Origin of the sequence: Sphingomonas sp. PL20 (genome assembly GCF_017875905.1) — a bacterium.
Taxonomy (GTDB): domain Bacteria; phylum Pseudomonadota; class Alphaproteobacteria; order Sphingomonadales; family Sphingomonadaceae; genus Sphingomonas; species Sphingomonas echinoides.
Genome location: NZ_JAGINH010000002.1, coordinates 2191437 through 3114182 on the forward strand (window position 1 = coordinate 2191437; position 922746 = coordinate 3114182).

A 922746-nucleotide genomic window follows, 5' to 3' on the forward strand; every position below is an offset into this window, starting at 1 on the left:
GGCAAAGCGGCCAGACACGCTTACACCGCGCCACCCATGCCGGGCGGCGCGGTGCAGCATATGGCCTTTACCAGACCTTCACGCGGTCAGCCGGGGCCAGATACAGCTTCTCGCCCGCCTTCACGCCGAACGCCTTGTACCAGGCATCGACGTTGCGCACTTCGACGGTGCGGAACGGGCCCGGCGAATGCTCGTTCGAAATCACTTGCGAGCGCAAAGCGGGCTCGCGGAACTTGATCCGCCAGACCTGTGCGTAGCCCAGGAAGAAGCGCTGGTCGCCGGTCAGCCCATCAATCACCGGCGCGGGCTTGCCGCCGAGCGAACGGTGATACGCATCATAAGCCAGCGCCAACCCGGCCAGATCCGCCATGTTTTCGCCCAGCGTCAGCCCGCCCTTGATGTGCAGGCCGGGCAGCGGCTCATAGGCGTCATATTGCTTGACCAGCTTGTCGGTCATCGCGGTGAAGCGCTTGACGTCCTCAGCCGTCCACCAATCGGTCAGCTTGCCGGTCGGATCGTATTTGCGGCCCTGATCGTCGAAGTGATGGCTCAGCTCATGCCCGATCACGACGCCGATGCCGCCATAATTGACCGCAGGATCGGCCTTGGCATCAAAGAACGGCGGCTGCAGGATCGCGGCCGGGAACACGATCTCGTTCATCGGCGGATTGGCATAGGCGTTCACCGTCATCGGCGTCATGCCCCATTCGGTGCGGTCGATCGGCTGGCCGAGCTTGTGCAGATCGCGCTCATATTCGAACGCATTGGCCGCCGCGACATTGGCGACGATATCGTCGCGCTTGACCGTCAATGCCGAATAGTCCCGCCATTTCGACGGATAGCCGATCTTGGGGGTGAAGGCCGCCAGTTTGGCATGGGCCTTCACCTTGGTTTCCGGGGCCATCCAAGTGAGATTGTCGAGCCGCACGCTCATCGCCGCGATGATGTTCTTGACGAGCTGGTCCGCTGCCGCCTTGGTCGCGGGCGGGAAATATTGCTCGACATATGCCTGGCCGACCTGTTCGCCCATCGCCCCGCTGACGATCCCCACGCCGCGCTTCCACCGCACCGGCTGCTGCGGCGCACCGCTCAGCACGGTGCCGTAGAAAGCGAAATTGGCATCGTTAATCGGCTTGGCGAGAACGCCGGCGTAGCTCCGCAACAAGCGCAGGATCAGGAAATCCTGCACCACCTGGACGGGGGCATCGGCAAAGGCCTTGGCTTCGTCGGTCAGCGCGCTCGGCATCCCGACCAGATAATTGGCCTGGCCTGCGGTCCCGGCGGTCTTCATATAGACCTCCCACGGGAAGCCCGGGGCCTTGGTCGCGAAGTCAGCCGCCGACCACTTATTGTAGGTCAGATCGGAATCGCGCGACTTGATCCGGTCCCAATGCGCGGTCGCCAGCGCCTTTTCAAAGGCATAGACCGCTGCGCCGCGCGCGGCGGCATCGTCGACGCCCGCCAGGCCCAGCATCTGCACCTGATAGGCCTGATATTTTGCGCGCGTGTCGGCGAGCTTGGGGTCGTCCTTCAGATAATAATCGCGGTCCGGCAGGCCGATGCCCGACTGGCTGAGCCCGACGATATAGGTGTCGGGGGCCTTGTCGTCCTGGCCCACGCCCATCCGGAACAGGCCGCCGACGCCGGTGCGCTGCAGCTTCGCCATTTCGGCCGCCAGCGCGGTCTTGTCCCCCGCCGCGCGAATTTCGGCGATCCAGGGCTTGATCGGATCGATGCCTTTGGCGTTGATCGCGGCCTCATCCATGAAGCTCGCATAGAAATCGCCGATCTTGTCGCCAGGGCGCTTCGCCGCCGCATCCAGGATCGTGCGGGTCTGTTCCAGCGAGCGGTCAGCCAAGCGGTTGAACATGCCGTACGTCGCCTTGTCCGCCGGAATCTCGGTGGCCGCTTCCCACTTGCCGCCGGCGAACTTCACGAAATCGTCACCCGGCTGCACGCTGGTGTCCATGCCAGCAAGATCGAGCCCGAACGCGCCGATTTCAGCCCCGGTCGCCTTTGGCGCGGGCTCTGCCTTTGCCGCCACCTTGGCCTTGGGTGCCGGATTTGCGTGGGTCACCCCCACCAAGGCCGCAGAGGCAAGCAAGGAAACCATGACGAACGAACGACGCATGCAAAAATCCTCTCATCGAAAATTGAATGGAGCGTGTTGTAACCCCAAGACACATTCCGTCAAATCGCTTGTTTCGGCCCTTTTCGCGCGGCCCTTTTGCGCCATTTGCGGCCGATTCGGATCCGCCAGGCGAGCCCGGTCAGGACATAGCCCAAAACCGAAAGGATCGCGGCGATGAGGACCAGCCCGACGATCGTCGACGGCCCCCCTTGCGACACCAGCCAGTGCAACAATCCGACATTGGCCTTCACATTGCTTGCAATCGGCGCGCCGGGCACGCTGCGATCGAACCGCAAGACCCAATGCCCAAGCTGATACGCCGCCCAGAACAGCGGCACGGTGGTAATCGGATTGTGGAGCAGCGTCGTGCCCACCGCGACGGGCACGTTGGCGCGCACGGGCAAGGCTGTCACCGCCGCAAGCGGCATATGCGCGAAGGGAAACAGCACCCCGGTAAACAGCCCCAATGCCACCCCGCGCGGGACCGATCGCCGGGTGAAGCGCCACAGCGCGGGTGCGAGGATGCGGTGGGCGACGGGTCGCAGATAGCGGTTGGCCTCGACACTTTCGCGCGTCGGCACATGGCGACCGACCCAGCGGGACAGCCGCGCCATCGCGCTGAGCCGGGCCGCGGCCTCAACCACGGTCGCGCATCAGCCGCCCTTGCTCACGCTTCCAGTCGCGCTCCTTGATCGAATCGCGCTTGTCATGCGCCTTCTTGCCCTTGGCCAGCGCCAGTTCGACCTTGGCGCGGCCCTTGGAATTGAAATAGACCATCAACGGCACCAGCGTCATGCCCTCGCGCGCCACCGCGCCGTGCATCTTGTTGATCTCGCGCTCATGCAGCAGCAGTTTGCGCGCGCGCTTTGGCTCATGGTTGAAGCGGTTGCCGTGGCTGAATTCGGGCACGTTGGAATTGATCAGCCACACCTGCCCGTCTTTCACCTCGGCATAGCTCTCGGCGATCGAGCCGGTGCCGCTGCGCAAGCTCTTCACCTCGGTCCCGGTCAGCGCGATCCCCGCCTCATAGACGGTGTCGATCGCATAATCGTAGCGGGCGCGCCGGTTCTCGGCGACGATCTTGGTTTTTTCGAAAACGGGGGGCTTTGGACGGGCCATAAGAGCGGCGATGTAGGCGCTGTTGCCTCGAAACAAAAGCCACAAGCGCGGATTAGCAACGACACGGCGCAAGATCGCACATTTTGCGCCGGTCGCGCGCGTTGTTCGCTCGCTATGCGCGCACCAATCCTATAAGGTGATGATATGACCGAGTGCCTGAGCCCCAAATTCGCGACGCACAGCTTCGCCATCGCCATCGATGCCGCCGACATCGATTTCATGGGCCATGTCAACAATGCCTCCTATCTCAAATGGGTACAGGATGCGGTGGTCAGCCACTGGCAGCGCTTTGCGCCGGCCGAAGCGCTCGCGACTCACGCCTGGGTCGCGCTGAAGCACGAGATCACCTATCGCAAACCGACCTTCCTTGATGACGAAGTGATCGCCACCGTTCTGCTCGAAAAGGTGCAGGGCGCGCGCGCTTTCTACGAAACGATCATCAAGCGCGGTGAGGAGGTGCTCGCCGAAGTAAAATCCAGCTGGTGCTGCCTCGACGCCACCACCCTGCGCCCGGCGCGCCTCGCCCGCGACGTGATCGACCGCTTCTTCGCCAAGGATTGAGCGGTAGGTTGGTTGGCTGACACCTGTCGGCGGACTCAATCACGACCAGCGTTCGGCTCGTCTTAACGCCAGTAGGATCGATCACGTGCGCTTTGCCAAGATCACTTCGGTGCGGGCGAGGACGGACATACCTTGCGGTGGCTCCGCATAACGAAAGCCCATTCGCTCATACAGGCCGAGCGCAACATCGAGTGCTTTGAAAGATTGCAGATAGAGCGCGGGGCCGCCCCTCGCCGAGGAATAAGCGAGACATCGCTCCACAAGCGCGCGCCCTGCGCCATGCCCCCTCGCCTTTTCGGTGACCACCAGTTTGCAGAACTCGTAGCCGCTCGCCCCCAAGCCTTTTACGGCGACGGCCCCCACGGTCTCTCCGTCGAACGTCGCAAGAAACGCTTCGCCGCCAGTGGCCCGGTAATAGGTGCCGGGATCACGCATGATCTCAAGATCTTCGGCTTCCGGCTTTCGCCCCATACTCTCCAGCCAAGGGATCCAGATCGCGGCGAATTCGCCAGCGTCATCGTGAGAAATTGGACGAATATCCATTATGCGTGCCCCACGACCGATCCGGAACGGTTTTGCAGTATATCGCGCATCAGCAGCCTTCCAAGCTGATGCGCCGCAAAGCTGTACCGGCGCTGCCGCGCACCGAGGCCCCCTACAGCAACCCAGCCGCCGCCAGCCCCGCATCCACCGCACGCTGGCTCGCTTCGCTCGGCCAGGTCATCGGCAAGCGCAACGCCTGCGGGAAGTCGGGCCGCACCCGGCTCAGCGCATATTTGACCGGCCCCGGCGAAGCATCGGTGAACAGCGCCACGTGCAGCGCAAACAGCCGGTCGTGCAACTCCAGCGCCGCCGCATACTCCCCCGCCGCGCACGCCGCCTGGAACGCCGCGCATAGCGCCGGCGCGACATTGGCGGTCACCGAGATGCACCCCACCCCGCCCGTTACATTGAACGCCAGCGCCATGTCGTCATTGCCCGAAAGCTGCACGAACCCGTCCGGGCACGCCGCGCGCTGCGCCGAGACGCGCTGGATCACCCCCGTCGCATCCTTGATGCCGACCACGCTGGGAAAAGCATGGGCGATCCGCGCGACCGTCTCGACGGCGATGTCGGTCACGGTGCGGCCGGGCACATTGTAGAGTACGATCGGCAAATCGCACGCCTGCACCACCGCCTGGAAATGGCGGAAGATGCCTTCCTGATTGGGGCGGTTGTAGTAAGGCGGCACCATCAGCGCGGCGTCCGCGCCCGCCGCCTTGGCCGCCTTGATATTGTGGATCGCCACGCGCGTATCGTTGGAGCCCGCCCCTGCAATCACCGGAACGCGGCCCTTGGTCTGGTCGACGCAGATGCCGACGATGTGGAAATGCTCCTCCGCGCTCAGCGTGGCCGCTTCGCCGGTGGTGCCGCAGGGCACCAGCCCGGTCGAACCTTCGTCAATCTGCCATTCAACCAGGTCGCGATAGGCCGACTCATCAAACGCGCCGTCGGCGGAGAACGGCGTGACGAGCGCCGGGATCGATCCCGAAAACATGGTTAAGCTGCTCCTGAGAGACGGAATTCCGTCGCATTTTTAGATTTGTCGCGCGACAAATACGGACGAAAGGCATATTCTGTCTATATGATTGCTTCGCTCCTTAAATCAGCCCTGTTGCTGGCAGGGGTTTCCACCATCGCGGTGACGTCGAGCGACGCACAGGATCAACTCGGCTGGGGCCGTGCGACACAGGTTCTGGCGGGCACGACCGCAAATAACGCCGCGCTGGCCGCGTCGATCGCCGAATGGAAGGCGCTGCAACAACCGAGCGGATATAGCTTCGAACGCTATGCTCGTTTTCTGCTCGCCCACCCCGGCTGGCCCGGGGAGATGGGTCTGCGGCGCGCGGCGGAGCGGTCGCTCGATCTGGGCGGCTGGTCACCCTCGACCGTCGTATCGTTTTTCCACCGCTTCCCGGCGTTGACGGGGTCGGGCCGCACGCGCTTCGCCGAAGCGCTGGCCGCCACGGGCTCGCGCGATGAGGCCAATGCCGCCGCTCGCGCGGCCTGGGTCGCGGGGTCGCTCTCCACCGCCGATGAAGCGCGGATCATCACCGGCTTTGCGAATGCGCTGACCCCGTCCGACCATAATGCGCGGATGGACATGCTGCTGTGGCAGGGCGCGCTTGCGGCGGCGCAGCGGCAAATGGCGCTTGTCAGCCCTGCGTGGCAGCCGGTGTTCGCCGCCCGCCTTGCCTTCCGCACCAACGCCCCTGATGCGGCCGAGCGTGCCGCAGCGACCCAGCAATATGGCGCGGCCGATCCGGGCTGGCTGGCGGATCGCGCCAATTGGCTGCGGAGCACCGGTGCCTCGGCCAGCGCGCGCACCTTGCTGGCGCAGCGCCCCGCGCTGGCGATGACGCCCGGCAGCCCGGGACAATGGTTTGAAGTGCTGCTGACCAACGCCAAGGCAGCTGCGGCAGACGGTCAGGCGACGCTGGCCTATGACATCGCGCGCAAGGTCAGCGATGCCTATTCCGCCGGCACCGATGTCAGCACCCGCCCCTATGGCGAGCGCGACGATTATACGAGCCTCACCTGGCTGGCCGGGCAGACCGCGCTGAAGCAACTCGCCCGCCCGGCCGATGCCGTCCCGCTGTTCCTGCTCTATGCCAGCGCATCGCGCACGCCGACGACTCAGTCCAAGGGGCTATACTGGGCCGGACGTGCGGCAGAAGCCGCCGGGCACCGCGACGAGGCCAATGGCTATTATGCGCGCGCAGCGGGCTTCCGCGACCTGTTCTACGGCCAATTGGCGAGCGAACGCATCGGCCAGCCGCTCAACCCGCCGGGCGACCCGATCCTGCGCCCGGTCGCGCCGGATGTGCGCGCGGCTTTCTACGCCCGCGAGACGGTACGCGCCGCGCAATATCTTGGGACGACGGCGGCATGGGTCGACCAGACCGCCTTCGTCCGCCAGATCGCGATCGACGCCAAGACCGATAGCGACCATGTCCTGTCGACCGAATTGTCGCGCACGCTTGGCCGCCCCGATCTCGGCGTGATGGTCGGGCGCAGCGCGCTGCAAAACGGCCTGAGCGAATACTCGACCGTCGGCTTCCCCAATGTCCGCGTGCCTGTGGCCAGCCAGGACGACTGGACGATGATCCACGCCATCGCGCGCCAGGAAAGCCAGTTCGATCGCGCCGCGATCAGCCATGCCGGCGCGCGCGGGCTGATGCAGTTGATGCCGGGGACCGCGCGCGACACCGCAACCAAGCTCGGGCTCAGCTACGATCCGTCGGCGCTGACCACCGATACCGATTACAACATCATGGTCGGATCGACCTATTTCCGGCACATTTACGGGATTTACGGCAGCTATCCGCTTGCCGTCGCGGCGTACAATGCCGGACCCGGCAATGTGAACAAGTGGCTGCGCGCCAATGGCGACCCGCGCCTGCCGGGCGTGGACATGGTCGACTGGATCGAAGCGATCCCGATCTACGAGACCAAGAATTACGTGCAGCGCGTGCTCGAAAACGCCGTGGTCTATGATTTGATGAACCCGAGCCGCGCGCGGTCTTCGGGTGCGAACCGGATCAGTTGGTATCTGGGCAAGACCATACCGGGCTGAAACACCCGATCTTGGGGATGACAGCGCACCGGCACCTGTGGTGTAGCATCCACAATGGACGATCGCCCCAATTACATGACTCCGGCGGGCTATGCCGCGCTGAGTGCCGAATATCAGCAGTTGCTGGGCGAGGAGCGCCCCAAGCTGGTCGACGTCATTTCCTGGGCGGCGGGTAATGGCGACCGCTCGGAAAATGGCGACTATATCTATGGTCGCAAGCGCCTGCGCGAGATCGACCGGCGGCTGGGGTTTCTGGCGCGGCGGATGAAGGCGGCGAAGGTGATCGACCCAGCCGCGCAGCCGGACCGGGGGCGCGTATGGTTCGGGGCGACAGTTACGATCGCCGACCCTGAAGACTTTAGCGACACCGCCGAACGCACGCTGACGCTGGTCGGGGACGACGAAACGGATGCCACCGCTGGCAGGATCGGCTGGAATGCGCCGATCGCGCGGGCGCTGCGCGGGGCCGCAATCGGCGACGTGCGCCGTGTCACGCTCCCGGCAGGCGAGCGGCAATATGAGGTGATTGCGATCTCCTATCCGTGAAGAAACGCGAACACGCGACGGAAACTGCAGGATTTACGACGGAACCGGCAGGAACGACGATGACTTCGCGCACGTGATGCTACAGCACGGTGATCGCGCGCGAGACGATGCGGCGAATATAAGGTTGATGACAATGGCAGTGGTGCAGCGGGTGTTCGTCACCGGCAAGGTTCAAAATACGGGTTTTCGGGACTGGGCGGTGCGCCGCGCGCAGGAATGTGGCGTAACCGGTTGGGTGCGCAATTTGAAGGACGGGCGGATCGAAATGCTCATCGCGGGCGAGGACGACGCCGTCACCGCCATGACCGAGGCGTGCCGACAGGGCCCTCCGCTCGCACGGGTCGATCATCTGGAAGCCAATGCCGATAGCGAGCGCGTCCCCAAGGGGTTCACCAAGCGCTTCACTGCATGACCAGCGCGGGGAGCGGCGTGGCACTTCCACGCCGCCCCTCCGGACCTTATCGCGTCAGTTTCTTGTAGGCGAGCCGCGTCGGACGGTCGGCCGCATCGCCCAGTCGGCGACGCTTGTCTTCCTCATAGCTTTCGAAATTGCCTTCGAACCATTCGACATGGCTGTCGCCTTCGAACGCCAGGATGTGCGTCGCCAGGCGATCGAGGAAGAAGCGATCGTGGCTGATCACCACGGCGCAACCGGCGAAGGATTCGAGCGCCTCTTCCAGCGCGCGCAGCGTCTCGACGTCAAGATCGTTGGTCGGTTCGTCGAGCAGGAGGACGTTGCCACCCTCCTTCAGCATCTTGGCGAGGTGCACGCGGTTGCGCTCACCGCCCGAAAGCTGGCCGACCTTCTTCTGCTGGTCCTGCCCCTTAAAGTTGAACGCGCCGACATAAGCCCGCGTGCCCAGTTCCTGCTTGCCGAAGCGGAAGATCTCGAGCTTGTCCGAGATTTCCTCCCAGACATTGTTGTTCGGGTCGAGGTCATCGCGCGACTGGTCGACATAACCGAGCTTGACCGTCTGACCGACCTCGATCGTGCCTTCGTCGGGCGTTTCCTGACCGGTGATGAGCTTGAACAGCGTCGACTTACCCGCGCCGTTCGGCCCGATCACGCCGACAATGCCGCCCGGCGGCAGCGTGAAGTCGAGATTCTCGAACAGCAATTTGTCGCCATAGGATTTGGTCAGGCCCTTGGCCTCGATCACCTTGCCGCCAAGCCGTTCGGGCAATTGGATCAGGATCTGCGCCTTGCCGACGGCGCGATTTTCCTGCTTCTCCATCAGCTCGTCAAACGCGCGGATACGCGCCTTGGACTTGGTCTGGCGCGCCTTGGGGGTCTGCCGCATCCACGCCAGCTCGTCGGCGATCGCCTTGGCCTTGCCCTGCTCCTCGCGCTCTTCCTGCTCGAGCCGCTTCACCTTCTTTTCGAGATAGCCCGAATAGTTGGATTCATAGGTGTAATAGCGCCCGCGATCGAGCTCGAGCACCCAGTTCACGACATTGTCGAGAAAGTAGCGATCGTGGGTGACGAGGATGACGTTGCCGACATAATCGCGCAGGTAATTTTCGAGCCAGGCGACGCTTTCGGCGTCGAGATGGTTGGTTGGTTCGTCGAGCAGCAGGATGTTGGGCTTTTCGAGCAGCAGCTTGCACAGCGCAACACGACGCTTCTCACCACCCGACAGGTTGGTGACGGCGCTGTCGCCCGGCGGGCAGCGCAGCGCTTCCATCGCGATTTCGAGCTGGTTGTCGAGGCTCCAGCCATCGGCGGCGTCGATCTTTTCCTGCAACTCGCCCATTTCGCCGAGCAGCGCATCATAATCGCAATCCTCGGGCGGATCGCCCATGATCGCGACGATCTCATTATAGCGATCGACCATGTCGGCGATCGGCCCCGCGCCCATCTTGACGTTTTCCATCACCGTCTTGGTCGGGTCGAGCTGCGGCTCCTGGGGCAGATAGCCGACCTTGATACCCTCGGCGGCCCATGCCTCGCCGGTGAAATCGGGGTCGATCCCGCCCATGATCTTCATCAGCGTGGATTTGCCCGAACCGTTCGGCCCGATGATCGCGATCTTGGCGTCAGGCAGGAACTGCAAATGGATGTTGTTGAGCACCGGCTTGGGCGCACCGGGGAAGGTCTTGGTCAGGCCCTTCATTACATAGCTGTACTGCACGGCCATCGGCTGCGGGCTCCGGGATCGAGAAGGATGGATTTGAGTGGCGGCAGATAGCGACCGGCAGCGCGCTTGGCAACGCGCCGACGACAGGTTGCCGCGCAGCGACGGGGGCGCAATCTTCGCAGGCGGATTTCGATGGTCCGATGCGATTCCCGTTGCAACCGCCGCGCGTCTTGGTCTTACTCTGGTGTTGACCAACCTTCCACCCGCCGCACGGCAACGCCGCTCGGAGATTTCCGCATCACCCCTTTGCCAACAGACGGGAACCGCCCTTGATCAAGCTTCGCGCCTTCGCCCCTGCCACGCTGCTTCTCGCCACCACGGTGCTGGCGACACCCGCGCTCGCCCAGCGCGTCGCGCCGCCTGCGGTGGCGATCGCACCGACGGTGACCGCGCTGCGCGATGCGGCGCTGAAGGACGATGTTGCCTATGATATCGTATCGGGCATCACCACCGAGGTCGGCCCGCGCCCGGATGGCTCCCCCGCCGAAGAACGCGCGCGGCAATGGGCCGTCGCAAAACTGAACGCACTCGGCTTCAAGAACGTGCGAATCGAACCCTATGAACTCAAGAACGTATGGGTGCGCGGCGTTGAAACCGCAGAAGTTCTGGGCAGTTATGCGCAGCCGTTGCGGCTGACCGCACTCGGCAATTCGGGTGCCACGCCCGCCGCGGGGCTGACGCTGCCCGTCGCCTATTTCGCCAGCTTCAATGATTTGCTGCTCGCTCCTGCCGGCAGCCTCACTGGCAAGATCGCCTTCGTCTCCAATGCGATGCAACCAACGCAGGACGGGTCGAGCTATGGCAGCCAGGGCATGGCGCGCTTCGTCGGACCAAATATTGCGGCCAGCAAGGGCGCGAGCGCGATCGTGATCCGCTCGATCGGCACCGACCACGGCCGTGGGCCGCATGCGGGCACGACCAACTTCGCGCCCGGCGTAACGCCGATCCCTGCCGCCGCGCTGTCGGTTGCCGACGCCGAAAATCTCGAGCGGATCGTCAAACTCGACAAGCAAGTGAAGCTGCACCTCACCCTGACGCCGACGGTGGTGCCCAGCCGCATGTCGGGCAATGTCGTCGCCGAAGTGCCCGGCACCGATCCTGCGGCGGGCACGATCCTGATCGGCGGGCATCTCGACAGTTGGGATCTTGGCACCGGCGCGATCGACGATGGCGCGGGCATCGCGATCACGGCGGCCGCGGCCAAGCATCTGCTCGATTCGGGCCCGCATCGCCGCACGATCCGCGTCGTGTGGTTTGGAGATGAGGAAACGGGCGGCTTTGGCGGCGCGGCCTATGCCAAGGCTCATGCCGGGGAAACCCATGCGCTGGCCTCCGAATCCGATTTCGGGGCGGATCGCGTGTGGCGTTTCGAGACCAATTTGCCGGAAAGCGCCAAAGCGGTTGGCGATCGTCTCGTGGTCGCACTCGCCCCGCTCGGCGTCGTGCGCGGTGCGGGTGTCGGCGGCGACGGAACCGATGTCGGCCCAACGCTCAAGACCGGCGTTCCGGCGGTTGATCTTAACCAATCGGGCCTGCGCTATTTCGATTATCACCACACGCCCGAGGACACGCTCGACCGGATCGACCCGGAACAATTGCGGCAAAACGTCGCGGCCTGGACGACGATGCTCGCCATCGTGGCGGACGCACCCGAAGCGATGGGTCCTGTCACCCCGAAAAAGTAACCATAACTCAACCCGTCGCAAATGTGGCGGAAAGGTGGCATTTGCGGTAACTTATGGCGAATTTAAGATTGACGCACCGCAACAGGACGTTATGCCACCAGCCTTCGCGACGGCGTTGGGCCGCTCGTGAAACTGCTAATTTGCTTGGGAGCAATTGCATGAAGAAGATCGCCCTTGTTCTCGTTGCCGCCGGTGCCCTGTCGCTCGCTGCGTGCCACAAGAACCCTGAAGCTGCCGCCATCGAGAACAATGCCGACGTCATCGCCGACGGCATCGACAACAACGCTTCGGTCCTCGACGACGTTGCGTCGAACACCTCGAACGCTGCAGCCGCAGACGTGATCGCAAACTCGGCTGACGCACTGCACGACAAGGCGGACAACGTCCGTGACGCCGGCGCAGCGAAGGCTGACAACGTTACCAAGTAAGACTGTCGGGGCGTTTCGCCCCAGTCTGACGAATGGGGCGCTTCCTTCGCGGGGAGCGCCCTTTTTCGTTGGGTCAATAACCGCGCTGCGCAAGCGCGATATTGAGCGCGTATAGCCGCACCGCAATGTCGCGGCGATACGATATCGCAGGCGGAGATAGCGCCAGCGCCCGCGCCCAATAAGGCTGCGCGGCGCGGAAATCGCCTGCCTCGACATAGGCCAGGCCTTCGAAAAAGGGAGGCGCTGGGTGATCGGGCGCGATCTGGGTCGCGTGGTTGAAGGCGAAGCGAGCGGCAGGCGAAACCATGCCGTCATGTTGCGCCAGCGCGGTGCCGAGCCCGACCCAGAGGGTAAGGCTGCGCGGATAATGGTTCAGCCCCATCAGCACCACCTGCACGCCGCTGTCGCGGCTGCCACGCCGCATCAACGCGTCCGATGCGATCAGATACGCCCCATCCCCCGAAAATCGACCGAGCAGCGCGCCGCGCAGATCGACGATCGAGGGATCGATCGCAACCGTTGCGGCATCCGCTTGCGCGGGGCTGCCCGGGAGCATGGCCCGGCCCTGCAGGGCGTAACCGAGTATGCCCAGCCCAATGGCCGGCGCGGCGATCGCCAATACGTGCCGCGAGACGCCCGCGCGCCACAGGATCAGCGCGACCAGCGCAGCGATCAGCACCAAGGACACCCAGCCATTCATATCAGACCCATCGCGCTTGCCATCGCGCCACTTTAGGCCATTTTGTCGTCCCGTCGACGCGCAACCCCATGTCGTCCCCGCGCGTTCGCCCCTAAACGGTGCAAGGAATCGATATCGTGAAACAGTTGATCGCCTTCGACCTCGACGGGACGCTGGCCGAGAGCAAGCAGAAGATCGGGGATGAAATGGCCGGGCTGCTCGGCCAGCTGCTCGCGCGCGTGTCGGTTGCCGTCATTTCCGGCGGGGATTGGCCGCAATTCGAGAAGCAGGTGGTTGCTGCCCTGCCCGCCACCGCCGCGATCGAGCATCTGTTCATTATGCCGACCACCGGCACCAAGCTGTATCGCTTTAGCGATGGAACCTGGAGCCCGGTCTATGCCGAAATCTTCGCGCCGGCCGAGCGTGACCACATCCTCAGCGCTCTGACCGAAGCGACCAGGGAAGCAGGCTTTGCCGACGAGAAGATCTGGGGCGAGCGCGTCGAGGATCGTGGCAGCCAGATCACCTTTTCCGGCCTCGGCCAGGAAGCCCCGCTCGACGCCAAAAAAGCCTGGGACCCCGATTTCGCCAAGCGCAAGGCAATGCAGGTGCTGCTGCGCAAGGCCCTGCCCGATCTCTCCGTCAATATCGGCGGATCGACCTCGCTCGACATCACCCATGCGGGAATCGACAAGGCCTATGCGATGCGCCGTCTCGCTGAGCATTCGGGGATCGCGACCGAGGACATGCTGTTCCTCGGCGACGCGATCTACCCCGGCGGCAATGACGATGCCGTGCGCGCAGCGGGTATGGACACCATCGCGGTGCGCGACGTGGCGGAAACCGCCACCGCCGTGCGGGCGATGATCGCCTGCCTGCCGAAACGTTAGCCCCGACCGATGAGGCGGCGCGCGATGCTGTCGGCCACGTCGGCGGCAGGCGCGCCGGTGCGGTCGCTCTCATCCCACACTTCGATCAGGCGATCCGGAATCCGCGCGATGCGGGCGTTGACCTCGGCCTGGTCGCCCTGCCCGAGATATTCGAGCCCGACATTAATGATGCCGCCTGCGTTGATGACGTAATCGGGTGCGTAGAGGATCCCGCGCGCCTGCAGCGCCGCGCCCTCGGCCTTGGTCGCGAGCTGGTTGTTCGCGCCACCGGCGACAACCGTGGTTTGCAGCGCCGCAATCGATTCGGGCGTCAGGATCGCGCCCAGCGCATTGGGGCTGACGATATCGGCCTTGATGCCCAGGATCGCGTCCGCCGCGACCGTCTCTGCGCCCAGTTCGGCCGCCAGCGCCTTGGCACGATCGGCATTGACGTCGGCCAACGTCAGCCGCGCGCCATCCTTGGCGAGCAAACGCGCAAGACCGCCGCCAACACTGCCGACACCCTGGATCGCGACATGCACGCCCTTCATCACGTCCGCGCCCAGACCGCGCTTGGCGGCAGCCTTGACGCCGAGATAGACGCCCATCGCGGTATAAGGTCCAGGATCACCACCTGCGCTGCCCGCCGCGACCGGCAGGCCCGACACGTGCTTGGTCATCGTCGCGATCGTCTTCATGCTCGCTTCGGACATGCCGACGTCTTCTGCCGTAACGTAGCGCCCGCCCAGCGACTCGACCACGCGGCCAAAGGCTTCGAGTTGCGCCTGGCTGATCGAATCGCCCGGCTTTGCCGCCAGCACGACGCCCTTGCCGCCACCCATGGGCAGGCCCGCCATCGCATTCTTGAAGCTCATCCCGCGCGATAGGCGCAGCGCGTCGGTGATCGCGCCGTCGCTATCGGCATAATGCCAGAAGCGCACGCCGCCCGCTGCAGGACCCAGCTTGGTCGAGTGAATCGCAATGACCGCACGAAGCCCCGAGGCAGGATCGGTGAAGAGGTGTACGCCCTCATGATCGTCGAAATCGGGGAAGCCCCAGCCGCTGGTCACGCTAGAATTCCTGGCTGCTTGAAGAAGTGGGGCGACCGACGGGACTTGAACCCGCAACATCCGGCATCACAAGCCGACGCTCTAACCAATTGAACTACGATCGCCGCAGAGCAAGCGCCCCTAGCGGGCGGCAGGGGCCAGCGTCAAGAATACAAGCTCAAAATTTCCCCTCAACCGCGAGAAGATATCCATTGGGCATGTGCTGAAACCCGCTGCGCTCCAGCTTTTGCGTGGCCGCAACGTCGCTTGGCTTGGCCAAAAACTCGGCGCGAAAGCGTCCCGAATCCCACAACCGCACCGTCACTTGCTCGGTCCCGGCTTGGCTGACGAGCGGCAACAGCAGCGCACCCGCGTCACACCGCGCCGCGCCCGCCAGGCCCTGCCCCAGCGTGATTCCCGCAATATCGCCACCCAGCGTTGCCTTGACGCGCCCTTCGGCACGCTCGCACCGCCCGTCCACAAACCGCACGCTGACATCGTCCAGATCGATGGCGGTGATGGGCAGCGGCGCGAACGCGTCCCCGACGGGTACGCCAGCGGTCATCTGCTCGATTCCGACGCTGTGCCGCGAGACGCTGACCGCCCCGTGCAGGGCACGTCCGGTGCCCGACGGATGCCCCTCCAGCGCGAGTCGCGCCCGCCCGGCGAGCAAGGCCCATGGCGACAATGCGGCATCGACATCGCCCAAAGCGATGCTGCCCAGCTGCGCCTCACGCAACGAGCCCATCCACACGCTGCCACTAGCGGCCCGCGCGGCAAAGCCGGTGCCATCCAGATCGAACCACGCCAGCGCGAACCGCAGCGGCAACAGCAGGATCAACGCCAGCACAAAGATCGCGCCGAACAGCGCCGCCGGTCCGGTGCGCAGACGGATCATTGCCCCTGCGCCTTCAACGTCATTTGCACTGCCACCGTGCGATCGCCATTGTCGGTCGTTCCCAAGCGATCGACCAGCATACCCGACGCTTCGAGATCGGCGATCCAGCCGATCAAAGCCCCGGGCCGGGCCGAGGCGATGGTGATCTGCACCCGGTCGCCCCCCTGCGGCACGACACTGGCGAGCGCGAAACCGGCATCGTTGGCGCGCGTCCGCACCATCGCTTCGAGCGGTCCGGCCAGCGGCGCGGCGCGGTCGGCCTGCGCGGCCTTCACCGCATCGACCCGCGCTTGCGTCTCGCCCAGGCGAATCACCGCATCGGCATGGCGCGTCTTGGCCGATTCGAGCGCATCGCCGAGCGGCACGACCAGGAAATAGCATAAGGCCAGCACCGCCATCGCCCCACCGGCCAGCAGCAGATATTGTTCGCGCCGGGAGCGGGCGCGATACCAGAGGAGCAAGCGCTCGGTCATCGCGGCTTCACCATGATGTCCCCCGTCACGCGCCCGCCGACCGACTGGAACTGCCCCATCGGCGTAGCGCTGAGCCCGCTCGCTTCGATCCGGCGCTGCAAATCGAGGATCTGCCCCTCATTCTGGACGCCCACTGTCACGCGCATCGCCCCGTTCGAATCGAAGGATAGCGTGCGGATCTCGGTGCCGGGCGTCGCGCGCATCGCCGCGAAAACGGTCGCGGCGGTGCGGCTGAAGCCGAGCCCGCCGCCGCGCAACCGCTCCAGCCGCGCGCTGAGTTGGCGGTCAGCGTCGTTCACCGCCTCGCCGCGCGCGAGGCCACTGCGGGCCAGCACATCGGCACGGCGTTCGAGATCATCGGCGGCGAGCGAATAAGTCAGCAGTTGAACGCAGGTGATGAGCAAGGTCACCGCCAGCACCGCCCCGGCCAGCCAAGCAAGCCGCCGGATCAACGCCCAATCGATCGCCGTGGCCACCACCTTCGCGAACGGCCCCTGCCGCAGGTTGAGTACGGGCGCATGGGCCGCCGCGATGATCGCAGCCTCCATTTGGTCGCGCGGCAAGGTCTCGGGCCTGACCCCGCCGGTGATGAGATCGGTCAGCCCGGCCTCGTCGGCAAAGCCGCTGGTCGGCCCGCGGACCACGCCCGCCCCGCCGAAATCGGCGCGGACATAGCCCGTCTCCGGTCGCGGCAACAGCAACGGTGCGGGCAGCAGCCCATCGGGATCGATGCCATAGTCTGCAAGGGCGTTGAGCCAGTCGCGCATCTGGGTCGCCGCCACGACGGCGATCGGCCGTTCGACCAGCGCATCCTCGCGCCCCACTGCAACGTGCATTTCACCGATCGGGGTTGCGCTGGCATCGGCGGCGAGCAAGCGCGCCGCTGCCACCGCCTGCGCGAGCGAGCGATCGGGCAGCTCGGCCCAGTGCAGCGTCACCGCATCGGCGGGCACCACCGCGACCAGGCGGTCATCGCCGTCTGCGGCCAACACGGGCATCCCCTCGCCCCGCCCGGTCACCCCATCGCCCGCGATCCGCAGCCAGCGCCACGCGGTGTCATGCGTCGGAACAAAGAGGACGAGCGTGTCGGTCATGGTCGCTCACCCCATTGGCGTGATACCAGCCGCGCGGGAAGGGCCGTTGCGTCGATCAGACCAGTTTGTTCAAGCCGAGTGCTACCCAATGCGACATCGACGCGCAGCGCGAACCACGTCGTCTTGACATCGGTCTGCCCCGCACCGGTCGCGCCCGCCCCGCCAGCGAGCGCCGATTGCGACCAGAACGCCCCCGCATTGGCGAATCCTTTTGGCGGGCGCTGCAACAGCGCCTGGCGCACGGCCTCGACCGACAGGGTCTGGCCGAGCATCGCGATCAGCGGTGCCTGTTCCGGCAGCACTGTGTTGACGTTGATCTTCGACGGCGTCGCGACGGGCAGCGTGCACAGCCACGGTCGAAGCCGCTCATAATCGAGCCGCGTCACGCCGGCGACCGCGCGCAATTCGCTGGGGTCGGTCATCAGCGTGTTGGCGGTGCGATAGGCGAGCTTGCCGCCGCCATAGACGTTATCCTCGGCACCGCCCTCGAGCGGACTGTTGTCGCTGTCGATCCAGTCCGCCGCCGCAGCCGCAATCGCATCGGGCGAGCGCGCGGTGGGATCAACCAACGCGATCAAGCGCGCGAACTGCGTCCGCGCCGGGGTATACGCGGCATAGACGCCCGGCGTTACTTCAATGGCGAGGCTGTTGAGGTTGAAGCAATTCCCGCCATCGGTGACGGTCGCGGTGGCGGTGCCGTTGGGAATCGGCAGCGCGAAGGGTTGGCCGCTCCAGCCGCCCTCCAGCGTCACCTTGTCGGGGCTTTTCGACAAAAGATCGCTGATCTTGAACACCGCGAGCGTTTCCGCCGCGAACGAGAAGGCGCGGGCCTGGTCGAGCGCAACGGCATTGCCGCCCAACCGAGTCGCCAGCCGCAGTTTTTCGAGCGCGACCCCCGCCAGGACGGCAATGACGGCGACCAGCAGCAGCACCGTCAACAGCGCCGCGCCGCGTTCGGTCCTGGGCACCTCAGCGCGCATTGGTCACGCGCTTGCCATATCCGGTGCCGACGAGAACCATTTCGCGCGTCTCCACGCCCGGATCGCGCACGATGCGGAGCTCCAGTGCATCGGGCAGCGGATTCTCCGCATTGCCGATCCAGCGGTCGCTCCACGCCCCCCTGAGACGATAGCGGAGAGCGACCGTGCGGATGTGCGACAGGAGCGGCGTTGGCGGCAGCGCTTGCGCGCCATCAAGCATCGGATAGGCAATGCGGACCAGCGCGCCATCCTCGAGCCGATATTCGACCTTCTGTTCGGACGGGCGCGGCGCGCCATCGAGATTGCTCCAGCCGCCGCGCACCACGCGCAGCAGCACCGCGCCATTGCTGCCCGATTCGCCGGTAAAGGCCGGCACCATCTCGCCCCCCTCGCCGCGCGTCGTGCGCACCACAGCCTGGGCAAGGTCTGCGGTCAGGATCGCGGACAAGCGATTACGCGCCGACACCGCCTCCAACCGGGCCCCCGTCACCCCTTGCGCCCGCACCGAAAAGGACAGGAGTGCCACGCCAGCCGCCGCCAGCAGGCCAAAGATCAACAGCGAAATCATCACTTCGACCAACGTGAAGCCGCGTTCGGCGAAGCGCCTCATGGCTTGGTCGCCCCGTCACGCACCATCGTGATATGCCCGGCGCTGCGGCCCGCCTGATCGAGCACGGTCACGTCTATGCGGAGAATGCGGGCGTCGCCGGTCGGCTCAACCACGCGCGTCCAGGTCCAGTCGCGCCCGCCATTTGCTTGGGTGCCGGTGGCAGTGCCGATGGTGGGCGGTCGGGCATCGGTCATCGCCTCGATCGCGATGTTGCGCGCCACCATTTGCGCCATCAGCGTGGTGTCGAGCGTCGTCGCGCCCCGGATCGTCGCGCCTTCCAGCCGGATCAGCGCGAGCGCGGCGAGGCTGAACACGGCGAGCGCGACCATCATCTCGATCAGCGTGAAGCCGCGCGCCGCTGTCGGCGCCCTAACCACCGATTCGCACCGCGCCATCGGCGGCGACATGCACCACCACGCTCTCGCGCGACCGCGTGAGCGTCACGTCAAGCGGGCGATCCGCCATGCCGGTCGAATCGAACAGGATGCGGTCGCGCGGAGTCGCGCCACCCGGCAGCGCCCGCGTGCCGCTGCTCCAGCGCGTTACCCGCAGCGGCTTCTCCCCCATCGCCACCCACGCGCCGTCCAGGCGTTCGTCAAAGCCATAGCCGCCCTCGGACACCCACACGCTGATCGGCCGTGCGCCCACCACCGCCAGATCATGCGCCGCACGCGTCCGTGCGGCGAAACGCGCGGCCTCATCGGTCAGCCGTCCGCGCGGGTCGGGCAGCGCCAGCACCACCACCGCGCTGGCCAGGCCGATGATCGCAATCACGATCATCAGCTCGATCAGCGTGAAGCCGCGCTCGCGCGCCTTACTGCCAGCTACCGATATCGGCATTGGCCCCCTCGCCGCCTTCCTTATGGTCCGCGCCCAGCGTCCACACATCGGCCTCGCCATGCGCGCCGGGGGAGGCATAGAGATAGGGCTTGCCCCACGGGTCGAGCGGCAGTTTCTTGATATAGCCGCCGCGCTGATATTTGCTCGCATCGGCATCGGCCGGTGCCGACACCAAAGCCTGCAAGCCGTCGGTGGTCGAGGGGTACACGTCGTTCTGCAATTTGTAGAGATCGAGCGCACCCTCGATCTGCGCGATATCGGCCTTGGCCTTGGTGATCTTGCCTTTGTCGCCCAGCGGCAGGACGTTGTAGGTGACGATCGCGGCGAGCAGGCCGAGGATGACGATCACCACCATCAACTCGATCAGGGTAAAGCCCTGTTCGGACGGGCGAACACGGCGGTTGGTGTGGGAAGCAGGCATTACAAACCTCATTGTCCGGCAAGCGTGTTGAGTTGCAGGATCGGTAGCAGGATGGATAGCACGATCGTGGCGACGACGCCCCCCATCAGCACGATGATGAGCGGTTCGAGCAGCGACAGCGCGGTGGTGGTGAAGCGGTCGAATTCGCGCTCCAGATAATCCGCCGCGCGTTCCAGCATGTCGTCGAGCTGCCCCGCCGTCTCGCCAGACGCGGCGAGATAGGTCAGCAAGGGCGGGAACACGCCGGTCCGCCGCATCGCCGCCGACAGGCTGCCGCCACCGCGGATCGATTCGATGATCTCGTCCGACGCGCGTTTCAGGCGCAGATTGTGGATCGTGCCGCCGGTCAGCGTCAGCCCTTCGAGCAGCGGCAAGCGACTCGCCACCATCGTTGCCAGCGTCCGCGCCATCCGCGCGGCGTGCAGATCGCGCAACAGCCGACCAAGCAAAGGGAGCTTCAGAATCCAGGTGTCGAACGCAAGTTTCACGCGGGGGTCTTTCAGCGCACGCCACGCCCCCAGGCCAATCAGCACAGCGCCGATCAGCAGCGCCCACCAATAACCGACCAGAAAGGCCGACAGCGCCATCACCGCGCGCGTCAGGAAGGGCAGTTGCTGCCCGACCGTGTCGAACTGCTCGACCACTTGCGGCACCACGAACACCATCAGCGCCGTCACCACCGCCATCGCCACCACCGCCAGCACGGCGGGGTAAGCGAGCGTGGTGATGATCTTGCCGTTGATCTCGGCCTGCCGCTCCAGCAACAGCGAGAGGCGTTCGAGGATGACCGGCAACGCGCCCGAGCTTTCCCCAGCCGACACCATCGCGCGGTATAAAGCCGGGAAGCTCTTCGCCTCACGCGCCATCGCCTCATGCAGCCGCCGCCCCTCGACCACCCCCGCATGGACCGATTCCACGATCTCCCGGACATGCTCCTGCTCGGTCTGGCGCACGATCGTGCGCAGCGATTCCTCCAGCGGCGATACGCGGTTGAGCGTTGCGAGTTGCCGCGTGAACAGCGTCAATTGCTTGGTGCTCATGCGTCGACGCCCCAGCCGCACATCGGACAGCAGCGCCTTGCCCTTGGCCGGGCGCCCGGAGCCGGGTTCGACCTTGACCACATATAACCGCCGCCGATCGAGCAGCGTGCGCGCCTCGTCGATCGACGGCGCCGCGATATGCCCGCGCGCTTCGCGCCCCTTGGTGTCGATCGCGATGTAATCGAAGTCAGGCATGAGCCCTGCCCCACACATATCCTCCCCTCCCTGGAAGGGAGGGGTTGGGGGTGGGTCGGCCTAGGGAGAGGACAGCCCCAGCCACGGGCCAACCCACCCCCGGCCCCTCCCTTCCAGGGAGGGGAGAAGAAGACCGCTCACTCACCCGCCACCATCGGCGCTTCCGCATCGGCCATGTCGCGCCGCGACACCCGCACCGCTTCCTCGGCCGTGGTCACCCCCTCGCGCACCAACTGCCGCGCCGCGCTGCCAAGCGTCGGCGCATGGAGAAAAGCGTGGCGCGCGATCAGCGCTTCATCGCCGCCATCGTTGATCAGGCGGCGCACCGTCTCATCGACGCGGACGGCCTCATACACGCCCACACGCCCCTTAAAGCCGCTGCCCTGGCACTGCTCGCAGCCGACCGCCTCATAGACGATCGTGCCCGGATCGAAACCGAGCAACGCCGCCACTGGCCCCTCCGCCGCGACCGGGCGGCGGCACTGCTCGCACAGCCGCCGCACCAGCCGCTGCGCAATCACCGCGCGCAGCGTCGATGCCAGCAGGAACGGCTCGACCTTCATGTCGCGCATCCGCGTGATCGCGCCGACCGCGTCATTGGTGTGGACCGTGGACAGCACCAGATGCCCGGTCAGCGATGCCTGCACCGCAATTTCGGCGGTTTCGCGGTCGCGGATTTCGCCGACCATCACCACATCGGGGTCCTGCCGCAGGATCGCGCGCAATCCGGCCGCGAAAGTCAGCCCGACCTTGGGGTTGACCTGGGTCTGCCCCACCCCCTCCATCGCATATTCGACCGGGTCCTCGACCGTCAGGATGTTGCGGCTGCCATCGTTGAGCAGCCGCATCGCCGCATACAGCGTCGTCGTCTTGCCCGATCCCGTCGGCCCGGTGACCAGGATGATGCCATTGGGCTCGGTCACCGCATCCTTGAGCAACTGGTGGATGGCCGGCGTCATGCCCAGCGCATCGAGCGTGATCCCGGCATTTTCCTTGTCGAGAATGCGCAACACAACGCGCTCGCCCGCGCGGCTCGGCAAGGTCGATACGCGCACGTCGAGCAATTTGCCGCCCAGCGTCAGCCCGATGCGCCCATCCTGCGGCACGCGGCGCTCGGCAATGTCGAGCCGCGCCATCACCTTGATGCGGCTGACCACCACCGGCGCGACATGCGGCGGCATGCGCAGCGTCTCACGCAGCACGCCGTCGATCCGCATCCGCACCACCAGCCCGGTTTCATAGGGCTCGACATGGATGTCGGACACGCCGTTGCGCGCTGCATCGGCGATGATGCCGTTGATCAGCCGGATCGCGGGAGCATCGTCGGCGGTGTCGAGCAAATCGTCCGCGCTCGGCAGATGATCCGCCAGCATGTCGAGTTCGTCGCCCAGCCCCAGCGCCCCCGCCGCCATCGCCGCCGCCTGCCCGTCCATCGCATAGACTTCGGACAGCAGCCGGTCGAAGTCGCTCGGCGTGACGGGTGTTACCTGGAATGGCCGGGCCAAATGGCGGCGCAGCTCGATCAAGGCCTTAGGATCGGCCCCTTCGCGCATCGCAACGGTGAAGTGCCCGTCATGGTTCGGCGCGACCACCACGCCAAAGCGGCGCGCAAAGGCGTAAGGGATGGTGATTTGCGTCAAGGCATCAAAATCTCCCCTTCCGCTTGCGGGCGGGGTTGGAGCAGGGCTGTCGCTCGACAAGGCTGCAGCGGGGCTGCCCTCCCCTAGCCCCTCCCGCAAGCGGGAGGGGAAAGTCCCGGGATCACCGCCCGGTCCCATCACCGCCCCCGCTTGGTGTGGATCACCGTGCTCGAACTGCGCTGCACCGGCACCGCAATGCGGGGGTCCTCGATGTTGCCGGGCACGGGCGCACTCGGGATCGGCGGGGCCGCGCCCATATAATCGCGCACCAATTGGTCGATCGAAGGCTCGTCATTCGGCGCGGCCAAGCCCTGCTGCAGGCGCAAATAGCCATAACGCTGCTCGGTCAAGCGGCGGCTGTCCTCGGCGGTGCGCAAAATGGTCGGGCGGATGAAGATCATCAAATTGGTCTTGGTCCGCGATTTCGCCTTGGAGCGGAACAGATTGCCCAGCCCCGGAAGATCGCCCAGCAGCGGAATCTTCTGGATCGTGCGGCGTTCATTGTCGTCGAGCAAACCACTGATGACGGCGATGTCGCCATCGTCGACCGTGCGCACCGTCTCGACCTCGCGCTTGTTGAGGATCAGGTCGCTATTGTCGCTCGACACCGGCCCCGCGATCGAACTCACCCCCAGCCGCAGATTGAGCTTCACTGTGCCCGAGGAATTGACTTGCGGCCGCACCGTCAGCTCGATCCCGACATTTTCACGCTGGGTGGTGCGGAAGGTGTTGTTGAAATTGTTCGACAGCGCCTGCCCGGTGGTGATCGGAATTTCCTGCCCGACCAGGCTGTGCGCTTCCTGATTGTCGAGCATCACCAGATGCGGGACTTGCAACAGGTTGGAGGTGGTGTCGCTCTTCAACGCATTGATGATCGAACCGAACACCGTGTCGCCGATCTTGCCCGCCCAGCCACCGAAGCCGCCGCTCGCGCCCAAAATCGAGCTGATCGCCGATTGCGCCAGCGAATCGCTCGCGCTGCTGTTGGTGCTGGTGGTTACGGTGGTGCCGTTGACCACCGTCGTCGTGGTGCTGAGCTGCCGCGCGCCAATCGCCCCGGCGATGGTCAGCAAGCTGGGCGCGGTGTTCTGGAAACTGGAGGCCGCGAACACGCCGCCCTTGATGTTGGCGATGGCGAATTGCGCGCCAAGCTGGCTGGCGGTCTGGTCCGAAACTTCGGCGACAATCGCTTCGACCAGCACTTGTTCGCGCCGGGTGTCGAGTTGATGCACCACATCGGCCAATTGGCGCTGCACTTCCGCAGGTGCCGCGATGACGATGGCGTTCGCGCCAACGAAGCGCGTGACCACTGCCGCCGTCCGCCCGGCCGAACTGATCGCGGCTTGCCCGGTCGAGGTACCGCCACCGGCCGAGACGTCTTGCTGGACGGTCGGCGCGGTGGTCTGGCGTGCGGTCGTCTGAAACCCGCTGCCGTTGCTGCCGCTCGACTGGCCGTTATTGCTGCCAAAGGTCGATGCGGACAGTTGCTGGTTCGAAATGGGCGACGGGGCCTGCCCGACCAGTTGCTGAAGCACGGGCAAAAGCTGCTCGGCATCGGCATTCTCAAGGAAAATCACCTTGATTTCGGTGCCGTTCTTGGCGCGCCGGTCCAGATCCTCGGCCACCGCCGCCAGCCGCGCGACCGACGCCGCATCGCCGCGGATCGCCACCGAATTGGAACTGGTCACGGCCACCACGCTCGCGCTCGAGCCAGTCGACGGTCCACCGCCGCCCGCGCCCTGCCCAGTCAGCGCTTGCAACGCCGTTGCGATTTCACGGGCACCGGCATTCTTCAACGCGACAATGCGCGTTGCGGCAGTGTCGGTGTCGATCTGGCGGATCACCTCGCGCACGCGGCGGACATTGTCGGCGAAATCGACGATGACCAGGCTATTCCCACCGCGATTGGCGGTGACCGAGCCCTGCGGCGAGATCAGCCCCCGCACGGTATCGACCGCCGAGGCAGCGTCGATCGAGCGCAAGCGAACGATTTCGGTCACGTAACTGTTGCTGGCCGCACCACGCGCCCCCACGCGGCTGGGCTGCGACGCGGCATTGTCGGTCGGCTGCACCCGAAACGCGCCATTGCTGGTCGGCACCGCGACCAGGCCGTTGGCGCGCAGCGTCGACAGGAAAATCTCGAAATATTGCGATTTGCTGACCGGGTGATCGGTCACCACCGTCACCTTGCCCTGCACGCGCGCGTCGATGATGAAGGTCCGCCCCGTCACCCGCGCCGCATCGGCGATGAACGCGCGGATATCCGCGTCGCGCACATTCATCGTGGTCTGCGCAACGGCGGTGCCGGCGAGCGCAAGCGCCAGAAACGGTGCCAGAGTAAATGTCTTCATTGCCCCGCAATCGTGATGGAAAGTGGAATCGTGTCCTTGCCGCGCTCCACCGCGACAGAGAGCAGGCCGCCTTTGGCAAATTGTGCGGCGAGACGCTCGATATCGCCTGTCCCTCCGACCGGCTTGCCGGCAATCTGGGTCACGACATCGCCCTCGTGCAACCCGGCGGTGCGAAAGGCGAGCCCACTCCCCTGCGATCGCACGGTCAGCCCGGTCACTCGGCCATTGTCGATGCGCGGGATGAACCCAACGTCCGAACGCAGTTGGGCAAAGGTGATCCCCGAAGGAGCCGAAGGCATTGGACGCGTCGGACCACCGCCAACCAGCGGCGGCGCAGCGGGCGCAGGCGTGGCGACTGGCGTGATTTCCGGCTGTACCAGGAAGAGATCTTCAGACGCGCCATTGCGGTCGATCGTGACATGGTCGAACGCGACCGCCTTCAAGCGCACGCCGGGCATGATCTCCTGCCCCACCCCCACGCTTTGCTGTACCCCGTCAGGCCCAGCGATAATCGCCGAGCCGCCGCCCTGCGCTTCATCGACCCGCGTTCCGAACAAGGTCAGTTGCAAGCTGGTGACCACCGCAGGCCCCGCCGCATCGCCGCCGCTGATGCGAAAGAACGGATCGAAGCTGCTCAAGAGCGCTTGCGGAGCTCCGGCGAACCCGCTGTGTGCCGGGCGCCAGACGCCGATCGCGCCGAGCGGCGTGACCACCGTCCACACCAGCCGCGCACCTTGCACCGCGAGCAGAGCGATCAGCAGCAGCTCGAGCGCGCTATACACTTTCGTCACGGGTACGCGTCGCAAAACACTCCGCGCTCGCGCATCCAACACCAACCGCATGCGGCATTATTCCTCGATCGCGCGTCTAACCTTATCCGCGTGTTACAGACACCAGACGACGCTGTGAACCTCGCACGGTCGCAGGGGCTGGAAAAGCCACAACGGCTTTGGCAGGAATAGGCCGATGACCGCGCAGACACATTTCGGATCGGGCAACCCGGCGGACGCCATGATCGAGCATATCCTCGCCCAACCGGGCGTGCAGCGCGTACCCAGCACCAAACTGACGCTGTTTGTTCGCCGCGGCTTTCTCGATCCCGCAACGTCCACGGCCTTGTGTGCGCGAGTCGATGCGACGCGACGGCCATCGACCCTGTCCGATTTCAACGGCGACCCGACCTTTCGGACCAGCGAGACAGGCGATCTCGATCCGTTCGATCCGCTGGTGATCGATCTCAACGCGCGAATCGCCGCCTTTACCGGGCTCGACCCGGCGCATGGCGAGCCGATCCAGGGGCAGCGTTACGCAACGGGGCAGGAATTCAAAGCCCATACCGATTATTTCGAACCCGACGGAATCGACTATCAGCGGTATTGCGGCATTGCGGGAAACCGCACGTGGACGGTGATGATCTATCTCAACCAGCCCGAAGCTGGCGGTGCCACCCGCTTCAAGGCGATCGACAAGATCATCCAGCCCGAAACCGGGAAGCTGCTGGCGTGGAACAATCGCCTGCCCGACGGGCGGCTCAACCCCGCCACGTTGCACCACGGGATGAAAGTCCGCGCGGGCACCAAATATGTCATCACGAAATGGTTTCGGGAGCTGCCCTGGCGCTGACGCCGCAGCGTCGCCGGACAGCCCGATCCGTGAGAATGGTGGGCGCGGCAAGGATTGAACTTGCGACCCCACCCGTGTGAAGGGTGTGCTCTACCACTGAGCTACGCGCCCGTTGCCGTCCTGCACATGCGAGATGTGGGAGGGCTGAACGGATGAGGGCGGCGTTACCGCCGCCCTCGTCACCAATCCCTTAAAACGAGCAAGTGCCGCTTGTCCAGCGACACCTCGCATGTTTTCGGGAGATTAGATCAATTGACCGAATCCTTCAGGCCCTTGCCGGCCTTGAACTTCGGCTGCGACGACGCCTTGATCGTCATCGGTTCACCGGTGCGCGGGTTGCGGCCGGTCGAGGCCTTACGCTTGCTGACCGAGAACGTGCCGAAGCCAACCAGGCGCACTTCGTCGCCCTTTTTCAGCGCTGCCGAGACCGCATCGAACACCGCCTCAACCGCCTTGCTTGCATCACCCTTGGTCAGACCCGACGTGTCGGCCACCGTCGCGATCAATTCCTGTTTGTTCATCGCCACCAAACCCCCGATACAAAATGGAAAAAATATACCCAGGCAAAAAGCCGGTTGCGCACTAAGACGGCTAGCGCGGGGGCTGTCAAAACAAAAAGCGACAGCCCCGGTCTAAAATCGGCGGAAATGCGGCATTTCGAGTAATCGATCCGATCAATGATGCACTTCACCGCCAATTGGCGCGACGCCCGCTGGCGGCTGCGCGGCCAGGTCATCGGCCTCGGTCCAGTCGATCGCGGTGAGCGGGCCGGTCAGCGCGAGCCGCAACACTTCATCGACATGCGCCACCGGGATGATCTTCAGACCATCCAGGATATTGGCCGGAATCTCCGCCAGATCCTTCTCATTCTCCTGCGGGATGAGCACGGTGGTGATGCCGCCACGTAGCGCCGCCAGCAGTTTTTCCTTCAGGCCGCCGATCGGCAGCACGCGCCCGCGCAACGTCACCTCGCCCGTCATCGCAATGTCGCGCCGCACCGGCACGCCGGTCAGCGTCGAAACGATCGCCGTGACGATGCCGATCCCCGCCGACGGCCCATCCTTGGGCACCGCGCCTTCGGGCAGATGGATATGGATATCCTTGCGCGCGAAGATGCTCGGCTTGATCCCGTAAGAGGGCGAGCGCGCCTTGATGAAGCTGAACGCGGTCTCGATCGATTCCTTCATCACATCGCCGAGCTTGCCGGTGATCTTCGCCGCCCCGCGCCCAGGCACGGTCACGCTTTCGATCGTCAGCAATTCGCCGCCGACTTCGGTCCAGGCGAGACCGGTGACGGCACCGATCTGATTCTCTTCCTCGCCCAGGCCGTGGCGATATTTCTTCACGCCCGCAAATTCGGAGAGATTGTCCGGGGTGACGGTGACGCTCTCGGCCTTGCCTTCCAGAATCCGCCGCAACGCCTTGCGCGCGAGCTTGGCGATCTCGCGCTCCAGCGTACGCACACCGGCTTCGCGGGTGTAGAATTGGATCAGCGCGCGCAGCCCTTCGGTTGTCAGCGTGAACTCACCCTCTTTCAGGCCATGCGCTTCGATCTGCTTGGCGATCAGATGCCGCTCGGCAATCTCGACCTTCTCATCCTCGGTATAGCCTTCGAGCCGGATGATCTCCATGCGGTCGAGCAACGGCTGCGGCAGGTTGAGCGTGTTCGCGGTGGTCACGAACATGATGTCCGAGAGATCGACATCGATCTCCAGATAATGGTCGTTGAACTTCGCATTCTGTTCGGGATCGAGCACTTCGAGCAACGCCGAGGCCGGATCGCCGCGGAAATCCTGGCCGAGCTTGTCGATTTCATCGAGCAGGAACAGCGGGTTGCTGGTGCCGGCTTTCTTGAGGTTGGTCACGATCTTGCCCGGCAGCGAGCCGATATAGGTGCGGCGATGGCCGCGAATTTCTGCTTCATCGCGCACACCGCCTAAAGATTGGCGGATAAATTCGCGGCCCGTGGCCTTGGCGATCGACTTGCCGAGGCTGGTCTTGCCAACGCCGGGCGGGCCGACGAGGCACAGGATCGGCCCCTTCAGCTTGTTGGTGCGCGCTTGTACCGCGAGATATTCGATGATCCGGTCCTTGACCTTTTCGAGCGCATAGTGGTCCTCGTCGAGCACCGCTTGCGCCGCCGAAATATCCTTGCGGATCTTGGACTTCTTGCCCCACGGCAGGCCCAGCAGCACGTCGAGATAGTTGCGCACGACGGTGGCCTCGGCCGACATCGGCGCCATCGTCTTGAGCTTCTTCAGCTCCGCCGTCGCCTTGGTGCGGGCTTCCTTGGACAGTTTGAGCGTCGCGATCTTGTTGGTCAGCTCGGCGATCTCATCGCCTTCGCCCTCGTCGCCCTCATTGCCGAGCTCACGCTGGATCGCCTTCAACTGCTCGTTGAGGTAATATTCGCGCTGGGTCTTCTCCATCTGGCGCTTCACGCGGCTTTTGATCTTCTTCTCGACCTGCAGCACGCCAAGCTCGCCCTCCATGAAGGCGAACACCATCTCGAGTCGCTTGGCCGGATCGCGTTCGATCAGCAGCGCTTGCTTGTCGGACACCTTGACCTGGACGTTGGCGGCGACCGCGTCGGCGAGCTTGCTCGCATCCTCAATCTCGCCGAGCTGCACCGCGGTTTCGGCGGGCAGCTTGCGGTTGAGCTTGGCATAATTCTCGAACTGCTCGACCACCGAACGCATCAGCGCGGCCATTTCGGTATTGGCGGCGTCGAGCGCCTCTTCACCGTCGTCGCCCTCCAGCATTTCGACGTCGGCAGCGAGATAGCCGTCGGTCTGCACCAGGCCAGTCAGCGCGGCGCGGCGCTTGCCCTCGACCAGCACGCGCACCGTGCCATCGGGCAGTTTCAGCAATTGCAGAACGACGGCGGTGACGCCGATTTCGTACAGATCATCGCGATCGGGATCGTCTTCGCTCGGGTCGAGCTGCGCGACCAGGAAAATCTCCTTGTCGGCGGCCATCGCCGCCTCCAGAGCCGCGACCGACTTGTCGCGACCAACGAACAGCGGCACGATCATGTTGGGGAACACGACGATGTCGCGCAGCGGCAGCACGGGATAGGCGTGGGTGGGCGACGAGGACTTGGACGGGGTGAAAGAAGCTTTGGTCATGGATACTCCGGGGTCGCGTCAACGACGCGGGCTTAGTTCCTTATATGGGGGGAGTTGCCGTTGCATCAATCGTCGAACGATTTTGGGTGGTGCAGCGGCCCTCGCCGCGTTCCCCGCCAGCGCGCGGCACCCGGCCGACCCGATCGCGCGCGCCTTGGCGGCGGCCGGCGGGCAACCCCTTTTGTCGCGTGTACACGTGATCGCGTGGAGCGGAATCGCCCGCATGATGATCGGCCGGACGCCGGTCGACCTGATGATCGAAACCCGAATCGAACCCTTCGCGCGCGCGCGCTCCGACACCTGGCTGACCAGCGAGGGGCGCAGCGCCATGCAGACCATCATGGTGGAACGCGACAGTGCGTTTCTGGTCCATAACGGTGCACAGACCAGCCTGCCCCAGCCGCAAGCCTATTTCGAGCGGCAGAAGCTCGCGGCATACAGCTATTTGCTGCTCGCCCCGGCGTCGCTGTCACCAAGCGGACGACGCGGCATTACGGCGATCCGCGACGGGTATCCGCCGATCGCGCTGACGCTCGCCCCGGATGGGCGGATTGCCTCGGCCGACTACACCCTTGCTGGGCCGCCGCCGAACCCGCCGCTCGTGCATCAACACCTCCTGTTTGCGGGAACCGTGACAGCGCAGGGGATCCGCTTTCCCCGCACCACCTCGATCCTGCAGAACGGTCGCCCTGTCCTGCGCATGACCATCACCGATTTTTCCGTAGAGCTAGACCCTTCATGATCGCTTCCAGACTCGCTTTTGCTTGTGGCTGCCTCGCGCTGACCGGTGCCACCACCCTGCCCAAGAAAGGCGAGCCCGAGATCACGGCGCAGACCGCGCGGTCGGGCGGTGTGATCGATTCCGACCAGGCGAAATTGGGTTTCGATGCCGCCGACCTGTCTTTCGAGGTGTTGCCCGAGACCGAGACGCTGCGCGGCGTGGCGACGCTCAGCTTCACCGCCAAGGCCCCGCTCGACCGCCTCGCGATCGACCTCGACCGCAATTTGCCGGTCGATGCCATTGCCATCGATGGCGCGGCGCTCGCGCCCGCCGCGTGGAGCAACCCGGAAGGGCGGCTCGTCATCACGCTGCCGCAGCGCGTCGCCAAAGGCGGCCATGTCACCGCGCGCATCACTTATGGCGGGCAACCACATGTCGCGGTCAAGGCCCCGTGGGACAGCGGCATGGTGTGGGCGACCACGCCCGGCGGCGCGCCGTGGTTCGCCACCACTGCCGAAGGCTATGGCTGCGATCTGTTCTGGCCGTGCCTCGATTTCCCGACGGGCGAACCGGGCGTCGCCACGCTGCATATCACCGTGCCCAAGGGGTTGAAGGCCCCCTCCAATGGCAAGCTGCTCGGGGTGGATACGCTGCCCGACGGGCGGACGGTGTGGAACTGGCGGATCAAGCACCCCAATACCTATGGCATCGCGCTCAATGTCGGGCCGTATGAGGAGATTTCGGGCGTCTATAAGAGCCGCTACGGCAACAGCATCCCGATGTTCTACTGGTTCCTGCCGGGCGAGGAAGACAAGGCCCGGGCGCTGTTCGCTGAATTTGCCCCGACGCTCGATTTCTTCGAAAGCGAAGTCGGCCCTTACCCGTTCGGGGACGAGAAAGTCGGCGTGGTGGAGACACCGCATAAGGGCATGGAGCACCAGACGATCAACGCCTACGGCAATGACTATGCCAAGGCCCCCGAAGGATTTGACTGGCTGTTCCAGCACGAATTTGCCCATGAATATTTCGGCAACCAACTGACCGCCGCCAATTGGGACGATTACTGGCTGCACGAGGGCTATGGCACGTACATGCAGCCGCTTTACGGCCGCTGGCGCGAGGGTGAGGCGCGCTATGCGACCATGCTGTCCGACGAACGCAACAAGATCGCCAACCTCCGCCCGATCATCTCGGGCAAGGTGCGGACCGAGGAAGAGGTGTATGAGGTCGATAAAGGCGGACCGGGCCAGGACATCTATTACAAGGGCGCGTGGATGCTCCACACGCTGCGTACCCTGATCGGCGACCGCGCGTTTCGCGATGTCACGCGGCTGGCAGTGTACGGGCGGATCGATCCGCGGCCCGGCAATTTCACGCCGCGTTATGGGTCGAGCGCGGAGTATCAACGCTTCGTGCGGCGCGTGACCGGCAAGGATTATGGCTGGTTCTTCGACGTCTATCTGCGCGAAGCGGCGCTGCCCGATCTGATCGAGACACGCAGCACGACGCGGCTGGCCTTGCGCTGGCAGGCACCGGGCGGGCGGGTATTCCCAATGCCGGTCGAGGTGCAAATCGACGGCCGGATCGTGACGCTGCCGATGGCGGGGGGCGTGGGCAGCCTGCCCGTGCCGAAGCGCGCGCATATCGTGATCGACCCCAAGGCCAAGCTGCTGCGGCGCTCGGTCGCGATCGAGCAGTATCAGGCATGGCGCGACGCGCAGGCACGGCGGCCACGCCCCGCCAATTGACGGACGCGTGTTATTCACATAACACAGCCATGCTCTGGAGGCTGTGATGCGATTTCTGACCGATCCCGTTGGACTTCCCGGCTTGATCGCGCTCGGCGTCGGCATGGGCGTGTTTGTGGTGTCGCTGCTCCGCGCCCGCGCGCGCGGTGTCAAAAGCCCCAAAAGTCCCGACGCGCGGCGCAGCAATGCCTCGATCTGGGGGATCGTGTTGCAGGGGATAGGGATCGGCATCGTCGGATTTGGCCCGATACGGGTCGGCCTCAATCCCGCCTCCACCACAGCGCTGCTCGAGGGGTCGATCGTGCTGGTGCTGATCCTCGGGGCGGTGTGGCTGTTCGATTCGTCGTCGCGGGCGATGGGCCGCAACTGGGCCTTGGTCGCGCGCACCCGCAGCGACGGGCATCTGGTGCAATCGGGCCCGTTCGCGCATGTCCGCAACCCGATCTATGTGGCGATGGCGCTGTTCACACTCGCGATGGCGATCGCTTACGGCCACACGCTCAACCTGATCGCAGGTGCCCCCGTGTTCGCGCTCGGCACCGCCATGCGCGTGCGGCACGAGGAAAGCGTCCTGCGCGCGACCTTCGCCGATTACGACGCTTATGCCGCGCGGGTGAAGCGCTTCGTGCCCGGCCTGTTCTGACCCAGCTCAGCCGGGAATGGCGGGCACGGCCCCGCGCACGACGGGCGTCACCGGCACCAGTTCATAAATATCGAGCAGCGCCCCCTTCCCCGCGCGCGTCAGCACCAGCCGCCAGCGGAACGGCGCGACACGCTCGACCACGCCCGCCACGTCCTGCGCAGGATTGACGCTATAGGGCGGCGCGCTGTCGGCATGGGCCGGGCGGAAGGTGCCGAGGAAGACCTGTCGCTTGTCGGTATCGGGAAACAGCCAGCCGCCGGGCAAGCTGGTGCCGCTCTGCTTGGTGAAAGACAGAGCGTGCGTCGTCCCGTCAACCGTGCAGAAATCGGGCTTATAGGTATCCAGCCCATGCGCACCGCCCAGGCGGACGAGGCGGCAATAATAGGGGCCGGGCGGGAGCGCGGGCAAATCCAGCGCCGCACCCGGCTGGACCAACGGACCCTCGGCATCGAGCTTGCCCTTGAGGCGGGCCGGCACTGCGGCGCGCGCGCGCGACCATGTCGCAGGAAGCGCGTCCAACCGGCTGCGATCTTCTGCTGTAACCGAACCGGCCCAGCCGGTGGGCGTCGCGGCAATGTGGGGCGTCACGCGCGGCCGCGCCGTCCCGGCGGTGCAGCCCGAGACGGTCGCGCCGAGCGCCATCAACGACGTGAGAACAAGGGGCGTCGATACGAAACGCATGGCGGTCGTTCTCCAGAATGTCGATGCGTGATGGGCCGTGCAGCGCGTTAACAATCGGTAAACGCCAAAGGTTAACGGATCGTAAACGACGCCACGGACGCGCGGTTCCGCCCGTTCAGGCGCGCAGCATCGACCAGAACATCGGTCCGCCCTTCGGGACCTGCCACGCCTCGGTCACGACAAAGCCGAGCGTGGCGTAAAAGCCCACATTCCGTTCGTTGGCGGTTTCGAGGTAGACGGGTCGGCCGTCTTCCGCGATCCGATCGAGCCCGGCCTGGATCACCGCGCGACCTAAGCCGCGCCCCTGTGCGGCGGGGTCGCACCCGGCAACATGCAGATACCAGACATCGTTGGAGGGGAGATGCGCATCAATCGCGCTCGACACCGTCAGCGCGCGACCAATCCCCCCGCCCAGGGCACGCCACATCGGCCAGGCGTGCATCACCATATCGAGCAGCGAGGTCTTGCCCAAACCGGGCGCGCGCCACAGCGTCGTCGCCGTGCAGCCTTCCGCGACCAGCCGCAGACCGGCCCGCGCATCCGCCTCGAACAGCAATGCAAAAAGCCGCGGCAGCCGGAGCGCGCGGTCGGCAGGATCGGGTACTATATACGCCATCGCCGGATCGTCGGCGAACGCACGGGCCAGCATCGCCGCGATCCGTCCCCGATCGGCGTCGTCTGCGACACCGATCGGGGTGGAACGCGGCGCGAGGATCACGCAGCCCCGGCCCCGGCCTTTTCCTTCTTCGCATAGACGCGGATCGGTTCCTTGCGGCCGTCGATCACGTCCTTGTCGATCATCACTTCATCGACGCCGTCCATACCGGGCAGATCGAACATCGTGTCGAGCAAGATGCCCTCGAGGATCGATCGCAGCCCGCGTGCACCGGTCTTGCGGTCGATCGCCTTCTTGGCGACCTGCACCAGCGCATCGTCGGTGAAGCCGAGCTTGACCGCCTCCATGTCGAACAGCTTCTGATACTGTTTGACCAGCGCGTTCTTCGGCTCGGTCAGGATCGTGACCAGCGCGGGCACGTCGAGATCCTCGAGCGTCGCGATCACCGGCAAGCGACCGACGAATTCGGGGATCAGGCCGAACTTCAGCAGATCCTCGGGCTCGACTGACTTGAGCGTTTCACCCGTGCGGCGTTCCTCAGGGCTTGCGACATAGGCCCCGAAGCCGATCGACTTGCCCTGCAGACGGTCGCCGATGATCTTTTCAAGGCCCGAGAAGGCACCGCCGCAGATGAACAAGATGTTGGTCGTGTCGACCTGCAGGAACTCCTGCTGCGGATGCTTGCGGCCACCCTGCGGCGGAACGCTGGCGGTGGTGCCTTCCATCAGCTTGAGCAATGCCTGCTGCACGCCCTCGCCCGACACGTCGCGCGTGATCGACGGGTTCTCGGCCTTGCGGCTGATCTTGTCGATTTCGTCGATATAGACGATGCCGCGCTGTGCGCGCTCGACATTGTAGTCGGACGCCTGGAGCAGCTTGAGGATGATGTTCTCGACATCCTCGCCAACATAACCGGCCTCGGTCAAGGTCGTCGCATCGGCCATGGTGAACGGCACGTCGAGGATGCGCGCCAGCGTCTGCGCCAGCAACGTCTTGCCGCAGCCGGTCGGGCCGACGAGCAGGATGTTGGACTTGGCGAGCTCGACATCCGCGCCCTTCTGGCCGTGGTTGAGGCGCTTGTAATGGTTGTGCACCGCCACCGACAGCACGCGCTTGGCGCGCTTCTGGCCGATCACATAATCATCGAGCACGTCGCAGATTTCCTGCGGCGTGGGGACGCCACCATCCTTCTTGGAGACCAAGGCCGACTTGGTCTCCTCGCGGATGATGTCGTTGCACAATTCGACGCATTCATCGCAGATGAATACGGTTGGGCCCGCAATCAGCTTGCGCACCTCATGCTGCGACTTCCCGCAGAAGGAGCAATAAAGCGTGCTCTTCGAGTCGCCGCCGCTGAGTTTCGTCATTCAAACCATCCTTGCCGCCACCAACGGGGGCACCTATGCGGAATGTCTATCCTAGACCGCCCCCGCGCAATCCGACAATCACCAAAATTGCCGTATGAATACGGTAGCGGGGCACCTTTCGAGGCCCCGCTACCTAAAAACCACGTCAGGCCGAGGTCAAAGCAGGCGGCGTGCTCGAATCGTCGGGCAGCGCCGGACGCTTGTCGAACACCTGATCGACCAGACCGAAGTCCTTCGCCTCATGTGCCTCGAGGAACGTGTCACGGTCCATCGCGCGCTCAATCTCTTCGATCGGCTTGCCGGTGTACTGCGCATACAGCGAGTTCATCCGGTTCTTGATGCGCTGGATTTCCTTGGCCTGGATCTGGATATCCGATGCCATGCCCTGCGCGCCGCCCGAAGGCTGATGGATCATGATGCGCGCATTGGTCAGGGCAACGCGCATCCCCGGCTCACCGGCGGCAAGCAGGAAGCTGCCCATCGACGCGGCCTGGCCGATGCACACCGTGCCGACACGCGGGCGAATGTATTGCATCGTATCATGGATCGCCATGCCCGCCGTGACGACACCGCCCGGCGAGTTGATGTACATGAAGATGTCCTTCTTCGGATTTTCCGATTCGAGGAACAGCAGCTGCGCGGTGATGACCGCCGCCATATGATCCTCGACGCCGCCCGTTACGAAGATGATCCGTTCACGCAACAGACGCGAATAGATGTCGAACGAACGCTCGCCGCGGTTCGATTGCTCCACCACGATCGGCACGAGGCCGTCTTGAATGGGAGCCAGAAAGTCGCCGGTGTCGAACGGATTGCGCATGATGAGCCTTTTAGTCCTTATGCCCCGAGAAGAACGGAAATTCGAACCGCATACATCGGCGCTGGCGGAAACGAGTTCAAGCCCCGCCTGCGTTGGCACCTTGATCGGCACGGCGATCGTCGCCGCCCGGTGCGCGGTGTGACAGATACGCCAGCCGCCGTACCTCACGTCGACCGCGCACCACGGTATCGAGGATCAACCCGGTAAACACGTTGAGCGCGGCGAGAATCGTCAGCCCGGTCACCATCACCGCCGTCGGCAAACGCGGCACGAGATGCGTGTGCATATAGGTGATGACCAACGGGATACCGAACGCCAAAGCGGCGGCAAACAGCAAACCCGCGATCACGCCGAAGAACAAAAGCGGCCGCTCGATCCGGTACAGCGTCACGATCGTGCGCGCGATGCGGAAGCCATCGCGGTAAGTGCTGAGCTTCGATTCGGAGCCCTCGGGCCGCGCGAAATAGGGGGTTTCGATCTCGCCGACCGGCATCTTGAGTTCGAGCGCATGGACGCTGATCTCGGTCTCAATCTCGAAGCCCGACGACAGCACCGGAAAACTCTTCACGAAGCGCCGCGAGAACACCCGGTAGCCCGAAAAAATATCGGTGAAGCTGCGCCCGAACAATTGCGCCAGCAACCCGGTCATCGCCTTGTTGCCCAGCACGTGCCCACGACGATACGCGGCGGTGACCTCGGTCACCCGGCTGCCGACCACCATGTCGAGCTGTTCGTCGAGCAAGCGCTGCACCAAAGCGGGCGCGACGGTCGCGTCATAGGTAGCGTCGCCATCGGCCATCACATAGATATCGGCATCGACATCGGCGAACATGCGGCGGACGACATTGCCCTTCCCCTGCATCCGCTCGGTCCGCACGATCGCCCCCGCCGCGCGCGCCACCGCAACGGTGTCGTCGGAGCTGTTGTTATCGTAGACGTAAATCGTCGCATCGGGCAGCGCCGCGCGGAACCCGGCCACCGTCTGCGCGATGGCGGCGCTCTCGTTATAACAGGGCAGCAGGATGGCGATGCGCGTGGTCATGGCTCTGCCATAGGGGTGAATGGCGATCGGTTCGACCCCCTTTGTGACAGGCGACCGACGGAAGAGTTTGCGGGGCCTCCCCCACGCCCCCTGCCCGGCGACCGCCCCAAAACGACATTACCCCCGAGGCAAGCCCCAGGGGTAATGGGTAACAGGTACGAAAGAAGGTTTATTCCGCCGTGTCGGCAGCAGAAGCCTTCTTCTTGGCCGGAGCCTTCTTGGCCGGCGCAGGCGCTGCTTCGGCTGCCGCATCGGCGGCGGGTTCAGCCGCAGCGGCCTTCTTCGCGGGGGCCTTCTTGGTCGCGGCCTTCTTCACCGGCTCGGCTTCGACCAGTTCATCGCCAGGCGCTGCCGGTTCGATGTCGGCGGCTTCCAGCTCCTTGGCGTCATCCGCCGAAGCCTTGGCCTTCTTCGGCGCGGCCTTCTTGGCGGCCTTGGGCTTGTGGTTTTCGTGGTCGTGCGTGTGCGTACCGGTCGAGAAGCCCTCTTCGCTCTCGATCGCGGCTTCCAGCTCGGCGCGCGTCACTTCGCGGTCGCTGACTTCGGCCTTCTCGAACAGGAAGTCGACGACCTTGTCTTCGTACAGCGGCGCACGGAGCTGGGCTGCCGCCATCGGCTCCTGCTGGATGTATTGCAGGAAGCGCTTGCGATCCTCGGGGCCATATTGCTGCGCAGCCTGCGCGATCAGGCGGTTCATTTCCTGCTGGCTGACTTCGACACCATTGGCCTGGCCGATTTCGCTCAGCAACAGGCCCAGGCGAACGCGGCGCTCGGCGATCTTGCGGTAATCGTCCCGCTCGGATTCCATCTCGGCCAGTGCGGCTGCCGGATCTTCCTCATGCGTCGCTTCGTGCTGAAGCTGCTGCCAGATCTGCTCGAATTCGGCTTCGACCATCGACGGCGGCACTTCGAAATCATGGCCCTCGGCGAGCTGGTCGAGCAGCTTGCGCTTCATGTGCGTGCGCGTGAGGCCGTTCAGTTCCTGCTCGATCTGGCCCTTGAGCAGACCGGTGAGCTGCTCGAGGCTCTGCAGGCCGAGCGAGGTGGCGAGTTCGTCGTCGATCTTGGTCTCGCCTGCGGTCTTCACCGTCTTGACCGTCAGGTCGAAGGTCGCGGCCTTGCCGGCCAGTTCCTTGGCCTGATAATCCTCGGGGAAGGTCACGTTGATCTGGCGCTCGTCACCGGCCTTCACGCCGACGACCTGCTCCTCGAAACCGGGGATCAGACGACCCGAGCCGATTTCGACCGACATGTCCTCGCCAGTGCCGCCGTCGAACGCGACGCCATCGACCTTGCCGACGAAATCGAGCACGACGAGATCGCCGGTCTTGGCTTCATAAGCGGCATCGGCCTCTTCCCAGCGCTTCTGCTGGTCGGCGAACTTCTGCAGTTGCTCCTGCACGACAGCTTCGTCTGCGGGAACGGTCAGGCGCTCCAGCTTCAGATTGTCGATCGCGGGGGTCGGCACGTCGGGGAGCACTTCGAGCTCGACCTTCACATCGGCATCCTTGCCGAGTTCATAGCCATCATCGAGGCTGACCGAGGGCTGCAGCGCGGGGCGCAACTTGTGCTCGGCGATCAGGTCCTGGATGCCCTGCTGGATCGAAGTGTTGAGCGCGTCCTGCATCAGCGCCTCGCCGTGCATCTTGCGCACCAGGTTCGCGGGAACCTTGCCGGGGCGGAAGCCGGGCATGCGCACCGTCGGCGCGACACGCTTCAGTTCGGCGTCCACGCGCGAATCGATGTCCTTCGCGGTGATCTTCAGCGTGTAGGCGCGCTTCAGCCCCTCGTTCAACGTCTCGACAGTCTGCATACTCAAGTCGTGCCTTTTACAGGAATTTCTGATGGCTACCGCCCGTTTGCCACGAGCGGCCTGGTGCGGGCGAAGGGACTCGAACCCCCACATCTTGCGATGGCAGGACCTAAACCTGCTGCGTCTACCAGTTCCGCCACGCCCGCATGGGACACCGCCGGTGTGGGGCGCGTCTATACCAGCCCTATGGCCGGGGGCAAGCGCGCAAACAGACTGGCTTTATATTGCGCAACCGCCGACGATGCTCGCGCGTTGTTCCGGACAGAGGAGAATCATCATGGCCAGCACGCCCCCGACCGAATTGCCCCCCTTCCCGAGCCAGCCCGGCCAGCCCGACCCGGTGCCGACCGAATTGCCAAGCCCAACCCCCGACGTGGACTTTCCGGCCCCCGATGCAACGCCGGGCGACGAACCGTTCCAGCCAACCGACACCGGCCTGACGGGGGATTTCGCATGAGCGCGGACATCAACAAGGGCCCGCTCGACGATCCCCGCGACGACACCGACCCGCGCAGCGACCTCCAGCAGGAAGTCGAAGCCCGCAAAGACGCCGTCGAGCGCGGCGAAGGCGGCAAGGAGCCTGAGGCTTTCACCTCCGCCGGGATGCCCGATGGCGTCGGCGGAACGGGTGGGGTGGTGAAGAACCAAGGGGATGACGGGCAGTAACCGTCAAAAACGAGGTGCGCCTGCAACGAACGCAGGCGCACCTCGCAACACAAACGCGACCGCTCGATTTAGTTTGCAGAGGTCTTGCCGACGCATTGCTTCCAAACGCCGCCGATCGTTCCAAATTTCTTTCTGTAATCGATGCGGCTACCCGTCCCTTCGGGATAAATCGAGAAAGCCAGCGACACCCCACCATAGCCATTCTTGATGAGAACGACCCGCGAGCCATCCTCCTGCTCGAGTGCTGCAGTATTGTTCTTGTTCGCCAGACAAAACGCCACTTCCTTCATGGATTGCGGCGAGTGGAAGGTTTCCGTCACGGGCCCGCTCAGAACAGTTTGAGTCGATGCGCACCCAGCCACAAGCGCCGAAAGACAAACAACAGCCAATCGAATCTTCACAAATCCCTCCCCCAGATACAAAAAGCCAGTATCACTGGCCGTTAACATTGCCGGATCACCAGCAAAGACGCATAAATTCGAATTTTATGGACAGCGGACTCACGGTGAAGCGCCACTTACTTCGGAGCCGCTACCGTCGAGGAACCAGTCTCGGCTGCGACCGAAAAATCATACACGCGCGAACGTCCGCTCTCCCCGGAAAAAATAAAAGCATATTCCCCGGGCGGCATGTCATCCGACGCGCTGACCTTGAAAATCCCGTCCCCGACCTCGGTCGCCACAAATGCGGTCGTGTCTTTGGCGTTCACCCCTTTGCGCAAGCTTATCGAAAAGTAGGCGGAAAGCCGTCCGACCTCGATCTCCCGTGCATTTCCCTTGATTCGAAAGCGGACCAGGCTGAACTCGCTCGGCGACTGCGCGGCGACAGACCGCTCCACGCCAAAATCGCTGACATTCCTGTCAGCTGTGTCGAAGTAGAAATAGAAAGTCGGCCGCTTAGAAAGCGCATGATTCTGACTGGCAGGTTGCGGCAGGGTCAGCATCGACTTGAGCGGAAACAGGACACTCCCGTTGCCCGTCGTCCGAGTCCCGCTGCCCGTGGCTGGCCGCAGAAGCACAACGCGTTGGTCGGCCAGCCAATCTTGCGCGAGATAGATACCGGGCGCGTGTTTGACGAGCGGGTCCATCGAACCATTGTCGATCCCCTGCGCGCGCGAGGACGCGATACAACGGCTCACCATGGCCGCAATCACGGGATCCGTGACACCGGCCTTCTTCAACGAGATCAGACCATCGGTTGAGACGTCATATGCACAGGGCAAACTGTTGATCTTGGTCAGAAGCGTTGCTTCACCCAAACCGGCTTCCCGCAACGCGATGACAGCATGATTGTCGAACACCTGCGCAGTTGCAGACGCCCACGCCAAGCAACCTGCGCACAGCGCAAAGACCTTCCTGATCATCGCATCCCCCCGGAATGAGGAATACAATAAGCGGGTTATTCCGGTTGCGAAAGCGCTTTCTTCAGCACTTCATTCACCACGCCCGGATTAGCCTTGCCGCCCATCGCCTTCATCGTCTGGCCGACGAAGAAGCCGAACAATTTGTCCTTGCCGCCGCGATAATCGGCCACCTTGTCTGCGTTGGCCGCCATCACTTCGGCGATGACCCGTTCGATTTCGCCGGTGTCGCTGGTCTGCTTGAGGCCATGTTCCTCGACCACGACCGCCGCACCCTGCCCGGTTTCGAGCATGATTTCGAACACCTGCTTGGCGAGCGTGCTCGACAGCGTGCCATCGGCGATCAGGCCGAGCAGTTCGGCGGCCTGGGTCGGGCTGACCGGCGCGTTTTCGATATCCTTGCCGGTGCGGTTGAGCGCGCCGAACAGTTCCGACGTCGTCCAGTTCGCCGCCGCGACCGGGGCCGCGCCGCAATCGAGCAGCGCATCGAACCAGCGCGCCGCCTCGACCTCCGCCGTCAGCACCGCCGCCGCATAGGGCGTGATGCCGAGCGCCTCATAGCGCCGCCGCTTGGTGTCGGGCAGTTCGGGCAGCGACGCGCGACATTCGGCGAGGAATGCCTCATCGAGTTCGAGCGGCAACAGATCGGGATCGGGAAAGTAGCGGTAATCGTGCGCATCTTCCTTCGACCGCATCGAGCGCGTCTCGTTGCGATCGGGGTCATACAGCCGCGTTTCCTGGACGATGCGCCCGCCATCCTCGAGCACCTCGACCTGGCGACGCGCTTCCTGCTCGACCACGGCCATTACGAAGCGCACCGAATTGACGTTCTTGGTCTCGGTCCGCGTGCCGAGCGGTTCGCCCGCCTTGCGTACGCTGACATTGACGTCGGCGCGCATCGAGCCTTCTTCCATATTGCCATCGCACGACCCGACATAGCGCAGAATCGATCGCAGCTTACGCAGATAAGCCCCTGCTTCGGCAGGAGACGTCATATCGGGCTTCGACACGATTTCCATCAACGCCACGCCCGAGCGGTTGAGATCGACATAAGAGCGCGTCGGATGCTGATCGTGCATCAATTTGCCGGCATCCTGCTCGACATGGATACGCTCGACGCCGATGCGCTTGCCGTGCGCGTCGGGGTTCTTGTCGTCCAGGCTGATGTCGATCGCGCCCTCGCCCACCAGCGGGTGGTAAAGCTGGCTGATCTGATAGCCCTGCGGCAAATCGGCATAGAAATAATTCTTGCGGTCGAACCGCGACCATGTGTTGATCTGCGCCTCGATCGCCATGCCGGTGCGCACCGCCTGGCGGATGCATTCGCGATTGGGCACCGGCAGCATCCCCGGCATCGCGGCATCGACCAGCGACACTTGCGTGTTGGGCTCGGCGCCAAACGCCGTCGCCGCGCCAGAGAAAAGCTTGGCGTTGGTCGTAATCTGCGCATGGACTTCGAGGCCGACCACGACCTCCCAGTCGCCGGTTTCGCCGCGGATGGTGTAGGGGGATTCAGTCATGCGTCGGTCTCGGGTGTGATAAGGGTCAGGGCGGGGAAATAACGGCGATACGGGCGAGGGTCACGTGTTAACAATTGTGCGCCAAGGGCTTCGGCCTCGCCGCCAATCAGGAAATCGGCGAGGAGTTTCTCGCGCCCACCCCCCGCAGCCCGATAGGCGCGGTGCGCCTGTCCGGCGTGGTACGCTCCAGCAACGCTCAACGGCAAGAGCGGAATCCCGAACGCCGAGCACAGCTCTCGCAACTCCACCAGCGTACCCCCACGTGAGGCAAGCTCTCCAACGGTGACCGCAGTCGTCCCGACAGGCCCTGCAAGCCGCGCCAGCGCGACCGCGCGCATCGACCACGGCTCCCATGCGGGATCGCGATCCCGCAGATCGATCAACACATTGGTATCGACAAGAATCACGACAGGAAGGGATCGTCGCCACGGATGTCCTGCATGATCTCATCGGTCGACCGGTTCTCACGAAGATGCGCGAAGCGATCGGATGCCGCGCGCATCTCGGCGATCAGGCGCTGCACTTCAGCCTCGCGATCCAGCTTCGGCTTGCGAATCACCGCTTCGTCTCCACCCCGCCAATCGATCTCGACCGGTTCATTCGGCTTAAGCCCGAGCGCGTCGCGAACATCCTTGGGGATGGTGACTTGGCCTTTGACCGTGAGATTGCTCACCTTGCTCATAGGCGGGTATTACCATTTTCGCGTAATACCGTCCACCTTGCTCCGTGAATTTCGGTCAGCAGCATTCACGCTACCACCAGCGCTCCGCGCGTGCGGTGAAGCCCGCGCGTTGCTCGATCGCGAGTCCCGCGTTGAGCACGCTCTGCTCATCCAGCGCCTTGCCGATGATCTGCAAGCCCAGCGGCAGCCCCTGCCCGTCCAGCCCGCCCGGCACGCTCATCGCCGGCAAACCGGCGAGCGAGGATGGCACGGTGAACACGTCGTTCAAATACATCGCGATCGGATCGGCCGATTTCTCGCCCAGCGCGAAAGCGGCGGAAGGCGCGGTCGGGGTCAGCAGCACGTCGCACTTGGCCCAGGCCTGTTCGAAATCGCGCGCGATCAGCGTGCGGACCTTCGAAGCCTGTGTAAAGTACGCGTCGTAAAAGCCTGCCGACAAAACATAGGTACCGATCATGATGCGGCGCTTGACCTCGTCGCCGAAACCCGCGGCTCGGGTGGCGGCATACATGTCCTGCAATCCTGCCCCTTCGGGCAAATCGCGCAGGCCGTAGCGCACGCCATCATAACGCGCGAGGTTGGACGAGGCTTCGGCGGGCGCGATGATGTAATAAGCCGGCAGCGCATATTTGGTGTGCGGCAGAGAGACTTCGACGATCTCGGCCCCCGCATCCTTCAGCCACTCAATGCCCTGCTGCCACAGCGCCTCGATCTCGGGCGGCATGGCGTCGACGCGATATTCCTTGGGAATTCCAACGCGCTTGCCCTTAAGATCACTCGACAATCCGCCTTCCCAGTTGGGCACCGGCAAATCGAGCGAGGTCGCGTCCTTCGCGTCGAACCCGGCCATCGCCTCGAGCATGATCGCGCAGTCGCGCACGTCGCGCGCCATTGGTCCGGCCTGGTCGAGCGACGAGGCGAAAGCGATCGTGCCCCAGCGCGAGCAGCGGCCATAGGTCGGCTTGATGCCCGAAATGCCGGTAAAGGCAGCGGGCTGGCGGATCGATCCACCGGTATCGGTGCCGGTCGCTGCCGGGCACAACCGCGCCGCGATCGCCGAGGACGAGCCGCCCGAAGACCCACCGGGCGCGAGCGGCGCGGTATCGCCAGTGTTGCGGCGCCACGGTGAGATGACGTTGCCGAACGCGCTGGTCTCGTTCGATGATCCCATCGCGAACTGGTCGAGGTTCAGCTTGCCCAGCATCCCCGCGCCCGCCTTCCACAAATTGGCGGAGACGGTCGATTCATAAGGCGGGGTGAACCCCTCCAATATGCGGCTGGCGGCAGTGGTCGGCACGCCGTTGGTGCAGAACAGATCCTTCATGCCGATCGGCACGCCCGCCAGCGGCTTGAGCGTTTCGCCAGCGGCGCGCGCGGCATCGGCGGCGTCGGCGGCGGCCAGCGCATGATCGGGGGTTTCGACGAGGAAGGCGTTGAGCGCCGTGGCGGCGGAGACGTTGGCGATAAAGCCCTCGGCCACTTCGCGCGCGGAAAAGCTGCCGTCGCGCACGCCATCACGGATGGCGGCAACGCCAAGATCGGTAAGGTCGGTCATTATTCGATCACCTTGGGCACGGTGAAGAAACCGTGTTCGGCCTGGGGCGCATTGGCGAGTACGGCGTCGCGAATGCCGCCGCCAGTCAGCGGATCGGCATTCACGACATCGTCGCGCAGGCGCAGATGGTTGGGGATGACCGCAGTCATCGGCTGGACGCCGGTGCAATCCACCTCGCCCAATTGCTCGATCCATCCCATGATGTTGTCGAGCTCGGGGGCGATGCGCGCGGCGTCTTCCTCGGTAATGGCGATACGGGCAAGACTCGCGATCTTGCGGACGGTGGCGATGTCGACTGGCATGGATCGCGGCTAGCAGAGCGCCCAAGCCTTGCGCAACCTATTCGAACGGATCGCCGACCGGAACGCCCCCGACAAAGACGCGCCGCGCGGGCACGGAGCGGATCTCGACCTTGCCTGCCGCATCCCCGGCTTTCAGCGCGGCGCGCTCGGCGGGCGTGAGCGGGGCTTGCGCGTTTTCATCGAGACGCTCCCATGTGTTGCCCGTCCGTTGGTAGCGCGCCGCGCCGCAGCCCGGTCGCGCGTCCGAGATCACCGGAACACCCCGCACGCCTTTTTCTCTGGGATTGCGCGCGAGATTGTCGATGCACCTTTGCGACAGCGACACCGCCTCGCTGGCACCTGGCGTGTACAGTAGCATACAGCGATCCTCTCGATCCGTGCCACACCCCTGCCAATCGGTGAGCTGGGTCCGCAAGGCGAGCGGCACGGGCACCGCCACCGGCAGCACGCGCAACCGCTTCACCAGCAGATCCGCGTCGGTCTGCGTGCGGTCGATCGCCGCGACGTCCCAGCGATTGGTCTTGCTCGACACCCCCTTGGCCCGCGCCGCGATCACGGGGTTCTTCGATCCTTCCAGCCGCTTGAGTGCCGCCTTGCCGGGATCACCGAAATCGAACGCCAGCGCCGCCCAGTCGAATTTTTCCGGGCTCGTCTTGCCGGATTCGAGCCGCGCAACTTGATCGGCGGTCGACAGCGCGTTGAAACTCAGCAGCGGCGTCGCCAGCACCAGCCCGACACCCGCGACGACGAACGCCAGCCGCAAATTGCTCGGCCGCACCCACGCACCCCAGTGCATCCGCCCCCGCACCAGCGCGACGAGATAGGCGACACCATAAGCCGTGGCCAAAGCAACGAACACCACCGCCCACAAGCGGTCCGGCGTCAGACCATATTGATCGATGCGCAGGCCCGTCGCGATCGCCGCAATCACCGCCAGCGGCAGCGTCGCCAGCGCCAGCACCATCGCGCCGACACGCAACACCGGATTGCGCAACTCCTCCTGCTCGCCATTGCCGATCACCGCATTGGCCAGGATCAGCGCGCCGATGACGCAGCTCAGCAGGATCGGCGTGGTCGATTTGGTCGCCTCCCACAGCGCATTCAGCCCGGTGAACGGCAAGGCGACGAGAAACACCAGCAACCCCAGCCCCAGCACTGGTGCCAGCACCGCCAACACCGCGGTCACCACGCGCTGCAGCAGCCGCAGCACCCCGTCGCGTTCGCGCAGCAACCCGAGCGACGCCCCGAAACTCGCCCCGAACAACAGCGCATTGAACCAATTATGCTGCAACAGGTCGCGCAGGAAATGCAGTCCGATCAGATCGAACAGCGATGACAATAGCCACGCGAGCGCGAACACGACGCCGGTGAACAGCCAGCACGCGCACCACAAGACGACATTGGTCCAGGCGTGGCCGTGGACATCGGCATAGGGAAATCGCCACGCCGCCTCGTTCCGCGCGGTCTGGAACAAGGGCACCGCGATCGCGATCGACAGGAACAGGCTGGCGCTGTGCCAGTCATGCCACATCCCCCAGCCGCCACCATTCCAGTAGAAGACCAGCCCGGCGACCGCGCCGACCACCAGCCCGAACAGCACCGCCCAATGCGCCCGTTCCCGCTCCAGCGCGAAACCGAAGCTGGCCGCGCCGGTGCCGACCGCCGTTGCCAGGGCGATTCGCCAATTTTCCGGGTCGATCGCGGGGAAACGAAACGGCTCACCGCGATCGAGCAACTGCTGCACCACCAGTGCCGCCAGCGCGCCCACGATGGCCAGGATCAGCGGCCGCAACCGCCATCCCGCATCCGCTTCGAAATCGCCCGATCGGTCCATCGCCATGCTCCCCAACAGTCGCGCCGGACGGAACGCCAGCGCCAAGGCGATTGCAAGCGCCGTCGTCCTGCTGCACGGAAATCGCATGACCAGTGCATCGCTCCTCCAGAAAGGCTGACCCCGCGCGTGGCACGCAAATTCCTTTATGCCTTTGCGGTCCTGATCGTGCTCGTGATCGCGGGCGGCTTTGCCTATGCGCTCTGGGGCATCGACTTGATCCGGCTGGCGACGGTGCCGCGCGCCGCCTTCGTCGCGCTGCCGCCCGAGCCCGCCGCTGCTTATGGCCGCGCCGACATGTGGCTCGCGCGACCCGACAAGCCCGGCAATCCTGCCTTGTGGACCCCGGCTGGCTATAGGCCGGGCAAGGACAGCAAGGCGGCGGTGTTCTTCATCCACCCGACCTCCTACCTCAACCGCGCGCGCTGGAACGCGCCGCTCGATGATGCCGAGGCCAATGCTCGCGCCGAGTTGTTCCTGCGCGCGCAGGCGAGCGTGTTCAACGCGGTCGGCGGGGTCTGGGCACCGCGCTATCGCCAGGCGACCTTCGGTGCGTTCCTGACGACACAAGCCGCCGCCAACCAGGCGCTGAACCTTGCCTATGGCGACGTTGCCACCGCCTTCGACGCCTTCCTCACACAAGCGGGGACGCGCCCGATCATTCTCGCCGGGCACAGCCAGGGCGCGCTGCATCTGCTGCGGCTGTTGCGGGAGAAGGTCGCGGGCACGCCGCTCGCCCGGCGCATCGTCGCGGCCTATCTCATCGGCTGGCCGGTCTCGCGCACGGTCGATGTGCCGACGCTCGGCTTGCCCGAATGCCGCACCGCCGATCAGGCCGGGTGCCTGCTGTCGTGGCAGAGCTTCGCCGAACCCGCCGACCCCGCGCTGATCCTCGACGCTTATGCCGCCAGCAGCGGCACCGATGGCAAGTCGCGCCGCGGCACGCCGATGATCTGCACCAACCCGCTCACCGGCACGCCCGATGCCGCCGCCCCCGCCGACGCCAATCTCGGCACGCTGTTTCCCGCCCCCGATCTCGCCAGCGCGACGATCGAACCCAGGCGCGTCCCCGCGCGCTGCGATGCGCGCGGCCTGTTGCTGATCGGCGCACCGCCCGCGCTCGGCGGCTATGTCCTGCCCGGCAACAATTACCACGTCTATGACTACAGCCTGTTCTGGGCGAACGTGCGGGCGGATGTGGCACGGCGACTGGCGGCGTTCGACAAGCAATGATGCCGCCACCCCGCCCCGTTCGCCCTGAGCCTGTCGAAGGGCGCGTCTCCGCAAGCGGACCGGTTGCGTGGGGAGAGCTGTGCTTCGACACGCTCAGCACGAACGGAAGGTGCGCATGATCACCACCGACCGCACCGAATTCCGCGCCGCCCTCCCCGCCGGTGGTCGCCTGGTCGGCCTCGATGTCGGCACCAAGACGATCGGCACCGCGCTCTGCGACGCCGGGTGGAGCTTCGCCTCGCCCGCTTTGCTCATCCGCCGCACCAAGTTCCAGAAGGACAAACTCGCGCTCGCCGAGCTGATCGCGGCGCAGCAGGTGAAGGGCATCGTCATCGGCCTGCCGCTCAACCTCTCCGACGGCAGCGAAAGCCCGCGCAGCCAATCGAGCCGCGCATTTGCCCGCAACATGGCGGACCTGGGGCTGCCGATCTTTCTGCAGGACGAACGCTGGTCGACCGTCGCGGTCACGCGCACGCTGATCGAACAGGACGCCAGCCGCGCCAAGCGCGCCGAACTGGTCGACAAGATGGCAGCGGCCTACATTTTGCAGGGCGCGATCGACGCGCTGGTGGCGGTTTAGCGGCCGTCCGCCCCGGGCCAGGAGGCGCGCGGGAAAAGATCGCGCTCCTCGCGCAAAATGCGCCGCCGCACCAAGGTCATGACATCGCGGGTGGCGGCGCGAAACGCCTCCCAATCCTCCTGAATGCGCTCGATCGGCCACGCCGCGTGATATGCCGCATAGGTGGCTGCGGTCCCACCAACCTCGGTTAGCACTTGTTCCGCGAGCGAAGCCGTCACCGGGTTCGCGCGTAAAATCGGATACAGGAGTTGGTCCTCCAGCGCGAGGTGCTTGGTCAGCACGCGATTGAGCCGCCAGCGCAGCGACGACAATTCCACGCTCGGGCCATCGCCCGCAATCTCGACAAGGATTCGCTTGGCCAACGCGTCGAGTTCGCGATGCTCCTCCGACAGAACCGCACGCCCAATCAATACGATCCCCCACCCCAGCATCCCAATTGACGCTACGTCTGCGTATCTGTCCTATCCTAATGAAATCTTATCGAACATTATCATTTGAGCGAGCGACTGAAAGGCCCACCTTGCCACCGCGCGCCTGCGCGGCTACCCGGCACTCTCGATGCAGCCCTCCGATCACCGCCCCGCCTCGCTCATCCCCGGGCGTGCCGTGTTCCCGCACCGGCACTTGACCGGAATCGAGGGATTGCAACCGCACGAGATCGTGTTTCTGCTCGATGAGGCCAATGGCTGGGTCGCCGCCAACCGCACGCGCGCGATCAGCGATAAACGACTCGGCGGGCTGACCCAGATCAACGCCTTCTTCGAGAATTCGACGCGCACCTTGTTGTCGTTCGAAATCGCCGGCAAGCGCCTGGGGGCCGATGTCGTCAACATGCACGCGGCGCAAAGTTCGGTAAAGAAAGGCGAGACGCTGATCGATACCGCGATGACGCTGAACGCGATGCGCGCCGACGTGATTGTCATCCGCCACATGTCCTCGGGCGCGGTGCGGCTGATCGCGGGCAAGGTCGATTGCCCGGTGCTCAACGCCGGTGACGGACAGCATGAACATCCGACGCAAGCATTGCTCGATGCGCTGACGATCCGGCGGCGGCGCGGGTCGATCGCGGGGCAGCGCGTGGTGATTTGCGGCGACGTGCTGCACAGCCGCGTGGCGCGCTCAAACATCCTCGCGCTTACCGCGCTTGCCGCCGAAGTGCGCGTGTGCGCGCCGACCACGCTGATGCCCGCCGCGATCGAGCGGATGGGAGTCACGCCCTTCACCGATTTCGACGAAGCGCTCGAGGGGGCCGATGTCGTGATGATGCTGCGCTTGCAGAATGAGCGGATGAATGGCGGCTTCGTGCCCTCCAACCGCGAATATCATCTGCGCTATGGCCTCACCGAAAAGCGGCTTGCGCGCGCCAAGCCCGATGCGCTGGTGATGCATCCGGGTCCGATGAACCGCGGCGTCGAAATCGATTCGGTCGTGGCCGATCACGCCCGCTCGGCCATCACCGAACAGGTCGAAATGGGGGTGGCGGTGCGTATGGCCTGTCTCGACGTCTTGACGCGGCGCTCGCGCGGCGTGGCGGGCTGGGCATGAGCCGGATGCTGGCCCTGCTCAACGCGACGCTGGTCCGCCCGGTTGCAGGCGTATCGGCGGGCGGCGTGCTGATCGAGGGCGACACGATCGTCGCGACCGGCCTGATCGAAGTACCCGAAGGGATCGAGACGATCGATTGTGGTGGCCTGGTGCTGGCCCCGGCGATCGTCGATCTGGGCGTGTTCGCGATCGACCTGCCCGCTTTCCATGCCGGTGGCATCGTCCGCGTCGGTCTGATGCCCGATCAGTCGCCCGTGCTCGACGACCCCGGCATCGTGCAGCGCGCCGCGCTGATCGGGCGCCCCGGCCTGTGGATTCATCCGATCGCCGCGGCAACGCGCGGGCTGGCGGGCACCGACCTCGCCGAAATGGCGATCAACCGCGACGCGGGCGCGCGCGCAGTCGGCACCGGTGCACGCTGGATCGCCGATTCGGGCGTGATGCGCAAAGTGCTGGCTTATGCGGGCGACCTGGGCCTCGCCGTCATCACCCATGCCGAAGATGGCGGCGTGACGGCGGGCACGGTGGCGACGGCGGGCGAGACCGCGACGCGCATGGGCCTGCCCGCCGCCCCCGCCATTGCCGAGCCGCTGGCGATCGCGCGCGACCTGATGCTGGCCGAGGAAACCGGGGCTGCACTGCACATTCGCCAAGTCACGACCGCCGCCGGTTTCGATCTGGTCCGCGCCGCCAAGCGACGCGGCGTGCGGGTGACGTGCGGCATTACGCCCGCGCATTTCATGCTGTCCGACATTGCGATGAGCGATTTCCGCACCTTCGCGCATCTGTCGCCGCCACTGCGCTCGGAAAGCGACCGGCAAGCGGCGCTGGCGGCGCTGGCCGATGGCACGATCGACGTGCTGTGTTCGGGCCATGATCCGCATGGGCCAGAAGAAAAGCGCCTGCCCTTCGCCGATTCGGCCTCGGGCATGGCGGGGGCCGAGACGCTGCTCGCTTTGGGGCTGGGGCTGGTGCGCGACGAGACCATTACCATGGAGCGGCTGTTCGCCTTGCTCGCCGCCAATCCCGCACGCGTGCTGGGCGTGGCCACCGGCACGCTCGCCATCGGCGCGCCCGCCGATCTGATCGTGCTCGATCCGCAAGCGCCGTGGCAAGTCGATGGCAGCCGCCTGCACGCCAAGGCCGGCAACACGCCGTTCGACGGGTTGCCGGTTCAGGGCAAGGTGGTGCGCGTGTTCAAGGGCGGCAACGCGCTCCCCTTGCCGGCATAAGGCTTAGCGCGACGCCAGTTCGCGACCCTTGGCCCACATCGCGACCTGATCGCCCGCTCCTGCGCGCACGAAGCAGCTTCCGCCCGTCGCGCGATACCCCAGGCACAGCGCCACTGCATCGCCGCGCGCGAACCCGCCGACCGACAGGCGATAGAAGCTCTTGCCCTTGGTCGTGACGCTCATGCCCTGCGGCGTGTGTCCGGCGAAACCGGCAAAGCGGCGAGAAACGCGGCCCCAGGCATCATGCGCCACGCCCGCAGTCTGATAGGCACCAAGCTGGACATAGAAACTGCCCTTGGCGACAGCACGCGGAGTCGAGGTGACCGCAACGGCGACGGCCGCGCGCGGCGCAACCGCGCCATGCTTTGCGCGGGTGTTTGCAACCGCCACGGGCAACGCCTGCACGACTTCCTTGCGTTCAGCAAACACCACACCGGCGATGCTCGGCCCAACGACCGGCTTCGCGTCCGGCTCGACTGCGGCGACCGCGACCGGGGCTGGCGTCGGTGCAGGCGCGACTTCGGGCTTGCCGGGCATGAAGGCATCGACCGGAGCCTCTGTGGCGGCCATCGCCGTTGCGGCGGGACGGCCATTCAAGGCGAGCGCGACCGGCAGGCCGGGGTCGACCACAGGCGTCACGCCAAGCAAGGTCGCGACCTGATCCGACGCCGAAGTCGGGCGCGAGAAGGTCGACCAATCGAGGATGCGTCTGGCGACATCGGCGGGGGCGACGTCCATCGCCACCACCGTCTGCGCCTCGCGCCAGCGCCCGGCGAGCGCCAGGCTCAGCGCGAAGTTCTGGCGGATCTTGGCATCGGCCTCGGGTGCGCGCGCGGCGGGACCCAGCACTTCGACCGCCGTCGCGGGATCGCCGGCCAGCGCGATTGCGAGGCCACGATCGGCGACCGGGATCGTCGCCGCATGCGTATCGAGCGTCTTGCGCGCGCCTGCCCAATCGCCCGTCGCGATTTGCGCCAGCGCCAGGTTCAGCGCCACCTTCCCGTTGCCATCGTCGAGCGTCAGCACATCGGCGAAGACATCGCGCGCCGAGGCAAAGCGACCGCCCTTCAGATAGCTTTGGCCAAGCAGCAGGCGATAGGCCGCAACCTGCGGCTGATCGCCAACCGCCGCCTCGGCATGCCGAATCGCAACGTCGAATTTACCATGTGAGAGCGCGGCTTGCGCAGCCGCAAATTCGTCACGCCCTTGCTTTTCCGCCCGCGATTGCGCGCGCGCGCTGGCTGCGGCGATCGTCGCGGTGGTGACGGCGGCAAGCGTGCCGCCAGCGAGGCAGAGCGCAACCCCCAATGTCAGGGGACCGAAAGTGATGGCGGACCGAGTCTTCATCGTATCTCCCCCTTCAGGGTTGTCAGCGCTTTGCCCGGGTCGGGAGCTGGCGGACCAGATCGTCGACTTCGGGCAGGGATTGCAGGAAGTGGTCGAGCGCTTCGGTCACCAGCGTTTGCGCCGACGCATTGTGCAGCGCGCTGGCCAGCCGAAGCCGCAGGTGGCGGTCCTGATCGAGCCGCAGCGTGAAGGCCGATTTCGGGCGGCTCTTGCCATGCTTTTTCTTGGTTTCGCGTTCGATCCGGCTGGCGGTGGCGACCGATACCGGCTTCATCGCGATCGGGCGTGCGGTCTCGACCGGCTCGGGCGCGGCAAATTCCTCACGCAGCACTTCGCGCTGGATCAGGACCGGGGGAACCGGGGCCGGCGGGACTGCCGCCACGACCGGCGCAGGCTCCACCACCGGCGGATGATCCCCACCCATGTCGTTCCAGCCGAGATCATCCTGCGCGCCCGGCATCGTGCCGAACCCGCCAAAACCCTGCGGGCGCATCGCCGGCTTGGCCTGGCCCTTGCGCGCGAGCAGCGTCGAGGACAGCGAGGCGAGCGGTTTTTGTTGGCCGAACATGTTCATGTCAGCTCACCACCCGGCGGCCGAAACCACCCGCTGCGGGGCGCTGTGCCCCGAAACCATTGGCGACATTGGGGGCGGCGAATACGGTGCGCCGGAAATTCTTTTCAAGGCGATCAGAAATATAGGTCCACAGATCGCGGATTTCCTGCGCCGATTTGCCATTGCCATCGACTTCCATGACCGTGCGCCCGTCGATCATCGAGGCCGCGAAATCGGTGCGGTGGTGGACCGTGATCGGCGCGACCGTGCCATGTTGCGACAAGGCGACCGCCGCCTCGGAGGTGATCCGCGCCTTGGGCGTCGCGCCATTGACGACGAACAGCAGCGGCTTGCCCGCGCGTTCGCACAGATCGACCGTCGCCCCGACCGCGCGCAGATCGTGCGGGCTCGGGCGTGTGGGGATGACGATCAGCTCGGCCACCGCGATCACGCTCTGGATCGCCATGGTGATGGCGGGCGGTGTGTCGATCATGGCCAGGCGGAAGCCCTGCTGCCGCAGCACCTCCAGATCGGCCGCCAGCCGCGCGACCGTGGTCTGGGCGAAGGCCGGAAATTCGCTCTGCCGCTCGTTCCACCAATCCGACAGCGACCCTTGCGGATCGATGTCGATCAGGACGACGGGGCCAGCCCCGGAGAGCTGCGCCTGAACGGCCAGATGCCCGGACAAGGTTGTCTTGCCCGATCCGCCTTTTTGAGATGCCATCGCGAGGACGCGCATGAGCCCCTTTCACTCCCGCTAATCGAGAGCCATGCCTGCCATGCCATCCCTCAAGGAACGGTTAACGACCGGGGCTGCGCTCCCTCTTTAGGATGAGCGTGGGTAACAAAATCTTTGCCATGATGCGGCTACAGGGCATGATCGATTGAAGAAACGGAACGGGACCATTGTTATGCGCAAGGCGCTCATCCTCGGCATGGCCGGGCTCTTGCTCGCAATCGGTGCGACATCGGTGCCCGCCGTTGCGGATGTGCGCGAGGGCGTCGATGCGTGGAGCCGCGGCGAATATAAGAAGGCCGTCGATCAATGGCGTCCGGCGGCGATCGCCGGCGACGCCGATGCACAGTTCAACCTGGGGCAAGCCTATTCGCTCGGTCGCGGGGTTCCGGTCGACATTCCGATGGCCGAAAGCTGGTTCCGCAAGGCCGCGCTGCAGGGCCATGCCGAGGCAGAGGCGAAATATGGCCTGGTGCTGTTCGACCAGAAAAAACGCGCCGAGGCGCTGCCCTGGCTCGAAAAGGCGGCGAAGCGCGGCGAGCCGCGTGCCCAGCTGGTTTTGGGGACGATGCTGTTCAATGGCGACAGCGTCGCGAAGGACTGGCCGCGCGCCTATGCGCTGCTGGTGCGCTCGGCGGCCGCCAGCACGCCCGGCGCATCCGAAGTGCAGGCACAAATGGATACGCTGATCCCGACCGACCAGCGCCAGCAGGGGCTGCTGCTCGCCCGGCAATATGAAGCCGAGGCGCAACGCCCGCAGCTTCCGCCCGAAATCTCCGGGCGCGGCACCAGCACCGCGATGCGCGCGACCGACTTGCCGCCGTCGCAATATGATCCGAATGTCAGTGCCCGGCCCCAGATCGTCGCGCTCGCTCCGCCGCCCGCCGCCAAGCCGACAAAGCCGCGCGTACCGCCCCGTGCCGCCGCAGTGGCTGAAACGGCTCCCGCCCCGGCGGCTGGGCATGGCGGCTGGCACGTTCAGCTTGGCGCGTTTGGCGATCCCGGCAATGCCCGCAAATTGTGGGGTCAGGTCAGCGGACGCTTTGCCGGGGCGAGCGTCAGCTACGTCAAGAGCGGCGCGCTGACGCGCGTGCTGGTCGGGCCGTATCCTTCGCGCGCGGCAGCAGCGGCGGCATGCGGCGCGGTGCGTCCGTGCGTGCCGGTCAACTCATAGCGCGTTACGCGCCGACCCATTCCGCGCGGGGGATGCCCTGCGCGTAGAGCAAGGCGGACAGATCACCCTGATCGATCCGCGCATCCGCCGCTGCCGCGACGACAGGCTTGGCGTGGTACGCGACGCCCAGGCCAGCGGCGCGGATCATCGCCAGGTCATTGGCACCATCGCCCACCGCCAGCGTCGCCTCGGGCGGCAGGTTCAGCTCGGCCATCGCCGCCAACAGCGTCTGCAATTTGGTGTCAGAGCCGACGATCGGCTTGGTCACCGTGCCCGACAGCACACCACCCGCAATCTCGAGCCGATTGGCGATGGCGCGGTGGAAACCAATCTGCGCCGCCACCGGCTCGGCGAAGCGCGTGAAACCGCCCGAAACGAGAATGGCGGTGGCCCCGCGCGCGCGCATGGTGCCGATCAACGCGACAGCACCCGGCATGATCGTCACGCGCTCGGCGAGGCAGCGCTCGATCACCGCCTCGTCCAGCCCCGCCAGCAACGCGACGCGCGCATCGAGGGCACCTTCAAAATCAAGCTCACCGCGCATCGCCGCCTCGGTGATCGCCGCGATTTGCGGCTTGATCCCGGCATAATCGGCGAGTTCGTCGATGCACTCGACCGTGATCATCGTCGAATCCATGTCGGCGACGAGCAGCTTCTTCTCGCGGCCCTCAGCCTGCTGCACGACGACGTCGATGCCGGGAAACGCGCCCTCCAGCGCCGTGCGCGCGGCATCCAAGGCCAGGCCGAACGCAATGTCCGCCGCCTTGCCCTGCTCGATCCAGCCCTGCGCGACCGGCGAACAGCCAGCCGCCTCCAGCCGGTCCATCGCCGCCGAAATTTCACCCGCAGCCAGACTATCCGATGCTATCAGCGTCGCAATGAACACACGTCACCTCCCAAGGCTCGCGCTCATCGCAGGGCCGACCGCCAGCGGCAAGTCCGCTCTCGCGATTGCGGTTGCCGAACGGCACGACGGCGTGGTCATCAATGCGGATTCGGCACAGGTCTATCGGGATTTGCGCGTCTTGACGGCACGCCCGACTGCGGAGGAGGAAACGCGCGTGCCGCATCGGCTGTTCGGCCATGTCGATGGCGCGGACAGCTATTCGGCCGCACGCTGGGCGGCAGAGGCCGCGCGCGAGATCGACGCGGCACACGCTGCAGGCAAGCTGCCGGTGCTAGTGGGCGGCACCGGCCTCTATCTGCGCACCCTGCTCGACGGCATCGCACCGGTGCCCGAGATCGAGCCGCAGATTCGCGAGGCGGTTCGCGCGCTACCGGTGGCGGAGGCCCATGCCGCGCTTGCCGTGCTGGATCCGCCCGCCGCCGCCCGGCTCGCCCCCGCCGACACCACCCGGGTGGCGCGCGCGTTGGAGGTGGTGCGCTCGACCGGCAAGCCACTGGCGGAGTGGCAAGCGGCGCGCAGCGGCGGCATCGACGACCGCGTTTCGCTCGCCGCGCTGGTGCTGCTGCCCGATCGCGACTGGCTGATGGCGCGGTGCGATGCCCGCGCGGCGGCGATGTTTGCTGACGGTGCGCGCGCGGAAGTCGCGGCATTGCGCGACCGCGCCGACATCCCCTCCTCCGCGCCGATCCGCCGCGCGATCGGCGTGCCCGAAATGCTGGCGGTTCTGGCCAGCGAAATGACCGAAGATCAAGCACTTGACCTAACCCGCATCGCCACTCGGCAATATGCGAAACGGCAATATACCTGGTTCCGCAACCAGCCCCCACCCAGCTGGCGGCGCAGTCATATGTTAGAAACAATCGAACTAATGCATGAAATAGACATATTATTACATGATTAGTGGTTGACACGTACATTTCGTGCAACTAGCAGCGCCGCTCCAACGCTGCTAAAGGCCGCAGCGCAAAAGGAGACCGAACGTGACCGAGAAAAGCGGAGCAGACATCCTGATCGAGGCGCTGGGCGATCTCGGCGTGGAGGTCGTGTTCGGCTATCCGGGTGGCGCGGTGCTACCGATTTACGACGCGCTGTTCCGCCACAATGCCGCAGGCGGCCGCATCAAGCATATTCTGGTGCGCCACGAACAAGCCGCGACGCATGCCGCAGAGGGCTATGCCCGGTCGACCGGCAAGCCCGGCGTCGTGCTCGTCACCTCGGGCCCCGGCGCGACCAATGCCGTCACCGGCATCACCGACGCGCTGATGGATTCGATCCCGATGGTGGTCATCACCGGCCAGGTGCCGACCACGCTGATCGGCACCGACGCCTTTCAGGAGGCCGACACCGTCGGCATCACGCGCCACTGCACCAAGCATAATTATCTGGTGAAGGACCCGGCGAAGCTCGGCAACACGATCCACGAGGCGTTCCACATCGCCACCTCGGGTCGCCCCGGCCCGGTCGTGATCGACATTCCGAAGGACGTTCAGGTCGCCACCGCGCGCTACACCAAGCCCGGCCCGATCCGCCACAAGACCTATCGCCCGCAAGTGAAGGCCGACCAGAGCGCGATCGAGCAAGCGGTGGACATGCTCGCTGCGGCCGAGCGCCCGATCCTGTACACTGGCGGCGGCATCATCAATGCCGGACCGGCCGCCAGCCAATTGCTGTGCGAACTGGCGCGGATCACGGGCGCGCCCGTCACATCGACGCTGATGGGCCTGGGTGCTTATCCGGCGAGCGGCCCGCAATGGCTTGGCATGCTCGGCATGCACGGCACGTACGAAGCCAATCTGGCGATGAACAAGGCCGATCTGATCGTCTGCCTCGGCGCGCGCTTCGATGATCGCGTGACCGGGCGGCTCGATGCGTTCAGCCCCTATTCGCGCAAGATCCATGTCGATATCGATCGCTCGTCGATCAACAAGAATGTCCGCGTCGATCTGCCGATCGTGGCGGACGTCGGCCATGCGCTGGAAGACATGGTGCGCGTGTTCAAGGCCCGCCGCCATCCCAAGCCCGACCTCGCCGAATGGTGGAGGATGATCGCGGGCTGGCGCGCGGTGAAGAGCCTCGATTTCGCCGAGGCGGGCTCGGAGATCATGCCGCAACGCGCGATCCGCGCTTTGTGGGAGGCGACGCACAAGCGTTCGCCCATCATCACCACCGAAGTCGGCCAGCATCAGATGTGGGCCGCCCAGCATTTCGGCTTCGAAGGGCCGAACAAATGGCTCACCTCAGGTGGTCTCGGCACGATGGGCTATGGCCTGCCCGCCGCGATCGGCGCGCAGCTCGGCAACCCCAAGGCTTTGGTGATCGACATTGCCGGCGAAGCCTCGATCCAGATGAACATCCAGGAACTGGCAACGGCGATGCAATATCGCCTGCCGGTCAAGATCTTCATCCTCAACAACGAATATATGGGCATGGTCCGGCAGTGGCAGGAACTGACCTATTCGAGCCGCTATGCCGAAAGCTATTCGGACACGCTGCCCGATTTCGTGAAGCTGGCCGAAGCCTATGGCTGGAAAGGCATCCGCATCGAGGGCAATGATCAGCTCGACGATGGCATCGCCGCGATGCTCGATCATGACGGGCCGGTGCTGGTCGATTGCCGCGTGGCCAAGCTCACCAACTGCTTCCCGATGATCCCCTCGGGCGCAGCCCATACCGACATGCTGCTCGCATCGAGCGAAGTGTCGGGCGAAATGGACGACGAAGCGAAGGCGCTGGTGTGATGGATCTTTTTCTTCCTCCCCTCCCTGGAAGGGAGGGGATTGAGGGGTGGGTCGGCCTAGTGTCGAACGCGCCGCTCGCCCCACACCAACCCACCCCCACCCCCTCCCTTCCAGGGAGGGGCGAGGAGTAATCATGCATATCACCGAAGAAAAAACGCAGCGGCACACGCTGGCCGTGATGGTCGACAACGAGCCGGGCATTCTCGCCCGCATTGCCGGCCTGTTCACCGCGCGCGGTTACAATATCGAGAGCCTGACCGTGTCGGACGTCACCGCCGACCAGGCCGTCAGCCGCATCACCATCGTCACCTCGGCCAGCGCGCATGTGATGGAACAGATCATGGCGCAGCTCGACCGGCTGGTGCCGGTGCATTCGGTGACCGATCTCACCGCGCTCGGGCCGCATGTCGAGCGCGAACTCGCGCTGCTCAAGGTCTCCGGGCACGGCGAACACCGGATCGAGGCGCTGCGCCTCGCCGATGTGTTCCGCGCGCGCGTGGTCGACACCACGATCAACAGCTTCGTGTTCGAACTGACCGGCGGGCGCGAGAAGATCGATGGCTTCATCGCGCTGATGCGACAGGTCGGGCTGTGCGAAGTCGCGCGTACCGGCATCGTCGCCATCGCCCGCGGGGACAAAGCGATTTGAAGCGGGCGATTTGAAATGAATACCCCTCTCCCGCCGGGAGAGGGAGGGGCCCGCCGCGAAGCGGTGGGAGGGTGAGGGCGACGGTGCCCCAACCCATCACCCGCACCAACTCCGACTAGGCGGCAAAGCCGCCAAGTCTTCGTATCCTCTCCCACGGGGAGAGGGCTTTGATAGGGAACCAAAGAATGCGCGTTTATTATGATGCCGATGCCGATCTGAACCTGATCTCGACCAAGAAGATCGCCATCGTCGGCTATGGCAGCCAGGGCCATGCCCATGCCCAGAACCTGCGCGATTCGGGCGTCAAGGAGATCGCCATCGCACTGCGCGCCGGTTCCGCGACCGCCAAGAAGGCGACCGACGCCGGCTTCAAGGTGATGACCAATGCCGAAGCCGCCGCCTGGGCCGACATCACCATGATCCTCGCACCCGACGAGCATCAGGCCGCCATTTATGCCGACGATCTCCACGCGAACCTGAAGCAGGGCGCGACGATCGCCTTCGCGCACGGCCTCAACGTACATTTCGGCCTGATCGAGCCCCGCGCCGATCTCGACGTTATCATGATCGCGCCCAAGGGCCCCGGCCACACCGTGCGCAGCGAATATGTGCGCGGCGGCGGCGTCCCCTGTCTGATCGCGATCCATCAGGACAAGAGCGGCAATGCACATGACATCGGCCTCGCTTACGCATCGGGTGTCGGCGGCGGTCGCTCGGGCATCATCGAGACCAATTTCAAGGAAGAGTGCGAGACCGACCTGTTCGGTGAACAGGCCGTGCTGTGCGGCGGCATCACCCACCTCATCCAGGCCGGGTTCGAGACGCTGGTCGAGGCCGGTTACGCCCCGGAAATGGCCTATTTCGAGTGCCTGCACGAAACCAAGCTGATCGTCGATCTGCTCTATGAAGGCGGCATCGCCAACATGCGCTATTCGATCAGCAACACCGCGGAATATGGCGACATCACCACCGGCCCGCGCATCATCACCGATGAGACCAAGGCCGAGATGAAGCGCGTCCTCGCCGACATCCAGTCGGGCCGCTTCGTCAAGAATTTCGTGCTCGACAATCGCGCTGGCCAGCCCGAGCTGAAGGCCGCGCGCAAGCAGGCCGCCGCGCATCCGATCGAGAAGGTCGGCACGGAATTGCGCGCGATGATGCCGTGGATCGGCGCGAACAAGCTGGTGGACCAGACCAAGAACTGAGCCGCATTCCTAGGCTCCGGTGGAGGGCGCGTCACGCGCCCTCCACGAAACGGATCGTTGCCGAAACAGCGTTTGACGCTTCCGCCTGTTGCACCGCATTTGCGCCCCCCGTAACAGGAGACCGCAATGCGCCTTACCCATCTCTACACCGCCACCGCCGCCGTATTGCTCTTCGGTGCCCCCGTCGTCGCGCAGATGGCACCGCCCGAAATGCTGCGCGGTGCCGGCACCGTAACCGACGTCAAGGCCGGCACCTATGCGGTTGAGCCACACCACACCCAGGTGACCTTCAGCGTTAGCCATTTCGGTATTTCGCCGTATGCCGGCACCTTTTCGGATGCCAGCGGTACGCTCAAGCTCGATCCGGCCAAGCCCGCCGAGACCCAGCTTGACGTCACCTTGCCGATCGCCAGCGTGCAGACCACCAGCAGCGTGCTGACCGGCGAACTGAAAAGCGCCGACTGGTTCGACGCCGCCAAATTCCCGACCGCAACCTTCCATTCGACCAAGGTCACCCAGATCAGCGGCGACGCAGTGGCGGTTGATGGCACGCTCACGCTGCACGGCGTGACCAAGCCCGTCACCTTCCGCGCAAAGCTGTTCGGCGCGGCCACCAATCCGATGAGCAAGAAGGCCTCGATCGGCTTCCTTGGCCGGATGGTGATCCATCGTTCGGACTTCGGCGTGAGCAAATATGTGCCAGTCGTGTCGGATGAAACCGTGCTGGTCATCAACGCGGCGTTCGAGCTTCAGTGAGCGCAACGATCCCCCCGTCCGAGGACACCGAAGGCCGCCCCGGCGTGGGCCGCGTCGAGGCGTTTTCGGACGGGGTGATCGCCATTATCGTGACGATCATGGTGCTTGAGCTGCACCCGCCGGTGGCGGCGGGGCTCGGGCATTTATGGTCGCTATGGCCAATCTTCTTCGCTTACGCGCTCAGCTATCTGTACGTCGCGCTATACTGGTCCAACCATCACCGGCTGTTCAGCCATGCGAGCGTGGTCAGCAACGGGCTGATCTGGTCGAATATGGCGCTGCTGTTTGCGCTGTCGCTGGTGCCGTTCTCGACCGCCTATCTCGGCGAGCAGCATTTCAGCCGCGATGCGACCCTCGTCTATCTCGTCACCATGTTCGTTCCGTCCATCGCTTATGCCTGGCTACAGCGCGTGATCCGCGCAACCGGCGTGCAAGGCGTACGCGCCACTCGCTATCACGTGGCGACGCTGCGCAAGGGCATCGTCGCAATCCTCCTCTATCTGGCGGGCATGCCGCTCAGCTTCGTCTCGCCCTGGCTCGGCATTGCCTGCGCGATGCTGGTGGCGGTGCTGTGGTTTCTGCCCAACAGTCCGTTTGATCGACTGTTTGAATCCCGGACTGGACAGCCTACCCTGTGACTTGCTAACGCGCCGGACAATGACGCAGGCTCTGCTTCTTTCGCTGCTTCGACTTACGCGCCCTTAGGCGCGCCCCTCGCTGCGCGCCCCGGGCCGCGCGCGACCCGCCTAAGGGACAGACCGCCCCCGAACGTCGATCCGCGATATCCGAGCGAGACCAACCATGCTGCGTGACCCTTCGACCAAATACCGCCCCTTCCCGACCATCGACTTGCCCGATCGGCGCTGGCCGTCGCAGACGATCACCACCGCCCCGCGCTGGCTCTCGACCGATTTGCGCGACGGCAATCAGGCGCTGATCGACCCGATGGACGCCGAGAAGAAGACCCGGATGTTCGACCTGATCGTCAAGGTCGGCATCAAGGAAATCGAAGTCGGCTTCCCCGCCGCCGGGGCGACCGAGTTCGATTTCATCTCAGGGCTCGTCAAAAGTGGGCGCATCCCCGACGACACCATGATCCAGGTGTTGACCCAGTCGCGCCGCGATTTGATCGAAACCAGCTTCCAGTCGCTGCGCGGCGCGCGGGCGGCGATCGTTCACCTCTACAACGCCGTCAGCCCGGCGTGGCGCAAGATCGTGTTCGGCATGACTCGCGCCGAAGTGAAGCAGATCGCCATCGACGGCGCGATGATCCTGCGCGACCAGGCCGCCGCCCAGCCCGACACCGACTGGTTTTTCGAATATAGCCCGGAAACCTTCTCGACCGCAGAACTCGATTTCAGCCTTGAGGTGTGTGAGGCGGTGATGGACGTGCTGCGCCCGACGCCCGACCACAAGCTCATCCTCAACCTGCCCGCGACGGTCGAATGCGCGACGCCCAACGTCTATGCCGACCAGATCGAATGGTTTGGCCGCAACATCCGTAACCGCGATACCGTCGCGCTCAGCCTGCATCCGCACAACGATCGCGGCACCGGCGTCGCCGCTGCCGAGCTTGGCCTGATGGCGGGCGCGGACCGCGTCGAGGGCTGCCTGCTCGGCAATGGCGAGCGTACCGGCAATTGCGACCTCGTCACCGTCGCGCTCAACATGTACACGCAAGGCCTTGATCCGAAACTGGACTTTTCGGACATCGACGCGATCGTCAACACCGTTACCTATTGCACGCAGCTCCCCGTGCATCCGCGTACGCCCTATGCGGGCGATCTGGTGTTCACAGCGTTTTCGGGCAGCCATCAGGACGCGATCAAAAAGGGCTTTGCCGCGCAGGAAGCCAAGAACGATACGCTGTGGGAAGTCCCCTATCTGCCAATCGATCCGGCCGATCTCGGGCGCAGCTATGAAGCGGTGATCCGCGTCAATTCGCAGTCGGGCAAGGGCGGCGTCGCCTGGGTGATCGAGCAGGATAAGGGCCTGAAACTGCCCAAGCGCCTGCAGGCCGATTTCAGCCGCCACGTCCAGCGCCTGGCCGACGAAACCAGCCGCGAAATGAACGCGAGCGACATTTGGGGCCTGTTCGAGGCAACCTATCTTGCGCGCGGCGAAGATCGCTTCCGTCTGCTCGATTATACTGAAAGCGGCAGCGTCGGCGACCGCCTGTTCGTCGGCCATGTCGCGGTCGATGGCGAGGAGCGCTCGATCTCCGGGCGCGGCAATGGCTTGATCTCGGGCGTCATCGCGGCGCTGGGGGAGACAACCGGCCCGCAACTCGACGTGGTCGATTATAGCGAACATGCCATCGGCCACGGTGCCGATGCGCAAGCCGCGGCCTATGTCGAATGCCGCACCGGAGATGGCCGCACCGTATTTGGGGTCGGGATCGACGCCGACATCGCCACCGCCTCGGTGCGCGCGGTGCTGAGCGCAGCGAACCGGGTTTAGCCCCCCTTCCCGTTCGCCCTGAGCCTGTCGAAGGGCCCGTCTTCGCAGACTCCGGCCTCGCCAGGGGAGAGCGGGGCTTCGACAGGCTCAGCCCGAACGGGGCGCAATCGGACGAGACCGGGTGTGCGCTACCGCCCGCGCACGATCTCGCACCCGACCGCAGCATCGGGGTACACGTCCGGCTTCGACGTCCGCACCGTCACGCGCTCGACGCGCGGGTCGGCGAGGCACAGCGCCGCGATCGCCTCGCACAGCGTTTCCTGCAAATGGAAATGGCGGTCGGCGACCAGCGCCTGCACGCCTGCGCGCACGAAATCATAATCGAGCACCGCATCAATGCGGTCCTCGGCGGGCGGCGCGTCATAGACGACCTCCATCCGCACCGACACGATCACTCTTTGCCGCGCCGCCAGTTCATGCGGATGGATGCCAAGCCCCATCGTCACTTCAAGGCCCTCGAGCATGGTGGTGAACCGAACCGTCATACCCGCCCCTCGAACATCACGTCGCGCGCGCGCGGCAGGAAGCGCTGGCCGCAATCAACGAACATATTCTGCCCTTGCACGCCCCGCGCCTCCAGCAGGAAGGCGACCGCGCGGGCGATGTCGGCCGGGTCGACCGGGCGCTGCAACAGGTTCTTGCGCGCCGCTTCGGCAAATTCGGTGTCGCTTTGGTCGGCGCTGGGCAAGGACAGGCCGGGCGACACCGCATTGACGCGGATACGCGGCCCCAGCGCCTGCGCCAGCATCGTCGTCGCGCCCGCCAGCGCGAGCTTGGCGCAGGTATAAGAGAAGAAATCGGGGTTGAGATTGACGATCTTCTGGTCGAGCAGATTGACCACCGCCCCCTCCGCCAGATCGTCCTGCGCGGCCAAGGCATTGGCCAGCAGCACGGGAGCCTCAAGGTTGACCGCATAATGGTCGCGCAGCAACGCGGCGCTTACACTGGGCGGCGTGTCATAGTCGAACAGCGACGCGCTGTTCACCACCGCGGTGAGCGGCCCGCCAAATGCCGCCCGCGCCGCCTCGACCAACGCGCCCGGCACCGTCGGGTCCGACAGATCACCCGTCAGCACGGTCGAGCCCGGCAAGGCCGCCGACAGTCGATCCGCATCCTCGGCCGACTGGAGGTGGTGGATCGCAACGCGCCACCCCTCCCCGGCCAGGTGCCGCGCAATCACCGCGCCAAGGCGGCGCGCGGCACCGGTCACCAAAACGGTTCGCGGCATCGCGATCAGCATCCCATCAAGGCGAGGATTTCCTTGCGGCTGCGTTCATCGTCGCGGAACACGCCCATCATCCGGCTGGTGACCATCGCCACGCCTGGCGTCCGCACGCCGCGCGCGGTCATGCAGGCATGGCTCGCCTCGATCACCACCGCCACACCCTGCGGCTTGAGATTGTCCCAAATGCAATCCGCGACCTCCGCCGTCAGCCGCTCCTGCACTTGCAGGCGGCGGGCAAAGGCGTGGAGCACGCGCGCCAGCTTCGAAATGCCGACGACGTAATTGCCCGGAAGATACGCAATGTGCGCCTTGCCGATGATCGGGGCCATGTGATGTTCGCAATGCGACTGGAACGGAATGTCCTTCAGCAGTACGATCTCGTCATAGCCGCCGACCTCTTCGAAAATCCGCGCGAGATGGATCGCTGGATCGTCGCCATAGCCGGCGCAATATTCCTTCCACGCCCGCGCGACTCGCTGCGGCGTTTCGCGCAATCCCTCGCGCGCAGGGTCATCGCCGGCCCAGCGGATCAGCGTGCGGACCGCTTCGGCCACCTCGTGTGGCACAGGAATTTTCGCTGGCCCGGCCACCAGATCACCATTGCCGCCAGCGTCGGAACTATCGTCCATTATCTTCCCTTACCCCGATCAGTGCGATTGACGTTACGGCAAGTGGGTTTTGCCGTACTGCAACATAAATTCCGGTCGCCCGGGAGACTGTTCTATTTTGACCACAGCTGGGCAAAGCCGCAGTTCCCCTACTATTATGTCATTGACGGGCGATTCAACGACACGCTATTTCACAAACCGTACATTCGAAAACCAGCACCCGACATTAGATTGGGGCTGACCATCAAGGGGATGCCATCATGAAGAAGTTCGAATTGCTTGCCGCGTCGGCTTTGGCGATGCTTTCGGCCACGCCCGCCTTGTCGCAAACCACTCCTCCCCCGGCCCCTGCGCCCCAAACCACGGTCGATGGCGATGACATCGTCGTCACCGCGACCAAGCGCGAGCAGACCTTGCTCGACACGCCCGTTGCGGTGTCGGTAACCAGTGGCGCAACCATCGAGCAAGCGCAAATTCGCGATCTGAAGGATTTGCAAAGCGTCGTGCCGTCGCTGCGCGTGAACCAGCTGCAAAGCTCGGCCAACACCAACTTCATCATCCGCGGCTTTGGCAACGGTGCCAACAATGCCGGGATCGAGCCATCGGTCGGCGTGTTCATCGACGGCGTCTATCGCTCGCGCTCGGCCGCGCAGATTTCCGACTTGCCCAATCTGAAGCGCATCGAAGTGCTGCGCGGGCCGCAATCGACGCTGTTCGGCAAGAATGCGTCGGCCGGCATCATCAGCATCGTCACCGCCGAACCCGCTTTCAAATTCGCGGGCAATGCCGAGGCGACCTATGGCAATTACAACGCCGTCGTCCTGAAGGGCGCGGTGACCGGCCCGATCAGCGATACGCTCGCGTTCAGCATCGGCGGCAATTACAATCGGCGCGACGGGTACGCCTATGACGCCTTGCAGAAGACCAACGTCAACGATCGCAACCGCTGGGGCATTCGCGGGCAATTGCTGTTCCAGCCTAATGCAGACTTCAAGATCCGCGTGATCGGCGATTATGACAAGATCGACGAAAATTGCTGCGTGGCCGGCAATCTCATCAATGGCGCGACCGGCGCGATCGTCCAGGCGCTGGCCGGTGGCAACGGGATCGATCCGCAGAACGTGTTCTCGTACAAGGTCTACAACAACTTCCTGTCGAGCAACAAAATCGAGAATTACGGGGGATCGGTCCAGGCCGATTACAATCTCGGAAAGTTCTCCCTGACCTCGATCACGGCCTATCGTGAAGTGAAGAGCGCCACCAACCAGGATTCGGATTTCACCGGTGCCGATCTGATCGGGCGGAACTCTGCCAATGTCGGCATCGATACGTTCACGCAGGAATTGCGGCTCGCCACCGATTTCGAAGGACCGCTCAACTTCCTGCTCGGCGGCTTCTATTTCAACGAAAAGATCAACCAGAAGAACCAGATCACCTTCGGCTCGCAATTCCGCCCCTATGGCAATGCGCTGATCCAGGGCGCGACCGGGGGTGCGCTCAGCGTCGCCACGCTGGAATCGACCTTCGGCGCGCTCGAGGGCAATCCGGCGAAATATACCGGCACCTTCTTCCGCACTGGCGACGGGTTGAATGAATCCTATACGCTGAAAGACGAGTCCTTTTCGATTTTCGGCACGGCCGATTTCAAGCCGGTCGATCGCCTGACGCTGACCGCCGGGTTCAACTATACCGACGACCGCAAGCACTTCACCACCAACGTCGTCAGCACCGACGTGTTCTCCAGCATCAACTTCGATGCGCCGCAATATGCCCCCTTCCGCAACCAGTTGCTGTACCAGGGCGGCCTTGCGCAGTTGATCGGGACGCAATTGGGGCTCGGCCGGTCGGCGACCGCAGCCGAGATCGGGGCGTTTGCCGGAGCCAATCCGGCGGCGTTCAACGCGATCAACGCGGGCGCGCAGGCCAATGCCAACGCCAACCAGAATAACCCCGCCGCCAACCCGCTGGCCGCGCTGCGCCCGCTGCAATTCCTGCCGCCGTTCCAAAACGTGCCCAATGCGGTCGAACCCGGCAAGACCAATGACAGCAACTTCTCCTACACGCTGCGCGCCGCGTACAAGCTCGACAACCATTTGAACGCCTATGTCACCTATGCGACGGGCTTCAAGGCAAGTTCAGTCAACCTGTCACGCGACAGCCGCCCGACGGCGGCCGATCTGGTCGCGCTGCGTACCGCCGGTCTGGCCGTCGTCAATCTCGGCTCGGGCTCGCGTTTTGCCGGCCCTGAAAAGTCGCGCGTGATCGAAGGCGGCATCAAGGGACAATATCGCAACTTCGCCTTCAACGTGGCGGTGTTCCAGCAGCAGATTACCGGTTTCCAGAGCAACGTCTTCACCGGGACCGGCTTCTCGCTGCTCAATGCGCCGAAGCAATCGACCTTCGGCGTCGAGTTTGACGGCAGCGTGACCCCGGTTCCGCGGCTGACGCTCAACGGTGCGGTGACCTACCTTGATCCGAAATACGATTCCTTCCCGACCGGCGGTGCGATCGTGGCGGGGACGTATACGGTCGGGCCGGTCAATCTGTCCGGCACGCGTCCGGCTGGTATCCCCGAATTCGCGGCGTCGATGGGGGCCACCTATACCCAGCCGCTGTCGCACGGAATGAAGCTGTTGTTGCGCGGCGACTTTGACTATCAGACGCCGGTGCAGATCGCCGAGGGCGTCATCACCCTCGAGCGGGAGGTCAAGGAACTCAACCTTGCCGCGACGCTGCAGTTCGAGAACGGGCTCGAAGTTTCGGCCTGGGGGCGCAACGTCACCAACAACCACTATATCACGACGATCTTCTCGTCAGTGGCGCAATCGGGCAGCGTTTCGGCCTATCCCAACCAGCCGGTTACCTATGGCGGGACGATCCGCTTCAAATTCTGAGCAAAGCTTTTGGTGCTTAACGGCCCGCTCTCCGAACCGGAGAGCGGGTCTTTTTGCGTTACAACTGCGAAACTGACGCATTTCAGGGCATTGTAAGGCGTGACAAGGGCAAAAAGGCAGCGCACAAGGAGCGCAGCGCTATTCAAGGCGTGAAACCGATGTCGGTTGTAACGACACTCAGGAAGGACACATAATGGCCAAGACCCCAACCGCGAAGAGCGATGCGCCCAAGACCGGCGGCATCTTCGCGCCCATCACCCCCTCGGCCGAGCTCGGCGCGATCGTCGGCACCGACAAGCTGCCGCGTAGCGAAGTCATCAGCAAGGTGTGGGCCTATATCAAGGCGCACAATCTCCAGAACCCGGAGAACAAGCGCGAGATCGTCGCCGACGAAAAGCTGAAGAAGGTTTTCGGCAAGGACAAGGTGACGATGTTCGAAATGAACAAGCACCTGGCAGGCCACATGAAGGCCTGATCCTCCCCGGACAGGTTTGAACCGTCGAACGCCGACATCCCCCCGGATGTCGGCGTTTTGCGTGTGTGGGGGGCTTGCTCCTCCCCTTCTTCCTCCCCTCCCTGAAAGGGAGGGGCTGGGGGTGGGTAGGCTGATGGCGATTGTTACGCCCGATAACGGGCCAACCCACCCCTCAATCCCCTCCCTTCCAGGGAGGGGAGGCGCGAGAAACACCCGCCCTACGGCTTGGCCACCTCGGCGTCAGCCTCCCCCACCGACACCACGCTCGGCTCCGCCAGTTGCAGCGGTTCGCTGTCGCTATAGCGCGCCAGCGCCTCCACCGGGGCGACATCCTCCAGTTCCCGCGCGCCCGTCTCGATGTTCAGATCGCGGAACTTGCGCCCGGTCACCATCAGGCGGCCGTTGAACGAGTTGGAGAAGCTGTTGAAATTGTTGACCGCGCTGTTCAGCCCCGCGCCTACCTTGCGCAAATCGTCGGCAACCTTGGCGAGCCGGTCGTGCATTTCCTTGCCCAGCCGGCCGATTTCGGCGGCTTCCTTGGCCAGCCGCTCCTGCCGCCACACCGCCGCCACCGTGCGCGCGATCGCGATCAGATTGGTTGGCGTCGCGAGCAGCACGCGCTTGTCGAACGCAAAGTCCCACAAGGTTGGGTCCTGTTCCAGCGCTGCGGACAGGAAATGCTCGCCGGGCACGAACATGATCACATAATCGGGCGCATCGGCGAACTGGCTCCAATAGGCTTTGTTGCCAAGCCCGTTGACGTGCGCGCGCATCGCCGCCGCATGCAGCGCCAGGCCACGCGCGCGCTCGGCCTCGTCGACCGCGCCGAACGCATCCTGATAGGCATTGAGCGACACCTTGGCATCGATCACCAGGCTGCGCCCGCCGGGCACGGTGACGATCGCATCGGGGCGCAACCGCCCGCCCTCATCCCCGCCCGACACCGACACTTCGGTCTGGAAATCGGTATGTTCGGACAGGCCGCAGCTTTCGAGCACGTTCTTCAATTGCTGCTCGCCCCAGCGCCCGCGCGATTTGGGCGCGTTGCGCAGCGAATTGACCAGCTTGGCCGCCTCCGACGAGACCTTCTCCTGCCCAACCCGAAGCCCTTCCAACTGCCCCTTGAGCTGGTCGAAGGCGCTCAGCCGCTCGCTTTCGACCTTGGTCACCGCTTCCTCATATTTCAGCAAGCGGTCGCTGACCGGCTGCAGCATCGACTTGAGGTTCTGCCCGGCGGTTTCCTCGGACTGGCGGAAACGCTCATCGGCGCGCTTGAGGAAAACCTCCTGCGCCTCGTTGAGCAATTTGTTCGACACTTCGGCAAATTGCGTGGCGAGCAGGTCCTTCGCGTGGAGCAATTCGGCGATGCGGGCCTCATGCGTTTCGCGCACCATCTGGAGGCGTGCTTCGTCGGCCTCGCGCATTTCGGCAAGGCGGCTTTCAAAGGCCGAACTGTGCGTCTTCAACGCGGTGTTTTCCAGCCGCGCGACATCGCGTTCATCACGGATCGCGGCCAGCTCGGTGCGCAATTGCGTGGTTTCGCGCGCGCGCTCCTCGGCGCTGGCCAGATCGACGATCGCGCGCTTGAAATCCTCATTGCGCGCATCGCGCTCGGCGCGGGCCTGCGCCGTACCGCGGATCCCGAGCAGGAAACCGATCGCCAGGCCAACCAGCAGGGCCGCCACTCCAAACAAGGCCATCGTCACACCCGTCATACGAAATCTCTCTGGAACATTCTGTGAACCTGTAGCTACCACGACTCGCGCCGTAAATCCTCCCCGGCACGCCCCCTCCACCCTTTTGCTGAAGAAGCAAAACGGTCCCCCTCCCCGTACCGGGGAGGAGTTGCTACAGCGCGCTTATGCTGACCGACATCGCCATCTCGCGCGCCGCCACCTTGCAACCCATCGGCGCGATCGCCGCCGCCGCCGGGATCCCGCCCGAAGCGGTTGAACCTTACGGCCATCACAAGGCCAAGATCGACCTCTCCCGCCTCCCCGCCTCAACCGCGCACGGCCGCTTGATCCTGGTCACCGCCATTAGCCCGACCCCGGCCGGCGAAGGCAAGTCGACAACGTCGGTCGGCCTTGCCGATGCGCTCAACCGCACCGGGCGCAAGACGATGCTGGCGCTGCGCGAACCGTCGCTCGGTCCCTGTTTCGGTACCAAGGGCGGCGCGACTGGCGGCGGTTATGCGCAGGTGGTGCCGATGGAGGACATCAACCTCCATTTCACCGGCGATTTCCACGCCATCACCAGCGCGCACAATTTGCTGGCGGCGATGATCGACAACCATGTCCATTGGGGCAACGCACTCGACATCGATGTGCGCAGGATCGTGTGGCGGCGCGTGCTCGACATGAACGACCGCGCGTTGCGCGACATCGCCCAATCGCTCGGTGGCCCGGCCAACGGCTATCCGCGCGAAAGCGGTTTCGACATTACCGTCGCGTCCGAGGTCATGGCCATTCTGTGCCTGGCCAGTGACCTGCACGATCTCGAAGCCCGGCTCGGGCGCATCGTCGTCGCCTATACCCGCGACCGGCGGCCGGTCACCGCGCGCGACCTGAAGGCCGATGGCGCGATGGCAGTGTTGCTGGCGCAAGCGATCAAGCCCAACCTCGTCCAGACGCTGGAGGGCACCCCTGCCCTAATCCACGGCGGGCCGTTCGCCAATATCGCGCATGGCTGCAATTCGGTGATCGCCACGCGCACCGCGCTGGGTCTCGCCGATTATGTGGTGACCGAGGCCGGGTTCGGGGCCGATCTCGGCGCGGAAAAGTTCTTTGATATCAAGTGCCGCCAGGCCGGTTTGAAGCCTGCCGCCGCGGTGATCGTGGCGACGGTACGCGCGCTGAAGATGCATGGTGGCGTCGCCAAGGCTGACCTCGGCGCGCCCGATGCGGAGGCGGTGCGGCGCGGTGGCGTCAATCTCGCGCGCCACATTGAAAATGTCCGCGCCTTCGGGGTGCCGGTGGTGGTCGCGGTCAATCGCTTCGACGGCGATACGCCCGCTGAATTTGCCGTGATCGAGGACATCGCCGCCGCCCAAGGCTGCGACGCCGTGCTCTGCACGCATTGGGCCGAAGGCGGTGCCGGGGCCGAAGCGCTGGCCGAAGCGGTCGTGGCGCTGTGCGACCACAATGCCGGTCAATTCGCCCCGCTCTATTCGGACGCGCTATCGCTGTTCGACAAGATCAACACCGTCGCCACCCGCATCTACCGCGCCGAGGAAGCGATTGCCGATGCCTCGGTCCGCGCGCAACTCGCCCGCTGGGAAGCCGCGGGTTTCGGGCATTTGCCGGTGTGCATGGCGAAGACGCAGTACAGCTTCTCGACCGACCCGGCCAAGCTCGGCGCGCCGACCGGCCATGTCGTGCCGGTGCGCGAGGTTCGGCTGAGCGCGGGTGCCGGCTTCGTCGTGGCGATCTGCGGGGAGATCATGACCATGCCCGGCCTGCCGCGCGTTCCGGCGGCGGAGGGGATCCGGTTCGGGGCTGAGGGCGAGATTGAGGGGCTGTTCTAACCGCTCCCTCTCCCCTTCAGGGGAGAGGGCAAGCGAGGCGAAGCCGATGCGCGGGAGAGGGGCAGTGCAGACCGCAATGGTTGCCACTGCCCCTCTCCCCGACCCTCTCCCCTGAAGGGGAGAGGGAGAATCGGTCAAGCCGCCTTGCGCTGTTTCGCCAGCTTCTTGAGCAGCATATCGCGCTTCAGCTTGGAAATGTGGTCGATGAACAGCACGCCGTTCAGATGGTCGATCTCATGCTGCAAGGCCGTCGCCAGCAAGCCGTCGAAATCGGCCTCGTGGCGCTCGCCCTGCTCGTCGAGCCAGCTCGCGCGGCACCGGGTCGGGCGCTCCACTTCGGCATATTGCTCGGGGATCGACAGGCAGCCTTCGTTATAGAAGGAGGTTTCCTCGCTCAGCGACAGCAATTCCGGGTTGATATAAACGAGCGGCTTGCGCACCGGCTTGGCATCTTCCGCGTCGCTTTCGGGCTCCTGCAGGTCGATCACGACAATGCGCTGCTCGATCGCAACCTGCGTCGCGGCGAGACCGATCCCGCGCGCGGCGTACATCGTGTCGAACATGTCGGACACGATCTTGCGAACGCTATCGTCCACTGTCTCGACGGGCTTGGCGACGGCGCGGAGACCGGGATGCGGAACTTCAAGGATTTCTAGGACAGCCATTCCTGCGAGCTAGGAAAGCAACAGCCGTCCGTCAAGTTTCGTTCTTCTCCGCGCGTCAGCGCTCAAGAAAAAGAAAGAGTGGTTCGCGCAGAGGCGCAGAGGACGCGGAGAAGGCCATCTCTGCGTCCTCTGCGCCTCTGCGCGAACCCAACTTCTTCTTAAATCACCCAACAGGCCGCCTGGCGCGCAGTGCCTGGGCCAGCGTGCCTTCGTCGAGATAATCGAGTTCGCCGCCCACTGGCAGGCCGTGCGCCAATTGGGTGATGCGCACCGGAAAGCGTTCGATCCGCTCGATGATGTAATGCGCCGTGGTCTGCCCCTCCAACGTCGCGTTCATCGCCAGCACGACCTCGTCGATCCCGCCCTCGGCAATGCGGCGCACCAGCGAATCGATCGCGAGATCCTCGGGCCGCACGCCCTCCAGCGCCGACAGCCGCCCGCCCAGCACATGGAACCGCCCCGGAAACAGCCGCGACCGATCCAGCGCCCACAGATCGGCCACCTCCTCCACCACGCACAGCGCGCGCGCATCGCGGCGCGGATCGGCGCACACGCCACACGGATTGGTGGTGTCGATATTGCCGCAAATCGAACAGGTTGAGAGCCGTTCCTCAACCGCCATCAACGCACTCAGCAACGGCCCCAGTGCCGCCTCGCGCTTCTTCAGCAAGTGCAGCACCGCGCGTCGGGCGGAGCGCGGCCCCAGCCCCGGCAATTTGGCAAGGGCCTGTGTCAGCGCTTCGATTTCGGGAGAGGCCATGGAGAACAGATAGGGGGTTGCGTTGCGTTCGTCACCCCGGCGCAGGCCGGGGCCGTCCCGTGGCGCTGAAAACGATCGCAGCGCACCCGACCCAGCGGCCCCGGCCTGCGCCGGGGTGACGGGGCTTGTGTTTGCGGGCCCTCGATCGCAAAGCGCCGCCATGCGGATCATTTTCATGGGAACCCCGGACTTCTCGGTGCCGGTGCTGCAAGCCTTGGTCGATGCCGGGCATGAGGTCGTGGCGTCCTACAGCCAACCGCCGCGCCGCGCCGGGCGGGGCAAGGCGCTCACGCCCTCCCCGGTCCAGGCGCGTGCCGAAGCGCTGGGCATTGCCGTGCGCACCCCCGTCACGCTGCGCGATGCCGAAGCGCAGGCCGAGTTTGCCGCGTTCGTGGCGGATGTGGCGGTGATCGCCGCTTATGGTCTGATCCTGCCGCGCGCGGTGCTCGACGCGCCTGCGCGCGGCTGCCTCAACGTCCATGCCTCGCTGCTGCCGCGTTGGCGCGGCGCGGCGCCGATCCAGCGCGCGATCCTCGCCGGCGACGCGGAAACCGGCGTGTGCATCATGCAGATGGAGGCCGGGCTCGACACCGGCCCGGTGCTGCTGCGCGACACGACCGCGATCGAGGGCAAGATGGCGGGCATACTGACCGACGAATTGAGCGCGATGGGCGCACGGCTGATGGTGCAGGTGCTAAGCGACTTCGACGCTTATCCGCCCGAGGCGCAGCCCGAAGACGGCGTCACCTATGCCGCCAAGATCGACAAGGCCGAGGCGCGGATCGACTGGACGCAATCGGCCGACGCGGTCGAGCGGCAAATTCGCGCTTTCAACCCGGTGCCGGGGGCGTTCTTCGAAGTTCAGGGCGAACGCATCAAGCTGCTGGCGGCCGACCTTCTCCCTCTCCCCGCAAGCGGGGAGAGGGTGGCCGAGCGTAGCGAGGTCGGGAGAGGGGCAGTCCAGCAGAACGCCGACAATCCGCACAGCCCCTCTCCCCGCCAGCGGGGAGAGGGAGAAGTGCTCGACACGCTTCTCACCATCGCCTGCGGCAGCGGCGCGATCCGCCCGACCTTGCTACAACGCGCCGGGCGTGGCGTCATGACCACCGACGAACTCCTGCGCGGCTTCCCCATCCCCGTGGGCACGCAGCTTTGACGCGGTTCGCGCTGACGGTCGAGTTCGACGGACGCCCCTATATGGGCTGGCAGCGCCAGCGCCACGGGGCGAGCGTCCAGGCCGCCATCGAACGCGCCGCGCAATCCATCACCGGGGAAGAGATCACCGTCCACGCCGCCGGTCGCACCGATGCCGGCGTCCACGGCCTTGGCATGCGCGCGCATCTCGACCTGACCCGCACTTTCACCCCGTTCCGGCTGATGGAAGCGCTCAACGCCAAGCTGCGGCCCGACCCCATCGCGATCCTCGACTGTGAAATCGTGCCCGATGACTGGCACGCGCGCTTCTCGTGCATCGGGCGGCATTATGAGTTCCGCATCGTAACGCGCCGCGCGCCGCTGACGGTTGAGCGCGGGCTGGCGTGGCGCATCCCCGCCCCGCTCGATGTCGCGGCGATGGCGGACGGTGCCGCGCGGCTGGTCGGGCGGCATGACTTCACCACCTTCCGCTCGGCGCATTGCCAGGCCGACAGCCCGCTGCGCACGCTCGACCGGCTCGATGTGGTGGCGGAAGGAGAGCGGATCAGCGTGTTCGCTTCTGCGCGCTCCTTCCTGCATCATCAGGTGCGCTCGATGGTCGGCTGCCTCGCGTTGGTCGGCGAAGGGAAATGGACCCCTGAGAACATCACCGCCGCACTCGAAGCGCGCGACCGCACCGCATTGGGCTTCAACGCACCGCCCGACGGCCTGTATTTCCTACGCGCCGATTATCCTTGAACCCTTCTTCGCGCCTTCGCGGCTTCGCGTGAAAATGGATCACGCGAAGACGCTAAGAGGCTATCGGTTGAAACGTGCCGCCAATTCGGCATGGGTCGACCAGCGGAATTGGCCGACCGGTTGCACCCAATCGAGCGTGTAACCACCCTTGCACAAAATCTCCGCATCGCGTGCAAAGCTGCTGGGATTGCACGAAACATAGGCCACCACTGGCACTTTCGATGCCGCCAGTTGCGTCACCTGCTCGCGCGCGCCAGCCCGCGGCGGATCGAGCACGATCGCCTCAAACCGGTCGCATTCCGCGCTGGTCAGCGGACGCCGGAACAGGTCGCGATGTTCGGCGAACACCGCCCGGCCCGCTTGCGCCGCGCCTGCCTTTAACGCGAAGATCGCGCCGCGCCCCGCCTCGGCAGCATAGACCTTGCCCGGCAGCGACAGCGCCAGCGTGCCCAGCCCGGCGAACAGATCCGCGCTTACTCGCACCGCGCCCACCGCTTCGCGCACGGCGGCGACCAGGCTCGCCTCGCCCTCGCGCGTCGCCTGCAGGAAGCTGCCCGAGGGAAATGGCACCGCCACGCCACCGAGCGTGATCGTGACCGGCTCTGGCTCCCAGCGCGTTTCCGGGCCAATCCCGTCATCAACCGCCAAGCGCGCGATGCCGTGCGCGCCGCAAAACGTCGTGATCCCCTCGGCAATCGCCAGCCCCTCGGCCAGCTTGCCCTCGATCAGCAGGTCGATGCCCTGATCGACCTCGGTCACATGCAGCCGCGCCCGCCCCTTCAGCGCCCGCGCGAGCAGTTTGCGCAAGGGGGCCAGCACCGCGAAGAGCGCAGGCGTCAGGATCCAGCATTCCTGCACATCGACGATCGCATGGCTGGCGGGTTCGCTGAACCCCAACCGTACCGCGCCGCCTTTGACTTCAGCGTGCAACGCGGCCCGCCGCCGCGTGCGTTCGGGCGACAGCAACGGCGGTCGAAGCGGTGCGGTCAGCCCCTGCGCGGCCAGCGCACCCGCAATGCGATCGGTGAGGAAATCGGCGTAGCTGGCATCGTCGAGATGCTGAAGCTGACACCCCCCGCACACGGGAAAGTAACGGCATGGCGGCGTTTGGTGGTGCGGCCCCGGAATCACGACATTGTCGGGCGTCAGCGTGTCACCCGGTGCGGCAAAGGCAGCGTGCCGACCATCGGCGGTCACACCATCGCCCCGCGCGGCCACACGCACAATCACATCGCTCACAACGCCGCCCTTACTGCCGATATTTCACGCGCCAGATCGTCCGCCAGAAACGCGCCGCCCAACCGCCGCGCTGCCGCGCCGTGCATCCACACCGCTGCCGCTGCGCGCGCACGCGTCGCCAGCGGCGAATCGCTTGCTGCCAGCGCGGCGACCGCCCCCGCCAGCACGTCACCCGTGCCCGCGGTCGAAAGCCAGGACGAGCCATGCGGAGCCACCACGACGCTGCCATCGGGATCAGCGATGACCGTGTCCGCCCCCTTGAACACCACCACCGCCCCCGATGTCGCTGCGGCGGCCCGCGCCGCCTCGATCTTGCTGCCGCTCCACGCGCCGAACACCGCCACGAACTCGCCCCCATGCGGGGTCAGGATCGTCGGCGCGCGCCGATCATGGAAGGTCCGGCCCTCCAGCAAATGCAGCGCATCGCCATCGATCACCAGCGGGCGATCGCTCGCCAGCGCCACTGCGAGCTTCGATCGCGCGGCATCGTCGCGCCCAAGCCCAGGGCCGATGAGGATCGCCCCGATCCGCGCGTCCGCAAGCGCGTCCGGTGCCCAAGCCCGACGCACCAGCGCGTGCGGCGTGTTCGGCGGCAGCGTGTCCGACAGCAACAGTACATAGCCCGCTCCCGCGCGCATCGCCGCCTCGGACGCGAGCGCAGCGGCTCCGGGCATGATCCCGCCGACCACCGCCACCATGCCGCGCGTATATTTGGTGCTGTCGATGCCGGGCGCTTGCAGCGTGGGGCGATCGATCACCTCCGCGCGCGCGCCGCTGCGCGTGTCCAGGCCGATCTCCACCAACCGCACCGTTCCGCACATTTGCGCAGAGGCCGCAAGCACATGCACCGGTTTCAACGCACCCAGTGCGAGCGTGATATCGAAGTGGCTGACGGTATCGATCAACGCGTCGCCCGTATCGGTGGCAAGGCCGGTCGGCACATCGACCGTGAGCGAAAGCCGTGCCGCCTGCACCAACGCCGCAAGCGGCGTGGCAATGCCGCCATCGACCCGCCGCGACAGACCGGTCCCGAAAATCGCATCCAGCACAACGGGCGCAGGCGCGGCATCGGCTAGCGTCTCGACCGGGCCGTGCCACCCGGTGCGCGCTTGGATGGCGGCCTCGCTCATCGGAGCCCCCGTCGCCGCCAAGCGTACCGCGACGCCGTTCGCGCGCAAAATCCGCGCCGCGACATAGCCATCGCCGCCATTATTGCCGGGTCCGCACAGTACCAGCACCGGCGCATCCCCCGCCAACCGCCGCACCGCCTCGGCCACGCCCGCCCCGGCGCGCTCCATCAGCGCGGTAACGCTGGTTCCCGCATCGATCGCGCGCTGTTCCGCCGCGCGCATTTCGGCGGCGGTCAGGATCGGCTGCCCTGCAATGGGGATCATGAGGCGGCCGCGGCTTTGCCTTTGACGGTGGCGGGAAGACGGTAGCGGTCCCCGCCCAAAGCGACCTCGATCTCGCCATTGGCAATGATCGTCACCACGGCGGTCTCCGCACCATCCGCTGCGATCACGCCACGCCCGTCCTTGGTCACCAGCAAGCGGTGGAACGCCCCGTCCGGGTGGCGCACGGTCAGCACCAGCCCGGCATCGGTCTCGCTCCGGTCCACCGTACAGGTCCGCGCGAAATCCGCCGAGCCGCGCGGCGCGCAGACGATGTTCCCGCTATCGTCGCGCGCCTGGCGTTGCTCGGCCTCCACTTTGGCAAGCGTGGCGTGGTCGGTACGTTGCTCACCGCACGCGGCAAGCGAAAGGGCCAGCAAGACTAGACTAGATATCCGCGTAGACATGAGTTTCGGCGCTGGCTCCCGGGTGCGTGACCGCGCCCTTATAGGCAGGCCCGACCGTCTGGGAATAGCGCCACAGCGCACCCGCCTGGTAATCGTTAAGGCGCGGCACCCATGCCGCCTTGCGTGCAGCCAGCGTTTCCGGGTCGACATCGAGGTCGATCGTGCCCGCTTCGGCATCGATCCGGATGATGTCGCCATCCTCCACCAGGCCGATCGGCCCGCCTTCGGCTGCTTCCGGCCCGACATGGCCGATGCAGAAGCCGCGCGTGCCGCCCGAGAAGCGACCGTCGGTGATCAACGCAACCTTTTCGCCCAGCCCAAGGCCATAAAGCGCAGCCGTGGTCGAAAGCATCTCACGCATGCCGGGGCCGCCCTTCGGCCCTTCATAGCGGATGATGATGACTTCGCCCTCGTTGATCAGGCGCCCTTCCACTGCCGCGAAACACTCCTCCTCGCAATCGAACACGCGCGCCGGTCCGGTGAACTGGAGCCGGTGCATCCCCGCGACCTTCACGATCGCGCCATCGGGGGCGAGCGTACCGCGCAAGCCAACCACGCCGCCCCTCGCCGACAGCGGCGTCTTGACGTCGTAAATGACCTTCTGGTCGGGGTTCCAGGTGACCTGATCGATATTCTCGCCGAGCGTCTTACCCGTCACCGTCAGGCAGTTGCCGTCGAGGAAGCCGCCTTCCAGCATCGTCTTCATCAGCATGTAGACGCCACCGGCCTCATACATATCCTTGGCGACATACTTACCACCGGGTTTGAGATCGGCGATATAAGGCGTTGATTTGAACGCCTCTGCCACGTCGAACAAATCGAAGTCGATGCCCGCTTCATTCGCCATCGCGGGGAGATGCAAGGCGGCGTTGGTCGATCCGCCAGTGGCCGCGACGACACGCGCTGCATTGATGAAGGCTTCGCGCGTGCAGATGTCGCGCGGGCGGATGTTGCGCGCGATCAGCTCCATCACTTGCTCACCCGCCGCGATCGCGATCTCGTCGCGACCGCGATACGGGGCGGGCATCATGTTGGAATTGGGCAGCGACAGGCCGATCGCCTCGCCGACGCACGCCATGGTGTTGGCAGTGAACTGGCCGCCGCACGCGCCGTGGCCGGGGCACGCGACCTTTTCCAGCTCGATCAATTCCTGCAGTGGGCACCCGCCTGCCGCATATTGACCGACCGCCTCGAACACATCGACCACAGTGACGTCGCGATCATGGAAGCGGCCGGGCAGGATCGATCCGCCATAGACGAAGATGCTCGGCACATTGAGGCGGAGCATCGCCATCATCATGCCCGGCAGCGACTTGTCGCAGCCAGCAAATCCGACCAGCGCGTCATAGCAATGGCCGCGCACGCTGAGTTCGACCGAATCCGCGATCACTTCGCGGCTGACGAGCGAGGACTTCATCCCTTGATGTCCCATGGCGATGCCATCGGTGACGGTTATGGTATTGAAACGACGCGGCATTCCGCCGCCGGTGATGACGCCGGCCTGCGCCGCATCGGCCTGTTCGTCCAGCTTGGTGTTGCACGGCGCGGAGTTGTTGCCGGCCGAGGCGAGCGCGACGAACGGCTTGGCGATATCCGCCTCGGCGATGCCCATCGCATAATAATAGCTGCGATGCGGGGAGCGTTCGGGCCCAACCGAAACGTGACGGCTGGGGAGCTTGGCTTTGTCGAAGGTGCGAGTCATGGCGAAAGCCTATGTCGCCAAACCCCCGGTCGACGCAAGTCTGTTACGTATCTCGGCTAAAATTGGCGCGAGGATCATGGCCCAACGCGCCACACCGCCCGCATCCGCGATCAGATCGTTGCGGATTTCGATCGAAAGGCTGGCGATTCCATTGGCTTCGCCATGCCGGTCGAGCGTCGCGTTGAGCAGGCGGCCCGAATAGGGTTCATTGTCGCCGGTGACCAGACCCTGCGCCGTCAGCAATGACAGCGCGATCTCCGCTGCGCGACGGTCGTTGTTCGACAAGATGCCGATTTCCCAGGGGCGCACCGGCGCGCCGACGCTTTCGAGCTGCGGCGTGAAGCTGTGGATCGCTGCCAGCAACATCGGCCTCTGGACCGCAATCGCCGAGGCGATGGCCTCGTGATACGGAACATACAACCGCGCAATGCGGTCGGCCCGGTCGACATCCGCATTGCCGGGGATGGGATGGCCATCGCTGACGAGCGGAATGAGTCCGGCTGAATCGACCGGTCGGTTGAGATCGATCACCAGTCGCGACGCGCTAGCAAGAATGGCGGGGGCGTCCAGCGCTTCGGCCAACGCCTCGGTCAGCGCAGCGCTGCCGAGATCAATCGCGATATGCTTGTCGAGCATGTCGGGTGCGATGCCGAGGTCGATATCGGGCGGCACCGCATTGGACGCGTGATCGCAAATCAGCAGGATCGCGCCCGGCGTACCGGGGATGAAGCGGGGGGCGGTCATGCGTGCGAGGGGACGGCGAGGTTGCCCCCGCCGTCCCGCTGCAAAGATGGCGCGCGGGGGGACCGTGGACCATCAACGGGCGCTCCGCTGGGGGCGGCGGACCCGTTCGATTTGATCACAGCAAGGCCAGTGCCAAGCGCGCATTTCCGACGTTGCACGTAATCAGGCCAGGCAGATCGCCCCATAATGGCACGCAAAACTGTCACAGGAGTCGCGTTTCGAGACACCACCACCCCGGCTGCGCGGCACGAATCCGCGTCGCGGCGGCGGCACGGCTGGCCTCGTCCGCATAGAGCGCAAAGCAGGTCGCACCCGATCCCGACATGCGCGCGAGCACGGGATTACCTTCGCCAAGCGCCGCCAGCACGGCATCGATTTCGGGCGCGAGCGCGCGCGCCGGGGCCTCCAGATCATTGCGCCCTTCGAGCGCCATCGCCAGTACGTCGCCAATCTGCAGCGCGCCGCGATCGACGCAATCCCACGCCTTGAACACCGCCGCCGTCGACACCGCCACGCCGGGGTTGACCAGCAAGGCAGGCATGCCGCCCAAACCCTCCAGCGCTTCCAGCCGCTCGCCGCGCCCCTGCCCCATGGCGGTGCGGCCCAGCAGGCAAGCGGGGACATCCGAGCCAAGCGCGGCAGCGATTTCGAACAAGCGCGGATCATCGATCGCCACCTCGCGCAACCGCGCCAGCGCGCGTAAAGCCGCCGCCGCATCGGCGGAGCCGCCGCCGATGCCCGAGGCGACCGGCAAATGCTTGTCGAGCGTGAAGGCCCCGCCCACCGCCACGCCGAAGCGATCGGCAAAGGCGCGCGCGGCGCGGGTGACGAGGTTGTCGCCCTCGCCCGACAGGCCATGCGCGAACGGGCCGGTGATGGTCAGCGAGAGCGGGCCCGGCTCCAGCGTAACGGTGTCGCCATCCGCGACAAAGGCGAACAGCGTTTCCAGCTCATGATAGCCATCGGCGCGGCGCGCGCGGACGTGCAGCGCGAGGTTGATCTTTGCGGGGGCGTTTTCGGTGATCATCGGCGGCAATCAAACGGTTCCACTTCCCCGGCATGAGGCCGGGGCCCAGTCGTGGCCGGTCTATGGCGAGCGTCGCGCTCAATAACAACGCCCTTCCCGACTGGACCCCGGCCTTCGCCGGGGAAGAGTATTTCACCGGAAGGTCGCGTTACATGTTCGGATAATTCGGCCCGCCGCCGCCTTCCGGCACCACCCAGTTGATGTTCTGCGTCGGGTCCTTGATGTCGCAGGTCTTGCAGTGGACGCAATTCTGCGCGTTGATCACGAACTTCGGGTTACCCTCGTCCTGCCCGACGATTTCGTACACGCCCGCCGGGCAATAGCGCTGCGCCGGTTCGTCATACATCGGCAGATCGTATTCGACCGGGATGTTCGGGTCCTTCAGCGTCAGGTGGACGGGCTGGTCCTCCTCGTGATTGGTGTTCGAAATGAACACCGAGGAGAGACGATCGAAGGTCAGCACACCATCGGGCTTGGGATAGGCGATCGGCTTGACCTGATCCTTGCGCCACAGGCTCTTATGGTTGGCGTGGTGCTTCATCGTGAAGGGCATTTTCAGGCCGATATATTCCGCCCACATCGTCACGTTCGCCAGTGCCGAGCCGATCAGCTCGCCGAACTTTTCGACCAGCGGCACGACATTGCGGACGATCGACAGCTCCTTCTTGACCCAGCTTGCCTCGAACGCCTCCGGATACGCCGCCAGTTCATCATGCTGGCGTTGCGACAGGATCGCGTCGACCGCAGCCTCTGCCGCCATCATGCCGCTCTTCATCGCGGTGTGCGTGCCCTTGATGCGCGGCACGTTGAGGAAGCCCGCCGAACAGCCGATCAGCGCCCCGCCGGGGAAGACCAGCTTGGGGATCGACTGCAAGCCGCCATCGCTGATCGCGCGCGCGCCGTAGGACACACGCTTGGCACCCTTGAGGATCTTGGCGATCTCCGGGTGCGTCTTCCAGCGCTGCATTTCCTGGAAGGGCGAGAGATAGGGGTTGGAATAGCTGAGCCAGGTGACGAAACCGAGCGCGATCTGCCCATTGGCCTGATGATAGAGGAACCCACCGCCATTCGAGCCTTCGGTCTCGTTGAGCGGCCAGCCCTGGGTGTGGATGACGCGGCCGGGCACATGATTCTCAGGCGCGATGTCCCACAATTCCTTGATGCCGATGCCGTACACCTGCGGCTGGCTGTCCTTGGCCAGATCGAAGGTGCGGATGATCTGCTTGGACAGATGGCCGCGCACGCCTTCCCCGAAGAAAGTGTATTTGGCGTGGATTTCGAGGCCCGGCGTATAATCGGGCTTGTGCGTGCCATCGCGCGCCACACCCATGTCGCCGGTGGCGACGCCCTTTACCGAGCCATCGTCCTTGTACAGGATTTCAGCCGCAGCAAAGCCGGGGAAGATCTCGACGCCCAGTTCCTCGGCCTGTGACGCCAGCCAGCGGCACAGATTGCCGAGGCTGCCGGTATAGGTGCCCTTATTGTGCATGAAGGGCGGCGTGAGGAAATGCGGGACCGAAATCTTGCCGGTCTTGGACAGCATCCAATGCTGGTTGTCGGTGACGGGCACGTCGGCGAGCGGGCAGCCCTTTTCGCGCCAATCGGGGATCAGCTCATCAAGCGAGCGCGGATCGATCACCGCGCCCGAGAGGATGTGCGCGCCGACTTCGGAGCCTTTTTCGAGGATGCAGACCGACAGCTCCGCGCCCTTTTCGGCAGCCATTTGTTTCAGCCGGATCGCCGCCGACAGACCGGCAGGGCCAGCCCCGACGATCACGACGTCATAGGGCATGGATTCGCGGTGGTTTTCGGCCCCAGTGTCTTGGCTGCTCACATTTCATCTCCGTCGCGGACGCCGACTGCGCAGTCTCGTCGTGCGCGCGGAACGTCCTGTCCATCTCCGCGTGCCAGCGAATTGACCTTCACGTCAACATAGGAGTCTAAAGGAACGCATGGGGGCTGACCAGAATATCGATTGGCGTTTGGCGGCGGCGAGCGCGCTGGAATGGTGGCGCGATGTCGGCATCGACACGCTGGTCGACGAAGACCCGCGCGACTGGACCGCGGCACCGCCCGCCCCCGTCGAAAGCCAGCCGCAACGCCCAACCCCGCGTGCCGTAGCGGCGCCGGTCATCGTGCCACTGCCCGCGACGCTCGAGGCGTTCCTCGCATGGCGCGTCGGTCCCGATGCGCCGGAGGCGGCGTGGCGCGGCGATCCGATTGCGGCATCGGGCAATCCCGCCGCCGACATCATGATTTTGGTGGATGTGCCCGATCGCGACGATAGCGATACCGGCGTGCTACTGAGCGGCGCGGTCGGGCGGTTGTTCGACCGGATGCTGGCCGCAATCGGGCGGAGTCGCGACTCGGTCTACCTCGCGCCGATGTGCACGGTGCGCCCGATGGCGGGCCGAATCGCGCCGGAAATCGAAACCCGGCTGGTCGAGATTGCGCGCCATCATGTCGCGCTGGTCGCGCCGAAACGGGTGCTTCTGTTAGGGAATGCGCCGAGTCGTGGATTTACCGGGATGGACGTAGCGCGTGCGCGCGGTACTTTGCACCCGATTAACCCGGAAGGTGGCATGGGTAAGCTGGTCGAGGTGGTGGCCAGTTTCCATCCGCGACTCTTACTGGAACGGCCCGCCGAAAAGGCGCGCGCGTGGAAGGATTTGCAGATGCTGATCGCAGGATTGGACGCATGAGCGCTAGACTGGCGGCCCTCGCCACGCTTGCCCTTACCGTTCCCGCGACCGCTTATGCGGCCGGCGAGCCCCCCGTTTCGGTCGAGACGACCAGTGCCCGCCCCACCATCCCCGCCCAGCTCGATGTCGAACAGCGCGAAGGCTATCGCGCCGTCTTTGCCAGTATCCGCAGCCAACATTGGCAGGACGCGCAATTGCAACTCGCCGCGCTCAAGCCCGGCCCGCTTCATGCGATCGCCCAGGCCGAATTGCTGACCGCCAAGGGTTCCCCCAAGGCCGATCTCGACCCGCTGATGAAGCTGCTCGCCAGCGCGCCCGAATTGCCCCAGGCCAAGCAGATCCTGACGATGGCCGCGTCGCGCGGTGGCGTCGGCCTGCCGCCGTTGCCCGAAGCGCGCGCGCTCACCTGGATCGACGGCGCGCCGGCCCGCAAGCGCGCGAAGAGCTTCGGCAAGGGCGATCTGCTCGCGGTCGAACTCGCGCTGAAGATGCAGCCGATGATCAAGGAAGATCGCGGTGCCGACGCACAGGCGTTGCTCGAGGCGACGCCGGGGCTTTCCAGCGACCTGCAGACCGAATGGCAGCGCAAGATCGCCTGGATGTATTTCCTGGCGGGGGACGATACCAATGCCCGCGCGATGGCACAGAAGGCCGCCGCCGGATATGGCGATTTCGCGGTCGAGGGCCAGTGGGTCGGCGCGCTCGCGGCGTGGCGGCAGCATGATTGCGCCGCCGCTGCTACGCTGTTCGAGGGCGTCGCCGCCCGCGCCAGCGATGTCGATCTGCGCGCGGCGGCACTCTATTGGGCGGCCCGCGCCGACATGCAGTGCGCGCGCCCCGATCGTGTCGAAAACCGGCTGAAGAACGCCGCACAATATCGCGAGACGTTTTACGGGCTGCTCGCACGCCAAGCGCTTGGCATCCGCGAAACCGCCGCGCACCCGATGGCGGCGGTGGTCGCGAGCGACTGGCAGACGCTTGGTCGCCGTCCGAATGTGCGCGTGGCGGCGGCCTTGGTCGAGATTGGCGAGACCGCGCTCGCCGATAGCGTGATCCGGCAACAGGCGCGGATCGGCGACCCAGCCGAATATCCCGCTTTGGTCCGCCTGACCGCCGCGCTCGATTTGCCTGCCACGTTGATCTGGCTGTCGCACAATGGCCCGGTCGGCGCGACGCCGCCGGTCGAGGCGCGCTTTCCCGCGCCCAATTGGGCCCCCGATGGCGGCTGGCGCGTCGACAAGGCGTTGGTGTTTGCGCACACGCTGCAGGAATCGCGCTTCCGCACCGATGTGGTCAGCCCGGCGGGGGCTTACGGCCTGATGCAGGTGCGCCCCGGTGCCGCGACCGACATTGCGCGCAAACAGGGCCGCAATTTCGACCGCAGCGCCCTCTCCCGCCCCGGCACCAATTTCGAGGTCGGGCAAAGCTATCTCGAACAATTGCGCGATCAGCATTGCACCGACGGCCTGCTGCCCAAGGTGATTGCGGCCTATAATGCCGGGCCGGGACCGGTCGAGGCGTGGAACGCGCAAGCGCGCGACGGTGGCGATCCGTTGCTCTACATCGAATCGATCCCGTTCTGGGAGACGCGCGGTTACGTCACCACGGTGCTGCGCAATTATTGGGTCTATGAGGCGCAGACTGGCAAAACCGCCTCAGTCAGCCGTGCCGCTTTGTCGCAGGGCCTGTGGCCGCGCTTCCCCGGTTTGCCGGGGGCTGCGGCGGTTCGCCTGACATCGAGCGCGTCCTCGGGCCGCACGATGGCGAGCACCACGGCGACCAGCACTTCAGGACGAGCGATCGCCCGTGCCGATTGACGAAAGCCTGATCTTCCAGCCCGTCCGCATCGCCGTCCTCACCGTTTCCGACACACGCGGCCTCGCCGAGGATCGTTCGGGCGACACTTTGGTTGCGCGGCTGGAGGGTGCCGGGCATGTGCTGGCCGCACGCGAGATCGTGCGCGACGATGTCGACCTCATCGTCGGCACGCTGCACCGCTGGATCGATGACGAGCAGGTCGATTGCGTGATCACCACTGGCGGCACCGGCGTGACCGGGCGCGACGTGACGCCCGAGGCGATCGAGCGCGTTGCCGACAAGATGATCCCCGGTTTCGGCGAACTGTTCCGCTGGCTCAGCTTCCAGACGATCGGCACCTCGACCGTGCAATCGCGCGCCTGCGCCTGTGTGACGCGCGGCACCTATATTTTCGCGCTCCCCGGCTCGACCGGCGCGGTGAAGGACGGGTGGGATGGCATCCTGGCGAGCCAGCTCGACAGCCGCCACCGCCCCTGCAATTTCGTCGAGCTGATGCCGCGTTTGCGCGAGCGCTAAGCCCGGTAAGGGGCGCGATGATCCGCTACTTCTTCGCCGCCGCGCGCTTTTCATCGAGGAATTTGGTCAGGTCGGCATCCATCGTCTGATACCAATCGACGATGTCGGCGAAATTGGCGAAGGTGGTCTTGCCGACGGCGGAGAAATCCATCCACTCGTTAAGCGAGCCATCCTTCCCGACCGACACCTTGAGAAAGCGCTTCGACACGTTCCAGGCATTGGCCAGTTCGGGCGTGAACAGCGGCTCAGCCTTGTACCAACTTGAGAATTGGTAGGAGTTGCAGTCCTTCACCCCGGTGCAGCCGTAAAATTCGATGGTGAAGGACGATCCGTTGGCACCGCTCAGCACATAGGGTTCGCCGGCCTTGTTGGTCTTGAGTTCGGCCTTGTAGCCGGCGTCCTGCAGCGCCTGCACCACCACCGGCGGCTGGCGCAGATCGAGCAGCCGCTCCTTGTCGTCCGCCGCCTGCGCCGCGACCGGCAGCGTCGCCGCTGCAAGAACGAAGAGCGTGCTCAGTCGAATCATGGAACCTCCCCCGGCGAATATTCCCCCTCTTCTATCGATCATCATCGGCGCGGCAAGCCGGTCACGCGCTCTGCATCACCGCGATTTCATGCCCGGCGACATCGCGGAAATGAAAGCGCCGCCCACCGGGAAAGGCGAAGGTCGGGCGCGTAAGGATGCCGCCTGCGGCAAGCACCGCCGCTTGCGTCGCGTCGAGATCCTCGACGTCGATCACCGGCAAGGCGGCGGCGGTCTGTTCCGCGATATCGCCCTGCAGCCCGATATCGGTGTCGCCACTCATCGTCGAGGCATAGCTCGGGCCGAAATCGGTAAATTGGAAGCCGAAGGCCGCCGTGTAAAAGGCCTTGGCCCCGGCCAGATCACCGACCGGCAGTTCGAGATAGTTCAAGCGCGCCATTGCTCATTCCCTCTACATGTTCTTGTTACGTTCTCATCGATCTGCTATGCGCTGTCAATGGCCGACAAACGCCCCCAGCGCGGTGCCACGCTCAACGCCGAGAGCCGCCGCTTCAACCTGCCCGAACGCGAGGCGGATGGCGACTGGCTGGATGATCGCGAGGGTCTGGACGGTGCCCCGCCCCGCTTACGCACCACCGTGACGGTCGAGCGGCCGCGCACGATCATCAGCCGCAACAGCTCGCCCGACATTCCGTTCGATCGCTCGATCAACCCGTATCGCGGGTGCGAGCATGGCTGCATCTATTGCTTCGCGCGGCCGACCCATGCGTTTCACGACCTGTCGCCGGGGCTGGATTTCGAGAGCAAGCTGTTCGCCAAGCCCGATGCGCCGGCGCTGCTGCGCGCCGAACTCGCGAAGCGCGGCTATGTCGCGCAGCCGATCGCCTTTGGCACCAATACCGATCCCTATCAGCCGATCGAGCGCGAGTGGCGGATCACGCGCGGGTGCATCGCGGTGCTGGCCGAGACCAACCATCCCCTCACCATCACCACCAAATCGGACCGGGTGGTGCACGATCTCGATCTGATCGCGCCGATGGCGGCGAAGGGGCTGGCGGCGGTGGCGATTTCGATCACCTCGCTCGACCCCAAAATCGCGATGACGGTCGAACCCCGCGCGCCCACCCCCGCGCGGCGGCTGGCGGCGGTGCGCGCGCTGGTCGCGGCGGGCGTGCCGACGCATGTCTCGATCGCACCGGTCATCCCCGCAATCACCGATCACGAGATCGAGCATTTGGTGGAACGCGCCGCAGAAGCGGGCGCGCGGTCCATCTCGTTCATTCCGGTGCGGCTGCCGTGGGAAGTGGCGCCCTTGTTCAAGACGTGGCTAGACACGCATTTCCCCGACCGCGCGGGCAAGGTGATGGCAACGATCGCCTCGATCCGGCAGGGCCGCGAGAATGATCCGGGCTTCTTCTCGCGGATGCGCGGCAGTGGTCCCTGGGCGGACTTGCTGCGCACGCGCTTCCATATCGCCTGCCGCAAGCATGGGATGAACCAGGAGCGGATGGTGTTGCGCAGCGACCTGTTCCGCCCGCCGCCGGGACCGCAGGGTGATTTGTTTGGCTGAAGGCGGGTGGGCGTCGCCCGCGATCTTTGCTATGCGCGCCGGAGATGCGGGGGCTTCTGACATTTACGGTGCTGGTCGCCGCTGTGCCGGCCCACGGCCAAGTGTTACCGCGCGCGCAAGACGGTGTTGATGTCTCGGCGAACATCCGCCTGCGCTACGAAACGATCGACGGCGAAGCGCGCGCGAATGTGCCCGCAGACGAAGCCTCGACCCAGTTGCGCACCATCGTGCATGGAACGTATCGCACCGGCCCGCTGACGCTGGGCGGGACGCTCGCCGACAGCCGCGCGCTCGATGCGCCGACGCGCAGTGCGCTGTCGACCAATGAAGTCAACACGCTGGAACCGATCGAAGCCTTTGTCGGGCTGGATGTGGGCGATGCGACACGCAAGGGCCTGTTCGGCCATCTGACGCTGGGCCGCCAGACCGCCGAACTGCGCTCGCGTCGGCTGATCGCGCGCGACGATTATCGCAACACCGCAACCAGCTTCACCGGTGCGCGCTTCGACATGGCCGATGGCGAGCGCTGGAACCTGACCGTTTTCTACTTCCTGCCGCAACAGCGCTTGCCCGATGATGCGGCGGGCTTGCGCAGCGGGCGCATCGCGCTGGACCGCGAAGGGTTCGACACGCGGATCTGGGGCGCGACGGTGGCGCGGCCCGCACTGCTCGGGCGCATCGCTGGCGACCTTGGATTCTACCGCTTCGAGGAACGCGACCGGCCGGGACAGGCGACGCGCGATCGGCAATTGACGACGCTCACAGCACGCCTGGTTGCAGCCCCCGCCCCCGGCCACGGCGATGGCGAAATCGAGGTGATGCGCCAGACCGGCACGATCTCCGCCAGTCTCGCGGGCAACGCGGCGTGGCTGCCGGTGATCGCCTGGTTCGCCCATGCCAGTGTCGGCCATCAATGGAAGACCGCCTGGACGCCGCATTTCGCAGTGGAGGGCGATTATGCCTCGGGCGACCGGCGCGACGGCAGCTATCGTCGCTTCGACACGCTCTACGGCATGCGCCGCGGCGATTTCGCCCCGGCGGGCCTGTATAATGCGGTGACGCGCAGCAATGTGGTGTCGCTCGGGCCAAGGCTGGAGGTGACGCCATCGCGCCGCCTGGACGCGATGTTGACAGTCAAGAAATTGTGGCTCGCCTCGGCGCGCGATGCGTTTGCATCGACCGCGGTGGTCGATGCGACGGGGAAGTCAGGCCGCGACGCCGGGTGGCAGAGCGACGCGCGCCTGCGCTTCTGGGCGATCCCCAAGCGCCTGCAATTGGAGGCGGACGGCGTGTGGCTGGCCAAGGGCCGTTTCCTCACCGAAGCGCCCAACCGATCGAACGATCACGACACGCTGTATCTGTCGCTCAACGCCTCCGCCTTCTTCTGATGAGCCGAATCAAGAACCGCCTACCCGGGCGCGAAGCGCTGGAAGCGCTGATCGACGCGAACGGGCATTTGACGATCCGCGCCACGCCCAATGCCGGTGCCAATGAAATCCGCCTGCCCGCAGACGGCGCGCCGGGCGTGATCAACATCCGCACGACGGTGACGCCCGAGGACGGCAAGGCCAATGACGCGATCCTCGCCTTGCTCGCCAAGGCACTGTGCCGCCCGCGCTCCGCGCTGACGCTGGTGCGCGGCGCGACCGCGCGCGACAAAGTGGTGCAGGTAAGCCCCCGTTAGCCCTGAGCCTGTCGGACGGCACCGATCCCCGCGCAGGGCGCGCGTGGGGCGAGCGGGGCTTCGACAAGCTCAGCCCGAACGGATCGGGGGGTAGGCGGCATCAAAATTCCCCGTTCGCCCTGAGCTTGTCGAAGGGCTCCTCTCAAAGCGCGGGACGCGCGTGGAGCGAGCGAGGGCTTCGACAGGCTCAGCCCGAACGGAGATGGAACCGAGCTATGTAAGCGGAAGAAACCTCAAGCCGCCGCCAGCACATGATCCTTGAAACGCTCGCGCAGCGCGGTTTTCAGCAATTTTCCGGTCGCGGTGTGCGGCAGGGCATCGACGAAGACGATATCATCGGGCAGCCACCATTTCGCGACATGCTGGGCCAGATGCGCGCGGATTTCGTGCGGGGTCACCGCGCTGCCGGGCTTGCGCACCACGATCAGCAGCGGGCGCTCATCCCATTTCGGATGGGGCACGCCGATTGCCGCTGCCTCCGCCACCCCGGCGCAGCCGATCGCGGCATTTTCCAGATCGACCGATGAAATCCACTCGCCGCCCGATTTGATGACATCCTTGGCGCGGTCGGTGATCTGCATCGTGCCGTCGGTGTGGAGCACCGCGACATCACCGGTGTCGAACCAATTGTCGGCATCGACCGCGTCATCGGCTGCCTTGAAGTAGCGCTTCACCACCCACGGCCCGCGCACTTGCAATCGGCCGGAACTGGTGCCGTCGCGCGGCAGCACCGCGCCTGCGTCATCCACCACTTGCAGTTCGATCCCGAACGGCACTTGCCCCTGCTTGCCGACATGATCGAGCTGCGCATCGGCGCTCATATCGTCCCAATGCGGCGGCGGGAAACCGGCAGTGCCGATCGGCGAGGTCTCGGTCATGCCCCACAGATGCTTGACCTCGACGCCCATGCCCATGATCCGCTCGATCATCGCGCGCGGTGCGGCCGAGCCTCCGATAGTCACTTGGCTAAGGAAACGTGGCACCTCGCCCGTCGCATCGATATGGCCGAACAGCGCCAGCCAAACAGTCGGCACGCCCGCCGAATGCGTCACCTTTTCCTGGTTCATCAGGCGGCACAGCACCGCCGGATCGTTGACTGCGGCATAAACGAATTTCGCGCCCGCCAGCGCGCCGGCAAAGGGCAGGCCCCAGGAGGCGGCGTGGAACATCGGCACCACCGGCAGCACGACGGCGCTCGGCGAGAGGTTGAACACCCAGGGCGCGACTTCGGCCATGGCATGGATCACGGTCGAGCGATGCTCGTACAGCACGCCCTTGGGATTACCCGTGGTGCCGCTGGTGTAGCACAACATGCAGGGATCACGCTCCGGGCCTTCATGCCAGGCATAATCGCCATCTTCGCGCTCGATCAGCGCGTCGAAGCTGCCATCGTCGAAACAGACATAGCGTTCGATGCTAGTCCAATGCGGTTTCAGCCGATCGACCAGCGGCTGGAACTGCTTGTCATAGAGCAGCACGCGGTCTTCGGCATGGTTGGCGATATAGATGAGTTGTTCGTCGAACAGGCGCGGGTTGATCGTGTGGATCACCCCGCCCATCCCGATCGTGCCATACCAGGCGACCAGATGGTGGCTGTGGTTCATCGCCAGCGTGGCGACGCGGTCGCCCGGCTTCAGCCCGATCCGCTCCAGCGCTTGCGCGAGTTTGAGGGCATCGCGCGCGACACCGGCCCAATCGGTGCGGGTTTCGCGGCCATCGGCCCAATAGCTGACAATCTCGCGCGCGCCATGTTCGCGCGCGGCGTGGTCCAGCAGCCGCGGCACCCGCAATTCAAAATCCTGCATTCCACCGAGCATAGACATCCCTCCGCCTGCGGGAGGGGTGGCGGAGGCATCATGGTGCCCGGTCGCGTGCCCTCCCCTAACCCCTCCCGCAGGCGGGAGGGGGATTATCCGACGAGTGCCAGCCGCGCCTCTGCGGTTCTCAGCACTACGTTCGAAACATCCTGCAAGGCTTCGATCCGCGCGGCAAGCTCCCCGTCGAGCAGAAAGTCGCGCCCGAGCAGCACGCGCGTCGTCTCGCCCGGCGAAACCGTCACCGTCGCCCACACTTCGCCGCGCGCGCCGCGCGCCTCCGACAACATCCCCGCCAACGCCGCCATCGCGCCCGGCGTATCGACCGACAGTTCCAGGCAGAAGCGCGCGTTGGAGGCGAGCGATTCGAACGATTGCAGCCGCTTGACCGATACGCGCGGGGTTTCCTCGCCAGGGCGGCGATCGAGCTCGACCGTCGCCAATCCGCAGCCGCCGGTGCGCGCGCATTCCTCCAGCTCAGCCGCCACCGCATCATCGAAGCAGGTCGCCATGAACTGACCCGACGGGTCCGACAGCGTCGCCATCATATAGCGCTTGCCGCGCGCCGAAGTGCGCCAGCGCGCATCCTCGACCAGTACCGCCATGGTCGCACCGGCGCGGGTGCCGTCATCGGGAATGTTGAGTTCGCCGAGCGTGACGAAGCTGCGCGCGCCGTGCAGCTTGGCCAAATGGCTGTGCCGGTCGACCGGATGCGCCGAGAAATAGAAGCCGAACGCCTCGCGCTCCTGGTCCATCCGCTCGGCCATCGTCCAGCGCGCGGAGAGCGGCAGCTTGATCGGCGGCTCGGAGGCTTCGGCGGTGCCGAACAGCCCGCCCTGCCCGCTGATCTTCTGATCGTGGATGCGCGCGGCGGTGGCGAGGATGGTTTCGGCGCTCGCCACGATGCCCGCACGATTGTCGTTCAACGCATCGAACGCGCCCGCCGCCGCCAGCGTTTCCAACTGGCGTTTGTTGAGGATGCGCGGATCGATGCGGCGTGCGAGATCGTCGATCGACTCGAACGGCCCGCCCGCCTCGCGTTCGGCGACGAGTTTCTCCATCGCGCCTTCCCCGACCGATTTGAGCGCGGCAAGGGCGTAGCGCACCGCCAAGCCATCACCACTATCCTCTACCGAAAATTCGGCTTCGCTGCGGTTGATGTCAGGCGGCAGGATGGCGACGCCGAGGCGGCGCATATCGTCGATGAACACGCTCAATTTGTCGGTCTGCGCCTGATCGAAGCACATTGAGGCGGCGAAGAATTCGTGCGGATGGTGCGCCTTCAGCCATGCCGTCTGATAGGACAGCAAGGCGTAAGCGGCGGCGTGCGATTTGTTGAAGCCGTAGCCCGCGAATTTGTCGATCAAGTCGAACAGTTCGTTGGCCTTGGCAGCATCAATGCCGTTGATGGTCTTGCAGCCCTCGGCGAAATGCGCGCGCTGGGCGTCCATCTCGGCCTGGTTCTTCTTGCCCATGGCGCGGCGCAGCATGTCGGCCTGCCCCAGCGAATAGCCGGCCAGGATCTGCGCGGCCTGCATGACCTGTTCCTGATAGACGAAAATGCCGTAGGTTTCGGACAAGATGCCTTCGAGCAGCGGGTGCGGATAGGCGATCTCTTCCTGCCCGTTCTTGCGCCTGCCGAACATCGGAATGTTGTCCATCGGGCCCGGACGGTAAAGCGAGACGAGCGCGATGATGTCGCCGAAATTGGATGGGCGCACGGCGGAAAGCGTGCGGCGCATGCCTTCGGATTCCAACTGGAACACGCCGACCGTGTCGCCCTTTTGCAGCAATTTATAGACGCCCTCGTCATCCCATTCGAGCGCATCGAGATCGACCCTCACGCCGCGCGCAGCCAGCAGGTCGATCGCCTTCTTGAGCACCGACAGCGTCTTGAGGCCGAGAAAGTCGAACTTCACCAGCCCTGCGCCCTCGACATATTTCATGTCGAACTGGGTGACGGGCATGTCCGAGCGCGGATCGCGGTAGAGCGGCACGAGATCGGCAAGCGGACGGTCGCCAATCACCACGCCCGCCGCGTGGGTCGAGCTGTGGCGCGGCAGACCTTCCAGCTTCATCGCCAGATCGAGCAAATGCCGCACGCTGCGATCGTTCTTATATTCGCTGTGCAGCTCCGACACGCCGTCGATCGCGCGCTTCAGGTCCCATGGGTCGGCGGGGAGGTTGGGGATGAGCTTGGCGAGCCGGTCGATCTGGCCATAGCCCATTTGCAGCACGCGCCCGGTGTCCTTGAGCACCGCGCGCGCCTTCAGCTTTCCGAAGGTGATGATCTGCGCGACCTGGTCGCGGCCATATTTCTCCTGGACGTAGCGGATCACTTCACCACGCCGCGTTTCGCAAAAATCGATGTCGAAGTCGGGCATCGACACGCGTTCCGGGTTGAGGAAGCGTTCGAACAGCAGGCCGAGTTTCATCGGATCGAGATCGGTGATGGTCAGCGCCCAGGCGACGACCGAACCCGCGCCCGAACCACGCCCCGGCCCCACCGGGATGTCATGATCCTTCGCCCATTTGATGAAGTCGCCGACGATCAGGAAGTAGCCGGGGAACCCCATCTGGATGATGACGTCGAGCTCGAAATCGAGCCGCTTGCGATACGGCTCACGCCAGTCCGAATCTCCCCTCCCGCTCGCGGGAGGGGTTGGGGGAGGGCCTGAACCAGCCGCAGAAGACTCCCCTCCCCCAGCCCCTCCCGTAACCGGGAGGGGAGCAGAGACCGCGAGTTGCTCGATCCGGTCGAGCCGCCGCTCGAGCCCGGCATGGGCGTCCTCGCGCAGCTTGGCGGCTTCGGCCGTGGGGTCACCCGCGAGGCTCGGCAGGATCGGCTTGCGCTTGGGCGCGCCGACGCCGCAGCGCTGCGCCACCACCAGCGTGTTGGCGATCGCCTCGGGCAAGTCGGCGAACAGCTCGCGCATGTCCTTGGCGGGCTTCATCCACGCATCGGGCGAGGTGCGCGGCCGGTCTTCGCTGGCGACATAGGTCGAATTGGCGATGCACAGCAACGCATCGTGCGCCTCGCTGAAATCCTGCGTGGCGAAGCAGCACGGGTTGGTCGCGACCAGCGGCAGATTGCGGTCATAGGCGAGATCGAGCAGCGCCGGTTCGGCCTTGCCTTCGATCTCGTCGAGCCGCCGGGTCAGCTCGATATAGAGCCGGTCGGGGAACAGCGCCTGCAAGCGATCGGCATAAGCCAGCGCGCGCTCCGGCTGATCCTCGGCGAACAGCCGCGCCAGGCCGCCTTCGCGCCCGGCGGTGAGCGCGAGCAGGCCGTCGGTATGCCCCTCCAGCGCCGCGAAATCGACATGCGGCGCGAGTTCCAGCGGCCGATCAAGATGCGCGCGCGACACCAATATGCACAGGTTGCGATAGCCATCCTCATCCTGCGCATAGAGCGCGAGCCAGTCGATCACCGGTGTGGCGGCGTCAGGCATGTCGGGGCGGCACACGCCCAGCATCGTGCCGATCACCGGCTGCACCCCCGCCGCGCGCGCGGCATCGCCAAACGCCATCGCTGCGTACAGGCCATTGCGGTCGGTCAGGGCGGCGGCGGGAAAGCCCAATTCCTGCGCGCGCTTGGCAATCGCCTTGGGCTCGATCGCGCCGTCGAGCATGGTGTAGGAAGAGAAGATCCGAAGGGGTACGAACGCGGAATGGGCCATTCCGGTTGGTAGCGCCCAATGCGCCGATTCGTAAAGCGGTGAACCCCACCGCCCCGCCTGCGTTGCACCGTAAACTTACGTATAGTGCCATGGCGCGATCGGGGTTCTTAGGTAAAATCAAATTCTTCCACCGCCGAACCGGCACTTTACCCTGGAGACAGATATGAACGACACGACTTTCGGTTCGTCCACCACCTCCGCTCGCGTCGGGACGGGTTGGCTGCTGGCTTACGGCCTGCTCAGCATCGCCGTCGGCATCACCGCCTTCCTGTGGCCCGTCACCGCGACGCTGACCGCCGCGTTGCTCGCGGGCTCGTTCCTGATCGCGACCGGCGCGGTCGCCGCGGTTGCCAGCTTCGGGCTGCGCGGCCACCACTTCTCCGCTTATACGCTGTTGAGCGGCATCCTGTCGCTGGTGATCGGCGCGTGGATCATCGTCGAACCCGCCACCGGTGCCGTCTCGCTGACGTTGATGATCGCGATCTGGCTGACCGCGCGCGGCGTGATGGAAATCGCGATCGGTGCACGCTTTCGGCGGTTCGGGATCAGCTTGATCCTGCTCGGCATTCTCAACATCGTGCTGGCAGTGTGGATCATCTGGGGCATTCCCTTCACCGCGCTGACGCTGCCCGGTTATGTGCTGGGGATCAGCTTCCTGTTCAGCGGCATCACCGCAACGCTCCAGGCGATCGGCGTCCCGGGGCGCTGATCACTCGCCGATCGAGAAGGCCCCATCGGCGTGCAGCACCAGGGTCATGCCCGATAGCAGATCGAACCCCAACACACCCGTCGGACGCCCCTCGACCACCGCCGCCTCTGGCAAGGGTCGCGGGGCGTTCCCGACTTTGAGGGTGACGGGGCCGACGATGTCCATAGTCACCATCTTCCCCCCTACCCCGCGGCTTTGCGCGGTCCGCAGGCGGGGGAGCTGGGTGGCGGCGGCGGGCGGGATCGCGCTGCGCCATGCGCCGCTATCGACCAGAAACGGCGAGGTATTCGCACCATCCCCCACGCCGACCGGCACATGCGGCCGGTCGTCTCCGCGCCAGCCCGGTGCCGCGACATTGGCTCCCTTGGTCAGCGGACGGCACGCCGCCGCATCCGCTCCGGCCACCGTCGCCACGCCCCCGCGAAAATCGACGCGCACGCACCCGGTAGCGGCCAGCGCCTGCGGCCCGATCACCCCCGCCAGCCCCAGCGCCTCAAGCGGGCCCAGCGGCATCGCCAGCACGCGGTCGAAATGGCGGAGCGGCGCGCCGTCTGCCGTCGCGAGATCAACGCCCGTGACATAGTGTCCGGCAACAGCGACGCCGCCGCTATCGGCCCCGGTCTGCATCGCCGTGCCGCGCAGCCCAAGCTGTGCCGCAGTCTGCTCGCTCAGCACGACCTCGGACGCCCCCGTATCGAACAGGAAGCGCAGCGACACCGCGCCGATCCGCAAGGTCACGATCGGCAACTGTCCCCCGACCGGGTGACCACTCAGCTGCTGCGGTCGTTCGATCGCGATGGTGCGCTCGGGGGAAGCCGCCGCCATGCCGGGCGACGCCAACAGCAGCCTCAGCGCCGCTCCCAACACCACCGCGTGCCGCGCCCGAACCATGCCGCCCACAGAGTCCCTCTTAAAGCAGCTTTTCGATGTCCGCCGCGATGTCGGCGGGCTTGGTCGTTGGCGCATAGCGTTCGACCACCTGCCCGTCCTTGCCGATCAGAAATTTGGTGAAGTTCCACTTGATCCCTTCGGTGCCGAGGAAGCCCGGTGCCTGCTTCTTGAGCGCGACGAACAGCGGATCGGCATTGGCGCCGTTGACGTCGATCTTGGCGAAGACCGGGAAGGTCACGTCATAGGTGAGCGAGCAGAAATTGGCGATTTCCGCGGCATCGCCCGGCTCCTGCGCGCCGAACTGGTTGCACGGGAAGCCCAGCACTTCAAACCCGCGGTCGCCGAATTGGCGGTGCAGCGCCTCCAGCCCTTCATATTGCGGTGTAAAGCCGCATTTGGAGGCGGTGTTGACGATCAGCAGCACCTTGCCGGCATAAGCCGACAGGTCGACCGGGGTCCCATCGGCGGCTTTGACGGTGAGATCGGTGATGGCAGGCATGAACGCACTCCTCAAGCGTGGCGCGCGAGCAGGAAGCGCAGATTCTGCCGCACCCCGGCCCATTCGCTGGCGATGATCGAATAGACCACAAGATCACGCACGCGGCCATCCATCACTTGATGGTTGCGCAGCACGCCATCGCGCTTGGCCCCCAGCCGCTCGATCGCCGCTTGCGAGCGTTTGTTGAACCAGTCGGTGCGGATCTGCACCGCGTTGCAGCCCATCACCTCGAAGGCGTGGGTGAGCAGCAGCAACTTCGCCTCGGTGTTGACGCCGGTGCGCTGCACCGACTTGGCGTAGAAGGTGCCGCCAATTTCCAGCCGCTTATGGCCTGCGTTCATCCGCATATAGCGCGTGAGGCCCACCACGCGGCCGTCGGGGGTACAGACGGTAAACGGCATCGCCCGCCCGAAATCGCGCTCCTTGAACAGCGCCGCCATGAAGGCGTCGGGGTCGGTCAGCGTCGAGGCGTTGGTGAAGAACAGTTCGCTGATCTTCCCATCCGCCCCCGCCGCGACGATGGCGTCGCGGTCATCGAGCACGGTCGGGCGCAGCGTGACGTGCTGGCCGGTGAGTGTAGGAGGTGTGGTCCAGGCGCTCACGCCAGCCGCCCCTCGTGCAGGCGCACCACGCGGTCCATCTTCAGCGCCATCCGCTCATTATGGGTCGCGACCAGCGCCGCCGAGCCCTCGCCACGTACCAGCCGGAGGAACTCCGCCAGCACCACGTCCGCCGTCGCCTCGTCGAGGTTGCCGGTCGGCTCGTCCGCCAGCACCAAAGCGGGCTGGTTGGCGAGCGCGCGGGCGACGGCGACGCGTTGCTGCTCGCCGCCCGACAATTGGCTTGGGCGGTGCGTCAGGCGGTGGCCGAGGCCGAGTGCGCCGAGCAAGGCGGTCGCGCGCTCGTTGGCTTGGGCGTGGGTGCGATCGCGGATCAACTGCGGCAGCACGACATTCTCGGTCGCGTTGAAATCGGGCAGCAAGTGATGGAATTGATAGACGAAACCGAGCGAATCGCGGCGCACGCGGGTGCGCCCGTCCGAATCGAGTTTGGCGACTTGCTCGCCCGCGATGCGGATCGATCCGCCGAAACCGCCTTCGAGCAGCCCGACCGCCTGCAGCAGCGTGGATTTGCCCGAGCCTGAGGGCCCCAGCAGCGCGACGATCTCGCCCGCGCCGACATGCAAATCGACCCCGCGCAGCACTTCGATGGTTTCGCCGCCCTGGCTGAACGCGCGCGTCAGGCCGGCAACGCTGAGGACGGGTTCACTCATAGCGCAACACCTGCACGGGATCGGTGCTCGCCGCCTTCAGCGCGGGGTAGAGCGTGGCGAGGAAGCTGAACAGCAGCGCCATCAGCGAAATGACCGTCACTTCGAGCGGATCGGTCTTGGAGGGCAATGTGGTGAGGAACCGAATTGACGGATCCCACAGGTTTTGACCCGTCACCAATTGCACGAAATCAACGATATTTTGCCGGAAATGCAGGAAGATGAAGCCAAGGATCAGCCCCGCGACCACGCCCAGCGCGCCGATCGTGGTGCCGACGGTCATGAAGATACGGATCATCGCCCCCCGGCTCGCCCCCATCGTCCGCAGGATCGCGATGTCGCGCGTCTTGGCGCGCACCAGCATAATCAGCGAGGACAGGATATTGAACACCGCGACCAGGATGATGATCGACAGCACGGTAAACATCGCAACGCGTTCGACCGAGAGCGCCTCGAACAATTGTGCGTTCATCTGCCGCCAGTCCTGGATCACCGCGCGCTGCCCGACTTGCTTGGCAAGCGGGGCGAGGATCGTGCCGACGCGGTCGGCATCGTTGGTCTGCAGCTCGATCATGCCGACCGAATCGCCCATCATCAGCAGCGTCTGCGCATCCTCCATCGGCATGATGACATAGGCCTTGTCATAATCGTACACGCCGATCGTGAAGATCGCGCCGACTGTGTAGCTGACGATACGCGGCACAGTACCGAACGGCGTCGTTTGGCCTTGCGGACTGATGAGCGAAATCTGGCTGCCGACCACCGCGCCCAATTGGTCGGCCAGACCCGATCCGATCGCGATCACGCCGCTACCCGGCTTCAGCGAGGCGAGCGAGCCCATCACCACCTTGCTGCCAATCGTCTTGTTGCTCCGAATGTCGGACACTTGCATCCCGCGCAGCAAGATGCCTTCGACGCGGCCGTTATAGGTGGTCATCAGCGGCTGCTCGATCATCGGCGTGGCGCTGGTCACGCCCGGCGTTTTGTCGGCCTGCGCGACGATGTCGCGCCAATCGCGCAATTGCCCGGCATACCCCTGCACCACGGCATGGCCGTTGAGCCCGACGATCTTGTCGAACAATTCTGCGCGGAAGCCGTTCATCACGCTCATCACGATGACGAGCGCGGCGACGCCGAGCATCACCGCGACCAGACTGATGCCAGCGACGAGGAAGATGAACCCCTCGCCTTTGCCGGGCAGCAGATACCGCCGGGCGATCATGCGTTCATAGCGGGAGAGGATCATGGAGCCCGCTCTACGGCGCACATGCAGCGCTGGCAACTGTTGCCCCCTGTTGCGCAAGCGCCACAGCAGCGCCGCAATCGCTACGGATCGGCCATATTCCCCATGACAAGCCGCTCACTCACACTTAACGCTTCTGTCACTGACACACAGGCAACGGCCGTGGTTCGGGGAATGCTTTCAGCGCCGCCGCAAGGCGTGCAGCGAGAGCGAGATGGGGGCTGACGAGCGATCGTCACGCAGGCGTCCGGGTCGGAAACGGCTCGGACGTTTGCATTTGGGCGAAGGTGGCCATGCGGGCCACCGGTCCGCGCAGCGGATCGCCCAAATCGGACGGCGGGTCGCCCCTGTGGCGAGCCCGACCGACGGCGGCTTTGCCGTCGGCGCTCCTCCCGTCACACCTCCCCGCCCCCGTCACCCCGGCCCTGTGCCGGGGTCCACCGTGCAGCACCCGCGTCGCTCGACTCCGCACGTTCTCCAAGCGGCGGAGTGGACCCCGGCACAAGGCCGGGGTGACGGCTACGCCTCAAAACGATGCCGAAATCGTCGCGCCAAAGGTGCGGGGGTCGCCCGGCTGCCCGACGATCAGCCCGGTGCTGCCCGATTGCGTCGACAACAATTCGAAATAATCCTGGTCGAACGCATTATGCACCCAGGCAAAGACGTTGAAGTCCTTCTTGCGATAGCCAAGCCGGAAGTTGGACAGCGAATACCCCTCGATCCAGGTGTAAGCCGAAGGCGACGGATTGGACGAAAAGCGCGAGCGCGCGCTGCCATCATACCCCAGATACACCTGCCCGTCCCCGCCGCCGACCGGCACATTATATTCGCCACCGTAGGAGAAGGACCATTTCGAGATGCCGGGCAGACGCTGCCCGGAAATATCGCACACCACCGGGCTCAATGATCCCGGCACCCCTGCCGGACCAGGCGTGCCCGTCGTCACCGTGCCGCCGGAGAGCTCGGGCGGGCATGGCGCGTTGGTGAATTTCTTGTAGATCGCGTCAGTATAGGCACCATTGAGATACAGGTTGAAGCGCTTGCTCGGGCGGAAGCTGGCGTCGAACTCCACCCCGCGCGAGCGCACCTTGCCCGCATTGGCGAGATAGCCACGGATCACGGTCAACTGGCCGTTATTCACCGTCGCCTGATAATCGCCGATCTCGGTCCAGAACCCGGCGACGTTCAGTGTCACGCGGCGATCGAAAAATTGCGTCTTCAGGCCCAGCTCGAACGCATCGACCTTTTCGGGCTTCACCGTCTGCGTGGTCAGATCGACCGCCGTCCCCGCCGCATTGAGCGGCAAGCCCGACAAATTGATGCCGCCCGATTTGAAGCTCTTCGCATAGGTCGCATAGCCATGCACATCCGCCGCAAAATCATAGGACAGCGTGACATCGCCCGACACGTTCCATGCGCTGAAGCGCGGCGCATAGCTTTGCGGGGCGAGCGTGGCGGACTGGTCAGAGTTCAGCGTGGTGCTGCCGCTGCCAGTGGTGACGACCGAGACATAGGAGCCGCTCTTCTTGTCATAATTGACGCGGATGCCCGGCTGGACGTGGAAATGGTTGAACGCTTCCCAGTTCAGCTTGCCGAACACGGCGAAGCTGGTGTTCTTGAAATTGATCGTATTGGTCGAGGTCAACCCGTTCAGCACCGCCGGGTTGCAGGCATTGGCGGTCGGGGACGCGCACCCGCGTGATCCCACCGGCACGTTGCCGGGGTTGAGCAGATACCGGCTCGCCGCCGATCCCTGCACCTGCGAGCCTTGGGTGTTGATCGTCTGGTGGAACAGGAATGCGCCAACCGTGTAATCGAGCTTGTGGGTTCCGTTCGACGCGAGCCGGATTTCCTGTGACACCTGTTCCTGCTGCGACGGGTTTTGCGACACGGTGGTGATCGGCAGGCCGACGAAATCGCGGTCATTGGCCGGCTTCCAGTCCCAATAGCGCCATGCCGACACCGAGGTGAGCGTAGCCCCCCCCAAATCCCAATTGGTGACGAGCGACGCCCCGCCCACTTCCTGCCGTGAATTGATCGTGGCATCGAGATCGGTGACGCGATCGAACGGGTTGGTGCTGGGCGGCGCATAGCCGAACGCCGCCGCCAGCGCCGCATATTGCCGGTTCGCCGCGCGCTGCGTGGTGCCGACGCGCGCATAATATTGCGCGCAGCACAAAGGGTTCTGCACGTTGAGATCGCCCGCCAGCGTCAGGCTGAGCGTGTCGCTCGGCTTGTACAGCACTTGCCCGCGAAACCCGATATTGCGCTGGCGGTGGAGATCGGTGTTGCTGGCCACATCGTAAATCGTGCCGTGCCGCGTCGTCGCCGAGGTCGACAGGCGGATCGCCAGCGTGTCGGTAATCGGCCCCGAAATCGAAGTCTTGCCCTGCACGAAATCATAATTGCCGACGCTGAGTTCGGCGCGCGCCTCGGGCGTGAAGCTCGGCGCACGGGTGGTGATGTTGAGCGCGCCCGCCGTCGTATTCTTGCCGTAGAGAGTCCCCTGCGGCCCGCGCAGCACCTCGACCCGGTCGACATCGACGAAATCGAAGGTCGCGGCCCCGACGCGCCCGATATACACGCCATCGATATAGAAACCGACGCCCTGCTCGATCCCGTCATTGGTCAGGCCGAACGGCGCGCCCAGCCCGCGAATGTTGATCGCCGAATTGCGCGGGTTGCTCGAATAGAATTGCAGCGAGGGAACTTGCTGCTGCAGCCGGTTGACGTTGAACGCGCCACTGTCCGCCAGCGTGCGCCCGCTCAGCACCGACAGCGCGATCGGCACGGTCTGTTCGGTTTCTGCGCGGCGGCGTGCGGTGACCACGATATCGCCCGTATTTGCCTGTGCATCGCCATCGGTCACCTCCGGCGCAGCGGGCTCCGGCGGCGTCGAGGGTGGCGCGAGCGTCGCATGGGCAAGCAGAATGAGCGGCAAGTGCGCGAGCATGAACGTCCCCTTGTTCCGGAGCTTTGCCCCGAGTCGGGACATAATGCCCATCGTTTGAGGGGATATTCACGCCCTCTCCTTCTTTGCGCCACCAAAGCTAGTCTTTACCGCCGCGAAATTCTGTACCGGCAGGTCTTGAACTGACGCCGAAGCGAACCAGATTCTGCGCGTGCGGTGCCCGTGGGGCCGCACCGGGCGGGGTCGCGCAGGTGGCGGGCCCGGCTCGACGTACAGACACTCGCTTGTAAAGGAGTTCACCATGCGTCAGTTCGATTTGACCCCCTATCGCCGCTCGACCGTCGGCTTCGACCGGCTGTTCGACATGCTCGAAGCCAATGCCCGGCAGCAGAGCGCCGACAATTATCCGCCCTTCAACCTCGAACGCCTCGACGGCGACCGGTACCGCATCACGCTGGCCGTGGCGGGCTTTGGCCGCGACGAGATCGAGATCACCGCGCAGCAGAACCTGTTGCAGGTGAAGGGGCGCAAGGACGAGAAAGAGGCCGCATCCTCCTCGTTCCTCCACATCGGCATCGCCAATCGCAGCTTTGAGCGTCGCTTCGAACTCGCCGATTTCGTGCGGGTCGAGGATGCCCGGCTGAACGATGGCCTGCTCACCATCGACCTGGTCCGCGAAGTGCCCGAGGCGATGAAGCCCAAGACGATCGCGATCAAGACCGGCACCCCGCTGGTCGCGGTCGAGGATGCCAGCACCGTCCAGGCGGCGTAACGCCAAGCGGGAGATGGCCGCGCTTCGGCACGGCCATCTCCCCTTCTTGTTATTTACCGCGCCTTGATTCCATAGCGCGCATAATGCCGGTCGACGCTCGGGGTGATCCGCCGGGCGATCTTCAACTCGCTTGCCGCCTCGGCATCGCGGTGGAGCTGTTGCAGCACGATCGCCCGCAGGAAGCGGCTGCTGGCCTGTCCCGGCTCGGCGGCGAGAACCGCATCGAGATCGGCCAGCGCGTCGTCAAACCGCCCCAGCCGGAACCACACCATAGCCCGGCTATCCAGCGCGGCAGTGCTGTCCTCGCTCAATTCGATGGCCCTGGTGCAGTCCTTTACCGCGGTATCGAGCATTACGCTGCGCGTGCCCTTGGCCCAGCATCGCGCATTCATCAGGCTGGGAGAGCCGGGCTTGTCAGCAATCAAGGCGTCGAACTGCGCGATGGCCTCGGTCGGATCGCCATATTCCCCGATCAGGCTGGCCTTGACGGTGCGGAATGTCCTTCGCATCTCCCCGCCCAGCGCGATCCGCTGATCGAGCAGCGCGAGCGCGCCCGCCAGATCGCCGTTTTCCGCCTTCAGCATCGTCACACGGCCGATCGCAGCTTCCGATGACGGATCGAGCGCCCGCGCCGCCTCGGCATCCGCCAGCGCGGCTTTGACATCGCCCATTTCGTAGCGCGACGCTGCGCGCTTCAAATACAGGTCGATCGACGGTTCAATCGCGATCGCCTTCGTCCAATCGGCAACCGCCCCCACGCGATCCCCCGTATTCGCCCGGAAGGAACCGCGCGTGGCATAGGCGCTGCTGTCGTCGGCGGTGGTGGCAACGATCGCCTTGGCCAGAACCGCGTTGATCGCGGTGATCTGCGACGCGCCAGCGGGATCGCTTGCGCCAATGTCCCATTTGCGCGCCGTCGCCACCGGGGCGACCAGACGCGGTGCCCGCGCCTTCGCGGTCGCCACGGCATCGCGCTCGATCGGGATGCGCGCGACCGGCACTTCGCGGCCGACGGTGTCGATCCGCTCGTCAACCGTAACGACCCCGCCATCGAGCTTGGTCGTGCGTGAAATTTCGTAACCCGCGACTAGTTCTTTCATGTCGGGCTCGCCCTCGATCGCGAAGCCGCGCCCCCGGTCGGGCAGACGCAGCCGCAACCGATACCGCATCCCAAACGGATCGCCCGTCGCCACCGGAATCGTCGTCCAGGCTACCTTGCTGCGGTCGGGCGCGAAGGTGACGTTGTCGAGCGCCCGCGCCAGCGCGCGCTTGCGCCGACGATCGTCGGTCGTCCAGGCCGAATTGACGATGCCATGCGCCTTCAGCGTGACGTCGCCCGTCAGCGGATCGGGAACCATCGCAGTATCGGAAAACTGCCCTTCGCCAAGGTAAGTGGTGAAAAACCCGCTGACCGAGTCGCGTTCTTCTTTCTCCCCCATCTGCGTCTTGGCCAAGGTCAAGGCCGCCGCATAACCGCCATGGACCACCGCCACCGCATCCACCGCGCTCGGCAAATCGACGCTGGCGCTCTCATCGACATCGACCGTCAGATCCACCATCGGCCGGGCGTTGGCGTGGGTCTCGATCTTCAGCAAATCGGCACCCGCCGCGCGCATCGGCAAGACATAACCGAGCGGTGGTGTGTCGTGGATATCGATCAGGCGCGCTCCACTGCCGGTGCCGTCCAGCCACAGCGTTTGTCCATCGATCGTCGCGCGCACCAGCACGTGGTTGAACGCCATCGGGCTGGGCAAACGGTCGGGCACGATGTCGCCGAGCCCGATATTGGCGGACACGGGCTCAGCCTCAATCTTCATCGCCCGCAACAAGGTCAGCAACAGCAGCGTCTTGGCCTTGCAGTCGCCATACCGCACCGCCCAGGTCCGCTCCGGCTTTTGCGGGACATAATTGCCGCCGTTCATGCCCACCGCCAGATAGCGGATTTTCTGCTGGACCAGTTCGAGCGCCCGTTCCGCGCGGCCGATCGGCGTCGGGTCGGCCTTCATGATCGCGGCGGCTTCCGCCAGGATCGGGTCATTCGGATTGGTCGATTCGGGCGTCGCGTATAGCGGGGCCATCACACGCGAAACGTCGGCCCAATCCTTGAACGTCGCCAGTTCGATCAAGGGCGGATGCCGGAAGCGGACCGGCGCGTCCGCGGGCATTTCGGGTTGCTTCGGGGCCGGCAGGGGGATGGTGACTTCGCTATAGGTGCCGTTGCGCACCGGGGTCAGCGTAACGCCCTCGGCGAGCAGCTTCCATTTGGGCGGCGTCGCGGTCGGCCAGGAGAAGCGCATTTTGGCATAACCAAGCCGCGTTGGTGCGGCGAACACCGGCATCACGGTCTGCACCCGTCCGGCCAGCGCCGCATCGGTCGTCGTGGTCGACATCCGCAGCCGCAGCACGTCGCCGACCTGCAACCCCTCCACCGCCATCGTCGCGGTCAGGATGCCAGTCAGTTCGCGTTGCTCAAGCGTTTGCTCGCGCCGCAGCACCGTGAATTTCTCGCCCTTGGCGAGCAGGTCGATGTGCTCGGCCCCGCGCTGGATGGAGAGTTCGTGGATGATCAGATCGCCCTGGTCGGGCACCCACGGCAAGGCGAGCGACGTTGCCTGCGCCAGCATCTCGGGCGATGCGATCCGCGTCGCGCTATCGACATAGGCCCATAGCCGCCCGTTCTCGATGCGTTGCTGGACGTCGAAAATCAGGTTCGGCGGCGCGCCCGCGTCGAGCTTGGCGAGGTCGGGCATCGGCGCGGTGACGATCCAGCCCGGCGCGGGCTGATAGAGCGGGGTTTCATTTGCGAAAGCGATGGAAGGCAGCCCGGCAGCAATAACCGCCAGGCTCACCGAGTGAATACGTCGCAAATGATCCCCCTTACGTCTTCAAGTCCGGAGACAAGACTATGGGCGGACGCGGCGCGAAGCCAGTGCGATCTTTAAGGATTTTTGGTGCGGGCCGACGATTTCAGTCGCGCCCGCTCCTTTTTCGGACTGCAGTGGGCATTCCGCCAGACCGCATAAGCGCGATCAGACCAATCGCGACTGTTTCACCGCTGCGGCGACGAAGCTGGCGAACAAGGGATGCGGGTCGAACGGCTTGCTCTTCAATTCCGGGTGGAATTGCACGCCGACGAACCAGGGATGGTCGGGCCGTTCGACGATTTCGGGCAGCATCCCGTCGGGCGACATGCCGCTGAACACCAGGCCGCCCTTTTCGAGCACTTCGCGATAGGCGGTGTTGACCTCATAGCGGTGGCGGTGACGCTCGGAAATGTCGGTGTCGCCATAGATGGTCGACACCACGCTGTTGCCGTCGAGCTTGGCGGCATAGGCCCCGAGCCGCATCGTGCCGCCCAGATCGCCGCCGGCCTCGCGCTTTTGCACGCCCTCGGCGGTCATCCATTCGGTGATCATGCCGACCACCGGCTCGTCGGTCGGGCCAAATTCGGTGGAGCTGGCATCGGCAATACCGGCGAGATCGCGTGCGCCTTCGACGCACGCCATCTGCATCCCGAAGCAAATGCCGAAATAGGGAATTTCGCGTTCGCGCGCGAAGCGCACGCTGGCGATCTTGCCCTCGGCCCCACGTTCACCAAAGGCACCGGGCACCAGGATCGCGTGCATCGGCTCCAGCCGCGCGGCAATGTCGCTATCAGGCCCTTCGAACAGCTCGGCGTCGATCCATTCGACATTGACCTTCACCTTGTTGGCGATGCCACCATGGACCAGCGCTTCGTTGAGCGACTTGTATGCGTCCTGCAGGCCGACATATTTGCCGACCACGCCGATGGTGACTTCGCCCTCGGGGTTGGTCAGCCGGTCCATGATATCGGTCCAGCGTGACAGGTCGGGCGCGCTGCCGGGCAGGATGCCGAAGGCGTTGAGCACCGCATCGTCCAGGCCCTCATGGTGATATTGCACCGGCACCGCATAGATGCTCTTCGCATCCAGCGCCGGGATCACCGCAGTCTTGGGTACGTTGCAGAACAAAGCAATCTTCGCCCGTTCGCTTTCGGGCAAAGGCTGTTCGCAGCGGCACACCAGCACGTCTGGCTGCACGCCGAGCGCCGCCAGTTCGCGCACCGAATGCTGCGTCGGCTTGGTCTTCAACTCACCCGCCGCCGCGATATACGGCACCAGCGTCACGTGGATGCTGACCGAATTGCCGCGTCCGAGATCGTTGCGGAGTTGCCGGATCGCCTCGATGAACGGCAGCGATTCGATATCGCCGACCGTCCCGCCGATTTCGCACAACACGAAATCGAGATCGTCGGTCTCGGCTTGCGCGAATTCCTTGATCGCATCGGTGACGTGCGGGATGACCTGCACCGTGGCGCCCAGATAATCGCCGCGCCGCTCGCGCGTGATGATCTGCTGATAGATTCGGCCCGAGGTGATATTGTCCGACTGGCGCGACGCGACGCCGGTGAAGCGTTCGTAATGGCCCAGGTCGAGATCGGTCTCGGCCCCGTCATCCGTCACATAGACTTCGCCATGCTGATAGGGCGACATCGTCCCCGGATCGACGTTAAGATACGGATCGAACTTGCGAATCCGGACGCGATAGCCGCGCGCTTGCAAGAGGGCGGCGAGCGATGCCGCCATCAGACCCTTGCCAAGCGAGGAGACCACGCCGCCGGTAATGAAAATGAACCGCGCCATGGGAGAAAAGACCTAGCGTGAAGAGGGGTGGCGCGACAAGCACGCGACTCCGATATTTTTGGAAAAGTGCGCGGACCGGAAGACGGCCCGCGCGCGACTTATTGGGCGAGCGGAACCGTGCCGTTATCGGCCCGCGCGGCGGTGTTGCCCGTCGGCGCGAGCGCGCTGCGCGCACCGCTGGCGAAGGGAACGCTCGGGTCGGTCTGCGCCGGTGCCTGGATCGGCGCGGTGGCGGCAGCGGGCGGCGGCGTGGTCGGAGCCACCACCTTGGCCACGCGCCCCTGCGCTGCGAGCACCGCGAGCAGGATGCTGAGCGCGATGAACAGGCCGCCCAGAATCGACGTCGCCCGCGTCAGGAAATCGGCCGCGCCGCGCGCCGACATCAGGCCGCCCGGGCTGCCGCCCATGCCCAGCCCGCCGCCTTCGGAACGCTGCATCAGGACGACCGTCACCAGCGCCAGCGCAATGACGAAATGGACGACGAGGAGAAACTGGAAGAGCAGCATGAAGCGGGTTGAATCCTTGGGTGCGCCAGTGGCGAAGCCGGGCACATAGGCGAGGTGCGCCACGCGATCAACCGCGTGCCGCATCCAAGGGTTGTAAACATTCCGCAATCGAACTGAAACCTGATGCGGCGCGGCGCGTTAGGTTCTCAGGAATATCCCCAATTGTGGGGCTTTATTGCGTCATTTGCGGACACTTGCCGTGGCTTCACACACCAATCATGCACTCACCGAATGGATGGAGACCCTGATCGATTATGTTCGGTCGGGCGAGCCCGATTTGACCAATCGGCAAATGGCCCTGCTGCTGCTGGTATACCTCCAGCCGGGGCCGCATACCGTGCGCGGACTGGCGACCATGCTCAACGTTTCGAAGCCCGTTATAACGCGCGCCTTGAACAGGCTCGGCACCCTGGGCTATCTGCGCCGTCAACGCGACGATAACGACAAGCGTAATATCTTTGTCGCACGTACCTCCGAGGGGGCAGAGTTTCTTGACGATTTCGGGCAGTTCATCGGCGACAGCACGCCACAACACGCTCCCCAGCGAAGCCTTCGACGCGCCAGCACGTAGGAGCTTTGCGCTCCAGGGCGCATCCGTAACGCTCGATCCGCGGCGACACGCCGTGCGCCGCGATCTCGCCGATATTCGCCTGGCCGACCGCGTTTTTGCGCCGCATTATGCCTGCGCCGTCCCCCGCGTGGTGATCGCAGCGGCTGCCTTGCGTGAGGAACCCGCCCCCGATTCGGCGGTGTTGGTCGAATTGGAGATTGGCGACGTGTTCGAAGTGCTGGAATTCGTCCGCGGCCGCGCCTGGGGCCGCGCACCGGGCAAGGATCTGGTCGGCTATGTCGACGCCGACGCTTTGTCATGGCCCGCACCATGAGCATTTCGGTCTTCATCGACGGTGCGCACGGCACCACGGGCCTGGAAATCCGCGAGCGGCTTGCCGGACGCAGCGAAATCACGCTGATCTCGCTCGACGAGGCGCGGCGCAAGGACACCGTCGCGCGGGGCGAAGCGCTCAATGACAGCGACTTTGTCATTCTGTGCCTGCCCGACGATGCCGCCCGCGAAGCCGTCTCGCTGATCGACAATGATCGCACGCGCGTGATCGATGCGTCGACCGCGTTCCGCACCGCCGAGGGCTGGACCTATGGCTTCCCGGAGCTGGAGCCGGGCCAGGCCGCCGCGATCGCCGATGCGAAGCGTGTCAGCAATCCCGGCTGCTATCCGACCGGCTTCCTCGCGCTCGTGCGCCCGCTGGTGCGCGCCGGGCTGGTGCCGGTCGATTGGGCGATCAGCGTCAATGCCGTGTCGGGCTATTCGGGCGGCGGCAAGGCGATGATCGCCGAATTTGAGGGCGTCAATCCACCGCCCGCCGCGCGTGCCTATGGGCTGGGTCTGGCGCACAAGCATGTGCCCGAAATGCAGAAGCATGCGCGGCTGGAACATCCACCGATCTTCATGCCGTCGGTCGCCAACACCTATCGCGGGATGATCGTCGAGGTGCCGCTGGCGCTGCATATGTTCACCCGCCGCCCGACATTGGCGGTGTGCGAATCGACGCTGCGCGAGGCTTATGCCGACAGCGCGCTGATCACCGTCGGCAACGGTGATAGCGACGTGGTGTGCATCGAGGACGATGCCGGCACAGATCGGCTGACCGTCCGCGTGTGCGGCAATGCCGCCACCGGCCAGGCGCGCCTGATCGCGACGCTGGACAATCTTGGCAAGGGCGCTGCCGGTGCCGCCGTGCAGAGCCTCAACATCATGGCCGGGTTCGATCCTTTGGCAGGGCTGACGCTGTAACTTTTTGGTGCCCCGTGATACGTATTCACCTTGGCGGCGCGCTTGCGCCTCTTTAGGTGACCCCTTCCCCAGGAGGTCGATTTAGCATGCCCGTCCGCACGCCCGTCGCCAAATTGATGTTGTTCGGCGCGACCGGAGATCTCGCGCAGCGGATGCTGCTCCCCTCGCTTTATGGCCTGCATGCCGACGGTTTGCTGCCCGAGGGGTTGACGATCACCGGCACAGCCCGCTCCGATCATACCGATGCGACGTTCCGCAAGTTCGCCAAGCACGCGCTGGACCAGTTCCTGCCCGAGGATCGCAAGGACGAGAAAGCCGCCAAGACCTTCCTCGACCGCCTGCAATATCAGGCGCTCGATGCGACCGATCTCGACCATTACAAGCAATTGGCGGAGAAGGTCGGCGACATTTCCGGCGGGCTCGCCATTTTCCTGTCGACCGCGCCGTCGCTGTTCGAGCCGGTCATTCGCGGCCTCGAATCGGCAGGCCTCGCCGGGGAAACCGTGCGGATCGGCCTAGAAAAGCCGCTCGGCTACGATCTCGCCTCCAGCCAGGAAATCAACGACACCGTCGCCACCGCCTTCCCCGAGGAGCGGACCTTCCGCATCGACCATTATCTGGGCAAGGAAACCGTCCAGAACATCCTCGCCTTGCGCTTCGGCAACAGCTTCTTCGAGCCGGTGTGGAATGCGCGCGGCATCGACAATGTCCAGATCACCATTTCCGAAACGGTCGGCCTGGAAGAGCGTGCGGCCTATTATGACGGCGCGGGCGCTTTGCGCGACATGGTCGCCAACCACATGCTGCAATTGCTGGCGCTGATCGCGATGGAGCCGCCCGCCCGCTTCGATGGCTCGGCGATCCGCGATGAGAAGGCCAAGGTGTTCCGCTCGCTGCGGCAAGTCGCCCCGGTCGATGTGCCGCAAATGTCGGTGACCGGCCAATATGCGGCGGGTGCCAGCGGCGGCGCGATCGTGCGCGGCTATAGCGACGAACTCGGCAAGCCTTCGACCACCGAGACCTTCGTCGCGCTCAAGGCGCATGTCGACAATTGGCGCTGGCAGGGCGTGCCCTTCTACCTGCGCACCGGCAAGCGCATGACGACGCGGCGTTCCGAAATCGTCATCCAGTTCAAGCCCGTGCCGCACTCGATGTTCTCCAATCGCGGCGGCTTGTTGCAGCCCAATGCGCTGATCATCCGCTTGCAGCCCGAGGAATATGTGCAGTTGCTGGTGATGGCGAAGGAGCCCGGCCTCGACCGCGAGGGCATTCGCCTGCGCGAAGTGCCGCTGAACCTCAGCCTCGATTCGGAATTTGCCGGCACCCGCCGCCGCATCGCCTATGAACGGCTGCTGCTCGACCTGATCGAGGGCGACCAGACGCTGTTCGTGCGCCGCGACGAGGTGGAGGCGCAATGGACCTGGATCGACGCGATCCGCGCCGGTTGGGTCGCCAATGACATGAAGCCCAAAAGCTATGCCTCGGGCAGCTGGGGGCCGAGCGCAGCGGTCGCGCTAACCGAGCGCGACGGGGTGACCTGGCAGGACGATTGAAACCTCCCTCTCCCCGCCGGGGAGGGTGAGAAAACAAAGCGCGGGGGCGGCGTAGGAACGCAGACATATGTCTGACGCACTGCGTCCCCCTCTCCCCTACCCTCTCCCCGCCAGCGGGGAGAGGGAGATAAGGACAAAGATCATGAGCGAAGAAATCGAATGGTGGGATTATGACGATGCCGAGGAGATGGCGGATGCCGTCGCCGGCGACATCGGCTTCATCATCGAAGCCGCGATCGATGCGCGCGGTGCAGCCGTCATCGCCTTGTCGGGCGGCAAGACGCCGATCCCGATCTACGAACGCCTCGCCAAGGCCAAGATCGACTGGAAGCGCGTCACCATCGTGCCAACCGACGAGCGTATCGTGCCGCTGGGCGATCCGCTGTCCAACGTGACGATGATCGCCAAGACCTTCCTGCCCAAGGGCGCACGCGTGATGCCGATCGTCCCCGCCGCGACCGCCGATTACAAGGCCGCCGGGCGCTCCGCCGACGCGCTGATGCAGGATCTGCACTGGCCGCTCGATCTGTGCCTGCTCGGCGTTGGCGCGGATGGCCACACCGCCTCGATCTTCCCCGGCCCCGATTTCGACGAAGCGCTGTCGGGCCCGAATGAGCGCCGCGCGCTGGGCGTGATGCCAGAGCCGCTGCCCAAGGAAGCGCCGGTCGCGCGCGTCACCTTGAGCCGCGCCGCGATCGTTTCGGCACGCGCGTTGATCATCGCGGTCACCGGCGACGCCAAGAAGAAGGTGATCGAACAAGCGATCAAGCAAGGGCCCTCCTCGGCTTACCCGATCGGCCGCGTGCTGGCCGATGCCGAATTGCCCGTCGACATTCACTGGGCGGCTGCGTGATGCCGCTCTCCGTTCGCCCTGAGCCTGTCGAAGGGCGGTCGGCACACGCGCAGACCGTCCTGATGGCAGGCGGTGCTTCGACAAGCTCAGCACGAACGGAACAAGGAGCGATCGCATGACCCTGCACCCGGAAATCGCCGCCGTCACCGACCGCGTGATCGAGCGGTCCAAGGCCAGCCGCGCCGCCTATCTCGACCTGATCGGCCGCGCGCGCGCTTCGCATATCGAGCGCCCCGCGATGGGCTGCGCCAATGCCGCGCACGCTTATGCCGGCACCGAGGAGGATCGCCCTGCCCTCACTTCGGGCAAGACGATGAACATCGGAATCGTCACCTCGTATAACGACATGCTCTCGGCGCACGCGCCTTACTATCGCTATCCCGAGCAGATGAAGGTGTGGGCGCGCGAAGCCGGGGCCACCGCGCAGGTCGCAGGCGGCGTGCCCGCCATGTGCGACGGCGTGACGCAGGGCTATCCCGGCATGGAACTGTCGCTGTTCAGCCGCGACACCATCGCCCTCTCCACCGCGATCGCGCTTAGCCACGGCGTGTTCGAGGGCGCGGCGCTGCTCGGCATTTGCGACAAGATCGTGCCGGGCTTGCTGATGGGGGCCTTGCGCTTCGGCCATTTGCCGATGGTGCTGATCCCGTCGGGCCCGATGCCCTCCGGCCTGCCCAATAAGGAAAAGGCCGCCGTGCGCGAGGCGTTTGCCGAGGGCAAGGTCGGCCGCGAGGCGCTGCTCGAGGCCGAAATCGGTGCCTATCACTCCAAGGGCACCTGCACTTTTTACGGCACCGCCAATTCCAACCAGATGATGATGGAAGTTATGGGCTTGCACATGCCCGGCGCCGCCTTCGTCAACCCCGGCACCAAGCTGCGCCAGGAACTCACCCGCGCCGCCGTCCACCGCCTCGCCGCCAATGGCTGGCACGGCGACAGCTATCGCCCGCTGGGCCTGTGCGTCGATGAGAAAGCGATCGTCAACGCGGCGATCGGCCTGCTCGCCACTGGCGGCTCGACCAACCATTTGCTGCATTTGCCCGCGATCGCGGCGTGCGCCGGGATCGTGCTCGACTGGGAGGATTTCGATCGCCTGTCCAAGGCGGTCCCGCTCATCACGCGCGTCTACCCCAACGGTTCGGCCGACGTGAACGGGTTCGAGGCGGCGGGCGGCATGCCCTTCGTCATCCGCGAACTGGTGACGGCCGGGTTGCTCCACGGCGATTTGCTGACGGTCGCGGGCGGCAGCCTGGCCGATTATGGGCGCAAGCCGGTGATCGAGGGCGACGCGCTGGCTTGGGTCGATCCCGGCCCGAGCGGCGACGAGAGCATCCTGCGCGCGGCGTCCGCGCCGTTCGCGCCCGAGGGCGGCTTCCGCATCCTCACCGGCAATCTCGGCCGGGCTTGCATCAAGGTGTCGGCGGTCGAGCAGGACCGCTGGACGATCGAGGCCCCCGCGCGGGTGTTCCACGATCAGGCGTCGGTCCAGGCCGCGTTCCAGGCGGGCGAGCTCGACCGCGACGTGGTGGTGGTCGTGCGCTTCCAGGGGCCGCGCGCCAATGGCATGCCCGAACTCCACAAGCTCACGCCGCCGCTCGGCGTGCTGCAGAATCGCGGCTTCCGCGTTGCGCTCGTCACCGATGGCCGCATGTCGGGTGCGAGCGGCAAGGTGCCCTGCGCGATCCATTGCTCGCCCGAGGCCCTGGGCGATGGTCCGCTGTCGCGCGTGCGCGATGGCGACGTGATCCGGCTCGATGCGGTGACCGGCGAACTGTTCGCGCGGGTCGATCCGGCGGAATGGGCGGCACGCACGCCCGTGTCGATGCCGAGCGAGATTGACGGCATGGGCCGCGAACTGTTCGGCCTGTTCCGCCAGAACGCCAATGAAGCCGAGCGCGGCGCCTCACCGCTGCTGACCGGCATGGGATGGTAAGCATGGAAATCGTTTCGGTCGATATTGGCGGCACCCATGCGCGCTTCGCGCTGGCGGAGGTGGCCGCGGGCCGTGTCGTCTCGCTGGGTGAGCCAGTCACGCTCAAGACCGCCGAATATGCCGGTTTCCAGACCGCGTGGGAAGCGTTCGGCACGCAATTGGGCCGCGCGCTGCCGCGTGCCGCCGCCATCGCGGTCGCCTCGCCGATCAGCGGTGACGTGATCAAGCTGACCAACAATCCCTGGGTGATCCGGCCGCCGCTGATCAAGGAGCGGCTGCACGTCGATAATTACGTGCTGATCAACGATTTCGGCGCGGTCGGCCAGGCGGTGGCGCAAGTCGATCAGGGCGATTTCCTGCATCTGTGCGGGCCGGACGTGCCCTTCCCCGATCACGGCGTGCTTACCGTCTGCGGCCCGGGCACGGGCCTCGGCGTTGCGCAAGTTCTGCGCACGGCCGATCGCTACCACGTGATCGAAACCGAGGGCGGCCATGTCGATTTCGCGCCGCTGGACGGGCTGGAGGACCAGTTGGTCAAGCGCTTGCGCAAGGCCTATACCCGCGTCTCTGCCGAGCGCGTCGTCTCCGGCCCCGGCATCGTCGCCATTTATGAAACGCTCGCCGATATCGAACATCGCGTCATCCCGCGCATCGACGACAAGGCGATCTGGGCCGCTGCGCTCGATGGCGAAGACAGTCTGGCCGTCGCCGCGATGGACCGTTTCTGTTTAAGCCTCGGTGCGGTCGCGGGCGATCTTGCCCTGGCGCACGGCGCGAACGGTGTGGTCATTGCCGGCGGGCTTGGCTTGCGGCTGAAGGACCATATCCGCAATTCAGGCTTTGCCGAGCGCTTCGCCGCCAAGGGCCGGTTCCAGAACCGCATGGCCGCGATTCCGGTCAAACTCATCACCCATCCGCAGCCCGGCCTGTTTGGCGCAGCGGCGGCTTATGCCCAGGAGTACACCTTATGAGCGCTGCCCCGACCATCACCGACATCATGCAGACCAGCGCGGTCATTCCGGTGCTGGTGATCGAGGACGCCGCCACTGCCCGCCCACTGGCCGAGGCGCTGGTCGCAGGTGGCCTCAAGGTGCTCGAAGTCACCCTGCGCACCCCCGCCGCGCTCGACGCGATCCGCGAGATGAAGAAGGTGCCGGGCGCAATCGTCGGCGCGGGGACCGTCGTGAACCCTGACCAGTTCGGGCAGGCCGTGGATGCTGGCGCGGAATTCATCGTCTCCCCCGGCCTGACCCAGCACCTCGCGCGCCCGATCATCGATGCTGGCGTGCCGTTCCTGCCCGGTATCGCCAATGCGGCGGACATCATGACCGGGCTCGACCTTGGCCTCACCCATTTCAAATTCTTTCCGGCCGAGGCCAATGGCGGTCTGAAGGCGCTGAAGGCGCTCGCCGCCCCCTTCTACCAGTGCAAATTCTGCCCGACCGGCGGCATCACCGAAGCGAGCGCGCCCGAATGGCTCGCCTTCGCGCCGGTGCTGTGCGTCGGAGGCAGCTGGGTGACGCCCAAGGGGGCTTCGATGGCCGAGGTGGAAGCCCTCGCGCGCGCGGCGAGCGGTTTGCGGGGGTAACTACCGCACGGGTCGTCACCCCGGCCTCGTGCCGGGGTCCACCGGCCCGCCAAGACAACTGCCCGCAGAACGCGCGGCCCGGTGGATGCCGGGACAAGCCCGGCATGACGGGAGGGGAGCGACCAGGACATTGTCCGACGCGCGCCACCCTCACTCCCCGTCAGGATCAACTGCCTTCTTGGCCAGATGCATCAGCAGCGTGAGCGGATCGCGGCCATTGCCATAGCCGTAAGCAGCCGCTTCGCGTTTGCCGCACCGCCGCTCCCCGGCAAAGATTCCGCAGCGACCCGATGGGGTGATGGCGCTCAGGCCACTCGCCTCCGCGCCGCCCGCAGCATCCGCATCTGGCGCGGGCCCCTCGCGCAGCGGCAGCCGGTATTGATCCCGCCTTCGCCCGCACACGACAATTTCGTCAGCGGAGAGTGTATCGTCGCACTTGGGAAGCGCATTTAGCCGGATGGGCTTGGTGGTCCCGGCCAAATCGAAGGGCTTCGCGACCGGGGCAGCCTCTGCTGCCTGAAGGGCGATGCTCAGCCACAAGGACATCCACGCTCCCCCAACCGACTGTTCCGCCGGAGGTACAGCACGTTGGCCGCGCTGAAAAGCCCATCACACCGTCACCCCGGCCTCGTGCCGGGGTCCACCGTCATCCCAAGCCAACCGCCCGCAGAACGTGCGGCCCGGTGGATGCCGGAACAAGCCCGACATGAACGGGGTCGACGTCCCATCCGTTCGTTTCGAGCGTAATCGAGAAACCACAGCGCAGCGCCCGCGACAGGTTTCTCGACGACGCTCGAAACGAACGGAAAGGGCTATTCCAGGAGATGTAATCCGTCTCTAAATCCCGTGCGCCGCGCGGTACGCCCGCCATTTGGCGACATTGGCGTTATGCTGTTCGAGCGTGTCGGCGAAGACATGCCCGCCCGATCCGTCGGCCACGAAATACAGCGCATTCGATGATGCCGGGTTCAGCACCGCATCGATCGAGGCGCGCCCCGGATTGCAGATCGGCCCGGCCGGCAAGCCCACCATCGCATAGGTGTTGTACGCGTTCACCGCATGCACCTCGGACAGCAAAATTCGCCGCCCAAGCGGCCGCCCTTTGGTGATCGGGTAGATGATCGTCGGGTCGGCCTGCAGCATCATGCCGCGCTTCAGCCGGTTGGAATAGACTGCCGCGACCATCGCGCGTTCGCTCGGCTTGCCGGTTTCCTTTTCCACGATCGAGGCGAGGATCAGCGCCTGTTCTGGCGTTGTCACCGCCAACCCAGGCTTGCGCTCCGCCCACGCATTGGCGAGGTAGCGGCGCATCACGCTCTGCATACGCTTGACGATGAAGTCGCGACTGTCGCCGCGCTGGAAGGCGTAGCTGTCGGGCAGGACGCTGCCTTCCTCGGGCACGGCGATCGTGCCGGTCAGCCCCGGCGTCTTGTCGAGCGCATCCTTGACCAGCACCGAGGGCCAGCCTTCGGGAATCGTCACGAAGCGCTGGATCGTCTTGGTGCCTTGCAGCACTTTGAGGATATCGGCCTGGCTGAGATGCGCCGGGATGCGATATTCGCCCGCCTTGATCGGCGCGTCCGCCCCGAACACCTTGGCAAACAGGCGGAAGCGCGACGCCGACGCAATCGCCCCGGCCTTCTCCAGTTGCACCGAAGCGGTTGCCAGGCTGCTGCCCGGCGCGATCTGCACCGTGATCGGGTGGGCGAGCGACCCGCGCCCGCCCCACATCTGCGCGACGCCGAACAACGCGGCGATCGCGGCAAGCCCGAGCAGCAGACCAAAGCAACCGAGCTTGCGCATTTATCGCGTCCTTGCTTCCCCGGCGCAGGCCGGGGCCCAGTTGCACGGCCCCAGATAGGTGCGCACAACGCCCGCCATCGACGCCCTACTCCTGGGCCCCGGCCTGCGCCGGGGAAGTGCAGGAGCGTAGCGCAAGATCAAATCGCCCGCATCACCAGGCTGGCATTTGTCCCGCCAAAGCCGAACGAATTGTTCAGCACCGCTTTGACCGAGCGCTTCTTGGCTACATGCGGCACCAGATCGACGCCCGCGCAATTGTCGCTCGGATTGTCGAGATTGAGCGTCGGCGGCACGATCTGGTCGCGCAAAGCGAGGATGCAGAAGATGCTCTCCACCGCGCCCGCGCCGCCGAGCAGATGCCCGATCGCCGACTTGGTCGAGCTCATCGACAGCGTGTCGATATTGCTGCCGAACAGGCGGCGCACCGCGTTCAGTTCCAGCTCGTCGCCGAGCGGGGTCGAGGTGCCGTGCGCGTTGATGTAATCGATGTCGGACAGGTCGAGGCCCGACTTTTTCATCGCCATCTGCATCGAGCGGAACGCGCCCGAGCCTTCGGGGTGCGGCGCGGTGACGTGATAAGCATCGCCCGACAGGCCATAGCCGATCACCTCGGCATAGATTTTCGCGCCGCGCGCCTTGGCGTGTTCATATTCCTCGAGGCAGACCACGCCTGCGCCCTCGCCCATGACGAAGCCGTCGCGATCCTTGTCATAGGGGCGGCTGGCGCGTTCGGGCGTCGCGTTGAAGCCCGTCGACAGCGCGCGCGCCTGGGCGAAGCCGGCAATGCCGAGCGGGCAGATCGCGCCCTCGGCGCCGCCCGCCAGCATCACATCGGCATCGTCCATCGCGATCATCCGCGCGGCGTCGCCGATCGAATGCGCGCCGGTCGAGCAAGCGGTGACGACGGCATGGTTGGGGCCCATCAGACCGTATTTGATCTGCACCTGGCCGGTGATCAGGTTGATCAAGCGACCATGCACGAAATGCGGGGAGACGCGGCGCGGGCCGCGTTCGTGCAGCACGATCGATTCGCTGGCGATGCCCGGCAAGCCGCCAATGCCCGATCCGATCGAGCAGCCCGCGCGGAACTTCTGTTCCTCGGTCATGTCGAGCAAGCCGGCATCTTCCAGCGCCTGTCCGGCGGCATCGATGCCATAGATGATGAACGGATCGACCTGGCGCTGCACCTTATGGTCGACGCGCTTGCCGGGGTCGAAACCGTACGCATGGTCGGCCGGCTTCACCTCGCACGCGATAGTGCAGGCATAGTCGGTCGCGTCGAAACGCGTGATCGTGCCGGCACCCGATTTCGACGCCAGGATATTCGCCCAGGCGGTTTCGACATCGGCGCCCAAAGGCGTCACCAGCCCCAGTCCGGTTACGACAACACGGCGCATGGCCATCTCCGTTTATTCAAATGCTCGTAAATGGGAAACGGCCCCACGCCCCCGGTCAGTACCCTGGGACGGGGAGCCGTTCCTGTCTTCAGCCGTGCGGCCGCGCCACGAGGCGTGGCGCTCAGCCCTTATGCTCTTCGATGAACGCGATCGCGTCCTTCACGGTCGTGATCTTCTCGGCGGCATCGTCGGGGATCTCGACTTCGAATTCTTCTTCAAACGCCATCACCAATTCGACGATGTCGAGGCTGTCTGCGCCCAGATCGTCGATGAAGCTCGCGTCTTCGGTCACCTTGTCGGCTTCGACGCCGAGGTGCTCGACGACGATTTTCTTAACGCGCTCTGCGATCTCGCTCATTGTAATGTCCCTCTATCGGTGGGGGTTTGGGTGTTTCCTGAACGCACGTAGAACGCGCATCCGAACCGCGCAAGAGGGCGGCGCGGCCTGTACGGCTATTTGCCCGCATAGGCCTTTTCGGCATCGTGTTCGCCAATGCTCGAATAGACCGCCATATTGAGAGCCTGGCCCAGCGCCTGCACGTCGGCTGCGGCCAACCCGTCGATCTTCACCCCTGCGCTCTCCAAATGGGCGAATGCAGCCCGATTGAGCTCAGGAGTCACGCCGCCTTTCGCATAGATCGCGCGACCGTCCGGTGTGAGGCCATCGACATAACGGGCGACGATCTCCTCGTTCAGGCCGAACCGGCGACCGCGTTCGATCGCATCCTCGCGCAGGACGCGCATCGAAAAGAACTGCACTGCCGCATTCTCGCGCGGCTTGCCCCAGCCATAGGCCCTGCGGCAGTTCTGGACGACCTTGCTCACTACAGTCATCGCAACCTTGCCGCCCTTGCTGGTCGGCTGGAAATGCGCGTTGACCAGATCGACCAGATCGGCATTGGGCAACCGATCTGTATGCGTCACGATGCAGCCGACCGGTGGCAAATCCACGTTGGACGCCATCGCAGGCACTGGCGCAAAGCCAAGCGCAAGAAAGCTCCCGATAAAGACGATACGCATCCCTTATCCCCTATATTTGGCCATGCCGACGCAGCGCCGCTGGTCAGATCATCGCCATCCCACCGTTAACGTGCAAGGTCTGCCCGGTGACATACCCCGCCTCGCGGCTTGCCAGATAGACGACAGCGCTGCCGATGTCTGCGCCCTCCCCCATCTTACCCATCGGAATCCGTGCGTTAAGCGCCTCTTTTTGCGCATCGGGCAGAATGTCGGTCATCGGTGAGGCGATGAAACCGGGCGCCACGCAATTCACGGTGATTCCGCGCGATGCCAATTCCTGCGCCAGCGCCTTGGACATGGCGGTCAGCGCGCCCTTGGAGGCGGCGTAATTGGCCTGCCCCGGGTTGCCGGTGGTGCCGACGACCGAGGTGATCGACACGATCCGCCCGAAGCGTGCCTTCATCATCGGCCGCGCCGCCGCGCGCGCGAGCCGGAAGGCGGCTTCCAGATTGACGCGGATCACCTGATCCCATTCGTCATCCTTCATCCGCATGACGAGATTGTCGCGCGTGATGCCGCCATTGTTGACAAGAATATCGAGCTTGCCGCCCAGCGCCTCGACCGCGGCGGGCACCAGCGCATCGACCGCGGCACCATCCGACAGATCGCACGGCAAAGCGACATGCTCGCCGCCGAGGCTATCCCGAAACGCCTCCAATTTGGCGACATTGGACCCGGAAACCGCCAACCGCGCCCCCTGCCCGGCCAAGGCCTGCGCAATCGCCGACCCAATCCCCCCCGAAGCGCCGGTCACCAGCGCGGTCATGCCTGTAAGGTCGAACATTGTCTTAATCTCCAGGGTTGTTTGGTTCGCGCAGAGGCGCAGAGGACGCAGAGACGTGGTTATTCACCAGCCTGCGGACGCCCTCTTTCAGCGTGTCGCCACCAAAGTTGATCAGCAGCCCGACGGGCTGCCTGGTTAATCTCAGATAGGTCAGCAATTGCTTTGCATGGACCGGAAGGAGCCGCTCGATCGATTTGATTTCGACGACAAGCCGCTGGTCCACCAGCAAGTCGATCTTGAACGCGCCTTCGAAGTGCATCCCATCGAAATCGATGGAAACCGGCCGCTGCCGCTCGACAGCGTAGCCCATTTTCATCAACCGGCCTGCCAGCAAGGCTTCGCAGACGCTTTCCATGAGCCCCGGCCCGAGATCTCGGTGCAAACGCAACGCGACATCCAGCACGTCCCCGCTGACCTGGTCGATATCTTTCACTTCTTCTCCGCGTCCTCCGCGCCTCTGCGCGAACAAACCTTCTACAGCACCTTCGCCAAAGCCTCGATATCGCCCATGGTCACCACGCTGACCGCATCCACATCTGCCGCGATGCGTTTGACCATCGGGGTCAGCACCTTGCCGCCGAATTCGATGAAGCGCTCCACGCCGGTTTCCGCCAGCGCCAGCACCGATTCGCGCCAGCGCACCATGCCGGTCACTTGCTCGACCAGCAGGCGGCGGATCGTGTCCGGGTCTCCCACCGGCGACGCCGTCACATTGGCGAACACCGGCACCAGCGGCGCATCGATCCGCGCCTCGGCCAGCGCCTTTTCCATCGCGTCGGCGGCGGGCTGCATCAGCGGGCAGTGGAACGGTGCCGACACCGGCAGCAGCACCGCACGCTTCGCGCCCATATCCTTGGCCAGCGCCACTGCGCGCTCGATCGCGCCGCGATGGCCCGAAATCACCACTTGCGAAGGATCATTGTCATTGGCGACGGTGCAAACCTCTCCTTCGGCTGCAGCCTCGGCAATGGCGCGCGCCTTGTCGACATCGGCCCCGAGCAGTGCCGCCATCGCGCCCACGCCAACCGGCACCGCCGCCTGCATCGCCAGCCCGCGATGCTTCAGCAGCAACGCCGTCGTCGCCAGGTCAATCGCGCCCGCTGCGCACAAGGCGCTATATTCGCCCAGCGAATGCCCCGCGACATAATCGGCCTTGTCGGCCAGCCGAATGCCGCCCTCTTTCTCCAGCACGCGCAGCGTCGCAATGGCATTGGCCATGATCGCGGGCTGCGCATTCTCGGTCAGCTGCAACTGATCCTCCGGCCCCTCGCTCATCAGCCGGAACAGATGCTGGCCCAGCGCCTCATCGACTTCCTGGAACACCGCGCGCGCCTCCGCGCTCGCCTCGGCCAGCGCCTTGCCCATGCCAACGCTCTGGCTGCCCTGCCCCGGAAAAATAAAAGCCCGCATCGTGATACTCCTTTGGCGCGGCGGTTAGGCGCTCCGCCAAAGCCGCGTCAAGAACGGGGCACCCCGCGCGCAACCTGAACAGGGCCGAAGCGGACGGGACACTTTGCGACCATTTCGGGTTCTATCCGCCACGGGTGTGCGACAACCGCACCCCAGATACCTGTTCGACGCCGGGAGTAAGGCGCCGTTTCAAAAAGGAGCCCAATCATGAAGAAACTCATTCTGGCCGTTCTGGCCGCCACCACCGTGCTCAGCCCGCTCGCCGCCAGTGGCGCGAGCGCACAGCAGCGCGACGAGCGGCGCAGCACCACCGTCGTGCGCCAGCAGCCCAATGGCCGCACCGTCGTCACCAAGCGCACTGTCGTGCGCCCCGAGCCCGGCCGTCGCTGGGCGCGCGGGCAGCGCTTCGACCGCCGCTATGCCAGCAATTACCGCGAAATCAGCGATTGGCGGCAGTATCGCGGGCGTCGCCTCTACGCTCCACCGCGCGGCTATCACTGGGTCCGCTCGGGCAATGATGCCGTACTCGTCGCGCTCAGCGGCGGCGTGATCGGCGCGGTGCTGGCCGGCGCGTTCAACTAAGACGCGTCTCCTTCGTCATGACGGGCATGGCCCGGGGTGACGGAGGTCCGTGCCGGGCTTGCCTTCCTCGCGAATTTCGCTATGGGACGCCGATCGGGGTGGAGAGCGCACGCTTTCCGCCCCGGTTGTTATGCAAGACGATAGCCGGAGGGGCGTTTCGCATGGTGCGGGCGTCAGCGATCGGCCAAGAAGAGAGACGAGACACATGGCTCTATACGAGCACGTGTTCCTTGCGCGCCAGGATCTGGCACAGGCGCAAGTGGACGCTCTGGCGGAAATCGCCACCAAGATCGTGAACGATAATGAAGGCCGGGTCGTCAAGACCGAGAATTGGGGCCTGCGCAGCCTCGCCTACAAGATCGCCAAGAACCGCAAGGCGCATTACGTCATGCTCGAAATCGATGCCCCGGGCAGCGTGATCGTCGAGCTGGAGCGTCAGGTTCAGATCAACGAAGACATTATTCGCTACATGACCGTCAAGATCGACGCGTCCGAAGAGGGCCCGAGCGTGATGATGCGCAAGTCCGATCGTGACCGTGAGCGTCGCAGCGATCGTGAAGGCGGCCGCGAAGGCCGTGGCGATCGTCCCGACCGCGGCGACCGCGAGGATCGCCCCCGCCGCAGCTTTGACGGCGAATAAGGAGCTATAGATATGGCACGCCCATTTTTCCGCCGCCGCAAGAGCTGCCCCTTCTCCGCGAAGGACGCCCCCCGGATCGATTATAAGGACGTCCGTCTGCTGCAGGGCTTCGTGTCCGAGCGTGGCAAGATCGTCCCGTCGCGCATCACCTCGGTGAGCGCCAAGAAGCAGCGCGAGCTCGCCCAGGCGATCAAGCGTTCGCGCCATCTGGGCCTGCTGCCCTACATCGTTAAGTAAGGGGCCCAACAGATGGACATCATCCTGCTGGAACGCGTCGAAAAGCTCGGCAACATCGGCGACGTCGTCAAGGTCAAGGACGGCTTCGCCCGTAATTACCTGCTGCCGAACAAGAAGGCGCTCCGTTCCAACGAAGCCAACCGCAAGGTCTTCGAAAAGAACCGCGAAAAGATCGTGGCCGACAACGCTGCCAAGCGTTCGGAAGCCGAGGTCGAAGCCAAGACGATCGACGGCATCACGCTGACGCTGATCCGCCAGTCGTCGAACACCGGCCAGCTTTACGGTTCGGTCGCCGTGCGCGATCTGATCGAAGCGCTCGATGCCGCTGGCCACAAGGTCTCCAAGTCGGCGATCGTGCTCAACAAGCCGATCAAGGCGATTGGCCTCTATGAGGTCAAGGTTTCGCTGCACCCGGAAGTGTCGGTGACGATCAAGGTCAACATTGCCCGCTCGCCCGAAGAGGCCGAGATGCAGGCCAAGGGCGTCAACGTCATGGAAGCCATGTTCGAAAAGGACGAGGCTGGTTTCGTCGAAGCGTACGATCCCAATGCCGAGCCCGGCGCAACGGCGGAAGTCGGCGCGGACGATGCCGAGGCACCGACCGCAGCCTGAGCCTTTCGCTCAAGCGCACAGAAAAAGGGCCGTCCGGAGCAATCCGGGCGGCCCTTTTTCTGTGCCACTATCCTCCCCGTACCGGGGAGGATAGTTTATCCTGTAACCGCGCAAGCGCCAACAAGCGCCGCAAACGGGATGAGGGCAAGGAATACGGGAAGAATCTTGTTCATGAAACGGATCGCTTTGCGGTGATGGGGATATGGCCTGACAACGTCGCGCTTGAGATGCGTATGCACCCCACCCAATTCAATACGGCGAACCGTTCTTTATTGTAGACGAAATGAACCGAACAGAGTTTCGCCGTTCATCCGTGCGCAAGCCACTCCCCCCACGCGCCGCTCATTGCGAAGGGAGCGTCCCCGGCCGAACGTAGGCGAACATGTGCGCGACATAATCGGCCTTGCCCAGCGCGACGCCCTCGGCCCGCAGGATCCCGTAGGCGGTCATCACATGGAAGAAGAATTGCGGCAGTGCCCAGTCGCGGACGTAGTGTGCGGTCGAAAAGTCGAACACGATTCCCTGCGGCAACGTATGGGCGATCGGCGTCGCCGGATCGACGACCAGGGCGTCTGCCACGGCCTGCTCCACGATCGCCAGCGTCTCGGCAATGCGCGCTTGCGCCTCTGCGATCGTGCCCGGGCGTTCGCCCGCATTGCGCCCTTCGCTCAGCAGCACCGCGAGCGACTCCGGAAACGCTTCGCCGCGCAACCGATAGACGCCCTCCTGCGCCTGCACACAGGCAAAGCGCACTTGCGTGGCCAGCGGGAACATGTCCGGTGCGAGCCGCGCCGCCATCAGTGCATCCGCCGCGCCGCCTGGCATCTGCCCCTCGGCCTTGGTCAGCCATCCCGACAGCGCGTTCAACATCTGGGTGTAGGTGGGAAACAGCATATCGGGGAGGGTCATGACCATCTCTCTATAAGGTGCGCAGGCATTCTTGCCGACATCGCCCTGTACGCCTGGCGGAACGAGCCCGCCACTGCGGTCAGCGCGTCATCCCGCTGCTATTTCCGCCCGAACAGCTTTTCGATGTCGCCGTGCGCCAGCTTGACCCAAGTCGGGCGGCCGTGATTGCATTGGCCCGAATGCGGGGTGATTTCCATTTCGCGGAGCAGCGCGTTCATCTCGGCGACCGACAGCACCCGCCCGGCGCGGACCGAGCCGTGGCACGCCATCGTCGCGGCGACATGGTCGAGCCGCTCGCGCAAGCTGAGCGCCTCGTCGAACGCGGCGAGTTCATCGGCCAGATCGGTGACGAGGCCCGTCACATCGCCTTGCCCGAGCAGCGCGGGCACGCCGCGCACCAACATCGCGCGCGGGCCGAAGCGGTCGAGGTCGAGACCAAATTCGCTCAGTTCCGCCGCGCGCGCCTCGAGCCGGTCGCAGGCGCTCTCGTCGAGTTCGATCACCTCGGGCAGCAGCAGCGCCTGGCTCGCCACCCCGCCGCTCGCCATCGCCTTGCGCATGCGTTCGAGCACGAGCCGTTCATGCGCGGCATGCTGGTCGACCAGGATCAGCCCGTCGCGGCTTTCGGCGACGATATAGGTCTTGGCCACCTGCCCGCGCGCCACGCCGAGCGGATAATCGGCGGTTTCGGGCGGCGGCGCATAAGCGGGTTCGGCGCGGGCTTGTGGGGGTGGGGTGAAGCTGGGGCGGCGGTCGTTGAGGGTGTAGTTGTTGGTGGAGCGCGGCGCTTCCCACTGCCCCTCTCCCCTGCCCGCGTCGTCGCCCTTGGGTTCTTCCGGGGGAAGAACCTGCGACGACGCGCCCCACAAGTGGGGAGAGAGAGATTGAGGCTCGACTGGCTCGCTTTGCCACGCCGCCATCGCCGTTTCCGGTGCCCGCTGGCTGCGGTGGCCGGCTTCATCCAGCGCGCGGCGCAGGCCGCTGACGATCAGCCCGCGCACCAGCGCCGGGTCACGGAAGCGCACCTCGGTCTTGGCCGGATGCACGTTCACGTCGACCGCGTCGGGCGGCACGTCGAGGAACAGCGCCACCACCGCATGGCGGTCGCGCGGCATCATCTCGGCATAGGCCCCGCGAATCGCCCCGATCAGCAGCCGGTCCTTCACCGGGCGCCCGTTGACGAACAGATATTGGTGGTCGGCAATGCCGCGGTTGAAGGTGGGCAACCCGGCGATCCCGCCAAGCCCGATCCCTTCGCGCACGAAATCGACGCCGACGCCATTGTCGACCAGCCCGCGATCGGTGAGCGCGGCGACGCGGTCGGGCAAGCTCTCGCCCGCGCTCACCCCAAACGAACGCCGCCCGTCATGCTCGACCGAAAAGCCGATATCGGGCCGCGCCATGGCGAGCCGCTTGACCACATCGATGCAGGCGGCGAATTCGCTGCGCGCCGAGCGCAGGAACTTGCGCCGTGCCGGTACCCGCTCGAACAGCGCCTCCACCCGCACCCGCGTGCCCGGTGGAATCGCGGCGGGGCCTTCGGACAGCAGCACGCCATTGTCGACCACGCGCGCCCACCCTTCCGCCCCGCGCGGGCGGCTTTCCAGCGTGAGCCGCGCCACGCTCGCGATCGAGGGCAACGCCTCGCCGCGAAAACCGAGCGTGCTGACCGCTTCGATCGCTTCGTCCGGCAGCTTGGAGGTGGCATGGCGTTCCAGCGCCAGCGCCATGTCGGGCGGGGTCATGCCGCACCCGTCATCGGTCACCTCGACCAGATCGGTGCCCCCGCCGGCCAGGCGCACGGCGATGCGCGTCGCCCCGGCGTCGATCGCATTCTCGACCAATTCCTTCAACGCGCTGGCGGGTCGTTCCACCACTTCACCGGCAGCAATGCGATTGACGAGATGTTCTGGCAGGCGGCGTATTGACATGGCCTAGCCTCTAGCCCAATCGACGGCATCCCGCGACCCGCATTCAACCGAGCATCAGAGCGTGGAGACACCGCTCTGAACGCCCCGGTTGCAAGCGCAAGCGCGACCCTTTGTGCGACCTGTCGGCAGATCCGTAAGTCCGGCGTGAAACGGAACGATCCATGGGCTTTTTCTCGAATCTCTTCCGCTTTTCTTCTCATGACATGGCCATCGATCTCGGCACCGCCAACACGGTCGTCTATCTGCGCGGCAAGGGCATCGTGCTCAACGAGCCGTCGGTGGTGGCGGTTGAAACGCTCAATGGCGTCAAGCGCGTCAAGGCCGTGGGCGATGACGCCAAGCTGATGATGGGCAAGACTCCCGACAGCATCCAGGCGATCCGCCCGCTTCGCGATGGCGTCATCGCCGACATCGATGTTGCCGAGCAAATGATCAAGCACTTCATCCACAAGGTGCACGGTGGCCAACGCCGCTTCATGCGCTGGCCGCAAATCGTGATCTGTGTGCCGTCGGGTTCGACCTCGGTCGAACGCCGCGCGATCCGCGACGCCGCCTCGAACGCGGGTGCCAGCCAGGTGTGGCTGATCGAGGAGCCGATGGCCGCCGCGATCGGTGCCGACATGCCCGTCACCGAGCCGATCGGTTCGATGGTCGTCGATATCGGCGGCGGCACCACCGAAGTCGCCGTGCTGTCGCTGCGCGGCCTCGCCTACACCACCTCGGTGCGCGTCGGCGGCGACAAGATGGACGAAGCGATCGTCTCCTATGTTCGCCGCAACCATAACCTGCTGATCGGCGATGCCACCGCCGAGCGGATCAAGCAGGAAGTCGGCGTCGCCAAGCCGCCGCTCGACGGCATCGGCCTGACGATCCACGTCAAGGGCCGCGATCTCGTCAACGGCGTGCCGAAGGAAATCCAGATCAACCAGGGCCAGATCGCCGAGGCGCTGAGCGAGCCCGTCGGCCAGATCGTCGAGGGCGTGCGCATCGCACTCGAAAACACCGCGCCCGAACTCGCCGCCGACATCGTCGACCAGGGCATCGTGCTCACCGGTGGTGGTGCCTTGCTCAAGGGCATCGACGAAGTGCTGCGCGATGAGACCGGCCTGCCCGTCACCATCGCCGACGACCCGCTGACGTGCGTCGCGCTGGGCACTGGTCGCGCGCTGGAGGATCCGGTGTTCCGGGGCGTCCTCCACTCGGCGTGACGCACTGAAATGACACGTCCTTGTGCCTGAGCAGCTAGGGTAGCCCCTACTCAGGCACAGCGACATCGCGTAAGGCGAAGACCGGTTTCTATAGGCGGCCCTCGGGCTTTTGGATGGGGTTAGCATGGCGCCGCCACACAATCGGCGCCCGGGTTTTTCGCGGCGGGCGCAATACGGTTTCTTCCTGGCATATGTCGTCGCGTTGGCGGGTGCGATCGTCAGCGCGGTGCTGCTTGCCTTGTCCTCGCTCGATCCGCCCGCCTTCGCCTCGCTCCGCGCCAGCCTGGCGGAGGTCACCACACCGGTGTCGTCGGGGATCTCCGGGGTGGGCAACTGGCTGGGCTCGATCCCGGGCGGGATTGGCGACTATATCGCGGTGCGTGGCCAGAATGCCGCCTTGCGCAAACAACTGGCCGACCAGCACGCGCTGTTCATGCGCGCGCGCTCGCTCTCCTATGACAACCGCCGCTTGCTGGCATTGCTCCAGGTGCGCGAGCGCATTGCCGAGCCGGTGGTGGCGGCGCGTCTCGTCAGTTCCACAGGCTCCAGCACGCGGCGCTTTGCCGTGCTCAACGCGGGATCCTGGCAGGGCGTCGCCACCGGCCAACCGGTGCGCGGGCCCGAAGGCCTGATCGGCCGCGTCCTCGAGACTGGCCCCAACAGCGCCCGCGTGCTGCTGCTGATCGATCCGGAAAGCGTGGTGCCGGTGCGGCGCACACGCGACGGCATGCCAGCGCTCGCCGCCGGGCGCGGCGACGGGTTGATCGACGTGAAGTCGGTTGCGCTTTCCACCACCGATTTCGGGCCGGGCGACGTGTTCGTGACCTCGGGCACCGGCGGCATCTACCCGCCCAACATTCCTGTCGCGCGCGTCCTCCGGCGCGGCCGTGACGCGTCGATCGCGCGCAGTTTCGCCCAGGCCGACACGCTCGATTACGCGCTGGTGCAGCGCGCCTTCATGCCCGAGCCGCCGCCCATTCCCGTGCCGATCCCAACGCCCAAACCCGCCAAGCCCAAGAAGAAGAAATGAGCCAGGTTCGCGGCCCGTTCGACGAGGCACCGGTAACCGGTTTTCAGCGCTTCGTGCCGGCGCTGTCGGTCGTGGTCGGCTCGGCGGTGACGCTGTGGCCGTTCATCGCGACCTTTCCGATCCTGCCGCCCTTCGGGCTGTTGATGCTGCTCGGCTGGCGGCTGACCAAACCCGATTCGCTCCGCATCTGGGCCCCGCTTCCGCTGGGGTTGTTCGATGATCTGATCAGCGGGCAACCGCTCGGCACCGCTATGCTGTTCTGGACGCTGTGCTTCTTCATGATCGACCTGATCGATCAGCGGATCGTCTATCGTGATTTCTGGCAGGACTGGTTGATTGCTGCCGGGTCGGTTGCCTTCTGCCTGATCCTGGGGCGCCTCGTCGCCGCGCCGCTCGGCGCGCATGTCGACACCGTTCTGCTGCTGCAGATCGTGATCGCAACGCTGCTCTTCCCGCTCGCCGCCCGCATTTGCGCCATGCTGGCGGGCGATGAGGAGCCGGAATGAAGCGCGCGACCTTCGCGCAATCGCCGCGCATGGTGACCGAGGCGTCGCAAAGCTACAGCTTTTCGCGCCGCGCGATCCTGCTGGGAGGCTTGCAGGGCGCGGTTGGCGTCGCGCTCGCCGGACGCATGGCCTGGCTCGCCATCGCTGAAAACGCACGGTACAGCTCGCTCAGCGAAAGCAACCGCGTCAACATGACGCTGGTCCCGCCCCGGCGTGGCTGGATCGTCGATCGCCACGGCGCGCCGATCGCCAACAACCGCACCGACTTTCGCGTCGACATCATCCCCGACCGGCTCGAAAATAAGGGCCATGTGCTGGGGTTGCTGCGCGATATCCTGAAGCTGCCGCCCGAGGAGATGGACCGGCTGGTCGCCGATCTGGAGCACGCCGCCGGTTTCCAGCCGGTACAGGTGGCGGAGAATCTCGATTGGGAACGCTTCGCCGCCGTCAGCGTGCGCCTGCCCGAGCTTCCCGGCGTCGCCCCCACACGCGGCTTTTCGCGGAGTTATCCGGCGGGGGCGGCGGTCGCCCATCTCACCGGCTATGTCGGTGCCGCCTCCGCCGAACAATATAAACAGACGCGCGACCCGTTGATGGTCACCCCGGGTTTCAAGCTGGGCAAGGATGGCTTGGAGAAGACGCTCGAATCGACGCTGCGCGGGGTCGCTGGCCAAAAACGCGTCGAGGTCACCGCACGCGGCAAGCTCGTCGCCGAACTGGCGACCAAGCCCGATCAGCCGGGCACCAACGCCCGCCTGACGATCGATGCGGGCCTGCAGGAATATGCCGCGCGGCGGCTCGGCACGCAGTCGGGCTCAGTCGTGGTGATCGACGTGGCGACCGGCGAGATGCTCGCGATGGTATCGATGCCCGCTTATGATCCCAACACTTTTTCCGACGGGATCAGCCATCTCGAATGGAAGATGCTGTCGGACAACGACCATGTGCCGTTGATGAACAAGGTGCTCCAGGGGCTGTATCCACCGGGCTCGACGGTGAAGCCGATGAACGGTCTCGCCCTGCTCGGCGCGGGCGTTCCCGCATCCGATCGCGTCGTCTGTACGGGGGCGTTGCGCGTCGGCACCGGCATCTTCCACTGCCACAAGAAGAGCGGGCACGGCGCGCTCGACCTCAAGAACGCGATCATGCAGAGCTGCGACATCTATTTTTACGAGATGATCCGCCGGCTCGGCTACGATCATGTCGCGCCGGTCGCGCGCAGGCTTGGGCTCGGGCAGAAATTCGACCTGCCCTTCAACAGCCAGCGTTACGGCACCGTCCCCGACACCGCCTGGAAGCTGCGCCGCTACAAACAGCCGTGGACCGTTCCCGATTCGCTCAACGCGTCGATCGGCCAGGGCTATGTGCTGACCAACCCGCTCCAGCTCGCGGTGATGGCCTCGCGCCTCGCCTCGGGGCGTGCGCTCCAGCCAAGCATCCTTGCCGACCATGTCCACGCCGACGCCCCTCCCCTGCCGATCCAGCCGGACCACCTCCGGACGATCCACGAGGCGATGTGGGGGGTGGTCAATGGCGGCGGCACCGGTGGCGCGGCACGGATGCTGATCCCGGGCGTTCAGCTCGCCGGCAAGACCGGCACCGCGCAGGTCCGCCGCATCACCATGGCCGAACGCGCCGGCGGCGTGCTGAAGAATGGCGCGCTCCCGTTCAAGATGCGCGATCACGCGCTGTTCCAGGGTTTCGCACCGCACGACAAGCCGCGCTATGCGATCGCCGTGGTGCTCGAACATGGCGGCCACACCGTCCGCAATCTCGATACGCCCGCTATCGCGCGCGACATCATGACCTATCTCTTCGACCGTGACCGCGCGCTGGCGGCGCTGGCCGAGGCCGAGCCGACCTGGGGCGGCGATATCAAGACCCGCATGGCCGCAGAGACCGCCGCCTATCGTGCGGCGGCGGGAGCGCCGCCGCTGGCGGTCGGCGCGCAGACCGAGCTGAACGCCACGGCGCCCACCGATGCCCCCGCCGTCCGCGCCGCCTCCGCCGCCGATGTCGCAGCGGCGGAAGACCTCGCCAATAGCGCCGCCCCCGGCAACACCGTCGCCGAAGACGGGACGACCGAGCGGGACGTGCCATGAGCGGCCTCAACTTCGTCCCGGCCCCCCTGGCGCAATTGCCGTGGCGGATCCTGCTGCTGGTCATCGCGATCGGCGGCTTCGACCTGTTCGTGCTCTATTCGGCGGCGGGCGGCAGCATCCGGCCATGGGCGCTTTCGCAGGGCATTCGCTTCGTCGTGTTTCTGGCGGGGGCGATCGCGCTGTCGCGGGTGCGCGAGACCACGTGGAGCAGCCTCGCTTTGCCGGCGTATGGCGTGCTGTGCGTGCTGCTGGTGCTGGTGGAGCTGATCGGCGCGGTGCGCGGCGGCGGGCAGCGTTGGCTCGATCTCGGCATCGGCTTCCGGTTGCAGCCATCGGAACTGATGAAGCCGTGCATCGTGCTGGCCTGCGCGAAATTCTACGACATGCTGCCACCCAATGAGACGCGGCGTTTCGGCGCGATCTGGCCCGCCGCCTTGCTGATCCTGGTGCCCGCCGCCTTGGTGATGAAACAGCCCGATCTCGGCACCGCGCTGATGATCACCATTGGCGGGGTGACGGTGATGTTCCTGGCGGGCGTGCCGCTGCGTCTGTTCATTGGGGGCGCGCTGGCCTTGGGCGCGGCGGTGCCGCTCACCGTGAATTTCGTGCTGCGCGGTTATCAGCGCAACCGCATCATGGTGTTCCTCGATCCCGAAAGCGATCCGCTCGGCATCGGCTATCACATCAGCCAGTCGAAGATTGCGATCGGATCGGGCGGCATCTTCGGCAAGGGCTTTCTCAACGGCACCCAGAGCCACCTCGACTACCTGCCCGAAGGCCATACCGATTTCGCGCTGGCGACGATGATGGAGGAATGGGGTCTGGTTGGCGGCGTGTTGCTGATCATCGCCTTTGTCGGCATCGTGCAATGGGGCTTGGCAGCATCGCTTCAGGCACAATCGCGCTTCGCCCGCCTGACCGCCGCCGGGCTCGCCGCGACGATCTTTTATTATGTGGCGATCAACATGGCGATGGTGATGGGCCTCGCCCCGGTGGTCGGCGTGCCGCTGCCGCTGATCAGCAATGGCGGGTCGTCGCAAATGACCTTCATGCTGTGTCTGGGCATCCTGATGTCGATCGACCGCACCAATCGCCAGACCACGCGCTGGTAATTTTTATGGGCTTTGCGCAAAAAAGGGTTTGCAACCCGCGGCGACACTGCTAACCGGCCACCTCCCGCAGCGGTCGCGCCACCAAGCGCCTCGCCAGATCGCCGGAAATGGACGCATAGCTCAGTTGGTAGAGCAGCTGACTCTTAATCAGCGGGTCCTTGGTTCGAGCCCAAGTGCGTCCACCATATTTCAATGACTTACTTCCCATAGCTGCGAAATTCGTGCGATCGGCTATTCCCCGGTAATCACCGAGCATTCAGTCCTGCATCCCAGGTTGCAAATCTCCGCTCGTGCCCGTCATTTACGACAAGCGCCGATATCGACGTCGCAGCCCCATCGAGATCATTTTCGGCCGCCAGAAGAACTGGTGCCGCGTCGCCACCCGCTACGACCGGTGTCCAACAGCTTCTTCTCTGCCATCGCACTCGCCGCCACCGTCATCTTCTGGCTTTGATCAATGAGTCCTGACCCTAGCACTACTTTGGCAGAAGCGTAATTTTTGGGATTCCCTGTGAGGAAGATGCGTGATTCATAGGGAGCCAGCTTTGATGGAGGCTGGCGATGGAAGAGGATTGGCAGCGCGATCTCGAACACTGGCTTGAGCCGTATCTGCAGGATCTGGGCAACAAAACGCGACGCCGGATGTGCCCAGCCTATATCGCGGGCTTGATCGGCCCGGGCGATCGCAAGAGCATCCAACCGATGGCCGCCCGCGCCGAGGCGCTCAGCTATGATCGACTACACCATTTCATCGGCGCAGGGATTTGGGACAGCGCACCGCTGGAAGCGACGTTGTGGCGACAGGCGGATGCCCTGGTCGGCGGTGACAAGGCCTGGCTGATCATCGACGACACGGCGCTCCCCAAGAAGGGTAAGGCCTCGGTCGGTGTCGCGCCACAATATGCCACGGTGCTGGGCAAGAACGCGAACTGCCAGACGCTGGTATCGGTGACGCTGGCCTCAGGAGAAGTTCCAGTCATGCTCGGTTTGCGGCTGTTCCTGCCGGAAAGCTGGACCAGCGATACGGCCCGGATGGCCAGGGCTGGCGTACCTGAGCCTTTCCAGACGTATCGAACCAAGCCTGACATCGCCATTGAGGAGATCGACCGCATCATCGCTGCTGGCGTGCGCTTTGGCTGCGTGTTGGCCGATGCCGGCTATGGCCTGTCGGCGCCGTTCCGGCAGGCGCTCAGCGCGCGAGGCCTGTGCTGGGCCGTCGGCATTCCCCGCCATCAGAAGGTCTATCCCGCCGACGTGCAGTTGACCTTCCCGGTGGCGGGGCGTGGACGACCACGCGTTCGGCATGTGCCCGACGTCACATCCCGGGCTGCCCATGCCATGCTCGAAGAGGCGCGGTGGCGGCAGGTCAGTTGGCGTCGAGGAACCAAGGGCCGCTTGACGGCCCGCTTCGCAGCAATCCGCGTGCGGATCGCCGATGGCGCGCCACAGCGGATCGGCGCTGCTGGTGCACAACATATGCCCGGCGAAGAGGCCTGGCTGGTGGGCGAGCATCGTTCCAACGGCGACCGGAAATACTATCTCTCCAATCTTCCCGCCGACACGCCAATCAAGGACGTCGCCGGCGCCATCAAGGCGCGTTGGGTCTGCGAACAGGCGCATCAGCAACTCAAGGAGGAACTCGGCCTTGACCATTTCGAGGGCCGATCCTGGACCGGGCTGCACCGCCATGCGCTCATGACAATGATCGCTTACGCCTTCCTCCAGACACGAAGGCTCGCGCAGGCGGGACGGAAAAAAAAAGAGTCTCCGGGCCACCACCGCAACCGAGCCCCCCGGCTGTACGCCAGGCGATCATTGACCGCCTAGCTCGACCGCCCACCCTCTATTGCCCGCATTGCGGTGCGAAACTATCAGTCACGTGCACCTAACTTCTGCCAAAGTAGCGCTAAGCTGTTGTTCAGTGAATGGGTGCTCCCCGTCGACAAACCTCCGGATTGGGATTGTCGTACAGACCTTCAAAGCCACGGGGTTTGCTGCGAAGCGGATAGACCGCGACGCGGCTGCGAAAGACATTCGTCACCGCACCGAAATCATGTGCTTGGCGTCGGGTCTCGAGCAGAGCTGTCGCCCAATCTCGGACCTTCGACGCGAACTTCAAAAAATCTATGGGCGCTCGCCCGCCAGCATCGGTAACAGCCTCGCGGCGGTCGATCTGCGGCGGGTTGAGATCGGCAAACCGGACGAGGCGACGGGACCAAGAGATTGAGCAGGATCGCCCTGTTCGATAAGGTCTGGGAGTGCTTTGCGGAAGACCGCGAACGGTTACGGTGCGAGAAATGCAAGCTTCGAGGAGCGCGGCAATGCCCATAGAGGTTCCAATAGCAGGACACTGGTCGCGACGCAGCGTCTTGACCGGCGGCTTGGCGATCATGGCGATGCCTTCTCCCATCGCCGCGGCAGACGATCAACCTCTCTCACTTCCGATCGCGGTCACGCCCATGCGGGTCGAGGTCGGGGTGCTGGTCAACGGACATGGCCCGTACCTCTTCGTGCTAGACAGCGGCGGTCAACCGGGATTGATCGACGCCGCGCTGGCACGCGAGCTGCGTCTTGTATCGCAGGGGACCATGACCTTCACCCTCGCGCGGGAGGCGCGACGCGTGCCGGTCTATGATGTCGATCTGGCGGTCGGGGGCGTGTTTCGCCAGGCGCATGCGTCGCTGGTTGGCACCGACGTGATCACTTTCGGCGCGGGCGCGCGAGGCTCGCTCTCCGCCGGCTTCCTGACCCATGGCGCGAGTGCGCTGCTGTTCAGCGAATCGCGCTGGTTGCTCTGGCCGGGGGCTTTGCCGGAGATGCCCGGCTATGTGCGATTGCGCCACGCGATCCTCAGGTCCTCGTTGCGCGGCGCGTCAGACCAGTTGCTTGCGCCGGTTTCGATCAACGGGGTTCAGATCGACCTCGCCTACGACACCGGTGCGCCATCCCAAGTGACGCTATCGCCCGCAGCGGCGAAGCGCGTCGGCCTGCTCGATGGGCGGCCCGATTGTCCGATTGGCAAGGATGCCCGGCTTTATCGGTCGGGGTCGGTGCGCATCGCTGGCATCGACCTGTATCAGCCCTTGGTCTCGGTTCATCCCGTGAATTATGGATCGGACCGCTTTGCTAATGGCCTCGTCGGCTTGGGGGTGCTTCGGCTGATGGATTTGGCGACCGATCCGTCTGCAGGTGATCTTCTGGTGCGTCGGAACCAGCTAAGCCCGCTTCCCGAACGCTATTCGTTGTCCGGCATCTGGTTCGATCGACACGGGAGCGGCGCTGTGGTCGCCGCAGTTGGGGGTGGCAGCCCAGCGCAGGCCGCCGGGCTCGCCCCCGGCGATATTGTCCTGAATATGCCGTTTGAAGAAGCGGTAAGCCGCTTTAGAGGGCCGGAAGGCAGCACGGTCACGGCAACGGTCGAGCGAGAGGGTGTCCGGCGAGATGTTCAGATCCAACTTCGATCCTACTTAGTCGATCACCCGGTGGCATGATCATCACGACACTGACCCCGCTCTGCGAGCGTGTTTGCGGTACGTGCCAACCTTCTATTTTAAGCTTGAGCCGCCGACTGCCCGCGATCCAATTTTTGCTGTTCCTCGGTCGGGTGGCGAGAACCACGATTTTCGCCCCTTGCACCCGACAGCCAGGAGACGGCCCGGTTTGAGCCGCTTTCGGGGATCAGAGGCCGGATAGCGGCCCGTCGCGGGGGGTGGGTTTTAGCCGCCGACTGACCCACGGTACCGAGCCAAGCGGTCGCGGTGCGGGCACGACTCGGCGTTCAGCGATCCAGCATCAACCTGCAACTACCGCACTTCCGCCCCGTGGCAGCAACACCAAGTCGGCCGCCTCATCGGCGTCTGTGAGCAGCGTCTTACGCGGCGTGCCCAGCTGTGCCCGCATCGTCAGACCTCGCGCGAGGTCGGTCACTTGGCTCGCGCGTGCGGCGACGGGAAAGTCGGACGGGAGCTCTCCCGCGCTGATTGCATCGCGAAAACGGCGTTCCACCAGCGCCGCACCGGCGGTGGTCGCGTCCTTCAGGAACTGCCTGACCTCGGCGTCGTCCACGAGCGGCGCGACGCACACCATCAGACATCCTGCTGCCGATCCCGCCTCAGTCGCACTCTCGACGGCGTGTCTCAGAAAGCCGACGATCGCGTCGCGAAGCGTTGGCGGGGAGAAAAGCGCCTTCGCGGCGCGAGCGCCCTTTGCGTCCGCATATGCCCGCAGCGCGCGCAGAAATAGCATCCGCTTGTCCCCAAAGACGGAATACAGGCTTTGCCGCCCCACACCCATGCCGGCGATAAGATCGTCGATCGTCACCCCATCATAGCTTTTCGACCAGAAAAGCTGCGTCGCTTTTTCCAGCGCTTCCGCCTCGTCGAAGCTTCGCGGCCGTCCCCGCGTCCGAGTGGAATTTGTTAGCATTTAGTCCAAAAGTCCTTGACCGTGCCGAACCGTCGTTTATGTGCGGTTTCAGTCCAGAAATAGCAAGTCGGCGCTCGGTTCATAGCCCGCCCGACCAACCCTTTTACAGCGGAGCCGCCCATGGAACTTTCGATTGCGCTCATCACCGGGGCGACGTCTGGCTTGGGGCAGGCGGCAGCCCGCTCGCTTGCCACGGGCGACTGGCGGGAAATCATCATCACCGGACGCACGGCGGCGCAGATTGGGGAGACGGCCGCACAACTCGCGGCGGAGACCAACAAGAAGGTTTTCACGCCGTTGGAACTGGATTTGGACAAGCCGGCCAGCGTCAAATCCGCGCTCGCCGAACTCATCAAGCGAGGTCGGCCTGTCGACTTCCTGCTGCTCAACGCCGGGATGGTCCCGGGCAAGGAGCGCGTCCTCACTGCGGCAGGGATCGAGGCGTCTCAGGCCGCGCTGATCGGCCATCATCAACTGACCGTCGGCTTGCTTCGCGCCAACCTGCTCAGCCCCGACGCGCGGATCGTTATCGCCAGTGCGGAGCCTGCCCGCGGCGGCGTGCCGATGTTCAAATATACCGACGCACCCGCTTTCGCAGCCAGATACTTCCGCGACGACCAAACCGCCGCTGTCGAAGCCCTGATCCGCAGCGGGCCGCACGTGCAGTACGCGCCCAACACCGCCTATGCCGACGCGAAGCTCATTGTCGCATGGTGGGCGGCGGCGCTGGCACGGCGGTTGCCCTCCGGCATGGCTGTCTATGCGGTCTCGCCAGGTGCGTCGAACGCCACCAACGTCGCGCGCAACGCTGGCCCGCTGCTGAAGTATCTGATGATTCCGATCGTGAACCTCATCCCCGGGATGAATCAGACGCCGGAGGTCGCGGCCAGCCGCTACCTTCAGGCGTCGGCGTTCGGAACCGACCTCTCAGGGCAATTCTTCGCCTCGGCGCAGGGGAAGTTCTCAGGCCCAATGGAGGTGCAGCGCCACCCCCACCTCCTCGATGGTGCCAACCAGGAAGCGGCGTGGCAGGCCGTCGTCAACGTCTCCGGAGTTGACGTGATTTGATCTGTAGTCGCGACAGCGGGCGCGCGCCGGGCACCACTACCCTGCTGCCGGCGTCCGTCGCGGCGATGTCAGCCCGCCTTTAATCAGACCATATCATCCATAATTAGGGGGCAACCATCGCCCCCCACAGAACGGACATAGGCAACGACATGAAGATACGAAGCGATGCAGCCCCCGCTCCGGTGCGCGATCCTCAGAAGGGTTGATTGCGGTAGATCACATAAATGGCCACCAACAGGACCAGGCCGCTAAAGATGCGATTCAGGAGGTTCTTGTGCGACGACAGCTTTGTCGCGAGCACCATGCCAAGGATACCGCCTCCAAGGCCACCCGCGATGAACTCAATGGCGACCTCCCAGTCGACCAGGTCGGCCCGAGCATAGTTGAGCGCCGTTGCAAGGCCGAAGGTCCCGACGGCGAGCAATGAGGTGCCGATCGCGCTGATCATGGGCATGCCCGTGGACAGCATAAGCGCCGGCACGATGAGGAACCCGCCGCCGATGCCGAAGAAGCCCGAGGCCGCGCCGGTAAGGAGCGCCGCGAGCCCCGTGTCCAAGCACATACGAAGATCGACCGGGCGCTGCCGGTCAACTCGATCACGCCCCTTACGCAGCATCAGCAAAGCCACCACGATCATCAGCAGTCCGAACAGGAACAGCAGCCGCTTGCCGTCGATCAACATGCCGAGGCTCGACCCCAGCGCCGCGCCGAGCGAGCCCACAAGCGCGAACACCACCGCACAGCGCCACCAAACATGCCCCTTGCGCGCATGACCGATGAAGTTGGCATAGGCATTGGCCGAGACGGCCAGCGCCCCCGTGCCGATGGCGACATGCGGATTGGCGACGCCCACCGCATAGAGAAGGAGCGGCGTTGCCAGGATCGACCCACCGCCGCCGATCAGCCCCAGCGTGAAGCCGACAAGCCCGCCTGAAGCTATGGCGGCCAGATCATGCCAAGAGATCATGGCAAAACCTTCTGAAGAGCACGGTCCTGCAGGATCATGCCCGCTGCCATGGCGCAAACGAACAGCGCGACGGGAGCAAGGCCGGTCGTTAATGCGGAGAGTGCAGGCCCGGGGCAAAATCCAGCCAGCCCCCATCCAATACCGAAAATCGCCGAGCCGATGACCAAGCGCGCATCAATCCCCGTTTTCTCGGGCAGATGAAACCGGTCATCGAGGACGGGCTTTGCCATCTTCCGCTGAAGCAGGACCCCCGGCACCGCGACGATCACCGCGCCGCCGAGCACGAACATCAGGCTCGGATCCCATCGGCCGCTGGCGACGTCGAGAAAACCGGCGATGCGCGCCGGGTTCATCATGCCGGACAGGGCGAGACCGAAGCCGAAGATCGTGCCGGCCAGCAGCGCGACCAGAAGACGAAGGGCGGCGTGACGGTTCATCTGAGCAAACCCATTATTGTCGCAGCAACGATGCCGCTGGTGAGGAACGTCGCCGTCGCGGCCAGCGAGCGCTTCGAGAAGCGGGCGATGCCGAGAATGCCGTGGCCCGAGGTGCAGCCCGACCCCATGCGCGCGCCGACGCCAACAAGGAGACCGGAGACGAGAATAAGCGGTGTTGAAGCGATGATCGTCACCACAGGCGGCCGACCGAACGCTGTGGTGTAGAGCATCGGGCCTGCGAGAAGGCCAACAACAAAGGCGATGTTCGGTGCAATCTGCTGCCCGCCGAGCAGACGGCCAACGATGCCGCTGATGCCGGCAATCCGGCCATTGACGACAAGCAGAAGCGCCGCCGACAGGCCTAAGATCATGCCGCCAACCAGCGAAGCCAGGTACGGTGTCACAGCGGTTGCTCGGGGGCGCAGAAGATGGCGTAGAGCGCGTGGATCAGTTGCGCGGCCTTCGCTTCGCTGAGCCTATAGAAGATCTGCTTGGCGTCGCGCCGGGTTTCGACCGCACCGGCCTCGCGCAGCACGCCGAGCTGCTGCGAGAGGGTGGGCTGATGGATGCCAAGGTGCTGTTCCAGTGCGCCGACCGAATATTCACCCTCGGCCAGCGTGCAGGCGAGCATCAGCCGAACCGGATGGGACAGCGTCTTCAGCAGTGCCGCCGCCTCGCCAGCGTGCTTCTCCATCTGGGCGAGGCCTGCGGCGGATTGGCCGATGGTGTCGTCAGGGGTCACCATGGCGTCACCCCGAGCGCATCCAGCGGAAATTTCAGATAGCGCGTGCCATTGGCTTCGGGCTCGGGCAAGCGGCCGCCGCGCATATTGACCTGAATCGCGTGCAGGAGGAGCTTGGGCATGCCCAAGGTCCGGTCGCGGGCCTCGCGCTGCGCAACGAAGCGGGTCTCGTCGCTGCCCGAGACATGCAGATTGCGCTTTTGCTCGCGCACGGTGCTTTCCCAGCGCGGATGACGGCCGCCCGGCTGATAGTCATGGCCGGTGAACAGGCGTGTGTCGTCCGGCAAAGCGAGGATCTGCTGGATCGAACTCCACAATACGGTCGCGCTACCCCCCGGAAAATCGGCGCGCGCGGAGCCCCCGTCCGGCATGAACAGCGTATCGTGGATGAAAGCCGCATCGCCGATCACATAGGTGATCGACGAGAGCGTATGGCCCGGCGAAAACAGGACATGCCCCTCGATCGAGCCAACATGGAACGTCTCGCCGTCAGAAAAGAGCCGATCCCATTGCGAGCCGTCGGTTGCGAGGTCCGGCGCATTGTAGATGCGGTTCCACAGCGTTTGCACGTCGGTGACATGGGCACCCGTCGCGGTCGGCGCGCCCGTCTTCCCCTTGAGATACTGTGCGGCCGAAAAGTGATCGGCATGGGGATGGGTGTCGAGAATCCAATCGACCGTCAGCCCCTCCCTCGCCACATAGGCGAGGATGGCGTCGGCGTTCATCGTGCCGGTGGCACCCGATTTCTCATCGAAGTCGAGCACCGGATCGATGATGACGCAATGGTTCGTTGCTGGATCGGTGACGATATATTGGACGCTCGATGTCCGCGGATCGAACCAGGCCTTGACCTTGGGCACCCGCGCGTCTTCGGCATCAAGCCAGCGGACTGCGGCGGTCAGGTCGAAGCCATGCTTCTCGCCGAACGCTTCGATCTCCTCGCGCTGCATGCGGCCCTCGCGGACTTCGCCAAGGACATAGAGCATCAGCGCCCGTGCACCGCTTTTGCAATGGGCCAGCACCGGCCCCTTCGCGCTGCCAACGCCAAGCTGGAAGGCCGTAATATCGGCCTCGGTTATCCCGGCTGCACCCGTAACCGGTATAAAGCTGTAAGACAGCCCGGCAGCGTGGGCTGCGGCCTTCTCGGCGGCATTGCCGGGCTGGTCGGGCTGCTCGCCATCGGGGCGGACGTTGATGAGGGCGCTGTAACCGTGCGCCGCGAAGGTCGCGAAATCCGACAGCTCGGGTTGTGCGCTCACTGACAGCCGGTCATTGATCCTGATGGTATCCATGCGCTTGTTCCTTGTTTCGCTATACATAATATAATAATATATATTGATTAGATTTCAAGGCCCCTCCCGCCAACTCTCGGCAATGGTTTTCGGGGGGGCGATGCGGGGGGCGATGAAGGACACCCGAAGATAGATGCCGCCCCCCCCTGCCCCACGATCTGGGGCACACGACCGTGAGAGCCCCGGCTCTCCTAGGCAGCCGGCTTAGGTGATGGTGGCAGAACCAAGCCTACCGCGTCTTCGGCGTCTTTAAGCAGCGTCTTGCGCGGGGTGCCCATTTGCGCACGCATCACCAGGCCGCGGGCAAGATCCATGACTTGAATGGCGCGGGCGGCCGCGGGAAAGTCGGGCGGTACTTCGCCCGTGACCATGCCGTCTTGAAAGCGGCGTTCCACCTGTGCCGCGCTCGCCGCCGCGACGTCCTGCACGAACTGGCGGACCTCTGCGTCATCCACCAGCGGTGCGACGCACGCGAACAGACATCCGGGAGCCGTTCCCTCCGCAGTCGCGCTCTCCACGGCGTGCCGCAGGAAGCCGACGAGCGACGCGCGCACCGTTGGTGGCGAGAAGAGCGCCTTTGCGGCAAGCGCGCCGTACGCCTCGGCATAGGTTTTCAACGCGCGTAGGAAGATCGTCCGCTTGTCCCCGAAGACGGCATAGAGGCTCGGCCGTCCTACGCCCATCCCGGCGACGAGATCGTCGATCGTCACGCCGTCATAGCCCTTCGCGCGGAACACCAGGATTGCCTTTTCCAGCGCCTGCTTCTCATCGAAGCTACGCGGTCGCCCGCGCGATCTGGTGGCATTCTGCAACATCAGGTTTTCGACTCCTAAGCCATCTCACTTCCATGAATATATAACCATATAGTTTTCATTTCACAAGCCATCCCTGAGACAGGCGCGCCCCGAGTCGATCACCCCCTCGCATCCTCCTGGAGCGCACAAGACGTCGAGCGCGCTCGCCACCACGGCTTTGATGAGGGGCTTTCCGGGTCAGAACGCTCGATACATCCCCCGAAAGCTGCACGAAATCGCGGCCAATGTGCACAGGGTGCCTGACCCTCCAAGCGACGATGGCCCAACGAGTCCCCCCAGGGCCCTTCGATAAATTAAAATCACATAGTTCAAAAATACCTTGACCGGTGCGCTCTGCCTAATTACGTACGGAATAGTTCAAAACAAACGCGGCACTTCTGCCACCAACAGGGACAAAGCACATGAATCGCTACGACGGTAAAAAGGTTGTCGTCATCGGTGGCACAAGCGGCATCGGCCTCACGACGGCGAAGATGCTGCTTGCCGGCGGTGCGCGCGTTCTGGTGACGGGGCGCTCGCAAGTTGGCCTCGAATCCGCGCAGAAAGAGCTTGGCGAAGACGCTCTGGTCGTTGCGAGCGACGCCGGTTCCCTGACCGATATCGACGCCCTCGCCACGCACGTGAAGGACGCGTTCGGCAGTTTCGACCTTCTTTTCGTCAATGCCGGCGTCGGGGTCTTCGCGCCGTTCGAACATACCACCGAGGCCATGTATGACGACGTGTTCAACGTGAATACGAAGGGGGCCTTCTTCGCGGTCCAAAAGCTCGCGCCCTTGATCCACCGGGGCGGTTCGGTCGTCCTCACGACCGCAATCTCCAACGTCAAGGGAATGCCGATGCTGGCCGCGTCCGGAGCGACCAAGGCGGCGCTGCGATCCTTTGCGCGGACGTTCGCGGTCGAACTGGCTCCCCGCGGCATCCGCGTCAACGCGGTGTCGCCCGGCCCGATCGACACGCCGACCTGGGACAAGTCGTTTCCCGACAAGGCGACAGTTGCCCATATCACCGGGCAAATGCGCGAAGCCAATCCGATGCAGCGGGTGGGAACAAGGGAAGAAGTCGCCAATGCGGTGCTCTTCCTCGCGTTCGACGCCACCTACACCACCGGTGCCGAGCTTCCGGTCGATGGCGGGCAGTCGCAACTCTGACGCAGATTTTTCCAGCCCAACGCTTCCCGAATTGAAAGGACCTGATCGTCATGAACGCCGAGATCGCCATGTATATGGCGCAGATTTTCAACACCCTCGCCTTTACCGCTCTGGGGGTGTGGTATGTCGTTCCGCGACTACAGAAGCTCAGCCGCGCAGCAGCGCTGATGGCATTGACGGCCGTCCATTTGGGCCGAACGCTGTGCCTGGAGCTTTATTCCTCGCAAGACGCCGGCCTGAAAATGGCCAATGCTGTTCGTGATCATATCGTCATCGGGGACATTGCCGGGTGGGCCCTGGCGTTGGTGATTCTCTTCAGCCTCCGCTCACGGCTCAATGTGTCGATCGCCCTGATATGGCTGCTCGTCACGGAGACGGTTCTCGATTTCGGGTCGACCTTTGTCACGATTGTCCGTGCCGGCACAATCGGCGACATAAACGGAACCTCATGGATGATCATCGCCTTTTATCTGCCAATCGTCTACGTGGCCCTCGGCCTCACGATTTGGCAGCTTATTACACGGCGTCATGAACCCCTGTTTCAAGACGAAGGTCGATAGTGGCCGCCATCAAGTAAAGCTAAAGGCCGCCTTTTCTTTATCGATATGCTTGGTTTCCCGCCGGACTGAAGAGGCGCAGGTCCTTCCACCCCGCTCCTGCTCCGTCATCCGATTTGGGCCGTAGGGCGACTATGGCCGGGTTTCGGATGACGGACTTCAAAGGCTGCCTTTCGCCCAGCACGTTCGGCGATCAGGACGCCCAAGCACGGACGCTCAAAGCCTCTTCGCGGCTCCCAACTTCCGCCATTTGCTCGGCTTCGCGATCGTGCCCGTTCGACACCCGCTGTCGCGCCATCCACAAGCGATACCGCACCGAAATTCTAGGGAGGGTCGCGGGGCTGCCCTATTACGGCCGCGATGACCCACAAAGGAACCGTTATGGCCCGCATCCTTGTCATCGAAGACGATCCAGCCACGGCAGACCACATCGTCGCGTCGCTGCAGGCGCATGGCCATGTGACGACCCACGTCGCGGATGGTGCGCTGGGATTGGAGCGTGCGACGCGGGAGCCGTTCGATGCGGCGACGCTCGATCGCATGCTGCCGGGGTGTGATGGTTTGTCGGTGGTGGAGGCCTTGCGCGCACGCCGCATCTCCCTCCCCGTCTTGATGATCAGCGCGCTCGGCGATGTCGACGAGCGGATTGCGGGCTTGCGCGCGGGCGGTGACGACTATCTGGTGAAACCGTTCGCGCCCGAGGAAATGGCGATGCGGATCGAGGTGCTGCTGCGCCGTCGCGAAGACCCGGCCAACACCGCTACGCTGCAGGTTGGCGATCTCGTGATCGATCTCCTCCGGCGCGAGGTGACCGTCGCCGGGCAGCCGGTGCGCTTGCTGCACATGGAGTTCCGCTTGCTCGAATTTCTCGTGCGCCACGCGGGCGAAACGCTGAGCCGCCGGATCATCTTCGAACAGGTCTGGGGCTATTATTTCGATCCTGGGGCCAATCTCATCAACGTCCATATCGCGCGGCTGCGCAAGAAACTCGACCGGCCCGATCGGCCGTCGGCGATCGTCACCGTCAAGGGCGAAGGCTATCGCTTCGATGCCGATTGAACGGCTGCATCTCGGGCAGATCCGCCGGACCAGCACATTTCGTCTGACGGCCCTCTTCGGGCTGGTGTTTGCTGTGGGCGTCATCGCGCTGCTTGGATTGATCTACGGCCTGTCGGCGCGCGAGCTGACGCTGCGCACCGATCGCATCCTGCGGGTCGAAGCGCGCCGGCTGCGCGCGAGTTCGCCCGAGACACTGCCCGAACGGATCACCAGCGCTCTCGCCCACAGTACCAGCGGCCTCAACTATTTTGCGCTGCAATCGCGGAGCGGCGAACCGATCGTGGGCAATCTCACCCTCGTTCGCAGCTTCCGCTTCGACCATCCTGTCAACATCGCCGCGCAACCCGGCGCGCATGGGCCGCTGCGCGTGCTGGCGATCGAAGCCCCGACCGGTGAGACGATCCTGATCGCGCGCGACATCGCGCCGATCGTCGACCTGCGCCGCCGCATTCTCGAAATCCTCATCGGCAGCGGCATGGCGATCGTGGTGCTCGTGCTCGGGGCCGGCGTGCTGCTGAGCCTCGCGCCGCTGCGCCGCGTGCGCGACCTGCAGGCGACCAGCCGCGCGATCGCAGCAGGGCGTTTCGACTTGCGGATGCCGGTCAGCACACGCGGCGACGAACTCGACCTGTTCGCAGGCACGGTCAACACGATGATCGAGGAGGTCGAGCGTGTGGTGGCGCAGGTCAAGGGTGTGACCGATGCCGTCGCGCATGATCTGCGCACGCCGCTGGCGCATGTCCGCGGACAGCTCGAACGCGCGATCGCGCTGCCCGATGCCGACCCGCGCGCGGTCGCGCTCAACCGGGCCGCGATGGTCGATCTCGATCTCGTGCTCGAGCGGTTCGGCGCTTTGCTGCGCATCTCGCAGCTTGAGGCGAGTGGCCGCCAGGCGGGCTTTACCATCGTCCCGCTCGCGCCGCTGCTGGACAGCCTGTGCGAGCTCTACGAGCCGCTGGCCGAAGATGCGGGCGTCGCGCTGCGGCTCGGGCCGATCCCCGAGGCGACGATCCGCTGCGATCCGCACTTGTTGTTCGAGGCGATCAGCAACCTGCTCGACAATGCGATCAAGTTCAGCCCTTCGGGCGGCGAGGTCTTGCTGGGGGCGGCGCTCGATCCCGAGGGGGTGACCCTTACCGTGCGCGACAATGGGCGCGGTCTTGCCCCGCATGAACGCGCAGCGGCGCTGCGGCGCTTCTATCGCGGGGTCGATGCGGCGGGAATCCCCGGCAGCGGGCTAGGCCTCAGCATCGTCGCGGCGATCGTCCATCTCCACGGCTTTACGCTCGAACTGGGCGACGCCGCCCCCGGCCTGATCGTCCGGATTCGAGCCCCCGCCGCCGCCTGAGGTGAAATTCATTTAATTAGCGCTGCACCGCAACACGCATAAATGGAGCCCCGTCTTTCCTCTGGAAACATCGGGTCCACCGTGCTGCAGATCGTCAAACTTGCCCTCAGCAAGCCCTATACCTTCGTCGTTCTGGCGATCCTGATCGTGTTGGGAGGATCGATCGCCTGGCTCGAAACCGCCACCGATATCTTCCCCGACATCAAGATCCCGGTGATCGCGGCGGTGTGGACCTATCGCGGCCTGCCGCCCAAGGACATGTCGGGCCGCGTCGTTTACTATTACGAGCGCTCGCTCTCCAGCACGGTCAACGATATCGACCATATCGAAAGCCAGTCGCTCAACGGCGTCGGCATCGTGAAGATCTTCTTCCAGCCCGGCGTCGACATCCGCACCGCCTCGGCGCAGGTCACCGCAGCCTCGCAGACGGTGCTCAAGCAAATGCCGCCGGGCATCACCCCGCCGCAGATCCTCAATTACAACGCCTCGACCGTCCCGATTTTGCAGCTCGCGCTGTCGTCGAAGGATCTGAGCGAGCAGAAGATCTACGACCTCGGCCAGAACTTCATCCGCCCAGCGCTCGCCTCGGTCCAGGGTGCCGCAATCCCCTCGCCTTATGGCGGCAAGGAACGCCAGATCCAGATCGATCTCGATCCCGCAGCGCTCCAGGCGCGGCACCTCTCGGCGGGCGATGTCGGCGCAGCACTTGCCGCGCAAAACCAGATTGTGCCCGCGGGCACCGCCAAGATCGGCCAGTACGAATATAACGTCCGGCTCAACAATTCGCCCGAACTGGTCGATCAGCTCAACGACCTGCCGATCAAGACCGTCGACGGGACGACGGTGTTCATGCGCGACGTCGCGCACGTCCGCGATGGCTCACCACCGCAGCGCAACGTCGTGCGCGTCGATGGCGGCCGCGCGGTGCTGATGACAATCCTCAAATCGGGTGCGGCTTCGACCATCGCGATCGTCGACCAGGCCAAGGCGCTGCTGCCGGGGCTCAAGGCGACGCTGCCGCCCTCTCTCAAGGTCCAGCCGCTCTCGGACCAGTCGCTGTTCGTCAAGGCGGCGGTGTCGGGCGTGATCAAGGAAGGGGCGATCGCGGCGGCGCTGACCAGCATGATGATCCTGCTGTTCCTCGGCTCGTGGCGCTCGACCGTAATCATCGCCGCCTCGATCCCGCTCGCCATTCTCGCGGCAGTCGCCGGGCTGGCGGTGGTCGGGCAGACGCTCAACATCATGACGCTCGGCGGGCTCGCGCTCGCGGTCGGCATCCTGGTCGACGATGCGACGGTGACGATCGAGAACATCAACTGGCACCTCGAGCAGGGCAAATCGGTGCGCGATGCGATCCTCGATGGCGCGCAGCAGATCGTCCAGCCCGCTTTTGTTTCGCTCTTGTGCATCTGCATCGCCTTCCTGCCGATGTTCTTCCTCCCCGGAATTGCGGGCTTCCTGTTCGCGCCAATGGCCATGGCCGTGGTGTTCGCGATGATCGCGTCGTTCATCCTGTCGCGCACCTTGGTGCCGACGATGGGCAACTTCCTACTGCGCGAACATGCCACGCCGCACACCGCCGAGATCATGGTGTCGCACGATGCCCGGACCGGCCGGGCGGAAACGCGCAACGTCTTCATCCGCTTCCAGAGCGGGTTCGAGCATCGTTTCGAAGCGGTACGCGCTTATTATGTCGCGATCCTTGCCTTCGCCTTGGCGCGGCGGCGTGTCTTCGTGCCCGCCTTCATGGTCGTGGTGCTGCTGTCTTTCGCGCTGGTGCCGATGCTCGGCCGCAATTTCTTCCCGACGATCGACGCCGGGCAGATCAACCTCCACGTCCGCGCGCCGATCGGCACGCGGATCGAGGAGACCGCAGCGCTGTTCGACCATGTCGAGGACCGCATCCGCGCGACCATTCCCGCCGACGAACTGGTGTCGATCGTCGACAATATCGGGATGCCGGTATCCGGCATTAACCGCGCTTACTCGAACACCGGCGGCGTCGGTTCACAGGACGGCGACATCCTGGTCACGCTCGCCGAGAATCACGCACCGACTGCTGACTATGTCCGGCGGCTGCGCGCAGCCTTGCCCGACGCCTTTCCCGGTTCGGTGTTCTCGTTCCTGCCCGCCGACATCATCAGCCAGATCCTCAACTTCGGCGCGCCCGCCCCAATAGACGTGATGGTGACTGGCAGCGACAGCAAGCATGGCGAAGCCTATGCGCATCTGCTCGCCGAGCGGATGCGCCACATCCCCGGCATCGCCGACGTCCGCGTGCAGCAGACCGAGGCCGCCCCCGAACTCGGCTTCGACGTCGACCGCGCGCAGGCCGATCGCCTCGGGATCACCGAGAATGACGTGACGCGCAGCCTCGCCGTCAACCTCGCGGGCAGCTCGCAGATCGCGCCCGCTTTCTGGCTCAACCCCAAAAACGGGGTGTCCTACCCAATTGTCGTGCAGACGCCGCAATATCGCACGGGCTCGCTGTCGGACCTCCAAAACCTCCCAATCACCGGATCGGGCACCGGTGCCTATCAAATCCTCGGCGGACTCGGCACGCTCCACCGTGAGCCATCGCCCGCAGTCGTCACGCACTATGCGCTGCAACAGTCGTTCGACGTCTATGCGACGACCCAAGGGCGTGACCTCGGCGCGGTGGCAGGCGACATCCAAAAGGTGATCGATGGCACCAAGGCGGCGTTGCCCACCGGGTCGGCGGTGACCTTGCGCGGCCAGGTGCGGACGATGAACGCAGCTTTCTCGGGGCTCATCTTCGGCCTCATCGGGGCGATCGCGCTGATCTACCTGCTGATCGTCGTGAATTTCCAAAGCTGGGTCGATCCTGCCGTTATCGTCTCGGCGCTGCCCGCCGCGCTCGCCGGGATCGTCTGGATGCTGTTCGCGACGCAGACCCCGTTATCGGTGCCCGCGCTGACCGGTGCCATCATGTGCATGGGCGTCGCCACCGCCAATTCGGTGCTCGTCGTCAGCTTCGCGCGCGAGCGCCTGGCCGAGACCGGCGACGCGCTCCGCGCTGCCGCCGAAGCCGGTGCCACCCGCTTCCGCCCGGTGCTGATGACCGCGCTCGCGATGATCATCGGCATGGCGCCGATGGCACTCGGCCTCGGCGAAGGCGGCGAGCAGAATGCGCCGCTTGGCCGCGCGGTGATCGGCGGGTTGATTTGCGCAACGCTCGCCACGCTCGTCTTCGTGCCCGTCGTCTTCGCGCTCGCGCACCGCCGCGAGCGCCGCCCTGCCCCAACCCCTTCGACAATCGGACAGCTCGCTCATGGATGAAGCCCTCGCCGCCACCCCGCCAAAGGGGCTCAAAACCGCCGGGATCGTCGCGCTCGTCGCCGCCGCCGGCGTGGTCGCCACCGGTACAGTCCTCCGCTTTCACGAAACCCGCGAAGCGCAGATCTGGTCCGACGCGCGGTCGGTGCCGACGGTCCATCTCGTCGCGATCACATCCTCGGCGGCGAGTGACACGCTCGCTTTGCCCGGTACGATGCAGGCCTGGAACATGGCCAAGCTCTATGCCCGCGTCGGCGGCTATGTCAGCGGCTGGTACAAGGATATCGGCGCACCGGTCGCGGCGGGAATGCCGCTCGGCCGGATCGACACGCCCGAGCTCGACCAGCAGATCATCGCGGCGCGCGCTGCTTTGGTCAGCGCGCAGGCTCATGCCGGCCTCGCGCGCAGCACGGCCGCGCGCTGGAACGACTTGCTCACCGACAATTCGGTGTCGAAACAGGAAGCCGACGAAAAGAATGGCGATCTCGCGGTGCGCAACGCCGCCGTCCTATCGGCGCGCGCCGATCTCGGGCGGCTGCTCGCGCTGAAGACCTTCGCGACGGTGCGCGCCCCCTTTGCCGGGACAGTGACACTCCGCTCTGCCGATATCGGCGATCTGGTCGGGCCGGGCGCTACGGCGCAGCAACCGATGTTCGTCGTCGCCGACACCCGGCGAATCCGCATTTATGTCAACGTGCCGCAAAGCTATTCGGCGACGATGACGCCGGGGCTGCCCGCGACGCTGAGCGTTCCCGATTATCCCGGTCGCAGCTTCACGGCGCACGTCGTCGGCAATTCGGGCGCGATCGCGCCGCAAAGCGGCACCTTCCAGGTCCAGCTCACCGCCGACAATCCCGACGGCGCGCTGCGCCCCGGCGGCTTTGCACAAGTCAGCTTCAACGTGCGCGGGCAAACGCGCACGGTGCAAATCCCCTCGACCACGCTGCTGTTCCGCGCGCAGGGCACGCAAGTCGCAACCGTCGATGCCGCGCACCACGTCCACCTCCAGCGCGTCACGCTCGGGCGCGATCTCGGCCCGACGGTCGAAGTGCTGTCGGGGCTCTCGCCCACGCAGAAAATCGTCGACAATCCACCCGATTCGCTCACCGACGGACAATTGGTGCGCGTGGACGGAGGCGCGCGTGGCTGACCGATTGCGCGCGGCGATTGCGGCGATCGCGCTGGCGAGCCTTGCTGGCTGTTCGTTCGCGCCGCCCTACCATCCGGCGGCCACCCCGACGCCGCCCGCTTTCAAGGAAGCCGGGCCCTGGCAGCCCGCAGTCGCGACCGGCCCGATCGTGCCTGACGCGTGGTGGAGCGTATTCGCCGATCCAACGCTCGACCGTCTCGAACAGAAGGTCGCGACCGACAATCCGACGCTCGCCGGTGCGCTGGCCCGCTACGACGCTGCCCGCGCCTATCTCGGCCAGGCCCGCGCAGGCTTGCTCCCGCAGCTTGGTGCCGATGCCAGCGTTACGCGCAACCGCCAGTCTGACAATCGTCCGCTGCGCGGCAGCAATCAGCCCGACGTTTACGGAGCCAACACGATCGAGGCGGGCTTCGGCTACGAACTCGACCTGTGGGGTCGCGTGCGCAACAGCGTCGCTGCGGGCAAGGCCGAAGTGCAGGCCTCGGGCGACGATCTCGCCGCGATCCGGCTCAGCCTGCAGGCCGAGCTCGCCTCGGACTATATGGCGCTGCGTGGGCTTGACCGGCAGTCCGAGCTGCTCGTCCAGACTGTGGATGCCTTCGCGAAGGCCGATCATCTGATCGCGCGGCGCTTCCAGGCCGGGATCGTCAGCGGGATCGAGACCAGCCGCTCGGGCGCACAACTGGCCGAGGCGCGCGCGCAGCTCGCCGACGTCGCGGCCGCGCGCGCCTTGACCGAGCATGCGATCGCGAGCCTGGTCGGAACGTCCGCCTCGGCCTTCACCATCACCCCGGCAACAACGCCATTCGCGATACCTGCAGTGCCGCTCGGCGTACCGGCAACCTTGGTCGAGCGCCGTCCCGACATCGCCGCCGCCGAACGCCGCATGGCCGCGGCCAATGCCGGGATTGGCATCGCCAAGGCCGCCTTCTTCCCCGCGATCCGGCTTGGCGGAAGCGCGGGTTTCCAAGATACCGGGCTGCCGGGTCTGCTGTCCGCGTCGAACACGATCTGGTCGATCGGGCCGAGCGCGGTGTTGAACCTGTTCGACGGGGGCCGCCGTCGCGCAGAACTCGCAGTCGCGCGCGCGCGCTGGGCGAGCGCCGCAGCCGACTATCGCGCGACCGTGCTGACCGCATTCCAGCAGGTCGAGGACAATCTCGCGCAGCTTCACCGTCTCGGCGACGAAGCGGACGCCGAGAATGAGGCGGTGCGCCAGGCGGCGGCGACCGAACGCCTTTCACTCAACCGCTACGACAAGGGTGCCGTCACCTATCTCGAGGTGTTCACCGCGCAAACCACGGCGCTTCGCACGCGCCGCGCCGCGCTCGACCTCGAGACACGCCGACTGCAAGCGAGCGTCCGCCTGATCCGCGCGCTGGGGGGCGGATGGTCGGCGCAACACGGTGGGGGCGCGGCATCGAGTTGACGCCTTATCCAGGCCGCGCCGGTTCGGCCGCGTGAAACGGTGAACAGCGCGTGGCGTCCCTGTCCGCAGAGTGAGAATCCAAGCCGTCCAGAAATTCAGCGGCTCCGCAATTTCGGCGAAAACTCTGACTCAGAACGCCCCGGTTTTCCGGGATCAGTTCACCGTCTGCTAATGCTCACATTTCATCTCGCGCGGAGCGCGTGACGACTATTTCCGTGTCGGTGCGGTGGGAAGCTACGGGCGCGGTCCGGGGCGGCCGGTGGGTGCCCTGGCGGTCAGGTCCCGCCCTCCAAAATGGTCCCGCGCGGCCTCGATGAACGCGCGTACGTTCACCGATCCACGGCGGTTCGCCTGATAGACGAGATGAACCGGGACAGGAGGCGGTGCCGCATCGTCATGCAAGGATACCAGCGTGCCGGCAGCGATCGCATCGATCGCCTGATAGGACAGCACCCGCGCGATGCCCATGCCGTCGACCGCGGCGGCGATGGCGGCGTCGGCGGTGTTGACGATCAGGCGCGGCTCAATCCGGATCGCCGGCTTGCCGACCGGCCCGAACCGCCATTCCGGCGCACGGTCGATCTCGGCGAACGAGATCAGGTCGTGGTCGTGCAGCGCGGGGAGGTTCGCCGGCATGCCGCGTGCGGCGAGATAGGCTGGACTGGCCACCAGGATACGACGCACCTCGGCGACCTTGAGCGCATGCAGCGAACTGTCGGACAAGTCGCCAATCCGCACCGCCACGTCGATGCCCTCGTCGACCAGCCGAACCACCCGGTCGATCAGCGTCAGCGAGACCCTAAGGGCGGGATGTGCGCGCAGCACATGATTCACCAACGGCAGGATGTGCAGCCGCCCGAAGGTGACCGGGGCGGTGATGACCAGCGTCCCGCCGGGCGTGGCACCGTCCCCCCGCAACGACAATGCGGCATCGTCGAGTTCGACCAACGCGGCGCGGCAGCGTTCCAGATAGGCGGCCCCGTCCTCGGTCAACCGCACCGACCGCGTCGTCCGGCGCAGCAGTGCCGTGCCCAGCGACGCCTCGAGCGATGCCACCGCGCGGCTCGCGGCGGTCGGCGATATCCGCATGTGGCGCGCAGCCTCGGCGAAGCTCGCCAGATCGGCGACCGCGACGAAGGTGCGCAGTTCTTCCAATCGGTCCATGATTATCCCGATATCCGCACGAGTGAAATGTATGATGAACGGATTATCACAATCCCTCAGAAATGACATCTTTACTGGGCAGGCGGCATCCAGCCGCCAGCATCGGAGAAGATCCCATGTCCCGCCTCGCCATCCCCGCCCGTGAAGATGCCCCCGCCGCAGCACAGCCGCTGCTTGCCGCCGTCGAGAAACAACTCGGCGTCGTCCCCAATCTGTTCCGCCTCGTGGCCACCAGCCCTGCCGCGCTCGAAGGCTATCTCGGCCTCAACGCCGCGCTCGGCCGCACGCTTGATGTCAAGACGCGCGAACGGATCGCCATTACCGTCGCCCAGGCCAATGGCTGCGACTATTGCCTGTCGGCGCACAGCTATCTCGGGCTGAACCTCGCCAAGATCGACGACGCCGAGATCACGCTGAACCGCGCCGGCCATTCGGGCGATGCCAAGGCCGATGCCGCGATCGTATTCGCCCGTCAGGTCCTCGCCGCGCGCGGCAAGGTCAGCGACGCCGACATCGCGGCTGTCCGCCTCGCCGGCTTCAGCGAAGCGCAGGTGATCGAGATCGTCGCCTCGGTCGCGCTCAACGTGCTGACCAACTATATCAATAACGTCGCGGAGACAGACATCGACTTCCCCGTCGTCCTCACAGCGCAAGCTGCCTGACCCCTTGCCGTCGGCGGGCTCCCCAACGCCCCTCCCCGCCGACGGCATCCTATGCTGCGGAGCCGCTCATGCCGTATGGCTTTCTCGACATCGCGACCACGCCGAGCGTCCATGCCGCGCAAGTCGCCCATGGTAGCGCCGGACTGTACGAAAAGGTCGGAGCGAACCGCACGTTCGATCGCTTCGGCCCGGCTGAAGAAGCCTTCATCGCCGCGCGCGACAGCTTCTATCTGGCGAGCGTGTCGGAAACGGGCTGGCCCTATGTCCAGCATCGCGGTGGCCCGCCGGGCTTCGTCAAAATCCTCGACGACAGGACGCTCGGTTTCGCGGATTTCCGGGGTAACCGGCAATATATCAGCCTGGGCAATACCACCGTGAACGACCGTGTCGCGCTGATCTTGATGGACTATCCAGCGCGCAGGCGGCTGAAGCTCTACGCCCGGATCGAGGCGCGCGATCTTGCCGCCGACGCCGCCCTCGCCGAAAAGCTCACTTTGCCCGGCTATCGCGGCATATCCGAGCGTGCTTTCCTGCTTCATCTCGAAGCGTTCGACTGGAACTGCCCGCAACATATCACACCGCGCTTCACCGAGAGCGAGGTCGCCGCCGCAGTCGCCCCGTTGCGCGCGCGCTTCGCCGAACTCGAAACCGAAAACCAGGCGCTGCGCGACGCGCTCGCCGCCCGTGGAGACTCGCTATGACCGTAGAACTTCCCCGCGCCCCGCTGCCACCCTTTACCCGCGAGACCGCGCTGCTCAAGGTTCGCGCCGCAGAAGATGCCTGGAACAGCCGCGATCCTGAACGCGTCGCGCTCGCTTATACCGTGGACAGCGAGTGGCGGAACCGCGACCGGATGCTCAGGGGGCGAGCCGAGATCATCGACCTGCTCACCGCCAAATGGGCGCGCGAGGAGGAGTATCGCCTGGTCAAGGACCTCTGGGCCTTCACCGACAACCGCATCGCGGTCCGTTTCCAATATGAATGCCGGACCGAAGGCCAATGGTATCGCTACTACGGCAACGAACAATGGGAGTTTGCCGAAAACGGCCAGATGCGCCGCCGCGAGGCCTCCGTGAACGACCTGCCGATCGCAGCAAGCGAGCGCCGCTTCCTGTGGATCGCACCGGCCCCACGGCCCCAGGAGCATCCCGGCCTGGTCGGTGTGGACTGATGCCCTGAGCGTCGCTCCACCAGCCAACACCGGAACAGGACAATGCCCATGATTCGCGCACTCAAGCTGCTCACCCCGTTGCTGCTGATCGCCAGCGCGAACGCAAGCGACGCGCCGCGCTATAACGGCGCTGGCGAACTCATGGTCCCGGCCGACTATCGCGACTGGATCTTTCTGACCTCGGGGCTGAACATGAACTATGGCGATGAGCCGATCGCCGGGCACGATACGTTCGACAATGTCTTTGTCGATCCGGCCTCCTGGCGTGTCTTCAAGGCGACGGGGCGCTGGCCGCAGGGTACCATCTTCGTGAAGGAAGGCCGCCGGGGCGCAACCAACGGCTCGATCAACCGCACAGGGCAGTTCCAGACCGAACAGCGCGCCTATCTTGAATTTCACATCCGCGACGCGAAGCGCTTTCCGAACGGCTGGGGGTTCTTCGAAGCCACCGACGACATGCCGGCGAAAGTGCTCCCGACCTCAGCGAGCTGCTACACCTGTCACCAACAGCACGCAGCCGTTGAGACGACGTTCGCCCAGTTCTACCCGACCGCCAAACCGATCGCGGTAAAAGCGGGCACGTTCGATGCCAGCAAATAGCCCGCCGCCAGTCTGAGTACCCCCCTGACGCCCCGCCGCGCCCGATCCTCCTGCTCTAGCTCGGGCCGCCGCTACGTGCCCTTGCGCAGGGTCTTCAACATTGCGGCGCTATGGTCATTGTTCGGGTTCAGCGTCAGGGCGCGCTCATATTCCGCGATTGCGCCGGTCTTGTCCCCAATCTCGGTCAGAGCATCGGCATAGCTGTCATGCGCGTTCGCGCTGTTCGGGTTCGCGGCGACGTTATAGGCAAAGATCGCGGCGGCTGCCCGCGCACGCTTGCCGAAGAGCAGGCGATAGCCCCATTCGTTCACCCGATCCTCGTTCAGGTGCAATTCGGGATGCTGGCGCTGCACGGCTGCCACGCTGCCCGGCACATCGACATAGTCAGTCGCTTCCAGCGTGCGCTGCAGCAACGCCAACCCAGCGGGTGGGCCGAGTAAGGCACCACGGATCGCGCCGGCCAGTTGTTCCAGCCGATACTGTACGTCGCCATTGCCGCGATTGGTCAGCAGGACGATCCCGTAGCGCGAGGCTGGATAAAAATCGCAATAGCTGGAGCAGCCGAAACTGCCGCCGCTATGTCGATAATAAAGCTGGCTGTCGGCAGCCTTGGCGATGATCCAGTGAAAGCCGATCGCCTGATGCTCCGGCGTTCCCCACAGCGGCTGCTGCGTCTGAGCAACGGCGGGATCGCGCGCGGCGATCTGCGCCTCAAGATAGCGGGCCATGTCGGCCGTGCCATAGCGCAAACCACCCGCCGGCAGGATGATCGGCAACGACAGCGCCGGCATTGCCGTCCCATCATAACCAATTGCGAGCCGCGCGGGTGAGATTGCCCCGGTGCCGCCGCGCATCCCGAACGGCTTTTCGATATAGCGGGCGACCAAGGTCGGATAAGACTGGCCGTAGATTCGCGACAACAAGATGCCGAGCAGTTGCGAGGCCGTGTTGGAATGGCGCGTTTCCTTGCCAGACGTATCGACCAGCTTGGCCTTGGCGAGATCGCGAAGGAAGTCAGACGGCGTGTAATCCTTGTAAAACTGCGTGACGCGCAGCGGCAGTTCGGCGGGCGTCGGATTGCCCAGCGCGCTATGCCAATCGGGGATATTGTCGGGCAGGGCCGATGTGGTGGTGACAATATCGGCGAAGGTGACCGCGCGCCCCTCTTTCGCCAGATTATCGAAGCCGGACGGCAGATAGCGGCGGATATCGTCGGCGAGCGCGACGCGCTTCTCCTGGATCGCGTGCGCCAAGATCAGCCCGGTGAAAGTCTTGGTGATCGACCCGATCTCATAAGCGGTATCTCTGCTGGCGCGCGCGCCGTCGCGTACCGCGAAACCGGCATCATGATAGTGCGTCACCCCGTTACGCACGATCGCGACGGAGATGCCGTCGGCCTTCGCCTCTTTCAGAAAGGTGGCGAGCAGCGGCGCGATCGGACCGTCCGACACCGCGGCGCGAAGTCCCATAGGCGTCGCAGAGAAGGCCAATGCGGGTGCCGCTTTCAACAGATCACGCCGCAGCCACTCTCGCTTCATCGCTCGCCTCCCTTTAATACGAGATCAGTATCGAGACTTCGCTGCGGCGTCGATATCTCGGGCTCTATGCATTGTGGTTCAAGATCAAGCCGGCGGCCCCCGCACCCAACGGCAACGGTCTTCCGGTTGCTGCCGTCTGAATATCGGCCTTGCCGTGATGGAGGTACGTTCGGCGCTCGATCACCCGGGCAACGATGTGGGGCTCCTATGCGGCGAGGTTTTCGACGCTGGGGATACCGACGTCCACACGCTCCTCCCTGCCCGCATTGCGCGGCTCGAGAAGCGGCTGGACATGCTCGAGCGCCCCCGCCCGTGCCCTAAACTCAGGCTTCGCGCGCGCGGCGGGTGGATTCGCGCACGATCAGCGTCGAGGGCAATACCACCGGCTCGGTCGAGGCCGTGGCGCGCCCCGCGCACGCATCGATGATCCGCTCGACCGCTTTGGCGGTGATGTCGGCGATCGGTTGCGACACGGCGGTCAGTGCCGGGCTGGCAAAGCGCACGATTGGCGTATCGTCAAAGCTGATCAGCGACACGTCCTCAGGCACGCTCAACCCTCGGCCGCGCACCGCCGCCAGCGTTGCCAGCGCGGCCTGGTCATTGGCCGCGATGATCGCGGTCACACCGGCGCGGTCAAGTAACGCCCGTGCCGACACCAGACCGGTCCCGTAGGAAAAGTCGCCCGTCTCCAGCAGCCCCTCGGACGAAAGCCCCGCCGCCGCCATCGCGGCCTGCCAGCCCTCGACGCGCCAAGCGCTCAGTTCATATTCGCCGGGCCCAGCGATGAAGCCGATGCGGCGGTGGCCGAGCGCCAGTAGATGTTCGGTCGCCAGGCGCGCGCTGCCGCGATCGTCCTGCACCAGCATATGGCCGGGACCTTCCGCCACCGATCCGATGCGTGCAATCTCGATCCCCTTCTCTGCCAGCAGGCGCAGGATCACCGGGTTTTGCGAATGCGGCGGGGTGAGGATCGCGCCATCGGGCTGCAGCGCGGCGATCGCGGCACCCAGTTCGCGTTCGATCTGGTCGCTCTGGGTGTCGACCAACTCGACAATCATGCGATAGCCGTGCGCGGCGCAAGCGAGCATGCCGCCGAGCAGCATCTGATCCACCCAGTCCCGTCCTTCGCGTGCACGCCAATCGGCAATCGTGCGCTCACGATCGTTGAGCGCGAGGATCAGGTAGGAGCGCGACCCGCTCATCCGCTGCGCCGCCAGCGAGGGGACATAACCGAGCTTGGCGATCGAGGCCTGCACGCGGTGTAGCATCTCGGGCCGCACGCCCGATTCCTTGTTGATCACCCGGCTGACCGTTTGCAGCGAAACGCCGGCATCGGCCGCGACATGGCGGATCGTCACGGACTGGCGCCTACGAGACATGCAACTTCCTCTCCTGTATCGTCTTCGCTTAGCGGCTGAGCTGCCGCAAGAGATACGCGCGCAACTGCCCCGCCGTTTCCGGTGTGAGCGGATCGAGGATCCCGCGCGCCCCTTCCGGGATGTGCGCGGTCACCGCCTCGCCGGGGTCGAATACATAATGATCCAGCACATGCCGCCAATGCGCCCGCTCGGCTGCCGACAGATCGCGAAGCGCGAGGATCGCCATCAGCAATGCGTCGTGCGGATCGGCCAGCCAGGACGGCCTGGTCGGCCACCAATAGTTGATCATCACGTTGAAACGGTCGAGCGCCTCGACATGGTGCCACCACTGGCTGGGGATGCGCAGCGCATCACCCGGTGCCAGCACCGCCGTGCGCGCGTGGTGCAGCGCCTCGCGGAACTTCGGGAAGCGGGCGAAATCGGGCGCGTGGAAATCCACCATGCTGATCGCCCTCCCGCCGGGCGTATTGTCGAGCGGGCCGGGATAAAGGTTGGCGAACTGGTCCGGCGGAAACAGCGTGAAACGGCGATGGCCGACCGCTGTGCAAACGAGATTGTCCGGCGCGTCGCAATGCGCCGCCACCCGTGTCGCGGTGCCGATCCAGATCGTCGCGGCCATGCCGTCCCTGGCCCCGAGCGGCGCCGGGTTGGCCTCCGCAAGGTCCGGAAAGAAGCGCGGCACGTCGGTTGAGGCGATGTAGCGCAGCGGCGCGTCGGGGGCGCCTTCGTCCGCCGCCATCGCGGCGAAGATCTCCGCGACGCGGGCGCGGCGGCTCTGATGGTTCATCGCCATCGTCGCATCGTAGAAGATCCGCTCGCCCGCCCCGCGCCGCCCCTCGGCATAGGTGAAATCGGTATCGCGGGCAAAGCGCGCGAGATAGCCGCGCGTCTCCGCCGCCCCCACCCGCCCCGCCGCGACCAGCGGCCAGTTCGTCACCAGCCCGCGCACCACGAACGGCTCATTGCTGGCCGCAAGCGCGCGATCGAGCGCAGCCGCATCCGCCGCCGCCACCTCCGCCACCGGCCGCAGCCCGTCGAACAGCTCGGCGGGGTCAGCCATGGGCACGCCGCTGGTGGCGCGCGATCAGCGGCGCGATATTGGCGAGCGAGGCCAGCGCCATGGTGATCGGCAGCAGGTGGCCCTCGCGATGCAGCTCGCCCAGCGCGCTGCCGTCGAGCGCGGCGAACCGCTCCTCGTCGATGCCGTGAAAGTCGACGATCTGGCGGGCATTGCCCTCGGCATCGTCGAAGCGGATCGAGACGGGCTCGAGCAGGTCATGCCGTTCGAGCGCCAGGAAGAAATCGGGCGCGGCGCGGTAGCCGCGGTCGAGCCGACCAAGCCCCTCCAGCACCGCCGCCAGATAGGCGCTCGGCGCACCGACATCGTCGAACAGCGGCGATGCCGCGTCATAGCCTGCATTCCCCGGTGCGAGCACGCGCGGGCTCGCGCCATCGAGATGCAATTGCGGCACGTCCCCACCCTGCGGCGGCGGACCGATCAGAAAGGGCCGGGTCGCCATCGCCAGCGGGAGATAGGGCGCATCCCAGCGGTCCCCCTCCAGATACAGATTCTCCTCCGGCGCAAAGCCGAACAGCGCCACCGCCTGAAAGCCATCGCGCGCGGCGGTGCGCTGAAACAGGATCGGATAGGCATTCTGCACCGACCGGAACTCGTCGGGCACGATCAGGCACAGCTGCACGGCATCGCCCAGCCCCGCGCTGCGGCCCCGGTCGATCCGTGTGGCGCGGTGATCGTCGATGGTCACGAGCACATGGTCGGTCATAGTCGTTTCCCAAATCCCCGCCGCAGGCGTTGGCACGCCGCGCGGCGGGGTGGAAGGGCCTTGCGGTCGCGAAACCGCAAGGCCCGATGGTCGTCAGAAGCGGTAGCGCACGCCCGCCGTATAGCGGGCATAGCCCGGCGCAGTGACGGTGACATATTGGTCCGTGCGCTGATGCGAACGGCGGCCCTGGCCGGTCAGGTTGATCCCTTCGACGAACAGGGTGACGCGCGGCCGCACTTCCCAGCTCGCGCTGGCATCGAGCTGGCCATAGGCTTCGGTATAGCTCGGGTTCGACCCCGCGCCCGACAGGAACTCGGCGCGCCAGTTATACGCGACGCGCGCCTGGATGCCGTTCTTGTCGTAATACCCGATCACATTCGCCGTATCGCTCAGGCCGACCAGCGCGAACTGGTTCACCGTTGCGGGCATGTTGTTCTTATAGTGCACGTCGCCATCGACGATCGTGTAGTTGAGGATCATGCCGAGCCCAGTGTCCCAGAAGGCGTGCTGGAGCGCGAATTCCCAGCCATGGACGTTGGCGGTCTGATTGTTGTTCACCGGCGTGTTGACCGTGAACTGCACCGGATTGTCCTCGGGCAGGCCGAGAATGTCGCCGGTGTAATTGCCCGGCGTACCGCCGGTGATCACCACCGAATTGGGGTAGTTCTTGAAGATATACTGGCGGATGTCGTTCGACGTCGCCCCCGCGCCGAGCGCCGCGATCGCCGCCTTGTAACGGGGGCCGTCCGCCGGGTTGGTCAGACCGAACACAGGCTTCTTCACCTGGCCGGTGCCAATGAAGTTCACCACCGATTTATGGAAATAGCCGACCGAAATGTAGCTATCGGGCCGGTAATACCATTCCGCCGAGAAATCGAGATTCTTGGACTTGTACGGCAGCAGGCCCGGATTGCCCTGGCTGCCGGTGCCGCCATCGACACGGAACAGCGAATCGATCGTCTGGCCGCCCTGCAGGCTGCCATAATCCGCCCGCGCGATGGTATGGCCGTACGAGGCACGCAGCTTCACGTTTTTCAGCGGCGAGATGTCGAAGTCGAACGACGGCAGCCAGTTCTCATACGATCCGCTGAGCGTCGTATAGTCGCTCTTGCCCGAATAGACGACGTTGAGCTCGTTCGCCGAGACCCATTTGGTTCCCGTCGCCACCGGCACGAGCGCGGAGGAGTCGATCCAGGTCTTTTCGTAACGGACGCCGGCATAGAAATGCGCGGGGCGGCCGAACGCGTCGAACTTCACATTCGCCTGAAGGTACGGCGCGAGCGTCTTTTCCTCAATGTGACGATCGACGGTATATTGCGCCAGGCAGGTGTCGGGCCCGAGCGGCGTACCGCTCTGCGGCTTGGAGCACACCTTATACAGACTCTCGAGATTGCCCACGAGGCTCTCGAAATTCTTGGTGAAGATCTTCTGGATCAGCAGGCTGCCATCGGTCTTCAGGCCCGGATATTTGTCCGGAATGGTTGCGAGCGAGAACAGGCTGTCGGGCAAATCCGAGGCCGGGCCAGCACCGCCCCAGGTGTTGTTCTGCAGATAGCCATAGGCCGAGCGGACCTTGTTATCGACATAGGAGATGCCGAAGTCGACGCTGTCGAGCAGACCGCCATGCTCCCAGCGGCCCTTGAACTGGGCCTGGTTGATCTCGTCGCGGAACATGCCGTTGCGGAACGAGTTCCCGGTCGCCTGAATACGCGACGCGTCGAGCAGGTCGATCCCCGGCTGCATCGTGATCGACAGCACGGGCATATAGTGGGTGAAGTCGATCGTTTGGCTGGCCGCGCCGAAGATCGCGGTGCTGACCGATGTGCTGGTGCCGTATTTGTTGGTCGGGCCAGAACTGGCGATCGAGTGATGGCCGTCGAACTCGAACGAGAAGTCCCCTCCCGGCTTCCACTGCAGGTTCGCGCCGATCGAGTTGTTCTCGCTCTGGTTGGCGCTGAGGTTGCTGACGTAGGAAACGTCCTTGCCTTCGCTCGCCTTGAACCGCTCGGTGTAGAAGACCGGGCTCGCCACCGCGCCGCTGGTCCACTGGCTGACGGTGTCGTTATTGTTGAAATAGACGCCGATGCTGTTGCTGCGCACCGTCACGCGGTTGCGCGAATAGGTATAGTCGATCGTGCCGGTCAGCGTGTCGGTCGGCTTGAATTGCAGCACAGCCTGCCCGTTGATCCGCTCGCGCTCGATATCGTTGATGCCGATGCCGGCATTTTGCGGCACGGTGTAGACTTGGTCGCCGGTCGGGCGGTTGGTGATGTTGGCGTAGCGCGGATCGCCCGGCTGGGCGAGCTCGCCGCTCGTGTCCGATCCGGTGCGGCCGTTCTTCCAGCCGACATAGGCTTCGTTATTGCCCGCCTTGCGCTTTTGATAGGTGCCGGTGAGCAGGATGCCGACGCGATTGTCGAGGAAGCTGTCGCTGACGATGCCCGAAACTTCGGGCGTGATGGGCGTGTTTTTCGCGTTGCTCGACGTATCATACATGCCCGACACGGCGAAGCTGCCGTGCAGACCCGGCTTGTCGAGCGGGCGCGGCGTGCGGATGTTGATCGTCGAGCCGATGCCGCCCGATTCGATGTCGGCGCGACCGGTCTTGTGAACCTCGACCGCAGCGATGCCGTCGGACGAAAGATTGGCGAAGTCGAACAGGCGCGAGGTCGGCGCGGTGGCACCGCCGTCCAGCGTCGAGGTCGGCATCTGGCGGCCGTTGAGCGTTACCAGGTTATAGTTGGGGCCAAAGCCGCGCACCGTCACGGTCGAACCTTCACCGATCGAGCGATCGATCGACACGCCGGTGATGCGCTGGAGCGATTCGGCGAGGTTGGTGTCCGGGAACTTGCCCATATCTTCGGCGGTGATGCCGTCGACGACGCCCTGCGCATCGCGCTTCAGCGCGAGCGATTCGCGCAAGCTCGCGCGGATGCCGGTGACGACGATATCGCCATCGTCCTTGGCGGCCGGCGAATCGCTGGGGCTGGTATTTTGCGCTGCAGCAACGCTGGGCATCGCCAGCAATGCCAGCGAGGAGATCCCCGCCAGCCAAATCGTCGATTTCCTTGAGTGTTCACGTGTCATATGGGCTCCCCGCTATCGCTTAATCATGGTCCCTCCATGATGTGAACGTTCTCATACAAACATTCTTTAGGGGGTCAACAAGTCACATTTTCGTAGCATTTTACCTAGAGATCGTTCTCATAACTGTCATATTTCGGCAATCATTCGGCACGGGCGAAGCGAAATCGCTCCCGCAAAAAGGAAGTCTCGAAACGGCGTTGGCACGGCAGGACGCACGCTCTATTCGCGACCGGGCATGACAGTCCCGCGTCCCTTTACCCCCGCCGATACCAGCGCGCGGCATTGGCGTTTTTTGCTTCTTTTCGCACTTGCGAACGCAGGCGGGACGATCGGATACCTGCCCTTATTCACCGTCTTCCTGCCAATGAAAGTGGAGGCGGTCGCCGGTGTCGACCGGCTGAACCTGTTCACTCTGGTCGCGCTGATCGGAACGCTGGCGGCGATCGGTGCGAATCTCGGCTTCGGCTGGCTGAGCGACCGATCGGTCGCGCGCGGTGATGGGCGGCGGCGCTGGCTGCTGCTCGGCATCGTCGGGCTGGCGCTGTCTTATGCGCTGTTCGCCCGCGTCACATCGCCACTCGGCGTGCTGCTGGCGGTGGTGGCGGTGCAATGCGCCGCCAATGCCGTGCTGGCACCACTGCTGGCGCTGATGGCCGACGAGATCCCCGACGCACAGAAAGGCTTTACCGGCGGGCTGCTCGCGCTCGCCAATCCGATCGGTGCCGCCACCGCCTGGGCGCTGGTGAAGCTGCCCGGCCTCACCGAGACCGGACGCCTTTGCCTGCTGTCGCTGGCGATTGCGCTGCTGATCGTTCCGCTCGCCTTCTCGACTGCCCGCCGACTGCCGACCCACGCGCCCTCCATCCCGCGCGTCGTGGCCCGCCGCAATCTGGCGGTCGCCTGGATCGCACGCCTGTTGCTGCAATCAGCCGGTAACGGGCTGACGCTCTATCTCTATTATTACTTTGCCGATCTGCCGCCACGGCAGGCCGCCATCGACGCCGCCGATTTTGTAAGTCGCACGCTGGTGCTCGCGTATTTGCTGCCCCTCCCCTGCACGCTGCTGCTCGGGCGGCTGTCGGATCGGATCGGGCGACGCAAACCCTTCCTGCTGGGGGCCGCTGCGGTGACCGCCGGCGGACTGGCCGTGATGGCGCTCGCGGCCACCCGCCCGGTCGCGGTGGCGGGGTTCCTGGTCTATGGCGTCGGCGCACAAGTGTTCATGGCGCTCCACGGTGCCTTCTGGATGCAGGAACTGCCCAGCGAGCGGCATCGCGGCCGCGATCTCGGCATCCTGAACCTCACCAACACGCTGCCGGCGCTGATCGGCACCGCTGTCGCCTGGCTGGCCGCGATGCCGGGCAGCTTCGCGCCGTTGCTCTTCCTGCTGTCAGGACTGACCTTTGCGGGCGGGCTGGTGATGCTCATGGTTCGCGAACCCACACCAGGGGTCAGGGGTAAGCAATAAGCCGCTGCTGCGGGGCACCGAGCCGGGCAGCAGCACCGGTATCGTTCACGAGGTGCGCGATCGTGCCCACCCCGCCCCCCAGCGACATGGTCGTGACGTCGCGGAAGCGCACCCCTGGCCGCCCCGGTGCCTCGATGGCGCTTTCCAGCACGACATCGGGGTTTGTGCGGAAGTAGACATAGATGCCCAGCGCCACCGCCTCGTGTTCGCGCACCCCGTCGTCCACTTTATAGGCGGCCCAGCCGCGCGTGCCCCCCGCCATCCATGCCGCCTGGGTCGGCGGGTCGTAGGGCAGTTCGTTCTGATAGAAATAGGTGCGGCCGCGCTCACCGCGCCACCAAGTCTGATACCGCTGGAAATGTTCGACGAACAGCGCGTGGATCGTCACCTCGTCGCCATTCACCACCAGCCCGTGATCGCCGGTGCTCTCGTCCCAGCCGACATGCACCCGCCTACCATCGACATCGCCATGGTCGGCCCGCCAGATCCACACATGATCGGCAAGGACGTTATGACTGTTGATCTCCAAACAGGTCTCCACCTTGCCCACCTCGACCCCGCCAACGCGGAAGAACAGGTCGGCCAGCAGGACCGGGTTGTGCCGATGATCGCCGTCGCTGCCAGGCGGGCCAACCCGCACCAGCACGGTTGACCGCTCGGCCCCGGCATCGATCATCAGGCCCGCCACGGTGACGCCGGGGACATCGTCAATCTCCAGCACCGCCGTGCCGGCCACCGCCTGCAACGTCGCGAGCCCAAGCCCGAGCAGCACGCGATTGGCACCCTTCACCCGGATCGGCGCAGCGAGCCGATAGACGCCGGGCGTGAACAGCAAATGCTGTCCCCGCTCCAGCGCTGCATTGAGTGTCGCGGCGTCCATGCCAGGATGGGCAAGGAAGAAATGCGCGATCGGCAGGGCGCTTCCCGGCGCATGGCCCTCCGCCCAACTCGGCCCGACCGCGTCACGGCGCAGCGCGGGCACAAACACCGACCAGCGGCCAGCCTCGTCCACTTGAAGAAACGGCTTTTCGCGTAGCAGCGGAACGCGCAGCAGCGTCGTCACCGCCGGGTCGGGAAAGCTCGTGGCGGGCGCGCCCTGGACGCCTTGGAACATCATGTTCCAGTTCACGCCCTGCCATCCGCCGATCCGGCTGCTGCGGCTATACCATTGCTGCTGACTGCCGGCGTGAACCGTCCCTTCGATCCGGCAATCGGCAAGGAAGCCGCCGCTCGACGAACCGCCGTCGTCGAGCAGCAAATCGCCCAGCATATGGATGCGCCGATAGGGTGCCGCCTGCGATACCGCCCAGCGATCCCAGCCCTTGGGCGGGCGAACCGTCAGATTTTCGGCACCGCGCCAGAAATTGGCAAGGGCGTCCCCCTTTAGCCAATCGGCATTGACGCGAACCTGGCCGTCAATCGTCACCGCACCGGGCAGCGCCCCGACGCCAAGGATCTGGGTGAAAAACCCCACCTTTACATCGGCGCGATAGCGGCCCGGCCGGAACAGGATGGCGAAGCGCCGATCGGTGAAATGCGCGGCTTCCTGCAGCGCGAAGATCGCATCGATCGCCGCCTGTATCTCGCCGTCGGGCATGGACGGATCCAGCACCACCACATTCGGGCCAAAATCAGGCATCATTTCCCGCTGCATCTTCGCCCCTGCGCTTGCCGACAGCGGCGCACCTGCCGCGACGACCGCCGCCGCCAGCCCGACCTCGCCGACGCGACGGATCGCCGCGCGCCGCCGTGTGTCGGGCAGGCAGTCCCCTTCATCCTTATGCAATCAGCGTCCCCGTCAGGCGAAATCGAGCTGGGGACGGCCATGCGGCACGATCGCGGTGCGCGCCGTTTTCACCGGCGCGTTGGGTTCGGTAACCTGGTCGACCGTGCGGAACTGCGCCTGCCACTGGTCGCTGGTCACGTCGCACAGCAGATAACCGCGCCGGTCGTTCATGTATTTGAGGTACGGATTGCGGCCGAGGATCTTGTCGCTGCCCCACCGCACATCGGCACCGTCGCCCCCCGAGCTGATCGAGGTGGAGACGAATTCGACCGCCACCGCTTCGCCCTGCCCGGCGTGGGTGCGCAGTTCACCCGCGTAATTCTGATGCTCGTCGCCGGTCAGCACCACGACATTGCCATGCCCGGCGAAGCTGGAGAGCAACCGCTCACGCGGGCGATCATAGCCGCCCCAACTGTCCATGTTGCGGATCGGCTCGGGCTCGTCGCCCATGCGGCGGTCGAGCGGCATCACCATCACCTGCTGCGCGATCGCGTTCCAGCGTGCCTTGCCCTCGGCGAGGTTGCGGCCAAGCCAGGCCTCTTGCGGGCTGCCCAGCACCTGCGCATCGGCCGCATCCCAGCCGGCGCAGCGCGCCTTGAAGCCGTCGTCACAGGGCTGATCGGTGCGGAACTGGCGGGTGTCGAGCAAATGCAGATCGAGCAGATCGCCGAACCGTGCGCGACGATAGGCCTGGATCGCGCCGCCATGCGGGATCGACGCACTACGGACCGGCATGTGCTCATACCAGGCCTGGAAGGCGGCGGCGCGGCGCAGCAGGAAGGCCTCAGGCGGCGTGCCGTTCTGGTCGCGGTCGCTGACCCAGTTGTTCTGCACCTCATGATCGTCGAACGTGGCGTACCAGCCGGTCGCCGCGTGGGCGGCCTGGAGATCCGGGTCGGTCTTATACTGTGCGTAGCGGCGGCGATAATCGTCGAGGCTGTACGGCTCCTCGCCGACATGCGCGCGGATGAATTTGCGCGGCGCACCGCCATAATCGAAATTGATCGGCGAGGTGCGGCCTTCGTAAATGTAATCGCCATAATGGAACGCGAAATCCGCCTCCTCGCGCGCGGCATGGCCATAAGCGGTGTAGAGGCCCTGCTCGTAATGCTGGCAGCCGACCACGACGAACCGGGCCCTGGCAACCGAGGCACCGGCGGCCGGCAGCGTCTTCACCCGCCCGCGCATCGAACGCTCGCGACCGCAGGTGAAGCGATACCAATAGGGCCGATCGGCCTGCAGCCCCACCACCTCGACATGCACCGAATGGCCCAGTTCGGGCCGCGCGAGCGCCTCACCCTTGGCCGCGATTGTCTTGAAAGCCGGATCGGCAGCGACTTCCCACTGCACCGCAATCGGCGCCATCGGCATACCGCCATGCGGCTCCAGCGGCTCGGGCGCGAGGCGCGTCCACAGCACGAAGCCGTCCGCCGCCGCGTCTCCGGCCGCCACGCCGAGCGTAAAGGGATAGGCGCGAAAGACTTGCTGCGCGCGTACGATCCCTGGCGCACCCAGCAGCAACGTAGAGCCCGCTGCTCCCACCAGAAGCGCGCGTCGTGTGATAGGCATGTCCCGTTTCCCTCGCTCGGTATGGCTGGCCCCTGGCCCCGCCGCAGCGGGGAGATGCAAACCTCATCCGCCTGAAATGACGGCTGATAATGACAGAAATGTGAACGTTCACATTTTAAAGACAAGAAGGGTTCTGCGGGCGTAGCTATCGGCGCTCATTGGCACGTACCGTCAGAGCGAACGGCGTGTCCGGCTTCGACAGGAAGCAGCGGTAGCAGGCGGGCAACCGACTCGCGCTCGATGATGCGGGATTCAACCAGCAAGGACTGGATGGCATCGTCCCGCCCCTTGATTCGAGCGACCAGCGTTTGCAAGGCGCGTCCGGCGAGGTGTTCGATCGGGATTTCGCAGGTGGAAAGCTGGGGCTGGGTCAGGCTGGCGAGATCGATATCGTCAAACCCCAGCACAGACAGATCGGCAGGCACCGCCAGACCCTGGGTCTGTGCGAAGCGAATGACGCCAATCGCGATGATGTCCGCCCCCGCGAAGACAGCGGTCGGGCGGTCCTCGATCAAGCGCGCTTTGACGATCGGTTCGAGGTCGAGCGAAAAGCTGTTCTCCAGGTTGAAGACGATCTCCCCGCCCTTGCGAAAGGCCTCGACCACCCCCGCGCAGCGGTCCCGCATGCTGACGATGTCGAGCGGGCCGGACACGATCCCGATCCGGCGATGGCCGCGCTCCAGAAGATACTGCCCGGCAAGACGCCCCGCCTCCAGATAGTTCACGCTCACCGTGTCATATCCAGGGACCGTGCGATCGAGCACGACCGTCGGGGTATTGGACAGGATGCCGTCCGAGGTGTCCTTGTCTCGTATCGAAAACCAGATGAGGCCATCGACCCGCAACCCGACCGCCATCGCCAGCGCTTCCGCCTCGATCTCTTCAGATCCTTCGGTGTTGGTCATATAGATTTGATACCCCGCCGCGCGTGCTTCGCGGAACACTGCCTGGACCAGCGCCGCGAAGAACGGATTGCCGAGATCGGGAATGATGAGCGCCAACATGCCCGAGCGGCCCGACTTCATCGATTTCGCGCTCAGATTGAGGCGAAAGCCGATGCGCTTTGCGACATCAAGGATATGCGCGCGGGTCTTCGGGCCGACGGAGCCGGTCCCGTTAATGGCGTAAGACGCGCTGGTGAGCGAGACACCGGCTTCGCGCGCGAGATCCTTCAGCGTCGGTGGTCGTGCCCGCTTCGCGTCTCCCATTGCGGTTCTTATTCCCTCCCACCTGGCACAGCCTTGCCTACGTTTATCAAAATCCATCCACAAGTCGCCGAGGATCGCGCGCAGGCAGATGGGCGGGCAGATCGAGGAGAATGAACCCGGCATGGTCCAGCCCCGAAATGTCCCCGACATGCCCGTCAACCCGCACCTGCGAGCACAGGGGCGCTCGCGACGATCCGCGCTCCTCCTGCCGACCGAGCATGACAGGTGTCAGCCTCGGTCGGCACGAGAGGGTATCGCGACTGAGCGCCCGCTCAGCGCCCTTAGAACCTGACCCGGAAGGACGCGGTCACGGTGCGCGGCGCACCGATGAAGTAGCGGCCCAGCGAACGCCCCGGCAACCCGGTTTCGGTCGCCGTCGCGGTCGCGCTGGTGACCGAGGCGATATAGCCGACGTCGAACACGTTATCGACGTTAAGCTGGATCGAGGCATTCTTCAGCACGCCGATCTGCGGCAGGTCATAGCGGGCCATCGCGCCGACCAGCGTGTACCCCGGGATGCGGTCGATCGCGACTTCCTGGAAGGTGGTCGGCGCGATGATGTCGCCCCCCACCCGGCTGCTGATATATTTGATATTGCCCTGCAGCCGCAGCCCCGCAACGGGCTTCAGCGTCAGTTCGCCATAGGCGCTGTTGCGCGGGATATCCCGGACATCGCTCCCCGCGATGATCCCGACCGAGGCAAGATTGAGCCGATCGCGCGAGCCGATGGCGGCGTCATCGTATTTGGCCTGCTGATAGGAATAGGTCGCATAGGCGTCGATCCAGGGGAAAGTCGCCAGCGCCGCGACCTCAACGCCGTTGCTGGTCTGCCCCAGGATGCTCGCGGCGCGCGTGGCCAGGTTTCCGCGCTGAATGTCGATCGGATCGGTGACCGTCGGATCGTTGGGCACGATTCCCACGCCGTTTTTCAGGTGGACATGAAACGCCTGCGCGGACAGCGCCAGGTGCTTTGCGGTATAGCGGACGCCACCGTCGATGTTGCTCGACTGCAAGGGCTTGAGGTCGCCGGGCTGGATGATGGCGGTCGAGCCGAGGAAAGCATCCTCCGGGATGCCCGAGAAATTGCGCGCGAAACCGCCGAAAATTTCAAGGTGTGCAAGCGGTGTGAGGCTGAACGCGACCTTTGGCTGAACTGGCGAATTCTGCGAAAAATCGAGCTTTGCCGAATATTCCAGCGGCGACTGCGCTTTGTATCGGATGTGGTACCACGTCACGCCGGCATCGAGGCGAAATATGCCCGGTACAAGCTGGAAAGAATCCTGCCCGTAAAATTCGAGCGTCGTGATCGAGGTCGACCGATTGTAAAGCACATAGGACGGCAACCCGCCCTTCCACGCGAGCTCCGTGGTAGAGGGAAGGATCGGATAGAAGTCGCGTTCCTCGGACGACGTGCCGCCATCGAACCAGCCGCCGATGCGGACGGTATTGCGCGGCACCAGATCCGCGATCGTGAGCTCCGCTGTGCTGCCATAGCGCTCGCGCTTGCGCGGCGTGACGCGCATGTCGGCCGGGCCACCAACCACGTTCGGATTGGACGTCGTCGCCAGCGCCGGGCGCACAGCGCCGCCGGTCGCGGTATAGCCGAGCACCGCATACGGGTCCGCGCCAGCAAGCTGACGGTGACGGTTCTGATAGCTTAGCGAATAGCCGTCGAGCGTCTGGTAATAAGGGTTGATGGCGAGGGTCACATGGTCGGCAAGGACAAACTTGCCGTTGAGATAGGCAAGGAAATCGCGACGCGCCCCGCCGAAGGTGCCGCCATAGTTCAAATCCTGATTGGGAATGCCGGTCAGCGTATCGTTGAGGAAATCGCTCTTCGGATTGGCCCTGAACTGCGCCAGCGTGACAATATTGAAGTCGTTGTCGAACTGACTGTTATACGACACCCGAGCCTTCAGGAACGATCCGTTGTCGAACGTCTTGACCGCCTTGAACTCGCCATGGTCGCGATTGGAATGCCGTGCGTTCGGCCCCGCCCACACAGCATTCCGCTGGTGCGAGAAGCTGCCATACATGGCGACACCGCCTGGGAGATCGCCGGTGTCGATCCGCAGCGAGGCACGATTATAGTCGAAACTGCCGACGCCCCCTTCCGCCGTGACGGCGAAATCACGGGCCGGCTCCTCGGTGCGGAAATCGATGAACCCGCCGAGCGCAAAGCGTGATGGCGCGCCGATGTCGCCCGCACTCTGCGACACGACGATAGTGCCGATGTTGCTCGAATCGATGAAGCGCTGCGGCGGAGACCCGCCGTTGAAGCGCGCATCGCCGGTCGGAATACCGTCCAGCGTCAGCCCGATCTGCTCCTTGTTCAGGCCGCGCAAGAACAGCTCGAACGAGAAGGAGCCGCCGCGTGCGTCACCGGTCGAAACCTTGACGCCCGGTACTTTGGCCAGGCTCTGGGTGATATCTGCCCCGAGCGGGCGGTCAGCGATGTCGGTGCGGTCCAGCTCGAACGTCGCGCGTGCCTTGCCCGCGCCGAGCTTCTGCCCGGTCACGACGATATCGCCTCCCTCTGCCGCAGCGACCTCGGCCGGTGCCGCGTCCGGTGTTTCCGCGCGCTGCGCATGCGCCTGTTGCGCGCACAGGATGGCAATGAGCGCGCCGCTGGCCACCCGAGCCCCCAAGGCTCCGGATAATTTCGTGAAAGCCATGTTTGTCCCCCTTTTTTCCGATTCGGTACTGCGCTGTCGCACCGCAGTATGACGCCTTTGTGAAACGTTTCACTTTTTAGGGGTCTTTTGTCCGAGGCAGGGCTCATGGGTTCACCCGCACACGGCAATTCTGACGGTCGCATCGACCGCAGTCACGCGCTGCCGCTGGCCGCGCAGGCGCAGATCGAGCAGATCGGCAATTGGCCCAGCCTCACCCGCTCGGATAAGAGGCATAAGCGTCATTGGCCCAGCGGAAGTTGGTGAAGGTGATCGTCACGCTGAAATCCAGCGCTTTCACCTGGTGCCACCAGCCAAGCGGCATGAACAGGATTTCGCCGGGCTGCAGCAACACATCATAGAGAGTCGCCTCGGCCAGGCGTGGGTATCGCGCTGGATCCAGATCAGGATCCTCCAGATCGGCGATCTCGCTGAAAACATGCTGCGTATTATAGAGCCGACCGACTTGGGCTGCGGGGGCGATCGTCAAGCGTTTCCGCCCGACGACCTGCGCGATGAAGTTGTTGGTCAAATCGTGGTGCAGCGAAGTCACCGTGCCGGCGGGGCCGATCCACGGCATGCCGTTGGGCAGCGCGGCATCGCGCGTCAGGAACGTGTCGAGAAACCCCATATCGGCGATCATCGGGGCAAGCGCTTGCTGATTTGCCGCCGAATTATAGGCCGTCAGATAGGCGTCATTGCCGGTGTCCGCTCCGGTGATGCTGTCGATGAAGGTGTCGAACGGCGCGGTGCGGCGATGGCGATCCTTGTCGCGCTCGAACCGCGCATTTTCACGGCGCCCGCCCTGATATTCAACCGGAGCCGATCCGATCAGCGCCTTGAGATAGGCCGGGGACCAGCGGGCCAGCGCAGGCCAGTTGTCCATCGCGCCAGCCAGGATGACGGGCCGGGCCGGGGCATAATAGTCCTTCAGAAACTCGTCGGTGCCCATGCCGCTGCGCCGCTCGATCGCGCCGCCGTCCGGCGCAAGCGCGCGCTGGCGCTCGAGCGCTTCGAGCAGCCATTCGCGCTTGTCGAGCGCGCGTTGGATCTCGACGGTATCGGCTTTGTCCAACGCTACAGGCGGAACCGCGGTCGGGACACTCCCCTCCTCCGCCGGGGCGACCGGCACATGCGGCGCGGCGGAGCGATCAAAGGCGCGCAGTTTCAGCTTTGTGCGGTGATCGGCCACCAGTTTTTCACCGGCCACATCCTCGCCGCGATAATAATGTTTCTGCCAACGGTCGGCGGGGGCTGTTGGCGGATTGCGTTGCGACTCCAAATGAAACGCATCGCGCGCAGCACTCCACGCGTGGAAGCGCGCGGCGGTGGCAGGGTCAGCATCAAGCGGCGCAAAGGCGGGCGCGAACGCCTCGATCGCCGCGCGTTGCAGCGGGAACAGGAAGCAGAAGGGCTCCATCGGCTCGAAGCGCACGGTCGCGCCGGGGCGGGTAAAACGCCAGTTCATGGTGAAGGTGAAGGGCGACCAGTCGGTCTCGACGATGCCGGTCAACGGCGCGATCGCATCCTTCGCCCGATTGGGTGACCCGCCGACCCACAAATTCCAGCCCGGCGGCGTGCGGAAGATCGCTTCGATATGAAAGGTGATGATACCTTGCCCAAATAACGACACTGGCGCGCGCGCCGGATCGGCACCGTCATCAAGCGTGATCGTCACGCCCGATGGATCGGTCCCACCGTCCCAGCTGGCGGTGAAACCGCACGGGCTTAGCACTTCCCAGCCCTGCGCATTGGCGATGTTGAGCGGCAGGCAGCGATAGGCGAAGCTTTCCGGGGTCAAGTCCATCCACGCGCGCGTGGCAGGTGCCGGGCGGATCAGCGGGGCCCAGCCCGGATGGAGATAGGCAGTCAATTCCATGCTCAACGCGCTCCAGGCGCGGGTGCAGGCGGCGGTGCCCATGTCTGAAGCGGGCGGAAGACCTCCTCCAGCGTGCGTTGTTCCGGCAGGATATAGACGATCCCGTGCGTCCCGGTGAACGCCGCGAGCACCACACCGTTGTAGAACGCGACCGGCACGTTGATGCAGCCATAAGAGATCCGCTTGTCGGCGAGTGCAGTGCTCTTCAGCCGCGCGAGCCGGTGATCCCCCGGATTACCGGTGACGACCCGGTGCAGCGACAGCGCGGCGTCATAGTCGATCCACAAAATGTCCTGATGAAAATCGCGCCCCAGCGCGGCCACGAAGCGGCCCGCAGGCGTCGTTCGTTCCTCCGGGCGGATCGTCGCCAGCTTTCGCGAGCCGATGCCGGGCACGCTATCGTCACCATGGGCCAAGCCGAGCAGCGCGGTGCTGGCACCGCGAAGCCGCCCGCTCCCTTCGAACACGAACAGCCGCGCGCGGCGTTTGTCGATGATCACGAACGGCAAGCCTGCGCTATCGCCCGACGCGACCGCCCAATCCGCCACCCGCCGCGCATCGGCAGAGGGAGCCTCGCCGCCAAAGTTTGCGTGCGTTGGCGGAAGCGGGGGTACCGCTTGGGCCAGCGGTGCCGCCTGTGTGGCGGATGGGGCGGTCACCAGCCTGCCCGCATCGACCGTAGCGGGCCCCGCAGCCGGTGCCACCGCCCCTGGCAGCGGCACCATCGCGAGCGCCAGCCAGAGCGCGCTCCGCCAACGCACGATGGGCAAGATCTTGGAGACACGCAGATGCGGCATAGGCCTAGAAACGATCCTGCTTGGGCACCCGCTTCAGGGGCGGCGGTGGCGGCGGCGTAACAACGGGCGGGGGCGGCGGCACCTCAACGACCGGCGGCGGCACTTCGATCACGGGCGGTGGCATCGTCACCACCGGCGGCGGCGTCACGATGACCGGGGGCGGCATGTTGGACGTCGGCGGGAACCATGGCGGTGACGGCGGCAAGATCGGGGGCAGGCGTGGCGGTGTTGGGGTTGGGGTTGGGGTTGGCGTTGGTGTTGGTGTGGGCGTCGGTGTTGGTGTCGGCGTCGGCGTCGGTGTTGGTGTTGGCGTTGGCGTTGGAGTCGGTGTCGGCGTCGGTGTCGGCGTCGGCGTCGGCGTTGGGGTCGGCGTTGGTGTCGGCGTCGGTGTCGGTGTCGGCGTCGGTGTCGGCGTTGGTGTCGGCGTCGGTGTCGGCGTCGGCGTCGGCGTTGGGGTCGGCGTTGGTGTCGGCGTCGGTGTCGGCGTCGGTGTCGGCGTCGGTGTCGGCGTTGGTGTTGGTGTTGGCGTGGGCGTGGGCGTGGGCGTGGGCGTCGGTGTTGGCGTGGGCGTCGGTGTCGGTGTCGGTGTCGGTGTCGGTGTGGGTGTTGGCGTAACAGCGACGATCGTTCCGACGGTCTTGAACCCTGTCGTACAACAGGCGGCCGCCAGCGCATATTGGCCGGCGTTCGCACCGGTCAGGCTGTAGCCAGTGTAGGTTACACCAATGCCGGTGCCGGCACCCGCGCTGTCATAAACGGCGGAGGCCCCTGGCCCGGCCACCAGCGTCACCCCGGTCGGAGCACCGCTGGCGGTGGTGGTGTTGAACCCGGACAGGATTGCGGCGGTCGTGCCATCGGCCGTCTTCGTCGCGGAGGGATAGAGCAGCATGAACTGGCTCAGCGTCGCGCCCGAGGTCAGCGTGAAATTGGGCAAATAGTTGCTCGGCGTCGCATAGGAGATCGGGTTATAATAGATCGCCACCGGCGCATTCGGCCCGGTGACGGCGACGAGCGGGGTTCCGGGAGCGAAGATCACCGTGCCCCCGGCGATGCCCGGACCGGTCCCGGCATTGCCGGCCAGCAGCACCAATCCCGGTGCCAGACCCAGGCTTTGCGCGGGAACATTCGTCCCGCGCGTCAGCGTGATCGCGCCGGCGATGGTGATGTCCAGCCCGGCGCATAGCGTGATGTTGCCGTCGGTCGCGGTCAACACGCCGGTGTTGGTCAGCGAGAAATTGCGTCCGGCGTTCAGCAACATGCTGCCGTTGGTGGTGGTGATCGCGGCACGCACGGTTATGTCGCGCCCACAGCAGATCACGAAATTGCCGTTGGTCGCGGTGATCGCGAAGTTCACATTCACGTCGCGATCGGCGAGCAATTTCAGCGTCGTGGTGCTGGGCGACGCGGTCCAACTGATCGCGTCGTTGACGGTGATGTCACCATTGCCGGTCGTCCCGGAATTGATGCTGGTAACCGGAGGCGCCCCCGCCACCGTCGTGGTGGAGCCGGTCGCGGTGCTGATCGTCACGCTGTTGGTGACCAGCAGCGCCGACAGCGTCGCGCCGGAAATGTCGCCGCCAATCGGCGCGATGGTGAAATCATAGGGATCGATGGTGAAGAGACCGGTCTTGCCGAACGCAGCAGCGGTCGTCACCAGAGCCCCATCCGCGATCGTCACCTTGGCGGCCGATGCCTCGATCGAACCGCCGTCGCCGCCGCTTGGCGCGCTCGCGTCAAGCGTACCGCCGACCGCGACCGAACCGCTCGTCATGTCGCCCAGCAGGCTGATCACGCCGCTCTTGTTCTGCACGGTGCGCGCCTGGATCACGCCTTTATTGTTGACCGCTGCGTGCAGCAGCGCCCCCGCCGAGATCGCGGTCAGCAGCACATGGCCGCCATCGGCGACGATCATCCCGCCATTGTTCGCCAGCGCGTTCAGCGCACCTTTGTCGACGGTGACGTTGAGCAAGCCATTGCCCGCCACATCGAGCGTCACGGCATTGCCCGCGGCGAGCGCGACCGTGCCAAGCCGCGCCGAGATCAGCCCGCTATTGCCGACGCTCGCGCCGAGCAGCGCGACATAGCCACCATCGGCGCTGAGCGTGCCTTTGTTGAGCACCGCAGCGCTGCTATCGCCGGAAAATGTGTAGCGCCCGGCCATGAAGTCCTTGTCCGACAGGCCGAGTGTCGAGGCGACCAGCCCGCCGACATTCACTTGCGCGCCCTTGCCGAACAGGATGCCATTGGGGTTGATCAGGAACACCTGCCCATTGGCGTTCAGCGTACCGAGGATCGACGAAGGATCGGGCCCGGTCACGCGGTTGAGCGCGACCGACGTGCTGCTCGGCTGAACGAAGGTCACCGTTTCCGCCGGGGCGATGTTGAAGCTCGACCAGTTGATCGCGACGTTGGCCGAGGATTGCGTCACCGTCACCGCATTGGGGTTGGTCACGATCGTGGCACTGCCCGCGCTGACGACACCGCCCGTCGGCTCCGCATAAGCGGCGGGGATCAGGCCCAGCCCCAGCGATCCGGCCAGCGCGCTGGCGCACCACGCGCTGGGCGGGCGCCATTTGCGCGCCGGAACCGTGCCGGTGAGGCGGGAAGAACGCGGGGTGGAGGTTTTGCGTGTCATGAAAGATGCTCCCGAAGGATGATCGTTAAGCGCTGGTCGCGTGTCTTCGCGATCATCCGAAGAATTTGATGACTTCGAACCGGAACTGGCCGGTCGCGTTGGGCGCATAAGAGGTCGCGCGGTCGCCCAACTGGAAGGCGTAGGAGGCCCGCGCGAGGAAGCTGCCGTTGCGCAGCCAGGTGAGCGATGCGCCGACACCCTGGCGCGTGAAGCGATTGTCGCCACCCTGCCACGGCGTGTGGTTCAGCCAGACCTGGCCATAATCGTAGAACCCCGCGACCTGCAGCCGACCGGGCAGCCCCTTGATCGGATCCAGCATCACGCGTGCCTCGGCGGTGGCGATATAGCCTTCGTCGCCATACACCTCGCCTTCGGGATAAGCGCGCACGCCATAAGCGCCGCCCAGCTCCATCTTCTCGGTCACGTCGAGATTGTTGAACGCGACTTGCCCGCGTACGCCGCCATAAAAGGACAAAGGTCCGGCGACGGTCTGCAAGCGATCCGCACTGAAGCGCAGCTTGCCGAAATGGCCGTTGGTGCGCGCGGTCGCCGCGTCGGTGGCACGGACGAGCGGCGTGCGGATGTCGAGATTGCCGCCGCTGACATACAGCGAATAGCTGTCCCAGCCGCCACCGCCGAAGCGATCATGATGATCGCCAGTCAGCCCGATCGACACCACTTCGGCGCGGCGTTGGCTGACCGTCGCGAACGCATCGACATTGTCGCGCAGCACGCGGTAATCGAATTGGCCGCGCAGTTGCAGATTGTTGTCGTAACTGCGGACCAGCGGATAGGCGGCATAGAAGCTGCCGATATGCTCGCTGCCGTTCGCGTCGAGCACGTCGAATTGCTTGCCGAGCCGGTAGTGGAAATAGGCGTAAGCCGCGCCAAGCGTCAGATTGCCCGCCTGCGCCTGGTAGGACACACGCCCATATTGCAGCCCGCCGCCCGAGGTCAGCACGCGCAGGCTCACCACATCGCCAATTCCAAGCGGCTCGTTGAGATTGATCGTGCCGCCGCCCTGATACAGGCCGGTATAGGGGTTGCCCGCGTTGCTTGCCTCCACGTCGCCGGTGATCCGGTGCCCTGGCGTGACATCGACCAGCAGATCGGACGTGCCGACGTCCGCACCCGGACTGAGCGTCGAACGCACGCGCACGCCCGGCAGATCGGACAGCAACAGCAGCCGGCGCTCGAGCGGCGCGGCGGCGACCAGATCGCCACGCTTCAGCCCGCGGATCGTGTCCGCCGCGGTGCCATCGCGCAGGTGCGAGTCATTCTTGAGCGTGATCGCGCCATAATGGCCCTCGATCACCGCGATCGTCACCGCCCCATCGGTGATCTTCTGTGCCGGCACATAGGCCTGCGCGACGATATAGCCGCGCACATTGTAAAAGCGCGTGATGCGCGCCGCCATTTGCCGAAGATCGGACAGGGTCAGCATGCGGTCGGGCGTGAAACCGGCGGCAGCGACCAAGTCCGCTTCGCTAAAGCGCGTCTGCCCGCTGACATGGAGCGCGTGCAGCGAAAAGGGCACGCCCTTCGGCCCCTGGTCGGACGCGACCTCGGGCGTGGTGACGCGAAGATCGGGAACCGACGTGGGCGGGATCGGCGCCGACGGCAATTGCGAAACCTGCCCGGGGACTGGCCCGGAGACTTGCGCCATCGCAGCGCCTGCGGTGCCCGCTCCCGCCACGGCCGATGCGATGCAGAAAATCCTGAAAGACGCGTCCATACATACAATCCTCAATCGTCGAAGGCGCCACGGACGCTGGGCGTTTGCGTATCCCGGATCTGCATCCAGAATGTCGGTGGGGTCGGCACGGACGGTCGGCGCACAAGGATCTGGCGAGCAATGCCAGCCGGTATATCTCTGTCGCCGAGAGGCTCAGCTCTCATTTTATGAGTAACGGGTATTTCACGATCTTATAATTACGGTACTCCGTAAAATTTCTCTGCCACCGATTGATCCAGCAACAAAGTATCGGAATATACGTAGGCACCGATTTATAATAATTTTTCCAGATTTTTCGGCCAAAGTATATTCAATCTAGACCGGATTTATTCGCCATGGTGGGGATAAAGCCACTTGGCCGTGCACATTATTTATCGAATGTGCTGAGGAAGGATCTGCACGGCGACGATTACCGATCGGCTGCGCGTAGGTATTTCCCGACGCTGACGCCCGCCTGCGATCACCCGTAGCAACGGGCTCGCATCGGCAGACAGTCCTTGCCCATCTGGAGATTCCCGTGAAAAAATTATATTCGGCACTCGCCGTATTTGCCACGGCCGGCATGGTTGCAGCGACCGTTGCGATCGCGGCTCCCCCTCAGGATCGCCCGAATGCCACCGCGGTTTTTTCGACCGAAACGGTTGCTGTCGGGGTTCGCTACACCTGGGGCCGCGGCGTTCTGAAGTTCAAAGGGCATAGCTATCCCTTCAAGATCGACGGTCTCGGAGCGGTTGGTGTCGGGGTCGATAAGGTCCACGGGGTCGCGGAAGTCTATCATTTGAAATCTCCAGCCGATTTTGCCGGAACCTATGGCAGGGCTGCAATTGGTGCATCGCTTGGCAAGGCTGGTGGCGAGAGTTCGACCATGTCCAACGAACATGGTGTCGTCATGAATGTTCATGCGCGCGAACGCGGCATCCAGATCAACCTCGGCGTCGGCGGTGTTCACATAAAATTGTCCAAACGCTGACCGGTTGACCCTGCTCCGTCTAAGCTAGCGGGAGCACGCTCCAGCAGTGGCGAGCAAACAGGCTCGTCCGTGCAGGCGTGCTCCCGGATTTACAGCTTCGCGACTGGCGCGCCGCTATGCCGCGCCAGTCCCCCCCTGCCGCCCACACGCTTATGGCAGGCCAGAAGCTATTCTTGGCCGCGCTAAGGGTTTGGCCACATTGTAATCCCGGTCAGTACAGAGGAATTTCAGTGCAATGCCGCTTCGGGGGCCGCACGGACATTTTATCTGCATGAAGCATCACGTCGTTCGATCGTTCACCCCTGTCGCAGCCGGACGTTTTCCCAAAATCCAGCGCTGGATTTTGCTGCCGCCCTAAGGGCGCGCCCGCGCCTGCTGCGCCAGGCCTCGGCTGTTCCGGCCACCAACGACAAAAACGTGATTTCGCAAAGGGACCTTACCATGACCAACCTCCGCCCGACCCTCGCCGTCGCTGTCTCCGCGCTGGCGCTGAGCTACGCGGCAGCCGCCAGCGCGCAAGGCGTTCCCGCCAATGCGCCCGAAGCGACCGCCCCGGACGCGGCCGCGAACCAGGACATCGTCGTCACCGGCACGCGCACCACCGGCCGGTCGCGGTTGAACAGCATCGCGCCGATCGACGTGCTGAGCGCCGCCAACCTGCAGCATCAGGGCACGACCGAACTCGCCGCCTCGCTCGCCGCGATCGTTCCGTCGATCGATTTTCCGCGCTCCTCTGCGGTGGATGGCACCGATTCGATCCGCCCCGCCACGCTGCGCGGCCTGTCGCCGGACCAGACGCTCGTTCTCATCAACGGCGTGCGGGCGCATACTTCGGCGCTGCTCAACACCAACGGTTCGGTCGGGCGCGGCTCCGCGTCTGTCGATTTGAACACGATCCCCTCGGTGGCGCTCGACCGGATCGAAGTGCTGCGCGACGGGGCGGCCGCGCAATATGGGTCGGACGCGATCGCGGGCGTCGTCAATTTGCGGCTGCGCGAAGCGCGCACGGGCGGCGGGGCTTCGGTGACCTACGGCCAATATATCACCGACGTGACCACCGCGCGCGGCACGCGCAGCGAGCATGACGGCAAGACCGTGACCGCGTCGGGATGGCAGGGCATTGCCCTCGGCGAGGACGGTTTCCTCACCATTTCCGGCGAATATCTCAACCGCGGCGCGACCAGCCGGGGCGATTTCGATCCGCGCAAGACGCCGCTGACGGTACGCTCGCGCTTCGGGGATCCTGCGGTCGAGCAATATACCGGCTATGTGAATGCCGCGGCCCCGCTCGGCGACACGGGTTGGACGCTGTATGGCTTTGGTGGCTACCAGCATCGCAACAGCACCAGCGCGGCGACCCCGCGCATCAACGGCGGCACCGACAACAACGCCAATGCCGCCGCACTGGCCAGCCTCTATCCCGATGGCTTCACCCCGCTGATCGCGGTCGAATCGAACGATCTGACCGAGACGGCGGGCATTCGCGGGGAATTGTCGGGCTGGAAGGTCGATTTCAACGTGTCGTACGGGCGCAACCAGCTCAACTTCAACACGCGCAATTCGGGCAACGCCACTTATGGCGCAGCTTCACAGAAGAATTTTTACGACGGCAAACTGACCTATGATCAGCTGGTCGGCGGGATCGACGTCTCGCGCGAGCAGCCGCTCGGCGAAGGCACGATCAACATTGCCTGGGGCGTGGAATATCGCCGCGAGAGCTTCCAGATCGGCGCTGGCGAGCCGACATCTTACAATCGCGCGCCCGGTGCGGCGTCCGCGCTCGGCGGCGGTGCGCAGGGCTTTCCCGGCTTCCAGCCGTCCAACGTGATCGACAAGCATCGCGACAACGTCTCGGGCTATCTCGACCTCGAAGCCAAGCCGACCGACAAATTGACACTCGGCGCGGCGGTGCGCGGGGAGAGTTATTCGGACTTTGGCGAAACCGCGACGGGCAAGCTGAGCGCGCGCTATGACTTCGCGCCCTGGTTCGCCATTCGCGGCACCGCCTCGACCGGATTCCGCGCGCCGTCGCTGCAGCAACAATATTTCACCTCGACCGCCTCGGTGCTGGGCACCGGTGGCGCGGTGGTGGAAACCGGCCTGTTCCCCTCGACCAGCGCGGTCGGCGTCGCACTTGGCGGACAACCGCTGCGCGCCGAGAAATCGCGCAACCTGTCGGCGGGGTTCGTGCTGCGTTCGGGCGGGTTTGATCTCTCGGTCGACGCCTATCAGATCAAGCAGCGCGACCAGATTGCGCTGTCGGAAAATCTGAGCGGCACGGTCGTTGCGGCCTTGCTTGCGCCGTTTAACGTCTCGGCCGGGCGCTTCCTGCTCAATGGCATTCGTTCGACGACCAAGGGCATCGACATCGTCGCGCATTATCGCAAGGCGACGCCTGCGGCGGGCACCTTCGATCTGACCGCCGCCGCCAATTTCAACGACATCAAGGTGACCAGCTTCCCCGGCAACACCACCATCACCGCGCTCGTCAACGGCGTTTCGACCAGTTCGACGCAGGCGCTGTTCACGCGCCAGCGCATCATCTCGTTCGAACAGGGCACGCCGCGCGAAAAGGTGGTCGGCACGGTCGATTGGTCGCTCGACAAGATCGGCGTGACCGGGCGCGCGTCTTATTATGGCGACGTGACCCAGCCGAGCAGCGGCAACGGATTGGCGGCGAATGACATTCACAGCGGGCGTCACACGATCTTCGATCTCGAGGCGCGCTATCAACTGGTGAAGAACGTCAACGTCGCGGTCGGGGCGAACAACCTGCTCGACACCTATCCCGATTATGTGAAGCTCACCTCATCGGTCGGGACCACGCTCAACAGCACCGGGCTGGTGGCATTCCCATATTACTCGCCGTTCGGCTTCAACGGCCGCTATGTCTATGCGCGGATCGGCCTGAGCTGGTAACGCGTGCGGTGCCGGGGCGGCGGTCGCTTGGGCGGCGCGTCCCCCGGTCCCGGTCCAGCCCCCTGGCCGTCAGCCGTCGCTGATGTCGAGGAACGCCACCACATCATTATCGGTCGCCAGCCACAGACCCGCCTGCACCTCTTCGGGCTGTTGGCTGGCGAGCAGCATCGCCTCCGATAGCGGGCCGTAGAACAAGGTCTGCGCAACCGCGTCGTTTTCGTCGAGATAATAGAGCCGCACGGTGGCGGTGGAGGACGTGGTGCGCATTGCGCTGTCCTGCGACGGCGCGGCGCGGTACGCAATATCAACTGGGCGATACGGTCGCCTCAGCCGACGCGAGCACCGCGACCAGATGCTGTACGCTCGCGCGCAATTCGATCAGTTCATCAGGCGACAAAGAAAGGCCGCTCGCCAGGGTTTGCGGCACGTCGCGCGCTTGCTGGCGCAGCGCCATGCCTTGCTCGGTCAGGGCAATCAGAACGCGCCGTTCATCGGCCGCGTCGCGCTGCCGGGTCACCAGCCCCGCCCCCTCCATCCGCTTGAGCAAGGGCGTCAACGTCCCGCTGTCGAGATGCAGCCGCTCGCCCAGCGCGCCGACGCTTTGCGGAGCCTGCTCCCACAAGACCAGCATCACCAGATATTGCGGATAGGTCAGCCCGAGCTTGGCCAGCACCGGACGATAAAGTCGGCTGAACAGGTTGGAGGCGGCATAGAGCGGGAAGCACACCTGCAGGTCTAACCGCAGGAAATCATCGTCTTCGCCCATTGCCGCCTCCGCCTCCGTCACTTGGTGGTAACGGTGATCTTGACGTCGATATTCCCCTTTACCGCGTTCGAATAGGGGCAGACGGCGTGGGCCGCCGCGACGATCGCCTCGGCGCTGGCCTGGTCGAGCCCGGTGATCGTCACATCAAGCGCGACCGACAGCACGAACCCGCCCGATGCGTTGGGCGACAAGCCAACCTCGGCAATCACGACGATGTCGTCATCCTTGACCTTTTCGGCCTTGCCACGCGTGACGTGGATCACGGCATTTTCGAAACAGGCGGCATAGCCTGCCGCAAACAATTGCTCGGGGTTGGTCGCGCCACCCTTGCCACCGAGCGAGGTCGGGAGGGCGAGTTGCAGGTCAAGCAGGCCGTCTTCGCTGCGGATGGTGCCGCTCCGGCCGCCAATGGCAGTTACCTTCGTGCTGTAAAGCGTGCTCATGGTCGTCTCCTCAAAAAAAGGGTTCGTGTGGGCTTTTTATATTGTGCGCAATATAATTGATAACAAGGGGTGTGCCCGGTGTATTTTCGAAGGGCGCACCCCACATCGCATCCTCACAACACTCCAGCTGCAGAGGGTGCCGCATGTCCAAGCCGATGAAGATCGATTTCGTTTCCGACGTTTCCTGCCCGTGGTGCATCATCGGCCTGCGCGGGCTGGAGGAAGCGCTCGCGCGGACGGGCGATCTGATCGATGCCGACATCACTTTCCAGCCGTTCGAGCTCAACCCGCAAATGGGCAAAGAGGGCCAGAATATCGGCGAGCATATCGGTGAAAAATATGGCGCGACGCCCGAACAATCGGCCGCCAACCGCGCGATGATCCGGCAGCGTGCCGCCGATCTCGGCTTTACGATGCAGATGAGCGACACCAGCCGGATCTATAACACGTTCGACGCGCATCGGCTGCTCCACTGGGCAGACCTTGAGGGCAAACAAGCCGCGTTGAAACGCGCGCTCTTCCAGGCCTATTTCACCGATCAGCAGGATCCGTCCGATCCGGCGGTGCTGGCCGCCGTGGCCGAGAAGGTTGGGCTGGATCCCGCGCGCGCGGCGGAAATCCTTGCAAGCGATCTGTATGCACAGGAAGTGCGCGCCGCCGAGCAACTCTGGCTCTCGCGCGGAATCCATTCGGTCCCCGCGATCGTCATCAACGATCAGTACCTCATTTCGGGCGGACAGCCTCCCGAAGCGTTCGAGCAGGCGTTGCGCGAGATCGCCGCCGCCTGAACGGGTGCGTCTCGTCGCCCTTTCGGCTTTGAAGGGAAAAACACGCGGCAGCTAATTGTCTGAGTTGTTCTTTGATGTATGGTCCGGCCAACACGCAAGTCGGTAGCGATGCCCGAGCATCGCCCGCCTAAGCCGGGAGAGTCGAGTGAAGCAGCGATCGTCCATGCGGTGCCAAGGACCGATCGCTGCGCTGCTGCTCGCATGGGCCGGTGCCGCCAATGCCGACCCCGCGCGATTCCAAGATTTTAGCTATCAGGGACGGTCAGAGGAGCGAGTCGCGCACAGGGCAGACACCTATAGCAACCCGATCCTGTCGGGATACTATCCCGATCCGTCCGTAACGCGCGTCGGCGACGAGTATTTTCTGGTCAACTCGTCCTTCTCGCACTTCCCGGGGCTGCCGATCTTCCGATCGAAAGATCTGGTCAGCTGGACGCAGATCGGCAATGCGATCGATCGGCCCGAGCAACTCGATTTTACCGGGCGCACGGTTTCGCAAAGCGTGTTCGCGCCCGACATCTCCTACCACGATGGCATCTTCTACATCGTCAATACATGTGTGCAATGTGGCGGCAATTTCGTCATCACCGCGAAAAACCCGGCGGGTCCGTGGTCGAACCCGGTGTGGCTGCCCTTCGAAGGGATCGATCCGTCGATCTTCTGGGACGGTGACACGGCGTATATCGTCAATAACGGCCCTCCCAACGAACCGCCGCGCTACGAGGGCCATCGCGCGATCTGGATGCAGGCGTTCGACTGGCGGACACTGAAGCTCGTCGGGCCGCGAACACAGATCGTCAATGGCGGGGTCGACCTGTCCAAAATGCCCATTTGGATCGAAGGCCCACACCTGCTGAAACGCGACGGTCGCTACTACCTGATCGCCGCCGAGGGCGGGACGAGCGACAACCATTCTGAGGTCGTATTCCGCGCCGATTCGGTTGACGGTCCCTATGTGCCCTATCCGGGCAATCCGATTCTCACCCAGCGCACACTCGACCCCAACCGCGCCAATCCGGTAACATCGGCGGGCCATGCAAAGTTTGTCCAGACGCAGAATGGAGACTGGTGGGCGACCTTCCTCGCGACGCGTCCCTATAAAGACGGGCTCTACAATATCGGGCGCGAGACCTTTCTGCTCCCTGTCACCTGGCGCGACGGCTGGCCACAGATCTTGCCCGCCGGAACGGCGATCCCGTTCGTCGCGCAGCGCCCCAAGCTGCCCAGGCAACCGGCACCGGCGCTGCCGCTCAGCGGCGACTTTGGCTATGTAGAGACGTTCAAGGGACCGCGCCTCGGCCCGCAATGGGTCGGCATACGCACGCCCAAACATCCGGTCTATCGACTGGACCGCAGCGCACTGGTCCTCGAGCGCGGTGCCGCGCTGGGCGATATTTCGGGCGCACCCGCCTTTATCGGGCGACGGCAGCAGCATCCTATTGCAACCGTGTCGACCACGCTGCGCTATTCCCCGGGCAGCGATGGCGAAGGGGCCGGGCTTGCAGCGGTGCAAAATGATCGCTCGTATCTGGTATTCGGCATCACCCGCATCGCGGGCAAGGCGATGATCGCGCTCTACACGCGCGACAATGCGGATGCCGACACGCTCGTCGCCGCCGCCCCCATAACGACAGCAGGGCCCGTGACGCTGACCATCCGCGCAAACGGCGGCACGATGGCGTTCGACTATCGCGTGGGGGGCAAGCAGCAAACGCTGAAGGCCGGGCTCGACGACAGCTTCCTCAGCACCAAGCGCGCCGGGGGCTTTGTGGGCACGATCATCGGGCCTTACGCTTGGAACCGCTGATCGTGTGGCGGGAAATACGTCGCGCTGCGTGCCACGAAACTTCAGGAGACGGGCAATGATTCGAACGGTCACGCACGCATGACCCGGCCCCTCACCCGCCGTGAAACACTCGCGCTCGCCGGGCTCGGTCTTGCCGGACTGGCGCTACCCGCCTCCGCCTCTGCCACACGAACGGTGGCCCCCGGATCCCTCGCGGCAGCGGCGGCGCGCACGGGGCGGCGTTTCGGATCGGCCTTCGCCTGGGGGCCGCCCGGACACGATGGCGGCACGTTCGCCAACCCGTCTTATGCCGCACTGCTCGAAGCCGAATGCGCCATTCTCGTTGCCGAAAATGAAATGAAATGGCAGGCGCTGCGCCCGACGCCAGACCGCTTCGACTTCGATCGGTTCGACGCGATGATGGCCTATGCGCAGACCAAGGGCTTTGCCGTACGCGGCCACAATCTCCTGTGGCATCAACCGAAATGGATGCCGCGTTGGGAAGAAAGCTATAATTTCGGCACCCGCCCCGCGTCGGAGGCCGCGCGCCTGCTCTCGCAGCACATCGATACGGTCTGCACGCGATACGGCACTCGCATCGAGAGCTATGATGTGGTCAACGAAGCGGTGAACCCGGCAGACGGCACCCTGTACGAAACGGCTTTGTCACGTGCGATGGGCGGTGCGACCGCGACGCTCGACCACGCCTTCCACACCGCGCGCGCCAGCGCGCCCCATGCCCAATTGGTCTACAATGACTATATGAGCTGGGAGCCGGGCAATGCGGCCCATCGCGCGGGCGTTTTGCGGCTGCTCGAAGGGTTCCGGGCGCGCGGCGTGCCGGTCGATGCGCTGGGGGTACAATCCCATATCATAACGCAGGGACCGGACACGGCGCGCATCGTTGGCCAGTTGCAGCCCGATTGGTCGCGCTTCCTCGATGCGGTGACCGCAATGGGCTATCGCCTCGTCATCACCGAACTCGACGTGCGGGACAACGCCCTGCCCGCCGACCCGTCGCCGCGCGACCGCGCTGTGGCCGATTTCACGCGCGCCTATCTCGACGTGATGCTGGACTATCCGCAACTGGGCGATATTCTGGTGTGGGGCATGACCGACCGGTACAGCTGGATCGAGGGGTTCGAGCCTCGTCCGGACAAGGCCCTCCGCCGACCCTGCCCGTATGACCGCGCCTTTACCGCCAAGCCGATGCGGACGGCGATCGTCGATGCGCTGTCAGGGGCCCCTGCGCGAACGCACGTCGATCGCCGGTCCGGGAGTAACGCCCGGCTATAGCCGCTGCGCCGCCAGAATACGGCCGCCCTTGCCCGCTTGAACAAGGATCGCCTCTCGCAGGTCGGCCGGGGCAGGCTGCGCAATGCGATAGGATTGTGCCCGCCCGGTCCAGGTGCCGATCGCGACGAGCGAGCGCACGACGTTGCGATGGGGCAAGGTGCGCCCGCCATTTTCGCCAGCGCGGATCGGCACCAAGTGCGTGCGCGGGTCGTAGCGTACCAGCCAGACGGTCGCTGGGGTCGCCACGCTGCCTGCCGCCACCGTCACGCCGCCTGCGCTGCGCGCAATGGCAGGGGCCGATGCGGCGCGGTGGCTGGCCCGGATGGCCGCTGCCAGCTGCTGTGCATCATTGCCGACGACGGTGTCGTGCCCATCGATAATCACTTGCGGCGTCGCCACTTGGCCGCGCCCGGCGGCATGCGCATAATCCCATTGCCGCGCCGTGAACGCGGGTTGCGCGAACGTATCCTTCCAGCCCAGTTGATCCCAATAGGTCACCGCGAAATTGAGCGCGAGGATGTCCGGGCGATCGGCAATCGCATTGACGTTGGCATTGGCCGGGGGGCAGCTCGAACAGCCTTGGCTTTCGAACAGCTCAACCACGGTTGGGCCGGCGGGGTTGGCAGCGGTCGCGCTTGCGGGAAGAAGCGTCCCCCAAGACGCCAGCGTGGCAGCGAGCGCACTCGCCAGCCCGACCTTAAGAACAAGCCGAGTAGAACCGCGATTCATGATCGATCTCCTGCGTTGGAATAGGATGGAAAGGGAGCCACCGCCGCACTCATCCGGCGAAAGCTGCTGGGATCGGCTCCATAAGCGGCCGAAAACGCCCGACTGAAATGACTGCGACTGGCAAAACCGATATTGGACGCGATCATCTTGACCGGCAGCCGCGTGCCGTTGAGCAAGTCGGCCCCCTGTTGCAGCCGGGCGCGGGCGACAAACGCCATCGGCGTCATTGCCAGCTTCGCGGCAAATTCGCGCGCGAAGGCCGAGCGACTCATCGAGGCGGCAGATGCCAGGCTGGACACGGTATGCGGGGCCGCCGGATTTTCGATCACCGCCACGATCGCCTTGCCGAGACGCGGGTCGCGCAGCGCGCCGAACAGGCCGGCATCGCCCTCAGCCCGCCCAACCGCGTCGCGCAGCGCCATGACGATGCACACTTTCATCAGCGCATCGACCAAAGCGCGGGATCCCTGCCCCGGTGCCGCCGCCTCACCAATCATCAGGCCACACATTTGCTGGATCAACAGCGGTTCGGGGAGGACCGAAACGATGGGATCGCTCACCGAGCCCAGCAAATCGAAGGTGCCACTAACGCGCGCGGTCAGCACCCCCATTGCAGTCCGAAGCTCCGGACCAAGGCGATCACCGTCCGCGCCTTCGGCCGGGGTAATCACGCGCTCCAGACCCGGCGGCAGCAACAGCAGCGTCCCCTGCCCGCACAACCGATCGGCCTGACGCGGGATCGTCAGCCGCAGTGTCCCGGCAAGAACGTACTGCACTTCGATGCCATCGCTGCGATGGCCCGCCAGCGCATGGCCATGCCGCAACGTCACGTCACGAAAGCTCTGCACCGCGACGCTGAGTGTCGTCAGCATTGTATGAAATTCGGGTTCGTTCATCAGATCCTCCGAACCGCTATTTCGTGGCCCCGTCGGAAATGGTTACAGAAGCGGTTCGATTGGCGTCGCTCCTTCAAAGCGGCGAACCCGCCACGACAAGAAACCGCTCGCCATTCGGTGGGTTGGCTGTAACCCATCACCGGAACGGCGCGAATGACCCTTGGGAGCCCACGTGCGAGCGAGTGAAGACCAGCTGCGGGCGATGATGATCGGCGGCCTTATGGGGGACGCGCGGGCGTATCGGGACTTGCTCGATATCCTGGCCCCGCTGCTCCGCGCTTTTTTTGGCCGCCGCCTTCGCGACGCTGCGGAAGATGTCGAGGATCTGGTGCAGGAAACATTGATGGCCATCCACACGCGGCGCGCAACCTACGACACCAGCCGCCCCTTCACCGCCTGGGCCTATGCGGTCGCGCGCTACAAGATGGTCGACCACTTCCGACGGCGACGCGTTACCGTGCCGATAGAGGGATTGGAGGATATTCTTGTCGCCGAGGGCTTTGAAGAGGCCGTGTCGGCGCGGATGGACATCGACTCCTTGCTCAACACGCTTCCGTCAAAACAGGCCCGCGCGATCCGCGAGACCAAGGTCGACGGGCTCAGCGTGGCCGAAGCGGCCGACCGGCACGCCATGAGCGACTCCGACGTAAAGATTTCGGTGCACCGCGGGCTGAAATCGCTCGCCGCCCGGCTGGGACTTTCGTGATGAACACTGACGAGTTGATCGATTCGCTCTCCGCCAACATTACACCGGTTGCGCCGCATGCGGTCGAACGCCGCTTGTCCGTTGCGGTGGCGGCGGGTGCTGCGGCTACGGCGATGCTGGTCGTGTTCGGGCTTGGGGTGCGCCACGATTTGGCGAGCGCGATGCACGGCTACGCGGTCTGGATGAAATGGGCCTACACGCTGTCGTGCGGGGTGATCGCTTTGTTCGCGACCTACCATCTCGCCCGACCGGAGGCGACGCGCAGCCGCTCGCTATGGTTGCTCCTGATACCCGTTGGCTTGCTCGGCCTGGTTGCGGTGGTCGAGTTCGCTGCGGCTCCCCCGTCGCACTGGCTGGCAATGTGGCTGGGGGATAGCTGGCGGCGATGTTCGATGCGGGTGCTGGTGCTCGCGATGCCGATCCTGGTCGCGCTCATCTGGGCATTCCGCCGCTTTGCGCCGACGCAGCTACGCCTGACCGGCGCGGCGGCGGGCTTCGCCGCGGGCGGGTTTGCCGCGCTGCTTTACAGCTTTCGCTGCGATGAAACGGGTGCCGCGTTCGTGCTGACCTGGTACACGCTCGGCATGGTCGCCGCTGCGGCTTTTGGTGCGCTCATCGGCCCGCGTTTGTTGCGCTGGTAGCAGCGCTACGCCGGTGGTGGAGGCTGCCGTCGGGTGCCGAGGAGAACAAACCCGCGCTTGCTGTGCCAGAAGCATTTCTATGATTTCCGATTGGATCGATAGGATATCCTCTTCGCAAAGGATGCCCTGTGACCGATTACGCGCTCGACACCCCTCGCGACCATGACGTGTCGGCCCTCCCGCCGCGCACCGTCGGCGATGCGATCGCCGATTTGCGCGCCGCGCGGGAGGAATGGCGCTCACGCCAGGACGAGTCGCGCGATGTGGAAAGTTTCCCGTCGCGCACCGCGCTGGAGCGCGTCGTGTCGCTGCTTGCGGCCGCGCTGTATCCGCGACGGCTCGGCCATTTTCGCGGGGTCGCGGCGGAGGAGGACACCTTCGTCGTCGCCAAACTGCTCGCCGCGCTGACCGATCTCGAGCGTGAGATCGGCCATGAACTCGGTTATTGGCAGCGCGAAGCCGGTGCGTTTGAGGCCGACCATGCCGCCACCATCGTGCGGCTGTTCACCGCGACGCTGGGCGACATTCGGCGGTTGATCGACAGCGATGTCGAAGCCGCCTTCCTTGGCGATCCGGCGGCGCGCAGCGTGGACGAAATCCTCGTCTGCTATCCCGGTGCGATCGCCAGCCTGCACCACCGCATCGCGCACGAGCTCAACAATCTGGGTGCCCCGATTGTCGCGCGCCTGATCTCGGAAATCGCCAACGAACGCACCGGCATCGATATCCATCCCGGCGCGCAGATCGGCGCGCGCTTTTTCATCGATCACGGCACCGGTGTGGTGATCGGCGAAACCGCGATCATCGGGGCGCGGGTGCGGCTGTATCAGCATGTCACGCTCGGCGCGCGCAGCCCGGTCGGGGCGACGCGCGACGACGTGCGCCACCGCCATGCGCGGCACCCGATCATCGGCGACGATGTCGTCGTCTATGCCGGTGCCACCATTTTGGGCCGGGTGACGATCGGTGCGCGATCGACCATCGGCGGCAATGTCTGGTTGCTGTCGGATGTGCCGGAGGACAGCGTGCTGGTGCAGCCCGAGGCGGTGCGGCTGGAGCGCAAGGCGGGGCTGGACCTGCGCGACACGCTGCTCGGGCAATCGGCATGACGGTGGCGAAACGGCCCGTCATCGGCGTGCTGTGCTGCAACGAAACACTGGGGCGGCCGGTGCAGACCGTCGCCACCCGCTTTGTCGCGCCGCTCGCGCGCTTTTCGGATAGCACGGTAATGCTGGTGCCCGCCGTGCGCGATGCCGTCGATATTGCCGTGCTCACCACCCTGCTCGACGGCGTATTGTTGACGGGATCGCGCTCCAACGTCGCGCCTGAGCGCTATGGCGGCGGCCCACTCCCCGCAGGCCAACAGATCGACCCTGAACGCGACGAGGTCGCGCTCGCTCTGGCTGGACGGATGATCGAGGCGGGCAAACCCGTGTTCGGCATTTGTCGGGGTTTGCAGGAGATCAACGTGCTGTTCGGCGGCACGCTGTCGACCGATTCCTGCCGGGGACGGCATCATCGCGGATCCTGGGACGGGTGCTTCGACACGCTGTTCGGCCATCGCCATGATGTCGAGCTGAACGATGGCGGCCTGCTCGCCTGCGCGACCGGGCGTCAGCGCATGTCGGTCAACTCGGTCCACGAACAGGGCATCGACCGGCTCGGCGGAGGACTGTCGGTGGAGGCGGTCGCCGCCGACGATGGCTTGATCGAGGCGATCCGCGCCCAGCCGTGCGGGGCCGAAGTGCTGGCGGTGCAATGGCATCCCGAATGGGATGTCGATCGCTCCCCGGAAAGCCGCGCCTTCTTTACCGTGGTCGGCTCTTCGCTGCGCGCCGCCGCCGACGCGCGATAGTCGCCCCCACCGCTACAGCCCTTCCGCCACCCAATGCGCATTGGAGAGGCGGCGGGCCCGACCGCGACTGTCGGGCACCGCAAAGCAACAAAGCGGCTTGAGCGGAAGTAGCCGAGCTTAGCGCCCCGATAGATTTCCCTGCGTCCAATTGCCCGGACTTCAGGACAGACTATCGATCTGGCGCAACCGGCATACGGTCTGGCGCAGCTCTATTGCCTAGTGCCGTAGTAGGAATAGCTTTGATGCGTGGAAGCGAAATCCGACTCGATCTCTGACGAGTCGCAAGCGACCACCAAAGTTGATGGGAGAGCAGTCATGGTCTTTGTTACCGACGTGCTGACCGACACTCCGCTGCCGATCCTGGTATCGGTACGCGGGGATTCGCCGCCCTCGAGCCTCGTCGCCCGGGTCGAGCTAGACCTGTCGAAATTCCACAATGGCCGCTGGGCGGTGCAGCTCGACGCGACCTTTTCGCGCGGTGATGCGCCTGTCGTCATCCTCGCGCGCGGGGTCGCATGTCTGGCCATCGCGTGGTGGGCACAGCTTTCGCCGCGCAGCTATCTGCGGTCGGTGCGCGGTGCCGTGTTCGATTCGCCGCTCGCAGCGGATATGAGCCAAGTGGCCGTGGCTGCAGCAATCCGCAGCGGGCCCGCCTATCGCTTGCCCTTCCCCTCGATTGTGGTGAACGACGCGTCGTTTCGGATCGAGGACGTTCTGCATCTTGCCGACAAATGGGGCAGCCGGTTCGTCGAAAAAGGCGGGGCGTCGGCTGGCCAACCCAGCAATCGCAATGGCCGCTTTACCGAGGCCGAAGACGGCCTGCTGGCCTATCTGGACGTGCTCGACCGAAACGTGCTTGCGCCGCAATCGCACGCTGCGCAGCACGCCGAAGTGCCGGTCCTCGCCCCGCAAGATTAACCGTCATTGCCCATGCGCACGATCGTGCGCCTGTTCCGGCCCCCGGGAAGTCCGAGGACCGGATACTTAAGGCAGGCGTCAGCCTCCCTTGCGGCCGGATGCGCCGACGATCGGGGGTTGCGGCGTAGTGGGGGCGGTCCATGTGTTCATCCACCCGAGCACCTGCTTATACCATTGGCGGCTCTCGCGCGGCTTCAGCACCCAGTGGCTTCCGCCCGGGAACACCACCAGCCGCGAGGGAATGTCGCGCCGCTGGAGCGCGGTGAAGGCAGCGATGCCCTGCGTATAGGGAATGCGGTAATCGCCTTCGCTGGTGATGACGAGCTGCGGCGTCTTCCACGCGGTCACATGGTTGACCGGATTCCACTTCTCGAACGCGGTAGGGTCCTCATAATATGGATGGCCGCCATGTTCCCATTCGTCGAACCAAAGTTCTTCGGTTTCGTACGCCATGGCGCGGGCATCGAACACGCCGTCATGCTGCACGATGCACTTGAAGCGATCGGGCCAATTGCCCTCGATCCAGTTCATCATATAGCCGCCATAAGAGGCCCCCAGCGCGCACGCATTGTCCGCGTCGAGCCAGGCAAACTTGTCGGTCGCGGCCTTGAGCCCGGCTTTCAGATCCTCCAGCGGCCAGCCGCCCCAATTGTTGCGGATCGCATCGGTGAAGCCTTGCCCATATCCGGTCGAGCCGTGGAAATCGACCGCGACCAGGCCATAGCCCGCGCCTGCGAACACCGCCGGATTCCAGCGATACGACCAGCTATTGTTGCTCGACCCCTGCGGCCCGCCATGCACCATGAACGCGATCGGCACCTTGCCCGTGCTGCCCGCGGGCTTCACCGCATAGCCCCACACCGTATCGTTATTGGCCCCGGTGAAGCTGAACCTGGTGACGCTGGGCATTTCGACATCGGCCAGCTTGGCCGCGTTGACCGAGGTCAGCCGCACCGCGCTCTTGCCGCTCAGGCGGTAAAAATCGTCGGGCGCGGTCAGCGAATTCATCGCATACACCACCCCGGTCGGCGTCGGTACGACCGCCGACACGCTCCCCGCCCCGGTCAGCCGCGCGACCGTGCCGGTCACCGGCGACACCGACCAGATCGGCGTTTCCTGCGTATCCTCGGCGGTGACGAAGATCGTCGTGCTGTCGGGGCTCCACGCGATCGACGCGACCGAGCGGTCCCAGCCTTCGGTCAGCGCGCGCACCGCGCCGCTCTTCAGGTCGCGCAGCATCAGCACTTGCCGATCGGCCTCATAGCCCGCCCGCTTCATCGCGAACCAGGCGAGATATTTGCCGTCGGGCGACGCGGTCGGGAGATTGTCCGTGCCGTGATTGGCCTCGGTCAGATTGACCGGCGCTGCCGATCCGTCGGCAGGCGCTGCGAAAATATCGAGATTGGTCGATAGCGGCTCGATCCGGCCCGCCTCGCGCAGCGCGAAATACACCGTCTTGCCATCGGCGCTCCACGACACTTCCTCGCCCCCACCAAACGGCTTGGACGGGGCATCCCCAACCAGTTTGCCTTCGATCGGCACGCCATTGCCGGTCGCGCCCGCTGCGGTCAGCGGCAGGACGAACAGTTGCGAGCGCGTGCCATCGGCCCAGCTCGCCCAATGCCGCACGAACATCTGATCATAAACGCGGCCATTGCCGGCATTGGCATCCTTCTTGACCATCGCCGGTTCGAGACTCGGCGCCCCCGGCAAGCGATCCGCCCAGACCAGCAACTTGTCGTCCTGCGGCGAGACCTTGAAGCCGCCCATCCCGCCCTTGAAATGCGTCAGTTGCAGCGGCGCGCCGCCAGCAATGCCGATCGACCAGACCGCATCCTCGCCGCCTTTGTCGGACTGGAAATACACGGTCTTGCCGTCATGCGAGAATTGCGGCGCAGTCTCGTTGACATCGGCCTCGGCGATCAGCTTTTCCGGGGCGGCCCCTTTGCGCGTCAGGTCGAGCCGCCACAGATCGAAGCGACCACCATCGATGGTCAGGTCGGTCTCGCGTTGCTGCCACACCAGCCAATGCCCATCGGGCGAAACAGCCGGAGCGGAGACACGCGACAGCGTGGACACATCGTCGATCGTGAGTTGGCGGGCGACCGCAGGCGCGGCAATGAAAGCGGCCGTCAAAGCGGTCGCAGCAAGCAGTGTTTTCATGAACGCAGGTTACAGCAGAACCATGCGGTCGCTGCAATCACCAGCGGGCGGCTTATTTGCCGGTGATGCGGTCGATTTCCTTGGCCACCATCGTCTCGACGATCGCGGGCAGATTGGCATCGAGCCAGTCGCGCAACATCGGGCGCAGCATCTCGCGGACCATGCCTTCCAGCGTGTCCGATCCGCTAACCTCGGGCTTCACCACCAGCCGCGACAGAACATCCAGCGGCCCGCGCGATGCCTCGGCGGTACGCGGCGAAACAATCGACTCGGGCGCGGGCGTCTCGGGCGCTGCTTTCGCGGCGACAGGCGGAGCTGCGCGAACGGGTTCAGGGGCTGGCTCCGGCACGAGATCCTCCCTTGCCACGGCCCGGGCAATCCGCGCCGATTGCGGGTTATTCTCGGGCTGGGGACGGCGTTCAAGCTCGGGCGCAGGCTGGCTCAGCTCGAGAATTTCATCGTCACTAAAAGGGGTTGGCTCGGATCGCGCGGGCAAAGCACGCGCCGGTCGCTTGGCACGCGCGGGGGCCGCGTCATTCTCTTCCGCGATGATCCGCTTGATCGATGAGAGGATGTCCTCCATCGATGGCTCCGCGCTCAAATCCCCCATCGACAACCCCTGAAAAGTGCGTCGATCCGCCGGTTAGCGGTTCTTCGTTGCTTCACCTGCGGTAATTGGGGCACTTCTGTCAACTGGCGCGTCCAGAATCGGATCGAGCGGGCGGGTGACCTTGGCGTCTTGCGGGCGAGTCGCGTTGGTCCGCGTGCCCGTAACCGCAGGATCGGGATCCGACGAAAAGTCCCAGATCCGTCCGCGCACGCTCTTATAATGCGCCACCGGATCGTAAAGCGGCCCGCCATCAAGCCCAAGATTGCGCGCCTCGGCCCGCCCCATCGCCGCCAGCAGCGCAAAGCCCGCCACATAGGCATCGCGCCGCGCCGTCACCAAGGTCACCTGCGAGTTCAGCAATTCCTGTTCGGCATTCAGAATATCGAGAATGGTACGGTTACCGACGCTGTTTTCGGCGCGCACGCCTTCCAGCGACAATTTGTTGGCGTTGACCGCCACTTCGCTCGACGTGATCACCTCGAGCGAGGACTTCCAGACGGCATAAGCCGACCGCGCTTGCGAGATGACGCCACGCTCGGTCTCGGTAACGCGCTCGATCGCCTGCAAGCGCGCATCCTGAGCCTGCCGGATCTGCGCCGATGGACGCCCGCCCTGATAGAGCGGCATCGTCAGCCCGAGACCAACCGTCGAGGACGTGCCCGTCTGGCCAATTGCGACGCCAGTTCCCGAACCAAGCGATCCGAGATAATTGTAATAATTGCCGCCGATGTTGACGCTGACCTTGGGCAAACGATTCGCGCGCGCCACGCCTATGTCATATCCCGCCGCCTGACTGGCCTTGGCGGCCGCCAACAGCGTAGGATTGTCCTTCAACGCGACGTCCACCGCAGCATCGGGATCCGCAGGAAGATTGGGGAGCGCCGGTGGCGGCTCGAGCGCGTCGGGCGCGCTGCCGACATAGCGGATATAGCTTTCCCGGCTGGAAATCAGCCGAGCCTGCGCCGTTTCGAGCTGCCCGCGGGCGATGGCAAGGCGCGCTTCGGACTGGGCGACGTCGGTACGTGTCAGATCCCCGACCTGGAACCGATCGCGGCTGGCCTGCAAATTGACCTCAAGCACCTTCACATTCTGGGTATTGAGGCCGACGATCGCTTCATCGCGGATCACGTCCATATAAGCCCCCACAACCGTGGTGAACAAATCGGACTCGGTCCCGCGCAAGCTCAACTGGCCGCCTTCGACCCTGGTTTGCGCAGCCCGCACGCTGTTGCGCACCGCGCCACCGGCATAAAGCGGGACCGACAAGGTCGCGCTCGCCGTGCCGCTGCGGTCCGGCGAGACGAAACTGTTCGAGGATTTGACGACGTTTTCGGTATAGGCGCTTTGCAAGGTGACGGCAGGAAGCGCCTGCGACCGCGCGATCGGCACGTTTTCGTCGTTTGCGCGCACATTTGCACGCTGCGCGGCGAGCGTCGGGTTGGTGTTATACGCCTTGACCAGCGCCTCGCGCAGCGTTTCCGCAGAAAGCGGGGTTGCCGCGAGCCCGAGTAGCGCAACGCCAGTCAGAAGGTGTATCGATCGCATGGGTCGCGGGTCTTTTCTGCTTAGAACGTGAAAGTGCGCGGCTGCGCAAAGCCGGGAAGCGGCACGCATTCGATGTCGGCAAAGGCGAGCAGGCCGAAGCCGCCCGCGCTGCGCCGACCTGCGGCGAGGCGCGTTACGCCGCGATCGACGATCCCGCCCACCGCACGCCCGCCAATCGCGACTTGCTCGACCAGGGCATCGGACACACCCTCGACCGCACCGTCGATGACCAGCACATCATAGGGCGCGCCAGCGGCATGGCCGTTTTCCAGCGGCCCCTCGACCAGCGTGACATTCGCCGTCCCAGCCAGCGCGGCCCGGGCATGGTCGGCAAGCGCCGCATCGCATTCGACCGCCACCACCGACGCCACCAATTCGGCCAGGACCGCAGCGGTATAGCCGCCCGCCGCGCCAATCAGCAGCACGCGGTCGGTGGGGAGCAGTTCGGCCTGGGTCAGCAAGCGCCCCGTTGCGATCGGCACGTTCTGCGCGCGCCCATGCCCCAGCGGTACGGCGGTATCGCGATACGCGAGCGCTGCCACCGCGCTCGGCAGGAACGCCTCGCGCGGGACCGAGTCCATTGCCGCGACGACGCGCGGATCGCTGACGGCATTGGTGCGAAGCTGGCTTGCCACCATGGCATGGCGCATCGCGAGCATATCCGAATCGTGCGTATTCAAGTTCATCGTGCCACCCTTGTCGGACACCCGGTTTTGCACAACTGTTGTAGTTGTACAATACACTAGTTGAGAGTGCCCACCTCTATCGTGGCGAACCGGGTTCGCCAAGCGACGTGTATCGGCATTTTTGCATGCGCGTGGTTGACAGCGGGCGCGGACGCTTGCATCTGCGCCGCTCTTCGGCCCGATGGCGGAGTGGTGACGCAGAGGACTGCAAATCCTTGCACCCGGGTTCGATTCCCGGTCGGGCCTCCACAACAGCTTCCAGAGAGTTTTCACGCACTCTGCAGATCGCTGTTTTTCCGATGACCTTGCTTCGTGCCAGATGAAGCAAAATCGACGCCGGGCGAGACATTTTGCCCTCGTGACATCGTGCGCCGCTCCCCATAAAGCACCCGCCGTGCACAGGTTCCGCGATCATATCCTGCAACACCGCGTTCTGGCGGCATGGCTGCTGGCGTTTGCGTTGCTGCTGAAAGTCGTCGTGCCCAGCGGGTATATGCTGGACACATCGGATGGCGTGATTCGCATCGCCATCTGTTCGGGCATGGGCCCGGTGAAGACGATGGCAATGGCGATGCCCGGCATGGCCGACTCCGCATCGCAAAAGCATCACAAGGACGGCGAAAAGGCCGACCAGCCGTGCGCCTTTGCCGTACTGAACGCACATTCGGTCGCGGCGACCGACCCGATCCTGCTTGCGCTCGCCATCGCCTTTGTGATGGCGCTCGGCTCACGGCGGATCGCACCGCCGCTGATCGGGCTGCGGCTCCATCTCCGCCCGCCCTTACGTGGACCACCTGCCACCCTGTGACGATCGTTAGAGCCGCGACGCGCTGAAGCAGCGGCGTCGCGACGGACGCGCATGGCCCAACGCCGCGCGTCCGCTACCAGCGTTTACAGGGGATTTTTCGTGCGCCTTCCATCTTTGTTTCTCGCGGCGTCGATCGCCGCGCTTGCCGCCGCGTCGGCTTCCGCCCAGACCAACGCCGACACGCGACGCCAGGACTTGCTGCGCCAACGCGCCGCGATCGATGCCGAACTGCAGCGCCTCGACGCCCCTGCCCCCACCCCTGCACCGGAAAGCCAGCCGAGCCGAGCGAGCGTCGCGGCGACATCCCCCGACGACATCATCGTCACTGGGCGGGCGCTGACGCTCACGACCAAGGTCGCGGGACAGACCGACACCACCATCACCAACGCCGCGTTCCGCAACACGCCCGCGACGACCATCGCCGACATCGTCAAACTCTCCCCCGGCGTCACCGTCATCGGCGGCAATGGCCCGCGCGACGTCGGCGTCTCGATCCGCGGGTCCAACGCGCGCAACAGCTTCGGCGCGCGCAACATCCAGGTGTTCGAGGATGATTTTCCCGTCACCCAGCCCGATGGCCTTGCCCGGTTCGATCTGACCGACCCGCATGCTTATGGCGCGGTCGATGTCGTGCGTGGCCCGTCCTCGGCGCGCTACGGCAATTATGCGGTCGAGGGCGCGATCAACTTCCGCACGCGGCGCGGGCGCGACCTGCAAGGCGTCGAGGCCGGGATCGATGGCGGCAGCTATGGCTATCTCAACGCTTATGCCACGCTCGGCCATGCCGGGCCCGGCTATGAATATGCGGTGTTCGGCAGCTTCGCCCGCGCCGATGGGGCAACGGGCCATACCGGCTATCAGACCGGCACGATCAACGCGCTGGCGACCTTTGCCCTGTCGGACCGCGACCGCGTCACCGGCAAGGTGATCTACAATGAAGGCGAATTCCGCCTGTCCACGCGGTTGTCGTTCAACCAATATCTCGCCAATCCGTACCAGCAAGGATGCGATCAGGCGGCGAGCGCCGCGGCGGGCTGCGGCACGATCTCGGTGTTGGCGAACGGGATCAACGGCACCCGCATCGCCCAGACCGCCGCCGAGGGCGATCTTGCGCGCAACGACCGCCGGACCATCATCGGTGCACGCTATGAGCATGATTTTTCCGCTGGCACGACCTGGCGCACGCAAGCGACCTTCGACAGCCGCGTGGTGTTCCAGCCGACCAGCGCGACGCCGTTTCGCGGTACGCTCAACAGTTACAATCTGAGCTCCGACGTCACCGCGCACAGCCAGATATTGGGCATGGATGCGCTGAGCTTTATCGGGATCTTCTACAACTATCTCGACGGGCAGAATTACTCCTTCAACAAGACGCCTGCAGGCCGCAACGGCATTGGCGCAACCACGCAAACAGTGTTCGGCGGCGTGCGCAATATGGGGGTTCGCGCCCGCGAGGAATTGGCGCTGACCAGGGATCTGCAGCTCATTCTTGGCATTGGCTATGAGCATTCGAAGATCGACATGCGCCAGACCAACTACACCTATCCCGTCGGTGCCAATCCGACGCTCAACAACATCCCCGCGATCCGCGATTTCGACAATGTCGCGCCTGAGGCGTCGCTGGTTTGGCAGGCACTTCCCGCCCTGCGGCTCCACACCCGTGTCGGCACGGCCTACGGCATTCCGCAATCGGGCCAGTTGTTCGTCACAACGGCAGGCGTCCCCGGCAATAATATCGACCTCAAGACGCAAACCAGCACCGGCGTGGACGTTGGCGCGGAGCTGACGCTCGGCGATACTCTCAAGGCCGAAGTGACCGGCTATTATGAGTGGTTCCGCAACGAACAGGTCAGCCAGTCGGCGGGGGTCAATCTGCTGTCCTACACCACCAACGTCCCGCGTTCGATCCATCGCGGGGTCGAGGTCGGCGTCAACTGGAAGCCCCTGCCCGCGCTCCTGCCCGGCGGCTATGTCCAGGCGACGTACAGTTATAACGACCAACGCTACACCCGTTATGTCGAGCGGCTGACCTCGGGGGCGGTGTCGGCCGCCTTCGACCGCGCCGACAACCGCATTCCGGGGGTGATCCCGACCTTCGCCAACGGGCGATTGGGCTATGACCAGCCGCACGGTGCGTTCGCCGGGCTGGGCGGCTTTGCCGAGGTGACCTACCGCTCGCGCTATTTCATCGACAATGCCAATCTGTTGCGCATTCCGGGCTACACGCTGATCAATCTCAACCTGCATTACGATCCTCCCGCAGCAACGGGCTGGTGGTCGCGTCTGTCCTTCTACGCATCGGTGCAAAATCTGGCCGACAAGACCTATGTCGGATCGGCGTCGATCATCTCGGACAGCCTGAGCGCTACGGGCGCACAAAACCCCGCCTCGGTGCTGATGGGCACCACCGGATCGGTGTATGCGGGCCAGCCGCGCACCGTCTATCTCGGCCTGAAGGGCCGGTTCTGAGGAGGATGTGATGGCCACTCCCGCCCGCCCGCAGCTCAGCTATAACGCAGTCTGGCGCTGGCATTTCTATGCCGGCGTGTTCTGCGTGCCCTTCGTGATCTGGCTGGCGCTGACCGGCACGATCTATTTGTGGAAACCGCAGATCGAGGCGTGGCTGGACCAGCCCTACACGCATTTGGCGACGACCGGCCCAACGGCGTCGCCCGATGCGCAGGTCGCTGCGGCGCTGCGGGCCGTTCCCGGAGCAACGCTGCACAAATATGTGCTGCCCGAGCGCCCGGACGAGGCCGTGCGCATCCTCGTCACCAAGGACCATCAGGATCAACGCGTCTATGTCGATCCGCGTTCGCTCGCTGTCCTCAGCGTCGTCAGCGAGGAGCAGCGGCCGATGCGGCTGATCTTCCATCTGCACGGCGAATTGCTGGCGGGGGCGTTTGGCAGCTATCTGGTGGAGATCGCCGCCTGCTGGACGATCGTGATGCTGCTGACCGGCCTGTATCTGTGGTGGCCGCGCGGGCGTTCCGGACTGGCGGGGGTGGTGTATCCGCGCCTACGGGGCGGACGTCGGGTGTTCTGGCGTGATCTTCACGCCGTTTCGGGCATTTGGGTGTCGCTGTTCGCTCTCGCGCTGATCGTGACCGGGCTTCCCTGGGCCAAGGGATGGGGCAGCTATCTCACCGAAATCCGCCAGCTTACCGGCACGTCGCGTGGGCCGGTCGACTGGACGATCGGCGGCAAGCCACCGCAGGCGGAGGCGATGTCGGGAGAACATGCCGGACATGGCGGCATGGCGATGCCGCGCGCGCAAATCGTGTCGGGCGAGCTCGCGCGCGTCATCGCGGTGGTGCGACCGCTCGCGGTGGCGCCACCGGTGTTGATCGCGCCGCCGATGCGACCCGGCGCGCCCTGGACGGCGACGTCGGACGCCGCGAACCGCCCATTGCGCAGCACGGTGAAAATCGACGGTCGCACGGGCACCGTCATTAGTCGCGAAGGGTTTGCGCAGCGCCACTGGATCGACCAAACGATCGGATACGGCGTCGCGGGGCATGAGGGCGCGCTGTTCGGCCTCGCCAATCAGCTCCTGGGCACCGTTACCGCGCTGTTGCTGGTGGTTCTGGCGGTGTCGGGCGTGGTGATGTGGTGGCGGCGGCGGCATATCGGCCTGGGCGCGCCGATCGCGCTGTCCCGCCCGCGCCTGGGGGCGGGGCTGGCCATCGCCATCCTAGCGCTCGCGCTATACCTGCCCCTGTTTGGCCTGACGCTTGTCGCAATCCTGGTCGCCGAAGCGGCCGTGCGGCGATGGATGCCCGGCCCCGCCCTCTGGCTTGGGCTCCGGGCAAGCCTAGCCTCGGGCTAACGCGGTCTCCAGCGCCGGGATGAACGGCAAATCGGCCGGGGGCATCTCCAGCCCCCGCAGTGCAGCGGGGGCGTGCCACGCCAACGCCGTCGCATCGAGCGCTTGCGGCTCGCCTGCCCACACCCGACACAAATAGAGCAGGAGCAGCAAATGCCGGTCGGCGAGCGGCTCGCTGGCGAAGGTCAGTGGTGTGAGCGCGGTCGGCGCGACGACCACGCCCAATTCCTCCTCCAACTCGCGCACCAACGCCGCCTCGGGCGTTTCGCCGGGTTCCACTTTGCCGCCGGGAAACTCCCACAGGCCCGCCAATGCTTTTCCAGGGGGGCGGCGCTGCACCAGCACCCGCCCCGCCCGGTCCACCAACGCGGCCGCCACGACCAGCATCACGGCTGTAAATCCGACGTACGGAATCCATTAAGCATATCGTAACGCACCTGTTTTAGAGATCGGCAACCAGCAGCTGTTTCGGTGGCCTCGAACCCATATGATCATCGACACGCTGAAACGACTCTGGGGCGATCGCAAGGGTGCCACTGCGGTTGAATATGGCCTGATCGTCGCGCTGGTCGTGATTGCGATGGTTGCTGCGCTGACTCAGCTCGCCAATTCGACCACCACGATGTGGGGCAATGTCAGCACCAAGGTCGCCGCTGCGACGGCAGGCGTCTAGATTCGGCGTCGCGGACAAAAGTTCCGTCGGGCTTAAACCTTTTTCAACTCTGCCTCCCTAGACTCGTCAGCGTTGGTCCGGTTTTTCCGGCCCGACCGGGTACTGAAGCTTTCACCAACGGAGACCGGAATCATGAAGACCATCCGCAATTTCATCAAGAATTCCAAGGGCGCGACCGCCATCGAATACGGCCTGATCGCAGCACTCATCGCCGTCGCCGCGATCGCCGCGATGCAGGGTCTGGGCACGCAACTGAACAAGACCTTCACCAACGTCACGACCAACATGAAGGCTTCGTAAGACTCTTACGAACTCCTCTAATGCAAAGGGCGGCGGAACCTTGGTTCCGTCGCCCTTTTCTTTGGTCAGCACGCCAGCATCGGGAACAACCGCTCCGTGTGCGCCTTAGATCCGCCCCATCGCCAGAAACTTCGCGCGCCGAGACCGACGCAGGTCGGCGGCGCTCTGGCCATCAAGGTTCGACAGCGCCGCGTCGATCGCATCGCCCAGCGCCGCGATCGCCGTCGCCGGATCGCGCTGCGCACCGCCCAGTGGCTCTGGCACGATCGTATCGATCACGCCGAGCCCCTTGAGATCCTGCGCGGTCACCTTCATCGCCTCGGCCATCTCGGCGGCTTTGTCGGACGTCCGCCACAGGATCGACGCGCCCGCCTCGGGCGAGATGACCGAATAGATGGCGTGTTCGAACATCAGAACGCGGTTTGCCGCCGCCAGCGCGATCGCGCCGCCCGAGCCACCTTCGCCGACGATCGCGGCCACCATCGGCACGCCCAGTGCCAGGCACATTTCGGTCGACCGCGCGATCGCTTCAGCCTGGCCGCGCTCCTCGGCCTGCACGCCCGGGAACGCGCCTGAGGTATCGACCAGCGTCACAACGGGCAGACCAAAGCGGTCGGCCAATTGCATCAGGCGAATCGCCTTGCGATAGCCCTCGGGCTTGCCCATGCCGAAATTGTGGCGCAGCCGACTGGCGGTATCGTCGCCTTTCTCATGGCCGATCACCAGCACGCGGCGGCCGCGAAAGGTCGCGAAGCCGCCCAGAATCGCCTGATCGTCGCCAAAGGCGCGGTCGCCCGCCAGCGGCAGGAAATCCTCGAACAGCCCGGCGACATAATGTTTGAAGTGCGGACGCTCGCCGTGGCGCGCGACCTGAGTCTTCTGCCACGGCGTCAGCCTGGCATAGGTGTCGCGCAACAATTTGTCGGATTTGGCCTGCAGCCGCCCGACCTCTGCGTCGATGTCGACCGTGCCTTCGGCTGCGGTCTCACGCAATTCATCGATCCGCGCTTGCAGTTCGGCGATCGGTTTTTCAAAATCGAGGAAAGTTGCCATAGGTCGGGCCGGTTAAGCCCCGCGCTTCCTTGCGTCAACGCGTGCCGTGGCTTCGGCGAGCGGATGACGTGCATTGACCAGCTCCACCAAGCGGCTGGCATCGACATGCGTATAGATTTCCGTGGTCGCAATATCGGAGTGGCCAAGCATCGCCTGCAGCGCGCGCAGATCGGCACCGCCCGCCAGCAGATGCGTGGCAAAGGCATGACGCAGCACGTGCGGGCTGACGCGATCGGGCGGAATCCCCGCTTCGGCCGCCAGCGCCTTCAGGATCTGGTAAAGGCGGATGCGGCTCAAATGCCCCTTGCCGGAAGGAAACAGCCACGCAGAGTCCTCGGGCACATGCAACCGCCAGACCGCAACCGCCGCGCGCGCGCGATCGGACAGCGGCACGAGCCGCTCCTTGTCGCCCTTGCCGCGCAGAATGAGATAGGGCCGGTCGGGCGCAATCGCGCGGCGCGGCAGCGACACCAATTCGGTCGCGCGCAGGCCCGATCCGTACAGCAGCTCGACCAAGGCGGCCATGCGCAGATCGTTAGGGTCAGCGGGCACGCGCGCGATGCGCTCGGCAATCGTCGCGAACAGCCGGTCGATATCGCTGTGGTCGAGCACCTTGGGCAACCCCCGCGCTGCGCCGGGGCGTGGCAAGGCAGCGCCGGGATCGTCGCCGCGCAATCCTTCATCCGCCAGAAACGCGAAGAACCGCCGCAGCGCCGCCGATTTACGCGCCACGCTCGCCTTGGACAGGCCGAGCCATTCCGCGCCTAGCCGGGCAAGGTCGCCAGGCGAGGCGCTGCTCAACCGTCCGCCGAGCACCGCCGATGCCAGCGCCAGATCGCTGCGATAGGCGGCGATGGTGTTCTTCGCCGCCCCGGCCTCCGCCGCCAGCATCTCCAGAAAGCGCTCGATCAGCGCGCGATCTTCACGCGGCGGCTCAGGTGCACTGGGGCGCTCGGTCAAAGCCGCGAGATCGCCTCGACGGCGATCATCCGCGCCTCGCCCGACATGCCGACCGCGTGCAGCGCCGCCGTGATGCGATACACCGCCTCGGGCGAAACGCCGTGCCACTGCCGCGTCTGCATGCCGATCGCGGCGAGCAGCACGACCGTGCCGGGCTCATGCTCGCGCGCTGCCTTGGCGATCGACCGAGTCCAGCTATTCTCCTGCGCGAACCGCAGCCCCAGCGCCTGCGCGCCGCGTTCGACTTCGGCACCCGACATCCGCCCCAGCCCCGCAATGGCGGCGAAGAACATGCGGCGTTTCAGGCCCTCAGCGTCGTTCGTGCCCGAATAGGCGCTGACATCGCCATAGCTCAGCGATGGCATTGCCGGATCAATCAGCGTCAGCATCGCCCAGGCATCGCTGCCCCGCGCCACCTTGTCGCGCCAGCGCAGCGCCGGAATATCCAGCCCCGCGCTCAGCATCGCGGCGACCAGCCGATCGCTATCGGGCTGTTCCAGAGTCGTCGGAATGCGCGCGGCGGCCCCGGCGGTCAGCACCAGCCGGGCGTAGCGGCCTTCGGCGCTCTTGGGTTCATCCCACAACCGCACCAGCGCATCCGCACGCGCCTTGGCATCTGGCCCCTCATAGGCCGCGCGCAAATCCCGCGCGATCCCGACCTGCGCCCCGCTCTGGTCGTCCCCGGCATCGATCGCGCTGTAGAGATCGACCAGCGCGGCGCTCGACAAAATCCCGCGCGCGGCGGCCAGTTCGGCAACGGCAGCGCGCACCCGCAGGTCGAGCGTCGGCGACAGCGCCCGCCAGCCCTGCACCGCAGGCGATGCCGTCGCCAGCAGCGAGTCGGGGATTTCCACCCCGGTCGCGGTGGCCATGCCGTACCGCCACGCGGTCAAATGATCGACGCTGTCCCACTCAATCGTCACCGCTTGCCGTCCGCTTTGCCCGGCACCCGCGACCTTTTGCGCCAGCAAAAAGTCGACGCCGCCAGCAATGCCGGACTTGCGCGCTTGCGTCAGCAGCGGTTGCGCGCGTGCGGGCGTTCCCGACAAGCCTGCGCAGATCGCCCGCGCCATGATCCAGCCGCGTTCCTGGCCCAGCTCGGCTCCGGCCTGGGCCGCCGGGCACAACGCTGCCGCGTCCCCCGTCGCCAGCGCCGCCTGCATCGCCGCCTCGAACATCTTCGGCGTATAATCCTCGGTGTCGACGGCTTGCGCCATGGCGCGTGCGGCGACCGATTCGCCCATGCGCGTCAGCAACCATGATCGTTCCGCCGCGAAATCGGCACCGTTCACGCCGCGCGGGGTATCGACCCGCGCCATCAGCGCACGGCGCAGCGCGATCGACACCCAGCGCGAGGCGACCGGAGTGTTCAGCCGCTGCATCAACACTTCAAGAAAGCGCCCGTCGGCCTGGCCAAAGGCGTTCGGGCCCATCGCTCCCTCCGCAGGGCCCGCAACCCCGACCCGCGCCAGCGATCGGCGCGCGAACGACGGCATGTCGGCGCGCACAAAGGCGGCAAAGTCGGTCGGAGCCGGGGGCGTGGCACCGGGGCTCGGCGCAGCTATCGGCGTCGCATCGGGCGCGGGCAGCAAGGCCGGTGCCGTCGCTGGAACCGACGCGGCAGGCGGCGGCACGGCTTGGCTCGGCTGCGCGGGGGCCTGCGGAACGGGCTTGGGCCGCACCGCCGCTGGCGACGGGGTCGGCGTCGGATCGCCAAAGCCGGGCGGCAGGATCGATTCGGGGCGTTGCTGCCCCACCGCCGGAATCGCCAGCACCACCGCCAGTGCGGTGCCGAAGCGCAGGCCGATGGTCAGCTTGCGCGCGGCCGCGCCGGACACACCGCTACTTCTGGAGGTTCGCAAGCGGGACGGCCTTTTCGACATGCTTCAGCGGCTTTTCGCGCGCGATCGACGAGAGTCCGAACAGGACACCCACCACGACGACCACGATGACGAGGAGGATTACGAGCGAGCGGGACATGGGCCAGGACCTGTAACAGAACAATTTGGGCTGCGCCCGCAAGGCCTTTTGCCCGAGACGCCCGTGCGCTGTATAGCCCTCGCTTCGATGTTGCAAAGCCCAGCCCCCACCCCACCCCAATCGCCGAAATGGACCGGCCAGCCCATCGTGCTGGTTGGCCTCATGGGCGCTGGCAAATCCACCGTTGGCCGCCGCCTGGCGATTCGGCTTGGCCTGCCCTTTGTCGATGCCGATACCGAGATCGAAACGGCAGCGGGGATGTCGATCCCCGATATTTTCGATCGCTTCGGCGAAGCCTATTTTCGCGACGGCGAACGCCGCGTGATCGCGCGGCTGATGGAAGGCCAAAAGCGCGTGATCGCCACCGGCGGCGGCGCGTTCGTCGACCCGCAGACGCGTGCGGCGATCCTGGATCGCGGTTATGCCATTTGGCTCGATGCCAAGCCGTCGGTGCTGGTCGAGCGCGTTTCGCGTCGCGATACGCGGCCCTTGCTGCGCGGGCGCGATCCGCTGGCCGTGCTCGAAGAACTGGCGCGCGTCCGCAACCCGTTCTACGCGACCGCGCATCTCCGCGTCTCCAGCCACCGCGCGCCGCACGACGCGACCGTCAACGCCATTCTGAAGGCCCTCAACCAACCATGACGACCATTCCCGTTTCGCTGGGCGCGCGCAGTTACGATGTGGTGATCGAGGCTGGGCTGCTCGCCCGCGCCGCCGACTGGCTCGCGCCGCTGTCGCGCGGGCGGCGGATGGCGATCGTCACCGACGAGAACGTCCTGCCGCACCTGGCAACCGTGCAGGCCGCGCTGACCGCAGCGGGTGTCGCCAGCGAGGCGATCGTGCTGCCACCGGGCGAATCGACAAAGAGCTGGGCTATGCTGGAGCATTTGACCGATCGTTTGCTCGAACTCGGCGTCGAGCGCGGCGACCATGTCGTGGCGCTGGGCGGCGGTGTGATCGGCGATCTTGTCGGCTTCGCGTGCAGCATCCTGAAGCGTGGTTGCGGCTTCGTGCAGATCCCGACGACGTTGCTCGCGCAAGTCGATTCGTCGGTCGGTGGCAAGACCGCGATCAATTCCAAGGCCGGCAAGAATCTGATTGGGGCGTTTCACCAGCCCGCGCTGGTGCTGATCGACCCCAATGTGCTCGACACACTGCCCGAGCGCCATGTTCGCGCGGGCTATGCCGAGGTCGTGAAATACGGGCTGATCGATGACCCCGATTTCTTCGCCTGGTGCGAGGAGAATGCCGCCGCACTGATCGCGGGTGATGCTGACGCCCGGCTCTATGCGATTGCGCATTCGGTTGCTGCCAAGGCGCGGATCGTGGCCGAGGACGAACGCGAGACGACCGGTGCGCGGGCGTTGCTCAACCTTGGCCATACTTTCGGCCATGCGCTGGAGGCGGAAGCGGGCTTTTCCGACCGGCTGCTGCACGGCGAAGGCGTCGCGGCCGGAATGGCGCTGGCCTATGGCTATTCGGCCGCGCGTGGGCTTGCGCCCCAGGCCGATGCCAATCGCGTTGCCGCGCACCTCCGCGCGATCGGCCTGCCCGATGGCACGGCGGCGGCGGGCATCACCGCCAATGGCGAAACGCTGGTCGCGCACATGCTGCACGACAAGAAGATGGATGCGGGGACTCTGCCCTTTCTGCTGGCGCGCGGGATTGGCGGCACCTTCCTCGATAAATCGGTCGATCTGGCGGACGTGCGCGCGTTTCTGGATCAAGCGGCCGCCTGAATGCCAAACGGCGTCGCCAAGACCAACTTGCCCGAAAAGACCTGCCCGGTCTGTCAGCGGCCGTTTGCATGGCGCAAGAAATGGGCGCGCGACTGGGACAGCGTCGTTTATTGCTCCGAACGCTGCAAGCGCGCGCGAATCAGCGTCGTTTGAGTAAGGCCAGGCCGCCGAGGCTCAGCACCCCCGCCGCGACCAGATAGGCCCCGACCAGGCCCAGCCCACCGCGCGCGGCCAGCGCTTGCGCCGCGATCGGGGCCAGCGCGCCGCCGAGGATTCCGCCAAGATTGAAGGTGATCGAGACGCCGGTATAGCGCACCCCGGCGTCGAACAGTGACGGCAGCCAGCCGCCGAGCGGGCCGTAAGCAAAGCCCATCGCGAACAGCGACAGCGCCAGCCATGCGAACACCACCCACAAGGACGCAGACCCCAGCATCGTCCCCATCAGCACGCCCGATGCCACGCAGCCGACGAACCCCCAGCGCAGCATGGCCGTCGCGCCGAACCGGTCGGCCAGCGTGCAGGACACCATGACGCCTGCGGCCAGGAACAGGATCGCGCCGATCTCCCGCCCCAGAAACGCCTGCCGCCCATGGCCGAGCGTGGTTGTGCCGTAACTGAGCGCAAACGCCGTCGTTAGATAGAAGAGCGCAAAACACGCGACCACGCCGACCGTGCCCGCCACCGTCGCGCGCAAATGCAGGCGGAACAGTTCGGCAATCGGGACTTTGGGCAAGGCATCATGTGCAGCGGCTTCGCGGAAGGCGGGCGTCTCGGTCAGCTTCAGCCGCACCCACAAGCCAAGCAGCACCAGCACCGCGCTCGCCAAGAACGGCACGCGCCAGCCCCAATCGCGAAACTGCTGGTCGGTGAGCGTCGCTCCCAGCAGCAGGAAGAAGCCGTTGGCGGCGATAAACCCGACCGGCGCGCCGAGTGGCGGAAACATGCCCCAGCGATTTTCCTGCCCCCTGGGCGCATTCTCGACCGCAAGCAGCGACGCCCCGCCCCATTCGCCGCCCAGCCCGAGCCCCTGCCCGAAGCGCAACAGACACAGCAGCGCCGGGGCGACCCAGCCGATCTGCGCATAGGTCGGCAGAAAGGCGATCGCGACGGTCGACCCGCCCATCAGCATCAGCGAGGCGACCAGCGTCGACTTGCGCCCGAGCCGGTCACCGAAATGCCCGAACACTGCCGCCCCCAGCGGTCGGGCGAAAAAGGCGAGACCGAAGCTGGCATAAGAAGCGAGCAGCCGAACCGCCGGATCCTGCGCTGGGAAGAAAAGCGGACCGAACACCAAGGCGGCGGCGGTCGCGTAAATATAGAAATCGTAGAATTCGACCGAGGTGCCGATCAGGCTGGCAAGGAGGATGCGGCGGGTCGAGGCGCTGGTCATCCGCCGTCCCTATCGTGCTTGTCGTTTCGTGTCGAAGGGGCGGATGAAGAGCGCACCGTCACCCCGGCCTCGTGCCGGGGTCCACCCACGATACGAGAGGATCGATCGCAAAAAACGCCGCACAGCGGATGCCGGGACAAGCCTGTCCCGAGCTACGTCGAGGGGCCCGGCATGACGGGGGGAGAGGTGACGCGCTCCGCCAAAGCGTCCGTCACACCGCTGGACGCGACACGCGCTTGCCCTTGGTCCGGCTGGTCAAATGAAACGCACCGCAGCGATCGCAACGGTAGGGGCGCAGTACGAGACCGCTGGCCTGTGCCTGGGATAGCGCCGCCTGTTCACTCCCGAATCGCATTTTTCTGGCGCAGATACTCAGCTTAGTGCGCATCTGTACCCAAAAACTATCGTTTTAACACAGGCTGATAATCGCGCCCAGCATAACGATACGGTGCCTCGACCAGCGCCCGCTCGCCGATGAAGTCAGCCCACACCCCGCCCGGTCGCCACACCGTGTCGAGCAACGCGCGGGCCGCGCTGGCGTCGCCGCCCACGCGGTCGCGCTGATAGCGGTACAGGAACGCCGTCACGCGCGCGTTGACGATGCAATGGACGTGGACGGGCGTGTCGGGCAGGTCGTCGAGCACAGCGCAGAACCGATCGAAATCGGCCTCTGTCGGGTGATCGAAATCGACCGGAATGTGGATGTAGTGCATGCCGAGGTCACTGACCGTCGTCGCCTCGTCGGGCAGTGCGCGTGGATGGCTGTGCAGTCCGAGATTGATGATGTGGGTGACGCCGATCGCTTCGATTTCCGCCAGTTGGGCGGCGCTCGGTTGCCCCGAGGTGGTGATGCGCGCGTCGAAGCGGCGCCAATTGAGGATCGTATCCGGGTCCGTCATGATGCCCCCCTCGTTGCTTATCCCCGCGCCGCCACCCAAGCCAGCCAGAGCCACCCGGCGATCAGCAACGCGCCGCCGATCGGCGTTATCGCGCCGAGCCAGCGCGGGGCACCCAGCGCCATCAGATAGAGCGTGGCGGCGAACAGCGCGCCGCCGCTGAGGAACAGCCAGGCCGATCCGCGCGCGTCCATGCGCAGCGCGAGCAGGGCCACCACTGCGTGGATTAATTGATAATGTGCGCCGGTTTTGAGCCACTCTGCGCTTTGTCCACTGGCCCCGTGCGCCCCAAACGCCCCCGCGCCCACGGCGATTGCGCCCGAAAGCGCCGCGAACAGCCCGATCCAGTTCATCCCGCTTGCTCCTCGCTCAGCCCGGCGCGCTGATCCTGCGTGATCATGATACCGCGCGCCGCGCGAATGTCGCCCGTCTCGGACTGCACGCGCAGCCGCTCCTTGTCGTTGCGGCGATAGGTTTCCTCGGTACGGTCGATCTCGGCCTGATCGACCCCGATGCTTTCCAGCGCCATGCGGCCCATCTTCACCGCCGATTCGAGCACTTCGCGCACCACCCCATCGACCGGGGAGCCCTTCAGCTTGATCACCGCGCGGCGATCGAAGGCGCGCACATAGATCGACGCGTTGGGAAAGGCGTTGTGAACGCCGGTCACGAGATCGGGCGAAAGCTGGTCACCATCCATGCAGAACAGGATCAACTCCGCCTCGCCCGCGCCCGCCTGACGCAGCAAGTCGAGCCGCGTGCCGTCACCATAATAGACCTTGGCCCCGAAATCGCTGGCGACATCGATCATCTCGATATCGGTGTCGATCAGCGTCACCGGTACGCCCTGCGCGATCAGCATTTGCGCCACCGTCTGGCCGAAGCGGCCATAGCCGACGATCAGCGCATTGGCACCATCGGCCTTAGGACCATCGCGCTCGCCCGCGACGATCGGCTCTTCGCGGATGCGCTGGGTGATCATCATCAGGAACGGCGTCGTCGCCATCGACAGCGTGACGATCGCGCCGAACAGGCTCGCCGCCTCGGGTGCGATCAGGAAGGCGCGCTGGGCTTGCGCGAACAGCACGAAACCGAACTCGCCGCCCTGGCTGAGCAACAGGCCGAGCGCGAGTGCTGCACGCCACTTCATCTTGAACGCCATGCCGATGCCGAAGATGATCACTGCCTTGGTCGCGATCAGCGCCAGCGCCATGCCGATCACGAAGAAGGGCCGCTCGGCAATGGCGTGCAGATCGAGCATCATGCCGACCGCGAGGAAGAACAGGCCGAGCAGGATCGAGCGGAACGGCTCGACATCGGCCTCCAACTCATGGCGGTACGGGCTGTCCGCGAGCATCACGCCCGCGACGAACGCGCCGAGCGCGGTCGACAGGCCCAGTGCTTCCATGATCGCGGCCGCGCCGATGACCGTGAACAAGGCGGCGAACACGAACATTTCGCGCTCGCCCAGATTGCCGATGATGCGGAACAGCGGGCGCAGCAGGAAGCGCCCGGCCAGCACCAGCCCGGCCACCGCCAGCACCGTCGACAGGAACAATTGCCAGCCCGGCGGTCCATGCGCATCCGCAGGATTGCGCGACAACACCGTCACCAGCGTGATCAAGGGCACGATCGACAGATCCTGGAACAACAGGATCGAAAAGGCGCGTTCGCCAAAGGGCGTGCGCAGGCGGCCCGCCGATTGCAGCATCGGCAGCACCTGCGCGGTCGAGGACAGCGCCAGCGGAAGGCCGAGCACCAGCGCCGCCGACCAGGAGAAATGCACCGCTGCGACAAGGCCGGTGACCGCCAGCCCGCACAACACCACCTGCAGCAGCCCGAGTCCAAAGATTTCCTTCTTGAGCGCCCACAGCCGCGACGGATTGAGCTCAAGACCGACGATGAACAGCAGCAACGTAATGCCGAGTTCGGCGACGCCGATCTTGGATTCGGCATTGCCGACCAGATGCAGCATTTGCGGCCCGACGACCGCGCCCGCGACAAGATAACCGAGCGTCGCACCCAGGCCGAAACGGCGGAAGATCAGGACGAAAACGAGCGCAAAGCCGCCGAGGATGACGCCATCAAGCAGCAGCGACTGGCTCATGCCGGGGCCTTTGCGGCGGCAGCGGCGCTCGCTTCGGCAGCCGCTTCAAAAGCGAGCCGGATCGAGGCGTGGCGTGCGCTGTGCGGCAGCGCGGGCGTGAACAGTTCAAAGCCGGGCCAATCGGGCAAAGCCCCCTGCCCCGCCAGCCACGCGGCCAACGCATCGCGCGCCGCCGCAATCTCCGCGGCGGACTTGCCGATGACCGCCGCGCCCATCAGCGACGACGAGGCTTGACCGAGCGCACAGGCGCGCACCAGCAGGCCGAGGTCGGACACGCGCCCCTCGGCGTCGACATTGATATCGACCGTCACGCGGCTGCCGCAGATCGGCGAGCGTTTTTCCGAGGTGGCCATCGGATCGGGCAAGCGGTGATGATGCGGAATGGTGGCGGCGAGCCGCAGGATTTCGGTATTGTAGAGCGGCGCGTTCATGCAGCGGATGTAGGGCATGCCGGGGGATTCGTCACCCCGCCGAAGGTATGTTCTCCTCGTGCCCGTTCGACGTCGGGCGGAAAAAAGCGCTTACTCGGCCGTATGATCCGGCTCGGCGACGTTCGCGCCATGCCCGAACACCGGCTCGCCCTTGCGACGGCGATCGACGAAATCGGCGATGCTGGCGCTGGTGCTGTTGAGCAAGGGATAGACCTTGGCCGAGGTCAGCCATTCCGGGCGATGCGCCGGGCCGCCGCTGACGGTATCGGTCATCAGCACCACCAGCAGGAAAGCGAGGCTGGCGAGGATCAGGCCCTTCAGCGCGCCAAAGCCGAAGCCAAGCGCGCGATCGACCGGCCCCAGCACCGAATCGCGCGTGCGCGCGCCGATCGCCCGCGCGACCATGCGCCCGCCATAATAGGTGCCCCCGGCCAGAATCGCGAAGGCCAGCACCGCCGCCCCGGTGGTGGTGCCGACCATGCCGGTCAACGCATGCGTAAGCGGGACATGGAACAGCTTGATCGCAAACACGATTCCGACCCAGGCAAACAGCGACAGCACTTCGGTGACGAAGCCCCGCGTGATGCCAAGCGTGGCGGCCCCGCCAACGGCGAGCAGAACCAGGATATCGAGAGCGGTAAGATGCATGGCGCGCGTCTTACAGGCGTGGGACGGTGGAAGTCGAGTGGGTGCGGGGATGCGGTGGGGTTTGTGGGGGGTTGGAGAGTGCTTTCCCGTAACCCGTTCGTTTCGAGCGTAGTCGAGAAACAGCCGCAAGCGCTGTGCCAGGTTTCTCAACTACTCTCGAAACGAACGGACAGGGCGTTACGGACAGGGAGACGATGGGACCAAGAGTCATCACGCTCCACGAGTGGAAGGTTTGTGGGAGGGTGCAACGCCCCCTCACCGCCCCAGCATATGCTCCACGAAGCTCGCCAGCGTGCCAAAGCCGCTCAGCTTCAACCCACTCTTGTCGTCGGTCACCGCCGCAGGCAGCAGCGCCCTTTCGAACCCAAGCTTGCCCGCCTCCTTCAAGCGCAACGGGCCGTGGGCCACCGGGCGGATTTCGCCGGACAAGGCCAGTTCGCCGAACACCACCGCATCGGCGGGCACCGGGCGTTCCGACAGCGCGGAGATGAGCGCCGCCGCGACTGCAAGATCGGCGGCCGGGTCCTGCACGCGGTATCCGCCTGCAATGTTGAGATAGACTTCGCTCGAGGAGAAACTGAGCCCGCAGCGTGCCTCCAGCACCGCCAGCACCATGGCAAGGCGCCCGCTGTCCCAACCGACCACCGCGCGCCTCGGCGTCGCGCCGCTCGCCAAGCGCACGACCAGCGCCTGGATTTCGACCAGCACGGGTCGTGTGCCCTCCAGCGCGGGGAACACCGTGGTTCCGGTCATGCCTTCCTCGCGCTGCGTCAGGAACAAGGCACTGGGGTTGGAGACTTCGGCCAAGCCTTCCGCCACCATTGCGAACACGCCGATCTCGTCGGTGCCGCCAAAGCGGTTCTTGATCGCGCGCAGGATGCGATATTGGTGGCTGCGCTCGCCTTCAAAGCTCAGCACGGTATCGACCATATGTTCGAGCACGCGCGGGCCTGCGATGCTGCCATCCTTGGTGACATGGCCGACCAGTACCACGGCGGTGCCGCGTTCCTTGGCGAAGCGGATCAATTCCTGCGCCGAGGCGCGCACCTGGCTGACGGTGCCCGGCGCGCCTTCGATCAAATCGCTGTGCATCGTCTGGATCGAATCGATCACCAGCAAGGCGGGGGGCGTTGCCTGGCCGAGCGTGGTGAGAATGTCGCGCGTCGAGGACGCCGCCGCCAGCATCACCGGCGCATGGCCGAGGCCCAGCCGCCGCGCGCGCAAGCGCACCTGATCGGCGGCTTCCTCACCCGAGACATACGCCACCGGCAGCCCGGCCAGCGCCATCTTCGCCGCCGCCTGCAGCAGCAGCGTCGATTTGCCAATGCCGGGATCGCCGCCGATCAGCGTCGCCGATCCTTCGACGAAGCCGCCGCCGAGCGCGCGGTCGAGCTCGGCAATGCCGGTGGCGAGCCGGTCGGGCAGCGTGATCTCGGCATCGAGGCTGACGAGCTGAAAGGCGCGCCCGCCGCCCTGCAGATTATGCTTTGCCTGGAACGGGGTGACGGTCGTGGGCGCTTCCTCGACCAGCGTGTTCCATTCCCCGCAATCGGCGCATTGCCCCTGCCAGCGGTGCGACACCGATCCACAGGACTGACAGACATAGCGCTTCTGGGGTTTTGCCATGCGCTGCGATGTAGCAACAACGGAACGAGAGGGGAACAAATTTCAGTGGAGCCGTGACGTGTGCGCGCCCGACGCACGCACTTTTCACGCAATTGGGACGCCGCCTTGTTAGCGGGCGAGTCGCGCGGGCTGACCGTCGAGTACGACCCGCGCGGGGACCAGGGGGAAGCACCATGGATTCAGCAACGGCGATTACACGCGCACGCAGCGGGCTTGGCAAGAAGACCGAATATAAGAGCCCAGGGGTGATGCCGTCCTTTGCGGCCGCGACAATTCCTCCCAATGGCAAGCTCGATTGCAGTGGCTTTGTCTACTGGAGCATCCGCTTCCCATCGGTTCCACCGCAATCGCGCATCGTCAACCACCCTCTCTACAAGAAGATCAATGGCGGCTGGTTCGAGACCACCGCGATCCACGCCGATGGCCTATCCCCAACGGGGTATTTTCATGCCTTGGCCGAACCGGTGGTCGGCAGCTTTTTGGTCTATCCCGATTATACCGGCACCGATGGCCGGACGCATGATGGCCATATCGGCATCGTGACCGCGCTGGACATGGCACAGCATGGCACCGCGCGGGTGAAGGCAATCATTCACTGCTCGCTCGGCGGGTGGCACCAGCACGGGGACGCGGTCCAGGAGACCGCGCCCGCGCCGTGGCTTGCCCACAGCAACTCCATTGCCGTGTGGTATGAAGGCTTTTCGGACGCGCCGCCGGCCTGACTACCCCCGCGCCGGGATCGCCAGACCGCGCTGCACCGCTGGCCGTGCGAGGCCGCGTTCGAGCCATGCCTTTACGTGCGTGAACTGGTCGAAACCGACCAACTCGCCCGCGCCGTAAAAGCCGACCAGACCGTTCACCCAGCCAAGCATCGAGATATCGGCGATGGTGTAATCCTCGCCCAGGAACCAGCTCTTGCCCGCGAGCACGCCGTCCATCACGCCGAGGATGCGCTTGGCTTCGGCGACATAGCGGTCGCGTGGGCGCTTATCCTCAAAGTCCTTGCCAGCAAACTTCACGAAGAAGCCGACCTGGCCGAACATCGGGCCGACGCCGCCCATCTGGAACATCACCCATTGGATCGCCTGCCAGCGCGCGGCGGGATCGCTGGGCAGGAACTTGCCGGTCTTTTCGGCGAGATACAGCAGGATCGCGCCCGATTCGAACAAAGCGAGCGGCTTGCCGCCGGGCCCATCGGGATCGAGGATCGCGGGGATCTTGCCATTGGGGTTGAGCGATTCGAAGGCGGGGCTGTGCTGATCGTCCGTGGCGAAATCGACCAGATGCGGCTCGTACGCGAGCCCGGTCTCTTCCAGCATGATCGACACTTTCACGCCATTGGGCGTCGGCAGCGAATAGAGTTGCAGCCGGTCAGGATGGGCGGCGGGCCAGCGTTGTGTGATCGGAAAGGCGGAAAGGTCGGTCATCGGCGCAAAAACTCCTTTGACGCGAGAGATAGTCATCCGGCGATAGCTTCGCTATGGCCCGGCACGATGGAAGCGTCCGATCTCCGCGTAGCCCTGTTCAGCGGCAATTATAACTATACCCGTGATGGTGCCAACCAGACCCTCAACCTCTTGGTCGGCTATCTGCTTAGTCGCGGCGTGAAGGTGCGAATCTATGCACCGACAAGCCGCACCCCAGCATTCCCGCCGACCGGCGACCTGGTCAGCGCGCCATCGATCAAGATCCCGCTGCGCGGCGAATACAAGCTGACGCGCGGCATGGGCAATCGCGTGCGGCGCGATCTCGATGCGTTCGCCCCCAACATGATCCACGTTTCGGCTCCGGACCGCCTGGGGCACAAAGCGCTTAATTATGCCGAAAAGCATAACATCGCCCGGGTCGCTTCGTACCATACGCGGTTCGAGACCTATATGAGCTATTACGGCTTGGGGTTTCTGGTGCCGCCGATGATCGGCATTCAAAAGCGCTTCTACAGCCGCGTCGATGAAGTGCTCGCACCCAGCCAGGTGATGGGCGAGATTTTGCGCGAATGGGGGGTGCCCACCTCGGTGACGCGCTGGTCGCGCGGGGTGAACCACGATCGCTTCAACCCCGCGCAGCGCGACCTCGCCTGGCGGCGCGGCCTCGGCATCGGCGATGACGAGGTTGCGGTCGGCTTTCTGGGGCGCTTGGTCAAAGAAAAGGGGCTGGACGTCTTCGCCGCAGCGCTCCGCACGCTCAAGGCGCGCGGCGTCAAGCACAAGACGCTGGTGATTGGCGAAGGCCCGGCACGCGACTGGTTCGCGCAGGAAGTGCCCGATGCGGTGTTCGCGGGCTATCTGACCGGCGATGATCTGGGCAAGGCGGTCGCGTCGATGGACGTGTTTTTCAATCCCAGCGTGACCGAGACCTTCGGCAATGTGACGCTTGAGGCCATGGCTGCGGGCGTGCCCGTCGTCGCCGCGCGCGCCAGTGGTGCCGTCGGCCTGATCGCCGACGGCGTGACCGGGTTGATCGTGCCGCCGACCGACATCGAAGGCTATGCCGACGCCTTACAGCGCTTCTGCGAAGACCATGGCTTTCGCAGCACCGCCGGAGCCGCCGGTCATGCCGAAGCCGCGACCTATCAGTGGGAACGCATCAACCAGACGGTGCTCGACACCTATTTGAAGGTGCTCGCCCGCCGCGCCGCATGACGCGCGCGTTCAGCGCCACTCATAAGCGAGCGGTGCCTCGCGAAAGGCGAAGCGATCGACATGGCGCGCGACCGCGCCTTGCAACGCTTCGAGCTGTTCGACGGCGCTAGCGTCGATCCGAACCAATAGAGCATCGGGTTCGGCATCGAAGGTGACGGTGGCATCGCCCGGGAAATTGGCCCCGCGCGCATCCTTTGGGAACACGATCGTGCCGTGCTCCGGGGTGAAGACCACCGCCAGAGTGTGCTCCCAATGCTTGCAGGTCTGCTGAAGGTACTTGCTCGCATGCGCGGTCGGCACGCGTGCGGTTGTGCTCAGGGTCATATCACGTCTCCGAAGGGGAGGTTCAGCCCCTGCCGCAGCCGCGGCATTTGCGAGGCGACGGCGGAGGAGCTGAAGCCGGCTCATGCTTACAGCCGCTCGATCTTCTGCGCGGCTTCGTCGATCAGCGCGACGACTTCGTGCAGGGTTTCCTGCGCCACGTCTTCGCCGCGCAGCTTGTGGATCAACACCTCGCGCAAATTGCCCATCGCGCGGCGCACCGAGGCGCTGTCGGTCCGCGCGCGTTCAGCGCCGACCTCGGCAAGACGCGCAAACAGCGCCTCGACCTGTTCCGCATTCTCCGCGAGATGCGCGGTGCCGGTTTCGGTGACCGCGAACAGCTTCTTGGCCCCTTCGGCCTGCCGCGCCTCGATCAGGTCCATGTCGTCGAGCAACGTGAGCGTGGGATAGACGACCCCCGGGCTCGGCGCATAGGCACCGCCGGTCAACTCCTCGATCGAGCGGATCAGGTCATAGCCGTGGCGCGGCTCATCGGCGATCAGCTTGAGCAGCACCAGCCGCAATTCGCCGCCGTCGAACATACGCCGACCGCGCGGGCCACCACGCCCCTCACCGTCGCCCCGGCCGTGCCCGTGACCATGGCCACGCCCGAACCCGCCGCCAAAGCCGCCACCAAAGCGCCCGCCCATCGCCATGCCTTTACGGCCTGGATGACAGCCACGGTCTCCGCGACCGCCGCGTTCTACAAATACAAACATATCGTTCCTTTCTATAACACGATGGCACTAAGATATATCTTGATTGCATCAGTGCAAGGGGTCCGTGCATTTTTTTGGGGAAACCCTATCTTGGCGGCACCCGCCCGAGGAAAATGATGCCCGATCTGTTCGCGACCTTCGATCCGCCCGCCGCCGACCAGCCGAGCGCCACCGCGCCGCTCGCCGACCGGCTGCGCCCGACGACGCTCGCCGAGGTGGTGGGGCAGGATCACATCACCGGTCCCGAGGGCGCAATCGGGCGGATGGTCGCGGCGGGGCGGCTGTCGTCGATGATCTTGTGGGGGCCGCCCGGCACCGGCAAGACCACGATCGCGCGGCTGCTCGCCGATGCGGTGGGCTTGCGCTTCATGGCGATTTCAGCGGTGTTCTCGGGCGTCGCCGACCTCAAGAAAGCCTTTGCCGAGGCGCGCGACCATGCCCGCATGGGCAAGCGCACCTTGCTCTTCGTGGACGAAATCCACCGTTTCAACCGCGCGCAGCAGGACGGTTTCCTGCCCTATGTCGAGGACGGCACGGTCACGCTGGTCGGCGCGACCACCGAGAACCCGTCCTTCGAATTGAACGCCGCCGTGCTCAGCCGCGCGCAGGTGCTGATCCTGCACCGGCTCGACCACGCCGCGCTCGGCAAATTGCTCGACCGCGCCGAGCAGGTTGAGGAACGTCCGCTGCCGCTCACGCCAGCGGCGCGCGATGCGATGATCGCCAGCGCCGATGGCGACGGGCGCTTCCTGCTCAACCAGGCCGAGACGCTGTTCGCGGTCCACCTGCCCGAGCCGCTCGACCCCGCCGGACTCTCCGCGTTCCTGCAGCGTCGCGTCGCGGTGTACGACAAGGACCGCGAGGGGCATTACAACCTCATCTCCGCGCTGCACAAAGCGGTGCGCGGATCGGACCCGCAAGCCGCGCTTTATTATCTCGCGCGGATGCTCACCGCAGGCGAGGAACCGCTGTATCTGCTGCGCCGCATGGTGCGCATGGCGGTGGAGGATATCGGCCTTGCCGATTCCAATGCGCTGACGCAGTGCCTCGCCGCCAAAGATGCCTATGATTTCCTCGGCAGCCCCGAGGGCGAACTGGCGATCGCGCAGGCGTGCCTGTATCTCGCCACCGCGCCCAAATCGAACGCGGCGTACAAGGCGCAAAAGGCCGCCTGGAAATCCGCGCGCGAGACGGGATCGCTGATGCCGCCCGAGAATATCCTCAACGCGCCGACCAAGCTGATGAAGGACATCGGCTATGGCAAGGGCTATGCCTATGATCATGACACGGCGGAGGGCTTTTCGGGCGCGAATTACTGGCCGGCCGAAATGGCACCGCAGACCTTCTATGTGCCGACCGAGCGCGGGATGGAAAAGCGCATCGCCGAACGCATGGCGTGGTGGGCCAGCCTGAAGGGGGACGAATGAAGGACTGGGAGTCACTCGCCGCCTTTGCGCTGACGCTGCCCGACACCGTGGCCGGGACGCATTATGGCGGCGCGGCGATCAAGGTCGCCTCGAACGGGCGGGCGTTCGTCTCGATAGGCCGCGAGGCCGATTCGTTCGTGCTCTCGATCGACTCGGATACCAAGGAAGTCCTGCTCGAAACCGACCCTGCCACCTTCTGGCAGACGCCGCATTATGAAGGCTGGCCCGCGGTGCTGGTCCGCTATGACACTAGCGATCCGGATCGGGTGCAGGACATGGTCACCCGTGCCCGCGACCAGGCGGCCGCGCGCAAGGCCAGCAAGCCCCGCAAGAAAGCGTGAGCCCGACGCATTTCACGCGCTTCGCCGCGATCGACTGGTCGGGGGCCAAAGGCGCGCGCCACCCCGGCATCGCGCTGGCGCTGTGTGAAACCGGCACCGCCGCCCCTACCCTCGTCTCCCCGCCGCGTGGGATCTGGTCGCGCGCCGACATCCTGCACTGGTTGCACGATCAGGCGGAGACACCCTTGCTGGTCGGCTTCGACTTCAGTTTCGCACCACCTTATGTGCTGCGCGGGGTGTATCTGCCGGGCGAGGACACGCCGACCACGGCCCGCGCCTTCTGGTCCTATGTCGACGCGCACGCGCCCGACGCCGATCTCGGGGCAGCCTCCTTCCTCGAAGCGCGGCGCGGCACGCATTTCTATCTCGGCGCGCGCGACGGGACCAAGGCCGATTTCCTCCACTTCCGCCGCTGCGAAGCGCACCACAATGCCGCCGGCTTCGGCAAGCCCTCGACCGTTTACGATGCAATCGGCGCGGCGCAGGTCGCCAAAGCGAGCTTTGCGGGCATGCGGCTGCTCCACCATCTGGGGACCGACGTGCCGGTGTGGCCGTTCGATCCGGCACCGCAGACGGGCGCGTGCGTGGTCGAAATCTACACCACCATCGCCGCCCGCGCGGCTGGGGTACGCAAGGGCCTTAGCAAATTGCGCGACCCGGCCGCGCTCGACACCGCGCTGGCCACCCTTGGCAGCGCGGCGCACACCCCCCTCACCCGCTATACCGATCACGCCACCGACGCGATCTTGACTGCGGCCTGGCTGCGCACCAACGCTCTACGCCAAGAATTTTGGCATCCACAAGCGCTGACACCGCAAATCGCACGCACGGAGGGCTGGACCTTCGGCATATCCTGACGCATTTAGCGTCGCACGTGCCGGCTTAGCTCAGTTGGTAGAGCGCCAGTTTTGTAAACTGGATGTCGCGGGTTCGATTCCTGCAGCCGGCACCATTTTCAACCCTTGAACTGGCAGCGACCGGGCGCGCAGCGCGGTCAATCCACCGCCACCACATGCGTGCTCGGTGCCGGACGCCGCGTCATCCAAATCACGCCGATCATCACCAGCGCCATCCAACCGCAGATCCAGAACAATTCCAGCGACGAAAGCAGATACGATTGATTGACGATCTGGCGCATCACCGCGCCAGCCGCCTGCTGCTGGGTCATGCCCGCGGCTTGCAGTTGCTCGGTCGCGTGCCGGTAGATTGGCGAATAGTCGGTGCCGACCTCGCTCAGGCGAGTCTGGTGCAGCGCTTCGCGGCGATCCCAATAGGTCGTGATGATCGACGCCGCGAAACTGCCCGCGGTGATGCGCGCAAAGTTGGAAATCCCGCTCGCCGAGGGCACGCGCTCGCCCGGGATCCCGTCGAACGACAGCGTAATCAACGGCACGAAGAACATGCTCATCGCCAGCCCCTGCAACAGCAAGGGGAACATCAACGTCCAGAAGCTCGCATCGGGGGTGTATTGCGCACGCAGGAAGTATGATCCCGCGAAGGACAGGAACGCCATCGTCGCGAGCCAGCGCGTATCGATCTTCAGCCGCCCGATGAACGGCGTCGCGACTACTGCGACGATCCCGCTCGGGGCGGCGACAAACCCGGCCCAGGTCGCGGTATAGCCCAGCTGCTCCTGCAGCCACAGCGGCAGCAGCAGGTTGTTGGCGAAGAACAGCGCATAGCCAAGGCACAGCGCCAGCGTTCCAAACGCGAAGTTGCGCCGCCGGAACAGGCTGAGATCGACCGCCGGGTTCCCATCGGTGATTTCCCAGATGACCCAGGCAACAAACCCGACCAGCGCGCACACCGTGAGCACGACGATCAGCGGATTGTTGAACCAGTCGCGATCCTTGCCGAGATCGAGCATCGTCTGCAGGCTGAACACCCAGAAAGCGAGCAGGATCAGCCCGACCGTGTCGATCGGCAATTTGCGCGTCGGCGTCTCGCGCGTCGACAGCGAGCGCCAGGAAATCATCGCGCAGGCGATGCCGACGGGAACGTTGATCAGGAAGATCCAGCCCCAGTGATAATTGTCCGAAATGTACCCGCCCAATACCGGCCCGAGCACCGGGGCGGTGAGCGTCGTCATCGACCAGATACTGAGTGCCGTGCCGCGCTTATGGGCGGGGAAGATCGCGATCAGCAGCGCCTGGCTGCCCGGGATCATCGGACCCGACACAGCGCCCTGCAGAATGCGAAACCCGATCAGCGAAGACAGATCCCACGCCAGCCCGCACAAGAGCGAGGCAATCGTGAACAAGACGACCGACGCGGTAAAGGTGCGGACCACGCCGAAGCGCTGCATCAGCCAGCCGGTAAGCGGGACGGTGACGCCGTTGGCGACCGCGAACGAGGTGATCACCCACGTCCCGTTATCGGTCGAGACACCGAGATTGCCCGCGATCGTCGGCAGCGAAACGTTGGCGATCGTCCCGTCGAGCACTTGCATGAAGGTGCCGAGCGCCAGCGCGATCGAGGTGATCGCCAGCGCCCCGCCGCGGAGCGGAGCCGCCCCCGCCCCGGCAGAGGCGCTCACCGGTCGCGGCCCAGATTCTGCGCGATGATCCGGCGCACTTGCGCGTCGACTTCGGGGCCGCCGTCAAGGCTTTGCTGCACGCCGCCGGCCGGGGCCGCGCTGCCCGCGACCATCGGGCCCGACAGGTTGCTCGTCGCGACCACGGCATTGACCGACAGGCCGATCCGCAGCGGATGCGCGCGCAGCTCAGCCGGGTCGAGCGCAATGCGCACCGGCACGCGCTGCACGATCTTGATCCAGTTGCCCGACGCGTTTTGCGGCGGCAGCAGCGAGAAGGCGTTGCCGCTGCCCGCGCCAAGCCCGAGCACCTTGCCGTGGAAGACGACGCCCTTGCCATAGACATCGGCGGTGACCGTCACCGGCTGGCCCACGCGCAAATGCTGGAGCTGTGTCTCGCGGAAGTTAGCGTCCACCCACACGCTGTCGAGCGGCACCACCGCCATCAGCGGCGTGCCCGCTGCAACGCGCTGGCCAAGCTGGACGGTGCGCTGCGCGACGATGCCGGTGACGGGGGCGACGATCTTCATATGGCTGGCGTCGATCGCAGCGCGGCGAACATCGGCGATCGCGGCGAGCACTTGCGGATTGCTGGACACGTCGGTGCCGGAAACCGTGCTCGCGGCTTGCGCTTTCTTGGCCTGGGCCAAAGCGAGCGCCGCGCGGGCGGTGGTCACGGCGTCGGACGCGTGCGACAGTTCCTCGCCCGAGATCGCACCATCGCGTGCCGCGCCCTGGCGGCGGGCATAGTCGTTTTGCGCGCGCGACAAATCGGCTTGCGCCTGGGCGATTTCCGCCCCGGCTTCATCGACTTGCGCATAGGTCGACCGGACCGCGCGAACCGCGCGCCCCAGGGCCGCCTCAGCCGCGTCCATCTGCACGCCGGTCGATGCTGGGTCGAGGTCGATCAACGGCTGGCCGCGCTTGACCGATTGCGTATTGTCGGCGTGCAGCGCCAGCACGGTGCCGCCGTCCCGCGCGGTGACCGCCACGACGTTGCCCGCGACATAGGCATCATCGGTCGCCTCGGTCGCCGGTGCGGTGAAGATGCGGATGGCATACAGTACCAGCCCGATCAGCACGACGAGCGCGAGCGCGGTAAAGCCGATCCGTCGCGTGCGTGCGCGGCGCGCGATCGCGGGATCGATTGGGGTTGGCGCAGGTTCGGCGGCCATCGGCGCAGGGCTGACGACGGGATCGACGCGTTCGGCCGTTTCCGCCTGGCGCTTCCAGTCGGCAGGGGTCTGATCGTTCATGAAGGCATGTCCGCATGGGCCGCTGCAGGCGGCGGGGAGGATTGGAAACCGCCGCCAAGCGCGGCGATAAGCTGGATACGGTGCGTAAAGGCGTCCGACTGGAGCGAAACCAAGGCCTGCTCCGCCTCAAGCAAGCGGAAGCCCGCATCGATCGTGTCGAGCTGCGACCCGAGGCCCGTCGAGACGCGGACCTGGTTGAGCCGTACCGTCTCGCGCAGGCCGGCCACAACGCGCCGCTGTTCGGCGGTGTCCTGGTCGGACGCGCGCACATGCGTCAGGGCGTCGGCCGAATCGCGCACCGCGCCGAGCACGGCGTCGTCATAAGCGGCTACCGCTTCGTCGAGCGCTGCAGTGGCACCACGATATTGCGCCTTGAGCTTGCCGCCCTCGAAAATCGGCACGTGGATCGCCGGGCCCGCGCCATAGGTCCGCGCGCCCGCATCGAAGAAACTGCCAAGACCCAGCGCCGCGAACCCCGCCAGCGCCTGGATGCTGACGTTGGGCAGGAAATCCGCGCGCGCGACCCGCCGCCCAGCTGCGGCGGAATCGATCCGCGCTTGCCCGGCGAGCAAGTCCGGACGCCGCCCGAGCAGATCGGCCGGGAGCGTCTCGGGAACCAGCGGTGGCGTATCAAAGGCGAGCTTGGGGCTGGCGATCTTCGGATAGAAATCGGCACCGCGCCCGACCAGCGCCGCCAGTGCGTGAACGAGCAATTCGCGCTGTGCGACCGCCCGCGTTCGTGCCTGCTCGGCCTCGGCCAGCAGCGTTTCCGCCTGCCGCAGTTCGAACTGACTCGCGAGCTTGTTGCGGATGCGGGACGTGACGAAGCCCATCGCCTCGCGCCGCGTTGCGACGAAACTGTCGGCGACACCGATCAGCCGTTCCGCCCGCGCCAGCCCGACATAGGCCTGTGCGATCGACGTCGACACCATCAACCGCGCGGCAGCGGCATCCAGTGCGGCTGCGGCAACATCGGCGCGGGCACCGGTAACCAGTGCCCGCTGGCGGCCGAAAAGATCGAGATTCCAGCTCAGGTTCGCCTGCACCGACGAGATCGGATAGGCGTTTCCGGCATAAGGCGGCGGATAGAGCGACCGTTCCGGGAAGCGCTGGTAGAGCGACTGCCCGTCGGCCGTCACTTGCGGCAACTGGTCGCTGCGACGAACGCCGAGCGTCGCCTCCGCGATCCGCGCCCGCGCCAGCGCGCGGTCGAGCGTCGGATTGGCGGCGAGCCCCATCGTCACCAGCGTATCGAGTTGGGGATCATGAAACACGGTCCACCAATCGGGCGCAATCGTCGCGCCTTGCGCCGAAAGGCCGACCGCTGCGGGCTGGAGCTGCGCGACCTGGGGTGGATCGTGGGGAACCGCCGCGCACGACGCGAGCAACAGTGCGCCAAGCGACGCCACACCGACAGCGCGCTTCATGCTTCGCGCTCCACCGGCGGCAAATCACCCGCGACGCGCTCCGCCGCGGCGAGCAGCTTGACCAGCACCGCGACCATCTCCGCCGCTTCCTGCTGCGAATACTCGGCGACGACCTCGTTCCATGCATTAACAACGAGCGGCTGCAACGCGAACACCATGTCCCGGCCCGCAGGCGTTACCGCCAGCCGCACAACGCGGCGGTCGGCGTCGCCACGGTCGCGCTCAAGCAGACCACGCGTCTCGAGCACATCGATCAGCCGCGTCGCCGCGCCGGTCGTGATGCCCAGTTCGCGCGCCAACTGCCCGGGATTCCCGACAATGCCTTCGGTCACCGTCCGCAACGCAATCCATTGCTGATAGCTCAGATCATGGTCGCCGAGCTTGGATTCGACGAACGCCGACATCACCTTGTCGAGCCGCCGCAGCATGCGCCCCGGCGCCCGGCTCGCGGCGCAATCCTCGACACTGAAAACCGCCATTGCTTCACCTTCATTATCTGCACGTGCAGATATATAGCAGGCAGCGGATTACAAGAGACAAATTGGAGGGTTTCGGACACCAACGGGGCATTCGCCGTTCCTCCGAACCTCGAACCTCAAGCCGCCCCTTAGGAGCGCCCCGCGATCGGCAACTGTCATAGATTTGAAATTTTTGTCAGGATGCGGTCTAGAGGGCGTATGGAGAGCGCAATCCGATATGTCGCCCGGCGGCGGCCCGAACCCGATCTTGTCGATCGATGGGGCCTGTTCGCGCTTGCCACAGGATGCTGGCTCGATGTGCATTTTGCGACCGAAGCCGAGGCCGCGAGTGCGATCGCGATCCTTCAGAACACCACGCCCTCGCCCGACAGGCCCCGCCGCCCATCTTATTGAACCGGCGCGCGCGACCCGATCAGCGAGCGCTCACTGCTCGCTGAAGCCAGCCGCCACAAATCGTTCCGGCAAGGGAGCCTTGGCGATGATCGGCTCCTTGCCGGCACGCGGCACGGTCAATTCGGCGGCATGGAGCAAGGTTGCCCCCTCACCCTTGCCATAGATCGGGTCACCGACAACCGCAGCCCCCAACGCTTCGGCGGCATGGACGCGAATCTGGTGCGTCCGGCCGGTTTCGGGAAGGAACTCGACGAAGCTGCGCCCGTCCTTAATCTCCAGCACCCGCCACGCGGTGCGCGAGGGTTTGCTGCCCTTGGCCCCAAGCGGATCGCCGACCATACGCCAGCCCGTCTCGATCGTGCTGACCTTGGCCAAGGCCAGGTCGATCAACCCGCTTTCGCCTTCGACCACGCCATCGAGCACTGCGAGGTAGCGCTTGCGCACCAGCCCCTGTTCAAACGCCTGTTGGAGCTTGGCGTGCGCCTTAGGGTTGCGCGACAGCAACAGGCAGCCTGACGTATCGCGGTCGAGCCGATGCACCGGCACCGGCCAGCGCTTGAACCCGAAGGTCAGCCCGTCGAGATGGTTTTCGAGGCTGAGCGAGCCATCGCGCGGGCGGTCGACCGGAAGGCCGGCGGGCTTGTCGATGACGAGCGCCTCGCCATCGAGAAAAAGAACATGGTTTGCGAGCATGTCGGCCTCTTGCCACCGCTAGCGCCGACATGCCAGAGATTGTGCCCGTGAGCAGGCGCGGAAGATCAGTAACGCAAGTCGTTTTTGGGGCGATGGGCTTGGTTCTCACGCTCACCGCCGCCGCGCCGCAGGGCGATCTTCCCCCACCCATGCCCGACGGGCGCATGCTCGGCCATCTGCCCTATGCCGAGGCGCTGCGCAGCGACCTTGTCGAAGCGCCAGCGGGATTCGGGGTTGGGCAGCCGTGCTTTATCCACCGCGACGCCGCACCGGACCTGGCCCGATTGCTGACGGCAGCAGCGCTGACGCCGGGTGTCGGCCGGACACTCCATGCCGTGTCGTGCTTCCGCGCGATCGCGCATCAGCGCGCGGTCTTTTGCCGCAATGCACGGCCGGGTGTTTGCCCCGATCCGTTCACCCGCGCGCGGTTCGTCGGGCCACCCGGTTACAGCGAACATGCCACGGGTTATGCGATCGATTTCGCGGTGCGCCCCGCCATCGACTGCCGCGACGTCGATGCCTGTATCGCCGCCACCAACGCCGGGCGCTGGCTGCTCGCCCATGCGCCGGACTATGGCTTCGAACTGTCCTTTCCCAACGGCAACCCGCAGGGGGTGACGTGGGAACCGTGGCACTGGCGCTGGGTCGGCACGAACGTCAATGTGGCGGGCGCGGCACGCGCGCGGCTCACCTTCGCCCGCGCGCGCGCGACCTATCCCGGCAAGCCGCGTATTACTGGCGACAGCGACGCTTGGCTGATCGCCACCGCGCCGCAACCACCGCTGTTGCTGGTCACCAAAACAGCAACGGCGCTGCCACCGCCCCTCTTGGGAACGATGGCAGCGCCCTGGAGCCAGGACGTCAGGCGCTGAGCTTGGCCGCCGTCTCGGCGATGCGCTTGCCCTGATAGCGCGCACCGGCCAGTTCTTCCGCTTCGGGCTGGCGGCTGCCGTCGCCGCCTGCGATCGTCGTCGCGCCATAAGGCGATCCGCCGCGCAGCTTGTCGACGCCCATCTGGTCCTGGAAGCCGTAATCGAGGCCAACGATCGTCATGCCATGATGCAGCAGGTTGGTGATGATCGAGAACAGCGTGGTTTCCTGGCCGCCATGCTGGCTGGCGGTCGAGGTGAACGCACCGCCAACCTTGCCGACGAGCTTGCCCTGGAACCACACGCCACCGGTGGTATCCCAGAACGATGCCATCTGGCTTGGCATCCGACCGAAGCGCGTCGGCGCGCCGACGATGATCGCGTCATAATCGGCAAGGGCGTCGGGGCCCTCGATCACAGGATGCGCGGTGTCGGTCTTGAAATGCGCCGCTTCGATGACCGCCTGCGGGGCGGTTTCCGGAACGCGGCGGATGTCGACCTCGGCACCGGCCGAGCGTGCGCCTTCGGCGACCGCATCGGCCATTTGCTCGATATGGCCGTAGGACGAATAATAAAGAACGAGAACCTTGGTCATTGTGCAGTCCTTCTGTTGCTCCCCTCCCAACCGCAGGAGGGGCTTGGGGTAGGAAATCGGATTATTCCGAATCGACGAGCACCAGTTCCGCATCTTCCAGCGCGGTGATCGTCACGGTCTGGCCGCCATCCATCGCGGCACCGTCGCGCGCCTTGAACCTCTCGCCGTTGATCTCGATCGATCCGGTCGCGGGCACGAGATACGCGTGGCGTCCGGGCAGGACGTCATGCGTGATGCTCTCGCCCGCCCGCACCATTGCCGCCAGCACCCGCGCATCGGCGCGGATCGGCAGAGCTTCGGCGTCTTCCGGGAAGCCGCTGGCGAGCGTCACGAACTTGCCCGAGCGATCGTCCTTCGGGAACGGCTTGGCACCCCAACTGGGTGACCCGCCCGTCCGCGTCGGCTCGATCCAGATCTGGAACAGCGTCGTCGGCTCGGCCTCAAGATTATATTCGGCGTGGCGCACGCCGGTGCCGGCACTCATCACCTGCACGTCGCCCGCCCCGGTGCGACCCTGATTCCCCATCGAATCCTGATGGGTAATCGCGCCCTTGCGGACATAGGTGATGATTTCCATGTCGCGGTGCGGATGCGGCGGAAAACCGCTGTTCGCGGCAATCTCATCGTCATTCCACACCCGGATCGCGCCCCATCCCATCCGGGCGGGGTCATAATAATCGGCAAAGGAAAAATGATGGCGGGCGTTGAGCCAGCCGTGATCGGCATGGCCCAGGCTCTCAAACGTGCGTTTCTCGATCACGATGTTTCTCCAGCGGAGGAAGTCTTGTTGCCACCAAGATAAGGCCTTGGATCACACGGTAAATGGAAACGCTGGAAACCTATCGTTTCCCCATATAAAAGTGCCGACACGCCCTTTTTGAGGATCCTTGCATGCGCCTGCCCGATCTCGAAGCCTGGGCGATCTTCGCCAGCGTGGTCGAGCATCGCTCCTTCAGCGGCGCGGCGGATGCGATCGGCGTCTCCAAAGCCACCGTTTCAAAGGCGGTGACGCGGCTCGAGACGCATCTGGGACAATCGCTGTTCCACCGAACCTCGCGCCGCCTCTCGCTCACCGAAAATGGCAAAGCCCTGGCCGAGCATGCCGCGCGCATCCTCGCCGAAGCCAACGCCGCCGAAGAGGCCGCCCACGCCGCCGCGACCGCGCCGACCGGCCTGGTGCGCGTCGCCGCGCCCATGTCGCTCGGGCTGATCGCGATTGCGCCCGTCATCGCAGATTTTCTCAAGCTGCATCCCGGCATCGCGATCGACCTGCATCTGTCCGATGCACGGGTCGATATCGTCGCGGAAGGGTTCGACATTGCGCTGCGCATCGCTTCGCTGCCCGACAGTTCGCTGCGCGCGCGCAAGCTCGCCGATATCCGCATCAATCTTGTGGCATCGCCCGACTATCTCGCGCGCTACGGTCGGCCGACTCATCCGGGCCAGCTCGGCGAGCATCGGTGCTTTGCGTATACCAACATCACCGCACCGTGGCGCTTCGTCGGGCCGGATGGGACCGAGGTGTCGGTGCGGCTGCAAGGGCCACTCGCGACCAATAGCGGCGAGGCGATGCTCCCGGCGCTGCGACAGGGCCTGGGCATCGCGATGCTGCCGGACTTTATTATCGGCGAGGATCTCGCCACCGGCCGGCTGGAAACCATCCTCGAAAATTGGACACCCTATGGCGGTGCCTTGCACCTGATGACCCCGCCCGGCACGCTGCGACCGGCGCGGGTCGAGGTGCTGATTGCCTATCTGAGCGAGCACCTGCGAACGCTGTGTTCCGTAAAAACCCCTAAGTGAATGCCCGCGACTCGTGGATTCAGGCCGCTTAATGTGAAATTAACCTTTTGCCTTCATCACTGATGAGGTTAATGGAGTGTGAGGCAAGTCGGACCGCAGGGGGCCCGGAACGCCTGACGAGAAACGGGGAACGCCCAGATGCGCGTATTGCTGATCGAGGACGAGCCGACGACCGCCATGGCGATCGAGCTCATGCTGACCACCGAAGGGTTCAACGTCTACAAAACCGATCTTGGCGAAGAAGGCCTCGATCTCGGTAAGCTGTATGATTACGATATCATTCTGCTCGACCTCAACTTGCCCGACATGCACGGCTATGACGTGCTCAAGCGGTTGCGTGTTGCGCGCGTGCAGACGCCCGTGCTGATCCTGTCGGGCATCAACGAGATGGACTCGAAGGTTCGCAGCTTCGGCTTCGGTGCCGACGATTACGTCACCAAGCCGTTCCACCGCGAGGAACTGACCGCACGCATCCACGCCGTCGTCCGCCGCTCGAAGGGCCACAGCCAGTCGGTCATCCGTACCGGCAAGCTCGCGGTCAATCTCGATGCCAAGACCGTCGAAGTCGATGGTGCGCGCGTGCACTTGACCGGCAAGGAATATGCGATGCTCGAGCTGCTCAGCTTGCGCAAGGGCACCACGCTGACCAAGGAAATGTTCCTGAACCACCTGTATGGCGGCATGGACGAGCCCGAACTCAAGATCATCGACGTGTTTATCTGCAAGCTGCGCAAGAAGCTGTCGATGGCCTGCGACGGCGAAAATTACATCGAGACGGTGTGGGGTCGTGGTTACGTCCTGCGCGAGCCCGAAGAGATGCTGGCGACGAGCGAAGTCGCCTGATCGCGTCACTCCAACAAACCGAACAGCTTTCCGCTCCGGCGGATTCGGGCCGCGCCATCTGGGGGGATGTCGCGGCCTTTCTTTTGCGCGGCATCGCCCATTAGCGGACACTAGCGCAGGTCGGCCGGATACTCGTCCCGAGCTATTATCACCCGCTCCGCCATTCCGCCCACATCGAGGAAGTGATGACCGGCTCGACTGACTAGCGGCGCGGTCAGGTCCGCTGCCAGATCGATCGTCTCACGCGAACATCGCCAACATAGAGCGCCCCCATCGCTGGTCAGCGTTGAGCTTTCCCCTTGCTTGATAGTGACGGTGCCTGCTGGGCCGTCGATCGCAAACCCGGTGCTATTGCCGAAACGAAGCGCGTCGAGGCTGCTGCGCAGTGAGACCATGCCTTCCGCATCGCCCCACAGTAGGAGCGTGGTAGCGCCCTTGAAGTCGTCAAAAACGCCAGCCTTCAGCATAGCTCGAACTAAAGCACGAATTTCCGTTTTCCACCAAACCCAGCCGTTCGAGAGCCGAAGCCACAATCACCCCACCGGCAACCCAGCCTGTCCTACATCCGCGCGCTCTGCCACGCTCGCGGCATGCCACGCACCGTCCGTTACCCGCGCCACAGCGCCGCCGTACCCGGCGAACCCTTGCGCGGGGCGCAAAAGAGCGGGGACGTAGTGTGGACTTTGTGGACTTCCGCGCCCGACTCGCCTGCGGCCGATCCTGTTCGGCGCGATGCTGGCACGTGGGAAGCCGTGTGCACGCTCACCCTGGCCGGTCGGCTTCGTACCCTACGCCCCACCCGTCACCCCGGCCTTGTGCGGGGGTCCACCGGTGTCCGCTACGATCGCCAGCGAGAGCGCGGCGCGGTGGATGCCGGGAGAGGCCCGGCATGACGGTGGCGGTGGCGGTGGCGGTGGCGGGGACGGCGCGACAGGCAGGTCGCGCTGCGTTACGGTCGCACCCAGACCTTGCGCCCCCCGACCCAGGTCTGTTCGACCCGGGTCGCGCGGAGTTCGCTCGGCGAGGCGAGCAGCGGGTCACGGTCGACGATGATGAAATCGGCCCCCTGCCCGACGCCCAGCCGCCCGAATTTGTCCTCGGCAAAACCGGCATAGGCCGCCGCGCCAGTAAAGGCCCACCACGCTTGCTCGCGCGTCACGCGCTCTTCCGGCCGCCAGCCGCCATAGGGTTGCCCATCGGCATCCTGGCGGGTGAAGGCTGCGGCCCAGCCCGCAAACGGATCGGGCTTCTCGACCGGATAATCCGACCCGAAAGCGAGCGTCGCGCCATTTTTGAGCATCGAGCCCCAGGCATAGGCACCGCTCAACCGATCCGGCCCGAGCCGCGCCTCCGCCATATTGCGATCACTGGTCTGGTGCGTCGGCTGCATCGAGGCGACGATGCCGTTCTTGCCGAAACGCGGCAGATCGGCTGGGTCGACGATTTGCGCATGTTCGATCCGCCAGCGCCGATCGCCCTTATAAGTGTCGACCATGTCGTCGATCGCATCGAGCACCTCGGCATTGGCACGATCGCCAATGGCGTGGACCGCGACCTGATAATGGTCGAGCGCGGCGCGACTCATGTAATTGCGCAGCACGTCGTCCGAGAGGAAGCCAGCGCCCGATTGGCCGGGGGCATCGCTATACGGTTTTTTCAGCCATGCCCCGCGCGACCCGAGCGCGCCATCGGCATAGAGCTTCACGCCGCCCATGCGCAGCTTGTCGCCATAGAGCCACGGCGTCGGCCCCGCCCCGCCGATGCGGATGGCGGTGTCCACGCCCATGGCGTAGCTCATGATGCGCACGCGCAAATTGCCGGCATCGCCCACACGACGATAGGCGAGCCAGTCGTCCATGCCGGTCCCCATGTCGGCGGTCGCGGTAATGCCGTAGCTCAGCAAAATGTTCTGCGCCTTCAGGAAGGCGAAGTCGCGATCCTTGGGCAGCGGCTGCGGCACGACCTTTTCGACCAGCGCCTGCGCCGCATCGACGAACACGCCGTTGGGCTGCAGCCCAGTCTTTTCGATGCGGCCGCCGGGGGGCGACACCGATTTGGCGGAAATGCCGGCCGCCTTCAGCGCCGCGCTATTGCCCCAACTGGCATGACCATCGGCGCGCGACAGCCAGACCGGGCGATCGCTGACCACGGCATCCAGATCGGCCGCAGTCGGGAAACGACCGAGACCCCACACCTCCTGATTCCACCCACCGCCAATGATCCACTTTTTGTCGGGATTGGCCGCGGCATAGGCGGCGATGCGCGCCTTTGCCTCCTCAAGCGACTTGGTCGCCGACAGGTCCAGCTCGAGCGCGCGGAAGCCCAGCTCCATCACATGGCCGTGCGCGTCGATGAAACCGGGCAGCAGGACCTTGCCATGTTCGTCGGCGCGCCAGTCCAGTTTGACCGGGCGCTTCTCATTATCGGCGAGCAGCTTCACCACCTTGCCATCGGGCGAAATCAAAACGCCGGTAAAGCGCACCACCTTGCCATTTTGGTCGAGCGTGATGCCGTTGACATTGTCGACCAACGCGTCGGCAAACGCCGTCGTCGGCAGCGAAAGTGCGGCGAGAAGAAGCGCTGCACGGCGGGCGAAGGATGAGCTTTGCATGGGTAAGGCGATAAGCAATGTTCCTTCGCCGCGCCAGATGGTCTAGGCGCGCTGCCAACTCCGTTGATGCCGCGCTCATCGCGGCTCCGTCATTCGCGTGACGCGGAGCCAAGCAGATCAGCCCTTGGATGCGTCCAGGGAAAACGGAAGATAGAATGGCCACGCACACCCGCCCCGCGCCCGAAACCCTCCCCGTCACTCTGGCCGATGTCCAGGCTGCCCATGCGCGCATTGCCGACCAGATCGTGCGCACCCCGACCTTCATCAGCAAGACCTTGTCGGACCTGACCGGCGCGACGGTGTATCTGAAGTTCGAAAACCTCCAGTTCACCGCCGCCTATAAGGAGCGCGGCGCGCTCAACACGCTGCTGCAATTGCCGGCGGGAACCAGCGGCGTGATCGCCGCATCGGCTGGCAATCACGCGCAGGGCCTGGCCTATCATGCCAACCGGCTCGGCATTCCCGCTACCATCGTGATGCCAACCAACACGCCGACGGTGAAGGTGACGCAGACCGAAGGGCACGGTGCCACTGTCGTGCTGTTCGGCGACACCTTCGACGCCGCTTATGCCCATGCGCGCGAATTGGAGGTGGAGCGCGGGCTCACCTTCGTCCACCCGTTCGACGATGCGCGCGTCATCGCAGGCCAAGGCACCGTCGCGATCGAAATGCTGAAGGATGTGCCCGCCATCGATACCTTCCTCACCCCGATTGGCGGCGGCGGGCTTATCTCGGGCATGGCGGTCGTGGCGGCGGCGGCCGACCATCCGATCGAAGTCATCGGCGTCGAGGCCGAATTGTTCCCGTCCATGTACAACCGTATCAACGGCACCGACATGCCGTGCGCGGGCGACACGCTCGCCGAAGGCATTGCCGTCAAGGAACCGGGCGCGATCACGTCGCGCATGGTCGGCGCTTTGGTCGACGACATCGTGTTGGTCAGCGAGCGGAGTCTCGAACAGGCGGTCAGCCTGCTCCTGCAAATCGAAAAGACCGTGGTCGAGGGTGCCGGGGCTGCCGGCCTTGCCGCCTTGCTGCAGCATCCCGAGCGGTTCGCGGGCAAGACCGTCGGCGTCGTTCTGTGCGGCGGCAACATCGACACGCGCTTGCTGGCAAATGTGCTGCTGCGCGATCTGGCGCGGTCGGGCCGCCTGGCGCGGTTGCGCATCCGTCTGCAGGACCAGCCCGGTGCGCTGTTCAACGTCGCCCGCATTTTCGATGCCGAGCGCGTCAACATTATCGAAATCTACCACCAGCGCGTGTTCACCACGCTGCCCGCCAAGGGCCTGATCACCGATGTCGAGTGCGAAACCCGTGACCGTGCGCATCTCGACCGGCTGATCGCGGCGCTCCGCGTCGGCGGCTATGAAGTGAGCACCGTCGAACTGGCGTGACGAATGGAATCGGGCGTGCGACCAACCGCACGCCCCGGTCTTCCGCAAAGGACCGCAACGCTGCATTATAGGCGGATCGCGAACGGTCCGTCGTTTTCGGCGTCGCGTTAACCACCAATGTTGGTAAAGCCGCTTTTCATCACGTTCCATCCGATTCATAACGGGGTCACGAGCCGCCACAGCGACGGCGCGCTCCATGGTTCAAGGAACGATACGCGGTGACAGCGCCATTTCGCTTTCCAAGATTTTTCGTCACCAGCCCTTCGCCGTGCCCGTATCTGCCCGACCGGCAGGAACGGAAGGTGTTTACGGAACTGCGCGGCGAACAGGCGAGCGACTTGAACGATGCGCTCAGCCGGATCGGTTTTCGCCGCAGTCAGTCGGTTGCGTATCGGCCAAGCTGCGCGGGATGTTCCGCGTGCGTATCGGTTCGAGTGGTGGCCGCCGGTTTCGTCCCCAACGCAACACAACGCAAGCATCTGCGCCGAAACGCCGATCTCGAGGTCGCGGCGTGCCGTCCATGGGCCACCGACGAACAGTTTCAGTTGCTCCGCCGCTATCTCGCCGCACGCCATCCCGGTGGCGGCATGGCGGATATGGACGAGGGCGACTATGCCGATATGGTCGAGCATTCGCCGGTCAACAGCTTCATCGTCGAATATCGCGAGCCGTCACTGCACGGCGAGCGCGGCAAGCTGATCGGGGCGTGCCTGACCGACCAGCAAGCCGACGGGCTTTCGATGATCTACAGCTTTTTCGATCCCGACCATGGCGAACGCCCTGGGCTCGGCACCATCATCATCATGGATCACATTCTGCGCGCCCGCGCGGCTGGCCTGCCTTATGTCTATCTTGGCTATTGGGTTAAGGGCTCGCAGCGCATGGCGTACAAAGTCCGCTATCGCCCGATCGAAGCGCTGGGCCCGACGGGATGGTCGCTGCTGATCGACGAAGATGCCGACTACACCCCACCGGCGGAACGGTATGCGGGGGCAGAGCAACTCGCGGGCGCGCGCTGATCCTGGCGGCCGCCGACTCGATCCTATTGGCCGCTGCGATCGACGTGGAGATCGACGTCTAGCATCTCCTCGCCCTCGCCCAGCCGCGAACCGGCGACGGGAGCCGCTCCGGCAGAATCGAGCCCCACCGCCACCCGCGCATAGGCTTCGTCCGCGCTGAGGCCGGTACAGGGGTCGAACGCGACCCAGCCCAATCCCGCGACATACGCCTCGGCCCAGCCATGGGGAGCCGGACGCCCCGCCCCCACCGCGCACACCGGGCTATAGCCCGAGACGTAGCGCGCCGGCACAGCGAGAACGCGCGCCGCTGTGATGAACACCTGCGCCATATCGCGGGGGCTGGCCGCGCCTTGCGAAAAGGCGGCGATCGCACTCCGACCGGCCACCGCGCGCCCGCGATCGAGCGCGAAGCGGCGATGGACCGCCAGGTTCAGGGCGTGAAGCCGCATGATCGGATCGCCGTCCGGGATTACCGACGCAAACGCCGCGATATCGGCATCGGGGGTCGTCAGCGGGGTAGCGCGCAGGAACACCGCAGGCGGTAACGGCTCATGCGCGCCATGAACGACCCCGTTGGAGGAATGGGTCAGCACCTCGCCCGACACGGCGATCTCGATGCTTTCGATCGGCCCTTCGACATAGAGCATCGTCGTGCGATTGCCGAAGCCATCGCGGCCATGCCGCAAGCGCGCATCGCAATCGACGTGCAGGTTCCAGCTCGCCACCGACTGATCGTGCGTGCCATCGGGGATGAGGCGGAGCAGCTGCGTCAGCCGCGCCTGTGGGCTGGAAAAACGATAGGTCGTGCGATGGTCCACCGACAGCCGCATCAGGTGAACTTGAACTGGCGGCCAACCGCCATGTGCAATTGATCGTTTTCGGCGATAAAGCCTTGCAGGAACTGATGCAGCCCCTGCGCGATCACGTCGCCCGAGCGCAGCCGCTGCAAGCGTTGCTGCCGCGCCCGCGCCATGCGATCAGCCTCGCCGTGGAGGCCAGTGCGCTTGGCCAGCAGATTGAGGATTTCGACCGCTTCTTCGACCGACGCGGCGAGACTGCGCGGCAGCTCGGTCCGTGCGATCAACAAATCGATGACGTTGGCGGGGCGCAGGCCCTCGGAATACAACCAGCGATACGCCGTGACCGCCGATACCGTTTGCAGAATCGTGGTCCATTGGTCGCGATCGACCACGCCGCCGACGCGTTCGCCCTCGGGCAGCAGGATGTGGTATTTCACGTCGAGCAAGCGCGCGGTGTTGTCGGCGCGCTCGATCGCCTGGCCAAGGCGGATGAACCACGTTGTCTGGTTGCGCAGCATGCGATGCACCGCGCCTTCAAACCCGCGCGTTTCCGCCTTGACCGCCTCGACCAGATTGAGCGTCGCCATCGCCCCCTGCGCACCCGGGCTGGCGCGATGATCGAAGATCAACCAGGCCCGGTTGATCCCGGTCCAGGCTTCCTTGGTGAGGGCGGTGCGGACCGCCCGCGCATTGTTGCGCGCCATGTCGATCGATCGCACCATAGATCCCGGGTGCGTCGTATCGAGCGTGAGAAACCGCGCAACATGCGCTTGCGTAATCGACCGCCCCGTTTCGGCGAAGGCAGTGTCCGTTTCGGTCACCGCCAGCGCGGACGCCCAGGCAGCCTCTCCCGCCGGACGCGGCGACAAGACGTCCAGACGAACCGTCGCCTCGACCAGTCGCGCGATGAAATCGGTCCGCTCGACATAGCGACCGAGCCAATATAGCGAGGATGCGGTGCGGCTCAGCATTGGCCACCCGCCTTCGCTGCCGCCGCCGAGGGCGTCCGCGCCCGGCTCATGCGGTCTGTTCCTGCGATTGCGATTGCGTTTGCGCTTCCACCGGTTGCGCGCCGTCATCCATCAACACGAAACTGTCTTTCGTCCCCCCACCCTGCGAGGAATTGACCACCAGCGAGCCTTCCTTCAGCGCAACCCGCGTCAGCCCCCCGGGCACCACCTGAACGCCCTTCGATCCGGTCAATACGAACGGCCGGAAATCGACATGGCGCGGCGCAAGGCCGGCGTCGGTCATCGTCGGCACCGTCGACAGCGCCAGCGTCGGCTGCGCGATATACCGGTGCGGTTCGGCGATCAGCGCCGCGCGAAACGCCTCGATCTCGGCCTTGGTCGCGGTCGGCCCGACGAGCATGCCATAGCCGCCCGAGCCATCGACCAGCTTCACCACGACATCGGCGAGGTTATCGAGCACGTATTTGAGCGCTTGCGGTTCGCGACATCGCCACGTTTCGACATTGGGGAGCTTTGGCTCCCCTCCCGAATAGAATTTCACGATCTCGGGCATGTAGGAATAGATCGCCTTGTCATCGGCAATGCCATTGCCCGGCGCGTTCAAGATCGCGACGTTGCCCGCCGCATAGGCCGCGATCAGCCCAGGTACCCCCAGCATCGAATCGGGCCGGAACACCAGCGGGTCGAGATAGTCGTCGTCGATGCGGCGATAGATGACATCGACCTTCACGCGCCCCGCAATCGTCCGCATCCACACGATATCGTCATCGACGACCAGATCGGCCGCTTCGACCAGTTCAACGCCCATCGAATCCGCGAGGAAACTGTGTTCGTAATAGGCCGAGTTATAATGGCCGGGGGTCAGCACTACACAGACCGGCGCGGCGACGCCTTGTGGTGCCACCGACTTCATCGTCTCGAGCAGGCGATCCGGATAGGAATCGACGGCAGCCACGCGGAAATCGCGGAACAATTCGGGGCATAAGCGCAGCATCGCTTCCCGATTTTCGAGCATGTAACTGACGCCCGACGGCGTGCGGGCGTTGTCCTCGAGTACGAAGAAATCATCCGGGCCCGTGCGCACCAGATCGATGCCGCAAATATGCGCCCACACATCGTGCGGCGGGCGAATACCCGCAATTTCCGGCCGAAATTGCGGATTGCCGAAGATCAGATCGGGCGGCAATACCCCATCGCTCAGGATCCGCCGTTCGCCATAAATGTCATGCAGGAACGCGTTGATCGCCTCGACGCGTTGTACCAACCCCTCCGAAAGTCGCGCCCATTCGCTGGCCAGAAAGATCCGCGGCACGATGTCGAACGGGATGATGCGTTCGCTGGCATCGCTATCGCCATAGACGGCAAAGGTAATACCCAGTTGTCGAAAGGTTGCCTCGGCGGACTGTTGCCGCCTGCGCAATTCCGCGTCGGGCGTCGTCTCGATCCAATTTCCAAGCGCGGCCAATTCTGCACGGGGCGTGGTTGACCCAGCCTGCCCCATAATTTCGTCAAACGCCGACCGCATTCCCATCTATCGGTAAAGCCCCCAAAACGCCGCAGGTTCCATGCTGCGACGGATTGCTGCGCCGCACAAGGGGGCAAAGCGCAAGTAATATCGATCGGTTTCGAGCCACCGCACGTTCGTTCAAATTGAGTATAATGGCGCTAATGCCAAATGCGGTTTTTCGTGGTAATCGCTTGCCAACGACATGGCGCGGCGAGCCTGATCTTTGGCGTTTACGATAACGGTGTCAGAATTCATGTTGCTCCATGAACACAACGGAACCTGCAACCCGTGCAATATTGTGGATTATACCGCCATTAAAACCGTGCGCTCTTCCCGCGACAGCAGACTTGATGACATCGTATACATGGCGGTGTCGCTCCTTGACTGCAGTTTGGCGATGATTACCGACGCAAGCGAAGATAAGCACGTCCTTGCCTACGCCGCGCGCGGCGATAGCGATCAATCCTTTTCGATGAATGATACACCGCTGCAGTGGCTTGATCCGGTTGACGCCGAGCGGGTGGGGCTTCTGTTCTACTGCGGCTTCCCGTTACGCACTGCGGCGGGGGATAATATTGGTCATCTTGGCGTCTATGATTCAGCACACCGCAAGATCGGGCAGATGGAGCTCGATATGATGCTGCGACTGTCTCGTATTGCCGCGGCACTTTTAGAAGGCGTTGGCGGCACCCTAACAGCTGACCTTGTCGATTAGACCCAGCAAGTGTTGCCCCCGCCGCGTAATCAACGCCCCGATCACGCGCGGCTCGGGATCTGCACCGAGCACCATGGCGTCGTAAGAGATAAAGCCGTGGTCGTTCAGATACTGGATCGTATGCACGAAATCGCGATCCGTCGCGCTGCCCGCTAAAAAGGGCAGCGCGCCCGGCAGCAGCATCGCGGAATCCGGCCACCGGTCGGTCAGCGCACTCAGCACCTCTCGCGCCAGCGGCGCAGCATCATGAATCGATGTCAGGCCTTCGGTCATACCACGAACCCTAAGCGGCGTTCGTCCGCATTAACGAACGTTAAGGTTCCGTGAAAATGCTCGGTAAAGGTTAAAAAAGAGTTAACTGGGCGGGACACTTGCTAACCTACATCTACAAACCGATAAATACGGTATAGTAATGCAAATCGAAGTTCTGAATGATAGGCAAAAAACGACCATGTTTGCTGCGGCTTATGCCGCACTACTTTGCTGGTAGACTGGCAAGCAGAGCAGGAGACAAAACTTGCGGAAGCACCGTCGGCTGGTCGATTTCCGGCCTGTAATAAAGGTATAACGGCACGCCCGCCCGGTTGTGCGCTTCGATAAAGCGCCCCATCACCGGATCGCCGTTGGTCCAATCGCCAATGAGCACCGCGACATTGTGCGCAGCGAAAGCGGCGCGGGTAGTGTCGGTTTCGATTGCCGCTTTCTCATTGACCTTGCACGTGAGGCACCAGTCGGCGGTGAAATAAACGAAAACAGGCCGCCCGGCCTTGCGCAAACTCTCCAGTCGGGCCTCGCTAAACGGCTCGGCACCCCCCGGCTGCGCCGCAGTATTGGCGGCCCGGTCTGGATGGCGTCCGCTGACCGACCAGGCCCCGACGATAGCGACGCCAAGCAGGAGCAGTGTCATCACGACACCAAAGCCCAGCCCCGCGCGCTGGCGCTGCCCCGCCACCCACAACACGATCGCGAGGGCAAGCGTCACGACAAGCCCCAGCGCAAGGGCATCGACCCCCGCCTCTTTGCCCAAGACCCAGGCCAGCGCGATGGCGGTAAGCCACATCGGCACCGACAGAATACGCCGGAAGGTCTCCATCCACATCCCCGGCTTGGGCAAGCGCTTGCGCAGCGTCGGCACAAAGCCAAGCGCGAGAAACGGCAAGGCAAGCCCGAGCCCAAGCCCGGCGAACACCGCCAAAGCGGCCGGCCATGGCAGAACCAGCGCCGCGCCCAATGCTGCGCCCATAAAGGGTCCCGTGCACGGCGTCGCAATGAAGGCAGCCAGCGCGCCAGTGGCGAAGGCACCGCCTGCCCCACCGCTGCGGTTGACGAACGCTGGCGTGGGAATTTCGAACAAACCGCCCAAGTTGAGCGACAACGCCACGGTCAGCAGCAACAGCAGCACAATCGCTCGCGGATCCTGCAGCTGGAACGCCCAGCCCACCGCCGTACCGCCTGCGCGCAAGGCCAGGATCGCCGCGCCCAAACCAACGCAGACCGCAACCACGCCGCCGGTATAGGCCAAGGCCTCATGCCGCGCCGCGCGCTCGTCGAGATGGCCCCGCGCCAGGCTCAGCGCCTTGAGGCTCAGGATCGGAAAGACGCACGGCATGATGTTGAGGATCAAGCCGCCCAACATTGCCCCGGCAAAGGCAATCGCCGTCGCCAGCCACACGTTATTCGCCGCAGCGGAGGCGGTGGAGGCAACCGACGCAACGCTGCCCGCCGCTGCCGTGACCAACAGCCCCTGTTGCGCATCGATTTGCAACACGCCCTTCAGCGATGTGCCACCCGCTGCGGCGGCCGCACTTGTTTCCACCACCAGCCGGTCCCCGTCGCGCACCACGCTCTGCGGCTTGGCATAGTCGATCATCCCCGGCGTAATCGGGTAAAAATAGGCGTCCTTCGCGACAGCCGCTCCCGCCGGATATGGGATGGCGATGCGTATGCTGCCCCCGGCAATCTGAAAAGCACTCTTCGCATTGAGCGGCCGCGGGACGGCGCGGTGCCACGCATCGAACTGCGCCTGCGCTTGCGCGGAGATCACCCCGTCGCCCACCGTCAGGGTGATTGCCAAATCCGCCGTCTCGGGGACGCAGACCGTGGCCGAGCACACCAGATAATTGACGTGCAGCTTGACCGGCAGGGCCGTCCCCTGAGCCAGTCCGGCGGGCACGCTCAGCGTGACCAGCGGTGCATAGGGTTTGTCGAACACATAGTTCATCAAATCGGCGACCACGAGCCGTCCGGGCACGGGATAGCTTGGGTCGCTGACGGTCACTCCCTTAGGCAACGTCCACTCAAATTTGGCGGGAAAGCCTGCGTCGCCGGGATTTTCCCAATAGCCGTGCCACCCTGGTTGCGGGACCGTGGCCAGCGCGAGCGTCACGCTCGACCCAGCAGCCGGATGCTTGGTCTCGGCCACCAGCGTCATTGTGAGATGCCGACCCACCACGCCGGAATCGGGGGCGGCAGGCTCGGCCTGCGCCGCGCCCATCCCAAACACCGCTACCACCGTCACCATCGCGTAATGAAACCAGCGCATCGACCATCCTTGAAGCCCGCGCCTACCAACGCCATAGCGGCGCGCGCGGTCAAGCTGTCGATAGCGGAGATTATCATGAAACGGTTCGTATCAAGTCTTGCCCTGTCGATAGCGCTGCTTAGCGCACCAGTCGTGGCCAAGGAGGCACCCCCTGCCCCGACCGCTGCAGCCACACCGCCCAAATTGATCGTCGTGATCTCGGTCGACCAATTTTCGGCCGATCTGTTCGGAGAATATCGCAAATCCTTCACCGGCGGCTTCGCCCGGCTGCAACAAGGCGGCGTTTTCCCGAGCGGCTATCAAAGCCATGCCGCAACCGAGACGTGTCCGGGCCATTCGACGATCCTCACCGGTTTCCGCCCCGAACATACCGGCATCATCGCCAATAACTGGATCGACCTGTCGGTCGCCCGGCCCGACAAGCAAGTCTATTGCGCCGAAGACGAGACCGTGCCCGGTTCGACCTCGGCCAATTACACCGTGTCCGACAAGCACCTTCTCGTGCCCACGCTGGGCGAACGCATGAAGGCGGCGAACCCTGCCGTGCGCGTCGTGTCGGTCGCGGGCAAGGATCGCGCGGCGGTGATGATGGGCGGCCACAATGTCGATGAGCTCTGGTGGTGGAACGGCAAGGCCTTTGTCAGCTATGCCGGTCGCGCCACGCCCGCCGTCGTGGCGCGCGCCAATACCGCCACCGCCGCCAATATCGCCCAGCCACAAGCCGCGCTGGAGGTTCCCGAAGTGTGCAAGGCGCATGACCGCGCCATCCCGCTCGGTGCGGGCAAGACCGTCGGGGCGGGGCATTTCGAGCGCGCCGCCGGCAGCGCCAGCGCTTTCCGCGCCTCGCCTGCCTTTGATGGCGCAATCGTCGCGCTCGCTGCGGGCCTGGTGCAGGACATGAAGCTCGGCCAGGGCCCGACCACCGACATCATCGACGTCGGCGCCTCCGCCACCGATTATATCGGCCACACCTATGGCACCGAAGGTGCCGAGATGTGCATCCAGCTCCAGCAGCTTGACGCGACCCTTGGCTCTTTCTTCAGCGTGCTCGATGCAACCGGCGTCGATTATGAAGTCGTGCTGACCGCAGACCATGGCGGCAACGACATCCCCGAGCGCGAAGTTGATGCCGGTCTGCCCAACGCTGGCCGCGCCACCGTCGCGCTTGCCCCGGCTGTGGTCGGCAAGGAAATCGGCGCGAAGCTCGGCATCGCCAAGCCCGTGCTGTTCGGCGACATCCCCAATGGCGATGTCTATATCGCCCAGGACATCACACCGTCCCAGCGCAAAGCCGTGCAGGCCGCCGCAATCACCTATTACAAGGCCAACCCTCAGGTCGCCGAGGTCTTCACGCAGGCACAGATCCTCGCCACGCCCAGCCCCAAGGGACCGCCCGAAAAATGGACGCTGCTGGAACGTGCCCGCGCATCATACAAGGTCGGCCGCTCCGGCGAATTGCTCGTCTTCCTCAAACCGCGTATCACCCCGATCCCCGATCCGACCAAAGGCTATGTCGCGACCCATGGCAGCCCCTATGATTACGATCGCCGCGTGCCGATCCTGTTCTGGCGCAAGGGCATGAGCGGCTTTGAGCAGCCGACGGGAATCGAGACGGTCGACATCATGCCGACGCTTGCACACCAGATCGGCCTCAAGCTGACGGGTCCGAAAATCGACGGCAAATGCCTCAATCTGGCGGCAGGCGGGGTGCCCTGCCGCTGATGGAGACGCGCACGGCCGAGCTGGCGAGGATCCGCGACCTGGATCGCTATTGGGCGGAAGCAACCTTTCGTGCGCCCAAGCGCCTTCCCTGGCTGCAAACGCGGATCTTGCTCGACTCCCTCGGCCTCGGCCTCGAACAGACCGTCAGCTATCTTGGCCGTCAGCCCGATTACGAAACCTTTCTAGCGTGGGTCCTGGCGACGGCGGGACCACCCGCTGCCGATCGGATCGCGCGCTATCATGCCTGGCTCGACACCGCTCCGTCGCCCCCCGCGACGGCAGAGCGGCTGGCCGCAATCGCGGCCGCGCCCGATGTGCTGGACGCGGACGATCTCGCACAGTGGGATGCGCTCGGCTTCGTGATCCTGCGCGGCGCGCTGTCCCCGGACGAGGCCAAGGCGTGCGAAGACCTGTTATGGCAACAAGTCGGCGGAACGCCCGATGACCCGGCCACCTGGTACACGCGCCGCCCCAACGGCATCATGGTGCAATATTTCCAGCATCCCGCGCTCGACGTCGCGCGCACCGCGCCGCGCGTCCACAAGGCTTTCGCCCAGCTCTGGGGGACGGCCGATTTGTGGATGACGGTCGACCGGATGAGCTTCAACCCGCCCGAGCGGCCCGGTTATGCCTTTCCCGGCCCGCATCTGCACTGGGACGTCAGCCTCGCCCAGCCGATCCCGTTTGCGACGCAGGGCATTCTCTATTTGACCGACACAAGCGCCGACCAGGGGGCTTTGCAGCTCGTCCCCGGCTTCCACCATCGCTTCCCCGACTGGCTCGATGCGCTGGGCGACGCCGATCCGCGCCGGGTCGATCTTAGCGCGGAAACGATCACCATCCCCGCCGCTGCGGGCGATTTGATCATCTGGCGACAGGATTTGCCGCACGGCGCGAGCCCCAATGCCAGCGATCGCCCGCGCATGGCGCATTATGTCAATATGTACGCGCCAACCCTCACGTCGCACCCGGTCTGGCGTTAGCGCACCTCGTACAGGCGGATCCCCGCCCCCAGCCGGTTCGCCCCCACCGCCAGTTGCTCGCCGCTCATATTGGCGACGAAAGCGGGGTTGGTCGGGGCGTTGGGCGCAAGGCTCGCATCATTGCCCTCCACGCGCAGCCCTGCGGACGGGTAGGTCTTGGCCTCGGCCGACACCACGATCAGGCCCGAATGGTTTTCCTTATTCGGTCCCTGCACGAAGGTGTTGCGGGTGATCAGCCCGGTCGCGCCCTCGGGCAGGTCGATCATGTAATTGGTCTTGCGCCCCTGCGTATCGTCGAAGCTGTTGTCGGCGATGGTCACCTTGGGCACGCGCAATTTGACGTAATGCCCGCCCGTGCCGCGTTCAAAGCGCGAATTGGTCACCACCACCGATCCGCGATTGGCGAGATAGATGCTGTGCGAACAGCTCGGGCTCTCATCACACTGACCAAGCCCGGCAAAGGTCGAATGGTCGATCGAGATCTTCTGCGCGACCGGCTCTCCGCCGAGAATCCCCTCCTGGCTGTCGAGGAACATCGCGTTGCGCACCACCAGATCGCCCATTTCGGTGCGGATTCCCGCGCCATTGCCGTCAGCGACGCGCATCTTGCGGAACACGATGCCATCGACGGTCGAGCCCTGCCCGCGCAGCACGAACGCCGCCTTGCCCTCGCAGGTCGTGCCCTCGAAGATCGCAGTCCCCGGCGTCACCGCTTTGAAGGTGATATGCCCGCCCGCCTGCACGGTGCATTGGTGATAGACGCCCGGCGCGATCAGGATCGTCGCCGTCCCCATCCGCACCGATTGCACCGCTTCGTCGATCGTCTGGAAGGCCTGCCCCGTCTCGGCAATGGTAAACGGCGCGCGCGCCTGCTGCGCGGCGGCGGGGGCCGCAAGGGCGATGGCGACGAGCGGAAGAATGCGGCGCATGAGGCAAGGCTCCTTTGCGCCAAGCGATGCCCGCCCACCCGCCGCAGGGGAAGGTATATTGAGGGTTAACCAGCGAGCAGGACGCGCTTTTCAAAGCCCACCTGGACGCCTATGGAGACTGCGATTCGGGGGAAACAGCATGCTGACCGAGACCACCCAAGCGTTGCCACCACGCTACGTCTCCCCCGCCGGTCCGCCCTCGGCTTATGCGATGCTCACGCGGGCGCTGTCCGATCCGGCCTCGGTCATCTCCGACGCGATCTATTCCGACTGGTCGCTGAAGCTGCCGGGGCCGCGCTCGCCCGTCGTGGTGTCGCACCCCGATGCGGTGCGACAGGTCTTGCTCGACAAGGACGGCGCGTTCGGGCGCAACCGGCAGTTGCGGATGCTGATGCGCCGCGCCTGGGGAGAGGGTCTTGCCGCCGCCGAGGGCGAATCCTGGTCGCGCCAGCGCCAGGCCGCAGCGCCCGCGTTCAAACCGGCGGCGGTGCAGTCCGCCGTCCCGGCAATGGCGGCAGCGGCCGAGCGGGCCGCAGGCTCCTGGTCGACCGACGCGCCGATCGACTTGTCGGTCGCGTTGGCGCGGATCGTCACCGAGATCGTGATGACCACCTTGCTGACCGGGCTGGACGATGCCGATCTCGACGCGATCGCCGCGGATGTCCCGCCCTTTATCCGTGCCGCCGCGCATTTCGGATTGCTCGACACACTGCCGATTCCGGATGCGTGGCTCGACCGGCTGCGCGGCATGGGACGCGGCGCGCCCGAGCAGCGCCTGCGCGCGGTGGCTGCGCGTCTTGCGGCGGCGCGCGCCACGCCGCCCGATCGCGTGCAGGATATCGCGGCGCTGATGCGCGGTGCCGGGCCGCTCGCCGACAATCTGCTCGGCTTCCTGCCCGCCGGGCTGGAGACGACCGCGCAGGCGGCGGCCTGGGGCCTGTATCTGCTGGCGCTCTATCCCGACTGGCAGGAAGCACTGTATCGGGAAGCGCTCGCGGCCGACGCGCTCGACCCGGTCCTGCCGATCGGCCGCCAAGTCGTGCAGGAAACGCTGCGTCTCTATCCGCCAGCCCCCTTGCTGGTGCGCGCGGCTCTACGGCACGGCGACCTGCAGGGCCACCGGCTCTACCCCGGGCAAGTCGTGATCCTGCCGGTGTTCGCGATCCATCGCCATCGCGAACTGTGGGATCGTCCCGATGCGTTCGATCCCGACCGCTTCGCGCCCGGTGCCGCTTATGATCGCGGCGCGTTCCTGCCCTTCGGGGCCGGGCCACGCCTGTGCATCGCGGCCGCCTTCGCGCAAACCGAGATCGCCGTGATGATGGCGGTGCTGCTGCGCCATTTCCGCTTCACGCTCGCCGCGCCCGAGCCCGTCATCAGCCTGAAGACGACCACCCATTCGCTGACGGGCCTGCACGTGACCGCAACGCCACGGCGCGACTAGATCAGTCTAGATTGGGCCGCAGCCAGCGCGTCGCGGTCGCCAGATCGACCCCGCGCCGCTCGGCATAGTCTTCCAACTGGTCCGGCCCGACGCGCGCCACACCGAAATATTCGGCTTGCGGGTGCCCGAAATAGAAGCCCGACACCGCCGCAGTCGGCAGCATGGCGAAGCTGTCGGTCAGCGTGATCCCGGTCGCTGGCGTTGCGCCGAGCAGGTCGAACAGCATCGGCTTTTCGCTATGGTCGGGGCAGGCCGGATAGCCGGGTGCCGGGCGGATGCCGCGATAGTGCTCGCGTATCAGCGCTTCATTGGTCAGTTGCTCGCCCTCGGCATAGCCCCACAAGGTCGTGCGGACATGCTGGTGCATCCGCTCGGCAAAGGCTTCGGCCAGACGGTCGGCCAGTGCCTTCAGCAGAATGTCCGAATAATCGTCATTGTCGGCCTTGAAGCGCGCGAGATGCGTCTCGATGCCGTGCCCGGCGGTAACCGCAAAGCCGCCGATCCAATCGCCTGCGGGATCGATGAAATCGGCCAGGCACATATTGGCACGCCCCTCGCGCTTGGCGATCTGCTGGCGGAGGAAGGGCATTCTGACTTCTCCCTCTCCCCCTCCGGGGGAGAGGGTCGGGGAGAGGGGCTGAGCTGGATCATTAGACGGCACGCCCGTTGCAGACGCCCCCTCTCCCCGGAGGGGAGAGGGAGAAGAAATCACCACATCATCGCCCTCGCGCCGGCACGGCCACAACCCCGCCACGCCCTTCGCCGTCAGCCATTTCTCCGCGATGATCTGGTCGAGCATCTTCTGCGCATCCTCGAACAGGTTGCGCGCGCTTTCCCCGACGATTTCGTCATCGAGGATCGCCGGATAATTGCCCGCCAATTCCCAGGCCCGGAAGAACGGCGTCCAGTCGATCAGCTCGCGCAGGTCGGCGAGGTCCCAATCCTCGAACACATGCACGCCCGGCTGCTTGGGTGCCCCCGGCTTCAACGCCATGTCGGCGACAAAGCCATTGGCCCGCGCGGCCTCGATCGGAATCAGCTCGCTCTGCCCCTTATTGGCGCGCGCGATGCGAACGGCTTCATATTCGTCCGAGGTCTTCTGCACGAATTCGTCGCGGATCGTGTCGCTGACCAGCGTCGAAGCCACGCCAACCGCACGGCTGGCGTCGAGCACATGCACCACCGGCCCTTTATAGGCAGGCGCGATGCGCAGCGCCGTATGCACCTTGGAGGTGGTTGCCCCGCCGATCAGCAGCGGCATCGTCATACCAGCCCGCTGCATTTCCTCGGCCACCGTCACCATTTCGTCGAGCGACGGCGTGATCAGCCCCGACAGGCCGATCATATCGGCATCGTTCTCGTTCGCGGCCTTGAGGATGTCCGACCAGGGCACCATCACCCCCATGTCGACCACGTCGAAGCCGTTGCACTGCAGCACCACGCCGACGATGTTCTTGCCGATATCATGCACATCGCCCTTCACGGTCGCCATGATGATCTTGCCCTTACCGCGCGCGCCAGGCTCCTTCGCCGCCTCGATGAAGGGCAGCAAATGCGCCACCGCCTTCTTCATCACGCGGGCCGATTTCACCACTTGCGGCAGGAACATCTTGCCCGATCCGAACAGGTCGCCGACGACGTTCATGCCGTCCATCAGCGGGCCTTCGATCACCTCGATCGGGCGCGCGAAGCCTTGCCGGGCTTCCTCGGTATCCTCGACCACATGCAGGTCGATGCCCTTGACCAGAGCATATTCGAGCCGCTTGTTCACCGGCAGGCCGCGCCACTCCGCCGCCGCTTTCTCAGCCACCGCATCGGTGCCCTTGAAGCTCTCGGCAAGCGCGATCAGCCGCTCGGTCGCGCCCTCGTCGCGGTTGAGGATGACATCCTCGCACGCCTCGCGCAGCTTCGGGTCGATCGCGTCGTAAATGTCGAGTTGGCCGGCATTGACGATCGCCATGTCCAGCCCGGCGGGGATGGCGTAATAGAGGAACACCGAGTGCATCGCGCGGCGCACCGGCTCATTGCCGCGGAAGCTGAACGACAGGTTGGAGAGGCCGCCCGAGATATGCGCGTGCGGGCAGCGCGCCTTGATGTCGCGGCACGCCTCGATGAAGTCGACCGCATAATTGTTATGCTCCTCAATCCCCGTTGCCACCGCGAAGATGTTGGGATCGAAGATGATGTCTTCCGGCGGGAAGCCGATGCCCATCAGCAAATCATAGGCCCGCGCGCAAATCTCGAGCTTGCGCGCGCGCGTGTCGGCCTGGCCGACGGTGTCGAACGCCATCACGACGACGGCGGCACCGTATTGCATGACCTTCTTGGCCTGGGCGAGGAACTGCTCTTCCCCCTCCTTCATGCTGATCGAATTGACGATCGGCTTGCCGCTGACGCACTTCAGCCCGGCCTCGATCACCGACCATTTCGAGCTGTCGACCATGAACGGGATGCGCGCAATGTCGGGCTCGGCGGCGATCAGCTTGAGGAAGGTGACCATCGCATATTCGGCGTCGAGCAGGCCCTCATCCATGTTGATGTCGAGCACCTGCGCGCCCGATTCCACCTGTTGCCGCGCAACCTCGACTGCCGCCGGGTAATCCCCCGCCATGATGAGCTTCTTGAAGCGCGCCGAGCCGGTAACGTTGGTGCGCTCGCCGATGTTGACGAACTGGGCGGTGGAGGTGGTGGTCATTGTGCTTCTTTTCCCCCCTCCCGCTTGCGGGAGGGGTTGGGGGAGGGACTGTTCAACAAACCGGGCGGGCGCGGGAGGAAAACCCCTCCCCCAGCCCCTCCCGCAAGCGGGAGGGGAGTTACGCCGCCATCGTCATCGGCTCCAGCCCGGCCAGCCGCGTCACCACCGGCGGCACCGGCAGCACGCGTGGCGCCAACCCACGCACACCCTCGGCAATCGCCTTGATGTGCGCCGGGGTCGATCCGCAGCAGCCGCCGAGGATGTTGACTTGCCCCGCGCTCGCCCATTCGCCGACCAGCCCCGCCGTCGTCTCCGGCATCTCGTCATATTCACCCAATTCATTGGGCAGCCCGGCATTAGGATAGACCATGATGAGGGTATCGGCGATGCCCGCCAGCGTGCGCACATGCGGGCGCAACTGCTCCGCGCCGAACGAGCAATTGAGCCCGATCGTCACCGGCTTGGCATGGCGCACGGCGTGCCAGAACGCCTCGACCGTATGCCCCGACAAATTGCGGCCTGACAGATCGGTCAGCGTCATCGACAGCATGATCGGCACGTCGCGCCCCAGCGCCTCGCCCGCTTCCAGCGCCGCCATGATCGCGGCCTTGGCGTTCAAGGTGTCGAACACCGTCTCGACCAGGATAAAGTCCGCCCCGCCCTCGATCAGCGCGTCGGTCTGTTCGCGGTACACGCCTTTGAGATAATCGAAGTCGATCTCGCGAAAGCCCGGATCGTTGACATCGGGGCTGAGCGACAGCGTCTTGTTGGTCGGCCCGACGGCCCCTGCAACAAAGCGCGGGCGGCCATCCTTGGCCTGATATTCATCCGCCAGCCGCCGCGCGAGCCGCGCGCTCTCGACATTGATCTCGCGCACCAGATGCTCGGCGGCATAATCCGCCTGGCTGATGCGGTTGGCCGAGAAGGTGTTGGTCTCGGCAATGTCCGCCCCCGCCTCGAAATAGGCGCGGTGGATCGCCTCGGGCACCGCCGGCTTGGTCAGCGCGAGGATGTCGTTATTGCCCTTCTGGTCCTTGGTCAGGCCCAGGTCGCCAGCATAATCCGCCTCGGATAGCTTCCAATTCTGGATTTCGGTGCCGAACGCGCCATCGGTGATCAGGATGCGCTTGGCCGCTTCGGCCAACAGGGTTTCTCGTGCGGTCATCTGCTAATCCTTCTCCCCTCCCGCTTGCGGGAGGGGTAGGGGGAGGGAATGTCTCGGGAGGGCCCTAACAGGCCCTCCCCTAACCCCTCCCGCAAGCGGGAGGGGAATGGATTACGCCGCCTCTGCCGTCGCCACGGCCTTCGCGCGCAGGCCCAATAGATGACATATAGCAAAGCTGAGCTCGGCGCGGTTGAGCGTGTAGAAATGGAAATTGCGCACATCGCCTGCATACAGCTTGCGGCACAGTTCGGCGGCAAGCGTCGCGGCGATCAACTGGCGGCTGGCGGGATGGTCGTCCAGCCCCTCGAACAGCCGTCCCATCCACGGCGGCACCACCGTACCGCACAGTGCCGACATGCGCACGATGCTCTGGAAATTGGTGACGGGCATGATGCCGGGCACCATCTCCGCCGAAATCCCGGCCGCCGCCGCGCGATCGCGGAAGCGGAAGAAGGTTTCGGGCTCGAAGAAGAATTGCGTGATCCCGCGCGTTGCGCCCGCATCCAGCTTGCGCTTGAGATTGTCGAGGTCATCGGCCTGATCGCGCGAATCCGGGTGGCATTCGGGGTAAGCCGCGACCGAAATCTCGAACGGGTGGAGGCGCTTCAGGCCAGCCACCAGATCGGCGGCATTGGTATAGCCCTCGGGATGCGGGACAAAGCCCCCTGCCCCCGGCGCATCACCGCGCAGCGCGACGATATGGCGCACGCCTGCCGCCCAATACTGCTCGGCAATCTCGTCAATTTCGGCGCGCGAGGCTTCGACGCAGGTCAAATGCGCCGCCGCGCCCAGGCTCGTCTCGCGCTGGATGCGGGCGACGGTCGCATGCGTGCGGTCGCGCGTGGTGCCGCCTGCGCCATAGGTGACCGAGACGAAGCTGGGCGCGAACGGCTCAAGCGTGCGCACCGTTTCCCACAAAGCCTCTTCCATCTTCTCGGTCTTGGGCGGGAAGAATTCGAACGACACCGCCGCATCGCCCGCCAGATCCGCGAACAGCGGGGCCTCGAGCGCGCGCCGCGCCTCCTCGAGCTGGTTCACCGAAATCGTCATGCCGCCATCGCCTTGTGTATCCCGGAACGCTGGGCATCGCGTTTGCGCGCGAGCCATAATTTCACCGTCAGTTCGCCGCCTTCGAGCCGCTCGGTCCTCTCGGGCGCGAGATCGGCAGCGGCGAACCATGTCGCCATTTGTTCATCGGCAAAGCCCAGGCGGGTATGCCCGTCCTTCGTCCGCAACTCCTCGCGGTCGTGCGCCGCGAAATCCGCGATCAGCAGCCGCCCGCCCGCCTTCAGCACCCGCGCCGCCTCGGCGATCGCGGCCCCCGGCTGCTGTGCGAAATGCAGCACATGATGCACGATCGCCACGTCCGCCGCACCGTCCGCCAAAGGAAGCGCATAGAGATCGGCCTGCCGCAATTCCGTATTGTCCAACCCCCGCTCGGACAATTTCGCGCGCGCCAGCCGCAGCATTTCGGACGAGCGATCGATCCCGAGCGCCTGCTCGGCCCGTCCCGCAAACAATTCCAGCATCCGCCCGGTGCCGGTGCCGATGTCGATCAACTGGCCAATCGGTGCCTCGCCCAGTACCGCCGAAATCGCTGCCTCGACTTCGCTTTCGGCAATGTGAAGCGAGCGGATCGCGTCCCACTGTCCCGCATTGGCCTCGAACCACAAAGCCGCCGAGGCAGCGCGATCGGCACGCACCGCCGCCAGCCGCGCGGAATCGGCCACCGCCCAATGGTCGGGCTGAAGCGCCGCCCACGAATCCAGCGCCTCCAGCACCGGGCCGACCGTGGTGCCGCCGCCCAACGCCACGAACACCCAACTGCCCTCCTTGCGGCGCTCGGCCAGACCGGCATCGCACAGGATCTTGACGTGCCGGCTGACGCGCGGCTGGCTTTGCCCGAGGACCTGCGCCAATTCGCCAACCGACAGCTCCATCGAGCGCAGCAGGGCGACGATGCGCAGGCGGGTCGCGTCGGCAAGCGCGCGAAAGATTTCGAGAGCGATGGTCATTGGCGACAACATATAAAGATATCTTTATATGAGGTCAACGCGCTTCGGCCCCTTCCGCTTTTCCGTCAGCCCCGCGCCCCTACAGCGCTCCGCCCTCTTGGAACGGTTTGCGTGCAACAAGATCGGCCGGATGGAGTTGAAGGGGCACCGCCCATCCTTTACCGTCGCCGTATATCTTCCGAAAGCCAAGGGTACCCATAATGACCAAGTCGCTCGCCATTCTGCCACTGGCTGCTCTCCTTGCATTCGGCGTATCCGGCTGCAGCCCGAAGGCACAGAATGAGGTCTCCGAAGCGGCAAACGCCGTTGCTGCCGACGCCAATGCGACCGCAGCGCAGGCTGTCGACGATACCGACGCCGCACTCGGTGCCGCCGAATCGCGGATCGACAATGCGGGCGCGGTGCTCGGCAACAAGGCCGACCGGGTCGCCGACAAGACCGGTGCCGCGCTGAAGGACGTCGGCAACGAGATCCAGGACTGATGCGGACGCCCTTGCTTTTCGCGCTGCTGTTGCTGGCGGCTTGCTCGGGCAAATCTTCCTCCGGCGCGACCGCAGCGGAGGACAAGGCGCTCGACACTGCCGCCGCCTCGCTCGAGGCCAACAGCGCCGATGCCAATGCCGCGATCATCGTCGATGACGACGAAGGCGGCAACGAAACCGATTCCGAGGACCATTGATCATGACGACCTTACGCCGCCTTGGCGCGACCGAGCTCCATATCGCGCCGCTCATATTGGGCGGAAACGTGTTCGGCTGGACCGCCGACCGAGACACCAGCTTTGCCGTGCTCGACGCGTTCGTGGCCGGTGGCGGCACGATGATCGATACCGCCGACGTCTATTCGGCCTGGGCACCCGGCCATAAAGGCGGGGAATCGGAAAGCGTGATCGGTGCCTGGCTCAAGGCCAGCGGCAAGCGCGATCAGGTGCAGATCGCCACCAAGGTCGGCATGCTGCCGGGCGAAGGCGGCGAGAAACTCGCCCCTGCGCGGATCGCTGCAGCATGCGACGCCTCGCTCCAGCGGCTGGGGGTGGACACGATCGATCTCTATTTCGCGCATCAGGATGACGATGCCGTCGCGCAGGAAGATGCCCTCGCGGCCTTCGCCAAGCTGATCGACGCGGGCAAGGTGCGCGCGCTGGGCGCTTCCAACTTCCACGCGGCGCGGCTGAAATCGGCCAATGACGCTGCCACCGCCCACGGCCTGCCGCATTATCATGTGCTGCAACCCGAATATAATCTGGTCAGCCGCCACAAGTTTGAAGGGCAGCTCCAGGATTATTGCGTCGAGTACAATATCGGCGTGGTGCCCTATTATGGCCTCGCCTCGGGCTATCTCACCGGCAAATATCGCAGCGCCGCTGATTTTGGTAAAAGCGTGCGCGGCGGGCGGATGCAGGCGTTCATGGACGGCACCGGCCCCGCCGTCCTCGCTGCGATGGATGCGACTGCAGAGGAAACCGGTGCCTCGCTCGCGCAGATCGCGCTGGCGTGGCTCGCCGCACAGCCCGGCGTCACTGCACCGATCGCGAGTGCCACCAGCGTAGCCCAGGTCGAGGAATTGCTGGGCGCGATGGATTTGACGCTCAGCACCGACCAGATCGACCGGCTGACCAACGCCGGCGCCTGACCTTACCCATCGCCGTCACCCCGGCCTTGTGCCGGGGTCCACCGCTGCGCACGGATAACGATTTCAGAAATCCGTGGCAGGGTGGATGCCGGGATGAGCCCGGCATGACGGAAGGGTAGAAGCCCGCCGCGGCAAAGCCACGTCGTCGGACGGGGCTGCAAGCCCCGCCGGCCGGGCCTGCCGCGGGCGCGGCGGAGCTTTGCTCCGCCTGCTGCGTCAGGCCGCGAACTGGTTCATCGTATTGTGCGCCCCACCGGCCTTCAACGCCGCCTCACCCGCGAAATACTCCTTGTGGTCGTCGCCAATGTCGCTGCCCGACATGTTCTGGTGCTTCACACACGCAATCCCCTCGCGGATTTCCTTGCGCTGCACGCCCTTCACATACCCCAGCATCCCCGCCTCGCCGAAATACTCCTTGGCGAGATTGTCGGTCGACAGCGCCGCCGTGTGATAGGTCGGCAGCGTGATCAGGTGATGGAAGATCCCGGCGCGCGCCGCTGCATCCTTCTGGAAGGTGCGGATGCGCTCATCGGCTTCCTCGGCAAGCGGCGTGGCGTCATAATCGACCGACATCAGCTTCGCGCGATCATAGGCGGAGACATCCTTGCCCTCGCCCGCCCAGGCATCGAACACTTGCTGGCGGAAGTTGAGCGTCCAGTTGAACGACGGTGAGTTGTTGTACACCAGCTTGGCATTGGGCACGACTTCGCGGATGCGGTCGACCATCCCCGCAATCTGCGCGATGTGCGGCTTCTCGGTCTCGATCCAAAGCAGGTCGGCACCGTGCTGGAGCGAGGTGATGCAGTCGAGCACGCAGCGGTCCTCGCCGGTTCCGGCGCGGAACTGGAACAGGTTGGACGGCAGACGCTTGGGCCGCAGCAATTTGCCATCGCGGTTGAGGATGACATCGCCATTGCGCGCGGTGGCGGGGTCGATCTCCTCGCAATCGAGGAAGCTGTTATACTGGTCGCCGAGGTCGCCCGGCTCCTTCGACACCGCGATCTGCTTGGTCAGCCCAGCGCCGAGCGAGTCCGTGCGCGTAACGATGATGCCGTCCTCGACGCCGAGTTCGAGGAAGGCGTACCGGCAAGCACGAACCTTGGCGAGGAAGTCCTCATGCGGCACGGTCACCTTGCCGTCCTGATGGCCGCATTGCTTTTCGTCACTGACCTGGTTTTCGATCTGCAAGGCGCACGCGCCCGCTTCGATCATTTTCTTGGCGAGCAGGTACGTCGCCTCGGCATTGCCGAAGCCCGCATCGATATCGGCGATGATCGGCACGACATGCGTCTGATAGCCGTCAATCGCGTTGAGCAAACGCTGCTCCTCGATCGCATTGCCGGACGCCCGCGCGGCATCAAGCTCCCGGAACATCATGCCGAGCTCGCGCGCATCGGCCTGGCGCAGGAAGGTGTAGAGCTCCTCGATCAGCGCCGGAACGCTGGTCTTTTCATGCATCGACTGGTCGGGCAGCGGCCCAAATTCGCTGCGCAACGCGGCAACCATCCAGCCCGAGAGATAGAGATAGCGGCGCTCGGTCGAGCCGAAATGCTTTTTGATGCTGATCATCTTCTGCTGGCCGATGAAGCCGTGCCAGCAACCGAGCGACTGCGTGTACTTGGCCGGATCGGCATCATAAGCCGCCATGTCGCGGCGCATGATCGCGGCGGTGTAGCGCGCAATGTCAAGGCCGGTCTGGAAACGGTTCTGCACCCGCATCCGCGCAACGCTTTCGGCGTCGATGCCGTCCCAGGTGCCGTTCTGGCTCTGGATCAGTTTGGCGGTTTGGGCGATGGCGGTCTGGTAAGTCACGGCGAACATCCTCATCGGCTGCGATGGCAAGGATGTAGGCAAGTTTACAGAACTTTGTGACGCAAAATCGCCGATAATTGGCGTATCTCTGTCAATCGATGCGGTATATTTTTGTTAATATGAAATATATTCACAAACCGTAAGTCAGGGGCGCTCGTGAATCACGCTCGGCGCAGGCCGTCCTCGCAAATAGGCTTGCTCGGGGCTGGCGATCGGGAAACCCGCCGCCGTCGCTGCCGCCAAAATGCGCCGGATATTTTGATAGCTGATGGTACTCACCGTGACGCTGGTCGGCAGATTGAGCCATTCTTCCGAAACCCGCAAACCGCCGCGCACCTTTTCCACGCGGCCATCCGCCACCAGCTTTTCCGCACGGCGTTGCACCGTGGCGTAGGGAAGCCGCAGTGTTCGCGCGAGCGCGCTCACCCGCAGCGGGCGTCGCAACGAGTCGGGCGGCACGGCGAATTGGTCAGCATAACGCCGCGCCAAGACGGGATCGTAGGTGTAGCTGCGCGTGTTCGCACACAGGATGGTCGAATAGAGCACCAGGTTGATCCATTCCTGGTGCAACCCGCGATTGTTGTCGGCCACGGCGAGCATGATGTCGGCCGCGGCGCGGACACCGACCGCCGGATGATAGGCGCTCGTGTTCCGCTGCGGCGGCATCGGCAAATCGAACCGCTGCAAATCCTCGACCAGCCGCACGAAGGCGTCGTGCGCCGTCATCGACATCTCGATCATTTCCGGGCGCTGCAAGCCACTGGCAAGCGCGACCACGCCGCTGGGCGTGCGCGCCACCACCTCCTGCGCGATCAATGCATTGACGTGGCGGCGCACGGTCTCGAACGGACGGGACAGCGATGCAGCCAAGGAATTGATCGAGATCGCGCGGGATTCGGGCGGGTCGGCAGCGACGTCCATGCCATCGATCGGCGTTGATGAACTTTGCCGCGCGATCAAGGTAAAGACCACGAACCGGTCGAGATCACCGTCGAACGCGCGAAGCCCGGCCAGGACAATCGTTGTCTGCATTTCGGCTAAAAAACGGGTCACCATCCGTATCGGCGCGACGGCCCCGAAATCGCTTTCCGCCTTCCCCATGATCGCGCCTTAATCCCCCCCAAAAGTGAACGCGCTTACCCCGCGCTCACGCTCGTTGATCGCCAGCGCGCGACCGACGGGCGGCAGCGACCGCTGCGGACAGCCGCTCCGCCCACACGCTCGGCAGCCCAGCCCGATCGGCGTCGCCTCGCCCTTCAAGTCCAGGCCGCGCGCGACCACCAGCGTTCCGGCATGTTCCGCCGCCACGCCCAGCCCGACCGCGAATTCCGCCGGCACCGCGCCATAGCGCCTCCCCTGCGGGGTTACGGTTCGCGCCATGGTCAACCAGCGTGCACCGCCTTCCAACTCGATCAATTGCACCGCCAGCACTCCCGGTCGATCGAACGCGGCATGCAACCGCCACAACGGACAGCGCCCCTCCGACTCCGCCAACGGCGAGCCGCTCGCGCCGGAGAAGCGCTTTGACACCTGCCCGGCGCGATCAATCCGCACCAGAAAAAACGGCAGTCCGCGTGCGCCGATGCGTTGCAAAGTGGTCAGCCGATGCGCGACCTGTTCAAAGCCCGCGCCAAAGCGGCGTTGCAGAAGCTCGATATCGTATCCGGTTGCCTCGCACGCGCGCAGAAAGCGGGCATAGGGCATCATCAACGCGGCCGCGAAATAGCTGGCGAGGTGGCGGCGATACAGGCGCTCCGCGTCGCGATCGGTAAAGCCTGCCCCCTTGGCCAACCCATCGATTTCACCCCGCGCCTCGATCTGGGCGAGTTGATAGGCCGCACCGAAGACCCGCGACGCCGGATCGAGCATTTCGGAAAGCTGCAACTGCCGCGCGTGGAGATCGGTGCGGCGGAGCAGATCGGGCATGACATCCACCGGCAGCACACGAATCGTGAGTTGGTGCTTCACCCGCAACCGCTCGGCAATGGCACCATAGAGATCGCCTGCGCCCAGCCGCAATTCATCGGCGAGCCCTTCCGCCAGCGCGTCCAAATCGGCGAAATGGCCGCGCCATCGCTCGATTTCGCGGCGCACCTCGGCAATCGGATCGGACGCCCCTGCCTCGGCCGAGCCCGCCGCCCCGATCCGGTCGAACGCGCGCGCAAACGCTTCCGCTCCGCCCGGCGCGCCCGCCAGCCATTCCTCGATTTCGTTGCGGTCGATTTCCAGGTCGGCGAACATCGGGTCGGCGAGCCGTCGCCGCAGCGCAGCCTCGCCCCCGCCGGGTTCCCCCGCCGCCAGCGCCCGCGGATCGAAATCGAAACTCTCTGCCAGCTTGACGATCAACGACGCCGATAGCGGTCGTTGATTCTTCTCGACGAGATTGAGGTAGCTCGGGCTGATCGTCAGCGTTTCGGCCATGGCCGCCTGCGTCAATCCCGCCTGTCGCCGCAACCGACGAATGGCGTGCCCAGCGAACAGTTTGCGATCGGCCATGCTCTCTACGCCCCTGACGATGCGGCGTATGAAGCGCCACCACCCATAGTGCCGCAACTTGTCATATATTTACAAGAAAACTTCAAGTTCGCGCAGATAAGTAACGCCTTTACCGAATGGTGCCCTCATACCCCCTGTTCGGCGTGATCCTTTCCTCTCTATTGCGCCCTCAACGGATCGGCAGCTTGTCAAAAGCTCGACCGTTCGCAGAGGCTTGAGAGTTTCCTGGGGAGGAAAGGATGCCCGCCACGCACAAGCGTGGCGGGCATTTCCTGTTCAGGCACCAAGGCGGGCGCTGCGCCAAAGCCGCAAAAGGGTAACGATCCCGATCGCTGCCCATGCCACGTTGAGCGTGGTTGAGGGCCACGCGCCATGCCAGCCGCTGTTCAAAACAAATCCGGCCGCACCGACGACGTTCATCCACTGAAACGTCGCCGACTGGCCGGACAGTTTGCCGGTCGAAACCAGCAGATAGGAAGCGAGGATGAGCAGCGCCGCTGCCCATCCAATCCCTTCGATCGCCGTCGTCACGACAGCATCGGCATTACGCAGCCAGCTTGCGCAGCACGTACTGCAGAATGCCGCCATTGAGGAAATATTCCAGCTCGTTGACTGTATCGATCCGGCAACGCGTCAGGAAGGTTTCGACCGTGCCATCGGCGCGGGTCAGCGTGACCTCGACGTCCTGGCGCGGACGGATGTCTGCGACCTTCAGGATCGTGAAGCTTTCCGAACCGTCGAGCTTCAAGGTCTTGCGGTCAACGCCTTCGGCGAATTGCAGCGGCAGCACGCCCATGCCAACCAGGTTCGAGCGGTGAATGCGCTCGAAGCTCTCGGTGATGACGACGCGCACGCCGAGCAGATTGGTGCCTTTCGCCGCCCAGTCACGCGACGAGCCGGTGCCATATTCCTTGCCCGCGATGACGATCAGCGGAACGCCGTCCGCCTTGAAGCGCATGGCCGCATCATAGATCGGCATCGTCTCGCCCTTATACGAGGACATGCCGCCCTCGACGCCCGGCACCATCTCATTCTTGATGCGGATGTTGGCAAAGGTGCCGCGCACCATGACATTGTCGTTGCCGCGACGTGCGCCATAGGAGTTGAAGTCGGCGCGCGCGACCTGGCGCTCCATCAGCCATGCACCAGCGGGGCTGTCAGCCTTGATCGAGCCGGCCGGCGAAATGTGGTCGGTGGTGATCGAATCGCCCAGGATGGCGAGCGGACGCGCCTCGACAATGTCCTGCACCGGTGCCGGGGTCATTGACATGCCTTCAAAATAAGGCGGGTTGGCGATGTAGGTCGATGCGGGCGGCCACGCATAGGTGTCGGAGCCGACCACGTCGATCGCCTGCCACTTCTTGTCGCCGAGGAAGACGCTGGCGTAGCGCGACTGGAACATGCCGCGGTCGATGTTGGCGTCCATCACTTCGCGGACTTCGGCGTTGGTCGGCCAGATGTCCTTGAGGTACACGTCGGTGCCGTCGGTCGCCTGGCCGATCGGGGTGGTGGTGAAGTCCTCGGTCACCGTGCCCTTGAGCGCGTACGCCACGACCAGCGGCGGCGAAGCCAGGAAGTTGGCGCGCACGTCGGGGCTGACGCGGCCCTCGAAGTTGCGATTGCCCGACAGCACCGAGGCAGCGACGATGTCATTGCCGTTGATCGCCGCCGAAATCGGCGCAGCGAGCGGACCCGAATTGCCAATGCAGGTGGTGCAGCCATAGCCGACCAGGTTGAAGCCGACCGCGTTGAGGTCTTCGGTCAGGCCAGCCTTGTCGAGATAATCGGTCACGACCTGCGAGCCAGGTGCCAGCGAGGTCTTGACCCACGGCTTGGGCTTCAGGCCATACGCATTGGCCTTGCGCGCGACCAAGCCAGCGGCGACCAGCACCGACGGGTTCGAGGTGTTGGTGCAGCTCGTAATGGCGGCGATCACCACGTCGCCATCGCCGATATCGTGATCACGGCCTTCGACCGGAACGCGCTTGGCGCTGGCGTGGCTGTAGACCTTGGCGAGATCGGCGTTGAAGGTGTCGTCGACCTCGGTGAGGATGACCTTGTCCTGCGGGCGCTTGGGGCCAGCGAGCGACGGCACGACGCTCGACATATCCAGTTCGAGCGTGTCGGTGAACACGGGGTCCGGCGCATCCGCCAGACGCCACATGCCCTGCGCCTTGGCATAGGCCTCGACCAGCGCGATCTGCTCATCGCTGCGGCCGGTCAGGCGCAGATAGGTGAGCGTCGCATCATCGATCGGGAAGAAACCGCAGGTCGCGCCATATTCGGGTGCCATGTTGGCGATCGTTGCGCGATCGGCGAGGCTCAGCGCATCAAGGCCCGGGCCATAGAACTCGACAAAGCGGCCAACCACGCCCTTGGCGCGCAGCATCTGCGTGACGGTCAGCACCAGGTCGGTCGCGGTGATGCCCTCGGCAAGCGTGCCGGTCAGCTTGAAGCCGACGACTTCGGGGATCAGCATCGACACGGGCTGGCCGAGCATCGCGGCTTCCGCCTCGATCCCGCCGACGCCCCAGCCGAGCACGCCCAGACCGTTGACCATCGTGGTGTGGCTGTCGGTGCCGACGCAGGTGTCGGGATACGCGATCGTCTTGCCGTCCGGCGAAACCGACGACCACACCGCCTGCGCGATGTTCTCGAGGTTCACCTGGTGGCAGATGCCGGTGCCAGGGGGCACGACCTTGAAATTGTCGAGCGCCTTGGAGCCCCATTTCAGGAACTCGTAGCGCTCATTGTTGCGCTGATATTCGAGCTCGACGTTATCTTCGAACGCCTTGGGCGTGCCGAATTCGTCGACCATCACCGAGTGATCGATCACGAGATGCACCGGCACGAGCGGGTTGATCTTGGCGGCATCGCCACCAAGCTTGGTGATCGCATCGCGCATCGCCGCGAGATCGACCACGCAGGGAACGCCGGTAAAATCCTGCATCAGCACGCGCGCGGGGCGATACTGGACTTCGCGGTCGGACTTGCGCTCCTGCTGCCAGTCGATGATCGCCTGCAGGTCCTCGGTGGTGACGGTCACGCCATCCTCAAAGCGCAGCAGATTCTCGAGCAGCACCTTCATCGAGAACGGCAGACGGCTGATATCGCCGAGCTTTTCCGCGGCGGCAGCGAGGCTGAAATAATCATATTGCGCGCCGTTCACGTCGAGCGTGGTGCGAGTGCCGAGGGTATCCTGGCCAATGGCGGTCATATGCAGCGGGTCCTTCCCTATGGGGCCTAGACGGGGCGCGGCGGGGAGGCGGCGAAAAGCCGCGCGGGCGCGCCCAGTGTGGGCGAATGCAAGAGTCGGGAGCGGCGATAGCAGCGAGGGCAAGCTTGGGGAAGGGCACGAGGCCCCGCCCAGCGCCTAAAAGCTTGCGCGCTGATCGGTCCAACGCCCATTCGTCCGCCATCCTTAACGCTGCATTGCCTTATGATAGATCATGGCGGGGCGTTCGCTTTGCTGGTAGGAGCGCCGGGCGACGCAAGCGCGCAGGCGCGCTTCGGTGTGAAGTGGGGTAAAAGCGTGACAGAGGAAGCACTCGTCCTGGACGATCGCGTAGTTGCAGCCGAAACCCCTCTTGAACTTGCGAAACCGGTGGCGCTGTCAGGCGCTTCGATGGCCGCACTGGCGACAACGCTGGCGCTTGCTGGGTGTGGCGACGGCGGTAGTGGTGGCGGCGCGACCGGCGGATCCCCTACCCCTACGCCATCCACCCCGACGCCCACCCCGATCGGAGCGGCGGCCGCCAGCCGCTTCCTTGGCCAGGCGACATTAGGGGCGACCAAGGCAGAGATCGCGAATGTGCAGTCGGCCAGCTACGATGGCTGGCTGACCGCGCAATTCGCCCTGGCGCGCGCGACCAGCCATTGGGACTGGCTCGTCGCCAACGGTTATTCGGCCGCAACCTTCATCAATTCGCTCTCGGGGTTCGACCAGACGATCTGGCGGCAGATGATCGTCGAGCCCGATCAGTTGCGCCAACGCGTCGGCATCGCGCTGTCCGAAATGTTGGTGATTGGCGTCGATGCGCTCAACCTCAACTGGAAACAGTTTGCCGGCGCGGCCTATTTCGACGTGCTGCTCGACAATGCCTTTGGCAATTTCCGCACGCTGATGGGGGCGATTACCACCAATGCGGCAATGGCGACCTTCCTGACCTTCCTCGGCAACCGGAAGGCCAACCCCAGCACGGGCTCCCAGCCTGACGAAAATTATGCGCGGGAACTGATGCAGTTGTTCACGCTCGGCCTGTATCAGCTCAATCCCGACGGCTCGGTCAAAACCAACGCCGGGACACCGCTCGAAACCTATGGCCCAGCCGACGTATCGGGGTTGGCGCGCGTGTTCACCGGGCTCAATTTGGCATCGTCCGACAGCACGAAGCCGGACCGCTACCGCGTGCCGCTGGTCATGACGGCAGCGCAGCACGAAACCGGCGCATCGACTTTTCTCGGCACGACCATCCCGGCGGGGACCGAGGGGATGGCCGCCGTCAACCTCGCGCTCGACGCGATCTTCGCGCATCCCAACGTACCCCCTTTCGTCTCCAAGCAACTGATACAGCGCCTCGTCACGTCCAACCCCTCCCCTGCCTATATCGGGCGCGTGTCGGCGGTGTTCGCCGATAACGGAAAGGGCGTTCGCGGTGACTTGAAGGCCGTGATCCGCGCGATCCTGCTCGATACCGAGGCCCGCGATGCCGCTGCCTTGACCAGCACGACCGCCAGCAAGCTCCGCGAACCCGTGTTGCGGCTGGTTGGTTGGGCACGGGCCTATTCGGCAACGTCGCCGTCAAACGCCTGGGCGATTGGCGACACGTCCAACCCCAATTCGCGGCTGGGCCAATCGATCGGACACAGCGCGACGGTCTTCAATTTCTTCCGTCCCGGCTATGCCCCGCCCAATACCGCCATCGCCAGCGCTGGCCTGGTCGCGCCGGAATTCCAGATCACCAATGAACTGAGCGTCGTCGCCTATATCAATTACATGCAGGCGCTGATCGCCAACGGCACGGGCGACTTCAAGGCCGATTACACCACGATCCTGACGCTCGCGGCGGACAGCCAGGCGTTGATCGACGAGGTCAACCTCGTGCTCGCCAATGGCCAATTGAGCAGCGCGACCGTGACTGCGATCAAAACGGCGGTCGACAGCATCGCCAATACCGGCGCAACCGGGCCCAGCAACCGCGTGATGACCGCGATCCTGCTGACCATGGCTTCGCCCGATTACCTGACCTTCAAGTGAGGATCGCGTCATGACGAGCGACCAATCCCGCCGCGCCTTCCTCAAACGCTCTGCGGCCCTCGGGCTGGCGGGCAGCGCGATGCCGTTCGTCACCAGCCTCGCCGCGATCGGAGAGGCGGCAGCGGCGGTCACCAGCGATTACAAGGCGCTGGTCTGCGTGTTCCTGTATGGCGGCAACGATTACGCCAACACGCTGCCGCCCTATGACCAGGCGAGCTACGCGCTCTATCAGGCGGCGCGCAGCAACATCGCGCTGGACCGCGCCGCGCTCGCAGCAACGGTGTTGAACCCGGTAACGGCGCTGGCCGGCGGGCGCCAATATGCCTTGGCCCCAACGCTTTCGCCTCTGCTGCCGCTGTTCAATGCCGGGAAGATGGCGGTGGCGCTCAATGTCGGCACGCTGGTGCAGCCAACCACCAAGGCGCAATATAGCGCGAACTCCGTGCCGCTGCCGCCCAAGCTGTTCAGCCACAACGATCAGCAAAGCTATTGGCAAGCCTCCAATCCGGAGGGGGCGACCTCCGGCTGGGGCGGTCGCCTCGGTGATCTGCTGCAAAGCGGCAATGGCTCGGCGACGCTGACCTGCATCAATGCTACCGGCAACGCGGTATTCCTGACCGGCAAGACCGCGATCCAATATGCGGTCGGTACGGGCGGGCCGATCGCGTTGTTGAACAATGCGTCCACCGTGTTCGGCTCAACCACAGCGGCCAGCACGTTACGCACGTTGATGTCTGCATCGCAGACCAACGTCCTGCAGAACGAGCATGCCAAGATCAGCAAGCGCGCGCTCGACACCTACACGCAGGTCAATACTGCGCTTGGCAGTGCGCCTGCCGCCAATTTCCCGCTCTTTCCCACGCCCAACAGCCTCGCCGATCAGCTCAAGATCGTCGCGCGGCTGATCTCGGTGTCGTCACAACTGGGCGCGCGGCGGCAAGTGTTCTTCGTGTCGCTCGGCGGGTGGGACATGCACGACGCGCTGGTCGCCAACCACCCGACCCAGACCGGCCTGCTCGCCAATGCGATGCGGGCGTTTTACGACACGACCGTCGCGATGGGTGTGGCCGACAAGGTCACCACCTTCACCGCCTCCGATTTCGGACGAACGCTGGTGTCCAACAGCGATGGCTCCGATCATGGCTGGGGCAGCATGCATTTCGTGATGGGCGACGCGGTGCGGGGGCAGCGCTTTTACGGAACGCCACCGGCGATCGGGAATGGCACGGTCGATGATGTCGGCCAGGGCCGCCTGCTGCCGACCATGGCGGTCGACCAATATGCCTCGACGCTCGCCAGCTGGTTCGGCGTTTCCGCAACCGATATGCGCACCGTGCTGCCCAATATCGGCAATTATAACAGCTCGACGTGGAATCTGGGGTTCGTTTGACAAACACCGTCGACGCACCGAACGAAGGCAGTGGTTGCGCGTTGGACGATTAACGCCCAGCACCGCTCACGGCGGCAACAGGAGATTCGCATGCGTACATTCGTAATCGCAGCAACCGCATTGGCGGCGATCGGCCTTACCGGATGCGATAAGCAAGATGCTGTCGCCGTCGGCCAGCCTGTGGCGCAGGGCGCGCACGCGACCGCGCAAATTCGCACCCCGGATGGGGCCGATGTCGGCCGCGCGACCGCAACCGAAGTGGCCGGTGGCCTGCGCCTGACGCTCGACGTGCACGATCTTACGCCGGGCACGCACGGCGCGCATGTCCACACCGTCGGACGCTGCGATGCGCCGGATTTCGCAAGTGCGGGTGGCCATTGGAACCCGGCCGGCACCAAGCACGGGTCGATGAACCCGCAAGGCCCGCATGAAGGCGATTTGCCGAACCTGATCGTCGGCACCGGTGGGCGCGGAACGATCGGCATCCTGCTGCCCGGCGCGACGATGGCGGGGCTGCTCGACACCGACGGTTCGGCGATCGTCGTCCACGCCAAGCCCGACGATTTGATGACCGACCCATCGGGCAATAGCGGCGCGCGGATCGCCTGCGGCGTGTTCACCGCAGGCTGAGCGCCAGGCGCTCAGGCGATCGCTTCTCCCGCAGCGCGCGCCCGCGCCTCGCGATTGGCCTCTGCCCGCGGCACCAGGCGATAGGCGGCGATAGCCGCGCCGATCGTGATCGGCGCGGTTAGCAGCAGCGACAGGACGCCAGTGGTCAGGCTGCCCGACACCGTCGAAACTCGCCCCGCAATATAGGGGCCCATTGCCAGGCCAAGCAGGGTCGTGCCGATGAAGAATGCGCCCGTCGCGGTGCCGCGCATACGCGGCAGGACGAGATCCTGCATCGTCGCCCCCGCAGCGCCGAGCGCGGTGCTGGAACATGTCGCCGCCACCAGCAACGCCGAGACGAAGGTTGAAACATCCCCGCTGCGAAACGCGATCACGATGAAGGGCAGCGGCACGATCGCGCCAAACAGGATGACCATGATCCGCCCCGCCGGAAAGCGCCGCCGAAGCCGGTCCGCAACGATGCCGCCCAGCGTGACGCCGACAAAACCGCCAAAGGCCAGCGTACCGCCAATCCACCCGCCCGCTTGTTGGATCGTCACCCCCAAGGTGCGCATCGCATAGGGTGCCGCCCAAAGGCTAACGCCGTAGCTGACAAAGGCATTCAGGCCGTACGCCACTACGACGCACAGAAACGCCGGATTGCCGATCACCAGCGTATAGGTTGGCAAATCCCGGCGTTTCAGCGCACTGGCCCAAGAAAAGACCGCATAGGCCCCTAGCCCGACGGCGGTCCATTGCGGCCACGGCTCGCCAAAATGGCGCAACACCGCGATCGCCCCCGCCACCACGCCAAGCGCGAGGAGATTGATCGCGAGCGGCCGAACCCCGCCGCGCGCCGCGCCAATCAGCGTAAAGGGCGGCACGATCGTCAGCAGATCGGCCAGCAAGGCGCGGAACGGGGCCGGATGCCGCTCGGGCGGCGGCAGCCCTTCCACCGCGCCGCGCACGGGCTCGCGCAACGTCGCCACCAGCAGCGCGAGCAGCAGACCCGGCAGCCCCACGGCGATGAAGGCGGCCTGCCACCCGTGCAGCCCCAGCGGCCCGCCAGCCGGATACAGCGTGTTCCAGCGATGCACGACGAGCCCCGCGATGCTGAGGGAAACCCCGCCGCCAACGTACAGTCCAGACGAGTAGACCGCGAGCGCCGTGGCCCGCAACCTCTTGGGAAAATAGTCGGAAATCAGCGAATAAGCCGACGGACTTGCCGTGGCTTCCCCAATCCCCACGCCAATACGCGCGCCCACCAGCATTCCGCCGGAACGGGCAAAGCCGGACAGCGCGGTCATGCTCGACCACAGGACCAGCCCCGCCGTCATTAGCCGAACGCGGTGCCAGTTATCAGCGAGCCGGCCGAGCGGGATGCCGAACAGCGAATAGAACACCCCGAACGCGGTGCCGTACAGGAAACCAAGATCCTCATCTTTCAAATGCAGGTCGCGCTTGATGTCCTCAGCCAGGATCGAGATGATCTGCCGATCGACAAAATTGAGCACGTACACCAGAAAAAGAATGCCGAGAACGTAATAGGCATAGGCCGATGCGCGCGGCGGCGCGGTGCCCGTTGGGGTCGCCATTCGATCAATCCTCTCGGCAGTTTCTGCTCTGGGCACCAACCTAGCAGAGCATACCGATCTTACGAAAGCGGTTTTACCACGCGCCGTCGGGTACCCGGATTCGATGCTTCGCAGGCTCGTGCTGCGCGCTGCGCGAGCCTGCGGGATTGGCTTGAAAAGCGCGCGGTAAAGGCCGATATTGGCATGAGCTGACATATGGTCGGCGTTTAGGAGCTTCTCGCAATGGCAAACTGGTCTGATCCCCGTCCGAATGCTTCGGCGTTCCCGGCGGCTGGGACCGTCGGCACGGCGGCCTTCGATGCCGGCCTGCGCAGCTATATGCTGTCGGTGTACAACTATATGCTGTCGGGCATTCTGTTGACCGGGCTGGTAGCGATGTTCTTCTCCTGGGGCGGCCTCGATTCGCCTGCGGCGCACATCCTGATCGGCGGCGGACCGCTCGCCTGGATCATCATGCTGGCCCCCTTGGGCTTCGTCTTCGGCATGAGCTACGGTGCCGCGCGCATGGCACCGAGCACGTTGCAGGCGATGTTCTGGGGCTTTGCGGTGGCGATGGGCCTGTCGCTATCGACGGTATTCCTGCGCTACACCGGCACATCGGTTGCACAGGCGTTCTTCGCAACGTCGGCGGCGTTTGCCGGGCTTAGCCTCTACGGCTACACCACCAAGCGGGATCTTTCGGCCTTCGGCACCTTCCTGGTGATGGGTCTGGTCGGCCTGATCGTCGCGAGCCTGCTCAACCTGTTCTTCCAGTCGGGCCCGCTCGCGCTGGTCATCAGCATCGTCGGCGTCCTGCTGTTCGCGGGCTTGACGGCATATGACACGCAGCGCGCGAAGAGCATCTACGCCCATGTCGCCGGGACCCAGGACGAACCGCGCATGGTCATCATGTCGGCGCTGAACCTGTATCTCGACTTCATCAACATGTTCCTGTTCATCCTGCGGATGTTCGGCAACCGCAACTAAGCGACACGCAACGCAACGCGCCGGATCCGTCCGGTCTGGGCTCGATAGAACCTCTATCGGGCCCATTCTTTTGCCCAAGGGTCCGTGATGCGCCTCTCGATCGATGTGACGCTCAATTATGCGATCGATGGCGCAGCCGATGTGCTGTTGCTGATCGAGGCTGCCAAAGGTCCGGATCAGCGGCTTTTGCTGCAGGACCTGAAAGTGTGGAGCGACACGCCCTTGCGCGCCGTGCCCGGCGAAGACGGCATCGGGCAGCGCTGCTGGCTTCACGGGGAAGGATCGTTCCATGCCGAGTATCGCGCAACGGTGGAAATCCTGCGCCAACCCCGCGACTTGGCAACGCTGGGCAATACCCCCATCCGCCTGATGCCCCCCGAGACGATCCCCTATCTTCTGCCGAGCCGCTACTGCGAATCGGATCGGCTGGAAGGCTTTGTCGAGCAGGAATTTTGCGGGTTGTCGGCCGGGCCTTTGGCCTGTGCGCTGGTCGATTGGGTGGCTGGCCACCTCACATATGCAAGCGGTGCCTCCAGCGGCACGACAACCGCGCTGATGACCTTCGCCGAGCGGCGGGGCGTCTGCCGCGACTATGCGCATTTGCTGGTGGCGCTGGCGCGCGCTGGCGGCATCCCGGCGCGGTGCGTTTCGGCCTATGCGCCGGGCGTCGACCCACCCGACTTTCACGCCGTTGCCGAATTGTGGATCGATGGCGATTGGCATCTGGTCGACGCCACACGCATGGCCTCAAGCGCGGAACTGGCGCGCGTGGCGGTGGGTCGCGATGCGACCGACATCGCTTTCATGACGGTGTTTGGCCGCGCCACGCTCAATCAGCAGCGGGTGACCGTCACCCGCCTGCCCTGACGGAACACTGTACGCGCTCCGCTCGTTTTAGAGCCGTTCCATTCAGGAGAGCGACAATGCCGCAAGATACCAAGCTGATCGACGAGAAAGCGCTCGACAGCCTGTCGATAGCCCCCGGGAGCCCCGAGGAGAACGAACAGATTCACCATCCCCGTCAAAATGCGGGCCAGGACGAATCCATTGCCAAGCGACTCGAGCGCGACCCGACCAGCCCGGACGCGGTGCTGGACAGCGCGCTCGATGAATCGATGGACGCTTCGGATCCTCCCGCAACCACCAAGCCGGGCGATAACGGCCAGCCCCCGAAATCCTCCGGCTATGACCAGGACGCCGAGGCCGCGATCATCGCCGATCGCCGATAACATTGCGCGGCGGTGGCGCTAACCTCCGATTGTTGCGCCGCCGCCGCACTCGCCAGAATTTTCCATTAGTGAGAACCCTTCATCGCGTCTCTTGTTGCACCGCAGCAGAATCTATGGTCGCTTACTACTATTGGACGATCGGGCGTTAACCATGGGGTAAGCCACGAAGCGCATGATCGCCCAACTGCACTTTGAGCGCGGGGTGATGTAATGGGTTCTCGAATGAAACCGGCAAATGGTGCCATGACGTTGGCGGAAATGAAGGAGTTTGCTGGCTTTACGTCAGCAACGCAGCGTTATGTACGCCGCTCGCTCGACATTGGCCTTGACCGCGATGACGCCATGGCGCGCTGGTCGCGCGACGTGGTCGAGGCTGCGAGCATCCGCGCCCAGGTCCGCGTCTACACGCGCTTGCCCGATATTCGCGCAATGATCCCCGATGACAGTGGCCTCGATTCGGTCGAGCCGCTCTTCGCGCCGCTGTTGACGATTACCGCTTTCGATCTGGGCCAGGGGCGGTTGACGACCTTCTCTGCCTACCGCTTCCTGTACGAACGTCTGGTCGGTGCCGAGATTCGCCCATGGCTGCCTGCAGCATTCTGCGCCGCCGCCGCGCTGCCGCATCTGCACCCTGACCTGCGCCGCAAGTTGTTGCAGTCGATCAGTGAGGCGGCGGCGACCGCATCGGGCTGGTCGAACCGTCAGCCGGCCTTTTTCCCGAAATGGGTGGAAAAGGTCGATATCACCGCCCTGCCCAATTAATCCTGCCCAATTGACCGTTGGCGCGGTCCAACCGGACCGCGCCGCGCCTCATTTATACGCGGTGACCCGGCCCTTTTGATCGAGCACGTACAGCGTGTTGTTGGATACAACCGGCGGCAGCGTGAACGGGGCCTTGGACGCGATCACCGAGCCGACCTTGCCATTCTCGACCGAGGCCGAGACGATCTGACCAAGCGAGTTGGTCAGCACCAGCCGCCCGCCCGCCAGCACCGGACCGAACCAGGTAACCGGATTGGCCTTCTTGCTGTCCTTGATCGTGCCGTCCTTCTTGCGCTTCTCGCTCTTGAAGTGCTGCAACTGGCTGATCCAGCGGACCTTGCCGGTCGCGCGCGCCAGACACACCAGACGGGCATCGTCGGTCACCAGGAACACCCATTCGCCCGCCACCCACGGCGTGGAGATGCCGGCGAAATTCTGTTCCCACATACGCTGACCCGAAACGATTTCGAGCGCGACCATCCGCCCGCCCTGCCCGACCGCGAACACGACACCGCGATCGATCACAGGATCGGCGTCGATGTCCGCCAGCGACGACACCGAAGTCGAGATGGTCGAACGCGACAGCGCGTCCTGCCAGAGCGTGCGGCCATTCTCATAGCGATAGGCGTTGAGCTCGCCCGACGAGAAGCCAGCAACGACGGTACCCTGGCTGACGGCCGGAGCAGCCACGCCGAACACGCCTTGCGTCTCGATCGATCCCGACTGCGTCCATACGACAGCGCCGTCAGCCTGCGACAAGGCGTACAGCTGGTTGTCCTGGCTCAAAATATAGACCTGTCCATTGGCCACGGTCGGCGCGCCGCGCAGCGGGGCACCCGGCTTGACGCGCCACAGCACCTTGCCGGTCGCGGCTTCGAGCGCGACGACATCACCCAGGCCATCGGTCGCAAAGACCTTGCCATCATCGAAGCTCACGCCGCCGCCAAAGCGCGCGCCGCGCGTCTTCTTGTCGATCTTGCCCTTATGCGTTTCGGCAATGTTGGTGGACCAAGCGGCGGCCCCGGTCGTCGACGAAAAGGCGTGAATCGTCGCGTCAACGTCGATTGCGTAGAGGCGACCATCGGCGACGACCGGTGCCGCGCCGAGCCGCTGACGATTGCTGCCGCCGTCGATCGAGGCGCTCCACGCCCGCGACAAGGACGAGCCGAGGCTCAACTGGCCAAGCGACTTGGACGCGCTGCCACCGGGCTGCGCCCAGCTGTCATTGGGGGCTGCGGGCGGCACCAGCACGTCGACACCGGCAATGGTCTTGTCGGCGAGAACGTCATGCTCGCCGGCCAAGATCGCGATGCGCTGCCCCAGCACCGGCGTCTTCTTCTTGCCCTTCATCGAGGCGCAGCCGCTGAGCGCGACAGCAGTCACGGCCACGACGAGAAAGCGGTTGGTCATCTTCATTGCGATTTCTGTTCCTTAGCCTCGGTGACGGCATCCACACCCAATACGCCCGCCATCTGAACCCCGCGTTGCCGCAGCGTCTCCTCCGTAGTCGGATCGCGCGCGATCTGACCGTACAGCACGCCCGCGAGATCCCGCCGATTCTGGCGGAGATAGGAAATCGCGACAAGCTCTCCGGCATTGCCGAACCAGGGATTGCCCTTGACCGCGATCCCGCGCAGCCGCGCGATGACGACGTCGGGCTTGAGCGAGTCAAATTCGGCAGTGGTCTGGCGGATCAACGCGACGTCGCGGAGCGGCTGGCCGATCGAGGTATCGCCCGCGACCTGCGCAAACTTCGCAGCGGCCCCGCGCAAATCCTGCTTCTGCAGCAGCAAATCGGCCTGGCTCATCAACGCCAGCGCGCGGTAGCCGCCGATATTCGAGGTCGCCAGCGTGGTCAGCTTGGCATTGGCCGAATCGATGCGGTTGCTGCCCATGTCTTCATAGGCCTTGGACAGCGCTTCGCCCTGATCGCCCGCCACCGATTGCTCATGCGATTGCCACAGCAACCACCCGCCAAAGCCAAGAAGCGCGAGCAATATGACGGCAATGGCGGCGATGCCGTAGCGCCGCGCGGCCTTGGCCAGTTGATCGCGACGCAGTTCCTCGTCGACTTCACGCAGGAATGCGGCATCGGTATTCGGCGGCACAGCCAAGGGGGAAACTCCATCGGATCAGGGCGGGGAGGCGCGGACCTTAGCCGCGCCGGAAGACAAACAAAAGCGCTCAAAAAATCGGGCGGAACTCCTAAGCGGCGTCAGTCCTTCGGGGCATAGATCTGCTCGGCACCGGGGAAGGCGCGCGACCGGACATCCGCCGCATAGGTTTCAACCGCGGCGGAAATACGGCCTGCAAGGTCATCGAATTTCTTGACGAAGCGGGCTGTGCGATCAAACAGGCCGAGCATATCCTCCGCCACCAGCACTTGCCCGTCGCACTGCGCCGAGGCACCGATGCCGATCGTGGGACAGGCCACCGCATGGGTGATGGCGATCGCGATTGGCTCGACCACCCCCTCGATCACGATCGCAAACGCCCCGGCCGCCGCGACGGCTCCGGCGTCGGCGACGATCTTGTCGGCCTCGGCCTTGCTGCGCCCGCGCGCGCCATAACCGCCAAGCGTATTGACCGCCTGCGGCGTGAGCCCGACATGCCCCATAACGGGAATACCGCGTTCGGAGAGGAATTTGACGGTGGGGGCCATCGCCTGCCCGCCTTCGAGCTTCACCGCCGCCGCGCCGGTCTGCTTGAGCAGATACGCAGCACTTTCAAATGCCTTTTCGGGCGAGGCTTCGTAACTGCCGAACGGCATGTCGACCACCACCACCGCATGATAGCTGCCGCGTACCACCGCCGCGCCATGCGCCGCCATCATCTCGAGCGTGACCGGCACGGTGGACGGCAGCCCATAGACCACCTGCCCCAGACTATCCCCCACCAGCAGCATGTCGCAATGCGGATCGAGCAATTGCGCGGTGCGCACGGTGTAGGCGGTCAGCATCACCAGCGGCTCGGTGCCCTTGCGCGCGCGGATCGACGGCACCGTCAGGCGCTTCATCGGTGCGGGCGTGGGGTTGGCGCGACTGGTCGCGGTGTCGATGGTGAAGGTCGTGGACATGGACGCAACGACTAGCGCCTCCCGCAGCCGGACGCCAGCGTAGCAATGGTCAGATGCAAATTTACATTGACTCAATGTTATATATTTCTAACATTAAGTCTCCTTATTAGAACACGGAGATCGAGATGCCCTTCAGAGAGAAGATCGCCTGGCTTTCCGCAGGCGGCATCCTCGTCGCCTTCGGGCCGTATTTTGCGCTGGTGGCGATGCGCCAATCGACCACCGCGCTCGGCCCAGCGACGGCAACGGGCTTTCTGGCGGCGATAGTGACGCTCGTGGCGGTGATGACGGTCGCGAGCATTATCGTCGCATTGACCAACCTGCGCGACGCGCAGCAGCCGAGCGACGAACGCGACCGCGCGATTTCCAGGCGCGCGCTGGCGTTCGCTTATCCCGTGTTGCTGACGGCCTTGTTCGCTGCGCTGGCAACGCTGTTCCTGGGTGCAGGCGAATCGGTGCTGGTCAACGCGGTGCTCGGCGCAATCGTGCTCGGAGAGCTCACCCGCTGCGGTGTCGAGATTCTCGGCTATCGGGCGCGGGCCTGAACATCGTGTCCGCCCGCATTACCAATCACATTCGCTTGCTGCGCTTCATGGCCGGGGAAATGACGCAGGCCGAACTGGGCGAAAAGATCGGCCTGACCCGGCAGACCGTCGCCGCGATCGAGGCCGGCAAATACTCGCCGACGCTCGAAGCTGCATTCCGCATTGCGCAGGTGTTCGGGAAGCCTCTGGACGAGGTGTTCCAATGGGAGGGGTGACGGCCCCTATTCGACCGTGACGCCCTTCCAGAAAGCGAAGCGGTCCTTGATCTCGGCGGCCTTGGGCTTGGGGTCGGGATAGAACCACGCCGCATCGGCATTGCGCTTGCCATCGACGACCAGCGACTTGTAGCTCGCCTCACCTTTCCACGGACAGATGGAGTGCGTCGCGCTGGCTTCGAAATAGTCGGCAACGATGCTGTCGGGGGGGAAATAATGGTTGCCCTCGACCACAACGGTATCCTCGGACTGGGCGATCACGGCCCCGTTCCAGCGTGCAGTCGGCATGGCGGTCTCTCCTTAAGGCTTCAGAACCGCTAGATAGGTATCGGGCTTGAACCCTGCCAGCAGCACCCCGTCCTTTTCGGCGCCCGATTCGAGAATCGGGCGTTTGATCGCCGAGGGCTTGGCGAGCATGATCGCGATCGCCTTCTCGGCATCGAGATCGGTCTTGTCGCCCTCGGGCAGCGCGCGAAAAGTCTGGCCGGCTCGGTTGAGCACCACCTCCCACCCGAGCCGATCGACCCAGCGCCGCAGCGCCGCCTCATCGACGCCCTGCTTCTTATAATCGTGAAACGCATAGTCGACGCCATGCTCGGCAAGCCAGGTGCGCGCCTTCTTGACCGTGTCGCAATTGGGGATTCCGTAGACGGTGGCGGGCATGATGGTCTCGTGGCTTGTTGCGAGGAATGCTGTGCTCTTAACGGGGGATGGCGCGGAGTGCAGCCGGTTTTGGTGCAGACGTCGGTCTGCAGGACGGTTCGCTACGGCGGGGCACCCCTCACTCCCCGCCCGCATCCGCCAGAAACCGCCCCAGCACCACGACATCCTGCCGTACGAGCCCGAGCGCTTCGTAAAAGCCGAGCGCGGCGGTGTTGTCGCCGCGGACCATCAGTTGCAGCTTGGGCGCGCCACACTCCCGCAGCCAGCGTTCCGCCGCCGCCATCAGCGCGCGACCGAGGCCGGAGCCGCGCGCTGCGGGCGCGACCGCAAGATAATAGACCCAGCCGCGATGGCCGTCGAAGCCGACCATCACGCTGCCGGTGACTCCGCCCTCCCCGCGCGCGACCAGCACCGTCGACGCAGCACCGCCAAGCGCGAGCGCGAAGTCGGTGGCGGGGTCGTTCCACGGGCGGGTGAGACCGCAAGCGTGCCACAAGGCGATCACGGCGGCGGCATCGGCAGCGGTGGCGGGTTCGATTTCGGGTGTCATGGGGCCTGTCATGCGCGGCGGTGGCGCTGCGTCAAGCATTCCTCTCCCCTCCCCTTCAGGGGAGGGGCTGGGGGTGGGGCCGTGCCGCGAATGCGGGACCAGAATGCGTGGATAGGCCCCACCCCAACCCCTCCCCTAAAGGGGAGGGGCTTAGCCCCCCTCACCCCGCCCTCCGCACCACATCGATGATCGGCCCTTGCGCCCCCGCCAGCACGCGCGCTTCGATCCCGTAAGCCGCGCGCAGCACGGCAGGCGTCAGCGCGTCGACGGGCGCGCCGTCGGCGAGCACCGCGCCCGCCGCCAGCACTACCACGCGGTCGGCGAGGCGCAGCGCCATCGTCAGATCGTGGAGCGTCACCACCACCCCCGCCCCGGCCAGCGCCATCACGCGGAACAAGCCCGCCACATCGAGCTGATGCGCCGGATCGAGCCCCGACAGCGGCTCATCGGCCAGCAGCCATTCGGGCTCGCCGGCGAGAGCGCGGGCGATGAGGACGCGGGCGCGTTCGCCGCCCGACAGGCTCGTCACCACGCGGCCCGCAAATTCGCTGACCCCGGCCAGTTCCATCGCCTGCGTCACCGCCGCCGCATCGGCACTGCCGCCGCCGCGCGCGCCGAGGAACGGAATGCGCCCGAGGCCAACCAACGTCCGCGCATCGACCGCCCAGGCGATTTCCGGCGTCTGCGGCAGAAAGGCGAGCCGCTGGGCGAGCGCGCGCGGCGGCATGGCGGTGACCGGCTGGCCGTCGAGATGCGCCGCCCCGCTATCGGGCGTGCGCAGCGCGGCGAGGCAGGCAAGCAAGGTCGATTTGCCCGCGCCATTCGGCCCGACGATCGCGGTCACCTGTCCGGCCGCGAGCGTCAGGTCGATGCCTGCCAGCACGCTGCGCCCGCCCAGCGACACGCGCACATCCTGGCACGACAGCACGCTCATGCGATCCTCCGCCGGAGCGTGAGCAACAGCGCCAGGAAGAACGGCCCGCCCAGCGCCGCCATCGCCACGCCCAGCTTCACCTCGCCTGCCGCAGGCGTCACCCGCACGAGGATGTCCGCCGCCAGCACCAGCACCGCGCCGCCGAGCGCGCTGGGGGCGAGCAAGGCGCCGGGCCGCGCGCCGACCAGCGGGCGCAGCACATGCGGCACCACCAGCCCGACAAAGCCGATCACCCCGCTCACCGCCACCGCCGCGCCCGTCGCCAAGCCCACACCCATCGCCAGCGTCCAGCGCGTCCGCCGGAGCGAAATGCCAAGCGACCGTGCCCCCGCCTCGCCCAGCGTCAGCGCATCCAGCGCGCGCCCCGTGGTCAAGAGCAGCGCAGCGCCTGCCAGGATGAAGGGGGCTGCCAGCCGCACTTCATCGACGCTGCGATCCTGCAGCGAACCCATCAGCCAGTCGACGATCTCGCCCACCGCCCAGGGGCTCGGCGCGAGGCTCAAAGCGAGCGAGATGCCCGCGCTCGCGACGATATTGAGAATCGCGCCCGCCAGCACGAACGTGACGAGGCTCGACCGGCTGCCCGAGAGCAGCAGCAGCAGCGCCACGCCGATCAGCGCGCCCAGCATCGCCGCACCGGGCAGCACCCAGATGCTGGCGAGCGTCGCGCCGTAATAGAGCGTCAGCACCGCACCCAGCGCCGCCATCGCCGACACGCCGAGCACGCCGGGATCGGCCAGCGGATTGCGCGTATAGCCCTGCAACGCCGCGCCGGAGAGGCCAAGCGCCGCACCGATCAGGATGCCAAGGATGGTACGCGGCACGCGCAGATCGGCGATGATCGCCCAGCGCGGGTCGCTGCTGGCGACATCCCACGCCGGTAGCGGCACCCACACTCGCCCCGCGATCAGGCTGAGCGCGACCAGCACAGCCAGCAGCACCAGCAGCCCGACATAGAGCGCGATCCGCCGCAGGATCATGCGCCCACCACGCTTTGGCGCGCGCGGACGAGCGTGGCGAGCGTCTGGATCATCACCGGCCCGCCGCAATTGAGCAGGCGCTGCGGGAACACCGCGCGCTGCATTCGGCTGGCGACATGCGCGAGTGCTGGATGCTGCGTCACGCGCTGTGCCCAGCCGGGCGCGCCCGCGCTGGTTTCGCCCGACAGCAAAAGTTGCGGCGGATCGGCGACCAGCAGTTCGAGCGGCACGTTGCGCGACTGGGTGAAGCCGTAGCGCGTGATCGCGTTGCTGAGCCCGGCGCGGCGCATCAGTTCGTCCATCAGCGTCCCCGGCCCCGAGGCGAAGCCCCCGGCCATGAACACCAGCGCCGAGACGGAGGGCATGCCCGGCGGCGGGGCGGCTGCGCGAAGCGAAGCCTCGATCCGCGCGACGATGCGCTCGCCGCGCGCGCTTTCCCCCACCGCGCGCGCGACGTCGCGGACTTGCGCGATGCTGGTGGCGATGGTTTCGGGTACATCGAACAAGGCGGTGGGGAGGCCGCTGCGCGCCAGCGCCTGCCGCGTCGCCAGCGGCATCAGCTTCGCGCCCAGCACCAGATCGGGCGCGAGCGCGATCACTTCCTCGGCGCTTTCATAGGTTTTGGGCAGCGTGCGCGCGAGCGAGGCGATGGTCGAGCCGCTGGCCTCGCTCGCCCAATGGCTGAGGGCCGCGATACGGCGGCGGTCGACCAGTTGCACAAGGATCACGTCGAGGCAGGGGTTGAGCGAGACGATGCGCTGCGGGCGTGCGGGCGTGGGCACTGCGGCGCACAAGGTTGCGGCACACAGGCCGGTGACGACCGCGCGGCGTGATGGGGCGATCGGCAGGGACCCTGGCCACGCCTTCAAACCGCCCTTCGTCATCAATCGCCTCGCCCCCCGTTCCACACGCCAGCGCCTCCACCAAGCGCTTCCCCGGCGAAGGCCGGGGCCCAGTCGCGCCCGGTCCGAAAGCGGGCACAGCGCGCGCCATCTCCACCTTCCCAACTGGGCCCCGGCCTCCGCCGGGGAAGTGCCTCAGTGAGGGTTCGCTCTAACGCACACGCCGTTTCACGCAAGCGAGCGAGGCACCGCTCAATACGGCGGTGCCACCTCGGCGCGTTGCCGTGCCGCCGCGTCCGCCCACCAGCTCAGATCATCAGCGAAGCGGTCGAAGGCGCTCTCCAACGCCTCTCCACCGCCCCCGATCGGCTGCGCGTCGGCGTCTAGCGTCGCGCCGATCGGGCCGACCGCAATCGTGCTCGACACCACCACCATGCCCATTTCGGCAAGCGTCGGATGCCACGCCTGTGCCGCGCGCACCCCGGACAAACGCCCGGCCGAATAACTGGCGATCGCGGCGGGCCGCCAGAACCATTCCTCCAGGAAATGGTCGGTCAAGTTCTTGAGGCCCGGCTGCATGCCCCAATTATATTCTCCGGTGACGAACAGAAAGGCGTCGGCAGCGCGGATCTTGCCCGCCAGCGTTTCCATCGCGGGCGGCGCTTCGCCGGGCGCATATTCCTTATACATGCGATCGAGCATCGGCAGGTCGACCGCCTTGGCATCGATCAACTCCGTATCAACGCCGCGCGCCTGAAAGCGCCGGACGAGATAGTCGGCAAGGCGAATCCCCATCCGGTCGGACCGGTAGGAACCGTAAAAAACGAGCAGCTTCTGCATCGCCCCGCTCAATCGAAGCGCGGCACGGCGGGCGGATCGCTGGCGGGAAAGCTTTCCTCCAGCCCTTCGTCGATCAGGTCTTCCTCATGATCCTCAGCAGGCACATCGGGCGTCGAATCGGGTGTGGGGTCAGGGTCGGACATCGAAGTTCCTTTCGCGGCAACCATAGCCGCACAACGCCGTGCGATCTTGCATAGATGCAACATCGGCACACGAAAAAGCCGGACGGGATACCCCGTCCGGCTTTTGCAGCTTGGGTAGAACCGTGGTTCAACGACGAGCGTCGAGGCTCCAGGCACCGCCGCCGAGCGCAATGACGTTGAGCAAGCCACCGGCAATGGCGATGTTCTTGAAGAAGTGGATGAACTGGTTCTGGTCGCCAAGCGCGCTGTGGAAGGCAAGCGCGGTCGCAATCGAAAACACCGCCAGCACCGCCGCCACCAGGCGGGTGCGATACCCGAGGATCAGCGCGACGCCGCCGAGCAATTCGACGATCAGCGCGATCGCGAAGCCCACTTGCGGCAAGGGCAGGCCGACCGACTGGATATAGCCGATCGTCGCGGCGGGGGCGGCAAGTTTGGACACGCCGCTGAGCACGAAAATCGCGGCGATCGCGATGCGGCCGATGAGGGGAAGCGCGGCGGCGCTGGTCGAGGTACGAGCGGTTGCGGTGAGCGGTAGGGTAGCCATGAGAAGTCTCCTGTTGGGCGGACCAATCCCGCCGTCCCAGCAAAGATGGCACCGCCCCGCCCTCTGAAACAGTGGAATAAAATCGCACGCGTCGTTCGAATATTTCGAAATGGTGGAAGACTCCCCCAACAGCTTTCGCAAATCGGTGCCGGTCGCATCACGCCGATCCAAGACGGCTCACCCCCATGCGGGTATAACGACTCCATGAGAACGCTATTCAACAATTTGGAACGTTCCGACCGATTTTATGCAGCTACCTTCGACATGCCGAATTCGTCATCTCTTGCCGGGTCGCAACAGGAGGTTCCGATGTCATCCCAATTTCCACCGCCCGTCCTCAACGCTCGTGAATGGTCCGCCGTCGCCAATGCGCTGCGCGAGGCCGATGCCTGCGGGTGTGCGCCGCACTTCTTCCGCAAGCGCGACGCCGAGATCGCACCCGATCCGCGCCGCGAGGCGGTCCGCCGCTTCGTCTGCACGACACGCCGCCGCCGCGCCCCCGCGCGCGATTTGGCCGATGGCCTGACCTCGCATGGCTTCAATCCGGCGCAGATCGACGCGATCGCGCTGCTGTCGCTCTGAAAGGATCGCAGCATGGCCAAAGCCACCGCCCGGATCGGCACCGAATTCTATCGCACCGAAATCACCACCGGCCATCACACGCTGATTGCCGATGAACCCGCCAGCCGTGGCGGCGCGGACGCTGGCCCCGCACCATATGATCTGCTGCTGTCGGCCTTGGGGGCGTGCACCGCGATCACGTTGCGCCTGTATGCCGACCGCAAGGGCTGGTCGATCGAGACGCTCGACGTCGCACTCCGCCTGGTCGGCAGCGCCGATGGCAACCGGATCGAACGGGTGCTGACCATCGTCGGCCCCGATGCCGCCGCTCAAGCCCGCCTGGCCGAGATTGCCGAGCGCACCCCCGTCACGCTGACGCTGAAAAGCGGCATCGCCATCCACACCACGCTTTCCACCCCAGCATTGTAAGAAAGGCACCGCCCCATGACGATCACCGCCACCGCCACTCCCGGAAAATCGCTGATTTCGCCGACCGACCACACGCTCGTGCTGATCGACTTCCAGTCGCAAATGGCCTTCGCCACCAAATCGATTGCGGCGGAAGTGCTGCGCAACAATGCCGCGCTGATCAGCCAGGCGGCCAAAGCGTTCGACGTGTCGACCATCCTCACCACGGTTGCCGAGAAGAGCTTCTCCGGCCCGATGTTCGACGAGATCAAGGAAGCGTTCCCCGGCCAGACGATGCTCGATCGCACCAGCATGAACAGCTGGGAAGACGCCGCCGTGATCGACGAAGTCAACCGCATCGGAAAGACGCGGATCGTGTTCGCGGGGCTGTGGACCAGCGTTTGCATCGTCGGCCCCGTCGCCTCGGCGATCGACCAGGGGTTTGACGCCTATTTCATCGCCGATGCGTGCGGCGACATTTCGCCCGAAGCGCATGAGCGCGCGGTGCAGCGGATGCTCCAGCTGGGTGCCACGCCGATGACGGCGCTGCAATATCTGCTCGAACTGCAGCGCGATTGGGCACGCGGCGAAACCTATGAATCGACCACTGGCATCGCCCGCAAATGGGGCGGCGCCTATGGCCTCGGCGTCACCTACGCCAAAACCATGTTCGGGGCTTCCGAAGGCCAGCACGGCTGAGGAGGGCGCGTCGGGGCGGGCGTTCCCAGCCCCCCGCCCGCCCCGGTGCTGCACGCTCTACCGCTCCAGCAGGAAGTGACCCAAATGAAGCCATATCTCATCTCGCTCGCCGTCGGCTTGCTGGTTGGGCTGATCTACAGCCTGCTCGGGGTGCGCTCGCCCGCACCGCCCGCCATCGCGTTGGTCGGGCTGCTTGGCATCCTTGTCGGCGAACAAATGATCCCGCTCGTCAAGCGCGTCAGTTCGGGCGAAGCGGTTGCCTTCCTGCGCGCCGAAGCGGCCGAACATGTCTTTGGCCGCCTGCCCGGCGACCACCCCGACAAGGACGCATGAGCGGCATTACCCGCCGCCAGACGATCGCCGGGGCGGCGATCGGCACCTTGGCCGCCCCGCTTTTCGCAAGGATTTTGCCCATGCCCGCCACCGATCTCATTATCGTCAACGCCAAGGTGACGACGCTCGACCGCGCCAACCCGCAAGCGCAGGCGATCGCGATCCGCGACGGGCGCTTTCTCGCGGTCGGCAGCGAAGCGGAGGCGCGCGCCGCCGCCCCGCAGGCGAGCGTGATCGATGCCAAGGGCCGCCGCATCATCCCCGGCCTGATCGACAGCCACATGCACATCATCCGGGGCGGGCTGAACTATAATATGGAGCTGCGCTGGGATGGCGTGCCGAGCCTTGCCGATGCGCTCGCCATGCTCAAGCGCCAGGTCGACATCACCCCCGCCCCGCAATGGGTACGCGTGGTCGGTGGCTTTACCGAGCATCAATTCGCCGAAAAGCGCTTGCCGACGATCGCCGAACTGAACGCGATCGCGCCCGATACGCCGGTGTTCATCCTGCATCTGTACGACCGCGCGCTGCTCAACGCCGCAGCCTTGCGCGTCGTCGGCTATACCAAGGACACGCCCAACCCGCCGGGCGGAGAGATCGTGCGCGATGCGGCGGGCAACCCGACCGGCCTGTTGCTGGCGCAGCCCAATGCGACGATCCTCTATTCGACGCTCGCCAAGGGCCCCAAGCTGCCGCCCGACTATCAGCTCAATTCGACGCGCCACTTCATGCGCGAGATGAACAGCCTCGGCGTCACCGGCGTGATCGACGCGGGCGGCGGCTTCCAGAACTATCCCGATGATTATGCGATCATCGAGCAATTGCACGCCCAAGACCAACTAACCGTGCGCATCAGCTACAATCTGTTCACGCAGAAGCCCAGGGAAGAACTGGCCGATTTCAGCGGCTGGGTAAAGCAGGTGACGCCCGGCCAGGGCGACGACACGTATCGCCACAATGGCGCGGGCGAGATGCTGGTCTATTCCGCCGCCGATTTCGAGGATTTCCGCGTCGAACGCCCCGACATGCCGCCCAGCATGGAAAGCGACCTCGAACCCGTCATCCGCTTGCTCGCCGAGCACAAATGGCCGTGGCGGCTGCACGCCACCTATGACCAGACGATCGGCCGGGCGCTCGATGTGTATGAGAAGGTCGCGCGCGATATTCCCTTTACCGGGATCAACTGGTTCTTCGACCATTGCGAAACGATCAGCGACCGCAATATCGACCGCATCGCGGCGCTCGGCGGCGGCATCGCGATCCAGCATCGCATGGCCTATCAGGGCGAATATTTCGTCGAACGCTATGGCGCAAAGGCCGCGGAGCGCACCCCGCCGATCGCCAAGATGATGGCGGCGGGCTTGCCAGTCGGCGCGGGCACCGATGCAACGCGCGTCGCCAGCTACAACCCCTGGGTGTCGCTCAACTGGCTGGTGACGGGCAAGACCGTCGGCGGCCTCGGCCTCTATCCCGGCGTCAACCGCCTGAGCCGCGAAAAGGCGCTGCGGCTGTGGACGCATGAAAACACCTGGTTCTCGAACGAAGTCGGCAAAAAGGGGCAGATCAAGGTCGGCCAGCTCGCCGATCTCGCGGTGCTGTCCGCCGATTATTTCAGCGTGGCCGAAAGCGAGATCCCGCATTTGCGATCGGTGCTGACGGTGCTGGGCGGCGCGGTGGTCTATGGCGAGGGCGATTATGCGCCGCTCGCGCCGGCCTTGCCCAAGCCGATGCCCGATTGGTCCCCGGTCGCGACCTTTGGCGGCTATCACCGCACCCCCGAGACCGCCGCCAAGCTGGCGAGCGCCTGTGGCTGCGCGAGCGACTGCGCGGTCCACGGCCACGACCATGCCGCAGCCCTCGCCACCAGCGCCCCCGCCGCCGACGTCCAGACCTTCTGGGGCGCGTTCGGCTGCGGCTGCTGGGCCGTCTGATGCTTTCCCCACGGAGACACGCTATGAAACGCCTGCCGCTCTTCCTCGCCGCGCTGATGCTCGGCGCCGCCCCGATCGCCCCTGCGCTCGCGCGCGAAGCGGTTACCGCCGATTATGCCGTCGGCCCGCAATATGACACCACGCACGTCTATGTCGCGCCCGAGGATTTCGACCGCTTCGTCACCAGCCTGATCGCGACCTTCGGCGGCACCACGACCAAGAAGGGCGCGTTTCAGGTCACCCCGACGACGAGCAAGACCTGGTCGCAACTGGTGCTGACCCAGGCGGGTTCGGTGTCGGTGTTCGGCTTCACGACCCCCATCCCCTACCCGTTCGGGGTCGAGCGCAACGGCTATCTGGTCAGCGACATGGATGCGGCGGTCGACGCGGCGGTGGCAGCGGGCGCGGCGCGGCTGATCACCACCTTCCCCGATCCGATCGGGCGCGATGTCGTCGTGCAATGGCCGGGCGGGGTGAACATGCAGCTCTATTGGCACACCACCAAGCCCACTTATCCCGCGCTCGCGACCGTGCCCGAAAACCGCGTCTATCTGACCGCCGACCGCGCCGATGCCTTCGTCAAAAGCTGGACCCGCTTCGCCCACGCAAAAACGCTGTCGGATGACAAGGCCGCACCCGGCGTCGAGATCGGCCAGCCGGGCACGGCCTATCGCCGCATTCGCCTGACCTCGGGCTATGGTGCCATGACGGTGATGGTCTCCAACGGCCAATTGCCCTGGCCCTATGGCCGCGACCTGACCGGCTATGCCGTAACCGACCTTCCCGCCACGCTTGCTAAGGCGCAGGCGGCGGGCGTCGAGACGCTGGTCCCGGCGCACACCGAAGCCGATCGCCAATCGGCAATCGTGCGCTTCCCCGGCGGCTATATCGCCGAGATTCACAGCCCGGTCGCGCCGTGACCGGGCACGAAACCCCGCGCTTCGTCGCCGCGATCCTCGATTGGCCGCCGACCTGGTTCGTCGTGCGGCTGGCGTTGCTCAGCGCCTATCTCATCGGCGGGGTGACCAAGCTCGGCAACTGGCCCTCGGCGGTGGCGGAGCAAGTGCATTTCGGGGTGCATCCACCCGAACTGACCGCGGCGCTGACGCTGCTGGTCGAACTGGTCGGATCGGTGCTGATCCTGTGGGGGCGCTACGTCTGGCTGGCGGCGGGCGCGCTGGGCGTGTTCACCTTGCTCACCGCGTTCATCGCCAGCCCGTTCTGGGCGCTGCAGGGGCAAGCGCGCTTCATCGCGACCAACGACTTTTTCGAACATCTGGGTCTCGTCGCCGCGTTCGTGATGGTGGCAATGGTCGCGGCGCGGCGGCGCTGAGGTGCGCCGCGCGGTTCTTCTGGCAACGCTCGTCACCGCCAGCCCAGCCATGGCGCAATCGAGCGACGCCTGGAAACCGCCGACGCTGACGACGACGCGCTATGACGAAGATTGGTCGACGCTCGCCGACCCCACCCAGCGCACCGGCCACTGGACCGAGCCGTTCACCTACATCCCGATCGGCACCGACAGCTATCTCTCGACCGGCCTGGAACTGCGGCTGCGCAACGAGAAGTATCACAACGGTCTGTGGGGCGGCGGCGCGGCGCCCAATGACGGTTATCTGTGGCTGCGCGCCATGCCTTATGCCGATCTGCATGTCGGCCGCGTCCGCGCCTTTGTCGAGCCGATCGCGGCCTATGCAATCGGTGTGCGCCCGAGCAACTCGCCGATCGACCAGACCCGCGTTGATCTGCTGCAGGGCTTTGTCGATGTGCGGCTGGGCGACGCGCATACCGGCGAGCAGGATGCGACCGGCCTCACGCTGCGCGCCGGGCGGCAGATGCTGTCGCTCGGCACCGAGCGGCTGGTCGGCACGCGCTATGGCCCCAATGTGCCGCTCGCCTTTGATGGGGTTCGCGCGCTCGCCTCACTCGGCGGCGCGACCCTCAGCCTGATCGCAGCGCGCCCGGTCGAGCCGGGTCTCGGCAGCTTCGACGATCGCCGTTCGCGCACCCGCACGCTGTGGGGGGCTTACGGCGCGGTCAAGCGCGCGCGCAGCGGGGTCGACCTTTATTATCTCGGCTATCGCAACACACAGGCAAGCTTCGGCGGCGTGAAGGCGCGCGAACTGCGCCACAGCGTCGGCGCGCGCTGGTTCGGGGACGTCAGCACCTGGCATTGGAATATCGAAGGCGTCGCGCAATTCGGCCGCTTCGCGGGCGGGTCGATCGGCGCGTGGACGCTCGGCAGCGAAGTCGGGCGGCACTTCCCCAAGGCCCGCTTCGCCCCCGATCTGCAACTGCGCCTCGACTACGCCAGTGGTGACGGCAAAGCGGGCGACCACCACCTCGGCACCTTCAACGCGCTCTTCCCCAAGGGCAAATATTTCGGCGAGCTGTCGCCGGTCGGCCCCTACAATCTCATCAATCTCAACCCGCAAGTGTCCGGCACATTTGGCAACGGTGTCACGGCGAGCCTAGCCGGCATGGCCTATTGGCGCGCGTCGCTGGCGGATGGGGTCTATGACATCCCCGGCCATTTGCTCCGCGCCTCCGGTGCATCGCGCGCGCGCTTCATCGGCAAGGAGATCGAAGCGACGGTTGCATGGCAGGCGACGCGCGAACTCAGCTTTTCGGCCTCGCTCTCCGCCTTCGCGCCGGGCAATTTCATCCGCGAGACCGGCCCTGCCCGCACGATCACGATGCTCGGCCTCGAAAGCGACTTCCGTTTCTGAAAGGACCCCGACCATGGCCGCCCCCACCCCGCCTCAACCTGCATTGTTGCCGCCGCTTTTGCTTCTGCTCTCGGTCACCACCGGGCTGGTCGATGCGACCAGCGTGCTTGGCCTGGGCAAGGTGTTCACCGCCAACATGACCGGGAACATCGTATTTCTCGGCTTTGCGGCGGTTGGGACGCCGGGCTTCACCATCGCGCCTTATGTCATTGCGATCGCCACCTTCATGCTCGGCGCGTTCGTCGCCGGGCGAACGGGGCGTTTCCATACCAACCGCCCGCTGCGCCACTGGCTGCTGTGGTCGGCGTTGATCGAGGCGGTGTTATTGTGGGCCGCAGCGGTGGTCGCCATTGGCTTCGATCCGGCGAGCCTGATGCCCGAATGGAAGCTGTTCATGATCATCGCGCTGACGGCGGTGGCAATGGGCTATCGCAACGCCACGATCCGCCAGTTGAAGGTGCCCGACCTGACGACCACCGTGCTGACGCTGACGATCACCGGCCTCGCCGCCGATTCGACCCTGGCAGGCGGCAGCAACCCCAATTGGGCGCGGCGGATCGCGGCGGTGGTGGCGATCTTGCTGGGCGCGGCGCTCGGAGCGGTGTTGGTGCGCTATGGTCTGGCGGTGCCGCTGGCGGTGGCAGGGGCGCTGATCCTGGGCGGCACGATTGCCTGCACGCTGCACGAAGACGCGGGCAAGCCTCTCGGCGCGTAAGCCGCGCTCACACGTCGGGAACGCCTGGAACCTCCGCATCCTCGCGGCCCTGCGCGACGAACTGGTCCAGCAGCCAGGACGCCGCCGGGCCGGGCGGCACGTCGCGCCGCCAGATGCCGGAGAAGCGATAAATCCCCCCCGGCTGTTCGGGCATGGCCAGTCGCACCAGCGTGCCCGCCACCAGATCGCCCGCGATCAGCGGCAGCGGCATATTGCCCCAGCCAATCCCCTCGCGCAGCAATTCGTGCTTGGCCCCCAGATCGGCCAGCCGCCAGGTGCGCGGGCTCATCACCGCAAAGTCGCGCCCGTCGGTCAAAGGCGAGCGATCGGTCAGCACCAATTGCACGAAATCGCGCCCGGCACCGGGCGGGATCGGCGTCATCCGCGCGAGCGGATGGTCAGGCGCGGCGACCGGCACCATCTGCACCGATCCCGCCGTCACCGATTCGATCCCCACGCGCCCCGTCGCCAGCGGCCCGGAGATGCCGACCACCGCTTCCCCGTCCTGCACCAAAGCGACCACTGCCCCCAATGCCTCGACATGCAAGCGCAGCGTGACCGTGGGGTAAGCGGCAGCGAAGGCGCGCAACACCTTTCCCAGCCGCTGCGCGGGCAGCATCACGTCGACCGCGAGATGCACCTCCGCTTCCAGCCCGTCGAGCAGCCCCTTCACCTTGGCGCGCAACCCATCGATGCCCTGCGCCACGCTGCGCACCTCGGCCAGCACCGCCCGCCCCGCCTCGGTCAACTTGGGCTTGCGCGTGCCTTCGCGGTCGAACAGCGACACGCCGAGCTGCGCCTCAAGATTGGCGATCCCGTAGCTGATCACGGACACCGCGCGGTTGAGCTTGCGCCCGGCGGCAGCAAAGCTGCCGGTATCGACCACCGCCAGGAAGACGCGGAGCTGGTCCAGGGTTGGCGTGCCGGGATTGTGCATTTCAACTTTCTCGAACGTTTGGATATGTTTTATCTGACTGAACACCGAAGTCGAGACGCTCTATCTCCCGCTCATCGACGGACGGACCGGCACCCTGCCAGTCCCCCGCAGCACAGGAGTTTGCACCATGATCGACCTTCGCCCTTATGCCAGCCTCGGCGGTGCCAATCACGGTTGGCTCGACGCCAAGCACCATTTCTCCTTCGCCAATTATTATGACCCTGCGCGCACCAATTGGGGCAATTTGCGGGTGTGGAATGACGACACGATCGCACCGCAAACGGGCTTCCCGCCGCATCCGCACCGCGACATGGAGATCATCACCTATGTCCGCGAAGGCGCGATCACGCATCAGGACAATCTCGGCAATCTCGGCCGCACCGAGGCGGGCGATGTGCAGGTGATGAGTGCCGGCACCGGTATCACCCATTCCGAATATAATAAGGAGGATATCACCACCAGGATCTTCCAGATCTGGATTCAGCCGACGCGCGGTGGCGAGAAGCCAAGCTGGGGTGCCCGCCCCTTCCCCAAGGGCGATCGCGCCGGACAGTTCGTGGTGCTGGCCAGCGGCTTTGCCGAGGATGGCGATGCGCTGCCGATCCGCACCGATGCCCGCGTCGTCGGCGCATCGTTGAAGGCCGGCGAAACCGCTGAATATCCGCTCGGCATGGATCGGCGCGGCTATCTCGTCCCCGCCACCGGTGCGATCGAAATCAACGGCCTGCGCGTCAATGCTCGCGACGGTGCCGCGATCCGCGATGAAGCCGTGCTGCGGGTGACGGCGATCGAGGATAGCGAGATCGTGCTGGTCGACGCCGCCTGAGGAAAAAGGACCGCCGGGGTTGCTGCCCCGGCGGCCATAATCCATCGTCAGAAGGCGGCGGAAACGCTGAACACCACCTTGCTGCCCGCGATCGACGATCCGTTCTTGGTCGAAGAGAAGTTGGGCAGCAAATAGGCCGATTTGGCGCGGCTGATGTCGGTGTCGACATAAGCGACGCCGAGCGTCACTGGCCCCACCACATAATCGACCCCCAGCAGCCAATCCCAATAACTCCCCGTCGGCGCGACGCTGGTGCCATTCGGCCCCAGCCCCGGATTGCCCTTGGAATAGCCGAGATGCGCCTTGGCGGTGACGGGCGTGCCCGGAATGCCCGCGCTGCCATCGCCCCACAGATAGAGATTGTCCTGGGATTGCCCGCGGCTTTCCGCGGTGTTGGAGAAATTGCCCAGCGCCTTTTGCTTGGGCGCATAGGCGACACCCGCCAGCAAGGTTGCAGGACCAAGCGTGCCGCTCATTTTGACATAGGGTTCGGCAAAATCGGTCAGATCGGCGCCGCCCGGATACATATACCAGGTCAGCCCGACATCGACCGTGCCGCCAGCGAGCGCATGTTTATATCCGCCAACCAGATCGAGCTCGAGATTGGCACCGCCAAAGGTGCCCCAGCCGGCCAGGTTGGAGGCCCAGGTGCTGGCATAAAGCCCGCTTTCGTGGGTGACGGTAATGCCGCCCTGCAGCGCGAACTGCTTGTCCGATTGGGAGACGCCCCGGAACCGATAGTCCGAGACGAGCGCGACACTCCCCGACACCTTGAATGGTGGCGGTGGCGCGGTGTCGCCGCCACTCTCCTGCGCAAAAGCGGGCAGCGGCGTAAGGCACAAGAGCGTGGCGAGCACGTAACGTTTCATGGGACCCCCTTCATGATAAAGATCATGCGTTGACTGGGTTCCCGCCTGCGCCCCGGTCCGCCGCTCCTCTCATCGCGATTGGGGGTGCGACGGGGAGCGGTCGGTTCGGGGAAGTCATTGTGTATCCGGGCGGCACTGCACGCCCCTTGCCGCTTTGTAACAAAGCGTTGCTGGCGGCGGATCAGGCCGCCATCGCCGCCAGCTCGCCAGAGGCACCGGTCAGCTCGACCGGGTGGCCCGCCGCGCGACGGCGCGCCAGCCATTCCTTGATCAGCTCGGCGCAGGTGTGGTCGACCTTGGTCAGCCGCGACACATCGAGGCGCGTCGGCCCATCCATCGGCAGCGCATCCAGCGTGTCCGACAATTTGGGCAAGGTCACGAAGGTCGCGCTGCCCGCCAGCGCCATGTCGCGCCCTTGCGCCGCATCGGGCATTTCGACCTTCAGGCGCAGGCGGCGCACATGCGGTGCCAGTTCCAGCAGCGAGAGCGCAATGCCGACCAGCACGCCGGTCAACAGGTCCTCGACCACCACCACGACCAGCGTCACCGCCCAGATCAGCGCCGGCAACACGCCATAACTGTGGAACAAGTGACGGACATGCGCGACGCTGACGAGCCGCACCCCGGTCACCACCAGGATCGCACCCAGGGCGGCCATCGGAATTTCGCGCAGCAGCCACGGCAGCAACGCGACGAAGCCGAGGATCCACACGCCATGCAGCATCGCCGAAAGCCGCGTGGTCGCGCCCGCCTGCACATTGGCCGAACTGCGCACGATCACGCCGGTCATCGGCAAGGCACCCGCCACGCCGCACAGCAAATTGCCGATGCCCTGCGCGCGCAATTCCTTATTGTAATCGGTGCGCACGCCATCGTGCATCCGGTCGACCGCCGCTGCCGACAGCAGCGTTTCCGCGCTGGCGATAAAGGCGATGGCGAGGGCTGCGACGATGATCGACGGGTCGATCCACTTGGCCAGGAAATCCGGCCCAGGCAGCGCGACCGCCGCGACGATCGATTGCGGCACATCGACGCGGTCGATGGTGAGGCCCAGGCTGAACGCGACGAGCGTGCCGACCATCACGCCAACCAGAGCGGCGGGCACCTGGCGCAAGGCCGCCGGGCGGAAGCGTTCCCACCCCAGCATCGCCGCGATCGTCAACAGGCCGATCATGAACGCCTGTTCGACGCCCGAGACATTGGTCGCGGACAGGCCGAACAAGCGACCGGGAATGGCGAGCAGATTCTGGATGCCGCTCGGCAAGGGCCGCGCATCGAACAGCACGTGGAACTGACCGACGACGATCAGCACGCCGATACCCGCGAGCATCCCGTGGACGACAGCGGGCGAGATCGCGCGGAACCAGCCGCCGACCTTCAAAATCCCGGCGATGAGCTGGATCAGCCCGGCCAGAATCAGGATCGGCCCCAGCGCCGACAGGCCCTTGTCACGGACCAATTCGAACACGACGACCGCCAGGCCAGCGGCGGGGCCGCTGACCTGCAAGGGAGAACCGGCCAGCGCACCGACGACGATGCCGCCGATAATCCCGGTGATCAGCCCCTTTTCGGGCGGCACGCCCGACGCGATCGCGATGCCCATGCACAAGGGCATCGCCACCAGGAACACGACGATCGATGCGGTGAAATCCCGCGAAGCCACTGCCAGCGTCGGCAATTTGAAACCAGCGAAGCTCACTCGGCCGCCTCCAGATAGGAAACGCCCGAGGCAAGGCGCTGCTGCGCGGGCAAGGCGACCGGCATCGGGCGATCGTCGCGGATCTGCTCGAACCGCCCGGTGCCACCGTCGAGCGCGAACACCGCGCCCTGATGAATGTCGAAGAACCAGCCGTGCAGCGCCAACTCACCGCGCGCAATGCCCGAGGCGACCGCCGGATGCGTGCGCAGATGCGCGATCTGCACCACAACGTTTTCCAACGCGGCAGCACGCACCTGATCATGCCCGTCAAGGTCGGGATAAGCGTCGCTCACCACCGAATGCGCGGCATGGCTATGGCGCAACCACGCCGCGACATTGGGCATGGTTTCCAGCGACGACGGGTTCATCAGCGCCTTCATCGCGCCGCAATCGGAATGGCCGCAAACGATGATGTCGCGCACCCCCAGCGCCATCACCGCATATTCGACCGTCGAGGTGACGCCGCCATTGGCGTTGCTGAACGGGGGGACGATGTTGCCGGCATTGCGGCAGACGAACAGGTCGCCGGGGGCGGCCTGGAGGATTTCTTCGGGCACGACGCGCGAATCCGCGCACGACACGATCAGCGCCTTGGGACGCTGCCCGTTGACGGCGAGGTTGGCGTAGAGCGCGCTTTGATTGGGGAAGACCGACTTTTGAAAGTCGAAGACGCGACCGATCAGCTCGTTCATGAACCTGGCTCCTGCTTGCACCGCGCGGGGGCTGCGCGGGCTTCACAGGATCAGATACGAACTGCGTTTTGCTGCAACGCGGCACTTTTGTAAGGAAGCGTTTCCGATCAACGTGGCAGGCGGATTTCCGCACGCAGGCCGCCTTCGGGCAGATTGGTGAGGCGTAGCGCGCCGCCTTCCAGGTCGACCAGTCGCACCACGATCGCCAGCCCCAGCCCCAGCCCCAGCGTATCGCGCCGACGCGCGGTATCGAGCCGGACGAACGGCTCCAGCACGCTCTGCAAGGCGTCTTCCGGAATACCCGGCCCGTCATCCTCGACCCGCAGCACGACCTCGCCCGGGGTGCTCGACAGCACGATCGTCACGACCGAGCCATGATGCAGCCCATTGTCGATCAGATTGATCAGCGCGCGCTTCATCCCCATCGGGCGAAAGCGGTGCTCGAAATGCGAGGGACCGACATAATGGACCTCGCGGCCATGATCGGCGGCATCGTCGGCCAGCGTCGCGCAGACCACCGCCAGATCGGCCAGCACGGGTTTTTCGGGGTCATCCTCGCCACCGAGAAACGCCAGCAGCGAGGCAACCATCGCGTCCATCTCGGCGACGTCTTCCAGGATCTCGTCGCGCAGCGGCGTCGGCCCCACGCCCTCGGCGCGCAAGCGCAACCGCGCCAGCGGGGTGCGGATGTCATGCCCCACCGCCGCCAGCGCCTGCGTGCGATCCTCGATCAATTGCTGGATGCGGGCCTGCATCCGATTGAAGGCGGTGATGACGCGGCGCACCTCGCCCGGCCCTTCCTCGACCAGCGGGCGCGGCTCGGCGGTGCCGAAGCGGTCCGCCGCATCCGCCAATTGCCGCATCGGGCGCAGCGTCCGCCCGATCAGTGCGCCGCCCAGCACCATCACGCCCCCCGCCACCACAAAGGCGATCAGGATGCGGCTGTACGACTCATCCAGGCTGTCGATCGGCTCGACCGTGCGGAAATGCAGCCAGCTGCCATCGGGCAGCGCACTCGCGCCTGCGACATACGAATCTTCGCCGATCGTATCGAGATGCAGCCGCAAATCGCCCGAGCGCAGCACCGGCTCCCAGCTGAGCACGCGCGCGCGCATCTGCGTGAGCGCGGGGTCGGTCGGCGCGGGCGCAGTGGCGCTCCACGCCATGGTGTAATGCGGGGTCGACAACCGCCGCGCCATCGCCGGGCGGTCGGGCACCGTCGTGTCCATCGTCAGCCGCCGCGCGATCACCAGATGTTCGGCCAGCCGGCGCCCGACATCGTCGCGCACCGAAAACTGGCTGGCGCGCTCATACAGCACCGCGTTCATCGTGAATTCGACCAGCATCGCCAGCAGCAGGATCGCCACAACTCGCCCGATCAGCCCGAGCGAGGGATGCACCAGACGCTTCAAGAACGCTCGACCGTGGTGTTGAACATATAGCCGACGCCGCGCACCGTCACGATCGGCGGGGCGCTGCCCTCGGTCGTGAGCTTGCGGCGCAAGCGGCTGACCAGCACGTCGACGCTGCGATCGGTGCTGTCGCCCATGCGCGTGCGCGACAGTTCGATCAGCCGTTCGCGCGCAATCACACGACCGGAATGGTCGAGCAAGCTGACCAGCAGATCGAACTCCGCCCCGGTCAAATCGACCACCGCGCCGCTCGGTGCCTGTAACTGGCGGCGCGGCAAGCTGACCGTCCAGCCATCGAAACGGCGCACGCCTTCTTCGCGATCCTGCGCGTCGCGCGGCGTCTCGGTCCGGCGCAGCACGGCGCGGATGCGCGCGGTCAGCTCGCGCGTGCCGAACGGCTTGGCGAGATAATCGTCCGCCCCCAGCTCCAGCCCGACCACACGATCGGTCTCGCTCGCGCGCGCGCTGATGAAGATGATCGGGACATTGCTCTTCTGCCGCAGCCGCCGGCACAGCTCGATGCCGTCAGTGCCCGGCAGCATGATATCCAGCAGCACCAGATCGACCGGCCCCGCCTCCATCGCCAGCCACATTTCCGGGGCCGAGCCCGCAGGGCGCACGGTATAGCCATGTTCCTGCAGCGCGCGCGTGGTCAGCGTGCGCAGCGCGGGGTCATCCTCGACCAATACGATGGTGGGGGCAGTCGTCATCGGTAGGGGATCGGCAGAGGGGCGTGGCGGACGGTCATGGGTCCGTTGCGGTAAGGACGTGCTTGCGCAGCGTCAACGGACACGGCGGCCGTAGCGACCCCACCGCGATCCCCAGCAACATTTCGTCACGAAGCAGCCACGTCTTTCCACGATCACGAGCGCGACCGCGAGCCACGCCGCCCGCAATGCGCCGTCCCCCGGTTGCGCCGGGGGACGGCGGGTAGCGTCAGGCGGTCGCGTGGACGTGCGCGACGCTCGGCACCAGCGTCAGGCCGATCGGACCTTCACCGGCATACATCATCGTGCCGGTCAGGCCATTGCCTTCGCCCTTGGCGCTGATCGCGACGACGCCCTGCTTGCCACGGCAGCCGAGCACCCATTCACCGCCCGGATGCCAGGGAGCGTCATTGCCGCCCCATTGGTTCACCACGCTATAGGTGTTGGCCATCGTGCGCGTGCCGCGGAAGCCGATCGGGCCTTCGCCCTTATAGATCATCGTGCCCGTCAGCGTCTTGCCATTGTCATGGCTGGAGACTTCGAGACCGACCACGGGCTGGTCCGGGCGGCAACCCAGCACCCACTGGCCACCCTGATGCCACGGCGCACCGCTGCCACCCCATTGATTGGTGGCGTCGAAAGCGACACCGGGGGATTTCGTCCCCTTCACCCCGATCGGGCCTTCGCCGGCATAGGTCATCGTGCCGGTCACGGTCTGCCCGTCATGCGAGGTCAGATCGAAGGCGACGGCATTCTGGCCATCGCGCGCACCGAGCAGGAACAGGCCCGCATCATGCCAGGGGGCGTCTTTGCCGCCCCATTGGTTTTCGGCATGGTAACAATTTTCGGTGACGCGCGTGGCGCGCAGCCCAATTGGCCCCTCGCCCTGATACGTCATCGTACCGGTGAAGCTCAGTCCGCCATCGCCGGATTGAATATGGAGTGCGATCGGCAGTTGGTCTGCCCGGTTGCCGATGTTGAGTACTCCACCGTCGTGCCACGGCGCGGACGAGCCGCCCCATTGATTTTGGATATTGTAGACGGTCATAGTCGACGTCCTTTCCTAGCGTTACAGTTTTAAAAACGATGTTTACCGTTTTATTTCTATACTACACGCAACATCGCCACGGCCATTTCCATAGCCATGGTATATCAAATATACGATATTTGAAGCGGACTGGCTTGATGACAGATCGAGTCGCTCAAGCCCGGTTTTATTACACCTTTTTTGTCTTTCACTCAAGTTTGTTGTCGGACCTATTGTTGGCCCTATTACGCTATGAACGACCGGTGACAGGGCCAGTCAGCGATCAAGAGCGTCATCGTCGTGATCGATTGAAGGCGCGAGCGGTGGGATCGACCGAACCGCCACTAAGGTGGATTGCCGGCAGCATTTCCTTCTACCCATTGGCGCTGAAACCCAAAGATCGGTGGGATGAACGGTGCATCGCCACCGCACCTTGGCCCGATTATCGCAGATTTAGGTGTATTATTTACATGGCACACTTCTCGCATGGCAGGCGGTGGGGTCGGGGACAAATCCCCGCCCGACCGTCTGGAGACTTGCCATGAGCCTGACCGCCCACCTGATCGCACTCGCCGCCGTGGCCGCATCGCCGCAAGCCGCAGCAGACCGGCGCACCATCACCGAAACCTACCGCGTTACCTACAAAGCGGACCGCGATGTTTATTGCATCCGCGTCTTCGCCGATCCGGCACCCGCCGATCCGCATCCGGGCACCCCGCCCGACCCGTGCCGCTCCCGCGCGGACTGGGCGAAGGACGACATTCACATCAGCGATCCACAGCGTGGGATCGCGCCGTCTTAAACCGGCGCATGGACGATGGTGCGCCCGGTTTGCCATGCGCGGGTCAGGCCGGCGCACCATGCCCAATGGCTCCGCGCCGCGCCAGGCGCAGCGCCGCGAGCCCCCCGAAGCACGCCAGTTGCGCCACCAGCACGATCAACGCCCCGCGCACTTCGCCAAGCGACGCGCCCATCTGGTTGAGCGGCACGAACAGATGCGTCGCGGGCGTCACCGGGATCGTCCACGCCGCCATCTGCACCCACCAGGGCATCGCCACCAGCGGCCAGGCGAAGCCCGACAGGAACACGAACGGGATTGAGGTCGGGATCAGCAGCTTGAGCGCATCGTCGCCACTGCGCACCAGGCTGCCGGCCAGCATCCCGAGTGCCGAGACGGTCGCGGCGAACAGCGGCACCACCAGCGCGAGCGCAGCCAGATTGCCGCCATGCGGAATATCCTGCACCCAGAACACCAGCCCGAAATACAGGCCTCCCGCCAGCGTCCCAATCGTCGCACACGCGGCCCACACCCCGGCAAACGCCCGCCCGCCGCGTACCCAAAGCCGTTTGCGCCGCCGCTCGGCAATCAGCCGCGCCACCGCGAACAGCAGCGTCTGTTCAAGGATGACATTGGCGACCGCCGGGAAGACATAGTCGCGATAGCCCTCGGTCGTGTTGAACAGCGGCCGCGGGATCACCGAAATCTGCGGCACGCCTTGCCCAAGCGACAGCCCCGCCAGCCGCTGCTGCACGACCGTGCTGATCGCGCTCGCAATGCTCTTGCCGACGCCTTCCGCGCGCAGCAGATAGGCCCCGTTCAGCCACAAGGCGATCCCCGCCCCCGGCCGCGCCGACGCGACCCCGCTGGCAAGACCCTGCGGCAGCAGCAAAATACCCTCCACCTTGCGCGTGCGCGCCAATACGGTCGCCGCCGCCATATCCGGCACCTCTGCGGCAATCGTCACTTCAGGCGCGGCGGCGAGTTGCTGGAGGATGCCGCGCGACAGCGCGCTATGGTCGGCATCGACCACCGCGATCGGCAAGCGCTCGACCACCTGATGCGCATAAGGCGCGGGATAGTAAAACGCGTAGAACAGCACCGAAATCACCGCCACCGCGACCAGATCGCGCGTGCGCAGGATTTCGAGCAACGCGCCCTCAAAGGCCCGGCGGAAGCTCATGCCGCGCGACGCGCCTGGCGGCGGATCACCAGCAGTGCCGCCCCGCCCGCCAGCAGCGGCACCAGCGCCAGTACCGCTGCCTGCTGCGCCCAGGTCGCCAGCGTCACGCCAATCGCCTGGTCCATTTCCAGCGCAACGAAATGCGTCAGCGGCAGCACGCTGCTCCACACCCGCGCAAACAAAAGGCCGCCGGTCAGCGGCAAGGATGCGCCCGAATAGGCCAGCGCCGACCCGGCATAGATCACGCTCGCCGACAAGCTCGTCGCGATTTCCCCAGTCAGCGCGATCAACAGTGCCGAGACCGCCGCCGTGCCGACGAACAGCAACGCCCCGCCCACCGCCACCAGCGCGATCGCCCCGTCGAAGCGGTAGCCCTGCGCCAGCGTCAGCCACAGCAGCCACAGGCATAGCCACAATATCCCGAGCGCGACATGCGGCAGGAACCGCCCGACCAGCGCCGCCGCGGGATTGCCAACCCGGCGCGCCCAAGCGGCCAGCGACCCGTCCTGCAATTCCCGCCCCAAAGATGCCGCCGTGGTCACCGCGATCAGCAAATGCAGCACCGCCGGGCCGATCAGCAGCCCGAGATACCATTCCAAACTCGCGCCCGGATTGCCGAGCAAGGTCACCTCCACACCGGGCAGCGGCGCGCGCAGCAAGCGCACCCCGCCCCGCCCCGCTTGCGCGGGGGCCTGCGCCGCCAGTTCGGCGGCAACCGCAAGCTGCAACCGCGTCGATGCCAGCACGCCCGTTGACAGGAACGCGGTCTGATAGAAAATCTCGACCGCCCGCGGCACGGCACGCGCACGGCCATCGCCCAGCCCGCTCGGCAACACCACCACCGCGACTGCGCGCTCCTGCCGCACCGCCGCGAAGGCCTCGGCCAGATCGCTGCCCACGCCGATCACCCGTACCGCGTCCGACGCCGCGATCGCACGGATCACCCCGCGCGACGCGGCACTATGATCCTGATCGACGATCATAACGCCCAGCCCCGTCGGCGATCCCCCCGACAGCATCCCGCCCATCACCACCAGACACAGTAACGGCAGCAGCGTCAGCAACGCCAGGTCGAACCGGTCGCGCGCCAGGTGCGCCAGCTCGGCCCAGAGCGCGCGGCGCAGCCCGCTCATCGCGGCCAGTCGAACAGCACGCTCATCCCCGGCCGCAGCCCCGGCACGCGCTCGGCCGGGCGCAGCTTTACCGAAAAGGAACGCACGTCATAGCCGCTCGACTGGCGCGTCGCGCGGATCGTGGCGAATTCGGCCTCGGGCGCGATATAGGCGACGCGGAAACGCACATCGCGGTTGAGCGCGGGGACGTGCCCCGTCAGCACCCGCCCCACGGCCAGCCCACCATATTGGCTCTCACGCACCGTGATCGCGACCCAGGGATGATCGATATCGGTGACCTGATAGGCGGGCAGGATCGGGCTGACGATCTCGCCCGGTTGCAGCAGCTTGCGCGCCACTTCGCCCGCGATCGGCGAGACCAGCTTCGTCTCCGCCACCAGCGTCTGCGCGGTCGAAAGGCCCGCCTCGGCGATGCGCACCTGCGCGGCGGCGGCTTGCTTGTCTTCGCTGCGGGTGCCCGCCAGCGCTTTCTCATATTGCAGCCGCGCCGCCTCGGCCGAACGCATACTGCTGTCGCGCGCGGCATGCGCCTCGTCGCGGCGCTGCGCGGCGATCACGCCCTCAGCATAGAGCGTATCGGCGCGCTTGCTCGATGTGGCGGCGAGGGTCGCGGCAGCCTGCGCCGATTGCCAGATCGCGCGCAGCGACCCGACATCCTCGCTGCGCGCGCCCGCTTGCGCCACCGCCTGCAGCGCCCGCGCCGTATCGAGCGCGCCTTGCGCCTGGCGTTCGGCATTGCCGAGTTCGGGGCTGGACAGCGTCGCCAGCACTTGCCCCGCCGCAACGCGCGCGCCCTCATCGACCAGCAACCGATCGACCCGCGCCAGTGTCTTGGTCGCGACATTGACGCTGTCCGCCTCGACCATGCCCTGAATCTGCTCCGGCGCCGGGCGGCTGGCGAGGAACAGCCCGACCGCGACGATCACCGCGACCACCGCCAGCCCGACATACAGCAGGATGCGCGCGCGGCGGCTGGGGGCGGGGGTTTCGGATGCGGTATCGGTCATTGCCCGGCTCCATAGACAAGGCGCTGGTCGGCGCGCGCGAGATAGCCGCTAAATTCATCCAGCCGCCCGGACGATGCCAGCAGCCCGGCGAGCGCCAGATCATATTCATAGGCGACCGAAATGCGCTGCGCCTCGGCCGCATCCAGCGCCGCCTGCGCCGCGATCACTGGCGTCGCCGTCCCCTCGCCTTCACGAAACGCAACCGTCTGCACCCGCAGATTCTCGCGCGCGGCGGTAATGCTGCTGTCGAGCAGCACGAACGACCGCCGCGCCGCCTCGACCAGAGTGTAGGCGCGCATCGTCGCGCCGGTCGCGGTCTTGCGCGCTTCGGCGGCGGTGTCGGCAGCGGCGGCGGCGGTGGCGCGGGCGGCGTCCTCGCTATGCTTGCGCCCGATATTGGAGAAGATCGTGTAGCGCACGCCAACCCCGACCGTCCAATCGGGCTCGATCGGCAAGGCGTTGGATTGGTTGAAATTATATTCGCCAAAGGCATAAGCCTGCGGCAGCCGCTGCGAGCGCGCCAGCGCGACCCCCGCATCGGCGACTTGCCGCCCGCCATCGGCGGTGCGCGCCTCCGGCACATTGCCTTCATTGCCGAGGAACGCCTGTGCGGGCGCAAGCGGGCGCGTCTGCACGAACAGCGCCGTGGTCGGGGCGACACCCGTCTCCAGATCGAGCAGCCGCGCCAGATCGTCGCGCGCGCTGGCATACGACAAATCGGCGCGCTGATAGACGCGCTCGGCGGTGTCGCGCGCCACCTCCACTTCCAGCGTGCGCGCATGCGGGATGACCCCGGCCGCCTCCAGCTTGCGCGAATCCGACAGCACCGCGTCGAGCGCATTACGGCTGCGCCGCGCGGACTCGAGCAAGCCCGCCGCTGCCTGTTGTCCGAAATAGGCGCGAATCAGGTCGATCCGCGCGAGATTGAGCGCCTGCGCGCGCCGCCCCTCGGCCATCGCCACCCCGCCTTGCGCCGCGCGCTGGATCGCCGGGATCGCGCCGCCGCTATACAGCGGCAGCGCGCCCTGCACCGTCGGGCGCAGCACATCGTCGCGGAAGCGATAGCTGAGCTGGTCGGGGATCGCCTCGAACAGCCCCGGCAGCGCCTGCGACAGCCGCCCGGTGATGTCCGCGGCGATTTGCTGATAGGCGGGCGGCACGGTCGCGGGCAGCGACGCCAGGAAATCCTGCGTATTGCCGAGCGTGGTCGCCTTGGGGCCGCTCAGATCGACCGACAGCGTCTTTTGATATTCGAGATATTGCACCGAAGCGGTGACGATCGGCCGGTGCAGCGTGCGCACCGCATCCGCCGCCGCGCGCGCCGCCTCAACGCTATGATCGGCGGCGCTGACAGTGTGCGAGCTGCGATCATAGCGCGCCTGCGCCGCATCGAAACTGAGCGCGGTCTGCGCGAACGCGCTCGCCGGGCTGCACGACACCAGCGCAACCGCGATCGGCCATCGCCCGATTCCTGCCATGCGCCCTTACCCCGCGAAACCCTTGTCGAAGACGGCGCATACCAAGCTCGCAAAAGCGATGTCACGTACAAACGCGCATCGGGATCAGCGCCGGGTGCGCGCCGCCCGCTGCGCGCGGATCGCCCCGACCAAGGTACGGTGACGGCTGCGCTCGACCCGCACGGCCGCAGCGACCCGCTTGCCCTGCACGATCAGCACCAGCCCGATCAGCGCCAACCCGAAGGCGGGCAAAGCGAGCAGGCTGCCGCCATCCAACCGATCGGCCAGCCCGACGCCCGCGGCGAACAGGAACGCAACCGCCCCGACCCCGCGCCACGCGCGATCGCGCGGCGTCATGCCGCCACCGCCGGTTCGGCGATCAGCGTGCGCCCGGCGCATTCGACCGCGTGCACGGCATCGCAGTTGCAGCCCGCCGCGCCGTGCCACAGCACGATGTCGGCGGGAAAATCGGCCTCGTCGCCCAGCGCGCTTGCGAGATCGCGCGTCTCGAAGGTCAGGCCGATCGCCGGATCGCGCACCCCGCTCGCCGCCACGCGGGCGCGCCCGACCAGCCCCGGCGCATCATCGATCCCCAGAGCTTCGATCGCGGTGAAGCCCAGCGCACGGGCATGCCGCGCCGCGCACAGCAGCAGCGTTCCCGCGCCGCAATCGGTATCGATGATGCGCACGCTGCACCGTCTCGTCGCGCGCAAGGCGGACAATGCCGCAGCGACCGCGGGCCAGCGCGCATCGCGACACCGCAAGCGGGGGGCGATGGCGGCTCGACGCGGCTGCGTCCGCAAACGCCGCCGGGGACCGCCAATGCTATGTTCGGAAAGATGGGTCATGATGGCAGCGGAATGCGCCCCCACGCCGTAAAAAGTCCCGGTCAATCCCGCCCTATTCCCGTGAAGAATCCATAAAGCGCGCGGATCGAAAAACACCGCTCCGCCCGCAATTGACAATGCTGCAGCGCGGGAGCAATCGCCCGGCGTCGGTCGAATCGCCGACACTCAGGATCAAACAAGCAAATGCCAAGCGACAGTAGTCGACAATATGCGCCGTCGGGGGCGCCCGGTCGAGCCTGATCCGATCAGTCTCGCCCCGGGTGGCCGTCGACGGCCGCCCGTGTGAGGTGAGACAATGCGTGAGATGCCCCAGATTGCCCGGGGTGTGCGGCCCTTTTCGCGCTACTGGCGCGTCACGACGCCGAGCTGGGCCGACGCCATCGCTTTCCTGCTGCTCGCCGGGCTCGGCGTGCTCATCGTGCGCGGGGCGGAGGGCGTCGCGCAGCCGCTGTCTCAGCTCCGGCTCGATCCGGTCGCGCTCGATCCGTGGAATTTGCCGGCTTACGCTCTCCGCACCACGCTGCGCATGTTTGCGGCGCTCGCCGCATCGCTCGTCTTCACCTTCGTCGTCGCGACGCTCGCCGCCAAGAGCAAGCGCGCCGAGATGGTCATCGTGCCCGCGCTCGACATCCTGCAATCGGTGCCGATCCTCGGCTTCCTCACCTTCACCGTCACCTTCTTCATGGGGCTCTTCCCTGGCCAGCAACTGGGCGTCGAACTGGCCGCGATCTTCGCCATCTTCACCAGCCAGGCGTGGAACATGGCGTTCAGCTTCTACCAGTCGCTGCGCTCGGTGCCGAGCGACCTGGAGGAAGTTTCGCGCGGCTTCGCGCTGTCGCCGTGGCGGCGCTTCATCCGCCTCGAACTGCCCTTCGCCACGCCGTCGCTGGTGTGGAATGCGATGATGTCGATGTCGGGCGGCTGGTTCTTCGTCGTTGCGTCCGAGGCGATCAGCGTCGGCAACACCCGGATCATGCTGCCCGGCATCGGATCGTGGCTGGCGCTCGCAATCGACCGGCAGGATTTCCGCGCGGTTGGCTGGGCCGTCGCCGCGATGGCGGTGGTGATCCTGCTCTACGACCAGCTCGTCTTCCGCCCCGTCGTCGCCTGGGCCGATCGCTTCCGCTTCGAACAGACCGCCTCGCAGGACGGCCCGCAAAGCTGGGCCTATGACCTGTTCCGCCGCACGAAGCTGCTGCCGGTGCTGTTCGCCCCGTTTACCGCGCTCGGCCGCTTGCTGATGGCGATCGACCGCCGCCCGGCCCGGGGCCAACGATCCGAACGCCGCGAGACGCGCAGCCCGCTCGGCCAGATCCTGTGGCTGGCGCTGGTCGCCGCCGCTTTGCTCGCCGCCGCCTGGCTGGTGATCGGCTATGTCGCACATCATCTGATGTGGCACGATGCCTTCACCGCCTTTGCCCTCGGCCTTATCACCATGGCGCGCGTGCTGGTGCTGATCGCGCTCGCCAGCCTCGTCTGGGTGCCGATCGGCGTGTGGATCGGCCTGCGTCCGCGCTGGGCGGAACGGTTGCAGCCGGTCGCACAGTTCCTCGCCGCCTTCCCGGCCAACGTGCTGTTTCCCTTCGCCGTCATCGCGATCGTCCACTGGCACCTCAATATCGACATCTGGCTGTCGCCGCTGATGGTGCTCGGCACGCAGTGGTACATCCTGTTCAACGTCATTGCGGGCGCGAGCGCCATCCCCAACGATCTGCGCGAGGCGGCGGGCATGTTCCGCGTGCGCAGCTGGCAATGGTGGCGCACGCTCGCCATCCCCGGCATCTTCCCATATTATGTCACCGGCGCGCTCACCGCATCGGGCGGATCGTGGAACGCCAGCATCGTCGCCGAAGCGGTGTCCTGGGGCAGCGAGCGGCTCGAGGCGCACGGCCTTGGCACCTATATCGCCAAAGCCACCACCGCCGGGGATTTCCCGCGCGTGACGCTCGGCATCGCGGTGATGTCGATCTTCGTGATCGGCTTCAACCGCTTCCTGTGGCGCCCGCTTTATGCCTATGCCGACCGCCGCCTGCGCCTCGCCTGACCTTCGACCTTCAAGAGACTGGACCCGGACCATGGCCACCCTCGCCCGCACCGCCACCGCCAACACGCTGCTCAAAGTCGAACACCTCACCCACCGCTACGGCAAGGCCGGCAGCGGCGGGCTGCTCGTGCTCGACGATGTTGATCTGACGCTGCGCGAAAATGAAGTGGTCGGGCTGCTCGGCCGCTCGGGCTCGGGCAAATCGACGCTGCTGCGCTCGATCGCCGGGCTGATCCGCCCCGATGAAGGCGCGATCGATTTCGTGCCCGATGAAAACGGTGCCGCGCCCAGCGTCAGCATGGTGTTCCAGACCTTCGCGCTCTTCCCCTGGCTGACGGTGCTGCAAAATGTGGAACTGGGGCTGGAGGCGCAGCGCGTCCCCGCCGAGGAACGCCGCACCCGCGCGCTCGCCGCGATCGATTTGATCGGGCTGGACGGCTTCGAAAACGCCTATCCCAAGGAACTGTCGGGCGGCATGCGCCAGCGCGTCGGCCTGGCGCGCGCGATCGTCGTCAACCCCTCGCTGCTGCTGATGGACGAGCCGTTTTCCGCGCTCGACGTGCTCACCGCGGAGACGCTGCGCACCGATCTGCTCGATCTGTGGGCGGAAGGGCGGATGCCGATCAAATCGATCCTGATCGTGACGCACAATATCGAGGAAGCGGTGCTGATGTGCGACCGCATCCTCGTCTTCTCGTCCAACCCCGGCCGCGTCGCCGCCGAGATCAAGGTCGATCTGCCGCAGCCGCGCGACCGGCTCGACCCGCCGTTCCGCGCGCTGGTCGATGACATTTATGCGCGCATGACCGCGCGCGCCGCGCCCGAACCGGCGCGCGACGGCGTGTTCCCCGGCACCGGCATCCAGATGGTGCTGCCGCGCGTCTCGACCAACTCGCTCGCGGGGTTGATCGAGGAAGTCGATGCCAGCCCGTTCAACGGCCGCGCGGCGATGGCCGATCTCGCCGACCAGCTCCAGCTCGAAATCGACGAACTGTTCCCGATGGCGGAAACGCTGCAATTGCTGCGCTTTGCCGAATTGCAGGGCGCGAACATCCAGCTCACCCCCTCGGCCCGCCGCTATGCCGAGGCCGATGTCGACACGCGCAAGGCGCTGTTCGCGCAAGCCCTGCTCGCACATGTGCCGCTCGCGCAGCACATCAAGCGCGTGCTCGACGAACGCGCCGGCCACGCCGCCCCCGCGCGCCGCTTCCGCGACGAACTCGAAGACCATATGTCGCCCGATTATGCCGAGGAAACGCTGCGCACGGTCACCCTGTGGGGCCGCTACGGCGAAGTCTTCGCCTATGACGAGGATGACGACCGCTTCTCGCTGGATGACGCGGTGTGAGGGTGCGGGGAAGGGTGCGGGTTGGCTCGCCGAGCGGGTCCCCACCTGCGCCTCCACCTCCTGAGTGCGATGACGTTACGTGATCCGGCAAGCCCCTCCCCTTCAGGGGAGGGGTTGGGGTGGGGCCTGTCCCCGCGTGCGTCGGTCTCGGTGGGACGGATACGCCCCACCCCCAGCCCCTCCCCTGAAGGGGGGGAGTCCCTCAAACGTGATCACACTCTAAGAGGTGGGACTCCGGCGAGGAGTGACGGGTATAGCTGCCCCCATAAAGGTGTAAACGTCAGCGCTGATTGGCACGGTCCGTCAGCGATGCATGTCACCCGGCAAGCCGCATTCCCAAGGAGGATCGAATTTCGGAAACGTCTGGAAGGGTTGCAAAGTCGATTGTCGGTTTCTCGGGCCCGGTCTGATTGAGACAGAACGCAAATCCCGCTAGCGTATCGGGCGTGTGACAATCGGGGGGGCGGGATATGCGGCGATTGATAGCGGTTTTGTGCGTCGTTATGGTTAGCGCCGCCCCTCCGGCTGAACAGGTCGTAAGCGGTGATGCAACCATTCCGGTCACGATTGCCGGACGCGCGCTGCGACTTCGGATCGAGCCGGCGGCACCCGGCCTACCGCTGCTGCCCCGGGCGCTAACCGCCGATCTGGGATTGAAGGGTGGCGGCATGTTTGCCTTCGCCGTCGGCTACCGGATCGGGAGTGAAAACTTCTACGGCCGGACGGCAAGCGTTAAGTTCACCTGGCCCGGCCACAAGCCAGCTAGCCGAAGAGTCGGCTGGCTGTCGCGCGACTACAAACCCTTCGCCGACGGCACGATTGGCCCGGGCGGTGTGCCCGAGCCGGTGATACGGTTTCAGTTGCACGCCGCACGCCCGGGGGAAGTACCGCTGACCGTGCCGCTCGACGTTGAAGGAGGGCTGGGTGGCGCGCTGTTTGGAGACTGGTTCTTCCTCGACGGTCTGGTGATGATCGGCGGCGTGCCGGTCAAGCTTAGGTTCGATCCGCATAGCCCGACGACATTGGTCACTGCGCCCGCAGCCCTGGCGCTTGCTCAGGCGCAGGGTGGCACCATGACGTATGCGGCCGGGCAGCAGGAGATTGCCTATGGAATCGTCCGACCGTACCGCGTGATGCAACTCGCGCGACCACTGATGCTAGGAGGTATTGCGTTATCGCGGGTTGGTGTGCGCGTCGCCGACGCGGATCTCGCTGGGCGCATTCCCGAGGAGGGTGCCGCAGCTCCCGCGCAAGACCCCGATGAAATTATCGTTGTCGCAAAGGCAAAGCGACCGCACAAAGGTATCATAATACTCGGTGCCGATGCATTGGCCGGGTGTTCGACGCTCGTGTTTGACAAGCCGGCCAAGCAAGCGCGACTGTCCTGCGCAACGGGCGGATGACTACGGAGGCAGCGTGGCGGCACGTGGCTATATGTGCGCGAATGGAGCTAGTGATTCGGCAGGATCAAAGCGGAATCAAAACGAGCGGCCTTGAGAACCAGCGATGACATCCTGAATGGTGCCTTTGGGCGCTTGCGGAATGGCCGCTCAGGGAGGCTAGCTGCGGTTCTTTATCCAAAGCCAAGGGACGGATACCCCATCTATCTCAGCGTCAAGCCGTCGGGTTTATATATGCCGCACGCCAATCCGAACGGACGGGATTCAACACCGGCGGCTTAGCTACCGCGCTGCAAGCCGCCGCCTCCCATCCGCCAGCGTACGGACGCGCTACGCCCCACCCACCCCACCAACAAAATCCCACACCCCGCTCGTGCGTCAGCCCGCAGCTTCGCTATAGCGCGCGCCATGACTCTCCTCGAAACGCATCTGAACGACCTGAAGGCGCTCGACTCCGCCGCTCGGCTCCGCCGCCTGCAACCGCGCACCGGGCTGGATTTTTCCTCCAACGACTATCTCGGCCTTGCCCGCGCGCAGCGCCTCCGCGACGCGGTGGCGGCGGCGCTGGCGCGCGGGGTGGCGATCGGGTCGGGCGGGTCGCGGCTGCTGCGCGGCAATGATCCCGAACATGAAGCGCTCGAAGCCGAAGCCGCCGCCTTTTTCCGCAGTGAATCCGCGCTGTTCTTCTCCAGCGGCTATGCCGCCAATGCCGCCTTGCTATCCACGCTGCCGCAGCGCGGCGATCTGATCGTGTACGATGCGCTGATCCACGCCAGCGCGCATGAAGGCATGCGCCTCGCCCGCGCCGAAAGCGTGGCGACACCGCATAATGACGCGGGCGCCCTCGATCAGGCGATTGCCGACTGGCGGCGGCGCGGCGGCACTGGCCGCGCGTGGATCGCGGTCGAAAGCCTGTACAGCATGGATGGTGACCGCGCCCCGCTCGCCGATCTGGCAACGGTCGCGGCGCGACACGAAGCGATGCTGCTGATCGATGAGGCGCACGCAACCGGCGTGTTCGGACCGGGCGGACGCGGGTTCGCCGCCGATCTGGAAGGGGCGGAAAACGTCATCACCTTGCGCACGTGCGGCAAGGCCTTGGGCTGCGAGGGCGCCTTGCTCTGCGGCCCGCGCACGATGCGCGATTTTCTGGTCAATCGCGGGCGCGCCTTCATCTTCTCGACCGCACCCTCGCCGCTGATGGCCAGCGCGGTGCGCGAAAGCCTGCGCCTTCTCGCCGATGAACCCGAGCGCCGCGAGCGGCTAACCGCGCTCATCGCCTTTGCCGAGCGCACGCTAGGCCCCTGCGGCGTCACCCCGACCGGATCGCAGATCCTGCCGCTGGTGATTGGCGAGGACGCCCCCACCATGCGCCTGGCGGCGGCGCTGCAGGCCGCCGGTTTCGATATTCGCGGCATCCGCCCGCCGACGGTGCCGCCCGGCACCGCGCGGCTGCGCGTGTCGCTCACCCTCAATGTCGGCGAAGCGGAGATTGCCGCGCTGGCGGAGACGCTGTTGGAGTTGGCTTGAATGGACCCCGAAACAATCGTCATCACCGGCACCGACACCGATGTCGGCAAGACCGTGTTCGCCGCCGCGCTCACGGGCGCGCTGAACGCGCACTATTGGAAGCCGGTGCAGGCCGGGCTGGACCCCAGCGCCGACCGCGACAGCGTCGCCACGCTTTCGGGCGTGCCCGCGTCGCACATCCTGCCCGAGGCCTATCGCCTCGCCACCCCGTGCTCGCCGCACCGCGCCGCCGAAATTGACGGCGTGACGATCGACCCGCTGCGGCTGACCCCGCCCGAGGTGAATGGCCCGCTGGTGGTGGAGGGTGCCGGCGGCGTGCTGGTGCCGGTGACGCGCGAGCTTGTGTTTGCCGATCTGTTCGCGCGCTGGGGCTGCCCGGTGGTGCTGGTCGCGCGCACCGCGCTCGGCACGATCAACCACAGCCTGTTGTCGATCGAGGCGCTGCGCCAGCGCGGCGTGCCCGTTCTCGGCATCGCCTTTGTCGGCGACGAAAATGCCGACACCGAAGCGACGATCGCGCATCTGGGGCGCGTGAAGCGGCTGGGCCGCTTGCCCCGGCTCGATCCGCTCAATGCCGACACGCTGGCGGCGGCGTTTGCCGCCCATTTCAACGTGGGCGACTTCCAATGAGCACCTCCCCGATCTGGCACCCCTTCACCCAGCACGGCCTTTGCGAGCCGATCCCGCTCGTCACCCACGGCGAAGGCGCGGCCCTGTTCACCGAGGACGGTCGCCGCATCATCGATGGCATCTCCTCCTGGTGGGTGACGACGCACGGCCATTGCCACCCGCGCATCATGGCCGCGATTGCCGAGCAAGCGGGCAAGCTCGACCAGATCATCTTTGCCGGCTGGACCCACGAACCCGCCGAAACGCTCGCACGCGGGTTGCTGGAGATCATGCCGCCCGCGCTCACCCGTATCTTCTTCTCGGATTCGGGCTCGACCAGTGTCGAGGTGGCGCTGAAGATGGCGCTCGGCTTCTGGGCCAATCGCGGCGCGCCGCGCCACCGCATTCTGGTGATGGAGCATAGCTATCATGGCGACACGATCGGGGCGATGTCGGTCGGCGCGCGCGGCGTGTTCAACGCGCCTTATACGCCTTTGCTGTTCGACGTCGGCACCATCCCCTACCCCGCCCCGGGCCGCGAGCAAGCCACGCTCGATGCGCTGGAGGCCGCCTGCCGCGCCGCCCCCGCCGCCTTCATCGTCGAACCCTTGGTGCTCGGCGCAGGCGGAATGCTGTTCTACCCCGCCTGGGTGCTGGCCGAGATGCGCGCGATCTGCGCGCGCCACGACGTGCTGTTCATTGCGGATGAAGTGATGACCGGCTGGGGCCGCACCGGCACGCTGCTGGCGTGCGAGCAAGCTGGTGTCGCGCCCGACATCCTCTGCCTGTCCAAGGGCCTGACCGGCGGTGCCGTGCCGCTCGCGGTGACGATGGCGAGCGAGGCCATCTACGACGCGCATCTCTCGACCGACCGCGCGCGGATGTTCTTCCATTCGTCGAGCTACACCGCCAACCCGATCGCCTGCGCCGCCGCCAATGCCAATTTGGCGATCTGGCGCGAGGAACCCGTGCGCGACCGCATCGCCGCGCTCGCCGCGCGGCAGCGAGTTCGGCTCGACCGCCTTGCGGCCTTGCCCGGCTTCACCAACCCGCGCGCGCTCGGCACCATCGCCGCGATCGATCTCGCGGATGAGCCGGGTGCGGGCTATCTCTCGCAGCGCGCACCCGCCCTGCTTGCGCATTTCCGGGAAAACGACCTGCTGCTGCGCCCGCTCGGCACCACCGTGTACGTGATGCCGCCATATTGCATCGACGACGCCGATCTCGACCAACTCTACGCCGGGATCGCAGAAGCGGCGGCGGCAACGGCACCCCGCAGATAAGCGCCCCGACCCGATCGGGCACGAAGCGGCAAATGATGTTGGGAATCGCCAATATGCGCGCGGACTTTGCGCGCATGAGGCGCGGACCGTTTTCGTCAGGAGTCCGCGCCATGACCGCCACTGCCCCGCAAAGCCCGACTGTCGTCCTCGTTCACGGCGCGTGGGCCGATGGATCGAGTTGGCAGCGTGTTATCCCGCTGCTGACGCGCAAGGGCATTCCCGTCGTCGCGGTACAGAACCCGACGACCTCGCTGGCCGACGACGTGGCGGCAACGCGCCGCGCGCTGAACGCGATCGACGGGCCGGTCGTGCTGGTCGGCCATAGCTGGGGCGGTGCCGTTATCACCGAAGCGGGCAACGATCCCAAGGTTAAGGCGCTGGTCTATGTCGCGGCGTTCGCGCCCAAGGCCGGGCAGACCGTTGGCGAACAGGTCCAGGCGCACCCGAATCCCCCGGCGCTGGCGCATATCACCGATGACGGCACCGGCTTCCTGAAGCTTAGCGCAGAAGGCTGGGTGAACGATGTCGGGCAGGATTTGCCGGAGGAGGAAGCGCGCACGCTCGCGATCCTGCAACCGCCGCTCGCCGCCAGCACCTTTGGCGACAAGATCACGCAGGCGGCATGGGAAACGCGCCCCAATTGGTACATCGTCTCGACCGAGGACCGTGTCGTCAGCATCGATCTGGAGCGGGAGACTGCCGCGGCTCTGAACGCAAAGACCACCGAAGTGAAGGCCAGCCATCTCTCGCTGCTGTCGATGCCCGATGCCGTCGCCGCCGTGATCCTGGATGCCGTCGCGGCAACCGCTGCGGCACGCTGATCCATCCCGGGATGCGCGTCTTGAGGATGGGCATACCGACGCCGATCTTATAATCTGAGTCGGTGATCCAAAGGCCGGATCAAGCAAGTCGGATGAAACGCCATGACCGTTCGCTTTTTAAAATCTGCCGCAGTGATCGCCAGTCTGGCCGTCGCGCCAGTCGCTTATGCGCAGAACGCCGCCCCCACCGCGGCCGCTGCTCCAGCGGATTTCTACAAGATGAAGCTCGGCAGCTTCACGATCGTCGCACTGTCGGACGGCATCTTCTCGCTGCCGACCGACCAATTGCTGGTCGAGCGGACGCCCGGCGAAGTGAAGGCAATCCTGGCGGCGGCGAATGCGCCCACCCTCGAACCTACCTCGGTCAACGCCTATCTGATCGACACGGGGTCGCGCCGCATTCTCGTCGATAGCGGCAGTGGCAGCTATTTCGGCCCGACGCTCGGGCGCGCGATCACCGCGTTGAAGGCAGCGGGCTACAAGCCCGAGGATATTGACGAGGTGCTGATCACGCATCTGCATCCCGACCATGTCGGTGGGCTCTCGGTCGGCGGCGCGCGCGTGTTTCCCAACGCGACGATCCGCATGGCGCAACCGGAACACGACTTCTGGCTAGACAAGGCCAACCTCACCAAGGTCGATGCCTCGGTCCAATCATCCTTCGACGCGGCGGCCGCCTCGCTCGCACCCTATAGCGCGGCAGGCCGGGTCAAGCCGTTCAAGCCAGGCGAGACGATTGCGCCCGGCGTAACGGCGGTGTCGCTGCCCGGGCACACGGCGGGCCATACCGGCTACCGTGTCGAGAGCGCCGGCAAGACGCTGCTCATCTGGGGCGACGTGATGCACGTGGCGGTGGTGCAGTTGAAGGACCCTGCGGTGACGATCAAGTTCGACCTGTCGCAGGCCGAAGCCTCCCGATCGCGCGCCACGATCATGGCCGATGCGGCGAAGCGCCACTATCTGGTCGCCGGGGCGCATCTGCACTTCCCGGGCATCGGTACGCTCAGCAAGGCCGCGCAGGAGTGGCAATGGACCCCCGTCCCCACCACCCCAGCCAGCGCGCAATAGACCGCGCGTAGCGGCACCGGCCGATCGCTTTTCCCCGGCGCAGCATGGTGGCAACCTCCCGAACCGCCACCGTCTCGCCTAACCAACGGAGACTATCATGGCCTATGTAACGAGCGCAGACGGCATCCAGATCTATTATAAGGACTGGGGCCCCAAGGATGCTCAGCCGATCGTGTTCCACCACGGCTGGCCGCTGTCGTCGGATGATTGGGACGCGCAGATGCTGTTCTTCCTGGCCAATGGCTACCGTGTCGTCGCGCACGATCGTCGCGGCCATGGCCGGTCGGAGCAAGCGGTCGGCAACCACGACATGGACCATTATGCCGCCGACGCCTCTGCCGTCGCCGAGCATCTCGACCTCAAAAATGCGGTGCATATCGGCCATTCAACCGGCGGCGGTGAAGTGGCGCGCTATGTCGCGAAGTTCGGCGAGCCGCAGGGCCGTGTGGCCAAGGCGGTGCTGGTCGCCGCCATCCCGCCCCTGATGCTGAAGACCGAAGCCAATCCCGGTGGCACGCCGATCGAGGTGTTCGACAGCTTCCGCGGCGCGCTCGCGGCGAACCGCGCGGCATTCTTCCGCGATGTTGCGGCCGGCCCCTTCTATGGCTTCAACCGCGACCACGAGACGACGATCCCCGCCGTCATCGACAATTGGTGGCGCCAGGGCATGATGGGCAGCGCACAGGCGCACTATGACGGCATCAAGGCCTTCTCCGAAACCGATCAGACCGAAGATCTGAAGGCGATCTCCGTGCCCACACTGGTGCTGCAGGGCGATGACGACCAAATCGTGCCCTACACCGATGCCGCGCTGCTGCAGGTCAAGCTGCTGCAGAACGGCACGCTGAAAATCTATGAGGGCTATCCGCACGGGATGCTGACCACGCATGCCGATGTCATCAACCCCGATCTGCTCGCCTTCGTGCGCGCCTGAACGCGGCGGTTTGATCGCACGGGGAGACGATCGACGATCGCCTCCCCGTGTTCCCGCCCGCGCATATTGCGAGCGTGCGGCGGATCGGGCATCGCACGCTTCGTGACAGACATTGCGGCCCGAACAGCACCCCCGTGCGCATGAGCGGTTGCGCCCGCGCCCTTCTGCTCGGGGCGCTTTTCGCTCTTCTGCTCTCCTTGCCCCGACCGGTCTGCGCGCAGGGGTCAAGCCGTGCGCCCGAACAATTCCATCACAGCAACTGGACGATCGAGGACGGCGCGCCACCCGATATCTGGGCGATCGCCCAGACGACAGACGGCTTCCTGTGGTTAGGCACTGGCGGCGGACTCTATCGCTTCGACGGGATCCGCTTCGAGGAAATTCGTCCCCGCATCGGCAAGCTGCCGAGCCGCAACATCACCGCCTTGCTGGCAACCGACGATGGCGATCTCTGGCTTGGCTCCTATGACGGCCATATCGCGCGCTTGCGCAACGGGACGCTGACCGGCTTCGGTGCTGCCAATGATTCGGTCGATCGCTTTACCCGTGGCCCCGATGGAACCGTGTGGGCAGGCTTTTGGCGCGGTCCACGGCATCTTGCGCGCTTCGACGGCGCGCATTGGCGCTGGATTCCCAATGACAGCCGGGTCGTTCCGGGCAAGCTTGGCAGCCTGATCGCGGCGCGCGACGGCACGGTCTGGGCCAGCACCGAACGGCAGATCCTGCGCCTGCGCCCCGGAGACACCGCGCTAACGCCCGTCGCATGGGCGCAACCGGGGGATCGTCTGGTCGGAACGCGGAGCGGCGGCATCGCCATCCTCCACACCGGCGTGCCACGCGCGGGCCAGACAGTCTACCAAGAGACGTCGCTAGGGCTGCCCGCCTTCTGGCTGCCGGGCGGCACGCCCGAGATCAAACGCGCGCTGATCGATCGCCAGGGGACGCTCTGGTGGACAGGCGGCAAAGGCGGTGTCAGCCGTCTGCTGCCTCCGGCCGATGGCACCACCGCCCGTGTCGAGCAGTGGGAAGACCGGCAGGGCCTGAGCGCCAACGCCGCCGTCCCGGTGTTCGAGGATCGCGAGGGGGCGATCTGGGTCGGCACCAATTTGGGGCTGGACCGCTTTCGACGCGCGCGCGTGGTCCGGGCCGACGCCTTTGGCCCCTCCCCTTACAAGGCCTATCTGCAGACGGTGCTGGCGGATGGCACGATCTATGTCGTGACCCGGACGCAGACGCTGACACGCGCCGCCCGCGATGGCTCGCTATCTGCGGTGCTGCACCTCGCCTCCCCTCCGGCCGCGATCGCCGCCGACGGCAATCGGTTGATTGTCGAACAACGCGGCCATCTCTTCGTTTTGCAACGCGACCGGCTGGTCCCGCTCGGTCTGCCCGCGCTGCCCGGCAGGATGGCGACATGGTCGCGGGATAAGGACGGCACCCCGACCATCGCCGTGCGCGGGCAAGGCGTGCTGCAACCCGTCCATGGGGGATGGCGGATGCTCCGCATCACGGGTGTGCCGACACTCGACCGCAAGCTCGAAATTCCCTTCACCGGAGCGGTCGGTCGGTGGTTCTACGCCGATGATCGTTTGATCGGGTGCGCGCGCGGCGTGTGCACACCGATTTCGCGCGGGGTCGATGTCGGCAGGATCAACATCGTCGTGCCAGGCGAAACGGAGCAGGGCGCGGTGCTGGTCGGTGGCGATAGCGGCCTCGCCATCGGTCGTGGCGATCGGTTTGAAAGCCTGACCTCGGATCGCTTTCCCGTCCTGGTCGGCATCACCGGCATCGCCCGTGGCGCGGGGGATATCGTGTGGCTCAGCGGACTGCGCGGCGTCGTGCAGACCACGCAAGCGGCGCTCGCCCGCACGCTTTCCAGCGGTCGCCCGCTCGCCTACCGCCTGTTTACGATGGCAGACGGCGTGCCCGGCGCGGCGCAGCAGGATGCGAGCTATTCGACCGCCCTCCGCGGCGGCGACGGGCGGATCTGGCTTGCCGCCAGCCACGGTATCGCCTGGATCGACCCCAACCGCCTGAAACCCAACCCAGCCGCGCCGCCCGTGCTGATCCGCTCCGTCTCCGCCGATGGACGGGAGGTCGCACTCGCACCCAATCTTGCCATCGCCGCTGGCACGCGGCGTATCCAGATCGATTATGCCGCGCTCAGCCTGCTCGATCCGGATCGCGTGCAATTCCGCTATCGCTTGTCGGGCGTCGATGAGGCCTGGGTCGACCCAGGCCAGCGCCGACAAGCGACCTATACCAATGTCGCGCCGGGGCGTTGGACGTTTCAAGTGATCGCCGCCAACGCCGACGGGGTCTGGAACACACGCGGGGCCTCGATCGAGCTTACGGTAGCGCCGACCTTTTACCAGACATGGCTGTTCCGCGTGGCGGTCGCGGCCATCGTAGGGATGATGTTGGCCGGGCTGTACCGCATTCGCAAACGTGCGATCGAGGAGCGCACGCGCCGCCTGATCGCAGCGCAGGTTGCTGAGCGCGAACGGATCGCACGGGAACTGCACGATACGCTGCTACAGGGGATGCAAGCGATGATGCTGCGCTTCCAGGCGGTCGGCAACATTCTGGCACCGGACAGCCGCGCGCACGACATGCTCGAATCCGCGCTTGAGCGGGGCGACGACGTCCTGCTGGAAGGGCGCGACCGCGTGCGCAACTTGCGACCGGAGAACCGCACGACATTGCAATCGGCGCTGCACGCCATTGCCGGTCAGATTGGCGACGGCCTTACGATCGAGATTGTCGAGCAGGGCCTGCCCCGCACGCTGTGCGATCCGGTGATCGATGAATTGGCCGCGATTGCGCGCGAAGCCCTCACCAACACGCTGTGGCATGCGCAAGCGACCCACGCGACCGTTGCGCTCGATTTCACGCGGTGGAGCGTGCGGATGTCGGTTCGCGACAACGGACGCGGCTTTAGCGCCAGGATCCTTGAGCAAGGCGCGAAACCGGGTCATTTTGGCCTGCCCGGCATGCGCGAGCGCGCGGCAAAGCTCGCCGCTGTGCTGACGCTGTCCAATCGTGACGGGGGCGGTGCCGAAGTCGGGATTACCGTTCCCGCGCGAATCGCCTATGCGCGGCCGCGCTCGGTTCTCCAAAGGGCGACCGACACCGCAGCAGCATGGCTCGCGCGCCTACAGGGGCGCTCGGGCGGCAACCCGCTTTCGTAAAGCGCAGCCGCCTGTCGCCTTGCCATCATCACGCAGAAGAAACCGAATATTTTCCTTTGCTTTGCGCAGCGGCACCGCGCGCGAAAACGCCAAAACACCGCATTTTTGTACAAGCTATTCGACCGTCGCGCACCCATTCTCCGCCGCACCGGCCCCGTCGCTTACCGGTAGCCCCACCCCTGCACATCGCCCCCTGATCGCGTGAGTTTCCTATATGGAAGAACCGACCTCCTCGAACGACGCGATGCCGATCGGCGAATGGGCGGGGGTTGGCATCGCCGTGGCACCGAACGACGCCGTTACCGCAGCGGTCGATTTGGCGGCGGCGGGTGTGTTCACGCACGAGCTGTCGCCCGACGGCGCGGTGGGCGGGCTGCGCCATCTCGACCAGGCGGTTGGCGGCGCGGTGATGCGGTTACGCGGCGATGGCGTGTTCAACGCAGCACCGGGCGAGATCCTCGCGCTTTCGACGCCGCGTTTGCCGGTGGCGGCCTCCACCATTCTGCTCGTGGGCATGGGCGATCCCGAAAGCTGGTCGCCCGCCATGCTGGAAACGGTGATGAGCGCGGCGACCAACGAAGCGCTGCGGCGCGGTGTGGTCTCTGCCTCGTTCGCACCGAGCTTGCTCGACAGCGGGATTGCTGTGATCGACGCCGCCGGAGTGGCGATGGCGATGCTGAGAGGGTTGCTTTCAGCGCTCGACGCGTATCCGCGCCGGTTCGATCTCAAGCTGTGGATCTTCTGCACCGGGGCCGCGCACCTCACCGCGACCCATGCCGCCTTCGCTCGCGCTTATGCCGATCTGGCGCGCGAGATGCCGCCGGGGCGAGCCTCTTGAACAAAGAGACGAGAGCGCCGATCATACCCGCGCTTTTTCACACCGGAACCGTTTGTCTGTCGCCCTCCTCGCCGATCCGCATCCTCGTCGTCGACGACCATCCGTTCCTGCGCGAGGGCGTGCGTGCGGTGGTCGAGACGCAAGCCGACATGCAGGTGGTGGGCGAGGCCGATAGCGGGACCGATGCGATTATCCGGTACCGCGAATTGCTGCCGGACATCGTGTTGATGGACCTGCAAATGCCCGATCTGAGCGGCGACCAGGCAATCGCCGCGATCCGCGAACGCTCGCCCAAGGCCCGCATCATCGTGCTGACCACCTATGCGGGGGACGCCCATGCGCTGCGCGCGTTGCGTGCGGGAGCGGCCGGCTATTTGCTGAAGACCAGCTTGCGCAAGGAACTGCTTCAGGCAATCCGGTCGGTGCACGCCGGCGGCAAACACCTCGACGCCGATGTCGCCACCGACATCGCGCTGCATCTTGTGGCCGATGCGCCGAGCGAACGCGAAATCAGCGTGCTGTCGCTTGCCGCGCACGGCAATTCCAACAAGCAGATCGCGGCCAAACTCGGCGTATCCGAAGACACCATCAAGGCCCATATGAAAGCGATCTTCGCCAAACTGGGCGCATCGGACCGTACCCACGCGGTGACGATCGCTGCCAAACGCGGCCTGATCGACCTGTAGCGGCAGGCCCCGGGCACCCGCCACCCGAAAGGGGGGCAATCGACATACCCCTTAGGGATTACCACCCCCGCAGCAGCGCCGTACGCTGCCCCCATGCTGCTCCGCGATCCTAGAAGCCTTGATCCTTCCGGCGTTTGCGCGGACGGCCTGTGGTCGTCGAATCCCGCCGAACTGATCGACCATGCACGCCGCACGATCGAGCATGATCCCTGCGCCGCGCGCCGCTATCTCGACCGGTTGGCGCTGGTGTTTGGCAATGGCAACCACCGGCCAATCGAGAAACTGTTGGTTCCAGCCCTTCCCGACGAAACCAACGTCGGCACCATGACGCGGGGCGGTCTGGCCCCCTGGCAGTTGCAGCGGGTGAGCGATTATGTCGAGGAACGCCTGGGCGATACGATCGTGCTGGACGGCCTGGCCGGGGTCGTGCGGCTGAGCACCGGCCATTTTTGCCGTGCGTTCAAGGTTACCGTGGGGGAGACCCCGCACGCATTCCTGATCCGCCGCCGCATTCGGCGTGCGCAAACCCTGATGCTGACGACCAAGGACTCGTTGAGCCACATCGCCTGCACCTGCGGGCTCACCGACCAGGCGCATCTCACCCGCCTGTTCCGGCGCATGGTCGGCGACACGCCGCTTTCGTGGCGGCGTACGTGGTCCCACATGTTTGAACGCGGGGAGCTTGGCAGCGCTGCCGCCTGAGGTAGCAAACGATATAACCCCTCCCCCAGAGATCGTCGCGGAAGCGCGATCGGCCCCGGCACGGGGCCACCCCGCGCCCCCCAACGCGCGGCACCGGCACGCACGTGCTTGCAAAGTCCGCGATTGCATTCCACCCCTGCCCGGCGATAACCGGCATGGGGCAGCCACGACCGCTGTATTCCTTCAGACGCAGGGTATGACGTTGGAGCGCGCGGACGAGCAAAAACCTGTGGAGGACGCCATCGACACTGCCGCGGCCCGTATTGCTGCGGTAGATTGGGATACGCATCCGCTCGGCCCGCGCGCGCAATGGCCGATCACGCTCAACGCCTGGCTCGCTTATCTGCTGGGCTCGCCGGAATCGATGTATATGGTGTGGGGGCCGCATCAGACGTTTTTCTTCAACGATGCCTATGCCCCAATCCTCGGCCCGCGCCTCGACACGGCGATGGGCGCGCGGTTCGACCAGCTCTGGGCCGACGCCTACCCCTCAATCGAGCCGATGTTCGAGGCCGCGCTGGCCGGCCGATCGAGCAAGATGATCGACATGCCCGTGCCCATGGCGCGTTGGGGCACCCCGGAAGAAACGTGGTGGACCTTCTCCTACGCGCCCGTTTTCGGGGATGACGGATCGGTTGCCGGGGTCTTGTGCCTGACCAACGAAACCACCGCGACGGTGCTGCAAACCGAAGCGAAGCGCCAGGCCGACATGGCGCTGGAGGAATCCCAGCGCAGCTTGCAGCGCGCGCAAGAGGCGGGACAAGTCGGCCTGTTCGCCATCGACCTCGGCACGGGCACGCTGACGGGAACCGCAGAATTTTTCAAACTCTTCGGCTTGCAGCCGCTGCCCAGTATTCCGGCGGCGATGATCGACGATCTGGTCGTGCCCGAAGACGCCGCGATCATCGCCAAGGCCACGACGCGACCATCGGAGCGGGCAGACCTCAACGTCGAATATCGCGTCCGCCGGGCCGATACGGGCGAGCTTCGCTGGCTCGAGCGCCGGGCGGAGCTTGAATGCGACGATAGCGGCGCGGCGCTCCGCATGGTCGGCATCGTGCAGGACATTACCGAGCGCCGCCGCGACCGCGATGCGCTGGCGCGGCTCAACGCCACGCTTGAAGCGACGGTGGTGGAGCGCACGCAGGCACTGCTCCTGCACGAAAACATCATCCAATCCGATGCAACCTCCATCTGCGCTTTCGACCAGGACTATCGGCTGATCGCCTTCAACAAGGCGCACAATGACGAGTTCTTCCGCGTCAACGGGTTCTACACCAAGCTTGGCGATGTCTTTTACGAACTGTTCGTTCCCGAACAGCGCGCGAAAATGAAGGACCAAATGACGCGCGCGCTGACGGGCGAATGCTTCACCGTCGAAGAAGCGTTTGGCGACCCCAAGATCGACGCGCCGCGCTGGGAAATCCTCTATTCGCCGCTCCGCGACCCCGAGGGCCGGGTAATCGGCGCGTTCCACCACGCGCGCGACATCAGCGCCCGCCTGCGCGCTAAGGCCGAGCTGGAGGCCGCGCAGGAAGCGCTCCGCCAGTCGCAGAAAATGGAGGCGATGGGCCAGTTGACGGGCGGCGTCGCGCACGACTTCAACAATCTGCTGACGCCGATCATGGGCAGCCTCGACCTCATCCACCGCAAGGCATCGCTAACCGATCGCGAAACGCGGCTGGTCGAGGGGGCTCTGCAATCGGCCGAACGCGCCAAGACGTTGGTGCAACGCTTGCTCGCCTTTGCGCGGCGGCAACCGTTGCAATCCGGCGCAGTCGATCTCGGCGAACTCGTGCGGGGCATGTCGGATTTGGTGGACAGCACGTCGGGGCCGCATATCCGGGTTCGGCTCGATCTGGCCGAGGGCCTTCCGCCCGCGCTGGCCGATGCCAACCAGTTGGAAATGGCGATCCTCAATCTCTGCGTCAACGCCCGCGACGCCATGCCCGACGGCGGAACGATTACGATCGCGGCCAGCGCCGGAATCGCATCGCCCGACGAGACCTCGATCGATCCCGGCTTCGTAACACTGTCGGTGATCGATACGGGCACCGGCATGGACGAGGAGACGCTGCGCCGCGCGGTCGAACCGTTTTATTCGACCAAGGGGATCGGCAAGGGCACGGGCCTTGGCCTGTCGATGGTGCATGGCCTCGCCTCACAGCTTGGCGGATCGATGCACATCTCCAGTGAGGTTGGGCTCGGTACGCGGATCGATCTCGTCCTCCCGATCAGCGCCGCGCCCGACCTCGCCGCATCCCCCATCGAAATCGCGCAGGGCAGCGCCATGCCCGTGATGCGGGGCCGGGCGCTGCTGGTCGATGACGAGCCGGTGGTGCGCATGGCAACCGCCGACATGCTGGAAAATCTCGGCTATGAGACGGTTGAGGTCAGCGCCGCGGCAGAGGCAGAACAGCGGCTGGCGGGCGGTGAGCCGTTCGATCTGGTCGTCACCGATCACTTGATGCCAGGCATGTCGGGGGCCGATCTGGCGTTCGTCATCCGCGAACGCTGGCCGCATATCCCGGTACTGATCGTGTCCGGTTACGCCGAGGTTGAAGGGATTTCGGCCGATCTTCCGCGGCTGACCAAACCGTTTCGCGAGGCAGAGCTGGCCGAGGCGATCCGCCAGGCCCGGCGACCCTGACGCGCAAAATAAGGACGATGGGCGCTACGCTATGGAGCGCTCAGCGCGCTTCGCGGCGACGGCCGCGATCACGGGTGCCGGGTCGAAGTAAAACGGCTTGATCTCGCAACATTTGCCGTCGCGAAAGCGGAAGACTTCACAGATTTCCGCCGGTGCCAGCGCAGGGTCGGCGAAGCGCAGCGACAGGATCGTGACGGCATGGTCGCGGCCTGCGGTCGTCTCCACGCGCTCCATCGCGACCACGTCCATCATGTCCATCACCTTGAGGAACAGCTCTTTCAAACCATTGCGCCCCTCATAGCGCCCCGCCATCGGCAATCCGTCCGCCTCGATCGCGACGAAATCGTCGCTCAGCCGCGCGGCGGCGGCCTCCCATTCACCGGCACCGGTCAGCGCATACAGCTCTTCGACAAAGGCGATCATCTGGTCGGGGGTCATCGCGATATCCTCGATCGATCGTGGTCCGGTGACACCATCCACCCTCCCGGCCCCGCAGCGCACCTAGCGAAAAGGCCAGAATGTCCCCGCTGGCGCGAACGACTAGACCGGCTGTCGAAGAGAGCCTCGCCCAACGACGATGCCGGAAAATGAGAGGGAATGCCCGCAATGCCCGAGCCATCGGCCCCGCCGCTCGCGTCCCACGCGCGCCAGATCGTGCTGTTGCGCCGCCCGACCGGTGTGCCCGAGCAAAGCTGCTTCGGCTATCGCGAGGTGCCAATGCCGACCCCGGCGGACGGACAGATGCTGGTGCGGATGCGCGTCGCCTCGCTCGATCCGGCGATCCGCGGTTTTCTCGACGATCGCCCCAGCTATTTGCCACCGGTCGCAATCGGTGCGCCGGTCGCGGGCATGTCGCTGGGCGAAATTGTCGTGTCGCGCCATGCCGACTGGCCGGTCGGAACGCTGGTCCGCGTGCTCGGCACCTGGTCGGATCATTTCCTTATCACCCCCGATGCGCTGGGGCTGGAACCTGTCGTGCCCGCCGACACGGTGCCGCTGCGCGCCTATATGGGCGCACTCGGCCCGGTCGGGCTCACCGCCTGGGTCGGATTGTTCGCGGTGGCCGAAGCAAAGGCTGGCGACACCGTCCTGGTCAGCGCCGCCGCCGGGGCAACCGGCAGTACCGTGGTCCAGCTTGCCAAGGCCGCCGGATGCCGGGTCGTCGGCATTGCTGGCGGCGCGGATAAGGTCGCGCTCGTCCGCGCGCTCGGTGCGGATGCCGTGATCGATCACCGCGCCTGCGCGGATCTTGGCGCGGCGCTCGATACCGCAGCGCCGCAGGGATTCCACGTCTATTTCGACAATATCGGCGGCCCCACGCTCGATGCGGTGTTGCCGCGCATGCGCGAACAGGGCCGCATCGCGGTGTGCGGCATGATCGCCCAATATAATGATGCGGACCATCCCCACGGCGTCACCACGCTATGGCAATTGGTGGCGAAACGCCTGAAGATGCAGGGCTTCCTGACCTATGATTATGCTGATCGCCTGGGCGAGGCGCAGGCCATGCTCGACCGGCTGCATGCCGAGGGCCAGTTGCGGCTGATCGAAACCGTGCAGCACGGCTTCGACAGCCTGCCCAGCGCTTTCATCGCCTTGATGCAGGGGCAGACCATGGGCAAGACGCTGGTCGATCTCGATTGCGCGGCAGAACGCGAGCGCACAAACCGACGATCGAGCGACGTGGGAAAGGAAGACACAGCGTGACCGAGACGAGCTGGCACCAACTGGGCACGGCGGACGATATCGAAGACGGTGCCATCCGCGTCCATGTCGTGGGCGGCTGGCACATTCTGCTGGCGCGCTCGGACGGCGAGTTGGTGGCGGTCAACGATCGCTGCACCCACGCGGCGGCGCGCTTGTCGGCCGGGCGCATCCGGCGCGGCGCGCTGATGTGCCCGCTGCACGGCGCGCGCTTCGATCTGGCCGATGGCCGCTGCATCGGCGGTGCCTACCCAGCCTTGCGCCGGTTCGAACTGCGCGTGGTCGACGGCATGGTGGAGGTCGCGGTGCCACAGACCCCACCCGCAATGGACGAAACCCCGGTCGGCCCCTGACCCCCACGCCTGTCCAATCGGCTAGGCGTTGGCGGGCCGCGATGGCGCTATGCTCCCCAAAACACCATAATCTGGGAGAGCGACGATGCCCTTTACCGGCCCTGCCGAAGATCGCCTGGCGCTGCGCGAATTGCTCGAAACCTATGCCGATGCGGTCACGCGCTGCGACGCGGAGGCATGGGGCGCGACCTGGGCTGAGGATGGCGAATGGTCGCTGCCCGATTATCCCGACATCGGCACCACGCGCGGGCGCGATGCGATCGTCGCGATGTGGAGCGCGGCGATGAAGCACTATCCCGGCATCATGTTCGAAGCCTGGCCCGGCAGCATTGAGGTGACCGGCAATACGGCGGTGCTGCGCTCCTACACGGCGGAAGTCTATGATTGGCCGGACGGCGTCCACCGTGACCGGGGCCGCTATGACGACGCATGCGTCAAGATCGACGGCCAATGGTTTTTCCAACGCCGCACCTTCCGCAATATCCACCGCCAGATCGGCGAGAAGGGCCTGTGACCATCGCGCGCCGACACGCGCCGAACCTGCGGAGCGGGCGCTGATGCCGGTCATCCACTATCACGCACCGTTGCGCGCGCTGGTCGCGGTGCGCGGCCACCCGTTCGATCGCAGCGCGTTCGACGCGATGTTCCAGGCGATGCCGGGCATCTCCGCGACGATGGTCGATCAACCGGCCGCGGCCCTGCTGATGAACCCGGAGGGCATGCGCGAGTTCGACGTGCTGGTGCTGTACGATATGCCGGGGCTGGATTTCGAGGCCGCCCCCCGCCCCGGCATAATCACCCCCTCGCCTGCGCTTCAGGCCGGATTCCGCGCGCTGCTGGAGCAGGGGAAGGGCGTGGTCGCGCTGCACCACGCGCTGGCCGGCTGGCCCGACTGGAGCGAGTATCATGACTGGCTGGGCGGGCAGTTCCTCTATCGTCCGGCGACGCTGCGCGGACGCGCCTGCCGCGACAGCGGCTATCGCCACGACGTTTCCTATACCGCAACGACCTGCACCCATCCGGTCACCGAAGGCGTCGCCCACCGCTTCCCGCTCACTGACGAACTCTACCTCGCCGAAGTGTTCGAGGACGAGGTTGAGCCGCTGCTGTCCAGCGACGCCAGCACGCACCGCGACGACTATTGGTCCGCCGCGCAGGCGATGGACGGGCGGATGTTCGCCAATGATGGCTGGGATCACCCACCCGGATCGCATCTGATCGGCTGGACCAAGATGGCAATCAACAGCCGCCTGGTTTACCTTCAGCCGGGCGATGGCCCCTCGGCCTATGACAATCCGGATTATCGTCGGCTGGTCGAAAATGCGTTGCGCTGGGTCGCCACGCCCGCCGGGTAAGGCGGCGGGCGGATCAGCGCGCGGTCATGCCGCCATCGACCACGAATTCCGCGCCCGTAATGTAGCGCGATTCATCCGATGCCAGAAACAGGTTCATGTTGGCGATATCCTCGGGCTCGCCCATGCGAACCATCGGGATCAACGCCATCACCGCATCGAAGTTCGCGGCATTGTCCTCCAGCGCGACGCCCTGAATGTTGGTGGCGATCATGCCCGGATGCACGCTGTTACAGCGCACGCCATCGGCGGCCCCCTCCAGCGCGACCACCTTGGAAAACAGGCGGACTCCGCCTTTGGAGGCAGCATAGGATCCGCATCCCGGAACGCCGATCAGCCCGGCGACCGACGAGATGTTGATGATCGATCCACCGCGTGCCGTGTCGCCGTCCCCGGGCCTCCGCATCATGACCAGGGCGCGCTTCGACCCGTGGAAGACGCTGTTGAGATTGACATCGTTCTGGCGGAGAAAATCCGCAGCGGTCACGTCCTCCAACGGCCCCAGCACCGCGATGCCGGCATTGTTGACCAGAATGTCCAGCCGCCCCTCCGCCGCATCGATCGCGGCCAGCACGCGGTCCCAATCGGCTTCGCTGGTGACATCATGCTCCAGCGCAGTCGCCCGGCCGCCCGCCGCTGTGATCCGCGCCGCCACCGCCTGCGCACCGGCGAGATCGCGATCGGTGAGATAGACGGTCGCCCCTTCCTGGGCGAAACGGATTGCCGTTGCACTGCCAAGCCCCGGAACCGAAGCGCCCCCGGTGACCAACGCTACCTTGCCTGCCAGACGTGCCATAGATCGCCTCCGTTTCCGTAAAAAAGCGGGGTGGCGGGCGTAATGCCCGCCACCCCGAACGCACTTGGGGTTAGAATTTGACGCCGACCGTCACGCCATAAGTGCGTGGCTCCAGGGCCGACGCGAACGACCACAGACCCGCGACGGTAAAGGCCGCCGTGGTGGTGCGAATATCGGCCAGGTTGCGGGCGAACACACGCACATAAGCGTCGGTCTTTTGCAGCTTGAAGTTGAGCGTCATGCTGGCGTCGAGCAGATCCTGCGTCGCCGTGCGGACCCGCGCATCGTTGCCATTGACGATCACCGACGTCACCGTGCTGCCGGTCTTGACCGCCGTCAGCGTGCCAAGCGAGATCTGTTCGTCATACGGCGCGATGTGGCGCAGCCCGAGCGTGGTGACGACACTGCCGAAGCGCGTTGGCACCTTATATTCGGCGTCGATCGACCCCGAGAAATCCGGGGCGTAGATCAGATTGTTCGCCGAATAATCAAACGGCACGATCGCGCCATTATAGACGTTGCCCACCACGAAATTGCGGAAATGCGATCCCATGATCGAGGCGGTCGCGGTGATCCGCAGGCCCTTCAGCGGGCGCAGCGTCGCGTCCATCTCGATGCCCCGGATCGTGGCACCGCCGACATTGCTGGTGATCGTCTGGTTGCCGGTCGGGCCGCCCGGGATCGTCGTATTCTGCTGCATGTTCTTATAGTCGGAGATGAAGCCCGCGACGTTGATCTGCAGCTTGCGCTGCAACAGATCGAGCTTGGCCCCGATTTCGTAGGAATCGACGGTCTCCGGGCCGAACGGCGTCCCCGCCGTCGCGGCCGTCGCCGCACGCGGGCTGAAGCCGCCCGAACGATAGCCCCGCGACCAGCTGCCATACAGCATCAGGTCGGAGTTGGGCCGCCAGTCGACCCCGACCTTGGGCGTGAATTTCGAGAAATTGACATTGCCCGAGCCGACCAGCCCGGTGGTGGCAAAGCTGTTGCGCAGTTGCTTGTTATCATGGCTCCAGCGCCCGCCGAAGGACAAGCGCCACTTGCTCGCAAATGCCCAGTTGAAGTCGCCAAAGCCGGCATAGCTTTCGGTCTTGCCATAGACGCTTTGCGCATTCGTATCGAACGTGCAGGGCGGCGTGGTCGGGCTGAAGCCGAACACGCGCGAGCATTGCGTCAGGTCATAGTTGGACGTGAAGTAATAGACCCCTACGACATAATCCAAGCTGCTCAGGATCTTGCCAGCGGCGCGGAACTCCTGGCTGACCTGCGTGTAGCGCTGCCGCCGGTCGACATAATAGAGATCGGTTGAGGAGCCGTCGAAGTCCTGCGTCTGGCTCTCGCGCGCATGCCGCCAGCCGGTGATCGACGTCAGCATCGTGCCGCCAAGATTGTAGTTCATTTCGAGTGTCGCGGCGGGGGCGTTGTAATGGCTCTCGGCGGGCTGGCCGAACGTGGTGTACAGATCGCCCCTGGTATTGCGATTGCACTCGCGCGCCGGTTCGAAACCGCAAAACACGTCGCTCGAATTCGCGATGTTGGCGACGACGGGGTCAAATTTCTGGCTGACCTTTTCCAGCGTCAGGATCGCGTCGAAGCCCGATCCGACCGGCTGGAAGCGCAGCGCCGCACCGTAATTGTCGCCCTTGCTCCAGCCGTTCGACGCGTTGGTGGTCGCATTGTGATAGAAACCGTCGGTTTCATTGTGGAAATACCAGAATTTGGCACCGAGCGATCCGCCATTGCCGACATTGACCACCGCCTTGGTGTTCCAGCTGTTCCAGCGGCCATAGGTCGCCTCGAACTTGGCGCTGTTGCTCATCGTCGGCTTGGTGCGCCGGATGTTGATGACGCCGCCGATGGTGTTCGCACCGAACAGCGTGCCCTGCGGGCCGCGCAGCACTTCGATCTGCTCGATATCGAAGGCGTCCTGCAACTGCCCGGTGCTGGTGCCGATCGTCACGCCGTCCACCACGACCCCCACCGTCGGCGTCTGCGATTTCTCGACATCGGCATAGGTCAGCCCGCGAATCGACAGGTTTGCCGCCTGCGCGCCCGAATTCTGTTGCGTGATCAACAAGCCCGGTGCCGCGCCCGACAGATCGGCGATGCTCACCGATGCCTTGTTTTCCAGCATCGCCGCGCTGACGGCGGTGATCGCCACCGGCGTGGTCTGCAAGGTTTCGGAGCGGCGGCGCGCCGTCACGATGATTTCGTTGCCATCGCCAACCGTTTTGGTCGCGGGATCCTCCTGCCCGGCGATCGGCTGTGGCGCGGTCTGTGCCATCGCCATGGTCGGAAAGAATTGCATCCCCGTTCCTGCAAGCAGAACGAGAATCGCGCGTTTCGAAGCGCCACCCTTCATCGGAAAACCTCCCCTACTAGCGAGAGGGATTGCTTCCCTCTTCTTGCATACAACCTATGCCCGTGGGGCCCAAAGAACCTACTGCAACAAATCATAGGTGCAGGATCGGCCGATTGTGCCACCCTTTGGGCCAAGGGAGAGCACCACGTGAACCAACCAGAAAACCGCAGATTTCTGCTGATCCGACGCCCGGACGGGACGCCCAAGCCGGAGGATTTTCGGCTTGAGACCAAAGCGATACCAACTACGCCCGAAGGCGGCATGGTGATCCGCAACCATTTCATTTCGCTGGATCCCGCACAGCGCGGCTGGATGGACGACGCGCCCAGCTACATGCCGCCGATCGCGCTGGGCGAGCCGGTCCGCGCGACCACCGTTGGCATCGTCCACGAATCGCGCATCCCCGGTTTCGTCCCCGGCCAATGGGTGCTGGGGCTGAACGCGATCGAGGACTATTCGGTCGTTCTGCCCGGCGGCTTCACCAGCGCGATCGACATCGCGATCGTGGATCGACCGTCGCGCTATCTTTCCGCCGTGGGTGCCGTGGGCATGACCGCGTATTTCGGTCTGCTCGAAGCCGGACAAGCGCGGGCGGGCGAAACGCTGGTCGTCACCGGGGCGGCAGGTGCCGTCGGATCGATGGTCGGCCAGATCGGCAAGATCGAGGGCATGCGCGTGATCGGCATCGCCGGCGGCCCCGAGAAATGCCGCCGCCTGATCGAGGATTACGGCTTCGACGCAGCGATCGATTATAAGGGCAAGTCGGTGGCCGCGCTCTCCGCCGAGATCGCGACGGCCGCCCCCGGCGGCGTCGATGTCCTGTTCGAAAATGTCGGCGGCGACGTGATGGATGCGGTGCTGCTCAACCTGGCGCTGCACGCGCGTATCGTGCTGTGCGGCTTGATCAGCGAATATAACGCTCCCGACAAGGTCGGCATCCGCAATCTGTGGCAGATCATCGTCAAGCAGGCGACGATCCACGGCTTCCTGATCGCAGGCTATGTCGATCGCTTTGCCGAGGGCGGCGCGCAGGTGGCGCAATGGATCGGCGAAGGGCGGCTGCGCGTCGATGAAGACATCCAGCACGGCATCGAGCACAGCTATGACGCCTTCATGCGCCTGTTCAGCGGCGCCAACACCGGCAAGCTCGTGTTGCAAATCGCATGACGACGCCGCGTCTGTACGGACGGCGCGGCATCGTCACCGGGGCCGCGTCCGGCATCGGCGCGGCCACCACCCGCCGCCTGCGCGCCGATGGCGCCGAGGTGCTGACCGCCGATCTTACCGGCGACGTCGACCTGCTGCTCGACGTGACCGACCCGGACTCGGCGGCGCGGCTGGTCGAGCAGGCAGTCGCGCGCTGGGGCGGGCTCGATTTCGTCGTGCCGTGCGCCGGGATCAGCGCCTTCTGCCCGATCGAAGGGCATGACGAGGCCTATTTCGAGCGCGTCCTTGCGGTCAACGTGACTGCGGTGTTCCGGCTGCTGCGCGAAGCGATCGGCCCGCTCAAGCGCAGCCCGGCCGGGCGGATCGTCACGATCGGATCGATCGCCTCGGCCTTTGGCGATGCCGGGCTGGTCGCCTATGCGACATCCAAACACGCCGTGCTCGGCATGACTCGCGCACTGGCGGGCGAACTCGGGGCGGCGGGCATCACCGCCAATTGCGTCATGCCGGGCGCGATCGACACGCCGATGACCGCCCCCGCCTTCACCACCATGCCCGAGTACCGCGTCCACTGGGAAAACAAGGCCGCGCTCGGCCGCCTCGGTCAGCCCGAGGACATTGCCGACCTCATCGCCTTCCTGATCAGCGACGATGCCCGATTCATCACCGGTCAGGGCCTGTTGGTCGATGGCGGCGCGATGACCCGCATGTAGGTCGTCGCCCCGCCATCCGCTGCGCTAGAATTGCACGCGCTTGGTGTACCCGCCATCGATCACGACATTGGTGCCGGTGGTGAAGGACGATGCCGGGCTCGCCAGAAACACCACGGTCGGTGCCACTTCCTCGGGGCCACCCCAGCGGCCCAAAGCGAACTGCGCCTCGGTGCTGTCATGCAATTCGGGCATCGCGCCCTGGATCGCCTCCCAATTGCCGCCGGGAAATTTGATCGGGCCGGGCGACACGCAATTCACGCGAATGCCCTTGGGGCCAAGCGCCTGGCTGAGCTGCCCGGCATAGACGATCAGTGCCCCTTTCAACGCATTATAGCCTTGCGGCACGATGAAGGTCTCCAGCCCCGCCGTGCTCGCCAACAGGACGATGCTGCCGCTGCCCGATGCGGCAAGCGCGTCTTCCAGCACCTCCACCCCGATCACCGCGCCCAGAATGTCGTAATCGAGGCTCTTGTGCCAATCGCCCGTGGCCCCGGCACCGCTGGTCGAAATCATCGGCACGAATATGTCGCACCCGCCAAGCTGTTCGGCCGCCGTGCGCAGCCATGCGCGATACGCATCGTGGCCGCTTTCCATGTCAAAGGCGCTCCCGACCACCTTGCCGCCGTGGCGCGCGATCGCGGCGGCGGTTTCCGCCACCTGATCGGCATTGCGCGAGCAAAAGGCGATATCCGCGCCTTCGGCTGCGAACAGCTCTACCGTCGCCCGGCCAATGCCCCGGCTGCCGCCGGTCAGAATCACCTTCTTGCCCTTGAGCCCCAGGTCCATGCTTGCATCCTCTTCCCGCTGATCGTGTCTTTGGTTTGCCGTAGAGCGATGCTTGCGCGCAGACCACCATGCCGACCACTCGCCTTTTGGAGAGGAATGGCCCAAGCGCGGCTGTGATAGCAAAAGACAGGCGCAAGCAGGAAACGGAGCGACCATGGGCAGGCTGACAGGCAAGAGCGCGGTGATTCTCGGCGCGAGCAGCGCCGGCAATATGGGCCAGCACATCGCCCGGCGCTTCCTCGACGAAGGCGCTCAGGTGCTGGTGGCGGGCCGCAAGGCGGATGTCCTAGCCGCCTTTGCGCAGGACACCAGCGCGCAGTGGGCTGCCTGCGACATCACCAGCGAAACCAGCCTCGCCACCCTCGCCGACACCGCCGTCGCACAGATGGGCGGCATCGATATTGCCGTCAACGCCACCGGTTGGGGCCTGCTGAAGCCGTTCCTCGACAACAGCCGCGAAGAGCTCGATGCGATCACCGCGCTGCAGTTCATCGGGCCGTTCCAATTCTACCAGGCGATGCTGCGCAAAATGGCCAAGAGCCATGGCGGCCGCGGCGGCAGCATCATCCAGATCAGCAGCGCCACCGCCAAGATCATGCTCAACGATCATGCCGCCTATATGGGCACCAAGGCGGGCACGGATCATATCCTGCGCTGCGTCGCCAATGAATTCGGGGCCGAGGGCATTCGCGCCAATTCGATCGCGCCCGGCCTGACCGATACGCCGATGACGGCGGACGCCAAGACCGTGCCCGGCCTGTTCGAATGCTTCGTGGCGGGCTACCCGCTCGGCCGCATCGGGACCAGCGACGATGTGGCCGCCGCTGCGGTGTTTCTGGCGAGCGACGAATGCTTCATGACCGGCGAGACGCTGCAGGTGAATGGCGGGCTGACGCTGCGCCGCAACCCGACCAATGCCGAACTCGGCGCGGCGATTGCCGCCGCCGGTTGACCGCGCTTACGTAGCCTCGCTGCGGATCCGCTCGGCAATTTCGCTGCGCAGCACGTCCTTGCGGATCTTGCCGGAGGGCGTGCGCGGCAGCGCGTCGGCGGTGACGAAGCGCTCCGGGATCTTCTGCTTTGCCAGCCCCGCCGCCGCGACATGCGCGCCCAGCGCCGCCGGGTCCACCGCATCGCGCAGCACGACATAGGCGCACACCCCTTCGCCTAGACGCGGGTGCGGCATCGCGACGACCGCGCAATCGGCCACCAGCGGATGCGTCAGCAGCACCGCTTCAATCTCCCCCGCCGAGATATTCTCACCGCCCCGGATGATGAGGTCCTTCTTGCGCCCCGTCACCGTAATCGCCCCGTCGGCGCTGACCACCCCCAGATCGCCAGTGCGGAAATAGCCCTGCGCGTCGATCGCCTCGGCGGTCTGCGCCGGATCGGCATAGCCGATCATCATCGCCGGTCCCCGCGCCAGAATCTCGCCCTCGCTGCCGGGTGGAAGGTCGCGCCCATCGCCATCGACGATGCGGACCGCATAATCGACGATCCGCCCGTCGGTGGTCGCCGCGCGCGCGGCATCGTCGGGCCAGCCAAAGCTCACCAGCGGCACCTCGGAACTGCCGAACACGCGGAACGGCGCGCACTGCGCAAAGGCACCGCGCGCAGTGACGATCACCTCGGGCGCGACCGCCGCGCCGCCACAGGCGAAGAAACGCAGCGACGGCAGCCGGTCGCCCGCCGCACGCGCGGCCTCGGCCAATTCGACGAGAAACGGCGTCGCCGCCACGGTGCCGACCACGCCATGCCGGTTGATCAGCGCAATCGCCTCCCCCGCATCCCAGCTTTCCATCAACACGCTGCAGGTGCCCGAAAAGAACGGCATTTCCAGCCCATTGGCATAGCCAGAAACATGGGTGACGGGGGACGGCATCAGCACCGCTTCGCCGAAAACCACGCCCCAATAGGCCGCACTTTGGACGATCACGCGACCAAGCGTGGCATGGCTGTGCAGCACGCCCTTGGCCCGCCCGGTCGTGCCGGAGGTGTAGAGCGCCAGCTTCACCGCCGTCGGGTCGACCTGGCTGCGCGCGTCAGGCAGGTGCGCGCCCTGCGCGAGAAGCGCGGCATAATCGTCCACCCCGGCCCCGCGCACGGTGAAGATATGGTCGAGCGCGGGCAGATCGGCGGCCACCCGACGCGCCATGGCGGGATAATCGACCGTGCGGAATGCGGCTGGCACGAACAGCGCCCGTGCCCCGCAATCCCCCAGCATCGCGCGCAATTCGGCATCGCGATAGATCGGCACGATCGGGTTGACGACCAGACCGGACAGCGCCGCCGCAATGTTCAGCACCGCCGCCTCGCGCCAATTGGGCAATTGGAAGGCGACCACGTCGCCCGGCTTCAGCCCGCGCCCGCGCAAACCCGCGGCCAGCGCCCCCGCATCGCGCCACACCTCCGCAAAGGTCAGCGTGCCAACGCCGTCGATCAGGCACAGGTCACCGCCCCGCTCCTGCGCCAGTGCCTCGGCATGATCGGCGACAGTGCGCTGCGGCCACAGCCCGGCCTCGTGAAACGCGCGGTGATGGGGCGCGATACCCGTGGGCCAGCTGCGCGACGATGTTTCGCCCATAATCCTCTCCCGTAGCGGACGTGTCTTGGTCGTCGCGCCCCCGCCTGTCCACTTGGCGAAAAGGCGAGGCACCTGTCACCAGTCCCAGCTTGGCAGCCCCGTCCGCCTGCGGCAGGTTGCCGCCCATAAAAACAAGATCGTCGTGGAGAGAGAATAATGACGAGCCAGACGCCCAGCCGTCGCGACCGCATCGGCGATGTGGCGGAAATCCTGCTCGATTATGTCGAGCACAAGACCACGCACCAGGCCCCCTCCACCACGCAGGTGCGCACCGCGACCTATACCGATCCCGATCAGTGGAAGGCCGAGATGGAACTGGTCTTCCGCCAGTTGCCGCTGATGCTCGCTTTTACCGCCGAAATCCCCAATCCCGGCGATTACAAGGCGATGGAGGTGGTCGGCCTGCCGATCCTCATCAACCGCGACAAAGCCGGCACGGTGCGTGCCTTCCTCAACGTCTGTTCGCATCGCGGGGCGCCGGTGGCGGCGACCGGGCACGGCCATTGCGCCCGCTTCACCTGCAAATATCATGGCTGGACCTATGGGCAGGATGGCAAGCTGATCGGCGTTTCCGAAAGCGCGCTGTTCGGCGAGGTCGACCGTGCCAGCATGGGCCTGCGCGCCCTGCCCTGCGAGGAACGCGCCGGGATGATCTTCGTCTGCCTAACGCCCAACGGCGTGATGGATCTGGACGGCTATTTTCGCGGCTTCCTTGAGGATTTCGACGCCGTTGGCCTCGACACGTGGACTTATCTCGGCAGCCGCGAGATCGAAGGCGCGAATTGGAAGATCGCCTTTGACGGCTATCTTGAGGGGTATCATTTCGCCTCGCTGCACCCCGAAACGATCGAGCCGCGCACGCCCTCCAACCGCACCTCTTATGAAGGGTTCGGGCCGTCACTGCGGATCGGCTTTCCGCAGCATCGCATTGCCGAGGCGTTGAAAGGGGTGCCGCGCGCCGATTGGGGCGACCAGGAGAATAACGGGTTCGATTTCGTGCGAATCCTCTTCCCCAACGTGTCCGCCTTCCTCGCCCCCGAAATCACCCAGATCGCGCAGCTCTTCCCCGGGCCGACGCCCGACAAGAACCGCACCGTGCTGAATTATCTGCGCCGCGATCCGATTCGCGATGAGGAAGACCGCGCCAATGTCGAGACGATGATCACCTTCTTCCGCGATGTTACCTATCAGGAAGACTATGTCATCGGCATGGAAATCCAGAAGGGCCTGGAAAGTGGCGCGCACGACCATCTGACCTTCGGCCGCAACGAGCGCGGCAACCAGTACTTCCATGAATGGCTGACCTGGTATCTCGAGGACGATCGCAGTCGGCCCGAACCGACCCTCTGATAGCCCCACCCCCCGATCCAGCGCAGGATACCCGCCCGCATGACCGCCATGGACAACAAATCGCGCTATTCCCCCGAATTCGACATGGCCGTGCGCGGCGATACGATCACTGCCGATCGCTACATCTCGCGCGAGTGGATGGACGCCGAACACCGCAACCTCTGGCCCAAGGTGTGGCACCTGGGCGGCGTGCTCGCCGAGCTGGAGGAGGAAGGCGACTTCATCCGCCACGATTTCGGCAAGGAATCGGTGATCATGATCCGTCAGGAGGACGGGTCGATCCGCGCCTTCTACAATAGCTGCCCACATCGCGGAAACCGGCTGGTGCTCGGCGATGCCGGACACATGCCGCGCATCACCTGCGGCTATCATGGCTGGCAATTCACCACCGATGGGGTGCTGGCGCACGTCCAGGACCCCGATGATTTCGAAGGCGGCAATCCGTGCGGGCGGGTGCATCTGTCCGAGCTGCGCTGTGAAAGCTGGGGGCCGTTCGTGTTCTGGTGCATGGATGACGATGTGCCGCCACTGCTCGACTGGCTGGCCCCCCTGCCCGAACGCTTCGCCAATTACGGCGTCGAAAACTGGGTGCGCGTGCTCAAACTGTCGTGCGACGCCGATTTCAACTGGAAGATCATCCGCGACAATTTCAACGAAAGCTATCACCTCCCGACGATCCACCCGGAACTCGCGACCTTCATCAATGACGGCCTGCCGACCACAGTGTTCGAAATGTACCCGACCGGGCACAATGCGATGTGGATGATCGGGCATCAGGCAACCACCCGCGCCGACTATCACAGCGCCGAGGTCCCCGCTCCGCTCGATGACATCGCGCGGTCCTGGGGAATCGACCCGGCCGACTATAACGGCCACACTGGCGACATCCGCGCCGCCGTGATCCGCGCCAAGCGCGCGCTGGGGCCGGAGCGCGGCTACACCATGTATGCGGACATGACCGACCAGCAACTGGTCGATTATTTCCACTGCACGCTCTTCCCCAATCTCACGCTGACCATGTCGCCCGAGCAATTGCAGGTGCTGCGCACCGAGCCGCATCCGACCGATCCCGAAAAATGCGTGTTCCAGCATTGGTGCCTGTTCCCGCCGGTGCCCGGCATGAAGGAGGTCGTCACTCCGGTCGGCCCGGTGCCGCTGCGGCATGACGCGGTTGCCCGCCACAGCCGCTATGGCGACGGTGTGTCGCTGGGCTTCGTGGCCGATCAGGATCTTTCGATCGGCACCACGCAGCAGCAGGGGTTGAACTCGCGCGGGTTCAAGGGCTGCATTCTTCCGGGCCAGGAAAAGCGCGTTCAGCGCTTCCACGAATTGCTCAACGATTATGTGAAGGGGCAACCATGACGGCCGCGCCCTACCCGCCCCCTGCCTGCCCGACCGAGGACCGCATAGCGCTTGCCGATCTGGTGGTCGCTTATGCCAGCGCGGTCGACGATATCGGCAATGTCGATGGCATTGGCGGCCTGTTCAGCGACGATGCGGTCTATGATCTGTCGGCGCTCGGGATGGGCGAAATCGTCGGCCAAACCGCGATCCGCGCCTTCTTTCGCGATGCCTTTGCCGGGATGGCGCACAACGCCCATTTCATCAGCAACATCGCGCTGCTGGCCTATACCCCATCCACCGCCGCGCGCGTCCAGGCTTATGGCCACGCCTTCAGCCTGGGCAAGGACGGCACCCTGCTCGAGGTCAAGGCGCGCTACACCTTCGCGATGGTCCGCGCGGACGGGTCCTGGCGCATCGCCCGGCTCGGCATGGACATGCTGCTCCCGCCGATCAGCTCATACAATACCCCCCATCCATCATGAACTCGCTGCACGTCACGAAGCTCGCCGCGTCCGAACACAGATAGACCACGCCCCCGGCCATCTCCTCCGGGCGCCCCAGTCGCCCGATCGGATGTGCGGCAACCACCCCTTGCATCGATGCCTCCAGGGACGGTGCAGCCCCCAGATCGACATAACGCTGCATAATCGCCTGCAGCATCGGCGTCTCGATTCCGCCGGGATGCACGCTGTTGACGCGGATCTTGTATCCGAGCGCGGCAAACTCCGCCCCCATGCATTTGGACAGCATCGCGACCGCGGCCTTGCTCGTGCAATAGGTCGCGTTGAACGGCGCGCCGCGAATGCCCCCGACGCTCGAGAAATTGACGATCGATGCGCCCCCGGCGCGGGCCTTGCCGCCCAGCTTCAACAGCGGCAGTAGCGTCTGCACGCCGATCAGCACGCTCTCGACATTCACGCGCTGGACGCGCTGCCACTCCTCGATCGTGGTTTCCTCGATACTGGCGACCACACTGATCGCGGCGACATTCACCAGCGCGTCGAGCCGACCATAATCGCGCGCGACCAGATCGGCGACGCGCTGCCAGTCGGCCAATTGGGTCACGTCCTGCGCCAGCACCGCGTCGCCATCGGTGATCCCATCGATCGACATATCGGTTGCGACCACGATCGCCCCCGCCGCCTTCATCGCGCCCACCACTTCGCGCCCGATCCCGCCACCCGCGCCGGTCACCACCGCCACGACATCCTTGAGCGTCATTGCCATCTCCATCGTCTTATTGCGCGGTCCAGCCGCCATCGATGACCAGTTCGGCCCCCGTCATGTAGCTGGCATCGGCGCTCGCCAGGAACACCGCCGGCCCGGCCAGTTCGTCGGGCTCGGCCAGCCGACCGATCGGCGTGGCGGCTTCCATCGCGCCGATCAGATCCTCGGGCTTTTCGGCAAACCCCTTGTCCACCCAGCGCTGGAACCCGGCGCTCAGCAGCGGCGTCTTGACGAAGCCCGGATGCAGCGAATTGGCGCGGATCGGCATCTTCTTCTGCGCGAATTCGATCGCGATGCCCTTAGTGAACAACCGCACCGCACCCTTGCTCGCGTTATAGGCGGAGACTTCGGAATAGCCGACAATCCCCATGATCGAGCTGACATTGATGATGCTCGCTCCACCCGCCACCGCGCCGCCGCTTTCCGCCAGCAGCGGCACCAGCGCGCGCGTGCCGAGGAACACCCCATCGACGTTGATCGCCATGATCCGCCGCCACGCCTCAAGCGAAAGCGTCTCGACCGCCCCGGTCAGGTCGATGCCAGCATTGTTGACCAGGATATGACAGCCCCCATGCGCCGATTGCAGATCGGCCGCGATCCTCGCCCAATCGTCCTCGCTGGTGACGTTGCCCGCCACATAGCGCGCCTGCCCGCCCAGCGCAGCGAGCGCTGCCGCCACCGCGTCGCTATCGGGCGCATCCAGGTCGCTGATCACCACCGTCGCCCCTTCGGCGCAGAAGCGCGCGGCGATCGCCTGCCCGATCCCGCGCAAGCCGCCCGTAACCAAGGCGACGCGTCCGTCCAGTCGTGCCATGCTCAAACTCCCATCATGCCGGCAGTGGTGGCGCCGTCGATCGTGATCTCGGCCCCCGAAAGGAACGCCGCCTCGTCGCTCGCGAGATAGGCGACCAGGCCGGCCACCTCGTCGACCTGCGCCATGCGGTTGAGCGGTGCCATCCCTTCATAAATCGCGCGCACCGCGACCGGATCCTCCTGGCTCTGCATGATGTGCCGGATCATGTCGGTTTCGACGACGCCCGGCAGGATGGCGTTCACGCGAATGCGGTATTTCGCCTGGCCACAATAGACCGCGGCCGATTTCGCCAGCGCGACCACCGCCGCCTTGGTGGTGGAATAGGTGACGTAATTGCCGAGCGGGCGGGCCGCGTTCATCGAGGAATTGATGATGATCGAACCGGTCGCCCCGGCATTGCGCGCCATTGCCCGGATCGCATGCTGCACCGTCAGCATCACGCCGGTCTGGTTGATCGCGATCAGCCGGTCCCACGTCTCGATGCTGACCTGCTCGATATTGGCATCGCCCTGTTCGGTCCCGGCATTGGCAAAGGCGATGTCGAGCCGCCCGAACTCGCCCAGCACTGTGTCGATCAGTGCGGGCCAGCCCGCCGCATCCTCCACCCGGTGGCTGACGAAACGCCCCCCAATCTCGCGCGCCAGCGCTTCACCGATTTCGGCCTTGGAGCCGGTGAACACCACCCGCGCGCCCTCGGCTGCAAGCCGCCGCGCCGCGCCAGCGCCAATCCCGCTGGTGCCGCCGGTAACAAGCGCCACCTTCCCATCAAGCCTGCCCGCCACACCACTCTCCCATTTGTGTTTGTGCCATCATGCACCAGCGGGGGAGCCCAGGAAAACTATGCTTTCAGTAAGGTGACTTCTGCCCCGTTCAGCCTTTACACCACGTCGTGGAGACCGGGGGCGCGACTCCCGGCCAGGAGAGGAAGAGAGCGGCCATGGCGGACAGCAACCCCATCACCCAGACGCGTGCGGCACCCGACAAGGACGGTCTGCCGATCAGTGACGGCATTAGCTGGCTCGAACTGATGGCGGTGGATTCGCGCCCTGCCCCCGATATCCTGACCACGCCCAGCTATCACAGCCGCGGCACCGCGCCGATTGCCGCCGCGCGCTACACCAGCGAAGCCTTTGCCAAGCTCGAACGCGAACGGATGTGGCCGCGCGTCTGGCAATTCGCTGCGCGCGAAGAGGATCTGCCCGATCCCGGCGATTTTGTGGTGTATGAAAATGCCGGGCGCTCCTTCCTGATCTCGCGTCAGGACGATGGCTCGATCAAGGCCATGCACAATGTCTGCCTGCATCGCGGGCGCAAGCTGCGCACTGAAGACGGCAGTGCCGATCGCTTCACCTGCCCGTTCCACGGCTTCACCTGGAACAAGGATGGCAGCTTCGACCATATGCCCTGCCAGTGGGATTTCACCCATCTCGACCGCGCCGATCTCACGCTGCCGCCGGTCGAGGTCGGCCAGTGGGGCGGCTATATCTTCCTGCGCGAAGAACCGGGCGGGCCGACCCTGGACGAGTATCTGGCCCCCTTGCCCGAACATTTCACGCGCTGGCGGCATGAGGACTGCACCACCGTCATGTGGGTCGGCAAGGAAGTTCCCGCCAATTGGAAGGTCACTGCCGAAGCCTTTATGGAAGCGTGGCATACCGTGGTGACGCATCCGCAATTGCTGCCGTTCACCGGGGACGCCAACAGCGCCTATTGGACCTGGGGCGATCATGTGAACGTGAATCTCGTGCCCTTCGGCACGATGTCGCCGCACCTCGACCCCGATGGACGCAGCCAGCAATGGATCGTCGACGAGTTCGTCAAATATAACGGCCGCAGCGGCGAAAATTACGAAGCCGATAAGGACCCCTACGCCGTCAGCGTGCCCGACGGCGTCACCGCGCGCGCCGCGCTCGGGGCCAAGATGCGCACCGCTTATGCCGAACAGAGTGGCTATGATCTCGACGACGCAACCGATGCCGAACTGCTCGACGCGTTGGTCTACAATGTCTTCCCCAATTTCGCGCCGTGGGGCGGCTATATGCCCAACATCGTCTATCGCTGGCGCCCCGGCAAAACGCCCGACACCTGCCTGATGGAAGTCCGCATTCTGATGCGCGTCAAGAAAGGCGATCCGCACCCGCGCGGCGTCCCGATGAAATATCTGCGGCTTGACCAGAAATGGACCGAAGCCCCCGAGCTTGGCATTCTCGGCGACGTGTTCGAACAGGACATGGATAATCTGCCTTATGTGCAGGAAGGCCTGCACGCCTCCAAGACCGGCGTCGTGCAACTGGGCGATTATCAGGAAATCCGCATCCGCCAGTTCCAGCAGACGCTCGACCGCTATCTCGGGATCGCCGAGGGCAGCGACGGCGCCGAGGCACAAGCGTGAGCGAGGGTGCCGCGCAGCCGCGTCGCCTCAACTGCGTCCTGATTTGCGGTGGGGTGTGGCACGATATCGATTTCGCCCGGCTCGAATTGCTCAAGCTGCTGGGTGAAACCCCGGCGATCCGCACCCGCGTGTTCGAGGATTATGAAGCGATCGCCGCGATCGAGGCGGCCGATATCCTGATTACCTATACCTGCGACGTCACCCCCTCGCTCGCCGCGCAGGAGGCGCTGCGCGCGTGGTTGGCGGCGGGCGGGCGCTGGTATGCGCTGCACGGCACCAATTCGGTGCTGCGCCTGCTGTCCGATGGCCCCAATGCCGGCCTGTGGGAGGCTCCGCGCTGGGCACCGTTGTTCATGGATCTGCTCGGCAGCCAGTTCCTAAGCCACCCGCCGATCGCGCCCTATCGGGTGGACATTGCCGATCCCGACCATCCGCTGGTCGCAGGCATCGCCCCGTTCGACACCAGCGATGAGCTCTATCATCTGGAAACGCATGGCGACCTGCACGTCCTGCTCGACACGTGCTGCACCGTTGCCGGAACCGGCTTTGTCGAAGGCGATGCCGCCCCCGGTCGGCACCCGGTGTTTTACATCAAACAGCACGGTGCGGGCGCGGTGCTGTACCTGACGCTCGGCCACTGTCGCGGCCATTATGATCTGCAACCGATGCTCGACTGGTGGCCCACGGTCGATCGCTGCGCCTGGGATCTGCCGGTGTTTTACGATCTGCTCCGGCGCGGCATCGCCTGGACGCGCGAAACGCTCGCCGAGCAGGACACGCCGCCGCATCAGGCCGCATCGGCATAACGGTCGAGCTTCGCCAGTGGGTCTTCCGGCCAGCGCGACAGGAACACCAGCCGCTTATGCCCATGCCCGATCGCCAGTTCATCGGTCACGCCCATGCCGCCGTGGAACTGGATCATGTCATGGCCAAGCGCGATCGACGCCTCGCTGATGAACGCGCGCGCGCCCGCCACCGCGCGGACGAACCCCGCTTCCCCCTCCAGCACCAGCGCAAAATTGATCAGAGCCTTGCTCTGCTCGAGCGCGGCATAATGCGCGACCATACGATGCTGGATCGCCTGGAAGCGCCCTAGCACGGTGTTGAACTGGCTGCGCGTGCGCAGATAGTCGAGCGTCTCGTCAAAGATCCGCTGCATCACGCCGACCGCCTCGGCTGCACGGCATAGCTCGACCAACGGCAGCGTGGCATCGAGCAGATCGCGCCCGCCCGCCAGGCGATTCCCAGCAGCGACGGCAACGCGGTCGAGCCGCAGAAAGACGGCGGCACCCCCATCGATCAGCCGCCATGGCGTCACCGAAAGCCCCGGCGCATCTGCCGGGACGACGAAGAAGTCGGGCGAATCCTGTCCGGCCAGAACCGCGCTGACGATATAGGCATCCACCCCGACCCCGGCTGGGACGCAGTGCTTTTCACCCGACAGCACATAGCCGTCTTCCAGCCGGTCGGCTCGCGTCTCTACCCAGTCGGGATTGCCGCGGCTGGCGCGCTCGGCATGGGCCAGGACGACGCGGCTTTCGCCCGCAGCCAGGCGGTCGCGCCAGGCCGACGCCACAGCCTCGCCACCGCCCAGCACCAGGCGCGCGCCCAGCACCACGCTGTCGATCAGCGGTTCGACCACCAACCCCTTGCCGAGCGCAGTGAACAGCGTGACCAGCGCGCTGGCATTGAGGCCAAGCCCGCCATCTTCCGGGCGCAACGCGGCCGCGACCAGACCATAGTCGGCCAGCAGCGCCCAATTCTCGCGACTAAACCCGCACGGCTCCGCCTGATAAGCGCGGCGACGATCCAGATCGTAGCGATCCGCCACGAATCGTTCGGCCAGATCCTGCAACATCCGTTCGTCTTCGCTGAGATCAAAGTTCACGCGGGCGCTCCTTTGTTACGCAACGTAGCGGGAGCGGAAATCCAAAAACGCTGGGCAAAAGGCTAGGATGGCCTAAAACGACGGCGCAGGAGATAAGGACGCGTGGAGAAGGACGCCCCAAGGCTGGATTGGGTGAACGCGGTCAGAATCGCGGCACCCGAGGAAGTGCGATCGGCAGCGGAGGCGCTGCACGACATCGCCATGCGCTGTGGCATGCGCGCGGCACCGGCGCACAATATTGCCGACAAGCGAACCCCGACCGACCTTGCCGGAAATGTGCTGGCGAGCGAGGTGTTCGGCTGGACGGGGGAGCAGGCGTGGTGGCGCAATCCCCATATCGCGCTCGATTCGCCGCTCACCTCCGCCTGCCGCTTCGAGAGCGAACCTTTCTGGGTGAACGCGCAAGGGTTCCACACACGCCAGGCCAATCGCTATCTGTCGGCGATCGACCTCACCAATTTCGAAGTGCGCGCGCGCACCCGCGCGGCGATCGTCGTGCCTGTGCATCTGCCGTTCGGACAGATCGGGGCGGTCTCCTTCAACCCGCTGGATGCGTCGCTGACCGATCTTTCCAGCGAATTTGAGCGCTATGGCGACATTTTCGGGCTGCTCGGGCGCACCTTCATCGCTGGCTATGTCAACACAATGGGCTCGGCCCAGGCGCTGCCCGCGCATTTGCGCCTGTCGAAGCGCGAGGTGGAGTGTCTGCGCTGGGCGGCGATCGGCAAGACCGATTTCGAGATCAGCATGATCATCGGCCGCAGCCGCGCGACCGTGCGCTTCCACATCCACAATGCGTCGACCAAATTGTCGGCGGTCAATCGCAGCCAGACGGTCTTCAAGGCGGCACAGCTCGGCTATATCACGCTGGCGCGCTGAGCCGCCCTTCGCCCGGCACATCGGCGGCACAGCCCCACCCTATTCCTTTTACCCGGCCTATCCCTTTTAAGAGTCGCGCTTGGCGGCGGGTTGGCGCTTTATCGTGGCGAGGTTGAACACAACACGCCCATGGGAGGGGAGAATTTTGACGCCCGACGTGTCTCTATTCGCGACTGACGCGCCGCTGCGCCTGCTCGCTGCGCGCGATCGCACGACCGGGCGAATCGTCTTCCCGCACCGCGATGGCGATGGGTTGGAAACCATCACGCTCGGTCGTCGCGGGACGCTATGGTCCTACACCGTGCAGCGCTTCCGCCCGAAGACGCCCCCTTATGCCGGGCCGGAAGCGTTCGAGCCATGGGCACTCGGCTATGTCGAATTGCCGGGCGAAATCATCATCGAGGCCCGCCTCACCGACGTTGCGTTCGACGCGATCAGGATCGGCATGGCGCTGGAGCTGACCGAAGTGCCGCTCGACCCCGCCGTCGCCGGTTCGTTGCGCCTGCCCGCTTTCCGCCCGGCAGTGGAGGCCGCCCCATGAGCGACGCCACCAACGTCTGCATCATCGGCATCGGCATCCACCCCTTTGGCCGCACCGATGCGCTGTCGGGCATCGACCAGGGTGTGTTTGCGGTGCGCGCCGCGCTGGCCGACGCGGGGATCGACTGGGCCGACATCCAGTTCGCTTATGGCGGGTCGGACGCCGCGGGCAATCCCGACACCATGGTCGACCGGCTCGGCCTCACCGGCGTGCAGTTCATCAACGTCAAAAATGGCTGCGCGACCGGCGGCTCGGCCTTGTTCTCGGCACAGACCGCGATCCGCTCGGGCCAGTTCGACCTGGGGCTGGCGGTCGGTTTCGACAAGCATCCGCGCGGGGCGTTCAACGCGCTGCCCGCCGAATATGGCCTGCCCGATTGGTATGGCGCGGCGGGCTATATGGTCACCACGCAATTCTTCGCCGCCAAGATCATGCGCTACATGCACTTGCATGGCATCAGCCGCCGTTCGCTTGGGCTGGTCGCGCAGAAGGCGTTCGCCAATGGCGTCCACGCCCCCCATGCGTGGCGGCGCTCGGAAGTCGCGCTGGAGACGATCCTGGAGGCCCCGATGGTCTCCGATCCGTTCAGCAAATTCATGTTCTGCTCGCCCGGCGAAGGCGGCGTCGCGCTGATCCTGGCGAGCGAGCGCAAGGCACGCGAGCTGGGCGCAACGCCGATCCGGCTCGCCGCCGCGACCATGCGCACGCGCCCGCCCGGCAGTTTCGAGGTGTTCGCGCCCAGCATCGATCTTGGCGGCGGCACCGCCACCGCCACCCGCCTTGCCGCCGCCGCCGCCTTCGGCCTCGCCGGGATCGGCCCGGACGAGATCGACGTGGCGCAATTGCAGGATACCGAGGCCGGTGCCGAAATCATGCACATGGCCGAAAACGGCTTTTGCGCGGATGGCGAGCAGGAACAATGGCTGGCCGAAGGGCGCACGCGCATCGACGGCACGCTGCCGGTCAATACCGATGGCGGATGCCTTGCCTGTGGCGAGCCGATCGGTGCCTCGGGACTGCGGCAGGTCTATGAGAATGTCGTCCAGTTGCGCGGCCAGGGCGGCGGGCGTCAGGTGCCGGGCGCGCCGCGCACCGCTTATAGCCACGTCTATGGTGCCCCCGGCGTTTCCGCCGTTACGATCCTGCACAGATAGGCGCGCGATGGACCTTGATCTTACCCCCGAAGACCGCGCCTTCCGCGCCGAAGTCCGCGCCTTTCTCGCCGAGCATCTGAGCGAGGAGATCCGCGCCGGCTCGGCGGCCACCCCCTCGGTGTTCGTCGAACCCGATATCGGCCAGGCGTGGAATGCGATCCTGCACCGCAAGGGCTGGCTCGCCTATCAATGGCCGCGCGAACATGGCGGCCCCGGCTGGACACCGGTGCAGCGCTACCTCTTCGAAAAGGAATGCGCCGAGGCCGGTGCCCCCAATTTGACCGTACTCGGCCTCAAGCTCGTCGCCCCCGTGCTCTACACCTTCGGCACGGCGGCGCAGAAAGCGCACTATCTGCCGCGCATCCTGTCGGGCGAGGATTATTGGTGCCAGGGCTTCTCCGAACCCGGCAGCGGATCCGATCTCGCCAGCCTGCAATGCCGCGCAGAGCGCGTCACCGACGCGGCGGGCGACCGCTATATCCTCAACGGCTCCAAGATCTGGACCACGCACGCACATTGGGCGAACCGCATGTTCTGCCTGGTGCGCACCGATTCCAGCGGCCACAAGAATGCCGGCATCTCCTTCCTGCTGGTCGACATGCAGCAAAAGGGCATCAGCGTCCGCCCGATCCACACCCTAGCAGGCGATCACGAAGTCAATCAGGTGTTCCTCGAAGACGTCGAAGTCCCCGTCAGCGACCGCGTCGGCGAGGAGGGCGATGGCTGGAAACTCGCCAAATTCCTGCTCGAAAACGAACGCGGCGGTTCCTGCCACGCGCCCAAGCTCGCTTATGATCTGCGCCTGATCGCCACCGCCGCCGCCGAACAAAGCGACGGTCACGGCGGGCGCTTGGCGAACTCGGTGGATTGGCGCCGCCGCGTCGCCCGCGCCCGACTGGATGTCGAGGCGCTGGAAATGATCGAACTCAAGATCCTGTCCGAAATCGCGCACGGCCAAGCCCCGGGACCGCAAACCTCGCTGGTAAAGCTGCTGGCGTCCAATCTCCGCCAGGAGGTCGATCTGCTGGCGATGGATTTACTCGGCCCCGCCGGGCTGGAGCTCGACACGCGCCGCCCGCTTTATGGCCCCAATGCGCCACCGCCGGTGCACAGCCGGGCGACGCAGGTCGCCGCCGCACGCTATTTGAACAGCCGCGCCTGGACCATCTTTGGTGGAACCAATGAGGTTCAGGCCGGCATCATCGCGAGAACCGTCCTCCATCTCTAGCCAGCATCACACGGCCATGCGGAAAACCGCAGGCAGATCACCAATTGGGAGCCAGGAATGCAATTTAGCCGAGATGCCCTGAAGGCCGCTTATGCCCGGATGAAGGTGATCCGCGAATTTGAAGAACGGCTGCATGTCGAAATCCAGACCGGTGAAATCGCCGGCTTCACCCATCTCTATTGCGGCCAGGAAGCGGTCGCAGTGGGTGTGTGCGAGCATCTCGGCGCGCAGGACCGGATCGTTTCCACCCATCGCGGCCATGGTCATTGCCTCGCCAAGGGCTGCGACGTCGATGCGATGATGAAGGAAATCTGGGGCAGCCGCGAAGGGCTGTGCAAGGGCAAAGGCGGCTCGATGCACATTGCCGATGCGACCAAGGGGATGCTGGGAGCCAATGGCATTGTCGGGGCGGGCGCGCCGATCGCGGTCGGGGCGGCGCTGGCCAGCCGCGTCGATGGCCCCGGCCCCGATGGCCTGAACATTGCGATCGCCTTTTCCGGCGATGGCGCGTGCAATCAGGGGACGACCTTCGAAGCGATGAACCTCGCGGTCGTCACGCACGCGCCGTGTATCTTCGTGTTCGAAAACAACCATTATTCGGAACATACCGGCTTCCAATATGCGGTCGGCACCGCGCGCGACATTGCCAGCCGCGCCGAAGCCTTCGGGATGAAGGCGTGGCGCGCCGACGGCACCGATTTCTTCGCGGTCTATGAAACGATGCGCGAGGTGCTGGCGCATGTCCGTGGCGGCGGCGGGCCAGCGGCGGTCGAATTCGACACCGAACGCTTCTTCGGCCATTTCGAGGGCGATCCGCAGCGCTATCGTGCCCCCGATGAACTGAGCCGCATCCGCGCCACGCGCGACTGCCTCACCAAATTCCGCGCCTCGGTCACCAGTGCCGGGCTGCTGTCCGACAGCGATCTCGACGCGCTCGACACCGAGGCGCTCGACACGATCGAGCGGGCCGTCACGGCAGCGCGAGCGGCCCCGCGCCCCACGCCCGAAGACGTCCTGTCCGATGTCTACATTTCCTATTGAGCGCGGGAGCAACACGATGAGCACCATGATGTACCGCGACGCCGTTCTTTCCACGATCATGGAGGAAATGGAGCGCGACAGCGATGTGGTCGTGCTGGGTGAAGATATCGTCGGCGGCATGGGCACGCCCGGCGGCCCGGAGGCGATCGGCGGGATCTGGTCGACCTCGACCGGCCTGTTCGGCAAATTCGGGGCCGAGCGGGTGATCGATACGCCCATTTCGGAAAGCGCCATCATCGGCGCGGCGTCCGGCCTCGCTTTATCAGGCAAGCGCCCGGTGGCGGAGCTGATGTTCGCCGATTTCATCGGCGTCTCGCTAGACCAGATCTGGAACCAGATGGCCAAGTTCCGCTATATGTTCGGCGGCAAGACGCGCTGCCCGGCGGTGATCCGCATGGCCTATGGCGCGGGCTATAACGCCGCTGCACAACACAGCCAGTCGGTCCACCAGATCCTCACCGGTATGCCGGGCTTGAAGGTGGTGATGCCCTCCACCCCCGCCGACGTGAAGGGCCTGTTGCGCACCGCGATCCGTGATGACGATCCGGTGATCTTCCTCGAACACAAGGCGCTCTACGCGATGAGCGGCGAAGTGCCCGACGACCGCGACTTCATGATCCCGTTTGGCCATGCCCGCCTCACCCGCGCGGGCGGCGACGTGACCTTGGTGTCCTCGGGACTGCTGCTCGGCCTGTGCGAGGCCGTGGCGGATACGCTCGCGGCACAGGGCATTGGCTGCGATGTCATCGATTTGCGCACCACCAGCCCGCTCGATGAGGAAACCATCCTCGACAGCGTCGAAACGACGGGCCGGTTCGTGGTGGTGGATGAGGCCCCGCCGCGCTGCGGGCTGGGTGCCGACCTGTGCGCGCTGGTTGCCGAAAAGGCGTTTTCCAGCCTGAAAGCCCCGCCGCAGCAAGTCACCCCGCCGCACACCCCGATCCCCTTCGCGCGCGAGCTTGAAAGCGCCTACCTGCCCTCGGTCGAAAAGATCGAAGCGGCAGTGCGTCGCGTGCTGAACTGGCGCTGAGGACGATGGCCATGCCCGCAATTCGCCCGTTCTGTATGCCCAAATGGGGCATCGAGATGACCGAAGGCGTGATCGCCGAATGGAAAGTCACCGAAGGGGAAGCCTTTCGCCGTGGCGATCTGCTGTGCCTGATCGAAACCGCGAAAATCACCAATGAGGTCGAGGCGGAGCTTGATGCCGTGCTCGCGCGCATCCTGGTGCCATCGGGCGGCGATGCCCATCCGGTCGGCACCCTGCTGGCGGTCATCGCCGAAGCGGGGACGCCCGCCGCCGACATTGATGCCTTTATCGCGGGCTTCCGCCCGGCCGAAGCCAGCGCCGCCGCAAGGTCAACCCCGGCAGAGGCTCCATCCGCTGCATCGCCCGCCCCGCCGCGCTTGCTCACCAACCGCGCGATCAGCCCGGAAGCGCTCAAACTGGCCGAGGCAAGCGCGCTCGATCTTGATCCGATCGTCGGTTCGGGGCGCGACGGACGCATCACGCTGCAGGATGTCCAGCAGGCGCTGCGCCCGGCCATCGCTTTGGCTCCGGCGGGCACGCTGCCGCTCGCGCCGGAGACGGCGGCGGTCTTCGCCTCCCCCCTCGCCCGCCGCATCGCCGCGTCGCATGGCATCGACCTTGGCACCGTCACCGGCACCGGGCCGCGCGGTCGCATTTCCAAGGCGGACGTGTTGCGCCTGGTGCAACCGGCACCCTCTGCGTCGAGCGCGACGGCCACCTTCACCCCGGTCGCCAACGCACCGACGGTGGTGCCGTTCGACAGCATCCGAAAGGTCGTCGCGCAACGCCTCACCCGCGCAAAGCAGGAGATTCCGCACTTCTACCTGCGTACCAGCGCCAGGCTCGACGATCTGCTAGCGTTGCGCAAGACCGCCAATCTCGTGCTCGGCAGCAAGGCGTCGATCAATGACTATCTGGTGCGCGCCTGCGGCGTCGCGCTGGCGCAGCATCCCGATGTCAACGTCCAGGTGCGCGATACTACGCTCCACCGCTTCGCCCATGCCGATATCGCGATCGCCGTCGCCAGCCCCAACGGCTTGGTCACCCCGATCGTCCGGCAAGCCGATCGCCAGAGCGTCGCGCAGATCGCCGACGCCACCCGCACGCTAATCGACAAGGCCACCGCCGGTCGCCTGGCGCATGACGATATTGAGGGCGGCACCTTCTCGATCTCGAACCTGGGCATGTTCGGCGTCGAGGAGTTCGCCGCGATCATCAACCCGCCGCAAGGCGCGATCCTGGCGGTGGGCGCGGCGCGGCGCGTGGCTTACGAACGCTCGGACGGCACGGCGGGATTCGAAACACGCCTCAACCTGACGCTGTCGGTCGATCACCGCGCGATTGACGGGGCCGCCGCCGCGCACTTCCTCAAGGCGCTGGTCGGCTTGCTCGAAGCGCCCGAAACTCTGTTCCGCTGACCTAACCGGAGACACCCCATGGCCAAACGCGGCCCGCTCACGCACCTCGGCCCGATCATGCAACTGGCCTATCTGCCGTCCGATTTCGATGCGGCGATCCGACACTGGACCGAAGTGGTCGGCGTTGGCCCGTTCTTCCTGCTCGAAAACATCCAGTTGGGCGACATGACCTATCTCGGCCAACCAACCGACGCGGTAATTTCGGTGGCGATCGGCTATTGGGGGGATCTGCAGATCGAACTGATCCGTCCCGAAAATGACAGCCCGTCCATCTATACCGGCGCTTATGCGGTGAAGGATCAACTGCATCATGTGTGCATCCTGGTCGATGACATCGCAAACGCGCGTAGCGCATTGCTCGACGCCGGGGCGACCGTGCTCATCGAGGGCAAGGTCGGCGATAGCGGCGCAGTGATCTATGCCGATCCCGGTGCCGGTCCCGGCCATATCGTCGAATATGTCAAACCGATGGACGGCGGTCTCGCGCTGTTCGCCATGATGCGCGACGCCGCGCGCGACTGGGACGGCAGCGATCCGTTGCGCAAGATCGGATAAGGGGATGCCAACCGAGCGTGCCCAGGCAATCGCCGCCCGCGTCGAAGCCTTTGTGCGCGACCGCATCATTCCCTATGAAGCCGATCCGCGCCGCGACCATCACGGCGCGCCGACCGATGCGCTGGTGGACGAAATGCGCGCACACGCCCGCGCGGCAGGCGTGCTGACCCCGCATATCCTGCCCGATGGCAGCCATCTCACCCAATGCGAGACCGCGACCGTGCTCATCGCGTCCGGCCTCTCCCCGCTCGGGCCGCTCGCGTGCAACACCATGGCGCCCGACGAGGGCAATATGTATCTGATCGGCCATGTCGCCTCGCCCGAACTGCGCGCGCGCTTCCTGACGCCACTCGTCGAAGGCCGCGCCCGCTCGGCCTTCTTCATGACCGAACCTGCCGAGCTGCAAGGGGCCGGGTCCGATCCGTCGATGATGCGGACGACCTGCCGCCGCGACGGCAACCATTGGGTGATCGAGGGCAAGAAGTGCTTCATCACCGGCGCGGTCGGCGCGCAGGTCGGGATCATCATGGCGAAATCGACCGAGGCGGATAGTGCGGGCGGCGCGTGCCTGTTCCTCGTCGACCTGCCCGACCCAGCGATCCGCATCGATGAGGTTCCCAACACGATCGACACGTCAATGCCCGGCGGCCACGCTACCGTCACCATCGATCACTTGCGCGTGCCTGCCGACCAGTTGCTCGGCGCGGCGGGGGATGGTTTCACATATGCGCAGATCCGCCTCAGTCCCGCGCGGCTGTCCCACTGTATGCGCTGGCTCGGCTGCTGCATCCGCGCGCACGAGATCGCGGTCGATTATGCCAACCGCCGCATCGCCTTTGGAAAGCCACTGATTGACCATGAAGGAGTCGGCTTCATGCTCGCCGAAAACCGGATCGACCTGCAACAGGCCGAACTGATGATCGACTGGGCCGCCGGCGTGCTCGACAGCGGCAGCCTCGGCACGGTCGAAAGCAGCATGGCCAAGGTCGCGGTATCGGAAGCGCTGATGCGCATCGCCGATCGCTGCGTCCAGGTGATGGGCGGCACCGGCGTCACCGATCGCACGATCGTCGAACAGGTGTTCCGCGAAGTCCGCGCCTTCCGCATCTATGACGGCCCGACCGAAGTCCACAAATGGAGCCTCGCCAAGAAAATCAAGCGCGACTGGAAAGCCGCCCATGCCGAGTGATGCGCGGTCCGCCTCGGCGATCGCTGCGGCCAATAGCGGCACGGGCGCGATGCGCACGCGCTTCGATACCGCCGCGCTCGAACGGTGGATGGCATCGCACATCGCGGGTTTTGCCGGGCCGCTGCGCGTCGATCAGTTCAATGGCGGCCAGTCCAACCCGACCTATCGCCTCATCACGTCCTCGGCGCGCTATGTGCTGAGGCGCAAACCGGCGGGACCGGTTCTAAAAGGTGCCCATGACGTGCTGCGCGAGGCGCAAGTGCAACAAGCGCTGGCGCAAACGGGTGTCCCCGTGGCGCGAATCCTGGCCATTTGCGCCGATGAGACGATCATCGGCAGCGCCTTTTACGTGATGGAACTGGTCGAAGGCCGCATCTTCTGGGACGCCAGCCTCGCCGACCTGCCACGCGCCGCCCGCGCGCCGTTTTATGACGAAATGAACCGCGTCATCGCCGCCCTGCACCGGCTCGATCCGGTCGCTGTCGGGCTCGGCACTTTCGGGCGTCCCGGCAGCTATTTCGCGCGGCAGATCGGGCGCTGGAGCCAGCAATATCAAGCAGATACGCTGGCCGGGCGCGACGCCGCGATGGACGCACTCGTGGCGTGGTTGCCCGGTGCCATCCCCGCCGATGACGAGACCCGCATCGTCCATGGCGACTTTCGCATCGACAATCTGATCTTCCATCCAACCGAGCCGCGCATCCTCGCCGTGCTCGACTGGGAATTGTCGACGCTCGGCCATCCGCTGGCCGATTTCGCGTATCACGCAATGCTTTACACCATGCCGCCCGACATCGTCGCCGGGCTGGGCGGCGCCGATCCGGTCGCGCTCGGCCTGCCCAGCCAGGACGCCTATATCGCGGCCTATTGCGCCCGCACCGGCCGCAACGGCATCCCCGATTGGAACTTTTACCTGGCCTTCAACTACTTCCGCCTGGCCGCGATCTTCCACGGCATCAAGGGCCGGGTGCTGCGCGGCACCGCCAGCAACGCTGACGCCGCCGAACGGGTCAAAGCCTTTCCGCGCCTGGCAAGGCTGGCGCACGCTTTGATTTAACACAGACTTTCCAGAACCCGGCGCAGACCGGGAGCCGCAGGAGCTGAAGGATGTCGAACGTAATCCCCGCCCATGTGCCGCCCGAGCTTGTCGTCGATTTCGACATTTTCAACCCGCCGGGTGCCGAGACCGACTATTTCGCCGCGTGGCAAACCCTGCACCGCGCGGATGGCGACGGCTTGGTGTGGACCACCGCCAATGGCGGACACTGGATCGCCACGCGCGGCGCAGTGGTCCGCGCCTTATGGGCCGACGCCGCCCGCCTCTCGAGCGAAGTGCTCGCGGTCACCCCAGGCCTAGGCGAGACCATGCGCCTCATCCCGCTGCAGCAGGACGGGGCCGAGCATAAGAGCTTCCGCGCCGCCGTGATGAAGGGCTTTGGCGGCCGCCACATCGTCGCGCTGGAAGCCTCGGTCACCGCGCTGGCGGAAGAGTTGATTTCTGACCTAATCGGGCGTGGCACGTGCGATTTCATGCCCGATTTCGCAGAGATTCTGCCCGTCCATGTGTTCCTGTCGATGATCGATGTGCCGGTTGCAGATCGCGCCATTCTCCGGCCGCTGGGTGCGCAACTCACGCGTCCGGATGGCACGATGGGGGTGGTCGAACTGCGCGATGCGGTCGATGCCTATCTGCGCCCGTACATCGCGGCGCGCCTCGCTCAACCGGGAGAGGATCTGCTCAGCCGCATCATTGCCGAACCGATCGAGGGACGCGCCTGGACGCTCGACGAAGCGATGCGGATGGCGCGCAACATCCTGTTTGCCGGGCTCGACACGGTCGCCGCGATGCTCGGCATGATCGCAATGCACCTCGCGCGATATCCTGAGGACCAGCAGCTGCTGCGCGAAAACCCGACCTTGATCCCCGCCGCCGCCGATGAACTGATGCGGCGCTACCCATCCGCGTCGGTCTCGCGCAATGCCGTGGTCGATGTGCCAGTCGGATCGCTCACCATCCAGGCTGGCGACATCGTGTATTTGCCCGGCGTGTTGCACAATCTCGATCCCGCATGTTTCGACACGCCGGAGCGGGTCGATTTCGAGCGAAAGCTCAACCCGCTACACCACACCACCTTTGGCGCGGGCGCGCATCGCTGTGTCGGCGTGGGGCTGGCGCGGATGGAAGTGATCGCCTTCCTCCGCGCCTGGTTGGCCGCGATGCCGCCCTTCGCGATCGATCCGGCCCGCCCCACCACGATGCGGGCCGGCAATGTTGGTATTCTTACCAGCCTGCCGCTGGTGTGGCAGGTCTGATCGGCGGGCCTAAGCTCATTCCCACTCGATTGTTCAAACAGCATATAACCAATTGAAATCACTCGCAAATTTATTCTCGCGCCACGCAAACTCCGACGCCGGGCCCGTCAAAAAATTACGGTGCTGATTTTAAAGGGAAAATCCCGCCTAATTTTTTTTTGAGGTCTCGCCAACTATCGCTGCCAGTTGGGCGAATTTTTCAATTCGTGACCCCGACCGGCTCACTCGACTCGCCGCGAAAAGGACCGTCAACCGAGGCATATCACGCAGACCGGACTGATGCCATCGGGCCGCGGGCGAGCCGAGCACTCAACCGACCGGACCTTGCTAAAACGCGACCGTCTGGCTATATTACTGGAAATATGCTGGAGGTCACCGTGGGCAGCTCGCAGAAACGCGCCATACAGAATTATCGATCTCGCCTCAGCGAGCGCGGCCTCTCGCGCTTCGAAGTGCTTGGTCGCGATGCCGATCGCGACCTCATCCGTTCGCTGGCGCGTCGTCTGGCAGAAGACGGCCCAGAGGCTTCGCGCCTCCGCGCAGCCGTCAGTCAGACTATAACCGGTGAGCCACCAAAGAAGGGCGGCATTCTGGCTGCGCTCCGACGATCTCCCCTTGTGGGCGCGGATCTCGATCTGACCCGTCCCCGCGAGGAAGGACGTAAAGTTCAGATTTGATGCGCTACTTGCTCGATACGAACATCATCAGCGACATCGCGAAGCCGGCTCCCTCGGAATCCCTGCTCACGTGGATGAGTGAACAAAACGACGAGGATCTCTTCATTGCCTCGCTGACGGTAGCTGAAATCCGCCGAGGGGTCCTTGAGAAGCCGGCCGGCAAGCGCCGCGATAAACTTGAGACTTGGTTCTCCGGGCCAGAGGGCCCACAGGCGCTCTTCGCGGGCCGTGTGCTGGCCTTCGACGAGAACGCCGGCCTGATCTGGGCGCGGCTCATGGCGGACGGCAAAGCACGGGGCCGCCCGCGCAGCGCGCTCGACACGATCATCGCCGCCGTCGCCGAGGCTCACGGCTGCACAGTCGTCACTGACAATGAGAAGGATTTCTCCGACATTCCAGTGATCAATCCGCTACGTGGGGAAGTGCGATGACCAGCATTCGCAGCTTAAATCGCACTCGACCCCAGGCCTCAGCGCTCCTGCGATCGACCGACGCCGATCGAGGTATTCATGGGGCTGCTTGAAGATTGGTGCGACAAAGAGGGCACGAAGGACGACCGCAAGCGCTATCTAACGTTCGTCGAAAAGGAAGACGGCCGGGAAGCTATTCGGGACACCTTAGCGGAGACGATGCGGTCGCACTACGATCGTCTCGATCGCATCGCTGATGACGTCGCGCGCTTGGGCTACGACGGTGCCGCCGAGATCCTGCGGACCGTCTTGCCCACTTCCGCAAAGGCGCGTTCGGGTGAACTCGGTGAGATCATCGCGACGGAGCTGGTCGAGGAAGAAATCGGCTTCCGTGTTCCGGTCCGTCGCCTACGCTACAAAGACGGGCGGGAGATGGCTCTACGCGGCGACGATTTCATCGGTGTCGGGTACGACCCTGACGAAAAGCTCTGGCTTTTGAAAGGCGAGGCGAAAAGCAATAAAGTCCTCGGAAAGACCACGATTACGAAAGCACGGGAAGCGCTCTGTCGGCACGACGGTCGGTGCACACCAGATTCGCTCCTTTTCGTCGCCAACCGTCTCCTCGAAAGCGACGATGAGAACGATGTCGAATTAGGCCGGACCATAAGGGACGGCATCGGGACAAAGGCCATTCGCAAGTCCCGCGTCGACCACATGCTTTTCACAATGTCAGGAAACGTGCCACCGGCGGCGCTGAAGGCCGACCTCGACGCCGCGAGCAACGATCGAAATCACCACGTTGTAAATCTGCATATCGAGGACCACCAGGAGTTCATCGCCCAGATGTACAAGGAGGTCCAAAAACTTGGAGACGCCTGACGAACTTCGCGCCTTTCTCACTGTTGCGACGGCGGACGGAGTTTGGAACCGGCTCCTTTATCGCGGAGCCGCGTGGGCTCTGATGCGTGAGGACGGCGTCCTCCCTGACGGCGCACCGCCTCTTGGCGCAACTATCGACACCGACCTGGCGGAACACGGTTTCTCGGTCCTGCGGGCGGCACTTTCGTTGCGCGACGCAACCGGCGCCTCCGATCTAACAAGTCGCGGATTCGAACGCGCTGCCAATGCGTTTGAATCGCTCGTTCGCAACGGTGATCCAGATGCCGCCGACCGAGGCTTCCGAAGAACGATCGCAGCCGCCGCATATCATCTCGCAGGGTTTTCTGCAGTCGCGTACTCGCTGTTCAACGAGCAGGAGGAGAATCGTAACGCGGCACCTGCCGAGACGGCAATCATGCTCTTGGTCCTGCGCGACCTCGATCGTCTACGCGCATTTGTGCGCGAATGGCTGATCGACGATGACCATTCCGATGCCACGGTGTCGTTCTCGCTCGACCTCGAACTCTTCGATCAAGACGAAGCGATCGTGGTTATCCTGAACACCACCGTTTGCCGCGCTCTCGCCTTTTTCGACTTCGCGCTCCAGACCGGCGAGGCTAGCCTGTTGGAGTCCGCTCGCGATCTTCTCAATGGCGCTGTCAGTCTGGCAAACAACGCAGAGAATGTGCCGCTGTGGTGGATTAGCAAGCTCTGCCTGAGCCTCATCGACGATCTGTGGGCCCATTCTCTCCATGTGAATCTTCCGCTGACACCTCCGGACGGTGGAGCAGAGAAGTATCCGCAGCTGCGGCAAATGTTCATTGGGTCGCTCTATGCGCGCAAGAACGCCGAGGTCGAATTATGGCCATCGCAGCGCCAAGCGGCCAAGCGCTCGGCCGACGTCTCCGACGACCTTGTCGTGTCGTTACCGACAAGTGCCGGCAAAACGCGGGTCGCGGAGATCGCCGCCCTGATGGCGCTGTCCAGCGGCCAGCGGGTCCTGATTGTCACTCCCCTTCGCGCCCTTTCGGCGCAGACCGAGAGATCCTTTCGGAAGACCTTTGCGCCGCTGGGATTCAGCGTCTCGTCGCTTTACGGCGCCAGCGGAATTTCCGCCGGCGACGAGGACGCGCTGCGCACACGTGACATCGTCATCGCGACGCCGGAGAAGCTCGACTTTGCTCTCCGGAACGACCCAGGCATTATCGACGACGTCGGCCTAATCGTGTTGGACGAAGGCCACATGATCGGTCCAAGCGAGCGCGAGATCCGCTATGAAACGCTCGTCCAGAGACTTCTCAGGAGATCCGACGCCGACAACAGGCGTATTGTCTGCCTGTCGGCGATCCTTCCTGGCGGGGAGGAGCTCGATGATCTGACAGCGTGGATTCGGAGTGACGAACCTGGCGATCCGGTTCGGTCGGAATGGCGGCCGACCCGTCAACGTTATGGTGCGCTGCGCTGGCAGTCGCGGGCTGCTCGGCTCACGTTCGACCTCGATCAAAATGGGCCGTTCATAGACCGCTTCGTCGAAGCAGTGCCCGCCAAGGGACGCGAAAAGCTTCCATACCCGCGGTTAAACAGTCAGTTGACCTTGTTCGCCGCGTGGAAATTTGCATCGCAGGGGAAGAAGGTTCTTATCTTCTCGACTCAGGCCAACTGGGTCGAGGGTTACGGCAAGAAAGTCGTCGATCTCTGCAAACGGGGCTATCTCACGTCGCTGCTTGACGACGAAGCGTCGATCGCACCGGCTCTCGAGGTTGGTTGCGAATGGCTCGGCGATGCTCATCCCGCCGTCGTTTGCCTCAAGGCAGGCGTTGCCGTTCATCACGGGCGGCTGCCCAACCCATTCCTGCGCGAACTTGAGACCCTCCTGTCCCAGAACGTGTTGAAAGTAATTATTGCCTCGCCCACCCTCTCGCAGGGCCTCAATCTGAACGCGGCAGTCCTTCTGGTCCCTGTGCTCTATCGATCGGGCACGCTCGTCACCGGCGAAGAGTTCGCCAACGTCGCCGGCCGCGCCGGGCGAGCGTTCGTGGACGTAGAAGGTCTCATCGTCCATTCGATGTTCGACAAGCTCGACTGGCGGCATCGCATGTGGCGCAAGCTTGTCGAGTCGATCAAAGCACGCACTTTGAAAAGTGGCCTCATCCAGATTGTCGCCGAGATCATCAGCCGCCTTGCCAGCGAAGGGGTATTGGAGCGTGAGGACGCTTTTGAATATCTCGCCAACGCGCGGGCGGCTTGGACATCGGCCGCTGAAGAAGCCGCTATAGCGGCGGCGGTCGTTATCGAAGACCCGGACGAGCCAGAGGATGACGACGCGGACGACGAGGAAGCCGCCGATGATGACGATGATGAAGAGAAGATCGAGGAAGAACCACTTTCGCAGCTTATCGAGCGCCTCGACGCAACCGTGTTTGGCTTGATCGAAGCGCTTGATGCCGACCAGGCCGATCTCCCACGCCTTCTCGACGAAGCTTTGAAAGGGTCACTTTGGGCCCGCCAGATCGAGCGCGAAGGCGAGGGCAAGAAGGCGCTCCACCAATTGATCCTCCAGGCGCGCGCCAACCTGATCTGGAAGTCGACGACTGAGCGCGCACGGAGGGGACATTTCGCGATGGGCGTCGGCCTTGAGGCCGGCCTCGCCATCGATACGATGGCACGCGACCTAAATGCACTGATTGACCGCGCCGATGCAGCAGCTCTTCCCGGCGAGATCGACGAGCTCGCAGAGAGCTTGACCGGCCTTGCCGAACGGCTCCTTACCATCCGGCCCTTCATCCCCGACACCAAAAATCCTCTTCCCGCCAATTGGCGGACGCTTCTCAAACAGTGGATCAGCGGCACCGACGTGACCGTCATCGGCGCTCACAACATGCGCGTTGTGGAAGACGCCTTCACCTATCGGCTGGTCTGGGCGTTAGAGGCTGTTCGCACCCGTCGCGTCAGCCGGGGCTGGTCGCCGGACATTGTTGCCGGAGGTGGCGCGGCCACGCTGGAAACAGGTGTTCCACAGCTCATGATGGCGATGCTGATACGGGCCGGCCTGCCCTCGCGGCGCGCGGCAATGGCAGCCGTCCGCGATGGTGCGGCCGAATTCGTCTCCCCCGCCGAGATGCGGGAATGGCTGGCCAGCGACGAAATCGCCGCGTTTACCGATCTCGGCGAGTGGCCGACCGCAGAGACAGCAGCGCTCTGGCAACGATTCCGCATCGAAATTCTAAGCGGCGGAGCCCAAAAGTGGACCGTCGGATCATTCACACGCCGGTTCGACGTGCCTGCCGGATCGCGGCATCCCAAACCTGGCCTCTATAGAGTCGAAACCGATCCTGGCGACGAAGGCAAGACCTGGCTCACTACGCCCGATTATCGCCGCCTCGTCCCCTTTAGGAAATCGCTCAGCGATCCAAAGCCGAGCCTTATCGTGGCTGAAGTCTCAAAGACCGACGAGCTTGCCGTGGCCTCGCGGATCGGCCGAGGGAAAGCCATCTGGCCACCGGCAAATGCATCATGATGGAGGTTCGATGGCAACTACGGCTTACTCACGACACTATGCCCGCGAAATCGACGTAGAACAGCTCGCCGGGTTGCTGAGGGGAACCCAACCAATTTCGGCCGAGCAGGCCTCTGACATCGACCCCAAATTCAGCGAATGGATACGGTCAGATATCCAATGTTCGTCCTGCGGCAGGCTCGGTGCTCAAGTTGTGCGTTCGGCCCGGGCGCGCGGAACGCAAAAACTGATCCGACAATCTCACTTCCGGTTCGTGGGACAGGATGGTCATGACGCCCATCATCCATTTTGCGAATTTTATGGCAACGACGACGGCGCGGTCACTCAGCCGGACGGTCTCCTGAATCTAGGATCGGAGAAGTCTGCCGAGACACGCCTCATCCGGCAGCTCGTTTGCAAGGGCATAGACCAGAAGCTTTTCGATCAATCCTCTATTCGCGCCATGCGGCAGTGGTTCTTTGAGCTAAAAGCTGCCAGCCGCTTCCACGTCGTTGTGGCGGCAGAGCAGATCGAGTGGGTTCGCTGTCTTCGCCGTCATCCACATCACTACCGGTGGGCCTTTCATCCAGCCCAAGCCGAGATGCCGGGTTTCGATTGGGCGGTTGCAGCGAAGTATCAGTTTACCGAAGAATACTTCGCGTTCTTCGATCTTCTAAGAGAGACGCCTGTTGAGCCGCAACATTGGCGCCGGGCTCAGGAACTGGCCACCAGATACAAAAACCAGGAGGTCTTCAACGTAAGCACGTTGCGCCCCTATTACGATGCGGCCCTGGCCCTCTGCGGATTCGTTGCTAAAAACGCAGGCATTAAGTTCAGCCCGATCCACCCAGAATCCTTTAGGTGGAAGGGTCCGCCGGTTCCCCTTCTCGCCCTATGCGCACTTATGCTGTTCATCTCAGGGTGGGAAATCAATACGGCCATCGCGAAGTTCGCGAAACTGTTGGCAGCTCCCCCGCCCAGCGACCTTTCGCTAGGCAACGTGATGGGACTAAATCCATTTCACGAATATACCCCTTGGCATCTCGTCCAGCTGTCAGCAGATGTTGCAGCGCAGAGCTTCACTGGCCTCGATTATCCTGGCCAACTCGTCTCAATAGAAGCACGGTTGCGCGAACAGCATCGCTTGTGGAGGCTTCAGAATCCTTAGAATTGTGAGTGGAGAGCACAGCCTGCCGGGAGGCGGATTTCCTCTGGGTATGCCTGGCGGTCATGGTCGCACCAAGGCGCCTTTGGACCCAATCCATCCAACGCGCGGCCCGGGACGGCCTCAGGTACGATTCCTACGGACCAGCCAATCAGATCAAAGAGAGGTCGCGGGATTATCGCTGAACGCACCCTACATCCCGTCTACGGTGCAATCGCGGTGACAACCGCCTGGCCGAACCACCTGTCTACAGTTGCCAACGCGTCTGGGCTGAGTTGTTGCGTAAAAAGGACCGCGAGCCTCTTTTTCGGCCGCGAACAAGCGACATAGAAGAGATTGCGATTGCGCTCGTAGGCCTCTAATCGACCGGCGATCCTGGCAGGGTTTGCGACCAACTGGAGTAATTCGTCGAAATTATAATCACCCCAGCCTCGGCCAACGACAACCAATACGTTTTCGAACTCCGCTCCTTTGACGCCGTGTTTCGTCTCAAACGGCGAATGACCTTGCAGATAGCCCGCAAGGTTGATGATCTCCTGATATTTTACGGCGTGAAGCTTCTCTAGCTCGGAGAGGCGCCGTGACTTCTCCTCCGGGCCGTTCAGATCGAAGGCCGCGAGCATCTCTTCCAGACGAACAACGTCATCCGGTAGCCGCGGGCGTTCGGTCGCGCGAAGATGTTTGATCACGTCGGCAACGGTGCCGCTCTTCCGTAGCTCTGCCAGCCGCGCCATCGACTCTGACCATGCAGACTTTTCGCCGCCTCCTGTGATCTGCGGGATCTTGGTATCGAGGGCCGCGAACATTTCTCCGTACCGGCGTTTCTCGTATGCCTTGAATGCTGGCTCGAGTCGGTCGACGAAGAACGCTATGTGCTTGTCACTCTTTTTTGAGAAGGAGTCGTTATACTGAAAGACGGTGGGCAGGCTCGCGTATCCCATATTGGACGCAAGCGCCCGGTGCGTTAGCATCAAGACCTTCGTGACATCGGGTGAGAAATCCCACCCGTCATCTGCCAGCTTCGCTTGCACAACGGCCAACGCCGACTGCGCCAGCTCGGCCGGAAGATCGCCCGCCCAGTGCTGTCCGGTCCGCCTCTTCCCAACCCATCCGTTGGTATGAAAGAACCGAGCTTTGCCCGCTGCGGCCGGGTCCTTTACGACCTGCTTCAGTTCCGGCCTCATTTCGTTCAAGACGTCGACTATGACTTTAACAGAGCGAAAATTCGCCTGCTTGCCAATGCGAACAAGGGACTCGTGTACGATACTGCCGCAGCCGTCACCGTAGATCTTTTGCCAATGGTCCCCAAAAAATCCAAACTGAGGAGAATGCTTGGCTCCCAGATAGTGCTTTTTGATCGCCTCTATCCAGTCAGCGTTCGTATCTTGATATTCATCGATTAAGATGAACGGGAATTTGTCCGAGAGCAGGTCTCTGAATTTCTTACCTTCCAGCAGTTTGATCGTAAGAGGCAGAATATCATCGTGATGGAGCGTCAACACTCCATCCTCGATGGACCGATAACCGAGTGAATATTCGATCTTCAATCCATCTACGTTGCCAGCCGCGTCCAGCCGCTCTGTCCATGCCGGCATGAGGCGGATCCCGTCACGGAGCGCCTTCTGGAATCCGCTTATCAGTGCCCAGGAAAAGGCGTGCGTCGTCTCGCAGAAGATTAGTGGAGACCCATCGGTACGCGCGACAATCTCGTCCTTGGCGACGTTGGTGAAAGTGATGCACGCGATCCGCTGATGTCGCCGGGCAAGCTCGCGGCCATCGCGATCGACAAGAAAGCGCAGCGCTTCGACAAGAGAGTACGTCTTACCAGCGCCAGCACCGGCCTCCAGGACGAAACTCGCGCCAGACTTCAGGCAGTCGAGCATCTTCTCTTTCGCGCGCTCAGCCGCCTCGACGGCCGGATTCGGCGCGTCCCCCGTCACAGGCTTGCCACCTTCTGGCCGTCAGGGTCGTCTGCGGGCGGCTCTGGCTGCACAACCTCCGCCTCTACGAAGATATCCGCCAGCGCCGCCCACTCCTCAGGGCTGAGAGTCGCCGCTCCCGCCAATTTCAGACGCTCGTCGTCACTTTCCTCCGGCGGGTTATCCGCTAACCATCGGAGACCTTCCGTCATATAGGTGGGAGCAGCCCAGGTCGGGTCCTTAATGGCAAAGCGTAGCGCGAATGCGGCCTTCTTCTCCTCACCAGCATCAGCGCGGGCGTTGACTTCCAGCTCTGCGACATCGACACCCTGAAGATCGAAGATCGCCCGATTGGCGAGCATAAAGGCATCTTCGAATGACCTGCCGCATGGCCCGTCTGCGGCCTCAGGTATCTGGTACGCGATCCTCCCGATGCCTTTGATCTTGTCCGGGGACGCCTTCTTGATCAACGCCTGTGGCGTGATCTCCTTGTCCCCGAACCACGCCTTCAAACAAGCGTTGCTCGTGCGCAGCCCTTTGTGGGCCTCGCACCCCACCCATTTCCCACCGGGGCTCTTCTCCACCGCGTCGAGATCGGTGATGACGAGGAAATGCAGCTCGAGGAAAGCTAGCAACGGGAAAAACAAGTGCGCATACGCGCCACCGACTTCCATGACCGACACATACTGGCTGGACAGTTTTGGCGCCGCGGGCTGCGCCGTGTTCATTTTCTCGATCACCGCGGGAAGTATCAAGCGTTCGCTCGTTCCCTCGATCAGCACCGCCTTGTCCGCGAAGAACAAATCGCAGCGAGTCAGCGTCATGTACTGATGGAGAAAATCCAGATCCTGGGGTTTTGCACCCTTCAGACCGTCCCTCAAATCCTTGATCTTGGCTTGCCTTACCCCGCCCGGCGTCTCCTGCCTCGTCGCCACAAAATACCGGATGGCATCGAACTTTGCCTCATTCGCGATGTGCGACGAATGTGTCGACACGACAAATTGGACAGGCCATGCCGGCGAACCTTCGTGCTCCTTGTCAAATTCTTTTGCGATGGTGTTGAGCTGCCGAATGAAGACCTCTTGCATCTGCGGATGCAAATGGGCCTCGGGCTCCTCGATAAAGATGAGATGGATACCTGGCGCGTTTGGTTCGGCTCGGTAGCTGCGGTAGAAACCAACGATCTGAAGCAGGATGAAAATCAGGTTCCGTGAACCAAGGCCGTTATACGCCTCCGGCAACGAGACGCCGCTATAGCCCTCGTAGTGCACCCGGGTATGATTACTCAAAAGCTTTTTGACGTCGAGCGTCGTCTCTGTCGTCAAAACCTGCCCGTCCAGCCCCGGATAACCGAACCCTTTGAGCGTCGGCATGAGAAGCTTCAATTGATCTTTGAAACCGGTGTCGATCCCACTCTGAACTCCAGCGACGGCTTCTTTTAGCTTCTCCGCAATGACGCGCTGCTCCTCGTCAGCGGTCGGGAGCGCCGCATTCGTAAACAGTCGCTCTAAAACGCCCGCCAGAACGTCGGTTTCCTTGGCTGCGGCGCCGTCGAGACCGCGTTGAGCATTTACGAAGCCGCTTGAGATAACCGCCGCGAGGGCATTGTGGCCGACGGCCTTCTGATTTGTCGGATCGTTCGGATCTACGGCCCAATAACTCGGCGCGTAGTGGACCGGGATGCGCTCTCGCATTTCCCTGAAAAACGCGACGCGCGATTCGGGCGAGTCTTCCGGGTTGGGCACGGAATCGAATAGCGCCGGGATCTGTCCGTCCTTGATCTCGTAGCGCGCGACAATCAGTGCCTCTTCGCAGGCGTCGTCAACGTCAATGATGAACTCGGACAGAGGCCCAAACGCCGGCGCCTTGGGATCGTAGCTGACATGAATACGAATCTCGATTCTGGGAATTAGCGGCCGAACAATATCGTCCGTCTTCCCGGCCTGCTTTGCCGCATGCGCTGCACAGAATCCGTCATAGGAAGCGCTCGAAAAGTCTTCGAGCTGGAAACTGGGTTTTTCACCAAGAAACCGCCGGAGAACCTCGCCGAGAGAGGTCTTCCCGGTATTATTTCTACCAACAACAACCGTGGTAACTTCTTCGAGCAACAGCGTGGCCGAAGAAAGCAGACGAAAGTTTTCGATACAAATTTTCTTGATAAACAATCCGCCCCACCATTTTCTTCTACTTAATAGCCCCGGGCGGAGCCTACCAGCTCCCGATGCACCGCAACAGTGGAAACGTCGTACTCTGCATGCCTCGGCGAGCAACGACGTCAATCGCTTCCCTCGCGCACGGTTTGAGCGTGCAGCGATCCCTTCGGCTGTGGACGCAACAGCTCTGTTTCCGGCTTCGTGAGATAAATCCAGTTGGCCCACTCCACCACTCCACCGGCGGCAACACGACGATCTGCCGGTCGTGATAGGCCTCGATATCGGTGCCTGGCTCTGTCGTCAGCATGGTGAAGGCTGGAGCAGCGCCACCCTTGAAGGTGCAGCCGGATCGCGTAGGGATATCTTTCGCTCCAGGCCGAACTTTCCAAACTCGGCGAGAAGATTGAATGGCTTTTTCATTCCCGGCTTCCCACTATGCCACCCCCCAATATCGATTGTGATGACAGTATTTGAAACAAAACGAATGATAAAAACAATCAGCGGCTGGTTTAAGCCGCTGAAGCAAATAGATTTAGACGGTGCCAAGCGAGCTTTTCGTGGTGGCCAATTGCCACTTGACGAAGGACCAGACGGCTATTGATATTCATGGCCCGCCGATCGCTTTCGGTTAAATTATCTGAGATCAGTATCTCTCCGCTTTCTTCGAACGCTATCAAACCTGCGTCAAAGGCTGCATCCAAGTGGGCGGCGAGCAGCAGCCCATTGTAGACGTCCAACCGCTCCCCGTCCGTCTCGCATTGCGCCCACGGCTTTATGTGACTGGCACGAAGGAGGCGTGGCTCGGATACGCCCGTCACAGCGCAGACACCGCCCCAATATGCAAACAGTGCATCACGAAAGATATTCTGGCCGACACGTTGAATTACGAGACGTTCAATCTCGGTCGTCCGAGGTAGACTGCGAGTCTCCGCCTCGAACACGCGCAACGGCTCAATGGGGAGTGCGCGTGCCAATTGCCACATCTCGCGTACCAAGCGATGCAGTGGCATCGTGTCTGAGACACTGAAGGCTGCGAAACCTAACGGCGGAGAACGGAGTCTCGACCACCTTTCCCATCGCGTATCTAAGTCGGTGGCAACACCGGCGTGGTTGACCGCAACCACATATTCTCCGTCCGCACAGGTCAGGCGTATCGAAGCTGGGGCGCCCAGGCTATCATAGCAGACCCAATCGCCCTCATCGGCCCGTCGGAGGCCGAAGCCCTCATCTACGGCGGCCTTGTCGAGGCGGATGCGTTCGATTTGAGATAGCGACATGAACTCACCCCTCACAAATCACGACGTAAAAGGCGTTCTGTGCCGGGCGATCCCCGAAGCGTCATGCGAAGCCAAGGTTCAACAGCCAAATCCTCGGGTGGCCGCGTGGTCGTCGTTACAATGTACTGAAACTGGGGTGCCTCGCCGAATGCTTCTATCTCCGTCACCAGCCGAAACAGCCGATGGTAGATGCTTAGCCCCAAGTCGGCTTCGCGCGGGCTGTCGTGAACAAGAAACGCGGGAACACGCGTTGCGCCCTCGATGCTCAGGCACAATATGGCTAGATCGAAGGCCAATACCTTCAGTGAGTCGATTGCCGCGGTCGATCGATCTCCACCCATATTCACATTGGGCTCGAGCCCATTGCCGCTCAGCGTAACGTGCCCCTTGGCGTCGGCTCCCACTAGGCGCCGAACAATAGGATCAAATTTCTCGCTGATCCGACCAAAAACGCGAGCCTGTTTGTCGCGGAAAACGCCAAGCAGACTTCTTTCTGTCTCGAGCTTCGAAACGACCTCTCGTAACGCCTTCGTCGCGCTTTCCTGTGCGCCAAACAACTCCGCAAAACGCTCGACATCATCGGCAAGCCGCTGCGCGGCATACCAAGCTCCTTCACGGGTGTCGCGGGCCTGCTCAAGAGCTGCGACGCGGTCGCCCAATTGATCCGCGTGCTGTTTGGCCAGAGCAAGCTTCTGTAATGTTTGCGTTTGCTCAGATCTCAACCCGACAAGCTTCTCAGTCTCGTCATCGAAACTCTTCTTGCGCTGCTCCCAACGCTGCACACATGCCTCTAGATCGGGAAGCTTATGGGAAAGCCCACACCCTTCTGCCAACGTGCGGTCGATAGGCACCTCGCAAATCGGACAAATTGGACTCTCCGCCTCGCTCCTAGAGAAAGAAATTCCGGGCAACTCGCCCTGGAGCTGACTCTGAAGCTTCTCTACCAGCGGTATTGTCGCCTGGATACGAATGCGCTCCCCATCCAGGCGCGTCCATTCTGCCTGAGCTTTTTCATGTTCCTGTCGAGCGATTTCGACACCGGCTCCGGACTGACCCAGGGGCAGTTTTGCCGCCGTCGCGAGAAGGTCTTGAGCTTTCTTTCGCATTTGCTCGATGGCAAAAGACCCTGCGGTCACTTCCTCAGCGGTTAAGCCGAGAGCGACAGTCAACCGATTTTGGCTTCTCTCAATTTCCCAGCGCCGGTGGCCGATCTCCTGTTCCATTGTTCGACGTCGATCGTCGAGGCTGGCCACTTCAGAGCGTTTGGCGTGTTCCTCCGGCGTAATCGCAACAACAAAGGCGCGAAGCGCATCAAGTTTCTCCGTTTGCGTCATTCCTCGCACTGGAGAATCTGAGTCCGACACTGTGGAGCGCCAATCCAGCACATCGTCAAATCGGCACTCTTGATCTCGCGTGAGCCAAGCCAATGCAATCGGCCAGCTTCGACGATCAGAATGCTGCCCCGAGATAAGTGCCGCCAGCCCCATGGTCAGGACGTCACGCTCGACCGCGTCGAGAAAAGGTTCAAGACCGGTCGACGTCCCTTCGCCTGCAGCGATTTCGTCGAGGTTGCCACCAGCCACTGCCATGTGACGGCGGCGGGCTCCCAGCGGTCGGACAATGGCCCAGCATACCCCGTCCAGCATGATTTCTGCGCCCACAATTCCGTTCAGGAATGCGACGCCAACTCGTTCACGCTGGTTTTCGGATGCATAGCGATCCTCACCGAGACAGTACCGTAAGAGCCGGCAGAACAGTGTCTTCCCACTGCCATGCCCAATCGCGCCGGCCGGCGACTCCGAAGAGAGCGCATCGCCGCTGTCGGGGGACCAAATGATGTTGAGCCCCGGACGAAACGTAATGTCTCGAATTTTTTCTCCCCCAGGCTCATCCCATATCGCCAGACGTTTGACCCAGAGGCGAGGACCACTGTGCCCTCGCGGGGGCTGCACTGAAAGTGATGGAGGTCCAAGAAGATCAGGCTGCCGCGGCATCAACCCACCCCCTGATCTCCTCTGGCATGGCCGAGACGACGGTGTCCGTCGAGAATTGCGCGAGAACGCCCATCACCATTCCAGCGCGTCCGTCAGGCCAGCCCGCTGTATCGATAGAGTCGAGGCTCAGGCCAGGTGCCCATGTTCCGACAGTTAGGTTTTCGATCAACCGACCGTTGCCGCGATGAGCTATCACGGCCGCCCCCCAATTCCGATCTACACGCGGTACAAAAGACGTGGCGTTGCCTGTAAGAGGAACTGCTTCTGCGCCGATGAGCCGCTGCCACTCCATTGCTTCGCCGGCGGACAAGTGCGGCAGAAGCAGTCTGGGCTCGAGAGCCAATATCGCGGCAAGGCGCACTTGGCGCGGCGGTAGCGGCCCGTTCATCACTTTCAGGATCGCCGCAAGCATCGCGCCCGCGTCGCCCGAACTTCCGGGCAATGGGCGCGCCCAGGCGCCGTCGCGAAGCATCGACGGTGGGACAGATCGAGTCCGCACCTCGACAGGCGTCGTGCTAACGTCGGCAGCCACAAGCCGGTCCCAAGCGTCGAGGACCAGCCGGCCCGTTCGGTATTCGTGGTAGCGCCCCTCCTCTTTGTTCTTCAGCACGCGGAACGTCTCAGAGGGATAGGATTCCCCCTTTGCGTCCGCAGGGTCGAGGATGTAGCGCAACTCGTCGCGGTTCAAACCGTATTTCCTGGCAAAAAAAGCGTCCAATTCGGCCCGAAGGACCGCACGACGCTCTTCATCCCATGCGAAGGGTGCACCGAAGTGGCCGAGATCTTCTGCCCAAAGCCGCATTGAATGGCTGGTGTAGGTCAGTTCCAAGACGCGTGAGTTTAGAAATTCTCGGTCTGCAGGGGTGAAGGCCGAAGGTGGGGGCACAGGAAACTGCTGGAGATACCCCACAGACATATGGGTTCCACCGATCTTTTGACGAGCCACGAAGTCGAGCGTCATACTACTCAAGGCAGCGATCAATCCAGCAGCGCAACCGTTTTCCTTTGTGGTGAACATGAGCGGCGCTGTATTTCCCATAGGAAATTTAGGAAAAACGCTCGCGATAATTGTCCGCTCATTCGTTGCGTTGGTGATGTCTCGCCAGCCCATCAACCAGCGTGGCTGTTTGAGCTCGATGAGTGAAGTTGCAAGCTCCAACGGGTCAGACGGTCCTTGGGCGAGAAATACCACATCTGTTGCTGTCAGAGGGGTTTCCAATTGCGCCTTCACGCCGTTTGCCACTGTTCTCGGCTCTCGCATGAAGCGTTCTGGCGAAGCTCCTAGCGTTTGCCGCCAGTCGTAAGACCGGCCGAGGACACGTGTAAGATCTTCTTCTCGAGCATACCGCCCCTCAACGCTCAGTATGTAGCCTGTCAGCCATTCCGCTAGAATTCTAAGACAGCGCAGCGAATCGGCTTCCCGCACCGCGCGTTTTAGGGTGGAAGGAACACGAGCTATCCGAATCGTGGCTTCGCGTTCAGGAAACCAATATCGAGGAAATGCTTCAAACGCAGGATCTCGCTTTTCAAGAAGGGTGGTGTCGCGTGCACCTTCCTCGTCATCGGTCGCTCCACCAGCGAAGGTGGCCCAGCGATGGTCAAAGTGATGAATCATTTTTGATTCAAGCAGCGGCAGCATTCTCTCCGCCTTCTCAGGATGGTCGCTTGTTGAACGCGCCCAGCATATACCTTCGCGTTCCCAGCCCTGACCTTCCAGCACGCTGGCCGTTTGAAACCAATCGGCGTCTTCGGTCATATGCCACAAGCGGGTTTGGAACGTTATTCCCCACGGATTTACGTTCTCGTCGGCCCCTTCGCGCTCCTCGACTAAAACCGGTGCGTTCGCGTAGAGCTTCGCTGTTAATTCCGCGTCGGCTCGTGAACGGAAAACAGGCGCAGTCTTCGTGTTGGGGTTGATGCGCTCGATCTCTGCCGCTGAGAGCATAAAGCGTCGCTCGGCTTCATCAAATTGCTGCGTATTAGTCAGGAAAAAAGCAAAACTTGCCCGTTCGGATGCTCCGATGGCCAGTATGCAAAACTTCATCCGGCTATCGACTGCGGGGAAAAGCCGCTCTCTATTTTCGAAGTCAATTAGTTGGACCAGTCGCTTTTTCTCAATGAGATGTCCGAAGAAAGCTGCTGTCGAGCCATCGGTTGCTATCCCAGTGGGCACAATGACGCCGGAACGTCCATTGGCTCTGGCAAGATTAGCGAAAAGTTCAGCGAAAAGGCCATAGGTGTTGACATCCCCGCGCGCCGTTAAGGGATACCGCCCAGAACTGCGGGCAAATTCACCCGTTGCCTCGGCCGTCCGTTTGGCAAACTGAAAATCGGCCCAAAGCCGACCATCCGGAGTTTCCGGATCCGACTGCTTCAGCGCCGAAATCAGCTTTTCGCGCGCAGGCTTGTTCGGAGCGCTTGCAATCTCCGGCGAACGTGTAGCGAAGAATTCCTGCTCCTGGAGTTTGATCCGCTCCCAGGGCGGATTGCCGATAACAACGTCAAAGCCGCCGACCTCGAAGATGCGCGGAAATTCAATATGCCAGTGGAAGGCCCCAACCAAGTCTGATGTTTTCCGAGCTTCGTCGATCAGATGGCTCGGAACGCTGTTCCCACCCGCCGCCTTCCAGACATGTTCCGTCAGAGGCATCATCAGGTCGTTAGCACTGAAGGTCGAGAGAGGTGCTGGCTTCGGTGAAAAGAATGCTGCCGTGTATAGATAGGCCGACACATAAAGGTCGCTGGCTGACTTCAGACGTACCCATTCGTCTTGGCGACGCAAATGATCAAAGCTACGGGTTTTCTCACCGACTTGCTCAAGCGTCTCCTGAGGCATCTCTGCTAGCAGGCGATCTGCGCGCGTGAGACTTTCAGGTGGCCGTAATTCAGAAAGAAAACCGGTCGCGCCTTTTCCGTCGCGCTGCTGCTTGTTGTAGCGGGCGTATGTCTTGGCCATCTCCTTATCGTCACCGGTGAGCGGCTTGTAGGCCTCATCGGGAATGCCGCGTTCCAGCATCGAACGGTCGAAGACTCCGATCAGGCTGTCCCCGCAACGGATTTGAGCATCAAGGAAGGTCAGTGGCTTTCCAGGTTCGAGCGCCTCAATCCATAGCGCGACCTTGCAGAGCTCCACCGCCATTGGATTGCGGTCGACGCCGTAGATACAATGCGACACGACTTCGCGCAGGGCATGCTGGAACTCGGTTTGGCTCGGAGCGCCTGGGCTTCGTAGCTTGGCGATCCGTGCAGCAGCACGACGTGCGGCGCCAAGCAAGAAATGACCAGAGCCGCATGCAGGATCAATGATCGAGAGCTTCAGAATTTCGCCTACCGGATCATCGGCTCCACGCGCCTCTGCTGCGTCCAGAACTGGATCTAACGTTGAGTCTAGGAGCAACTTCACCAAGGCATCTGGCGTGTAGTAGCTGCCTGTAGTTTTGCGAGCGTTGCCTTTGGTCTCATCACCTTCGGCAAATTCAAAGGTTCGCGTATCCGCGCTGGCGAGAGGCGTTAATTCCAGAAGACTCTCGTAGACAGAGCCGAGTTCCTCGGTCTCCATGTCGCGCCAATTGACCCGGGTTAATGGTTGCCCATCGGGGCGTAGCCAAGCCAGGCGCCAGATCGCCGCTAGAAAACGGCGGTTCTCGATCTGAGCGCCATCGAGATTTGCAAGGACGCCGCGCGCGAACAATCCGCCGAGCGCAGGTAAGCCAAGCCGCACCTCGCCACGCGAAAGCGCGACAAATGTCACCTTTAGACCTTCCCAGGAATCGCCGTGGCGATCCCAGGCAACCCGCCGCATGGAGCGTTCACGGAGCCGACCGAGTGAATAACCTTCAAGATAGGCCTGCCTTGCTTCTGGAGTGGCGTCCGGCGCATGCAGCAGTTCCCGATCTTCAGCCGCGAAGAGAAAGATCAGACGATAGACAAGGCGCAGCAGCTCCTCAAAGAAGCTCTGCCGTGTGAGCGATCCATCCCGCAGCGCCTGCCTAAGCAAGTCATTCTTTGGATGCTCGATGAAGCCTTGGCCAAGCTCGCGCAGAGCCGCCTCGACCCCCTGCCGAAGTTTTTCTCGGGCGGCGACACCCTCGGTACGACCCCGATCGCGCCAGCGCTCCAACGAGCAATCCGCAATCGCCGCGTGGTCGCTTCCAAATCGGCTCTGATGGATTAACATCCAAAGAGCTGAAAAATCTGGGAATAGCCCCTCTGAGAAAATCTTCGCGAGGTTCGCTTCGATCCAAGCCGGACGCGTGAGGCTGATATTGTCGCGGAGAAGGCGGAGGCTGACCCCATCGCTCGTCAGACCCCAGCAGGCACTTTCCATAGAGTTGAGATATTCTTGAAGGAGCAGCGTAGCGGATCGCCGCCGCGATCCGTCGCCGAGCTGGACGAGACTTTCTTCCAGCCCGGAACGCCGAGCCCCATCGACAGGGGCAGGCGCTATCACGATCGGCACACGGCCATTCAGCGCGCTATGCCGAACCGGAAACTCACGTTCACCGACCAAAGTCGTCGCTTGCGGCTTGATCGCATCGAATCCGAAGCACTGGCGAAGCAATTCAAGGACAAACCGCTCCGACGCCCCGACGCTGTGACTTCGAACTGCGGCAAAGCGAGACCAAAGCGCCTCGCCAATACGATAATAACGAGCAATCTCGTCGCGAAGCTTAAGTCCCGCTGGAATTCCGTAGCCATCTTCGGACTGATCGTTCGCATCGAAAGCAGCAATGCGACCCAACATATCAGGCGTCAGCAGTGCGCCGACGACTTCTATTCCCGCGAACTCATGGCGTGCGGCACGACGGGACTGGTGAGTGCGGGTGATTTTGCGAGCCATCATCCGTCCTCAAATCCGGGGCATCAAAACATAGAGGCCGATGATGTCGACCGGCGTCACCGCCTCGACCCGGACACCCGCCCTTGAGCCCAACGCCTGCCGAACGCGACTATGGTCGGCCGCAAGCGCCATGGCGCGTTCTGATGCATACGCCTTGAGTGCAGGTTCGAGCGATGTCAGTTGGAGCTTAGCTCGCTGAAGCGTACCCCTCCGGTGTGGACCGCCTTGCCGGGAACGGGTGATCGGCTGACGTAGCACTGGTGCAAGCGACGGTGTTTGCACCGGTGTTAGCGATGGTGCGATGAGTCAGATCACGATTATTTCGGGCGCGGAGCGGCGCCGGGTTTGGACGGACGATCAGAAGCGGGCGCTGGTGGCGGCGGCCTGCGAGCCGGGAGCGAGCGTGGCGGAGATCGCGCGGCGTGCCGACCTGCGGCCGAGCCAGCTTTATCGGTGGCGACGCGATCTTGCCGAGCCGGTGTCGCCGGGCTTCGCGGCGGTGACGGTCGGCGCCGAGCCTGAGCCCGCGGCAGGATGCGCGATAGTGCTGGAGGTCGGCGGGGCGGTGCTGCGGATCGCAAGCGATGCGCCGCCCGCATTGGTGGCGGCTGTGGTGCGGTCGCTCAGGCGATGATCCCGGTCCGAAGCGACGTCCGGATCTGGCTCGCGACCGGGTGCACAGACATGCGCCGTGGGATGTTCGGTTTGGCGTTGCTGGTGCAGCAAGGGCTCAAGCGCGACCCGCATGCCGGCGATCTCTACATCTTCCGTGGACGACGCGGCGATCTGATCAAGGTGCTGTGGCATGACGGTGTGGGTATGTCGCTCTATGCCAAGCGGCTCGACCGTGGACGGTTCATATGGCCTGCGGCGACTGATGGCGTCGTAGCGATCACCGCGTCGCAGATGGCGTGTCTGCTCGAAGCGATCGACTGGCGTAATCCGCGCATGACATGGCGTCCGCAGGCCGCTGGATGATGCTAAAAAGCTAGGTTTTCCGGGGCTTTTTCGCTATCCTCAAGCCATGGCAGCGGCACCCATCAGCGATGTCACGGCGCTTCGCGCGGCACTTCTGGATGCCGAGGCCGAAGCTGCCCGCGCGAAGGCGATCAACGCCGATCTGGTGGCCCGGGTGGCTCTGCTCGAGTTGCAGAACGAGAAGATGCGTCGGGCACTTTACGGGCAGCGTTCCGAGCGCGGCCAGTTGTTGATCGGCCAGCTCGAGCTTGGTCTGGAGGAGCTGGAGGCGAGCGCCGGCGAGGATGAGGCTCTGGGCCAGCGTGCCGCGGCCGGCACCCCTGTCGAGGCGTTCACCCGGACGCGACCTTCGCGCAAGCCGTTGCCGGCGCATCTGCCGCGCGAGCGCGTCGTCGTTGCCGCGCCCACCAGTTGCGCCTGCTGCGGGTCGGACCGGCTGTCGAAGCTGGGCGAGGACGTGACCGAGACGCTGGAGGTGATCCCGCGGCAGTGGAAGGTCGTGCAGACCGTTCGTGAGCGGTTCGCCTGCCGCGTGTGCGAGGGTATCACCCAGCCACCTGCTCCGTTCCATGCGACGCCGCGCGGGCTGTTCGGACCAAGCTTTCTGGCGATGGTCATGTTCGAGAAGTTCGGGACGCATCAGCCGCTCAACCGTCAGCGCGACCGCTATGCTCGGGAGGGCGTGGAGATCAGTCTGTCGACGCTCGCCGACCAGGTCGGGGCGTGCGCGGCCGCACTCGCGCCGCTCCACCGGCTGATCGAGGCGCACGTTCTAGCCGCCGAGCGGCTCCACGGCGACGACACGACCGTGCCGGTGCTGGCGAAGACCACGGCCCATGTCGGACGCCTATGGACCTACGTGCGCGATGACCGACCGTTCGCAGGGCCTGCGCCGCCAGCTGCCCTGTTCCGCTATTCGCGGACCCGTCGCGCCGAACATCCGGTCGCACATCTCACCGGCTATGGCGGTATCCTGCAAGGCGACGCCTATGCCGGCTACAACACCCTGTTCCGCTCCGATCGGTCGCCGTCACCAGTCACCCGTGCACTCTGCTGGGCACATGCCAGGCGCAAGTTCTTCGAGCTGGGCGACGTCGCCGCGCAGCTGAAGCGGCGTAAGGGTGCATCGGTCATCTCGCCGATCGCGGCCGAAGCGGTCAGGCGGATCGACGTGATCTTCGACGCCGAACGCGCGGTCAACGGCAACACCATCGCGGAGCGGCTTGCCATGCGCCAGGAGATCGCGATCCCGCTCGTCACAGACCTGGAGCAGTGGCTGCGATCCCAGCGTGCCGCGCTCGCACGCCACAACCCGGTCGCGGGTGCGATCGACTACATGCTCAAGGACTGGGCTGCGTTCGCCCGGTTCCTCGACGACGGCCGTATCTGCCTGACCAACAACGCCGCAGAACGCGCGCTGCGTGGCGTGGCCCTCGGTAGGAAGTCGTGGCTGTTCGCAGGCTCCGACCGCGGCGGCGAGCGCGCCGCGTTCATGTATACGCTGATCGGCACCGCCAAGCTCAACGACATCGATCCGCAAGCCTGGCTCGCCGACGTCCTCGCTCGCATCGCCGATATCCAGCAGAGCCAGCTTTGCGAACTGCTACCTTGGAACTGGCGACGACCAGCAGAACTGCTCAAGGCCGCGTAAACGCGGTCCTTACCGGATGCTTACGCTGAAGCTGCGCGTCACGCACGCGATCTGGCACGTTCGCGCTTGCTGCCTCAAGAAGCGCGAATGCCTCCTCTCCAGCACTGACGCGCTTGCCCGTCAGTGCATCGAACGCGACGGAAGCGGCTTCCTCAGCCATCGCGAATTGCGGCCCCAGTCGCCCGCGAGAATCGATGCGATGCCGAATGCGAAGGAGCAACAACGTGACAACGCTTTCGACGGCTTCAGATTCCCAGGCCCCGCAACGGGGCAGAGTTGATGGGTCGTCCTGTAGGCCGCGGCTGTCTAGCGCCTTCTCAAGGAAGCTCTCCGCAAGCACACCAGGCAAAGGATGCGCGCGGTGAACAGACAGGAACCCCGATCGGGGACGAGCTTCAAAGGCAACCCTTAACGGCTTTGGTGAGGTCGACTCGTCGAGCAGCCCTTCCGTTTGGAACCGCTCTTTCAGTGCGTCGGGCGCCAAATGCAGGGGCGCAGAGAATCCACCGCGGGGCTGTGACACCAAGGGAGCTCCGAGACGCATCATTGCTCGCGACACGAAACGCTCAGCGTCCGCGAAGCCGCCCAGCGCGCGTTGAGTTGCCTCCCATTCAGACGCGACTTCTTCCGGCTTAAGGCTGTTCTGCGCAAAAATGGTGCGGGATTTTCTCTCCCTCTCCGACGCATTCGACCAAGCAAGATCGATATCTTGCGCCTCCTGAGTGTTGGTCATGTCAAAATCGAACGATAACTGGTTGCGTTCGCGCGCGCGCAACAGCACCGCAGACATCAGTGCCTTGGTGAGACTCCCGCCCTCATCCGGCATGGGAACCTGGACACCTGTCTGCTTCTCGATAGCGCGCGCCTTCCGGAGGATCACGTCGAGGACGGCTCCGTCGACAGGATTGTTTTCGCCATAGATCAAGATCGTCCTGACGGTCTCGCGCTTCTGACCAAACCGGTCAACGCGGCCCTCGCGTTGTTGGTGACGCGTGGGATTCCAGGAAAGATCGTAATGGACGACAGCGTCGAAATGCCCTTGGAGATTGATGCCCTCCGAGAGGCAGTCGGTGGCGACAAGTAGGCGCTTCTCGAACTCGCCAAGAGCTCCGACACGGTCTTCACGCTCTTCAGGCGGGAGGGAACCCGTCACGACCTCGACCGTGTGATCCTTGAAGGCGGTTGCCAAAGCCATCCCGACCGCTTCTGCAGTCGCGATAAAGCGGCAAAATACGACCGGCGAAAATCCATCTTTCACGAGGCTCTGGATCGCCGATTTTAAGATCAAGAACTTCGGGTCTCGCAGCGGGTTCGCCGCCAGCGTGTCCGCCTGAGAAATAAGATCGACAAGGCGATTGTCCCCGATGGCCGCACCGGGTTCCAAATCATCTTCGCTTACGTCCTCGTCGTCGATGGCCCGCGCCGTTATCAAATCGGCTTCTGCCTCGTCGGCATCAAGAACAGCACGCGTTCGAAGCGCTCGGGCCGCTGCCGATGGGCTTGATCCCACGCAACGCATCAACGCAAGCGTTCCCCAGAAAGCGAGCCGCTGGCGCAGTTCGCCTTCTTCGGCCGCTACCGCTTCAGCGCAATAGTCGAGGATGGCGCCATAGAAGCGCTCGTAGTCGCCAGACAGACGGTACTTGAGCTCCGTAACCTCGCGCTGCGGGAAAAGGCCTGGCTCGCGCCACGCGTCGATGTCTCGACGCCGCCGCTGGATGAAGTATCCCGCCAGGCGCTCACGGAGCGTTCGGGCCTCGTCACCCGTCACATCGCGCAATCGCGCGAAATCGGCGTCGAGCAGTCCGAGAAGGTTATGAAATGCGTCTTCGTCGCCAGAATGAGGTGTGGCGGTCAGCAGCAAGAGGTGCCGGGAATTGTCGGCGGCCAGCTTCTGGAGGAGTTCAAATCGCTGGTGGTGAGCTTTAGTCCCGGTCACCGCGGCATGCGCTTCATCGACGACGACCATTTCGGGACAGGCCCGCAGAAAGTCATTGAAGCGGCGCTGGCTCTTGATGAAATCCAAGCTGACTACCGTAAACGGGTAAGCTTCAAAGACGCTGATCGTGTTAGGCAAGTCACGTTCGAGACGAGCCGCCGACGACGCGGTCACTGCCGTCACCGTAATGGCGAACTTCGTCTCAAGCTCTGTAGCCCACTGATCGACAAGGTGTGGAGGGCAGAGAATTGAGAAGCGGTCGATCTCGCCCCGATCAATATATTCGCGAAGGATAAGGCCAGCCTCGATGGTCTTGCCGACACCAACATCATCGGCGATCAAGAGGCGCGCCGTCTCCTGTCGCAGCGCCATCATCAACGGCGCTAGCTGATAGGCCCGCGGTTCGAAGTTTATCCGGCCAGCGCCGCGAAACGGCCCTGCCCCACGACGCAGCGAAAGTCTGAGAGCGTCCCGCATGAGCTGCGCTGCTTCGCGTCCGCCCACATGCCCAATTTCGGGGGCGTCGAAAGATGCGTACCGGATCGGCTCCGCCTCGAGCTCCGGGATTACCGTTTCAGCCTCATGTTCCGATCCCGTCAAGGGACGGATCCGCAACGAGTCACCGCTGCTCAGGACGATCCATTCTCTGCCCCGCGCATGGACCAGTTCCCCTGGCGCAAAATTCGTCGCGGTACTCATGACGACTTGGCTCCGAGTGCAATGGCAAGCTTGGAAATCGATTCCTGGCGAGCGGCGATGTCGGCCGGCAAAAGGAAAAGTTCGATCCCTTTTTCGGCAAGATTGTCGCTTAGCGTGGCCGGAGCGCTCCCCTGCTCGGCAGCGGCAACCCTCGCCACACGCCAGATCATTGTGAGCTGGTAACCGCCAATCTCAATGGGTTCTGCGTCAGGCGGAGGGCAACCTTCCAGAGGCGTTTGCAACTGTGAGGTGGGGGCGGAATAGCGCATCTCAGCGAAAGAAAGCCGGATGAGCATCTGCAGCACGGGTTCACGCCGACGATCGATCAATTCATGATCGGGCTGATTGAAGTAGGACAACAAACAGCGATAGCAGCCCGCTACGCAGTGAGAGTCCTCAACATTCTCGAGTGCCTTCGGTCCATTGTCCGCGGCCGCTGAGAGGCTCCCGGAAGCATAGTGCATTATCTCGAGCGCCTTCTTCGCGACGGCGCGAAAGGCACTGCCATCCTCAACCAACCTGGACAAGACCCCGGCGCCGCCCTCTGCAGCCTCGTAAAATAACAGCGCTCGGCGATCCTTTCTTGATGGGGTCGGCTCCCCCTGGATTTCGCCTTCTTCCAGCTGGTAGATGGCCTCGATACCACGGGCAAAAGCATGCTGAATCGTAGCAATTATTGCCTCCGCTTGGTCGCTAGCATCGGCTAACCAAGGAGCAGGAAACCGAATGAGCAACGCGTTCTTCCGGTCCTCAACAACCGGGGTGATGGGTTGCCGACTATTGATTGGCGATCCTTCTTCCGCGTCCTTCGCTCGGTTGTCACTTGCCCAATAGCCGCTCTTCGGATCGATCAAAAAGCCGATCTTACTGATGTCCTTGCGGCGGCGGAGTCCCCGGTTGATACGACGGACCTGTGCGGCAGGTGCAAATTCCGCCGAGAATATATGCCCCTCTGAATCTTCAAACACTCGGGATCTGACGTCGCTCGCGTCTCGAAACGAGAAGGTGGTCTGAAGTTCATAGCCTTGGCGACGACGCTCCTCGTCGTTGGCAGTTATCCGCTCTACCTGGCGCGTACCGACATTCTCGATTCGATGAAGCTGCTTCGTTATGTTCGATGTACTTAGACCGCTGTTACATACGTGGCAGCGTTCTGGCGGTTCTCCGTCATGGGCGGCACCGCAAGCCGCGCAAATTGCCGTGCTGAATGTCGGGAGCAACCCATCTTGCCCGCCACCAACCTCCTTCAACAGGGCGCGATCGACCCGATAGGCACGACCCTCGTGATAGACAAGGCTGCCTGGTCCGAACTCAGCAATCGCCAGAAAGCGCGCACGCTGAATATACCGCTGACCTTTTCCGCCCTGATCACCTGGCACGAATGCCATAATGGGGAGGCGCGGGAAATTATAGCCAGGCAAGAAGCCTTCCGTTGCCAGATATCGGTAGACGTAGAAATCGGAGCCTTGGCCCTCCGCTCCTCGTAGCAAAAGCTTGATCTGGGTATTTCCAGCCGCTTGTCGTGTCTCTGCGGCACGGCGTTCCTGCGGTGAGATCGAATAATCCTTTAAAGTCCGCGCCGCGTCCTCTACCTGCCGTTCGGCCGCAGCCAACAAATCCCTCCACCGGTTAAAGGTATCTGCAAGGCGTTGAGGCGCGGCAGCAACGACGCTATTTGTATTGGCATCAACACCAACAAACCAATCCGGCGGCGTGGAACCATAATCATCAGCGACAGCTGAGAGAACAGCCGCCACGCGCTTTGCACCGGCACTCCTTGCCTCGTCAGCCGACACTCGGTTCCAATGATGCGGCAACAGAGGCTTGCCGGAAACCGTCATGTCGAGATTATCGGCGATCGAAGCCGACAATGCCGCTCCGCTGGCGGCCAGCCACTCTGCGTGGAGATGGCTTTCGACAAGTTCGGGATTTTTCAGATCGATAGATGGCGGGAGCACCACGCCATCGACCATCGCGCTTGGGCGCTGGAAGAAATATTGGTCATGCGGACTTTGTGCCGCGCAATACGTGACAATCAAGGCTGCCTGACCGCTGCGGCCCGCACGCCCACCGCGCTGAGCGTAGTTCGCTGGCGTCGGGGGTACATTCCGCATGTAAACGACGTTCATTGAGGAGATATCGACACCGAGCTCCATGGTCGGCGAGCAAAACAGGGTTGGCAGGAAACGGCTATCCTCTCGAAGCTCCTTCAGTCGTTCGGCTTGGTCGATCAGAAGTTTCCGGTCGTCTACGCCATAACGAAAGCGAGCCTCGCGGATCTCTCGTAGATCGCCCTCAACCTGAGCCGTATGCTCTCGGCCTTCGAAGCCAAAGATTGCCTCGCCGCCGTCGGCCAGAAGCGTTGCGATATGTCCGTACAGACCGCGGAAAAATGGATTGTCTCGATCCGGAGTTTGATTTGCAGATAGCGCAAAGGCGATCGATGACGGCACAAGACGCCAACCATCTCCGCCAACAGGAGAGACGACCTGTGTCGCCAGCCCGTAACGACCTGCCGCTTTCAACAATCCTTCCACGATTTCCGTGATCTGCTTGCCGGTTGGCCGTCTGCCACCGAAGGTCATCGACCGAAATTGCCGGCCGACCGTACTGGTCGGGCTGCCTCGAAGAATCAACTCTTCGTCCTTTGGGGACATCTCACGTCGGGTGGGCGGCTTCGGCATGAACACCGGGGCGGCCAGGAAGCGCTCCTCGTCCAATATCCATGGGGCTTTGATTACGCTACGCATTCGACCGGCGAGACTTTCGATCTTCAGTCGGTCCAGCGCGTCACATTCGACCGCCAAACCCTTGCGCATCACGTCCAGCAGCACCCGAAGCGCCGCCTGACGCTCGAGAGCTGAAGCCGCTCGCAACAACGGGTAGTTTTCAAATTCCTTGTCGTCATGTGCGAGGTCATCAAGGGAAATGTAGCGCGCCTCGATCAACCCAAGCTGCTCGAGGTTGGGATTCGTGTAACGCCACCCCCGCCGTTGATCGATCCAGAATCGATGCGTAAGCGACTCACGGATCACCTTTTCGGCGGCCAGCAGATTGGCCCCCTTAAGATCTGGCTCCACCAACCACTCGGTTCGCCGAGAGACATTGGATGCCACGAAGCCCAACATGCGCTGGATCGCCTTCCCGACCTCGTCCTCTTGCAACCCTTCGTCACCGGCTTCCGAAACCGCGGCCAGGACGGCGCCTCGAAGCAGCGTGACGAACAGAAAGTCGTTGAAATGCCCGGCCTGAAGGGCAGCATCCTGTCGGTTGTCAGTGAAGGCCAAGAGCTTGCGGGTCGTCGCCGAGATGGAGTTTTCCGTATCGCTCATCCAACGCAGGATGGCCGCAATAATAATCGTTGTCGCCGAACTGCGCCCCTCAGCGCTCAAAGCGGCGAGCCGGTTGATGTCGCGGGTTGAATCGCTGTGGTGCTCACCGCATGCCGGGCAAAATTTGAACTTACCCGGCATGAACCAGGCTCGTTGGCCACCAATGCCGCAGGTGCCGTCCGGAAGCACCGATACAAGCTCAGCCCTCGTCTTGCGGTATGTCGCTTTTAACCGCAATTCCCCCGATTTTGTTTCTTCAAGCCAAGCCTCGGGATAGTCCTCGTCCCGCCCCTGGAACGTGAACTCACCATCGACGGGCTCGGGCATGAGGAAGCCCCAACGCTCAATGATGCCCTCAGGCTCTTCGTCGTCGTTGAGGGGGACATCATCGATCTCACGCTTCTCAAATGACTTTACGCCATTGTCGTCGACCAGCGTGACGGGGTGGTTTTCCTGCCCACACCGTCGGCAGAAATGAGCACTATATAGCCTTTTTTCCGGATTTTCCGGATCGAAGATTTGTCCATCAAATGTGACGGTGCGCGAACCCGAGGGATCGAGGGTTGTGTACAGACGACCTGCGCCCGAAATAAATTGATGTAGCTTAAACGCGAAAAGGGGCTCGTCACCGCCGCCGCTATAGCCTCGGAGTTTTTCCGGTAAGCTAAACGCCAGTAGCGCGTTTTTTAATGCCAGCTCGCACGTCTCGACTGCTTCGCTGGATTCACCAGATAGTAGGACCGCCGCTGTCTTTAGCGACAGCGAGCGCGCCCGCCGCGGCTTCTGATCTACATCGCGAAGGCCGAGCCTGGTCTCTACCCAGATGGCGAGATCATCGCGAGCGATCTCACCATTTGATTTACCTTCATAAGGCGTAGCTGAAGCCGCACTGACTACAGCGTCGCTCAGTCGAGATAGTCCTCTGTCAGCGGATCGATCCGGATCCGTCGCGCGGCGCAAGGTCTCTGTAACGATCGCATCTCGGCCGATGTTCGTCCCAAATAAGCGGGACGCGACATCAGCAACAACCTGATTGCGATCTTCTTCGCCGCCTTCGCTCGCCATTGTTGCCGAGGTGCCAATGCAAATCGGCGGATGTTGGGGATCGCCCACACGCGCCCGCAGACGGCGCATCAGCATCGCAACATCTGCCCCTTGGCGCCCTCGGTACGTATGTAGTTCATCAAGAACAATGAACCGAAGGCCGCTACAATTTTCCACGACACGTCGGTCAAGATCTGACTGCCGCGTCATCAGAAGCTCAAGCATCATAAAATTGGTGAGCAAAATATCCGGCGGATTGTTCTTTATCCGCTCGCGTTCTTCGGAATTCTCTTGGCCGGTGTATCGAGCGAAGGTCACGGGCACTGGATGGTTCTGATCTGCGAGAAATTTCTTCAGTTCCTCAAGCTGGCTATTGGCCAAGGCGTTCATCGGATAGATAACTACCGCTCGGGTCCGAGCAGCCTCGCCAGCCCGCTTCGCTTTAACAACGGCATCAACAATCGGAATAAAGAAGCAAAGAGACTTACCCGAACCGGTGCCGGTCGTGACGACGAAGCTCTTTCCGTCCAGAGCAAGGCCGATTGCCTGCTCCTGGTGGCGGCGCAACTTCAGAGTCTTGTCGGAGGCGTCGGCAGCGGCGCGTGAGTCCCGGAATATCTCAGCGCAATCATCGATCAGTCCTTTTGGGCCAACAAGGCTTAGGACCGAGCCGCCACCTTCATAGTGCGGATTCAGCTGAAGCATGGGTTCAGGCCAGAAACGGCGCCCGGCGTATAGATCGGTCACCTTCTCCAAAATTTCCGACGAACGTATCCGCGTAAAGGAACGGGCAAATCCAGTATATTGCGCCAATAGGCTGTTATTCAGCGAAAATACGTCCACGGGCTTATTGCCTCCCCCAAATCTTAGGCCTGTATTCACAGAGCATTTTTTTATTATTTAAACTGCGGCGCGCTTGGCAGCCAGCTCTGCTCATCATTTGATTGTGAAAATATCTTTCCACAGCGACTGGCTCGTCCGCCCTCCACAGCTCAACCGTTGAAAAGATGCCACTCATTGGTGTGGCCTCGCTGCGGTGGCATGGGGCATCACGAATACGGCTATGTCTCGTATGACGTTAGCGAGATCGCCCGGATCGTGGGCAACGTCTTTAACGAAGGCGCGCCATTGCCGCTGCTTCTGCTCGTCGGCAGCGAAAGCCGGTGTCAACGCATCGGGCAGATCTTCAGGAATCTGCGTCTCGCGGCGCGCGAAGGTGGCAGCGATCGCCCGCGCCAGCCTGTCGTCTCCGAAGGTGAATGAGCGGCTAAGAATCCAGATGTCGTAGAAGTCTTTCATGCGGCTATTCGCGCGTCCTAGCGCCACCATCGCCTGGAATTTCTCGGCAATGACGGTTTCCCGGGCGTAGCCACGCAGCCGGGGCATGGGAAAGTCCAGCATGGAAGGATAGTCGAGCTCTTCGGCGCCAGGCTCCACCGCATCGCCAAAGCCGATGTCGATCGTCAGACTGATCCGGGCGCCGCCGATCGACGCTGTTGTCCGCAGTCGCAGGCCACCATACTCCAGTTCCTCGCGGATTCGATCGACACGAAGCGCATCGACGTCGAACTCCACACCGTCGGCAGCACCCTGCGCCAAGATCTCCCGAAACGTCGCCAGCATCGGCTCCGCGGTCGGATCGCCGAAGCCCAGCAGATCAAGGTCGCGCGTGCCGCGATGTGGGTCATCGAACCAACTCATCATCAGCATCGCGCCCTTCAGCACGAAGCGGTCGGCGTGGGGTGACTGGCTGAGCCGGAACAGCAGCCGCTCCAGGGCGAAGCGGGTCAGGACAAGATCGAAGGTCTGGCCGCTCGCCTTGGAGACCTGCAGCAGGCGGGCGCGAACCGAGGCGCCGATATTCTTGATCTCCTTAGCCATTGGCGGTCAGCGCCTCGAGATACGGCCGAATGACCGTGGCGACCGTTCCTCGCTCAGCCTGCCTGGCAATCTCGCCCGGCGTCGTCTTGCGCTGGCGCAGCGCTTCCTGAAGGCCTTCGATCGCCACGGACAGGCCAATCTTGTTCCGATATCGGAAGCAATCGGCGATCGTCCTTGCAACGCCGAAGATCTTCACAGCCACCCCCTCAACAGCGTGGGTTTCAACACCCTCTGTTAGGAGGCGATCCGTGAAACGTACCAGCCGAATGGGCGTGCCTTCGGCTTTCGGGGACCAGTCCTTCTGACCCACGGCGAGCCAAACCTGCCTTGGGAGTTGATCGGTCAGACCATGAAAAGCCAGGGCCGAAACGAGGCAAACCACGCCTTTGGGAACCCGTTTGGCGGCCTCTGCGAGACTGTGGTGGACGTCGAGGGGCGCATTGGAAAGTTGATAAAGTCCTCGCGCGAGCCGAAGCACCTCGCCGTCGCGTTCCATCCGGCTCATAGTGGCGGCTGTTACGCCCGCCTCGCGCAGCTCCGCCAGGCGCGAAATTCCGCGCGCGGTCAGCACGGTATGGGCAATCTGGCGTTGGGACATGGATGTTGGCACGATACGGAAACTCGGAACATAGGAGCTATTATCCGAGGATTTGTATCATTCTTCGTATGGCGAGGAAAGGTGTCAGATCAAAGAGGCTATCGCTCTAGTTCGCGGCAGGAAGCGATGACACGTTATGTCAGCTTCGTGCTACATTAAAGATGATAACGTCGCACGAAGATATCAGATGCCTACACCACACTACCCGTCTATCGGGGTCAGACGGGCTTTGCGCAAGCTCGGGGCCGACCTACGGGATGCCCGCCGGCGACGTCACTTGCCGATGGCGGTCGTGGCGGAGCGCGCATTCACATCCCGATCCACACTCCAACGTGTCGAAGCTGGCGATACTGGCGTGAGTATCGGCATCTATGCCGCAGTCATGCATGCTCTTGGCTTTCTTGCCCATCTGCAGGAAATCGCTGACATCAGCCGTGATCCTGTGGGGCAAGTTTTGGCCAGCGGCGATCTGCCGAAACGCGTTCGGATCAAACGGACACCTGGACCAAAGAGCAACGACTGATCTTCGGATCGCCTTCTACGTCCGCACCGGGAGGGGAAAGCCTTCCCCTGCGTCCGAGCCCTGCGGTCTCGACCGACCCCTTCTGCGGGGAGACCCCGCAACGCCCCCGGAGAGTGAGAGTGCGGACCGGTTTCCGTGACGGGTGAGTAGGTGGGAGAGAGGCTCCCGCGCCCGTCGTGGAGATTGGTCCCATGAACATGCAAGTTCTCGATGCGCGCCGTGACACGAGCGGCGGTTACAAAGTGGATGTCGGCCGCGGCGAGCGGGTCGGCCGCGTCTCGTCCGAGTGGTTCTCGCGTCCGGCCGACGAACGCTACCTCTCGCTCTCCGAACTGGCGCGATCGGTGCGTGACCGCGCCGACCGCAGCCGGACCCGCGTGGTGGAAAGCGCGCTGATCCATGTTGAGGCGAACCGCAGCGACCCGGAGCGCTTGGCGCTGATCCTGCCGGGCACCGACACGGCCATCACGCCGACGCACTGGTCCTTCGGACAGCTCGCCAGCATGGTCGGCGCGCCGGCCGCCTATCTGCGCCAGCTCCCCGCTACACTCGCCGCCATCAACCTGCAATACGGCCTGACCTCCAACCGGGCCGAGCAGATCAAGACGCTGGAAACCGACGACGGCCGCATGGAACTGCGCGCCGTCACCGGCCCAGATTATGGGAGAATATTCGACGCAGAACTCGTGGAAGCCGTGAAACGCATTGCCGGCAACGGCACGGGCGACACCCGCTGGAAGGTTCCCGGCGTGCTCGACTGGTCGACCGGCATCTACAATCCCCGCGTCGATATCACCAAGGACACGACAACGCTCTATGCGTCCGATCGCGACGTCTTCCTGTTTCTGGTCGACGACCTGAATCCGATTGAGGCCGGCCGCCTGCCGGATGGCTCGCCCGACCTCTATTTCCGGGGCTTCTATTGCTGGAATTCCGAGGTCGGCGCCAAGACACTCGGCATGGCGAGCTTCTATCTCCGCGCGGTTTGCCAGAACCGGAATCTGTGGGGCGTGGAGGATTTCGAGGAGATCACCATCCGCCATTCCAAATATGCCGCCAACCGCTTCGCTCATGAGGCGGCGCCGGCGCTGGCGAATTTCGCCAATTCCTCGCCGCTGCCTTTCGTCAACGGCATCAAGGCGGCCCGCGAACGGATCGTGGGGCGCAGCGCCGAGGATCGCACCGACTTCCTGCGCCGGCACGGCTTCTCCAAGGCCGAGACCGGCAAGATCATCGACACGGTGCTGGCCGAGGAAGGACGTCCGCCCGAAAGTATCTTCGATTTCGTGCAGGGCATCACCGCCGTCGCGCGCGACAAGCCCCATCAGGACGCCCGCCTCGACATGGAGGCCAAGGCGAAGAAGCTGCTCGATCGAGCGGTCTGATTTCCGTGAAGCCGGGATGCGGTTTTCCGTGTCTCCGGCTTTGTGCTTCCGTGTCTTTCCGGTTTGCCGGTCCGTGGCGCTGCCCCCTTTAGAGGAAGAGGGCGGCGCTTCGCTTCGTGACGGGTTGGAGGTTGAGAGAGAGTCTCTCGGCCGCCCGTCATGGAGTATCCCGACATGGCAACCGCCGTTCAGAAGATCGCGTCCCTTGGCGAGCGTCGCGACATCCCCTTCAACAAGCTCATCCTGAGCCAGGCCAACGTCCGCAAGACCAAGGCGGGCGTCTCGATCCCGGAACTGGCCGAGGATATCGGCCACCGCGGCCTTCTTCAGAACCTCAACGTCCGCCCTGTGCTGGACGGCGACGGCGTGGAAACCGGCATCTTCGAGGTCCCGGCCGGAGGTCGCCGGTTCCGGGCGCTCGAACTGCTGGTCAAGGCCAAGCGTCTCGCCAAGACCGCACCAGTCCCCTGCAACGTCCGCGACGCGGCCTCCGCGATCCCGGCTGAAGAAGACAGCCTGGCCGAGAACGTCCACCGCGAGGCGCTTCATCCGCTCGACCAGTTCAAGGCCTTCCAGGCGTTGATCGGGCGCGGCATCGGCGAGGAGGATATCGCCGCCCGCTTCTACGTCACCCCGGCCGTGGTCCGTCAGCGCCTGCGGCTCGCCTCGGTCGCCCCGGCGCTGCTCGAGGTCTATGCCGAGGACGGCATCGCGCTTGACCAGCTCATGGCCTTCACGGTGTCGCACGACCATGCGCGGCAGATGGAGGTGTGGGAAACCATCCAGCGATCCTACAGCCGCCAGCCCTATGAGATCCGCCGCATGCTGACGGAGGGCGCTGTCCGCGCTTCCGATCGCCGGGCGCAGTTCGTCGGGGTCCAAGCCTATGAGGCGGCCGGCGGCGCAACGCTGCGCGACCTGTTCCAGGCCGACGACGGCGGGTGGCTGCAGGATCCGGCGTTGCTCGACGCCCTCGCCACCGCGAAGCTCGGCGCAGCGGCCGAGGAGATCGCGGCCGAGGGCTGGCTCTGGATCGATGCCGCGCTGGACTTCCCCTACGGCCACACCTCGGGCCTGCGTCGGATCGCGGGCGAACGCTCCGAACTTTCCGCCGACGAGCAGGCCGCATACGAGGCCCTGACCGAGGAGCTGGATCGGCTCTATGCCGAGCATGACGATGGCGAGGACCTTCCGGAGGCGGTCGATCTGCGGCTCGAGGAAATCGAAACCGCGATCGCCGGCTTCCAGAACCGGCCGACCCTTTACGATCCGGCCGAGATCGCGCGCGCCGGCGCCTTCGTCAGCATCGACAGCTCGGGCCGACTGACCATCGAGCGCGGCTATGTCTGTCCTGAGGACGAGGCGCCCATCGAGCGTGAGACCAACGCCGACGGCGAAACTGAAGGCGACGCGCCGAACGCGCAGCCGATGCGGGCGGTCATCACCATCGGCGGCAAATCCGAACCGGAGGATGAGGAGGAGGATGTCATCAAGCCGCTGCCCGAACGCCTGGTCAGCGAGCTGACGGCCCACCGGACTCTCGCTCTGCGGGATGCGCTGGCGGGCAACCCGCGCGTCGCCATCACCGCGCTGCTGCACAAGCTGGTGCTCGACACTTTCCACCGCACCTCGTCTTCCGGCGGGTGCCTGGAGGTGTCGGTCCGCCACGTCTTCTTCTCCGCCCAGGCCGCCGACCTGAAGGACAGCACGTCCGCCAAGTCGATGGCGGAACGGCAGGAAGGCTGGGAGGCCGACATCCCGCAGGACGAGGATGCCCTGTGGGACTGGTTGGTCGATCTCGACGACGCCAGTCGGAGCGCCCTGCTAGCGCATTGCGTCTCCTACGGCGTCAATGCGCTCTCCGAGAAGGTCGACCGTTATGGCGGCTCCGGCATCTCCCAGCACGGTCTTGAACGTCGGCTGAAGCAGGCCGATCGGATCGCCCGCGCCGTCGGCCTCGACATGGCGGAAGCGGGATGGCGCCCGACCGTCGACAACTATCTCAGCCGGGTTACCAAGCCCCGCATCCTCGAGGCGGTACGGGAAGCCAAGGGCGAAGCGTCGGCGCAGCTCATCGACCACCTGAAGAAGGGTGACATGGCCAAGGAAGCCGAGCGTCTGCTGGCCGACACCGGCTGGCTTCCCGAGCCGCTTCGACTTGCTGACCTCGCAGGCGATCCTGCACCGGACGCCGTCGCCGGGACGGACGACGGCAACGAGTTGCCGGACTTCCTCAGCGCCGACGACGAAGCGCCCCCTGCAGACGGCGAGGACGACGAACGTCACCTCATTGCCGCCGAATGATGGGCTTGCGGGGCGGTTTCGGCCGCCCCGCACCTTCCTTTATGCCCGCGCCAGAGTGAGAGAACGGCCGGGACGGGTTCGAGCCGGTTCGGTCGAGAGAGAGCGCCGCCGGTTCATCCCGATCCGCTCTCCGAGGTTCTTCCCATGACAATGATCCCTGCATCCGCGGCAGCTCCGCTGGCCGCGCCGCTTCCCCACGTCCCCGATCCTTCTGCCGCGATTTTCCAGGCCGCGCGGCTACTGCTTCCCCATCTCGAACACGGTCAGCGCATCGATGCGCCGATCCTGCGCGCCGCCATGGAAGCGGCGTTTGGCGCCTCCGACACGACGGGCGCCTGGGACTGGAAGTCCGCCCACGACGCCTGCGAAGTCGCGACGGTCCTCTTCCTCCGCAAATACGGAAACGCGCTTTCCCGCAAAGCCGGGTCTCCGGCTGCGGCCCTGCCGATGCTGTCGAAGGTCGCCAACCTTCTCCCCACGCACACACGGCGATCGGAGGAAAGCCAGTCCTTCCAGCAGTTCTCGACGCCGCTTCCGCTCGGCGTCGCCGCGCTGACCGCTGCGGCTATCACGCCTGCCGATCGTGTGCTGGAGCCGTCCGCCGGCACTGGCCTTCTCGCTGTCCTGGCGGAGATCGCCGGCGGCGCGCTCATGCTGAACGAGCTGGCCGGCACCCGGGCCGATCTTCTGTCCCACCTCTTTCCGGCCATTCCCGTCACCCGCTTCGACGCGGCCCAGATCGACGATCATCTCGACGCGCGCATCGTGCCGAGCGTCATCCTGATGAACCCGCCGTTCTCCGTGATGGCGAACGTCAGGGGCCGGATGGCTGACGCCGCCCATCGCCATGTCGCCTCGGCGCTGGCGCGCCTGGCCGACGGCGGGCGCCTGGTGACGATCACCGGGGCCAGCTTCGCGCCTGATGCGCCGGCATGGCGCGATGCCTTCGTTCGCCTGCAGGAGCACGGCCGGGTCGTCTTCACCGCCGCGATCGACGGCGCGGTCTATGCCAAGCACGGCACGACCATCGACACCCGCCTGACCGTCATCGACAAGGCGCCGGCCGATGATGCGGCGGCATTCCCGGCTTCGGCTGGCGTCGCGCCAGATGTCGCGACGCTCATCGCCTGGATCGGCGAACACGTCCCAGCGCGGCAGCCCATCGATCCCGCCGTGACCGTCGCCATGGCTTCGCCCGCGCCGCCGCCCCGGACCGTTCGCGGCTATGTCGCCCGCGCCGCCTCATCGCCGACCCGTGCCGTCCCCGAGCCCGAGGGCGTCGAACTCGCCTACGACGCCGTGGACTGGACGCCAGCCGAAGACGGCCGGATCACCGACGCCATCTATGAAGAGTACGAATTGCAGGCGATCCGTATTCCCGGCGCTCAGGCTCACCCGACCAAACTCGTACAGTCGGTGGCGATGGCCTCGGTCGCACCGCCCAAGCCGAGCTATCGGCCCCGGCTGCCCGCCAACATCGTCACCGACGGGCTTCTCTCCGACGCCCAGCTCGAAACTGTCATCTACGCCGGCGAGGCGCATTCCGACTTCCTCGCCGGATCATGGACGCTCGACGACACCTTCAACGTCGTCTCGGCTGCGCCGGACGATGCGCCGAACGCCGTGCGCTTCCGCCGGGGCTTCATGCTTGGCGACGGCACTGGCGCCGGCAAGGGTCGCCAGTCGGCCGGCATCATCCTCGACAATTGGATGCAGGGCCGTCGCAAGGCGGTGTGGATCTCCAAATCCGACAAGCTGCTGGAGGACGCCCAGCGTGACTGGTCGGCGCTCGGCATGGAGCGGCTGCTGGTCACACCGCTGTCGCGCTTCCCGCAGGGCAAGGAGATCACACTCTCGCAAGCCATCCTATTCACCACCTATGCCACGCTACGGTCCGACGACCGAGGTGAGAGGCTTTCCCGCGTCAAGCAGATCGTCGAATGGTTGGGCTCCGACTTCGATGGAGTGATCATCTTCGACGAAAGCCACGCCATGCAAAACGCCGCTGGCGGCAAGGGCGAACGCGGCGACGTCGCCGCCTCGCAGCAGGGCCGTGCGGGCCTCCGGCTCCAGCATGCCCTGCCGAACGCGCGCGTCGTCTATGTGTCAGCGACCGGCGCGACCACCGTTCACAACCTCGCCTACGCCCAACGGCTCGGCCTCTGGGGCGGCGAGGACTTCCCGTTCTCGACCCGCGCCGAATTCGTCGAGGCGATCGAGGACGGCGGCGTCGCAGCGATGGAAGTGCTGGCCCGCGACCTGCGCTCGCTCGGCCTCTACACGGCCCGGTCGCTTTCTTATGACGGCGTCGAATACGAACTGGTCGAGCATCAGCTCACGCCCGAGCAGATCGGCATCTACGACGCCTATGCCGGGGCCTTCGCCGTCATCCATAACAATCTCGACGCCGCGATGCAGGCCGCCAACATCACCGGCGACGGCGGCACGTTGAACCGCCAGGCCAAGTCCGCCGCCCGTTCGGCCTTCGAATCCGCCAAGCAGCGGTTCTTCGGCCATCTGCTGACCTCGATGAAGACGCCGACCTTGATCCGCTCGATCGAGCAGGCCCTGGTCGATGGCCACGCTGCCGTAATCCAGATCGTGTCGACCGGCGAAGCCTTGATGGAACGCCGGCTCGCGGAGATCCCGACGGAGGAATGGAACGACGTCCGGGTGGACATCACCCCGCGTGAGTACGTTCTGGATTATCTCGCCCATTCCTTCCCGGTCCAGCTTTATGAGCCGTTCACCGACAGCGAGGGCAACCTGTCGTCGCGGCCCGTGTTTCGCGACGGCCAACCGGTCGAGAGTCGCGACGCCGTTGTCCGTCGTGACCGTCTGATCGAGAGGCTTGCATCATTGCCGCCGGTCCCCGGCGCGCTCGACCAGATCGTCCAGCGCTTCGGAACCGATGTCGTGGCCGAGGTGACGGGACGTTCGCGCCGCATCGTCCGCAAGACCAGCCCCGGCGACATCGATCGCCTCGCCGTGGAGAACCGCGCCGGGTCGGCCAATCTGGCCGAAACGCAAGCCTTCATGGATGATCAGAAGCGCATTTTGATCTTCTCTGACGCGGGCGGCACCGGGCGCAGCTACCATGCCGACCTGTCGGCGCGGAACCAGCGGCTCCGCGTCCACTATCTGCTGGAGCCGGGCTGGAAGGCCGACGCCGCCATTCAGGGCCTGGGCCGCACGAACCGGACCAACCAGGCGCAGCCGCCGCTGTTCCGGCCGATCTCGACCGACGTGAAGGCCGAGAAGCGGTTCTTGTCGACGATCGCCCGCAGGCTCGACACGCTGGGCGCGATCACACGCGGCCAGCGCCAGACCGGAGGCCAGGGCCTGTTCCGGCCAGAAGACAATCTGGAGAGCCACTACGCCCGCGATGCCCTGCGGCAGCTCTACCTGATGCTGGTGCGCGGCAAGGTCGACGGCTGCTCGCTCCAGATGTTCGAGGACGCCACCGGCCTCTCACTGACGGATTCCACCGGCATCAAGGACGAGCTGCCGCCGATCACCACCTTCCTCAACCGGTTGCTGGCGCTGACCATCGAGCTCCAGGGCGTCCTGTTCACGGCGTTCGAGCGGCTGCTGAACGCCAAGATCGAAGGCGCTATCGCTTCCGGCAGCTACGACGTCGGGCTGGAGACGCTGCAGGCCGAGAGCTTCATCGTTACCGATCGCCGGACGATCCATGTCCATCCGGGCACCGGGGCCGAAGCCCGGCTGCTGACCATTACCCAGCGCCAGCGCAACCGTCCCGTGACGCTGGCCGAGGCGCTGGACCATCTCGATGACCCGGGCGCGAGGCTGCTGATCAACGAGCGCTCGGGCCGCGCCGCCGTGCAGATACCGACCACCAGCATCATGCTGGACGATGGCGAGATCGAACGGCGCTTGCGGCTGATCCGGCCGATGGAGGCGCACAACATCCCCATCAAGATGTTGGACGAGACCCATTGGGTGCAGGCGGAGCGGGTCGCCTTCACAGCGGCGTGGGATGCCGAGGCCGCCGAGGTGCCGGAGTATGCCGACAGCACCATCCATGTCGTCAGCGGGCTCTTGCTGCCGATCTGGAAGCGGCTGCCGAACGAGTCGACGCGGGTCTATCGACTCCAGACCGACGACGGCGAGCGCATCGTTGGCCGTCGCGTCTCCCCCGCATGGGTGGCCGGCGCACTCGCCAACAGCACATCGACCCTGACGCCCGACGACGCCTTCATGGCGCTGATGGACGGCAAGACCATCCTCGATCTGAGCGATGGCCTTCAGCTTCGCCGCGTCCGGGTCATGGGCGCCAACCGCATCGAGCTGTCGGGCTTTACCGACGCCATGCGCGACCGCCTGCGCGCCTATGGCCTGTTTCACGAGATCATCTCATGGAAGCTGCGGATGTTTGTGCCGACAGATGCGACCGGCGCTGCGATCCTGGCCAAGGTGCTGGAACGCTATCCGGTCGAGCGCATCGGCGAGCGGGAGGCGGCGTGATGGCGCGTCAGGACGCTTCCGATCTGGCGATCCGTCTCGGCCGACAGGCCGAGGTGGTGTGCCGTCATTATCTCAAGGCCGGTCATCGCGAGGGTCGCTACTGGCTGGTCGGCGATGTGCGCAATACGCCGGGCCGCTCGATGTTCGTGCGGCTGAAGGGCGGCGAAACCGGCAAGGGCGCGGCTGGCAAATGGACGGACGCTGCCACCGGCGAGCATGGCGATCTGCTCGACGTCATCCGCGAAAGCTGCGGCCTCGTCGACTTCAAGGACGTCGTCGATGAGGCGCGGACCTTCCTGTCGATGCCACATCCCGAACCGGACCGTCCGCATGATGGCGAGCGCAAGTCACCGGCGCCGACCGGATCACCGGAAGCGGCACGGCGGCTCTTCGCCATGGCGCAGCCGATCTCTGGCACGCTCGTAAAGACGTATCTCCGCACACGCGGCATTACGGATTTCCACGGAACCGGAAGCCTGCGCTTTCATCCGCGCTGCTACTATCGGCCTGACGAGCACTCCCCGACCGAAACCTGGCCGGCGATGATCGCATCGGTCACCGATCTCGACGGGCATCAGACCGGCGCGCACCGCACCTGGCTCGCTCCCGACGGCTCGGACAAGGCACCGATCGACACGCCGAGACGAGCGATAGGCGACCTCCTGGGACATGCCGTTCGCTTTGGCATAGCTGGCGACGTGATGGCGGCGGGCGAAGGCATCGAGACGATGCTGTCGCTCAGGATGGCGTTGCCCACCATGCCCATGGCGGCGGCGCTCTCGGCGGCGCATCTCTCGGCCATCCTGTTCCCCGACACGCTGCGCCGGCTCTACATCGCCCGCGACAATGATCCGGCCGGCGACGGTGCGATGACAACCTTGATCGAACGGGCGAACGCGGCCGGGATCGAGGCGGTCGTGGTGTCTCCGAACCTGGGCGACTTCAACGAGGATCTCCGCCTGGCAGGTCTGGACAGCCTCCGGGCAGCGGCACGGGTGCAGATCGCGCCCCAGGACGTCGCACGCTTCATGGCGCTGGCGGCATAGGCCGCGAGGAGAAAGCAGACGGCGGGAGCGCCGTCGTCGGCATCGCTCGGATGACCCCGAGGTCGGAGAGAACCGCGCCCCGGCCTTCGAGAGGGCGATCGGCCAGCAAACGGGCCGGACCCACAATGCCTGCGGCGGACTATTTTCCGGCGCGGCCGAGGGCCGCTTTCCATCGCGAAGCAAAATAGCCCGCCTTCGCCATCCTCCGCTGCGCTCCGGCCCTCCGCTTCGCTGCGGATGCAGGTCCGGCCCGCCCGCCGGCTTTCGTCGCCATGAAGGCCGCGAGGGTCGCGGTCGAACCGACGGAGCATCCCATGAGCGAACACGACGACCACGAACCGCATCACGCCTCTTCCCCCACCGACCATGTCCTCAGCGAACTCCAGCTTTACGGCTATCGTCCCTTCACGGATGAACCCGATCCCCGGCCACTTCCGGAGGGCGACCACGTCGCCGGCGCCATCGCCGACATCTTCGGCGCCCTGATCGTCACCTTGGAGGACACCCGCCTCGAGCCCGACCTCGACGATCTCCTCTGGTCGACCGTCAACCTCTTCCACCGGGCCACCGACCGGATCGAGCGCGAGCTGGACGACAATGAGCAGGCGCAGCGCCGCGGCCAGCGTGAACAGGACGGCAGCGAGGTGAAGGCCGTCGAGCTGGAACGCCTGACGGCCGAGGGCCAGACCATGATCGAGCGTCGCAACGCCTTCGAGCTGATGCGGGACCAGGCCGCCGAACACTATGAGCGCCACACCGGCTCGAACTGGCGACCGCGCAGCGGATCGATGGTCAACCATCGCAACCTGACCTCGGCGATGATCGACAGCCGCGACTTCCTCGCCGCCAAGAAGCGGGCGGACAATCAGGTGCTGCTACCCGCCGGTCCGAAGATCGCCTTTACCGGCGGGCTCGATTTCAACGATCACCGCCTGATCTGGGCCAAGCTCGATCAGGTCCACGCCAAGCACCCCGACATGGTGCTGCTGCACGGCAAGTCGCCGAAGGGCGCCGAGAAGATCGCGGCCAAATGGGCCGACACCCGCAAGGTGCCGCAGGTCGGCTTCGCTCCCGACTGGACGAAACACGCCAAGGCCGCACCGTTCAAGCGCAACGATCAGATGCTGGACGTCCTGCCGATCGGCGTCATCGTCTTCCCCGGCACCGGCATTCAGGACAACCTCGCCGACAAGGCGAGGAAGCTCGGCATCCCGCTGTACGATTTCCGCCAGAAAGGAGGCGGCGCGTGAGCGCTGCCTTCACAGCATCTCAGGTCGAAACAGCGATCTGCGGCTGATGATCTTGCCGGACACCACGAACACGCCTTCGCCGGTATAGTGCAACGTCTCGGGATGTTTTGGCGACGTGGCGACATGCGCTTTCACCACCTCGAAGATGAAGAAATTGTACTTGTCGACCAGTGCATCGTCATGAAGGCGGCATTCGAAGCTGGCATGGCATTCGCCGATCAACGGCGCATCGACCTTGCTCGCGTCTTGCGCCGTGAGATTGAATTTAGCGAACTTGTCGATTTCGGCTCCTGACGTGTTGCCGATCCCGACCACGGTATCGGTCAGCGCCGTCGTTGGCAGGTTGATCACGCATTCCCGGCTCTTGCGGATCATGCTGTGGCTGTGATTGCCGCCGGAGATCATCAGGCCGACAAGCGACGGCGAGAATTCCAGGATCGTGTGCCAGCCCAGCGTCATGATGTTGGTCGCGCCCTGCCACTTCGACGACACCAGGACGATCGGGCCGGGCTCGAGATAGCGCCGCAACTGGCTGACGAGGAAATCGGTCCTCTCGGGAAGCTTCGGCATGGGCGTTCTCTTCGACTGTTGCGCCTTGCATGACCATACTCGGCCATGGCGGCAGCATCACGACCGGCAGCACGGCGACGATGCTTTGGCGCGAAAGCATTGAATGGGCGTTCCATCGTGGCTCCGGTCATGGCGGAAAACCATCTCCCGCTTCCATTGCGCTAATCCTTGGTCCAGCCGCTGGCCTGACGCCATCAACCCGTAAAGGGTCGGCTATGCGAGCATGCCGCCGCTCCAGCTTCGCCTGCGCGGTGATTGCGGCCCTCGGCCGGACACATCGGGCGCCTGTCGCGCGGGAGATGGTCTCCCGCCTCCAAGACAGGAGCCGGTCCGATGTCCCTCAAGCAAGCTCACGCCTTCGCCTTCAGCCTCGCCACCACCCTCATGGTCTCGATCGTTATCTTCCAGGCCGGCGATGGCACCATGGGCGTCATGCCCGCCGGCGAATATGACGGCGAAGCCGCCGCCATCGTTCACGAAGTCGATCCCTTTGCCCGCTAATCGCGGGCAAGGCGTCTCGGCCGCATGCGGAAATCCTACGGATTTCCGCTGCCGTCCCGCCTTCTCTTCGGCTATACTAGCGACGCGCCGTGGTGGTGGTGGTGGAGGCGCAACCGTCAGACCTTTATCTCGCGGAGAACACCACCATGATCTTCATCGGCATCCTCGTCAGCATCGCCGCCATTGGCGGACTATGCTGGCTCTTGTTCACCCTGGCTGTCTTCGCGTTGCCGTTCTTCGCGGGCGTTAGCGCCGGGACATGGGCCTATCAGACCGGTGCCGGCTGGCTCGGCGCGATCATCGTCGGCCTCGTCGCCGCCGCACTGACCCTGGGGCTCGGGCAGTTCCTGCTAGCCTTCATCCGTCCGCTCTGGATGCGCCTTGCGATCGCACTCGCCTTCGTCGCGCCCGCAGCGCTCGCCGGCTACCACGCGACGCATGGCATCGTGAAACACACCATGCCGTCCGCCACTTGGCAGATCATCTTCTCCGTCGTCGGCGCAGTCGCCGTTGGCATCACGGCGTTGGTCCGGGTAACAGCGATGGCCGCGCCCGGGCCAACCGGGCAGAACGTCGCGCGCGCCTGACATCGTTGCCCGGCGGCGGCAGGACGGTGGGTTGATGTCTTACGTGTCGCGCTCCTCATCGACAGGGTCGTTTGCAATCGCGTTGATCGGATCGACGGCTGACCCAACCGATGCGCCATCCGCGATGAAGGTGCTGGGGCTGTGCCTTGACAGTGTTCCCGACGGTGCGAGTGCCGAGAGGGGGCGATCTCGCGAGCGGTAGGCACGAGACGGCGGGACGTAACGTCTGACGGAGCAGGTTGAAACGCGGTGTCGTCGTCGTCACGGTCACGTCGGTCCGGGGTGGTCGCCACGTTCTCCTGTGATGCGTCTCTGTCAGGTCGACCGCTCCAAAACGGCCTCTTCAATGGGCTGATCTGGCCGAAGGTCGGCTACGCCTCGATCGCCTATGCCGCAACAGCGCCGTCGAAACTTTCTTCCCCTGCCGGCTGCGCCGTCATTCCTCGCGAGTCAAGAAAGCCCCTCCTTTGCTGTCAGGCCCCTGCGGGGTGCGCCGTCAATCGCCTCCGACCTCTCGATCGCCATCGAGGCCGCAATGGTGCGGGCTCGGATCAGAGTTCAAGGAGAAATACCATGGCGACCATCGGCACCTTCAAGAAGACCGGCAACAACGACTTCACCGGCGAAATCGTCACCCTCAGCGTCCAGACCAAGAACGTGCGCATCGTCCCCGAGGCCCGCGCCACCGGCGAGAACGCCCCCAGCCACCGCGTCTTCGTCGGCCGCGCCGAGATCGGCGCCGCCTGGTCCAAGACCTCCAACGAGGGGCGCGCCTATCTGGGCCTGAAGCTCGACGATCCCAGCTTCAACTCTCCGATCTACGCCAACCTCTTCGACGACGAGGAAGGCGAAGGCTTCAGCCTCATCTGGTCCCGCCCGAACCGCCGCAACGGCGACTGAGGTCGGCGCGACGCCCCGTCCGGACAATCCGGGCGGGGCCAAACGCCCGGGGCGACCGAATCAGTTGCCGCCAAAAGGCGTGGGTTTCGGATTTCAAAGGCAGTAATGGGTAGCGTCAGCCACCTAGAACGACTATTATAGTCGTAGTTCTGGCGTGCGCGTTCGTGTCGGTGGGAGGTGATCAATGCATGATCACCGCCCAACAATCGCGGGCTGCACGCGCGTTGCTCGGATGGAACCAGGAGACGCTCGCTGACAAGGCCCAGGTATCGCTGACCGCGCTGAAACGCCTCGAATCCTTAAGCGGTCTCGAGGTGTATGAGACCACGCGCGATCAGGTCCGGCGGGCGCTTGAAAGCCACGGCATCCTCCTCCTGACCACCGACCAGGGTGAAGGAGTAATGGTGGTCCGTGGAAAAACCAACAAGCGATAGAGCCCCTTCGACCATTGGCTCGCCCTGGCGTTGTCACTGGCGGCGCTGGTTGGGCTGCGGTGCAACCGGCGAATGGTTAACAAATCCCTCCGGAATGGATAAGAATGATTCTTGGGGACGGTTGTGACCAAGACAGACTTTTTAGATGAACCACCAGAGAGCGCGGTGCTCACGACCTATGATCGCGAGCACATGAAGCTCTATCTGCGCCTGCTCGACGCGGCGACGGACGGCGCGGACTGGCGCGAAGCCGTCCATATTCTCTTCGGTCTCGATCCCGAATGCGACCCTGACCGGGCCCGGCGCGTCCACGATACCCATCTCGCCCGCGCCCGCTGGATGACAACCCACGGCTACCGCGAACTCGTGCGTGAAGGCCATCGCCACTGAGGCGGTGATGCCGTGGCGGCAACACCCGTTGCCGGTCCAGGGACTTCCTTTCAGTCACTCAACTCGGAATCGTATCCAGCTCAAAGCGCACGATTAACGCGAGCGAGGAGGATTTCGATGTCGCCCGACACATCCCGGTGGCGATCGTCATCAGGTTACGATTACGTCGACCAGCTCACTGCCCCCGATATCGGTTGGGAATGGTTGCGTCGGAACGAGGATTATCAGCGCGATTACGCCGAACTTCTCGAGTCACCATCGCCGATCGAACGCGTCGGTACACGGTGGGGGCTGCGATTTCCCTGTCGCCCCAGCTCTCAAGTCCACCGAGGCGCAGGTGTTCTGGCTTCCGGAGGAAGATACCGGATCGGTTATACTGACGCCGGCGCCAGCATCCATCGCTGCGGATAGCACGCCCCTCCGACAGATATCGCCCGAACACGGCCCTCATGTCCTGCATGAATTGGGAAACGGCCAGCGCCTGCACCTGGCGCTTCCCGCTGACGGATCTGCAGAGCCGCCGCTCGTAGCGGTGATCCCGCTTGGCATGGAGGGGTTCGATCGCATGGAAGCCGTCGCTCGGCTGCTCGCCTCCCTTCACGGCCGCGCCATTCCACCCGATACGCGCCTCACGCGTCAGCAACTGGCCCGCGCGCGGCGCATGCTGCAAGCGGTCGATGGACATCGCGCCGGAGCAACCCAGCAGGAGATCGCCGAGGTGATCCTGCGCATCGGCAAACTCACCCGTGACGAATGGCAGGCCGCCTCCGCCCGCCACGTCGTGGCCGACCTCCTCGCGGATGCCCGCGCCATGATCGCGGGCGGCTATCGCAAACTGCTTCGTCATCGCCGCCGATCCTAGCCGGATCGCATGCTGCTGACGGTGTGGGAATTTAATACCCCCCAAAAACCCGCTGCAACTCGCCGGTTTCCCTTCGCCATCGTGGCCTTCGTCAGCCGCTGAACGCCAGCGGCCCCCACGGACACCACGGAGGCCCGATCATGACACCCAATCTCAGCGCATTGCCGCCGCGTTTTCTACGCACCAAGGAAGCCGCGCACTTCGTGGGCCTGTCGGCCCGCACGCTGGAGAAGCACCGCACCTACGGGACCGGCCCCTCCTATCGCAAGCTCGGCGGCCGTGTCGTCTACGCGGTCGATGATCTGCAGGCCTGGACGGAACGCGGTGCGGTCACCTCGACCTCCGATCCGCGCGGCACTGTGCTGCCTGCAAAACGCCAAGAGACCGCGCCGTCCGCGCACGCCGGCCGCTTCGCGCGCTGACCGCTCGGGCTTCCCTTCAATGACGGCGCGACATCGCCCGATCTCGGAGCGCGGACAGCTCGATCTGTTCCACGCGCTCCCCGGCGACTTCGCGCCGCGCGACGCGCAGGATCTCATGGCCTATCCGTTCTTCTCCCTCTCCAAATCCCATCGAACGGCGCCGATCGACTTCGTCGCCGGCGACGTGTCGATCCGTGTCGAGGCAGTGCCCGATCATGGCATGGCCACGATCTGGGACGCCGACATCCTGATATGGGCGGCAAGTCAGATCGTCGAGGCACGCGACGCCGGCTTGCGCACCTCACGCCTGATGGCCGCGACGCCCTACGAGATCTTGAACTTCATCGGCCGCGGCGTCGGCCTGCGCGACTACCAGCGGCTGAAGGCCGCCCTCGATCGGCTCCAGTCGACGACTATCGCCACCTCGATCCGCCAGCCGACCGAGGGTCGCCGGCATCGCTTCTCCTGGATCAACGAATGGCAGGAGCGCACCGATCGCAACGGCAGACCGGCTGGTATCGAGCTGATCGTTCCTGACTGGTTCTATCGCGCCGTCCTCGACGATGCGCTCGTGCTTACCATCGATCGGGCCTATTTCGATCTTACCGGTGGCCTTGACCGCTGGCTCTACCGTCTGGTGCGCAAACACGGCGGCAAGCAGCGCAACGGTTGGCGCTTCGATTTCCGGCATCTCTACCAGAAATCCGGCAGCCTTTCCCCGTTCAAGCGCTTCGCCTTCGAGCTGCGCGACATCATCCGCCGCCAGCCGCTGCCTGGCTACACGCTGTTCATCGAGGTCGAAATCGGCGGCCGCGTGCTGCTGGCCTTCGAACCATCAGTGTCCTGTGGACAAGCTGTGGATAGCCTCGTGCTATCGGGAACCCGGACTATCGTGCCATCGGGAACCACAGGCTCGTGCTATCAGGAACCCAAACAGGGGTTAAATCCTGGAAAACAAAGCCGGAATCGCGCCCTTAACTTAGAGTCTAACCCAGAATCTAACTTTAGAAGACACGCGCGCGATGTGGAAAACATCGCCGCCCGTCCCGAAAAGACAACCGGGACGCCGCCGAAAGGCACCCGCACCGATACTTCTAGCACGTCGCGACTCCCTCTCGATCGAGCATCGGGAGAGTCGGAATGATCGTCGCGCTCCTCAATCAGAAAGGCGGCGTCGGCAAGACGACGCTGGCCCTGCATCTCGCCGGCGAATGGGCCGCCAGGGGGAAGCGCGTCACGCTGATCGACGCGGATCCACAAGGCTCCGCGCTGGATTGGTCGCAGCAGCGGGCTCGCGAACCGCTTCCGAGGCTATTCGGCGTCGTCGGTCTGGCCCGCGACACGCTGCATCGCGAGGCGCCGGAGTTGGCGCGCGACGCAGATCACATCGTCATCGACGGTCCGCCGCGTGTCGCCGGGCTGATGCGCTCGGCGCTGCTCGCCGCCGACGTGGTGCTAATCCCCGTGCAGCCCTCGCCGTTCGACGGCTGGGCCTCGGCCGAGATGCTATCGCTGCTCGGCGAGGCGCGCATCTATCGCCCGCAGCTCATCGCCCGCTTCGTGTTGAATCGCTGTGGCGCGCGCACGGTGATCGCCCGCGCGACGGCCGAGACCCTTGCCGATTACGACCCGCCGGTGCTCGCCGCCACCGTCGGCCAGCGCGTTGCCTTCGCGGACGCCGCGCAAACTGGCCGCCTCGTTTCCGAAGTGGATGAGGACAGCCCCGCCGCCCGTGAGATCGCCGCGTTCTGCACCGAGGTCGGGAGGATCGCGCCATGAACGAGCGGTCCCCGAAGCGCAGTTTCGCCGCACGCCCCACCGATCCCGAGAGCTGGATCAAGGCATCCGACACGCCCTCAGCGCGCGGATCGGCTGAGGGCGGTTACAGCGCCCGGCTGACCATCGACGTCACATCGGACCTACGCGGCCGCATCAAGATCGCCGCGTTTCAGCGCGGCGTCACCGTCGCCGACATGTTGCGCGAGTTGCTCGCGCGCGAATTTCCCACCATCGAGGGAGACCCGTCATGACCGGCATCGCGGCCCCCCGCGTGCGCGGCAGCGCTGCGCCGACCACTCCCCCTCCGTCCACAACGCTGGTCGAGCTGACCTGGATCGAGAAGACGATCGAGAACTGGATCCGCTTCGGCCGCGACATCTCCGAGCAGATCCTCGATCGCCGTCGCCGTGTCATGGGCTTTGCGCCGAACAGCACTTTCGCCTTCGTCCGCTGGGCGGCGAACGACTTCGGAACGGTTATCTCGCGCATCGACATCGTGCGCGCGGTCGGCGCCGGCGAGCCGTTCCAGACGCTGCCCTTCGTCCGACCCGGCGGCGACCTCCTGCTGAAGATCGAAGGCTGGCCAAAGGTCGAGCGCGTGCTGCAGGCAATCGATGCCATCGAGGCGATCGGCGTCGATCCGGTCGATGTTTCGCCCAATCACTGGCGGCACCTCCACAATCGCCTGACCGCCGGCGAGGAGCCGCGCGCCTACAGCCTCAACCAGCATCGTGCCTTCCTCCTGCGTCGGAGGGCCGAGCCATGAGCCGCTTCGGCTACGTCATGGCGACGTATTTCGCAACGATGAGCGTCGTCATGGCAGCCGTTCTGCCACTGCCGCTCAAGCTCATCTGGAACGCCTCAGCGAGCGCGCCGATCGGCCTCTACGCGATCGATTCCGATGATCTGCCCGAGGTCACCGATCTTGTCGCCGTCGATGCGCCCGAGCCGCTCGCGACCTTCCTGGCCGATCGCGGTTATCTGCCGCGCGGCGTACCGCTGATGAAGCGCGTTGCCGGTGTCGCCGGGCAACGCGTCTGCCGCACCGGCCGCATCATTTCGGTCGACGGCATCGGCATGGCCGAGGCGCTCGATAGCGATCGATCGGGCCGCGCCTTGCCGAGTTGGCAAGGCTGCCGGCTGCTGGGAGCAGGCGAGATCTTCCTGATGAACTGGCAGGTCCGCGACAGCCTCGACGGCCGCTACTTCGGCCCTGTCTCGACCGACACGGTCATCGGCCGGGCGACGCCTCTCTACACCGATGAAGACGGCAACGGCCGCTTCGAATGGCGCGCACCGACGCGGTGAAGCGCGCGTCCATCCCGTCCTCCACCGCACAACAAAGGAGCCTTCCCATGCCTCAGATCGGAGAATTCACGCGCACGAAGTCGGGCTATTCCGGCCGTATCCGCACCCTCTTGCTTGACGTCGAACTGACGGTCGTACCGGCCGAACCGTCCGACGCCGAGAACGCACCCGACTATCGCATCCACCTTCGCGATGAGGACGGACCGGAGGTCGGCGCCGGTTGGAAACGCACCGGCGAACGGGCGGGTGACTACGTCTCGTTGCAGCTCGACGATCCTGTCTTCGCGCAGCCGATCCGCGCCAACCTGTTCCAATCGGGCGACGACAAGACCGCCTGGGGCCTGCACTGGAACCGTCCGCCGAAGCGCGGCGACCGGGATTGAGCCGATGTATTGGCCATCCCCATCACGCCGCGGAGTGACCGCTGCCGGGCGTCATCGTGCCGCTCGGCATGCAGGCTTCCTTCTCCTTTCCGGCCTGCTTTTTGTCGGCGCACCACCGGCCGTCACGCTGGCGCAGAGCACGCCGGTCGAACGCCCGGCTCCAGTCGATCCCTATGCCGCTCACATCGCGGAGGCCGCACGGCGTTTCGGCATTCCGGCAGCCTGGATCCGGGCGGTGATGCGTGTCGAGAGCGCCAACGACGTGCGCGCCGTCTCACCAAAAGGCGCGATCGGTTTGATGCAGATCATGCCCGAAACATGGACGGCTTTGCGTGCCCGTTACACCCTCGGCACGGACCCGTTCAACGCGCGCGACAACATCCTGGCCGGCGCGGCGTACCTACGCGAAATGCACGATCGATACGGCTCTCCCGGTTTTCTCGCCGCCTACAATGCGGGACCCGGTCGATATGAGGACTATCTCGCCGGACGTCCCCTGCCGGCGGAGACCCGCGCCTATGTGGCCGCGCTCCGCCCTATCTTCGGCGGCGGTGAAATGACCGCTCCGGCAACCGTTGTTGCCGCCGCCGATTCGCAAGCCTGGACCAGAGCGCCGCTGTTCGTCGCGCAACCCGAGCGCACAACGGCTGTCGATCCTGCGCAGCGTAACGACACTCCGGACACGGCCGTGAGAGCAACGCCTATGCGCGATGTCGCGGCCATCGTCCCACAATCGGCCGCCCTATTCGTCGCTCGAAATCAGGTGGGAGAGCGGCAATGACAGCATTCGCATTCTGGCGCGACGTAGCGGGCCTCCGGTCAGGTTGGGCGGGAGGATGGGACTGGCAGAGAAACACGACCAACAGACGGCGAGATAAAAGCGCATGCCCGAAACGCTGTAAGCCTCTGAAGAGGCTTGCGTTTTGGCGTGCATGGCGGTCGGTCGCGGGCATGAAGCCCGGTTTTGTTGAGGAATTTCAAGGCTTCTGTATGCACGGGTCTGGATGGCCGCTGTCCGGAGGCTCGCTATGAGCGAGGGAGACAGCGATTTTCAGGTTCGGCCTGGCCGCATCAAAACCACACGCGCCCCGAAGGCGAAGAGCTTCCTCAACCAGGTGCTGCGGGCCGCGAAGAAGGCAGGCCATACCGGCGCGCCGGCTTCAGGCAGGCGCGCGTCCAGTTATGGCCGCTCGACCTTTGGCCGGGGGCGCGGCAGTTTCAGCCGCAGCCGCCTGTTCTCATCGACGCGCCGCGTCGTCATCAAGGCGCGCGTCGTGCGTCATCAGGGCCGGTCCTTTCGTTCCGCGCCGCTGTCGGCTCATCTGTCCTACCTGAAACGCGACGGCGTCAACCGGGACGGAGAGAAGGGCGTCATGTTCGACGCCGGCTTCGATCGCACCGAGGACCTCGCCTTTGCCGACCGGTGCAAGGACGACCGCCACCACTTCCGCTTCATCGTCTCGCCAGAGGACGCCGGCGAGATGACCGACCTCAAGGCCTTCACACGCGATCTGGCGAGCCAGATGGAAGCCGATCTGGGGACACGGCTCGATTGGGTCGCCGTCGATCACTGGAACACCGACAATCCGCACGTCCACCTGCTCGTACGCGGTGTGGATGAGACCGGCGCCGATCTCGTGATCTCGCGCGACTATATCAGCCGCGGGCTTCGGTCCCGCGCCGAGGATTTGGTGGCGATCGAGCTTGGCCCAAAACCCGAGCACGAAATCCGTAGCGCCCTGGAGAACGAAGTCACCGCGGAACGGTGGACCCGTCTCGATGTCGAGATCCGGGGCCATGCCGACGACGTCGGCGCCATCGACTTGCGCCCCGACCCCAGCGGTGCGGCCAACCCGGAGATCCGCCGCCTGATGATCGGCCGTCTTCAGCATCTGGAGAAGATGGGGCTCGCCACCTCGACTGGCTCCGGGGAGTGGATGGTCGGCATGGAAGCCGAACGCCATCTTCGCGACCTCGGCATGCGCGGTGACGTCATCAAGACCATGCACCGCGCCTTCACCGAGCGCGGCCAGGATCGGAGCGTCGCCGACTATGTCATCGACGGCGGGGCCGGCTCGCCCATCATCGGGCGTCTGGTCGACAAAGGTCTCCACGACGAGCTCACCGGCGAAGCCTATGCCGTGATCGACGGCGCCGACGGCCGCGCCCACCATGTCCGCTTTCACGGCATCGAAGCCTTTGAGCATGCGCCGCCTGCGGGTGGCATTGTCGAGGTCCGGCGGTTTGGAGGGGCGGAGGACCAGCGGCCAACGCTCGTGCTCGCCACCCGGTCTGATCTCGATCTGCGCAGCCAGATCACCGCGCCCGGCGCCACCTGGCTCGACCATCGTCTCGTGGAGCGTGAGCAGATGCCCCTCTCGATGGGTGGATTCGGACGCGAGGCGCGCGACGCCATGCAGGCCCGCGCCGAACATCTCGCTGACGAAGGGCTCGGTCGCCGCCAGGGCCAGCGCATCATGCTCCAGCGCGACCTCCTCAACACGCTGCGCCGCCGCGAGCTGGACGCCGTGGGCGAGAAGCTGTCGGCCGAGACGGGCCTGCCGCATGTGAAGGCCGCGGCCGGCGAGCATGTCTCAGGCACCTATCGCCAGCGCCTGACGCTCTCCTCGGGTCGCTTCGCCATGATCGACAACGGGCTCGGATTCCAGCTCGTGCCCTGGGCGCGCGAGATCGAACGCAAGCTCGGCCAGCACATCGCCGGCGTCGCCCGCGATGGCGGCGGCATCGAGTGGAGCCTTGGGCGCAAGCGCGACCTCGGCCTTTAGCCACGAACAAGAAGAAAAGGAGCAACGCCTATGTCCGCGACCAAAATCCTCTGGGGCCAGATCATCATTGTGTTCCTGATCGTCCTGATCACGACGTGGGGGGCGACGCAGTATGTCGCCTGGCAGCTCGGATTCCAGGCCCAGCTCGGAGCGCCCTGGTTCAGGCTTGCCGGCATTCCGGTCTATTTCCCGCCGGCCTTCTTCGCCTGGTGGTTCTCCTATGACGCCTATGCTCCGGAGATCTTCACGCACGGCGCCTTCATCGCCGCGTCAGGCGGCTTCATCTCGATCGCGGTCGCGATCGGGATGTCGGTGTGGCGGGCGCGGGAGGCCAAGAATGTCGAGACCTACGGTTCGGCGCGCTGGGCTGCGAAGGAAGAGGTGAAGGCGGCCGGGCTGCTCGGCCCGGATGGCGTGGTGCTTGGCAAACTGGAACGCGACTATCTCCGACATGATGGGCCCGAACATGTGCTGTGCTTCGCGCCGACGCGCTCCGGCAAGGGCGTCGGCCTGGTCGTGCCCACTCTGCTGACCTGGCCGGGCTCAGCCATCGTCCATGACATCAAGGGAGAGAACTGGCAGCTCACCGCCGGCTTCCGGGCCAAGCATGGCCGCGTGTTGCTGTTCGATCCGACCAACCCAAAATCCGCCGCGTACAATCCGCTGCTCGAGGTCCGCCGTGGCGACTGGGAGGTCCGCGACGTCCAGAACGTCGCCGACGTGCTGGTCGACCCGGAGGGCTCGCTCGACAAGCGCAATCACTGGGAGAAGACCAGCCATTCGCTGCTGGTCGGCGCGATCCTGCATGTCCTCTACGCCGAGACCGACAAGACGCTCGCCGGCGTCGCCGGCTTTCTCTCGGATCCGAAGCGGCCGATCGAGACGACATTGAAGGCGATGATGACGACGCCGCATCTCGGCGAAGCCGGGCCGCATCCTGTGGTCGCGTCCACCGCGCGCGAGCTGCTGAACAAATCCGACAACGAGCGCTCCGGTGTACTCTCCACCGCCATGTCGTTTCTCGGGCTCTATCGCGATCCCGTCGTCGCCCAGGTGACGCGGCGCTGCGATTGGCGCATCGCCGACCTGATCGCCGATCCACGTCCGGCGACGCTCTACCTCGTGGTGCCGCCATCCGACATCTCCCGCACCAAGCCGCTCATCCGTCTTGTGCTGAACCAGATCGGCCGCCGTCTGACCGAGGATCTGCACGCCAAGGAGCGCAAGCATCGCGTGCTGATGATGCTCGACGAGTTTCCTGCACTCGGTCGCCTCGACTTCTTCGAGTCCGCACTCGCCTTCATGGCAGGTTATGGCATCAAGAGCTTTTTGATCGCGCAGTCGCTGAACCAGATCGAGAAGGCTTACGGGGCGAACAACTCGATCCTCGACAACTGCCATGTCCGAGTCAGCTTCGCGACCAACGACGAGCGGACGGCGAAGCGCGTCTCCGATGCGCTCGGCACGGCTACCGAGATGAAGGCGATGAAGAACTATGCCGGGCACCGGCTTTCACCTTGGCTCGGCCATCTCATGGTTTCGCGCTCCGAAACTGCTCGCCCGCTGATGACCCCAGGCGAGGTGATGCAGCTTCCGCCGACCGAAGAAATTGTCATGATCGCTGGAACCGCGCCGATCCGCGCGCAAAAGGCTCGCTATTATGAGGACGCCCGCTTCAAGGAGCGCGTGCTGTCGCCGCCCGATCCGGAGAAGTCCGGGCGAACGTCCCGCGCGGACGGATGGTCGGCTCTTGTCCCCCAGAAGCCAGATGCAGTGCTATTGGCCGAGATGGAAAAGTCGGAGGGCGACCCGGCCAATAGCGGCCTGCGCCGCGAACCCGAGCTTCCCGACCATGTCGCTATCGTCAAGGAGACGACCGACCAAGCTCCAGCGGAGGAATTCGCGGCTCTGCTCGACGAGGAGCCGGAAGATGTTGCGCGCCAGCGTCAGGCGTTGCGTCGCCAGATGACTGGAGTGGCGCGCCAGGTCTCCCTCGACCCCAATGACGGCATGGACCTGTAGGAGTCGCCATGAAAGACCGCCTGAACCTCACCTTGCCCGTCGAGATGATATCCCGGATCAACGAGCTTTCGGAGCGCAAGAAGATACCGCGATCGGCCATCGTCGAGGCGGCCGTGGCGTCGTTCCTGTCTCCCGACGCCGCCGATCGACGCGAAGCCGCATTCACCCGCCGGATGGATCGGCTCTCGCGCCAGGCACAACGCATCGAGCGCGATCTCGGTGTGACGGCCGAAACGCTGGCACTGTTCGTGCGCTTCTGGCTGACGATCACCCCGCCATTGCCGGGAGATGCGCAAGCAACTGCGCAGATCAAGGGGCGCGAGCGATTTGAGGGTTTCGTCGAGACGCTCGGCAAAAGGCTCCAGAAGGGGCAGAGCTTTCTGCGCGAAATACCGGACGATGTTGCCGGAAGGTCTCGCGACGAGGATTCGCCACCAGAGGACCGATAATCCCTGTCAGCAGCCAATAAGGTCGGAGCTGATTCCGCCGTTCTCCTGTATTTGCACGCTAGACTACTACGACTATCTAATCTTGTTGAACGGGCCTGATTTCTGGCTCTTTTAATCATCCCCGATGAGGGTCGCTTGCGTAGCGCGCCCGCGAAAGAACGGGGACGACGTGGCGACAACTCAACAGAAATCCGAAGCGATCATACGGAGTGCGCGCATGTTGCGCACAGCTCTTGGCCCCGCCATCGCTCGGTTCCTGGAAGACCCCGCGATCGTCGAGGTGATGCTCAACCCTGACGGGCGGCTCTGGATCGACCGCCTTTCCGAAGGACTTTCCGATACGGGCGAGCGGCTCTCCGCCGCCGACGGCGAACGGATCGTGCGCTTGGTCGCGCACCATGTCGGCGCCGAAGTGCATTCCGGCGCACCGCGTGTGTCCGCCGAACTGCCCGAGACGGGTGAGCGGTTCGAAGGGCTTCTCCCGCCTGTTGTTGCATCCCCTGCGTTCGCGATCCGAAAACCTGCGGTCGCCGTCTTCACTCTCGACGACTACGTCGCCGCTGGCATCATGACGGCCGCGCAAGCCGAGGCGCTGCGCGAGGCCGTGGCCTCCCGGCAGAACATTCTCGTGGCCGGTGGCACCTCGACTGGCAAGACAACGCTCACCAATGCGCTCTTGGCCGAAGTCGCGAAAACGGACGATCGCGTCGTCCTGATCGAGGATACGCGCGAGCTGCAATGCGCAGCACCCAATCTCGTTGCGCTGCGTACCAAAGACGGCGTCGTCTCGCTGTCCGATCTGGTGCGCTCCAGCTTACGCCTTCGCCCCGATCGCATCCCAATCGGCGAGGTCCGCGGCGCTGAAGCCCTCGACCTTCTGAAAGCCTGGGGCACCGGGCATCCGGGCGGCATCGGCACCATCCACGCCGGCACCGCGATCGGCGCGGTGCGCCGCCTCGAACAACTCATCCAGGAAGCCGTCGTCACCGTCCCACGCGCGCTGATCGCCGAGACCATCGACCTCGTCGCCGTGCTGTCCGGTCGCGGAGCTCAACGACGTCTTGCCGAACTCGCCCGGGTCCATGGGCTCGGCCCAACCGGCGACTACGCCATTACCCACGCAGCATCCAAATCATCGGGAGACCCAACATGATCCGTCAATCACTCCGCATACGCCGTCATATCGCAACAGTGGCATCCGTCACCTTGCTGTCGATTGCGCTGGCACCGGCCGCCTACGCGTCAGGCTCGTCCATGCCGTGGGAGCAGCCGCTCCAGCAGATCCTTCAGTCAATCGAAGGTCCAGTCGCCAAGATAATCGCGGTGATCGTCATCATCGTCACCGGCCTGACCTTGGCCTTCGGTGACAGTTCTGGCGGCTTCCGTCGCCTGATCCAGATCGTCTTCGGCCTGTCGATCGCGTTTGCGGCTAGCTCGTTCTTTCTCTCGTTCTTCTCGTTCGGCGGCGGAGCGCTCGTCTGATGGCGGGCGTGGCCGACCATGCCCGCGAGGTGCCGGGCTACAGCGTGCCCGTCCACCGGGCGCTGACCGAGCACATCCTGCTCGGCGGCGCCCCGCGCTCGATCGCCATCCTCAACGGCACGCTGGCGGCGGCGCTTGGCCTCGGCCTTCGCCTCTGGCTGGTCGGCCTCGGCCTTTGGGCCATTGGCCACTTCGCCGCCGTGTGGGCCGCCAAGCGCGATCCACAATTCGTCGATGTGGTGCGCCGCCATCTGCGCATCCCCGGCCATCTGTCAGTCTGAGGAGCAGCATCGATGTTGAACCTCGCCGAATATCGCAATCGCAACACCCGGCTGGCCGACTTCCTGCCTTGGGTCGCTCTGGTGGGCGAAGCCGTCGTCCTTAACAAGGACGGCTCGTTCCAGCGCACGGCCCGCTTCCGCGGCCCCGATATGGATTCCGCCGTGCCGGCTGAGTTGGTCGCCGTCGCCGGCCGCCTCAACAACGCCTTCCGGCGTCTCGGCTCCGGCTGGTCGATCTTCGTCGAGGCGCAGCGGCATGCCGCCGCGACCTATCCTTCCAGCACTTTCCCCGATTCAGCGTCGGGTCTGCTTGATGCCGAGCGAAAAGCCGATTTCGAGGAGGCGGGCACGCATTTCGAGTCCAGCTACTTCCTCACCTTCTTCTATCTTCCGCCGGCCGAGGACGCCGCACGCACCGAAGCGTGGCTCTATGAGGGCCGAGAACAATCCGGCGTCGATGCCCATGAGATCCTGCGCGCCTTCATCGACCGCACCGATCGCGTGCTGCAGCTCGTCGAAGGTTTCATGCCCGAATGCGTCTGGCTCGATGACGGCGAGACGCTGACCTTCCTGCATTCCTGCGTCTCGACCAAACGCCACCGCGTCCGAGTGCCCGAGACGCCGATGTATCTTGATGCCCTGCTCGCCGACCAGGCGCTCACGGGCGGGCTGGAGCCAAGACTGGGAACGGCGCATCTGCGCATCCTCACCATCGTGGGCTTTCCAACGGCAACCACGCCTGGATTGCTCGACGATCTGAACCGGCTTGCCTTTCCCTATCGGTGGTCGACGCGCGCGATCCTGCTCGACAAGACCGATGCGACCAAGCTGCTGACGAAGATCCGGCGGCAATGGTTCGCCAAGCGCAAATCGATCGCCGCCATCCTGAAGGAGGTGATGACCAACGAAGCCTCGGCGCTCGTCGACACCGATGCCGCCAACAAGGCAGCCGACGCCGATCTGGCGCTTCAGGAACTCGGCGCCGATTATGCCGGCCAGGCCTATGTGACGGCGACGGTCACGGTCTGGGACGAGGATCCGCGCATCGCCGCCGAGAAGCTGCGGCTGGTCGAGAAAATCGTCCAGGGTCGCGACTTCACGGCGATGCCCGAGACCATCAACGCCGTCGATGCCTGGCTCGGCTCGCTGCCAGGCCACGTCTACGCCAATGTCCGGCAACCTCCGATCTCCACGCTCAATCTCGCCCACATGATCCCGCTCTCGGCGGTGTGGGCGGGGCCGGAACGGGATGTGCACTTCGGGTCGCCCCCCTTGCTCTACGGCAAGACCGAGGGAAGCACCCCGTTCCGGTTTTCCCTCCACGTCGGAGATGTCGGCCACACGCTCGTCGTCGGGCCGACCGGCGCTGGCAAGTCGGTGTTGCTGGCGCTGATGGCGTTGCAGTTCCGCCGTTATGCCGGCAGTCAGGTCTTCGCCTTCGACTTCGGCGGTTCGATCCGCGCCGCGGCGCTGGCGATGCGCGGCGACTGGCACGATCTCGGCGGCGGCCTGACCGAAGGATCAGACACCTCCGTCTCGCTCCAACCGCTGGCCGGGATCCACGAGGTTCAGGAGCGCGCCTGGGCCGCCGACTGGATCGTCGCGATCCTGATGCGCGAGGGCGTACCGATCACGCCCGACATCAAGGAGCATCTCTGGTCGGCGCTGACCTCATTGGCCTCCGCGCCCGTCGTTGAGCGCACCATCACCGGGCTCGCCGTCCTGCTGCAGTCGAACGACCTGAAACAGGCGCTGCGGCCCTATTGCGTCGGCGGCCCCTACGGCCGGCTGCTCGACGCCGAGGCCGAGTATCTGGGTGATGCATCAGTCCAGGCCTTCGAGACCGAGGGCCTGATCGGCACAGGCGCCGCCCCCGCCGTCCTCTCCTATCTGTTCCATCGCATCGAGGACCGGCTCGACGGCCGACCGACGCTGCTGATCGTCGATGAAGGCTGGCTCGCGCTCGACGACGAAGGCTTCGCCGGCCAGCTCCGCGAGTGGCTGAAGACGCTGCGCAAGAAGAACGCCAGCGTCATCTTCGCCACGCAGTCGCTGTCGGACATCGACAATTCCGCCATCGCGCCGGCGATCATCGAAAGTTGCCCGACCCGTCTGCTGCTGCCGAACGAACGGGCGATCGAGCCACAGATCACCGCGATCTATCGCCGCTTCGGCCTCAACGATCGCCAGATCGAGATTCTCGCCCGGGCCACGCCCAAGCGCGACTATTACTGCCAATCACGGCGCGGCAACCGACTGTTCGAACTCGGCCTTTCGGACGTCGCACTGGCACTCTGCGCCGCGTCCTCGAAGCAGCACCAGGCTCTGATCGCCGACGTGTTCGCCCGGTCCGGCCGTGACGGCTTCCTGCACGAGTGGCTCGCCGAATGCTCGCTCGGCTGGGCGTCGGATCTGATCGCCGATCTCACCAACGTCATTCCCCAGACCGCCATCCCCACCAGCCCGGAGGTATCGTCATGACCCGTTATCGCTCCCGCACGCGCGCCGCTCGGCTCGCCCTCTCTATCCTGGCGGCACCGTTGATGCTGTCGCCGCTGCTCACTTCGCCGGCGCACGCCATCATCGTCTACGATCCCACCAATTACGCGCAGAACGTTCTTCAGGCCGCCCGCGCGCTCGAGCAGATCAACAACCAGATCACCTCGTTGCAAAATCAGGCGACGATGTTGATCAACCAGGCCCGCAACCTCGCAAGTCTGCCGTTCTCCTCGCTTCAGCAGCTTCAGCAGTCTGTGCAGCGGACGCAACAGCTCCTCACCCAAGCGCAGAACATCGCCTACAGCGTCCAGGATATCGACAAGGCATTCCAGACCAAATACGGCAATATCTCGCTATCGACATCCGACCAGCAGCTTGTCGCTGACGCGCGCTCGCGCTGGCAGAACACGGTCGGCGGCCTGCAAGACTCCATGCGCGTCCAGGCCGGCGTCGTCGGCAACATCGACACCAACCGGACGCAGATGTCGGCGCTGGTCGGTCAAAGCCAGGGCGCGACCGGCGCCCTTCAGGCGACGCAGGCCGGCAACCAGCTCCTGGCGCTGCAGGCGCAGCAACTCGCCGACCTCACGGCCGTCGTCGCCGCCAATGGCCGGGCGCAGGCACTCCAGTCCGCCGAGCAAGCTACAGCGGCCGAACAAGGGCGCGAGCAGCGCCGTCGGTTCCTCACCCCCGGTTCGGGCTATCAGGCCGGCAACGCCCGGATGTTTCAGAGCGGCAACTGAGAGGCGCGATCATGGACGGAAAGATGTTCGCCCGCCTCAGCGCCATCGTCTTCATCGCCGTGGCCGTTACCGCCACGGCGATGAAGATGAACCGGAAAGAAAGCGCGCCAATTGACCAGAGTGTCGATCAGGCGGGTGCTGAGACCGCCGATCCTTTGCGGGCCGAACTCATCCGTTGCGCAGGGATCGGCGAGGCTGGTCCGCGCGACCCGTCCTGTCTGCGCGCCTGGGCCGAGAACCGACGCCGCTTCCTGGCTCCCGGATCTCGCCCCGCCGAGCGGTTGCCTGACCCGCCGCAGTCGCCCCACCCGACGGCGACCATCCCGGCGCCTGCCGTTCAGCTCCAACCCGAAGAAGTCAGGTAACATCATGGGCGGCACCGGCGTTATCGACCACTTCCTGGAGGTCTTCACCCGCTACATCGATACAGGCTTCGGACTGCTCAGCGGCGAAGTCGCGTTCATCGCCACGACGCTGATCGTCATCGACGTCACGCTAGCAGCGCTGTTCTGGAGCTGGGGCGCCGACGACGACATTCTGGCGCGTCTGGTGAAGAAAACCCTCTTCGTCGGCGTGTTCGCCTACATCATCGGCAACTGGAACAACCTCGCGCGCATCGTCTTCGAGAGCTTCGCGGGTTTGGGCCTGAAGGCCAGCGGCACAGGCTTCACGACCGCCGATCTGCTGCGTCCCGGCAAGGTCGCGCAAACCGGGCTGGACGCCGGCCGGCCGCTCCTCGATTCCATCTCTGGCCTGATGGGCTACTGGTCGTTCTTCGAGAATTTCATCCAGATCGCCTGCATGTTCTTCGCTTGGGCACTGGTGCTACTCGCCTTCTTCATCCTCGCCATCCAGCTCTTCGTGACGCTCATAGAGTTCAAGCTGACGACGCTCGCGGGCTTTGTTCTCATTCCCTTTGGCCTCTTCGGCAAGTCCGCCTTCATGGCCGAACGTGTCCTCGGCAACGTCATCTCGTCCGGCATCAAGGTGCTGGTGCTCGCCGTCATCATCGGCATCGGCTCGACGCTGTTTTCCGAATTCACCGCCGGCTTCGGTGGTGCGACACCGACGATCGACCAGGCCATGGCGATCGTGCTCGCAGCGCTTTCGCTGCTAGGCCTCGGCATCTTCGGTCCCGGCATCGCCAACGGCCTCGTCTCCGGCGGACCGCAGCTCGGCGCGGGAGCGGCGATTGGAACCGGCGTTGCCGCGGGGGGCATGGTCGCGGCCGGCGCCGCCACCGTGGGAGCCGTTGCTTCCGGAGGTGCGGCGGCGATCGGTGGCGCGGCCGCCGCCGCGCGCGGTGGAGCCGCTCTCGCGGGCGGAGCATCCACAGCCTACAGCCTTGGTTCCGCTGGCCAGTCCGGTGCGGCGAGCGTCGCTTCCGGCCTCGGCGGTGTCGCACGCGCCGGCGCGTCCGCCGCGGCCTCTCCGCTGAAACGCGCCGCCTCGCGTGCGGCGGACAGCATGAAGTCGAGCATCACCGCAGGCGCCAAATCCGCCTTCGAGGCAACCGGCGGCTCTTCGTCCGAAGGCACGATCGGCGGCGATACCGAGGCCGCCAACGACACCGCCACTGGCCAGCGCGCGTCTTCCCGTCAGGGACCGCCCGACTGGGCCAAGCGCATGAAGCGCTCCCAAAGCATCACGCACGGCGTCCAGGCCGCCGCACATGCCGTCCGCTCCGGCGACAGCCACGGCGGCGGCTCTTCCATCAACCTATCCGAAAGCGACCGCTGATGAGCCTCTTCAAACGACCGGCAACCCACTATGGCAAATCACCCGAGCCCGAGACGCCCTACCAACGCGCCGGCCAGATCTGGGACGAACGCATCGGCTCGGCCCGTGTGCAGGCGAAGAACTGGCGTTGGATGGCGTTCGGCTCGCTGATCCTCTCGGCCGGGTTCGCTTCGGCGCTGGTCTGGCAGTCGGCACGCGGAACGATCGTGCCCTGGGTGGTGCAGATCGATCGCCTTGGGCAGGCGCAGGCCGTCGCGCCCGCCACCGCTGACTATCAACCGACCGATCCGCAGATGGCCTGGCATCTCGCCCGCTTCATCGAGCAGGTTCGCTCGATCCCGGCCGACGCCATCATCGTCCGTCAGAACTGGCTGCGAGCCTATGAGTTCACGACCTCGGCCGGCGCGATGGCACTCAACGACTATGCCCGCGCCAACGACCCCTTCACCAAGGTCGGCAAGCAGCAGATCTCGGTCGATGTCTCGTCGGTCATCCGCGCGTCGCCCACGAGTTTCCGCGTCGCCTGGATCGAGCGCCGCTATCAGGACGGCGCGCTTGCCGAGACATCGCGTTGGACCGCCATCCTCACCATCGTCGTGCAGCCGCCGCGCGACGTCGAAAAACTCCGGGCCAATCCGCTCGGAATCTACGTCAACGCTATCAATTGGTCACGGGAGCTGGGACAATGAAGTCGTCTTTCCGTAAAGCCGGAAACCCGGCTTCACACACATCCGCATCGTCGGTTTTACGCAGATCCGCGTTCCCGCTCATCCTGCTCGCGACAACTGCGCTGGCCGGCTGCGCCACGACGCAGAAGCCACCCGAGATCAGCTATGACGACGCAGCGCCGGCCGTGCAGACGGTCGATCCGCCGGCGCCGGTCACCGTGGTCGAACTTCCCCGGCCACTGCCACTCCCCGGCCAGATGAAGCCGGTCGAGGCGACGCGAAGCGCGCCGGAGGCATCCGACCCGACAGCGCGGGTCAACCAGGCCAACGCGGCGGCTCGGATCCAGCCGGTACGCAACGGGTTCATCAACTCGATGCAGGTCTATCCCTTCACACAAGGCGCGCTGTATCAGGTCTACGCCGCCGTCGGGCAGATCACCGACATCGCGCTCCAGCCCGGTGAGCAACTCGTCGGCTCCGGTCCCGTCGCCGCCGGCGACACCGTTCGCTGGATCATCGGTGACACCGAAAGCGGAACGGGCGCGACGCGACAAATCCATATTCTGGTGAAACCGACCCGGGCCGAGCTGATGACCAACCTCGTCATCAACACCAACCTGCGCACATATCACATGGAGCTGCGCTCGACCGAACGGACATATATGGCGTCCGTCTCCTGGCAGTATCCGCAGGATCAGCTCATCGCCCTACGCCGTCAAAACACCGAGGCCCAGGCAGTCCAGCCAGTCGCCACCGGCATCGACATTTCCCGCGTCAATTTCCGCTACGAGATCGACGGCGACCGCGCGCCGTGGCGGCCGCTCCGCGCCTTCGACGACGGCCGCCAGGTGTTCATCGAGTTTCCGCGCGGAGTTGCTCAGGGCGAGATGCCACCGCTCTTCGTCGTCGGCCCTGAAGGCAACACCTCCGAGCTGGTTAACTATCGGGTCCGCGGCAACCACATGATTGTCGATCGCCTGTTCGCCGCCGCCGAGCTGCGCTTCGGCGCGGGCGACCGCCAGAAGCGCGTGCGCATCACCCGCACCGACGGGAGGCCGGCATCGTGAGCGACATCGATCCCCGGAAAGAGGAAGGGCGTGGGTCGGAAAACGTCGAGCAGCCCCTGACCGGCGAACCGGCGCCGCCAATGCGGCTGCGCGCCGAGTCGCCGCGTGTCACGCGCTTGTCGCGGAAGGTGTTGGCCGGGCTCGGTCTCGCCGCCAGCGTTGGGATTGGCGGCGCGATGATCTACGCGCTCCAGACCCGGCACAGTGGCCGGCCGAATGAAGAGCTGTATTCGACTGACAATCGCGCCACCGCGGACGGCCTTGCCGGCCTGCCCCGGGACTATACGGGGCCGGTGCTTGGTCCTCCGCTGCCCGGCGACCTTGGACGTCCGATCCTCGATGCTCAAAACCGGGGGCAACAGGTTCCGGTCCCTGGCATGGCGACACCTAACCCCGGCCTCAGCGCCGAGGAACAGCGCCGGCTGCAGGAACTGGAGTCCGCGCGCACGGCGCGCCTGTTCGCCTCGACAGAAACCAGGACAAGCGCGCCCCCGGCGGCTTTACCTGGGGCGACACCAGCCGCCAATCCCCAACCGCCTCTGCCCGACCTGACAAGCCTCGGCCTAGCACCGCAGCCGGTCACGCCTTCGGCGCAGGATCGCCAACTCGCTTTCCTGAACGCTGCCGCCGATCGGCGGACCGTCTCCCCGGACCGGGTCGCGACTCCGGCCTCACCGAATATCCTCCAGGCCGGCGCGGTGATCTCGGCAGCTTTGATCACCGGCATTCGCTCCGATCTTCCCGGCCAGATCACCGCCCAGGTGACGGAGAACGTCTACGACAGCCCGACCGGCCGCATCTTGCTTGTGCCTCAAGGCACCCGCTTGATCGGCCAGTACGATAACGGCGTGGGCTTCGGCCAGCGCCGTGTGCTGTTGGTCTGGAACCGGCTCATCATGCCGAACGGCCGCTCGATCGTGCTCGAGCGCCAGCCAGGCGCTGACTCGGAGGGCTACGCTGGGCTCGAAGACGGTGTCGACTATCACTGGTGGGATCTTGCGAAGGCCGCCGCGCTGTCGACGCTTCTGGGGGTGGGCGCCGAGCTCGCCACCGATGACAATGACCGCCTAGTTCGCGCTATCCGCGATGGTGGGCAGGACACGATCAATGACGCCGGCCAGCAGATCGTCCGCCGTCAGCTCAACATCGCGCCGACGCTCACCATTCGACCTGGATTCCCAGTCCGCGTGATCGTCACCCGCGATCTGGTGCTCGAACCATACGGAGGCTCATGATGGCGAAGCTGAAACTCGGCCCGATCGCCGACGACAAACCGGTCAAGGTCACTGTGGAACTCCCCGCAATGCTTCATCGAGATTTAGCGGCCTACGCCGAGGCTCTCGGCCGCGAGCAGGGCCAGCCGATTGCCGATCCCGTCAAGCTCATCGTGCCGATGCTAGCGCGGTTCATCGCGACGGATCGGGGCTTTGCCAGCTCGCGCAAGACGACAGGGCCAAGTCACCAGCAACGACGCGCCAATGATCAGATTGGCAATTCGTAGGTCGGCAGACCGCTTATAAACGGCAAGCCGGGCAGCATTGTCTGCGACATCACTTTCGCAAGGCTTAGTAACTTTCGAAACGCTGGATTGTCGTTACTTGGCGACCATATCGCATAGAAGGGCAGGATCGCCCCGGCGATCGGCCGGAAACTTACCCCGGAAAACTGCGCGGCGATGATACCATCGCAAACCAGCGTCAAACCGCGACCGCTCGCCACTACCTGCATGAGCGTGTCGCGATAGACGGCCTGCCGCTGAATGCTAGGCGTATGTCCTGGCTCCGCTACGTGCTTGACAATATAGTCGTGAATGGCAGGACCAGGTGAGGCTTCGCTTACGACGAAGTGCCGGTCCGACAAATCACTCCACCGAATCTCTTCGTTATCGGCTAAATCGTCGTTTTCCGGCATCGCGACGTGGATGCGCTCGTTCCAGAGATGAGCGACTTCGCAATCCTTAGGCGCGTGCGAACTTGGCAGAAAGGCGATATCGAGGCGGTGTTGACGTATCGACGCAATGTAGTCCGAAGGTTCGCCCTCGACGAACTCCAGGTGAACAGCGGCGTGCTCATTATCGTAGGCATGGAACAACCGGGCTAGGAAACCAGAGGCGATCGAGGAAAATAAACCGATCCTGACTGCGCCGTCTTCGCCTCGGCCAATCGTACCCACCTCCTTCTGCGCATACTCGATTTGCTCGATGGCGCGTCGCGCCCTCCGGACAAATCTCTCTCCTGCGAATGTTAGATGCACTCCGCCACTATGACGGATGAGCATAGCTGCGCCAGTTTCGTCTTCAAGATCGCGAATTCTTCGACTGATCGCAGACTCACGAACACCAAGCGCGGCAGCGGCGCGTCGGATACTTCCGAGGTCCGCTGCCGCGATCAAATATCGAAGATGACGAAGCTCAATCGACACTCGCACTACCAGGGATTCTACGAGTTACATCGATTATGGTTTTGAAAATAGACGTCACGCGCCTACTCCGCCATCCACGGCAATCAGGGAGCCCGTTATGTAGCTCGCCGCCGGGGAGGCAAGGAACGCGACCACCGCAGCAATCTCCTCGGGTTGTGCATAGCGGCCGAGCGCAGTGACCGACTTCAGCCAATCAGCGAACGGGCCACTGTCCGGATTCATCTCGGTTTCGACCGGACCGATCGCAAGGGCGTTGACAGTGATCCGCTTCGGCCCAAGGTCGCGCGCAGCCCCTTTTACGTAACCCGCGATTGCAGCTTTGGTGGACGAATAGTCGGCTAGGCCCGGAGCGCCGACGCGTACTGCCGAGGTGGACGACATCGTGATAATGCGCCCGCCTTCGCCTATGACCTGAGAAGCCGCTCGGATTGCCGTGATGACGCCGGTGACATTCACGGCATGCATGCGGTCAAGTGCGGCGGTGTCGTTGATGTCGATCGCACCCGCTTCGAACACACCCGCGTTTGCAACGAGAATATCAAGCCGACCGAATTCTCGGTAGACGTCGGCGACAAGCGTCGCCACCTGCGCCGAATCTGCCTGATCGGCCTTGAACGCCTTTGCGCGAACGGTCTTCCGCTCCATATCGGACACAACGGACATGGCCCTGTCTTCACTCGCGGAGTAGCTGATTGCTACGTCCGCGCCTAGATCGGCGAGAGCCAGCGCCGAAGCCGCCCCGATGCCGCGCGAACCGCCCGTCACGAGCGCGACCTTGCCGGAAAGTAATTTGGTCATTGTCAATCTCCTTTGTTATGTTTGTCGTTAGGATTTCGCATTCACGTCCGTCACCGCGCGGGAAGCAGTCGGTCTCTATGCCTCTGAGAAGGACAACAGGACTCCGTAGGCCGAAGCCTTCTTACTAGGCAGCGAATTCGCGGGTCATACGTTTGATGGCCGCCGCGCAAGTCTCGATTAGAGAACTCAGACTATCCGCCCCGAGGCCTCTCCGGTTTATTGCAATTGGTTCGCTGCGAGCGCGCGGTCCTTTTCATTCTGGTCCTGCTGTTGTGTACGATCACGAACGCGCCAAATAAAAAAGAGCGCGAACATCGGGAAGAGCGCCTGCACAGTTCCTAAAACGTAGGCACTTGTGGTGGTCAGCAATATTCCAGCCGCTCCCAAGGCGAACAAACATGCAAACTTGATCAGAGTCAGGCCTGGCTCGACCTTCCCACGCGTAACGAGCATCAGCCCCGCGATTCCCGCAAGTCCGAGCATAAGGTTGTAGACGCCCTGATTAACAAACAAGGTTCTCAGTATTCGCGCCTGTTCTTTGGCCGGATAATCGAGTCCCCAATTGAGCTGAGGTAGGAGGAAATTGTGGACTGGTGGCCACATCCAGAGCACCGTCTCGACTAGGAAGAACGCGAAGTAAGTTGCAGTTGTTACGCTAACGAACAGCGTTGTGGATTTTCTCATCCTCACCTCCCCGATGCATCACTGTTATTTCGCAGCATTCTACTTCGCCTCAGGAAAGCTATTTCCAAACATTGGTAAACCACTCCGTGATGACTTTGCCGTGGCCTCGTCCTGGATGACGTCCCAATGCTCAACGAGCTGGCCCTCGTTCATTCGAACGATATCAACGACAATCCAGTCCGCCTCCTGTCCAATCCCTGAGAATCTTCCATGCAACATCAGCAAATCCCCTTCAGCCATAATCAATCGGTTCTCGTATTTCAGCGTTGCCGGAAGGCTTCGAACCAAATCGAAAAGCCCATGGCGCCCTGGTGCAATGTGAGCACTGTGCTGTATGTAGTTCGGCGACCAAAACTTTTCCGCCTCACGCAAGTCTCGCCTGTTAAACAAGGCATCAAACGCATCAAGCACGATGGTTTTATTTATCTGTTCAGATGTTTTCTTCATTTTGTCTCCAGACACTCAATGCCATCTCGGTAAAACGCATCTCACCGATCTTTGAAATTGCTCTTCGGCGTGTTTGTCAGTCATAGTTTTTCGCGGGACGGCCTATCGATTGACCGCAATAGCTCGACGATCGACAGCCTGTGGCGGCCACCATGAGACCTACTGTGTTCCGCCGAAACTGCGGTCAACGAAGCCGTAGTCTGCTCTGCCGTGGCCGCAGCCAGGCCGGACAATTCGCTACGAGCGATAGTCACTTTGCTGTCCTTGTCTCGATGCGCCTTCGGGCGCGGTTATTTAAGCTGCGTGTTTGCGATTGGCAGGATGGCTGCAACGCGCCATCCGTCTGCACTACGAATGAGAATCTGACTGATCAGGAACGTGTTGTTCTGCGCGGGTTTTCCAGCAAGGCCTCGGGTGAAGGTGATTGGAACCAAGATCTGCACAACGTCGGTGGTTATTGCGGTTGATTTGAAATGGCTCATATCCGGATCGAGATGCCAGGTGCCTGCGTAATAGTCCGTCAGTGTTTCGGTAATTGCCTTCTTGCCCCTTACTTCGACACCGCGCGTGAGCCACAGCATGTCCGGGGATTCCCACAGCAGCGCTGCCACCGCCGTCGGATCGTGAGCGTTCTGGGCTGCCACAAAGCGCACAAAGAAGGTGCGAGCCTCGTCATCTCGGGAGGTTGCCGATGCTGACTCGGCAACCGCCGCCGTCATCGCGAGAAAAACGAAAGCGGCGCGCAGCATGGACAAGCGGACGCGTGTGAGAGAACTCCAGACGGTCGGAGTATTCGACAAATGTTCCAATGCGTTCACCTTCCTTTCTATTCCGGACTCGGGGAATTTTGCTATCTGCCCAAGGTGCTGAACTAGTGTGTCGATTACAGCGAGGGATCGGTCAGATCTGGTGCCAGGGTGTGTCAAACGGCCACCAACGTCCTGCCGCGAATCTGTCCACGGATGATGGCTGCCGCTCGCGCGGGAAGCGCATCAAGCCCGATTTCCTCGATAACGCTGGCCGGCAAACCGTCAGGGATGACCTCGGCCAACCGTTTCCAAGCGGCGATCCGGGTCTTGTTCGGGCACTTCTCGGAATCAACCCCTAAGAGCGCCACGCCGCGCTTGATGAAGGGAAGAACCGTCGTCTGAACGTTCGTGCCTCCAACCAAGCCGAGTGCCGCAACGGCGCCGCCGTAGGCAGTACTGGCGAGCACGTTCGCAAGCGTGGCGCCGCCCACATTATCGATCGCGCCAGCCCAACGCTCAGGGAGCAGTGGCTGCGCAGGTATGTCGCCGATATCCTTCGCCAATACGATCTCATCTGCCCCGAGCGCGCGGAGATAGGGTTCCTCCTCGGCACGCGAGGTCGCCCCAAAAACACGATAGCCAAGCCGGTGCAGCAGCATGACCGCGACGCTGCCGACCCCGCCGGTAGCACCCGTCACGAGGATGTCGCTGCCCGCAGCGACGCCGTACCGCTCCAATGCGTTGATGCACAGCATGGCCGACAGGCCAGCGCTGCCGTGCGTCATCGCTTGGCGCATTGTCATGCCCGTTGGCACTGGAACCAACCATTCGGCTTTGACGCGGGCTTTTTCGGCGTAGCCGCCCCAATGCCGTTCGCCGATGCCCCACCCGGTGGCGATGACCTTGTCGCCTGGCTTGAAGCTGTCCGAATTGGACTCCTCCACGATGCCGACGAAATCGACCCCGGGCACGAAGGGAAAGCTCTCAACGATTTGGCGATGTCCGGCGCCGGTGATCGCAAGACCGTCCTTGTAGCCCATGTCGGAATAATGGACGCGGACGAGCACGTCGCCCTCCGGCAGGTTGTCATCCGTTAGGGTTTCGATCGCGGCCTCGATCGTCTCAAAGGGCCGGCGGAGTACCAATGCTTTGAAGCTGTCGCTGGGCATGAAGGTTGCTTCCGATCTGGGTTCGAGTTGGTCCGCCGAATGATGAGTGCGCCATTATCGGCCTTTGAACGAAAAAGCTGGCCGGGGTCTGCCTTCTCGGAACGCTTCAACAGAAGTTTGGAGAGCGAGTGTCACGTCGTCGGTGTCGAAGAGCGGCATGGCGATGTCGAAGATTGCCTCGTCGGCGACGACGACCCCTCCAGTCGCCCAGATGCGCAGCAGCGCCTTATGTGCGGCATGGGCACGCGTTGGCCCGCTCGCCACCTTGCGCGCGAAGGCCGTCGCCTCGCTCAGGACGTCAGTGTCGGCCACCACCCGATTCACGACGCCATGATCCCGCATCACCGTCGCCGGCACTTGCTCGGATGTGAGAGCCCATTCCATCGCGCGTGCCCGCCCGACGCGCTCGGCGATGCGGTAGATACCGCCCAGCAGCGTCACGATCCCAATCGATTGTTCCGGATGGCCGAAACGCGCCGTTTCTCCGGCAAAGATGACGTCGGCACGCACGGCGAGTTCGAGGCCGCCGCCGAAGCACAAGCCCTGCACGGCCACGACGGTCGGAATGGGAAGTCGTTCAAAGCTATTAAATGTTGCCATGTAGGATTCGAATACGGTGCGTAGTTCCCGACCGGTCATATTCGGCCAGGCCACGATGTCGCCGCCGAAGCTGAAGTCCGGTCCCTCGGCGTGCACCAGCAGCGCGCGAGCCTTGCCGCGAGCAATCTCGTCGAGGGCTGCGGCCAACTCGTCTACCATTTGCACATCGATCCGGTTCTGCGGAGGATTTGCGATGATCAGCGTCGCGAGTTCGTCGACAATAGTCAGGCGGATATGGGACATGGCTGGCCTCCGGGCGATCGAACAAGATATTCGCGGAACCAACCGACGGCTGCGGCGCTCGCCACAGAGAACTGGGACAAATAGGGGTCGAAATGACCGCCTTGCACCGTCACCAGCTTCTTCGGTTGAAGGGCGCGTTCATAGGCGGCGAGCGCGAGATCTGTCAGGGTGATGGTGTCTTCCATCGCAACGACAAGCATCAGCGGTGTTGGTGACACGCGGGCGATCCAGGTGCCGGGCTCATACATTCGCGCCGCACGACCCGAGCGCAGTGTCACCTCGTTGCGCCATACACCTTCGGGCAACTCCTGAAGATAGAAATCGATGGCGTCTTGCGAACGATAGGCTGCGGGCTGCTCGTGATCGCTGCCAACAACAGCAATCCGCTGTCCAGGCTCGCCACGGAACCGGCGTCGGTCATCCTCGATGAAGGCCGCCTCCAGGCCGGGGACCGCACCCGGCTCGACGCGGCGCAGGCCCTGTTCGTAGCCGCTGATTGTCGGCACTTGCGCGACCACCGCCTTGAGCCGCCTGTCGGTGGCGCCGAGAAAGATCGCATGGCCTCCGGCATAGCTCGTGCCCCATAGGCCGATCCGGGCGGCGTCAACCTCCGGCCTGCTCTCCAAAAACGAGATTGCCGAACGCCAGTCTGCGATTTGTCGCCAAGGGTCGATGTCGCCCGGTTCGGGAGCGTCGCTGCTGCCGAAATTGCGGTGATCGTACAATAGGACGACGAAGCCGGCCTCAGCGAAGGCACGGGCGAAAGGAAAGAGCCCGTGATGAGCGGTCCCCGCGTAGCCATGCGCCATGGTGATCGCCGGTAGAGGAGTGGCGGCACCGGCTGGACGAAGGAGCCAGCCACGAAGCACGACACCCGGCTCGGCGTCGAACGCGACATCGTGCTGTTCGATCGTCGGTCGGAGCGGCGCGGAGTCCGAACTAACCATGTTCAGGTCTCCCGATTTGGTGCGGGAACGTCGAAGCCGTTCAGCGTCGTCGCGACGAAGGCATAGACGCCGACGAGGAAGACGAGTTGGGCCGCGCCAAGTTCGCCGAAGGTTTCGACCGCCAGCCGCCAAGTCGGCTCTGGAACCGGGCCGCCGCGGCAAAGCGCCAGCGCCATATCGAAAGCTGCGCTTTCATCGGTGGCAAGATCGTCCGGCTTGATGTTCGAGACCAGTGCCGAAATCCGGGCCAAGGGCATGCCGACCCGCTCCGCGACCGCAACATGCGCGTAGATTTCGTAAGCGGCCCGGTGGTGGCCGCCAACGACGAGGATCACGACCTCTTTCACGCTGGCCGAAAGCACTCCGATCGCATTGACCGCCTTGGTGAGGTCCCACGATCCCTTGCCGACGGCCGGATGGTGGAGCGACACGTTCCAGGGTCCGATCATCTTGCCGTCGGGCTGTTGGGTCTTGAATGCGTTGAAGCCGGTAGCGATGCCCGCGCGCATGTCGTCGTAAAGCGCCTTCTGGAGCGGATCGAAATCGGCCGGATCGATGAGAGGAAGCCGCATCGTCATTGCCCCGGGAAGGGCAGCGGGATGAGCTTGCCTTCGAGGCGCCGCGCCAGTTCTGCCGAGAACGCAACCACCTGCTCATAGGGGCTATGGAAAAGCTGGATTGCATCGATCAGGCCTTTGTCATTATGACAAAGGATCGTTACGCCGGCCACGTCACGTCCCTGAAACTTGCCCCGCCATTCCAGGCATGTGCGGCAGCCCGCGTTCGTTTCATGGACAAAGCCGATCGCGTCGTACATCGCGCGGGTCGCATCGAAGAAATGCCGCACATCAACAGGCCCTACGATCGGAGTGCTCGCGACCGACGTAACGAGCGCTACGTTAGCGGTGAACGCTGCCGCGAAGGCCTCCTGCGTCGGGCGCCGGATGATCTCAAGCCATTCCTGGCCTACTACAGCGGTTGGGTTCTCGGTCATGCCGACGCTGCCTCTGCTTTGACGGACAAGATGGGATAGTCGGTATACCCATGCGCATCGCCGCCATAGGCAGTCGAGCGGTCGAAGGTGTTGAGCAGAGCGCCTGTGCGGATGCGCTCGGGGAGGTCCGGATTGGCGATGAACATGCGGCCGAACGCGACCGCATCGGCGAGGCCAGACGCAACCGCATCGACGCCCATCTGCGTCGTATAGCCGCCGGCCGTGATCACCGGCCCAGCGAACAGGTGCCTGAACAAGGCGGCATTGTTTGCGCTGTCTATACTGGCGTCGTCAGCCAGGCCGATCGACGAGGCGCGCGGTTCGATCAGGTGGAGATAGGCAAGATTGCGCTTGCTGAGTTCACCGATGACGTAGCTGAAGTGCGAAACAGTATCGCTGTCGCTCAGCCCACCGAGATTGCCGTGCGGAGACAGGCGAACCGCGGTTCGATCGGCACCAATGTCGGAGCTGATGCCATCGACGACTTCGAGCAGCAGTCGCGCCCGGTTTTCGATCGTGCCGCCATAGGCGTCCGTGCGCTGATTGCTGCCATCTTGGAGGAATTGATCGAGGAGGAAGCCGTTGGCGCCGTGGATCTCGACACCATCGAACCCAGCTTCGCGGGCGTTTTGCGCGGCTTGTCGGAAGGACGCGACGATCGCCGGCAGCTCATCGGTTTCGAGCGCGCGTGGCACCTCATAGGGAAGCTGGGTAAAGCTCGGCGTATAGGCATTGCCCGGCGGGGCTATCGCCGATGGCGCCACCGGCAGGCTGCCATCGGGATTGTAACTTGAGTGCGACCAGCGGCCGTGATGCACGATTTGCAGCACGACGCGTCCACCTTGAGCATGCACGGCGTCTGTCACCGCACGCCAACCGGCGATCTGTTCTGCCGTGTGGATGCCCGGCATCTGCGGATAGCCGTGCCCTTGGACGCTGATCGCCGTGGCTTCGGTGATAACGAGACCAGCAGATGCACGCTGCCCATAATACTCGGCACTGATCGGTTGGGGTACGCCGCCCGGACCGGCCCGCATGCGCGTCAGCGCGGGCATGACGATGCGATGGGGAAGAGCGAGCGCACCAAGTTGGAGTGGTGCAAAGAGGATATCGGTCGACATTGTCCGCCTTTCGAGAGGTTTTAAGCGCGGGGCGTAGTGCCCCGCGCCAGTGTCAGCTGAACGTCAGCGCGCCGAAATCGAGCGTCACCAGCAGCGGCTCGGGAACCTTCTGGAAGGCGCCGTCATAGGCGTAGATGCGGCGCGTGGTCGGCATCTTGATGCCCTGAAACTCGCGGTAATTGCTTGTGTAATTCGCACCGCTGTTTCCGTTCAAAATATCAACGGTGTAGTCATGACGCCGCATCAGCCCATCAGGGCCGAAATGCGTGATCTGCGTTTTTGTGTGGCTGACGATGTGATCCGGGAAAGTGACCTTCAGCCGCCGCCATTCCTCGCCATTCTCGTGCCACGGCTCGATCTCTTCCGTCTCGAAGCCGGGATAGGTGTAGAGGAAGGGCGACGTCAGGTAGGTCCACAGTGCTTCGCTGCTGAAGAAAGCCGCCTGCAATGGATCCCACGGATCGGCAAACTCCTGACCGACAAATTTGGCCTCTGGATCATCGCGGGTTTCGACAATCTCGCCAACCAATGTTTCGATGGTCAGCCGGCCGGGCACGAATACGCTGCGCTGACCGGGCTTCAAGAAGGGTGTGATTGTCAGACGCTCGGTGTGCGTCTCGATCTCGAAGACCTTGTCGAGCAGCAATCCTGGCTGCTGCTTGAAGTCCCAGATCGCACCGGCGATCGAAACCTCGGCCCGAAGCTTGGTGAAGGCGTTCCAGCGGTCGAGGCCACCATGCGCCTCGACCGCGAATGAGAGGAGATCGCCCATCATGATTTCAGGAACGCCAAGAGGTCAGCGTTCAGCCGATCGGCATGAGTCACTGCGAGCCCATGGGGCGCGCCCGGATATTCCTTCAGCGTGGCATGCGGTACGACCTTCACCTGACGACGAGACGCCAAGTCGATCGGGACGATCTGATCATCGTCACCCTGAATGAGCAGCGTCGGGATCGTCATCTTCTTCAAGTCTTCGCGGAAGTCGGTCTCCGAGAATGCCTTGATGCAGTCGTACTCACCCTTGACGCTGCCAGTCATGCCCTGCCGCCAGAAGGAGTCAATCTGACCCTGCGAGACTTTAGCGCCGGCGCGATTGTAGCCGAAGAACGGCATCGCCAATTCTTTGAAAAACTGCGCGCGGTCGGCAACGAGGCTTGCCCGCAGTCCGTCGAAGACGCTCATCGGCGCGCCTTCGGGATTGCTGGCGCTTTGCGCGAAATAGGGAGGCACTGCGGAAATCAGCACTGCCTTTGCGACGCGATGGGTGCCGTGGCGGCCGATGTAGCGGGCAACCTCTCCGCCGCCCGTCGAATGCCCGACCATCGTCGCGCCGCGCACGTCGAGTGTTTCGAGAAGTGTCGCGAGATCGTCGGCGTAGGTATCCATGTCGTTGCCGGTCCAAGTCTGGTCCGACCGGCCATGCCCACGGCGGTCATGCGCGATAACCCGATAACCGTGATCGGCTAGGAACAGCATCTGGGCGTCCCACGCGTCGGCGCTGAGAGGCCAGCCATGGGAGAAAGTTACGACCGGACCGGTTCCCCAGTCCTTGTAGTAGATCTTTGTGCCATCTTTGGTTGTTACTGTCGTCATCGGATGAAGTCCTTTGTGAGGGGTTTTGGATGATGGTGTGTCGCTGGCCTTCGCCGTCTCGGCGAACGCAATCGTCGGGACGCTAAGCGCCGCGGCTAGGCTGCCGCCCGTTGCGAGCAGACCGCGTCGTGAGGTCAAGAACTTGTTCTTAGGGTCATCAGCGGTCATTTGAATTCTTTCCATCTATTGGCGTTCATGGTTGGACGAGGCGATGTCGTACCGGTATCGCCCCGAATGAAGTTGCCCATCCGTCAAGCGATTCCGAAGCGCGGAGCTGCAAACGCGCGTGACAGGTTGGGCGCGAGCGCGCGCCGCGCCGCTTCATAGGCCGCCCAATCGCTGGGGTTGGGTAAGGAGGGGATTGTTATCAGTTCGCCTTGATCGAGGCCGGCAAGCGCGGCATCGACGAGATCATCGGCCGACATGACAGTCCCCTCAGGAAGATTCTCTACCGAAGTGCCCGTGATCCCCCAGAACTCGGTCGCGACTGCACCCGGCAGAACAGCCTGAATGCGCATTCCTTTGCCGGCGAACTCATGGTGCAACGACCGGGAAAACGTCAGCACAAACGCCTTGCTCGCGCCGTAAGCGCCGTTCAGGAGCTCGGGCGCGAGCGCCAAAATCGACGCGATGTTAATGATCGTCCCAGTGCCACGTGCGACGAACCCCGGCACTGCCGCGCAGACGAGTCGAGTGACAGCAACGATGTTCAACGCGATCATCGCCTGAATCTTGTCGCTATCGGCAGCAAGGAGAGTCGGTGCGACGCCAACACCGGCGCTGTTCAAGAGCAAAGTGATGCTCGCATCGGCTCGGACCACTTTTTCGATCCGGGCCAGGTCGCTTTGCTCAGTAAGGTCAGCAGAGAGGATTTCGATGGATTGGCCCGTTTCGTCGGTCAATCGGGTAGCCAATTTATGAAGTCTACCTGAGTTACGTGCGACAAGAATTAGGTTATATCCACGACTAGCAAGTCTATCCGCGTATACTGCTCCAATTCCTGAAGAAGCTCCGGTAATGAGTGCCGTTCCTTTATTGACTATGCTCATGACCAACCCCCTGCAGACGTCAGAATATTTTCAGGCTGCTGATCAGAACCTACACAGGACGGTTGACTTCTCGAATGTCGGAAACCCCTCGTTTTCGGACATCAGCGCATTCCGATTGTCATTGGACGTCGGTCCAGCGCCTCCGACGAGCATTTGGCGTCTCGCTCAAGACCAAAGATGGTCCGTCATAGGGAGCGGCTCCACCGTCGAAACTGATCGCCCATAGGGCACTTTAGGCACCCTGCTTCTTGGAGAGGCTGTTAGATTACTGGGCTGAAGGGCGCGGCGTGATTCGCAGCTTTGATGTGGACCGCATCGACGCGCGGCCGGATGGCCGAGATTTCCAAGCCGACCAAGCGCTACCCAACGGATCTGACCGTCGAGGAGTGGGTACGTATCGAGTCCGTTGCTGCCCATGGCGACCAAGAACGGACGACCGGTCGCGGCAGGTCTACGCGAGGTGCTGAACACCAGGCAACATGCGACGCCCTCCGCAAAGGGACATTCACACCATCAGTCCACTAAGCCCTTCTCGTTCAGCAGCAAGGCAAGCGGCTTGATCGGGCCGAGCGGGATGAATTGAAATTCCATCATGCCGGCTTGGCCCAAAGGAAGCTTCTCCAGAAGCGCACGCGCTTCCTCAGGGTCAGTGACGTTCATCACGAGCACGATCCCGCTTTCGTCCGTTTTGAAGTACCACTGGTCGACTTTGCCAGCGAGATAGAGGCGGACGGTTTCGCGTATCTCGATCGGTAAAACCGGGGCTCTCGCGTCGGGAGCGCCCTCGGCCGTCCACTGTCCGATTGCGAGGATCTTCGTCGTCGGGACGGCAAAAGGGGCTTGCATCGACGGGTGTACGTCAGTGTCGCTGAGGGGGACCGTCTTGTCAGGCATTTCATTTCCTTTGCGAGCGCCGACGATGTCTCGGTCTTGTGATCGGAACAGCGGGTGCAGCCTTTGCGGATTCGCGCCCGTGTCGGCGCGAGAGAGCGAGGCGATTGGACCCGTCGTGGCGACGATACCTGGCGTGCCGGCCGTCTTGATTAAACCAGCAGCGCGAGGGGGGCCGCGTTGCTCCTTACGCGTTTCCAAGCATGATCTTGGCAACCGGCTCGGGCGCATCGATTTGCACCCAGTGCCCCGCTCGCAGCAAATGGAGAGAAGGATGCTTTAGATGCGACCGGAAATCCTCAGCCACGCCTATATTGAGATAAGGATCGGTCTCACCCCAGATCAGCTTGACCGGGATTTCAAGCGCCTCCATCTCGTGAAGTCGCTTGGTGTTTCTGGCGACCTCCCCGAAAAGCTCCGCGGTCATCTGTGCAAAGGCAGGGGCGGAACTGGGTTGCTTGCTGAAATTCTTGTCGATGATCGGGCCAAGGAACGAAGCATAATACGCCTTCTGATTTTCCGGCAGAGCCTGCTGAAACTGCGCTCGCTGAAAGTTGAGCACCCAGGCAAATTGCTCGGGGCTTTGCAGAATAGCGCGCGTGAGCGCCGTGAGGTTGGTGGTGGCGAAGAGTTCGATGAACTCCGGAAACCGGACGGTGGGCGCCGCAGCGTAGACCGAATTGAGAATGCAGAGCGAGTCGACGTGTTCCGGGTGTTCAATCGCGAAATTGACTGCGGCAGGACCGGATGAGTCGTGCGCTACGGGAACAATCTTACCAAGGGTCAGCGCCTCGACGACCGAATGAAGGTCGCCCAGTTGTTGCTTGAAACTGTATTTGGCGCCTGCGGGTTTGTCGGAAGCGCCGAAACCGAGGAAGTCGAACGCGACGACCCGGCGCCCCCCGGCGACCAAATATGGTATCAGATCGTCATAGATATGCAGGTTGTCGGGGAAGCCGTGCATGACTACGAAAGCAGGACCGGCGCCTTCGTAGTCACGAGCATAGATGTTACCCTGTTCACGCGGAATTCGATGCTCAGAGAAGGGTGGCTTGCCGCCGATCGCGCGATCTAAACTTCTCAAGGTGTCGGTCATATCTCATCCTTCTAACGGCGCTGGTTGGATAGATTCGCTGGCGCCGAAATAGCGTCGGAACTGCGGACCGCCCAAACCGTGAGGCAAACAGAGCTCCAGGTTGAGCACCGTGTCCCCTACGTTTTCGAGGCATCTCCGATGAATCGGAAAGCGCGCGACAGGTGCGACTAACCGGAAAAGTCGCGGTTGCGGGTCAGAGCCTACATGGGACGGACGGCCTCTCGAATGTCGGAAACACCTCCTTTTCGGACATTCGGTCGTTGAAAGTTGATGCAAACCTTGCGAATGATGAAGCAGGATCTCATCTCAGGTCTGGGCGGAGTGCGTCAGCAGGGACCATCTACTTTAGACACTAACTCCGCACATCAAGACCGAGGAAAGCAATTGATCGATATCACAAAACGACAGGGCGTGAAGATAGCTCCACTTCCAGACGAAACATCGAAGTTGAGAGCAGTCGCATCGAATACGTACCAACGCGACAGCGCCAGTTGTTCTGCGGATGGAAATTGAAATGCTACGCATCGGCTTCGTCATATTCCCTGGCTTTGGTGTTATGAGCTTTTCCGCGATGTCGGTCTTTGAGACTGCGAACACGGAATTTGGTGAACAATACTATGATGTTCGCCTTCTTTCGGAGATCGGCGGCTCGGTACGCAGTTCGATTGGCGTCGTTGTCGAAACAGAGGCCTTTGGGGATAGCGAATTCGACACGGTTATTATTGGCGGTGGAGGCCATATGCCGTTCACCCAAGGGCTTCTTGCCTATCTGCGGCAAGCCGCTAGCGAGTCACGACGTCTTGCCGCAACCTGCACAGGGGCCTTCTTTCTAGCAGAAGCGGGGCTGCTCGACGACTCCCGCGCCACCACCCACTGGTTTTATGCTGACGACTTCCGCAAGCGATACCCGAAGGTCAAGCTGGAAGACGAACGACTGTTCATTATTGATGGTTCGATATGGACGTCGGCGGGGATGACGGCGGGCATCGACCAGGCTCTGGCGATGGTCGAAAAGGACCTCGGCCCCGAGATCGCCCGCGCGGTTTCGAAGAGCTTCGTTCTTCACAATCGGCGGACCGGTGGACAGCCCCAATCGTCGGTGTTGCTCGATATGGGCCCAAAGTCCGACCGGATTCAGGCCGCACTCGCCTACGCGCGAAAAAACCTGCATACACCGCTAACCGTTGAGCAACTAGCTGACGCCGTGCACCTGAGTCCGCGGCAGTTCAGTCGAGCCTTTCGAGCGGAAACCGGCATCCCTCCTTCAAAGGCAATCGAGAAACTTAGGATCGAGGCTGCTCGTTTGCTCGTTCAAGACGGAAGGCATCCAATCGAGGTCATCGCCCGGCAGACTGGTTTCGGCGACGACGAAAGGATGCGGCGTGCGTTTCTGCGCGCATTCGGGAAGCCTCCGCAAGCACTCCGCCGAAGCGCGCGCGGTGAGATTGAAATTGCCGAGGATGCTGAAACAAGCCTGTCATAAGAGGTGGTGCAGGTGGTCGGAATCTAACCGGCACTCCTCCCGGAACAATAAGCGGCACCGTTGCTGCAAATCCCGATTTCCGTGAATCCACGCACCTGTGCGGCACCTTCAACGACAACGTCACCGTCCTATGTGCACGCCAGAGCCCGCTAACTCCCGATTGATCCACGTGAGGGCTTCCACCGTTCGCTATCTATTGTTTTCTATCTCCTCACCCACCCATCAAGAGGAGATGCAACATGCACGCGACGGCGAATACCCCCATCGGAAGAACGATCAGACGACAGCAATTACGTGAGATGGTTCCGTTAGCTGACAGCACGATCTACGAAATGGAACAGCGGGGGGAATTTCCACGACGCTTCGCTTTGACCCCGCGATGCGTGGTTTGGGATCTGGGCGAGGTTCAGGCATGGCTCGCGGCCCGTCGCTCAAAACCAATTCTCCGTGCGCCCGGTCCCGACGTGAAACAACGCCGAGCCCGTCCGGTCAAAGAGCCGGATGGGGCTCCAGGATCGGCATCGACGGCGGGATGAGTGTCGGCACGTACTTTCTACCATCGACCCAAGCATCCAAGATATCCGACCACTCCTGCATCATGTGCCGACGCTGTACCTCATACTCGGCTTTGTTATAGACGCCACGCGACGAGCGCCCGTCCTCATGCGCTAAGCACTTTTCGATCCAGTCGCTGTTGAAGCCGAGTTCGTTCAGCAGAGTCGAACCTGTCCGCCGCATGTCGTGAACCGTAAACGGCTCCAGGGGCAAACCTTCCGCCTTCGCGCGCTCAACGACTGCATAGGTAACCCGATTGAAGGTGGCGCGCGACATAGGAGCATCGGCGTCGTACCGCGACGGCAGAAGGTATCTTGAATTTCCTGCACAGGTCTTCAGGGCGATCATGATGTCGAGCACCTGACGCGACAGGTAGACGTTGTGCGCTTTCGAGCGCTTCATCCGCTCCTTCGGGATCGTCCAGACCGCATTCTCGAAGTCAACCTCGTCCCACACTGCGTCCTGTAGCTCGCTTTTGCGCACCATCGTGAGCAGGTAGAGCCGCATTCCCAGCCGGATTGTGGGAAGTGTGGCGATGTGCTCGATCTGCTTCAGCATCACCCGAATTTCGGAAGGCGAAAGCGAGCGGTCCTTCGGCACGAAGGTGGCGATCGAAGCCGGCCCTACCTCATCGGCCGGGTTGGCGACCTTTTCGCCGTGCAAGATCGCAAATCCGTAGATCTGCTTCAGGATGTCTCGGACATGGATAGCCGTCGCTGGGGCACCGCGTTCAACGATTTTGCCACAGTGGTTTCTGAGATCGTCGGGTGTGATTTCCGTGAGCAGGCGATTACGCCAAACCGGTAGAAGCTCTCGCTCGAAGATGGAACGCCGCATGGCGCGCGTGCTGTCGGCCATCGGCGCGGCGGTGAGCCACTTCTCCCCGAACTCGCCAAAACTCTTTGCTTCTTTCAGGCGCCGCTTATCGCGCTGCTTCTCTATCGCCGGCGACCGTCCTTCACCAATGGCCCGCCTCGCGTCGATGCACTTCTCTCGGGCCCGGGCGAGCGAGATTCCGTCGCGTCCGTACCTGCCCAGATAGACGGTCTCCCGACGGCCGTTGAGCCTGTAGTCCAAGCGAAACGAGATCGCGCCACTGGGCATGACGCGCACATACATCCCGTCACGGTCCGCAATCTTGTAAATTTTGTCTTTTGGTTTCAATGCCTTGAGGGCGACATCCGTCAGCATCCTTACTGCCTCCTGAAAAGTACCGTCAGCACAAATTTGAGGCTCCGCGACAGATATTATCCATTATTTCCAATGGCTTAATACAAAAAAAGTACCGTCACGAGCCTCATTGCCCATGACGGTACTTTCAAAAATACAGCTAAGCAATATGCCCGAGGTCCGTCAGACGGACCGCCATTGCCAAACTCTACCCATCGATAGCTGTCGATCGACACCGGCAAGAATTATTTTTATTTACAGTGGCTTACGTCGTACAATAGCGTAAATTCGGCGGCGTTCGAGTGGGCCTGAATCATTCCCACTCGATCGTGCCGGGCGGCTTGCTGGTATAGTCGTAGGTCACGCGGTTGATGCCCTTCACCTCATTGACGATCCGCGTGGCCACGCGGGGCAGGAAGTCGCCGGGGAATTGGAATGCCTCGGCGGTCATGCCGTCGGTCGAGGTGACCGCGCGCAGCGCCAGCACATTGTCATAGGTGCGCCCGTCGCCCATCACGCCGACGCTGCGCACGGGCAGCAGCACCGCGAACGCCTGCCAGATCGTGTCGTACAGCCCCGCCGCGCGGATTTCCTCGAGATAAATCGCATCGGCCTTGCGCAGGATGTCGCAGCGTTCCTTGGTCACTTCGCCCGGAATGCGAATCGCGAGGCCAGGTCCGGGGAACGGGTGGCGCCCGACAAACGCCTCGGTCAGCCCGAGTTCGCGGCCCAGCGCGCGGACTTCGTCCTTGAACAGCTCGCGCAGCGGCTCGACCAACTGCATGTTCATCCGCGCGGGCAGGCCGCCGACATTGTGGTGGCTCTTGATCGTCACCGACGGGCCGCCGGTGAAGCTGACGCTTTCGATCACGTCGGGGTAGAGCGTGCCCTGTGCGAGGAAATCCGCCCCGCCCACCTTCTTGGCCTCGGCCTCGAAGATGTCGATGAACGCCGCGCCGATGAACTTGCGCTTGGCCTCGGGATCGGTGACGCCCGCCAGCCCTTCGAGGAAGGTCGCTTCGGCATCCACATGCACCAGCGGGATGTTGTAATGGTTGCGGAACAGCGAGACGACCTGCTCGGCCTCGCCGCTTCGCATCAGGCCGTGGTCGACGAACACGCAGGTGAGCTGATCGCCAATCGCCTCATGGATCAACACCGCGGCGACCGCACTGTCGACACCGCCGGACAGGCCGCAAATCACGCGCCCCTTGCCGACTTGCGCGCGGATCTCGGCGATCTTGGCGGCGCGGAACTCGGCCATCGTCCAGTCGCCGGTCAAACCGCAGACGTGCCGCGCGAAATTGGCGATCAGCTTGGCACCGTCGGGGGTGTGCGCCACTTCCATGTGGAATTGCGTGGCGTAATAGTGGCGCGCTTCGTCGGCGACCACCGCAATCGGCGAACCGGGGCTGACCGCGACCGGGCGGAAGCCGGGGGCAAGCGCGGTCACCTTGTCGCCATGGCTCATCCACACCGTATGTTTTTCGCCCGGCTGCCACACGCCGTCGAACAGCGCGCAATGGTCGGTCACCTCGATCACCGCATGGCCGAATTCGCCACTTTCGCCGAGCGTTACGGTACCGCCCAATTGGTGCATCAGCACTTGCTGACCATAGCAAATGCCCATGATCGGTATGCCGCTATCGAGAATCGCCTGCGGGATGCGCGGCGATCCGTCCTCCAGAACCGAGGCCGGGCTGCCCGACAGGATCACGCCCTTGGGGTTCATCCGGGCAAAGGCCGCATCGGCGGTGGTGAACGGGGCGATCTCGCTGTAGACGCCAGCCTCCCGCACGCGCCGTGCGATCAATTGCGTTACCTGGCTGCCGAAATCGACGATGAGGATGGAGTCGGTCTGATGGGTCATGCGGCCAGATAGCAGATACGCGCTGTGGGGGAAGAGCTTTGGGGGCCATATGAACGACAAGCGGGATATGAAAGCGGTCGCGCGCGCTGGCTTCGAGCCCATGGTGGAGGCGGCGGGGAGAGATGGCCGCAAACTGGCGGGGCTCGCCGGGCTCGCATCGAAGATCGGACTGCGCGGCCGGGTCTATCCGCTGGCGACCGAAGCGCGCGCGCTGGCCCCCGATGACGGCGAGGTCGCGGCACGCACCCAACAATTGATCGGGCAAAGCGTGCCGCGCTGGCATTTCAATATGCTGCGCGACGAACCGCGCAACGCCGCATTCGACGCCGCGATCCGGCGCGCGGTGACGCCGGGCACGCATGTGCTCGACATTGGCGCGGGCAGCGGCCTGCTGTCGATGATGGCGGCGCGCGCCGGGGCGGGCCGCGTGGTCGCATGCGAGGAAAACCCGGCGATCGCCGATTCCGCGAGGCGCATCGTCGCCGCCAATGGCTATGCCGACCGCATCCGCGTCGTCACCGGCAATTCGACCGAGCTCGAACTCGAATCGGATCTCGAAGGCCATGCCGATGTGATCGTATCCGAAATCGTCTCGAACAATTTGCTGGCCGAGGGCGTGCTGACCACGCTGGCCGACGCGGCATCACGGCTGCTGGCACCCGGCGGGCAGATGATCCCGATGGGGGGCGCGGTGATGGTTGCGCTGGCCAATTGGGGTGCCGCTACGAGGACGCACATGGCAGAGGTCGCCGGGTTCGATCTCGACGGCTTCAACGCGCTGGCGCAGGTGCCGCGCAATGTCGCGGTCAGCGACGCGACGCTCACGCTGCACAGCACGCCTGCGGCGTTGCTGTCGTTCGACTTCACCGGCAAGGCCGCGCGCGAACCGCATCGCGGGGCGGCGACGCTCGTCAGCGACGGCACGCCCGTCAGCGGGATCGTGCAGTGGATCCGGCTCGATCTGGATGCCGAAGCCAGCTATGAAAACCGCCCCGGCCCCGACGCCAAGTCGCATTGGGGCGCGCAATTCTATCCGTTCGACGCGCCGCTTGATCTTGCAGCCGGGACCGAGTTGCGCGTCGTCGGGGTGCATGACGGGCACCAATTATTGGTATGGCGCGAGGATATGGTGCCCGAGGTCTGAGCTGCCGTCGTCGTAACGCTTCCTCTCGCTGCTGGGCCCCGGCCTCCGCCGGGGAAGCAAGGAGATAGCGCCGCTTCACTCCACCGGCTTGACCGTGAGCCCCGTCCACTTCGCCGCAAACGCCCAGGCGTCGGCGGTTTCGGCGATCACCTTGTCGGTCGGCTTGCCCGACCCATGGCCCGCGCGCGTTTCGATCCGCACGAGGCGCGGCTTGGGGCCCAGGTCGAGCGACTGCAGCATCGCGGTATATTTGAAGGTATGCCCCGGCACGACGCGATCGTCGGTGTCGGCGGTCTCGGCCAGGATCGCCGGGTACACCTTGCCCGCGCGGATATTGTGATAGGGCGAATAGGCGTAGAGCGTCTTGAAATCGGCTTCCTTCGAGGGATAGCCATAGTCATCGACCCAATAGCGCCCAGCGGTGAAGCGGTCGAAGCGCAGCATGTCCATCACGCCCACTGCGGGCAGCGCCGCCGCGAACAGGTCCGGCCGCTGATTGGTCACCGCGCCCACCAGCAACCCGCCATTCGACCCGCCCTGAATAACGAGCTGGTCCTTGCCGGTCACCCCTTGTGCCTTCAGATATTCCCCTGCGGCGATGAAATCGTCGAACACATTCTGCTTGTTGGCCAACCGGCCGCCATCGTGCCACGCCTTGCCATATTCGCCGCCGCCACGAATGTTGGCGACCGCCAGCACCCCGCCCTGCTCCAGCCACGCCAACCGCGTTGCCGAGAAGGCCGGCGTCACCGAGATGTTGAAACCGCCATAGGCATAAAGCAGCGTCGGTGCCGGGCCGGAGACATCCTTGCGACGAACGATGAACATCGGCACCTGCGTGCCGTCCTTGGAGGCGTAGAAACGCTGCTCGACGGTGTAGCGCGCAGGATCGAACGCCACCTTCGGCGCGGCCCAGGGCGTCGCCTGCCCGGTCTTCACGTCATAGCGATAGATCGTCGTCGGCGTGGCGAAGCTGGTGAAGGCGAAGAAGGTCTCAGGATCGCCCTCCTCGCCGCCAAAGCCCCCGGCCGCGCCGATGCCGGGCAGCGGCACCACGCCATCGGGCTTGCCGTCCAGCGTATAGCGGCGGATCTCGCTCTTCACATCGGCGAGGTACGAGACCAAGAGCTTGCCGCCGACCAGCGAGGCCCCGTCGAGCACATCCTTGCCCTGCGCGACCAGTTCCTGCTCGGGCACCTCAGCCGAGCGCGCATAGAGATTGGTCGCGACGATCCGGCCGCGCGGCGCATTCTTGTTGGTCACCCAATAGAAATTCCCGCCGACATTGCCCGCCAGACTCCACTCATAGTCCAGCCCCTTGAAGATCGTGCGCGGGACGGGCTTGGGCGCGGTCAGGTCGATCACGGTGATCTGATAGCGGTTGTCGGTGCCTTCATGCGTGGTGATGACCAGCCATTTGCCATCGTCGGTCACTTGCGCGGTGTGGCCGAGCTTGGGGCTCTCGGGCGTGGCGTAGATCAGCGGGTCTGCCGCCTGCGCGGTGCCGAGCTTGTGGAAATAGATTTGCTGGTTCTCGTTCAGCGCCTGGAACTTGGCCCCGGCGGCGGGCGCTGCAAAGCGCGAATAATAGAAGCCCGAGCCATCCTTAGCCCAGGCCAGGCCAGAGAATTTCACCCACTCGATCGTGTCCGACACCGCACCCGTCGCCACGTCGAGCACCTTGACCGTGCGCCAGTCGGTGCCGCCGTCCTGCACCGCATAAGCGAGCTTCTTGCCGTCCTCCGACGGGCTCCATTCGGCAAGCGCGGTCGCGCCGTCCTTGGACCAGCCATTGGGGTCGATCAGCACCCGCCCCGCGCCGTCGGCGCTGTCGCGCACATATAGCACCGCCTGGTTCTGCAGGCCGCTATTGTGCGTGTAGAAATAATGGCCGCCCTTCTTCACCGGCACGCCGAAACGCTCATAATCGAGCAACGTCTTCAACCGCGCTGCAAAGATGTCGCGGCCGGGCAGTGTCGCCAGATAGGCGTTGGTGAGCGCATTCTCGTCCGCCACCCATTTGGCGACCTCGGCATCGGTGCGCACATCGTTTTCGAGCCAACGATACGGATCGGCGACCTTTACGCCGAACTGTTCGTCGACCTGGGTCACGCGGCGGGTTTCGGGATAGTGCATGCTTTGGGCCTGTAGTTGCGCGGGAGCCGCGAGAACGAGAGCAATCAGCGGCAGGGTCAAGCGCATGTAGGGCTCCAAAACGAAAAAAGGAGCCACACTCTACCGAGTGCGGCTCCTTTCTCAATGTCTTGATCGCTTTACCGCCACATCCGCGTCGTGGCAAAGCCACGCCGTCGAACGGCGCTTTATGCGCCGTCGGCCGGACGAGGCGGAAAGCGGTACTTAGCTACGCTAAGCTCACGCCGCCTCGTCATACTCACCGTCATTCAGCACCGGGCCCGAATCCTGGCCCTTGGCGCTGACGTCGCGGTCGACGAATTCGATGATCGCCATCGGCGATGCGTCCGACAGGCGGATGCCGGCCTTGATGATGCGGGTGTAGCCGCCGTTACGATCGGCATAGCGCGTCGCCAGAACGTCGAACAGCTTGACCAACTGCGCATCGTCGAGCAGCCGCGCGTGCGCCAGGCGACGGTTGGACAGGCCACCCTTCTTCGCCAGCGTGATCAGCTTCTCGACGTAAGGACGCAGTTCCTTCGCCTTGGCGACGGTGGTGGTGATCTGCTCGTGCTTGATGAGGGCAGCGGACATGTTGCGGAACAACGCGATGCGATGTGCCGAGGTACGCTGCAGTTTACGACCGCCTACGCGATGACGCATGGTATTTTCCTTCGTTCGTTATGGGGCCGTGTGAGGTACCCCAGACCTGGTGGCGACGGTCGACCACCCAATGTTTCCGTCGCCCCGGCGGAGGCCGGGGCCGTTAGCTATGGGGCACTTGCTCCGCAAAATTGCGGAGCAGCCCCGGCTTTCGCCGGGGCGACGTGCCTTAGCCCATAATCTCTTGTTCAAGCTTCTTGGCCATCTCTTCGATGTTCTCAGGCGGCCAGCCGGGGATTTCCATGCCCAGTCGCAGCCCCATCGAGGAGAGCACTTCCTTGATCTCGTTGAGCGACTTGCGGCCGAAGTTCGGCGTGCGCAGCATCTCGGCTTCGGTCTTCTGGACCAGATCGCCGATATAGATGATGTTGTCGTTCTTGAGGCAATTGGCCGAGCGCACCGACAGTTCGAGCTCGTCGACCTTCTTGAGCAGGTACCGGTTGATCTGCTGCGTGTCGCCAGCGACTTCGCCACCGGTTGCCGCCGGAGCAGCATGACCGATCGGCGCAGCGCGCGTGACCGACGAATCGTCGAAATGCACGAACAAAGCGAGCTGGTCCTGCAGAATGCGACCGGCATAGCCGACGGCGTCCTCAGGGCTGATCGTGCCGTCGGTCTCAACCGTCAGCGTCAGCTTGTCATAATCGAGTTCCTGCCCAACGCGGGTGTTCTCGACCTTGTAGCTGACCTGCTTGACCGGCGAATACAGCGCATCGACCGGGATCAGGCCGATCGGCGCATCGGCCGGACGGTTGGCCACGGCCGCGACATAGCCCTTACCGACATCGGCGGTCAGTTCCATGTTCAGCGTCGCGCCATCGTCGAGGTGGCACAGCACCAGCGCCGGGTTCATCACTTCGATGTCGCCCGAAACCGCAATGTCGCCGGCCTTGACCGGGCCAGGGCCGGTTGCCGAAAGCTGGAGACGCTTCGGCCCTTCTCCCTGCATGCGCAGCGCGATTTGCTTCACGTTCAGCACGATGTCGGTCACGTCCTCGCGAACGCCCGCGAGCGAGGAGAATTCATGCAGAACGTTCTCGATCTTGATCGAGGTCACGGCGGCACCCTGCAGCGAGGACAGCAGCACGCGACGCAGCGCGTTGCCCAGCGTCAGGCCAAAGCCACGCTCCAGCGGTTCGGCGATGAAGGTCGCCTTGCGCTTGCCGTCTCCGCCGGGCTTCTTTTCGAGGCCGGACGGCTTCTTCAATTCCTGCCAGTTCTTTGCATTGACGGACATAGGCTATCCCTTGGTTTTGGGCCGGAATGGGGCAATCCCGGCCATATATGAATCGAACCGTGCAGCGCGATCAACCGCGCACGGTCGAGACGAAGTCAGACGCGACGACGCTTGGACGGGCGAACGCCGTTGTGCGGGATCGAGGTCACGTCACGGATCGAAGTGATCTGGAAGCCGACCGCTTGCAGCGCGCGCAGCGCCGACTCACGGCCCGAACCGGGGCCCTTCACTTCGACTTCGAGCGTGCGGACGCCATGTTCGGCGGCCTTCTTGCCGGCGTCTTCCGCTGCGACCTGCGCGGCGTACGGAGTCGACTTGCGCGAGCCCTTAAAGCCCATTGCGCCAGCCGACGACCACGAGATCGCGTTGCCCTGGGCATCGGTGATCGTGATCATGGTGTTGTTGAAACTTGCGTTCACATGGGCGACGCCCGAGGTGATGTTCTTGCGTTCGCGGCGCTTAATGCGCTGTGGTTCACGTGCCATTGTCTGTCCCTAATCCTTCGTCGAGGAGCGAGCCGCGGTCACCCGCGGCTCAAGCTCACTTCTTCTTACCGGCGATCGGCTTGGCCTTGCCCTTGCGAGTGCGCGCATTGGTATGCGTGCGCTGGCCACGAACCGGCAGCCCCTTGCGATGACGCAGGCCGCGATAGCAGGCCAGATCCATCAGGCGCTTGATGTTCATCGCAACCTGGCGACGAAGATCACCCTCGACGGTATAGTCGGCGTCGATGGTTTCGCGAATGTGGAGGACTTCCTGGTCGGTCAGGTCCTGCACGCGCGCGGTCATCGGGATGCCGAGCTTGTTGACGATTTCCTTGGCCTTGGTGTCGCCAATGCCGTGAATGTAGGTGAGCGCAATAACAACGCGCTTGTTGGTCGGGATGTTGACCCCGGCGATACGTGCCATGAACTTGTTCTCCTGCTCCACAGGGTGCGCATGGCTGCGGACCCCATCTCATCGCGTTGCCTACCGTAACGCACGACACCGGCGAGCGCAAACATGCGCCGCCGGAGACCGGTGTTTCGGAATAGCGGTGCGTTAAGACCCGACTCACCCGCTGTCAAGCGCCCGATCGCGATCACGCCGTCAGCGGGATGACGATCGCCACGATCAGGCCGGGCGCATGATCCCCCAGCTCCAGACGCCCGCCATGCAGCCGGGCGACCGCTTCGACCAGCGCCATGCCGAGCCCCGCCCCCGGCACACTGCGCGCGACATCCAGCCGCCCGAACCGACGCAGCGCCTGCGCACGGTCAGCCTCGGCAATGCCCGGGCCGCGATCGGCAACCTGAAAGCGCGCTTCGTCCGGACCGATCACCAGCCCGAGCCGGATCTCCCCACCCTGTGCCGCATGGCGCAGTGCATTGTCGATCAGATTGGCGATCGCCTGCGTCATCAACTCGCGGTGCAGCACGACGTGCGGCGGGTACGCGTCGATCGCAATCTCGAACCGCATCCCGGAATCCTCGATCACCGGTCCGTAAAGCTCGGCAATCTCCTCCATCAACGCCGCCGGGTCGATCGGTGCCAGACGGTCGCGCGGGACCGATTCGGCGCGCGTGATTTCGATCATCGTCGACAGCATCCGCATCACCAGATCGGTCTCGATCAGCAGCCCGCCCATCGCCGCCTCGCGCTGCGCCGGGTCGGCCTGCAGCACCGCCACCTCGGCCTTGGCGCGCAGCCGGGCAAGCGGAGAGCGCAAATCGTGCGCCAAACCGTCTGTAACGATCCGCAATTCCGTCATCAGCCGCTCGGTCTTGTCGAGCATGGCGTTGAGCCGCGACGCCAGTCGGTCAAACGCGTCGCCACCCCCCGGATGCCCGGCCGCCGGATTGACCACGCGGCGCGACAGGTCACCGCTCGCAACCCCTTCGATCACATCGGCAACCCGGTCGAGCCGCCGCCCGACATAGCGCGTCACAATCAACCCGCCCCCAATGCCCAGCGCCAGCGACAGCAGCATCGCCGCAGCAAGCGCGCGTTCGATCCCCTGTTGCTCCTGCTCCCAATCGTCGAGCAAGCGCCCGCTGACCAATCGGTACGGGCCGACCTCGCGCACCGCATACCCCGCCTCGCGCTCCAGCCACGGGCTCGAATCCCCCATGCGTCCGATGCGGAAGATGGTGGGTGCAGGTGCCCCGCTGCCGACGATCGCCGGGCCGATGCCAGCAACGCGTCGCCCATCGGCAGCGATGACCGCGACGATGCGCGAACGATCCCCGTTTGCGCGTCCCTCGTCGATCGTCCGCGCTAGCGCAGGGAGCCCGCCAGCGCGATAAATTGCCACCAGCCCCTCCGATTCCTCGACGGTATCGCGGCGCAACTCGTCGATCGCCTGATCGCGCACAAGCTTCCACACGAACGCGACCAGCGCGACATTGGAGGTGAGCCCCAGCAGAATTGCCAGCAGCGCGATCCGCGCGGTTACCGACAGGCGGGACGAGAAGGAAATGGCTATGGCTCGACCGACAACCGATACCCGGCCCCACGCACCGTGTGCAGGATCGGCGCGGCGAAGCCCTCCTCAAGTTTGCGGCGCAACCGCCCGATATGGACGTCGACCACGTTCGATCCCGGATCGAAATGATAATTCCAGATCTTCTCCAGCATCATCGTGCGCGTGACGACTTGTCCGGCATGGCGTGCGAGATATTCGAGCAGGTTGAATTCGCGCGCGCCGAGTTGAATGGGCCGCCCCGCCCGGGCGACCGTGCGCCCGAGCAAATCGATTTCCAGATCCCCGACCGACAAGCGCGTCGCCTGCCCCTCCCCCACGCCACGATCGACGCGGCGGAAGATCGCATCGATGCGTGCGGTCAGCTCGGCGAAGGAAAACGGCTTCACCAGATAATCATCGGCACCGGCATTCAATCCGTCGATCCGGTCGTCGACTGTGCCCAGCGCCGAGAGGATCAAGGTCGGCGTGCGTACCCCGGCCGCGCGAATCGCGCCGAGCATTGCAATGCCGTTCAGCCCCGGCAGCATGCGGTCGGCGATGATGAGATCGAAAATGCCCTCGCTCGCCAGAAACAAGCCGTCGCGCCCATCCAAGCAGGATTCTACCGCAAAGCCCGCCTCGCTCAAGCCCTTGGCGAGATAGGCGGAAGTGGAGCTATCGTCCTCGACGATCAGGATCTTGCGGGTCACAGGCGGCATTCCGGGCGGTTTCCTCGTGCCTAGAATGAAATGAGGCCGACGGAAAGCATGCCTTCCGCCGGCCAACGACACTCCCGGGAGTGCGAGTGTCGATCTCGTGAATACATTTCCGGCCAGCGTGCATGGCCTGGTCCCTTCATGCGCCGATCGCGCATCCAACGGGATGACACTGAGGTGACGAAAATGTCATTCGGCCGAGAAACGCCTCACACACCGCCGGCGTGCGCCCGCATTGTCTTTTGTGCCAAACGGTCAGCGCGCGTCGAGGATCGCCTCGATCGCACGCGTCACGTCGCCAATGTCGCCCATGCCATCCACCCGCGCGAGCAGCCCGCGCGCCTGGTAGATAGGGATGATCGGCTCGGTCTTGGCGCGATATTCGGCCATGCGCGTGCGCACGGTTTCCTCATTGTCGTCGGGACGGCGCTTGAACTCATGCCCGCCGCACACGTCGCAGGTCCCGGCGACCTTGGGCTGCTTGAAGCTGTCATGATAGCCCGCGCCACAGCTGGCACAGGTATAGCGACCGACGATGCGCGCGACGAGCGCATCCTCATTCACGTCGAGTTCGATCACGGTGTCGAGCTTGCGGCCGTGCCGGGCAAGGATCGCATCGAGCGATTCGACCTGGGCCGCAGTCCGCGGATATCCGTCGAAAATCGTACCTTGCTCGGGCGAGAGCGTGCCCAGCTTGTCATCGATCAACGCGGAGACGATCTCGTCGGAGACGAGCGCGCCCGAATCCATAACCGCCGCAACTTGATGGCCGAGTGGCGTGTCCGCCTTGCGGGCGGCGCGCAGCATGTCGCCGGTCGAAAGCTGGATCATACCGCGATCCGCTTCCAAATGGCTCGCCTGCGTGCCCTTACCGGCTCCGGGCGGCCCCAACAGGATGATGTTCAATACGCTCTCCCCAATCGCCGTGGCGACTCGCGTTCCGCTTTTAGCGGAGACGCCCGCCCTTCAGCTTCGCCTTCTTGATCAGATCGCCATATTGATGCGCAAGCAAATGGCTCTGAATCTGCGTCACCGTATCCATTGTTACGTTGACCACGATCAGCAAGCTAGTGCCACCAAGGTAGAACGGGATCGACAGCGCCGACACCAGATATTCCGGCAACAGGCAGATGATCGCCAGATACCCGGCACCGATGACGGTGATGCGGGTCAGCACATAATCGAAATAGGCCTCGGTGTTCTTGCCCGGGCGGATGCCGGGGATGAAGCCGCCATAGCGCTTGAGATTGTCGGCGGTCTCTTCCGGGTTGAACACCACGGCGGTGTAGAAGAACGAGAAGAACACGATGCCAGCACCGTAGAGCAGCATGTACACCAGCGACCCGTGCTGCAGATATTGGTTGAGCGTGATGACGACGTCACCCCACCAGGTTTCCTTGCCGCCCGCAGGCTGCTTGCCGGCAAGCTGCATCACGGTCAGCGGCATCAGCAACAGCGACGACGCGAAAATCGGCGGGATGACGCCGGCGGTGTTGATCTTCAGCGGCAAATGGCTGCGATCGGCCTGCATGCCGCGCTGCGTCTGGCGCTTGGGATATTGGATCAGGATGCGGCGCTGCGCGCGTTCCATGAAGCAGATGAACAGGATCAGGCCCGCCACCGCGACAATGATGCCGAGGATCTTGAACCCGTCGAGGTTGCCCGCGCGGCCACCCTCAGCCAGCGTGTAGAGCGTCGTCGGCAAGTTCGCGACGATACCCGCCATGATGATCAGCGACATGCCGTTGCCGATGCCGCGGCTGGTGATCTGCTCACCGATCCACATCAGGAACATCGTGCCGCCAACCAGGCTGACGATCGACCCGGCGATGAACATCGGCCCCGGATTCACAACGACACCCTGGCTCTCAAAGCCAAGCGTCAGGAAATAGCCCTGGATGATCGTCAGCGCGACGGTGCCGTAGCGCGTATATTGGTTGAGCCGCTTGCGCCCGCTCTCGCCTTCCTTCTTGATGGCGGCGAGCGTCGGCGACAGCGAGGTCGCGAGCTGCACCACGATCGAGGCCGTGATGTAGGGCGTAACACCCAGAGCGATCAGACTGGCGCGCTTGAGCGAGCCGCCCGAGAAAGCGTTGAAGAAATCGAGCACGCCACCGCTGGTGCGGCTGGCCAGTTCGGTCAGCGCGGTCGGATCGATCCCCGGCAGCGGCACGTAGCTGAGCAGGCGGAACACGATCAGCGCGCCGATGGTAAACCACAGCCGCTTCTTGAGGTCGGTCGCCTGTGCGAATTTCGACAGGCTGATGCTGGAAGCCATCTGGTCGGCTGCGGATGCCATGTGCGTCTATCGTCCTGGATGCAGTAGCGGCGGAAACAAAAGCGGCGGGAAACGTGTTACCGCCCCGCCGCTCATATAGGGGCCCAAGCGGGCTTGTCTAATGGGTTGCGCGAAGAGATCGCGCCGACCTGCCCCTATCCGTTCGTTTCGAGCGTAGTCGAGAAACCCCGCGCAGCGCTTGATACCTGTTTCTCGACTTCGCTCGAAACGAACGGAGCGAGCGACAGAGCGCGTCTAGAAGCCGGGATCGCTTAAACGATTTGTCCCGAACAGCGGGGTCGCCGTTCGGGACAAAGAGTATCAGATCGTCCGGCTTACGCCTTGAACGATTCCTTGTGCGCCTTGCGCTCGCGATACTTGACGCCCTTCTTGGCGGCAGCCTTTTCCGCGGCAGGAACGACGTGAATGACGTCGACCGAACCACCGGCCTTTTCGACCGCTTCGATCGCGCCCTTGGATGCGCCGGCAACGGTGAACGACAGCTTGGTGGTCAGTTCGCCCTTGCCGAGCAGACGGACGCCGTCCTTGCCACCGCGCGCGAGGCCAGCAGCCTTCAGCGCGTCATGGTCGAGCGTCGCGCCGGCTTCAATCTTGCCTGCGTCAACCGCGACCTGAATCGCGCCGAGGTTCACTTCGGCATAATCCTTGGCGAAGATGTTGTTGAAGCCACGCTTCGGCAGACGCATGTGGAGCGGCATCTGGCCGCCTTCGAAGCCGGCGATGGAAACGCCCTCGCGGCTCTTCTGGCCCTTTTGGCCACGGCCTGCGGTCTTGCCCTTGCCGGAACCGATACCACGGCCGACGCGCATTTTCGACTTACGCGCACCGGCGTTGTCACGGATATCATTGAGTTTCATGTGTGCACTCGCTTTCGCTTTTGACGCGCTGGATAAATGAGGAAGGGGGCCGTTAGCCCCCTACCCCGGATTTGTCTACTTCTTCTCCCTCTCCCCTGTGGGGAGAGGGCCGGGGAGAGGGGCTGTAACGGGCGACACGCTTTGTGTTGCCCTGCCCTCTCCCGACCTCCCCCGGCATTCGCCGGGGTCGGCCACCCTCTCCCGCACGCGGGAGAGGGAGATTAGCTTACGCCTCGATCTTCACCATGTGCGCGACCTTGCGGATCATGCCACGAACTTCGGGCGTGTCCTGCAGCTCGCGCGTGCGGTGCATCTTGTTGAGGCCGAGACCGATCAGCGTTGCGCGCTGGTCCTTCTCGCGGCGGATCGGCGAACCGGTCTGCGTGATCTTGATGGTTGCCATGGGTCTTTACTCCACGATCGCTTCGGCTTCAGCCTGGGGTGCTTCCGCACCACCACGGCCGAGCAGATCGGCGATCTTCTTGCCACGACGCTGCGCAACCGACTTCGGGCTCACCTGGCTGGTCAGCGCCTCGAAGGTCGCACGGATCATGTTGTACGGGTTGGACGTACCGACCGACTTGGTCACCACGTCGGCAACGCCGAGCGATTCGAACACGGCGCGCATCGGGCCACCGGCGATGATGCCCGTTCCCTGCGGAGCCGAGCGCAGCGTGACGAGACCGGCACCGAAGTGACCGTTACCGTCATGATGCAGCGTGCGGCCTTCCTTCAGCGGAACGCGGACCATTGCCTTCTTGGCAGCAGCCGTCGCCTTGGAAATGGCTTCCGGCACTTCGCGTGCCTTGCCATGACCGAAGCCGACACGGCCCTTGCCGTCGCCCACGACGACCAAAGCCGCGAAGCCGAAGCGCTTACCGCCCTTGACCGTCTTCGAGACGCGGTTGATGTGAACCAGCTTCTCGATCAGCTCTTCGCCGCCATCATCGGCACCGGGGCCGCCACGACCGCGATTGTCGCGACCGCCACGGTTGTCACGGCCGCCACGATTCTGGCCACCGCCGCCAGGGCCACCGCGACCACGACCGCCACGGGGACCGCGGGCGTCGGGAGCGGCTGCGCCTTCGGGAGCTGCCGTAGCTTCGGTTGGAATGTTGTCGTCAGCCATAATTAGAACTCCAATCCGGCTTCACGCGCGGCAGTCGCCAACGCCTTGACGCGACCGTGGAACAGGAAGCCACCGCGATCGAACACGACCTGCGTGACGCCAGCAGCCTTGCAAGCCTCGGCGATGCGGGTGCCGACAGCCGTCGCTGCGTCGATGTTGGCGCCGGACGTGTCGCGCACGTCCTTTTCCAGCGTCGAAGCAGCTGCGATCGTCACGCCCTGCGCGTCGTCGATGATCTGCGCATAGATGTGGCGGCCCGAGCGATGGATCGACAGCCGCGGACGGCCCGATCCACGCGCGCGGAGCGCGGTGCGGTTGCGGCGGCGCCGCTTCTCGAAGAGAGACATACCCTTGGTCGACATTACTTCTTCTTCCCTTCCTTGCGGAAGATGAACTCGCCGTCGTACTTGATGCCCTTGCCCTTATACGGCTCGGGCTTGCGCCAGCGACGGATTTCAGCGGCCAGCTGGCCGACCTTCTGCTTGTCGGAACCCGAAATCTCGACCGTCGTGTTGTCCGGGGTCTTGACTTCGATCCCTTCCGGCACGTCAATGTTGACGTCGTGGCTGTAGCCGAGCTTGAGGTTCAGCGTCTTGCCCTGAACCGCAGCGCGGTAGCCCACGCCGTTGATCAGCAGCTTCTTGGTGAAGCCGTCCGACACGCCGGTGATGAGGTTCTGCACCAGCGTACGCTGCATGCCCCAGAACGCGCGAGCACGCTTGGTCTCATTCGCCGGGTTGACGGCGATGCCGCCATCTTCAAGCACATAGCTGATCTCTTCGCGCAGCGGCATGGCGAGGGTGCCCTTGGGGCCCTTCACGCTGAGCTGCTGGCCTTCGATCGTCGCGGTCACGCCGCTCGGGATCGTGACCGGCTTTTTACCGATGCGGCTCATCAGAACACCTCCGCGAGGACTTCGCCGCCGACATTCTGTTCGCGCGCTTCGGCGTCGGACAGAACGCCGCGAGGCGTGGAGACGATCGTGATGCCAAGGCCATTCATGACCCGCGGCAGTTCGGTCGAAGCCGAATAGACGCGACGGCCAGGCTTGGACACGCGCGCGACGTGCTTGATAGCGGGCTGGCCCTCGAAATACTTCAGCTCGATGCGGATGCCGGCCGCAGGGCCCATCTGCTCTTCGGTGTAGCCACGGATATAGCCCTCGCGCTGGAGCACGTCGAGCACGCGGGCCCGCAGCTTGGAGCCCGGCGTCAGGACGGAGTCCTTGCGCGCGCGCTGGCCGTTGCGGATGCGGGTGAGCATATCACCCAGGGGATCGGTCAATGCCATCTGTTGATCCTTACCAGCTCGACTTCGTAACGCCCGGGATCAGGCCCTTGTTGGCCAGATCGCGCAGCTGAATACGGCAGAGGCGGAACTTGCGATAATATGCGCGCGGACGACCGGTCAGCTCGCAGCGGTTGCGGATGCGCGTCGGGTTGCCGTTGCGGGGGATCTCGGCCATCTTGAGACGGGCCTCGATCCGCTCGCCGTCGCTGAGCGACGTGTCGGCAGCGATCGCCTTCAGCGCCGCGTACTTGGGCGCATACTTCTTGACCAGCATCTTGCGACGCTCGTTCTTGTTGACAGAACTTACCTTCGCCATCTTATGCCGCCTTCTTTTCGGTGTCAGCGTCTTCGATCGGGAACGGGAAACCGAACAAACGGAGCAGCTCGCGCGCTTCCTCGTCGGTCTTCGCCGTGGTTGCCACGATCACGTCCAGGCCGCGGATCTTGTCGATCCGGTCATAGCTGATTTCCGGGAACACCAGCTGCTCCTTCAGGCCGCAGGCATAGTTGCCGCGTCCGTCGAACGACTTGGGGTTGAGCCCACGGAAATCGCGAACGCGGGGAAGCGCGATCGTGATGAAACGGTCCAGGAATTCGTACATGCGCTCACGGCGAAGGGTAACCTTCACGCCGATCGGCATGCCTTCGCGCAGCTTGAACTGTGCGATCGACTTCTTCGCCTTGGTCACGACGGGCTTCTGCCCTGCGATCAATTCCATTTCGCCAAAGGCCTGGTCGACCTTCTTCTTGTCCTGCGTGGCTTCGCCAACGCCCATGTTCAGCACGATCTTGTCGATGCGCGGAACTTCCATGGCGTTCTTGTAGCCGAACTTCTCGGTCATCGCCTTGACGATCTTGTCGTCATAGATGCCCTTCATCCGGGGCTTGTAAGCTGCATCAGCCATCGATCTTGTCTCCGGTCTTGACCGCAACACGGACTTTCTTGCCGTCCTGGGTCTCGAAACGAACGCGCGTGGGCTTGCCGTCGGCGGTCACGTGAGCGACCTTGGAGACGTGCAGCGGCGCTTCGGCGCGCTTCAGGCCACCCTGCGGGTCACCCTGGCTCGGCTTTACGTGGCGAACGGCGACGTTGACGCCCGCAACGACGACCTTGCCGTCTTTGGGGAGTGCCATCGTGACTTCACCGGTCTTGCCCTTGTCCTTGCCGGACAGAACGATGACGCGGTCGCCCTTCTTGATCTTTGCGGTCGCCATTACAGCACCTCCGGCGCGAGACTGATGATCTTCATGTGCTTCTTGCCGCGCAGTTCGCGAACCACTGGGCCAAAGATACGGGTGCCGATCGGCTCCTCATTCTTGTTGACCAGCACAGCCGCGTTCGAATCGAAGCGGATCACCGACCCGTCGGCGCGGCGAATGTCCTTCGCCGTACGCACGATGACGGCACGGTGCACGTCGCCCTTCTTCACGCGGCCGCGCGGTGCGGCCTCCTTCACGCTGACGACGATGATGTCGCCAACGCCTGCAACACGACGCTTGGACCCGCCAAGCACCTTGATGCACATAACCCGCTTCGCGCCGCTATTGTCAGCGACCTCGAGATTGGATTGCATCTGGATCATAGATCCGCTTCCTTCTCATCTGGGGCCGATACCGACCGGACCCCGCCTCTAACTATCAAGCCAACCCGTTCGGGCTGAGCCTGTCGAAGCCCCTTCCCCGCTTGCGACCCGGTCGCTTGCGGAAACCACCCTTCGACAAGCTCAGGGTGAACGGGGAAATTTCCGACGCTCTTATGCGTCGACGTCGACCCGGTCCGGCGTCGCGTGGGTGTTAACCCGATCGATCACCTTCCAGGTCTTCAGCTTGGAAATCGGCGCGGTCTCTTCGATCCGCACGGTCTCGCCCTGCTTGAACTCATTGCCCTCGTCATGGGCATGATACTTCTTCGTACGGCGAATGATCTTGCCATAGAGCGCGTGCTTGACCTTACGCTCCACGTTCACGACCACCGTCTTGTCGCCCTTGTCGGAGACGATCAGCCCCGTCAGCACGCGCTTTGGCATGTCTAAATCCTTACTTTGCCGCAGTGTCGCGCGAACGCGCGGACTGCAGGGTCTTGATGCGAGCGATGTCGCGGCGGACTTCCTTGACCCGGCTCGGCTTTTCGAGCTGGTTGGTCGCGGCCTGGAAACGGAGGTTGAACGCCTCGCGCTTCAGGTTGCCGAGCTCTTCGCCCAGCTGGTCCTCGGTCTTCGCCTTGAGGTCGGAGCGACGCGTGTCGATCTTCGCCATGTTATGCAACTCCCAGATGCGAGGTGTCGCCGAGACGGGCAACGACCTTCACCTTGATCGGCAGCTTCATCGCTGCACGGCTGAACGCCATCGCCGCGATGTCGCCCGGAACGCCGTCCAGTTCGAACAGGATACGGCCGGGCTTGACGCGGGCTGCCCAATATTCCGGCGAACCCTTGCCCTTACCCATGCGGACTTCGGCGGGCTTGCCCGAGACGGGAACGTCCGGGAAAACGCGGATCCACAAACGGCCCTGGCGCTTGATGTGACGCGTGATCGCGCGGCGAGCCGCCTCGATCTGGCGTGCGGTGAGACGATCCGGCTCCATCGCCTTCAGGCCGTACGACCCGAAGTTGAGCGTGGTGCCACCCTTGGCGTCGCCATGGATGCGGCCCTTGAAGGCCTTGCGGAACTTGGTCTTTTTCGGTTGCAGCATGATCTATTCCTTAGCGGCGCGGATCAGGCCGGACGCCGGAAGTCTGCGCTTCCATCATCAGCCGGTCGGTCGCCATCGGGTCATGACCCAGGATTTCGCCCTTGAAGATCCAGACCTTCACGCCGCACACGCCGTATGCCGTGTGTGCAGTCGCTTCAGCGTAATCAACGTTGGCGCGCAGCGTGTGGAGCGGCACGCGACCTTCGCGATACCATTCCGAACGTGCGATCTCGGCGCCGCCAAGACGGCCACCGCAGTTGATCCGGATGCCCTCGGCGCCCAGACGCATCGCCGACTGCACCGCACGCTTCATGGCGCGGCGGAAGGCGATACGACGCTCGAGCTGATCGGCGATGCCCTGTGCAACCAGCTTGCTGTCGACTTCCGGCTTGCGGATTTCGACGATGTTCAGGCTGACGTCGGACGTCGTCATCTTGCCGAGCGTGCGGCGCAGCTTTTCGATGTCCGCACCCTTCTTGCCGATGATGACACCGGGACGGGCAGCGAAGATCGAAACGCGGCACAGCTTGGCCGGACGATCGATGACCACCTTGGAGATCGCAGCCTGCGGCAGCGTCTTCAGGATGTACGCACGCATCTTGAGATCTTCGAGCAGAAGACGGCCGTAATCGGCCCCTTCCGCATACCAGCGGCTATCCCAGGTGCGGTTGATCTGCAGGCGCAGACCGATCGGGTTCGATTTCTGACCCATTATGCTTCTTCCTGCTCGCGCACGACGATGCGCAGACGGCTGAACGGCTTGAGGATGCGCGTCGACTTGCCACGACCGCGGGTCGCGAAGCGCTTCATCACGATCGACTTGCCAACCGAAGCCTCTGCGACGACGAGCGAGTCGACGTCGAGATTGTGGTTGTTCTCGGCATTGGCGATGGCCGATGCCAGCACCTTGCGCGCGTCAACCGCCATGCCCTTGGTCGAGAACTGCAGGATGTTCATCGCATCGCCGACCTTCTTGCCGCGGATCAATGCCGCAACGAGGCCGAGCTTCTGCGCGGAACCACGGATCTGCGTGCCGACCGACAGCGCCTCGTTATCCGCCACGCGGCGGGGAGCTTTTGCCTTAGCCATTAGCGCTTGCCCTTCTTGTCCGCGGCATGGCCGGGGAAATAGCGCGTCGGCGCGAACTCGCCGAGCTTCATGCCCACCATGTCCTCGTTGACAGAAACCGGCACGAACTTGCGGCCGTTATAGACGCTGAAGGTCAGTCCAACGAACTGCGGCAGGATCGTCGAGCGGCGCGACCAGGTCTTGATCGCACCACGCGCGTTGGTTTCCTGCGCGGTTTCTGCCTTCTTCAGCAGGTGAAGGTCCACGAACGGACCCTTCCAGACGGAACGAGCCATCGTTTAGCCCTTCTTCTTGGCGTGACGGCTGCGGATAATCATCTTGTCCGTCGCCTTGTTATGACGGGTGCGCGCACCCTTGGTCGGCTTGCCCCACGGGGTAACCGGATGACGGCCGCCCGAGGTCCGGCCTTCACCGCCGCCGTGCGGATGGTCGACCGGGTTCTTGGCGACGCCGCGCGTCAGCGGGCGAATGCCCAACCAGCGATTGCGACCCGCCTTGGCGAGGTTGGTGTTGCCGTTGTCGGGGTTCGAAACCGCGCCAACCGTCGCCATGCAATTGGCGTGGATGTAACGTTGCTCGCCCGAGTTGAGGCGGACCATGACCATGCCCTTGTCGCGACCGACGACCTGCACATAGGTGCCGGCCGACCGTGCGAGCTGACCGCCCTTGCCCGGCTTCATCTCGACGTTGTGGACGATCGTGCCAACCGGCATCTGGCCCAGTTCCATCGCGTTGCCCGGCTTCACGTCGGTCTTCTTGTCCGCAATCACCTTGTCGCCAACGGCGAGGCGCTGCGGCGCAATGATGTACGCAACGTTTTCCTTGCCATCGGCGGTCTGACCATAATTGATCAGCGCGATGAAGGCGGTGCGGTTGGGATCATATTCGATCCGCTCGACCACGCCATCGACGCCCCAGTTACGGCGCTTGAAGTCGATGATGCGGTAGCGCTGCTTGTGGCCGCCGGCGATGCCGCGCGAGGTCACATGGCCCTTGTTGTTGCGCCCACCGGTCTTGCGCTTGCCTTCGGTCAGCGCCTTGACGGGGCCACCCTTGTGCAGGCCGGAACGGTCGACGAGGATGAGTCCGCGTCGTGCCGGGCTGGTCGGATTATAATGCTTCAATGCCATCGGATCAGATCCCCGTCGTCACGTCGATGGACTGGCCGTCCTTCAACGTCACGATCGCCTTCTTGATGTCGGAGCGGGTGTAGGGCGCGCCCTTCCACTTCTTGGTCTTGCCCTTCTGGACAATCGTGTTCACGCCCAGGACGGTCACGTCGAACAGCGCCTCGACTGCAGCCTTGATCTGCGGCTTGGTCGCGTCGTTGGTGACCTTGAAGACGACCGCGTTATGCTCGCTGAGCAAAGTGGCCTTTTCGGTGATGTGCGGTGCGACGATCACGTCATAATGACGCGCGTCGATCGCGGCTTTCTGCTTAGCCATTGAAGCGCGCCTCCAGCATTTCGACGGCAGCGCGGGTCAGGACCAGCGTGTCGTGCTTAAGGATGTCATAGACGTTGGCACCGGCGGCCGGCATCACGTTGATCGTGTGCAGGTTGCCCGCTGCCAGCGCGAAGCTGGTCTCGACCGCTGCGCCGTCAATGACGAGCGCGGTCTTGCCCGTGCCGAGCTTTGCCCAGTCCGCGATCAGCGTCTTGGTCTTGCTCTCGGCGACCGTCAGGCTGTCCATGACAACCAGCGTGCCCGCCTGAGCGTGGCTCGACAGCGCCATCTTCAGACCGAGCGCGCGAACCTTCTTGTTCAGGCCGGGATTGAAGTCGCGGGTCCGCTGACCGTGCGCCTTACCACCGCCGACGAAGATCGGAGCGCGGCGATCGCCGTGACGTGCCGTACCGCCGCCCTTCTGGCGACCGAACTTCTTGCCCGTACGAGCAACGTCAGCGCGCTCACGCGTGCCGCTTGCGGTCGCGCGACGCTTTTCGAGCTGCCAGGTGACAACGCGGTGCAGGATGTCGGCGCGCGGATCGAGGCCGAAGACCTCGTCGTTGAGCTCGATGTCCGCGCCTGCGGTGTCGGCGAAGGATTGAACCTTGACCTTCATGTTCAGCCCTCCTGGCCGTCGGCCGCGTCCACGGTCGCGACGTCAGCAGGCGTCTCGGCGGGAGCGGTGTCGTTGTTGTTGGCGACCTGCTTCAGGCCGGCGGGATATGGCGCATCGGCGTGACGCGCGACCTTCACCGAATCCTTGACGAGCAGCCAGCCACCCTTCGAGCCAGGGACCGAACCCTTGACGAAGATGAGGCCACGCTCGACGTCGGTCGAAACGATTTCGAGATTTTGCTGGGTGCGGTTCTTGTCGCCCATGTGCCCGGCCATCTTCTTGTTCTTGAAGACCTTGCCCGGATCCTGGCGCTGACCGGTCGAACCCAGCGAGCGGTGCGAGACCGAAACGCCGTGCGTTGCGCGCAGACCGCCGAAGCCCCAACGCTTCATACCGCCCTGGAAGCCCTTACCCTGGGTCACGCCCTGGATATCGACGATCTGGCCAGCGACATAATGGTCGGCCGAGATGGTCGCGCCGACTTCGAGCAGCGCATCTTCGCTCACGCGGAATTCGGCGAGCTTCGCCTTGGGCTCAACTTCGGCCTTGCCGAAATGGCCACGCTGCGGCTTGGCAACGTTCTTTGCTTTTGCGGTACCCGCGCCCAGCTGGACTGCGACATACCCATCACGATCGGCCTCGCGAACGGCCACAACTTGCAGATTTTCCAGCGCCAGAACGGTCACGGGCACATGGCGCCCATCGTCCTGGAACCAGCGGGTCATCCCCATCTTTTTCGCGATCACGCCAGTGCGCATGATCAATGCTCCATTCAATGCAGAGGCACCCCTCGGACCATTCCGAAGGGTGCGTACGTGGGCCCCGCCAAAGTATTACTTTGGCGGGAACCCGGTCAGCCCAAACTTATTTTATACTGCGGCCCCGACCCGGGCTGGTGCTCCCCGCGTCGGCGGTGGAGCGTGTCGGGGGACGCAGACCCGGATAAATCCGGCGGTATCCCATCTATCGGGCGACACCGAAGTGTCACCGAATCTCTTGGAGGCGCGCTATTACGCGAGCTTGATCTCGACGTCAACGCCCGCGGCTAGGTCGAGCTTCATAAGCGCGTCGACCGTCTGCGGGGTCGGCTGCACGATGTCGAGCATGCGCTTGTAGGTTCGGACTTCGAACTGCTCGCGCGACTTCTTGTCGATGTGCGGACCGCGGTTCACGGTGAACTTCTCGATGCGCGTCGGCAACGGAATGGGACCACGGATGAGAGCGCCGGTGCGGCGCGCGGTGTCGGCGATGTCACCGGTCGCCTGATCGAGCACGCGATGATCGAACGCCTTGAGGCGGATGCGGATATTGCTGTCCATAGTCCCTACCGATGCGAAAGAGCGGGCCCCGTAGCGGGGCTCTTGCTGTTCAAAACCAAAACTGGAGGCGGGCCACTACAGGGGCCTCCACAAAAAAGCAACCGCCCACGCCTCGTTTGAGGCGCGGGCGGCAACTTTTCTTTTAGCAGCTTACTTCGAGATGCCGCTGACGATGCCCGAACCAACGGTACGGCCGCCTTCGCGGATCGTGAAGCGCTGACCAACGTCCATAGCGATCGGTGCGATCAGCTTGACGCCGAGCGCGATGTTGTCGCCAGGCATGACCATTTCGGTGCCCTCAGGCAGCTCGACGGTGCCGGTGACGTCCGTGGTGCGGAAGTAGAACTGCGGACGATAGTTGGCGAAGAACGGCGTGTGACGGCCACCTTCGTCCTTCGACAGCACGTACACTTCCGACTGGAAGTCGGTGTGCGGCTTGATCGAGCCGGGCTTGCAGAGCACCTGGCCACGCTCAACTTCTTCACGGCCAACGCCGCGGATCAGCGCGCCGATGTTGTCGCCTGCCTGGCCCTGGTCGAGCAGCTTGCGGAACATTTCGACGCCCGTGACGGTCGTCTTGCGGGTGTCGTTGATGCCGACGATCTCGACTTCTTCGCCAACCTTGACGATGCCGGTCTCGACGCGGCCGGTGACAACCGTACCACGACCCGAGATCGAGAACACGTCTTCGATCGGCATCATGAACGGCTTGTCGAGCGGACGCTCGGGCTGCGGCAGGTACGTGTCGACAGCCTGCATCAGCTTGAGGACGGCGTCATGGCCGATCTCGGGCTGCTTGTCTTCGAGCGCGCAAACGGCCGAACCCTGGATGACGGGGATGTTGTCGCCGTCGAAATCGTAGGACGAGAGCAGTTCGCGGATTTCCAGCTCGACGAGCTCGAGGATCTCGGCGTCGTCGACCAGATCGACCTTGTTCATGAACACGACCATCGTCGGCACGCCGACCTGACGGGCGAGCAGGATGTGCTCGCGGGTCTGCGGCATCGGGCCGTCGGTCGCCGAAACGACGAGGATCGCGCCGTCCATCTGCGCCGCACCGGTGATCATGTTCTTCACATAGTCAGCGTGGCCCGGGCAATCGACGTGCGCATAGTGACGCTCGGTCGTCTCATACTCGACGTGTGCGGTCGAGATGGTGATGCCGCGCTCGCGCTCTTCGGGCGCCTTGTCGATGTTGGCATAGCTGGTGAAGGTCGCGCCGCCGGTTTCCGCGAGCACCTTGGTGATCGCAGCCGTGAGCGAGGTCTTGCCGTGATCGACGTGGCCGATCGTGCCGATGTTGAGGTGCGGCTTGGTCCGCTCGAACTTTGCTTTTGCCATTTTTCCTACCTTATTGATCGTTTTCGGTTCGCCACAGCGCCACGCGAAGGGGGCCCCATAGCGGGAGTTTTCAGGTTACGCCAGCCCTAGCGCCGATCACCGGCGCCAGGTTTAGCGTCTTAGGCCAGCTTCGCCTTCACTTCGTCGGCAACGTTGGCAGGCACTTCTTCGTAATGCGAGAACTGCATCGAGTAGTTCGCACGACCCTGGGTGAACGAGCGCAGCGCGTTCACATAGCCGAACATGTTCGCCAGCGGGACCATTGCGTCCACCGACTGCGCGTTGCCGCGCGTGTCGGTGCCCTGGATCTGGCCACGACGGCTGTTCATGTCGCCGATCACGTCGCCCAGATAATCCTCTGGCGTAATGACTTCGACCTTCATGATCGGCTCGAGCAGCTTGATGCCGGACTTCTGCGCCGCTTCGCGCATCGCTGCACGGGCGGTGATTTCGAACGCCAGCGCCGACGAGTCGACGTCATGGTACGCACCGTCATACAGCAGCACTTCGAAGTCGATGATCGGGAAGCCGACCAGCGAGCCCGTAGCCGCCGTCTCACGGAAGCCCTTTTCGATCGCGGGGATATATTCCTTCGGAATGTTACCGCCCTTGACCTCGTCCTTGAAGACGAAGCCCGAACCACGCTCGCCCGGCGTCAGCTTGACCTTGACGCGGCCGAACTGACCGGTGCCGCCCGACTGCTTCTTGTGCGTGTAGTCGATGTCGACCGGCTTCGCGAGATATTCGCGATACGCCACCTGCGGCGCGCCGACGTTTGCCTCGACCTTGAACTCGCGCTTCATGCGGTCGACCAGGATTTCGAGATGGAGCTCGCCCATGCCCTTGATGATGGTCTGGCCGCTTTCCGAATCGGACGAGACGCGGAACGATGGATCTTCGCGGGCAAGACGATTGAGCGCGACGCCCATCTTTTCCTGGTCCGCCTTGGTCTTGGGTTCCACCGACAGCTCGATCACGGGCTCGGGGAATTCCATCCGCTCGAGGATGATCGGAGCGTTCATCGCGCACAGCGTGTCGCCGGTCGTGGTGTCCTTGAGGCCTGCGAGCGCGACGATGTCGCCTGCATATGCCACCTGGATGTCCTCGCGCTCGTTCGCATGCATCAGCAGCATGCGACCGACCTTTTCCTTCTTGTCCTTGACCGAGTTCGTGACCTGCGACGCGGTTTCGAGCTTGCCCGAATAGATGCGCGCGAAGGTCAGCGTGCCGACGAACGGATCGTTCATGATCTTGAACGCCAGCGCCGAGAACGGTGCCTCGTCCGACGAAGGACGCTCATCCGGGGTCACGCCGTCGATCTTGAGGCCCTGAATGGCGGGAACGTCGAGCGGCGACGGCAGATAGTCGACAACGGCGTCGAGCAGCGGCTGCACGCCCTTGTTCTTGAACGCCGAACCACACACCACCGGCACGAACGAGAAGTTCAGAGTACCCTTGCGGATCAGCTTCTTGAGGTCAGCCGTGCTCGGCTCGTTGCCCTCGAGATACGCCTCCATCAGGGCGTCGTCCTGCTCGACCGCCATTTCGATCAGGTCGCTGCGATACTTAGCGGCCTTCTCGGCGAGGTCCGCCGGGATGTCGGTATAGGTGAACTTCGCGCCCAGGCTCTCTTCGAGCCAGATGATCGCGCGGTTCTCGACCAGGTCGACCAGACCCTTGAAGTCGCCTTCCATGCCGATCGGCAAATACAGCACGGCCGGACGCGCACCCAGACGATCGATGATCGACTGAACGCAGAAATAGAAATCGGCACCGGTGCGATCGAGCTTGTTGACGAAGCACATCCGCGGCACCTTGTACTTTTCAGCCTGGCGCCACACGGTTTCCGACTGCGGCTCAACGCCGGCAACGCCGTCGAAGCACGCAACCGCGCCATCGAGCACGCGCAGCGAACGCTCGACTTCGATCGTGAAGTCGACGTGCCCGGGGGTGTCGATGATGTTGATCAGGTGCTCTTCGCCCTTGCCTTCGCTGGCGCGCCACTTGCACGTCGTAGCAGCCGACGTGATCGTGATCCCGCGCTCCTGCTCCTGCTCCATCCAGTCCATCGTCGCGGTGCCTTCATGCACTTCGCCGATCTTGTAGGACTTGCCGGTGTAATAAAGAATACGCTCGGTCGTCGTCGTCTTGCCGGCGTCGATGTGCGCCATGATACCGATGTTGCGATAGCGTTCGAGCGGATGGCTGCGGGCCATGTCAGTGCTTCCTTAGCGATGTGGGGAGCCGGATGGTCCGGCTCCCCACGATATAGGTTACGATTGCAGCGAGCGCCAGCTTACCAGCGGTAGTGCGAGAAGGCGCGGTTGGCCTCGGCCATACGGTGCGTATCTTCGCGCTTCTTGACGGCATTGCCACGGTTATTGGCGGCATCCATCAGCTCGCCCGACAGGCGTGCCGACATGGTGTTCTCGCTGCGCGCACGCGCAGCGGCGATCAGCCAGCGGATTGCCAGGGCCTGGGCGCGCTCGGGGCGCACTTCGACCGGGACCTGATAGGTCGCACCGCCGACGCGGCGGCTGCGGACTTCGATGCCGGGCTTCACATTGGTGAGCGCGTCATGGAACACCGCGACGGGATCCTTCTTCGCACGAGCTTCGACGGTTTCCATCGCGCCGTACACGATCAGTTCCGCGACGGACTTCTTGCCGTCAAGCATCACCGAATTCATGAACTTCGAGAGGACCTCATCACCGTACTTAGGATCGGGGAGGATGATACGCTTTTCTGGGCGACGACGACGTGCCATTTCAATTCTTCCTTCTAAACTTCAGCCATCTGGGATCGGCTAATAGGCCGACCGGCTTACTTCGGACGCTTAGCGCCGTACTTGGAACGCGACTGGCGACGATCCTTCACACCCTGTGTATCGAGCACGCCGCGCAGAACGTGGTAGCGCACACCGGGAAGATCGCGAACGCGACCGCCGCGGATCAGCACGACCGAGTGCTCCTGCAGGTTGTGGCCCTCACCGGGGATGTAGCTGATGACTTCGCGGCTGTTGGTCAGGCGGACCTTGGCCACCTTGCGCAGTGCGGAGTTCGGCTTCTTCGGGGTCGTCGTATAGACGCGGGTGCAAACGCCACGCTTTTGCGGGTTCTGCTCCATGGCAGGGACCTTGGACTTGGCCTTCTGCGGATCGCGGCCCTTGCGGACCAACTGGTTGATCGTCGGCATTGAATCTCTTCACCTTGACTGTTGGTTACTTTGCTGGAGCCATCACGCCCCCCCGAACAAAATGGGGAATACAAAAAGGGCCATTGGGCGTGAAACCACCCCCTGGGCCCTGGAATGCATCCAGCAATGTTCAAGCACTGGCCCGGAGCAAGCCCCGGTCAAGCGGAGGTGCGCATACAGCGGGTTCGAGGCGGGGTCAACTGAGTCGCGCGGTGGGGGTGGTGGCTCATGGTTACACCGCTTGGCTTCCTATGCTTAGCGACCAGAGGTACTTCTTACTCGCACAACGAATTCCGAATCACGCGCGATGATGAAATTCCGGCACGCAAACGAATCTCCGCGCAGATTTCTGTTGGCTCAAACGATGCGACTCGCCCACGATGGAGCGTAAACGATGTCAGTAAATAACGATCCAGTTAGTATAGAAAATTTAAAAGGGGCCATTGATCTCGCAAAAGAAGCTATTCGCGCACTTCATTTAGCGAATGGCGGAGCGGTAGTAGGACTACTAACATTTTACGGAAACATTGCCGCACAAGGAAAATTTGCTAGAATTTCCGTCAACGGAATAGCTCTTTCCTTGGAGTTTTTTGCTTTTGGTCTAGTTTTTGGAATAGCAACTTCCATGCTAGCCTACCTTTCACAAATTATGGTTGCCACTTTTGATGAAACCCCCTGGGAGTTGCGGTTCAGGTTTTCCGCGATGACGACTGCCGGAATCAGTTTATGCCTATTCGTTGCGGGTGTATGCGAGGCAGGATTATCATTTAGACCTACAGAAATTTCACCAGCCCGCGTTGCTTCAAGAGCGGCACGCGCAGCCCCCCTCGGCTCGAGACCGCTCAGCTCGAAGCCAATGATCGGGTCGCAAGCCAATCCTTAAGCGCGAGCCAGTGGTTTGCTCCAGCTTCGACAAGCAGGGTTTGGCCGGGCTGCGCGTGCGCCTCGATCAGGCTCGCAAGGTTGAGGTTTCGGCGATAGCTGAGATCCTTTACCACCCGACCGCCGATGCCCTTTCCGCACGGCGTGCCATTCGCCGGATCGTATTGCTCGCCATAGGCCTGGCGGTACCACGCCGCATAATCGAAACTGCCAACCGGCGCGACCGTCGCCGCGTAGCGCATTTGCCGCTCCACCGTGCTTGCGGCGCTCTCGCGGCCAAAAGGGTTTACCTTCGAGCGTAACAAATGCGCGCCGAGCGCATCGGCGATGGCAAACTTATCTTCGACGAGGACCTTATAGTCCTGATCCGGGCTGAAATCCCAGCCGGAGAAGGGCGCACCGCTGTCCGACGCCAGTTTCACGGCGTACAGATTCTCCGACGCGGCCCCTCCGTCCGTTCGCTGCCGTGCAAGGTTGGCGATATCTTTCAGATACCAGTCGAAGGCGCTCTTGGCCGAAGACACGCCCTCCACCAGGACGAACGCTGGCTTATAATGCTCGACCGCAGCCTTGATCTGCCGGTGCGTCTCGTCCGTTACGTCGTCGGTGTGCTCCACCCCGACAAAGACGAGTGTCGCACCATTTCGCAAATGATAGACGTGGGTGAACGGCTTTGCCCATCCCGCAGGCGTCGTACACATATCCTGCGATACCGGTGCCGTCGCTGCTGCGCTTGAGGCGATCTTGGCGCTTACCGCAACCGGGCTTAGCGCGGCGAGCCACATAAACGAAAGAGACACTACTCGCATCGTCGGGCCCTTCGAAGAGCTGGAACGTTACCACAGAATTAGACCTGCAATTGTGTCAGCATCGCGGCTCCCCCAAACCGCAGTCGCATCCGCCGCGCGAGTGGGATACAGGACAGCGGTGACATACGATCTCCTCATCGTCGGCGGCGGTATCAACGGCTGTGCGATCGCGCGCGAGGCCAGCTTGCTTGGCCTGAAGGTCCTCCTGGTCGAGCGCGACGATCTCGCCGCGCACACCTCCTCGGCCTCGACCAAGCTGATCCATGGCGGCCTGCGCTATCTCGAATATTATGAGTTCAAGCTCGTCGCCGAGGCGCTGCGCGAGCGCGAGCGGCTGGTGAAGGCAGCGCCGCACATCATTCATCCGCTGCGCTTCGTCCTGCCGCACGAAAACACGTTGCGGCCGTGGTGGATGGTGCGGCTCGGCCTCTATCTCTATGATTTTCTGGGCGGCAAGATGACGCTGGCGCGCTCGCGCGGGCTACGGCGGAGCGACACCGCCTTCACCGCGCCGCTCAAGGGTGCGGGCAAGGGCTTCGTCTATTCCGACGCGTTCGTCGACGATTCGCGGCTGACCGTGCTCAACGCGGTCGATGCCGCCGCCAACGGGGCCGAAATTGCGGTTGGCACCGCGCTCGAGTCGGCGCGGCGCGAGGGCGATGTCTGGCGTGCGACGCTGTCCGATGGGCGCACCGTCACGGCCCGCGCGCTGGTCAATGCCGCCGGGCCATGGGTGCATCAGTTGCTCGGGCGACTCGGCGTCAACGCCGCCTCGGGCGTGCGGCTGGTCAAGGGCAGCCACATCGTCGTGCCTCGCCTGTATGAGGGCGACCACGCTTATATCCTGCAGCAGCCCGACGGCCGCATCGTCTTCGCCATCCCCTATCAGGGGGCCTTTACCGAGATCGGCACCACCGACATTCCGGTCGATGCCCCCGAAGATGCGCAGATCGACGCCGGTGAAATCGCTTATCTCTGCGAGGCAGTGAACCGCCATTTCGTCCGGCAGATCAGCCCCGCCGACGTCACCTCGACGTGGTCGGGCGTGCGCCCGCTCTATGACGATGGTGCGAGCGAACCCAAGGCGGTGACGCGCGATTACGTGCTGGAGCTCGATACCAACGGCCCGACCTTGCTCTCCATCTTCGGCGGCAAGATCACGACGGCACGGCATCTCGCCGAAGAGGCGTTGGGCAAACTGTCTGGCCCGATGGGCTTCACCGCGCATCCGGTGACGCGGGCGCGAGTGTTTCCCGGCGGCGCGATTCCCGACTTTGCGCAGTTCCTGGCCCAAGTGCGCGCGCGATGGCCGTTTCTGGGCGACGCGCAGTCGGAGCGGATGGCGCACGCTTATGGAGCACGCCTCGCCGAAATGCTCGACGGCATCGATAGCGCAGCCGCGATCGGAACCGATCTTGGCGGCGGTCTCACCGAAGTCGAGGCGCGCTGGCTGCACGATCGCGAATGGGCGCGCAGCACCGACGACGTCCTGTTCCGCCGCACCAAATTGGGGCTGCATCTGAGCGAGGCCGAGCGCGGGCAGGTCGAGCGCTGGTGGACGGCAACTTTCCCGACTGCGGGCGGGAACGATGTGGATCACGGGCGAGTTACCGCAGCCTAGGCACACCACCATCCCAGTACAGCCACCCGCGCTTACGCGTAGCGGTGGCAAAAGGATTTTGCATGACCACCACCACCCACGCCTTTGCCGCACATGCCGCCGACGCGCCGCTCGCCCCCTTCACCTTCGAGCGTCGCGATCCCCAACCCGATGACGTGGCGATCGACATCCTGTTCTGCGGCGTCTGCCATTCCGACCTGCACACCGTGCGCGGCGAATGGGGTGGGACACTGTATCCGTGCGTGCCGGGGCATGAAATCGTCGGTCGCGTTACCGCGGTCGGCAGCAACGTCACCAAATTCGCGGTCGGTGACATTGCCGGCGTCGGCTGCATGGTCGACAGCTGCGGCCACTGCCCGTCCTGCAACCACGGTGAGGAGCAATATTGCGAAACCACCGGCTTTGTCGGCACCTATAACGGGCCCGATCCGGTGATGGGCGGCCACACCATGGGCGGCTATTCCGACCATATCGTGGTGAAGCAGGATTTCGTGCTGAAGGTCACGCATGACGAGGCCGATCTCGCCGCCGTCGCGCCGTTGCTGTGCGCCGGGATCACCACCTATTCGCCGCTGCACCATTGGAAGGTGGGGCCAGGGCAGAAGGTCGGCGTCGTCGGCTTGGGCGGGCTCGGCCATATGGGCGTCAAGATCGCCGCCGCGATGGGGGCCGAAGTCTATGTGTTCAGCACCTCCCCCAACAAGCGCGATGATGCCAAGCGGCTGGGCGCGACCGACCTGATCGTGTCCAAGGACCCGGACGCGATGGCCGCCCATGCCAACAGCTTCGACTTCATCCTCAACACCGTCGCCGCCGCGCATGATCTCAACCCGTTCCTCGCGCTGCTCAAGCGCGACGGGACGATGACGCTGGTCGGCGTGCCCGAATCGCCGCATCCCGCGCCTGATGTCGGCCATCTCGTGTTCAAGCGCCGCGCGCTGGCAGGATCGTTGATCGGCGGGATCAAGGAGACGCAGGAGATGCTCGATTTCTGCCGTGAGCACGGCCTGACCGCCGATATCGAGATGATCCGCATCCAGGATATCGACGCCGCTTATGATCGGATGGTGAAGAGCGACGTGAAGTACCGTTTCGTCATCGACATGCAGTCGCTCAAGACGGCGTAAAACGTCCCCCACTCCCGTTCGGGCTGAGCCTGTCGAAGCCGTCCTCTCTGCTCGCGCTCAGGCGCTTGTGACGAGGGCCCTTCGACCGGCTCAGCGTGAACGGAGGGGCGGTTCCCCTCATTGATGAAACCTTTTAGAGGGTCGGCGTCATGACAAATGCCCCCTCCCCCATCACCGTCGCTGCGCTCTACCGCTTCGCCCGCTTCCCCGACCCCGCCGTCATCCGCACGCCGCTGCTCGCTTTGTGCGACGCAGAAGGGATCAAGGGCACGCTGCTGCTCGCACGCGAAGGCATTAACGGCACCATCGCCGGGTCGGAGGCAGGCATCGCCGCCGTCATTGCGCACATCCGCACGCTGCCCGACTGTGCCGAGATCGTGGTCAAATACAGCCATGCCACGGCGATGCCGTTCCACCGCCTGAAGGTTCGCCTCAAGCGCGAGATCGTGACGATGGGCGAACCCGCTATCGATCCGCTGGCGGGCGTCGGCCATTATGTGAAACCCGCCGACTGGAATGCGTTGATCGATGATCCCGACACGATCGTGATCGACACGCGCAATGCCTATGAGGTGAAGGTCGGCACCTTCGCCCGCGCGATCGACCCGGCGACCGAGAGCTTCCGCGACTTTCCCGCCTGGGTGCGCGAACACCGTGCCGAGCTGGAGGGCAAAAAGGTCGCGATGTTCTGCACTGGCGGCATCCGCTGTGAGAAGTCGACCGCCTTTCTCAAGGCCGAAGGGCTAAGCGAAGTCTTCCACCTCGAGGGCGGCATCCTGAAATATCTCGAAGAGGTGCCGCAAGCTGAAAGCCGCTGGCGCGGCGAATGCTTCGTGTTCGACGAGCGTGTCGCGGTCGGCCATGGCCTGGCGCTTGGCACGCACGAGCTGTGCCGCGCCTGCCGTATGCCGGTCAGCCCCGCCGACCGGGCCTCACCCGTGTACGAGGAAGGCGTCGCCTGCCCCGCCTGCTATGCGACGCGCGATGCGCAGGCCCGCGCCAGCTATGCCGAGCGCCACCGCCAGGTAAAACTCGCCGAGGCACGCGGCGAAGCCCATGTCGGCGCGCGCTTTGCGCCCGATCTTACGAAAAGCTGAAATTCACCGGCTTGGTGCTGTCGGCATTGCCGTCGAACGCAAAGCTGGCATAGGGGCCGTCGCGCTCAACCCAGTGCAGGAAGAGATGCGCCGACCAGCCATTGGCATTGGGCGTCATCCGCCCGTGCCGATGCTCGACGCCGCGATAGAGCACCGCATCGCCCGGCTCCATCGTCAGCGAGACATAGGGCTGGCCGCCAAAATCGGGTCCAACCGCCGCGCTCGGGCCATCAAGCCGGTCGGTCCCGACCTCCAGATCCCACGGAACACCGTCGCTATAATCGAGCGTCAGCGACAGGCTGTGCTCGCACGCCTGCCGATCACTATGCACGCGCAGGATGTCGCCTTCGCGGTAGATGCGGAAATAATCATAGGTCGGCAGCACGTCGCGACCAGTCAGCGCGCGGACCGTCGGCGTGAGCCCCCACAGCATCCCCAGCATGGGCGGGTAATGATAGCCATAAACCTCGACCGCATCGCCTTTCAGCAGCGGCGACGCGCGGGTGTGGCGCTCGATCGGAGCCCCACCCTGCGCAAGATCCGCCTTCATTTGCCGCAGGAACGCCGTCGCGACGTCGCGCGGCAGCAGCCCTTTGATCAGTGCATAGCCATCGCGCGCATAGCTGCCGTGAACGTCCATCATGCCCCCGCTCAATAAGCGCGCCCGATCAGCACCCGTTCAACCGCAGGGGCACCTGTGAACACGCAGGCCCCCTCTGGAGCGGCCTGTTCCATCGGTGCGTTGCGGATGGTGAGCTTCAACGCCTTGAGCCGCTCGACCACCGCGTCCAGTGCCGCTCCGGTCGGCCGTGACCATTGGACTTCGAGCCAGCCCGGGTTCTTCACGCCTTCGGCAAAGTGCGCTTCGATCGCCGCGAAATCGGCGGCGGCAGCAATATTGCCCGCGAGCCGGGCACGCGCTTCGGCATGGAGCGCTGCCTGGATTTCCTCCAGCACGCCCCCCGCATCCCGGACGAAATCGGCACGGGCGACGACGGCGCTGTCGAGCTTGCCGTCCTCGCGGTACAACCGGTCGCGCTGTATGACCGAGACATTGCCGCCCGCAACATCGCGTCCGCCCACTTCGATCACGATCGGCGCGCCCTTCTTGACCCAGCCCCAGCGCTTGGACGCGGCCTTGCCGAATTTGAGATCGAGCAATGCGCGCACCGGCTCGCCCAGCGCCGATTGATTGGCCAGTTCGGCCTGCAACGCCTTGCAATAATCGACGATTGCCGCATCCTCGGGCTGGTCGCGCAACATCGGGACGATCACGATCTGCCACGGCGCGATGCGCGGCGGCACGCGCAAGCCGTCGTCATCGCCGTGAACCATGATGACGCCGCCGATCATCCGCGTCGACACGCCCCAGCTCGTCGTGTTGGCGAGGACGAATTCGCCCTGGTCGTTCTGGAAGCGGATATTCTGCGCGCTCGCGAAATTGGTGCCCAGGAAGTGGCTGGTGCCGGCCTGCAGCGCCTTGCCGTCCTGCATCATCGCTTCGATGCTGTAGGTCGCGACCGCGCCGGGGAAACGTTCGTTCTCCGGCTTCTCGCCCGCGACCACCGGCAGCGCGAGGCAATCCTCGGCGAACGAGCGATAGACCTCGAGCATCTTGAGCGTTTCCTCGCGTGCTTCCTCGGCTGAAGCGTGCGCGGTATGCCCTTCCTGCCACAGGAATTCGCTGGTGCGCAGGAACATGCGGGTGCGCATTTCCCAGCGGACGACATTGGCCCATTGGTTGATCAGCACCGGCAAATCGCGCCACGACTGCACCCAGCGGGCGAAGGCAGCCCCAATCACCATCTCAGAGGTCGGGCGGACGACCAGCGGCTCCTCCAGCTTGGCCTCGGGATCGGGGATCAGCCCGCCTTTGCCGTCGGCCTTCAGCCGATGATGCGTGACGACCGCCATTTCCTTGGCGAAGCCTTCGACATGCTCGGCCTCTTTCTCGAAATACGAGAGCGGGATGAACAGCGGGAAATAGCAATTCTCATGCCCCGTCGCCTTGATCCGGTCATCGAGCAGGCGCTGGATCCGCTCCCAAATCCCGTACCCCCACGGCCGGATCACCATGCAGCCGCGCACGCCCGATTCTTCGGCAAGGTCGGCTTCTGCAATGACGGATTGATACCAGGCCGAGAAATCGGCCTCACGAGTGACGGGGAGTGCGCGTTTGATCATGCCGGTGCGGATAGCGACTGGCAACGCGCCCGTCACCCCCGCGCTTGTGTCGCGCGCCGCGCGGCGTCATGGACCAACGCATACTCTGGAGACACTCGATCGAAGCCCCCGCTTTACCCTCCGTCGAAACGGCACCGCACTATACCCCCGACCGCGTCCTGCTGGGGCTGGCCTTGCGCCTGCTCGCCGTCGCTGGCCTGGCGACGATGAGCGCGCTGATCAAACTCGCGGAAAATCGTGGGGCGAACCTCGCCGAAACGATGTTCTTCCGTCAGGCCTTCGCGGCGATGCTGATTTTGGGAATCGTAGTGACCGGCCCCGGCCTGTCTTCGCTGCGGACCCAGCGATTCGGCGCGCATGTGCGGCGCACCGCCGTCGGATTGGTCGGCATGATCACCACCTTCGGCGCGGTGTTGCTGTTGCCGTTGGCAGACGCGACCACGTTGCAGTTTACCGTGCCCATCTTCGGCACGCTGCTGGGGGCGCTCATCCTCGGCGAACAGGTCGGCATCCACCGCTGGGCCGCGGTCGTCGTCGGCTTTATCGGCGTGTTGATCGTCACCCAACCGGGGACAGGCGCGTTGCCACTAGGCGGCGCGGCGGTTGGCCTTGTCGCCGCCATGTTCGTGGCATTGGTCGCGATCCTGCTGCGCCAGATCGGGCGGACCGAAAGCGCGCTGACGACGGTGTTCTGGTTCTCGGCGCTCTCCATTCCGCCGCTCGGCATCGCTTATGCGCTCAACCTTCAGCAGCATGACGCCTTGACCTGGGCGATTCTGGTGGGCGTCGGCCTGATTGGCGGACTGGCGCAACTGGCGTTGACCGCAGCCGTGCGCCACGCGCCGGTCTCGACCGTGATCCCGATGGATTATTCGAGCCTGTTCTGGGGCACGCTCTATGGCTGGCTACTGTTCGGCACGTTGCCCGGCTGGGGCACTGTCCTCGGCGCGCCGATCATCGTGGCGAGCGGGCTCTACATTGTCTGGCGGGAACAGGTGCGGCGACGCCCCGTGACCGAAGCCGTGAGCCCCTAATTGCGACGAAACACCAGCAGCAGGTTGTTGGCAGGCATTGCGAGGCATTGGTCGAGCGAGAAGGATGTCGCCGCAGCCGTTACCGCCTCAACGGAACGCAACCCCCAGCGCGAATCGCGCGCGCGCAGCGATTCGTCGAACGCGAGGTTGCTCGGTGCGGTCGGGACGCCCGCTTGCAGAAACGGGCCATATAGGATCAACGGTGCGTCCTGCGGCAGGAGCTTCGCCGCCCCCGCGAGCAAACCGAGCGTCGCGTCCCACGGGCTGATATGGACCATGTTGACGCAGAGCACCGCGTCGACGCGGGCGATCGGCCAAGTGCCCGCGGCCGCATCGAGATCGAGCGGTGGCAGAACATTGGCGATCCCCTCGCACCACGCGCCGATCGAGCGGCGCGCATCCGGGTCCGGGTCGCTCGGTTGCCAGTCCAGCGCCGGAAATTCCTGGGCGAAATAGGCGGCGTGTTCGCCCGACCCGCTGGCAACCTCCAGCACGACGCCGCTGCGCGGCAGCACGTCGCGCAGCACATCGGCAATTGCCATGCGGTTTCGCAGCGTCGCCGGGGCATGCCGCCGCGCTGCTTCACCCGCCTCCCCCGGAATCCAGGGTGCGGGTGCCGTCACGCGCGGGCTTCGGCGAGCAGGCGATTCGCGCGCAGATACATTTCCAGCCGCTGCGCCGCGAACACGCCGAGCGTGAACGCCGCCAGCGTATCGATCAGCACCGCCACGTTGAAGTGCAACGCCGCCCCTTCGGCCTGCGCGACCGATTTGATCGCGATCAGCACCACGATGAAGGCAAGCGCCCAAAGCGAGGCACGCTGGCGCAGTTCGTGGGTTTCGGGGTCGACATGGATTTGCATGGTCTTGCCGCGCTGCCAGCCGAGGCCCGCCCCAACCAGCAACGCCGCCGCCGCAATCCCCCACCCCGCCAGCGTGGGCGGGCTGCGATAGAAGATCACGGCGACGACGGCGGTATAAAGTGCCGGCACGATCCACAATTGCTCGACCTTGAGCGGCCTGAGCCTGGTCAACCGCCGCGCGCGCAGCGCGAACACCGCAAGGAAGATCGCGATCGGGATTGCATATTGCAAAATCCCCGGCGGCGCAGCGTGGACCGGCATGAATTTCCCCCTTGTTATTCGGCCGCTTGGGCCAGACCCGGGTCCTTCCATACCAGCACTGGCTTGCGTGCCGCCAGTGTTTCATCGAGGCGGCTGCGCGGCGCGAAATGCGGGGCACTCTTGAGGCTGATATCGCCCGCCTTGGCGCGCTCTGCGACCGAGCGCAAAGCGGCGATGAACTGGTCGAGCGCGGCCTTCGATTCGGTCTCGGTCGGTTCGATCAGCATCGCACCGTGGACGACGAGCGGGAAGTACATCGTCATCGGGTGGAAGCCCTCGTCGATCAGCCCCTTGGCGACGTCGATCGTCGAGAAGCCGTCGGCCAGGCCATTATCCGAGAACAGCGCCTCGTGCATGCACGGGCCCGACCCGGCGAAGGGCGCGTCGAGCGTCTTTTCCAGGCTGCGCAGGATGTAATTGGCGTTGAGCACGGCGTCTTCCGACACCTGGCGCAGGCCATCCGCGCCATGGCTGAGGATATAGGTGAGCGCGCGGGTGAACATGCCCATCTGCCCGTGGAAGGCGGTCATGCGACCGAAGGTGTGCGGGTGTTCGTCGCCCGCCGTTTCTTCCTCGATCAGCGCGAGATGGCCATCTTCGTAGCGCGCGGTGAAGGGCAAGGGACCGAACGGCGCCAGCGCTTCCGACAGCACGACCGGACCCGAGCCGGGGCCGCCGCCGCCGTGCGGGGTAGAGAAGGTCTTGTGCAAATTGATGTGCATCGCATCGATGCCGAGGTCGCCCGGGCGCACGCGACCGACGATCGCGTTGAAATTGGCGCCGTCGCAATAGACATAGGCGCCGACCGCATGGACCGCGTCCGAGATCGCCTTCATGTCGCGCTCGAACAGGCCGCAGGTGTTGGGGTTGGTGATCATCACCGCCGCCACGTCCGGCCCGAGCCGGGCCTTGAGCGCTGCGGTATCGACGCGGCCTTCGGCGGTGGCGGGAATATCCTCGACGGTGAAGCCCGCAAACGCGGCGGTCGCGGGGTTGGTGCCATGCGCGCTCTCGGGCACGAGCACGACCTTGCGGTGGCCCTCGCCGCGCGCTTCCAGCGCGGCCTTGATGCACAGAATGCCGCACAATTCGCCATGCGCGCCCGCTTTGGGGCTCATCGCGACGCAGTACATGCCGGTCAGCTTGATCAGCCACACCGCCAGTTCGTTGATGACGCCGAGCGCGCCCTGCACGGTATCGACCGGCTGGAGCGGATGGATGTCGGCGAAACCGGGCAGCCGCGCCATCTTCTCGTTGAGGCGCGGATTGTGCTTCATCGTGCACGATCCGAGCGGGAAGAAGCCGAGGTCGATGCCGTAATTCTGGCGGCTGAGGCGCGTGTAATGGCGGACCGTCTCGGGTTCCGACAGGCCGGGAAGGCCGATCGGCGCGGTGCGGGCGAGGCTGCCGAGGCTGGTGCCGGACGGCCCCTCTCCCCGGCCCGCTCCCCGGAGGGGAGAGGGAGAAGATGCGAAATCGACGCCCGTCGTCTCGCTATCGCCGATCTCGAAGATCAGCGCTTCTTCCAGCATCAGGCCCTTATTGCCGGTTACCGTCGGGGACGCCTTGCCCCCGGCGACGGGCGCTTCCGGGCGCCATCCGCTTGCATTGATGCTCATGCCAGAATCTCCTCAAGCGCGGCGGCCAGCGTTTCCACATCCTCTGCCGAGGTCGTCTCGGTCACCGCGACGACCAGGCCGTTGGCGAGGCTCGCCTCACCCGGATAGAGCCGCCCGAGCGACACGCCGGCGAGAATGCCGCGCTCGGCCAGGCTGCGCACAACGGGCCGTGCTTCCTGCGGCAGTTTCAGCGTGAATTCGTTGAAGAAGGTGGGCGTCACCAGCTCGACGCCGGGGACTTGCGACAGCCGCGCCGCCGCCGCCACCGCGCCGTGATGGTTGATCTCTGCCAGCGTGCGCAGGCCCTTCTCGCCCAGCAGCGTCATATGGATCGAGAAAGCGAGCGCGCACAGGCCGCTATTGGTGCAGATGTTCGACGTCGCCTTTTCGCGGCGGATATGCTGCTCGCGGGTCGACAGCGTCAGCACGAAGCCGCGACGGCCATCGGCATCCAGCGTCTCGCCGCACAAGCGACCCGGCATCTGGCGGACGTATTTTTCCTTGCAGCCGAACAGGCCGACATAGGGGCCGCCAAATTGCAGGCCGACGCCGAGCGACTGGCCTTCGCCAACCACGATGTCTGCGTCCATCTCACCGGGTGCCTTTATCGCGCCGAGCGCGACGGGTTCGGTCACCACCGCGATCAGCAGCGCCTTGTTGGCGTGGCAGGCATTGGCGAGCGGCGTCAGATCGGCAATGCGACCAAGAATGTCGGGATATTGCAGGACGACGCACGACGTATCCTTGTCGATCGCCGCGATCAGCGTTTCGAGATCGGTGTCTGCGCTCAGGCTCGGCGTCGCGGTTTCGAGCGCGTCACCGGTGTACTTTGCCATCGTCTTGGCGACCGAAACATAATGCGGGTGCAGGCCCGACGACAGGATCGCCTTGCCGCGCTTGGTGATGCGGCGTGCCATGCCGATCGCTTCCCAGCAGGCGGTCGAGCCGTCATACATCGAAGCGTTGGCGACATCGGTGCCGAGCAGCCGCGCGACTTGCGTCTGAAACTCGAACAGCATCTGCAGCGTGCCCTGCGCGATTTCGGGCTGATACGGCGTGTAGGCCGTCAGGAATTCGCCGCGCTGGATCAGGTGATCGACCGAGGCCGGCACATGGTGGCGATAGGCGCCGCAGCCGAGGAAAAAGGGCGCTTCCCCCGCCGTCAGATTCTTGCGCGCCAGCGCGCTCATGTGGCGCTCGACCGCCATTTCGCTGGCGTGCATCGGCAAATCGTGGATTGGGCCGTCGAGCCGGGCGGCTTCGGGCACATCGACGAACAGATCGTCGATTGAGGCAGCGCCGATCACGCCGAGCATCGCCTCGCGATCGGACTGGGTCAGGGGTAAGTAACGCATCATTTATCCTTGGTGGCAGGACGCAACGGGGTGAGGGAAATAGGCGTAATGTCGGGGCCCCGATCGGTGCATCGGACGCCGCTCGATCTGCACTGCGAACTAAGCACCCCGCGGAGAATGACCTCTTTCCCTTGGTTGGCGCTAAGGGCCGGCTCGACGAGTGTTTCAGAGGCAACCGATAGATAAGGCCCGTTGGGCCAGTCCTGATTGGCCTTCGACGGCGTCGGGAAGATTGCGCAACTCAAGCCGCCACAGGGGTTAGAAAGCCATCCCCGAACGGTCACCGTGCGCCCATTAAATGACTCGATGCCAGCCTCCGCTTCCGCGACCGATATTGGCGCGTACGGGTCAGGACTCGGTTTTGCGCACGCGACCAGGAGAAGCGCTGAGATCAAAGGCGCCCCTCCCTTCGCCATCACAGCTTCGCGACGAACGCCTGATAGGCGACTTCATCCATCAGCTCGTTCAGCTCATCGGCGTCGCTCAGCGTCAGCTTGAAGAACCAGCCATCGCCTTCGGGATCCTCATTGACGAGGCCGGGCGTGTCGGCGAGCGCGGCGTTGCCGTCGATCACCGTGCCGGACACCGGCGAATAGACGTCCGACGCGGCCTTGACCGATTCGACGACGGCGGCTTCGTCGCCCTTGGCGAGTTCCTTGCCCTCTTCGGGAACGTCGACGAACACGATGTCGCCGAGCTGGCTCTGCGCATATTCGGTAATACCGACAATGCCGACGTCACCATCGACATCAACCCATTCATGATCTTCAGTAAAATAACGGCTCATCACTTGCCTCCTGCGCGGACGTAGCGGTGGGGAATAAAGGGCATTGTCGTCACGGTCGCTTGATGGACCTTGCCGCGCTGCGCCAATTGAATTGTCGTACCGGGAACCGCAAGCGCGGTCGGCACATAGGCCATGGCGATCGGCGCGCCGACGCTGGGGGCAAAGCCGCCCGAGGTGACGCGGCCGACTTCGGAACCTTGCGCATCGAGCACGGCCGCACCTTCGCGCACGGGCTGGCGCCCGGCGACGAGCAAGCCGACGCGCTTGACGATCGCGCCGGTCTCGCGCTCGGCCAGAATGCGCGCCGCGCCCATGAAATCCCCCGCCTCGCGGCGGCGCTTGGACAAAGCAAAGCCGAGATCGGCCTGGATCGGCGTGGTCTCAGGATCGAGGTCATGCCCGTACAGCGGCAGGCCAGCCTCGAGCCGCAGCGAATCGCGCGCGCCAAGGCCGATCGGCTTGACTTCGGGCTCGGCGGCAAGCGCGGTCGCGAGCGCCTCGACATTCTCGGCGGGCACCGAAATCTCGAAACCATCCTCGCCGGTATAGCCCGAACGGCTGATCCACAGCGGCACGCCGTTCCACTCGAACGCGCCCGCGGTCATGAACACCAGCGCCTCGACACCCGGCACCAGCCGCGCCAGCGCATCGACCGCCTTGGGCCCCTGCAGCGCCAGCAGCGCCTGATCTTCCATACGGTTGAGCGCAATGTCGTCGGGCAGATATTCGAGCAGATGCGCGATATCGTCGATCTTGGTCGCGCCGTTGACGACCATGTAGAAGCCCTGAATGTCGAACGGATTGGCGTCGGGCAAGCGCGTGACCATCAGATCGTCGAGGATGCCGCCATCTTCGGCCAACAACAGCGAATAGCGCTGCTTGCCCTCGCCGAGGCCAGCAATGTCGGCGGGCAGCACGGCTTCGAGCGCTGCGACCAGATCGGCGCCTTCGTCGGAGCGGAACAGCAACTGCCCCATATGGCTGACGTCGAACAGGCCAGCCGATTCGCGCACCCACAGATGCTCGGCCATGATGCCTTCATATTGCACCGGCATCTCATAACCGGCGAAGGGCACCATCCGCCCACCGCGGGCGCGATGCCAAGCGTCGAGCGGCAAGGTCTCGATCGCAATCTCGTCGGGAATTTCAGCGTCGGTCATATCGGTCTTCCGTGCGAGGTCTACGGCGTAGCATGACGCCGAAGCGTCCATGATCTGCCGCCCCCTCTGTCACGGATACCTGAGAGCTTTGACTTGCCGCAGATGCCGCAAGCTTACCCCTTCGGTGGCACCTCGCCTGAAGCGGGTGCGCTTTCCAGAGTGTCGACAAGCCCGCGCGGTCCGGTTGCCTGAGAGATTCCGGGGCGGTTGCTCCTTCGGCGGTCCAGAATGCCGCAAACGGCATTCGAGACGCTCTCCCGCGCGTGCCTATCCCGGTTGCCCGTGATCGACGCTGTCGGTTTGACGCGGCGCAGCAAGCGAGTCAACGACCCATTGCCCCGACCGCGTCAACAATCAGCGTGTCGCGTTATATTTCAGCTGGTCGTTGGTCAGCTGGAAGCCAACCAAAGCCTCGAAGGTGGCGCGCAGCACCGCCTGACGCACTTCCGGGCGCGTCAGCGGATCGACCGCAGCGTCCTCGCCACCCGCCTTGCGCTTCTCGAGCAACTTCTTGCGGACGTCGTTGGGCAGCGTGGCGGCGGCGCGCGACACCGTCGCGGTGGCCGTGCCCTGCACCGATGCGCGCGGCTGGCCCGGCTCGAAATGCAGCGTGGCATGGCCCAGGCGCTTGGCAACGACGGCGCTGCCGCCCTGCACCACGGTGATGAAATACGGCAAGGTCACGTCGCGCGCGCCATCGGTGCGCAGCCGCCGCCCTTCGACCGAGAAGGTCACCGTGGTCAGAATGTCGTCGCCTGCATCGGTGCAGGTCGAGCGCACATTGGTCAGCACCGCCGTGAGGTCGAGCGCCGTCGCATCGTGGCTGGTTGCGGGATCGAACAGCGTGATGTCGCCAGTCCCGGCGGGGACCGCCACGCTGGGGCAGGCGGTGCGGACGGCGGTGATACCGCCCGTTTCGTCAAGGTCGCCCGTGTGCCGACATCCGCCGAGCAAGACCGCCGCGAACACGGGAAGCGAGAGAGCGGCGATGGCTGATTTCCGGAATGTCACGGGGTCACGCACCTTATCATGCAAAAGGGATCGCCTGCGTTAGGATTTATCGCGCAGACGCGGCGGCACCATAGGAACCGGCTATCGCCCGCGCAAGCAATCGCGTAGGCTTCCTGCGAGATGTTCACCGCTTCAAAGCCAAAACTCGAGCTCATTATCGCCGCCCCGCGCGGCTTCTGCGCGGGAGTCGACCGTGCCATCCAGATCGTGGAACTGGCGATCGCCAAATATGGCGCACCGGTCTATGTCCGGCACGAAATCGTCCACAACCGCTTCGTTGTCGACATGCTGCGCGACAAAGGCGCGGTGTTCGTGGAGGAACTGGATGAGGTTCCCGACGGCGTTCCCGTGGTCTTCTCCGCGCATGGCGTGCCCAAGGCGGTGCCGAACAAGGCGGCGGAACGCGGCCTCGCCTTTTTCGACGCGACCTGCCCCTTGGTGTCCAAGGTCCACCGCCAGGCCGAACGCATGGTCCAGCTCGGGCGGCACATCGTGTTCATCGGCCATGCCGGCCATCCCGAAGTGGTCGGCACGTTCGGACAGGTGCCCGAAGGCGCGATGTCGCTGGTCGAAACCGTAGCGGATGCCGAAAGCTATACGCCCGCTGACCCCGACAATCTCGCGTTCCTGACGCAGACGACCTTGTCGATGGATGACACCGCCGATGTGGTCGCCACGCTGCAACGGCGTTTCCCCTCCATCCAGGGGCCGCGCGGCGAGGACATTTGCTACGCCACCGCCAACCGCCAGGGCGCAGTCAAGGCGATTGCCCATGCCTGCGACGCGATGCTGGTGATTGGCGCGCCCAACTCCTCAAACTCGGTGCGCCTGGTCGAAGTTGCCGAGCGCGAAGGCACGCCTGCCCGTCTGATCCAGCGCGCGGCAGAGCTCGACTGGAGCTTCGTCGAGGGCATTACGAGACTCGGCATTACCGCTGGAGCATCGGCACCCGAGGTGCTGGTGCGTGAACTGGTCGATCGTCTGAGCGAGCGGTTTACGGTCACCGAGCGGGAAGTGGAAACGAAGCGCGAGACGATTTCGTTCAAGCTGCCCCGCGGGCTTGAAGCCACGGCCTGAACGATGGCCGTGTACACGCCGGTATCGGCCGAAGTTCTGGCCGAATTCCTCGCGCGCTATGACGTTGGCGAGTTGGTGTCCGCCAAGGGCATCGCCGAGGGTGTCGAGAACACCAATTACCTGGTCGATACCACCACCGGTCGCTTCATCCTGACGCTGTACGAAAAGCGCGTCGAGGGCGGCGACTTGCCCTATTTCATGGCGCTGCTCGATCATCTCGCCGCGCGCGGGAACCCGGTACCCCCGGCGATCAAGGACCGCAGCGGCGCCGCGATTCAAACGCTGGAGGGTCGTCCGGCCTGCCTCATCAAATTTCTGTCCGGCGTGTCGGTATCGCACCCCACCGCAGCGCAGGCGCGCGCGGCGGGTGTGGCGATGGCGGATATGCATGCCGCCTTGGCCGACTTTCCCGAAACCCGCGCCAATTCGATGGGGGTCGAGACCTGGGCACCCTTGTTCGAGCGCTGCGGGCGCAGTCTCGATGCCATCGCGCCCGGCCTGTATGATGATCTCGGCTTCGCGATCGATCGGGTCGTCGGGGCATGGCCGCAGGCGACGCTCGACACGGTGACCATCCACGCCGATCTCTTCCCCGACAATGTGCTGATGCGCGGCGACGCCGTATCCGGGCTGATCGATTTCTATTTCGCCTGCACCGATCTGCGCGTCTACGATCTGGCGATCATGCACAGCGCCTGGGCCTTTGATGCCACGGGGGCGCACTATGACGCCGCCATCGGTGATGCGTTGACGGCAGGGTATGAGCAGCGCTTTCCGCTATCGTCGGTCGAACAGGCGGCGTTCCCGACGCTGGCCAGCGGGGCCTGCATCCGCTTCGCGCTGTCGCGGGCGTGGGACTGGCTCAACACCCCCGCCGACGCGCTCGTCACGCGCAAGGACCCGCTCGCTTATGTCCGGCGACTCTCGCATTATGCGCCGGAGCTGGTTAAGCGGACGCGATGACCGCGACCGTAAAAGAGCTTACCAAAGTCGAAATCGCCACCGATGGCGCCTGCAAGGGCAATCCCGGCCCGGGTGGCTGGGGCGCGCTGATTCGCGCAGGCGGCACCGAAAAGGAATTGTCGGGCGGCGCAGCGCTGACCACCAACAACCGCATGGAATTGATGGCCGCGATTGAGGGGCTGAACGCGCTGAAACGCCCCTGCCATGTGATGCTATCGACCGACAGCCGCTACGTGATGGACGGGCTGACCAAGTGGATCAAAGGCTGGCAGAAAAACGGCTGGAAGACAGCCGCGCGCCAGCCGGTGAAGAATGCCGATCTGTGGCAGGCACTGCTGGACGCGGCGAAACCGCACCGCGTCGAATGGACCTGGGTCAAAGGCCATGCCGGCCACCCCGACAACGAACGCGCAGACCGGCTGGCGAGCGATGCCGCGGTGGCCGCTGGCAGACGCGCTTAAGCCTCTTCGACCGGCGCGCCCGGGCCGTTCTTCAGCACCGATTCGATCGCATTCTTGGCCCCGGCCTTGCTCGAATAGCCCTCGGTCCACCAAATCAGTTCGCTGTTATATTTGAACTTGGCGACATACTCGCCCGCCTTGTTCTGCTCGATCACGAATTTGTGTGCCATGCGAACCTCCCCGGTTTGTCGGTTTGGGAAGGATAGCGACGGCGATATCGTTACGCCAGCACCGCGAAGCGGCCCGGTGCATAGCGGGTAGGATCGATCGCAGCGACGCTGGCATCGGGCGCGCGGCCCAAAAGGAGCGCTGCGGCCAGCGCGGCCGCTGCCGGTGCCGTCTGGATGCCGAAACCGCCCTGCCCCGCGCACCAGAAGAAACCGGGCGAATCGGGGGCGAAGCCATAGACCGGCAAGCGATCGGGCGCGAAGCTGCGCAGGCCCGCCCAACGCCGTTCAACGCGGGTGATCTGCCAATCGACAACGTGTTCGAACCGGTCGATCGCGATGGCGACGTCGATCTCCTCGGGCTGGACATCGCCGGGCGTGGCCGGAGTCTCATCATGCGGGCTGAGCCACAGCCGCCCCCCAGCCTCGGGCTTGAAATAGAATTGCCCCGAAATGTCCGCGATATGCGGCAGCGCGTCGGGGGCCGCCGGGCTGGTCGCCAATTGCACGACGGTGCGGCGATAGGCGGCGATGCCGATCGGCGCGACCCCCGCCATTTCTGCAACCGCATCGGCCCAGGCACCGGCGGCGTTGACGAGGATCGTCGCCGACACCGGCCCCGCACCCGTCTCCATTTGCCAGCGGCCACCGGTGTGGAGCGCCCGCTGCAGCGGCGCGGACAGCAACAGCGTCACCCCGCCCTGTCGCGCCTGCGCCAGATAATGCGCGTGCAGCGCCGCGACATCGATATAGGTGCTGCTCGCCTCCAGCACGCCGAGCGTCCAGTCGGCGCGCAAACCCGGAATGTAGGCGCGCGGATCAACCCGCTGCAGCGCCACGCTGCTGCCCGCAAATTCCTCCAGAAAGCCGTCGATCCGGTCCGCATCCGACGCGCGCCCGATATGGAGCGAGCCGAGATCGGCCAGGAAGCCCCCGCCCCGTAACGCAGCGCCCGATGCGGTGGTGAGCGGCTGCACATCGGGGCCGCCATAGGTTTCCGACCAGAAGGCCGCCGAGCGTCCGGTCGCATGGTAGCCGGGCAGATCCTCCGCCTCGAGCATCACCACCGAAGCGTAAGGCGCAATCGCGGCGGCAAGGCTTGCGCCCGCAATCCCGGCACCAACAATGGCCACGTCATAATGCGTCACGGTGTTACCTCTGCGCCCGCGAGGACAGGAAGATGTCGATCTCGCCAATCGCACGATTGCGCACCGGATCCGCCTCGCGCAGGATCTCATGCGCCGATTCCTTGCCGAAGCGCACCACCCGCGCATCCGGCACCTTTGCCGCGATCTTCAGCGCGGCCTTGGGATCGACCAGTTTATCGTCATCGGCAATGACGAACAGCAGCGGCACGCCGAGCGTCTTCAAACGCGGATCGACGCTCAGCCGCCGGGTCGAGGCAAACGCCTCGATCACCCAGCGCCAGCTCGGCGGCCCCAGCAGCAATTCGGGCTTGCTCGATTGCCAGAAGATTTCGTCTTCATAGCGATCGGTGTCCTTGGTGAGCAGGGCCTGGCGCGTTTCGGTGGTGGCGGGCCGCTCATTCCCGCGCCAGGCCGGCCGGGCCGTATTGCCCACACCGCCAAGCATCCGTGCGAGCCGTTCGCCAAGCGTCGCGCCAACCGGGCTGTGCAGCCCCAGCATCGGGGCGATCAGAACGGCGGCATCGGGCTGCGCCGCGCCCTCGGCCAGCGCGCGCAACAGCAAATGCCCGCCCATCGAATGGCCCAGCGCAACATGCGGTCCGCCGTCGCGCCCGGCATCCTCTGCGACCCAATCCGCCCAGAAGGTGCGGAAATCATCGATATACTGCTGAAAATCGTCGACATGGCCAACATGCGGATCGGGCGACAGCCGCCCCGACCCACCCTGCCCGCGCCAATCGAACGAAGTGATCGACCAGCCGAGCGCGTGCCAGTGCGCAAACGCCTCGAGATACTTTTCGAAGATATCGCCGCGCCCGCCCTGGAACAGCATGCGCCCGCGCGGGCGTCCCTCTACGCCCCAGTCAAAGCGCCGCAGCGCCCAGCCATCGGGAGCGGACCATTGAGTGATCCGCGCAGCCGCAGGAATCGCGCGACGATAAAGCTGAGGGGAAACCATGGACGATGGTTACGGTTTTGAAAGGCCCGCCGTCTACACCTTTCCTCATGGGTGGGATCAATCTGTCAACGATGTTGCTGCTGGTGCTGGCGGCGCTCCTGGTTTCGGCCGGGATTCAGGACGCACGCACGCGCGAGATCGCCAATTGGAAAAACGCCGCGATCGCGCTGCTCGCCCCGTTATGGTGGTGGGCGAACGCCCTGGGCTGGATGGCGATTGCCGAACAAGTGGGCGTCGCGCTGCTGGTGTTCGCGGCCTTCGTTGCCGCTTTTCATTTCGGCTGGATGGGCGGCGGCGATGTCAAGATGATCGGCGCGCTGGCGCTGTGGCTGCTCGACCCGGTCACCTTGACCTGGATGTTGATCGTCATGTCGCTGCTCGGCGGCGCGCTGACCGTGATCCTGCTGATCGAGCGCGCGCTGCGCCATCGCACGGCGCAAATCGAGGTTCCCTACGGCGTAGCCATCGCAATTGCCGCGCTGATTACACTGCGTGAACCGCTTTTTAACCACTTTGGTGTGAATGCTTAACGCGGGCTCAATTGCCCGCGTCCGAAAGGTCTAAGATGGATAGTCGCAAGGTCATTTTGCTGGTGGGTGCGCTGATCGTTGCCGCGATCACGGCGTTCATGGCACGATCGCTGATCATTGGCAGCCCGGCACCGCAAGCCAATGCGGTGGCGATGGCTCCGGTCGCAAACGGCCCGGAAGTGCTGGTCGCAACCAAGGCGCTGCCTGTCGGCACTATCCTCGACGCGACCTCGCTGAAATATCAGCCATGGCCGAAGGAGCTGGTTGAGAACGCCTATTACATCAAGAAGGGCGGCTTCGATCCGCGCTCGCTGATGGGCACGGTCGTGCGCAACGCGATCACCGCCGGTCAGCCGGTGACCCAGGGCGCGCTGGTCAAGCCGGGCGATCGTGGTTTCCTCGCCGCCGCCCTCGGCCCGGGCATGCGCGCCGTAACCGTACCGGTACAGACGCAGACCAGCGTGGCCGGTTTCGTGTTCCCGGGCGACCGTATCGACTTGATCCTGACGCAGACCGTCCCCGGCGGCGGCGATGGCCCGCCGCTCAAGGCGGCCGAGACGATCATGCGCAACCTGCGCGTGCTCGCCACCGACCAGCGCACCGACAATGGTGTCGGCGAAGACGGCAAAGCCGTCGTGCGCACCTTTTCCAACGTGACGATCGAAGCGACGCCGAAGATCGCCGAGCAAATCGCGGTCGCACAGACGCTCGGCTCGCTGTCGCTGTCGCTGCGCTCGATCGCCGACAATAGCAGCGAACTCGAACAGGCGATCGCCAGCGGCGATGTCTCCATGCCCGACGACCCCAAAGCGGAAAAGGCGATGCTGACCCGCATCGCCAGCACCCCCGCGACCGGTGGCGGGACGATGGTGACCGGAGCCGACGTCTCGCGTTTTCAACGCAGCACGGTTCCGGGCAAGCCTGCTGATACCTCGGCACCCGGTGGTGCGCCGGGTACCGGAACGTTTCCGGGGGCTGCTACCGGCCCCGTGATCCGCGTCGCACGCGGCAATGCGGTGACCGATGTCGCCCTTGGGGGGAAGAAATAATGCGTAGCGCAACCGCTCTGCACCGCATCCTGTCGGCGACGGTCATCACCGCGCTGGTCGGCAGTGCGCCGGTCACCGCCCTGGCGGCGGGTGCCAAACTTCAGGCAAAGCCCGCGCCTGCGCGCAGCGGGCAACGTCCGGTCACCCATGTCGGTGCGGCCCCAACGGGCACGGTGCGTCCGACGACCGAGGTCGTGCTGTCGACCGGGCAAGGCGAACTGATCAACTTGCCCGCCAACGTCAGCGACGTGTGGGTTTCGAACCCCGGCGTGGCCGACGTCTATGTGAACAACCCGCATCAGATCCACCTGTTCGGCAAGGATTCCGGCGAATCGACGATCTTCGCCACCTCGGCGAGCGGCACGGTGATTTACGCCGCCAACATCCGCGTCAGCCAGAACCTGTCCTCGATCGACCGGATGGTGAAGCTCGCCATGCCCGACAGCGACATCAAGGTGACGACCGTCGGGCAGATCGCAGTGCTGACCGGCACGGTGTCCTCTCCCGAGGACAGCGCGGCCGCGCAGCGCCTCGTCACCGCGCTGCTCAACCCTGGCGTCGCTATCGGCCCCGATGCGGCGCTGAAGGTCGGCGTGATCAACCGCTTGCGCGCGGCAACCCCCTTGCAGGTCAATTTGCAGGTGCGCATCGCCGAGGTCAGCCGCAGCTTCGTCAAGAATATCGGCGTAAACCTCACCAGCCGTGGCTCCGGCAGCACGCTCTTCGGCATCACCCAAGGGCGCCAAGGCACGATTGCGACGGCACCGGGAACGATCGGCAGCGGCATCATCAACGCCGACGGTTCGCTTCCGGGACAAACCGTCTTCACCCAGCCTGCCGCGACCGGCATGGGCACGACGCTTGGCCTCGCCGGCCATGCATTGGGGATGGACCTGCTGTCCTCGCTCGATCTGGGGGAGCGCGACGGCCAGGTCTCGACGCTCGCCAATCCGAACATCACGGTCATTTCCGGCGAAACCGGTTCGTTCCTCGCGGGCGGCGAGTTCCCGATCCCGATCTCGCAGGGGCTGGGCGCGGTCTCGGTCGATTACAAGCAATATGGCGTGAGCCTGTCCTATACTCCGACGGTGCTGGCCGATGGGCGCATTTCGCTCCATGTCCGTCCCGAAGTGTCGCAGCTGTCGTCGCAGGGTTCGGTGACGCTTTCCGGCGTCAGCATTCCGGCGCTGACGACACGGAGGGCCGAAACGACCGTCGAGCTCGGCTCGGGTCAGAGCATGATGATCGCAGGCCTGCTGCAAAACAATCACAACAACTCGATCGACAAGGCACCCGCGCTTGGCGACATGCCCATCGTCGGCGCGTTGTTCCGCTCCAACGCGTTCCAGCGCAATGAAACCGAGCTGGTGATCGTGATCACGCCGTATCTCGTGAAGCCGGTCAACGCCAACGACATCGTCTTGCCAACCGATGGCTATAAGGCCCCGACCGACCTTGGTCGTGTCTTCATGGGTCAGCTTGGCGGCGGCACCACCGGCGGCGACCGCCCGAAGCCAACCATGGCTCCTGCTCCCACTGCGCAGCCTTCGCTCGGGGCGGCGGCTCCGGCACCGGTCTCGCCCGACCCCATACCCGGGTCGCCGGTCGATCGCCGTCGCGATGCGCCCGCCGCCATCACGCCACCATCCAGCCAAACCAAAAAGGGCGCGAGTGCCGCACCCGGTTTCGACATCAATTAAGGGCCGAGGGACATGATCATGAACAAATATGTGCGTGCGATCACGACCGGCCTGCTTCCGGCGTTGGCGCTGTCTGCGTGCGTCGGCACGGAAAATCGCGGACTCGAATCGGTGCATCAGCCGGTCGTCAGCCGCGCCGATTATGCCATTGACGTCGCAACGAGCGGCGACGGCCTCGCCCCGGGCGAAGCGCAGCGCCTCGCCGGGTGGATGGCATCGTTGCGGGTCGGCTATGGCGACAAGGTCGCGGTCGAGAATTCCACACCTTCGAGTGGCGGCGTAAAGGACGACATCGCCCGCGAAGCGTCGCGTTATGGCCTGCTGGTATCCGACGAGGCCCCGCTGGTCGGTGCGGCCGTTACGCCCGGCATGGCGCGCGTCATCGTCAGCCGCACAAAGGCGACGGTGCCGGGCTGCCCCGACTACAGCCGGGACACCTCGACCGAATATGAGGCCAATACCTCCTCCAACCACGGCTGCGCGATGAACGCCAACCTCGCCGCGATGGTCGCCAATCCGGCGGACCTTGTGCGCGGCCAGGGCGGCAGCGCGGTCGCCGACCAATTGGCCTCGGCCAAGGCAATCGAAAGCTACCGCAAGGCGGCACCGACCGGTGCTGGCGGCACGACGGTCAAGACGGAAAGCACCGGAGGCAAGTAATGAATGCGCCCTTCAACCCAGCGCGTATCGGCTTGCGCGATCCCTTTGCCGCCTATGTCTGCGACGAAACCGCCGCCGAGACGCTGCGTCCGATCGCAGTGGAAATGGGCTGGGCACCCGAGAAGGTGAACAAAGGCGGCCTGCGCAACGCGGTACAGTCGCTGTCGGTTTCCGCGAGCCCGCAAATCCTGTTTGTCGATCTCTCCGAAAGCGGTGATCCGCTCAACGACATCAATGCGCTGGCCGAAGTGTGCGAGCCGGGCACGGTCGTGATTGCGGCAGGCCAGGTCAACGACGTCAGGCTGTACCGCGATCTCATCGTGAGCGGCATCCAGGACTATCTGCTCAAACCGCTCAATCCCGACATGCTGCGGGATGCGTTCACCCATGCCCAGACGGTGCTGAATGCGCCCAAGGTTTCGGACACGGGCACCGAACGTCCGCACATCTCCACCGCATTCATCGGTGCGCGCGGCGGCGTCGGCGCTTCCAGCCTCGCCACGGGTGTGGCGTGGGTGTTGAGCGAAAAGGGCGCGCGGACGACGGCCTTGCTCGATCTGGACGTGCATTTCGGCACGGGCGCATTGTCACTTGACCTAGAGCCGGGCCGCGGCCTGACCGACGCGATCGAAAATCCCAGCCGCATCGATGGCTTGTTCATCGAACGCGCAATGGTCAAGTCGAGCGAAATGCTCTCCGTGCTGTCGGCCGAGGCACCGATCAACTCGCCGATCATGACCGACGGCGGCGCGTTCTATCAATTGCAGGAGGAAATGCGCTCCGCGTTCGAATGCACCGTGGTCGATTTGCCGCGCAACATGCTGGTGCAGCATCCGCATTTGATAACCGACATTCAGGTGGCGGTGATCGTGACCGAGCTGACGCTCGCTGCGGCGCGCGACACGATCCGCATCCTGTCATGGATGAAATCCAACGCGCCGCAGACGCAAGTCGTGGTGGTCGCCAATCGCGTCCAGCCGACCGCGCAGCTCGAAATCAGCCGCAAAGATTTCGAAGGATCGATCGAACGCAAAATCGACTTCCTGGTCCCCTTCGACCAGAAACTCGCGGCGCAATCGGCAAAGCTCGGCAAGCCGATGACCGAGGCCGGCAAGGGCTCGAAGACGATCGTACCGATCGTCGATCTGGCGACGAAGTTGATGGCGGTGGGCGACTCGGCCGAACCGATCGACAGCGCAACCAAGAAGAAGGGCGCGGCCAAAGGCACGTCTTTGATGGGGAAATTCGATTTCAAATCGCTGATTTCGCGCCCCGCCAAGAAGAAGTGATCTCGCAAAAAATCATGGCAAAACCTTGCGGCGTAAACGCCGTCGTAACGAAGCGGAGCGCTTGATAGGCCTCATGGAACTGATGCCGGTCCTTTCGCTGGGTGCAGGTGCGCTGGTCGTGCTCGCGCTGATGGCGTTCGCCTTTGCGGGCCCCAATGCCGAGCGCGCCCGCACGCGCCGGATGGCGGCCCTGCGCGCACGCCATAGCGATGCCGCCAACGTGCTGGTGGATGCGCAAATGCGCCGCATCGCAACCGCACGGAACAACCGCATGGATGCAGCGGCGATGCGCTTCATCCCGCGCCCCGCGCTCCTCAAACAGCGCCTGGCGATGACGGGCAAGACCTGGACCGTTGGGCAATATGGCATCGCGACCTTGGGCATTGTCCTGGGCGTCGCGTTGGTGCTGATCGTTTTGCGCCTGCCGATCCTGCTCGCGTTGCTGCTCGGTCTGGTGGTCGGTGCCGGACTGCCGCATATGGTGGTCGGCTTTTTCATCAAGCGGCGGATCACCAAATTCACCGCTAAGTTTCCCGACGCCATCGAGCTGCTGGTGCGCGGTCTGCGCTCGGGCCTGCCGATTACGGAGACGATCGCAGTCGTCGCGCAGGAGGTCGATGGCCCGGTCGGCGTCGAGTTCAAGAACATCACCGACAAGATGAAAATCGGGCGGACGATGGACGCAGCGCTTCAGGATACGGCTGACCGGCTGGGCACGCCCGAATTCCAGTTCTTCTGCATCACCATCGCGATCCAGCGCGAGACCGGCGGCAATCTGGCCGAAACGCTGTCCAACCTGGCGACCGTGCTGCGTATGCGCGGCCAGATGAAGCTCAAGATCAAGGCGATGTCGTCCGAATCCAAGGCCTCCGCTTACATCGTCGGCTCGCTGCCCTTCATCGTGTTCGGCCTGATCTGGATGATCAACGCCAGCTACATGCAGAACTTCTTCGTCGACCAACGCCTGATGGTGGCAGGCGGCGGCGGGCTGATCTGGATGGGGATCGGCGCGTTCATCATGAGCCGCATGGTCAATTTCGAGATCTGATGCGATGAACCCCACCGCCCCCGCTGGTCCCGTCATCCTTGGCGTCGACGTCTATACCGTCGCCACGCTGTTGGCCGGCGTTGCTGCGTTCATGGTGCTGCTGGCGATCTATGCGGTCACCACGTCGCGCGACCCGATGACCAAGCGCGTCAAGGCGCTCAACGACCGTCGCGAACAGTTGAAGGCGGGCATTACCGCCTCGACCAAGCGCCGCGCCAAGCTCGTCACCAAGAATGAGACGACCGACCGCATCAAGGCGCTGCTCTCCTCGCTGAAAGTGCTGCAGGACAGCCAGGTCAAGGCGGCGCAAATCAAGCTGATGCAAGCCGGCATCCGCTCCAAGGAATATGCGGTGGCGGTGATTTTCGGCCGCCTCGTCCTGCCGCTGACCTGGGGCGTGTTTGGCCTGTACGTGGTCTACGGCACCGAGATGTTCGCGAATTGGACGCCGATCAAAGCCTATGGCCTGGTCGCCGCCAACTTCATCCTGTCGTACAAAGCGCCCGACCTTTATCTGAACAACAAGATCAGCAAGCGGTCGCTGGCAATCCAGAAGGGCTTGCCCGACGCGCTCGATCTGCTGGTGATCTGTGCCGAAGCGGGACTGACCGTCGACGCCGCGTTCAACCGCGTCGCCCGCGAACTGGGCAAAGCCTATCCCGAGCTGGGCGATGAATTCACCCTCACCGCAATCGAGCTGGGCTTCCTCGCGGAACGCCGTCAGGCCTTCGAAAACCTGGCGCAGCGCGTGAAGCTCGATGCCGTAAAGGGCGTCGTCACGACGATGGTGCAGACCGAAAAGTACGGCACGCCGCTTGCCTCGGCGCTCCGCGTGCTCTCCGCCGAGTTCCGCAACGAACGCATGATGCGCGCCGAAGAGAAGGCCGCGCGCCTGCCCGCGATCATGACGATCCCGCTGATCCTGTTCATCCTGCCGACGTTGTTCGTGGTGATTCTGGGCCCCGCCGCCTGCTCGATCTCGGACGCGTTCAAGCACTAAGGCCCGCCGGTCAGCACGCTTGCCCCCAGCCGTGGTTAACGGCAGGATCGTTGCGGAAACGAATCTCGGGCGGGGGATGCAAAGGTCATGCTGTTCACGACACCGGAACAGTTCATCGTACTTGCGGCTGTGCTCCTCGGCGGGTGGTTGCTGGGGTATGTCAGCGCGCCGAGCCCCAAAAAGTGGAAGCGCCGGGTGCGGGAGCAATCGGAAAGCTTCACCGCTTATCATGAGCAGGCGCAGGACCAGTTGCGGGCATCGCATAGCCGCGCCGCGAACCTGACCGCCGATCTCGAAGCGCTACGCGCCGACCATGCCGAGGCGGAACGGACGATCGTCGGGCTCCGCAGTGCCGCTGCGGCGGCCACACCGCCCGCCGCCGCTCCGGTGATCGCTGTCCCGCTGCCCGTGACACCGCCCGCTGCGGCACCGCTCCCCTCACCCGAACCAGTCACCGCGCCCGCCGTGCCGGAGGAACCGGCAGCGGTAAGCGACCACGCCGACACGCCGCCGGTGGCAGCGCCCCCCGCCAACGTTACGGAAGCCCCCGCCGCGATCGCCGTCGAGCCGCCACCGGTTCATCAGCCAGAGCTGGAGGTCGAGCCGACCGAAATCGCCACGGCAGCCCCGGACCCCGCCTCTACCGACCGTTTCGTCCCCACCCCGCGCGACGCGCTGACGAGAATCCGCGGCATTGATGACGCGCTACAAGCGCGCTTGTCCGATCTGGGAATCGTCCGCTTCGAGGATCTGGAAAAGCTGTCCGCGCAGGACGAAATGGCGCTGGAGCAACGGCTCTCCTTGCCCGTTGGCTATGTCGCGCGCGAACAATGGCGGCCGCAGGCGGCCTTGCTGCGCGCGGGGCAAAATGCCGATCACGCGGCGCATTTCGCCGCAACAGCGCCAGCGTCGCTTTAACGCAGCTCGCACACCGTCGCGCGGCGCGCGGCATCGAGTCTGGGGAAGGCGGCGCGGTCGGCGACCAGAATCCGGATCAACGCGATCCCGCGGTCCCCGGCGACATCGACGCGTTGATAGCCTGTCGGCACCGAACGCCCAGGATGGGTGATGGCAACCGCAAACGGCTTCCCCCCCGCCTGCCCACCATTGCGCACGAACACCGCATTGGTGCGCGAATCGAAGATTGACAGCGACCAATAGGGTGCCGCCACCGGCACTGCATGGATCAGCAAAGACCCTCGCGAGATGTCATAGGGACAGGCCGAATAGGCGAGATCGGGGCTGGGCCGCACGATCTGGCGGCTTGTCGCGGTGGCGAGCGGGCTGTGCGCGAAGCGGTTGAAGCCGCCCGCCGCGACACGCCGGATCGCCGCCGCCATCAGCAGATCGGGCGCATAGGCGATCGCGCCATAGCCGGTGAGCGCCGCGACGAGTGCCCCGGCGACAAGGGGGCCGGTCCAGCGCGCCATCAGCACGCCTCCCGCGTGATCCTGGGCAGGATGTCGGCCCCTGGATTCCCCCGGCCCCCGTCGCTCGGCAAATAGGTGCGCAGGGTCAGTTCGACGCGCGCAATCCCGCCGCTGGGCAACCATTTCGCGGTTTCCGTCGGCGGCGGCGCGGTCGGGGCGAGCAGGATCGTCCAGCCCGCTTTGCCGCCATCGGGAAACGTCGCCCCCGCCACCGAATACCGCCCGGCGGCATTGGGGACGAGATAGCCGTCCGGGTCGTACGCCGTCAGGCTCCACCACGCCGCCGGCAGCGCCGCACCGGTGATGCGGTAGCGGCAGCGCCCCTCCAGCGGCGCGCCCGCGCTGTCGCGCGCGGCGGTGTAATAGCGCGCCTCCTGCGCGGGCAAAGCAAGCAGGCCCTTCACCGCGACCACCGCGCGAGTATAGGGGTCGGCGGCGACCGAACCGAAGGTCTGCCCGGTCACCCATGGCCCGATCACCACATTGTTGCCGAGCGCCGCGCTGCGCAGGGCGTAGACCGCACCGCCGAGCCCGAGCGCGACCCCGGCCACCGTGCCGATCAGATAGCGCGCCCAAGCCCTCATGCGATGCCCCTCACCTCATGCCGCTGGCTTTGCTGCGAGCGCGGCCTGTGCCGCTGCCAGTCGTGCGATCGGCACACGATAAGGCGAGGCGCTGACATAATCGAGCCCCACCGTCTCGCAGAAGGCGATCGACGCCGGATCGCCACCATGTTCGCCGCAAATGCCGAGCTTGATGTCGGGCCGCGTCGCGCGACCGCGCTCCGCCGCCATGCGGATCAACTGCCCGACGCCCTCGACATCAAGGCTGACGAACGGATCGCGCGCATAGATGCCGCGCTCGACATAGGTGGTGAGGAACCGCGCGGCGTCATCGCGGCTGACGCCCAAGGTGGTCTGCGTCAGGTCGTTGGTGCCGAACGAGAAGAACTCGCCCACTTCGGCAATCTCGCCCGCCATCAGGCAGGCGCGCGGCAGTTCGATCATCGTGCCGACATGATAAGTGATCGTCGTGCCGGTATCGGCGAACACCGCTTGCGCCGCCTTGTCGACCACCGTCTTCATCAGTTCCAGCTCGCGGCGCGTGCCGACCAGCGGGATCATCACTTCGGGGATCGGCGCCGCGCCCGATTTCTGCGCGACCAGCACCGCCGCCTCGAAAATGGCGCGCGCCTGCATCTCGTAGATTTCGGGATAGGTGACGCCGAGGCGGCACCCGCGATGCCCCAGCATCGGGTTGAATTCGTGCAGGTCCGCCGCGCGCCGCTTGAGCACGTCGACTGCGACGCCTGCCGCCGCCGCGACATCGGCGAATTCGCTTTCCTCATGTGGCAGGAATTCGTGCAGCGGCGGATCGAGCAGGCGGATCGTCACCGGCAGGCCCGCCATCACCTCGAACAATTGCACGAAGTCGCTGCGCTGTTCGGGCAGCAATTTGTCGAGCGCGGCGCGGCGACCCGCTTCATCCTCGGCCAGAATCATCTGGCGGACATTGGTGATGCGCTCGGCATCGAAGAACATATGTTCGGTGCGGCACAGGCCGATGCCCTCGGCGCCGAAATCACGCGCGACCTTGGCGTCGAGCGGAGTCTCGGCATTGGCGCGCACGCGCAGGCGGCGCACGCCATCGGCCCACACCATCAGCGTCGCGAAATCGCCGGACAGTTCGGGCTGCACCGTCGGTACTTCGCCCGCCATCACTTCGCCGGTGGTGCCGTCGATGGTGATGATGTCGCCGGCGTTGACGGTACGCGCCTCGGCCCCGAGACCAACGCGCATCACGCCTGCCTTGGCATCGATCGCAATGCCGCCTGCGCCCGACACGCACGGACGGCCCATGCCGCGCGCTACCACCGCAGCGTGGCTGGTCATGCCGCCGCGCGCGGTGAGGATGCCCTTGGCGGCGTGCATGCCGTGAATGTCTTCCGGGCTGGTTTCGGTGCGGATCAGGATCACCGCCTCGCCCGCTGCCGCGCGCTTCTCGGCGGTGTCGCTGTCGAACACGGCAAAGCCCGAGGCCGCGCCGGGCGAGGCCGGCAAGCCCTTAGTCAACACGTCGCGCGCCGCCTTGGGATCGAGCGTCGGGTGCAGCAATTGATCGAGCGCCGCCGGATCGACGCGGGCGACGGCTTCCTCGCGGGTGATCAGGCCTTCTTCGGCCATGTCGACCGCGATCTTCAAAGCGGCCTTGGCGGTGCGCTTGCCGCTCCGCGTCTGCAGCATCCACAGCTTGCCCTGCTGCACGGTGAATTCGATGTCCTGCATGTCGCGGTAATGCGTTTCGAGCAGGTCGAACACCTTGGCCAGTTCGGCGAACACCACCGGCATCGCCTCTTCCATCGACAGCGGCTTGGCCCCTGCCGCTGCGCGTGCGGCGGTGGTGAGATATTGCGGGGTGCGGATGCCGGCGACGACGTCCTCGCCCTGCGCATTGATCAGGAATTCGCCATAATAGGCCTTGGTGCCGATCGCCGGATCGCGCGTGAACGCCACGCCCGTCGCCGAGGTGTCGCCCATATTGCCGAACACCATCGCCTGCACGTTGACGGCGGTGCCCCAGCTTGCCGGAATGTCGTTGAGGCGGCGATAGACCTTGGCGCGTTCCGACTGCCACGATCCGAACACCGCGCCGACCGCGCCCCACAATTGGTCATGCACGTCCTGCGGGAAGGGCTTGCCCCACAATTGCTCGACCAGGCCCTTATATTCGGCGACAAGGCCGCGCAGGTCATCGGCGGTGAGATCGGTGTCGAGGAAATAGCCGCGATCTTCCTTGGCGATTTCCAGCGCTTCCTCGAACGCATCATGATCGAGTTCGAGCACCACGTCCGAATACATCTGGATGAAGCGGCGATAGCTGTCCCACGCGAAGCGCGCATCGCCGCTGGTGGCGGCGAGGCCTTCGACCGTCTGGTCGTTGAGGCCGAGATTGAGCACCGTGTCCATCATGCCGGGCATCGACGCGCGCGCGCCGGAGCGGACCGAGACGAGCAGCGGGTCGGCCGGGTTGCCGAAGCGCTTGCCGGTCACGCCTTCGATATGGGCGATGCCAGTCGCGACTTCGTCGCGCAGGCTCTGCGGGAATTGGCCGCCTTCATCATAATAGACCGCGCAAAATTCGGTCGAGATGGTGAAGCCGGGCGGCACCGGCAGGCCGATCGCAGCCATCTCGGCAAGGTTCGCGCCTTTGCCGCCCAGGAGATTGCGGTCTCCCTTGCCCCCGTCCGAAACGCCGCCGCCGAACCGATACACGTATTGCGTCATGGGTCTTCCCTCTAAGTACCTGTATTCGCTGGGGAGGCGTTTGGAAGGTGAGGCTAAAATTAGGGCAAAGTGCGCGTCCGTTCAGCCCTCGATCTTGGAGAAGTCTGCGACATTGTGCACCGCAGCACGGACCCGATCAAGCAAAGCGAGCCGGGCGGCGCGCTTTTCCTGCACGGGATCATTGACGATCACGCCTTCGAAAAACGCATCGATCGGCGCGCGCAGCGTAGCGAGCGCTGCCATCGCCGCTTCGAAATCCTCGCGCGCGACGGCGGCGGCGGCGGCAGGCTCGGCCGAATCGAGCGCCAGCGCGAGCGCAGCCTCTGCCGGTTCGGGCGTGTAGGACAGCGCAATCTTCTCCCTCTCCCCTTCAGGGGAGAGGGTCGGGGAGAGGGGCGGTACTGAAATATCAAGCGAACCGCCTGTTGCAGCGTCCCCCTCTCCCCGACCCTCTCCCCGGAGGGGAGAGGGAGAAACGCCCTCTTTCTTCAAAATATTCGCCGCGCGCTTATAGCCCGCGAGCAAATTCACCCCATCCTCGGTCCCGATAAACGCCTGCAACGCATGAACGCGCGCGAGCAAGCGGACGAGATCATCCTCCCCCCCGAGCGCGAACACCGCGTCGATCAAATCGTGGCGGACACCGGCTTCGCGTTGCTGGACTTTGAGGCGGTCGGCGAAGAAGTCGATCACCGAGGCAGGTGCTTTACTAAACCCCGTCACGAGCTCTTGAAGCAATTCGCGGGCATCGACGACAAGCACCCTGCCATTTCTCATTAGCCAGCTTGCATCACCCTCGCGAACACTTCCAATCTCAGACTCGTTAACATACTTGAAGAAAAAATCCTCATTTTCCATGCGAGAAAGGACGTTCTCCAACGTCACTTTCAAAAGCTGGGCGCAAAAATCAAAAATCGATGTGAGCTCAACCCTTAGATCGTTCGTGATTATAATTTGGATCACGCCTAACGCGGCCCGCCGCAGAGCGAAGGGATCTTTGCTTCCGGTAGGCGGCATATTGAATGCGAAAAAGGCAAACAACGTATCCAGCTTATCCGCCAGCGACACCGCCACCGTCACCGGATCGGTCGGCACGGCATCGCCCTGCCCGACCGGCTTGTAATGATCGCGGATCGCGGCGGCGACGCGGGGGTCTTCGCCTTGGGCGGCGGCGTAATAGCCGCCCATCAGGCCCTGCAATTCGGGAAACTCGCCGACCATGCCGGTGACGAGATCGGCCTTGCAGAGGAGGGCTGCGCGATAGGCGAGCGCGGCCAAAGTCTCCCTCTCCCCTTCAGGGGAGAGGGTGGCCGAGCGCAGCGAGGTCGGGAGAGGGGCAGGATCGGAAGACGGCGCTTGTGACTCCCCCTCTCCCCGACCCTCTCCCCGCGAGCGGGGAGAGGGAGAAGAAACAATGCCCTCTTCCACCAACCACCGCGCCAGCTTCGCAACGCGCGCGACCTTGTCCGCGACGGTGCCCAATTTCTCGTGGAACACGATCCGGTCGAGCTTCGCCGCTTGCTCTTCCAGCGGCACCTTCAAATCGGTTTCGTAGAAGAATTTCGCGTCGGACAGGCGCGCCGCCAGCACCTTGCGGTTGCCCTCGACGATCTTCGCGCCGCCATCGGCCGCATCGATATTGGCGGTGCAGACGAAGGCATTCGCCAGATTCCCCTCCCGCTTGCGGGAGGGGTTAGGGGAGGGCAAGCCTTCAGCCGATGGGGATACAGCCAGTTCGGCCCCTCCCCCAGCCCCTCCCGCAAGCGGGAGGGGAGCACGGCACACGAAATACTTCTGGTTCACGCGCGCGGTGAGCTGGATCACTTCGGGGGGCACGCTGAGGAACGCTTCGTCGAAGCGGCCGAGCAGCGGCACTGGCCATTCGGTGAGACCGGCATTTTCGGTCAACAGGCCCTCGTCCTGCACCAGCTCGAGCCCCGCCTTGCGTGCCGCCATCGTCGCGCCGAGCGCGATGATCTGGCGGCGTTCGGCCTGGTCGACGATGACATGGCAGGCGCGCAGTTTCTCGACATAATCGTCGGCCGAGCCGATCGTGATGATGCCGGGATGGTGGAAGCGATGGCCGACGGTAGCCGCGCCTGCCTGCACGCCGACAATCTCGACCGGCACCACCGTATCGCCGAACAACGCAACGATGCCTTGCAGCGGGCGCACCCAGCGCAGCGATTCCATCGTGGTCGAACTGGCACCCCAGCGCATCGCCTTGGGCCAAGGGAAGGCGCGGATGATCGCCGGGATCGCCTCGGCCAGCACCGCCGTGGTCGCACGGCCCGGCTTATCGACCACCGCGAACAGCACGCCATCGCGCTCGACCAGTTGCTCGCGCGTGAGGCCGGTCTTGCGCAGGAACCCTTCAAGCGCTTGCGGCGGGGCGGAGGCCTTGGGGCCCTTGGTCTCTTCCGAGACCGTCGCTGTTTCGACCGGCAAGCCGCGCGCGATCAGCGTCAGGCGGCGCGGGGTGGCGTAGGTGACGATCTCGCTGGCGGTAAGGCCGCTCTTGGCGATCTCAGCGGTGAACAGCTTGGCGAGATCCTCGCGCGCACGATCCTGCATCCGCGCAGGAATTTCCTCGGAGCGCAGCTCAAGCAAAAAGTCGGTCATGCGCGTACCAGCCGATCACAAGCGCAACCGCTTTGTGCCTTTGTGTCTTTGTGCGAGAAAAAGTCTTTGATCGCACAAAGGCGCGAAGACACGAAGAGAGCCATCTCTGCGTCCTCTGCGCCTCTGCGCGCAAAAAGAAGATTGGTTCGCGCGGAGGCGCGGAGGACGCGGAGGAGAAGAAGGGCAGTTTTGCCTGCGGCGCTGCTCATGCGGCCCACCCCGGGAAGCGCGCTTCCCATTTGGCGGTGTTGTGCGCGATCCACGCGCCGCACGCGCCCTTCGCCAGATCGCGGACGCGGCCCATATAGGCCTGGCGCTCCGCCACCGAGATGACGCCGCGCGCCTGCAACAGGTTGAAGATGTGGCTGGCCTTGATCGCCTGCTCATAGGCCGGGATCGGAAGCTGCTTGCCGAGGCAATTCTCGCATTCGGCGACATGCTTCTTGAACTGGTCGAACAGGCTGTCGGTATCGGCCACTTCGAAATTCCAGGTCGACATCTCGACCTCATTCTCATGGAACACGTCGCCATAGCTGACGCCAGCGTCGTTAAACGCCAGATCGTACACGCTGTCCTTGTTCTGGATGTACATAGCGAGGCGTTCGAGCCCGTAGGTCAGCTCGCCCGCAACCGGCTTCATGTCGTATCCGCCCATTTGCTGGAAATAGGTGAACTGCGTCACTTCCATCCCGTCGCACCACACTTCCCAGCCCAGCCCCCAGGCACCGAGCGTCGGGCTCTCCCAATCATCCTCGACGAAGCGGATGTCATGGACCAGCGGATCGATGCCGATCGCGGCGAGGCTGCCGAGGTACAGCGCCTGCAAATCGGGCGGGCTCGGCTTCAGGATCACCTGATATTGGTAATAATGCTGCAGCCGGTTGGGGTTCTCGCCATAGCGACCATCGGTCGGGCGGCGGCACGGCTGGACGAAGGCGGCGTTCCACGTCTCGGGGCCGAGCGCGCGGAGCGTCGTCGCCGGGTGAAAGGTCCCCGCCCCCATCTCCATGTCATAAGGCTGCAGGATCAGGCAGCCGTGCTGGCTCCAATACTCATGGAGCGTGAGGATCATGCGTTGGAAGCTGAGCGGTTGGGTCACGCCGCGGGCTTTGGCGCAGCGCGGCGGGAAATTCAACCAAGCGTTGCGACGCGCAAACGCCATGCCACGCTCACATGACTTTTTGTCAGGTGTTGTTGACAATCACTGTGCGCCATGCCTATAAAGTAAGGGTCACCTGACTTTTAGTAAGGGGATAATGACCATGCAAAGGGCATTTGCGAAGGATATCATGAAGAATCGCCTGAAAGTGCTGCGCGCCGAACGCGACTGGAGCCAGGCGGAGCTTGCCGGGCGGCTCGATGTGTCGCGCCAGGCGGTCAACGCCATCGAAACGGGCAAATATGATCCCTCGCTCCCCCTCGCATTCCGCATCGGGCGACTGTTCAACATGGCAATCGAGGAGATTTTCGATGATGGGGAAAACAATGTCGGCTGAACCGGAAACGCCATCGGGCGAGGCCCGGCTCAAGGCGTACCACCGCCGTTATACCGGGATTATCGTCCGGCTCATGATCGCCGGCGGGCTGATTGGTGGCGTCGTCGGCGCGGTGACCGCGGCGGGGGAAGGCACCACCTTGGCGCAGGCTGCGGCGATCATCGGCGTGGCGCTGTTCGTGATTGCGGCGGGGCTTGGCTCCTATCACTATTTTCGCGCCGTCGATGAGCTGGAGCTGGAGGCGAACAAATGGGCCGGGCTGGCGGGCATCAACGCCTATCTCCTGCTGTATGTCGGCTGGCGGTTTCTGGCTTGGTCCGGGGTCACGGCCAACGCCAATGGCGACGTGATCTTCGGGATCACGATGCTGGTGGCGTGTGCGGCATTTCTCTATCGCCGGTTTCGCTAAGGCGCTTGCACAAGGATATTGATGATGAAAATGCGCTATCTGCTGAGCACCGTCGCGCTGTTGCTGTCACCACCGCTGGCCGCCCAGACGACGCCCCCCGCTGCCGCCACCATCCCCGCCGACCCGGCTTTATGGGTGGTGAAGGACAAGGACACGACGATCTATCTGTTCGGCACGATCCATGCCTTGAAGCCGCAGCTCAGTTGGTTCGATTCGGCGGTGCGCAAGGCGTTCGATGCGAGCGGGCAATTGGTGCTCGAAATTCCGCTGCCGACCCAGGAACAAGCCAAAGCGGTGATCGTGCCGCTGGCGATGGACGCGACCGGCAAACCGCTGACCCAGAAACTGAGCGCGGAGGACCGCAAGGTCTATGCCGCAGCCATGGCCAAGCTCGGCATTCCTGAAACCGCCTTCGACACGTTCGAGCCGTGGTTCGCCGGGGTCACGCTGGCGCAGATCGAGTTGCAAAAGGCCGGGTTCAACGCGGCGGAGGGCGTGGAAGTCGCGCTGAATGCTGCGGCCACGGCATCGGGCAAGCCGGTCTCGGGGCTCGAGACGCTGGAGCAGCAGCTCGGCTATTTCCACACTCTGCCGCAAGCCGACCAGATCGCCTTCCTCATCTCGAGCGCGAAGGAAATCGACAAATTCGATGCGACGATCAACGCCATGCTCGATCGCTGGAAAGCGGGCGATGCCGAGGGCCTGAGCGCGCTGATGAACGAGGATTTGAGCAGCCAGCCCAATCTCTACAAAGTGCTGCTGGCGGATCGCAACGCGCGCTGGGCCGACTGGATCGACAACCGGCTGAAGACGCCGGGCACCGTGTTCATCGCGGTCGGCGCGGGGCATTTGGCGGGCAAGGACAGCGTGCAGGCCTATCTCGCCAAGCATCATCTGGTCGCCGAGCGAGTCCGCTATTGAGGCGGCGATGGCTTGGTCTCGGGCTGGCGCTGGGGCTGTGCGCCTGTGCGCGAGCGCCCGAGACCAAGGCGCATCCGGCGCTATGGCGGGTGGCGGATGGGGATACCACGATCTGGCTGTTCGGGACGATCCACGCGCTGCCGCCCGGCGTCGACTGGCAAACCCCCGCCGTCGCGCGCGCGGTCGATGCGGCGGATACGCTGATCCTGGAAGTGCCGCCCGCCGACCCCGCAGCGGCGCGCGCGGAGTTCGTGGCGCTGGCCGAGCAGCCGGGCTTGCCGCCTATCGCGGCGCGGGTTCCCGTGGCCGACCGTGCGACGCTGGCGCGCGGCATGGCGGTGGCGGGGCAATCGGCAGCGGATCTCGACCGACTTAAGACCTGGGCGGCGGCGCTGACGATCACGGCGGGTGCCGGCCATGCCGAGCAAGCCAGCGCGGCGGAGGGGGTCGAGCCGGTGCTCACCCGGCGCTTCACCGGCAAGGCGATCGGCGCGCTGGAGACGCGCGACGGGCAATTGCGGCTGTTCGATCGTCTGCCCGTCGCGGCGCAGCGCGTGCTGCTAGTACAGGCGGCGATCGATGCGCAGGACGCTGCGCGCGGCTATGCGCATTTGTTCAAGGCGTGGTCGGCGGGCGATGACGCCGCGCTCGCCACGACAGTCGCCCCGCTGCGGCGCGATCCGGCGATCGGCAAGGCGCTGCTCGCCGACCGCAATGCGCGCTGGGCCAGCGTGATCGTGCGGCGGATGGCGCGGCCGGGGCGTGTGTTCGTGGCGGTCGGTGCCGGGCATCTGGTCGGGCCGGGATCGGTGGTGGACTTGCTGCGCAAGCGCGGGCTGAAGGTCGAGCGGGTAGAATAAGAGACACCGCAGCGCCGCAGGCAACGCCTTCTCCTTCTCTTCGTGCCTTTGTGGCTTCGTGCGATCAAAAGACTTTTTCTCGCACAAAGGCGCAAAGGCACGAAGTGGTCGCGCGTGTGATCGAGTACCCCTACCCACCGCAGCCTTTTTTATCGCTTGCGCGATGGCAGCGGCTTCCGCCGGACGTGGGACAGCGCATATTGCGCTTTGCCCCGCCTTTCCCTATAGCGCCGCGCTTCGGTCAGGGTCATCCCTGGAGGCCTGGCCGAAAGACCACACACACGCATATCGGAGTAATGCAATGAGCGACCAATTGGAGCTCGCAGCCGAGACGCGCGAACAGGTTGGCAAGGGAGCCTCCCGTTTGCTTCGTCGCGAAGGCCGCGTCCCCGCCGTAATCTACGGCAACAAGCAAGATCCCCAGTCGATCCACGTCGAGGAAAAGGCGCTGATGCGCCTCCTGATGACGGGTCACTTCATGAATTCGGTCGTGATGATCGAAGTCGATGGCCAGCAGGTTCGCACCCTGCCGAAGGACGTGTCGTTCGACGCCGTCACCGAGCGTCCGGTCCATGCCGACTTCCTGCGCATCGGCGCGCACACCACCGTCCACGTCAGCGTCCCCGTCGTGTTCACCGATGAGGAAGAAGCCCCCGGCATCAAGACCGGCAAGGGCGTGCTCAACATCATCCAGCACGAGCTGGAACTGGTGTGCGACGCAGCCGAGATCCCCGACGACATCACCATCTCGCTGGCTGGCCGCGAGATCGGCGATTCGATCCACATCTCGAACGTGACGCTGCCCAAGGGCGTGACCCCGGCGATCACCGACCGCGACTTCACCATCGCGACGATCGTCCCGCCGACGGTGCCGACCGCGACCGAAGAGGCAGAAGACGCCGCTGCGGCTGACACGGCGGCGTAATTGGAGGACAAAGCCCTCTCCCCTCCGGGGAGAGGGTTGGGAGAGGGGCTGAACCGGGCGCAAGCGCGGAGGACAGCCCCTCTCCCCTACCCTCTCCCCGGAGGGGAGAGGGAGTCTTGAATGCAAATCTGGGTCGGCCTGGGTAACCCCGGCGCGCAATATGCGCTCAACCGCCACAATGTCGGCTTCATGGCGGTGGATATCATCGCCGAGCTGCACGATTTCGGCCCCGTCAAAAAGGCGTTTCAGGGCTGGACGCAGGAGGGCCGGATCGGCTCCGAGAAGATCCTGCTGCTCAAACCCGCGACCTTTATGAACGAGAGCGGTCGCAGCGTCGGCGAAGCGATGCGCTTCTACAAGCTCGATACTGGCGACGTCACTGTCTTCCATGACGAGCTCGACCTCGATCCGTTTCGCGTCAAGGTGAAGACCGGCGGCGGCACCGCCGGGCATAACGGCCTGCGCTCGACCGAGGCGCATATCGGCAACGCCTTTCGCCGCGTGCGCATCGGCATCGGCCACCCCGGCCACAAAGACAAAGTCAGCCCCTATGTGCTCGGCAATTACGCCAAGGCCGAGATGGAGCCGCTGGCCGATCTGCTCGGCGCGATCGGGGCCGAGGCACCGTGGCTGGCCAAGGGCGATGATGGCCGTTTCATGAGCGATGTCGCGCTGCGACTGGGAGAGACGAAATGACCGTGCGCACGCTGTTCGCGACGCCGTTCTACGAAGGCAAGTTGAAGAACGCCGCTCTGGTCGCCGATCTCGACCGCTCGTGCCAGGCGCTGGCCGAGGATGACCGCGCCGGGCGCGCCTGGTCCAAGGCGCATGGCTATCGCGGTTACACCTCCTATGCCTCGCTCAACGATTTGCCGATGCGCGACCCGGCCTTTGCCGATCTGGTCAAGCTGCTCAACAAGCATGTCGCCAAGTTCGCCGAAGACTGCGCGTTCGACCTGAACGACCGCAAATTGAAACTCGACAGCCTGTGGGTGAACGTCCTCAAGCCCGGCGGGATGCATTCGGGCCATGTCCACCCGCACAGCGTGATTTCGGGCACGGTCTATATCGTCGTGCCGGAGGGCGCGGGTGCGCTCAAGCTGGAAGACCCGCGCCTGCCGATGATGATGGCGGCCCCAACGCGGCGCGACGATGCGCCCGAAATGCTGAAACCCTTCGTCTATGTCGAGCCGCAGGCGGGCAGCGTGTTCCTGTGGGAAAGCTGGCTGCGCCACGAAGTCGCGCCCGGCACCGCCAAGAGCGAGCGGGTGAGCGTCAGCTTCAACTATCGCTGGTAGGCCCTCCCTTCCGTCCAATGCCGCGCCGTCTCTGGCATTCCGGCGCCGGAAGCCGTATCGGCGGCGCATCACACATATCGTGCTTCAAGGATCATCATGGGTTTTCGCTGTGGAATCGTCGGGCTGCCCAATGTCGGCAAGTCCACCCTGTTCAATGCGCTGACGCAGACCGCGGCGGCGCAGGCGGCGAACTATCCGTTCTGCACGATCGAGCCGAACGTCGGCAACGTCGCGGTGCCCGACCCCCGGCTCGACAAACTCGCCGCGGTCGCGGGATCGCAGAAGATCATCGAGACGCAATTGGGCTTTGTCGACATTGCCGGGCTGGTGCGCGGCGCGTCCAAGGGCGAAGGCCTCGGCAACCAGTTCCTCGGCAATATCCGCGAAGTCGACGCGATCGTGCATGTGCTGCGCTGCTTCGAGGATGACGACGTCACCCATGTCGAAGGCAAGGTCGATCCGATCGCCGATGCCGAGACGGTCGAGACCGAATTGATGCTGTCCGACCTCGAAAGCCTCGAAAAGCGCGTCCCCAATTTGCTGAAGAAGGCGACGCAGGGCGACAAAGACGCCAAGGTCGCCGCTTCGGTGCTGGGCCAGGCGCTCGAGCTGCTGCGCGAAGGCAAGCCCGCGCGGCTGACCGTCCCCAAGGATGAGGACGAAGCCCGCGCCTTCAAGCAGGCGCAATTGCTGACCGCCAAGCCGGTGCTCTATGTCTGCAATGTCGAGGAAACGAGCGCTGCTAACGGCAATGCGCAGTCGGCGCGCGTGTTCGAGAAAGCCAAGGCCGAGGGGGCAGAAGCCGTCGTCGTCTCCGCCGCGATCGAGGCCGAGATCGCCACGATGGAGCCCGAAGAGCGCGGAGACTTCCTCGCCGAACTCGGGCTGACCGAAACCGGCCTGTCGCGCGTGATCGTCGCGGGGTACCGGCTGCTCAAGCTGCTGACCTTCTTCACCGTCGGCCCCAAGGAAGCGCGCGCCTGGACCGTCCATGCCGGGGCCAAGGCCCCGCAGGCCGCGGGCGAGATCCACACCGATTTCGAGCGCGGCTTCATCCGCGCCGAGACGATCGCCTATGACGATTATGTCACGCTCGGCGGCGAAACCGGTGCGCGCGATGCCGGCAAGCTGCGCCAGGAGGGCAAAGAATATGTCGTCCATGACGGCGACGTGCTGAATTTCCGCTTCAACGTGTGATCTTGTCGGCGGGCGACGCGCGGCCTAGGCTGGTCGCGATGTTCGCCCGCCTGATCCTTGCGCTGCTGCTGGCAACCTTTGCCATCCCGGCGATGGCGCATGGGCAGTCGTGCCATGAGATGCCCATGGCCGCGCCGATGGCGCAGGGCATGCACCACATGCCGCGCCAGGACGATCCCGCAACCGTGCCGCATATCTGCATTGGCTGCATTCCTCCGGCCAGCCTTGCCGCGCGCGGGGTGGATGCGCCGGGCGTGACGGTGGCCGTGCCGCGTCGCATCGTCGCGATGGCGTTTGATCCGGCCACGGCCACACCACCGATCGTCCCTCCGCCGCGCTGGACTGCGTGATCCCGCGGGCCATCGCGCCCGCCCGCATGCTTTCCCCGTTGAGGATTTTCCGATGACCCGATCGATGTTGATCGCGGGCTGCGCGCTGTCTGCGCTGCTGCCCGCGCCTGCCTTTGCGCAGATGATGCCCGGCATGAAGATGGACATGCCAATGCCCGCCGAGCCCAAGCCCAAGGCGAAACCCAAGCCGGTGGTGAAACACGCGCACCCGGCGGTGCATCCGCCTGCCGCACAACCTTCCCCGCCATCTCCCCCGCTGCCTTCCCCGGCGCAGGCCGGGGCCCAGGTGCGGCCGGTGGAGGCGGAAGCGCCGCCCCCGCCTATGACCACCTCCGCACCTGGGCCCCGGCCTTCGCCGGAGAAGGAGAAAGAAGACGCCACCCCCGCGATGCCCGACATGCCCGGCATGGCGATGGGCCCAGCCGACCATGCCTATGGCGACGGGTCCGGCACCTCGCGCAATCCCGGCAATGACGGCGCGATGAAGGGTCTGCATCTCGCGACGGGCGACTGGATGGTAATGCTCCACGGCTATGCGACCAGCGTCTATACCAACCAGGGGGGCCCGCGCGACGATCAGGAGGCGTTCGTCGAATCGATGGCGATGCTCACCGGCACGCGCGATTTCGGGGGTGTGCGGCTGCAACTACGGTCGATGATGAGCCTGGAGCCCGCGATGGGGGCGAAGGGCTATCCCAATTTGTTCGCCACCGGCGAGACCGCCAACGGCACCACGCAATTGACCGATCGCCAGCACCCGCACGATCTGTTCATGGAACTGGCGGCGCGGCTCGACGTCGACACCGCGCACGGCAGCCTGTTCCTCTATGGCGGCCCCGTGGCCGAGCCGGCGCTCGGGCCATCGGCCTTCATGCACCGCGCCTCCGCGCAATATCAGCCGCTCAGCCCGATCACGCACCATTGGTTCGACAGCACGCATATCAGCTACGGCGTGGTGACGGCGGGCTATGGCACGGCGCGCTGGCAAATCGAGGCATCAGCCTTTCGCGGCCGCGAGCCCGACCAATATCGCTGGAATATCGAGCAGCCGGGCCTCGATTCGTGGAGCGTGCGCGCGACCTGGACGCCCTCCCCTGCCTGGGCGGTGCAAGTCAGCCATGGCTGGCTGAAGAGCCCCGAACAGCTTGAAGCCTTTCGCAACGAAGCGCGCACCACCGCGAGCGTGCAATATGCCGCGCACGGCGTCTCCGCGCTGCTCGCTTTCTCCAACAAGCACAAATTGCCCGGGCGCGTGCTGACGGCATGGCTGGCCGAGGCCAATTGGGACATTGACCGCCACCACACGCTGTTCGCCCGCGCGGAGAATGTGGCGAATGACGAGCTGTTCCCGAACCCGCTCGATCCGCTGCACGACCGCAAGGTGCGGGTGAGCAAGCTGGAGAGCGGCTATGCCTATCGCCTGCGCTTTGTGGGGCCGTTCGAGTTGGCGCTGGGCGGCGCGGTCGGCATCTATGACAAGCCCGCCCTTCTGGATGCGGCTTATGGGCGCTTCCCGCTGAGCTTCAGCCTGTTCGCCAAGGTCTCGCTCGGGCATTGATACGAAGACGGCACCGGAGAGCCCTGCTCCCCGGTGCCGCCCTTGCGCCTGTGCTGCAGGCAATCGGGTCAGTCGACCGCCTTGCTCTGGTCACGGCGGTCGGCGCTGGCGATCACCTGGACGCAACCTTCAGCGGCGGGTGCGGGAGCCAATTGCGTCTTACCCGAGAGATGGATCGGGGCGGTGCGCTGCTCGCAGCCGCGCTTGATCGCGTGATAGGTCACCGCGGGGATTTTGCCCACGGGCGCCCAGCGCATTTCATGCGTATCGGACAGCGATTGTGCGCTCAGCGGCGCGGCAACGATGGCGAACGAAAGTGCGGCATATTTCAACAAAGACATGGCGGGCTCCTCCTATGATCCGGCTATTGCGGACCGATATGGCGGAGCGACCTTGCGCGCCCCTCTCTCTATTGTGACAAAACATGTCCCGTTGCCGTCGCCGGGAACGCTGCGACCGTCGATAATGGAATAGCGGCCTTCGATTACGGAGCGTATGCCGGCATTCATGTTCAAAATCGGATCGCAAATCGATGGCGTGTGGTCGGAGCATTCACACCCGCCAGTGTTCAAGATTGAGGCCCGCGCCGGTGCCGCAGGAAAAGTTACGGCGACCGCGCCAGGAAGCGACTCATTGGTATTTCGTAAGCTGTCCGAGTGCTTAGAGCCGCCAGTCTTTGTGCTTTACGTTCTGCACACACCGCGAGGAGAAGCGGATCCAGGCCGATATCAAAGTCCAGGACTGACGCGCGGCGAATTGACTGGGTTTCTGGAGGAATTCGACAATTTTCTCTGCAGGGACGCTCGCTTCGACCTGTGGGTTCATTCCCCCTCCGACCAAGCGACCATCGTCTGGGATCGGCACAATCTTATTCACGCATATGGTCGGACCGATTGTGTCGTTCAGGCCTTGCGCTCGATCGGCTTTCATGAGGGCGAACCGATGATCCCCAGTTCGCACGAACATCATTACCATCAAGCGCTGGATGCCGATGCAAGCGCGGTCATCTCGCATTTCGCCTGGGTCCGATCAGCCTTGCAACCTGCTGATGTCCAGTAGGCCGAGTGTGTGCTCCCCACTGTCATAGCCGTGCCGCATTTCCGCCGCACAGGGACGCACATGCGCTGGACAACCCGGATCTTCGCCGCCGCCTTGTGCGCCGCCCTGCAGGCATGCGTCACGGCCCCCATCTCAGGCCCCAAGCCAGCAGCCATTGCTCAGACGGAAACGCGTGCTCCCGTCACCATTCTCATCTCGATCGACGGCTTTCGCCCCGATTACCGCACGCGCGGGGTGACGCCCACTCTCGATGCGCTGGCCGCCAGTGGCATCAGCGCGGCGATGCGGCCGTCCTTCCCGTCCAAGACCTTCCCCAACCATTGGACGCTCGTCACCGGCCTGCGCCCCGACCGCAACGGCATCGTGTCCAATTCCATGGAAGACGCGGGTCGGCCAGGCGTGACCTTCACGATGGAAAATTCCAGGGATCCGTTCTGGTGGAACGAAGCCGAACCTGTGTGGGTCACCGCCGAGCGCAGCGGCGTGCGCAGTGCGACGATGTTCTGGCCGGGCTCGAACGTCGCCTGGGGCGGCGCGATGAAGGGCGGGCACGGCGAGCCGACCAGTGGCGTACGGCCTGAAGATTGGTGGCCGTTCGATATGGCGGTGCCTGGCGAACAGCGCGTCGCAGGCGTGCTCGACTGGCTCCGTCGCCCGGCGGCGATGCGCCCGCGCTTCCTCACGCTCTATTTCGATGCGGTCGACAGCGCCGGGCACACCTATGGCCCAGATGCCGCCGAAACGACGGCGGCGGTCGCGAAGGTCGATGCCCAGATCGGCGCGCTGGTTGCGGGGCTGAAGGCGCTTGGCCAACCGGCCAACCTCGTTATCGTTGCGGACCACGGCATGGCCGGGACCGGCGCAAGCCGCACCATCGCGATGGATAGCGTCGCCAACTCAGCCGACTATCGCCAGTTCGAGGCCGGACCCTTTGCGAGCTTCTACCCGGTGCCCGGCCATGAAGCCGCGCTGGAAAAGGCGTTGCTCGGCCATCATGCGCATTATGATTGCTGGCGCAAAAGCGAGATCCCGGCGCGGCTGCACTACGGCACCAACCCGCGCATCCCGCCGTATTTCTGCCTCGCCGAGACCGGCTGGCTGCTCAACAAGACCGCGTCGACCAAGGATATCCCCGATGGCGGTGCGCATGGTTATGACAATGCCGCCCCCGAAATGGCGGCGCTGTTCGTGGCGAGCGGCCCGGCGATCACGGCGCTCGGGCCGCTGCCCGCGTTCGACAATGTCGATGTCGCCCCGCTGGTGCGCGATCTGCTCGGCCTTCCAGCGGGAACGGGCCTCGACGGCGATGACGCGCCGTTTCGGGCTGCGGTGAAAGGTCCGGCCCGAAACTAGGGGTTGCCTTCATCGCTGGCGCGCGAGACACTGGCGGCATGCAATATTTCGAAGACATAGTGGTCGGCACCAAGGCGTCGTTCGGCCGGTACGCGGTTACGCGGGACGAGGTGACGGCCTTTGCCAAGGCCTATGACCCGCAACCCTTTCATTTGTCCGACCAGGCTGCCGCCGAGACCCATTTCGGTCGGCTGTCGGCGAGTGGGTGGCACACCTGCGCGATGACCATGGCGATGGTCGTCGAAAATTTCAAAGCCAATGATCAGGCCAGCCTCGGGTCGCCCGGCATCGACGAATTGCGCTGGCTGAAACCGGTCTATCCCGGTGACACGCTGCGCTGCGAGACCGAGATCGTCGACAAGCGCGCCTCGCAAAGCCGCCCGGAAATGGGCAGCTTTCGCAGCAAGATGACCGTGTTCAACCAACATGACGTGGCGGTGATGACCTTCACTTCGATCGGGCTGATCCGCACGCGGCCGATTGCATAGCGCTTATCTGGCCGGTGACCGCGCGTCAGCGATGGCCGCGACCGCCACGTCCGCCGCCATGTCCGCCGCCGCCGGGGCGGCCGGGCACACCATAATCACGCCACATCGGGCGGATTTCGCGGTGGTCATTATGCCAGCGCTGATTGCGACCCTGCCAATAGCCGCGTTGTTCGGCACTCCAGCGGTGCCGCACGTTCTGGCGATCGTAGACGTAATAGCCTGACCCCGGATAATAATAGTCGCCGTTCCAGCCCCAATAAGGATCGGCGCTATATCCGCCATAATAGGGGTCCCACGCGCTCGCCCCATAACCGACCGACACGCCCGAATAGCCATAATCATCGGCACAGGCGGACAGCCCGCCGACCGCGACGAGTGCGGCGGCAGCAAGCGAAAGTTTGATGACGGACATAGGATTGGCCTCTGGTGCCGCTGTCCCCCGGCGGAGTGCGGGGCGCGGGCGTTACCCGATCAACCCGACCGCTCGCTATTGGTTCCTTGGACGAGGTCTAGTGGCCGGGAAAGCCCATCAGCGAATCCACCGCAAGGCCATCGGCGCGCAACGCGTCGGCTCCGCCCAGATCCGGCAGGTCGACCAGGAACTGGGCTTGCTCCACCAGGCCCCCCGCCTTGCGCAGCAGCCGCACCGCCGCGCGCGCGGTGCCACCCGTCGCGATCAAGTCATCGACCAGCAGCACGCGCTGCCCCGGCACCAGCGCATCCTCATGCACCGCGATGCGATCGGTGCCATATTCGAGTGCGTAATCCTCGGCGATGGTCGCGCCGGGCAGCTTGCCGTCCTTGCGGATCAGCAGCACGCCCGCATTGAGCGGAGCGGCAAGGGCCGCCGCAAAGATGAAACCGCGCGCTTCGATGCCGGCCACCAGATCGACCGGCCCGCGCGTGGCTGCCGCCATCCGCGCGATCGCGCTGGCGAAACCCTGCGCATCAAGCAGCAAAGTGGTGATGTCGCGAAACTGGATGCCGGGCTTGGGGAAATCCGGGATGGTGCGGATCAGCGCCTTCAGATCGTCATTCTCGGCCATAAAATCCTCGTCGCCCCCGCGCAGGCCGGGGCCGGTCGGCGATAAGGGGAGCCCTTCGCCTCGCACTCGGCCAGACGGGGCCCCGGCCTGCGCCGGGGCGTCGTCCATGGCTCAGTGCTTGATGTCGCGCCAGATGTTTTGATACGCGCCGTAAGCCAGGATGCAGAAGAATAGCAGGAAGCCGAGCACCGCCAGGCCATACGCGTGCCGTGTCGGCAAGTTCGGTTCCGCCGCCCAGGTCAGGAAGGCGGCCACGTCCTTGGCGTTTTGCTGCACGGTGGACTTGGTCCCGTCGAGATAGGTGACTTGCCCATCCTGCGACAGCGGCGGCGGCATCGCGATGTTGAGGTTCGCGAAATACGGGTTGTAATACAGCCCGTCCGGCACCTTCGCGTCGGGGAATTTCTTCAGCAACGCCGCAGGCTGATCGGTATAACCGGTCAGCAGCGAATAGACGTACGCCGGGCCTTCATGCCGCGCCTTGGTGATCAGCGACAGGTCTGGCGGGTTGCCGGTGCCGGGATAATATACGGTCGGGAAATAATCCGACGGCGTGTTGGGCCGCTCGGTCGTGTCGCCCGATTTCGGATCGAACTGCTTGGCCTTGACCGACCAGTCCGCCGCGAACTTCTTCACTTGCGCAGGCGTGTAGCCGAGCTGGGTCAGGTCGCGGAAGGCGACATGCTTGAGCGAATGGCAGTTGGCGCAGACTTCCTTATACACCTGCAGGCCGCGCTGAAGCTGGCGCTGGTCATAGGTGCCGAAGAAGCCATTCGACGCGAGCTCGACCTCCTTGGGGTGGAGATGGAATTCGTCGACCGCCGTCGGGGCCGGGGGATCGGTGATGACCCCCTGGATCGACCAGAACAGCGCCCAGGACAGTACGGCAACGAAGCCGGCACCGATGAGAATTGCGATTGCGCGAACCATTGCTCGTAATGCCCCTTATTCGGCCGGGACCGCGCTACCGCTGAGTGCGGTATGCGCCGGTGACGTGCCACCCTTCTTCGCCAGCACCGCCTCGGTGATCGAGTTTGGCAGCGGCGTCGGGCGTTCTGCCCGCGAGATGATCGGGATGATGATCAGGAAGTGCGCGAAATAATAGGCCGCGCTGATCTGGCTGATGATGACATAAAGCGGGGTCGCAGGCGAACCACCACACCAGCCGAGCACCAGCACATCGGCGACCAGCACCCAGAAGAAGATGCGATAAAGCGGACGGTAATTGGCCGAGCGCACCGGCGACGAGTCGAGCCAGGGCAGGAAGAACAACAGCAGGATCGACCCGAACATCGCCAGCACGCCGAGCAGCTTGGCCGGGATGCCGATGAAATCGACCGTGAAGGCGCGCAGGATCGCGTAGAACGGCCAGAAATACCATTCGGGCACGATGTGCGCGGGCGTCTGCAGCGCGTTGGCCGGGATATAATTGTCCGGGTGGCCAAGGCTGTTGGGCGCGAAGAACAAGAGGGCCGCGAAGATGAACAGGAACACGCCGAGGCCGAAGCCGTCCTTGGCGGTGTAATAAGGATGGAACGGGACGGTGTCCTGTTCGCCCTTCACGTCGACGCCGGTCGGGTTGTTCGAACCCGGAATGTGCAGCGCCCAGATGTGCAGGATGATGACGCCCGCGATGACGAACGGCAGCAGATAATGCAGCGAGAAGAAGCGGTTGAGCGCGGCATCATCAGGCGCATATCCGCCCAGCAGCCAAATCCGGATCGTATCGCCGACCACCGGGATCGCGGAGAAGAAGCCGGTGATCACCTGCGCACCCCAGAAGCTCATTTGCCCCCAGGGGAGCACATAACCCATGAATGCCGTCGCCATCATCAGCAGGAAGATGGTGACACCCAGCAGCCAGATCATCTCGCGCGGGGCCTTGTACGATCCGTAGAAGAGGCCGCGGAAGATGTGGATATAGACCACCACGAAGAACATCGAGGCACCGTTGGCGTGCGCATAGCGCAGGAACCAGCCGCCGTTGACGTCACGCATGATATGCTCGACCGAGTCGAACGCCACGCCGCCATTGGCCGCATAGTGCATCGCCAGCACGATCCCGGTGACGATCTGGATCGCCAGCGCAGCCCCTGCGAGCACGCCGAAGTTCCAGAAATAATTGAGGTTGCGCGGGACGGGATAGCCCGCGCCGACCGCGCCATAGACCAATCGCGGCAAGGGCAGCCGCTCATCGATCCACTTGGTGAAGCCCGATTTCGGCTCGTAATGCTTGGCCCAGGGGAAGCTCATATCTCTATCCTCAACCCACCGTAACCGTCGTTGGCGACGTGAATTTATACTCCGGCACGAACAGGTTCTTCGGTGCCGGGCCTTTGCGGATGCGCGCCGCCGTATCGTATTGCGAGCCGTGGCACGGGCAGAAATAGCCGCCGAACTGGCCGCGATCCTCGCCGCTGGTGATGCCCTGCGGAATGCAGCCGAGATGGGTGCACACGCCCAGCGTGATCAGCCAGTTCTTCTGGCCGCGCGTGCGTTGTGCGAGCGTTTCGGGGTCGCGCAGTGTCTTGACGTCAACCTTGTCGGCGGCGGCGATTTCGGCCGGGGTCAGGTTGCGGACGAACAACGGCTGCTTGCGGAAGGAGGTGACGATGCCCTGCCCCGCTTCGATCTTAGACAGGTCGACGTCGGTGGTCGATTGCGCCAGCACGTCGGCCGAGGGGTTCATCTGGTTGATCAGCGGCACCACGATCGCGATCCCGCCGACACCGGCGGCAGCGACGGCCGCAATGTTCAGAAAGTCACGGCGGCGTGGTTCGCCGTCATGATGGGGTTCATCCTGCCGGGGAACTTCCAGGGTGTTTCCGCTTGCCATTCACTTGCCCTTGTACTTCGCACGCCGTGTTGAAACACGCCGCGACGAAAAATCCGACAACGTCACCCTCACAAGAACGACGTGTGGGTCACGCCTGAACGCCTTCCCTCTGCCGGAGAAGCTTGAGCGTTCTGTTAGACGGCGCGACGGTGTTTTGCCAACTGCATTTTAGGAGTAGGGGCGCTGGTTATGCGTATTGCTCTCTACCAGCCCGAAATCGCCGGAAATGTCGGTGCCATTCTGCGCCTTGGCGCATGCCTGGGAACGCCGGTCGACGTCATCGAGCCAACCGGCTTCACCTGGAGCGAGAAGGCCCTCGCCCGTTCGGGCATGGATTATGCCGGGGTCGTGGACGTCCACCGCCACCTCGACTGGGCGACGTTCGAACGCCAGGTGCCCGGGCGAATCGTGCTGCTGACGACGCGCGGCGGGGTGCGGCTCGACACCGCCGTTTTTCAGCCGAACGACGTGTTACTGATGGGGTCCGAAGGCAGCGGCGTGCCGGATGCGGTGCATACGCGCGCTGACATGGCGGTACGCATCCCGTTGGCCGAGGGGATGCGCTCGCTCAACATCGCCGTCGCAACCGGCATCGCGCTGGCCGAGGCCTTGCGCCAGACCAACGGCTGGCCCGCCTGATCCTACCCGCCACGGGGGATGGATCGCATCTCGACTTAGACGCGCGACCCCGGCAAAACGGCCCCATGGACCTGGACCAAGAACAAACCGCCGCCCGCCACTGGTTCGAGCATCTGCGCGACCTCATCTGTGCGGAATTCGTCGCGATCGAACGGGAAGCCGGATCGGAGGCGAGCTTCGACTACACCCAGTGGGACCGCGCCGACCCCAATGGCGGCGATGGCGGCGGCGGCGTACGCGGGGTGATGAAGGGCAAGGTGTTCGAGAAGGTCGGCGTCAACGTCTCGACCGTGGGCGGCGCGTTCGAGGGCGAGTTCGCCAAATCGATCCACGGTGCCGCCGAAGACCCGAGCTTCTTTGCCACTGGTATCAGCCTGGTCGCGCACATGGCCAATCCGCATGTGCCCGCCGTCCACATGAACACGCGCTTCCTGGTCACGACCAAGCGCTGGTTTGGCGGCGGGGCCGATCTCAACCCGCCGATTCCCTATGCCGAGGACACTGCCGAATTCCACGCGGCAATGCGCGCGGCCTGCGATGCGCATGGCGACGATTATTATGCGCGCTATTCGAAATGGGCCGAGGACTATTTCTATATCCCGCATCGCCAGGTGCACCGCGGCGTTGGCGGCATTTTCTGCGACCATCTGGAAGGGGATTTCGCCGAGAACTTCGCCTTCATCCAGGACATTGGCCGCGCCTTTCTGGACGTGTACCCGAAAATCGTGCGGCGGCGGATGAACACGCCGTTCAACGCCGCCGACACCGCGCAGATGCTGGAATGGCGCGGGCGTTACGCCGAGTTCAACCTGGTCTATGATCGCGGCACGCTGTTCGGGCTCAAGACCGGCGGCAATATCGATGCGATCCTGATGAGCTTGCCGCCGCTGGCAACCTGGTCCTGATGTCGGGGCATTAAGATGGGGTTGATCGCGGTTCGCGACGATGAGGTGGCGACGATCGTCACCACACTCGAAATGCGGCAGCGCCCGCCGCTGCGCCCGCTGCCCGCCTCCCCGATGCGGCTGGTCGCGTGGGACGCGCCGAGCATCGACGCCTATCGCACGCTGTTCCGCCGCGTCGGGGCACCGTGGCTGTGGTTTTCCCGGCTGGTGATGGACGAGCGCGCGCTCGGCGCGATTCTCGCCGATCCCAATGTCGCGATCCACGCCGTGGTCGACCGCGCAGGGATCGAAGTCGGGATGCTCGAGCTCGATTTTCGCGAATCGGGCCAATGCGAGATTTCCTATTTCGCGCTGGTGCCCGAACTGGCGGGCAAAGGGCTTGGCCGCTGGCTGATGGCGGAGGCGCTCGCGCGCGGCTGGCGCAAGGGGATCGAGCGGGTGTGGGTCCACACCTGCACGCTCGATCATCCGTCGGCGCTCAACTTCTACCGCGCGCAGGGGTTCGTCGCGATCAAGCGGACGATCGAGACCTTTCCCGATCCGCGCGTCACCGGGCATTTGCCGCCCGACAGCGCACCTCAGATTCCGCTGCTCAGCCGCCGATAAAGCGCGATCTCGATCAGCACCGCCGCGACGGTGCCGAGCGTATGCCCGCCGGCAATTCCAGCATCGAGCACCGCCGCCACCACCGGATTGGCCATCGGCGCGCCGTCGAGCGCGGTGCCGAGCAGCTCGAACGGCAACGCGATCAAGCGCCCCCCGAGCAAGGGGACAAACGCCAGGCCCATCAGCACCAGGCCGTTGCCCCGCGTCAGCGCAAAGCTGCGCCGCCATGCCGCGAACACGCCGATCGGTCGCTCCGCCACAAAGACGGGCGAAACCGGCAGCAACCGGCCCTTGAGATACAGCCCTGGAAAGATCAATATCGAGCCGATGCTGACCGGCACGCCGACAACCAGCGCCAGCAGCAGATAATGCGGCAGAAACGCACCGGCCTGACCAAGCGCACCGCTCACGGTCGGACGCGCGCGGTCGGCATACACCACGAACAGCGCCAGCACCCCGAACAGCGACAGCAAACCGAGCACAATGACCAACAGTTCGTATTGCTGGCCCCATAGGCCAATCTGCCTGAGCCAAAGGTCTGCCGAAGCCTCATTCATGACCGTCGGCTGCGGGGGCATGGGCGCGATATAGATCGTCCCCGCCAGATCGGGCAGGAACAAGAACAGTCCCGCGATACCGAGCAGCAGCTCGGAATCGCGCTTTGCCATCTCCCAGGCGTCGCGAAGGACGCCTGCTACATCCAGTTTCATGAAACCTCGACGATCGCCTCACGCGCATCGCGCGTTGCAAGATAGAGTTTGGCGACGAACGCAACCGCCAAGAGCGAGAAGATCGTCGATACGGCGGCAACGGTAATTTGGGTCAACACGGTCGCAACGCTCAACTGCCCCTCCCCGCCGATCAGCAGCCCGAAGACCGTGCCGAACACCAGTTTGGCCGCAGCCGAGGCGACCCACGATACGCCGCCATATAGCAAGATCACCCCCATGACCTTCCAGGTGATACCGCGCGTAAGCACAAACGCGCGCGCATAAACACCGAGCCCGCGCCGCTCCATCACCATGATCGGCGTGGCCAGCACGACGAAGCGTGCATAGCCCCAGAACAGGACCGGGCCGAGCAACAGGGTGTAGAGCGAGCCGAAGGTCAGCGCGCCCTGATTGACCGCGCCCGAAGGCGGTTTTCCTGCTGCCAAGGCGGCCATGTCGACCCCGCTCAGCGCAAACGCGATGAAAATCGGCGCGGCGAGCAGCAGCACGACGAGCAAGGTGACAAGACCAACCCCAATCACCGGCAACAACCGTCGATTGGCCACCTGCACCGCCGCCGCGCGCCCCGCCGCCGGATCGAAAGCGAGTGCGGTGATCGCGATCCCGGCCCAGCTCGACACCAGCGACAGCGCCAACACCACCAGGCCAAGCGCCACATCGGCCGGCTGGCCACCCGTCCCCATCAGCGGCATCAAGCTGCCGATCAGCGTGAGCGGCACGAAAATGCCGAACAGAACGAGCGGCATGAGCGCGGCCAGATTGTCGCTGACAAATTCGGCCGTACGATCCCACACGGTGCTCATCGTCGTGATCACGTATCTGTCTCCCCGCATCTAACCCAATGATAGTGCCGCGATCAGGCGGTAGCGCAATGTCTTGCCGCCCGCCACTGTGTCGCAAACCGTCCCTTGCGCGAGCGGACCGCCTACGCCATTTCTCGGGGCGTGACTTGCAAGACTGACGACATCGAATGGCGCATAGCGCCAGCCCCCGTCCCCTATGAAGCGGCGGTCGCCGAAATGGAAGCGCGCGCCGCAGCCATCGCTGCGGGCACCGCGCGCGAGATGGTGTGGCTGCTCGAACATCCCCCAATCTACACCGGCGGCACCAGCGCCGACCCGGCCGAGCTGCGCGATCCGCACTTTCCCGTGGTGCAGACCGGGCGCGGCGGACGCTATACCTATCACGGGCCCGGCCAACGCATCGGCTATGTTATGCTCGACCTCAACCGGCGCGGTCGCGACGTTCGGCAGTTTGTCCACGCGCTGGAAGGATGGGTGATCGCGGCGCTCGGAGATCTGGGGGTCACGGCATTTCGGGCACCCGGACGCGTTGGCATTTGGACCAACATCCCCGATTTGGCCAAGGATGGTGGTGTGGCCGAGGCCAAGATCGGTGCGATCGGCGTGCGCGTGCGGCGCTGGGTGACGCTGCACGGTTTTTCGGTCAACCTGTCGCCAAACCTTTCTCATTTCAGCGGAATTGTGCCGTGCGGCCTCGCTGATTATGCGGTGACGAGCATGGAAATGCTGGGACGCCCGACCGATTTTGCAACTTTTGACGCGGCGCTGGCGTTGCGATTCGCAGCGTTTCTGCAAACTCATTCTTCTACGGCAGAAAACTGGGCTTGAGGGGCGCGCCGATCCGGACTAATGTCCACCACGGTTTGGGTATTAAAGGTCTCGAGGCCAACCAAATCCATTATCTAGGGAGCTTTCCAATGCGTGCATTCATTTCCAAGGTCGCTGCTGGTTCGATGATCGCTGTTGCTGCGATCGCCATTTCGGCATGCACCCCGAAGACCGAAACGACGACGACCGACAACACGATGGTCACCGATCTGAACTCGACCGACACGATGACCACCAACGACACGATGACGTCGACCGACGGCGCGATGGCAAACGACGGTGCGATGGTTTCGAACGACACCATGACCACCAACACCACGTCGACCACGACCACGAACAAGATGTAATCTTCCCTTTCGGGAAAGATTGTATCGAAGGCCGTCCGGGCGACCGGGCGGCCTTTTCGATTCCACCGTTCGGTACACCGCATTTGCGGGTAGCCTCGCGCTGCAGGATGCGCGATTAGGGTTGGGGCGCGCGAAAAAACGCCGTAATTGCAAAGTGTGTGAACGAGAGGCTTCGAATGACTGTGTTGCGTACCCTTGCCGTGCTGGCCGCTGTCGCGAGTGCCGCACTTGCTGGCCCCGCCTCGGCCCAATTCTTCTTCCAGTCACATGACATGAGCGGCCCACCCGCCCGCGGCGACGAGCCCGGCCTGCCATCCCTGCCCGGCGCGACCGAAGACGAAGTCCGCGCCAATCTGGTATGGAACCTGCGCTCGGCGCTCAACGTCGCGGCGCTGCAGTGCAAATTCGAACCGTCGCTGCTGACGCTCCAAAATTACAATATCATCCTTGAAAATCATAAGGATGAGCTGAAAAAAGCGTATGATACGATAAACAAGTATTTCGTTCGCACGAACAAGGGCGCGAAGGTCGGCATATCGGCGATGGACCGTTACGGCACGCGCACCTATTCCGCCTTTACCACGGTCGCCGCGCAATATGGCTTTTGCCAGACCGCCAGCACGATTGCCACGCACGCTGCCTACGCCCCGCGCGGCACGCTGTACAAAGTCGCGATCGCCGAGATGAACGCGTTGCGCAACGCGTTGGTGCCGTGGGGCGAGGAGCGCTTCTCCCGCCGCGTGCGCGTCGACACCCGCCTTGCCGTGCCGCGGCTGGACTCGATCTGCTGGTCGAAGCGCAACGAGTGGGTGGCCAAGAAGTGTGGCCCGTTCGAGCTGACCTACCGCTGACACCCGCGGCGGCGTTGGGTCAGCGCAGGCCCAACGCCTTGTGCGCCTGCAGCGTCAGCCGCCATTTTGGCCGTGCCATGACCAGATCGATCGCGGCGGCATGGTTCGCCACCGCATCGCGGCTGTCGAGCGGTTGGACGAGATGATGCGCGAACGCCCACTGCTCCAACGCGGCGACGTCGGTGCCGGGCTGGGGCCAGACCAGCTTCAACTCGTCGCCGGTCCGCTGCACCACGACGCTGTCGGCTTTTGGGCTGATGCACACCCAGTCGATGCCCGGATGGACCGGGAGTGTGCCGTTGCTTTCGATCGCGATCTCGAACCCCGCGCCGTGCAACGCCTCGACCAGCGCATCGTCGATCTGAAGCATCGGCTCGCCGCCGGTCAGCACGACGAAGCGACTGTCGGCACCGTCCCCCCAAAAGCCCGTTACCGCCTCCGCCAGGGCGACTGCATCGGCAAACTTGCCGCCGCCTGCGCCATCGGTGCCGACGAAATCGGTATCGCAGAAGCGGCAGATCGCGCTGGCGCGATCCTGCTCGCGCCCCGACCATAAATTGCACCCGGCAAAACGGACGAAGACGGCGCGACGCCCGGCCTGCACGCCCTCCCCCTGGAGCGTCAGGAACATTTCCTTGACGGCATAGGACATCGCGTCAGACCGCGTAGCCGGTCGGATCCGGCAAGCCCGCTTCCTCAAAGCCCTTTTTGCGCAGTCGGCAACTGTCGCACGTGCCGCAGTGCAGGCCACCGGGGGCTGGATCATAGCAGGACCAGCTCATCGCTGCGTCCAAACCAAGCCGCGCCGCCTCGCGCGCAATGTCGGCCTTGGTCATGTGCTGCAACGGCGCGTGGATGCGGAACGGGCTCCCCTCCACCCCGGCCTTGGTCGCCAGTTCGGCCAGGCTTTCGAACGCCGCGATGAACTCCGGACGGCAATCGGGATAGCCCGAATAATCCAGCGCATTGACCCCGATGAACAGGTCGCGCGCGCCCGCTGCCTCTGCCCAGCCAAGCGCGAGGCTGAGGAAGATCGTGTTGCGGGCCGGCACATAGGTGATCGGGATGCCGGGCTGCACACCATCCTTCGGGACCGCGATATCGTCGGTCAGCGCCGACCCGCCAAACGCCGCGAGATCGAGCGGCAGCACGACATGGCGTACTGCGCCCAGCGCACTGGCGATGCGCCGCGCCGATGCCAGCTCCATGCGGTGGCGCTGGTTATAATCCACCGAGAGCGCGAGCAAACGATAGCCCTGCTCGCGCGCGATCGCTGCCGCTACCATCGAATCGAGGCCACCCGACACCAGCACGACTGCCAGCGGGGCGACCGAAGAGGTCTGTTCCAATGTCATGATGCCAGGGAGGTAATCACCATCCCCGCCTTACGCAAGCAGCGCATAAAAATCGGGCCGCCCGAAAGCGACCCAGGGGTTCCCCTAACGGGGCGAATTGGGAGAAACGCGTGCCATACAGCACGCGGGATGTATATCGGGAGACTCTAAAGACCGGCTTAACGCGCCGTGCTGGCACCGGGCGGGCACGCCCCGATCCGGCGTGCCTCGTAATGATAGTCGAATGGCGCGCCGCTGACGATCCCTTGCGTGTCCAAATTGAAGGCGCGCGGCGTCGAAACCTTGAACGTGGTGCGCCCATGGCCATTGCCCGGGCAAGTATAATGCACGGTGGCCACATCCGGCTCGTTATCAATGACGAAACGCTGGCACTGCGCGCTACCATGTCCGTATTGGATCAGAATTGCGGGATCCGCGATGCACAGCGTCCGCCCGGGCGAGTCGGAGCCAAGCTCCTTGATCTGCCATTGGCCAGGCTCGATCCGGGCAACCGCCGCCAGAGTCGGCCCGGTGTTCGGTGCTGCGGTCGGGGCTGCCGCAACCAACCCGCCGACCATCACCGCCGCAACCAGCGCGCGCGCGACCTTCGATATCCGCATTCGTTCAAACCCCGTTCGGCCCCGGGCAGAGCCCACCCGGGTTCACCGCCATCGTCTCCTAATTGGGGTGGCGCGCGGAACTTTCAATGCGGCTACGGAACGATTTCGGTTGCCGCCTGAATCGGGAACTTGCGGGCGCAAAAGGCACAATCGACAAAGATCGTGCCGGTTTCGTCCGCCATTGCGCGCTGTTCCTCGGGCGGGAATTTGCCCAGCACCTGCGCGATATAGTCGGGTGAGCAGCGGCAACCCCGGACGATGGCGGTATCGCCGTAGAGCCGCACCTCATCCTCTTCATTGAACAGCCGCCAGACCAGGGTCTCGAGCGGGATTGCCGGGTCGGACAGTTCCTCCGCCTGAAGGGTCTGCCCGAGGATCGCGACATGCTCCCATTCGGGATGATCGAGTCGGGTGTGCAGCCGGTCCCGACCAACCTCGCCCTCCGGGAGATGCTGGAGCAACAGGCCGCCGGCGAATCGCTTGCCGCCCTTCTCCTTGCCTCCACAATCGACGCCCACGCGGACGAGCGTGGGGATCTGTTCGGACTGCAGGAAATAATGCTCGGCGGCCGCACTCAGCGAATCGCCATCGAGCGGGACGATGCCTTGATAGCGCTCGCCCGTCGTCGCCTGGTCGAAGGTGATGGCGAGGTAGCCCGCACCGAACAGCGCAAACAGGCTTGGGTTCTCCGGGGCCGACGCCAGCCGCTCGGCATCATATTGGACATAGCCGCGCAGCTCGCCGCCTTTGTAATCGCACACCAGCAGCGTCACGATTCCCGACTGGGTTTGCGCCTGCATGGTGAGCTGGCCTTGTGCATCCTTGAGCGTCGACCCGATCAACGCGGCCAGCGTCAGCGCTTCCGCCAGCAGCGCCTCGATCGGCGCGGGATAGGCGTGGGCGTCGAGAATCGTATCGAGCACCGGGCCCAGTCGCACAATCCGCCCGCGCGCGTGGCGGGAAGGGATGGTGAAGCCGAGCGCGCGGTCGGAGTCGGTGTCGGTGGTCGAGGATGTCATACGTAAACCGTTCGGGCTGAGCCTGTCGAAGCCCTGCCCTTCCTTCCAGCCGCGAAAGAAAGGACAGCCCTTCGACAAGCTCAGGGCGAACGGGTTCTTGTTAATCCCTAAATAGGGGTGGGCGCGTCGCGATCAACCGATCTGGCCGAAGCACCAGCGCAGCACCGATTTCTGCGCATGCAGCCGGTTTTCCGCCTCGGGCCAGATCAGCGATTGCGGCCCATCGATTACCTCCGCCGTCACTTCCTCGCCGCGGTGCGCGGGCAGACAGTGCAGGAACTTCGCATCGGGCTTGGCGGTCGCCATCAGCGCGGCATCGACCTGATAGGGCAGCATCGCCTGCAACTTGGTCTCGGCATGCGCCTGGCCCATCGAAATCCAGGTATCGGTGACGATGATATCGGCCCCCGCCACCGCTTCGCGCGCGGTGCCGACCACGCGCGCGCGGCCCTTGCCCAATGCGACATCGCTCTCGGGCGGCATGAAGCCTTGCGGGCACGCCGCGACGACATCGAACTGCATCAGCCCGGCGGCTTCCATGATCGAGGCAAGCACATTGTTGCCGTCGCCCAGCCACGCCACCTTCAGCCCCGGCAGCGGCTTGCCCGCTTCGATGATCGTGAGCAGGTCGGCCATGATCTGGCAGGGATGCGAATGGTCGGTCAGGCCGTTGATAACGGGCACGGTCGCATAATGCGCCATCTCCTCGACCTTGGCATGGTCGTCGGTGCGCAGCATGATCGCATCGCAATAGCCCGACAGAACGCGCGCGGTGTCGGCGACGGTCTCGCCCCGCCCAAGCTGGGTCGTGCCCGAGTCGAGCACGACGCTGGACCCGCCGAGCTGGCGAATCGCCATGTCGAACGACACGCGCGTGCGAGTCGAGTTCTTTTCAAACACCATTGCCAGCGTGTGCCCGGCGAGCGGCGCATCGGCATCCGCCTTGCCTTTGGGCCAGCCGACGCGGGCGGCCTTGCGATCGAGCGCATCGGCCAGCATCGCGGCGATACCATCCGGCCCGGCATCGGAGAGCGAAAGGAAGTGGCGGCTCATTTCCCCTCTCCCATTGGGAGAGGGAAGGAGGCGCGAAGCGACGGAAGGGTGAGGGTGAGCGGGCAAGAAGCGCCCTCACCCTTCCCACTCGGCTGCGCCGAGCAGGCCCCTTCCCTCTCCCAAAGGGAGAGGGAGTTTGCGCTCGCCCCGCTCATACCGTCGCCACCGCATAGTCGCGTGCGCCGTCGCTCAGCTTCTGCACGAATTCGGCGATGTGGCTCTCTTCGATCACCAGCGGCGGCAACACGCGCACGACGTTCTCGCCCGCCGCCACCGTCAACAAACCGTGATGATCGCGCAGGTGCGCCACGAAATCGCGGGCAACCGCCGCGTCCTTCATCTTGATGCCGAGCATCAGGCCCATGCCGCGGATGCTGTCGAACAGATGGTCGTGATTGGGGATCATCTGCTCGATCGCGCCGCGCAGCCGGTCCCCCATTGCGGTGACATGATCGAGGAAGCCGGGCTCGAGCATCACGTCGAGGATCGCCTCGCCCGCTGCCATCGCCAGCGGATTGCCGCCATAGGTCGATCCGTGCGTGCCGAACACCATGCCCTTGGCCGCTTCGGCCGTCGCAAGGCATGCACCCAGCGGGAAGCCGCCGCCAATGCCCTTGGCCGACGACAGAATGTCCGGGGTGATGCCGTAATGCTCATAGGCCCACATCTTGCCGGTCCGGCCATAGCCGCACTGGACCTCGTCCAGCACCAGCAGCAGGCCATGCTCGTCACATGCCTTGCGCAGCCCCTGGATGAACTCTTGTGTGCCAGCCGAAACGCCGCCCTCACCCTGGACCGTTTCGACCATGAAACCGGCAGTCGTGTCGTCGATCAGCGCAAGCGCGGCCTCAAGATCATTGAACGGCGCATATTTGAAACCGGGCAAAAGCGGCTCAAACCCGTCGCGCATCTTGGGCTGGTTGGTCGCCGAGATCGCACCCATCGTGCGCCCGTGAAAGGCGTTGTTGAAGGTGATCAGCGTCGTGCGCTGCGGATTGCCATTGGCATAATGATAGCGCCGCGCGGTCTTGATCGCGCATTCCACCGCTTCGGTGCCCGAATTGGTGAAGAACACGGTGTCGGCAAACGAGCTGTCGACGATGCGCTGCGCCAGATGCTCGCCCTGCGGGCTGCCATACAGGTTCGAGACGTGCATCAGCGTCGCGGCCTGATCGGCAATTGCCTGCACCAATTTGGGATGGCCGTGACCAAGCGCATTGACGGCAATGCCCGCTGCGAAATCGAGATAGCGTTCGCCCTGCTCGCCAATCAGGTAGCAGCCCTCGCCGCGCACCGGGCGCACGCCGCAACGCGGGTACACGGGCATCAAAGCGGGGGTCGACACGGGCTGTCTCCTCAAAAGCAAAGGGCGACCCACACGGTCGCCCGAAACGCGTTTTAGGGTGCGCCGCGCGCGAGTGCAACACCGTGCGACTCGGCGGTGCGATGCCGGGCCTGTGCTATTGCGGGCCGATCGGCGCGATCTTCATGCCGTCCTTGAGCTGCTCTGCCCGCGACAGCGCGACCCATTCGCCGAGCGAAAGCCCCCTGGCGACCGCGATTCCCGCAGGCGTCTCCTCGCCGAGCGTGATGCGGCGCAGATGCACGCGCGACGTGGCAAGATCGACGACATAGACCTGCGCCATCGTCCCCTGCCGTGCGAACACGGCGCTGGGCGGCACGGCGAGCAAGCGCGTCCCCGCCCCGCTCGCAACAATGCTGGCGACGCCGGTCTGCCCCACCTTCAGCCGCGCATCATTGGGCAGCGTGACCTCCGCCAAGACCGATCCCGCCGAACCGGTCTGCGGCGCGAGCGCGATCAGGCGACCGACGACGATATCGTTGTTGAACGCCGCGAAGCGGACCTTCGCGGTCGCCCCCAAGGGAACTCGCGCGGCATCGGCGGCAGGCAAGGCAAGGCGCAGAGAGTAACTTGGTGCCCCGGTCTGCGCCCGCGCACCGGGCGCAATCGCCTGGCGTTCCCGCAGCGCGACCGTGCCCGTGCCAACCACTGTCGGCACCACGATCGTGCTTCCCGCCTGCGCGATGCGGATGGAGGGTTCCTGCGGTGCCTGGCGGGCGGCCACGGGTTGCGATGCGGGCTTGTTGCAAGCCGTGAGCGCCAGTCCCAGCGCCAGCACGGCCGACCAGCGGGTCAATTCTTGATCTTCCAGCCCGAACGTAGCAGCGCGTAACACGCCACCGCCAGCACCACATCGATCACCAGCACCACGATGCTGCCAATCAGGATCGGCGAATCGGCGGTGCCGAGAAAGCCGTAACGGAAGCCCGAGATGATATAGAAGAACGGGTTGGCATGGCTGACCGCGCGGAACGCCGGGGCAAGCTTGTCGACCGAATAGAAGGTGCCCGACAGCAGGCCGAGCGGGGTCACGATGAAATTGGACACCGCCGCTGCATTGTCGAACTTGTCGGCCCAGATCGACGTCAACACGCCGAGCAACGCCAGGAACATGGTGCCGAGCAGCCCGAACCAGGCAACCGCCCAGAAATGCACCGGAATCAGGTGAATGCCGTAGAGCAGCATCGCCAGCCACACCCCGACCCCGACCAGCAGCCCGCGCGTCATCGCGCCCGCTACCAGCCCGGTCAGCAATTCCAGCGTCGACAGCGGCGGCTGCAGATAATCGACGATCGTACCCTGAATCTTGCCGACCATCAGCGAAAAGCTCGCATTGGCGAAGGCCGGGCCCATCATGCCCTGGCTAATGATCAGCCCCGGCGCGATAAAATCACCGAAGGGAATATCGATACCGCCGACCGCAACCGGCCGTTTCGCCCCCGTCGCAACCGTGAAAACCACCAGAAACAGCAAGGTCTGGATCGCCGGTGCCCAGATCGTCTGAAGCTGCACCTTGAAGAAACGGCGCACCTCCTTGATATAGAGCGTTCGAAGGCCGCCCCAATTGACGTTCCGGAAGACCGGAACGCCCGGAGCGTTCATCATTGTGGAAATTTCGCCGATTGGGGGCTGGCTGCTCATGGTGCTGTCGCTAAAGACTGCCGCCGCCGCCCGCAACCCGTTATGGAAACGGTCGGCATGACAATTGGGAAGATTGAATGAGCTGGACCGACGAACGCATCGATACGTTGCGCAAGATGTGGGAAGCGGGGCAGACCGCGAGCCAGATCGCCGAGGAACTGGGCGGTGTCAGCCGCAACGCCGTGATCGGCAAGGCGCATCGCCTGGGGCTGCAATCGCGCCCGTCGCCGGTCAAGCCCAACGAGCCCGCCACTGCGGCCGCACCCAAGGCGGCTGCGCCCAAGCCGACCCCGCCTGCGCCGCGTCCGCCGGTCGAGCGAGTCGCACCCCCGGTCGTCGCTGCGCCGGTCGCCAAGCCCGAGCCTGAAGTCGTCGAAGACATCGAACTCGAAGCCGATGCAGAAGACGAGATCGAGGCACCCGTTGCGGTCGCCCGCCCTGCCCCGCCAATCCTGCGCTCGGTCGGCCCCGGTGGCTTTCTGCGTCAGGCGCCTGGCGAACAGCAGGCACCGATCACGCCCGCGCCGCCGCGCCGCCTCGTTCCCGCCAAGCCCTCGCCCGAAATGGCGGGCAAGACCACGTTGCTCGATCTCAGCGACAAGATCTGCAAATGGCCGATCGGCCACCCGGGCGAGCCCGACTTCCATTTCTGCGGCGAGAAGGTGAACCCCGGCTTCCCGTATTGCGTCGGCCATTGCGGCCACGCTTATCAGGCACAGCTGCCGCGCCGCGATCGTCGCCCGGCCCCGCCGCTCCCGTTCGGCGGCCCCCGCGCCCGCTGATCTGCGCGACAGGACAAAGAAAAGGGGTCGCCGACACACCGTTGGCGGCCCCTTTTGTTTGGGCTCTTCGATCACCGCGTCGCAGTTCGGCGATGGTGCTTGGCAGTATCCCCGCCCGCGCCGTATAGCCGCCTCATGCCAGAAGACCTGTTCGCCGCCACACCCAAGCCGATGACCGATTACGATGCCTCGTCGATCGAGGTGCTGGAGGGGCTGGAGCCCGTCCGGCGGCGGCCGGGCATGTATATCGGCGGCACCGACGAGCGCGCCTATCACCACCTCGCCGCCGAAGTGCTCGACAATGCGATGGACGAGGCAGTCGCGGGCCATGCCACGCGCATCGAGATCGAGCTGCACCCCGGCAACCGGCTGGTGATCATCGACAATGGCCGCGGCATCCCGGTCGATCCGCATCCGAAATTCCCCGGCAAGTCAGCGCTGGAAGTGATCCTCTCGACTTTGCATTCGGGCGGCAAGTTCGACGGCAAGGCTTATGCGACCTCGGGTGGCTTGCACGGGGTCGGCGTCAGCGTGGTCAACGCTTTGTCGTCCGACACGATCATCGAGGTGGCACGCAACCGCGAGCTTTATCGCCAGCGCTTCGCGCGCGGCGAAACGCTCGGGCCGCTGGAACATGTCGGTGCTGCCCCCAACCGCCGCGGCACCTCGGTCAGCTTCGTGCCCGATGCCGAGATTTTCGGCGCGGACATGCACTTCAAGCCCGCGCGGCTGTACAAGCTTGCCCGTTCCAAGGCGTATCTGTTCGCGGGCGTCGAAATCCGCTGGAAATGCGCGCCGGGCATCATCACCGACGACACGCCGCCCGAGGCGGTGTTCCAATTCCCTGGCGGCCTGGCCGACCATCTGCGCGAACAGATTGCGGCACGCGAATGCGCGACCACCGATTTCTTCGTCACCCGCCAGGATTTCCCCGGCGAAGCCGGCCGGGTCGAATGCGCCGTCGCCTGGCCGCTGTGGAGCGACGGATCGTATAGCTGGTATTGCAACACCATCCCCACCCCCGATGGCGGCACGCATGAAGCGGGGCTGCGCGCAGCGCTGGTGAAGGGCATCCGCGCCTTTGGCGATCTGGTCGGCCAGAAAAAGGCCAAGGACATTTCGGCCGAGGACATCATGACCGGCAGCGAACTGATGCTCTCGGTGTTCATCCGCGATCCGCAATTCCAGAGCCAGACCAAGGACCGCCTGACCTCCCCCGAAGCCGCCACGCTGGTCGAGCGCGCGGTGCGCGACCATTTCGACCATTTCCTCAGCGACAATATGGAGCGCGGCAAGGCGCTGCTGTCTTATGTCATCGAGCGCATGGACGAACGCCTTGCGCGGAAAGCCGAGCGCGAGGTAAAGCGCAAGACCGCGACCAGCGCGCGCAAGCTGCGCCTGCCCGGCAAGTTGACCGATTGTTCGTCCAACGGCCCCGAGGGCACCGAGATCTTCATCGTCGAAGGCGATTCGGCCGGCGGCTCGGCCAAGCAAGCGCGCGACCGCAAGACGCAGGCGATCCTGCCGATTCGCGGCAAGATCCTCAACGTCGCTTCGGCCACCTCGGCCAAGATCCACGCCAACCAGGAAATCGCCGACCTGATCCAGGCGCTCGGCTGCGGCACGCGCAAGGACTGTGTGGCGGACAATCTGCGCTATGAACGCGTCGTCATCATGACCGACGCAGACGTGGACGGCGCGCATATCGCCACGCTGCTGATGACCTTCTTCTTCCAGGAAATGCCCGAGATCGTGCGCGCGGGTCACGTCTATCTCGCGCAGCCACCGCTCTACCGCCTGACCGCCGGCACCAAGAGCCTGTACGCGATGGACGACGCCCACCGCGCACATCTGGAGGCGACCGAGTTCAAGGGCAAGAAGGTCGAGATCGGGCGCTTCAAAGGTCTCGGCGAGATGAACCCGATGCAGTTGCGCGAAACGACAATGGACCCGAAGTCGCGGGCGATGCTGCGCATCACCCTGCCGCAGGAATATGAAGAACGCGCGGTGGTAAAGGATTTGGTCGACCGGCTAATGGGCACCAATCCCGCGCATCGCTTTGCCTTCATTCAGGAAAATGCCGCGCGGATGGACGAAGACGCGATCGACGCTTGAGGGTTGCGGGACGGCTGCACACGAGAAGTGGACGATCTAGATCCGCTGTCTGGCACCGGAAGCGATGTTACCTTAGGATGGAAATCGAAAAAGTTGCTTTCAGTATGACGCCCGCGGGAAGCGAAAGTTGCGTCGGCCTACCACCCGATCTACGTTTCGAGCGATTAAGCATGGGGACATTGGATTCTGACATTTTATGGGCAAGCTAATGACGTCATCCACTGGATATGTGCTGGTCATATTGCTTTTGTCGTGCGCGCAGACCGCCCACGCGCTCCCAAATCGTTTCGACATTATTTGCACACCAGCGGCAAGCGCTCCACCAAATACGACCGATATTCTGCTAAAGATCGACACCGACGCTGGTATTTGGTGCTCTGAAAAGTGCCTTTCGAAAAATCATCTCGTACTTGCCGACGAATCCGAGTTGATACTGGAAGATGATCCGCTTTCGCCTGGAGATATATTTACGAAGCGCGTCGCATATTTTCCAAAAACCCACATTTTGCACAACGAAACCAAATATTCATTCAAAGAAAAAACATTAATAGAATATGACTGCGCCGAAAAGCAATTCTCTGGATTTTTTCCCGACAGATCACACGAGCCGAGTGTGTTGCAAGCTTATCCGGGTCCTGAAGATTACCCGCCAGAAGCCAAGCGTCGTGGCGTAAGCGGCCGTGTTACGGCCCAATTAAAAATTGATGCGACTGGAAAACTCATTTCTTGCAACATCGTTGCATCGAGTGGTTCATCAGACTTAGATGAGGGTACTTGTCAGTTTTTACGCAAGCGGGGCCGCTTCCTCGCAGGAAGGGACGCTGACGGCACTCCCGTTGCTGGCGAGATACGAAAGACGTTTAACTGGCATATGTAACCCGTTAACCTACCGCCCGCTTTCGCTGCCGTGTGATTAGACAGCCAATATCCGCAACGGGCGCTACTCCCCCATCCGCACGCGGTGGTATTTCATCCGAACCGCCACCCCCGCCACCACATGCAGCACCGCCATGCCGATCAGGAACAGCGGCAGGATCATCGGCAGTTGCGGCCAGTACCGCGCGCGCAGGCCCGCCAGCACCGCGCCGGCAATCGCCAGCGCGACGCCCATCCAGCGGATCGGTCGCGTGACCATGCGCAGTTCCTTTTGATAGGCGGCGCGCTCGGCGGGGTCGTTGAGGTTGGGGGGTGGCAATGCGGGGGTCATCGCGCGATCCAATCGCTGGCGAGCAAGCCCCACAAAAAGGTGTCGCGCACGCCGAGATGCGTTTCCCACTCTTCGCGCAGCCGCCCTTCCAGCGTGAAGCCAAGCGCCTTCAGCAGACCGTTCGAGGCGGTATTTTCGGGGTCGGTGTCGGCAATGACGCGGCGTTGCCCTTCGACGCGCAACACCTGATCGAGCACCGCACTCACCGCTTCGCGCGCTATCCCGCTGCCCCAGTGCTGGCGCGCGACCAAATAGCCGATCTCGGAGACGCCGGGCCGCTTCTCGCGCAGCGTGACGAAGCCGATGGCAGTGTCATCGCCCGCGAGCGTGATCGCCCACCCGCGAAACACCCGTTGAATGTCAGGCGATTTGGTGAGTTTGGCGCGAGTCTCCTCGATCGACTGATGCGGCCCGCTCGACCAGTAGGTCATCAACGCGGCATCGGCGAAAATCGGAAACAGCGCCTCGGCATCGTCCGGCGTCCGCTCCCGCAGACGCAGCCGTGCCGTTTCCAGTGTCGGAATCGGCTTCATGCCGTCAGCGCGTCGACCAGCGCCTTGACCTTTTTCTGCCGCCACTGCGGCAATGGCGCGACCAGCCAATAGCCCAGCCGATACGGCCGCGCCTCGCCCACCGCGACCACGCGCCCGGCCGCCAGATCGGTCGCCGCGAGCAGTTCGGGGATCGACGCGCGTCCTAGTCCCTGTGCTGCGGCATCCAGCGCCAGCCCGGCATCGGCCACGCGGACCAGCGACTCGGACGCGTCATCAACACAGCCAGGCCAGGAAATTCGGGTATCGGCCCCGCCGCCGGGCCGCTCGACCGTGACCATCCCGGCCGAGGCAATCGGCTCGCCCTCATGCTCGCCCGGGCCATCGCCCCAGCGAATCGCCAAATCGAGATTGGCCTCGGTGAAATCGATCGCGCCGCTGGTGCCGAAGGTATCGGACGAGATCAGCACGAAGCGCATTTCGCCGTCGGTCCGCGCGATGTCGGCCAGGCGCGGCATCAGCCATTTCTGGGTAAGGTCGCGCGGCGCGGCGATGGTCAGCGACTTGCTCGTCTGCCCGGCCTGCATCGCCCGCACGGCTTCCTCAAACTGCAGGAAACCCTCGCGCAGCGCGGCGAGCCCGCCTTCGCCTTCTGGGGTCAGTTCGAGCCCCTTGGTGGTGCGGCGGAACAGCACCACGCCCAGCGTATCCTCGAGCGCGCGGATCTGCTGGCCCACGGCAGCCGGCGTCACCGCCAGTTCGTCGGCGGCGCGCGTAAAGCTCAGATGGCGTGCCGCGGCATCGAGCACACGCATGCCATTGAGCGGGAGGTGCGTCCGCTTCATGCCCCCACCGCTGGCGCGATCAGCGCGAATCGCGGGATTTCCACGTCAAAGCCGGAGCCGTCCTCGCCCATCATGTGATAGCTCCCCAGCATCGACCCGGTCGAGGTCGAGAGCGGGCAGCCCGAAACGTAATCGAAGCTTTCGCCGGGGGCGAGCAAGGGCTGTTCGCCGATCACGCCCTCGCCCTCGACCGAATGGCGCGCACCGCGGCCATCGGTGATGACCCAGTGCCGCGTCAGCAATTGCACCGCTTGCGGCCCCGCATTTTCCAGCCGGATATGATAGGCCCAGAACCACCGGCCACGTTCGGGCTCGGACTGTTCGGGCAGGAAGCTAACCGCGACACGCACGATCACCCCGCGCGTCTCCGCGACGTACGGGAACAGCGCCTTCACGACCGCCGCCCGCTCATAAGCCGACCGCCGTCAGCGCGCGATCAAGGTCCTCGATCACGTCGTCAGCGTCTTCGAGACCAACGTTCAGCCGCAGCAGTCCCTCGGTCACGCCCATTTCCAGCCTTTTTTCTTCGGCCACACCCGAATGCGTGGTGGAGGACGGGTGTGTCATCAACGAGCGCGAATCGCCGATATTGTTGGAAATATCGACCAGTTGCAGCGCATCGAGCAGGCCGTGCGCCTGCTGGCGCCCTTCGACCTCAAACGCAAAAATCGGCCCGCACGCATCCATCTGGCGCATCGCCAGATTGTGCTGCGGGTGGCTCGGCAAGCCCGGATGCAGGATACGCGGCACGCGCGGCTCCAGGAAACGGCCGACCTTCAGCGCATTCTCCGACTGGCGACGAATGCGCAGGTCGAGCGTCTCCAGCCCCTTCAACACCACCCAGGCGTTGAACGCGCTGAGCGTCGGCCCCGTGTTGCGGGTGAAGGGCAGCAGCGTGTTGGTGATGAAATCCTCGGTGCCGCACACCGCGCCCGCCAGCACGCGCCCCTGCCCGTCCATCATCTTGGTCGCGCTATACGCGGTGACGTCGGCGCCAAACTCCATCGGCCGCTGCAGCGCCGGCGTGGCAAAGGCATTATCGACCACGCTGGTGATGCCGCGCGCGCGCGCGATGCCGCAGATCGCGCTCAGATCGGCAATGTCCATCGTCGGGTTGGCGGGGGTTTCGAAGAAGAACACCTTGGTGTTGGCCTTGGCCGCATCCTCGAATGCCTGCGGGTCGCGCGCATCCACCACGGTCGTCTCGATGCCGAATTTGGGCAGCAGCGTGTCGACCAGCCAGCGGCACGATCCGAACGCGGCACGCCCCGCCACGACATGGTCGCCGGTCTGGAGCTGGCACAGCAACACCGCAGTCATCGCCGCCATGCCCGTCGCCATCGTGCGGCACGCCTCGGCCCCTTCGAGCAAGGCGATACGTGCCTCGAGCATCTCGACCGTCGGGTTCTGCAGCCGCGAATAGGTCATGCCGATCTGATCACCGGCAAAGCGCGCCGCCGCATCGGCCGCGCAATCATAGGCGTAGCCCGAGGTGAGGAACAGCGCCTCGGAGGTTTCCCCCCATTCGCTGCGCGCGGTGCCGCCACGCACGGCTTGCGTTGCGGGGCGCCACTGGCGCGTGATGCTTTGGTCCTGGCCGGTACGACGTTTCATGCCCGCTGCTTTGCCGGGCGCGGGGGGCGCGCGTCAATGGGCGATGCGTTTGCAGCCGCTGCGGCTACCATCCGCCGCGCCTTGAAAGCGCCGAAGGGAAGACGGATAGAGACGCGCGTGACCCCTGCCCCATCCAATCCGTATCGCGCCGCCGCGCTGCTCGCGATGCTGTCGCAAGCGCTGTTCTGCTTTCGCCTGAGCGTGCCGACCAAGCTGATGTTCGACGAGGTGCATTATGTGCCCGCCGCGCGGCACCTGATCGCACTGAGCGGGCCGGTCAATATCGAACACCCCTTGCTCGCCAAGGAGATCATCGCGGGCGGGATCCTGTTGCTCGGCGACAATAGCCTGGGGTGGCGGTTCTTCTCGACGCTGGCGGGCACGGCGACCGTGCTCGGCGTGTTCGCGATTCTGTGGCTGATGCTCGGGCGGCTGCGCCCGGCGGTGTTCGGGGCTTTGTTCGCATTGTTCAACGGCACGGTTTTCATTCAGGCTCGGATCGCGATGCTCGATGGCTATATGGCTGCGTTCACAGTGCTCGGCATCGCCGCCTTGCTGTGGGCGATGCGCGCCGAGTCGAGCGGGACGGCCTGGTCGCGCTGGGTCTTGGGCAGCGTCCTGCTGGGTCTCGCCGTTGCCGCGAAATGGATCGCCGCGCCGTTCGTCGCTTATGCCGCGATCGCTTTTGTCGCGGTGCGGCTGAACGATGCGCGGCGTGACGGGCGATCGATCTATGCCGCGCTCAACGCCCGCCCGATCGGCGGCATCCATCGACACTGGCCGGGCATGGCGGCGATCCCGGCGATTCTGGTGCTGGGGACGGTCAGCATCGCCACCTATTTCGCGACCTTCGCCCCCGCCTTTTTCTACACGGTGCAGCCGATGACGCTGGCCAAGCTGCTGCCGTTTCAAATGCAGATGTATGGCCAGCAAACGCAAGTCCTGCCGCATCACCCCTATCAATCGGCTTGGTGGACCTGGCCGGTGATGGTCCGGCCGATCTGGTATCTGTACGAACGCGTCGATGGCGCGCAGCGGGGGGTGTTGCTGGTCGGCAATCCGGCGGTACTGTGGGGCGGATTGGTCGCGGTCGCGGCGTGCCTGTACGGCTGGTGGCGAACGCGCGCGCCTGCGTTGCTGACGGCGGTGGGGCTGTGGCTCGGCAGTTACGTGATCTGGGCGATCATCCCGAAATCGCTTGGCTTTTTCTATTATTATTATCTGCCAAGCATCTTCCTGTGCGTCGCACTGGCGGTATCGCTCGACCATTTCGCGCGCGGCACGCGCTGGGATACGCGCTTCCTGCTCCTGGTCCTCGCACTGTTCGCGCTCTTCTATCCGGTGCTGTCGGCCATGCCGTTATGGGGGCCCAACGCCTTCCATTTCTGGACCTGGTTTCCGAGCTGGGTTTAGACCCCCCGTTCGCCCTGAGCCTGTCGAAGGGTCCCTCCGCAGGGAAGCCGCTCGCTTGGGGGCGGGGCTTCGACAAGCTCAGCCCGAACGGGACTTGGATGATCGCGTTTGGGCGAAAGCGACTCTAATACCGCCCCCACACGAAGCGCGACGACAGCGCGTAATTCCACACCGCCGCCACCACGATTCCCGCCAGCGCCGGGGCCGCCCACGCTCCGTGCTGCACGCTGAACAGGAACGCCGCGACCCCCACATTGGCGGCAGCGCCCACGGCGCAGACGAGACAGAACGACACCCAGCCATCGAGCAATTGCCGCGCGCCCTTCAGCCGCCGCTCGCGATAGGTCAGTGCGTTGTTGAGGAAGAAGTTGAAGGTCATCGCCACGCCCGTCGCGACGATCGTCGCGGCTAGGAAATTGAGCCCCTCCGCGCGGAACAGCGTCCATAACACCGCCAGGTGGACCAGCGCGCCCAGCGCGCCGATGGCCGAGAACATCACGAACCGCACCGGCACGATCCGCCCGAACAGCCGGTCGTACAAAGCGATCAGAAACTCCATCGCCACGACATGGTCGAGCTTGCTCTCGCCTTCGCTGCGCAGGCGGAATGTGTAAGGCAGTTCCAGAAATGTGAGCGGTCGCGGGCTAGCGGTCATGATGTCGAGCAGGATCTTGAAGCCGATCGCCGACAGGCCCGGCACCAGCGCGCGCGCCACGGCGGTGCGGATCATGAAGAAGCCGCTCATCGGGTCGCTGAGATCGGCCTTCAGCACATAGCGGGACAGCCGCGTCGCCAGCGCCGATTTCGCCACGCGGTCCTGATCCCAATCCCCCGTGCCCCCGCCCGCCACGAAGCGCGATCCGATCACCAGATCGAGCGCGCCATCCGCCTGCAAGGCATCGAGCATCTGCGGCAGCAACGTCTCGTCATGCTGTAAATCGCCATCGATCACCGCGACCGCCGGTGCCGCAGTCGCGCAGATCCCCTCAATGCACGCCGAGGACAGGCCGCGCCGCCCGATCCGCTGGATCACGCGCACCCGCGAATCGCGCAGGGCAAGATCGCGCGCTGCCTGCGCGGTGCCGTCGGGGCTGTCGTCATCGACGAAGATCGCTTCCCAGCGTCGACCGGCCAGCGCCGCATCGAGCTTGGCGATCAACACTGGAACATTGCGCAGTTCGTTGAAGGTCGGGATGACCACTGCGAGTTCCAGTGTCTCGCTCATTGCAAAGCAGCCAGTACCGCGTCGCCCATCGCCGCTGTCGAATGCGTTCCGCCCAGATCCGGCGTGCGCGCGCCGTCCGCAATCGCCGCGATCACCGCCGCCTCGATCCGCTGCGCCGAGGCTTCATCCGCCAGCGAGTGCCGCAGCAGCATCGCCGCCGACAGGATCGCCGCGCACGGATTCGCCTTGCCCTGCCCTGCAATGTCCGGCGCCGAGCCGTGGATCGGCTCGTACAGCCCGCACGTCCCCTGCCATTCATTGAGCGAGGCCGAGGGCAGCATCCCGATTGAGCCGACGCACATGCTCGCCTGATCGGACAGGATGTCGCCGAACAGATTGCCCGTCACGATCACGTCGAACGCGCCGGGGTTGCGCACCAACTGCATCGCGGCATTGTCGACATACATGTGCGTCAGCTTCACCTCGGGGTAATCGAGCGCGATCTCGTTGACCACTTCACGCCACAATTGCGAGGTTTCCAGGACATTGGCCTTGTCGACCGAGGTGAGGATACGCTTGCGCCGCTGCGCCATTTCAAACCCGACGCGGACGATGCGGGCGACCTCGACCTCGTCATAGCGCATCAGGTCATGCCCTTCGCGCAGGCCGGTATGCGTGATGCTGCGGCCCTTATCGCCGAAATAGACGTCGCCGGTGAGTTCGCGCACGATCACCATGTCGATCGCACGCGCTACTTCCGGGCGGAGCGCGGAGGCATCCTCCAGCCCGGGAAACATCTTGGCCGGGCGCAAATTGGCAAACAGGCCGAGCGCCTTGCGCAAGCCGAGGATTGCCTGTTCGGGACGAAGTGCGCGCTCCAGCCCGTCCATCTCGGGATCGCCGACCGCGCCGAACAGGATCGCATCGGCACGCTTGGCCAGCGCGAGCGTCTCGGGCGGCAGCGGGTGGCTGGTCTGGCGATAGGCGGCCCCACCGACCGGTGCGCTCTCGAACGTGTGGCCAAGGTCGAGCGCTTCGAGCACACGGCGCGCCTCGTGCGTGACCTCGGGGCCAATGCCGTCTCCGGCGAGAAGTGCGATCAATGCCACGGGGCGACCTCCATTATGTTGCGCAGGGCAATGCCGAGGCGAAGCGTCTCACGCAACCGCCCTTTTCAACCGATCGACCAGCCGCGCCCGCGCATCGAGCGGCGCGGCGCGGCGATCGACCAGGATTTGCCGCTCCAGCGCGTCGCCGGTGAGCGCGAGCGCGGCGAGAATATCGTCCCAATCGGGCGCGACGCCCGTGGTCAGCGCGCTCGGCAGCGTGTCCCGCTCCAGCCCGTACCCAAGCTCCGCCAGCAGCAGCAGTTCATAGCGCGCCAGCGCCAGCGCCCAGCCGCGCGCAGCGGGCGCGGATTCGACCGCCGTGATCGTCCCGTCGAGCGCAGCATACAGCCGCGGATAGGGTTGCGCCTCGGGCAAGGCAGCAGCGGTCAGCGTCGTCACCCAATCGAGCGCGGCGGCGGGCAGCGGCTCGGCATAAAGCGGCGCGCGGCTGGTGACGAGTTCCACGCTCAGGCTGGCAAGCTGATCATCGGTGCGCGCACGCCATTCGCCGATCACACGGTTGGCCGGTTGCAGGATCGGCCGGATGCGACTGGAACGCCCACCCCGCACATAACCGGCCTGCAAGCCATGCTCGGCGGTGAGCGCCCGCACGATCGCGCCATGCTCGCCATGATGGCGGATCGCGAGGATCAGGGCTTCGACACGGACATGCATGGCGGCGGTGTAACGCGGGGGTGGGTTTTCGCCAGCCCTTGGCGTGGGCGATAGGGGATTTGGTGATTTGGCTTAGATTGGTGTGAACCCACCGTTGATTAATCGGGACCGTTGCATTCCATGCTGTCAAAGCGGTCAGTAGCGGGATCATAAATCGCGTTGATGATCCCGCAGCCGCCATCGCTCGCTTCAAGCATCGATCGAACATCAATCCATTGCCGGTCACCGGCCTTTGGCGTCGAAGTCATGTCAACGTAATCGGTAAAGAAAATTGCGATCTTGCCGTCGTAGCGGCGGGCATAATACCGGGCATAGTCACGTAGCGGATGGGCCTTCGGAGGCATCACAATCCTAAGGTCGATAGCGTCCATCAAGGCGATACGCTCACCTTCCGAAGGTTGCGAACAGGCCGACGCCATGGCTAGCAAAAACGCGGATAAAAGCTTCATGGTCGAGCCATTTTCGCGTGCACCCTTTGCCTGTAACTGGTGGTTAGCTGCTGTTCAAGAACGCGGTATCTCGGACACCGAAGGCGGTGACCTCACGGCCGTCATCGCCAGCAGTTGTCGCATAATCGAGTAGACCAACGGCATCGCAAGCGAGCGGTCTTCCATCAGCCCAAGTAATTCGCAACCGATCTAAATTGAGAAGCTCGCGCCCCTCCAAAACTGTGGCGTGCTCGCTTGGAATGTAATCCCCGTTCGGACGAAATATCCCAAACGCAACTGCCATCCCATAATCCCAACCGGTGAAGGCCACTGCTCCAATGACAGTGGTTCCGACCTCAACGATGAATGGCTTTGGCGGCGGCATGCATGGAATATAGCGGTTTCACGAATGACCACAATTGGGCGAAACCAGAAATACCGCAGTCCGGCATCGCCCCTACATGCCATATTTGTCGGCTCATCCCGTCCGTCAATCGCTGCCAACCAATCCCTACCGCCGCACCCGCTTCGCCAGCGCCTCCAGCCCCAGCCGCGCGACCGCGCGCTTGCCCCACGCCGCGCTGCGGTCGAACACATCGAGCGCCACCATCGTCGCGCGATTGGCGAGTGAGGGGCGCAGCAGCAGCAAATCGAGACAGGCGACCCCATGCGTGGCGAAGCTGCGCTTGTGCTGGCCGTCGCCCTCGGTGAAATCGAACTGCGTGAGGCCCGGCTCGGTATAAAGATCGCGCATCGCCTCCAGCATCAGCACCGCGCCCGGCGACAGATCGTTGAACGCCGGATCATGCCCGACATGGTCATAGCGCACGATCCCTCCCGCGACCGGGCAATACAGATAGGCGGCAGGTTCCCCGGCGATACAGAGCAGCCACGCGCGCACCAAACCCGCCGCCGCCAGCGCGTGCAGGCTTTGCAGAAACGCCGCATCCTCCGGCAGACCGCCGCCGAGCAAGCGCTCCTGATACGTGCGCCGCGATATGCCGCGCGCGATGTCGTGGAAGCGCTGCATCTCCTCGGGCGTGCGGAACCGCCGTACGTCGAGCAGGCCGCCTGACACCTCCATCACCCGCCGTGTCTTGCGCTTCAGGCCGGAGCGCGTGTTGCCCGACAGCGCGGCCTGATAGGCGTCGAACCCGATGCCGAGATCGGCATAATGCCGCGTATAGCGTTGCCGCACCTGCGCGATCATGCCCGGTGCCGCCGCCACCACGGCCTCGAGCTGCACGGCAGGCAAGGAGGTGACGAGATAGCCATGCGCCCGCGCGGAAAGCGGCGGCAATGTGGGCGCTTCCCCGTCCAGCACCTGCCCCAGCGACAAGGGCACGCGCACCAACTGCCGTTCCACGGCGGCCAAGGTCCGCGCGCCGATCTGGAACCGCAAGGGCAGCGGCTCCGCCCTGTTCATGCGGCCCGTTCCGCGACCATGTTGGACCATAATTGCTCGGCCTGACGCCAGCGCGTGCGCAGCGGATCGGGGCCGAGCGGAACGTCATATTGCCCGAGCCGCAACGCCGGACGGTCGGCGAAATGCACCGTCGGCATTTCGGTGGCGCGTTCGGCGAGCAGCGCGCACAACGCCTCGAAGCGGCGGACATGCACGGCATTGGGCCGCGTGCCCGCGCGGTTGGCGAGTTCGAAACCGTGGCTGACGATCGTCACCGCCGCATGGCGCTGGTCGCGCGCATGGTCGAGCGCGGCGCGCATCTCGCCCGCCGACAGCGCGCAGATCTGGAAATTGCGGAAGGCTCCCGCCCGCTCCTCGATCAGCGTCACCGGCACCTCGATCATCCCGCGATGCGCGAGCGGCGCGATTTGCGCGCTCGGCAGGTCGATCGCGCTCGGCCAGGGGTGTTCGCTGCCATTGTGGCTCGAATCATAGACGAAGCCGAGTTCGGCGAGCGCGGTCAGCGTATCGGCATTGGCGCTATACGATCCGCCGCGAAACGCGATCGGGTGCGGCGCGCCCGTCGCGACGAGCAACTCGGTTGCGCCGCGAATCAAGTCGCGTTGTTCGGCAAGACTATATTCGACCAGCTCGAATCGCGCCGCCCGCGCGCCCTTGTCGCCCGCCACCGCAGCGGTCCAATTCGGATGCAGATGCAGTTGCACCTCCTGCCCGGCCGCGAGGATCGTTTCCACGATCGCCCGGACGGGCGCGAGCCCAAAGGTCAGTGCCGGCATTGGATCGACGAAGAAGCACGCCTTCAATCCGTACCGCGCAAGCACGTCCAGTTGATACGACACCCCGACGCCCGCCGGTTCCAGCGACCGCGCGAAAATCTCGGCCCCGACCAGCCCGTCGGCGTGGTGGCGCCACATCAATTCCGTGTCGACGGTCAGGAAAACAGGAGAGGTCATCCCGTCGGCACGTAAAGCGACGGGATGAAGATTTCACCAACCCAACAAACATTGCGCCAGCGCTAAGACATCAGTCTCCGGTCAGGATCCGATCGACCAATTGCTTCACCGTCGGCACAAACCCGTTGGAATAAAACGGATCGCGCTTGAACTGATACGCACCGTGGCCGGCAAACATCAGATTCTGTTCGACATCGCCGCCATGCGCAATGTCCTGCAGCGTCTTCTGGATGCAGAAGCTGCGCGGATCGGCCAGGCGTCCGGTCGAATTGGTCTCGGTGTCCGACCAGGACGAGAACGCGCACTGGCTGAGGCAGCCCATGCAATCCGCCTGATCCTTGCGGATCACGCCCTTGTCCTCGGGCGTGACGAAGACCAGCGTGTTGTCAGGCGTCTTCAGCGCATCGGTAAAGCCCTCGCCGAACCACTGGCGCGCGCGCAGCAGGTCGTTGCGCGTCACCCAGAAGTTCTTGCCCTTCACGCCCACGTCGAGCTGGAAGACATGGTCGCCGGCACTTTGCGTCGAAAAGGCGATCTGCCGTTCCGAGCGCGCCTGCAAATGCCGCAGGAACGGGTTGAGCACCGCACTCGAATAAAAACCGGTCGGGGAGAAGCGGTGCAGCAGCACTTCGCCTTCCTCGATATGGGTCAACCGCGCCTTCCACGCATCGGGAATCGGGCTCTCTTGAGTCAGCAGCGGCCGCGTACCGAATTGGAAGGCGATCGTGCCGAGCTCGGGATTGTCGATCCAGTCGGACCAGTCGCGTAAGTACCACACGCCGCCCGCCATCACGATCGGCACGCTGTCGGCAATGCCACCCTCACGCATCGTCTCGCGCAGCGCCTTGACGCGCGGATACGGGTCCTGCGGGACGAGCGGGTCTTCCGCATTGGATAGGCCGTTATGGCCGCCCGCCAGCCACGGATCCTCATACACCACCGCCGACAGCCATTCCGCCGCCTTGGAATAAGCGCGCTTCCACAGCGCGCGGAAGGCGCGGCCCGAGCTGACGATCGGCAGATAACTGACTTCGTAAGACGCCGCGATCTCGCTCAATTTATAGGGCATGCCGGCACCACAGGTGACCCCGGCAACCATCCCGCGCGTGCGTTCCAGCACGCCGTGCAGGATGCGCTGCGCCCCGCCCATTTCCCACAGCACATTGATGTTGATCGCGCCCTTGCCACCGGCAATGTCGAACGCGCGGCGCACTTGCTGCACCGCCCCCTCGATCGCATATTCGATCAACTCCTCATGCCGGTCGCGGCGGGTGAGCGCCTTATAGACTTGCGGGATGATCTTGCCGTCGGGATCATAACTGTCGGCATTGACGGCCGAAACCGTGCCGATACCGCCCGCCGCCGCCCAGGCCCCCGCGCTCGCGTGGTTGGTCGCAGCGACGCCCTTGCCACCCTCGACCAGGGGCCAGACCTCGCGGCCGCCATAGACGATGGGCTTCAAACCTTTGAACAACGTGACGGCCTCCGACTTAAACTACGTTCGATATACGCTTTGGATGCACTGACGGGCAAATCGTCAATTAGACGAAGGCCTCCGGCCGCCCGATCACCGCGCCATATAAGGCGGCGTACCGGGCGATCATGGTGGCCTCGTCATACTCGGCCACCGCCTTGCGTCGGTTGAGCTCGCCGAGCCATCGCCGCCCTTCCGGGTCCGATTTGGCCAGCGCCTCCAGGGCATCGCGGATCAACACCTCATGCCCGCGCTTCTCGATGAAGCTGGCATTGTCGGGCACGACCATGCGCAGCACGTCGCCGACCGGAGTGGAGACGATCGGCAGCCCCGCCGCCATTCCCTCGATCACGCAGATCGGGAATTGCTCGGATTTGGACGACAGCGCGAGAATGTCGAAATGCCCGATATATTCATGCGGGCGCGGCAGGAAACCGGGCAGCACCAACTGGTCCTGCATCCCCATCCGCTCGGCGGTATCGAGAATCGCCTGCCGCTCAGGGCCTTCCCCCACGATCACCAGCCGCACGCGCGACGACATACCGCCGACCGCGCGCACCAGCATCGGCAAGTCCTTGACCTCGCGCAGCCCGGCGACGGTGCCGATCACGATCTCGCCCGGCTTGCGCTTGAAGCCGGGGATCGCATTGGGCTTGGGCTTTTGCGCATAGAGCGCGGTGTTGATGCCATTGGCGATCCGGTGGACACGCTCGCGCGGCTGTTTCCACGTTTTCAGCGCAATGTCTTCCAGCGTTTCGGAGGGCACCACCAGCGCCGCCGCCTTGGTCAGCGCGAAGCGGCGATAAAGGTTGCGCGTCGGCTTCAACCCCTCGGCTTCGTCGGCGTTGAAGCCGTCCTCATGATGCACCAGCGGCGGCACCCCGACCGACGACACGCGCCGCGCCATCGCCCCGTCGATCGCACCCCAATTATAGGTCAGCACCAAATCGAAGCGGCGCATATAGGCCGCGATCGCTTCATAGCGCTTGACCGAGGGACCGCCGGTCAGCGGCGGCGGGTTCTGCGCGATCTCATAGTCGATGCCCGTAGCGATCGCGTCGCGGGCACCATACTGGCCGTCCATGCTCGACACGATCGTGTGGCGCGCACGGTCGCCAAGGGCGTTCATCAGGCGCACCGCGCGCGCCTCCTTCCCGCCCAGCGAAAAGGTGGAGTGCAGATGCAGAATGTTGACCGGACGCGCCATTTGGCCGCGCGTTAGCGACAAATGACGCCCGCGTCATCTCCCCCTCTTGAAAGCCCGCACAACGATCCATATTGTTGGGGTGCGGACCGGGCCCCTCTGGCGAGGGCTGAATAAGCCCTCGTGATGTCGGACCGCATCGAGCTCGCTCGGTGCAGGACGGCCCATGACACCGTCCCCGCCCCGAAACAGCCCGATCGATTTCACCATCGACGAAGAGGCTGCTGCCATGACCAAAATGATCGACCGCCTGACCGCCCTCCACCGCGCGATCGACGCCGCCGTTGCGCGCGAGCGTGCGCGTTTGGCCCCCGACCCCTTGCACATCGCCGCGCTGAAAAAGCGCCGTCTCGCGATCAAGGACCACCTTCATCGCGCGCGCACCCGGCGCGCGCCAGCTACCGCATAAAGGACCCTCGACCGTGCAACCCAATGTCTATCGCACCATCCCCAATACCGTCGCCGCGCGCGACGAGGGGCTTCGCCGCTACATGCTCGGCATTTATCGCAACATGGGGATCGGCCTGGCGCTGACCGGGCTGGTCGCGATGGGCGTTGCCTCGACGCCCGCGCTGGTGGCGCTGATCTTCGGCACCCCGCTCAAATGGGTGGCGATGTTCGCGCCGCTCGCCTTCGTGATGTTCTTCTCGTTCCGCATCGACCGGATGACCACCTCGGGTGCCCGCACCACCTTCTTTGCCTTCGCCGCCGTAATGGGCGTGTCGATGGCGAGCATCTTTTTGGTGTTCACCGGCACCAGCATCGCGCAGGCGTTCTTTACCGCCGCCGCGCTGTTCGCCGGCATGAGCCTGTGGGGCTACACCACCCAGCGCGACCTGACCCGGATGTCGACCTTCCTGATGGTCGGCCTGATCGGCGTGATCGGCGCGAGCCTGGTCAATCTGTTCATCGGCTCGTCGGTGTTGCAGACGGTCGTTTCGGTCGCCGGCGTCGTCGTCTTCACTGGCCTCACCGCCTGGGACACGCAGCGCCTGAAGAGCGAATATTTCGCATATGCCGGGACCCAAGCCGCCGAAATGCTGGCGATCATGGGGGCGCTGTCGCTGTACCTGAACGTCATCAACCTGTTCCAGCTGTTGCTGGGCCTGATGGGCCAGCGCGAGGAATAAGCCCTTACCCCCTCCCGCTACTGCGGGAGGGGCTCGCTCAGGCGAAGGCCGATTTCGGGATATGCGTGATGCGGCACGCGAGATCGGCCTCGCCGCTGGCGACGACATAATGGTCGCCCGCATCGACGATGCCCGTCGTGAACACGACATTGTCGATATACATCAGCTCTTTGATGGGGTCGGTCAGCGCCGGATTGGCTTCGATCAGCGGATCGTGGCTGGTGCGAAGCACCACGCTTGGGTCATCCCCGTCCAGCAGCGACCAATACGTGCGGTAAATGCCGACCACGCCCGACGGCTCGACCCCGTGCCACAAAGTGAGCCAGCCCTCGGGCGTCGCGATCGGCGGGGCACCGCCGCCCATCCGCGCCGTCGCCATCGTCGCGGCGTGGGGGCGGATGCCGGGCTTGTCATACGGCTTCCAATGCAGCGCATCGGGCGAACTGGCGAGGTTGATCGACGGTCCCGCACGCCATTCGCTGCCCGGCGGATAGGCGAAATACAAATCGCCCAAAGGCCGCGTCTGCGCCCAATACTTACCGTCGATCTGCCCCTCGAAGATCAGCATGTCCTTATTCTGGTGATCGAGCACGATCCCCTCGAGCGTCCAGTCGAGCGCATTGTCGGAGGTGTAGAGCGTGGTCGAATGCCGCTCCGGGCTGACCGAGCAGGTCGTCATGAAATAACGATCACCAACCTTGCTGATCCGCGCATCCTCGACGCCATAGCATTGATAGGACGCGCGCGGCGTCACCGCCTTGTCGTAATGCACAGCCTCGACGCGGGTGCCGTCGGGATTGAGTTCGACTGGCAGCAACCAAGATAGCGAGGTCAGCGCCATCACCTTCCACCCGCCGCCGCGCATCATGAATTTGCGCGGGTCGGAGGTATCAACGAAATCGAGCGGCCAGGCATCGAGGCAATAGCCGCCATCGAACCAGCGCAAGGCGTTGATATGCTGCTCTGCCATCGGCGTGCGCAGCGCCTCCGCCACGCGCACCATCAGCAACAGATTGCCATTGGGTAGGCGCGTCATGCCGGGATTGAACGCGCCGAGCACATAAGTCTCGGCATCGACCTTGCCCGCGAGCGGCGATCGCGCGAGGTCGACATCGGCGGGTCCGAAGATCAGCGCATCATGGGAAAAGGTCATCGAAAATCCTGCCTTGGCTGCGTCATGGCCATGCGACCGCCACAGCACGCAGACGCCTCACGTCGCTGCCGGTTCCGCTGCGATGCGGGCGAGCAGCCGGTCGACCCCGGCGACAGCGGCAGGCTCGTTCAGCGTCGGCGCGTGGCCGATATCCGGCAGCGTCACCAGTTCGGCCTGGTCGAGCGCCGCTTTCATCCGCTCCGCCGTCGCCGCCGCGAGGATATCCGACTTGCCGCCGCGCACGATCAGCGTCGGCACAGTCTTGAGGCGATCAAGCGCACGCCACATATCGGGGCCTGCTTCATTGCCTGGGACCCGAAACGGCTCGGCAATCTTCATGTCGTAATCGAGCACGATCCGCCCGGCACTGTTGAGCCGGTACAGCCGCTTGGCCATCGCCAGCCAGTCCTCCAACTGGTAGGTCGGAAACACGTCGCCATTGGCCTCGGCAACCGCGCGCGCAGCGTGGACCCAGGTCGGCCAGGTGTTGGATTTGCCGACATAGCTGCGAATCCGCGACAGGCCTTCAGGGCTGATTTCCGGGCCGACATCATTCAACACGGCCCCCGCCAGCGTCTCGCGCGCCGTGCCCGCCAGCAACATCGTCACGATCCCGCCAAGCGACGTTCCGATCGCGATATAGCGCGGGACGGCCAGTTCGCCGAGCAGTCCCTCTATATCCTGCACATAAGTGAGCGGGACATAGCTCATCGGATCCTTGGCATAGCCGCTCTCGCCGCGTCCGCGCAGGTCGACCGCGATCACCCGCCACTGCGGCGACAGCCGCCGCGCGAGCTCGTCATAATCGCGCGCATTGCGCGTCAGGCCGGGCAAACACAGGATCGGCGGGCGATCGGCCGACCCCGGATAATCGCGATAATGCAGCCGCACCCCGTCATTCGACCACCAATATCGATTTTCATAAGGCGACATGGTCAGATCCTGGGGTTGCGTCCTGCGGTCGGCACCCTCCATATCCACGCATGAGCATCACCCCGCAAGCATATGCGCCGCAAAGCGCGATCCTCGAACTGGGGGATGCCTTTTACGATCCCGTCGCCGCCGCCGACTTCCCCGAAACGCGACTGCGCTTCCGCAACCATCGCGCGGCGCAGGACGTCGGGCTTGATGCGATGGGGGACGACGAATGGCTGCGGCATTTCGGGCGTTTCGCACCCCTGCCGGGCAACCTCGCCGAGCCGCTGGCCCTGCGCTATCACGGCCACCAATTCCGCGTGTATAATCCCGAGATTGGTGACGGCCGCGGCTTTCTGTTCGCGCAGATGCGCGACAGGCGCGGGCGGCTGATGGATCTTGCCACCAAGGGATCGGGCACGACGCCGTGGAGCCGCTTCGGCGACGGGCGGCTGACGCTTAAGGGCGGCGTGCGCGAAGTGCTCGCCACCGAAATGCTGGAAGCGCTGGGCGTCGAAACCTCGCGCAGCTTCTCGCTGATCGAAACCGGCGAGGCGCTGGAACGCGGTGACGAGCCCTCGCCCACGCGTTCGGCGGTGCTGGTGCGGCTGAGCCACGGGCACATCCGCATCGGCACCTTCCAGCGCATCGCCTATCTGCGCGATGCCGAGAACATGACGCGGCTGGTCGAATATGTCCTGCGCAACCTCTATGACGAGGCACCCGGCGAGAACGCCGCCGAGCGGTTGCTCGATCTCGTGGTCGGTCGCGCCGCCACTTTGGCCGCGAGCTATATGGCGGCAGGGTTCGTCCACGGCGTGCTCAATTCGGACAACATCAATGTCACCGGCGAAAGCTTCGATTACGGCCCGTGGCGATTCGCGCCGACGTGGGACCCGAGCTTCACCGCCGCCTATTTTGACCATGCCGGGCTTTATGCCTTTGGTCGCCAGCCCGAAGCGATCCATTGGGACGTGATGCAGCTCGCGGTCAGCCTGCGCACGATCAGCGCGGCCGAGCCGCTGATCGCGGTGCTGGAAAGTTTCCCTGAGCGCTATCAGCTGGCTGTATCCCGCGCGATTTTGTGGCGGCTGGGCGTCACGCCACGCGACCCGCAGCAGGACCGCGCACTGGTGCAGACGATCGAACGCGCGCTGCGCACCAGCGAGCGCGGTATCGACCGCTTCTTCTTCGAAACATTCGGCGGCATAGCGCCCGAAGGCGAGACCTTTGCCGAAGTGCGCGCTGCGCTTGCGCCGTATGGTGCCCGCAAGCCGCGCGACCATCGTTATTGGCAGGGCGAACCCTGTTCGATGCTGATCGACGAGGTCGAGGCGATCTGGGCGGCGATCGATCAGCAGGACGATTGGCAGCCTTTCCACGCCAAGATCGCGCGCATCCGCGAGATGGGCGACGCGTTGGCGTAACCCATTGTGAGCGAACCGCCGCAAGCGGTGTGGATTCGCGTACGATTCTGGGGCAGAGAAGCTGATAAATGTCTTCTGAACTTCTTTCCTTCGAACCCGCGACCGGTGCCACTTTGTGGCGTGGCGCGATTGGCGATGTCGATGCCGAGGTTGCTACCGCCCGGGCGAGCTGGGCAAGCTGGGCGGCACAGCCCCTCGCCTATCGCATCGAGGCGTTGCGCCGTGTCGCCAATGTCGTGCGCGCGCGCGCCGATGCCTTTGCCGATCTGATCGCACGCGAAACCGGCAAACCGCTGTGGGAAGCGCGCACCGAAGTCGAAACCGTGATCGCCAAGGTCGACATTTCCGTGACCGCCTATGCCGAGCGCACGCCCCAGCGGCGGCTCGATTCGCAAATGGGCGGGCGCATGGCGTTGCGGCACAAGCCACATGGCGTGCTCGCGGTGCTCGGGCCCTATAATTTCCCGGCGCATTTGCCCAACGGCCACATCGTGCCCGCCTTGCTCGCCGGTAATGCGGTGGTGTTCAAGCCGTCCGAAAAAACCCCGGCCTCGGGCGCATTTCTGGTCGACTGTTTCCATGCCGGCGGCGTGCCCGAGGGGTGCATCCGCTTGCTGATCGGGGGTGCCAACGAAGGCAAGGCGCTTGCCGCGCATGATGGCATTGATGGTCTGCTGTTCACCGGATCGGCGCATACCGGGATCGCGCTCAACCGCGCGTTCGCGACGCGGCCTGAAAAGATCCTCGCGCTCGAAATGGGTGGCAACAACCCGATCGTGGTGTGGGATTCGCCCGATTTGCCTTCTGCGGCGATCATCATCGTCCAGTCGGCCTTCACCAGCGCAGGCCAGCGTTGCACCGCCGCGCGCCGCCTGATCGTCGACGAAAAGCTGTACGAACCGCTGATGGCGGAAGTGACCAAGCTGGTCAGCCGCATCATCGTCGACGAGCCCCACGCTACGCCCTCCCCCTTCATGGGGCCGGTGATCGACAATGAGAGCGCGGATTTGCTCAGCGAGAGTTTTCTCGAGCTGATGATGCGCGGCGGTCGACCGATCCGACATCTGGAGCGCCCGATCGCGGATCGCCCGTTCCTGCGCCCGGCCTTGATCGACACGACCGAGATGAACGATCGCCCCGACATCGAGTTGTTCGGCCCGATCCTGCAAGTCATCCGCAAATCGAGCTTCGAGGATGCCATCGCCGAAGCGAACAATACGCGCTATGGCTTGTCCGCGTCGCTGCTCAGCCAGAATCCGGCATTGTACGATCAATTCTGGGCCAATGCCCGGGCTGGGATCGTCAATTGGAACAAGCCGACCAACGGGGCTTCTTCCGCCGCGCCGTTCGGGGGCATCGGTTGGTCGGGCAACCACCGCCCGAGTGCCTATTACGCAGCGGACTATTGCGCCTATCCCGTCGTCTCGAGCGAGGCCGACCAGGCGCGCGCATCGATCGGCGTCGGATTGCGCGACGCATAGCGCAGCCAGCGGTCGCGCCATCGCGAGTTGAGCCCAACCGTTGATCGCAAAATCAGGAACTTACGCGCGGGCTGGGCTTTTGCCTGTTCGTGAAAAACGCTGACTCTGCCGACTGCAACTCGCCCCGCGCCCGCAAGCTGAAAACCGAATCGGACAATTGCCTCGCCATCGCGATCCGTGAACGCGACAGCGAGGTGGCCGCCTTGCTGATTGACGAAGCCGCCAAATTGGCGCGTCGATCGAAGGAACTGGCGACAAAGGGATGATCGCCTAGCGCGATAGTGGGGAAAAGCTCTCCTACCCCGCCCCCAAGCAACCTTGAATTGCCCAAGCGTTCGGTGCAGCCCATCTGACAACGATGGCAACGCTTCTCGATCCCACTGCGCGCGGGCGCGTCATTCTCGTCGGCGCGGGCCCGGGCGACCCGGGATTGCTGACGGTCCGCGCGGTCGCCGCGCTCGAAAGCGCGGATGTCGTCGTGCATGACGGGTTGATCGACGCCCGCGTGCTCGACCTCGCTCCGGCGACTGCGCAGCGTATCTCCGTGGCGAAGCGGCGGGCGCGGCACACTTTGCCGCAGGACGCGATCAATGCCCTGATCGTCGCGCATGTGAAGACGGGTGCGATCGTGGTTCGGTTGAAAGGCGGCGATCCGTTCATTTTTGGGCGTGGCGGCGAAGAGGTCGAGGCGGTGCGTGCCGCCGGCCTTCCCGTCGAGGTCATCCCCGGCGTATCGGCAGCGCTTGGCTGCGCGGCCGAGGCGATGTTGCCGCTCACCCACCGCGACCATTCGAGTGCGGTCAGCTTCGTCGCCGGGCAGTGCAAGGGGCTAGCCGATCAGGATTGGTCGGGGCTGGCGGGCAAGGGCCGTACGCTCGTCATCTATATGGGCGTGGCCACCGCCGCCGACATCGCGGACAAATTGATGCGCGATGGCGTCGCGCCGGAAATGCCGGTCGCGGTGCTCGAACGCGGCACGCTTGACGGCCACCGCGCGATCCGCACGCTGCTCGCCGATCTGGGATCGATGGTCGAGCGCGAGAACGTCGCCTCCCCCGCGATCATCGTGGTGGGCGAGGTTGTCGATCTGTCCGATGCCGAAGACAAATTGGGCCGCTGGGCCCGCATTGCGGAGTCTGTTGCTTGAAACTGCTGACCGGAAACGATTTGCCCACGGGGGATGTGCTGTGGTGGACGGGTTCTGCCTGGTCGCGCCATGTCGAGGACGCGGGCGATGTCGGCGACCAGGGCGAGAGCATCGCCCGCGCCGAGGAAGGCGCGCGCCGTGTCAACGGAGCCTATGTCATCGATGCGACCGCCACGCCCGAAGGCCCCCGCCCCGCCCATATCAAAGACCGCGTCCGCGCTTTGGGGCCGACCGTGCGGCCTGACCTGACCTTGAAGCCTGCCGACCCTGCCGCAGGAAGCTGGGTCATATGATCTTTTGGCACGCGAAGGCGCGAAGGCGCGAAGATGGTTTGGTTCGCGCGGAGACGCGGAGACGCGGAGCGGCAACGGTCGCTGCACACTCCCGCGTCAGCGGGCAGCGTCGCGTCTGCCGCGCGCAATTTATAGAGCCGCTGCGCAGCACGCGGCCTCTCTCCGCGTCTCCGCGCCTCCGCGCGAACCAAACGTCTTCTTTCTTCGCGCCTTCGCGTCTTCGCGTGAATCCGTCCTTCTCCCCGCGTCTCCGCGAGAATCACAATGTATAAATACGACCAATACGACCAGCAGATCGTCGATGCGCGCGTCGAGGAGTTTCGCGACCAAGTGAAGCGCCGCCTCGCGGGGCAGATCACCGAAGACCAGTTCAAGCCGCTGCGGCTGATGAACGGTCTGTATCTGCAACTCCACGCTTATATGCTGCGCGTCGCCATTCCCTATGGCACGCTCGACAGCCGCCAGATGCGGATGCTGGCGACGATCGCGCGCAAATATGATCGCGGCTACGGCCATTTTACCACGCGGCAGAACATCCAGTATAATTGGATCAAGCTGTCCGACGCGCCCGACATTCTCGCCGATCTGGCGACGGTCGAGATGCACGCGATCCAGACCAGCGGCAATTGCATCCGCAATATCTCGTCCGACCAATATGCTGGCGCCGCCGCCGACGAAGTCGCCGATCCGCGCATCTGGGCGGAATTACTGCGCCAGTGGAGCACCTTCCACCCCGAATTCAGCTATTTGCCGCGCAAGTTTAAGATCGCGGTGATCGGGGCCGAGGAAGACCGCGCGGCGATGCGGCTGCACGACATCGGCATTCAGTTGGTGAAGCGTGACGGCGTGCTCGGCGGGCGCATCTATGTCGGCGGCGGCATGGGCCGCACCCCGATGATCGCGCCTGAGATCAAGGACTTCGTCACCGCCGACGATTTGCTGAGCTATGTCGAGGCGTGCCTGCGCGTCTACAATCGCTATGGCCGCCGCGACAATATCTACAAGGCGCGGATCAAGATCCTGATCCATGAAATCGGTGCCGACGACTATCGCCGCCAGGTCGAGGAAGAGTTCACGCACGTAAAATCGCTCGGGCTCGATCCGCCCAAGGCGGAGTTGGACCGCATCACCGCGATGTTTGCACCGCCCGCCTTCGTCGCCGCCGACACCCCGGCCACCCCGTTCGTGTCGAGCGAAGTCGAGACATCTGCGTCCGCGGCCGGCGTCTCGACTGCGCTCGAAGCGAACGGGGATTTCCAAGCATGGCGCGCGCAAAACACCGCCGCGCACAAGCAACCCGGCTATGCGATCGTCACGATCAGCCTGAAGCCCACCGGCGGCATCCCCGGCGACGCCACTGCCGAGCAGATCGACCTGATGGCCGATCTCGCCGAACGCTACAGCTTCGACGAACTGCGCGTGACGCACGCGCAGAACATCGTCCTGCCGCACGTGCGCAAGGCGGACCTGTATGCGGTGTGGCAAGCGCTCGACGCGGCGGGTCTGGCACCTGCCAATCTCGACCTGATCAGCGACATCATCGCCTGCCCCGGTTTGGATTATTGCAGCCTTGCCAATGCGCGCTCGATCCCGGTCGCGCAAAAGATCGCGACGCGCTTCGCCGATCAGAATCGCCAGCGTGATCTGGGCGAACTGAAGCTGAAGATCAGCGGCTGCATCAATGCCTGCGGGCATCACCATGCCGGGCACATCGGCATCCTCGGCGTCGACAAGAAGGGCACCGAAAATTACCAATTGCTGCTCGGCGGATCGGGCGCGGAGGATACCAGCCTCGCCAAGATCACCGGCCCCGGCTTTGACGAAGACGGCATTGTCGATGCGGTCGAAACCGTGACCAACGTCTATCTCGCCAAACGCGCGGAGGGCGAGCGCTTCCTCGACACCTATCGCCGCGTCGGCATGGAACCCTTTAAGGAGGCGCTTTATGGATAAGTCCAATACTCCCCTCCCGCTTGCGGGAGGGGCTGGGGGAGGGCCGGTCGCGGGCGCTCCTGCAAATCCAGCCGATAGCCCCTCCCCTAACCCCTCCCGCAAGCGGGAGGGGGACAGGACCGAAGGAGACGAGCCCGCCGTCACGCTCGACGCGTTCCTCGATTCGCAGACCAACGCCACCGCCGTCCGCCTCGAAGCGGGCGACGATGCGCGCGCGCTGCTGCCCTATCTCGACCGGATCGCGCTGGTCGAAGTGAGCTTCCCGACTTTCCGCGACGGCCGTGGCTATTCTGCCGCGCGCGTGTTGCGCGAGGCGGGCTATACCGGCGAATTGCGCGCACAGGGCGATGTGCTGGTTGACCAGATGCCGTTGATGAAGCGCTGCGGATTCGACAGCTTCGCGCCCCAAGCCGAGATCGATCCCGCCACGCTCGAGGCCGCGCTCACGCGCTACGAGAATGTCTATCAAAAGGCCGCTGACGGGCGCGTGCCGGTCTGGGCACTGCGGCATGGCTAGCACCGCGCGCAAGCTCGACCTGATCGACGTCACGCCCTTCTCCGCCGCCGACGCAGCGGCAATGGAGGCGCGTTTTGCCGGGGTTGGCACCAGCGAGATGCTGGGCGAACTGTTGACCGGCGAGCTCAAGGGCCGCGTCGCAGCGGTCTCGTCGTTCGGCGCGGAAAGCGCGGTGCTGCTCCACCTGATCGCGCAAATCGACCGCGACATTCCGGTGATCTTCCTCAACACGCAGAAGATCTTCGGGGAAACGCTCGCCTATCGCGATCAGTTATCGGAGCAGCTCGGCTTCACCGACCTGCGCGTGTTCCGGCCCGATCCCCGCTTGCTCGCAGCCAAGGATGGCACGGGGCTGCGCTGGAATTACGATCCCGACGGGTGCTGCGACCTCCGCAAGGTCGAACCGCTGCGCCGCGCGCTCAGCCCGTTCGACGCCTGGATTTCCGGTCGCAAGGGCTTCCAGGCGGGCACGCGCAAGGCGATGCCGCGCTTCGAGGAAGACGAAGGCCGCTTGAAGCTCAACCCGCTGGCGGATTGGGACAAAACGCGGCTCGACGCCTATTTCGCCGAACACCAATTGCCGCGCCACCCGCTGGAGGCGGAAGGCTATCCCTCGATCGGCTGCGCGCCCTGCACGAGCAAGGTGCTCCCCGGCGAAGACCCCCGCGCCGGGCGTTGGCGCGGCTGGGAAAAGGTGGAATGCGGCATCCACGTGCCCGAAAAGCCGGGCGAGGAGCCGGTGTTTTAGGGCTGGACTGTTTTAGCGGTCGGTCGGCAAGCGCCCAATAGCAGATCTAAGGTGTCCGGCTTATGATAGCGCGAACGGCACGGAGAAATCTTATGGCGGACCCGCGATCATTCGCCGATTTAGTAGCCGCGACAGCACGGCAAAAACTTGCAGCCGCGAACGCACGGCAAAATCCAGATGTCGCGGCGGAGAAGCCGCGTGAGGCGATTTTTGACGCCCTACAGATGGTGGGAGAAGCTATCGGCGAGCAGGGCTTTGCGTTCACTCCATCTAGACCAAAGTTTTCTCGAAGGGATGGTGATTTTATCTTTGAGATCAGCATACAGTCCGATCGCAATAACGTGGCAGGGCAAAGAGCTGCGATCTGGGTGCATGTCTGGGTGTATTCTAAGTCTCTAACCGCTTGGCGAAAGAAGCATTCGAGCGATTGGATACGACCGAAGGCACCTTTCCCTATACCTGTCTTTGCAAATCAGCTCGGGTATTTGTGCGATCCATCTGGTTGGCTAGAATGGGATTTTGCGGATAAAGCCAAGCGACATTCGATCGCGGACGACCTCATTGCTTCCATACGAAAGGGCGCATTTCCGCTCTTTGCGATATTTGAAGGCTCGCCCGAAGATATAGCAGCAATTTCTGATCAAGATTGGCCGCCGCCAGAGGGAATTTTAAGCTATCTGTTGTCAATCGGGCGCGCGGCTTTAGCGAACGAAACGCTGCAAACTTATTTGAATAAGCGGCCCCAGTTTCGGCGCGACTTCGAGCAGCTTTACCGCCAGTTTTCGGAACAGGGGCTTCCGTCCTACCGAACCGCCATACCGCATGACCTTGCCGCCTTTGCGGTAGCCACCGGTTTGACGTCGAACGGCAGCTAACCACCGGATCATCCCGTTCAGCGCTTTCGTTCTAGCCCTCGCCCCGAACCGACCTTAACCCCCACCCGATCCCTCAAGCCGCAACCACCGCCCTCGGCAGCACCGCCGCAGCATAGTCGCTCTCTGCCAGTGCGATCAACGCGCGATCATCATGCTTCCATGGATGGAAGCCAGGCAGGAAGAAAGCGAGCCACGCCCCAAGGATTTTCCGCGCCATGCCCGGCTGCCCGAGCGCATACCACAGGATCCCGAAATGCGCCCGGGCACCGGTAATCCCGTCCTGCCGCAGCAGGTCTAGCATACCCTTGTAGCGCCCAGCGAAAAACTTCTGCGTCGTGCCGATCATGACCAGCGCCTTGATTTTCCAGCGCTGCCACCGCGACCAATCGCGCGTCGCGTGGAGCCAGGTGTCATAAGCGACACCCTTATGTTCGATCTCTTCTGCCGCATGCCAGCGCCACAAAGCCGCCGCCTGCTCGTCTCCGCCCGACAGATGACGCGGATCGGCGATCAATTGATGCGCGAGCATCGCGGTGAAATGTTCCAAGGCCATCGTCGCGGCCAGGCTAGCGATCGGCGGACGCCCCTTGGTCAGCGCCAGGGCCTGGTCGATATGCCGCTCAAGCAATGTCACGTCATACCCCTGATCGGTGACATGGCGGTTGAAGGCGACATGTTCGCGCGTGTGGATCACTTCCTGCTTGATGAATGCCTGAATTTCGGCGTGCAGGCGCGGCGGCGTGCCTTCGCGGAAAGCGCGCACGCTTTCGATGAAAAAGCCCTCGCCCTTGGGGAAGGTCACCGACAGCGCATTGTAGAAGGCGGTCGCAAAGGGATCATTGTTGAGCCACCACCGCCGCATCGCCGTGCCGCGCCCGAAGCGCAGATCGCGCGGTGTGATCGACAGATCTGCAGGACTTGTTGCTTTCGCCACGGGAAACTCCGTACAGCAGGGAAGAACAGGTCTGAAACTATGAGTTACTTACACTCGTGTCAATAGTGCGCAAACGGCTTACCCCGGAAGAATCACGGGATGCCGCGATCGACGCGGCCCGTGCGCTGCTGGTCGAACAGGGTCCGCAAGCGGTTACGCTCAAAGCAGTGGCGGCGCGGATCGGGCGGACGCATGCCAATTTGCTGCATCATTTCGGCTCGGCAGCGGACCTGCAAAAGGCGCTGATCACGCATCTCGCGGATTCGATCACCGCGCAGATTGGCGCTGCGGCCAAGCGCGCGCGCGTCGGCGATGCCGATCCGCGCGAAGTGGTGGACCTCACGTTCGATGCCTTCGCCCATGGCGCAGGCGCGATGGCGACCTGGATGATCCTGTCAGGTAATCACGATGCGCTCGACCCCGTGCTCAACGCGATCCACCGGCTGGTCGACGAACTGGCCGAGGACGCGGATTCGGGGAAGCTGATCTATGAGGACACGCTCCAACTCGTGCTGATGGCGATGGGCGATGCCTTGCTCGGCAAGGCGATGGCGAGCGCTTTGGGCTTGCCGCCGGAGGCCGCGCGGACCATCGCGACGCGCGCTTTGATCGCCTCGCGCAGCGTGCTGCCAGCCTGACTGGCTAAAATCGCAATTTCCGCTAAAGAGCGGTCATGCATTTTCTTGACCAAGCAAAGATCTTCGTCCGATCGGGCGCGGGCGGCCCCGGTGCCGTCAGTTTCCGGCGTGAGAAGTTCATCGAATATGGCGGCCCTGACGGCGGCAATGGCGGCAAGGGTGGCGACATCGTGTTCGAGGCCGTCGCTGGCCTCAATACGCTGATCGACTTCCGCTACACCCAGCATTTCCGTGCCCCGCGCGGACATGGCGGGTCGGGCTCGAACCGCACCGGCGCAGGCGGCGACGACCTGATCATCCGCGTCCCCGTCGGCACCCAGGTGCTGAGCGAGGACAAGGAAGAAGTGCTGGCGGATTTCACCGTGCCCGGCGAGCGCATCGTGTTTCTGCGCGGCGGCGATGGCGGTCGCGGCAATGCCACCTACAAGACCTCGACCAACCGCGCCCCGCGCCAGCACGGCACCGGCTGGCCCTATCAGGAAATGTGGGTGTGGCTGCGGCTGAAGCTGCTCGCCGATGCCGGGCTGGTCGGCTTGCCCAATGCCGGCAAATCGACCTTCATCAATGCGGTGACCAATGCGCAAGCCAAGGTCGGCGCTTATCCCTTCACCACGGTGCGCCCGCAATTGGGCGTGGTCAGCCGCCACAACCGCGAATTCGTCGTCGCCGATATCCCCGGCCTGATCGAAGGTGCTGCGGACGGTGCCGGGATCGGCGATCGCTTCCTCGGCCATATCGAACGCTGCAAGGTGTTGCTGCACCTGGTCGATGCGACTGAGGATAACCCTGTGGATAACTACCGGATCGTCCGCGCAGAACTCGATGCTTACGGCGCGGGGCTTGTGGATAAGCCGCAGGTGATCGGCCTCAACAAGATCGACGCGCTCGATCCCGCCGACGTGAAGAAGCTCGTCACCAAGCTCAAGCGCGCGAGCAAGGCCGATGTGCTGCCGATGTCGGGCGCTGGCGGCGCGGGGATCGACGCAGTGGTCGACCGGCTTATCGAAGTGATCGGCCCGGCTGAAGGTGCCCCCGCGCGCGACGACGATACGCCGCCGGGCGAATGGTCGCCTGTTTGAGGATCGTCCTTGGTGGGTTGCCGCTGAGGTGATATTATCGGGCGATGCGACACGATCCCGTTTATCGTCCGATCACGGCCGACGAATTCCTCGAAATGGATTTCGGCACCGACAAGCGGTTCGAACTGCATCGCGGCGTAATTTACATGATGGCGGGCGGCAGCGAACCGCACGCCTGGGTGCAGGGCAACATCTTCTCCTGGCTTCGTACCCGATTACGCGGCACGGGATGCCGCCCCTATGGCCCGGACATGGCGATGCGGATCAGCGATATCGACATCCGCTATCCCGATATCAGCATCTATTGCGACCAGCCGCCACGAGATGCGCTGACACAAGCCAAGTTGCTCGATAAACCGACCGTCGTGATCGAAATCCTCTCGCCGACCACCGCGATGTTCGACCAAGGCACTAAGCTCGAAGAATATCAGGCGTTACCGAGCATTCGGACGATCGCCTTCGTCGATACATCGAACGAAATGTGCCGCACGATCGAGCGCACCGACAAAGGCTGGTTCGATCAGACGTTTTCAGGCGAGCGGGGCATTCCGGTGCCGTCGCTCGACCTCACCATCCCGCACGACGAGATTTTCGCGCGCGACTGAAGCCACGCGACGGTTGGCGTGGGCGTTTACGCGCGCTAACGCGGTCACAATGTCCGCCTTCTCCCCCGCCTCCACGCCACGGCTGATCGTCAAGGTCGGTTCGTCGCTGCTCGTCGCGCCCGATGGGACGGTGCGGCGGGCATGGCTGGCGAGCCTGGTGGCCGACATTGCCGCGCGTACGCGGTTGGGGCAGGAAATTGCGGTGGTGTCGTCTGGCGCGATTGCGCTCGGCGCGCGGCGGTTGAAGCTGCCCAAGGGCGGCCGCGCCAGCCTCGAAGACGCACAGGCCGCCGCTGCGACCGGGCAGATCGCGCTGTCGGGCGTCTGGGCCGAACTGCTCGCCGCCGAGGGGCTGACTGCGGCGCAAATGCTGGTCACGCTCGACGACCTCGAAGATCGCCGCCGCTATCTCAACGCCGCGGCGACGCTCGGGCGCCTGCTGTCGCTGGGCGTAGTGCCGGTGATCAACGAGAATGACAGCGTTGCGACCGAAGAAATCCGCTTCGGCGATAACGACCGGCTCGCCGCGCGGGTCGCGCAGGCGGCGGGCGCGCAAGGCGTGATCCTGCTCTCGGACGTGGCCGGACTGTACGATGCCAACCCCAACACCAACCCTGAGGCCACGCTAATCCCGCGCGTCGAGCGGATCGATACGCGGATCGAGGCGATGGCCGATGGCGGATCGGGATCGGGGATGGGATCGGGCGGGATGGTGTCGAAGATCGCCGCTGCGCGCATCGCCACGGCGGCCGGGGCGCAGCTCGCGATCGTGTCGGGCCATGCCGAACATCCGCTCGCCACGTTCGACGCAACCGCACGCGGCACGGTGTTCGCTGCCGAACGCACCGCGCCTGCGCGCAAAGCATGGCTCGCGGGCGGATTGACCGCCAAGGGCGAGATCGTGATCGACGCAGGTGCCGCGCGCGCGCTGGCCGATGGCAAGAGCTTGCTCGCCGCCGGGGCGACGCAGGTTTCAGGCAGTTTCGCGCGGGGCGATCTGCTGGCGGTGGTCGGCCCCGACGGGCGCACGTTGGCGCGGGGCCTCAGCGAATATGATGCCGCCGATGCCGCCGCAATCACCGGCAAGCGCAGCGACGAACATGCCGCGATCCTGGGCTATGCGCCGCGTGCCGCGCTGATCCACCGCAACCATATGGCGCTGGTGTGAACCACGCAGAGGAAACACGACCATGAGCGTACTCGCCATCACCGGTGGCACCGGCTTTGTCGGATCGCGGCTGATCGATCTCGCGCTCGCGGCCGGGCATGACGTGCGTGCGCTTACCCGTCGTCCGCAACCCGCGCGGGCTGGCGTCGTGTGGATCGAGGGCGCACTCGACACGCCCGAAGCGCTCGGTCGTCTGATGACCGGCGCGGACGCGGTTATCCATGTCGCCGGTGTCGTCAGCGCGCCCGATCGCGCCGGATTTGTGGCTGGGAATATCACGGGTACGCAAGCGGTCGTCGACGCCGCCGAGCGCGCGGGTGCCCGCCGCTTCGTCCATGTTTCGTCGCTGGCGGCGCGCGAACCTGACCTGTCCCTCTATGGCTGGTCCAAAGATGAAGCCGAGCAGGTGGTCACCAAGTCCAGCCTCAATTGGGCGATGGTGCGGCCTCCCGCCATCTATGGCCCAGGCGACATGGAAATGCGCGACCTGTTCCGCATGGCCAGGATGGGGATCGCGCTGCTTCCTCCGGCGGGCCGCGTATCGATGATCGAGGTTGGCGATGTCGCGGCGCTGTTGCTCGCGCTTGCCGGGGCAGGCCCGTCCCACGAAATCTACGAACCGGACGATGGCCAACCGGGCGGCTGGAGTTACACCGAATTGGCCCGCGCGGTTGGTGTCGCGGTCGGCCACAAGGTGCTGCCGGTGGCGCTGCCCAAGGCTATCCTGTCGCTTGCCGCCCATATCGACCAGATGTTCCGCGGGAAGGGCGCAAAGCTGACCGCCGACCGCGTCGGCTATCTCTGCCATCCGGACTGGACCGCCTCCCCAGGCAAGCGCCCCGATCCGGCGATGTGGGTGCCGCAGGTACCGACACCCCAAGGGCTTGCCGCAACGGCAGCATGGTATCGCGCGAACGGCTTGTTATAGGCGTGCTATAAAGCCGCCGCATTTTGACGGCACAGCGCTACAACACTTCAAGGACCGACCATGAGCGACCGCCAGGCCATTTACGATACCGTCACCGCGCAGATCGCACCTTTCAACAAAAAGGGCGTCACGCTGAGTGATGCGACGACCTTTCAGGGCGATCTCGAATGGGACAGCCTGACCGTGATGGATTTCGTGGCGGCGATCGAGGATGAGTTCGACATCATCATCACGATGAACATGCAGGCGGAAATCGAAACCGTCGGCCAATTGGTCGATGCCGTCGCGAAGCTGAAGGGCTGATCCGATGACCGATGCCGGCCTTGTGACCGAAAGCCTCCCCGCCGATCCGGCGACGATCGCGCCCGAGCGCGACCTGATGTCGAAGTTCGACGCGCTGATCGCCGAACGCCAGGCGCTGATCGACACCGGCGTGACCGATCCCTTCGCGATCGTGATGGAGCAGGTGAAATCCCCGACCGAGGCCGTCATCGCAGGGCGCGACACCATCCTGCTCGGCACCTACAATTATATGGGGATGACCTTCGACCCCGACGTGATCGCCGCCGGTCACGCAGCACTCGACCAGTTCGGATCTGGCACCAATGGCAGCCGCATGCTCAACGGCACCTTCCGCGACCATATCGAGGTCGAGGATGCGCTGCGCGACTTTTACGGCGTATCGGGCGCGATCGTGTTTTCGACCGGATACATGGCCAATCTCGGCATGATCTCGACGCTCGCGGGCAAGGGCGAATATGTCATCCTCGATGCCGACAGCCATGCCTCGATCTATGATGGCTGCCAGCAGGGCAATGCCGAGATCGTCCGCTTCCGCCACAACAGCGTCGAGGATCTCGACAAGCGGCTCGGTCGCCTGCCCAAGGAGCCGGGCAAGTTGGTCGTGCTGGAGGGCGTCTATTCGATGCTCGGCGACATCGCGCCGCTGAGGGAAATGGTCGCCGTCGCCAAGAAGCACGGTGCGATGGTGCTGAGTGACGAAGCGCATTCGATGGGCTTTTACGGCCCCAATGGCCGCGGCGTGTATGAGGAACAAGGCTGCGAGGGCGATGTCGATTTCGTCGTCGGCACCTTCTCCAAATCGGTCGGCACCGTTGGCGGCTTCTGCATTTCCAACCATCCGAAGTTCGAGGCGATCCGCCTCGCCTGCCGCCCCTATATCTTCACCGCCTCGCTGCCGCCGTCGGTCGTCGCCACCGCTGCCGCCTCGATCCGCAAGCTCAAGCACTCCCACAAGAAGCGCCAGCAATTGTGGGAGAATGCGCGATCGCTGCATGGTGGGCTGAAGGCATTGGGCTTCAAGCTCGGCACCGAAAACCCCGACAGCGCGATCATCGCGATCATCCTCAACGACCAGGAACAGGCCGTGGCGATGTGGCAGGCGCTGCTCGACGGCGGGCTGTACGTCAACATGGCGCGCCCACCGGCGACACCGGCCGGCACCTATCTGCTGCGCTGCTCGCTCTGCGCCGAGCATACGCCCGCGCAGATCGCCACGGTGCTGACGATGTTCGCCGCTGCAGGCCGTGCCACCGGTGCGATCGGCTGACCTGCCTCCACCGCCTGTTCAATAATGTTCCCTTGGGCTAAATAGCTGACATGAGCGGGACAGTGGCCGAGGCAACCGAAGTGGATGCGCCTGGCGCAGCCTGGCGCACCGTCACCTTGGTCGTGGTGGCGGTGCTGGGGGCGCTGGTGCTGGTTGCGCTCAACCTGACGCTTGCAGAAGCGAATCGGCAGCGCGACCGCGCGCTGAAATTGCAGACGCACAGTTACGAGGTGATGATCCTCTCGGCCAATCTGGCCGGGACGATGGCGCATGCCGAGGCTGCGCTGGGCCGTTATGTCATCAGCGCCGATACCACGCTGGGCCAGGCCTATTCGGCTGACTGGCAGTTGGCCGGGCAGCAATTGGCGCGGCTCGACCAGATCACGCACGACAATCGCGAACAGCAGGTGCTGCTGAAGCAGTTGCGCCAGGCCTTCGAAGCGCGGCGCGAGGAATTGTCGCTCACCGCGCGCAGCACGCTTTATGGCAAGAACGCCCAGGCGCTCGCACTGTTCTACAAGACCCGCGAATCGCCGTCGCTGACCAAAATCGACACCCTGCTCGACCAGATCGGAACGCAGGAACGCACCCTGCTGGCCAGTCGCACGGGCGACGCGATGAGTTCGGTCGCGCGCTCGAGCGCCATTGCCAGCGCCTTGTCGGTGTTCGGCGTCTTGCTCGTGCTCGGGGCGATTGCGCTTGGCTGGCTGACGGTCACCGCACTTGGCCAACGCGCGTCCGCCCGCGCCGAAGCCGAGGCCGAGCGCGACCGCGCGGTCGAGCTGGAAGCGGCGGTCGCCCGCGCATCCGCCGTGCTGCTCGCGCAGGAAAGCAAGTTGCGCCAGGTCCAGAAGATGGAGGCGGTCGGCCAGTTGACCGGGGGCATCGCGCACGATTTCAATAACATGCTGGCGGTCGTTCTGGGCGGCCTCGAACTCGCCAAGCGGCAGATCGATGGCGATCCCGCCGCCGCGCGCCGCCATATCGACAATGCCGCCGATGGCGCCAACCGCGCCGCCGCGCTCACCCGGCAATTGCTCGCCTTTTCGCGCGAAGAGGCGCTGCGATCGGAGCCGATCGAACCGGTCGCGCTGGTCAAGGGCATGTCCGATTTGCTCGACCGCACGCTCGGCGACGGCATCAAGGTTACGGTTAACGCCGCCAATGACGCGGCATGGCTGGTGCGATCGGATCGGCACCAGCTTGAAAACGCCGTCCTGAACCTCGCCGTCAATGCCCGCGATGCGATGAACGGGCGCGGCCAGTTGACCATTACCGCTGCCGCCGAAACGCTGGCCGAAGGTGCGGTCGGCACGTGCCGCGCCGGGGAATATGTCGCGCTGAGTGTTGCCGACACCGGCTGCGGCATGACGCCGGAGCTGCTGGAGCGCGTATTCGAACCCTTTTTCACCACCAAGCCCGCCGGCAAGGGCACTGGCCTCGGCCTCAGCCAGGTCTTCGCCTTTGTCCGCCAGGCCGAGGGCGAGGTTGGACTTCGCTCGGAGGTCGGGCGGGGCACCACGGTTACGATCTATCTTCCGCGCTATGCGGACGGCACCGTTGCTGAGCCGCATTCCGAAAATGCGGCGATCGACCTGCCCCATACCCCGACGCTCGACATCCTTGTCGTGGAGGATGATCCGCGCGTTCTGACCGCGACGATCGGTGCCCTGCGCGAACTCGGGCATCGCCCCGTTGCCTGCAGCGATCCGCTTGCGGCTCCGGCGGCGCTCGATCAGCTCGCGCATGTCGACCTGCTGATGTCCGACGTGCTGATGCCGGGGCAAACCGGCCCCGAAATGGTCGCGGCGCTCCAGCATCGCCACACCGATATGGCGGTGCTGTTCGTCACCGGTTATGCTGGCGAAGCCGGTGGTGAGGTCGAATTTGGCGGCCATCATGTTCTGCGCAAACCCTTTACCCTGGCCGGGCTCGAACGGGCGATTGCCGCAGCGCTGGACGCGCGATCGGCACGCGCCGCGCCCACCGCAGTCGCCGCCGAATGATTTCGTAGCTGACGGACGGCACACACACCGATATAGCCGCATCATGCGGGTTCCCCCTCCCCTCCGGCCAGAGGCCAGCTTCCTCCCATCATGAAGTCCATCGACCGCTACATGGCCCGACTGATCGCGGTGCCGCTGTTCTCGACACTGGTCATCTTCGCGATGTTGCTGGTGCTCGACCGCATGTTGCGCCTGTTCGACTTCGTGGCGACCGAGGGCGGCCCGGTCAGCGTGGTATGGCGGATGCTCGCCAATCTGCTGCCCGAATATGTCGGGCTCGGCATTCCGGTCGGGCTGCTGCTCGGCACGCTGCTCGCCTTCCGCAAGCTGGCGACGTCCTCCGAGCTCGACGTGATGCGCGCCGTTGGCATGAGCTATCCGCGGATGCTGCGCGTGCCGTATATGTATGCGATCACGCTCGGCTTGCTCAACTTTGCGATCGTCGGCTTTGTGCAGCCCGATGCGCGCTACAATTACGAAAAGTTGCGCTTCGAATTGCGCACCGGCGCGCTGGGCGCGTCGATCAAAGTCGGCGAATTCACCCATTTCGGCAACAACATGACGCTCCGGATCGAGCAGAGCCATGACAATGGCCGCAAGCTCTCGGGCATCTTCCTGCGGCGCGACGACGGCAAGGGCGGCTCGATTGCCGTGACTGCCGCCAGCGGACAATTTTTCGCGATCGACAATCCCGACGAGATCATTTTCCGCCTGAACGATGGTACGCTGATCCGCACCGAAGCGGGCGTTGCGTCGCCGCGTGTGCTGCGCTTTACCGCGTTCAGCTTGCCGATCTCCCTACCCAAGACCGAGAACTTCCGCATCCGCGGGGGCCAAAATCTGGAGCGGACCTTGCCCGAACTGGTCCGCGTCGGCACCGATCATGGGGCGACCAAGGAGGAACGCGACACCAGCCGCGCCGCCTTCAACTTCCGCACCGCCGAAGTGCTCTCGATCCTGGTGCTGCCGCTGCTTGCGCTCGCGCTCGGCATCCCTCCCAAACGTTCGACATCGGCGCTGGGCGTATTCCTCGCGATCATCATGATCGTGGCGTATCACAAGGTGAACGAATATGCGCAGGCGGTGGGCGGCCTCGGCAAGATCGATCCAGTGCTGGCGATCTGGATTCCGTTCACTGTCTTTACCGGGCTGACGCTCTGGATGTTCTACACCATCGCCTTCGTCCCCGGCGGGCAACCGATCGGCGCGCTGGAGCGGGTTTTCTCGAAGCTCGGCAAGGCGATTGGCAAATTGATGCCCGGTCGGCGCGACGCCAACCGATCCAAGGAAGCGGCGGCATGACCGCACTCGACCTTTTCCCCTCGCGCACCGTCGCGCTCTACATGGGCAAGATGTTCCTCACGCGCACCTTCGCTGTGCTGATGATGCTGGTGCTGGTGTTGCAGGCGCTCGACCTGCTGACCGAATCGGGCCACATTCTGGCGCATGCTGGCAATGGCCAGCCCGAGATCCTGCGCTATCTGTCGCTGCGCATCCCCGAAATCATTGCGCAATTCCTGCCCTTCTCGGTGTTGCTGGGCACGATCATCACGCTGTCCACGCTCAACCAGAATAGCGAAGTGATCGCGCTGAAGGCATCGGGCATGTCGGCGCATCAAGTGCTCGCCCCGCTGTTGATCGCCAGCCTGGGCGTCGCCTTCATTTCCTTCACCTTCAACGACCGTATCGTCAGCCGCGCGACCGCCACGCTCGATCAATGGCAGAAGGTCGAATATGGCCCGGTGCCGGTGGACCGGGGCGACCGCACCAACGTATGGGTGCGCGACGGCGACGATCTGCTGCAAGTCGATCAGGTGCGGGGACGCGGCGATGCGACCCGGCTGTCGGGCATTACACTGTTTGATCGCACCGGCGGCAATCTGGTCGGCATCATTACCGCCAAGACCGGCGTGCGGGTCGCGGGCGGCTGGAAAGTCAGCCCGGCAACACATTTTGACGTTGCCAGCGGAAAGTTGGCGAAGGTCGGAACCGTGGTGATTGGCCGCGATGTGCGGCCCGATCAATTTGCGCTGTCGAACATCGATGCCAATGGACTGTCGTTCGGCGCGCTGCGCGATACGATTGCCGATCTGAAGGCCGGTGGTCGCCCGACCAAGGCGCTGGAGGGCGCGATGTGGCATAAGCTGGCGGGGCCTCTGTCCTCGGTGCTGATGCCCCTGCTGGGCGCGGTCGCTGCCTTTGGCCTGGCGCGATCGGGCAAGCTGTTCGTCCGCGCGGTGATCGGGATGATGCTCGGCTTCCTCTATTTCGTCGCCGACAATTTCGCGTTGGCGATGGGCAATCTTGGGGCCTACCCCCCGTTTCTCGCGGCCTGGGCCCCCTTCCTGCTGTTCTTCATGATCGGCGAAGCGGTGCTGATCCGCACCGAGGAATAGCCTCGATAAAACGAGCGATCGTCGTATTTAATTCACGCTCGCCGAAACCCGTTGCGCTTTCAGGCCGTTAGATCCCCGCACAAGGCGAGGATGATCATGACCAAGGACACTGCCCTGAACGCCGGCACTGGCGGCGAAACCCATCAGGTGGCGGATGACGAACATCCGGTACTGACCACCAACCACGGCATCCCGATCAGCGACAATCAGAATCAGTTGAAGGCGGGTGCACGCGGCCCGGTGCTTTTGGAAGACGAGATTTTCCGCGAGAAAATCAACCATTTCGACCATGAGCGCATCCCCGAACGCATCGTCCACGCCCGCGGCAGTGCTGCGCATGGCTATTTCGAATGCACCGACAGCCTGGCCGACATCACCTGCGCCGACCTGTTCCAGAAAAAGGGCCAGCGCACCGAAGTGTTCGCGCGCTTTTCCACGGTCGCCGGGGGCGCGGGATCGGTCGACACCCCGCGCGACGTGCGCGGCTTCGCCGTCAAATTCTATACCCGCGAGGGCAATTGGGATCTGGTCGGCAACAACATTCCGGTCTTCTTCATCCAGGACGCGATCAAGTTTCCCGACCTGATCCATTCCGTGAAGATGGAGGCCGATCGTGGTTTCCCGCAGGCGGCGTCCGCGCATGACACCTTCTGGGACTTCATCTCGCTGATGCCCGAGGCGACGCATATGGCGCTGTGGGCGATGTCGGACCGCACGCTGCCGCGCACCCTTGCCAATATGGAGGGGTTCGGCATCCACACCTTCCGCTTCATCTCGGCCGAGGGGAAGAGCACTTTCGTCAAATTCCACTGGAAGCCCAAAGCCGGGCTTGCCTCGACGATCTGGGATGAGACCGTCAAGATCGCCGGTGCAGACCCCGATTTCCACCGTCGCGACCTGTTCGAGCGGATCGGCCGGGGCGATTATCCCGAATGGGAATTGGGCGTGCAATTGTTCGACGAGGATTTTGCCAACAGCCAGCCGTACGACGTGCTCGACGCGACCAAGATCATCCCCGAGGAAGTGCTGCCGGTGCGCATCGTCGGCAAGATGGTGCTCGACCGCTATCCCGACAATTTCTTCGCCGAAACCGAGCAAGTCGCCTTCGTGCCGAGCCATGTCGTCCCGGGCATCGGCTTCTCCAACGATCCGCTGCTGCAGGGGCGCCTGTTCAGCTATACCGACACGCAATTGTCGCGTCTCGGCTCGGTCAATTTCCACCAATTGCCAATCAACACGGCCAAGGGGCGCGAAGGCTGCCCGTTCCTGAACCAGCAGCGCGATGGACACATGCAAATGCAAGTGCCCAAGGGACGGGCCAATTATGAGCCCAACAGCCTAGCCAAAGCGGGCGAGCCGGGCGGCGCGCGCGAGGACCCGGAAAACGGGTATAAGACCTTCCCGGCGGACGAAGACGGGCAGAAACTGCGGATCCGGCCGGAAAGCTTTGCCGACCATTACAGCCAGGCGCGGCTGTTCTTCCGGTCGATGGACCCGGCCGAGCAAGCCCATATCGCCTCGGCCTTCGTGTTCGAGCTGTCAAAGGTGTCGATCGAGCATATCCGCATCGCGATGATGGCGAATCTGCGCAACGTTGATGAGGATCTCGCGCAGCGAGTCGCCGACGGCCTGGGCATGAAACTGCCCAAGGCGTCCGCCACGGCGGCACCGGTGCTCGACATGGATCCCTCGCCTGCGCTCCGCATCATTCGCGGGCCGCTGGAGAAGGCGACGCTCGAAGGGCGGACGGTCGGCATTTTGTTCGCCGATGGCAGCGATGCGGGCGAACTCGCCAATGTCACCAAGGCGGTGAAGGCCGCAGGCGGTCACCCGCTGACCATCGCGCCCAAGGTCGGCGCGGTAAAACTGTCGGACGGCAGCACGGTGAAGGCCGATGCGCAATTGGCCGGACAGCCATCCGTGACGGTCGATGCCTGCGCGGTGGTGCTGTCCAAGGAGGGTTGCGCGATGCTGCTGAAGGAAGCGGCGGCGGTGCAATGGGTGATGGACGCCTTTGGCCATCTCAAGGCGATCGGCGCAAGTGCGGCGGCGCAACCGTTGCTCGACAAGGCCGGTGTCGAACCGGATGAAGGTGTGACCGATCTCGGCGGATTCGTCGAGGCAGCCAAGCGCCGCTATTGGGACCGCGAACCCAAGGTGCGCACGCTCGCCTAATCAATGGGAAAACGAAAAACGGCTGCGGCAAGGGTCTCCTCGCCGCAGCCGTTTCGTTATCCGGCGCAGCGTGCGCGCCGTGAATGTCCGGGGCGGGTTAAGCGCGCCGCCCCATCGTGCTGCGCACCAGTCGCGCAACCAGACCGGGCAGCCCCGCATAATTCGCCTTATGATACGGCGAATCAGCACCCAGCGCGACCACCAGCCGACGATGCGCCTCCAACAGGTGATGATACGGCACACCCGGCAGCAAATGGTGCAGCGCGTGGAAGCGCAAGCCGACCGGTGCCCACAAGAGCGGCAGGGTGGCGGGCGGCGGCACGTTGACCGAATCGAGATATTGCGCAGTGACGGTCATCACTTCCCCGTCATTATCCCACAGATGCGCGACCAGCGTGCGGATCTGGTTGAGCACATAGACGCCCGAAGTGATCGCCAGCAGGATCGCGAATTTGCCGAGCGGAAACACCCCAGTAGCGACCAGCGCGACCAGCGTGATCGCCCAGACGCTGCATCCAGCCTCCAGCCAGCGCCACTGCACGGCCGCCGCGCCCTCGGGCATGCGGCGCCGGAAGGCAGGATTGATCGACAAGGAAGAATAGCGCTCGATCAGCACGCGGCGCATGCCGGGTATCACCAGCGACAGCGGGGTCAGCACCGCATAGCGCACCAGCAACGCAACCGGTGCCAGCATCGAGGTCAGGATGAACACGGGCAGTGTCCACGGCTTCATCGATGCGAGCGGCAGATATTCCGGGTCGTCGATCGTGCCATAGCGCGTGCGCGCGTGATGCAGATTGTGGACGCCTTCATACATGAACGAGGGCACCAGCAACGGAACGCCCGCAATGATGTTCCAGCCGAGGCGGAAGCCGGGCAGCGCGGTATGCCGGATGTGCGTTACTTCGTGAATGAAGCTGCCCGCGCGATACAGCGCCAGCACCGCAACCACACCCGCCACGATCGCCCATCCGATCGATCCGACGCTCAGCGCGACCGCAAGCGCGCCATAGCCGATCACGGACGAGACCAGCAGGTCGGTCCAATAGATCGCCGGGCTGGGCGCGTTCAAATCGCGGGTCAGTTCCGCCGCAGTACGCAGCATCGCCTTGTCATCGGCAATCGTCGACAATCGCACGCGCGGTGCGATGTCAGCGGGCACCGCAGCGTCGCGCTGCAGGGAAAGCGAAGTGTTCATGGAGTGCGCCATTGCAGGAAGATAGTGGCTAGATGGTGGCAGCAACAGGGGGTTAGTGGCACGCTTGACACCAGCCGCTGCACGCGAGACTGCTCGCTCGCTTTCCTTGAGGTGACCTGCCCGTGGCCAACGCTCCGCTTTCCATTCGCCCGATCGACAGCAAAGCCGATCGCAAGCGCTTCGTCGACCTGCCCTTCCGCTTATACGCCAACGATCCCAACTGGGTGCCGCCCCTGAAGGGCGAAGCGCTCGGGCTGATCACCCCCGCCAAGAATGGCTGGTTCAGCCATGCCAAGGCGCAACTGTTCCTGGCCGAGCGCGACGGCAAGGTTGTCGGCCGCATTTCCGCGCATATCGACACGCTGGCGCTGGAGATGGACCCGGCCAAGGGCTTCGGCCCCGGTTGCGGCCAGTTCGGCCTGCTCGACGCCGAGGATGGCGATATCGCAAAGGCGCTGATCGCCACTGCCGAAGGATGGCTGCGCGACCAGGGGATGACGCGCGTGCTGGGCCCGATCAGCATGTCGATCTGGGAAGAGCCCGGTCTGCTGGTCGAGGGGTTCGATCACCCGCCGACGATCATGATGGGCCATGCCAAGCCCGAATATCGCGGCTGGATCGAGGCGGCAGGCTATACCCAGGTCAAGGAATTGCTGACCTATGAGCTTGATATCACCAAGCCGTTTTCGCCGCTGCTGCAGCGAATCATCGCCTCGGGTGAGAAAAACCCGCGCATCCGTATCCGCAACGTCGACAAGACCAAGTTCGACGAAGAAGCCGCCATCATCCTGACGATCCTGAACGATGCCTGGTCGGACAATTGGGGCTTCGTGCCGTTGACGCCGCCCGAGATCAAGGATGTCGGTGTCAAGCTGAAGCCGATCGTATTCAACGACTTGATCCGCATTGCGGAAGTCGACGGCAAGCCGGTCGCTTTCATGATCACACTGCCCGATCTCAACGAGGCGATCATGCCCTTGCGCGGCAATTTGCTGCCCTTCGGCTGGGCAAAGCTGCTGCTGTGGCTGCGTCGGCCGCGCGTAAAAACGATGCGCGTGCCGCTGATGGGGGTGCTGAAAGAGCTGCAATCCTCGCGCCTGGCAAGCCAGCTCGCCTTCATGATGATCGAATATATCAAGCGGGCGTCGGTCGCCAATTATGGTGCCACGCGCGGCGAGATCGGCTGGATCCTGGAAGACAATCAAGGCATGCGCTCGATCGCCGAAGCGATCGAATGCACGATCAACAAACGGTACTGGATCTACGGCAAGACGCTGTAGCGCCCGTGTCTGCCGCCGGGTTGCGGTGCCGCGCAGGATCGCGGCACCGCCCTCCCGTTGCGCTCACTGCTTGGCGAGCGGATCGAAACCGTCTTGGCTGATCCAGTCCTGCCGCGTCTTGCAAATTTTATGCGACAGGTGCGATCCGGTGACGGTATCGACCACGCAGTATTTCTGCGCGGTCTTTTCGCTCGGCGCACGCTGGGTCGATCCCACTGGCTGGCTTTCGGCAGCAACGGGCTTGGCATCGCGTGCAACGACGGGCGATGCGGTGACGCTCAGCAAGGCGCTCGAGGCAATCAGGAAAAGGTTGGTCATGGTCGGTCCTCCGCTAGATCGGCGGGTTCCGGTGGTCGGCCCGCAACCGTGTTAGTGCATTACTCATGCCAAACACTGAAAGGGCCTATTTTCAGAGACTTATCGATATTCTTGAACCGGAAATGAATAGCAATGCCCGCCAATTTTCGGGAACTTGTCCGATTTGATGGGATGGGCCTGGGTCAGAAGCGCCGCGAAATCCCGACATAAAGTTCCATGTCCGGTGCCGCGCGATTGAGCCCGGCGACCGCGCCCACGTCGAATTGCAGATCCTTCCGCGCCTTCCACGCAAGCGACGCCGATCCCAGCATTTGTGTGGTCTTCGCCTCGGGATCCTCGTCGCGTAGCACCTGACTATCCAGCGTGACGGTCAGGTGATGCGCCAGTTTCACGCCGACGCCGACGACCTCCGAATACGCGATATGGCGACCATGACCGCTGAGATTGACGGCGGCATCCAGCTCGCTGGTGGTAACCAGATTGACGGTTTTGCTGAGATCCAAGGTCGCGGGAACGATAACACCGGCACCCCAGTCACCCGCCCCCACCGGCGCGCGGCCAACCGGCATGCTGAAGAAGGGCTGCACCGCAATCGAGGCCCCATTGCCGTCCGGATGCAGCAGGTTCGCCTTGAACCCCAGCGTCGCGTCGCCAACCCGCCCGGCGTTTTCGACAGTCTGCGTCGCCTTGTCGCGGGTGCGGACATGGCCATAGGGCGTCCAGCCGAATTGCGCCTCGATCGTATCGGTGACGCCGACGCGCACGAACGTGTCCCCCAGCAGCACCGTATCGGTGCGCCGATCAGGCTGATTGTCGAGCGTCCAGTCGGTGATCGCGGTTTCGACCGAGACGTGCTTCGGCGCGATCGTGCATGCGGTCGTTCCCAGGCTTGGCCGGGTCGGGCAATAGCTTCGGTCCTCGGCATGTGCCACGCCCGGCACCAGCATCGCGATGGCCGCCAATCCCCCGTAGCGTAGCGTCATGCAGCATCCTCCGCACGACCTCCCTGCGGGCCGTTGCGGGTCTAACGCAGTTCTACCCAAGTGGGTGCATGGTCGCTTGCTTTTTCGCGCCCGCGATAGGCCTTGTCGACGCTAGCATCGATCAGACGGTCGGCCGCGACCGGGCTCAGCAGCAGGTGATCGATGCGGAAACCCGCATCGCGCTGCCACGCGCCCGCCTGATAGTCCCAGAAGGTCCATACGCCCCCACCGGGATGCCGCGTGCGCAATGCATCGGTCCAGCCCTGCGCGAGCAATGCCCGGAAGCCCGCCCGGCTTTCAGGCTGCATCAACGCATCGTCCTGCATCGCCCGCACCGAATAGGTGTCGTCATCATTGGGAATGACGTTGTAGTCGCCCGCCAGCACGACCGGCGTTTCCTCCGCCAGCAAGTCGCGCGCGCGCGCCGCCAGCCGATCGATCCAGCGCAGTTTATAGTCGAATTTGGGCCCTGGCTGGGGATTGCCATTGGGCAGATACAGCGACGCAATCGTCACGCCATTCACCTCGGTTTCGAGATAGCGGCTGTGATCGTCCTCGGTCTCGCCCGCCAGGCCGCGCTGCCGCTCGATCGGGTCCTGCCCCTTGGCGAGCACCGCCACGCCGTTCCAGCTCTTCTGCCCGTGCCACACCGCGCCATATCCGGCGGCGCGGATATCGGCCTCGGGGAAGGTCTCGTCGCTGGTCTTGAGCTCCTGCAGGCACACCACATCGGGCTGCTGTTCGGCGAGATACTCCAGCAGGCGCGGCAGGCGCGCCTTGATGCCATTGATATTGTAAGTAACGATCTTCACGCAGCAGCGCCCCTTTGTCCGGGGCGGACGTTACACCGAGAAGCTGGAACCGCAACCGCAACCCGACGCGGCATTGGGGTTGGTCACCTTGAAAGCGGCACCGCCGAGTTCCTCGACATAGTCCACCGCCGATCCGCGCACGAGATCAAGGCTGATCGAATCGACCACCAGGCGGACGCCGTCCTGCTCGGCAATCGCATCATCGGCGTCGACCGATTCGGCAAAACCGAATTTATACTGGAAGCCCGAGCAGCCGCCGCCATCAACCGACAGGCGCAAGATAGCGGGCTTGCCCTGTTTCGCCGCAATCGTCGCAACGCGTGCGGCGGCGGATGGGGTCAAGATGATGTCGGGGGCGAGGATAGCATCCATGCGCAAGAGATAGGCGCTCGTGCCGGGATCGGCAACCGCGCGCCGCCCAACGTTTTGCGCGATCAGTCCGCCGCAGCCGGGCCGCCCACCGCCACCGGGATCGTGTGGATCGAGCGATCCTGCGCCGCGAGCAGATAATCGGCGGTTTGCAGGAACGGCACCGGGTTCACCGCATGGCCATCGATCCGCACTTCATAATGCAGATGCGGCCCGGTCGAACGCCCGGTCGAGCCCATCAACGCGATCAACTGCCCACGATGCACGCGCGTGCCTGCCTCGACCAGGATCTTGGACAGATGGCCGTAGCGGGTCTGGATCCCCTTGCCATGGTCGAGCTCGACCAAATTGCCATAGCCGCCCGAACGCTCGGCGCGATCCACCATACCATCGGCAGTCGCGTAGACCGGCGTGCCGACCGGCCCTGGGATATCGACACCGGCATGCATTGCGGCGGTCCCGCGGAACGGATCGGACCGGATGCCGTAATTGCTGGTGAAGGCCAGATGCTCGACCGGCTGCGCCGACGGAATCGCGATGACGCCATGCTCCAGCGTATCCAGCTTCTTCCAGGTCATGAACAGCGAGCGGAACTGGGTGTCGGCGCGCAAATCGGCCTCTGCCGCTGCACTATCGGCCGCTTCGAACGGGCCGCCCATGGCGGGCTGGCGCGGCATCAGGCGTTCCGGTGCCAGACCAAGGCTGCGGACATGCGCGACGGCGCGGACAAAACGCTGCTCGGCAACACGTTGCGCGCGCGCGGCGACCGCAACTTGCTGCTGCTCGACCTTCTTGAGCGGTGCGACCACATCAGCGGCCAACGCGTCGGCCTTGGGATCGATCGTCGGCGTTGGCTGCGACAGCGCGGCGACATCCCCCTTGCCGGAAACGACCGCAACCAGCAGCGCCTGGCGCTGTTCGACGCGCTTGGCATGCGCCTGCGCGGCGGCTTTGATCGAGGCGACATCGGCCTGCATCTTGCGAACGCGGACCTGCATCTGGGCGACCTTGGCTTCGGGCGACAGCGGCGCACCGACGATGCCCGTCATCGCGACCGCGCCAACGGCGGCCTGCGCCACGCCATAGGCCGAGAAGCACAGCGTAACGCCGGCAACGCCCGCCATCGTGGCCTGCGCGCGCGCGCCGAGGCTGAAGCGCTTCAGGTCGCGTCCATCATGAAAGATAAAGTCGCGGGTCTTGAAATAGGCCTTGAGGCGCGACACCAGCCGCACGCCAGACGCAATCGAAATTGAGTTCATGTGACCCCGGCGACCTATTTTTATGCGAATGCCGGAAAACGCCAGCGCCCGCCCCTCTATCGCCCGCATACAGCCCCCCTGCATCCGGACGGCCAGTGTGTGACGGAGTTTGTGACACTCGGGCAAGGCCTTCCGCGACAGGTCACGTTGAAGCGGCTGATCGTTGCGCCGAGTCGTTGGGCAAATCGTTAAGGCTATCCGTAAAGCCCGCGAATCGAATCGGTCACCCGAGCGCGCGAACCGCCTCGAGCACGTCGACGACATGCCCGGGCACCTTCACCTTGCGCCAATCGCGGACCAGAATGCCCGCCGCATCGAACAGGAAGGTCGAGCGATCGATGCCCATATAGGTCTTGCCGTACAGCTTCTTTTCGACCCACACGCCGAACGCCTGCATCGCTGCATCGGTATCGTCGGTGGCAAGCGGCACCGTCAGATCATATTTGTCGATGAACTTCTGGTGCTTGGCCGGCGTGTCGCGCGAAACGCCGAGAACGGCGGCTCCCAGCGCCTGGAACTCCGCATAATGGCTGCTGAAATCCTGCGCTTCGCGCGTGCAGCCGGAGGTGTCGTCCTTGGGGTAAAAATACAGGACGAAAATCTTTCCGACATAGTCGCGCAGGTTGAGGCGATCCCCGGTCGGGGTAGCAAGGTCAATCGCAGGAAGCGCCCCGCCTTCTTCGATGATCTTCATGGTCGCACACCCTCCACATCCGCCAGCCAGGTTGCAACCTCCTGCCGAGTCCGATCGAGCGATGCAAGAACGTCGGCCCAGTCCGCCAGCCCCAGCGCCCGCGCGACCAGAGTCTGTGTCGCTGGCCGCGGCGGCTGGGCATCGGGCGCAACCAGCCGCAACGTGACGAGCAGCCGCGTCAGGAAATCCTGCGCGGCGAGCATCTCCGGCGGGGCCCGTCCTGCAGCGACCAACGCCGCGATCGCGCTGCGCAAATTGGGATCGAGGCCAAGGCCGCTCTCAAGTTGCACCATATGGACGGCAAATTCGAGGTCGACCAAACCGCCCGGCAGCAGCTTTGCATCAAGCGGGCCGAGCGGCGGCTTGTGCGCCGCCATTTCGGCGCGCATCGCGATCGCGTCGGCCACGACGTTGCGCACCGGACGATCGCCGCGCAGCACGTCCCCCATCACCGTGTCGACGGCGGCGCGCGCGGCGGGCGATCCGAACACCGGCCGTGCCCGGGCCAGCGCCATATGCTCCCACGTCCACGCGCTTTCGCGCTGATAGCGTGCAAAACCTTCCAACGAGACGCTGAGCGGACCCTGCGTGCCCGATGGCCGCAAGCGGGTGTCGATCTCATACAGTGGTCCCGAAGCGGTCGGCACCGAGAGCGCGGCGCTGATACGCTGCGCCAGCCGGTTGTAATAGAGCACCGCCCCGAGCGGCTTGGGTCCGTCGGATTCGGCCAGATGATCGCCGGTGAAGAGATAGATGAGGTCAAGGTCAGAGGCATGGGTCAGTGCGCCCCCGCCCATCCGCCCAAGCGCCAGAATGATCAGCTCGCTGCCGGGCACAGTGCCATGGCTGCCCGAAAACTCGGTGATCGTCGCCTCGGCCAGCACCTCGATCGCCGCCTCCGCCACACGCGCATAGCCCGCCGAAACCGCGAGTGGATCCGACGCACCCGACACGATTTGCGTGCCCAGGGCGAAGCGCTTCTCGCCGACGACGCGTCGCACATGATCGAGCCGTGCCTGATAATCCGCCCCCGCCGCCATTTCGCGAGCGAGCGTCGCCGTATCGGCCACCGGATCGAGTGCGGTTGCGTCGATCAGTCCGTCGAACAGTTCCGGCCGCCGTGCCAATTCTTCGGCCAGCGTCTCGGCATGGCTGAGAATCAACCCCAGCAACCGCGCCAGTGCAGGCCGCGCCTCCAGCAGGCGGAAGAAATTGACCGCGCTCGACAGCCGCGCCAGCATCCTGTCCAGCCGAACGATCGCGCCTTGCGGGTCGGGTGCCTTGCCCAGCGCGGCAACCAGGCCGGGCAAAACCGCCTCGAGCGCCGACCGCGCCGCCGGGCTGCGCAAAGCCGGATAGGTGCCGCTCCGCCACTGCTCGATGCGTTGCGTTGCCACGTCCGCATCGCCAAAACCGGCCAGGCTTAGCTGGGACGCAAGATGGTCGCGGTCGAAAGACAGCGAATCGCTGTCTTCCGGGTCCAGCGCATCATAGCTTGCCGCCGTCGCCCGGACATGTGGCCGCAACAGATCCAGCAGCGCGTCGGCATTTTCCAATCCGTGCAGCTTCGCAACACCGTCGAGCGCGTCGCCCGTCGGCAGATGGTGCGTCTGGCGGTCATCGACCATTTGCACGCGGTGCTCGATCGTCCGGAACAGTGTGTAGGCGCGCACCAGCGCCGCTGCTTCTTCCTCATCAACCCAGCCCGCCGTCGCCAGCGCCTCCAGCGCATCCCGCGTGGCCGGTACGCGCAGCGCGGGGTCGCGCCCGCCATGGATCAACTGGTGAATTTGCGCGAAAAATTCGACCTCGCGAATACCGCCACGGCCGCGTTTCAGGTCAAATCCCGGGCCGAACGCTTGCCCCCGCGCGTGATGATCGCGGATTCGGCGCGAGATGCCGCGAATTTCGCCGATCGCCCCAAAATCGAGCGCGCGCCGCCACACGAACGGTTTCACCGCCTCGAGAAAGCGCGTGCCGAGCGCGATATCGCCAGCCGCCGCGCGGGCGCGGATGAACGCTGCGCGTTCCCACGGCAGGGCCAGGGATTCATAATAAGACAGCGCCGCATCGACCGACAAGGCAATCGGCGTCACCTCGGGCGACGGGCGCAAGCGCAAATCCACGCGCAGCACGTAGCCATCACCATCGCGCGCCTGCAGGATTTCCACCACGCGCTTGCCGATGCGAACGGCCGCTTCTTCCGGTGCTTCGCGCGGGCGGCACGGGAGGGTTACGGGGTCGAACAGGAAGATCGGGTCGATGTCCGACGAATAGTTGAGCTCGCGGCTGCCCTGCTTGCCCAGCGCGATTGCGACAAAACCTTGCGGGGCGGCATCGGGGGTCCGTTCCGCGATGGCGGTGGCAATCGCGGCATCGAGCGCGCGATCGGCGAAATCGGACAGGGCATGCGTCACTGCCGTCAGATCGTCCAGTCCGGCCAGATCGCCAATCGCAACCCGAAGCGCCAGCCGCCGCCGCTCGAGCCTGAGGCGTCGCGGCATCGCCATATCCGTCAGATCGTGCGCCAGCGTCTCAAGCGCCGGGAGCGCCCCCTTTTCCAACATCGCAGCCATCTCGGGCTCGCGCTGCAACACGACACTCAGGAACGGCGACCATCGGCGCGCACGCGTCACGGCATCGATGATAGGCGAGTCGAAAACCATGTCTTTCCTGTATCGCCATGATTTCAGGCCGATATGGCACAATAGACAAGCAACAAAAGGAGGCATCATCCGTTATTGACTTATGTCAATGTTCGATAGCCCTTATCAGCAGCACCAGAGTGATCGGCTCTATGTGGTCACTGCTCCGTCACGCTCGGACGTGTTGAGGGTCACGCTTCATGCTGCCTACGCCACGCCGGACGCAGATGCGGGTTTCTCGGACCTGCTGCAAGCGCTCGACCGCGTTTCGATCGCACCGAAAATCGTGAAATAGTGGTTCTCAGCCGCGATCGCGGCTGAGTTCGTCCACTTCCCCCATGATGGTATCCAGCGCGGTCATGCCCGGCTCGTTGGTATGCGTGCGACGCGACGCGAGCGTATTGTCGCTCATCACCGCCTCCAGTGCGACGCGTCCGCGTGCGACACGGCTCTTGATTGTACCGACGGCAACACCGCAAATCTCTGCGGCCTCCTCATAGGCAAAGCCGCCGGCACCCACCAAGATCAGCGCTTCACGCTGTGGCTGCGGCAAATGCAGCAAGGCACGCTGCATATCACCCAGTTCGACGTGCTTATCCTGGCTGGCTGGCGCGGCAAGGATACGGTCCGCCACCAGATCGTCCCACTCGCCTTTGAAACGCGCGCGACGCATCTGGCTGAGATAGAGGTTGCGCAGGATGATAAAGGTCCATGCCCGCATGTTGGTCCCGGCCTGGAAGCGCAGCCGCGCCGCCCACGCCTTCATCAGCGTTTCCTGCACCAGATCGTCGGCAAGGTCGCGATTTCCCGAAAGCGAGCGCCCAAAGGCGCGCAAATGCGGAATGACCTGGGCCAATTGCGTCTTGAACTCGGCGTCGGAAAGCGAAACGTGCTCGACGACCTCGGGCACGGTTTCGTCTTCGTCCTGGTCGATCGCGTCGGTCATGAAATATAGTCTCGCGTAGCGGAACACAGATGGGCCCGACAGACAGCGAAGTCCATCACGCCAGCGGCATCGAAAAATTCAGCGGTAAAAAATCAGCAGTGCGGCAAGCGCGACCACAGTGAGCGTCAGCGAGATGGCGAGGACGTAGCGTGTAACATGCGGAGTCGCGCCAGCGCGGGCGTCTTGCGCACTTACTTCTATCTTTTCGTCGTCGGCCATGCGCGCCCCCGTGTCGTTGTGGCTCCGTATCGTATGGAACCCAACCCACGGGGGCACGAATCGGTTCCCTTAAGCGGCGGGAACCGTCGCTTGGTCGAAGAACAAAGCCTGCGCGATCGCCGCTTTCACGGTCGAGCGCTGGAACGGCTTGGTAATCAAGAAGGTCGGCTCAGGGCGTTCGCCCGTCAACAACCGCTCGGGGAAAGCAGTGATGAAAATAACCGGCACTTCGAACTCGGCAAGGATATCCTTCACCGCGTCGATCCCCGAGCTGTCGTCGGCCAATTGAATATCGGCGAGCACCAGGCCGGGGCGATCCTCCATCGCCAGCGCGACCGCTTCGTCGCGCGTGACGGCGACACCAGTCACTTCATGGCCAAGGTCACGAACGATCGTCTCGATGTCCATCGCGATGATCGGTTCGTCCTCGATGATCAGCACGCGCGCACGCGTCTGCTTTTCGATTTCGCTCAGCGCTTCGGCGACCAGTGCCTCGACTTCACTGGTGTCGACATCGATGAGATAAGCGGCGTCTTCGGGGGTGAACCCTTCCATCGCGGTGAGCAACAAGGCCTGGCGCGACAACGGCGTCATCCGCGCGAGGCGTGCGCGAGCGATCGCTTCCTGGCTGTCACCGTCACCCGCGCTCATATTTTCCGGGCTCTCATCGTAATTGGTCGAGTTCCAGATGGCGTGGAACATCCGATACAGGCCCAGGCGTGGATCGACCTCGCGCGGGAATTCCTCGGGCGCAGCGACGATCGCTTCCAGCGTGGCGCGCACATAACGATCGCCATGCGATTGGCTGCCCGTCAGGGCGCGCGCATAGCGGCGCAGGAACGGAAGATGGGGGGCAAGTTGCTGTCCTAGCGACATGACTGTCGGAGTCTCCCTGAGATAATCTCGAAGGGCCTTGTGGAAGCGGCCCCCCGCATATGCAACGCGTTTTGTTGCTCCGACGGCATCGGAGTTAATTCGCATTGGGCATGGAACCATCGACGCGCAATTTGGTTTCATGCTGGAACTCGGACCGATGCAATCTGTTTTTCCGGGTTTAGCGTATCATATGGTTCATGCCGGATTGTTACGGCAGCATTTTAACTCTATCCGGCACATCCGGGTTTTCAGGGGGACGGCATTGCGTTCGGGCGACGAATCTTCAAAAAAGCCGGGTGCGGCACGCGCGGCCGATTCTGGCGCGAAGGTTCAAAGCAAGGACCGCGACATGGGCGCGGCTTTGCGCACCGTATATCAACGCACGGTGGAGGAAGCGATTCCGCCGGAGATGTTGGACCTTCTCGGAAAATTGGACTGATTTACCGATGACGGATATCGCCGGGGATACCGCCCCTGCGCGTCCGGGAGGCGGTCTGGTCGATCGCATCCCGACAGGTGCGAAAATTTTCCTGATTCTCAGTGCCGCGCTACTGCCGCTCGCTATCATTGCCTTCTTTGCGACGTTGCGCACCGCCGAACTGGCCGACGAAGCCACCCAGGCGCAGCTCCGCGTCACCACCACCGAAAGTGCCCGCAAGCTCGCGATCGAGCTGGTCGGCGACATGACAGCGCTGCGCGTATCGCTCAACGCGCTTGAGGCAGACCCCGGCGATGCGCCGAGCTGCGCGCGTGCGCAGGGCGTGTTCGCCCCGCAAATCGCCGCTGGCACGCGTTTCATGATCATGGATGCGCGCGGTCACGTCATTTGCGGCGAGCAACTGCCGGTGGCGCCTTGGTCTGCGCCAACCCGTCCTGACAAGACGGTTGTGGCCCGGGTCTATCCCGGGCGCGGGCTGACCCTCGCTACCACCAGCGCCTCCGGGCGAACGCGCGCCGCCGCCTTCTTTCCCGTCGACGTTCTGGCCGCTACCGCCGCGCCGAGCGGCTATGCCATGCCCTATGAAGCGCGGCTGGTGCTGGGCGACGACGCGCTGGTCTTGTCCGATCTGCCGCCGCAAGCCCCGCTGGAACGGCGCGCAGGCTTGAGCATGGCAGTCGGGCTTGGGGAGATCGCGCTGACCACGCGCATGCGCAGCGCGCCGATCACCTCTCCTGTTCTGGTGTCGCTGATCCTGCCGATCATCATGTGGGCGGCGGCGGCAGGTATTGGGTGGTTTGTGGTGGATCGCCTGCTGATCCGGGCCTTGCGGCAATTGCGGTCGCGCGTCGCCAATTTCGTGCCCGGCGAAGAAATCGATCCCGGCGCGATGCACGCACTTCCTGCCCAGGAAATCCGCGAATTGGGGGAGACCTTCCGCGCGATCAGCCGAACCGTCGCCGAGCATGAAGCCGGGCTGGCCGAGGGCCTGGTCCGCCAGACGAAGCTCACGCGCGAAGTCCATCACCGCGTCAAAAACAATCTTCAGGTCATTTCCAGCCTGATCAATTTCCACGCCCGCGCCGCGCGGAGCGCAGAGGCAACGCAAGCCTATGCCTCGATCCAGCGGCGCGTGGATGCGCTCGCCGTCGTCCACCGCAACCATTTTGCCGAACTCGAGGAAAATCGCGGGCTGTCGCTCCGCTCGGTTATCGGCGAACTGGCCTCCAACCTCCGCGCCACCGCGCCGGACGATTCCCCGATCGGCGTTACGCTCGATATCGCGCCCTATCTGGCCAATCAGGATGTCGCGATCGCGATTGCGTTCCTGCTGACCGAGATCGTCGAATTGGCGATGACGGTCAGCCCAACGGCGCAAGTGCGGATCTCGATCAGTGCCGGCCCCACCGAGGATCGCGCCATATTGAGAGTCAATTCGCCCGCTCTGGTCGATGATGACACCATGCGAGCGCTGGTGGCCGAACGCTATGGTCGGGTGATCGAAGGGCTGGCGCGGCAATTGCGGTCGAAGCTGCACTACGATCCGCTGGTCGGCGCTTATGAGATCGCGGTTGCGGTGACCGGGCGCGATTGACTTTCGCGCCATAAAAAAACGCATGCCTCGATTTTTTTCGGAACCGAAGCGCGAGACGCCCGTTTTTAGGTTCGGATAGTGATTTTATGCCCCCCCGCTCTCGCTATCCAAGACACGGGCCTGGCCGCGCTTCCCTCCCCCCCCGGTAGCGCGTCCAGGCCCTAGCTTTTTTATCGCTTGCTCCTGACCGCACGGCTTAGCGCGACCGTGTGGAACCAAGCGTAGCCCCAAACATTGGGAGCGAGGCATCCGGGCTACCCCGGACAGTCTTCAGGAGAGTATCATGCGCAAGATCACCACGATCGCTATCGCCGCCACTGCGTTGCTGCTTGGCGCGTGCAACACTGTCGAAGGTGTGGGCAAGGATGTGAAATCGGCAGGCGACACCGTCGCCAAAACGGCTGACAGCGCCAAATAAGCCCATCACTGGGATGTCGAAGGCCGCCCCCGATGATGCGGGGCGGCCTTTTGCCGATCAACTTTCGACCAGCTCGGTCGCAGCGTTTTTCACCCGTCGACGCTCGGTGAACCAGATCGCAATCAGCGCGAGTTCGTAGAGCCCGACCAGGGGCACGGCGAGCATGATCATCGACCCGGCATCGGGCGGTGCCAATACCAGCGCCACGGCAAAGCAACCGACGATCGCATAGCGCCGTCCGCTCACCAATTGTTTGCGGGTCACCAGACCCGCGCGCTCAACCAGCATCAGCAGGATCGGCAACAGGAAGGCGAGCCCGAAGGCGAACAGGAATTGCATCACGAAATCGAGATAGGAGGCGACCGAGGTCATCGCCTCCTGCTGTACCCCGCCGAGATTGCCCTGGAAGCTGTAGAAAAACCGCAGCGCCGAGGGGATGGCGATGAAATACGCCATCGTCGCGCCCGTGATGAACAGCACTGGGGTCGCCCACAGGAAGGGAAGCAAAGCCCGCTTCTCTTTCATGTACAGGCCCGGCGACACGAACGCCCAGAGCTGCATCGCGATCACCGGAAAGGCGATCATCAACGCCGCGAACAGCGCCACTTTCAACTGAACGAAAAAGCCGTCGAAAACCCCGACCGTGACGAGCTTGGTCTGCCCCGCCAGCAGCAGCGGATGCACCAGCACCGTGAAAATTTCGCGCGAAAAAATGTAGGTGCCGATGAAGACGAGCAGCACCGACACGAGGCAGAAGAACAGCCGTTTGCGCAATTCCACCAGATGATCGAGCAGCGGGGCCCGGCTCGCTTCGAGGTCGTCAATCGGAGCGTTCACGGATGCGCCTTGGGCTCGGGGTCGTTCGGCGAGGTCATCGGCGATGCGATGGCGGCGGCGGCGCTATGCACCACGGGCGGCTCGACCATTACCGGCGGCGTCTCGCCGTCATGCTGCTCATCTGCCGCCACCGCAGGTGTGTCCGCCATCGGCAACATCTGGATGGGCTCGGGGGGATGTTCGCGCATGATCCGCGCGTTTTCCGCCGCCCACTTCTTTTCCATTTCCGCCAATTCGGCCTCGCGCACCATAGTGTCGAAGCCCGAGCGGAACTGATTGGCGACGCCGCGCACGCGCCCGACCCATTGCCCCGCGATCCGCATCGCCTTGGGCAAATCCTTGGGCGGGATGACGAGCAGGGCCACGACCCCGAGCAGGATCACCTCGGAGGATGCGACATCGAACATGGCAACGCGGCGCTAAATCAGATTTCGGTTTCGCGGATGCGATTGCCATCGCGGTCGAACACCGGCTCTGCTGCCTTCTTGGCTTCGATCCGGCTCGGCTCGCGCGCGGGTTCGTCGTCTTCGGCCATGCCCTTTTTGAACGACTTGATGCCCTTGGCCACGTCGCCCATCATGTTCGAGAACCGGCCGCCGCCCAGGACGAGGATCGCGATCCCGCCGAAGATCAGCCAGTGTACAAAACTCAAACCACCCATGATCGATCTCCTGAATTCCCTCCTATCTAGTCCTCCTCGTCCGAAACTTCCACCTCTCCAGTGGTATCGGCGCGTTCGAAGGCGAGATCGACCGGATCGAGCAAGCCTGCGGCGCGCAAATCGTCGATCCCGGGCAAGTCCCGCCTGCTGGCGAGACCAAAATGCGCAAGGAAGCCCGGCGTCGTCGCGTACAGCAACGGTCGCCCCGGTACCTCGCGCCGCCCGGCGGGGCGAATCCAGCCCGCCTCCATCAGCACGTCGAGCGTGCCCTTGGAGATGGCGACGCCGCGAATGGCCTCGATTTCGGCGCGAGTCGTGGGTTCGTGATAGGCGATGATCGCCAGCGTCTCGATCCCCGCGCGGCTGAGCTTGCGCGGTTCCTCGTGCGTGCGGCGCAGCAAATGCGCCATGTCGGCGGCGGTCTGGAAATGCCAGCGCTCGCCGCGCTGCACCAGTTCGATCCCGCGCTCGGCATAATCGGCCTGGAGCGTGCGGAGTGCGGCGCGCACCTCCGCGCCCTCCAACTGCGCGCGGATCGCATCGACGGTCATCGGTTCGGTCGCGGCGAACAGTACCGCCTCCACCGCGCGGACCAGCGGATCGGGCGCGCTCATGCCAGCGCCCGGATATAGAGCGGCGCGAAGGGCGATTGCTGGCGCAGTTCGATCTTGCCTTGCTTGGCCAGTTCGAGCGCCGCCAGGAAGCTGGAGGCGAGCGCCGATTTACGAAAGGCCCCACGTGCTTGCTCGGGCAGGAAGCTTTCGATCGTCGCCCAATCAATGCGCGTGCCGACCAGCGCCGACACCCGCTCCAGCGCGGTCTCCAGCGTCATCACCGCACGGTGCGCCACGACATGCAACACTGGACGGGTGCGTGCACTGATGACGCCGTAAGCCGCGATCAGATCGTAGATTTCGGCCTGCCACAGCGCCTTGCGCTGCGTCCGCAACCCCTCGGGTGCCCCGCGCAGAAACACATCGCGCCCGACCCGGTCGCGCGCCACCAGCCGCGCGCCGGCCTCGCGCATCGCGCTCAGCCGTTCGAGCCGCAGTTGCAGGCGTAGCGCCAATTCCTCGGGCGACGGCTCGATTTCCGGGTCGCGCGGCAGCAGCAGGCCCGATTTGAGATAGGCAAGCCACGCCGCCATCACCAGATAATCGGCGGCCAGTTCCAGCTTGATCGCGCGCGCCTCCTCGACGAAGCGCAGATATTGATCGACCAGCGCCAGAATCGAAATGGCTTTCAGATCCACCTTCTGGTTGCGCGCAAGCGCCAGCAGCACGTCGAGCGGGCCTTCCCACCCTTCCAAATCAAGCGTGAGAGTTGCGGAATCTTCGGTCATTACCCGAAGCCTAGCAAATCCTCCCCGGGCCGGGGAGGATTTTACGTCAGCGCTAATAGGGCATCGCGCTTGGCAATCAACGCTGCCATGTCACCCGCAGGCCGGACGCCCGCAACCGTCGCCATCGCGCGATCGAGCCGCGCGCGCGACACCGCCGACATTGGGTCGAGCCGGTCGATAATGGCCTCCATCTCGTCCATCCGCCCCCAACAATCGAGCACCAGGTCGCACCCGGCGGCGATGGCTCCCGCCGCTTTGTCGGACGCCGTGCCCGACAGCGCCTTCATGTCGATGTCATCGGTCATCAACAGGCCGTCAAACCCGATCCGCTGCCGGATGATCTGTTCGACCACCACGGGCGAAAGCGTCGCCGGGCGTTCGGCGTCCCACGCTTCGAACACAATATGCGAGGTCATCCCCATCGGCGCGTCGTTCAACCGGGCGAACGGCTCCAGATCGACCGCCAATTCGGCATCGGAAGCGGTGACAGTCGGCAGATGGTAATGCGTGTCGAGCTTCGCGCGGCCATGCCCCGGCATATGCTTGACCACGCCGACCACGCCGCCACGCTGCAACCCCTGCAGGATCGCGCGCCCCAAAGCGGCGACGCGCATCGGCTCCGACCCCAGCGCGCGGATCGTGATCGCCTCGGTCGTGTCGGGCTGCATCACGTCGAGCAAGGGCATACAATCGACGTTGATGCCAACCTCGGCCAGCATCAGCGCAATCGCCTCGGCATTGGCGCTGGCCGCCTCGATCGCGGAAATGGGCGCAATGTCGTACAAAGCGTCAAACGCTGGCCCGGCGGGAAAGCTCGGCCATTCGGGCGGCCCCATCCGCGCGACGCGCCCGCCTTCCTGGTCGATCAGGATCGGAACATCGTCGCGCCCAGAAATCTCGCGCAGGCTATCGGTCAGCGCACGCACTTGCGCGCGCGTCTCGATGTTGCGCTTGAACAGAATATAGCCGACCGGGTCAGCGCGCGTGAAAAAGGCGCGCTCGGCGGGGGTCAGGGCAAGGCCGGAAAGGCCGAAGATGACGGGCTTCATTCCCGTTGCCTACAAGCCCGGTGCCAGCCTGAGTAGCCCCTACCGGCGCAACCGGTCAAAAAGCGGAACAGCGGGGTGCCTCAATCGTGGGGTACGAAGCACGCCTGTCCCGCCGCCGCCAGCTTGCCGCACAGGCTGCTCGCCTGCCCCGCGCTGCCCGCATTCACGCGCAAACGATACACCGTATTGCCGTTGACCTGCGCCGCCTGCACCGATTTCCCCAGTGGCGCGAGATAGGCGTAGCTCTTCGAAATCTTGCCCCAGGCGGCATTCGCCTCGGCTTCATCGGGGAAGGAGCCGAGCTGGACCAATGCCCCGCCCGACGACGCGCCCTTGGCCGACGGGATTGCGGTGACGGCCTTGTCCGATCCGGTGACAACCGGGGTTGGCGCGACCTTTTTACCCTCGACCGGTTTCTCCGGCAGTGCCTTCATGTCGATCGACGCATTGGCGGTTCCGGCACCATTGCTGGTGGCGATCGCGGTATCCCCCTCGCCTTCGACCTTGAGCCCACCGGGATCATCCGGCTTGACCTTATAGTCGCCCGCCTGGGCGGTGATCAGCGCGCCATTGCCGTCAACGCTCTGGTGCTTCTTATAATATTGGTAGCCGAGGATCGCCGCCGCAACGATCGCCAGCGCGATCACGACCAGAACGATGATCCGCACGATCGACGGACCATCGTCATAATCGTCTTCGACCGTCTCCAGCCAGGGGAGCCGATCCTCATCGCGGACATCGAATTCGCCGGTCGCCATCAGTTCATCTCCTGGACCGCCTGGACCCCCATGATCCCCAACCCGTTGCGGATAATCTGCCCGATCGCGTCGGCCAAGAAAAGCCGTGCGCATGTCATGGCAGGATTGTCCGGCAGCAGGAAGCGGCGGTCCGGCCGGTCGTTTCCGACGTTCCACAAAGCGTGGAGCGAGGCTGCCAAGTCATAGAGATAAAAGGCAATCCGGTGCGGTTCGCGTGCCGCCGCTGCCGTATCGACGATGCGCGGGAACTGCGCGGCGAACTTCACCAGCGCCAGGTCTTCCGTATCAAGTTGGGACAGGTCGACCGAATCGCACACAATCCCCGCCTCCGCCGCGCGCCGGTGCAGCGATGCGACGCGTGCATGGGCGTAATTGACGTAGAAAACCGGATTGTCCTTCGAGGCTTCCACCACCTTGGCGAAATCGAAGTCCATCTGCGCATCGGCCTTGCGCGTCAGCATGGTGAAGCGGACGACATCCTTGCCGACTTCGCGCACGACATCCGCCAGCGTGACGAAATTGCCCGCGCGCTTGGACATTTTGATCGGCTCGCCACCCCGCATCAGCCGCACCATCTGGACGAGCTTGACGTCGAAGCGCGTCTTGCCGCCGGTCAGCGCCTGCACCGCCGCGACGATGCGCTTGACCGTACCGGCATGGTCGGCACCCCAAATGTCGATCAGCGCGTCCGCCGTCTGCGCTTTTTGATAATGGTAAGCGAGGTCGGCACCGAAATAGGTCCATTGCCCGTTCGACTTCTTGATCGGGCGATCCTGATCATCGCCAAATTGCGTCGAGCGGAACAGCGGCAGCACGACCGGCTCCCAATCGTCCAGTTCCTGGCCCTTCGGCGCTTCGAGCAGACCATCGTAGATCAGCCCCCGCGCGCGCAGGTCATGCTCGGCGGCTTCGGGTTTGCCCGCCGCCTGCAATTCCGCCTCGGACGAGAACAGGTCGTGATGGATGCCGAGCAAGGCGAGATCGGCCTTGATCAGTTCCAGCATCGCCGCGACGGCGCGCGTGCGGAACAGCACCAGCCAGTCGCCCTCGGGCTTGCCGACATAGGCATCGCCAAATTCGGCGGCGAGCGCCTGGCCGACCGGAATCAGATAATCGCCCGGATACAGGCCCTCGGGAATTTCGATCGCCGCGCCCAGTGCTTCCAGATACCGCATGTGGACCGAGCGCGCGAGCACATCGACCTGCCCACCGGCATCGTTGACATAATATTCGCGGATCACCTTGTGCCCGGAAAATTCGAGCAGGCTGGCCAGCGCATCGCCCACCACCGCGCCGCGGCAATGCCCCATGTGCATTGGGCCGGTCGGATTGGCCGAGACATATTCGACGTTCACCGTAAGGCCCGCGCCGCGCGACGAGCGCCCGTAATCGTCGCCCGCATCGCGGATCGCGGACAATTCGGCGCGCCAGGTGTCGTCGGTCAGCGTCATGTTGATGAAGCCCGGGCCCGCCACGGCGACGCTCGCCACCTCGTCCAGCTCGCCCAGCTTCGCCGCGATCTTGTCGGCCAGCGCGCGCGGATTGGTGGCGGCGGGCTTGGCCAGCACCATCGCGGCATTGGTCGCCAGATCGCCATGCGTGGTATCGCGCGGCGGCTCGACCGTGACATTGGCGCGGCTGAGCCCGCTCGGCAAATCGCCGCTGGCTTCAAGGGCATCGAGCACCGCATCGATATGCGCGGCGAAACGGGTGTAGAGGGTCATGGCAAGTCCGGTCATGTAAGCGAGCGCGGGCCTTAGCCGAGTTCGCCCCGCTGGGCAAAACATGGCTGGCGGGCAACCCGCCTTTACCCGGCGTAACGATGCCCTCGTGATTTCGATTTCCTGAGGCGACACACCGCGTTATGCTGATTTTCGTCTTGGAATGGCGTTGTGTTTTTCTTTCCAATCCCCCGCGATGATAAGCGTCCCCGCGTTCCGCCCGAGGCCTGCCATGCGACTGTTGCGATTGCTTCTGCCAGCGATGGCGGTGTTGGCTCCGGTTCCCGCCATGGCGGCCTGCGAGGCCAGCAAGATCGTCGATTTCCCCGTCACCATGGCGGGACCGGAGCCGATGGTGGAGGCCAAGTTCGGCAATAAAGCGGCACGCTTCATTCTCGACAGCGGCGCGTTCTACAGCACCCTTTCTGCCGCCAGCGCAGCGGAGTTCGGCCTGCGCGTCACCCCCGCCCCAATCTGGTTTCGGCCAAAGGGCATTGGTGGCGACACCTCAGCAGGGGTTGCCGTCGCCACGAACTTTTCGCTTGCGGGCGTCACCATCCCGAAAATCGATTTCGTGGTCGGCGGCAGCGATACTGGCACGGCCGGTTTTATCGGGCAGAACATTCTGGGCCTGGCCGATGTCGAATATGATCTGCCGCACGGCGTCGTCCGCTTGATCAAGACGCAAGGCTGCCGCGCCAGCAATCTCGCTTATTGGGCGGGCACCAAGCCGGTGACGATCGTTTCGCTTGAAACCGAACCCGACAGCCGGTTCAAGCCGCACACGATTGGCACGGTCCTGCTCAATGGCGTGAAAGTGCGCGCAGTGTTCGACAGCGGCGCGCAAAGCTCAATGCTGTCGCTGGCGATGGCGAAGCGTCTCGGCGTCACTCCCGAAACGCCCGGTGTGGTTGCGATCGGGTCAAGCCACGGCGTGGGCCAGCGCTCGGTGCCGGCCTGGCGGGCGACGTTCGACACGATCGACATTGGCGGCGAGGCGATCCGCCACCCCAAAATTCGGATCGCGCAAGTGGATCTGGGCCATGCCGATATGCTGATCGGGGTCGATTTCTTCCTCACCCATCGCATGTTTGTTTCGAACACACTGCGCCGACTTTTCATTACCTATGAAGGCGGCCCTGTTTTCGGCCTGTCGCCCAAGACCGTGTTTTCTGCCGACGGCACCGCGCTCGACTTGACCAACAAGGCCGCCGAGCCGACCACTGCAGACGAATATAGTCGGCGCGGTGCGGTCTACGCGTCCAATCGACACTTCCCCGAGGCGTTGGCGGACTTCGACAAGGCCTGCGCACTGGCACCGACCGAGGCGCGCTATTTCTATCAGCGCGCGTTGGCGCATCTCGCCAGTCTGCAATTCGACAAGGGCGTGGCTGATCTCGACAAGACCATCACCCTTGATCCAACCTTGGTGGACGCACGCCTGACGCGCGCCTCGATGCGGATGCGGCGTGGCAATCAAGCCGGTGCCAATGACGACGTCCAGGCGGCCGATGCCGCGCTTGCGCCGTCGTCGGAGAAGCGCCTGACCGTGGCGAGCTTCTTCAACGATCTCGATCGCCCTGAGGACGCGCTGCGCAACTACGACCTGTGGCTCAAGAGTCATCCTGAGGACAGTGCGCGCGGCAGCGCCTTCAACGGCCGCTGCTGGGCCCGGGGACTGCTCAATCGCGACCTCGACAAGGCGCTGGCGGACTGCAACGCCGCGATCAGGGCCGATCCCAAGCGCTCCACCTTTCTCGACAGCCGCGCTCTGGTGCGGCTGCGGCGTGGCGAGCTGCAACAGGCACTGGCGGATTATGATGCCGCGCTGGCGCTCGCGCCGCGCACCGCCTGGTCGCTCTATATGCGCGGGGTGACCCATAAGCGGATGGGCAACGCCGCCCAGGCAGCGGCCGATCGCACGGCGGCGCTCAGCATCAATCCCAAGGTCGCAGAGCGGGCGCGCAAGATCGGCTTCGACGATTAAGCGAAGCGCCCGCGCTACGCCTTCATCATCGCGCCTGCCATGCGTAGAAAGGCTTGCTGCATCTGGGTGCCAAGCGCCTTTTCGACGCGCGCGTCGGCCAGTGCCCGACTCATCGCTTCCACCCACTGGGCTGCTGTCTCGGGGGTAATTCCCATCGCGCGGTGCATCGACATGATGCAGGTGCCCGGCCGCGCCTCGAACCAATCGCGCGGCCCACCGAGCCAGGCGGAGAGAAACTGCGTCAGCGACACGCGCATCGGGAACAGATCCTCCTCGTGCATTTTCCGCAAGGGGGCGTAGCGCGGATCGTCCTGCATCAGATCGTAGAAACGTTCGACCACCGTTCGCACGCCCTCGGTGCCGCCAATCCGCTCGAACAAGGAGGGTGCGGTCGCTTCGGCAGTGGCAGTCATGTCTGAGGCTCCGGTCGGCAGTGGGGTGTCATTGCTGCATCAGCCGCCGCGTGATCGCCGCCCGCACCATCGGCAGGCGCGCGGCCGCACGCAGCGCAAGCGGACGCGCCACCCGCGCGACCGGCCCGTCATCCGTATAGAGCCGTACCAGCAGGTTGGTAGAGGCATAGAGCGGCGCGCTCGCCAGCCGATGCGCCGCCTGATAGCGGCGCAGCAGCATGTTTGCAGCGATGTCCTGCCCGTTCTGCGCTGCCTGGGCGATCAACTCCGCGAGTTTCGCAGCCCCCTGCAACCCCAGATTGAAGCCATGCGCCGTCACTGGATGCATCCCGACCGCCGCGTCGCCAATCAAGGCTGCGCGCCGGGTGACGAAGCGGTGGGCATAGGTCGTCGTGAGTGGATAGACGTGCGGCCCTTCAAGCACCTGCATCGGCCCGAAACGCGCCCGGAAACGGCGCGTCACTTCGTTCCCCAGCGCGGTACGATCCAGCGCCGCCAGCGCGTCGATCGCGGCTGACGGCAAGGTCAGCACCGCCGAGGATATGCGACCGTCCGCAAGCGGCAGCATCGCGATCGTCTGGCCATGGCCGAACCATTCAGTGGCGACGCCGCGATGCGCCGCGGCGTGGGCGACCCGCGCAACCAGCATCGACCGGCCCAACGGGTTGATCTGCGCGCCGATTTCCAATTGCTGCCGCACGAAGGAAAAGCGCGAATCCGCGCCGACCAGCAACCGCGCCGACAGCGACCGTCCGCCGTCCAGCGTCACCGTCGCGCAGTCCACGTCGGTCCGCACGCCCCGGATCGACGCGCCCGCCAGCACGGTCAGACCGGCCTGCCCTTCGATCGCCTCGAACAGCGCGCGCCGGATCTGCTGGTTGGACACGAGCGAGCCGAGCCGGTCGCCTGCATTCGGCCCGGCAAAGGACAAGGCGAAGGATTGCCCACCATTCAGCACACGCGCTTCGCGGAGCGGCGCGATCTCGGCCGAGTCGAGACGTTGCCAGGCACCCAGCCGCTGCAGGGTCGCGATCGAGCGGTGGGTCAGCGCAATCTCGCGACCGTCGCACGGCGGGGCCGCCAGTGTCTCCGCCGGGGCCCGATCGATGATGCCGATCCGCAGGCGCGTACCGGCCAGCGCGCGCGCCAGCGCAAGCCCGGCGGGGCCCGCACCCGCAATGAGGACGTCATAAGGTTGCGACACGGTCATCGCGTGGCTTTCGCCCGGCATCGCCCGGCGCGCTTTGCGCGAGATCAAGCGCCCCGCAAAATCACACCAGCCCGCGCACCGCCGCGACACGCTTCGATTCCGGGAACAGCGCGGCCATCGTCCGCGCCGGGTTGACCCCGAAATGCCCGGCGACCGCGCCACCGATAAAGGCGTCGAGCTGCAGCGTCGGCTTCAGATCGCGCGCTTCGAACAAGGCCGCCGGGCTCAACCCCGGCCAGTCCGCCAGCACCCGACCGCCGCGCACGCCGCCGCCGATGAGCATCGCTGCGGTGCCCGTTCCGTGATCGGTGCCGCCAGTGCCGTTGACCGCCACCGTCCGGCCAAATTCGGTCGCCACCAGCACCATCGTGTCGTTCCACAGCGGCCCCAGCCCGGTTTGCAAGGCGGCGATCATCGCATCCAGCCCCTTGAGCTGCCCCGCCAGGCGCTGGCGCTGCTGGGTGTGGGTGTCCCACCCGCCGGTTTCGATCATCGCGATGCGCGCGCCATCGGCGGGGGCGAGCAAGCGCGCGGCGAGCGCGCCCGTCGCGGCGGCATTGGCCCCGCCGCCACCCGCCAGATCGCTGGTCAATTGCCGTGTGTTCATCGCTTCGCTCCACAAAGCGTGAAGCTGGCTATCGCCCTGGTACAGCATCGTCACGCGCTGCATCAGATCGTCGGACGCCTGTGGCAGACCCGACGGCGCATAAGAGGACACATCATGCGGTCCGCGCAGCGCCAGCGGCACTGTCGCCGACACCGCAATCGCCTTCGCTTCGGTCGGCGGCAACACGCCGAGCAGCCGGTTGAGCCAGCCATCCTTGACTTGATACGCGCTGGTTCCGCCGCTCTCGAGCACGTTTTGCCCATCGAAATGCGACCGGTCGCGATAGGGCGATGCAACTGCGTGCGCGAACAGCGCCTGCTTCTTGGTATAAAGCCCACCCAGCACCGACAATTCCGGATGCAGCGCAAACATCGAATCGAGCTTGGCGGCGGTCGCGAAATCTGCGGCGAGATCGCCGCGCGCGCCGACAAAGGCCGGGTCGCCGACAGGCGCGACGATCCCGAGACCATCGGCGGCACCACGCTGGATGATGAAGACAAAGCGCTTGTCGGTCTCGGCCTTGGCAAACGCCATGCGCGGCGACAAGGCGAGCGCAAGGGCTCCTGCGGCACTCGCGCCGATGAACGAACGACGATCGTACATGCTCTTATCTCCGCATGAATTCGGGGGCGACGAGCAGCAAGGCCACCGCCTGTGCCGGACTTTCGCAATTGGCGAGCGCTGTCTGCGTGGCCGGGCTGACCGACCCCGGCAACAGCTTCGGTGCCAGCGCGCGGGCATCGATATTGCCGGCCCGCGCGGCGAAACGCTCGGCGGCCTCCACTCGGCGCAACACCGCATCGGGCCCGGCCCAGCTTCCCGCAATGTCATCAAAGCCGATCGGCTGTCCCGGCTTCCACGTCGGCTGGCCAAGCTGGTTGAGCAACCCGACGATGACCTGGGGGTCCGCGACCTTGACGTTCAACGCGCGCATCGAGGAAATCGTCCATTCCCACGGCGTCTTGAACTTCACCGGCTGTTCAACCCACGCCTCTGGCGAAGCGATCAGTGCGCGGTACAGCGTTGGCAAATCGCCGCCCGAGGTGAGGAAAGCCGTTTGCAAACGCTCGACCATCGCGGGCGGCGGTGTATCGCCCGCGAAATGCCGCGCCAGCTTGGTCGCAATATGCGTGGCGGTCGCCGGGGCAATGGCGACGTCGAACAACACCGCGCGCGCTTGCTCGACCCCGCCCGCCGGATAGCGTTTGCCCATGATCATGCGATCGCCGGGTTCGTGCAAGGGCGCGGCAAACACGAAATCGCCCGGCAATCCGTCGGTGCCAGCGGCGGCCGACCCTGGCCCGCGCCCGATGCCGGCAACCGTCCACCCCGTCATCGCGCGGGCAAATTCGGTGACGTCGGCCTGCGTATAGCCAGTGCGCACGCCGAGCGTGTGGAGTTCCAGAATTTCGCGCGCGAGATTTTCATTGAGGCCAACCTTGCGGTTGCCGCGCGCGGCAATCTTCAGCCCGAGCGGGGATGCCGGGCCGACCGACACCGCCTGGTCGAGATAGAGCAACATCGCCGGATGCTGCTCCACAGCGAGCAGCATATCGCGGAAGCTCCCCAGCACATGCGGCCGGATCGCCTCAAACTCCAATGTGCCCGACAGGCCGATCACTTCGAGCTTATCGGCAGAAACGGCAAAGTGATTCGCCCAGAAATGCACCAGCCGTTCGACAAAGGGCGTTTCCGTCACCAACGCGTTGGTCGCACGCGCGCCAACCGCGCCGGCGTAATCGCCGCGACCGGTGCGCTGCGCAAATTGCCGGGCCTGGCGCATCGCATCGTCTTTTCCGGGCGGCGGCACAGTTCCCGGCACTGGGGTTCGTGGCTGCACCGGCTGCGCGCCCATCTGAAGACCGGCGGGAGCGGCACCCGGCATCGCGACGGCAGCGGCGGCGGGCGGCGCGGCCGGTTTGGCCCCTTGCTGCGCGCGCAATGCACGTTGCTGACGGAAATAGTCTGCCAGCTCGGCGGAGACGCCTGCGCTCGTCGGCGCGCTGGCGATCACATCCGGCACAGGATCATATTTCGCAAACTGACCGGTCAGCCAACCGAGCGGATCAGTCGGTACGGGTTGGTCTCCTCGGGCACCCAAACCGAAGCGGTTGAGGGCTATACTCGCCTTGGTCATCAACTGTCGTCCTTACGAATCGGCACGCTGTCTATGGACCGTAGATGTCGCAGAATTGTGCCCGAAACGGCCTATGCGTTCGTTTGTTGCAACTGCGTGCGCGTCGTTTGCGCTTGGGCACTTTGCTGCACTGCAATATAAATCAGCGCGACAGCAGGACATCCACCCGGAGGGGATGCGCGATCGGCCTTAACTCCCCAGGAAAGGAACGATCATGTTCAAGACTCTCTTTGCCGCCACGGCTCTGCTCGCCGCCGCTTCGCCTGCCTTTGCCGATGATGCCGCGCAGCGCACCTTCACGCGCGATGGTGACACCTACACCTACACCACCGTGAACAAGGGCAAATATGTCGTTATCAGCGGCCGCGCTGCCTCGGGCGGCACGTTCCAGCTGCAGGTGCGTGGCGACCATATCACCGGCTTCTCGCGCGGCGTGCCGGTTTCCTTCACCGTTCCCAACGCCCAGGCGAAGCTGACCAAGACCGACATCGCGCTCCGCTAAGCGGTGGATCGCATTGCGAGGCGCGTCGCCGGTATCCGCCGGGGGCGCGCTTCGCTTGTCGGCGGGCGCTAAAAGCCTTCCGGCAAGTCGATCGGCCCCACTGCCGCACGATAGCGGGCAACCGCGTAGCGGTCGGTCATGCCGGCAATAAAATCGGCGATGTGCCGACTGCGCCCCGGTTCGTCCTGCGGCATCCGCGCATTCCAATCCCCCGGCATCTGCGTCGGGGCGGCGCGATAGGCGGCGAACAGCCCCGTCACGATCCCCTCCGCCGCCCGTGCCGCCTCCAACTGGCGCGGATGGTGGTAGAGATTGGCGTACATGAAGCGCTTTAGCGCGCGCTCATCCTCGCGCATTTCGGCTGAGAAGCCGACCAGACACCGCCCCGCCGCGCGCACATCGGCAAGGTCGCCAATCCCGGTCAGCCGCGAACGGGTTTCCGCGATCAGATCATTGACCATCGCGCCGATCTGCGAGCGGATCAATTCCCCGACCAGCCGCCCCGGCGCGATGCCGGGGAAGCGGGCGCAGACATCGGCCCAGCCACGCGCCACCACCGGCACCTCCAGCAATTGGTCGAGCGTCAGCAACCCGGCGCGCAAGCCGTCATCGATATCGTGATTGTCATAGGCGATATCGTCGGCGATCGCGGCGACCTGCGCCTCCAGGCTCGGCCAGCGCATCAGTTCCAGCGGAAAGGCGGCATCGCACTCGGCCAGCGCCCAGCCGGGATGGGCGATCGGCCCATTATGTTTGGCCAGCCCCTCCAGCGTTTCCCACGTCAGGTTGAGCCCGTTCCAGCGCGGATAGGGGCTGTCGATCATCATCAACGCGCGCAACGTGTTGCCATTGTGGTCAAACCCGCCCTGCCCCGCCAGCGCGGCTTGCAGCGCATCCTCCCCGGCATGCCCAAAGGGCGGGTGCCCGATATCATGCGCAAGCGCGAGCGCTTCGGTCAAATCCTCGTTCAGGCCGAGCGCCCGCGCGATCGTCCGCGCGATCTGCGCAACCTCCAGGCTGTGGGTCAGGCGGACGCGGAAATGGTCGCCATCAGGGGCCAGAAACACCTGCGTCTTGTGTCGCAAGCGCCGAAAGCTGATCGAATGGATGATCCGGTCGCGATCGCGCTGGAACGCGTCGCGCGGGCCGCGCGCACTACGGCCCTCGCCGCTCGGCTCGGGGTGGAGCCGACCGCGACTGCGCTCGGGGTGCGAGGCCCATGGCGCAAGCGTCGTCATGCTACCCAAAACCTTCTCATTTCGCGGGGAGTTTGGAGATCTTCTGGCCCGCTTCGCTCACAAAGACGAATCCCGATATGTCGTCCTTGGCCAGATCGTTGACGAAGCGCTGCGCCTCGTCCTCCGATTTGAAGGGCCCTGTCAGCAATCGGTTGGTCGCGCGCAGCGGCGTGGTCCAGGCACTTTTGCCGCCAAACGCCTTGGCCGCCTTGGCCCGGATCTTGGTCCATTGCTTGGGCAAATCCCCGACATTGGCACCCCCTGCCACCTGCACCCAGACGCGCGCCGGTTCGAGGAATTTGGGGTCCTTCTTCTTTTTCTCTTCCGCTGCCTTTTTGTCGGCGGCGGCCTTCTTTGCATCGGCGATCTTTTTGTCCGCAGCGGCTTTCTTGTCGGCAAGTGCCTTCTTCTCCGCCGCCGCTTTCTTGTCGGCGGCACGCCTGTCTGCGGCCTGCTTTTCGGCGGCTTGCTTATCCGCAGCCATCTGTCGTTCGCGGTCGGCTGCGGGCTGGGGCTCGACCACCGGCTGCGCAACCGGCACTTGGCGAGCGGGGGCTGGCGCGGCAGCGGGTGCAGGTACCTCGTTCTGAGTCTCCGCCCCGGGCACCTTGATCTCCGAAATGATCGCCGCGAGGATCGATTCCTCGCTGCGCACCGGGGTTGGTGCCGGACGGGGGGGCGTCGGCGTGATAGTCTGCGTGGGTGCCTGCGCCGCGACTGGCGCGATTGCCGCATGGGCGGATTGCTGGGGTACTGCGGCCGGAGGCGCGGCGAAACGTGCCCCATCAGCCTGCGATGCTGTCGGCATAGCCGCTCTATTCGCCTGAGCGACCGGATTGATCGCCACGGCGGGGACCGTCCCCGTTTTCAACACCGGCGATTGCGGCTGCGGCGGCGCGGTTCTGACCGGCACACCGCCTTGCGCTGCCGTCACGGACGGCGCGCTGACCGTTGAATGCGGCAGCGTGGTCGCGGGCGGGGTGACGGGTAGGCGCACCGTGTTTGAGGCCAGAACCGCGGTAGAGGATGCGGGCGGGGCAGCATAAGCCGGGGGCACCAGCTGTGCTGGGGGTGTCGGCGCGGCTATCGCCGCCACGGCGACCTCGCTCCGCCCCTGATCCTTATGGGCCTTGCGCGCCTTGCGCCGCTCTTCCCGGGCGTCGGCCGCGACGACCGGCTTCGCCACCGCCGCGACCGCCACAGGCGCGGTCGGATCGGGGCCAAGCGCCGCCAACGGTGGCACCATGCGGGCATCGGCCAACCGCTCAGGGCTGGGGCGGACTTCGCCGAAATGCACCGCGAACGCACGATCCGCCGGGCGCAATCCCGGCAAAATTTCAAAGAACGGCTGCAGCCCCTGCGCCATGCCGGTCGGCATCATGCTGGTTGCGATCTTCTCCGCACCGGCCTTGTCGCCCGCCATTGCGAGGATGAAGGCGCGCGCGCGCCACGCGCCACGATCGCTCTTGCGCAGCAGCGGCTCGATTTGCGCCAGCGCAAGCTCACGCTTGCCGGAAATCCCCAGCGACAGGGCATAGCGTCGCTGGGTTTCCTCATTAGCCCCCGCCTTCAGCGCCAGTCGATATTCGCGTTGGGCGCGCTCCTGCTCGCCGACCAGATCATAGGCCAGGCCTCGATCGGCGGCAAAGGTCCGCGCGTCTCCGCCAAGCGCTTCCGCCTCCGCAAAGTGGCGCAAGGCATCGCCCGGACGCTCGGCCGCGACGAGCAGCGCCCCCTCACCGGCTTTGACGCGCGCGTTACGAGGATCGATCCGCTCGGCGCGTGCAAAGAAAGCGGCGGCGGCGGTATCGTCGCCGAGCTTCAGCGCCAGTTCCCCGGCGCGGACCAACGCTTGCAGATTGTTAGGGTCGGCGGCCAGCGCGCGGATTTCGCTCGCAAGCAAATCGGCATCGGATAGCGGTTGGACGGTGGTGGGATAGGGGGCGGTTGGATAGGGCGACGCCGGGGCGGTTTGCGCGTGCGCCGCCGTTCCGCACGCGGCCAGCGCGATCATCGAACTGGCAAGACGAATGCGCATCCCGTTTCCTAGATCACAAGGGCTTTCCTCCACCCGCGTTTTGTGGGCGAAGAAAGGAACCCATAAGAGCGCCGCCTGGTGTTACGCGGAGGCCCGGCCGGTCGGCGTCGAAAGAATCTCCCCCCCACCGTACCGCGCTCTAGACCCGTTCACGCTGCAACCGGCAATGTCGCACACCACTGGCTGCGACAGACCGACACGCACGGTCGGCAAGCGGCACCCGCGAACGGGTGCCGCGCGGACGCTGCTTATTGGTTGTTCTGGCGATGCAGGAAGCGCGGAATGTCCAGCGCGTCCTTGTCGGGCGACGGCTCTTCGTCGCGGGCGACGCCGCGCGACACGCTCGACATCCGCTCGAACAAGGTGCCGCCCAGCTTTACGCGCGGTGCAGGCGCAACGGGTTCTGGCGCGACGAGCGGCGCTTCCTCGGCGGCGGCAGCACCCGGCGACAACCACCGGCGGCGAGTCGGGGCTTCGGTCGGCGTATCGTCCGCCGCAGCGGCGGCGGGCGCATCAAAGTCGTCCCCAAAGGTTCGCACCGGTGCCGCAACCGGCTCAGGCGCGACGGCAGCTTCGCTGCCAAGCACCAGCTCGTCATCGTGCGACGCCACCGGTTCGGGGGCCGCGACCGTCGGGGCGGCCGGGGCGATTTCCGCCTCGGGTGCCGCCAAAGGTGCCGGCTCTTCGGCCTTTTTCGGGGCGGCAAAGCTGAACGCGCGCGAGGCAGGAGCCGGAGCGGCGACCGGGCGCGCTTCCGCCTCAATCCCGGTCGCGACGACCGAGACGCGGATCTTGCCCTCGAGTTCGGGATTGAACGCCGAACCCCAGATGATGTTCGCGTCTTCATCGACCAGTTCGCGAATGTGGTTCGCGGCTTCATCGACTTCGAGCAGGCGCATGTCGTCGCCACCGGTGATCGAGACGATGACGCCCTTGGCCCCCTTCATCGACACGCCGTCGAGCAGCGGGTTGGCGATCGCCTTCGACGCCGCCTCGATCGCGCGATTGTCGCCCGAGGCTTCGCCCGTGCCCATCATCGCCTTGCCCATTTCCTGCATCACCGAACGCACGTCGGCGAAATCGAGGTTGATGAGGCCGGGCATGACCATCAGATCGGTTATGCCGCGCACGCCCTGCTGGAGGACTTCGTCCGCCATCTGGAACGCTTCCTTGAAGGTCGTGTTCGCGTTCGCCACCAGGAACAGGTTCTGGTTGGGGATGACGATCAGCGTATCGACATACTTCTGCAGTTCCTCGATGCCCGCTTCGGCGCTCTTCGCGCGGCGCGTGCCTTCGAAAGCGAACGGCTTGGTCACGACGCCAACGGTGAGAATGCCCATATCGCGCGCCGCCTTGGCGATGACCGGGGCCGCACCGGTGCCGGTGCCGCCGCCCATACCGGCCGCGATGAAGCACATATGCGCGCCTTCGAGCATCTTGGTGACTTGCTCGATGGTTTCTTCCGCCGCCGCGCGACCGATTTCGGGGCGGCTGCCGGCGCCCAGGCCTTGCGTAATCTTCGCGCCAAGCTGGATCTTGTGGCTGGCGGTCGATTGCTTCAGCGCCTGCGAGTCCGTGTTCGCGACAAGGAAGTCGACGCCCTGCACATCGGCGCGCATCATGTTGGCGATGGCGTTGCCGCCAGCGCCGCCGACGCCGATTACGGCGATGCGGGGGCTCAGTTCGTCAACTTCGGGTGGCAAAAATTCGATGCTCATAGTTCGTCTCCACCGTGCGCCCACACCCCGGCGCGAAAAATCTGCTTAAACCTGTTCTGCACCATCGCTTGCGGTCGTTCCAGCGCGAACAGCTAAATCCTGTCGTAATTCTTTAATAATTTGCCCGGGCCGCCGCCAGCAAACGGCGGAACAGCGCGAATCCCTTCGGGCGATGCACCAACTGCTGCTTGCTCGACAAGGCGCGCAGGTCGACCGGGTCCGCTGCCGCATAGAAAGCCAGCCCCGCAAGCGTGGTAAACGCCGGCGTCGCGTGCGCTTCCGGCAGGCCGGTAAGGCCACGTGGCCGCCCGATCCTGACCGAACGCCCCAGCGCCTGCTGCGCGTAATCGGCGATGCCCTTCAACTCGGCACCGCCGCCGGTGAGCACGACTTGCCGCCCGACCGGCCCTTCGAATTTCAGCTCGGCCAGCGCTTTGCCGACTTCACCGATCAAATGGTCGAGCCGCTGGCGAATGACCGCGATCAGTTGCGCCTTGGTGATGCGCGTGCCGTCGCTGGCATCCTCCTCGGCCGAAATCGGCGCGACGTCGATCATCTCGTGATTGTCGCGTGGGCTTGCATTGGCCGAGCCGTGGACGCACTTCATCCGCTCGGCCTGCGCGCGGCGCGTGCCGAAAGCAGAGGCGATGTCGTCGGTAATGTCCTGCGCGCCGATCGGGATCGACAGTAGCCCGACCAGCATTCCGCCCGCGAACAGGGAAACGTTGGTAATCCCCGCCCCCAGTTCGACCAGCGCCACGCCCAGTTCGCGCTCTTCATCGCTGAGACACGCCATGCCCGTCGCCACTGGCGACGCGATGATCGACTTTACCTCCAGATGCGCGTTTGCCACGCACAGCCCGAGATTGCGCACGGGAGATCCATCGGCAGCGACCACATGGATGTGCACGCCCAACCGATCGGCATGGAGCCCGAGCGGCCGCTTCACGCCGGTCAGCCCGTCGAGCGTATAGAGTGCGGGCTGCGCGTGCAGCACCATGCGACCGGCGGGATCGATCGAATCGCGCCCGGCTTGCAACAGCGCATCGATATCGGATTGCTCGACACGGTGGCCGCCCAGCTCGAACTCGATCGATGCGACATCGGACACCAGCCCACCCGCCGAAAAGCTGACCCAGACATTCTCGATATTGGTGCCGGCAATGCGTTCGGCCTGCTCGACCGCCTCGCGCACCGCGACTTCGGTCGCGGCGGCGTCGGCGATATAGCCGCGCTTGACGCCCTTGCTCTCGCGCTGGCCGGTGCCGAGCACGATCAGTTCCCCGCCATCGCCCTTCTGCGCGATCATCGCCGACACCTTGGAGGAGCCGATGTCGAGTGCGGTGATCAAACCTTCCGGTGCTGTCTTCGCCATTACGCCATACCCCTATTGCCGGGCCTCGATACCCTATCCCTCACCGGCTGGCCCCGATTGTTTCGCTTCGATTCGCACTGGCTGCGTTGCCGCCCCGGTTGCCCCCGCAAGCGGCGCTGCGGGATCGGTGATCGCGCGGTTCGTTACCGTCCCCGGCTTGCGCGCGACCAGCCGTGTCGGATCGCGCATGTCGAAGCCGAGCCAGCCCTTGCCGAGCAGCGGTTTGACGCCGTCAAGCTCGGCAAATTTAACCAAAGCCTTGCCCGCCGCGACATCGCCCTCGGGCAGCGCCAGCGTCTCGCCGGTCTCAAAGGTCAGCGTCCAGCGCCGGTTGCCGACCCAGGTCGCCGCCTTCACTTGCCCGCGCAGCGCCGGTGCCACGTCGAGCAACTGGCGATAGGCCGCTTCCTGTTCATTGGCATGCGCGCCGATGACGAGCGGCAAATCCGGCATCGCCTGTGGGTCGACCGGCTCCAGCCAGGTGCCGTTCGCCGCAATCAGCGCCAATTGCCCGTCTTCCTGCCAGATCGCGCTCGGTTCACGCTCGACGACATGCACGATCAGCGTATCGGGCAAGCGCCGCGAGACGTGCGCATCCTCGATCCAGCCGCTATGCGCGACCAGATCCTGCCGGATCTTCTCCAGACTGACCAGCGGCATCGCCATTGACGGCTGGTTGGCCGCAATCTTGTAGATGACATTATGGTCCATCCGGTTGAGCCCGGTGATCTGGATATTGGTAACGCGGAAGCCCGCTTCGCCAATCGCCTCGCCCAGCGCCGAGCCGACCGCGCCCGGCACCCCGAAATAGGAGGCCGTCGCCAGCCCGACCGCACCGACCACGCCCATGATCGTCCAGGTCGCGATGCGGCGCAGCGTCGCCTCGCTCACCGGCAGCATCGCGATCACCCGGTCGATCGTCGAGACCTTGGGCGGGGGACGCCGCTTGGGCTGCACCGGGCGGCGCGCGGTGCCGCGCTTGATCGTGGCGCTCATGCCGCCACCGCCTTCACCGCTTCGTCGAGCAGCGTCTGCACCAGCGCCGGATAGGAAATGCCGCAATGCCGCGCCTGTTCGGGCAGCAAGCTGAGCGGCGTCATGCCCGGCTGGGTATTGACTTCGAGCAGGAACAGCCCGTCGACACCTTGTTCGTCGTCCCAGCGGAAGTCCGACCGCGATGCGCCTTTGCAGCCGAGCAGGCGATGCGCATCGAGCGCAATCCGCTTACACGCCGCCGCAATCTCATCGGGCACGTCGGCCGGGAACACATGTTCGGTCAGGCCATCGGTATATTTGGCGTCGTAATCGTACCAGCCGTTCTTGGGCTTGAGCTCGGTGACGCCGAGCGCTTCGCCGCCGAGCACCGCCGTGGTCAGTTCACGCCCGCGAATATAGGGCTCGGCGAGCAGTTCCTCGAATTCCAACCACGGCCCCGGCGTGCTGCGGGAGATCGGATTGCCGTAATTGCCTTCATTGGTGACGATCGCGACGCCGACCGACGAGCCTTCATTGACGGGTTTCAGCACATAAGGCCGCGGCAGCGGGTCGCCCGCATACAGCGTCTCGCTTTTCACGATGCGCCCGCCCGGCATCGGAATGCCGCCGGGGACCAGCAGTAGCTTGGTCAATTGCTTGTCGATCGCGATGACCGAGGTAGCGAGGCCGGAATGGGTGTAGGGCAACCCCATCAGATCGAGCATGCCCTGCACCGAACCGTCTTCGCCCGGCGTTCCGTGCAGCGCGTTGAACACGATGTCGGGTTTGGCTTCGGCGAGCTTGATCGCGACATCGCGCGCCATATCGATCGCGGTGACGCGGTGCCCGAGCGACTCCAGCGCCTTGACGACGTCCGCGCCGGTCATCAGCGACACGTCGCGCTCGGCCGACCAGCCGCCCATCAGGACTGCGACGTGGAGACGCACGAAAGCCCTCTCCCCTTCAGGGGAGAGGGTTGGGAGAGGGGCTGTATCGGGAAAAACGCTCATGACTGCCCCTCTCCCCGGCCCTCTCCCCTGAAGGGGAGAGGGAGGTTCTCGCCTACTCGCTGAATTTCCCACTCCAGCGTCACGCCCGACTGCGCCTTGACGCGCGCGCGGACGTCTTCGCCCAGTGCCTCGATCTCGGCGCTGGTGGCCGAACCGAGGTTCAGCAGGAAATTGCAATGCTTCTCGCTGACCTGTGCGTCGCCGATGCGCAGGCCACGGCACCCGGCTGCATCGATCAGCGCCCACGCCTTTTCACCCGGCGGGTTCTTGAAGGTGGAACCGCCCGTGCGGCTGCGCAGCGGCTGCGATTCCTCGCGCGCGGCGGCGATGCGGTCCATTTCGGCCTGGATGACAGCGGGGTCCTCGGCATGGCCACGGAAGGTGGCGCTGACGACGACACACCCCTCCGGCAAGGTCGAATGGCGATAGGTATAGCCTAGCTGCTCTACCGCCAGCACCTGCCGCGCACCCGAGCGCAGCACCACCTCGCACTCGACCAATATATCCTTGGTCTCGCGGCCATAAGCCCCGCCATTCATGCGCACGAAGCCGCCGACCGTGCCAGGGATCGACCGCAGGAATTCCACCCCGCCAATCCCCGCATCGCGCGCGGTGGAGGAGACGAGGATCCCACTCGCCCCACCGCCGCAGCGCAGCGTGGTGGCATCGAGCCGTTCGACCGTGGCGAACGGCTTGCCCAGACGGATGACGACGCCAGGAACGCCGCCGTCGCGCACAATCATGTTGGAGCCGAGGCCGAGCGCCATCACCGGCGTTGCCGGGTCGAGCGCGGCGAGGAAGGCGCTGAGGTCGGCGACATCCTTCGGCTCGAACAGCCACTGTGCGGCGCCGCCCGATTTGAACCAGACGAGCGGTGCCAGCGGGGCATTTTGGGTCAGACGGCCTTCTATTCCCCTCCCGCTTGCGGGAGAGGTTAGGGGAGGGAATGACCTGGACGCCTGCGGAACGCCTTCGACAGGCCCTCCCCCAGCCCCTCCCGCAAGCGGGAGGGGAGAAGAAACCGTCGCACTCACTTAACCGCCTCGATGCCAGCCGCCAGCCCAGCGGCCCACTTGGTAATATCGCCCGCGCCGAGGCACACCACCATGTCGCCGGGCTGCACCACCTTGCCGAGCGCCTGCGCCAACGCACCCGCATCGGCAATCGTCGCCGCCGAGCGATGTCCGCGCCGCTTCAGCCCCTCGACCAGCGCCTCGGCGTCGACGCCCTCGACCGGGGCTTCGCCTGCGGCATAAACCGGCGCCACGAACACCATATCGGCGTCGTTGAACGCGCCCTGGAATTCCTCCATCAGATCGCCGAGCCGCGAATAGCGATGCGGCTGGACCACCGCGATCACGCGGTTCTGCACGCCCTCGCGTGCCGCCGACAGCACCGCGCGAATTTCGACCGGGTGATGGCCGTAATCGTCGATGATGGTGACGCCCCCAGTCTCGCCCACCTTGGTGAAACGCCGCTTCACCCCACCAAACTTGGCGAACCCCTGCTGGATCGTCGCATCCTCGATACCGAGTTCCAGCGCCACGCCGATCGCCGCCAGCGCGTTCTGCACATTGTGGCGGCCCGGCATCGGCAAATCGATGCCTTCGATCGAGCGCGTCGTGCCGTCGCGGTGGCGGATGATCACCTCGAAGCGGTTGCCGCCGGGCGTGGGCGTCACGTTGACGCCGCGCACGTCCGACTGCGCCGAGAAACCATAGGTCACCACACGCCGGTCGCGCACGCGCGGGATGATGTTCTGCACTTCGGGGTGATCGAGGCACAGCAAAGCCGCGCCGTAAAAAGGCACGTTTTCGACGAACTCGACGAACGCATCCTTCACCGCATCGAACGAGCCATAATGGTCGAGATGTTCGGGATCGATATTGGTGACGACCGCGATCGTGCCGTCGAGCCGGAGGAAGCTGCCGTCGCTCTCATCAGCCTCGACCACCATCCAATCGCTCGCGCCCAGGCGCGCGTTGGAGCCGTAGCTGTTGATGATGCCGCCGTTGATGACGGTGGGATCGACCCCGCCGGCATCGAGCAACGCCGCGACCATCGAGGTGGTCGTCGTCTTGCCATGCGTACCCGCGACCGCGACGGTCGATTTCAGGCGCATCAGTTCGGCGAGCATTTCCGCGCGGCGCACGACAGGAATGCGCCGCTCCAGCGCCGCTTCGACTTCCGGGTTGCCGCGCTTGATTGCGGTCGAGGTGACGATCACCGCCGCGTCGCCCAGATTTTCGGCGCGGTGGCCGATCGCGACCGGAATGCCCTTGGCGCGCAGCCCTTCCACGACATAGCCCTCGGCCACGTCAGACCCCTGCACGGCATAACCGAGATTCTTCATCACTTCGGCAATGCCCGACATGCCGATGCCGCCAATGCCAACAAAGTGGATCGTCCCGATGTCGGTTGCGACACCCCTCACGCAAAAGCCTCCCGTTTCCCGAGTTTGACCGCGCGCGGCGCGCCAATCGGCATGTCGCCCGGCGTATCGCCCAGGCTCTCGACCAGATCGGCCAGATCGCGCACCGCATCCGGCCGACCGCACGACCGCGCCCGCCCCGCCGCATTCTGCAACGCTTCGGGATCAAGCCCGAGCCGCTGCATCTGCTTGGCCAGCTCAATGGGCGTGAAATTGCGCTGGTCGATCGTGCGCGCGCCGCCCGCTTGCGTCATTTCGCGCGCATTGGCGGTCTGGTGATCGTCAGTGGCCGTCGGCAGCGGTACCAGGATGGCCGGGCGGCCCGCACAGGTCAGTTCCGCCAGCGTCGACGCCCCCGCGCGCGCAATCACCACATGCGCCCAGGCAAGCTGCTCGGGCAGATCAGGCAAATAGGTCGCGAGATCCGCCGCAATCGACAGTTCGGCATATTTCGCGCGGCAGGCATCGATATCCTCGATCCGCGCCTGATGCGTCACTTGCAAGCGACGACGAAACGCGACGGGCAGCAGCGACAGCCCATCGGGCACCACCTGGCTCAGCACACTCGCGCCCTGGCTGCCGCCGGTGACGAGCACGCGAAAAATGCCGTCTTCCTCCAGCAACGGATAGGGCTTGGAACGCAGCGCCAGCACCGCATCGCGCACCGGGTTGCCGACCAGATGCGTCTTCGCGCGCAACTTGGGGGCCAATCGCGCGACGTCTTCGTAAGAGGTGGCGATCGCATCCACCTTGTTCGCGACCAGCCGGTTGACGCGACCGAGCACGGCATTCTGCTCATGCACCGCCGTCGGGATGCCCTGATTGAACGCCGCCAGGAGCGCAGGCAACGCCGGATAGCCACCAAAACCGATCACTGCATCCGGCCGGAAGCTCTTGTAGAGCTCGATCGCCATCGCGCGGCCCTTCAGCATTGCCGACGCCGCCTTGATATAGCCGATCGGCCCGCCGCTCAGCCGCCCGGCGGGCAGGATATGCGTCTGAATGCCCTCGAACAGGCCGGGAAAGCGCACCCCGCGCTCATCGCTGATCAATGCGACATAATGCCCGCGCTTGATCAGTTCCGCCGCCAGTGCTGCCGCCGGGACCATATGCCCGCCAGTGCCGCCCGCCGCCAAAACGAAATGCCGTGCCGTGCTCATACCCCGCTCCGATGCCCGCTGCCCCGCTGGGCGATGTATTTTGATCGCGTGACGAAGGGATTGCGCCGAGTGAACGCCAGCAGCAAGCCCATCCCGATCGACAAAGCGATCAGCGAGGATCCGCCATAACTGATAAACGGTAGGGTCATGCCCTTGGATGGCGCAAGGCCAGTATTGACCGCCATCGAAATCAGCGACTGAACACCAAATTGCGTAGCAAGCCCGGCGGCCGCGAACAGCCGGAATTCGTCTTCCTCGTCGAGCAGCTTCACGAACACGCGCACCACGATCGCCAGAAACAACAAGGCGATCACCATGCACGCGAGCAATCCGAACTCCTCCCCGATCACCGAGAAGATGTAATCGGTATGCCCCTCGGGCAACCGGAATTTCATCGATCCGCCGCCCGGCCCGGTGCCGCGCCAGCCGCCTGCGGTGATCGTGTCATGCGCGGCATTGGTCTGGAAATGGTCGGCGGCCCCCACCCCTTCTGTCCCCGGGAACAGGAAGGCGTTGATGCGCGCGCGCGCCGTACCGTAGAACAGATAAGCGGCAACCAGCCCGGCGGGTACCGCCGCGATCAACCCAACGATCACTTTGGGCGATGTGCCCGAAATCATCAGCAGCGCCATCCACACCACGCAGAACACCACGGTCTGCCCGAAATCGGGCTGCAGCATCAGCAGCACCGCGACCAACGCGGTCATCGCGCCGGTGATGAACACGACGGGTAACGCCTCATCCTGCGCGCGCATCGACAGAATCCACGCGACCGTCACGATGAAGAACGGCTTCAGAAACTCGGATGGCTGTAGCAGCGACACGCCAAAATTCAGCCAGCGCGTCGCGCCGTTCTTCTCGACCCCGACCACCGGCACCAGCATCAGCAGCACCAGACAGGCGATCGTCCCGATCAACGCCATCCGCCGCGCAATCGCCACCGGCAGCATCGAAACGACCAGCAGCACCGGCAACGACACGCCGACCCACGCCAGCTGCCACCACAGATAGTAAAGCGGCGGCACATGGTGCTTGTCGTCCGAATAGCGCGTTGCCGCAGCAGGCGACGCCGCACCGACGGCGACCAGCCCGACCGCGATCAGCAGCAGCGTCAGCAACAGCAGCATCCGGTCGATATCCCAGAACCACATGCCCAGCGCCGAGCGGTCGCCACGTCCGCCGCGCCCCTTCATGCTCCGCCATAATTTCGGGGTCGGCCCGCGCGCCTCGCTCATGCCAGCGCCTCGACCAGGCGGCGGAACTGCTCGCCACGATCCTCAAAATCGCGAAACTGGTCGAAGGAGGCGCAGGCGGGCGACAGCAACACGGTGTCACCGGGCTGTGCGTTGCGCGCGGCGGCGGCGACGGCGGCGGCAAGATCGCCGCTTTGCTCGACCGGTACCGTGCCCTGCAGGATCTCGGCGAAACGCGGACCCGATTGCCCAATGGTGTACGCGCGCACGACATGCCCGAATTGGGGGGCGCAGGCGTCGAGATCGTCGGCCTTGGCCTTGCCGCCCAGAATCCAGTGAATCCGCCCGAACGCGGCCAGCGCGGGCGCGGTCGATTCCGGGTTGGTCGCCTTGCTGTCGTTGACATAGGTCACGCCGCGCAGGACGCGGACGCGTTCCATACGGTGCGCCAGACCGACAAAGCTTTGCAAAGCAGCATCGATCACCGCTTCGGGCACGCCCAGCGCCTGCGCCACCGCAATCGCGGCCAGCGCATTCTGCGCGTTGTGCGGCCCCTGCAACGATGGCCAGCGCGACTGGTCCATGCACACGCCGGGCGCGATCTTGGTGAGATGCTCAGCCCGCGCCGACAGGCTGCGCGCGATTTGCGCCGAGGGGGTATCGCCAATGCCGATGATCGCCGCGTGCGTGGCCGACTGCATCGCGAACAGGCGGGCCTTGGAGGCGGCATAGGCGTCGAAGCCATCATACCGGTCGAGATGGTCGGGCGTGATGTTGAGCAGCACCGCGACATCGCAATCGAGTGTTTGCGTCAGGTCGATCTGATAGCTGGACAGTTCCAGCACATAGACGCCGCCTGCGGGCAGCGGCTCCTGCTCCAGGATCGGCAAGCCGATATTGCCGCCCAGGCGCGACGGCACGCCTGCGGTTTGCAGGATGTGGTCGATCAGCGAAACCGTGGTCGATTTGCCGTTGGTGCCGGTGACGCCCACCACCTTATGCGGCGGCAGCGCAGGCCGCGCCTGCGCGAACAGTTCGATATCGCCGATGATCGGCACCCCCGCCGCGCGCGCCTTGGCCGCGACCGGGTGACGGTTGAGCGGCACGCCGGGCGAAACGACGAGCGCGTCGAAGGGGGAGAGATCGATCGTTTCGGGGTCGGCAAACGCCAAAGTCTCCCTCTCCCCTTCAGGGGAGAGGGTCGGGGAGAGGGGAACGCCAGCATTAGAGGTGCCGCCCGCTGCAGACTCCCCCTCTCCCCGACCCTCTCCCCGCGAGCGGGGAGAGGGAGACGAAAGCGCTTCACGCTTAGCCGCATCCGAATCCCATGCCGTCACCGCCGCGCCGCTGGCCAGCAGCGCGCGCACGGTCGCCGCGCCAGAGCGCGCAAGCCCCAGCACAGCGTAGCTCTTGCCGCGCCAGAGGGGCGATACGATCACCGGAGCTTCAACGTCGACAACCCTGCCAGCGCGAGCACGAGCGCGATGATCCAAAACCGGATCACCACGGTCGGCTCGCTCCAGCCGAGTTGCTCGAAATGGTGGTGGATCGGGGCCATCTTGAACACGCGGCGACCGGTGCGCTTGTAGAAGAACACCTGGATGATGACGCTCATCGCCTCGATCACGAACAGCCCGCCGATGATGCCCAGCACGATCTCGTGATGCGCCACCACCGCGATCGCGCCGAGCGCGCCGCCCAGCGCGAGACTGCCGGTATCGCCCATGAACACCGCCGCTGGCGGCGCGTTGAACCACAGGAACGCCAGCCCCGCCCCGACGATCGCGCCGCAGAAGATGGCCAGGTCGCCAGCGTGCGGCACATGCGGAATGCCGAGATAGGCCGCGAACTTGGCGTTGCCCGCCAGATATACGATGAGCATGAAGGCGACCGCCGCGATGATCACTGGCATCGTCGCCAGACCGTCCAGTCCATCGGTCAAATTCACCGCATTGCCGAACGCCACGATCGTGAAGGCGGCAAAGACGATGTAGAAATAGCCGAGCTCGATCACCGGCCCGCTATAGAATGGCAAATACAGATGCGTGCCGTTTTCATGCACGATCATCGTCGCGGCGATCCCGGCGATGGCGAATTCGCACACCAGCCGCAGCCGCCCGGAAACGCCAGCCGTGCTCGCCTTACGCACCTTGTCATAATCATCGAGGAAACCGATCGCGCCAAAGCCCAGCGTCACGAAGGTGCACGCCCAGACAAACGGGTTGGACAAGTCCATCCACAACAGGATCGAAAAGACCATCGAAGTCAGGATCATCAGCCCGCCCATCGTCGGCGTGCCGCGCTTGGCGAGGTGCGATTGCGGGCCGTCGCTACGGATCGGCTGCCCCTTGCCCTGGCGCACGCGCAACCAGCCGATAAAGCGCGGGCCGATCAACAGCCCCAGGAACAGCGACGTCGCCACCGCGCCGCCAGTCCTGAACGACAGATAGCGAAACAGGTTCAGCACGCTCGGGAAGCCGAGATAGGCGGCGATGAAATAGAGCATTAGTGTTCCCCGCTCCGCAGGCCAGCGACAACCGCCGCCAGCCCCACGCCGTTCGATCCCTTGATGAGCACCGCATCGCCCGGTGCCAGCATGGTGGACAGGCTGGCGCGCGCCGCAGCGGCGTCGGCGACATGGACGAAATCGCCCTTGCCCTCAAGCGCGTTCAGCAGCGGGCGGGCCCGTTCACCGACGAGAATGCCCGCTTCGACGCCAGCGGCCAGAACGGGTTCGGCCAGCCCGGCATGATAGGCATCGCTGCCGTCGCCAAGCTCGCGCATTTCGCCCAGCACCACGATTTTCCGCTTGGCGGGTTCCGCCGCGAGCACGGCGAGCGTCGCGCGCATCGACGAGGGATTGGCATTGTAGCTCTCGTCAATCACCAGCGCTTGCCCGGCCCCGACCGGAACCGTGAAGCGTGCGCCGCGCCCGGCGAGGCCGCCCAGTTCGGCCAGCGCCAGCCCCGCCAATGCGAGATCGCCACCGACCGCATCGACCGCCGCCAGCACCGCCAGGCTGTTGGACACCCAATGCTGCCCCGGCTGGCTGATCGTGAAGCTCAGTTCGCGCGCGCCGACGACGGCGGTGACGAAGGTGCCGCCGCTTTCGGTGCGCATCGTTTCGATCGCGCGAACGTCTGCGCCCTTGTCGAGGCCAAAGGTCACAATCCGCGCCGCATAAGGCGTGGCGGCGGCGATCAGGCGGTCGCGATGCGGGCTGTCATAAGGGACGATCGCCACGCCGCCCGGCTCCAGCCCCTGGAAAATCTCACCCTTGGCATCGGCGATGGCGGATTCGTCGCGGAAGAATTCGGTATGCGCCGGGGCGATGGTGGTGATGATCGCGACATGCGGGCGCACCAAAGTGGTCAAATGCGCCAGTTCGCCCGCGTGGTTCATGCCCATTTCGAACACGCCGAAGCGCGTTTCGGCGGGCATCCGCGCCAGGCTGAGCGGTACGCCGGTATGGTTGTTATAGCTTTTGACCGAACGGTGCGTCCGCGCCCGCGCGCCGCGTTCGAGCGCGGCGTAGAGCGCTTCCTTGGTGCCGGTCTTGCCGACCGACCCGGTAACACCGATGATCTTTGCCGCCGTCCGCGCGCGGGCGGCGCGGGCAAGGTTCTCCAGCGCGGCCATCGTGTCGGGCACGAGAACATGCGGGTGCGCGCTCGGCTGCGACACCAACGCCCCCGCCGCGCCGCGCGCAAACGCCTGGTCGAGGAAGCGATGGCCATCGGTCGCAGCGCCGGTCATCGCGACGAACAGGTCGCCGGGGCCGACTTCGCGCGAATCAAAGGTCACGCCGGTGGCGGTGAAGTCGCTTGACGCTGTGCCGCCGGTGGCAGCGGCGATCGCAGCGGAAGTCCACAGGCTCATGCCGCCATCTCCCGCGCGACGCTGACATCGTCGAACGGCAGCACCAGATCGCCGACGATCTGCCCCTGCTCATGCCCCTTGCCTGCGATCAGCACGATATCCTGCGGCCCCGCCATGGCGATCGCCGCGCCGATCGCGTCGCGGCGCGACCCGATCTCGGTCGCCTCGGGCGCGCCTGCCAGCACCATTGCGCGGATCGAGGCGGGGTCTTCCGAACGGGGATTGTCATCGGTAACGATGACATGGTCGGCCATCGCCGCCGCGATCCGCCCCATTTCGATGCGCTTGCCCCGGTCACGATCGCCGCCCGCGCCGATCACCACGATCAGCCGCCCCGCCGCATGGGGCTTGAGCGCAGAAATCGCCGCCTCCAGCGCATCGGGGGTATGCGCATAATCAACATAGACCGGCGCACCCTGCGCCGCGATCACTGCGCGCTCCAGCCGCCCGCGCACCGGCTGCAACCGGCCGAGCGCGGCGATCGTCGTGGCGACATCGCCACCGCACGCAATCACCAAGCCAGCCGAAGTCAGTGCGTTGGCGGCCTGATAGGCACCGATCAGTGGCAGCGTGACCTTATAGGTCTTGCCCTCCGCCTCGATCACCAGCCCCTGCCCGAGCAAGGTCGGATCGCGCCCGACCAGCTTGAGCGTTTCCCCCGTGGTGCCAACCGAAAGCACGTGAAGGCCTCGCGCACGCGCCACCTCGGCGACGCGAGCCGAGGCGGGATCGTCCGCCCACACCACCGCCGTGCCGTCATCAGCCAGGACCTCGCTGAACAGGCGCAGCTTGGCGTCGAGATACGCCGCCATCGTGCCGTGATAATCGAGATGATCACGGCTGAGATTGGTGAAGGCAGCGGCCTGCACCGTCAGACCTTCCGTGCGATATTGCGACAGGCCGTGGCTCGACGCCTCGAACGCGACATGGCTGACGCCTTCGCGCTTCAACCCCGCGACATTGGACAGGAAGGTGACGATGTCGGGCGTGGTCAGCCCGGTCGAGACGCGGTCATCGGCGGTGGTGACGCCAAGCGTGCCGATCGAGGCTGCATGGAACCCCGCCATCCGCCACAATTGCCGCACCATCTCAACCGTTGAGGTCTTGCCGTTGGTGCCGGTGACCGCGACCGCAACCTCCGGGAAAGGCGCGAAGAACTGCGCGGCGAGTTGGGCGAAACGGCGGCGCGGGTTGGCATCCGCGATGTGGAGAGCGCCGACCACTTCCGCCTCCGGGCGCGCCACCACCGCAATCGCGCCACCCGCGACGGCGGCTGCGATATAGTCCTCGCCATTGACGACCGCGCCCTGAAACGCGCCGAACACGACGCCCGGTGCCACCTTGCGATGGTCGATCGCAAACCCCGTGACCGTCGCATCCGGCGCACCGCCGACCAGCGTTGAAAGCTTCACTGTTCCTCCGCGCCGCTCGGCGGCGTTGCCCCGGCGACGAGAGTCAGCATCGGCCGGAGATCGCTAATATCCACATCGCGCCTCGCATCGGGCATCACACCCAGGATCGCCCCGGTCCGCGCGATCACTCGCCCCACCACCGGCGCAGCGTTCCATGCCGCCGTCTTCCAGCCGGCCGTTTCCCTGGTGCCTTCGGGCGAGTCGAGCATGGCCAGCACCACATAGCGCGGCGCGTCCATCGGGAAAGCGGCAACGAACGTGGCGACGTTGCGGTGATGATCATAGCCGCCGTTCGACGCCGCCTCAGCGGTGCCGGTCTTGCCGCCAACGCGGTAGCCCGGCGCATCGCCCTTGCGCCCGGTGCCATAGAGGCAGACGAGCCGGAGCAACTGGCGCATCCGCGCGCTGGTCGCCTCGCTCAGCACGCGCCGCCCCGCCGGTGCCTGTCCGGGCGTTACCTTGAGCAAGGTGGTCGGCCGCCAAATCCCGCCATTAACCATCGTCGCATACGCATTCGCCAGGTGCAGCGGGGTCACCGCGATGCCATGGCCATACGCCGTCGTCATCACCGTGGTGCGGCCCCAATAACGCGGCCAGATCGGGCCGGCGCGCTCGCGCAGTTCGATCGAGGGGCGCTCGCCAAAGCCCATGCCGGTGAACATCGCGGACAGCTTGTCCTTGCCCAGCTCATCCGCGATCCGCGCCGTCGCCACGTTGGACGAATAGATCAGCGTTTCGGGAATGTTGAGCCAGCGCTTCGGATCGCCGCGTTCATCGTGAATGGTGAAGCCACCGACCTTGAGCGGCGCGGTCGCATCGAAGCGGCGCGCCATCGAGGTGATCGTGCCGCTCTGGATCGCGGTCGCCATGGTGATCGGCTTGAAGGTCGAGCCGAGTTCATAGACCGATTGCGTCACGTTATTGCGCAGCGCGTCGCTGGTCGTGCCGGTCAGCTTGTTGGGATTGTAGACCGGCAGCGAGACCATCGCGAGCACTTCGCCGGTGTGCACGTCCAGCACCAGCCCGGTCGCCGCCTTGGCCTGAAAGGTGACCATCGCCCGGCCGAGTTCACTCTCCATCGCCGTCTGCACGCGCGCATCGATCGACAGGGCAATCGGCTCCCCGCGGTGGCGCGGGTCGGTCAGCCGCGCATCGAAGGCGCGCTCGATCCCGGCGCGGCCCATGATGTTGGGGTCGGTCGCGGTCGGCCCGATATAGCCGAGTGCATGCGCCGCCATCGTCGATTGCGGATAGAGCCGCTCGGGCTCGCGCGCAAAGACGATGCCGGGTTCGCCGAGCGCGTGGATCTCGTTCACCATCGCGGGCGAGGCATGTTTGTCGAGATAGGTAAACTTGGCCTTCATTGTCAGGCGTTGCAGATACCAGGCCGAGTCATGCTCGGGCATTGCCGCCGCCAAGCGATCCGCCAGGCCTTGGCGATCGCCCAGCAATTCCGCCGGGCGCACGCCGATCGTCCACGCCTCGATCGTGCGCGCCAGCGGCTGGCCGTTGCGATCCAGAATGTCGGCGCGCACCACCGGATTGACCGTCAGCGTCGCCGCCCCGGCAGGGGAGCCCAGCAGCCCCAGCAGCGCGATCCGCACGATCACCAGCAGGAAGCCCGCGCCGATCAGCAGCATCAGCATCATCAACCGCACATGTGCAACCGCGACCAGCGCATGGCGCTGATCGCTCGATCGCCTGGCTGGGAGGGGGCGCGCGACGAGGGTGCTCATCGCGCCGACCGGCTTTCCGCTCGAGCGCCGCTGCGCAAATCCCCGATCATGCTATCGTCGAGCAAGGCCCGGTCGAGCATCGCGACCGCAGCACGCGGCCTGGGCGGCGCGGCCGCGGCCATCGCCGTGCGCGGAGGCGGTGCGGAACGCTGGACCGCTGGCCCTTCGACTCGCGCAGCAGGTGTCGTGGCAGTGGCCGCGTGCAGGACAGGTTGCGTCGCCGGAGACCGCTCGGTGGTCATCGCGGTAACGGGCGCTGCGGGCACGAACGAGGCCATCTGCACAGCGGGCGTGCCGGGCGCGGGGGCGCTGCCCGGTTCGATCGACGCGAGCGCTGCTTCGTCCTGCACGAACTGCCCCTCGGCCGGGGCGACCAGCCCGAGCGTCTCGGCATTCCATTTGTCGAGCTGTGCGAGATTGGCGCGGGTGTCGAATTCGGTTTCCAGCGCGCGGATATCGCGCCGCGCGCGTTCGATCTCGCTCGCGGTACGGTCGAGCTTCTTGCGCTCCGCCGCGACCTGTAGCGGCACGAGCAGGAAGCCGAGCGCCACTGCGACGCCGGCCAGAAACCATCCGAGACTCTTCCACGCCAGCCCCAGCATTATAACAATCCCTCTGTCCCAGGTGTTTCCGGCCACGCCGCCGCACCGGTACGCCGTGCGGTGCGCAAGGTGGCCGACCGCGCACGCGGGTTGCGCGCGATCTCGTCTTCGCTGGCGCGAACCCCGCGCCCGACCTGCTCGAAGCTCGGCGCATGTTTCGCCGCCACTTCGGGCAAATGCCGTGATCCCGATGGCAAGCCGCCCGAGCGCTCGCGCAGGAAGCGCTTGACCATGCGGTCTTCGAGGCTGTGGAAGGTCACCACCGCCAGCCGCCCGCCAGGCGCGAGCACGCGCTCTGCCGCCGCGAGACCGTCGGCCAGTTCGCCCAATTCGCGGTTGATGTGGATGCGGATCGCCTGAAAGGTCCGCGTCGCCGGATCCTTCTTATCATGCGGTTTGTAGCCAAGCGCACGGCGAACAACGTGGGCCAACTCGCTGGTCCGCGTGATCGGGCGCGCAGCGACGATCGCGCGCGCCACCCGCTTGGCGCGCGGCTCTTCGCCATAGATCTTGAGCACGTCGGCGATCCGGCCTTCATCGGCTTCGTTGACGAAATCGGCGGCGCTTTCGCCCTCCTGGCTCATCCGCATGTCGAGCGGCCCGTCCGACTGGAAGCTGAAGCCGCGCTCGGCCTGGTCGAGCTGCATCGACGACACGCCGATATCCATCGTCACGCCCTGCACCGGCACGACGTCCCGCGCCGTCAATTCGGCGTCCAACGCGGAGAAGGTGGCAGGGACAAGCGTCAGCGCGCCATCGGCGTCGCGCACCAACGGCTCGCCCGCCGCGATAGCATCGGGGTCGCGATCGAAGGCGAAGACGCGCGCGCCCCGCGCCAGCATCGCGCGGGTATAGCCGCCCGCGCCGAACGTCGCATCGACATGCACCGCGCCCGCTTCGACGGCGAGCGCATCGACCACTTCGTCGAGCAGCACCGGAATGTGCGGGGCGTCGCTCACAGCGCGATCCCCTTCACCTTGCAGTGATAGCGGCATGCCGCCTGCATCGCCGGATCGACATCGACCGCGTCGATCAGCGTCTTTGGATCCCAAATCTCGATCCAGTCGAACGTGCCCCAGAAGAAGGCGTTTTCCCCGATATTGGCGTAATCGCGCGGGAAGCCGGGCATGATGAAGCGGCCCGATCCATCGAACGGCACGGGCTCGCCGCTCGCGCCGCGGCGCTTCAGATTGTAATTGGGCTCGCCCAGTTCATTGAGCTGACGCGCCTGGATCGCCTCGATCTCGGCCTTCAGGATTTTGACATAGGCAGGGTCGTAAGCGCGCAGGCACTTTTGCTGCGGGTGGACACCGACGATGACGGTGCCGCCATCCTTGCCATCGGCGCGCGGACTGTTCGCCGCCAGCGCCTGTCTGAGCGATGCAGGAATCGCAACCCGGCCCTTGTCATCGACAAGACCGAGGCCGTCTCCCTGATATTCGCTCCGGTCGTCCACGCTTACCCCGCACTCGGTGGGCAAGCCTCTCCCCTGCCCAGAATCGCGGGTTCGCGACGCTAGGTGCCCGCATGGTCAGCGCATGGTGCGCAGGCGAGATGAGTCTGCCCCTGATGAAGCAGAAGTTACACGGGGCCAGCTGGGGATACAAGGGGAAACGCGGGGATTTGACGGGACAAAGCCTCAATCGCTTCGATTCTCCACGGATTTTTTGCGCGTCATATCAACTCGTTCTTGATGCGTTCGCATCGGGATGGGGGATTTTCGGGGACGTGGTGGGCAAAACCGGTGGCAGCGGGGCGCTTTCCCCACAAATCCCCGGAAACGAGGTAATCACCGAACCGGCGCTGCAGCAGCCTTTGGCGGCAGCGTGTCGCTCTGGTTGCTGGCAGGGGCAACCGCACTCGGCGCAACGCCGAGCTCCGCCAACGGCTCCTTCGCAGAATCGGTGGAATTTCCGGAGACCATGGTGGCGACAACATCAGGACGCGCACTGCCAATCGCCGAGACTTGCCGGTCGCGACTGACCGTCGCGAAGATCGCGGCAGCAAGCCCGATCAGCAGCAGGACCGCCGCGAGGCCGATCATCCCGACTTTCGCACGCTGCATCGTCTGCGTTGGATCTTGAGCGAGAATTTTCATAGGCTGTGGCATAAATGTAACGCGTTAACGCGCGCTTGTCGATGCCGACAATTGTCAGCCCTTAAGCCAGGGCGGAACCGCCAGCCCTTTCTGTTCCAACCAAGCGCGATTGTAGAGCGTTGAGAGATAGCGAAAACCGGTATCACACAGGATCGTCGCCACGCGGCTGCCCGGCCCGAGTTGGCGCGCGAGGCGCACCGCCCCTGCGACGTTGATGCCCGAGGACAGGCCCAGACACAGCCCCTCTTCGGCCAGCAGCCGCGTGACCCATTCCATCCCCTCCGCATCCGAAATGCGGAATTGCGTATCGATCGGCGCGCCTTCCAGATTGGCGGTGATACGCCCCTGCCCGATCCCTTCGGCGACCGACGAGCCTTCGGCCTTCAACTCGCCATGGGCATAATATTCATACAGCGCCGCGCCATGCGGGTCGCTGAGCGCGATGCAGACTGCCTCGTCCTTGGCTTTCAGCCCCATCCCCACGCCCGCAATCGTACCGCCGGTGCCAGCCGCACAGGTGAAGCCATCGATTCGCCCGTCCATCTGCGCCCAGATCTCTTCGGCCGTGCCCACAATATGCGCGCGGCGGTTGGCGATATTGTCGAACTGATTGGCCCAGACCGCGTTCGCTGTTTCCTCGGCGATGCGGCGCGAGGTGTGCACAAAATGCGCCGGGTTCGAATAGGGTGCCGCCGGCACCAGCACGAGCTCAGCCCCAAGCGCGCGCAGCGTGTCCATTTTCTCGCGACTTTGCGTCTCGGGCATCACAATGATGGTGCGGTAGCCCTTGGCATTGGCGACCAGCGCCAGCCCGATGCCGGTATTGCCCGCCGTCCCCTCGACAAAGCACCCGCCGGGCTCGATCAGCCCGCGCGCCTCCGCATCCTCCACGATACCCAGCGCCGCACGGTCTTTTACCGAGGCACCGGGATTGGCAAATTCGCATTTGCCGTAAATCTCGCCCCCGGCCGCCTCGCTTGGCCCCTTGAGCAGGACGAGCGGGGTATTGCCAATGAGCGCGAGCGTATTTGGGGTGGTATGCATGCCCCCGAAATGCCGCGTGTTGGCAGCGGGGGCAAGCGAGCGTTGCTTGGGCGCACACAAGCCTGGTCGTTTAGCGGAACGGAATGCGAGGCCCTTTACCCCAATCGGCACCAAATCTCGGCCGAAAACCGGCGAAAATGTGGAGCTTGCGTTACACAATTATTGCAGCGCAAAAATCATGTTCCTTACGGGAAACACCACTCTTGACGCCCCGTGCTGCGTGCGCGAAGAAAAATGCCATGACCAAGCGCATCCTCCCCGCCGCCGCCCTTTTCCTGATGCTGTCGGCTTGTGAAAACAAGCCGACCGAAGTGTCGACCGTAGCGCCCGACCCGATGGCGGCCGTGCTGGCCAACAAGGCCCCGGTGGAACTGCCGCCGGCGATCAAGAAGGAAGTGACGTTCCGCTGCAAAGATAACAGCCTGGTCTACGTCACCTTCTTCCAGGGCGACAAGCAGGCGCTGGTGAAAGCGACCGAGAAGGGCACGCCGACCAAGCTCACCGCCGAAAAGGCGGGCGATCCGCTCAAAGCGGATGGCTATGAGATGACAGGCAATGAAAAGGCGGTCACGCTGACGCAGCCCGGCAAGCCCAAGCAGCTTTGCGATATCTGATCCTCGGCACCGGTTGCACGTATCGTCGGCATTCGCCACGATAGGCCGTTCCTGAGCGAGGGGCTTAAAACAGTGTCGACGATTGCGATCTACAGTTTGAAGGGCGGCGTGGGCAAAACCACGCTCGCCGTCAACCTTTCCTGGGCATCGGCGACGCTGTCCTCGCGTCGCACGTTGTTGTGGGATCTCGATCCGCAAGCGGCCAGCACCTTTTTGCTGTCGCAACGCGCCGAGAACGGCAAGCTCAAAGATCAGGCTCAATCGGTCTTCGCCAAGGATGTCGAACCCGACAAACTGATTGAAAAGACCGCGACGCCACGGCTCGACCTGATCGGGGCCGATGCCTCGTTGCGCGGGCTCGATCTGCTGTTTCACGAACTCGACAAGAAGAAGCGCCTGCAAAAACTGCTGGTCGGGTTGCGCAAGGATTATGACCGCATCCTGCTCGACTGTCCGCCCGGCCTGACCGAGACCAGCGACCAGGTCATGCGCGCGGCCGATCTGATCGTCGTTCCGGTCATCCCCTCGCCGCTATCCGAGCGCGCACTGGCCGAGGTCATCAAACACCTTGGTACCAAGGCGCAGATCATGCCGGTGCATTCGATGGTCGATCGTCGCCGCAAGCTCCATGCCGAGGCACTTGCGCGCCATCCCGATTGGCCCGTGGTCCCGATGGCGAGCCTGATCGAACAGGTCACCGCCAGGCGCGCCCCAGTCGGCAGCTTTGCCGCGCGCTCTGCGGGGGCACAGGCATTCGCGCATTTGTGGCAGGCGATCGAGCGCCGCCTGGCTGCGTGACCCGCGCCACGGACGACGCACCCTCGCCTCGCCAAACGCTCGACCCGCAACTGGTGCTGAGGGCCTATTCGGTCGGTGTCTTTCCGATGGCCGACAGCCGTGACGCCGAAGAGGTCTATTGGGTCGAACCGCAAGAGCGGGCGATCCTGCCGCTCGATGGCTTTCATCTCTCGCATTCGTTGCGCAAGACCGTCGCCGCGGATCGCTATCGCGTCACTGCGGACACCGCCTTTGCGCAAACGCTGCGGTTGTGCGCCGAATCGGTTCCGAACCGCCCGGACACCTGGATCAACCCCGGGATCGAACGCGTGTTCGTCCAGCTTCACGCGATGGGCTATGCGCATTCGGTCGAGGTCTGGGACGGGACGACGCTGGTTGGCGGGCTCTACGGATTGGCGCTGGGGCGTGCCTTTTTTGGCGAAAGCATGGTCAGTCGCGCGCGTGATGCGTCGAAAGTGGCGATCGCCTGGCTGGTGGCGCGGCTACGCGTCGGTGGCTTCACGCTGCTGGATTGCCAGTTCATGACCGATCACCTCGCCTCGTTGGGCGCGATCGAGATCAGCCGTAGCGATTATCTGGTCGCATTGTCCGCAGCGATTGCAGGGGCCGTGGGCTCTGACGCGTCCGCGTCCGGAGTGGGCGATTTCTTTGCGCTGGATCGCACGACCTCGCCGGTGTTGGACAAACCGGTTCCGGCCACGGAATTGGGCCCACCCTCCGGGAAGGTCATCGCGCAGCTTTTGACCCACACGTCATAAATCGGGTGCTGCACGACATTGAGCGCGGGCCGCTCCTTGAACAGCCAGCCGGAAAAAACCCGCCGCCAGTTCTTGTCGCTGCCGGCGACGTCAACCTGGACGAACGCGCCGGTATAATGTTCCTGCTCCCACGGCGCAGTCTGCTCGCAGGCACGCAGCCGCACGACGACATCGCCGACCCGCGCCGCTTTGCCGGGTTTCAGCACGATATCGCGCGACACGCCGTTACGCTTGTTGAGCAGTCCCAGGGTCGCCACGCGTTCCGCCATCGGGGTCGCCCCATACCCCGGATCGACGCCACCCCCGACATCGACCGTCACGATGTTACTGGCGCTGGTATCGGCGTCGAGCGCGGTTTCGGGGGTTTCCTTGGGTACCGGCGCAACCGTTTTCGACGGGCCGCACCCGGCCAGCACGACGGCAAGCACCAGCGCCACGCCGCCCGGCGCGGGACGAATCACGCGTCGGGCGTCCACGCTTCGTAATCGCCGGTCGCGGGGGCACGCACACCGCCCTTTTCCAGCGCGCCGCTTGGGCGATAGGCGGCTACGGTGCCGGTCAAATTGGGCTCGGCCGGCTTTTGCCAGGCGCGCGGCGCAGGCAGCGCGCGGGTGGGCACGTCATCGACTTGATGGTGGAGCCAACTGAACCACTCCGGCGCGACTCGGCTCGAATCATTGGGGCCGTTGTAGATCACCCAGCGGCGCGGGTTGCCCGCGGTATCGCGCCCGCCCTCATAATAGACGTTGCCAAGCGCGTCTTCGCCTACGCGCGCCTTGCCGCGCAGACCAAAGGCAGTGCCCCAGCTCGCGCCGGTCCACCAGGTGAAAGGATTGAGATTGATGCCCATGAAATGCGCTTAGCGCGACGCCGTGCTGCCTTCAACTGCGATCACGGGCTCTTCCGCCCCGCCCAGGCAACATGATCGCCTTCGGCGATGCCAAGGTCGAGCGCGCGGCCCCCGCGAAGTTCCAGCACCGCGCTGACCGGTTCGCCCGAGGGGATCTGCGTTTCTGATTGCGGCGCGGTATTTTCGGCGATCCGCGCGATGGTGCCGTCTGCACGGATGAAGATAATGTCGAGCGGGCTCGGCGTGTTCTTCATCCAGAAATTCGCCTCGCGCGGGGGGCCACCCTCAGGCGGATAGGGCGCGAACAGCATTCCGCCATTTTGCGGGATGTCGGTGCGGAACATCAGCCCGCGCTCCTGCTGATCCTTGGTGCGGGCCGTCTCGACGAGGAAGGCATGGCGGCCGTTTGCGCTGGTGATGGTCACCGAGACCATCTGCGGCGATGCCTCGACCGGATCGGACGCCGCAGTCGTGCCGTTACACCCACTTGCCACACCCGCCGCGACAAGGGCCAACAGCGTTACCAATCGAACGCGCATGATTCGGGATTCAGCCTTCCTGTTGCACGACCACTGCAAGCGGGCCTTTATCCCCTGCAATCATCCGCGCAAGCAAGAGTTGCCCCGGCTCGACCTCGACCAGTCCCGACCGGCGCAAGGTTTCGACATGCACAAAAACATCCGCAGAGTCCTCGTTGCGCACCAGGAACCCATAGCCTTTCAGTCGATTGAACCACTTGACCGTAACCGGCTCGAACGGGCCCGCTTTATCAAGTCCGTCCTCGCGATCCTGCGGGACCGTGGCGGAGAGCCGCAGGCGATCGAGCGGTTCGGTGGCTTCGCTCAAATCAATCGAAAGAATTTCAATCGCCTGCAAGCCGCGATCCCGTAGCGTCGCGATACATTCCAGGCGCGCGCCCTCGGGAAGGCTGCGCCGACCGTGCGGGCGCAACACCGAAAAGTGAATGAGAATATCGCCAACGCTCGGATCGTCGGCGACCAGAAAGCCGAACCCGCGCGTGATGTCGAACCATTTGAGAACCCCCGAATAGACCCGGGAAAGCGCACCGGACGAGGTCTGTTCTGTCTTAGCCTGTTCTGCGCACTTCGACCTATCGGGCAACAAAATCGTTTCGTTCAGCATGCCGATACCCCCACTCGCTGGCGTAGCACCGACCGCAGGCTAGAGAAAAATCAGACAAGTTCTGTGCGAAACTCCACAGACAGGAAAGGGAATCTACCTGTTTTCGAATAATCGATCGAGGTTTTCATCCGGTGCCATCATCGCGATACAGCGCGCGAGCGTGAAATCATGACCGCCCCGGATCATCGCCGCAATGTGCTTTTCGCGCACCGTGCGATCCGCCGCCACGCGCGCGAAGGGCCCGATTCGACGACGGCGGGCGAAGGCCAGCGCGGTCTCTACCGCGCGCGTGGCAACGTCCGGCACGATTGCGGCGCGGTCCTCCTCGGCAAGGCCAGCCGCGCGCAGCGCGCCCGTCACGCGGCGCATGCCCAGGCCGCGCCGCCCCATCGCCGCCGCCCGCGCCTCGCCAAAGGCACGGTCGTCAATATAACCGAGGTCCGCCAGTTTTTGGGCAAGTGCGGCGGGATCGCCCTCCTCGCCCGCCCATCCCCGTTCCCGGATCTTGCGCGAAAGGTAGGCGACCAATCGTCCCCGTGTCGTCGCGAAGCGTTCGACATAGCGCAGCGCAAGCCGCTCCAGGGCCGCTGCATCCAAAGCTGGCGCAACGCGTATCTCTTTGGGATTTGACCGGTTACGGATGGGATCGCGCATGACGCCATCATTGTGCCACAGTCGAACCGGATTTTGAACGCTTGGCATAAGCAGGGGTGCATGCCGAAGGAATTAGAGGCGCAGCGGCCGGGGGTCGCTGCGATCAAGGGCACAGAGACACATGACTATCGATGTTTCGGACGATCTTTTGGGCGATGCAGACGTGCGAACCGCCGCGGTGGCAACACCCAAGGCGATCGCGACACCGACCGAGGACACTCTGGCGCGCCGGTTCGCCGATTTCGACACGCTGGGTGCCGCGCTCGATTATGCGGCAAGCGGGCAACGCGGGCTGAACTTCCATGACGCGCGCGGTGCGCTGACACGGCCCTATCGCTTTGCCGAGCTGCGCGACGATGCGCTGGCGATGGCGCGCCGGCTGGTCGCGGCTGGGATCAAGCCCGCCGATCGGATCGCGATCGTCGCCGAAACCAGCCCCGAATTCGCCGCCCTGTTCTTCGGCGTTATCTATGCAGGGGCGTGGCCCGTCCCCTTGCCGCTGCCGACCTCGTTTGGCGGGCGCGATTCGTACATCGAGCAGCTTCGCGTGCAATTGACGAGTTGCGACCCGGTAATGCTCATCTATCCCCCGGAACTGTCCCAAATGGCGGGCGATGCGGCGGGATTGGCCGGGGTCGCAGGCATGGACTGGTCCAGCTTTGCCACCCGCAGCGCGCCGGATGTAGCGCTGCCGCAGGCACGCGGCGACGACATCGCCTATCTGCAATATTCGAGCGGGTCGACACGCTTCCCGCATGGCGTGGCGATCACGCACCACGCCTTGCTCAACAACCTTGCGGCGCATTCCCATGGCATGCAGCTGATCGAGAGTGACCGCTGCGTGTCGTGGCTGCCCTGGTATCACGACATGGGGCTGGTCGGCTGCTTCCTGTCGCCCGTCGCCAACCAGGTTTCGACCGATTATCTGAAGACCGAGGATTTCGCGCGCCGGCCGCTGGCATGGCTCGACATGATCAGCCGCAATGCCGGTACATCGGTCAGCTATTCGCCGACCTTTGGCTACGACATTTGCGCCCGTCGGATGTCGAGCCAGACCAAGGCGTCCGACCGCTTCGACCTGTCGCGCTGGCGCATTGCGGGCAATGGTGCCGACATGATCCGGCCCGACGTGATGCAGAGCTTCGTCGATTCGTTCAGCGATGCCGGGTTCAAGGCCAGCGCCTTCCTGCCAAGCTATGGTCTGGCCGAGGCGACGCTGGCGGTGTCGATCATGCCACCGACCGAGGGCATTCGCGTCGAACTGGTCGAGGAAACCCAATTGTCGGGCGTGCCCGTCGGGCAGGACCGGCCACAGCGCTTCCGCGCGATCGTCAATTGCGGCAAGCCGGTGCGCGACATGAAGGTCGAGATTCGCGAAGAAGACGGCACCCCGCTGCCCGAACGCGCGATCGGCAAGGTGTGGTGCTCGGGCCCGTCGGTGATGGTCGGCTATTTCCGCGACGAAGCGTCGACCAATGCGTGTCTGGTCGATGGATGGCTCGACACCGGCGATATGGGCTATCTCAGCGACGGCTATGTCTACATCGTCGGCCGCGCCAAGGACATGATCATCATCAACGGTCGCAACCACTGGCCGCAGGACATTGAATGGGCGGTCGAGCAACTGCCCGGCTTCAAAGCGGGCGATATCGCGGCCTTTGCGATCACCACGCCCGGCGGCGAAGAAACCCCCGCGGTGCTCGTCCAGTGCCGCAGCTCGGATGATGCCGAACGCCTGCGCCTGCGCGATGAGATCCGCGAACGGGTGCGGTCGGTTACCGGCATGAACTGCGTGATCGAGCTGATCCCGCCGCGCACGTTGCCGCGCACCAGCTCGGGCAAGCTCAGCCGGGCCAAGGCGCGCAACCTGTATCTGAACGGCGACATCAAGCCCTACGATCTGGCAGCGTAACCCCGCGCAAAAAATTCGCGAGGCTATAACGATCCGCTAACGCTGCGTGCGGTAGTGTCGCCGTCGTGAGCACCGACAGCACCTCCCAGTTCGCAACGCCGCGGATCGACGGCCGGGCGTTGCTCGGCCTCTACGACCCTGCGGATACGACCGATTGGGGGCCGATTCGCGCGGCGCAGCTTCATGCGGGCGGGCAACTGGCGCTGTTCCTGCTGGGTGCCAATGTTATCGGCGCCGCACTCGTCACGCTGATTCTCGCCCATATTGCGCCGTCATGGGCGCTGGCGAGCTGGGCGACGATCGTGGCCGCTGTTTCGGTGGCGATCACCTTCCGGCGGCTTGCGGCGCGCCAACGGGCCGGCAATGCGGCGGGTTTGCGCGCCGTGCGCGATACTGTGCTGGAAGGCGTGGCGCTGGCAGCGGTGTGGTCGGTGCCGCCGCTCGCGCTCGGCATGCGGGCCGATGCCGGGACGGCGCTTGGGCTGTGGATCGTGCTCTCGCTGCTGATGACCGCGTCCGCCACCGCGATGGCCGCGCTGCCGCTGGCGACGCTCAGCTTTCTTGGCATTTTGGGTTCGGCGATTGCCGCGATGCTGTTCTTTGTCGGCGGCCCGGTCTTTGCCGCGGCGGTGCTGCTGTTTACCGCGTTGTTGATGATCTGCTGCTTCAGCCGCGCGCGCGCGCTGGTGCTGATCCGCGCCGGCGAAATTTCGTTGGCGGAGCGCGACGAGACCGTCAGCCTGTTGCTGCGCGAAGCGGAAGACCATGGCGCGGACTGGCTGTGGGAAACCGATGCCGGTCGCCGCGTGGTCCGCGCATCCGCGCGCTTTGCGCATTCGGTCGGGCTCGACCCGGTCTCGATCAACGGCAAGTCGCTGCTGCAGGTGCTCGCCGGGCCAAGCTGGGAAGCCGGAAATGTCTCGGCAGGGCTGCGTCAGCTTGCCGAAAACCTGAAGGGGCGCGAGCCGTTTCGCGGTGTGTTGCTGCCGGTGCAGGTTGGCGACACCGAACGCTGGTTCGAGATCGCCGCCAACCCGCGCCATGACGAACGCGGCGCGTTTATCGGGTTTCGCGGCGTGGGATCGGACGTAACCGAAGAACGCGCATCGGCCGACAAGATCAATCGCATGGCACGGCTCGACACACTGACCGGCCTCCCCAATCGGCTGCTCATCAACGAAGCGCTGGTGCGCGCCATGGCCGATGCGGATAAGTGGGGCAGCCGCTGCGCCTTCATGATGATCGATCTCGATCGCTTCAAAGCCGTCAACGACACGCTCGGTCACCCGATTGGGGATCGGCTGCTCAGTCGCGTTTCGGAACGGCTCGCAAGTTTGATGACCGACAATGAAATCATCGGGCGTTTGGGCGGCGACGAATTCGCGGTCGTCGTCCGTGACGCCAGCGACACGTTACGCCTCGAACACCTTGCCCAGGCAATCGTGGACACGCTGTCGCGCCCGTATGAAATCGACCACCATACGCTCTACACCGGGGCCAGCGTCGGCCTGGCGACCGGACCACGCGACGGGCGGACCGCGGAAATGCTGATCCGCTCCGCCGATCTGGCGCTCTATCGCTCCAAGGACGCCGGTGGCGGCAAGTTCACCAGCTACGAACCGCAATTGCACGTCGCGGCCGAAGAGCGCCGCTTGCTCGAACAGGCGCTGCGCAAGGCACTGAGCAATGACGAGCTCCATCTCAACTACCAGCCGGTGGTAAACGCCGACACCGGCCACCTGACCGGCTTCGAGGCGCTGGTGCGCTGGACCCACCCCGAACTGGGCGTGATTTCGCCCGCAAAATTCATCCCGCTCGCAGAAGACGCGCGGCTAATCGCGCCGATTGGCGAATGGGTCTTGCGCACGGCCTGTGCCGAAGCGGCCGGCTGGCCGGGTGAGACGCGAGTCGCGGTCAACGTGTCGCCTGAGCAATTGCACAATCCCGGCTTCGTCTCGATCGTCGCCTCGGCCTTGGCCAATAGCGGCTTGCCTGCGCACCGCCTTGAACTCGAAGTCACCGAAAGCGTGTTCATGCGCGACGACACCGGTGCCGTGAAGGTGCTGGAGCGGATTCTGGGACTCGGCGTGCGGCTCAGCCTCGACGATTTCGGGACGGGCTATTCGTCGCTTGGCTACCTCAGCCGCACGCGCTTCTCGACCATCAAGATCGACCGGAGCTTCGTCATCGGGGCCGCCAAGGGCGTGGCCGAGCCGATCGCGATTATCCGCGCGGTGGTGGTGCTCGCGCAGAGCCTGGGCATGACGACCACCGCAGAGGGCGTCGAAACCGCCGACCAGCACCGCATGATCCAGGATCTCGGCTGCACCAAGGTGCAAGGCTATTATTTCAGCCGCCCCCTGCCCGTGGCCGAAGCGCGCGCGCTGGCCCATCGCGAGGGTCGCGAACGCGCCGTTGCATGAGGCGTCTTGCGGACCTCGCAAGCTCTCGCTAAACGGCCCGTCTGATAGGGGTGTAGCTCAGTTGGTTAGAGCGTCGGTCTCCAAAACCGAAGGCCCTCGGTTCGAGTCCGAGCTCCCCTGCCACCATCCATGCCATCGCGGCTTTGGACAATTCCCGACATCCCTGGAAATTTCGGCGCGGTAAGCGACTGATATCGCGATTCGGCTTTACAGTAGAATCGTGTTATACCTCCCACAACTTCGGGGGAGGTTCTTATGGCATCGGGCATCCGGACTTTCGGAATTGATGTTTCCCACTGGAACGGCAAGGTTTCGTGGGATGTGGTACTGAAACCGGACGCGCCGGTCACGGTCCATTTCGCCTATGTAAAGGCCAGCCAACTGTATCTGGGTGGATCGGGTCACGCTGTCCATCAGAAAGACAGCGAATTTGATGAAAATTGGGCGGCGCTGAAACACCATGGGCTGAAACGCGGAGCCTATCATTATTGCATGCCCGATTTCACCGCGCAGGAAATGGCCGATCTGTTTCTGAGCGTCTATCACCCCAGCAAGGGGGATCTTCTGCCTACGCTGGATGTGGAAGATGAATATGTCCACGCCATTCAATCGGGCACCAAAACGCGCGCGCAACTGGTTGCGCAGATCGTCGAATTCGGCAAAATCCTGGTGACGGCGACGGGTCATCAGCCGTTTCTGTATATCCGCAAGGACATTGCCGATTTCCTGGGCAACCCGCCCGAATTTGCTGCGTTTCCGCTGTGGCTCGCCAATTATAACCATCCGCCAACGCCGCCGGTGCCGAAACCGTGGACCGGCTACACCCTGTGGCAATATTCCGAGCAGGGTCACCTCGCGGGGGTCCCCGGCAATTGCGATCTCGATTATCTGAACGGGCCGCCCGCGCTCCTCGACTCGCTCTTGATTTAACGCGAATCCTGCGGCGATGGCGGTTCCGATCCTTTGGCCATCGCCGCCCCATTGTGAGGCGAGTTGATTTCACCCGCCGCCCGCGCTAATGCCTGTCTATTCCGAAATCGGGAATTCTCGTCATCGGGCCTTGGCAGGCCCGGACGGCGGGCCCATGTCCTGATCTTGGCCAAGAAAACATGAGTGCACAGCCCGTGGCGAAGACGACCCCCCTCGAATTCATCCGACAGGTTCAGGCCGAGACCAAGAAGGTCGTGTGGCCGACCCGGCGCGAGACGATCATGACCGGTGTGATGGTCGTCATCATGACGACGCTGCTCGGCCTGTTCTTCTTCGTGGTCGACACCGGCTTCGAGGCGATCGTCAAGCTGCTGCTCAGCCTCGCCAAATAATCTAGGTAAAACGACACATGGCACGCTGGTACATCATCCACGCTTATTCGGGTTTCGAGGGCAAGGTCCGCGATTCGATCATGGCCGAAGCGACCCGCATGGGCCTCGATCAACTGGTCGAACAAATCGAGGTGCCGACCGAAACGGTGACCGAGGCGCGCCGCGGCAAGAAGATCCTGGTCGAGCGCAAATTCATGCCGGGCTATGTGCTCGCCAAGCTCAACATGAATGACGACGTCTATCACCTCGTCAAGAACACGCCGAAGGTGACCGGCTTCCTCGGCCCGAACGGCAAGCCGCAGGCGATTCCGGAATCGGAAGCCGCGCGGATGCTCAGCACCAAGGACGAAGCCGCCGCGGCAGCGCCCAAGCAGAAGATCAAGGTCGATTTCGAAATCGGCGATTCGGTCAAGGTGCTCGACGGCCCGTTCGCGAGCTTCAACGGCATCGTCGAAGAGCTCGATTTCGACCGCAGCCGCGTCAAGGTGTCGGTGTCGATCTTCGGTCGCGCCACCCCGGTCGAGCTGGAATTCGAACAGGTCGAACGCAGCAAATAACCCCTTCTACCCGGACGCGGCGCAAGAGCCGCCGCGTCCGGGATACAAAATGCTGGCGCGTCATGCGCCACGCTTTAGGACCGTCCTTCACGCCCGCCGATCACGGTGGCTGACCGAGAGGGACCATGTCGATCCACCCCGCCCCCACGCCCGCGCACGGCCCCACCCCCTTTATGGATGGCTCGCCCCTTATCCGAATCGTTGTCATCCTACGACAGCAGGTCGTTTGAGGAAGGAGCGAAGGTCATGGACGTATCGGTTCTGGGAATTGATCTAGGCAAGAACAGCTGCAGCGTGGTTGGGCTGGATGCGACCGGCAAGGTCGTCGTCCGCCGACGGATGCGCCGCGACACGGTCATCACATACGCCGCAGGTCTGCCGGCTTGCGTCGTGGCGATGGAGGCCTGCTGCGGAGCTCATCACATGGGACGGGCGCTGGCACGACAAGGCCATGCCGTTCGGCTGATGTCGCCGGAATATGTCCGTCCATACGTTAAGGCGCAGAAGAACGACGACCGCGACGCTGAGGCGATCGCGGAAGCGGCAACACGGCCGACCATGCGGTTCGTCGAGTTGAAAACCGAGGAACAACTCGACATGCAAACGCTGCATCGCATCCGTGACCAGCTTGTCGGTGATCGCACCTCGTTGATGAACCAGATCAGAAGTCTTCTTCTGGAGCGCGGCTACATAGTCCCGCAAGGACGCGCAAAGCTTGCCGTCCGGCTGGGTGAGATGCTCGATGGTGACGAGCCAGTGCTGGGCTCTCGTATCCACCGGCTCGTCAGTGATATGCGTCTGCGCTGGATTGCCCTTGATGACCGGATCGCAGATCTCAATGCCGAGTTTACCGAGGCTGCCCGCTCGGATGAGCGAACGCGGCGCCTCCTGACTATTCCTGGTATCGGCGCGCTGAACGCGACGGCGCTGGTAGCTGCAGTTGGCGACGCTCGAACATTCGGACGGGGCAGGGATCTTGCCGCGTGGCTTGGGCTCGTGCCGCGTCAAGCAACGACCGGGGGTAAACCGCGATTGCTCGGCATTACCAAGCGCGGAAGCCGCTATCTGCGGAAAAACCTGATCCAGGGTGCCCGGGCATCACTACCGACGATGAGCAAGAGCGACACACGACTTGGCGCCTGGCTACGCGGCCTTTTGTCGCGTTCCCATCACAACACCGTCGTGGTGGCGCTAGCGGCCAAGATGGCGCGCATCGTCTGGGCGCTGCTGCGTCATGAGCGTACTTACGATCCAGCCGCACAAGCGGCGTGAACGAGATCAGCCGATGCACCTTGCACCGGCTGGATGATGTCTGCGGGAGGTAAGTGAAAGATGGCCTGACAGTCGACCGGTGACCTGGAACCCTATGGCTTAAAATGGCACTCGATGCCGGCCCCTTTATGAGGACCAGGACGCGCGGATCTCCATCTTGGCCAACGACCTCGCGTCGAAAGGCCGGATACGTTTTCGCAGACTGCTCAGAACATCAGACACAAACCGCTTGCCGACGGGGCGAGCCATACGTTTACCGCCACCTGTATTTTCAAGTGCTCACCGCGATCGTGCTGGGCGCGCTGATCGGGCATTTCTGGCCGACGACGGGCGAAGCGCTGAAGCCGCTGGGCGACGGCTTTATCAAGCTGGTGAAAATGATCATCGCGCCGGTGATCTTCCTCAGCCTGGTCAGCGGCATTGCCGGCATGCGCGAATTGAAGTCGGTCGGGCGCGTCGCGCTGAAAGCGTTCGGCTATTTCCTGTTTTTCTCGACGCTGGCGCTGATCCTAGGGCTGGTGGTTGCCAATGTCGTGCATCCGGGCACGGGGATGAACATCAATCCGGCAACGCTCGATGCTGGGTCGGTCGCCGATTATGCCAAGCAGGCGCACGAAACGACCTTTGTCGGCTTCCTAATGTCGATCATCCCCAACACGATGGTGTCGGCGCTGACCGAAGGGTCGATCCTGCAGACGCTGTTCGTTGCGGTATTGTTCGGCATCGCGGTGACGCTGGTCGGCGAACCGGCCGAGCCAGTGCTCGATCTGATCGAGCGGGTCGCGCTGATCGTGTTCCGCATCGTCGGCATCCTGATGCGCGCGGCACCGGTCGGCGCGTTCGGCGCGATCGCCTTTACCGTCGGCAAATATGGCGCGAGCAGCCTGATCAATCTCGGCGGGCTGGTCGCGACTTTCTATTTCACCTCGATCGTCTTCGTTCTGGTCATCCTCGGCGCAGTGGCGCGCCTGCACGGTTTCTCGATCCTGCGCCTGCTCGCCTATCTCAAGGCAGAATTGCTGCTGGTGCTGGGCACGTCCTCGTCCGAAGCGGCCTTGCCCAACCTGATCACCAAGCTGGAGGCGGCAGGGTGCGACAAGGGTGTGGTCGGGCTGGTGGTGCCGACCGGCTATTCGTTCAATCTCGATGGCACCAATATCTATATGACGCTGGCCGCCTTGTTCATCGCGCAGGCGTGCAACGTGCATCTGCCGATTGGCGACCAGTTGCTGCTGGTCGGCGTCGCCATGCTGAGTTCGAAGGGCGCGGCCGGGGTCACCGGCGCGGGCTTCATCACGCTGGCCGCCACGCTGTCGATCGTGCCGTCAGTGCCGGTCGCGGGCATGGCGCTGATCCTGGGGGTCGACCGCTTCATGAGCGAATGCCGCAGCCTGACCAACTTCATCGGCAATGCGGTCGCGGCGATCGTCGTCGCGCGCTGGGAGGGTAAGCTCGACCGGGCCAAATTGGAAGAGACGCTGCGGGGGAACGCACCGCTCCGGCTTAAATAGACCGCACCCCTTCCCGTTCGGGCGCGAACGGGAGGTGTGGTCACGCGCTCGACACACGCCCGGCCCGCCCCCGCTTGCGCCAATTCCCGCAAACGCTACGCTCGCACTTTCCCCGCCCCCCGAGGACCTTCCCGCATGCGCATCTTCGCCCTTCTGCTCGCCGGCACCCTTCTGACCAATGCCGCGCACGCGGCCACTCCAGCGGCGGACGAAGCACTCGATCTGGCGAAACAGGCGATCGCGCTGCGCTCGGTCAAAGGCCCCGGCAACCAGACCCCGCAAGTCGCGGCGCTCTACAAGGCCGCGCTGGTCGCGGGCGGCTTTGCCGATACGGATGTCGAGATCGTGCCGGTCGATGACACCTCCTATCTCATCGGCACCTGGCCCGGCAGCGACCCGAAGCTCAAGCCGCTGGTCATTTCCGGGCATATGGACGTGGTCGAGGCAAAGCCCGCCGATTGGCAGCGCGACCCGTTCACGCCCGTGGTCGAAAATGGCTATCTCTACGGGCGCGGCGCGACCGACATGAAGCTCGACGGCACGATCGCCATCGCCGCGCTGAATGACCTGCGCCGCACCGGCTACACGCCCAAGCGAACGATCATCATCGAATTTTCGGGCGACGAGGAAACCGCGATGAAGACCTCGGCGCTGATCGCCGAGCGGTTGAAGAACGCCGAACTCGTGCTCAACATCGATGGCGGCGGCGGCGTGCTCGACGAGACGACCGGCAAGCCCAAATATTGGACCTGGAACGGCGCTGAAAAAACCTATGCCGATTTCCGCCTGACCGTCACCAACCCCGGCGGCCATTCGTCGATGCCGCGCCCGGTCAACGCAATCGTCGAACTGTCCAAGGCGCTGGAAAAAGTCGGGGCCTATCACTTCACGCCCGAACTGAGCCCACTGACGCGCGAGGCGCTGGCCAAGGCCGCGCCGTTCGAGGAACCCGAAATCGGTGCCGCGCTGAAGGCGTTCGTCGCCGACCCGACCGACAAGGCCGCGATCGCGACGCTGACCGCCAACCCGGCGACGGTCGGCAAGATCGGCACGACCTGCGTGCCGACGTTGGTCAGCGGCGGCCATGCCGAAAACGCGCTGCCCCAGCGCGCCACCGCCAATATCAACTGCCGCATCTTCCCCGGCCACAAGCCCGCCGACATCATGGCCGAGCTGGGCCGCGTGATCGATGATCCGGGCGTCAAGCTGGAGGATGTCAGCGAAGGCTCGGTCCCCAACGACGCCTCGCCGATGCGCCCCGATTTCATCGCCGCGATCGATCGCGCAATGGGCAAGGTCTATCCGGGCGTGCCGGTCTTCCCGGCCATGGCATCGGGCGCGAGCGACAGCATGTGGTTTCGCTATCACCACGTGCCGAGCTATGGCGCGAGCCCGACCTTCATCAAGCCGTCCGAGGATTTCAGCCACGGCCTGAACGAACGCACCCCGATTTCGACGATCGAACCGGGGATCCGGTATTATCGCCTGCTCTTTGCTGATCTGTCGAAATAGCTTTCCAACTGCCGCTCGGCGAGGACACGCGCCTCGCCGGGGGTGAAATTGCCCGGCGACAGGCACAGTTCGAGCCATAAACCGTCGACCAACGCGGTGATCGCGATCGCCGCCAGCCGACGATCGGCTGCAGGCAGCCCGCACGCCGCGAGCAACGCTTCGAGATCGTCGCGATACGACTGATACAGCGCGTCATGCCGCGCGGCGATGATCGGCTTGGCCGACAGGCTCCAGAACGCGATCCAGGTCGCGAACAGCGCGCGATCGGCGATCGGCGGGGCGAAGCTCGCGGTAACATAAGCCACCACCCGCGCACGCGGGTCATCGCCCGCCGCCGCGACCGCTGCGGCCAGCGCGACATGCACCTGCTGCCCGACCGCCGCATAGGTTTCGGCGACAAGGCCATCGATCCCGGCGAAATAATGCCCGACCAGCCCCGGCGACACCCCCGCCTCCAGCGCGATCGCACGCACCGATGCGCCCGTAGCACCGTCGCGCGCCAGCACGCGCGCGGTCGCTTCGATCAGCGACTGGCGCCGTGCATCGGGTTCGGCGCGGGAGAAAGCGGGTTTGCTCATGATCCATTCCTGTTGCAGCCGGCGAATTCCTATTATACGATCGTACAACAAGCAACCGGAGCCACGCATGCCCCCCTCGGCCGATCACGATCCCGACGCCGACTGGAGCTTGCCCGGCTGGCTCTACACCGACCCCGAATATTATGCGGTCGAGATGGCGCGGGTGATCCGCCCGTCCTGGCAAATCGTCTGCCACCAGAACGATCTCGCCGAACCCGGCGCGTTCCACACGCTCGACTATCTGGGCGAGAGCGTCATCGCGGTGCGCGGCGACGATGGCGTGATCCGCGCCTTCGCCAATGTCTGCCGCCACCGCGCGATGCGGCTGGTCGAGGGGCCGAGCGGCTGCGCGAAAAAGCTCGTCTGCCCCTATCACGCCTGGACCTATGAAACCGATGGGCGGCTGACCGGCGTGCCGATGCGGCGCGATTACCCCGCGCTCGATTTGGCCGAAAACGGCCTCGCGCGCGTCGATCTGGAGATCTGGCGCGGCTTCGTGTTCGTCCGGCTGGTGGGCGACGGCCCCTCGGTCGCCGAGATGATGGCCCCCTATGACGCGCAGATCGCGCCCTATCGCTTCGAGGAGATGCAGACGCTCAGCCCGGTCCGGCTGCGTGATCGTGCGGTCAATTGGAAGAATGTCGGCGACAATTATTCGGACAATCTCCACATCCCGGTGGCGCATGACGGCCTCACCCGCCTGTTCGGCAAAAGCTATGCGATCGAGGCCGAACCCTGGGTCGACAAGATGTCAGGCCGCCTGGTCGACCGCGCGTCCGACAACCCGTGGGAGCGCTTCTACCAGACGCATCTGCCGCCCGTCCCGCATCTGCCCGAGGCGAACCAGCGGCTGTGGCTCTATTTCAAGCTGTGGCCCAACATGGCGTTCGATCTCTATGCCGACCAGATCGATTTCATGCAGTGGCTGCCGACCTCACCGACGACCTGCGTGCTGCGCGAAATGGCGTTCGCCTTGCCCGATGACCGGCGCGAAATGAAGCTGGTGCGCTACGCCAATTGGCGCATCAACCGCGTCGTCAATGCCGAGGACACCTGGCTGATCGAGCGCGTCCAGCGCGGCATGGCCTCGCACAGCTACACCGCCGGCCCGATCGGCCAGAGCGAGGTATGCCTGCGCAGCTTCGCGCGGAAAATTCGCGAGCGGATTCCCGAAGCAAGGCTGCACCGCGCGCCTGCGGCGGGGTGGTCGCGCCGCGAACGGGGCTAGGGCGATATATCCACCGCCCGTTCGCCCTGAGCCTGTCGAAGGGCCGTCCTACCCTCGCCAACGGTGCGAAAGACGTGGGCTGGGCTTCGACAAGCTCAGCCCGAACGGGGGTAGGAACGACCGACAACCGAGGTGATCGAGGGGAGATTTTATGACGAAACGCTACGACGCGCTCATCATCGGCGGTGGCCATAACGGCCTGGTCTGCGCCTTTTACCTCGCCCGCGCTGGCCTGAAAGTGCGCGTGCTCGAACGCCGCCATGTCGTCGGCGGCGCGGCGGTGACCGAGGAATTCCACCCCGGCTTCCGCAATTCGACCGCCAGCTACACCGTCAGCCTGCTGCGCCCCAAGGTGATCGCCGACATGAAGCTGCACGATCGCGGCTTTCGCATCATCGAGCGGACGATCAGCAATTTCTTCCCCTTCCCCGATACCTATCTCACCCTCGGCGGCGGCACAGCAAGAACCCAACAGCAGTTCGCCCGCTTCAGCCAGAAGGATGCCGACGCCTATCCCGCCTATGACGCCGCGCTGGAGAAGGTCGCGCAGGTGCTGCGCGATCTGGCGCTCAAGACCCCGCCCAATGTCGGCGGCGGCCTCCGCGCCCTGCTCTCAGGTGCGACGCAAGGCTGGCCGATCGCCAAAATGGAGATCGAAGCCCAGCGCGATCTGCTCGACGTCTTCACCAAATCCGCGCGCGATTTCCTCGATGGCTGGTTCGAGGACGATCACGTCAAATCGGCCTTCGCCTTCGATGCCGTGGTCGGCAATTATGCGGGCGTATCGACGCCGGGCAGCGCCTATGTCCTGCTCCACCATGTCTTTGGCGAAGTGAACGGCAAATATGGCGCCTGGGGCCATTCGGTCGGCGGCATGGGTGCGATCACCCAGGCGATGGCGCGCGCCTGCGAGGATGCCGGGGTCGAGATCAGCCTGGAAGCGCCCGTCGCCAAGCTGCTGACCGAGGGCGATAAGGTCGCAGGCGTGCGGCTCGAATCGGGCGAGGAAATCGCCGCCGCCATTGTCGCCGCCAATGTCGGCCCGGCGTTGCTGTATCGCCAGATGGTCGACTCCGCCGACATGCCCGCCGATTTCAAGCGCAGGATCCAAAGCTTCAAAACCGGCAGCGGCACCTTCCGCATGAACGTCGCTTTGTCCGAACTGCCTGACTTCACCGTCTTCCCCGGCAAGGACAAGGCCGAGCACCACACCGCCGGGATCATCATCGCGCCCGGCATGGACTATATGGACCAGGCGTTCATCGACGCGCAGCAACATGGCTGGTCGAAAAAGCCGATCGTCGAGATGAAGCTGCCGACCACCGTCGACGACAGCCTCGCCCCGCCCGGGCAGCACATTGCCAGCCTGTTCTGCCAGCAATTCGACCCCAAGGTCGATTGGGACACGCACCGCGAGGAGGTGGCTGACCTGATCATCGACACCGTGACCGACCATGCGCCCAATTTCAAAGCCTCGGTGATCGCACGGCAAATCCACTCCCCGCTCGATCTCGAACGTAAATTCGGGCTGATCGGCGGCGACATTTTCCACGGCACGATGGGCCTCGACCAATTATGGGCGGCACGCCCGATGCTCGGCCACGGCGATTATCGCGGGCCGATCAAGGGGTTGTACATGTGCGGATCGGGCACCCACCCCGGCGGCGGCGTCACCGGCGCGCCGGGGCACAATGCGGCGCACGAGATTTTGCGGGATCGCAGCGTGGTGGGGCGTTTGTTCGGGTAGGACGCCCCCCGTCACCCCGGGCTTGTCCCGGGGTCCACCGGGATTTGCATTCTACGGCCTCAGGAAGTGCGGCACCGTGGACCCCGGGACAAGCCCGGGGTGACGTTTGCGGTCAGATCACCGCCCCCCAAACCGCAACCAATAGAGCGGCAGCGCCGTCAGCATCAGCACAACGCTCGCCCCCGCCGCCTCCAGCCCAGCCCCCCACAGCGCCCAGCCGGCGAACCCCAGCCCCGCCACCGCCGCAACCGGCGCGATGCGCTTGGCCAAGGCGGTCAGGCACGCCCCGACATACAGCCAGATCGACGCCGCCGCCGTCAGCCGCAGCATGAAATCGAGCAAGCCGCCGAGCGAGCGCGTCGCATTGGACAGCACCAGCACGCTCGCCAGCGTAGTCGCCAGCAACAGCATCGGGATCGGCACATCGCGCGCGCTGGTGCGCCCGACCCAGCGCGGCAGCAGCCCGGCGCGCGCCATCCCCAGCGGCACCTCGCCTTGCAGCAGCGTCCAGCCATTGAGCGCGCCGATCGCCGCAATCGCGGCAAAGGCGGCGGTGGCAAGCCCCGCCTGATGCCCCCAAAAGCGTTCGACGAACACAGCGAAGGGGGCCTGCGCGTTGGCGACCTCGGCCGTCGGCAGTGCGAAGATGATCCCGCTGCACACCACTATGTACAGCAGCCCCGTCAGCCCCAGCCCGAACAGCGTCGCGCGCACGACATTGCGCGCCGGATCGCGCACGCGCTCGGCGGCGACGCTCGCCGCCTCGAACCCGACGATCGCGAAGAACGCCAAGGTCAGCGCCGGGGTCAGTTGCGACCAGGCGAAGGGCGGGTGCGCCTCGGCATGAAACGCACCGCCACCGCTCAGCACCACGCCCGCGAGGATCAGCACGATCGCAGCAAGCGGCAGCAATTTGAGCAAGGTCGTCGTCACCTGAAACGCCCCCGCCAATCGCGCGCCGCCCAGATTGAGCAAGGTCAGCAGCCACAACAGCACCGTCGCCGACAGCGCCTGCGCCAGCGACGTCGCGCCGAGCACGGGCACGAATTGCGCGAGATAACGGATCGCGGTCAGCGCGATCACCGCATTGGCCGACCACACACTGACCCAATAGCTCCAGCCGACCAGCACCCCCGGCAACGGCCCCAGCCCCGCGCCGCACATCGCGACCACGCCGGTCGCCGCGGGCATCGCCGCGGTCAAGCGCGCGAGCACCCAGGCGATCAGCAACGCGCCCCCTACCCCCACGATCCACGCGACGATGCTCGTCCAGCCATAGGGTGCCAGTTGCGCGGGCAGCACGAAGATGCCCGATCCGATCATTCCGCCCATCACCAAGGCGGTCGCGGTCCAGAAGCCAAAGGGTCGCGGTGCCGACTCCATGCGCGTCTCCCGGGATCGGGCCGACCCCGATGCCGAATGCAGCACGCCACGCGCGCCAACGCCATAGTTCCTTTTCGGCGCGCGTGCGCTACCACCGTCCCATGACACAGACGGCAAGCACGACGGACATGGACTGGATGGCGGCGAGCGGTCGCTATCCCCCGCGCCTGATCGCGGCGGCGCTGGCGCTGCACGACAATCGCCTGGGCGAGGCCGAGCCCTTGCTCAAGGCGCATCTGAAGGACGATCCGTTCGATGTCGCGGCGATCCGCATGCTGGCCGAACTCGCCGGGCGGATCGGGCGCTACCGTGATTCCGAAACGCTGCTGCGCCGCGCGGTCGAATTGTCCCCCGCCTTCACCGCCGCGCGCGCCAATCTGGCGCTGGTGCTGTACCGCCTCAATCGCCCGGCCGAGGCGATCGCCGAGCTGAACGTGGTCGCCGCCGAAGACCCCGACAATCCCGGCCACGCCAACCTTCAGGCCGCCGCCTTCGGGCGTATCGGCCAGTTCGACGAAGCGATCGCGCTGTATGAGCGCGTGCTGGCCGACGCGCCGGAGCAACCGCGCGTGTGGATGAGCTATGGCCATATGCTCAAGACCGTCGGTCGCCAGGCCGATGGCGTCGCCGCCTATCGCCGCGCGATCACGCTGCTGCCGACGCTGGGCGAAGCGTGGTGGAGCCTCGCCAATTTGAAGACGGTGACCTTTGCCGAGGACGACATCGCCGCGATGCAAGGCGCGCTGGAGCAGCCCGGTATTTCCGACGAAGACCGCTTCCATCTCGATTTCGCGCTGGGCAAGGCGTTCGAGGATCGCCGCCAGGCCGAGCGCGCCTTCGCGCATTATGCGGCGGGCAACACACTGCGCCGCAAGCACATCAGCTACAGCGCCGATGAGACCCAAGCCTTTGTCGACCGCAGCATTGCGCTGTTCACGCAGGACTTCCTAGCCGAACGCGCCGGCCAGGGCTTTGCCGCGCCCGACCCGATCTTCATCCTCGGGATGCCGCGCGCCGGATCGACGCTGATCGAGCAGATCCTCTCCAGCCACAGCCAGGTCGAGGGGACCAGCGAACTGCCCGACATCCCCGCACTCGCCAGGCGCGATGCGGCCTATCCCGAGGGGTTGGCGAGCTGGCCCGCCGAGCGGCTGCGCGAGATGGGCGAGGAGTATCTCCAACGCACCCGCATCCAGCGCCGCACCGACCGCCCCTTCTTCATCGACAAATTGCCCAACAACTGGGCGCATGTCCCCTTCATCCACCTGATTCTGCCGAAGGCGCGGATCATCGATGCACGGCGGCATCCGCTCGGCTGCTGCTTCTCCAACTTCAAACAGCATTTCGCGCGCGGCCAAGGCTTCAGCTACGCGCTCGATGACATGGGTCGCTACTATCGCGATTATGTGCGACTGATGGACCATGTCGATGCCGTCCTGCCCGGCCGCGTCCACCGCGTGCTGTATGAGGATATGGTCGAGAATACCGAGGCGACCGTGCGCGCCCTGCTCGCCGCCTGTGGCCTGCCGTTCGAGCCTGCGTGCCTCGCCTTTCACGAAACCGCGCGCGCCGTGCGCACCGCCAGTTCGGAACAGGTCCGCCAACCGATCTTCCGCGAGGGCACCGAAGCGTGGAAGCCGTTCGAACCGTGGCTGAATCCGCTGAAGCACGTTTTGGGCGATGTGCTGGAGCGCTATCCCGTCGCGCCTGTCACAACGTTGTAATTTCGCAACGCCTGCGTACGATTGTTACGTAGCCGTGGCAGTCCGCTTGACGGATGCTGCGGGCGCGAACACCCTGTTGAAACAATATAGGGGGAATCTGATGTCGTCGTTCGGGTATCGTGCCGCAATCCTCGCATTGTTGTCGTCGACGGCGTTTGGAGCCCCGGCGTTCGCGCAGAGCGCCCCGCCCGAACCGGCCCCGGCCACCGCGCCGACCGATGGCGGCGACATTATCGTCACCGCGACCAAGCGTTCGGAAACATTGCAGAATGTGCCGATCAGCGTGCAGGCGCTGACCACCAAGAAGCTCGACGAGCTCAACATTTCGAACTTCTCGCAATATGCGCAGCAATTGCCGTCCGTGTCGTTCCAGGCGCTGGGCGGCACGCCCGGCACCAACGTCATCTATATGCGCGGCGTCGCCTCGGGCGGCGATGGCAACCATTCCGGCTCGCTCCCCTCGGTCGGCGTTTATCTCGATGAGCAGCCCGTCACCACGATCGGCGGCAATCTCGACGTCCATATCTACGACATTGCGCGAATCGAGAGCCTGTCGGGGCCGCAGGGCACGCTGTACGGCGCTTCGTCCGAAGCCGGCACGATCCGCATCATCACCAATCAGCCTGATCTCTCGCATTTCTACGGTCGCGCCGATATCGAAGGCAATAAGGTCAGCAAGGGCGGCTTTGGCGGCAAGGCCGAGGGGATGGTCAACATCCCGCTGTCGCCTTCGATGGCGCTGCGCGTCGTCGGTTTCTACCAGCGCGATGCGGGCTATATCGACAATGTGCCGGGCACGCTGCGCTTCTGCAGCGGCACCACTTTCGATGCCAATGGCAATTGCGTGAAAGACGGCCTCACCGTCAACAACAACGCCTTCGTCAAGAAAGACTATAACGATACCGAAATCGCAGGCGGACGCGCGGCGCTGAAGGTCGATCTCGACAGCAATTGGACGGTCACGCCGACCGTGATGTATCAGGATACGCGCAGCCACGGCGCCTATGGCTATGATCCCAAGGTCGGCGATCTGCAGGTGCAGCATTTCTACCCCGAATATCGCCGCGACCGCTTCATCCAGGCGGGGCTGACGATCGCGGGCAAGATCGGCAATTGGGACGTGACCTATGCCGGTGCCTATCTCGACCGTAAGGATTTCTCGTCGAGCGACTATACCGATTACGCCGAGGCGTATGACAATCTCTATTCCTCGGTTGGCGGCATTGCCGGCTATTTTTACTTCAAGGACAATGCCGGAAAGCCAATCGACGCGCGCCAACGCGTGATCGGCAGCGACCATTTCAAGAAAATGAGCCAGGAATTTCGGGTCGCCAGCCCGTCAAGCGAGCGGTTCCGTGTTGTCGCGGGGGCCTTCTATCAGCGCCAGAGCAACGACATCCATCAGGATTATCAGGTGCCCGGCCTGGCCACCACCCTCTCGGTCAATGGCCACCCCGGCACCTTGTGGCTGACGCAACAGCATCGCGTCGACAAGGATTATGCGATGTTCGGCGAGGCGAGCTACGACATCACCCCGCGCCTGACCGCCACCGTCGGCGGCCGCGCCTTCATCTATGACAATTCGCTGATCGGCTTTTTCGGCTTCGGCCGCGATCCGGCCAATGGCTATAATACCACGCCGTATAATGCGGCGGGCAGTTCACGCACCGGCGTCGCGGGGTGTTTCACCACCAACGGCACCCGCTTGCGCGACGCGGTCGCGGCGGGCGGGTCGACCACATTGCTCCCGGCGGCGGTGGCGGGCAGCCCCTGTACCAACCTCGGCGTCTATCGCGCCGGAGAGGGCGTGGTTCCGGTGCAGGCGTCCGGGCAAGGCGTGACCTATCGCTTCAACCTGAGCTGGAAACCGGTCGATGGCGTGTTGCTTTATGGCACCGCCTCACGCGGCTTCCGCCCGGGCGGAATCAACCGCCGCGCCGACGTTGCCGCTTATGCCGCCGACTACCTTACCAACTATGAATTCGGGGCCAAGACCACGCTGCTCGGCGGCAAATTGCGGCTGAATGGGGCTATCTACCAACAGGATTGGGACAAATTCCAATTCTCCTTCCTCGGCGCGAACAGCTTCACCGAAATTCACAACGGCCCCAATGCGCGCATTCGCGGTGCGGAAATCATCAGCAACCTCTCGCTCGGTGCGCTCGCGCTAAGTGCCTCTGGCTCCTATACCGACGCCAAGACGCGCAAGAATCTGTGCCTTATCGATGACCCGACCTTCACTTGCACGGGTGCAGGGAATTTGCTGTCGGCCAAAGCGGGCACGCGGCTGCCGATCACGCCCAAGTTCAAGGCAAGCGGATCGGCGCGCTACACCGTGCCGGTCGGCGCGGCCAAAGCCTACGGCCAGGCTGTGGTGTCCTATCAGGGCTCGGCCGCGTCCGATATCCGATCGGCGACCTTTGCACCGGGGGGTATTGTCATCAATCCGGCCGCACAGCTCGGGCAGCTCTCTGCCTTCACCACCGCCGATTTCGCAGCGGGGGTGCAGTTCCAGCGCTACAGCATCGAACTGTTCATCGAGAATGCGTTCGACACGCGCGGGCAACTCTCTCGCTTCCAGGAATGCGGCAGTTGCGGACAGCGGCCCTATATCGTGCCGACAACGCCGCAGACGATCGGCGTGCGCTTGCATGGCGACTTTTAGCGCGAACCGCGCCGCCTGATCGATTGGTCAGGCGGCGCAGGCCGTCGCCGCGCGCATCGCGCTTCGCCGCTGACGAAACCACCGCTCGAAATCAGCCTGCTCGAGCGGGCGCGCATAATGATAGCCTTGCGCCTCGTCACACCCCAACCCGTTCAAAATCTGCGCAGTGTCGGCCGTCTCCACGCCCTCGGCGACCACGCGATGCCCCAGCCCGTGCGACAATTGGATCATGGTGCGCACCAGGATGCGGGCCTGTTCGGCATCGTGATCGAGCGATTGGACGAAGGACCGGTCGATCTTGACGACGCTGATCGGCAGGCGCTGCAGATACGCCAGGCTGCTATGGCCGGTCCCGAAATCATCGAGCGCGATCCGGATGCCCAGATCCGCCAGCGCTCGCAATCTGGCGAGCGCGATCACCGGGTCGCACATCATGGCGCTCTCGGTCACCTCGAGTTCCAGAAATTCCGGGCGAACGCGGTGCTTTAACAGGTACAGTTGCACGCGTTCGACGAAATCCACCTCTTCCAGGTTCGCCGCCGAGACATTGATCGATAGCTGAAGATCGATCCCGCTCGCATGCCAGGCGGCAAGCTGCTCCAGGGCATGGTCCAGCACCCAGGTGGTCACAGGCCGCATGAGCGCGGTTTGCTCGACGATCGGGATAAATTCGGTTGGCGAAACATCCCCCAGCTTCGGATGCGTCCAGCGCAACAGCGCCTCCGCCCCACAGCACCCACCCCCGGCAAGATCGATGCGTGGCTGATAGACGAGGCGCAATTCGCCGGGCAGATCGAACGCGTCGCAAAAGTCCTTCAACAGGCTGAAACGACGCACTTGTTTCCCGTCGCTGGCCGACGAGTACAGGCTGATCTGTCCACCCGCCAGCCGGGCGTCCTGTGCCGCGCTATAGGCCATTCGCAGGACATCGCTGCCCGGCGTCTGGCCCGCCAGAAACGGGGCAACGCCAATGGTACTGGTCAGCACGAACCGTTCGTGCGCGCCGCGCAAGCGGGCATCGTTCAACGCGACCTTCAGGCGCGCAAGGAACGTGGCATCGTCGGTCTCCGCCAAGCCCAGAAAGGCGAACTGCGTCGCCGCGACATGATACGCGGTGCGGCCCGGCCCAAGCCCCGCGCGCAGGCCCGACGCGGCAGCCTGGACGATCTGGTCGATGAAGGTTGGCCCCATCACGCTCATCCCCTGCGTGAGCTGCTCGCTGGGTGCCAAATCCACCAACGCCAGCAAGCGGCGCTGCCCCGGCGTGTTGCGGCCCAGATCCTCAAGATCTTCCAGCAATTGGTTTCTGTTGAGCAAGCCAGACACCGGATCGACACGACCGATCGCGTGTTGCAACTCGATTTGCGACATCACCATGTCAGCCAGATCGGTCAGCGCCGCAATTTCTGGCGCGGATGCGCCGCGCGGCTCAAGGCCAAGCACACACAGCGCGCCCAGGCCACAGCCGCTCCTGGTGGTGAGCGGCACCCCCGCATAGAAACGGACACCATCGCGCGCGAGCGGGCTGTCGACGTAATCGGGGTCCGCCAACAGATCCGAGATGACCACACATTGCGTCGATTCAGCGACTTGCGCGCACGGTGCCTGCGCCCGCGGAATGGAGCTATGCTCGACCCCGACGCGCGACTTGAACCATTGGCGGTCGCGATCGGTCAGCGAGATTGCGGCGATCGGCAGCCCGAAAACCATCGCGGCCATCCGCGTAATCCGGTCGAAGCTGTCGCTCGGCGGCGTGTCGAGCAGATTGAGCTGGCGCAATGCGTCGAGACGGGTCTGCTCGGGACACATTGACCAACTCCTCCGTAACGACGCAGCGCCGCGCCACTTTACAATATATGAATCTTTTCAGGCCGATCGGGGGATCCCGCGCGAAATTGTCGACGGCCGCAAGGGCGATTGCACCGCCACGGACTTTGCGCTATGCGCGCCAGCTTCCTACACAAAGCTGTCGGAATATGCGGGAGGGTGCCTTGGCATCCGCTTGAACCGCTAAACTTGAACCGGGCGTCGTGGGTTCCCCTCGCCGCCCCTTACAGAGTGAGTACACATGGCAAAAAAGATTACAGGCTATATCAAGCTGCAGGTGCCGGCCGGCAAGGCCAACCCGTCGCCCCCGATCGGTCCGGCGCTGGGTCAGCGCGGCGTCAACATCATGGAATTCTGCAAGGCGTTCAACGCCTCGACCGGTGACCAGGAAGTCGGCACGCCGCTCCCCACCGTGATCACCGTCTATGCCGACCGTTCGTTCTCGTTCGAAACGAAGACGCCGCCGGCATCGTATCTGATCAAGAAGGCCGCCAATCTGAAGTCGGGCTCGAAGGAGCCGGGCAAGGTGTCCGCCGGAAAGATCAAGCGTTCGCAGCTCGCCGACATCGCGACCGCGAAGATGAAGGATCTCAACGCCAACGACCTCGAGTCGGCAACGCGCATCATCGAGGGTTCTGCCCGCGCGATGGGCCTCGAAGTGGTGGAGGGCTAAGATCATGGCATTTGTCAGCAAGAAGCAAAAAGCCGTCACCATCGACCGTCAGAAGCTGCACGGCGTGGACGAAGCCATCGCGCTCGCCAAGGCCGGCGCAACCTCGAAGTTCGACGAGACGATCGAAGTCGCTCTGAACCTCGGCGTCGATCCGCGTCACGCCGACCAGATGGTCCGCGGCGTCGTCACGCTGCCCAAGGGCACCGGCAAGACCGTGCGCGTCGGGGTGTTCGCCAAGGGTGCGAAGGCCGACGAAGCCCGCGCCGCTGGTGCGGACGTGGTCGGTGCGGAAGACCTGATGGAAATCATCCAGGGTGGCACGATCGATTTCGATCGCTGCATCGCGACCCCGGACATGATGGGCATCGTCGGTCGCCTCGGTAAGGTGCTGGGTCCCAAGGGCCTGATGCCGAACCCGAAGCTCGGCACCGTCACCATGAACGTTGCGGAAGCGGTCAAGGCAGCCAAGGGCGGCCAGATCGAATATCGCGTCGAAAAGGCCGGCATCATCCACTCAGGCATCGGCAAGGCGTCGTTCCCGGCAGAAGACCTGCGCGCGAACTTCGACGCGCTGGTCGACGCCGTGGTCAAGGCCAAGCCGTCGGGCGCCAAGGGTAAGTATGTCCGCAAGGTCGCGGTCAGCTCGACCATGGGCGTCGGCATCAAGGTCGACGTGGCCGAGGTCTCGGCGGCGTAAGCCTCCGCGATTTGCTACGGAATGGAGGGCCGGGGGAAACCCCGGCCCTTTTTTTATGCGCGCGCCGCCCCGTCACCCCGGGCTTGTCCCGGGGTCCGCCGTGCCGCGCACTCCCGGACGATAGGACTGGCGAGCAGTAGACCCCGGGACAAGCCCGGGGTGACGATAAACACCCGCCATTTGCTATTCCCCGCAAATGCGCCTAGGCGGGTGCTTGCTACAGTCGCAAATCGACGGTCTCTGGTGCTTTGCGGCCCCATCTTCCTTCTTTCACTGCTGATCTAGGCACGGGTTGGCGCGACTCTCGCGTCACCCAACAAGAAGGACGACCATCATGACCATCGGCACCGTAAAATTCTTCAACGCAGACAAGGGCTATGGCTTCATCGCGCCGGAAGGTGGCGGCGAAGACGCGTTCGTGCACATCACGGCCGTTGAGCGCGCCGGCATGGGCACGCTCGATAAGGACCAGCGCGTTCAGTACGAGCTCGAGCAGGACAAGCGCGGCAAGATGAGCGCCGTGAACCTGCAGCAGGCCTAATCGCCCGCGCAAGCGAACGACCAAGGGCCCGGCGAGCAATCGCCGGGCCCTTTTTCTATGTCCTCAGCGCAACGCCGCCGCCACCGCCGACTCGCAATCGAAATGGGCGGGCGGTGGAATGACGACGGCAGGCGGCGTCTTTTCGAGCCCGAGTGCCCGGCCGAGCGAGCGCCCGAACACCTTCAGCAAATTGCCTTCACTCGGTTTGTCGGTGGTGCCCAGACCCGCCACGGTCACCGTCGGTTTGCTCAGCGTGCCGCCAATCTGGATCGGATCGGCGATCTTCAGCAGCGCGCGGCTCTTGCTCGTCCCCGCCAGCGTGAGGGCGATCCGTTCGCCATCCATCACGATCCGGCCCGCCCCTCGCCCCACCGAACTGCCGGTATCGATGCCGAGCGGACGCGGCACCAGCACGCCATCGGTCGCGCGGAAATCCGCGACGAGGCAGCGCAGCGGCACCATGCGGCTCGGCGAACCGATCGCATGCACCACCGCGCCGCTCAAATTCTGGCCGAGCACGTCGGCGACCATGCGGCGCACCTCGCCCTGGGTCGCAACCATCGCCGCCTTGCCATTCGCCCGCGACAGCGCCTCGCGCACCGTATCGCCCTGCCCGGTCAGCAGGATGTGCCCGCGCACCTGCCCCGATACCATGTCGGGTTTGCCGATCAGCGCATCGAGCGTCACCCCGGCAAGGCGCAAGTCGATCGACAACTTCGGCCGGCCACTGCGATGATCGACCTTGAGCGTCCCCGCCATGCGCCCGGTGGCGAGCGTCGCCACCGCATTATTGACGGTCAGCAGACGATGGTCGAGCGTCAGTGTGCCCGAAAGTGTGCGGAACACGGTGCCGTTGCCCGCCAAAATGCGGTCAACGCGGAACGCAATCGTGCCATCGGTCTTGCCGAGTTTGCTGAGGTTGATCCGCGTCGGTGGAATCACGCGCGGACCAATCGCTGCCGACCGCGCCGCCGAGTCGGCATGGCCGCGCGCATCGGCCAGATCGTCGAAATCGAATTGCGAGGCGTGCAGCCTGGCATCGATCTTGGTGCGGCCGTCAATCTTGTGGATCGTGGCCAGCCCGGTGAAGCGCGACCGCCCGACGCTGCCGCCGATGCGATCGACATACCAATCCCGCCCGTCATGGCGGATCGCACCAGTCAGGTTGATCGGCTGCGTACCGAACAGCCCGGCCTCGATCACCCGGTCGAGATTTTTCAGCGTCGGGGCCTGGGCGGTGATGGCGGCGCTAAAGTGGCGGGTGTCGAGCACCCCCGCCATTTGCCCCTTGGCGGCCATGTGCAAAGCGGGCGAGGCGAGCGTGGCGCTGAACGGATAGGGCGCGGCTGGGTCAATCCCGGTGATCCGCCCGCCCGTCGCATCGAGCCGCACGGGCGTTTCGAGAAACGTGCCGGTGGCGGACAGGCGCAGGCCGTTCTTGGCATCGACCGAAAGCGGCCCCGCCACGATCAGTTGGCGCTTCGCATCCCGCAACACCACTTGCGTGTTGGTGATGGTGAGGTCGGACAGGGTCGGGCGACTGCCCTTCCCGTCGCTTGGCTTGCCTTCGCGCTTCCAATTGGCGCGGCCCGTGGCATCGCGCACCAGCGCAATGCGCCCGCCGTCGACCGTCACACGGTCGGGCTGGAACTGCCCCAACAGCAGCGCAAAAACCGGCACGCGCACGCTGGCTGAGGACAGGCGGACGAAATCACCCGGCCCCACCCAATCGGGCTGCGCCACCCTGACGTCACGGACCGAGATGACCGGCGCATAGGAAAAGACGCTATCGCGCGTCACCGAGCCGACGCGCACCGGTGTGCCCAGCACCGCCGACAACCGGTTCTCGACCAGCCCGCGCATCATGCCCACCGGAAACGCGCCGAGCGCGAGCAGCAACAGCGCCAGCACCCCGAGGATAGCGAGCACGATCGCGAGCAAGGTCTTGCGCCAGCGCGGAGCGCGCGCGGCGGGAGCGGCGGTTTCGGAAGCAATCACCGCACTACAACCCGAGCGCCCCCCGATTGTTGCACCCGCGCCGCGATTCCCAGCGCGTTAGCGACCACTACCGCTCGAACCCGCTCGGTGCGGGCGAGATCGTCACCGTGATGCCGCCACGAATTTCCTGCACTTCCAGCGCGCGTTCAGCGACATTGTCGCGCCCGAAGCGGAACGCGCCATCGATCCCGGCAAAACCGCCGCGATCCTTCAGGCGATCCTCGGGGAAGGCAGCGCCCATCGGCCAATCGCGCATGATGCGGATCGTCAGCAGCACCGAATCATAGCCAAGGCTCGACAAGCGGAACGGTGCCGCGCCGAAGCGTGCGCGATAGCGGGCGGCATATTGGCGGTACAGACCGTCCGATACGCTGGCGAACCATGCGCCTTCCAGCGCGGGCTTGCTCGCGATCGAACTTTCCGAATTCCACAATTCGGTGCCAAGAACACGCGCGCCGCCCATGCCGTTCTTGCGCAACACCGGCACCGCCGCCGAGGCCGCATTGCCACCATCGGCGATCAGGATCGCCTGATAGGGCGCGCTCTTGCTCATGCGGACGATCGCGCTGGTGATCGATCCGGGGACGCGGTCATAGGTCTGCAGCGAGGCGACCTGTCCACCCGCCGATTCGACCGCGCGCAGGAAGGCGGTAGATGCCCGCTGGCCATAGGTGCCGTTCGGCACCAGGCCCCCGAAGGTGGTGACGCCCTGTTCCCGCGCATAATCGACCACCCGGCCAATCGACTGGGCGGGCACATAGCCCATCAGATAGGCCCCGTTCCCGGCAGCGGTCGCGTCATTGGAAAAGCTGACCACCGGCACCCCCGCGCGATGCGCGATCGGTGCCACCGCGCGCACGTCGTCCGCCAGCAACGGCCCGAGGATCAACTGATTGCCATCCGCCAGCGCCTTTTGTGCGGCCAGCGTAGCACCGGTGGCAGTGTCATAGCTGGTGATGCGGATACGTTCGTTCTTGGAATCGAGCAGCGCCATCTGCGTGGCATTGGCAAGGCTCTGGCCGACCCCGGCATTGGGGCCGCTGAGCGGCACCAGCAAGGCAACGCGGTGGCGTTGCGTGTCGGTCGGGATGCCCTGTTCAACCACAGGCTGTTGCGGCTGCACCGGGCGGGTGACCGGGGGACGCTTCACCGGCGCGGGGCCGCGCGGGACGACCGTCTGACACCCAGCCAGCGCCACCGCCCCCGCAATCGCCGCCATGCGCAAAAGTCGTTTAAAGCCGATGGGCCGTTGCCCTGTCGTATCCCGCTCTGCCATGACCGCTCCTGATGAACCCTGATCTTTCGCCCGGCCTCTATATCGTTGCCACCCCGATCGGCAATCTCGGCGACCTTTCGCCGCGCGCCGCACACATTCTGTCGCATGCCGCAATAATTGCAGTCGAAGACAGCCGCGTGACGGCCAAGCTCCTGCATCATATCGGCGTGAAGCGGCAAATGGTTCCCTATCATGACCATAATGCCGAAGAGGTCCGCCCCGGCCTGATCGCGCGCATGGGGATGGAAGCGGTCGCCTTGGTGTCCGATGCGGGCACGCCGCTCATCTCCGATCCCGGCTACAAATTGGTGCGCGATGCGCGCGCCGCCGGGCATACCGTGTGGACCATCCCCGGCCCTTGCGCTGCGGTGGCGGCGCTGACGCTCGCCGGGCTGCCGACCGACCGCTTCCTGTTCCTCGGCTTCCTGCCCTCCAAGGCGCAGGCCCGCGCCGCCGCCATCGCCGAAGTCGCGGGCGTCCGCGCAACGCTGGTGCTGTACGAATCGGGCCCACGCCTCGCCGCGCTGCTCGCCGCGCTGGCCGAAGGTCTGGGCGACCGTGAGGCAGCGGTCACGCGCGAAATCACCAAGCATTTCGAGGAAGCGGTGAGCGGCACGCTGTCCGAACTTGCCGCGCGCTATGCCGATGCCCCGCCCAAAGGCGAGATCGTCGTCGTCATCGCCCCGCCCGGTGCCCCCGAAGCGGCCAGCGCCGACGATGCCGACGCCGCGCTCACCGAAGCGCTGACGCGCCTCTCGACCGGACAGGCGGCAAGCGAAGTCGCCAAGAAATTGGGGCTGGATCGGAAAGCGCTCTATGCACGGGCGCTGGAGTTGAAAGCGTAAAACTCCCCTCCCGCTTGCGGGAGGGGCTGGGGGAGGGCATGTTTCGTGGCGTGCCGCATCGTGCCAGCCCTTCCCCTAGCCCCTCCCGCAAGCGGGAGGGGAATGAAAAGCGCCGCCACGCCGAAGCCTCCGGCCGTCGCGGCGAACGCATCGCCGGCTGGTGGCTCCGCCTTAAAGGCTGGCGCATCCTCGCGCGGCGCGTGCGCACGCCCGCAGGTGAGGTCGATCTGATCGCCAAACGCGGCACGCTCATCGCCTTCGTCGAAGTGAAACTGCGCAAGACCGCCGCCGAGCTCGATTTCGCGATCGACGAGCGCCGCCTCGCCCGCGTCGCGGCGGCGGCGGAATATTTGATGCCAAGCTATGCCGATCCCGGTGACGACATTCGCGTCGATGTCATCCTGCTCGCGCCGGGCACCAAGCCCCGCCATATCGAGAATGCCTGGCTGCCATAATCCATCCCGTTCGTTTCGAGCGTAGTCGATAAACCAGCGCCTTGAACGCGTTTCTCGACGATGCTCGAAACGAACGGGGCAAGGATGACAGGCCCCCGACCACCCTCTACATGCGCCTGAACCTCTCGGAGAACCCCATGTCGCTCACCGTTGCCGTCCAGATGGACCCGATCGCGCATATCAACATCGCCGGGGATTCGACCTTCGCGTTGATGCTCACCGCCCAGCAGCGCGGGCACAAACTGTTCCATTACAATGCCGAAGACCTGAATTATGCCGATGGCCGGGTGTGGACCAAGGCCGATCCGGTCACCGTGCAACGCGTCGTCGGCAATCATTACAGCTTCGGCGATCCCATCAGCCTCGATCTGGGCGAAGAGGCCGATGTCGTGCTGATGCGCCAGGACCCGCCCTTCGACCTCGGCTATATCACCGCGACGCATCTGCTTGAGCGCATCGCCCACAAGACGCTGGTGGTGAATGATCCGGCCAGCGTGCGCAACGCGCCCGAAAAGGTGTTCGTGCTCGACTTCCCTCAATTCATGCCGCCGACGCTGGTCACGCGCAGCCTCGACGAAGCCCGCGCCTTTCTCGCGCAGCACGGCGAAATCGTCATCAAGCCGCTGCACGGCAATGGCGGCAAGGCGATCTTCAAAGTCGGGCAGGATGGCGCGAACCTCTCGGCGCTGATCGAGGTGTTCAACACCATGTGGCGCGAGCCGCACATGATCCAGGCGTTCCTCCCCGCCGTTGCCAAAGGCGACAAGCGCATCGTGCTGGTTGATGGCGACGTGGCGGGCGCGATCAACCGCTTGCCCGGCGAAGGCGAAATCCGCTCCAACCTCGCGGTCGGCGGATCGGCGGTAAAGACCCAACTGACCGAGAAGGAACGCGAGATTTGCGCGGTGCTCGGGCCAGAACTCAAGCGGCGCGGGCTGCTGTTCGTCGGCATCGACGTCATCGGCGGCGAATGGCTGACCGAGATCAACGTCACCTCCCCCACCGGCATCGTCGCGATCGAACGCTTCGACGGCACCGATGTCGCCGCCCTGATCTGGGATGCGATCGAGCGCAAAGTTACGGCATAGCCATCGTCACCCCGGGCTTGTCCCGGGGTCCACCATGGTATCAGCCACCGGCCGGAAGCGCGTGGCACGGTGGATGCCGGGACGAGCCCGGCATGACGGAGTGATGCGTGACCGAATTCATCATCAACCTCACCGCGTGGGGCGGCTATTTCGGCATCTTCCTGCTGATGGTCCTCGAAAACGTGTTCCCGCCCATCCCCTCCGAAGTCATCATGGGGCTGGGCGGCATCGCGGTCGCGCGCGGGCAGATGGAAATCGTGCCGCTGATCGTCGCGGGCACGGCGGGCACGGTCGTCGGCAATTATTTCTGGTACTGGATCGGCTGGCACCTCGGCTATCAGCGGCTGCGCCCGTTCGTCGATCGTTATGGCCGCTGGCTGACACTCGATTGGGAGCATGTCCTCCAGCTCGAACGCTTCTTCCGTCGGCATGGGCAATGGGTGGTGTTCGTGTTCCGCTTCATGCCGGCCTTCCGCACGATGGTCTCGCTGCCGGCCGGCATGACGCGGATGCCGCAGGCCCGCTTCCTGATCTGGACGGCGGGGGGCGCTGCGATCTGGGACACCTTTCTAGCCGGGGCGGGCTATTATCTCGGCACCAATTTCCGCGAGCTGGACGCCTTTATCGGCCCGGCGACGATGGTGACGATGGCGGGTGTCGGCATGTTCTACGTCTGGCGCCTGCTGCGCTGGCAACCGCGCGGCTGAGGCAAATTCCGCCACGGCGGTGGCAATCGGGCATCGCCCTCCCCATCTGGCATCCACCACATGCGGATGCCCGCTGGAGCAAAATTGATGAAAATTCTGATCGTTCTCACCTCACACGACCAACTTGGCGACACCGGTGCCAAGACCGGCTTCTGGCTCGAAGAGCTGGCCGCACCCTATTATGTGCTGAAGGAGGCCGGTGCCGAACTGACGCTGGCCTCGCCCAAGGGCGGCCAGCCACCGCTCGACCCGAAAAGCGCGGACGAAAGCGCCAAGACCGACGATACCCGCCGCTTCGAGGCGGATAGCGACGCCAAGGCCGCGCTTGCCAACACCGTTCGGCTCGATTCGGTCAATGCGGCGGACTTTGACGCGGTTTTCTATCCCGGTGGCCATGGCCCACTCTGGGATCTCGCCGAGGATGCGACGTCGCGCGCGATCATCGAACAGACGATCGCGGCGGGCAAGCCGGTTGCGCTGGTCTGCCACGCGCCCGGCGTGCTGCGCCACGTCAAGGCCGCCGACGGCACCCCGCTGGTCTCGGGCAAGGCCGTCACCGGCTTCACCAATAGCGAGGAAGCCGCCGTCGGGCTGACCGACGTCGTGCCCTTCCTGGTCGAAGATATGCTGACCGAAAATGGTGGGGTCTATTCAAAGACCGCCGATTGGGGCGTACACGTCGTCCGCGACGGATGGCTGATCACCGGGCAGAATCCCGCCTCTTCCGGCCCCGCCGCGATCGAGTTGGTCAAGGCACTGGCATAAGGCCGTTTGGCACCTCGGGGCGCAGCCCCGGGGTGCCGCACCGTCACGCGCGTGGATGCGCGTTGCGATACACATCCAGCAAATGCGCCGCATCGACCTGGGTATAGATTTGCGTGGAGCTGAGGCTCGCATGGCCGAGCAGTTCCTGAAGCGCGCGCAAATCCGCCCCGCGCCCCAGCAAATGCGTGGCGAAGCTGTGGCGCAGCGCGTGCGGCGTGGTGCGATCGGGCAAGCCGAGCCGCACGCGCGCGCGCTGCACCGCCAGCCGCACGAGGCGCGGCGATAACGGCCCGCCCTTTGCGCCCCGAAACAGCGGCGCGTCGCGCGCGGTGCCATAGGGGCTGAGCGCGACATAGGCTTCGATCGCGGCGCGCACTTGCGGCAACAATGGCACGATCCGCGTCTTGTCGCGCTTGCCCGTCACGCTCAGCGTCGCCCCCAGCGGCAGGATCGCGCCGGTCAGCCCCAGCGCTTCGCCCACCCGCAGCCCCGCGCCATAGAGCAGCAGCAGCACCGCCAGATCGCGCGCGCCAATCCATGGCTCGGCGGCGTCCTCCGCGACATCCTCGGCCAAGGCGACCGCTTCGTCGGGAGAGACCGGGCGCGGCACGCCCTTTTTTACGCGCGGTCCCTTCAGGCGCGGCGTCGTCCCCTCACCCACCGCAAACGCCAGAAACCCGCGCACCGCCGACAATTCCCGCGCTGCCGAGGCATTGCCAATGCCTTCGTCGCCCCGCCGCGCGGCGAGGAACGCGCGCAGATCCGCCGCGCTCACCTTGGCCAGCGTGGCGCGTTCGATCGGCTCCCCCCAATGCGCCTGCAGAAAGGCGCACAACCGCACCGCCGTCGCCTCATAGGCCCGCACGGTATGCGCCGAGCGCCGCCGGTCTCGCGCGAGATGGGCGGCATAGAGGCCGGGGAGTTCGGTCATCGCTGCGGTGTAGCGCATCGAATGGGGCAGGTAAGCCCCTCCCCATCTGGCAAGCCGCGAACGCCACCCCTTTGCCGCACGCCTGCAACCCGCCATATGCTCCCCATGTCCCGCGCCCGCGTCCTCGTCATGAATTCCGCGCTCGGCCCGCTCGATTACCGCGTGCCGCACGGAATGCAGGTCGAGCCAGGCTCGATCGTCGTCGCCCCGCTCGGCCCGCGCCAGTTGATCGGCGTGGTGTGGGAGCCCGAACGGATGCCGTCCGATGCCGAGGTCGGCGACAATCGCTTGCGCAACCTCGTCGGCGTGTTGCCGGCCGCGCCGCTAGCCGCGCCATTGCGACGGCTGATCGAGTGGACCGCCGATTATTATCTCGCGCCCCCCGCCGCCGTGGCGCGGATGGCGCTCGCCTCCAGTTCGGCGCTGGAGGGCGCGAAGACCGTCACCGAATATCGCGCGACCGGGCTGGTGCCCGACCGCATGACCCCACAGCGCGAACAGGCGCTCGAACAGATCGGCAACCACCAGGGTCTGATCCGCGAACTGGCCGCGATCGGCAATGTCTCCGACGCGGTCATTCGCGGGCTCGCCAAGGTCGGCGCGCTGGAGGCGGTCGAGGTCGATATCGACAGCCCGTTCGCGCTGCCCGATCCCGATTTCGCCGCGCCCGCTTTGTCGCCCGACCAGCGCGCCGCTGCGGCGACCCTGGTCGACAGCGTCACCGCCCGCGCGTTCGCGCCGACTTTGCTCGATGGCGTCACGGGCTCGGGCAAAACCGAAGTCTATTTCGAAGCGGTGGCCGCCGCCGTGCGCGAACGGCGCCAAACGCTCGTTTTGCTGCCCGAAATCGCACTAACCGAGCCTTTTTTGACCCGTTTTGCGGCCCGTTTTGGCTCAAAACCGGTCGCGTGGCACTCGGGATTGCGCCAATCGCAGCGCCGCCGCGCCTGGCGCGCCATCTCCAGCGGGCAAGCGCTGGTCACCGTCGGCGCGCGCTCCTCGCTCTTCCTGCCTTATGCCAATCTCGGCCTGATCGTGATCGACGAAGCGCATGAAACCAGCTTCAAACAGGAAGAAGGCGTGCATTATCACGCCCGCGATGTCGCGGTCATGCGGGCAAAATTTGAACAGATCCCGGTCATCCTCGCATCCGCCACCCCCGCGATCGAAACGCGCCAGCAAGTCGCGCTCGGCCGCTATGCCGAGGTGAAACTGCCCGGCCGCTGGGGCGCCGCCGAAATGCCCGCCATCGAAGCGATCGACCTCATCGCCGAACCGCCCGAACGCGGCCACTGGATCGCCCCCCGCTTGGTCGTGGCGATGCGTAAGGCACTGGAACGCCATGAACAATCCTTGCTGTTCCTCAACCGCCGCGGCTATGCCCCGCTGACCTTGTGCCGCACCTGCGGCCACCGCTTCCAATGCCCCAATTGCACCGCCTGGATGGTCGAGCATCGTCTCGTCCATCGCTTGGCCTGCCACCATTGCGGCCATACCGAGCCGGTTCCGACCGTCTGCCCCGAATGCCAGAGCGAGGACAGCCTCGTCCCCGTCGGCCCCGGCGTCGAACGCATCGCCGATGAAGTGAAGGCGCTGTTCCCCGAGGCGCGCACCGCCGTCATCACCTCCGACACGATCTGGTCGCCCGCCAAGGCCGCCGAATTCGTCGCGCGGATGGAGGCGCATGACATCGACATTATCGTTGGTACACAATTGGTTACCAAGGGCTATCACTTCCCCAATCTGACGCTGGTCGGCGTGATCGACGCCGATCTCGGCCTCGACGGCGGCGATTTGCGCGCGAGCGAACGCACCTTCCAACAAATCTGCCAGGTCGCCGGGCGCGCGGGGCGCGGGGCCAAGCCCGGCCATGTCTACATCCAGACGCACAGCCCCAAAGCGAGCGTGATGCAGGCACTGGTATCGGGCGACGCCGAGGCCTTTTATGCCGCCGAGACCGAGCATCGCCGCGAGGCGGGCGCGCCTCCCTTTGGCCGCTTCGCCGGGATCATCGTGTCGAGCGAGGACCAGAAGGCCGCGCTCGAAACCGCGCGGCTGATCGGCCGCAGCGCGCCGCATCATGAGGCGATGGAAGTGTACGGCCCCGCCCCCGCCCCGCTGGCGATGCTGCGCGGCCGGCACCGTTTCCGTCTGCTCGTCCACGCCAAGCGCGCGCTCGACGTGCAGGACATCATCCGCGACTGGCTCGGCGCGCTCGATTGGCCGAGCAAGGTGCGTGTCGTGGTCGATGTGGACCCGTACAGCTTCGTCTGAAGCATCCGCACGATTTGGCTACCGTGCTCAATTGGGCGGATTTTTGCCGAATCCACCGCAACATGGCTTGACTTGCCCCGCCGCGCTTCTATGCCACGACGCGCTGCCAGCCTTCCGTTTACGTAAATGTTACCCAGACGGAATGATACCAGGTCAGACGCCTGGACGTGCAGCCAACGACCGTAAGCATACGGCGCTAAAGACACATTTCGCCTGGTCGCGGGCGTTGGAGAGTGAAGCATGTCGCTGTTGATTATCGGTGCGCTGTTAGCCGGTGCCCCCGTCGCCACCGATACCGTCCTCGGACGGTGGAAGACCGAAACCCACAATGCCATCGTCGAGATCACACGCTGCGGCGACTCGATCTGCGGCAAGATCCTCACCTCCGACATGATCCGCAGCAATCCCGCGTTGAAGGACGCGAAGAACGCCAACGAAAAGTTGCGGTCGCGCCCCATTCAGGGCCTGTTGATGCTGAGCGGTTTCAAGCCCGAGGCAGGCGGCGTGTGGAGCGATGGCCAAGTGTACAATGCCGAAGACGGCAAGACCTATAGCGGCAAGATCACCCCCGTCGGCCCGGACCAGCTGAAGCTGCGCGGCTGCGTCTTCTTCCCGCTGTGCAAAACCCAGACCTGGACTCGCGCACGCTAAAGCTGCGCCTTCTTTTTACCCCCCACCATTCTCAGGAATTTTCAATGTCGTTTCGTATCAAAGCCCCGCTGCTGGGCGCGACCGCGCTCGTCTCCGCTTTTGGGTTCCAAGGCATCGCGCATGCCGATGCCTTTTATCTGGAGGCGCAGTCCGCCATTGGCGCGGGTCGCGCCTTTTCGGGGGAAGCGGCCGATCGTGGCCCGGCCTCCTTGTGGTGGAACCCGGCGGCGATCGCCGGCATCACCGACCCAAGCGCCGCGATCAGCGCCACCGCGATCCTGCCCAAGGGCGATGTGATCGACAATGGCACGCTGATTCGCCGTCCGGGCCAGTCATTCGTGCCGGTGGGCGGCAACGGCGTGTCGCGCGACCCGATCAGCAATGGCGTGCTGCCAAGCGGCGCGTTCGCTTATCCGATCACCGATCGCATCGCGGTTGGCGTGGCGGTGACCTCGCCGTTCAGCTTCACCACCGATTACGATGCCAATAGCTGGGCGCGCTACAGCGCGGACAAGACCCGCCTGCGCACGATCGACATCCAGCCCTCGATCGGCGTGAAGGTGACCGACTGGCTGAACGTCGGCGGCGCGCTCAATGTCGAATATACCGATGCCTATCTCAGCAACGCACTGCCCAACGTGCTCGCCTCGCTGCCCGATGGCAGCCAGACGCTGAAGGGCCATGGCTGGGATTTCGGCTGGACCGCAGGCGTGCAGTTGCACAACGACATCGCCACCGTCGGCATCAGCTACAAGTCGAGCATCAAGCACACCTTGACCGGCAATCTGAGCATTGCCGGGCTGGTCGGTCCGCTCGCCGGGTCGAACACCTCGCTTTCGGGTGTCCAGGCGCAGTTCAACACCCCGGGTCAAGTGATCGTCGCTGGCCGTTTCCGCGCCACCAACGCGCTGACGCTCAACGCTCAAGCCGTTGCCTATAATTGGAGCAAGTTCGACGCGATCCGGCTCGGTGCGCCGCTCAACGTCGCGCTGCCCGAAAACTATCGCGACAGCTTCAGCGTCGCGGGCGGCTTTGATTATGCGGTCAGCCCCAAGGCGACGCTGCGCGCAGGCCTTCAGCGCACGATTACGCCGACGCAGGACGGTCTGCGCGATGCCCGCGTGCCCGATTCGGACCGTTGGACCTATGCGGCGGGTGGCAGCTATCAATTGACCCGCCACATGACGATCGACGCCGGTGCCAATTACGTGAAGTTCGACAACGCCTCGATCGATCGCGTGACCGCAGCCTATGCCGGCACCGCCGCGCAGACGCCGATCCTCACCAACGGCCTGCTGCGCAATGCCCATGCGATCGTTCTGTCGCTGGGTGGACGCGTGACCTTCTAGTCCAACCGCACGCCCCGGTCCCTTCCGCCGACGCCAGATCGGGGAAGAGGACCGGGATCGGCGTCACTTTCCCCCTGTCTTATCGGCACCGCGGCTGGCACATAGCGCAGCAATGGTCGCACTCTCCCTTTTCCGCCTGCCCAGCGCGTGTGCGCTGACGCTCCGCCGCGTCTCCGGTGCGCTGTTCGCGGCGGCGGCGCTGCTGTTCTCGCTGGTCGGGCCGGCACGCGCCGACGATATCTCCGCGACCGGGCGCGGAGTCGTGCGCGTCGTCACCATCGCGATCGTCGAGGACGAGGTGGTTGGCTTTGGCCATGGCAGCGGCTTCGCGGTCGCGCCCAACCGCATCGTTACCAACGCGCATGTGGTCGAACTGCTGACGCGCTATCCCGGCAATGTCGTGATCGGCATCGTGCCCTCGGAAGGCAGCAAGAGCTATCAGGGCAAGGTGATCGCGATCGACGCGGTGCATGATCTCGCGCTGATCGAATTTTCCGGCGCGCCGCTGCCGCCCGTCGCGCTTTATACCGGGCCGATCTCCGAGGGCGGCATGGTTACGGCGCTGGGCTATCCCGGCAATGTCGATCTCGCGACGGCGCGTTCGGCGGTCGACTACATCCATCCGCTCTCGCCGATCCGCACCGAAGGGGTGTTCTCCGGACGCCGCCAGATGTCGGGGACCGACGTGTTGCTTCACACTGCGGGGATTGCGCGCGGCAATTCGGGCGGGCCGTTGCTCGACCCGTGCGGGCGCGTGATCGGCGTCAACTCGGCGATCACGCGGGGGGAAGAGGGCGATTCGAGCTTCGGCTTCGCCATCGCCGACAGCGAACTCGCCGCCTTCCTCACCAAGGCCAAGCAACCGTTCCAGGCGGTTGGCACGCCCTGCACCAGCATCGCAGAGATCGACAAGGCCGATCGCGAAGCCGACGCGCAAGCCTCCGCCGCCGCCGACGCGGCCAAACGCGATGCGGCTGGCAAAGCCGTGCTGGCGCGCGAGGCGGCGCTCACCGCCGCCCGCGACGCAGCCGACCGGCAGCGCGAGAACGTGATGGGGATCGCCACCCTGATGCTGGTTTTGGGGGCGATGGCGATTGGTGCGGGGGGCCTGCTCGATGCGCAAGCGATGCGGCGCAAGGCGATCTGGGCGTGGGCGATCGGTGGTCTGGTGATGGTTGGCGCGGTGGTCGTGTTCGTGCTGCGCCCGACCGGTGCCACCTTGCTTCCTGCCGCAACCCCAGCGGCGGTCGTGCCGCTTGCTCCGACCGTGTCCTCCACCGCGCCGCTCGGCAAATTGCAGTGCCGTTTCGTGCCCGAGCGGAGCCGCGTCGTCTCGTCGTCCACCACCGATCTGACGCTCGACTGGGGCAAGGCAGGCTGCATGAACGGGCGCGTCCAATATGCCGAGAATGGCAGCAAGTGGGACCGCATCCTCGTTCCGGCCGAGGAGCAAACCGTGTCGGTGCTGCAATTCGACCCGGCGACGCTCAGCTATGTCACCACTCGCTATTTTCTCGGTGCGGCCGAGATGGACAGCGTGCGCAAGATTCGCAGCCAGGTGACGCTCAAGGCCTGCTCCGCCGATGAAGCGGGCCGCGCCAATCTGGCGACGCAACAATCCGCGATTCGCACCGCCCTGCCCGCCCAGCCCAATGAGAAGATCGTCTACCGCTGCACCCCAGCATCGGGTGCGGCGACCTCAGGCGGCTGACACGCGATCCACCAGGGCGGCAAAGCAGCCGGGTTTGGCATTGTGGACGTGGAGATACGCGACGCGCGGATCCGAGAAGAACCCATCGATCGCGGTGGCGAGCCCGCTGCCGTCGATCACATCCGCGCCCAGCATCATCCCAGCCACATCGAACGCACGCACCGACAACAGGCGAATCGCCAGTTGCTCGGGAATGCTGTTGACGAACACCGCCGCAGTCTCGGCCCCTTCGCGAACGAAAATCGCGTGGCACGAGCGATAGGGCGTAGCGACCGGCAGATGCTCGTAATTGAGCAACAGCACGGTCTCGCCCACCGCCGCATCCGCCAGCGTCACGCGACACGGCGACCCGGGAGCGGCCTCCACCACCATGCGGATTGCTCCCTCCGCGGCCAGGGTCGCATCGCTCTGTCCGTAAAGGTGCCGAAAGGGCGCGGGGTCGATGCCCGCAATCACGAAGCCGCTCATTTCACCCGCTCCCGCGTCCGCAGCGCGACCTTGCGGTCAATCCCATAAGCATAGCCGCCGAGCGTCCCGTCGGTACGCTGCGCGCGGTGGCACGGCACGATGATCGACACCGGATTGGCTCCGCACGCCGTGCCTGCCGCACGCACCGCTTTGGGGTTACCGACCGCCGCCGCCAGTTCGGCGTAGCTGCGCGTCTCGCCCAGCGGGATCGCGCGCAGCGCCTGCCAGATCGCTTCCTGAAAGGCGGTTCCCTGCACGTCGAGCGGCAAGTCGCGGTCGCGATCGGGCGATTCGACGCTTGCCACCACCTGCGCCGCCAGATCGGCCAGCGCCGCCCCACCCGGCACGATTTCGGCGTGGGGAAAGCGCGCGCGTAACGCCGCCTCGCCCTCGTCAAACGAGACGCGGCACAACCCCTTGTCGGTCGCGGCCACCAGCATCGCGCCGAGACTGGTATCGGCCACGGTCCAGCGGATCGTCACTCCCGCCCCGCCGCGTTTCCACGCGCTCGGTGTCATGCCCAGCCGCTTGGCCCCGCCATCATAAAAGCGGCTCGGCGCGGAATAGCCGGCCTCGTAAATCGCCTCGGTCACGCTGGCGGCATGCGCCAGCGCGCGCGCCGCGCGCTGCGCCATCAGGCCGCGCGCATAGGCCGCCGGGGTCACCCCGGTCGCACGCTTGAACAGGCGATGGAAATGATGCGGCGCATAGCCAACCTGCGCCGCGAGATCCTCGAGCGGCACCACTTCCTCGGCCCCCTCGATCAGCGCAACCGCCCGCGCCACCGCGATCCGGTCGCGCCCGACCGCGTCGGGGACACAACGCAGGCACGCCCGGAACCCCGCCGCGCGGGCCTCCTCGGGCGTGCGGTAGAAAACGACGTTCTCGCGCTTCGGGTGCCGCGCCGGGCAGCTTGGCTTGCAATAAATGCCGGTGGTTTTCACCGCGCCGACAAAGCGCCCATCGGAATGGCGGTCGCGCGCTTCGAACGCTTTCCAGGCGGCGTCGGGGTCAAGGGGAAGGGTTTGGGTCATGCGACGATATACGCATGGTCCCGATGCGCCCACATCCCGTGGCTTGCGATCAAAACCGTGCGATCACCCGCCATTCGCCTCGAACAATTCCAGCGTGCGTTCCTTGGCAAGATCGGCGCTTGGCTCGTGATAATCCTTGCGGCGATCCGAATTGAAGCCGTGGCCTGCCTCATACACATAGACCGTCGCCTTGGACCACGCCTTGGCGATGACCTTTTCGACTCCGTCCATCGCGATATGGTCGTCGTGGCGGCCGAAATGCAGGATGACCGGGACCTTGGGTTCCTCGTCCGCCGCATCGGGGATCAGGCTGCCATAATAAGCCGAGGCGGCGGCCACATTATGCAAGCGTGTCGCCGCGAACCACGCGACCGATCCACCATAGCAATAGCCGACCACGAATACCGGCCCGCGCTCGGCCAGCGCATCGACGCAGGTCTGCACGTCGGCAAGCGTCAGGTCGAACGGGTGCAGCTCACGCGCGAGTTGCACGCTGCGGGCAAACCCCTCGCCGGTATAGTCCGCTTCGAACCCGGGATGTTCGCGGTCGAACAGCGCGGGGGCCAGCACTTCATAGCCGTCGGCGGCATATTCCTCGCACAGGTCGCGGATATGGTCGGTGACGCCGAAAATCTCCTGGACCAGCACGAGCCCGCCCTTGCGTCGCCCGGTCGGCTCGGCGTGATAGACGCCGACCTCCGCACCATCCGACATGATCCTCTTTTGCATCTGGCCGGTCATAGAATCGCTCCGCCTCACACCCCTGCGGCGCAATCGCTACCAACATTGCGAGGGGCGCGAAAGCGGCGCGTCAGGCCGCGCGCACATCCGCGATCAAGCGGTTGATTTGCGTGCGGAGCCGTTCGACGCCGCCCGCCACATCCTCGGCGGTGCGGGTGACATGGTCGGCAGTGTGGCGCGAGCGTTGCGCACGGTCGCGCAGCGTCTGCATGTTGGCGGCGGCGTCCGCCGTGCCATCCTCGACCTCGGCAATGGCGAGCGCGATCGCCTGCGTCATGCCGCGCTGCTGGTCGACCGCCGCCGCAACATTGGCCGAGGATTGATCCAGATCCGCCACGAGCGAATCCACCGATTCGATCGTAGCTAGGACAGTGTCGCTGGCGGTGCGGACCGCGGCGAGGCGTGCCTCGATCCGGCCGGCGGCGGACTGGGTCTGGCGCGCAAGCCCCTTCACCTCATCGGCGACGACGGCAAAGCCCCGCCCCGCCTCGCCCGCCCGCGCCGCCTCGATCGTGGCGTTGAGCGCGAGCAGATTGGTCTGCCCGGCCACCGCCGTGATCATGTCGAGCACGGTGGCGATTTCCACCACCAATGCGCCCAGCGATTCGGCGCGATCCCGCCCCTCGAGCGTGCGCGCCCGCACCGTTGCCACGCTTGCGCGCGATTCGTTGGCCGCGCGGCTGATGCGGTCGATCGCGCCGGCCAGCGCCGTCGCCGAATGGGCGATGGTGCGCGCGTTGGTCGCGCTTTGCTCGGTCAGCGCGGCGGTCGCCATCGCTTGTTCTTCGGTGGTTCCCGCCTCGCCCGCCATCGCCGCTGCCGTCTCGCGGAGCGCGGGACCAGCCGACACCAACTGACTGACCGAAGCGCCCGCTTCCCCTTCGAACACGCGGAACAGCGCATCCAGATGCGCCGCGCGACGCGCCCGGGCGGCATCCTCGCGCCGTTCGTTCGCGCTCAACGCGTCGGCGGTGCGGCGCGCCTCTTCGCTCAGCCGCCGCGCATCGGCGGAGCGTTGCCGCGCAAACGCCAGCGCGCGCGCGATTTCGCCAATCTCGTCGCTGCGATCGAGCGCCGGGATAGCCACGTCGGCGCGGTCAAGGGTGATGCTGCGAGTCGCCTCGGCAATCAGGGCGAGCGGCTGCTCGACCTGGCGGGCGAGCATCCGCATCCCCCAGAAAGCGACGAGGATCGCAGCCACCGTCACCAGCGCGACCAGAATATAGACTTGGCCGAACCCCGTTTCGAGGGCGCTGCGTTCGCGCAGAGCATCGGCACGGAGATCGGCGATCAGCGTCGCGCTCGTCCCGGTCAACGGATCGATCGCCGCGTACAGCGCGCCACTGACGAAAAAGTCGAGCTGATCGGTGCGCCCCGCGCGGAGCAGGACCAGCAGCTTGTCGAGCGCCGCGTCCGCGTCATGCCGCGCCGACTCGACCTGCGCCACTTCCGCCGCGCGGCGCGCATCGAGGTTGTGATGGACGAAGGCGTCCCAGCTCGAAGCGATCTCGGCGCGATTGGCCTCGATCGTCGCCACTGCGCCCGAAGCCGACAGATTGCCGCTGCGCACCTTGTGCGCCGTCAGCAAGGCCGTGGCATAATCGGCATTGACGCGTTGCAACTCGCCGATCGGATAGAGACGGTCCGTGATCAGCGTGCGGACCCCGTGGCTGGTCGCCAGCGTCGTCCCGATCAAGGCGAGCGCAAGCAAGGCCTGCATGCCCAGCAACACCCAGACGATCCGGCGCAACTGAACGCGGATGTTGCCGCGCCCGGTTTGCCAGCGCAAAAACAACAGGCTTAGTCGGCCCCGAAGGACGGTTAGCGAGCGGGGCAGCGCGATGCGGTTCATGAATCACGCTATGGCCGCCAAGGCGCGAACAGATGGTTAAGCCAATGTTACACTTGTGTGAAATACGAACAAAAGCGCTGGCTTGGGGATCGGGGTTCCACACCCGCGCTTTCGACGTCTGCCGCACGACTTGCATCGCGCCCTACCCAATGCTAACCGCCCGCCAACCCATCTGAAGGCGCATTCCCCAACGCCCTCTATTTGCATGGGGCCACCATTCGTGCCCAAGAGGACCCCAATCGCGTGGAGACATCCGGCGGTATTCAAGCAAGCTTAAGCGGACGCTATGCGACCGCGCTCTTTGAGCTTGCCCGTGACAGCAAAGCCATTGACGCGGTCGAGGCGAGCCTTGGCCGCGTTCGCGCCGCGATCGCGCAGTCGAGCGAGTTCGCGCAGTTGATCGGCAGCCCGATCGTTTCGCGCGCCGACGCCGCGCGCGCGGTCGCAGCCGCGGCCGAGATGATCGACGTGGACGACACCACCGCCAAGTTCCTCGGCGTTCTCGCCGAGAACCGGCGCTTGTCGCAATTGCCCGCGATCATCCGCGCCTTCCGCGACCTCGCCGCGCGCCATCGTGGCGAAACGACGGCTGAGGCGACCTCCGCGCATCCGCTGACTGAAGAGCAGGTCGACGCGCTGAAGCAGCAGCTGCGCACCCGCATCGGCACCGATGTCTCGGTCGAGCTCGCGGTCGACCCCACCCTCCTCGGCGGTCTGGTTGTCCAGATCGGTTCGCAACGGATTGACTCGTCGATCCGCACCCGTCTCAATGCTCTCGCGCACGCGATGAAAGGTTAAGTCATGGATATCCGCGCCGCAGAAATCTCGAAGGTCATCAAGGACCAGATCGCCAATTTCGGCACCGAAGCGCAGGTTTCGGAAACCGGCCAGGTTCTCAGCGTCGGTGACGGCATCGCCCGCATCTTCGGGCTCGACAACGTCCAGGCGGGCGAAATGGTCGAGTTCTCGAACGGCGTGCAGGGCATGGCGCTTAACCTCGAAGCCGACAATGTCGGCGTCGTGATCTTCGGCTCGGACAGCCAGATCAAGGAAGGCGATGTCGTCAAGCGCACCGGCACGATCGTCGACGTTCCCGTCGGCAAGGGTCTGTTGGGCCGCGTTGTCGACGGTCTCGGCAACCCGATCGACGGCAAGGGCCCGATCGTTTCCGACCAGCGCAGCCGCGTCGAAGTCAAGGCACCGGGCATCATCCCGCGCCAGGGCGTCAACGAGCCGGTGCAGACCGGCCTCAAGGCAATCGACGCGCTCGTCCCCGTCGGCCGTGGCCAGCGCGAGCTGATCATCGGCGATCGCCAGACCGGCAAGTCGGCCGTCGCAATCGACACCTTCATCAACCAGAAGGCAGCGCATCAGGGCGATGACGAGAGCAAGAAGCTCTATTGCATCTATGTCGCCGTCGGCCAAAAGCGCTCGACCGTGGCGCAGCTCGTCCGCACGCTGACCGAAAACGGCGCGATGGACTATTCGATCGTCGTCGCCGCAACCGCGTCGGACCCGGCCCCGCTGCAGTTCCTCGCGCCCTATACCGGCTGCGCGATGGGCGAGTATTTCCGCGACAACGGCATGCATGCCGTCATCGTCTATGACGATTTGTCGAAGCAGGCCGTTGCGTACCGCCAGATGTCGCTGCTGCTGCGCCGCCCGCCGGGCCGCGAAGCCTATCCCGGCGACGTGTTCTATCTCCACTCGCGTCTGCTCGAGCGTGCAGCGAAGATGAACGATGCCAATGGCGGCGGCTCGCTCACCGCACTGCCGATCATCGAAACCCAGGCAGGCGACGTGTCGGCCTATATCCCGACCAACGTGATCTCGATCACCGATGGCCAGATCTTCCTCGAAACCGACCTGTTCTTCGCGGGCGTCCGCCCGGCGATCAACGTCGGTCTGTCGGTCAGCCGCGTCGGCTCGGCTGCACAGACGAAGGCGATGAAGAAGGTGTCGGGCTCGATCAAGCTCGAGCTCGCCCAGTATCGCGAAATGGCCGCGTTCGCGCAGTTCGGGTCTGATCTCGATGCTTCCACGCAGAAGCTGCTCAACCGCGGCGCACGTCTGACCGAGCTGCTGAAGCAGGCGCAGTTCTCGCCCATGCCGTTCGAAGAGCAGACCGTGTCGATCTTCGCAGGGACCCAGGGCTTCCTCGACACCGTTCCGGTCAACGCCGTCGTCCGCTATGAGCAAGCGATGCTGGCGGCGATGCGCAGCGATCACGCCGATCTGCTGAAGGACATTCGCGACAAGCGCGATCTTTCGAAGGAGACGACCGAAGCGCTGAAGACCGCGCTGGGTGCGTTCTCGAAGACGTTTGCGTAATTAACTTTCCCTCTCCCCTTCAGGGGAGAGGGCAGACGAGCGAAGCGAAGTCGGGAGAGGGGCAGTAATCAGGGGCTAGCACCCGGTACTACCCCTCTCCCCGGCCCTCTCCCCGCCAGCGGGGAGAGGGAGAAGAAGGGAAGCAATGGCAAGCCTCAAGGCCCTCAAGATCCGCATCGGCTCGGTGAAGTCGACGCAGAAGATCACCAAGGCGATGAAGATGGTCGCCGCCGCGAAACTGCGCCGGGCGCAGGAGGCGGCGGTCGCTGGCCGTCCCTATGCCGAGCAGCTCGAAAAGGTGATGGCGAGCCTTGCCGCCAAGGTTTCGGTCAGCGAATCGAGCCCCAAGCTGCTGGCGGGCACCGGCAAAGATCAGGTCCACCTGCTGATCGTCGCCACCTCCGAGCGGGGTCTGGCTGGTGCGTTCAACTCGAACATCGTCCGCGCCGCGCGCCGCAAGGCCGAAGAGCTGGAAGCCGCTGGCAAGACCGTGAAATTCTATGTGGCAGGCAAGAAGGGTCGCGTGATCAAGCGCTTCTTCCCGACGCAGATCGCCGCCGACCATGAGATGAGCCACATCAAGACCGTCGCCTTCGCCGATGCGCGCGCGATTGCCGACGATGTCATCGCGCGGTTCGAGGCGGGCGAGTTCGACATCGCGCACCTGTTCTACGCCAAGTTCCAGTCGGCACTGGTGCAGGAGCCGGTTGGCCGCCAGATCATCCCGGTCGCGATCGACACCACTGCCGCTCCGGTGGCGGATGGCGGTGCCGCGGTCGAGTATGAGCCCGACGAGGAAACCATCCTCGCCGATCTGCTGCCGCGCAACGTCGCGATCCAGATCTTCCGTGCGCTGCTCGAAAACGCAGCGTCGGAGCAAGGCAGCCGCATGACCGCGATGGACAATGCGACGCGCAACGCCGGCGACATGATCAATCGCCTGACGATCCAGTATAACCGCAGCCGCCAGGCCGCGATCACCACCGAGTTGGTGGAAATCATCTCCGGCGCCGAAGCGCTCAAGTAGTCGATACGAGGAAAGAACCATGGCAACCGCCCCCGACACACTCGCTCCGACGACCAACAGCGTCGGCCGCATCAGCCAGGTCATCGGCGCCGTCGTCGACGTGACCTTTGAGCAGGACCGCCTGCCCGCGATTTTGAACGCGCTCGAAACCTCGAACAACGGCAACCGCCTGGTGCTCGAAGTCGCGCAGCATCTCGGTGAGAACACCGTTCGCACGATCGCGATGGACTCGACCGAGGGCCTGACGCGCGGCCAGGAAGTGACCGACACCGGCTCGCAGATCCGCGTTCCCGTTGGCCCGCAGACGCTGGGACGCATCCTCAACGTCATCGGCGAGCCGATCGACGAGCGCGGCCCCGTTGGCCACACCGACACGATGCCGATCCACGCACCGGCTCCCCTCTTCGTCGACCAGTCGACCGAGAGCGCTATTCTCGTCACCGGCATCAAGGTCATCGATCTGCTCGCACCCTATGCGAAGGGCGGCAAGATCGGCCTGTTCGGCGGTGCCGGCGTCGGCAAGACCGTGCTCATTCAGGAATTGATCAACAACATCGCCAAGGGCCATGGCGGCACCTCGGTGTTCGCCGGCGTCGGCGAGCGCACCCGCGAAGGCAACGATCTCTATCACGAATTCCTCGACGCGGGCGTCATCGCCAAGGATGCCGACGGCAACCCGACGCCCGAGGGTTCGAAGGTCGCGCTCGTGTTCGGCCAGATGAATGAGCCGCCGGGCGCACGCGCGCGCGTCGCGCTCTCGGGCCTGACGATCGCCGAATATTTCCGCGACGTCGAAGGCCAGGACGTGCTGTTCTTCGTCGACAACATCTTCCGCTTCACCCAGGCGGGTTCGGAAGTGTCGGCATTGCTCGGCCGCATCCCGTCGGCCGTGGGCTATCAACCGACGCTGTCGACCGACATGGGCGCGCTGCAGGAGCGCATCACCTCGACCAACAAGGGCTCGATCACCTCGGTCCAGGCGATCTACGTCCCGGCGGACGATTTGACCGATCCGGCACCGGCCACCTCGTTCGCGCATTTGGACGCGACGACCAACCTCAACCGCGCGATTTCGGAGCTGGGCATTTACCCGGCGGTCGATCCGCTCGACTCGACCAGCCGCGTGCTGACCCCGGCGATCGTCGGCCAGGAGCATTACGACACCGCCCGCCGCGTCCAGGAGACGCTGCAGCGCTACAAGTCGCTGCAGGACATCATCGCCATTCTGGGCATGGACGAGCTGTCGGAAGAAGATAAGTCGATCGTCAGCCGTGCGCGCAAGATCCAGCGCTTCCTCAGCCAGCCATTCCACGTCGCCGAGGTATTCACCGGCATTCCGGGCAAGTTCGTCCAGGTTGAAGACACCGTGAAGTCGTTCAAGGCGGTCGTCGACGGTGAGTATGATCACCTGCCCGAGAGCGCTTTCTACATGGTCGGCGGCATCGACGAAGCGATCGCCAAGGCCGAAAAGATGGCGCAGGAAGCGTAAATAAAACTCCCTCTCCCCGCTTGCGGGGAGAGGACTACTCACTCCCCTCCCGCTTGCGGGAGGGGCTGGGGGAGGGCCTGAAAGCAGGCGCTTCTCCAACCATAACGCCCCTCCCCCGACCCCTCCCGCATGCGGGAGGGGGGAAGGAAGAAGACAATGCTCCACTTCGAACTCGTCACGCCTGAAAAGCTCGTCCGCTCGGAGGACGTGTACATGGTCGTCGTCCCCGGATCGGAAGGCGATTTCGGCGTGCTGGAGGGCCATGCCCCGGTCATGTCGACGATCCGCGACGGCGCGCTGTCGGTCTATCGCACCGAAAAGGGCGAACCCGAATTGATCGCGATCGAGGGCGGTTTCGCTGAAGTGAATGCCAACGGCCTGACCGTGCTGGCCGAACGCGCTGCCTGAGCCGAGCGGCCCCGCCCTTTACCGGGCATTAACTACACCCTGCGACACAGCGGGCCATGGATATGCTCCTTGGCCAACTCTCCCGTCCCCTGCCCCACCGTGCGAGCGCGGTGTCGGTCCGTGCGGCCTGGGTCGCGCTAGCGGCAACGATTGTCGCTGCGGTGCTGCTCCGCTTCGGTCTGTTCGGCAATCCGATCGCGGGGCTGGATGAGCAGCTCTATCTGCTGATCGGTGACCGGATGTGGCATGGGGAACTGCCCTATGTCGACATTTGGGACCGCAAGCCGCTCGGTCTCTTCGTCCTGTTTGCCGCGATCCGGCTCTTGCCGGGGGACGGATTCCTGGCCGCGCAAATGGTCGCCACGGCCTTTGCCGCCGCCACCGCCTTCCTGATCGCGCTGTTCATGCGCCGACGCGTTGGCTGGGTGCCCGCGACGATGGCCGGGATGTTCTATCTGGCGCAACTCAACATTCTGTGGGGCGACACCACCCAGACGCCGGTATTTTATGACCTGCTGGTGATGGCAGCGGCCATGCTGACCCTGCGCGCCAGCGACGCAGCCAATGAGCGTGTGCGCACGGGCTGCGGCATTGCGGCGATGGCGCTGATCGGCCTCGCCATCCAAATCAAGACCAACGCCATCTTTCAAGGCGGGTTCTTCGGGGCCTGGCTGATCTGGTCAGTGTGGCGCGAAACCGGCGATCCCGTCCGCATTGCGCGCCTGGCCGTACCGATGGTGCTCGCCGCCGCGGTGCCTACGCTGGCGGCAATGCTGTCCTATGCGGCGCTCGGCCATTTCGATGCCTGGTGGCAAGCCAATGTGCTGTCAGTAATCGCCAAGGGCAGGCCGACCGACCCTGCGGCGATCGACAATCTCGCGACCTCTGTCATCCTCACTTTGCCCGCCTTGGTGGTTGCGCTGCTGGGCCTGTGGGCCCGCACCGAGCGCTTCCAGATGTGGGGGCAAGAGACGCTCTTCATCCTCGGCTGGATCGCGTTCGGACTGGTCGATTTCGGCGCGATTGGCGGATATTTCCCGCATTATGCGATTCCGCTGGTGCTGGCGTGCTGCCCGTTGATCGCGCATGCCTTCGCCATTCCCCGGTTCGGCAAGGCACTCTTCGCCACCGTGATGGCGTGGCCGCTATTTTACGCGGTCGTCGTCGCGCCCAAAATCGGCGCGATCGAGCGCGTTTATGCTGCGAATGTCGTCGCCGCACTGCCACGCGATGTGACGACGCGCTGCCTGTTCATCTACGAGGGGCCGGTTGCTTATTATCAGCTCAGCAACGCGTGCCGGGTGACGCGCTTCGCCTTCACCGCGCATCTCAGTTCGACGCGCGAGGCGAATGCGCTGGGCGTCGACCAGGCGCAGGCACTGCGCGACGCACTCGCGCGGCGGCCTGGCACGATCATCACCATCGCCCACTCGATCTGGACCGACCGCAACCCGGCGATGGAACGACTCCTGGGTGCCACGCTGGCCCGCGACTACCATCCGACAACTGGCCTGCCCCACCGGGTCTATACCGGCGGGCGCGACCAACTGGTCATCTGGCGGCGCAACGTCGGACGTTAAAGTCGGCACACCGCGCGACCGTGGTTAGGCAATTGTAAAAGCTTGGGCGCTAGCGTCCGGGCGAACGACAAGGAACTGAGTGGCATGAGTGCATTTGGGCGTAGACCTGGATCAGCCGGACCGGGCACCCGGCCAGCCTTCGGCGTCGCGCGGCCGATGCACGGCGCGGGCGTCCGCCCCGCGACTGAGGCGGAGACCGCCAGCGATCAGTTCCCGCCGCTCCCCCTGCCGCCGCTTCCGGGCGAAACCGAACCGGGCGGCAACATGCCCGGCCTGCAAATGGACGCGATGCAGCGCCTTGCCGACCGGCAAGCGTCTTCGGGCGATGCCGGCAATTCCAAGGTCGAGGGCTTCGAAAGCTCGATCCACAAGATCAAGGAACAGGTCCTCCCCCGCCTGCTCGAACGCGTCGATCCCGAGGCGGCCGCAACGCTCGACAAGGATGAGCTTGCCGAGGAATTCCGCCCGATCATCGGCGAAGTGCTCGCCGAGCTGAAGCTCACGCTCAACCGCCGCGAGCAGTTCGCGCTCGAAAAGGTGCTGGTCGACGAACTGCTCGGCCTCGGGCCGTTGGAAGAATTGCTCGCCGATCCGAACATCACCGACATCATGGTCAATGGCCCCGAGCAGACCTATGTCGAGCGCAAGGGCAAGCTCGAGCTCGCGCAGATCCAGTTCCGCGACGAGGAGCATCTGTTCCAGATCGCGCAGCGCATCTGCAACTCGGTCGGCCGTCGCGTCGACCAGACCACGCCGCTCGCCGACGCCCGCTTGAAGGACGGCAGCCGCGTCAACGTCATCGTCCCGCCGCTGTCGCTGCGCGGCACCGCGATCTCGATTCGTAAATTCTCGGCCAAGCCGATCACGCTCGACATGATGGCGGGCTTCGGCTCGATGTCGCCGAAGATGGCGACCGCGCTGAAGATCGCCGGGGCATGCCGCTTCAACGTCGTCATCTCCGGCGGTACCGGCTCGGGCAAGACGACGATGCTCAACGCTTTGTCGAAGATGATCGACCCGGGCGAGCGCGTGCTGACGATCGAGGACGCCGCGGAACTTCGCTTGCAGCAGCCGCACTGGCTCCCACTGGAAACGCGCCCGGCCAATCTCGAGGGCCAGGGCGAAATCAGCATTCGCGATCTCGTCAAGAACGCGCTGCGTATGCGCCCGGATCGCATCATCCTCGGCGAAATTCGTGGGGCCGAGTGTTTCGACATGTTGGCGGCCATGAACACCGGTCACGACGGCTCGATGTGTACGCTCCACGCCAACTCCCCGCGCGAGGCGCTCGCGCGTATGGAGAACATGGTGATGATGTCCGACATCAAGGTGCCGAAGGAAGCGATCAGCCGCCAGATCGCCGATTCGGTCGAGATGATCATCCAGGTCAAGCGCCTGCGCGATGGGTCGCGCCGCGTCACCAACGTGACCGAGGTGATCGGCATGGAAGGCCCGGTGATCGTCACGCAGGAACTGTTCAAGTTCGAATATCTCGACGAAAGCGCCGATGGCAAGATCATCGGCGAATATCGCTCGATGGGCCTGCGCCCCTACACGCTGGAAAAGGCGCGCACCTTCGGCTTCGACCAGGCGTATCTTGAGGCGTGCCTCTGACCGCTAAATCGGGTATCGATGGCAACCGATGCGTTGCTTCGTGTTTCTGTTTTTTTTGCTTTGCGCCGCCGCCCCCGATGCGCCGCCCATACCGCATGCAAGCGCGACCCGTGCCCGTGAGGCAGAAGCCCCCTGGGTTGCCTTCACGCTGACCCCCGCCGAGCAGATTTGCTTCCAGGCGGTGGTCGATGGCCACCCCGTGGCGGCGATCCTCGATACGGGGGTGAGCACCTCGCTCCTGTCGCGCCGGTTCGTCGATGCGGCACGGATGCGCGTGCGCGGCGGTCATGCCGCGCTTGCGATCGGCGGCACTGTGGCAAGCGGCTGGGTGGATCCGTCGAGCGTCACCGTCGCCGCGCATACCGTGCACAATCCCCGCCTGATGACGGCACCCCTGCCGCCCGCAACGACGGGCCAAGCGGCGATCGACCTGTTGGTCGGCAGCGACATGATCGCGCATTATGCGCTCGACATCGATTATGCCGCACAGCGCTTCCGCTTGCTCCCATCGGGCAGTCTCCCCTTCGCCGGGAGCATCGTGCCGCTGCGGATTGGCGGGGAATGGTCGAGCTATGTGACCGATCTTCTTGTCGGCACCCACCACCTGTCGCGCATGGCAATCGACACCGGGGATGGCAGCGCCATCACCGTGACCCGGGGAGCGTGGTCCGCACTGGCCGAGCAGCACCGTCCGACCAGTTCGACCATCAGCTATGGCGTCGGCGGTGCGGCGATTGTCGATCTTGCGATTGTGCCGGGCGTGCGCAGCGGCACGGCACCGGCACGTACCGTCGAAATGCGGATCGAGCCATCGGGAGGCTACACCGCCACGATCGGCATGAACGGACGGATCGGATCGGGCTTCCTGCGCCACTATCGCGTCTTGCTTGATCCCCATGCCGGGCGAATGGTGTTGCTCCCGGATTCATCCGTGGACACGCCGCCGCTGCGTTCAACCAGCGGCCTTATTCTGCGCCGCGACGACGATCGATTGACGGTGCTGCATGTCATGCGCGGCGGCCCGGCCGAGGCTGACGGCTGGCAAGCCGGCGAACAGATTTGTGCAGTGGACGGGCTTCCGGTCAGCGCCGAGGGCACCTTGCATTGGCCGGTCGATACCGCCGGGCGCAGCGTGCGGCTGGCGACCTGCACTGGCGTGACCCGAACCTTGACCTTGCGCGCCTTTTATTGAGTCCGGTCGCGCCCGATCCTCATCGATGCGCCGCCATGATCGCGCACACGACCGCCGCGATGACCGCCGCCATTTGCACGCTCGGCCAATTGATCCATCCAACCTTGTCGAGGTCGCGCCGCGTCCGGTGTCGCCAGTCGCCCAACCCGGCCAGCGCCGCGACAACCATCGCGCCCGCTGCCGCCACCCACCAAAGCACCGCGTCGCTCAGTCGCCGAGCTTTTCGATCTTTTCGTGCAGGCGGCCAAGCTCGGCCTTCAGCGCGGCGATCTCGTCATCCTTGCTCGCGGCACTGGCGGCCGGAGCCAGACCAGCGGCCACGCCGGGCTTGAACGCCGCCGTCGCCGCCTCGAACATCGCCATATTCTGCTTGGCCAATTCCGCGAAAGGCGAATTGGCGAACGCACCCTCGACCGCCGATTTGAACTGCTGCTGATTGCGGCGGAAACTGTCCATCGACGCTTCGAGATAGCCCGGCACCATCGCCTGCATGGAATCGCCATACATCGCGATCAATTGGCGCAGAAACGGCACTGGCAGCATCGTTTGCCCGCGCTGTTCCTCTTCCATGATGATCTGGGTCAGAATGTTGTGCGTAATGTCCTCTTCGGACTTTGCATCCACCACCTTGAAATCCCGCCCGTCGCGCGTCATCGCTGCAAGGTGCTCGAGCGTGATGTAAGAGGATGTCTCGGTATTATAGAGACGGCGGTTCGCGTATTTTTTAATGATCACCGGGCCATCGCCCGGAACGGTCTTCTTCATGAAGAGAGGCTCCCCGCCTGTGGTTGCGCAAGTCCTACCATCATTTATTGCCGCACCGCAACACGGCCCGCGTCCACTGCCTTTGTTCCTCGATATCTTGCGCGATCAGACGGCGGAATCGCCGGAGCGAACCGCAGCGGCGCTAGCGGGACTGCGCGCCTATCAGGATGCGCCGCGCGCAAAACCGCGCAAACCGATGCCCGCCCGTTTCCGCAAAGGCAAAGCGCGGCTGCGGGACTATGGGGCAAAGGGTGCCACCGGGCGGGCGGTGATCGTCATCCCATCGCTCATCAACCCGCCGCACATCCTCGATCTGCGCCCCGAAAGTTCGCTGTTGCGCTGGCTCGCCAGCCAGGGCCATCGCCCGTTCCTGCTCGATTGGGGAACGCCGGAGCCCAAAGCGCGCAATATGGACGTGGACGCCCATATCCGCCGCGTGCTGCTCCCGCTGATCGCCAAATTTGCGGTGCCGCCGGTCTTGGTTGGATATTGCCTTGGCGGAACGATGGCGCTGGCCGCGGCCTGTCTGGCCGAGGTGGCGGGCGTGGCGCTGATCGCATCGCCCTGGCACTTTACGGGGTACGGTGCCCCCGCGCGTGCGGAAATGGCAGCCTTGTGGGCCTCGGCCAAGCCTGCCTGCGACACGCTCGGGCTCGTGCCGATAGAGGTCTTGCAAGCGGGTTTCTGGCGGCTGGACCCGGCGCGCACGATCGCGAAATATGAAGCCTTTGCCGCTTTGGAACCGGATAGCGACGCCGCGCTCAACTTCATCGCGCTGGAAGATTGGGCCAATGGCGGTGCCCCCCTGCCCTTTGCGACCGGGGCCCAAATTTTCGAAGACTTGATCGCAGCAGACAGGCCCGGCACCGGTGCGTGGCGCATCGACGGGGTGACGCTCGCCCCGTCGGCGCTGTCCTGCCCGGCGATCGAGTTCGTGTCGCTCAACGACCGCATCGTTCCGGCGGCAAGCGCCGCAGACTTGCCCGACCGCCGCGATTTGGGGGCGGGCCATGTCGGGATGATCGTCGGGCGCGGCGCGCGGGCCCAACTGTGGGAACCACTCTTGGACTGGTTAAAGGCGCTTCCGCCCCCTAGATAGGCCGCGACACAGATTTCCGGAGAGACCCCATGCAGGACATCGTCATCACCGCCGCCAAGCGTACCCCGGTCGGCAGCTTCCTTGGTGCGTTTGCCGCAACGCCCGCGCACGAACTCGGACGGATCGCGATCGAGGCAGCACTCGCGCAGGCAGGCGTTGCGGGTGCGGACGTGTCCGAAGTCATTCTGGGCCAGGTGCTGACCGCCGCACAGGGCCAGAACCCGGCGCGGCAAGCGTCGATGGCGGCAGGCGTGCCCAAGGAAATCCCGGCCTGGGGCGTCAATCAGGTGTGCGGCTCGGGGCTGCGCGCGGTCGCGCTGGCGGCACAGGCGATCGCCACGGGGGATTCGACCATCGTCGTTGCCGGTGGACAGGAATCGATGTCGATGAGCGCCCATGCCCAATTGCTGCGCGCCGGACAGAAAATGGGCGACCTCAGCTTGATCGACACGATGGTCAAGGATGGGCTGACCGATGCCTTCAACAGCTATCACATGGGCATCACCGCCGAGAATCTGGCCGAGCAATATCAGATCACGCGCGCCGCGCAGGACAACTTTGCCGTGCGATCGCAAAACCTTGCCGACGCGGCGCGGTCGTCCGGGCGCTTCCGCGATGAGATCGTGCCGGTCACCATCAAGGGCCGCAAGGGCGAGACGATCGTCGCCGACGACGAATATATCCGCGCCGGTGTGACGGTGGAAAGCGTGTCGGGCCTGCGGCCTGCCTTCAAAAAGGATGGCTCGGTTACTGCAGCCAACGCCTCTGGTCTCAACGACGGAGCGGCGGCGCTGGTGCTGATGAGCCGCGCCGAAGCCGAACGCCGCGGATCGCCGATCCTGGCGCGCATCGCGAGCTGGGCATCGGCCGGGGTCGATCCGTCGATCATGGGGATCGGCCCGGTCCCCGCGACTCGGCGCGCCCTGCAAAAAGCCGGGTGGAGCATCGCGGATCTCGACTTGATCGAGGCCAACGAGGCATTTGCGGCGCAGGCGCTGTCGGTCGGCAAGGAGCTCGAATGGGATGCCGACCGGGTCAACGTGAATGGCGGCGCGATCGCTATCGGCCACCCGATCGGTGCCTCGGGCGCGCGCATTCTGACGACGTTGCTGTACGAGATGGCCAAGCGCGATGTGACCAAGGGCTTGGCAACACTGTGTATTGGCGGCGGCATGGGGATTGCGCTGTGTGTGGAGCGGTGAGGTAGCGGAGATCGCCTGTTTAACGGCGTCGCGTGACGAGGCGTCGCGGACTCCTGCCCCCGGCTGTACACGGCCGAGCGCAGGACGTCCGCGACGCAGTTTGGGCATCGTACCACAAAAGTCTGTTCGCAGGGCTTACAAAACGATTGGTTCGCGCCGGATCCAGCGCGACGCCACTAGCTTTTCGCCCGCAGAAACACGAACGCCCTCGTGCAAAGTCAACGGGTCGGGTTGACCATCGTCGCGAACGTTAACGAAGAGCAAGGCATCCCCCTTGCGAGCGGACACTTTCAGATCCAGCTTCGGAAAATAGGTCTCACCTCCGCTATACCCATCATTCAGATAGATCAGCATTGTTGCGACGCGCTGGTTACGCTCCCCCGGCAGTGTATCAAGATGGGGCCGATATTGCTGACCCGGACGATAGCGGAGGATGGTAAGCGGTTCCCCCGCGCGCACGTTCGTGCCGGTCGCAGAAGCGATTCGTAAATTGATGGCGTGGATCGCGGGCTGTTCCAAGGCGAGCGGAAAGGCGGCAATATCCGAAGTGCGGATCGGGTCAGGCACCTGCAGTCGAGTGACGGGATGTACAACGAGCGCGGGCTGAAAGCGTGGCGCAGCACGCCCAGCAAGAAACTCAGCCTCCGCATCGGTCACGAAATTACGAAACGAGACGATACGCGGCGCATTGTTCAGTTCCCCTCCCACGGGAACAGCGATCGGATAGCCGCGCTCGTCCAGATGCATCGCGGAGATCAAGCTGAGTTGCTCCACAGCATCAAGGTCATCGTTGTCCTCCTCCAGCAGGCGTACGGCCTTCAACCAGTCTGGCGTGCCGCCCGTACCGTTAGCGACAAAGGCGCGGTTGACCTCGATCGCAGCACGATTGCCAAGCGACGCTGCGCTGGCAAAATGAGAACGAGATCGCGGCAAATCGCGAGGCATGTCCCGCCCGGCCAGGAAAATACGCCCCATTTGCAAGTGGGCGTTGCCATCGCCCCGATTAGCGGCCCGCTCGAGATCGGCCATCCAGCCGGGGAAAGAAGGCGTGTCACGGTCTATCATGAAAAGATCATGGAATGCTCTGACGAAAAGAAAAAGGAGCCGACACCTGCGTGCCGACCCCTTTTTTTGTCTTTTTGACCTTCAGATCAGAAGCTGGCGGTCACGCCGGCATAAAAACGACGACCGATATTTTCGAAAATCGCGGTTCCACCGCCGATACCGGTCGAACCATAAGGAGGCAATTTGTCGAATGCGTTGTCGACGCCGATGTAGAAATTCGACTTTGGCGTGAGGTTCACCCCGGCACGGAAGTCATGATAGCTGACCGCCGGATAGTAATTATCCGGATATTGATTGGGGTTGGTCGCCGGACGTCCCTGCACAACGTTGACGGTTTGATAATCGCCGATCAACTGCTTGGAGATGAAGCGTACTTGATACCCAACAAAGAACTTGTCGTAGGTGAACGCGAAATTGCCATTCACGCGATCCTTCGGAATTCCGACCGTGGTGTTGAACCGCGTCACATAATTTGGATCGGTTGGATCCGTGTAGGAGTCGTTCAGAATGGAGTGGCTCCAGATCAAATGAACGCTGGCACCCAACCCGCCGAAGGTGTGACGATAGGTAAGGTCGGTGTTGATACCCCGGGCATGCAATTTCGCATAATTGAGCGACGAAGCAAGCAGGCTGCCTTCCAGAATACGGAACGGATCTTCACCCTTCGGACCGCCACCAGCCCCGGCACGCTGGAATTGGCCGCAGAACTGATTGTTCAGAGACGGCAAATCATAACATTGGTTAACGATCGTCTGCGCATCGACCGACTGGATAACGTTGCTGACCTGGATGTCGTAGAAGTCGGAAGAGATCAGAAGATCAGGAACCGGTTGCAGAGTTACGCCTGCTGTGAAGGACCGGGACTCTTCAGCCTTCAGATTGGGGTTGCCGCCGCTGCGAATGACGAGCGATTGCTGATAGGCATAGTTGTACCCCGTCGGACGACCGGCCGCAGTACAATTTGCGGCACGGGTCGCCGACCCCTCGCCAAGGTGATCAGCCGCACACGGATCGATAAACCCAGGAGCGAAGTTCTGCGATTGGGCAGAATAAAGCTCGGTCAAGTTCGGCGCGCGAACCGCAATATTGTAGGATCCGCGGAAGCCGAGCTGCGCGATCGGCTTATAGATACCTCTTGCGTTGTAGGTCCAAATCGAACCCGCCCCACCCTTATAGTCCGAGATACGAGCCGCAGCACCAACCGTCAGTTCCTTGATGAAGGGAACATCTTTGAACAAAGGCAACTGAACTTCCGCGAAGCCTTCTTTCACTTCAAAGGATGGAGGTGCCAACGTGGCAATCGCGTTGTAGAAATAGTATCCGTTCGCAACACCCGGATCCTCGTTATAACGCGCCGTTTCACGACGATATTCGCCGCCGAAGGAGAAACCGACTGGGCCGCCAGGCAAATTGAAGAAGCCGCCGGTATCGCCGTTAACCGTCGCGGTAAGGTCGAGCTGCGTGATCTTACCGTAGGAAGTCGTGGTGTTCAGCAGGTAGTTTTTTGCCGCCTGTGAAATATTGCCGTTACCGAAAAGGTTGATCGGTACGCAGGCAGCGATATCGCGAGCGAGATTTGCGGCATCACCGTTCAGGTCCGTGCCGGCGCGGGTTGCATCGATTTGCGATCCGCAAACGATTTGGCCCGCAGCGTTACGCTGAGCGTCCATACCCAACAGGAAGCGCTGGGTATTTATGATACCGTCGAGCTTGGTACGCTCTACGAACTGACCGTAGTTCGCAGACACTTCATAACCCAGATGAGGATTGAGTTGACCGCGGACCCCGCCAACGATGCGGAAAGTCTCACGCTGCGCCGACTCCGTGCGCGTCCCGAGGTCGGTCAGGTTGCGACGGAGCGTGAACCGCGTTGCACCGGTAATCTTGGTCGGATCTGAGCCGCCTGCGACCAATGCGGCGATAATCTGATTGCGCGCCTGGTCGGAGAGGAACGGGTTGTCCAGCCGCGGGCGTTCGTAGGTCGCCAGCGGTGCGCCATAGCCAAACGCGCTACCGATCGTCGATCCGGTGATGAAGGCGGGACCCGAACTGCCCTGGCCAACCGAATTGGTTCGCACATAGCTGGCCTCGATGAAGGGAACGATTGCCGGCGAGACCTCAAAGTGACCGATCAGGTTGGCCGAGTACCGATCGAGCTGCGGATACAGCTGAACCAGTGTGCCCTGCCGCCCGGTGTCGCCATTGCCGCCAAGGAAAGAGCTACCCGAAGGGCTGCTGGCGCTGGGCGCGAGGCCGACGCGGGTGCCGGTTTGCGGCACCAATGTGCCATCGCGCTGAAACAGATAATCGCAGGCAAAGGTGCGCCCCAGAGAATCACGTCCGCAAGCTCCAGTCGGGCTGGCAAATGCAACAGTACCGCCCTCAGAAATAGTGGCACTACGCCGGTCGATGAAGAACTGATTGTTCGCCGGCCCGGAGGTGTTTGCACCACCTGCCGGATTCACCAGGACGAAGCCGTCGCTGCTCGCATAGTTGGCGCGGTCCGAGGCATACAGGCTGTTTTGCCGCGCATATTCCAGATCGATCGCAACGTTACCGCGACCGTCAGCGAAGTTCTTTCCTGTCAAAACGCTGGCATAATACGATCCTGCGTCGCCATGCGACGAGATGTTGCCCTGGCCGTGCAGTTGCAGGCCTTCATAATGATCCTTCAGGATGAAGTTGACAACGCCGGCGACGGCGTCGGAGCCATAAACCGCCGAGCTGCCGCCTGTGACGAGGTCGACTCGGTCGATCAAATCCGTCGGCAGCGTGTTGATGTCGGTCGACACAGCGTTGTTCAGGATGTCTGACGCGACGTGTCGGCGCCCGTTGACCAACACGAGCGTACGCTGCGTACCCAATCCATACAGATCGATAAGGTTCAGGCCACCCGTACCAAGAAAACGCGTCGAATTCGCTTGGCTGAAGGTGTTCACCGTTCCCGGCAGCCGATTGATAACTTCACCGATATTCGTAACGCCGGTCTGGAGCAGTTCGGCGGAGGTAATCGATGTGATCGGCACTGGCGAGTTGCCGTTAGGATTACGGATGCGCGAGCCCGTTACGACGATCTCCGCCGAATCTTCGCTCGATTGGGCAGCAGCAGCGGGTGACGCGCTGGCCGACGCAGGCACGTCCTGAGCGAACGCAGGAAAAGCGATGGATGAAGCAATACCGATCACGAACGCAGACCGCAAAGCGGTCCCGTGGAGGAGATGAGAGCGCATTTGTATACCCCTGTACCCTGATTAACCTGACTTGAACGTCCGGTGATTGACTCAAGCTAATTGGGGCGCTCCACCTTGTACAAGCGCGAGCATGTAAATCATGACAGTTTATGACGATACGTGACATATTCGTCACATAACCCTGCCTCGGGGTTAGCGCGCATCCGGGGCAAAGGGGTCAGTAACGCAGGCTAGCCATCCGCTTTGACAGAAACCGCTCGATCTTCAGAGGGCCCACACCCGATCAAACCGCGCGCCAAGTCCGGTCAGCAGCTCATATTGCGACATGCCCGAAGCCGCTGCGGCCACAGGCAGGGCATATTCCAGAGCCACCCAGTCGCCCTCTGCGAGCGCGGGTGCCGCGTCGACGCAAATCGCGGTCAGATCCATCGACACGCGCCCCATCACTGGCAACCGAGCATCCCCGGCCAACGCCACCCCGGCATTGCTGAAGCCGCGCCAATAGCCGTCGGCATAGCCGATATTGAGGATCGCCACCTCCATCGGTGCGGCCGGGGTATAGAGCGCATTATATCCGATCGAATCCCCCGCAGCGACGGTGCGGCGTTGCAGGATCTGGGCTTCCGGCGTCACCACCTGCCGCACGACTGCGGCCAGTTCTCCCCGTGCAACGCCCCCGTACAGCGCGAGCCCCGGGCGCGTGAGGTCGAACGCATAGTCCGGCCCCAGCGCGATCCCCGCCGAATTGGCAAGGCTCATCCGGCGCGCGGTGGTGCGGTCCTGCAGCGCGCGGAACGCGGTCACCTGTCGCAGGTTCATCGCGCTATCCTCGTCCGCGCACGCCAGATGGCTGAGCACCGTATCGATCTGAAGGCCGTCGAGCAGCCCGCCCAGCACCTCGTGCGGCGCGACCCCAAGCCGGTTGATGCCGGTGTCGACCATAACGTCGCAGCGCCCGCCCCCGGCCTCCCGCCAGCGCGCCACCTGTTCCGCGCTGTTGAGCACCGGCCGCGCGATGCCACTCAGCGCCAGCGGCATATCGTCGGCGCGCACGCCGTGCAGAACCGCCACGTCGAGCCCCAGATCGCCAAGCGCCGCCGCCTCGCTCCAACTCGCGACAAAGAAATCGCGCGTCCCCGCAGCGGCCAGCCGTGTCGCGACGCTACGGGCACCCAAACCATAGCCGTCGGCCTTGATTGCCGCGCCGCACGCAGCCGCCCCGCTCAGGCGATCGAGCGCGCGCCAATTGGCAACCAGGGCATCGGAATCAAGGCGGAGGCGAAGCGGTGCGGTCATCCCAGCCGGTTAGCGCTCCGCGCTACGCGGCGCTAGTCCGCGCTCGCCGTCCCCGGCTTGCCCTCCTCGAGGCCGAACAGCGTCACGATCAGCGCCATCGCCACCACAATCACGGTGTACCACAAGCCCGAATAGGGATTGCCGGTATGCACGACGATCATCTGGCTGATCAGCGGCAGGAACCCGCCAAAATAGCCGGTGCCGACATGATAGGGGATCGACATGGAACTATACCGAATGCGCGGCGGAAACAACTCGGTAAGCAACGCCGCGACCGGGCCGTAGGTGATGCCCGACAAGGCACTAAGCGCTAGGATCGCGAGCAGAATCAGCGCGATGTTGCCCGGCTTTGGAATGACCGGCGACAGATCATAGCCGGCCCGCGTCAGCGCTGCCTCCAGCCCCGCATTGCTCATATCATCGACGCCGACGCCGCCGACGATCACCAGCGTCACCGGCGTATGCGCCTTGGCGTAGGGGATGCCCTTTTTGGCGAGATAGTCGACCAAGCGACGACACTCATCCGACTGCTTCGTCGGGAACAGCATCGGCAGCATCTCGGGCAGCACTTCGTGCGAACAGGCCGGGCCCGACACCACCACGGGGGCGTGTTTGGCGGCGCGCGATAGCTCCGGATTGGCGGCACTGCCCATCACCCAGAAGATCGGGAAGATCAGCACGAGCGTGAGGCCATAGCCAAGGACGATCGGCGTTTTGCGCCCGACCCGGTCCGATAGCCATCCGAACAGCACGAAAAAGCCAAGCCCGAACAGCGCGCCCACCCCGACGATCACTTGCGCGACGGTTTCCTGTACGCGCATCGTCCCTTGCAGGAACGACAACACGGTAAACATCGCCGTGTACCAGATCACCGTCAGGCCCGCCGCAATGCCGAACAAGGCGACGAACAGCCGTTTGAGATTGCCCTGATAGGTGAAGCTCTCCACGAACGGGTTTCCCGCACATTGGCCCGCCGCCTTCATCTGCTGGAATACCGGGCTTTCGGACAGTTTAAGCCGCATCCAGAGCGATCCGATCAGGAGCACGATCGAAAACAGGAAGGGGACGCGCCAGCCCCAGCCATTCCATACGTCCGCCGACATGACGCCCTTGGTCAGCAGCACGACTGCCAGGCTGAGGATGAACCCACCCGCGACGCTTGCCTGAATAAAGCTGGTATAGAAGCCGCGCTTCCCCGGCGGGGAGTGCTCCGCGACATAAATGGCCGCGCCGCCATATTCACCACCCAGCGCCAGACCTTGCAGGATGCGCAAGCCAAGCACGATAAACGGTGCCCCAAGGCCGATCATCGCAGCCGAGGGAACCAGCCCGACGCCCGCCGTCGCAAGGCCCATCACCGTAATCGTGACGAGGAAGGTATATTTGCGGCCCAGCGTATCGCCGAGATAGCCAAACAGGACCGCCCCAAGCGGGCGAAATCCGAACCCGACCGCAAAGCCGCCCCACGCGTACAGCGTCTGCAGCAACTCGCTCTGCGCCGGGAAAAAGGTCCGCCCGATGATGCCCGAGGCCGCGAGCGTCCCGTAGATAAAAAAATCATACCACTCAAAAATCGTACCCAGCGACGAGGCCGCAATGATCAATTGCATGTCCTTACGGCTCGGCGGCGCGGCGGACCCTGGATCTGCAGCCCCATCCAAGGTCGTCCCCATCCTTTTTCCCCCTTTAGCCGTATGTCTGTCGACGAGCGGGGAGATTAGGCGGATTTATCGGTGCGGCAACCCAGCGCGAGCGCGATCTGGCCGACGATCCTCAAGGATCATACGACATAAATGCAGCTGCGGCGGAATTGAGTGTTACCAAAGTTTTAATTTGTGCGTTGCAACACGTATTTTGCCAAATAATTATCATCCATATTGACGAAATCGTGATCTGCTCCTGTTATTTTGCAAAAATGGCCTATATTTTATCAATAGAATGAATCTGTATTGGACCATGAACATGAAAGTCCGTTCCTTCGACCGGTTTGCGTCCTCCGCCACTAATGACAACCGCCAGGCACCACCGGGAACGGGGTTTTTGATTGGCGGCATCCTGTCCCTGGGTCTTTGGGCCGCGATCGCGGCGGTCGCCTTCGCGCTATAGCAAAGCTGCCGAGCGATCTGCGTGATCACTCGGCAAATGCCATCATCATCCGCGCGTTGACGATAAGATTACCCGCGACGATCGGTGATCGCGCCGGCGGATCGAACGCCTTCACAACATGGAATACGCCCGGCGGGTACGTGCCCACGACCTCCGAACGTCTGCGGGGCGATCGCTGTAGCTGTCGGCGCACTGCGTGGTAACTGCGGCGCACAAGACCTTCCTCGACGGCGGGGCTCTTGTCAGGAACAACAGCCGTGGGCTCCTGGTCGCGCGAAAATTGTATGGGCGTCAGAATAAGCCCGGGCGTTTCGGCTTCAGGCTTTGCAACCGTTGCTGGCACCTGGCCGAGAGTCTCGGCTGACATTGCCTCCGCCGCGACAAGGACGGGCGCAATCGCCACATCGCGCAACGGCTGCAATATATAGGGTGCGACCGCCACCGCCGCCGGGTCCGGAACCGGAATCCCGCCAGCGATAATCCCGACCCGGATCCGCCCGGTGAGTTCAGCATCGAGGACGGCACCCCATAGCACCTCGGTGTCGTCCGGCAGATTGGCCCGCAAACAGCTGATGGCCTCCTCCACTTCGAAAAGCGTAAGCTCGTCGCCGCCCGCGACGGTGACCAGCAGACGGCGCGCTGTTCCCGGCAGCCCCTCCAGCAAGGGATTGCTTAAGGCGGATCGCGCGGCATTGGCGGCGCGATCCCCGCCAGTGCAGCGCTCGCCAAAGCCGATCACGGCGTCCCCGGTCGATGCCAGCAACGACCGCAGGTCCGCCACGTCCACCCGGCGCAGCGCGGGCTCCTCCAGAAGCAACGCGAAATCTGTGGCGGTCTCCCCGATGATCGAATCCGACAATCGCAGCGCGTCACTCAAAGTGGTGTCGCGACCAGCAAGACCCAAGAGCTTCTCGTTGGACACCGTCACCATCACATCGACTTGGGCGCGAAAGTCGATCGCCCCCAGGTCGGCGGTGCGGCCACGCCGTTTGCCTTCAAAGGCGAACGGCTTCGTCGCCACTCCAATGGTCAGGATGTCAAGGTCACGCGCCGCCTTGGCAATGACGGGAGCTGCACCGGTTCCGGTACCGCCGCCCAGCCCGGTGGCGATAAAGCACAACGATGCCCCCTGCAGCGCCTCGATAATCTCGGGCAAGGCCTCCTCCGCCGCCGCGCGCCCAATCTCCGGCCGACCGCCAGCCCCCAGCCCTGCGGTAATCTGCCGACCAAGCTGCAAGCGATTGGCTGTCGGCACCGCGCGCATGGCCTGCACATCGGTGTTCGCGCACAGGATCTTCATCCCGCATTCTGGCCGCTGCAACAGCGCCCGAACGGCGTTGCCGCCTGCGCCTCCGACACCAAAGACGATCACACCGCCGTGCGTGCTCCCCGCGTTTTGACCGAACGTCATATCGATACTCCCGAGAATCGCATTTCATAATGCTGCTGTCGCGGGACCTTTGCTCCGAACGGTTATAGTTAACGATATAGTATCATTACCCCGATCTAAAGTTGTATTGATGGGTATATTGGCTTGTTACGACAAGGCAACGATCGATCATTCTTTAGTATGTATGGAAATGATCTCCGCCCTCCGCAACAATACGGGTAGGGCGAATACCATAAAGTATATCTACTCAATTCCCCGAATCGTTTTTCGGCCGTTAACCATATGCTCACAATGAGGGGCATGGGACATGGACGAACTTTTTATCGGCAGCGCATTGTGTGAAGTGACCGAATGGGGCGACATCCTGTTGCCGCGTCGTTTTCACCAAACCTTGCGACTGCGCTCGGCCGACCATTCGGTCTTCATCGGGCTGCATGAGGAATCGCCCTGCCTGATCGCCTTCGACCGGCTCCACGCGATGCAGCGGCAATTCGAAGTCGCCGAGAAGTTGGCGGCGTCTCCTGGCGGCTTTCACGATTACCATCGCTTGCGGCGGACATATGGCTTCGTCGATGAGGCACCGATCGCTCCCGACGGGATGATGACGCTGCCGCGGATCATGCGCGAACGGGGCGCGATCGGCAGCTTTGCCTTGCTCGTCGCCACCGGCGCGCGCTTCGAAATTTGGGACATGGCCTATGTGCTCGACCACGGCCCGTCCGATCTCGTCACGCTCGCCACGCTTTTGCAGGCCAGTCAAATTGTACAAGAGGTAAACGATGCCGCTGTTGTGTCGCGTACTCGGGCATCGGGCCCGACCTTCCACCCAGCTCAATCAAGGGTTTGCGTTCAGCGTCTGCCAGCGGTGCAACCGCGACATGATCCGGTCGGCGGGCGCGCCGAGCACCAGTAAATGGAAGCAAGTTCCTGCGGGTTTTCGCGTGTCCCGTAAACCATCCCTCCACCGGTCGGTTAGGATGGCCCGGCCAGCGATGCCACGGCCCCGCTCTACCATGCCCGATATGGTGCAGATCGGCATGGCCGCGCTCTTCTGGCATGTGCAGGACATCCTCGGCACGCCACCGTCGCGACGGACCAAGGTGCTGCGGATCCCTTTGCTCTAGGCAGCACCGCCGAGCGCGTGCGCGATCGCTTCGGCGGCGGCGTTTGCGCCGTCTTCGTCGGCCATGCGCCGCGCAATTTCGGCCGCAACCGCGCTATAAGCGGGATCGTGTAACAGACGCCCGATACGCCGTGTCGCCCGCGCGACCGAGAAGCGGTCCGCCCGCAGCCGCAAACCGGCACCCAGCCGCGCAATGCGGTGACCGTGATCGTTCTGATCGCCCATATGCGGCACCACCAATTGCGGCTTGCCCGCGCGCAAAGCCTGGCCCGTCGTCCCGACGCCGCCATGCTGGATGATCGCTGCGGCGCTTCGGAACAGCAGCGAATGCGGCGCATAGCCGCAGCGCAATACATCGCCTTCGATCGACGGCGCGGCATCGCCCCCCACCAGCAGCACCGCGCGCATCCCCAGCCGACGAGAGACTTGGGCGGCGGTATCGTAAAAGCCGCCGGCGCTGTTCACCGCAAAGGAACCGAGCGTAAAGACGAGGGGCGCTGGCCCCGCCGCCAGGAAATCCGCCAACATCGGGTCCAGCGTTTCCTCGCTCCCGCTGCCGCTATCGAAAACAGGAAAACCGACAATCTTGGTCGAAGGGGGAGCGTCTGGCGGCAGCGGAGCGAGGTGCGGCGAGTAGCAGCCCAGTTGCAAAATGGAGCGAGAATCGGGCTCCAGCGCGCGCCGCGCACCCTTGGGCGGGAGGCCATGCTCTGCCCGCACGCGATCGAACCGTCGACCGTAAAGCCCGTGCAGCACCCGCCGCAGGACGGTGTAAGCCGTCCGATTCCACACACGTCCGACGCGCCCGACGGGCTGATCGCGCATCATCCAGAAATCGGGCGTGCGCGGTGGATCATAAGCCGACAACATCGCCATCGGCTGCAAGATCACCGAAATCAGCGGCAAATTGCGCTTCTCGGCGATCATCGGTGCCGCGAAGACAAAAATCGAGGCGATGATCGCCTCGGCATCCGCCGCCACCGCGTCGAGCGCGCGCGTGCTGTCCGAAAGTCCCGGCAGCAGAACCTGTTCGAGCATGACGCGCTGGTTGGCGATGATCCGCCGCACCGCCTCTTCATGGCTCAGCCCCATGCGTTTCTGGACCGCATCGAAGCCGGGCAAGATCGCGACCGCCTCCAGGCCGGCGCGGCGGCATTTCAGCACCTGGTCCTCGGGCACCGCCAGCACCGGGGTGAAGCCCCGCTTGCGCAGCGCCAGCCCGATTGCGATAAACGGGTGCAGATCGCCCAACGTCCCGATGGTGGTGAGAACGACTTTACGCATTGCGATCCCACTGGTCGCGTCAGCGCATCGCGTCCAGCCCTTCCTGCTCGGTACTGTAGCATTTTTCGGATAAAGCCCGTGTTCGCCACCGGTTGGGCAAATCGTGCGCCGCCGCCAAATTGCCGTGGATGGGGGGAGCGGTGGAGCCCCGCCTCTACCGCCCTCCGCGCAAGACCAGCCTTGCAGAAACCCGGTGCAACCCCTATTATGTCTGAGTTATTTTTGAAAGGCCTTCCCGTGATCGATGGTTCTATTTTGATCGGTGCCGACGCTCGTCAGGCAACAACACGATTCACCACGGTAAACCCGGCCACCGGCGAATCGCTGACCCCAAGTTTTTCGTCTGCGGACCGCGACGCGGTCAGCGCTGCCACGGCGTTGGCGCAGGCCGCCTTTCCGGCTTATGCCGCGACCGACCTGCCGACTCGCGCTGCCTTTCTGGAAGCGATCGCCGACAATATCGTTGCGATTGGCGATGATCTGATCGTGCGCGCGATGGCCGAAAGCGGCCTGCCGCGTGCACGCCTGGAGGGCGAGCGTGGCCGCACCGTTGGGCAGCTCAAGCTGTTTGCGCAAGTGGTGCGTCAGGGCGACTGGCTCGATGCCACGATCGACCCTGCGCTGCCCGATCGCGCGCCTTTGCCCCGCCCCGACTTGCGCCGAATCAACGTGCCGGTCGGCCCGGTTGCGGTGTTCGGTGCCTCCAACTTCCCGCTCGCTTTCTCGGTTGCAGGCGGTGACACCGCATCGGCGCTTGCCGCTGGATGCCCGGTGATTGTGAAGGGCCATCCGGCGCATCCCGGCACCGGTGAATTGGTGGCACGCGCAATTGCCGCTGCGGTCGCATCGAGCGGCCTGCCCGCAGGTGTCTTCTCCTATCTCCCCGGCGACACCAACGACCTGGGCGGCGCACTGGTCGCCGATCCGCGCGTACAGGCGGTCGGCTTCACCGGCTCGCGCGGCGGTGGCCTCGCGCTGATGCGCATCGCGGCCGAGCGTGCGCAGCCGATCCCGGTCTATGCCGAGATGTCGAGCATCAACCCAGTGATCGTGTTCCCCGCCGCACTGGCCGCGCGCGGGTCCGAGATCGCCGCCGGTTTTGTCCAATCGCTGACGATGGGCGCGGGCCAGTTCTGCACCAATCCCGGTCTGATCCTGGCGCTCGACAGCCCCGAGCTGGACGCGTTCGTCGCCGAGGCGGGACGCTTGCTTTCGGGCACGCAGCCGCTGACGATGCTCACCCCCGGCATCCACGCCAGCTTCGACAAGGGCGTCGAAGCGCTCGCCACGCATGACGCAGTGCGCACGATCGCGCGCGGCTGCCCCAGCGCCGGGCCAAATCAGGCGGTTGGCGCGCTGTTCGAAACCGACGCCAGCCATTTCCTCGCCGACCGCGCGCTCGGCCATGAAGTGTTCGGTTCGTCGTCGATCATCGTGCGCTGCCGCGACCTGGACGAGCTCGCGCAGGTCATCGCCGGGCTCGAAGGGCAATTGACCGCGACGTTGCAACTGGATGCAGCCGACGAGCCCGCCGCCGCGACATTGATCCCGGTCCTCGCCCAGCGTGTCGGTCGCATTCTGGCCAATGGCTGGCCAACCGGTGTCGAAGTGTGCCACGCGATGGTGCATGGTGGCCCCTACCCCGCCACCAGCGATGGCCGTACGACCTCGGTCGGGACGCTCGCCATTGATCGCTTCTTGCGCCCAGTAGCCTTCCAGAACCTGGCCCCGACGCTGCTCCCGGTTGCGGTCCGCGACGGCAATCCGTGGGACATCGCCCGTCGGGTTGATGGGGTGCGCGAAGCCTCCGCGCGATGATCGGACGCGCCCGTCAGGGTGTGCGGTGGGATATCCCCGTGCCTTCCTGCCGGGCGCGTGATCCGCTAGGCTGGGTCTCCATGACCCAGCCACCGCCTCGATAATGGACGACGACCGCGTCTTCTCGCCGCGTATTCACGGCACCATCGCGCACGATATCGGCGTAGAAATCGTCAGCGGAGTGCGAAAACCCGGCGACGTGTTCGGCGGAGAAATCGAAGCGAGCGAAGCACTCGGCGTCTCGCGCACCGCCTATCGCGAAGCGATCCGCATCCTCGCTGCCAAGGGGCTGGTCGAAAGCCGCCCCAAAGCCGGCACGCGCGTGACCCCGCGCAGCCGCTGGAACATGCTCGACGTCGACGTGCTCGCCTGGACGTTCGAGGGTGAACCCGACACCGACTTCATCATCGACCTGTTCGAATTGCGCGGCGTGATCGAGCCTGCCGCCGCCGCCTTTGCCGCCGCGCGCCGCACCGATGCCGACCTGGCCGAGATGCGATCGGCGCTCGATGCGATGAAGCATTATGGGCTGGCGGATGCGCGCGGCCAGAGCGCCGACCAGCAGTTCCACCGTGCGATCCTGGCGGCCGCGCGCAACACCCCGCTGGCCACGCTCGCCAATTCGGTTGGTGCAGCGGTGCGCTGGACCACCAAATTCAAGCAGCGCAAGCGCGCTTTGCCGCGCGACCCGCTGCCCGACCATGTGCGGGTGCTCGACGCGATCGCCGCCAGCGATGCAGACGCCGCGCGCGAGGCAATGGTGACGCTGCTGAAGCTCGCGCTCCGCGACATGGGGCTCGCGCAGCGCGGCTAACCCCGGCGCTCGCCGATCAGCGGCGAGCGCCGGGATTTCCCATCAATGGTTGTCGCGCGGCAGGCCGCGCGTCTGCGCGATCCGCTGATAGGCCTCTGCCCCTTCCAGGATTGCGCCCGAACCGAGCTGACCGACCACGGCACGCTGGATCTCCTGCCACGGCGTCTGCGAGGCGGGGTAGCGATAGCCGCCTGCCGCCGTGAACGCCGCACGGCGCTCCTCCAGTTCGGCGTCATCGATCAGCAGATCGGCAGTGCCGCGCATCAAGTCGATCCGCACGCGGTCGCCATCGCGCAGCAGCGCGAGCGTGCCGCCAACCGCCGCTTCGGGCGAGGCGTTGAGGATCGAGGGGCTGCCGCTGGTGCCCGACTGGCGCCCGTCGCCAATGCACGGCAGCGAGTGGATGCCATCGAGGATCAGATGCGCAGGCGGACGCATGTTCACCACTTCCGCGGCCCCCGGATACCCGACCGGTCCCGCGCCGCGCATCACCAGCAACGTCGCAGGGGTGATGCCGGTCGAAATCTCGTCGATGCGCGCGTGATAGTCTTCGGGGCCATCGAACACCACCACCGGCCCTTCGAACGCCTCGGGATCATCGGGGTTGGAAAGATAGCGTTCGCGGAATTCGGGCGAGATCACGCTGGTCTTCATGATCGCGCTGTCAAACAGATTGCCCGACAGCACGACAAAGCCCGCCGACGCCAATAACGGCGTGTCAAAGGGCCGGATCACATCCTCATTCTCGATCACCGCGCTGCGGCAATTGTCGCCGATCGTCTTGCCGTTCGCTGTCATCGCGCCCTCGGCGATCAGGCCGTGCTGGATCAACTGCGCGACCACGGCGGGAACGCCACCGGCACGATAATAATCCTCGCCCAGATATTCGCCTGCTGGCTGCAAATTGACCAATAGCGGCACGTTGAGGCCATGCTCTTCCCAGGTCTTGAGCGGCACGTCGACGCCGATATGCCGCGCGATCGCGGTGAGATGGATCGGCGCGTTGGTCGATCCGCCGATCGCCGAATTGACCGCGATCGCATTGAGGAAGGCGTCCTTGGTCAGGATGTCGGAGGGCTTCAGATCCTCCGCCACCATCTCGACGATGCGCTTGCCGGTGTAATAGGCACATTCCTGACGGTCACGATAGGGCGCGGGGATCGCCGCTGATCCGGGCAGCGACATGCCCAGCGCCTCGGCCAGGCTGTTCATCGTCGTCGCGGTGCCCATCGTGTTGCAATAGCCGGTCGATGGCGCGGACGAGGCGACGAGGCGGATGAATTCGGCATCGTCAATCTCGCCCGCCGCGAGCAGCTCGCGCGCCTTCCACACGATCGTGCCCGAGCCCGTGCGCTCGCCCTTGTGCCAGCCATTGAGCATCGGCCCGACGGACAGTGCGATCGCCGGAATGTTCACCGTCGCCGCTGCCATCAGGCAAGCAGGCGTGGTCTTGTCGCAGCCGATCGTCAGCACGACGCCGTCGAGCGGATAGCCGTAGATCGTCTCGACCAGGCTGAGATAGGCGAGATTACGGTCGAGCCCGGCGGTCGGCCGCTTGCCGGTTTCCTGGATCGGGTGGACCGGGAATTCGAGCACGATGCCGCCAGCCTCACGAATGCCCTCGCGCACGCGCTCGGCGAGCACCAGATGATGGCGGTTGCACGGGCTGAGATCGGAGCCCGTCTGCGCGATGCCGATGATCGGCTTGCCCGAGCGCAATTCCCCCAGGCTGAGGCCGAAATTGAGATAGCGCTCCAGATACAGCGCGGTCATGTCGATATTGTCGGGGTTATCGAACCATGCGCGACTGCGGAGCTTGAAGGGAGGGGAACCGGTCATTGAGATACTCCGCGTCGGGACGACTTTGCTCCCGGATATACTCAGACAATTATAAGATCAATGTGCACGCGACGGAAGTCGCACCGCAGAGAATTCCACTGTCGGCATGAAAGGGCGGGTTAGAGGGTATCCAACACCGGACAGCCCGCCAACGCGTCGCGCTGGCGGGCTGTCTGGGTTGCCTGGGCAAGAAACAAGGTGTCCCGCCGGTGTTACGCGCGCACTAACTCGAACGGAAGGGTCTCTCCCCGCCGACTTTCGAAGCGGCGATCGGGCGGTTGGGGGTCCAACCGCCCGACACGTCACTGCGCGAACAGCACGCCCCACATCAAGTCATAGCCAGTATAGCCTGCGGGCGGCGCGTGGGGGCCGACCGGCTCTCCGACGGGCCCGGGCCCGGAGGCGTTGAACGACGCGCCAGCATGGCACGAAATGCACGACGATTTCGCCATCGGGACATTGGCGTTAAGCGGCTCGATGATCGGGCTGCCCAGCAAGGTCGGCTTGGCCGCCGTCCCAAAGCTGCTCTGCGACCCTGTCATACAGTAATTGGCGAAGACCGGGGCTACATTCGCTTGGGTCATCATCGTGGTAACTGCCTGAGATTTGGGGCAGGCACCATATTGTCCCCACGCCTTGGCATTGGCCGGCACCGTCTGGGTCACAGCACCAAAGCTGTCGTTACAGCCGGTCTGGTCGCAACGGCCCGGCGTATAGGCATTCTCGAAATCCGCCCATATCCAGTTGGGGAAGCCGGGGGTCTTTACCGAGATGTGCATGCTGGTCATCGCGTAGGTCGTCGCCGGCCCGGTGCCAACGCTCGCAGACGAGGTGTAGAAATTGGCGGTGACGAAGCTCGCCGGCTGACCCAGCCAGGTCGCAAGCGTGCTCACCGGAATCCAGTCTGCTTTCACTTCCAGCGCATTCCACGGCACGGAAACCGGCTGCTTGGTGGCGTAATATTTGGTCAGCCCCGCCGAGGACCATAGGCCATTCGCCACGAGATAATCGAACGTAGCCCGATCGCGCCGCACCTCTTCGCCGACGCACCCCGCCGACGGAAAGCCCGAACCCGCCGCAGCCCCATTCAGCCCGGGCGGCGTACCGCAACCCTGCGCCGGTCCGATCACCTGAACCGTGAAACGCCCGGCCCCGCGCGTCGCCATCGCGGCGCGCATATGGGCTCTTCCGAGCAGGCTGCGCTGCAGCAGCTTACTGCCTTGACTCGAAGTTGCGCTCGGCCAGGTCGGCACGTTGCAGCCCTTTGTGGGCGGGGTCGTACATGGGTTCGAAACGTAAATGTCTTGATCCGACGCGAAGGTCTCATAAGTAACCTTCCCGGTCACTCCAGACGGGGTGACGGCAAGGATAAATTGCTGCCATGAAACCGCATCCGTCGAACCAAAAGGCGGCGGAACGATTTGCGCAGGTTTCGCATTGATTTGCGAACCGCTCACGGTAATGGCACCAACCGAAATCGCGGCCACTGCAATTGCAGCAAAGAGACGATTTTTTCGAAAAGCGAAGATAGACATGGGAAAGTCTCCTCAGAATCCAGTCTGACGGATACGCTTTTACTCTATCGACACGATATTTTAGAAAATAGACGATATCAATCAACAGGGTTTCGGTCAACGATTGAAAAGAACCGAATAGGATATTGTTAATATACTTTTGTGATATTTTTCACAGATATTACGATTTGCACGTCAGTGCCTGATCGTGCGCGACTGCTGCATGTACTCGAACAGATCTCGGGAAACGGCTGCGTCGATCTCGACAACAACGCCATCAACCGCAACGCTCGTACGGAACGGCGATCGAGCAAACCGCGCAGGTGAGAGCATCGCTCCCCGAACGGCATCCAAAAAGCCCGTCTGCCCGTAAACGGCAGGCAGTCCGACGAGCGATCGCCGCTGCGACGCTGTTGGGGTGCCTCGCTCGTGACAGGACATGGGAAGGTTGGACGGAATGAATTTTCCCAGCGAAGCACCGTCGCGTAGTGGCTCGGTGGCCGCCCCTTCCCTGGGGAGCGACGCGCCGCTGGCGGTGCGGCAAGATTTGCTGCCCGGGTCCGACGGCGAGCATGCGCTTCAAATCAAATATGGCTCCCGGGATCGCGCATTGAGCTTCTACGCGCATCAGGTCCTGAACTTCCTGTCGCCCCTGATGCGTACTTTCATATCGCAGCAGGAATGCATGTTTGTCGCGACCGCGAACCGCCATGGCGACTGCGACTGCAGTTCGCGATTTGGCGAACCGGGCTTCATCACTGTTCTAGGCGACCGGCATGTCCTCTATCCGGAATATAGAGGCAATGGGGTCTTCGCCAGCCTGGGCAATATCAGCGAAAACCCCCATATCGGCTTGTTAATACTGGATTTATACCGCGAATCCCTTGGCCTGCATATCAATGGCAAGGCGCGCATTATCGAAAGCGATGCGCTTTTGCCCCTCGCCGACAAACTTCCGAAGAGTGTGTTGGTCGAGTTGGGTAAGACGGGCAATCGGCGGCCTAGCCGATGGGTGATGGTTGAGGTTGAGGAGGCCTTTATTCAATGCTCGAAGAATATTCCGCTGGTGAGAAAGCTCGATCGGACCGTCGACCCAGGCACAGACAGCGTGCAAGTAAAGAAGTCTGACTACTTTCAGCTCCACCAATTATCTTGGTACGAACGCATCGGAGGCGACGCGACGATCACCGCGATCGTCGATGTCTATTATCGCAATATCTTGGCGGACAGCTTCGTTGCCAGCCTATTCCAGGCCCCCGATACGGAAGCCCAACGCCTAAGGCTGAAGTCGTTTGTGTCGATGGCCTTTGGTGGGCCTCATCGGTCCACACGTCAGGATCTACTCCAGGCCGGTGATCGGTTGGCCAGCGGGATGGTCTTCACGGAGCCTCACTTCGATCGGGTGGTCGAGATCCTGAAGCAAACCCTCGAATCGTTGCTCGTCCACGAAGAGGCAATCCGCCAAGCGATGGCCGCAGTCGAGGCTACCCGCCACGACATCCTGGCACACGGCATATGACCGCCCAAGCCGATACCAAACGTCCGACACCTGGCACCGTGGATCAGACCTTTTGGACCGAGATTTTCGCGGGCTTGTCAAATCCGGAGTCTGAGTCATTTGGCGGCACAGATCGCGCGGTGCCCCCCACCAGACGCAGCCAGGACACGTGGATCGATCGGTTGTTTGCAGATGGCGAGGTCAACGCTGTCGCACCACCGCCACCCGCAAGCCCCATCCTTGCCGGTCTCGTAGATGACCACGCCGCGATTCCGCTCTGGTCCGGGGGCGTCACAACGTTGAAGGTGGCGGACATCATCGAAGAGACCCACGACGTTAAAACCTTCCGGCTGGTCGGCGAGACTCCGGTGCTGTTTTCGTATCGACCGGGCCAATTCGTGACCTTGCTGCTCGACCTTGACGGTGAAGCGGTGCAGCGGTCCTTCAGTATCTCCTCGAGCCCATCCCGGCCGCATGTCCTGGAAATCACCGTGAAGCGCGTCCCCGGCGGCCGGGTGTCGAATTGGTTGTGCGATCATGTGGCGGTAGGGCAATCGCTAACCTTGAAGGGGCCAGCGGGGCGATTCACCTGCTTTGACTCCCCAGCTTCGAAGATGCTGTTCATCGCGGCAGGCAGCGGGATCTCGCCGATCATGTCGATGATCCGCTGGATCGCCGACACCATGGCCGATGTCGATGTGGCGCTGCTCGCATCGTTCAGATCGCCGGCAGACATCATCTTCCGCAAGGAACTCGACCTCATCTCCGCGCGGCATCCGCGCTTCAGGATCGCGCTAACCCTAACCTCGGCATCGGGCGAGCAAACCGACGCTTGGACCGGTCTGACAGGGCGGATCGGCAAATCGCGCCTTGCGGAGATGGCGTCTGACCTGGACCAGCGGCCCGTATTCCTCTGTGGGCCGGAGCCTTTTGCCGCCGCTGTCAGGGACAGCCTGGACGAGCTCGGCTTCGATCAATCCGAGCTGTACAGCGAGAGTTTCGGCAGCGGTCGCGTCGCCACTGGCGGCAAGGACTCCGACAAGCCATTGTCGCGTTCCGGTCACCGCCACACCGTCCACTTCAGCAAAAGCGGGAAGACGGTCGAGACAGATGGGGCCTCCACCATCCTGGAGCTGGCGGAGGCGCATGCCATTGAGCTCGACCATGCTTGCCGCGTCGGCAGTTGCGGCGAGTGCGAGGTGCGCTTTACCGGCCTGCTTTGCGAAAAGCTCGAGTTCGAGACGGTGGGGCGCGCGAAAGCGACTGGATTGGCGCTCGCCTGTTGCAGCGTCGCTTTGTCTGATCTTGTCGTGGCCGCCTGACGCAAGTCTGCGTCATTCAGATCGGCTCGCTTTGGGAGATGGGGCGATCGACGGCCGCGGCCCAGCGCCGTTCGAACGAACCGCCTCACTCTGAGCAAGGGGCTCTCCGCTGAAGCGGTGCCCGTCCGCACCTCGTTCACGTCCGTGCGGTTCACGCGACAGGCTACAAAAAAGCCCGCCAAGCCTTTAGCTTAGCGGGCTTTTAATGGTGGGCGTGGCAAGGATTGAACTTGCGACCCCTGCGATGTCAACACAGTGCTCTACCACTGAGCTACACGCCCACTTCGCCGCAGCAAGTGCCTGGCGAGGGGCGGCCTTTAACGAAGCCTTGGCCGTCGCGCAAGCGTCTGCTGCACGATTTAAATATTGTCGCTCGCGCGCTCGTGCTCGAACAGGCGATCGACCTCCAGAACGAGATCGCGCAGGTGAAACGGCTTGGACAGTACGCGCGCTTGCGGCATCGTCTTGCCTGCCTTCAGCGTCACGGCGGCAAAGCCGGTGATGAACATCACGCGCAGGTCCGGCAGCATGTCCCCTGCCTTCTGCGCGAGTTCAATGCCGTCCATTTCGGGCATGACGATATCGGTGAGCAGCAAGTCGAAATGCTCGGTTTCCAACAGCGGAATCGCTGCCGTCCCGCGATCGACCGCCGCCACTGCATAGCCGGACCGTTCAAGCGCGCGAGTCAGATATTCGCGCATCACGCGATCATCCTCGGCCAGCAATATGCGTATCATTCCAAAATCCCGCTTCGCAGCCCACAGCTGCGGTTTACCATTCTTTCCTATGCGCAAAGCCCTTAATATTTTCCAGCCGGATCGCGCCGTACCTTGTGCTACAAAGGGGTGAGATGACCGCTCCGGAATGCGCCTTCGACCGTCATGGTGATGATCCGCCGACCAGCCCGATCGTGCTGTCGGTGCCGCATGCCGGGCGCGACTATCCGCTCGCGCTGAGGGCCGCGCTGCGGGTTCCGCTGGCGGCCGCGACGGTGCTGGAGGATCGCTATATCGATGCCGTCGCCCTTGCCGCGCACCGCGATGAAACGCTGTTCGTGCAACGCCGCGCGCGCGCCTGGATTGACCTCAACCGTTCCGAGCAGGAACGCGATCCGGCGATCGATGAGGGTGCAGCCTGGACCGCCCTGCCACTCGCCTCCGCCAAGTTGCGCGGCGGATTGGGGCTTGTGCCGCGACGAGTCGCCGGGGCGGGCGAATTGTGGCGGCGGCGGCTGGATGCGCAGGACGTCGCCGCCCGCATCCGTGACGACCACCGCCCCTATCACGCCGCGCTCGCCCTCGCGCTGGCTGCGGCGCGGGCGCGCTTTGGCACCGCCGTGCTGCTCGATATCCACTCGATGCCGTCGCTTGGGCCGGATCAGCCAAGACTTGTCATTGGGGATCGCTTTGGGCGCAGTGCCGGCACGCGCTTCATCGCCGCGATCGAGGCGGTGGCGGCACGCCACGGGGTCATGGCGGCGCTCAACACGCCTTATGCCGGTGGCCACATCCTCGACACGCATGCGCGGCCCGCCAGCGGCGTGCATGCCATTCAAATCGAATTCGATCGCAGCCTCTATCTCGACCCTGCGGGCGACCGCCCGGGCGATACCCTGCCCGCCGTCGCGCGGTTGCTGCGCGACATGATCGATGCGCTGGCCGACGAAGCGGCGACCACCCTTTCGATTGCGGCGGAATAAAAAAACCACCGCGTGCAATGCAGCACGCGGTGGCCAAGGTTCAGGGAGGAGGCACCCTGAAAGGGTGCCGCGCGGCCCCGCGAAAGGGGGGAACACGAAGCCGCGTGCGACTGATATAGGTAAGAGGTTTTCGCGCTTCAAGGCCCAAATTTCGGCCCGATCGATCGGAATTATTCGGGCCGCGTCAGCGCGGGGATCATCCGGGTGAGCGTACCGTCGCGCAACACAAAATGGTGACGCAGCGCGGCACAGACGTGCAGCACAATCAACCCTGCCATCACATAGCCGAGCGGGCCATGCGCCGTATGGGCAAGGCCGCTGACGGCGCGACGAATGGGCAGAACCGGCACGTCGAACAGGCCAAACCAAGAAAACGCGGCACCGACCGGCTTGCGCGACGCTAGCATCCAGCCCGTGACCGGTAACGCCAACAGCAACAGGTAAAACGCGCCGTGGGTGAGCCCGGCGACGGCGCGTTCCCAAGCTGCCGATTTCGCGGGCGGTGGTGGCGGGCGATGCAGCAACCGCCACGCCACGCGCGCGACCGTCAGCACCAGCACACACAGCCCGATCGCCATGTGAAAGGGGATCGCCCCTTTCACGCCGTCGAGCAGCGAGTCATGCAACAGCCCGATCACCAGATTGACCAAGACCAACGCGGCGACGATCCAGTGCAACCAGATCGCCCCGCGCGTATAATGGTCGAGCACGATGATCGCGCTGCGCGCCATCTTAGTCGATCAGTTGCGGAACAGGAGCCTTGCCGAGCTTGACCTGACGATCGAACACCTGCGGCAGCGTCGAGAGCGAGAACAGGTGCGCATAGAGCAACGGCAGCAAGCCCGACTTTTGAATCTTGCGCAACTGGTCGCCGCGCAGGTCGTTGAGCTTTTCCTCGTTCACCATCTGGAAGCCGCGATAGATGAAGGGCTTGTCATTGCCTTCGATCTGCAGCGTGACTTCGCCCTCCATCAGCAAGTCCAGTTCGCGAAGCTCGGTCATGAAGTTCGCGGTGCGGGCACCCGCCTGCTCGAACTGTTCGTTGAAGGCGAGGATGTTCTGCACGATCTCGGTCGGCTTGCCGTCGGCGAACAGCGGCTCGCCATCGTCAAACGCACCAATCGCCTCGCCTGTGGGGTCGAAGCATAGCGACAATTCTTCGGCATCGGGACGCAACCGCGCCAGCATGAAGGGATAGCGGCGCACATAGGCCGGCACATAGACTTGATCTTCGGTCAGCTTGCCATCGTCGCCGATGAAAACGTTAACGCCTTCGTTCAAGCCCATCAGCGCGATCGGAATCGCATCGTCACCGCTGGTGAAGACGATCGGGAGCGAGCGCTGCGCGGCAACGAATTCATCCACCGTGATCGGAATGGCATGCTGACCCACCAGGAAAGACGCCCGGTCCAGCGCGCGGAAACGGAAAGCCGCATGCACGTCGCTCGAAAGAGGCTCGAGCGCGTTGTAGAACAGCGGAAGGGATTGCGGCGCGCTGGCCATCAGAAATTCTCCATCGACTAAGATAAAGCACGCGGCTTGCTATGCCTGATGGCCGCTGGCTCTATGGTGCGCGCGGCGTTTCTGCAAGGCCGAGCAATTTGCCGGGATTCATCAGTCCTTGCGGATCGAGCGCGGCCTTGATCGCGCGAAGCGAAGCAAGGCGCGCGGGCGAGGACAAACGCTCCAGCTCCGCCCGCTTCATTTGCCCGATGCCATGTTCGGCGGAAATCGAACCGCCCGCCGCGACCACCAGATCATGCACGAATCGCGTCACGCCCGGCGCATCCTCGCCATACCAGCGCGTCGCATCGACCCCTGCGGGCGCGCGGACGTGGAAGTGGACATTGCCATCGCCCAGATGACCGAACGCGGTGGCATGGGTGCCGGGAAAGCGCGCCCCGGCGGCGGCGGCGGCCTCGATCATGAAGCGCGGCATCGTCGCGACCGGGACCGAGATGTCATGCTGCACGGCCGGTCCGCTGGCGCGCTCCGCTGCGGACAAAGAGTCGCGAATGCGCCAGAACGCTTCGGCCTGCGCTTCCGATGCGGCGATCGTCGCATCCGCGACCAGGCCATCGGTAATGGCGGCACCGAGCACGCGCTCCAGCAACACAGCAGGTGCCTCGGCGGCGGCATTGGCGGTTGTCGCCTCGATCAGCACATGCCACGCATGCGGCCCGGCGAGCGGCGCGCGCGTGCCCGGAATATGCTCCAGCACCAGTGCCAGCGAATCGCCCGGGATGATCTCGAAACTTTCGACCGAATCACTCGCGCGCTCGAGCCGCCGCAACAGAACCAGCGCCGTTTCAGGGTCGGGCACTCCGGCCCATGCCACCGCGCGCTGCACCACTGCGGGATACAGGCGGACGGTTACCGCCGTGATGATGCCGAGCGTTCCTTCCGCACCGATCAACAGATGGTCGAGATCATAGCCACGATTGTCCTTCTTGAGCGCCGCCAACCCATCTAAAACCTCCCCGCTGGGCAACACCGCCTCCACGCCTGCGACCAGCCCGCGCATCGTGCCGAACCGCAGCACCTGCGTCCCGCCGGCATTGGTCGATGCCAGTCCGCCCATCGTGGCACTACCGCGCGCGCCAAGCGTGAGCGGAAAGCGCATGCCGTGCGCCGCCGCTGCGGCATGGAGATCGGCGAGAATCACCCCCGCCTCCACCACCGCCAACCCGGCCGCAGGATCGATCGAGCGGATGCGATTCATCCGCCGCAACGACAGGATCAGCGCCGAGCCGTCGGAAGGCGGTGTGGCACCGCCGACCATCGACGTGTTGCCGCCTTGTGGCACCAGCGGGACGCCATGTTCCGCAGCGAGGCGCATCACCTGCGCAACGCCCTCAACGCTATCTGGCGATAGAATCGCGGCGGTGCGGCCGTGAAAACGGCCGCGCCAGTCGGTCAGCCACGGGGCGATGTCCTGTGCATCGGTCATGACCGCCTTCGGCCCCAGCGCCGCCTCGACGGCGCGGATGACCTGCTGCTGGGCAAGGGTGCTATTGTCGGTTGAAGAGCGGGCATGCATCATCCTTTTGCCCTACCATCCGTATCGACCAACGCCAATTCATCCGGCATTCAACCATTCACGGTAACGCTGATCGCTATATCTATGCCCAACCGCGCCCTTCCCGCTTCGTTGCTCCTTGCGCTCGCGTCGACCAGTTCGGCCGCGACGGCGCATAGCGACGGCGTTGCGCTGGCCCAGTTGACCATCCACCAGCGCATCGTGATCCGCATTCCGCGGGTTCTGGGCGGGCGCACGCCCCAGCGATCCGAACCCGCCCCGCCCCGTTTCACCGAGAAAAAAGGCCCGAAATGCGTGGCCATGGCGGCGGTTGAGGGTGCGCTGATCTCCGGCGACGACAGCGTGGACTTGATCCTGATCGACGATACGCGCTTGCGCGCGCGGTTCGACAACAAATGCCCCGCGCTCGATTTCTATTCGGGCCTTTACCTGAAGAGCACGCCGGACGGCATGGTCTGCGCCGGGCGCGACTCGATCCGCGCGCGATCGGGTAGTGCCTGCCGAATCGATGGTTTCAAGCGGCTGGTAGCCAAAGGCAAGTAGAACGCACCCGTTTACCTTGACATTTCGCCCCTGATCGGCAAGCGCTTTTCAACCGTTCGCGGGCGCTTCGCCCGGGCGCTTTTTCCGGATACCGCATGACTTTTGCCGATCTCGGCCTTTCCGACGAACTCCAGCGTGCCGTCAACGAGTCCGGCTATACCGAGCCGACTCCGATCCAGGCGAGCGCGATCCCTTCCGTGCTGATGGGCAAGGACCTTGTCGCCATCGCGCAGACGGGCACGGGCAAGACCGCCGCCTTCGTGCTGCCGATGATCGATATCCTCGGCGAGGGGCGGTCGCGCGCGCGGATGCCACGCTCGTTGATCCTCGAACCGACGCGCGAACTGGCCGCCCAGGTCGCCGAGAATTTCGAGAAATACGGCAAATATCACAAGCTTTCGATGGCGCTGCTGATCGGCGGCGTGTCGATGGGTGACCAGACCGCCGCGCTCGAAAAGGGCGTGGATGTCCTCATCGCAACCCCGGGTCGCTTGATGGACCTGTTCGGGCGCGGGAAAATCCTGCTCACCGGCTGTTCGATGCTGGTGATCGACGAGGCCGACCGGATGCTCGACATGGGGTTCATCCCCGATATCGAGGAAATCTGCACCAAATTGCCCAAGACGCGGCAGACGCTGCTGTTTTCGGCGACGATGCCGCCGCCGATCAAGAAGCTGGCCGACAAGTTTCTCGACAATCCCAAGACGATCGAGGTCGCGCGACCGGCAACCGCCAACGTCAACATCAAGCAGTGGCTGGTCAACGTTTCCGCCGCCAAGAAGCGCGATACGCTGATTTCGCTGCTGCGCTCGGAAGACGTCCAGACCGGCATCATCTTCTCCAACCGCAAGACCACGGTGCGCGACCTCAACAAGGCGCTGCAGCGTGCCGGGTTCGCGTCGGGGGAAATCCATGGCGACATGGAGCAGGCGCAACGCATTGCCGAGCTCGATCGCTTCAAGAAGGGCGAGATCAAGATCCTCGTCGCGTCCGACGTCGCCGCACGCGGCATCGACATCAAGGGCGTGAGCCACGTCTTCAACTATGATGCGCCGTGGCACCCCGACGATTACGTTCACCGCATCGGCCGTACCGGGCGCGCGGGCGCGACCGGCATCGCTTTCACCTTCGCGACGCCCGACGATGCCGAAAACATCCAGAACATTGAAAAGCTGACCGGTCTGAAGATCGAACGCTACGAGACTGGTGCGCCCGTCGCCGATGACGACACGCCGGAAGCGCCGCGCGAAGCTGCCCCGAAAACGCGGCGACGTCCCAAGGCCGCCGCCAAGGTCGCGGCGCCCGTCGTTGACGCCGAGGACGCTCCATCCGACGTCGAGCGCCCTGCCCGCACGCCCCGTCCGCCGCGTACCGAACGCCCCGCGCGCGAGGCCCGCGCACCGCGCGAGGAGCGCCCCGCCCGTGCCAGCCGCCCGCCGCGCGGAGCGCCGACCGAGCGCGCCGAACCGCTGGAGCCGATCGACGCGGTCGACGATGGCGGCTGGAATGGCCCAATGCCCAACTTCCTGCTGGCCAAACTAACGCTGACCGACTGAGCGTGCCACCGCCGCAAGGCGGTGGAGCACGCTGCCCGGCGCTGGAGTGCTGCCGTTACGCTGCTGGCGCGGGTTCCGGCATCAGCGCGTTATCGATCTCGTTCGCGCGCTGATACGCAGGTCGCTCCTGCACGCGTGCAAGATAGTCCTCAAAGGCAGCGCGCTTGGGCAGCGACCCGAATTGCACACCCCAGGCGACTTGCGACCCGGCATAGACGTCCGCCGCCGTAAAGGTGTCGCCCGCAAAATAGCGATGCGCCGACACCGCCTTTTCCAGCGTATCGACGGCACGATCGTACGAACCATAGCCTGCCATGCGCTGCTGCGAATCGGTCGGCGTTACGCCCAGCGAGCGATTGGTGATCGCATGTTCGAGTGGCCCCGCCGCAAAGAACAGCCAGCGATAATAGTCTGCCCGCGCGCTGTTCGGCGGAGCGAGGCCAGCCTCGGGAAACGCGTCGGCGAGATAGGCGCAAATCGCGGCGCATTCGGTGACGACATGTCCGTGATGGACGATCGCGGGCACCTTCCCCATTGGGTTGACCGACAGATACGGCTCCTGCTTCATCGTCGTCGCATAATCGAGCAGCACCGTTTCATAAGGTGCCCCGACTTCCTCGAGCATCCAGCGCGCGATGCGGCCGCGCGACATCGGGTTGGTGTAAAAGGTCAGGTCCGCCACGGTCATTCTCCCCCAAAATCGTCCTGCGATTCTTTGGAACATTAGTGGAACGAAATAGCCTTATCCGTCAAGATGCTGATGCAGGAAAGCGATCGTCCGCTCCCATGCCAAATCGGCGGCTGGCTTGTTATAGCGTTCGGCCGAGGTGTCGTTGTTAAAGGCGTGGTCGACGCCGTCATAGGTATAAGCGGTCACGTCCTTGCCCGCCGCCTTCAACGCGGCGACCCAGGGCACGCCGGTTGCGGCAACGCGCGCATCCTTGCCCGCATAGTGCAGCAGCAACGGGGCCGCGACCGCCCCGGCCTCGGCCGGATCGGGGGCTGGGCCATAATAAGCGACGCCTGCCGCCAGCGCATTGCCCGCCGCCACGGCAACGCGATTGACCAGCGCCCCGCCCCAGCAAAAGCCGATAATCCCAACCTTGCCGTTCGCGCCCGGCTGCGCCGACATCGCGCCGATCGTGGCGACGGCTTCCCCGGTGATTGCGGTAAGATCGGCCTTGCCGATCATGTCGCGGGCGACATTCTCGTCGGCGGGGGTGCCGCCCTGGTCGCTCAGGAAATCGGGCGCAACCGCCTGGAAACCCGCCAGCGCCACGCGCCTTGCGACATCTTCGATATGCGGGGTCAGCCCACGATTTTCATGCACGACAAGGACGACGCCCGCGTGCTTCGCATCCTTGGGTGCCGCGAAATAACCGGTCAGTTGTTTGCCCGGACCGATCGCATAGGGACCTTTACGCGTCACCAGCGCCGGGTCGTCGGGCTGGGTGATCGAAGCGGCGGCGGGCGAGGCCGCGATCCCCGCGATTAACACCTCGGCAGCGGCGACCGATCCGACCAGGCCGACCATTTCGCGCAACAAGGTGCGGCGGTCGCGATGCTCATGCGTGAAAGCGTCGTAAATCTGGATGGCGCGATCGCGGATATCGGACATGAGCATTCCTCAAACGATTCGCCCCCCGGCGCGGCCGCACGCTAGCCCGTCACACCGCGCGATACCACCACACACCGTCCTCGATCGTCTTCACCGCGCGCCCTTCGACCTCCAGCCGCCGGACATGCGCCAGCGCTTCGCCCGTAGCCATGCCGAGCATGTCGGGCCCGATCGCGCGCCGGAACAGCCGCCCGAAACAGTCGATCGCACGACGCGGTTCGGCCAGGAACACTTCCAGTTCGTCGAGCCGTTCGCGATGTTCGCGGTCCATCGCATCGAGCCGCGCGTGCAGGCCGGTGAACGGATCGCCATGCCCGGGCAGCACCAGCACATCGTCGGGCAAAGCCTTCAACCGCGCGATCGAATCGAACCATTCGCCCAGCGGATCGGCGGCGGGCTCGGTTACGCCGAGCGAGACGTTCGGGCTGATCCGGGGGAGCACCTGGTCGCCCGAGATCAGCACCTTGCCGATGGGATCGTACAGACAGGCATGTTCGGGACTATGCCCCGAGCCAACCACCACCTGCCACGCGACCGCACCGATCCGCAGCGTGTCGCCATGCTGGATCCTGGTATAGCCGAGCGGCAGCGGCGTAACGATCCGGCGGAACCCGGCCCAGCCGCGTTCGCTGGCCTGCGCGATCTGCGCTTCGTCCCAGCCCGCACCGCGCCAGAACGCGACCATCTCGCCCGGCACCGCATCCCGCGCATCGGCGACCAGCATCCGCGCGGTCAGCCATTCGCCGCGCGTCATCACCAGGGGGCAACCATGCGTGTCGCACATCCAGCCGGCGAGCCCGATATGATCGGGGTGGAAATGCGTGCCGATCATTTGCGTTACCCGCACGCCCGCCAAAGGCCCCTGCGCCAAAGCCTCCCACGCCGCGCGCGCCTCGGGCGTGTTCATGCCGGTATCGACCAGCGCCATGCCGCCCGCATCGTCGAGCAGCCAGCAATTGACGTGCTTGAGCGGCCCCGGGACATGCAGCCGCACCCAGCCGATGCCGGGGGCCACGGGCATCACCGTGCCGGGCGCTGGCTCGGCCCCGCCATACGGATAGGTCAGCCCCTTGTGGCTGGTCGGGACGAAGCTCTGCTCGACCGGAACGGCCGCCTCTGCAATGGACATGTGATCGGTTAGCGCGGGGTGCCGTACCAAGTCACGCATTTCCTCAAGCAAGCAGCGTCGCCTGCTCGCCCAGCAACAGCCGCAACACCTCGTCAGGCGATTCGAACAGGACGTCTGGGTTAAGCCGCGTCAGCCCATCGCGATTGGCATAGCCCCACAGCACCGCGCCCGAACAGATGCCGACCTTCTTTGCCGCCACCACATCGCGCGTCTCATCACCGATCGAGATGACCTGCTCGATCGCGATCTTGCTCTTGCGCAAGACCCGACGATAGCGCGGTGCCTTGCCAAACAAGGACGCGCCGCATTCGAACCATTCGATCAGCGCCGCATTATCGGGGCCGAGAATGGCGCGCGCATTATCTTCGGCATTGGAAGTGACCAGCGCCATGCGCACGCCATTGTCCGCCAATTGCCGCAACAACGGCGTAACGCCTTCGAACAAGGCGATCCGGTCGGTCTGCTCGGCCAACAAGCGATGGAGATAGCGCCCGATCTTGGGCAATTTCCAACGCGGAATCCCGAGATGGCGGATCACCTCCCCCGTGGTGCGCCCGCGCAGCGACGCGACCTCCTCGGGAGCGACCTTGCGGAACTTGAACCGCTCGGCAAGATGATCGGCAACCGACAGGAACCAGTCCCCGCTATCGGCCAGCGTTCCGTCGAAATCGAAAATCACCAAACGATAGCGCGGATCGGGCATGGTCACCTCAGCGCGATTGCGACGGGCGGCGGTGGCCGCGCTTGCCGTCATCCCCCTGGGGAACCGGCGCGCTGCGAATGGTCACCAATTCCGCTCGTGTCGCCGCGCCGTCCTTGTTGGTGTCGAAGCGGTCGAACAGACTGGAAAACTGCGCCTGCAATTCGGCCAGCGTGATGCGATTGTCGCCATCGCTGTCGATCGCGAAGGGGCTGGGCAGCGCGTTGCGATCCCCCAGCCATTTGAGCGCCCAGTCGCTATAGTCGATATAGCCGAGCGAGCCCTTATGCGCGGTATCGGCATCGGCGAAGCTCCGCGCGATACAGGCGCTGAGCTCGGCGCGAGTGGTGCGCCCGTCGCCATCGCTGTCACATGCGGCAATGAGCATTGCGGCCGGCTCGACCACGATCGTCGCGGCTGGCTGACGGGCTGGCGGGGGAGTGACGACGGGTACGGTTTGCGCCGATAGCGGGGCAGCAAGCGCAAGCAGCAAGACCGAACCGGCGCGCATCACGTCTCCTTCGTCGGCAGCAACAGACTGGCATCGCCATAGCTGTAGAATCGGTAGCCGTCTCGCACCGCATGGGCATAGGCCGCTTGCATTCGCTCGGTGCCCATCAGCGCGCTGACCAGCATGAACAGCGTCGATCGCGGCAAATGGAAGTTGGTGACGAGGCCGTCGATGCCGTTGAAGCGATAGCCCGGCGTGATGAAGATCGCGGTGTCGCCCTCGAACGGGCGAATCACCCCGTCCGCACCAGTGGCACTTTCGATCAGGCGCAGGCTGGTGGTGCCGACCGCGATCACGCGCCCGCCGCGCGCGCGCACCGCGTTGAGCCGGTCGGCGGTCGCCGCATCGATGCGCCCCCATTCGGCATGCATCTTGTGGTCGAGCGTATCGTCGGCCTTGACCGGAAGGAAGGTGCCCGCCCCGACGTGCAGCGTCAGCGTGGCGTGCTCGATGCCTGCCTCGGCGAACTTTGCCATCAGCTCGGGCGTGAAGTGCAGCGCCGCAGTCGGTGCCGCGACCGCGCCCTTCTCGGCGGCGAACATCGTCTGATAATCGTCGGCATCCTGCGCGTCGGCGGGGCGGCGCGCGGCGATATAGGGCGGTAGCGGCATCCGCCCGGCACGCTCCAGCAGCACTTCGACGGGCTCGTCACCCGCGAAATCGAGCGCGAAGCTGCCATCCTCGCCGCGATCCCGGGCATAAGCGGTCACGCCATTGCCGAAATCGATTTCGTCGCCATCGCGCAGCCGCCGCGCATTGCGGATGAAGGCACGCCAGCGCCGTGGCCCCTCGCGCTTATGCAAAGTCGCGCCGATCCGCGAATCGCCGCGCGTCCCCTCCAATTGCGCCGGGATCACGCGCGTATCGTTGAACACGAGCAAATCGCCCGCGCGCAATGCCGCTGGCAAATCGCCGACATGCCGATCAAGCGTTGCCGCGCCATCCAGCACAAGCAAACGCGCGCTGTCGCGCGGCGACGCCGGGCGCAAGGCGATGCGCTCCGGCGGCAAGACGAAGTCGAAAAGATCGACCTTCATGACGGTACTCCCCCCGTCGTCGCAACAATCAGCGGCTCAGGCGGCCTTTTTCTTCGGCGCGGCCTTGGGTGCAGGCTTCAGCACCGGCTGGCTCGGCGCGAGCGTGGCCGGGGCAGCAACCGGAGCAGGCGGCGGCGGTGGTGCATAGGCCGGGGGATTGTCCGCCGCGATATAGGCGTGGAGGATCCGCGACGGGTGGACCGGCGGCTCCCCGCGGGCAATCGCATCGACATAGTCCATGCCGGAGATCACGCGCCCGAAGACGGTGTATTTCTTGTCGAGCTTCATCGTCGGGTTGAACACGATGAAGAACTGGCTGTTGGCGCTATTTTCCGCCTTGGTCACTTCCTCGACGGTCGCACCCTCGGCCGATCCCTCGCGCGCCGCCGACACGGCACCGCGCACATGCGGCAGCCAGTTGAACTCGGCGGGCACGTTGGGCAGCGTCGATCCACCCGTGCCGTCGCCCTTAGGGTCGCCGGTCTGCGCCATGAAGCCTTCGATCACGCGGTGGAACAGCAGCCCATCATAGAAATGCTGGCGCGTCAGCGTCTTGACCCGCTCGACCATTTTCGGCGCGGCGTCGGGACGCAGCCAGATGACGACGCGACCGCCGGTCGACAGGTCGAGATACAGCAAATTCTCGGGGTCCGTCGCCGAGGGAATCGGCGGACGCCCGACCGTGGTAACGACGGCGCTCTTTGGATCCACCTTCTTTTTGGCAGCAAAAGCGGGCCCGGCGACGAACGCGAGGAGGAAGACCAGAAGGGTGGTAACGAAACGCATCATTTCCCCGCGAAAAACTCGGTGTGGACCCGCGCTTAGACCAAGTCGCCGCTTGCGCCAATCTGAACGTGGCGCGCGAAAGCGACCATATTAGGGCTGCGTGCCCTTGCGACCAATCTTATCGACCCGCGCCGCGACTTCCGCCGCCACGGCCGGGCTCACGAAACGATCGATCGGCCCGCCATAAAGCGCGATTTCCTTGACCAACCGGCTGGCGATCGGCTGCAACGAAACATCCGCCATCAGGAACACCGTCTCGACGCGCGGATTGATCTGCTGGTTCATCCCGGCCATCTGATATTCATATTCGAAATCAGCGACGGCACGTAGGCCGCGCACGATGACCTTCGCGCCCTCGCGCTCGGCGAAATCCATCAGCAGCGAATCGAAGCTGACGACGTGGATTTCGCCCGCCACCCCTTCGATCTCGCGCTGGACCATCGCCATGCGCTCCTCGATCGTGAACATCGGCGATTTGGACGGGTTGGTGGTGACGCCAATGACCAAGCGGTCGACCAGCTTCGCCCCGCGCCGGATGATGTCCATATGCCCAAGCGTCAGCGGATCGAAGCTGCCGGGATAGACCCCGGTGCGGATCGTCACCGGTCACGCTCGAGCGTGAAGCGGGCGATATCGCGCAGCAGATCGGCCTCGGGGCCAAAGGCGTGGAGGTGCTCGATCGCCTGATCGACCAGCATTCGCGCCTGTTCGCGGGCACGATCAAGACCGAGCAGCGACAGGAAGGTTTCCTTGCCAGCCCCTTCATCCTTGCCCAGCTTCTTGCCGACCGCAGCCTCATCCCCTTCGACGTCGAGGATGTCGTCGGCGATCTGGAAAGCGAGGCCGACATCCCGTGCATAGCCGCGCAAACCCGTGCGTCCTTCGGGCGGCACCTTGCCAAGGATCGCGCCCGCCTCGACCGAACAGGCTATCAGCGCGCCGGTCTTCAGCGCCTGAAGCCGCGTCACGGTCGGCAAGTCGAAGGTGGACTTCTCGGCCTCGAGGTCCATCGCCTGACCGCCGGCCATACCCGCCGGGCCCGCCGCGCGCGCCAGATCCAGCACCAGTTCGCTGCGCACGAACGGATCGGGATGCGTGTTCGGATCCGCCAGAATTTCAAAGGCGAGCGCATGCAGCGAATCACCCGCCAGAATCGCGGTTGCCTCGTCAAACGCCTTATGGACGGTCGGCTTGCCGCGCCGCATGTCGTCATCATCCATTGCGGGAAGATCGTCGTGGATCAACGAATAGACATGGATGCACTCGATCGCGGCACCCGCCCGACCGACCGCATCGCGATCGACGTTGAACAAACGCCCGGTCGCGAACACAAGCAGCGGGCGCAGGCGTTTGCCGCCACCAATCGCGGCATGGCGCATCGCGCGGTACAGATCCGCGCGCGGATCTTCCGGGATCGCCAGAAACTGATCGAGACGCCGATCGATATCGGCACCGACTTCGGACAAGGCCGCGGCAAGCGACAGGGACGCAGCGGTCATGCCCTCAACCCGCTGCAAAGGGCTGCGTGCCAACGGCACGCCCCTCGCTATCGGTGCGGATCGCTTCGATCCGGGCCTGGGCTGCGTTGAGCCGGTCATCGCACCGACGCCGGAGCTTGTCGCCGCGCTCATACAGCGCGATCGCCTGGTCGAGCGGCGCGTCGCCGCTCTCGAGCCTCGCCACGATCCCCTCCAATTCCTTCAACGCCGCTTCGAACGACAGCTCTTCGATCGCTATATCCATTTGTCAGCTATGCGGCAGGCGGGTGTTTGGGGTCAAGGATACGCTAGCGCTGCGGTGCGTTTGTCGTGCGATTCGCAATAAGGAACTTCCCTCATGTTCACCAGCATCGATCCGGCAACCGGCGCACCCGGCCAATCCTACCGGGAACTGACCGGCGACGAGATCGAAACCAGGCTCGCCCGGGCAAGCGCCGCTTTTCGCGATTGGCGGGTGACGGATTACGCCACGCGCACGGCCCTGCTCGAGCGAATCGCCGAGCAATTCGACGCCAACACGCACCGTCTTGCCGAGATCGCGACGCGCGAAATGGGCAAGACGCTGAAATCCGCCATCGCCGAAGTCGAAAAATGCGCGGCGGGTTTTCGTCATTACGCGCAGGAAGGCCCGGCGATGCTGGAGCCGCGCCAGTTCCAGGGCGCGACCGCAACCTGGCACCCGATGGGGCCGGTGCTGGCGGTGATGCCGTGGAATTTCCCGTATTGGCAAGTGGTGCGCTTCCTCGCGCCGACGATCATGGCGGGCAATGTCGGTTTGTTGAAGCACGCCTCCAACGTGCAGGGCGTCGCCGCCGCAATCGAGGAAATGGTGATCGCCGCCGGAGCCCCCGCCGGTCTGTTCCAGAACTTGCCGATCAAATCCGACAAGGTTGCCGCACTCATCGCCGACGACCGCATCGTTGCGGTCACGCTGACCGGCAGCGAGGGCGCGGGCATGAAGGTAGCCGAGGCGGCGGGCCGCGCGCTGAAGAAGGTCGTGCTCGAACTGGGTGGGTCGGACCCGTTCATTGTCATGCCCTCGGCCGATCTCGATCTCGCCGCCAAAACTGCAGTGACCGCGCGCATCCAGAATACCGGCCAGTCGTGCATTTGCGCCAAGCGCATGATCGTCCATGCCGATGTCTATGACGCGTTCCTGGAGAAATTCTCGGCCGGGATGCGGGCGGTGGTCGCTGGCGACCCGATGGACGCGGCAACCGACATGGGCCCCTTGTCGAGCGAGGCGCAGCTCCAAACCGTGCTGGACCAATTGCAGATGTTCCGCGAGGCGGGTGCCAAATTGCTGTTCGGCGGCGAACCCATGCCCGGCAAGGGGGCCTATCTGTCGGCGGGCATCCTGGTCGACGTGCCAGCCGATCATGCCGTTGCCCACGAGGAAGTGTTCGGCCCGGTGGCGATGCTGTTTAAGGCGGACGACATCGACGCCGCCATTGGGCTTGCCAATGCCGTGCCGTTCGGCCTCGGCTCCTCGGTGTGGACCAACGATCCGGCCGAGCGTGCCCGCTTTGAACGCGATATCGAGGCGGGGATGATCGCGGTCAACGCGATGCTCGCTTCCAAGCCCGATGCCCCCTTCGGCGGGATCAAGCGCTCGGGCCATGGGCGGGAACTCGGCCCCTATGGGCTGCACGAGTTCATGAATTTGAAGACGGTGATCGGCTAAGCGCCGCCGTCCACCTCCCCTCCCTGGAAGGGAGGGGAGCCTCCCTGGTCAGTCCAGCGTCAGCACGATCTTCCCGACATGGTCCCCCGCCTCCATCCGCGCGTGCGCGGCGGGAGCTTCCTCCAGGGAGAAGGTGCGGTCGATCACGGGCTTCAACCGGCCCGCTTCGACATGCGGCCACACGGTGCTGTGCAGTTCGTCCGCGACCAGGCTCTTGAACGCGGTATCGCGGGGACGCAGCGTCGATCCGGTCAGCGTTAGGCGGCGGCGCATGATGTCGAAGATCGGGATCGTCGCCATCAGCCCGCCCTGCACCGCGATCGACACATGGCGACCGTCCTCGGCCAGGCATTTGAGGTTGCGCGGCACATAATCGCCGCCCACCATATCGAGCACCGCCGCGCAGCCCTTGCCCCCAGTGATCTCGGCGACACGCTCGACGAAGTCCTCGGTCTTGTAATTGATCGCATGCGCCGCGCCGAGCGCGACCGCCGCCGCGCATTTGTCGTCCGAGCCAGCGGTGACGATCACCTCCAGCCCGAAGATCGCGCCCAAGGCGATCGCCATCGTGCCGATACCGCTGGTGCCGCCATGGACCAGCACGGTATCGCCCTCGGTCGCATATGCGCGCTCAAACAAATTGGTCCACACGGTGAACAATGTCTCCGGCAAGGCCGCCGCCTCAACCATCGACAGCGCGTTGGGCACCGGCAGCACTTGCCCCGCCGCGACCGCGACATATTCGGCATAGCCGCCGCCTGCCAGCAAAGCACACACCGGCTGACCGGTCATGTCGATCGCAACATCCGCCCCTTGCGCGACGATCGTGCCCGACACTTCCAGCCCCGGGATCGAGGGAGCGCCCGGCGGTGGCGCGTAACCGCCCTTGCGCTGCAGCACATCCGGCCGATTCACACCCGCCGCGACGACGCGGATCAACACTTCATCGGCCCGCGGCACCGGCACCGGGCGCTGCACCACGCGCAGCACCTCGGGCCCGCCCGGCACGTCCGGGTCGATCGCTCGCATCGTTGTCGGAATGCCGTCCATCGCTCGTGCGCCCTGTTTTGCTTTGCGCGCCTTATTGACATGGCGCGCCGCCGGGTCAACGATCCTGCCTATGGACCTCGACGAGATTCTCCCGAAACGCGCGGGCGATCCGCTCGCCGCGCTGATCGTACAGGACCTTGACCCGCTATCGGTCAAGGAACTGGAAGCGCGCATCGTGGCGCTGGAGACCGAAATCGCACGCACCCGAACAAAAATTCAACGCGCCGTTGACCACCGGACATCCGCGAACGACCTATTTAAGTCATAAGGGGTGTTGCCACGGAACCAAGGAAATGCCGTGGCGAGTTTCAAGTGCTTGATGCGGGCGTCCTGCCTTCCGACATAGCAGGAAAGGGCCGCCCGTCTTTCGTGGCCCGCATGGAGTAAGTACAGATGCCATCCTTCGCCTCCGCGCTGGAAACCACGCTGCACAAGGCCCTAGAGGCTGCGTCGTCGCGCCGGCACGAATATGCCACGCTCGAGCATTTGCTGCTCGCCCTGATCGACGACGAACATGCGTCGAAGGTGATGCAGTCCTGCGGCGTGGACACCGCTGAGCTGACTGCGACCGTCAAACATTATCTCGATACCGAACTTGAGGCGCTGAAGGTCGATGCCGCCACCGACCCCTCGCCCACCTCGGGCTTCCAGCGCGTCGTCCAGCGCGCGATCCTGCATGTGCAGTCCTCCGGCCGCGATGAAGTGACCGGCGCGAATGTGCTGGTCGCCTTGTTCAGCGAGCGCGAAAGCTACGCCGTCTATTTCCTGCAACAGCAGGATATGAGCCGTCTCGATGCGGTCAGCTTCATCAGCCACGGCGTCGGCAAGGGCACACCTGCACCGGAAGCCACCACGCCAAAGGGCGTCGATGAGGAAAAACCGCCAAAGCAGGGCGAAAAGGGCAAGAGCGAAAGCGCGCTCAAGCAATTCTGCGTCGATCTCAACGAGAAGGCCAAGAAGGGCAAGGTCGATCCGCTGATCGGGCGCGGGCCCGAGGTCGATCGCACCGTGCAGATCCTGTGCCGCCGTTCCAAGAACAACCCGCTTTATGTGGGCGATCCCGGCGTGGGCAAGACCGCGATTGCCGAGGGGCTGGCGCGCAAGATCGTCGAGGGCGAAGTGCCCGAGGTGCTGTTGCCCGCGGTCATCTATTCGCTCGACATGGGCGCGCTGCTCGCCGGCACGCGCTATCGCGGTGATTTTGAGGAGCGGCTGAAGGCCGTCGTCAACGAGCTTGAAAAGCTGCCGGACGCGATCCTGTTTATCGATGAGATCCACACCGTGATCGGCGCTGGTGCCACCAGCGGCGGCGCGATGGATGCGTCCAACCTGCTCAAGCCTGCTCTGTCGGGCGGGACGATCCGCTGCATCGGTTCGACGACGTATAAGGAGTTCCGCAACCATTTCGAGAAGGACCGCGCGTTGCTGCGGCGCTTCCAGAAGATCGACGTCAACGAGCCGACGATCGAGGATACCGTCAAGATCCTGACCGGGTTGCGTTCGGCGTTCGAGGAGCATCACAAGGTCAAATACACCCCCGACGCGATCAAGTCGGCGGTGGAATTGTCCGCGCGTTACATCAACGACCGGAAGCTGCCCGATAAGGCGATCGACGTGATCGACGAAGTCGGCGCGATGCAGATGCTGGTGCCGCTCGCCAAGCGCAAGAAGACCATCACCTCGCGTGAAATCGAGGCCGTGATCGCGACGATGGCGCGCATCCCGCCGAAATCGGTCTCGACCGACGATACGAAGGCGCTCGAATCGCTCGAGACCGATCTCAAGCGCGTGGTGTTCGGGCAGAATGCCGCGATCGAGAAGCTCGCCTCGGCGATCAAGCTCAGCCGGGCTGGCCTGCGCGATCCGGAAAAACCGATCGGCAACTATCTGTTCACCGGCCCAACCGGCGTCGGGAAGACCGAAGTCGCCAAGCAGCTCGCGCAGATCATGGGCATCCCGCTTCAGCGTTTCGACATGTCGGAATATATGGAACGCCACTCGGTCAGCCGACTGATCGGTGCGCCTCCCGGCTATGTCGGGTTCGACCAGGGCGGCCTGTTGACCGACGCAATCGACCAGCAGCCGCATTCGGTGTTGCTGCTCGACGAGATCGAGAAGGCGCATCCCGATCTGTTCAACATCCTGCTGCAGGTGATGGACAACGGACGCCTGACCGACCAGCACGGCAAGACGGTCGATTTCCGCAACGTCATCTTGATCATGACAACCAATGCGGGTGCCAGCGACATGGCGCGCGAAACGCTCGGCTTCGGCAACCTCACCCGTGAGGGCGAGGATGAGCAGGCGGTGCAGAAGATGTTCACGCCCGAGTTCCGCAACCGCTTGGATGCGATCGTGCCGTTCGGCTATCTGCCGACCGAAGTCGTGGCGCGCGTGGTGGACAAGTTCATCCTCCAGCTCGAACTGCAGTTGGCCGACCGCAACGTCCACATCAACCTCGACGACGAGGCCAAGACGTGGCTCACCGCCAAGGGCTATGACAAGCTCTACGGTGCCCGCCCGATGGGCCGCCTGATCCAGGAAAAGATCAAGCAACCGCTCGCCGAGGAACTGCTGTTCGGCAAGCTGGTGCACGGCGGCGAGGTGACGGTGAAGATGAAGGACGGCGCGCTGTCGTTCGAGATCACCGCCGCCCCGCCCAAGAAGCCGAAGAAAAAGGCCGCCGCCAAGATCGACAAGGACACGACCACGGCCAAATAAGCAAAACAGGCGGGTCGGCAGCGATGCCGGCCCGTTTTTCATGCGGATGCAACGCGCGCCGGATGCATCGTGCCAGCTCCAAAAGGCGGCATGGCAGCGCGATCGAATCGTCATCGCAACAATTTTTTGTCCTTTACGCTCTGTTTGGTTTCGCTGGCGTAGGAGGCGGGCATGTACCGCGTTCTTTTCGCCAGTGTCCTTGCAGTGATGGTGACGCTCTTCGCGTCGGCCGCGCATGCCGAACGACAGGGCGATGCGCTGCCGGTGTGCGTCACGCGCGCGCAACCCGGCATGACGCCGCATCGCCTCCTTGCCGGACCAGCCGTCTTCGATTGTGCGTCCTCGCAAGGCGCTCTGCCCGGCGGCGACTATTGGGCGATCTCGCCGCTGGTCCGCCGCACTGGGCCGCTCGCACTCCAGGTTGCCAGCCTTTGGCAAGACCGCATCACCTTTTACGCGCTCTATGCCGATGGAAAGATCGTATCGTCTTCGCTCGACCAGCATGGCGCGGCACGGCACCTGCAGCTCGGTGCCATCATCGAGCAGCGCTTGCCCGAGCGCGCCGCGCCGCTGGTGCGGTTGCTGTGGCACATTGAGGGGACGGGCAATCTGCGCGGGATCTTGCGCAATGCGCGCATCGTTACCCCGCAAGAAAGCATCAGCGCGAATTTGAAGATGGCAGCGCTCTACGGCGGCTTTGCCGGTCTCTGCATCGCGCTGTTGACCTACAATCTGGCGCTGTGGGTGGCGCTTCGTTACCGATTTCAGCTCGTTTATTGCGTGATGGTGGCGGCGTTGCTGCTATATGCCCTGTCCTCCTCGGGGGCGCTGGCATGGGCGTGGCCCGACCTCGCCAATAACGACCGGATCCGCATAAACTATGTGACGCTGGGGATCGCGGCGGTTGCTGCGTTCGCTTTTGCGCGCGCGTTTTTCGAGCCGTCCGTGTTTGAGAGACATCTCGGGCGGTTGGCGACGGTCGCATCTGGCGTAATGCTGCTTGCGACACTGGCCTTCGCCGTGTTTTCGCCGATCGCCCCACATCTGGCGGACCGCGCGTATATGTATGCGTTTCTGGTCCAAATGTCGGTTGCCGGACCGCTTTTGTGGCGAGCCTGGCGCGTGCGCAGCGACTATCTTGGAATGTTCGTCATGGCGTGGGGCGCACCGATCGCCCTGGCCTGCCTGCGGGCGTTCAGTTCGCTCGGGCTGATCGGCTGGAGCTTCTGGCTCGACAATTCGACGCTTGCTTCGATGACGGTGGAGGCGCTTCTGTCGAGCATTGCCGTTGCCTATCGCATCCGCGTGCTCAGCCGCGAACGCGACCTCGCGCGCGAACGCGAAATCGCCGCGCTTCTGCTCGCCGATACGGATTCGCTGACGGGATTGCTGAACCGCCGTGCCTTCCTGAAGGAAGTGATCGGACGGTCGGGCGAACAGACCTTGCTGATCGCCGATCTCGACCATTTCAAACGCGTCAACGAAACGATCGGCCATGATGGCGGCGATGAAGTATTGCGGGTCTTCGCCCGGACGCTGCGCGAATCCGTCCCACCGGAGGCGCTGGTCGCGCGGATCGGCGGCGAGGAGTTTGCGATCGTTGCCCCCGCAGACATCGCGATCGAACCGCGCGCGATATTGGAGAAACTGCGCGCCGGGCGCATGCCCTATGATGTTACCGTGACCGCAAGTATCGGCACCTGCACCGGGCCGCTTTTGCGCGAAGTCGACTGGAAGGCGCTCTATGCCTGTGCCGATCGCGCACTGTTCGAGGCAAAGTCCGCCGGGCGGGACCGCGTGCGCGGACGCGACTTGCCTGATCGCTGGGCGGCCTGAGTCGTCAGGCCAACATTCTTGCTCCGAATCGGAATTACGGATAGAATTGCGCGGCAACAGGGGCTCAGCATGCGCAATCGCCGCATCACGATCGGAATCGTCGCAGCCCTCGCGCTGATCGCGATCGTGCGCCATCCGAGCGCCGACATTCAGATTTTAACGCATGACGCTACGGATCATGCGCCGCATCAGGTAAAGGCGGCCCTGGACCTTGGGCTAGTGGCCATATCGGTGCTCGTGACCTGGACAGGAACGCATATTTCCTGACGCTTGCGGCGCACGAAAAGGCTGCTTACACCCCTGTCAATGATCTCCGCTGAAGCCGCCTGGCACCAATCCTACCGTCATCCAACCCCTTGGGAGAGCACCTTTCCTGCGCTCTCGATGGTGGAATTGTTCGAGCGCTCGGCGCAGGCGGCGGGCAAGGCTCCGCTGATCGATTTCCTCGGCCGGCACTTCAGTTATGCCGAGACGCTGGACGGGGCCAACCGCGTTGCGGCGGGCCTGCAAGCCTTGGGATATGGTCCGGGGGACCGGATCGGCCTGTTCCTGCCCAACGTGCCGCACTATCTCGCCGCCTATTACGGCATTCTCAAGATCGGGGCGACCGTCGTCAATTTCTCGCCGCTTTATACGGTGGCGGAGTTGGAGCATCAGGTCGCGGATTCGGGAACGCGCGTGCTGTTCACGCTTTCGGCCAGCGCGCTGCTGCCGACCGCGCTCAAGGTGCTCGACGGAAGCGGTCTGGAGCGCTTGATCGTCGGATCGATCGCCGGGGCGCTGCCGAGCGCGAAATCGATTCTGTATCGCCTGTTCAAGCGCGCCGAAGTCACGCCGCGCCCGCACGACCCGCGCGTCATCGCCTTTTCGCAGCTCATCGCCAATGATGGGCGGCACACACCTGCGACGATCGACCCCGAACGCGACGTTGCGCTGATCCAATATACCGGCGGCACCACCGGCGTGCCCAAGGGTGCCGCGCTGACGCACCAAAATCTGTCGGCCAATGCCCGGCAAGTGATGGGGATCGACCCGCACCCCGGCCCGCCCGACCGCATCCTCGGCGTGTTGCCGCTGTTCCACGTCTTCGCCAATACCTGCGTGCTCAACCGCACCGTGCTCAACGGCGGCTGCATCGTGATGCTGCCCCGCTTCGAGGCGGGGGCGGTGCTGGCCGCAATCGGCCGTACCAAGGCGACCGCCCTGCCCGGCGTGCCGACCATGTATCAGGCGCTGCTCGACCATCCCAAGATCACCAGCACCGATTTCTCGTCGCTGCGCATCTGCATTTCCGGTGGCGCGCCGCTCGCCGCCGAATTGAAGGCCAAGTTCGAGAAGGTCACCGGGGCCGCCGTGGTTGAAGGCTATGGGCTGTCGGAAAGCTCGGGCGTGCTGTCGGCCAACCCGTATGAGGGCGAAGGCAAGACCGGGACGATCGGCCAACCCATTCCCGGCACGCGCCTGCGGCTGGTCGACAAGGCCGATCCGACGCAGGACCCGCCTGCGGGCGAGCCTGGCGAAATCGTCGCGATGGGCCCGCAAATCATGCAGGGCTATTGGCACCGCCCGGATGCCGATGCCGAGGTGTTCCTGACGACCGACGAAGGCCGCTGGCTGCGCACCGGCGATGTCGGCACGATCGATGCCGACGGGTTCGTGCGGATCGTCGATCGGCTGAAGGACATGATCGCGGTGTCGGGGTTCAAGGTCTTCCCCAGCCAGATCGAGGCGGTGCTGCATCATCACCCGGCGGTGAAGGAAGCGATGGTGATCGGCCTGCCCGATCCCTATCGCGGCGAGCAGCCGCGCGCCTATGTCACGCTGAACGATGGGGCCGATGTTACGCCGGAGGCGCTGCGCGACTGGCTCAATCCGCAGCTTGGCCGCCATGAGCGCGTCGACGCCGTCGTGATCCGCCTGACCATGCCAAAGACGATGATCGGCAAGCTCAGCCGCAAGGATTTGATTGCCGAGGTGAAGGCGGAGAGCGGCACCGCTCCTCCCGCATAAAGCGAACTGGCCCGAATGGATCGGAACCCCTAAAGACCGTTGGAGACGATCCAAGGGGCACGCGGGCAATGGCCAATCTGATCCTCCACGAAGATCCCGTTTCGGGGAATTGCTACAAAATCCGCCTGACGGCGGCGCATGTCGGCATTCCGCTCGAACGGCGCAGTTACGACATTCAAAAGGGCGAAACGCGCACCGCCGCTTTTCTTGACGGCGTAAACCCCAATGGCCGCATTCCGGTGCTGCAGATTGGCGACGATTTTCTGCCGGAAAGCGGGGCCGCCTGTCTGTATCTCGCCGATGGATCGGCGTTGATCCCGCACGACCGTTTCGACCGCGCCGACATGCTGCACTGGATGTTTTGGGAACAATATAATCACGAGCCCAATGTCGCGACACTGCGCTTCTGGCGCGCTTTTATCGGCGAAGACCGGCTGACCGATTTCCAGCGCACGCTCATCCCCGGCAAACAGGCGGCGGGCGAAGCCGCGCTGGCGCTGATGGACGCGCACCTTGCGCAAACGCCCTTCCTCGCGGCCGGGCGCTTCACCGTCGCCGACATTGCACTCTACGCTTATACGCATGTGGCCGAGGACGGGGGCTTCGTTCTAAACCGCTATCCAGCGGTCACCGCATGGCTCGCCCGCGTTGCGGAACAACCCGGGCACGTGCCCATGTGACAGTTGCGTGAAGGTCCACGATTCCGATTGTAACATTCCGTCGCCATAGCTGGAGATCAGCCAAAGGTTTCGCGAAGGTTTCGACGCTATGGACGCTGTGACCAAGATTGCCATGGACGGTCTTTCGGGCGGGACGATTGCCGATTTTGCGGACTTCGCCAACTCGCACCCCGCCATTCCCGAACGCGCAACGAGCGAACGCCGCCGTTATCGCACGATCTGGATTTCCGACATCCACCTCGGCACGCGCGGCTGCAACGCCGATATGCTCATCGATTTTCTCGACCATGTCGACAGCGAGCGGATGTATCTGGTTGGCGACATTATCGATGGCTGGCGGCTGAAGAAGCGGTTCTACTGGCCCGCCGCGCATAACGATGTGGTGTGGCGGCTGCTGAAGCGCGCCAAGCGCGGCACCGAAGTGATCTACATCCCCGGCAACCATGACGAGGTGATGCGCCAGTTCACCGGGCTCGATTTCGGCGGCGTCGCGATCCGCCGCAAGGCGATCCATGAAACCGCCGACGGTCGCCGTTTGTTGGTGCTGCATGGCGACGAATTCGACGCAATCACGCTGGCGCATCGCTGGCTGGCGCATGTCGGCGATGTGGCGTATGAATTCATGATGGCTCTCAACCGCTGGGTGAATGCGTATCGTCGCTTCTTCAACTTGCCGTATTGGTCGCTGTCCAAGCACGCCAAGGCCAAGGTGAAGAACGCCGTGCAGTTCATCTCCAACTTCGAAGAGATCGTCGCGCAGGCCGCCGGTTCGCGCGGCGTTGATGGCGTGGTCTGCGGCCACATTCACACCGCCGAATTCCGCGATATCAACGGAATTGAATATTATAACGACGGTGACTGGGTGGAGGGTTGCACCGCCTTGGTCGAACATTTCGACGGACGGATGGAGCTGCTCCACTGGGCCGACGAAATCGCCGCGCGGGCAAAAGCCCGGTCCGTGGCGAAGATCGAGATGATGGCGGCCTGACCGGCGTGCGCATCGCGATCGCCACTGATGCGTGGAGCCCCCAGGTCAATGGAGTCGTGCGCACGCTGCAGGCCGTGCGCAGGGAATTGGAACGCCAGGGGCATGAAGTCCTGATCGTCTCGCCCGATCTGTTTTATTCACTGCCCTGCCCGACCTATCCCGAGATTCGCCTGGCCTTTGCCAGCACCGCCACGGTCGGCAAGATGCTTGCCGACTTTGCACCCAATGCAATCCATCTGGCGACCGAGGGGCCAGTCTGCCTGGCGGCGCGGCGCTGGTGCCTGACGCGCGGCTTTCCCTTCACCACCGCCTATCACACGCAATTCCCCGATTACGTTTCGGCGCGCACCGGCGTGAACCCGGAATGGGTGTGGCGCTATATTCGCTGGTTCCATTGGCCCGCCCAATCGATCCTCGCCTCGACCCCGTCGATCGCGGCGACGCTGAAGTCGCACGACCTCACCAAGATCCGGCATTGGGGGCGCGGCGTCGATCTGTCGATCTTCGGGCCGCACCTGGCCCCCTTGCCCGCGATCAAGGCGCTGAAGGATGCGGGCAAGGGACCGATCCAGCTTTATGTCGGTCGCGTCGCGATCGAGAAGAATATCGAGGCGTTTTTGACCTCGAGCCATCCCGGCACCAAGGTGGTGGTGGGCGACGGCCCGGCGCGCGCCGCGCTGACCGCCCGCTTCCCCGATGCGCATTTCCTGGGGCCGTTGTTCGGCGGCGATCTGGCCGCCGCTTATGCGTCGGCCGACGTCTTCGTCTTCCCCAGCCGCACCGACACGTTCGGGCTGGTGATGATTGAGGCGCTGGCGTGCGGCACGCCCGTCGCCGCATTCCCGGTGACGGGGCCGGTCGATGTGCTCAACCCTGCAGTCGGCGTCATGGATGAAAATCTCGATACCGCGATCGCCACCGCACTGACGCTCGATCGCACTGCCTGTGCAGCCTATGGCCAGACCTTTACCTGGGAAGCGAGCGCCCGGCAATTTCTCGGGGCCTTGGTGCCGGTCGATCATCCCGAGGCGATTGCAGCTTAAGGAGGAAAGCGACACGCTTGCCCTCCCCTCACAACCGCTCTACACTGGCGGGCAGAATAAGTGGCCGCTCCGAAAGGGGCGGCCCTTTCCGTTTTTAAGGAGTTCCCCGTGGCCCAGCCGCTCATGCCGCACGCGACCGCGTCCTGGCTCGTCGACAATACATCGCTCAGCTTTGAGCAAATCGCCGAATTTTGCGGCCTGCATATCCTGGAAATCCAGGCGATCGCCGATGATACCGCCGCGACCAAGCTGACCGGGCGCGACCCGATCCGCGCGCACGAACTGACCCAGGTCGAAATCGACAAGGGGCAAGCGAACCCCGATTATCGCCTGCAGATCTTGAAGGGGCCCGAGCAGGTCCGCCGCACCAAGGGGCCGCGCTACACGCCGGTGTCGAAGCGGTCGGACAAGCCCGACGGCATTGCCTGGGTGATCCGCAACCACCCCGAAATCAGCGACGGCGCGATCAGCAATCTGATCGGCACGACGCGCACCACCATCGCCGCGATCCGCGACCGCAGCCACTGGAACATCGCCAACATTACGCCGAAGGACCCGGTGACGCTCGGCCTGACCACGCAGCGCGAGCTCGACGCGGCTGTGTCCAAGGCGGCCAAGGCGGCTGGGCTCGAAGCCCCGGTCGATACCCGACTGGAAGGCGACCGCGAGGCCCTGATCACCGAGCTTCGCGCGCAGCGCGACCAGCTTTCGCGCGACGCCGAAGCGGCTGAGCATGGCGAAACCGCCAAGCCCGCCGAGCCCACTGCCGAGACGCTGTTCAAGCGCTGAACAAGGACTGACGCCCTCCCCTCCCTGCAAGGGAGGGGTTGGGGGTGGGTTGGTATGAGGCGGGTGCCGCGTTCGACAACGAACCGACCCACCCCCAGCCCCTCCCTTCCAGGGAGGGGAGCACGACATGACTGACCGACCCCGTTTCGCCTTCACCATCCACGCCACCGACGGCAAAGCCCGCACCGGTGAAATCGCGATGCGCCGGGGCACGATCCGCACCCCCGCCTTCATGCCGGTCGGCACCGCCGCCACCGTGAAGGGCGTAAAGCCCGCCGACGTGCGCGCGGCGGGTGCCGACATCATCCTTGGCAACACCTATCATCTGATGCTCCGCCCCGGTGCCGAACGCGTCGCGCGGCTCGGTGGGCTGCACGGCTTTATGGGCTGGGATCGACCGATCCTGACCGACAGCGGCGGCTATCAGGTGATGAGCCTCAGCGACCTGACCAAGCGCGACGAGAATGGCGTGACCTTCAAGTCGCATCTCGACGGCACGCGCCACACGCTCAGCCCCGAACGCTCGATCGAGATTCAGCGCCTGCTCGGCTCGGACATCGTAATGGCGTTTGACGAACTGGTGCCGACCACCTCGCCCCCCGAAGTGCAATCCGCCGCAATGGCGCGCTCGATGCGCTGGGCCAAGCGCAGCCGCGATGCCTTCGACAGCGGCGGTGCGCATGCCGAAAACGCCGCGATCTTCGGCATCCAGCAGGGCGCACTCGACCAGACGCTGCGCGGCGACAGCGCCGCCGCGCTGATCGACATCGGCTTTGATGGCTATGCCGTCGGTGGGCTTGCCGTCGGCGAAGGCCAGGAGGCGATGTTCGGCTGCCTCGATTTCGCGCCCGGCCAATTGCCCGTCGACAAGCCGCGCTATCTGATGGGCGTGGGCAAGCCGACCGATATTGTCGGCGCGGTCGAACGCGGGATCGACATGTTCGATTGCGTGCTGCCGACGCGCTCGGGCCGCACCGGCCAGGCCTTTACGCGCAGCGGCCCGCTCAACATCCGCAACGCGAAGTTTGCCGAAGACACCGGCCCGCTCGACCCGACCTGCGCCTGCCCGGTGTGCGCGACCTGGAGCCGCGCCTATCTGCATCATCTGGTGCGATCGGGTGAGATGCTCGGCGCGATGTTGATGACAGAGCACAACCTTTGGTTCTATCAAGCGCTGATGGCCGATCTGCGCCGAGCGATTGCCGAAGGACGGCTCAAATCCTTCGCCGATACGTTCCGACACGAGTATCGAAGCCAAAGCGAGAGGGACCAATGAGCGAAATCAACGAAATCGAAGCCGCCGCCCGCGACCATAAGCGCGTGCGCGATGCGGCTGAAGCCAAGTCGGAAAAAGGCGGCAATTGGCCCCTCACCCCGATTGCGATCGGCGTTGGTGTCGGGTCCGCGGCATTGGCGGCGGTGTTGCTCTACGTGAACCGCGATCGCAAGAAGTAAAGGGGCGGTCTCGCGCCCGCGCCGAGAGCGCGGGAATACGAGCAAAGTGTGCCATCCGATTGACACAGCGCCGGGTCGCGCGACACAGTGGCGGCACCCGGCATCCTCTTGTCTCTCGGAGTTTCCCAAATGCGCTTGTTCCGTGCCGCCCTCTTAGTGGGTGCCGCCCTGCTGCCGCTGACATCCGTCGCCGCCAAGCCTACGCCCCCCGCATCCGCCCCCGCGATCAAGCCGATCGCCTTTACCGAACGCACGCTCGCCAATGGCCTGCGCGTCTATGCCATCCGCGATACCTCGACGCCGAATGTCTCGGTGCAAGTCTGGTACGATGTCGGCTCGAAGGATGATCCGGCCGGTCGCTCGGGCTTTGCGCACATGTTCGAACATCTCATGTTCAAGGCGACGCGCAATCTGGTGTCGGAACAGATGGACCGACTGACCGAGGATGTCGGCGGCAACAACAACGCCTCGACCAATGACGATTACACCGAATATCACGAGACGATCCCGGCCAACCACCTGCAGCGCCTGCTGTTCGCCGAGGCCGACCGCATGGCCGCACTCGTCGTCGAGCCGAAGAGCTTCGCCTCCGAACGCGACGTGGTGAAGGAGGAATTGCGTCAGAACACCAATGCGCGGCCTTACGGCAAGCTGTTCTCGCTCTATTTCCCGGCGATTTCGTACACCCGCCACCCTTATGCGCGCGGCACGATCGGCAGCCTCGACAACCTCCAAAGCGCGCAGATCGATGACGTGCGCGCGTTCCACGCGACCTATTACCGGCCCGACAATGCCGTGCTGGCGGTATCGGGCAATTTCGATCCCCAGCAGCTCGACGCGTGGGTCGACCAGTATTTCGCCGGGATCAAGCGCCCGACCACGCCGATCCCGCGTGTGACCGTGACCGAGCCCGAGCGCACCACGGCCACGCATTATGTCGTGCGGGAGGCCAATACCCCACTGCCCGCCGTGATGATCAGCTACCCGATCCCCGCCGACAACGATCCCGACAATGCCGCGCTGACGGTGCTCAACGCGGTCCTGTCGCAAGGTGAAAGCTCGCGGCTGTACGAGACTTTGGTCTATCGCGACCAGCTCGCGCAGAGCGCCGAAAGCGTGCTCGATTCCAAGCAGGGTCCGGGCAATCTCGCCGTGTTCGCGATCCTGGCCGGAGGCAAGAAGGCGGAGGACGGCGAAACGGCATTGCGCCGCGAAGTCGCCCGTTTGCGCGATACGCCGGTCAGCGCGGCTGAGCTGGCCGAGGCCAAGAACGAGATCCTCACCGCCGCGCTTGAATCGCGCGAGACCGCCGAGGGCAAGGGGCGCACGATCGCCTCCTCGGTGATCATCGATCGCGACCCGCACGCCGCCGATCGCCAACTCGCCGCGATCAGCAAGGTGACCGCTGCCGATATCCAGCGCGTCGCCGCCAAATATCTGCGCGACGAGCGCTCGGCGACGATCCAGTATCTGCCCGAAGACAAGACCATCGCTGCGCCGCAGAACGACCGGATCGAAGTGGCTGACAGCGTCGTGGTCAAACCGCTGGTCGTGCCCGGCACGGTCGCGGTCGTAACACCCGCGAGCGCGGCCGAGCGGATCGCCCCGCCGCCCGCAGGCCCCGCCATCCCGGCGAGCGCGCCCGCCCCGCAGGAGTTCAAGCTCGCCAACGGGCTGCGCGTCGTGCTGGTCGAGAAGCACGACCTGCCGCTGCTAAGCGCCGTGCTGATCGCACAAGGCGGCGGTGCGCTGGACCCCGCCGACCGGGCGGGATTGGGCAGCCTCACCGCTGACCTGTTGACCAAGGGCACCAAGACGCGCTCGGCCACCGAAATCGCGCGGCAAATCGAATCGCTCGGCGGGTCGATTTCGAGCGATGCGAGCTTCGACGGATCGAGCGTGACAGTAACCGTGAAATCCGATCAGGCCGTCCCCGCGCTCGCCATCCTGGCCGATGTTACACGCAATCCGGTTTTCGCATCCGAGGAAATCGAACGGGCACGGGCGCAGGCGATTGACGGTGTGCAGGTCGCGATCAAGAATCCGAGCCAGCTGGCCGGACTCGTCGCCGCGCGCGCGGCGCTGGGCGATACCGAATATGGCCATCCACTGTCGGGCACGCCAAGCTCGCTCAAGGCGATCAGCCAGGCCGACATCCGCCGCGCCTATGCTGCGGCCTGGACGCCGGGGCAAAGCACGCTGGTGCTGGTCGGGGACGTAACCCCGGCGCAGGCGAAGACCCTGGCGGAGAGCAATTTCGCCAATTGGACCGCGCCCGCCGCGCAGCCAAAAGCGACCACGGCGGTCGCCACCTACCCCAAACCGCGCGTGATCGTGGTCGACATGCCGGGTTCGGGCCAAGCAGGCGTCGTGGTCTCCCGCCCCGGCATCGCGCGCAGCGATGCGGCGTATTACCCGGCGGCGGTCGCCAATACGGTGCTGGGTGGCGGGTTCTCGTCACGGCTCAACCAGGAAATCCGCATCAAGCGCGGGCTGGCCTATGGCGCGGGCAGCAGCTTGCAAGTCGGCCGCGCCCCCGGCGCGATTACCGCGCGCACCTCGACCAAGAACCCCAGCGCGCCGGAGACGGTGTCGATCATTTTCGCCGAAATGAAGCGGCTGGGTGCCGAACCCGTCACCGCTGCCGAACTTGAAACCCGCAAGGCGGTGCTCGTCGGCAATTTCGGGCGCGCGACCGAGACCACTGGCGGGATTGCCGGGACGATCGGCAGCTATACCGTGCAGGGCGTGCCGCTGAGCGAGCTGGGACACTATACCCAGCGCGTCGCGGCGGTTGATCCGGCAGCGGTGCAGGCCGCAGCGGCAAAGCTGCTCGACCCGAGCGTGGCGAGCGTCGTCGTGGTGGGCGATGCCAAGCTGTTCCTGCCCGAATTGCGCAAGACCTATCCCGACGCTGAGGTAATCCCGGCGGATGCGCTGAAGCTCGACAGCGCTTCGCTCAAATAAGGCCGACGCGGCGAAACCCTTGCATTAACCAACAAGTGTTTCGCCGCGGGACGCCGTAAAATCGGTGGCATCGCCGGACCGCGAGATCGGATATGGGCGACGCGTGCGCGTGTGGACGATCCTCGGTTGGTTGCAGACTCGGCGGCTGAGCAAGCTCGGTCTCGTCGGCCTGTGCGCGCTGTTGCTGGCGGGCGTATCGGCGCACGCCGCCTTGCGCGCGATCGTCGACCAGCACGCCAAGGCCGCCCGCAACGCCGCGCCGCCGACCGGATATGAAGCCGAGGACCATTTCCCCGGTGCCGCCTATTTCTACACCGCTGACGAAGCGCCCATCCCGGCGCGCGGTGCGACGGGCACGATCGCGCTGCCCGATCTGCCCTTACCGCCGGGCGCAGCCACACTGGCCCCCGATGGCTCCATCCATCCTGCGGCCCCCTTCTCGCTCGCACATGCCAACGCGACCGATCGCGGGCGGGCGCTGCAATGCCTGACCACCGCCATTTACTATGAAGCCGCGACCGAGCCCGATGCCGGGCAGCAAGCGGTCGCGCAGGTGATCCTCAACCGCGTCCGCCATCCCGCCTTTCCGGCGACGGTGTGCGGGGTGGTGTTCCAGGGGTCGGATCATGCCGGATGCCAGTTCAGCTTCGCCTGTGACGGGTCGCTGCAACGCGGCACACCCGGCAAGGCGGCATGGCTGCGCGCGCTGAACGTCGCCGCCGCTGCGCTCAGCGGCCATGTCATGGCGCAGGTCGGGATGGCGACGCATTACCACACCTATGCCGTCACCCCGGCCTGGAACCGCAGCCTGGTGATGACGGCGGCGATCGGCGCGCATTTCTTCCACCGCTGGCAAGGCTGGTGGGGCACGCCCGCCGCCTTCCGCCAAAGCTATGCCGGGGGCGAACCGGTGCCGGGGCCGCTGGCGCGGATCACCCCGACGCCCGTCATCGCCGCTGCGCCTCCGTCCCCAGCCGCCCCGAAGACGGCGAGCGCCGCGATCCAGCCCGCCTATGCGCAAGCGAGCCTGCCGGTCGCGCCGCGCCCTGCCGCCGATACGCTGCCCGGCGACTCGCAGATCCTCGACCGGTGGAAGGATTCGGGCAAGCCGCTGCGCTAGCTCCGCGTCACCCCGGCCTTGTGCCGGGGTCTACCATGGTCTCCTCCAACACCTGCAGGATTTGCCGCCCGGGGTGACGAAATGGGCGCGGTCCCTTCGCCTTACTTCCCTGCACCCAGATATTTGTCGAACCACGCGAGCGTGCGCCGCCGCACGTCGGCGGCGTTGACCGGATTGCGAATGCCGTGGCCTTCTTCGGGGTAGATCACCAGGCTGGTCGGTACGCCCATGTCGTGCAGGCCATGCCAATATTCGACCGACTGGGTCGGCGGCACCTCAATGTCGCGTTCGCCGACATAGATGAAGGTCGGGGTCTTGGCCTGCTTGATGAAATTGACCGCAGAGACATCCTCATAGGCCTTGCGGTCGTCGTACATCGTCTTGCCGAAGAACGGCAGCATCCACTGGTCGATGCCGTTGGTACCATAATAGCTGACCCAATTGCTCAGCCCCGCACCTGCGACGATCGCCTTGAAGCGGTTGGTCTGGGTATTGGCCCACATCGACATGAAGCCGCCATAGCTGCCGCCCGTCAGGCCCAGCCGTGCATCATCGACCGGCGCGACCTTCTCGACTGCGTCGATCCCGGTCAGGATGTCGCGCAAATCGCCGCCGCCGAAGTCGCGCTTGTTGGCGGCGGTGAACGCCTCGCCCTGACCATAGCTGCCGCGCGGATTGGGCAGGAAGATGTAGTAGCCCGCCGCCAGCAGATCCCCAAAGCCCCCGCCAAAATTGGGGACGTTCGCGGAGGATGGGCCGCCATGCACGATCGTGACCATCGGGGCCTTCTTGGCGGGGTCGGCCCCAAGCGGCGCGAGCAGCCAACCCTGGACGGTGAAGCCATCATTTTTCCAAGTGATGCTGCGCGCGGTCATCGCGGCGGGGATCGCATCATTGTCATGCGTGATCTGCACCGGTGCCGTGACCGGCCCGGCGAAGATCGCGGGGGCATGGGTGAAGTCCTGCGCGACGGTGGCGACGGTCAGCCCGTCCGCGCTGAAGGCGGCCTTGGCATCGCCCGCCGCGAGGCTGGCCGGGCGGCTCCAGCCGAGACCGTCGGCGCGTTCGCCGGCAAAGGTGAACAGCCCCATCCGATCACCGCTGAGCGCGGTGCCGCGGATGAACCGATCCTTCCACACCAGCGACGTCACCGTCAGCGTGCTGTGCGGCATCCTGTTCTGCGGTTCGCCCCCGGCGAACGGCACGGTCCACACATCGCCGCCGACCGCGCCGAAATCGCTCATCAGCCCGCCAATATAGGCGACCGTCTTGCCGTCGGGGGAAACGCGGGGGAAATTGAGCTGCGTCGTCGGCTTGGCGATCGTGCGGACCGCGCCCGTTTGCGCATCCACCGCATCGAGCGTCGCCACCCACCAATTGTTATCGCCATTGCCCAGCGCAGAGGTGACCACGAACCCCTTGCTGTCCGGCGTCCAGTCATATTCGTAAATATAACGATCCGCCGGTGACACGGGCTTCACCGCTTCCGCCGCAACCGGCGCGCCGGCCAGGTCGAACACGGCCAACCGCTGCTCATCGCTTTTCTCGCCGATTTCGCCGATCTGACGCACGCCTGCTTGTGCAGCGCCCGATTCCTTGGCCGCGCCGATCGTCACCAATACGGCCAGTCGCGTCCCATCGGGCGCGAAGCGCGGGGTCTGCGCGATGCCGTTGATCGTGGCCACGGTACGCGCCTTGCCGTCATGATCGAGCGCCAGCGTGACCGTGCCCGCCTTGCGATCGCGCGCGAGCCAGGCAAGGCTGCCATCGGGCGCGAAGGCCAAGCCCGACAGGCCGCAAGCGCTGGCGCATGGATCGAAGCTGCGCAGGATCTTGCCGGTCTTGACGCTGCGCAACGTGATCTTGCTTTTGCCCGCCGCATCGCTTTCGACCGTCGCGATCGTGTCGCCCTTTGCCGACAAAGCAAGGCTGCCATAGCCGTGGACCGGTGCCGCGAGCGCTGGCGTGGCGACGGCGGAAAGCAAGAGGGCGAACACGGGGATGCGCATGAAGGTGAGGCTCCGTCGAGGTGATGGAGCGATGTAGCACAGTCGGGCGGCGGGGCAACTGCTCGCGCTTCGTCTTCCGCACCCATGCAGGCGCACCCGATATTCAAACGCCTCCCCCCTTCCAGAGAGGGGAGGCGCAACACAAGCGCCCCCTATTTTTCCAGCCCCTTGGCCTTCCCCCACGATCGCGCCGCCGTATAGCCCAGATAGCCCGTACCGAAGAGCGCATAGAGCGGCTCCGGGATGCCATTCAGATACGCATTCATCCCCGCCGCAATGTCCTTGGCCATTTGCGGCTGGGCCGCCGCGATCAACCCCATCGGGATCGCCCACAGCAGCAGCGCGTACATCACATAGAGGAAGCTCGGTCGCGCGCGGCTGGTCCATGGGTCGGCGCTTTGCGCTTCGGCCAGGATCGCGGAAATCTGCGTCTTGACCTGTTCCATGTCCTGCGTGCCCTGCAGCGTCAGCAATTTCAGCTTGGCCTCGTCGCGCGCCTTGGGGTCGGGGATGATCTTGTCGATGATGCTGGTGATGGGGCCGAGCAGGCCGTCGAGCAGTCCCATAATCACACTCCTGTTGAAGGTCGGAAGTCCACAAAGTCCACGCTACGCCCCCCCCAATTCGGGGTCGCGCGGGTTAACCGATGCGGTTGGCGAGCCACCCGTAGAGAAAGGCTTCATTGGCCGGGCGGCTCTCGGCCAGCGCGACATAGCGTTCGCCTTGCAACGCCTCGATTGCCTTGAGCAGCACCGCCTCGCCCCCTGCCCCGCGCCGTTTGAGAAACGCCGCCAGTGCGGCGAGCGTCACCGCGCCGATGCACCCGTCGACGGACATGTCGGGATAATCGGTGGTGCCGCGATTGAGCGCGTTGAGCGCGCGTTGCAGAAAGGCGGCGGCGACAGCCGGCCCCATATTGACGCCGCTATCGAACAGTTCGGCGGCCAGATGGGGAGCGAGGTCGGCGATGGCGTCGAAGCGCGGTGCCTCCCAATAGAGCCGCCGATACAGCGCCCGCGCCTGCTCGACCGGAAAGCTGCGCATCGGCCCGTCATAGCCGTTCGCGCGCGCCACGGCGGCGGTAATCCCAAAGCGCGTCTCGCCGCCGCGATCGGCGGGATGGTTCACGTATCCCCCTTCGCGATCCAGCACGGCGTCGATCAAGCTGTCGATGGTCATGGCTACCTCCTGATCGCAGGAAATAACCTATTTGGTTTTTGTAGGACAGCCGCCGCTCCTCCCCTCCCTGGAAGGGAGGGGTCGGGGGTGGGTCGGCCGATGGCGGAAGTCACGCCCGAACTACGGGCCTACCCACCCCCAGCCCCTCCCTTCCAGGGAGGGGAGAAGATGATGCCTCGCTTACGGCTTCCCCGCCCCCACTTGCGCCAGCAGCACATCCACCGCCGCGCGCAATTGCGCATCCTGCCCAGTGGCCGTTTCGCCCAAAGGCCGTTCCACCGCCAGGTCAACCGGGCGCGGGTGCATTTCCATATCCTGCCCGCGCCCATCCTGGATGCGCGTGCTGGGCGTGCGCACTGACGAGCCGTCGATCAGCGGTTCGCCGCCAGTGAAGATGATCCACCCCGCCGTCGGTTGCCCGACCACCTTGCCGAGCCCGAGCGCGCGATAACCCTCGGTGAAATCCTCCGCATCGGACAGCGAGGATTCATTGGTGACGAGCACGGTCGGCTTGCCGAGCGCGCGCTGGCCCAGCGCCTGTCGACCCGGCAGCGAAAACAGATCGCGCGGCGTCATCGTCAGATAGTTACGCCGTGCGAACACGTCGATCGCATAGCCGTTGATGAAGCCGCCATTGTTGTTGCGGATATCGACCACCACGCCCTGCTTGCCCTGATTTTCGGCATCAAGGTCGAGGTAAAGCTGGTCGAGCGATTCCGACGACATGTCGGCGAGGTGGACATAGCCGAGCGTGCCGCCCGACATCCGCTCAACCAGAGCGCGGCGATCATCGACCCATTGGCGGTAAGCGAGCCCGGCCGCGCTGCCCGCCGAAACCGGGCGCACCACCACCTCGCGACGACCATTGGCACCCTCGACACCCAGCCGCACGCGGCGGCCGACGGTGTTTTCCAGCAGCGCATCGAGATTGTCGCGCGCGCCGACCGCGACACCGCCGACGCTGACGATGCGGTCGCCCGGCACGATCTTCTCGATCGCGGCGGGGCTGAGCGTCACCACTTCGCGCACGACGAGACCGCGCCCGGCTTCATAGGCGGCGCGATCAAACCGCAGGCCGAGATCGCCGACACGGCCCGATGGCAGCGTCCCCGGCCCCATAAAGGGCCGGTTGATGCCGGTGTGCGAGGCGTTGAGTTCGCCGATCATCAAGCTGATGATCCGGCGCAGTTCATCGGGCGTGCGCGCGCCTGCGACATAAGGCTGGAAGTGCGCCCGCAGCGCCGTCCAGTCATGGCCGTTAAACCCGGCATCGAAGAATTTGCGGTTGAGGATGCTCCATGCCTCATCAAACACAACCTGCTTTTCGCTTGCGAAGTCGATGTCCATATCGGCGACGATGGTGATCGGCTTGGGCTTGGGAGACTCGATCGGCGTCGAAATCACGCGCCCACCGTCGAGATAGAACAGCGTCTTGCCGTCCCCCGATAGCGCGAAATCGCCCTTGGGACGATCGCTCTGCGTCAGTTGCTGCGCGACCGGCGGCTCGTCGGCGAGTTCGTCGAGAGTGTAGCTGTAGAGATTGGCGCGCCCTTCTTCCGAGGCGCGGAAGACCAGAGTCTTGCCATCGGCGCTGATGACGGGCGTGTCCGCGCTGAGCCCCAGCGGCAGAATCGTCGCGCGGCCGCGCAGGCCCTGCCACACGATGCTGACGGGTGGGACCTTGGGTGCGGGCGGCGGTGCGGCACCCTTCTTCGCCGCGACCGGCAGCGGCTTTGGCGTAGCGGGCGCTGGGGCATCAGCGGGGGTTTCGGGTGTGCCGGGCTGTTTGCCCGGCTTGAACAGGTCGCTGAACTTGTCCTCGCGGAATTTCGGCACGTGCGGCAGCAGATCCACGCGGACGATGCGCGAGTCTTCGCTGCGCTGCGCGGTGTCAAACAGGATGTACTTGCCGTCGGACGACCAGGCGATGCCGCCCATTTCGCCATTGCCGAGGAAGCTGACCGGCCGCGCCGCACCGCCCGCCGCCGGAACGACATGGACGTTCACGAAGGACCGCGCATCGCGCAACGGGAAGGCGACATATTGGCCATCGGGCGACCAGGTCGGGCGCGGCCCCTCACGACCGTCGGTGGCGATTGCGCCTGTGAACAGCGTGCGATCGGTGCCACCTGCCCCAAGCGTGACCAGGTGCAATTCGCGGTCGTTGAGCACATAGGCCACCGACTTTCCGTCGGGGGCGTAGGACGGCACCGACGCGATGCCGTGCGCAGTCAGCATCGTCTCGCGACCGCTGGCGACATCATATTCGACCAGCGCATGGTCGAGCCCGCGTTCGGAGATGACCAAAGCCCGGCGGCTGTCGGGCGACCACACCACTTCGCGCTCGGCCCCCGGCGTGTTGGTGATGCGCTGCGCCGGGCCGCCATCCTTGGCCGGTGCCGCAAAGACTTCGCCGTGGCCGATCACCGCGACCTTCTGCCCGTCGCCCGAGACCGCCAGGCGGCTGAAGCTCTGCAACTGCTCGTGGCGACGCGGTGTCGCGCTGGCGGCCCCGCGCAGCGTGATCGGCACCGCGTTCGTCTGGCCGGTCGCGGGATCATAGCGCCACACGCCGAAATCGCGCTCGAATACGATCGCCGATCCGTTCGCTGCCATTGACGGATAGAGCAAACGACCATCGCCGAAGTGCGTCAGTTGTTCGGGCGCTGCGCCCTCACCCAGCCCGACGCGCCACAGATTTTCGGTGCCGCCGCGCGCGCTCATATAGACGATGCTGCGGCCATCGCGGCTCCACATCGGCCAGGCGTGCTTCTCGCCGCCGGGCAGCAGACGGCGATAGGTGCCGCCTTCGGCGACGGGCTTCAGCCACAGCTCGGTCTCATCGATATGCGACGTGCCGTTGCGCCACCATTGGCTGCCGCTCAGGCCGCGCGCGTTGATCGCCAGCGTGGTGCCGTCGGGCGAGGGCGCGGCCTGGAACTCGGCGAGATATTTCTCACGGCTGACCTGCATCGGCGTGCCGCCTGCGGCCGCGACCCGGTAGATATCCGCTTGCCGCCCGACATCGGCAACGCCTGAGGCGAAATAGAGATATTGGCCATCGGGCGACCAGGCATCGAGTTCTTCGGCGGATTCCGCATAGGTCAGCCGCGTCACCGCGCCGCTGGCGAGATCGAGCACGTACAGATTCTGGCTGCCGCCACGGGTCGATGTGAAGGCCAGCCGGGTGCCATCCGGCGAATAAAGCGGGCGTCCCTCGGTCGCGGCATCGGTGACAAGCGGACGCGCGGTGCCCCCGGTCGCCGCCACTTCCCAGATGTCGCCGCCCGAGGCGAAGGCGATGAGACTGCCATCGGGCGACAGGCTCGGTTCGGCAAAGGCCGCTTTGGCCGCAACCGCTTGCGCCGCCGCAGGCAGCGACGCGAGCGTGGTCGACGCGAGCAACGTCGCCGTGGCGAGTGCAAGGCCCCGGAAGATCATAGAAGCATGCCTCAAAATTATAGGAATTTGCTTGTCGCTATTTCCCAGCAACAAAGCGTAAAACAGTGTTCATCACAAGCGCCGTCTGGCATGTTAGTCTCGGCTTAACCGAAGAGGTTCAACAGGGCCGCAATGGACCCTATCACTCTCCCGGCATATTCTCCGATGGTGCCCGTCCGCCGACCCCATAATGCTGCGCTGGCGCTGTTTGCTGGGCTCATCCTATTATTGGCATGGGGTGGCGTCGCGATATCGCGCGGTAACGGCTACATCGCGCCCTTGTGGTTGGCCAACGCCGTCCTTGCCGCGACCATCCTGAAGTCGGGCTGGCGCAACGCCTCGTATTGGGTCACCACAGCCTTCGCAGCCTTGTGCCTTGCCGCCATCTTGAACGGGGACCCGCCGTTATTTTCGCCCGTGCTCGCCGCAGTCAATTGTGCCGAGGCGATCGGCGGCAGTTGGCTGCTGCTGCGGTGGCAGAAGCACGTGCCCGATATGGCCGACTTCCGCGACCTGCTGCGCTTCGCGCTGTGTTGCTGCGGTATCGCCCCGGCTTTGTCGGGGGTGGTGGCAACATTCTGGCTGGATCCGCACGACTTGCTGCTTGGCCTGTCGATCTGGCGATATTGGTTTTTCGCCGATAGCCTGGGCATGTTGATCGGCGGACCGATCGCGCTGGTCGCGATCGACACCTGGAGCCAACGCCGCAGCCTTAAGCGAGAGCGCGCGTGGGAGATCGCGGCCATCCTCTCCGCAAATGCCGTGGTGGCGGCGTTCGTCTTTTTTCAGCCCGCTTATCCGATGTTCTTCGTTTCCCTGCCCTTGATCATTCTGGCCTCGTTCCGGCTGGGAGTTCCCGGGGCTGCCGCCGCGATCACGGTCGTGGGCATCATCGGGACGGTGGGGACGCTGTTGGGGCTCGGCCCGGCGTACATGATCGGCGGGACGCTGGCGACGCGCGTCCATCTGCTGCAACTGTTCCTCGCCGCGTGTTTCGGGATCAGCCTGCCCTTCGCGGCGGCGATCGCGGGACGCGAGCGCATACGCCTGGAACTGAAGCGCAGTCGCGACTTTTCGGAAACGCTCGTTTCCTCGATGCAGGAAATCGTGTTTCGGACCGATGCCGAGCGGCGCTGGATCTTTCTCAACCCTGCCTGGGAAACGATCACCGGCTACAGCGTCGCCCAAAGCCTCGGGCGATCGACAACCGAATATCTTTTGCCTGAAGACCGCGCCCAAGGTGACGTCCGTTTCAGCAAGATCATCAGCGGCGAGGTGACCGAGGCAACCCTGCGGCAACGCTTCTTCAACGCAGCGGGTGAGTGCCGCCATATCGAGACGATGCTGCGTCGCCTTGCCGAGCCTGACGGCAGCTTTGCCGGGACGATCGGCACCATCCGCGATATCACCGAGACGGTCGCCACACAGTATGCGCTGACCGAGAGCGAAGCCCGCTTCCGGCGCCTCGCCGAAACCGCGCCGGTCGGCATTTTCCGAGCAGGGGCCACCGGCGGGCTGACCTATGTCAACCGCGCCTGGGCCGACAAGGTCGGGCTCAGTATGGAGGACGCGCTCGGCAATGGCTGGATGCGCGCCCTGGTCGACCCAACCCCCTTCATGGAACAGCCTGCCTGGCAAGACTTCAAACCCGGCGACGTGCGCATTCGCGACAATGCCTTTCACGGAGCGGACGGGCGGGAATTGTGGTTCCAGACCGTCAACAGCCCCGAATTTGACGAAAACGGGGTGCTGACCGGCTTTATCGGCGCGATCATCGACATCACCGAACAACGCCAGTCGCGGATTGCGCTCGCCGAGAGCAAACGCTTGTTCGAAACCCTCGCCGACCTTTCCCCGGCTGGCATTTTCCGCACCGATACCGAGGGGCGCATCACCTATGTCAATCGCGCCTGGATGGAATTTGCCGGCCTGAGCTACGAACAGTCGATGGGATATGGCTGGAGCAAGGCGATCCATCCGGACGATTTGCCGCGCGTTTCCAAGACGTGGAACGAGGCCGTGCAAGGTGCCCAAAAAGTGCGCATGGATTTCCGTTTTCTGCGCGACGGGGTCGAGCGCTGGGTCGAGGTCCTCGCCGTCAACGAATATGATTCGGACGGCAAGCGGATCGGCTTTCTGGGCGTCGACATCGATATCACCGAGCGCAAGGCCGCCGAAGCCGCCCTCGCCGCGAGTGAGGAGCAGCTCCGCCTGCTTGCCGAAAACGCCACCGACGCAGTGTTCCGCCTGTCGTTGGACGGGGTGTGCCTCTATGCGTCGCCATCGTTCCGGCACATGCTCGGGATCGATCCACAAAGGCTGATCGGGCAAAATATCCTCGTCCGTTTTCATGCCGAGGATGCCGATGCCGTCATGGCAACGCACCGGGCCCTCGCGGCGGGAGAAATGGAGCGATCGGTCACGACCTTTCGGTGGGAATCGCTCGAGCACAAAGGAAAATGGTTCTGGCTGGAGGCCAATAGCGGGTTGGTGCGCGACCCCGAGACGCACCAGCCGCTCGAAATCATCAGCTCGATCCGCGACATTACCGTGCGCAAGCAGCTCGAGTTCGACCTCGATTCGGCCAGGCGTCATGCCGAGGTGGCGGCCCAGGCGAAATCGAGCTTCCTCGCCAATATGAGCCACGAAATTCGCACGCCGATGAACGGCGTGCTTGGCTTTACCGATTTGCTGCTCGCGGAAGACCCCCGCCCCGACCAGCAACAAAAGCTGCAGATGATCGCCGAATCGGGGGCGGCGATGATGCGCTTGCTCAACGACATTCTTGACCTGTCGAAGATCGAGGCGGGGCATGTCACGCTGGCGCACGATCGGGTCGACCTGCGCCATCTCGCGCGCAGCTGCGCCAAGCTGATCCTGCCGATCGCGATGCGCAGCGGGCTGGACCTGCGGACGGAAATCGCCGACGACGTTCCCAATATGGTGATCGGCGACGGGCTGCGGCTGCGCCAGATTATCCTCAATCTGCTGGGTAACGCCGCGAAATTCACCGAGCACGGCGCAATCACGCTCAGTGTCGCGATGGTCGATGGCGATGTCGCCATTTCGGTCGGCGATACCGGCATCGGCATCGCGCCCGACCGCCAGGCCGCGATCTTCGGCGAGTTCGTCCAGGAAGACAGCTCGACCGAGCGCCGATATGGCGGAACCGGGCTTGGCCTGTCGATTTCGTCCAAATTGGCCAAATTGATGCAAGGCTCGCTGTCGTTGTTCAGCGCGGTCGGGATTGGAACGACGATCACCTTGCGCGTGCCCTTGCCGGCGGCACCCCACACAGCCCCCGCGATCAAGCCCACACCCGCTGCGACCTTGCCGCCCGTGCCCGGCGCGCGCGTGCTGGTGGCGGAAGATCATGAGGTCAACCAGCTCCTCATAAAGGCAATGTTGACACGTCTGGGCTATGATCCCGTCATTGCGCGTGGCGGTATCGAGGCCGTCGCAATGGTGCAGGATGCCGCGACACACGGGAATCCGTTTGGATTGGTACTGATGGACATGCAGATGCCGGATATTGACGGATTGGTCGCCACCCAGCGCATTCGCCAAGGCGGCATTGCCCCCGCCACGCTGCCCATCATCGCACTGACGGCCAATGCCTATGCCAGCGACATCGAGGCCTGTCGCGCGGCCGGCATGCAAGACCATCTGGCCAAACCCGTTCGCCTTGCAGCATTGGACCATGCCGTGCGGCGCTGGGCCATCCCGCCTGCAAAAGCGCCGACAGAAACCCCGCTTCCCGCAAGCGCAGACCCCGACCTGATCGCGCAATTCGAAGCGCGTGTGCAGCGCACCTTCGCCGCCATCGACATGGCGCTGGGGGAGAGCGACGGGCCGACGCTCGATCCGAAACAGGCGATCGACGCGGTGCAGGAGGCCTTGCACCTGCTCGCGGGGACGGCAGCGTTCTTTGGGAAAGCGGAACTGGGTACGATCGCGGCCGATCTCGACGATCAGCTCGGTGCCGGGCACCATGTCGGGACCGCGGCCTTCCTGCAGGCGGCGCGCGCGCACTTACGGGCTGCTGCAGCAGAAAGGGTGTAAGATGGCAACGATCGTCATGGTCGACGATGACGAACTGCTCTGCGCCATCGTTGCCCGAACGCTGGCACCGCTTGGCCACACGGTCGTCGCGGTGCGCGACGGGGATGATGCGGTCGACGTGCTGTGGGAATGCGGCCCTGATCTGGCGATTCTGGATTGCGCCCTGCCGGGCAAGACCGGCCTCGCCATTTTGCGCGAGATTCGCCAATCGGCCATGTTTCAGACGCTGCCGGTGCTGATCCTGACGGCACGGCGCAGCGAATGGCACGCGAAGCTCGCCATGGAAGCCGGGGCCAATGACTATGTCCGCAAACCCTTTAATCCGGGCGCGTTGATCGACAAGATCGAACACTTACTGGCAACCACACCCCCACTCGAAGATGATGGATCGCTGATCGACAAGGCGCGCCTGGCGGATTTACGGGCTGCGGTGGGGTATGCGCAGGCCGACACGCTGCTCGCAATGATGGCGACCGACATTGTCGAGCGCACCAACCGCATCGCCGCACTGCTGGCCGAGCAGGATTTCCCCCGTGCGGTTACTCAGGCCCATGCGCTCCGCGGCGCGGCGGACGGGATCGGCGCGCTCGACCTCGCCCAGCAATGTCGCGAGATCGAACGACAGGCCGAACGATCCGCCGGGCCGATTACCGCCTGCGCGACCGCGACTGTCGCGGCGATCGAGCAGGTCCGCCGTCAGGCCGCTACATCAAGCGCCTGAAGCGCCAGGATCGCCTGTGTCCGGTTGGTGACGTGTAATTTCTTGAAGATCTGCGCGAAATGCGTCTTCACCGTCGTTTCCGCAATGCCGAGTTCATAGGCGATTTGCTTGTTCTGACTGCCATCGGCCGCAGCGCGCAGCACACGGAACTGCGCCGGAGACAATTCCCCGATCAGCGACGGCGTTTCGACCGGATCGGCACCCTCCAGCATCTCCGGCGGAAACGACGTTTCGCCCGACAGCAAAGTCGCGATCGCCTTGACCATCGCCGACATCGGTTCGCTTTTGGGGATGAAGCCGCTGGCCCCTTCCTGCGCCGCGCGCCGCATGAGCGCGGGCTGATCGCTGCTGGTGACGATCGCGATTTTCGCCTGCGGCTGCAACCGCCGCAACATCAGCAAGCCCGCCAGACCCTGCACATCCGGCAAGCCAAGGTCGAGCAGGATCAGATCGAATTTGCGCTCCTGCGCCAGGGCGGTCGCATCGGAAATGGTGCCGACCTGGTCGATCGCGATCCCGGGTTCCACCTGCTGGGCGGCCATTCCCAAGGCGGTGGCGCACATCGGATGATCATCCGCAATCAAAATCGTTCGAGCCAAGCCGTGTCTCCCCTGCTTCTCCGCCGTTGGCGGTGCCCCCTCAACCAGTGCCCCCCACCGGCAGACGGCCTCTACGAGAAAATTACTACCGAACTTCAAGACATTCAAACGATGTTAGCGCAAATTTTTATGGTGCGTCAGGTCAAATATTACGGATTGACGCGGGATGAAATATATTTGCCGACATGATAGCGGTTCCGGGTGAGCAGCCTTTCCTCAAAATGGCGCACCGGTAACGGACCGTCGATCGGCATGGTGCTAGCGCTCCTGCTCGTCCTTGTGGTGCATGGCGCAATATTCTGGCCCGGGATCCTCACCTGGGACGCCATTCGCCAATATGGTCAGGCGCTTAGCGGCCACTATGACGATTGGCACCCGCCCGCGATGAACTGGCTGTGGCGACAGCTGCGCGCGTTCGGAGCCGGGCCCGCGCCGATGCTCGTGCTCCAGCTCGCGCTGTATTGGTGTGGCACGCTGCTATGGCTGCGCGCGGCGGGGCGCGGCCGCCCGCGCGCCGCGCTGGCGATTGCGGTGCTGGCGGTGTCACCGGTCGCCCTGGTGCTGATGGGCACGGTGTTGAAAGACAGCCTGTTTGCGGGCGCGCTGCTGCTGGCAAGCGGCCTGATCGCGACGGCGCGCGCCGGGGAACGCTGGCGCAGGATCATCGCCGCGATCGTGCTGGTGGCAGCCGCCACCTTGCGCTTCAACGCCGTGCCCGCCTGCCTGCCGCTGCTCGTGCTGGCGGCCCCGGCGGCGTGGCGGCGGTCCCTGCCACGACTGGCGATGACCAGCGTGCTGGCGGCGATCCCCTTGGCGCTCGCCCTGCCGCTCGCCAACGCCGCGCTGCACTCGACCCGTAGCGGGGTCGAGCTGTCGCTGGTCATTTACGATCTCGGCGGGATCGGGCGGTTCAGCGGGACAAACGTGTTTCCCGCGACCGGTGTCGCCGATCCCGTGGCGGTCAATGCCGACTGCTACACGCCGGTGTCATGGGATCGCTACGCGTGGTGGGGGGCGGAGCCGTGCGCGATCGGCTTCACCAACCTGCACGCACCGCTCAAGGCCGGGCGCGGGCCTTATGCCTGGTGGGGCGCGGCCGTGCTGGCGCATCCGCTGGCTTATGCCGAGCATCGCCTCGCGCATTTCAACAGCAACACGCGGTTCCTGGTACACGATGCCGATTTGCCGAGGCTGTCGCTTGCCTCCGATCCCAATCCCTGGGGCTTCACGCTCGCGCCCAATGTCGCGCGCTATGCGGTGGCGGCGGCGGCGCAGACGCTGCTGCAAACGCCGTTCGGCTGGCCGGTGTGCTGGCTGGCGCTCGGGCTCGGGCTGTTGGTGCTGCGGCCAGCGGTGCGAACGCTCGACCCGGCGGCGGCGATGGCGTGGTCGGCGGTGCTGTACGGCTTCAGCTATCTGCCGCTGAGCGTGGCGTCCGAAGTGCGCTATCATCTGTGGACGATCACCGCCGTCGGCATCGCCGCCGCGCTGACGCTCCCGCGCGCCGACGTCCGCGCGCTGCCGCGCTGGCGGTGGGCGCTGGCGGGGGTGCCGCTGGCGGTGGTGGTGCTGGGTGGGGTGGTGGCGCGGGATTTGTAACGGGTCGATTAAGGTGTGTCAGGAGTGAGCCGACGCGCCGAGCGCGGGGTCACCGTTGCGCCTGCGGCTGGCATTGAGGTGCTGGTCCGCGTCGGATTTAAGTGGCGCAAGATCGCACAGGGCTGACATGGCATCGCCGCGCGCACTCCTTGGCCGTGTAGCCAAGCTGGAACAAGCAAAGGTGCCGGTTGTGCTGCGCCTGATTGGCTCGATTGAACAATTCGAGTCTGACGTGATGATAGGTGTGGCGAACGGAACGCTTGACCGCCGCGACATGAACGCGGTTGTCGCTTCGGTTCGAAGGTGGGTAAAGTAGCCAGTCTTCTATTGATCCACCCCAGGAAGGCGATGTTGATGGTTGCTCGTTAAGCTAGGAGCGCTTGTAACAGGTGATAGCTTGCCAATAGAGGCTGGATTCACGACTAGTTTCCAAATTGAAACAAGCAACCCTAATACATCAGTAAAAAGCGCCCCCATCGCGACCATGACGGTATTTTCATTGTATGATTTGGGGTTGGAAATTACATAACAACAAAAAATTGCTATGAGCGGCAGCAATACTACCGCTGCATAACCCATTATTATCCTCAGCTTAAACCAGCGCTCTTGATGCTCAAATCCCTGATCAAAGGTTTGCCGCTCTTGGCGAAGCTGTTCCATCGCAGCCTGTAGCTTAATCGCATCGGCGGTGAGATCACTCATGGATATCCCCCCGCTTTTTTCTCGCCAAGAAATCTATAAAGAAGTATGTTGCTTGTTGAACTAGACCGAAGGCAGCTGCCCCTATTGCTGCGCTTCCTAGACTATCGGAGTCTATCGCGAAGCCGGACCGAAAAGGAAAAAATATAGCAATGTTAATGCCAATCGATGCTAATAGACCTGTGCCAATTACTCGCGCTATAGTTTCTGAATAGCGCATTTCACGAACGGCCTTTTCTAGTTCGAGGCGCCCTAATTGCTGGCGTTCGGCCATAAGCAGAATGCGTTCAGCTGCACCGGGCACTACGTTCTCGTATTTTGCCAAATGAGCTTCCGACGGGATTGGCCCTCGCTTCTGATCTTCCGCGGCCTTGCAAACCGCGTCCACTGCTTTGATCAAGCCCTCACTTGAAGTCGCTTCGACCGCAGCAAATCGATCCAAGAAAGGTATGAAGGAGGCTTTCTTGTCGATACGAACAGGAATTATTCTAGGAATCCCTGCAATCTCTTGCGAGGCTAGCGCACTCGCAAACTCGCTAGCGCTATGTGGACTCTGGGTCGAAGCCTCGGAAACCAAGAACACGAATATGTTCGTGGCTCGAATGGCTTCCAACTGTGATGTGAGTAAATAGTCGCCCGGACGTAGCGACTCTACGTCAAACCAAACTGACACGCCTTTTTCCTGAAGTCGGCGTGCGAATTCAGACGCTACTGCGCGGTCGGCCCGTGCGTAGCTTAAAAAGACGTCATTTCTGTGAGATTGAGGCATTATCCATACCTTGCCACGCCAACATCTTCGTTTCCAGTCCTGTTGGCTAGAAATACGCTAGACAACGCTGCGAATACGAAAACGGGCAGCTTTCGCTGCCCGCACGACCCATTGCAAATATTCAATAATCTGGTCGGGGCGACAGGATTCGAACCTGCGACCCCCACACCCCCAGTGTGATGCGCTACCAGGCTGCGCTACGCCCCGACCGAGGGAGGCGCGTCTAGGCTGGCGCGCGCCGCGATGCAAGCCACTTCCGCGCGAACACCCGTTATTGCTTGATCTGGCCGAGCGGCAGCAGGCGTTTGGCCAGCGCCTGGATCAGCTTGGCGTCGCCGCCCTGTACCACCGCCGCCAGTTGCACGGCATGGCGCTGCAGGATTCGGTCGAGCGGCGTCGGCGTGCTGCCCTTCGCGGCGCGCGCGAGCAAGGCGGCGGCCCCGGCATCGGTGCCGTCGATGGCGAGTCGCAGCATCCCTTCCAGCGCGGGGAACAGCGCCCGCTCCCCGCCGAGCGCGATTGCGCGGTCGAGCGACTCGAGGCCGTCGGCCTTGCGCGCGCCCAGCGCGCCGCGCGCCATCAGCGTGCCGAGCGACACCACGGCATTGAGGTGCCACGCCCCCAGCGCCGCCTGCGCCTCGGCATCGCGCGGGTTGCGGCGGGCGATCGCCTCGAACTGGTCGCGCGCGGACAGCGCGTCGGCGCGGCTGCGGGTGAGCTTGGCGCGGTAGCTCGTCGCCATCGCCCGCGTCATCAGCGCATCGGCATCGGCCGGGGAGCGCGCGAGCGTCGCCACCGCCGCCGCTTCGACGCTGGCAATCTGCGCCAGCGCCGAGGCTTTGTCGCGCGCGAAGAACGCGGTCTGGGTGAGCGCCTCACGCCCGTTCGGCACCTCTGCCGACACCGGGGCAGCCACCGATGCCGCTATCACAACCGTCGCAGCCAGCCGCATGCTCATCGCGATTTCCCTCCCGTCGCGGGGTGCGCTATTCGCCGCGCAGCGTCCGCAAGAATGTGGCGTCCCACGCCTTCACGCTGAAATCAACAATGGCGAAATCGCCAAGCGCGCGGCCGAACGCAATTTGGTGCGCCGCCTCACCATGCGCCGCCAACGCCTCGACCGAAGCCCAGCGTTCGGAAATATGCAGCAAGTCCGGATCGGCGACGTCGACCGCAAAGGCATAGAGCTCGCATCCCTCCTCGGCGCGGACCTTTTCGACATGCGCCGCCAGCAAGTCGGTCATCTTGGCCAGATCGCCGGGTGTCGTCTTGATATGCCCCATTACGATGATCGTCATGTATCTGTCTCCAACCGGCATGTTGCGTGAACGCACATGAGATGATAGCGCCCGCCCCTTGTAACGAGGTCGCAAGATCTCGCCATCCCCGCGTGCCACGATGCGCAGGCGGGTCCAGCTTTACCAAGGTAGCCCATGTTCGCCACCCCCGCCTTCGCTCAGACCGCCGGTGCCGCTGCGCAGCCCGATGGCATCCTTCCGATGATCGTCAGCTTCGCGCCGTTGCTGCTCGTCTTCGTCGTGTTCTACTTCCTCATCCTGCGTCCGCAGCAAGCTCGCGCCAAGGCGCAGGCCGCCGCGATCAACGCGGTGAAGAAGGGGGATTCGGTCATCACGGCGGGCGGCGTGCTCGGCAAGGTGACCAAGGTCGAGGACAAGATCGTCGAAGTCGAGATCGCGCCCACGCTGAAGATCAAGGTGGTCAAGGCGACGCTCGCCGAAGTCACCCCGCTTGGCACCGCCAAGCCCGCGAACGACTGATCCGATGCAGGATTTCCCGCGCTGGAAGGTCATTTCGATCCTGGGGTTCCTCGCCTGCCTGATGGCACTGGCGATCCCCAGCTTCCTGCCCGATTCGGTGACCGATCGCTGGGGCGGCTTTCCGCACCCCAAGGTCAATCTCGGGCTCGATCTGGCCGGCGGCAGCTATTTGCTGCTCGAGGCCGACACCAACGAGCTGGTCAAGAACCGGCTTGAGGCCAAGCGCGAGGAAATCCTTAACGATCTGAGCACCGCGACCCCACCGATCCAGATCGGGGACATCTCCACGGATGGCGGCAAATTGAGCTTCCTGGTGCGCGATGTGCGCCAGCTCGATGCCGCGCGCGAATTGCTCAACAAACATATCGGCGGTGCGGGGATGACCGGCCAGCGCGATTGGGATCTGAGCGTCGTCGATTCCTCACGCATCGTGATGACGCCGACCCAGGCGGGCATTACCCAGGCGGTCAACACCGCCATGTCCACCGCCACCGACGTGGTCCGCACCCGCATCGACAAACTCGGCACCAAGGAGCCGACGATCGTCCGCCAGGGCACCGACCGCATCGTGGTACAGGTGCCGGGGTTGAAAGACCCCAAGGCGCTGAAGGATCTGCTCGGCAAGACCGCCAAGCTCGAATTCAAGATGGTCGATGACACGCCCTATGTGGCGGGCGGCATCGTCCCCGCAGGCAGCCAGGTCCTGCCCTATCCCGAAGGCGGGCCGCAGGCGAAGATCCTGGTCAAGCGTCAGGCGATCCTGACCGGGGACCAATTGGTCAGCGCCAGCCAGGGCTTCAAACCCGATTCGACCGAAGCGATCGTCAACTTCGCCTTCAATGCCGAGGGCGGCCGCAAATTCGCGCGGATCACGCAGGATTATACCGGCAAGGCCTTCGCCGTCATCGTCGATGGCCAGGTGATTTCCGCGCCGCGCATCAACACGCCGATCCTGGGCGGCTCGGGCTATATTGAGGGCCGCTTCACCGTCCAATCCGCCAACAACCTCGCCATCGCGCTCAGCTCGGGCAAATTGCCGATCACGCTGAAGGTGATCGAGGAACACAGCGTCGGCTCGGATCTTGGTAACGATTCGATTCACGCCGGCATCCTCGCCTCGTGCATCGCGGTCGCCTTGGTCGTGCTGTTCATGATCGTCACTTACGGCCGCTTCGGTTTCTACGCGGACTATGCCGTGGTCATCAACGTGGTGGTCATCATGGGCGTGCTGGCGCTGCTCAACGGCACGCTGACGCTGCCGGGCATCGCCGGTTTCGTGCTGACGATCGGCACCGCGGTCGACGCGAACGTGCTGATCAACGAGCGTATTCGCGAAGAGCGCCGCCGTGGCCGCAGCGTGATCCAGTCGGTCGAGCTCGGCTATAAGGAAGCGAGCCGCACGATCTTCGAAGCGAACGCGACCCATGCGATCTCAGGCCTGATCATGCTGTTGCTTGGCTCGGGCCCGGTCAAGGGCTTCGCGGTCGTGCTGCTGATCGGCATCGTCACCTCGGTGTTCACCGCCGTCACCTTCACGCGGATGCTGGTCGTGTTGTGGATTCGCAAGAATCGCCCGACCGAAATCAATATTTGATCGGCCAGACATATGCGCCTGCTGAAACTCGTTCCCGATAACACCAACCTGCCGTTCGTCTCGCTGCGCAAATGGGCGTTCGGGCTGACGCTTTTGCTGTCGATCGCTGCCGTGGGCATCGTGCTTGCCCGCGGCCTCAATCTTGGCGTCGATTTCCGTGGCGGCCTGATGATCGAGGAAAAGTTCGACACGCCGCCGTCGCTCGACACGCTGCGCAGCACGGTCGACCGGCTCAATCTGGGCGAAGTGCGCCTGCAAGCGGTCGGCACGGACGGCAAGACCATCTCGATCAAGCTGCCGCCGCCCAAGGACACCGATGACGGTGCCGCCAACCGCGTCGTCGCGCAAGTGCAGGCGGCGGTGACCAAGGCGTTTCCCGATGCCAAATTCTCCAAGCAGGACGTGGTCGGCGGGAAGGTCTCGAACGAGCTGATCGGCAAGGGCGTGCTCGCGGTCGTGCTCGCGGTGATCGGCATCGGCCTGTTCGCGGTGCTGCGCTTTGAATGGCAGTTCGGCGTCTCGACCGTCGTCGCCATCGTCCACGACGTGCTGATGACGCTCGGCTTCTTCGCGCTGACGCGCTTCGAATTCGATCTCAACATCGTCGCCGCCGTGCTCACCATCATCGGCTATTCGATCAACGACAAGATCGTGATCGACGACCGCATTCGTGAAAACATGCGCCGTTATCGCAAGATGGACATGGCTGGCATCGTCGATCTCTCGGTCAACGAAACGCTGCCGCGCACGGTCATGACCTCGGTCACGATCCTGCTGGCGTTGTTCGCGCTTCTCATCTTCGGCGGCTATGTGCTGCGCGGCTTCACTGCAGCGATGATCCTCGGCATTTTCGTCGGCACCTATTCGTCGATCTACGTGTCGTCCTCGCTACTCATCTCGCTCGGCCTGCGTCCCGATCCCAAGGTTGACGACGCCCCCGTCGCCGGAACGCCCAAGGTCGGCTGATGCGGATCGAACGCGAGCGCGGAGTCGGCCCGATCATCACCGGCTTCTCGCAAGGCGGGTTCAAGGTCGAGGCGAATGATTTTCGCGGCGTCTATCAGGCGCTGCTGATCTGGCCCGACGGGTCGGACGAATGGACCCCGCCCGCGCTCGACGCGCTGACCGCCGAAGCCGTCGCGCCGTTGCTGGCGATCGACCCACGGCCGGAATTCCTGCTGCTCGGCACAGGGGCCACCATGCAACGCCCCCCGCCCGCCTTTGTCCGCGCGCTGGAGGCGCAAGGCGTCGGCGTCGAGGCGATGGACAGCCGCGCCGCCGCGCGCGCCTGGGCCGTGCTGCGGGGTGAAGGCCGCTGGGTGGTGGGCGCGCTCTATCCGCTTTGACGCGCGCGCAGGCGGCGTTATCCTTTGCACAAAATGCCCGGGGGAGAGTCGCGTCATGACGAAGAGAGTATATCTGGCCGCCGCTATGGCTCTGGCCGCTATCCCCGCTTTTGCCAGCGCGCAAACCGCCGACACGCCGCCCGCCCCCGCTGCCGCGCCCGATTATGGCAAGCCCGAAAGCTGGCTGTGCCGCCCCGGCAAGGTCGATCCATGCGACGCCAACCAGGACGCGACGATCATCAAGGCCGATGGATCACGCAGCACCGAGAAATTCTCGGCGACCACCGATCCGAAATTCGATTGTTTCTACGTCTATCCCACCGTCTCGAACGATCCGACGCCCAATAGCGACATGGTCGCAGGGCCCGAAGAGGAGTCGGTCGCCGCTTTCCAGGCCGGGCGCTTCGCCAAATATTGCCGCGTGTTCGCGCCGCTCTATCGCCAGGTGACGATCGCGGCACTCCGCGCGAAGCTGATCGGCAAGCCCGACACGTCGGACCGGGCGATGGCCTATCACGACGTCAAGGCGGCGTGGGAGGAGTATCTCGCTTACGACAATCACGGGCGCGGCGTCGTGCTGATCGGCCATAGCCAGGGTGCCGGGATCCTGAAGAGCCTGGTCGCCAAGGCGATTGAGGGCACGCCGGCGCAGCAGCAGATCATCTCGGTGCTGATCCCGGGCACCACGATCGCGGTGCCGGAGGGCAAGGACGTCGGCGGCGATCTGCAATCGACCCCGCTCTGCCACACCGCCAAGGATATTGGCTGCGTCGTCAGTTACGTCACCTTCCGCGCCGATGCGCCGCCGCCCGCCAACAGCCATTTCGGCATTGTCAGTGAACCCGCCATGGTCGCCGCCTGCGTCGATCCGGCGGCGCTCACCGGCGGTGCCACGACCGATGCCTATCTCGGCGCGAAGGGGGCTGGCATGAGCAGCCTGCCAATGGGGCCGTGGACGACCGATGGCGCGCCCGTTACCACGCCGTTCGTCAAGGTGCCGGGCCTGCTCAGCACCGCCTGCGCCAGCGCGGGCAAGGCCCATTATCTGGCGCTGACGATCCACGCCCAGCCGACCGACAAGCGCACCGGCACGATCGTCGGCGACATCGTCTATGGCGGGATGACGCTCCGGGACTGGGGCCTGCACTTGATCGATATGCCGGTGGTGATGGGCAATCTGGTCGAGCTCAGCAACCTCCAGGCCAAAGCGTGGTTGGCCAAGCACCCGGCGTCACCGGCGGGCTGACACCAGCCCGGCAAGGTGGTCGTAGAGCGCGGCGGTATTGGCCGCCCAGGTAAAACGTTCCGCGCCACGGCGGACATTTTGCGCGCTCGGCGGATTGGCGAGCACAGCGCCAATCGCTTCCGCAAAAGCGGACGTGCTGCGATCGACGATGCGCCCGAAGGCGGGCTCGGTCACCACCTCCGCCGCCCCGCCTGCGCTGGTAATGACAATGGGCGTACCGCACGCCAGGGCCTCGACCCAGGCATTGGCGAGCCCCTCCGATGCTGACGCCAGCGCCATCACATCCGCCGCGCCGAGCAAGGCGGGGAGATCGCCATGCGGGACGCTGCCCAACAGCCGCACACGATCCGCGAGGCCAAGCGTCGCAATCTGCGTGGTGAGAGCGGCGCGCGCGGGGCCTTCGCCCGCGATCAGCAGTGTTGCGCCGGGCAGCGAGGCCATCGCTTCCACCACCACATCATGGCCCTTGCGCGGGATCAGCGCGCCGAGCGAGACGATCAGCGGCCCCGTAACTCCATAAGCCGCTTTGGCGGCGGCGCGGTCGCGGGGCCCGAAGCGATCGAGATCGACCCCGGTATGGTGCACCCGAATGCGCGACTCTGTCAGGCCAAGCGCCGCCATGTCGCTGCGCATCGCCTGCGACACCGCGAGCAGCCCGTCCGCCGCCTGCCCCGCCGCAATCACCTGCGCGGCCGTCGCGGACACGTGCCCCCAATGATGGATGTCCGCGCCGCGCGCCTTGATCGACACCGGCACGCCGAAATGGTGCCCGAGCGCAACCGCTGCAGGACCATCGGGAAAGAAGAACTCGGCATCGATCACGTCGAACCGAAAGTCGCGGCGCAGCGCGGTGAGCATGGGGGTCAAGCGCCGCACCGTCGCGCCCGCATGAAACCGCCCGCCGGTGCCGGGCAGCGCGAGAAAGCGCGGGCGGCGGATGTCGAGGCCCTTCCACGTCTCGCGCTCGGGCAAGGCCGCAAGTGGTGCGTAATGCCCGTGCCGCGCAAGCGGCCAGGGCGGCATCCCAAGCGGTGCCACCACGCGCAGATCGACGTCCGGGTGCGCCGCCAGCCCAAGCGTCTGCCGTTCGACAAACACCCCAAAATTGGGCCGCGACGCATCGGGAAACAGCGTCGAAAGGGTCAGCACGCGCAGCATAAGCGCGCTGTAGCGCGAAAGGCTTACCGTTTCCCTCCCCGCCAGGGGGAGGGAAAGACGTCAGATGCGCGTGTCGCCCGGATAGGCCAGCAACAGGTCGCTGCCGACCTCCGCTGCAATTTCGCAGCGGCCGGTCAGCGTCAGGCATTCGCCCGCTTGCCACGCAACACCGTCGACCACACCCGCGCCCGCCACGGGCACGAGCCACGCCGTCACCCCATCGGGCAATGCGATGACGCGGTGGCCGCCGGCAAAGCGCTCGACCACGAATTTCGGCCCTTCGGCCAGCACCTGATGATCGCCGCCATCGGGAGCAGGCGTGGGCAGCGGCACGAACGGCACCGGGTTCGACACCGCGACACCCGCATCGAGATGGAGCTCCCGGTCGCTGCCATAATCATACAGGCGATAGGTCAGATCGACATTCTGCTGCACTTCGATCACGGTGATGCCAGCCCCGATCGCGTGAATCGTCCCGGCTTGCGAATAATAGAATTCGCCCGCCTTTACCGGCTTCCAGTCGAGCAGATGCGCGATCGAGCCATCAAGTGATGCCGCGCGCAGCGCCTCATGCGTCATCGGCTCCAGCGTGCCGAGTGCGATCGTCGAATCGGGTTCGGCGGCCAGGATCAGCCACGCCTCGTCCTTGCCGCGCGGATAGCCCGCAGCTTGCGCGGCCGCATCGTCGGGGTGAACCTGCACCGACAATTTTTCGCTGGTGAACAGATATTTGATCAGCAGCTCGGGCTCGCCCGCATGCGGCGTTTGGAACCACACTTCGCCGACCTTTTCCCCACCCGGAGCGGGATTGGCAAAGCCGGGCCACAATTGCGTGCGACCCCAGGGTTTCTCGACGCGTTTGGTGGCAAGCAAGGTGGCGGTCACGGGGGTACTCCAATCGAATCCGGAAGTGGCAACGCTCCGATAGCGCGAAGCGATCCGTATTGAAAACGCGCCGTCGCAAGCACCCCGACGAAAAGGATTGTTCGCGCCTCGGGGGTTAGGCTAAGGCTTACGGCGATGCGTACCCCCCTTACCCGCTCGCCCCTTTTCCGCAGCCTCGCGGTCGGCCTGATTGCCGCGACTGTGCTCACCTCAACGGGGTGCGCGCGCAACCGGACCAAGGGCGATATTCCCTATGTCGCGCGCGACGTCGGCACGCTGTATACGGCGGCGAAGAAGCGGCTCGACAATAAGGAATATAAGCTGGCGGCGGCATTGTTCGACGAAGTCGAACGGCAGCACCCTTATTCGGTATGGGCGCGCCGCGCGCAGTTGATGAGCGCGTTCAGTTATTATCTGGCGCATGATTACACCGCCTCGATCCAATCGGCACAGCGTTTCATCTCGGTCCACCCCGGCAACCGCGATGCCGCATACGCTTATTATCTCGTCGCGCTCGGTTATTATGAACAGATTAGCGACGTCACGCGCGACCAGAAAATCACGCAGCAGGCGTTGGATGCGCTGGGCGAGCTGACGCGCCGCTATCCCAACACGCGTTATGCCGCCGATGCGCGCTTGAAGATCGATCTCGTGCGCGACCATCTGGCCGGCAAGGAAATGGAAATCGGTCGCTTTTACGAAACGCGCGGCCAATGGCTCGCCGCGACGATGCGCTTCCGCAAGGTGGTCGATGACTATCAGACAACCACGCACGCGCCCGAAGCCCTCATGCGCCTGACCGAGACCTATCTCGCGCTCGGCGTGCCCGATGAGGCGCGCAAGGCCGCCGCCGTGCTGGGGGCCAATTATCCCGGTACGCAATGGTATAGCCGCGCGTACAAATTGTCGGAGGAACACCCCCCCGTCGCGGTCGCGGCGATCGCGCCGGGCCAGTTGATCGTGCTACCGGCCGACAAAGCGCTTCCCGACAAGCCGATCAAGACTCGCGAGCCGAAGCGCGACGCGCGCGCTTTGCCGCCCACGGGCGGATCGTCGACCAACCCTGGCAACCCCAATCCGGGCAGCTGAGGCTCGACCAAAAAGAACGATACCGGAACATCGATTGTTCGGGTAAAGCGGGCGGCAGACCCATGCTGATCTCTCTCGCCATCCGTGACGTCGTGCTGATCGAGGCGCTGGACCTGCACTTCGGGCAGGGCCTGGGCGTGCTGACCGGCGAGACCGGCGCGGGCAAATCGATCCTGCTCGATGCGCTCGGCCTCGCGCTCGGCGCGCGCGGCGATGCCGGGCTGGTGCGGCAGGGGGCGACGCAGGCCGTCGTCACCGCCACCTTCGATACGCCGCATGCGACCGGGCCGATCGCCACCTTGCTCGGCGAGAACGGCTTTGACGTCGATCCCGGCGAACCGCTGATGATCCGGCGAATCGTCAAGGCCGATGGCGGCAGCCGCGCCTTCGTCAACGATCAGCCGGCCTCCGCTGGCCTGTTGCGCGAACTGGCGACCTATCTCGTCGAAATCCACGGCCAGCATGATGATCGCGGGCTGCTCAACGCGCGCGGGCATCGTGCGCTGCTCGATGCGTTCGGGCGGATCGACGCGGGCGCGACCGCCACTGCCTACAAGGCCTGGCGCGATGCCGAGACGGCGCTCGCCACGGCGCACGCCACGATCGACACCGCCGCGCGCGACCGCGAATGGCTGGAACATGCCGTCGCCGAATTGCGCGCGCTCGCCCCCGAACCGGGCGAAGAGGAGACGCTGGCCGAACGCCGCCGCATCATGCAACGCTCGGAAAAGATCGCCGCCGATCTCGCCGCAATCGAAGGCTGGCTGGAGGGATCGGACGGCGGCCTGTCGCAGCTCCGCCAGGCGGCGCGCGTGCTGGAGCGGATCGCCGGAGACCATGAGGCGCTCGCCGAAGCGCTGGCGGCGGTCGACCGCGCGGTGATCGAGGGCGCGGTCGCCGAGGAAAAACTGCGCGAGGCCAAGGCCGATCTGTGGTTCGATCCCGCTGCGTTGGAGGAGGATGAGGCGCGGCTGTTCGAACTGCGCGGCATGGCGCGCAAGCACCGCGTCCAGCCCGATGCGCTGGCCGACTTGGCGGCCGAACTCGCCGCCAGACTGGAGGCGCTCGACGCCGGGGAAGAAGGCCTCGCCGCGCTCGAAGCGAAACTGGCCGCCGCCCGCACCGCGTATGACCAGGCCGCCGCTACGCTCAGCGCCGCGCGCACCGCCGCCGCGCTACGGCTCGACGCTGCGGTCAAAGGCGAGCTGGTCCCGCTGAAACTCGACGCCGCGCGCTTCCGCACCGTCGTGGCCCCGGCGGCGGAAGAGCAGTGGTCGGCGGCGGGCAAGGACCGCGTCGAATTCGAGATTTCGACCAACCCCGGCGCGCCGTTCGCGCCCTTGGTCAAGATCGCCTCGGGCGGCGAATTGTCGCGCTTCATCCTCGCGCTGAAGGTTGCGCTGGCCGAGCAAGGCGGGGCCGCGACGATGATCTTCGACGAAATCGACCGCGGCGTCGGCGGGGCGGTCGCCAGCGCGATCGGCGAACGGCTCGCGCGGCTGGCCGAGGCCACGCAATTGCTCGTCGTCACGCACAGCCCGCAAGTCGCCGCGCGCGGGCAGCATCATCTGCTCATCGCCAAGAGCCATGACGGCACCGTCACCCGCACCGGCGTGACCCGGCTCGACGACGCCACCCGCCGCGAGGAAATCGCGCGCATGCTCTCGGGCGCGACGATCACCCCGGAGGCACGCGCCCAAGCCGATCGGTTGCTGGAAACCGCGTAACGCTGTCCCTATCGGGAACCCGCAAACTCAGCGCCACCCCCGTCACCCCGGGTTTATCCCGGGGTCCACCGTGCCGCATCACCACCATCTGCAGAACGTGCATCCCGGTGGCCCCCGGGACAGGCCCGGGGTGACGGAAGGATGGCGGATCGATTGTTAAAACGGCATTGTCACCGTGAACATGATGCGATTTGCGACCTTGCCATCGACGGTCCCGCCCCGCTCGGCGTGGAGATTGCCGCGCGCGCCTTTGCCCAGATCGACCCCGATCCCCGGCCCACCGACTTCGGCATATTTCTTAGGCAGCGGACGCGCGCGGAATTTCTCGGCTGCGTCACGGCTGCCGCACACCACGATGTCGCTTCCTGAGTCTGCCGGTGGACACGAGGCCGGATGCCAGGCGGCGGGCAAATCGACGCTCGCGCGACGTTGCGGTGGAGCGTCGGGCGGCCCGATTTGTACCATTGCCAACATCGTCAGGATCATGATCGGCCCCTCTGCCGCAATGTTTCGCCAAGGCTAACCGGCTTCGTGCAGCGACACAATCCGCCCCTAGCGCAATCCCCACGACATGCCCCCAACAACCTGCTATGGTGGATCTATCGCGCGAGTCCGCTCCCAAGCATCGCGCGGCTGAGAGACCCACCGCGCTCCCGCTTGCCTGGCATCGGATGCGCGCTCGTGTCTCTCCCTTTCTTCTCTTTCGCCCAGCCTGCCCGCAGCGGAATTTCCGCGCGCGGCTGACGCCCGTGATCGGATGCGTCGGCCGGGGCCGGACGTCGCATCCGTCTTCGATCTCGGCCCCATCCGGTACCGACGCTGCGGCGCGGCACCGGCACGTAAGGAATTAGGTATGGCTATCGGCACCGTTAAGTTCTTCAACGCCGACAAGGGTTATGGTTTCATCGCGCCTGAGGGCGGCGGTGGCGATGCCTTCGTCCACATCAGCGCGGTGGAAGCCGCCGGCATGGTCACGCTCGACCGCGACCAGCGCGTTTCGTACGAGCTGGAAGAAGACCGTCGCGGCAAGGTTTCGGCCGTCCGGCTGGCGCAAGCCTGAGCCAATACGGGGTGTCGCCAAGCGGCGGCACCCCGCTTTCTCGATCCGTTTCCCTCCTATTTGCGGAGATATCCCACGAACACCACCGCCCTGTTCTATCGCGACCGCGCCCGTCAGGCCGAGTCCGACGCGGCTACGGCCACCCTCGACAATGTTCGCGGCCGCTGGCTGCGCGCCGCCAAAGCCTGGGACGAAATGGCCAGCCGCGCGGAAAAGACCGCCGAGCGCCGTTCGACCAACGAAGAGGCCAAGCATCTCGCCGAGATGGACGCCAGCGAAGACGATTAGCGGACTCTTCTTGGCCGTTCGCCCTGAGCTTGTCGAAGGGCCGTACGCCGCCGTACCGACGCCTGCGCGGCCCGGTGCTTCGACAGGCTCAGCACGAACGGTTCTGTGTGGGCCACCCAATCGCGCTTGATCCGGGTTGGCGCAGTCCGCTACCCCGCCTGCCATGACCGCGCCCCTCCCCACGACCGATGATACCGCCGCAACCGAGCTGGCCCGGCTGGCAGAGCTGATCGCGCACCACAACCGCCTGTATCACACCGACGACGCGCCCGAAATTTCCGACGCGGATTATGATGCGCTGGTGCGCCGCAATGCCGCGATCGAGGCGGCCTTTCCGCATCTGGTGCGCAGCGATTCGCCGAGCGTTCAGGTCGGGGCCGCCCCCGCCGCCCACCTCGCCAAGGTCGCGCATGCGCGGCCGATGACCAGCCTCGACAATGCGTTTACCGATGAGGACGTCGCCGATTTCGTTGGGCGCGTGCGCCGCTTCCTGGCACTGCCCGAGGACGCGCCGGTGGAACTCACCGCCGAGCCCAAGATCGACGGCCTTTCCTGTTCGCTGCGCTACGAAAACGGGCACCTCGTCCAGGCGCTCACCCGCGGCGATGGGCAGGTGGGCGAGGATGTCACCGCCAATGTCCGCCACATCGCCGACATTCCGCAGAGCCTCCCCGCCGACGCGCCCGCGATCTTCGAGGTGCGCGGCGAAGTGTATATGGCCAAGGCCGATTTCGCCGGCCTCAACGCGCGCCTGCTCGCCGAGGCCGAGGGCACCGGCAAGGACGCGCGCCAGTTCGCCAACCCGCGCAACGCCGCCGCCGGATCGCTGCGCCAGAAAGACGCCGCGGTCACCGCGACGCGGCCCTTGCGCTTCTTCGCCTGGGGTTGGGGTGAGGCGAGCGCGCTGCCCGGCGACACGCAAAGCGCGGTGATCGCGGCGATCAAGGCCTGGGGCTTCCCCGTGGCGCAGGGGTTCGCCCATGCCGCCACCGCCGCCGATGCGCTCGCCGTGTATCGCGGCATCGAACATCAGCGCGCCGACTTGCCGTTCGATATTGACGGCGTGGTCTACAAGCTCGACCGTCTCGACTGGCAAGCGCGGCTCGGCACCGTCGGCCGCACCCCGCGCTGGGCGATTGCGCACAAATTCCCCGCCGAACGCGCCGAGACGACCCTGCTCGCGATCGATATCCAGGTCGGCCGCACCGGTGCGCTCACCCCCGTCGCGCGGCTGGAACCCGTCACCGTCGGCGGCGTCGTCGTCGCCAACGCCACGCTGCACAATGCCGACGAGATCGAACGGCTCGGCGCGCGCGTGGGCGACCGCGTCGTGCTGCAGCGCGCAGGCGACGTCATCCCGCAAATCGTCGAAGTGCTGACCCGCGCCGAGGACCGCCCCGCCTTCGCTTTCCCGACCACTTGCCCCGAATGCGGCTCGCTCGCCGAACGCGGCGAGGGCGAAGTGGTGGTGCGCTGCACCGGCGGGCTGATTTGCCCGGCGCAGCGTGTCGAGCGGCTGATCCATTTCGTCTCACGCCACGCCTTTGACATTAGCGGGCTGGGGCTGGTGCGGATCGAGGAGTTTTTCCGCGACGGCCTGATCGCCTCCCCCGCCGACATCTTCCGCCTGCACGAACATCGCGAGGCGCTGGTCACCCGCGACCGCATGTCGGAACTGGTCGTCGACAAATTGCTCGCCGCGATCGACCTGCGTCGCAAGATCGGGCTCGACCGCTTCCTGTTCGCGCTCGGCATCCGCCATGTCGGCGAGATTACCGCACGTGACCTGGCGCGACGCTATGTGAGCATGGCAGCGTTTTCCGAGATGATCGAGCGCGTGCTGGCAGTGCGCACCGAGCTTGTCCCCGCATTGGGCGAGACCGACCTGAAATTCGTCGTCCGCCGTGGCAAGGCGCTCGCCGCCGCGATCGAAACGGCGGGGATCGGCCCCGAAGTCGCCGATGCCCTGATCGAATTCTTTGCAGAACCGCACAATCGGGAGGTGGTGGCGGCGCTGCTGCGCGAGGTGGAGCCGCTCGATATCGTCCACGAAACCCGCGAATCCCCTGTCAGCGGCAAGACGGTCGTGTTCACCGGCAGCCTGGAGACGATGAGTCGCGACGAAGCCAAGGCCCAAGCGGAGGCGCTTGGCGCGCGCGTGTCGGGCTCGGTGTCGGCCAAGACCGATTTGGTCGTGGCTGGGCCGGGTGCGGGCTCGAAGCTGAAAAAGGCCGCAGAATTAGGCATTTCCGTCATCGACGAAGCGGGCTGGGCGGAGATTGTTGCGGCTGCGGGGTAAAAGGGATCGCGACGCCGAAGTCTGCCAGTGATGCCATTTTGCAACGCATCATTACTGAATGCTTCATGTACCTTGCGGAATCGTGATTGTCATCTAACCGAAATATTTAAGTCGCATGGGGGCGCCAGGCGACGAGACAGTCGCGTTTTCCGCGATCAGGAACACAGGGGCAACATCATGCGACATAATCTTCTTCTTGGCGTGGCCGTGGCCGCGCTCGCCATTCCGGCTGCGGCAAGCGCGCAGGAAACCAGCTCGACGATCCAGGGCAAAGTTACCAACAACGGTGCGCCGGTTGTCGGCGCGACCGTCACCGCAATCCACGTGCCATCGGGCACTCGCGCCAGCGCAGTCACCGCCGCTGACGGTGCCTTCTCGCTGCCAGGTCTGCGCACCGGCGGGCCCTACACCATCACGGTCGATAAGGGCGGGTCGCAGGTCACCGACATTTACACGGTCGCAGGCCAGACCTTCACGCTCCCGATTGAAACCGCAGCCGACAATGGCAAGGACATCATAGTCACCGCTTCGCGCGTGAAGGGTGCCCGCGCGGTCGGCTACGGCCCCGCCACGATCCTCAACGCCAACGACATTTCGAAGGTCGCATCGGTCAACCGCGACATTCGCGACCTTATCCGTCGCGATCCGTTCGCCACGCTCGACACGTCGCAATCGACCGGACGCCAGATCACCTTCGCCGGCACCAACCCCCGCTTCAACCGCTTCACCGTTGACGGTGTGCCGATCGGCGACAGCTTCGGCCTCAACCCCGACGCGCTGCCCTCGCGCCGCGGCCCGGTTCCGATCGACGCGATCGGCGAATTCCAGACCAAGGTTGCCCCGTACGACATCCGCGAAGGCTTCTTCCAGGGCGGTGTCGTCAACGCCATTCTCAAGTCGGGCACCAACGAGTTCCACGGCAGCGCTATCTTTACCGAGACCACCGATGGGCTGACGGGTTCGCAACTCAAGCCGTACGTCTCGAACCCCACCGGAATTGTGACCCAGCCGAAGTTCACGAGCAAGGATTACGGTGCGACGCTGTCGGGTCCGATCATCAAGGACCGACTGTTCTTCATGGTTTCGGCGGAACGCGTGCGGGCGAATAACCCGTTCAACATTGCCGCCAGCTCGATCACCCAGGATCAGTTCGACCAGATCGTCAGCATCGCCAAGACCAAGTACAATGTTGATGCAGGCGGTAAGATCACCAGCCAGGACGATAAGGACGACCGCATCGTCGGTCGTATCGACGCCAACGTGACCGATGGGCAGCGTTTGTCGTTGACCGGCATCTACACCAAGGACTCGATCAACACGCTGGGCTTCAACTCCTCGACCGCCCAGTCGACCACGTCGAACGATTACGTCAAGCCTAACCGCCTCTGGGCCGTCGTCGGGCAGTTGAACTCGACTTGGTCGCCAACGATTTCGACCGAAACCCGCGTGCTTTATAAGGATTATAAGAGCGGCCAGAACCCAATTCTGGCGAAGACGGGTTACGCGCTGATCTGTACCGATGCTGGCACGGCGGCTGCCATTACCGTCGGTAACGCGACGCAGTGTTCGTCGAACGTAAGCACCCTAGCCGTTGGTCCGCTCGGCTCGGCACAGACCAACATCCTGCGCACCAAGACCTTCGACGCACAGGAAGTGATCCGTATCTCGCTCGGCGAGCACAATTTGCGGCTGCTGTACGACTATCAGCACGTCAACAACTACAATTTGTTCATCGGGCAGACGGCCAATCCGGGCAGCACCGGCATCTCGTCGGGTGCCTATGGTGCCTATTACTTCGACTCGATCGCCGCCTTCCAGGCCGGCATCGCGCAAGAGTTCGGCTACGCCAACGCGACCACAGGCAACCCGAACGACGCCGCTGCCCGCTTCAGCTACGCGACCCACACATTCGGCATCCAGGACGACTGGCGCGTTTCGCCGACCTTGGCCGTGACGGCAGGCGTGCGCTACGACCTGTTCGCTGGCCATGATCGTCCGTTGCTCAATCAGGCATTCGTGGTGCGCGAAGGCTTCGCCAACACGTCCTTCGTCAGCGGCCGCGGGCTGTTCCAGCCGCGCGTCGGTTTCGATTGGAAGCCGACGCGGACCTTCAGCCTGCACGGCGGCGTCGGCATCTTTGGCGGCGGCACGCCCGACGTCTATATCGGCAACAGCTTCTCCTCGAGCGGCGTCCAGCCGGTGCTCACCAGCACCGCCACCAACCCCGCTTTCCTCAACAACGTGAACCTCAACCAGGTCCCCGCCGGCGCAACGGCGGCTCTGGCAGGCACGCAGAATGCTCCGGTTGCGGCACTGGACCCCAACTTCAAAATCCCGTCGCAGTGGCGCGGGTCGCTGACCGCGACCAACGACTTCAACCTTGGGCCGCTCGGCGATCACTGGGTGCTGTCGGCCAGCGCGTTGATCTCGAAGACCAAGCAAGCCATTCTGTATCGTGACGGTCGCGTCGCTCCGATCGTCGGACCGAATGCGCTGACGCCCGACGGCCGCCAGCGGTATTTCGACACGACACCGCTCAGCCAGGGCGGCGTGTCGGGCAACGCCGACACCATCCTCGGCAACACTACGCGCGGTCACGGCTATGTCGGCGTCGTCAGCCTGGCCAAGAAGTGGGACTTCGGTCTCGACGCTTATGGCAGCTTCACCTATCAGGACGTGTGGGATCAGGCTGCTGTGACGTCGTCGGTCGCGTCGTCGAACTTCGGCAACACCGCCTATTTCGACGCCAACAGCGGTGCCTTCGGTCATTCGAATGACGAAATTCGGTACTCGTTCCACTACAATGTGACGTATCAGCACGCCTTCTTCCGCGACTATAAGACGACGATCAGCCTGTTCGGCGAAACCCGCATCGGTTCGCCGTACAGCTACACCATGCAGGACGCGGCGACCGTCGCGGGCCGCAGCGCGGTGTTCGGGTCGTCCGGCAACACTAGCCGCTTCCTGTTCTACGTGCCGACCGGCATCGACGATCCGAAGGTCAGCTATGCGGACGCGGCCACGGCAACCCGGATCGACCAAATCATTAACTCGACCGGGCTCAGCAAATATCGTGGCAAGATCGCGCCGCGTAACGCGTTCAACTCGAAGTGGTTCTCGAAGATCGATCTCCATCTCGAGCAGGAAATTCCGACCTTCGTCGGGAAGTCACGCATTTCGGTGTTTGCAGACATCGAAAACCTGCCGAACCTGATCAATCACAAATGGGGTGAGCAGCTGCGCAACTTCTTCCCGTTCACCGACGTGGTCACCAAGGTCGCCTGCAAGTCGGCCAATGGGAATGCGTGCGGACAATATGTCTACTCCGCGCCCAGCACCGACTCGTTCCTGGCCGATCAGTTGATCACCGTGAACGGTTCGTCGCTCTACTCGATCCGTCTCGGCGCGCGCGTTAGCTTCTAAGCGACGCTCGCCCGCAAAGAATTGGCCGCCGTCCCCTGGGACGGCGGCCTTTTTTTTTAACTCTGCGCCCCGTCCGGCGTGAACGTCAGCTCGCCCCCGCTTCCGCCACCTTCGCATAAATCGAAGTGATCGGCCGCGCGAACACCCGGCCCACCATCGGCTCGAAGAAGGACAGCGGCGCGCTGTCGTAATTCGGATCAAACGCGGCCTGATCGTACTTCTCGCAAAACTCGGCGCACGCCTCGAAATGCGGATGGCCGCGGTACGATTCGCGCATGTCGCGGTCGCCGCCAATGTAATGGAAGAAATAATAGCCCTGGAACACGCCGTGCGTGTTGGCGATCCAGTGCAGTTGGTCCGACACGAACGGACGCAACATCGCCGCGCCGATCTCGGGATGGTTGAAGGTCCCAAGCGTGTCGCCAATGTCGTGCAACAGCGCCATCACCACATAGGCTTCATCGCGACCATCACGGTGCGCGCGCGTTGCGGTCTGCAGCGAATGTTCGAGCCGATCAACCGGGAAGCCACCATAATCGCCGTCGAGCAACTGCAAATGCGTCAGCACCCGCGCAGGCAAGCCCTTGGCGAAATCGGCGAAATGGCCGGAGATGATGGTCCAGTCGGCCTGGGTGCCATGCTCCATCGCGCTGAAGCGCGCGCGGTCGGGCTGATGGTTCATGCGGCTCTCTCCTCTCGTCTTCCTCCCCTTGTGACGAAGCGGGAGGGCCCGCGTTATCGCGGTGGCACGGACGATAGCGTACTTTGCGCATCGCTCCCAGCCGGGCTAAGACGGCCGCATGTCGCTTCCCCCCCAACCCGCGATCCTGTCGCGGCCGTTCTTCGAAGACAAGAACCGCGCCTTCTGGACGCTGCAGGCGGCCGGGTGGACCGGCTATCTGATCCTGCGCAGCGTTTCGAGCATTTCCAACGCCAGCGACATGACCAGCATGGTGCCGGTCGTGATCGAATCGATCGTCGGCTACAGCATCACGCTCTTGCTCTCGACGCTGTATCATTATTACCGCCGCCAGCCGCGCTTTGCGATGGCGATCCTGACGGTGCTGACACTCGCCGCCGCGACGTTGGTCTATGCGGTGCTCGACGCCTTTTCGTTTTCCTTCATCAACGCGCGCAATCCGGGGCTCAACATCGGGCTGGTATTGGGCACGATCTTCCTCAACTTCACCGTGCTCGCCGGGTGGACCGCGCTCTATTTCGGCATCAATTTCTATCTGATCGTTGAGGATCAGATCGATCAGCTCGCAGCGCTTGAGAATACCGCGTCGTCCGCCCAGCTAGCGATGCTGCGCTATCAGCTCAACCCGCATTTCCTGTTCAACACGCTCAACTCCATCTCAACGCTGGTGCTGCTGAAAGAGACCGAGCGCGCCAATGCGATGCTCGGGCGGCTGTCCTCGTTCCTGCGCTATACGCTCGCCAATGAGCCCACCGCCAACGTGACGGTGGTGCAGGAGTTCGAGACGCTGAAACTCTATCTCGAAATCGAGAAGATGCGCTTCGAGGACCGGCTGCGCCCGAGCTTCGAGCTCGACCCGCGCGTCGCCAAGGCGCGGCTGCCCTCGCTGCTGCTGCAGCCCCTGGTCGAGAATGCAATCAAATATGCGGTGACGCCGCAGGAAGACGGGGCCGAAATCGCGGTGACCGCGCGGCTTGCCGGAGATCGGGTGCAGATCGTCGTATCCGACACCGGCCCCGGCTTGAACGAAAGCCGCGGACGGCCGAGCGTTTCTGCGAGCCAGCCCCTTTCAACCGGGGTCGGGCTTGCCAATATCAGGGAGAGACTGGCCCAGGCTTATGGGCCGGACCATAGATTCGAGACGCGATCGATCCCGGGGGGCGGTTTCGGGGTCGAGATCGAAATCCCGTTCCAGCTCGAGGAACCGAAGAAAGAGGCCGCATGACGATCCGCACCATCCTCGTCGACGACGAAAAACTGGCAACCCAGGGCCTCGCCCTGCGGCTGGCCGCCCATGAAGATGTGGAGATCATCGATACCTGCCAGAATGGCCGCGAGGCCATCCGCTCGATCAAGACCAACAAACCCGACCTCGTTTTTCTCGACATTCAAATGCCCGGTTTCGACGGGTTCTCGGTCGTCCAGGGGCTGATGGAGGTCGAACCCCCGCTGTTCGTGTTCGTAACCGCTTATTCCGACCATGCGCTGAAGGCGTTCGAAACCGATGCGGTGGATTATCTGATGAAGCCCGTTGAGGAATCGCGCCTCGCCGACACGCTCGACCGCGTGCGTCAGCGCCTGACCGAAAAGCGCGGAATCGAGGAGGTCGACCGGCTGAAGGAAGTGATCGCCGAAATCGCACCGGATTCGGTCGAGACGCTCACCGACGGCGGCGAGCAGGTCTCGTCCAACCGTTTCGAAAAGCTCATCAACATCAAGGATCGCGGGCAGATCTTCCGCGTCGATGTCGACACGATCGAACTGATCGAGGCGGCCGGCGATTATATGGTGATCAAGACCGGCGACAATTCGCTGGTGCTGCGCGAGACGATGAAGGATCTCGAACGCCGCCTCGACCCGCGCCGCTTCCAGCGAGTCCACCGCTCCACTATCGTCAACCTCGACCTGGTCAAAGAGGTAAAGCCGCACACCAATGGCGAATGCTTCCTGGTGCTGCAGTCGAACGCGCAAGTGAAGGTGTCGCGCAGTTATCGCGACGTGGTGGCGCGCTTCGTACACTAAATCGCATTACCGTCACCCCGGGCTTGTCCCGGGGTCCACCCCTGCCAACAACAATCGCGCGCAGGACACGCGGCACGGTGGATGCCGGGACAAGCCCGGTATGACGGTTACTTTGCGTTACGCGTCGCTCGCTTCGTCCGCGCCGTCGGCCGGCCGCTCGAACCACGCCTCGACCTCACCCGACAGCTTCAGCGTCAGCGGCTGGCCGTGGCGGTCGACCTTCTTGCCCAGGGCAACGCGGATCCAGCCTTCGGAACGGCTATATTCCTCGACATCGTGACGCTGCGCGCCCTTGAAGCGGATGCCGATGCCGCGCGACAGCGCCGCCTCGTCATAATGCGGGCTGCGCGGGTTGGAGGACAGGCGGTCGGGGGGAAGATCGGTATCGGTCATAATCCCGGCTCATGGCGCAAAATCCGCGTCCACGCCAGATGCGAAAACGGCGCGGAACCGAAGTTCCGCGCCGTCTCGATCGTCCCGCAGCGATCAATCGCAGACGCGGACGCGAACCCAATCGTCATAATAACGGTCATAGCGCCGCTCGACCCAGCACCGATCATAGCCGCGGCTGTAACGATAAGCGTAATAGCCATCATTGGGATAGTAGCCGTGGCTGCGATAGTAACGGTCGTCATAATAGGCGTCATAGCCACGGTCGCGGTAATATGCGTCGCGATAGCGGTCGTTATTGTGCGACGCGATCGCCGCGCCGACCGCGAGACCGGCAATGCCCGCCACGATCGCGGTGCCGGTGCCGTCATTATGGCCGTAATAGCGATGGCCCCAGCCACCGCCGTGCCAGCCACCACCCCAGCGCTGCGCCTCCGCCGGAGCCGCCGCCGTCAACGCGGTCGCGCCGAGCGCCGCCGCGAGACCGATCTTCTTCAACAGGCTGTTCATCTCGAATCTCCTCACTCCAGCGGCCCTGCATGCATCGCCCAATAACGCATTGGTGGACTAGCTTGTTGCAACCCATAAGCGAGTCGCCCTGAATATGGGCGGAATGGCGTGTTTACCCGGTGTTCAGCGAAGGAATATGGCAATGGCCCATTGGCTGCTCAAGTCCGAACCCGAGAGTTACAGCTGGCAAAATCTGCTGGCCGAAGGCAGCACCGAATGGACCGGTGTGCGCAACGCCGCTGCCGCTTTGCACCTGAAAGCGATGCAGGTCGGCGAGCGCGCCTTTTTCTACCATAGCGGCGGCCCCAAGGCGATTGTCGGCACGGTCGAGATCACGCGCACCGCCCGGCCCGATGGCGACGATCCGCGCTGGGTGTCGGTCGCGGTCAAGCCGCTCGCCGCTTTGCCACGGCCCGTCCCGCTGGCGACGATCAAGGCGACGCCGGGGCTTGCCGATCTGGCGATGCTGCGCCAGTCGCGGCTGTCGGTGTCGCCGGTGGGCGATACGGAATGGGCGACGCTGCTGGCGCTGGGTGAAGGGTAAGGGTTTGATGCGGGTTAGCGCGTTGCTGTTGTTTGGGGCGTTTGCACTCGCCACCGCTGCCAAGGCACCCCCTGCCCCAACTCTTGCGCGTGAGCCCGCGATCGTGCGCGTGCGGCTGGTGACGGGCGCGGGGCCGATCGTGATCGCGCTCGACGCGCGCCATGCCCCGGCGACGGTCGCCAATTTCCTGGCCTATGTCGACGATGGCCGGTTCGAAGGCACCAGCTTTTACCGCGCGACGCGCCGCAAGACCGCGCCCAAGACCGGCTTCGTGCAAGGCGGGATCGGCACCGATGCGCACCGCATGCTCGGGCTGGTGCCGCTCGAGCCGACCAGCCAGACCGGGATCAAGCATCTCGACGGCGTGCTGTCGATGGCGCGCTATGACCGCACCGATTCGGCGACGGGCAATTTCTCGATCATGGTCGGCCCCAATCCCTCGCTCGACGCGCGACCCGGCTTTGTCGGCTATGCCGCGTTCGGGCGCGTGATTGCGGGGATGGACGTGGTCAAGCGGATGCTGGCCGAGCCAACCTCCCCCGGCGGTGAGGGGGCGTTCAAGGGCCAGTTGATGGTCAAGCCGATCCCGATCCTGCGCGCCGAGCGGCTCGACGGGGTGGCGAAGCCGACGGGCGCGCCCAAGGTGTGGCAAATGCTCAAGGGCGTTAAGCGCTAGAGTCTTATGTTGAGGGAGAATCCACCTCCGTTCGCCCTGAGCCTGTCGAAGGGCCCTCTCCGCAAGATAAGCGCTCGCCTATGACGGGGGGCGGGGCTTCGACAGGCTCAGCCCGAACGGAAACAGGCCCAGCCTGAACGGAATTTGAGCGATCCTGCTTCTGAGGAAGCCAGGCCCCCCCCCCCGCACGCAAAAAGGGCGGGGAATGTCGCCATTCCCCGCCCCTTCCGACACGCTAAGCCGTAAGACTTAGAAGTGCGTGATCAGGCCCATCATCGGGCGGAAGCTGTGGAAATCACCATAGGTGTTCACTTCGGCACGGATGCGGACGCCGGCATTGCCGGTGACGCCCTTCAGGCCGATGTCCTTCGGGCCGAACTCGGTGCCGATCCCGTAGGTGATGTCGCCATACTGCTTCTTTCCGGTATTGCCGGTCGACAGAGCCGAATAATGGTCGAACTCGACCCACTGATAGCCGACCTTGCCGTAGAACATGCCGCTGTCACCAGCGCGCACGCCGAACCGGCCAGCCGCGCCATATTCCCAGTTGATGTTGCCGGACACGCCCTTGGCAAGATTGCCTTCCGCGCCAACGAACACCGGCCCCAAAGGCACGTTGATGCCCGCCACGCCCTGCACCAGTGCGCCCGCGAGGCGATAGCCGCGGCGCAGCGAGCCATCGGCGTTCAGCGCCTGCGGAATGCCGTGGTTGCGCTCATTATCGAACTGTTCCCAGCCACCCATCACGCCAATGTAAGGCTCGATGCCGAAGGCGCGCGAGCCGTCGGGTGCGGTCGGCGTGGTGTCTGCCGGTGCGGCCGGTGCGGCGTCCTGCGCGAAAGCGGGAACGCTGGCGAAAGCCGCCAGGGCAACGGCGGCGAGTTTGAAAGTACGCATAATAAGGACCTTTGTTCGACTGTTAGGGGTGCCGACGATCGCGTCGGTGTCCCGCAGCCGACCCAACAAGGGTCACCGCGCTAAGTTGCACTGCAGCAAGGATAAAGTCTCGAACGCCCGTTTCGTCACATATCTGCAACAGTTTCTTGCTGCAGGATGAACGAAACGGGCGCTTTCCAAGCGCGCTTGGTCGGTGCGGTCAGGCTTTATGCGCGTAAAGCGAGCACCAGCCCGATGGCGCGATATCGCCTGCGACCAGCTTGCACCCCTTGGGAGCCTGCCATTGCAGGCACGTATCGCACCGCGCCTTGCCCTTGGGTAGCGGCTGATAATGCACGGCCTTTTGCGGCAGCTTGGTCGCAGCAGCCGCCGGCGCAGTGGCGACAGCCCCCACCAGCAACGCCCCGCCCCCGGCCGCGGCAAGCGACAGGAGCCGACGGCGCGACAGATCGACGGATTTCGGATCGGTGGACATAACTGCTCCTGTGGTGCTGGTTGCTTGGCGGCGAGAACCGCCGCCGTCGCGAGTGCAGCGCGACGGCGACGCGCCCCCGCACGCGCTATGCGCCCGGCTGCGAACGGAGCGAAAGCTGCGGAAGTTACTTAGTTGAACCCGGCGCGCCAGATGCTGCCTCAAGAAACCGGTATTGCCCCCTCCGCACCGCGTCCGGCAATGGCACCGGCTGGCAAGCAAGCCTTTACAACAAAACGCTTTGCCACGGATTTCGTGCTGCTACGGTTGGCGTGTAAACGGGCGGATTGGTGGGGGCATCATGCGGAAATACGAAACGGTTGCTCTGTTTTGCGGCGTAACCGCGGTGTGGCTCTCGCCAGCACTCGCTCAGCAAGCAGTGCAGACGCCGCAAGCGCTCTTCAACGCAGCGCAGGCCGCCTCCGAGAAAGGCGACTGGCCTAATGCGGTCAAAGGATTCCGCGCAGCGCTGGCGGCGGTCAAGCCAACCGCGCGATCGGCCCCCGTCATCCATTCCCGCCTCGCCAATGCGCTGCAGCAGACCGGCAATTTGGCGGCGGCCGAACAGGAAGCGACGCTTTCGGTCCGGGGCTTTGCCGCGCAAAATGTGGTGAAGGACGACGATCTGTCCTTTGCGTATTTTCTGTTAGGAAACATCCATCGCGGTGGCCCCGACAACGAGCATGCGATCGCCGAATATCAGCAAGCGCTGGCCTCCGCAGTCGAGACCACCTCCGCCGCCTTGATGCCGCTGCGCTACGGCTTGGCGCTGGCCACCATCACGGCAAAGCCCGATCTTACCGCCAGTGCAATCGACGCGATTCTGGCGGACCAAACCTATCTGAAGACGCTGCCGAAAACCGATCAAGCCGATCTTTACAGCTTGCGCAGCTTGGCGGATCTCAATCGCGGGCAGGCCAAGGCGGCGGCAGGCTATATCGAAAAGGCGCTCGACCTTACGGGGCGCACGACGACCAAGGTGACGCTCCGGCAAGTTCGCGTTCGTGGCAACGCGGCGTTGGTTTATTCGCGGCTGGGCAATCAGGAGAACGTCCGACAATATCTGACCTATTCCGGTGCGGGGCATGTCCCGGATTCTGACTGGCTGTTGGCGGCCGAAAAGAAGCTACCCGTATGCGACGATCAGGTTGGCCCCACGGATTTTGCCGTCGTCGAATTTTCGATCGGGGATGACGGGCACGCCATCGGGGCAAATGCGGTGTACGCAAGCCGCCCCGGACCCGTTGGTGCCGTGTTCGCCACCGCCGTTAAGGGCTGGCGATGGCAGCCGGAGGTTCTGGCCAAACTCAATGCATTTTGGCGCAGCTCGATCCGCGTCGAGGTGCGCTGCGTCAAGCAGCCCCCATTGCTTGATCTCAGCGATTCCTTCCGCGATGCGACCGCTGCCTGGCTGACCAAAGCCGGCTATGATCCGAGCTTGTCGAAGTCGGCCTTCAACCCGACTGCTGCTGCCGCCGGAACATTGCCCGCCATGCTGGCGGCGTTCTGGAAAGCGAATGGCGATCGCGCGGCAGCGGCGAGCAAGCTCGATGCCGCCTTGGTCTCGGCGAAAGCACCGATCGAGGTGCGCGGATTTTTTCTCTTCGTGGCCGCCGCCCCGCAACACGGGGAGTCCAGGCGCGCCTACGAGCTCGCCCATGCCCGCAATTTGACCGCCGCGCTGCAGACGCTCGACCATCAGGTTGGTGCCGAGCGGGTGCAGGCGTGGCTGCAAACCGAAATTGCTCTCGCTCTCGAAACCGGGAACGCCCTGCCGGCCGCGCGAACGACGCTGCAAAGGGTTGTGGCGACACCGACAACGGCGCTTGGCGGGGACGATCCGATCCGCAGCATCGCCGTTCTACATCTGGCGCTGATCGACAAGCGCTCGGGCAACGCCGCCCTTGCCGACCAGCGGATCAAGGACGCCGGGATCGATGCCGAACAATGTTCGCTGCTCGATGTGCGCCCGGTGCCGCGCAACACCGACATTTCCAGTTCCGCTTTTCCGACTGAAGCGATGCGGTGGCATTTCGAGGGCAATGTGCGCGAGGCGTTCGACATCGGCCCTGACGGGCGGGTCGAGAACGTCCGCACGGTTTTGTCCTATCCGCCCTTCGTGTTCGGCTCGGCGACCGAAAAAGCCGTCGCCCAATTCCGCTACCTGCCGCCGACGCTCGACAACAAGGTGCTGGGTTGCGTGGGGAAGACGGTCAACGTGAACTACCGTTTGCCGGAGTAGGGGATCGACTTATACGTTTCATCCGGTCGCTAACGACCAGAAGCAGGCATGACCAAGCATTTCAGCCGCCCCAATTGCTGCCGCTCTCGGCTCGTGCAAGATTGCATCATGGCCGAGCGATACCTCCCAGCGTCCGAGTTCCTGAATTACGTTCTCGCTGATGAGATCACGTTGGACGCGTCAGTTTTGGGGCGGGCGAACCTTAGCACGTTGCTTCAAATGGTCGATGACCCCGACCGCTCCAACCGTGATTGGGCCACGTTTCTTATCTCGGGCCTGCCATTCGACAGTCCTGAAATACGGCTAGCGTTGCTTCGTGCCGCTGATGATGCAGACGTCGATACGCGCGACGAGGCTATAGTCGGCTTGGCGCGGCGTGATCGCGCGGCTGCAATCGAGCGTTTGAAACCGCTCCTAAAAGAGGAAATCGGTGAGGTGCTGTTGGAGGCGGCAACAATCCTAGGAGACCCGAGCCTCGTTCCGGCTCTCAAGGAAATCGAGGGATGGGACGGCGATGGCGATGCCGTCCGCGACCAATTGCGGTGCGCGTTGGCAGCTTGCGAAGCCGGTATTGGGAAGGACGCCACCGGTGATGAACTTGTGTCGCTCCACCGTCTATCTGACTAACCGCTATTAAAGGCGGTCGGGCGGCAAGCGCCCACCTACCGCCGTTCGCGGGCCGCGAGCGCGGTCATGACCCCCGGAGGCCAACCGGCAGCTATCGGGCGGAAAAGCGGACCGGCGAAAATCGACCATAACCGGCCATGTCGCGATCAGGCCTTTAGCGTGCGGGATTAACGAGTATCAGAGAAAAGAGTGCGGAACCGAATAATACGGCCACGATCAGACCTAAGATCATCTGCTGACGAACGGCGCGCAGATGAACATCAACGGCCTTGTATGACGAGATGAGCGCCACCAAGACGATAACAGCGTCGGGTAACGCGAAAATCATAAGCTCGCCGCGAGAGGCGGGGCGGTCCACAATCGGTGTAAAAAACAGTAAGATGTTGGCGAGTAGAGAAACGAAAAACGCGGTGCAGGGCCATCTTTCGCGGGGATAATCCTTTGCCAGCTTGAGGATGAATGCAAGGCACGCGACAGCGCACGCAATGCGGTATGTCGTTTCGAAGGGTATCCCGACGTCGTTCTCCAGTGCGATGCCGATCAGAACGGCCCCAAGAACCCCGCCGAGCGCTAAACCCACACGATTAAAGTAATTGCGCAACGTCAGGCCCCCTACACAGTCGCATCCGTACGCAGGACAGATGCCGCCTGCAAGGAACGGCCGCTAACCACCACACCCCGTCGTTTCCTTTATGCCGTCACTTTCCAAGGCCCGGTAGCGACGCGAACAAGGCGTCGATCTCCCCCGGCTTGAAAGCGCCGCCCTTGACCAGAACCAAACGGCCTTGTGCGTCGATGACGAACGTCGTCGGCACCGCGTTGTTGCGTGGTCGATAGCCGCCGGAAACAGCCGTCGCGACGGGAATGCGCATCGCGGTGGCCTGTCGCGCCAGCACGTGCGGATCTGCGGGATGCTCCGCATTGATGGCGAACACCGCGACATGCTCGGGACCGTAGCGCAAAGCGGCAGCCTCAAGCTCCGCCAATTCCCGCTTGCACGGCGCGCACCAGCTCGCCCAGAAATTCAGCACCACCACCTTGCCGCGCAGCGTGGCCGAACCCACCTGAGCGCCCGTCAGCAGCGTCAGCGTGAAGTCGGGTGCCAGGGCCGGCTCGCCCGCACTCGCCGTCGGCAAAGCGGCAAGCGCTGCCGAGACCAGAATAATCCCAAGGGCACGGACGGATAGAGCACGCTTGGCCATCTTCATGCCGACCTGAAGCCCCCCAACAAAAAGGCCGGACGCTCGCGCGCCCGGCCCCTTCGGTATCATGCTCTCGCGTCGCTTACGACTGCTTCGCCCGGCTCGCCCGCTTGCGCTCGTTCGCGTCGAGGAAGCGCTTGCGCAACCGGATCGACTTTGGCGTCACTTCGACCATCTCGTCATCGTCGATATAGGCGATCGCCTGCTCGAGCGTCGCGCGCTTCGGGGGCGACAGGCGGACCTGATCGTCCTTGCCGCCGCTCGCGCGGAAGTTGGTCAGCGCCTTGGTCTTCATCGGGTTGACTTCGAGATCGTCGGGCTTGGCGTTCTCGCCGACGATCATGCCCTCATAGAGCGCCTCGCCGTGGCCGACGAACAGGATGCCACGCTCTTCGAGCGGGCCCAAAGCGTAATTATTGGCTTCGCCAGCACCGTTCGAGATCAGCACGCCGTTCTTGCGGCCTTCGATGTTGCCCTTGTGCGGGCCATATTTTTCGAACAGCCGGTTCATGATGCCGGTGCCGCGCGTGTCCGACAGGAACTCGCCATGATAGCCGATCATCCCGCGCGATGGCGCGGAGAAGGTGATGCGCGTCTTGCCGCCGACCGATGGCCGCATGTCGGTCATCTCGGCCTTGCGGATGTTCATCTTCTCGACGACCGTGCCCGAATATTCATCGTCGACGTCGATGATGACGGTCTCATACGGCTCGGTCTTGTTGCCATGCTCGTCTTCGCCGAACAGCACGCGCGGACGGCTGATGCCGAGCTCGAAGCCTTCGCGGCGCATCGTCTCGATCAACACGCCGAGCTGAAGCTCGCCACGGCCAGCGACTTCGAAGCTGTCCTTGTCGGCCGCTTCGGTCACCTTCACGGCGACGTTCGATTCGGCTTCGCGGAACAGGCGCTCGCGGATCATGCGGCTGGTCACCTTGGTGCCCTCGCGGCCCGCCATCGGCGAATCGTTGACGGCAAAGCGCATCGACAGCGTCGGCGGATCGATCGGCTGGGCGTGGAGCGGCTCGGTCACGCTGGTGTCGGCAATCGTGTCGGCGACGGTCGCGATGGAGAGGCCGGCCAGGCTGATGATGTCACCGGCCTTGGCTTCGTCGACCGGTACGCGATCGAGGCCGCGGAACGACATGATCTTCGATGCGCGGCCGGTCTCGACGATCTTGCCGTCGTTATTGAGCGCGTGGATCGGCTGGTTGAGCTTGACCACGCCCGAATTGACGCGGCCGGTGAGGATACGGCCCAGGAACGGATCGCGATCGAGTAGCGTGACGAGGAAGGTGAACGGCACGCCAGCGACTTCCACCTTGGGGGCGGGAACGTGGCTGACGATCGTCTCGAACATCGGGATCAGCGTGCCTTCGCGCGCGTTCATATCGGTCGAGGCATAGCCGTTGCGGCCCGAGGCGTAGAGCACGGGGAAATCGAGCTGCTCGTCATTGGCGTCCAGCGACACGAACAGATCGAACACTTCGTCGAGCACTTCCTGGATACGCGCGTCGTTGCGGTCGACCTTGTTGACGACGACGATCGGCTTCAGGCCCAGCGCCAGCGCCTTGCCGGTGACGAACTTGGTCTGCGGCATCGCGCCTTCCGACGAATCGACCAGCAGGACGACGCCGTCGACCATCGACAGGATGCGCTCGACCTCACCGCCGAAATCGGCGTGGCCTGGCGTGTCGACGATGTTGATGCGAATGCTCTCGCTCTCCCCCGGCGGGGTCCAGTCGACCGAGGTCGGCTTGGCGAGAATGGTGATGCCACGCTCTTTTTCGAGATCGTTCGAATCCATCGCGCGCTCTTCGACGCGCTGGTTGTCGCGGAAAGTGCCGGACTGGCGGAAGAGCTGATCGACCAGAGTTGTCTTACCATGATCGACGTGTGCGATGATGGCCACGTTGCGGAGGCTCATGTCTGTCTCGTTACAAAATCGGGAAAAGGATCGCGTGCCCCTAGCCGAAACGGTGCGGTGCAACAAGGCCGGGCAGCACACAGTGCTACCCGGCCCTTCACGATCAAGGTTGAACGCGTGGCGGCGATCAGAACTTGCCGCTGACTTCCACGCCGTAAACGCGCGGTTCGCCACGGATATAGGTCGGAATACCGAAGCCGCCACCGGTGTTGCCGGCGTCGATCAGATATTTGCGGTCGAGCGCATTGCGCGCGAAACCGCCGATCTGGTAGCGCCCGCCCGCCAGTTCGACGCCCGCCCGGACGTTGACCAGCGCATAAGCGCCCTGGCTGATCGGCTCGGAATTGGGCAGCTCGAAATATTCCTTGCTCTGATAGGTCGCCGATGGCGTGGCGTAGAAGGTCATGTTTCCGGCCGGAACGCGCAAGGTTGCGCCGCCCGAAGCGCTATATTTCGGCTGCAGGCGGAATTGCGCGCCCGAATAGACGCCATAAGCCGGGTTGTTGGCGATCTTGCCATCGACATAGGCAAAGTTGCCGAACAGCTGCAGCAGCGAGTTTACCCGCCAATTGCCCTCCAGCTCGACGCCGGGGTTCTGCGCCTTGCCCGCGCTTTGCGTGGTGGTCTTGCCCGAGCCGTCGGTGACGGTCACCTGGAAGCCGTTATAATCCTGGTAGAACACGCCGAGCGACCCGCTGAACGCGCCGAGCTTGGCCTTGATACCGCCCTCGTAATTCCACACGACTTCATCGGGCACGACCTGCAGGCTGGGCACCGCCACGCCGCCCGAAGTCGCCGCCGACAACTGCACCACCGGCGAGCGGCGGCCTTTGCTGATCGTGGCATAGAGGTTGATGCCATCGGTCAAGCGATATAGCGCGTTGAAGCGCGGCAGGATCGCCGAGAAGCTGCGCTGCGCGGTGAACTTGACGCCGCCCGTGCTGACCGTGGGCAATAACGGCACGCCGGCAAGCACCGAATTGGGCTGCACCGAGCTGTAGCCCGACTTGCGCTTCTCGATCAGAATGCGCGCACCGGCGGTCAGTTCGAGCCGCGGCGTCGGCAGCCAGGTGCCGTCGGCAAAGACCGAATATGTATCGTTGGTGCCGTAATTGGTGAAGACCGAGGAATAGGGAATCGCGGTCGCGGCACCGCGCGTCAGCAGCGCGGTCGCCCCCGCTGCGGCAACGGTGCCGTTCGGGAGGACGCAGCCCGGGCCGCTCGGGATACCGGCCGTGAGCAAGGCAGCGCGGGTCGCGGCGGGCAAGGCACCGGCGCAGGTCAGATAGGTGCCTTCTTCGGTGGAGAAGGGCACGCGCTGAAGATTGTTTTCGAAGAAAGCGTTCCAGCCGAACGACGCCCGGTAGGTGGTGCCGGTGAAGTTGAAGCGGCCTTCATGGCTATATTGGTCGCCGCGCGCGTCCTCGGCAAACTCCAGATACCAGGCCGGACCGCCATCGGCGTCGAACACTTCGTTGCTGTTGAACTTGCGATAGCCGTTGACGGTGGTGAAGCTGACCCCGGGGGCCAGTTCCGCCGTCAGCGTGAAGTTGGCGTCATAGACGTCGCGCTTCAGGCCGAGCTTGGAGCCACCCAGCACTTGCGCGCTATAGGGCGAGCCCGACAGTTCGGCATAGCTATAGTCGCCGCCATTGCCGCCCGTCGGCGCTTGCGCGCGCGAGCGGAAGGCCGTGCCGGGGTTGCGCTGGCCGTCATAGGTCAACACCAGCGTGGCGGTGAGCGCATCGGTCGGTGCCCAGCGCAACGAACCGCGCAGGCCGCGCTGATCCTGGCCGTTGAGATCGTCCTGCTTGGTCTTGCCCTGATTCTGGTTGGGCACATTGGGATCGCCGGCGATGTTGCGGACGAAGCCGTCATGATATTTGTAGGCGAAGGCGAGGCGCGCCGCGAGCGTGTCGTTGCCGACATTGACGAAGCCCGACACCTGCCCGCGATTGTAATTGCCGTAGGATGCGATGATCCCGGCGGACGTTCCGGCCTTGGGCCGGGCCGAGATGATGTTCACCGCGCCAACTGCGGATGCGGTGCCGAACAGCGTCGCCTGCGGCCCCTTCACGACTTCAATGCGCTCAAGATCGAACAGATCCTGATATGCGCCACGCGTGCGAGAGATGTCGACGCCGTTATAGTACAGCGAAACGCGCGCGCCCTGCTGCGCCGAGCCGCTATCCGAGGTGATGCCACGGATCACGAAGCCAGGGTTGTTGTCGCTTTGCTCCTGAATGCGCAGACCGGGAACGTACATCGCCACTTCGGCGAGCGAGTTGACCCCCAGCGTTTGCATCTGTGCGCCGGTCAGCGCCGACACCGTGATCGGCACGTCCTGCAGCTTCTGTTCACGCTTCTGCGCGGTGACGATGATGTCGCCGCCCTGCGCCTCGGGCGTCTCTGCTGCGGTGGCCGACTGGGCGAGCGCCGCCGTCGACGAGCAACCGAGGAGGACGCCCGCAAAAGCGAGCGAGAAGGAACGACGCATCGATAACCCCTTTTGTTTTACGAAATTTGTTGCGGTGCGGTATCGAGCCTGAGCGTCGGATTCGGGTCTTTTCCGTGACGCTTCCGTGACAATAGTGTATTATAAAAACGATACACTTGAACCGCGCGGCGATCCGTTTCATTTAAGGGTATCCCCGGCTGGAGTGACGACATGGCGACCGCTGCCGATAGCGAAACGACCCCCCTGGTACTGACCCCGCCTGACCCCGTGGCGGTGCTTGCGCCCGAAAAGGCGGTGGGGCTGGTCCCGGTCGAAGATGGCGTGCGCACCAAGCTGCAGGCGAAGGTTGCCGATTTCGTCGATGATCTCGTCGCGCAGGATGTGAACTCGCCCGAATTCGGCAAGCGCGTCGATGCCATTTCGGCGATGGGGCAAAAAGAAATCCGCGCCGCCGCCGATCAGTCGAACCGCTTTCTCGATCGTCCGGTCAAGGCAATGGACGGCGAAACCGGGATCGGCGCGGACCTCACCGAACTGCGCCGCACCATCGAAAAGCTCGATCCCTCGGTCAACGGCAAGCTGATCTCAGGGCGCGGCTTGCTGAGCAAGGTCTTTGGTGGCGGCATCAACACCTATTTCGACAAATACCGCTCTTCGCAGTCGCACATCTCGGCGATCCTCAAGACGCTCGCGCGCGGCAAGGATGAGCTGTTGATGGACAATGCCGCGATCGACACCGAACGCGCCAATCTGTGGACCGCGATGGGGCGGCTCGAACAGATGATCGTGCTGTCCAAGGAAATGGACGCGCGCCTGGAAGAGAAAGCGGGCGACCTCGACCATAGCGATCCGGCCAAGGCCAAGGCGATCCGCGAAAGCGCGCTCTTCTATGTCCGCCAGCGCACGCAGGATTTGCTCACGCAAATGGCGGTGACGGTGCAGGGCTATCTCGCGCTCGATCTGGTCAAGAAGAACAATGTCGAGTTGGTGAAGGGCGTCGATCGCGCCTCCACCACCACCGTCTCGGCGCTCCGCACGGCAGTCACGGTGGCGCAGGCGCTCGCCAACCAGAAACTGGTGCTCGACCAGATCACCGCGCTCAACACCACCACCGCCAACATCATCGATGCGACCGGCAAGCTGCTAAAGTCGCAGACCGCGACCATCCACGAACAGGCCGCCGCCTCGACCATCCCGGTCGAAACGCTGCAGCGCGCTTTCCAGAACATCTATGACACGATGGACGCGATCGACAGCTTCAAGCTGAAAGCGCTGGATTCGATGAAGGCGACGGTCGGCACGCTCTCGAACGAAGTCGAAAAGTCGAAGGGCTATATCGCCCGCGCCGAGGGTGCCGCGCAGAACCGCCTGTCCGGCCCCGACGCCACCTTCAAGCTGGAAGCGGAGTAACCCCCGTGACCGATGTCGATCGCCAGATCGCGCGCGCCGGCGAATTGCTCGAGCGTACCCGCGCTGGCCGCGAGGCGCTGGTCAAGCGGCGGCGGCAAGGCACCGCCATCGCTAGGCGTCTCACCCTGGTGGCGGGCGCGGATCTCGCGATCGTGGTGGCGGCGATTGCGGTCGGCTGGTTCGTGCCGCTCGGCATGGGCGGCGCGCTGCTGGTCGGCGCGTTGCTGGCGGCGGTTACGCTGTTCCTGCTGTTCGCCACGCTGACACCCCCGGTGCGCGCCGAGCAATTGACGCAAGTCCCGCTGAAAGCACTGCCGCTGATGACCGAGCAATGGCTCGATACCCAGCGCAAGCTCCTGCCAGCCCCGGCGCAGACCTTGGTCGACGGCATCGGCGTGAAGCTGGAAACGCTGTCACCACAACTCGCCACGCTCGACGAGCGCGAACCCGTCGCCGCCGAAGTGCGCAAGCTGATCGGCGAGCAATTGCCCGAACTGCTCAAAGGCTATGCCAAGGTCCCCCCGCCCCTGCGCGGCGTCGCGCGCAACGGCAAAAGCCCCGACGCGCAACTGGCAGACGCGCTGAAGCTGATCGATGACGAGATTGGCGAAATGTCGGCACAGATCGCGCAGGGGGATTTGGACTCGCTCGAAACGCGCGGGCGCTTCCTGGAGATCAAATATCGCGATGACGGCGCGGTATAGCCGCCTTCAGATGCGGCGCTCCGCTTAAGGCGCGCTCCAGATAATCTGGCTTTCGAAATTGGGTGCCGCGCCGCGCTGGCTTTGCGTGCCGCCGCCCGCGCCGTGCCAGGCCGGCAAACCGAAGGGAAGGTCGCGCCGCGGTATGTCGAGGTGCGGCATCGCCCCGCTCGTGCTGTAGGGCGTCGTATCGACATGCCCGTCGCTGTCGGGCGCGATCACATTTTGCGCCGCCGCAAGATGGCTGTTCCAGTTCGCCGCAACCCCGCTCGGCGCGGTTGGGTGGGTCAAATGGATGATCGGCAAACTCCCCCGTCCCGGCCAATTGAGCGCGCAGTTATTGGCATGCGAGCCGAAGGCGATAATCGCGGTCAACGGGTTGGTCGCCTTGGCGTGATCGAACAGGCTGTTGCGATACGCCATGATCGTCGCCTCGGTCTCGCTAACGGTCCCGGCGGAGAGCGACGTACTTTGAACGCCGAACAAAAAGCTGTTGAACATCAGATAGGATCGCGTGAGCCCCAGCTTGCCGAGGAAATGCTGCGCAATTTGCCCGGCCTGACCGACAAAGATGCGTTGCGCCAAAATCTCGTCCGTCGAGGGATCTTGTCCAATCACCAGAACACGCGCCGTCCCATCCAATCGGCCGCGATAAAAGACCGGACCGAAGCGCGTGTGAAATGGTGCCTGAGGAAAGGTAACATAATGATCGACCGGTGCAGCTTGAAACAAGCGCTCCCAGCTACAGTTGGGGCCCGGATCATATTGTGGATAAAATAGCGCACAGATGATACGATCGATTGCGACAGGGTTGAGCTTTTCAATAGCTCCCGGCTGGAATATTGCGTGGAGATCCTTCACGGCAAATCCTCCTCAATCGTTATCGTCGATCGAGTCGGATCTATAACAAAAATATACTTTTGCAGCAATCGGCAACGCGATACTGATAGCATGCTATATTTTGAATGTAGCGAATTTTACAGGGCGGATTCTGTCGTCCGCGACGGCGCGTTAGACGGAAAGCACCCGCGCGCGCTCGCTCAGCCGCTCGACTGCCGCCGCATGGATGCCGGGCGTCGTCGCCAGCACACCAAAAGCCTGCGCGCGCGGCGTGTTGAAGGCGAGCGGCGCGCCAAAGGCATCGGTGACGGTCGCGCCCGCTTCGGCGGCGATCAGCGCGGCGGCGGCGATGTCCCATTCATAGCCCCAGCGCAGCGTCGCCACGAGATCGGCCTCGTCCGCTGCCACCATTGCAATGCGCAAGGCGATCGAATTGGGCTTGGCCACCGCGACCAGATCGCGGTCGGCCTTGGGCAGGCCGTCGCTCGGTACGCGCGATCCGCTGAACACCGCACGGTCGCCGACCTGGATCGCGGCACCGTTGCGCGTCGCCCCCTGCCCGTGCGCGGCGCGCCACATGTCGCCGCGAGCGGGCGCATCCAACACGCCGATCGTCACCCGGCCCTGCTCGACCAGCGCCACCGACACCGCCCAGCCATCGCGTCCGCGAATGTAATCGCGCGTGCCGTCGATCGGGTCGACCACCCACACCCGCCCGCAGGCGAGCCGATCGGCATTGTCGGCGGTCTCCTCCGACAGCCATCCGGCATCAGGCAGCAACGCCCTCAGCCGGGCGTGCAGCAGCATGTTGACGTCGAGATCGACCTGGCTGACTGGGTCGTTCGGCCCCTTCTCCCAGCGGTGGAAGTCGGTGCGCCAATGCCGCAGCGCCAGCGCCCCCGCCTCCTGGGCGATCACCGCCACCGCATCCGCAAGACCGGAATCAGCCACTCGCCACCGTCATCCCTTCGATCCTGAGCGTCGGCACATTGGTGCCATAGCGGAATTCTAGGTCGTTCGCGGGCGTCAGGTTGAGGAACATGTCCTTTAAATTGCCCGCGATGGTGAATTCGGCGACTGGCCCAGTGATCTCACCGCGCTCGATGCGGAAGCCCGCCGCGCCGCGGCTGTAATCGCCGGTGACGCCGTTGACGCCCATGCCGATCAGCTCGGTGACGAACACGCCGTCGGTGATGTCGGCGATCAGCGTTTCCGGCGGGACATGCCCTGCTGCCATATGCAAATTGCTGGTCGACACCCCCGGCGCGCCGCTCACGCCGCGCGCGGCATGGCCGGTCGGCTCCAGCCCCAATTGCCGCGCAGAAGCGCTGTCGAGCAGCCAGCGTTCGAGCATCCCCGCCTCGATGATCGCGGTCGGCGACACCGGCAGCCCCTCGCCATCGAACGGGCGCGAGCGCAGGCCATGCGGGCGGTGCGGATCGTCGAGCACGGTCACGCCGCTCGCGAACACCTGCGTGCCCAGCGCCTCCAGCAGGAAGCTGGTCTTGCGCGTGATCGCCTGGCCCGAAATCGCGCCGGTCAAATGGCCGAGCAAGCTCGAACCGACGCGCGGATCGAACACCACCGGCATCGGCCCGCTGGCGAGCCGCCCGGGATTGACGCGGGCGACCGCACGCTCGCCCGCGCGGGTGCCGATCAGCTCGGGCGCTTCCAGCGCTCGGCGGTGGCGTGCCGAGCTATAGGCATAATCGCGCACCATCGCGCCGCCCTCGCCCGCCAGCACGCTGGCCGACAGGCCATAGCCGGTCGCGGCATAAGCGGCGGCAAAACCGTGGCTGGTCGCCAGCGCCCAGATCGAGCGCGAGGCGCTGGCAGAGCCACCCTCGCTATTGGTGACGCCCGCCACTGCGCGCGCGGCATCCTCCGCCGCCCGCGCCGCATCGCGCAGCGCTTCGGGGCTGGGCTCGCTGCCGCCCTTCGCCAGATCGTCGAGGTCGAGCAGTGGGGGCGCGCCGTGCATCAGCCGCTCGGCGGGCGCGAGGCCGGCCCAGGCATCTTCGGGCGCCTCACGCGCCATCGCGATCGCGCGATCGACCAAGGCGGTGAGCGCGTCGTCGGACAGATCGGAGGTGGACACGCTCGCCGAGCGCTTGCCCACGAACACGCGCAGGCCAAGCTCGGCGCTTTCCGAACGACCGACATCCTCCAGCGCGCCCAAGCGCACCGAAATGTCGAGCGAGGTATCGGCGGCATAGACGGCGTCGGCGGCATCGGCCCCGGCAGCGCGGGCGCAGGAGACGATAGCGGCGGCGCGGTCGCGCCCTTGGTCTGGGGTCAACATGCCTTTGGACTTAGGAGCGGCAGCACCACCGCGCAACCGCCCGCGCCGCTGTGCAATACCGGCGTTCAATATGGCCAGGGCGTGCCCACCACCACACAGGCGAGAAACATCAGCAGCCCGGCAAAGCGGTTGGAGCGGAAGCGGTGCAGTGCGCCCGCCCCATCATCGGGCGACAAGGTCGCAACTTGCCACAGGAAATGCCCCGCCACCGGCAGCAATGCGGCCAGCGCCAGCCAATCGGGCCGCAACGCCCAGATCGCCCCGGCCCACAGCACCAGCGCCGCCAGATAGAACAGGCCGACGCCCAACCGCACCCGCGCGCCCATGCGCAGCGCCGAGGACCGCACCCCGATGAGCGCATCATCCTCACGGTCCTGCAACGCATAGATCGTGTCATAGCCGACCACCCAGCAAATCGACCCGGCATAGAGCAGCAGGCCTGGCGCGCTGAAGACTAAGACGCCAACGGTAGTCACACCCCACGACTGTATAGCGCTGGTGACTTCAAACCACCCGACCAGCGCGGCCCAGGAGAAGACCAGCCCCAGCCAGATTTGCGGCCACCAGGTGATCCTTTTCATGAACGGATACGCGGCAACAGGTGCAAGGCTGAGCACGGCCACGATTGCAGCGTAGATGTGCAGTTGCAGCAGCACGACCAACCCTATCAAGCACAGCACAAGCAGCCACACCCACGCCGCCTTCAGCGACACCGCACCGCTCGCCAAAGGTCGTGCGGCGGTGCGCGCCACTTGCCGGTCAAGATCGCGGTCGACAATGTCGTTATACACGCAGCCCGCGCCGCGCATGGCGATGCTGCCGAGCAACAGCCACAGGATCAAATCCCAGCGCGACACCGCCCCGCCTGCCAGTGCGACACCCCACGCCCCCGGCCAGAACAACAGCCACCACCCGATCGGCCGATCGAATCGCGCCAGCAGCGCAAACGGGCGCACCGCAGCGGGCAACAGGCCGACAAGGCCACGATGTTCGGTATCGGGGGTAAGATCGGCAGCGGTCATAGGCGCTCCATGCACCAGCCAGCGGCCGCGCAACAGCCCCGGCGCGCATCGCCTCGACTTCGCCACGCTCTGCGTCGATAGCGGTGCCAAGACCCGAATAAGGGCGCGGTTTTCCAAAGGGCGGGCAGCGTGATTCATCTCTCCGTCGCGATTGGACGGTTCTTCGAGGCGTTGCTGTGGGCGGTGGCGCGCGGCGTCGGCGTGATGGCGGGATGGGCGCTGCTGGCGGTGGTCGGGCTGGGGCTGCTCGCCGTCGTGCTGCGGGCGCTGTGGCAGGGACGCAAGTGAACGCCGCCGATTTGCCACACCGCACGCCCCTGCTCTAAGGCGCAGCGATGCCCGCCACCCCCGCCTGGCCCCCGCAATCGACCCCGCGTCTGTTCGTCGAGACGCCGCTCGGCCTTGGCCCGCTGCGCGTCGATGGCCCGCAAGCGCATTATCTGGTCAGCGTGATGCGGATGAAGGCGGGCGATCCGGTTAAGCTGTTCGACGGCGCGTCCGGCGAGTGGCTGGGGATCGCCGCCAGTGTCGGCAAGCGCGATCTCGTGCTCGACGTGACCCAGAAGCTGCGCGAGGCCGAGACGGTGCCCGATCTGTGGCTGTGCGCCGCCCCGATCAAGAAGGGGCGAATCGACTGGGTCGCGGAAAAAGCCTGCGAACTTGGCGTTGCGCGGCTCGTGCCCGTGCTGACGCGCCGCACGATCGTCGACCGGTTGAATGGCGAGCGGCTGCGCGCGCACATGATCGAGGCGGCCGAACAATGCGGGCGCACGGCGGTGCCCGCGCTGGCCGAGCCAGTAAAGCTGTCCGCCCTGCTACGCGACTGGCCAGCGGATCGCGCGCTGTTCTTCGCCGACGAAACCGGCGGGGCTCCCGCTTTGGCGGCCATGCGCGCGGCAAGCGGTGCGGCGGCGATCCTGATCGGTCCTGAAGGCGGCTTCGATGACGAGGAGCGCGCGGCGATCCGTGCCGTGCCAAGTGCCGTTGCCATGGGCCTGGGCCCGCGCATTCTGCGAGCCGACACGGCGGCAGCGGCAGCAGTCGCGCTGTGGATGGCCGCGCGCGGCGATTGGTGAGGCGCATCGGTAGCTAAACGAAACGCGCTGGCGGGCGGCTTCAGGCGGCGCTAAGGCGCGATCATGACGACGCGCCCCGACAGCAAGAAAACATCCCCCATCATCGAGTCGCGCGACCAGCTCGTCGCGAGTTTCGCGCGCGGCGAAAAGCCCGCCGAGCGCTGGCGGATCGGCACCGAACATGAAAAGTTCGTCTATGCCGACAGCGATCATCATGCGCCGAGCTACACCGAAAAGGGCGGCATTCGCGATCTGCTCGATGCGCTGACCGAATTCGGCTGGGAACCGGTGATGGAGGGCGACAACGTCATCGCGCTCAACGGGGTCGACGGGTCGATAAGCCTCGAACCGGCCGGACAGTTCGAACTGTCGGGTGCGCCGCTCGAAAATTTGCACCAGACCTGCGCCGAGACCGGGCGGCATCTGCAGCAGATCAAGACGATCGGCGACCGCTTCGGGATCGGTTTCCTCGGCCTTGGCATGTGGCCCGACAAGACCCGCGCCGAGCTGCCGATCATGCCCAAGGGCCGTTATGCGATCATGCTGCGCCACATGCCGCGCGTCGGCAGCATGGGCCTCGACATGATGCTGCGCACCTGCACGATTCAGGTGAACCTCGATTACAGTTCCGAAGCCGATATGGTGCAGAAGTTCCGCGTCGGGCTGGCGCTGCAACCGCTGGCGACCGCCCTGTTCGCCAATTCGCCCTTCACCGAGGGCAAGCCCAACGGCATGCTGTCATACCGTAGCCATATCTGGTCCGACACCGACCCCGCGCGCACCGGCATGTTGCCGTTCGTGTTCGAGGATGGCTTCGGCTATGAACGCTATGCCGACTATGCGCTCGATGTGCCGATGTACTTCGTCTATCGCGATGGCACATATATCGACGCTGCGGGCCTCTCCTTCCGCGATTTCCTGAAGGGCGAACTGTCGGTGCTGCCTGGCGAGAAGCCGACGCTCGACGATTGGAACGACCACCTCTCCACCGCCTTCCCCGAGGTGCGGCTGAAGACCTTCCTAGAAATGCGCGGGGCCGATGGCGGGCCATGGGGGCGGATTTGCGCGCTCCCTGCTTTGTGGGTCGGCCTGCTTTATGACCAGGGCGCGCTCGATGCGGCGTGGGATGTGGTCAAGCACTGGACGATCGAGGAACGCCAGGCGCTGCGCGATGCGGTGCCCAAGCTCGGCCTGGATGCGCCGATCGCAGGCGGGCGCACCTTGCGCGCGATTGCAGGCGAGGTGATCGACATCGCCAGCGCGGGCCTCACCGCACGGGGCCGCACCGATTCGAGCGGCAGCAACGAAACCGGCTTCCTCGATCCGCTGCGCGAGATCGTCCGCAGCGGCAAGGTGCCCGCCGAACTGCTGCTGGAGAAATATCACGGCGTCTGGAATGGCGACGTGTCGAAAGTGTATGACGAGCTGCGGTTCTAGCCGCGCTCTGCTTCGCTCCCCGCCTGCGCGGCGTGGGCGAGGGACTCGACGAAACGCGCATTCAAGCGGCCAAGGTCGGCCAAGTCGTCCTCACTCCAAGCGGCGAGCGCGCGCGCCAGCAAGCGCTGCCGCGCGGCCGCAACCGAGCGCGCCAGACCCTCGCCCGCAGGCGAGAGCGTAACCATCCGGATTCGCCGGTCGCTTTCTCCAGCACCTTTCGCGACCAGGCCCAGTTGCGCGAGCTTGGCAAGCTGGCGGCTGACCGTCGTCGAGTCTCGCCCGACCTGATCGGCCAGCGCCGCCACGCTCAGCGTGCCGCGCGTCGCGATCGCCACCAGCAGCGGCACCAGCGCGCGATCGAGCACCACATCCGCCTCTTTCAGCAACAGGTCCACGCGCTGCGGGCTGCTGAAAAAGCCCAGCAGATCAACGAGCGCGCGAGCGACGGTATCGATACTACCTGTATTATACACTCTTTACCCCAAGCCCCCAAAGTGGCATAAAGGCTGCATGATACACACATCTCCCACGCTCGTCATAGCCGGCAGCGTAAGACCGCGCCGGATCTCCCCGCACATTGCGCAATGGGTAGCGACGCTGGGCCGCGCGCAAAGCGATGACGCCTACGAAGTCGTCGATCTGCGCGACTGGCCGTTGCCGATGGATGATGAGGCGGAGATGCCGCAACGCGCCAGCTATGCCTCGGCATTGACCCTCGAATGGAGCCGGAAGATCGCCAGCGCGGCGGCGTTTGTCTTCGTCACCCCTCAATATAATTGGGGTTATCCGGCCGCGCTGAAAAACGCGATCGACCACCTCTATCGCGAATGGGCCGACAAGCCGGTGATGATCGTGTCCTATGGCGGGCATGGCGGCGGCAAGGCGGCCGCGCAATTGCAGGAGGTGTGCGAAGGGATCGGGCTTAGGCCGATCGCTACGCGGCCAGCGCTGCGGCTGTCACGGACGCAGATCGAAGCCAATTCGGGCGAAATCGATCCTGCCGAGGCGTTTGCCGGACATATTGAGGAAGTGCGCGCGGCACTGACCGAACTGTCCCAATCGCGCAATGCGACCATCCAGCCGACGACCGCATAAAGAGGGCCGATCCCCGGTCGTGGCACGTCACGAAATAGCCGTAAGCAACGATGATTCTTTCTGCCAGAACGTCATATCGAAGTGGTATGATCCTCTGTGGTTCCAACCATTCAACCACTGGGGGAAATGAACATGGTCGATCATCCGGAACGGATTACCGAGCACTTTGAAGCCGCCTGGAACGCGCATGACATGGTCGCGTTTGGCGCGCTCTTCCATCCGGATGCCACCTTTGTGAACCGCTTCGCCATGTATTGGCGCGGGATCGACCAAATCGTCGCCGGGCATCGCTTCATCCATGAGACGATCTACAGCGACTCGGTGTTACGGGTTGATCCGGCGGATATCGATTGGGTCGGCGAGGAAGCGGCAATTCTGCATTTCTGGACTCGGCTCACCGCAGGTGCCGCGCATCCCGCTGGCCCCCATGTCGCCGACACGCTGATCCTCGCGATCGCTACGCGCCGCGATGGCGATTGGCGCGTCCAGGCGGCCGAAAATGTCACGCTCGCTGATCCGACGACCGGCAAGGACATTTTGCGGGCGAGCTGACGCCCCGGAATTTTTATCATTTTTGAATGCCTTAGCCCGGTTTTCCGGCGGGAAAAGTCGTGCCTTTTTCTCATCCAAAAATACCACTTCACAAAAGTGCCTCATAAGTGTCATCATTCTGTAACCGAATGACTCGGTGAGAGGATGAACCCCATGACCAAAATGATCGCTTTGAGCTTGCTTGTCCTGGCGCCGCTGTCGGCACCGGCAGTGGCGAACCCCACGGCAGCAACGCCGTCAGCCAGTGCGGCCGCGCAGAATGCGGACGCCATTACGACGCTGGAAACGCGGGTTCGGCTCAACCCGGATGATGGCGGACGCCATATCGAACTGGCCGCTGCGTATTTGCGAAGCGGGCGCACGGCCGAGGCACTGGTCGCCTTCCGTCGCGCCCGCGCGCTTGACAATGAAATGCTGGAGACGCCGACGGGCGACGCGATCTGGTCGCATCAGATTGCCGACCGCGTGCTTGCCCGCGCCGCCGCGCGCCCGGTCCAGCTGTCTTCGCGCTGACAATCTGCGGAGAGCGGACCCTCGGGGCATCTTCGGATGCCCCGACACCGCGCGGCTAGGCCCGCACCGCCCGCTTGCCCGCGACCCACCCAAAGAAGCGTGGCACCAGTCCGTTGCGCGCCATCCATTCCGAATAGTCGCGATAGGCCGGGTCCAGGCCGAGATGCCGCTCCTCGGTCTTGGCGCGCCAGTAATAAACGCCGCTGACCACCCCCATCAGGATCGTGGCGCGCACCGCATCCAGCCACGACCCCGTCGTCAGCACCGGCACGGTTGAAATCCACCAGAACAGGTTCTTCGACAGATAGGCGGGGTGGCGCGAAAAGGCATACGGCCCGTGCGTCAAAATGCCGCGATGCGTCAGGTTGGAAAACCGGAACCCAAAGGCAACCGTCGCCCAGGCATAGATTGCGGTTAGACCGACCAGCACCGCGCCGATCGCTGCCAGCACCGCCGGATGCCCGGCAAACCAGACCGACCAGCCATCCGAGCCATAAGTGCCGGGATGATAATCGAGCGGCCCGTTGTCGGCCATCAGCGTGAAGGGCGGATAGCAGATCAGCGCCGCCAGCCACGCCGCCGCAAACGGGTTGGCGCTGCGAATGTGCGAATCGAGCGGCCGGAAGGTGAGGATATACCCGGCGGTGGCAAAGGCGCAGTCGATCACGAACATGAAACCGATCAGCCAATTGGCCAGCGCGACCGGATTGTGCAGCACCTCCGCGACATTGCCGTGGATGAAACCGGCAAAGCCCGGCGGCACCACCGCCAGCATGAAAGCCAGGAAGAACGCCTTCACGCCCCAACTGCGCAAATGGTTATACAGCGCCTCGTGGTCGATCGGCTCGTCAAGCCCCATCAGCCATGCGCCCAGCGCCCATGCGCCGTCCTTGGGCGCGACCAGCCGCCGATCGATCCACAGCACATAGGGGATCGAACCGACAAAGAGCAGCGGTGCAGCGACGCCGAAGCATTGCATCGCAAAGGGAAAGCCGCCCCATTGGTTGCTCCAATAGAAGCGCCCGGTGCCATAGATCAGCGCGATGCCGGCCCAGGTCGCCCACAGCCCGGCAAGCTTGGTCAACGACACATCGAGCGTTTCGCGCCACGGCTTCGCGGCGCTCCAGTCGATCCCGGTCGAGGCCCGCCGGTGAACCTTGTCGACCAGCACCGCCCACAGCACCATCGGCAGCGCGCACGCCGCGATGTTGACCAGCGCGGCATACGGCCCGTCCATGCCAAAATAGCGCGCGATCGCCACCCATATGAACAGACCGCCGAGACCCGCGAGGCCACAGCCAGTGCTGACCGCGGAGGCCGGGCGGGGATCGGCTGCCTTGGCAGCGCGCGCGAGGGCGGTGTCATGAAACATCTGGCGCTAGGTAGCGCGAAAATGGTTAGCGATGGATGAAGGCGCGCGACGCCCCGCGCACCCGCATCTTGCGTCGGCGCGTCGGCCACGCTAACCGGGCGCATCGCCGCACGAGCGCGCGCAGCCGGCGAGCGGGTATAGTACAATGGTAGTACAGCAGCCTTCCAAGCTGAATACACGGGTTCGATTCCCGTTACCCGCTCCAGCCCGCACGCGATGACGGTGCTTTCCTTTGATCAGGCGCAGGACGCCATCGTTGCCGTCGGTCGCTGGCTCGACGGCAAAGGCTGGGCACCGGCCACGTCCGGCAATTATTCGGCGCGGCTCGATGATGGCAGTTTTGCCGTCACCGTATCGGGCCGCCACAAAGGGCGACTGACGCGCGAGGATGTGATGCGCGTGGATGGCGATGGCCGATCGCTCGATGGCAAGAAGCCCTCGGCGGAAACCGCGTTGCACATGGCGCTGTACCGCTTGTTTCCAGGCTGCGGCGCGGTATTGCACAGCCACTCGCCCACCGCGGTCGGCTTCAGCCGCGCGACCTTGGGCGATGGCTATCGCTTTACCGGGCATGAGATGCTGAAGGCGCTGCCCGGAATCGCGACGCACGACACCGCCGTCACGCTGCCGATCGTGCCCAACAGCCAGGACATGGCGGAGCTTGATGCCGCGATCACCCCGCAGTTGCTGGCCCCCGGCGCGATCCCCGCCTATCTTATCCGCAGCCACGGCCTGTATGGCTGGGGTCAGGACATGGCCGAGGCCGAGCGCGTGATCGAAGCGGTCGAATGGATGATCGCCGCCGAACTGGCCGAAAGGAGCTTTCGATGAGCCGTTTGCAGATCTTCGCCGAAGACGATGCCGCCACCCCGTTGCTCGACACCAGCGATGCGGCGGACATTGCGCGCGCGCTGGCGGCAGCAGGCGTGCGGTTCGAACGCTGGCCGCTCAAGCCGCTTGCCGCCGATGGCGACGTACTGGCGCTCTATGCCGATGAGGTTGCGCGGCTGACGGCAGAGGGCGGCTATCAGTCAATCGATGTCGCGCGGATCACGCCCGACCATCCCGATCGCGCCACGCTGCGCGAAAAATTTCTGTCCGAACACACCCATGCCGAGGACGAAGTCCGCTTCTTCCTCGACGGCGAAGGGCTGTTCACGCTCCACCACGATTTCCGCGTGTTCGCCATGCTGTGTTGCGCGGGCGATTTGATCTCGGTGCCAGCCGGAATGCGCCACTGGTTCGACATGGGGGCCGCCCCGCGCTTTACCGCGATCCGTCTGTTCCTCAATCCCGATGGGTGGATCGCGCAGTTTACCGGCAGCGATATCGCCGATCGCTTCCCCCGGCTCGAGCCTGCACTGGCGTGAAGGCGATTCTCACCGATATCGAGGGCACGACGTCGAGCATCGCCTTCGTCGCGGACGTGCTGTTTCCCTATGCCCGCGCGCGCCTGGCCGACTATGTCGCCGCCCACCCCGCCGAGACCGCACAAATCCTGGCCGAAGTCGCCGCAAGCGAACCCGGCGATCCCGTCGCGACCTTGTTGCGCTGGATCGACGAGGACCGCAAGGCGACCCCGCTCAAGGCGCTGCAGGGCATGATCTGGTCCGATGGCTATGCCAGCGGCGCCTTTCGCGGGCACATCTACCCCGATGCGGTGGCCGGGTTGCAGCGCTGGCACGCGGCGGGAATCGCGCTGTACGTCTTTTCCTCGGGCTCTGTCCCCGCGCAGAAATTGCTGTTCGGGCATAGCGAAGCGGGGGATCTGACCCCGCTCTTCTCGGGCTATTTCGACACGACAACCGGGCCAAAGCGCGAGGCGGCGTCCTATGCCAAGATCGCCGAAGCGATCGGGATCGCGCCCGCCGATGTGCTGTTCCTGTCCGACACACCCGAGGAAGTCGCCGCCGCGCGCGGCGCGGGGATGGCGGCGCGCTTGATCGACCGCGCCGGGCGCGCGCGCGATATCGCGAGCTTCGATGAGATTACCCCTTCCCCGATAGAGGCGTGAGATTGTGATCCTCGAAGGCATTCATCAGCGCTCGATCACCCGCACCGCCGATGGCGCAGGCGCGCGCATCCTCGACCAGCGCGAACTCCCCTGGACGGTGAAATGGGTCGAACTCCGCTCCGCCCGCGCCGCCGAGCAGGCGATCCGCGAAATGTGGACGCGCGGCGCGCCGCTGATCGGTGCGACCGCCGCTTATGGTCTGGCGATGGCGCTGGCTGAGGACGGATCGGACTCGGCGCTCGATGCGGCCTATGCGCTGCTGCTCGAATCGCGGCCAACGGCGGTGAACCTGAAATGGGCGCTCGACAAAGTGATGGAGTCCGTCCGCCCCCTCCCCGCCGCCGAGCGCGCGCAGGCCGCCTTCGCGCGCGCCGATGCGATTTGCGACGAGGACGTTACCCTCAATCAGGCGATCGGCCAACACGGCCTCGCGCTGTTCCGCGCCCTCCATGCAAAGAACCCGCACCGTCCGCTCAACATCCTGACGCATTGCAATGCCGGGTGGCTGGCAACGGTCGATTACGGCACCGCCACCGCGCCGATCTATCTCGCGCATGATGCGGGGATTCCGGTCCATGTCTGGGTCGACGAGACGCGCCCGCGCAACCAGGGCGCGCTGCTCACCGCCTTCGAACTGGCCGGGCACGGCGTGCCGCACACCGTCATCGCCGACAATGCCGGGGGCCATTTGATGATGACGGGCCAGGTCGATGCGGTGATCGTCGGCACCGACCGTGTGACGGCCAATGGCGATGTCTGCAACAAGATCGGCACCTATCTGAAGGCGCTGGCGGCCAAGGACACTGGCGTGCCTTTCTATGTCGCTTTGCCCTACACCACCTTCGACGCGAGCACCGCGACCGGGGCCGACATCCCGATCGAGGAGCGCTCGGGCGACGAGGTGACCTATGTCGCAGGCGAAGGCGGGCGCATTCGCGTCACGGCCTCTAACGCCGCTAACCCCGCCTTCGACGTGACGCCAGCGCGGCTGGTGACCGGCTATCTGACCGAGCGCGGGCTGCTGGACACGATTTGACGCGCGCGCTTCACGGCCGTCGCGTCATCCGCTCCAGCGCCGCATCCAGCGTCGCATCCTGCTTGGCGAAGCACAGCCGCACGACGCTGCGAACGGCGTTCTCGGCATAGAAAGCGGACACGGGAATCGTCGCCACGCCCGCTTCCTCCAGTAGCCAGCGCGCGAACGCGACGTCGTCCATGTCTACACCGGAGGCGGCCAGGTCGATATTGAGGAAATAGGTCGCCGCACTGGGCAGCACCGTATAGCCGAGCCCGGTCAACCCCGCCGCCAGGCGATCACGCGAGCGCTGATAGCCCGCGCGCATCTCTTCGAAATACCCGATATCCTTGCCCAGCCCAAACGCCGCTGCCGCCTGCAAATTGGGCGGCGTGGTGAAGGTCAGGAACTGATGCGCCTTGGCCAGCACCGAGGAAATCGCAGGGGCGGCGCACAGCCAGCCGACCTTCCACCCGGTCAGCGAAAAGATCTTGCCGGCCGAGCCGATCTTGACCGTGCGCTCCCGCATCCCGGGCTGCGCCATCAGCGAGCGGTGCTGGCGGCCATCGAACACGACATGCTCCCACACCTCGTCGCAAATCGCGATCGCACCGTGCGCAACGCAGAAATCGGCAAGCAGCGCCAGCTCGTCCGGCCCGATCATCGTGCCCGTGGGGTTGAGCGGTGAGTTGAGCAGCACCAGCCGCGTGCGATCGCTCGCCACCGCCGCCAGCGCCTCGGCGGTGATGCGCCACTCGGGCGGTTCGAGCCGCACCAGCTTCGCCACGCCCCCGGCGCGCTGCACCAGCGGCAGATAGGCATCATAGAGCGGCTGGAACATCACCACTTCGTCGCCGGGCGACACCAACGCGAAGATCGCCGCCGCCAGCGCCTCAGTCGCGCCTGACGTAACGATCACTTCGCTCGCATCGAGGTCAAGGCCCTGATGCACGCGGTAATGCTCCGCCACCGCCTGGCGTAGCGCGGGCGTGCCCGCCATTGGCGGATATTGATTCGACTCCTCGATCAGCGCGCGCGCCGCCTCGGCGAGCACATCCTCGGGGCCGCGCCCGTCGGGAAAGCCCTGGCCAAGGTTGATCGCCCCCGTCGCCCGCGCGCGCGCGGACATCGCTTCGAAAATCGTCGTTCCGAGCGCGGTGTAAACCGGGTTCATCGCTTGATTCCTTCTGACAAGAAGGTTGGTGGACAGGGCTGGATTCGAACCAGCGTACGCTTGCACGGGCAGATTTACAGTCTGCTGCCTTTAACCACTCGGCCACCTGTCCCCAGGCGCGCATCCTTTGGGAAAGGATGGTCGCTTCAAAAAAGCGAGGCGTGCCAATGCCGACGACATGCGCCCCTGTCAACGGCTAAGGTCACGACATCAGTGCCAAGACCGACCTTGCGCCCGCGCCGCGCCGCGCATACCCACGCGGATACAGCTATTTTTCGTTGGGGGTCTCATCATGCGTCGTGTCTTGCTTCTCGCCACCTGCGCGGCGCTCGTGACCGCGCCTGCGCTTGGCCAGTCGGTCGATCGCACGCAAACCGCGCGAATCATCGACGAGGGCATTGCGCATAGCGAAGTGATGCTGACCGCCGAACATCTCGCCGACGCGATCGGCCCGCGCATGACCAACTCCCCCGCGATGCGCAGGGCGGAGGCCTGGACCCAGGCCAAGTTCACCGAATGGGGACTGAAGAACGTCCATAAGGAAGGGTTCGATTTCGGTCGCGGCTGGTCCATCGTCAGCTCCAGCGTGAAGATGCTGACGCCGCGCCCGATCCAGCTCACCGCGATCCCCATCGCCTGGACGCCCGCCACCAACGGGCCGATTTCGGCGCCAGTGATCGTCGCGCCGATTGCACGCGTGCGCGATTTCGACAAATGGCGCGGCAAATTGTCGGGCAAGATCGTCATGGTCACGCTGCCCAACACTGGCTCCGAACCGGGCGAGGCTCCCTTCCAGCGTTATACCGGCGAAGAACTGAGCAAGCTCGATCAATATCAGCAGCCCACCTACAATCCCGAAGCCGCCGACCGCCGCCTGAAGCGGCTCGATTTTGCGAAGAAGCTCGATGCCTTCCTCAAGAGCGAGGGCGCGGTCGCGATGGCGACGATGGCCTATCGCGACGGCAAATTGGTCAGCGGTGAGGGCTATACTTTCGGCGTCGGCGACACGCCCGCGCTGCCCGCCGTACAGATCGCCGCCGAGGATTATCGCCGCCTTGCCCGCCTCGCCAAGATCGGCCCTGCGCCGACGGTCGAGATCAACAGCGACGTGCGCTTCGACGATAGCGACACGCGCGCCTACAACATCATCGCCGAAATCCCCGGAACGGACCCCAAGGCCGGGTATGTGATGGCGGGCGGGCATCTCGATTCGTGGGTTGCGGGCGATGGCGCGGCCGACAATGGCGCTGGCTCCGCGATGGTGATGGAAGCCGCGCGCATCATCGCCAAGACCGGCATCCGCCCCAAGCGCACGATTCGCTTCGCTTTGTGGGCGGGCGAGGAGCAGGGGCTGCTCGGCTCGCTATCCTATGTCGAAAGCCACCTCGCCACGCGTGGCAACCCGAGCGACCCGAAGCAGACCGGGCTTGCGCTGTATATGGGCTGGTCGAACCGCTGGCCGATCACGCCCAAGCCCGGCTGGGGCGATCTCGCCGCCTATTTCAACCTCGACAATGGTTCGGGCAAGGTGCGCGGCATCTATGCCGAGAACAATCCGGCGGTGGTGCCGATCTTCCGCGAATGGCTCGCGCCGTTCGGGACGATGGGGGCGAAGGACGTGGTGATTCGCACCACGGGCGGCACCGACCATGTCTTCATGCAAGCGGTCGGCGCGCCCGGCTTCCAGTTCATCCAGGATCCGCTCGACTATGACAGCCGAGTCCACCATTCCAGCATCGATACCTTCGACCATTTGAAGGGCAATGATATGCGCCAGGCCGCGACCATTCTTGCGTCGTTCCTGGTCAATGCCGCCAATGCCGAAAAGGCCCTGCCCCGCCCGCCTTTGCCGACCAAACCGGCGGTGACCGAGCCTTTCGCTTATTCCGACGAGGATGAATAAACCCGTGTCCGTATCGCTTTCCCCTACCCCTGTGCTGACCCGCCTTTCGATCGTGGAGACCAACTGATGGCGCGCCGTGGACATCGCCCGTCACAGGCCCCCGCCGGTCGCCCGCGCTTCTGGGGACGCCATGCCGTCACCGCAGCGCTCGCCAACCCCGAACGCGTGGTGCGCAAGCTCTGGGTGACGCGCGAGGCCGCCGCCAGCCTCGACATCCCGCCGGTGATCCCGATCGTCTATGCCGATGTCACCGATCTCGCGCGGCTGGTGCCGGGCGACGCACCGCATCAGGGGCTGGTCGCCGAAGTCGATCCGCTGGAGGATATGTGGCTCGGCGATTTGCTGCAGCAGGGCGAAGGCGATCAGCGCCCGCTGCTGATCCTCGACCAGGTGACCGACCCGCACAATGTCGGCGCGATCATGCGCTCGGCCGCCGCCTTCGATGCGCTCGGCATCGTCACCCCCGATCGGCACGCGCCGCCCGAATCGGGCACGATCGCGCGGGCAGCCTCGGGTGCGCTCGAAATCGTGCCGTGGGTGCGCGTGGTCAACCTCGCGCGCGCGCTCGAGGAGATCGCCGAAGCCGGTTTCTGGCGCGTCGGGCTGACCGGCGAGGCCACGCAGACCTTGACCCAGGCGATGGGCACGCAGCGCGTCGCGCTGGTGCTGGGCGCAGAGGGCGAAGGGATGCGGCAGAATACGGCATCGCATTGCGACGAGCTTGCGCGTTTGCCGATCTCGCATAAGGTCGAGAGCCTGAACGTGTCGAACGCAGCGGCCATCGCGCTGTACGCGGTGGCATCACGCTGAACGGGAGGTTCGACATGGCGGCACGTCTCGCGCGGCGGCTGACACCAAAGCTGCTCGGCGTGCTGCTGTTGCCGTTCGCGCTAGCAAGCTGCGTGCTGACCCCCGGCACCTTCGTGTCGACCTTGCGGATCGACGCCGACCGCCACTTCACCTTCACCTATGTCGGGGAGGTGATCGCGGTCGATCTGGGCGGCGAGTTCGCCAAGGGCATGAAGGATGGCGGCGACGGCGATGCCAAGGATACCGACCCCGCCGCCACCGACGATGAAGCACCCACGCTCCAGAAAATCGCCAAGCGTAAACCCGTCCCGAAGGACACCAAGCCCGCCGAGCCCGACGGCAAAGCCGCAACCGACGCCAAGAACCGCGCGATCGCGACGGCGCTCGCCAAGGAAGTGGGCTATCGCAAGGTGACCTATCTTGGCGACGGCAAGTTCAGCATCGACTATGCCATTTCCGGCACGCTCGATCGCGGCTTCCTGTGGCCGTACAATCTCGACGCCGAGGTGCTGTTCCCATTCATCGCGCTGGAAGTGCGGACGAACAATACGGTGCGGATCAAGGCACCGGGCTATGCCAATCAAAGCGACGCCAGCAAGGGGCTGGCAGGCGGGATGACCGATAAGACACCGACGAGCCAACTCGATGGCACCTTCACGCTCGACACCGATGCCGAGATCGTCAGCCAGAACCAGGAAGACGGCGCAGTGACGACGGGGACGCGCAAGACCGTGACGTGGAAGGCGACGCCAACCACCAAGGATGCGCCGACGGCGGTGTTGCGCTTCAAATAGCGGCGCGGGCGGCGGCAGCGCCGCCCGCTTGCCGGCTCAATCCTCGGCGGCGATGCGGACCTTCAGCCCGTCCAGCGCATCGGTCAGTTCGATCTGGCACGACAGGCGCGAGGTCGCGTCGCGGTCGGCCGAGGAATCGAGCAGATCGTTCTCGTCTTCGCTCATCTTGGGCAGTTTGGCCGCAAATTCCGGGTCGACATGAACGTGGCAGGTCGCGCACGAACAGCAGCCGCCGCACAGCGCCAGAATTTCATCGATCCCCGCATCCCGAATGACTTCCATCACCGAAAGGCCGGCATCGCCTTCGATTTCCCGTTCTTCCCCTTCGCGGGTCACGACGATAAGCTTGGGCATGAACGATCCTTTGCGATAGCGACTGTCTCCACCGCCATGCCGCCAGTTGCGGCCCCGATCAAGGTATCACCGCATGGGCCTCAGCGCCGATCAGTTGAAAACCGCGCTGGACGCGCTGGCGGAGCGCGAACCCGCCTTTGCGGCGGCACTCGCCCGGGTCGGCTATCCCGAACCGCGCCTGCGCGAACGCGGTTATGCCACGCTGCTGCGCACGATCATCGGGCAACAGGTCAGCACCAAGGCCGCGCAAAGCGTGTGGAACAAGCTGGAGGGGCTGGTCGGGTCGCTCGATAACCCGGCTAACATCACCAGCGCGACCGACGAGACGCTGCGCGAGGCCGGCCTGTCGCGCCAGAAAGCCGGCTATGCGCGCAGCCTTGCCGCGCTGGTGGCGAGCGGCGAGCTCGACCTGCACCATCTGCCTGCCGATGACGAGGAGGCGATCGCCAAGCTGGTCGCGGTCAAGGGTATCGGGCGCTGGTCGGCCGAAATCTATCTGCTGTTCGCAGAGGGCCGCACCGACATCTGGCCGGCGGGCGATCTGGCGGTGCAGATCGAAATTGGCCGCATTCTCGGCCACGAGGCACGCCCGGGCGAGAAGCTGGTGCGCGACCTGGCCGAGGCGTGGCGTCCGCATCGCGGGGCCGCCGCGATCTTCGCCTGGCATCATTATCAAAGCGACATGACGGTCGTCTGAGCCATGGCAAAAGCAGACCGCCTCGCCCGGCTCGACGACCGTCGCGCCGAAATCGAAACCGAATATCGCACGCTGCTGCTCGCCGCATTGAAACGCGCGGCGGCAGGCCAATGGGGCTTGTTCGGCCACACGAAGGACCGCGCCCACGCCGCCAAATTTGCCCCCATTGTGCTGGAGTTGACCGAATTGGGCGAGGCCGCCGATCACGTGCGCGCACAATTGTCCCTGCCGCCCTTTGCACTCCATGCGGATTTTGTTGCATCGCGCGGTCCCGTGCCCGCACACGCCGTCGGCGAACCCAAACAGGCGCAGGCGTGGCTTACACGGTTGGAAACACAGGAAGGGAATGCCGCATGAGCGGAAAGTGGAAACTGGGCGTCATCGGCGGATCGGGCTTGTACGCGATCGATGCCTTGCACAATCCGCGCTGGCACCGCGTCGATACGCCATGGGGACAGCCGTCGGACGAATTGCTGTTCGGGTCGATCGGCGATGTCGAACTCGTCTTCCTGCCGCGCCATGGCCGCGGGCATCGCATCAGCCCGTCCGAGCTGAACTTCCGCGCCAATATCGATGCGCTGAAGCGTAGCGGCTGCACCGACATCATCGCCATTTCGTCGATCGGCTCGCTGCGCGAGGAACTGCCGCCGGGGCATTTCGTGGTGGTGGACCAATTCATCGATCGCACCGTCGCGCGCACATCGAGCTTCTTCGGCACCGGCATGGTCGCGCATGTGTCGATGGCCGAGCCGGTCTGCCCGCGCCTGTCGGGTTATGCGGCGGAGGCGGTGGCAGCGGCAGGCGGCGCGATGACCAAGGGCGCCACCTATCTGGCGATGGAAGGCCCGCAATTCTCCAGCCGCGCGGAAAGCCTGCTCTACCGCCAATGGGGTGCCGACGTCATCGGCATGACCGCGATGCCCGAAGCCAAGCTCGCCCGCGAAGCGGAGATGCCCTATGCGCTGATCGGCATGGTCACCGACTATGATTGCTGGCGTGAGGAAGCCGCCTTTGTCGAGGTGGCCGAAGTCATCAAGCAAATGGGCGCGAACGGCGAAATCGCGCGCAAGGCGCTAGCGCAGCTCGTTGCCGCCCTGCCGAGCGAACGCACGCCCTCCCCGCTCGACACCGTGCTCGACCACGCGCTGATCACCGCGCCCGCCTCGCGCGATCCTGCGGTGCTGGCGATGCTGGATGCGGTGGCCGGGCGCGTGCTGGGCAAATAACGCTTCTATCTTCGTGTCTTTGTGGCTTCGTGCGAGCATTTTCTCGCACAAAGGCACGAAGCCACGAAGAAGGGAAAAAGGCGGCTACGCCGGGGCCGCTCAGCGCACGAGCGTTACGATCCGCTCGGCTTCGCTCAGGTGCAGCCGTTCGACCATTTCGCCGTTAACGCGGATCGCGCCTTTTTCGCCATTCTCGGGCTGCGCAAAGGCCGCGATCACGGCTTGCGCCCACGCAACCCGCTCGGCGGACGGCGCAAAGGCACGGTTGGCGAGCGCGATTTGCGCCGGGTGGATCAGCGTCTTGCCGTCGAAACCGAAGGCTGCCCCCTGCGCGCATTCCGCCGCCAGTTCGGGCGTCTCGGCCAGCACGTTCGACACCCCGTCAAGCGCAATCAGACCGTGCGCGCGCGCCGCGGTGACGATTGCGGACAGATGCGGTAGCAGCGGCAGGCGGTCCGCGCCGGGCGTGCAGCGCATGTCCTTCGCCAGATCATTGGTGCCCGCGATCAGGCACTCCAGCCCGCGCGTCGCGGCGATCGCCGACAAAGCCAGCATCGCCGCGCACGTCTCGATCATCGCCCACAGCGGAATATCGCCCAGCAACGCGCGCGCCGCAGACAGGTCATCTGGATTGGAAACCTTGGGCAGGACGATCGCGTCAAAGCCCGCGTCCCGCGCCGCCTCGCAATCGGCAATGCCCCATTCGCTGTCGAGCGCGTTGACTCGCAGCGCCAGCGTCCGCCCGCCAAACCCACCGTCAGCCGCCGCTTGCAACGCCTGGGCGCGGGCGCTCGCCTTGGCCTCGGGCGCGACGGCATCCTCCAGATCGAGGATCACCGCATCGCACGCCAGGCCCCGCGTCTTCTCGATCGCGCGGGCGTTCGACGCGGGCATGAACAAGGCGCTGCGGATGGTGTGCATTATGGAGCTGGGGCCTCGCGCCGCGTTGGCGCGGGCGCGTCCTCCCAGCCACCGCCCAGCGCCTTGAACAGGCTGATCTGTGCATCGGCCACCGCCGCATCCGATTGCGCCAAAGCGGCGCGCGCATCGGCACGGTCCCGCTCGGCCTCGATCAGCAGCAGAAAACTGTCCGCTCCATAGGTGAACCGGACTTGCGACAGCTTGGCGGCCGACGTGCTTGCCGCTTCGGCACGGCGCAGCGCGGCGTTGCGCTCCAGCGCCCCGGCATAGCGCGCGAGCGCTTGCTCCACTTCGCTCAGCGCGCCGAGCACCTTGCCATCGAACGTGGCAAGGCTGGCATCGGCACCGGCGCGCGCCTCGCGGATGCGTGCGCGCGCGACGGTCTGGTTGGGGAAGCTCCACGAAATGAGCGGCCCGAACGAATAATTGGCCGCGCTGCTCTTGAACAACTGGCTGCCGCGCGTGGCGTTGAGGCCAATGCTGCCGAGCAACGAGATCTTGGGATAGAGATCGGCCACCGCAACCCCGACCCGCGCCGTATCCGCCGCGAGCGTACGCTCGGCGGCGCGCACATCGGGGCGCCGCGCGATCAGCGCAGCACCGTCGCCGACCGGTACAACGGTGCGCATCGTCGGGGGTGCCTTGCACGCATCGGCGGCGGCATCGATTTGCTCGGGCGGCAGACCGGTCAACACCGCGAGCGCATAAAGCGACGCGCGCCGTTCGGCCTCAAAGCCCGGAATGCTCGCCTGCGTCTGCGCGAGCAGCACATCGGCGCGCTCCACATCGCGCCGCGTGCCGCGCCCTGCGGTGAACAGCGTGTTGGTCAGCCCCAGCGTGCGCTGTTGCAACGCCACCGTCTCGATCGCGACTGCGCGTTGCGCGGCATTGCTGCACGCGCTGGCATAGGCCCGTGCGGTTTCGGCGGCGACCGACACGCGCGCCGCATCGAGTTGCGCCTGGGCCGCCTGCGCATCGCCGCGCGCCGCTTCGATTGCGCGCGTCACACCGCCAAACAGGTCGACCTCATAGGACGCATCGAAGCCCAGCTTGAAGCTGTCGAAGCGAAAGGTCTGCGGCGCGGCGGCAGCGCCGCCAAAGGCCGCCGCGCTCGCGCTATTGGCCTGTTGGCGGCTATATTGCGCACTCGGGCTGGTGGTCGGTAGCCGCGCGCCCGTCTGTTCGGACAAGACCGCGCGCGCGCGCTCAAGATTGGCGGCAGCCACGCGGATGTCGGTATTGTGCGCCAGCGCCTCGGTGACCAGCCGGTCGACCGACGGGTCGTCATAGAGCCGCCACCAATGGTCGGGCAGTGGCGTTGCCGCAATCGCGGCGCTGTGGCTTGCTTCCACAAAGCCGCCGCCCTTGGCCGGTACAGGCGTGGTGGGAGGGCTGTAATGGGGGCCGACGACGCAGGCCGACAAGGCCAGCGCCGGCAGCGTCAAGCCGAGGATACGCACCATGCGGGTCATGCCGGATTACCCTCGATATGGTCGACCGTCGCCACCGCGCGCGGCTTGCGGCGGAGCTTGCTGGCAATCCAGTCCCCACCCTTGCGGCTGATGACGTAGAAGCTCGGGGTGAACAGCAGACCAAAGGTCGTCACGCCGATCATCCCGAAGAAGACGGCGACGCCCAAAGCCTTGCGCATTTCCGACCCAGGCCCCGAGCTGATCACCAGCGGCAACACCCCGAGGATGAACGCGATCGACGTCATCACGATCGGGCGCAGGCGCTGCTCGGCGGCGTGTTCGGCCGCTGCGTGCAATTCCATCCCCTGGTCTTCGTTCGCGCGGGCAAATTCGACGATCAGAATGGCGTTCTTTGCCGCAAGCCCGATCAGCACGACCAGGCCGATCTGCGTCAGGATATTGTTGTCCATCCCCATGATGTTCACCCCCACGATCGCCGCCAGCAGGCACATCGGGACGATCAGGATAACGGCGAAGGGCAGCACCAGGCTTTCATAATTGGCTGCCAGCAACAGGAACACAAACAACACCGCCAGACCGAACACCAACGAGCCGGTATTGCCCGCCTGCGTTTGCTGGAAGGCGATTTCGGTCCATTCGTAGCTCATGCCCTTGGGCAGGATCTGGTCGGCCAGCCGTGCCATGGTCAGCAAGCTCTGCCCCGAAGAATAGCCGGGCACGGTATCGCCCTGCAGCTCGGCCGCCGGATAGAGGTTGTAGCGGACCACGCGGTACGGCCCGCTATCGTTACGGAGCGTCATCACCGCGTCGAGCGGCACCATATTGCCCGCCGCCGATCGCGTCCGCAAATGCCCGACGTCAGACACTTGGTCGCGATACGGTGCATCCGCCTGCGCGGTCACGCGGTAAGTGCGGCCAAGATAGTTGAAGTCATTGATGTACGCCGACCCGAGATAGGTACCGAGCGTCGAAAAGACGTTCGACACCGGCACGCCCATCTGCTCGGCGCGCTCCCGGTCGATATCGGCGAACAGACGCGGCGTGCGGGTGTTGAAGGTGGTGAAGGCAGACGTAATGCCCGGCGTCTGGTTGGCCTTCATCATCATGCCAAAGGCGGCCCCTTCCAGCGCCTTATAGCCGAGGTTGGAGCGATCCTCGATCAGCATCTTCCAACCGCCACCGGTGCCGATGCCCGCCACTGGGGGCGGCGGAATCACCAGCAGCAAACCGCCCGAAAGCGGGGCGAAGGCTTGCCGCATCTGGTTGGCGATGACGTTTGCATCGGCGCGATCGGCGCGGGGCTTGAGCGTGATAAACATCGCGCCGCCATTCGAGGCGGTCGAGAACGTCGCCCCGTCGAGGCCGGAAAAGGCAACGGTGTCGCGCGTCGCCGGATTCTTGTGCGCGATTTCGCTCGCACGCTGAATCAATTCGGTCGTTCTTTGCAGCGAAGAGCCCGGCGGCAATTGCGCCGCGACGATCAGATAGCCCTGATCCTGCGCCGGGATGAACCCGGTCGCGGTTGCGGTGAAGCGCCACCCGGCAAGGCCGATCAGGATGATATAGGCAATTCCGATGATCGCGAGGCTGCGGACCGCGCGCGCGGTAAACTTGCCGAAGGTGCGACCGAGCCAGTCAAAGCCACGGTTGAAGCCGCGCGCAAAGCGTGTGCCCAGCCCACGCCACCCAGGCTTCGGTTCCCCATCATGCTTTGGCTTGAGCACCATCGCCGCGAGGGCGGGTGACAGCGTCAACGACACAAACGCCGAGATTGCCGTCGCCGACACGATCGTCAGGGCGAACTGCTGATAGAATTGGCCGGAAATGCCGGGAATGAAGCTGGTCGGAATGAACACGCCGCACAGCACCAGCGCGATCGCGATCAACGCGCCCGACACCTCATCCATCGTCTTGTGCGCCGCTTCGCGGGGCGAGAGCCCCTCCTCCTCCATCAGGCGTTCGATATTTTCGACCACCACGATCGCGTCATCGACCACGATGCCGATCGCCAGCACCATCCCGAACAGCGACAGGTTGTTGAGGCTGAACCCGAAACCACCAAGCACGGCCAGGCTGCCGATCAGCGACACCGGGATCGCCACGATCGGGATAATTGCCGCGCGCCAGCTTTGCAGGAACAGCAAAACCACCAACGCCACCAACACCAGCGCCTCGACCAGCGTATGCTCGACCGCCTCGATCGACGCCTGGATATATTCCGTGGGATTATACGGGATCGAATAGCTCAGGCCAGGCGGGAAGCTCTTCGCGGCACGGGCGACCTCGGCCTTCACCGCTTCGGCGGTGCTCAGCGCATTCGATCCGGGCAATTGCGTGATGCCCAGCGCGGTCATGTGCTTGCCGTTGAGCGCGGCGTTGATCGTGTAGTCCTGAGCGCCCAGCTCGATCCGCGCGACATCGCGCAGCCGCGTCAACTGCCCCTGCGTGTCGCGCTTGATGATGATTTCGCCGAACTGATCGGGCGTGGTCAGTCGCCCCGTCGCCTGGATGCCAAGCTGGAAGGCGGTGCCGCCCTGGTTGAACGGCGGAGCCCCCACGGCACCGGCCGCAACCTGCACGTTCTGTGCGCTGACGGCAGCGACGATTTCATCGACCGTCAGATTGCGCGCGGCGGCGCGATCGGGATCGATCCACAGCCGCATATTGTAATCGCGCCCGCCGAAGCTGCGCACACCACCGACGCCGGGAATACGCGAAATCCGGTCGATGATTTGCGTGGTCGCATAATTCGACACGTAGGATTCGTTCAACGACCCGTCGGGTGATGTCAGCGCGACCACCAACAGGATGTCGGGCGAATTTTTGCGCACCGTCACGCCGATCTGGCGGACTTCGTTGGGCAGGCGCGGTTCCGCTGTGGAAACGCGGTTCTGCACCAGCACCTGTGCCTGATCGACATTGGTGCCTTGCTTGAACGTCACCGTAATCGCCAGCGACCCGTCCCCGGTGGCCGAGGAGGACATGTAGATCATGTTCTCGACGCCGTTGATCGATTCCTCGAGCGGCGCGGCGACGGTTTCGGCAAGCGTCTCCGCATTCGCGCCGGGGAAGGTCGCGCTCACCACCACGGTTGGGGGCGCAATCTGGGGATATTGCGCGACCGGCAGCGACGGATACACGACCACGCCGAACACGACGATCAGGATCGACAGCACCGCCGCGAAGATCGGTCGATCTATGAAGAAATGGGGAAATTTCACGAGCGCGGGGCCTTAATTGGCGGTTGCGTCAGAAGCGGGCGGGGCTGTTTCCTGGGTGGATTGCGGCGCTGTATCGGCCGCCTTTGGCCGCATCTTCACCAAATTCTGCTTCACCGCCATGCCCGGTTGCAACGTCGTAATGCCGTCGATCACGACATGCTCGGTCGGTGCGAGGCCGGATTTGACGACGCGCAACCCCTCCACTTGCGGGCCGGTTTCAACCGGACGCGCGACGACTTTGCCATCCTGTCCGACGACATAAACCAGCTTGCGGGTCTGGTCGGTGAGAATCGCCTCATCGGGCACCAGCATCGCATGATAATGGCCCGAGCCGAGCAGCCGCGCCCGGCCAAACAGCCCCGGCGTCAAGAAACCATCGGGATTAGCGATGACGGCATGCGCGCGGATCGTGCCCGAATTGGGGTCGACCGCATTGTCGACGAATTCCATGCGCCCATGCCAGCGATACCCCTTCTCGTCGCCGAGCTGGACCTCGACCGGGTTGGGGGTATTGCGGGAGGAACCACGCTCGCCCGTTTTGGCCTGGCGCAGATATTTCAGGTAAAAGCTCTCCGCGCCTTCGAAGGAGAACCAGATCGGATCGGTCGACACCACGCGCGTCAGCACCGTCGTCGCCGCCGTCGCGTAATTGCCCTTGCTCACGCGGCGATCCGAAACGACCCCGGTGATCGGCGAACGAACCGTGGTGAACCCAAGATTGAGCTCAGCCGTCGTCACATTGGCGCGGCCAGCGCCCAAATCGGCCTGCGCGGTGCGCACCGCGGCAAGCTTGGTCTCATATTCTTCCTTGCTGATCGCTTCGGCGGCCAGCAGCTTGTCCGCGCGCGCCAATTCGGATTGCGCGTTGGTCAGCGCCGCCTGCGCCTTGGCAACCTGGGCGCGCGCTTGCGCCAGTGCGGCGGCATAAGGGCGTGGGTCGATCGTGAACAGCGCCTCACCAGCCCGCACGCGCTGACCGTTGGCAAAAAAGATCCGGTCGATGGTGCCGGACACGCGTGGGAGCAGCTGAACGTCCTGAATCGCCTCGAACCGACCGACATATTCATCCCAGTCGACGACATCGCGTTGCAGCGGCAACGCTACGCTGACCTGCGGCATCGGTGGCGGCGGCGGGGCTTTTGACGAACAGGCGGCCAGAGCCACAATCGCGGTCGCTAACGGGATCAAGCCCATACGGCCAGGCATTACGGTCATCGGCGCTTTGATCCCTACGAGCATCATGGTCTGAATGCACCCCCGCCACGCAGCCCGCTTCTCCGGCAGGCCTGCTCGTAATTGTGTGTAGAAATGAGAATGACGGTGCGCCAATGCAATAGAGCATCCGTAAAATACCGAATTGATTTGGCTATATGCCTGATAAAGGTCATTATTATTACAAGCGCCTCCCACGCGAGCGCCAGGCCAAAGGGGTCTGTCGTCAGCGGCGCGGGCCGCGTCCCGAGCCGGGCGCGAGATTGGACCACAGATTTGAAGCATCGCGCGCCAGACGGTGATTGTCGTCGCGCATAATGCCCGATAGCCTCCCCCGCATGAGCACCGTCCGATCCGCCCGCGCGCTGCTGGCAGCCACCGCTTTCCTGGTCACCGCTGCGGCACCCGCGCAGAGCGACCAGGCGCATTGGCAGGAGCAAGCCGCGCGCGTCACGATCACCCGAGACACATGGGGCATCGCCCATGTCGTCGGCCAAAGCGACGCCGATGCCGTGTTCGGCGCGACCTATGCGCAAGCGGAGGACGATTTCAGCCGGATCGAAGCCAATTACCTGACCGCGCTTGGCCGCACTGCCGAGGCCGAAGGCGAAGGCGCGATCTGGGCCGATTTGCGCCAGCGGCTCTATGTCGATCCGGTCGATCTGCAGGCGCAATACCGCGCCAGCCCCGATTGGCTGCAACGGCTGATGACCGCCTGGGCCGATGGGCTGAACTATTATCTGGCAACCCATCCGCAAGTGCATCCCAAGGTGCTGACGCACTTTGAACCGTGGATGGCGCTGTCCTTCACCGAGGGCAGCATCGGTGGCGATATCGAACGCATTTCGCTGGCCGAACTCGCCGCTTTCTATGGCGGACAGAAGATCGCCGTTGCGGCGGAAGATGCCGGCCCGGTGCCGCGCGAGCCGCGCGGATCGAACGGCATCGCCATCGCTCCCAAAAACACCGTGGACGGCCACGCGCTGCTGCTGATCAATCCGCACACCAGCTTCTATTTCCGGTCCGAATTGCAAATGACCAGCGGTGAGGGTCTGAACGCTTATGGTGCCTCCACCTGGGGGCAGTTCTTTATCTATCAGGGCTTTAACGAACAAGCCGGGTGGATGCACACCTCATCCGGCGTCGATAATGTCGATGAATTTGCCGAGCAAACCGCACTGACCCGGTACGGGCGGTTCTACGTCTATGGCAAGGACGTCCGCCCTTATCGCACCAATCCGATCACCCTTGCCTATCGCTTGCCCGACGGGACGCTCGCATCGCGCAGCTTCACCACCTATGCCTCACACCACGGCCCGATCGTCGCCGAACGCGGGGGCAAATGGATTGCCGAGGCGTTGATGTGGAAGCCGGTCGCCGCACTCGAACAAAGCTGGCTGCGCACCAAGGCGCACGATCTCGCCAGCTATAGGAAGGTTGCCGAGCGCCAGGCCAATTCGTCGAACGACACGCTGTTCGCCGATGCCAAGGGCGAAATCGCCTATCTCCACCCGCAATTCGTGCCCGTGCGCGACGACCGCTTCGACTATACCAAGGCGGTCGACGGGGCCGACCCGGCGACCGACTGGAAAGGCCTGCACACGGTCGCCTCGCTTCCCAATGTAATCAATCCCGGCACCGGCTGGGTGCGCAACACCAATGACTGGCCGTGGAGCGCCGCCGGGCCGGACAGCCCCAAGGCGAAGGACTATCCGCGCTATATGGATCAATTCGGCCCGAACCAGCGCGGCATCCATGCCGACCTGCTGCTGACCGGGCATCGCGACTTTACGCCGCAGCGGCTGATCGCCGCCGCCTATGACAGCTATCTGCCCGCCTTTGCCGAGCTGATTCCGCCGCTGGTAAAGGCCTATGATGCGCTGCCGAGCAAAGACCCGCGCCGCACCAAACTCGCCGAGCCGGTCGCAACGCTGAAGGCATGGGATTACCGCTGGGGCGCGGATTCGGTGGCGACGACGCTTGGCGTCTTATGGGGTGGCCGGATGTGGCGCGACGTGGGCAGCTTCATCCAGTCCGAGCAGATCAACGTGCCCGCCGCGATCGCCACGCAGGTGTCCGTCGATCGCAAGCTCGCCGCACTTGGCGAGGTGGTGGACCAGTTGCAGCGCGACTTTGGCGACTGGCGCGTCGGCTGGGGCAAGATCAACCGGTTCCAGCGGCTCGACAATGCCATTGCCCCCCACTTTGACGATGCCAAGCCCAGCATTTCCGTGCCGTTCGCGTCCGCGCAATGGGGCAGCCTCGCGTCCTTCGGTGCCAAGCCCTATCCCAATACCAAAAAACTCTATGGGTCGAGCGGCAACAGCTTTGTCGCGGTGGTTGAATTCGGTCCGAAGCTGCGCGCCTGGGCGGTGACCGCCGGCGGGGAGAGCGGCGATCCCGCCTCGCCGCATTTCAACGATCAAGCCGCGCGCTATGCGGCAGGCGCTCTGCGCCCGGTCTATTTCTACCCGGCCGATTTGGCGAACCACATCGAGCAACGCTACCGCCCCGGCAACATCCCGGTCTCCACGCGGCCGCAATAAGGTCTGCGACGATTGCGAACGGCCCATTAGGTTACCAGGCGATCGACACCCCCAAGCGAACATTGCGCGGGCGCAGCGGCGTCGTTTGCTGCCGCGTGGCGAGAATGGTCGGGTTGCCAAGCGCAAAGCGATTGGCCGTCGCATTGGCAAGATTATCGCCGCTCAGCGACACATCGAGATTGCGCCAGTGCCAGCCGATTTGCGCATCCAGCACGCTATATTTGCCTTGGCTAACGTCCAGAAAGTCCCCGGTGCCGAGCAGAGACCGCCCGACATAGCGACCCGACACCCCCGCGCTGAAGCTCGATTCGCGACCGCGCATCCAGTGGTAGCTTAGCCCCGCATTGCCAGCAAAAGCGGGGGTCTCCGGCAATCGCCGATTGGCGCGGACTGACAATTGCGCAAGCGGGCCATCGACGACGTTATAGGTGTAGAGAAAGGCGAAATTGGCGTGCAGCCCGCGCACGATCGCCCAATCTCCCGCAGCCTCCAGCCCGACAATGTCGGCATCGCCGATATTGGCCGTATAGGGCTGGCCTCGGGTGTTGTAGAGATCGGCCTGAATGTTGCGCCACCGGGCATAGGACACGGCGGTGGTCAATTCCAAGCCCGTCGGACCCGTGCGTTGCTTGCGGATGCCGACCTCGCCGACCAAAATCGAGTCGGAGCGGAAATCGAGAACCCGCCCGACCCCCGTCGCCACCGCAAGCCCCCCCGTGCGATACCCCGACTGCACCCGCGCAAACACCGCCGTGCGCTTGTCGATCAGCCAGGACAGCCCGAGGGTCGGATCGACGCGTCGCGTCGCGCGCCCTTTGATGAAACTGTTGTTGCGCGGGCGCACCGACGGCTCACCGTCGGTGCGAGCGGTGGTAAAACGCGTTCCCGCCGTGAGCGTGAGGCGCGAGGACACCGGCCAGCTCGCCTCGCCAAAGGCCGAGAGGCTGTCCGTCATATTGGTGACACCGATGATATCAAGCGGCTGGTCCGGCGGGCCGAGCGCGCGCGCCTGAATATCGCGATCATGCAAAAACGCGAGGCCAACCAACCAGCCGATATGATCCGGCACCGCGCGCGACAGGCGCGCCTCCTGCACGAACAAGGCATTCGACTGATCGTTGGTATAGATCGTCGGCCCCTTGCTGCCGATCGCGCGGGTCGCATCGAAGGTGTCCGACGTCTGCAATTCGACATAACCGGTCGCCGAAATCAGATCGAGCCCGCTGTCCCAATGTTTGCGCAGGACGCCCCGCAGCAGTTTGATCTCGCTACTATAAGGCTGCGCCAGGGAGCGCCGCGCGAGTGGGCCGACGGTTTGCTCGGCATATTGCGCATCGGCAGCCTCAATTCGCTGGGCCAGTCCGCCAAGTTCGACGCCCCATCCATCGCCCGGATCGATCGCAAGCGTCGCACGCCCGCCAACCGTATCGGTGCGGTTGATATTCGAGAGTTTTCTTGTGCGATCGGTGATAAAACCGCCGTCGCGATCGCGATAGCCAACGACGCGCAGGCCCACCCGCTCCTCGACCAGCGGCAAATTGGCCATTCCGGCCACATCGAAACCGCCTGCACCGCCTTGGGTTGCGGTCACGCCGCTGCTCAGCGACGCCGAAGCCCTGCGCAAATCAACCGGATTGGGCGTCAGCCGTATGATCCCGCCGATCGCCCCCGATCCGTATAAGGTGCCCTGTGGCCCCTCCAGCACCTCCACACCCTTCATGTCGTACAGGTTGAGGCTTGGCTCCGGGCCCGAATATCCCAGCGGCACCTCGTCGAAATAAATGCTGGCGGTCGATTGCGTGGCACCGTTGAAGCTGCTGTCAGCAACGCCGCGAATAAAAATCTTGTTGCGGCCGACGCCCAACTCGGTGTTTTGCAGCACCGGGGTACCCCGGGCGACCTCGTCCATATCGATGGACCGTCCCGCCAATGCGCCCGGCGAAAAGCCGCCGACCATCAGCACACTGCCGGGGAACCGCAGCAAGCTGGATTTCTGCTTACCCGCAGTGACGATGATGTCATCGCCCGATGCAGGTTCGGCCGTCCTGCGCGCCAAAAGGCGCGGATGAACGACCAGCCGCGGGGCCCGCACAATCCGATAGCTGCGATCGTCAACTGCGACCGCGCGGTAGCCCGTCCCCTCCAGCAGCCGCCGCAGCGCCTCGCGCGGCGGCATCTGGCCGGTGACGCCCTTGGTCCGAACATGGGCCAGGCCGGGTTCGGTGCTGATAATGTCAAAACCGATTTGACGCGCCAGCGCCGTCAGCGCCTGGTCGAGGGGTTCAGCCGGGACCGCAATGCGCGGCGAATCGGCAAGCGCCGCAACAGGCATTGCCGCCACAACCAGCAAGGCAGCGATGCGCGGCCCAAGCCCGGTTCGTTTTCTGCTTAGACACAGCACATTACGGTTATTTCGGCGAGATGGTCCATCGCTCGCCATCGTGATGCCACTCAGCCCCAACCAGCGCGGCAATGTGCGGAACATCCCGCGCCGCTTCACCCGTGAAGCGGACCATGCCGGTAAAGGGCTGCTGCGACAAGCTCCGCTCAATCGAAAGGATGACCCCGTCGATCCGTCTAACCGAAGTGATGACACGCCCGAACGGTTCCCCGCCAAAGGCAACCACCCCATTTCGCCAGCTGCCGACCTTGGCGGCGTCGATCTTCAACACCGTCACGCTGCCAAGATCCTCCCGCGCGGAGACCGCAGCGCCCGAGCGCAGCGTCACTGCTTGCTGGCGCGGCTGAAACAAAACCGACCCTTCAGCGACCTGCACATCAAACCGCGCGCCATCGCGGTCGACATTGAAGACGGTGCCCAAGTCCTGGACCGTCATCGTGCCGGATCGCACCGTAAACGGATCGCGCGGATCATGGCGGACATGGAAAGTCGCCTCGCCCGCCTGGAGCGTGGCAATTCTCGGATTGTTGCGGTCCAGCACCAACCGGCTCGCGCCGTTCAGCTCGATCCGCGTGCCGTCGCTCAGCGCGATATCCTGCCGCTGACCTGGCTTGGTTTCGACAGCATAGGCGGCGCTCGCACTGCCTGAACCGATCGGTGCCACCATCAGCGTAACACTGGCCGCAGCTGCAACCGCCACGCCCCCGCCAACCCACGCCCAAAGGCGTCGAGTCGGTGTCGGCGCTACGACCGGTGCCACCACCATCGGTTGCGCGGGGAAAAGATCAGCGCGTTCGGACAACAGCGCCATGTCGAGCGCGACCGTGTCAAAGGCCTGCGCGTGCGCGGGGTCTTCCTCCAACCAGGCGACGAAAGCGCGCCAGTCAGCCTCGCCCATATCGCCCTGGCGCAAATGCCAGTCGATGGCGCGGTCGACGATAGTCGCGTCTTCAACGGCCACGATGAGAGTCCCCTTCATCGGATAGACGATACACATCGCCCGATTCCGCCTCGCCCGCCAGTTTATATGCGTGAATTTCTTTAACAGCCCGTCTCAACAGCTTTTCGACACCGCTAACCGTCATGCCAAGCCGCTCGGCGATCTGCTTTTGGGGCAAGTTTTCGACGCGATAGAGGCGCAAAGCCTGGCTCATCCGCTCGGGCATTGCGGCGAGCGCGGCTTCGAGTCGCGCAAGCCGCTCGCGCGCCAGCAAAGTGTGCTCGATCGAGGGATGCTCCTCTGCCGCAGGCTGCACCTCCAGCCATGCGGTGTCCCGCGCGCCCGCGCGCGCCGCCGCAATCCGCCGATCCGCCGCCAGATTCGTGGCCATGCGATACAGATAGGCGGCCGGCTGGGCGACTGGCGGTACGCCGTGCTGGTCGAGCTTGAGCCAAATATCCTGCAGCGCATCCTCTGCATCGGCGGGATTGCCGAGACGTGCCGCGAGCAAGCGCAACAACATCGGTCGTTCCGCCAGGAACACCGCCTTGAGACCAGCCTCGGTCATCGATGAAGAAGCAGCCACGGCATTCTGCCGTCTAGAGCGCGCCGCGCGTTACTTCGCAAGCGCGCACATACATTTACCGACGATCAGGCGGGCGTGGCGGAACGGTTGGCAAAATCCGGCTGCGCGTAAAACTGACGTTCACGGATCCGGTCGCTCGTCAATTTGCGCGCGGCAAGCCGACGACCGAGGAAATCATAGAAGAACCAGTCTCGGGCGGGCTTCGGCGTCACATGATACAGAACGCGTTCCAGCAACGTCCAGCGGATCGATTCCCGATCGCGTTCGCGGGGAGAAGGCGCGCACCACAGAGCACCGCCATAAGCCAGCCGACCAAGCTTCGCCATGCGGTGCATGATCTCGTGATCCTCGAGCACATAACCCCAGCGACTGGCATCAAATTGCCCTGCGCGGCGCAGCGCATCGGTACGGAACACTTGCCCCGCCCCGCCGGTATGGCACTGCGCTGGCAGCAGCTTGGCCGCACGCGCCATGCGTTGGGCCGCCTGGGCGTGATCCTCTGCGGTCGCGGTCGGCGTGACGAAATAGGCCCCGCCCGCCACGGCACCGGACGTTTCGAGCAGATGCTGCGCCTTGCGCAAATAGTCGGTCGGGTACAGCGTATCGGCATCGCACGTCGCGACGAACGGCGTCTTCGTGCACTCAATGCCGCTTTGCAGCGCGTTCACCTTGCCCGGACGGCGATCGACCCGCAGCGTGTACGAAAGGCCAAGCCGCTGGCAAATCGCCGCCGCAACATCACCGCTGCCATCGGTTGAGCCATTATCGATCAGGATCAGCTCGAACGGCACATCCTGCGCGGCAAGGCTGGCCAGGGTCCCGTCCAGGAAATTCCGCTCGTTGAAAAAGGGAATCAGCACGGTCCACGCGCAAGGGCCACGACCGACGCTGGTCGCGTTGGGCTCCCACGGCGAATTCCAGCCTTGATAGTCCTGCGATTCGAGTAACATGTGTCGTTCCTGCGCTGGTCCGCGTGATCAATATGTCGAGGAGAGAGCGGCGATCGCCGGGACGGCGCGCGCTCGGTTCGCCATTGCGCAGATGCCCCCCGACAGCCTGCGCCAACCGCCCGGCCGCGCAAAACGGGTGTCGACTCCCGTAAAGTGTTTCGCGGTCGGCATCGGCAAACGAGATCTCCTCGTTAACAAAACGATACCGACGCGCGAAAACCGGACAGGATATTCGACGTCGTGGAACTTTTTTTGCGGTCGCGCGTAGGGTCGGCGGTAGTCCGGTCAGAGTAACCGTGATTTCAAATGGTTAGCTCAAGCCAGCCTCATGCGTCGCATGCCCGCGCGCGGCGAAATGCGCGATAAGCCAGCTGCGCACCATGCTGATTGTCGGGTCCGCCAAATCATCGGCGCGCAGCTTCAGATAGTAACCAAACCCATCGTTGATGACCGCGTCATAGGGAATGACGAGCTGGCCTGCCGCGATTTCGGGCGCGAACATGTCGATATCGGCGAGCGCCACGCCATCCGACTGCATCGCATAGCTGACCGCCAGCGCATTGGCGTCGAAGGCAAGGCCACGGTCGGAATCGAGCGCGATGCGGCATTGATTGGCATAAGCGCTCCACAACAGGCCGCGTGGCTGCCCCTCCAGCTTGACGTGCAGCAACGGCGCATCGGCCAGGAACTGCTCCAGCGTCTTACCCTTGTGCCGCTCGGCGGTCTGCGGCGCGCACACCGGCGCGACGCGCACCATCCACAACAAATCGGTCACGCGATCGTCGATATTGGGGCGGTCGAACACGATCGCCATATCGGTCTCGGTGCTCGGCAAGCCGACCGCGTGCGAGCTGGAAATGTCGATACGGACGTCGGGATGTTCGGCGTGGAAGGCCTGGATCATCGGCATCACCACTTGCTGCAACAGCGTCGGCGGAATGTGGATGCGGATCGGGCGGCTGGCGGCGGGGTTGGCGCAGATCGCGTTCATCGTCTGCTCCAGCCGGTCAAACGCCTTGCCGACTTCGGGCAGCAGCACCTTGCCCGCTTCCGTCAGCACCAGCGCCTGGCCCGAACGATCGAACAATTTGTGCCCGAGCAATTCCTCCAGGCTGATGACATGGCGGCTGACCGCGCTTTGCGAGACGTTGAGCGCCTGCGCGCCGGCGGTGAAGCTCAGCCGCTGGCCGACCGCATCGAACGCGCGCAAGGCGTTGAGCGGTAACCAGCGCCGATTGACGGGAGTGGTGCGTGCGATGGAAATCCCCCTGCTGGCTGGTGACACCTGACGAGCCTTAGGCTCGGTTATGCCGTTTTTCGATACCAAGCGTGTTTTTTCGGGCGGCGCAACGGTGCGGCGCGGCGGCGCAGGGACCCCGCAGCTTTTGGCATATCGCCATGCGCAAATGCGATTTCAGCATCGCCTCCTCGCCATGTCACTCTTCTATGATGGGCAGGTGGGAGGATTTCGGTTGAACCTCGGGACTATTTCGACGCTGCTGCAGGCGCGCCCGGTCGGCCATTCCCTGCCCCAGGCGCTCTACACCGGTCAGGAAGCGTTCGAATTCGATCTGGCGGCGATATTCGGCCAGTCATGGCTGTTCGTCGGGTTCGAAGCCGAACTCCGCCAGCCGGGCGACTATCTGTCCTTCATGATCGGGTCGTGGCCGGTTCTGGTGGTCCACGGACGCGATGGAGACCTGCGCGCCTTCCACAATAGCTGCCGCCATCGCGGGTCGATCCTGTGCAAGCCCGGCGAAGGCCGTGTCGCGCGCTTGGTCTGCCCTTATCATAGCTGGACCTATGGCCTGGACGGGCGGCTGCTCGCGGCGGGGCGGATGCCCGAAATCTTCGACAAGGGCGAACACAGCCTGAAGCCGATCCATCTCGAACGGGTTGCCGGTGCCGTGTTCATCTGCCTCGCCGAAACGCCGCCCGACATCGCCACCATGCGCCGCGACCTGACGCCGCTACTCGCGCCGCACAACCTCGCCCATGCCAAGCTCGCCCACCAGGCCACGCTGGTCGAATATGCCAATTGGAAGCTGGTCATGGAAAATGGCCGCGAATGCTATCATTGCGCGAGCGGCCACCCCGAACTCTCGCGCTCCTTCCCGATCAACGCCTCGGCCTATTTCGATTTTGCCGATGACACAGCGACGCGCTTCGAACGGCGCATGGCCGATCTGGCGATGCCGATGGGGCCGGTCGGCGAGGATTGGTGGCAAGCGGTGCGCTTTCCGCTGAATGACGGCACGGTGGCGATGAGCACCGACGGGCAATTCACCGTCAAGAAGCTGATGTGCGACATTGGCGGCGGCGATACCGGATCGTTGCGCTGGGCGATCGAGCCCAACAATTTCTGCCATTCGACCAGCGAATATACCTTCGCCTTCAGCGCCTATCCGGTGTCGCCAACCGAAACGCATGTCGTGTCCAAATGGCTGGTGCATGAAGACGCTGTGGAGGGCGTGGATTATGACATCGCCGCGCTCACCGACCTGTGGACGCGCACCAATTTGCAGGACAAGGAACTGGCCGAAAACAACCAGCTTGGCGTCAATTCGCCGGGCTATACGCCGGGCCCATACAGCCCCGATGCGGAATCGCTGACGCTGCGCTTCGTCGACTGGTATTGCGCCAAGGCCAATGCCTATCTTGATCGCGCGGCGCGATGAGCGACGACACTCCTCCCGCCTGGCGTCCCGAAACGCTCGCCGTGCGCGCGGGCTATGATCCGGCGAGCGCCGCCAATGCCGCCAAGCCGCCAATCTACATGACCTCGACCTTCGCTTATGCCTCGGCGCGGCAAGCGAAGGACATTCACGAGGCGTATTTCGACGGCACCGGCCCCGAAGTCGGGCGTCCCGGCCATATCTATGCGCGGCTGAGCCACCCCGGGCTCGACATGGTCGAGGCGCGGCTGGCGGCGCTCGACGGGGCCGAGGCCGCCGCCGTGTTCAACAGCGGCATGGCGACGCATTCGGCGATCGCGCTTGCGCATCTGCGCCCCGGCGACAGCGTGGTGTTCAGCCGCCCGATCTATGGCGGCACCAACGGGCTCTATACCGGCCTGATGCCGGCCTTCGGCGTCGCCCATGCCGAATTCACCGACGGATGTGACCGTGCCAGTATCGAGGCGGCGGTCGAGGAAGCGCTCTCGCACGGGCCGCTCAAGCTGATCGTGATCGAGACCCCGGCCAACCCGACCGCCGCGATCGTCGACATCGCCTTGGTCGTGGACATTGCCGACGCGGTTGGCGCGCGCACCGGGCTGCGCCCGCTGGTGGTGGTCGACAACACCTTGCTCGGGCCACTGATGCAGCGCCCGATCGCGTTTGGGGTCGATCTGTGCATGACCAGCCTGACCAAATATTGTGGCGGCCACAGCGATTTGCTGGCGGGCGGTGTGAGCGGCAGCGCGGCGCTGATCGCGCCGCTCCGGTTGTTGCGCACCACACTGGGCAGTCATCTCGACCCTTATACCAGTTGGCTGCTGCTGCGATCGATGGAAACGGTGCATGTGCGGGTCGAGCGCGCGATGGACAATGCGCGCCGCATCGCCGAATTGCTGCGCGATCATCCCAACGTGGCAAGCATCACCTATCTCGCCTTCCTGGCCGAAGGCAGTGCGGCGCGCGCGGTCTATGATCGCCAATGCAAGGCAGCGGGATCGACCTTTTCCTTCGCGGTGGTCGGTGGCGAGGCGGAGGCGTTCCGCTTTCTCGACCAGCTGACGTTGTTGCGCTTTGCCGTCAGCCTGGGCGGATCGGAAACGCTCATCACCCATCCGGCGACCACGACGCATTATGCGCTGACGCCCGAAGAACGCGCGGCGGGCGGGATTACCGATGCCACGCTGCGGCTGTCGGTCGGGATCGAGCATGTCGAGGATTTGCTGGCCGATCTCAGCCAAGCGCTCGACGCGATATGACCGTGCGCGATGTCCACGCGATCGACGGCAAGCTGCCCGCGCCCGATGCGCGCTTCGATGTGGTGGTCGTCGGCGCAGGGTCGGCAGGCACGGCGGCGGCCATCGCGGCGGCGGAAGACGGCGCGTCGGTATTGCTGATCGACGAAAATCCGGTGCCGGGCGCGCTGATCGGCAGCGACGCCCCCTATTTCTACGGCGGTCGCATGACGGCGGCGTTGCAACAGCCCGCACGGATGCTGGAACAGGTGTTCACGAGCAATCCGGCGCTCGAAACCGCTTTCGCGGCCGGGGTCGATGTCCGGCTCGGCACCTGTGCCTGGGGGTTGTACGTCAACGGCCCCGCACTGCGCGCCTTGCCCGAGCCGATGCTGGGGCTTGCCGATGCCGAAGCCGCGACGATGGTCGGGTTCGGGCGGCTGGTGCTGGCGACCGGCGCGCGCGATCTGGTGCTGGGTTTTGCCGGGTGGAACCAGCCGGGGGTAATGGGCGCGCAGGGCTTTGCCGCGCTGCTGACGCGCTATGATGCGCTGGCGAGCCGTCGGGTGGTGATTTTGGGGTCGGGCGCACTTGCGCTGGAAACGGCGCTGCTCGCGCTCGCGCGCGGGATCGCGGTTGCCGCCTTGGTCGAAGTTGCGGAGACGGTGCAGGGCCCCGCAGCGCTGGCGGAGCAAGTCGCGGCGGCGGGCGTGTCGATCTTGCTCGGTCACACGGTTGCGGCGACCCGCGGCGGGATCGACGGCGTCGCGGGCGTTACCCTAACCCGTCTTCCTTCCCCGGCGCAGGCCGGGGCCCAGTCGGGAAACGGCGATTGGGATGCGCTACGCTCCCTCACCGAAACCTCCGTGACTGGGCCCCGGCCTGCGCCGGGGAAGGACAACGAGCTGGAAATCGCCTGCGATACGATCGTGCTCGCACTCGGCCTCACCCCGGCGACCGAATTGCTTGATGCGGCAGGCACCCTTCCCGGCGAAACCATCCACCTGATCGGCGACGCCGCCGCAGTCACGCGGCCCGACCCCGCCTATCTCCAGGCGTGGGCAACAGCGCTCGGCGCGCACGCCACACCCGACACCATCGTCTGCCAGTGCGAGGAGGTGACCCGCGCCGATCTGCTCGCCGTGCAGCCGCCCCGTTACCTCGACAGGCCGCACGCCATGGCCGCGCGCTCGCTTGCTTCGCTGCTCAATGACGGACCGGCCAACCCCGACCAGATCAAGCGCCTGACCCGCGCCGGGATGGGCGCGTGCCAGGGGCGGCGCTGCCGCGATCAGGTGGCGTGCCTGCTCGCCGAACAGCAAGGCGTGCCACTCGCCACGGTGCCGGTCGCCAGCTTCCGCGCGCCGGTGCGCCCCGTGCCGCTCGGCATCCTCGCCGACTGGCAGGAAAGCACCGCGATGACGGCGGGGTGGGACGTATGGTTCGGCATCCCGACGCAATGGACGCCCTATGCCGTGATCGGCACGCCGGAAGAGGCGGATCATGTCGCGGGGCTCGGCGGCACTATGCATGTCTGAGGCAGATCTGCCCAAGGGCGCAGCGGTCGTCGTGATTGGCGCGGGCGTCACCGGCCTCAGCGCGGCCTGGTGGCTGGCGCGCGACGGGTTCGACGTGGTCGTGCTCGACAAGGGCATCGTCGGCTGGGAAGCATCGGGCCGCAATGGCGGCGGGGCCTCGCATTATCAGAGCCCGCTCTTCGCGGAAGAACAGCGGCTATGGCCGCAGATGGACGATCTGCTCGGCTACCCGACCGAATATCAGCGCGAACGCATCATCATCCAGCGTGATCCGGACCTGCTCGACCATTACCGCGCGGTCGGGCGGATGTGCAGCGCGATGGGCTACCGCGTCGATGATCTGGACAGCCAGCAGGCGCAGGACATGGTGCCGCTGACCGACCAGAGCTGCCTTGGCGGCATTCATTTGCGCTTTGGCGGCCATGCCAATCCGCAGCGCACCGTGCAGGCCTATGCCTGGGCGCTGCAGGATTTGGGCGGGCGCATCCTGCAACATTGCCCGGCTTTGTCGATCGAGACCAACGGGGGCAAGGTCGTCGCGGTCGATACGCCGCGCGGGCGGATCGCCTGCGACGCGCTGGTCGTGGCGGCGGGCCCGCAATCGGGGATGCTGCTTGCCCCGCTTGGCGTGGACTTCCCGCTCGCCTCGGCCCGCGCGGAGATGATCGTGACCGAACCCGCCCCGCTGATGCGGATCGGCGGCGTCGATGGCAATGGCCTGTACGGGCGGCAGACGCTGCGCGGCAATCTCGCTTTTGGCGGTGGTCCGCATGAGTGGATCGACATGGACGAAGCCGGGCCAAAGGCGCGCCCGACTTCGCCGCTGATCCGCAACTTAGCCCGCCGCGTCGCGGAGATGTTTCCCAAGGCCGCACACCTGAACGTCATCCGATCCTGGGCGGGGGTGATCGAGAATACGCCCGATGGCCGCCCGATTCTCGACCGGCTTGACCATCCCAGCAACGTTACCGTCGCGACCATGTCGGGCGTCGGCTTCGGCCTGTCGCCCGCCAGCGGCCATGCCGTGCGCGATCTCGTCATCGATGGCACCTGCTCCTTCGCCGACATCACCAAGCTCGGCCTCGCCCGCTTCAAAAATCTGGAGCCCGATTGGCGCGAACAGCGCGGGTGGGCGGCATGAAGCGCTATTCGGCACTGGCGCTGCTCAAGGCCGGGCTCACCGGGCAGCGTGGCTGGGAGCAAGCGTGGCGCGACCCGGAGCCGAAGAAATCGTATGACATCGTCATCATCGGTGGCGGCGGGCACGGTCTGGCCACGGCCTATTATCTCGCCAAGGTGCACGGCCTGCGCAACATCGCGGTGCTCGAAAAGGGGTGGATCGGCGGCGGCAATACCGGGCGCAACACGACGATCGTGCGCTCCAACTACCGCCAGAAACCGCTGCACGATTTGTTCGATTTCGCGCTCGATTTGTGGGAGGGGATGAGCGACGCGCTCAATTTCAACGTGATGTTTTCGCCGCGTGGCGCGCTGTTCCTCGGCCATTCCGACGGCGACATGACGGCGCTGGCGCAGCGCGGCGACGCGCTGCGCTGCGACGGGATCGATGCCGAATTGCTCACACGCGCGCAGGTGCAAAAGCTGGTGCCGCTGCTCGATATGGCCCCCGATGCGCGCTTCCCAATCCACGGCGGGCTGATCCAGCGCCGGGGCGGCACCGCGCGGCACGATGCGGTCGCCTGGGGCTATGCCCGCGCCGCCGATGCGCTGGGCGTCGATGTGATCCAGAAGTGCGAAGTCACCGGCTTCGCCATGACCGGCGGGCGGGTGAGCGGCGTCGCGACGACGCGGGGCCCCATCGCCGCCGGTCGCGTCGGCATTTGCGTGGCGGGCAATAGCGGGCCGGTCGCCGCATTTGCGGGCCTCCAGCTTCCGATCGAAGCGCAGACATTGCAGGCCTTCGTCACCGAGCCGGTCAAGCCGATGATCGACACCGTCATCATGTCGCAGTCGCTGCATTGCTATATCAGCCAGTCCGACAAAGGCGGGATCGTGCTAGGCGGCGACCCCGACCAGTTCCCGAGCTACGCCCAGCGCGGCCTGCCGCCAAGGATCGAGAAGGCCGCCGCGGAAGCGATCGCGCTCGTGCCCGCGCTGTCGCGGCTCCGGATGGTGCGGTGCTGGGCGGGCACGACCGATATGAGCTTCGACGGATCGCCGATCCTGTCGGCCTTGCCGGTCGACGGGCTCTATCTCAATGGCGGCTGGTGTTATGGCGGCTTCAAGGCGACGCCTGCCTCGGGCTGGTGCTACGCGCATTTGCTGGCGACGGGCGACAATCACCCGCTCGCAGCACCCTTTGCGTTCGACCGCTTCGCGCGCGGCGCGACCATCGATGAAGCAGGCGTCGGCGTCCTGCCGCAGTTGCGCTGATGCTGCAGATCGATTGCCCCTTTTGCGGAGCGCGCGCGCAAAGCGAGTTCAGCTATGAACGCACGCTCGATTCGATCGTGACGCTGGAGATGCCTGCGGACGAAGCGGTCCGGCGGCTCTATGCGCGCGCCAATCCGCGCGGCTTTGATGACGAACTGTGGCGGCACGCCTTTGGCTGTCGGCAGTGGCTGGTGTTGCGCCGCCATCGCCAGACGCACGAAATCACATCGGTCGCGGCCTTTGATCCGGCGTTGCACCGATGAGCGGCCCGTCGCGCTTGCCCGGTGGCCCGGAGCCGACGCTGCGTTTCACCTTCGATGGCGTACCGCTGCGCGCGTGCCCCGGCGATACACTGGCGGCAGCGCTGCTGGCGAACGGCATCGGCCTGGTCGCGCGCAGTTTCAAATATCACCGCCCACGCGGGATCCTGAGCGCAGGCGTCGAGGAACCCAATGCGCTGGTCACGGTCGGCGAAGGCGGACGGCGCGAACCCAATACGCGCGCGACCGATGTGTATGTCTATGATGGCTTGGTCGCGCGCAGCCAGAATCGCTGGCCGAGCCTTGCTTTCGATCTGGGCGCGGTCAACGGGCTCGCCGCGCGCTTCCTAACGGCGGGCTTCTATTACAAGACCTTCTTTGGCCCGCCGTCACGCTGGCTGCTGTACGAGCGCTTCATCCGTCGCGCCGCCGGTCTGGGCAAGGCACCGACCGAACCCGACCCCGACCCTTACGAACACCGTTCGGCCTTTTGCGATGTGCTGGTGGTGGGCGGCGGCCCAGCCGGGATCGCCGCCGCGCGTGCCGCAGTGCAAGCAGGCGAGCGCGTGCTGTTGGTCGAGCAAGACCGCGCAGTGTGCGAGGCGATCGACGGCGCGCGCGTGCTGACGCGTACCACCGCGTCGGGCGTGTGGGATCATGGCTTTGTCACGCTGGTCCAACGCCTGGTCGAGCCAGGCCAGCCCCCTGCCCCCGGCCAGCCCGCACAACGGCTTTGGCATGTCCGCGCGCGCCGCGTTGTGCTCGCGACCGGCGCGATCGAGCGCCCGCTGACCTTTGCCGGGAATGACCGCCCCGGCGTGATGCTGTCGCAAGCGGTGCGCCGCTATATCGAGCGGTTCAAGGTGCTGCCGGGCCAGCGCGTCGTCATCGCCACCAACAATGACGCTGCCTATGCCACGGCCGATGCGATTGCGGCGGCGGGTAGCAGCGTCGTCGCCATTCTGGACTCCCGCGCCGAAAAGAGCGCCGTTGCCAGCGCCGCCGCGCACCCGGTCCACACCAATGCCTTCCCGATCTCAACATTGGGCAAACGCCATCATTTGCACTCGGTCGAGGCCGATATTGGGGGCGAACGCACGCGCTTCGAGGCCGATTTACTCGCGATTTCCGGAGGTTTCACCCCCGTCGTGCATCTGCACAGTCAGGACGGTGGCGCGCTCGATTGGGACGAGGCGATCCAAGCCTTCGTGCCCGGCACATCGCTGCAAGCGGTGTCGAGCGTCGGTGCGGCAGCGGGCGACCTGCCGCCAGTGGGCATTGCGGTTGCCGATCTGCCCGATCCCAAAACCAGCTTCATCGATTTCCAGAATGACGTGACCGCCGCCGATATCGATCTCGCCTGGGCCGAAGGCTATCGCTCGGTCGAACACCTCAAACGCTACACCACGCTCGGCATGGCGACCGACCAGGGCAAGACCAGCAATATGGCCGCGCTCGCACGACTGGCAAGCGTCGCCGGGGTCACCATCCCGCAAGCCGGCCTCACCACCTTCCGCGCGCCGTTCACGCCGGTGACGCTGGGCGCGCTGGCTGGGGCCGATGGTGGCGGCCATGCCGCGCCGAGCCGTCGGCTGGCGCTCTATGATCGCCACCAGCGCCTCGCCCCGATCTGGCAACCGCTCGGGCTGTGGCACCGGCCGCGCGCCTATCCGGTAGCTGGGGAAACGCTGCATCAGGCGGCACTGCGCGAGGCGCGCGCGGTGCGCACCGCCGCAGGGATCGTAGATGTCTCGACGCTGGCCAAATTCGCGGTGGTCGGGCCGGATGCGGCGGCGTTGCTCGAAAGCGTGTGCGCGACCGGCATCGCCAAGCTCGCGGTCGGGCGCGGACGCTATACCTTCCTGCTGCGCGAAGACGGCATGGTGATGGATGACGGCACCGTCTGGCGGCTGGAGGAAAACCGCTATCTGCTGACCAGTTCGACCGGCGGGGCCGACCGGATGGAGGCGCATCTCAGCTATGCCCACCGCGTGCTCGCCCCGCATCTGCGGGTGTCGGTGGTGGCGCAACAAGAGCATTTCGCCGGGATCGCGCTGGCCGGGCCATGCGCCAAGGCCATTCTGGCAGAGCTGACCGGCATCGCCCCGCCCGCGCATATGGGGCTGGCCCAGGCCGAAATCGCCGGGGTAGCCGTGCTGATCCTCGCCGCCAGCTATAGCGGAGAGCGCGCCTTCGAACTTTATGCCGTGGCCAGCGATGCGGCTGCGGTATGGGATGCCGTGGAAGCGGCCACGCGCGCGCGCGGCGGTGCGCCTTATGGGCTGGAGGCGCTCGAATTTCTGCGGATCGAAAAGGGCCACATCGTGATCGGGGCGGAGGCCGATGGCCGCACCACCCCACATGACCTCCAGCTTGAGCGGATGCTGCGCAAGAGCGGTGGCTTCATCGGTGCCGCGGGGTTGACCCGCCCGGCTTTGTCAGCGCCCGATCGCTTGCAGCTCGTCGGCCTGACCAGCGAAACGCCGATCCCCGAAGGCGCAATGCTGGTCACGGACGCCGGAAATCCGGTGCTGGGCCATGTCACCTCCGCCACCGAGCGTGTGCTGGGCGAGGGCGCGGTTGCGCTGAGCTTGCTCGCCGGGGGAAGACTGCGGATCGGCGAACGCTTGCTCGCCACCTCCCCCACCCGCAATCAGTCCGCCCACGTGACCGTTACAGCCCCGCTTTTCTACGATCCCGAAGGGACACGCTATCGTGACGGAGACTAAGGTCACCCTGGCGATGGCCCCGGCGGGCGATGTCGTCGCGCTCGACCTGTGGGACGAGGGCGTGCCGCCGGATCTTCCAACCGGGCGGATAGTGCAGGTCGAACCGCGACGCTGGTGGTTGATCGACGCGGCGCAGCACACGCCCGCCATCACCGCGCACATCGCCGATCGTGGCGCACTTTCGCCCATCGGCGGCGGCCTGATCCGCGCCACGCTCACCGGCCCCGGCTGGCGTGCGCTGCTGAGCGTGAGCGGGTGGTTCGATTCCGAAAATCCCGTTTTCGGCCCCGGCCAGATCGCCGCGACGACGATCCACCATGTGCCGGTGTGGATCGCGCCGATCAGCGACACCGCGTGTGAGGTCTATCTGCCAAGCAGTTACGCCGCTAGTCTGGCCGATCTGTGGACGCGCGCGATCGGGGTGACCGAACCGCCGCCTGCACCGCGCAACAGACCCGGCGGCAGCTGACGGCGGGGAACGAAGACAATGGGGGCCAGCATGATGACATCGACGACACCGCGCCTGGAATCGGCGCGCTGGTATATCGTGCTGGTGCTGGGGCTGGTCTATGCGGTCAACATCGCCGATCGCTATGTCGTCGCGACCGTGCTCGAACCGATCCGCAAGGAATTTGGCCTCAGCGATTCGGGCGTTGCCTGGCTGACCGGCGTTTCGCTCGCCTTCTTCTACATCTTTGTCGGGCTGCCGATCGCGCGCTATGCCGATCGTGCCAATCGCCGCAACATCGTCGCCGGCGCGATGATCCTGTGGTCGGCGGCGACCGCATTGCTTGGCCTGACGCAAAACTATCTGCAGTTTCTGCTCGCGCGCATCGCGGTCGGCATTGGCGAGGCGGGCGGCACCCCGCCCTCAACCTCGATCATCGCCGACAATTTCCCGCGCGGACGGCGCGCTTATGCGCTGACCATCTATGCGCTGGGCCTGCCGCTTGGCGCGTGGATGGGATCGAGCCTGGCGGGCGCGATCGTCGAGCATTTCCATAGCTGGCGCGCCGCCTTCATCGCGTTGGGCGTGCCCGGCGTGATCTTCGGCCTGCTGATCCTGCTGACCGTGCGCGAGCCGGTGCGGGGCCGCTTCGAACTCGTCACCGAAGACAGCGCCCCCGCCGCGAGCTTTGTCGAGACGTGCCGCTTCCTGTGGACGCAGCGGTCGGCATGGCACATCAACGCGGCGGGCACGGTCATCTGCCTGTGGGGCTGGGGCCTGTTATTCTGGACGCAGACCTATTTCGAGCGCGCTTACAGCCTGTCGACCGCAGAGGCGGGCGCGCGCCTCGGCACCATCTATTTCTGGGCGGGTACGGTCGCGACGATCGCCACCAGCGCCATCCTCGCGCTGCCGCAAATGCAGGATCCGAAATGGATCGCCCGGCTGCTCGCCGTCATCGTCGCGGCATCGACGATCCCGTCTTTCCTGATTTACTGGACGCATTCGCTCACCGTGGCGACGGCGATGCTGTGGATCGTGGTGCCCGCCATTTATCTCTATGTCGGACCGACCATGGCGCTGCTGCTCAATTTCATGCCAGCGCCGATGCGCGCGCAAGGCATGGCGATAAGTTTGCTCACCGCCAATGTCGCCAACCTCATCATCGCGCCCACCGCAGTCGGCTGGATCAGCGACATGCTGACTGGGCCGCTCGGCGGCAATGCCGCATCGCTGCGCTATGCCTTGCTGGCGCTGTCGCTCACCGGCTTCTGGGCTGCCTATCATTATTGGACGAGCGTGCGCAGCTACGCCGTCGACGATCTGCGCGTGCGCACCTTCGGCATGGACGCCGCGCCCCTTCCTGCGGAGGCATGATGTCCGTGCAGCCCTTCATCCTCACTTTGTCGTGCCAGGACCGGCCCGGCATTGTCGCCGCCGTCTCTGGCCACATTCTCGCCTGCGGCGGCAACATCACCGATTCCAGCCAGTATAATGACGCGGATTCGGGCGGTTTCTTCATGCGCACCGCCTTTTCCATCCCCGGCGGGGGGGATGCGGCGGCGGTGCAGCGCGGGTTCGATGCGCTTGCCAAAGACTATGGCATGACGCTCACGCTCCGCCCGGCCGATGCCCGGCAAAGGGTGCTGATCCTGGTGTCGAAGTTCGACCATTGCCTGGTCGACTTGCTCTACCGCCGCCGCATCGGGGAGCTCGACATGGAGGTGGTCGGGATCATCTCCAACCATCCGGCCGAGGCCTTTTCGTCGCTCGATCTGGCGGGCATTCCCTTCCACCATCTGCCAATCACCCCCGCGACCAAGGCTGAACAGGAAGCCAAGATCTGGGCGATTCATCAGGCCACGCGCACCGATCTGGTGGTGCTGGCGCGCTACATGCAAATTCTGTCGGACGATCTCGCAGCCAAATTCGCCAGCCGGTGCATCAACATCCATCACAGCTTCCTGCCTGGCTTCAAAGGGGCCAAGCCCTATCATCAGGCGCATGCGCGCGGGGTGAAGGTGATTGGGGCGACCGCGCATTACGTGACCGGCGATCTCGACGAAGGGCCGATCATCGAACAGGATGTCGAACGGATCAGCCATGCTGACACCGCCGAAGACCTGGTGCGCAAGGGCCGCGATATCGAACGCCGCGTGCTGTCGCGCGCGGTTGGCCTGCATCTGAGCGGGCGCGTGCTCGCCAATGGCGCGCGGACGATCGTATTCCGCGACTGAGGGCGATGGGGAGAGCGGCACGCCGCCCTCCCCGGTCCGGTCAGAATTTCACCTTCGCCCGCACACCGATCGTGCGCGGGCGCGCATAGGTCACGCGCGACCCCGCCTGATAGATCGCGTAATAGGTCGCGCGCTGGATATCGATCACCTTGACGCCGTCGAACAGATTGTTGCCGAAGACGCCGAATTCGAACTGGCCCACGTCATAGGTGATCGACGCGCTCGCATTATGGCTTTCGGGGATCACGGCGAAGGTCTGGCTGGCCCCACCATTGCTGGTTTTGTCGACGATCAGCTGCTTGGTCTTCGGGTCAAGCGTGGTGGAGTAATTGTTGAACGTCGTCTGCTGCGACGAGATGTATTTGTACGTCGCCTGCAAATGCAGCGAGCCGCTGCCGAGATCGGTATCGTAGAACGCCCCGGCCGACGCGGTCACTTGCGGCGAATACGGCGTGCGGTCGCCGTCGAACGCGCCGACCGTCGGGATGTCGCCGCGCGCATTCGAATCGTTGAACGAGAAACTGCCGTTGAGCGTGATGTTCCGCGTCGCCTTGACCGCCGCCTCCAGCTCGACGCCCTTGCTGGCGATCTTGCCCTTATTGTCGGTGAAGAAATACGAGCAGTTGAGCCGCAACCGCGTCTGCACGTCGGACCAGTCGATATAATAAGCGCTGGCGTTGAGCGTTACGCGGCCGCCCGCCAGCTTGGCCTTTTCGCCGATCGTGTAGTTCCACAATTTGTCGGGCCCGAACGTCCCCGGCGCGGCGGTATAGCCATAGGCATTGAGCTGCGTCGTGCAGCGCCCGGCCAGACCCGCCGTGCCCAGCGGCACCGGCTGATTGGCACCGCCATAACGGAAGCCCTTGGCGGCTTCGGCATAGATCAGCACATTGTCGTCGAGCTTGTACGAGATGTTGGCACGCGGGTTGACGCCGTTCGACTTAAGCGTCGAGGTGATCGACTGGGTGATGCCTGTCGTCCGCCCCTGCGCATCCTTGCCGAGCAGCACGCCGAACGCGCCGCCTTCGTACAGATAATAGCTTTCCTTGAAATTGAAGTAACGCAGGCCAGCGGTCAGATCGAGCCGATCGGTGACATGCCACGTGCCATCCGCATAAGCGGCGAACTGATGCTCGTGAACGTCCTGCAGGCCTGAGAAAATGTCGTTCGAGTTGAACGCGCCATCGACGGTTTTCGAGTCATACAGGCCGCTCGGCGTCGCGAACGGGCCAAACGCAGCGTTCTGGTAGGACAGCGTATCGAACCCGGCGACCGGAATGTCCTGAACGAGGTGCCGGTTCTGCTTTTCATAATAGGCACCGACGGTCCATTTGATCGGGCCATCGTTCTTCGACACCAGCCGGGCTTCGGCCATAAAGTCGTTGAGCTTCTGGTTGATCGTGTAGTTTTCGGCCGGGATCAGGCTGGTGACGGCGTGGTTGTAGCTGGCTGGCGGGTTGTACAGCGGATATTTGCCGGCCCCGGTATACGGCGCGTAATAACTGGCGAAATAATAGCCGATCTGCGGATCCGGGCTCGCATTGAAGCCGATCTTGCGGTCGGTATACGCGCCGGTGACGATCAGATTGGCAAAGCCCGCATCATAATCGAAACCGCCAGTATAGAGCTTGAACAGGTCGCGCGTGCCTTCCGCGCCGTTGCTCTCATAGGTGTAGGGCGCAAGGCCGTTGAGCCCAGTGTTGAGCCCCTTGGCGCGGCTATCCTCATAGGTGAAACTGCCATCGACGATCAGTTTGTCGGTCGGCGTCCAGCGCACCGCGACCCGGCCCTGGGTGGAGCGGTTGCTATTGGCGTTGTCGACCTTGTGCTGGCCGATATTGTCGATGAAGCCGCCATCATTGCCGACAAAGATATTGCCGCGCACGGCAAGCTGATCCTTGATCAGCGGAATGTTGACCATGCCGCGGACGTTGTAGCTGCCGGCCCCATGCTCGGTGGTCGATCCGCTCGCTTCGGCGGTGCCGAAGAAGCTCTTGGCATCGGGCTTTGCCGTCACAAAGCGCACCGTCCCCGCCATCGAGCCCGCACCGAACAGCGTGCCCTGCGGCCCGCGCAGCACTTCGACGCGGTCGAGATCATAGACCTTCAGATCGGGCGTCTGCCCCTGCACCGAGATCGGCGTGTCGTCGAGATAGACCGCGACCAGCGGACGATCCGAGGTGTCCGACGTGACATAGCCGCCGGTCGCAAGCCCGCGCAGGTTGAACTTGTTGAAGCCCGGTGCGCCTTCGGTGATGACCAGCGAGGGCGTGAATTTGGCGAGATCGGACAGATTGCCCTGCCCCGATTTGGTGACCTGGTCGACATTCACCACCGACACCGCGATCGGCACCTTCTGCAGCGATTCCGCGCCCGAGCGCGTTGCGGTGACGACGATGTCGGTCAGTTCGCCATCCTTGGGGGGCGTTTGTGTCGGCGAAGCACCTGCGGCCGCTGCATCGGTATCGGCAAGGGGAGTGGCATGGTCTGGCGCAGCAAAGGCAGCCTGTGGTGCCAGCAACGCCAAACTTGCTGCAGATGCCAGCAAAGTAGCAAGCAAAGGCGTGCGACGGCCCAACGGGCCGGATTGAGCATGAAACTTCATCATAGTCCCCCCTTGTCGTAAACGCCCCGTCAGATCCTCGCGCTGCCGCATCAGGCTTCACGCCTTTTGCTTGCGGAGAATTTGGATCTGATCCCCGATTGAAGAAGCTCACCCGATTCCCGAAAAGCGAGAAGGATAATAATCAGATAGGGGCATTCCAAATTGCGATTATGGCCGATCGGTGACGGGTCTGGCAAGGGGGCCGAGCGTTTCGATCAACGCGCCCAGCCACGGCTCGAAGCCACGCCACTGGTCCAGCGCATCGCGGAAGATCGGGCGGCGGACCTGTTCGGAACTGGGCGTGCGTACATTCCGTCCAGTCTCGAAAAAGCGCAGGCAGTGCGGATCGAAAGCAAGCCCACAATAGTCGAGCAGACGGCGGATTTCGTTCTCAGCGTCATCCACTAGGTCTTCATAGACAATGCGGTGCACCCTGCCCGGCAAGACCGCATCGAAATGCGCCATCAGCGCAACATAGTCACGATAGTAATAGGCCAAGTCTTCCAGGTCGTAACTATATGCCTGCCCGCGCGCGAACGCCTGCTTGAAGATCGAGAAGCAACACGCCACCGGATCCCGCCTGACATCAATGATGCGCGCATTGGGCAGCATCAGATGAATCAAGCCGCTGTGCAGGAAATTGCCCGGAAATTTGTCGACGCACAGGGGCCGGTCGCCGCTGCGATACACCTCGGTCTGCTTTAGATAGACGCGGCCAAGCCGGGCGAACGCCTCACGCGGCACTTGCGAGATGGAAGCAGGATAGCCGGGATTGGCGGTCGCCAAGTCCCGCGCCAGCGCGGTCAGCGTCGGCAGCTCCGATGCGCCTTCGACCTGGCTATGGCTGGCGAGAATCTGTTCGACCAGCGTCGAGCCCGATCGCGGCATGCCGACGACGAAAATAGGGCCGATCGCATCGCACCCCGCGCCCGCCGCGCGGGCGAAGAGCGCAGCGTCGAACGCCGCGATCGATTGCGTGACGAAGCGATGATGCGCGGCGGCATCGTGCGGCTCGAGGCGCTTTCGCGCTGCATTGCCGCGCGCATAATGATCGAACGCCTCGGCATAGCGGCGCTCGTCCTCCAGCGCCTTGCCCAGCGCGAAATCCAGATAGGCGCGGTCGACCGAATTGGTGCTGGCCGCGTCCGGCACGGCCTGCATCCGCGCGATATCCGCAGCGTCGAAGCGCACCGTCTTGAGATTGGCGAGGCTCCACCATGCCTCGCCACAACCGGGCGCAATGGCGATGGCGCGGCGATATGCGGCGACCGCGTCGCTCTGCCGCCCGATCGCGCGCAGCGCATGGCCGTAAGCGTGCCACAGGTCGCTATCCTCGGGGGCGGCGGGCAGCACACTTTCATAGGCGGCGACCGCCTGCGCGACATTGCCGAGCTGCATATGGATCGCGGCGTGCAGCCCGACCACCATCGCTACGTCCGGATAGGCATCCGCCACCGGACCGATCGCGCCAAGCGCCTCGGCTCCGCGCTCCAGCCGGTGCAGTGCGAGCGCAAGACTGAAACGCGCGGGCGCGAACGCGGGGGCAGAAGCGACCGTCTTTGCCAGCAAAGGCTCGACCCCCGCGAAATGCCCGAGCCGCATCCCGACATCGGCCAACAGCCGAACGGCGGCCACGTCGTTCAAATCGAGGCCGAAGCGCGTCCACAAGGCCGCGCGGGCGCGCGGATCGCCGCGCGTAAAAAACGCGCCAGCCACATCGGCGAGTGCCGCATCGCCGACATAGCCCGGCACCACGCGCATCTGCGCGGCGAGCGCAGCCTCGGCGTGGTTGCGCAGCGCGAGCTGGTCCCCCAGCGCGTGCCAGGCCAGCGACGATTGTGCGTTGGCGCTGGTCGCGCGCTCCAGCGCGGCGATGGCGGCGTCGGTCTGGCCGAGCGTCGCCAGCGCCACCCCGTGTTCATAGTGCAAACCCCATAACGCCGGTCGTGCCGCCGCGAGCGGCGCCAGCACCGCGCATGCAGCAGACGGATCTCCGCTCCGCCGCAGCGCCGCCCCAAGCAGGAAATGTGCTTCCAGCGATCCGGGTTCCGCGGCCACGGCGCGCCGCGCCTGCGCCACGGCGGCAAACGGATCGACGCTCAGCAACCGCCGCGCCTCGCGCAATTCGGGAGAGGGGCCGGGGTTGGACAGCGTCATGATCCCGCAAGGCTGGAGGGCAAAGGCTGAGCCTATCCGCCACCGACCTTAAAATCTACAAAGCCACCGCTTGATCGCTGTCAAAGCCGCTGCCGGGGCACTCACTCAGGATTGGCAAGCGGCTCCAAAGCGGCGCGGTCCGTGATGAGGATCGACCGCCCCCCGCGCGCCAGCGTGATCGCGCCGAGCACCTTCAATCGCGTCAATTGACGACTGACCGTTTCGATGGTGAGGCCAAGAAAATCCGCCATATCGCCACGGCTGACGGGTACATCGATGCTGATCGATCCGTCCGCCATCCGGACCGCCGTGCGGTCGACCAGATCGAGCAGGAAGCCCGCCACACGCTCCTGCGCGCCGCGCTTGCCCAGCGTCAGCATCCGCTCACGCGCATCGTTCAGCGAGGCGAGCGTGCGCCGCAACAACATCCGTTCAATCGACGCCGCCTCTGCCATCACGCGCTCGAAACGCTCGCGCGGATAGACGCACAGGTCGCTGTCGACCAGCGCGGTGACGGTCAAGGACGACGTCTCTTCGAACAATTGCCCGACGAAATCGCCGGCAAACACCAGGCCGACAATCTGTTCGCGCCCGTTTGCGGTCGAAGCGGTGACTTTGAGGATGCCCGACACGACATTGGCGCACAGCACATTATCGTCGCCCGCCCAGGTGAGCACCTGCCCCGCCGCCAGCGCGCGTCGCCGCCCGATCGAACTCAGTGCGGAAAGGTCGTCCCTATCGGCGGCACCGCACAGGCCCATATCCCGTACGTCGCATTCCGCGCACCTGTTGCTTTGCGTCCCCATGCCGCCGCTATCACAGGAACAGCGCGCCACGCCTGTACGTAATTATCCTGATGCCGTGCTCAATCCCCCTCGCCATCGTCGAGGAGATCGGCGGCGGTCCTGCGGCTGCACATCGCGTGACATCCGGTCGGACAGTCGCGTCGCTGCCCGGGCGGCTCGCCGGGACGCCCGAGCGGGATCGTCACCGTGCCGTGCCCACCGCAGATCGCCGCGGTGATACTGTCCCCCGGCGGCCCCGCCTGCGCCACCGTGGCGCTGGCCAGCCCCAGCACCGCGACCAACGCCAAGCCCGCACCGCCCCGCGAAGACCGCGCAGAATGGCAGGGGTTGGGACACCACATGTGCGATTCTATACGCGCATCCGCCGCGCCGGGTGTTTGACCCCGATCAAGCATGGGGCGTTACCGGGTCGATCGGCTTGGCGAGCGCGGGCTGATCGTCCTCCTCGATCAGGATGCGCAGCGCGGCCCCATCGAGATCCTCAAACTGCCCGGCGCGCGCCGCCCAGAAGAACGCCGCCAACCCCGCCAGGCCCAGCGCCAGCGCCACCGGAATCAGCACCACCAGCCCGGTCATCGCGCCACGCCCCGCAAACGCAGCGCATTGGCAACGACGATCAGCGAGGATCCCGACATGGCGAGCGCCGCGATCAACGGGGTCACTTGCCCGGCAATCGCCAGCGGCACCGCCAGCACGTTATAGCCGATCGCCAGCGCGAAATTCTGCCGCACGACGCGCATGGTCCGGCGCGCGGCCGCCACCGCGATCGGCACGGGCATCAGCTTGTCGCCAAAGAAGACGAGGTCGGCAACCAACTGGCTGACATCGGTGCCCGAAGAGGGGGCCATCGCAACAAACGCGCGCTTCATCGCCGGGCCATCATTGAGGCCGTCGCCGACCATCAGCACCTTGCGCCCGCGCGCGGCAAACTCATCGACGATGCGGCATTTGTCGGCAGGGTCCATCCGCGCGCTGCCATCGATGCCCAGCGTATCGCCAATCGTCTCGACCACCGCCGCCGCATCACCCGATAACAAGCGCGGGGTAAACCCCTCCGCCCGCAAGCGCGCGATCGCCGCCGTGGCGTCGGGCCGCAAGGCATCGCCAAAGGTCATCACATGCGCCGGCGCATCGCTGATCCCGAAAGCCGCCGCCGCATGTGCCTGCGTCGCGCCCTCGGCTGCGCCAACCCAATCAAGACGCCCCAACCGCACCAGCGCGTTGCCAAACCGCCCTTCGACCCCGAGCCCCGGATGCTCGACGATATCGGTCACCACAGCGGCGACAACGCCAGCGCGCCCTAGCGTATCGGCGAGCGCCATCGACAGGGGATGACGACTGGCTTGCGCCAGCGCGAGCAGGACCCCTCGCTCCACCGGGGCGGACGGCAACCCGTCCAACGGCGTGAGATGCCCGAGCGTCACCGTGCCGGTCTTGTCGAGCAACACGGTATCGGCGGCCGCCAGCCGCTCCAGTGCCGAACCGTCCTTGAGCAAAATCCCCGCGCGCATCAAAGCGCCCGCCGCGACAACTTGTGCGATCGGCACCGCCAGCCCCAGCGCGCACGGGCAAGTGATGATCAGCACCGCGACCGCAATCGTCAGCGCCTGGTGCAGCCCTGCGCCCGCGATCAGCCAGCCGACCAGGCTCAGCGCCGCCAGCGTGTGCACCGCCGGCGCATAGAGCCGCGATGCGCGATCGGCGATGCGGACATAACGCGACTTGCCCTGTGTCGCGGTCTCCATCAGCCGCGCGATGTCGGCGACGATCGTCGCCTCGCCCGCCGCCGTTACGCGCACCGTCAATGGCCCGCTGAGGTTGATCGTGCCCGCCAGCACGGTGTCGCCAACGGTAACCGCCTCCGCCAAGCTCTCGCCCGTGACAAGCGAACGATCGACACTGCTGCGCCCGGTCTCCACCACGCCATCGGCCCCGATCCGCTCCCCCGCCGCGATCAGCAGCCGCATTCCCGGTGCCAGTTCGGCGGCAAGGCGCTGCTCGGTGCTGCCATCGGGTCGCCGCACCAGCACTTCAGCCGGAACGCGCCGCATCAGCGCCGCGACCCCGTCCGCTGCCCGCACGCGCATCGCGCTGTCGAGAAAGCGCCCGGCGAGGAGGAAGAACAGCAGCATCGTCACGCCGTCGAAATAGGCATGCGCGCCGCCGATCGCGGTTTCGTACAGGCTCATCGACAGCGTCAGGATGACGCCGATCGAAATCGGCACGTCCATATTGGTGCGGCCATGCCGCAGCGCACCCCACGCGCTCTTGAAGAAAGGCCGCCCGGCATAAGCGACCGCCGGCAAAGCGATCGCCGCCGACAGCCAGTGGAACAGCGTCCGCGTCGCGCCATCCGCGCCCGACCAGATCGACACCGAGAGCAGCATGACATTCATTGCTGCAAAGCCCGCAACCGCCAGCGCGGTCATCAACATGCGGCTTTCGCGATTGGCCGAGGCTTCGCTTTCCCCGACAAACGGCTGCGCCGAAAAACCCAGCCGCCCGATCGCGGCTTGCAGATCGTCATCGGCAACGTTGGCGGCGTGCTCGATCCGCACGCGCTTGCTGGTGAAATTGACGCGGGCCGACGTTACGCCCGAAACCTCTGGCAGGCCCTTTTCCAGCTTGGCAATACACGCGGCGCAGCGCAGCCCGTCGACCGTGAAGATCGAGGTTTCGAGCGGCGCTGCCGTGCTCATGCGGGAATCTCGTCGTCGAAGCGCGCATCCTCATGCCCGTGGCGGACATCGACGCGGAGCAGCCAGCGTCCGGCCGGGAGCGCCGTTGTCGAGACAAACCGCCCCTTGCCGACCGAGCGGAACACCAGATCCCGCTCCGGCAGTCGACCAAGCGGATGCGTCGCGCGCACCGTAACCACCGCATCCGACAGCGGACCCTGCGGGGCAAGCGCAGTGACGATCACGACGCGGTCACCATCGACAGTCGCATCGACATTCCAGTTGAGCCCACGCTGCGTGCGCGCCTCGGCCAGCCAGTCGTTGAAGCGCTGGCTGGCGACATAGCTGTTATCGACCACCGTCCCGCCAAAGGTGCCGATCGCGTAGCTTGCCATCAGCACGTTGACCGCGATCACCAGCCCGAACATCGCGACGATGATGCCAGTCATGTGCCAGCCGGTGAAAGGTCGTGTCATGGCGTGGGCTCCGGGCGTTCGAAGAAGCTGGTGTCGCGGGCCGACCCGCCCTCTTTGTCGAGCGCGCGAACGGTGAAGGCAAGATCGGCGCGCGTCGGCCCAGCGCCAGGCGCGCTGACGAACAGCGGGACTTGCGCGACCTGGTCGGGCGCGACGTCCACGCGAACACTCCGCGCGGCCTGGTTACGTCCTGCCTCTTCGGTCCACAGCACCGCGCCGGGAACCCCCGAGATCGCAATTTCGACCGAGCGCGGACGCTCCTCCATGTTGCGGACCTTGACGGTATAGCCGTTGCGAATGCTGCCGTCCGACAAGCGCACCCATTGCGGATTGCGCGTCTGCAAGACGCCGATGCCGATCCGTTCGCGATTGCCCAGCGCGAACAACATCGCCAGGCCGATCCCCGCCCAGGCACCGAAATAGAGGAGGGTGCGCGGCCGGAACAGGCGCTTGAGCGCGGGTACCGGTGCCTCACCCGCTTGTGCGAGCCGCGCGTCGAGATCGGTCGTATAGCCGATCAAGCGACTGGGCCGACCGATCTTGGCCATGATCCCGTCGCACGCATCGATGCACAGGCCACAGGTGATGCAGCCGATTTGCGATCCTTCGCGAATGTCGATTCCGGTCGGGCACACCGCGACACAGGCGTTGCAATCGATACAGTCGCCGATCCGCGATGCCAGCTCGGGCTGCTCGATCAACGCGACCAGCGAGGGCGTCCCCAACACCACCTGTGCCAGCGGCTCAGCGCGCTTCAACCCATGCGAGCGCGGCTCGCCCCGCCATGCCTTGTAGGTGACGGTCAGCGATTTCTCGTCGAGCATCGCGCTCTGGATGCGCGGCCACGGGCACATATAGATGCACACCTGTTCGCGCATCAGCCCGCCGAAGATATAGGTGGTGGCGGTCAGCACGCCGACCGTCGCATAAGCGACGAATGGCGCACTGCCTTGCACGAACGCCCGACCCAGCGTCGGTGCGTCGGCGAAGTAGAAGATCCAGGCCCCGCCGGTGAGCGCACCGATCACCAGCCAGATCGAATGTTTGGCAATCCGCCGCGCAATTTTGGACGGCCCCCAGGGCGCGCGCTGCAGCTTGATCTGGGCGTTGCGGTCGCCGTCGATGGCGCGTTCGACATGCACGAACAGGTCGGTCCACACGGTCTGCGGGCAGGCATAGCCGCACCACGCCCGCCCCACCGCCGATGTCACCAGGAACAGCCCGATTCCGGCCATGATCAGCAGGCCCGCGACATAATAAAATTCGTGCGGCCAGATCTCGATCGAGAACATGTAGAAGCGCCGATGCGCCAGATCGACCAACACGGCCTGATCCGGCGCATAGGGCCCGCGGTTCCAGCGCAGCCACGGCGTGACGTAGTAGATTGCGAGCGCGACCAGCATGATCGCCCATTTCAAGCGCCGGAACGGGCCGTCCACCGCCTTCGGGAACACCTTGCGGCGCGCCTCGAAAAACTGTTGCCCCTCACCGGTCAAGTCTTGGGGATGGGCCATCAGCGCGCCGCGACCGCCGCCGGTGCAGGAGTCTCCGCCGGTGCCGGCACCGGGTCGACCGGCGTCTTTTCGCCGCCGCCCAGCGAGTGGACATAGATTGCCAGCATCTTGACCGTCACCGGATCAAGCCGCGCACCCCAGGCGGGCATGATGCCGTAGCGCGCATTGGTCACCGTCTCGGTGATGGTGTCGCGGTCCCCGCCATACAGCCAGATGCCGTCGGTCAGATTGGGCGCGCCGACGGCGCGGTTCCCCTTGCCAGCATCGCCATGGCACACCGCGCAATTGGCGGTGAACACGGCGGCACCGCGCCTGGACGAAGCGGTCACCCCCTCTTGCTTGGACAGGAAGCGGACATAGGATACCACATCCTGCACTTCCGCAGGCTTCAGGATGCCATCGCGCCCAAAGGCCGGCATTTGCGACATGCGGGTTTCGTCGTCGCCGGGCTGGCGCACGCCGTGCAGCAAGGTTTGCTGAATCGTCTTCAGATCGCCGCCCCACAACCAATCGTCATCGTTGAGGTTGGGATAGCCTTTGGCCCCCGCCGCGCCTGCGCCGTGACACTGTGTGCAATAGACCTTGAAGGCCGAATGCCCGCCCTCCTGCGCCGCGCGCAGCAATTTGGGATCGGACGGAATCTGCTCGATCGGCGTTTGTTCGAGCGCGTGCATCACCGGCGCGCGCCGCGCATGGTCCGCCGCCATTTCCTTGGCGAGATCGCCATGGCTCGACCAGCCGAGCACGCCCGTGCTCGCGCTGTGCAACATCGGGATGGCGGGATAGAGCACCACCATCACCGCCGCAAACGCGATGCAGGCGTAGAAGGTGTACAGCCACCAGCGTGGCATCGGGGTATCGAGTTCCTCGATCCCATCCCATTCATGCCCGACGAAACTGGTGCCGGTGGGCTCGTCGATGCGCTTTTCGTCAGCCATCCACTTCGTCCTCTTGCTCGAAGATGCTCATTGCCGCCCGCTCGTGTCCGGCAGAAACCGAGCGCAGGAAGGTCCAGCCGGTGAAGGTCAGGAACGCCACCCCCATCAGGATCAGCCCCCAACTGTCGGCAAATTCCCGCAGCACATCATACGTGGTCATCGTGCCTGCTCCCGCGGTGCGGCCGATTTGAAATCGACCTGGGTGCCAAGGCCCTGCAGATAGGCGACCAGCGCATCCATCTCGGTCACTTGCCCAGGCTTGCCGTCGAAATCGCGCGCCACTGCCTTGGGATAGCGCTTCAGCAGGCCTGCCGTGTCGCCCTCGCCCGTCGCCTGGGTGGTGACGTCCTCGGCCGCCTTGGCGATCTCCTCATTGGTATAGGGCACGCCGACGCGGCGCAGCGCGACCAGATGATCGCCAATGTGGCTGACGTCGAGATCGCGGTCCGCCAGGAAGGCGTAGGGCGGCATGATCGATTCGGGCACCACTGCACGCGGGTCCTTCAAATGCTGGACATGCCAGCCATCCGAATAGCGCCCGCCGACCCGTGCCAGATCCGGCCCGGTGCGCTTCGATCCCCATTGGAACGGGTGATCGTACATGCTTTCGGCGGCGAGGCTGTAATGGCCGTAGCGTTCGGTCTCGTCGCGGAACGGGCGGATCATCTGGCTGTGGCAGCCATAGCATCCCTCGCGAATGTAGATGTCGCGCCCGGCGAGTTCGAGCGGGGTGTAGGGCCGCACGCCCTCCACCTTGGTCACGGTCGAGTCGATCCAGAACAAGGGCGCGATCTCGACGATGCCGCCGATGGCGACGGTGAGGAAGGCAAGCACCGCGAGCAACGTGACGTTGCGCTCGATCACTTTGTGGCGGTTGAGGAGGTTTGCCATGGTCGCGCCCTTATTCTGCTGGGACGTGCTGGAGCGGACGGTCGCGCGCCGGATCGAAGGCCGGGGACGACATCGGGGCTTCGTCGCGGAGCTTGCCCGCAATCGTCATCCAGATGTTCCAGGCCATGATCAGCGCACCGGTGAGGTAAAGCAGCCCACCCGTCGTGCGGATCAGATAATAAGGGTGCATCGCCTGGACGACTTCGGCGAAGGAATAGACGAGATACCCGTCGCTTCCATATTCGCGCCACATCAGCCCCTGCATGATGCCCGCCACCCACATCGACGAAGCGTAGAGGACGATGCCGAGCGTGGCGCACCAGAAGTGCCAGTTGACCATCCGCAGCGAATAGAGCCGGGTGCGGCCCCACAAACGCGGCGTCATATAGTACAGCGCACCGAAGGTGATCATCCCGTTCCAGCCAAGCGCGGCGGAATGGACATGGCCGATCGTCCAGTCGGTATAATGGCTGAGCGAATTGACCTCCTTGATCGACATCATCGGCCCCTCGAAGGTGGCCATGCCGTAGAAGGCGAGCGCGAACACCATCATGCGGATGATCGGATCGGTGCGGATCTTGTCCCAGGCACCGTTGAGCGTCATCAGGCCGTTGATCATGCCGCCCCAGCTCGGCATCCACAGCATCACCGAGAACACTTCGCCCAGCGTCTGCGCCCAGTCGGGCAGCGCGGTGTAATGGAGGTGATGTGGCCCCGCCCAGATGTACAGGAAGATCAGCGACCAGAAGTGGATGATCGACAGGCGGTAGCTATAGATCGGCCGTTCGGCCTGCTTGGGCACGAAATAATACATCATGCCGAGGAAGCCCGCCGTCAGGAAGAAGCCGACCGCGTTATGGCCATACCACCACTGCGTCAGCGCGTCCTGCACGCCGGCAAAGGCCGAATAGGATTTGGAGCCGAAGAACGACACCGGCATCGTCACATTGTTGACGAGGTGGAGCATCGCGACGGTGATGATGAAGCCGAGATAGAACCAGTTGGCGACATAGATATGCGGCTCGGAGCGGCGCACGATCGTGCCGACATAGACCGCGAGGTACGAGACCCAGACGATCGTCAGCCAGATGTCGACATACCATTCGGGCTCGGCATATTCGCGCCCCTCGGTAATGCCGAGCACATAGCCCGACGCCGCCAGCACGATGAACAATTGATAGCCCCAGAACACGAAGCGCGCGAGCCAGGGAAACGCCAGGCGCGCGCGGCAGGTGCGCTGCACCACATAATAACTCGTCGCGATCAGCGCGTTGCCGCCAAAGGCGAAGATCACCGCCGAGGTGTGCAGCGGCCGCAAGCGCCCGAAGGTGGTATATTCGGAATGGAGATTGAGCAGCGGGAAGGCGAGCTGCGAGGCGATGACCACGCCGACCAGCAAGCCGACAATCGCCCAGAACACCGTGGCGATCACGCCCCAGCGGATCACTTCGTCATCATAGCGATCGCGTGGGGCAGGCAAAGAGCCGTCCGCCGCGATCGCCGGATTGCCGACGCGCCGCATCGCGTAAAACGCGGCGACAAACGCCGCCAGCGCGACGATTCCCATCTGGATGGCAAAGCCCTGGTCGATCGCGCAGGCGGACATCCCGACTGCCGCGAACGCCACCACGAGCCACGCCACGGCCCTCATCACGATTCCGTCCATTCGCGCCTCCGCAACCAGTAGAGCTTGTCCATGGCCACATCGGCCGACGCGGCCCTTGACCTTCGTCAAACCGCTACCGAGGATTCTGAACGCGGGCTGTACGTAGATGTACGCGCCTGTGGGCCTTTGGCGGGTGCGACCGCCCTGCCCCCGAATCAAACGAGGCCGGGCACACGCCCGGCCTCGCTCGCGATCTTCGCGTTGCGCGACGTTTAGGTGGCGGGTGCCAACGCGGCGACCGCCGCCGCATCCGCCGTTGGCGGCGCATTCTCGAAATCGATCACCACGCGACCTTCGATCTCACCACGATGCATCCGCCCGAACACATCGTTGATGTTCTCCAGCGTATCGGTCGTCACCGTCGCGCGCACCTTGCCCGCGGCGGCGAAATCGAGCGATTCCTGAAGATCGAGCCGCGTCCCCACGATCGAGCCGCGGACGGTGATGCCATTGAGCACCGTGTCGAAAATCGACATCGGGAATTCGCCCGGCGGCAAGCCGTTGAGCGACACCGTGCCGCCGCGCCGCACCATGCCCATCGCCTGTTTGAACGCGATCGGGCTGACGGCGGTGACCAGCACGCCCTGCGCGCCGCCAATCTCTTTCTTGATGAAGGCCGCCGGATCGGCGTTACGGGCATTGACCGTCAGGCTCGCCCCCAATTCCTCGGCCAGCTTCAGCTTGGCGTCGTCAATATCGACCGCGACGACGTTCAGCCCCATCGCCTTGGCATATTGCACCGCCATATGGCCAAGCCCGCCAATGCCCGAAATCGCCACCCAGTCGCCCGGCTTGGTATCGGTGACCTTCAGGCCCTTATAAACGGTGACGCCGGCGCACAGGATGGGCGAGATTTCGACGAAGCCGATGTTGTCGGGCAAGTGGCCGACATAATTGGGATCGGCCAGCACATATTCGGCAAAGCTGCCATTGACCGAATAGCCGGTGTTCTGCTGCGTCTCGCACAGCGTTTCCCAGCCGCCCAGGCAATGCACGCAATGCCCGCACGCACTGTACAACCACGGCACGCCGACGCGGTCGCCTTCCTTGACATGGGTGACGCCACTGCCGACCGCGACGACATGGCCGACGCCCTCATGCCCGGGAATGAAGGGCGGGTTGGGCTTGACCGGCCAGTCGCCCTCGGCGGCATGAAGATCGGTATGGCACACACCCGTCGCCGCGATCTTGACGAGGATCTGGCCCGGCCCCGGCATCGGCACCGTGACCTCTTCGATTACCAACGGCTTGCCGAACTCGCGGACAACGGCGGCTTTCATGGTCTTTTGCATGATCTGCTTCCTTTCGGGGGGACTCTAGGGGGGCGTCAGAACGGGGCGTCGATATCGACGACGTCGATCAGCTTGTGATTGACGAATTCCTTGAGGCCGAGGCCAAGCAGCTCGCGCCCATAGCCTGAGCGCCGCACGCCACCGAAGGGCAGATCGGCCTTGACCATCGTCGGATGGTTGACGAACACCATGCCGGTCGAGATCTTTTTCGCGACCTCGGCACCATGCGCCGGGTCGCCAGTGAAGACCGAACCGCCCAGACCGAAGGGCGAATCGTTGGCGATGCGGATCGCATCCGCCTCGTCCTTGGCGCGGAACAGCATTGATACTGGGCCGAAGAACTCCCAATAGCGCGCCGGATTGTCCTCACCGATGTCGGTCAGGATCGTCGGGCGCACGAACGCGCCGTGATTGGGCGCTTCCGGCCCGACTTCGGTTGCGGTCGCGCCATGTTCGACCGCCTTGCGGATCATTGCTTTCAGGTCATCCGCCGCGCTTTGCGACGACAAAGGCGCAAGCGTGGTTTCGGGATCGAACGGATCGCCCATGCGGAGCGCGGCCACACCCTTGGTGTAGCCCTCCAGAAACGCATCATAGACCGGATCGACGATAATCATGCGCTTGGATGAGACGCAGACCTGCCCGCCATTCCAGTGGCGACCGAACACCGCCCATTTCGTGGTCTTTTCCAGATCGGCATCGGCCAGCACGACAAAGGCATCGGCACCGCCCAATTCCATCGTGGATTTCTTCAGCGCCTTGCCCGCCGCTGCGGCGACACTTGCGCCAGCCGCTTCCGAGCCCGTCAGCGCCACGCCCTGCACACGCGGATCGTTGAGGATCAGCTCGATCTGGCTGTGGCCGGCGTACAGATTGATGAACGCGCCCTTGGGCAGCCCCGCCTCCAGCATCACCGCTTCAAAGGCGGCGGCGCTCTGCGGCACGTTGGAGGCGTGCTTCAGCAGCATCGTGTTGCCCGCCGAAAGCTGCGGCGCGATGATCCGCGCGATCTGATAATATGGGAAATTCCACGGCTCGACGCACAGCAACACGCCCAGGGGCTCGCACACCAGCATCGCCTCGCCCTCGGCCGGATCGGCAACGGGGAGCCGCTCGGGCTGCAACAGCGCCTCGGCATGGTGCGCATAATAGTCGAAAATCGCGGCGGACAATTCGACCTCTGCCTTCGCCTCGCTCAGCAACTTGCCCATTTCCAGCGTCAGCAGCGCGGCCAGCGACGCGCTGTCGCGCCGCAGGATCGTTGCCGCATTGGTCATGATCTGCGCGCGTTCGGCAAAACCCGTTTCGCGCCACGACAGGAACGCCGCATGCGCCGCGCCGATCGCTTCGACGATCTGTGCATCGGTCGCAGTCGGGAAGGTCTTGAGGGTTTCGCCGGTAAACGGATTGGTCGTTGCAAATGGCATGGGATGTCCTCTGATCGCTTGATCGCTGGAAGCGTCGGCCCGCGAGGGCGCACAGATCGGCCAGCCAACACATTTCGAATATTGGGATTTTTACCTAGAAGCGGCGCTCCGCCGCGATTTGATAGCGGTCAAACGCCCGTGCCTGCCCCACCGCTATCGCTCGAATGCAATCGGAATGATCGGGTGAGACATCGAGTGAACACCGCACGCACGGGCCACAACGGCACCTTCTGGACACGGTCGCATTATCTGGACCGGATGACCTTCCGCGAATTGGTGGTCGCCTATTTTCAGCATTATACGATTATCGCCTATCTGGCGCTGACCGCGCTTTCGATCGGCGTGTTCGTGTGGAACCCCGCCGCCGCGTTACCCACGGTCGCGACGGTCGCGCTGATTCTGTTTGCCTATCCGTTGATCTGGTACGTGCTGCACCGCTGGGTGTTGCATTGCCACTGGATGTTCAAAGTGCCGTTTCTGGCCTCGACCTGGAAGCGGATCCATTACGACCATCATGTCGACCCCAATCATCTGGAGGTGCTGTTCGGCGCGCTTTACACCACGTTGCCGACGCTGCTCGTCGTCGCCGCCTTGCCGGGCTATCTGATCGGCGGGATCGGCGGCGCGGCGGCGGGGTTCGCGACCGGGCTGCTGTGCACCTGTTTCTACGAGTTTTTCCATTGCATCCAGCACCTCGCCTACAAGCCGCGGATCAAATGGCTGGCGACGATGAAGGTGCGTCACGTCGAACATCATTTCCACGATGAGGACGGTAATTTCGGTATCACCAACTTTCTGTGGGATCGCCTGTTCGGCACGCTCTATTCCCGCGCCGACCGTCCCGCGAAGAGCCCGACCGTGTTCAACCTCGGCTATACCGAGGAGGTTGCCCGGCGCTATCCGTGGGTCGCGCGTCTGTCGCGCGGCGTCGCGGTTGGCCATCCGCGCCGCCGCACACCCAATAAGCAGGTATAGCGCGCAGCCCCGTCGTCAGGCCGACCCCACCAAGGCCCGCACGGCGCGCGCGACGGTTTCCAGCGCGCCGTCCGCCGCAACGTGGTGCCAGTCGCCGAGCGGGCCGACCGCATCCGCCGCCTGATTGCGCACAACGGCGGCATTGGCGTCCGACGCGTCATCGCGCCGCCCCGCGACCCGCGCCAGGCGGTGATCGATCTCAGCCTCCAGCCAGATGCCGGTAAACACAACCCGGCCACGCCGGGCGACAATCTCGATCGCATCGCGCTGGTCACGCGATGCGAAGGTTGCATCGACGATGACAGCACTCCCCTGCGCCAGCGCGGCGGCCGCCAGCCGATCGAGCGAACGATAGACCTGCTCCGTCACGTCGGGCGCATAATAGGCTGGCGGCAGCGCTTGTTCGGGCATGGCACCGACGCTGCGTTTTCGCAGAACATCCGTGCGCAGGATGCGGGCGCCGGGCGGCTGCCCCACATCCCCGCCCAGATTGCGCGCGACACTCGACTTTCCGGTCCCCGAGAGCCCGCCAATCGCGACCAGCCGAGGCGGCATCGGCGTGATCAGATCGGCGGCCAGGGCGCAATATTCCTTCGCCTCGCGCTCCAGCGCGCCATCCCCCGCCGCCTGCGCGCTGCGAGTCGCGGCGACGTGCGCCCGAATCACCGCGCGCGTGGCCAGGAAAAGCGGCAAGAGCGCGAGCCCGCCCTCATCTTCCGGCGAAAGATCGAGATAGCGGTTGAACACGATGTTCGCCGCGCGCCGCAGCCCCCGCCGCCACAAATCCATCACCAGAAAGGCGAGATCGTAGAGGACGTCTGTGGTGGCGAGTTCGGTATCAAATTCGAGGCAGTCGAACAACGTCGGCTCGCCATCGATCACCGCAATATTGGCGAGGTGCAAATCGCCATGCCCATGCCGCACCCGCCCCGCCGCTGCGCGCGCATCGAGCAAGGGCGCGAGCGCCGTCACCCGCCCCCGCAAATCGCGGTCTAGCTGGGCGAACTGCGCACCGTCGAGAACCGTCGGGAATTGCCCCAGCCGATCGAGCGCGGCTTCGACGACGGTGCGGAAATCGTCTGCGGCGGTACCCGTTCGAACGATCGGCTCGGTCGCGTGGAAGCGCTGAACGCGATCCGCCAGCCGCAGCAGCAGCGCATCGTCGATCTGCCCGCCCGCCGCCATCTCATCGAGCAGCGCGCCATCGGGAAAGCGAGTCATTTCAAGCAGCCAGTCGACCGTCTCGCCCGCCCCGTCGATCGATAACCGCCCCGTCTTGCCGCGACGGATCGGGTGGACCGCGCGATAGAGCGTTGGCGCGGTGCGGCGGTTTAGCGAAAGCTCCGCCTCCAGCGCGATGCCGCGCAGGGCTGGCGTCGAAAAATCGAGATAGGGCAAGCGCACCGCGCGCTTCAGCTTCCACGCCCGATCGGGGCACAGGAACACCACGGCAGCATGGGTGTCGATCCGGCGAGGCGGGCTTTTGAGACCGAAAGCCGCGCCGGATTCAAGAAACGCGAGGATCTCCGTCTGCGCGCCCAGCGCGGGCTCTGAAAAGGGCAAGGACGTCATCATCGCCGAAAGGGTAGCAGCGACGCCGGCTCACTCTATCGGGAAGATTACGTGGATCGATACCCAGAATGAGAACAACTCAAAATGCTTTCGAGATTGCGGCGTCGCGCCCGTAAACATCGTCAAGATACGCCACGCCGCCCACCGCTGCCGGATCGGCCACTGCGGTGAAATAGACGATGTAGACCGGCACCGGCCGATCGAGCGCAAAGGTGTGATTGGTGCGCTCCGCCAGATAGTGATCGAAGCTGCGTGCGGTCGCCGGTGCGAGCAGCGTGCGCGCCAGCACATCGGGATGTTCGGTGCGCACGCAGCCATGCGAGAAGGCGCGCCGCTCCTGTTCGAACAGGCCCCGGGACGGCGTGTCATGCAGGAAGATGCTATAGGCGTTGGGCATCTCGATCTTGACTTGGCCGAGCGCGTTGAGCGGCCCCGGTCGCTGCCGCACCTGCAACCGCCCTCCCGCCGCGCGCGTCGCGACATAGCCAAGCCGTGCGGCCTGAGCCGGGCGATTGCGCACCATCGCGCCGACGCTTTCGGACACGATGCTGCTCGGCACAGTCCACCACGGATTGGCGGTGACCCCGGTCACCAGCGCGGCAAACACCGGCGTTGGCGTGGTCGGCTTGCCAACGATGATGCGGTGGCTTTGCAGGATGTGATCGCCCTCGATCAGGTCGAGCCGATAGGCCGCCGGATTGACCCAGAGATAATGGGCCCCAAGCGCGCGCGGCAACCAGCGCCAGCGTTCGAGGTTGACCTTCAACGTCGTGCAATGCGCGGGGGTATCGCACGTCGGCAGCGCGGCACGCAGAGCGGCATAGCCCGACGACCGCGGCAACAGCGCTTGCAACGCGCCCGCGACATCATGCCGCACCAGCGCCTCGCGCAACCACAGGTCGAGATCGATCGGATCACGCGCGATCTCCCATCCTGTGCGCGCGTCAGCCGGTGCCGCGCCTTCGGCATAATCATGCGCGAGCAGCAGCGCGGCGCGACTGGCCTGCGCCTCCAGGTCCGGCGCGCGCTGGTCGATCGCGCGTTGCAACGCCGCCCCGCTATAGCGCTCTGGGGTAAGCCCTTCCTGCGCCGACCGGCCGATTTCCTGGACGAGCGCGGCAAGATCGCTGGCGGACCAGCGCGGTGCCTGGGCCGCGACCTGAGGCACCACCGGCTGTTGGGGCGCAGCCGCAGCAACCGAGGCGCTCGCCGCGACCGAAAGGGCCGCAGCGAGGCGGACGAACACGGACATGTCCAAGATCGTTCAGTGCGCCAGGAAGATCGGCACGGGGCTTTTGGTCAACATCATCCTGGTAACTCCACCAAACAGGGCCTCGGCAACGCGCGCATGACCGAAGCCGCCCATCACCACATAGCCGAAATGCCCGCTCGACACGCGTGCAAACAACGCGTCGCCAACCTTCTCCCCGGCAAGGGCGACATGGTCGATCTCTGCATGAATATCGTAGCGCGAGAGATAGGCCGCAGCCGCTTCGGCGGGGAGGCGATCGGATTCGTCGCCGATCGCGATGATCGTGACTTGCTGGGCATGGCGCAGCAGCGGCACCGCCGCCCGTACGGCCGCCCCGGACGAGGCCGAGCCGTCCCAGGCGATCAGCGCCCGGTCAAGATCAAGCCGAACCAGATCCTCCGGCACGGCGAGCACGGGCGTGCGCCCCTTGACCACCAGATCGCCCGCCAGCGCCCGCATGTCGGGCACCGGGCACGCCTCCAACTGGCGATTGACGACGATAAGGTCGGCAAGTGCCGATTCATCGCGCAGGCACGGTGCCACTTCGCCGCACGCATCGCGCCAATCCCAGCTCACATCCTCATGAACCAGCCGCGCCTCCAATTTAGCGCGGTTGGTGGTTTCGCGCTGCTTTTCCTCTTGCAGCAACATCCCGAAACCGGCGTCGCCCAGAGCGTCCGAGACCACCATGGCCGGCATGATCGTCACGTCAAGGCACACCAAATGCCCTTCCAACGTGCGCGTCAGGTCGAGCGCGGCCTGAAACCGCGCTTCCTGGCCGCCATCATCATGCACCAGCAGCAATATCGTCTTCATGCCCGCCTCCGAAGGTCTCTTGGTCTGCGGGCACGGTAACGGGCGCAGCCAGCACGCGGCATTGGGACTAATACGCAGACGGTGCCATTCCATCGCGCATGGCGGGCTTGAAGGGTGGGATCAGCCGCCGTGCAGCAAGTCGCGGAAGCGACGGGGTTGCGAGCGCAGATACTGGTTCGGTGCCCGCACCTGCGCGCCCAGTTCCGCCGCCGCATGCCACGGCCAGCGCGGATCGTACAAGATCGCACGCGCCAGCGCGACCATATCGGCGTCGCCCGTGCCGACAATCGCTTCTGCCTGTTCCGGCTCGGTAATCAGCCCGACCGCGACGACCGGCAGTCCCGTCGCCTGTTTCACCGCGCGCGCCAGCGGCACCTGATAGCCCGGGCCGACCGGAATATCCTGGCGCGGATCGAGCCCGCCGCTCGAGACATGGATCGCCGAACAGCCACGCTGTTCCAGCGCCTGCGCAAAGGCGATGGTCTGGTCGATATCCCAGCCGCCTTCCACCCAATCGGTGCCCGAAACGCGCATCGTCACCGGCTTTTCCGCAGCAAAGGCACTGCGCACCGCATCGAACACCTCGAGCGGAAAGCGCATCCGGTTTTCGAGGCTGCCGCCATACTCGTCGTCGCGCCGGTTCGACAGCGGGGAGAGGAACTGATGGAGCAAATAGCCGTGCGCGCCGTGCAACTGCACCGCATCGATACCCAGCCGATCGGCCCGGCGCGCGGCCGCCGCAAACGCCGCGCGCACCCGATCGAGTCCGCTGCGGTCGAGCGCGACCGGCGGAATGTCGCTTTCAGCAAACCCCAGCGCCGACGGTGCTACCGTCTGCCACCCATTGTGGTCCGAAACCGGAAGTTGCGCCCCACCCCGCCACGGCAGGTTCGTCGAGGCCTTGCGCCCGGCATGGCCGAGCTGGATCGCGATCGGCATGTCCGAATGTCGCCGGAGGCTTTCCAATACCCGCGCCATCGCCGCCTCGGTCGCATCGTCATACAGGCCAACATCGCCGTAGGTGATCCGCCCCTCGGGCTCGACCGCGCTTGCCTCGATCGTCAGCAAGCCAGCACCCGACAGCGCCAGATGGCCGAGATGAATCACATGCCAGTCGGTCATGCAGCCATCGACCGCCGAATATTGGCACATCGGCGCGATTACGATGCGGTTGGCCAGTGTCAGATGCCCCAGCGACAGCGGCTCGAAAAGTTTGGGACCAGTCATCAGACGTCTTCCTGTGTTCGGCTCAATAATAACGCGGGATCGGGCCCCATTGCGGCGTCTGATCGGGCAAGTCGATTTCCTCTTCGTCGACATAGCACCAGCCCCAACCCTCGGGCGGGTCATAGCCTTCGATGATCGGATGCTGGGTCGCGTGGAAATGCGCGGTCGCGTGGCGATGCGGCGACTGGTCGCAACAACCGACATGCCCGCACGCCCTACACAGACGCAAATGCAGCCAGACGCTGCCGATTTTGAGACACTCCTCGCACCCGCGCGCGCTCGGCGTAACCTCGTTGATCGTAATGCTATGGCGACAGGTGGTCATACAGTCTCCTTGGCCGATCGTTCGGCGAGCAGGGCATGGATTTGGGCGACGACGGCAGCGCCCTCGCCAACGGCAGCCGCGACGCGCTTGGTCGATCCACCGCGCACGTCGCCAATCGCGAACACGCCCGGCAAGCTCGTTTCCAGCGAGCGAGCGCCTTGCCCCGTGATGACGAAGCCTTTGTCGTCCAAATCGACGCAGCCCTGCAGCCAGCCGGTATTGGGATCGGCACCGATGAACAGAAACAGGTGCCGCAGCGCGAGCCGGCAGGTTGCACCGTCCGCGCGGTTGCGGAACTCGGCCGAGGCCAAGCCTGTGACCGGATCGCCGTCCAGCGCGACCACTTCGCTGCCGACGTGGATATCGACATTGGGCAACGCCGCGATCCGGTCGATCAGATATTGCGACATAGTTTCGCTCAAGGCGCGGCGGACGAACAGATGCAGGCGCTGCACCTGCGGCGCGAGGAAGACGATCGCCTGTCCCGCCGAATTGCCGCCCCCGACCAGCGCCACCTCTTCCCCGGCACACAGCCGCGCCTCGATCGGGGATGCCCAGTAAGAGATGCCGCGCCCTTCAAACTCGGCGAGATTGGCGATGTCGGGCCGACGATAGCGCGCGCCCGATGCCACCACGATCGTGCGGGCCAACAGCCGCTGCCCCCCCGCCAGTTCCAGCGCCATCCGGTCGGCGGTGCAATCGAGCGTTGTCACCTCCAGCGGCACCGCAATCTCCGCGCCGAACTTGAGCGCCTGATTATAGGCCCGCCCGGCCAGCGCCTGCCCGGAAATACCGGTCGGGAAACCCAGATAATTCTCGATCCGCGACGACGCTCCCGCTTGTCCGCCCATCGCACGTTCATCGAGCACGATCACCGACAGGCCTTCGGACGCGGCATAGACCGATGCCGCCAGCCCGGCGGGCCCTGCCCCCACGATCACCACATCATACATCCGCGCAGGGTCGAGCGTCGGCGTCATCCCCAGGCACGTCGCCAATTGCAACTGGCTCGGTCGACGCAGCACTTCGCCGCTTGGACAGACGACCAACGGCAATTCCTCAGGCGACACGCCGATCCGCTCGACCAGCGCCTTGCCCTCGGCGTCCGCCGCTGCATCCAGCACCTGGTTGGGATAACCGCTGCGCGTCAGGAAACCCTGCAGCCGCACGACCTCCGCGCTGTTCGGCACGCCAATCAGGATGGTTCCGGCCCCGCCTTCCTCGATCAGCGCGACGCGCCGGAGGATCAGCGCACGCATCACGATCTCGCCGACGTCGGCCGACCCGACCATCAACGCGCGCAGGTGCGGCGGATCGAACGGCAATGCAGTACAGCCCTCCGGCCCGGCATGACCCGCCGCGATCGACCCGCGCCCGGCCAGTTGATTGACCTCGCCGGTAAACTGGCCGGCCAGATGCGTCGTGACGGGTGCCTCATGGCTCAGGCCGTCGCGCCGCACGATCTCGATCGACCCTTCCAGCACGAGCCAGGCCGGAGCATCCTGCTGCCCGATGGCGTAGACGGTTTCGCCGGGCGCGAAGTGCCGTTCCGCGCCACTGGCAAAGCGCTTCGCCGTCGCGATCTGGGCCGCGTTCAGCACCGGAAACATCTGGTGGCCGCGTGTATCGGGGGTACTCATCGCTTCCGCTCTCCAACCGTCGAGACGACAATAACGCGTGAAACCAGCGGAGGAGACGATATTCGTCGCCAACTATACCAAGATATAAGCTCGGCAACCAATGTGGACGGAGGTGCGTACGACCGATAGTACAGGGCTGATATAGAAAGGCTGTTCCGTGCCGATTTTCCCCGACGACGTGTTTACCGAGCCGACCGACGTCGATCCCGACACGCTCGCCAATCTCGGACCGCTGCGGCGACTGGCGGGGACTTGGGAAGCCCGCAAGGGTGTGGATCTCAACCCCAAAGCGGAGGGCCCCGAACGGCGCGTCTATATCGAGCGGATCGTGCTCGATCCAATCGACCCGCAGGCCAATGGTCCGCAGCTTTTCTATGGCCTGCGCTATCACATCCACATCACCACCGAAGAGGAAGACATCACCTTCCACGATCAGGTCGGTTACTGGCTATGGGAGCCCACGACCGGGCTGGTGCTGCAGACCGTCGCCATTCCGCGTGGCCAGGTTGCGATTGCCTCCGGCCAGGCTGCCCCGGACGCTGACCGCATCGTGCTGAAGGCCGAGCGCGGGCAGACCGAATATGGCATCTGCTCGACCGCGTTCCTGGAATATGCGTTTCGCACCGACAGCTATCAGATCGAGGTCGTGTTCAATCCTGACGGATCCTGGAGTTATACGACGGATACGGTGTTGACCGTCCACGGTCGGGCGGAACCGTTCGCCCATCGCGACCAGAACACGCTGCTCAAGATCCGCGACGCCGAACCCAATCCGCTGGCGCGGATCCTCGCCGCGCGCGCGGCCGCTGAAACGGCGAGCCCAGCGGCCTAGCGCGCGGCGGCAACCGCTCCCCTCACCCGCGCAGCCACGACAGCACGAACGGTCGCAGCCCCGGCGTGGTGCCATTGGGGGTCTTGATGTCGATGTCCTGCCGGTTGAACTGGCGGTACAGCACCACGCTCAGCACGGCGGCGTAGAAGCACCAGACCGAGGCGAAAGCATAGCCCTTCACCAGATGCACGATCGTCAGCCCGATCACGTTAAGCGCGCCATAGCTGCGCACCACGCGGTGCGACGACAGCAGCAACGCCCCGCACGTCGCCAGAATGTAGAGCAACGACACCCACAATTGGCTGGTGATCGGGTTGGTATAGCGGATCGAATGCTGCTCGATCACGGCGCACGTCGGCGCAACCACGAGCCCGGTCATGTCCCACGCAAACACCAGCGCACCGATTGCCACCATGCCGAGAATGGCGATGCGCCGCCACCCCGGCGGCTCCAGCAGCAGCACCGCAAGCGGCATCAACAGCGGCAGGATGCCGATCGCATAGAGCGTGAACAGGAACACCGTGTGATCCAACGCATAAGGCCCCAGCCGCCCCTCCAGCGCGAGCCACACCATGCCCTCGGAAAACTGATGCGCGGCGAAGAGCAGCGGCACGCAGGCGAACAGCAGCGCGCGGGGTTCACGCACATGGCGCAGCGTCGCTACCCCGACCGTCGCCAGCACGGCCGAGGCGGTGAAGCTGGCGGTCGCGGAAAAGCACATGCGCGGGTCTTTCAAAAACAGCGATATCCCCGGTGTGCCGGGGATGACCACCTATGACCAGCGCCAAGTTGCGGGGGAGCACCAGAGCGCTCCCCCCTGAACCTTACGCCCGCGCGCCCTCGACCACCACGCTCGAATTGTGCCGCAGCGCCTTCAACACCGTCTCGACGATGGCATCGGCGTCGAGCCCAGCCTGGGCATATTGCACCTCGGGCTTGTCCTGGTCCTGGAACAGGTCGGGCAAGCGCATCGTGCGCAGCTTGAGGCCCGCGTCGATCAGGCCCGCGTCGCTGGCAAAGGTCAGCACATGCGCGCCGAGCCCGCCGACCGAGGCTTCCTCGATCGTCACCGCCACTTCGTGCGTGGTCAGCAGCTTGCGGATCAGCTCCTCGTCGAGCGGCTTGGCGAAGCGCAGATCGGCGACGGTGGTCGACAGGCCCTTGGCCTCCAGCGCCTCGGCGGCGCGCAGCGCCTCGCCCAGCCGCGTGCCGAGCGACAGGATCGCGACCTTGTGGCCCTGCCGCACGATGCGGCCCTTGCCGATCTCGAGCTGCTGGGCGACCTCGGGCAGTGCCACGCCGGTGCCGTTGCCACGCGGATAACGCACCGCGATCGGGCCGCTGTCGTGCAGCACGGCGGTGTGCGTCATATGCACCAGTTCGGCTTCGTCGGCCGGGGCCATCACCACCATATTGGGCAGCGAGGCCATATAGGTCACGTCGAACGACCCGGCATGCGTCGCGCCATCGGCCCCGACCAGCCCGGCACGATCGATCGCGAAGCGCACCGGCAAATTCTGGATGCACACGTCATGCACGACCTGGTCATAGGCGCGCTGCAGGAAGGTCGAATAGATCGCGCAGAACGGCCGCATCCCCTGCGCAGCAAGGCCGGCGGCGAAGGTGACGGCGTGCTGCTCGGCAATGCCGACGTCGAAGAAGCGTTCCGGGTGCGCCTTGGAGAAGCCGTCAAGCCCGGTGCCCGAGGGCATGGCTGCGGTGATCGCGCAGATCAGCGGATCGGTCTCGGCTTCCTTGCTCAGCTGGGCGCCGAACACATTCTGATATTGCGGCGGTCCCGGCGGGGCCTTGGCCTGCGCACCGGTGATGACGTCGAACTTCTGGACGCCGTGATATTTGTCGGCTGCGGCCTCGGCCGGCGCATAGCCCTTGCCCTTCTTGGTCACGACATGGACGAGGATCGGCCCTTCCTCGGCATCGCGCACATTTTCGAGCACGGGGATGAGCTGGTCGAGGTTGTGGCCGTCGATCGGGCCGACATAATAAAAGCCCAGTTCCTCGAACAGCGTGCCGCCCATCGCCATGCCGCGCGCGAATTCCTCGGTCTTGCGCATGCCGGTGGCGATCGGCTTGGGTAGCCGCTTGGCGAGCTTGCGCGCCAGGTCGCGGAAGCCGAGAAACTCGCGGCTCGACACGATGCGGCTGAGATAGGCCGACAGCCCGCCGACCGGCGGCGCAATCGACATGTCATTGTCGTTGAGGATGACGACCAGCCGGTTGCCCGCCTGGGCGGCATTGTTCATCGCCTCATAGGCCATGCCCGCCGACATCGCGCCGTCGCCGATGACCGCAATGCCCTTGCCGGGCTTGCCCGCAATCTTGTTGGCGACCGCAAAGCCGAGCGAGGCCGAGATCGAGGTCGAGCTGTGCGCCGCGCCGAACGGATCGTACTCGCTCTCGCTGCGCTTGGTGAAGCCCGACAGGCCACCACCCATGCGCAGCGTACGGATGCGGTCGCGGCGACCGGTCAGGATCTTGTGCGGGTAGCATTGGTGGCCAACGTCCCACACGAGTCGGTCATTGGGCGTGTCGAAAACATAGTGAATCGCAACCGTCAGCTCGACCACGCCGAGCCCGGAACCAAGGTGGCCACCAGTCACCCCGACCGCCGCAATCGTCTCCTGGCGGAGTTCGTCGGCAAGCTGGCGGAGCTGGGTGGGAGCAAGCGCCCGGAGATCGGCAGGATAATGGACCGTATCGAGCAACGGCGTTTGGAGAGCGTCAACCATCCCCCCAACTTAGCGCCATGGCGGGTTCCTGTCGATTGCCTGGATCGCGCTGCTCCGATTCTTGACGAGCGATGCATCCGCGCATCACAGTGCGCCATGTCCGAGCTGACGCCCCGCCTCGCCACCGAGGCCGATATTCCCGCGATCCGCGCTGTGATGGAGCGTGCGATCGACTCGCTGCAGGCCCCCTTCCTGACCCCGGACCAAATCGCCGCGAGCCGCCGGAGCATGGGGCTCGACACGCAATTGATCGCCGATCGCACCTATTTCGTGGTGACCGATGGGGAGGCGCTCGCCGGGTGCGGCGGCTGGAGCTACCGCGCGACGCTTTATGGTGGTGATGCCAGTGCGATCCGCCGCGATGCGCGCGTGCTTGATCCCACCGCAGACGCCGCGCGGATCAGGGCGATGTACACCGACCCTGCCTTTGTCCGGTGCGGGGTGGGCCGGATGGTGCTGGCGTTATGTGAAGACGCCGCCCGGACTGCGGGATTTCGCCGTCTGGAAATGATGGCGACGCTGGGCGGGGAACCGTTGTACCGTGCGTGCGGCTACCGCGAAATCGAACGCGTGCCCGCTATGGCGGACACCGATCCGCCGGTGCCGGGGCTCAGGATGGGCAAGGATCTGGCCTGACCGCGCTCAGCAGCAATCCGCGCATTTTCCGCGCACTTCGATCACCGGGCGCACCGGCGAAAAACCGGCGGCCTCGGCCGCCGAGCGCACGCCATTGGTGATCCGATCATCATCCAGATGCACCGTCTGCCCGCATGTATCGCACACCAGGAAGATGCAGTCGTGCAGGCAGCCGGGATGCGCATTGGCGATATAGGCGTTGGAGCTTTCCACCCGCCGCGCGAGATTCTTGCCAACGAACAAATCGAGGATGCGGTACACGCTGTTGGCAGCGACGCGGCGCCCTTCGGCCTTGGAGACTGCCTCGGCGATGTCATAGGCCGACGCCGGCTTGTCGAACCCGGCCAGCGCGCGAAAGATGTTGGCGCGCATCGCGGTCCATTGCTCGCCCGAGCGTTCGAGCGTCGCCTGCGCCGCGACGGCAAGATCCGCGCCCTGCGGTTCGGTATGGTGATGCGTTGCCATGCGGGTCAGATAAGCGTTGTCGACCCAAGCCGCAACGGCGCGACTCAACTGGTCAGTTCGCCGCGCGCCGGTTCAGATCATGACCGAGCGCGAGAATGGCGACGCCGATCAGCGTCCACACCGTCTCCATGCCCGACCCGTCATGCGGCAGCGAAATCGCCCCCGCCATCGTGCCAAGCCCAGCCGAACCGACCACTGCCGGGATCATATAGCCATGCGTAAAGATGCCGCGCCCCAGCGCCAGCACGCCAAAGCCGATCGCGATCGTCAGGCCCGCCTCATGGAATAACGGGTTGAGCAGCAGCCCGCCCGCCGTCGAGGCGAGCGCGATGAACACCGAACTCGCGATGCAATGCACCACGCACAGCCCCGACAGGCCGATCGCCATATTGTCGAAGCGCTGTTCGATCCACCGGACGGCGGGAGAAAGGGTCAGAGTCGTCATCTTGCTGCGCTATGTGGCACGCCGCCCGTCAAGTTACAACATATCATGCCCGGGAAATTTTTAGCGGGGATTTTTTGGAAGGAGCGTTATTCCGCAATCGACGCGCGGATGACGGGCGCGTAAGGCAGACGCATGCTTCAAGCGTCCTCGCTCCCGCAACAGGTCCGCCCGCGCACCCTGTCCAACTGGCTCTTCGGCGTCGCCGCGCTCGTCGTCGCGATGGTGGTGATCGGCGGCATTACCCGCCTCACCGAATCCGGCCTGTCGATTACGCAGTGGAAACCGATCAGCGGCATCATCCCGCCGCTCAATGCCGCGCAGTGGCAGGCGGAGTTCGATAACTACAAGAAAATCCCCGAATATCAGCAGCTCCATCGCGGCATGTCGATGGCCGGGTTCCAGGCGATCTTCTTCTGGGAATATCTGCATCGCTTGCTCGGGCGCGTGGTCGGTGCGGCCTATTTGCTGCCCTTGCTGTGGTTCTGGGCGCGCGGTCGCGTGCCGCGCGGCTATGTGCCGCGCTTGTTTGCGCTGGTCGCCCTGGTCGCTTTCCAGGGGGCGATTGGCTGGTGGATGGTTTCGTCCGGCCTCGTCAAGCGCACCGACGTCAGCCATGTCCGCCTGGCGGTTCATCTCGTCACCGCGCTCACCTTGCTCGCCGGCACCGTCTGGACCGCGCTCGATCTGCGCGCTTTGGCGCAGGACGGTCGCGCACGCCCGGCGCGCTTGCGGCCCGTCGCGGTGATCGCGCTGAGCCTGCTGTTCGGGCAGATCCTGTTCGGCGCGTTCACCGCCGGGCTCGATGCCGGGTATGCCTTTTCGAGCTGGCCCTTGATGGGCGATGAAATCTTCCCCGCCGCGACCCCGCTGACCGATCCGTTGTGGCGCAATGCCGTGGACAATCCGGTCGTGGTGCAGTTCATCCACCGCTGGTTCGCCTTCGTGGCGGCGGCAGGGCTCGTCATGCTCGCGCTTCGGGCGATGCGGGCGGGGGCACCGCGCACCGCCACGGTATTGATCGGCTTGGTCGCATGTCAGATCGCGCTTGGAATTGCCACGTTGCTGAGCGGCGTCGAGATTGTCGTCGCGGTCGCGCATCAGGCCAATGCCGCGCTCACCTTGATCGCGGCGACCGCCGCCGCCCATGCCGTAGGCCGACGTTTCGCGTGATACGCTGGCTGGGATTGCTGCCGGTCGCGCTTCTGGCAAGTGCGGCCCAGGCGGCGTTCCAGCCGATCCAGGATCGCCCCTACCGCTACGACTCGGTCGAAACGCGCACCGTTGACGGCGTTGAGCGGCGGTTTCAGTCAACCCGCACGGTCGTATTTCACCAGACCGAGCGCGGCTTCAGCGCGATCGTCACGCTGGTGATGGTCGATCAGCAAAACGCCGCAGGTGTTGCGCGCATGTTTGCAACCGCGACCGCGAGCCTGCTCAACCGCCCGCTGCACTTCACACTCGGCCCCGATGGAGCGATCAAAGGAGTCGAGGATGCCGACGCCACCATCGCGCACATCGCGGCCGCGATCGAACGGATGGCGGTAGGCACGCGCCGCCCCGGTATGTCGAGCGCGCTCGCGGCCCCGCTGCGCGCCATGCCGCCCGAGCGAAAGGTCGCCATGCTGACATCGATCCTGTCCCCGCTGCTCGCTGGGCCCCTGACCGACCGCCTACCGGGCAAAGTCGCGGTGACGCTGCCCAGTCGCCCACCGCTGGCTCCCGGCATGGCCCTGTCGGGCACCGAGACCGTGCGCCGGGCCGCAAATGGTGAAGTCACCATCGAGACCGAAGCGGCCGGCCGGGTCGACGCAACGCCACTTGCCAACAACCCCGGCCAATTTGCGGCGGGACCGGTGGCGGCCCCCTCCGTAACGACGCACGCCACCCGGACATTCGACTCCACATCGGGCCTGCTGGTCGCAAGCAGCGAAGCCAACGACGTGATCGCATCGGACGGCCGCGCATTTCACCGCACGCGCACCGCCACCGTCATAACGGTCACAGCGCCCGGCTGACTTTAAGGTGGTATTCCGATACCCGTCAGCAAACCCGCCTGTTGCTTGACTTTTGCCCACCTTCGCCGCAATAGGCCGCTCATCGGTGCCGTCCTTCGGGGCGGCACCTGTCGTTTTACACCCGTTCATACATAAAGGTCACAAGCCCCATGAAGGCGCTGATGAAGACCACCAAGCCGGCGCTGCCGCATGAGGTGGAAAAAAAGTGGCTGATCATCGATGCCGATGGTCTGGTCGTCGGCCGCATGGCCTCGATCGTCGCCAATATCCTGCGCGGCAAGCACAAGCCGAGCTTCACCCCGCACGTCGATTGCGGTGACAATGTCATCATCATCAACGCGGACAAGGTCAAGTTCACCGGCAACAAGCTGAAGGACAAGGTCTATTACAAGCACACCGGTTATGCCGGCGGCATCAAGGGTATTACCGCGGGCAAGGTGCTCGAAGGTCGTTTCCCCGAGCGCGTGATTGAAAAGGCGATCGAGCGGATGATCCCGCGCGGCCCGCTTGGCCGTCAGCAGCTGCGCAACCTGCGCGTCTTCGCCGGCACCGAGCATCCGCACGAAGCGCAGAACCCCGAAGTCCTCGACATCGGCGCCATGAACCGCAAGAACAAGGTGGGCAACTAATGTCCGACAACCGCCAGTCCCTCGCCGATCTCGCCGGCCTGACCAACACCCCTGCCCCCGTCGTTCCGGCCGAATCGGCTGCGTCCGACCGCAAGGCCGAAGAGTATATGGCCGGCCACATTGCCGAGCCCGCTGCTCCGACGATGCCGCTGCGCGAGCAGATCCTCGACAAGCAGGGCCGCGCTTATGCAACCGGCCGCCGCAAGGACGCCGTCGCCCGCGTGTGGATCAAGCCCGGCTCGGGCAAGATCACCATCAACGGCCGTGACCAGGAAGTGTATTTCGCCCGTCCGACGCTGCGTCTCGTCATCAACCAGCCGTTCGGCGTAGCCGAGCGCGAAGGTGCCTATGACGTCGTTTGCACCGTCAAGGGCGGTGGCCTTTCGGGCCAGGCCGGCGCGGTCAAGCATGGCATCAGCCAGGCGCTGACCAAGTTCGAGCCGATCCTGCGCGCGCCGGTTAAGGCAGCAGGCTTCCTGACCCGCGACAGCCGCACGGTCGAGCGCAAGAAGTACGGTCGCGCCAAGGCACGCCGCAGCTTCCAGTTCTCGAAGCGCTAAGTCCTTTTCACACCCAGTCGCGAAGGGGCGGTCCGGCAACGGGCCGCCCTTTTTCGTTCCGCAAAGACGCGTTTCGGCCCTGGCAGGCCTATTCCGCGCGTTCGCGCAGCAAGGGGGTTGCCGGGGCCAGGTCCATCGTGCGCTGCACGACGTCGAACCCTCCATCGCCGATGCGGATCTCGTTGAACGAGGGGGGCGTGATGCGGACTCGTTCGGACAAGGTGCCCGCCCCAATCATCCGCACCGTCCGGCCCTCAATCTCGTGGGCGATGTCGAAGGGATCGTGGACATGGCCCGTCAGCACGGCATCGACACCCGCTCGCGCGAGCGCAACCAATGCCTGCGCACCATTATGGGTGCGCGCCGACATGCGCGTTTCGGGTTCCGCGAGCGGGTGGTGACACGCGATAAAGATCCGTCGCCCCTCGGGCACCGCCGCCACCAGCGCCAGCGCTCGCTCCAGCGCGCCCTGACTGACTTTGCCCTTTGACCAGTTGAGCCGCCACTGCGCCCGCGCCGTCGTCACCAGCGGGATGATCGCAATGCCCGGCAAATCGAGCGGCTGCTCGACGACCCGCTCCACCGCCGTCATCCGGCGATACGGTCGGAAGAAGCGATCGATCGGGTTGAAATAGGGCAAATCATGATTGCCGACTTCAACCGTCACCGGCACGCCAAGCCCCTGCAACCAGGCGAGCCCCGCCGCGAACTCGCGCCGCCGCGCGCGCATGGTCAAGTCGCCGGTCATCACCACCGCATCGGGCTTTTCGGCCTTTACCAGCGCATCGAACCACGCCACCGCAGCGGCGTCTTCGCGCCCGAAATGGACATCGCTGACGTGGAACAGCCGCGTCATGCAGCGGCCTTGGTCGTCAGGAAGATCTCGCGCATCATGCCCACCTGCACCACGCTGCCGGGATCGAGCATGATCGGCTCCCCGTCAACCAGCGCCAGCGCGGGCTTATCACCGCGCGTGCGGAACTCCCGGACATGGCATTGCGTGACCTCGGCCGACGCGACCCAATCGCCGGTCACCCATTCCCAACCGAGCCGTGCGATCGCCCGAAAATCGCGCGCGTCGATCGCAGCGACGTCGAGATGGTCGGCTTCCGGCCGGACGAACACCGCCTGCGCACCATGCTTCAAGGCGGGCACGCCCTCCAGGCGGATGCCACGACCGAAGGTGCGCTGCCAGGCATGTTTCATCGCCCGGCCAAGGCCGCGCAGCCGCCCCGCGCGAACCATCTCGCGGGCGCGCACCCAAGTGGCGGCAGGGCCAAGGATTAAGCCGACAAGCGCGCGCTCTCCCGCGACATCGACATAGGGCAGGCACGTCCTACGTTCCCGCGCGATCGCCTCAGCGACGATCCCCGCCGGGTCGGTGCTACCGTGCAGCAGTTTGGCGAGCATGTTCATCGTGCCGCCGGGCAGGATCAGGATTGCGCCGTTCCAGTCCGCCAACGCCGATACGGCGGCGTTGATCGTGCCGTCGCCGGCGAACAGCACCGCTGTATCGACCCCCGCCGCGTCCAGCGATTGCGGTGTCGGCAGCGGATCGTCGGGAAAGGCCGTGCGACCGGCGAGGACAAGACCGCGCTCGGCGAACAAAGCCGCCAGCGCGTCGGCCTTAGCCGGGGTTGCGGTGCCCGATTTCGGATTGGTGATGAACCAGAGCGTCTTCATGCCCTGGCCAACGCACGACGCGACCAAAGGTGGCGCGCCGCGCGCATCTGCTCACTCCACCGCCACATGCACGGGCTCATCGCCAGCCTTTGGCGGAGCCGGGCGTTGCAGCAGCAACACCAACGGGATCGACGCCAGCGTTAGGATCATCATCAGCTTGAAGTCGTCGAGATAGGCGACCATCGCCGCCTGTTTGTTGACGATGCCGTCCGCCATCGCCAGCACCGTATCGGTCGCGCCGCCCGTGATCGAGCTCACCACCGGATCTTTCGCCACCAGGCCCGGATCGGGAATGTGCTGGCCGATCTCCGAATGCGCCGTCTGGATATTGCGCGCGAGCAATGCGGTGACCACCGAAATCCCCGCCGAACCGCCGATATTGCGCGCCAGGTTCATCAAGCTCGATGCCTCGGTGCGATAGCGCGGGTCGAGCGTGCCGAAGGCGATGATGTTGAGCGGGATGAACACCAGCCCCAACCCGATCCCCTGCACCAAACCCGTGACGATGAACGGCTGCTGCCCCATTTCGAGCGTCCAGCTGGTCATGTCATAAAGCGACCAGCCCGCGATCAACAGCCCGGTGCCAACCATCAGTCGCGGATCGACCTGGCGCTTCATCAACTGCCCGGCGACATACATTGAGGCGACGATGCCGATGCCGCGTGGCATCAGCAGAATGCCAGCGGTCAGCACCGGATAGCCGTAGAGCGACTGCAGCATCGGCGGCAGCAAGGCGAGTGTCGCGGTCATCAGCACGCCGATCACCAGCATGAAGCCCACGCCGGTCAGCAAATTGCGGTTGAGGAACAGCGCCCGGTCGAACATCGGGCCCTTGGCGGTGAACAATTGCACGAAGAACATCCACGCCGCCCCGAGCGCCACCATCCCCTCGGTCCACACTTCCCACGAGCTGAACCAGTCCTGCGTCTGCCCGCGATCGAGCATCAGCTGGAACGCGCTGATCGCCACCGCCAGCATCGAGAAGCCGAAGATATCGAACCCGCGTTTCTTGATCTCGCGCGATGGCAGCAGCGCCCACAGGATGAGGAAGCAGGCAATGCCGATCGGCACGTTGACGTAAAAGCACCAGCGCCAGTCATAATTGTCGGTCAGCCAACCGCCGATAACGGGGCCCAGGATCGGCCCGACCATGATGCCCATGCCCCAGATCGACATTGCCGCCGCTTGTTTGGAGCGCGGGTTGATGTCCATCATCACCGTCTGGCTGAGCGGGTTCATGAACGCCGCCGCCACGCCTTGCAGCACGCGGAAGATGACCATCTCGGGCAGGCTGCTGGCAAGACCGCACAGCATTGAGGCAATGACGAAGCCAACCACCGCACCCAGGAACAGATTGCGCGACCCGATCCGGTCGGCCAGCCACCCGGTCAACGGAATCGCGACCGCCGAGGCGACGATATAGCTGGTCAACACCCAGGTGACCGTGTCGGACGTGGCGCTGAGCGAGGCCTGCATGTGCGGCAAGGCAACGTTGGCGATGGTGGAATCGAGGATCTGCATGATCGTCGCCGCCATCACACCGATCGTCAGCAGCGGGCGGTTGCTGGTGTGGAGCGCGGCGCGCTCCTCCAGCGGCACCGCCTCCTCGGTCGAGGGGACACGGGCGAGGCGGTCGGCCTCGCCCGCATCGGGATTAGCAGTGGCCACTGCGCACATCCACGGTGACATTGGCGCTGAGCCCTGCGATCAGCGGCCGCTTGCTCGGCTGGTCGATCGCGATGCGGACCGGCACGCGCTGCGTCACCTTCACCCAATTGCCCGTCGCATTCTGCGCCGGCAGCACCGAGAATTCGGACCCGGTCCCCGCGCCGATCGACTGCACATGGCCCTTCAGTTTCAGGCCGTTATAGGCATCGAACTCGACCTCGGCGGGTTGCCCCACGCACATCTTGTTGAGCTCGGTTTCCTTGAAATTGGCCTCGATCCACGCCGGATGGTTCGAGACGATGCTGACGGCGGGCAGACCGACGATCATCATCTGGCCGACCTGGAGCCGATCCGACTGGCTGATCGTGCCCGATACCGGCGCGTAAACCGAGGTGCGCCGCAGATCGAGCGCGGCCTTGTCACGCTGGACCATCGCCGCCTGCACCGCCGCCGGCACGCCCGAACCATCGGTTCCGCTGCCGACTTGCGTGCGCGCCTTGGCCGCGCTGGCATTGGCCGTCGCCAGCCGCGCCTTGGCCGCCGCGACTTGCTGCGCCGCCGCATCGAAGCTGGCGCGCGTGGTGAAGCCCTGCTTCATCAACGCGGCTTGCCGGTCATAGGTCGCCTGGGCGAGCGCGATATCGGCCTTGGCGCTGGATATATCGGCCGCCGCGCCGCCACTGTCGGTCGCCAGCGTGCTCACTTGCACGCGCGCCGTGGCGATCGCCGCATTGGCTTGCGCCAAAGCGATGCGATAGGGATCGGGATCGATCTGGAACAACAGGTCGCCCGCCTTGACCGGCTGGTTCTCGCGCGCGTTGATCTGGACGATGCGCCCCCCGACGTCGGACGAGACCGACACCTTGTCCTGCTGAATATAGGCATTGTCGGTCGACACGAAGCGTCCCGCCGTCAGCCAGAAATAGCCCGCGATCGCAATCAGCAGCAACGGCACGCTGACCATCAGCAAGGGCCGCAACCAGGCCCGCCGCTTGATCGGCGTTTCAATCATCGTGCCGGGCGGGGGCGATATCACCACGGTGTCGGCCGCTGCGCCACGGTCGATCTTGGGGTCTGCGTCAGCCATTGGCGGCCTCACTGGTTTTATCTGGGGAAGAAAGGTTGCTGTGGATACGCTGGAGCGTGGCCATCACGGCATCGTGTTCGGCCGGAGAAACGCCCTCGAGCGCGCTGCCCAGCATCACCTCGGCAATATGCCCCAATTCTTCGAGCAAAGGGCGGGCGCGCTCGGTCAGGAAGATTTGCCACGCGCGCCGATCGGACGGGTCGCGCCGCCGCTCGACCAGACCAGCCTCCTCCAGCCGATCGATCATGCGGCACAAGGTAATCGGTTCGACCTCCAGCAAATCGGCCAAACCGCCCTGATTGATGCCCTCACCACGCTGGAGAAACTTGAGCACGCGCCACTGCGTACGCGTCACGCCGATCAGCCGCGCCCGCTCATCAAAGCGCCGCCGCATCAGGCGCGAGACGTCACTGATCAAAAATCCAATCGAATCCTGCATAACTCCCATATAATAAGTATGCTTAGATTATCCATAGTCTTCTTTGCTGCATCGCAATAAGTTTGCGCAACGGGATTGGTTCCGTTGCAAAATTCCCTGTTGCGGAGGCCCGGCGCTGTGCCAGATAGGCGCATGACCAGCACACGCCCCGCCCCGATCGCCGAACTGACCCTGCGGGGCGTGTTGCTTGGCGGCCTGATCACGCTGCTGTTCACCGCCGCCAATGTCTATCTCGGGCTCAAGGTCGGGCTGACCTTCGCCACCTCGATCCCGGCCGCCGTCATCTCCATGGCGGTGCTGCGAATGTTCAAGGGCGCGACGATCCTCGAAAACAACATCGTGCAGACGGTGGCGAGCGCGGCGGGCACGCTGGCGGCGATCATCTTCGTGCTGCCCGGGCTGGTGATGATCGGCTGGTGGCAGGGCTTCCCCTATGTCCAGACCGCGATGATCACCGCGACCGGCGGCATATTGGGGGTGATGTTCTCGGTCCCGCTGCGCCGGGCCCTCGTCGTCGATACCGATCTGCCCTATCCCGAGGGCGTCGCCGCCGCCGAAGTGCTGCAAATCGGCGCGGGCTCGCGCGAGGGCGCGGCCGAGGCACGCACCGGGCTGTTCGTGCTGATCTGGAACAGCATTGCGTCCGCCGGCTTCGCGATCTTCACCCAGACCAAGATCATCACCGATACCGCCGCCACCACCTTCCGCGTCGGCGCAGGCGCGACCGGCATCTCCGGCAGCCTGTCCTTCGCCTTGCTCGGCGTCGGCCACCTCGTCGGTATTTCGGTCGGCGCAGCGATGGGTCTGGGGCTGGTGATCGGCTGGTTCGTGCTGGTGCCGCTGCTCACCGCCGCCCACCCCATACCGGGTGACATGGCCGCCTGGGTCAACACGATCTGGAAGGGCGACGTGCGCTTCTTCGGCGCGGGGTTGATCGGCATTTCGGCGATCTGGACGCTGGTGAAGATCGCTGGCCCGGTCATTGGCGGGGTGCGCTCGGCACTGGCGGCGAGCGCGGCGCGCGGCAAGGGCGAGACGCTGGCGCTGGAAGAACAGGATTTGCCGATCGCCTGGGTCGCAGGTGTCGCGCTGCTCACGCTGCTACCGATCGCGTGGCTGTTGTGGGATGTGATCGCGGGCGGCGCGCTGGTCGGGTCGGCGGCGCTGCTGATCGCAGGCGCTTTGGTGTTCGTGCTCGTCGCCGGGCTGATGATCGCGGCGGTGTGCGGCTATATGGCCGGGCTGATCGGCGCGTCCAATTCGCCCGTTTCGGGCATCGGCATCCTCGCGGTGATCGGGTCGTCGCTGATGCTGGTCGGCCTGTTTGGGCAGCATCCGGGCGCTGACACCACGCGCGCGCTGATCGCTTATGCGCTGATCGTCACCGGCATCGTGTTCGGCGTCGCCACCATTTCCAACGACAATCTGCAGGACCTCAAGACCGGCCAATTGGTCGGCGCGACGCCGTGGAAGCAGCAGGTTGCCTTGGTGATCGGCGTGGTGTTCGGCTCGCTGATCATCCCGCCGGTGCTCAACGTCCTCAACAGCGGGATGGGCTTTGTCGGCGTGCCGGGCGCGGGGCCGAATGCGCTCGCCGCGCCGCAAGCCGGGCTGATCTCGGCACTGGCCAAGGGTGTGCTGTCGGGCGACGCCAATTGGCGGATGCTGGGCTATGGTGCGCTGGCGGGCGTCGTACTGATCGCGCTGGACGAAGCGCTCGGGCGGTTGAAGTTGCTGCGCCTGCCCCCGCTCGGCGTGGCTCTCGGCATCTATCTGCCGATGTCGGTGATCCTGCCGACGGTGCTGGGCTCGGTGATCGGCTGGTTCTACGACCGCTGGGCACGCACCACCGCCAACCCCGAAGTCGCCGAGCGCATGGGCACGCTGACCGCGACCGGCCTGATCGTCGGCGAAAGCCTGTGGGGCGTGCTGTTCGCGCTGATCGTATGGGCGAGCGGCAGCGATGCGCCGCTGGCGCTGATCGGCAAAGGCCATGAGACCGCGGCGCTGATCGGCGGGACGGTGTTGTTCCTGGCGATTGCGGCGGTGCTGTACCGCCGGACCATCACCGTTTCGCGGTAAACTCCCTCTCCCACCGGGAGAGGGAAGGGGCCCGCGCCAAAGGCGTGGGAAGGGTGCGGGCGACGCCATGCCTGGCGAGGTCACCCTCACCCTTCCGTCGCTTCGCTCCTCCCTCCCTCTCCCATTGGGAGAGGGAAAAGCGGCTTACATCGCGGCGAGCAGCGTGCTGATCTTGATGAACGCAAACGCCACCGAGCTATCCGCCACGCCGTACGGCACGAACAGCGTGTCGCCATGCCGGATCGCGCCGCAGGTATAGACGACGTTGGGCACATAGCCCTCGCGGTCCTGGTCCGCCGCCGCCAGGATCGGCTCGGGCGTGCGCCCCAGCACCTTGGACGGATCGCGTTTGTCGAGCAGCACCGCGCCGATCGCATATTTGCGCATCGCGCCGACGCCGTGCGTCAGCAGCAACCAGCCTTCGTCGAGTTCGATCGGCGGGCCGCAATTGCCGATTTGCACGAGTTCCCACGGGAACACCGGCACGAGCAGCTTCTGCCCCTCGTCCCAATGCGTCAGCGTGTCGGATTTGAGCAGGAACAGATTCTCGCCGTCCTGCCGCCCGATCATCATATACTGTCCGGCGACCTTGCGCGGGAACAGCGCCATGCCCTTGTTGCGCGCGGCGGGGCCCGTCATTGGGACCAGATCGAACGCACGGAAATCGCGCGTGCGCAGCAATTCGGACTGGATCGTCGAACCGTTATAGGCGGTGTAGGTGCCGAGCCATTCGACATCGCCATTGTCATGATGGAACTGGACCAGCCGCAGATCCTCGAGCCCCTTGGACTGCGCCGCCGTGATCGGGAAGATCACCGTGCCCGAGAGCGTCGAGTCGCGGTGGCGATAGACGGTGATCGGCCCCTCGGGCAGCGTTTCCTCATCCAGCCCGACCGCATCGGTCGCGGTGGCGAAGGGCGGCTCGGGCGCGAGCTTCAATTGATTGTCGTCGGTGATGATGCCTTCGCGGAAGGCGACCGAGGAGATGTGCCCCTCCCCCACCGCGCGCAAGCTCATCAGAATGCGCTGCGATCCGGCGGGCATCCCCGACTGGTCGAAATGCGGCACCGCGCTCGGGTTCATCAGCGCGGCGGCGGCATAGCTATATTCGTGGCAGAAATAGGCACCGATCAACTGGCGCTTTTCATCGCCAATTTCGCTGCCATCGATGCCGAGCATGTCCTCGATCTCGTCATAGCGCGTCATGAACACGCGGCGCGTCTGCCAGTGGCGCGCCTCGAAATCCTTGAGCACCAGTTCGAGCTGGGCGCGGGTCTCGGCACTGTCGAGCGCCATCACCGCGCTGACGATGCGCTCCGTGCGATTGCCGCCATTGCCGCCCCAGGCGAGGTGGAACGGCCGCACCACGACCCGCGATGGGTCGGCATGGAGCCGCAGAGCATGCTGAAACAAATCGATCACGGTTTAAGCCTCGCGTAACGCCTTGGCGGCGTCGCGAGCGAGGCTACGCGACGGCGCTCTGCGGTCCTGCCATGCTTTCCGCCCGCTTTGCCAGCCCTGAAATCGTGCAACCGGACAATTGCAGCGCCAAAATCGACTCTGCGCCCTGATTTCGGTTCAAACCGGTGGGCATCAGGCCGTCGAAACAGCCGCCATCCTGCGCGGTGGCGAGGGGTAAATCGAGATCGTTCTGGCCCAAATACCAGCGATAGGCACGATAGGCCTCCTCGACCCAGCGCATATTATGCGAGGCATCGAACGCAGCGCCGCACGCGTCGATCGTAGCCTGGGCCTCGAGCGGCTGCTGGTCGAACTGTAATGGCTCGGCATAAACGCGCCCGAAACTCTCGCTGCCGACTGCCCGAAAGCGACCGTCGGGGGACGTCTGCTTACCAACGATCCAATCGAGCGTGCTCAAGCCACAGGCGACCATGTCCTCGCGCCCAAGCGCATGGCCGGCGCGGATCAGCGCTTCGGGCAAGCGGGCATTGTCATAGGCCAGCACGATTTCGAACCATTCCCATTGCGGGCGACGCGCTTCCTCCAGGAGGCCGCACAGTTCCTCGCCGAATCGGGCGAGGATCGTGCGCGCCAGCGCGTGCCCGGGGAATGCGTCCAAGATCGCAGCAGCCCCCAGCATCGCAAAGGCGTGGGCGCGCGGCGACCCCAGTTCGAGCGACAACGACGCCGTCATGTCGAACATCGACACCGCCCAATCCCGGTGCTTGGCGAGTTGCGCGTCGCGCGCGGTGACGCCGAGCGCCCACAGCGTGCGGCCGTTCGAGTCCTCAGACCCGAAATCCTCGCACCAGGTGCGATCGAAATTCATGAAGTTGCGGAAACGCCGCGCCTCGGGATTCCACGCATATTGCAGGAAAGACGCATAGATCGTCATCCACTTGTCGCGCTCGCCTTCGTCCATCGTCGGCATCTGGCTGACCAACATCAGCGCGCGGGCGTTGTCGTCGATACAATAGCCATGGCGGCGGTCGGGCACCGAATAGATCGAATGCTGTAACATGCCGGTCGAATCGCTCATCCGTTCGACTGCCGAGAAATCCGGAGCAAGCGGGGCGAGCGACATGGCACTGCTGAGCAGACGCTGCGGCTTGGCCGCGACCATCTGGGTGATCTCCCGCATCGCCAGTTCCGCCAAACGCGGCCAGATCATCGTGCGGCCGCGCGCATAGGCCCGCTCCGACAGCTTGAGGCGGTTGCGGTCGCTGCCCAGCAACGCATTGATCTCGCGCGCGAAGGCAGCGGAATCACCGAAATCGACCAGCACGCCGTGCCCGTCCGCGAGGATTTCGGTTGCATGCACATAGGGCGTGGAGACCACCGCCTTGCCAACACCGACCGCGTAACTCAGCGTACCCGACGTGATCTGGGCCGGGTTAAGATAGGGCGTCGCGTAAATGTCGGCGGCCTGGAGATAATCGATCAGTTCGTCATGCTCGAGAAACGCATCGATAAACGCGATGTTTTCGCTAACGCCCAATTTCGCAGCCAGCGCCTTCAGCCCATCGCGATATTTTTCGCCCTCATGCGCGACAAGATTGGGGTGTGTCGCGCCAAGCACGGTGTAGAGCACATTCGGATGTTCGGCGACGATCGTCGGCAACGCCTCGATCATCACTTCGATGCCCTTGCCCGGGGCGAGCAAGCCGAAGGTCAGCACCACATTCCGCCCGGACCAGCCGAACCGATCCTTCAGCGAATCGGGATCGACGAAATCGCGATCGGGCACACCGTGCGGGATCATTACGATGTTGCGACCGCTGGCACCGTAGACGCGCTCGAGAATTTCACGACCGCGCTCGGCCATCACGATGACGCGCGCCGCGCGGCGGAGCAGCCCTTCCATCACCCGCCGCTGATCGGCATCGGGCTTTTCCAGAATCGTGTGCAGCGTGACGATCACCGGGATCGACACGCGATCGAGCAGCGCGAGGATATGTTCGCCCGCCGCGCCACCGAAAATGCCATATTCGTGCTGCAGCCACAGCGCCTGCGCGCCGCTCTCCTCAATCTCCCGCGCCGCATCGAGATACGCCATGCGATCCTGATCCGGAATGCTGCGTGTTACCTCGGGGGGATAGTCATAGCGTCCGGGATGATCATCCATAGCATAGACATCGATCCGCAAATCCGGAAAGCGGCCCTTCAACGCGGTAAACGTGTCGGTAGTATAGGTCGCAAGGCCGCATTTCCGCGGCAAGAAATTGCCCACCAGCGCGAGGTGATCAATTGGGGTCACGCCATCCGCCTGTTGCATCATGCTCGCAATCCTCAAAACACCAGGGCCAAAGCCCTTTGAATACCTCCAACGAACGGCCAAGTTTCAATATGGTTGCACTGATGTTGCATTGCAACGCGAGGAATCGCGCTGATCGAAATCAACCTTGCGGTGAGATGAACGAATCGCCCGCTCAGCCGCGTCCACGATATCCCGGCACATCCTGCGACGGCAGCCACAAATCCGCCGGTGGCGGCCCCGATTGCCAGAACACGTCGATCGGAATGCCGCCACGCGGATACCAATAGCCGCCAATGCGCAGCCATAGTGGCTGCATTTCGCCAAACAGGCGCTCGCCAATGCCGACCGTGCAATCCTCGTGAAAGGCCTGATGGTTCCGGAAGGAGCCCAGGAAGAGCTTCAGCGATTTCGATTCCACGATCGTTGCTGCAGGTGCGTAATCAATCACCAGATGCGCGAAATCCGGCTGCGCCGTGACGGGGCAAAGCGAGGTGAATTCGGGAACCGCAAACCGCACCAGATAGGTGCGCCCGGGGCGCGGATTGGGGACGTAATCGAGCACGGCGTCTTCGGGAGAGGCGGGGAGCGCGCTGGTTTGGCCAAGATGTTTCGGAGTCATGGAGTCGATATAGTGCGTCACGGCGCTTGCGTCATCCCGATGGCTCGACGGCGTGCCCGCAGCGGGCTAGGGACAGTAAAAACAAGGAGACGATTCATGGACTCGCTGGTGACGACGGAATGGCTCGCAAACGAGCTCGGCGCGAACGATCTGCGCATTGTCGACGCGACCTATTTCGCCGGTTTCGGCGATCGTGATGCCGCTGCCGAATATGAAGCGACGCATATTCCCGGCGCGGTGTTCATGGATCTGGCCGAAATCGCTGATACCTCCAGCGATCTGCCCTCGATGCTGCCGAGTGCCGAAAAGTTTGCCAGCCGGATGCAGTCGCTGGGCCTGGGCGATGGCAGCCGCATCGTGCTCTACGACAATTCGCCCTATCACACGGCCGCGCGCGCGTGGTTCATGCTGCGCACCTTTGGCGCACACGATGTCGCGATTCTCGATGGCGGCCTCGCCAAATGGCAGGCCGAGGGTCGCGAAACCGCATCGGGCAAGGAGCAACTCCGCCACCGCCACTTCACCGTCTGGGCCGATGACAAGGGCGTGCGCACGCTCGAGCAGATGAAGGCCAATGTCGAAAGCGGTGCCGAGCAAGTGCTCGACGCCCGCTCGGTCGCGCGCTTCACCGGCGAGGAAGCCGATCCGCGCCCGGCGACGCATCCGGGCCATATTCCGGGCTCGAAGAACCTGCCGGTTGGCCAGATCTTCAACGAAGACGGCACGTGGAAAACCGGCGACGCGCTGAAGGCCGCGTTCGAAGGGGCCGGGATCGATCTCGACAAGCCGCTCGTCACCACCTGCGGATCGGGCATTACCGCGTCGGCGCTGGCGTTCGGCGCGCACCTGCTCGGCAACGAAGCCGCGGTCTATGACGGCAGCTGGTCCGAATGGGGTGCCGACCGCACCACGCCGAAGGCGACGGGCGCGGCGTGAACGACAAGACCGGCCGCCCCAAGGGCGATGCAACCCGCGTCGTAGCGGCGGGGCGGCGCAAGGAATGGACTCAGGGGATCGTCAGCGCACCGGTGTGGCGCGCCTCGACGATCCTCTATGACAGCGTGGCCGATCTGCGGGCGGCGGGTGGCCGCGATACGCACCACCGGCTGTTTTACGGGCGCAAGGGCACACCGACGCAGTGGAGCCTCGCCGATGCGCTGACCGAGCTGGAACCCGGCGCGGAGGGCACCTTCCTGTACCCCTCGGGCGTCGCGGCGATCGCGGCGGCGTTGCTGTCGGTGCTCTCGCCCGGCGACGAACTGCTGCTGCCCGATTCGGCTTATGATCCGACGCGGTCGCTGGGCACCGGCCTGCTCAAGCGGATGGGCATCGCAACGCGCTTCTACGATCCGATGATCGGGGCAGGCATTGCCGACCTGATCAGCGACAAGACGCGCGCCATCCTGCTGGAAAGCCCCGGCAGCCTGACCTTCGAGGTGCAGGACGTGCCCGCCATCGTCGCAGCGGCCAAGGCGCGCGGCGTGACGACCTTGCTCGACAACACTTGGGCGACGCCGCTGTTCTTCCCCGCCATCAGCCACGGCATCGATCTCTCGATCCTCGCCTGCACCAAATATGTCGTGGGCCACAGCGACGTAATGCTCGGCTCGGTCACCGCCGCGCCAGGGCATTTCGCGCGACTGCGCGACACCAGTTTCCAACTCGGCCAGATCGCCAGCCCCGACGATTCGTGGCTTGCGTCGCGCGGCCTGCGCACCATGGCGGTGCGGCTGAAACAACATCAGGCCAGCGCGCTGGAAATCGCGCATTGGTTGAAGGGACGGCCCGAGGTCGCGGCGGTGCTGCACCCGGCCCTCCCCGATTGCCCCGGTCACGAAACCTTCCTGCGCGACTTTAAAGGTTCGTCCGGGCTGTTTTCGTTCGTGCTGAACGGCGGCACCGAGGCGGCACGCGCCGCGTTGATCGACGGGCTGGAGCATTTCGGCATCGGCTATAGCTGGGGCGGGTTCGAAAGCCTGGCCTTGCCGGTCGATCCTGCGCGCTATCGCAGCGTCACCAACCGGCCCTATGCCGGTCCGATCGTCAGGCTTCAGATCGGGCTGGAAGATCCGGCTGATTTGATCGCGGACTTGGCGGCCGGGCTGGAGCGGTTTTCGGCGGCACGCTAAGCGTTTTTATGTTGCTGAAGCGTTGTTCGACTGTTGCTGCGTTACAACAACTGGTGCCGAACCGGACGTAGCACCTCAAATTTGAGTTGTGCAGCGCGGCATCAATGGTCAATTCTCCTACATTACCGGTTAGCGGCGCGGGGATCTGTATGGCTCCCGACAGACGCATGCCCCGGTGAAGCAGGCGGGGACAGTCGCATTTTCGAAAGGGAAACGATGCGCTTCTCCACAACCACGCTCGGCGCGCTCTTGCTCGCCGCTTCCGCCACCCCTGCCTTTGCGCAGGAAACCGCGCCACCACCGCCGATCACGATCAATGCGACGGCGGCCGTTGTTACCGATTACCGGTTCCGCGGCATTTCGCAGACCGACAACAACGCGGCGATTCAGGGTTCGATCACCGTCACCCACAAATCGGGCTTCTATGCTTCGGTCTGGGGGTCTTCGATCGATGACTATGTCACCGTCGCCGGCACCGGCCACCAGGAAATCGACCTGATCGCAGGCTACAGCCACACGATCGGCGGCATCAAGCTGGATGGCGGGATCCTGTACTATTTCTATCCCAAGACCAAGCTCGCGGGCGACAAGAGCAGCTCCGACTTTGTCGAGCCGTATTTCGACATTTCGACGACGATTGGGCCGGTGACCGCCAAGACCACCGTCAACTATGCCCCGAAGCAAAAGGCGCTGGCGCTCGATCAGGGTGCAAGCGGCAAACTCCAGTCGCGCGACAACGTCTATCTCGCCGACGATTTCACCGTCGCCATCCCCAAGACGCCGCTCGGTCTGACCGCGCATCTCGGGCATAGCTTCGGTCCGAGCTGGCTTGCCACCGACTCCAACGGCAAGAAGGGCTATACCGACTGGGCACTGGGGGCCACGGCCACCTACAAGATGCTGACGCTCGGCGTTTCCTATGTCGATACCGACGCCAAGTTCCTGTCGGCGACCAAGAACGTCAGCAAGAGCGGCGTGGTCGCGTCGTTGACGGCCAGCTTCTAAACTCCACGACCCTAACCAAAAAGGCCGCGTACCGGGCATCCGGTACGCGGCCTTTTTGTTGGGTTGTCCGCCGGTTTATTTCGGGGTCGCGGCCTTGGCCGATTGGCCATCGCCTTCCGGAGCAGCGACCACGTCGCGCGTCGTCGCGCCCTTGTCGACCACCGTCGTCGCCGGATCGCCGACCGACGAACGGATGCCGGGATCGTCGCTATCGGCACCGGCGGCGACCACCGTCGCCGCTTCGCCAGCGCTGCGCTGTGCGGTGCCGCCGAACAGCGCGTCGAGCGCTTGCGCATTGGCGCTGACATCGTTGGCGCGCGCCGCACCCGGCTTGGGCGGGGTCAGCGAGAAATCGGGCGGAATCACGAGCGGTGCCTGACGCGCCACGGCGAACTCATCAGGGCCGCCGCGCCCGCCACGGCCATGGGCACAGCCCGAGGCGAGCGCCACGATCGCCAGGCTGGCCGCGGAGAGAAGAAACGACTTACGCATGGATATTCTCCGTTGGGCCATGTTCCGCCCCAGAATTTTTGCCCGAATCCCCGGTCGGCTTATCCCGTACCAGAAGCGCGCGCGCGAACAAGATCACGACGCCGATCGTAATCGCGGCATCGGCGACATTGAAGACCAAAAACGGCTGCCACGCCCCAATATGGAAATCCGCCCAATCGACGACATAGCCCAGGCGGATGCGGTCAACGATATTGCCCGCAGCGCCCCCCAGCACCAGGCCCAGCGCCATCTGGTCGGCGCGGTTCTTCTCCCGCAGCAACCACACCAGCACACCGAGCGCAATCGCCCCCGTCATCGCCACCAGCAGCCAGCGCATCGTCGCGGTGTCGGCGTGTAGCAGCCCCAGCGACACGCCCTGATTGGCGACGAAGCGCAGGTTGAAGAAGGAGGTGACGTGATAGGCATCGCTCAGAAAATTGAGCTTCAACACATCGGTGATGCCATATTTCGCGGCCTGATCGACCACGAACAGGGCGGCGGCGGTGGCAAAACCAGCGACAGGCAGCTTCATGCGACGACTCCCGCGCAACGGTCACAGAGGTCGCCGTCTTCCACGACCTCGGGCAAATGCCGCCAGCAACGACCGCATTTGTGGAAATCGGTGCGGGCGACGGAGATCGCCTCACCCGTCGTCACCTTGGCGACGATGAACAGTTCGGTGAGATCGGCTTCGGTGAACATCTCAGTATCGAGCATATGTCGTGGAACCACGACCTCAGCCTCGAGGCTCGAGCGAATGATCTTTTCGCGACGGAGCGGCTCAATGGCTTCCGTAACGTCCGTACGGAGCCTGCGAACAGATGACCATGCAGCAAGCAGCACTTCGCCGAACGGCAAATCAGGCATCTGTGGCCATTCAAGCAAATGCACCGAGCCGTCCTCGCTCGGAAAGCGATCCTGCCACACTTCCTCGGCGGTGAAGCACAGCACCGGCGCGGCATAGCGCACCAGCGCGTGGAACAGCGTGTCGAACACGGTGCGGCAGCCGCGCCGTTTGGGATCATCAACCCCGTCGCAATACAGCGAATCCTTGCGGATATCGAAGTAGAAGGCCGACAGATCTTCCTGCGCGAATTCGGTCAGCAGCCGGACATAGCTGTTGAAATCGTACACTGCGACCGCCGCGCGCAGCTTCGCATCCAGCTCGGCGAGCAGATGGAGCATGTAGCGCTCCAGCTCAGGCATTTCCGTCACCGGCAGCCGCTCGGCCTCGTCAAACCCTTCCAGCGCGCCGAGCAGATAGCGGAAGGTGTTGCGCAGCTTGCGATACTGGTCCGACACCCCGGCGAGGATTTCCTTGCCGATGCGGTGGTCCTCGGTGAAATCGACCGACAGCGCCCACAGCCGCAAGATATCCGCGCCCGATTCCTTCATCAGGTCGAGCGGGTTGATCGTGTTGCCGAGCGACTTGGACATTTTCATGCCCTTGGCGTCCATGGTGAAGCCATGCGTCAGCACCGCATCATAAGGCGCGCGCCCGCGCGTGCCGCACGCCTCCATCAGCGAGGACTGGAACCAGCCGCGATGCTGGTCGGAGCCTTCGAGATAGAGATTGGCCGGCCATTGCAGATCGGGCCAGCGCCCGCTTTCGAGCACAAAGGCATGGGTGCAGCCGCTGTCGAACCACACGTCGAGAATGTCGGTGACGCGCTCATAATCGGCGGCGTCGTAATCGGCCCCAAGCAGATCCTGCGCCGCCTCTTCGGACCACGCATCGACGCCCTGCTCACGCACCGCGGCGACGATCCGGCGATTGACCTCCGGGTCGACCAGATAGTGGCCGGTCGCACGGTTGACGAACAGCGTGATCGGCACGCCCCAGGCGCGCTGACGGCTGATCACCCAATCGGGCCGCCCGGCGACCATCGCGGTGATGCGGTTCTGCCCCTTGGGGGGGTACCAAGTGGTCGCTTCGATGGCGCGGAGGGCGGTGGAGCGCAGTGTCGCCCCTTCTGCTCCCCTCCCGCCTGCGGGAGGGGTTGGGGGAGGGAACTCAGCAGCGAGCGCAGCATTCGCGGCACCGCCCTCCCCCAGCCCCTCCCGCAAGCGGGAGGGGAGTTTTTGGTCCATCGGAATGAACCATTGCGGCGTCGCGCGGAAAATGACCTTCGCCTTCGACCGCCACGAATGCGGATAGGAGTGCGCGAAATCATCGCTCGCAGCTAACAACGCGCCCACCGCGCGCAGGTCCGAACAGATCGGCCCCTCGGCGGAGACGAACTTCTTGTTGATCACCGATCCCTGCCCGCCGAGCCACGCCCAATCGGCGCGATACATCCCCGCACCATCGACCGCGAACACCGGATCGATGCCATATTGCTTGCACAGCAGGAAATCGTCCTCGCCATGATCGGGCGCCATATGGACGAGCCCGGTGCCGGCATCGGTCGTAACGAAATCGCCCGGCAGGAACGGGCGGGGCTTGGCGAAGAACCCGCCGAGTTCGTGCATTGGATGGCGGGCTATTGTGCCAGCCAACTCGCTGCCCTTCCCGCGCCATAAGATGGCATCAAGACCGAGCACTTCCAGCTCGTCCTCGCTCAAATCGGGAAAGCGCTCACCGTGACGGCGATCAAACGCGCCAAGTAGAGCCTCTGCGATAAGCAGATAGCCGGACCGACCGGTTTCGATCAGCACGTATTCCATGTCCGGTCCATAGGCGAGCGCCTGATTGACCGGAATCGTCCAAGGCGTCGTCGTCCAAATTACCGCTCGCGCACCGACAAGGTCGGGGATCGGGCTTTCGACAATCTCGAACGCCACGTCGATCTGCGTCGACACGACGTCCTCATATTCGACCTCGGCCTCGGCGAGCGCGGTCTTTTCGACCGGCGACCACATCACCGGCTTGGCACCGCGATAGAGCTGGCCGCTTTCCGCGAACTTCAACAGCTCGGTGACGATCGTCGCCTCGGCCTGGAAATCCATCGTCAGATAGGGATGGTCCCAGTCGCCATTGATGCCGAGCCGCTTCAACTGCTCGCGCTGCACATCGACCCAATGCTGCGCATAAGCGCGGCACTCGGCGCGAAATTCGTTCGCCGGAACTTCGTCCTTATTGCGCTTCTTGGCGCGATATTGCTCCTCGACCTTCCACTCGATCGGCAGGCCGTGGCAGTCCCAACCGGGCACATAGGGCGCATCCTTGCCGAGCAAGGTCTGCGTGCGGCACACCGTGTCCTTCAGGATATGGTTAAGCGCATGGCCGATATGCATGTCGCCATTCGCATAAGGCGGGCCGTCATGGAGGATGAACTTCTCCCGGCCACGGCGAGCCTCGCGCGTTTTCTCATACAAACCCATCGCCTGCCACCGCGCGAGAATGCCCGGCTCCTTGGCGGGCAGGCCGGCTTTCATCGGAAAGTCGGTCTTCGGCAGGAAGACGGTGTCGCGCCAATCTCGTTGGGCGTCGCGGGCGGCGGTGTCTGAAGTGTCGGTCATTGGATGCGGCCTTAGCGTGAAGCAGCCCCCGTCGAAAGCCCCCTGCAAAGGTCGCCTCCCGTCACCCCGGCCCTGTGCCGGGGTCCACCGTGGACTCTTCCAACCATCTGTAGAAAGCGCGGCACGGTGGATGCCGGGACAAGCCCGGCATGACGATCAAGCTTAGCCCGTCACCAATTCCACACCATGCCGGTCTCGCTGAACGGCTTGGGCTCCAGCGGCGGCAAGGTGGCGTCGTTGAGTTCGCATTGCCACAGGCCGACATCGATCCAGCGGCCTTCCTTATAGCCAACCTCGCGCAGCACCCCGGCGCGGCGGAAGCCGACCGATTCATGCAGCCGGATCGAATGCTCGTTGGGCAGCGAAATCACGCTGAGCGCCTGGGTGAAACCCTGCGCGCGCAAGGTGTCGATCAGGGCGTCGTAGAGATGTCGCCCATTGCCGCGCCCCTGCGTGCCGGTCTCGAGATAAACCGAGGTTTCCACGGTGTAGCGATAGGCCGGGCGATCGCGGAAGGCCGAGGCATAGGCGTAGCCGCGTACCGGGCCCTCCGGCCCCTCGGTCACCACCAGCCACGGATACAGGCCGCCCGAGGCCGCCATGCGCGTCCCGATCGTGGCGGTATCGGGCGCGGTCAGCTCAAACGAGACGGTGCCGCCTTCGACATAGGGTCGATAGATCTCCGCAATCGCTGCGGCATCTGCGGGCGTCGCCGGGCGAACCGCGATCGGGCGCGGGGCTGGATCGACGCTCACAGGCCGAACCGCGCGAGCACGAGGGTGAGCAAGGTGGCGTCGCCTGGTTGCGGCTGCGCACCGCCCAGCCCGTCGCATTCCAGGCACCTTGCCTGGATCGCCGCCCCGGTGCCGATCCGCTTCACATCGCCCAGCGCACGCGCGAACACCGCGCGCCGCTCGGTCGCCATCCGCGTGAAGGCATCGCCGGCCGAGGCATCGTCATCCTTGTTCGAATCGAGGATCTGCGAAATCAGGCGCATGAACGCGCTCGGCTTTTTTTCCAGATATTCGGCATGGACGTCCTCGGGCTTCAACCCGGCGCGCTTGGCCGCTTCGACGATCGCATCCTGCAACCCGCCAAAGCGATCGACCAGCCCGACCTGATGCGCGGTGCCGCCATCCCAGACGCGCCCCTGCCCGATCTCATCGACACGCGCCGGTGTCAGCTTGCGCGCATTCGCCACGCGCGTGATGAATTGCTGATAGCCATTCTCGATCCCCGCCTGGAAGATCGCATCGGTCTCGGCATTGGTGCCGCCATAAATGTCCGGCTGCCCGGACAGCGGGGTGGTGCGCACACCATCGGTGGTGAGGCCGATCTTCTTCAGCGTATTCTCAAAGGTCGGGATAATGCCGAAGATGCCGATCGAGCCGGTGATGGTGGTCGGCTCGGCGAAGATTACGTCACCCGCCGTCGACACCCAATAGCCGCCCGACGCCGCCAGCGAACCCATCGAGACGACGATCGGCAGCTTCTGCGCCTTGGCCTCGAGGATCGCGCGCCGCATGTCTTCGGACGCCAGCGCCGAGCCGCCGGGCGAATCGACGCGCACGACCAGTGCCTTCAGGTCCTTCTTGGCAAGCGCATCGAGCAATGCCTTGGACACCGTATCGGAGCCGACACTGCCGCTCTTCGATTTGCCATCGATAATGTCGCCGGCGATCGTCAGCACGCCGATCTTGGCACCGCCGGTCGGCAGCGGGTTGGCGGCGACATAGGCGTCATATTTGATCGTCTTGAAGGTGCCCGGTGCCTTGTCCGACTCCGCGCCCGCCAGTTCGGCGACGCGCTTGCCGAAATCGAGGTGACTGCCGAGTTTGTCAACGATGCCCGCATCAAGATTGGCCTGCGCGATATTGCCCTTGGCGGCGGTGATGACCGCGCCCGGCGTCGTCAGGAACGGGGTCACCTTCGCCTTGGGGCGTGCCTTGGCCACGGCTTCCTGCCAATTGGCGAACAGCACCTGATACAGCTTGACCACTTCTTCCTTGGCCTCGGGCGAGGCTTCGGTGCGGGTATAGGGCTCGACGAACGACTTGTATTTGCCAACGCGGTAGACGTGCGCGTTGATGCCGAGCTTGTCGATCAGCCCCTTATAATAAAGCTGGCTGCCGCCCGGCCCCATGAACAGCGTGCCGCCCATCGGGCTCATCCACACTTCGCTGGCATTGGCGGCGAGGCGGTAACCGCTATCGGTATACGCGGTGGCATAAGCGAGCACCGGCTTGCCGCCGTCGCGCACGCGGCGGATGGCGTCGGCGACTTCGTTGAGCGCGGCGGGATAGCCGCCGCCGAACGCGTCGAGATCGAGCACCACCGCCTTGACGCGGCTGTCCTTGCCCGCCGCATCCAGGCTGCGCACGACATCGCGCAGGCGGAATTGATGCGGCGTGCGGCCACCGCCCAGGCTGGCAAACGGATCGGCCTCGGCCGGCTGCTCGACGATCGCGCCGTCAAGTTTGAGCAGCAGCGCGCCGTCCCCGATCGTGGTCTTGCCCGGCCGCGCCGCCAGCGCACCGAACAGCAAGCCAAAGAACAGCAGCATCGCGATCAGAACGAGACCGTCCTTGATCCCGACGAGAATCTTCCACGCGCCCCGTACGAGTTTCACTTGGCCGCTCCCTATTTGGCGGAAATACCGCCCTTGGCTAGGGCAAGGCGTCCGTCGAGTAAATGCGTGTTGCACGACCAACACGCATATTTTTGTAGGCCAATCCCGATGGCGACCGGTTGACGATGCCAGGTCGCGACATCATATGCGCCGTGCTGGCACTCACTCCGTGCGAGTGCTAACAGCTGTTCAATATATAAGGGACTTCACGCATGACCTTTCGTCCATTGCATGACCGCGTCCTCGTCCGCCGGGTAGAGGCAGAAGAGAAGACGGCAGGCGGGATCATCATCCCGGAAACCGCCAAGGAAAAGCCGCAGGAAGGCGAAGTCGTTTCGGTCGGCACCGGTGCCCGCAACGAAGCCGGTGAAATCCACCCGCTCGAAGTCAAGGCTGGCGACAAGATCCTGTTCGGCAAGTGGTCGGGCACCGAAGTCAAGATCAACGGTGAAGACCTGTTGATCATGAAGGAAAGCGACATCCTCGGGATCGTCGGCTGATCCTGCCGATTTCGGCCTGATCGACCTTTGATTTTTTCCAACGTTCCATCATTTTTGAAAGGGTAGCCACCATGGCAGCCAAGGACGTAAAATTTTCGCGTGACGCACGCGAGCGCATTCTGCGCGGCGTGGACATCCTCGCCGACGCCGTGAAGGTCACGCTGGGGCCAAAGGGCCGCAACGTCGTGATCGACAAGAGCTATGGCGCACCGCGCATCACCAAGGACGGCGTCACCGTCGCCAAGGAAATCGAACTCAAGGACAAGTTCGAGAACATGGGCGCGCAGATGCTGCGCGAAGTCGCCTCCAAGACCAACGACGTCGCTGGCGACGGCACGACCACCGCGACCGTTCTGGCGCAGGCGATCGTCCGCGAAGGCATGAAGTCGGTTGCGGCCGGCATGAACCCGATGGACCTCAAGCGCGGCATCGACCTCGCGGTGATCGAAGTGGTCAAGGATCTCCAGGCGCGCTCCAAGCCCGTCTCGGGTTCGCATGAAGTCGCCCAGGTCGGCATCATCTCCGCAAACGGCGACCGTGAAGTCGGCGAGAAGATCGCGGAAGCGATGGAGAAGGTCGGCAAGGAAGGCGTCATCACCGTCGAGGAAGCCAAGGGTCTCGAATTCGAGCTCGACGTCGTCGAAGGCATGCAGTTCGACCGCGGCTACCTCTCGCCTTACTTCATCACCAACCCCGAGAAGATGTCGGTCGAACTCAGCGATCCGTACATCCTGATCCACGAAAAGAAGCTGTCGAACCTGCAGGCGATGCTCCCGATCCTGGAAGCCGTCGTTCAGTCGGGCCGTCCGCTGCTGATCATCGCGGAAGACATTGAGGGCGAGGCTCTCGCCACGCTCGTCGTCAACAAGCTGCGCGGCGGCCTCAAGGTTGCAGCGGTCAAGGCACCGGGCTTCGGCGATCGTCGCAAGGCGATGCTCGAAGACATCGCGATCCTGACCAAGGGCGAGATGATCTCGGAAGACCTCGGCATCAAGCTCGAGAGCGTCACGATCGGCATGCTAGGCACCGCCAAGCGCGTCACGATCGACAAGGACAACACCGTCATCGTCGATGGCGCTGGTGACCATGACGCGATCAAGGGCCGCACCGATGCAATCCGTCAGCAGATCGAGCACACCACGTCGGATTACGACAAGGAAAAGCTGCAGGAGCGTCTCGCCAAGCTTGCTGGCGGCGTTGCTGTCATCAAGGTCGGCGGTTCGTCGGAAGTCGAAGTCAAGGAGCGCAAGGACCGCGTCGACGACGCGCTGCACGCAACCCGCGCAGCCGTTGAAGAAGGCATCGTCCCCGGCGGCGGCACGGCTCTGCTGTACGCGACCAAGGCGATCGAAGGCCTCACCGGCGCGAACGAAGACCAGACCCGCGGCATCGACATCGTCCGCAAGTCGCTGACCGCTCTGGTGCGCCAGATCGCCAGCAATGCCGGCCATGACGGCGCCGTCGTCTCGGGCAAGCTGCTCGACGGCAACGACGTGACGATGGGCTTCAACGCGGCCACCGACACCTATGAGAACCTGGTTGCGGCCGGCGTGATTGACCCGACCAAGGTCGTGCGCACCGCGCTGCAGAATGCGGCCTCGGTCGCTGGCCTGCTCATCACGACGGAAGCCGCCGTGTCCGAGCTGCCGGAAGACAAGCCCGCCATGCCGATGGGCGGCGGCGGCGGCATGGGCGGCATGGGCGGTATGGACTTCTGATCCGAAGGGCGGCCGTGGTCCTGCTGGCCACGGACTCGCCCGAGGACAGACGGCCACGGCTTTGCCGGGGCCGATCCAAACCTCCCAGCCCAGGCTGGAGCAAAAGAAAGGGCCGGGGTGCGAACCCCGGCCCTTTTTTGTGCCTTGCTCTGTCAGTCTGCGGGAAACATCACTGCAGCTCCGGCCGATCCGCGACTGCGGCAGCGGTCGGCGCGGCGGGTGCCTTGCAGCCGCGCGCCAGGCCGATGCCTTTGAGATAGGCGCGCCGCGTCGATCCGGCATAGACCGCCGCTTCCACCCGGCGCTGTTGTTTGTCCGCCCCGGTGATGACACGCACGATACCCAAGCCTGGGATCAGCGTGTTGACGGCGGTGCGCGCCGCAACGGCGGCAAGCGCCGACCCTTCGCCCTTGGGCTGACCCGGCGCATCGACGTCGGTGCCCAAAGCGGCGTTGAGTCTGCGCACTTCGCCTGCAATCGCTGCACAGGAGCGCGTATTGACCGAGGAATAGGGTGCGGACGCCGCCAATTGCAGGATGGGCGGAATTTTCTTGTCGGTGATGCGCACGTCGCGCAGCGGCTGCGTGACGGCCTTGCCGACGCTGTCATCCTGCGGCCCGGCGGCCTGCAGCGCCATCGGCGTCAGCACCATCGCGATCGAAGCGATGATGATAGGGGTATGGATCCGGCGCATTCTCAAAAATCCCTGCCTGTTGTATCAGCGCCACGACTCCCGTGCGCATCCTTTTGTTCCCGCGCTGCACGGCGCGGACACCGGCGAGATCGCGGCGGTCGTCACGAACCCGTCATGAAAGCAGCGTAGCGGTCCCGAAACTTCGAGGTTGGGGAATCCCAACCTATAGCCGTTGGGGGAAATCATCATGTTCGGACGCGTCCGGGCGCAATCTTTTGCGTCCAAGGCAGCCTTGTGCGCCGCATTGCTCACTTCCACCGCACTGCCCGCCTTTGCAGCGGATATTGCGGGCCGCGTGGTCGACCCGACGAGCGGCGCCTCGCTGCCCGGCGCAACCGTCACCGCTGGCGGGCGCACCGCCGTCGCCGATTCCGATGGCATGTTCGTTCTGCGCGATGTGCCTGCAGGCACGGTCCAGCTGAGCTTCACCTATGTCGGCTATCCCACCACCACGCGCAGCGCGCAGTCGAGCGACAGCCCGCAAGTCGTGGTGTTCAAGCTCGACGCGCCAGTCAGCGAAACCAGCGGCGGCGAAATCGTGGTGACCGGCCAGCGCGCGGCAGAGCGTCGCGCGTTGCAGGCAAAGCGGTCCTCCAACTTCATTCAGGACACGCTCAACGCCAACGATGTCGGCAAACTGCCCGACCAGAACGTGGCGGAAGCGGTGCGCCGTCTGCCCGGTATCTCGGTCGCCAACGACCAGGGCGAAGGCCGCTACGTCATCATCCGCGGCGCCAACCCCAACCTCGCCAACGTCACCATCAACGGCCAGACGGCACCCGCCCCCGAACCCGAAGGCCGTCAGGTCAAGCTCGACGATATCCCGTCCTCGCTGATCGGCTCGGTCACGGTGGTGAAGTCGCTCACCGCCGATCGCGACGCCAACGCCATTGCCGGCCAGGTCGACATCGACACGCTCACTGCCTTTGATCGCAAGGGAGCCTTCGCCAACGCACGCATCGCCAATGGCTATAGCAACCTCAATGGTCGCAGCCCCTATGAAGGGGATCTGACCGTCGGCACGCGCTTGGGCGCGGACAAGACCTTCGGCGTTGTGCTGTCGGGCAATTATTCGAAGCGCCCGATCGAGTCCGAAAACCTGCAAGGCTCCTCCAACTGGCGCAGCGATTATCCAGGATCGAGCAAGGCGCTCCCCGACGACTTCCGCCTGCGCGATTATAACCTGACGCGCGAGCGCTATGGCCTGGTCGGCAATTTCGACTGGCGGCCAAACTCGGATGTCAGCCTGTACCTGCGCACGCTGTATTCGACCTTCAAGGACCATGAAACGCGCGACCAGTCGCGGATCGAAATCCCCGTAGTCGCACCGCCGACGCCACCTTCGGCGACCGCCACCCCGGCGCAAATCGCGGCGTATAATACCGCCGTCACCAACGCCACCAACGCCAATGCCAACATCGCCAATGGCGGCACCTTCAGCGGACGCGGCACGCGCTTCCTGCGCCTGCGCAATGAGGACGATTCGACCTTCACCGGCGAACTTGGCGGCAACTTCCACTTCGGCACCGCCGAATTGCAGGTCGAGGGGACGTACAGCAAGGCGCTGAAGAAAGATCCGCTGCGTTCCGAATTCTCGTTCCGCACCGGCAGCACGGGGCTAACGGGTCTATCGCTCGACCTCAGCGACACGCTGTTCAAGGTCAACACCGCCAATGGCACACCGTATAATGCGGCGCTTTATTCGGGCTACCGCGTCAATTACGATCGCCGCCGCGCTGCCGAAAACCTCTACCAGGGCCGCGTCGATCTGACGGTACCGCTCGGAACGGGCGACGCTTTCACGCTCAAGGTCGGTGGCAAATATCAGCAGACCGACAAGACCAACAATCGCGATTTCCAGCAATATAATCTGTCGGGAAGCACGCTCGCCAGCACTGGTGCCGCCTATGATGACGGCAGCTCGGTCTATAATGGTCGCTACCTGTTCGGTCCGCGCATCAACTACGATCTTGCACAGACCTATTATACCGTGACCAACCCCGGTGCCCGCACGCTGGACGCCGCCGCCAGCCTCGCCAACTCGCTGATCAACGATTACGATCTCAGCGAAAAGGTCTATGCCGGCTATGTGATGGCCACCGCCAAGCTCGGGGCCTTTACGCTTATTCCGGGCGTCCGCGTCGAACATACCGATGGGCGCTACAGTGGCAAGTCCTTCACTGCCGCCTCGACCGCGACGCAGGGGTTCAATGTCACCAACACCAAGAAATATACCGATGTCTTCCCCGATCTGAACGTCCGCTTCGACGCAACCGACCGACTGGTTCTGCGCGCCGCCGCAACGACCGCGATCGGTCGCCCGAACTATGCCGACCTCGCGCCGTATCAAAACCTCGACCCGGTCGGAAACACGGTGACGCTAGGCAACCCCAATTTGAAGCCATACAAGGCGGTGGCGGGTGATTTTTCGGCCGAATATTATCTGAAAGGCCAGGGCATCCTGTCGGTCGCCGCTTTCTATAAGCATCTCGACGATCCGATTTTCACGGCCGGCCAGACACAATCGGGCACCTTTGGCGGCACCGTCCTGACCAATGCGCTGGTCACCCAACCGATCAATGCGCGCAGCGCCAAGCTTTACGGCGTCGAAGCGAACCTGCAGGCGCAATTGCTGTTCCTGCCGGGCCCGCTGTCGGGGTTCGGGGTGTCGGGCAACTTCACCTATACCGACGGCTCGGCCACCGGCGTGCCCAATCGCGCGGGCAATGTGCCGAACTTCCTGCAATCGAAATACACCGGCACCGCGCAGCTGTTCTACGAGAAATATGGCCTCACCGGCCGTTTGGCCTACACCTACCGGTCGGCCTATCTCGACACGCTGGGCGGATCGGCGGCGACCGACCAATATACCGCCGAGAACAATTCGCTCGACGCCCGGATCGCCTATTCGCCGGTCAAGCAATACACGCTGTTCGCCGAAGTCAGCAATCTGCTCGACTCGCCCTGGCGGCGGTATCAGGCGGTTAAGACTCAGCTGATCGAGAACGAGCATTACCGCCAGACCTTCCGCATCGGCGTGCAACTGGCGTTCTGAACGCCCCTTCCCTTGGCAGGCGCGGTGCGACAGGATGGCACCAACACGCCTGCCAGGGGAACAACCGCCATGACCGACCTCACCCGCCGCGACGCTCTCGCCGCGACCGCCTTCGCCACGCTCGCAACGGCTTTGCCCGCATGGGCGCAGGATCGGTCTGCCCCGGCCGACGCGGCGCAATGGGACATCTCGGAAATCTATCCCGACGATGCCGCATGGGACGCGGCGCGCAAGGGCGTACTCGCCAAGATCCCAGGTCTGGCCAGCTATAAGGGGAAGCTCGGCACCAGCGCGGAGGTGCTCGCCGCCGCTTTGGTGGCGCAGTCGGAGCTCGCGCGGGAGGCGGCGCGCGTCTATACCTATGCCGGGCTGAAGAGCGATGCTGATCTGCGCATTTCCGCCAATCAGGAAAAGCTCGCTTTGGTCGGCGATCTGTTCACCGCCTTTGGCGAAGCGACTTCGTGGATGGCACCCGAGATCCTGACGCTCGGCAAAGCCAAAATCGACGGTTTCATCGCGGAAAACCGGACTCTCGCGACGCGGTTCGATTTCTTTCTAGCCGACACGCTGCGGCAGGCCCCGCACACGCTGTCCCCCGAGGGGGAAATCCTGCTTGCAGGCGCGGGGGCACCGCTTTCCGGACCGGGCACGATCCGCGAGCAGCTCGTCGGATCGGACATTCCCTGGCCGACGATCACACTGTCGACCGGCAAAAAGGTTCGCCTCGACGACCAGGCCTATACCTTGAACCGCGACGCGCCGGCGCGCGCCGATCGCAAGGCGGTGTTCGACACCTTTTGGGGCGAATATGGGCATTTCCAGAGTTCACTCGGGGCCGCCTATCTCAGCCATGTCAAAGCCGACATCTACCGCGCCAAGGCGCGCAAATACCCAACCGCGCTCGCGGCATCGTTATCGGGCAACAACATCCCCGAAGGTGTGTATCGCACGCTGGTGACCGAGGCGAACGCTGGCTTGCCGCAACTGCATCGCTATTTCGAACTGCGGCGGAAGCTGCTCGGCCTGCCCGACATGGCCTATTACGATATCTACCCGCCGTTGGTGTCGCTCGACCGCAAGGTCACCATCCCCGAAATGCGCACGACCGTGCTGGAGGCGGTCCAGCCGCTCGGGCCCGATTATGTCGCGCTCCTCGGCACCGCCTCCGCGAAGAAATGGATGGATCCCCTGCCCCGCCCGGGCAAGAAATCGGGGGCGTATATGAACCCCGGTGCCTATGACGTGCACCCCTATCTGCTGCTCAACCTGGGCGAAAACTATGAGGGCATGACCACCTTCGCGCACGAATGGGGCCATGCGATGCACTCGCTGCTGTCGAACAAGACGCAAGTCTATGAGAAATCGGATTACCCGATTTTCCTCGCGGAGATCGCCTCGACCTGCAACGAAATGCTGCTCGCTGCCTATATGGTGGCGAAGGCCAAGACCAAGCAGGAGAAACTGTTCTACCTCGGCCAGCAATTGGAGAGCATCCGCGGCACCTTCTTCCGCCAGACGATGTTCGCCGAATTCGAACTCGCCGTGCATGACAAGGCAGAAGCCGGCGAAGGCCTATCGGGCGAGCGCTTCACGGCGCTCTATCTCGATCTGCTCAAGCGCTATCACGGGCCGAAGGTGACCATCGACCCGGCTTATGCCGTCGAATGGGCCTATATCCCGCATTTCTACAACAGCTTCTACGTTTACCAATATGCCACTTGCATCTCGGCGGCCTCCTATTTCGCGCACGCCATCCTGACCGGTGGGGCAAAGGAGCGCGACACCTATCTGACCGTGCTGAAGGCGGGCGGGTCGGCCTATCCGACCGAGATTCTTCAACGCGCCGGTCTCGATATGGCCAGCCCCGCCCCCTATCGCGCAGTCATCGCGACCTTCAAGGAAACGCTCGATCAGGCCGAGGCTTTGATCGGCTAATCCAGCGGGTACAGCATCGCGACGTTGCATCGTTCGTAGCGCGCGCCGAATTCGTCCATGATCCCCGTATCATGGACGAACCCGAGCTTTTCGTAGAGGTGGATGGCAGCGGCACTCTTGCTGTTGCTCAGCAAATAGAGTCGCTCCGCCCCCAGCGCACGGGCGCGCGCGATGACGGCGTGCAGCAGAAACTCCCCTGCCTTGCGACCGCGCGCGGATTCGAGCACGCCCATCTTGGTGAGCTCGAACTGCCCCTCACCAGTCTTCTGCAGCGCGCAGGCCCCGACAATGCCCAGCCCGGCCGCTTCGACGAACAGAATGTCCCCGCCGCGGTCAATGATCCGCGCCCGCGGGTTCTCCAGCACGTCACGGTCGGTCGGCTCGAGCCGGTACATGGCGGAAATCCACTGCGCGTTGATGTCGTGGAAGGCCTGCGCCAGATCGTCGCGATAACCGTGAACTGTCAAACCATCCATCCCATGCCCCCCGGCCGGCTCAGCGCTTCATCGCCTCTATCAGCGCTTTGACTTCCTGGCTGCGGCCACGCGGCAGAATCAGGATATCCTTGCCGCTGGCGACGACGATCAAATCCTGCACCCCGACCATCGCGATGCGGGCACCATCGCTGCGCACCAGGCAATTTGCCGTGTCGATCGCGATCACTTCGCCACCTTCGCGGCTGGCGTGGACGTTGCCATCCTGATCGCGATCACTGATCTCGTGCAGCGCATCCCAACTGCCAAGGTCGCTCCAGCCCATCGACACGGGTACAACCGCGACCCGGTCGGCCTTTTCCATCACAGCATAGTCGATCGAGTCCGACGGGGCTGCCGCGAAGGAAGCGGAGTCCGGATAAAGGCGGCTACCCTCCACGCGCGCGCCATCCATCGCCCGCTGCGAGGCCGCGAGAATTTCCGGGGCGTGAACGGCGAGACCCGCGAGATAGGCATCCGCCCGAAACAGAAAGATGCCGCCGTTCCAGGCATGATTGCCTGCCGCGAGCATCGCTTCGGCAACATCGAGCGGTGGCTTTTCGACGAATTTGGCGACGCGGTGGACTCCCCCGGAAATTTCCTCGCCAAGACGAATCCATCCATATCCGGTTTCTGGGGCAGTCGGATCGATTCCGAACGTGACGAGCCACCCGTCTTCGACCAACGGCAACGCCGTGTAGATTGCGGCGTGAAAGGCCGCGACATCCGCAATGACATGATCGGATGGCATCACCAGAAGCGGGGCAGCCCCGCTGCCCGCAGCAATCGCCGCAAGCGCGATGGCCGGCGCAGTGTTGCGGCCGACGGGCTCCAGAATCAAAGCCTTCGCCGTCGCATCGACAGCATCAAGCTGTGCTTCGACCATATCGGCGTGACGCTCATTGGCGACGACAATCGGCGCAGTGAAACGCGCGCCCTGCGCACGCCGCGCCGTCAGTTGCAGCATGGTCGCATCGTCGGTCAACGAAAGCATCTGTTTGGGCATGCCAGGCGTAGACATAGGCCAAAGTCGCGTTCCCGATCCGCCGGAGAGTATGACGGGCACGATCGGTATGGTCTGCGGCATATTGGGTCCTCCTGATGGAATCGCCCTAGCGGGCTTTCCAGCGGTTGGTAACTGCCTTGGATCAGCCTCGATCCATTCTGTTCAACCTTTCTTTGCCAATTTCTGCGACAGCAGCTTGCCCCTGTCGGATTTGTTTACACCGCTATCGGGAAGGCGGACGAGGTACGGCATCAATGATCAGGCTGTTCAAACATTATATTCCCAACGCGGTGCTCTTGCTGGGGCTGTTCGATCTCGTCCTGCTGGTCGTGGCGGGGGAGCTCGGATATTCGATGCGGATGCGCCAGGTCGCGCTGCCGCTGACGCCGATGCATATGCGGATTCCGCAATTGCTGACCTTCGCCGGATCGCTGGAAATGGCGATGATCGCGGTGGGCGTATATGGAGCGGGGGCGCTGCAATCACTGCGCTATGCAACGGCGCGGCTGCTGGTCGCCATTTCGCTCGGCGTCATCTTCCTCAGCGTTATCTATTTCATCGTGCCCGCCGCCACCTTTTGGCGGTCTAACCTGCTCTACGGCATGGGTGTGGCGGCGATCCTTTTGATCGCGTTACGCATATTGCTGGGCAAGACGCTGGGTGGACAGGTTTTTAAGCGGCGCGTGGTCGTGCTCGGCGCGGGCGCGCGGGCGGCACGGCTGAAGGCTTTGGCACAAGCCCCCGGCGCTGGCTTCGCGGTGGTCGGCTATGTTTCGATGAGCGAGCCTGCGCGGGTCATCCCCGAGGCGATCGCACGCGATGCGATCTATAACCTTGCCGACCATGTCGTGCTGCTCAACGCGAGTGAAGTGGTGCTGGCGCTCGAGGAGCGCCGCAACGCCCTGCCGCTGAAGGATCTGCTGCGGATCAAGACGACGGGCGTGCACGTCAACGAAATCTCGACCTTCCTGGAACGCGAAACCGGCAGGGTCGACTTGCAAAGCGTCAATCCGAGCTGGCTGATCTTTTCGGACGGTTTTTCGTCGGGGCGGATGCTCTCCAGCATGTTCAAGCGGATCTTTGATATCGTCGCCAGCCTGCTGTTGCTGACGTTGACGCTCCCGCTGATTCTCATCACCGCGATCGCGATCAAGATCGAGAGCAAGGGCCCCGCTTTCTATCGTCAACGCCGCGTCGGCCTGTACAGCGTCGGGTTCGACTGCGTGAAATTGCGCTCGATGCGACAGGATGCCGAGGTCGCGGGCCAAGCGGTGTGGGCCGAGAAAGACGATCCCCGGATCACGCGCATTGGCCGTATCATCCGCAAGCTCCGCATCGATGAGCTGCCACAGACCTGGTCGGTGCTGAAAGGCGAGATGAGTTTTGTCGGGCCGCGCCCCGAACGACCGCAATTTGTCGAGGATCTCGAACAGCAAATCCCGTATTATGCCGAGCGGCACATGGTGAAGCCGGGCATCACCGGCTGGGCGCAAATCAACTATCCTTACGGCGCGTCGATCGAGGATTCGCGGCAGAAGCTCGAATATGATCTCTATTATGCCAAGAACTATTCACCGTTTCTCGACCTGTTGATCCTGCTGCAAACGGTGCGCGTGGTCTTGTGGCCGGAAGGCGCGCGCTGATCCCGTGAGCGCGCTCGCCACCCTGATCCTGTGGAGCCACGCCCTGGCCGCCTTGCTGTTTGCGGGCGTCGCCCTCACACGGCTGCACGATGCCGGCACCGCCCTGCCCCGGTTGACCTTCGTCATCGCGCTGGGCAGCACCGCCTTATGGGCATTGGCGGTCGCCGGGATTGACACCACCGACGTCGTAACGCGGCTGACCGAGGCGGCGCGTAACCTCGCGTGGCTCGGCTTTATGTATGCGCTGGTCCGGCGCGGCGGCACGGGCCCCGAACACACCGCGATTTCGATTATCTATGGTCTGGTCGCCGTGCTTGTTCTGGCGGGGGCCACGCTGACGGTGATCGAGCCGACCATCGCCACGGAGACGGGTTCGCAAGTGGCGGCAGTGCGAGCCGTGTGGCGGATGATGATTGCGATCGGGGCCTTGCTGCTGCTGCATCATCTCTATTCGGCGGTAACGCCGCGCGCACGCGGCGGCATCCGCCTCGCCGTTCTTGCACTGACCGCGATGTGGAGCATCGATCTGCTGCTTTCCGCCGCTGCTTATGCGTTCAGCACCTGGTACAGCGGCCTAGTCGCCGCGCGTGGCATTGTTATGGTGCTGGCAGCCCCCCTGTTTGCGATCGCGGTGCAGCGCAACGGCGACTGGACGCTGCAACTGTCCCGCACCGTCGCCTGGCAGACGCTGACCTTTGCCGTCATGCTGCTCTACACAGCGGCGATGCTGCTGGCGACCAGCGCCATCGCCAGCATCAGCGGCGACAATGCGCGCCTTTGGCAAACCGCCTTCGTGTTCGGATCGACCGCAGCAGGGCTGACCATCCTTTCCTCCCCCTGGGTGCGCGCCTGGGCCAAGGTAAAGGTGTCCAAACATTTCTTCCGCCACCGCTATGATTACCGGGCGGAATGGACGCGCTTTACCGATACCCTCGGCAAACCCGACGGGGCCGCCCCGCTCGACCAGCGTATCGTAAAGGCCATCGCCGACCTTACCGATTCGCCCGCCGGATTGCTGCTCGTGCCCGACGGCGAAGGGCTTGGCGTCGGCACCGGATGGCGCTGGGATGCCCCCACCGGCGGTGCCGATGCGCGGCTGGTCACGCATCTGTCCAAAAGCGGCCGGATCGTCGAACTCGACACCGTCCGCGCTGACAAAGCCGATCCGGTCGAGGCCGTCAGTATCCCCATCTGGATGCTCGACGGCGATGCCTGGGCGGTGGTGCCGCTAACGCATCTCGATCGTTTACAGGGCGCGATCGTGCTGGCGCGCCCGCCACTCGACCGCCCGCTCGACTGGGAAGATTTCGACCTGCTGCGCATCGCCGGGCGGCACGTTGCGAGCTATCTCGCCGAAGCCAGGGCACAGGACGCGCTGGCCGAGGCCGAGCGCTTCGATGAATTCAACCGCCGCTTTGCCTTCATTCTGCACGACATCAAGAATCTGGTCAGCCAGCTGACGCTCGTCGCCCGCAATGCCGAGCGTCATGCCGACAATCCCGACTTTCGCGCCGACATGATCGCGACATTGCAGGACTCGGCGGCACGTATGAACGACTTGCTCGCCCGGCTATCGCAGCAACACCGCGCCCGTGCCGAGGTTCTGCGCCCGGTCGACCTGCTGCCGCTGGCCGAGACGGTCGCACGCGGGAAACGCGTACAGCATCCCGTCGTCGTGATCGGCCCCAAGGCCCTGTTCGCCCAGGCGGACCCCGCGCGCGTCGAACAAGTGCTTGGCCATCTCGTGCAGAACGCAATCGACGCCAGTCCGCCTGCGGAACCGGTCACGATCGCAGCGTCGTCGACGGATGCTACGGTGTCGCTCACGGTGATCGACCAGGGCTGCGGGATGAGCCCGGCCTTTGTGCGCGACCAATTGTTCAAGCCGTTCGTCTCGACCAAGCCCGGCGGCTTCGGCATCGGCGCGTTCGAGGCGAAGCAACTTGCCGAGGCGATGGGCGGCAGCGTCGCCGTCGACAGCCGCGAAGGCGTCGGCACCAGCTTTTGCCTTACCTTGCCGACCGCGCACGCGCGCACCCTGGAACAAGCCGCATGACCGACAAACCCAAGCTGCTGATCGTCGAGGATGATTTGGGCCTCCAGCGCCAGCTCCGCTGGGCGTATGAAGGGTATGAGGTGCTGACCGCGATCGACCGAGCGACCGCGCTCGATGCGGTGCGCGCGGCGGAGCCCGCCGTGGTGACGCTCGACCTCGGCCTGCCGCCCGACGCGGACGGCACCAGCGAAGGGTTCGCCACGCTCGCCGAAATCCTGCGCTTGAAACCCGATACCAAGGTGATCGTCGCCTCGGGCCACGGCGCGCGAGAGAGCGCGTTGCAGGCGATTGCCGATGGCGCATGGGATTTTTACGCCAAGCCGATCGACATTGATGCGCTTGGCCTGATCGTCGCGCGTGCGTTCCACGTCCATGCGCTGGAAGCGGAGAATCGCCGCCTCGCCACGCGCGCGACGGGCACCGCGCTGGGCGGAATGATCACCGCCAGCCCGGAAATGCTGAAGGTCACCCGCACGATCGAACGCGTGGCGGGGGCCGATGTTTCGGTCATGCTGCTCGGTGCCAGCGGGACCGGCAAAGAAGTGCTCGCGCGCGGGCTGCATGACAGCAGCCCGCGCTGCGGCGGTGCCTTTGTCGCGATCAATTGCGCCGCAATCCCCGAAACGCTGCTCGAAAGCGAATTGTTCGGGCACGAAAAAGGCGCGTTCACCGGCGCGATCAAGACCACCGAAGGCAAGATCGAACAAGCGCAGGGCGGCACACTGTTCCTCGACGAAATCGGCGATGTCCCGCTGCCGCTGCAAGTGAAATTGCTGCGTTTCCTGCAGGAGCGCACGATCGAGCGGATCGGCGGGCGCAAGGCGATTGCCGTCGATACCCGGATCGTCTGCGCCACCCATCAGGATGTCGATGCGATGGTTGCCTCCGGCAGCTTTCGCGAGGATCTCTATTACCGTCTGGCCGAAATCGTCGTCCGCATCCCCTCGCTGGCGGAACGCAGTGGCGACGCGGTGTTGCTGGCGCAGCATTTCCTGAAGAGTTACGCCAAATCGATGCACGCCGCCGTGACCGGCCTGTCGCCCGATGCGCGTGCCGCGATTGCCGCCTGGGGTTGGCCGGGCAATGTCCGCGAGCTGGAAAACCGCATGAAGCGGGCGGTCATCATGGCCGAGGGCAAACTCGTCACCGCCGCCGATCTCGATCTGGCGGAAGGCGCGGCCGAATTGCCGCTCAACCTGCGCGCCGCGCGCGAAAGCGCCGATCGCTCGGCCATCGCGCAAGCACTCGCCCGCGCCGAGGGTAACATTTCGAATACCGCCAAGCTGCTAGGGGTCAGCCGACCGACCCTGTACGATTTGCTGAAGAGCTACGATCTCCATGCGTAAATCCCTTTCGATCGCCATCGGCACGCTCGCCGCGATGACCAGCGCCGCCTTGATCGCGGCTGCAGCAACCGGCCCCGCTCACGCCGATGCGGCGACCGCGCGCACCGAACTTGCGCTGAGCGCGCGCTTGCTCAAGGCCGGCAATTACAGCGCCGCACGCAGCCACGCCCAGGCCGCGATCAAGGCTGATCCAAGCTGGGGCCTGGCCCATGCGATGCTCGCGCGCAGCTTCTTGGCGATTGGCGACGGGGTCGCAGCGGAGGGCGAGCTTGGCCGCGCGCGCGACAACGGTTTCGACCCGGCCCGGGCACACCAGCTCTACGCCCATGCCTGGTTGCTGCAGGGCGACGCCAACCGCGCGCTGGCCGAAGCCGCCAAAGCGGGGGCACCTTATGCCGGCTATGCCATCCGCATCGGCGCGCGCGCGCTGGCGGCGCAAGGCGACGTCGCCGGCGCACAAGCCGCGCTCGGCACCGTGCTCGCCGATGCGCCCAAAGACAGTTTTGCGTGGTCCGACCTCGGGCGCATCAAATATCAGGCGGGGGATATTGCGGGCGCGATCGAAGCGGCGCAGCGCGCGGTCGATCTCGATGCCAACAATGTCGAGGCGATCACGCTGCGCGGCGAGCTGGTGCGCGGCCAATATGGCCTGGTCGCCGCGCTGCCATGGTTCGAAAAGGCGCTGGGGCATGACGCATATTACCATCCCGCATTGATCGAATATGCTGCCACGCTTGGCGATGTCGGGCGCTATACCGATATGCTGGCGGCGACGCGCAAGGCCCTGGCCGCGCGGCCGGACAGCCCGCAGGCGCTGTACCTTCAGGCCGTGCTGGCAGCGCGCGCGGGCAAGGACGACCTCGCCCGCACCCTGCTCGCGCGCACCGGCGGACACTTGGACGCTATGCCCGGCGCGCGGCTGTTGTCGGGGACTTTGGCCTATAAAGCGGGGGCGTATCAGCAGGCGATCGACGATTGGCGTGTGCTGGTGGGGCAGCAGCCGACCAACATCACCGCGCGCCGCCTGCTGGGGACGGCTTTGCTGCGCTCGGGCGATCCGCAGGGTGCGCTCGAGGTGTTGCGCCCGGTCGCGCTGCGCGCCGATGCCGACAGCTATACGCTGGCATTGGTGGCGCGCGCCTTTGAACAAACCGGGGAGCGTGATTGGGCTGCGAAATATCTCGATCGCTCGGCCATGCCCAGCGCGGTCGGCTCGGCGCCGTTCGGCATCGATGACGGGTTGTCGGCGCTGAGCGACGCTGCCAGCACAGCCCCTGCGGAACCGGTCGCGCAGCTCGCATTGATCCGCGGGCTGATCGAGGCGGGCGATGGTGGCGCGGCGCTGGCCAAGGCGCAGGCGCTGGTGCGGCTGACGCCGGGTGCGCCGCCTGCCTATCTCGCGCTCGGCGATACGTTGATGGCGGTGAACCGTTATGGCGACGCCGCGGACGCCTATCGCCACGCCGCCGACCTGCGCTTTGACGAACCGACCCTGCTGCGCGTGGTCGATGCGCTCGAGCATGCCAACCGGCGCGCCGAGGCGGGCAAGGTGTTGGCGCTGTTCGCCTCGCAAAACCCGCAAAACATCACCGCGCGGCGCTTGATCGGCCATTGGCAGATCGCAGCTCAGGATTGGGATGCCGCGATCGACACGCTGGAGGATCTGCGCGGGCGCATCGGTGACCGCGACGCCGCGCTGCTCGCCGAACTGTCCTATGCTTATACCGGAGCTGGGGATGCCGATACCGGCATGGTCTATGGCAAGGCGGCCTATGCGCTCGCACCGATGAACCCGGCGACGAGCGATGCCTATGGCTGGGCGCTATACCAACAGGGCAAGAGCGTACCGGCGCTGCAATTGCTGGAAAAAGCGGCGTCGATCGCGCCCGGCCGCGCCGATCTGCGCTGGCATTTGGGGCAGGCCTATGCCGATCTCGACCGCACCGCCGAAGCCGCGACGCAAATGCGCGCGGCGCTCGCCGACCCGCATTTCACCGACCGCATAGCGGCGACCGCAGCGCTTAAGGCGTTGGGATAGGTTTGCCCTCCTTCCTCCCCTCCCTGAAAAGGGAGGGGCGGAGCCAAGCGGCCACGAGCCCCGCGTTTGCCAGCGCAGGCCACGTGCGGCTAAACACGCGGCGCATGACCGATCCTCTCGCCCGCATCGCCGCCGCGCTCGAACGGCTGGCCCCGCCGCCGCCCGCCAGCGCCGATCCGCTGGCGCACCCGGCCTATGTCTGGCGCGGCGCGGTGTTGGAACCGGTGCGCGATTTCCGCCCCTTGCCGCTCGACCGTCTGCACGGCATCGACGCGCAAAGGGCCGCGATGCACGCCAATGCCCGCCATCTGGCAGATGGAGCGGCGGCGCATGACGTGCTGCTGTGGGGCGCGCGCGGCACCGGCAAATCGGCACTGGTCAAGGCCGTGACGGGCGCGGTGCAGGCGGAGGGCGGCGCGCTGGCGCTGATCGAGGTCGTCACCACCCAGCTCGAGACCCTGCCCGCTTTGTTCGCGCAGATTGCCGCTGTGCCGCGTGCCTTCCTGCTGTTCCTCGACGATCTCGGCTTCGATGCCGCCGCCGATGGGCGCGCTTTGCGCTCGATGCTCGATGGCGGGGCGGAGGCACGGCCCGCCAATGCCCGCCTCGTCGTCACCTCGAACCGCCGCCATCTGGTGCCGCGCGAGATGATCGACCAGCCGACCGCCGTAAACCCGCGCGACGCCGCCGACGATGCGCTGGCGCTGGCCGATCGCTTCGGGCTCAGCCTCGGTTTCCACGTCGTCGACCAGGACGGCTATCTCGCGATCGTCGCGGGATATGCGCAGGCTTATGATTTGCCGTTCGATCCGGTCGATGCGGTCGGCTGGGCAACACGGCGCGGTGCCCGTTCGGGCCGCGTGGCGTGGCATTACATCGTAGATCTCGCCGGGCGAAATGGGCGAGCGCTAAAGTGATCCTCCCCGTTCCGGGGGGGGATTTAGGCGAGGCTCTCCACCATCTCGGCCAGCTCCAGCCAGCGCAATTCCGCCGCGTTCTTGTCTTCCTGCGCCTGGCCGATCCCTTCCATCAGCCGCTCGAACAAAGCCGGGTCGCGCGTGTAGAGATCGGGGTCTTCCAGCAACGCCTGGTCGCGCGCGATCGCCGCGTCGAGCGCCTCGATCCGCTTGGGCAGCAATTCGAAATCGCGCTGATCCTTGTACGTCAGCTTCGCCTTGCTGCCCGGGGCCGCCGCCGGGGCCGCCGAGGTCGCATTCTTGGCGATCGCGCCGCGCTTGGTCGGCGCATTGGCCTTGCGGCGGCGCTCCCAATCCTCATAGCCGCCCGCCACGACATCGACCGTGCCCGAACCATCCAGCCCGAGCGTGATCGTCACCGTGCGATCGAGAAAGTCGCGGTCATGGCTGACGATCAGCACCGTGCCATCATAATCGCCGATCACATCCTGCAACAGGTCGAGCGTTTCGAGGTCGAGATCGTTGGTCGGCTCGTCCAGCACCAGCAGATTGGACGGCTTGGCGAATTCGCGCGCCAGCAACAGGCGTGAGCGCTCGCCGCCCGACAGCGTGCCGATCTTGGCGTCGAGCACGCCTGGCTCGAACAGGAATTCCTTCAAATAGCCAACGACATGCTTGCGAATGCCCTGCACCTCGATCCAGTCGCCGCCATCGGCGAGCACGTCGCGGATCGTCTTGTCGGGCGCCATCTTGCTGCGCTGCTGGTCGATCACGATGCGTTCGATCGTCTTGGCGAAGCGGATCGTGCCGCTATCGGGTTCCAATTCGCCGGTCAGCAGCTTGAGCAGGGTCGATTTGCCTGCACCGTTCGCGCCGACGATGCCGATGCGGTCCTTGCGCGTCACGCGCAGCGACAAATCGCGGATGATGGTGCGGTCGCCAAACGCCTTGGAGATATGCTTGGCGTCGATCACCACCTTGGAGCGCGCATCGTCGCTGCCAATGGTGAGGTTGGCCGACCCCTGCGGCCCGACCATCGCCGCGCGTTCGGCGCGCATCTCGACCAGCTTGGTCAGCCGCCCCTGGTTGCGCTTGCGCCGCCCGGTGACGCCGCGCAGCAGCCAATGCTCCTCCAGTTTCAGCTTGGCGTCGAGCTTTTCGGCATTGCGCTGTTCGTCGGCATAGACTTGCTCGGTCCAAGCATCGAAGCCGCCAAAGCCGATTTCGGCGCGCCGCAAATTGCCGCGGTCCATCCACAAGGTCTGCTTGGTCAGCTTGGTCAGGAAGGTGCGGTCATGGCTGATGACGACAAAGGCACCGCGAAAGCGCTGGAGCCATTCCTCGATCCATTCGATCGCGCCAATGTCGAGGTGGTTGGTCGGCTCGTCGAGCAGCAGCACATCGGGATTCTGCGCGAAGGCGCGCACGATCGCCGCCCGGCGGCGCTCGCCGCCCGAGGCCTTGGCCGCTTCGCGCGAGAGATCAATGCCGAGCTGGTCGGCAATCGCCTCGGCTTCATAGCGCTGCGGCGCATCGTCGCCCGCCAGCACATAATCGGCGAGCGTCGCAAAGCCCGTCATCGCCGGTTCCTGCTCGAGCTGGATCACGCGCGTGCCCGGCACGATCGTGCGCCGCCCCTCGTCGGAATCGATCTTGCCGCCGAGCAGCTTGAGCAAGGTCGTCTTGCCCGCGCCGTTGCGCCCGATCAGCGCCAACCGGTCGCGCGGCCCGATATGAATATCGAGCCCACGGAACAACCAGCCCGAGCCTTGAATGACGCCGAGATTTTCATATGCGAGAATTGGTGCAGCCATGAGGGGGGCGTTACGGGGATAGGCGCTTGCGAGCAAGCCGGGATACCCCGCTCCCATCGGGAGAGGGAGGGGCCCGCCGCGAGGCGGTGGGAGGGTGAGGATGATCCGCTATGCGGCGTGCACCCAGATCACCCTCATCCGGCGCTTCGCGCCACCTTCTCCCACAGGGAGAAGGACTGAAACCGGCCCCAGGCGAGTCCGTCGGGCGAAGCCGACTGCCGCCTTTCGCCATTCACAGGCTGTTCAACGCTGCCTGCCTATGCCAATCCCATGACAATGCTCCTGCCCATCCTGCTCGGACTGGCGACCGCGACGGCACCGCTGCCGGCCGACGGCGTGCAACTCCAGCGCGCGGATCAGCGTGAGGCGTGGCGCGCGCGCCAGGAAGGCCGCATCCTCCCGCTCAAGGAAATCGAAGGGCGCGTGTTGCCATCGATGCGCGGCAGCCAGTATCTCGGCTTTGATTTCGAACCCGATCGCGGGATTTACACGCTCAAGTTCCTGCGCGATGGAACCGTCATCTGGGTCGAGGTGGACGGGCGTTCCGGCCAGATCCTCGGCCGCACCAGCAACTGAGCGCGGCCAGCGCCGTCCTAAGGGGAACTTTCATGCGTGTTCTGATCGTCGAGGATGAACCCAATCTCGGCCAGCAATTGAAGGCGACGCTGGAAGGTGCCGGCTATGCGATCGACCTCGCCACCGATGGCGAGGAAGGCCATTTCATGGGCTCGACCGAGAATTATGACGCGATCATCCTCGATCTCGGCCTCCCCGAAATCGACGGGCTGACGGTGCTCGATCGCTGGCGCAAGGAAGGCCGCACCGCCCCCGTGCTGGTGCTGACCGCGCGCGACAGCTGGTCCGACAAGGTCGCCGGGCTCGACGCCGGGGCGGACGATTATGTCGCCAAGCCGTTCCAGTCGGAGGAATTGATCGCCCGCCTGCGCGCGCTCATCCGCCGCGCCTCGGGCAATGCCTCGTCGGAACTGACGGCGGGCGACGTGCGGCTCGATACGCGCAGCGGCAAGGTCACGCTGGCGGGCGAACCGGTCAAGATGACCGCGCAGGAATATAAATTGCTCAGCTATCTGCTCCACCACAAGGGCAAGGTGGTCAGCCGCACCGAGCTGATCGAGCATATTTACGATCAGGATTTCGACCGCGATTCGAACACGATCGAAGTGTTCGTCACCCGCATCCGCAAGAAGCTCGGGCAGGACGTCATCACCACGATCCGCGGGCTTGGCTACAGCCTTGAAGATCCGGATGCATAATGGCTGACGCGCCGGGCACGGAGATCGTCGTCGCCCCGGCGAGCGAAGGCGCGGTGGCGCACGAGCCTGTGCCCCCGCCCTTGCCGCCGCTCGACACCGAGCCGCGCGCGACGATCGCGACGCGCACCACCGGATCGCTCAGCCGCCGCATGATCCTGATCGCGGCGGGCTGGATTCTGTTGCTGCTGACCGGCGGCGGTTTTGCGCTGGACCGCGTACTGACCACCGCGATCACCCAGAATTTCGACGATCAGCTCGAATATGTGCTGACCGCTTTGATCGTCTCGGCGGAAATCGGCCCGCAAGGCGAAGTGTTCAACAATCGCGAACTGGCCGACCAGCGCTTCCTCGAACCCAATTCGGGGCTGTATTACCAGATCAGCGCGCCGGGGCAGGAGCCCTATCCGTCACGCTCTTTATGGGATCGCCGCCTCGCTTATGGCAGCGCGCATAATGATCTGGGCATCCATGCCTATGACAGCGACCAGTTCGTCGATCCCACGACCGACAACCCCGAGCGGCTGCGCATCGTCGAACGTGACGCAACGCTGCCCGGTTCCAAGGTGCGCTGGCGCTTCCAGGTGGCGCAAAATCGCGAAGGGCTCGACGCGCAGATCAAGGTGTTGCGTAAGACGCTGGTGCGCAGCTTCGCGCTGCTCGGCTTTGGCTTGATCGTGATGGCGGCGCTGCAAACCTTTTACGGGCTGTGGCCGCTGCGCAAGGTGCGCGAGGAAATCGCCCGGATGCGCGCGGGCAAATCGCGCCAGATCGAACGCCCCATGCCGATCGAAGTCGCGCCGATGGTCGAGGAATTGAACGGGCTGATCGCGCATAACGAACGCCAGGCCGAGGAAGCGCGCCGCCACGCCGGCAACCTCGCCCACGCGCTCAAAACGCCGCTGACCGTCATTATGAACGCCGCCACCGCTAACGCCGACGATCTGGGCGAAACCGTGGTGCGCGAAGCGCGGACGATGCGCCGCCAGGTCGACCACCACCTCGCCCGCGCGCGCGCAGTCGGCAGGCGTGGGTCGGCGCATAGCCGGGCGGACGTTTGGCCCAGCCTCGAATCGGTCGAGCGCGCGGTCGGCGTGCTCTACCGCCACGTCCGCATCGACACCGATGGCCCCAAGGATCTGCAAGTCCATGTCGAGCGGCAGGATCTCGACGAAATGCTCGGCAATCTTATCGAGAATGCCGCGAAATATGGCGGCGGCAGCGTGTTCGTCACCGTGTCCAAGCATTCGGGCTTCGTCGAATTTTTGATCGAGGATGACGGCGTCGGCATCCCCGAGGAACAACGCATCCGCATCTTCGATCGCGGCGTGCGGCTCGATTCCGGCAAGCCCGGCACCGGCCTCGGCATGGCGATCGTCCGCGACGTGGCGGAGATTTACGAGGGGACGGTGTCGCTGGAGGAGAGCGAGGATCTGGGCGGGTTGCTGGTGCGGCTGCGGTTGCCGGCGGCGAATTGAAGATGACGAATCGCGTACGATTCGCTATATAGGGCGCATGTCAAAGGCCGCCTCCAACACGCCCATCACGACGGTGCGGGATTCCCGGTCTGGTCGGTTCGTGACCGTCAAGGGTGCTGGTGCGCTCAAGGGCAAAATGACGATCAGCAAAAAGGTCGATCTCACAAAACCTATTTCCGTTCCAACTTCGGGCGCGAAATGGTCTCCCACCCGCCCTGCGACTGATCGAACCGAAGCCAAGCGCTGATCTTGTCGGGGATACTCCTCGACACACATGCGCTGTTTTGGCTTGTCAGTGGTGAAGAGGCACTGACCGAACAGGCGTTGGTCGCCATTGGTGAAAATCAGGAGGCGGGAACGCTGTTCGTTTCGCCCATCACGTCGTGGGAACTGTCGATCGCCACGCAGAAGAATCGTATAGCAGGTCGACCGCATTTGGGGGACGACACTCCGGCGCGGTGGTTTCGGGACGCGGTAACCGCCACGGAAGCGAAGGTCATACCGATCAAACAGCGTATTTCATGCGAAGCGGCACAGGTGGTCATCGCTACGGGGCACCGAGACCCTGGCGACTGCCCGGGTGCGCAAACTCTCCCTGGTGACCCGTGACGGCATCATCCAGCAAATCGCCGCCGCTGATCCGAACTATCTCAGCATCATAGTGTGTTAACGTTCAATCACTCATTCCCCAACAACCCGCCGAGCAATCCCCCGACCACCGCGCCCGCCGCGCCGCCGCCGACCAGCCGCCCGACGCCCGCCCCCACGCCGACATCGCGGGCTTCGTTACCGGGCAAATGCCGCGCGATTTCCTCGGCCAGATTGAGGATCGGCATCGACTGCAGCCAGATCTTGCCCGGCCCGGTCAGCGTCGCGAGGAACAGCCCCTCCCCGCCGAACAATATGTTGCGGAAACCCCGCACCATCTGGATGTCGGTGGAAACGGTCGGCTCCTGCATCCCGATATGCCCGGCATGGACGCGCAGCCGTTCGCCGGGGCTGAGCGTCTTTTCGATCACCTCGCCCGACAGATCGAGGAACACCGTGCCCGGCCCGGTCACACGCTGCAGGATGAAGCCTTCGCCCGCAAACACCCCCGCGCCCAGGCGCTGCTGAAAGGCGATTTCGAGCGAGACCGAATATTCGGCGCACAGGAAGGTTTCCTTGCGGCAAATCAGCGATTCCCCGGCGCGCAGTTCGCGCGCGATGATGGTGCCGGGGAAGCGCGGCGCAAAGGCGACATGGCCGGGGCGCTCCGCCCCATATTCGGTGATAAAGATGCTCCCGCCCGACAGCGCGCGCTTCAGCCCCGCGAACAGCCCGCCGCCGGTGTGCGTATCCATCGTGATGCCATCGCTCATCCACGCCATGGCGTGCGTCTGGCTGACGATCCGTTCGCCCGGCGACAGATCGATCGAGACAGTCTGCATGACGGTGCCGGAAATCTCGTAGCGCATCGGGCCATCCTTCGACAGTGATGCACTTACCTAACACAGCTTGAAGGCCGATGAAATGCCAACAACCTCCGTCACCCCGGGCTTGTCCCGGGGTCCACCGTGCCGAGCATTCTACGGTGGCGGCATACACGTCGCGGTGGCCCCCGGCACAAGGCCGGGGTGACGACAGCGCGTCAGGCGGCGACGGCGACGTCCTGCATCGCGTGCGCCGTAATCTCCAAACTCCGCTTGCGCGCTTCGTGGTCATAGATCGCGCTCGCGATCATCAGTTCGTCCACCCCGGTGCGCGCGACGAAGGCGGCGATGTCGCGTGCGACCTTGGCCGGGCCGCCGACGGCAGAGCAGGACAGCACATGATCGAGGATCGCCGCGCCCTGCGCGCCCAGGCTCGCGCGGTAGCCCGCGACCGGCGGCGGCAATTGCCGGGGATGGCCGGTCCGCAAGGCAACGAACGCCTGTTGCTGCGAACTCGCCAGCAATTCCGCTTCCTCATCGCTGTCGGCGGCAAACACGTTGAAGCCCGCCATTACATAAGGCTTGGCCAGCACCGCCGACGGCCGGAAGGTGCGGCGATAAATGTCGATCGCCGCCATCAGCGCATCGGGCGCGAAGTGCGAGGCGAAGGCATACGGCAAGCCCAGCATCGCAGCGAGTTGCGCGCCGAACGTGCTCGATCCCAGGATCCACAAGGACACATCCGCCCCTGCCCCCGGCGTGGCGCGGATGCCGGTCTGGCCATCGTCGGCGAAATAGCTTTGCAGCTCGACCACATCCTGCGGAAAGGCATTGGCGTCGCTGTCGAGATTGCGGCGCATCGCGCGCGCGACGATCTGGTCCGAGCCCGGAGCGCGGCCGAGCCCCAGGTCGATCCGCCCGGGAAACAGCGCGTCGAGCGTGCCGAACTGTTCGGCAATGGCGAGCGGCGCATGGTTGGGCAGCATGATCCCGCCCGCGCCGATGCGGATGGTGGAGGTCGCATTGCCGATATGCGCCAGCACCACCGATGTCGCCGCGCTGGCGATGCCGGTCATGCCGTGATGCTCGGCGGTCCAATAGCGCGTAAAGCCGAGCCGTTCGACATGCGCTGCAATGTCGGCGGCATTGGCCAAGGCTTGCGCCACACTGCCGCCTTCAATGACGGGGACGAGATCGAGCAGGGAATAGTGGGTCATAAGAGGGATGTGGGGAGGCCAGCGCGTTCGCGCCACCCCTTCCCGTTCGCACTTTCTTCCCCGGCGAAGGCCGGGGCCCAGGAGTGGAGCGGGATACGTGATGCGCACCGCTCGACAACATACCGGTCGCGACTGGGCCCCGGCCTTCGCCGGGGAAGTAAGGATAGGAAGACCGGAAGCGTCGCACGCCTTGCCCCCCCCGCGCTCCCCGCTTAGAGCCTGCGCGACATGGACCCGCGCCTCGCCCATATCCGCACCTGGATCTTCGATCTGGACAATACGCTCTATCCGGCGAGCGCGCGGCTGTTCGACCAGATCGACGCCAAGATGGGGGCCTATATCGCCGCCAAGTTCGAGGTCGATCTGGTCGAGGCGCGCCGCATCCAGAAGGGCTATTTCCACGGCCACGGCACCACGCTCGCCGGGCTGATGGCCGAGCATGACGTCGATCCGCACGCGTTCCTCGATTTCGTCCACGACATCGAAATGGACGTGCTCGAAGAGAATGCCCCGCTCGCCGCCGCAATCGCGCGGCTCCCCGGGCGCAAGATCGTCTTCACCAATGCCGACACGCCGTATGCCACGCGCGTGCTCGGGCGGCTGGGCCTGGGCGAGAGCTTCGAGGCGATCCACGACATTCATGCGATGGACTTGCTGCCCAAGCCGCAAGCCTCGGCCTATGCCGGGCTGTGCGCGGCGTTCGACATCGTGCCCGCCGAGGCGATCTTCTTCGAGGACATGGCCCGCAACCTCGCGCCCGCCAAGGCGATCGGCATGACGACGGTGTGGGTCGACAATGGCTCCGAACAGGGGCCGGGCGAAGACCGCAGCCATATCGATTTTACCTGCGCCGATGTGACGGCGTGGCTCCACGACCATATGGGGGAAGCATGAGCGATCTACAGCACACCATCGAAGCCGCGTGGGACGCGCGCGACACGATCGGCTTTGGCACCACCGGCGCGGTGCGCGACGCGGTTGACAGCGTGCTCGACCAATTGGGTGCGGGCACCGTCCGCGTCGCCGAGCCCGCTGGCGACGGCTGGACGGTCAATCAGTGGCTCAAAAAGGCGGTGCTGCTCTCCTTCCGCCTCAACGACAACAGCCTGGTCGAGGGTGGCGCGGGCGGCGCGCCTGCCTTCGACAAGGTGCCCTCGAAATTCGCCGGCTGGGGCGAGGCCGAGTTCCGCGCGGGCGGCTTCCGCGTCGTGCCGGGTGCGGTCGCGCGGCGCGGCAGCTTCATCGGCAAGGGTGCGATCCTGATGCCGAGCTTCGTCAATATCGGCGCTTATGTCGGTGAAGGCACGATGGTCGACACCTGGGCGACGGTCGGCTCCTGCGCGCAGATCGGCAAGAACGTGCACATCTCGGGCGGGGCCGGGATCGGCGGCGTGCTCGAACCGCTCCAGGCCGATCCGGTGATCATCGGCGACGGCGCCTTCATCGGCGCGCGCAGCGAAGTGGCCGAAGGCGTTCGCGTCGGCGAGGGCGCGGTGCTGTCGATGGGCGTCTATCTCGGGGCCTCGACCAAGATCGTCGACCGCGCGACCGGCGCGGTGTTTCGCGGCGAAGTCCCGCCTTATGCGGTGGTCGTGCCCGGCAGCATAAGCGGCGGCGACGGCAAACCCGCGCTCTATTGCGCGGTGATCGTCAAGCGCGTCGACGCGCAGACGCGCAGCAAGACCAGCATCAACGAACTGCTGCGGGACTAATTCTCCCCTCCCGCTCGCGGGAGGGGCCGGGGGAGGGCAGTCTACGGCAAGCGCAACGCCGCCCCTCCCCTAACCCCTCCCGCAAGCGGGAGGGGAAATCCGGCTCGACACACGCAAAGGCTCTGCTAACCGGCACGCAAACGATAAGAGGATTCCTGATGAACACCACCCGCTCCAAAACGCTCGACCGAGTCCTCGTGCTGGAAATGGTGCGCGTCACCGAGGCGGCGGCGATTGCCGCGTCGAAGCTCACCGGGCGCGGGGATGAAAAGGCAGCGGATGCAGCGGCAGTGGAGGCGATGCGCGCCGCGCTCAACAACCTCTATATGGACGGCACCGTGGTGATCGGCGAGGGCGAGCGCGACGAAGCGCCGATGCTGTTCATCGGCGAGAAAGTCGGCTCGGCGATCGGCAAGGGCCCCAAGATCGACATCGCGCTCGATCCGCTGGAAGGCACCACGATCTGCGCCACCGCCGGTCCCAACAGCCTCGCCGTGCTGGCCATTGCCGAGGAAGGCGGGCTGCTCAACGCCCCCGACGTCTATATGGACAAGATCGCCTGCGGCCCCGGCTATCCCGAAGGCATTATCGATCTCGACAAATCGCCGACCGAGAATGTCCGCGCGCTGGCGGCCGCCAAGGGCGTAGAACCGCACGAAATCATCGCCTGCGTGCTGGATCGCCCGCGCCACCAGAAATTGATCGCCGAGCTGCGCGAAGTCGGCTGCGGCATCATGCTGATCGGCGATGGCGATGTGGCCGGCGTGATCGCCACCACCAACCCCGACACGACGATCGACATCTATATGGGCGCGGGCGGGGCGCCCGAGGGCGTGCTGGCGGCAGCGGCCCTGCGCTGCGTCGGCGGCCAGTTCAAAGGGCGCTTGCTGTTCCGCAACGATGACGAGCGCGCCCGCGCCGCCAAATGGGGCGTGACCGATCTCGACAAGCAATATGATCTGACCGAGCTCGCGCGCGGCGACTGCATCTTCGCGGCAACCGGCGTCACCGATGGATCGCTGCTCGCCGGCGTCAAGCGCAAGGGGCATGTCATGACCACCGAAAGCGTGGTGATGCGCGCCAGCTCGGGCACCGTGCGCTGGGTCAAGGGCGAACACCGCATCTGAGGCAAAGCGGCCCACCCGAAATCCGTCATGCCGGGCTTGTCCCGGCATCCACCGTGCCGCACACTCCCAACGTCAAGAGTCGCGGCACGGTAGACCCCAGCACAAGGCCGGGGTGACGGGCTTGTATTGGGGGCGTTATGCGAACACTGAAACTTCTTCTCGCGGCCAGCGCCGCGCTGCTCCCGGTCGCGCTCGTCGCCCGCCCGCAAGCCGCCCCCGCCCCGACTGCGCAGGCGCAATCCCCCTACAGTTATGAAGAAGTGATGGTCCCGGTGCGCGATGGCGCGCGGCTGCAAACCGTCATCCTGCGCCCGCGCGGCAAGACCGGCCCGCTGCCGATCCTGTTTCAGCGCACGCCTTATGGCGTCCCCGATGCGCCCCCGGCCAAGGTCCCCGGCAACCAGGTCTCGCTCGACAAAGACGGCTATATCTACGTCTATCAATCGATGCGCGGGCGCTTCAAATCGGACGGCGTGTTCACGCTGTCGACCGCGGTCCATCCCGGCCAGCCCAAGATCACCGATGAATCGACCGATGCCTATGACAGCATCGACTGGCTGGTGAAGCATGTGAACGGCAATAATGGCAAGGTCGGCATGTGGGGTGTGTCCTATCCGGGCTTCGCCGCCGCCGTCGCGCTGATCGGCCCGCACCCCGCGCTGAAGGCGGTCAGCCCGCAAGCCGCCTGGATCGATTATTGGAAATCGGACGATCTCCACCGCAATGGCGCGCTGCGCCTCAGCTACGCGACCGACTGGCTGTCGATGCTCCAGCTCGACAAGACCAAGGACACCGATTTTCAGTATGACCGCTACGACACCTATGACTGGTTCCTGAGCAAAGGCCCGGTCGCAGAAATCGACCGGCAAGTGTTCAAGGGCCGGGTGCCGATGTTCACCGCCCTGCTCGATCATCCCAATCACGATCGTTTCTACACCGATCAGCGCTGGAGCGACAAACTCGGCAAGACGACCGTGCCGACGCTCAACGTCGCGGGCTATTGGGATCAGGAAGACCCGTGGGGCTCCTGGCAAATCTATTTCAAGCAAGCGCAGAACGACCCCGATCATCTGGCGACGATGGTCGCGGGGCCATGGGCGCATGGCTGGTGGCAAGGCCCGACTGCGGCGTTGGGGCCAATCCCGTATGGCGTCCCCAGCGGCCCGCAATTCCAGGAACAGATCCAGGCCCCGTTCTTTGCGTATTGGCTGCACGGCATCGGCCCGCGCCCGACCTCGGGCGTAAAGAGCTTCCAGAGCGGGAGCTGGACGTGGAAAAGCTATCCCGGCTGGCCCGTGCCCGGTGCGAAAGCGACCGACCTGTATCTCCACGCCGATGGCTCGCTCTCCTTCACAGCGCCCGCCGCCAGCGAAGGCTGCCGCGACTATGTGTCGGATCCGGCCAATCCCGTCCCCTTCCGCCCGCGCCCGATGTCGGGCACCTATCTCTCGCCCGATTGGTCATGGTGGGAAGCCGCCGACCAGCGCTTCCTGCAAGGCCGCCCAGATGTGCTGAGCTACACCAGCGCGCCCCTTGATGCCGATCTGACAGTCACCGGCAGCGTGCTCGCCGATCTCGCCGCCGCGACCAGCGGCACCGACAGCGATTTCGTCGTCAAGCTGATCGACGTTTATCCCGAGGATGCCGCAAAGGCTCCCGAACATCCCAAGCCCGGCAATTATGCCAAGTCGCTGAACGGCTACCAATTGCCGATCGCGATGGACGTCCGCCGCGGCCGCTTCCTCGCCAGCGACACCACACCGCAAGCGCTGGTGCCGAACAAGGTGACGCACTGGGACGTGCCCTTGCGCGAACACGACCATGTCTTCCTGAAAGGCCACCGCATCATGGTGCAAGTGCAGTCGAGCTGGTTCCCGGTGATCGACCGCAACCCGCAAAGCTTCGTCCCCAACATCGCCCGCGCCGCTCCCGCCGATTTCGTCAAGGCAACGCAGCAGGTGTGTGCGGGGTCGAAGATCGTGCTGCCGGTGGTGCGGTAGAGTCGCCCGCGCAGGGCCGCGCGGCTCAGGGCTTGGCGGCGGGACCGGGCATAACCCGGATCGTGACCGGCTGCGTGCCAAAGACTTCGGCGGCGCGGGCTTTCAATTGATCGACCGACAGCGCAGCCAGCGCGCTTTGATAGCCGCGCGCGCGCGCCAACGCATCGGGCTGCGTCTGTGCCCAGTCGAGCGCGTTGAGCCACCAGCCGTTGCTCCGCGCATCCAGCGCGGCGCGGGCTTTCATCGGGGCGGTCACGCGCGCGAGTTCCTCGGCGGTCGGCCCCAATTCGCTGAGCGAACTCGCAATCGTGCGCAGCGTGCGCTCGGCGAGCGGAACGTCGCTGGTGGCGACTTCGACGATTGCGCCAACATAGCCAAAGCCGCGCACACTGGTCGACGCCGCAAAGAGCGGTGCGGGGGAATAGGTAGCCCCCGATGTCTGGCGCAAATCGTTAAACAACCGGTTGCGCAGAATCTCATCGAGCACCCCCTGCGCGATGCCGTCATTGGGATCGAACCCGTCGCGCGCGCGCCAGGCCGACACCACCAGCGCACGCCCGGCATCGCCGTGATGCGTCCACACCAGCGGCTCGCCTCCCGTCGGGAACTTCGGATCGGGCCCGGTGTCGCGCAACGGCTGGCTGCGGCGCGGGGGCAGCGCGCCGAGCGTTTCCGCAGTCGCTGCAATCGCCTTCTCGACATCGATATCGCCGACGATCGTCACCTCGATCGGCGCATCGGCGAGAATGGGCCCGAAACGGCGTCGACTCTGGGCGAAACTCAATCCGGAGACATCGGCCACATCCAACGGTGCGAAGCGCGAATCGCTATTGCTGAACGCCGGCCAGCGCCGCGAAAACGCCGCGACGGCGGTCGCGTCGGCCTTTTCCAGCGCCGCCTCTACCCGCGCTTGCACCAAACCGTCGGCCCGCGGATCAAAGTCGGGCTTGCCGACAAGGTTCGCCCACAGCCGAAGCTGATCGGACAGCGATGCCGGGTTATTCTGTCCTCGATACTGGACGACGTTGGTTCCCAGCGCGACCGAATCGATCGACACCTGGGTCGCGCGCAACCCGGCGAGCAGTTGCTCGACGTTCAGTCCGGCGACGCCGCCAAGATACAGCATCGCCAGCGGCGGCGCGACCGGGCGTTCGCCATGCGGCAGCGCCAGCACCCCGCCGCCCACCCGCATCGTGGTGAGCACTTCATTCGCGCGGAAATCGGTATGTTTGATGTTGAGCCGCACGCCGTTCGCAAAGCGCACCTGATCGACGCCGAGATCGTCGACATGGTGCCGCTCGACAACTTTGCCTGCAGGCCCGGGCAAGGGCAATTGCTTGGCAACGGCGAGGGTCAAATCGCGCGCCGGGAGCGGCCCCCGATGCGCCACGGCATAGGCATCCCGCACCACGGTCGGCGATGCGGGCAACGCCTCCGCGCCCGCGAGCGCGATCGCCGGGGGTGTTTCGCGCCACACCGCGCTATAGGCCGCCGCAATATCCGCCGGAGAGGCGGCGTTGAGCACTTCCGAAATGCGTTGGAAATTGCGTTCCGGAAGCACAAAGACCTGACGATCGGTATAGGCACCGACAATGCCATTGGCCAGTTCGGCCGAGGTCCGCGCGGCCGCCCGCAGCGATGCGCTCCGCGCCCCCTTCAAGGTGTTGGTGACGGCGCGATCCACTTCGGGAACGGTGAAACCCGTCACCAAGGGGCGGCGCGTTTCCTCTTCGAGCAACGCCAGCGCCTCCTGCCATTTGCCGGCCCGGAAATTTGCGGAGAGAGAATAGAATTCGGCAAGCTCCGGCCAGCGCGAGGTTTGCAACGACACCGAGGCGATGGGCAATTGCGGGGTCGTCAGCACGAGCCGTTCAAGCCGGTCGCGCACGATCGCCATGCCGAGCGTCGCCAAGATCGTGTCGTGGCGTGTCGCCGGGGTCAGCACGGCATCAGGCTGCGGTTTGGCCACGCTGAGCGTCAGCGAGTCGGTCAGTCCGGCTTCCTGCACCACCGAAGCGGAAGGTGTGCGCGGTTGAAACGGCACGGGCTTCAGCGCAGGCAGTGGCCCCGACGGTCGTTTCCAGCTCGCAAACGCGGCCTCCAGCGCCTTGCCGGTTTCGGCCGGATCGACATCGCCGACCACGACAAGAAAGGCGGTGTCGGGGCGATACCAGCGGTCATGAAACGCGCGCAGCTGGTCCGCCGTAATCGTATGAAGCGAGGCCAGCCGTTGCGCAGGCGTCTCCCACAGATAGGGCAATTCAGGATAGAGTTGCTGCCGCAGCGCGCGAGCGGCGCGCGTTGCCTGCGTCTCGCCGCCCGCAATCTCCGCCCCCACCACACCCTTTTGCCGCTCGACCTCATTGGCGTCGAACAGCGCGCCATCGCTAAACCCGCGCAGAAACCGCAAGGCCAGCGCCAGCTTCTCGCTGGTCACTTGGGGAATCGAAAGACTGTAGACGGTGCCGCGCGCCGTCGTCGTGCCGTTGACATCCGCCCCCAATTGCAAACCCGCAGACTGCAATTGCGCAATCGCATCGCCCTGCGGGAAAGGGGTGGTCGCGCCGAACGCCATATGCTCGACGAGATGGGCAAACTCCTTTTCGTTCGCCGCCTGCTGCGCGGTGCCGACCGCGATGCGATACTCGACGACCGCGACGCCTTTGGGCTCGGCGCTGCGCATGACGGCGTAGCGAAGCCCGTTGGCGAGTTCGCCATAATGGATCGCGGGATCCGGGGTTTCGCCGCGCTCCTCGGCAACCCAGCTCGGCGTTTGCGCCACGGCGTACGGCACACTTGTCACGGCAAAGGCCACAGCGACTACCCAAAGCCTTCGCATCCACCGGTCCTTATCCCCGCATCGACCCGGCGACGGAGAGGTACGCCACCCCGCCACGCTGCTCGACCCATGTCACTATCTTGTTATTTTTGGGACATTAAAGACGATTCGTAAACAGCCAATCGATCGTGCCGCAACAAACCACTTGCTCCCCAACGCGGCCAACACTGCGACGGTGCTGCGCCTATTCATAGCGGAGCGCGCGCGCCGGTTCGGCACGTGCGACGCGCCACGCCTGGCCAAACACCGTGGCCGCAGCGATCAGCACCGCCACCAGCGTCGCGCCAAGAAAGAACAGCGGCGACAGCGCGATGCGGTCATCGAAGCCGCCGAGCCAGCGCTGCATCGCGACAAAGGCCAGCGGCCAGGCGACAAGGTTGGCCAGCAGCACCGGCCGCAGGAACTGGCCGATCAGCAACCGCAACACTTCCGCGGTGGAGGCGCCGAGCGTCTTGCGGATGCCAATCTCCTTGACGCGTCGCGCGGTATCGAACGCCGCGAGCCCGTACAGGCCGATACACCCGATCAGGACCGCCAGCACCGCGCCGATCGTGAACAGTCGCGAGCGCTGCGCGTCTTCCTTGTAATAGCGCTCGAACAGATTGTCCTCGACCGAACGCGCCTTGAACGGGATGCCCGGCGCGACGCGCTTCCACGCCGCTTCCAGTCGCGCCGTCAGCGTCTTGGGGTCGATGCCGGTGTAGCGCACGACAGCGAACGGCTCGTCGATATCAACCGTATTGTACGTATAGGCGGTCGGGTCGACCGGGTCGCGCGGGCTTTTGAAGCGCACGTCGTCGATCACGCCGATGATCGTCGCGGCGCGATTGCCGTCGCTGATCGTCTGCCCCACCGCCGCCCCCGGCGCGGCGAAGCCGAGCGCTTTCACCGCCGTCCGGTTGAGCACGACATTGGGCCC

Annotated in this window: 872 protein-coding genes, 11 tRNA genes, 4 pseudogenes and 2 riboswitches (1 of these 889 cut by a window edge); of the genes and pseudogenes, 421 read left to right on the top strand and 466 right to left on the bottom strand. The window is 64.6% G+C overall.

From position 1 onward, the window contains the following. Nucleotides 1-67 precede the first annotated feature (67 nt). From H4W01_RS10155 to smpB, 3 genes are read right to left on the bottom strand one after another with little or no spacing between them, the layout of a single operon-like run. A complete protein-coding gene (locus H4W01_RS10155) occupies nt 68-2131 on the bottom strand; it encodes a M13 family metallopeptidase (RefSeq protein ID WP_010403157.1) in 2064 nt (687 codons plus the stop codon). Nucleotides 2132-2190: 59 nt separating this feature from the next. Then, a complete protein-coding gene (locus H4W01_RS10160) occupies nt 2191-2775 on the bottom strand; it encodes a DUF2062 domain-containing protein (protein WP_334685227.1) in 585 nt (194 codons plus the stop codon). Then, on the bottom strand, nt 2768-3250 hold the full coding sequence (smpB, locus tag H4W01_RS10165) for an SsrA-binding protein SmpB (RefSeq protein ID WP_033964621.1): 483 nt from the start codon (nt 3248-3250) through the stop codon (nt 2768-2770). The genes H4W01_RS10160 and smpB overlap by 8 nt, the downstream gene beginning before the upstream one ends. 144 nt (nt 3251-3394) lie before the next feature. Between smpB and H4W01_RS10170 the strand changes: the two genes are divergently transcribed. After that, nucleotides 3395-3811, top strand: a complete 417-nt coding sequence (locus H4W01_RS10170) for an acyl-CoA thioesterase (protein ID WP_209610893.1) — start codon at nt 3395-3397, stop codon at nt 3809-3811. Between the two features lie 81 nt (nt 3812-3892). Here H4W01_RS10170 and H4W01_RS10175 read toward each other — a convergent pair whose 3' ends face one another. Both H4W01_RS10175 and dapA read right to left on the bottom strand, forming a co-directional pair. Further along, a complete protein-coding gene (locus H4W01_RS10175) occupies nt 3893-4354 on the bottom strand; it encodes a GNAT family N-acetyltransferase (RefSeq protein ID WP_209610894.1) in 462 nt (153 codons plus the stop codon). A gap of 112 nt (nt 4355-4466) precedes the next feature. Further along, nucleotides 4467-5348, bottom strand: a complete 882-nt coding sequence (gene dapA / locus H4W01_RS10180) for a 4-hydroxy-tetrahydrodipicolinate synthase (RefSeq protein ID WP_209610895.1) — start codon at nt 5346-5348, stop codon at nt 4467-4469. A gap of 87 nt (nt 5349-5435) precedes the next feature. Between dapA and H4W01_RS10185 the strand changes: the two genes are divergently transcribed. The 3 genes from H4W01_RS10185 (at nt 5436) to H4W01_RS10195 (ending at nt 8385) form a co-directional block, all read left to right on the top strand. Beyond that, nucleotides 5436-7427: a lytic transglycosylase domain-containing protein gene (locus H4W01_RS10185; RefSeq protein ID WP_209610896.1), complete on the top strand. Its 1992-nt coding sequence runs from the start codon at nt 5436-5438 to the stop codon at nt 7425-7427. A 54-nt stretch (nt 7428-7481) separates the two neighbouring features. Beyond that, a complete protein-coding gene (locus tag H4W01_RS10190; RefSeq protein WP_209610897.1) occupies nt 7482-7973 on the top strand; it encodes a GreA/GreB family elongation factor in 492 nt (163 codons plus the stop codon). 133 nt (nt 7974-8106) lie between these two features. Further along, nucleotides 8107-8385: an acylphosphatase gene (locus tag H4W01_RS10195; protein ID WP_010403168.1), complete on the top strand. Its 279-nt coding sequence runs from the start codon at nt 8107-8109 to the stop codon at nt 8383-8385. Nucleotides 8386-8431: 46 nt separating this feature from the next. On the opposite strand, the gene ettA is transcribed toward H4W01_RS10195, so the two are convergent. Continuing rightward, on the bottom strand, nt 8432-10111 hold the full coding sequence (ettA, locus tag H4W01_RS10200; RefSeq protein ID WP_209610898.1) for an energy-dependent translational throttle protein EttA: 1680 nt from the start codon (nt 10109-10111) through the stop codon (nt 8432-8434). Nucleotides 10112-10380: 269 nt separating this feature from the next. Between ettA and H4W01_RS10205 the strand changes: the two genes are divergently transcribed. Together H4W01_RS10205 and H4W01_RS10210 are read left to right on the top strand one after the other, a co-directional pair. Further along, nucleotides 10381-11796, top strand: coding sequence for a M20/M25/M40 family metallo-hydrolase (locus H4W01_RS10205; RefSeq protein ID WP_435804117.1), 1416 nt, complete (start codon nt 10381-10383; stop codon nt 11794-11796). Nucleotides 11797-11954: 158 nt separating this feature from the next. Then, complete coding sequence (locus H4W01_RS10210; RefSeq protein ID WP_010403172.1) at nt 11955-12224, top strand: hypothetical protein; 270 nt, start codon at nt 11955-11957, stop codon at nt 12222-12224. Nucleotides 12225-12297: 73 nt separating this feature from the next. Here the strand turns inward: H4W01_RS10210 and H4W01_RS10215 are convergent, their stop codons facing one another. Next, nucleotides 12298-12924, bottom strand: a complete 627-nt coding sequence (locus H4W01_RS10215) for a tetratricopeptide repeat protein (RefSeq protein WP_209610899.1) — start codon at nt 12922-12924, stop codon at nt 12298-12300. Nucleotides 12925-13040: 116 nt separating this feature from the next. Here H4W01_RS10215 and H4W01_RS10220 point away from each other — a divergent pair, with 116 nt between their 5' ends. Continuing rightward, nucleotides 13041-13793: an HAD-IIB family hydrolase gene (locus tag H4W01_RS10220; RefSeq protein ID WP_209610900.1), complete on the top strand. Its 753-nt coding sequence runs from the start codon at nt 13041-13043 to the stop codon at nt 13791-13793. Here the strand turns inward: H4W01_RS10220 and H4W01_RS10225 are convergent. The 14 genes from H4W01_RS10225 to H4W01_RS10290 all read right to left on the bottom strand — a co-directional run bounded on the left by H4W01_RS10225 (nt 13790) and on the right by H4W01_RS10290 (nt 26205). After that, a complete protein-coding gene (locus H4W01_RS10225) occupies nt 13790-14842 on the bottom strand; it encodes a Leu/Phe/Val dehydrogenase (protein ID WP_010403175.1) in 1053 nt (350 codons plus the stop codon). The genes H4W01_RS10220 and H4W01_RS10225 overlap by 4 nt on opposite strands. 27 nt (nt 14843-14869) lie before the next feature. Then, nucleotides 14870-14946, bottom strand: a tRNA-His gene (locus H4W01_RS10230). A gap of 53 nt (nt 14947-14999) precedes the next feature. Beyond that, nucleotides 15000-15719, bottom strand: coding sequence for a type II secretion system protein N (gene gspN, locus H4W01_RS10235; RefSeq protein ID WP_209610901.1), 720 nt, complete (start codon nt 15717-15719; stop codon nt 15000-15002). After that, the gene (gspM, locus tag H4W01_RS10240; protein ID WP_209610902.1) at nt 15716-16192 is read right to left on the bottom strand and encodes a type II secretion system protein GspM; all 477 of its coding nucleotides are present in this window, start codon (nt 16190-16192) and stop codon (nt 15716-15718) included. The genes gspN and gspM overlap by 4 nt, the downstream gene beginning before the upstream one ends. After that, complete coding sequence (gene gspL, locus H4W01_RS10245) at nt 16189-17286, bottom strand: type II secretion system protein GspL (RefSeq protein WP_209610903.1); 1098 nt, start codon at nt 17284-17286, stop codon at nt 16189-16191. The genes gspM and gspL overlap by 4 nt, the downstream gene beginning before the upstream one ends. Further along, nucleotides 17283-18266: a type II secretion system minor pseudopilin GspK gene (gspK, locus tag H4W01_RS10250; RefSeq protein WP_209610904.1), complete on the bottom strand. Its 984-nt coding sequence runs from the start codon at nt 18264-18266 to the stop codon at nt 17283-17285. Before gspK ends, gspL begins: the two co-directional genes overlap by 4 nt. Next, a complete protein-coding gene (gspJ, locus tag H4W01_RS10255) occupies nt 18256-18876 on the bottom strand; it encodes a type II secretion system minor pseudopilin GspJ (RefSeq protein WP_209610905.1) in 621 nt (206 codons plus the stop codon). The genes gspK and gspJ overlap by 11 nt, the downstream gene beginning before the upstream one ends. Then, complete coding sequence (gene gspI, locus H4W01_RS10260) at nt 18873-19283, bottom strand: type II secretion system minor pseudopilin GspI (RefSeq protein ID WP_209610906.1); 411 nt, start codon at nt 19281-19283, stop codon at nt 18873-18875. Before gspI ends, gspJ begins: the two co-directional genes overlap by 4 nt. Beyond that, nucleotides 19246-19716: a GspH/FimT family pseudopilin gene (locus H4W01_RS10265; RefSeq protein ID WP_209610907.1), complete on the bottom strand. Its 471-nt coding sequence runs from the start codon at nt 19714-19716 to the stop codon at nt 19246-19248. The genes gspI and H4W01_RS10265 overlap by 38 nt, the downstream gene beginning before the upstream one ends. Continuing rightward, nucleotides 19691-20137, bottom strand: a complete 447-nt coding sequence (gene gspG / locus H4W01_RS10270; RefSeq protein WP_209610908.1) for a type II secretion system major pseudopilin GspG — start codon at nt 20135-20137, stop codon at nt 19691-19693. The genes H4W01_RS10265 and gspG overlap by 26 nt, the downstream gene beginning before the upstream one ends. A gap of 8 nt (nt 20138-20145) precedes the next feature. Beyond that, nucleotides 20146-21372, bottom strand: coding sequence for a type II secretion system inner membrane protein GspF (gene gspF / locus H4W01_RS10275; RefSeq protein ID WP_209610909.1), 1227 nt, complete (start codon nt 21370-21372; stop codon nt 20146-20148). A 137-nt stretch (nt 21373-21509) separates the two neighbouring features. After that, a complete protein-coding gene (gene gspE / locus H4W01_RS10280) occupies nt 21510-23012 on the bottom strand; it encodes a type II secretion system ATPase GspE (RefSeq protein ID WP_209610910.1) in 1503 nt (500 codons plus the stop codon). A 137-nt stretch (nt 23013-23149) separates the two neighbouring features. Beyond that, entirely contained in the window at nt 23150-25363 is a 2214-nt protein-coding gene (gspD, locus tag H4W01_RS10285; RefSeq protein WP_209610911.1) for a type II secretion system secretin GspD, read from the bottom strand. Continuing rightward, entirely contained in the window at nt 25360-26205 is an 846-nt protein-coding gene (locus tag H4W01_RS10290; protein WP_209610912.1) for a type II secretion system protein N, read from the bottom strand. The genes gspD and H4W01_RS10290 overlap by 4 nt, the downstream gene beginning before the upstream one ends. 124 nt (nt 26206-26329) lie before the next feature. Here H4W01_RS10290 and H4W01_RS10295 point away from each other — a divergent pair, with 124 nt between their 5' ends. Then, nucleotides 26330-26986 carry a prolyl hydroxylase family protein gene (locus tag H4W01_RS10295; protein WP_209610913.1) on the top strand — a complete coding sequence of 219 codons (657 nt, stop codon included), beginning with the start codon at nt 26330-26332 and terminating at the stop codon, nt 26984-26986. A gap of 36 nt (nt 26987-27022) precedes the next feature. Here the strand turns inward: H4W01_RS10295 and H4W01_RS10300 are convergent. From H4W01_RS10300 to lon, 3 genes are all read right to left on the bottom strand, one after another. Next, nucleotides 27023-27097 (bottom strand) — tRNA-Val (locus H4W01_RS10300). A 137-nt stretch (nt 27098-27234) separates the two neighbouring features. Then, nucleotides 27235-27507 carry an HU family DNA-binding protein gene (locus H4W01_RS10305; protein WP_010186832.1) on the bottom strand — a complete coding sequence of 91 codons (273 nt, stop codon included), beginning with the start codon at nt 27505-27507 and terminating at the stop codon, nt 27235-27237. A 153-nt stretch (nt 27508-27660) separates the two neighbouring features. Continuing rightward, nucleotides 27661-30114, bottom strand: a complete 2454-nt coding sequence (lon, locus tag H4W01_RS10310) for an endopeptidase La (protein ID WP_010403202.1) — start codon at nt 30112-30114, stop codon at nt 27661-27663. A 154-nt stretch (nt 30115-30268) separates the two neighbouring features. Here lon and H4W01_RS10315 point away from each other — a divergent pair, with 154 nt between their 5' ends. From H4W01_RS10315 to H4W01_RS10325, 3 genes are read left to right on the top strand one after another with little or no spacing between them, the layout of a single operon-like run. Continuing rightward, nucleotides 30269-30856, top strand: a complete 588-nt coding sequence (locus H4W01_RS10315) for a hypothetical protein (RefSeq protein WP_334685228.1) — start codon at nt 30269-30271, stop codon at nt 30854-30856. Next, complete coding sequence (locus H4W01_RS10320; protein WP_209610914.1) at nt 30853-32583, top strand: M1 family metallopeptidase; 1731 nt, start codon at nt 30853-30855, stop codon at nt 32581-32583. The genes H4W01_RS10315 and H4W01_RS10320 overlap by 4 nt, the downstream gene beginning before the upstream one ends. Before the next feature lie 46 nt (nt 32584-32629). After that, on the top strand, nt 32630-33226 hold the full coding sequence (locus H4W01_RS10325) for a methyltransferase family protein (RefSeq protein ID WP_209610915.1): 597 nt from the start codon (nt 32630-32632) through the stop codon (nt 33224-33226). A gap of 6 nt (nt 33227-33232) precedes the next feature. Here the strand turns inward: H4W01_RS10325 and H4W01_RS10330 are convergent, their stop codons facing one another. The 7 genes from H4W01_RS10330 to H4W01_RS10360 all read right to left on the bottom strand — a co-directional run bounded on the left by H4W01_RS10330 (nt 33233) and on the right by H4W01_RS10360 (nt 39711). Beyond that, the gene (locus H4W01_RS10330; RefSeq protein WP_209610916.1) at nt 33233-33907 is read right to left on the bottom strand and encodes a DUF4893 domain-containing protein; all 675 of its coding nucleotides are present in this window, start codon (nt 33905-33907) and stop codon (nt 33233-33235) included. Nucleotides 33908-34022: 115 nt separating this feature from the next. After that, nucleotides 34023-34625, bottom strand: coding sequence for a GNAT family N-acetyltransferase (locus H4W01_RS10335; protein ID WP_209610917.1), 603 nt, complete (start codon nt 34623-34625; stop codon nt 34023-34025). Then, entirely contained in the window at nt 34622-35890 is a 1269-nt protein-coding gene (gene clpX / locus H4W01_RS10340) for an ATP-dependent Clp protease ATP-binding subunit ClpX (protein ID WP_010403209.1), read from the bottom strand. The genes H4W01_RS10335 and clpX overlap by 4 nt, the downstream gene beginning before the upstream one ends. A 145-nt stretch (nt 35891-36035) precedes the next feature. After that, on the bottom strand, nt 36036-36710 hold the full coding sequence (locus H4W01_RS10345) for an ATP-dependent Clp protease proteolytic subunit (protein ID WP_010403211.1): 675 nt from the start codon (nt 36708-36710) through the stop codon (nt 36036-36038). Between the two features lie 76 nt (nt 36711-36786). Beyond that, nucleotides 36787-37752 (bottom strand): glycosyltransferase family 2 protein, encoded by a 966-nt coding sequence (locus H4W01_RS10350; RefSeq protein ID WP_209610918.1) that lies wholly within the window; start codon nt 37750-37752, stop codon nt 36787-36789. Nucleotides 37753-37921: 169 nt separating this feature from the next. Continuing rightward, on the bottom strand, nt 37922-39565 hold the full coding sequence (gene tig / locus H4W01_RS10355) for a trigger factor (protein ID WP_209613324.1): 1644 nt from the start codon (nt 39563-39565) through the stop codon (nt 37922-37924). A gap of 61 nt (nt 39566-39626) precedes the next feature. Continuing rightward, nucleotides 39627-39711, bottom strand: a tRNA-Leu gene (locus H4W01_RS10360). A gap of 131 nt (nt 39712-39842) precedes the next feature. On the opposite strand from H4W01_RS10360, the gene H4W01_RS10365 reads away from it, so the two are divergent. Continuing rightward, entirely contained in the window at nt 39843-40022 is a 180-nt protein-coding gene (locus H4W01_RS10365) for a hypothetical protein (protein WP_010403216.1), read from the top strand. Continuing rightward, a complete protein-coding gene (locus tag H4W01_RS10370; RefSeq protein ID WP_209610919.1) occupies nt 40019-40231 on the top strand; it encodes a hypothetical protein in 213 nt (70 codons plus the stop codon). Before H4W01_RS10365 ends, H4W01_RS10370 begins: the two co-directional genes overlap by 4 nt. A 68-nt stretch (nt 40232-40299) precedes the next feature. Here H4W01_RS10370 and H4W01_RS10375 read toward each other — a convergent pair whose 3' ends face one another. From H4W01_RS10375 to H4W01_RS10410, 8 genes are all read right to left on the bottom strand, one after another. Beyond that, on the bottom strand, nt 40300-40632 hold the full coding sequence (locus H4W01_RS10375) for a hypothetical protein (protein ID WP_334685229.1): 333 nt from the start codon (nt 40630-40632) through the stop codon (nt 40300-40302). Nucleotides 40633-40748: 116 nt separating this feature from the next. Then, on the bottom strand, nt 40749-41594 hold the full coding sequence (locus H4W01_RS10380; protein ID WP_209610920.1) for a hypothetical protein: 846 nt from the start codon (nt 41592-41594) through the stop codon (nt 40749-40751). Nucleotides 41595-41629: 35 nt separating this feature from the next. Continuing rightward, complete coding sequence (gene gatB / locus H4W01_RS10385) at nt 41630-43111, bottom strand: Asp-tRNA(Asn)/Glu-tRNA(Gln) amidotransferase subunit GatB (RefSeq protein WP_209610921.1); 1482 nt, start codon at nt 43109-43111, stop codon at nt 41630-41632. After that, the gene (locus tag H4W01_RS10390) at nt 43108-43518 is read right to left on the bottom strand and encodes a type II toxin-antitoxin system VapC family toxin (protein WP_209610922.1); all 411 of its coding nucleotides are present in this window, start codon (nt 43516-43518) and stop codon (nt 43108-43110) included. Before H4W01_RS10390 ends, gatB begins: the two co-directional genes overlap by 4 nt. Continuing rightward, nucleotides 43515-43793 (bottom strand): AbrB/MazE/SpoVT family DNA-binding domain-containing protein, encoded by a 279-nt coding sequence (locus H4W01_RS10395; protein ID WP_010403223.1) that lies wholly within the window; start codon nt 43791-43793, stop codon nt 43515-43517. Before H4W01_RS10395 ends, H4W01_RS10390 begins: the two co-directional genes overlap by 4 nt. A 70-nt stretch (nt 43794-43863) precedes the next feature. Beyond that, on the bottom strand, nt 43864-45348 hold the full coding sequence (gene gatA, locus H4W01_RS10400; RefSeq protein WP_209610923.1) for an Asp-tRNA(Asn)/Glu-tRNA(Gln) amidotransferase subunit GatA: 1485 nt from the start codon (nt 45346-45348) through the stop codon (nt 43864-43866). Then, complete coding sequence (gene gatC / locus H4W01_RS10405) at nt 45348-45650, bottom strand: Asp-tRNA(Asn)/Glu-tRNA(Gln) amidotransferase subunit GatC (RefSeq protein WP_010403225.1); 303 nt, start codon at nt 45648-45650, stop codon at nt 45348-45350. Before gatC ends, gatA begins: the two co-directional genes overlap by 1 nt. A 37-nt stretch (nt 45651-45687) precedes the next feature. Then, on the bottom strand, nt 45688-47571 hold the full coding sequence (locus H4W01_RS10410; protein WP_209610924.1) for a DUF4153 domain-containing protein: 1884 nt from the start codon (nt 47569-47571) through the stop codon (nt 45688-45690). A 39-nt stretch (nt 47572-47610) separates the two neighbouring features. Between H4W01_RS10410 and H4W01_RS10415 the strand changes: the two genes are divergently transcribed. Further along, on the top strand, nt 47611-48714 hold the full coding sequence (locus H4W01_RS10415; RefSeq protein ID WP_209610925.1) for a DUF3089 domain-containing protein: 1104 nt from the start codon (nt 47611-47613) through the stop codon (nt 48712-48714). Between the two features lie 115 nt (nt 48715-48829). Next, complete coding sequence (gene ruvX / locus H4W01_RS10420; RefSeq protein WP_209610926.1) at nt 48830-49294, top strand: Holliday junction resolvase RuvX; 465 nt, start codon at nt 48830-48832, stop codon at nt 49292-49294. On the opposite strand, the gene H4W01_RS10425 is transcribed toward ruvX, so the two are convergent. After that, entirely contained in the window at nt 49291-49704 is a 414-nt protein-coding gene (locus tag H4W01_RS10425) for a hemerythrin domain-containing protein (RefSeq protein WP_209610927.1), read from the bottom strand. The genes ruvX and H4W01_RS10425 overlap by 4 nt on opposite strands. 148 nt (nt 49705-49852) lie before the next feature. Here H4W01_RS10425 and H4W01_RS10430 point away from each other — a divergent pair, with 148 nt between their 5' ends. Both H4W01_RS10430 and H4W01_RS10435 read left to right on the top strand, forming a co-directional pair. Further along, nucleotides 49853-50839 carry an aspartate carbamoyltransferase catalytic subunit gene (locus tag H4W01_RS10430; protein WP_209610928.1) on the top strand — a complete coding sequence of 329 codons (987 nt, stop codon included), beginning with the start codon at nt 49853-49855 and terminating at the stop codon, nt 50837-50839. Then, entirely contained in the window at nt 50836-52071 is a 1236-nt protein-coding gene (locus H4W01_RS10435) for a dihydroorotase (RefSeq protein WP_209610929.1), read from the top strand. The genes H4W01_RS10430 and H4W01_RS10435 overlap by 4 nt, the downstream gene beginning before the upstream one ends. Before the next feature lie 3 nt (nt 52072-52074). On the opposite strand, the gene H4W01_RS10440 is transcribed toward H4W01_RS10435, so the two are convergent. From H4W01_RS10440 to H4W01_RS10450, 3 genes are read right to left on the bottom strand one after another with little or no spacing between them, the layout of a single operon-like run. Continuing rightward, nucleotides 52075-53418, bottom strand: a complete 1344-nt coding sequence (locus H4W01_RS10440; protein ID WP_209610930.1) for an SPOR domain-containing protein — start codon at nt 53416-53418, stop codon at nt 52075-52077. Nucleotides 53419-53440: 22 nt separating this feature from the next. Further along, nucleotides 53441-53992 carry a hypothetical protein gene (locus H4W01_RS10445; RefSeq protein WP_209610931.1) on the bottom strand — a complete coding sequence of 184 codons (552 nt, stop codon included), beginning with the start codon at nt 53990-53992 and terminating at the stop codon, nt 53441-53443. A 1-nt stretch (nt 53993) separates the two neighbouring features. Beyond that, nucleotides 53994-54710 carry a ParA family protein gene (locus H4W01_RS10450; RefSeq protein ID WP_010403240.1) on the bottom strand — a complete coding sequence of 239 codons (717 nt, stop codon included), beginning with the start codon at nt 54708-54710 and terminating at the stop codon, nt 53994-53996. A 172-nt stretch (nt 54711-54882) separates the two neighbouring features. Between H4W01_RS10450 and H4W01_RS10455 the strand changes: the two genes are divergently transcribed. Beyond that, on the top strand, nt 54883-55881 hold the full coding sequence (locus tag H4W01_RS10455; RefSeq protein ID WP_209610932.1) for an SPOR domain-containing protein: 999 nt from the start codon (nt 54883-54885) through the stop codon (nt 55879-55881). Nucleotides 55882-55885: 4 nt separating this feature from the next. On the opposite strand, the gene serB is transcribed toward H4W01_RS10455, so the two are convergent. Next, nucleotides 55886-56767 carry a phosphoserine phosphatase SerB gene (serB, locus tag H4W01_RS10460; protein ID WP_209610933.1) on the bottom strand — a complete coding sequence of 294 codons (882 nt, stop codon included), beginning with the start codon at nt 56765-56767 and terminating at the stop codon, nt 55886-55888. On the opposite strand from serB, the gene miaA reads away from it, so the two are divergent. The 7 genes from miaA (at nt 56760) to leuA (ending at nt 64596) form a co-directional block, all read left to right on the top strand. Further along, nucleotides 56760-57689, top strand: a complete 930-nt coding sequence (miaA, locus tag H4W01_RS10465) for a tRNA (adenosine(37)-N6)-dimethylallyltransferase MiaA (RefSeq protein ID WP_209610934.1) — start codon at nt 56760-56762, stop codon at nt 57687-57689. The genes serB and miaA overlap by 8 nt on opposite strands. Before the next feature lie 79 nt (nt 57690-57768). Continuing rightward, nucleotides 57769-59526: an acetolactate synthase 3 large subunit gene (locus tag H4W01_RS10470; RefSeq protein WP_209610935.1), complete on the top strand. Its 1758-nt coding sequence runs from the start codon at nt 57769-57771 to the stop codon at nt 59524-59526. Between the two features lie 133 nt (nt 59527-59659). Continuing rightward, on the top strand, nt 59660-60175 hold the full coding sequence (gene ilvN, locus H4W01_RS10475; RefSeq protein WP_010403246.1) for an acetolactate synthase small subunit: 516 nt from the start codon (nt 59660-59662) through the stop codon (nt 60173-60175). Between the two features lie 185 nt (nt 60176-60360). Further along, entirely contained in the window at nt 60361-61380 is a 1020-nt protein-coding gene (ilvC, locus tag H4W01_RS10480) for a ketol-acid reductoisomerase (RefSeq protein WP_209610936.1), read from the top strand. Between the two features lie 126 nt (nt 61381-61506). Next, entirely contained in the window at nt 61507-62136 is a 630-nt protein-coding gene (locus H4W01_RS10485) for a YceI family protein (RefSeq protein ID WP_010403248.1), read from the top strand. After that, complete coding sequence (locus tag H4W01_RS10490) at nt 62133-62774, top strand: TMEM175 family protein (RefSeq protein ID WP_334685230.1); 642 nt, start codon at nt 62133-62135, stop codon at nt 62772-62774. Before H4W01_RS10485 ends, H4W01_RS10490 begins: the two co-directional genes overlap by 4 nt. 163 nt (nt 62775-62937) lie before the next feature. Continuing rightward, complete coding sequence (gene leuA, locus H4W01_RS10495; RefSeq protein ID WP_209610937.1) at nt 62938-64596, top strand: 2-isopropylmalate synthase; 1659 nt, start codon at nt 62938-62940, stop codon at nt 64594-64596. 128 nt (nt 64597-64724) lie between these two features. Here leuA and H4W01_RS10500 read toward each other — a convergent pair whose 3' ends face one another. The 3 genes from H4W01_RS10500 to folE are packed head-to-tail and all read right to left on the bottom strand — an operon-like array spanning nt 64725 to nt 66450. Next, on the bottom strand, nt 64725-65081 hold the full coding sequence (locus tag H4W01_RS10500) for a dihydroneopterin aldolase (protein ID WP_209610938.1): 357 nt from the start codon (nt 65079-65081) through the stop codon (nt 64725-64727). Beyond that, the gene (locus tag H4W01_RS10505; RefSeq protein WP_334685231.1) at nt 65078-65824 is read right to left on the bottom strand and encodes an SDR family oxidoreductase; all 747 of its coding nucleotides are present in this window, start codon (nt 65822-65824) and stop codon (nt 65078-65080) included. Before H4W01_RS10505 ends, H4W01_RS10500 begins: the two co-directional genes overlap by 4 nt. A gap of 5 nt (nt 65825-65829) precedes the next feature. Continuing rightward, a complete protein-coding gene (gene folE, locus H4W01_RS10510; RefSeq protein ID WP_010403254.1) occupies nt 65830-66450 on the bottom strand; it encodes a GTP cyclohydrolase I FolE in 621 nt (206 codons plus the stop codon). A 239-nt stretch (nt 66451-66689) separates the two neighbouring features. Here folE and H4W01_RS10515 point away from each other — a divergent pair, with 239 nt between their 5' ends. Beyond that, the gene (locus H4W01_RS10515; RefSeq protein ID WP_209610940.1) at nt 66690-69323 is read left to right on the top strand and encodes a TonB-dependent receptor; all 2634 of its coding nucleotides are present in this window, start codon (nt 66690-66692) and stop codon (nt 69321-69323) included. Between the two features lie 193 nt (nt 69324-69516). After that, a complete protein-coding gene (locus tag H4W01_RS10520; protein WP_010403256.1) occupies nt 69517-69798 on the top strand; it encodes an SWIB/MDM2 domain-containing protein in 282 nt (93 codons plus the stop codon). A 218-nt stretch (nt 69799-70016) separates the two neighbouring features. On the opposite strand, the gene rmuC is transcribed toward H4W01_RS10520, so the two are convergent. After that, the gene (gene rmuC, locus H4W01_RS10525) at nt 70017-71513 is read right to left on the bottom strand and encodes a DNA recombination protein RmuC (protein WP_209610941.1); all 1497 of its coding nucleotides are present in this window, start codon (nt 71511-71513) and stop codon (nt 70017-70019) included. Nucleotides 71514-71659: 146 nt separating this feature from the next. On the opposite strand from rmuC, the gene H4W01_RS10530 reads away from it, so the two are divergent. Further along, nucleotides 71660-73324: a formate--tetrahydrofolate ligase gene (locus tag H4W01_RS10530; RefSeq protein ID WP_209610942.1), complete on the top strand. Its 1665-nt coding sequence runs from the start codon at nt 71660-71662 to the stop codon at nt 73322-73324. A gap of 134 nt (nt 73325-73458) precedes the next feature. Here H4W01_RS10530 and def read toward each other — a convergent pair whose 3' ends face one another. Together def and recR are read right to left on the bottom strand one after the other, a co-directional pair. After that, nucleotides 73459-73989: a peptide deformylase gene (def, locus tag H4W01_RS10535; protein WP_209610943.1), complete on the bottom strand. Its 531-nt coding sequence runs from the start codon at nt 73987-73989 to the stop codon at nt 73459-73461. A gap of 163 nt (nt 73990-74152) precedes the next feature. Next, the gene (recR, locus tag H4W01_RS10540) at nt 74153-74749 is read right to left on the bottom strand and encodes a recombination mediator RecR (RefSeq protein ID WP_010403262.1); all 597 of its coding nucleotides are present in this window, start codon (nt 74747-74749) and stop codon (nt 74153-74155) included. A gap of 160 nt (nt 74750-74909) precedes the next feature. Between recR and fmt the strand changes: the two genes are divergently transcribed. Together fmt and truA are read left to right on the top strand one after the other, a co-directional pair. Beyond that, nucleotides 74910-75905: a methionyl-tRNA formyltransferase gene (fmt, locus tag H4W01_RS10545; RefSeq protein WP_209610944.1), complete on the top strand. Its 996-nt coding sequence runs from the start codon at nt 74910-74912 to the stop codon at nt 75903-75905. After that, entirely contained in the window at nt 75902-76642 is a 741-nt protein-coding gene (gene truA, locus H4W01_RS10550; RefSeq protein ID WP_209610945.1) for a tRNA pseudouridine(38-40) synthase TruA, read from the top strand. Before fmt ends, truA begins: the two co-directional genes overlap by 4 nt. A 60-nt stretch (nt 76643-76702) precedes the next feature. Here truA and H4W01_RS10555 read toward each other — a convergent pair whose 3' ends face one another. The 7 genes from H4W01_RS10555 to H4W01_RS10585 form a co-directional block, all read right to left on the bottom strand. Next, entirely contained in the window at nt 76703-77881 is a 1179-nt protein-coding gene (locus H4W01_RS10555) for a class I SAM-dependent RNA methyltransferase (protein ID WP_209610946.1), read from the bottom strand. Then, a complete protein-coding gene (locus H4W01_RS10560) occupies nt 77878-79275 on the bottom strand; it encodes an NAD(P)H-hydrate dehydratase (protein ID WP_209610947.1) in 1398 nt (465 codons plus the stop codon). The genes H4W01_RS10555 and H4W01_RS10560 overlap by 4 nt, the downstream gene beginning before the upstream one ends. Continuing rightward, nucleotides 79272-79652 (bottom strand): hypothetical protein, encoded by a 381-nt coding sequence (locus H4W01_RS10565; RefSeq protein ID WP_029622414.1) that lies wholly within the window; start codon nt 79650-79652, stop codon nt 79272-79274. The genes H4W01_RS10560 and H4W01_RS10565 overlap by 4 nt, the downstream gene beginning before the upstream one ends. Nucleotides 79653-79659: 7 nt before the next feature. Then, complete coding sequence (ilvD, locus tag H4W01_RS10570; protein WP_209610948.1) at nt 79660-81381, bottom strand: dihydroxy-acid dehydratase; 1722 nt, start codon at nt 81379-81381, stop codon at nt 79660-79662. Nucleotides 81382-81390: 9 nt separating this feature from the next. Then, on the bottom strand, nt 81391-82125 hold the full coding sequence (locus tag H4W01_RS10575; protein WP_209610949.1) for an N-formylglutamate amidohydrolase: 735 nt from the start codon (nt 82123-82125) through the stop codon (nt 81391-81393). Between the two features lie 202 nt (nt 82126-82327). Beyond that, nucleotides 82328-83152 carry a 4-(cytidine 5'-diphospho)-2-C-methyl-D-erythritol kinase gene (locus H4W01_RS10580; protein ID WP_209610950.1) on the bottom strand — a complete coding sequence of 275 codons (825 nt, stop codon included), beginning with the start codon at nt 83150-83152 and terminating at the stop codon, nt 82328-82330. A gap of 148 nt (nt 83153-83300) precedes the next feature. Then, on the bottom strand, nt 83301-84944 hold the full coding sequence (locus H4W01_RS10585; protein ID WP_209613326.1) for an electron transfer flavoprotein-ubiquinone oxidoreductase: 1644 nt from the start codon (nt 84942-84944) through the stop codon (nt 83301-83303). Nucleotides 84945-85104: 160 nt separating this feature from the next. Here H4W01_RS10585 and H4W01_RS10590 point away from each other — a divergent pair, with 160 nt between their 5' ends. From H4W01_RS10590 to moaB, 3 genes are read left to right on the top strand one after another with little or no spacing between them, the layout of a single operon-like run. Further along, nucleotides 85105-85854, top strand: coding sequence for a uracil-DNA glycosylase (locus H4W01_RS10590; RefSeq protein WP_209610951.1), 750 nt, complete (start codon nt 85105-85107; stop codon nt 85852-85854). Beyond that, nucleotides 85851-87671, top strand: a complete 1821-nt coding sequence (locus tag H4W01_RS10595) for a lytic transglycosylase domain-containing protein (protein WP_209610952.1) — start codon at nt 85851-85853, stop codon at nt 87669-87671. The genes H4W01_RS10590 and H4W01_RS10595 overlap by 4 nt, the downstream gene beginning before the upstream one ends. After that, a complete protein-coding gene (gene moaB / locus H4W01_RS10600; protein ID WP_209610953.1) occupies nt 87661-88188 on the top strand; it encodes a molybdenum cofactor biosynthesis protein B in 528 nt (175 codons plus the stop codon). The genes H4W01_RS10595 and moaB overlap by 11 nt, the downstream gene beginning before the upstream one ends. A gap of 25 nt (nt 88189-88213) precedes the next feature. On the opposite strand, the gene H4W01_RS10605 is transcribed toward moaB, so the two are convergent. Further along, entirely contained in the window at nt 88214-88714 is a 501-nt protein-coding gene (locus tag H4W01_RS10605; protein WP_209610954.1) for a YbjN domain-containing protein, read from the bottom strand. A gap of 61 nt (nt 88715-88775) precedes the next feature. Beyond that, nucleotides 88776-89111, bottom strand: coding sequence for a VOC family protein (locus tag H4W01_RS10610; RefSeq protein WP_209610955.1), 336 nt, complete (start codon nt 89109-89111; stop codon nt 88776-88778). Between the two features lie 57 nt (nt 89112-89168). Here H4W01_RS10610 and H4W01_RS10615 point away from each other — a divergent pair, with 57 nt between their 5' ends. Genes H4W01_RS10615 through H4W01_RS10625 form a run of 3 tightly spaced genes read left to right on the top strand, consistent with a single transcriptional unit; the run spans nt 89169 to nt 91926 of the window. Then, the gene (locus H4W01_RS10615; RefSeq protein ID WP_209610956.1) at nt 89169-90242 is read left to right on the top strand and encodes a PA0069 family radical SAM protein; all 1074 of its coding nucleotides are present in this window, start codon (nt 89169-89171) and stop codon (nt 90240-90242) included. 44 nt (nt 90243-90286) lie between these two features. After that, entirely contained in the window at nt 90287-91630 is a 1344-nt protein-coding gene (locus H4W01_RS10620) for an alginate export family protein (RefSeq protein ID WP_209610957.1), read from the top strand. Further along, nucleotides 91630-91926, top strand: a complete 297-nt coding sequence (locus H4W01_RS10625; protein ID WP_209610958.1) for a DUF167 domain-containing protein — start codon at nt 91630-91632, stop codon at nt 91924-91926. The genes H4W01_RS10620 and H4W01_RS10625 overlap by 1 nt, the downstream gene beginning before the upstream one ends. 233 nt (nt 91927-92159) lie before the next feature. Here H4W01_RS10625 and H4W01_RS10630 read toward each other — a convergent pair whose 3' ends face one another. Both H4W01_RS10630 and dnaE read right to left on the bottom strand, forming a co-directional pair. Continuing rightward, complete coding sequence (locus H4W01_RS10630; protein WP_209613327.1) at nt 92160-93743, bottom strand: long-chain fatty acid--CoA ligase; 1584 nt, start codon at nt 93741-93743, stop codon at nt 92160-92162. A 92-nt stretch (nt 93744-93835) separates the two neighbouring features. After that, nucleotides 93836-97420: a DNA polymerase III subunit alpha gene (gene dnaE / locus H4W01_RS10635; protein WP_209610959.1), complete on the bottom strand. Its 3585-nt coding sequence runs from the start codon at nt 97418-97420 to the stop codon at nt 93836-93838. A 163-nt stretch (nt 97421-97583) separates the two neighbouring features. Here dnaE and H4W01_RS10640 point away from each other — a divergent pair, with 163 nt between their 5' ends. Beyond that, nucleotides 97584-98129 (top strand): HdeD family acid-resistance protein, encoded by a 546-nt coding sequence (locus H4W01_RS10640; protein WP_209610960.1) that lies wholly within the window; start codon nt 97584-97586, stop codon nt 98127-98129. Here the strand turns inward: H4W01_RS10640 and H4W01_RS10645 are convergent, their stop codons facing one another. The 6 genes from H4W01_RS10645 to H4W01_RS10670 all read right to left on the bottom strand — a co-directional run bounded on the left by H4W01_RS10645 (nt 98130) and on the right by H4W01_RS10670 (nt 104985). After that, nucleotides 98130-99020 carry an aspartyl protease family protein gene (locus H4W01_RS10645; protein WP_334685426.1) on the bottom strand — a complete coding sequence of 297 codons (891 nt, stop codon included), beginning with the start codon at nt 99018-99020 and terminating at the stop codon, nt 98130-98132. Nucleotides 99021-99039: 19 nt separating this feature from the next. After that, entirely contained in the window at nt 99040-99519 is a 480-nt protein-coding gene (locus H4W01_RS10650) for a glutathione peroxidase (protein ID WP_334685232.1), read from the bottom strand. 11 nt (nt 99520-99530) lie between these two features. Further along, entirely contained in the window at nt 99531-100121 is a 591-nt protein-coding gene (locus H4W01_RS10655) for a GNAT family N-acetyltransferase (RefSeq protein ID WP_209610962.1), read from the bottom strand. Further along, the gene (locus tag H4W01_RS10660) at nt 100118-100792 is read right to left on the bottom strand and encodes an ABC transporter ATP-binding protein (protein WP_209610963.1); all 675 of its coding nucleotides are present in this window, start codon (nt 100790-100792) and stop codon (nt 100118-100120) included. Before H4W01_RS10660 ends, H4W01_RS10655 begins: the two co-directional genes overlap by 4 nt. Then, nucleotides 100785-102035: a lipoprotein-releasing ABC transporter permease subunit gene (locus H4W01_RS10665; RefSeq protein ID WP_209610964.1), complete on the bottom strand. Its 1251-nt coding sequence runs from the start codon at nt 102033-102035 to the stop codon at nt 100785-100787. The genes H4W01_RS10660 and H4W01_RS10665 overlap by 8 nt, the downstream gene beginning before the upstream one ends. A gap of 523 nt (nt 102036-102558) precedes the next feature. Next, entirely contained in the window at nt 102559-104985 is a 2427-nt protein-coding gene (locus H4W01_RS10670) for a TonB-dependent receptor (RefSeq protein WP_209610965.1), read from the bottom strand. 259 nt (nt 104986-105244) lie between these two features. Here H4W01_RS10670 and H4W01_RS10675 point away from each other — a divergent pair, with 259 nt between their 5' ends. Then, the gene (locus H4W01_RS10675; protein ID WP_010403315.1) at nt 105245-105715 is read left to right on the top strand and encodes an Hsp20 family protein; all 471 of its coding nucleotides are present in this window, start codon (nt 105245-105247) and stop codon (nt 105713-105715) included. A 53-nt stretch (nt 105716-105768) separates the two neighbouring features. Here the strand turns inward: H4W01_RS10675 and H4W01_RS10680 are convergent, their stop codons facing one another. The 3 genes from H4W01_RS10680 to secG all read right to left on the bottom strand — a co-directional run bounded on the left by H4W01_RS10680 (nt 105769) and on the right by secG (nt 110885). After that, nucleotides 105769-108582, bottom strand: a complete 2814-nt coding sequence (locus H4W01_RS10680; RefSeq protein ID WP_334685233.1) for a DUF3857 domain-containing protein — start codon at nt 108580-108582, stop codon at nt 105769-105771. A 162-nt stretch (nt 108583-108744) separates the two neighbouring features. Beyond that, the gene (locus tag H4W01_RS10685; protein WP_010403321.1) at nt 108745-110379 is read right to left on the bottom strand and encodes a CTP synthase; all 1635 of its coding nucleotides are present in this window, start codon (nt 110377-110379) and stop codon (nt 108745-108747) included. A 98-nt stretch (nt 110380-110477) separates the two neighbouring features. Further along, a complete protein-coding gene (gene secG, locus H4W01_RS10690) occupies nt 110478-110885 on the bottom strand; it encodes a preprotein translocase subunit SecG (RefSeq protein ID WP_029622418.1) in 408 nt (135 codons plus the stop codon). A gap of 235 nt (nt 110886-111120) precedes the next feature. Between secG and H4W01_RS10695 the strand changes: the two genes are divergently transcribed. The 8 genes from H4W01_RS10695 (at nt 111121) to eda (ending at nt 118622) form a co-directional block, all read left to right on the top strand. Beyond that, nucleotides 111121-111456 (top strand): MarR family transcriptional regulator, encoded by a 336-nt coding sequence (locus tag H4W01_RS10695; protein WP_029622419.1) that lies wholly within the window; start codon nt 111121-111123, stop codon nt 111454-111456. Nucleotides 111457-111508: 52 nt separating this feature from the next. Then, nucleotides 111509-111769, top strand: a complete 261-nt coding sequence (locus H4W01_RS10700; protein ID WP_010403327.1) for an SH3 domain-containing protein — start codon at nt 111509-111511, stop codon at nt 111767-111769. Further along, the gene (gene argC / locus H4W01_RS10705) at nt 111766-112695 is read left to right on the top strand and encodes an N-acetyl-gamma-glutamyl-phosphate reductase (RefSeq protein WP_209610966.1); all 930 of its coding nucleotides are present in this window, start codon (nt 111766-111768) and stop codon (nt 112693-112695) included. Before H4W01_RS10700 ends, argC begins: the two co-directional genes overlap by 4 nt. Before the next feature lie 86 nt (nt 112696-112781). Beyond that, entirely contained in the window at nt 112782-114248 is a 1467-nt protein-coding gene (gene zwf, locus H4W01_RS10710) for a glucose-6-phosphate dehydrogenase (RefSeq protein ID WP_209610967.1), read from the top strand. Nucleotides 114249-114390: 142 nt separating this feature from the next. After that, nucleotides 114391-115101, top strand: a complete 711-nt coding sequence (pgl, locus tag H4W01_RS10715; RefSeq protein ID WP_010403330.1) for a 6-phosphogluconolactonase — start codon at nt 114391-114393, stop codon at nt 115099-115101. A gap of 115 nt (nt 115102-115216) precedes the next feature. Next, nucleotides 115217-117034: a phosphogluconate dehydratase gene (gene edd / locus H4W01_RS10720; protein ID WP_209610968.1), complete on the top strand. Its 1818-nt coding sequence runs from the start codon at nt 115217-115219 to the stop codon at nt 117032-117034. Nucleotides 117035-117036: 2 nt separating this feature from the next. Next, nucleotides 117037-118005: a glucokinase gene (gene glk, locus H4W01_RS10725; RefSeq protein WP_209610969.1), complete on the top strand. Its 969-nt coding sequence runs from the start codon at nt 117037-117039 to the stop codon at nt 118003-118005. Further along, the gene (gene eda, locus H4W01_RS10730) at nt 118002-118622 is read left to right on the top strand and encodes a bifunctional 4-hydroxy-2-oxoglutarate aldolase/2-dehydro-3-deoxy-phosphogluconate aldolase (RefSeq protein WP_209610970.1); all 621 of its coding nucleotides are present in this window, start codon (nt 118002-118004) and stop codon (nt 118620-118622) included. Before glk ends, eda begins: the two co-directional genes overlap by 4 nt. A 150-nt stretch (nt 118623-118772) precedes the next feature. Here eda and H4W01_RS10735 read toward each other — a convergent pair whose 3' ends face one another. The 8 genes from H4W01_RS10735 to fabD form a co-directional block, all read right to left on the bottom strand. Next, entirely contained in the window at nt 118773-119168 is a 396-nt protein-coding gene (locus tag H4W01_RS10735; RefSeq protein ID WP_209610971.1) for a hypothetical protein, read from the bottom strand. A 291-nt stretch (nt 119169-119459) separates the two neighbouring features. Next, entirely contained in the window at nt 119460-120425 is a 966-nt protein-coding gene (gene mltG, locus H4W01_RS10740; RefSeq protein ID WP_209610972.1) for an endolytic transglycosylase MltG, read from the bottom strand. Between the two features lie 137 nt (nt 120426-120562). Beyond that, on the bottom strand, nt 120563-121822 hold the full coding sequence (gene fabF, locus H4W01_RS10745; protein ID WP_209610973.1) for a beta-ketoacyl-ACP synthase II: 1260 nt from the start codon (nt 121820-121822) through the stop codon (nt 120563-120565). 121 nt (nt 121823-121943) lie between these two features. Then, on the bottom strand, nt 121944-122180 hold the full coding sequence (locus H4W01_RS10750) for an acyl carrier protein (protein ID WP_010403338.1): 237 nt from the start codon (nt 122178-122180) through the stop codon (nt 121944-121946). A gap of 95 nt (nt 122181-122275) precedes the next feature. Further along, entirely contained in the window at nt 122276-122842 is a 567-nt protein-coding gene (locus H4W01_RS10755) for a hypothetical protein (protein ID WP_209610974.1), read from the bottom strand. A 43-nt stretch (nt 122843-122885) separates the two neighbouring features. Further along, nucleotides 122886-123626 carry a 3-oxoacyl-[acyl-carrier-protein] reductase gene (gene fabG, locus H4W01_RS10760; RefSeq protein WP_209610975.1) on the bottom strand — a complete coding sequence of 247 codons (741 nt, stop codon included), beginning with the start codon at nt 123624-123626 and terminating at the stop codon, nt 122886-122888. Between the two features lie 4 nt (nt 123627-123630). Further along, nucleotides 123631-124059, bottom strand: coding sequence for a GxxExxY protein (locus tag H4W01_RS10765; protein WP_209610976.1), 429 nt, complete (start codon nt 124057-124059; stop codon nt 123631-123633). Nucleotides 124060-124100: 41 nt separating this feature from the next. Beyond that, nucleotides 124101-125036, bottom strand: coding sequence for an ACP S-malonyltransferase (gene fabD, locus H4W01_RS10770; protein ID WP_209610977.1), 936 nt, complete (start codon nt 125034-125036; stop codon nt 124101-124103). A gap of 207 nt (nt 125037-125243) precedes the next feature. Between fabD and H4W01_RS10775 the strand changes: the two genes are divergently transcribed. The 4 genes from H4W01_RS10775 to rplI all read left to right on the top strand — a co-directional run bounded on the left by H4W01_RS10775 (nt 125244) and on the right by rplI (nt 127107). Beyond that, nucleotides 125244-125618: an RcnB family protein gene (locus H4W01_RS10775; protein WP_209610978.1), complete on the top strand. Its 375-nt coding sequence runs from the start codon at nt 125244-125246 to the stop codon at nt 125616-125618. A gap of 205 nt (nt 125619-125823) precedes the next feature. Further along, entirely contained in the window at nt 125824-126258 is a 435-nt protein-coding gene (rpsF, locus tag H4W01_RS10780; RefSeq protein ID WP_010403344.1) for a 30S ribosomal protein S6, read from the top strand. 12 nt (nt 126259-126270) lie between these two features. Beyond that, on the top strand, nt 126271-126495 hold the full coding sequence (gene rpsR, locus H4W01_RS10785; protein ID WP_010163758.1) for a 30S ribosomal protein S18: 225 nt from the start codon (nt 126271-126273) through the stop codon (nt 126493-126495). A 12-nt stretch (nt 126496-126507) separates the two neighbouring features. Then, nucleotides 126508-127107, top strand: coding sequence for a 50S ribosomal protein L9 (gene rplI / locus H4W01_RS10790; protein ID WP_209610979.1), 600 nt, complete (start codon nt 126508-126510; stop codon nt 127105-127107). A gap of 342 nt (nt 127108-127449) precedes the next feature. On the opposite strand, the gene H4W01_RS10795 is transcribed toward rplI, so the two are convergent. Together H4W01_RS10795 and mutL are read right to left on the bottom strand one after the other, a co-directional pair. Then, nucleotides 127450-128016 carry a DUF1993 domain-containing protein gene (locus H4W01_RS10795; protein ID WP_209610980.1) on the bottom strand — a complete coding sequence of 189 codons (567 nt, stop codon included), beginning with the start codon at nt 128014-128016 and terminating at the stop codon, nt 127450-127452. A 98-nt stretch (nt 128017-128114) separates the two neighbouring features. After that, a complete protein-coding gene (gene mutL, locus H4W01_RS10800) occupies nt 128115-129947 on the bottom strand; it encodes a DNA mismatch repair endonuclease MutL (protein ID WP_209610981.1) in 1833 nt (610 codons plus the stop codon). 161 nt (nt 129948-130108) lie between these two features. Here mutL and H4W01_RS10805 point away from each other — a divergent pair, with 161 nt between their 5' ends. From H4W01_RS10805 to H4W01_RS10840, 8 genes and pseudogenes are all read left to right on the top strand, one after another. Further along, a complete protein-coding gene (locus H4W01_RS10805; RefSeq protein WP_010403353.1) occupies nt 130109-131155 on the top strand; it encodes a rod shape-determining protein in 1047 nt (348 codons plus the stop codon). A 124-nt stretch (nt 131156-131279) separates the two neighbouring features. Continuing rightward, nucleotides 131280-132185 carry a rod shape-determining protein MreC gene (gene mreC, locus H4W01_RS10810; protein WP_126845765.1) on the top strand — a complete coding sequence of 302 codons (906 nt, stop codon included), beginning with the start codon at nt 131280-131282 and terminating at the stop codon, nt 132183-132185. Continuing rightward, the gene (gene mreD / locus H4W01_RS10815) at nt 132182-132691 is read left to right on the top strand and encodes a rod shape-determining protein MreD (protein WP_209610982.1); all 510 of its coding nucleotides are present in this window, start codon (nt 132182-132184) and stop codon (nt 132689-132691) included. Before mreC ends, mreD begins: the two co-directional genes overlap by 4 nt. Then, nucleotides 132688-134793 (top strand): penicillin-binding protein 2, encoded by a 2106-nt coding sequence (gene mrdA / locus H4W01_RS10820; protein ID WP_209610983.1) that lies wholly within the window; start codon nt 132688-132690, stop codon nt 134791-134793. Before mreD ends, mrdA begins: the two co-directional genes overlap by 4 nt. Further along, on the top strand, nt 134790-135905 hold the full coding sequence (gene rodA, locus H4W01_RS10825) for a rod shape-determining protein RodA (protein ID WP_010403359.1): 1116 nt from the start codon (nt 134790-134792) through the stop codon (nt 135903-135905). The genes mrdA and rodA overlap by 4 nt, the downstream gene beginning before the upstream one ends. A 109-nt stretch (nt 135906-136014) precedes the next feature. Further along, nucleotides 136015-136090: transfer RNA gene (locus H4W01_RS10830), tRNA-Lys, on the top strand. 69 nt (nt 136091-136159) lie between these two features. Continuing rightward, a pseudogene (locus H4W01_RS10835) lies at nt 136160-136359 on the top strand (IS5 family transposase); the annotation flags it as partial. Nucleotides 136360-136466: 107 nt separating this feature from the next. Next, nucleotides 136467-137724 (top strand): annotated as a pseudogene (locus tag H4W01_RS10840) (IS701 family transposase). A gap of 99 nt (nt 137725-137823) precedes the next feature. On the opposite strand, the gene H4W01_RS10845 reads toward H4W01_RS10840, so the two are convergent. Next, nucleotides 137824-138297: a hypothetical protein gene (locus tag H4W01_RS10845; RefSeq protein WP_209610984.1), complete on the bottom strand. Its 474-nt coding sequence runs from the start codon at nt 138295-138297 to the stop codon at nt 137824-137826. A gap of 4 nt (nt 138298-138301) precedes the next feature. Here H4W01_RS10845 and H4W01_RS10850 point away from each other — a divergent pair, with 4 nt between their 5' ends. Further along, nucleotides 138302-139396: a hypothetical protein gene (locus tag H4W01_RS10850; RefSeq protein ID WP_209610985.1), complete on the top strand. Its 1095-nt coding sequence runs from the start codon at nt 138302-138304 to the stop codon at nt 139394-139396. A gap of 301 nt (nt 139397-139697) precedes the next feature. On the opposite strand, the gene H4W01_RS10855 is transcribed toward H4W01_RS10850, so the two are convergent. Continuing rightward, nucleotides 139698-140330, bottom strand: coding sequence for a TetR/AcrR family transcriptional regulator (locus tag H4W01_RS10855; protein ID WP_209610986.1), 633 nt, complete (start codon nt 140328-140330; stop codon nt 139698-139700). Between the two features lie 120 nt (nt 140331-140450). Here H4W01_RS10855 and H4W01_RS10860 point away from each other — a divergent pair, with 120 nt between their 5' ends. Continuing rightward, complete coding sequence (locus H4W01_RS10860) at nt 140451-141398, top strand: SDR family NAD(P)-dependent oxidoreductase (RefSeq protein WP_209610987.1); 948 nt, start codon at nt 140451-140453, stop codon at nt 141396-141398. 193 nt (nt 141399-141591) lie between these two features. Here H4W01_RS10860 and H4W01_RS10865 read toward each other — a convergent pair whose 3' ends face one another. The 6 genes from H4W01_RS10865 to H4W01_RS10890 all read right to left on the bottom strand — a co-directional run bounded on the left by H4W01_RS10865 (nt 141592) and on the right by H4W01_RS10890 (nt 145651). Further along, on the bottom strand, nt 141592-142365 hold the full coding sequence (locus H4W01_RS10865; protein WP_209610988.1) for a sulfite exporter TauE/SafE family protein: 774 nt from the start codon (nt 142363-142365) through the stop codon (nt 141592-141594). Further along, entirely contained in the window at nt 142362-142802 is a 441-nt protein-coding gene (locus H4W01_RS10870) for a DUF6691 family protein (protein ID WP_209610989.1), read from the bottom strand. Before H4W01_RS10870 ends, H4W01_RS10865 begins: the two co-directional genes overlap by 4 nt. After that, nucleotides 142799-143206, bottom strand: coding sequence for a YeeE/YedE family protein (locus H4W01_RS10875; RefSeq protein WP_334685234.1), 408 nt, complete (start codon nt 143204-143206; stop codon nt 142799-142801). The genes H4W01_RS10870 and H4W01_RS10875 overlap by 4 nt, the downstream gene beginning before the upstream one ends. Then, the gene (gene bigR, locus H4W01_RS10880; RefSeq protein ID WP_209610990.1) at nt 143203-143547 is read right to left on the bottom strand and encodes a sulfite-sensing transcriptional repressor BigR; all 345 of its coding nucleotides are present in this window, start codon (nt 143545-143547) and stop codon (nt 143203-143205) included. Before bigR ends, H4W01_RS10875 begins: the two co-directional genes overlap by 4 nt. Beyond that, nucleotides 143541-144836, bottom strand: a complete 1296-nt coding sequence (blh, locus tag H4W01_RS10885; RefSeq protein WP_209610991.1) for a bifunctional sulfur transferase/dioxygenase Blh — start codon at nt 144834-144836, stop codon at nt 143541-143543. The genes bigR and blh overlap by 7 nt, the downstream gene beginning before the upstream one ends. Nucleotides 144837-145027: 191 nt before the next feature. Then, nucleotides 145028-145651 carry a TetR/AcrR family transcriptional regulator gene (locus H4W01_RS10890; protein ID WP_209610992.1) on the bottom strand — a complete coding sequence of 208 codons (624 nt, stop codon included), beginning with the start codon at nt 145649-145651 and terminating at the stop codon, nt 145028-145030. Between the two features lie 401 nt (nt 145652-146052). Here H4W01_RS10890 and H4W01_RS10895 point away from each other — a divergent pair, with 401 nt between their 5' ends. The 7 genes from H4W01_RS10895 (at nt 146053) to H4W01_RS10925 (ending at nt 155639) form a co-directional block, all read left to right on the top strand. Then, nucleotides 146053-146799 carry an SDR family oxidoreductase gene (locus tag H4W01_RS10895; protein WP_209610993.1) on the top strand — a complete coding sequence of 249 codons (747 nt, stop codon included), beginning with the start codon at nt 146053-146055 and terminating at the stop codon, nt 146797-146799. A gap of 50 nt (nt 146800-146849) precedes the next feature. Further along, nucleotides 146850-147359: a hypothetical protein gene (locus tag H4W01_RS10900; RefSeq protein WP_209610994.1), complete on the top strand. Its 510-nt coding sequence runs from the start codon at nt 146850-146852 to the stop codon at nt 147357-147359. A 378-nt stretch (nt 147360-147737) separates the two neighbouring features. After that, nucleotides 147738-148415: a response regulator transcription factor gene (locus tag H4W01_RS10905; RefSeq protein WP_010403373.1), complete on the top strand. Its 678-nt coding sequence runs from the start codon at nt 147738-147740 to the stop codon at nt 148413-148415. Further along, nucleotides 148405-149763: a sensor histidine kinase gene (locus tag H4W01_RS10910; protein WP_209610995.1), complete on the top strand. Its 1359-nt coding sequence runs from the start codon at nt 148405-148407 to the stop codon at nt 149761-149763. Before H4W01_RS10905 ends, H4W01_RS10910 begins: the two co-directional genes overlap by 11 nt. 81 nt (nt 149764-149844) lie before the next feature. Further along, the gene (locus H4W01_RS10915) at nt 149845-153063 is read left to right on the top strand and encodes an efflux RND transporter permease subunit (RefSeq protein ID WP_209610996.1); all 3219 of its coding nucleotides are present in this window, start codon (nt 149845-149847) and stop codon (nt 153061-153063) included. Further along, nucleotides 153056-154210, top strand: coding sequence for an efflux RND transporter periplasmic adaptor subunit (locus H4W01_RS10920; RefSeq protein ID WP_209610997.1), 1155 nt, complete (start codon nt 153056-153058; stop codon nt 154208-154210). Before H4W01_RS10915 ends, H4W01_RS10920 begins: the two co-directional genes overlap by 8 nt. Continuing rightward, nucleotides 154203-155639, top strand: coding sequence for an efflux transporter outer membrane subunit (locus tag H4W01_RS10925; RefSeq protein WP_209610998.1), 1437 nt, complete (start codon nt 154203-154205; stop codon nt 155637-155639). The genes H4W01_RS10920 and H4W01_RS10925 overlap by 8 nt, the downstream gene beginning before the upstream one ends. 234 nt (nt 155640-155873) lie before the next feature. Here H4W01_RS10925 and H4W01_RS10930 read toward each other — a convergent pair whose 3' ends face one another. Further along, nucleotides 155874-156803 (bottom strand): LysR family transcriptional regulator, encoded by a 930-nt coding sequence (locus H4W01_RS10930; protein WP_209610999.1) that lies wholly within the window; start codon nt 156801-156803, stop codon nt 155874-155876. A gap of 116 nt (nt 156804-156919) precedes the next feature. Between H4W01_RS10930 and H4W01_RS10935 the strand changes: the two genes are divergently transcribed. From H4W01_RS10935 to H4W01_RS10950, 4 genes are all read left to right on the top strand, one after another. Further along, nucleotides 156920-157465 (top strand): carboxymuconolactone decarboxylase family protein, encoded by a 546-nt coding sequence (locus tag H4W01_RS10935; RefSeq protein WP_209611000.1) that lies wholly within the window; start codon nt 156920-156922, stop codon nt 157463-157465. Between the two features lie 68 nt (nt 157466-157533). Then, nucleotides 157534-158166 carry a pyridoxamine 5'-phosphate oxidase family protein gene (locus H4W01_RS10940; RefSeq protein ID WP_209611001.1) on the top strand — a complete coding sequence of 211 codons (633 nt, stop codon included), beginning with the start codon at nt 157534-157536 and terminating at the stop codon, nt 158164-158166. Continuing rightward, nucleotides 158163-158636 (top strand): nuclear transport factor 2 family protein, encoded by a 474-nt coding sequence (locus H4W01_RS10945; RefSeq protein ID WP_209611002.1) that lies wholly within the window; start codon nt 158163-158165, stop codon nt 158634-158636. The genes H4W01_RS10940 and H4W01_RS10945 overlap by 4 nt, the downstream gene beginning before the upstream one ends. A 48-nt stretch (nt 158637-158684) precedes the next feature. Continuing rightward, nucleotides 158685-159236, top strand: a complete 552-nt coding sequence (locus tag H4W01_RS10950; protein ID WP_209611003.1) for a cytochrome P460 family protein — start codon at nt 158685-158687, stop codon at nt 159234-159236. Nucleotides 159237-159307: 71 nt separating this feature from the next. On the opposite strand, the gene H4W01_RS10955 is transcribed toward H4W01_RS10950, so the two are convergent. From H4W01_RS10955 to H4W01_RS10975, 5 genes are all read right to left on the bottom strand, one after another. Next, complete coding sequence (locus H4W01_RS10955; protein ID WP_209611004.1) at nt 159308-160774, bottom strand: serine hydrolase domain-containing protein; 1467 nt, start codon at nt 160772-160774, stop codon at nt 159308-159310. Between the two features lie 323 nt (nt 160775-161097). After that, nucleotides 161098-162153, bottom strand: coding sequence for a LacI family DNA-binding transcriptional regulator (locus H4W01_RS10960; protein ID WP_209611005.1), 1056 nt, complete (start codon nt 162151-162153; stop codon nt 161098-161100). 28 nt (nt 162154-162181) lie between these two features. Continuing rightward, nucleotides 162182-163213, bottom strand: coding sequence for a cupin-like domain-containing protein (locus tag H4W01_RS10965; protein ID WP_209611006.1), 1032 nt, complete (start codon nt 163211-163213; stop codon nt 162182-162184). After that, entirely contained in the window at nt 163206-163937 is a 732-nt protein-coding gene (locus H4W01_RS10970; RefSeq protein WP_209611007.1) for a SapC family protein, read from the bottom strand. The genes H4W01_RS10965 and H4W01_RS10970 overlap by 8 nt, the downstream gene beginning before the upstream one ends. 93 nt (nt 163938-164030) lie before the next feature. Beyond that, nucleotides 164031-167024, bottom strand: coding sequence for a TonB-dependent receptor (locus H4W01_RS10975; RefSeq protein ID WP_209611008.1), 2994 nt, complete (start codon nt 167022-167024; stop codon nt 164031-164033). Nucleotides 167025-167259: 235 nt separating this feature from the next. On the opposite strand from H4W01_RS10975, the gene H4W01_RS10980 reads away from it, so the two are divergent. Next, a complete protein-coding gene (locus H4W01_RS10980; protein ID WP_209611009.1) occupies nt 167260-168492 on the top strand; it encodes an MFS transporter in 1233 nt (410 codons plus the stop codon). Here H4W01_RS10980 and H4W01_RS10985 read toward each other — a convergent pair. The 8 genes from H4W01_RS10985 to H4W01_RS11020 all read right to left on the bottom strand — a co-directional run bounded on the left by H4W01_RS10985 (nt 168476) and on the right by H4W01_RS11020 (nt 182773). Then, nucleotides 168476-170278, bottom strand: coding sequence for an adenylyl cyclase (locus tag H4W01_RS10985; protein ID WP_209611010.1), 1803 nt, complete (start codon nt 170276-170278; stop codon nt 168476-168478). The genes H4W01_RS10980 and H4W01_RS10985 overlap by 17 nt on opposite strands. A 12-nt stretch (nt 170279-170290) precedes the next feature. Beyond that, on the bottom strand, nt 170291-171847 hold the full coding sequence (locus H4W01_RS10990; protein WP_209611011.1) for an alkaline phosphatase D family protein: 1557 nt from the start codon (nt 171845-171847) through the stop codon (nt 170291-170293). A gap of 155 nt (nt 171848-172002) precedes the next feature. Beyond that, a complete protein-coding gene (locus H4W01_RS10995; RefSeq protein WP_209611012.1) occupies nt 172003-173055 on the bottom strand; it encodes a LacI family DNA-binding transcriptional regulator in 1053 nt (350 codons plus the stop codon). A 281-nt stretch (nt 173056-173336) separates the two neighbouring features. Next, nucleotides 173337-175730 (bottom strand): TonB-dependent receptor, encoded by a 2394-nt coding sequence (locus tag H4W01_RS11000; protein WP_334685235.1) that lies wholly within the window; start codon nt 175728-175730, stop codon nt 173337-173339. 211 nt (nt 175731-175941) lie between these two features. Continuing rightward, the gene (locus H4W01_RS11005) at nt 175942-177606 is read right to left on the bottom strand and encodes a DUF6065 family protein (protein WP_209611013.1); all 1665 of its coding nucleotides are present in this window, start codon (nt 177604-177606) and stop codon (nt 175942-175944) included. A gap of 2 nt (nt 177607-177608) precedes the next feature. Further along, the gene (locus tag H4W01_RS11010; protein WP_334685236.1) at nt 177609-178367 is read right to left on the bottom strand and encodes a L,D-transpeptidase; all 759 of its coding nucleotides are present in this window, start codon (nt 178365-178367) and stop codon (nt 177609-177611) included. Between the two features lie 40 nt (nt 178368-178407). Further along, entirely contained in the window at nt 178408-181038 is a 2631-nt protein-coding gene (locus H4W01_RS11015; RefSeq protein ID WP_334685237.1) for a two-partner secretion domain-containing protein, read from the bottom strand. Nucleotides 181039-181090: 52 nt separating this feature from the next. Further along, nucleotides 181091-182773, bottom strand: coding sequence for a ShlB/FhaC/HecB family hemolysin secretion/activation protein (locus tag H4W01_RS11020; protein WP_209611014.1), 1683 nt, complete (start codon nt 182771-182773; stop codon nt 181091-181093). Nucleotides 182774-183290: 517 nt separating this feature from the next. On the opposite strand from H4W01_RS11020, the gene H4W01_RS11025 reads away from it, so the two are divergent. Beyond that, nucleotides 183291-183743, top strand: a complete 453-nt coding sequence (locus H4W01_RS11025; RefSeq protein WP_209611015.1) for a hypothetical protein — start codon at nt 183291-183293, stop codon at nt 183741-183743. 441 nt (nt 183744-184184) lie between these two features. Continuing rightward, nucleotides 184185-186662 (top strand): TonB-dependent receptor plug domain-containing protein, encoded by a 2478-nt coding sequence (locus tag H4W01_RS11030; RefSeq protein ID WP_209611016.1) that lies wholly within the window; start codon nt 184185-184187, stop codon nt 186660-186662. Nucleotides 186663-186731: 69 nt separating this feature from the next. Here the strand turns inward: H4W01_RS11030 and H4W01_RS11035 are convergent, their stop codons facing one another. The 3 genes from H4W01_RS11035 to H4W01_RS11045 are packed head-to-tail and all read right to left on the bottom strand — an operon-like array spanning nt 186732 to nt 187871. Next, entirely contained in the window at nt 186732-186929 is a 198-nt protein-coding gene (locus H4W01_RS11035) for a hypothetical protein (RefSeq protein WP_010403404.1), read from the bottom strand. 37 nt (nt 186930-186966) lie between these two features. Beyond that, nucleotides 186967-187428 (bottom strand): MarR family winged helix-turn-helix transcriptional regulator, encoded by a 462-nt coding sequence (locus H4W01_RS11040; RefSeq protein WP_209611017.1) that lies wholly within the window; start codon nt 187426-187428, stop codon nt 186967-186969. Between the two features lie 17 nt (nt 187429-187445). Continuing rightward, entirely contained in the window at nt 187446-187871 is a 426-nt protein-coding gene (locus H4W01_RS11045) for an organic hydroperoxide resistance protein (protein WP_010403408.1), read from the bottom strand. A gap of 143 nt (nt 187872-188014) precedes the next feature. Here H4W01_RS11045 and H4W01_RS11050 point away from each other — a divergent pair, with 143 nt between their 5' ends. From H4W01_RS11050 to H4W01_RS11060, 3 genes are all read left to right on the top strand, one after another. Then, on the top strand, nt 188015-188659 hold the full coding sequence (locus H4W01_RS11050; RefSeq protein WP_209611018.1) for a DsbA family oxidoreductase: 645 nt from the start codon (nt 188015-188017) through the stop codon (nt 188657-188659). 163 nt (nt 188660-188822) lie between these two features. Next, nucleotides 188823-190466 carry a glycoside hydrolase family 43 protein gene (locus tag H4W01_RS11055; protein WP_209611019.1) on the top strand — a complete coding sequence of 548 codons (1644 nt, stop codon included), beginning with the start codon at nt 188823-188825 and terminating at the stop codon, nt 190464-190466. Between the two features lie 78 nt (nt 190467-190544). Then, the gene (locus H4W01_RS11060; protein ID WP_209611020.1) at nt 190545-191741 is read left to right on the top strand and encodes an endo-1,4-beta-xylanase; all 1197 of its coding nucleotides are present in this window, start codon (nt 190545-190547) and stop codon (nt 191739-191741) included. Here the strand turns inward: H4W01_RS11060 and H4W01_RS11065 are convergent. Both H4W01_RS11065 and H4W01_RS11070 read right to left on the bottom strand, forming a co-directional pair. After that, nucleotides 191736-192470, bottom strand: a complete 735-nt coding sequence (locus tag H4W01_RS11065; protein WP_209611021.1) for a DUF1223 domain-containing protein — start codon at nt 192468-192470, stop codon at nt 191736-191738. The genes H4W01_RS11060 and H4W01_RS11065 overlap by 6 nt on opposite strands. Continuing rightward, entirely contained in the window at nt 192467-193366 is a 900-nt protein-coding gene (locus tag H4W01_RS11070; protein WP_209611022.1) for a helix-turn-helix domain-containing protein, read from the bottom strand. The genes H4W01_RS11065 and H4W01_RS11070 overlap by 4 nt, the downstream gene beginning before the upstream one ends. A 172-nt stretch (nt 193367-193538) precedes the next feature. Here H4W01_RS11070 and H4W01_RS11075 point away from each other — a divergent pair, with 172 nt between their 5' ends. The 5 genes from H4W01_RS11075 to H4W01_RS11095 all read left to right on the top strand — a co-directional run bounded on the left by H4W01_RS11075 (nt 193539) and on the right by H4W01_RS11095 (nt 197486). Continuing rightward, the gene (locus tag H4W01_RS11075) at nt 193539-194072 is read left to right on the top strand and encodes a sigma-70 family RNA polymerase sigma factor (protein WP_209611023.1); all 534 of its coding nucleotides are present in this window, start codon (nt 193539-193541) and stop codon (nt 194070-194072) included. Beyond that, nucleotides 194072-194713, top strand: coding sequence for a DUF1109 domain-containing protein (locus tag H4W01_RS11080; protein ID WP_209611024.1), 642 nt, complete (start codon nt 194072-194074; stop codon nt 194711-194713). The genes H4W01_RS11075 and H4W01_RS11080 overlap by 1 nt, the downstream gene beginning before the upstream one ends. 128 nt (nt 194714-194841) lie before the next feature. Next, nucleotides 194842-195822, top strand: a complete 981-nt coding sequence (epsC, locus tag H4W01_RS11085; protein WP_443024796.1) for a serine O-acetyltransferase EpsC — start codon at nt 194842-194844, stop codon at nt 195820-195822. Next, nucleotides 195819-196568: a gamma-glutamyl-gamma-aminobutyrate hydrolase family protein gene (locus tag H4W01_RS11090; protein ID WP_209611025.1), complete on the top strand. Its 750-nt coding sequence runs from the start codon at nt 195819-195821 to the stop codon at nt 196566-196568. Before epsC ends, H4W01_RS11090 begins: the two co-directional genes overlap by 4 nt. A gap of 315 nt (nt 196569-196883) precedes the next feature. Beyond that, on the top strand, nt 196884-197486 hold the full coding sequence (locus tag H4W01_RS11095) for an alpha/beta hydrolase (protein WP_209611026.1): 603 nt from the start codon (nt 196884-196886) through the stop codon (nt 197484-197486). 78 nt (nt 197487-197564) lie between these two features. Here the strand turns inward: H4W01_RS11095 and H4W01_RS11100 are convergent, their stop codons facing one another. Genes H4W01_RS11100 through H4W01_RS11115 form a run of 4 tightly spaced genes read right to left on the bottom strand, consistent with a single transcriptional unit; the run spans nt 197565 to nt 202490 of the window. Continuing rightward, nucleotides 197565-199649, bottom strand: a complete 2085-nt coding sequence (locus H4W01_RS11100; protein WP_209611027.1) for a S9 family peptidase — start codon at nt 199647-199649, stop codon at nt 197565-197567. A gap of 52 nt (nt 199650-199701) precedes the next feature. Next, entirely contained in the window at nt 199702-200259 is a 558-nt protein-coding gene (locus H4W01_RS11105) for a DUF2497 domain-containing protein (RefSeq protein WP_334685238.1), read from the bottom strand. 33 nt (nt 200260-200292) lie between these two features. Continuing rightward, complete coding sequence (locus H4W01_RS11110; RefSeq protein ID WP_010403430.1) at nt 200293-201804, bottom strand: TolC family outer membrane protein; 1512 nt, start codon at nt 201802-201804, stop codon at nt 200293-200295. A 20-nt stretch (nt 201805-201824) separates the two neighbouring features. After that, nucleotides 201825-202490: a protein-L-isoaspartate O-methyltransferase family protein gene (locus tag H4W01_RS11115; protein ID WP_334685239.1), complete on the bottom strand. Its 666-nt coding sequence runs from the start codon at nt 202488-202490 to the stop codon at nt 201825-201827. Between the two features lie 175 nt (nt 202491-202665). On the opposite strand from H4W01_RS11115, the gene H4W01_RS11120 reads away from it, so the two are divergent. The 4 genes from H4W01_RS11120 (at nt 202666) to H4W01_RS11135 (ending at nt 207127) form a co-directional block, all read left to right on the top strand. Then, nucleotides 202666-202739 (top strand) — tRNA-Cys (locus tag H4W01_RS11120). A 145-nt stretch (nt 202740-202884) separates the two neighbouring features. After that, on the top strand, nt 202885-203298 hold the full coding sequence (locus H4W01_RS11125) for a DUF2946 family protein (protein WP_209611029.1): 414 nt from the start codon (nt 202885-202887) through the stop codon (nt 203296-203298). Nucleotides 203299-203397: 99 nt separating this feature from the next. Continuing rightward, nucleotides 203398-205767, top strand: coding sequence for a TonB-dependent receptor family protein (locus H4W01_RS11130; protein ID WP_334685240.1), 2370 nt, complete (start codon nt 203398-203400; stop codon nt 205765-205767). A 10-nt stretch (nt 205768-205777) separates the two neighbouring features. Then, nucleotides 205778-207127, top strand: a complete 1350-nt coding sequence (locus H4W01_RS11135) for a PepSY-associated TM helix domain-containing protein (protein WP_209611030.1) — start codon at nt 205778-205780, stop codon at nt 207125-207127. On the opposite strand, the gene H4W01_RS11140 is transcribed toward H4W01_RS11135, so the two are convergent. Then, nucleotides 207113-207511 carry a (deoxy)nucleoside triphosphate pyrophosphohydrolase gene (locus H4W01_RS11140; protein ID WP_010403441.1) on the bottom strand — a complete coding sequence of 133 codons (399 nt, stop codon included), beginning with the start codon at nt 207509-207511 and terminating at the stop codon, nt 207113-207115. The genes H4W01_RS11135 and H4W01_RS11140 overlap by 15 nt on opposite strands. Nucleotides 207512-207611: 100 nt before the next feature. Between H4W01_RS11140 and H4W01_RS11145 the strand changes: the two genes are divergently transcribed. Then, nucleotides 207612-207797: a Flp family type IVb pilin gene (locus H4W01_RS11145; protein WP_209611031.1), complete on the top strand. Its 186-nt coding sequence runs from the start codon at nt 207612-207614 to the stop codon at nt 207795-207797. A gap of 132 nt (nt 207798-207929) precedes the next feature. Further along, nucleotides 207930-208097: a Flp family type IVb pilin gene (locus H4W01_RS11150; RefSeq protein ID WP_010403444.1), complete on the top strand. Its 168-nt coding sequence runs from the start codon at nt 207930-207932 to the stop codon at nt 208095-208097. A gap of 105 nt (nt 208098-208202) precedes the next feature. On the opposite strand, the gene H4W01_RS11155 is transcribed toward H4W01_RS11150, so the two are convergent. Genes H4W01_RS11155 through H4W01_RS11170 form a run of 4 tightly spaced genes read right to left on the bottom strand, consistent with a single transcriptional unit; the run spans nt 208203 to nt 212090 of the window. Beyond that, a complete protein-coding gene (locus tag H4W01_RS11155) occupies nt 208203-209150 on the bottom strand; it encodes an acetyl-CoA carboxylase carboxyltransferase subunit alpha (RefSeq protein WP_209611032.1) in 948 nt (315 codons plus the stop codon). A gap of 12 nt (nt 209151-209162) precedes the next feature. Next, a complete protein-coding gene (locus H4W01_RS11160; RefSeq protein ID WP_209611033.1) occupies nt 209163-210110 on the bottom strand; it encodes a tyrosine-type recombinase/integrase in 948 nt (315 codons plus the stop codon). Next, nucleotides 210107-211948 carry a hypothetical protein gene (locus tag H4W01_RS11165; RefSeq protein WP_209611034.1) on the bottom strand — a complete coding sequence of 614 codons (1842 nt, stop codon included), beginning with the start codon at nt 211946-211948 and terminating at the stop codon, nt 210107-210109. The genes H4W01_RS11160 and H4W01_RS11165 overlap by 4 nt, the downstream gene beginning before the upstream one ends. 4 nt (nt 211949-211952) lie before the next feature. Then, a complete protein-coding gene (locus H4W01_RS11170) occupies nt 211953-212090 on the bottom strand; it encodes a hypothetical protein (RefSeq protein ID WP_169313315.1) in 138 nt (45 codons plus the stop codon). Between the two features lie 87 nt (nt 212091-212177). On the opposite strand from H4W01_RS11170, the gene H4W01_RS11175 reads away from it, so the two are divergent. The 3 genes from H4W01_RS11175 to H4W01_RS11185 are packed head-to-tail and all read left to right on the top strand — an operon-like array spanning nt 212178 to nt 213982. Beyond that, on the top strand, nt 212178-212732 hold the full coding sequence (locus tag H4W01_RS11175; protein ID WP_050810895.1) for a shikimate kinase: 555 nt from the start codon (nt 212178-212180) through the stop codon (nt 212730-212732). Next, nucleotides 212729-213829, top strand: coding sequence for a 3-dehydroquinate synthase (gene aroB, locus H4W01_RS11180; RefSeq protein WP_209611035.1), 1101 nt, complete (start codon nt 212729-212731; stop codon nt 213827-213829). The genes H4W01_RS11175 and aroB overlap by 4 nt, the downstream gene beginning before the upstream one ends. After that, a complete protein-coding gene (locus tag H4W01_RS11185) occupies nt 213830-213982 on the top strand; it encodes a DUF2256 domain-containing protein (RefSeq protein ID WP_209611036.1) in 153 nt (50 codons plus the stop codon). Here H4W01_RS11185 and H4W01_RS11190 read toward each other — a convergent pair. The 7 genes from H4W01_RS11190 to radA form a co-directional block, all read right to left on the bottom strand. Beyond that, nucleotides 213969-215219 carry an MFS transporter gene (locus H4W01_RS11190; RefSeq protein ID WP_209611037.1) on the bottom strand — a complete coding sequence of 417 codons (1251 nt, stop codon included), beginning with the start codon at nt 215217-215219 and terminating at the stop codon, nt 213969-213971. The genes H4W01_RS11185 and H4W01_RS11190 overlap by 14 nt on opposite strands. A gap of 401 nt (nt 215220-215620) precedes the next feature. Next, nucleotides 215621-216118 carry a protein tyrosine phosphatase family protein gene (locus tag H4W01_RS11195; protein WP_334685241.1) on the bottom strand — a complete coding sequence of 166 codons (498 nt, stop codon included), beginning with the start codon at nt 216116-216118 and terminating at the stop codon, nt 215621-215623. 17 nt (nt 216119-216135) lie between these two features. After that, nucleotides 216136-216468, bottom strand: coding sequence for a DUF423 domain-containing protein (locus tag H4W01_RS11200; protein WP_209611038.1), 333 nt, complete (start codon nt 216466-216468; stop codon nt 216136-216138). After that, the gene (locus tag H4W01_RS11205; protein ID WP_209611039.1) at nt 216465-218222 is read right to left on the bottom strand and encodes a cation:proton antiporter domain-containing protein; all 1758 of its coding nucleotides are present in this window, start codon (nt 218220-218222) and stop codon (nt 216465-216467) included. Before H4W01_RS11205 ends, H4W01_RS11200 begins: the two co-directional genes overlap by 4 nt. After that, nucleotides 218219-218653, bottom strand: coding sequence for an iron-sulfur cluster assembly scaffold protein (locus tag H4W01_RS11210; RefSeq protein WP_209613337.1), 435 nt, complete (start codon nt 218651-218653; stop codon nt 218219-218221). Before H4W01_RS11210 ends, H4W01_RS11205 begins: the two co-directional genes overlap by 4 nt. Nucleotides 218654-218743: 90 nt before the next feature. Next, nucleotides 218744-219301 carry a CvpA family protein gene (locus tag H4W01_RS11215; RefSeq protein ID WP_209611040.1) on the bottom strand — a complete coding sequence of 186 codons (558 nt, stop codon included), beginning with the start codon at nt 219299-219301 and terminating at the stop codon, nt 218744-218746. 255 nt (nt 219302-219556) lie between these two features. Continuing rightward, the gene (gene radA / locus H4W01_RS11220) at nt 219557-220927 is read right to left on the bottom strand and encodes a DNA repair protein RadA (RefSeq protein WP_209611041.1); all 1371 of its coding nucleotides are present in this window, start codon (nt 220925-220927) and stop codon (nt 219557-219559) included. A gap of 173 nt (nt 220928-221100) precedes the next feature. Here radA and H4W01_RS11225 point away from each other — a divergent pair, with 173 nt between their 5' ends. Continuing rightward, nucleotides 221101-221649 (top strand): hypothetical protein, encoded by a 549-nt coding sequence (locus H4W01_RS11225; RefSeq protein ID WP_209611042.1) that lies wholly within the window; start codon nt 221101-221103, stop codon nt 221647-221649. Here H4W01_RS11225 and H4W01_RS11230 read toward each other — a convergent pair whose 3' ends face one another. Continuing rightward, nucleotides 221650-222354, bottom strand: a complete 705-nt coding sequence (locus H4W01_RS11230; RefSeq protein ID WP_209611043.1) for a glutathione S-transferase N-terminal domain-containing protein — start codon at nt 222352-222354, stop codon at nt 221650-221652. It abuts the gene before it with no gap. Between the two features lie 66 nt (nt 222355-222420). Here H4W01_RS11230 and H4W01_RS11235 point away from each other — a divergent pair, with 66 nt between their 5' ends. Then, entirely contained in the window at nt 222421-223569 is a 1149-nt protein-coding gene (locus H4W01_RS11235) for a glycosyltransferase family 4 protein (RefSeq protein ID WP_209611044.1), read from the top strand. Nucleotides 223570-223578: 9 nt separating this feature from the next. Here the strand turns inward: H4W01_RS11235 and H4W01_RS11240 are convergent, their stop codons facing one another. Both H4W01_RS11240 and H4W01_RS11245 read right to left on the bottom strand, forming a co-directional pair. Continuing rightward, nucleotides 223579-223893: a DUF2218 domain-containing protein gene (locus H4W01_RS11240; RefSeq protein ID WP_209611045.1), complete on the bottom strand. Its 315-nt coding sequence runs from the start codon at nt 223891-223893 to the stop codon at nt 223579-223581. Nucleotides 223894-223979: 86 nt separating this feature from the next. Further along, nucleotides 223980-224546: a PadR family transcriptional regulator gene (locus tag H4W01_RS11245; RefSeq protein WP_209613338.1), complete on the bottom strand. Its 567-nt coding sequence runs from the start codon at nt 224544-224546 to the stop codon at nt 223980-223982. A 179-nt stretch (nt 224547-224725) separates the two neighbouring features. Here H4W01_RS11245 and H4W01_RS11250 point away from each other — a divergent pair, with 179 nt between their 5' ends. The 4 genes from H4W01_RS11250 to H4W01_RS11265 all read left to right on the top strand — a co-directional run bounded on the left by H4W01_RS11250 (nt 224726) and on the right by H4W01_RS11265 (nt 227329). Further along, nucleotides 224726-226036: a replication-associated recombination protein A gene (locus H4W01_RS11250; RefSeq protein WP_209611046.1), complete on the top strand. Its 1311-nt coding sequence runs from the start codon at nt 224726-224728 to the stop codon at nt 226034-226036. Beyond that, complete coding sequence (locus H4W01_RS11255) at nt 226033-226377, top strand: MmcQ/YjbR family DNA-binding protein (RefSeq protein WP_209611047.1); 345 nt, start codon at nt 226033-226035, stop codon at nt 226375-226377. The genes H4W01_RS11250 and H4W01_RS11255 overlap by 4 nt, the downstream gene beginning before the upstream one ends. Beyond that, a complete protein-coding gene (locus tag H4W01_RS11260) occupies nt 226374-227234 on the top strand; it encodes a hypothetical protein (RefSeq protein ID WP_209611048.1) in 861 nt (286 codons plus the stop codon). Before H4W01_RS11255 ends, H4W01_RS11260 begins: the two co-directional genes overlap by 4 nt. 19 nt (nt 227235-227253) lie before the next feature. Next, nucleotides 227254-227329, top strand: a tRNA-Thr gene (locus tag H4W01_RS11265). Nucleotides 227330-227371: 42 nt separating this feature from the next. Here the strand turns inward: H4W01_RS11265 and H4W01_RS11270 are convergent. From H4W01_RS11270 to H4W01_RS11285, 4 genes are read right to left on the bottom strand one after another with little or no spacing between them, the layout of a single operon-like run. Then, on the bottom strand, nt 227372-228913 hold the full coding sequence (locus H4W01_RS11270; protein ID WP_209611049.1) for a DHA2 family efflux MFS transporter permease subunit: 1542 nt from the start codon (nt 228911-228913) through the stop codon (nt 227372-227374). Further along, entirely contained in the window at nt 228910-230166 is a 1257-nt protein-coding gene (locus tag H4W01_RS11275; RefSeq protein ID WP_209611050.1) for an HlyD family secretion protein, read from the bottom strand. The genes H4W01_RS11270 and H4W01_RS11275 overlap by 4 nt, the downstream gene beginning before the upstream one ends. Next, complete coding sequence (locus H4W01_RS11280) at nt 230163-231593, bottom strand: efflux transporter outer membrane subunit (RefSeq protein WP_209611051.1); 1431 nt, start codon at nt 231591-231593, stop codon at nt 230163-230165. The genes H4W01_RS11275 and H4W01_RS11280 overlap by 4 nt, the downstream gene beginning before the upstream one ends. Further along, nucleotides 231590-232021, bottom strand: coding sequence for a MarR family winged helix-turn-helix transcriptional regulator (locus tag H4W01_RS11285; RefSeq protein ID WP_334685242.1), 432 nt, complete (start codon nt 232019-232021; stop codon nt 231590-231592). Before H4W01_RS11285 ends, H4W01_RS11280 begins: the two co-directional genes overlap by 4 nt. A gap of 249 nt (nt 232022-232270) precedes the next feature. Between H4W01_RS11285 and H4W01_RS11290 the strand changes: the two genes are divergently transcribed. Beyond that, nucleotides 232271-232465, top strand: a complete 195-nt coding sequence (locus tag H4W01_RS11290; RefSeq protein ID WP_209611052.1) for a hypothetical protein — start codon at nt 232271-232273, stop codon at nt 232463-232465. Nucleotides 232466-232495: 30 nt separating this feature from the next. On the opposite strand, the gene H4W01_RS11295 is transcribed toward H4W01_RS11290, so the two are convergent. Beyond that, nucleotides 232496-233158, bottom strand: coding sequence for an RluA family pseudouridine synthase (locus H4W01_RS11295; RefSeq protein ID WP_209611053.1), 663 nt, complete (start codon nt 233156-233158; stop codon nt 232496-232498). Nucleotides 233159-233250: 92 nt separating this feature from the next. Here H4W01_RS11295 and H4W01_RS11300 point away from each other — a divergent pair, with 92 nt between their 5' ends. Then, nucleotides 233251-234030: a M15 family metallopeptidase gene (locus tag H4W01_RS11300; protein WP_209611054.1), complete on the top strand. Its 780-nt coding sequence runs from the start codon at nt 233251-233253 to the stop codon at nt 234028-234030. On the opposite strand, the gene wrbA is transcribed toward H4W01_RS11300, so the two are convergent. Then, nucleotides 234020-234622, bottom strand: a complete 603-nt coding sequence (gene wrbA / locus H4W01_RS11305; RefSeq protein ID WP_010403486.1) for an NAD(P)H:quinone oxidoreductase — start codon at nt 234620-234622, stop codon at nt 234020-234022. The two genes, H4W01_RS11300 and wrbA, sit on opposite strands and share 11 nt — an antisense overlap. Before the next feature lie 61 nt (nt 234623-234683). Further along, nucleotides 234684-235382, bottom strand: coding sequence for a pirin family protein (locus tag H4W01_RS11310; RefSeq protein ID WP_010403487.1), 699 nt, complete (start codon nt 235380-235382; stop codon nt 234684-234686). A 131-nt stretch (nt 235383-235513) separates the two neighbouring features. Here H4W01_RS11310 and H4W01_RS11315 point away from each other — a divergent pair, with 131 nt between their 5' ends. Both H4W01_RS11315 and ctrA read left to right on the top strand, forming a co-directional pair. After that, on the top strand, nt 235514-236425 hold the full coding sequence (locus H4W01_RS11315; protein WP_010403488.1) for a LysR family transcriptional regulator: 912 nt from the start codon (nt 235514-235516) through the stop codon (nt 236423-236425). A 138-nt stretch (nt 236426-236563) separates the two neighbouring features. Continuing rightward, nucleotides 236564-237268 (top strand): response regulator transcription factor CtrA, encoded by a 705-nt coding sequence (gene ctrA / locus H4W01_RS11320; RefSeq protein WP_209611055.1) that lies wholly within the window; start codon nt 236564-236566, stop codon nt 237266-237268. Nucleotides 237269-237378: 110 nt separating this feature from the next. On the opposite strand, the gene H4W01_RS11325 is transcribed toward ctrA, so the two are convergent. Together H4W01_RS11325 and H4W01_RS11330 are read right to left on the bottom strand one after the other, a co-directional pair. Continuing rightward, nucleotides 237379-237735, bottom strand: coding sequence for a hypothetical protein (locus H4W01_RS11325; protein WP_209611056.1), 357 nt, complete (start codon nt 237733-237735; stop codon nt 237379-237381). 482 nt (nt 237736-238217) lie between these two features. Further along, nucleotides 238218-239879, bottom strand: coding sequence for an amidohydrolase (locus tag H4W01_RS11330; RefSeq protein WP_209611057.1), 1662 nt, complete (start codon nt 239877-239879; stop codon nt 238218-238220). A 155-nt stretch (nt 239880-240034) separates the two neighbouring features. Between H4W01_RS11330 and H4W01_RS11335 the strand changes: the two genes are divergently transcribed. Both H4W01_RS11335 and H4W01_RS11340 read left to right on the top strand, forming a co-directional pair. Then, nucleotides 240035-241273 carry a threonine ammonia-lyase gene (locus tag H4W01_RS11335; RefSeq protein WP_209611058.1) on the top strand — a complete coding sequence of 413 codons (1239 nt, stop codon included), beginning with the start codon at nt 240035-240037 and terminating at the stop codon, nt 241271-241273. Between the two features lie 218 nt (nt 241274-241491). After that, on the top strand, nt 241492-242292 hold the full coding sequence (locus H4W01_RS11340; RefSeq protein ID WP_029622433.1) for an arginyltransferase: 801 nt from the start codon (nt 241492-241494) through the stop codon (nt 242290-242292). A 23-nt stretch (nt 242293-242315) separates the two neighbouring features. Here the strand turns inward: H4W01_RS11340 and H4W01_RS11345 are convergent, their stop codons facing one another. Genes H4W01_RS11345 through H4W01_RS11355 form a run of 3 tightly spaced genes read right to left on the bottom strand, consistent with a single transcriptional unit; the run spans nt 242316 to nt 245594 of the window. Next, entirely contained in the window at nt 242316-243122 is an 807-nt protein-coding gene (locus H4W01_RS11345) for a transglutaminase family protein (protein ID WP_209611059.1), read from the bottom strand. Then, nucleotides 243122-244063 carry an alpha-E domain-containing protein gene (locus tag H4W01_RS11350; RefSeq protein ID WP_209611060.1) on the bottom strand — a complete coding sequence of 314 codons (942 nt, stop codon included), beginning with the start codon at nt 244061-244063 and terminating at the stop codon, nt 243122-243124. The genes H4W01_RS11345 and H4W01_RS11350 overlap by 1 nt, the downstream gene beginning before the upstream one ends. 46 nt (nt 244064-244109) lie before the next feature. Further along, nucleotides 244110-245594, bottom strand: coding sequence for a circularly permuted type 2 ATP-grasp protein (locus H4W01_RS11355; RefSeq protein ID WP_209611061.1), 1485 nt, complete (start codon nt 245592-245594; stop codon nt 244110-244112). Nucleotides 245595-245823: 229 nt separating this feature from the next. On the opposite strand from H4W01_RS11355, the gene H4W01_RS11360 reads away from it, so the two are divergent. After that, entirely contained in the window at nt 245824-246285 is a 462-nt protein-coding gene (locus H4W01_RS11360; protein WP_209611062.1) for a hypothetical protein, read from the top strand. Here the strand turns inward: H4W01_RS11360 and H4W01_RS11365 are convergent. Next, nucleotides 246262-246558 carry a hypothetical protein gene (locus H4W01_RS11365; protein WP_010403503.1) on the bottom strand — a complete coding sequence of 99 codons (297 nt, stop codon included), beginning with the start codon at nt 246556-246558 and terminating at the stop codon, nt 246262-246264. The genes H4W01_RS11360 and H4W01_RS11365 overlap by 24 nt on opposite strands. 202 nt (nt 246559-246760) lie before the next feature. Next, the gene (locus H4W01_RS11370) at nt 246761-248827 is read right to left on the bottom strand and encodes a protein-disulfide reductase DsbD family protein (RefSeq protein WP_209611063.1); all 2067 of its coding nucleotides are present in this window, start codon (nt 248825-248827) and stop codon (nt 246761-246763) included. 75 nt (nt 248828-248902) lie between these two features. On the opposite strand from H4W01_RS11370, the gene H4W01_RS11375 reads away from it, so the two are divergent. Then, on the top strand, nt 248903-250549 hold the full coding sequence (locus H4W01_RS11375; RefSeq protein ID WP_209611064.1) for an alkaline phosphatase family protein: 1647 nt from the start codon (nt 248903-248905) through the stop codon (nt 250547-250549). Continuing rightward, nucleotides 250549-251532, top strand: coding sequence for a phytanoyl-CoA dioxygenase family protein (locus H4W01_RS11380; RefSeq protein WP_209611065.1), 984 nt, complete (start codon nt 250549-250551; stop codon nt 251530-251532). The genes H4W01_RS11375 and H4W01_RS11380 overlap by 1 nt, the downstream gene beginning before the upstream one ends. On the opposite strand, the gene H4W01_RS11385 is transcribed toward H4W01_RS11380, so the two are convergent. Then, the gene (locus H4W01_RS11385; protein WP_209611066.1) at nt 251529-252461 is read right to left on the bottom strand and encodes a right-handed parallel beta-helix repeat-containing protein; all 933 of its coding nucleotides are present in this window, start codon (nt 252459-252461) and stop codon (nt 251529-251531) included. The two genes, H4W01_RS11380 and H4W01_RS11385, sit on opposite strands and share 4 nt — an antisense overlap. A gap of 139 nt (nt 252462-252600) precedes the next feature. Here H4W01_RS11385 and H4W01_RS11390 point away from each other — a divergent pair, with 139 nt between their 5' ends. After that, nucleotides 252601-253905, top strand: coding sequence for a cytochrome P450 (locus tag H4W01_RS11390; RefSeq protein ID WP_209611067.1), 1305 nt, complete (start codon nt 252601-252603; stop codon nt 253903-253905). A gap of 1 nt (nt 253906) precedes the next feature. On the opposite strand, the gene metH is transcribed toward H4W01_RS11390, so the two are convergent. The 4 genes from metH to H4W01_RS11410 all read right to left on the bottom strand — a co-directional run bounded on the left by metH (nt 253907) and on the right by H4W01_RS11410 (nt 259780). Continuing rightward, a complete protein-coding gene (metH, locus tag H4W01_RS11395) occupies nt 253907-256600 on the bottom strand; it encodes a methionine synthase (protein WP_209611068.1) in 2694 nt (897 codons plus the stop codon). Between the two features lie 118 nt (nt 256601-256718). Beyond that, on the bottom strand, nt 256719-257765 hold the full coding sequence (locus H4W01_RS11400; protein WP_209611069.1) for a homocysteine S-methyltransferase family protein: 1047 nt from the start codon (nt 257763-257765) through the stop codon (nt 256719-256721). A gap of 111 nt (nt 257766-257876) precedes the next feature. Beyond that, complete coding sequence (gene metF / locus H4W01_RS11405) at nt 257877-258815, bottom strand: methylenetetrahydrofolate reductase [NAD(P)H] (protein ID WP_209611070.1); 939 nt, start codon at nt 258813-258815, stop codon at nt 257877-257879. After that, nucleotides 258812-259780 carry an ArsR/SmtB family transcription factor gene (locus tag H4W01_RS11410; RefSeq protein ID WP_209611071.1) on the bottom strand — a complete coding sequence of 323 codons (969 nt, stop codon included), beginning with the start codon at nt 259778-259780 and terminating at the stop codon, nt 258812-258814. Before H4W01_RS11410 ends, metF begins: the two co-directional genes overlap by 4 nt. 200 nt (nt 259781-259980) lie before the next feature. Here H4W01_RS11410 and H4W01_RS11415 point away from each other — a divergent pair, with 200 nt between their 5' ends. From H4W01_RS11415 to H4W01_RS11425, 3 genes are read left to right on the top strand one after another with little or no spacing between them, the layout of a single operon-like run. Then, entirely contained in the window at nt 259981-260262 is a 282-nt protein-coding gene (locus H4W01_RS11415; RefSeq protein ID WP_010403519.1) for a hypothetical protein, read from the top strand. Next, entirely contained in the window at nt 260262-260459 is a 198-nt protein-coding gene (locus H4W01_RS11420; protein WP_010403521.1) for a hypothetical protein, read from the top strand. The genes H4W01_RS11415 and H4W01_RS11420 overlap by 1 nt, the downstream gene beginning before the upstream one ends. A gap of 2 nt (nt 260460-260461) precedes the next feature. Further along, nucleotides 260462-261412 carry an aldo/keto reductase gene (locus H4W01_RS11425; RefSeq protein ID WP_209611072.1) on the top strand — a complete coding sequence of 317 codons (951 nt, stop codon included), beginning with the start codon at nt 260462-260464 and terminating at the stop codon, nt 261410-261412. A 216-nt stretch (nt 261413-261628) separates the two neighbouring features. Here the strand turns inward: H4W01_RS11425 and H4W01_RS11430 are convergent, their stop codons facing one another. The 5 genes from H4W01_RS11430 to acnA all read right to left on the bottom strand — a co-directional run bounded on the left by H4W01_RS11430 (nt 261629) and on the right by acnA (nt 268937). Continuing rightward, on the bottom strand, nt 261629-263224 hold the full coding sequence (locus H4W01_RS11430; RefSeq protein WP_209611073.1) for an isocitrate lyase: 1596 nt from the start codon (nt 263222-263224) through the stop codon (nt 261629-261631). 144 nt (nt 263225-263368) lie between these two features. Beyond that, nucleotides 263369-264325, bottom strand: a complete 957-nt coding sequence (locus H4W01_RS11435; protein ID WP_209611074.1) for a hypothetical protein — start codon at nt 264323-264325, stop codon at nt 263369-263371. Between the two features lie 9 nt (nt 264326-264334). After that, nucleotides 264335-265720: a helix-turn-helix domain-containing protein gene (locus tag H4W01_RS11440; protein ID WP_209611075.1), complete on the bottom strand. Its 1386-nt coding sequence runs from the start codon at nt 265718-265720 to the stop codon at nt 264335-264337. Between the two features lie 276 nt (nt 265721-265996). After that, nucleotides 265997-266251, bottom strand: coding sequence for a CBU_0592 family membrane protein (locus H4W01_RS11445; RefSeq protein ID WP_209611076.1), 255 nt, complete (start codon nt 266249-266251; stop codon nt 265997-265999). 13 nt (nt 266252-266264) lie between these two features. Further along, a complete protein-coding gene (gene acnA / locus H4W01_RS11450; protein ID WP_209611077.1) occupies nt 266265-268937 on the bottom strand; it encodes an aconitate hydratase AcnA in 2673 nt (890 codons plus the stop codon). Between the two features lie 222 nt (nt 268938-269159). Here acnA and H4W01_RS11455 point away from each other — a divergent pair, with 222 nt between their 5' ends. The 3 genes from H4W01_RS11455 to H4W01_RS11465 all read left to right on the top strand — a co-directional run bounded on the left by H4W01_RS11455 (nt 269160) and on the right by H4W01_RS11465 (nt 272997). Beyond that, nucleotides 269160-270977, top strand: a complete 1818-nt coding sequence (locus H4W01_RS11455; RefSeq protein WP_209611078.1) for a DUF1800 domain-containing protein — start codon at nt 269160-269162, stop codon at nt 270975-270977. A 10-nt stretch (nt 270978-270987) separates the two neighbouring features. Continuing rightward, nucleotides 270988-272367 carry a DUF1501 domain-containing protein gene (locus H4W01_RS11460; protein WP_209611079.1) on the top strand — a complete coding sequence of 460 codons (1380 nt, stop codon included), beginning with the start codon at nt 270988-270990 and terminating at the stop codon, nt 272365-272367. 90 nt (nt 272368-272457) lie between these two features. After that, complete coding sequence (locus H4W01_RS11465) at nt 272458-272997, top strand: superoxide dismutase family protein (protein WP_209611080.1); 540 nt, start codon at nt 272458-272460, stop codon at nt 272995-272997. 11 nt (nt 272998-273008) lie between these two features. Here the strand turns inward: H4W01_RS11465 and H4W01_RS11470 are convergent, their stop codons facing one another. Then, a complete protein-coding gene (locus H4W01_RS11470) occupies nt 273009-274571 on the bottom strand; it encodes a spinster family MFS transporter (protein ID WP_209611081.1) in 1563 nt (520 codons plus the stop codon). 222 nt (nt 274572-274793) lie between these two features. Here H4W01_RS11470 and H4W01_RS11475 point away from each other — a divergent pair, with 222 nt between their 5' ends. The 4 genes from H4W01_RS11475 (at nt 274794) to H4W01_RS11490 (ending at nt 277528) form a co-directional block, all read left to right on the top strand. Then, nucleotides 274794-275537 carry a Bax inhibitor-1/YccA family protein gene (locus H4W01_RS11475; RefSeq protein WP_209611082.1) on the top strand — a complete coding sequence of 248 codons (744 nt, stop codon included), beginning with the start codon at nt 274794-274796 and terminating at the stop codon, nt 275535-275537. An 87-nt stretch (nt 275538-275624) separates the two neighbouring features. Beyond that, on the top strand, nt 275625-276404 hold the full coding sequence (locus tag H4W01_RS11480) for a transglutaminase-like domain-containing protein (RefSeq protein ID WP_209611083.1): 780 nt from the start codon (nt 275625-275627) through the stop codon (nt 276402-276404). Between the two features lie 56 nt (nt 276405-276460). Further along, entirely contained in the window at nt 276461-276766 is a 306-nt protein-coding gene (locus H4W01_RS11485; RefSeq protein ID WP_010403542.1) for a hypothetical protein, read from the top strand. A 210-nt stretch (nt 276767-276976) separates the two neighbouring features. Then, nucleotides 276977-277528, top strand: coding sequence for a hypothetical protein (locus H4W01_RS11490; protein ID WP_209611084.1), 552 nt, complete (start codon nt 276977-276979; stop codon nt 277526-277528). Between the two features lie 48 nt (nt 277529-277576). On the opposite strand, the gene H4W01_RS11495 is transcribed toward H4W01_RS11490, so the two are convergent. The 3 genes from H4W01_RS11495 to panB form a co-directional block, all read right to left on the bottom strand. After that, entirely contained in the window at nt 277577-278944 is a 1368-nt protein-coding gene (locus H4W01_RS11495; protein ID WP_010403546.1) for a PQQ-like beta-propeller repeat protein, read from the bottom strand. After that, a complete protein-coding gene (locus H4W01_RS11500; RefSeq protein WP_334685427.1) occupies nt 278941-279636 on the bottom strand; it encodes a tetratricopeptide repeat protein in 696 nt (231 codons plus the stop codon). Before H4W01_RS11500 ends, H4W01_RS11495 begins: the two co-directional genes overlap by 4 nt. A 107-nt stretch (nt 279637-279743) precedes the next feature. Further along, complete coding sequence (panB, locus tag H4W01_RS11505) at nt 279744-280604, bottom strand: 3-methyl-2-oxobutanoate hydroxymethyltransferase (RefSeq protein ID WP_209611086.1); 861 nt, start codon at nt 280602-280604, stop codon at nt 279744-279746. Between the two features lie 125 nt (nt 280605-280729). Here panB and H4W01_RS11510 point away from each other — a divergent pair, with 125 nt between their 5' ends. Both H4W01_RS11510 and H4W01_RS11515 read left to right on the top strand, forming a co-directional pair. Beyond that, nucleotides 280730-281149, top strand: a complete 420-nt coding sequence (locus H4W01_RS11510; RefSeq protein WP_209611087.1) for a hypothetical protein — start codon at nt 280730-280732, stop codon at nt 281147-281149. Between the two features lie 5 nt (nt 281150-281154). After that, complete coding sequence (locus tag H4W01_RS11515) at nt 281155-281364, top strand: helix-turn-helix transcriptional regulator (RefSeq protein WP_010403556.1); 210 nt, start codon at nt 281155-281157, stop codon at nt 281362-281364. A 6-nt stretch (nt 281365-281370) separates the two neighbouring features. Here the strand turns inward: H4W01_RS11515 and H4W01_RS11520 are convergent, their stop codons facing one another. The 9 genes from H4W01_RS11520 to H4W01_RS11555 form a co-directional block, all read right to left on the bottom strand. Continuing rightward, a complete protein-coding gene (locus tag H4W01_RS11520; RefSeq protein ID WP_209611088.1) occupies nt 281371-281652 on the bottom strand; it encodes a DUF427 domain-containing protein in 282 nt (93 codons plus the stop codon). 12 nt (nt 281653-281664) lie between these two features. Further along, on the bottom strand, nt 281665-282027 hold the full coding sequence (locus tag H4W01_RS11525; RefSeq protein WP_209611089.1) for an arsenate reductase: 363 nt from the start codon (nt 282025-282027) through the stop codon (nt 281665-281667). Between the two features lie 118 nt (nt 282028-282145). Then, nucleotides 282146-282577 carry a GNAT family acetyltransferase gene (locus tag H4W01_RS11530; protein ID WP_209611090.1) on the bottom strand — a complete coding sequence of 144 codons (432 nt, stop codon included), beginning with the start codon at nt 282575-282577 and terminating at the stop codon, nt 282146-282148. 160 nt (nt 282578-282737) lie between these two features. Continuing rightward, nucleotides 282738-283511, bottom strand: coding sequence for an ABC transporter ATP-binding protein (locus H4W01_RS11535; protein WP_209611091.1), 774 nt, complete (start codon nt 283509-283511; stop codon nt 282738-282740). Next, entirely contained in the window at nt 283508-284491 is a 984-nt protein-coding gene (locus H4W01_RS11540; protein WP_209611092.1) for a FecCD family ABC transporter permease, read from the bottom strand. Before H4W01_RS11540 ends, H4W01_RS11535 begins: the two co-directional genes overlap by 4 nt. Next, a complete protein-coding gene (locus tag H4W01_RS11545; protein WP_209611093.1) occupies nt 284488-285375 on the bottom strand; it encodes an ABC transporter substrate-binding protein in 888 nt (295 codons plus the stop codon). Before H4W01_RS11545 ends, H4W01_RS11540 begins: the two co-directional genes overlap by 4 nt. A gap of 210 nt (nt 285376-285585) precedes the next feature. Continuing rightward, on the bottom strand, nt 285586-286173 hold the full coding sequence (locus H4W01_RS11550; RefSeq protein ID WP_209611094.1) for an NADPH-dependent FMN reductase: 588 nt from the start codon (nt 286171-286173) through the stop codon (nt 285586-285588). Between the two features lie 8 nt (nt 286174-286181). Then, on the bottom strand, nt 286182-286316 hold the full coding sequence (locus H4W01_RS22830) for a hypothetical protein (RefSeq protein WP_334685243.1): 135 nt from the start codon (nt 286314-286316) through the stop codon (nt 286182-286184). 127 nt (nt 286317-286443) lie between these two features. After that, nucleotides 286444-286863, bottom strand: a complete 420-nt coding sequence (locus tag H4W01_RS11555) for a DoxX family protein (protein WP_209611095.1) — start codon at nt 286861-286863, stop codon at nt 286444-286446. A 309-nt stretch (nt 286864-287172) separates the two neighbouring features. Between H4W01_RS11555 and H4W01_RS11560 the strand changes: the two genes are divergently transcribed. The 9 genes from H4W01_RS11560 to H4W01_RS11600 all read left to right on the top strand — a co-directional run bounded on the left by H4W01_RS11560 (nt 287173) and on the right by H4W01_RS11600 (nt 294239). Then, nucleotides 287173-287445, top strand: a complete 273-nt coding sequence (locus H4W01_RS11560; RefSeq protein WP_010403576.1) for a hypothetical protein — start codon at nt 287173-287175, stop codon at nt 287443-287445. Nucleotides 287446-287457: 12 nt separating this feature from the next. Then, nucleotides 287458-287853, top strand: coding sequence for an OsmC family protein (locus H4W01_RS11565; protein ID WP_209611096.1), 396 nt, complete (start codon nt 287458-287460; stop codon nt 287851-287853). A 15-nt stretch (nt 287854-287868) separates the two neighbouring features. Beyond that, nucleotides 287869-288531 (top strand): hydrolase, encoded by a 663-nt coding sequence (locus H4W01_RS11570; RefSeq protein ID WP_209611097.1) that lies wholly within the window; start codon nt 287869-287871, stop codon nt 288529-288531. 84 nt (nt 288532-288615) lie between these two features. Beyond that, nucleotides 288616-288864: a XapX domain-containing protein gene (locus H4W01_RS11575; protein ID WP_209611098.1), complete on the top strand. Its 249-nt coding sequence runs from the start codon at nt 288616-288618 to the stop codon at nt 288862-288864. After that, nucleotides 288861-290795: an amidohydrolase gene (locus H4W01_RS11580; RefSeq protein ID WP_435804043.1), complete on the top strand. Its 1935-nt coding sequence runs from the start codon at nt 288861-288863 to the stop codon at nt 290793-290795. Before H4W01_RS11575 ends, H4W01_RS11580 begins: the two co-directional genes overlap by 4 nt. 23 nt (nt 290796-290818) lie before the next feature. Next, nucleotides 290819-291715, top strand: a complete 897-nt coding sequence (locus tag H4W01_RS11585) for a glyoxalase (protein WP_209611099.1) — start codon at nt 290819-290821, stop codon at nt 291713-291715. Beyond that, the gene (locus H4W01_RS11590; RefSeq protein WP_209611100.1) at nt 291712-292128 is read left to right on the top strand and encodes a DoxX family protein; all 417 of its coding nucleotides are present in this window, start codon (nt 291712-291714) and stop codon (nt 292126-292128) included. The genes H4W01_RS11585 and H4W01_RS11590 overlap by 4 nt, the downstream gene beginning before the upstream one ends. 1 nt (nt 292129) lies before the next feature. Then, nucleotides 292130-293524: an alginate export family protein gene (locus H4W01_RS11595; protein ID WP_334685244.1), complete on the top strand. Its 1395-nt coding sequence runs from the start codon at nt 292130-292132 to the stop codon at nt 293522-293524. A 13-nt stretch (nt 293525-293537) separates the two neighbouring features. Beyond that, nucleotides 293538-294239: a YoaK family protein gene (locus H4W01_RS11600; RefSeq protein ID WP_209611101.1), complete on the top strand. Its 702-nt coding sequence runs from the start codon at nt 293538-293540 to the stop codon at nt 294237-294239. Nucleotides 294240-294246: 7 nt separating this feature from the next. Here the strand turns inward: H4W01_RS11600 and H4W01_RS11605 are convergent, their stop codons facing one another. Beyond that, a complete protein-coding gene (locus H4W01_RS11605; RefSeq protein WP_209611102.1) occupies nt 294247-295176 on the bottom strand; it encodes a LysR family transcriptional regulator in 930 nt (309 codons plus the stop codon). 127 nt (nt 295177-295303) lie between these two features. Here H4W01_RS11605 and H4W01_RS11610 point away from each other — a divergent pair, with 127 nt between their 5' ends. After that, entirely contained in the window at nt 295304-296002 is a 699-nt protein-coding gene (locus tag H4W01_RS11610; protein WP_209611103.1) for a pirin family protein, read from the top strand. A gap of 47 nt (nt 296003-296049) precedes the next feature. On the opposite strand, the gene H4W01_RS11615 is transcribed toward H4W01_RS11610, so the two are convergent. The 6 genes from H4W01_RS11615 to H4W01_RS11640 form a co-directional block, all read right to left on the bottom strand. Continuing rightward, nucleotides 296050-296871 carry a TorF family putative porin gene (locus H4W01_RS11615; protein ID WP_209611104.1) on the bottom strand — a complete coding sequence of 274 codons (822 nt, stop codon included), beginning with the start codon at nt 296869-296871 and terminating at the stop codon, nt 296050-296052. 181 nt (nt 296872-297052) lie between these two features. After that, entirely contained in the window at nt 297053-298570 is a 1518-nt protein-coding gene (locus H4W01_RS11620) for a SulP family inorganic anion transporter (protein WP_209611105.1), read from the bottom strand. Further along, a complete protein-coding gene (locus H4W01_RS11625) occupies nt 298567-299262 on the bottom strand; it encodes a carbonic anhydrase (RefSeq protein WP_010403597.1) in 696 nt (231 codons plus the stop codon). Before H4W01_RS11625 ends, H4W01_RS11620 begins: the two co-directional genes overlap by 4 nt. 107 nt (nt 299263-299369) lie before the next feature. Next, nucleotides 299370-300674, bottom strand: coding sequence for an ATP-binding protein (locus H4W01_RS11630; protein WP_209611106.1), 1305 nt, complete (start codon nt 300672-300674; stop codon nt 299370-299372). Continuing rightward, nucleotides 300671-301384 (bottom strand): response regulator, encoded by a 714-nt coding sequence (locus tag H4W01_RS11635; RefSeq protein ID WP_209611107.1) that lies wholly within the window; start codon nt 301382-301384, stop codon nt 300671-300673. The genes H4W01_RS11630 and H4W01_RS11635 overlap by 4 nt, the downstream gene beginning before the upstream one ends. A 226-nt stretch (nt 301385-301610) precedes the next feature. Continuing rightward, nucleotides 301611-302429 carry a lectin OAA family protein gene (locus H4W01_RS11640; RefSeq protein WP_209611108.1) on the bottom strand — a complete coding sequence of 273 codons (819 nt, stop codon included), beginning with the start codon at nt 302427-302429 and terminating at the stop codon, nt 301611-301613. Nucleotides 302430-302949: 520 nt separating this feature from the next. Between H4W01_RS11640 and H4W01_RS11645 the strand changes: the two genes are divergently transcribed. Beyond that, nucleotides 302950-303210: a hypothetical protein gene (locus tag H4W01_RS11645; RefSeq protein ID WP_209611109.1), complete on the top strand. Its 261-nt coding sequence runs from the start codon at nt 302950-302952 to the stop codon at nt 303208-303210. Between the two features lie 43 nt (nt 303211-303253). On the opposite strand, the gene H4W01_RS11650 is transcribed toward H4W01_RS11645, so the two are convergent. From H4W01_RS11650 to H4W01_RS11675, 6 genes are all read right to left on the bottom strand, one after another. After that, nucleotides 303254-304369: an ABC transporter permease gene (locus H4W01_RS11650; protein WP_209611110.1), complete on the bottom strand. Its 1116-nt coding sequence runs from the start codon at nt 304367-304369 to the stop codon at nt 303254-303256. Next, nucleotides 304366-305502 carry an ABC transporter permease gene (locus tag H4W01_RS11655; RefSeq protein ID WP_209611111.1) on the bottom strand — a complete coding sequence of 379 codons (1137 nt, stop codon included), beginning with the start codon at nt 305500-305502 and terminating at the stop codon, nt 304366-304368. Before H4W01_RS11655 ends, H4W01_RS11650 begins: the two co-directional genes overlap by 4 nt. Further along, nucleotides 305499-306509: an HlyD family secretion protein gene (locus H4W01_RS11660; protein WP_209611112.1), complete on the bottom strand. Its 1011-nt coding sequence runs from the start codon at nt 306507-306509 to the stop codon at nt 305499-305501. The genes H4W01_RS11655 and H4W01_RS11660 overlap by 4 nt, the downstream gene beginning before the upstream one ends. Continuing rightward, on the bottom strand, nt 306506-307987 hold the full coding sequence (locus tag H4W01_RS11665) for a TolC family protein (protein WP_209611113.1): 1482 nt from the start codon (nt 307985-307987) through the stop codon (nt 306506-306508). Before H4W01_RS11665 ends, H4W01_RS11660 begins: the two co-directional genes overlap by 4 nt. An 84-nt stretch (nt 307988-308071) precedes the next feature. Next, complete coding sequence (locus H4W01_RS11670) at nt 308072-308323, bottom strand: hypothetical protein (protein ID WP_209611114.1); 252 nt, start codon at nt 308321-308323, stop codon at nt 308072-308074. Further along, complete coding sequence (locus H4W01_RS11675) at nt 308320-308655, bottom strand: hypothetical protein (protein WP_334685245.1); 336 nt, start codon at nt 308653-308655, stop codon at nt 308320-308322. The genes H4W01_RS11670 and H4W01_RS11675 overlap by 4 nt, the downstream gene beginning before the upstream one ends. A 463-nt stretch (nt 308656-309118) precedes the next feature. Here H4W01_RS11675 and H4W01_RS11680 point away from each other — a divergent pair, with 463 nt between their 5' ends. The 14 genes from H4W01_RS11680 (at nt 309119) to H4W01_RS11745 (ending at nt 327918) form a co-directional block, all read left to right on the top strand. Then, nucleotides 309119-310858, top strand: coding sequence for an ABC transporter permease (locus H4W01_RS11680; protein WP_209613342.1), 1740 nt, complete (start codon nt 309119-309121; stop codon nt 310856-310858). A 31-nt stretch (nt 310859-310889) separates the two neighbouring features. Continuing rightward, the gene (locus H4W01_RS11685) at nt 310890-312206 is read left to right on the top strand and encodes an ABC transporter ATP-binding protein (RefSeq protein WP_209611116.1); all 1317 of its coding nucleotides are present in this window, start codon (nt 310890-310892) and stop codon (nt 312204-312206) included. Between the two features lie 503 nt (nt 312207-312709). Continuing rightward, entirely contained in the window at nt 312710-313609 is a 900-nt protein-coding gene (locus tag H4W01_RS11690) for a hypothetical protein (RefSeq protein WP_209611117.1), read from the top strand. A 405-nt stretch (nt 313610-314014) separates the two neighbouring features. Further along, nucleotides 314015-315136, top strand: a complete 1122-nt coding sequence (locus H4W01_RS11695; protein ID WP_209611118.1) for an 8-amino-7-oxononanoate synthase — start codon at nt 314015-314017, stop codon at nt 315134-315136. Further along, nucleotides 315137-315766, top strand: coding sequence for a dethiobiotin synthase (gene bioD, locus H4W01_RS11700; protein ID WP_209611119.1), 630 nt, complete (start codon nt 315137-315139; stop codon nt 315764-315766). After that, nucleotides 315763-317028 carry an adenosylmethionine--8-amino-7-oxononanoate transaminase gene (locus H4W01_RS11705; RefSeq protein WP_209611120.1) on the top strand — a complete coding sequence of 422 codons (1266 nt, stop codon included), beginning with the start codon at nt 315763-315765 and terminating at the stop codon, nt 317026-317028. The genes bioD and H4W01_RS11705 overlap by 4 nt, the downstream gene beginning before the upstream one ends. Nucleotides 317029-317138: 110 nt before the next feature. Continuing rightward, nucleotides 317139-317849, top strand: a complete 711-nt coding sequence (locus H4W01_RS11710) for an alpha/beta fold hydrolase (protein WP_209611121.1) — start codon at nt 317139-317141, stop codon at nt 317847-317849. Between the two features lie 102 nt (nt 317850-317951). Continuing rightward, nucleotides 317952-318917, top strand: coding sequence for an MBL fold metallo-hydrolase (locus H4W01_RS11715; protein WP_209611122.1), 966 nt, complete (start codon nt 317952-317954; stop codon nt 318915-318917). Between the two features lie 97 nt (nt 318918-319014). Next, nucleotides 319015-319851, top strand: coding sequence for an alpha/beta fold hydrolase (locus H4W01_RS11720; RefSeq protein WP_209611123.1), 837 nt, complete (start codon nt 319015-319017; stop codon nt 319849-319851). 140 nt (nt 319852-319991) lie between these two features. Next, nucleotides 319992-323042, top strand: coding sequence for a sensor histidine kinase (locus tag H4W01_RS11725; protein WP_209611124.1), 3051 nt, complete (start codon nt 319992-319994; stop codon nt 323040-323042). A 214-nt stretch (nt 323043-323256) separates the two neighbouring features. Continuing rightward, nucleotides 323257-323880: a M17 family peptidase N-terminal domain-containing protein gene (locus tag H4W01_RS11730; protein ID WP_209611125.1), complete on the top strand. Its 624-nt coding sequence runs from the start codon at nt 323257-323259 to the stop codon at nt 323878-323880. Between the two features lie 56 nt (nt 323881-323936). After that, nucleotides 323937-324566, top strand: coding sequence for a response regulator transcription factor (locus tag H4W01_RS11735; RefSeq protein WP_029622444.1), 630 nt, complete (start codon nt 323937-323939; stop codon nt 324564-324566). Between the two features lie 93 nt (nt 324567-324659). Beyond that, on the top strand, nt 324660-325268 hold the full coding sequence (locus tag H4W01_RS11740) for a helix-turn-helix domain-containing protein (protein WP_209611126.1): 609 nt from the start codon (nt 324660-324662) through the stop codon (nt 325266-325268). Between the two features lie 196 nt (nt 325269-325464). Beyond that, the gene (locus H4W01_RS11745; protein ID WP_209611127.1) at nt 325465-327918 is read left to right on the top strand and encodes a PAS domain-containing protein; all 2454 of its coding nucleotides are present in this window, start codon (nt 325465-325467) and stop codon (nt 327916-327918) included. 24 nt (nt 327919-327942) lie between these two features. Here H4W01_RS11745 and H4W01_RS11750 read toward each other — a convergent pair whose 3' ends face one another. Then, nucleotides 327943-328356, bottom strand: coding sequence for a nuclear transport factor 2 family protein (locus H4W01_RS11750; RefSeq protein WP_209611128.1), 414 nt, complete (start codon nt 328354-328356; stop codon nt 327943-327945). A gap of 159 nt (nt 328357-328515) precedes the next feature. Between H4W01_RS11750 and H4W01_RS11755 the strand changes: the two genes are divergently transcribed. The 4 genes from H4W01_RS11755 to H4W01_RS11770 all read left to right on the top strand — a co-directional run bounded on the left by H4W01_RS11755 (nt 328516) and on the right by H4W01_RS11770 (nt 331330). Next, nucleotides 328516-329625, top strand: coding sequence for an NADP-dependent oxidoreductase (locus tag H4W01_RS11755; protein ID WP_209611129.1), 1110 nt, complete (start codon nt 328516-328518; stop codon nt 329623-329625). Beyond that, nucleotides 329622-329975, top strand: coding sequence for a Rieske (2Fe-2S) protein (locus H4W01_RS11760; protein WP_010403637.1), 354 nt, complete (start codon nt 329622-329624; stop codon nt 329973-329975). Before H4W01_RS11755 ends, H4W01_RS11760 begins: the two co-directional genes overlap by 4 nt. An 85-nt stretch (nt 329976-330060) precedes the next feature. After that, nucleotides 330061-330489: a nuclear transport factor 2 family protein gene (locus H4W01_RS11765; RefSeq protein WP_209611130.1), complete on the top strand. Its 429-nt coding sequence runs from the start codon at nt 330061-330063 to the stop codon at nt 330487-330489. Between the two features lie 43 nt (nt 330490-330532). Next, on the top strand, nt 330533-331330 hold the full coding sequence (locus tag H4W01_RS11770) for a ThuA domain-containing protein (RefSeq protein WP_209611131.1): 798 nt from the start codon (nt 330533-330535) through the stop codon (nt 331328-331330). Nucleotides 331331-331343: 13 nt separating this feature from the next. On the opposite strand, the gene H4W01_RS11775 is transcribed toward H4W01_RS11770, so the two are convergent. Both H4W01_RS11775 and H4W01_RS11780 read right to left on the bottom strand, forming a co-directional pair. Beyond that, a complete protein-coding gene (locus H4W01_RS11775) occupies nt 331344-332123 on the bottom strand; it encodes an SDR family NAD(P)-dependent oxidoreductase (RefSeq protein WP_209611132.1) in 780 nt (259 codons plus the stop codon). A 70-nt stretch (nt 332124-332193) separates the two neighbouring features. Then, complete coding sequence (locus H4W01_RS11780) at nt 332194-334431, bottom strand: TonB-dependent receptor (RefSeq protein WP_334685246.1); 2238 nt, start codon at nt 334429-334431, stop codon at nt 332194-332196. A 201-nt stretch (nt 334432-334632) separates the two neighbouring features. Here H4W01_RS11780 and H4W01_RS11785 point away from each other — a divergent pair, with 201 nt between their 5' ends. Both H4W01_RS11785 and H4W01_RS11790 read left to right on the top strand, forming a co-directional pair. Then, complete coding sequence (locus H4W01_RS11785) at nt 334633-335652, top strand: NADP-dependent oxidoreductase (RefSeq protein ID WP_209611134.1); 1020 nt, start codon at nt 334633-334635, stop codon at nt 335650-335652. Beyond that, on the top strand, nt 335649-336365 hold the full coding sequence (locus tag H4W01_RS11790; RefSeq protein WP_209611135.1) for an SDR family NAD(P)-dependent oxidoreductase: 717 nt from the start codon (nt 335649-335651) through the stop codon (nt 336363-336365). The genes H4W01_RS11785 and H4W01_RS11790 overlap by 4 nt, the downstream gene beginning before the upstream one ends. Nucleotides 336366-336389: 24 nt before the next feature. Here the strand turns inward: H4W01_RS11790 and H4W01_RS11795 are convergent, their stop codons facing one another. Then, nucleotides 336390-337151, bottom strand: a complete 762-nt coding sequence (locus tag H4W01_RS11795) for an SDR family NAD(P)-dependent oxidoreductase (RefSeq protein WP_209611136.1) — start codon at nt 337149-337151, stop codon at nt 336390-336392. 154 nt (nt 337152-337305) lie between these two features. Here H4W01_RS11795 and H4W01_RS11800 point away from each other — a divergent pair, with 154 nt between their 5' ends. Beyond that, entirely contained in the window at nt 337306-338103 is a 798-nt protein-coding gene (locus tag H4W01_RS11800; RefSeq protein ID WP_209611137.1) for an SDR family NAD(P)-dependent oxidoreductase, read from the top strand. A 6-nt stretch (nt 338104-338109) separates the two neighbouring features. Here H4W01_RS11800 and H4W01_RS11805 read toward each other — a convergent pair whose 3' ends face one another. Beyond that, entirely contained in the window at nt 338110-339735 is a 1626-nt protein-coding gene (locus H4W01_RS11805) for an AMP-binding protein (RefSeq protein WP_209611138.1), read from the bottom strand. A gap of 156 nt (nt 339736-339891) precedes the next feature. Here H4W01_RS11805 and H4W01_RS11810 point away from each other — a divergent pair, with 156 nt between their 5' ends. The 3 genes from H4W01_RS11810 to H4W01_RS11820 are packed head-to-tail and all read left to right on the top strand — an operon-like array spanning nt 339892 to nt 342911. Continuing rightward, complete coding sequence (locus H4W01_RS11810) at nt 339892-341085, top strand: aromatic ring-hydroxylating oxygenase subunit alpha (RefSeq protein ID WP_209611139.1); 1194 nt, start codon at nt 339892-339894, stop codon at nt 341083-341085. Between the two features lie 39 nt (nt 341086-341124). Continuing rightward, a complete protein-coding gene (locus H4W01_RS11815; protein WP_209611140.1) occupies nt 341125-342447 on the top strand; it encodes an aromatic ring-hydroxylating oxygenase subunit alpha in 1323 nt (440 codons plus the stop codon). Beyond that, on the top strand, nt 342444-342911 hold the full coding sequence (locus H4W01_RS11820) for a nuclear transport factor 2 family protein (protein ID WP_209611141.1): 468 nt from the start codon (nt 342444-342446) through the stop codon (nt 342909-342911). The genes H4W01_RS11815 and H4W01_RS11820 overlap by 4 nt, the downstream gene beginning before the upstream one ends. On the opposite strand, the gene H4W01_RS11825 is transcribed toward H4W01_RS11820, so the two are convergent. Genes H4W01_RS11825 through H4W01_RS11835 form a run of 3 tightly spaced genes read right to left on the bottom strand, consistent with a single transcriptional unit; the run spans nt 342880 to nt 345252 of the window. After that, nucleotides 342880-343650 carry an SDR family oxidoreductase gene (locus tag H4W01_RS11825; RefSeq protein ID WP_435804045.1) on the bottom strand — a complete coding sequence of 257 codons (771 nt, stop codon included), beginning with the start codon at nt 343648-343650 and terminating at the stop codon, nt 342880-342882. The two genes, H4W01_RS11820 and H4W01_RS11825, sit on opposite strands and share 32 nt — an antisense overlap. Nucleotides 343651-343666: 16 nt before the next feature. After that, complete coding sequence (locus H4W01_RS11830; RefSeq protein WP_209611143.1) at nt 343667-344470, bottom strand: SDR family NAD(P)-dependent oxidoreductase; 804 nt, start codon at nt 344468-344470, stop codon at nt 343667-343669. A gap of 2 nt (nt 344471-344472) precedes the next feature. Next, the gene (locus H4W01_RS11835) at nt 344473-345252 is read right to left on the bottom strand and encodes an SDR family NAD(P)-dependent oxidoreductase (protein ID WP_010403660.1); all 780 of its coding nucleotides are present in this window, start codon (nt 345250-345252) and stop codon (nt 344473-344475) included. Between the two features lie 155 nt (nt 345253-345407). Here H4W01_RS11835 and H4W01_RS11840 point away from each other — a divergent pair, with 155 nt between their 5' ends. Then, nucleotides 345408-346862, top strand: coding sequence for an aromatic ring-hydroxylating oxygenase subunit alpha (locus H4W01_RS11840; protein WP_209611144.1), 1455 nt, complete (start codon nt 345408-345410; stop codon nt 346860-346862). Further along, complete coding sequence (locus H4W01_RS11845; RefSeq protein ID WP_209611145.1) at nt 346859-347668, top strand: ThuA domain-containing protein; 810 nt, start codon at nt 346859-346861, stop codon at nt 347666-347668. The genes H4W01_RS11840 and H4W01_RS11845 overlap by 4 nt, the downstream gene beginning before the upstream one ends. Here H4W01_RS11845 and H4W01_RS11850 read toward each other — a convergent pair. Further along, nucleotides 347650-348750, bottom strand: coding sequence for an acyl-CoA dehydrogenase family protein (locus H4W01_RS11850; RefSeq protein WP_209611146.1), 1101 nt, complete (start codon nt 348748-348750; stop codon nt 347650-347652). The genes H4W01_RS11845 and H4W01_RS11850 overlap by 19 nt on opposite strands. Nucleotides 348751-348882: 132 nt before the next feature. Between H4W01_RS11850 and H4W01_RS11855 the strand changes: the two genes are divergently transcribed. The 16 genes from H4W01_RS11855 to H4W01_RS11930 all read left to right on the top strand — a co-directional run bounded on the left by H4W01_RS11855 (nt 348883) and on the right by H4W01_RS11930 (nt 366728). Then, nucleotides 348883-349629: a helix-turn-helix transcriptional regulator gene (locus H4W01_RS11855; protein WP_405130922.1), complete on the top strand. Its 747-nt coding sequence runs from the start codon at nt 348883-348885 to the stop codon at nt 349627-349629. 145 nt (nt 349630-349774) lie between these two features. Next, nucleotides 349775-350170, top strand: a complete 396-nt coding sequence (locus H4W01_RS11860) for a Zn-ribbon domain-containing OB-fold protein (RefSeq protein ID WP_209611147.1) — start codon at nt 349775-349777, stop codon at nt 350168-350170. Beyond that, complete coding sequence (locus H4W01_RS11865) at nt 350167-351324, top strand: thiolase family protein (RefSeq protein ID WP_209611148.1); 1158 nt, start codon at nt 350167-350169, stop codon at nt 351322-351324. The genes H4W01_RS11860 and H4W01_RS11865 overlap by 4 nt, the downstream gene beginning before the upstream one ends. 7 nt (nt 351325-351331) lie before the next feature. Further along, entirely contained in the window at nt 351332-352552 is a 1221-nt protein-coding gene (locus tag H4W01_RS11870) for an acyl-CoA dehydrogenase family protein (protein ID WP_209611149.1), read from the top strand. A gap of 57 nt (nt 352553-352609) precedes the next feature. Beyond that, nucleotides 352610-353593: a thiamine pyrophosphate-dependent dehydrogenase E1 component subunit alpha gene (locus H4W01_RS11875; protein ID WP_209611150.1), complete on the top strand. Its 984-nt coding sequence runs from the start codon at nt 352610-352612 to the stop codon at nt 353591-353593. A 16-nt stretch (nt 353594-353609) separates the two neighbouring features. Beyond that, nucleotides 353610-354623 carry an alpha-ketoacid dehydrogenase subunit beta gene (locus tag H4W01_RS11880; RefSeq protein WP_209611151.1) on the top strand — a complete coding sequence of 338 codons (1014 nt, stop codon included), beginning with the start codon at nt 353610-353612 and terminating at the stop codon, nt 354621-354623. Nucleotides 354624-354634: 11 nt separating this feature from the next. After that, nucleotides 354635-356041: a 2-oxo acid dehydrogenase subunit E2 gene (locus H4W01_RS11885; protein ID WP_209611152.1), complete on the top strand. Its 1407-nt coding sequence runs from the start codon at nt 354635-354637 to the stop codon at nt 356039-356041. Nucleotides 356042-356059: 18 nt separating this feature from the next. Beyond that, nucleotides 356060-356596: a VOC family protein gene (locus H4W01_RS11890; protein ID WP_209611153.1), complete on the top strand. Its 537-nt coding sequence runs from the start codon at nt 356060-356062 to the stop codon at nt 356594-356596. Between the two features lie 4 nt (nt 356597-356600). Beyond that, nucleotides 356601-357785, top strand: coding sequence for an acyl-CoA dehydrogenase family protein (locus tag H4W01_RS11895; RefSeq protein WP_209611154.1), 1185 nt, complete (start codon nt 356601-356603; stop codon nt 357783-357785). Further along, nucleotides 357775-358842 (top strand): phosphotransferase, encoded by a 1068-nt coding sequence (locus H4W01_RS11900; protein ID WP_209611156.1) that lies wholly within the window; start codon nt 357775-357777, stop codon nt 358840-358842. Before H4W01_RS11895 ends, H4W01_RS11900 begins: the two co-directional genes overlap by 11 nt. A gap of 50 nt (nt 358843-358892) precedes the next feature. Further along, a complete protein-coding gene (locus tag H4W01_RS11905; RefSeq protein ID WP_209611159.1) occupies nt 358893-360098 on the top strand; it encodes a cytochrome P450 in 1206 nt (401 codons plus the stop codon). A gap of 362 nt (nt 360099-360460) precedes the next feature. Then, nucleotides 360461-360775 (top strand): hypothetical protein, encoded by a 315-nt coding sequence (locus tag H4W01_RS11910; RefSeq protein ID WP_209611161.1) that lies wholly within the window; start codon nt 360461-360463, stop codon nt 360773-360775. Continuing rightward, nucleotides 360775-361206, top strand: a complete 432-nt coding sequence (locus H4W01_RS11915) for a type II toxin-antitoxin system VapC family toxin (RefSeq protein WP_334685247.1) — start codon at nt 360775-360777, stop codon at nt 361204-361206. The genes H4W01_RS11910 and H4W01_RS11915 overlap by 1 nt, the downstream gene beginning before the upstream one ends. Nucleotides 361207-361284: 78 nt before the next feature. After that, nucleotides 361285-362064: a Hachiman antiphage defense system protein HamA gene (locus H4W01_RS11920; RefSeq protein ID WP_209611166.1), complete on the top strand. Its 780-nt coding sequence runs from the start codon at nt 361285-361287 to the stop codon at nt 362062-362064. Then, complete coding sequence (locus H4W01_RS11925) at nt 362051-365581, top strand: DEAD/DEAH box helicase (protein ID WP_209611168.1); 3531 nt, start codon at nt 362051-362053, stop codon at nt 365579-365581. Before H4W01_RS11920 ends, H4W01_RS11925 begins: the two co-directional genes overlap by 14 nt. A 10-nt stretch (nt 365582-365591) precedes the next feature. Beyond that, entirely contained in the window at nt 365592-366728 is a 1137-nt protein-coding gene (locus H4W01_RS11930; protein ID WP_209611170.1) for a hypothetical protein, read from the top strand. A gap of 200 nt (nt 366729-366928) precedes the next feature. On the opposite strand, the gene H4W01_RS11935 is transcribed toward H4W01_RS11930, so the two are convergent. From H4W01_RS11935 to H4W01_RS11955, 5 genes are all read right to left on the bottom strand, one after another. Further along, nucleotides 366929-368665 (bottom strand): UvrD-helicase domain-containing protein, encoded by a 1737-nt coding sequence (locus H4W01_RS11935; protein WP_334685248.1) that lies wholly within the window; start codon nt 368663-368665, stop codon nt 366929-366931. Next, nucleotides 368662-370809: an ATP-dependent nuclease gene (locus H4W01_RS11940; protein ID WP_209611172.1), complete on the bottom strand. Its 2148-nt coding sequence runs from the start codon at nt 370807-370809 to the stop codon at nt 368662-368664. Before H4W01_RS11940 ends, H4W01_RS11935 begins: the two co-directional genes overlap by 4 nt. Before the next feature lie 497 nt (nt 370810-371306). Next, complete coding sequence (locus tag H4W01_RS11945) at nt 371307-372074, bottom strand: HNH endonuclease (protein WP_209611174.1); 768 nt, start codon at nt 372072-372074, stop codon at nt 371307-371309. Nucleotides 372075-372085: 11 nt separating this feature from the next. Beyond that, entirely contained in the window at nt 372086-373663 is a 1578-nt protein-coding gene (locus H4W01_RS11950) for a chromosome segregation protein SMC (protein WP_209611176.1), read from the bottom strand. Nucleotides 373664-374051: 388 nt separating this feature from the next. Next, nucleotides 374052-378908 (bottom strand): Eco57I restriction-modification methylase domain-containing protein, encoded by a 4857-nt coding sequence (locus H4W01_RS11955; RefSeq protein WP_334685249.1) that lies wholly within the window; start codon nt 378906-378908, stop codon nt 374052-374054. Nucleotides 378909-379209: 301 nt separating this feature from the next. Between H4W01_RS11955 and tnpA the strand changes: the two genes are divergently transcribed. From tnpA to tnpC, 3 genes are read left to right on the top strand one after another with little or no spacing between them, the layout of a single operon-like run. After that, nucleotides 379210-379542 (top strand): IS66-like element accessory protein TnpA, encoded by a 333-nt coding sequence (tnpA, locus tag H4W01_RS11960; protein ID WP_209611178.1) that lies wholly within the window; start codon nt 379210-379212, stop codon nt 379540-379542. After that, nucleotides 379539-379886 carry an IS66 family insertion sequence element accessory protein TnpB gene (tnpB, locus tag H4W01_RS11965; RefSeq protein ID WP_010189271.1) on the top strand — a complete coding sequence of 116 codons (348 nt, stop codon included), beginning with the start codon at nt 379539-379541 and terminating at the stop codon, nt 379884-379886. The genes tnpA and tnpB overlap by 4 nt, the downstream gene beginning before the upstream one ends. A 46-nt stretch (nt 379887-379932) precedes the next feature. Next, nucleotides 379933-381537, top strand: a complete 1605-nt coding sequence (gene tnpC, locus H4W01_RS11970; protein WP_209611180.1) for an IS66 family transposase — start codon at nt 379933-379935, stop codon at nt 381535-381537. Here tnpC and H4W01_RS11975 read toward each other — a convergent pair. The 4 genes from H4W01_RS11975 to H4W01_RS11990 all read right to left on the bottom strand — a co-directional run bounded on the left by H4W01_RS11975 (nt 381524) and on the right by H4W01_RS11990 (nt 391030). Further along, nucleotides 381524-384175 carry a helicase-related protein gene (locus H4W01_RS11975; protein WP_209611182.1) on the bottom strand — a complete coding sequence of 884 codons (2652 nt, stop codon included), beginning with the start codon at nt 384173-384175 and terminating at the stop codon, nt 381524-381526. The genes tnpC and H4W01_RS11975 overlap by 14 nt on opposite strands. Further along, nucleotides 384172-389394 carry a DEAD/DEAH box helicase gene (locus tag H4W01_RS11980; protein WP_209611184.1) on the bottom strand — a complete coding sequence of 1741 codons (5223 nt, stop codon included), beginning with the start codon at nt 389392-389394 and terminating at the stop codon, nt 384172-384174. The genes H4W01_RS11975 and H4W01_RS11980 overlap by 4 nt, the downstream gene beginning before the upstream one ends. A 171-nt stretch (nt 389395-389565) precedes the next feature. Next, entirely contained in the window at nt 389566-390432 is an 867-nt protein-coding gene (locus tag H4W01_RS11985) for a nucleotidyl transferase AbiEii/AbiGii toxin family protein (RefSeq protein WP_209611186.1), read from the bottom strand. Further along, nucleotides 390425-391030: a type IV toxin-antitoxin system AbiEi family antitoxin domain-containing protein gene (locus H4W01_RS11990; RefSeq protein ID WP_334685250.1), complete on the bottom strand. Its 606-nt coding sequence runs from the start codon at nt 391028-391030 to the stop codon at nt 390425-390427. Before H4W01_RS11990 ends, H4W01_RS11985 begins: the two co-directional genes overlap by 8 nt. 187 nt (nt 391031-391217) lie before the next feature. Between H4W01_RS11990 and H4W01_RS11995 the strand changes: the two genes are divergently transcribed. The 6 genes from H4W01_RS11995 to H4W01_RS12020 all read left to right on the top strand — a co-directional run bounded on the left by H4W01_RS11995 (nt 391218) and on the right by H4W01_RS12020 (nt 402026). Further along, the gene (locus tag H4W01_RS11995; protein ID WP_209611188.1) at nt 391218-391553 is read left to right on the top strand and encodes a helix-turn-helix domain-containing protein; all 336 of its coding nucleotides are present in this window, start codon (nt 391218-391220) and stop codon (nt 391551-391553) included. A 191-nt stretch (nt 391554-391744) separates the two neighbouring features. Then, nucleotides 391745-392938 (top strand): DUF932 domain-containing protein, encoded by a 1194-nt coding sequence (locus H4W01_RS12000; RefSeq protein WP_209613347.1) that lies wholly within the window; start codon nt 391745-391747, stop codon nt 392936-392938. A gap of 174 nt (nt 392939-393112) precedes the next feature. Further along, the gene (locus H4W01_RS12005; protein ID WP_209611190.1) at nt 393113-395242 is read left to right on the top strand and encodes a ParB/RepB/Spo0J family partition protein; all 2130 of its coding nucleotides are present in this window, start codon (nt 393113-393115) and stop codon (nt 395240-395242) included. A gap of 144 nt (nt 395243-395386) precedes the next feature. Then, entirely contained in the window at nt 395387-399730 is a 4344-nt protein-coding gene (locus H4W01_RS12010; protein ID WP_209611192.1) for a strawberry notch-like NTP hydrolase domain-containing protein, read from the top strand. Beyond that, nucleotides 399730-400776: a DUF7146 domain-containing protein gene (locus H4W01_RS12015; protein WP_209611194.1), complete on the top strand. Its 1047-nt coding sequence runs from the start codon at nt 399730-399732 to the stop codon at nt 400774-400776. Before H4W01_RS12010 ends, H4W01_RS12015 begins: the two co-directional genes overlap by 1 nt. A 314-nt stretch (nt 400777-401090) precedes the next feature. After that, nucleotides 401091-402026 carry a DUF2493 domain-containing protein gene (locus tag H4W01_RS12020; protein WP_209611196.1) on the top strand — a complete coding sequence of 312 codons (936 nt, stop codon included), beginning with the start codon at nt 401091-401093 and terminating at the stop codon, nt 402024-402026. Nucleotides 402027-402035: 9 nt separating this feature from the next. On the opposite strand, the gene H4W01_RS12025 is transcribed toward H4W01_RS12020, so the two are convergent. Further along, complete coding sequence (locus H4W01_RS12025) at nt 402036-402596, bottom strand: flavin reductase family protein (protein WP_209611198.1); 561 nt, start codon at nt 402594-402596, stop codon at nt 402036-402038. Nucleotides 402597-402929: 333 nt separating this feature from the next. Between H4W01_RS12025 and H4W01_RS12030 the strand changes: the two genes are divergently transcribed. The 29 genes and pseudogenes from H4W01_RS12030 (at nt 402930) to H4W01_RS12165 (ending at nt 425400) form a co-directional block, all read left to right on the top strand. Beyond that, nucleotides 402930-403097, top strand: a complete 168-nt coding sequence (locus H4W01_RS12030) for a hypothetical protein (RefSeq protein ID WP_191969507.1) — start codon at nt 402930-402932, stop codon at nt 403095-403097. Between the two features lie 89 nt (nt 403098-403186). Then, complete coding sequence (locus H4W01_RS12035; RefSeq protein ID WP_443024797.1) at nt 403187-403684, top strand: hypothetical protein; 498 nt, start codon at nt 403187-403189, stop codon at nt 403682-403684. A 573-nt stretch (nt 403685-404257) separates the two neighbouring features. Beyond that, complete coding sequence (locus tag H4W01_RS12040; RefSeq protein WP_209611200.1) at nt 404258-404584, top strand: DUF736 domain-containing protein; 327 nt, start codon at nt 404258-404260, stop codon at nt 404582-404584. Nucleotides 404585-404772: 188 nt separating this feature from the next. Then, on the top strand, nt 404773-405018 hold the full coding sequence (locus H4W01_RS12045) for a helix-turn-helix domain-containing protein (protein ID WP_108609052.1): 246 nt from the start codon (nt 404773-404775) through the stop codon (nt 405016-405018). Nucleotides 405019-405141: 123 nt separating this feature from the next. Next, nucleotides 405142-405408 (top strand): DNA -binding domain-containing protein, encoded by a 267-nt coding sequence (locus H4W01_RS12050; protein WP_209611202.1) that lies wholly within the window; start codon nt 405142-405144, stop codon nt 405406-405408. 117 nt (nt 405409-405525) lie between these two features. Beyond that, nucleotides 405526-405819 carry a transcriptional regulator domain-containing protein gene (locus H4W01_RS22835; protein WP_334685251.1) on the top strand — a complete coding sequence of 98 codons (294 nt, stop codon included), beginning with the start codon at nt 405526-405528 and terminating at the stop codon, nt 405817-405819. Between the two features lie 154 nt (nt 405820-405973). Continuing rightward, the gene (locus tag H4W01_RS22840; RefSeq protein ID WP_334685252.1) at nt 405974-406270 is read left to right on the top strand and encodes a DUF2285 domain-containing protein; all 297 of its coding nucleotides are present in this window, start codon (nt 405974-405976) and stop codon (nt 406268-406270) included. Nucleotides 406271-406410: 140 nt separating this feature from the next. Continuing rightward, on the top strand, nt 406411-406692 hold the full coding sequence (locus H4W01_RS12060) for a helix-turn-helix transcriptional regulator (protein ID WP_209611206.1): 282 nt from the start codon (nt 406411-406413) through the stop codon (nt 406690-406692). A 19-nt stretch (nt 406693-406711) separates the two neighbouring features. Then, nucleotides 406712-407527, top strand: a pseudogene (locus tag H4W01_RS12065) (replication initiator protein A); the annotation flags it as partial. 305 nt (nt 407528-407832) lie between these two features. Beyond that, nucleotides 407833-408471 (top strand): ParA family partition ATPase, encoded by a 639-nt coding sequence (parA, locus tag H4W01_RS12070; RefSeq protein WP_209611210.1) that lies wholly within the window; start codon nt 407833-407835, stop codon nt 408469-408471. Continuing rightward, nucleotides 408468-408722: a hypothetical protein gene (locus H4W01_RS12075; RefSeq protein ID WP_209611212.1), complete on the top strand. Its 255-nt coding sequence runs from the start codon at nt 408468-408470 to the stop codon at nt 408720-408722. The genes parA and H4W01_RS12075 overlap by 4 nt, the downstream gene beginning before the upstream one ends. Then, on the top strand, nt 408719-409237 hold the full coding sequence (locus tag H4W01_RS12080; RefSeq protein WP_209611214.1) for a DUF2840 domain-containing protein: 519 nt from the start codon (nt 408719-408721) through the stop codon (nt 409235-409237). Before H4W01_RS12075 ends, H4W01_RS12080 begins: the two co-directional genes overlap by 4 nt. After that, nucleotides 409234-409779 (top strand): S26 family signal peptidase, encoded by a 546-nt coding sequence (locus tag H4W01_RS12085; RefSeq protein WP_209611216.1) that lies wholly within the window; start codon nt 409234-409236, stop codon nt 409777-409779. Before H4W01_RS12080 ends, H4W01_RS12085 begins: the two co-directional genes overlap by 4 nt. A gap of 47 nt (nt 409780-409826) precedes the next feature. Continuing rightward, nucleotides 409827-410162, top strand: coding sequence for a DUF736 domain-containing protein (locus H4W01_RS12090; protein ID WP_209611218.1), 336 nt, complete (start codon nt 409827-409829; stop codon nt 410160-410162). A gap of 34 nt (nt 410163-410196) precedes the next feature. Further along, nucleotides 410197-410943, top strand: coding sequence for a lytic transglycosylase domain-containing protein (locus H4W01_RS12095; RefSeq protein ID WP_334685253.1), 747 nt, complete (start codon nt 410197-410199; stop codon nt 410941-410943). Nucleotides 410944-411190: 247 nt separating this feature from the next. Continuing rightward, nucleotides 411191-412948: a relaxase/mobilization nuclease domain-containing protein gene (locus H4W01_RS12100; RefSeq protein WP_209611222.1), complete on the top strand. Its 1758-nt coding sequence runs from the start codon at nt 411191-411193 to the stop codon at nt 412946-412948. A 30-nt stretch (nt 412949-412978) separates the two neighbouring features. Further along, the gene (locus H4W01_RS12105) at nt 412979-414970 is read left to right on the top strand and encodes a conjugal transfer protein TraG (protein WP_209611224.1); all 1992 of its coding nucleotides are present in this window, start codon (nt 412979-412981) and stop codon (nt 414968-414970) included. Between the two features lie 8 nt (nt 414971-414978). Beyond that, a complete protein-coding gene (locus tag H4W01_RS12110) occupies nt 414979-415419 on the top strand; it encodes a ribbon-helix-helix protein, CopG family (protein ID WP_209611226.1) in 441 nt (146 codons plus the stop codon). Between the two features lie 217 nt (nt 415420-415636). Next, nucleotides 415637-416572, top strand: a complete 936-nt coding sequence (gene trbB / locus H4W01_RS12115; protein ID WP_334685254.1) for a P-type conjugative transfer ATPase TrbB — start codon at nt 415637-415639, stop codon at nt 416570-416572. Continuing rightward, complete coding sequence (locus H4W01_RS12120; protein WP_108609066.1) at nt 416569-416901, top strand: TrbC/VirB2 family protein; 333 nt, start codon at nt 416569-416571, stop codon at nt 416899-416901. Before trbB ends, H4W01_RS12120 begins: the two co-directional genes overlap by 4 nt. Further along, a complete protein-coding gene (locus H4W01_RS12125; protein ID WP_209611228.1) occupies nt 416901-417182 on the top strand; it encodes a VirB3 family type IV secretion system protein in 282 nt (93 codons plus the stop codon). Before H4W01_RS12120 ends, H4W01_RS12125 begins: the two co-directional genes overlap by 1 nt. Nucleotides 417183-417194: 12 nt before the next feature. Continuing rightward, nucleotides 417195-419663, top strand: a complete 2469-nt coding sequence (gene trbE, locus H4W01_RS12130) for a conjugal transfer protein TrbE (protein ID WP_209611230.1) — start codon at nt 417195-417197, stop codon at nt 419661-419663. Continuing rightward, the gene (trbJ, locus tag H4W01_RS12135; protein WP_209611232.1) at nt 419660-420424 is read left to right on the top strand and encodes a P-type conjugative transfer protein TrbJ; all 765 of its coding nucleotides are present in this window, start codon (nt 419660-419662) and stop codon (nt 420422-420424) included. The genes trbE and trbJ overlap by 4 nt, the downstream gene beginning before the upstream one ends. Before the next feature lie 11 nt (nt 420425-420435). After that, complete coding sequence (gene trbK-alt / locus H4W01_RS12140) at nt 420436-420789, top strand: putative entry exclusion protein TrbK-alt (protein WP_209611234.1); 354 nt, start codon at nt 420436-420438, stop codon at nt 420787-420789. Nucleotides 420790-420793: 4 nt separating this feature from the next. Beyond that, nucleotides 420794-422164, top strand: a complete 1371-nt coding sequence (gene trbL, locus H4W01_RS12145) for a P-type conjugative transfer protein TrbL (RefSeq protein ID WP_209611237.1) — start codon at nt 420794-420796, stop codon at nt 422162-422164. Continuing rightward, nucleotides 422164-422853 (top strand): conjugal transfer protein TrbF, encoded by a 690-nt coding sequence (trbF, locus tag H4W01_RS12150; protein ID WP_209611239.1) that lies wholly within the window; start codon nt 422164-422166, stop codon nt 422851-422853. Before trbL ends, trbF begins: the two co-directional genes overlap by 1 nt. Then, nucleotides 422850-423899: a P-type conjugative transfer protein TrbG gene (trbG, locus tag H4W01_RS12155; RefSeq protein ID WP_209611241.1), complete on the top strand. Its 1050-nt coding sequence runs from the start codon at nt 422850-422852 to the stop codon at nt 423897-423899. Before trbF ends, trbG begins: the two co-directional genes overlap by 4 nt. An 80-nt stretch (nt 423900-423979) precedes the next feature. Then, on the top strand, nt 423980-425134 hold the full coding sequence (locus tag H4W01_RS12160; protein WP_334685429.1) for a TrbI/VirB10 family protein: 1155 nt from the start codon (nt 423980-423982) through the stop codon (nt 425132-425134). Continuing rightward, a complete protein-coding gene (locus H4W01_RS12165) occupies nt 425134-425400 on the top strand; it encodes a DUF2274 domain-containing protein (protein WP_209611246.1) in 267 nt (88 codons plus the stop codon). The genes H4W01_RS12160 and H4W01_RS12165 overlap by 1 nt, the downstream gene beginning before the upstream one ends. Here H4W01_RS12165 and H4W01_RS12170 read toward each other — a convergent pair. The 16 genes from H4W01_RS12170 to H4W01_RS12245 form a co-directional block, all read right to left on the bottom strand. Continuing rightward, nucleotides 425382-426320 (bottom strand): LysR family transcriptional regulator, encoded by a 939-nt coding sequence (locus H4W01_RS12170; RefSeq protein ID WP_334685255.1) that lies wholly within the window; start codon nt 426318-426320, stop codon nt 425382-425384. The genes H4W01_RS12165 and H4W01_RS12170 overlap by 19 nt on opposite strands. A 54-nt stretch (nt 426321-426374) precedes the next feature. Next, nucleotides 426375-427118: an SDR family NAD(P)-dependent oxidoreductase gene (locus H4W01_RS12175; protein ID WP_209611248.1), complete on the bottom strand. Its 744-nt coding sequence runs from the start codon at nt 427116-427118 to the stop codon at nt 426375-426377. Between the two features lie 216 nt (nt 427119-427334). Beyond that, nucleotides 427335-427802, bottom strand: a complete 468-nt coding sequence (locus H4W01_RS12180; RefSeq protein WP_209611250.1) for a DUF1304 family protein — start codon at nt 427800-427802, stop codon at nt 427335-427337. Nucleotides 427803-427841: 39 nt separating this feature from the next. Then, nucleotides 427842-428249 carry a nuclear transport factor 2 family protein gene (locus tag H4W01_RS12185; RefSeq protein WP_209611252.1) on the bottom strand — a complete coding sequence of 136 codons (408 nt, stop codon included), beginning with the start codon at nt 428247-428249 and terminating at the stop codon, nt 427842-427844. 290 nt (nt 428250-428539) lie between these two features. Continuing rightward, complete coding sequence (locus H4W01_RS12190) at nt 428540-429067, bottom strand: nuclear transport factor 2 family protein (RefSeq protein WP_209611254.1); 528 nt, start codon at nt 429065-429067, stop codon at nt 428540-428542. A gap of 104 nt (nt 429068-429171) precedes the next feature. Beyond that, nucleotides 429172-430167 (bottom strand): MDR family oxidoreductase, encoded by a 996-nt coding sequence (locus tag H4W01_RS12195; RefSeq protein WP_209611256.1) that lies wholly within the window; start codon nt 430165-430167, stop codon nt 429172-429174. A gap of 54 nt (nt 430168-430221) precedes the next feature. Next, complete coding sequence (locus tag H4W01_RS12200; protein ID WP_209611258.1) at nt 430222-431010, bottom strand: enoyl-CoA hydratase/isomerase family protein; 789 nt, start codon at nt 431008-431010, stop codon at nt 430222-430224. After that, nucleotides 430992-431957 (bottom strand): alpha/beta hydrolase, encoded by a 966-nt coding sequence (locus tag H4W01_RS12205; RefSeq protein ID WP_209611260.1) that lies wholly within the window; start codon nt 431955-431957, stop codon nt 430992-430994. Before H4W01_RS12205 ends, H4W01_RS12200 begins: the two co-directional genes overlap by 19 nt. A 2-nt stretch (nt 431958-431959) precedes the next feature. Continuing rightward, nucleotides 431960-432529, bottom strand: a complete 570-nt coding sequence (locus tag H4W01_RS12210; RefSeq protein WP_209611262.1) for a carboxymuconolactone decarboxylase family protein — start codon at nt 432527-432529, stop codon at nt 431960-431962. A 2-nt stretch (nt 432530-432531) separates the two neighbouring features. Further along, nucleotides 432532-432951 (bottom strand): hypothetical protein, encoded by a 420-nt coding sequence (locus H4W01_RS12215; RefSeq protein WP_209611264.1) that lies wholly within the window; start codon nt 432949-432951, stop codon nt 432532-432534. Continuing rightward, entirely contained in the window at nt 432948-434072 is a 1125-nt protein-coding gene (locus H4W01_RS12220; RefSeq protein ID WP_209611266.1) for an alkene reductase, read from the bottom strand. The genes H4W01_RS12215 and H4W01_RS12220 overlap by 4 nt, the downstream gene beginning before the upstream one ends. 52 nt (nt 434073-434124) lie before the next feature. Continuing rightward, on the bottom strand, nt 434125-434847 hold the full coding sequence (locus H4W01_RS12225) for a hypothetical protein (RefSeq protein WP_209611268.1): 723 nt from the start codon (nt 434845-434847) through the stop codon (nt 434125-434127). Further along, a complete protein-coding gene (locus H4W01_RS12230; RefSeq protein ID WP_209613351.1) occupies nt 434844-435665 on the bottom strand; it encodes an alpha/beta fold hydrolase in 822 nt (273 codons plus the stop codon). Before H4W01_RS12230 ends, H4W01_RS12225 begins: the two co-directional genes overlap by 4 nt. A gap of 251 nt (nt 435666-435916) precedes the next feature. Next, nucleotides 435917-436714: an SDR family NAD(P)-dependent oxidoreductase gene (locus H4W01_RS12235; protein WP_209611270.1), complete on the bottom strand. Its 798-nt coding sequence runs from the start codon at nt 436712-436714 to the stop codon at nt 435917-435919. 513 nt (nt 436715-437227) lie between these two features. After that, a complete protein-coding gene (locus H4W01_RS12240; RefSeq protein ID WP_209611272.1) occupies nt 437228-437608 on the bottom strand; it encodes a hypothetical protein in 381 nt (126 codons plus the stop codon). A gap of 184 nt (nt 437609-437792) precedes the next feature. Further along, entirely contained in the window at nt 437793-438701 is a 909-nt protein-coding gene (locus H4W01_RS12245; RefSeq protein ID WP_209611274.1) for an alpha/beta fold hydrolase, read from the bottom strand. A 514-nt stretch (nt 438702-439215) separates the two neighbouring features. Between H4W01_RS12245 and H4W01_RS12250 the strand changes: the two genes are divergently transcribed. Both H4W01_RS12250 and H4W01_RS12255 read left to right on the top strand, forming a co-directional pair. Then, on the top strand, nt 439216-440184 hold the full coding sequence (locus H4W01_RS12250) for a GlxA family transcriptional regulator (RefSeq protein WP_209611276.1): 969 nt from the start codon (nt 439216-439218) through the stop codon (nt 440182-440184). Between the two features lie 239 nt (nt 440185-440423). Next, nucleotides 440424-440720 carry a helix-turn-helix transcriptional regulator gene (locus H4W01_RS12255; protein ID WP_209611278.1) on the top strand — a complete coding sequence of 99 codons (297 nt, stop codon included), beginning with the start codon at nt 440424-440426 and terminating at the stop codon, nt 440718-440720. Here the strand turns inward: H4W01_RS12255 and H4W01_RS12260 are convergent. Both H4W01_RS12260 and guaA read right to left on the bottom strand, forming a co-directional pair. After that, nucleotides 440674-441930 carry a tyrosine-type recombinase/integrase gene (locus H4W01_RS12260; protein WP_209611280.1) on the bottom strand — a complete coding sequence of 419 codons (1257 nt, stop codon included), beginning with the start codon at nt 441928-441930 and terminating at the stop codon, nt 440674-440676. The two genes, H4W01_RS12255 and H4W01_RS12260, sit on opposite strands and share 47 nt — an antisense overlap. Before the next feature lie 292 nt (nt 441931-442222). Further along, nucleotides 442223-443779: a glutamine-hydrolyzing GMP synthase gene (gene guaA, locus H4W01_RS12265; RefSeq protein WP_209611282.1), complete on the bottom strand. Its 1557-nt coding sequence runs from the start codon at nt 443777-443779 to the stop codon at nt 442223-442225. A gap of 49 nt (nt 443780-443828) precedes the next feature. Between guaA and H4W01_RS12270 the strand changes: the two genes are divergently transcribed. Beyond that, nucleotides 443829-444923, top strand: coding sequence for a 50S ribosomal protein L11 methyltransferase (locus tag H4W01_RS12270; RefSeq protein ID WP_209611284.1), 1095 nt, complete (start codon nt 443829-443831; stop codon nt 444921-444923). Nucleotides 444924-444998: 75 nt separating this feature from the next. Here H4W01_RS12270 and H4W01_RS12275 read toward each other — a convergent pair whose 3' ends face one another. From H4W01_RS12275 to rpsL, 34 genes are all read right to left on the bottom strand, one after another. After that, a complete protein-coding gene (locus H4W01_RS12275) occupies nt 444999-447125 on the bottom strand; it encodes a prolyl oligopeptidase family serine peptidase (protein ID WP_209611286.1) in 2127 nt (708 codons plus the stop codon). A 171-nt stretch (nt 447126-447296) separates the two neighbouring features. Further along, nucleotides 447297-447719 carry a 50S ribosomal protein L17 gene (gene rplQ / locus H4W01_RS12280; RefSeq protein WP_010403700.1) on the bottom strand — a complete coding sequence of 141 codons (423 nt, stop codon included), beginning with the start codon at nt 447717-447719 and terminating at the stop codon, nt 447297-447299. A 169-nt stretch (nt 447720-447888) separates the two neighbouring features. Continuing rightward, entirely contained in the window at nt 447889-448956 is a 1068-nt protein-coding gene (locus H4W01_RS12285; RefSeq protein WP_010403702.1) for a DNA-directed RNA polymerase subunit alpha, read from the bottom strand. Nucleotides 448957-449051: 95 nt separating this feature from the next. Next, nucleotides 449052-449441: a 30S ribosomal protein S11 gene (gene rpsK / locus H4W01_RS12290; protein ID WP_010164557.1), complete on the bottom strand. Its 390-nt coding sequence runs from the start codon at nt 449439-449441 to the stop codon at nt 449052-449054. A 55-nt stretch (nt 449442-449496) separates the two neighbouring features. Continuing rightward, the gene (rpsM, locus tag H4W01_RS12295; protein WP_209611289.1) at nt 449497-449865 is read right to left on the bottom strand and encodes a 30S ribosomal protein S13; all 369 of its coding nucleotides are present in this window, start codon (nt 449863-449865) and stop codon (nt 449497-449499) included. Between the two features lie 172 nt (nt 449866-450037). After that, a complete protein-coding gene (locus H4W01_RS12300) occupies nt 450038-451321 on the bottom strand; it encodes a sensor histidine kinase (protein WP_334685257.1) in 1284 nt (427 codons plus the stop codon). A 95-nt stretch (nt 451322-451416) separates the two neighbouring features. Then, a complete protein-coding gene (locus tag H4W01_RS12305) occupies nt 451417-452109 on the bottom strand; it encodes a response regulator transcription factor (RefSeq protein ID WP_334685430.1) in 693 nt (230 codons plus the stop codon). 261 nt (nt 452110-452370) lie between these two features. After that, nucleotides 452371-453021, bottom strand: coding sequence for an adenylate kinase (locus H4W01_RS12310; RefSeq protein ID WP_209611294.1), 651 nt, complete (start codon nt 453019-453021; stop codon nt 452371-452373). Between the two features lie 40 nt (nt 453022-453061). Then, nucleotides 453062-454414 (bottom strand): preprotein translocase subunit SecY, encoded by a 1353-nt coding sequence (gene secY, locus H4W01_RS12315; RefSeq protein WP_010403709.1) that lies wholly within the window; start codon nt 454412-454414, stop codon nt 453062-453064. Between the two features lie 314 nt (nt 454415-454728). Beyond that, entirely contained in the window at nt 454729-455271 is a 543-nt protein-coding gene (gene rplO, locus H4W01_RS12320; protein WP_209611297.1) for a 50S ribosomal protein L15, read from the bottom strand. Nucleotides 455272-455497: 226 nt separating this feature from the next. Then, nucleotides 455498-455674 (bottom strand): 50S ribosomal protein L30, encoded by a 177-nt coding sequence (gene rpmD, locus H4W01_RS12325; RefSeq protein WP_010403711.1) that lies wholly within the window; start codon nt 455672-455674, stop codon nt 455498-455500. Between the two features lie 6 nt (nt 455675-455680). Then, nucleotides 455681-456400: a 30S ribosomal protein S5 gene (gene rpsE, locus H4W01_RS12330; protein WP_010403712.1), complete on the bottom strand. Its 720-nt coding sequence runs from the start codon at nt 456398-456400 to the stop codon at nt 455681-455683. Between the two features lie 2 nt (nt 456401-456402). After that, nucleotides 456403-456762 carry a 50S ribosomal protein L18 gene (gene rplR / locus H4W01_RS12335; RefSeq protein ID WP_010403713.1) on the bottom strand — a complete coding sequence of 120 codons (360 nt, stop codon included), beginning with the start codon at nt 456760-456762 and terminating at the stop codon, nt 456403-456405. Continuing rightward, nucleotides 456762-457295 (bottom strand): 50S ribosomal protein L6, encoded by a 534-nt coding sequence (gene rplF / locus H4W01_RS12340; RefSeq protein WP_010403714.1) that lies wholly within the window; start codon nt 457293-457295, stop codon nt 456762-456764. Before rplF ends, rplR begins: the two co-directional genes overlap by 1 nt. After that, complete coding sequence (gene rpsH, locus H4W01_RS12345; RefSeq protein WP_033964930.1) at nt 457295-457690, bottom strand: 30S ribosomal protein S8; 396 nt, start codon at nt 457688-457690, stop codon at nt 457295-457297. The genes rplF and rpsH overlap by 1 nt, the downstream gene beginning before the upstream one ends. A gap of 10 nt (nt 457691-457700) precedes the next feature. Next, nucleotides 457701-458006 (bottom strand): 30S ribosomal protein S14, encoded by a 306-nt coding sequence (gene rpsN, locus H4W01_RS12350; protein WP_010403717.1) that lies wholly within the window; start codon nt 458004-458006, stop codon nt 457701-457703. Between the two features lies 1 nt (nt 458007). After that, nucleotides 458008-458595, bottom strand: a complete 588-nt coding sequence (gene rplE / locus H4W01_RS12355) for a 50S ribosomal protein L5 (protein ID WP_010403719.1) — start codon at nt 458593-458595, stop codon at nt 458008-458010. Beyond that, nucleotides 458588-458905 carry a 50S ribosomal protein L24 gene (gene rplX, locus H4W01_RS12360; protein WP_010403721.1) on the bottom strand — a complete coding sequence of 106 codons (318 nt, stop codon included), beginning with the start codon at nt 458903-458905 and terminating at the stop codon, nt 458588-458590. Before rplX ends, rplE begins: the two co-directional genes overlap by 8 nt. Then, on the bottom strand, nt 458905-459273 hold the full coding sequence (gene rplN / locus H4W01_RS12365) for a 50S ribosomal protein L14 (RefSeq protein ID WP_010403723.1): 369 nt from the start codon (nt 459271-459273) through the stop codon (nt 458905-458907). The genes rplX and rplN overlap by 1 nt, the downstream gene beginning before the upstream one ends. 171 nt (nt 459274-459444) lie before the next feature. After that, nucleotides 459445-459717 carry a 30S ribosomal protein S17 gene (gene rpsQ, locus H4W01_RS12370; protein ID WP_010403725.1) on the bottom strand — a complete coding sequence of 91 codons (273 nt, stop codon included), beginning with the start codon at nt 459715-459717 and terminating at the stop codon, nt 459445-459447. 10 nt (nt 459718-459727) lie between these two features. Continuing rightward, nucleotides 459728-459946, bottom strand: coding sequence for a 50S ribosomal protein L29 (gene rpmC / locus H4W01_RS12375; RefSeq protein ID WP_010403727.1), 219 nt, complete (start codon nt 459944-459946; stop codon nt 459728-459730). A 1-nt stretch (nt 459947) separates the two neighbouring features. Beyond that, nucleotides 459948-460382: a 50S ribosomal protein L16 gene (gene rplP / locus H4W01_RS12380; RefSeq protein WP_010164579.1), complete on the bottom strand. Its 435-nt coding sequence runs from the start codon at nt 460380-460382 to the stop codon at nt 459948-459950. Nucleotides 460383-460392: 10 nt separating this feature from the next. Next, on the bottom strand, nt 460393-461094 hold the full coding sequence (gene rpsC / locus H4W01_RS12385) for a 30S ribosomal protein S3 (RefSeq protein WP_010403730.1): 702 nt from the start codon (nt 461092-461094) through the stop codon (nt 460393-460395). Further along, nucleotides 461094-461471, bottom strand: coding sequence for a 50S ribosomal protein L22 (gene rplV, locus H4W01_RS12390; RefSeq protein ID WP_010403732.1), 378 nt, complete (start codon nt 461469-461471; stop codon nt 461094-461096). Before rplV ends, rpsC begins: the two co-directional genes overlap by 1 nt. Beyond that, complete coding sequence (gene rpsS / locus H4W01_RS12395) at nt 461471-461746, bottom strand: 30S ribosomal protein S19 (RefSeq protein ID WP_010164582.1); 276 nt, start codon at nt 461744-461746, stop codon at nt 461471-461473. Before rpsS ends, rplV begins: the two co-directional genes overlap by 1 nt. Nucleotides 461747-461749: 3 nt before the next feature. Next, entirely contained in the window at nt 461750-462601 is an 852-nt protein-coding gene (gene rplB / locus H4W01_RS12400; protein ID WP_010403733.1) for a 50S ribosomal protein L2, read from the bottom strand. A gap of 4 nt (nt 462602-462605) precedes the next feature. Next, nucleotides 462606-462917 (bottom strand): 50S ribosomal protein L23, encoded by a 312-nt coding sequence (locus H4W01_RS12405; RefSeq protein WP_010403734.1) that lies wholly within the window; start codon nt 462915-462917, stop codon nt 462606-462608. Next, complete coding sequence (gene rplD / locus H4W01_RS12410; RefSeq protein ID WP_033964934.1) at nt 462910-463536, bottom strand: 50S ribosomal protein L4; 627 nt, start codon at nt 463534-463536, stop codon at nt 462910-462912. Before rplD ends, H4W01_RS12405 begins: the two co-directional genes overlap by 8 nt. Nucleotides 463537-463538: 2 nt before the next feature. After that, the gene (gene rplC / locus H4W01_RS12415; RefSeq protein ID WP_209611300.1) at nt 463539-464294 is read right to left on the bottom strand and encodes a 50S ribosomal protein L3; all 756 of its coding nucleotides are present in this window, start codon (nt 464292-464294) and stop codon (nt 463539-463541) included. Between the two features lie 252 nt (nt 464295-464546). Continuing rightward, on the bottom strand, nt 464547-464855 hold the full coding sequence (rpsJ, locus tag H4W01_RS12420; RefSeq protein WP_007406109.1) for a 30S ribosomal protein S10: 309 nt from the start codon (nt 464853-464855) through the stop codon (nt 464547-464549). 150 nt (nt 464856-465005) lie between these two features. Continuing rightward, nucleotides 465006-466196 carry an elongation factor Tu gene (tuf, locus tag H4W01_RS12425; RefSeq protein WP_010403740.1) on the bottom strand — a complete coding sequence of 397 codons (1191 nt, stop codon included), beginning with the start codon at nt 466194-466196 and terminating at the stop codon, nt 465006-465008. Between the two features lie 119 nt (nt 466197-466315). Beyond that, nucleotides 466316-468412: an elongation factor G gene (gene fusA / locus H4W01_RS12430; protein ID WP_010403742.1), complete on the bottom strand. Its 2097-nt coding sequence runs from the start codon at nt 468410-468412 to the stop codon at nt 466316-466318. 80 nt (nt 468413-468492) lie between these two features. Continuing rightward, on the bottom strand, nt 468493-468963 hold the full coding sequence (gene rpsG, locus H4W01_RS12435; protein ID WP_010403744.1) for a 30S ribosomal protein S7: 471 nt from the start codon (nt 468961-468963) through the stop codon (nt 468493-468495). 56 nt (nt 468964-469019) lie between these two features. Then, nucleotides 469020-469391 carry a 30S ribosomal protein S12 gene (gene rpsL, locus H4W01_RS12440; RefSeq protein ID WP_010185487.1) on the bottom strand — a complete coding sequence of 124 codons (372 nt, stop codon included), beginning with the start codon at nt 469389-469391 and terminating at the stop codon, nt 469020-469022. 394 nt (nt 469392-469785) lie between these two features. On the opposite strand from rpsL, the gene H4W01_RS12445 reads away from it, so the two are divergent. Next, nucleotides 469786-470274, top strand: a complete 489-nt coding sequence (locus tag H4W01_RS12445) for a hypothetical protein (protein ID WP_209611302.1) — start codon at nt 469786-469788, stop codon at nt 470272-470274. On the opposite strand, the gene H4W01_RS12450 is transcribed toward H4W01_RS12445, so the two are convergent. Then, nucleotides 470234-471073, bottom strand: coding sequence for a hypothetical protein (locus H4W01_RS12450; protein ID WP_209611304.1), 840 nt, complete (start codon nt 471071-471073; stop codon nt 470234-470236). The two genes, H4W01_RS12445 and H4W01_RS12450, sit on opposite strands and share 41 nt — an antisense overlap. A gap of 127 nt (nt 471074-471200) precedes the next feature. On the opposite strand from H4W01_RS12450, the gene glpD reads away from it, so the two are divergent. From glpD to trhO, 3 genes are all read left to right on the top strand, one after another. After that, nucleotides 471201-472703 (top strand): glycerol-3-phosphate dehydrogenase, encoded by a 1503-nt coding sequence (gene glpD, locus H4W01_RS12455; RefSeq protein ID WP_209611306.1) that lies wholly within the window; start codon nt 471201-471203, stop codon nt 472701-472703. 62 nt (nt 472704-472765) lie between these two features. After that, the gene (locus tag H4W01_RS12460) at nt 472766-473830 is read left to right on the top strand and encodes an NAD(P)-dependent alcohol dehydrogenase (RefSeq protein WP_209611308.1); all 1065 of its coding nucleotides are present in this window, start codon (nt 472766-472768) and stop codon (nt 473828-473830) included. 149 nt (nt 473831-473979) lie between these two features. Beyond that, nucleotides 473980-474927: an oxygen-dependent tRNA uridine(34) hydroxylase TrhO gene (gene trhO / locus H4W01_RS12465; protein ID WP_209611310.1), complete on the top strand. Its 948-nt coding sequence runs from the start codon at nt 473980-473982 to the stop codon at nt 474925-474927. On the opposite strand, the gene H4W01_RS12470 is transcribed toward trhO, so the two are convergent. Together H4W01_RS12470 and H4W01_RS12475 are read right to left on the bottom strand one after the other, a co-directional pair. Further along, nucleotides 474914-475570, bottom strand: coding sequence for a hypothetical protein (locus tag H4W01_RS12470; RefSeq protein ID WP_050810899.1), 657 nt, complete (start codon nt 475568-475570; stop codon nt 474914-474916). The two genes, trhO and H4W01_RS12470, sit on opposite strands and share 14 nt — an antisense overlap. 8 nt (nt 475571-475578) lie before the next feature. Beyond that, nucleotides 475579-477111: an aminoacyl--tRNA ligase-related protein gene (locus tag H4W01_RS12475; protein WP_209613352.1), complete on the bottom strand. Its 1533-nt coding sequence runs from the start codon at nt 477109-477111 to the stop codon at nt 475579-475581. Between the two features lie 68 nt (nt 477112-477179). Here H4W01_RS12475 and H4W01_RS12480 point away from each other — a divergent pair, with 68 nt between their 5' ends. Beyond that, nucleotides 477180-478145, top strand: a complete 966-nt coding sequence (locus H4W01_RS12480) for a DMT family transporter (RefSeq protein WP_010403757.1) — start codon at nt 477180-477182, stop codon at nt 478143-478145. Here the strand turns inward: H4W01_RS12480 and H4W01_RS12485 are convergent. From H4W01_RS12485 to H4W01_RS12515, 7 genes are all read right to left on the bottom strand, one after another. Continuing rightward, nucleotides 478142-478768, bottom strand: coding sequence for a DUF938 domain-containing protein (locus H4W01_RS12485; RefSeq protein WP_209611312.1), 627 nt, complete (start codon nt 478766-478768; stop codon nt 478142-478144). The genes H4W01_RS12480 and H4W01_RS12485 overlap by 4 nt on opposite strands. Beyond that, nucleotides 478765-479268, bottom strand: coding sequence for a CcdC protein domain-containing protein (locus H4W01_RS12490; protein WP_209611314.1), 504 nt, complete (start codon nt 479266-479268; stop codon nt 478765-478767). The genes H4W01_RS12485 and H4W01_RS12490 overlap by 4 nt, the downstream gene beginning before the upstream one ends. A 14-nt stretch (nt 479269-479282) precedes the next feature. After that, the gene (gcvPB, locus tag H4W01_RS12495; RefSeq protein ID WP_209611316.1) at nt 479283-480887 is read right to left on the bottom strand and encodes an aminomethyl-transferring glycine dehydrogenase subunit GcvPB; all 1605 of its coding nucleotides are present in this window, start codon (nt 480885-480887) and stop codon (nt 479283-479285) included. Beyond that, nucleotides 480884-482242, bottom strand: a complete 1359-nt coding sequence (gene gcvPA / locus H4W01_RS12500) for an aminomethyl-transferring glycine dehydrogenase subunit GcvPA (protein ID WP_209611318.1) — start codon at nt 482240-482242, stop codon at nt 480884-480886. The genes gcvPB and gcvPA overlap by 4 nt, the downstream gene beginning before the upstream one ends. Nucleotides 482243-482657: 415 nt before the next feature. Next, entirely contained in the window at nt 482658-483029 is a 372-nt protein-coding gene (gene gcvH / locus H4W01_RS12505; protein ID WP_010403768.1) for a glycine cleavage system protein GcvH, read from the bottom strand. Next, a complete protein-coding gene (gene gcvT / locus H4W01_RS12510) occupies nt 483029-484189 on the bottom strand; it encodes a glycine cleavage system aminomethyltransferase GcvT (RefSeq protein ID WP_209611320.1) in 1161 nt (386 codons plus the stop codon). The genes gcvH and gcvT overlap by 1 nt, the downstream gene beginning before the upstream one ends. Before the next feature lie 56 nt (nt 484190-484245). Further along, nucleotides 484246-484355: riboswitch (glycine riboswitch) on the bottom strand. Beyond that, nucleotides 484356-484459: riboswitch (glycine riboswitch) on the bottom strand. It lies immediately after the preceding riboswitch. 84 nt (nt 484460-484543) lie between these two features. Beyond that, nucleotides 484544-485200, bottom strand: coding sequence for a hypothetical protein (locus H4W01_RS12515; protein WP_083834152.1), 657 nt, complete (start codon nt 485198-485200; stop codon nt 484544-484546). A gap of 120 nt (nt 485201-485320) precedes the next feature. Between H4W01_RS12515 and ispH the strand changes: the two genes are divergently transcribed. From ispH to rnhA, 3 genes are read left to right on the top strand one after another with little or no spacing between them, the layout of a single operon-like run. Further along, the gene (ispH, locus tag H4W01_RS12520; RefSeq protein ID WP_209611322.1) at nt 485321-486277 is read left to right on the top strand and encodes a 4-hydroxy-3-methylbut-2-enyl diphosphate reductase; all 957 of its coding nucleotides are present in this window, start codon (nt 485321-485323) and stop codon (nt 486275-486277) included. A 3-nt stretch (nt 486278-486280) separates the two neighbouring features. Further along, nucleotides 486281-487240, top strand: coding sequence for a homoserine kinase (thrB, locus tag H4W01_RS12525; RefSeq protein ID WP_209611324.1), 960 nt, complete (start codon nt 486281-486283; stop codon nt 487238-487240). Continuing rightward, a complete protein-coding gene (gene rnhA, locus H4W01_RS12530) occupies nt 487237-487701 on the top strand; it encodes a ribonuclease HI (protein ID WP_209611326.1) in 465 nt (154 codons plus the stop codon). The genes thrB and rnhA overlap by 4 nt, the downstream gene beginning before the upstream one ends. Here rnhA and H4W01_RS12535 read toward each other — a convergent pair. Genes H4W01_RS12535 through H4W01_RS12545 form a run of 3 tightly spaced genes read right to left on the bottom strand, consistent with a single transcriptional unit; the run spans nt 487698 to nt 489974 of the window. Next, nucleotides 487698-487871 (bottom strand): YegP family protein, encoded by a 174-nt coding sequence (locus tag H4W01_RS12535; protein WP_010403777.1) that lies wholly within the window; start codon nt 487869-487871, stop codon nt 487698-487700. The genes rnhA and H4W01_RS12535 overlap by 4 nt on opposite strands. A 50-nt stretch (nt 487872-487921) precedes the next feature. Then, nucleotides 487922-489016: an NAD(P)/FAD-dependent oxidoreductase gene (locus tag H4W01_RS12540; protein WP_209611328.1), complete on the bottom strand. Its 1095-nt coding sequence runs from the start codon at nt 489014-489016 to the stop codon at nt 487922-487924. A 4-nt stretch (nt 489017-489020) separates the two neighbouring features. Then, complete coding sequence (locus tag H4W01_RS12545; protein ID WP_209611331.1) at nt 489021-489974, bottom strand: alpha/beta fold hydrolase; 954 nt, start codon at nt 489972-489974, stop codon at nt 489021-489023. Nucleotides 489975-490021: 47 nt separating this feature from the next. Here H4W01_RS12545 and H4W01_RS12550 point away from each other — a divergent pair, with 47 nt between their 5' ends. The 8 genes from H4W01_RS12550 (at nt 490022) to H4W01_RS12585 (ending at nt 498168) form a co-directional block, all read left to right on the top strand. Next, nucleotides 490022-490504 (top strand): A24 family peptidase, encoded by a 483-nt coding sequence (locus tag H4W01_RS12550; RefSeq protein ID WP_209613353.1) that lies wholly within the window; start codon nt 490022-490024, stop codon nt 490502-490504. A 35-nt stretch (nt 490505-490539) separates the two neighbouring features. Further along, entirely contained in the window at nt 490540-491553 is a 1014-nt protein-coding gene (gene cpaB, locus H4W01_RS12555) for a Flp pilus assembly protein CpaB (protein ID WP_209611333.1), read from the top strand. Continuing rightward, nucleotides 491553-493253, top strand: a complete 1701-nt coding sequence (locus H4W01_RS12560) for a type II and III secretion system protein family protein (protein WP_209611335.1) — start codon at nt 491553-491555, stop codon at nt 493251-493253. The genes cpaB and H4W01_RS12560 overlap by 1 nt, the downstream gene beginning before the upstream one ends. 18 nt (nt 493254-493271) lie before the next feature. Beyond that, nucleotides 493272-493913, top strand: a complete 642-nt coding sequence (locus tag H4W01_RS12565) for a CpaD family pilus assembly protein (RefSeq protein WP_245535533.1) — start codon at nt 493272-493274, stop codon at nt 493911-493913. Then, nucleotides 493913-495202, top strand: a complete 1290-nt coding sequence (locus H4W01_RS12570; RefSeq protein WP_209611337.1) for an AAA family ATPase — start codon at nt 493913-493915, stop codon at nt 495200-495202. Before H4W01_RS12565 ends, H4W01_RS12570 begins: the two co-directional genes overlap by 1 nt. A gap of 73 nt (nt 495203-495275) precedes the next feature. Then, nucleotides 495276-496250, top strand: a complete 975-nt coding sequence (locus tag H4W01_RS12575; RefSeq protein ID WP_010403788.1) for a type II secretion system F family protein — start codon at nt 495276-495278, stop codon at nt 496248-496250. A gap of 4 nt (nt 496251-496254) precedes the next feature. After that, the gene (locus tag H4W01_RS12580; RefSeq protein ID WP_209611339.1) at nt 496255-497250 is read left to right on the top strand and encodes a type II secretion system F family protein; all 996 of its coding nucleotides are present in this window, start codon (nt 496255-496257) and stop codon (nt 497248-497250) included. An 87-nt stretch (nt 497251-497337) separates the two neighbouring features. After that, entirely contained in the window at nt 497338-498168 is an 831-nt protein-coding gene (locus H4W01_RS12585) for a hypothetical protein (protein ID WP_209611341.1), read from the top strand. Here the strand turns inward: H4W01_RS12585 and H4W01_RS12590 are convergent. The 5 genes from H4W01_RS12590 to H4W01_RS12610 all read right to left on the bottom strand — a co-directional run bounded on the left by H4W01_RS12590 (nt 498165) and on the right by H4W01_RS12610 (nt 505658). Further along, nucleotides 498165-498680, bottom strand: a complete 516-nt coding sequence (locus H4W01_RS12590) for a DUF1254 domain-containing protein (RefSeq protein ID WP_209611343.1) — start codon at nt 498678-498680, stop codon at nt 498165-498167. The two genes, H4W01_RS12585 and H4W01_RS12590, sit on opposite strands and share 4 nt — an antisense overlap. Continuing rightward, entirely contained in the window at nt 498680-499264 is a 585-nt protein-coding gene (locus H4W01_RS12595) for a DUF1214 domain-containing protein (RefSeq protein WP_209611346.1), read from the bottom strand. The genes H4W01_RS12590 and H4W01_RS12595 overlap by 1 nt, the downstream gene beginning before the upstream one ends. 15 nt (nt 499265-499279) lie before the next feature. Further along, nucleotides 499280-501964, bottom strand: coding sequence for a pyruvate, phosphate dikinase (gene ppdK, locus H4W01_RS12600; protein WP_209611349.1), 2685 nt, complete (start codon nt 501962-501964; stop codon nt 499280-499282). A gap of 81 nt (nt 501965-502045) precedes the next feature. Beyond that, nucleotides 502046-504586, bottom strand: a complete 2541-nt coding sequence (gene glyS, locus H4W01_RS12605) for a glycine--tRNA ligase subunit beta (RefSeq protein WP_209611351.1) — start codon at nt 504584-504586, stop codon at nt 502046-502048. Nucleotides 504587-504791: 205 nt separating this feature from the next. After that, nucleotides 504792-505658 carry a glycine--tRNA ligase subunit alpha gene (locus tag H4W01_RS12610; RefSeq protein WP_040601902.1) on the bottom strand — a complete coding sequence of 289 codons (867 nt, stop codon included), beginning with the start codon at nt 505656-505658 and terminating at the stop codon, nt 504792-504794. A 217-nt stretch (nt 505659-505875) separates the two neighbouring features. Here H4W01_RS12610 and H4W01_RS12615 point away from each other — a divergent pair, with 217 nt between their 5' ends. From H4W01_RS12615 to H4W01_RS12660, 10 genes are all read left to right on the top strand, one after another. Further along, a complete protein-coding gene (locus tag H4W01_RS12615) occupies nt 505876-506082 on the top strand; it encodes a helix-turn-helix transcriptional regulator (RefSeq protein WP_040601584.1) in 207 nt (68 codons plus the stop codon). Continuing rightward, complete coding sequence (locus H4W01_RS12620; RefSeq protein WP_154651280.1) at nt 506057-506491, top strand: hypothetical protein; 435 nt, start codon at nt 506057-506059, stop codon at nt 506489-506491. The genes H4W01_RS12615 and H4W01_RS12620 overlap by 26 nt, the downstream gene beginning before the upstream one ends. 21 nt (nt 506492-506512) lie before the next feature. Beyond that, nucleotides 506513-507412 carry a TraB/GumN family protein gene (locus tag H4W01_RS12625; RefSeq protein ID WP_435804168.1) on the top strand — a complete coding sequence of 300 codons (900 nt, stop codon included), beginning with the start codon at nt 506513-506515 and terminating at the stop codon, nt 507410-507412. After that, nucleotides 507409-508272, top strand: coding sequence for a TraB/GumN family protein (locus tag H4W01_RS12630; RefSeq protein WP_209611355.1), 864 nt, complete (start codon nt 507409-507411; stop codon nt 508270-508272). Before H4W01_RS12625 ends, H4W01_RS12630 begins: the two co-directional genes overlap by 4 nt. Before the next feature lie 301 nt (nt 508273-508573). Beyond that, a complete protein-coding gene (locus H4W01_RS12635) occupies nt 508574-509197 on the top strand; it encodes a 50S ribosomal protein L25/general stress protein Ctc (RefSeq protein WP_209611357.1) in 624 nt (207 codons plus the stop codon). A gap of 120 nt (nt 509198-509317) precedes the next feature. Next, a complete protein-coding gene (gene pth, locus H4W01_RS12640; RefSeq protein ID WP_209611359.1) occupies nt 509318-509893 on the top strand; it encodes an aminoacyl-tRNA hydrolase in 576 nt (191 codons plus the stop codon). Then, a complete protein-coding gene (locus tag H4W01_RS12645) occupies nt 509890-510495 on the top strand; it encodes a TIGR02466 family protein (protein WP_010403813.1) in 606 nt (201 codons plus the stop codon). Before pth ends, H4W01_RS12645 begins: the two co-directional genes overlap by 4 nt. A gap of 96 nt (nt 510496-510591) precedes the next feature. Continuing rightward, entirely contained in the window at nt 510592-511692 is a 1101-nt protein-coding gene (ychF, locus tag H4W01_RS12650) for a redox-regulated ATPase YchF (RefSeq protein ID WP_209611361.1), read from the top strand. A 38-nt stretch (nt 511693-511730) separates the two neighbouring features. Continuing rightward, on the top strand, nt 511731-512042 hold the full coding sequence (locus tag H4W01_RS12655; RefSeq protein WP_209611362.1) for a hypothetical protein: 312 nt from the start codon (nt 511731-511733) through the stop codon (nt 512040-512042). A 52-nt stretch (nt 512043-512094) separates the two neighbouring features. Then, nucleotides 512095-513600 carry a hypothetical protein gene (locus H4W01_RS12660; protein WP_209611363.1) on the top strand — a complete coding sequence of 502 codons (1506 nt, stop codon included), beginning with the start codon at nt 512095-512097 and terminating at the stop codon, nt 513598-513600. Nucleotides 513601-513668: 68 nt separating this feature from the next. Here H4W01_RS12660 and H4W01_RS12665 read toward each other — a convergent pair whose 3' ends face one another. Then, a complete protein-coding gene (locus H4W01_RS12665; protein ID WP_010403819.1) occupies nt 513669-513941 on the bottom strand; it encodes a hypothetical protein in 273 nt (90 codons plus the stop codon). Between the two features lie 166 nt (nt 513942-514107). Between H4W01_RS12665 and H4W01_RS12670 the strand changes: the two genes are divergently transcribed. From H4W01_RS12670 to H4W01_RS12680, 3 genes are read left to right on the top strand one after another with little or no spacing between them, the layout of a single operon-like run. Next, nucleotides 514108-514659, top strand: a complete 552-nt coding sequence (locus H4W01_RS12670) for a hypothetical protein (protein WP_029622457.1) — start codon at nt 514108-514110, stop codon at nt 514657-514659. 60 nt (nt 514660-514719) lie between these two features. After that, entirely contained in the window at nt 514720-516012 is a 1293-nt protein-coding gene (locus tag H4W01_RS12675) for an alkaline phosphatase family protein (RefSeq protein ID WP_209611364.1), read from the top strand. A 38-nt stretch (nt 516013-516050) separates the two neighbouring features. After that, the gene (locus H4W01_RS12680; protein ID WP_209611366.1) at nt 516051-516500 is read left to right on the top strand and encodes a MaoC family dehydratase; all 450 of its coding nucleotides are present in this window, start codon (nt 516051-516053) and stop codon (nt 516498-516500) included. A gap of 25 nt (nt 516501-516525) precedes the next feature. Here H4W01_RS12680 and H4W01_RS12685 read toward each other — a convergent pair whose 3' ends face one another. From H4W01_RS12685 to petA, 5 genes are all read right to left on the bottom strand, one after another. Beyond that, complete coding sequence (locus H4W01_RS12685) at nt 516526-516912, bottom strand: hypothetical protein (protein WP_209611368.1); 387 nt, start codon at nt 516910-516912, stop codon at nt 516526-516528. A gap of 97 nt (nt 516913-517009) precedes the next feature. After that, nucleotides 517010-517546 carry an adenine phosphoribosyltransferase gene (locus tag H4W01_RS12690; protein ID WP_209613354.1) on the bottom strand — a complete coding sequence of 179 codons (537 nt, stop codon included), beginning with the start codon at nt 517544-517546 and terminating at the stop codon, nt 517010-517012. 111 nt (nt 517547-517657) lie between these two features. Further along, nucleotides 517658-518476 (bottom strand): cytochrome c1, encoded by an 819-nt coding sequence (locus H4W01_RS12695; RefSeq protein WP_209611370.1) that lies wholly within the window; start codon nt 518474-518476, stop codon nt 517658-517660. A gap of 15 nt (nt 518477-518491) precedes the next feature. Further along, complete coding sequence (locus H4W01_RS12700) at nt 518492-519799, bottom strand: cytochrome b (RefSeq protein WP_010403828.1); 1308 nt, start codon at nt 519797-519799, stop codon at nt 518492-518494. A 10-nt stretch (nt 519800-519809) separates the two neighbouring features. Beyond that, nucleotides 519810-520382, bottom strand: coding sequence for a ubiquinol-cytochrome c reductase iron-sulfur subunit (petA, locus tag H4W01_RS12705; RefSeq protein ID WP_010403829.1), 573 nt, complete (start codon nt 520380-520382; stop codon nt 519810-519812). Between the two features lie 189 nt (nt 520383-520571). Between petA and H4W01_RS12710 the strand changes: the two genes are divergently transcribed. The 3 genes from H4W01_RS12710 to H4W01_RS12720 all read left to right on the top strand — a co-directional run bounded on the left by H4W01_RS12710 (nt 520572) and on the right by H4W01_RS12720 (nt 522532). Then, a complete protein-coding gene (locus H4W01_RS12710) occupies nt 520572-521021 on the top strand; it encodes a tRNA (cytidine(34)-2'-O)-methyltransferase (RefSeq protein ID WP_209611373.1) in 450 nt (149 codons plus the stop codon). A gap of 65 nt (nt 521022-521086) precedes the next feature. Continuing rightward, nucleotides 521087-521926, top strand: a complete 840-nt coding sequence (gene hemF / locus H4W01_RS12715; RefSeq protein ID WP_010403832.1) for an oxygen-dependent coproporphyrinogen oxidase — start codon at nt 521087-521089, stop codon at nt 521924-521926. A 15-nt stretch (nt 521927-521941) separates the two neighbouring features. Further along, nucleotides 521942-522532: a GNAT family N-acetyltransferase gene (locus H4W01_RS12720; RefSeq protein WP_209611375.1), complete on the top strand. Its 591-nt coding sequence runs from the start codon at nt 521942-521944 to the stop codon at nt 522530-522532. Here the strand turns inward: H4W01_RS12720 and H4W01_RS12725 are convergent. Both H4W01_RS12725 and H4W01_RS12730 read right to left on the bottom strand, forming a co-directional pair. Beyond that, the gene (locus H4W01_RS12725) at nt 522505-523242 is read right to left on the bottom strand and encodes a hypothetical protein (RefSeq protein WP_010403838.1); all 738 of its coding nucleotides are present in this window, start codon (nt 523240-523242) and stop codon (nt 522505-522507) included. The genes H4W01_RS12720 and H4W01_RS12725 overlap by 28 nt on opposite strands. Next, nucleotides 523239-524078, bottom strand: a complete 840-nt coding sequence (locus H4W01_RS12730) for a hypothetical protein (RefSeq protein ID WP_209611377.1) — start codon at nt 524076-524078, stop codon at nt 523239-523241. The genes H4W01_RS12725 and H4W01_RS12730 overlap by 4 nt, the downstream gene beginning before the upstream one ends. 129 nt (nt 524079-524207) lie before the next feature. On the opposite strand from H4W01_RS12730, the gene lipB reads away from it, so the two are divergent. The 3 genes from lipB (at nt 524208) to H4W01_RS12745 (ending at nt 526092) form a co-directional block, all read left to right on the top strand. Then, nucleotides 524208-524894, top strand: coding sequence for a lipoyl(octanoyl) transferase LipB (lipB, locus tag H4W01_RS12735; protein ID WP_334685258.1), 687 nt, complete (start codon nt 524208-524210; stop codon nt 524892-524894). An 89-nt stretch (nt 524895-524983) separates the two neighbouring features. Continuing rightward, a complete protein-coding gene (locus H4W01_RS12740) occupies nt 524984-525241 on the top strand; it encodes a hypothetical protein (protein ID WP_010403843.1) in 258 nt (85 codons plus the stop codon). A 176-nt stretch (nt 525242-525417) separates the two neighbouring features. Beyond that, nucleotides 525418-526092: a hypothetical protein gene (locus H4W01_RS12745; protein ID WP_209611381.1), complete on the top strand. Its 675-nt coding sequence runs from the start codon at nt 525418-525420 to the stop codon at nt 526090-526092. 19 nt (nt 526093-526111) lie between these two features. On the opposite strand, the gene queE is transcribed toward H4W01_RS12745, so the two are convergent. The 8 genes from queE to H4W01_RS12785 form a co-directional block, all read right to left on the bottom strand. Further along, the gene (queE, locus tag H4W01_RS12750; protein ID WP_209611384.1) at nt 526112-526744 is read right to left on the bottom strand and encodes a 7-carboxy-7-deazaguanine synthase; all 633 of its coding nucleotides are present in this window, start codon (nt 526742-526744) and stop codon (nt 526112-526114) included. A 4-nt stretch (nt 526745-526748) separates the two neighbouring features. Continuing rightward, nucleotides 526749-527447 carry a 7-cyano-7-deazaguanine synthase QueC gene (queC, locus tag H4W01_RS12755; protein ID WP_209611386.1) on the bottom strand — a complete coding sequence of 233 codons (699 nt, stop codon included), beginning with the start codon at nt 527445-527447 and terminating at the stop codon, nt 526749-526751. A gap of 158 nt (nt 527448-527605) precedes the next feature. Then, nucleotides 527606-528046 carry a DUF3617 domain-containing protein gene (locus H4W01_RS12760; protein ID WP_209611388.1) on the bottom strand — a complete coding sequence of 147 codons (441 nt, stop codon included), beginning with the start codon at nt 528044-528046 and terminating at the stop codon, nt 527606-527608. 92 nt (nt 528047-528138) lie between these two features. Beyond that, nucleotides 528139-529065 (bottom strand): Hsp33 family molecular chaperone HslO, encoded by a 927-nt coding sequence (gene hslO, locus H4W01_RS12765; protein WP_209611390.1) that lies wholly within the window; start codon nt 529063-529065, stop codon nt 528139-528141. A 132-nt stretch (nt 529066-529197) separates the two neighbouring features. After that, nucleotides 529198-530118, bottom strand: coding sequence for an ornithine carbamoyltransferase (argF, locus tag H4W01_RS12770; RefSeq protein WP_209611392.1), 921 nt, complete (start codon nt 530116-530118; stop codon nt 529198-529200). Nucleotides 530119-530269: 151 nt separating this feature from the next. Next, the gene (locus H4W01_RS12775) at nt 530270-531463 is read right to left on the bottom strand and encodes an aspartate aminotransferase family protein (protein WP_209611394.1); all 1194 of its coding nucleotides are present in this window, start codon (nt 531461-531463) and stop codon (nt 530270-530272) included. 115 nt (nt 531464-531578) lie between these two features. Then, the gene (locus H4W01_RS12780) at nt 531579-532277 is read right to left on the bottom strand and encodes an efflux RND transporter periplasmic adaptor subunit (protein ID WP_209611396.1); all 699 of its coding nucleotides are present in this window, start codon (nt 532275-532277) and stop codon (nt 531579-531581) included. Further along, nucleotides 532274-533122 (bottom strand): ABC transporter permease, encoded by an 849-nt coding sequence (locus tag H4W01_RS12785; protein ID WP_209611398.1) that lies wholly within the window; start codon nt 533120-533122, stop codon nt 532274-532276. Before H4W01_RS12785 ends, H4W01_RS12780 begins: the two co-directional genes overlap by 4 nt. A gap of 77 nt (nt 533123-533199) precedes the next feature. Between H4W01_RS12785 and H4W01_RS12790 the strand changes: the two genes are divergently transcribed. The 3 genes from H4W01_RS12790 to H4W01_RS12800 all read left to right on the top strand — a co-directional run bounded on the left by H4W01_RS12790 (nt 533200) and on the right by H4W01_RS12800 (nt 536896). After that, nucleotides 533200-533904 carry a GcrA family cell cycle regulator gene (locus tag H4W01_RS12790; protein WP_209611400.1) on the top strand — a complete coding sequence of 235 codons (705 nt, stop codon included), beginning with the start codon at nt 533200-533202 and terminating at the stop codon, nt 533902-533904. Nucleotides 533905-534039: 135 nt separating this feature from the next. Next, nucleotides 534040-536019: a DNA topoisomerase IV subunit B gene (gene parE / locus H4W01_RS12795; RefSeq protein WP_209613355.1), complete on the top strand. Its 1980-nt coding sequence runs from the start codon at nt 534040-534042 to the stop codon at nt 536017-536019. Nucleotides 536020-536227: 208 nt separating this feature from the next. Next, nucleotides 536228-536896 carry an energy transducer TonB gene (locus tag H4W01_RS12800; RefSeq protein WP_209611402.1) on the top strand — a complete coding sequence of 223 codons (669 nt, stop codon included), beginning with the start codon at nt 536228-536230 and terminating at the stop codon, nt 536894-536896. Between the two features lie 63 nt (nt 536897-536959). On the opposite strand, the gene H4W01_RS12805 is transcribed toward H4W01_RS12800, so the two are convergent. The 5 genes from H4W01_RS12805 to H4W01_RS12825 are packed head-to-tail and all read right to left on the bottom strand — an operon-like array spanning nt 536960 to nt 540176. Then, nucleotides 536960-537226, bottom strand: a complete 267-nt coding sequence (locus H4W01_RS12805; protein WP_209611404.1) for a hypothetical protein — start codon at nt 537224-537226, stop codon at nt 536960-536962. Further along, nucleotides 537223-537759 carry a GNAT family N-acetyltransferase gene (locus tag H4W01_RS12810; RefSeq protein ID WP_209611406.1) on the bottom strand — a complete coding sequence of 179 codons (537 nt, stop codon included), beginning with the start codon at nt 537757-537759 and terminating at the stop codon, nt 537223-537225. The genes H4W01_RS12805 and H4W01_RS12810 overlap by 4 nt, the downstream gene beginning before the upstream one ends. Then, a complete protein-coding gene (locus tag H4W01_RS12815) occupies nt 537756-538562 on the bottom strand; it encodes a LysR family transcriptional regulator (RefSeq protein ID WP_010403865.1) in 807 nt (268 codons plus the stop codon). Before H4W01_RS12815 ends, H4W01_RS12810 begins: the two co-directional genes overlap by 4 nt. Beyond that, complete coding sequence (gene apaG / locus H4W01_RS12820; protein WP_209611409.1) at nt 538559-538957, bottom strand: Co2+/Mg2+ efflux protein ApaG; 399 nt, start codon at nt 538955-538957, stop codon at nt 538559-538561. The genes H4W01_RS12815 and apaG overlap by 4 nt, the downstream gene beginning before the upstream one ends. A 13-nt stretch (nt 538958-538970) precedes the next feature. Beyond that, nucleotides 538971-540176 (bottom strand): trans-sulfuration enzyme family protein, encoded by a 1206-nt coding sequence (locus tag H4W01_RS12825; RefSeq protein WP_209611411.1) that lies wholly within the window; start codon nt 540174-540176, stop codon nt 538971-538973. Nucleotides 540177-540293: 117 nt separating this feature from the next. On the opposite strand from H4W01_RS12825, the gene H4W01_RS12830 reads away from it, so the two are divergent. Continuing rightward, a complete protein-coding gene (locus H4W01_RS12830) occupies nt 540294-541589 on the top strand; it encodes a phospholipid carrier-dependent glycosyltransferase (RefSeq protein WP_209611422.1) in 1296 nt (431 codons plus the stop codon). A 124-nt stretch (nt 541590-541713) separates the two neighbouring features. Here H4W01_RS12830 and H4W01_RS12835 read toward each other — a convergent pair whose 3' ends face one another. The 8 genes from H4W01_RS12835 to H4W01_RS12870 all read right to left on the bottom strand — a co-directional run bounded on the left by H4W01_RS12835 (nt 541714) and on the right by H4W01_RS12870 (nt 550026). Further along, a complete protein-coding gene (locus H4W01_RS12835) occupies nt 541714-542814 on the bottom strand; it encodes a glycosyltransferase (RefSeq protein ID WP_209611425.1) in 1101 nt (366 codons plus the stop codon). Further along, a complete protein-coding gene (gene leuB, locus H4W01_RS12840; protein WP_209611427.1) occupies nt 542811-543863 on the bottom strand; it encodes a 3-isopropylmalate dehydrogenase in 1053 nt (350 codons plus the stop codon). Before leuB ends, H4W01_RS12835 begins: the two co-directional genes overlap by 4 nt. Before the next feature lie 48 nt (nt 543864-543911). Then, entirely contained in the window at nt 543912-544538 is a 627-nt protein-coding gene (gene recO, locus H4W01_RS12845) for a DNA repair protein RecO (RefSeq protein ID WP_209611429.1), read from the bottom strand. A gap of 98 nt (nt 544539-544636) precedes the next feature. After that, nucleotides 544637-544987 (bottom strand): hypothetical protein, encoded by a 351-nt coding sequence (locus H4W01_RS12850; RefSeq protein WP_209611431.1) that lies wholly within the window; start codon nt 544985-544987, stop codon nt 544637-544639. Nucleotides 544988-545477: 490 nt separating this feature from the next. Beyond that, nucleotides 545478-546392 (bottom strand): GNAT family N-acetyltransferase, encoded by a 915-nt coding sequence (locus H4W01_RS12855; RefSeq protein ID WP_209611434.1) that lies wholly within the window; start codon nt 546390-546392, stop codon nt 545478-545480. Beyond that, nucleotides 546389-547345 carry a polysaccharide deacetylase family protein gene (locus H4W01_RS12860; protein ID WP_209611436.1) on the bottom strand — a complete coding sequence of 319 codons (957 nt, stop codon included), beginning with the start codon at nt 547343-547345 and terminating at the stop codon, nt 546389-546391. Before H4W01_RS12860 ends, H4W01_RS12855 begins: the two co-directional genes overlap by 4 nt. 70 nt (nt 547346-547415) lie before the next feature. After that, nucleotides 547416-548819 carry an NAD(P)H-dependent flavin oxidoreductase gene (locus H4W01_RS12865; protein WP_010403882.1) on the bottom strand — a complete coding sequence of 468 codons (1404 nt, stop codon included), beginning with the start codon at nt 548817-548819 and terminating at the stop codon, nt 547416-547418. A 67-nt stretch (nt 548820-548886) separates the two neighbouring features. Further along, entirely contained in the window at nt 548887-550026 is a 1140-nt protein-coding gene (locus H4W01_RS12870; protein ID WP_209611438.1) for a glycosyltransferase, read from the bottom strand. Nucleotides 550027-550189: 163 nt separating this feature from the next. Between H4W01_RS12870 and H4W01_RS12875 the strand changes: the two genes are divergently transcribed. Further along, nucleotides 550190-550432 (top strand): YdcH family protein, encoded by a 243-nt coding sequence (locus H4W01_RS12875; RefSeq protein WP_334685259.1) that lies wholly within the window; start codon nt 550190-550192, stop codon nt 550430-550432. A gap of 82 nt (nt 550433-550514) precedes the next feature. Then, a complete protein-coding gene (locus H4W01_RS12880; RefSeq protein WP_334685431.1) occupies nt 550515-551153 on the top strand; it encodes a Bax inhibitor-1/YccA family protein in 639 nt (212 codons plus the stop codon). A gap of 37 nt (nt 551154-551190) precedes the next feature. Here the strand turns inward: H4W01_RS12880 and H4W01_RS12885 are convergent, their stop codons facing one another. Beyond that, nucleotides 551191-552306 (bottom strand): glycosidase, encoded by a 1116-nt coding sequence (locus tag H4W01_RS12885; protein ID WP_209611443.1) that lies wholly within the window; start codon nt 552304-552306, stop codon nt 551191-551193. A gap of 57 nt (nt 552307-552363) precedes the next feature. Beyond that, complete coding sequence (locus H4W01_RS12890) at nt 552364-553239, bottom strand: alpha/beta fold hydrolase (protein ID WP_209611445.1); 876 nt, start codon at nt 553237-553239, stop codon at nt 552364-552366. 50 nt (nt 553240-553289) lie between these two features. Between H4W01_RS12890 and H4W01_RS12895 the strand changes: the two genes are divergently transcribed. The 9 genes from H4W01_RS12895 (at nt 553290) to H4W01_RS12935 (ending at nt 561662) form a co-directional block, all read left to right on the top strand. Next, nucleotides 553290-554648 carry a protein adenylyltransferase SelO family protein gene (locus tag H4W01_RS12895; RefSeq protein WP_209611447.1) on the top strand — a complete coding sequence of 453 codons (1359 nt, stop codon included), beginning with the start codon at nt 553290-553292 and terminating at the stop codon, nt 554646-554648. A gap of 68 nt (nt 554649-554716) precedes the next feature. Then, entirely contained in the window at nt 554717-556129 is a 1413-nt protein-coding gene (astD, locus tag H4W01_RS12900) for a succinylglutamate-semialdehyde dehydrogenase (RefSeq protein WP_209611449.1), read from the top strand. A gap of 89 nt (nt 556130-556218) precedes the next feature. Beyond that, a complete protein-coding gene (locus H4W01_RS12905) occupies nt 556219-556395 on the top strand; it encodes a hypothetical protein (protein ID WP_334685260.1) in 177 nt (58 codons plus the stop codon). A gap of 92 nt (nt 556396-556487) precedes the next feature. Beyond that, complete coding sequence (gene cobA / locus H4W01_RS12910) at nt 556488-557276, top strand: uroporphyrinogen-III C-methyltransferase (protein ID WP_209611451.1); 789 nt, start codon at nt 556488-556490, stop codon at nt 557274-557276. Next, entirely contained in the window at nt 557273-557569 is a 297-nt protein-coding gene (locus tag H4W01_RS12915) for a DUF2849 domain-containing protein (protein ID WP_209611454.1), read from the top strand. Before cobA ends, H4W01_RS12915 begins: the two co-directional genes overlap by 4 nt. Before the next feature lie 264 nt (nt 557570-557833). Then, entirely contained in the window at nt 557834-559522 is a 1689-nt protein-coding gene (locus tag H4W01_RS12920) for a nitrite/sulfite reductase (RefSeq protein ID WP_209611456.1), read from the top strand. Beyond that, nucleotides 559515-560039, top strand: a complete 525-nt coding sequence (locus H4W01_RS22850; protein WP_334685261.1) for a DUF934 domain-containing protein — start codon at nt 559515-559517, stop codon at nt 560037-560039. Before H4W01_RS12920 ends, H4W01_RS22850 begins: the two co-directional genes overlap by 8 nt. After that, complete coding sequence (locus H4W01_RS12930; protein WP_209611459.1) at nt 560032-560787, top strand: phosphoadenylyl-sulfate reductase; 756 nt, start codon at nt 560032-560034, stop codon at nt 560785-560787. Before H4W01_RS22850 ends, H4W01_RS12930 begins: the two co-directional genes overlap by 8 nt. A gap of 92 nt (nt 560788-560879) precedes the next feature. Then, nucleotides 560880-561662, top strand: a complete 783-nt coding sequence (locus tag H4W01_RS12935; protein WP_209611463.1) for a hypothetical protein — start codon at nt 560880-560882, stop codon at nt 561660-561662. A 73-nt stretch (nt 561663-561735) separates the two neighbouring features. Here the strand turns inward: H4W01_RS12935 and H4W01_RS12940 are convergent, their stop codons facing one another. Next, nucleotides 561736-562596 carry a metal-dependent hydrolase gene (locus tag H4W01_RS12940; RefSeq protein WP_209611465.1) on the bottom strand — a complete coding sequence of 287 codons (861 nt, stop codon included), beginning with the start codon at nt 562594-562596 and terminating at the stop codon, nt 561736-561738. A gap of 56 nt (nt 562597-562652) precedes the next feature. Between H4W01_RS12940 and H4W01_RS12945 the strand changes: the two genes are divergently transcribed. From H4W01_RS12945 to H4W01_RS12995, 11 genes are all read left to right on the top strand, one after another. Beyond that, a complete protein-coding gene (locus H4W01_RS12945; RefSeq protein ID WP_029622467.1) occupies nt 562653-563234 on the top strand; it encodes a TetR/AcrR family transcriptional regulator in 582 nt (193 codons plus the stop codon). 35 nt (nt 563235-563269) lie between these two features. After that, on the top strand, nt 563270-564313 hold the full coding sequence (gene obgE / locus H4W01_RS12950) for a GTPase ObgE (protein ID WP_209611468.1): 1044 nt from the start codon (nt 563270-563272) through the stop codon (nt 564311-564313). Nucleotides 564314-564357: 44 nt separating this feature from the next. Next, entirely contained in the window at nt 564358-564918 is a 561-nt protein-coding gene (locus tag H4W01_RS12955) for a Uma2 family endonuclease (protein ID WP_209611470.1), read from the top strand. A 49-nt stretch (nt 564919-564967) separates the two neighbouring features. Continuing rightward, entirely contained in the window at nt 564968-566086 is a 1119-nt protein-coding gene (gene proB / locus H4W01_RS12960; protein WP_209611472.1) for a glutamate 5-kinase, read from the top strand. A gap of 22 nt (nt 566087-566108) precedes the next feature. Continuing rightward, complete coding sequence (locus H4W01_RS12965; protein ID WP_209611475.1) at nt 566109-567014, top strand: NAD-dependent epimerase/dehydratase family protein; 906 nt, start codon at nt 566109-566111, stop codon at nt 567012-567014. Nucleotides 567015-567074: 60 nt separating this feature from the next. Further along, entirely contained in the window at nt 567075-567317 is a 243-nt protein-coding gene (locus H4W01_RS12970) for an acyl carrier protein (protein ID WP_010403920.1), read from the top strand. Nucleotides 567318-567321: 4 nt separating this feature from the next. Then, a complete protein-coding gene (gene spt, locus H4W01_RS12975) occupies nt 567322-568584 on the top strand; it encodes a serine palmitoyltransferase (RefSeq protein ID WP_209611477.1) in 1263 nt (420 codons plus the stop codon). A 50-nt stretch (nt 568585-568634) separates the two neighbouring features. Next, the gene (locus tag H4W01_RS12980; protein ID WP_209611479.1) at nt 568635-570590 is read left to right on the top strand and encodes an ATP-binding protein; all 1956 of its coding nucleotides are present in this window, start codon (nt 568635-568637) and stop codon (nt 570588-570590) included. Nucleotides 570591-570680: 90 nt separating this feature from the next. Continuing rightward, nucleotides 570681-571892: an LPS export ABC transporter permease LptF gene (lptF, locus tag H4W01_RS12985; protein ID WP_010403925.1), complete on the top strand. Its 1212-nt coding sequence runs from the start codon at nt 570681-570683 to the stop codon at nt 571890-571892. Continuing rightward, nucleotides 571889-572986 carry an LPS export ABC transporter permease LptG gene (gene lptG, locus H4W01_RS12990; RefSeq protein WP_010403927.1) on the top strand — a complete coding sequence of 366 codons (1098 nt, stop codon included), beginning with the start codon at nt 571889-571891 and terminating at the stop codon, nt 572984-572986. Before lptF ends, lptG begins: the two co-directional genes overlap by 4 nt. 96 nt (nt 572987-573082) lie before the next feature. Continuing rightward, nucleotides 573083-575161, top strand: coding sequence for a catalase (locus H4W01_RS12995; protein ID WP_435804024.1), 2079 nt, complete (start codon nt 573083-573085; stop codon nt 575159-575161). A 97-nt stretch (nt 575162-575258) separates the two neighbouring features. Here H4W01_RS12995 and H4W01_RS13000 read toward each other — a convergent pair whose 3' ends face one another. Next, nucleotides 575259-576359 (bottom strand): fatty acid desaturase family protein, encoded by a 1101-nt coding sequence (locus H4W01_RS13000; RefSeq protein WP_209611484.1) that lies wholly within the window; start codon nt 576357-576359, stop codon nt 575259-575261. A 122-nt stretch (nt 576360-576481) separates the two neighbouring features. On the opposite strand from H4W01_RS13000, the gene H4W01_RS13005 reads away from it, so the two are divergent. Beyond that, nucleotides 576482-577639, top strand: coding sequence for an N-acetyltransferase (locus H4W01_RS13005; RefSeq protein WP_209611486.1), 1158 nt, complete (start codon nt 576482-576484; stop codon nt 577637-577639). Between the two features lie 63 nt (nt 577640-577702). On the opposite strand, the gene H4W01_RS13010 is transcribed toward H4W01_RS13005, so the two are convergent. From H4W01_RS13010 to H4W01_RS13055, 10 genes are all read right to left on the bottom strand, one after another. After that, nucleotides 577703-577957: a hypothetical protein gene (locus tag H4W01_RS13010; protein ID WP_010403936.1), complete on the bottom strand. Its 255-nt coding sequence runs from the start codon at nt 577955-577957 to the stop codon at nt 577703-577705. Between the two features lie 182 nt (nt 577958-578139). Then, nucleotides 578140-578940, bottom strand: a complete 801-nt coding sequence (locus tag H4W01_RS13015) for a transporter (protein ID WP_209611488.1) — start codon at nt 578938-578940, stop codon at nt 578140-578142. 41 nt (nt 578941-578981) lie between these two features. Further along, nucleotides 578982-579752 (bottom strand): exodeoxyribonuclease III, encoded by a 771-nt coding sequence (gene xth / locus H4W01_RS13020; RefSeq protein ID WP_010403940.1) that lies wholly within the window; start codon nt 579750-579752, stop codon nt 578982-578984. Between the two features lie 30 nt (nt 579753-579782). Continuing rightward, a complete protein-coding gene (gene erpA, locus H4W01_RS13025) occupies nt 579783-580124 on the bottom strand; it encodes an iron-sulfur cluster insertion protein ErpA (protein WP_010403941.1) in 342 nt (113 codons plus the stop codon). Nucleotides 580125-580186: 62 nt separating this feature from the next. Beyond that, nucleotides 580187-581380, bottom strand: a complete 1194-nt coding sequence (locus H4W01_RS13030; protein ID WP_010403942.1) for a M23 family metallopeptidase — start codon at nt 581378-581380, stop codon at nt 580187-580189. A gap of 223 nt (nt 581381-581603) precedes the next feature. Next, nucleotides 581604-582074: a peroxiredoxin gene (locus tag H4W01_RS13035; protein ID WP_209611490.1), complete on the bottom strand. Its 471-nt coding sequence runs from the start codon at nt 582072-582074 to the stop codon at nt 581604-581606. Beyond that, nucleotides 582071-584740: a bifunctional [glutamine synthetase] adenylyltransferase/[glutamine synthetase]-adenylyl-L-tyrosine phosphorylase gene (locus tag H4W01_RS13040; RefSeq protein ID WP_209611492.1), complete on the bottom strand. Its 2670-nt coding sequence runs from the start codon at nt 584738-584740 to the stop codon at nt 582071-582073. The genes H4W01_RS13035 and H4W01_RS13040 overlap by 4 nt, the downstream gene beginning before the upstream one ends. A gap of 280 nt (nt 584741-585020) precedes the next feature. Then, entirely contained in the window at nt 585021-585665 is a 645-nt protein-coding gene (locus H4W01_RS13045; protein ID WP_010403948.1) for a sigma-70 family RNA polymerase sigma factor, read from the bottom strand. Between the two features lie 78 nt (nt 585666-585743). After that, a complete protein-coding gene (locus H4W01_RS13050; protein ID WP_010403951.1) occupies nt 585744-585884 on the bottom strand; it encodes a hypothetical protein in 141 nt (46 codons plus the stop codon). A gap of 69 nt (nt 585885-585953) precedes the next feature. After that, entirely contained in the window at nt 585954-586760 is an 807-nt protein-coding gene (locus H4W01_RS13055) for a response regulator (protein WP_010403955.1), read from the bottom strand. Between the two features lie 37 nt (nt 586761-586797). Between H4W01_RS13055 and H4W01_RS13060 the strand changes: the two genes are divergently transcribed. The 3 genes from H4W01_RS13060 to H4W01_RS13070 all read left to right on the top strand — a co-directional run bounded on the left by H4W01_RS13060 (nt 586798) and on the right by H4W01_RS13070 (nt 589211). Beyond that, nucleotides 586798-587199, top strand: a complete 402-nt coding sequence (locus H4W01_RS13060; RefSeq protein ID WP_209613533.1) for a hypothetical protein — start codon at nt 586798-586800, stop codon at nt 587197-587199. Between the two features lie 7 nt (nt 587200-587206). Continuing rightward, nucleotides 587207-588793, top strand: coding sequence for a sensor histidine kinase (locus H4W01_RS13065; RefSeq protein WP_209611495.1), 1587 nt, complete (start codon nt 587207-587209; stop codon nt 588791-588793). A gap of 283 nt (nt 588794-589076) precedes the next feature. Continuing rightward, nucleotides 589077-589211: an entericidin A/B family lipoprotein gene (locus H4W01_RS13070; RefSeq protein WP_010403958.1), complete on the top strand. Its 135-nt coding sequence runs from the start codon at nt 589077-589079 to the stop codon at nt 589209-589211. 57 nt (nt 589212-589268) lie between these two features. Here the strand turns inward: H4W01_RS13070 and tatC are convergent, their stop codons facing one another. The 8 genes from tatC to argS form a co-directional block, all read right to left on the bottom strand. Then, entirely contained in the window at nt 589269-590048 is a 780-nt protein-coding gene (tatC, locus tag H4W01_RS13075) for a twin-arginine translocase subunit TatC (RefSeq protein WP_209611497.1), read from the bottom strand. Then, nucleotides 590045-590455: a Sec-independent protein translocase protein TatB gene (gene tatB, locus H4W01_RS13080; protein ID WP_209611500.1), complete on the bottom strand. Its 411-nt coding sequence runs from the start codon at nt 590453-590455 to the stop codon at nt 590045-590047. The genes tatC and tatB overlap by 4 nt, the downstream gene beginning before the upstream one ends. 17 nt (nt 590456-590472) lie before the next feature. Beyond that, nucleotides 590473-590709 (bottom strand): Sec-independent protein translocase subunit TatA, encoded by a 237-nt coding sequence (locus H4W01_RS13085; protein ID WP_010403965.1) that lies wholly within the window; start codon nt 590707-590709, stop codon nt 590473-590475. Between the two features lie 26 nt (nt 590710-590735). Beyond that, nucleotides 590736-591323 carry an SMC-Scp complex subunit ScpB gene (gene scpB / locus H4W01_RS13090; protein WP_209611502.1) on the bottom strand — a complete coding sequence of 196 codons (588 nt, stop codon included), beginning with the start codon at nt 591321-591323 and terminating at the stop codon, nt 590736-590738. Then, a complete protein-coding gene (locus H4W01_RS13095; protein WP_209611504.1) occupies nt 591320-592051 on the bottom strand; it encodes a segregation and condensation protein A in 732 nt (243 codons plus the stop codon). The genes scpB and H4W01_RS13095 overlap by 4 nt, the downstream gene beginning before the upstream one ends. A 41-nt stretch (nt 592052-592092) precedes the next feature. Beyond that, nucleotides 592093-593100, bottom strand: coding sequence for a glycoside hydrolase family 3 protein (locus tag H4W01_RS13100; protein ID WP_209611507.1), 1008 nt, complete (start codon nt 593098-593100; stop codon nt 592093-592095). A gap of 80 nt (nt 593101-593180) precedes the next feature. Beyond that, nucleotides 593181-593858, bottom strand: a complete 678-nt coding sequence (locus H4W01_RS13105; protein WP_209611509.1) for an SPOR domain-containing protein — start codon at nt 593856-593858, stop codon at nt 593181-593183. Continuing rightward, nucleotides 593858-595582, bottom strand: a complete 1725-nt coding sequence (gene argS / locus H4W01_RS13110) for an arginine--tRNA ligase (RefSeq protein ID WP_209611511.1) — start codon at nt 595580-595582, stop codon at nt 593858-593860. Before argS ends, H4W01_RS13105 begins: the two co-directional genes overlap by 1 nt. Nucleotides 595583-595811: 229 nt before the next feature. On the opposite strand from argS, the gene H4W01_RS13115 reads away from it, so the two are divergent. Beyond that, nucleotides 595812-597566, top strand: coding sequence for an aspartyl protease family protein (locus H4W01_RS13115; protein WP_209611513.1), 1755 nt, complete (start codon nt 595812-595814; stop codon nt 597564-597566). 14 nt (nt 597567-597580) lie between these two features. Here H4W01_RS13115 and H4W01_RS13120 read toward each other — a convergent pair whose 3' ends face one another. The 4 genes from H4W01_RS13120 to H4W01_RS13135 are packed head-to-tail and all read right to left on the bottom strand — an operon-like array spanning nt 597581 to nt 601933. Then, the gene (locus H4W01_RS13120; protein WP_209611516.1) at nt 597581-597979 is read right to left on the bottom strand and encodes a group II truncated hemoglobin; all 399 of its coding nucleotides are present in this window, start codon (nt 597977-597979) and stop codon (nt 597581-597583) included. 28 nt (nt 597980-598007) lie between these two features. Then, nucleotides 598008-599237: a 5-demethoxyubiquinol-8 5-hydroxylase UbiM gene (ubiM, locus tag H4W01_RS13125; RefSeq protein WP_334685262.1), complete on the bottom strand. Its 1230-nt coding sequence runs from the start codon at nt 599235-599237 to the stop codon at nt 598008-598010. 13 nt (nt 599238-599250) lie between these two features. Next, nucleotides 599251-600399 (bottom strand): DUF1501 domain-containing protein, encoded by a 1149-nt coding sequence (locus H4W01_RS13130; RefSeq protein ID WP_209611519.1) that lies wholly within the window; start codon nt 600397-600399, stop codon nt 599251-599253. Nucleotides 600400-600403: 4 nt separating this feature from the next. After that, nucleotides 600404-601933, bottom strand: coding sequence for a DUF1800 domain-containing protein (locus tag H4W01_RS13135; protein WP_209611521.1), 1530 nt, complete (start codon nt 601931-601933; stop codon nt 600404-600406). A gap of 214 nt (nt 601934-602147) precedes the next feature. On the opposite strand from H4W01_RS13135, the gene H4W01_RS13140 reads away from it, so the two are divergent. After that, nucleotides 602148-602435, top strand: a complete 288-nt coding sequence (locus H4W01_RS13140) for a hypothetical protein (protein ID WP_010403983.1) — start codon at nt 602148-602150, stop codon at nt 602433-602435. 68 nt (nt 602436-602503) lie between these two features. Here the strand turns inward: H4W01_RS13140 and H4W01_RS13145 are convergent, their stop codons facing one another. From H4W01_RS13145 to H4W01_RS13245, 20 genes are all read right to left on the bottom strand, one after another. After that, entirely contained in the window at nt 602504-603673 is a 1170-nt protein-coding gene (locus H4W01_RS13145; RefSeq protein WP_209611523.1) for a deoxyguanosinetriphosphate triphosphohydrolase, read from the bottom strand. 16 nt (nt 603674-603689) lie between these two features. Beyond that, the gene (locus H4W01_RS13150; protein WP_209611525.1) at nt 603690-605711 is read right to left on the bottom strand and encodes an SPOR domain-containing protein; all 2022 of its coding nucleotides are present in this window, start codon (nt 605709-605711) and stop codon (nt 603690-603692) included. Between the two features lie 248 nt (nt 605712-605959). Continuing rightward, nucleotides 605960-607429 (bottom strand): cell division protein FtsZ, encoded by a 1470-nt coding sequence (gene ftsZ, locus H4W01_RS13155; protein WP_209611527.1) that lies wholly within the window; start codon nt 607427-607429, stop codon nt 605960-605962. Nucleotides 607430-607541: 112 nt separating this feature from the next. After that, entirely contained in the window at nt 607542-608804 is a 1263-nt protein-coding gene (gene ftsA / locus H4W01_RS13160; protein WP_209611530.1) for a cell division protein FtsA, read from the bottom strand. Between the two features lie 33 nt (nt 608805-608837). Beyond that, nucleotides 608838-609800: a cell division protein FtsQ/DivIB gene (locus tag H4W01_RS13165; protein ID WP_209611532.1), complete on the bottom strand. Its 963-nt coding sequence runs from the start codon at nt 609798-609800 to the stop codon at nt 608838-608840. After that, nucleotides 609797-610726 (bottom strand): D-alanine--D-alanine ligase, encoded by a 930-nt coding sequence (locus tag H4W01_RS13170; RefSeq protein WP_209611534.1) that lies wholly within the window; start codon nt 610724-610726, stop codon nt 609797-609799. Before H4W01_RS13170 ends, H4W01_RS13165 begins: the two co-directional genes overlap by 4 nt. A gap of 59 nt (nt 610727-610785) precedes the next feature. Then, nucleotides 610786-611700, bottom strand: a complete 915-nt coding sequence (gene murB, locus H4W01_RS13175; RefSeq protein ID WP_209613360.1) for a UDP-N-acetylmuramate dehydrogenase — start codon at nt 611698-611700, stop codon at nt 610786-610788. A 119-nt stretch (nt 611701-611819) separates the two neighbouring features. Then, a complete protein-coding gene (gene murC / locus H4W01_RS13180; protein ID WP_209611536.1) occupies nt 611820-613223 on the bottom strand; it encodes a UDP-N-acetylmuramate--L-alanine ligase in 1404 nt (467 codons plus the stop codon). Further along, the gene (gene murG / locus H4W01_RS13185; RefSeq protein WP_209611539.1) at nt 613220-614380 is read right to left on the bottom strand and encodes an undecaprenyldiphospho-muramoylpentapeptide beta-N-acetylglucosaminyltransferase; all 1161 of its coding nucleotides are present in this window, start codon (nt 614378-614380) and stop codon (nt 613220-613222) included. The genes murC and murG overlap by 4 nt, the downstream gene beginning before the upstream one ends. Continuing rightward, entirely contained in the window at nt 614377-615615 is a 1239-nt protein-coding gene (locus tag H4W01_RS13190) for an FtsW/RodA/SpoVE family cell cycle protein (protein WP_010404008.1), read from the bottom strand. Before H4W01_RS13190 ends, murG begins: the two co-directional genes overlap by 4 nt. Continuing rightward, nucleotides 615612-617012 (bottom strand): UDP-N-acetylmuramoyl-L-alanine--D-glutamate ligase, encoded by a 1401-nt coding sequence (gene murD / locus H4W01_RS13195; RefSeq protein WP_334685263.1) that lies wholly within the window; start codon nt 617010-617012, stop codon nt 615612-615614. Before murD ends, H4W01_RS13190 begins: the two co-directional genes overlap by 4 nt. Beyond that, nucleotides 617009-618079 (bottom strand): phospho-N-acetylmuramoyl-pentapeptide-transferase, encoded by a 1071-nt coding sequence (gene mraY, locus H4W01_RS13205; protein ID WP_010404011.1) that lies wholly within the window; start codon nt 618077-618079, stop codon nt 617009-617011. The genes murD and mraY overlap by 4 nt, the downstream gene beginning before the upstream one ends. Then, complete coding sequence (locus H4W01_RS13210; protein WP_209611541.1) at nt 618079-619452, bottom strand: UDP-N-acetylmuramoyl-tripeptide--D-alanyl-D-alanine ligase; 1374 nt, start codon at nt 619450-619452, stop codon at nt 618079-618081. Before H4W01_RS13210 ends, mraY begins: the two co-directional genes overlap by 1 nt. Continuing rightward, entirely contained in the window at nt 619449-620864 is a 1416-nt protein-coding gene (locus H4W01_RS13215) for a UDP-N-acetylmuramoyl-L-alanyl-D-glutamate--2,6-diaminopimelate ligase (RefSeq protein WP_209611543.1), read from the bottom strand. The genes H4W01_RS13210 and H4W01_RS13215 overlap by 4 nt, the downstream gene beginning before the upstream one ends. Then, on the bottom strand, nt 620861-622600 hold the full coding sequence (locus H4W01_RS13220; protein WP_209611546.1) for a peptidoglycan D,D-transpeptidase FtsI family protein: 1740 nt from the start codon (nt 622598-622600) through the stop codon (nt 620861-620863). Before H4W01_RS13220 ends, H4W01_RS13215 begins: the two co-directional genes overlap by 4 nt. Next, nucleotides 622597-623202 (bottom strand): hypothetical protein, encoded by a 606-nt coding sequence (locus H4W01_RS13225; RefSeq protein WP_209611548.1) that lies wholly within the window; start codon nt 623200-623202, stop codon nt 622597-622599. The genes H4W01_RS13220 and H4W01_RS13225 overlap by 4 nt, the downstream gene beginning before the upstream one ends. Then, the gene (rsmH, locus tag H4W01_RS13230; protein ID WP_435804177.1) at nt 623202-624197 is read right to left on the bottom strand and encodes a 16S rRNA (cytosine(1402)-N(4))-methyltransferase RsmH; all 996 of its coding nucleotides are present in this window, start codon (nt 624195-624197) and stop codon (nt 623202-623204) included. The genes H4W01_RS13225 and rsmH overlap by 1 nt, the downstream gene beginning before the upstream one ends. Continuing rightward, nucleotides 624158-624658, bottom strand: coding sequence for a division/cell wall cluster transcriptional repressor MraZ (locus H4W01_RS13235; protein ID WP_010404021.1), 501 nt, complete (start codon nt 624656-624658; stop codon nt 624158-624160). The genes rsmH and H4W01_RS13235 overlap by 40 nt, the downstream gene beginning before the upstream one ends. Before the next feature lie 333 nt (nt 624659-624991). Beyond that, nucleotides 624992-625267, bottom strand: a complete 276-nt coding sequence (locus tag H4W01_RS13240; protein WP_334685264.1) for a hypothetical protein — start codon at nt 625265-625267, stop codon at nt 624992-624994. A gap of 87 nt (nt 625268-625354) precedes the next feature. Beyond that, entirely contained in the window at nt 625355-626344 is a 990-nt protein-coding gene (locus tag H4W01_RS13245; protein ID WP_010404025.1) for a cysteine synthase A, read from the bottom strand. Nucleotides 626345-626583: 239 nt separating this feature from the next. On the opposite strand from H4W01_RS13245, the gene H4W01_RS13250 reads away from it, so the two are divergent. The 3 genes from H4W01_RS13250 to aat all read left to right on the top strand — a co-directional run bounded on the left by H4W01_RS13250 (nt 626584) and on the right by aat (nt 628514). After that, the gene (locus H4W01_RS13250; protein WP_010404027.1) at nt 626584-626958 is read left to right on the top strand and encodes a hypothetical protein; all 375 of its coding nucleotides are present in this window, start codon (nt 626584-626586) and stop codon (nt 626956-626958) included. A 72-nt stretch (nt 626959-627030) separates the two neighbouring features. Continuing rightward, entirely contained in the window at nt 627031-627756 is a 726-nt protein-coding gene (locus tag H4W01_RS13255) for a ParA family protein (RefSeq protein WP_010404029.1), read from the top strand. A gap of 86 nt (nt 627757-627842) precedes the next feature. Beyond that, nucleotides 627843-628514: a leucyl/phenylalanyl-tRNA--protein transferase gene (gene aat, locus H4W01_RS13260; RefSeq protein ID WP_435804178.1), complete on the top strand. Its 672-nt coding sequence runs from the start codon at nt 627843-627845 to the stop codon at nt 628512-628514. A gap of 35 nt (nt 628515-628549) precedes the next feature. On the opposite strand, the pseudogene H4W01_RS13265 reads toward aat, so the two are convergent. From H4W01_RS13265 to H4W01_RS13285, 5 genes and pseudogenes are all read right to left on the bottom strand, one after another. After that, nucleotides 628550-628783: pseudogene (locus tag H4W01_RS13265) on the bottom strand (DUF2155 domain-containing protein); the annotation flags it as partial. 188 nt (nt 628784-628971) lie between these two features. Continuing rightward, the gene (locus tag H4W01_RS13270) at nt 628972-629364 is read right to left on the bottom strand and encodes an NADH:ubiquinone oxidoreductase subunit NDUFA12 (RefSeq protein WP_010404037.1); all 393 of its coding nucleotides are present in this window, start codon (nt 629362-629364) and stop codon (nt 628972-628974) included. 41 nt (nt 629365-629405) lie between these two features. Further along, nucleotides 629406-629903: a DUF192 domain-containing protein gene (locus tag H4W01_RS13275; protein WP_334685265.1), complete on the bottom strand. Its 498-nt coding sequence runs from the start codon at nt 629901-629903 to the stop codon at nt 629406-629408. Between the two features lie 10 nt (nt 629904-629913). After that, nucleotides 629914-630507: a cold-shock protein gene (locus tag H4W01_RS13280; RefSeq protein ID WP_209611557.1), complete on the bottom strand. Its 594-nt coding sequence runs from the start codon at nt 630505-630507 to the stop codon at nt 629914-629916. Nucleotides 630508-630600: 93 nt separating this feature from the next. Then, entirely contained in the window at nt 630601-631161 is a 561-nt protein-coding gene (locus H4W01_RS13285) for a RecX family transcriptional regulator (protein ID WP_334685266.1), read from the bottom strand. 121 nt (nt 631162-631282) lie between these two features. Between H4W01_RS13285 and H4W01_RS13290 the strand changes: the two genes are divergently transcribed. The 9 genes from H4W01_RS13290 to H4W01_RS13330 all read left to right on the top strand — a co-directional run bounded on the left by H4W01_RS13290 (nt 631283) and on the right by H4W01_RS13330 (nt 641670). After that, nucleotides 631283-633073 carry a fatty acyl-AMP ligase gene (locus H4W01_RS13290; RefSeq protein WP_334685267.1) on the top strand — a complete coding sequence of 597 codons (1791 nt, stop codon included), beginning with the start codon at nt 631283-631285 and terminating at the stop codon, nt 633071-633073. Nucleotides 633074-633138: 65 nt separating this feature from the next. Continuing rightward, a complete protein-coding gene (locus H4W01_RS13295; RefSeq protein ID WP_209611559.1) occupies nt 633139-635496 on the top strand; it encodes a putative bifunctional diguanylate cyclase/phosphodiesterase in 2358 nt (785 codons plus the stop codon). Nucleotides 635497-635542: 46 nt separating this feature from the next. Continuing rightward, nucleotides 635543-635619, top strand: a tRNA-Trp gene (locus H4W01_RS13300). Between the two features lie 132 nt (nt 635620-635751). Further along, nucleotides 635752-636426 carry a glycoside hydrolase family 25 protein gene (locus H4W01_RS13305; protein ID WP_209611561.1) on the top strand — a complete coding sequence of 225 codons (675 nt, stop codon included), beginning with the start codon at nt 635752-635754 and terminating at the stop codon, nt 636424-636426. Nucleotides 636427-636620: 194 nt separating this feature from the next. Beyond that, nucleotides 636621-636818 (top strand): preprotein translocase subunit SecE, encoded by a 198-nt coding sequence (gene secE / locus H4W01_RS13310; protein WP_029622476.1) that lies wholly within the window; start codon nt 636621-636623, stop codon nt 636816-636818. Nucleotides 636819-636835: 17 nt separating this feature from the next. Next, on the top strand, nt 636836-637375 hold the full coding sequence (gene nusG / locus H4W01_RS13315; RefSeq protein ID WP_209611563.1) for a transcription termination/antitermination protein NusG: 540 nt from the start codon (nt 636836-636838) through the stop codon (nt 637373-637375). 246 nt (nt 637376-637621) lie between these two features. Continuing rightward, nucleotides 637622-638647, top strand: a complete 1026-nt coding sequence (locus tag H4W01_RS13320; protein ID WP_159513066.1) for an IS110 family transposase — start codon at nt 637622-637624, stop codon at nt 638645-638647. Nucleotides 638648-638910: 263 nt separating this feature from the next. Next, complete coding sequence (locus H4W01_RS13325; RefSeq protein ID WP_209613365.1) at nt 638911-640158, top strand: dicarboxylate/amino acid:cation symporter; 1248 nt, start codon at nt 638911-638913, stop codon at nt 640156-640158. Nucleotides 640159-640293: 135 nt separating this feature from the next. Further along, nucleotides 640294-641670 carry a M20/M25/M40 family metallo-hydrolase gene (locus H4W01_RS13330; RefSeq protein ID WP_209611565.1) on the top strand — a complete coding sequence of 459 codons (1377 nt, stop codon included), beginning with the start codon at nt 640294-640296 and terminating at the stop codon, nt 641668-641670. On the opposite strand, the gene H4W01_RS13335 is transcribed toward H4W01_RS13330, so the two are convergent. Then, on the bottom strand, nt 641637-642248 hold the full coding sequence (locus H4W01_RS13335) for a TetR family transcriptional regulator C-terminal domain-containing protein (protein ID WP_033966829.1): 612 nt from the start codon (nt 642246-642248) through the stop codon (nt 641637-641639). The genes H4W01_RS13330 and H4W01_RS13335 overlap by 34 nt on opposite strands. A gap of 67 nt (nt 642249-642315) precedes the next feature. Here H4W01_RS13335 and H4W01_RS13340 point away from each other — a divergent pair, with 67 nt between their 5' ends. Together H4W01_RS13340 and H4W01_RS13345 are read left to right on the top strand one after the other, a co-directional pair. After that, complete coding sequence (locus H4W01_RS13340; protein ID WP_209611567.1) at nt 642316-643476, top strand: aromatic ring-hydroxylating oxygenase subunit alpha; 1161 nt, start codon at nt 642316-642318, stop codon at nt 643474-643476. A gap of 151 nt (nt 643477-643627) precedes the next feature. After that, nucleotides 643628-645223: a phytoene desaturase family protein gene (locus tag H4W01_RS13345; protein WP_209611570.1), complete on the top strand. Its 1596-nt coding sequence runs from the start codon at nt 643628-643630 to the stop codon at nt 645221-645223. A 117-nt stretch (nt 645224-645340) separates the two neighbouring features. Here H4W01_RS13345 and H4W01_RS13350 read toward each other — a convergent pair whose 3' ends face one another. Beyond that, nucleotides 645341-646606: an APC family permease gene (locus H4W01_RS13350; RefSeq protein ID WP_209611572.1), complete on the bottom strand. Its 1266-nt coding sequence runs from the start codon at nt 646604-646606 to the stop codon at nt 645341-645343. Between the two features lie 128 nt (nt 646607-646734). Here H4W01_RS13350 and H4W01_RS13355 point away from each other — a divergent pair, with 128 nt between their 5' ends. Together H4W01_RS13355 and H4W01_RS13360 are read left to right on the top strand one after the other, a co-directional pair. After that, on the top strand, nt 646735-648330 hold the full coding sequence (locus H4W01_RS13355; protein ID WP_209613366.1) for a tetratricopeptide repeat-containing sulfotransferase family protein: 1596 nt from the start codon (nt 646735-646737) through the stop codon (nt 648328-648330). A 100-nt stretch (nt 648331-648430) separates the two neighbouring features. Then, nucleotides 648431-650995: a TonB-dependent receptor gene (locus H4W01_RS13360; RefSeq protein ID WP_209611574.1), complete on the top strand. Its 2565-nt coding sequence runs from the start codon at nt 648431-648433 to the stop codon at nt 650993-650995. A gap of 27 nt (nt 650996-651022) precedes the next feature. On the opposite strand, the gene H4W01_RS13365 is transcribed toward H4W01_RS13360, so the two are convergent. Next, nucleotides 651023-652804 carry a sensor domain-containing phosphodiesterase gene (locus H4W01_RS13365; protein ID WP_209611576.1) on the bottom strand — a complete coding sequence of 594 codons (1782 nt, stop codon included), beginning with the start codon at nt 652802-652804 and terminating at the stop codon, nt 651023-651025. Nucleotides 652805-653063: 259 nt separating this feature from the next. Here H4W01_RS13365 and rplK point away from each other — a divergent pair, with 259 nt between their 5' ends. The 3 genes from rplK (at nt 653064) to H4W01_RS13380 (ending at nt 654733) form a co-directional block, all read left to right on the top strand. Then, nucleotides 653064-653495 carry a 50S ribosomal protein L11 gene (gene rplK, locus H4W01_RS13370; protein WP_033966441.1) on the top strand — a complete coding sequence of 144 codons (432 nt, stop codon included), beginning with the start codon at nt 653064-653066 and terminating at the stop codon, nt 653493-653495. Between the two features lie 4 nt (nt 653496-653499). Continuing rightward, nucleotides 653500-654192: a 50S ribosomal protein L1 gene (gene rplA, locus H4W01_RS13375; RefSeq protein ID WP_010404067.1), complete on the top strand. Its 693-nt coding sequence runs from the start codon at nt 653500-653502 to the stop codon at nt 654190-654192. Between the two features lie 334 nt (nt 654193-654526). Further along, nucleotides 654527-654733, top strand: a complete 207-nt coding sequence (locus H4W01_RS13380) for a cold-shock protein (protein ID WP_010404074.1) — start codon at nt 654527-654529, stop codon at nt 654731-654733. Between the two features lie 63 nt (nt 654734-654796). On the opposite strand, the gene H4W01_RS13385 is transcribed toward H4W01_RS13380, so the two are convergent. Next, nucleotides 654797-656731, bottom strand: a complete 1935-nt coding sequence (locus tag H4W01_RS13385) for an AsmA family protein (protein ID WP_209611579.1) — start codon at nt 656729-656731, stop codon at nt 654797-654799. Between the two features lie 67 nt (nt 656732-656798). Continuing rightward, nucleotides 656799-658007, bottom strand: a complete 1209-nt coding sequence (locus tag H4W01_RS13390; protein WP_209611581.1) for a penicillin-binding protein activator — start codon at nt 658005-658007, stop codon at nt 656799-656801. An 11-nt stretch (nt 658008-658018) separates the two neighbouring features. Between H4W01_RS13390 and rsmI the strand changes: the two genes are divergently transcribed. The 5 genes from rsmI (at nt 658019) to H4W01_RS13415 (ending at nt 661867) form a co-directional block, all read left to right on the top strand. Next, nucleotides 658019-658852, top strand: a complete 834-nt coding sequence (gene rsmI, locus H4W01_RS13395; RefSeq protein WP_209611584.1) for a 16S rRNA (cytidine(1402)-2'-O)-methyltransferase — start codon at nt 658019-658021, stop codon at nt 658850-658852. A gap of 38 nt (nt 658853-658890) precedes the next feature. Then, the gene (locus H4W01_RS13400) at nt 658891-659307 is read left to right on the top strand and encodes a YraN family protein (protein WP_334685268.1); all 417 of its coding nucleotides are present in this window, start codon (nt 658891-658893) and stop codon (nt 659305-659307) included. Nucleotides 659308-659444: 137 nt separating this feature from the next. Next, nucleotides 659445-660395 carry a glutathione synthase gene (gshB, locus tag H4W01_RS13405; RefSeq protein WP_209611587.1) on the top strand — a complete coding sequence of 317 codons (951 nt, stop codon included), beginning with the start codon at nt 659445-659447 and terminating at the stop codon, nt 660393-660395. 107 nt (nt 660396-660502) lie between these two features. Then, the gene (locus tag H4W01_RS13410) at nt 660503-661102 is read left to right on the top strand and encodes a DedA family protein (RefSeq protein ID WP_209611589.1); all 600 of its coding nucleotides are present in this window, start codon (nt 660503-660505) and stop codon (nt 661100-661102) included. 87 nt (nt 661103-661189) lie between these two features. Beyond that, nucleotides 661190-661867: a type 1 glutamine amidotransferase domain-containing protein gene (locus H4W01_RS13415; RefSeq protein ID WP_209611592.1), complete on the top strand. Its 678-nt coding sequence runs from the start codon at nt 661190-661192 to the stop codon at nt 661865-661867. A 43-nt stretch (nt 661868-661910) separates the two neighbouring features. Here H4W01_RS13415 and H4W01_RS13420 read toward each other — a convergent pair whose 3' ends face one another. Continuing rightward, nucleotides 661911-662798, bottom strand: coding sequence for a tyrosine recombinase XerC (locus H4W01_RS13420; RefSeq protein ID WP_209611594.1), 888 nt, complete (start codon nt 662796-662798; stop codon nt 661911-661913). Between the two features lie 105 nt (nt 662799-662903). Here H4W01_RS13420 and H4W01_RS13425 point away from each other — a divergent pair, with 105 nt between their 5' ends. From H4W01_RS13425 to H4W01_RS13440, 4 genes are all read left to right on the top strand, one after another. Continuing rightward, the gene (locus tag H4W01_RS13425; RefSeq protein ID WP_209613368.1) at nt 662904-665072 is read left to right on the top strand and encodes a primosomal protein N'; all 2169 of its coding nucleotides are present in this window, start codon (nt 662904-662906) and stop codon (nt 665070-665072) included. A gap of 240 nt (nt 665073-665312) precedes the next feature. After that, nucleotides 665313-665723 (top strand): DUF2147 domain-containing protein, encoded by a 411-nt coding sequence (locus tag H4W01_RS13430; RefSeq protein WP_010404097.1) that lies wholly within the window; start codon nt 665313-665315, stop codon nt 665721-665723. Between the two features lie 44 nt (nt 665724-665767). After that, nucleotides 665768-667072, top strand: coding sequence for an OmpP1/FadL family transporter (locus tag H4W01_RS13435; protein WP_209611597.1), 1305 nt, complete (start codon nt 665768-665770; stop codon nt 667070-667072). Between the two features lie 112 nt (nt 667073-667184). Then, a complete protein-coding gene (locus tag H4W01_RS13440) occupies nt 667185-668783 on the top strand; it encodes a S1C family serine protease (RefSeq protein WP_209611599.1) in 1599 nt (532 codons plus the stop codon). Here the strand turns inward: H4W01_RS13440 and H4W01_RS13445 are convergent. From H4W01_RS13445 to H4W01_RS13460, 4 genes are all read right to left on the bottom strand, one after another. After that, nucleotides 668772-669251, bottom strand: coding sequence for a DUF1203 domain-containing protein (locus H4W01_RS13445; RefSeq protein WP_209611601.1), 480 nt, complete (start codon nt 669249-669251; stop codon nt 668772-668774). The two genes, H4W01_RS13440 and H4W01_RS13445, sit on opposite strands and share 12 nt — an antisense overlap. Beyond that, nucleotides 669248-670285, bottom strand: coding sequence for a bifunctional DNA-binding transcriptional regulator/O6-methylguanine-DNA methyltransferase Ada (gene ada / locus H4W01_RS13450; protein WP_209611603.1), 1038 nt, complete (start codon nt 670283-670285; stop codon nt 669248-669250). The genes H4W01_RS13445 and ada overlap by 4 nt, the downstream gene beginning before the upstream one ends. Before the next feature lie 63 nt (nt 670286-670348). After that, a complete protein-coding gene (locus H4W01_RS13455) occupies nt 670349-671026 on the bottom strand; it encodes a dienelactone hydrolase family protein (protein ID WP_209611606.1) in 678 nt (225 codons plus the stop codon). 70 nt (nt 671027-671096) lie between these two features. Further along, entirely contained in the window at nt 671097-672878 is a 1782-nt protein-coding gene (locus tag H4W01_RS13460; RefSeq protein ID WP_010404108.1) for a methyl-accepting chemotaxis protein, read from the bottom strand. A 243-nt stretch (nt 672879-673121) separates the two neighbouring features. On the opposite strand from H4W01_RS13460, the gene H4W01_RS13465 reads away from it, so the two are divergent. From H4W01_RS13465 to H4W01_RS13500, 8 genes are all read left to right on the top strand, one after another. Next, a complete protein-coding gene (locus H4W01_RS13465; RefSeq protein ID WP_209611608.1) occupies nt 673122-673676 on the top strand; it encodes a F0F1 ATP synthase subunit delta in 555 nt (184 codons plus the stop codon). Nucleotides 673677-673679: 3 nt separating this feature from the next. Then, a complete protein-coding gene (atpA, locus tag H4W01_RS13470; RefSeq protein ID WP_010404112.1) occupies nt 673680-675209 on the top strand; it encodes a F0F1 ATP synthase subunit alpha in 1530 nt (509 codons plus the stop codon). A gap of 145 nt (nt 675210-675354) precedes the next feature. Next, nucleotides 675355-676236: a F0F1 ATP synthase subunit gamma gene (locus H4W01_RS13475; protein WP_033966729.1), complete on the top strand. Its 882-nt coding sequence runs from the start codon at nt 675355-675357 to the stop codon at nt 676234-676236. A gap of 19 nt (nt 676237-676255) precedes the next feature. Then, nucleotides 676256-677725 carry a F0F1 ATP synthase subunit beta gene (gene atpD / locus H4W01_RS13480; protein ID WP_209611610.1) on the top strand — a complete coding sequence of 490 codons (1470 nt, stop codon included), beginning with the start codon at nt 676256-676258 and terminating at the stop codon, nt 677723-677725. A 156-nt stretch (nt 677726-677881) separates the two neighbouring features. Beyond that, nucleotides 677882-678133 carry an ATP synthase F1 subunit epsilon gene (locus H4W01_RS13485; RefSeq protein WP_010404117.1) on the top strand — a complete coding sequence of 84 codons (252 nt, stop codon included), beginning with the start codon at nt 677882-677884 and terminating at the stop codon, nt 678131-678133. A 56-nt stretch (nt 678134-678189) separates the two neighbouring features. Beyond that, nucleotides 678190-679713: a glycosyltransferase family 39 protein gene (locus H4W01_RS13490; protein ID WP_209611612.1), complete on the top strand. Its 1524-nt coding sequence runs from the start codon at nt 678190-678192 to the stop codon at nt 679711-679713. Between the two features lie 84 nt (nt 679714-679797). Further along, nucleotides 679798-681327: a CpaF family protein gene (locus tag H4W01_RS13495; RefSeq protein WP_209611614.1), complete on the top strand. Its 1530-nt coding sequence runs from the start codon at nt 679798-679800 to the stop codon at nt 681325-681327. A 40-nt stretch (nt 681328-681367) separates the two neighbouring features. Beyond that, complete coding sequence (locus H4W01_RS13500; protein ID WP_209611616.1) at nt 681368-682519, top strand: aspartyl protease family protein; 1152 nt, start codon at nt 681368-681370, stop codon at nt 682517-682519. Between the two features lie 19 nt (nt 682520-682538). Here the strand turns inward: H4W01_RS13500 and H4W01_RS13505 are convergent, their stop codons facing one another. Then, nucleotides 682539-682718 (bottom strand): hypothetical protein, encoded by a 180-nt coding sequence (locus H4W01_RS13505; RefSeq protein ID WP_209613536.1) that lies wholly within the window; start codon nt 682716-682718, stop codon nt 682539-682541. An 8-nt stretch (nt 682719-682726) separates the two neighbouring features. After that, nucleotides 682727-683284 carry a polyhydroxyalkanoate synthesis repressor PhaR gene (gene phaR, locus H4W01_RS13510; RefSeq protein ID WP_010404121.1) on the bottom strand — a complete coding sequence of 186 codons (558 nt, stop codon included), beginning with the start codon at nt 683282-683284 and terminating at the stop codon, nt 682727-682729. Between the two features lie 19 nt (nt 683285-683303). Here phaR and H4W01_RS13515 point away from each other — a divergent pair, with 19 nt between their 5' ends. Both H4W01_RS13515 and H4W01_RS13520 read left to right on the top strand, forming a co-directional pair. Next, nucleotides 683304-684383, top strand: coding sequence for an alpha/beta fold hydrolase (locus tag H4W01_RS13515; RefSeq protein WP_435804102.1), 1080 nt, complete (start codon nt 683304-683306; stop codon nt 684381-684383). Between the two features lie 29 nt (nt 684384-684412). Continuing rightward, complete coding sequence (locus H4W01_RS13520; protein WP_209611620.1) at nt 684413-685585, top strand: acetyl-CoA C-acetyltransferase; 1173 nt, start codon at nt 684413-684415, stop codon at nt 685583-685585. Between the two features lie 135 nt (nt 685586-685720). On the opposite strand, the gene H4W01_RS13525 is transcribed toward H4W01_RS13520, so the two are convergent. The 5 genes from H4W01_RS13525 to H4W01_RS13545 form a co-directional block, all read right to left on the bottom strand. Next, the gene (locus H4W01_RS13525) at nt 685721-686650 is read right to left on the bottom strand and encodes a 2OG-Fe(II) oxygenase (protein ID WP_209611622.1); all 930 of its coding nucleotides are present in this window, start codon (nt 686648-686650) and stop codon (nt 685721-685723) included. Nucleotides 686651-686736: 86 nt separating this feature from the next. Continuing rightward, complete coding sequence (locus H4W01_RS13530) at nt 686737-689880, bottom strand: TonB-dependent receptor domain-containing protein (protein WP_209611624.1); 3144 nt, start codon at nt 689878-689880, stop codon at nt 686737-686739. A gap of 225 nt (nt 689881-690105) precedes the next feature. Continuing rightward, the gene (locus tag H4W01_RS13535; RefSeq protein ID WP_209611626.1) at nt 690106-691137 is read right to left on the bottom strand and encodes an alanine racemase; all 1032 of its coding nucleotides are present in this window, start codon (nt 691135-691137) and stop codon (nt 690106-690108) included. A 32-nt stretch (nt 691138-691169) separates the two neighbouring features. Beyond that, nucleotides 691170-692747 (bottom strand): MFS transporter, encoded by a 1578-nt coding sequence (locus H4W01_RS13540; protein ID WP_334685269.1) that lies wholly within the window; start codon nt 692745-692747, stop codon nt 691170-691172. A 521-nt stretch (nt 692748-693268) separates the two neighbouring features. Continuing rightward, entirely contained in the window at nt 693269-694654 is a 1386-nt protein-coding gene (locus tag H4W01_RS13545; protein WP_209611630.1) for a cell division protein FtsZ, read from the bottom strand. A gap of 286 nt (nt 694655-694940) precedes the next feature. Between H4W01_RS13545 and H4W01_RS13550 the strand changes: the two genes are divergently transcribed. Both H4W01_RS13550 and H4W01_RS22855 read left to right on the top strand, forming a co-directional pair. Then, complete coding sequence (locus tag H4W01_RS13550; RefSeq protein WP_209611632.1) at nt 694941-695546, top strand: division/cell wall cluster transcriptional repressor MraZ; 606 nt, start codon at nt 694941-694943, stop codon at nt 695544-695546. Between the two features lie 79 nt (nt 695547-695625). After that, nucleotides 695626-695757, top strand: a complete 132-nt coding sequence (locus H4W01_RS22855; protein WP_334685270.1) for a hypothetical protein — start codon at nt 695626-695628, stop codon at nt 695755-695757. Here the strand turns inward: H4W01_RS22855 and H4W01_RS13555 are convergent. Further along, nucleotides 695754-697040, bottom strand: a complete 1287-nt coding sequence (locus H4W01_RS13555; RefSeq protein ID WP_209611636.1) for a glycosyltransferase — start codon at nt 697038-697040, stop codon at nt 695754-695756. The two genes, H4W01_RS22855 and H4W01_RS13555, sit on opposite strands and share 4 nt — an antisense overlap. A gap of 237 nt (nt 697041-697277) precedes the next feature. Between H4W01_RS13555 and H4W01_RS13560 the strand changes: the two genes are divergently transcribed. Together H4W01_RS13560 and H4W01_RS13565 are read left to right on the top strand one after the other, a co-directional pair. Continuing rightward, nucleotides 697278-698858, top strand: coding sequence for an aldehyde dehydrogenase (NADP(+)) (locus H4W01_RS13560; RefSeq protein WP_209611638.1), 1581 nt, complete (start codon nt 697278-697280; stop codon nt 698856-698858). 103 nt (nt 698859-698961) lie between these two features. Next, a complete protein-coding gene (locus tag H4W01_RS13565) occupies nt 698962-699672 on the top strand; it encodes a FadR/GntR family transcriptional regulator (RefSeq protein WP_209611640.1) in 711 nt (236 codons plus the stop codon). Between the two features lie 42 nt (nt 699673-699714). Here H4W01_RS13565 and H4W01_RS13570 read toward each other — a convergent pair whose 3' ends face one another. Further along, nucleotides 699715-701511, bottom strand: a complete 1797-nt coding sequence (locus tag H4W01_RS13570) for an IlvD/Edd family dehydratase (RefSeq protein WP_209611643.1) — start codon at nt 701509-701511, stop codon at nt 699715-699717. A 302-nt stretch (nt 701512-701813) separates the two neighbouring features. After that, complete coding sequence (locus H4W01_RS13575) at nt 701814-702689, bottom strand: hypothetical protein (RefSeq protein ID WP_209611645.1); 876 nt, start codon at nt 702687-702689, stop codon at nt 701814-701816. Nucleotides 702690-703482: 793 nt separating this feature from the next. Between H4W01_RS13575 and H4W01_RS13580 the strand changes: the two genes are divergently transcribed. Both H4W01_RS13580 and H4W01_RS13585 read left to right on the top strand, forming a co-directional pair. Continuing rightward, the gene (locus H4W01_RS13580) at nt 703483-704544 is read left to right on the top strand and encodes a globin domain-containing protein (RefSeq protein WP_334685271.1); all 1062 of its coding nucleotides are present in this window, start codon (nt 703483-703485) and stop codon (nt 704542-704544) included. Further along, a complete protein-coding gene (locus tag H4W01_RS13585; RefSeq protein ID WP_209611647.1) occupies nt 704541-705845 on the top strand; it encodes an FAD-binding oxidoreductase in 1305 nt (434 codons plus the stop codon). The genes H4W01_RS13580 and H4W01_RS13585 overlap by 4 nt, the downstream gene beginning before the upstream one ends. A gap of 206 nt (nt 705846-706051) precedes the next feature. Here H4W01_RS13585 and H4W01_RS13590 read toward each other — a convergent pair. Together H4W01_RS13590 and cpdR are read right to left on the bottom strand one after the other, a co-directional pair. Next, nucleotides 706052-706126 (bottom strand) — tRNA-Val (locus H4W01_RS13590). A gap of 78 nt (nt 706127-706204) precedes the next feature. Next, a complete protein-coding gene (cpdR, locus tag H4W01_RS13595) occupies nt 706205-706582 on the bottom strand; it encodes a cell cycle two-component system response regulator CpdR (RefSeq protein WP_209611649.1) in 378 nt (125 codons plus the stop codon). A gap of 113 nt (nt 706583-706695) precedes the next feature. On the opposite strand from cpdR, the gene H4W01_RS13600 reads away from it, so the two are divergent. Continuing rightward, nucleotides 706696-707544 carry an N-formylglutamate amidohydrolase gene (locus tag H4W01_RS13600; RefSeq protein ID WP_010404150.1) on the top strand — a complete coding sequence of 283 codons (849 nt, stop codon included), beginning with the start codon at nt 706696-706698 and terminating at the stop codon, nt 707542-707544. Nucleotides 707545-707714: 170 nt separating this feature from the next. Here H4W01_RS13600 and H4W01_RS13605 read toward each other — a convergent pair whose 3' ends face one another. The 3 genes from H4W01_RS13605 to H4W01_RS13615 form a co-directional block, all read right to left on the bottom strand. Then, a complete protein-coding gene (locus tag H4W01_RS13605; RefSeq protein ID WP_209611651.1) occupies nt 707715-708275 on the bottom strand; it encodes a cytochrome b in 561 nt (186 codons plus the stop codon). Nucleotide 708276: 1 nt separating this feature from the next. Next, nucleotides 708277-709047, bottom strand: a complete 771-nt coding sequence (locus H4W01_RS13610; protein WP_209611654.1) for a SapC family protein — start codon at nt 709045-709047, stop codon at nt 708277-708279. A 61-nt stretch (nt 709048-709108) separates the two neighbouring features. After that, complete coding sequence (locus H4W01_RS13615) at nt 709109-710584, bottom strand: FAD-binding oxidoreductase (protein WP_209613370.1); 1476 nt, start codon at nt 710582-710584, stop codon at nt 709109-709111. Here H4W01_RS13615 and H4W01_RS13620 point away from each other — a divergent pair. Together H4W01_RS13620 and H4W01_RS13625 are read left to right on the top strand one after the other, a co-directional pair. Next, nucleotides 710579-711127, top strand: coding sequence for a hypothetical protein (locus H4W01_RS13620; RefSeq protein ID WP_334685272.1), 549 nt, complete (start codon nt 710579-710581; stop codon nt 711125-711127). The genes H4W01_RS13615 and H4W01_RS13620 overlap by 6 nt on opposite strands. 95 nt (nt 711128-711222) lie before the next feature. Next, nucleotides 711223-712683 carry a DEAD/DEAH box helicase gene (locus tag H4W01_RS13625; RefSeq protein ID WP_209611656.1) on the top strand — a complete coding sequence of 487 codons (1461 nt, stop codon included), beginning with the start codon at nt 711223-711225 and terminating at the stop codon, nt 712681-712683. A gap of 55 nt (nt 712684-712738) precedes the next feature. Here the strand turns inward: H4W01_RS13625 and H4W01_RS13630 are convergent, their stop codons facing one another. From H4W01_RS13630 to H4W01_RS13675, 10 genes are all read right to left on the bottom strand, one after another. Further along, the gene (locus tag H4W01_RS13630; protein WP_209611658.1) at nt 712739-713365 is read right to left on the bottom strand and encodes a glutathione S-transferase family protein; all 627 of its coding nucleotides are present in this window, start codon (nt 713363-713365) and stop codon (nt 712739-712741) included. A gap of 60 nt (nt 713366-713425) precedes the next feature. Next, nucleotides 713426-714301, bottom strand: a complete 876-nt coding sequence (locus tag H4W01_RS13635; protein ID WP_209611660.1) for a dienelactone hydrolase family protein — start codon at nt 714299-714301, stop codon at nt 713426-713428. A 49-nt stretch (nt 714302-714350) separates the two neighbouring features. Continuing rightward, nucleotides 714351-715430 (bottom strand): MBL fold metallo-hydrolase, encoded by a 1080-nt coding sequence (locus H4W01_RS13640; RefSeq protein ID WP_209611662.1) that lies wholly within the window; start codon nt 715428-715430, stop codon nt 714351-714353. Nucleotides 715431-715473: 43 nt separating this feature from the next. After that, on the bottom strand, nt 715474-716133 hold the full coding sequence (locus H4W01_RS13645) for an HAD hydrolase-like protein (protein WP_029622490.1): 660 nt from the start codon (nt 716131-716133) through the stop codon (nt 715474-715476). 7 nt (nt 716134-716140) lie between these two features. Continuing rightward, entirely contained in the window at nt 716141-716641 is a 501-nt protein-coding gene (locus tag H4W01_RS13650; RefSeq protein WP_209611664.1) for an EF-hand domain-containing protein, read from the bottom strand. Beyond that, entirely contained in the window at nt 716641-717678 is a 1038-nt protein-coding gene (gene queA / locus H4W01_RS13655) for a tRNA preQ1(34) S-adenosylmethionine ribosyltransferase-isomerase QueA (RefSeq protein WP_209611666.1), read from the bottom strand. Before queA ends, H4W01_RS13650 begins: the two co-directional genes overlap by 1 nt. A 36-nt stretch (nt 717679-717714) precedes the next feature. Then, on the bottom strand, nt 717715-718464 hold the full coding sequence (locus H4W01_RS13660; protein WP_334685273.1) for a peptidylprolyl isomerase: 750 nt from the start codon (nt 718462-718464) through the stop codon (nt 717715-717717). Nucleotides 718465-718554: 90 nt separating this feature from the next. Next, nucleotides 718555-719061: a pantetheine-phosphate adenylyltransferase gene (gene coaD, locus H4W01_RS13665; RefSeq protein WP_209613372.1), complete on the bottom strand. Its 507-nt coding sequence runs from the start codon at nt 719059-719061 to the stop codon at nt 718555-718557. 2 nt (nt 719062-719063) lie between these two features. Next, entirely contained in the window at nt 719064-719963 is a 900-nt protein-coding gene (locus H4W01_RS13670) for a polyprenyl synthetase family protein (protein ID WP_010404170.1), read from the bottom strand. Between the two features lie 4 nt (nt 719964-719967). Beyond that, complete coding sequence (locus tag H4W01_RS13675) at nt 719968-720207, bottom strand: exodeoxyribonuclease VII small subunit (RefSeq protein ID WP_209611671.1); 240 nt, start codon at nt 720205-720207, stop codon at nt 719968-719970. Nucleotides 720208-720300: 93 nt separating this feature from the next. Between H4W01_RS13675 and H4W01_RS13680 the strand changes: the two genes are divergently transcribed. Continuing rightward, complete coding sequence (locus H4W01_RS13680; protein ID WP_209611673.1) at nt 720301-721647, top strand: NAD-dependent succinate-semialdehyde dehydrogenase; 1347 nt, start codon at nt 720301-720303, stop codon at nt 721645-721647. A gap of 48 nt (nt 721648-721695) precedes the next feature. Here H4W01_RS13680 and H4W01_RS13685 read toward each other — a convergent pair whose 3' ends face one another. Next, nucleotides 721696-722697, bottom strand: coding sequence for an NAD(P)H-quinone oxidoreductase (locus H4W01_RS13685; protein WP_209611675.1), 1002 nt, complete (start codon nt 722695-722697; stop codon nt 721696-721698). Nucleotides 722698-722767: 70 nt separating this feature from the next. Between H4W01_RS13685 and H4W01_RS13690 the strand changes: the two genes are divergently transcribed. From H4W01_RS13690 to H4W01_RS13750, 13 genes are all read left to right on the top strand, one after another. Then, nucleotides 722768-722965: a DUF1192 domain-containing protein gene (locus H4W01_RS13690; RefSeq protein WP_010404179.1), complete on the top strand. Its 198-nt coding sequence runs from the start codon at nt 722768-722770 to the stop codon at nt 722963-722965. A 125-nt stretch (nt 722966-723090) separates the two neighbouring features. Next, on the top strand, nt 723091-725418 hold the full coding sequence (clpA, locus tag H4W01_RS13695) for an ATP-dependent Clp protease ATP-binding subunit ClpA (RefSeq protein WP_010404180.1): 2328 nt from the start codon (nt 723091-723093) through the stop codon (nt 725416-725418). 171 nt (nt 725419-725589) lie between these two features. Further along, entirely contained in the window at nt 725590-727254 is a 1665-nt protein-coding gene (locus H4W01_RS13700; protein WP_209611677.1) for a GGDEF domain-containing protein, read from the top strand. 69 nt (nt 727255-727323) lie between these two features. After that, the gene (locus H4W01_RS13705; RefSeq protein WP_010404184.1) at nt 727324-727521 is read left to right on the top strand and encodes a hypothetical protein; all 198 of its coding nucleotides are present in this window, start codon (nt 727324-727326) and stop codon (nt 727519-727521) included. Nucleotides 727522-727560: 39 nt separating this feature from the next. After that, nucleotides 727561-729264, top strand: a complete 1704-nt coding sequence (locus H4W01_RS13710) for a long-chain-fatty-acid--CoA ligase (RefSeq protein ID WP_209611679.1) — start codon at nt 727561-727563, stop codon at nt 729262-729264. Nucleotides 729265-729332: 68 nt separating this feature from the next. Further along, nucleotides 729333-729944, top strand: a complete 612-nt coding sequence (locus H4W01_RS13715) for a glutathione S-transferase family protein (protein ID WP_010404188.1) — start codon at nt 729333-729335, stop codon at nt 729942-729944. Nucleotides 729945-730032: 88 nt separating this feature from the next. Further along, the gene (locus H4W01_RS13720; RefSeq protein ID WP_010404191.1) at nt 730033-730932 is read left to right on the top strand and encodes a UDP-2,3-diacylglucosamine diphosphatase; all 900 of its coding nucleotides are present in this window, start codon (nt 730033-730035) and stop codon (nt 730930-730932) included. Nucleotides 730933-730937: 5 nt separating this feature from the next. Beyond that, nucleotides 730938-731975 (top strand): glycosyltransferase family 4 protein, encoded by a 1038-nt coding sequence (locus H4W01_RS13725; RefSeq protein ID WP_209611681.1) that lies wholly within the window; start codon nt 730938-730940, stop codon nt 731973-731975. A 108-nt stretch (nt 731976-732083) separates the two neighbouring features. Beyond that, complete coding sequence (locus tag H4W01_RS13730; protein ID WP_029622492.1) at nt 732084-732764, top strand: DUF1013 domain-containing protein; 681 nt, start codon at nt 732084-732086, stop codon at nt 732762-732764. 127 nt (nt 732765-732891) lie between these two features. Further along, nucleotides 732892-734040 carry a tRNA guanosine(34) transglycosylase Tgt gene (gene tgt / locus H4W01_RS13735; RefSeq protein ID WP_209611683.1) on the top strand — a complete coding sequence of 383 codons (1149 nt, stop codon included), beginning with the start codon at nt 732892-732894 and terminating at the stop codon, nt 734038-734040. Further along, a complete protein-coding gene (locus tag H4W01_RS13740) occupies nt 734037-734219 on the top strand; it encodes a hypothetical protein (RefSeq protein ID WP_209611685.1) in 183 nt (60 codons plus the stop codon). The genes tgt and H4W01_RS13740 overlap by 4 nt, the downstream gene beginning before the upstream one ends. A 129-nt stretch (nt 734220-734348) precedes the next feature. Further along, nucleotides 734349-737186, top strand: coding sequence for a M16 family metallopeptidase (locus tag H4W01_RS13745; RefSeq protein WP_209611686.1), 2838 nt, complete (start codon nt 734349-734351; stop codon nt 737184-737186). A 103-nt stretch (nt 737187-737289) separates the two neighbouring features. Next, on the top strand, nt 737290-738306 hold the full coding sequence (locus tag H4W01_RS13750) for a cell wall hydrolase (protein WP_209611688.1): 1017 nt from the start codon (nt 737290-737292) through the stop codon (nt 738304-738306). A 101-nt stretch (nt 738307-738407) separates the two neighbouring features. On the opposite strand, the gene H4W01_RS13755 is transcribed toward H4W01_RS13750, so the two are convergent. The 4 genes from H4W01_RS13755 to H4W01_RS13770 all read right to left on the bottom strand — a co-directional run bounded on the left by H4W01_RS13755 (nt 738408) and on the right by H4W01_RS13770 (nt 744935). Then, nucleotides 738408-740315 (bottom strand): S9 family peptidase, encoded by a 1908-nt coding sequence (locus tag H4W01_RS13755; protein ID WP_209611690.1) that lies wholly within the window; start codon nt 740313-740315, stop codon nt 738408-738410. Between the two features lie 152 nt (nt 740316-740467). Continuing rightward, nucleotides 740468-740881 (bottom strand): holin family protein, encoded by a 414-nt coding sequence (locus tag H4W01_RS13760; protein ID WP_010404208.1) that lies wholly within the window; start codon nt 740879-740881, stop codon nt 740468-740470. A 73-nt stretch (nt 740882-740954) separates the two neighbouring features. After that, nucleotides 740955-741494, bottom strand: coding sequence for a glycoside hydrolase family 108 protein (locus tag H4W01_RS13765; protein WP_209611692.1), 540 nt, complete (start codon nt 741492-741494; stop codon nt 740955-740957). Between the two features lie 180 nt (nt 741495-741674). Further along, complete coding sequence (locus H4W01_RS13770; protein ID WP_209611694.1) at nt 741675-744935, bottom strand: S41 family peptidase; 3261 nt, start codon at nt 744933-744935, stop codon at nt 741675-741677. 132 nt (nt 744936-745067) lie between these two features. Between H4W01_RS13770 and H4W01_RS13775 the strand changes: the two genes are divergently transcribed. Together H4W01_RS13775 and H4W01_RS13780 are read left to right on the top strand one after the other, a co-directional pair. Beyond that, nucleotides 745068-748997 (top strand): PAS domain S-box protein, encoded by a 3930-nt coding sequence (locus tag H4W01_RS13775; RefSeq protein ID WP_334685274.1) that lies wholly within the window; start codon nt 745068-745070, stop codon nt 748995-748997. A 1-nt stretch (nt 748998) separates the two neighbouring features. Continuing rightward, entirely contained in the window at nt 748999-749718 is a 720-nt protein-coding gene (locus tag H4W01_RS13780) for a response regulator (RefSeq protein ID WP_209611696.1), read from the top strand. Here H4W01_RS13780 and H4W01_RS13785 read toward each other — a convergent pair. Continuing rightward, a complete protein-coding gene (locus H4W01_RS13785; RefSeq protein WP_029622493.1) occupies nt 749694-750317 on the bottom strand; it encodes a response regulator transcription factor in 624 nt (207 codons plus the stop codon). The two genes, H4W01_RS13780 and H4W01_RS13785, sit on opposite strands and share 25 nt — an antisense overlap. 201 nt (nt 750318-750518) lie before the next feature. On the opposite strand from H4W01_RS13785, the gene H4W01_RS13790 reads away from it, so the two are divergent. After that, the gene (locus tag H4W01_RS13790; RefSeq protein ID WP_334685275.1) at nt 750519-751916 is read left to right on the top strand and encodes a hypothetical protein; all 1398 of its coding nucleotides are present in this window, start codon (nt 750519-750521) and stop codon (nt 751914-751916) included. Between the two features lie 127 nt (nt 751917-752043). Then, complete coding sequence (locus H4W01_RS13795) at nt 752044-752232, top strand: hypothetical protein (protein ID WP_209611698.1); 189 nt, start codon at nt 752044-752046, stop codon at nt 752230-752232. 8 nt (nt 752233-752240) lie between these two features. Here the strand turns inward: H4W01_RS13795 and H4W01_RS13800 are convergent, their stop codons facing one another. From H4W01_RS13800 to H4W01_RS13820, 5 genes are all read right to left on the bottom strand, one after another. Beyond that, on the bottom strand, nt 752241-752618 hold the full coding sequence (locus H4W01_RS13800) for a hypothetical protein (RefSeq protein ID WP_209611700.1): 378 nt from the start codon (nt 752616-752618) through the stop codon (nt 752241-752243). Beyond that, nucleotides 752611-753384, bottom strand: a complete 774-nt coding sequence (locus H4W01_RS13805) for a DUF2335 domain-containing protein (protein WP_209611702.1) — start codon at nt 753382-753384, stop codon at nt 752611-752613. Before H4W01_RS13805 ends, H4W01_RS13800 begins: the two co-directional genes overlap by 8 nt. A 130-nt stretch (nt 753385-753514) precedes the next feature. Beyond that, nucleotides 753515-753591: transfer RNA gene (locus H4W01_RS13810), tRNA-Pro, on the bottom strand. 64 nt (nt 753592-753655) lie between these two features. Further along, on the bottom strand, nt 753656-754342 hold the full coding sequence (locus H4W01_RS13815; RefSeq protein WP_010404221.1) for a hypothetical protein: 687 nt from the start codon (nt 754340-754342) through the stop codon (nt 753656-753658). 28 nt (nt 754343-754370) lie between these two features. Then, the gene (locus H4W01_RS13820) at nt 754371-754682 is read right to left on the bottom strand and encodes a putative quinol monooxygenase (RefSeq protein WP_209611704.1); all 312 of its coding nucleotides are present in this window, start codon (nt 754680-754682) and stop codon (nt 754371-754373) included. Between the two features lie 135 nt (nt 754683-754817). Here H4W01_RS13820 and yajC point away from each other — a divergent pair, with 135 nt between their 5' ends. The 5 genes from yajC to H4W01_RS13845 are packed head-to-tail and all read left to right on the top strand — an operon-like array spanning nt 754818 to nt 759348. Further along, nucleotides 754818-755162 carry a preprotein translocase subunit YajC gene (yajC, locus tag H4W01_RS13825; RefSeq protein WP_010404227.1) on the top strand — a complete coding sequence of 115 codons (345 nt, stop codon included), beginning with the start codon at nt 754818-754820 and terminating at the stop codon, nt 755160-755162. 4 nt (nt 755163-755166) lie between these two features. Then, nucleotides 755167-756756, top strand: coding sequence for a protein translocase subunit SecD (gene secD / locus H4W01_RS13830; protein WP_209611706.1), 1590 nt, complete (start codon nt 755167-755169; stop codon nt 756754-756756). A 12-nt stretch (nt 756757-756768) separates the two neighbouring features. Continuing rightward, on the top strand, nt 756769-757722 hold the full coding sequence (secF, locus tag H4W01_RS13835; protein ID WP_209611709.1) for a protein translocase subunit SecF: 954 nt from the start codon (nt 756769-756771) through the stop codon (nt 757720-757722). Next, on the top strand, nt 757722-758102 hold the full coding sequence (locus H4W01_RS13840; RefSeq protein ID WP_209611711.1) for an Mth938-like domain-containing protein: 381 nt from the start codon (nt 757722-757724) through the stop codon (nt 758100-758102). The genes secF and H4W01_RS13840 overlap by 1 nt, the downstream gene beginning before the upstream one ends. A gap of 55 nt (nt 758103-758157) precedes the next feature. Then, nucleotides 758158-759348, top strand: coding sequence for a DUF3089 domain-containing protein (locus H4W01_RS13845; RefSeq protein WP_209611713.1), 1191 nt, complete (start codon nt 758158-758160; stop codon nt 759346-759348). Here H4W01_RS13845 and H4W01_RS13850 read toward each other — a convergent pair. Beyond that, nucleotides 759334-760506 (bottom strand): glycosyltransferase, encoded by a 1173-nt coding sequence (locus H4W01_RS13850; RefSeq protein ID WP_209611715.1) that lies wholly within the window; start codon nt 760504-760506, stop codon nt 759334-759336. The genes H4W01_RS13845 and H4W01_RS13850 overlap by 15 nt on opposite strands. 60 nt (nt 760507-760566) lie before the next feature. Then, nucleotides 760567-761391: a class I mannose-6-phosphate isomerase gene (locus H4W01_RS13855; RefSeq protein WP_209611717.1), complete on the bottom strand. Its 825-nt coding sequence runs from the start codon at nt 761389-761391 to the stop codon at nt 760567-760569. Between the two features lie 135 nt (nt 761392-761526). Between H4W01_RS13855 and H4W01_RS13860 the strand changes: the two genes are divergently transcribed. Both H4W01_RS13860 and recN read left to right on the top strand, forming a co-directional pair. Beyond that, nucleotides 761527-762480 (top strand): outer membrane protein assembly factor BamD, encoded by a 954-nt coding sequence (locus tag H4W01_RS13860; RefSeq protein WP_209611719.1) that lies wholly within the window; start codon nt 761527-761529, stop codon nt 762478-762480. Nucleotides 762481-762542: 62 nt separating this feature from the next. Then, the gene (gene recN, locus H4W01_RS13865) at nt 762543-764207 is read left to right on the top strand and encodes a DNA repair protein RecN (protein ID WP_209611721.1); all 1665 of its coding nucleotides are present in this window, start codon (nt 762543-762545) and stop codon (nt 764205-764207) included. 156 nt (nt 764208-764363) lie between these two features. Here recN and H4W01_RS13870 read toward each other — a convergent pair whose 3' ends face one another. After that, nucleotides 764364-764693 carry a hypothetical protein gene (locus H4W01_RS13870; RefSeq protein WP_209611723.1) on the bottom strand — a complete coding sequence of 110 codons (330 nt, stop codon included), beginning with the start codon at nt 764691-764693 and terminating at the stop codon, nt 764364-764366. 367 nt (nt 764694-765060) lie between these two features. On the opposite strand from H4W01_RS13870, the gene H4W01_RS13875 reads away from it, so the two are divergent. From H4W01_RS13875 to H4W01_RS13890, 4 genes are all read left to right on the top strand, one after another. After that, a complete protein-coding gene (locus tag H4W01_RS13875) occupies nt 765061-765267 on the top strand; it encodes a cold-shock protein (protein WP_209611726.1) in 207 nt (68 codons plus the stop codon). Nucleotides 765268-765327: 60 nt separating this feature from the next. Beyond that, nucleotides 765328-765555, top strand: coding sequence for a hypothetical protein (locus H4W01_RS13880; protein WP_231565191.1), 228 nt, complete (start codon nt 765328-765330; stop codon nt 765553-765555). A gap of 163 nt (nt 765556-765718) precedes the next feature. Next, nucleotides 765719-767854, top strand: a complete 2136-nt coding sequence (gene ligA, locus H4W01_RS13885) for an NAD-dependent DNA ligase LigA (protein WP_209611728.1) — start codon at nt 765719-765721, stop codon at nt 767852-767854. Between the two features lie 177 nt (nt 767855-768031). After that, nucleotides 768032-771277 (top strand): TonB-dependent receptor, encoded by a 3246-nt coding sequence (locus H4W01_RS13890; protein ID WP_209611730.1) that lies wholly within the window; start codon nt 768032-768034, stop codon nt 771275-771277. Nucleotides 771278-771362: 85 nt separating this feature from the next. Here the strand turns inward: H4W01_RS13890 and H4W01_RS13895 are convergent, their stop codons facing one another. After that, entirely contained in the window at nt 771363-771959 is a 597-nt protein-coding gene (locus tag H4W01_RS13895) for an HD domain-containing protein (protein WP_209611732.1), read from the bottom strand. A 118-nt stretch (nt 771960-772077) separates the two neighbouring features. Between H4W01_RS13895 and H4W01_RS13900 the strand changes: the two genes are divergently transcribed. Together H4W01_RS13900 and H4W01_RS13905 are read left to right on the top strand one after the other, a co-directional pair. After that, the gene (locus tag H4W01_RS13900; protein ID WP_209611734.1) at nt 772078-773202 is read left to right on the top strand and encodes a sensor histidine kinase; all 1125 of its coding nucleotides are present in this window, start codon (nt 772078-772080) and stop codon (nt 773200-773202) included. After that, on the top strand, nt 773199-773999 hold the full coding sequence (locus H4W01_RS13905; RefSeq protein WP_010404257.1) for a LytR/AlgR family response regulator transcription factor: 801 nt from the start codon (nt 773199-773201) through the stop codon (nt 773997-773999). The genes H4W01_RS13900 and H4W01_RS13905 overlap by 4 nt, the downstream gene beginning before the upstream one ends. A 117-nt stretch (nt 774000-774116) precedes the next feature. Here the strand turns inward: H4W01_RS13905 and H4W01_RS13910 are convergent, their stop codons facing one another. Both H4W01_RS13910 and H4W01_RS13915 read right to left on the bottom strand, forming a co-directional pair. After that, nucleotides 774117-774392, bottom strand: a complete 276-nt coding sequence (locus H4W01_RS13910; RefSeq protein ID WP_209611737.1) for a DUF3297 family protein — start codon at nt 774390-774392, stop codon at nt 774117-774119. Nucleotides 774393-774485: 93 nt separating this feature from the next. Continuing rightward, nucleotides 774486-774899: a hypothetical protein gene (locus tag H4W01_RS13915; protein ID WP_010404261.1), complete on the bottom strand. Its 414-nt coding sequence runs from the start codon at nt 774897-774899 to the stop codon at nt 774486-774488. Between the two features lie 142 nt (nt 774900-775041). Between H4W01_RS13915 and H4W01_RS13920 the strand changes: the two genes are divergently transcribed. Together H4W01_RS13920 and H4W01_RS13925 are read left to right on the top strand one after the other, a co-directional pair. Continuing rightward, entirely contained in the window at nt 775042-775443 is a 402-nt protein-coding gene (locus H4W01_RS13920) for an EVE domain-containing protein (RefSeq protein WP_209611739.1), read from the top strand. Between the two features lie 7 nt (nt 775444-775450). Continuing rightward, the gene (locus H4W01_RS13925) at nt 775451-776119 is read left to right on the top strand and encodes a peptidylprolyl isomerase (protein WP_209613375.1); all 669 of its coding nucleotides are present in this window, start codon (nt 775451-775453) and stop codon (nt 776117-776119) included. Between the two features lie 249 nt (nt 776120-776368). Here the strand turns inward: H4W01_RS13925 and H4W01_RS13930 are convergent, their stop codons facing one another. Next, the gene (locus H4W01_RS13930) at nt 776369-777016 is read right to left on the bottom strand and encodes an outer membrane protein (RefSeq protein WP_209611742.1); all 648 of its coding nucleotides are present in this window, start codon (nt 777014-777016) and stop codon (nt 776369-776371) included. Nucleotides 777017-777215: 199 nt separating this feature from the next. Next, nucleotides 777216-777491: a hypothetical protein gene (locus H4W01_RS13935; protein WP_209611744.1), complete on the bottom strand. Its 276-nt coding sequence runs from the start codon at nt 777489-777491 to the stop codon at nt 777216-777218. 298 nt (nt 777492-777789) lie between these two features. On the opposite strand from H4W01_RS13935, the gene H4W01_RS13940 reads away from it, so the two are divergent. After that, nucleotides 777790-779730, top strand: a complete 1941-nt coding sequence (locus H4W01_RS13940) for an energy transducer TonB (protein WP_334685276.1) — start codon at nt 777790-777792, stop codon at nt 779728-779730. Between the two features lie 48 nt (nt 779731-779778). Then, nucleotides 779779-780357, top strand: coding sequence for a HEAT repeat domain-containing protein (locus H4W01_RS13945; protein WP_209611746.1), 579 nt, complete (start codon nt 779779-779781; stop codon nt 780355-780357). A gap of 154 nt (nt 780358-780511) precedes the next feature. On the opposite strand, the gene H4W01_RS13950 is transcribed toward H4W01_RS13945, so the two are convergent. The 4 genes from H4W01_RS13950 to H4W01_RS13965 all read right to left on the bottom strand — a co-directional run bounded on the left by H4W01_RS13950 (nt 780512) and on the right by H4W01_RS13965 (nt 785980). Then, complete coding sequence (locus tag H4W01_RS13950; protein ID WP_209611748.1) at nt 780512-780958, bottom strand: hypothetical protein; 447 nt, start codon at nt 780956-780958, stop codon at nt 780512-780514. A 97-nt stretch (nt 780959-781055) separates the two neighbouring features. Beyond that, on the bottom strand, nt 781056-781565 hold the full coding sequence (locus H4W01_RS13955) for a TlpA family protein disulfide reductase (RefSeq protein WP_334685277.1): 510 nt from the start codon (nt 781563-781565) through the stop codon (nt 781056-781058). 76 nt (nt 781566-781641) lie between these two features. Continuing rightward, nucleotides 781642-783483: a translational GTPase TypA gene (typA, locus tag H4W01_RS13960; RefSeq protein WP_209611752.1), complete on the bottom strand. Its 1842-nt coding sequence runs from the start codon at nt 783481-783483 to the stop codon at nt 781642-781644. A gap of 127 nt (nt 783484-783610) precedes the next feature. After that, a complete protein-coding gene (locus tag H4W01_RS13965; protein ID WP_209611763.1) occupies nt 783611-785980 on the bottom strand; it encodes a TonB-dependent receptor in 2370 nt (789 codons plus the stop codon). A 171-nt stretch (nt 785981-786151) separates the two neighbouring features. Here H4W01_RS13965 and H4W01_RS13970 point away from each other — a divergent pair, with 171 nt between their 5' ends. Both H4W01_RS13970 and H4W01_RS13975 read left to right on the top strand, forming a co-directional pair. Next, nucleotides 786152-787351 (top strand): toxic anion resistance protein, encoded by a 1200-nt coding sequence (locus H4W01_RS13970; RefSeq protein ID WP_209611765.1) that lies wholly within the window; start codon nt 786152-786154, stop codon nt 787349-787351. Between the two features lie 5 nt (nt 787352-787356). Next, nucleotides 787357-788055, top strand: coding sequence for a hypothetical protein (locus tag H4W01_RS13975; RefSeq protein ID WP_209611767.1), 699 nt, complete (start codon nt 787357-787359; stop codon nt 788053-788055). Nucleotides 788056-788079: 24 nt separating this feature from the next. On the opposite strand, the gene H4W01_RS13980 is transcribed toward H4W01_RS13975, so the two are convergent. The 4 genes from H4W01_RS13980 to ubiA form a co-directional block, all read right to left on the bottom strand. After that, the gene (locus tag H4W01_RS13980) at nt 788080-788913 is read right to left on the bottom strand and encodes a uracil-DNA glycosylase family protein (RefSeq protein WP_334685278.1); all 834 of its coding nucleotides are present in this window, start codon (nt 788911-788913) and stop codon (nt 788080-788082) included. A 150-nt stretch (nt 788914-789063) separates the two neighbouring features. After that, entirely contained in the window at nt 789064-789843 is a 780-nt protein-coding gene (locus H4W01_RS13985) for a 3'(2'),5'-bisphosphate nucleotidase CysQ (RefSeq protein WP_209611772.1), read from the bottom strand. Then, nucleotides 789836-791194, bottom strand: a complete 1359-nt coding sequence (locus H4W01_RS13990; protein WP_209611774.1) for a TldD/PmbA family protein — start codon at nt 791192-791194, stop codon at nt 789836-789838. The genes H4W01_RS13985 and H4W01_RS13990 overlap by 8 nt, the downstream gene beginning before the upstream one ends. Before the next feature lie 65 nt (nt 791195-791259). Beyond that, complete coding sequence (gene ubiA, locus H4W01_RS13995) at nt 791260-792216, bottom strand: 4-hydroxybenzoate octaprenyltransferase (protein WP_209611776.1); 957 nt, start codon at nt 792214-792216, stop codon at nt 791260-791262. Between the two features lie 129 nt (nt 792217-792345). Here ubiA and H4W01_RS14000 point away from each other — a divergent pair, with 129 nt between their 5' ends. The 3 genes from H4W01_RS14000 (at nt 792346) to H4W01_RS14010 (ending at nt 794729) form a co-directional block, all read left to right on the top strand. Beyond that, nucleotides 792346-792504: a hypothetical protein gene (locus tag H4W01_RS14000; RefSeq protein WP_029622495.1), complete on the top strand. Its 159-nt coding sequence runs from the start codon at nt 792346-792348 to the stop codon at nt 792502-792504. Between the two features lie 47 nt (nt 792505-792551). After that, nucleotides 792552-793292, top strand: coding sequence for a 16S rRNA (uracil(1498)-N(3))-methyltransferase (locus tag H4W01_RS14005; RefSeq protein WP_209611779.1), 741 nt, complete (start codon nt 792552-792554; stop codon nt 793290-793292). Nucleotides 793293-793355: 63 nt separating this feature from the next. After that, complete coding sequence (locus H4W01_RS14010) at nt 793356-794729, top strand: glutamate--cysteine ligase (protein ID WP_209611802.1); 1374 nt, start codon at nt 793356-793358, stop codon at nt 794727-794729. Here H4W01_RS14010 and H4W01_RS14015 read toward each other — a convergent pair. Further along, nucleotides 794726-795202 (bottom strand): MarR family winged helix-turn-helix transcriptional regulator, encoded by a 477-nt coding sequence (locus H4W01_RS14015; RefSeq protein ID WP_209611804.1) that lies wholly within the window; start codon nt 795200-795202, stop codon nt 794726-794728. The genes H4W01_RS14010 and H4W01_RS14015 overlap by 4 nt on opposite strands. Before the next feature lie 37 nt (nt 795203-795239). On the opposite strand from H4W01_RS14015, the gene H4W01_RS14020 reads away from it, so the two are divergent. The 3 genes from H4W01_RS14020 to H4W01_RS14030 all read left to right on the top strand — a co-directional run bounded on the left by H4W01_RS14020 (nt 795240) and on the right by H4W01_RS14030 (nt 796889). After that, a complete protein-coding gene (locus H4W01_RS14020; RefSeq protein WP_209611807.1) occupies nt 795240-795824 on the top strand; it encodes an NADPH-dependent FMN reductase in 585 nt (194 codons plus the stop codon). Nucleotides 795825-795956: 132 nt separating this feature from the next. Then, nucleotides 795957-796376, top strand: a complete 420-nt coding sequence (locus H4W01_RS14025; RefSeq protein ID WP_209611809.1) for an SgcJ/EcaC family oxidoreductase — start codon at nt 795957-795959, stop codon at nt 796374-796376. 153 nt (nt 796377-796529) lie between these two features. Then, entirely contained in the window at nt 796530-796889 is a 360-nt protein-coding gene (locus H4W01_RS14030) for a BTAD domain-containing putative transcriptional regulator (RefSeq protein ID WP_260591556.1), read from the top strand. A gap of 55 nt (nt 796890-796944) precedes the next feature. On the opposite strand, the gene H4W01_RS14035 is transcribed toward H4W01_RS14030, so the two are convergent. Continuing rightward, nucleotides 796945-798261, bottom strand: a complete 1317-nt coding sequence (locus tag H4W01_RS14035) for a methyltransferase family protein (RefSeq protein WP_209611811.1) — start codon at nt 798259-798261, stop codon at nt 796945-796947. 131 nt (nt 798262-798392) lie between these two features. Here H4W01_RS14035 and H4W01_RS14040 point away from each other — a divergent pair. The 5 genes from H4W01_RS14040 (at nt 798393) to mtnA (ending at nt 801311) form a co-directional block, all read left to right on the top strand. Continuing rightward, a tRNA-Gly gene (locus tag H4W01_RS14040) sits at nt 798393-798466 on the top strand. Between the two features lie 11 nt (nt 798467-798477). Then, nucleotides 798478-799092, top strand: a complete 615-nt coding sequence (locus H4W01_RS14045; protein ID WP_209611814.1) for a methylthioribulose 1-phosphate dehydratase — start codon at nt 798478-798480, stop codon at nt 799090-799092. Continuing rightward, nucleotides 799089-799631 carry a 1,2-dihydroxy-3-keto-5-methylthiopentene dioxygenase gene (locus H4W01_RS14050; RefSeq protein ID WP_209611816.1) on the top strand — a complete coding sequence of 181 codons (543 nt, stop codon included), beginning with the start codon at nt 799089-799091 and terminating at the stop codon, nt 799629-799631. The genes H4W01_RS14045 and H4W01_RS14050 overlap by 4 nt, the downstream gene beginning before the upstream one ends. After that, nucleotides 799628-800275 (top strand): acireductone synthase, encoded by a 648-nt coding sequence (gene mtnC, locus H4W01_RS14055; RefSeq protein WP_209611818.1) that lies wholly within the window; start codon nt 799628-799630, stop codon nt 800273-800275. The genes H4W01_RS14050 and mtnC overlap by 4 nt, the downstream gene beginning before the upstream one ends. Nucleotides 800276-800279: 4 nt before the next feature. Beyond that, entirely contained in the window at nt 800280-801311 is a 1032-nt protein-coding gene (mtnA, locus tag H4W01_RS14060; protein ID WP_209611820.1) for an S-methyl-5-thioribose-1-phosphate isomerase, read from the top strand. Between the two features lie 10 nt (nt 801312-801321). Here the strand turns inward: mtnA and H4W01_RS14065 are convergent, their stop codons facing one another. Further along, entirely contained in the window at nt 801322-802464 is a 1143-nt protein-coding gene (locus H4W01_RS14065; RefSeq protein ID WP_209611822.1) for an aminotransferase, read from the bottom strand. 26 nt (nt 802465-802490) lie between these two features. Next, nucleotides 802491-802576: transfer RNA gene (locus H4W01_RS14070), tRNA-Tyr, on the bottom strand. A gap of 180 nt (nt 802577-802756) precedes the next feature. Here H4W01_RS14070 and H4W01_RS14075 point away from each other — a divergent pair. From H4W01_RS14075 to H4W01_RS14085, 3 genes are all read left to right on the top strand, one after another. Beyond that, the gene (locus H4W01_RS14075; protein ID WP_209611824.1) at nt 802757-804367 is read left to right on the top strand and encodes a M20/M25/M40 family metallo-hydrolase; all 1611 of its coding nucleotides are present in this window, start codon (nt 802757-802759) and stop codon (nt 804365-804367) included. Nucleotides 804368-804433: 66 nt separating this feature from the next. After that, nucleotides 804434-805177: a 23S rRNA (guanosine(2251)-2'-O)-methyltransferase RlmB gene (rlmB, locus tag H4W01_RS14080; protein ID WP_209611826.1), complete on the top strand. Its 744-nt coding sequence runs from the start codon at nt 804434-804436 to the stop codon at nt 805175-805177. A gap of 14 nt (nt 805178-805191) precedes the next feature. Beyond that, entirely contained in the window at nt 805192-805971 is a 780-nt protein-coding gene (locus H4W01_RS14085; protein ID WP_209611828.1) for a hypothetical protein, read from the top strand. A gap of 36 nt (nt 805972-806007) precedes the next feature. Here H4W01_RS14085 and H4W01_RS14090 read toward each other — a convergent pair whose 3' ends face one another. Next, nucleotides 806008-806325: a 2Fe-2S iron-sulfur cluster-binding protein gene (locus H4W01_RS14090; RefSeq protein ID WP_010404326.1), complete on the bottom strand. Its 318-nt coding sequence runs from the start codon at nt 806323-806325 to the stop codon at nt 806008-806010. 73 nt (nt 806326-806398) lie between these two features. Here H4W01_RS14090 and H4W01_RS14095 point away from each other — a divergent pair, with 73 nt between their 5' ends. From H4W01_RS14095 to H4W01_RS14105, 3 genes are read left to right on the top strand one after another with little or no spacing between them, the layout of a single operon-like run. Next, nucleotides 806399-807022 (top strand): DNA-3-methyladenine glycosylase family protein, encoded by a 624-nt coding sequence (locus H4W01_RS14095; RefSeq protein WP_209611830.1) that lies wholly within the window; start codon nt 806399-806401, stop codon nt 807020-807022. A 3-nt stretch (nt 807023-807025) separates the two neighbouring features. Beyond that, entirely contained in the window at nt 807026-807379 is a 354-nt protein-coding gene (locus H4W01_RS14100; protein WP_209611832.1) for a hypothetical protein, read from the top strand. Continuing rightward, the gene (locus H4W01_RS14105) at nt 807376-808248 is read left to right on the top strand and encodes an S-methyl-5'-thioadenosine phosphorylase (protein WP_209611835.1); all 873 of its coding nucleotides are present in this window, start codon (nt 807376-807378) and stop codon (nt 808246-808248) included. The genes H4W01_RS14100 and H4W01_RS14105 overlap by 4 nt, the downstream gene beginning before the upstream one ends. 99 nt (nt 808249-808347) lie before the next feature. Here the strand turns inward: H4W01_RS14105 and H4W01_RS14110 are convergent, their stop codons facing one another. Genes H4W01_RS14110 through H4W01_RS14125 form a run of 4 tightly spaced genes read right to left on the bottom strand, consistent with a single transcriptional unit; the run spans nt 808348 to nt 815038 of the window. Next, on the bottom strand, nt 808348-809169 hold the full coding sequence (locus H4W01_RS14110) for an HpcH/HpaI aldolase/citrate lyase family protein (protein WP_209611837.1): 822 nt from the start codon (nt 809167-809169) through the stop codon (nt 808348-808350). Further along, nucleotides 809169-810641: a TolC family protein gene (locus H4W01_RS14115; RefSeq protein WP_334685279.1), complete on the bottom strand. Its 1473-nt coding sequence runs from the start codon at nt 810639-810641 to the stop codon at nt 809169-809171. The genes H4W01_RS14110 and H4W01_RS14115 overlap by 1 nt, the downstream gene beginning before the upstream one ends. Beyond that, nucleotides 810638-813823 carry an efflux RND transporter permease subunit gene (locus H4W01_RS14120; RefSeq protein WP_209611839.1) on the bottom strand — a complete coding sequence of 1062 codons (3186 nt, stop codon included), beginning with the start codon at nt 813821-813823 and terminating at the stop codon, nt 810638-810640. The genes H4W01_RS14115 and H4W01_RS14120 overlap by 4 nt, the downstream gene beginning before the upstream one ends. A 12-nt stretch (nt 813824-813835) precedes the next feature. Then, the gene (locus H4W01_RS14125; RefSeq protein ID WP_334685280.1) at nt 813836-815038 is read right to left on the bottom strand and encodes an efflux RND transporter periplasmic adaptor subunit; all 1203 of its coding nucleotides are present in this window, start codon (nt 815036-815038) and stop codon (nt 813836-813838) included. Between the two features lie 335 nt (nt 815039-815373). On the opposite strand from H4W01_RS14125, the gene H4W01_RS14130 reads away from it, so the two are divergent. Continuing rightward, entirely contained in the window at nt 815374-817581 is a 2208-nt protein-coding gene (locus H4W01_RS14130; RefSeq protein WP_209611843.1) for a penicillin acylase family protein, read from the top strand. 31 nt (nt 817582-817612) lie between these two features. On the opposite strand, the gene H4W01_RS14135 is transcribed toward H4W01_RS14130, so the two are convergent. The 5 genes from H4W01_RS14135 to H4W01_RS14155 form a co-directional block, all read right to left on the bottom strand. Continuing rightward, on the bottom strand, nt 817613-819913 hold the full coding sequence (locus H4W01_RS14135) for a TonB-dependent receptor (RefSeq protein ID WP_334685281.1): 2301 nt from the start codon (nt 819911-819913) through the stop codon (nt 817613-817615). 76 nt (nt 819914-819989) lie between these two features. After that, a complete protein-coding gene (locus tag H4W01_RS14140) occupies nt 819990-820943 on the bottom strand; it encodes a FecR family protein (protein ID WP_209611845.1) in 954 nt (317 codons plus the stop codon). Beyond that, entirely contained in the window at nt 820933-821490 is a 558-nt protein-coding gene (locus H4W01_RS14145) for an RNA polymerase sigma factor (RefSeq protein ID WP_010404344.1), read from the bottom strand. The genes H4W01_RS14140 and H4W01_RS14145 overlap by 11 nt, the downstream gene beginning before the upstream one ends. Nucleotides 821491-821573: 83 nt before the next feature. Beyond that, on the bottom strand, nt 821574-822458 hold the full coding sequence (locus H4W01_RS14150) for a glycosyltransferase (RefSeq protein ID WP_209611847.1): 885 nt from the start codon (nt 822456-822458) through the stop codon (nt 821574-821576). A gap of 310 nt (nt 822459-822768) precedes the next feature. Beyond that, nucleotides 822769-823743 carry a LysR family transcriptional regulator gene (locus H4W01_RS14155; RefSeq protein ID WP_334685282.1) on the bottom strand — a complete coding sequence of 325 codons (975 nt, stop codon included), beginning with the start codon at nt 823741-823743 and terminating at the stop codon, nt 822769-822771. Between the two features lie 187 nt (nt 823744-823930). Between H4W01_RS14155 and H4W01_RS14160 the strand changes: the two genes are divergently transcribed. Genes H4W01_RS14160 through purU form a run of 10 tightly spaced genes read left to right on the top strand, consistent with a single transcriptional unit; the run spans nt 823931 to nt 835974 of the window. Beyond that, the gene (locus H4W01_RS14160) at nt 823931-825136 is read left to right on the top strand and encodes an aromatic ring-hydroxylating oxygenase subunit alpha (RefSeq protein WP_334685283.1); all 1206 of its coding nucleotides are present in this window, start codon (nt 823931-823933) and stop codon (nt 825134-825136) included. Continuing rightward, entirely contained in the window at nt 825133-826392 is a 1260-nt protein-coding gene (locus H4W01_RS14165; protein WP_209611850.1) for a cystathionine gamma-synthase family protein, read from the top strand. The genes H4W01_RS14160 and H4W01_RS14165 overlap by 4 nt, the downstream gene beginning before the upstream one ends. Beyond that, complete coding sequence (locus H4W01_RS14170) at nt 826389-827906, top strand: FAD-dependent oxidoreductase (protein ID WP_209611852.1); 1518 nt, start codon at nt 826389-826391, stop codon at nt 827904-827906. Before H4W01_RS14165 ends, H4W01_RS14170 begins: the two co-directional genes overlap by 4 nt. Then, on the top strand, nt 827899-829047 hold the full coding sequence (locus H4W01_RS14175; RefSeq protein WP_334685284.1) for an NAD(P)/FAD-dependent oxidoreductase: 1149 nt from the start codon (nt 827899-827901) through the stop codon (nt 829045-829047). The genes H4W01_RS14170 and H4W01_RS14175 overlap by 8 nt, the downstream gene beginning before the upstream one ends. Continuing rightward, nucleotides 829044-830300 carry a sarcosine oxidase subunit beta family protein gene (locus tag H4W01_RS14180; protein ID WP_209611857.1) on the top strand — a complete coding sequence of 419 codons (1257 nt, stop codon included), beginning with the start codon at nt 829044-829046 and terminating at the stop codon, nt 830298-830300. Before H4W01_RS14175 ends, H4W01_RS14180 begins: the two co-directional genes overlap by 4 nt. Continuing rightward, nucleotides 830300-830563, top strand: a complete 264-nt coding sequence (locus tag H4W01_RS14185) for a sarcosine oxidase subunit delta (protein ID WP_209611859.1) — start codon at nt 830300-830302, stop codon at nt 830561-830563. Before H4W01_RS14180 ends, H4W01_RS14185 begins: the two co-directional genes overlap by 1 nt. After that, nucleotides 830560-833289, top strand: coding sequence for a 2Fe-2S iron-sulfur cluster-binding protein (locus H4W01_RS14190; protein WP_209611861.1), 2730 nt, complete (start codon nt 830560-830562; stop codon nt 833287-833289). The genes H4W01_RS14185 and H4W01_RS14190 overlap by 4 nt, the downstream gene beginning before the upstream one ends. After that, complete coding sequence (locus H4W01_RS14195; protein ID WP_334685285.1) at nt 833276-833758, top strand: sarcosine oxidase subunit gamma; 483 nt, start codon at nt 833276-833278, stop codon at nt 833756-833758. Before H4W01_RS14190 ends, H4W01_RS14195 begins: the two co-directional genes overlap by 14 nt. Nucleotides 833759-833788: 30 nt before the next feature. Further along, nucleotides 833789-835114, top strand: a complete 1326-nt coding sequence (locus tag H4W01_RS14200; RefSeq protein WP_334685286.1) for a spinster family MFS transporter — start codon at nt 833789-833791, stop codon at nt 835112-835114. Beyond that, nucleotides 835114-835974: a formyltetrahydrofolate deformylase gene (gene purU, locus H4W01_RS14205; RefSeq protein WP_209611866.1), complete on the top strand. Its 861-nt coding sequence runs from the start codon at nt 835114-835116 to the stop codon at nt 835972-835974. Before H4W01_RS14200 ends, purU begins: the two co-directional genes overlap by 1 nt. A 40-nt stretch (nt 835975-836014) precedes the next feature. Here the strand turns inward: purU and H4W01_RS14210 are convergent, their stop codons facing one another. From H4W01_RS14210 to H4W01_RS14275, 14 genes are all read right to left on the bottom strand, one after another. Continuing rightward, complete coding sequence (locus H4W01_RS14210; protein WP_334685287.1) at nt 836015-838579, bottom strand: TonB-dependent receptor; 2565 nt, start codon at nt 838577-838579, stop codon at nt 836015-836017. Between the two features lie 168 nt (nt 838580-838747). Continuing rightward, the gene (locus tag H4W01_RS14215; protein WP_209611868.1) at nt 838748-840736 is read right to left on the bottom strand and encodes a tetratricopeptide repeat-containing sulfotransferase family protein; all 1989 of its coding nucleotides are present in this window, start codon (nt 840734-840736) and stop codon (nt 838748-838750) included. 101 nt (nt 840737-840837) lie between these two features. Further along, nucleotides 840838-841572 (bottom strand): Crp/Fnr family transcriptional regulator, encoded by a 735-nt coding sequence (locus tag H4W01_RS14220; RefSeq protein WP_334685288.1) that lies wholly within the window; start codon nt 841570-841572, stop codon nt 840838-840840. Nucleotides 841573-841601: 29 nt separating this feature from the next. Next, nucleotides 841602-841883 carry a hypothetical protein gene (locus tag H4W01_RS14225; protein ID WP_154651288.1) on the bottom strand — a complete coding sequence of 94 codons (282 nt, stop codon included), beginning with the start codon at nt 841881-841883 and terminating at the stop codon, nt 841602-841604. 46 nt (nt 841884-841929) lie between these two features. Further along, complete coding sequence (ccoS, locus tag H4W01_RS14230; protein ID WP_209611870.1) at nt 841930-842118, bottom strand: cbb3-type cytochrome oxidase assembly protein CcoS; 189 nt, start codon at nt 842116-842118, stop codon at nt 841930-841932. Further along, a complete protein-coding gene (locus H4W01_RS14235) occupies nt 842115-844241 on the bottom strand; it encodes a heavy metal translocating P-type ATPase (protein WP_209611872.1) in 2127 nt (708 codons plus the stop codon). Before H4W01_RS14235 ends, ccoS begins: the two co-directional genes overlap by 4 nt. Further along, the gene (locus H4W01_RS14240) at nt 844238-844696 is read right to left on the bottom strand and encodes a FixH family protein (protein WP_209611875.1); all 459 of its coding nucleotides are present in this window, start codon (nt 844694-844696) and stop codon (nt 844238-844240) included. Before H4W01_RS14240 ends, H4W01_RS14235 begins: the two co-directional genes overlap by 4 nt. Beyond that, nucleotides 844693-846210, bottom strand: coding sequence for a cytochrome c oxidase accessory protein CcoG (gene ccoG, locus H4W01_RS14245; RefSeq protein ID WP_209611877.1), 1518 nt, complete (start codon nt 846208-846210; stop codon nt 844693-844695). The genes H4W01_RS14240 and ccoG overlap by 4 nt, the downstream gene beginning before the upstream one ends. Further along, nucleotides 846210-847148 carry a cytochrome-c oxidase, cbb3-type subunit III gene (gene ccoP, locus H4W01_RS14250; protein WP_209611879.1) on the bottom strand — a complete coding sequence of 313 codons (939 nt, stop codon included), beginning with the start codon at nt 847146-847148 and terminating at the stop codon, nt 846210-846212. The genes ccoG and ccoP overlap by 1 nt, the downstream gene beginning before the upstream one ends. Beyond that, nucleotides 847141-847308, bottom strand: coding sequence for a CcoQ/FixQ family Cbb3-type cytochrome c oxidase assembly chaperone (locus tag H4W01_RS14255; RefSeq protein WP_010404393.1), 168 nt, complete (start codon nt 847306-847308; stop codon nt 847141-847143). Before H4W01_RS14255 ends, ccoP begins: the two co-directional genes overlap by 8 nt. After that, entirely contained in the window at nt 847305-848039 is a 735-nt protein-coding gene (gene ccoO, locus H4W01_RS14260; protein WP_010404394.1) for a cytochrome-c oxidase, cbb3-type subunit II, read from the bottom strand. Before ccoO ends, H4W01_RS14255 begins: the two co-directional genes overlap by 4 nt. A 10-nt stretch (nt 848040-848049) precedes the next feature. Next, the gene (gene ccoN / locus H4W01_RS14265; protein ID WP_209611881.1) at nt 848050-849705 is read right to left on the bottom strand and encodes a cytochrome-c oxidase, cbb3-type subunit I; all 1656 of its coding nucleotides are present in this window, start codon (nt 849703-849705) and stop codon (nt 848050-848052) included. A 212-nt stretch (nt 849706-849917) separates the two neighbouring features. After that, entirely contained in the window at nt 849918-850997 is a 1080-nt protein-coding gene (gene adhP, locus H4W01_RS14270) for an alcohol dehydrogenase AdhP (protein ID WP_209611883.1), read from the bottom strand. 35 nt (nt 850998-851032) lie between these two features. Beyond that, nucleotides 851033-852424, bottom strand: coding sequence for an NAD-dependent succinate-semialdehyde dehydrogenase (locus tag H4W01_RS14275; protein ID WP_209611885.1), 1392 nt, complete (start codon nt 852422-852424; stop codon nt 851033-851035). A gap of 258 nt (nt 852425-852682) precedes the next feature. Here H4W01_RS14275 and H4W01_RS14280 point away from each other — a divergent pair, with 258 nt between their 5' ends. After that, complete coding sequence (locus H4W01_RS14280) at nt 852683-853399, top strand: sterol desaturase family protein (protein WP_435803962.1); 717 nt, start codon at nt 852683-852685, stop codon at nt 853397-853399. 15 nt (nt 853400-853414) lie between these two features. Here the strand turns inward: H4W01_RS14280 and H4W01_RS14285 are convergent, their stop codons facing one another. The 6 genes from H4W01_RS14285 to H4W01_RS14310 all read right to left on the bottom strand — a co-directional run bounded on the left by H4W01_RS14285 (nt 853415) and on the right by H4W01_RS14310 (nt 860231). After that, nucleotides 853415-854971: a bifunctional aminoglycoside phosphotransferase/ATP-binding protein gene (locus H4W01_RS14285; RefSeq protein ID WP_209613384.1), complete on the bottom strand. Its 1557-nt coding sequence runs from the start codon at nt 854969-854971 to the stop codon at nt 853415-853417. A gap of 79 nt (nt 854972-855050) precedes the next feature. Then, the gene (locus tag H4W01_RS14290) at nt 855051-856223 is read right to left on the bottom strand and encodes a L,D-transpeptidase family protein (protein WP_209611890.1); all 1173 of its coding nucleotides are present in this window, start codon (nt 856221-856223) and stop codon (nt 855051-855053) included. 12 nt (nt 856224-856235) lie between these two features. After that, complete coding sequence (locus H4W01_RS14295) at nt 856236-857039, bottom strand: universal stress protein (RefSeq protein ID WP_209611892.1); 804 nt, start codon at nt 857037-857039, stop codon at nt 856236-856238. 120 nt (nt 857040-857159) lie between these two features. Next, nucleotides 857160-858266: an NADH:flavin oxidoreductase/NADH oxidase gene (locus tag H4W01_RS14300; protein WP_209611895.1), complete on the bottom strand. Its 1107-nt coding sequence runs from the start codon at nt 858264-858266 to the stop codon at nt 857160-857162. A 22-nt stretch (nt 858267-858288) separates the two neighbouring features. Next, complete coding sequence (locus H4W01_RS14305; RefSeq protein WP_010404412.1) at nt 858289-858591, bottom strand: UBP-type zinc finger domain-containing protein; 303 nt, start codon at nt 858589-858591, stop codon at nt 858289-858291. Beyond that, a complete protein-coding gene (locus H4W01_RS14310) occupies nt 858588-860231 on the bottom strand; it encodes an FAD-dependent oxidoreductase (protein ID WP_209611897.1) in 1644 nt (547 codons plus the stop codon). The genes H4W01_RS14305 and H4W01_RS14310 overlap by 4 nt, the downstream gene beginning before the upstream one ends. Before the next feature lie 157 nt (nt 860232-860388). Here H4W01_RS14310 and H4W01_RS14315 point away from each other — a divergent pair, with 157 nt between their 5' ends. Further along, complete coding sequence (locus H4W01_RS14315) at nt 860389-861063, top strand: FABP family protein (protein WP_209611899.1); 675 nt, start codon at nt 860389-860391, stop codon at nt 861061-861063. Nucleotides 861064-861085: 22 nt separating this feature from the next. On the opposite strand, the gene H4W01_RS14320 is transcribed toward H4W01_RS14315, so the two are convergent. Together H4W01_RS14320 and dxs are read right to left on the bottom strand one after the other, a co-directional pair. Next, entirely contained in the window at nt 861086-861784 is a 699-nt protein-coding gene (locus H4W01_RS14320) for a DUF6629 family protein (RefSeq protein ID WP_209611901.1), read from the bottom strand. A gap of 103 nt (nt 861785-861887) precedes the next feature. Then, nucleotides 861888-863813: a 1-deoxy-D-xylulose-5-phosphate synthase gene (gene dxs / locus H4W01_RS14325; RefSeq protein WP_209611903.1), complete on the bottom strand. Its 1926-nt coding sequence runs from the start codon at nt 863811-863813 to the stop codon at nt 861888-861890. A 96-nt stretch (nt 863814-863909) separates the two neighbouring features. Between dxs and H4W01_RS14330 the strand changes: the two genes are divergently transcribed. After that, nucleotides 863910-864449 carry a GNAT family N-acetyltransferase gene (locus H4W01_RS14330; RefSeq protein WP_209611906.1) on the top strand — a complete coding sequence of 180 codons (540 nt, stop codon included), beginning with the start codon at nt 863910-863912 and terminating at the stop codon, nt 864447-864449. A gap of 6 nt (nt 864450-864455) precedes the next feature. Here the strand turns inward: H4W01_RS14330 and H4W01_RS14335 are convergent, their stop codons facing one another. Further along, nucleotides 864456-864914: a Fur family transcriptional regulator gene (locus H4W01_RS14335; RefSeq protein ID WP_209613385.1), complete on the bottom strand. Its 459-nt coding sequence runs from the start codon at nt 864912-864914 to the stop codon at nt 864456-864458. Nucleotides 864915-864966: 52 nt separating this feature from the next. Beyond that, complete coding sequence (locus tag H4W01_RS14340) at nt 864967-865359, bottom strand: MerC domain-containing protein (RefSeq protein WP_010404424.1); 393 nt, start codon at nt 865357-865359, stop codon at nt 864967-864969. A 132-nt stretch (nt 865360-865491) separates the two neighbouring features. Here H4W01_RS14340 and H4W01_RS14345 point away from each other — a divergent pair, with 132 nt between their 5' ends. From H4W01_RS14345 to rpsI, 4 genes are all read left to right on the top strand, one after another. Then, nucleotides 865492-866529 (top strand): COX15/CtaA family protein, encoded by a 1038-nt coding sequence (locus H4W01_RS14345; protein WP_209611908.1) that lies wholly within the window; start codon nt 865492-865494, stop codon nt 866527-866529. Then, the gene (locus H4W01_RS14350; protein WP_209611910.1) at nt 866526-867374 is read left to right on the top strand and encodes a hypothetical protein; all 849 of its coding nucleotides are present in this window, start codon (nt 866526-866528) and stop codon (nt 867372-867374) included. The genes H4W01_RS14345 and H4W01_RS14350 overlap by 4 nt, the downstream gene beginning before the upstream one ends. Before the next feature lie 149 nt (nt 867375-867523). Beyond that, entirely contained in the window at nt 867524-868003 is a 480-nt protein-coding gene (gene rplM / locus H4W01_RS14355) for a 50S ribosomal protein L13 (RefSeq protein ID WP_010404427.1), read from the top strand. Then, a complete protein-coding gene (gene rpsI / locus H4W01_RS14360) occupies nt 868003-868563 on the top strand; it encodes a 30S ribosomal protein S9 (protein ID WP_209611912.1) in 561 nt (186 codons plus the stop codon). The genes rplM and rpsI overlap by 1 nt, the downstream gene beginning before the upstream one ends. Before the next feature lie 88 nt (nt 868564-868651). Here the strand turns inward: rpsI and H4W01_RS14365 are convergent, their stop codons facing one another. The 5 genes from H4W01_RS14365 to H4W01_RS14385 are packed head-to-tail and all read right to left on the bottom strand — an operon-like array spanning nt 868652 to nt 873449. Next, nucleotides 868652-869419: a metallophosphoesterase family protein gene (locus H4W01_RS14365; RefSeq protein ID WP_209611914.1), complete on the bottom strand. Its 768-nt coding sequence runs from the start codon at nt 869417-869419 to the stop codon at nt 868652-868654. Beyond that, on the bottom strand, nt 869416-870246 hold the full coding sequence (locus H4W01_RS14370; protein WP_209611916.1) for a diacylglycerol/lipid kinase family protein: 831 nt from the start codon (nt 870244-870246) through the stop codon (nt 869416-869418). Before H4W01_RS14370 ends, H4W01_RS14365 begins: the two co-directional genes overlap by 4 nt. A gap of 51 nt (nt 870247-870297) precedes the next feature. Then, nucleotides 870298-871923 (bottom strand): DHA2 family efflux MFS transporter permease subunit, encoded by a 1626-nt coding sequence (locus H4W01_RS14375; protein ID WP_154651289.1) that lies wholly within the window; start codon nt 871921-871923, stop codon nt 870298-870300. Next, nucleotides 871901-873001, bottom strand: coding sequence for an HlyD family secretion protein (locus H4W01_RS14380; protein ID WP_209611918.1), 1101 nt, complete (start codon nt 872999-873001; stop codon nt 871901-871903). Before H4W01_RS14380 ends, H4W01_RS14375 begins: the two co-directional genes overlap by 23 nt. Beyond that, nucleotides 872994-873449, bottom strand: coding sequence for a MarR family transcriptional regulator (locus H4W01_RS14385; protein ID WP_209611920.1), 456 nt, complete (start codon nt 873447-873449; stop codon nt 872994-872996). The genes H4W01_RS14380 and H4W01_RS14385 overlap by 8 nt, the downstream gene beginning before the upstream one ends. A gap of 123 nt (nt 873450-873572) precedes the next feature. Between H4W01_RS14385 and H4W01_RS14390 the strand changes: the two genes are divergently transcribed. Then, on the top strand, nt 873573-875522 hold the full coding sequence (locus tag H4W01_RS14390) for an OPT family oligopeptide transporter (protein WP_209611922.1): 1950 nt from the start codon (nt 873573-873575) through the stop codon (nt 875520-875522). Between the two features lie 144 nt (nt 875523-875666). Here H4W01_RS14390 and H4W01_RS14395 read toward each other — a convergent pair whose 3' ends face one another. The 3 genes from H4W01_RS14395 to queF form a co-directional block, all read right to left on the bottom strand. Continuing rightward, a complete protein-coding gene (locus H4W01_RS14395; RefSeq protein ID WP_126848343.1) occupies nt 875667-876944 on the bottom strand; it encodes a glycoside hydrolase family 130 protein in 1278 nt (425 codons plus the stop codon). Between the two features lie 43 nt (nt 876945-876987). Beyond that, entirely contained in the window at nt 876988-879261 is a 2274-nt protein-coding gene (locus H4W01_RS14400; RefSeq protein WP_209611924.1) for a glycosyltransferase family 4 protein, read from the bottom strand. Nucleotides 879262-879412: 151 nt separating this feature from the next. Beyond that, nucleotides 879413-879859 (bottom strand): preQ(1) synthase, encoded by a 447-nt coding sequence (gene queF / locus H4W01_RS14405; RefSeq protein WP_040601597.1) that lies wholly within the window; start codon nt 879857-879859, stop codon nt 879413-879415. A gap of 96 nt (nt 879860-879955) precedes the next feature. Between queF and sseA the strand changes: the two genes are divergently transcribed. From sseA to H4W01_RS14420, 3 genes are all read left to right on the top strand, one after another. Further along, nucleotides 879956-880795, top strand: coding sequence for a 3-mercaptopyruvate sulfurtransferase (gene sseA, locus H4W01_RS14410; protein ID WP_010404446.1), 840 nt, complete (start codon nt 879956-879958; stop codon nt 880793-880795). After that, entirely contained in the window at nt 880750-881988 is a 1239-nt protein-coding gene (metC, locus tag H4W01_RS14415) for a cystathionine beta-lyase (RefSeq protein WP_334685289.1), read from the top strand. Before sseA ends, metC begins: the two co-directional genes overlap by 46 nt. Before the next feature lie 216 nt (nt 881989-882204). After that, nucleotides 882205-882993, top strand: a complete 789-nt coding sequence (locus H4W01_RS14420) for a TorF family putative porin (protein ID WP_010404449.1) — start codon at nt 882205-882207, stop codon at nt 882991-882993. A 75-nt stretch (nt 882994-883068) separates the two neighbouring features. Here H4W01_RS14420 and H4W01_RS14425 read toward each other — a convergent pair whose 3' ends face one another. The 5 genes from H4W01_RS14425 to sppA form a co-directional block, all read right to left on the bottom strand. Then, nucleotides 883069-883485 (bottom strand): DUF3035 domain-containing protein, encoded by a 417-nt coding sequence (locus tag H4W01_RS14425; protein WP_010404450.1) that lies wholly within the window; start codon nt 883483-883485, stop codon nt 883069-883071. Further along, the gene (gene lspA / locus H4W01_RS14430; protein ID WP_209611928.1) at nt 883478-884017 is read right to left on the bottom strand and encodes a signal peptidase II; all 540 of its coding nucleotides are present in this window, start codon (nt 884015-884017) and stop codon (nt 883478-883480) included. Before lspA ends, H4W01_RS14425 begins: the two co-directional genes overlap by 8 nt. Further along, complete coding sequence (ileS, locus tag H4W01_RS14435; protein WP_209611931.1) at nt 884014-886947, bottom strand: isoleucine--tRNA ligase; 2934 nt, start codon at nt 886945-886947, stop codon at nt 884014-884016. The genes lspA and ileS overlap by 4 nt, the downstream gene beginning before the upstream one ends. Nucleotides 886948-887117: 170 nt before the next feature. Beyond that, complete coding sequence (locus H4W01_RS14440; protein WP_209611933.1) at nt 887118-887702, bottom strand: GNAT family N-acetyltransferase; 585 nt, start codon at nt 887700-887702, stop codon at nt 887118-887120. After that, complete coding sequence (sppA, locus tag H4W01_RS14445) at nt 887699-889576, bottom strand: signal peptide peptidase SppA (RefSeq protein WP_209611934.1); 1878 nt, start codon at nt 889574-889576, stop codon at nt 887699-887701. Before sppA ends, H4W01_RS14440 begins: the two co-directional genes overlap by 4 nt. A 212-nt stretch (nt 889577-889788) precedes the next feature. On the opposite strand from sppA, the gene groES reads away from it, so the two are divergent. Both groES and groL read left to right on the top strand, forming a co-directional pair. Beyond that, the gene (gene groES / locus H4W01_RS14450) at nt 889789-890076 is read left to right on the top strand and encodes a co-chaperone GroES (protein WP_010404457.1); all 288 of its coding nucleotides are present in this window, start codon (nt 889789-889791) and stop codon (nt 890074-890076) included. 71 nt (nt 890077-890147) lie between these two features. Then, entirely contained in the window at nt 890148-891794 is a 1647-nt protein-coding gene (gene groL, locus H4W01_RS14455) for a chaperonin GroEL (RefSeq protein ID WP_010404458.1), read from the top strand. Nucleotides 891795-891963: 169 nt separating this feature from the next. On the opposite strand, the gene H4W01_RS14460 is transcribed toward groL, so the two are convergent. Next, nucleotides 891964-892488 carry a hypothetical protein gene (locus H4W01_RS14460; RefSeq protein WP_010404459.1) on the bottom strand — a complete coding sequence of 175 codons (525 nt, stop codon included), beginning with the start codon at nt 892486-892488 and terminating at the stop codon, nt 891964-891966. Between the two features lie 187 nt (nt 892489-892675). Here H4W01_RS14460 and H4W01_RS14465 point away from each other — a divergent pair, with 187 nt between their 5' ends. After that, the gene (locus tag H4W01_RS14465) at nt 892676-895543 is read left to right on the top strand and encodes a TonB-dependent receptor (protein ID WP_209611936.1); all 2868 of its coding nucleotides are present in this window, start codon (nt 892676-892678) and stop codon (nt 895541-895543) included. Nucleotides 895544-895612: 69 nt separating this feature from the next. Continuing rightward, a complete protein-coding gene (pepF, locus tag H4W01_RS14470; RefSeq protein WP_209611938.1) occupies nt 895613-897478 on the top strand; it encodes an oligoendopeptidase F in 1866 nt (621 codons plus the stop codon). Here the strand turns inward: pepF and H4W01_RS14475 are convergent. Continuing rightward, nucleotides 897475-897954 carry a GNAT family N-acetyltransferase gene (locus H4W01_RS14475; RefSeq protein WP_209611941.1) on the bottom strand — a complete coding sequence of 160 codons (480 nt, stop codon included), beginning with the start codon at nt 897952-897954 and terminating at the stop codon, nt 897475-897477. The two genes, pepF and H4W01_RS14475, sit on opposite strands and share 4 nt — an antisense overlap. A gap of 19 nt (nt 897955-897973) precedes the next feature. Beyond that, entirely contained in the window at nt 897974-899038 is a 1065-nt protein-coding gene (locus H4W01_RS14480) for a mannose-1-phosphate guanylyltransferase/mannose-6-phosphate isomerase (RefSeq protein WP_209611943.1), read from the bottom strand. A gap of 173 nt (nt 899039-899211) precedes the next feature. Between H4W01_RS14480 and H4W01_RS14485 the strand changes: the two genes are divergently transcribed. The 5 genes from H4W01_RS14485 to H4W01_RS14505 all read left to right on the top strand — a co-directional run bounded on the left by H4W01_RS14485 (nt 899212) and on the right by H4W01_RS14505 (nt 906957). Further along, nucleotides 899212-900600, top strand: coding sequence for a TIGR03013 family XrtA/PEP-CTERM system glycosyltransferase (locus tag H4W01_RS14485; RefSeq protein ID WP_209611945.1), 1389 nt, complete (start codon nt 899212-899214; stop codon nt 900598-900600). A gap of 4 nt (nt 900601-900604) precedes the next feature. After that, entirely contained in the window at nt 900605-902656 is a 2052-nt protein-coding gene (gene prsK, locus H4W01_RS14490) for an XrtA/PEP-CTERM system histidine kinase PrsK (RefSeq protein ID WP_209611947.1), read from the top strand. Next, nucleotides 902653-904002 carry a PEP-CTERM-box response regulator transcription factor gene (gene prsR / locus H4W01_RS14495; protein ID WP_209611950.1) on the top strand — a complete coding sequence of 450 codons (1350 nt, stop codon included), beginning with the start codon at nt 902653-902655 and terminating at the stop codon, nt 904000-904002. The genes prsK and prsR overlap by 4 nt, the downstream gene beginning before the upstream one ends. Further along, a complete protein-coding gene (locus tag H4W01_RS14500; protein WP_209611952.1) occupies nt 903995-906040 on the top strand; it encodes a tetratricopeptide repeat protein in 2046 nt (681 codons plus the stop codon). The genes prsR and H4W01_RS14500 overlap by 8 nt, the downstream gene beginning before the upstream one ends. A gap of 104 nt (nt 906041-906144) precedes the next feature. Then, nucleotides 906145-906957 (top strand): DUF815 domain-containing protein, encoded by an 813-nt coding sequence (locus H4W01_RS14505; protein WP_209611954.1) that lies wholly within the window; start codon nt 906145-906147, stop codon nt 906955-906957. Nucleotides 906958-906980: 23 nt separating this feature from the next. On the opposite strand, the gene H4W01_RS14510 is transcribed toward H4W01_RS14505, so the two are convergent. Next, entirely contained in the window at nt 906981-908771 is a 1791-nt protein-coding gene (locus H4W01_RS14510; RefSeq protein WP_209611957.1) for an ABC-F family ATP-binding cassette domain-containing protein, read from the bottom strand. A gap of 270 nt (nt 908772-909041) precedes the next feature. Here H4W01_RS14510 and H4W01_RS14515 point away from each other — a divergent pair, with 270 nt between their 5' ends. Genes H4W01_RS14515 through H4W01_RS14535 form a run of 5 tightly spaced genes read left to right on the top strand, consistent with a single transcriptional unit; the run spans nt 909042 to nt 912129 of the window. Next, nucleotides 909042-909347, top strand: a complete 306-nt coding sequence (locus H4W01_RS14515; RefSeq protein WP_126848310.1) for a hypothetical protein — start codon at nt 909042-909044, stop codon at nt 909345-909347. 32 nt (nt 909348-909379) lie between these two features. Continuing rightward, nucleotides 909380-910045, top strand: a complete 666-nt coding sequence (locus H4W01_RS14520; RefSeq protein WP_010404476.1) for a response regulator transcription factor — start codon at nt 909380-909382, stop codon at nt 910043-910045. Next, nucleotides 910045-911520 (top strand): sensor histidine kinase, encoded by a 1476-nt coding sequence (locus H4W01_RS14525; RefSeq protein ID WP_435804086.1) that lies wholly within the window; start codon nt 910045-910047, stop codon nt 911518-911520. The genes H4W01_RS14520 and H4W01_RS14525 overlap by 1 nt, the downstream gene beginning before the upstream one ends. Nucleotides 911521-911557: 37 nt before the next feature. Next, the gene (locus tag H4W01_RS14530; RefSeq protein WP_209611959.1) at nt 911558-911767 is read left to right on the top strand and encodes a hypothetical protein; all 210 of its coding nucleotides are present in this window, start codon (nt 911558-911560) and stop codon (nt 911765-911767) included. Nucleotides 911768-911769: 2 nt separating this feature from the next. Next, the gene (locus H4W01_RS14535; RefSeq protein WP_209611962.1) at nt 911770-912129 is read left to right on the top strand and encodes a type II toxin-antitoxin system VapC family toxin; all 360 of its coding nucleotides are present in this window, start codon (nt 911770-911772) and stop codon (nt 912127-912129) included. Between the two features lie 68 nt (nt 912130-912197). Here the strand turns inward: H4W01_RS14535 and H4W01_RS14540 are convergent, their stop codons facing one another. Together H4W01_RS14540 and H4W01_RS14545 are read right to left on the bottom strand one after the other, a co-directional pair. Beyond that, nucleotides 912198-912977 (bottom strand): TIGR00266 family protein, encoded by a 780-nt coding sequence (locus H4W01_RS14540; RefSeq protein WP_209611965.1) that lies wholly within the window; start codon nt 912975-912977, stop codon nt 912198-912200. A 173-nt stretch (nt 912978-913150) separates the two neighbouring features. Then, nucleotides 913151-914149 (bottom strand): LLM class flavin-dependent oxidoreductase, encoded by a 999-nt coding sequence (locus tag H4W01_RS14545; RefSeq protein WP_209611967.1) that lies wholly within the window; start codon nt 914147-914149, stop codon nt 913151-913153. Nucleotides 914150-914377: 228 nt separating this feature from the next. Here H4W01_RS14545 and H4W01_RS14550 point away from each other — a divergent pair, with 228 nt between their 5' ends. From H4W01_RS14550 to H4W01_RS14565, 4 genes are all read left to right on the top strand, one after another. Continuing rightward, complete coding sequence (locus tag H4W01_RS14550) at nt 914378-915043, top strand: pyrimidine 5'-nucleotidase (RefSeq protein ID WP_209611969.1); 666 nt, start codon at nt 914378-914380, stop codon at nt 915041-915043. Beyond that, nucleotides 915040-915861, top strand: coding sequence for a 2,3,4,5-tetrahydropyridine-2,6-dicarboxylate N-succinyltransferase (dapD, locus tag H4W01_RS14555; protein ID WP_209611971.1), 822 nt, complete (start codon nt 915040-915042; stop codon nt 915859-915861). The genes H4W01_RS14550 and dapD overlap by 4 nt, the downstream gene beginning before the upstream one ends. A gap of 158 nt (nt 915862-916019) precedes the next feature. After that, nucleotides 916020-916988, top strand: a complete 969-nt coding sequence (gene glpX / locus H4W01_RS14560) for a class II fructose-bisphosphatase (RefSeq protein ID WP_010404495.1) — start codon at nt 916020-916022, stop codon at nt 916986-916988. A gap of 137 nt (nt 916989-917125) precedes the next feature. Then, nucleotides 917126-918988, top strand: coding sequence for a CocE/NonD family hydrolase (locus H4W01_RS14565; protein WP_209611973.1), 1863 nt, complete (start codon nt 917126-917128; stop codon nt 918986-918988). 25 nt (nt 918989-919013) lie between these two features. Here H4W01_RS14565 and H4W01_RS14570 read toward each other — a convergent pair whose 3' ends face one another. Further along, nucleotides 919014-921827: a M16 family metallopeptidase gene (locus H4W01_RS14570; protein ID WP_209611976.1), complete on the bottom strand. Its 2814-nt coding sequence runs from the start codon at nt 921825-921827 to the stop codon at nt 919014-919016. Nucleotides 921828-922011: 184 nt separating this feature from the next. Next, on the bottom strand, nt 922012-922746 hold the 3' end of the coding sequence (locus H4W01_RS14575; protein WP_209611978.1) for an ABC transporter permease. 1677 nt of this gene lie beyond the right edge of the window; only the last 735 of its 2412 coding nucleotides appear in the window; the start codon falls outside the window, past its right edge — the gene reads right to left on this strand; it ends in the stop codon at nt 922012-922014.

Bases quoted from the DNA above. Each gene is read 5' to 3' on its own strand.
- H4W01_RS12245 (WP_209611274.1), bottom strand. From the start codon at position 438,701: ATGACCGACACCTTGAGAAGTTTAGATCGCGCGATCGGCGGCAAGCCA.
- ychF (WP_209611361.1), top strand. From the start codon at position 510,592: ATGGGTTTTCGCTGTGGAATCGTCGGGCTGCCCAATGTCGGCAAGTCC.
- H4W01_RS11880 (WP_209611151.1), top strand. From the start codon at position 353,610: ATGAGCACCATGATGTACCGCGACGCCGTTCTTTCCACGATCATGGAG.
- H4W01_RS10675 (WP_010403315.1), top strand. From the start codon at position 105,245: ATGCGTCAGTTCGATTTGACCCCCTATCGCCGCTCGACCGTCGGCTTC.
- H4W01_RS11285 (WP_334685242.1), bottom strand. From the start codon at position 232,021: ATGCTGCGGCGGCTCGACAAGGTGATGTCGGCGTTCGTCGAATCCAAG.
- H4W01_RS10210 (WP_010403172.1), top strand. From the start codon at position 11,955: ATGAAGAAGATCGCCCTTGTTCTCGTTGCCGCCGGTGCCCTGTCGCTC.
- ccoG (WP_209611877.1), bottom strand. From the start codon at position 846,210: ATGGCCCATCCCCAAGACTTGACCGGTGAGGGGCAACAGTTTTTCGAG.
- H4W01_RS12225 (WP_209611268.1), bottom strand. From the start codon at position 434,847: ATGATGGGCGATCTCCTCTCATTCGCGGTCGAGGCGCATGGTGGCCTC.
- H4W01_RS10995 (WP_209611012.1), bottom strand. From the start codon at position 173,055: ATGGGAGACGCGAAGCGGGCACGACCACCGACGCTGAAGGATCTCGCG.
- H4W01_RS12835 (WP_209611425.1), bottom strand. From the start codon at position 542,814: ATGAGCGAGACACTGGAACTCGCAGTGGTCATCCCGACCTTCAACGAA.
- H4W01_RS13490 (WP_209611612.1), top strand. From the start codon at position 678,190: ATGGATATGCTCCTTGGCCAACTCTCCCGTCCCCTGCCCCACCGTGCG.
- H4W01_RS12875 (WP_334685259.1), top strand. From the start codon at position 550,190: ATGACACCGTCCCCGCCCCGAAACAGCCCGATCGATTTCACCATCGAC.
- gspM (WP_209610902.1), bottom strand. From the start codon at position 16,192: ATGACCGAGCGCTTGCTCCTCTGGTATCGCGCCCGCTCCCGGCGCGAA.
- dnaE (WP_209610959.1), bottom strand. From the start codon at position 97,420: ATGGCCCATTCCGCGTTCGTACCCCTTCGGATCTTCTCTTCCTACACC.
- H4W01_RS13575 (WP_209611645.1), bottom strand. From the start codon at position 702,689: ATGCGCGCCGCGATGGCGACGCGCGGGGCCGGGCGTTTCACGGTTCAG.
- H4W01_RS14335 (WP_209613385.1), bottom strand. From the start codon at position 864,914: ATGGCAACGCATCACCATACCGAACCGCAGGGCGCGGATCTTGCCGTC.
- H4W01_RS13530 (WP_209611624.1), bottom strand. From the start codon at position 689,880: ATGCGCTCTCATCTCCTCCACGGGACCGCTTTGCGGTCTGCGTTCGTG.
- H4W01_RS14545 (WP_209611967.1), bottom strand. From the start codon at position 914,149: ATGACCCACTATTCCCTGCTCGATCTCGTCCCCGTCATTGAAGGCGGC.
- rplN (WP_010403723.1), bottom strand. From the start codon at position 459,273: ATGATCCAGATGCAATCCAATCTCGAGGTCGCTGACAATAGCGGCGCG.
- H4W01_RS11350 (WP_209611060.1), bottom strand. From the start codon at position 244,063: ATGCTGAGCCGCACCGCATCCTCGCTATATTGGCTCGGTCGCTATGTC.
- H4W01_RS13105 (WP_209611509.1), bottom strand. From the start codon at position 593,858: ATGGCGACCGGCGAATTCGATGTCCGCGATGAGGATCGGCTCCCCTGG.
- H4W01_RS11400 (WP_209611069.1), bottom strand. From the start codon at position 257,765: ATGACCGCACGAGAAACCCTGTTGGCCGAAGCGGCCAAGCGCATCCTG.
- H4W01_RS11455 (WP_209611078.1), top strand. From the start codon at position 269,160: ATGATAGATCATGGCGGGGCGTTCGCTTTGCTGGTAGGAGCGCCGGGC.
- H4W01_RS10155 (WP_010403157.1), bottom strand. From the start codon at position 2,131: ATGCGTCGTTCGTTCGTCATGGTTTCCTTGCTTGCCTCTGCGGCCTTG.
- H4W01_RS10445 (WP_209610931.1), bottom strand. From the start codon at position 53,992: ATGAACATGTTCGGCCAACAAAAACCGCTCGCCTCGCTGTCCTCGACG.
- H4W01_RS11485 (WP_010403542.1), top strand. From the start codon at position 276,461: ATGCCGCAAGATACCAAGCTGATCGACGAGAAAGCGCTCGACAGCCTG.
- H4W01_RS22840 (WP_334685252.1), top strand. From the start codon at position 405,974: ATGGAAGCCGTCGCTCGGCTGCTCGCCTCCCTTCACGGCCGCGCCATT.
- H4W01_RS12545 (WP_209611331.1), bottom strand. From the start codon at position 489,974: ATGGTTTCCCCTCAGCTTTATCGTCGCGCGATTCCTGCGGCTGCGCGG.
- H4W01_RS12200 (WP_209611258.1), bottom strand. From the start codon at position 431,010: ATGTCCCATATCCGCCTGACTATTGTCGACGAACTCGCGACGCTGATC.
- H4W01_RS11300 (WP_209611054.1), top strand. From the start codon at position 233,251: ATGGGCTTGGTTCTCACGCTCACCGCCGCCGCGCCGCAGGGCGATCTT.
- H4W01_RS13660 (WP_334685273.1), bottom strand. From the start codon at position 718,464: ATGCGTTTCGTTACCACCCTTCTGGTCTTCCTCCTCGCGTTCGTCGCC.
- sseA (WP_010404446.1), top strand. From the start codon at position 879,956: ATGGACTCGCTGGTGACGACGGAATGGCTCGCAAACGAGCTCGGCGCG.
- H4W01_RS10945 (WP_209611002.1), top strand. From the start codon at position 158,163: ATGACCGTAGAACTTCCCCGCGCCCCGCTGCCACCCTTTACCCGCGAG.
- rsmI (WP_209611584.1), top strand. From the start codon at position 658,019: ATGAACCCTGATCTTTCGCCCGGCCTCTATATCGTTGCCACCCCGATC.
- mutL (WP_209610981.1), bottom strand. From the start codon at position 129,947: ATGTCAATACGCCGCCTGCCAGAACATCTCGTCAATCGCATTGCTGCC.
- H4W01_RS13675 (WP_209611671.1), bottom strand. From the start codon at position 720,207: ATGGATATAGCGATCGAAGAGCTGTCGTTCGAAGCGGCGTTGAAGGAA.
- rplE (WP_010403719.1), bottom strand. From the start codon at position 458,595: ATGGCTGATGCAGCTTACAAGCCCCGGATGAAGGGCATCTATGACGAC.
- H4W01_RS14500 (WP_209611952.1), top strand. From the start codon at position 903,995: ATGCGTAAATCCCTTTCGATCGCCATCGGCACGCTCGCCGCGATGACC.
- trbJ (WP_209611232.1), top strand. From the start codon at position 419,660: ATGACCCGTTATCGCTCCCGCACGCGCGCCGCTCGGCTCGCCCTCTCT.
- trbL (WP_209611237.1), top strand. From the start codon at position 420,794: ATGGGCGGCACCGGCGTTATCGACCACTTCCTGGAGGTCTTCACCCGC.
- H4W01_RS11345 (WP_209611059.1), bottom strand. From the start codon at position 243,122: ATGCGGCTGTCGGTGGACCATCGCACGACCTATCGTTTTTCCAGCCCA.
- H4W01_RS12815 (WP_010403865.1), bottom strand. From the start codon at position 538,562: ATGAAGCGGACGCACCTCCCGCTCAATGGCATGCGTGTGCTCGATGCC.
- mltG (WP_209610972.1), bottom strand. From the start codon at position 120,425: ATGCGCAAGCTCGGTTGCTTTGGTCTGCTGCTCGGGCTTGCCGCGATC.
- tnpC (WP_209611180.1), top strand. From the start codon at position 379,933: ATGGCAGCGGCACCCATCAGCGATGTCACGGCGCTTCGCGCGGCACTT.
- cpaB (WP_209611333.1), top strand. From the start codon at position 490,540: ATGGATAGTCGCAAGGTCATTTTGCTGGTGGGTGCGCTGATCGTTGCC.
- ubiA (WP_209611776.1), bottom strand. From the start codon at position 792,216: ATGACCGCTGCCGATCTTACCCCCGATACCGAACATCGTGGCCTTGTC.
- H4W01_RS13815 (WP_010404221.1), bottom strand. From the start codon at position 754,342: ATGAGCATGCGGCTGGCTGCGACGGTTGTGATAGCGGCATCGGTGGCT.
- H4W01_RS13915 (WP_010404261.1), bottom strand. From the start codon at position 774,899: ATGAACAGCCTGTTGAAGAAGATCGGTCTCGCGGCGGCGCTCGGCGCG.
- H4W01_RS14030 (WP_260591556.1), top strand. From the start codon at position 796,530: ATGACCAAAATGATCGCTTTGAGCTTGCTTGTCCTGGCGCCGCTGTCG.
- H4W01_RS10585 (WP_209613326.1), bottom strand. From the start codon at position 84,944: ATGCCCTATGACGTCGTGATCGTCGGGGCTGGCCCTGCCGGTCTGTCG.
- astD (WP_209611449.1), top strand. From the start codon at position 554,717: ATGTCTTCTGAACTTCTTTCCTTCGAACCCGCGACCGGTGCCACTTTG.
- H4W01_RS11290 (WP_209611052.1), top strand. From the start codon at position 232,271: ATGGAGAGCGCAATCCGATATGTCGCCCGGCGGCGGCCCGAACCCGAT.
- H4W01_RS14385 (WP_209611920.1), bottom strand. From the start codon at position 873,449: ATGGGAGTTATGCAGGATTCGATTGGATTTTTGATCAGTGACGTCTCG.
- H4W01_RS11295 (WP_209611053.1), bottom strand. From the start codon at position 233,158: ATGCTCGCAAACCATGTTCTTTTTCTCGATGGCGAGGCGCTCGTCATC.
- H4W01_RS11175 (WP_050810895.1), top strand. From the start codon at position 212,178: ATGTTGCAAAGCCCAGCCCCCACCCCACCCCAATCGCCGAAATGGACC.
- H4W01_RS13945 (WP_209611746.1), top strand. From the start codon at position 779,779: ATGACCAAGCATTTCAGCCGCCCCAATTGCTGCCGCTCTCGGCTCGTG.
- glk (WP_209610969.1), top strand. From the start codon at position 117,037: ATGGAAATCGTTTCGGTCGATATTGGCGGCACCCATGCGCGCTTCGCG.
- trbK-alt (WP_209611234.1), top strand. From the start codon at position 420,436: ATGGACGGAAAGATGTTCGCCCGCCTCAGCGCCATCGTCTTCATCGCC.
- H4W01_RS14180 (WP_209611857.1), top strand. From the start codon at position 829,044: ATGAAGCGCTATTCGGCACTGGCGCTGCTCAAGGCCGGGCTCACCGGG.
- H4W01_RS13570 (WP_209611643.1), bottom strand. From the start codon at position 701,511: ATGACCGGTTCCCCTCCCTTCAAGCTCCGCAGTCGCGCATGGTTCGAT.
- H4W01_RS12645 (WP_010403813.1), top strand. From the start codon at position 509,890: ATGACCGTGCGCACGCTGTTCGCGACGCCGTTCTACGAAGGCAAGTTG.
- H4W01_RS10455 (WP_209610932.1), top strand. From the start codon at position 54,883: ATGCGCAAGGCGCTCATCCTCGGCATGGCCGGGCTCTTGCTCGCAATC.
- lptG (WP_010403927.1), top strand. From the start codon at position 571,889: ATGACCGCACTCGACCTTTTCCCCTCGCGCACCGTCGCGCTCTACATG.
- H4W01_RS10905 (WP_010403373.1), top strand. From the start codon at position 147,738: ATGGCCCGCATCCTTGTCATCGAAGACGATCCAGCCACGGCAGACCAC.
- tuf (WP_010403740.1), bottom strand. From the start codon at position 466,196: ATGGCAAAAGCAAAGTTCGAGCGGACCAAGCCGCACCTCAACATCGGC.
- H4W01_RS12880 (WP_334685431.1), top strand. From the start codon at position 550,515: ATGCTCGGCATTTATCGCAACATGGGGATCGGCCTGGCGCTGACCGGG.
- H4W01_RS11145 (WP_209611031.1), top strand. From the start codon at position 207,612: ATGATCATCGACACGCTGAAACGACTCTGGGGCGATCGCAAGGGTGCC.
- H4W01_RS11585 (WP_209611099.1), top strand. From the start codon at position 290,819: ATGAAACGCCTGCCGCTCTTCCTCGCCGCGCTGATGCTCGGCGCCGCC.
- H4W01_RS11610 (WP_209611103.1), top strand. From the start codon at position 295,304: ATGATCGACCTTCGCCCTTATGCCAGCCTCGGCGGTGCCAATCACGGT.
- gshB (WP_209611587.1), top strand. From the start codon at position 659,445: ATGTCGCTCACCGTTGCCGTCCAGATGGACCCGATCGCGCATATCAAC.
- H4W01_RS10620 (WP_209610957.1), top strand. From the start codon at position 90,287: ATGCGGGGGCTTCTGACATTTACGGTGCTGGTCGCCGCTGTGCCGGCC.
- H4W01_RS11905 (WP_209611159.1), top strand. From the start codon at position 358,893: ATGTCGAACGTAATCCCCGCCCATGTGCCGCCCGAGCTTGTCGTCGAT.
- H4W01_RS11915 (WP_334685247.1), top strand. From the start codon at position 360,775: ATGCGCTACTTGCTCGATACGAACATCATCAGCGACATCGCGAAGCCG.
- rplA (WP_010404067.1), top strand. From the start codon at position 653,500: ATGGCATTTGTCAGCAAGAAGCAAAAAGCCGTCACCATCGACCGTCAG.
- H4W01_RS12855 (WP_209611434.1), bottom strand. From the start codon at position 546,392: ATGAACAGGGCGGAGCCGCTGCCCTTGCGGTTCCAGATCGGCGCGCGG.
- H4W01_RS13190 (WP_010404008.1), bottom strand. From the start codon at position 615,615: ATGAGCGAGGCGCGCGGGCCGACCCCGAAATTATGGCGGAGCATGAAG.
- H4W01_RS11665 (WP_209611113.1), bottom strand. From the start codon at position 307,987: ATGGCAGGAATCGGGCGATGGCCGATCGCGGTTGCGCTGGTGTCGTGC.
- H4W01_RS13355 (WP_209613366.1), top strand. From the start codon at position 646,735: ATGGACTGGATGGCGGCGAGCGGTCGCTATCCCCCGCGCCTGATCGCG.
- H4W01_RS14400 (WP_209611924.1), bottom strand. From the start codon at position 879,261: ATGATGCAACAGGCGGATGGCGTGACCCCAATTGATCACCTCGCGCTG.
- H4W01_RS12045 (WP_108609052.1), top strand. From the start codon at position 404,773: ATGATCACCGCCCAACAATCGCGGGCTGCACGCGCGTTGCTCGGATGG.
- H4W01_RS12710 (WP_209611373.1), top strand. From the start codon at position 520,572: ATGCGTATTGCTCTCTACCAGCCCGAAATCGCCGGAAATGTCGGTGCC.
- H4W01_RS11805 (WP_209611138.1), bottom strand. From the start codon at position 339,735: ATGGGCGAAACATCGTCGCGCAGCTGGCCCACGGGTATCGCGCCCCAT.
- guaA (WP_209611282.1), bottom strand. From the start codon at position 443,779: ATGACCCATCAGACCGACTCCATCCTCATCGTCGATTTCGGCAGCCAG.
- gspD (WP_209610911.1), bottom strand. From the start codon at position 25,363: ATGAAGACATTTACTCTGGCACCGTTTCTGGCGCTTGCGCTCGCCGGC.
- eda (WP_209610970.1), top strand. From the start codon at position 118,002: ATGAGCGCTGCCCCGACCATCACCGACATCATGCAGACCAGCGCGGTC.
- H4W01_RS13275 (WP_334685265.1), bottom strand. From the start codon at position 629,903: ATGCGCGTTCGATTGGTAACGCTGTTGGCCCTTGTCGCGGCGGGTGTG.
- H4W01_RS11020 (WP_209611014.1), bottom strand. From the start codon at position 182,773: ATGGACGCGTCTTTCAGGATTTTCTGCATCGCATCGGCCGTGGCGGGA.
- H4W01_RS11555 (WP_209611095.1), bottom strand. From the start codon at position 286,863: ATGGCTACCCTACCGCTCACCGCAACCGCTCGTACCTCGACCAGCGCC.
- H4W01_RS10870 (WP_209610989.1), bottom strand. From the start codon at position 142,802: ATGAACCGTCACGCCGCCCTTCGTCTTCTGGTCGCGCTGCTGGCCGGC.
- H4W01_RS14210 (WP_334685287.1), bottom strand. From the start codon at position 838,579: ATGAAGTTTCATGCTCAATCCGGCCCGTTGGGCCGTCGCACGCCTTTG.
- H4W01_RS10505 (WP_334685231.1), bottom strand. From the start codon at position 65,824: ATGCCGCGAACCGTTTTGGTGACCGGTGCCGCGCGCCGCCTTGGCGCG.
- H4W01_RS14565 (WP_209611973.1), top strand. From the start codon at position 917,126: ATGCGAACACTGAAACTTCTTCTCGCGGCCAGCGCCGCGCTGCTCCCG.
- fabG (WP_209610975.1), bottom strand. From the start codon at position 123,626: ATGTTCGACCTTACAGGCATGACCGCGCTGGTGACCGGCGCTTCGGGG.
- H4W01_RS12000 (WP_209613347.1), top strand. From the start codon at position 391,745: ATGAACATGCAAGTTCTCGATGCGCGCCGTGACACGAGCGGCGGTTAC.
- recN (WP_209611721.1), top strand. From the start codon at position 762,543: ATGCTGATCTCTCTCGCCATCCGTGACGTCGTGCTGATCGAGGCGCTG.
- H4W01_RS10520 (WP_010403256.1), top strand. From the start codon at position 69,517: ATGGCCAAGACCCCAACCGCGAAGAGCGATGCGCCCAAGACCGGCGGC.
- gspK (WP_209610904.1), bottom strand. From the start codon at position 18,266: ATGCGCGCTGAGGTGCCCAGGACCGAACGCGGCGCGGCGCTGTTGACG.
- H4W01_RS12405 (WP_010403734.1), bottom strand. From the start codon at position 462,917: ATGGCTAAGCAGAAAGCCGCGATCGACGCGCGTCATTATGACGTGATC.
- H4W01_RS13795 (WP_209611698.1), top strand. From the start codon at position 752,044: ATGGCATCGCCGCGCGCACTCCTTGGCCGTGTAGCCAAGCTGGAACAA.
- H4W01_RS11625 (WP_010403597.1), bottom strand. From the start codon at position 299,262: ATGAACGAGCTGATCGGTCGCGTCTTCGACTTTCAAAAGTCGGTCTTC.
- H4W01_RS10755 (WP_209610974.1), bottom strand. From the start codon at position 122,842: ATGCGTATCGTCTTTATCGGGAGCTTTCTTGCGCTTGGCTTTGCGCCA.
- gspI (WP_209610906.1), bottom strand. From the start codon at position 19,283: ATGTCGCCGCCGATGGCGCGGTGCGAATCGGTGGTTAGGGCGCCGACA.
- H4W01_RS11040 (WP_209611017.1), bottom strand. From the start codon at position 187,428: ATGGGCGAAGACGATGATTTCCTGCGGTTAGACCTGCAGGTGTGCTTC.
- H4W01_RS14090 (WP_010404326.1), bottom strand. From the start codon at position 806,325: ATGCCCAAGCTTATCGTCGTGACCCGCGAAGGGGAAGAACGGGAAATC.
- H4W01_RS13715 (WP_010404188.1), top strand. From the start codon at position 729,333: ATGGCCAATCTGATCCTCCACGAAGATCCCGTTTCGGGGAATTGCTAC.
- hslO (WP_209611390.1), bottom strand. From the start codon at position 529,065: ATGACATCCTCGACCACCGACACCGACTCCGACCGCGCGCTCGGCTTC.
- rplP (WP_010164579.1), bottom strand. From the start codon at position 460,382: ATGCTGCAACCGAAAAAGACCAAGTTCCGCAAGGCCTTCAAGGGCCGC.
- H4W01_RS14190 (WP_209611861.1), top strand. From the start codon at position 830,560: ATGAGCGGCCCGTCGCGCTTGCCCGGTGGCCCGGAGCCGACGCTGCGT.
- H4W01_RS11005 (WP_209611013.1), bottom strand. From the start codon at position 177,606: ATGGAATTGACTGCCTATCTCCATCCGGGCTGGGCCCCGCTGATCCGC.
- H4W01_RS11830 (WP_209611143.1), bottom strand. From the start codon at position 344,470: ATGGCACGACTGGACGGACGCGTCGCCTTGGTTACGGGCGGCTTGCGC.
- gatB (WP_209610921.1), bottom strand. From the start codon at position 43,111: ATGACTGAATCCCCCTACACCATCCGCGGCGAAACCGGCGACTGGGAG.
- H4W01_RS10575 (WP_209610949.1), bottom strand. From the start codon at position 82,125: ATGACCGCCCCCCGCTTCATCCCCGGTACGCCGGGCGCGATCCTGCTG.
- pth (WP_209611359.1), top strand. From the start codon at position 509,318: ATGCAAATCTGGGTCGGCCTGGGTAACCCCGGCGCGCAATATGCGCTC.
- trbE (WP_209611230.1), top strand. From the start codon at position 417,195: ATGTTGAACCTCGCCGAATATCGCAATCGCAACACCCGGCTGGCCGAC.
- H4W01_RS13130 (WP_209611519.1), bottom strand. From the start codon at position 600,399: ATGTACGATCGTCGTTCGTTCATCGGCGCGAGTGCCGCAGGAGCCCTT.
- H4W01_RS11990 (WP_334685250.1), bottom strand. From the start codon at position 391,030: ATGTCCCAACGCCAGATTGCCCATACCGTGCTGACCGCGCGCGGAATT.
- H4W01_RS12895 (WP_209611447.1), top strand. From the start codon at position 553,290: ATGAGCATCACCCCGCAAGCATATGCGCCGCAAAGCGCGATCCTCGAA.
- H4W01_RS11135 (WP_209611030.1), top strand. From the start codon at position 205,778: ATGGCCACTCCCGCCCGCCCGCAGCTCAGCTATAACGCAGTCTGGCGC.
- H4W01_RS12010 (WP_209611192.1), top strand. From the start codon at position 395,387: ATGACAATGATCCCTGCATCCGCGGCAGCTCCGCTGGCCGCGCCGCTT.
- H4W01_RS13240 (WP_334685264.1), bottom strand. From the start codon at position 625,267: ATGCAGCGTGCGAAAGTCGGGATGATCGGCCTCGCGGCGGTCCTGCTG.
- fabF (WP_209610973.1), bottom strand. From the start codon at position 121,822: ATGCGCCGTGTTGTCGTAACCGGACTGGGGCTGGTGACGCCTTTGGGC.
- H4W01_RS10195 (WP_010403168.1), top strand. From the start codon at position 8,107: ATGGCAGTGGTGCAGCGGGTGTTCGTCACCGGCAAGGTTCAAAATACG.
- H4W01_RS12215 (WP_209611264.1), bottom strand. From the start codon at position 432,951: ATGACCGAGAACCCAACCGCTGTAGTAGGCCAGGAATGGCTTGAGATC.
- H4W01_RS11090 (WP_209611025.1), top strand. From the start codon at position 195,819: ATGACGGTGGCGAAACGGCCCGTCATCGGCGTGCTGTGCTGCAACGAA.
- H4W01_RS13850 (WP_209611715.1), bottom strand. From the start codon at position 760,506: ATGCTGCGCGTGCTGACCCTTTCGACGCTGTTTCCCGATGCGTCGCGG.
- H4W01_RS11800 (WP_209611137.1), top strand. From the start codon at position 337,306: ATGGGCAGGCTGACAGGCAAGAGCGCGGTGATTCTCGGCGCGAGCAGC.
- H4W01_RS13520 (WP_209611620.1), top strand. From the start codon at position 684,413: ATGCAGGACATCGTCATCACCGCCGCCAAGCGTACCCCGGTCGGCAGC.
- queA (WP_209611666.1), bottom strand. From the start codon at position 717,678: ATGAAGGTCGATCTTTTCGACTTCGTCTTGCCGCCGGAGCGCATCGCC.
- H4W01_RS10965 (WP_209611006.1), bottom strand. From the start codon at position 163,213: ATGGCTGACCCCGCCGAGCTGTTCGACGGGCTGCGGCCGGTGGCGGAG.
- clpA (WP_010404180.1), top strand. From the start codon at position 723,091: ATGCCATCCTTCGCCTCCGCGCTGGAAACCACGCTGCACAAGGCCCTA.
- H4W01_RS10950 (WP_209611003.1), top strand. From the start codon at position 158,685: ATGATTCGCGCACTCAAGCTGCTCACCCCGTTGCTGCTGATCGCCAGC.
- H4W01_RS12250 (WP_209611276.1), top strand. From the start codon at position 439,216: ATGCTACGCATCGGCTTCGTCATATTCCCTGGCTTTGGTGTTATGAGC.
- argF (WP_209611392.1), bottom strand. From the start codon at position 530,118: ATGAGCCGCCACTTCCTTTCGCTCTCCGATGCCGGGCCGGATGGTATC.
- H4W01_RS11065 (WP_209611021.1), bottom strand. From the start codon at position 192,470: ATGAATCGCGGTTCTACTCGGCTTGTTCTTAAGGTCGGGCTGGCGAGT.
- H4W01_RS14025 (WP_209611809.1), top strand. From the start codon at position 795,957: ATGGTCGATCATCCGGAACGGATTACCGAGCACTTTGAAGCCGCCTGG.
- H4W01_RS10605 (WP_209610954.1), bottom strand. From the start codon at position 88,714: ATGATTCGACTGAGCACGCTCTTCGTTCTTGCAGCGGCGACGCTGCCG.
- H4W01_RS13070 (WP_010403958.1), top strand. From the start codon at position 589,077: ATGCGCAAGATCACCACGATCGCTATCGCCGCCACTGCGTTGCTGCTT.
- H4W01_RS12110 (WP_209611226.1), top strand. From the start codon at position 414,979: ATGAAAGACCGCCTGAACCTCACCTTGCCCGTCGAGATGATATCCCGG.
- H4W01_RS14050 (WP_209611816.1), top strand. From the start codon at position 799,089: ATGAGCCGTTTGCAGATCTTCGCCGAAGACGATGCCGCCACCCCGTTG.
- H4W01_RS13445 (WP_209611601.1), bottom strand. From the start codon at position 669,251: ATGAGCGGCTTCGTGATTGCGGGCATCGACCCCGCGCCCTTTCGGCAC.
- H4W01_RS11560 (WP_010403576.1), top strand. From the start codon at position 287,173: ATGTCATCCCAATTTCCACCGCCCGTCCTCAACGCTCGTGAATGGTCC.
- H4W01_RS11205 (WP_209611039.1), bottom strand. From the start codon at position 218,222: ATGAGCCAGTCGCTGCTGCTTGATGGCGTCATCCTCGGCGGCTTTGCG.
- H4W01_RS12575 (WP_010403788.1), top strand. From the start codon at position 495,276: ATGGAACTGATGCCGGTCCTTTCGCTGGGTGCAGGTGCGCTGGTCGTG.
- H4W01_RS13800 (WP_209611700.1), bottom strand. From the start codon at position 752,618: ATGAGTGATCTCACCGCCGATGCGATTAAGCTACAGGCTGCGATGGAA.
- H4W01_RS11670 (WP_209611114.1), bottom strand. From the start codon at position 308,323: ATGACGCCGCGCGATCGCGCGTGGCGCGGGGTCGGGGCGGTTGCGTTC.
- ligA (WP_209611728.1), top strand. From the start codon at position 765,719: ATGACCGCGCCCCTCCCCACGACCGATGATACCGCCGCAACCGAGCTG.
- H4W01_RS13475 (WP_033966729.1), top strand. From the start codon at position 675,355: ATGGCAAGCCTCAAGGCCCTCAAGATCCGCATCGGCTCGGTGAAGTCG.
- H4W01_RS12255 (WP_209611278.1), top strand. From the start codon at position 440,424: ATGCACGCGACGGCGAATACCCCCATCGGAAGAACGATCAGACGACAG.
- H4W01_RS11955 (WP_334685249.1), bottom strand. From the start codon at position 378,908: ATGGCTCGCAAAATCACCCGCACTCACCAGTCCCGTCGTGCCGCACGC.
- H4W01_RS11770 (WP_209611131.1), top strand. From the start codon at position 330,533: ATGCCGGTCATCCACTATCACGCACCGTTGCGCGCGCTGGTCGCGGTG.
- H4W01_RS11725 (WP_209611124.1), top strand. From the start codon at position 319,992: ATGAGCGGTTGCGCCCGCGCCCTTCTGCTCGGGGCGCTTTTCGCTCTT.
- aroB (WP_209611035.1), top strand. From the start codon at position 212,729: ATGACGACCATTCCCGTTTCGCTGGGCGCGCGCAGTTACGATGTGGTG.
- H4W01_RS11720 (WP_209611123.1), top strand. From the start codon at position 319,015: ATGGCCTATGTAACGAGCGCAGACGGCATCCAGATCTATTATAAGGAC.
- H4W01_RS10500 (WP_209610938.1), bottom strand. From the start codon at position 65,081: ATGACGGTTCGGTTCACCACCATGCTCGAGGGCCTTGAAGTGACGATG.
- fmt (WP_209610944.1), top strand. From the start codon at position 74,910: ATGCGGATCATTTTCATGGGAACCCCGGACTTCTCGGTGCCGGTGCTG.
- H4W01_RS14520 (WP_010404476.1), top strand. From the start codon at position 909,380: ATGCGTGTTCTGATCGTCGAGGATGAACCCAATCTCGGCCAGCAATTG.
- H4W01_RS14345 (WP_209611908.1), top strand. From the start codon at position 865,492: ATGCTTCAAGCGTCCTCGCTCCCGCAACAGGTCCGCCCGCGCACCCTG.
- H4W01_RS14135 (WP_334685281.1), bottom strand. From the start codon at position 819,913: ATGCCTGTTGCGGCGCTTGCCGATTCGCCGCGCATTGCGGTCCCGGCT.
- H4W01_RS13820 (WP_209611704.1), bottom strand. From the start codon at position 754,682: ATGACGATCATCGTAATGGGGCATATCAAGACGACACCCGGCGATCTG.
- H4W01_RS13770 (WP_209611694.1), bottom strand. From the start codon at position 744,935: ATGATCTTCCGGGGCCTTGCACTCGCCACGGCGACGTTGCTCGCGTCG.
- H4W01_RS10640 (WP_209610960.1), top strand. From the start codon at position 97,584: ATGAACGACACGACTTTCGGTTCGTCCACCACCTCCGCTCGCGTCGGG.
- H4W01_RS12595 (WP_209611346.1), bottom strand. From the start codon at position 499,264: ATGAGGGCTTGGGCGCGCTATCTGATCGGCACGGTGGCCGGGGTCGCG.
- H4W01_RS12210 (WP_209611262.1), bottom strand. From the start codon at position 432,529: ATGCGGCTTCCTCTCATCGATCCGGCCGATTTCGATCCGCTCCAGAAG.
- H4W01_RS11490 (WP_209611084.1), top strand. From the start codon at position 276,977: ATGGGTTCTCGAATGAAACCGGCAAATGGTGCCATGACGTTGGCGGAA.
- H4W01_RS12965 (WP_209611475.1), top strand. From the start codon at position 566,109: ATGAGCGTACTCGCCATCACCGGTGGCACCGGCTTTGTCGGATCGCGG.
- H4W01_RS13670 (WP_010404170.1), bottom strand. From the start codon at position 719,963: ATGACCGCTGCGTCCCTGTCGCTTGCCGCGGCCTTGTCCGAAGTCGGT.
- H4W01_RS11115 (WP_334685239.1), bottom strand. From the start codon at position 202,490: ATGAACTTGAATACGCACGATTCGGATATGCTCGCGATGCGCCATGCC.
- H4W01_RS10890 (WP_209610992.1), bottom strand. From the start codon at position 145,651: ATGTTGCAGAATGCCACCAGATCGCGCGGGCGACCGCGTAGCTTCGAT.
- H4W01_RS12100 (WP_209611222.1), top strand. From the start codon at position 411,191: ATGAGCGAGGGAGACAGCGATTTTCAGGTTCGGCCTGGCCGCATCAAA.
- H4W01_RS11255 (WP_209611047.1), top strand. From the start codon at position 226,033: ATGAAGGACTGGGAGTCACTCGCCGCCTTTGCGCTGACGCTGCCCGAC.
- H4W01_RS11995 (WP_209611188.1), top strand. From the start codon at position 391,218: ATGCCTACACCACACTACCCGTCTATCGGGGTCAGACGGGCTTTGCGC.
- dxs (WP_209611903.1), bottom strand. From the start codon at position 863,813: ATGGTTGACGCTCTCCAAACGCCGTTGCTCGATACGGTCCATTATCCT.
- H4W01_RS11975 (WP_209611182.1), bottom strand. From the start codon at position 384,175: ATGAGTACCGCGACGAATTTTGCGCCAGGGGAACTGGTCCATGCGCGG.
- mreD (WP_209610982.1), top strand. From the start codon at position 132,182: ATGAGCCAGGTTCGCGGCCCGTTCGACGAGGCACCGGTAACCGGTTTT.
- H4W01_RS13565 (WP_209611640.1), top strand. From the start codon at position 698,962: ATGGACGACGACCGCGTCTTCTCGCCGCGTATTCACGGCACCATCGCG.
- H4W01_RS12175 (WP_209611248.1), bottom strand. From the start codon at position 427,118: ATGACCAAATTACTTTCCGGCAAGGTCGCGCTCGTGACGGGCGGTTCG.
- H4W01_RS14475 (WP_209611941.1), bottom strand. From the start codon at position 897,954: ATGGATGGTTTGACAGTTCACGGTTATCGCGACGATCTGGCGCAGGCC.
- H4W01_RS12180 (WP_209611250.1), bottom strand. From the start codon at position 427,802: ATGAGAAAATCCACAACGCTGTTCGTTAGCGTAACAACTGCAACTTAC.
- H4W01_RS13910 (WP_209611737.1), bottom strand. From the start codon at position 774,392: ATGACCGATACCGATCTTCCCCCCGACCGCCTGTCCTCCAACCCGCGC.
- H4W01_RS11465 (WP_209611080.1), top strand. From the start codon at position 272,458: ATGCGTACATTCGTAATCGCAGCAACCGCATTGGCGGCGATCGGCCTT.
- rpsK (WP_010164557.1), bottom strand. From the start codon at position 449,441: ATGGCACGTGAACCACAGCGCATTAAGCGCCGCGAACGCAAGAACATC.
- H4W01_RS10615 (WP_209610956.1), top strand. From the start codon at position 89,169: ATGGCCGACAAACGCCCCCAGCGCGGTGCCACGCTCAACGCCGAGAGC.
- H4W01_RS13875 (WP_209611726.1), top strand. From the start codon at position 765,061: ATGGCTATCGGCACCGTTAAGTTCTTCAACGCCGACAAGGGTTATGGT.
- gspJ (WP_209610905.1), bottom strand. From the start codon at position 18,876: ATGAGGCGCTTCGCCGAACGCGGCTTCACGTTGGTCGAAGTGATGATT.
- H4W01_RS11435 (WP_209611074.1), bottom strand. From the start codon at position 264,325: ATGGGGAAGGCGGAAAGCGATTTCGGGGCCGTCGCGCCGATACGGATG.
- H4W01_RS13435 (WP_209611597.1), top strand. From the start codon at position 665,768: ATGTCGTTTCGTATCAAAGCCCCGCTGCTGGGCGCGACCGCGCTCGTC.
- dapA (WP_209610895.1), bottom strand. From the start codon at position 5,348: ATGTTTTCGGGATCGATCCCGGCGCTCGTCACGCCGTTCTCCGCCGAC.
- H4W01_RS11015 (WP_334685237.1), bottom strand. From the start codon at position 181,038: ATGACACGCAAAACCTCCACCCCGCGTTCTTCCCGCCTCACCGGCACG.
- H4W01_RS11425 (WP_209611072.1), top strand. From the start codon at position 260,462: ATGACGACCTTACGCCGCCTTGGCGCGACCGAGCTCCATATCGCGCCG.
- H4W01_RS14570 (WP_209611976.1), bottom strand. From the start codon at position 921,827: ATGCGAAGGCTTTGGGTAGTCGCTGTGGCCTTTGCCGTGACAAGTGTG.
- H4W01_RS10930 (WP_209610999.1), bottom strand. From the start codon at position 156,803: ATGGACCGATTGGAAGAACTGCGCACCTTCGTCGCGGTCGCCGATCTG.
- H4W01_RS11755 (WP_209611129.1), top strand. From the start codon at position 328,516: ATGCCCGCAATGCCCGAGCCATCGGCCCCGCCGCTCGCGTCCCACGCG.
- H4W01_RS13010 (WP_010403936.1), bottom strand. From the start codon at position 577,957: ATGACCAACCTTTTCCTGATTGCCTCGAGCGCCTTGCTGAGCGTCACC.
- H4W01_RS13085 (WP_010403965.1), bottom strand. From the start codon at position 590,709: ATGGGTGGTTTGAGTTTTGTACACTGGCTGATCTTCGGCGGGATCGCG.
- H4W01_RS12475 (WP_209613352.1), bottom strand. From the start codon at position 477,111: ATGATCAAACGCGCACTCCCCGTCACTCGTGAGGCCGATTTCTCGGCC.
- H4W01_RS13390 (WP_209611581.1), bottom strand. From the start codon at position 658,007: ATGGCAGAGCGGGATACGACAGGGCAACGGCCCATCGGCTTTAAACGA.
- H4W01_RS11730 (WP_209611125.1), top strand. From the start codon at position 323,257: ATGGAAGAACCGACCTCCTCGAACGACGCGATGCCGATCGGCGAATGG.
- parA (WP_209611210.1), top strand. From the start codon at position 407,833: ATGATCGTCGCGCTCCTCAATCAGAAAGGCGGCGTCGGCAAGACGACG.
- H4W01_RS10735 (WP_209610971.1), bottom strand. From the start codon at position 119,168: ATGTCCTTGTGGCTGAGCATCGCCCTTCAGGCAGCAGAGGCTGCCCCG.
- H4W01_RS11680 (WP_209613342.1), top strand. From the start codon at position 309,119: ATGCCCCAGATTGCCCGGGGTGTGCGGCCCTTTTCGCGCTACTGGCGC.
- gcvT (WP_209611320.1), bottom strand. From the start codon at position 484,189: ATGACCGACGCTGAAATTCCCGACGAGATTGCGATCGAGACCTTGCCG.
- H4W01_RS11840 (WP_209611144.1), top strand. From the start codon at position 345,408: ATGGCGGACAGCAACCCCATCACCCAGACGCGTGCGGCACCCGACAAG.
- secY (WP_010403709.1), bottom strand. From the start codon at position 454,414: ATGGCATCCGCAGCCGACCAGATGGCTTCCAGCATCAGCCTGTCGAAA.
- prsR (WP_209611950.1), top strand. From the start codon at position 902,653: ATGACCGACAAACCCAAGCTGCTGATCGTCGAGGATGATTTGGGCCTC.
- H4W01_RS13900 (WP_209611734.1), top strand. From the start codon at position 772,078: ATGTCGCTTCCCCCCCAACCCGCGATCCTGTCGCGGCCGTTCTTCGAA.
- H4W01_RS12025 (WP_209611198.1), bottom strand. From the start codon at position 402,596: ATGCCGAAGCTTCCCGAGAGGACCGATTTCCTCGTCAGCCAGTTGCGG.
- H4W01_RS13420 (WP_209611594.1), bottom strand. From the start codon at position 662,798: ATGACCGAACTCCCCGGCCTCTATGCCGCCCATCTCGCGCGAGACCGG.
- H4W01_RS12790 (WP_209611400.1), top strand. From the start codon at position 533,200: ATGAGCTGGACCGACGAACGCATCGATACGTTGCGCAAGATGTGGGAA.
- H4W01_RS11580 (WP_435804043.1), top strand. From the start codon at position 288,861: ATGAGCGGCATTACCCGCCGCCAGACGATCGCCGGGGCGGCGATCGGC.
- H4W01_RS12685 (WP_209611368.1), bottom strand. From the start codon at position 516,912: ATGTCCGTCATCAAACTTTCGCTTGCTGCCGCCGCACTCGTCGCGGTC.
- gcvH (WP_010403768.1), bottom strand. From the start codon at position 483,029: ATGAGCCGTTATTTTACTGAAGATCATGAATGGGTTGATGTCGATGGT.
- rpsS (WP_010164582.1), bottom strand. From the start codon at position 461,746: ATGGCTCGTTCCGTCTGGAAGGGTCCGTTCGTGGACCTTCACCTGCTG.
- ccoN (WP_209611881.1), bottom strand. From the start codon at position 849,705: ATGGACGGAATCGTGATGAGGGCCGTGGCGTGGCTCGTGGTGGCGTTC.
- H4W01_RS13340 (WP_209611567.1), top strand. From the start codon at position 642,316: ATGCCCCCCTCGGCCGATCACGATCCCGACGCCGACTGGAGCTTGCCC.
- H4W01_RS13115 (WP_209611513.1), top strand. From the start codon at position 595,812: ATGCGACTGTTGCGATTGCTTCTGCCAGCGATGGCGGTGTTGGCTCCG.
- rpsM (WP_209611289.1), bottom strand. From the start codon at position 449,865: ATGGCACGTATCGCCGGGGTCAACATCCCGACCAACAAGCGCGTTGTT.
- H4W01_RS12075 (WP_209611212.1), top strand. From the start codon at position 408,468: ATGAACGAGCGGTCCCCGAAGCGCAGTTTCGCCGCACGCCCCACCGAT.
- H4W01_RS10900 (WP_209610994.1), top strand. From the start codon at position 146,850: ATGAACGCCGAGATCGCCATGTATATGGCGCAGATTTTCAACACCCTC.
- H4W01_RS12535 (WP_010403777.1), bottom strand. From the start codon at position 487,871: ATGGCACACAAATTCGTGATCGAGCAGAACAAGGCGGGCGAGTATGTC.
- H4W01_RS13425 (WP_209613368.1), top strand. From the start codon at position 662,904: ATGTCCCGCGCCCGCGTCCTCGTCATGAATTCCGCGCTCGGCCCGCTC.
- rplI (WP_209610979.1), top strand. From the start codon at position 126,508: ATGGACATCATCCTGCTGGAACGCGTCGAAAAGCTCGGCAACATCGGC.
- H4W01_RS13610 (WP_209611654.1), bottom strand. From the start codon at position 709,047: ATGGCCAGCGCGCCGCAATCCCTTCCGCTGTTCTACAACGCGCTCGAG.
- H4W01_RS13615 (WP_209613370.1), bottom strand. From the start codon at position 710,584: ATGCATGCCCGCTCTTCAACCGACAATAGCACCCTTGCCCAGCAGCAG.
- H4W01_RS11710 (WP_209611121.1), top strand. From the start codon at position 317,139: ATGACCGCCACTGCCCCGCAAAGCCCGACTGTCGTCCTCGTTCACGGC.
- H4W01_RS10865 (WP_209610988.1), bottom strand. From the start codon at position 142,365: ATGATCTCTTGGCATGATCTGGCCGCCATAGCTTCAGGCGGGCTTGTC.
- H4W01_RS11765 (WP_209611130.1), top strand. From the start codon at position 330,061: ATGCCCTTTACCGGCCCTGCCGAAGATCGCCTGGCGCTGCGCGAATTG.
- H4W01_RS10170 (WP_209610893.1), top strand. From the start codon at position 3,395: ATGACCGAGTGCCTGAGCCCCAAATTCGCGACGCACAGCTTCGCCATC.
- H4W01_RS14310 (WP_209611897.1), bottom strand. From the start codon at position 860,231: ATGAGTACCCCCGATACACGCGGCCACCAGATGTTTCCGGTGCTGAAC.
- lon (WP_010403202.1), bottom strand. From the start codon at position 30,114: ATGACCAAAGCTTCTTTCACCCCGTCCAAGTCCTCGTCGCCCACCCAC.
- queE (WP_209611384.1), bottom strand. From the start codon at position 526,744: ATGTCCTATGCCGTCAAGGAAATGTTCCTGACGCTCCAGGGGGAGGGC.
- H4W01_RS10610 (WP_209610955.1), bottom strand. From the start codon at position 89,111: ATGGCGCGCTTGAACTATCTCGAACTGCCGGTCGGTGATCTGGCCGGG.
- H4W01_RS11070 (WP_209611022.1), bottom strand. From the start codon at position 193,366: ATGAACGAACCCGAATTTCATACAATGCTGACGACACTCAGCGTCGCG.
- bioD (WP_209611119.1), top strand. From the start codon at position 315,137: ATGGACCCCGAAACAATCGTCATCACCGGCACCGACACCGATGTCGGC.
- H4W01_RS10215 (WP_209610899.1), bottom strand. From the start codon at position 12,924: ATGAATGGCTGGGTGTCCTTGGTGCTGATCGCTGCGCTGGTCGCGCTG.
- lptF (WP_010403925.1), top strand. From the start codon at position 570,681: ATGAAGTCCATCGACCGCTACATGGCCCGACTGATCGCGGTGCCGCTG.
- H4W01_RS13840 (WP_209611711.1), top strand. From the start codon at position 757,722: ATGCGGATCGAACGCGAGCGCGGAGTCGGCCCGATCATCACCGGCTTC.
- H4W01_RS13045 (WP_010403948.1), bottom strand. From the start codon at position 585,665: ATGACCGACGCGATCGACCAGGACGAAGACGAAACCGTGCCCGAGGTC.
- H4W01_RS14130 (WP_209611843.1), top strand. From the start codon at position 815,374: ATGAGCACCGTCCGATCCGCCCGCGCGCTGCTGGCAGCCACCGCTTTC.
- H4W01_RS12980 (WP_209611479.1), top strand. From the start codon at position 568,635: ATGAGCGGGACAGTGGCCGAGGCAACCGAAGTGGATGCGCCTGGCGCA.
- H4W01_RS12085 (WP_209611216.1), top strand. From the start codon at position 409,234: ATGAGCCGCTTCGGCTACGTCATGGCGACGTATTTCGCAACGATGAGC.
- H4W01_RS14185 (WP_209611859.1), top strand. From the start codon at position 830,300: ATGCTGCAGATCGATTGCCCCTTTTGCGGAGCGCGCGCGCAAAGCGAG.
- H4W01_RS12620 (WP_154651280.1), top strand. From the start codon at position 506,057: ATGATGGGGAAAACAATGTCGGCTGAACCGGAAACGCCATCGGGCGAG.
- H4W01_RS12670 (WP_029622457.1), top strand. From the start codon at position 514,108: ATGTTCAAAATCGGATCGCAAATCGATGGCGTGTGGTCGGAGCATTCA.
- H4W01_RS13535 (WP_209611626.1), bottom strand. From the start codon at position 691,137: ATGACCGCACCGCTTCGCCTCCGCCTTGATTCCGATGCCCTGGTTGCC.
- H4W01_RS14290 (WP_209611890.1), bottom strand. From the start codon at position 856,223: ATGTCCGTGTTCGTCCGCCTCGCTGCGGCCCTTTCGGTCGCGGCGAGC.
- H4W01_RS11470 (WP_209611081.1), bottom strand. From the start codon at position 274,571: ATGGCGACCCCAACGGGCACCGCGCCGCCGCGCGCATCGGCCTATGCC.
- H4W01_RS13745 (WP_209611686.1), top strand. From the start codon at position 734,349: ATGCGCTTGTTCCGTGCCGCCCTCTTAGTGGGTGCCGCCCTGCTGCCG.
- H4W01_RS11945 (WP_209611174.1), bottom strand. From the start codon at position 372,074: ATGTCGCTATCTCAAATCGAACGCATCCGCCTCGACAAGGCCGCCGTA.
- recR (WP_010403262.1), bottom strand. From the start codon at position 74,749: ATGGCCTCTCCCGAAATCGAAGCGCTGACACAGGCCCTTGCCAAATTG.
- H4W01_RS13845 (WP_209611713.1), top strand. From the start codon at position 758,158: ATGACGAAGAGAGTATATCTGGCCGCCGCTATGGCTCTGGCCGCTATC.
- H4W01_RS10560 (WP_209610947.1), bottom strand. From the start codon at position 79,275: ATGATCCCCATTGCAGGGCAGCCGATCCTGACCGCCGCCGAAATGCGC.
- H4W01_RS14330 (WP_209611906.1), top strand. From the start codon at position 863,910: ATGTCCGAGCTGACGCCCCGCCTCGCCACCGAGGCCGATATTCCCGCG.
- def (WP_209610943.1), bottom strand. From the start codon at position 73,989: ATGGCTGTCCTAGAAATCCTTGAAGTTCCGCATCCCGGTCTCCGCGCC.
- acnA (WP_209611077.1), bottom strand. From the start codon at position 268,937: ATGACCGCCATTGGCCAGGATACCCTCGGCACTCGCACCACGCTCGAC.
- H4W01_RS13545 (WP_209611630.1), bottom strand. From the start codon at position 694,654: ATGACGTTCGGTCAAAACGCGGGGAGCACGCACGGCGGTGTGATCGTC.
- H4W01_RS12680 (WP_209611366.1), top strand. From the start codon at position 516,051: ATGCAATATTTCGAAGACATAGTGGTCGGCACCAAGGCGTCGTTCGGC.
- H4W01_RS12590 (WP_209611343.1), bottom strand. From the start codon at position 498,680: ATGGCGCGCTGGACCGGCCCCCTTGTCGCCGGGGCACTCGTCGCGGCG.
- H4W01_RS13710 (WP_209611679.1), top strand. From the start codon at position 727,561: ATGATCTCCGCTGAAGCCGCCTGGCACCAATCCTACCGTCATCCAACC.
- H4W01_RS11705 (WP_209611120.1), top strand. From the start codon at position 315,763: ATGAGCACCTCCCCGATCTGGCACCCCTTCACCCAGCACGGCCTTTGC.
- H4W01_RS12230 (WP_209613351.1), bottom strand. From the start codon at position 435,665: ATGACGACAGTAACAACCAAAGATGGCACAAAGATCTACTACAAGGAC.
- rplB (WP_010403733.1), bottom strand. From the start codon at position 462,601: ATGGCATTGAAGCATTATAATCCGACCAGCCCGGCACGACGCGGACTC.
- H4W01_RS12825 (WP_209611411.1), bottom strand. From the start codon at position 540,176: ATGAAACGTCGTACCGGCCAGGACCAAAGCATCACGCGCCAGTGGCGC.
- H4W01_RS11525 (WP_209611089.1), bottom strand. From the start codon at position 282,027: ATGCCCGCCACCGTCTACGGAATCCCCAATTGCGACACGGTCAAGAAG.
- ppdK (WP_209611349.1), bottom strand. From the start codon at position 501,964: ATGACGCAATACGTGTATCGGTTCGGCGGCGGCGTTTCGGACGGGGGC.
- H4W01_RS11415 (WP_010403519.1), top strand. From the start codon at position 259,981: ATGACCAAGTCGCTCGCCATTCTGCCACTGGCTGCTCTCCTTGCATTC.
- H4W01_RS14010 (WP_209611802.1), top strand. From the start codon at position 793,356: ATGACGACGCGCCCCGACAGCAAGAAAACATCCCCCATCATCGAGTCG.
- H4W01_RS13485 (WP_010404117.1), top strand. From the start codon at position 677,882: ATGCTCCACTTCGAACTCGTCACGCCTGAAAAGCTCGTCCGCTCGGAG.
- H4W01_RS12805 (WP_209611404.1), bottom strand. From the start codon at position 537,226: ATGACCCCCGCATTGCCACCCCCCAACCTCAACGACCCCGCCGAGCGC.
- H4W01_RS14425 (WP_010404450.1), bottom strand. From the start codon at position 883,485: ATGCGTAAGTCGTTTCTTCTCTCCGCGGCCAGCCTGGCGATCGTGGCG.
- H4W01_RS14370 (WP_209611916.1), bottom strand. From the start codon at position 870,246: ATGAAGACGCTCTGGTTCATCACCAATCCGAAATCGGGCACCGCAACC.
- rpsQ (WP_010403725.1), bottom strand. From the start codon at position 459,717: ATGCCAAAGCGCGTGCTGACGGGGCTGATCGTCTCCGACAAGGGCGAC.
- queC (WP_209611386.1), bottom strand. From the start codon at position 527,447: ATGACATTGGAACAGACCTCTTCGGTCGCCCCGCTGGCAGTCGTGCTG.
- H4W01_RS11510 (WP_209611087.1), top strand. From the start codon at position 280,730: ATGCCCTTCAGAGAGAAGATCGCCTGGCTTTCCGCAGGCGGCATCCTC.
- H4W01_RS13270 (WP_010404037.1), bottom strand. From the start codon at position 629,364: ATGGGCATCAATCTCAATCCTTTCACCTGGTGGACCGGCGCGAGCTGG.
- ccoS (WP_209611870.1), bottom strand. From the start codon at position 842,118: ATGACCGGGCTGGTGGTGCTGATTCCGGTGGCGCTGGCGCTGGGCCTG.
- H4W01_RS11550 (WP_209611094.1), bottom strand. From the start codon at position 286,173: ATGCAGAAGCTGCTCGTTTTTTACGGTTCCTACCGGTCCGACCGGATG.
- H4W01_RS11650 (WP_209611110.1), bottom strand. From the start codon at position 304,369: ATGAGCTTCCGCCGGGCCTTTGAGGGCGCGTTGCTCGAAATCCTGCGC.
- H4W01_RS11155 (WP_209611032.1), bottom strand. From the start codon at position 209,150: ATGGCAACTTTCCTCGATTTTGAAAAACCGATCGCCGAACTGCAAGCG.
- H4W01_RS10345 (WP_010403211.1), bottom strand. From the start codon at position 36,710: ATGCGCAATCCGTTCGACACCGGCGACTTTCTGGCTCCCATTCAAGAC.
- H4W01_RS11790 (WP_209611135.1), top strand. From the start codon at position 335,649: ATGACGACGCCGCGTCTGTACGGACGGCGCGGCATCGTCACCGGGGCC.
- rpsI (WP_209611912.1), top strand. From the start codon at position 868,003: ATGTCCGACAACCGCCAGTCCCTCGCCGATCTCGCCGGCCTGACCAAC.
- H4W01_RS11655 (WP_209611111.1), bottom strand. From the start codon at position 305,502: ATGAGCGGGCTGCGCCGCGCGCTCTGGGCCGAGCTGGCGCACCTGGCG.
- H4W01_RS11870 (WP_209611149.1), top strand. From the start codon at position 351,332: ATGGACCTTGATCTTACCCCCGAAGACCGCGCCTTCCGCGCCGAAGTC.
- H4W01_RS11570 (WP_209611097.1), top strand. From the start codon at position 287,869: ATGACGATCACCGCCACCGCCACTCCCGGAAAATCGCTGATTTCGCCG.
- H4W01_RS14280 (WP_435803962.1), top strand. From the start codon at position 852,683: ATGACCTTCCGCGAATTGGTGGTCGCCTATTTTCAGCATTATACGATT.
- H4W01_RS11000 (WP_334685235.1), bottom strand. From the start codon at position 175,730: ATGGCTTTCACGAAATTATCCGGAGCCTTGGGGGCTCGGGTGGCCAGC.
- H4W01_RS10910 (WP_209610995.1), top strand. From the start codon at position 148,405: ATGCCGATTGAACGGCTGCATCTCGGGCAGATCCGCCGGACCAGCACA.
- ispH (WP_209611322.1), top strand. From the start codon at position 485,321: ATGTTCACCGCTTCAAAGCCAAAACTCGAGCTCATTATCGCCGCCCCG.
- H4W01_RS13100 (WP_209611507.1), bottom strand. From the start codon at position 593,100: ATGAAGCCCGTCATCTTCGGCCTTTCCGGCCTTGCCCTGACCCCCGCC.
- rpsJ (WP_007406109.1), bottom strand. From the start codon at position 464,855: ATGGACAGCAATATCCGCATCCGCCTCAAGGCGTTCGATCATCGCGTG.
- panB (WP_209611086.1), bottom strand. From the start codon at position 280,604: ATGTCCACGACCTTCACCATCGACACCGCGACCAGTCGCGCCAACCCC.
- H4W01_RS13015 (WP_209611488.1), bottom strand. From the start codon at position 578,940: ATGACGCTACGCTACGGGGGATTGGCGGCCATCGCGATGCTGGTGCCG.
- H4W01_RS14505 (WP_209611954.1), top strand. From the start codon at position 906,145: ATGACCGATCCTCTCGCCCGCATCGCCGCCGCGCTCGAACGGCTGGCC.
- trbF (WP_209611239.1), top strand. From the start codon at position 422,164: ATGAGCCTCTTCAAACGACCGGCAACCCACTATGGCAAATCACCCGAG.
- ettA (WP_209610898.1), bottom strand. From the start codon at position 10,111: ATGGCCGTGCAGTACAGCTATGTAATGAAGGGCCTGACCAAGACCTTC.
- H4W01_RS13550 (WP_209611632.1), top strand. From the start codon at position 694,941: ATGGACGAACTTTTTATCGGCAGCGCATTGTGTGAAGTGACCGAATGG.
- H4W01_RS14285 (WP_209613384.1), bottom strand. From the start codon at position 854,971: ATGACGTCCTTGCCCTTTTCAGAGCCCGCGCTGGGCGCGCAGACGGAG.
- H4W01_RS13740 (WP_209611685.1), top strand. From the start codon at position 734,037: ATGAGCGAAATCAACGAAATCGAAGCCGCCGCCCGCGACCATAAGCGC.
- tnpA (WP_209611178.1), top strand. From the start codon at position 379,210: ATGAGTCAGATCACGATTATTTCGGGCGCGGAGCGGCGCCGGGTTTGG.
- H4W01_RS11185 (WP_209611036.1), top strand. From the start codon at position 213,830: ATGCCAAACGGCGTCGCCAAGACCAACTTGCCCGAAAAGACCTGCCCG.
- H4W01_RS11495 (WP_010403546.1), bottom strand. From the start codon at position 278,944: ATGAAGATGACCAACCGCTTTCTCGTCGTGGCCGTGACTGCTGTCGCG.
- H4W01_RS14035 (WP_209611811.1), bottom strand. From the start codon at position 798,261: ATGTTTCATGACACCGCCCTCGCGCGCGCTGCCAAGGCAGCCGATCCC.
- leuA (WP_209610937.1), top strand. From the start codon at position 62,938: ATGCTGCGTGACCCTTCGACCAAATACCGCCCCTTCCCGACCATCGAC.
- H4W01_RS12690 (WP_209613354.1), bottom strand. From the start codon at position 517,546: ATGGCCGAGAATGACGATCTGAAGGCGCTGATCCGCACCATCCCGGAT.
- H4W01_RS13680 (WP_209611673.1), top strand. From the start codon at position 720,301: ATGTTCACCAGCATCGATCCGGCAACCGGCGCACCCGGCCAATCCTAC.
- argC (WP_209610966.1), top strand. From the start codon at position 111,766: ATGAGCATTTCGGTCTTCATCGACGGTGCGCACGGCACCACGGGCCTG.
- H4W01_RS10650 (WP_334685232.1), bottom strand. From the start codon at position 99,519: ATGCCTGCCATCACCGATCTCACCGTCAAAGCCGCCGATGGGACCCCG.
- H4W01_RS10350 (WP_209610918.1), bottom strand. From the start codon at position 37,752: ATGACCACGCGCATCGCCATCCTGCTGCCCTGTTATAACGAGAGCGCC.
- H4W01_RS10850 (WP_209610985.1), top strand. From the start codon at position 138,302: ATGCCTTCTCCCATCGCCGCGGCAGACGATCAACCTCTCTCACTTCCG.
- H4W01_RS13540 (WP_334685269.1), bottom strand. From the start codon at position 692,747: ATGCAATTGATCATTGCGGCCTCGTCGCTGGGTACGATTTTTGAGTGG.
- glpX (WP_010404495.1), top strand. From the start codon at position 916,020: ATGAACACCACCCGCTCCAAAACGCTCGACCGAGTCCTCGTGCTGGAA.
- H4W01_RS12570 (WP_209611337.1), top strand. From the start codon at position 493,913: ATGAATGCGCCCTTCAACCCAGCGCGTATCGGCTTGCGCGATCCCTTT.
- rpsN (WP_010403717.1), bottom strand. From the start codon at position 458,006: ATGGCGAAGGTAAGTTCTGTCAACAAGAACGAGCGTCGCAAGATGCTG.
- H4W01_RS11170 (WP_169313315.1), bottom strand. From the start codon at position 212,090: ATGTCCCGCTCGCTCGTAATCCTCCTCGTCATCGTGGTCGTCGTGGTG.
- H4W01_RS14170 (WP_209611852.1), top strand. From the start codon at position 826,389: ATGACCGTGCGCGATGTCCACGCGATCGACGGCAAGCTGCCCGCGCCC.
- glyS (WP_209611351.1), bottom strand. From the start codon at position 504,586: ATGACCGACTTTTTGCTTGAGCTGCGCTCCGAGGAAATTCCTGCGCGG.
- H4W01_RS14320 (WP_209611901.1), bottom strand. From the start codon at position 861,784: ATGTGCTTTTCCGCGACCGCCAGCTTCACCGCCTCGGCCGTGCTGGCG.
- bigR (WP_209610990.1), bottom strand. From the start codon at position 143,547: ATGGTGACCCCTGACGACACCATCGGCCAATCCGCCGCAGGCCTCGCC.
- blh (WP_209610991.1), bottom strand. From the start codon at position 144,836: ATGGATACCATCAGGATCAATGACCGGCTGTCAGTGAGCGCACAACCC.
- H4W01_RS13050 (WP_010403951.1), bottom strand. From the start codon at position 585,884: ATGGCCGACGACGAAAAGATAGAAGTAAGTGCGCAAGACGCCCGCGCT.
- lspA (WP_209611928.1), bottom strand. From the start codon at position 884,017: ATGAAGCTGCCTGTCGCTGGTTTTGCCACCGCCGCCGCCCTGTTCGTG.
- H4W01_RS11475 (WP_209611082.1), top strand. From the start codon at position 274,794: ATGGCAAACTGGTCTGATCCCCGTCCGAATGCTTCGGCGTTCCCGGCG.
- rplK (WP_033966441.1), top strand. From the start codon at position 653,064: ATGGCAAAAAAGATTACAGGCTATATCAAGCTGCAGGTGCCGGCCGGC.
- H4W01_RS13065 (WP_209611495.1), top strand. From the start codon at position 587,207: ATGACGGATATCGCCGGGGATACCGCCCCTGCGCGTCCGGGAGGCGGT.
- rlmB (WP_209611826.1), top strand. From the start codon at position 804,434: ATGGCGCGCCGTGGACATCGCCCGTCACAGGCCCCCGCCGGTCGCCCG.
- H4W01_RS10305 (WP_010186832.1), bottom strand. From the start codon at position 27,507: ATGAACAAACAGGAATTGATCGCGACGGTGGCCGACACGTCGGGTCTG.
- H4W01_RS10295 (WP_209610913.1), top strand. From the start codon at position 26,330: ATGACCGCGCAGACACATTTCGGATCGGGCAACCCGGCGGACGCCATG.
- ccoP (WP_209611879.1), bottom strand. From the start codon at position 847,148: ATGGCTGACGAAAAGCGCATCGACGAGCCCACCGGCACCAGTTTCGTC.
- adhP (WP_209611883.1), bottom strand. From the start codon at position 850,997: ATGCAAAAGACCATGAAAGCCGCCGTTGTCCGCGAGTTCGGCAAGCCG.
- secG (WP_029622418.1), bottom strand. From the start codon at position 110,885: ATGCTGCTCTTCCAGTTTCTCCTCGTCGTCCATTTCGTCATTGCGCTG.
- cobA (WP_209611451.1), top strand. From the start codon at position 556,488: ATGGCAACGCTTCTCGATCCCACTGCGCGCGGGCGCGTCATTCTCGTC.
- H4W01_RS11250 (WP_209611046.1), top strand. From the start codon at position 224,726: ATGCCCGATCTGTTCGCGACCTTCGATCCGCCCGCCGCCGACCAGCCG.
- H4W01_RS14105 (WP_209611835.1), top strand. From the start codon at position 807,376: ATGAGCGGAAAGTGGAAACTGGGCGTCATCGGCGGATCGGGCTTGTAC.
- H4W01_RS10440 (WP_209610930.1), bottom strand. From the start codon at position 53,418: ATGAAGACTCGGTCCGCCATCACTTTCGGTCCCCTGACATTGGGGGTT.
- H4W01_RS12660 (WP_209611363.1), top strand. From the start codon at position 512,095: ATGACCCGATCGATGTTGATCGCGGGCTGCGCGCTGTCTGCGCTGCTG.
- H4W01_RS11390 (WP_209611067.1), top strand. From the start codon at position 252,601: ATGCTGACCGAGACCACCCAAGCGTTGCCACCACGCTACGTCTCCCCC.
- H4W01_RS11360 (WP_209611062.1), top strand. From the start codon at position 245,824: ATGTTGCTCCATGAACACAACGGAACCTGCAACCCGTGCAATATTGTG.
- H4W01_RS10515 (WP_209610940.1), top strand. From the start codon at position 66,690: ATGAAGAAGTTCGAATTGCTTGCCGCGTCGGCTTTGGCGATGCTTTCG.
- H4W01_RS11095 (WP_209611026.1), top strand. From the start codon at position 196,884: ATGGTCTTTGTTACCGACGTGCTGACCGACACTCCGCTGCCGATCCTG.
- ilvD (WP_209610948.1), bottom strand. From the start codon at position 81,381: ATGACTCGCACCTTCGACAAAGCCAAGCTCCCCAGCCGTCACGTTTCG.
- H4W01_RS11685 (WP_209611116.1), top strand. From the start codon at position 310,890: ATGGCCACCCTCGCCCGCACCGCCACCGCCAACACGCTGCTCAAAGTC.
- H4W01_RS13775 (WP_334685274.1), top strand. From the start codon at position 745,068: ATGGACCCTATCACTCTCCCGGCATATTCTCCGATGGTGCCCGTCCGC.
- H4W01_RS12120 (WP_108609066.1), top strand. From the start codon at position 416,569: ATGATCCGTCAATCACTCCGCATACGCCGTCATATCGCAACAGTGGCA.
- H4W01_RS11885 (WP_209611152.1), top strand. From the start codon at position 354,635: ATGCCCGCAATTCGCCCGTTCTGTATGCCCAAATGGGGCATCGAGATG.
- H4W01_RS22830 (WP_334685243.1), bottom strand. From the start codon at position 286,316: ATGTCCGACCCTGACCCCACACCCGATTCGACGCCCGATGTGCCTGCT.
- mrdA (WP_209610983.1), top strand. From the start codon at position 132,688: ATGAAGCGCGCGACCTTCGCGCAATCGCCGCGCATGGTGACCGAGGCG.
- rplX (WP_010403721.1), bottom strand. From the start codon at position 458,905: ATGGCGACCGCAAAGATCAAGAAGGGCGACCGCGTCATCGTTCTGTCC.
- H4W01_RS13400 (WP_334685268.1), top strand. From the start codon at position 658,891: ATGTTTCGTGGCGTGCCGCATCGTGCCAGCCCTTCCCCTAGCCCCTCC.
- H4W01_RS14480 (WP_209611943.1), bottom strand. From the start codon at position 899,038: ATGCCGCAGACCATACCGATCGTGCCCGTCATACTCTCCGGCGGATCG.
- H4W01_RS10430 (WP_209610928.1), top strand. From the start codon at position 49,853: ATGCAGCCCTCCGATCACCGCCCCGCCTCGCTCATCCCCGGGCGTGCC.
- trbG (WP_209611241.1), top strand. From the start codon at position 422,850: ATGAAGTCGTCTTTCCGTAAAGCCGGAAACCCGGCTTCACACACATCC.
- gcvPB (WP_209611316.1), bottom strand. From the start codon at position 480,887: ATGAGCATCAATGCAAGCGGATGGCGCCCGGAAGCGCCCGTCGCCGGG.
- H4W01_RS12930 (WP_209611459.1), top strand. From the start codon at position 560,032: ATGGCTAGCACCGCGCGCAAGCTCGACCTGATCGACGTCACGCCCTTC.
- smpB (WP_033964621.1), bottom strand. From the start codon at position 3,250: ATGGCCCGTCCAAAGCCCCCCGTTTTCGAAAAAACCAAGATCGTCGCC.
- H4W01_RS11605 (WP_209611102.1), bottom strand. From the start codon at position 295,176: ATGCACAATCCCGGCACGCCAACCCTGGACCAGCTCCGCGTCTTCCTG.
- H4W01_RS13765 (WP_209611692.1), bottom strand. From the start codon at position 741,494: ATGACCATCGACAGCTTGATCGACGCCGTGCTGGATCGCGAAGGGGGA.
- H4W01_RS12460 (WP_209611308.1), top strand. From the start codon at position 472,766: ATGACCACCACCACCCACGCCTTTGCCGCACATGCCGCCGACGCGCCG.
- H4W01_RS11195 (WP_334685241.1), bottom strand. From the start codon at position 216,118: ATGACGGACCCGGATACGATCCTCAATTGGCGCCGCTTCGACGCGCGC.
- H4W01_RS14300 (WP_209611895.1), bottom strand. From the start codon at position 858,266: ATGACTGGTCCCAAACTTTTCGAGCCGCTGTCGCTGGGGCATCTGACA.
- wrbA (WP_010403486.1), bottom strand. From the start codon at position 234,622: ATGACCAAGGTTCTCGTTCTTTATTATTCGTCCTACGGCCATATCGAG.
- H4W01_RS10960 (WP_209611005.1), bottom strand. From the start codon at position 162,153: ATGTCTCGTAGGCGCCAGTCCGTGACGATCCGCCATGTCGCGGCCGAT.
- H4W01_RS11335 (WP_209611058.1), top strand. From the start codon at position 240,035: ATGGCCACGCACACCCGCCCCGCGCCCGAAACCCTCCCCGTCACTCTG.
- groL (WP_010404458.1), top strand. From the start codon at position 890,148: ATGGCAGCCAAGGACGTAAAATTTTCGCGTGACGCACGCGAGCGCATT.
- mraY (WP_010404011.1), bottom strand. From the start codon at position 618,079: ATGCTCTATTTCATCGCCGCCTATCTCGGCTTCCCGAGCGTGCTGAAC.
- H4W01_RS11150 (WP_010403444.1), top strand. From the start codon at position 207,930: ATGAAGACCATCCGCAATTTCATCAAGAATTCCAAGGGCGCGACCGCC.
- H4W01_RS12275 (WP_209611286.1), bottom strand. From the start codon at position 447,125: ATGCGCTTGACCCTGCCGCTGATTGCTCTCGTTCTCGCGGCTCCCGCG.
- H4W01_RS13135 (WP_209611521.1), bottom strand. From the start codon at position 601,933: ATGACCAAGGCGAGTATAGCCCTCAACCGCTTCGGTTTGGGTGCCCGA.
- H4W01_RS12885 (WP_209611443.1), bottom strand. From the start codon at position 552,306: ATGACCTTTTCCCATGATGCGCTGATCTTCGGACCCGCCGATGTCGAC.
- H4W01_RS11230 (WP_209611043.1), bottom strand. From the start codon at position 222,354: ATGACCGACCTTTCCGCCTTTCCGATCACACAACGCTGGCCCGCCGCC.
- H4W01_RS12220 (WP_209611266.1), bottom strand. From the start codon at position 434,072: ATGTCGACCGATATCCTCTTTGCACCACTCCAACTTGGTGCGCTCGCT.
- H4W01_RS13210 (WP_209611541.1), bottom strand. From the start codon at position 619,452: ATGAGCCTGTGGACTTCCGCTGCGATCGCCGCTGCCACCGGCGGCACA.
- petA (WP_010403829.1), bottom strand. From the start codon at position 520,382: ATGGCAAGCGGAAACACCCTGGAAGTTCCCCGGCAGGATGAACCCCAT.
- H4W01_RS13220 (WP_209611546.1), bottom strand. From the start codon at position 622,600: ATGAGCACCCTCGTCGCGCGCCCCCTCCCAGCCAGGCGATCGAGCGAT.
- tig (WP_209613324.1), bottom strand. From the start codon at position 39,565: ATGCAGACTGTCGAGACGTTGAACGAGGGGCTGAAGCGCGCCTACACG.
- H4W01_RS14465 (WP_209611936.1), top strand. From the start codon at position 892,676: ATGTTCGGACGCGTCCGGGCGCAATCTTTTGCGTCCAAGGCAGCCTTG.
- H4W01_RS12585 (WP_209611341.1), top strand. From the start codon at position 497,338: ATGCTGTTCACGACACCGGAACAGTTCATCGTACTTGCGGCTGTGCTC.
- H4W01_RS12470 (WP_050810899.1), bottom strand. From the start codon at position 475,570: ATGATGGACGTTCACGGCAGCTATGCGCGCGATGGCTATGCACTGATC.
- H4W01_RS12725 (WP_010403838.1), bottom strand. From the start codon at position 523,242: ATGAAACTGGATGTAGCAGGCGTCCTTCGCGACGCCTGGGAGATGGCA.
- H4W01_RS13805 (WP_209611702.1), bottom strand. From the start codon at position 753,384: ATGCCTCAATCTCACAGAAATGACGTCTTTTTAAGCTACGCACGGGCC.
- H4W01_RS14305 (WP_010404412.1), bottom strand. From the start codon at position 858,591: ATGACCACCTGTCGCCATAGCATTACGATCAACGAGGTTACGCCGAGC.
- H4W01_RS11565 (WP_209611096.1), top strand. From the start codon at position 287,458: ATGGCCAAAGCCACCGCCCGGATCGGCACCGAATTCTATCGCACCGAA.
- H4W01_RS10625 (WP_209610958.1), top strand. From the start codon at position 91,630: ATGAGCCGAATCAAGAACCGCCTACCCGGGCGCGAAGCGCTGGAAGCG.
- H4W01_RS11420 (WP_010403521.1), top strand. From the start codon at position 260,262: ATGCGGACGCCCTTGCTTTTCGCGCTGCTGTTGCTGGCGGCTTGCTCG.
- H4W01_RS12235 (WP_209611270.1), bottom strand. From the start codon at position 436,714: ATGAGCATAGTCAATAAAGGAACGGCACTCATTACCGGAGCTTCTTCA.
- trhO (WP_209611310.1), top strand. From the start codon at position 473,980: ATGACAAATGCCCCCTCCCCCATCACCGTCGCTGCGCTCTACCGCTTC.
- H4W01_RS13150 (WP_209611525.1), bottom strand. From the start codon at position 605,711: ATGCGCATTCGTCTTGCCAGTTCGATGATCGCGCTGGCCGCGTGCGGA.
- H4W01_RS10955 (WP_209611004.1), bottom strand. From the start codon at position 160,774: ATGAAGCGAGAGTGGCTGCGGCGTGATCTGTTGAAAGCGGCACCCGCA.
- H4W01_RS14085 (WP_209611828.1), top strand. From the start codon at position 805,192: ATGGCGGCACGTCTCGCGCGGCGGCTGACACCAAAGCTGCTCGGCGTG.
- H4W01_RS11820 (WP_209611141.1), top strand. From the start codon at position 342,444: ATGACGGCCGCGCCCTACCCGCCCCCTGCCTGCCCGACCGAGGACCGC.
- ccoO (WP_010404394.1), bottom strand. From the start codon at position 848,039: ATGGCAAACCTCCTCAACCGCCACAAAGTGATCGAGCGCAACGTCACG.
- H4W01_RS10450 (WP_010403240.1), bottom strand. From the start codon at position 54,710: ATGCGCGTCCTCGCGATGGCATCTCAAAAAGGCGGATCGGGCAAGACA.
- H4W01_RS10665 (WP_209610964.1), bottom strand. From the start codon at position 102,035: ATGATCCTCTCCCGCTATGAACGCATGATCGCCCGGCGGTATCTGCTG.
- H4W01_RS11055 (WP_209611019.1), top strand. From the start codon at position 188,823: ATGCGGTGCCAAGGACCGATCGCTGCGCTGCTGCTCGCATGGGCCGGT.
- gspG (WP_209610908.1), bottom strand. From the start codon at position 20,137: ATGCCTGCTTCCCACACCAACCGCCGTGTTCGCCCGTCCGAACAGGGC.
- H4W01_RS12105 (WP_209611224.1), top strand. From the start codon at position 412,979: ATGTCCGCGACCAAAATCCTCTGGGGCCAGATCATCATTGTGTTCCTG.
- H4W01_RS11530 (WP_209611090.1), bottom strand. From the start codon at position 282,577: ATGACACCCGAAATCGAACCCGCCACCGCTGCCGATGCCGCCGCCGTG.
- H4W01_RS14255 (WP_010404393.1), bottom strand. From the start codon at position 847,308: ATGACCACGTATGATGTGCTGCGGGAATTTGCCGACAGTTGGGGGCTG.
- H4W01_RS11520 (WP_209611088.1), bottom strand. From the start codon at position 281,652: ATGCCGACTGCACGCTGGAACGGGGCCGTGATCGCCCAGTCCGAGGAT.
- H4W01_RS13650 (WP_209611664.1), bottom strand. From the start codon at position 716,641: ATGCGCGCCGGTTCGGTCTTGCTGCTTGCGCTTGCTGCCCCGCTATCG.
- H4W01_RS13055 (WP_010403955.1), bottom strand. From the start codon at position 586,760: ATGTCGCTAGGACAGCAACTTGCCCCCCATCTTCCGTTCCTGCGCCGC.
- H4W01_RS10685 (WP_010403321.1), bottom strand. From the start codon at position 110,379: ATGGCGCGGTTCATTTTCATTACCGGCGGCGTGGTCTCCTCGCTTGGC.
- phaR (WP_010404121.1), bottom strand. From the start codon at position 683,284: ATGAAGAAGACCGTTCCGGGCGATGGCCCGGTGATCATTAAAAAATAC.
- edd (WP_209610968.1), top strand. From the start codon at position 115,217: ATGACCCTGCACCCGGAAATCGCCGCCGTCACCGACCGCGTGATCGAG.
- H4W01_RS12695 (WP_209611370.1), bottom strand. From the start codon at position 518,476: ATGGTTCGCGCAATCGCAATTCTCATCGGTGCCGGCTTCGTTGCCGTA.
- H4W01_RS13140 (WP_010403983.1), top strand. From the start codon at position 602,148: ATGTTCAAGACTCTCTTTGCCGCCACGGCTCTGCTCGCCGCCGCTTCG.
- thrB (WP_209611324.1), top strand. From the start codon at position 486,281: ATGGCCGTGTACACGCCGGTATCGGCCGAAGTTCTGGCCGAATTCCTC.
- H4W01_RS13990 (WP_209611774.1), bottom strand. From the start codon at position 791,194: ATGTTGACCCCAGACCAAGGGCGCGACCGCGCCGCCGCTATCGTCTCC.
- H4W01_RS11215 (WP_209611040.1), bottom strand. From the start codon at position 219,301: ATGCATCTTACCGCTCTCGATATCCTGGTTCTGCTCGCCGTTGGCGGG.
- pepF (WP_209611938.1), top strand. From the start codon at position 895,613: ATGACCGACCTCACCCGCCGCGACGCTCTCGCCGCGACCGCCTTCGCC.
- H4W01_RS11225 (WP_209611042.1), top strand. From the start codon at position 221,101: ATGGATTCAGCAACGGCGATTACACGCGCACGCAGCGGGCTTGGCAAG.
- atpA (WP_010404112.1), top strand. From the start codon at position 673,680: ATGGATATCCGCGCCGCAGAAATCTCGAAGGTCATCAAGGACCAGATC.
- H4W01_RS10990 (WP_209611011.1), bottom strand. From the start codon at position 171,847: ATGCCTATCACACGACGCGCGCTTCTGGTGGGAGCAGCGGGCTCTACG.
- H4W01_RS13035 (WP_209611490.1), bottom strand. From the start codon at position 582,074: ATGAAGATCATCGAAGAAGGCGGGGCGCTTCCTGCGATTGACCTTGCT.
- H4W01_RS12185 (WP_209611252.1), bottom strand. From the start codon at position 428,249: ATGAAGAAAACATCTGAACAGATAAATAAAACCATCGTGCTTGATGCG.
- fabD (WP_209610977.1), bottom strand. From the start codon at position 125,036: ATGCGGGCTTTTATTTTTCCGGGGCAGGGCAGCCAGAGCGTTGGCATG.
- H4W01_RS10750 (WP_010403338.1), bottom strand. From the start codon at position 122,180: ATGAGCGAGATCGCAGAGCGCGTTAAGAAAATCGTCGTCGAGCACCTC.
- H4W01_RS14420 (WP_010404449.1), top strand. From the start codon at position 882,205: ATGCGCTTCTCCACAACCACGCTCGGCGCGCTCTTGCTCGCCGCTTCC.
- H4W01_RS11950 (WP_209611176.1), bottom strand. From the start codon at position 373,663: ATGGCAGTGGCTGGTGGCAACCTCGACGAAATCGCTGCAGGCGAAGGG.
- H4W01_RS11875 (WP_209611150.1), top strand. From the start codon at position 352,610: ATGCAATTTAGCCGAGATGCCCTGAAGGCCGCTTATGCCCGGATGAAG.
- H4W01_RS11190 (WP_209611037.1), bottom strand. From the start codon at position 215,219: ATGACCAGCGCCTCGACCCGCCGCATCCTCCTTGCCAGCCTGATCGGC.
- H4W01_RS14540 (WP_209611965.1), bottom strand. From the start codon at position 912,977: ATGCGCTACGAGATTTCCGGCACCGTCATGCAGACTGTCTCGATCGAT.
- H4W01_RS10395 (WP_010403223.1), bottom strand. From the start codon at position 43,793: ATGAGCAAGGTGAGCAATCTCACGGTCAAAGGCCAAGTCACCATCCCC.
- H4W01_RS11780 (WP_334685246.1), bottom strand. From the start codon at position 334,431: ATGCAATTCTTTCCGACCATGGCGATGGCACAGACCGCGCCACAGCCG.
- H4W01_RS11615 (WP_209611104.1), bottom strand. From the start codon at position 296,871: ATGAAACGTTACGTGCTCGCCACGCTCTTGTGCCTTACGCCGCTGCCC.
- H4W01_RS11775 (WP_209611132.1), bottom strand. From the start codon at position 332,123: ATGGCACGTCTGGCAGGCAAGGTAGCGTTGGTCACCGGGGGCGCTTCG.
- H4W01_RS14115 (WP_334685279.1), bottom strand. From the start codon at position 810,641: ATGACCCGCATGGTGCGTATCCTCGGCTTGACGCTGCCGGCGCTGGCC.
- rodA (WP_010403359.1), top strand. From the start codon at position 134,790: ATGAGCGGCCTCAACTTCGTCCCGGCCCCCCTGGCGCAATTGCCGTGG.
- H4W01_RS12850 (WP_209611431.1), bottom strand. From the start codon at position 544,987: ATGAAGCTTTTATCCGCGTTTTTGCTAGCCATGGCGTCGGCCTGTTCG.
- H4W01_RS12260 (WP_209611280.1), bottom strand. From the start codon at position 441,930: ATGCTGACGGATGTCGCCCTCAAGGCATTGAAACCAAAAGACAAAATT.
- H4W01_RS14295 (WP_209611892.1), bottom strand. From the start codon at position 857,039: ATGAAGACGATATTGCTGCTGGTGCATGATGATGGCGGCCAGGAAGCG.
- H4W01_RS14075 (WP_209611824.1), top strand. From the start codon at position 802,757: ATGCGTCGTGTCTTGCTTCTCGCCACCTGCGCGGCGCTCGTGACCGCG.
- H4W01_RS13890 (WP_209611730.1), top strand. From the start codon at position 768,032: ATGCGACATAATCTTCTTCTTGGCGTGGCCGTGGCCGCGCTCGCCATT.
- rpsR (WP_010163758.1), top strand. From the start codon at position 126,271: ATGGCACGCCCATTTTTCCGCCGCCGCAAGAGCTGCCCCTTCTCCGCG.
- H4W01_RS10940 (WP_209611001.1), top strand. From the start codon at position 157,534: ATGCCGTATGGCTTTCTCGACATCGCGACCACGCCGAGCGTCCATGCC.
- H4W01_RS11795 (WP_209611136.1), bottom strand. From the start codon at position 337,151: ATGGACCTGGGGCTCAAGGGCAAGAAGGTGATTCTGACCGGCGGCAGC.
- dapD (WP_209611971.1), top strand. From the start codon at position 915,040: ATGAGCGATCTACAGCACACCATCGAAGCCGCGTGGGACGCGCGCGAC.
- H4W01_RS12920 (WP_209611456.1), top strand. From the start codon at position 557,834: ATGTATAAATACGACCAATACGACCAGCAGATCGTCGATGCGCGCGTC.
- metH (WP_209611068.1), bottom strand. From the start codon at position 256,600: ATGACCACCACCTCCACCGCCCAGTTCGTCAACATCGGCGAGCGCACC.
- H4W01_RS13700 (WP_209611677.1), top strand. From the start codon at position 725,590: ATGTACCGCGTTCTTTTCGCCAGTGTCCTTGCAGTGATGGTGACGCTC.
- H4W01_RS12015 (WP_209611194.1), top strand. From the start codon at position 399,730: ATGGCGCGTCAGGACGCTTCCGATCTGGCGATCCGTCTCGGCCGACAG.
- H4W01_RS13415 (WP_209611592.1), top strand. From the start codon at position 661,190: ATGAAAATTCTGATCGTTCTCACCTCACACGACCAACTTGGCGACACC.
- typA (WP_209611752.1), bottom strand. From the start codon at position 783,483: ATGAGCCTCCGCAACGTGGCCATCATCGCACACGTCGATCATGGTAAG.
- H4W01_RS10380 (WP_209610920.1), bottom strand. From the start codon at position 41,594: ATGATCAGGAAGGTCTTTGCGCTGTGCGCAGGTTGCTTGGCGTGGGCG.
- H4W01_RS12090 (WP_209611218.1), top strand. From the start codon at position 409,827: ATGCCTCAGATCGGAGAATTCACGCGCACGAAGTCGGGCTATTCCGGC.
- H4W01_RS13145 (WP_209611523.1), bottom strand. From the start codon at position 603,673: ATGACGACGCTTGCGCCATGGGCCTCGCACCCCGAGCGCAGTCGCGGT.
- H4W01_RS11900 (WP_209611156.1), top strand. From the start codon at position 357,775: ATGCCGAGTGATGCGCGGTCCGCCTCGGCGATCGCTGCGGCCAATAGC.
- rpsL (WP_010185487.1), bottom strand. From the start codon at position 469,391: ATGCCGACGATCAACCAGTTGGTCCGCAAGGGCCGCGATCCGCAGAAG.
- H4W01_RS10860 (WP_209610987.1), top strand. From the start codon at position 140,451: ATGGAACTTTCGATTGCGCTCATCACCGGGGCGACGTCTGGCTTGGGG.
- H4W01_RS10410 (WP_209610924.1), bottom strand. From the start codon at position 47,571: ATGCGATTTCCGTGCAGCAGGACGACGGCGCTTGCAATCGCCTTGGCG.
- H4W01_RS14200 (WP_334685286.1), top strand. From the start codon at position 833,789: ATGATGACATCGACGACACCGCGCCTGGAATCGGCGCGCTGGTATATC.
- H4W01_RS12935 (WP_209611463.1), top strand. From the start codon at position 560,880: ATGGCGGACCCGCGATCATTCGCCGATTTAGTAGCCGCGACAGCACGG.
- H4W01_RS11635 (WP_209611107.1), bottom strand. From the start codon at position 301,384: ATGACGACTGCCCCCACCATCGTATTGGTCGAGGATGACCCCGCGCTG.
- H4W01_RS13605 (WP_209611651.1), bottom strand. From the start codon at position 708,275: ATGGCGCGCAGCGCGATCATCGTGCTCGACCATTATACGCGCGGGGCG.
- H4W01_RS10530 (WP_209610942.1), top strand. From the start codon at position 71,660: ATGCTGACCGACATCGCCATCTCGCGCGCCGCCACCTTGCAACCCATC.
- H4W01_RS13525 (WP_209611622.1), bottom strand. From the start codon at position 686,650: ATGATAGACCGTGACACGCCTTCTTTCCCCGGCTGGATGGCCGATCTC.
- H4W01_RS12580 (WP_209611339.1), top strand. From the start codon at position 496,255: ATGAACCCCACCGCCCCCGCTGGTCCCGTCATCCTTGGCGTCGACGTC.
- H4W01_RS11105 (WP_334685238.1), bottom strand. From the start codon at position 200,259: ATGGGGGATTTGAGCGCGGAGCCATCGATGGAGGACATCCTCTCATCG.
- H4W01_RS13720 (WP_010404191.1), top strand. From the start codon at position 730,033: ATGGACGCTGTGACCAAGATTGCCATGGACGGTCTTTCGGGCGGGACG.
- H4W01_RS11740 (WP_209611126.1), top strand. From the start codon at position 324,660: ATGCTGCTCCGCGATCCTAGAAGCCTTGATCCTTCCGGCGTTTGCGCG.
- H4W01_RS10660 (WP_209610963.1), bottom strand. From the start codon at position 100,792: ATGAGTGAACCCGTCCTCAGCGTTGCCGGCCTGACGCGCGCGTTCAGC.
- ilvC (WP_209610936.1), top strand. From the start codon at position 60,361: ATGCGCGTTTATTATGATGCCGATGCCGATCTGAACCTGATCTCGACC.
- H4W01_RS13495 (WP_209611614.1), top strand. From the start codon at position 679,798: ATGAGTGCATTTGGGCGTAGACCTGGATCAGCCGGACCGGGCACCCGG.
- H4W01_RS11810 (WP_209611139.1), top strand. From the start codon at position 339,892: ATGACGAGCCAGACGCCCAGCCGTCGCGACCGCATCGGCGATGTGGCG.
- rpmC (WP_010403727.1), bottom strand. From the start codon at position 459,946: ATGGCGAAGATCGACACGCGTCGCTCCGACCTCAAGGCGAAGACCGAG.
- H4W01_RS14365 (WP_209611914.1), bottom strand. From the start codon at position 869,419: ATGACGCGGCTGTTCCACGTCAGCGATGTCCATTTCGGGCGCGAAGAC.
- gspF (WP_209610909.1), bottom strand. From the start codon at position 21,372: ATGCCTGACTTCGATTACATCGCGATCGACACCAAGGGGCGCGAAGCG.
- H4W01_RS13365 (WP_209611576.1), bottom strand. From the start codon at position 652,804: ATGTGTCCCGAGCAGACCCGTCTCGACGCATTGCGCCAGCTCAATCTG.
- H4W01_RS11315 (WP_010403488.1), top strand. From the start codon at position 235,514: ATGCGCCTGCCCGATCTCGAAGCCTGGGCGATCTTCGCCAGCGTGGTC.
- rpmD (WP_010403711.1), bottom strand. From the start codon at position 455,674: ATGGCAACCATCAAGATCACGCAGACCGGTTCGCCGATCCGCCGCGAG.
- H4W01_RS11480 (WP_209611083.1), top strand. From the start codon at position 275,625: ATGCGCCTCTCGATCGATGTGACGCTCAATTATGCGATCGATGGCGCA.
- H4W01_RS10970 (WP_209611007.1), bottom strand. From the start codon at position 163,937: ATGACCGACCATGTGCTCGTGACCATCGACGATCACCGCGCCACACGG.
- H4W01_RS10775 (WP_209610978.1), top strand. From the start codon at position 125,244: ATGAAGAAACTCATTCTGGCCGTTCTGGCCGCCACCACCGTGCTCAGC.
- H4W01_RS14100 (WP_209611832.1), top strand. From the start codon at position 807,026: ATGGCAAAAGCAGACCGCCTCGCCCGGCTCGACGACCGTCGCGCCGAA.
- metC (WP_334685289.1), top strand. From the start codon at position 880,750: ATGGGGTGCCGACCGCACCACGCCGAAGGCGACGGGCGCGGCGTGAAC.
- H4W01_RS11330 (WP_209611057.1), bottom strand. From the start codon at position 239,879: ATGCAAAGCTCATCCTTCGCCCGCCGTGCAGCGCTTCTTCTCGCCGCA.
- proB (WP_209611472.1), top strand. From the start codon at position 564,968: ATGTCCGCCTTCTCCCCCGCCTCCACGCCACGGCTGATCGTCAAGGTC.
- H4W01_RS12625 (WP_435804168.1), top strand. From the start codon at position 506,513: ATGATGAAAATGCGCTATCTGCTGAGCACCGTCGCGCTGTTGCTGTCA.
- H4W01_RS10185 (WP_209610896.1), top strand. From the start codon at position 5,436: ATGATTGCTTCGCTCCTTAAATCAGCCCTGTTGCTGGCAGGGGTTTCC.
- H4W01_RS11865 (WP_209611148.1), top strand. From the start codon at position 350,167: ATGAGCGACGCCACCAACGTCTGCATCATCGGCATCGGCATCCACCCC.
- H4W01_RS12550 (WP_209613353.1), top strand. From the start codon at position 490,022: ATGGGTGGGATCAATCTGTCAACGATGTTGCTGCTGGTGCTGGCGGCG.
- H4W01_RS11410 (WP_209611071.1), bottom strand. From the start codon at position 259,780: ATGACCATCGCTCTCGAAATCTTTCGCGCGCTTGCCGACGCGACCCGC.
- H4W01_RS13360 (WP_209611574.1), top strand. From the start codon at position 648,431: ATGTCGTCGTTCGGGTATCGTGCCGCAATCCTCGCATTGTTGTCGTCG.
- H4W01_RS14390 (WP_209611922.1), top strand. From the start codon at position 873,573: ATGACCAGCACACGCCCCGCCCCGATCGCCGAACTGACCCTGCGGGGC.
- H4W01_RS11910 (WP_209611161.1), top strand. From the start codon at position 360,461: ATGCTGGAGGTCACCGTGGGCAGCTCGCAGAAACGCGCCATACAGAAT.
- H4W01_RS10845 (WP_209610984.1), bottom strand. From the start codon at position 138,297: ATGATCGCCAAGCCGCCGGTCAAGACGCTGCGTCGCGACCAGTGTCCT.
- H4W01_RS12655 (WP_209611362.1), top strand. From the start codon at position 511,731: ATGTTCGCCCGCCTGATCCTTGCGCTGCTGCTGGCAACCTTTGCCATC.
- parE (WP_209613355.1), top strand. From the start codon at position 534,040: ATGCCAGAAGACCTGTTCGCCGCCACACCCAAGCCGATGACCGATTAC.
- H4W01_RS14095 (WP_209611830.1), top strand. From the start codon at position 806,399: ATGGGCCTCAGCGCCGATCAGTTGAAAACCGCGCTGGACGCGCTGGCG.
- H4W01_RS11660 (WP_209611112.1), bottom strand. From the start codon at position 306,509: ATGACCGATACCGCATCCGAAACCCCCGCCCCCAGCCGCCGCGCGCGC.
- hemF (WP_010403832.1), top strand. From the start codon at position 521,087: ATGGACCTGGACCAAGAACAAACCGCCGCCCGCCACTGGTTCGAGCAT.
- H4W01_RS13460 (WP_010404108.1), bottom strand. From the start codon at position 672,878: ATGAACCGCATCGCGCTGCCCCGCTCGCTAACCGTCCTTCGGGGCCGA.
- H4W01_RS11375 (WP_209611064.1), top strand. From the start codon at position 248,903: ATGAAACGGTTCGTATCAAGTCTTGCCCTGTCGATAGCGCTGCTTAGC.
- cpdR (WP_209611649.1), bottom strand. From the start codon at position 706,582: ATGATACGCATATTGCTGGCCGAGGATGATCGCGTGATGCGCGAATAT.
- H4W01_RS11600 (WP_209611101.1), top strand. From the start codon at position 293,538: ATGGCCGCCCCCACCCCGCCTCAACCTGCATTGTTGCCGCCGCTTTTG.
- gspN (WP_209610901.1), bottom strand. From the start codon at position 15,719: ATGATCCGTCTGCGCACCGGACCGGCGGCGCTGTTCGGCGCGATCTTT.
- rmuC (WP_209610941.1), bottom strand. From the start codon at position 71,513: ATGACGGGTGTGACGATGGCCTTGTTTGGAGTGGCGGCCCTGCTGGTT.
- H4W01_RS13965 (WP_209611763.1), bottom strand. From the start codon at position 785,980: ATGCGTCGTTCCTTCTCGCTCGCTTTTGCGGGCGTCCTCCTCGGTTGC.
- tatB (WP_209611500.1), bottom strand. From the start codon at position 590,455: ATGTTCGATGTCGCATCCTCCGAGGTGATCCTGCTCGGGGTCGTGGCC.
- H4W01_RS10580 (WP_209610950.1), bottom strand. From the start codon at position 83,152: ATGATCACCGAAAACGCCCCCGCAAAGATCAACCTCGCGCTGCACGTC.
- recO (WP_209611429.1), bottom strand. From the start codon at position 544,538: ATGCATGTCCGTGTCGAAGCCCTGATCCTCGCGATCCGCCATCATGGC.
- H4W01_RS13225 (WP_209611548.1), bottom strand. From the start codon at position 623,202: ATGCTGGGGCTGGCGTGGAAGAGTCTCGGATGGTTTCTGGCCGGCGTC.
- rpsH (WP_033964930.1), bottom strand. From the start codon at position 457,690: ATGGCATTGACCGATCCCCTGGGTGATATGCTCACCCGCATCCGCAAC.
- H4W01_RS13760 (WP_010404208.1), bottom strand. From the start codon at position 740,881: ATGGGACTGCTCGACGGCCTGCTCGGCCCCATCACCAGCATCATCGAC.
- miaA (WP_209610934.1), top strand. From the start codon at position 56,760: ATGAACACACGTCACCTCCCAAGGCTCGCGCTCATCGCAGGGCCGACC.
- H4W01_RS11280 (WP_209611051.1), bottom strand. From the start codon at position 231,593: ATGAAGCGCGCTGTCGGTGTGGCGTCGCTTGGCGCACTGTTGCTCGCG.
- secD (WP_209611706.1), top strand. From the start codon at position 755,167: ATGCAGGATTTCCCGCGCTGGAAGGTCATTTCGATCCTGGGGTTCCTC.
- obgE (WP_209611468.1), top strand. From the start codon at position 563,270: ATGCATTTTCTTGACCAAGCAAAGATCTTCGTCCGATCGGGCGCGGGC.
- H4W01_RS12995 (WP_435804024.1), top strand. From the start codon at position 573,083: ATGACCAAGGACACTGCCCTGAACGCCGGCACTGGCGGCGAAACCCAT.
- H4W01_RS12020 (WP_209611196.1), top strand. From the start codon at position 401,091: ATGAGCGAACACGACGACCACGAACCGCATCACGCCTCTTCCCCCACC.
- ruvX (WP_209610926.1), top strand. From the start codon at position 48,830: ATGATCACCACCGACCGCACCGAATTCCGCGCCGCCCTCCCCGCCGGT.
- H4W01_RS12970 (WP_010403920.1), top strand. From the start codon at position 567,075: ATGAGCGACCGCCAGGCCATTTACGATACCGTCACCGCGCAGATCGCA.
- H4W01_RS13600 (WP_010404150.1), top strand. From the start codon at position 706,696: ATGACCGCTCCGGAATGCGCCTTCGACCGTCATGGTGATGATCCGCCG.
- H4W01_RS13625 (WP_209611656.1), top strand. From the start codon at position 711,223: ATGACTTTTGCCGATCTCGGCCTTTCCGACGAACTCCAGCGTGCCGTC.
- H4W01_RS14485 (WP_209611945.1), top strand. From the start codon at position 899,212: ATGATCAGGCTGTTCAAACATTATATTCCCAACGCGGTGCTCTTGCTG.
- H4W01_RS11245 (WP_209613338.1), bottom strand. From the start codon at position 224,546: ATGGCGATGGGCGGGCGCTTTGGTGGCGGCTTTGGCGGCGGGTTCGGG.
- H4W01_RS11050 (WP_209611018.1), top strand. From the start codon at position 188,015: ATGTCCAAGCCGATGAAGATCGATTTCGTTTCCGACGTTTCCTGCCCG.
- H4W01_RS12740 (WP_010403843.1), top strand. From the start codon at position 524,984: ATGCGTGCATTCATTTCCAAGGTCGCTGCTGGTTCGATGATCGCTGTT.
- tgt (WP_209611683.1), top strand. From the start codon at position 732,892: ATGACTGACCGACCCCGTTTCGCCTTCACCATCCACGCCACCGACGGC.
- H4W01_RS12955 (WP_209611470.1), top strand. From the start codon at position 564,358: ATGCGACACGATCCCGTTTATCGTCCGATCACGGCCGACGAATTCCTC.
- argS (WP_209611511.1), bottom strand. From the start codon at position 595,582: ATGACCCTCTACACCCGTTTCGCCGCGCATATCGATGCGGTGCTCGAT.
- H4W01_RS11380 (WP_209611065.1), top strand. From the start codon at position 250,549: ATGGAGACGCGCACGGCCGAGCTGGCGAGGATCCGCGACCTGGATCGC.
- H4W01_RS13935 (WP_209611744.1), bottom strand. From the start codon at position 777,491: ATGTCCACCGATCCGAAATCCGTCGATCTGTCGCGCCGTCGGCTCCTG.
- H4W01_RS14340 (WP_010404424.1), bottom strand. From the start codon at position 865,359: ATGACGACTCTGACCCTTTCTCCCGCCGTCCGGTGGATCGAACAGCGC.
- H4W01_RS11325 (WP_209611056.1), bottom strand. From the start codon at position 237,735: ATGCTGAAGGCTGGCGTTTTTGACGACTTCAAGGGCGCTACCACGCTC.
- H4W01_RS11750 (WP_209611128.1), bottom strand. From the start codon at position 328,356: ATGACCCCCGACCAGATGATCGCCTTTGTCGAAGAGCTGTATGCGCTG.
- H4W01_RS13250 (WP_010404027.1), top strand. From the start codon at position 626,584: ATGACCAAGCGCATCCTCCCCGCCGCCGCCCTTTTCCTGATGCTGTCG.
- H4W01_RS13755 (WP_209611690.1), bottom strand. From the start codon at position 740,315: ATGCGCATCCCCGTGTTCGCCCTCTTGCTTTCCGCCGTCGCCACGCCA.
- H4W01_RS11695 (WP_209611118.1), top strand. From the start codon at position 314,015: ATGACTCTCCTCGAAACGCATCTGAACGACCTGAAGGCGCTCGACTCC.
- ileS (WP_209611931.1), bottom strand. From the start codon at position 886,947: ATGACCGACACTTCAGACACCGCCGCCCGCGACGCCCAACGAGATTGG.
- H4W01_RS13940 (WP_334685276.1), top strand. From the start codon at position 777,790: ATGCGGAAATACGAAACGGTTGCTCTGTTTTGCGGCGTAACCGCGGTG.
- H4W01_RS13305 (WP_209611561.1), top strand. From the start codon at position 635,752: ATGGCATCGGGCATCCGGACTTTCGGAATTGATGTTTCCCACTGGAAC.
- H4W01_RS11715 (WP_209611122.1), top strand. From the start codon at position 317,952: ATGACCGTTCGCTTTTTAAAATCTGCCGCAGTGATCGCCAGTCTGGCC.
- H4W01_RS14510 (WP_209611957.1), bottom strand. From the start codon at position 908,771: ATGGCTGCACCAATTCTCGCATATGAAAATCTCGGCGTCATTCAAGGC.
- H4W01_RS13000 (WP_209611484.1), bottom strand. From the start codon at position 576,359: ATGAACACTTCGCTTTCCCTGCAGCGCGACGCTGCGGTGCCCGCTGAC.
- H4W01_RS13455 (WP_209611606.1), bottom strand. From the start codon at position 671,026: ATGACCGGCCAGATGCAAAAGAGGATCATGTCGGATGGTGCGGAGGTC.
- H4W01_RS13095 (WP_209611504.1), bottom strand. From the start codon at position 592,051: ATGACCGAAGATTCCGCAACTCTCACGCTTGATTTGGAAGGGTGGGAA.
- H4W01_RS10265 (WP_209610907.1), bottom strand. From the start codon at position 19,716: ATGCCGATATCGGTAGCTGGCAGTAAGGCGCGCGAGCGCGGCTTCACG.
- H4W01_RS10895 (WP_209610993.1), top strand. From the start codon at position 146,053: ATGAATCGCTACGACGGTAAAAAGGTTGTCGTCATCGGTGGCACAAGC.
- H4W01_RS12125 (WP_209611228.1), top strand. From the start codon at position 416,901: ATGGCGGGCGTGGCCGACCATGCCCGCGAGGTGCCGGGCTACAGCGTG.
- zwf (WP_209610967.1), top strand. From the start codon at position 112,782: ATGCCCGTCCGCACGCCCGTCGCCAAATTGATGTTGTTCGGCGCGACC.
- H4W01_RS11690 (WP_209611117.1), top strand. From the start codon at position 312,710: ATGGTTAGCGCCGCCCCTCCGGCTGAACAGGTCGTAAGCGGTGATGCA.
- H4W01_RS11745 (WP_209611127.1), top strand. From the start codon at position 325,465: ATGACGTTGGAGCGCGCGGACGAGCAAAAACCTGTGGAGGACGCCATC.
- H4W01_RS12560 (WP_209611335.1), top strand. From the start codon at position 491,553: ATGCGTAGCGCAACCGCTCTGCACCGCATCCTGTCGGCGACGGTCATC.
- H4W01_RS13380 (WP_010404074.1), top strand. From the start codon at position 654,527: ATGACCATCGGCACCGTAAAATTCTTCAACGCAGACAAGGGCTATGGC.
- H4W01_RS10370 (WP_209610919.1), top strand. From the start codon at position 40,019: ATGAGCGCGGACATCAACAAGGGCCCGCTCGACGATCCCCGCGACGAC.
- H4W01_RS11640 (WP_209611108.1), bottom strand. From the start codon at position 302,429: ATGACCGTCTACAATATCCAAAATCAATGGGGCGGCTCGTCCGCGCCG.
- H4W01_RS11200 (WP_209611038.1), bottom strand. From the start codon at position 216,468: ATGAACTGGATCGGGCTGTTCGCGGCGCTTTCGGGCGCAATCGCCGTG.
- H4W01_RS11890 (WP_209611153.1), top strand. From the start codon at position 356,060: ATGGCCAAACGCGGCCCGCTCACGCACCTCGGCCCGATCATGCAACTG.
- ctrA (WP_209611055.1), top strand. From the start codon at position 236,564: ATGCGCGTATTGCTGATCGAGGACGAGCCGACGACCGCCATGGCGATC.
- H4W01_RS10190 (WP_209610897.1), top strand. From the start codon at position 7,482: ATGGACGATCGCCCCAATTACATGACTCCGGCGGGCTATGCCGCGCTG.
- gatC (WP_010403225.1), bottom strand. From the start codon at position 45,650: ATGCCAGTCGACATCGCCACCGTCCGCAAGATCGCGAGTCTTGCCCGT.
- H4W01_RS14275 (WP_209611885.1), bottom strand. From the start codon at position 852,424: ATGCCATTTGCAACGACCAATCCGTTTACCGGCGAAACCCTCAAGACC.
- H4W01_RS14225 (WP_154651288.1), bottom strand. From the start codon at position 841,883: ATGTGGTGTCCCAACCCCTGCCATTCTGCGCGGTCTTCGCGGGGCGGT.
- H4W01_RS10855 (WP_209610986.1), bottom strand. From the start codon at position 140,330: ATGCTAACAAATTCCACTCGGACGCGGGGACGGCCGCGAAGCTTCGAC.
- H4W01_RS14005 (WP_209611779.1), top strand. From the start codon at position 792,552: ATGCCCGCCACCCCCGCCTGGCCCCCGCAATCGACCCCGCGTCTGTTC.
- H4W01_RS13970 (WP_209611765.1), top strand. From the start codon at position 786,152: ATGGCGACCGCTGCCGATAGCGAAACGACCCCCCTGGTACTGACCCCG.
- atpD (WP_209611610.1), top strand. From the start codon at position 676,256: ATGGCAACCGCCCCCGACACACTCGCTCCGACGACCAACAGCGTCGGC.
- H4W01_RS13925 (WP_209613375.1), top strand. From the start codon at position 775,451: ATGCGGGTTAGCGCGTTGCTGTTGTTTGGGGCGTTTGCACTCGCCACC.
- H4W01_RS12445 (WP_209611302.1), top strand. From the start codon at position 469,786: ATGTCAGTAAATAACGATCCAGTTAGTATAGAAAATTTAAAAGGGGCC.
- rplC (WP_209611300.1), bottom strand. From the start codon at position 464,294: ATGCGCACTGGCGTGATCGCGAAAAAGATGGGGATGACCCGCTGGTTC.
- H4W01_RS10975 (WP_209611008.1), bottom strand. From the start codon at position 167,024: ATGACACGTGAACACTCAAGGAAATCGACGATTTGGCTGGCGGGGATC.
- fusA (WP_010403742.1), bottom strand. From the start codon at position 468,412: ATGGCCCGCAGCCATCCGCTCGAACGCTATCGCAACATCGGTATCATG.
- H4W01_RS12240 (WP_209611272.1), bottom strand. From the start codon at position 437,608: ATGCCTGACAAGACGGTCCCCCTCAGCGACACTGACGTACACCCGTCG.
- H4W01_RS11645 (WP_209611109.1), top strand. From the start codon at position 302,950: ATGAGCCTGACCGCCCACCTGATCGCACTCGCCGCCGTGGCCGCATCG.
- H4W01_RS12285 (WP_010403702.1), bottom strand. From the start codon at position 448,956: ATGTCCGTCAATGCAAAGAACTGGCAGGAATTGAAGAAGCCGTCCGGC.
- H4W01_RS10695 (WP_029622419.1), top strand. From the start codon at position 111,121: ATGGAGACCCTGATCGATTATGTTCGGTCGGGCGAGCCCGATTTGACC.
- rplR (WP_010403713.1), bottom strand. From the start codon at position 456,762: ATGTCGACCAAGGGTATGTCTCTCTTCGAGAAGCGGCGCCGCCGCAAC.
- H4W01_RS13955 (WP_334685277.1), bottom strand. From the start codon at position 781,565: ATGAAGATGGCCAAGCGTGCTCTATCCGTCCGTGCCCTTGGGATTATT.
- H4W01_RS12760 (WP_209611388.1), bottom strand. From the start codon at position 528,046: ATGCGGATATCGAAGGTCGCGCGCGCGCTGGTTGCGGCGGTGATGGTC.
- H4W01_RS12005 (WP_209611190.1), top strand. From the start codon at position 393,113: ATGGCAACCGCCGTTCAGAAGATCGCGTCCCTTGGCGAGCGTCGCGAC.
- H4W01_RS10595 (WP_209610952.1), top strand. From the start codon at position 85,851: ATGAGCGCTAGACTGGCGGCCCTCGCCACGCTTGCCCTTACCGTTCCC.
- H4W01_RS13870 (WP_209611723.1), bottom strand. From the start codon at position 764,693: ATGATCCTGACGATGTTGGCAATGGTACAAATCGGGCCGCCCGACGCT.
- folE (WP_010403254.1), bottom strand. From the start codon at position 66,450: ATGGACGATAGTTCCGACGCTGGCGGCAATGGTGATCTGGTGGCCGGG.
- H4W01_RS12195 (WP_209611256.1), bottom strand. From the start codon at position 430,167: ATGCCCAGCGACAGCTTCAAAGCATTGGTACTCCGCCGGCCCTTTGAG.
- metF (WP_209611070.1), bottom strand. From the start codon at position 258,815: ATGACGATTTCGGTGAACCAGCTCGAGGAGGCGCGGCGCGCGCTCGAG.
- H4W01_RS13350 (WP_209611572.1), bottom strand. From the start codon at position 646,606: ATGGAGTCGGCACCGCGACCCTTTGGCTTCTGGACCGCGACCGCCTTG.
- H4W01_RS12610 (WP_040601902.1), bottom strand. From the start codon at position 505,658: ATGATCCTCACGCTCCATGAGTATTGGAGCCAGCACGGCTGCCTGATC.
- H4W01_RS11370 (WP_209611063.1), bottom strand. From the start codon at position 248,827: ATGCGCTGGTTTCATTACGCGATGGTGACGGTGGTAGCGGTGTTTGGG.
- H4W01_RS12810 (WP_209611406.1), bottom strand. From the start codon at position 537,759: ATGAAGCCGATTCCGACACTGGAAACGGCACGGCTGCGTCTGCGGGAG.
- H4W01_RS13280 (WP_209611557.1), bottom strand. From the start codon at position 630,507: ATGCTGAACGAAACGATTTTGTTGCCCGATAGGTCGAAGTGCGCAGAA.
- yajC (WP_010404227.1), top strand. From the start codon at position 754,818: ATGTTCGCCACCCCCGCCTTCGCTCAGACCGCCGGTGCCGCTGCGCAG.
- H4W01_RS12565 (WP_245535533.1), top strand. From the start codon at position 493,272: ATGAACAAATATGTGCGTGCGATCACGACCGGCCTGCTTCCGGCGTTG.
- gcvPA (WP_209611318.1), bottom strand. From the start codon at position 482,242: ATGCGTTACTTACCCCTGACCCAGTCCGATCGCGAGGCGATGCTCGGC.
- H4W01_RS11035 (WP_010403404.1), bottom strand. From the start codon at position 186,929: ATGCGCACCACGTCCTCCACCGCCACCGTGCGGCTCTATTATCTCGAC.
- trbB (WP_334685254.1), top strand. From the start codon at position 415,637: ATGTTGCGCACAGCTCTTGGCCCCGCCATCGCTCGGTTCCTGGAAGAC.
- H4W01_RS12745 (WP_209611381.1), top strand. From the start codon at position 525,418: ATGACTGTGTTGCGTACCCTTGCCGTGCTGGCCGCTGTCGCGAGTGCC.
- H4W01_RS11535 (WP_209611091.1), bottom strand. From the start codon at position 283,511: ATGAGCGTGCTGTCGTGCCAGGATGTGCGCGTGTCGCTGGGCGGGCGC.
- H4W01_RS11385 (WP_209611066.1), bottom strand. From the start codon at position 252,461: ATGCGCCGCATTCTTCCGCTCGTCGCCATCGCCCTTGCGGCCCCCGCC.
- H4W01_RS14110 (WP_209611837.1), bottom strand. From the start codon at position 809,169: ATGCACACCATCCGCAGCGCCTTGTTCATGCCCGCGTCGAACGCCCGC.
- H4W01_RS12205 (WP_209611260.1), bottom strand. From the start codon at position 431,957: ATGGTTAGTTCGGACTCCGCGCCGCTCCGACCGACGATCGAACAGCAC.
- gspL (WP_209610903.1), bottom strand. From the start codon at position 17,286: ATGACCGACACGCTCGTCCTCTTTGTTCCGACGCATGACACCGCGTGG.
- H4W01_RS13705 (WP_010404184.1), top strand. From the start codon at position 727,324: ATGCGCAATCGCCGCATCACGATCGGAATCGTCGCAGCCCTCGCGCTG.
- rnhA (WP_209611326.1), top strand. From the start codon at position 487,237: ATGACCGCGACCGTAAAAGAGCTTACCAAAGTCGAAATCGCCACCGAT.
- H4W01_RS11895 (WP_209611154.1), top strand. From the start codon at position 356,601: ATGCCAACCGAGCGTGCCCAGGCAATCGCCGCCCGCGTCGAAGCCTTT.
- H4W01_RS13620 (WP_334685272.1), top strand. From the start codon at position 710,579: ATGCATCATCCTTTTGCCCTACCATCCGTATCGACCAACGCCAATTCA.
- H4W01_RS13645 (WP_029622490.1), bottom strand. From the start codon at position 716,133: ATGCCCGATCCGCGCTATCGTTTGGTGATTTTCGATTTCGACGGAACG.
- nusG (WP_209611563.1), top strand. From the start codon at position 636,836: ATGGCACGCTGGTACATCATCCACGCTTATTCGGGTTTCGAGGGCAAG.
- ilvN (WP_010403246.1), top strand. From the start codon at position 59,660: ATGCATATCACCGAAGAAAAAACGCAGCGGCACACGCTGGCCGTGATG.
- rpsC (WP_010403730.1), bottom strand. From the start codon at position 461,094: ATGGGTCAGAAATCGAACCCGATCGGTCTGCGCCTGCAGATCAACCGC.
- H4W01_RS11240 (WP_209611045.1), bottom strand. From the start codon at position 223,893: ATGACCCTGAGCACAACCGCACGCGTGCCGACCGCGCATGCGAGCAAG.
- H4W01_RS13895 (WP_209611732.1), bottom strand. From the start codon at position 771,959: ATGAACCATCAGCCCGACCGCGCGCGCTTCAGCGCGATGGAGCATGGC.
- murG (WP_209611539.1), bottom strand. From the start codon at position 614,380: ATGAGCACGGCACGGCATTTCGTTTTGGCGGCGGGCGGCACTGGCGGG.
- H4W01_RS13580 (WP_334685271.1), top strand. From the start codon at position 703,483: ATGAATTTTCCCAGCGAAGCACCGTCGCGTAGTGGCTCGGTGGCCGCC.
- H4W01_RS12030 (WP_191969507.1), top strand. From the start codon at position 402,930: ATGTCCCTCAAGCAAGCTCACGCCTTCGCCTTCAGCCTCGCCACCACC.
- H4W01_RS11930 (WP_209611170.1), top strand. From the start codon at position 365,592: ATGGCAACTACGGCTTACTCACGACACTATGCCCGCGAAATCGACGTA.
- H4W01_RS14150 (WP_209611847.1), bottom strand. From the start codon at position 822,458: ATGTTACTCGAATCGCAGGACTATCAAGGCTGGAATTCGCCGTGGGAG.
- H4W01_RS11440 (WP_209611075.1), bottom strand. From the start codon at position 265,720: ATGGCCGATCGCAAACTGTTCGCTGGGCACGCCATTCGTCGGTTGCGG.
- H4W01_RS13905 (WP_010404257.1), top strand. From the start codon at position 773,199: ATGACGATCCGCACCATCCTCGTCGACGACGAAAAACTGGCAACCCAG.
- H4W01_RS13555 (WP_209611636.1), bottom strand. From the start codon at position 697,040: ATGCGTAAAGTCGTTCTCACCACCATCGGGACGTTGGGCGATCTGCAC.
- H4W01_RS10365 (WP_010403216.1), top strand. From the start codon at position 39,843: ATGGCCAGCACGCCCCCGACCGAATTGCCCCCCTTCCCGAGCCAGCCC.
- H4W01_RS12160 (WP_334685429.1), top strand. From the start codon at position 423,980: ATGCGGCTGCGCGCCGAGTCGCCGCGTGTCACGCGCTTGTCGCGGAAG.
- tnpB (WP_010189271.1), top strand. From the start codon at position 379,539: ATGATCCCGGTCCGAAGCGACGTCCGGATCTGGCTCGCGACCGGGTGC.
- groES (WP_010404457.1), top strand. From the start codon at position 889,789: ATGACCTTTCGTCCATTGCATGACCGCGTCCTCGTCCGCCGGGTAGAG.
- H4W01_RS12785 (WP_209611398.1), bottom strand. From the start codon at position 533,122: ATGAGCAGCCAGCCCCCAATCGGCGAAATTTCCACAATGATGAACGCT.
- H4W01_RS12720 (WP_209611375.1), top strand. From the start codon at position 521,942: ATGGGGTTGATCGCGGTTCGCGACGATGAGGTGGCGACGATCGTCACC.
- rplM (WP_010404427.1), top strand. From the start codon at position 867,524: ATGAAGGCGCTGATGAAGACCACCAAGCCGGCGCTGCCGCATGAGGTG.
- H4W01_RS11080 (WP_209611024.1), top strand. From the start codon at position 194,072: ATGAACACTGACGAGTTGATCGATTCGCTCTCCGCCAACATTACACCG.
- H4W01_RS13335 (WP_033966829.1), bottom strand. From the start codon at position 642,248: ATGAGCAAACCCGCTTTCTCCCGCGCCGAACCCGATGCACGGCGCCAG.
- H4W01_RS11545 (WP_209611093.1), bottom strand. From the start codon at position 285,375: ATGACGAAGGGCGGTTTGAAGGCGTGGCCAGGGTCCCTGCCGATCGCC.
- H4W01_RS12490 (WP_209611314.1), bottom strand. From the start codon at position 479,268: ATGCCGGTCCACGCTGCGCCGCCGGGGATTTTGCAATATGCAATCCCG.
- H4W01_RS13640 (WP_209611662.1), bottom strand. From the start codon at position 715,430: ATGTCCATTGCAGAGGCGGCCGTTCCGGTCGAGCAGAGCTTCGTCCCG.
- queF (WP_040601597.1), bottom strand. From the start codon at position 879,859: ATGACTCCGAAACATCTTGGCCAAACCAGCGCGCTCCCCGCCTCTCCC.
- H4W01_RS10485 (WP_010403248.1), top strand. From the start codon at position 61,507: ATGCGCCTTACCCATCTCTACACCGCCACCGCCGCCGTATTGCTCTTC.
- H4W01_RS12615 (WP_040601584.1), top strand. From the start codon at position 505,876: ATGAAGAATCGCCTGAAAGTGCTGCGCGCCGAACGCGACTGGAGCCAG.
- H4W01_RS12860 (WP_209611436.1), bottom strand. From the start codon at position 547,345: ATGACCTCTCCTGTTTTCCTGACCGTCGACACGGAATTGATGTGGCGC.
- aat (WP_435804178.1), top strand. From the start codon at position 627,843: ATGGCCGACAGCCGTGACGCCGAAGAGGTCTATTGGGTCGAACCGCAA.
- H4W01_RS14375 (WP_154651289.1), bottom strand. From the start codon at position 871,923: ATGTGCGCAGTGGCCACTGCTAATCCCGATGCGGGCGAGGCCGACCGC.
- H4W01_RS22850 (WP_334685261.1), top strand. From the start codon at position 559,515: ATGGATAAGTCCAATACTCCCCTCCCGCTTGCGGGAGGGGCTGGGGGA.
- H4W01_RS12080 (WP_209611214.1), top strand. From the start codon at position 408,719: ATGACCGGCATCGCGGCCCCCCGCGTGCGCGGCAGCGCTGCGCCGACC.
- H4W01_RS13685 (WP_209611675.1), bottom strand. From the start codon at position 722,697: ATGGACGGCATTCCGACAACGATGCGAGCGATCGACCCGGACGTGCCG.
- gatA (WP_209610923.1), bottom strand. From the start codon at position 45,348: ATGACCGACCTTACCGATCTTGGCGTTGCCGCCATCCGTGATGGCGTG.
- H4W01_RS11920 (WP_209611166.1), top strand. From the start codon at position 361,285: ATGGGGCTGCTTGAAGATTGGTGCGACAAAGAGGGCACGAAGGACGAC.
- H4W01_RS13245 (WP_010404025.1), bottom strand. From the start codon at position 626,344: ATGCATACCACCCCAAATACGCTCGCGCTCATTGGCAATACCCCGCTC.
- H4W01_RS22835 (WP_334685251.1), top strand. From the start codon at position 405,526: ATGTCGCCCGACACATCCCGGTGGCGATCGTCATCAGGTTACGATTAC.
- H4W01_RS11825 (WP_435804045.1), bottom strand. From the start codon at position 343,650: ATGACGCTCAAGGATGTCGTGGCGGTGGTGACCGGCGCGGGTGGCGGG.
- H4W01_RS13030 (WP_010403942.1), bottom strand. From the start codon at position 581,380: ATGAACTCAATTTCGATTGCGTCTGGCGTGCGGCTGGTGTCGCGCCTC.
- H4W01_RS13320 (WP_159513066.1), top strand. From the start codon at position 637,622: ATGGACGTATCGGTTCTGGGAATTGATCTAGGCAAGAACAGCTGCAGC.
- ada (WP_209611603.1), bottom strand. From the start codon at position 670,285: ATGACCCAAACCCTTCCCCTTGACCCCGACGCCGCCTGGAAAGCGTTC.
- H4W01_RS12040 (WP_209611200.1), top strand. From the start codon at position 404,258: ATGGCGACCATCGGCACCTTCAAGAAGACCGGCAACAACGACTTCACC.
- H4W01_RS12060 (WP_209611206.1), top strand. From the start codon at position 406,411: ATGACACCCAATCTCAGCGCATTGCCGCCGCGTTTTCTACGCACCAAG.
- H4W01_RS14045 (WP_209611814.1), top strand. From the start codon at position 798,478: ATGACGGTGCTTTCCTTTGATCAGGCGCAGGACGCCATCGTTGCCGTC.
- secF (WP_209611709.1), top strand. From the start codon at position 756,769: ATGCGCCTGCTGAAACTCGTTCCCGATAACACCAACCTGCCGTTCGTC.
- H4W01_RS10325 (WP_209610915.1), top strand. From the start codon at position 32,630: ATGCGATTTCTGACCGATCCCGTTGGACTTCCCGGCTTGATCGCGCTC.
- H4W01_RS10920 (WP_209610997.1), top strand. From the start codon at position 153,056: ATGGATGAAGCCCTCGCCGCCACCCCGCCAAAGGGGCTCAAAACCGCC.
- H4W01_RS13040 (WP_209611492.1), bottom strand. From the start codon at position 584,740: ATGGTTTTCGACTCGCCTATCATCGATGCCGTGACGCGTGCGCGCCGA.
- H4W01_RS13165 (WP_209611532.1), bottom strand. From the start codon at position 609,800: ATGAGCGCCACGATCAAGCGCGGCACCGCGCGCCGCCCGGTGCAGCCC.
- H4W01_RS13120 (WP_209611516.1), bottom strand. From the start codon at position 597,979: ATGACTGCCACTGCCGAAGCGACCGCACCCTCCTTGTTCGAGCGGATT.
- H4W01_RS14515 (WP_126848310.1), top strand. From the start codon at position 909,042: ATGACAATGCTCCTGCCCATCCTGCTCGGACTGGCGACCGCGACGGCA.
- H4W01_RS14550 (WP_209611969.1), top strand. From the start codon at position 914,378: ATGGACCCGCGCCTCGCCCATATCCGCACCTGGATCTTCGATCTGGAC.
- H4W01_RS13635 (WP_209611660.1), bottom strand. From the start codon at position 714,301: ATGTCCGATATCCGCGATCGCGCCATCCAGATTTACGACGCTTTCACG.
- rplO (WP_209611297.1), bottom strand. From the start codon at position 455,271: ATGAAACTCAATGATATCCGTGACAACGCCGGTGCGCGTAAGTCGAAA.
- H4W01_RS11110 (WP_010403430.1), bottom strand. From the start codon at position 201,804: ATGCGATCGATACACCTTCTGACTGGCGTTGCGCTACTCGGGCTCGCG.
- H4W01_RS13285 (WP_334685266.1), bottom strand. From the start codon at position 631,161: ATGCGCGATCCCATCCGTAACCGGTCAAATCCCAAAGAGATACGCGTT.
- H4W01_RS12665 (WP_010403819.1), bottom strand. From the start codon at position 513,941: ATGTCTTTGTTGAAATATGCCGCACTTTCGTTCGCCATCGTTGCCGCG.
- mreC (WP_126845765.1), top strand. From the start codon at position 131,280: ATGGCGCCGCCACACAATCGGCGCCCGGGTTTTTCGCGGCGGGCGCAA.
- H4W01_RS14125 (WP_334685280.1), bottom strand. From the start codon at position 815,038: ATGACCGTAATGCCTGGCCGTATGGGCTTGATCCCGTTAGCGACCGCG.
- H4W01_RS11030 (WP_209611016.1), top strand. From the start codon at position 184,185: ATGACCAACCTCCGCCCGACCCTCGCCGTCGCTGTCTCCGCGCTGGCG.
- H4W01_RS14235 (WP_209611872.1), bottom strand. From the start codon at position 844,241: ATGAGCACGGCAGCGCCGCTCGAAACCTCGATCTTCACGGTCGACGGG.
- H4W01_RS22855 (WP_334685270.1), top strand. From the start codon at position 695,626: ATGCCACGGCCCCGCTCTACCATGCCCGATATGGTGCAGATCGGCATG.
- H4W01_RS11210 (WP_209613337.1), bottom strand. From the start codon at position 218,653: ATGAACGCGCCGCTCTACAATACCGAAATCCTGCGGCTCGCCGCCACC.
- H4W01_RS11045 (WP_010403408.1), bottom strand. From the start codon at position 187,871: ATGAGCACGCTTTACAGCACGAAGGTAACTGCCATTGGCGGCCGGAGC.
- H4W01_RS14525 (WP_435804086.1), top strand. From the start codon at position 910,045: ATGGCTGACGCGCCGGGCACGGAGATCGTCGTCGCCCCGGCGAGCGAA.
- rpsG (WP_010403744.1), bottom strand. From the start codon at position 468,963: ATGGCACGTCGTCGTCGCCCAGAAAAGCGTATCATCCTCCCCGATCCT.
- H4W01_RS10935 (WP_209611000.1), top strand. From the start codon at position 156,920: ATGTCCCGCCTCGCCATCCCCGCCCGTGAAGATGCCCCCGCCGCAGCA.
- H4W01_RS10670 (WP_209610965.1), bottom strand. From the start codon at position 104,985: ATGCTCGCGCACTTGCCGCTCATTCTGCTTGCCCATGCGACGCTCGCG.
- H4W01_RS10795 (WP_209610980.1), bottom strand. From the start codon at position 128,016: ATGACCCTCCCCGATATGCTGTTTCCCACCTACACCCAGATGTTGAAC.
- H4W01_RS10590 (WP_209610951.1), top strand. From the start codon at position 85,105: ATGGGGGCTGACCAGAATATCGATTGGCGTTTGGCGGCGGCGAGCGCG.
- H4W01_RS11365 (WP_010403503.1), bottom strand. From the start codon at position 246,558: ATGACCGAAGGCCTGACATCGATTCATGATGCTGCGCCGCTGGCGCGA.
- H4W01_RS10980 (WP_209611009.1), top strand. From the start codon at position 167,260: ATGACAGTCCCGCGTCCCTTTACCCCCGCCGATACCAGCGCGCGGCAT.
- H4W01_RS14460 (WP_010404459.1), bottom strand. From the start codon at position 892,488: ATGCGCCGGATCCATACCCCTATCATCATCGCTTCGATCGCGATGGTG.
- H4W01_RS12890 (WP_209611445.1), bottom strand. From the start codon at position 553,239: ATGTCGCCTTATGAAAATCGATATTGGTGGTCGAATGACGGGGTGCGG.
- H4W01_RS11460 (WP_209611079.1), top strand. From the start codon at position 270,988: ATGACGAGCGACCAATCCCGCCGCGCCTTCCTCAAACGCTCTGCGGCC.
- H4W01_RS13290 (WP_334685267.1), top strand. From the start codon at position 631,283: ATGACTATCGATGTTTCGGACGATCTTTTGGGCGATGCAGACGTGCGA.
- H4W01_RS11985 (WP_209611186.1), bottom strand. From the start codon at position 390,432: ATGGCTAAGGAGATCAAGAATATCGGCGCCTCGGTTCGCGCCCGCCTG.
- pgl (WP_010403330.1), top strand. From the start codon at position 114,391: ATGAGCGAAGAAATCGAATGGTGGGATTATGACGATGCCGAGGAGATG.
- H4W01_RS12165 (WP_209611246.1), top strand. From the start codon at position 425,134: ATGGCGAAGCTGAAACTCGGCCCGATCGCCGACGACAAACCGGTCAAG.
- H4W01_RS10290 (WP_209610912.1), bottom strand. From the start codon at position 26,205: ATGCGGTTGGTGTTGGATGCGCGAGCGCGGAGTGTTTTGCGACGCGTA.
- ftsZ (WP_209611527.1), bottom strand. From the start codon at position 607,429: ATGAGCATCGAATTTTTGCCACCCGAAGTTGACGAACTGAGCCCCCGC.
- H4W01_RS12800 (WP_209611402.1), top strand. From the start codon at position 536,228: ATGACGTCATCCACTGGATATGTGCTGGTCATATTGCTTTTGTCGTGC.
- H4W01_RS11235 (WP_209611044.1), top strand. From the start codon at position 222,421: ATGGAAGCGTCCGATCTCCGCGTAGCCCTGTTCAGCGGCAATTATAAC.
- H4W01_RS13585 (WP_209611647.1), top strand. From the start codon at position 704,541: ATGACCGCCCAAGCCGATACCAAACGTCCGACACCTGGCACCGTGGAT.
- H4W01_RS13330 (WP_209611565.1), top strand. From the start codon at position 640,294: ATGCGCATCTTCGCCCTTCTGCTCGCCGGCACCCTTCTGACCAATGCC.
- H4W01_RS13430 (WP_010404097.1), top strand. From the start codon at position 665,313: ATGTCGCTGTTGATTATCGGTGCGCTGTTAGCCGGTGCCCCCGTCGCC.
- H4W01_RS10805 (WP_010403353.1), top strand. From the start codon at position 130,109: ATGGGCTTTTTCTCGAATCTCTTCCGCTTTTCTTCTCATGACATGGCC.
- clpX (WP_010403209.1), bottom strand. From the start codon at position 35,890: ATGACGAAACTCAGCGGCGGCGACTCGAAGAGCACGCTTTATTGCTCC.
- H4W01_RS10330 (WP_209610916.1), bottom strand. From the start codon at position 33,907: ATGCGTTTCGTATCGACGCCCCTTGTTCTCACGTCGTTGATGGCGCTC.
- H4W01_RS12270 (WP_209611284.1), top strand. From the start codon at position 443,829: ATGAACGACAAGCGGGATATGAAAGCGGTCGCGCGCGCTGGCTTCGAG.
- H4W01_RS13780 (WP_209611696.1), top strand. From the start codon at position 748,999: ATGGCAACGATCGTCATGGTCGACGATGACGAACTGCTCTGCGCCATC.
- H4W01_RS11355 (WP_209611061.1), bottom strand. From the start codon at position 245,594: ATGGGAATGCGGTCGGCGTTTGACGAAATTATGGGGCAGGCTGGGTCA.
- H4W01_RS10435 (WP_209610929.1), top strand. From the start codon at position 50,836: ATGAGCCGGATGCTGGCCCTGCTCAACGCGACGCTGGTCCGCCCGGTT.
- H4W01_RS10320 (WP_209610914.1), top strand. From the start codon at position 30,853: ATGATCGCTTCCAGACTCGCTTTTGCTTGTGGCTGCCTCGCGCTGACC.
- H4W01_RS14165 (WP_209611850.1), top strand. From the start codon at position 825,133: ATGAGCGACGACACTCCTCCCGCCTGGCGTCCCGAAACGCTCGCCGTG.
- rsmH (WP_435804177.1), bottom strand. From the start codon at position 624,197: ATGCCGCTATCACTGCAAGGTGAAGGGGATCGCGCTGTGAGCGACGCC.
- H4W01_RS11815 (WP_209611140.1), top strand. From the start codon at position 341,125: ATGACCGCCATGGACAACAAATCGCGCTATTCCCCCGAATTCGACATG.
- ftsA (WP_209611530.1), bottom strand. From the start codon at position 608,804: ATGGCGAAGACAGCACCGGAAGGTTTGATCACCGCACTCGACATCGGC.
- H4W01_RS13930 (WP_209611742.1), bottom strand. From the start codon at position 777,016: ATGCGTACTTTCAAACTCGCCGCCGTTGCCCTGGCGGCTTTCGCCAGC.
- H4W01_RS14240 (WP_209611875.1), bottom strand. From the start codon at position 844,696: ATGACACGACCTTTCACCGGCTGGCACATGACTGGCATCATCGTCGCG.
- rplF (WP_010403714.1), bottom strand. From the start codon at position 457,295: ATGAGCCGCATCGGTAAAAAGCCGGTCACGATCCCGAGCGGCGTGACC.
- H4W01_RS13690 (WP_010404179.1), top strand. From the start codon at position 722,768: ATGGACCTCGACGAGATTCTCCCGAAACGCGCGGGCGATCCGCTCGCC.
- H4W01_RS12700 (WP_010403828.1), bottom strand. From the start codon at position 519,799: ATGAGCTTCCCCTGGGCCAAGCATTACGAGCCGAAATCGGGCTTCACC.
- H4W01_RS14215 (WP_209611868.1), bottom strand. From the start codon at position 840,736: ATGACGCTGTCCAACCCCGGCCCCTCTCCCGAATTGCGCGAGGCGCGG.
- H4W01_RS13440 (WP_209611599.1), top strand. From the start codon at position 667,185: ATGGTCGCACTCTCCCTTTTCCGCCTGCCCAGCGCGTGTGCGCTGACG.
- H4W01_RS12675 (WP_209611364.1), top strand. From the start codon at position 514,720: ATGCGCTGGACAACCCGGATCTTCGCCGCCGCCTTGTGCGCCGCCCTG.
- H4W01_RS14145 (WP_010404344.1), bottom strand. From the start codon at position 821,490: ATGACCGAGGCTGGTCTCAAGGCGGTGTTCCTGGCGGAACGACCGATG.
- rplV (WP_010403732.1), bottom strand. From the start codon at position 461,471: ATGGCTAAGGCAAAAGCTCCCCGCCGCGTGGCGGATAACGAGGCGCTG.
- H4W01_RS11275 (WP_209611050.1), bottom strand. From the start codon at position 230,166: ATGAACGATCAGACCCCTGCCGACTGGAAGCGCCAGGCGGAAACGGCC.
- H4W01_RS12480 (WP_010403757.1), top strand. From the start codon at position 477,180: ATGGACCAACGCATACTCTGGAGACACTCGATCGAAGCCCCCGCTTTA.
- H4W01_RS11575 (WP_209611098.1), top strand. From the start codon at position 288,616: ATGAAGCCATATCTCATCTCGCTCGCCGTCGGCTTGCTGGTTGGGCTG.
- H4W01_RS12870 (WP_209611438.1), bottom strand. From the start codon at position 550,026: ATGGCGCGTCCGGTCAACATTCTGCATCTGCACTCCACCTTTTCGCTG.
- H4W01_RS11540 (WP_209611092.1), bottom strand. From the start codon at position 284,491: ATGATCCTGCGGCGGATCGCGCTCTATGTCGGGCTGCTGGTGCTGCTG.
- radA (WP_209611041.1), bottom strand. From the start codon at position 220,927: ATGGCAAAACCCCAGAAGCGCTATGTCTGTCAGTCCTGTGGATCGGTG.
- H4W01_RS11100 (WP_209611027.1), bottom strand. From the start codon at position 199,649: ATGAAAACACTGCTTGCTGCGACCGCTTTGACGGCCGCTTTCATTGCC.
- H4W01_RS13860 (WP_209611719.1), top strand. From the start codon at position 761,527: ATGCGTACCCCCCTTACCCGCTCGCCCCTTTTCCGCAGCCTCGCGGTC.
- H4W01_RS11140 (WP_010403441.1), bottom strand. From the start codon at position 207,511: ATGCTGGTCGTGGCGGCCGCGTTGGTGGACCGGGCGGGGCGGGTGCTG.
- H4W01_RS10630 (WP_209613327.1), bottom strand. From the start codon at position 93,743: ATGCTCGGTGGAATGCAGGATTTTGAATTGCGGGTGCCGCGGCTGCTG.
- rplQ (WP_010403700.1), bottom strand. From the start codon at position 447,719: ATGCGTCATCGCGTAGGCGGTCGTAAACTGCAGCGTACCTCGGCACAT.
- H4W01_RS10645 (WP_334685426.1), bottom strand. From the start codon at position 99,020: ATGGTTCGGGCGCGGCACGCGGTGGTGTTGGGAGCGGCGCTGAGGCTG.
- rpsF (WP_010403344.1), top strand. From the start codon at position 125,824: ATGGCTCTATACGAGCACGTGTTCCTTGCGCGCCAGGATCTGGCACAG.
- rplD (WP_033964934.1), bottom strand. From the start codon at position 463,536: ATGAAGGTCAAGGTTCAATCCTTCGCCGACACCGCAGGCGCGGACATC.
- H4W01_RS14020 (WP_209611807.1), top strand. From the start codon at position 795,240: ATGATACACACATCTCCCACGCTCGTCATAGCCGGCAGCGTAAGACCG.
- H4W01_RS14530 (WP_209611959.1), top strand. From the start codon at position 911,558: ATGTCAAAGGCCGCCTCCAACACGCCCATCACGACGGTGCGGGATTCC.
- H4W01_RS13345 (WP_209611570.1), top strand. From the start codon at position 643,628: ATGACGAAACGCTACGACGCGCTCATCATCGGCGGTGGCCATAACGGC.
- spt (WP_209611477.1), top strand. From the start codon at position 567,322: ATGACCGATGCCGGCCTTGTGACCGAAAGCCTCCCCGCCGATCCGGCG.
- H4W01_RS14175 (WP_334685284.1), top strand. From the start codon at position 827,899: ATGTCTGAGGCAGATCTGCCCAAGGGCGCAGCGGTCGTCGTGATTGGC.
- rpsE (WP_010403712.1), bottom strand. From the start codon at position 456,400: ATGGCTGACGACAACATTCCAACCGAAGCTACGGCAGCTCCCGAAGGC.
- H4W01_RS14380 (WP_209611918.1), bottom strand. From the start codon at position 873,001: ATGGCTGACGCAGACCCCAAGATCGACCGTGGCGCAGCGGCCGACACC.
- erpA (WP_010403941.1), bottom strand. From the start codon at position 580,124: ATGGATGCTATCCTCGCCCCCGACATCATCTTGACCCCATCCGCCGCC.
- H4W01_RS10175 (WP_209610894.1), bottom strand. From the start codon at position 4,354: ATGGATATTCGTCCAATTTCTCACGATGACGCTGGCGAATTCGCCGCG.
- H4W01_RS11060 (WP_209611020.1), top strand. From the start codon at position 190,545: ATGACCCGGCCCCTCACCCGCCGTGAAACACTCGCGCTCGCCGGGCTC.
- H4W01_RS13920 (WP_209611739.1), top strand. From the start codon at position 775,042: ATGGCCCATTGGCTGCTCAAGTCCGAACCCGAGAGTTACAGCTGGCAA.
- purU (WP_209611866.1), top strand. From the start codon at position 835,114: ATGTCCGTGCAGCCCTTCATCCTCACTTTGTCGTGCCAGGACCGGCCC.
- H4W01_RS14065 (WP_209611822.1), bottom strand. From the start codon at position 802,464: ATGAACCCGGTTTACACCGCGCTCGGAACGACGATTTTCGAAGCGATG.
- H4W01_RS12635 (WP_209611357.1), top strand. From the start codon at position 508,574: ATGAGCGACCAATTGGAGCTCGCAGCCGAGACGCGCGAACAGGTTGGC.
- scpB (WP_209611502.1), bottom strand. From the start codon at position 591,323: ATGAGCGCGCCCGATCCGCTGGTCCGCGCGGTGGAGGCGGTACTGTTC.